Annotated in this window: 787 protein-coding genes, 8 tRNA genes, 4 rRNA genes, 2 other RNA genes, 11 pseudogenes and 1 riboswitch (2 of these 813 only partly in view); of the genes and pseudogenes, 284 read left to right on the forward strand and 528 right to left on the reverse strand. The window is 37.6% G+C overall.

Translation table 11 applies throughout. From position 1 onward, the window contains the following. The 3 genes from treB to RHO12_02425 form a co-directional block, all read right to left on the reverse strand. A protein-coding gene (treB, locus tag RHO12_02415) for a PTS trehalose transporter subunit IIBC (GenBank protein WVD66634.1) crosses the window boundary here: on the reverse strand, nt 1-520 show its beginning. 908 nt of this gene lie to the left of the window's left edge; the window shows 520 of its 1,428 coding nt (coding positions 1-520); the start codon lies at nt 518-520; its stop codon lies off the left edge, out of view. Nucleotides 521-658: 138 nt separating this feature from the next. Continuing rightward, nucleotides 659-1,639, reverse strand: coding sequence for a trehalose operon repressor TreR (gene treR / locus RHO12_02420; GenBank protein ID WVD66635.1), 981 nt, complete (start codon nt 1,637-1,639; stop codon nt 659-661). 148 nt (nt 1,640-1,787) lie between these two features. Beyond that, the gene (locus RHO12_02425; protein ID WVD66636.1) at nt 1,788-2,126 is read right to left on the reverse strand and encodes a helix-turn-helix domain-containing protein; all 339 of its coding nucleotides are present in this window, start codon (nt 2,124-2,126) and stop codon (nt 1,788-1,790) included. Nucleotides 2,127-2,241: 115 nt separating this feature from the next. Here RHO12_02425 and RHO12_02430 point away from each other — a divergent pair, with 115 nt between their 5' ends. The 3 genes from RHO12_02430 (at nt 2,242) to RHO12_02440 (ending at nt 6,255) form a co-directional block, all read left to right on the forward strand. Beyond that, nucleotides 2,242-2,874, forward strand: coding sequence for an NAD(P)-dependent oxidoreductase (locus tag RHO12_02430; protein ID WVD66637.1), 633 nt, complete (start codon nt 2,242-2,244; stop codon nt 2,872-2,874). A 260-nt stretch (nt 2,875-3,134) separates the two neighbouring features. Continuing rightward, the gene (locus tag RHO12_02435; protein WVD66638.1) at nt 3,135-5,414 is read left to right on the forward strand and encodes an FdhF/YdeP family oxidoreductase; all 2,280 of its coding nucleotides are present in this window, start codon (nt 3,135-3,137) and stop codon (nt 5,412-5,414) included. 154 nt (nt 5,415-5,568) lie between these two features. Continuing rightward, complete coding sequence (locus tag RHO12_02440; protein WVD66639.1) at nt 5,569-6,255, forward strand: GntR family transcriptional regulator; 687 nt, start codon at nt 5,569-5,571, stop codon at nt 6,253-6,255. Between the two features lie 8 nt (nt 6,256-6,263). Here RHO12_02440 and RHO12_02445 read toward each other — a convergent pair whose 3' ends face one another. Next, the gene (locus tag RHO12_02445) at nt 6,264-6,971 is read right to left on the reverse strand and encodes a GntR family transcriptional regulator (GenBank protein WVD66640.1); all 708 of its coding nucleotides are present in this window, start codon (nt 6,969-6,971) and stop codon (nt 6,264-6,266) included. Nucleotides 6,972-7,162: 191 nt separating this feature from the next. On the opposite strand from RHO12_02445, the gene RHO12_02450 reads away from it, so the two are divergent. Together RHO12_02450 and RHO12_02455 are read left to right on the forward strand one after the other, a co-directional pair. After that, nucleotides 7,163-8,488, forward strand: coding sequence for a 6-phospho-alpha-glucosidase (locus tag RHO12_02450; protein WVD66641.1), 1,326 nt, complete (start codon nt 7,163-7,165; stop codon nt 8,486-8,488). 51 nt (nt 8,489-8,539) lie between these two features. Continuing rightward, a complete protein-coding gene (locus RHO12_02455; GenBank protein ID WVD66642.1) occupies nt 8,540-10,075 on the forward strand; it encodes a PTS transporter subunit EIIC in 1,536 nt (511 codons plus the stop codon). 155 nt (nt 10,076-10,230) lie between these two features. Here RHO12_02455 and cdiI read toward each other — a convergent pair whose 3' ends face one another. The 10 genes from cdiI to RHO12_02505 form a co-directional block, all read right to left on the reverse strand. Beyond that, on the reverse strand, nt 10,231-10,602 hold the full coding sequence (gene cdiI / locus RHO12_02460; protein WVD66643.1) for a ribonuclease toxin immunity protein CdiI: 372 nt from the start codon (nt 10,600-10,602) through the stop codon (nt 10,231-10,233). Nucleotides 10,603-10,610: 8 nt separating this feature from the next. After that, a complete protein-coding gene (locus RHO12_02465) occupies nt 10,611-10,886 on the reverse strand; it encodes a hemagglutinin repeat-containing protein (protein WVD66644.1) in 276 nt (91 codons plus the stop codon). 261 nt (nt 10,887-11,147) lie between these two features. Continuing rightward, a complete protein-coding gene (locus RHO12_02470) occupies nt 11,148-11,447 on the reverse strand; it encodes a contact-dependent growth inhibition system immunity protein (protein WVD66645.1) in 300 nt (99 codons plus the stop codon). Nucleotides 11,448-11,644: 197 nt separating this feature from the next. After that, nucleotides 11,645-12,097, reverse strand: a complete 453-nt coding sequence (locus RHO12_02475) for a hypothetical protein (protein ID WVD66646.1) — start codon at nt 12,095-12,097, stop codon at nt 11,645-11,647. Further along, the gene (locus RHO12_02480) at nt 12,094-16,941 is read right to left on the reverse strand and encodes a hemagglutinin repeat-containing protein (GenBank protein ID WVD66647.1); all 4,848 of its coding nucleotides are present in this window, start codon (nt 16,939-16,941) and stop codon (nt 12,094-12,096) included. The genes RHO12_02475 and RHO12_02480 overlap by 4 nt, the downstream gene beginning before the upstream one ends. A 197-nt stretch (nt 16,942-17,138) precedes the next feature. Continuing rightward, a complete protein-coding gene (gene imm40, locus RHO12_02485; protein ID WVD66648.1) occupies nt 17,139-17,441 on the reverse strand; it encodes an Imm40 family immunity protein in 303 nt (100 codons plus the stop codon). Nucleotides 17,442-17,449: 8 nt separating this feature from the next. After that, on the reverse strand, nt 17,450-23,923 hold the full coding sequence (locus RHO12_02490; protein ID WVD66649.1) for a hemagglutinin repeat-containing protein: 6,474 nt from the start codon (nt 23,921-23,923) through the stop codon (nt 17,450-17,452). Then, a complete protein-coding gene (locus RHO12_02495) occupies nt 23,916-24,455 on the reverse strand; it encodes a toxin-activating lysine-acyltransferase (protein WVD66650.1) in 540 nt (179 codons plus the stop codon). Before RHO12_02495 ends, RHO12_02490 begins: the two co-directional genes overlap by 8 nt. A gap of 1 nt (nt 24,456) precedes the next feature. Then, the gene (locus tag RHO12_02500) at nt 24,457-25,284 is read right to left on the reverse strand and encodes a ShlB/FhaC/HecB family hemolysin secretion/activation protein (protein WVD66651.1); all 828 of its coding nucleotides are present in this window, start codon (nt 25,282-25,284) and stop codon (nt 24,457-24,459) included. A 47-nt stretch (nt 25,285-25,331) separates the two neighbouring features. Further along, nucleotides 25,332-26,156, reverse strand: coding sequence for a POTRA domain-containing protein (locus tag RHO12_02505; GenBank protein WVD66652.1), 825 nt, complete (start codon nt 26,154-26,156; stop codon nt 25,332-25,334). Nucleotides 26,157-26,499: 343 nt separating this feature from the next. Here RHO12_02505 and RHO12_02510 point away from each other — a divergent pair, with 343 nt between their 5' ends. Together RHO12_02510 and pepT are read left to right on the forward strand one after the other, a co-directional pair. Further along, a complete protein-coding gene (locus RHO12_02510; GenBank protein WVD66653.1) occupies nt 26,500-28,050 on the forward strand; it encodes an AbgT family transporter in 1,551 nt (516 codons plus the stop codon). A 10-nt stretch (nt 28,051-28,060) separates the two neighbouring features. Continuing rightward, a complete protein-coding gene (gene pepT / locus RHO12_02515; GenBank protein ID WVD66654.1) occupies nt 28,061-29,302 on the forward strand; it encodes a peptidase T in 1,242 nt (413 codons plus the stop codon). Between the two features lie 81 nt (nt 29,303-29,383). Here the strand turns inward: pepT and RHO12_02520 are convergent, their stop codons facing one another. Both RHO12_02520 and RHO12_02525 read right to left on the reverse strand, forming a co-directional pair. Beyond that, on the reverse strand, nt 29,384-30,442 hold the full coding sequence (locus tag RHO12_02520; GenBank protein ID WVD66655.1) for an NAD(P)-dependent alcohol dehydrogenase: 1,059 nt from the start codon (nt 30,440-30,442) through the stop codon (nt 29,384-29,386). A gap of 258 nt (nt 30,443-30,700) precedes the next feature. Next, a complete protein-coding gene (locus RHO12_02525) occupies nt 30,701-31,999 on the reverse strand; it encodes an NAD(P)/FAD-dependent oxidoreductase (GenBank protein WVD66656.1) in 1,299 nt (432 codons plus the stop codon). Nucleotides 32,000-32,187: 188 nt separating this feature from the next. Between RHO12_02525 and RHO12_02530 the strand changes: the two genes are divergently transcribed. The 6 genes from RHO12_02530 (at nt 32,188) to RHO12_02555 (ending at nt 40,576) form a co-directional block, all read left to right on the forward strand. Further along, nucleotides 32,188-33,090: a 1,4-dihydroxy-2-naphthoate polyprenyltransferase gene (locus tag RHO12_02530; protein ID WVD66657.1), complete on the forward strand. Its 903-nt coding sequence runs from the start codon at nt 32,188-32,190 to the stop codon at nt 33,088-33,090. 175 nt (nt 33,091-33,265) lie between these two features. After that, a complete protein-coding gene (locus RHO12_02535; protein ID WVD66658.1) occupies nt 33,266-35,725 on the forward strand; it encodes a DMSO/selenate family reductase complex A subunit in 2,460 nt (819 codons plus the stop codon). A gap of 19 nt (nt 35,726-35,744) precedes the next feature. Then, nucleotides 35,745-36,359: a DMSO/selenate family reductase complex B subunit gene (locus RHO12_02540; protein ID WVD66659.1), complete on the forward strand. Its 615-nt coding sequence runs from the start codon at nt 35,745-35,747 to the stop codon at nt 36,357-36,359. A 2-nt stretch (nt 36,360-36,361) separates the two neighbouring features. Next, nucleotides 36,362-37,198: a DmsC/YnfH family molybdoenzyme membrane anchor subunit gene (locus RHO12_02545; protein WVD66660.1), complete on the forward strand. Its 837-nt coding sequence runs from the start codon at nt 36,362-36,364 to the stop codon at nt 37,196-37,198. A gap of 116 nt (nt 37,199-37,314) precedes the next feature. After that, a complete protein-coding gene (locus RHO12_02550) occupies nt 37,315-37,929 on the forward strand; it encodes a molecular chaperone TorD family protein (protein ID WVD66661.1) in 615 nt (204 codons plus the stop codon). A gap of 196 nt (nt 37,930-38,125) precedes the next feature. Further along, entirely contained in the window at nt 38,126-40,576 is a 2,451-nt protein-coding gene (locus RHO12_02555; protein WVD66662.1) for a DMSO/selenate family reductase complex A subunit, read from the forward strand. Nucleotides 40,577-40,659: 83 nt separating this feature from the next. Here RHO12_02555 and RHO12_02560 read toward each other — a convergent pair whose 3' ends face one another. The 3 genes from RHO12_02560 to RHO12_02570 all read right to left on the reverse strand — a co-directional run bounded on the left by RHO12_02560 (nt 40,660) and on the right by RHO12_02570 (nt 44,244). Next, nucleotides 40,660-42,252, reverse strand: coding sequence for an ABC-F family ATPase (locus RHO12_02560; GenBank protein ID WVD66663.1), 1,593 nt, complete (start codon nt 42,250-42,252; stop codon nt 40,660-40,662). Nucleotides 42,253-42,392: 140 nt separating this feature from the next. Next, nucleotides 42,393-43,772, reverse strand: coding sequence for an ATP-dependent RNA helicase DbpA (gene dbpA, locus RHO12_02565; protein WVD66664.1), 1,380 nt, complete (start codon nt 43,770-43,772; stop codon nt 42,393-42,395). A 79-nt stretch (nt 43,773-43,851) separates the two neighbouring features. Continuing rightward, nucleotides 43,852-44,244 carry a nuclear transport factor 2 family protein gene (locus RHO12_02570; protein WVD66665.1) on the reverse strand — a complete coding sequence of 131 codons (393 nt, stop codon included), beginning with the start codon at nt 44,242-44,244 and terminating at the stop codon, nt 43,852-43,854. An 88-nt stretch (nt 44,245-44,332) separates the two neighbouring features. Between RHO12_02570 and RHO12_02575 the strand changes: the two genes are divergently transcribed. Together RHO12_02575 and RHO12_02580 are read left to right on the forward strand one after the other, a co-directional pair. Next, nucleotides 44,333-45,094 (forward strand): helix-turn-helix transcriptional regulator, encoded by a 762-nt coding sequence (locus tag RHO12_02575; protein ID WVD66666.1) that lies wholly within the window; start codon nt 44,333-44,335, stop codon nt 45,092-45,094. A gap of 60 nt (nt 45,095-45,154) precedes the next feature. Then, on the forward strand, nt 45,155-45,475 hold the full coding sequence (locus tag RHO12_02580; protein WVD66667.1) for a helix-turn-helix domain-containing protein: 321 nt from the start codon (nt 45,155-45,157) through the stop codon (nt 45,473-45,475). Between the two features lie 9 nt (nt 45,476-45,484). Here the strand turns inward: RHO12_02580 and RHO12_02585 are convergent, their stop codons facing one another. Both RHO12_02585 and RHO12_02590 read right to left on the reverse strand, forming a co-directional pair. Beyond that, a complete protein-coding gene (locus RHO12_02585; protein ID WVD66668.1) occupies nt 45,485-46,249 on the reverse strand; it encodes a nitronate monooxygenase in 765 nt (254 codons plus the stop codon). 30 nt (nt 46,250-46,279) lie between these two features. Continuing rightward, nucleotides 46,280-46,450 carry a nitronate monooxygenase gene (locus RHO12_02590; GenBank protein ID WVD66669.1) on the reverse strand — a complete coding sequence of 57 codons (171 nt, stop codon included), beginning with the start codon at nt 46,448-46,450 and terminating at the stop codon, nt 46,280-46,282. Between the two features lie 236 nt (nt 46,451-46,686). On the opposite strand from RHO12_02590, the gene yddG reads away from it, so the two are divergent. Together yddG and RHO12_02600 are read left to right on the forward strand one after the other, a co-directional pair. Beyond that, on the forward strand, nt 46,687-47,592 hold the full coding sequence (gene yddG / locus RHO12_02595; protein WVD66670.1) for an aromatic amino acid DMT transporter YddG: 906 nt from the start codon (nt 46,687-46,689) through the stop codon (nt 47,590-47,592). A 95-nt stretch (nt 47,593-47,687) separates the two neighbouring features. Then, nucleotides 47,688-48,290 carry a LysE/ArgO family amino acid transporter gene (locus RHO12_02600; protein ID WVD66671.1) on the forward strand — a complete coding sequence of 201 codons (603 nt, stop codon included), beginning with the start codon at nt 47,688-47,690 and terminating at the stop codon, nt 48,288-48,290. 79 nt (nt 48,291-48,369) lie between these two features. On the opposite strand, the gene RHO12_02605 is transcribed toward RHO12_02600, so the two are convergent. The 18 genes from RHO12_02605 to RHO12_02690 all read right to left on the reverse strand — a co-directional run bounded on the left by RHO12_02605 (nt 48,370) and on the right by RHO12_02690 (nt 72,617). Next, nucleotides 48,370-49,569 (reverse strand): trans-2-enoyl-CoA reductase family protein, encoded by a 1,200-nt coding sequence (locus RHO12_02605; GenBank protein ID WVD66672.1) that lies wholly within the window; start codon nt 49,567-49,569, stop codon nt 48,370-48,372. Nucleotides 49,570-49,747: 178 nt separating this feature from the next. Continuing rightward, a complete protein-coding gene (gene phrB, locus RHO12_02610; GenBank protein WVD66673.1) occupies nt 49,748-51,166 on the reverse strand; it encodes a deoxyribodipyrimidine photo-lyase in 1,419 nt (472 codons plus the stop codon). Between the two features lie 26 nt (nt 51,167-51,192). Beyond that, nucleotides 51,193-51,639 carry a peptide-methionine (R)-S-oxide reductase MsrB gene (msrB, locus tag RHO12_02615; GenBank protein ID WVD66674.1) on the reverse strand — a complete coding sequence of 149 codons (447 nt, stop codon included), beginning with the start codon at nt 51,637-51,639 and terminating at the stop codon, nt 51,193-51,195. Nucleotides 51,640-51,697: 58 nt separating this feature from the next. Beyond that, the gene (locus RHO12_02620) at nt 51,698-52,714 is read right to left on the reverse strand and encodes a lipoate--protein ligase (protein WVD66675.1); all 1,017 of its coding nucleotides are present in this window, start codon (nt 52,712-52,714) and stop codon (nt 51,698-51,700) included. A gap of 82 nt (nt 52,715-52,796) precedes the next feature. After that, entirely contained in the window at nt 52,797-53,345 is a 549-nt protein-coding gene (locus RHO12_02625) for a cytochrome b (protein ID WVD66676.1), read from the reverse strand. 15 nt (nt 53,346-53,360) lie between these two features. After that, nucleotides 53,361-53,897 carry a peptide-methionine (S)-S-oxide reductase MsrA gene (msrA, locus tag RHO12_02630; GenBank protein WVD66677.1) on the reverse strand — a complete coding sequence of 179 codons (537 nt, stop codon included), beginning with the start codon at nt 53,895-53,897 and terminating at the stop codon, nt 53,361-53,363. Nucleotides 53,898-54,005: 108 nt separating this feature from the next. Then, complete coding sequence (locus RHO12_02635) at nt 54,006-54,275, reverse strand: hypothetical protein (GenBank protein WVD66678.1); 270 nt, start codon at nt 54,273-54,275, stop codon at nt 54,006-54,008. Then, on the reverse strand, nt 54,275-55,126 hold the full coding sequence (locus RHO12_02640; GenBank protein ID WVD66679.1) for a putative type VI secretion system effector: 852 nt from the start codon (nt 55,124-55,126) through the stop codon (nt 54,275-54,277). Before RHO12_02640 ends, RHO12_02635 begins: the two co-directional genes overlap by 1 nt. Next, nucleotides 55,104-55,976 (reverse strand): putative type VI secretion system effector, encoded by an 873-nt coding sequence (locus tag RHO12_02645; protein ID WVD66680.1) that lies wholly within the window; start codon nt 55,974-55,976, stop codon nt 55,104-55,106. The genes RHO12_02640 and RHO12_02645 overlap by 23 nt, the downstream gene beginning before the upstream one ends. Further along, nucleotides 55,954-56,835 (reverse strand): putative type VI secretion system effector, encoded by an 882-nt coding sequence (locus RHO12_02650; protein WVD66681.1) that lies wholly within the window; start codon nt 56,833-56,835, stop codon nt 55,954-55,956. Before RHO12_02650 ends, RHO12_02645 begins: the two co-directional genes overlap by 23 nt. After that, a complete protein-coding gene (locus RHO12_02655; protein ID WVD66682.1) occupies nt 56,813-57,685 on the reverse strand; it encodes a putative type VI secretion system effector in 873 nt (290 codons plus the stop codon). The genes RHO12_02650 and RHO12_02655 overlap by 23 nt, the downstream gene beginning before the upstream one ends. Continuing rightward, entirely contained in the window at nt 57,663-58,544 is an 882-nt protein-coding gene (locus RHO12_02660) for a putative type VI secretion system effector (protein ID WVD66683.1), read from the reverse strand. Before RHO12_02660 ends, RHO12_02655 begins: the two co-directional genes overlap by 23 nt. Continuing rightward, the gene (locus RHO12_02665; GenBank protein ID WVD66684.1) at nt 58,522-59,370 is read right to left on the reverse strand and encodes a putative type VI secretion system effector; all 849 of its coding nucleotides are present in this window, start codon (nt 59,368-59,370) and stop codon (nt 58,522-58,524) included. The genes RHO12_02660 and RHO12_02665 overlap by 23 nt, the downstream gene beginning before the upstream one ends. A gap of 37 nt (nt 59,371-59,407) precedes the next feature. After that, complete coding sequence (locus RHO12_02670) at nt 59,408-63,082, reverse strand: T6SS effector BTH_I2691 family protein (protein ID WVD66685.1); 3,675 nt, start codon at nt 63,080-63,082, stop codon at nt 59,408-59,410. A 1-nt stretch (nt 63,083) separates the two neighbouring features. Next, nucleotides 63,084-64,049, reverse strand: a complete 966-nt coding sequence (locus RHO12_02675) for a DUF4123 domain-containing protein (GenBank protein WVD66686.1) — start codon at nt 64,047-64,049, stop codon at nt 63,084-63,086. A gap of 16 nt (nt 64,050-64,065) precedes the next feature. Further along, entirely contained in the window at nt 64,066-66,459 is a 2,394-nt protein-coding gene (gene vgrG, locus RHO12_02680) for a type VI secretion system tip protein VgrG (protein ID WVD66687.1), read from the reverse strand. Between the two features lie 412 nt (nt 66,460-66,871). Next, nucleotides 66,872-70,849, reverse strand: a complete 3,978-nt coding sequence (locus tag RHO12_02685; protein WVD66688.1) for a filamentous hemagglutinin N-terminal domain-containing protein — start codon at nt 70,847-70,849, stop codon at nt 66,872-66,874. A gap of 58 nt (nt 70,850-70,907) precedes the next feature. Continuing rightward, on the reverse strand, nt 70,908-72,617 hold the full coding sequence (locus RHO12_02690; GenBank protein ID WVD66689.1) for a ShlB/FhaC/HecB family hemolysin secretion/activation protein: 1,710 nt from the start codon (nt 72,615-72,617) through the stop codon (nt 70,908-70,910). 326 nt (nt 72,618-72,943) lie between these two features. On the opposite strand from RHO12_02690, the gene RHO12_02695 reads away from it, so the two are divergent. Then, the gene (locus RHO12_02695; protein WVD66690.1) at nt 72,944-74,905 is read left to right on the forward strand and encodes an FUSC family protein; all 1,962 of its coding nucleotides are present in this window, start codon (nt 72,944-72,946) and stop codon (nt 74,903-74,905) included. Nucleotides 74,906-74,979: 74 nt separating this feature from the next. Here RHO12_02695 and proP read toward each other — a convergent pair whose 3' ends face one another. Beyond that, complete coding sequence (proP, locus tag RHO12_02700; GenBank protein WVD66691.1) at nt 74,980-76,488, reverse strand: glycine betaine/L-proline transporter ProP; 1,509 nt, start codon at nt 76,486-76,488, stop codon at nt 74,980-74,982. Between the two features lie 476 nt (nt 76,489-76,964). Here proP and RHO12_02705 point away from each other — a divergent pair, with 476 nt between their 5' ends. Both RHO12_02705 and RHO12_02710 read left to right on the forward strand, forming a co-directional pair. Then, a complete protein-coding gene (locus tag RHO12_02705) occupies nt 76,965-77,498 on the forward strand; it encodes a hypothetical protein (GenBank protein WVD66692.1) in 534 nt (177 codons plus the stop codon). Between the two features lie 38 nt (nt 77,499-77,536). Continuing rightward, complete coding sequence (locus tag RHO12_02710; protein ID WVD66693.1) at nt 77,537-78,499, forward strand: zinc-binding dehydrogenase; 963 nt, start codon at nt 77,537-77,539, stop codon at nt 78,497-78,499. A gap of 7 nt (nt 78,500-78,506) precedes the next feature. On the opposite strand, the gene RHO12_02715 is transcribed toward RHO12_02710, so the two are convergent. Then, nucleotides 78,507-79,385, reverse strand: a complete 879-nt coding sequence (locus RHO12_02715; GenBank protein WVD66694.1) for a LysR family transcriptional regulator — start codon at nt 79,383-79,385, stop codon at nt 78,507-78,509. Between the two features lie 203 nt (nt 79,386-79,588). Between RHO12_02715 and RHO12_02720 the strand changes: the two genes are divergently transcribed. Beyond that, nucleotides 79,589-80,875 carry a serine hydrolase gene (locus RHO12_02720; protein WVD66695.1) on the forward strand — a complete coding sequence of 429 codons (1,287 nt, stop codon included), beginning with the start codon at nt 79,589-79,591 and terminating at the stop codon, nt 80,873-80,875. A gap of 45 nt (nt 80,876-80,920) precedes the next feature. On the opposite strand, the gene RHO12_02725 is transcribed toward RHO12_02720, so the two are convergent. The 8 genes from RHO12_02725 to RHO12_02760 all read right to left on the reverse strand — a co-directional run bounded on the left by RHO12_02725 (nt 80,921) and on the right by RHO12_02760 (nt 90,056). After that, complete coding sequence (locus RHO12_02725; protein ID WVD66696.1) at nt 80,921-81,448, reverse strand: hypothetical protein; 528 nt, start codon at nt 81,446-81,448, stop codon at nt 80,921-80,923. A gap of 17 nt (nt 81,449-81,465) precedes the next feature. Then, on the reverse strand, nt 81,466-82,530 hold the full coding sequence (locus tag RHO12_02730) for a fimbrial protein (protein ID WVD66697.1): 1,065 nt from the start codon (nt 82,528-82,530) through the stop codon (nt 81,466-81,468). A 14-nt stretch (nt 82,531-82,544) separates the two neighbouring features. Then, nucleotides 82,545-85,079: a fimbria/pilus outer membrane usher protein gene (locus RHO12_02735; GenBank protein WVD66698.1), complete on the reverse strand. Its 2,535-nt coding sequence runs from the start codon at nt 85,077-85,079 to the stop codon at nt 82,545-82,547. 114 nt (nt 85,080-85,193) lie between these two features. After that, nucleotides 85,194-85,877: a molecular chaperone gene (locus RHO12_02740; GenBank protein WVD66699.1), complete on the reverse strand. Its 684-nt coding sequence runs from the start codon at nt 85,875-85,877 to the stop codon at nt 85,194-85,196. Between the two features lie 568 nt (nt 85,878-86,445). Then, entirely contained in the window at nt 86,446-87,039 is a 594-nt protein-coding gene (locus RHO12_02745) for a hypothetical protein (protein WVD66700.1), read from the reverse strand. Between the two features lie 491 nt (nt 87,040-87,530). Next, nucleotides 87,531-88,175 (reverse strand): 3-oxoacid CoA-transferase subunit B, encoded by a 645-nt coding sequence (locus RHO12_02750; protein WVD66701.1) that lies wholly within the window; start codon nt 88,173-88,175, stop codon nt 87,531-87,533. Further along, nucleotides 88,172-88,843: a CoA transferase subunit A gene (locus RHO12_02755; protein ID WVD66702.1), complete on the reverse strand. Its 672-nt coding sequence runs from the start codon at nt 88,841-88,843 to the stop codon at nt 88,172-88,174. The genes RHO12_02750 and RHO12_02755 overlap by 4 nt, the downstream gene beginning before the upstream one ends. Further along, entirely contained in the window at nt 88,836-90,056 is a 1,221-nt protein-coding gene (locus RHO12_02760) for an acetyl-CoA C-acetyltransferase (GenBank protein WVD66703.1), read from the reverse strand. Before RHO12_02760 ends, RHO12_02755 begins: the two co-directional genes overlap by 8 nt. Nucleotides 90,057-90,266: 210 nt before the next feature. On the opposite strand from RHO12_02760, the gene RHO12_02765 reads away from it, so the two are divergent. Then, nucleotides 90,267-91,178, forward strand: coding sequence for a LysR family transcriptional regulator (locus RHO12_02765; protein ID WVD66704.1), 912 nt, complete (start codon nt 90,267-90,269; stop codon nt 91,176-91,178). Between the two features lie 77 nt (nt 91,179-91,255). On the opposite strand, the gene RHO12_02770 is transcribed toward RHO12_02765, so the two are convergent. After that, entirely contained in the window at nt 91,256-91,684 is a 429-nt protein-coding gene (locus RHO12_02770; GenBank protein ID WVD66705.1) for a copper resistance protein NlpE, read from the reverse strand. Nucleotides 91,685-91,966: 282 nt separating this feature from the next. On the opposite strand from RHO12_02770, the gene RHO12_02775 reads away from it, so the two are divergent. From RHO12_02775 to RHO12_02800, 6 genes and pseudogenes are all read left to right on the forward strand, one after another. Next, nucleotides 91,967-92,731: an ABC transporter ATP-binding protein gene (locus RHO12_02775; GenBank protein ID WVD66706.1), complete on the forward strand. Its 765-nt coding sequence runs from the start codon at nt 91,967-91,969 to the stop codon at nt 92,729-92,731. Further along, entirely contained in the window at nt 92,728-93,666 is a 939-nt protein-coding gene (locus RHO12_02780; protein ID WVD66707.1) for an ABC transporter substrate-binding protein, read from the forward strand. Before RHO12_02775 ends, RHO12_02780 begins: the two co-directional genes overlap by 4 nt. 9 nt (nt 93,667-93,675) lie before the next feature. Further along, nucleotides 93,676-95,631 (forward strand): Fe(3+)-hydroxamate ABC transporter permease FhuB, encoded by a 1,956-nt coding sequence (fhuB, locus tag RHO12_02785; GenBank protein ID WVD66708.1) that lies wholly within the window; start codon nt 93,676-93,678, stop codon nt 95,629-95,631. Between the two features lie 57 nt (nt 95,632-95,688). After that, a complete protein-coding gene (locus tag RHO12_02790; GenBank protein ID WVD66709.1) occupies nt 95,689-97,758 on the forward strand; it encodes a TonB-dependent siderophore receptor in 2,070 nt (689 codons plus the stop codon). Nucleotides 97,759-98,012: 254 nt separating this feature from the next. Beyond that, nucleotides 98,013-98,089, forward strand: a tRNA-Arg gene (locus RHO12_02795). A gap of 568 nt (nt 98,090-98,657) precedes the next feature. Further along, nucleotides 98,658-98,765, forward strand: a pseudogene (locus tag RHO12_02800) (IS481 family transposase). Nucleotides 98,766-99,250: 485 nt separating this feature from the next. Here RHO12_02800 and RHO12_02805 read toward each other — a convergent pair. Both RHO12_02805 and RHO12_02810 read right to left on the reverse strand, forming a co-directional pair. Continuing rightward, nucleotides 99,251-99,748 carry a hypothetical protein gene (locus RHO12_02805; protein WVD66710.1) on the reverse strand — a complete coding sequence of 166 codons (498 nt, stop codon included), beginning with the start codon at nt 99,746-99,748 and terminating at the stop codon, nt 99,251-99,253. Between the two features lie 189 nt (nt 99,749-99,937). After that, nucleotides 99,938-100,771 carry an alpha/beta hydrolase family protein gene (locus tag RHO12_02810; protein ID WVD66711.1) on the reverse strand — a complete coding sequence of 278 codons (834 nt, stop codon included), beginning with the start codon at nt 100,769-100,771 and terminating at the stop codon, nt 99,938-99,940. Between the two features lie 451 nt (nt 100,772-101,222). On the opposite strand from RHO12_02810, the gene RHO12_02815 reads away from it, so the two are divergent. The 7 genes from RHO12_02815 to RHO12_02845 all read left to right on the forward strand — a co-directional run bounded on the left by RHO12_02815 (nt 101,223) and on the right by RHO12_02845 (nt 108,054). After that, entirely contained in the window at nt 101,223-101,768 is a 546-nt protein-coding gene (locus RHO12_02815; protein ID WVD66712.1) for a fimbrial protein, read from the forward strand. 108 nt (nt 101,769-101,876) lie between these two features. Then, the gene (locus RHO12_02820) at nt 101,877-102,560 is read left to right on the forward strand and encodes a molecular chaperone (protein WVD66713.1); all 684 of its coding nucleotides are present in this window, start codon (nt 101,877-101,879) and stop codon (nt 102,558-102,560) included. A gap of 141 nt (nt 102,561-102,701) precedes the next feature. Then, nucleotides 102,702-105,200: a fimbria/pilus outer membrane usher protein gene (locus RHO12_02825; protein ID WVD66714.1), complete on the forward strand. Its 2,499-nt coding sequence runs from the start codon at nt 102,702-102,704 to the stop codon at nt 105,198-105,200. 14 nt (nt 105,201-105,214) lie between these two features. After that, complete coding sequence (locus RHO12_02830; GenBank protein ID WVD66715.1) at nt 105,215-105,748, forward strand: fimbrial protein; 534 nt, start codon at nt 105,215-105,217, stop codon at nt 105,746-105,748. After that, on the forward strand, nt 105,741-106,253 hold the full coding sequence (locus RHO12_02835; GenBank protein WVD66716.1) for a fimbrial protein: 513 nt from the start codon (nt 105,741-105,743) through the stop codon (nt 106,251-106,253). The genes RHO12_02830 and RHO12_02835 overlap by 8 nt, the downstream gene beginning before the upstream one ends. Then, nucleotides 106,246-106,902, forward strand: coding sequence for a fimbria/pilus periplasmic chaperone (locus RHO12_02840; GenBank protein WVD66717.1), 657 nt, complete (start codon nt 106,246-106,248; stop codon nt 106,900-106,902). The genes RHO12_02835 and RHO12_02840 overlap by 8 nt, the downstream gene beginning before the upstream one ends. 24 nt (nt 106,903-106,926) lie before the next feature. Beyond that, on the forward strand, nt 106,927-108,054 hold the full coding sequence (locus RHO12_02845) for a hypothetical protein (GenBank protein ID WVD66718.1): 1,128 nt from the start codon (nt 106,927-106,929) through the stop codon (nt 108,052-108,054). Between the two features lie 142 nt (nt 108,055-108,196). Here RHO12_02845 and RHO12_02850 read toward each other — a convergent pair whose 3' ends face one another. After that, nucleotides 108,197-108,406, reverse strand: coding sequence for a cold-shock protein (locus tag RHO12_02850; GenBank protein ID WVD66719.1), 210 nt, complete (start codon nt 108,404-108,406; stop codon nt 108,197-108,199). Between the two features lie 360 nt (nt 108,407-108,766). Between RHO12_02850 and RHO12_02855 the strand changes: the two genes are divergently transcribed. Beyond that, on the forward strand, nt 108,767-109,258 hold the full coding sequence (locus tag RHO12_02855) for a PACE efflux transporter (GenBank protein WVD66720.1): 492 nt from the start codon (nt 108,767-108,769) through the stop codon (nt 109,256-109,258). A gap of 67 nt (nt 109,259-109,325) precedes the next feature. Here RHO12_02855 and rluB read toward each other — a convergent pair whose 3' ends face one another. The 3 genes from rluB to RHO12_02870 all read right to left on the reverse strand — a co-directional run bounded on the left by rluB (nt 109,326) and on the right by RHO12_02870 (nt 111,759). Then, nucleotides 109,326-110,186 (reverse strand): 23S rRNA pseudouridine(2605) synthase RluB, encoded by an 861-nt coding sequence (gene rluB, locus RHO12_02860; GenBank protein ID WVD66721.1) that lies wholly within the window; start codon nt 110,184-110,186, stop codon nt 109,326-109,328. Between the two features lie 75 nt (nt 110,187-110,261). Further along, on the reverse strand, nt 110,262-110,882 hold the full coding sequence (locus RHO12_02865) for an L-threonylcarbamoyladenylate synthase (protein ID WVD66722.1): 621 nt from the start codon (nt 110,880-110,882) through the stop codon (nt 110,262-110,264). A gap of 28 nt (nt 110,883-110,910) precedes the next feature. Beyond that, complete coding sequence (locus RHO12_02870) at nt 110,911-111,759, reverse strand: PHP domain-containing protein (GenBank protein WVD66723.1); 849 nt, start codon at nt 111,757-111,759, stop codon at nt 110,911-110,913. Between the two features lie 176 nt (nt 111,760-111,935). Between RHO12_02870 and rraB the strand changes: the two genes are divergently transcribed. Beyond that, nucleotides 111,936-112,334, forward strand: coding sequence for a ribonuclease E inhibitor RraB (gene rraB, locus RHO12_02875; GenBank protein WVD66724.1), 399 nt, complete (start codon nt 111,936-111,938; stop codon nt 112,332-112,334). Nucleotides 112,335-112,398: 64 nt separating this feature from the next. On the opposite strand, the gene kdsA is transcribed toward rraB, so the two are convergent. From kdsA to hemA, 4 genes are all read right to left on the reverse strand, one after another. Further along, complete coding sequence (kdsA, locus tag RHO12_02880; protein ID WVD66725.1) at nt 112,399-113,253, reverse strand: 3-deoxy-8-phosphooctulonate synthase; 855 nt, start codon at nt 113,251-113,253, stop codon at nt 112,399-112,401. A gap of 28 nt (nt 113,254-113,281) precedes the next feature. Continuing rightward, nucleotides 113,282-114,118 (reverse strand): peptide chain release factor N(5)-glutamine methyltransferase, encoded by an 837-nt coding sequence (gene prmC, locus RHO12_02885; GenBank protein WVD66726.1) that lies wholly within the window; start codon nt 114,116-114,118, stop codon nt 113,282-113,284. Then, nucleotides 114,118-115,200 carry a peptide chain release factor 1 gene (gene prfA, locus RHO12_02890; protein WVD66727.1) on the reverse strand — a complete coding sequence of 361 codons (1,083 nt, stop codon included), beginning with the start codon at nt 115,198-115,200 and terminating at the stop codon, nt 114,118-114,120. The genes prmC and prfA overlap by 1 nt, the downstream gene beginning before the upstream one ends. 80 nt (nt 115,201-115,280) lie before the next feature. Further along, nucleotides 115,281-116,564 carry a glutamyl-tRNA reductase gene (gene hemA, locus RHO12_02895; protein ID WVD66728.1) on the reverse strand — a complete coding sequence of 428 codons (1,284 nt, stop codon included), beginning with the start codon at nt 116,562-116,564 and terminating at the stop codon, nt 115,281-115,283. Nucleotides 116,565-116,814: 250 nt separating this feature from the next. On the opposite strand from hemA, the gene lolB reads away from it, so the two are divergent. The 3 genes from lolB to RHO12_02910 all read left to right on the forward strand — a co-directional run bounded on the left by lolB (nt 116,815) and on the right by RHO12_02910 (nt 119,097). Continuing rightward, a complete protein-coding gene (gene lolB, locus RHO12_02900) occupies nt 116,815-117,375 on the forward strand; it encodes a lipoprotein insertase outer membrane protein LolB (protein WVD66729.1) in 561 nt (186 codons plus the stop codon). Nucleotide 117,376: 1 nt separating this feature from the next. Continuing rightward, nucleotides 117,377-118,255, forward strand: coding sequence for a 4-(cytidine 5'-diphospho)-2-C-methyl-D-erythritol kinase (ispE, locus tag RHO12_02905; GenBank protein ID WVD66730.1), 879 nt, complete (start codon nt 117,377-117,379; stop codon nt 118,253-118,255). A gap of 95 nt (nt 118,256-118,350) precedes the next feature. Next, nucleotides 118,351-119,097 carry a MipA/OmpV family protein gene (locus RHO12_02910; GenBank protein WVD66731.1) on the forward strand — a complete coding sequence of 249 codons (747 nt, stop codon included), beginning with the start codon at nt 118,351-118,353 and terminating at the stop codon, nt 119,095-119,097. A 117-nt stretch (nt 119,098-119,214) separates the two neighbouring features. Here RHO12_02910 and RHO12_02915 read toward each other — a convergent pair whose 3' ends face one another. Continuing rightward, the gene (locus RHO12_02915; protein WVD66732.1) at nt 119,215-120,531 is read right to left on the reverse strand and encodes a mechanosensitive ion channel; all 1,317 of its coding nucleotides are present in this window, start codon (nt 120,529-120,531) and stop codon (nt 119,215-119,217) included. Between the two features lie 239 nt (nt 120,532-120,770). Here RHO12_02915 and RHO12_02920 point away from each other — a divergent pair, with 239 nt between their 5' ends. The 5 genes from RHO12_02920 (at nt 120,771) to RHO12_02940 (ending at nt 127,293) form a co-directional block, all read left to right on the forward strand. After that, nucleotides 120,771-124,253: a hypothetical protein gene (locus tag RHO12_02920; GenBank protein WVD66733.1), complete on the forward strand. Its 3,483-nt coding sequence runs from the start codon at nt 120,771-120,773 to the stop codon at nt 124,251-124,253. Between the two features lie 4 nt (nt 124,254-124,257). After that, nucleotides 124,258-124,809 carry a hypothetical protein gene (locus tag RHO12_02925; protein WVD66734.1) on the forward strand — a complete coding sequence of 184 codons (552 nt, stop codon included), beginning with the start codon at nt 124,258-124,260 and terminating at the stop codon, nt 124,807-124,809. A 147-nt stretch (nt 124,810-124,956) separates the two neighbouring features. Continuing rightward, nucleotides 124,957-126,393, forward strand: a complete 1,437-nt coding sequence (locus RHO12_02930) for a hypothetical protein (GenBank protein ID WVD66735.1) — start codon at nt 124,957-124,959, stop codon at nt 126,391-126,393. Between the two features lie 4 nt (nt 126,394-126,397). Continuing rightward, nucleotides 126,398-126,928: a hypothetical protein gene (locus tag RHO12_02935; GenBank protein ID WVD66736.1), complete on the forward strand. Its 531-nt coding sequence runs from the start codon at nt 126,398-126,400 to the stop codon at nt 126,926-126,928. Between the two features lie 146 nt (nt 126,929-127,074). Then, nucleotides 127,075-127,293 carry a hypothetical protein gene (locus RHO12_02940; GenBank protein WVD66737.1) on the forward strand — a complete coding sequence of 73 codons (219 nt, stop codon included), beginning with the start codon at nt 127,075-127,077 and terminating at the stop codon, nt 127,291-127,293. Nucleotides 127,294-127,306: 13 nt separating this feature from the next. On the opposite strand, the gene RHO12_02945 is transcribed toward RHO12_02940, so the two are convergent. From RHO12_02945 to RHO12_02955, 3 genes are all read right to left on the reverse strand, one after another. Next, complete coding sequence (locus RHO12_02945; protein ID WVD66738.1) at nt 127,307-127,480, reverse strand: hypothetical protein; 174 nt, start codon at nt 127,478-127,480, stop codon at nt 127,307-127,309. A 159-nt stretch (nt 127,481-127,639) separates the two neighbouring features. Then, nucleotides 127,640-128,023: a hypothetical protein gene (locus RHO12_02950; protein WVD66739.1), complete on the reverse strand. Its 384-nt coding sequence runs from the start codon at nt 128,021-128,023 to the stop codon at nt 127,640-127,642. Nucleotides 128,024-128,046: 23 nt separating this feature from the next. Beyond that, complete coding sequence (locus RHO12_02955; GenBank protein ID WVD66740.1) at nt 128,047-128,265, reverse strand: hypothetical protein; 219 nt, start codon at nt 128,263-128,265, stop codon at nt 128,047-128,049. A 100-nt stretch (nt 128,266-128,365) separates the two neighbouring features. Here RHO12_02955 and RHO12_02960 point away from each other — a divergent pair. Then, nucleotides 128,366-129,519 (forward strand): IS3 family transposase gene (locus tag RHO12_02960; protein ID WVD66741.1). Its coding sequence is split into 2 segments (ribosomal slippage): nt 128,366-128,612 and nt 128,612-129,519, totalling 1,155 coding nucleotides; the frame shifts between segments, so codons are not numbered across the junction. A gap of 106 nt (nt 129,520-129,625) precedes the next feature. On the opposite strand, the gene RHO12_02965 is transcribed toward RHO12_02960, so the two are convergent. The 13 genes from RHO12_02965 to RHO12_03025 all read right to left on the reverse strand — a co-directional run bounded on the left by RHO12_02965 (nt 129,626) and on the right by RHO12_03025 (nt 145,746). Continuing rightward, nucleotides 129,626-130,102, reverse strand: coding sequence for a hypothetical protein (locus tag RHO12_02965; protein ID WVD66742.1), 477 nt, complete (start codon nt 130,100-130,102; stop codon nt 129,626-129,628). An 8-nt stretch (nt 130,103-130,110) separates the two neighbouring features. Continuing rightward, nucleotides 130,111-130,632 carry a hypothetical protein gene (locus RHO12_02970; protein ID WVD66743.1) on the reverse strand — a complete coding sequence of 174 codons (522 nt, stop codon included), beginning with the start codon at nt 130,630-130,632 and terminating at the stop codon, nt 130,111-130,113. 67 nt (nt 130,633-130,699) lie between these two features. Next, nucleotides 130,700-131,200, reverse strand: a complete 501-nt coding sequence (locus tag RHO12_02975; GenBank protein ID WVD66744.1) for a hypothetical protein — start codon at nt 131,198-131,200, stop codon at nt 130,700-130,702. Nucleotides 131,201-131,261: 61 nt separating this feature from the next. After that, entirely contained in the window at nt 131,262-131,480 is a 219-nt protein-coding gene (locus RHO12_02980; GenBank protein ID WVD66745.1) for a hypothetical protein, read from the reverse strand. Between the two features lie 23 nt (nt 131,481-131,503). Next, nucleotides 131,504-131,776 (reverse strand): hypothetical protein, encoded by a 273-nt coding sequence (locus tag RHO12_02985; GenBank protein WVD66746.1) that lies wholly within the window; start codon nt 131,774-131,776, stop codon nt 131,504-131,506. A 101-nt stretch (nt 131,777-131,877) separates the two neighbouring features. Continuing rightward, entirely contained in the window at nt 131,878-132,378 is a 501-nt protein-coding gene (locus RHO12_02990; protein WVD66747.1) for a hypothetical protein, read from the reverse strand. A 376-nt stretch (nt 132,379-132,754) separates the two neighbouring features. Continuing rightward, the gene (locus RHO12_02995; protein ID WVD66748.1) at nt 132,755-133,138 is read right to left on the reverse strand and encodes a hypothetical protein; all 384 of its coding nucleotides are present in this window, start codon (nt 133,136-133,138) and stop codon (nt 132,755-132,757) included. A 218-nt stretch (nt 133,139-133,356) separates the two neighbouring features. After that, nucleotides 133,357-133,761 carry a DUF4279 domain-containing protein gene (locus tag RHO12_03000; GenBank protein ID WVD66749.1) on the reverse strand — a complete coding sequence of 135 codons (405 nt, stop codon included), beginning with the start codon at nt 133,759-133,761 and terminating at the stop codon, nt 133,357-133,359. 9 nt (nt 133,762-133,770) lie between these two features. Further along, nucleotides 133,771-138,090 (reverse strand): RHS repeat-associated core domain-containing protein, encoded by a 4,320-nt coding sequence (locus RHO12_03005; protein WVD66750.1) that lies wholly within the window; start codon nt 138,088-138,090, stop codon nt 133,771-133,773. A gap of 47 nt (nt 138,091-138,137) precedes the next feature. Continuing rightward, nucleotides 138,138-141,914 (reverse strand): Ig-like domain-containing protein, encoded by a 3,777-nt coding sequence (locus tag RHO12_03010; protein WVD66751.1) that lies wholly within the window; start codon nt 141,912-141,914, stop codon nt 138,138-138,140. Nucleotides 141,915-141,946: 32 nt separating this feature from the next. Then, nucleotides 141,947-142,810 carry a rhodanese-like domain-containing protein gene (locus RHO12_03015; protein WVD66752.1) on the reverse strand — a complete coding sequence of 288 codons (864 nt, stop codon included), beginning with the start codon at nt 142,808-142,810 and terminating at the stop codon, nt 141,947-141,949. A 221-nt stretch (nt 142,811-143,031) separates the two neighbouring features. After that, nucleotides 143,032-145,035: a hypothetical protein gene (locus RHO12_03020; protein WVD66753.1), complete on the reverse strand. Its 2,004-nt coding sequence runs from the start codon at nt 145,033-145,035 to the stop codon at nt 143,032-143,034. Between the two features lie 387 nt (nt 145,036-145,422). Then, nucleotides 145,423-145,746: a phage holin, lambda family gene (locus RHO12_03025; protein WVD66754.1), complete on the reverse strand. Its 324-nt coding sequence runs from the start codon at nt 145,744-145,746 to the stop codon at nt 145,423-145,425. 1,033 nt (nt 145,747-146,779) lie between these two features. Between RHO12_03025 and RHO12_03030 the strand changes: the two genes are divergently transcribed. Continuing rightward, nucleotides 146,780-147,933 (forward strand): IS3 family transposase gene (locus RHO12_03030; GenBank protein WVD66755.1). Its coding sequence is split into 2 segments (ribosomal slippage): nt 146,780-147,026 and nt 147,026-147,933, totalling 1,155 coding nucleotides; the frame shifts between segments, so codons are not numbered across the junction. A 116-nt stretch (nt 147,934-148,049) separates the two neighbouring features. Then, entirely contained in the window at nt 148,050-148,370 is a 321-nt protein-coding gene (locus RHO12_03035; protein ID WVD66756.1) for a colicin E1 family microcin immunity protein, read from the forward strand. 67 nt (nt 148,371-148,437) lie between these two features. Here RHO12_03035 and RHO12_03040 read toward each other — a convergent pair whose 3' ends face one another. From RHO12_03040 to RHO12_03080, 9 genes are all read right to left on the reverse strand, one after another. Then, nucleotides 148,438-149,772, reverse strand: a complete 1,335-nt coding sequence (locus RHO12_03040) for a colicin-like pore-forming protein (protein WVD66757.1) — start codon at nt 149,770-149,772, stop codon at nt 148,438-148,440. 259 nt (nt 149,773-150,031) lie between these two features. Continuing rightward, nucleotides 150,032-150,289, reverse strand: a complete 258-nt coding sequence (locus tag RHO12_03045) for a hypothetical protein (GenBank protein WVD66758.1) — start codon at nt 150,287-150,289, stop codon at nt 150,032-150,034. A 12-nt stretch (nt 150,290-150,301) separates the two neighbouring features. Further along, nucleotides 150,302-150,712 carry a hypothetical protein gene (locus tag RHO12_03050; protein ID WVD66759.1) on the reverse strand — a complete coding sequence of 137 codons (411 nt, stop codon included), beginning with the start codon at nt 150,710-150,712 and terminating at the stop codon, nt 150,302-150,304. A gap of 17 nt (nt 150,713-150,729) precedes the next feature. Then, nucleotides 150,730-151,617, reverse strand: coding sequence for a collagen-like protein (locus RHO12_03055; protein WVD66760.1), 888 nt, complete (start codon nt 151,615-151,617; stop codon nt 150,730-150,732). Between the two features lie 29 nt (nt 151,618-151,646). Further along, complete coding sequence (locus RHO12_03060) at nt 151,647-154,187, reverse strand: host specificity factor TipJ family phage tail protein (protein WVD66761.1); 2,541 nt, start codon at nt 154,185-154,187, stop codon at nt 151,647-151,649. After that, a complete protein-coding gene (locus RHO12_03065; GenBank protein WVD66762.1) occupies nt 154,162-154,587 on the reverse strand; it encodes a hypothetical protein in 426 nt (141 codons plus the stop codon). Before RHO12_03065 ends, RHO12_03060 begins: the two co-directional genes overlap by 26 nt. Beyond that, the gene (locus RHO12_03070; GenBank protein WVD66763.1) at nt 154,569-155,057 is read right to left on the reverse strand and encodes a DUF1833 family protein; all 489 of its coding nucleotides are present in this window, start codon (nt 155,055-155,057) and stop codon (nt 154,569-154,571) included. Before RHO12_03070 ends, RHO12_03065 begins: the two co-directional genes overlap by 19 nt. Continuing rightward, nucleotides 155,054-155,533 (reverse strand): hypothetical protein, encoded by a 480-nt coding sequence (locus RHO12_03075; protein WVD66764.1) that lies wholly within the window; start codon nt 155,531-155,533, stop codon nt 155,054-155,056. Before RHO12_03075 ends, RHO12_03070 begins: the two co-directional genes overlap by 4 nt. 293 nt (nt 155,534-155,826) lie before the next feature. After that, nucleotides 155,827-156,405: a hypothetical protein gene (locus RHO12_03080; GenBank protein WVD66765.1), complete on the reverse strand. Its 579-nt coding sequence runs from the start codon at nt 156,403-156,405 to the stop codon at nt 155,827-155,829. Nucleotides 156,406-156,561: 156 nt separating this feature from the next. Between RHO12_03080 and RHO12_03085 the strand changes: the two genes are divergently transcribed. Continuing rightward, complete coding sequence (locus tag RHO12_03085) at nt 156,562-156,978, forward strand: hypothetical protein (GenBank protein WVD66766.1); 417 nt, start codon at nt 156,562-156,564, stop codon at nt 156,976-156,978. A gap of 31 nt (nt 156,979-157,009) precedes the next feature. On the opposite strand, the gene RHO12_03090 is transcribed toward RHO12_03085, so the two are convergent. The 3 genes from RHO12_03090 to RHO12_03100 form a co-directional block, all read right to left on the reverse strand. Further along, nucleotides 157,010-157,636, reverse strand: a complete 627-nt coding sequence (locus RHO12_03090; protein WVD66767.1) for a BRO family protein — start codon at nt 157,634-157,636, stop codon at nt 157,010-157,012. Between the two features lie 55 nt (nt 157,637-157,691). Then, entirely contained in the window at nt 157,692-158,483 is a 792-nt protein-coding gene (locus RHO12_03095) for a phage antirepressor N-terminal domain-containing protein (GenBank protein ID WVD66768.1), read from the reverse strand. Nucleotides 158,484-158,563: 80 nt separating this feature from the next. Next, nucleotides 158,564-158,740 (reverse strand): hypothetical protein, encoded by a 177-nt coding sequence (locus tag RHO12_03100; protein ID WVD66769.1) that lies wholly within the window; start codon nt 158,738-158,740, stop codon nt 158,564-158,566. Between the two features lie 123 nt (nt 158,741-158,863). Here RHO12_03100 and RHO12_03105 point away from each other — a divergent pair, with 123 nt between their 5' ends. The 3 genes from RHO12_03105 to RHO12_03115 are packed head-to-tail and all read left to right on the forward strand — an operon-like array spanning nt 158,864 to nt 160,449. After that, nucleotides 158,864-159,181 carry an Arc family DNA-binding protein gene (locus RHO12_03105; GenBank protein ID WVD66770.1) on the forward strand — a complete coding sequence of 106 codons (318 nt, stop codon included), beginning with the start codon at nt 158,864-158,866 and terminating at the stop codon, nt 159,179-159,181. Nucleotides 159,182-159,205: 24 nt separating this feature from the next. Then, nucleotides 159,206-159,904, forward strand: coding sequence for a hypothetical protein (locus RHO12_03110; GenBank protein ID WVD66771.1), 699 nt, complete (start codon nt 159,206-159,208; stop codon nt 159,902-159,904). A gap of 44 nt (nt 159,905-159,948) precedes the next feature. Next, nucleotides 159,949-160,449 (forward strand): hypothetical protein, encoded by a 501-nt coding sequence (locus RHO12_03115; GenBank protein WVD66772.1) that lies wholly within the window; start codon nt 159,949-159,951, stop codon nt 160,447-160,449. A gap of 224 nt (nt 160,450-160,673) precedes the next feature. On the opposite strand, the gene RHO12_03120 is transcribed toward RHO12_03115, so the two are convergent. The 27 genes from RHO12_03120 to RHO12_03250 all read right to left on the reverse strand — a co-directional run bounded on the left by RHO12_03120 (nt 160,674) and on the right by RHO12_03250 (nt 179,815). Next, a complete protein-coding gene (locus tag RHO12_03120) occupies nt 160,674-161,306 on the reverse strand; it encodes a type VI secretion system-associated protein TagO (GenBank protein WVD66773.1) in 633 nt (210 codons plus the stop codon). An 8-nt stretch (nt 161,307-161,314) separates the two neighbouring features. Then, nucleotides 161,315-161,797 (reverse strand): hypothetical protein, encoded by a 483-nt coding sequence (locus RHO12_03125; GenBank protein ID WVD66774.1) that lies wholly within the window; start codon nt 161,795-161,797, stop codon nt 161,315-161,317. 52 nt (nt 161,798-161,849) lie between these two features. Next, on the reverse strand, nt 161,850-164,876 hold the full coding sequence (locus RHO12_03130) for a tape measure protein (protein WVD66775.1): 3,027 nt from the start codon (nt 164,874-164,876) through the stop codon (nt 161,850-161,852). A gap of 24 nt (nt 164,877-164,900) precedes the next feature. Beyond that, the gene (locus RHO12_03135) at nt 164,901-165,638 is read right to left on the reverse strand and encodes a KilA-N domain-containing protein (GenBank protein WVD66776.1); all 738 of its coding nucleotides are present in this window, start codon (nt 165,636-165,638) and stop codon (nt 164,901-164,903) included. 154 nt (nt 165,639-165,792) lie between these two features. Next, complete coding sequence (locus tag RHO12_03140; GenBank protein WVD66777.1) at nt 165,793-166,416, reverse strand: DUF6246 family protein; 624 nt, start codon at nt 166,414-166,416, stop codon at nt 165,793-165,795. A 3-nt stretch (nt 166,417-166,419) separates the two neighbouring features. Continuing rightward, nucleotides 166,420-166,923, reverse strand: coding sequence for a hypothetical protein (locus RHO12_03145; GenBank protein WVD66778.1), 504 nt, complete (start codon nt 166,921-166,923; stop codon nt 166,420-166,422). Between the two features lie 45 nt (nt 166,924-166,968). Further along, nucleotides 166,969-167,340, reverse strand: coding sequence for a hypothetical protein (locus RHO12_03150; GenBank protein WVD66779.1), 372 nt, complete (start codon nt 167,338-167,340; stop codon nt 166,969-166,971). Beyond that, nucleotides 167,337-167,705, reverse strand: coding sequence for a hypothetical protein (locus RHO12_03155; GenBank protein ID WVD66780.1), 369 nt, complete (start codon nt 167,703-167,705; stop codon nt 167,337-167,339). The genes RHO12_03150 and RHO12_03155 overlap by 4 nt, the downstream gene beginning before the upstream one ends. 1 nt (nt 167,706) lies before the next feature. Continuing rightward, nucleotides 167,707-168,051 (reverse strand): hypothetical protein, encoded by a 345-nt coding sequence (locus tag RHO12_03160; protein WVD66781.1) that lies wholly within the window; start codon nt 168,049-168,051, stop codon nt 167,707-167,709. 3 nt (nt 168,052-168,054) lie between these two features. Further along, on the reverse strand, nt 168,055-168,432 hold the full coding sequence (locus RHO12_03165; protein WVD66782.1) for a hypothetical protein: 378 nt from the start codon (nt 168,430-168,432) through the stop codon (nt 168,055-168,057). Between the two features lie 32 nt (nt 168,433-168,464). Continuing rightward, nucleotides 168,465-169,436, reverse strand: a complete 972-nt coding sequence (locus tag RHO12_03170; GenBank protein WVD66783.1) for a major capsid protein — start codon at nt 169,434-169,436, stop codon at nt 168,465-168,467. Between the two features lie 2 nt (nt 169,437-169,438). Next, a complete protein-coding gene (locus RHO12_03175) occupies nt 169,439-170,119 on the reverse strand; it encodes a hypothetical protein (GenBank protein WVD66784.1) in 681 nt (226 codons plus the stop codon). A gap of 81 nt (nt 170,120-170,200) precedes the next feature. Beyond that, nucleotides 170,201-171,253: a hypothetical protein gene (locus RHO12_03180; protein ID WVD66785.1), complete on the reverse strand. Its 1,053-nt coding sequence runs from the start codon at nt 171,251-171,253 to the stop codon at nt 170,201-170,203. Nucleotides 171,254-171,262: 9 nt separating this feature from the next. Continuing rightward, entirely contained in the window at nt 171,263-172,672 is a 1,410-nt protein-coding gene (locus tag RHO12_03185) for a DUF4055 domain-containing protein (protein ID WVD66786.1), read from the reverse strand. 2 nt (nt 172,673-172,674) lie between these two features. Then, a complete protein-coding gene (locus RHO12_03190; protein ID WVD66787.1) occupies nt 172,675-174,159 on the reverse strand; it encodes a hypothetical protein in 1,485 nt (494 codons plus the stop codon). Next, nucleotides 174,159-174,761, reverse strand: a complete 603-nt coding sequence (locus RHO12_03195; GenBank protein ID WVD66788.1) for a hypothetical protein — start codon at nt 174,759-174,761, stop codon at nt 174,159-174,161. The genes RHO12_03190 and RHO12_03195 overlap by 1 nt, the downstream gene beginning before the upstream one ends. 33 nt (nt 174,762-174,794) lie before the next feature. Further along, nucleotides 174,795-175,163 carry a hypothetical protein gene (locus RHO12_03200; protein WVD66789.1) on the reverse strand — a complete coding sequence of 123 codons (369 nt, stop codon included), beginning with the start codon at nt 175,161-175,163 and terminating at the stop codon, nt 174,795-174,797. After that, on the reverse strand, nt 175,156-175,737 hold the full coding sequence (locus tag RHO12_03205) for a phage antirepressor N-terminal domain-containing protein (protein WVD66790.1): 582 nt from the start codon (nt 175,735-175,737) through the stop codon (nt 175,156-175,158). The genes RHO12_03200 and RHO12_03205 overlap by 8 nt, the downstream gene beginning before the upstream one ends. Nucleotides 175,738-175,985: 248 nt before the next feature. Further along, complete coding sequence (locus RHO12_03210; GenBank protein ID WVD66791.1) at nt 175,986-176,207, reverse strand: hypothetical protein; 222 nt, start codon at nt 176,205-176,207, stop codon at nt 175,986-175,988. Between the two features lie 82 nt (nt 176,208-176,289). Continuing rightward, on the reverse strand, nt 176,290-176,739 hold the full coding sequence (locus RHO12_03215; protein ID WVD66792.1) for a hypothetical protein: 450 nt from the start codon (nt 176,737-176,739) through the stop codon (nt 176,290-176,292). A gap of 146 nt (nt 176,740-176,885) precedes the next feature. After that, entirely contained in the window at nt 176,886-177,083 is a 198-nt protein-coding gene (locus RHO12_03220; protein ID WVD66793.1) for a hypothetical protein, read from the reverse strand. Next, the gene (locus RHO12_03225) at nt 177,070-177,381 is read right to left on the reverse strand and encodes a hypothetical protein (GenBank protein WVD66794.1); all 312 of its coding nucleotides are present in this window, start codon (nt 177,379-177,381) and stop codon (nt 177,070-177,072) included. The genes RHO12_03220 and RHO12_03225 overlap by 14 nt, the downstream gene beginning before the upstream one ends. Further along, a complete protein-coding gene (locus RHO12_03230) occupies nt 177,363-177,884 on the reverse strand; it encodes a lysozyme (protein WVD66795.1) in 522 nt (173 codons plus the stop codon). Before RHO12_03230 ends, RHO12_03225 begins: the two co-directional genes overlap by 19 nt. After that, nucleotides 177,844-178,083 carry a phage holin family protein gene (locus RHO12_03235; GenBank protein ID WVD66796.1) on the reverse strand — a complete coding sequence of 80 codons (240 nt, stop codon included), beginning with the start codon at nt 178,081-178,083 and terminating at the stop codon, nt 177,844-177,846. Before RHO12_03235 ends, RHO12_03230 begins: the two co-directional genes overlap by 41 nt. Nucleotides 178,084-178,216: 133 nt before the next feature. Continuing rightward, a complete protein-coding gene (locus RHO12_03240) occupies nt 178,217-178,600 on the reverse strand; it encodes a hypothetical protein (GenBank protein ID WVD66797.1) in 384 nt (127 codons plus the stop codon). 322 nt (nt 178,601-178,922) lie between these two features. Next, nucleotides 178,923-179,324, reverse strand: a complete 402-nt coding sequence (locus tag RHO12_03245) for a hypothetical protein (GenBank protein WVD66798.1) — start codon at nt 179,322-179,324, stop codon at nt 178,923-178,925. Between the two features lie 98 nt (nt 179,325-179,422). After that, a complete protein-coding gene (locus tag RHO12_03250) occupies nt 179,423-179,815 on the reverse strand; it encodes a hypothetical protein (protein WVD66799.1) in 393 nt (130 codons plus the stop codon). A 209-nt stretch (nt 179,816-180,024) separates the two neighbouring features. Between RHO12_03250 and RHO12_03255 the strand changes: the two genes are divergently transcribed. Further along, nucleotides 180,025-180,231 carry a LuxR C-terminal-related transcriptional regulator gene (locus RHO12_03255; protein ID WVD66800.1) on the forward strand — a complete coding sequence of 69 codons (207 nt, stop codon included), beginning with the start codon at nt 180,025-180,027 and terminating at the stop codon, nt 180,229-180,231. Between the two features lie 338 nt (nt 180,232-180,569). On the opposite strand, the gene RHO12_03260 is transcribed toward RHO12_03255, so the two are convergent. The 9 genes from RHO12_03260 to RHO12_03300 all read right to left on the reverse strand — a co-directional run bounded on the left by RHO12_03260 (nt 180,570) and on the right by RHO12_03300 (nt 186,147). Beyond that, nucleotides 180,570-181,055: a helix-turn-helix domain-containing protein gene (locus tag RHO12_03260; protein ID WVD66801.1), complete on the reverse strand. Its 486-nt coding sequence runs from the start codon at nt 181,053-181,055 to the stop codon at nt 180,570-180,572. After that, nucleotides 181,045-181,674, reverse strand: a complete 630-nt coding sequence (locus tag RHO12_03265; GenBank protein ID WVD66802.1) for a recombination protein NinG — start codon at nt 181,672-181,674, stop codon at nt 181,045-181,047. The genes RHO12_03260 and RHO12_03265 overlap by 11 nt, the downstream gene beginning before the upstream one ends. 217 nt (nt 181,675-181,891) lie before the next feature. Further along, nucleotides 181,892-182,335 (reverse strand): recombination protein NinB, encoded by a 444-nt coding sequence (locus RHO12_03270; protein WVD66803.1) that lies wholly within the window; start codon nt 182,333-182,335, stop codon nt 181,892-181,894. Continuing rightward, complete coding sequence (locus RHO12_03275; GenBank protein ID WVD66804.1) at nt 182,335-182,544, reverse strand: hypothetical protein; 210 nt, start codon at nt 182,542-182,544, stop codon at nt 182,335-182,337. The genes RHO12_03270 and RHO12_03275 overlap by 1 nt, the downstream gene beginning before the upstream one ends. After that, nucleotides 182,537-182,851 carry a hypothetical protein gene (locus RHO12_03280; GenBank protein WVD66805.1) on the reverse strand — a complete coding sequence of 105 codons (315 nt, stop codon included), beginning with the start codon at nt 182,849-182,851 and terminating at the stop codon, nt 182,537-182,539. The genes RHO12_03275 and RHO12_03280 overlap by 8 nt, the downstream gene beginning before the upstream one ends. A gap of 170 nt (nt 182,852-183,021) precedes the next feature. Next, nucleotides 183,022-184,434, reverse strand: a complete 1,413-nt coding sequence (locus RHO12_03285) for a DnaB-like helicase C-terminal domain-containing protein (protein ID WVD66806.1) — start codon at nt 184,432-184,434, stop codon at nt 183,022-183,024. Next, complete coding sequence (locus RHO12_03290; protein ID WVD66807.1) at nt 184,431-185,195, reverse strand: helix-turn-helix domain-containing protein; 765 nt, start codon at nt 185,193-185,195, stop codon at nt 184,431-184,433. The genes RHO12_03285 and RHO12_03290 overlap by 4 nt, the downstream gene beginning before the upstream one ends. Continuing rightward, nucleotides 185,196-185,873, reverse strand: a complete 678-nt coding sequence (locus RHO12_03295) for a phage antirepressor KilAC domain-containing protein (protein ID WVD66808.1) — start codon at nt 185,871-185,873, stop codon at nt 185,196-185,198. Between the two features lie 34 nt (nt 185,874-185,907). Beyond that, nucleotides 185,908-186,147, reverse strand: coding sequence for a YdaS family helix-turn-helix protein (locus RHO12_03300; protein WVD66809.1), 240 nt, complete (start codon nt 186,145-186,147; stop codon nt 185,908-185,910). A 137-nt stretch (nt 186,148-186,284) separates the two neighbouring features. Here RHO12_03300 and RHO12_03305 point away from each other — a divergent pair, with 137 nt between their 5' ends. Continuing rightward, nucleotides 186,285-186,974, forward strand: a complete 690-nt coding sequence (locus RHO12_03305) for a helix-turn-helix transcriptional regulator (protein WVD66810.1) — start codon at nt 186,285-186,287, stop codon at nt 186,972-186,974. A gap of 148 nt (nt 186,975-187,122) precedes the next feature. Further along, nucleotides 187,123-187,266 (forward strand): hypothetical protein, encoded by a 144-nt coding sequence (locus RHO12_03310; protein WVD66811.1) that lies wholly within the window; start codon nt 187,123-187,125, stop codon nt 187,264-187,266. An 81-nt stretch (nt 187,267-187,347) separates the two neighbouring features. Here the strand turns inward: RHO12_03310 and RHO12_03315 are convergent, their stop codons facing one another. Both RHO12_03315 and RHO12_03320 read right to left on the reverse strand, forming a co-directional pair. Continuing rightward, a complete protein-coding gene (locus RHO12_03315) occupies nt 187,348-187,923 on the reverse strand; it encodes a hypothetical protein (GenBank protein WVD66812.1) in 576 nt (191 codons plus the stop codon). 174 nt (nt 187,924-188,097) lie between these two features. Next, nucleotides 188,098-188,445, reverse strand: coding sequence for a hypothetical protein (locus RHO12_03320; GenBank protein WVD66813.1), 348 nt, complete (start codon nt 188,443-188,445; stop codon nt 188,098-188,100). A 148-nt stretch (nt 188,446-188,593) separates the two neighbouring features. Between RHO12_03320 and RHO12_03325 the strand changes: the two genes are divergently transcribed. The 19 genes from RHO12_03325 to yegQ all read left to right on the forward strand — a co-directional run bounded on the left by RHO12_03325 (nt 188,594) and on the right by yegQ (nt 199,325). Beyond that, nucleotides 188,594-188,719: a hypothetical protein gene (locus RHO12_03325; GenBank protein WVD66814.1), complete on the forward strand. Its 126-nt coding sequence runs from the start codon at nt 188,594-188,596 to the stop codon at nt 188,717-188,719. Between the two features lie 14 nt (nt 188,720-188,733). Next, nucleotides 188,734-188,973: a hypothetical protein gene (locus tag RHO12_03330; GenBank protein WVD66815.1), complete on the forward strand. Its 240-nt coding sequence runs from the start codon at nt 188,734-188,736 to the stop codon at nt 188,971-188,973. 7 nt (nt 188,974-188,980) lie between these two features. Beyond that, complete coding sequence (locus tag RHO12_03335) at nt 188,981-189,802, forward strand: PD-(D/E)XK nuclease-like domain-containing protein (GenBank protein WVD66816.1); 822 nt, start codon at nt 188,981-188,983, stop codon at nt 189,800-189,802. Further along, complete coding sequence (gene recT, locus RHO12_03340; GenBank protein WVD66817.1) at nt 189,795-190,595, forward strand: recombination protein RecT; 801 nt, start codon at nt 189,795-189,797, stop codon at nt 190,593-190,595. The genes RHO12_03335 and recT overlap by 8 nt, the downstream gene beginning before the upstream one ends. Nucleotides 190,596-190,602: 7 nt before the next feature. Next, complete coding sequence (locus RHO12_03345; protein ID WVD66818.1) at nt 190,603-191,124, forward strand: DNA N-6-adenine-methyltransferase; 522 nt, start codon at nt 190,603-190,605, stop codon at nt 191,122-191,124. Next, nucleotides 191,124-191,402 (forward strand): hypothetical protein, encoded by a 279-nt coding sequence (locus RHO12_03350; GenBank protein WVD66819.1) that lies wholly within the window; start codon nt 191,124-191,126, stop codon nt 191,400-191,402. Before RHO12_03345 ends, RHO12_03350 begins: the two co-directional genes overlap by 1 nt. Beyond that, nucleotides 191,371-191,601, forward strand: coding sequence for a hypothetical protein (locus RHO12_03355; protein WVD66820.1), 231 nt, complete (start codon nt 191,371-191,373; stop codon nt 191,599-191,601). The genes RHO12_03350 and RHO12_03355 overlap by 32 nt, the downstream gene beginning before the upstream one ends. 2 nt (nt 191,602-191,603) lie before the next feature. Continuing rightward, nucleotides 191,604-191,990 carry a hypothetical protein gene (locus tag RHO12_03360; protein ID WVD66821.1) on the forward strand — a complete coding sequence of 129 codons (387 nt, stop codon included), beginning with the start codon at nt 191,604-191,606 and terminating at the stop codon, nt 191,988-191,990. A 435-nt stretch (nt 191,991-192,425) separates the two neighbouring features. Then, the gene (locus tag RHO12_03365) at nt 192,426-192,980 is read left to right on the forward strand and encodes a hypothetical protein (GenBank protein ID WVD66822.1); all 555 of its coding nucleotides are present in this window, start codon (nt 192,426-192,428) and stop codon (nt 192,978-192,980) included. 192 nt (nt 192,981-193,172) lie between these two features. After that, the gene (locus RHO12_03370; protein WVD66823.1) at nt 193,173-194,027 is read left to right on the forward strand and encodes a DNA cytosine methyltransferase; all 855 of its coding nucleotides are present in this window, start codon (nt 193,173-193,175) and stop codon (nt 194,025-194,027) included. Nucleotides 194,028-194,029: 2 nt separating this feature from the next. Next, nucleotides 194,030-194,884, forward strand: coding sequence for a hypothetical protein (locus tag RHO12_03375; protein ID WVD66824.1), 855 nt, complete (start codon nt 194,030-194,032; stop codon nt 194,882-194,884). 24 nt (nt 194,885-194,908) lie between these two features. Further along, nucleotides 194,909-195,145, forward strand: a complete 237-nt coding sequence (locus RHO12_03380; GenBank protein ID WVD66825.1) for a DUF3850 domain-containing protein — start codon at nt 194,909-194,911, stop codon at nt 195,143-195,145. Beyond that, nucleotides 195,142-195,651, forward strand: a complete 510-nt coding sequence (locus RHO12_03385) for a hypothetical protein (GenBank protein ID WVD66826.1) — start codon at nt 195,142-195,144, stop codon at nt 195,649-195,651. Before RHO12_03380 ends, RHO12_03385 begins: the two co-directional genes overlap by 4 nt. Continuing rightward, nucleotides 195,644-195,886, forward strand: coding sequence for a hypothetical protein (locus RHO12_03390; protein ID WVD66827.1), 243 nt, complete (start codon nt 195,644-195,646; stop codon nt 195,884-195,886). The genes RHO12_03385 and RHO12_03390 overlap by 8 nt, the downstream gene beginning before the upstream one ends. Further along, a complete protein-coding gene (locus RHO12_03395; protein WVD66828.1) occupies nt 195,873-196,241 on the forward strand; it encodes a hypothetical protein in 369 nt (122 codons plus the stop codon). The genes RHO12_03390 and RHO12_03395 overlap by 14 nt, the downstream gene beginning before the upstream one ends. Then, nucleotides 196,231-196,443: a hypothetical protein gene (locus RHO12_03400; GenBank protein ID WVD66829.1), complete on the forward strand. Its 213-nt coding sequence runs from the start codon at nt 196,231-196,233 to the stop codon at nt 196,441-196,443. The genes RHO12_03395 and RHO12_03400 overlap by 11 nt, the downstream gene beginning before the upstream one ends. Further along, nucleotides 196,436-196,639 (forward strand): hypothetical protein, encoded by a 204-nt coding sequence (locus RHO12_03405; protein ID WVD66830.1) that lies wholly within the window; start codon nt 196,436-196,438, stop codon nt 196,637-196,639. The genes RHO12_03400 and RHO12_03405 overlap by 8 nt, the downstream gene beginning before the upstream one ends. 174 nt (nt 196,640-196,813) lie before the next feature. Continuing rightward, nucleotides 196,814-197,863 (forward strand): site-specific integrase, encoded by a 1,050-nt coding sequence (locus RHO12_03410; protein WVD66831.1) that lies wholly within the window; start codon nt 196,814-196,816, stop codon nt 197,861-197,863. 85 nt (nt 197,864-197,948) lie between these two features. Continuing rightward, nucleotides 197,949-199,325, forward strand: a complete 1,377-nt coding sequence (gene yegQ, locus RHO12_03415; GenBank protein ID WVD66832.1) for a tRNA 5-hydroxyuridine modification protein YegQ — start codon at nt 197,949-197,951, stop codon at nt 199,323-199,325. Between the two features lie 42 nt (nt 199,326-199,367). Here yegQ and proA read toward each other — a convergent pair whose 3' ends face one another. The 4 genes from proA to gpt all read right to left on the reverse strand — a co-directional run bounded on the left by proA (nt 199,368) and on the right by gpt (nt 203,544). Further along, complete coding sequence (proA, locus tag RHO12_03420) at nt 199,368-200,624, reverse strand: glutamate-5-semialdehyde dehydrogenase (GenBank protein ID WVD66833.1); 1,257 nt, start codon at nt 200,622-200,624, stop codon at nt 199,368-199,370. Between the two features lie 17 nt (nt 200,625-200,641). After that, entirely contained in the window at nt 200,642-201,742 is a 1,101-nt protein-coding gene (gene proB / locus RHO12_03425) for a glutamate 5-kinase (protein ID WVD66834.1), read from the reverse strand. Between the two features lie 26 nt (nt 201,743-201,768). After that, complete coding sequence (locus tag RHO12_03430; GenBank protein WVD66835.1) at nt 201,769-203,040, reverse strand: alpha/beta hydrolase; 1,272 nt, start codon at nt 203,038-203,040, stop codon at nt 201,769-201,771. Nucleotides 203,041-203,112: 72 nt separating this feature from the next. Continuing rightward, nucleotides 203,113-203,544, reverse strand: coding sequence for a xanthine phosphoribosyltransferase (gpt, locus tag RHO12_03435; protein ID WVD67376.1), 432 nt, complete (start codon nt 203,542-203,544; stop codon nt 203,113-203,115). 258 nt (nt 203,545-203,802) lie between these two features. On the opposite strand from gpt, the gene RHO12_03440 reads away from it, so the two are divergent. Further along, nucleotides 203,803-205,266 (forward strand): aminoacyl-histidine dipeptidase, encoded by a 1,464-nt coding sequence (locus RHO12_03440; protein ID WVD66836.1) that lies wholly within the window; start codon nt 203,803-203,805, stop codon nt 205,264-205,266. A gap of 173 nt (nt 205,267-205,439) precedes the next feature. Continuing rightward, nucleotides 205,440-206,189: a tetratricopeptide repeat protein gene (locus RHO12_03445; GenBank protein ID WVD66837.1), complete on the forward strand. Its 750-nt coding sequence runs from the start codon at nt 205,440-205,442 to the stop codon at nt 206,187-206,189. Nucleotides 206,190-206,210: 21 nt separating this feature from the next. Here the strand turns inward: RHO12_03445 and RHO12_03450 are convergent, their stop codons facing one another. Further along, nucleotides 206,211-207,407: an MFS transporter gene (locus RHO12_03450; protein ID WVD66838.1), complete on the reverse strand. Its 1,197-nt coding sequence runs from the start codon at nt 207,405-207,407 to the stop codon at nt 206,211-206,213. 102 nt (nt 207,408-207,509) lie between these two features. Between RHO12_03450 and RHO12_03455 the strand changes: the two genes are divergently transcribed. The 10 genes from RHO12_03455 (at nt 207,510) to RHO12_03500 (ending at nt 218,481) form a co-directional block, all read left to right on the forward strand. Continuing rightward, nucleotides 207,510-208,244, forward strand: coding sequence for a copper homeostasis protein CutC (locus tag RHO12_03455; GenBank protein WVD66839.1), 735 nt, complete (start codon nt 207,510-207,512; stop codon nt 208,242-208,244). A 155-nt stretch (nt 208,245-208,399) separates the two neighbouring features. After that, nucleotides 208,400-209,260, forward strand: a complete 861-nt coding sequence (locus RHO12_03460) for a PRD domain-containing protein (GenBank protein WVD66840.1) — start codon at nt 208,400-208,402, stop codon at nt 209,258-209,260. Between the two features lie 178 nt (nt 209,261-209,438). After that, nucleotides 209,439-211,316 (forward strand): beta-glucoside-specific PTS transporter subunit IIABC, encoded by a 1,878-nt coding sequence (locus tag RHO12_03465; GenBank protein ID WVD66841.1) that lies wholly within the window; start codon nt 209,439-209,441, stop codon nt 211,314-211,316. Between the two features lie 10 nt (nt 211,317-211,326). After that, entirely contained in the window at nt 211,327-212,718 is a 1,392-nt protein-coding gene (gene ascB, locus RHO12_03470; GenBank protein ID WVD66842.1) for a 6-phospho-beta-glucosidase, read from the forward strand. Nucleotides 212,719-212,742: 24 nt separating this feature from the next. Then, entirely contained in the window at nt 212,743-213,528 is a 786-nt protein-coding gene (locus RHO12_03475; protein WVD66843.1) for a histidine phosphatase family protein, read from the forward strand. Between the two features lie 121 nt (nt 213,529-213,649). After that, complete coding sequence (locus RHO12_03480) at nt 213,650-214,981, forward strand: hypothetical protein (GenBank protein WVD66844.1); 1,332 nt, start codon at nt 213,650-213,652, stop codon at nt 214,979-214,981. A gap of 46 nt (nt 214,982-215,027) precedes the next feature. Continuing rightward, the gene (locus RHO12_03485) at nt 215,028-215,780 is read left to right on the forward strand and encodes a histidine phosphatase family protein (GenBank protein ID WVD66845.1); all 753 of its coding nucleotides are present in this window, start codon (nt 215,028-215,030) and stop codon (nt 215,778-215,780) included. Between the two features lie 151 nt (nt 215,781-215,931). Next, entirely contained in the window at nt 215,932-216,624 is a 693-nt protein-coding gene (gene phoB, locus RHO12_03490) for a phosphate regulon transcriptional regulator PhoB (protein ID WVD66846.1), read from the forward strand. An 11-nt stretch (nt 216,625-216,635) separates the two neighbouring features. Then, nucleotides 216,636-217,931: a phosphate regulon sensor histidine kinase PhoR gene (phoR, locus tag RHO12_03495; GenBank protein WVD66847.1), complete on the forward strand. Its 1,296-nt coding sequence runs from the start codon at nt 216,636-216,638 to the stop codon at nt 217,929-217,931. 73 nt (nt 217,932-218,004) lie between these two features. Beyond that, nucleotides 218,005-218,481: a GNAT family N-acetyltransferase gene (locus RHO12_03500; protein ID WVD66848.1), complete on the forward strand. Its 477-nt coding sequence runs from the start codon at nt 218,005-218,007 to the stop codon at nt 218,479-218,481. Nucleotides 218,482-218,783: 302 nt separating this feature from the next. On the opposite strand, the gene RHO12_03505 is transcribed toward RHO12_03500, so the two are convergent. From RHO12_03505 to RHO12_03520, 4 genes are all read right to left on the reverse strand, one after another. Then, nucleotides 218,784-221,453 carry a filamentous hemagglutinin N-terminal domain-containing protein gene (locus RHO12_03505; GenBank protein WVD66849.1) on the reverse strand — a complete coding sequence of 890 codons (2,670 nt, stop codon included), beginning with the start codon at nt 221,451-221,453 and terminating at the stop codon, nt 218,784-218,786. 58 nt (nt 221,454-221,511) lie between these two features. After that, a complete protein-coding gene (locus RHO12_03510) occupies nt 221,512-223,221 on the reverse strand; it encodes a ShlB/FhaC/HecB family hemolysin secretion/activation protein (GenBank protein ID WVD66850.1) in 1,710 nt (569 codons plus the stop codon). 393 nt (nt 223,222-223,614) lie between these two features. Continuing rightward, on the reverse strand, nt 223,615-225,057 hold the full coding sequence (locus tag RHO12_03515; protein WVD66851.1) for a 6-phospho-beta-glucosidase: 1,443 nt from the start codon (nt 225,055-225,057) through the stop codon (nt 223,615-223,617). Between the two features lie 11 nt (nt 225,058-225,068). Beyond that, complete coding sequence (locus RHO12_03520; GenBank protein ID WVD66852.1) at nt 225,069-226,937, reverse strand: glucose PTS transporter subunit IIA; 1,869 nt, start codon at nt 226,935-226,937, stop codon at nt 225,069-225,071. Nucleotides 226,938-227,146: 209 nt separating this feature from the next. On the opposite strand from RHO12_03520, the gene RHO12_03525 reads away from it, so the two are divergent. Continuing rightward, complete coding sequence (locus RHO12_03525) at nt 227,147-227,851, forward strand: GntR family transcriptional regulator (protein WVD66853.1); 705 nt, start codon at nt 227,147-227,149, stop codon at nt 227,849-227,851. Nucleotides 227,852-227,958: 107 nt separating this feature from the next. On the opposite strand, the gene RHO12_03530 is transcribed toward RHO12_03525, so the two are convergent. The 5 genes from RHO12_03530 to yejK form a co-directional block, all read right to left on the reverse strand. Next, nucleotides 227,959-229,062 (reverse strand): amidohydrolase, encoded by a 1,104-nt coding sequence (locus RHO12_03530; protein WVD66854.1) that lies wholly within the window; start codon nt 229,060-229,062, stop codon nt 227,959-227,961. Nucleotides 229,063-229,077: 15 nt separating this feature from the next. After that, on the reverse strand, nt 229,078-229,554 hold the full coding sequence (locus tag RHO12_03535) for a YjiG family protein (protein WVD66855.1): 477 nt from the start codon (nt 229,552-229,554) through the stop codon (nt 229,078-229,080). Beyond that, nucleotides 229,547-230,215 (reverse strand): nucleoside recognition domain-containing protein, encoded by a 669-nt coding sequence (locus RHO12_03540; protein WVD66856.1) that lies wholly within the window; start codon nt 230,213-230,215, stop codon nt 229,547-229,549. The genes RHO12_03535 and RHO12_03540 overlap by 8 nt, the downstream gene beginning before the upstream one ends. Before the next feature lie 228 nt (nt 230,216-230,443). Continuing rightward, nucleotides 230,444-231,283: a deoxyribonuclease IV gene (nfo, locus tag RHO12_03545; protein ID WVD66857.1), complete on the reverse strand. Its 840-nt coding sequence runs from the start codon at nt 231,281-231,283 to the stop codon at nt 230,444-230,446. Between the two features lie 15 nt (nt 231,284-231,298). Beyond that, nucleotides 231,299-232,297, reverse strand: a complete 999-nt coding sequence (gene yejK / locus RHO12_03550) for a nucleoid-associated protein YejK (GenBank protein ID WVD66858.1) — start codon at nt 232,295-232,297, stop codon at nt 231,299-231,301. A 214-nt stretch (nt 232,298-232,511) separates the two neighbouring features. On the opposite strand from yejK, the gene RHO12_03555 reads away from it, so the two are divergent. Then, a complete protein-coding gene (locus RHO12_03555; GenBank protein ID WVD66859.1) occupies nt 232,512-233,912 on the forward strand; it encodes an MATE family efflux transporter in 1,401 nt (466 codons plus the stop codon). Here the strand turns inward: RHO12_03555 and RHO12_03560 are convergent. The 4 genes from RHO12_03560 to ligB all read right to left on the reverse strand — a co-directional run bounded on the left by RHO12_03560 (nt 233,902) and on the right by ligB (nt 239,145). Beyond that, nucleotides 233,902-235,779, reverse strand: coding sequence for a DNA topoisomerase III (locus tag RHO12_03560; protein WVD66860.1), 1,878 nt, complete (start codon nt 235,777-235,779; stop codon nt 233,902-233,904). The two genes, RHO12_03555 and RHO12_03560, sit on opposite strands and share 11 nt — an antisense overlap. 127 nt (nt 235,780-235,906) lie before the next feature. Further along, nucleotides 235,907-236,950 carry a zinc transporter ZntB gene (gene zntB / locus RHO12_03565; protein WVD66861.1) on the reverse strand — a complete coding sequence of 348 codons (1,044 nt, stop codon included), beginning with the start codon at nt 236,948-236,950 and terminating at the stop codon, nt 235,907-235,909. 22 nt (nt 236,951-236,972) lie between these two features. Beyond that, nucleotides 236,973-237,377 (reverse strand): hypothetical protein, encoded by a 405-nt coding sequence (locus tag RHO12_03570; protein WVD66862.1) that lies wholly within the window; start codon nt 237,375-237,377, stop codon nt 236,973-236,975. A gap of 94 nt (nt 237,378-237,471) precedes the next feature. After that, a complete protein-coding gene (ligB, locus tag RHO12_03575; protein WVD66863.1) occupies nt 237,472-239,145 on the reverse strand; it encodes an NAD-dependent DNA ligase LigB in 1,674 nt (557 codons plus the stop codon). A 128-nt stretch (nt 239,146-239,273) separates the two neighbouring features. Here ligB and RHO12_03580 point away from each other — a divergent pair. Then, nucleotides 239,274-240,685 (forward strand): IS1182 family transposase gene (locus RHO12_03580; GenBank protein ID WVD66864.1). Its coding sequence is split into 2 segments (ribosomal slippage): nt 239,274-239,847 and nt 239,847-240,685, totalling 1,413 coding nucleotides; the frame shifts between segments, so codons are not numbered across the junction. 146 nt (nt 240,686-240,831) lie between these two features. On the opposite strand, the gene RHO12_03585 is transcribed toward RHO12_03580, so the two are convergent. Both RHO12_03585 and RHO12_03590 read right to left on the reverse strand, forming a co-directional pair. Beyond that, on the reverse strand, nt 240,832-241,413 hold the full coding sequence (locus RHO12_03585) for an ACP phosphodiesterase (protein ID WVD66865.1): 582 nt from the start codon (nt 241,411-241,413) through the stop codon (nt 240,832-240,834). A gap of 21 nt (nt 241,414-241,434) precedes the next feature. Next, nucleotides 241,435-242,238 (reverse strand): siderophore-interacting protein, encoded by an 804-nt coding sequence (locus tag RHO12_03590; protein WVD66866.1) that lies wholly within the window; start codon nt 242,236-242,238, stop codon nt 241,435-241,437. Nucleotides 242,239-242,485: 247 nt separating this feature from the next. On the opposite strand from RHO12_03590, the gene ychF reads away from it, so the two are divergent. The 6 genes from ychF (at nt 242,486) to RHO12_03620 (ending at nt 250,303) form a co-directional block, all read left to right on the forward strand. Continuing rightward, on the forward strand, nt 242,486-243,577 hold the full coding sequence (gene ychF / locus RHO12_03595; GenBank protein WVD66867.1) for a redox-regulated ATPase YchF: 1,092 nt from the start codon (nt 242,486-242,488) through the stop codon (nt 243,575-243,577). A 349-nt stretch (nt 243,578-243,926) separates the two neighbouring features. Then, nucleotides 243,927-245,159 (forward strand): molybdopterin molybdotransferase MoeA, encoded by a 1,233-nt coding sequence (gene moeA, locus RHO12_03600; GenBank protein ID WVD66868.1) that lies wholly within the window; start codon nt 243,927-243,929, stop codon nt 245,157-245,159. A 209-nt stretch (nt 245,160-245,368) separates the two neighbouring features. Then, nucleotides 245,369-246,664, forward strand: coding sequence for a 2-hydroxycarboxylate transporter family protein (locus RHO12_03605; protein WVD66869.1), 1,296 nt, complete (start codon nt 245,369-245,371; stop codon nt 246,662-246,664). A 61-nt stretch (nt 246,665-246,725) separates the two neighbouring features. Beyond that, entirely contained in the window at nt 246,726-247,883 is a 1,158-nt protein-coding gene (locus tag RHO12_03610; protein ID WVD66870.1) for an NADP-dependent malic enzyme, read from the forward strand. Between the two features lie 121 nt (nt 247,884-248,004). Continuing rightward, entirely contained in the window at nt 248,005-249,621 is a 1,617-nt protein-coding gene (dcuS, locus tag RHO12_03615) for a DcuS/MalK family sensor histidine kinase (GenBank protein ID WVD66871.1), read from the forward strand. Nucleotide 249,622: 1 nt separating this feature from the next. Next, entirely contained in the window at nt 249,623-250,303 is a 681-nt protein-coding gene (locus RHO12_03620; GenBank protein WVD66872.1) for a response regulator, read from the forward strand. Between the two features lie 31 nt (nt 250,304-250,334). Here the strand turns inward: RHO12_03620 and RHO12_03625 are convergent, their stop codons facing one another. The 4 genes from RHO12_03625 to folB form a co-directional block, all read right to left on the reverse strand. After that, on the reverse strand, nt 250,335-250,763 hold the full coding sequence (locus RHO12_03625) for an EamA family transporter (protein ID WVD66873.1): 429 nt from the start codon (nt 250,761-250,763) through the stop codon (nt 250,335-250,337). Nucleotides 250,764-250,767: 4 nt separating this feature from the next. Then, on the reverse strand, nt 250,768-250,998 hold the full coding sequence (locus tag RHO12_03630; protein WVD66874.1) for a hypothetical protein: 231 nt from the start codon (nt 250,996-250,998) through the stop codon (nt 250,768-250,770). Nucleotides 250,999-251,062: 64 nt separating this feature from the next. Further along, a complete protein-coding gene (locus tag RHO12_03635) occupies nt 251,063-252,049 on the reverse strand; it encodes an MBL fold metallo-hydrolase (protein WVD66875.1) in 987 nt (328 codons plus the stop codon). 12 nt (nt 252,050-252,061) lie between these two features. Continuing rightward, entirely contained in the window at nt 252,062-252,418 is a 357-nt protein-coding gene (gene folB, locus RHO12_03640) for a dihydroneopterin aldolase (protein WVD66876.1), read from the reverse strand. Nucleotides 252,419-252,519: 101 nt separating this feature from the next. Between folB and rsmE the strand changes: the two genes are divergently transcribed. The 5 genes from rsmE (at nt 252,520) to ruvX (ending at nt 255,884) form a co-directional block, all read left to right on the forward strand. Next, complete coding sequence (gene rsmE, locus RHO12_03645) at nt 252,520-253,245, forward strand: 16S rRNA (uracil(1498)-N(3))-methyltransferase (GenBank protein WVD66877.1); 726 nt, start codon at nt 252,520-252,522, stop codon at nt 253,243-253,245. Nucleotides 253,246-253,454: 209 nt separating this feature from the next. Next, entirely contained in the window at nt 253,455-254,402 is a 948-nt protein-coding gene (gene gshB / locus RHO12_03650; GenBank protein WVD66878.1) for a glutathione synthase, read from the forward strand. Nucleotides 254,403-254,415: 13 nt separating this feature from the next. Then, nucleotides 254,416-254,868 (forward strand): GNAT family N-acetyltransferase, encoded by a 453-nt coding sequence (locus RHO12_03655; GenBank protein WVD66879.1) that lies wholly within the window; start codon nt 254,416-254,418, stop codon nt 254,866-254,868. Between the two features lie 37 nt (nt 254,869-254,905). Further along, nucleotides 254,906-255,463, forward strand: a complete 558-nt coding sequence (locus RHO12_03660) for a YqgE/AlgH family protein (protein WVD66880.1) — start codon at nt 254,906-254,908, stop codon at nt 255,461-255,463. A gap of 4 nt (nt 255,464-255,467) precedes the next feature. Further along, nucleotides 255,468-255,884, forward strand: coding sequence for a Holliday junction resolvase RuvX (gene ruvX / locus RHO12_03665; GenBank protein ID WVD66881.1), 417 nt, complete (start codon nt 255,468-255,470; stop codon nt 255,882-255,884). Between the two features lie 98 nt (nt 255,885-255,982). On the opposite strand, the gene ribB is transcribed toward ruvX, so the two are convergent. From ribB to aspS, 20 genes are all read right to left on the reverse strand, one after another. Continuing rightward, a complete protein-coding gene (gene ribB / locus RHO12_03670; protein ID WVD66882.1) occupies nt 255,983-256,660 on the reverse strand; it encodes a 3,4-dihydroxy-2-butanone-4-phosphate synthase in 678 nt (225 codons plus the stop codon). 103 nt (nt 256,661-256,763) lie between these two features. Beyond that, nucleotides 256,764-256,906, reverse strand: a riboswitch (FMN riboswitch). Nucleotides 256,907-257,020: 114 nt separating this feature from the next. Continuing rightward, nucleotides 257,021-257,785 (reverse strand): DUF484 family protein, encoded by a 765-nt coding sequence (locus tag RHO12_03675; protein ID WVD66883.1) that lies wholly within the window; start codon nt 257,783-257,785, stop codon nt 257,021-257,023. 31 nt (nt 257,786-257,816) lie between these two features. After that, nucleotides 257,817-258,641: a diaminopimelate epimerase gene (gene dapF / locus RHO12_03680; protein WVD66884.1), complete on the reverse strand. Its 825-nt coding sequence runs from the start codon at nt 258,639-258,641 to the stop codon at nt 257,817-257,819. A 155-nt stretch (nt 258,642-258,796) separates the two neighbouring features. Continuing rightward, nucleotides 258,797-260,044, reverse strand: coding sequence for a diaminopimelate decarboxylase (gene lysA / locus RHO12_03685; GenBank protein ID WVD66885.1), 1,248 nt, complete (start codon nt 260,042-260,044; stop codon nt 258,797-258,799). Further along, on the reverse strand, nt 260,044-260,181 hold the full coding sequence (locus RHO12_03690) for a lipoprotein (protein ID WVD66886.1): 138 nt from the start codon (nt 260,179-260,181) through the stop codon (nt 260,044-260,046). Before RHO12_03690 ends, lysA begins: the two co-directional genes overlap by 1 nt. A 285-nt stretch (nt 260,182-260,466) precedes the next feature. Further along, nucleotides 260,467-261,477: a Holliday junction branch migration DNA helicase RuvB gene (gene ruvB, locus RHO12_03695; GenBank protein WVD66887.1), complete on the reverse strand. Its 1,011-nt coding sequence runs from the start codon at nt 261,475-261,477 to the stop codon at nt 260,467-260,469. A 43-nt stretch (nt 261,478-261,520) separates the two neighbouring features. Next, the gene (gene ruvA, locus RHO12_03700) at nt 261,521-262,141 is read right to left on the reverse strand and encodes a Holliday junction branch migration protein RuvA (GenBank protein WVD66888.1); all 621 of its coding nucleotides are present in this window, start codon (nt 262,139-262,141) and stop codon (nt 261,521-261,523) included. A 162-nt stretch (nt 262,142-262,303) separates the two neighbouring features. Beyond that, nucleotides 262,304-262,759: a hypothetical protein gene (locus tag RHO12_03705; GenBank protein ID WVD66889.1), complete on the reverse strand. Its 456-nt coding sequence runs from the start codon at nt 262,757-262,759 to the stop codon at nt 262,304-262,306. Between the two features lie 351 nt (nt 262,760-263,110). Beyond that, on the reverse strand, nt 263,111-263,773 hold the full coding sequence (locus RHO12_03710) for a hypothetical protein (GenBank protein WVD66890.1): 663 nt from the start codon (nt 263,771-263,773) through the stop codon (nt 263,111-263,113). A gap of 200 nt (nt 263,774-263,973) precedes the next feature. Further along, entirely contained in the window at nt 263,974-264,462 is a 489-nt protein-coding gene (gene ruvC, locus RHO12_03715) for a crossover junction endodeoxyribonuclease RuvC (protein WVD66891.1), read from the reverse strand. After that, complete coding sequence (locus tag RHO12_03720) at nt 264,462-265,205, reverse strand: YebC/PmpR family DNA-binding transcriptional regulator (protein WVD66892.1); 744 nt, start codon at nt 265,203-265,205, stop codon at nt 264,462-264,464. The genes ruvC and RHO12_03720 overlap by 1 nt, the downstream gene beginning before the upstream one ends. Before the next feature lie 115 nt (nt 265,206-265,320). After that, complete coding sequence (locus RHO12_03725; protein WVD66893.1) at nt 265,321-266,307, reverse strand: fimbrial protein; 987 nt, start codon at nt 266,305-266,307, stop codon at nt 265,321-265,323. A 50-nt stretch (nt 266,308-266,357) separates the two neighbouring features. Beyond that, a complete protein-coding gene (locus RHO12_03730; protein WVD66894.1) occupies nt 266,358-266,837 on the reverse strand; it encodes a fimbrial protein in 480 nt (159 codons plus the stop codon). Between the two features lie 8 nt (nt 266,838-266,845). Continuing rightward, a complete protein-coding gene (locus RHO12_03735; protein WVD66895.1) occupies nt 266,846-267,340 on the reverse strand; it encodes a hypothetical protein in 495 nt (164 codons plus the stop codon). Nucleotides 267,341-267,390: 50 nt separating this feature from the next. Beyond that, a complete protein-coding gene (locus RHO12_03740; GenBank protein ID WVD66896.1) occupies nt 267,391-268,371 on the reverse strand; it encodes a fimbrial protein in 981 nt (326 codons plus the stop codon). Then, nucleotides 268,368-270,821, reverse strand: coding sequence for a fimbria/pilus outer membrane usher protein (locus tag RHO12_03745; GenBank protein WVD66897.1), 2,454 nt, complete (start codon nt 270,819-270,821; stop codon nt 268,368-268,370). Before RHO12_03745 ends, RHO12_03740 begins: the two co-directional genes overlap by 4 nt. A gap of 37 nt (nt 270,822-270,858) precedes the next feature. Further along, on the reverse strand, nt 270,859-271,557 hold the full coding sequence (locus RHO12_03750; protein WVD66898.1) for a molecular chaperone: 699 nt from the start codon (nt 271,555-271,557) through the stop codon (nt 270,859-270,861). 67 nt (nt 271,558-271,624) lie between these two features. Next, nucleotides 271,625-272,218, reverse strand: coding sequence for a fimbrial protein (locus tag RHO12_03755; GenBank protein WVD66899.1), 594 nt, complete (start codon nt 272,216-272,218; stop codon nt 271,625-271,627). 367 nt (nt 272,219-272,585) lie between these two features. After that, the gene (gene nudB / locus RHO12_03760; protein ID WVD66900.1) at nt 272,586-273,038 is read right to left on the reverse strand and encodes a dihydroneopterin triphosphate diphosphatase; all 453 of its coding nucleotides are present in this window, start codon (nt 273,036-273,038) and stop codon (nt 272,586-272,588) included. Between the two features lie 51 nt (nt 273,039-273,089). Continuing rightward, nucleotides 273,090-274,847, reverse strand: coding sequence for an aspartate--tRNA ligase (gene aspS / locus RHO12_03765; protein WVD66901.1), 1,758 nt, complete (start codon nt 274,845-274,847; stop codon nt 273,090-273,092). 536 nt (nt 274,848-275,383) lie between these two features. Between aspS and RHO12_03770 the strand changes: the two genes are divergently transcribed. The 5 genes from RHO12_03770 (at nt 275,384) to dusC (ending at nt 279,745) form a co-directional block, all read left to right on the forward strand. Further along, nucleotides 275,384-276,169 carry a DUF3100 domain-containing protein gene (locus RHO12_03770; GenBank protein ID WVD66902.1) on the forward strand — a complete coding sequence of 262 codons (786 nt, stop codon included), beginning with the start codon at nt 275,384-275,386 and terminating at the stop codon, nt 276,167-276,169. Next, nucleotides 276,169-276,618 carry a hypothetical protein gene (locus RHO12_03775; protein WVD66903.1) on the forward strand — a complete coding sequence of 150 codons (450 nt, stop codon included), beginning with the start codon at nt 276,169-276,171 and terminating at the stop codon, nt 276,616-276,618. The genes RHO12_03770 and RHO12_03775 overlap by 1 nt, the downstream gene beginning before the upstream one ends. Nucleotides 276,619-276,650: 32 nt before the next feature. Beyond that, nucleotides 276,651-277,970 carry an amidohydrolase gene (locus RHO12_03780; GenBank protein WVD66904.1) on the forward strand — a complete coding sequence of 440 codons (1,320 nt, stop codon included), beginning with the start codon at nt 276,651-276,653 and terminating at the stop codon, nt 277,968-277,970. 79 nt (nt 277,971-278,049) lie between these two features. Then, nucleotides 278,050-278,802 (forward strand): molybdopterin-synthase adenylyltransferase MoeB, encoded by a 753-nt coding sequence (locus tag RHO12_03785; GenBank protein WVD66905.1) that lies wholly within the window; start codon nt 278,050-278,052, stop codon nt 278,800-278,802. After that, complete coding sequence (dusC, locus tag RHO12_03790; GenBank protein WVD66906.1) at nt 278,792-279,745, forward strand: tRNA dihydrouridine(16) synthase DusC; 954 nt, start codon at nt 278,792-278,794, stop codon at nt 279,743-279,745. Before RHO12_03785 ends, dusC begins: the two co-directional genes overlap by 11 nt. Nucleotides 279,746-280,022: 277 nt before the next feature. Here the strand turns inward: dusC and cas3f are convergent, their stop codons facing one another. Both cas3f and cas1f read right to left on the reverse strand, forming a co-directional pair. Next, the gene (gene cas3f, locus RHO12_03795; GenBank protein WVD66907.1) at nt 280,023-283,394 is read right to left on the reverse strand and encodes a type I-F CRISPR-associated helicase Cas3f; all 3,372 of its coding nucleotides are present in this window, start codon (nt 283,392-283,394) and stop codon (nt 280,023-280,025) included. Beyond that, nucleotides 283,391-284,350: pseudogene (gene cas1f, locus RHO12_03800) on the reverse strand (type I-F CRISPR-associated endonuclease Cas1f). The gene cas3f and the pseudogene cas1f overlap by 4 nt, the downstream one beginning before the upstream one ends. A gap of 186 nt (nt 284,351-284,536) precedes the next feature. Between cas1f and RHO12_03805 the strand changes: the two are divergent. Then, a complete protein-coding gene (locus tag RHO12_03805; GenBank protein ID WVD66908.1) occupies nt 284,537-284,812 on the forward strand; it encodes a hypothetical protein in 276 nt (91 codons plus the stop codon). Nucleotides 284,813-284,902: 90 nt separating this feature from the next. On the opposite strand, the gene RHO12_03810 is transcribed toward RHO12_03805, so the two are convergent. From RHO12_03810 to matP, 6 genes are all read right to left on the reverse strand, one after another. After that, nucleotides 284,903-285,859: a glucokinase gene (locus tag RHO12_03810; GenBank protein WVD66909.1), complete on the reverse strand. Its 957-nt coding sequence runs from the start codon at nt 285,857-285,859 to the stop codon at nt 284,903-284,905. Nucleotides 285,860-285,978: 119 nt separating this feature from the next. After that, on the reverse strand, nt 285,979-287,265 hold the full coding sequence (locus tag RHO12_03815; GenBank protein ID WVD66910.1) for an MFS transporter: 1,287 nt from the start codon (nt 287,263-287,265) through the stop codon (nt 285,979-285,981). 185 nt (nt 287,266-287,450) lie between these two features. After that, nucleotides 287,451-288,395, reverse strand: a complete 945-nt coding sequence (gene corA / locus RHO12_03820; GenBank protein ID WVD66911.1) for a magnesium/cobalt transporter CorA — start codon at nt 288,393-288,395, stop codon at nt 287,451-287,453. A 46-nt stretch (nt 288,396-288,441) separates the two neighbouring features. Beyond that, the gene (locus RHO12_03825) at nt 288,442-289,413 is read right to left on the reverse strand and encodes a LysR substrate-binding domain-containing protein (protein WVD66912.1); all 972 of its coding nucleotides are present in this window, start codon (nt 289,411-289,413) and stop codon (nt 288,442-288,444) included. 28 nt (nt 289,414-289,441) lie between these two features. Next, entirely contained in the window at nt 289,442-292,054 is a 2,613-nt protein-coding gene (gene topA, locus RHO12_03830; GenBank protein WVD66913.1) for a type I DNA topoisomerase, read from the reverse strand. Between the two features lie 37 nt (nt 292,055-292,091). Continuing rightward, nucleotides 292,092-292,550: a macrodomain Ter protein MatP gene (matP, locus tag RHO12_03835; protein WVD66914.1), complete on the reverse strand. Its 459-nt coding sequence runs from the start codon at nt 292,548-292,550 to the stop codon at nt 292,092-292,094. Nucleotides 292,551-292,731: 181 nt separating this feature from the next. Here matP and RHO12_03840 point away from each other — a divergent pair, with 181 nt between their 5' ends. Then, nucleotides 292,732-294,462, forward strand: a complete 1,731-nt coding sequence (locus RHO12_03840) for an amidohydrolase (GenBank protein ID WVD66915.1) — start codon at nt 292,732-292,734, stop codon at nt 294,460-294,462. A gap of 156 nt (nt 294,463-294,618) precedes the next feature. Next, nucleotides 294,619-295,959 carry an APC family permease gene (locus tag RHO12_03845; GenBank protein ID WVD66916.1) on the forward strand — a complete coding sequence of 447 codons (1,341 nt, stop codon included), beginning with the start codon at nt 294,619-294,621 and terminating at the stop codon, nt 295,957-295,959. A 238-nt stretch (nt 295,960-296,197) separates the two neighbouring features. Here RHO12_03845 and RHO12_03850 read toward each other — a convergent pair whose 3' ends face one another. From RHO12_03850 to RHO12_03870, 5 genes are all read right to left on the reverse strand, one after another. Continuing rightward, nucleotides 296,198-297,199, reverse strand: coding sequence for an ABC transporter permease subunit (locus tag RHO12_03850; protein ID WVD66917.1), 1,002 nt, complete (start codon nt 297,197-297,199; stop codon nt 296,198-296,200). After that, complete coding sequence (locus RHO12_03855; protein ID WVD66918.1) at nt 297,199-298,197, reverse strand: ABC transporter permease subunit; 999 nt, start codon at nt 298,195-298,197, stop codon at nt 297,199-297,201. Before RHO12_03855 ends, RHO12_03850 begins: the two co-directional genes overlap by 1 nt. 16 nt (nt 298,198-298,213) lie before the next feature. After that, nucleotides 298,214-299,356, reverse strand: coding sequence for a putrescine ABC transporter ATP-binding subunit PotG (potG, locus tag RHO12_03860; GenBank protein WVD66919.1), 1,143 nt, complete (start codon nt 299,354-299,356; stop codon nt 298,214-298,216). Between the two features lie 81 nt (nt 299,357-299,437). Continuing rightward, nucleotides 299,438-300,559, reverse strand: a complete 1,122-nt coding sequence (locus RHO12_03865) for an extracellular solute-binding protein (GenBank protein ID WVD66920.1) — start codon at nt 300,557-300,559, stop codon at nt 299,438-299,440. A 311-nt stretch (nt 300,560-300,870) separates the two neighbouring features. Beyond that, nucleotides 300,871-301,344 (reverse strand): YbjN domain-containing protein, encoded by a 474-nt coding sequence (locus tag RHO12_03870; protein WVD66921.1) that lies wholly within the window; start codon nt 301,342-301,344, stop codon nt 300,871-300,873. Nucleotides 301,345-301,650: 306 nt separating this feature from the next. Between RHO12_03870 and RHO12_03875 the strand changes: the two genes are divergently transcribed. Then, a complete protein-coding gene (locus RHO12_03875) occupies nt 301,651-301,923 on the forward strand; it encodes a GrxA family glutaredoxin (GenBank protein ID WVD66922.1) in 273 nt (90 codons plus the stop codon). Between the two features lie 48 nt (nt 301,924-301,971). Here the strand turns inward: RHO12_03875 and tsaB are convergent, their stop codons facing one another. The 3 genes from tsaB to RHO12_03890 all read right to left on the reverse strand — a co-directional run bounded on the left by tsaB (nt 301,972) and on the right by RHO12_03890 (nt 306,067). Then, nucleotides 301,972-302,664, reverse strand: coding sequence for a tRNA (adenosine(37)-N6)-threonylcarbamoyltransferase complex dimerization subunit type 1 TsaB (tsaB, locus tag RHO12_03880; GenBank protein WVD66923.1), 693 nt, complete (start codon nt 302,662-302,664; stop codon nt 301,972-301,974). Nucleotides 302,665-302,690: 26 nt separating this feature from the next. Then, entirely contained in the window at nt 302,691-304,595 is a 1,905-nt protein-coding gene (locus RHO12_03885; GenBank protein WVD66924.1) for an ATP-dependent DNA helicase, read from the reverse strand. Nucleotides 304,596-304,952: 357 nt separating this feature from the next. Then, a protein-coding gene (locus tag RHO12_03890; protein ID WVD66925.1) for an IS3 family transposase occupies nt 304,953-306,067 on the reverse strand; the annotation gives its coding sequence in 2 pieces (ribosomal slippage) (nt 304,953-305,815 and nt 305,815-306,067; 1,116 coding nt in all). Between the two features lie 96 nt (nt 306,068-306,163). Between RHO12_03890 and RHO12_03895 the strand changes: the two are divergent. After that, nucleotides 306,164-306,523: pseudogene (locus RHO12_03895) on the forward strand (IS3 family transposase). 174 nt (nt 306,524-306,697) lie between these two features. Here the strand turns inward: RHO12_03895 and RHO12_03900 are convergent. The 7 genes from RHO12_03900 to RHO12_03930 all read right to left on the reverse strand — a co-directional run bounded on the left by RHO12_03900 (nt 306,698) and on the right by RHO12_03930 (nt 315,247). After that, on the reverse strand, nt 306,698-307,657 hold the full coding sequence (locus tag RHO12_03900; protein WVD66926.1) for a glycosyltransferase family 8 protein: 960 nt from the start codon (nt 307,655-307,657) through the stop codon (nt 306,698-306,700). A 147-nt stretch (nt 307,658-307,804) separates the two neighbouring features. After that, complete coding sequence (locus RHO12_03905) at nt 307,805-308,782, reverse strand: glycosyltransferase family 2 protein (protein ID WVD66927.1); 978 nt, start codon at nt 308,780-308,782, stop codon at nt 307,805-307,807. 124 nt (nt 308,783-308,906) lie between these two features. Then, the gene (locus RHO12_03910; GenBank protein WVD66928.1) at nt 308,907-310,808 is read right to left on the reverse strand and encodes a DUF4422 domain-containing protein; all 1,902 of its coding nucleotides are present in this window, start codon (nt 310,806-310,808) and stop codon (nt 308,907-308,909) included. A 36-nt stretch (nt 310,809-310,844) separates the two neighbouring features. Continuing rightward, nucleotides 310,845-311,963, reverse strand: a complete 1,119-nt coding sequence (glf, locus tag RHO12_03915) for a UDP-galactopyranose mutase (protein ID WVD66929.1) — start codon at nt 311,961-311,963, stop codon at nt 310,845-310,847. Between the two features lie 2 nt (nt 311,964-311,965). Then, on the reverse strand, nt 311,966-312,934 hold the full coding sequence (galE, locus tag RHO12_03920) for a UDP-glucose 4-epimerase GalE (GenBank protein ID WVD66930.1): 969 nt from the start codon (nt 312,932-312,934) through the stop codon (nt 311,966-311,968). Nucleotides 312,935-312,974: 40 nt separating this feature from the next. After that, the gene (locus RHO12_03925; protein WVD66931.1) at nt 312,975-314,285 is read right to left on the reverse strand and encodes a UDP-glucose/GDP-mannose dehydrogenase family protein; all 1,311 of its coding nucleotides are present in this window, start codon (nt 314,283-314,285) and stop codon (nt 312,975-312,977) included. 5 nt (nt 314,286-314,290) lie between these two features. Further along, the gene (locus RHO12_03930) at nt 314,291-315,247 is read right to left on the reverse strand and encodes an SDR family oxidoreductase (GenBank protein ID WVD66932.1); all 957 of its coding nucleotides are present in this window, start codon (nt 315,245-315,247) and stop codon (nt 314,291-314,293) included. Between the two features lie 1,114 nt (nt 315,248-316,361). Between RHO12_03930 and RHO12_03935 the strand changes: the two genes are divergently transcribed. Then, nucleotides 316,362-318,404, forward strand: coding sequence for a glycosyltransferase (locus tag RHO12_03935; GenBank protein WVD66933.1), 2,043 nt, complete (start codon nt 316,362-316,364; stop codon nt 318,402-318,404). A 68-nt stretch (nt 318,405-318,472) separates the two neighbouring features. Here RHO12_03935 and RHO12_03940 read toward each other — a convergent pair whose 3' ends face one another. The 8 genes from RHO12_03940 to RHO12_03975 all read right to left on the reverse strand — a co-directional run bounded on the left by RHO12_03940 (nt 318,473) and on the right by RHO12_03975 (nt 324,952). Beyond that, nucleotides 318,473-319,747, reverse strand: coding sequence for a sigma 54-interacting transcriptional regulator (locus RHO12_03940; protein WVD66934.1), 1,275 nt, complete (start codon nt 319,745-319,747; stop codon nt 318,473-318,475). 13 nt (nt 319,748-319,760) lie between these two features. After that, nucleotides 319,761-320,780 (reverse strand): beta-N-acetylhexosaminidase, encoded by a 1,020-nt coding sequence (gene nagZ / locus RHO12_03945; GenBank protein WVD66935.1) that lies wholly within the window; start codon nt 320,778-320,780, stop codon nt 319,761-319,763. Nucleotides 320,781-320,790: 10 nt separating this feature from the next. Next, a complete protein-coding gene (locus RHO12_03950; protein WVD66936.1) occupies nt 320,791-321,363 on the reverse strand; it encodes a hypothetical protein in 573 nt (190 codons plus the stop codon). Between the two features lie 28 nt (nt 321,364-321,391). Further along, a complete protein-coding gene (locus RHO12_03955; GenBank protein ID WVD66937.1) occupies nt 321,392-321,739 on the reverse strand; it encodes an HIT domain-containing protein in 348 nt (115 codons plus the stop codon). A 49-nt stretch (nt 321,740-321,788) separates the two neighbouring features. Then, entirely contained in the window at nt 321,789-322,562 is a 774-nt protein-coding gene (locus tag RHO12_03960) for a YchF/TatD family DNA exonuclease (GenBank protein ID WVD66938.1), read from the reverse strand. Nucleotides 322,563-322,647: 85 nt separating this feature from the next. Beyond that, nucleotides 322,648-323,823, reverse strand: a complete 1,176-nt coding sequence (lapB, locus tag RHO12_03965; protein ID WVD66939.1) for a lipopolysaccharide assembly protein LapB — start codon at nt 323,821-323,823, stop codon at nt 322,648-322,650. Between the two features lie 2 nt (nt 323,824-323,825). After that, complete coding sequence (locus RHO12_03970) at nt 323,826-324,143, reverse strand: lipopolysaccharide assembly protein LapA domain-containing protein (protein ID WVD66940.1); 318 nt, start codon at nt 324,141-324,143, stop codon at nt 323,826-323,828. A gap of 89 nt (nt 324,144-324,232) precedes the next feature. Then, nucleotides 324,233-324,952 (reverse strand): phosphatase PAP2 family protein, encoded by a 720-nt coding sequence (locus tag RHO12_03975; protein ID WVD66941.1) that lies wholly within the window; start codon nt 324,950-324,952, stop codon nt 324,233-324,235. Between the two features lie 215 nt (nt 324,953-325,167). Between RHO12_03975 and ribA the strand changes: the two genes are divergently transcribed. The 3 genes from ribA to citG all read left to right on the forward strand — a co-directional run bounded on the left by ribA (nt 325,168) and on the right by citG (nt 327,385). Continuing rightward, on the forward strand, nt 325,168-325,776 hold the full coding sequence (gene ribA, locus RHO12_03980) for a GTP cyclohydrolase II (GenBank protein WVD66942.1): 609 nt from the start codon (nt 325,168-325,170) through the stop codon (nt 325,774-325,776). 221 nt (nt 325,777-325,997) lie between these two features. Further along, nucleotides 325,998-326,213 carry a hypothetical protein gene (locus tag RHO12_03985; protein ID WVD66943.1) on the forward strand — a complete coding sequence of 72 codons (216 nt, stop codon included), beginning with the start codon at nt 325,998-326,000 and terminating at the stop codon, nt 326,211-326,213. 227 nt (nt 326,214-326,440) lie between these two features. Beyond that, on the forward strand, nt 326,441-327,385 hold the full coding sequence (citG, locus tag RHO12_03990; GenBank protein WVD66944.1) for a triphosphoribosyl-dephospho-CoA synthase CitG: 945 nt from the start codon (nt 326,441-326,443) through the stop codon (nt 327,383-327,385). 11 nt (nt 327,386-327,396) lie between these two features. Here citG and RHO12_03995 read toward each other — a convergent pair whose 3' ends face one another. Together RHO12_03995 and RHO12_04000 are read right to left on the reverse strand one after the other, a co-directional pair. Next, nucleotides 327,397-328,086 (reverse strand): response regulator, encoded by a 690-nt coding sequence (locus tag RHO12_03995; protein ID WVD66945.1) that lies wholly within the window; start codon nt 328,084-328,086, stop codon nt 327,397-327,399. A gap of 38 nt (nt 328,087-328,124) precedes the next feature. Beyond that, nucleotides 328,125-329,741 (reverse strand): sensor histidine kinase, encoded by a 1,617-nt coding sequence (locus RHO12_04000; protein WVD66946.1) that lies wholly within the window; start codon nt 329,739-329,741, stop codon nt 328,125-328,127. A gap of 172 nt (nt 329,742-329,913) precedes the next feature. Between RHO12_04000 and RHO12_04005 the strand changes: the two genes are divergently transcribed. The 9 genes from RHO12_04005 (at nt 329,914) to RHO12_04045 (ending at nt 338,036) form a co-directional block, all read left to right on the forward strand. Beyond that, on the forward strand, nt 329,914-331,275 hold the full coding sequence (locus RHO12_04005) for a 2-hydroxycarboxylate transporter family protein (protein WVD66947.1): 1,362 nt from the start codon (nt 329,914-329,916) through the stop codon (nt 331,273-331,275). A gap of 84 nt (nt 331,276-331,359) precedes the next feature. After that, entirely contained in the window at nt 331,360-332,199 is an 840-nt protein-coding gene (locus tag RHO12_04010; protein ID WVD66948.1) for a fumarylacetoacetate hydrolase family protein, read from the forward strand. 1 nt (nt 332,200) lies between these two features. Continuing rightward, nucleotides 332,201-333,229, forward strand: coding sequence for a [citrate (pro-3S)-lyase] ligase (gene citC / locus RHO12_04015; protein ID WVD66949.1), 1,029 nt, complete (start codon nt 332,201-332,203; stop codon nt 333,227-333,229). 8 nt (nt 333,230-333,237) lie between these two features. Continuing rightward, complete coding sequence (citD, locus tag RHO12_04020) at nt 333,238-333,525, forward strand: citrate lyase acyl carrier protein (GenBank protein ID WVD66950.1); 288 nt, start codon at nt 333,238-333,240, stop codon at nt 333,523-333,525. Further along, nucleotides 333,522-334,403, forward strand: a complete 882-nt coding sequence (citE, locus tag RHO12_04025) for a citrate (pro-3S)-lyase subunit beta (protein WVD66951.1) — start codon at nt 333,522-333,524, stop codon at nt 334,401-334,403. The genes citD and citE overlap by 4 nt, the downstream gene beginning before the upstream one ends. Before the next feature lie 18 nt (nt 334,404-334,421). After that, nucleotides 334,422-335,942 (forward strand): citrate lyase subunit alpha, encoded by a 1,521-nt coding sequence (gene citF, locus RHO12_04030; GenBank protein WVD66952.1) that lies wholly within the window; start codon nt 334,422-334,424, stop codon nt 335,940-335,942. A gap of 75 nt (nt 335,943-336,017) precedes the next feature. Then, entirely contained in the window at nt 336,018-336,569 is a 552-nt protein-coding gene (citX, locus tag RHO12_04035) for a citrate lyase holo-[acyl-carrier protein] synthase (protein WVD66953.1), read from the forward strand. Between the two features lie 118 nt (nt 336,570-336,687). After that, complete coding sequence (locus RHO12_04040) at nt 336,688-337,194, forward strand: helix-turn-helix domain-containing protein (GenBank protein ID WVD66954.1); 507 nt, start codon at nt 336,688-336,690, stop codon at nt 337,192-337,194. After that, the gene (locus RHO12_04045; GenBank protein ID WVD67377.1) at nt 337,092-338,036 is read left to right on the forward strand and encodes an IS3 family transposase; all 945 of its coding nucleotides are present in this window, start codon (nt 337,092-337,094) and stop codon (nt 338,034-338,036) included. The genes RHO12_04040 and RHO12_04045 overlap by 103 nt, the downstream gene beginning before the upstream one ends. A 73-nt stretch (nt 338,037-338,109) precedes the next feature. Here the strand turns inward: RHO12_04045 and cysZ are convergent, their stop codons facing one another. The 11 genes from cysZ to RHO12_04100 all read right to left on the reverse strand — a co-directional run bounded on the left by cysZ (nt 338,110) and on the right by RHO12_04100 (nt 348,791). After that, the gene (cysZ, locus tag RHO12_04050; GenBank protein WVD66955.1) at nt 338,110-338,874 is read right to left on the reverse strand and encodes a sulfate transporter CysZ; all 765 of its coding nucleotides are present in this window, start codon (nt 338,872-338,874) and stop codon (nt 338,110-338,112) included. Then, on the reverse strand, nt 338,867-340,888 hold the full coding sequence (locus tag RHO12_04055; GenBank protein WVD66956.1) for a GNAT family N-acetyltransferase: 2,022 nt from the start codon (nt 340,886-340,888) through the stop codon (nt 338,867-338,869). The genes cysZ and RHO12_04055 overlap by 8 nt, the downstream gene beginning before the upstream one ends. 11 nt (nt 340,889-340,899) lie before the next feature. Then, nucleotides 340,900-341,355 carry a DUF441 domain-containing protein gene (locus RHO12_04060; GenBank protein ID WVD66957.1) on the reverse strand — a complete coding sequence of 152 codons (456 nt, stop codon included), beginning with the start codon at nt 341,353-341,355 and terminating at the stop codon, nt 340,900-340,902. 106 nt (nt 341,356-341,461) lie between these two features. Next, nucleotides 341,462-342,172 carry a phosphoribosylaminoimidazolesuccinocarboxamide synthase gene (locus RHO12_04065; GenBank protein WVD66958.1) on the reverse strand — a complete coding sequence of 237 codons (711 nt, stop codon included), beginning with the start codon at nt 342,170-342,172 and terminating at the stop codon, nt 341,462-341,464. Between the two features lie 50 nt (nt 342,173-342,222). Continuing rightward, nucleotides 342,223-342,879: an outer membrane protein assembly factor BamC gene (gene bamC / locus RHO12_04070; GenBank protein WVD66959.1), complete on the reverse strand. Its 657-nt coding sequence runs from the start codon at nt 342,877-342,879 to the stop codon at nt 342,223-342,225. 32 nt (nt 342,880-342,911) lie between these two features. Next, nucleotides 342,912-343,790, reverse strand: a complete 879-nt coding sequence (dapA, locus tag RHO12_04075; GenBank protein WVD66960.1) for a 4-hydroxy-tetrahydrodipicolinate synthase — start codon at nt 343,788-343,790, stop codon at nt 342,912-342,914. A gap of 182 nt (nt 343,791-343,972) precedes the next feature. Beyond that, complete coding sequence (grxB, locus tag RHO12_04080) at nt 343,973-344,623, reverse strand: glutaredoxin 2 (GenBank protein ID WVD66961.1); 651 nt, start codon at nt 344,621-344,623, stop codon at nt 343,973-343,975. Between the two features lie 16 nt (nt 344,624-344,639). Further along, on the reverse strand, nt 344,640-345,278 hold the full coding sequence (locus RHO12_04085) for a Pr6Pr family membrane protein (GenBank protein ID WVD66962.1): 639 nt from the start codon (nt 345,276-345,278) through the stop codon (nt 344,640-344,642). A gap of 56 nt (nt 345,279-345,334) precedes the next feature. Next, the gene (locus RHO12_04090) at nt 345,335-346,345 is read right to left on the reverse strand and encodes an AbrB family transcriptional regulator (protein ID WVD66963.1); all 1,011 of its coding nucleotides are present in this window, start codon (nt 346,343-346,345) and stop codon (nt 345,335-345,337) included. A 320-nt stretch (nt 346,346-346,665) separates the two neighbouring features. Then, nucleotides 346,666-347,178 carry a thiol peroxidase gene (gene tpx / locus RHO12_04095; protein ID WVD66964.1) on the reverse strand — a complete coding sequence of 171 codons (513 nt, stop codon included), beginning with the start codon at nt 347,176-347,178 and terminating at the stop codon, nt 346,666-346,668. A gap of 260 nt (nt 347,179-347,438) precedes the next feature. Continuing rightward, nucleotides 347,439-348,791, reverse strand: a complete 1,353-nt coding sequence (locus tag RHO12_04100) for an MFS transporter (GenBank protein ID WVD66965.1) — start codon at nt 348,789-348,791, stop codon at nt 347,439-347,441. Between the two features lie 203 nt (nt 348,792-348,994). Here RHO12_04100 and pyk point away from each other — a divergent pair, with 203 nt between their 5' ends. Both pyk and RHO12_04110 read left to right on the forward strand, forming a co-directional pair. Beyond that, nucleotides 348,995-350,422, forward strand: coding sequence for a pyruvate kinase (pyk, locus tag RHO12_04105; protein WVD66966.1), 1,428 nt, complete (start codon nt 348,995-348,997; stop codon nt 350,420-350,422). A gap of 113 nt (nt 350,423-350,535) precedes the next feature. Beyond that, nucleotides 350,536-351,947, forward strand: a protein-coding gene (locus tag RHO12_04110; protein WVD66967.1) for an IS1182 family transposase whose coding sequence is annotated in 2 segments (ribosomal slippage) — nt 350,536-351,109 and nt 351,109-351,947 — 1,413 coding nt in all. Because the reading frame shifts where the segments join, the coding sequence is not laid out codon by codon here. Between the two features lie 70 nt (nt 351,948-352,017). Here the strand turns inward: RHO12_04110 and RHO12_04115 are convergent. Next, entirely contained in the window at nt 352,018-353,124 is a 1,107-nt protein-coding gene (locus RHO12_04115; protein WVD66968.1) for a cupin domain-containing protein, read from the reverse strand. A 205-nt stretch (nt 353,125-353,329) separates the two neighbouring features. Between RHO12_04115 and RHO12_04120 the strand changes: the two genes are divergently transcribed. From RHO12_04120 to fucO, 5 genes are all read left to right on the forward strand, one after another. Continuing rightward, the gene (locus RHO12_04120; GenBank protein ID WVD66969.1) at nt 353,330-354,082 is read left to right on the forward strand and encodes an IclR family transcriptional regulator; all 753 of its coding nucleotides are present in this window, start codon (nt 353,330-353,332) and stop codon (nt 354,080-354,082) included. Between the two features lie 264 nt (nt 354,083-354,346). Continuing rightward, the gene (locus RHO12_04125) at nt 354,347-355,630 is read left to right on the forward strand and encodes an MFS transporter (GenBank protein ID WVD66970.1); all 1,284 of its coding nucleotides are present in this window, start codon (nt 354,347-354,349) and stop codon (nt 355,628-355,630) included. Between the two features lie 68 nt (nt 355,631-355,698). After that, nucleotides 355,699-357,300: an altronate dehydratase family protein gene (locus RHO12_04130; GenBank protein WVD66971.1), complete on the forward strand. Its 1,602-nt coding sequence runs from the start codon at nt 355,699-355,701 to the stop codon at nt 357,298-357,300. Between the two features lie 59 nt (nt 357,301-357,359). Beyond that, on the forward strand, nt 357,360-358,262 hold the full coding sequence (locus RHO12_04135; GenBank protein ID WVD66972.1) for a dihydrodipicolinate synthase family protein: 903 nt from the start codon (nt 357,360-357,362) through the stop codon (nt 358,260-358,262). A 36-nt stretch (nt 358,263-358,298) separates the two neighbouring features. Further along, nucleotides 358,299-359,450 (forward strand): lactaldehyde reductase, encoded by a 1,152-nt coding sequence (gene fucO, locus RHO12_04140; GenBank protein WVD66973.1) that lies wholly within the window; start codon nt 358,299-358,301, stop codon nt 359,448-359,450. Nucleotides 359,451-359,596: 146 nt separating this feature from the next. Here fucO and clpA read toward each other — a convergent pair whose 3' ends face one another. Together clpA and clpS are read right to left on the reverse strand one after the other, a co-directional pair. Then, nucleotides 359,597-361,825, reverse strand: a complete 2,229-nt coding sequence (gene clpA, locus RHO12_04145; protein ID WVD66974.1) for an ATP-dependent Clp protease ATP-binding subunit ClpA — start codon at nt 361,823-361,825, stop codon at nt 359,597-359,599. Next, the gene (gene clpS, locus RHO12_04150) at nt 361,822-362,127 is read right to left on the reverse strand and encodes an ATP-dependent Clp protease adapter ClpS (GenBank protein WVD66975.1); all 306 of its coding nucleotides are present in this window, start codon (nt 362,125-362,127) and stop codon (nt 361,822-361,824) included. Before clpS ends, clpA begins: the two co-directional genes overlap by 4 nt. Nucleotides 362,128-362,221: 94 nt before the next feature. Here clpS and RHO12_04155 point away from each other — a divergent pair, with 94 nt between their 5' ends. Genes RHO12_04155 through RHO12_04165 form a run of 3 tightly spaced genes read left to right on the forward strand, consistent with a single transcriptional unit; the run spans nt 362,222 to nt 364,515 of the window. Beyond that, the gene (locus RHO12_04155; protein WVD66976.1) at nt 362,222-363,163 is read left to right on the forward strand and encodes a VirK/YbjX family protein; all 942 of its coding nucleotides are present in this window, start codon (nt 362,222-362,224) and stop codon (nt 363,161-363,163) included. A gap of 24 nt (nt 363,164-363,187) precedes the next feature. Further along, nucleotides 363,188-364,096 carry a lysine exporter LysO family protein gene (locus tag RHO12_04160; protein WVD66977.1) on the forward strand — a complete coding sequence of 303 codons (909 nt, stop codon included), beginning with the start codon at nt 363,188-363,190 and terminating at the stop codon, nt 364,094-364,096. A 23-nt stretch (nt 364,097-364,119) separates the two neighbouring features. Further along, complete coding sequence (locus tag RHO12_04165; protein WVD66978.1) at nt 364,120-364,515, forward strand: YchJ family protein; 396 nt, start codon at nt 364,120-364,122, stop codon at nt 364,513-364,515. Nucleotides 364,516-364,528: 13 nt separating this feature from the next. Here RHO12_04165 and RHO12_04170 read toward each other — a convergent pair whose 3' ends face one another. The 7 genes from RHO12_04170 to RHO12_04200 all read right to left on the reverse strand — a co-directional run bounded on the left by RHO12_04170 (nt 364,529) and on the right by RHO12_04200 (nt 371,746). After that, nucleotides 364,529-365,251 carry a UDP-2,3-diacylglucosamine diphosphatase gene (locus RHO12_04170; GenBank protein ID WVD66979.1) on the reverse strand — a complete coding sequence of 241 codons (723 nt, stop codon included), beginning with the start codon at nt 365,249-365,251 and terminating at the stop codon, nt 364,529-364,531. A 2-nt stretch (nt 365,252-365,253) separates the two neighbouring features. After that, on the reverse strand, nt 365,254-365,745 hold the full coding sequence (gene ppiB, locus RHO12_04175; protein WVD66980.1) for a peptidylprolyl isomerase B: 492 nt from the start codon (nt 365,743-365,745) through the stop codon (nt 365,254-365,256). Between the two features lie 67 nt (nt 365,746-365,812). After that, nucleotides 365,813-366,664 carry a bifunctional methylenetetrahydrofolate dehydrogenase/methenyltetrahydrofolate cyclohydrolase FolD gene (gene folD / locus RHO12_04180; GenBank protein ID WVD66981.1) on the reverse strand — a complete coding sequence of 284 codons (852 nt, stop codon included), beginning with the start codon at nt 366,662-366,664 and terminating at the stop codon, nt 365,813-365,815. A gap of 102 nt (nt 366,665-366,766) precedes the next feature. After that, a complete protein-coding gene (locus RHO12_04185; protein WVD66982.1) occupies nt 366,767-367,516 on the reverse strand; it encodes a hypothetical protein in 750 nt (249 codons plus the stop codon). A gap of 88 nt (nt 367,517-367,604) precedes the next feature. Continuing rightward, nucleotides 367,605-368,297 carry a hypothetical protein gene (locus RHO12_04190; GenBank protein ID WVD66983.1) on the reverse strand — a complete coding sequence of 231 codons (693 nt, stop codon included), beginning with the start codon at nt 368,295-368,297 and terminating at the stop codon, nt 367,605-367,607. 10 nt (nt 368,298-368,307) lie between these two features. After that, nucleotides 368,308-369,783 (reverse strand): two-component system sensor histidine kinase CreC, encoded by a 1,476-nt coding sequence (gene creC / locus RHO12_04195; protein WVD66984.1) that lies wholly within the window; start codon nt 369,781-369,783, stop codon nt 368,308-368,310. A gap of 595 nt (nt 369,784-370,378) precedes the next feature. Beyond that, entirely contained in the window at nt 370,379-371,746 is a 1,368-nt protein-coding gene (locus RHO12_04200; protein WVD66985.1) for a cation:dicarboxylase symporter family transporter, read from the reverse strand. A gap of 639 nt (nt 371,747-372,385) precedes the next feature. Between RHO12_04200 and pssA the strand changes: the two genes are divergently transcribed. From pssA to RHO12_04220, 4 genes are all read left to right on the forward strand, one after another. Beyond that, entirely contained in the window at nt 372,386-373,741 is a 1,356-nt protein-coding gene (gene pssA, locus RHO12_04205) for a CDP-diacylglycerol--serine O-phosphatidyltransferase (GenBank protein ID WVD66986.1), read from the forward strand. Between the two features lie 317 nt (nt 373,742-374,058). Beyond that, complete coding sequence (locus RHO12_04210) at nt 374,059-375,318, forward strand: Zn-dependent hydrolase (GenBank protein ID WVD66987.1); 1,260 nt, start codon at nt 374,059-374,061, stop codon at nt 375,316-375,318. Further along, the gene (locus RHO12_04215; protein ID WVD66988.1) at nt 375,319-376,119 is read left to right on the forward strand and encodes a dihydroorotate dehydrogenase electron transfer subunit; all 801 of its coding nucleotides are present in this window, start codon (nt 375,319-375,321) and stop codon (nt 376,117-376,119) included. It begins immediately after the preceding gene. Further along, nucleotides 376,116-377,054: a dihydroorotate dehydrogenase gene (locus RHO12_04220; GenBank protein WVD66989.1), complete on the forward strand. Its 939-nt coding sequence runs from the start codon at nt 376,116-376,118 to the stop codon at nt 377,052-377,054. The genes RHO12_04215 and RHO12_04220 overlap by 4 nt, the downstream gene beginning before the upstream one ends. Nucleotides 377,055-377,106: 52 nt before the next feature. On the opposite strand, the gene RHO12_04225 is transcribed toward RHO12_04220, so the two are convergent. Next, nucleotides 377,107-378,501 carry an NAD-dependent succinate-semialdehyde dehydrogenase gene (locus RHO12_04225; protein WVD66990.1) on the reverse strand — a complete coding sequence of 465 codons (1,395 nt, stop codon included), beginning with the start codon at nt 378,499-378,501 and terminating at the stop codon, nt 377,107-377,109. A gap of 272 nt (nt 378,502-378,773) precedes the next feature. Then, on the reverse strand, nt 378,774-380,705 hold the full coding sequence (locus RHO12_04230) for a U32 family peptidase (protein ID WVD66991.1): 1,932 nt from the start codon (nt 380,703-380,705) through the stop codon (nt 378,774-378,776). A 125-nt stretch (nt 380,706-380,830) separates the two neighbouring features. Between RHO12_04230 and arsC the strand changes: the two genes are divergently transcribed. Then, nucleotides 380,831-381,184: an arsenate reductase (glutaredoxin) gene (arsC, locus tag RHO12_04235; protein WVD66992.1), complete on the forward strand. Its 354-nt coding sequence runs from the start codon at nt 380,831-380,833 to the stop codon at nt 381,182-381,184. Between the two features lie 83 nt (nt 381,185-381,267). Here the strand turns inward: arsC and rlmKL are convergent, their stop codons facing one another. The 16 genes from rlmKL to RHO12_04315 all read right to left on the reverse strand — a co-directional run bounded on the left by rlmKL (nt 381,268) and on the right by RHO12_04315 (nt 407,283). After that, nucleotides 381,268-383,367 carry a bifunctional 23S rRNA (guanine(2069)-N(7))-methyltransferase RlmK/23S rRNA (guanine(2445)-N(2))-methyltransferase RlmL gene (gene rlmKL / locus RHO12_04240; GenBank protein WVD66993.1) on the reverse strand — a complete coding sequence of 700 codons (2,100 nt, stop codon included), beginning with the start codon at nt 383,365-383,367 and terminating at the stop codon, nt 381,268-381,270. 159 nt (nt 383,368-383,526) lie between these two features. Beyond that, the gene (locus RHO12_04245; protein ID WVD66994.1) at nt 383,527-384,633 is read right to left on the reverse strand and encodes a hypothetical protein; all 1,107 of its coding nucleotides are present in this window, start codon (nt 384,631-384,633) and stop codon (nt 383,527-383,529) included. Nucleotides 384,634-384,704: 71 nt separating this feature from the next. Continuing rightward, on the reverse strand, nt 384,705-385,802 hold the full coding sequence (locus RHO12_04250) for a hypothetical protein (protein ID WVD66995.1): 1,098 nt from the start codon (nt 385,800-385,802) through the stop codon (nt 384,705-384,707). 71 nt (nt 385,803-385,873) lie between these two features. Beyond that, complete coding sequence (locus RHO12_04255; protein ID WVD66996.1) at nt 385,874-386,962, reverse strand: hypothetical protein; 1,089 nt, start codon at nt 386,960-386,962, stop codon at nt 385,874-385,876. A gap of 71 nt (nt 386,963-387,033) precedes the next feature. Then, entirely contained in the window at nt 387,034-388,131 is a 1,098-nt protein-coding gene (locus RHO12_04260) for a hypothetical protein (protein ID WVD66997.1), read from the reverse strand. After that, nucleotides 388,131-390,788, reverse strand: a complete 2,658-nt coding sequence (locus tag RHO12_04265) for a T6SS effector BTH_I2691 family protein (protein WVD66998.1) — start codon at nt 390,786-390,788, stop codon at nt 388,131-388,133. Before RHO12_04265 ends, RHO12_04260 begins: the two co-directional genes overlap by 1 nt. Further along, a complete protein-coding gene (locus RHO12_04270) occupies nt 390,772-391,632 on the reverse strand; it encodes a DUF4123 domain-containing protein (protein ID WVD66999.1) in 861 nt (286 codons plus the stop codon). Before RHO12_04270 ends, RHO12_04265 begins: the two co-directional genes overlap by 17 nt. After that, nucleotides 391,629-394,016 (reverse strand): type VI secretion system tip protein VgrG, encoded by a 2,388-nt coding sequence (gene vgrG, locus RHO12_04275; protein WVD67000.1) that lies wholly within the window; start codon nt 394,014-394,016, stop codon nt 391,629-391,631. Before vgrG (RHO12_04275) ends, RHO12_04270 begins: the two co-directional genes overlap by 4 nt. Nucleotides 394,017-394,213: 197 nt before the next feature. Then, nucleotides 394,214-394,354, reverse strand: a complete 141-nt coding sequence (locus RHO12_04280) for a hypothetical protein (GenBank protein WVD67001.1) — start codon at nt 394,352-394,354, stop codon at nt 394,214-394,216. Nucleotides 394,355-394,428: 74 nt separating this feature from the next. Then, a complete protein-coding gene (locus tag RHO12_04285) occupies nt 394,429-396,681 on the reverse strand; it encodes a filamentous hemagglutinin N-terminal domain-containing protein (GenBank protein ID WVD67002.1) in 2,253 nt (750 codons plus the stop codon). A gap of 486 nt (nt 396,682-397,167) precedes the next feature. Beyond that, complete coding sequence (locus RHO12_04290) at nt 397,168-399,495, reverse strand: filamentous hemagglutinin N-terminal domain-containing protein (GenBank protein ID WVD67003.1); 2,328 nt, start codon at nt 399,493-399,495, stop codon at nt 397,168-397,170. A 562-nt stretch (nt 399,496-400,057) separates the two neighbouring features. Continuing rightward, nucleotides 400,058-402,709: a miniconductance mechanosensitive channel MscM gene (mscM, locus tag RHO12_04295; protein ID WVD67004.1), complete on the reverse strand. Its 2,652-nt coding sequence runs from the start codon at nt 402,707-402,709 to the stop codon at nt 400,058-400,060. 2 nt (nt 402,710-402,711) lie between these two features. Further along, nucleotides 402,712-403,560, reverse strand: a complete 849-nt coding sequence (gene asd, locus RHO12_04300; protein ID WVD67005.1) for an archaetidylserine decarboxylase — start codon at nt 403,558-403,560, stop codon at nt 402,712-402,714. A gap of 45 nt (nt 403,561-403,605) precedes the next feature. Beyond that, a complete protein-coding gene (gene dnaB, locus RHO12_04305) occupies nt 403,606-405,003 on the reverse strand; it encodes a replicative DNA helicase (protein ID WVD67006.1) in 1,398 nt (465 codons plus the stop codon). 119 nt (nt 405,004-405,122) lie between these two features. Further along, entirely contained in the window at nt 405,123-406,658 is a 1,536-nt protein-coding gene (murJ, locus tag RHO12_04310; protein WVD67007.1) for a murein biosynthesis integral membrane protein MurJ, read from the reverse strand. Between the two features lie 49 nt (nt 406,659-406,707). After that, nucleotides 406,708-407,283: a TIGR00730 family Rossman fold protein gene (locus tag RHO12_04315; GenBank protein ID WVD67008.1), complete on the reverse strand. Its 576-nt coding sequence runs from the start codon at nt 407,281-407,283 to the stop codon at nt 406,708-406,710. 155 nt (nt 407,284-407,438) lie between these two features. On the opposite strand from RHO12_04315, the gene RHO12_04320 reads away from it, so the two are divergent. After that, nucleotides 407,439-407,514, forward strand: a tRNA-Asn gene (locus RHO12_04320). A 298-nt stretch (nt 407,515-407,812) separates the two neighbouring features. Continuing rightward, the gene (locus tag RHO12_04325) at nt 407,813-408,511 is read left to right on the forward strand and encodes a 6-phosphogluconolactonase (protein ID WVD67009.1); all 699 of its coding nucleotides are present in this window, start codon (nt 407,813-407,815) and stop codon (nt 408,509-408,511) included. Nucleotides 408,512-408,623: 112 nt separating this feature from the next. On the opposite strand, the gene RHO12_04330 is transcribed toward RHO12_04325, so the two are convergent. The 6 genes from RHO12_04330 to agp all read right to left on the reverse strand — a co-directional run bounded on the left by RHO12_04330 (nt 408,624) and on the right by agp (nt 414,686). Continuing rightward, a complete protein-coding gene (locus RHO12_04330; protein WVD67010.1) occupies nt 408,624-409,256 on the reverse strand; it encodes a DJ-1/PfpI family protein in 633 nt (210 codons plus the stop codon). 63 nt (nt 409,257-409,319) lie between these two features. After that, nucleotides 409,320-409,544 carry a zinc ribbon domain-containing protein gene (locus tag RHO12_04335; GenBank protein WVD67011.1) on the reverse strand — a complete coding sequence of 75 codons (225 nt, stop codon included), beginning with the start codon at nt 409,542-409,544 and terminating at the stop codon, nt 409,320-409,322. A gap of 123 nt (nt 409,545-409,667) precedes the next feature. Next, nucleotides 409,668-410,582 (reverse strand): YafY family protein, encoded by a 915-nt coding sequence (locus RHO12_04340; protein ID WVD67012.1) that lies wholly within the window; start codon nt 410,580-410,582, stop codon nt 409,668-409,670. 210 nt (nt 410,583-410,792) lie between these two features. Beyond that, nucleotides 410,793-411,308, reverse strand: a complete 516-nt coding sequence (yidD, locus tag RHO12_04345) for a membrane protein insertion efficiency factor YidD (GenBank protein ID WVD67013.1) — start codon at nt 411,306-411,308, stop codon at nt 410,793-410,795. A 357-nt stretch (nt 411,309-411,665) separates the two neighbouring features. Then, a complete protein-coding gene (locus RHO12_04350; GenBank protein ID WVD67014.1) occupies nt 411,666-413,060 on the reverse strand; it encodes an alpha/beta fold hydrolase in 1,395 nt (464 codons plus the stop codon). A 354-nt stretch (nt 413,061-413,414) separates the two neighbouring features. Then, nucleotides 413,415-414,686 carry a bifunctional glucose-1-phosphatase/inositol phosphatase gene (gene agp / locus RHO12_04355; protein ID WVD67015.1) on the reverse strand — a complete coding sequence of 424 codons (1,272 nt, stop codon included), beginning with the start codon at nt 414,684-414,686 and terminating at the stop codon, nt 413,415-413,417. A 545-nt stretch (nt 414,687-415,231) separates the two neighbouring features. Here agp and dndB point away from each other — a divergent pair. Genes dndB through dndE form a run of 4 tightly spaced genes read left to right on the forward strand, consistent with a single transcriptional unit; the run spans nt 415,232 to nt 420,283 of the window. Continuing rightward, nucleotides 415,232-416,317 (forward strand): DNA sulfur modification protein DndB, encoded by a 1,086-nt coding sequence (gene dndB / locus RHO12_04360; GenBank protein ID WVD67016.1) that lies wholly within the window; start codon nt 415,232-415,234, stop codon nt 416,315-416,317. Next, nucleotides 416,317-417,939: a DNA phosphorothioation system sulfurtransferase DndC gene (gene dndC, locus RHO12_04365; protein WVD67017.1), complete on the forward strand. Its 1,623-nt coding sequence runs from the start codon at nt 416,317-416,319 to the stop codon at nt 417,937-417,939. The genes dndB and dndC overlap by 1 nt, the downstream gene beginning before the upstream one ends. 5 nt (nt 417,940-417,944) lie before the next feature. After that, nucleotides 417,945-419,936 carry a DNA sulfur modification protein DndD gene (gene dndD, locus RHO12_04370; protein WVD67018.1) on the forward strand — a complete coding sequence of 664 codons (1,992 nt, stop codon included), beginning with the start codon at nt 417,945-417,947 and terminating at the stop codon, nt 419,934-419,936. Further along, the gene (dndE, locus tag RHO12_04375; protein ID WVD67019.1) at nt 419,936-420,283 is read left to right on the forward strand and encodes a DNA sulfur modification protein DndE; all 348 of its coding nucleotides are present in this window, start codon (nt 419,936-419,938) and stop codon (nt 420,281-420,283) included. The genes dndD and dndE overlap by 1 nt, the downstream gene beginning before the upstream one ends. 98 nt (nt 420,284-420,381) lie before the next feature. Here the strand turns inward: dndE and RHO12_04380 are convergent, their stop codons facing one another. Both RHO12_04380 and RHO12_04385 read right to left on the reverse strand, forming a co-directional pair. Beyond that, nucleotides 420,382-421,341 (reverse strand): hypothetical protein, encoded by a 960-nt coding sequence (locus RHO12_04380; protein WVD67020.1) that lies wholly within the window; start codon nt 421,339-421,341, stop codon nt 420,382-420,384. Beyond that, nucleotides 421,334-422,437 carry a hypothetical protein gene (locus tag RHO12_04385; GenBank protein WVD67021.1) on the reverse strand — a complete coding sequence of 368 codons (1,104 nt, stop codon included), beginning with the start codon at nt 422,435-422,437 and terminating at the stop codon, nt 421,334-421,336. The genes RHO12_04380 and RHO12_04385 overlap by 8 nt, the downstream gene beginning before the upstream one ends. 631 nt (nt 422,438-423,068) lie before the next feature. Here RHO12_04385 and yidA point away from each other — a divergent pair. The 6 genes from yidA (at nt 423,069) to RHO12_04415 (ending at nt 430,741) form a co-directional block, all read left to right on the forward strand. Continuing rightward, entirely contained in the window at nt 423,069-423,878 is an 810-nt protein-coding gene (gene yidA / locus RHO12_04390; protein ID WVD67022.1) for a sugar-phosphatase, read from the forward strand. Between the two features lie 248 nt (nt 423,879-424,126). Then, nucleotides 424,127-425,287 (forward strand): sulfate adenylyltransferase, encoded by a 1,161-nt coding sequence (sat, locus tag RHO12_04395; GenBank protein ID WVD67023.1) that lies wholly within the window; start codon nt 424,127-424,129, stop codon nt 425,285-425,287. A gap of 50 nt (nt 425,288-425,337) precedes the next feature. Next, nucleotides 425,338-425,973, forward strand: coding sequence for a phosphoadenosine phosphosulfate reductase family protein (locus tag RHO12_04400; protein WVD67024.1), 636 nt, complete (start codon nt 425,338-425,340; stop codon nt 425,971-425,973). Nucleotides 425,974-426,033: 60 nt separating this feature from the next. Then, a complete protein-coding gene (locus RHO12_04405) occupies nt 426,034-427,833 on the forward strand; it encodes an assimilatory sulfite reductase (NADPH) flavoprotein subunit (protein WVD67025.1) in 1,800 nt (599 codons plus the stop codon). Between the two features lie 23 nt (nt 427,834-427,856). Next, complete coding sequence (cysI, locus tag RHO12_04410) at nt 427,857-429,602, forward strand: assimilatory sulfite reductase (NADPH) hemoprotein subunit (GenBank protein ID WVD67026.1); 1,746 nt, start codon at nt 427,857-427,859, stop codon at nt 429,600-429,602. Nucleotides 429,603-429,787: 185 nt separating this feature from the next. Continuing rightward, the gene (locus RHO12_04415; GenBank protein WVD67027.1) at nt 429,788-430,741 is read left to right on the forward strand and encodes a LysR substrate-binding domain-containing protein; all 954 of its coding nucleotides are present in this window, start codon (nt 429,788-429,790) and stop codon (nt 430,739-430,741) included. 32 nt (nt 430,742-430,773) lie between these two features. Here the strand turns inward: RHO12_04415 and RHO12_04420 are convergent, their stop codons facing one another. From RHO12_04420 to trxA, 18 genes are all read right to left on the reverse strand, one after another. Beyond that, nucleotides 430,774-431,853, reverse strand: a complete 1,080-nt coding sequence (locus RHO12_04420) for a sulfate ABC transporter ATP-binding protein (protein WVD67028.1) — start codon at nt 431,851-431,853, stop codon at nt 430,774-430,776. Nucleotides 431,854-431,873: 20 nt separating this feature from the next. Then, nucleotides 431,874-432,647 carry a sulfate ABC transporter permease subunit CysW gene (gene cysW, locus RHO12_04425; protein ID WVD67029.1) on the reverse strand — a complete coding sequence of 258 codons (774 nt, stop codon included), beginning with the start codon at nt 432,645-432,647 and terminating at the stop codon, nt 431,874-431,876. A gap of 96 nt (nt 432,648-432,743) precedes the next feature. Further along, nucleotides 432,744-433,580, reverse strand: a complete 837-nt coding sequence (gene cysT, locus RHO12_04430; GenBank protein WVD67030.1) for a sulfate ABC transporter permease subunit CysT — start codon at nt 433,578-433,580, stop codon at nt 432,744-432,746. Between the two features lie 16 nt (nt 433,581-433,596). Then, entirely contained in the window at nt 433,597-434,610 is a 1,014-nt protein-coding gene (locus tag RHO12_04435; protein ID WVD67031.1) for a sulfate ABC transporter substrate-binding protein, read from the reverse strand. A gap of 205 nt (nt 434,611-434,815) precedes the next feature. Then, nucleotides 434,816-436,501 carry a PTS fructose transporter subunit IIBC gene (fruA, locus tag RHO12_04440; GenBank protein WVD67032.1) on the reverse strand — a complete coding sequence of 562 codons (1,686 nt, stop codon included), beginning with the start codon at nt 436,499-436,501 and terminating at the stop codon, nt 434,816-434,818. Between the two features lie 8 nt (nt 436,502-436,509). Further along, on the reverse strand, nt 436,510-437,445 hold the full coding sequence (fruK, locus tag RHO12_04445) for a 1-phosphofructokinase (GenBank protein ID WVD67033.1): 936 nt from the start codon (nt 437,443-437,445) through the stop codon (nt 436,510-436,512). 3 nt (nt 437,446-437,448) lie between these two features. After that, a complete protein-coding gene (gene fruB, locus RHO12_04450; GenBank protein WVD67034.1) occupies nt 437,449-438,642 on the reverse strand; it encodes a fused PTS fructose transporter subunit IIA/HPr protein in 1,194 nt (397 codons plus the stop codon). Nucleotides 438,643-438,812: 170 nt separating this feature from the next. Beyond that, nucleotides 438,813-439,826: a catabolite repressor/activator gene (gene cra / locus RHO12_04455; GenBank protein WVD67035.1), complete on the reverse strand. Its 1,014-nt coding sequence runs from the start codon at nt 439,824-439,826 to the stop codon at nt 438,813-438,815. A 159-nt stretch (nt 439,827-439,985) separates the two neighbouring features. Next, a tRNA-Lys gene (locus RHO12_04460) sits at nt 439,986-440,061 on the reverse strand. Between the two features lie 91 nt (nt 440,062-440,152). Further along, nucleotides 440,153-440,833: a tol-pal system protein YbgF gene (gene ybgF / locus RHO12_04465; GenBank protein WVD67036.1), complete on the reverse strand. Its 681-nt coding sequence runs from the start codon at nt 440,831-440,833 to the stop codon at nt 440,153-440,155. Nucleotides 440,834-440,950: 117 nt separating this feature from the next. Beyond that, nucleotides 440,951-441,442 carry a peptidoglycan-associated lipoprotein Pal gene (gene pal / locus RHO12_04470; GenBank protein ID WVD67037.1) on the reverse strand — a complete coding sequence of 164 codons (492 nt, stop codon included), beginning with the start codon at nt 441,440-441,442 and terminating at the stop codon, nt 440,951-440,953. A gap of 196 nt (nt 441,443-441,638) precedes the next feature. After that, nucleotides 441,639-442,910 (reverse strand): Tol-Pal system beta propeller repeat protein TolB, encoded by a 1,272-nt coding sequence (gene tolB, locus RHO12_04475; protein WVD67378.1) that lies wholly within the window; start codon nt 442,908-442,910, stop codon nt 441,639-441,641. Nucleotides 442,911-443,084: 174 nt separating this feature from the next. After that, a complete protein-coding gene (gene tolA / locus RHO12_04480; protein ID WVD67038.1) occupies nt 443,085-443,933 on the reverse strand; it encodes a cell envelope integrity protein TolA in 849 nt (282 codons plus the stop codon). 158 nt (nt 443,934-444,091) lie between these two features. Continuing rightward, nucleotides 444,092-444,511, reverse strand: a complete 420-nt coding sequence (tolR, locus tag RHO12_04485) for a colicin uptake protein TolR (GenBank protein ID WVD67039.1) — start codon at nt 444,509-444,511, stop codon at nt 444,092-444,094. 5 nt (nt 444,512-444,516) lie between these two features. Further along, on the reverse strand, nt 444,517-445,188 hold the full coding sequence (tolQ, locus tag RHO12_04490) for a protein TolQ (GenBank protein ID WVD67040.1): 672 nt from the start codon (nt 445,186-445,188) through the stop codon (nt 444,517-444,519). Then, nucleotides 445,185-445,595, reverse strand: a complete 411-nt coding sequence (gene ybgC, locus RHO12_04495) for a tol-pal system-associated acyl-CoA thioesterase (GenBank protein ID WVD67041.1) — start codon at nt 445,593-445,595, stop codon at nt 445,185-445,187. The genes tolQ and ybgC overlap by 4 nt, the downstream gene beginning before the upstream one ends. 258 nt (nt 445,596-445,853) lie before the next feature. Beyond that, on the reverse strand, nt 445,854-446,282 hold the full coding sequence (locus tag RHO12_04500) for a universal stress protein (protein ID WVD67042.1): 429 nt from the start codon (nt 446,280-446,282) through the stop codon (nt 445,854-445,856). A 135-nt stretch (nt 446,283-446,417) separates the two neighbouring features. After that, on the reverse strand, nt 446,418-446,744 hold the full coding sequence (gene trxA / locus RHO12_04505; protein WVD67043.1) for a thioredoxin TrxA: 327 nt from the start codon (nt 446,742-446,744) through the stop codon (nt 446,418-446,420). Nucleotides 446,745-446,934: 190 nt separating this feature from the next. On the opposite strand from trxA, the gene rhlB reads away from it, so the two are divergent. Further along, nucleotides 446,935-448,179 (forward strand): ATP-dependent RNA helicase RhlB, encoded by a 1,245-nt coding sequence (rhlB, locus tag RHO12_04510; protein WVD67044.1) that lies wholly within the window; start codon nt 446,935-446,937, stop codon nt 448,177-448,179. A gap of 3 nt (nt 448,180-448,182) precedes the next feature. On the opposite strand, the gene RHO12_04515 is transcribed toward rhlB, so the two are convergent. From RHO12_04515 to RHO12_04530, 4 genes are read right to left on the reverse strand one after another with little or no spacing between them, the layout of a single operon-like run. Further along, entirely contained in the window at nt 448,183-448,521 is a 339-nt protein-coding gene (locus RHO12_04515; protein WVD67045.1) for a prepilin-type N-terminal cleavage/methylation domain-containing protein, read from the reverse strand. Next, entirely contained in the window at nt 448,514-448,966 is a 453-nt protein-coding gene (locus tag RHO12_04520) for a DUF2509 family protein (protein ID WVD67046.1), read from the reverse strand. The genes RHO12_04515 and RHO12_04520 overlap by 8 nt, the downstream gene beginning before the upstream one ends. Next, nucleotides 448,944-449,507 (reverse strand): prepilin peptidase-dependent protein, encoded by a 564-nt coding sequence (locus tag RHO12_04525; GenBank protein ID WVD67047.1) that lies wholly within the window; start codon nt 449,505-449,507, stop codon nt 448,944-448,946. Before RHO12_04525 ends, RHO12_04520 begins: the two co-directional genes overlap by 23 nt. Continuing rightward, nucleotides 449,501-449,983 carry a prepilin-type N-terminal cleavage/methylation domain-containing protein gene (locus tag RHO12_04530; GenBank protein WVD67048.1) on the reverse strand — a complete coding sequence of 161 codons (483 nt, stop codon included), beginning with the start codon at nt 449,981-449,983 and terminating at the stop codon, nt 449,501-449,503. The genes RHO12_04525 and RHO12_04530 overlap by 7 nt, the downstream gene beginning before the upstream one ends. A 263-nt stretch (nt 449,984-450,246) precedes the next feature. Here RHO12_04530 and epmA point away from each other — a divergent pair, with 263 nt between their 5' ends. Then, nucleotides 450,247-451,233 carry an elongation factor P--(R)-beta-lysine ligase gene (epmA, locus tag RHO12_04535; GenBank protein WVD67049.1) on the forward strand — a complete coding sequence of 329 codons (987 nt, stop codon included), beginning with the start codon at nt 450,247-450,249 and terminating at the stop codon, nt 451,231-451,233. A 2-nt stretch (nt 451,234-451,235) separates the two neighbouring features. Next, complete coding sequence (gene rmuC / locus RHO12_04540) at nt 451,236-452,576, forward strand: DNA recombination protein RmuC (protein ID WVD67050.1); 1,341 nt, start codon at nt 451,236-451,238, stop codon at nt 452,574-452,576. Between the two features lie 87 nt (nt 452,577-452,663). Here the strand turns inward: rmuC and era are convergent, their stop codons facing one another. The 8 genes from era to RHO12_04580 form a co-directional block, all read right to left on the reverse strand. Then, nucleotides 452,664-453,590 (reverse strand): GTPase Era, encoded by a 927-nt coding sequence (gene era, locus RHO12_04545; protein ID WVD67051.1) that lies wholly within the window; start codon nt 453,588-453,590, stop codon nt 452,664-452,666. Further along, nucleotides 453,587-454,273 carry a ribonuclease III gene (gene rnc / locus RHO12_04550; protein WVD67052.1) on the reverse strand — a complete coding sequence of 229 codons (687 nt, stop codon included), beginning with the start codon at nt 454,271-454,273 and terminating at the stop codon, nt 453,587-453,589. Before rnc ends, era begins: the two co-directional genes overlap by 4 nt. A gap of 132 nt (nt 454,274-454,405) precedes the next feature. Next, entirely contained in the window at nt 454,406-455,401 is a 996-nt protein-coding gene (gene lepB / locus RHO12_04555) for a signal peptidase I (protein WVD67053.1), read from the reverse strand. Between the two features lie 22 nt (nt 455,402-455,423). Next, entirely contained in the window at nt 455,424-457,220 is a 1,797-nt protein-coding gene (gene lepA, locus RHO12_04560; GenBank protein ID WVD67054.1) for a translation elongation factor 4, read from the reverse strand. A gap of 107 nt (nt 457,221-457,327) precedes the next feature. Next, complete coding sequence (locus tag RHO12_04565) at nt 457,328-458,374, reverse strand: MucB/RseB C-terminal domain-containing protein (GenBank protein ID WVD67055.1); 1,047 nt, start codon at nt 458,372-458,374, stop codon at nt 457,328-457,330. A gap of 11 nt (nt 458,375-458,385) precedes the next feature. Further along, nucleotides 458,386-458,946: an RseA family anti-sigma factor gene (locus RHO12_04570; protein ID WVD67056.1), complete on the reverse strand. Its 561-nt coding sequence runs from the start codon at nt 458,944-458,946 to the stop codon at nt 458,386-458,388. Nucleotides 458,947-458,985: 39 nt separating this feature from the next. Next, nucleotides 458,986-459,558, reverse strand: a complete 573-nt coding sequence (gene rpoE / locus RHO12_04575; GenBank protein WVD67057.1) for an RNA polymerase sigma factor RpoE — start codon at nt 459,556-459,558, stop codon at nt 458,986-458,988. A gap of 153 nt (nt 459,559-459,711) precedes the next feature. Then, entirely contained in the window at nt 459,712-462,207 is a 2,496-nt protein-coding gene (locus tag RHO12_04580) for a class I adenylate cyclase (GenBank protein ID WVD67058.1), read from the reverse strand. Nucleotides 462,208-462,355: 148 nt separating this feature from the next. Between RHO12_04580 and RHO12_04585 the strand changes: the two genes are divergently transcribed. From RHO12_04585 to RHO12_04595, 3 genes are all read left to right on the forward strand, one after another. After that, complete coding sequence (locus tag RHO12_04585) at nt 462,356-462,961, forward strand: CoA pyrophosphatase (GenBank protein WVD67059.1); 606 nt, start codon at nt 462,356-462,358, stop codon at nt 462,959-462,961. A gap of 31 nt (nt 462,962-462,992) precedes the next feature. Continuing rightward, on the forward strand, nt 462,993-463,694 hold the full coding sequence (gene ubiG, locus RHO12_04590) for a bifunctional 2-polyprenyl-6-hydroxyphenol methylase/3-demethylubiquinol 3-O-methyltransferase UbiG (protein ID WVD67060.1): 702 nt from the start codon (nt 462,993-462,995) through the stop codon (nt 463,692-463,694). Nucleotides 463,695-463,894: 200 nt separating this feature from the next. Then, nucleotides 463,895-464,389 carry a single-stranded DNA-binding protein gene (locus RHO12_04595; GenBank protein WVD67061.1) on the forward strand — a complete coding sequence of 165 codons (495 nt, stop codon included), beginning with the start codon at nt 463,895-463,897 and terminating at the stop codon, nt 464,387-464,389. Nucleotides 464,390-464,539: 150 nt separating this feature from the next. Here RHO12_04595 and RHO12_04600 read toward each other — a convergent pair whose 3' ends face one another. The 11 genes from RHO12_04600 to cmk all read right to left on the reverse strand — a co-directional run bounded on the left by RHO12_04600 (nt 464,540) and on the right by cmk (nt 476,558). Further along, nucleotides 464,540-465,232: a DUF2461 domain-containing protein gene (locus RHO12_04600; protein WVD67062.1), complete on the reverse strand. Its 693-nt coding sequence runs from the start codon at nt 465,230-465,232 to the stop codon at nt 464,540-464,542. Between the two features lie 34 nt (nt 465,233-465,266). Continuing rightward, nucleotides 465,267-466,019: a 3-deoxy-manno-octulosonate cytidylyltransferase gene (gene kdsB, locus RHO12_04605; protein WVD67063.1), complete on the reverse strand. Its 753-nt coding sequence runs from the start codon at nt 466,017-466,019 to the stop codon at nt 465,267-465,269. After that, entirely contained in the window at nt 466,016-466,195 is a 180-nt protein-coding gene (locus tag RHO12_04610) for a Trm112 family protein (protein WVD67064.1), read from the reverse strand. The genes kdsB and RHO12_04610 overlap by 4 nt, the downstream gene beginning before the upstream one ends. Nucleotides 466,196-466,223: 28 nt before the next feature. Further along, a complete protein-coding gene (gene lpxK / locus RHO12_04615; protein ID WVD67065.1) occupies nt 466,224-467,195 on the reverse strand; it encodes a tetraacyldisaccharide 4'-kinase in 972 nt (323 codons plus the stop codon). Nucleotides 467,196-467,352: 157 nt separating this feature from the next. Further along, the gene (locus tag RHO12_04620) at nt 467,353-469,659 is read right to left on the reverse strand and encodes a DNA internalization-related competence protein ComEC/Rec2 (GenBank protein ID WVD67066.1); all 2,307 of its coding nucleotides are present in this window, start codon (nt 469,657-469,659) and stop codon (nt 467,353-467,355) included. A gap of 380 nt (nt 469,660-470,039) precedes the next feature. Further along, nucleotides 470,040-470,798: a type I 3-dehydroquinate dehydratase gene (gene aroD, locus RHO12_04625; protein ID WVD67067.1), complete on the reverse strand. Its 759-nt coding sequence runs from the start codon at nt 470,796-470,798 to the stop codon at nt 470,040-470,042. 365 nt (nt 470,799-471,163) lie between these two features. After that, nucleotides 471,164-471,679 carry a shikimate kinase AroL gene (aroL, locus tag RHO12_04630; protein WVD67068.1) on the reverse strand — a complete coding sequence of 172 codons (516 nt, stop codon included), beginning with the start codon at nt 471,677-471,679 and terminating at the stop codon, nt 471,164-471,166. Between the two features lie 286 nt (nt 471,680-471,965). Next, nucleotides 471,966-472,796: a shikimate dehydrogenase gene (locus tag RHO12_04635; protein ID WVD67069.1), complete on the reverse strand. Its 831-nt coding sequence runs from the start codon at nt 472,794-472,796 to the stop codon at nt 471,966-471,968. Nucleotides 472,797-473,678: 882 nt separating this feature from the next. Then, entirely contained in the window at nt 473,679-473,963 is a 285-nt protein-coding gene (locus RHO12_04640) for an integration host factor subunit beta (GenBank protein ID WVD67070.1), read from the reverse strand. 138 nt (nt 473,964-474,101) lie between these two features. Then, the gene (rpsA, locus tag RHO12_04645) at nt 474,102-475,787 is read right to left on the reverse strand and encodes a 30S ribosomal protein S1 (GenBank protein ID WVD67071.1); all 1,686 of its coding nucleotides are present in this window, start codon (nt 475,785-475,787) and stop codon (nt 474,102-474,104) included. Between the two features lie 90 nt (nt 475,788-475,877). Further along, the gene (gene cmk, locus RHO12_04650) at nt 475,878-476,558 is read right to left on the reverse strand and encodes a (d)CMP kinase (protein ID WVD67072.1); all 681 of its coding nucleotides are present in this window, start codon (nt 476,556-476,558) and stop codon (nt 475,878-475,880) included. Between the two features lie 436 nt (nt 476,559-476,994). On the opposite strand from cmk, the gene dusB reads away from it, so the two are divergent. Next, a complete protein-coding gene (gene dusB, locus RHO12_04655; GenBank protein WVD67073.1) occupies nt 476,995-477,984 on the forward strand; it encodes a tRNA dihydrouridine synthase DusB in 990 nt (329 codons plus the stop codon). A gap of 7 nt (nt 477,985-477,991) precedes the next feature. After that, nucleotides 477,992-478,288: a DNA-binding transcriptional regulator Fis gene (gene fis, locus RHO12_04660; protein WVD67074.1), complete on the forward strand. Its 297-nt coding sequence runs from the start codon at nt 477,992-477,994 to the stop codon at nt 478,286-478,288. Nucleotides 478,289-478,342: 54 nt separating this feature from the next. Here fis and RHO12_04665 read toward each other — a convergent pair whose 3' ends face one another. The 9 genes from RHO12_04665 to RHO12_04705 form a co-directional block, all read right to left on the reverse strand. Continuing rightward, nucleotides 478,343-478,987 carry a 7-cyano-7-deazaguanine/7-aminomethyl-7-deazaguanine transporter gene (locus RHO12_04665; protein WVD67075.1) on the reverse strand — a complete coding sequence of 215 codons (645 nt, stop codon included), beginning with the start codon at nt 478,985-478,987 and terminating at the stop codon, nt 478,343-478,345. A gap of 279 nt (nt 478,988-479,266) precedes the next feature. Continuing rightward, on the reverse strand, nt 479,267-479,566 hold the full coding sequence (locus tag RHO12_04670) for an integration host factor subunit alpha (GenBank protein ID WVD67379.1): 300 nt from the start codon (nt 479,564-479,566) through the stop codon (nt 479,267-479,269). 2 nt (nt 479,567-479,568) lie between these two features. Continuing rightward, nucleotides 479,569-481,956 carry a phenylalanine--tRNA ligase subunit beta gene (pheT, locus tag RHO12_04675; protein WVD67076.1) on the reverse strand — a complete coding sequence of 796 codons (2,388 nt, stop codon included), beginning with the start codon at nt 481,954-481,956 and terminating at the stop codon, nt 479,569-479,571. Between the two features lie 16 nt (nt 481,957-481,972). Next, on the reverse strand, nt 481,973-482,956 hold the full coding sequence (gene pheS / locus RHO12_04680; protein ID WVD67077.1) for a phenylalanine--tRNA ligase subunit alpha: 984 nt from the start codon (nt 482,954-482,956) through the stop codon (nt 481,973-481,975). A gap of 247 nt (nt 482,957-483,203) precedes the next feature. Continuing rightward, on the reverse strand, nt 483,204-483,557 hold the full coding sequence (rplT, locus tag RHO12_04685) for a 50S ribosomal protein L20 (protein WVD67078.1): 354 nt from the start codon (nt 483,555-483,557) through the stop codon (nt 483,204-483,206). Nucleotides 483,558-483,579: 22 nt separating this feature from the next. Next, nucleotides 483,580-483,777, reverse strand: a complete 198-nt coding sequence (gene rpmI / locus RHO12_04690) for a 50S ribosomal protein L35 (GenBank protein WVD67079.1) — start codon at nt 483,775-483,777, stop codon at nt 483,580-483,582. Between the two features lie 89 nt (nt 483,778-483,866). After that, nucleotides 483,867-484,388, reverse strand: a complete 522-nt coding sequence (infC, locus tag RHO12_04695; protein WVD67380.1) for a translation initiation factor IF-3 — start codon at nt 484,386-484,388, stop codon at nt 483,867-483,869. 56 nt (nt 484,389-484,444) lie between these two features. Then, on the reverse strand, nt 484,445-486,373 hold the full coding sequence (gene thrS, locus RHO12_04700; GenBank protein WVD67080.1) for a threonine--tRNA ligase: 1,929 nt from the start codon (nt 486,371-486,373) through the stop codon (nt 484,445-484,447). Nucleotides 486,374-486,564: 191 nt separating this feature from the next. After that, nucleotides 486,565-488,727, reverse strand: coding sequence for an extracellular solute-binding protein (locus RHO12_04705; protein ID WVD67081.1), 2,163 nt, complete (start codon nt 488,725-488,727; stop codon nt 486,565-486,567). Nucleotides 488,728-488,876: 149 nt separating this feature from the next. On the opposite strand from RHO12_04705, the pseudogene cyaY reads away from it, so the two are divergent. Then, a pseudogene (gene cyaY / locus RHO12_04710) lies at nt 488,877-489,134 on the forward strand (iron donor protein CyaY). A 95-nt stretch (nt 489,135-489,229) separates the two neighbouring features. Here cyaY and ilvN (RHO12_04715) read toward each other — a convergent pair. Then, entirely contained in the window at nt 489,230-489,724 is a 495-nt protein-coding gene (ilvN, locus tag RHO12_04715) for an acetolactate synthase small subunit (GenBank protein ID WVD67082.1), read from the reverse strand. Beyond that, complete coding sequence (gene ilvI, locus RHO12_04720; GenBank protein WVD67083.1) at nt 489,724-491,442, reverse strand: acetolactate synthase 3 large subunit; 1,719 nt, start codon at nt 491,440-491,442, stop codon at nt 489,724-489,726. Before ilvI ends, ilvN (RHO12_04715) begins: the two co-directional genes overlap by 1 nt. A 278-nt stretch (nt 491,443-491,720) precedes the next feature. Between ilvI and RHO12_04725 the strand changes: the two genes are divergently transcribed. From RHO12_04725 to manA, 5 genes are all read left to right on the forward strand, one after another. Next, nucleotides 491,721-492,698: a PTS sugar transporter subunit IIB gene (locus RHO12_04725; GenBank protein WVD67084.1), complete on the forward strand. Its 978-nt coding sequence runs from the start codon at nt 491,721-491,723 to the stop codon at nt 492,696-492,698. 22 nt (nt 492,699-492,720) lie between these two features. After that, nucleotides 492,721-493,521, forward strand: coding sequence for a PTS mannose/fructose/sorbose transporter subunit IIC (locus tag RHO12_04730; protein WVD67085.1), 801 nt, complete (start codon nt 492,721-492,723; stop codon nt 493,519-493,521). 16 nt (nt 493,522-493,537) lie between these two features. After that, nucleotides 493,538-494,449 (forward strand): PTS system mannose/fructose/sorbose family transporter subunit IID, encoded by a 912-nt coding sequence (locus tag RHO12_04735; protein ID WVD67086.1) that lies wholly within the window; start codon nt 493,538-493,540, stop codon nt 494,447-494,449. A 108-nt stretch (nt 494,450-494,557) separates the two neighbouring features. Continuing rightward, nucleotides 494,558-494,926 (forward strand): DUF956 family protein, encoded by a 369-nt coding sequence (locus RHO12_04740; GenBank protein WVD67087.1) that lies wholly within the window; start codon nt 494,558-494,560, stop codon nt 494,924-494,926. A gap of 53 nt (nt 494,927-494,979) precedes the next feature. Next, the gene (manA, locus tag RHO12_04745; protein ID WVD67088.1) at nt 494,980-496,170 is read left to right on the forward strand and encodes a mannose-6-phosphate isomerase, class I; all 1,191 of its coding nucleotides are present in this window, start codon (nt 494,980-494,982) and stop codon (nt 496,168-496,170) included. Nucleotides 496,171-496,386: 216 nt separating this feature from the next. Here manA and frdD read toward each other — a convergent pair whose 3' ends face one another. Continuing rightward, nucleotides 496,387-496,737: a fumarate reductase subunit FrdD gene (frdD, locus tag RHO12_04750; protein WVD67089.1), complete on the reverse strand. Its 351-nt coding sequence runs from the start codon at nt 496,735-496,737 to the stop codon at nt 496,387-496,389. A gap of 9 nt (nt 496,738-496,746) precedes the next feature. Beyond that, nucleotides 496,747-497,175, reverse strand: coding sequence for a hypothetical protein (locus RHO12_04755; GenBank protein WVD67090.1), 429 nt, complete (start codon nt 497,173-497,175; stop codon nt 496,747-496,749). Between the two features lie 622 nt (nt 497,176-497,797). Here RHO12_04755 and dapD point away from each other — a divergent pair. Then, complete coding sequence (gene dapD, locus RHO12_04760) at nt 497,798-498,622, forward strand: 2,3,4,5-tetrahydropyridine-2,6-dicarboxylate N-succinyltransferase (GenBank protein ID WVD67091.1); 825 nt, start codon at nt 497,798-497,800, stop codon at nt 498,620-498,622. Nucleotides 498,623-498,675: 53 nt separating this feature from the next. Next, nucleotides 498,676-499,167 carry a YajQ family cyclic di-GMP-binding protein gene (locus RHO12_04765; GenBank protein ID WVD67092.1) on the forward strand — a complete coding sequence of 164 codons (492 nt, stop codon included), beginning with the start codon at nt 498,676-498,678 and terminating at the stop codon, nt 499,165-499,167. A gap of 131 nt (nt 499,168-499,298) precedes the next feature. Here the strand turns inward: RHO12_04765 and RHO12_04770 are convergent, their stop codons facing one another. Beyond that, nucleotides 499,299-499,760 carry an NfeD family protein gene (locus tag RHO12_04770; protein ID WVD67093.1) on the reverse strand — a complete coding sequence of 154 codons (462 nt, stop codon included), beginning with the start codon at nt 499,758-499,760 and terminating at the stop codon, nt 499,299-499,301. A gap of 22 nt (nt 499,761-499,782) precedes the next feature. Next, the gene (locus tag RHO12_04775) at nt 499,783-500,694 is read right to left on the reverse strand and encodes an SPFH domain-containing protein (GenBank protein WVD67094.1); all 912 of its coding nucleotides are present in this window, start codon (nt 500,692-500,694) and stop codon (nt 499,783-499,785) included. Between the two features lie 307 nt (nt 500,695-501,001). On the opposite strand from RHO12_04775, the gene trxB reads away from it, so the two are divergent. From trxB to recG, 7 genes are all read left to right on the forward strand, one after another. Then, complete coding sequence (trxB, locus tag RHO12_04780) at nt 501,002-501,952, forward strand: thioredoxin-disulfide reductase (protein ID WVD67095.1); 951 nt, start codon at nt 501,002-501,004, stop codon at nt 501,950-501,952. A gap of 29 nt (nt 501,953-501,981) precedes the next feature. Beyond that, a complete protein-coding gene (gene cydD / locus RHO12_04785; protein ID WVD67096.1) occupies nt 501,982-503,697 on the forward strand; it encodes a cysteine/glutathione ABC transporter permease/ATP-binding protein CydD in 1,716 nt (571 codons plus the stop codon). Between the two features lie 9 nt (nt 503,698-503,706). After that, nucleotides 503,707-505,386, forward strand: a complete 1,680-nt coding sequence (gene cydC / locus RHO12_04790) for a cysteine/glutathione ABC transporter ATP-binding protein/permease CydC (GenBank protein WVD67097.1) — start codon at nt 503,707-503,709, stop codon at nt 505,384-505,386. Nucleotides 505,387-505,566: 180 nt separating this feature from the next. Continuing rightward, on the forward strand, nt 505,567-506,187 hold the full coding sequence (gmk, locus tag RHO12_04795) for a guanylate kinase (GenBank protein ID WVD67098.1): 621 nt from the start codon (nt 505,567-505,569) through the stop codon (nt 506,185-506,187). A 191-nt stretch (nt 506,188-506,378) separates the two neighbouring features. Beyond that, nucleotides 506,379-506,666 carry a DNA-directed RNA polymerase subunit omega gene (gene rpoZ / locus RHO12_04800; GenBank protein WVD67099.1) on the forward strand — a complete coding sequence of 96 codons (288 nt, stop codon included), beginning with the start codon at nt 506,379-506,381 and terminating at the stop codon, nt 506,664-506,666. A 23-nt stretch (nt 506,667-506,689) separates the two neighbouring features. After that, nucleotides 506,690-508,816, forward strand: coding sequence for a bifunctional GTP diphosphokinase/guanosine-3',5'-bis pyrophosphate 3'-pyrophosphohydrolase (gene spoT, locus RHO12_04805; GenBank protein WVD67100.1), 2,127 nt, complete (start codon nt 506,690-506,692; stop codon nt 508,814-508,816). Between the two features lie 3 nt (nt 508,817-508,819). Continuing rightward, a complete protein-coding gene (recG, locus tag RHO12_04810; GenBank protein WVD67101.1) occupies nt 508,820-510,907 on the forward strand; it encodes an ATP-dependent DNA helicase RecG in 2,088 nt (695 codons plus the stop codon). A 49-nt stretch (nt 510,908-510,956) separates the two neighbouring features. On the opposite strand, the gene RHO12_04815 is transcribed toward recG, so the two are convergent. From RHO12_04815 to pmbA, 6 genes are all read right to left on the reverse strand, one after another. Beyond that, the gene (locus RHO12_04815) at nt 510,957-511,616 is read right to left on the reverse strand and encodes an OmpA family lipoprotein (GenBank protein WVD67102.1); all 660 of its coding nucleotides are present in this window, start codon (nt 511,614-511,616) and stop codon (nt 510,957-510,959) included. A 124-nt stretch (nt 511,617-511,740) separates the two neighbouring features. Next, entirely contained in the window at nt 511,741-512,532 is a 792-nt protein-coding gene (locus RHO12_04820) for a TIGR03915 family putative DNA repair protein (GenBank protein WVD67103.1), read from the reverse strand. A gap of 10 nt (nt 512,533-512,542) precedes the next feature. Next, the gene (locus tag RHO12_04825; protein ID WVD67104.1) at nt 512,543-513,811 is read right to left on the reverse strand and encodes a putative DNA modification/repair radical SAM protein; all 1,269 of its coding nucleotides are present in this window, start codon (nt 513,809-513,811) and stop codon (nt 512,543-512,545) included. Nucleotides 513,812-513,921: 110 nt separating this feature from the next. Further along, nucleotides 513,922-515,133: a CinA family nicotinamide mononucleotide deamidase-related protein gene (locus RHO12_04830; GenBank protein ID WVD67105.1), complete on the reverse strand. Its 1,212-nt coding sequence runs from the start codon at nt 515,131-515,133 to the stop codon at nt 513,922-513,924. Then, complete coding sequence (locus RHO12_04835) at nt 515,126-516,856, reverse strand: SulP family inorganic anion transporter (GenBank protein WVD67106.1); 1,731 nt, start codon at nt 516,854-516,856, stop codon at nt 515,126-515,128. The genes RHO12_04830 and RHO12_04835 overlap by 8 nt, the downstream gene beginning before the upstream one ends. Nucleotides 516,857-516,866: 10 nt before the next feature. Further along, nucleotides 516,867-518,234 (reverse strand): metalloprotease PmbA, encoded by a 1,368-nt coding sequence (pmbA, locus tag RHO12_04840; protein WVD67107.1) that lies wholly within the window; start codon nt 518,232-518,234, stop codon nt 516,867-516,869. 196 nt (nt 518,235-518,430) lie between these two features. Between pmbA and yjgA the strand changes: the two genes are divergently transcribed. Then, a complete protein-coding gene (gene yjgA / locus RHO12_04845) occupies nt 518,431-518,946 on the forward strand; it encodes a ribosome biogenesis factor YjgA (protein WVD67108.1) in 516 nt (171 codons plus the stop codon). 57 nt (nt 518,947-519,003) lie between these two features. Continuing rightward, nucleotides 519,004-519,531, forward strand: a complete 528-nt coding sequence (ppa, locus tag RHO12_04850) for an inorganic diphosphatase (GenBank protein ID WVD67109.1) — start codon at nt 519,004-519,006, stop codon at nt 519,529-519,531. A 91-nt stretch (nt 519,532-519,622) separates the two neighbouring features. Here the strand turns inward: ppa and fabR are convergent, their stop codons facing one another. The 11 genes and pseudogenes from fabR to aceE all read right to left on the reverse strand — a co-directional run bounded on the left by fabR (nt 519,623) and on the right by aceE (nt 534,115). After that, nucleotides 519,623-520,303 carry an HTH-type transcriptional repressor FabR gene (fabR, locus tag RHO12_04855; GenBank protein ID WVD67110.1) on the reverse strand — a complete coding sequence of 227 codons (681 nt, stop codon included), beginning with the start codon at nt 520,301-520,303 and terminating at the stop codon, nt 519,623-519,625. A gap of 12 nt (nt 520,304-520,315) precedes the next feature. Beyond that, complete coding sequence (oxyR, locus tag RHO12_04860) at nt 520,316-521,239, reverse strand: DNA-binding transcriptional regulator OxyR (protein ID WVD67111.1); 924 nt, start codon at nt 521,237-521,239, stop codon at nt 520,316-520,318. A gap of 181 nt (nt 521,240-521,420) precedes the next feature. After that, nucleotides 521,421-522,806 (reverse strand): argininosuccinate lyase, encoded by a 1,386-nt coding sequence (argH, locus tag RHO12_04865; GenBank protein ID WVD67112.1) that lies wholly within the window; start codon nt 522,804-522,806, stop codon nt 521,421-521,423. Nucleotides 522,807-523,016: 210 nt separating this feature from the next. Further along, complete coding sequence (locus RHO12_04870; GenBank protein ID WVD67113.1) at nt 523,017-524,342, reverse strand: argininosuccinate synthase; 1,326 nt, start codon at nt 524,340-524,342, stop codon at nt 523,017-523,019. Nucleotides 524,343-524,443: 101 nt separating this feature from the next. Next, nucleotides 524,444-525,217, reverse strand: coding sequence for an acetylglutamate kinase (gene argB / locus RHO12_04875; GenBank protein ID WVD67114.1), 774 nt, complete (start codon nt 525,215-525,217; stop codon nt 524,444-524,446). Between the two features lie 14 nt (nt 525,218-525,231). Then, the gene (gene argC, locus RHO12_04880; GenBank protein ID WVD67115.1) at nt 525,232-526,242 is read right to left on the reverse strand and encodes an N-acetyl-gamma-glutamyl-phosphate reductase; all 1,011 of its coding nucleotides are present in this window, start codon (nt 526,240-526,242) and stop codon (nt 525,232-525,234) included. Between the two features lie 289 nt (nt 526,243-526,531). Then, the gene (locus tag RHO12_04885) at nt 526,532-527,266 is read right to left on the reverse strand and encodes an epoxyqueuosine reductase QueH (GenBank protein ID WVD67116.1); all 735 of its coding nucleotides are present in this window, start codon (nt 527,264-527,266) and stop codon (nt 526,532-526,534) included. Between the two features lie 252 nt (nt 527,267-527,518). After that, nucleotides 527,519-527,926 carry a YgiW/YdeI family stress tolerance OB fold protein gene (locus tag RHO12_04890; protein WVD67117.1) on the reverse strand — a complete coding sequence of 136 codons (408 nt, stop codon included), beginning with the start codon at nt 527,924-527,926 and terminating at the stop codon, nt 527,519-527,521. A gap of 491 nt (nt 527,927-528,417) precedes the next feature. Further along, nucleotides 528,418-529,842, reverse strand: coding sequence for a dihydrolipoyl dehydrogenase (lpdA, locus tag RHO12_04895; GenBank protein ID WVD67118.1), 1,425 nt, complete (start codon nt 529,840-529,842; stop codon nt 528,418-528,420). Nucleotides 529,843-529,855: 13 nt separating this feature from the next. Further along, a pseudogene (gene aceF, locus RHO12_04900) lies at nt 529,856-531,427 on the reverse strand (pyruvate dehydrogenase complex dihydrolipoyllysine-residue acetyltransferase). A gap of 21 nt (nt 531,428-531,448) precedes the next feature. Then, nucleotides 531,449-534,115 (reverse strand): pyruvate dehydrogenase (acetyl-transferring), homodimeric type, encoded by a 2,667-nt coding sequence (aceE, locus tag RHO12_04905; GenBank protein ID WVD67119.1) that lies wholly within the window; start codon nt 534,113-534,115, stop codon nt 531,449-531,451. A 458-nt stretch (nt 534,116-534,573) separates the two neighbouring features. Here aceE and lipB point away from each other — a divergent pair, with 458 nt between their 5' ends. The 5 genes from lipB (at nt 534,574) to RHO12_04930 (ending at nt 538,750) form a co-directional block, all read left to right on the forward strand. Further along, a complete protein-coding gene (gene lipB, locus RHO12_04910) occupies nt 534,574-535,191 on the forward strand; it encodes a lipoyl(octanoyl) transferase LipB (GenBank protein WVD67120.1) in 618 nt (205 codons plus the stop codon). 18 nt (nt 535,192-535,209) lie between these two features. Beyond that, a complete protein-coding gene (gene lipA, locus RHO12_04915; protein WVD67121.1) occupies nt 535,210-536,178 on the forward strand; it encodes a lipoyl synthase in 969 nt (322 codons plus the stop codon). A gap of 227 nt (nt 536,179-536,405) precedes the next feature. Then, complete coding sequence (locus tag RHO12_04920) at nt 536,406-536,966, forward strand: DUF2975 domain-containing protein (GenBank protein WVD67122.1); 561 nt, start codon at nt 536,406-536,408, stop codon at nt 536,964-536,966. An 11-nt stretch (nt 536,967-536,977) separates the two neighbouring features. Further along, complete coding sequence (locus tag RHO12_04925; protein WVD67123.1) at nt 536,978-537,199, forward strand: helix-turn-helix transcriptional regulator; 222 nt, start codon at nt 536,978-536,980, stop codon at nt 537,197-537,199. An 87-nt stretch (nt 537,200-537,286) separates the two neighbouring features. Then, a complete protein-coding gene (locus RHO12_04930; protein ID WVD67124.1) occupies nt 537,287-538,750 on the forward strand; it encodes a M48 family metalloprotease in 1,464 nt (487 codons plus the stop codon). Nucleotides 538,751-538,935: 185 nt separating this feature from the next. Here the strand turns inward: RHO12_04930 and RHO12_04935 are convergent, their stop codons facing one another. Both RHO12_04935 and rluC read right to left on the reverse strand, forming a co-directional pair. Further along, nucleotides 538,936-539,583 carry a histidine phosphatase family protein gene (locus RHO12_04935; protein WVD67125.1) on the reverse strand — a complete coding sequence of 216 codons (648 nt, stop codon included), beginning with the start codon at nt 539,581-539,583 and terminating at the stop codon, nt 538,936-538,938. Nucleotides 539,584-539,610: 27 nt separating this feature from the next. Beyond that, entirely contained in the window at nt 539,611-540,573 is a 963-nt protein-coding gene (gene rluC / locus RHO12_04940) for a 23S rRNA pseudouridine(955/2504/2580) synthase RluC (protein ID WVD67126.1), read from the reverse strand. Nucleotides 540,574-540,698: 125 nt separating this feature from the next. On the opposite strand from rluC, the gene dsbB reads away from it, so the two are divergent. Genes dsbB through RHO12_04955 form a run of 3 tightly spaced genes read left to right on the forward strand, consistent with a single transcriptional unit; the run spans nt 540,699 to nt 542,597 of the window. Further along, nucleotides 540,699-541,250: a disulfide bond formation protein DsbB gene (gene dsbB, locus RHO12_04945; protein WVD67127.1), complete on the forward strand. Its 552-nt coding sequence runs from the start codon at nt 540,699-540,701 to the stop codon at nt 541,248-541,250. 49 nt (nt 541,251-541,299) lie between these two features. Beyond that, nucleotides 541,300-541,956: a bifunctional tRNA pseudouridine(32) synthase/23S rRNA pseudouridine(746) synthase RluA gene (gene rluA, locus RHO12_04950; GenBank protein WVD67128.1), complete on the forward strand. Its 657-nt coding sequence runs from the start codon at nt 541,300-541,302 to the stop codon at nt 541,954-541,956. Nucleotides 541,957-541,994: 38 nt separating this feature from the next. Next, a complete protein-coding gene (locus tag RHO12_04955; protein ID WVD67129.1) occupies nt 541,995-542,597 on the forward strand; it encodes an XTP/dITP diphosphatase in 603 nt (200 codons plus the stop codon). A gap of 90 nt (nt 542,598-542,687) precedes the next feature. On the opposite strand, the gene RHO12_04960 is transcribed toward RHO12_04955, so the two are convergent. Further along, nucleotides 542,688-543,128 carry a hypothetical protein gene (locus RHO12_04960; protein WVD67130.1) on the reverse strand — a complete coding sequence of 147 codons (441 nt, stop codon included), beginning with the start codon at nt 543,126-543,128 and terminating at the stop codon, nt 542,688-542,690. A 27-nt stretch (nt 543,129-543,155) separates the two neighbouring features. Continuing rightward, a complete protein-coding gene (gene mazG / locus RHO12_04965; protein ID WVD67131.1) occupies nt 543,156-543,941 on the reverse strand; it encodes a nucleoside triphosphate pyrophosphohydrolase in 786 nt (261 codons plus the stop codon). Nucleotides 543,942-544,075: 134 nt separating this feature from the next. Between mazG and RHO12_04970 the strand changes: the two genes are divergently transcribed. Together RHO12_04970 and RHO12_04975 are read left to right on the forward strand one after the other, a co-directional pair. Beyond that, nucleotides 544,076-546,109 carry an oligopeptide transporter, OPT family gene (locus RHO12_04970; GenBank protein ID WVD67132.1) on the forward strand — a complete coding sequence of 678 codons (2,034 nt, stop codon included), beginning with the start codon at nt 544,076-544,078 and terminating at the stop codon, nt 546,107-546,109. Nucleotides 546,110-546,181: 72 nt separating this feature from the next. After that, the gene (locus RHO12_04975) at nt 546,182-546,499 is read left to right on the forward strand and encodes a methylated-DNA--[protein]-cysteine S-methyltransferase (protein WVD67133.1); all 318 of its coding nucleotides are present in this window, start codon (nt 546,182-546,184) and stop codon (nt 546,497-546,499) included. Nucleotides 546,500-546,552: 53 nt separating this feature from the next. Here RHO12_04975 and RHO12_04980 read toward each other — a convergent pair whose 3' ends face one another. Further along, on the reverse strand, nt 546,553-547,296 hold the full coding sequence (locus tag RHO12_04980; GenBank protein WVD67134.1) for an alpha/beta fold hydrolase: 744 nt from the start codon (nt 547,294-547,296) through the stop codon (nt 546,553-546,555). 202 nt (nt 547,297-547,498) lie between these two features. Between RHO12_04980 and RHO12_04985 the strand changes: the two genes are divergently transcribed. Further along, a complete protein-coding gene (locus RHO12_04985; protein WVD67135.1) occupies nt 547,499-549,439 on the forward strand; it encodes an exoribonuclease II in 1,941 nt (646 codons plus the stop codon). Between the two features lie 109 nt (nt 549,440-549,548). Here the strand turns inward: RHO12_04985 and RHO12_04990 are convergent. The 5 genes and pseudogenes from RHO12_04990 to RHO12_05010 form a co-directional block, all read right to left on the reverse strand. Next, nucleotides 549,549-549,887 (reverse strand): annotated as a pseudogene (locus tag RHO12_04990) (ClpXP protease specificity-enhancing factor). Between the two features lie 7 nt (nt 549,888-549,894). Beyond that, on the reverse strand, nt 549,895-550,527 hold the full coding sequence (locus RHO12_04995) for a glutathione binding-like protein (GenBank protein ID WVD67136.1): 633 nt from the start codon (nt 550,525-550,527) through the stop codon (nt 549,895-549,897). A 250-nt stretch (nt 550,528-550,777) separates the two neighbouring features. Further along, on the reverse strand, nt 550,778-552,079 hold the full coding sequence (gene eno, locus RHO12_05000; GenBank protein WVD67137.1) for a phosphopyruvate hydratase: 1,302 nt from the start codon (nt 552,077-552,079) through the stop codon (nt 550,778-550,780). A gap of 51 nt (nt 552,080-552,130) precedes the next feature. Beyond that, entirely contained in the window at nt 552,131-553,759 is a 1,629-nt protein-coding gene (locus tag RHO12_05005) for a CTP synthase (GenBank protein ID WVD67138.1), read from the reverse strand. Between the two features lie 132 nt (nt 553,760-553,891). Then, entirely contained in the window at nt 553,892-555,535 is a 1,644-nt protein-coding gene (locus RHO12_05010) for a DUF2813 domain-containing protein (protein ID WVD67139.1), read from the reverse strand. 301 nt (nt 555,536-555,836) lie between these two features. Between RHO12_05010 and RHO12_05015 the strand changes: the two genes are divergently transcribed. The 7 genes from RHO12_05015 to RHO12_05045 all read left to right on the forward strand — a co-directional run bounded on the left by RHO12_05015 (nt 555,837) and on the right by RHO12_05045 (nt 562,712). Next, nucleotides 555,837-556,664: an MBL fold metallo-hydrolase gene (locus RHO12_05015; GenBank protein WVD67140.1), complete on the forward strand. Its 828-nt coding sequence runs from the start codon at nt 555,837-555,839 to the stop codon at nt 556,662-556,664. Nucleotides 556,665-556,680: 16 nt separating this feature from the next. Continuing rightward, nucleotides 556,681-557,910, forward strand: coding sequence for an MFS transporter (locus tag RHO12_05020; GenBank protein ID WVD67141.1), 1,230 nt, complete (start codon nt 556,681-556,683; stop codon nt 557,908-557,910). 154 nt (nt 557,911-558,064) lie between these two features. Continuing rightward, nucleotides 558,065-558,520, forward strand: coding sequence for a YaiI/YqxD family protein (locus RHO12_05025; GenBank protein WVD67142.1), 456 nt, complete (start codon nt 558,065-558,067; stop codon nt 558,518-558,520). 1 nt (nt 558,521) lies between these two features. Continuing rightward, on the forward strand, nt 558,522-558,872 hold the full coding sequence (locus RHO12_05030) for an ArsC family reductase (protein WVD67143.1): 351 nt from the start codon (nt 558,522-558,524) through the stop codon (nt 558,870-558,872). 2 nt (nt 558,873-558,874) lie between these two features. Then, on the forward strand, nt 558,875-560,005 hold the full coding sequence (gene dapE, locus RHO12_05035; GenBank protein WVD67144.1) for a succinyl-diaminopimelate desuccinylase: 1,131 nt from the start codon (nt 558,875-558,877) through the stop codon (nt 560,003-560,005). An 81-nt stretch (nt 560,006-560,086) separates the two neighbouring features. Next, nucleotides 560,087-560,281, forward strand: a complete 195-nt coding sequence (locus tag RHO12_05040) for a hypothetical protein (protein ID WVD67145.1) — start codon at nt 560,087-560,089, stop codon at nt 560,279-560,281. A gap of 187 nt (nt 560,282-560,468) precedes the next feature. Then, complete coding sequence (locus RHO12_05045; protein ID WVD67146.1) at nt 560,469-562,712, forward strand: TonB-dependent siderophore receptor; 2,244 nt, start codon at nt 560,469-560,471, stop codon at nt 562,710-562,712. 51 nt (nt 562,713-562,763) lie between these two features. Here the strand turns inward: RHO12_05045 and RHO12_05050 are convergent, their stop codons facing one another. Beyond that, nucleotides 562,764-563,708: an alpha/beta hydrolase-fold protein gene (locus RHO12_05050; GenBank protein WVD67147.1), complete on the reverse strand. Its 945-nt coding sequence runs from the start codon at nt 563,706-563,708 to the stop codon at nt 562,764-562,766. A gap of 89 nt (nt 563,709-563,797) precedes the next feature. Next, nucleotides 563,798-564,880, reverse strand: coding sequence for a 3-phosphoserine/phosphohydroxythreonine transaminase (gene serC, locus RHO12_05055; GenBank protein WVD67148.1), 1,083 nt, complete (start codon nt 564,878-564,880; stop codon nt 563,798-563,800). Nucleotides 564,881-565,126: 246 nt separating this feature from the next. On the opposite strand from serC, the gene pcnB reads away from it, so the two are divergent. From pcnB to sppA, 6 genes are all read left to right on the forward strand, one after another. Next, nucleotides 565,127-566,551 carry a polynucleotide adenylyltransferase PcnB gene (pcnB, locus tag RHO12_05060; protein ID WVD67149.1) on the forward strand — a complete coding sequence of 475 codons (1,425 nt, stop codon included), beginning with the start codon at nt 565,127-565,129 and terminating at the stop codon, nt 566,549-566,551. Nucleotides 566,552-566,649: 98 nt separating this feature from the next. After that, nucleotides 566,650-569,016, forward strand: a complete 2,367-nt coding sequence (gene lptD, locus RHO12_05065) for an LPS assembly protein LptD (protein ID WVD67150.1) — start codon at nt 566,650-566,652, stop codon at nt 569,014-569,016. A gap of 61 nt (nt 569,017-569,077) precedes the next feature. Further along, nucleotides 569,078-570,373, forward strand: coding sequence for a peptidylprolyl isomerase SurA (gene surA / locus RHO12_05070; protein WVD67151.1), 1,296 nt, complete (start codon nt 569,078-569,080; stop codon nt 570,371-570,373). Beyond that, on the forward strand, nt 570,373-571,182 hold the full coding sequence (rsmA, locus tag RHO12_05075) for a 16S rRNA (adenine(1518)-N(6)/adenine(1519)-N(6))-dimethyltransferase RsmA (protein WVD67152.1): 810 nt from the start codon (nt 570,373-570,375) through the stop codon (nt 571,180-571,182). Before surA ends, rsmA begins: the two co-directional genes overlap by 1 nt. Nucleotides 571,183-571,184: 2 nt before the next feature. Next, nucleotides 571,185-572,003 (forward strand): bis(5'-nucleosyl)-tetraphosphatase (symmetrical) ApaH, encoded by an 819-nt coding sequence (apaH, locus tag RHO12_05080; GenBank protein WVD67153.1) that lies wholly within the window; start codon nt 571,185-571,187, stop codon nt 572,001-572,003. A gap of 47 nt (nt 572,004-572,050) precedes the next feature. Then, the gene (gene sppA / locus RHO12_05085) at nt 572,051-573,904 is read left to right on the forward strand and encodes a signal peptide peptidase SppA (protein WVD67154.1); all 1,854 of its coding nucleotides are present in this window, start codon (nt 572,051-572,053) and stop codon (nt 573,902-573,904) included. A gap of 57 nt (nt 573,905-573,961) precedes the next feature. Here sppA and asnA read toward each other — a convergent pair whose 3' ends face one another. Together asnA and ffs are read right to left on the reverse strand one after the other, a co-directional pair. Next, nucleotides 573,962-574,954 (reverse strand): aspartate--ammonia ligase, encoded by a 993-nt coding sequence (asnA, locus tag RHO12_05090; protein WVD67155.1) that lies wholly within the window; start codon nt 574,952-574,954, stop codon nt 573,962-573,964. Nucleotides 574,955-575,268: 314 nt separating this feature from the next. Then, nucleotides 575,269-575,364: signal recognition particle sRNA small type (gene ffs / locus RHO12_05095), an RNA gene on the reverse strand. A gap of 195 nt (nt 575,365-575,559) precedes the next feature. Here ffs and galE (RHO12_05100) point away from each other — a divergent pair. The 3 genes from galE (RHO12_05100) to RHO12_05110 are packed head-to-tail and all read left to right on the forward strand — an operon-like array spanning nt 575,560 to nt 577,560. Further along, the gene (galE, locus tag RHO12_05100; GenBank protein WVD67156.1) at nt 575,560-576,576 is read left to right on the forward strand and encodes a UDP-glucose 4-epimerase GalE; all 1,017 of its coding nucleotides are present in this window, start codon (nt 575,560-575,562) and stop codon (nt 576,574-576,576) included. After that, complete coding sequence (locus tag RHO12_05105; protein ID WVD67157.1) at nt 576,557-576,976, forward strand: GNAT family N-acetyltransferase; 420 nt, start codon at nt 576,557-576,559, stop codon at nt 576,974-576,976. Before galE (RHO12_05100) ends, RHO12_05105 begins: the two co-directional genes overlap by 20 nt. Continuing rightward, nucleotides 576,973-577,560: a nucleoside triphosphate pyrophosphatase gene (locus RHO12_05110; protein ID WVD67158.1), complete on the forward strand. Its 588-nt coding sequence runs from the start codon at nt 576,973-576,975 to the stop codon at nt 577,558-577,560. The genes RHO12_05105 and RHO12_05110 overlap by 4 nt, the downstream gene beginning before the upstream one ends. Nucleotides 577,561-577,641: 81 nt before the next feature. On the opposite strand, the gene RHO12_05115 is transcribed toward RHO12_05110, so the two are convergent. Next, a complete protein-coding gene (locus RHO12_05115) occupies nt 577,642-578,646 on the reverse strand; it encodes a 2-hydroxyacid dehydrogenase (GenBank protein WVD67159.1) in 1,005 nt (334 codons plus the stop codon). Between the two features lie 295 nt (nt 578,647-578,941). Here RHO12_05115 and RHO12_05120 point away from each other — a divergent pair, with 295 nt between their 5' ends. Further along, entirely contained in the window at nt 578,942-580,213 is a 1,272-nt protein-coding gene (locus tag RHO12_05120) for an AmpG family muropeptide MFS transporter (GenBank protein WVD67160.1), read from the forward strand. A gap of 17 nt (nt 580,214-580,230) precedes the next feature. Then, a complete protein-coding gene (locus RHO12_05125; protein WVD67161.1) occupies nt 580,231-580,881 on the forward strand; it encodes an NAD(P)H-dependent oxidoreductase in 651 nt (216 codons plus the stop codon). A 53-nt stretch (nt 580,882-580,934) separates the two neighbouring features. Here RHO12_05125 and RHO12_05130 read toward each other — a convergent pair whose 3' ends face one another. Beyond that, nucleotides 580,935-581,126, reverse strand: a complete 192-nt coding sequence (locus tag RHO12_05130; protein WVD67162.1) for a hypothetical protein — start codon at nt 581,124-581,126, stop codon at nt 580,935-580,937. Between the two features lie 273 nt (nt 581,127-581,399). Here RHO12_05130 and tmk point away from each other — a divergent pair, with 273 nt between their 5' ends. The 4 genes from tmk (at nt 581,400) to yciH (ending at nt 584,170) form a co-directional block, all read left to right on the forward strand. After that, nucleotides 581,400-582,038, forward strand: coding sequence for a dTMP kinase (gene tmk / locus RHO12_05135; protein ID WVD67163.1), 639 nt, complete (start codon nt 581,400-581,402; stop codon nt 582,036-582,038). Continuing rightward, complete coding sequence (holB, locus tag RHO12_05140) at nt 582,025-583,044, forward strand: DNA polymerase III subunit delta' (protein WVD67164.1); 1,020 nt, start codon at nt 582,025-582,027, stop codon at nt 583,042-583,044. The genes tmk and holB overlap by 14 nt, the downstream gene beginning before the upstream one ends. A 96-nt stretch (nt 583,045-583,140) precedes the next feature. Next, nucleotides 583,141-583,839 carry an orotidine-5'-phosphate decarboxylase gene (gene pyrF, locus RHO12_05145; GenBank protein ID WVD67165.1) on the forward strand — a complete coding sequence of 233 codons (699 nt, stop codon included), beginning with the start codon at nt 583,141-583,143 and terminating at the stop codon, nt 583,837-583,839. 7 nt (nt 583,840-583,846) lie between these two features. Next, nucleotides 583,847-584,170: a stress response translation initiation inhibitor YciH gene (gene yciH, locus RHO12_05150; protein ID WVD67166.1), complete on the forward strand. Its 324-nt coding sequence runs from the start codon at nt 583,847-583,849 to the stop codon at nt 584,168-584,170. A 58-nt stretch (nt 584,171-584,228) separates the two neighbouring features. Here the strand turns inward: yciH and tmaR are convergent, their stop codons facing one another. From tmaR to leuA, 6 genes are all read right to left on the reverse strand, one after another. Next, nucleotides 584,229-584,549 carry a PTS system regulator TmaR gene (gene tmaR, locus RHO12_05155; GenBank protein WVD67167.1) on the reverse strand — a complete coding sequence of 107 codons (321 nt, stop codon included), beginning with the start codon at nt 584,547-584,549 and terminating at the stop codon, nt 584,229-584,231. Nucleotides 584,550-584,650: 101 nt separating this feature from the next. Then, a complete protein-coding gene (gene hxpB, locus RHO12_05160; protein WVD67168.1) occupies nt 584,651-585,322 on the reverse strand; it encodes a hexitol phosphatase HxpB in 672 nt (223 codons plus the stop codon). A 47-nt stretch (nt 585,323-585,369) separates the two neighbouring features. After that, entirely contained in the window at nt 585,370-585,972 is a 603-nt protein-coding gene (gene leuD / locus RHO12_05165; protein ID WVD67169.1) for a 3-isopropylmalate dehydratase small subunit, read from the reverse strand. An 11-nt stretch (nt 585,973-585,983) separates the two neighbouring features. Then, on the reverse strand, nt 585,984-587,396 hold the full coding sequence (leuC, locus tag RHO12_05170; protein ID WVD67170.1) for a 3-isopropylmalate dehydratase large subunit: 1,413 nt from the start codon (nt 587,394-587,396) through the stop codon (nt 585,984-585,986). Between the two features lie 69 nt (nt 587,397-587,465). After that, a complete protein-coding gene (gene leuB, locus RHO12_05175; protein ID WVD67171.1) occupies nt 587,466-588,545 on the reverse strand; it encodes a 3-isopropylmalate dehydrogenase in 1,080 nt (359 codons plus the stop codon). Between the two features lie 55 nt (nt 588,546-588,600). Further along, nucleotides 588,601-590,145: a 2-isopropylmalate synthase gene (leuA, locus tag RHO12_05180; GenBank protein WVD67172.1), complete on the reverse strand. Its 1,545-nt coding sequence runs from the start codon at nt 590,143-590,145 to the stop codon at nt 588,601-588,603. Nucleotides 590,146-590,623: 478 nt separating this feature from the next. On the opposite strand from leuA, the gene hslV reads away from it, so the two are divergent. Continuing rightward, on the forward strand, nt 590,624-591,151 hold the full coding sequence (hslV, locus tag RHO12_05185; protein WVD67173.1) for an ATP-dependent protease subunit HslV: 528 nt from the start codon (nt 590,624-590,626) through the stop codon (nt 591,149-591,151). 129 nt (nt 591,152-591,280) lie between these two features. Next, nucleotides 591,281-592,609: an HslU--HslV peptidase ATPase subunit gene (gene hslU / locus RHO12_05190; protein WVD67174.1), complete on the forward strand. Its 1,329-nt coding sequence runs from the start codon at nt 591,281-591,283 to the stop codon at nt 592,607-592,609. Between the two features lie 51 nt (nt 592,610-592,660). Here the strand turns inward: hslU and amtB are convergent, their stop codons facing one another. From amtB to RHO12_05230, 8 genes are all read right to left on the reverse strand, one after another. Continuing rightward, nucleotides 592,661-593,959, reverse strand: a complete 1,299-nt coding sequence (amtB, locus tag RHO12_05195) for an ammonium transporter AmtB (protein ID WVD67175.1) — start codon at nt 593,957-593,959, stop codon at nt 592,661-592,663. Between the two features lie 45 nt (nt 593,960-594,004). After that, nucleotides 594,005-594,343, reverse strand: a complete 339-nt coding sequence (glnK, locus tag RHO12_05200) for a P-II family nitrogen regulator (protein ID WVD67176.1) — start codon at nt 594,341-594,343, stop codon at nt 594,005-594,007. Between the two features lie 235 nt (nt 594,344-594,578). Next, nucleotides 594,579-596,066, reverse strand: coding sequence for a dGTPase (dgt, locus tag RHO12_05205; protein ID WVD67177.1), 1,488 nt, complete (start codon nt 596,064-596,066; stop codon nt 594,579-594,581). Between the two features lie 20 nt (nt 596,067-596,086). After that, nucleotides 596,087-597,154 carry a 5-(carboxyamino)imidazole ribonucleotide synthase gene (purK, locus tag RHO12_05210; protein WVD67178.1) on the reverse strand — a complete coding sequence of 356 codons (1,068 nt, stop codon included), beginning with the start codon at nt 597,152-597,154 and terminating at the stop codon, nt 596,087-596,089. A 10-nt stretch (nt 597,155-597,164) separates the two neighbouring features. Continuing rightward, nucleotides 597,165-597,704: a 5-(carboxyamino)imidazole ribonucleotide mutase gene (purE, locus tag RHO12_05215; protein WVD67179.1), complete on the reverse strand. Its 540-nt coding sequence runs from the start codon at nt 597,702-597,704 to the stop codon at nt 597,165-597,167. Nucleotides 597,705-597,961: 257 nt separating this feature from the next. Next, the gene (locus RHO12_05220) at nt 597,962-598,792 is read right to left on the reverse strand and encodes a MetQ/NlpA family ABC transporter substrate-binding protein (protein ID WVD67180.1); all 831 of its coding nucleotides are present in this window, start codon (nt 598,790-598,792) and stop codon (nt 597,962-597,964) included. 77 nt (nt 598,793-598,869) lie between these two features. Beyond that, nucleotides 598,870-599,547, reverse strand: a complete 678-nt coding sequence (locus RHO12_05225) for a methionine ABC transporter permease (GenBank protein WVD67181.1) — start codon at nt 599,545-599,547, stop codon at nt 598,870-598,872. Further along, nucleotides 599,534-600,580: an ATP-binding cassette domain-containing protein gene (locus RHO12_05230; GenBank protein ID WVD67182.1), complete on the reverse strand. Its 1,047-nt coding sequence runs from the start codon at nt 600,578-600,580 to the stop codon at nt 599,534-599,536. Before RHO12_05230 ends, RHO12_05225 begins: the two co-directional genes overlap by 14 nt. Before the next feature lie 262 nt (nt 600,581-600,842). Between RHO12_05230 and guaB the strand changes: the two genes are divergently transcribed. From guaB to modC, 4 genes are all read left to right on the forward strand, one after another. Continuing rightward, entirely contained in the window at nt 600,843-602,309 is a 1,467-nt protein-coding gene (guaB, locus tag RHO12_05235) for an IMP dehydrogenase (protein ID WVD67183.1), read from the forward strand. A gap of 213 nt (nt 602,310-602,522) precedes the next feature. Continuing rightward, the gene (gene modA / locus RHO12_05240; protein WVD67184.1) at nt 602,523-603,281 is read left to right on the forward strand and encodes a molybdate ABC transporter substrate-binding protein; all 759 of its coding nucleotides are present in this window, start codon (nt 602,523-602,525) and stop codon (nt 603,279-603,281) included. Next, nucleotides 603,278-603,967: a molybdate ABC transporter permease subunit gene (modB, locus tag RHO12_05245; protein ID WVD67185.1), complete on the forward strand. Its 690-nt coding sequence runs from the start codon at nt 603,278-603,280 to the stop codon at nt 603,965-603,967. Before modA ends, modB begins: the two co-directional genes overlap by 4 nt. Before the next feature lie 2 nt (nt 603,968-603,969). Beyond that, complete coding sequence (modC, locus tag RHO12_05250) at nt 603,970-604,650, forward strand: molybdenum ABC transporter ATP-binding protein (protein ID WVD67186.1); 681 nt, start codon at nt 603,970-603,972, stop codon at nt 604,648-604,650. Between the two features lie 262 nt (nt 604,651-604,912). On the opposite strand, the gene RHO12_05255 is transcribed toward modC, so the two are convergent. The 6 genes from RHO12_05255 to RHO12_05280 form a co-directional block, all read right to left on the reverse strand. After that, complete coding sequence (locus RHO12_05255; GenBank protein WVD67187.1) at nt 604,913-624,163, reverse strand: Ig-like domain-containing protein; 19,251 nt, start codon at nt 624,161-624,163, stop codon at nt 604,913-604,915. A 562-nt stretch (nt 624,164-624,725) separates the two neighbouring features. Further along, entirely contained in the window at nt 624,726-629,132 is a 4,407-nt protein-coding gene (gene mukB / locus RHO12_05260; protein ID WVD67188.1) for a chromosome partition protein MukB, read from the reverse strand. Nucleotides 629,133-629,134: 2 nt separating this feature from the next. Continuing rightward, entirely contained in the window at nt 629,135-629,929 is a 795-nt protein-coding gene (mukE, locus tag RHO12_05265; protein WVD67189.1) for a chromosome partition protein MukE, read from the reverse strand. After that, the gene (gene mukF, locus RHO12_05270; protein ID WVD67190.1) at nt 629,910-631,232 is read right to left on the reverse strand and encodes a chromosome partition protein MukF; all 1,323 of its coding nucleotides are present in this window, start codon (nt 631,230-631,232) and stop codon (nt 629,910-629,912) included. Before mukF ends, mukE begins: the two co-directional genes overlap by 20 nt. Before the next feature lie 306 nt (nt 631,233-631,538). After that, entirely contained in the window at nt 631,539-632,456 is a 918-nt protein-coding gene (gene rnz, locus RHO12_05275; GenBank protein WVD67191.1) for a ribonuclease Z, read from the reverse strand. Nucleotides 632,457-632,468: 12 nt separating this feature from the next. Continuing rightward, complete coding sequence (locus RHO12_05280; protein ID WVD67192.1) at nt 632,469-632,696, reverse strand: YccJ family protein; 228 nt, start codon at nt 632,694-632,696, stop codon at nt 632,469-632,471. Between the two features lie 130 nt (nt 632,697-632,826). Here RHO12_05280 and yaaA point away from each other — a divergent pair, with 130 nt between their 5' ends. Beyond that, nucleotides 632,827-633,630, forward strand: a complete 804-nt coding sequence (yaaA, locus tag RHO12_05285; GenBank protein ID WVD67193.1) for a peroxide stress protein YaaA — start codon at nt 632,827-632,829, stop codon at nt 633,628-633,630. 524 nt (nt 633,631-634,154) lie between these two features. On the opposite strand, the gene yjeH is transcribed toward yaaA, so the two are convergent. The 12 genes from yjeH to trmJ form a co-directional block, all read right to left on the reverse strand. Then, on the reverse strand, nt 634,155-635,396 hold the full coding sequence (gene yjeH / locus RHO12_05290) for an L-methionine/branched-chain amino acid transporter (GenBank protein ID WVD67194.1): 1,242 nt from the start codon (nt 635,394-635,396) through the stop codon (nt 634,155-634,157). 85 nt (nt 635,397-635,481) lie between these two features. Next, nucleotides 635,482-636,909 (reverse strand): bifunctional D-glycero-beta-D-manno-heptose-7-phosphate kinase/D-glycero-beta-D-manno-heptose 1-phosphate adenylyltransferase HldE, encoded by a 1,428-nt coding sequence (gene hldE / locus RHO12_05295; GenBank protein WVD67195.1) that lies wholly within the window; start codon nt 636,907-636,909, stop codon nt 635,482-635,484. 9 nt (nt 636,910-636,918) lie between these two features. Then, nucleotides 636,919-637,671 (reverse strand): twin-arginine translocase subunit TatC, encoded by a 753-nt coding sequence (tatC, locus tag RHO12_05300; protein ID WVD67196.1) that lies wholly within the window; start codon nt 637,669-637,671, stop codon nt 636,919-636,921. Beyond that, entirely contained in the window at nt 637,661-638,104 is a 444-nt protein-coding gene (gene tatB / locus RHO12_05305; GenBank protein ID WVD67197.1) for a Sec-independent protein translocase protein TatB, read from the reverse strand. The genes tatC and tatB overlap by 11 nt, the downstream gene beginning before the upstream one ends. 3 nt (nt 638,105-638,107) lie before the next feature. After that, nucleotides 638,108-638,356 (reverse strand): twin-arginine translocase TatA/TatE family subunit, encoded by a 249-nt coding sequence (gene tatA / locus RHO12_05310; GenBank protein ID WVD67381.1) that lies wholly within the window; start codon nt 638,354-638,356, stop codon nt 638,108-638,110. A 219-nt stretch (nt 638,357-638,575) separates the two neighbouring features. Next, nucleotides 638,576-640,123: a ubiquinone biosynthesis regulatory protein kinase UbiB gene (ubiB, locus tag RHO12_05315; protein WVD67198.1), complete on the reverse strand. Its 1,548-nt coding sequence runs from the start codon at nt 640,121-640,123 to the stop codon at nt 638,576-638,578. Nucleotides 640,124-640,128: 5 nt separating this feature from the next. Continuing rightward, nucleotides 640,129-640,908: a bifunctional demethylmenaquinone methyltransferase/2-methoxy-6-polyprenyl-1,4-benzoquinol methylase UbiE gene (gene ubiE / locus RHO12_05320; GenBank protein ID WVD67199.1), complete on the reverse strand. Its 780-nt coding sequence runs from the start codon at nt 640,906-640,908 to the stop codon at nt 640,129-640,131. Between the two features lie 75 nt (nt 640,909-640,983). Then, entirely contained in the window at nt 640,984-641,928 is a 945-nt protein-coding gene (gene nadR / locus RHO12_05325; protein WVD67200.1) for a multifunctional transcriptional regulator/nicotinamide-nucleotide adenylyltransferase/ribosylnicotinamide kinase NadR, read from the reverse strand. 144 nt (nt 641,929-642,072) lie between these two features. Next, nucleotides 642,073-643,467 carry a tRNA/rRNA methyltransferase gene (locus tag RHO12_05330; GenBank protein WVD67201.1) on the reverse strand — a complete coding sequence of 465 codons (1,395 nt, stop codon included), beginning with the start codon at nt 643,465-643,467 and terminating at the stop codon, nt 642,073-642,075. A 15-nt stretch (nt 643,468-643,482) separates the two neighbouring features. Further along, complete coding sequence (gene nusB / locus RHO12_05335) at nt 643,483-643,905, reverse strand: transcription antitermination factor NusB (GenBank protein WVD67202.1); 423 nt, start codon at nt 643,903-643,905, stop codon at nt 643,483-643,485. Nucleotides 643,906-643,908: 3 nt separating this feature from the next. Continuing rightward, nucleotides 643,909-644,379, reverse strand: a complete 471-nt coding sequence (gene ribE, locus RHO12_05340; protein ID WVD67203.1) for a 6,7-dimethyl-8-ribityllumazine synthase — start codon at nt 644,377-644,379, stop codon at nt 643,909-643,911. Between the two features lie 164 nt (nt 644,380-644,543). After that, nucleotides 644,544-645,275: a tRNA (cytosine(32)/uridine(32)-2'-O)-methyltransferase TrmJ gene (gene trmJ, locus RHO12_05345; protein WVD67204.1), complete on the reverse strand. Its 732-nt coding sequence runs from the start codon at nt 645,273-645,275 to the stop codon at nt 644,544-644,546. 142 nt (nt 645,276-645,417) lie between these two features. Between trmJ and suhB the strand changes: the two genes are divergently transcribed. After that, nucleotides 645,418-646,221: an inositol-1-monophosphatase gene (gene suhB, locus RHO12_05350; protein WVD67205.1), complete on the forward strand. Its 804-nt coding sequence runs from the start codon at nt 645,418-645,420 to the stop codon at nt 646,219-646,221. Nucleotides 646,222-646,274: 53 nt separating this feature from the next. Here suhB and miaE read toward each other — a convergent pair whose 3' ends face one another. The 5 genes from miaE to murQ form a co-directional block, all read right to left on the reverse strand. After that, nucleotides 646,275-647,048, reverse strand: coding sequence for a tRNA isopentenyl-2-thiomethyl-A-37 hydroxylase MiaE (miaE, locus tag RHO12_05355; protein ID WVD67206.1), 774 nt, complete (start codon nt 647,046-647,048; stop codon nt 646,275-646,277). 21 nt (nt 647,049-647,069) lie between these two features. Next, complete coding sequence (gene galU / locus RHO12_05360; GenBank protein WVD67207.1) at nt 647,070-647,990, reverse strand: UTP--glucose-1-phosphate uridylyltransferase GalU; 921 nt, start codon at nt 647,988-647,990, stop codon at nt 647,070-647,072. A 264-nt stretch (nt 647,991-648,254) separates the two neighbouring features. Further along, nucleotides 648,255-649,445, reverse strand: a complete 1,191-nt coding sequence (locus RHO12_05365) for an amino acid aminotransferase (GenBank protein WVD67208.1) — start codon at nt 649,443-649,445, stop codon at nt 648,255-648,257. Nucleotides 649,446-649,661: 216 nt separating this feature from the next. Next, nucleotides 649,662-651,110 carry a PTS N-acetylmuramic acid transporter subunit IIBC gene (murP, locus tag RHO12_05370; GenBank protein WVD67209.1) on the reverse strand — a complete coding sequence of 483 codons (1,449 nt, stop codon included), beginning with the start codon at nt 651,108-651,110 and terminating at the stop codon, nt 649,662-649,664. Between the two features lie 20 nt (nt 651,111-651,130). Then, nucleotides 651,131-652,036, reverse strand: a complete 906-nt coding sequence (murQ, locus tag RHO12_05375) for an N-acetylmuramic acid 6-phosphate etherase (protein ID WVD67210.1) — start codon at nt 652,034-652,036, stop codon at nt 651,131-651,133. Between the two features lie 254 nt (nt 652,037-652,290). On the opposite strand from murQ, the gene RHO12_05380 reads away from it, so the two are divergent. After that, nucleotides 652,291-653,151: an SIS domain-containing protein gene (locus RHO12_05380; GenBank protein WVD67211.1), complete on the forward strand. Its 861-nt coding sequence runs from the start codon at nt 652,291-652,293 to the stop codon at nt 653,149-653,151. 54 nt (nt 653,152-653,205) lie between these two features. Here RHO12_05380 and RHO12_05385 read toward each other — a convergent pair whose 3' ends face one another. The 9 genes from RHO12_05385 to RHO12_05425 all read right to left on the reverse strand — a co-directional run bounded on the left by RHO12_05385 (nt 653,206) and on the right by RHO12_05425 (nt 663,179). Then, complete coding sequence (locus tag RHO12_05385) at nt 653,206-654,528, reverse strand: DUF1343 domain-containing protein (protein ID WVD67212.1); 1,323 nt, start codon at nt 654,526-654,528, stop codon at nt 653,206-653,208. Nucleotides 654,529-654,542: 14 nt separating this feature from the next. Continuing rightward, the gene (locus RHO12_05390) at nt 654,543-655,598 is read right to left on the reverse strand and encodes a hypothetical protein (protein WVD67213.1); all 1,056 of its coding nucleotides are present in this window, start codon (nt 655,596-655,598) and stop codon (nt 654,543-654,545) included. Nucleotides 655,599-655,623: 25 nt separating this feature from the next. Next, nucleotides 655,624-657,483, reverse strand: a complete 1,860-nt coding sequence (locus RHO12_05395) for a glycoside hydrolase family 3 protein (GenBank protein ID WVD67214.1) — start codon at nt 657,481-657,483, stop codon at nt 655,624-655,626. A gap of 958 nt (nt 657,484-658,441) precedes the next feature. Next, the gene (locus RHO12_05400) at nt 658,442-659,017 is read right to left on the reverse strand and encodes an isochorismatase family cysteine hydrolase (protein WVD67215.1); all 576 of its coding nucleotides are present in this window, start codon (nt 659,015-659,017) and stop codon (nt 658,442-658,444) included. Nucleotide 659,018: 1 nt separating this feature from the next. Then, a complete protein-coding gene (locus tag RHO12_05405; protein WVD67216.1) occupies nt 659,019-659,654 on the reverse strand; it encodes a thiol:disulfide interchange protein DsbA/DsbL in 636 nt (211 codons plus the stop codon). A gap of 132 nt (nt 659,655-659,786) precedes the next feature. Then, a complete protein-coding gene (locus tag RHO12_05410; GenBank protein ID WVD67217.1) occupies nt 659,787-660,170 on the reverse strand; it encodes a RidA family protein in 384 nt (127 codons plus the stop codon). 123 nt (nt 660,171-660,293) lie between these two features. After that, nucleotides 660,294-661,640: an APC family permease gene (locus tag RHO12_05415; GenBank protein WVD67218.1), complete on the reverse strand. Its 1,347-nt coding sequence runs from the start codon at nt 661,638-661,640 to the stop codon at nt 660,294-660,296. Nucleotides 661,641-661,827: 187 nt separating this feature from the next. Continuing rightward, the gene (locus RHO12_05420) at nt 661,828-662,247 is read right to left on the reverse strand and encodes an OsmC family protein (GenBank protein WVD67219.1); all 420 of its coding nucleotides are present in this window, start codon (nt 662,245-662,247) and stop codon (nt 661,828-661,830) included. A gap of 116 nt (nt 662,248-662,363) precedes the next feature. Continuing rightward, a complete protein-coding gene (locus RHO12_05425; GenBank protein WVD67220.1) occupies nt 662,364-663,179 on the reverse strand; it encodes an MBL fold metallo-hydrolase in 816 nt (271 codons plus the stop codon). A 100-nt stretch (nt 663,180-663,279) separates the two neighbouring features. On the opposite strand from RHO12_05425, the gene RHO12_05430 reads away from it, so the two are divergent. The 3 genes from RHO12_05430 (at nt 663,280) to ilvN (RHO12_05440) (ending at nt 666,386) form a co-directional block, all read left to right on the forward strand. Beyond that, on the forward strand, nt 663,280-663,942 hold the full coding sequence (locus tag RHO12_05430; protein ID WVD67221.1) for an HD domain-containing protein: 663 nt from the start codon (nt 663,280-663,282) through the stop codon (nt 663,940-663,942). Between the two features lie 464 nt (nt 663,943-664,406). Further along, nucleotides 664,407-666,095: an acetolactate synthase large subunit gene (ilvB, locus tag RHO12_05435; GenBank protein WVD67222.1), complete on the forward strand. Its 1,689-nt coding sequence runs from the start codon at nt 664,407-664,409 to the stop codon at nt 666,093-666,095. Between the two features lie 3 nt (nt 666,096-666,098). Beyond that, a complete protein-coding gene (ilvN, locus tag RHO12_05440) occupies nt 666,099-666,386 on the forward strand; it encodes an acetolactate synthase small subunit (GenBank protein ID WVD67223.1) in 288 nt (95 codons plus the stop codon). Nucleotides 666,387-666,482: 96 nt separating this feature from the next. Here ilvN (RHO12_05440) and RHO12_05445 read toward each other — a convergent pair whose 3' ends face one another. The 4 genes from RHO12_05445 to lolA all read right to left on the reverse strand — a co-directional run bounded on the left by RHO12_05445 (nt 666,483) and on the right by lolA (nt 671,135). Beyond that, entirely contained in the window at nt 666,483-666,686 is a 204-nt protein-coding gene (locus RHO12_05445) for a heavy-metal-associated domain-containing protein (GenBank protein ID WVD67224.1), read from the reverse strand. Between the two features lie 76 nt (nt 666,687-666,762). After that, nucleotides 666,763-669,024: a heavy metal translocating P-type ATPase gene (locus tag RHO12_05450; GenBank protein WVD67225.1), complete on the reverse strand. Its 2,262-nt coding sequence runs from the start codon at nt 669,022-669,024 to the stop codon at nt 666,763-666,765. A gap of 167 nt (nt 669,025-669,191) precedes the next feature. Further along, entirely contained in the window at nt 669,192-670,529 is a 1,338-nt protein-coding gene (locus RHO12_05455) for a replication-associated recombination protein A (protein WVD67226.1), read from the reverse strand. 12 nt (nt 670,530-670,541) lie between these two features. After that, nucleotides 670,542-671,135, reverse strand: coding sequence for an outer membrane lipoprotein chaperone LolA (gene lolA, locus RHO12_05460; GenBank protein ID WVD67227.1), 594 nt, complete (start codon nt 671,133-671,135; stop codon nt 670,542-670,544). Nucleotides 671,136-671,510: 375 nt separating this feature from the next. Here lolA and RHO12_05465 point away from each other — a divergent pair, with 375 nt between their 5' ends. Next, on the forward strand, nt 671,511-672,041 hold the full coding sequence (locus tag RHO12_05465; GenBank protein ID WVD67228.1) for a DUF1440 domain-containing protein: 531 nt from the start codon (nt 671,511-671,513) through the stop codon (nt 672,039-672,041). Between the two features lie 96 nt (nt 672,042-672,137). Here RHO12_05465 and RHO12_05470 read toward each other — a convergent pair. The 5 genes and pseudogenes from RHO12_05470 to alr all read right to left on the reverse strand — a co-directional run bounded on the left by RHO12_05470 (nt 672,138) and on the right by alr (nt 677,866). Next, nucleotides 672,138-673,685, reverse strand: a pseudogene (locus RHO12_05470) (DNA translocase FtsK). Between the two features lie 732 nt (nt 673,686-674,417). Further along, nucleotides 674,418-674,960: pseudogene (locus RHO12_05475) on the reverse strand (DNA translocase FtsK 4TM domain-containing protein). A gap of 314 nt (nt 674,961-675,274) precedes the next feature. Further along, a complete protein-coding gene (locus tag RHO12_05480) occupies nt 675,275-675,721 on the reverse strand; it encodes a GNAT family N-acetyltransferase (protein ID WVD67229.1) in 447 nt (148 codons plus the stop codon). Then, nucleotides 675,708-676,748: an endolytic transglycosylase MltG gene (gene mltG, locus RHO12_05485; GenBank protein WVD67230.1), complete on the reverse strand. Its 1,041-nt coding sequence runs from the start codon at nt 676,746-676,748 to the stop codon at nt 675,708-675,710. The genes RHO12_05480 and mltG overlap by 14 nt, the downstream gene beginning before the upstream one ends. 5 nt (nt 676,749-676,753) lie before the next feature. Further along, entirely contained in the window at nt 676,754-677,866 is a 1,113-nt protein-coding gene (alr, locus tag RHO12_05490; protein ID WVD67231.1) for an alanine racemase, read from the reverse strand. Nucleotides 677,867-678,360: 494 nt separating this feature from the next. Here alr and RHO12_05495 point away from each other — a divergent pair, with 494 nt between their 5' ends. Continuing rightward, entirely contained in the window at nt 678,361-679,539 is a 1,179-nt protein-coding gene (locus RHO12_05495) for a PLP-dependent aminotransferase family protein (protein ID WVD67232.1), read from the forward strand. Between the two features lie 106 nt (nt 679,540-679,645). Here RHO12_05495 and RHO12_05500 read toward each other — a convergent pair whose 3' ends face one another. Beyond that, entirely contained in the window at nt 679,646-680,002 is a 357-nt protein-coding gene (locus RHO12_05500) for a DUF305 domain-containing protein (protein WVD67233.1), read from the reverse strand. A 182-nt stretch (nt 680,003-680,184) separates the two neighbouring features. Here RHO12_05500 and hcp point away from each other — a divergent pair, with 182 nt between their 5' ends. Together hcp and nsrR are read left to right on the forward strand one after the other, a co-directional pair. Continuing rightward, complete coding sequence (hcp, locus tag RHO12_05505; GenBank protein WVD67234.1) at nt 680,185-681,855, forward strand: hydroxylamine reductase; 1,671 nt, start codon at nt 680,185-680,187, stop codon at nt 681,853-681,855. Nucleotides 681,856-682,154: 299 nt separating this feature from the next. Continuing rightward, nucleotides 682,155-682,571: a nitric oxide-sensing transcriptional repressor NsrR gene (nsrR, locus tag RHO12_05510; protein WVD67235.1), complete on the forward strand. Its 417-nt coding sequence runs from the start codon at nt 682,155-682,157 to the stop codon at nt 682,569-682,571. 83 nt (nt 682,572-682,654) lie between these two features. Here nsrR and RHO12_05515 read toward each other — a convergent pair whose 3' ends face one another. From RHO12_05515 to RHO12_05525, 3 genes are all read right to left on the reverse strand, one after another. After that, nucleotides 682,655-683,479 carry a hypothetical protein gene (locus RHO12_05515; GenBank protein ID WVD67236.1) on the reverse strand — a complete coding sequence of 275 codons (825 nt, stop codon included), beginning with the start codon at nt 683,477-683,479 and terminating at the stop codon, nt 682,655-682,657. A gap of 263 nt (nt 683,480-683,742) precedes the next feature. Next, nucleotides 683,743-685,374: a phosphoglucomutase (alpha-D-glucose-1,6-bisphosphate-dependent) gene (pgm, locus tag RHO12_05520; protein ID WVD67237.1), complete on the reverse strand. Its 1,632-nt coding sequence runs from the start codon at nt 685,372-685,374 to the stop codon at nt 683,743-683,745. 28 nt (nt 685,375-685,402) lie between these two features. After that, entirely contained in the window at nt 685,403-685,903 is a 501-nt protein-coding gene (locus RHO12_05525; GenBank protein ID WVD67238.1) for a hypothetical protein, read from the reverse strand. Nucleotides 685,904-686,356: 453 nt separating this feature from the next. Between RHO12_05525 and RHO12_05530 the strand changes: the two genes are divergently transcribed. Both RHO12_05530 and gloA read left to right on the forward strand, forming a co-directional pair. Then, nucleotides 686,357-686,833, forward strand: a complete 477-nt coding sequence (locus RHO12_05530) for a glycine zipper 2TM domain-containing protein (protein WVD67239.1) — start codon at nt 686,357-686,359, stop codon at nt 686,831-686,833. 18 nt (nt 686,834-686,851) lie between these two features. After that, nucleotides 686,852-687,259, forward strand: coding sequence for a lactoylglutathione lyase (gene gloA / locus RHO12_05535; protein WVD67240.1), 408 nt, complete (start codon nt 686,852-686,854; stop codon nt 687,257-687,259). 66 nt (nt 687,260-687,325) lie between these two features. Here gloA and RHO12_05540 read toward each other — a convergent pair whose 3' ends face one another. The 4 genes from RHO12_05540 to moaC form a co-directional block, all read right to left on the reverse strand. After that, the gene (locus RHO12_05540; protein ID WVD67241.1) at nt 687,326-688,057 is read right to left on the reverse strand and encodes a Bax inhibitor-1/YccA family protein; all 732 of its coding nucleotides are present in this window, start codon (nt 688,055-688,057) and stop codon (nt 687,326-687,328) included. A gap of 74 nt (nt 688,058-688,131) precedes the next feature. After that, nucleotides 688,132-688,587, reverse strand: a complete 456-nt coding sequence (moaE, locus tag RHO12_05545; protein ID WVD67242.1) for a molybdopterin synthase catalytic subunit MoaE — start codon at nt 688,585-688,587, stop codon at nt 688,132-688,134. A 2-nt stretch (nt 688,588-688,589) separates the two neighbouring features. Continuing rightward, nucleotides 688,590-688,835 (reverse strand): MoaD/ThiS family protein, encoded by a 246-nt coding sequence (locus tag RHO12_05550; GenBank protein ID WVD67243.1) that lies wholly within the window; start codon nt 688,833-688,835, stop codon nt 688,590-688,592. Continuing rightward, complete coding sequence (gene moaC / locus RHO12_05555) at nt 688,828-689,337, reverse strand: cyclic pyranopterin monophosphate synthase MoaC (GenBank protein WVD67244.1); 510 nt, start codon at nt 689,335-689,337, stop codon at nt 688,828-688,830. Before moaC ends, RHO12_05550 begins: the two co-directional genes overlap by 8 nt. Before the next feature lie 158 nt (nt 689,338-689,495). Here moaC and RHO12_05560 point away from each other — a divergent pair, with 158 nt between their 5' ends. From RHO12_05560 to RHO12_05585, 6 genes are all read left to right on the forward strand, one after another. Further along, a complete protein-coding gene (locus RHO12_05560; protein ID WVD67245.1) occupies nt 689,496-690,122 on the forward strand; it encodes a TIGR04211 family SH3 domain-containing protein in 627 nt (208 codons plus the stop codon). 4 nt (nt 690,123-690,126) lie between these two features. Further along, nucleotides 690,127-691,353: a multifunctional CCA addition/repair protein gene (locus RHO12_05565; GenBank protein WVD67246.1), complete on the forward strand. Its 1,227-nt coding sequence runs from the start codon at nt 690,127-690,129 to the stop codon at nt 691,351-691,353. A 116-nt stretch (nt 691,354-691,469) separates the two neighbouring features. Beyond that, nucleotides 691,470-691,546, forward strand: a tRNA-Met gene (locus tag RHO12_05570). A gap of 22 nt (nt 691,547-691,568) precedes the next feature. Beyond that, nucleotides 691,569-691,653, forward strand: a tRNA-Leu gene (locus RHO12_05575). A 25-nt stretch (nt 691,654-691,678) separates the two neighbouring features. Further along, nucleotides 691,679-691,752, forward strand: a tRNA-Gln gene (locus RHO12_05580). Between the two features lie 111 nt (nt 691,753-691,863). After that, nucleotides 691,864-691,938 (forward strand) — tRNA-Gln (locus RHO12_05585). Nucleotides 691,939-692,047: 109 nt separating this feature from the next. Here the strand turns inward: RHO12_05585 and RHO12_05590 are convergent. The 12 genes from RHO12_05590 to RHO12_05645 form a co-directional block, all read right to left on the reverse strand. After that, entirely contained in the window at nt 692,048-693,283 is a 1,236-nt protein-coding gene (locus tag RHO12_05590; GenBank protein ID WVD67247.1) for a phosphopentomutase, read from the reverse strand. Between the two features lie 2 nt (nt 693,284-693,285). Next, nucleotides 693,286-694,437, reverse strand: coding sequence for an alanine racemase (locus RHO12_05595; GenBank protein ID WVD67248.1), 1,152 nt, complete (start codon nt 694,435-694,437; stop codon nt 693,286-693,288). A gap of 6 nt (nt 694,438-694,443) precedes the next feature. Then, the gene (locus tag RHO12_05600) at nt 694,444-694,797 is read right to left on the reverse strand and encodes a PRD domain-containing protein (protein WVD67249.1); all 354 of its coding nucleotides are present in this window, start codon (nt 694,795-694,797) and stop codon (nt 694,444-694,446) included. A 9-nt stretch (nt 694,798-694,806) separates the two neighbouring features. Next, nucleotides 694,807-695,730, reverse strand: a complete 924-nt coding sequence (yhfZ, locus tag RHO12_05605) for a GntR family transcriptional regulator YhfZ (GenBank protein ID WVD67250.1) — start codon at nt 695,728-695,730, stop codon at nt 694,807-694,809. Nucleotides 695,731-695,741: 11 nt separating this feature from the next. Beyond that, on the reverse strand, nt 695,742-696,842 hold the full coding sequence (locus RHO12_05610; protein WVD67251.1) for an aminotransferase class V-fold PLP-dependent enzyme: 1,101 nt from the start codon (nt 696,840-696,842) through the stop codon (nt 695,742-695,744). 3 nt (nt 696,843-696,845) lie between these two features. Further along, nucleotides 696,846-697,727: a hypothetical protein gene (locus RHO12_05615; protein ID WVD67252.1), complete on the reverse strand. Its 882-nt coding sequence runs from the start codon at nt 697,725-697,727 to the stop codon at nt 696,846-696,848. 14 nt (nt 697,728-697,741) lie between these two features. After that, the gene (locus tag RHO12_05620; protein WVD67253.1) at nt 697,742-699,040 is read right to left on the reverse strand and encodes a YhfT family protein; all 1,299 of its coding nucleotides are present in this window, start codon (nt 699,038-699,040) and stop codon (nt 697,742-697,744) included. A 7-nt stretch (nt 699,041-699,047) separates the two neighbouring features. Further along, entirely contained in the window at nt 699,048-699,410 is a 363-nt protein-coding gene (locus RHO12_05625) for a DUF2620 domain-containing protein (GenBank protein ID WVD67254.1), read from the reverse strand. A 431-nt stretch (nt 699,411-699,841) separates the two neighbouring features. Next, complete coding sequence (gene kdgR / locus RHO12_05630; protein ID WVD67255.1) at nt 699,842-700,618, reverse strand: DNA-binding transcriptional regulator KdgR; 777 nt, start codon at nt 700,616-700,618, stop codon at nt 699,842-699,844. 113 nt (nt 700,619-700,731) lie between these two features. After that, a complete protein-coding gene (locus tag RHO12_05635) occupies nt 700,732-701,061 on the reverse strand; it encodes a cupin domain-containing protein (protein ID WVD67256.1) in 330 nt (109 codons plus the stop codon). 91 nt (nt 701,062-701,152) lie between these two features. Beyond that, on the reverse strand, nt 701,153-701,953 hold the full coding sequence (locus tag RHO12_05640) for a gluconate 5-dehydrogenase (protein ID WVD67257.1): 801 nt from the start codon (nt 701,951-701,953) through the stop codon (nt 701,153-701,155). A 64-nt stretch (nt 701,954-702,017) separates the two neighbouring features. Next, nucleotides 702,018-703,190 carry an oligogalacturonate lyase family protein gene (locus RHO12_05645; GenBank protein WVD67258.1) on the reverse strand — a complete coding sequence of 391 codons (1,173 nt, stop codon included), beginning with the start codon at nt 703,188-703,190 and terminating at the stop codon, nt 702,018-702,020. A 251-nt stretch (nt 703,191-703,441) separates the two neighbouring features. On the opposite strand from RHO12_05645, the gene RHO12_05650 reads away from it, so the two are divergent. Beyond that, entirely contained in the window at nt 703,442-704,077 is a 636-nt protein-coding gene (locus RHO12_05650) for an RpiB/LacA/LacB family sugar-phosphate isomerase (protein WVD67259.1), read from the forward strand. A 380-nt stretch (nt 704,078-704,457) separates the two neighbouring features. Here the strand turns inward: RHO12_05650 and RHO12_05655 are convergent, their stop codons facing one another. The 6 genes from RHO12_05655 to RHO12_05680 are packed head-to-tail and all read right to left on the reverse strand — an operon-like array spanning nt 704,458 to nt 712,694. After that, entirely contained in the window at nt 704,458-706,695 is a 2,238-nt protein-coding gene (locus tag RHO12_05655; protein ID WVD67260.1) for a hypothetical protein, read from the reverse strand. Nucleotides 706,696-706,712: 17 nt separating this feature from the next. Then, nucleotides 706,713-707,204, reverse strand: a complete 492-nt coding sequence (locus RHO12_05660) for a discoidin domain-containing protein (GenBank protein WVD67261.1) — start codon at nt 707,202-707,204, stop codon at nt 706,713-706,715. A 44-nt stretch (nt 707,205-707,248) separates the two neighbouring features. Then, a complete protein-coding gene (locus RHO12_05665; protein WVD67262.1) occupies nt 707,249-708,409 on the reverse strand; it encodes a hypothetical protein in 1,161 nt (386 codons plus the stop codon). A gap of 8 nt (nt 708,410-708,417) precedes the next feature. Further along, on the reverse strand, nt 708,418-709,980 hold the full coding sequence (locus tag RHO12_05670) for a rhamnogalacturonan acetylesterase (protein WVD67263.1): 1,563 nt from the start codon (nt 709,978-709,980) through the stop codon (nt 708,418-708,420). Between the two features lie 11 nt (nt 709,981-709,991). Further along, on the reverse strand, nt 709,992-711,110 hold the full coding sequence (locus RHO12_05675) for a pectinesterase family protein (protein ID WVD67264.1): 1,119 nt from the start codon (nt 711,108-711,110) through the stop codon (nt 709,992-709,994). 18 nt (nt 711,111-711,128) lie between these two features. Then, nucleotides 711,129-712,694 carry an oligogalacturonate-specific porin KdgM family protein gene (locus RHO12_05680; protein ID WVD67265.1) on the reverse strand — a complete coding sequence of 522 codons (1,566 nt, stop codon included), beginning with the start codon at nt 712,692-712,694 and terminating at the stop codon, nt 711,129-711,131. A gap of 316 nt (nt 712,695-713,010) precedes the next feature. Between RHO12_05680 and RHO12_05685 the strand changes: the two genes are divergently transcribed. Continuing rightward, nucleotides 713,011-714,543 (forward strand): MFS transporter, encoded by a 1,533-nt coding sequence (locus tag RHO12_05685; GenBank protein WVD67266.1) that lies wholly within the window; start codon nt 713,011-713,013, stop codon nt 714,541-714,543. A 178-nt stretch (nt 714,544-714,721) separates the two neighbouring features. Here RHO12_05685 and RHO12_05690 read toward each other — a convergent pair whose 3' ends face one another. From RHO12_05690 to RHO12_05715, 6 genes are all read right to left on the reverse strand, one after another. Continuing rightward, nucleotides 714,722-715,600 (reverse strand): arginase family protein, encoded by an 879-nt coding sequence (locus RHO12_05690; protein ID WVD67267.1) that lies wholly within the window; start codon nt 715,598-715,600, stop codon nt 714,722-714,724. 75 nt (nt 715,601-715,675) lie between these two features. Then, complete coding sequence (gene rfaC / locus RHO12_05695; protein WVD67268.1) at nt 715,676-716,644, reverse strand: lipopolysaccharide heptosyltransferase RfaC; 969 nt, start codon at nt 716,642-716,644, stop codon at nt 715,676-715,678. A gap of 5 nt (nt 716,645-716,649) precedes the next feature. Continuing rightward, nucleotides 716,650-717,705 carry an ADP-heptose--LPS heptosyltransferase RfaF gene (gene rfaF, locus RHO12_05700; GenBank protein WVD67269.1) on the reverse strand — a complete coding sequence of 352 codons (1,056 nt, stop codon included), beginning with the start codon at nt 717,703-717,705 and terminating at the stop codon, nt 716,650-716,652. A 34-nt stretch (nt 717,706-717,739) separates the two neighbouring features. Then, complete coding sequence (gene rfaD, locus RHO12_05705) at nt 717,740-718,666, reverse strand: ADP-glyceromanno-heptose 6-epimerase (GenBank protein ID WVD67270.1); 927 nt, start codon at nt 718,664-718,666, stop codon at nt 717,740-717,742. Nucleotides 718,667-718,770: 104 nt separating this feature from the next. Continuing rightward, the gene (locus tag RHO12_05710; protein WVD67271.1) at nt 718,771-719,532 is read right to left on the reverse strand and encodes a methyltransferase domain-containing protein; all 762 of its coding nucleotides are present in this window, start codon (nt 719,530-719,532) and stop codon (nt 718,771-718,773) included. Further along, a complete protein-coding gene (locus RHO12_05715; protein WVD67272.1) occupies nt 719,529-720,263 on the reverse strand; it encodes a 1-acylglycerol-3-phosphate O-acyltransferase in 735 nt (244 codons plus the stop codon). The genes RHO12_05710 and RHO12_05715 overlap by 4 nt, the downstream gene beginning before the upstream one ends. Before the next feature lie 63 nt (nt 720,264-720,326). Between RHO12_05715 and mnmD the strand changes: the two genes are divergently transcribed. The 4 genes from mnmD (at nt 720,327) to RHO12_05735 (ending at nt 723,646) form a co-directional block, all read left to right on the forward strand. Then, nucleotides 720,327-721,034, forward strand: coding sequence for a tRNA (5-methylaminomethyl-2-thiouridine)(34)-methyltransferase MnmD (mnmD, locus tag RHO12_05720; protein ID WVD67273.1), 708 nt, complete (start codon nt 720,327-720,329; stop codon nt 721,032-721,034). Between the two features lie 173 nt (nt 721,035-721,207). Further along, nucleotides 721,208-722,155 (forward strand): ribose-phosphate pyrophosphokinase, encoded by a 948-nt coding sequence (locus RHO12_05725; GenBank protein WVD67274.1) that lies wholly within the window; start codon nt 721,208-721,210, stop codon nt 722,153-722,155. Between the two features lie 53 nt (nt 722,156-722,208). Then, nucleotides 722,209-722,793, forward strand: a complete 585-nt coding sequence (gene pth, locus RHO12_05730; GenBank protein ID WVD67275.1) for an aminoacyl-tRNA hydrolase — start codon at nt 722,209-722,211, stop codon at nt 722,791-722,793. Between the two features lie 283 nt (nt 722,794-723,076). After that, nucleotides 723,077-723,646 (forward strand): MarR family transcriptional regulator, encoded by a 570-nt coding sequence (locus tag RHO12_05735; GenBank protein ID WVD67276.1) that lies wholly within the window; start codon nt 723,077-723,079, stop codon nt 723,644-723,646. Between the two features lie 52 nt (nt 723,647-723,698). On the opposite strand, the gene uxuA is transcribed toward RHO12_05735, so the two are convergent. Both uxuA and RHO12_05745 read right to left on the reverse strand, forming a co-directional pair. Continuing rightward, nucleotides 723,699-724,880: a mannonate dehydratase gene (gene uxuA, locus RHO12_05740; GenBank protein ID WVD67277.1), complete on the reverse strand. Its 1,182-nt coding sequence runs from the start codon at nt 724,878-724,880 to the stop codon at nt 723,699-723,701. A gap of 82 nt (nt 724,881-724,962) precedes the next feature. Continuing rightward, nucleotides 724,963-725,727: a GntR family transcriptional regulator gene (locus RHO12_05745; protein WVD67278.1), complete on the reverse strand. Its 765-nt coding sequence runs from the start codon at nt 725,725-725,727 to the stop codon at nt 724,963-724,965. Between the two features lie 266 nt (nt 725,728-725,993). Between RHO12_05745 and RHO12_05750 the strand changes: the two genes are divergently transcribed. The 6 genes from RHO12_05750 to RHO12_05775 all read left to right on the forward strand — a co-directional run bounded on the left by RHO12_05750 (nt 725,994) and on the right by RHO12_05775 (nt 735,026). Then, nucleotides 725,994-727,463, forward strand: a complete 1,470-nt coding sequence (locus tag RHO12_05750; protein ID WVD67279.1) for a fructuronate reductase — start codon at nt 725,994-725,996, stop codon at nt 727,461-727,463. A gap of 15 nt (nt 727,464-727,478) precedes the next feature. Next, the gene (gene uxaC / locus RHO12_05755) at nt 727,479-728,885 is read left to right on the forward strand and encodes a glucuronate isomerase (protein WVD67280.1); all 1,407 of its coding nucleotides are present in this window, start codon (nt 727,479-727,481) and stop codon (nt 728,883-728,885) included. 26 nt (nt 728,886-728,911) lie between these two features. Then, the gene (locus RHO12_05760) at nt 728,912-730,219 is read left to right on the forward strand and encodes an MFS transporter (protein WVD67281.1); all 1,308 of its coding nucleotides are present in this window, start codon (nt 728,912-728,914) and stop codon (nt 730,217-730,219) included. A gap of 71 nt (nt 730,220-730,290) precedes the next feature. Then, nucleotides 730,291-732,666 carry a glycoside hydrolase family 31 protein gene (locus RHO12_05765; protein ID WVD67282.1) on the forward strand — a complete coding sequence of 792 codons (2,376 nt, stop codon included), beginning with the start codon at nt 730,291-730,293 and terminating at the stop codon, nt 732,664-732,666. A gap of 238 nt (nt 732,667-732,904) precedes the next feature. After that, the gene (locus RHO12_05770; protein WVD67283.1) at nt 732,905-734,182 is read left to right on the forward strand and encodes an MFS transporter; all 1,278 of its coding nucleotides are present in this window, start codon (nt 732,905-732,907) and stop codon (nt 734,180-734,182) included. A 205-nt stretch (nt 734,183-734,387) separates the two neighbouring features. Next, nucleotides 734,388-735,026 (forward strand): bifunctional 4-hydroxy-2-oxoglutarate aldolase/2-dehydro-3-deoxy-phosphogluconate aldolase, encoded by a 639-nt coding sequence (locus RHO12_05775; protein ID WVD67284.1) that lies wholly within the window; start codon nt 734,388-734,390, stop codon nt 735,024-735,026. 58 nt (nt 735,027-735,084) lie between these two features. Here RHO12_05775 and RHO12_05780 read toward each other — a convergent pair whose 3' ends face one another. Further along, entirely contained in the window at nt 735,085-735,855 is a 771-nt protein-coding gene (locus RHO12_05780; GenBank protein WVD67285.1) for an ABC transporter permease, read from the reverse strand. Beyond that, the gene (locus tag RHO12_05785) at nt 735,848-736,783 is read right to left on the reverse strand and encodes an ABC transporter ATP-binding protein (GenBank protein WVD67286.1); all 936 of its coding nucleotides are present in this window, start codon (nt 736,781-736,783) and stop codon (nt 735,848-735,850) included. The genes RHO12_05780 and RHO12_05785 overlap by 8 nt, the downstream gene beginning before the upstream one ends. A gap of 314 nt (nt 736,784-737,097) precedes the next feature. On the opposite strand from RHO12_05785, the gene RHO12_05790 reads away from it, so the two are divergent. Beyond that, the gene (locus tag RHO12_05790; protein WVD67287.1) at nt 737,098-737,511 is read left to right on the forward strand and encodes a MarR family transcriptional regulator; all 414 of its coding nucleotides are present in this window, start codon (nt 737,098-737,100) and stop codon (nt 737,509-737,511) included. A gap of 139 nt (nt 737,512-737,650) precedes the next feature. Here the strand turns inward: RHO12_05790 and mnmE are convergent, their stop codons facing one another. Next, nucleotides 737,651-739,012 carry a tRNA uridine-5-carboxymethylaminomethyl(34) synthesis GTPase MnmE gene (gene mnmE / locus RHO12_05795; protein WVD67288.1) on the reverse strand — a complete coding sequence of 454 codons (1,362 nt, stop codon included), beginning with the start codon at nt 739,010-739,012 and terminating at the stop codon, nt 737,651-737,653. A 256-nt stretch (nt 739,013-739,268) separates the two neighbouring features. Here mnmE and RHO12_05800 point away from each other — a divergent pair, with 256 nt between their 5' ends. Next, nucleotides 739,269-740,612 carry an MFS transporter gene (locus RHO12_05800; protein WVD67289.1) on the forward strand — a complete coding sequence of 448 codons (1,344 nt, stop codon included), beginning with the start codon at nt 739,269-739,271 and terminating at the stop codon, nt 740,610-740,612. A 130-nt stretch (nt 740,613-740,742) separates the two neighbouring features. Here the strand turns inward: RHO12_05800 and RHO12_05805 are convergent, their stop codons facing one another. Then, the gene (locus tag RHO12_05805; GenBank protein WVD67290.1) at nt 740,743-741,168 is read right to left on the reverse strand and encodes a Cd(II)/Pb(II)-responsive transcriptional regulator; all 426 of its coding nucleotides are present in this window, start codon (nt 741,166-741,168) and stop codon (nt 740,743-740,745) included. Further along, complete coding sequence (locus RHO12_05810) at nt 741,165-741,737, reverse strand: DNA-3-methyladenine glycosylase I (GenBank protein WVD67291.1); 573 nt, start codon at nt 741,735-741,737, stop codon at nt 741,165-741,167. Before RHO12_05810 ends, RHO12_05805 begins: the two co-directional genes overlap by 4 nt. Before the next feature lie 138 nt (nt 741,738-741,875). On the opposite strand from RHO12_05810, the gene glyQ reads away from it, so the two are divergent. From glyQ to mltF, 11 genes are all read left to right on the forward strand, one after another. Beyond that, nucleotides 741,876-742,796 carry a glycine--tRNA ligase subunit alpha gene (gene glyQ / locus RHO12_05815; protein ID WVD67292.1) on the forward strand — a complete coding sequence of 307 codons (921 nt, stop codon included), beginning with the start codon at nt 741,876-741,878 and terminating at the stop codon, nt 742,794-742,796. A 10-nt stretch (nt 742,797-742,806) separates the two neighbouring features. After that, nucleotides 742,807-744,873 carry a glycine--tRNA ligase subunit beta gene (gene glyS / locus RHO12_05820; protein WVD67293.1) on the forward strand — a complete coding sequence of 689 codons (2,067 nt, stop codon included), beginning with the start codon at nt 742,807-742,809 and terminating at the stop codon, nt 744,871-744,873. Between the two features lie 57 nt (nt 744,874-744,930). After that, nucleotides 744,931-745,758, forward strand: coding sequence for a YciC family protein (locus RHO12_05825; protein ID WVD67294.1), 828 nt, complete (start codon nt 744,931-744,933; stop codon nt 745,756-745,758). Continuing rightward, nucleotides 745,742-746,227: a Cys-tRNA(Pro) deacylase gene (ybaK, locus tag RHO12_05830; protein WVD67295.1), complete on the forward strand. Its 486-nt coding sequence runs from the start codon at nt 745,742-745,744 to the stop codon at nt 746,225-746,227. Before RHO12_05825 ends, ybaK begins: the two co-directional genes overlap by 17 nt. A gap of 127 nt (nt 746,228-746,354) precedes the next feature. Beyond that, complete coding sequence (locus RHO12_05835) at nt 746,355-747,338, forward strand: MDR family oxidoreductase (GenBank protein ID WVD67296.1); 984 nt, start codon at nt 746,355-746,357, stop codon at nt 747,336-747,338. 395 nt (nt 747,339-747,733) lie between these two features. Next, nucleotides 747,734-748,285 carry a spore coat U domain-containing protein gene (locus RHO12_05840; GenBank protein WVD67297.1) on the forward strand — a complete coding sequence of 184 codons (552 nt, stop codon included), beginning with the start codon at nt 747,734-747,736 and terminating at the stop codon, nt 748,283-748,285. 21 nt (nt 748,286-748,306) lie between these two features. Further along, a complete protein-coding gene (locus tag RHO12_05845; protein WVD67298.1) occupies nt 748,307-748,858 on the forward strand; it encodes a spore coat U domain-containing protein in 552 nt (183 codons plus the stop codon). 30 nt (nt 748,859-748,888) lie between these two features. Then, a complete protein-coding gene (locus RHO12_05850) occupies nt 748,889-749,641 on the forward strand; it encodes a molecular chaperone (protein WVD67299.1) in 753 nt (250 codons plus the stop codon). A 41-nt stretch (nt 749,642-749,682) separates the two neighbouring features. Continuing rightward, on the forward strand, nt 749,683-752,040 hold the full coding sequence (locus tag RHO12_05855) for a fimbria/pilus outer membrane usher protein (protein WVD67300.1): 2,358 nt from the start codon (nt 749,683-749,685) through the stop codon (nt 752,038-752,040). Then, nucleotides 752,037-753,077 (forward strand): spore coat protein U domain-containing protein, encoded by a 1,041-nt coding sequence (locus tag RHO12_05860; protein WVD67301.1) that lies wholly within the window; start codon nt 752,037-752,039, stop codon nt 753,075-753,077. Before RHO12_05855 ends, RHO12_05860 begins: the two co-directional genes overlap by 4 nt. Before the next feature lie 255 nt (nt 753,078-753,332). Continuing rightward, a complete protein-coding gene (gene mltF / locus RHO12_05865) occupies nt 753,333-754,793 on the forward strand; it encodes a membrane-bound lytic murein transglycosylase MltF (protein WVD67302.1) in 1,461 nt (486 codons plus the stop codon). Nucleotides 754,794-754,795: 2 nt separating this feature from the next. Here the strand turns inward: mltF and tadA are convergent, their stop codons facing one another. The 11 genes from tadA to RHO12_05920 all read right to left on the reverse strand — a co-directional run bounded on the left by tadA (nt 754,796) and on the right by RHO12_05920 (nt 763,435). Next, on the reverse strand, nt 754,796-755,293 hold the full coding sequence (tadA, locus tag RHO12_05870; GenBank protein ID WVD67303.1) for a tRNA adenosine(34) deaminase TadA: 498 nt from the start codon (nt 755,291-755,293) through the stop codon (nt 754,796-754,798). A gap of 9 nt (nt 755,294-755,302) precedes the next feature. After that, nucleotides 755,303-756,124, reverse strand: coding sequence for a 4-hydroxy-tetrahydrodipicolinate reductase (gene dapB / locus RHO12_05875; GenBank protein WVD67304.1), 822 nt, complete (start codon nt 756,122-756,124; stop codon nt 755,303-755,305). Nucleotides 756,125-756,343: 219 nt separating this feature from the next. Beyond that, nucleotides 756,344-757,792, reverse strand: coding sequence for a hypothetical protein (locus tag RHO12_05880; protein WVD67305.1), 1,449 nt, complete (start codon nt 757,790-757,792; stop codon nt 756,344-756,346). A 292-nt stretch (nt 757,793-758,084) separates the two neighbouring features. Beyond that, nucleotides 758,085-758,696 carry an FKBP-type peptidyl-prolyl cis-trans isomerase gene (locus RHO12_05885; GenBank protein ID WVD67306.1) on the reverse strand — a complete coding sequence of 204 codons (612 nt, stop codon included), beginning with the start codon at nt 758,694-758,696 and terminating at the stop codon, nt 758,085-758,087. Between the two features lie 221 nt (nt 758,697-758,917). Further along, nucleotides 758,918-759,370, reverse strand: a complete 453-nt coding sequence (rplI, locus tag RHO12_05890) for a 50S ribosomal protein L9 (GenBank protein WVD67307.1) — start codon at nt 759,368-759,370, stop codon at nt 758,918-758,920. Nucleotides 759,371-759,391: 21 nt separating this feature from the next. After that, nucleotides 759,392-759,619: a 30S ribosomal protein S18 gene (rpsR, locus tag RHO12_05895; GenBank protein ID WVD67308.1), complete on the reverse strand. Its 228-nt coding sequence runs from the start codon at nt 759,617-759,619 to the stop codon at nt 759,392-759,394. 16 nt (nt 759,620-759,635) lie between these two features. Then, nucleotides 759,636-759,935 (reverse strand): primosomal replication protein N, encoded by a 300-nt coding sequence (gene priB, locus RHO12_05900; GenBank protein WVD67309.1) that lies wholly within the window; start codon nt 759,933-759,935, stop codon nt 759,636-759,638. A gap of 3 nt (nt 759,936-759,938) precedes the next feature. After that, nucleotides 759,939-760,340: a 30S ribosomal protein S6 gene (gene rpsF / locus RHO12_05905; GenBank protein WVD67310.1), complete on the reverse strand. Its 402-nt coding sequence runs from the start codon at nt 760,338-760,340 to the stop codon at nt 759,939-759,941. A 191-nt stretch (nt 760,341-760,531) separates the two neighbouring features. Further along, nucleotides 760,532-761,155 (reverse strand): TfoX/Sxy family protein, encoded by a 624-nt coding sequence (locus RHO12_05910; GenBank protein WVD67311.1) that lies wholly within the window; start codon nt 761,153-761,155, stop codon nt 760,532-760,534. A gap of 307 nt (nt 761,156-761,462) precedes the next feature. Continuing rightward, nucleotides 761,463-761,801: a nitrogen regulatory protein P-II gene (gene glnB, locus RHO12_05915; protein ID WVD67312.1), complete on the reverse strand. Its 339-nt coding sequence runs from the start codon at nt 761,799-761,801 to the stop codon at nt 761,463-761,465. Between the two features lie 29 nt (nt 761,802-761,830). Further along, on the reverse strand, nt 761,831-763,435 hold the full coding sequence (locus RHO12_05920; protein ID WVD67313.1) for an NAD+ synthase: 1,605 nt from the start codon (nt 763,433-763,435) through the stop codon (nt 761,831-761,833). 131 nt (nt 763,436-763,566) lie between these two features. Between RHO12_05920 and aroB the strand changes: the two genes are divergently transcribed. Continuing rightward, the gene (aroB, locus tag RHO12_05925) at nt 763,567-764,646 is read left to right on the forward strand and encodes a 3-dehydroquinate synthase (protein WVD67314.1); all 1,080 of its coding nucleotides are present in this window, start codon (nt 763,567-763,569) and stop codon (nt 764,644-764,646) included. 140 nt (nt 764,647-764,786) lie between these two features. Here the strand turns inward: aroB and apbC are convergent, their stop codons facing one another. After that, complete coding sequence (gene apbC / locus RHO12_05930; protein ID WVD67315.1) at nt 764,787-765,872, reverse strand: iron-sulfur cluster carrier protein ApbC; 1,086 nt, start codon at nt 765,870-765,872, stop codon at nt 764,787-764,789. Nucleotides 765,873-766,053: 181 nt separating this feature from the next. On the opposite strand from apbC, the gene metG reads away from it, so the two are divergent. From metG to RHO12_05945, 3 genes are all read left to right on the forward strand, one after another. Further along, nucleotides 766,054-768,081: a methionine--tRNA ligase gene (metG, locus tag RHO12_05935; protein WVD67316.1), complete on the forward strand. Its 2,028-nt coding sequence runs from the start codon at nt 766,054-766,056 to the stop codon at nt 768,079-768,081. A gap of 182 nt (nt 768,082-768,263) precedes the next feature. Beyond that, entirely contained in the window at nt 768,264-771,017 is a 2,754-nt protein-coding gene (locus RHO12_05940; protein ID WVD67317.1) for a DUF2339 domain-containing protein, read from the forward strand. Between the two features lie 72 nt (nt 771,018-771,089). Continuing rightward, on the forward strand, nt 771,090-772,463 hold the full coding sequence (locus tag RHO12_05945) for a DUF3999 family protein (protein WVD67318.1): 1,374 nt from the start codon (nt 771,090-771,092) through the stop codon (nt 772,461-772,463). A gap of 77 nt (nt 772,464-772,540) precedes the next feature. Here RHO12_05945 and RHO12_05950 read toward each other — a convergent pair whose 3' ends face one another. Continuing rightward, nucleotides 772,541-774,265: a thiamine pyrophosphate-binding protein gene (locus tag RHO12_05950; GenBank protein WVD67319.1), complete on the reverse strand. Its 1,725-nt coding sequence runs from the start codon at nt 774,263-774,265 to the stop codon at nt 772,541-772,543. Nucleotides 774,266-774,391: 126 nt separating this feature from the next. After that, entirely contained in the window at nt 774,392-775,513 is a 1,122-nt protein-coding gene (gene mltA / locus RHO12_05955; protein ID WVD67320.1) for a murein transglycosylase A, read from the reverse strand. Between the two features lie 183 nt (nt 775,514-775,696). Between mltA and cycA the strand changes: the two genes are divergently transcribed. From cycA to pepP, 5 genes are all read left to right on the forward strand, one after another. Next, nucleotides 775,697-777,091 carry a D-serine/D-alanine/glycine transporter gene (gene cycA, locus RHO12_05960; protein WVD67321.1) on the forward strand — a complete coding sequence of 465 codons (1,395 nt, stop codon included), beginning with the start codon at nt 775,697-775,699 and terminating at the stop codon, nt 777,089-777,091. Nucleotides 777,092-777,212: 121 nt separating this feature from the next. Continuing rightward, nucleotides 777,213-778,190, forward strand: coding sequence for a phosphoserine phosphatase (gene serB / locus RHO12_05965; GenBank protein ID WVD67322.1), 978 nt, complete (start codon nt 777,213-777,215; stop codon nt 778,188-778,190). Nucleotides 778,191-778,222: 32 nt separating this feature from the next. Continuing rightward, nucleotides 778,223-779,605, forward strand: coding sequence for a DNA repair protein RadA (gene radA, locus RHO12_05970; protein ID WVD67323.1), 1,383 nt, complete (start codon nt 778,223-778,225; stop codon nt 779,603-779,605). A gap of 128 nt (nt 779,606-779,733) precedes the next feature. After that, entirely contained in the window at nt 779,734-780,267 is a 534-nt protein-coding gene (locus RHO12_05975; GenBank protein ID WVD67324.1) for a YecA family protein, read from the forward strand. A 23-nt stretch (nt 780,268-780,290) separates the two neighbouring features. Next, on the forward strand, nt 780,291-781,604 hold the full coding sequence (gene pepP, locus RHO12_05980) for a Xaa-Pro aminopeptidase (GenBank protein WVD67325.1): 1,314 nt from the start codon (nt 780,291-780,293) through the stop codon (nt 781,602-781,604). Here pepP and RHO12_05985 read toward each other — a convergent pair. Then, nucleotides 781,601-782,383 (reverse strand): TonB family protein, encoded by a 783-nt coding sequence (locus RHO12_05985; GenBank protein ID WVD67326.1) that lies wholly within the window; start codon nt 782,381-782,383, stop codon nt 781,601-781,603. The genes pepP and RHO12_05985 overlap by 4 nt on opposite strands. A gap of 195 nt (nt 782,384-782,578) precedes the next feature. Here RHO12_05985 and ispB point away from each other — a divergent pair, with 195 nt between their 5' ends. Further along, nucleotides 782,579-783,550: an octaprenyl diphosphate synthase gene (ispB, locus tag RHO12_05990; GenBank protein WVD67327.1), complete on the forward strand. Its 972-nt coding sequence runs from the start codon at nt 782,579-782,581 to the stop codon at nt 783,548-783,550. Between the two features lie 210 nt (nt 783,551-783,760). On the opposite strand, the gene rrf (RHO12_05995) is transcribed toward ispB, so the two are convergent. The 14 genes from rrf (RHO12_05995) to tsaE all read right to left on the reverse strand — a co-directional run bounded on the left by rrf (RHO12_05995) (nt 783,761) and on the right by tsaE (nt 799,191). After that, nucleotides 783,761-783,876 (reverse strand): 5S ribosomal RNA (gene rrf / locus RHO12_05995). A 167-nt stretch (nt 783,877-784,043) separates the two neighbouring features. Beyond that, a 5S ribosomal RNA gene (gene rrf / locus RHO12_06000) occupies nt 784,044-784,159 on the reverse strand. A 147-nt stretch (nt 784,160-784,306) separates the two neighbouring features. After that, nucleotides 784,307-787,211: ribosomal RNA gene (locus RHO12_06005) — 23S ribosomal RNA — on the reverse strand. Nucleotides 787,212-787,416: 205 nt separating this feature from the next. Further along, nucleotides 787,417-787,492: transfer RNA gene (locus RHO12_06010), tRNA-Glu, on the reverse strand. Nucleotides 787,493-787,549: 57 nt separating this feature from the next. Beyond that, nucleotides 787,550-789,088 (reverse strand): 16S ribosomal RNA (locus RHO12_06015). Together the 16S, 23S and 5S rRNA genes with 1 tRNA gene alongside form the textbook arrangement of a ribosomal RNA operon. Nucleotides 789,089-789,617: 529 nt before the next feature. Continuing rightward, entirely contained in the window at nt 789,618-790,916 is a 1,299-nt protein-coding gene (locus tag RHO12_06020) for an adenylosuccinate synthase (GenBank protein ID WVD67328.1), read from the reverse strand. 66 nt (nt 790,917-790,982) lie between these two features. Next, nucleotides 790,983-791,966: a protease modulator HflC gene (hflC, locus tag RHO12_06025; protein ID WVD67329.1), complete on the reverse strand. Its 984-nt coding sequence runs from the start codon at nt 791,964-791,966 to the stop codon at nt 790,983-790,985. A 12-nt stretch (nt 791,967-791,978) separates the two neighbouring features. Continuing rightward, nucleotides 791,979-793,178, reverse strand: coding sequence for an FtsH protease activity modulator HflK (gene hflK, locus RHO12_06030; protein ID WVD67330.1), 1,200 nt, complete (start codon nt 793,176-793,178; stop codon nt 791,979-791,981). 31 nt (nt 793,179-793,209) lie between these two features. After that, nucleotides 793,210-794,505: a ribosome rescue GTPase HflX gene (hflX, locus tag RHO12_06035; protein WVD67331.1), complete on the reverse strand. Its 1,296-nt coding sequence runs from the start codon at nt 794,503-794,505 to the stop codon at nt 793,210-793,212. 29 nt (nt 794,506-794,534) lie between these two features. Continuing rightward, nucleotides 794,535-794,786 (reverse strand): RNA chaperone Hfq, encoded by a 252-nt coding sequence (hfq, locus tag RHO12_06040; GenBank protein ID WVD67332.1) that lies wholly within the window; start codon nt 794,784-794,786, stop codon nt 794,535-794,537. A 256-nt stretch (nt 794,787-795,042) separates the two neighbouring features. Further along, the gene (gene miaA / locus RHO12_06045) at nt 795,043-795,966 is read right to left on the reverse strand and encodes a tRNA (adenosine(37)-N6)-dimethylallyltransferase MiaA (protein WVD67333.1); all 924 of its coding nucleotides are present in this window, start codon (nt 795,964-795,966) and stop codon (nt 795,043-795,045) included. Beyond that, complete coding sequence (gene mutL, locus RHO12_06050; protein WVD67334.1) at nt 795,963-797,903, reverse strand: DNA mismatch repair endonuclease MutL; 1,941 nt, start codon at nt 797,901-797,903, stop codon at nt 795,963-795,965. Before mutL ends, miaA begins: the two co-directional genes overlap by 4 nt. After that, nucleotides 797,903-798,679 (reverse strand): N-acetylmuramoyl-L-alanine amidase, encoded by a 777-nt coding sequence (locus tag RHO12_06055; protein WVD67335.1) that lies wholly within the window; start codon nt 798,677-798,679, stop codon nt 797,903-797,905. Before RHO12_06055 ends, mutL begins: the two co-directional genes overlap by 1 nt. 17 nt (nt 798,680-798,696) lie before the next feature. Then, nucleotides 798,697-799,191, reverse strand: a complete 495-nt coding sequence (gene tsaE, locus RHO12_06060; GenBank protein ID WVD67336.1) for a tRNA (adenosine(37)-N6)-threonylcarbamoyltransferase complex ATPase subunit type 1 TsaE — start codon at nt 799,189-799,191, stop codon at nt 798,697-798,699. Nucleotides 799,192-799,277: 86 nt separating this feature from the next. On the opposite strand from tsaE, the gene tusB reads away from it, so the two are divergent. Next, complete coding sequence (gene tusB, locus RHO12_06065; GenBank protein ID WVD67337.1) at nt 799,278-799,547, forward strand: sulfurtransferase complex subunit TusB; 270 nt, start codon at nt 799,278-799,280, stop codon at nt 799,545-799,547. 135 nt (nt 799,548-799,682) lie between these two features. Here the strand turns inward: tusB and RHO12_06070 are convergent, their stop codons facing one another. The 15 genes from RHO12_06070 to smpB form a co-directional block, all read right to left on the reverse strand. Continuing rightward, on the reverse strand, nt 799,683-800,051 hold the full coding sequence (locus tag RHO12_06070) for an ankyrin repeat domain-containing protein (GenBank protein ID WVD67338.1): 369 nt from the start codon (nt 800,049-800,051) through the stop codon (nt 799,683-799,685). Between the two features lie 64 nt (nt 800,052-800,115). Continuing rightward, complete coding sequence (locus tag RHO12_06075; GenBank protein ID WVD67339.1) at nt 800,116-800,415, reverse strand: hypothetical protein; 300 nt, start codon at nt 800,413-800,415, stop codon at nt 800,116-800,118. Nucleotides 800,416-800,870: 455 nt separating this feature from the next. Further along, entirely contained in the window at nt 800,871-801,431 is a 561-nt protein-coding gene (locus RHO12_06080) for a hypothetical protein (GenBank protein ID WVD67340.1), read from the reverse strand. Between the two features lie 183 nt (nt 801,432-801,614). Further along, nucleotides 801,615-801,962, reverse strand: coding sequence for a hypothetical protein (locus RHO12_06085; GenBank protein WVD67341.1), 348 nt, complete (start codon nt 801,960-801,962; stop codon nt 801,615-801,617). Between the two features lie 2 nt (nt 801,963-801,964). Continuing rightward, nucleotides 801,965-802,621, reverse strand: coding sequence for a DNA/RNA non-specific endonuclease (locus tag RHO12_06090; GenBank protein ID WVD67342.1), 657 nt, complete (start codon nt 802,619-802,621; stop codon nt 801,965-801,967). A 1-nt stretch (nt 802,622) separates the two neighbouring features. After that, nucleotides 802,623-803,006 carry a hypothetical protein gene (locus tag RHO12_06095; protein WVD67343.1) on the reverse strand — a complete coding sequence of 128 codons (384 nt, stop codon included), beginning with the start codon at nt 803,004-803,006 and terminating at the stop codon, nt 802,623-802,625. Between the two features lie 18 nt (nt 803,007-803,024). Continuing rightward, nucleotides 803,025-804,572 carry a hypothetical protein gene (locus RHO12_06100; GenBank protein ID WVD67344.1) on the reverse strand — a complete coding sequence of 516 codons (1,548 nt, stop codon included), beginning with the start codon at nt 804,570-804,572 and terminating at the stop codon, nt 803,025-803,027. Nucleotides 804,573-804,738: 166 nt separating this feature from the next. Beyond that, complete coding sequence (locus tag RHO12_06105; GenBank protein WVD67345.1) at nt 804,739-805,713, reverse strand: hypothetical protein; 975 nt, start codon at nt 805,711-805,713, stop codon at nt 804,739-804,741. A gap of 17 nt (nt 805,714-805,730) precedes the next feature. Continuing rightward, the gene (locus RHO12_06110; GenBank protein WVD67346.1) at nt 805,731-808,769 is read right to left on the reverse strand and encodes a type I restriction endonuclease subunit R; all 3,039 of its coding nucleotides are present in this window, start codon (nt 808,767-808,769) and stop codon (nt 805,731-805,733) included. A gap of 20 nt (nt 808,770-808,789) precedes the next feature. Continuing rightward, nucleotides 808,790-810,031, reverse strand: a complete 1,242-nt coding sequence (locus RHO12_06115; GenBank protein WVD67347.1) for a restriction endonuclease subunit S — start codon at nt 810,029-810,031, stop codon at nt 808,790-808,792. A gap of 5 nt (nt 810,032-810,036) precedes the next feature. Next, on the reverse strand, nt 810,037-812,418 hold the full coding sequence (locus tag RHO12_06120; GenBank protein WVD67348.1) for a class I SAM-dependent DNA methyltransferase: 2,382 nt from the start codon (nt 812,416-812,418) through the stop codon (nt 810,037-810,039). A 433-nt stretch (nt 812,419-812,851) separates the two neighbouring features. After that, nucleotides 812,852-813,215: a transfer-messenger RNA gene (gene ssrA, locus RHO12_06125) on the reverse strand. 36 nt (nt 813,216-813,251) lie between these two features. Further along, nucleotides 813,252-813,626 (reverse strand): DUF488 family protein, encoded by a 375-nt coding sequence (locus tag RHO12_06130; protein ID WVD67349.1) that lies wholly within the window; start codon nt 813,624-813,626, stop codon nt 813,252-813,254. Nucleotides 813,627-813,723: 97 nt separating this feature from the next. Next, a complete protein-coding gene (locus RHO12_06135) occupies nt 813,724-814,176 on the reverse strand; it encodes an META domain-containing protein (protein ID WVD67350.1) in 453 nt (150 codons plus the stop codon). Nucleotides 814,177-814,522: 346 nt separating this feature from the next. Then, nucleotides 814,523-815,005, reverse strand: a complete 483-nt coding sequence (gene smpB, locus RHO12_06140; protein ID WVD67351.1) for an SsrA-binding protein SmpB — start codon at nt 815,003-815,005, stop codon at nt 814,523-814,525. 73 nt (nt 815,006-815,078) lie between these two features. On the opposite strand from smpB, the gene RHO12_06145 reads away from it, so the two are divergent. Genes RHO12_06145 through RHO12_06165 form a run of 5 tightly spaced genes read left to right on the forward strand, consistent with a single transcriptional unit; the run spans nt 815,079 to nt 817,022 of the window. After that, nucleotides 815,079-815,510: a type II toxin-antitoxin system RatA family toxin gene (locus RHO12_06145; protein ID WVD67352.1), complete on the forward strand. Its 432-nt coding sequence runs from the start codon at nt 815,079-815,081 to the stop codon at nt 815,508-815,510. Nucleotides 815,511-815,533: 23 nt separating this feature from the next. After that, entirely contained in the window at nt 815,534-815,836 is a 303-nt protein-coding gene (locus tag RHO12_06150) for an RnfH family protein (protein WVD67353.1), read from the forward strand. Continuing rightward, complete coding sequence (gene zur, locus RHO12_06155; protein ID WVD67354.1) at nt 815,823-816,281, forward strand: zinc uptake transcriptional repressor Zur; 459 nt, start codon at nt 815,823-815,825, stop codon at nt 816,279-816,281. Before RHO12_06150 ends, zur begins: the two co-directional genes overlap by 14 nt. Next, entirely contained in the window at nt 816,241-816,639 is a 399-nt protein-coding gene (locus RHO12_06160) for an EamA family transporter (GenBank protein WVD67355.1), read from the forward strand. The genes zur and RHO12_06160 overlap by 41 nt, the downstream gene beginning before the upstream one ends. Then, nucleotides 816,639-817,022, forward strand: coding sequence for an EamA family transporter (locus RHO12_06165; GenBank protein WVD67356.1), 384 nt, complete (start codon nt 816,639-816,641; stop codon nt 817,020-817,022). Before RHO12_06160 ends, RHO12_06165 begins: the two co-directional genes overlap by 1 nt. A 53-nt stretch (nt 817,023-817,075) precedes the next feature. On the opposite strand, the gene RHO12_06170 is transcribed toward RHO12_06165, so the two are convergent. After that, complete coding sequence (locus RHO12_06170; protein ID WVD67357.1) at nt 817,076-817,702, reverse strand: YfdX family protein; 627 nt, start codon at nt 817,700-817,702, stop codon at nt 817,076-817,078. Between the two features lie 465 nt (nt 817,703-818,167). Between RHO12_06170 and RHO12_06175 the strand changes: the two genes are divergently transcribed. Then, nucleotides 818,168-818,422: a YfhL family 4Fe-4S dicluster ferredoxin gene (locus tag RHO12_06175; protein ID WVD67358.1), complete on the forward strand. Its 255-nt coding sequence runs from the start codon at nt 818,168-818,170 to the stop codon at nt 818,420-818,422. Here the strand turns inward: RHO12_06175 and ispH are convergent. From ispH to folE, 5 genes are all read right to left on the reverse strand, one after another. Further along, nucleotides 818,419-819,366, reverse strand: a complete 948-nt coding sequence (gene ispH, locus RHO12_06180) for a 4-hydroxy-3-methylbut-2-enyl diphosphate reductase (GenBank protein WVD67359.1) — start codon at nt 819,364-819,366, stop codon at nt 818,419-818,421. The two genes, RHO12_06175 and ispH, sit on opposite strands and share 4 nt — an antisense overlap. After that, on the reverse strand, nt 819,363-819,848 hold the full coding sequence (lspA, locus tag RHO12_06185) for a signal peptidase II (protein WVD67360.1): 486 nt from the start codon (nt 819,846-819,848) through the stop codon (nt 819,363-819,365). Before lspA ends, ispH begins: the two co-directional genes overlap by 4 nt. A 71-nt stretch (nt 819,849-819,919) precedes the next feature. Continuing rightward, nucleotides 819,920-822,727 (reverse strand): isoleucine--tRNA ligase, encoded by a 2,808-nt coding sequence (gene ileS / locus RHO12_06190; protein ID WVD67361.1) that lies wholly within the window; start codon nt 822,725-822,727, stop codon nt 819,920-819,922. A gap of 78 nt (nt 822,728-822,805) precedes the next feature. Further along, nucleotides 822,806-823,774 (reverse strand): bifunctional riboflavin kinase/FAD synthetase, encoded by a 969-nt coding sequence (ribF, locus tag RHO12_06195; GenBank protein WVD67362.1) that lies wholly within the window; start codon nt 823,772-823,774, stop codon nt 822,806-822,808. Between the two features lie 95 nt (nt 823,775-823,869). Then, the gene (folE, locus tag RHO12_06200) at nt 823,870-824,529 is read right to left on the reverse strand and encodes a GTP cyclohydrolase I FolE (protein ID WVD67363.1); all 660 of its coding nucleotides are present in this window, start codon (nt 824,527-824,529) and stop codon (nt 823,870-823,872) included. 160 nt (nt 824,530-824,689) lie between these two features. Between folE and mog the strand changes: the two genes are divergently transcribed. Both mog and argR read left to right on the forward strand, forming a co-directional pair. Next, on the forward strand, nt 824,690-825,262 hold the full coding sequence (gene mog / locus RHO12_06205; GenBank protein WVD67364.1) for a molybdopterin adenylyltransferase: 573 nt from the start codon (nt 824,690-824,692) through the stop codon (nt 825,260-825,262). A gap of 140 nt (nt 825,263-825,402) precedes the next feature. Beyond that, a complete protein-coding gene (gene argR, locus RHO12_06210; GenBank protein WVD67365.1) occupies nt 825,403-825,873 on the forward strand; it encodes a transcriptional regulator ArgR in 471 nt (156 codons plus the stop codon). Nucleotides 825,874-825,888: 15 nt separating this feature from the next. Here the strand turns inward: argR and nudC are convergent, their stop codons facing one another. The 8 genes from nudC to rpsO all read right to left on the reverse strand — a co-directional run bounded on the left by nudC (nt 825,889) and on the right by rpsO (nt 833,332). After that, entirely contained in the window at nt 825,889-826,683 is a 795-nt protein-coding gene (gene nudC, locus RHO12_06215) for an NAD(+) diphosphatase (GenBank protein WVD67366.1), read from the reverse strand. Nucleotides 826,684-826,737: 54 nt separating this feature from the next. After that, a complete protein-coding gene (yidC, locus tag RHO12_06220; GenBank protein ID WVD67367.1) occupies nt 826,738-828,360 on the reverse strand; it encodes a membrane protein insertase YidC in 1,623 nt (540 codons plus the stop codon). Nucleotides 828,361-828,371: 11 nt separating this feature from the next. Beyond that, entirely contained in the window at nt 828,372-828,620 is a 249-nt protein-coding gene (yidD, locus tag RHO12_06225) for a membrane protein insertion efficiency factor YidD (protein ID WVD67382.1), read from the reverse strand. 11 nt (nt 828,621-828,631) lie between these two features. Further along, entirely contained in the window at nt 828,632-828,961 is a 330-nt protein-coding gene (gene rnpA / locus RHO12_06230; protein ID WVD67368.1) for a ribonuclease P protein component, read from the reverse strand. Nucleotides 828,962-829,009: 48 nt separating this feature from the next. Then, the gene (gene rpmH / locus RHO12_06235; protein WVD67369.1) at nt 829,010-829,150 is read right to left on the reverse strand and encodes a 50S ribosomal protein L34; all 141 of its coding nucleotides are present in this window, start codon (nt 829,148-829,150) and stop codon (nt 829,010-829,012) included. Nucleotides 829,151-829,371: 221 nt separating this feature from the next. Next, entirely contained in the window at nt 829,372-830,565 is a 1,194-nt protein-coding gene (gene lplT / locus RHO12_06240; protein ID WVD67370.1) for a lysophospholipid transporter LplT, read from the reverse strand. Between the two features lie 58 nt (nt 830,566-830,623). Next, nucleotides 830,624-832,768: a bifunctional acyl-ACP--phospholipid O-acyltransferase/long-chain-fatty-acid--ACP ligase gene (gene aas / locus RHO12_06245; GenBank protein WVD67371.1), complete on the reverse strand. Its 2,145-nt coding sequence runs from the start codon at nt 832,766-832,768 to the stop codon at nt 830,624-830,626. A gap of 294 nt (nt 832,769-833,062) precedes the next feature. Continuing rightward, nucleotides 833,063-833,332 carry a 30S ribosomal protein S15 gene (gene rpsO, locus RHO12_06250; protein ID WVD67372.1) on the reverse strand — a complete coding sequence of 90 codons (270 nt, stop codon included), beginning with the start codon at nt 833,330-833,332 and terminating at the stop codon, nt 833,063-833,065. Nucleotides 833,333-833,549: 217 nt separating this feature from the next. Here rpsO and purM point away from each other — a divergent pair, with 217 nt between their 5' ends. The 3 genes and pseudogenes from purM (at nt 833,550) to RHO12_06265 (ending at nt 837,463) form a co-directional block, all read left to right on the forward strand. Continuing rightward, nucleotides 833,550-834,587, forward strand: coding sequence for a phosphoribosylformylglycinamidine cyclo-ligase (gene purM / locus RHO12_06255; protein ID WVD67373.1), 1,038 nt, complete (start codon nt 833,550-833,552; stop codon nt 834,585-834,587). 66 nt (nt 834,588-834,653) lie between these two features. After that, the gene (purN, locus tag RHO12_06260; GenBank protein WVD67374.1) at nt 834,654-835,295 is read left to right on the forward strand and encodes a phosphoribosylglycinamide formyltransferase; all 642 of its coding nucleotides are present in this window, start codon (nt 834,654-834,656) and stop codon (nt 835,293-835,295) included. Between the two features lie 1,032 nt (nt 835,296-836,327). Then, nucleotides 836,328-837,463 (forward strand): annotated as a pseudogene (locus RHO12_06265) (IS3 family transposase). A 121-nt stretch (nt 837,464-837,584) separates the two neighbouring features. On the opposite strand, the gene RHO12_06270 reads toward RHO12_06265, so the two are convergent. Beyond that, on the reverse strand, nt 837,585-849,566 hold the full coding sequence (locus tag RHO12_06270; protein WVD67375.1) for an Ig-like domain-containing protein: 11,982 nt from the start codon (nt 849,564-849,566) through the stop codon (nt 837,585-837,587). Between the two features lie 382 nt (nt 849,567-849,948). Further along, entirely contained in the window at nt 849,949-857,370 is a 7,422-nt protein-coding gene (locus RHO12_06275) for an Ig-like domain-containing protein (GenBank protein WVD65001.1), read from the reverse strand. A gap of 262 nt (nt 857,371-857,632) precedes the next feature. Between RHO12_06275 and RHO12_06280 the strand changes: the two are divergent. Further along, a pseudogene (locus tag RHO12_06280) lies at nt 857,633-858,571 on the forward strand (IS481 family transposase). A gap of 73 nt (nt 858,572-858,644) precedes the next feature. On the opposite strand, the gene RHO12_06285 reads toward RHO12_06280, so the two are convergent. The 24 genes and pseudogenes from RHO12_06285 to RHO12_06400 form a co-directional block, all read right to left on the reverse strand. Continuing rightward, a complete protein-coding gene (locus RHO12_06285) occupies nt 858,645-879,317 on the reverse strand; it encodes an Ig-like domain-containing protein (protein ID WVD65002.1) in 20,673 nt (6,890 codons plus the stop codon). Between the two features lie 404 nt (nt 879,318-879,721). After that, nucleotides 879,722-880,192: a transcription elongation factor GreB gene (greB, locus tag RHO12_06290; protein WVD65003.1), complete on the reverse strand. Its 471-nt coding sequence runs from the start codon at nt 880,190-880,192 to the stop codon at nt 879,722-879,724. A 112-nt stretch (nt 880,193-880,304) separates the two neighbouring features. Beyond that, nucleotides 880,305-880,898 (reverse strand): 5'-deoxynucleotidase, encoded by a 594-nt coding sequence (gene yfbR / locus RHO12_06295; protein ID WVD65004.1) that lies wholly within the window; start codon nt 880,896-880,898, stop codon nt 880,305-880,307. A 91-nt stretch (nt 880,899-880,989) separates the two neighbouring features. Further along, on the reverse strand, nt 880,990-881,904 hold the full coding sequence (gene lpxC, locus RHO12_06300; GenBank protein WVD65005.1) for a UDP-3-O-acyl-N-acetylglucosamine deacetylase: 915 nt from the start codon (nt 881,902-881,904) through the stop codon (nt 880,990-880,992). A gap of 77 nt (nt 881,905-881,981) precedes the next feature. After that, nucleotides 881,982-883,115, reverse strand: a complete 1,134-nt coding sequence (gene ftsZ, locus RHO12_06305) for a cell division protein FtsZ (protein WVD65006.1) — start codon at nt 883,113-883,115, stop codon at nt 881,982-881,984. Between the two features lie 116 nt (nt 883,116-883,231). Next, nucleotides 883,232-884,485 (reverse strand): cell division protein FtsA, encoded by a 1,254-nt coding sequence (gene ftsA / locus RHO12_06310; GenBank protein WVD65007.1) that lies wholly within the window; start codon nt 884,483-884,485, stop codon nt 883,232-883,234. Nucleotides 884,486-884,500: 15 nt separating this feature from the next. Next, nucleotides 884,501-885,331, reverse strand: coding sequence for an FtsQ-type POTRA domain-containing protein (locus RHO12_06315; protein ID WVD65008.1), 831 nt, complete (start codon nt 885,329-885,331; stop codon nt 884,501-884,503). Nucleotides 885,332-885,364: 33 nt separating this feature from the next. After that, the gene (locus RHO12_06320; GenBank protein ID WVD65009.1) at nt 885,365-886,273 is read right to left on the reverse strand and encodes a D-alanine--D-alanine ligase; all 909 of its coding nucleotides are present in this window, start codon (nt 886,271-886,273) and stop codon (nt 885,365-885,367) included. Continuing rightward, the gene (gene murC / locus RHO12_06325; protein WVD65010.1) at nt 886,273-887,736 is read right to left on the reverse strand and encodes a UDP-N-acetylmuramate--L-alanine ligase; all 1,464 of its coding nucleotides are present in this window, start codon (nt 887,734-887,736) and stop codon (nt 886,273-886,275) included. The genes RHO12_06320 and murC overlap by 1 nt, the downstream gene beginning before the upstream one ends. Before the next feature lie 20 nt (nt 887,737-887,756). Then, complete coding sequence (gene murG, locus RHO12_06330; protein WVD65011.1) at nt 887,757-888,818, reverse strand: undecaprenyldiphospho-muramoylpentapeptide beta-N-acetylglucosaminyltransferase; 1,062 nt, start codon at nt 888,816-888,818, stop codon at nt 887,757-887,759. Beyond that, nucleotides 888,815-889,930 (reverse strand): annotated as a pseudogene (gene ftsW / locus RHO12_06335) (cell division protein FtsW). The gene murG and the pseudogene ftsW overlap by 4 nt, the downstream one beginning before the upstream one ends. A gap of 38 nt (nt 889,931-889,968) precedes the next feature. Continuing rightward, on the reverse strand, nt 889,969-891,297 hold the full coding sequence (murD, locus tag RHO12_06340; protein WVD65012.1) for a UDP-N-acetylmuramoyl-L-alanine--D-glutamate ligase: 1,329 nt from the start codon (nt 891,295-891,297) through the stop codon (nt 889,969-889,971). Between the two features lie 15 nt (nt 891,298-891,312). Next, nucleotides 891,313-892,395, reverse strand: coding sequence for a phospho-N-acetylmuramoyl-pentapeptide-transferase (mraY, locus tag RHO12_06345; protein WVD65013.1), 1,083 nt, complete (start codon nt 892,393-892,395; stop codon nt 891,313-891,315). Between the two features lie 3 nt (nt 892,396-892,398). After that, complete coding sequence (gene murF, locus RHO12_06350) at nt 892,399-893,757, reverse strand: UDP-N-acetylmuramoyl-tripeptide--D-alanyl-D-alanine ligase (protein ID WVD65014.1); 1,359 nt, start codon at nt 893,755-893,757, stop codon at nt 892,399-892,401. Continuing rightward, nucleotides 893,754-895,316: a UDP-N-acetylmuramoyl-L-alanyl-D-glutamate--2,6-diaminopimelate ligase gene (gene murE / locus RHO12_06355; GenBank protein WVD65015.1), complete on the reverse strand. Its 1,563-nt coding sequence runs from the start codon at nt 895,314-895,316 to the stop codon at nt 893,754-893,756. The genes murF and murE overlap by 4 nt, the downstream gene beginning before the upstream one ends. Before the next feature lie 47 nt (nt 895,317-895,363). Next, the gene (ftsI, locus tag RHO12_06360) at nt 895,364-897,091 is read right to left on the reverse strand and encodes a peptidoglycan glycosyltransferase FtsI (protein WVD65016.1); all 1,728 of its coding nucleotides are present in this window, start codon (nt 897,089-897,091) and stop codon (nt 895,364-895,366) included. Further along, a complete protein-coding gene (gene ftsL, locus RHO12_06365; protein ID WVD65017.1) occupies nt 897,088-897,417 on the reverse strand; it encodes a cell division protein FtsL in 330 nt (109 codons plus the stop codon). The genes ftsI and ftsL overlap by 4 nt, the downstream gene beginning before the upstream one ends. Beyond that, nucleotides 897,410-898,348 carry a 16S rRNA (cytosine(1402)-N(4))-methyltransferase RsmH gene (gene rsmH, locus RHO12_06370; GenBank protein WVD65018.1) on the reverse strand — a complete coding sequence of 313 codons (939 nt, stop codon included), beginning with the start codon at nt 898,346-898,348 and terminating at the stop codon, nt 897,410-897,412. The genes ftsL and rsmH overlap by 8 nt, the downstream gene beginning before the upstream one ends. A gap of 8 nt (nt 898,349-898,356) precedes the next feature. Then, nucleotides 898,357-898,806, reverse strand: coding sequence for a division/cell wall cluster transcriptional repressor MraZ (gene mraZ / locus RHO12_06375; GenBank protein ID WVD65019.1), 450 nt, complete (start codon nt 898,804-898,806; stop codon nt 898,357-898,359). 282 nt (nt 898,807-899,088) lie between these two features. Then, nucleotides 899,089-899,622 carry a gamma carbonic anhydrase family protein gene (locus tag RHO12_06380; protein WVD65020.1) on the reverse strand — a complete coding sequence of 178 codons (534 nt, stop codon included), beginning with the start codon at nt 899,620-899,622 and terminating at the stop codon, nt 899,089-899,091. Between the two features lie 11 nt (nt 899,623-899,633). After that, entirely contained in the window at nt 899,634-900,323 is a 690-nt protein-coding gene (gene rsuA / locus RHO12_06385; GenBank protein WVD65021.1) for a 16S rRNA pseudouridine(516) synthase RsuA, read from the reverse strand. An 85-nt stretch (nt 900,324-900,408) separates the two neighbouring features. Next, nucleotides 900,409-901,329 carry a DMT family transporter gene (locus RHO12_06390; protein WVD65022.1) on the reverse strand — a complete coding sequence of 307 codons (921 nt, stop codon included), beginning with the start codon at nt 901,327-901,329 and terminating at the stop codon, nt 900,409-900,411. A 37-nt stretch (nt 901,330-901,366) separates the two neighbouring features. Then, nucleotides 901,367-902,632: a nucleoside permease gene (locus RHO12_06395; GenBank protein ID WVD65023.1), complete on the reverse strand. Its 1,266-nt coding sequence runs from the start codon at nt 902,630-902,632 to the stop codon at nt 901,367-901,369. Between the two features lie 62 nt (nt 902,633-902,694). Further along, the gene (locus RHO12_06400; GenBank protein WVD65024.1) at nt 902,695-903,513 is read right to left on the reverse strand and encodes a purine-nucleoside phosphorylase; all 819 of its coding nucleotides are present in this window, start codon (nt 903,511-903,513) and stop codon (nt 902,695-902,697) included. Between the two features lie 182 nt (nt 903,514-903,695). Between RHO12_06400 and RHO12_06405 the strand changes: the two genes are divergently transcribed. Next, nucleotides 903,696-904,895, forward strand: coding sequence for an ROK family protein (locus tag RHO12_06405; protein WVD65025.1), 1,200 nt, complete (start codon nt 903,696-903,698; stop codon nt 904,893-904,895). A gap of 3 nt (nt 904,896-904,898) precedes the next feature. On the opposite strand, the gene RHO12_06410 is transcribed toward RHO12_06405, so the two are convergent. Together RHO12_06410 and prlC are read right to left on the reverse strand one after the other, a co-directional pair. Then, nucleotides 904,899-905,612 carry a class I SAM-dependent methyltransferase gene (locus RHO12_06410; GenBank protein WVD65026.1) on the reverse strand — a complete coding sequence of 238 codons (714 nt, stop codon included), beginning with the start codon at nt 905,610-905,612 and terminating at the stop codon, nt 904,899-904,901. A gap of 133 nt (nt 905,613-905,745) precedes the next feature. Beyond that, nucleotides 905,746-907,782 (reverse strand): oligopeptidase A, encoded by a 2,037-nt coding sequence (gene prlC, locus RHO12_06415; protein WVD65027.1) that lies wholly within the window; start codon nt 907,780-907,782, stop codon nt 905,746-905,748. Between the two features lie 149 nt (nt 907,783-907,931). Here prlC and RHO12_06420 point away from each other — a divergent pair, with 149 nt between their 5' ends. Further along, on the forward strand, nt 907,932-908,987 hold the full coding sequence (locus tag RHO12_06420; protein WVD65028.1) for an FAD-binding protein: 1,056 nt from the start codon (nt 907,932-907,934) through the stop codon (nt 908,985-908,987). A 44-nt stretch (nt 908,988-909,031) separates the two neighbouring features. Here the strand turns inward: RHO12_06420 and deoB are convergent, their stop codons facing one another. The 3 genes from deoB to deoC all read right to left on the reverse strand — a co-directional run bounded on the left by deoB (nt 909,032) and on the right by deoC (nt 911,812). Further along, nucleotides 909,032-910,267, reverse strand: coding sequence for a phosphopentomutase (gene deoB / locus RHO12_06425; protein ID WVD65029.1), 1,236 nt, complete (start codon nt 910,265-910,267; stop codon nt 909,032-909,034). Nucleotides 910,268-910,337: 70 nt separating this feature from the next. Next, nucleotides 910,338-911,096, reverse strand: a complete 759-nt coding sequence (deoR, locus tag RHO12_06430; GenBank protein ID WVD65030.1) for a DNA-binding transcriptional repressor DeoR — start codon at nt 911,094-911,096, stop codon at nt 910,338-910,340. Between the two features lie 29 nt (nt 911,097-911,125). Next, entirely contained in the window at nt 911,126-911,812 is a 687-nt protein-coding gene (deoC, locus tag RHO12_06435) for a deoxyribose-phosphate aldolase (protein ID WVD65031.1), read from the reverse strand. 223 nt (nt 911,813-912,035) lie between these two features. Between deoC and RHO12_06440 the strand changes: the two genes are divergently transcribed. Beyond that, nucleotides 912,036-912,908, forward strand: coding sequence for a D-hexose-6-phosphate mutarotase (locus tag RHO12_06440; GenBank protein WVD65032.1), 873 nt, complete (start codon nt 912,036-912,038; stop codon nt 912,906-912,908). Between the two features lie 61 nt (nt 912,909-912,969). Here the strand turns inward: RHO12_06440 and RHO12_06445 are convergent, their stop codons facing one another. The 4 genes from RHO12_06445 to RHO12_06460 form a co-directional block, all read right to left on the reverse strand. After that, a complete protein-coding gene (locus RHO12_06445; GenBank protein WVD65033.1) occupies nt 912,970-913,530 on the reverse strand; it encodes an ABC-type transport auxiliary lipoprotein family protein in 561 nt (186 codons plus the stop codon). Between the two features lie 3 nt (nt 913,531-913,533). Further along, nucleotides 913,534-915,165, reverse strand: a complete 1,632-nt coding sequence (gene pqiB, locus RHO12_06450; protein ID WVD65034.1) for an intermembrane transport protein PqiB — start codon at nt 915,163-915,165, stop codon at nt 913,534-913,536. A gap of 23 nt (nt 915,166-915,188) precedes the next feature. Beyond that, on the reverse strand, nt 915,189-916,433 hold the full coding sequence (locus RHO12_06455; protein ID WVD65035.1) for a PqiA/YebS family transporter subunit: 1,245 nt from the start codon (nt 916,431-916,433) through the stop codon (nt 915,189-915,191). A 117-nt stretch (nt 916,434-916,550) separates the two neighbouring features. Then, nucleotides 916,551-918,479, reverse strand: coding sequence for an ABC transporter ATP-binding protein (locus tag RHO12_06460; GenBank protein WVD65036.1), 1,929 nt, complete (start codon nt 918,477-918,479; stop codon nt 916,551-916,553). A 253-nt stretch (nt 918,480-918,732) separates the two neighbouring features. On the opposite strand from RHO12_06460, the gene RHO12_06465 reads away from it, so the two are divergent. Beyond that, entirely contained in the window at nt 918,733-920,979 is a 2,247-nt protein-coding gene (locus RHO12_06465) for a hypothetical protein (protein WVD65037.1), read from the forward strand. An 82-nt stretch (nt 920,980-921,061) separates the two neighbouring features. Here RHO12_06465 and RHO12_06470 read toward each other — a convergent pair whose 3' ends face one another. Further along, nucleotides 921,062-922,746 carry the 3' portion of a glucose/quinate/shikimate family membrane-bound PQQ-dependent dehydrogenase gene (locus tag RHO12_06470; protein WVD65038.1) on the reverse strand. 709 nt of this gene lie beyond the right edge of the window, so only the last 1,685 of its 2,394 coding nucleotides appear in the window; the start codon falls outside the window, past its right edge; the stop codon is at nt 921,062-921,064.

Below are 922,746 nucleotides of genomic sequence, written 5' to 3' on the forward strand. Positions count from 1 at the left end.
GTAAAAAATGAAATATCGCCTCACACGGTAGCCACAACATATCATAGATTGGTTTTAACCAATGGAAGGAAGCAATCAGCGGTTGATTATTGATGGTTGGCATTTCACCAATAATATTACGTAAGCCTAATAATAGCCCCCCAGCAATTAAAGCGGGCAATAGTGGTACAAAAATTTCAGCTAGATTAGCAATTAGCCTTTCATACCAAACCATATTTTTTTTAGCGGCAACTTTGGTCTGCTCTTTGCTCTCTTCACTAATGCCTAGTTCTTGAATTAAAACTTTATAATAGTCACCAACATTGGTGCCAATAATGACTTGAAATTGCCCACTATTAGTGAAACAACCCTTAACAAAGGGTAATGTTTTGATTTTTTCAATATCGGCTTTATCTGGCTCATTTAAGGCAAAACGTAGGCGTGTTAAACAATGAGTCACGCTACCAACATTCTCCTTCCCACCAATAAAATTGATTAGTTGTACTATCATATCGTGATCGATTAATGATTTTTTGCTCATTTTAACGATCTCCTTTATTTATAATGATCGCTTGCTTGAATAAATCGAGTATAAAAGATTCTATTTAACCTTTAAATGGGAACGTTCCCATTTTGTGATAACAGTCACAAATCAATTAAAAACGGGTGATTTTTTTACTTAAATAGGCGCTATAGGTAGTGTTGATGGCACAATAGTGTATGTGGCGGGGGCAGGTTTTTTTAGTAAAGTAAGTAAGGTTTGTGCAGCTAAAATACCTGCCTCACTAAAACCTAAATGAACTGAAACCGTATTAGGAAATAAAAAATGCAACAATTTGCTTTGACCAATGCTTCCTACTGCTATGTGTGTAATGTTATTCACCTGCAAATACTTATTTACGCCTAAGGCAATAGTATCCGTCGCACAGACTATTGCTACTCGAGTTGATTGATATTGTTTGACTAGCTCGGCCGCAAATTGATAACCGCTATGATAATTCATCTCACCTAGCTTAGCTGAAGGTACTAATTGATGTTGATGACAGAAATCGAGATAAGCCAGATAGCGTAACTGCCCTGTTGTCACATCTTGCTCATTAATACCAATATAACCAATTTGAGTATATTGCTGCTGATGATGAAAATAGTTCATCAACTGCATGATTGCCCCACGGTCATCATAATAAATAGAGTGAAAATCTTTAAATGGACGAGCCATCACTACTGCTCTGTTTTGCCATTCAATCAATAAATCCGGCTCTAACCCGGTAAAAGCAAAAATAATTAAGCCATCTATTTGCCGCTGCGCAAACATTTTTAAATGCTCGATAACCTTTTTGCGATCAAACTGGCTTTCGACAATAATCGGATCAAAACCATGCTGGTAGAGTAAGGGTAATATTGCGCTAATTGCTTGGTTTTCTGAAGCGGAATCTAACCTTGAGACAATAATTCCAATAGCTTTATTACTATAACCACGCATTGCCCTCGCTGATTTCGACGGAACAAATTGGTGTTGTGAAATAATTTGCTCAACAAGCTCTCTCGTCTCTTGTTTTACGTTTGCATCGCCATTAATAACACGAGAAACCGTTGACTTACCTACGCCACTTAATTTTGCGATGTCTTTGATGGTTAAACGAGGCGAATTTTTATCCATAATTATTAACGTTTGCTTGAGCGATGGTTAAACATGTTTAAGTTAGTGATAATAGTAATATAGTTTCAGCTAATTGACGATATTTATATGAGGTGTCTAGTTTACTTTAGTTACAATGTAACGTTTAAGATTGCTATTTAACTCTTCTTTATTCGCTTTCCTGGATTTTTTTATATTCATCACCCCATTTATACATTGCATCATGGACAGATGACAAACTTCGCCCTATTTTAGTCAATGAATATTCAACTTTTGGGGGAACTTGTGCATATATTTTTCGATTAATTAAACCACTCTCTTCCATTAACCTTAAGTGTTGCGTTAATACTTTTTGAGATATGCTAGTAAGAGATTTTTTTAACTCACCAAAGCGTTTCGTTCCTTCAAGTAAGTCACGAATAATTAAGGTTTTCCATTTATCGCCCATCAGCATCAACGTTACTTCGACGGGGCAGCTCGGAAGTGTTTTTAGTAATTTTCGGTTCATATACATGGTTTCTTTTGGGTGACTATATTACTTTTCGGTGCTTACTTTACAATTAATACTGATGATTATACCATCTATTTTAAATCGTGACATTAACCATAAATGGGAGAAACACATGAAAATTGCAGTGATAGGTGCAAATGGTAAGTCAGGCCATTTAATTGCAGAAGAGGCGATCACGCGTGGACACGACGTTACCGCTATTGTACGAGATGCAAAAAAATTACGACCAAGCCTACCCGTTATTGAAAAAGACTTATTTACGTTAACTTATGATGACATCAAACAATTTGACGTGATTATCGATTGTTTTGCAGCGTGGAGTGAAGAAGATCTACCTAAACATGTTACCTCGTTACATCACCTTGTTTCGTTACTAAAAGACAAACCTAATCGCTTATTAATCGTTGGCGGAGCTGGAAGCTTATATACTGATAAAACGCACACCGTACGATTAATTGATACGCCAGATTTCCCTGATTCATATAAACCACTCGCATCAAATATGGCAAAAGGATTGGATTTTTTACGCACAATAACCAATGTTAATTGGACTTATTTTAGCCCTGCCGCTGAATTTATCGCCGATGGAAAACGCACGGGGAGCTATTGTCTTGGTAATGAAGAGTTTTTTACCAACAGTAAAGGTGAGAGCAAAATTAGTTATGCCGATTATGCGATTGCCATGATTGACGAAGCCGAGGATGCAAAACATATCAAAGCGCGATTTACTGCTATCGAGCAATAATAGCTTATTATCAAACCACACCGTAAAAATCGGTGTGGTCACTCTGGTTGGCAAACCAAACCATCTCAAATTCAATAATAGCAAACTAATTAGATAGTTAGCTATTAGTATCATCGAGCTTGCTTTATCATATTTTTTAACGTACTACGCGGTGTTTATATTTTTAATTTTTCTTTTATATAATGATTTGCAAGTTATTCTATATTATACTGGTAACTTAACTTGTGTATTGTGCAAATGTAGATAGACAGGAGTTGAAGATGAAATCGAAGATTGAAAAGTATGATGGTCCTGCTGGCGGATGGGGAGCACTAAAAGCGGTAGCTGAAGCATTTACAGGCCAAAAAAATATTCACCATGATGTCATTGCTATGTTCCGTATGAACAAAGGTGTTGGCTTTGACTGCCCGGGTTGTGCATGGCCTGACGAAAAGCATGCAACGATGGTCGAGATTTGTGAAAATGGCGCCAAAGCGCTTGCGTGGGAAACCACCGCTAAACGAACAACTCCTGAATTTTTTGCACGCCATACCGTATCGGAATTATTGACTTGGTCAGATTATGATTTAGAAAACGAAGGTCGCTTAACGCATCCAATGAAATATGATTCAGCAACGGATACTTATCAACCGGTTGAATGGCAAACCGCTTTTAACGAAATTGGTGCACGTTTACAAAGCTATAATAACCCTAATAGTGTTGAATTTTATACCTCAGGACGCACATCTAACGAAGCCGCGTTTTTATATCAGCTTTTTGCGCGGGAATACGGCACCAATAACTTCCCTGATTGTTCCAATATGTGTCATGAACCAACGAGTGTTGGGCTTGCCGCATCAATTGGGATTGGTAAAGGTACCGTTTTATTAGATGATTTTGAGCATGCTGATTTAGTGATTTGTATCGGCCATAATCCTGGGACAAACCATCCGAGGATGCTTGGCACGTTACGCAAAGTATCTAAACGTGGCGCAACAATTGTGGCTATCAACCCATTAAAAGAGAGGGGTTTAGAACGCTTTGCCTTCCCTCAGTCACCCGTTGAGATGTTAACGCTAAGCTCTACCCCGCTTGCTTCTCATTATTATAATGTGCGTGTTGGTGGTGATACCGCCCTGCTTAAAGGCGTAATGAAAATTGTGTTAGAAAAACACGATAAAGCAATTGCAGCGGGACAGGATGCCATATTAGATCTGGATTTTATTGCGGAGCATACCGCTAACTACGATGCACTACGTCAAGATATCTTAGCATCGAAGTGGGATGAAATATTAACTGTATCAGGCCTAAGCCGAGCCCAAATTGAAGAGCTTGCCGAGCTTTATATCAAAGCCGAACGAACAATTATTTGTTATGGTATGGGGATTACGCAGCATCAGCATGGTACGCAAAACATTCAGCAGCTGATCAATCTCCTATTATTAAAAGGCAATATGGGGAAACCCGGCGCGGGGATCTGCCCTTTACGTGGACACTCAAATGTACAAGGTGACCGTACGGTTGGGATCACCGAAAAACCAAGCCAGAGCATGTTAGACAATATTGAAAAACGCTTTGGTTTTACACCTCCTAAAGAGCATGGGCACGCGGCTGTTGCCTCGCTACAATCGATGTTTAATGGTGAATCTAAAGCCTTAATTGCCATGGGCGGCAATCTAGCCGTTGCCATGCCCGATCACGATAAAACGTTTGCCGCCATGCATAAGCTCGACTTAGCAGTGCATGCCGCAACCAAGTTAAACCGTTCACATCTGCTGTTAGCCAAAAATAATTATATTTTCCCTGTGCTAGGACGCTCGGAAATTGACAAGCAACAATCGGGCTTACAATGTATTACCGTTGAAGATTCGATGTCGATGGTTCATGCTTCTCAAGGAAGACTAAAACCGATTAGCCCGCATTTAAAATCAGAATGTGCTATTGTGGCCGGCTTAGCAAAAGCAACGCTACCAAATAGTAAGGTAGAGTGGGATGATTTTATTGCTGATTACGCCAAAATACGTGATGCAATTGAAGTGGTCTTCCCTGATTTTAAAAATTTCAATCAACAAATCAAAAATCCTGGCGGTTTCCATTTAGTTAATTCCGCCTCGGAACGCCGCTGGAACACTTCATCAGGTAAGGCAAATTTTATTGTCGTTGATACGGTATTTGAAGACGCTAATCAGATGTCAAGTCATGTATTAACATTGACAACGATTCGTAGCCATGACCAATATAACACCACTATTTATGGGATGAATGACCGTTATAGAGGGATCACCGGTCGACGAGACGTGGTATTTATTAGTGAAAATGAAGCAAAAAAACAGCATGTTCAAGCTGGTGATGTGGTGAACTTGATCGCCTTAGATAAAGGTGGCTTACCCTCTCAGCGCCGACTAGATGGATTAACAGTGGTTATTTATGAGATTGCCGATAGAAGCCTAGCAACTTACTTTCCGGAGTCAAATAATCTTGTGCCGTTAGAGCGTTTTGATAGTCAAGCCGGTATTCCTGCCTATAAAAGTATCCCAATTAAATTAGAGAAAGTCGCATAGCGATCAATCATAATCAAAAGCGCACCAATAATGGTGCGTTTTTATAGATTGCCATTAACTATTTTTATTATGCTGATATTATGAATATTCTATAAGATCTCACTATAATTAAGCGCAAAATAACAAAGCTGATTTATTGGACTAGCTATTAATAATGAAATTTGACTCGATCTATTTGGCAATAAAAAAACGTATCTATCAGTACGAAGTTGGCAGACGATTGCCTTCTGAGTTAAATTTAGCGTCTATATTTAATGTTTCTCGTACCACCATTCGCAAAGCTTTAACACGTTTAAAAAGTGATGGCGTGATTAAGTCAAAAAAAGGCCAAGGTTATTTTCTAATCAAGCCCCCATCACTAGCGATAGCAAGCAACCTTAATTTAATTGAAATATCCCCTAAAATTGACCAGTATAGCGTCCTCCACTTTGAGTTATTGACTGCAACACTTAATCTAAGCCAACTGGTGCACTGTAATAGCGGCGAAAAACTCTTCTTAGCTAGCAAAGCGCTAAAAGCGGATAGTCAAATAAAAGTGCTTGTCGAGCAATATGTTCCCTTTAATCAATACCCTTCACTCTCGGTTCAAGATATCAGTAACCCTGAGATTCTTATGGCAAAAATAGCTGGGCAACCAATAAATGAGCACACTATTTATCAGATCATATTTAAGCCAATCAAAGCTCGGCTGGCATTACATAACACATTAAACTGCTTGCCAGAACAAATCGTCCAACAAGCATTGATAACGGCTACAAAATTAGATGGGGAGTTGATCTACTTCACAACAATAAGTTACGACCCCAATCAAACCAATATCCGTTTTAATTACCAAGTATGATAGGAAAATTAGGTTGCTTTAAAGTAATGCTGACTATTATAACGCTCAGGCACAATTAACTGCTCTGATATTTCAATCGGCAAGCCTTCAAATGTAAAAATTGTGGTAGTCAGCTTTAATAATGGGTGATTAAGTGCAACGTGCAATAACTCCGCTTGATATTGATCCGCCAAGTGTGGTGTAAAAACCCGGTAACCATCATAAATTATAATATTGCACTCATTTTGAATAAATTTAAATTTAGACTGCTCCATATGCATTACCGTCAATGTCGGGAATAACTTAACGGGTAAATAACTGTATTCAAGTAAAATAGGTAACTGATTTAAGATCCTTAAACGTTCGATATCATAAACTAAATCCTCCGGTCCTATTTTTAATATTTTAGCCACATTCTTATCGGCAATTTTGGTTGAAAACTTGGTCACTTTATTGATCGTACCGTTTTGACCATATTGCTCCATTACCCGATAAAACCCGGTTAATGGCTGGTTTTTATAATTAGTCTTCTTGATTAACTGATAGCCTTTGCCCTGCACTGCAATAATAATGTTCTCTTTAATAAGACAATAAAGTGCTCGCCTAATGGTAGAAACAGCCACCTTAAATTCACTGGCCAGCTGTCGTTCACTCGGTAACCAACTTGATACCGTATAAAAATCGCTATTAATTCGACTTCTTAATTCCGCTTCAATTTTTTTGTATACAGGTTTCATACAACATTCATTTTTTTAATTAATTGAATTTAAGTAAATTTAATCTTCACATATCTCTATTTTTTTTACTATTTGATAGCAGTGAGTTTTTGGCGTTTTGTGACTAATATCACATTCAACAGAGAAACAAAAAATAATCCTCATGATTAATCTCTATAGTAAAACGGCTGATTAACTATAGGGAAAAAACTATGAAAAAATATAATATTGTTATCGTTGGTGGCGGAAGTACCTTTACACCGGGTTTTTTAAAGTCATTTTGCCGTATGAAGAATGAATTTCCATTAGCTAAGTTGGTACTGTTTGATATTGATGCCAAAAGACAGCAGCCTATTGGTGAATATGGCAAAATTCTATTCAAAGAGCTGTATCCTGAGGCTGAATTAATCTATACCACCGATATTGCTCAGGCTTATAGCGGAATGGATTTCATTTTTATGCAGATGCGTGTTGGTGGTTATGAAATGCGAGAGAAAGATGAAAAAATCCCACTCAAACACGGCATTATTGGGCAAGAAACCTGCGGACCGGGTGGTATTGCCTATGGTTTACGCTCAACCAAAGAGATGATCAAAGCCATTTATGATATCCGCCAATATGCCCCCAATGCTTGGGTACTAAATTATTCAAATCCAGCAGCGATCGTTGCAGAAGCACTAAGACGCGAATTTCCTAATGATAAAAAAATATTAAACATCTGTGACCAACCTGAAAATGTCATTCGTTCATGCAGTCGATTACTCGGTTGTAACTTTAAAGATTTGCAACCAGTCTACTTTGGACTTAACCACTACGGTTGGTTTACCCATATGTATGATAAAAATAGTGGCGAAGATCTCCTGCCGAAAATAAGAGAATTAGTCAAAGAACGAGGCTTTTTACCACAAGATGCCGAGCAACGTGATAAATCTTGGCTAGACACCTACGGTATGGTGCAACAGCTAATGGCTGACTTCCCTGACTACTTACCTAACACGTATAACCAATACTATCTCTACACTAATTATAAAGCAAAAAGCCTTAATCCAGAATTTACTAGGGCTAATGAAGTAATGGCGAGCCGAGAAAAACGCGTTTTTGCTGAATGCCGGCACGTTATTGATGCCGGAACAACCAAAGGCTTAGTCAATATCCATGAAGATGCACATGCTGAATTTATGATTGAGGTGGCGATGTCAATCGCCTATAACTTAAACAACCGCTTTATCGTTATTATCGAAAATTATGGTGCGATTAATAATCTACCTGATGATGGCATGGTTGAAGTCGTTGCTGAGTTAGGGGCTAATGGGCCGAGCCCAATGCGAGTCGGTAATATTGCCACTTTTTATAAAGGTTTACTTGAGAATCAACTTGCCTCAGAAAAACTCGCCATTGATGCTTATTTTGAGGGCTCGTATCAAAAAGCGCTACAGTCACTCACCTTAAACCGTACCGTTAATGATGCCAAAATTGCCAGAATCATTCTAGATGAACTTATTGAAGCAAATAAACGTTATTGGCCAGAACTTAAGTAATCAATCGGATGCAAAGCGTTATTAGCGCTTTGCATTGTTGGAGGCAATTTAATGAAAATGATAACAAAAACACAATTAATGGATTTTTTTTCTGATTTTGGTCGCAGCTTATTGCTACCTATTGCCATATTGGCTTTAACGGGCTTATTACTTGGACTATCGGCTGCATTATTACGAAGTGATATTCAAGATTTACTGCCATTTTTAAAAAACAATATAATCCTTTATCTACTAAATACCGTCCGTGCCATATCAGGAAAAGCGTTTGAACTTATCCCGATTTTATTTGCTATCTCCGTGGCTTTTGGACTTGCCAAAAAAGAGAAAGAGATTGCCGCATTAGCTGGTTTTATCGGCTACTACATGATGCTATTTAGCGCCTCATTAATGATAAAAACTGACCTTGCCGACACAAATGAAAGAATGCTAACGTCGGTTTTAGGGATAAACGACACTCTACAAATGGGCGCCGTGGCAGGAATGATAGCAGGAGTATTAACCGCCTTTTTACACAATAAGTATTACAAAATACAATTTCCGATTGCGATAGCCTTCTTTGGCGGCAAACGCTTTGTTGCGATTGTTGTTATCATTTGGGCATCGATACTCGGTCAAATACTGCCTTTTATCTGGGGACCGATTTCAATGGCGATTGAAGCCATTGGTACAACAATTAGTCATGCTGGTTATGTCGGCGTATTTCTATTCGGTTTTCTTGAGCGCATATTAATTCCTACTGGCTTGCATCATATTATTAATCAATTATTTAGAACGACCATCGTTGGCGGATCGTATGGTGGGATTGACGGCACATTAAATGTTTTTATGGCTTACTTTGGTAAGGTCGATATTAATCAGTTAAAATCCTTTACTCAGTTTTTAGGCCAAGGAAAGATGCCATTTATGATGTTTGGTTTGCCTGCGGCTGCTTACGCTATTTACCAAACGACACCTCAGAGTAAAAAAAACAAAGTCAAAGCACTTATGATTGCTGGCGCAGCGGCAGCGTTTGTTACAGGGATCACCGAGCCGATTGAATTTGCCTTCTTATTTATCGCCCCGATCTTATTTGTCTTCCATTCCATTATGGCGGGAATTTCATTTGTGCTAATGAGCTTATTAGGTGTTGGTATTGGCAATACTGGCGGTGGTTTGATTGACTTTATACTCTATGGGGTATTAGTAAAAGAATCAAAATGGTATATGGTGGTTATTGTTGGTTTAATTTATGCACCGACCTATTATTTTATTTTTAAATGGTATTTGACTAAAAAACAAATTTCTATTGATACCAGCGATGATGAACTTGACCATAAAAGCGCCAGCACAAGCAGCAACATTGATAATATTGAAGAATCAATTGAATCATTAATTATCAGTGGGTTAGGTGGAAGAGCAAATATTGATGTTGTAAATAACTGTTTAACACGCTTACGCGTTGATATTATTGATAAAACCAAAGTCGATAGAGCCTTACTTAAAGCCACCGGCGCGCTAGGCTTTGTTGATAGCAGCGATACCCATATTCAAGTCATTTATGGTCCAAAAGTAGAAAAATTAGCCAGCTTAGTTAGAGATATTTTATAAATATTAAACACCTTATCACAAGCAAAGAAGACCGGTTGATTGTCTAATTTGGGAGGTAGATCGCATAGTTGGAAGATCATTAAATTAGTTCTGCGATGGAGATCGCAGAACTGAGAATAACTATAATACCCCAAATGATTAGTTGGGGATTAAGTTTATACAGCTATTTTAGCTAATAGTTGATTAACCTTATCAGTATCTTCTGGATGTAAAGTGAGATATTTTTCACAGGCTAAGTAGACATACTGATAACAGGTCATTTCACTGACTATAACAGTATCTTCCTGTGCCGGAGGATAACCAATTGCAAAAAAAACACCTTCTTCAAAAACCATATCATCTAAAAAACCATCATATTCACAAGCGAAATGACAATATGCTCCATCAGTACTAAATCCTATACTTTGGACCATATAACCTACGACTTTTAAAAAATTATCATCTTCATATATTCGATCGAAATAGGATACAATAACTAAATTTAATCCTAAATCAACATCTGATTTGCTAAATAATTCTTTTATCATAACAGGCCTCATTCTGAGTGAAAGTTTCTTACAGTACCAGTTAATTTATCAACATATATTCTAAATTTAACACCGCCAACAATCACACTAGCCTTATAGGTAACTTTAGTACCATTCTCTTCAAGAGTGACGTTGTTACCCGTTAAGTTAATCTCTTTTTTGGCAATAATATCACTGCCTTTAACAGTCAGGTTTTGACCGGCTTTAATCGTCACATTACCTTCAGTACTGCCCACAGTACTACTTTGGTAGCCTCGCTGGGTGTCGGAGGTGGTAGAAGGCATTATAAACTAGGATTTATTTCGCCTGCTGAATTTGAGTATAATTTATTAAAAACTGCCTAAAAGTGTCTCCAATTTTAGTTGACCGTTACAATATTGTTATATTTATTAATTTATAATATTACATTGATAATAGAGTTTGTGATCATCTAATTCGTACTCTTTTCGATCAAAACTTGGATTATATAAATTAGCTAAATACAAAAATAATAAAATTTCCAAAATTTTTATTAAAAATTCTATTATTTATTAAATAAATGCACGTCAACTACGTAAAATCAACAGGATATGCAATAACCAATCTTTACTAGATGGCCACTCATTCAGGTAATAATAATTACAATCGATATCATCTAATATAATTTTTTGCAATTCTTTTTCATCAAATGAAGAATCAATTAATGACTGAATTTCTTTTATTATTTCTTGTTGTTCTTCATCTGTTTCTGTATTTTTATAAGCTAATAAAGCTTCTTTTTCTCCACCAAAGATTTCTTCAAAATATTGGTTCAAATAACATCTCAAATAGTAAGACAATGCAGGATATTTTTCTCTTGCAATCATGGTGTTGGGTACCCCGTAGTAATTCTATAACCAGTAGGCATTGAAGGATCTCTTGGGATACCCCCTGCATCTTGCATAGCTTTAAGATATTGTGCATCCGACCAATATGCATCACACTGTTATAAACAGTCTAGGGCTGGGAATAAATAGAAACAAGATCCCTATTCTTGGTTAGAGTAGGAATTTCAAGTAATACGTTAAATCAAGATTGTTTCAATATCATTATTAATAAAATTGATCAGAATACTATCATCGTTTAGCTCAATATGATCAATATATTCACTAAATGACAAACTTTTGTATTCTATTAATGTATTAATTTGCAATATAACAACATCCACCTCACATACGATAAAAATATATTTTTCTGAAAAATAAAAATCATAGAAAAAAGACGTTAATGATATTGTTTGTGATATTTCATTTTTAGATACATCCCAGAAGCCAACAGACTGATCTATTCCAATAGCAATTACGTTCCCTATTTCTTTGACTATTGGATCTATTTCACTTTGAGCAGAAAATCTTAGTACACTTAATTCGTTATAAACTAAAAAATAAAAATAACGAGCATATTCTGGTTTATGAAAAAGAATTGGTAGTTGACTATCATCAAATTCTTTATTATCTATTTTTATCAAATTAATCACTTAATACCCCCCGATAATTTTGGAATTAAGGTTGTAACTTTTGGTGTTGCATTTAAGTTACCATTAGGGTAGAAGAAACTCACTTGAATAGCTCCTTTATCTGAAACATTCATTGACTTAGTTATTGTTGTCCCAAAATTATTTGATTTCTGTGAAACAATAGTTCCTTCACCGGCTGCCTTATTAAATATAGAAACTAATTGTTGTTCTGTTTTTATCCCAAGTGTATTTAAATCTTTTAAGTTTTGCGCGGAACGCTGAACATTATGAGCGTTTCCAGTCGTTACCCTACCAAAGAAATAGTCAAATTTATTAGGATCAACATTATAGCCTTGTGGGGCTATTGTACCCTTTCCAACCTCGCCAGCAATTTCCCCGCCTATATTATTCGGCTTATTAGCCGTTGTCGAGGTTCCTTTTCCAATGCTATTAACTGGTGGTTTGGTTCCTGTTGCTTCTTCTACTACTTTAGGTCCTACAATGGCAGCGGCTGCGGCCATTGCCGTATTGCTCACTCTTTCCCAAAAAACTAAATTTCGAGATGTTTCTATGCTAAACCCATAATTTTCAGTCAATTGCTGAGCTTTCCATTCTCGATAAGCCTCTACATCTTTTAAAGCTAAATCAAACTCTAATGAATTTATCTCTTTATAACCATCATACTGATCTTTATACTGACTTTGCAAATAATGATAATAAGGGTCATTTTTATCTAACTTACCATCATAAGACTCACCTGCCAACTTGAGATCTTTTCTTAATGTCCCGCATTGTTCTGAACTTAGATTTTGGCAAGCATCCTTCAATGCAAGATTTAGTTCTTCGCTTTTTTTATTCAGTTCGTTAATAGCCGCCTGCGCTTTTTCCTTGTCTTCCGCTGACAAATAAGGAAGTTGTCGCTCAAGGTCAGTCTTAACTTTATCCTCTGATGCATTTAAATAGTTATTCTCAACTGCATTTTTACTGCCTGCAACTGCGGTACCCGCATCGGCAATGCTTCCACTTCCTGCTGCAACAGCTAGGCCGCTGGCTAATTGAGCTAAGGCGCTGATATTTTCTTTTTCAGCTTGGGTTAAGTCTCTAGGATCTCGATCATCATACAGTGTTTTACGAATATATTCAGCTGCAGCTTCGCCCGAAGCGGCACCAATCCCGCCGGCTAATGCTGAATTACCTTGTGCTGCGGCAACCGCGGCACCGAGTATTGCATGGGCGATTAGGTTAGCATTAGGGTCATCCATTTTCCATTTGTCTTCTTTTGAATCATAATGACCTGTTTGCTTTTTAATCTGCTCTGCTAAATAAGGCGCACTGGCTCCCGCAAGCCCACCAGTAATATCGCCTGTAACAAGGCCACTAATAATGGCGGTTGCCGCATCAATCCCTTTGCTAACGCTGCTACCCATTCCGCCATTAGTTTTGCCTTTTTCTTGGTTGTTTTTGAGTTGAGTATCAACCGCACTATAGTAAAAGCCGTCTTTATCACTTTTATAAAAATCATCTAACGAAATTTTTTCCTTATCTTCCTTAGATAATTTATCGTATACTTTTTTCGCTTCCGCTTTAGCTAGCTCATCTTTATTCTTATCAACCTCGTTTTGCGCCTGTATGCGGTCATATTTATTGACCACATCTTTCGCCTGGGCGGCAATATCTTTGACAAGGTCAAGGGTGTCCATACGGTCTTGCTCTTTTTGTTTATCAAAGATTTGCCCCAGTGGGTTGTTAGCATTGTCAGTGTTACGGCTTAATTCATCAACGTTTTGCTGCTGCTCATCTTGATTACGTACCACTAAGCTGCCTTCTTCCACCGCTGATTTGGTGGTACTAGAGGCTTTGCCGTCATTATGGTAAACCGATGGCATCCCTCCAGTTGCTTGATACTCATCACCCTTACTAACACCAACACTGATTGACACATGGTCAACATTAAAATCCGCTTTGTTTTCGATATTTTCAAAACTAATGGTGCCCGTATCGAGTTTGTTTTTCGATTTATCATCGGCGGTTGAGGCAATTACCGCCCCTTTAAGGTCAGTATTATTGCCAACTGTCACATCAAAGCCACCTTTACCGGCAAAAACACCGGACTGGTCAGTGACACTCGCCCAGTTACTTTCCATTTCTGTTTTGCTTATTGAGACATTAACATCAACATTATTACTGCCGTAAGTATAACTACCGCTTATTGAGGTTGATAATTTGTCATAATCGTAGTTGTCAGTGTCTTGCAGAGACTCAATATTTAGGTTATTGCCCACATCCAGTTTAACACTATCACCTTTTAGCTGCCCGCCGATTAAGTTGGTATCATTGCCGGTTTTAACCGTCAGGTTTTTACCAGCATCAACGACGCCTTCGCTCCAGGCGCTACCATCGGCATTTTCACGCTCACGGCTAAAGTTGGCATTACCACTAAATTTTAGCCCGGTTTCCTTTGAACCGAAGGTGAGCCCAAGACCGAAACTGCCGCCATAGCTTTTTTCATCTTTATCGCTATGCTGGGTATTGACTGCGCCAATAAGGTTAACGTCATGCCCTGCCTCAAGGCTGATATCTTGACCCGCTTTAACTTCACTGCCTTTAACGGTGATATCACCACCCTTGTTTTGCTCATTACCAGTCGCTGTGATAGTGATATTATCACCGGCTGATACGCCGCTGCCCATCACGCTATGCTCTTCTCGATTTTCAATGCGTTCGGTTTTTTGCGTGCCAACCGACACACTCACGCCAATTGAGGCTTGACTCTCTCCTTTGTCATTTTTAAGTTGTGAATCTTCTATTGCTTGAATAGCGGTTAAGCCGGCTTTAATCGATTGCAGTGCAAGTAATTTATCATTATCTTTCTTTTTCGCTTGTTCAACCGCTTTACCTGCTTCATACACATCCGCAGCCGTACCGGTCATGGCAAGCGTTAAGCCTGATTTTTCGTACTCATACTCTTCTTTATAGGTAATTTTAGCATCATTCTCTTCTAGCGTGACGTTGTTACCGGTTAAGTTAATCTCTTTTTTGGCAATAATATCGCTGCCTTTAACTGTCAGGTCTTGACCGGCTTTAATCGTCACATTACCTTCCGTACTGCCCACCGTGCTACTTTGGTAGCCTTGCTGGGTGTCGGTGGTGGTGGTCGACTCTTTTTCTTTACCATAGGTAAAGCCAATGCCGCCGCTACTCATTAACCCTGAGGTTTTAGTGGTGGTGTTCTCTTTTTGATAGTAAGACTCTTCACCACTATTAATCACCACATTGTTGCCAGCACTCAAATTAATATCATTGCTGCCAACCACTTGACTACCGGTCACAGTAATATCTTTTTTCGCATTTAAATCAATGGTTTTACCACTTAATGAGCTGCCTGTTTGCACAGTATTATCAACATTTAAATCATAGATATTTGTCGTTTTAGAGAAGGTACTTTTGCTAACCACCACTAAATGGGCATCCACTTTTCGATTGGATGACTGCGAATTAATATTAATATTATTTGCCGCTAAGCCTAGCGCATTATCGGCATTAACGGTTGAGGCGGTAACATTGATATCGCTGCCCGCTTTAAGGTTAATATTGCCTTGGCTATAAATTTCACTGCCCACCACATGGTCGACATCCGATTTGACGTAGTTGGTACGACTGGCAATATACTCCTGTTTATCACGTGTATTAACGCTGCCAAGGTTAATATTATTACCCGCATCAAGTGTGATACTGCCATCTTTATCTTGATTAATAAGTAACGCGCCGGCGGTATTAATATCATGACCGGCCTTAATCACCATATCACCGTTTTTAACGCTGACGCTTGAAGTGCGATCAATGACGGTTTTAATATCATGACCTTGCTTGGTTTCACGCTCAGCCGTGCGCGTTGTGGTAATCAAATTAACATCATTACCCGCTGTTAAGCTGAGTTTTGAGTCAGCTGAGATGCTGCCATTTGATAAAATAGAGTCGACAGCATTTAATGCAACGCTTGCACCTGATAGGCTGCCTTGGTTATGTATTGTATTCGCCGAGATAGCCAGTTGATCTTTCGCCGCAATCGCCCCTGATGAACGAATATCGGCATCACTGCTTATTACTACATTTTTAGCCGACACGAGTGCACCGGCACTGGTGACTTGAGGGCGATTAACAATGTAGACTTGCGGCACTAATACTTCGATATCTTGCCCATCGACGGTCACGGTTTTACTCACCATCCAGACCATGTCTGAGGTGAGCAGCTTCATCTGTTCATCCGTTAAGGCCACCCCAATTCGCACGCCATAAGTATTGGCAAATTCAGCCCCAGCATTCATGAGGTTTTTATACTGCTCCATGTCACTGCTGTAATCACCTAAATAGCGTTGCCCGGTTAAGGCAATAATCTGATCTTTGATTAATTGTTGTTCATAATAACCATCACCTAGGCGTTTTTGGGTGTTATTGGGATCGTTTTTAATCTGCTTAAGCATATAGTCCGAGCTAAGCCACTCTTGTTTATTGGTAAAACGTGAGTCAGTTTCAATTAAGTAATTGCTTTGCGGATCTTTGTTTATTTTGTATAAGCTACTGTTCGGTAACGCGGTATTGGGTTTTATGGTGCTGATACTTAAGTTAGGATCAACCTCAGTGCGTTCACTCGGATTAAGCGTAGTGCTCGACACTGATGTATTTTCTTTAATCGTTGATAGGCCTAAATCAATTGCAGATATTTCATCAAGTGGGTTATAAGCATAGGAATCACGGCGGTTATAATGCCGCCCTTTTTTAGCATAATAGTCATATTGATAATAACGCGTACCGGTAGTCACTATTTTGTGTATTGAATCAACAGTATTAGTTAGATGCTCAACCATAAGACAGGAAGAACCCTGCACATTCTCATTAAAATTGCCGACTCAATTGTAGTGTCATTCGAGCATCGCTTATCGAGTTTTTATCATACCGCTAAGTTTCTCTCCAATAAAAGCATACCGTTACATCACATAGTGGGTAAATAATTAGTTCAGTTCTGCGAGGCAGTTCGCAGAACTGACTATTTCATATTTTTATTTTAATTTTGAATAACGAATGAAACTAATAATTTATTATCGGTAAATTGATTCAAATAACTTCTTGATTCTTCTATACCACTCAACACACTAGTTCCATCATAAGACCAACTAGCATATGCATATACTATATTTCCTGAAGTATCTTTTTCATATATATCCCCTCCCAAAATAAGTAGATTTGTTTTCAAAAATAACTCTAAAGCATACTCTATTTCATTTATTGGTAAAACTGCCTCATTAATACCAATGCTCTTTAAACTATTACCGCATCTTGCATACAACTCAAAAATTTGATTAATCATTTTTTATCCTATTTATTAGGTACAAAGAGCCTATGATTAATTTTACCATCAGCTCCCTTAATATATTCAAACACACCTTCTTTTCCCTTATAATTTCCATTAATTTCTAGTTTCCAGTATGATTTACCATCACCACCTTTAAATTGTGTCACTTTACCCTTTTCCGCAAATCCATCAACAGACTCAGGAAAACCATGGTTATCATTTTGAGATGATTGTTTTCTTACTTTATCTGTATAAGAACTATTTTCAAAAAAATCTACAGCATCAATATCTGACGTCTCTTTTTTCTTGGAATCACTTTTACTTTTTTGATCTTTATCATCATCAGGTGGTAACCCGGAAGCGCCACCAACAGAACCCGTTTGAGCTCCTGCTGATGTTTGACTATCAGATTTATCATTTGATGAACTATCGGAAGATTGTGCCAAATTAGCATACTTGTCTCTTAACGTATCAATATACTCTTGAGTTGATCCGCCCCCATCACTTAACCTTGCCTGAAGAGATATTCGCTCCTCAGTGGTCATACTATTTAGAACAAAAGCAACTTCTGTTTGAGATAATGTTAATCCTAAATAATCCTGTAATGTTATTGCAACAGGTGCGGCTATGGTTTGTGATGGTTTCATTACTTGAATAACAATCACCGCCAAATTATTATTCTCAACCGCATTTTTACTACCCGCAACCGCGGTACCAGCATCACTGATATTACCGCCACTTCCTGCTGCAACAGCTAAACCACTGGCTAATTGAGCTAAGGCACTGATATTTTCTTTTTCTTGTTCGGTTAAATCTTTGACATTTTTACCGTAAAGTTTATCACGAATAAATTCTGCCGCAACTTCACCCGAAGCGGCACCAATCCCGCCGGCTAATGCTGAATTACCTTGTGCTGCGGCAACGGCAGCACCCAGTATAGCATGAGCGATTAAGTTTGCTTCAGTATTAACCTTTTCATTACCGTTTTCATCATAACGAATATTACCTTTTTCGTCACGCTCATACGTTTGTTCTTTAATAACACCCGCCAAATAAGGCGCACTGGCTCCCGCAAGCCCACCGGTAATATCGCCAGTAACCAGACCACTAATAATGGCGGTTGCGGCATCAATCCCTTTACTTACGGTGCTACCCATTCCGCCAAGGTTGTTCTTTTTATTATCGATAACTTTATCATTAACCGCAACATAATAGCTATTATTCGCATAATCATCGGCTGAGTTAATACCTTGTTCTGCTAGCGCTTTTTTATCGCTGTCCGATAATTTATCGTATGTATCCTTTGCATTGTTAATTATGCCATCTTTATCTTTTGCTAAGTCATTTTGCGCCTGTATGCGGTCATATTTATTGACCACATCTTTCGCTTGAGCAGCAATATCTTTGACAAGGTCAAGTGTGTCCATACGGTCTTGCTCTTTTTGTTTATCAAAGATTTGACCGAGTGGGTTGTTAGCATTGTCAGTATTACGACTTAATTCATCAACGTTTTGCGTCTGCTCATCTTGATTACGCACCACTAAGCTGCCTTCTTCCACCGCTGATTTGGTGGTACTTGAGGCGCTACCGCTATTGTTATAAATCGTCGGTATCCCTCCTGTTGGCGATGTCCCACTGGTGCCAACACTTACCGAGACATGACTAACATCAAAGTCCGCTTTATTTTCAATATTTTCAAAACTAATGGTGCCCGTATCGAGTTTGTTTTTCGATTTATCATCGGCGGTTGAGGCAATTACCGCCCCTTTAAGGTCAGTATTATTGCCAACTGTCACATCAAAGCCACCTTTACCGGCAAAAACACCGGACTGGTCAGTGACACTCGCCCAGTTACTTTCCATTTCTGTTTTGCTTATTGAGACATTAACATCAACATTATTACTGCCGTAAGTATAACTACCGCTTATTGAGGTTGATAATTTGTCATAATCGTAGTTGTCAGTGTCTTGCAGAGACTCAATATTTAGGTTATTGCCCACATCCAGTTTAACACTATCACCTTTTAGCTGCCCGCCGATTAAGTTGGTATCATTGCCGGTTTTAACCGTCAGGTTTTTACCAGCATCAACGACGCCTTCGCTCCAGGCGCTACCATCGGCATTTTCACGCTCACGGCTAAAGTTGGCATTACCACTAAATTTTAGCCCGGTTTCCTTTGAACCGAAGGTGAGCCCAAGACCGAAACTGCCGCCATAGCTTTTTTCATCTTTATCGCTATGCTGGGTATTGACTGCGCCAATAAGGTTAACGTCATGCCCTGCCTCAAGGCTGATATCTTGACCCGCTTTAACTTCACTGCCTTTAACGGTGATATCACCACCCTTGTTTTGCTCATTACCAGTCGCTGTGATAGTGATATTATCACCGGCTGATACGCCGCTGCCCATCACGCTATGCTCTTCTCGATTTTCAATGCGTTCGGTTTTTTGCGTGCCAACCGACACACTCACGCCAATTGAGGCTTGACTCTCTCCTTTGTCATTTTTAAGTTGTGAATCTTCTATTGCTTGAATAGCGGTTAAGCCGGCTTTAATCGATTGCAGTGCAAGTAATTTATCATTATCTTTCTTTTTCGCTTGTTCAACCGCTTTACCTGCTTCATACACATCCGCAGCCGTACCGGTCATGGCAAGCGTTAAGCCTGATTTTTCGTACTCATACTCTTCTTTATAGGTAATTTTAGCATCATTCTCTTCTAGCGTGACGTTGTTACCGGTTAAGTTAATCTCTTTTTTGGCAATAATATCGCTGCCTTTAACTGTCAGGTCTTGACCGGCTTTAATCGTCACATTACCTTCCGTACTGCCCACCGTGCTACTTTGGTAACCTTGCTGGGTGTCGGTGGTGGTGGTCGACTCTTTTTCTTTACCATAGGTAAAGCCGATGCCGCCACTACTCATAAATCCAGATTTTTCGGTCTTATTTATATCATGGTTATAATACGACTCTTGCCCCGCACTGATAGTAACCGATTCACCCGCCGTGAGCGTCACCTCGTCCTTACCGACCACTTGGCTACCCACGATATCCAGGTTTTTACCCACGCGAATATCAACATCACGTCCATCAAGGTGACTACCATTTGATAAGGTATTATTGATATCGGTTTGCCTCGTCACGGTTTGCTTGGTGCCCCCCCCACTATGACCTTTAATTTTACTGTGGCTCGTGTAATCAATCTGCTGCTTTGAATCGCTAATGGCGACGTTATTACCGGCTGAAATCGCCAGCTTATCACTTGCCGAGACGTCACTACCGTGGATGGCTACATTATTATTCGCCTTTAACTCGACCGTGCCATTACCGACTATGCTCGTCCCCACCTCTGTCTGCTCTTTATGGCTGAAGTAGTTATCGCTATCGAACTCAACGCGCTGGGCTGACTCAATATCTTGCGTTGACAGGTTAATAGAATTATCGGCACTTAGCACTAACGAACTATTTTTACCTGATGATACTAGTTTAGCCCCTGCCGTATTGATATCATTACCAGCCTGTAAAACCATCTTACCCTTATCATTCTGGGTGATGAGTGTGCTGGTACTGTCTATATTGGTATGCGAGAAATGGTTATTGTTAACCGTATTTTTACCCTGGGTGGTGGTTGAAATAAGGTTAATATTTTGACCAGCTGTCAGTTTTAAGAGGTCTTCGGCAATTATCGTCCCTCCCAGATTATTAATATCGGTTACGGCATTAAGCGTCAGATTATTGGCTGATAATAGCCCTGCATGTTGATTATTAATTGTGCCAGCCGTTACCTCTAACGTCTTTCCTGCCAGTACCTTACCGCTATTTGAAAAATCATGATTTACGTTAATATTGACATTATTGGCTGAGACTAGGCCACCACTGCCATCAACGCTGACTTTACTCGCAAAGTAGAGCTGGGGGACTAATACCTGTTGCGTGGTGCCATCATTTAATACCACGGTTTTACTCACAAGCCACACGATATCGGTCGTTAATGCCGACATCTGCTCAGCCGTTAGCGCAACGCCAATCGTCAATTGGTAGCGCGAGGCAAACTCAACCCCCGCATTCATCAGCGCTTGATATTGCGCTTCATCATTGCTATACCCATCAAGATAACGCATCCCCGTTTGATTAATAATTTGTTCTCGGATCAGCTTTTGCTCATAGTAACCATCCCCTAACCGCTTTTGGATATTATTAGGGTCGACTTTAAGCTGCTTAACCATATAATCGGAACTGAGCCAGTTTTTCTGGTTAGTAAATGCGGGATCGGTTTCAATCAGATAGTTGCTGTCTACTTCAGGAGTCAAGTTATAGAGCCCATTTAAAATAGGCAAGTTTATGGTGCTGTCATTACTATTCAAGGATGAATTTAAATCCCCTTCAATCTGACTACCGTCACTGGCGACCGGGGTATTTTCCTGCGCCTGCGCATCATTTAATAAAATCGTTTCAATCACTTCAGCGGGTTGATAAGTCGATTTGCGTTTACCCTGATCATCCGATCCTTTTTGACTGATCCGATAAAAATAGGTCACAATGCCATTATCAACAGTATAACGCTTGCCCTCTAACGAGCGAGTATCAAAACTATCGGCATTGACGGTTAAATCGCTGCCAGCAATCAGTTGGCTGTTATCATTTAACACATGGTTAGCATTGATGACTAAGCTATTGCCCGCTAAAATTTTTGCTGGTTCACTGTGCGTGATTTTTGATTCTCTTACCGCACGCTCGTATTGATATTCATAATAGTCATCGGTGTAATCTCCATTTGGCATTCGCATGTGCCAAACTTCACTGTTAAAAAAAGTCAGTTCATCTTTGCTATAACGTACGGGACTTTTCGATGCTTGGTACTCAAGGATGGTTTCTACTTCCAGATCGCGCACTTCAATTTCAATATGATCATTAATATTATTCAGTTCATCTACCGCTAACTGCACATTTTTCGCTGACTCAATGGTTGCGCTATGATTATTGATAACAGTTGCCGAACCCGACACCGTCAAGTCATCATTAAGGCTCCCGCCAATGACCATATCCCCTTCACTATAGATCAGCGAGTGCTCATAGTTATTAATCGTTTTACTGGCAATCGCTAATCGACCCGTTGACGCAATGGTTGCCGCACGATTGTCATCCGCTAGGTTATTGAGTTCATCACTGCTAATTACTAGATCCGAGGCGTAAATCCGTCCCGTACCAATATTATTGAGCTGCTTAGCATTGAGTAATAATGAATCCGCATTAACCAATCCCGTATTCGTCATTTCATCCGCATCGATAACTAAATCAGTGGCATAAATATTACCTTGTCCCGTATTAGTTAAGTGCGTTGTTTTAACCTTAAATGAGTTTGCACTCATTTCGCCACTATTGTCGATTTTATCCGCGTGTAATAGTTGATTGCTTGAGGCAATTTGGTTTTGATTATCAATTGACTGGGCGGTTAGCTGCGCGTCAGTTTTCGCAATTATCGTACCAGTATTGACAATTTTACCTTCGGTATTAATGGTGACACTGCCCGCACTGGCGCCTAAACTACCCGCATTATAGACGCCAACACCGCGCTCGGTACCAACAAGCTTGATATTACCCGCATACATACCGCCAAGACCCGCCACATCGATGGCCAGCTGCGGTTTGTCGTCATCGCTTTCAAGGGGTTCAATCGTCTGTAAATCATAGCTGACTTTATTTTTACCCACAATAACCTGCGCATCATTGGCCCATAGGCTGCTATTGATATTGACGCTGCGCGAGATGAGATGGGTATAATTTTGCCGGCTACTGTCCATCCCTTTGCCATTAATGGTGATATTACCCTGCTCAACTAAGTAACCGGTTAATTGACCGTTTTGCATAATCGGTTTACCGGTCGTTAAGGTGGCGCGGTCGGCATTAATAAAGCCGCAACCATTACAGGTAATACCGGCGGCATTAGCAATTACAACCTGCGCTTTTTGCCCAGCGACTTCAATATAACCATTAAGTTGGCTGGCATTTTTAGCATTAATTTCATTTAAAATGACTTTCGCACTGCCAGAACGCACTAAGTTGTCATTGCCTTTAATATAACCAGCAAGTTCGGTATTTGATAACTGAGCGCTATTATTTAAAACCACCCCTTTTTCGGACACATCGAATTGGCTAAATTTATTATGAGATACGCCTGCTTTACTGGCTTCTTGAATATTTATTTGTGTCACGCCGTTGGCGGTGTTATTTAAGGTTGGGCGCTGCGATTTATCAGCATTTTTATCAACGATAATGGTGTTAGCATAGCTTGAGGTGACAACACTGACTAAACCGAGTGCTACGTAAGTTAAAAAACAGAGTGGGGTTAAGGCTGCCGTGATGTTTTTATCATGACTTAGGCTCGCCTTGGCTTTTTGCGTAGTGCGGCCTTCACCTTGATGGCTTTTTACTATTTCGGCCACCACCATTAACATGCCACGGGCTTTATTGAAAATAATGCGATAAAAATGCTTATTCATTGTTGTAATTCTCTTGATTTAAATCTAATGCCAACGGATTGCTACGTTGCCAAGTTTTTGCGGTTTCAATGGCAACCTGTTTTCCCCGATAAAACTTAACCCTTATCCCACCTTTATTCCCTTTATGGTATAAACTTCTCATGCAGCTATTAGCAAACATATCGCTGAGTATCATGTCACTCACGTGTTTACTATCACCAAACGGCGCCACCCAATCAATAAACCATATTCGGCTGCCGCTATTCCAATCGGCATCGGTTAACGTTAGACTGTTTTTAGCCAACAAATATTTTTTTTCACTCGCTTCATTCATCCACGCCCAAGAGGTGAAAAAAATGGGTTTACCCGCTTTTGTGCCTAAGACAAATTGTTGCTTTTTTATTGCAGGTAATAGCAAGGTAGGTAACATATAAAGTGGAATTTCTTTATGAAATTCTGAGTGCATCCAAAGCCAAACAGCGCTACCAAACACATCACCTTCACTGTATTTATCACCTAAAAATAAAGGCGAGATTAATTGGATTTGCGACATATTAATAGTTCCAATTAATAGTGAAACCCAAGGTAACATCATCGGTTTTAAAGCCCTGTGGCTTATAAAGCGGCGTACCAAGAAACGTGTCATACGAAAAGCCATACACATTGCCGCGTACCCCAAGGGCGCCGCCAGCAAGCTTGTTACCAAGTAGGTAACCCGAGTTAGCCCCTGATACTTCACCATAATCGAGACCTAAATAGAGCTCTTGACGGGTCGGCGTAGCCCAAGACAGTTCATTACGCACATACCAGCCATTGTCAGCACTCAAACTTAGCTCACCATCAAAGCCCCTGACCGACCAACGGCCGCCTATCGAAAAGCGCTCGGGCGCGGTTAAGTCACCCCAGCGGGTAAATTGACCTTGATAATCGAGGTTATAACGCAAATTTTGTTCAGCAACCGTAAAGGGAACATTGAGTGATAAATTGAGATTAAAAATATCCGACAGCGCCGTGGCATAACCGGCTCCTTCCTCAGGTGCCGCTTGGGCGCCAAACCAACGTACACCTTTTTTATAGCTGGCCCCCACATCAAGGGTGAGCGAATCGAGGTAGTGACGGTGAGCAATACCCAGTGTCCAACTGGTGGTTTTGCGGTGTTGCACGTCCACTTCGGTATCATCAATAAAGTTATGTGATTCTTTTAGGTTGATACCATAACTTAAGGTGGTTTTTTGTGACGCATTACGATGAATAACGCGACTGAGTTGCACATTCACGTTGCGACTACGGCCACTATATTCATAATCAGGCACTCCGGCGACAATTTGGTGGTAGGTGTTACTGCTTAATGATGTACTTAGCGCCCAATAGCCCATCGGCACTGAATACGAAAATAGGTAATTTTTTGAGCCGTACTTGCTGTTGCCATCTAAGTCATGACACCTGAGACATAAAAGGCATCGCTCATGCCTAATGGGTTATCTAAATAGAATGTTAGTCCACCTTGGTAATGCCCGGTATCTTTAGCACCGGAATCATCAAATGAGGCGCCAAGACGCCAATATTTTGACTGCGTTCGGTTAATCACAATATCACTTTCACCAGGATGTTCACCTGGCACCAGTTGCATCTCCGCTTTAACCGTAGGGATGCGCTGCAGGTTTTCTAGCCCTTGTTCAATATCGCGTAAGTTAAGTAGCCGTCCTTTTTTAAGTGGCAATGCGCTCTGTAAGCTCGAGCGGTTGTCACTTTGGTCAGTATAATAGAGCCCACTCACGGTACCTTTAACCAATAATAGTACTAAACTACCACTGGTTAAATCTTGCTCGGGTGCCACCACGCGCGTAGTAATATAGCCATAACTAATAATGCGGTTTTGTAGCTCAGTCATTAACAAATTAATACCTTGCCCACCAAGGCATTGACCTTCGGCTTGATTTGATAAGGCATACAAAGGCAAAGTAAACGGCAGTGCATCACGCTCACGAAGCTCGACATGGTTAATCGCAAAACATGGCGTTTCAATTGGGAAATCAATCGTATGAGTTTTAACGATGGCGGGCAGCAATTTAACGTCTGGCACAGGCGCAGATAAGCTATCTTGCAGTGCCTTTTGCCGCTCTTGTTGATAAATAAGCTGTTGGTCACTAATGGCTCTTTCAGCCCCCGTCGGCAATGTAGCCGCTATCACGTCAAGTGATATGACATAGAGACAAAAGAGTTTCAAAAAAGATTTTAATACGATATTTTTCACAAAAGCTCATTAATTATACATAAAAGTGCGAAATAATAAATTAATAAGCACAAATTGTCTATAAAAAAGCGATATTTTAACTTCCATTACATTTTATTTACTTATTTTTAATGAAATTATGTCATTTAAATCAATCTTCTTGGGATATGATAAATTTTGCTTAAATATTGCGCTATTTTCCCTTGGTAACGGGATAAAAAGGTGATTATATTTAGATGAGACGAATCATAAATGGGAATAATTTTTGATTAAAGTATATCCAACTAATATGATTTAATTTGTGTGTTAGTATTTATTGTATAAAATACATCTTGCTTTTTGTTAATTATAATAGGAATAAACTATGGCTGGAAGTCTTCCCTCAAACAAGGGATTTTTAAATCGTATCGAACGCGTTGGCAATGCGATGCCAAGTATTACGATGCTATTTTTATATGCACTTATTATTTGTTGGGTTCTCTCATTTTTATTGTCTTTTATTGATTTTAGCTATGTAAATCCATCAACCCACAAGAAAATTGAAGTTATTAACCTATTTTCATACCATGAAATCGTCACGTTCTTAACCACGATTGTCAATAACTTTATTAACTTTCCGCCATTAAGTATTACTATTGTTGCCACATTAGCGATTGGTATTGCTGAGGGGAGTGGTTTTGTCAATACCGCTTTAAAAAAGATGCTTGGCATTATCTCACCTAAAATGCTAACGCCAACCGTTGCGTTCGTTGGTGTGGTTGCTCATATTGTATCCGATTCAGCTTATGTTATTTTAATGCCCGTTTCAGCGTTGATGTTTTACGCGAGTGGGCGTCATCCATTAGCAGGTATTGCCACTGCATTTGCTGGACTTGCCGGTGGATTTACCGCCAGTTATATGCCATCACAAATTGATCCTATTTTGCAAAAATTTACTGAACATGGCGCAAGGCTTATCGACCCAAGCTATAACGTCAATGTACTATGTAACTACTTTTTTAGTTTTGGTGCTACATTTGGCGTTATTTTAGTGTGTTGGTTTGTGGCCGCAAAAATTGTTGAGCCTTGGCTAAATAAAAACTGCCCGGTTGATACCGATAGAGAGATCGAACAAAATAGCGATGTCAGTTATATCGCACCGCATGAGAATAGAGGCTTTCGTTGGGCTGGATTATCGATTATTGCCTTAATTGTGTTACTGACGGTTTTATTATATCCCGATAGCTCGCCTTTTCGCGCCAGCAGTGGCAGTTTAACCAGTGCCGATGCGCCCGTTATGCAGGCCATTGTACCGCTATTATTTATCTTTTTTGCCGTCCCAGGCCTAATTTATGGTTTTGTTGCGGGTACCTTTAAATCGTCAAAAGATGTGACAAATTCAATGGAAAATATTCTTAAGTCACTGATTTCATTTATTGTATTTTGCTTTATTGCCGGTCAATTTTTATACTCATTTAATCACTCTAATGTCGGTGTGTTAATCTCAATGGCAGGGGCCGAATTTTTACGCTCACTAAGTATGCCAGCATGGTTAACGATTATTGGCATGATTCTATTATCATCATGTATTAACCTTGTTATCACCTCTGCAACCTCTAAATGGGCGATTATGGCGCCAGTTATGGTACCAATGCTAATGGCGGTAGGGATTTCGCCCGAGTTAACTCAGGCGTCATTTAGGATCAGTGCCGCGGTCAATGTTAGTACACCGATGTTTCCTTTTTACCCGCTTATTTTAATGTATTGTCATAAATATTGTAAAAACGCCGGTGTGGGCACATTATGTTCGATGATGATCCCTTTCTCGATTGCTATTTGGCTAGTTTTAATTGCCACATTGTTTATTTTCTGGGGATTTGAGATCCCAATCGGTTTTGATAGTGGCTATACTTATAACGCAGTACAAACACAGTAGTGAGGTTTTTATGCAATCTATAATGCAACAGTTACAACAACGTTTTTTTCGCTATGTCGCCATAACCTCGCAAAGTTGTGCGGCTAATTCAACCGTCCCAAGCACGGAAGGACAGCGTACATTGGCTAAATGCCTTGCTAGCGAACTAACTGATATGGGAATAGCCGATGTTCATCTTGATGAACACAGTGTATTAACCGCCCACTTTAAAGGTAACAACCCTAAGGCGGCAAAAATTGGTTTTGTCGCGCATTTAGATACGGTTGATGTTGGGTTATCACCTGATATTAAGCCGCAAGTTAAACACTTTAGTGGCGAAAATATTTGCCTTAATAGCGAACAAAATATTTGGTTTAATGTCGAAGAGCATCCAGAAATTAAGGCCTATGTAGGCGATGACATTATTTTTAGCGATGGTACTAGCGTACTTGGGGCAGATAATAAAGCCGCAATCACGGTATTAATGACTTTGATGCAACATGTTTCAACTAACCCGGATAACTACGGCGATATTTATGTCGCGTTTGTTCCTGATGAGGAAATTGGTTTACGCGGCGCTAAAGTGATGGATTTAACTCGCTTTCCTGTCGATTTTGCCTATACGATAGACTGCTGTCAATTAGGTGAAGTGGTTTATGAAACATTTAATGCCGCCTCAGTAAGCATTAATATCAAAGGCATAACCGCGCACCCAATGTCAGCTAAAAATGTGTTAGTTAACCCGATTCGGGTTGCTCATGATATTATTGGTTGCTTTGACCGACAAGATACGCCAGAACATACTGAAGGCCGTGAAGGTTATTTTTATGTAACCGATTTACATGCCAATCCTGATTCAGCTGAAATTAAGTTAGCAATTCGCGATTTTGATAAAAACAGCTACGAAGCAAGGAAGCGCTATATTGGGGAAGTTGTGCAGCTGATTGCGGCACGTCACCCTAAGGCTAAAATAGACTATCAAGTAACCGATGTTTACAGTAATATTCACGACTCTTTAGGTCAAGATAAAACGGCCATTAATCTGATTTTTACCGCCATGAAATCATTATCAATCGAGCCGAAAGTTATTGCTATGCGAGGTGGAACAGATGGTTCAGCCCTATCCGCTCGAGGAATTTTTACGCCTAATTATTTTACTGGCGCGCATAATTTTCACTCTTATTTTGAATTTTTGCCAATGCAGTCTTTTCTTAAAAGCTATCAGTTAACGGATCTTATCTGTCAACTGGTGGTAACAGACAGTCAAAATTAGGTTTTTATTGTCTTATTTTATATGCGAATAAAGCCACGTTATGTGGCTTTATATTTTTTGATGCGCATGTATCGCGGAAGGCTATTTATCTTTTTTTAAGGATGCCATATCAATAACAAAACGATATTTGACATCACTTTTGAGCATCCGTTCATACGCTTTATCGATATATTGAATGTCGATCATTTCCACATCTGAGGTAATATTATGCTTAGCACAGAAATCAAGCATTTGTTGCGTTTCGGCGATGCCACCAATGAGAGAGCCGGCTATCGATTTTCGTCCCATAACTAATGGCGCGGTATTTAAAAATGGGTCTAAATCACCTAAATAACCCACTAAAACTATGGTGCCATTAAGTGCTAGTGTTGGAATGTAAGGATTTAAGTCATGAATGCTCGGTACCGTATCAATGATTAAGTCGAACTGATTATGAACCGATGCCATTTGCTTGTCATCTGTTGATAGTACGATATGGTCAGCCCCTAAACGAATAGCATCTTGCTCTTTACCTTTAGAGCGTGTAAACAGCGTCACCTCGGCGCCAAGACCTTTAGCTAATTTAATCGCCATATGACCTAGTCCGCCTAAACCCACCACCGCAACACGACTATTTTTAGTCACATTCCAGTGCTTTAATGGCGACCACGTCGTTATCCCTGCACACAGTAGCGGTGCCGCGCTTTTTAGATCCATGTTGTGCGGTATTTTTAAGACAAACTTTTCCGCCGCAACGATACTGTCAGAATATCCGCCAAATGTTGGCATATGGTCATGGCGATCAAGACTATTGTAAGTTAAGGTACTGCCTTCCTCACAGTATTGCTCAAGTCCATGGTGACAAGGTTCACAGTGCTGGCAAGAGTCGACCATACAGCCGACGCCCACTAAGTCGCCCGGCTTAAACTTTGTGACTTTATTACCAACCTGAGTCACTCGACCTATAATTTCATGCCCTGGGACGACGGGATAGTGAGTTTTCCAATCGCCATACACATGGTGCAAATCAGAGTGGCAAACACCACAATAAAGTATTTCAATTACGACATCATCAACGCGAGGATCTCTACGATCAAAATGATAAGGCGCCAATTTTGCTTTTGCTTGCTGTGCGCTATAGCCAAGTACTTTTATTGTCATTTCTATTCTCCCATCTGGATTAGTGCTAATTTGATAGCCAATAGTTAATAAAATTTAGGGTTCAAAACTGAAACTATTTTTATGTACAATTGTGATACTAGCGGTTAACAGTCTATACCTAATAGTGAGGATAAAATAGCGATAATTATGGCTTTTACTTAATTTGCGCTATGGATAGTTGAGGAACAATCAAGAGAATAATATGTATTATTCTCTTGATTTAAGTGGTCGGTCAAAGTGTAGCTACTTAATTAGTCACTATTTATCACCACTGAGTGTTGATTTAGTTTTATTTACCACTCGAGCCGCTAAAGTAAAGCGTATTGTTCGGCAAATACCTAATAACGATGCTAAATGCATACGGTATAAAACTCGGTGAATTAATAGTGCAAAAGCACCTTTGGCATGAAAACCTTTAGAGCCAATCATGGATACCACACCTTGCGCCGTATCATGTAACGAGATGATAATGCCCTTATCGTTATACTTGAATTTTTTCATTGGTAAATCATTCATCGATTTTTCAATGTTATAAGCACAAACCGGAACCATTTGGTGAGCTGCTTGCGCCGTTGGTGAAACGAGCTTACCGTTATCCTGCATACATGACGAACAATCACCAATAACAAAAATAGCATCATCGCGTGAAGTTTGTAAGGTCGTTTTCACCACTAATTGATTATTACGGTTAGTTTCAAGCCCGGCAATATTATTAAGGAAATCAGGTGCCTTAACACCCGCTGCCCAAACAATAATATCCGCAGCAATCGTTTGCTCGTCTTTAGTGTAAAGCCCTTGGTTATCTGCTTTAACGATCATAGTTTTGGTTAAAACTTTTACACCCATATTTTGTAAGGTTTTTGTGATCCCTAATGAGACTTTTTCCGGTAGCGTAGGTAAAATACGGTCAGCCGCTTCAACTAAGCTAATGTCTAACATTTGCTCGCCTAAATTAGGGTAACCACTGGTTTTTAGTGTATTAACCATGTTAGGTAATTCAGATGCTAATTCAATCCCTGTTGCTCCGCCGCCCACAATCGCCACTTTAATTGGCTTTTGTGTTGTTGCATTATTGGCATCCATATCAAAGCGAATAAATGTCGATAAGAGTGTTTTACGTAATTCAATAGCACTTTTTTGATCGTCAAGGAAAATAGCATGCTCTTTAACACCTGGCGTACCAAAATCATTTGCCGTACAGCCAATGGCAACGACTAAAATATCATAATTAATTGTAACTTCGGTATCGCTATAACCAAGTGCCACACGATTTGCATCGGTTATCACAATATGTTTATTATCGCGGTCAATATTAATTAATTTACCTTGTTGGAACGAAAAATGGTGACGCTTGGATTGAGAAAGGTAACTAATGTGATCAGTTTGATCATTCAATGCACCGGTAGCAATTTCATGTAGCAACGGTTTCCAAAGATGTTCAGTATTTTGATCGATAAGTATGATTTCCGCCCTTTTCTTGCGACCGAGTTTATTTCCTAATTTAGTCACAAGCTCTAAACCGCCAGCACCTCCGCCGACAACAATAATTCTTTTCACTGCATATTACCTTTTGATAAGTTATTTTAAACAATTATAATGATGAACAAACGGCTATTATAATACAGCTATGATATTTTTAAAAAAACTATCGTACTAAATAGCATTTTTTCTTCCAAAAATCGTGAATAATATAAGGATTACTGATATTATTCGCCCATAGCTTGACGATATATCATATAAAACTAATGAAAATAAAACTAATTCCATGGATTGATAGCTTCCGTTTAAAAACCTTACCTCTCGCGTTATCAGCCATTTTAGTCGGTAATGCATTAGCTTACTGGCAACAGCAATTTAATATTTGGGTTTTGTCACTCACGCTTATTACCGCAGCACTATTGCAAGTGTTGTCCAATTTAGCCAATGATTATGGTGATGCGATTAAAGGTGCGGATAAAATCGATCGCATGGGCCCATTACGTGGCATTCAGCAAGGCTTAATAACCCTTAAACAGTTACGAATGGCGTTATTGATAAATGTTGCATTGTGCCTTGCGAGTGGATGCGCTTTACTGATTCTGGCCTGTGACACTTATGCTGAATTTGGCCAATTCATCTTGCTTGGGCTACTATCGATAGTTGCCGCCATGACTTACACCATAGGAAAAAAGCCCTATGGTTATATTGGCTTAGGTGATGTATCTGTGCTGGTTTTTTTTGGCTTAGTCAGCATTTTAGGTAGTTATTATCTGCAAACTAAACAATTACCGTTATTTTTAATGTATCCCGCCATCGGATGCGGGCTATTATCCGTTGCGGTACTTAATATTAATAATTTACGTGATATAAAAAGTGATAAGTTACATAATAAGCGTACTTTTATTGTGTTAATTGGTGAAAAAGCCGGTTGCTATTACCATGCCGCACTACTCATTTTAGCTTTTTTATTATTAGCACATTTTTCTTTCTATTATTTACACACAATCTGGAGCTATCTGTTTTTATTAGCAACCCCACTGGTGTATCAACAAATATATAGTGTATTTAAATTTCACTCGACAAAGGCAATGGCCCCTTTGTTATTTGCCATGGTCAAACTGGCGATGCTAACAAATATACTTTACTGCCTTGGCATCATCCTGAGCTAAATTAAACACCTCTATCATAAAATTAACTGCATACAAATAAGTGTTCAGACAAAATACAAATGATAATTGTTTTTATTAAATGAAATAATTTCAATTATTTAACTTTTTTATTTTATCTAATAAGATTTAGGTTTATCATAGGTGGATCTCCACAAAAATAACAGGGATATACTTTATGGATAATACAAATAAACCTAAAAATTTTAGTCGGCGCAACTTTTTGCAAAAATCACTTTTAGTCGGTGGCGCCGCCGCATTAATGAATAAATTTAGCCTGCCTCTGGCTTATGGCCAAACCGAATCAACATCAATAACCCCATTTGCGGGAGAAAACCAAGAGGCAATTAGTTATAGCGCCTGCCTAGTCAACTGCGGTAGTCGATGTCCGTTAAAAGTGCACGTCAAAAACGACATTATCACTAAAATTTCATCGGAAGATGGGATCAATGATCCGGTTTTTGGTCAGCACCAAATTCGCCCTTGTTTACGAGGACGCTCCGTTCGCTGGCGAACTTATAATCCTGAACGATTAAAATACCCAATGCTACGAATTGGTAAACGTGGCGAAGGTAAATTTAAACGAATTTCATGGGATGAAGCAACTGATATTTTAGCAGGAAAACTAAGACATACCATTGACACCTATGGCAATGAAGCAATCTTTTACCAATATGGCTCAGGAACCATTGGTTCTAACCTTAGCGGTCGTAATATGAGCAAACGACTGCTTAATACGTTAGGGGGATTTCTTGATTATCACGGTACGTATTCTGATGCTCAAATCATGACGATCCAACCTTATTTATTTGGACCAACCGATAATAACTATGGTACACAGTTACAAACACTTTTTGATCAAATTAAGCATTCTGATTTAGTGGTGATGTTCGGACAAAATATTGCTGAAACGCGGATGTCTGGCGGTGGGCAAGTCACTGAGCTCTATCATGCATTAGCTGAGAGTAACGCTAAAGTCATTATTATTGATCCTAGATGTAATGATAGTGTTGTTGCTTATAATGCTGACTGGATCCCAATTCGTCCGGGGACCGATGCAGCGCTTGTTGCGGCAATAGGTTATACATTAATAGAAGCCAATTTAATTAATGAAGAGATGTTGGCTAAATATTGTGTCGGTTGGGATGCGAAAAGCTTGCCCGACGATGCTCCAGACCATAGCGACTATAAATCGTATATTTTGGGTTTAGGTGAAGATAAGGTCGCTAAAACGCCTGAATGGGCTGAACAATTAACTGGTATTTCAGCACAAAAAATACGCGAACTAGCACTCGAAATTGTTAATGCCAAAGCGGCGTGGATTTCGCAAGGCTGGGGAGTGCAACGCACGCAAACTGGCGAACATGCCGCGCGAGCTATTATGGCTTTACCGATTATGACTGGGCATTTTGGCCGTCAGGGTACCAATATTGGTACATGGGGTGGCAGTGTCACTTATCCTGTTGCGGGTATGCCGATGTTACAAAATCCGGTAAAAGTAACTATTCCCGTTTTTATGTGGACCAAAGCGATTGAAGATGGTGAAAACCTAACCGCCAAAAATGCCTTTATTAAGGGCAAAGACAAGCTTGATGTCGGTATTAAATTTTTATGGAATTACGCCAGTAATGTCATCGGTAATCAGCATGCTGATCTTAATAAAACTCACCAAATTTTGGCTGATGAATCAAAATGTGAATTTATTCTCGTCTGGGATACTCATATGACCGCATCGGCTAAATATGCCGATTTATTGCTACCTGATGTTTCGGGAGTTGAAACGAGTGATTTAATTAATAACTCCTATCAATCAGGCGCTTATAACTATTTAATTCGTATGCAGCCAGCCATTAAACCACTATGGGAAAATCGCGTCACTTATGATGTGCTTTGTGATGTTGCCGAAAAATTAAAGGTAAAAGAGGTGTTTACTGAAGGCAGAAGCTACGCTGATTGGATTGAGCTATGCTATGAAAGAACGCGAGCGGCTAACCCTAATTTGCCGACCTTTGCGCAGACAGATGGTAAAGGTGTTATTGACCGTAATCTCGCCGATAGTGATAAGCATATTGCCTTAAAAGGTTTTCGTGATGACCCAATTGGTCAGCCACTTAATACCCCATCGGGTAAGATCGAACTCTATTCCCAAACACTAGCGAATATTGCTAACGAATGGCAACTTGATGAAAAAGATAAACTCTACCCTATTCCCGCTTATTTGCCGGCAATTGAAGGGGTTGAAGATCATGAAGGGCTCGAAAAATATCCATTACAACTTACCGGTTATCACACTAAAGGGCACTGCCATTCAAGTTATGCCAACTTACCGCAACTAAAAGAAGCATCAACTGATGCTGTTTGGATCAATCCAATCGACGCTGATAAACGCCAGATTAAGCATGGTCAATTAGTCGAAATCTATAACGACCGAGGAAGAATGTACCTTCCCGCTAAAGTCACGCCAAGGATAATACCGGGAGTGTTGGCGATTCCGCAAGGCGCTTGGGCAAAAACCAATAAAGATGGCGTAGATATAGGTGGATGTATAAACCGCTTAACATCGCAGCGGCCAACGGTTCTTGCTAAAGGAAATCCGCAACATACTAATTTAGTCGACGTAAAATTACTATCCCTATAAAAAAGAGGCGTAAAAGAATATGCAATACGGTTTTTATATTAATTCCGCTAAATGTACTGGCTGCAAAACCTGCCAAGTAAGCTGTAAAGATGAAAAAGATACCAATATCGGCACTAAATTTCGTCGAGTATACGAGTATGGCGGCGGCAACTGGCAACAAACGAGTGGCTTATGGCAGAATAACACTTTCGTCTACTATTTATCCATTGCCTGTAACCATTGTGAAGAACCGACCTGTGTGCACGGTTGCCCTACGGGAGCGATGCATAAAAGGAAAGAAGACGGTCTCGTGGTTGTTGACCAAGATACCTGCGTGGGGTGTCGATATTGTGAAATGCGCTGCCCGTATGGTGCCCCGCAATTTGATCAGCAAAAACGAGTCATGTCGAAATGTGATGGTTGTTATGAGCGGGTCAGTGAAGGGTTAAAGCCCGTTTGTGTCGGCTCTTGTCCACAGCATGCACTTGAGTTTGATGATATAACGATATTACGCGAAAAATACGGTAATGAACGTGATATTGCACCGTTGCCACAATCGTCATTAACCAAGCCAAACATTGTAATCAATACTCACGCACATGCGAAGCGATCGGGCGATACTATTGGCTGTATACTCAATCCTGAGGAAGTATAATTATGCATGAATTACCCTTAGTTTTTTTTACTGTGCTAGGCCAAATGGGCGCTGGTGCAGTATTTATTTCAGCGCTTTATTCTTTAACCAGTCGAGTGCAAAATACGGTTAAAATTGAGCGAATAAACATTGCCGCATTAGTGGTTATGGCTGTGGCAATGGGTATTGCCTCACTGCACTTAGGTCATCCGCTACGTGCTTTAAATGTCATTTTTGGGATTGGCCGATCGCCAATGAGTAATGAAATTTTTACTTTTGGCATACTCTTTGGCATTACTTTCGTCAGTGTTTTGCTCGCCTATTTTACTCAGCCGAATAAAGGCTCTAAACTGGCACTGGTAAAAACATTAGCCAATCGAATCAATACGATCCCGAGGATTAATACCATTATCGCGCTCCTGCTTATTATTGTTAGCCTATTTTTTGTCTGGACAATAGTGGCAACCTATATGATCCCAACGGTTCAAAATTGGGATACGGGTTATACAGCACTACAAATGTACACGGCAATGCTAATACTTGGTGGTATTTTAGCGGCCACGTTTGGTCTGCGCCGCGCTGGATTAGCACTATTTATTATTGGCGCGCTAATTGTGTTAGCAACAAAACTCCCTTACATTCGTTTTTTAAGTCAACATACCCTTGAGCTAGTTCAAGCACAGTATTATTGGTGGTTATTGCAGTGTGGACTCCTTATTTTATCGGTATTTATTGCGTTAAGAAATAGCCGTAAAAGTTGTCGTTCAACCCCGGTCTATGCTATTGCACTCTTACTCGCCTTAGTTGCTGAATTATGTGGCCGTATTGCATTTTATAATCTTTGGGCAATCCCAATGTAACCCTAACCGCGGGTAAGACAGCGATAATAAAAATCATAAGATAATAATATTACTTATGATTTTTATTTTTATCGTCTCAAATTTTACATAATAACATTAAAATAGAATTAAATAATATGAACCAACCGTTAGACATAAGTAGTATTAATCTCGTCGCTCGCCTATTAGGCGCCTTTTTTTATTATTCACCCGATTCAGAGACATTAATAGCGCTACGCTCGGCATTAAATGACATTGAGTCATTATTTTCGTGGCATGATCCACAGTTTATCGTTAATCAACGTAATATTATGTTAGATAGCCTGACGGATGGTGAATTACCCTATCAATACTCGGTATTATTTGAAGGACAAGGCACGATGCCCGCGCCACCATGGGGATCGGTTTATCTGGATAAAGAAAACTTATTAATGGGTGAATCAACCGAGCGCTACCGCGTGTTTCTTGCTGACCACAACATAGTGATACAGACCGGACTTAATGAACCCGAAGATCAGTTTGGTTTAATGTTAATGGCGTTAGCGCTATTGATTGAATCTGAACAATTTGATGCCGCTAAAATATTACTCAGTGAACATCTTCTGACTTGGGCACCACGTTATTTAGCCCTACTATCACAAAATGATATTAGCCCATTTTATCGAGCGCTAGCGGCTAGCGCGGAAAGCTACCTTAACCAATTAGTTGCACAGTTACAACTTCATATGCCTTTTTATTATTTATATAAATAATTTTCTATAAAATTAAATCCCATAAACGATATGGGATTTAATTAGTCCTTATTGGATGACCTTCTTTTATCACGTTTATTGCCATTAATAACTTATCTGAATTGAAATTAATTTGATTCGGCAATATTGCTATTTTATCCAATACCGTTTTAGTTTATGATAATTTAATTCCACAAAAATTATAGGGTCATAGCGCATGGATAAGATCAATAAACTTAACAAGTTAACTCGTCGTAATTTTTTGCAAAAATCACTTGTAGTAGGTGGCGCTGCCGTTTTGATGAATAAGTTCAATATGCCCATAGCGAGCACTCAAGCTAAATCATCGTCAAAAACACCATTTTCAGCTGAAGATCAGGACGTAATCAGTTATAGCGCTTGTTTAGTCAATTGTGGTAGTCGCTGCCCTCTAAAAGTACATGTCAAAAATGGGATTATTACTAAAATTTCCCCCGAAGATGGGATTGATAATACCATTTTTGGTCAGCATCAAATTCGTCCTTGCTTACGAGGACGCTCTGTAAGATGGCGAACCTATGATCCTGAACGGTTAAAATTTCCAATGCTACGTATAGGTAAACGCGGTGAAGGTAAATTTAAACGAATTTCATGGGATGAAGCAACCGATATTCTAGCCAGTAAATTAAGATATACCATTGACACTTACGGTAATGAAGCTATCTATAATCAATATGGAACAGGTAATACTGGCGCAAACCTGAGTGGTACACATATGTGTGCACGGTTACTTAATATTTTAGGTGGCTATGTTAACTACCATGGAACCTACTCTAGTGCTCAAATTAGAACAATCCAACCCTATTTATTTGGCAATGGCCAAGATAGTCAGTTGCAATCGTTACTCGATCAAATAAAACATGCCGACTTAGTTGTAATGTTTGGGCACAATATTGCAGAAACCCGCATGTCTGGAGGAGGACAAGTTAGTGAACTTTATCATGCGTTAAGCCAAAGTAACGCTAAAATCATTATGATAGACCCAAGGTGCAATGAAAGTGTTATCGCTTATAACGCGGATTGGATCCCCATAAAACCAGGGACTGATGCAGCTTTAGTCGCGGCAATTGGCTATGTATTAATTGAAAAAAATCTAATTGATGAAGCGATGTTAGCTAAATATTGCGTCGGTTGGAGCGCGGATAGCTTACCGGAAAACGCGCCTAAAAATAGTGATTACAAATCTTATCTGCTCGGTTTTGGGGATGATAAAATAGCCAAAACTCCTGAATGGGCAGAAAAATTAACCGGTATTTCGGCTACGCGGATCCGTGAATTAGCCCTTGAACTTAATCATGCTAAAGCCGCGTGGATCTCTCAAGGTTGGGGAGTACAGCGCAGCCAAGCAGGAGAACATGCCGCTCGGGCGATTATGGCTTTACCCATTATAACCGGCCATTTTGGCAGACCCGGTACCAATATAGGTAATTGGGGAGGCAGCCTAGCTTACCCTGTGGCATCAGTGCATAAAAATAGCAATCCTATTAAAACCTCTATTCCCGTCTTTTTATGGACAAGCGTTATTGAAGAAGGTGAAAATTTAACCGCTAAAAATGCCTTTATCAAAGGTAAAGATAAGCTTGATGTAAGTTTTAAATTTTTGTGGAACTATGCTAGTAATGTGCTGGCAAACCAGCATTCTGATTTAAATAAAACTCATGAAATTTTAGCCGATGAATCAAAATGTGAATTTATTTTAGTCTGGGATACCCATATGACCGCATCGGCTAAATATGCTGATCTACTACTTCCTGATGTATCAGGTGTTGAAACCAGCGACATAATAAACAACTCTTATTCAACAGGCGCTTATAACTACCTGGTTCGCTTACAACCTGCGATAAAACCGCTATGGGAAAATAGAATCACTTATGATGTTCTCGCCGACGTTGCCGAAAAATTAGGGGTAAAAAATGAGTTTACCCAAGGAAGAAGTTATGCCGATTGGGTCGAGCTCTGCTATGAAAAAACACGACAAAGCAATCCTCATTTACCCCTTTTTACTGCAACTGATGGCAAAGGCGTCCTTGATCGTAAATTGGCGGATAGTAATCAATATATTGCATTAAAAGCCTTTCGTGATGATCCAATGGGTCAGCCGTTAAATACGCCATCAGGCAAAATCGAGCTATACTCACAAGCCCTTGCAGATATTGCCAACGATTGGCAATTGGATGAAAAAGATAAACTCTACCCTATTCCAGCCTATTTGCCGGCGATTGAAGGTGTTGAAGATATTGAGGGCTTAAAACAATATCCATTACAACTTATTGGCTACCATACTAAAGGTCATTGCCATTCAAGTTATGCTAATTTGTCGCAACTGAAAGAAGCATCGGTTGATGCCGTTTGGATTAATCCCGTTGATGCCGATAAACGTCAAATTAAGCATGGCCAATTAGTCGAAGTCTATAATGATCGAGGTCGATTATATCTTCCCGCTAAAGTCACGCCAAGGATCATTCCTGGTGTAGTTGCAATCCCACAAGGTGCCTGGGCAAAAACCAATCAAGATGGGGTAGATATTGGTGGATGCATAAATCGCTTAACCTCACTAAGACCAACGGTGCTTGCGAAGGCAAATCCACAGCATACTAATTTAGTTGAAGTGAAATCATTACAATCATAGCAAGGCATATAAAAAAACCATACGTAGCCTAAGTTACATATGGTTTTTTTATTGATAAATAATATGGTGTTAAGACGTAATAATTAATCGATACCGCGGCTCAGTAAGTAATCTTCGTAGCTGCCAGTATAATCAATCACTTTGTCCGGCGTCATTTCAATAATGCGCGTGGCTAAAGAGCTGACAAATTCACGATCGTGAGAAACAAAAAATAGCGTCCCTTGATAGAGCTCTAATGCCATATTCAATGATTCAATCGACTCCATATCCAAATGGTTGGTCGGCTCATCCATCACGATAATATTCGGTCTTTGCATCATCAGTTTACCAAATAGCATGCGACCTTTTTCACCGCCCGATAACACTTTAACTTTCTTTTTAATGTCATCTTGGGAAAACAGTAAACGACCCAGTATGCCTCGTACCGCTTGCTCGTCATCACTAGGTTGCTTCCACTGACTCATCCAATCAAATACGTTCAGGTTTTCATCAAATTCAAATTCATGATCTTGAGCATAATAACCAATATTGGCATTTTCAGACCACTTAACCGTACCGGAGTCAGGTGTGTACTCGCCCATTAAGGTTTTAAGTAAGGTGGATTTACCAATACCATTGGTACCAAGTATCGCCACTTTTTCACCCACTTCAACCATTAGGTTCAGGCTTTTAAATAACGTTCTATCATCAAATCCTTTGCTTAATTTTTCAACCACCAATGCATTACGGTAGAGCTTTTTATCTTGCTCAAAGCGGATAAATGGATTTTGACGACTTGAGGCCTTAACTTCTTCAAGTTGGATTTTGTCGATCTGTTTTGCCCGAGAGGTAGCTTGCTTTGACTTTGATGCATTCGCACTAAAACGGCTGACAAAAGACTGTAATTCATTGATTTGCGCTTTTTTCTTAGCATTATCAGATAATAGACGTTCCCGAGCTTGTGTCGCGGCACTCATGTATTCATCATAATTACCTGGATAAATTCGCAGCTCACCATAATCCATATCGGCCATATGGGTACAGACCATGTTTAAAAAGTGGCGATCATGGGAGATAATAATCATGGTACTTTCACGCTCATTTAACACTTGCTCAAGCCAGCGGATGGTATCAATATCCAAGTTATTGGTCGGCTCATCAAGCAGTAAAATGTCAGGGTTCGAAAACAGTGCTTGCGCAAGGAGTACTCGAAGTTTCCAACCCGGTGCCACTTCGCTCATCAGGCCGTAGTGCTGCTCGACAGGAATTCCTACGCCAAGTAATAACTCGCCAGCTCTTGCCTCAGCACTATAACCATCCATCTCAGCATATTCGCCTTCAAGATCAGCAACTCTGTAGCCATCTTCTTCGCTCATTTCCGCTAATGAATAGATGCGATCGCGTTCTTGTTTTACTTGCCATAACTCATTGTGACCCATGATAACGGTATCTAGCACGCTGTATTGCTCAAAGGCAAATTGGTCTTGCTTTAATTTACCTAAACGCTCATGAGGATCTAAAGCGACATTGCCAGCGGTTGGCACTAAATCACCACCAAGGATTTTCATAAATGTGGTTTTACCACTGCCATTTGCGCCGATCAAACCATAGCGATTACCGCCACCAAATTTGACGGAAATGTTTTCAAACAACGGCTTACTGCCGAACTGCATCGTAATATTATTTGTACTTAACACTAAAATTTACTCTCAAAATAAAGAAATGACATCATTAAATGAATGGTCATAATGTGATCTGGCGCACATTATGCCACAATCTATACGCAGGTGCGAGCAAAGAGCGTAGATATTTTTGACCCACGATTGTAGCCTGCTATTTATAAAGCGCGAGCCCTAACTGATTTACCTTTGATCTTGCCTTGCTTAACGTATTCCAGCACTTTTTTAATCGCTTTATGATTAATTGCCACATAAGAATATAAGTCGGTAATGATGATTTTACCGATTAAACTGCCATCTAAACCGGCATCCTTAGTTAAAGCGCCGAGTATATCACCGGGTCTGACCTTGTTTTTTCGACCGATAGTGAGCGAGACCGTTTGCATTTCAGGTTTGACAATGCGCGCTTTATCAAGCGTCATATTATTCGCAGTTAGCCAATTTAGCGTTATCTTTTCTAGCTCTTCAAGTAAATTGGCTTTAGGCATTTCATGAGCAGCAACTAAGGTAATCGCCAACCCGCTTTCCCCTGCTCGGCCAGTACGACCGATGCGATGGGTATGAACCTGCGGATCATAAGAAATTTGGTAATTAATGACTAAGTCGAGCTCTTTAATATCCAGCCCTCTAGCCGCCACATCGGTGGCGACCAAAATCGCCTTACTTTTATTGGTAAACTGTAATAACACCTGCTCTCGGTCTCGTTGCTCTAAATCACCATGCAAGGCAATCACACTAAAGCCTAACTGGCTTAGATAATTGTCGACCTCTTGACAGGCTACTTTGGTATTACAAAAGATAATGGTCGATCCCACCGGATGCTCGGTTAATAATTTTGCCAATAACGGTTTACGGCTATTTTCATCGACTTCATAAAAGTATTGCTCAATTTGATTGTTCACCTCATCAACAGCTAAAAATTCAGCATTTTGCTGAATTTTGTTGCTAATGTTTTGAATACCATCAGGATAAGTGGCAGAAAACAGTAAGGTTTGCCGCTGCTTTGGCGCCTGCTTAATGATGCTAATAATATCATCCTCAAAGCCCATATCGAGCATGCGATCGGCTTCATCTAACACTAAAAGGCGTAATTCACTTAGATTCAGGGTATTTTTTTGTAAGTGATCGAGTAAGCGCCCTGGCGTACCGACAATAATATGCGGACTATGTTCGAGCGAGTTAATTTGCTGTGCAATCGGTGTTCCACCGCATAAGGTTAAGATTTTGACGTTATTCATTAACCTTGCCAAGCGACGTAACTCAATCGCAACTTGCTCAGCAAGTTCACGGGTTGGACAAATGACCAATGATTGAACCGCATAGCTCTCAACGGTTATTGCCGATAAAATACCTAAACCGAATGCCGCTGTTTTACCGCTACCTGTTTTTGCTTTAGCAATAATGTCTTTACCCGCTAATATCGCCGGCAATGTTAGGGCTTGAATTGGCGTCATCGTCAGGTATTGCAGTGATGCTAAATTATCCTGCAAGGATGAGTTAAGTGATAATTGTGTAAAAGTCATTGGCGCCGTTGACATATTAAAAGCCCTAATTATTAAAATGGTGCCTACTATACCTTAAATTAATACTATTTGTGCAGATAATTCAGCTCATTATTTACCTTCGATAGCCTAAATCATGATCCTGCTGATCGCCCACAATCAATCGCGTTAACTCATCACATTGGACAATTTTGCCATGTTTTAACGTAAATTGAGCAAAAACTTGCGTGTGGATTCTAGTGCCGTCGTGTTTGCTAGCAAACACGTGATGATGGGTAAATACAGTTTCTTGCTCTTCAACAATCGCAACGACAGTTATCGTGGCATATTGCAGAACTTGATGCAGCCGTTTTATATGTTTAACAAAATCGTCATAATTAAGCTCATTACCATCCGCCACTTGACGATAGTCTGGACTAAAATACTGCGCAATCGTTTGATCATGGCAATCATTCGGCTCGGTTATCACGGCGCGCAACGCCGTTTCAACAATTAATTTATTTTTCATAGGGTTCTCACTAAATTGTGATAAAAATAGCAGTTTACTAATTAATTGAATGGCTTAATATACGGATACAGACAACTTATATTGCTAAATGGCCAAAATAACAGTGAACGCTTTCAATTTTTCTATTCGCCCCCTCGTTCATACTAAAAATCAGCAGACAAAAATGCACAGCCATGCAACGGGTCAGCTCTATTTTTTGAATTCTGGCATGATAAGTGGCTATGCAAAAAATAAATATTGGTCAATCGTACCTAATTGTATCGGTTGGATCCCGATGACGATAGAACATAGCGCAACAATGTGGGGCAATATTGCAGGTTGGAGCTTATATTTACCCGCCTCATTGTGTGATGAGCTGCCACTTGAACCGTGCGTCTTAAAAACGAGTGACCTAGCGAGTGCCTTAATGACGCGCATTGTCACCTTTACTAATACGGCAACATTAACTGAGCAGCAAATTAAAATTATTGAAGTATTAATCGATGAAGTGAAATCAAGCCAGCCAATAGAAACGTTATTATTGCCTCAGCCAACCGATGCTCGCTTAATAAAAATAACCCAAGCCATTTGGCACGATCCCACAATTGAAAAGTCACAACAACAATGGGCTAAGTTGGCGGCGATTAGCGTACGCAGTTTAAGTCGGCACTTTAAAGCACAAACCGGCATAACATTTTCGCATTGGAAGCAATTAGCTAAGGTTATGCTATCTCTAGAACAACTCGCGCAAGGTATTGCAATAAAGGACATCGCTTATTCATGTGGTTTTAGTGATGCCAGTAGCTATATTGCCTCTTTTAAATCTATCTTTGGGGTTACACCTAGGCGTTATTTTAGTGGATATGGCTAATATTATAATATGGTTATTATACCCTTATCTTGAGCATTAAATTTCGCTATAATCGCAAGAATGAAAAAAGAAAACGGCAAATATTTGCTCTGCCCGATGGCGAAATTACAAAAAATCATCGCAGGCAAATGGAAAGTGTATATTTTATGGATATTAGCGCATCAAACGATACGTTATGGCGAGTTACATCGTGAGTTAGCGGGGATCACCCAATCGATGCTAACTAAGCAGCTACGCGAGCTCGAACAAGATGGTTTTATTGTGCGACATATCTATCCTGAAGTTCCGCCAAAAGTAGAATATGCCTTGAGTGATTTGGGTAAAACGTTTATCCCCATCTTAAAAGATCTTAACCAATGGGGACAAACACATTTAAAATGAAATATTAGCTTATCCTTCTGACATAACTTCCTTGATGAGTTCCTGGCAGCTAATGATATTATTAATGCTGGCAGCAGATGCTGAAACACAGATGTAACCGCTACTTTTTTTACCTAATAACATATGTTTAAAGCTACCAATATAATGTTCAGGTGATGTCAAAATTTGCCGTTCCAAATTATATTTACCAATCACCCGCAGTCGACCAAAAGGGGCATTGAGCACCACTAAATCTTCCTCTCGAGCACTAATAATGGCGTCTTTGCATTCGATTGAGGCGGGTGATTCAATGGTATTAATAAACCTTGTCCCCATATAAACGGCTTGAGCTCCGATGGCAAAAGCTGCATGAGCCGTTTTGCCATCATAAATTCCCCCCGCAGCAATAACCGGAATATTAACCACTTTAAGCACTTGGGATAATAAAGCTTGGGTACTAATTTGATGTTCACTTAAATGCCCACCCGCTTCATGGCCAGTTATAATTAATGCATCCACACCGAGTTTTTCAGCGGCTAAGGCTTTTTCAACCGTTGGCGAAATATCGCGAAATAAAATTTTAATCCCAGCCGCTTGCAAACGCTTAATGGATGATTGATCGCTATTATCGCCATAATTAATCAATACCACAATTTCAACGTTTTCCTCTAAAATTACCTCTAAAAGCGAATATGAGTAGTCGAAACTGCTCTCTTTATCAAACGTTGGTAAAATATAATTTACCGCAAATGGCTTATTGGTTATTTGTCTCACCTTTTGTATTTGCTGGCGCATTTTTTCGGCGGCATCTTTAGCGCCAGTCGCTTACTCGGTTTGCCCCGCATTGCTTGCTAATACACCAAGCCCCCCGGCCATCGACACCGCAGCGACAAACTCAGCGCTCGTCAGCCAAACCATTGCAGCTTGAATAACGGGATACTGAATATTAAGTAGTGCTGTTATTTTATTGTTAGTTTTAGTTGTCGTTGTTATCATTAGAATTCTCCCTTACATAGTGTCATTTTATGTTAGGGAGTAATCATTTATGGCACAAGTACGGTCAAAAAGCGTAGGTACGATTAAAAAAGGTAGAATTGAAATAAATCATAGCATTGAAAAATAAATTTATTTTCATGCTAATCATTAATAAATGTTTGCCACGCATATTATGCTTTATTTTTAGCACAAACAGCGCGATAATTCAGCCTCAATTCCGTTATTTAGCTAATATTGTGACAGATAAAAACAAAGCAACATTAATTGGCTTTATTGCCATTTTTTTATGGAGTTCAATCGTTGGCACCATTAAAATTGTGAGTGAAAATTTTGGTGCCATTGGCGGTTTAGCGCTTATTTATAGCGTCGCCACGGTATTATTATTTTTTATTGTGGGTGCCACCAAGCTTCGTCAGCTGCCGCGCAGCTACTTAATTTGGGGCAGTTTATTATTTGTACTATATGAGCTCTGTTTTTCATTATCAATTGGTTTATCCCATAGCGGTCGGCAAGCTATTGAAGTCAGCATGCTCAATTATTTATGGCCAACGTTAACCATCCTGGCGGCCGTTTTATTTAATAATCAAAAAGCGAATTTACTGATTATTCCCGGCGGAATTTTACCTCTAATTGGTATTGGCTGGGTGTTAGGTGGCGAACAAGGCTTAGATTTGTCAGTCATGTTGAATAATGTTAAAGATAACCCGTTAAGCTATGGACTGGCGTTGATCGGTTCATTTATCTGGGCGGCTTACTGCATGGTGACCATTAAATGTGCTAAGGGGAAAAATGGCGTGACATTATTTTTCTTTTTAACGGCCTTGGTGCTGTGGATTAAGTATTTTATCGCTGGTGAAAACACCCTAATATTTAACTTTACAGCCGTTATGTATCTTATCTTATCCGCGTTTGCCATCGGCTTAGGCTATGCGGCTTGGAATTATGGCGTTTTACATGGCAACATTACGATCCTTGCTGGCGCCTCTTATTTTATTCCTATTTTATCAGCGTCTATTTCGGCTCTATTACTCAATACCTCACTCTCTTTTTCATTTTGGCAAGGAACAGCACTGGTATGCCTCGGCGCAATTTTATGTTGGCTGGCTACTCGCAATAGCAAAGTACGCGTTAAAAAAATTTAACCACATTTATGATTAGGATAGAGCGTTTTGTCGTTGACGATTTGGGATTGTTATCAATTTTATAATATTACGTAACTTTTTAGGATCAATAGATTATGTCAGCTTTTTGGTATGGTATGGGAACGGGGTTTTCGCTTATTATGGCGATCGGGGCGCAAAATGCGTTTGTGCTTAAACAAGGTTTGAAAAAAAACTTTGTTTTTGCGGTTTGTCTCGTTTGTGCCTTGTCAGATTCAGTTTTAATTTATTTAAGTGTGATGGGCTTTTCGCATTTTATCACTCAGTATCCGCTTATTGTCACCATCGCCAAATATTTGGGGGCGGCGTTTCTGCTTTGCTACGGCTTGCGTAGTTTCTATTCGGCAATCAAAAAACAACAAGTATTAAATCCAAGCCAGCTGGAAAAAGGCACATTTTTTAAAGTCATTGCTATCTGCTTAGCTTTTACTTGGTTAAATCCACATGTCTATTTAGATACCGTGTTATTGATTGGTTCTGTCTCTTTGCAGTTTAGTGAGCAAACCTACTCATTTGCTTGCGGTGCGATACTGGCCTCTTGGATTTTCTTTTTTTCACTCGGTTATGGCGCGAGAATACTTTTGCCATTATTTAGCAATCCGCTATCATGGAAAATATTGGATATCATTATTGGCATCATTATGTGGACGATCGCACTAACGCTTTTATGCTCTTCTTAATATCGATTAGTTTTGCTGCAATAAAAAAAGGTGTTATATAAATTTATAACACCTTATATTGAGGGTAAATTACCTTACCTTAATTTAAGGTAACCACATCGAATTGAACATCAGGATCAACATCCGCTTCATAATCAACACCCGCCAGACCAAAGCCGAACAAACGTAAGAACTCATCTTTATAGCCTTGATAATCTGTCACTTGATAAATCGTATCATCCGTCACTTTCGCCCATATCGCTTGGCAAGCATTTTGCACTTCAGGACGCAGTTCCCAATCATCTAATCTTAAACGGTGGCTTTCATCGGTTTCAGGCTGACCATTGGCATAGAGTTTAGTGGCAAACATTCGCTCGATTTGTTCAATACAGCCTTCATGAATACCTTGCTCTTTCATCACTTTAAATGACATGGCGATGTATAACGGCATAACCGGAATAGCGGATGAAGCCTGCGTAACCACCGATTTAAGCACCGCAACATAAGCATGGCCATTTTTAGCTGATAATTTTTTATCAATCGCATGTGCAGCGCGATCTAAATCTTCTTTCGCTTTGCCTAATGTACCATGCCAGTAAATTGGCCAGGTCAATTCTGTACCAATATATGAATAGGCAACAGCTTGAGCATTATCGGCTAACACCCCTGCATCGGCTAAGGCATTCATCCAGATTTCCCAATCTTGTCCGCCCATAACTTTAACCGTGTCGGCAATTTCTTGCTCGTTAGCAGGCTCAACTGTAGCTTCAATTAATACATCTTTATTGGTATCCAAAGCTACAGATTTATAAGGCTGACCAATTGGCTTTAAAGTTGAACGCACCACTTCACCAGAATCAGGCATTTTACGGACCGGTGAGGCTAAAGAGTAAACCACTAAGTCAATTTGACCTAAATCTTTTTTGATCAAATCAATCACAACTTGACGGCATTGATCGGAAAACGCGTCGCCGTTGATACTTTTAGCATACAGTCCCGCTGCTTTTGCCGCTTTATCGAATGCCGCCGAGTTATACCAACCAGCACTACCCGTCTTATTTTCTGCACTTGGTTTTTCAAAAAAGACACCAATGGTTGCCGCATCAGAGCCAAACGCAGCGGTAATGCGGGATGCTAAACCATACCCCGTTGAAGCACCAATCACTAATACTTTTTTCGGGCCATTAGCTAACTTGCCTTTAGACTTAACGTAGGCAATTTGTTGATTAACATTTTCAGCGCAGCCAACTGGATGAGTTGTGGTACAAATAAAACCACGAATTTTGGGTTTAATGATCATAATTTTCTATCTCAATGGGTTTTTAAAAAGTGTCTTACTATATACAAAATTCATTTTAAAATAAACTGATGGGATCGTGTTCACTAAAATATCAAATTTTGTCAATTCTATCATTATTGAATATTAAGTTCCACTAAAGCCAACACGCACTATCGTGTTGGCGCTATTTCTTTCCTCATTATTTAGCTGCATTGTATGCCGCTAAAGTATATAGCCTTGCACTAGCGTGTTCGACTATCGGCTCGGGATAATTAAGGCTAATATTACTCTTTTTCGCCCATTTATGCGGCTCATGTATGGCATCATCAGGAACCTCGGCTAATTCGGGTAAATATTGACGAATAAATTTGCCGTCGATATCAAAACGCTTACTTTGGGTGGTTGGATTAAAAATTCGAAAATAAGGCGCGGCATCATTGCCCGTCGAAGCCGCCCATTGCCAACCGCCATTATTAAGCGCTAAATCACCATCAATAAGTTGTGACATAAAATAGTCTTCACCTTGACGCCAATTAATCAGTAAATCTTTGACTAAAAAACTGGCCGCAATCATGCGTAATCGATTATGCATCCAACCTGTTTGATTGAGCTGGCGCATAGCGGCGTCAACGATGGGGTAACCCGTTAACCCTTGCTGCCAAGCGCTAAAATCCGCGTCATTATGGCGCCATTGCACTCGCTTGGTCCAAGCAATAAACGGCTGGTTTTTCGAAAGCTTCGGATAAACATACAATAAATGCAGATAAAATTCGCGCCAAATTAGTTGATTAAACCAACCAAATGCGCCACCTGATTGGCGTTGCATAAAATCAGGATGCTCCAATTGTAGCCTTGCAAAACATTGCCGGACCGACAAGACACCAATGGCTAAATAAGCTGACAGCTGGCTTGTTGCCGTTAAGCTAGGCAAATCGCGTAAATTTAAATAACGATCGACGTGTTCACGGCAAAATAGCTGTAATCGTTTAATGGCCTGCTGTTCACCAATTGGCGCATATTCACTGGCCTTGGTTGGGTAGCTAAATGGCTGCAATTTACTCGGCTCAATTTCAGCAGGTTGCACCCTTTTTGCCGGCTTACGGTGCACGTTAATAACCGTACTTTGCAAGTGATCATAGAATTTATTACGAAATGGAGTATAAATTTGATACATTTGCCCTGAACCGGTGGTAATACATCCTGGCGCGAAAAACACCGAATCATCAAACGTATGGCAGTTAATGTTAGTCATCGCGGGCAGCCCAAGCACGGATTTATCTCGTTGTACTTCATTGCATTGATACTGCTTATTATAAAATAGATCGCTTACGCCATATTGCTGGCAAACCGATTCTATTACGGCGATAGAATCATTAAAGGTATTCACTTCATGGTAGAGTAAACCAATATTCAACTCTGCTAGATTGCGCTGCAATTGGTGTAAATGTTGCTTAATAAACCAAGCTTGGTAGGCTGACATATGATGTGCTTGCCACTGCTGAGGCGTCGCAATGTAAATAGCCATCACCTTAGCATCAGGATCGAGGCAAGCATGATAAAGTGCTGAATTATCGGTCACTCTTAAATCATTACGAAACCAAACTAAATGCGTTGCCATATATCCCTCTTTAGGTTTTTACTCTCTCAGTTATCATGATCAAATAAGGCTAAATATTCGCCATAGCCAGCCTGCTTAAGATCAGCTTTAGCAATAAAGCGTAACGCAGCAGAATTAATGCAATAGCGCAAACCGCCTAACGTTTTAGGACCATCATTAAAAACGTGGCCAAGATGAGAGTCAGCCTGCGATGAACGCACTTCTATGCGCTGCATACCATGACTATGATCTTGTTTTTGCTTAATGCTACTGGCATTAATTGGCTGACTAAAACTCGGCCAACCACAACCGGAGTCAAACTTATCTAATGAACTAAATAACGGTTCGCCTGATACAATATCAACATATAACCCCTCGTGCTCATTAGCATAATATTGATTATCAAACGGAGGCTCAGTGCCATTTTGCTGTGTTACAAAATATTGTAGCGGTGTTAATGTTGCTACATCTTTACTTTTATATTTATCACTCATTACACGCTCCTAAGCAAAAATAACGTAATTGACACTAACATACTGCAATGCAACACATCTAACGGATGGCGGTAATTAACCACTCGGCAATTTCATCTAACTCAGCGCTAAATTCTGGGTACTCATTAACAATTTGCGCCATAGCGTCGTCAATAGATGTTACGGCGTAACTTTTATGTTGCAATAAATCCGCGAGCTTTTGAATTGGTGTCGGGTTTAAACTATCGGTAAAAATCTGACAACGACTGATATGTCCCTGCTCAACATCAAAATGAAACTCAATATTGCCCCACGTAAAGCGCTCCTCTAGCGTATGGCTAAATTGTGGCGCCTGGCCAAAATTCCACTGCCAGCTAGACTGCTTGGCAAACACATGTTCAAATTCCGGTAAGTTGGGTAGCGCATCTGGAGAGATGATTTCAGCAATCGCGGTATCTCCATAATGTTTGAAAAAAAGCGCGCTAATAACCTGACAGACTTGCTCGTGATCGAGAGATGGCAAATAATCGGTTAAATTAGCGACGCGTGCCCGTACCGAAGTGATCCCTTTCGCCTGCAGTTTTTTAGGATCGGGATTTAAGTAATCATTCAGTCTGGCTAAATTGGCACTGAGTAAAATGGTGCCATGATGAAAGCCCCGATCGCTGGTTTCTCGATACGCGGAGCCTGATATTTTTTTCTCACCTTCTGGGGTAGCGAGCACCAAATCGTTGCGCCCAGAAGCAGTAACCGATAAACCAAATGAGTTTAGCGCATCGACAATAATTTGCGTCGAAATGGCTTTGTTATAATCAGGCTTACCGGCCATAAAGGTAAAACAGGTATTGCCTAAATCATGAAATACCGCCCCGCCGCCACTGCTACGACGGGCGAGTTTAACCCCATCCTCGCTCATTTTACGAGTATTACACTCTCGCCATGGGTTTTGCGCTCGACCAATCACCACCGTATTATCATTGCGCCATAAAAACAGCACTTTTTGGTCAGGCGGCATATATTTAAATAGCGTTTCTTCTACCGCTAAATTAAACCACGGGTCATGCGAGCTAGAAATTAATAATCGTAGTGAAGACATTGTTGTTCAATCTAAAGAGAATAATGGACCTGATCATAACGTAAATAATCGATTACGACAAATCAGGTTATTCACCATACAATTAACGATAAAACGAGTTAAACCATCGGCTTGGTAGCATTGATTTTAGCACATTGTCTTTAACCCAAAGATGGTGATAAAAAGCGGCCAAAACATGTAAACACAATAAAAAAATCAGAAGATAAGCGCCAATAATATGGACCGAATGAAACACCCCATACACGCCATTAGGCAGTGTTAGAGCGGGAAGCGTAATAAAGCCTAGAAAATGAATATCCCGGCTACTCATCAAATAGCCCGATAGCGGTAAAATTAACAATAGCAGATAGATAATGCCTTGCACTGACTTAGATAATATCCGTTGTAACTTTTCATGTTTGGGCTGGACTTCGGGAATGCCTTGCTTAATAATCACGATAATGCGCCATACCGTCAGGATAAAAACCATGATGCCTAGTGATTTATGTAACACAAACAAATTTGCCATACCACTTAAATACTGTGCTAATGACCCTCTGAGTAAAGGTAACAAAATAGCCAAAAACACCAAAATAGCGGTTAACCAGTGGATCCATTTTTGCTTAGTTGAGTATTGCGGGTAATTTTTCATGGTTTTTACCTTATGTTAGGATTTGTCGTGGTGCCAATTTTTTGCAATAAAAGCGGCCCGTCCCGATAATTGATGATAGCGCTGATAGTGGTCAGGTTGTTTTTGATAAAACTGCTGATGGTACTGTTCGGCAGGATAAAATGGCTTAGCGGCTTCGATTGCCACTGCAATCGGCTGAGTAAAGCGCCCGCTTTGCTGTAATCGTTGTTTAGATGCAATCGCTTGCTGCTCTTGTTGCAAGTTATGATAAAAAATAGCCGGGCGATAGCTATCGCCACGATCGGCGAACTGCCCTTTGCCATCGGTTGGATCAATTTGCTGCCAAAAGATATCTAATAGCTGATTATAGCTGATTTTATTAGGTTCAAAGGTAATTTGTACGGCTTCGGTGTGACCTGTCTTACCAGCACACACTTGCTCATAAGTAGGATTTTTAACATGACCACCGGTATAACCAGATATAACACTAATCACGCCGTCATAATGGTCAAACGGTTTGACCATACACCAAAAACAGCCGCCGGCAAATGTCGCTTGTTCAGTTTGCTTCATATTTCAATTCTTTATAAATATCAATTAACTATTATGCTAAGGTGCTTGATATAGTACCAGCTATTTTAATCGCCATAAAATGATTTTAATAAAATTGCATGATAATTATTAGTGTATTGATGAGGGAGATGGCGCTAGCACAATAGATGAGCAAATATTATTCAAATAGGCGGTGGCCTCTTCGTTGCTGTCGGCAAGGCTTAATTGACTGGCCGCCGCTGCGGCATCACCCAGTGCCAGTAGCCCGATTGGGGCCAGACCGGCTAATTTGCGGGATTTAAAAAACTGCGCCTGAGTATCAAACACTTCCAGATCAGATAGTGTACCGGTGATAACCTGGTAATAATCATAGCACTTAAGTGTCTGTTTTTGCTTCATTATTTTGGTAAGTCTGCATTAATTACTGTTATATAATCAGGAATAGGCGGCGCTTCACGATAAAAGGTAACCCATTTAGCCCCTTCAGGCGTTTGTTGTTGATATTGCTCGGTAGTGATATCCACATAAAAATTAGGATCGCTTTCTTCCAGATAGGAATAAAATTCATAAAATTCTTTTTCCATATCGACACGCTTGGGGTCAGGATAACCTAGAGTAGCAAAAATTTTATCCGCTTCTTTTGAGCCTTGACCAAATATACTTTTAGCTAAAAAATAACAAATAGCTCCAAATAAAAAATTAAATACAATAGCCGAAGCAAAAAAAATTAATAAATAAAGATATTCACTTGTTACGGCCACGGATATTGCCATTGATAAAATAAAACAGAGACTAATGAAAACTCCTGTAAATTTTAGTACTGTTTTATTAATGGACTTGGTACCCTTAGTTGCCCAAGGGTGCAACCATAAACGGTGGTCAATCGGACGACGCAGGGCATAGGCAAAATAACTGCCGTCATTCCTTGGTTCAGCTACAACTTCAACCTGATCGCCATCGGTAAAAAAGGCGCGACAAAATAGCCCTTCGACTACGATATTACCGACCTTACAGCGAAAATATTGCACGCTATTTAAATAGGCAGTGGCCTCTTCATTGCTGTCGGCAAAACTTAATTGGCCAGCAGCCGCTGCTGCATCACCCAGCGCAAGTAGCCCGACTGAGGGCAGACCCGCTAATTTGCGAGATTTAAAAAATTGCGCCTGAGTATCAAACACTTCTAGATCAGATAGCGTACCGGTGATAATTTGGTAATAATCAGTGTGCTTAAGCGTCTGTTTTTGCTTCATTATTTTGTGATTCTGCATTAATTACTGTTATATAATCAGGAATAGGCGGCGCTTCACGATAAAAGGTAACCCATTTAGCCCCTTCAGGCGTTTGTTGCTGATATTGCTCGGTAGAGATATCCACATAAAAGTTTGGGTCACTTTCTTCCATATAGGAATAAAATTCATAAAATTCTTGTTCCATATCCACTCGCTTGGGGTCAGGATAACCTAAAGTAGCAAAAATTTTATCTGCTTCTTTTGAGCCTTGACCAAATATACTTTTATATAAAAAATAAACAAAAACTCCAAATAAGGGATAAGCTATGGTTGCAATAAGAGACAAAAATAATAAAAAATGAACATCTCTTGTATTAAACAATACAATTACGGCTACTAAAATAAAACAAAAAGCAATAAAGGCGCCTGAAAACTTTAAGGCACTTTTATTACCAGCTTTGGTGCCCTTAGTTGCCCAAGGGTGTAACCATAAACGATGATCAATTGGGCGACGCAGCGCATAGGCAAAATAACTACCATCTTTTTTGGGTTCAACCACAACTTCGACCTTATCACCGTTAGTAAAAAACACTCGACAAAAAGTTCCTTCAATAATACAAGCGCCTATTTTACAACGAAAATACTGTACACTATTTAAGTAAGCCATGCCTTCTTCATTGTCATCGGCAGTACTAAGCTGGCTAGCAGCCGCTGCTACATCACCCAGTGCCAGTAGCCCGATTGGAGCCAGACCGGTTAATTTGCGGGATTTAAAAAATTGCGCCTGAGTATCAAACACTTCCAGATCAGATAGCGTACCCGTGATAATTTGGTAATAATCAGCGCACTTAAGCATCTGTTTTTGCTTCATTATTTTGTGATTCAGTATTAATTACTGTTATATAATCAGGAATAGGCGGCGCTTCACGATAAAAGGTAACCCATTTTACTCCATCAGCATCTTGTTTATACTGCTTGGTGGTGATATCGACATAAAAATCGGGATCCTTTTCCGATTTATTATTAAAATAAAATTCCATAAACTCCTGCTCCATATCCACCTCTTTTGGCTTTGGGTAACCTAAGGTGGCAAAAATTTTATCCGCTATTTTGGAGCCTTTGTTTAAACCTGATTTCATAAAAAAAAAGAAAATGGTAGATAAAGTAACTATTGTAAATATACTTGTGATAGCCCAAAAAAATAATGTCGATGTTTTATACCCTTTTACAACCGCAATAATTGTAGTGATAAGACCGCAGAAAGATAAAAATAGAAAAGAAAATAGAGCATACGTAAAAGCCTCTTTATTACCAACTTTTGAGCCTTTCATTGAGTTAGGATGTAACCATAAACGATGGTCTATCGGGCGACGCAGGGCATAGGCAAAATAACTACCGTCATTCCTTGGTTCAGCTACGACTTCAACCTGATCACCATCGGTAAAAAAGGCGCGGCAAAATAGCCCCTCGACTACGATATTACCGACCTTACCGCGAAAATATTGTACACTATTTAAATAGGCGGTGGCCTCTTCATTACTGTCGGCGAGGCTTAATTGACCTGCAGCCGCTGCAGCATCACCCAGCGCAAGTAGCCCGATTGGGGCCAGACCGGCTAATTTGCGGGATTTAAAAAATTGCGCCTGTGTATCAAACACTTCCAGCTCAGATAGTGTACCGGTGATAATTTGGTAATAATCAATGCGCTTAAGTATATGTTTTTGCTTCATTATTTTGTAACCCTGCATTAATTACTGTTATATAATCAGGAATAGGCGGCGCTTCACGGTAAAAGGTAACCCATTTAGCCCCTTCAGGCGTTTGTTGTTGATATTGCTCGGTAGTGATATCCACATAAAAATTGGGATCACTTTCGTCCAGATAGGAATAAAATTCATAAAATTCTTTTTCCATATCGACACTCTTTGGATCTGGATAACCTAAAGTAGCAAAAATTTTATCCGCTTCTTTTGAGCCTTGACCAAATATATTTTTAGCTAAAAAATAACAAATAGCTCCAAATAAAAAATGAAATACAATAGCCGAAACAAAAAAAATTAATAAATAAAGATATTCACTTGTTACGGCCACGGATATTGCCATTGATAAAATAAAACAGAGACTAATGAAAACTCCTGTAAATTTTAGTACTGTTTTATTAATGGACTTGGTACCCTTAGTTGCCCAAGGATGCAACCATAAACGGTGATCAATCGGGCGACGCAGCGCATAGGCAAAATAGCTACCATCTTTTTCGGGTTCAACCACAACTTCGACCTTATCACCGTTAGTAAAAAACACTCGACAAAAAGTTCCTTCAATAATACAAGCGCCTATTTTACAACGAAAATACTGCACACTATTTAAGTAAGCCATACCTTCTTCATTGTCATCGGCAGTACTAAGCTGGCTAGCAGCCGCTGCTACATCACCCAGTGCCAGTAGCCCTATTGGGGCCAGACCCGCTAATTTGCGGGATTTAAAAAATTGCGCCTGTGTATCAAACACTTCTAGCTCAGTTAGTATGCCAGTGATAATTTGGTAATAATCAGTACACTTAAGTATCTGTTTTTGCTTCATTATTTTTTGATTCAGTATTAATTACTGTTATATAATCAGGAATAGGCGGCGCTTCACGGTAAAAGGTAACCCATTTTACTCCATCAGCATCTTGCTTATACTGCTTGGTGGTGATATCGACATAGAAATCGGGGTCCTTTTCCGATTTATTATTAAAATAAAATTCCATAAACTCCTGCTCCATATCCACCTCTTTTGGCTTTGGGTAACCTAAGGTGGCAAAAATTTTATCCGCTATTTTGGAGCCTTTGTTTAAACCTGATTTCATAAAAAAATAAATAAAAGCACTGAAAATAAAACTACCAAATGTCAATGCAGGGATAGCAATAGACAAAAAGAAGAAATCATCCTCTTCCCAACAAATATATAAACTCATCGCATTCAAAATTATTGTTAAAAATAAAAAAAAATATTTAGCATAGCGAAATGCTTCTCTTTTCCCTATTGCAGTCCCTTTCATTGCAAAAGGGTGCAACCATAAACGATGGTCTATCGGGCGACGCAGGGCATAGGCAAAATAGCTACCATCATTCCTTGGTTCAGCTACGACTTCAACCTGATCGCCATCGGTAAAAAAGGCGCGGCAAAATAGCCCCTCGACTACGATATTACCGACCTTACAGCGAAAATACTGTACACTATTTAAATAAGCAGTGGCCTCTTCATTGTCATCGGCAGTACTAAGCTGGCTAGCCGCCGCTGCGGCATCACCCAGCGCAAGTAAGCCAGCTGCTGGCAAACCGGCTAATTTGCGGGATTTAAAAAATTGCGCCTGTGTATCAAACACTTCCAACTCAGATAGTGTACCGGTGATAATTTGGTAATAATCAGCGCGGTTATGCATCTGTTTTAGATTCATTATTCTGCAGCTCAGTACGAATTACCGTAATGTAATCCGGAATAGGCGGCGCTTCACGATAAAAGGTAACCCATTTTACCCCATCAGCATCTTGTTTATACTGCTTGGTGGTGATATCGACATAAAAATCAGGGTCCTTTTCCGATTTATTATTCAAATAGAATTCCATAATTTCCTGCTCCATATCCACCTCTTTCGGTTTTGGGTAGCCTAAGGTGGCAAAAATTTTATCCGCGATTTTAGCGTTTGCTGCCGTGCCTGATTTAGCAAAAAAATAAAGAAATAAACCAAATACAATTGAAAATAAAACAGAAATACTAAACATTTTAATAAAAATATCTTTACTATAATTTGTAAATGCCATAAATATTAGCATCATAATAAATGTCGGTAGTATTAACATGGCGGAAAACTTTAAAGCCTCTTTATTACCAACCTTTGAGCCTTTCATTGAGTTAGGGTGCAACCATAAACGGTGGTCAATCGGACGACGCAGGGCATAGGCAAAATAACTGCCGTCATTCCTTGGTTCAGCTACAACTTCAACCTGATCGCCATCGGTAAAAAAGGCGCGACAAAATAGCCCTTCGACTACGATATTACCGACCTTACAGCGAAAATATTGCACGCTATTTAAATAGGCGGTGGCCTCTTCGTTGCTGTCGGCAAGGCTTAATTGACCAGCAGCCGCTGCTGCATCGCCCAGCGCAAGTAACCCTATTGCAGGTAAACCGGCTAATTTGCGGGATTTAAAAAATTGCGCCTGAGTATCAAACACTTCCAGCTCAGATAGCGTACCGGTGATAATTTGGTAATAATCTGTCATAACGTATCCTTTTATATAATATTAATCAATGGCTAGCCTAGCTAAAAATATTCGGCACCGAGTAGCCCGTTACATTAATAGATTTAGCTTCAGCATTATGCTTATTACCAATTTGTTGCTTATTTTGCTCACTGGCCAATATGCTAGCTCTTGCCAATTTTTGCCGTTCAAAATCTTGGCTAATTAGTAAGAGCGCATCGTACTCATTGAATTCACTATCGCTACTATCATCACTATCCATAACGGCATCATTTTTAACGGCGATGTGGTTTTGTTCGTCGATATGTAACACTTGCTCATTAATGCCAAACATTGATTCAAGCACGGTTTTAAATGCCTCTTTTTGTTCATAAATTTTTTGATAGGCTGTTGCGGTGCTATTTTCAGTCCCTAATGCGCTTTTTTGTAACCACTTTTCAAACTCATCATCAGTGATATACCAAATCCAGGCATCAATACATAAGGCCAACACCCCAAGCCAAAAGCCAGCGCCTAATAATAGGGTTCGCTTTGCCATATATTTAGCAGTATTAATGGCCAATACGCGGCTTAATACCGCATGACTAATACCTTTCTCTAAAGCCTTGCGTCTTATTTTATGTTCTAACCATGGAATATGGTAGGTAAATGAAGCGAAACCAGTTGTTAAGCCACTTAAACCATATAATCCTATATTTATAGAATTTAATGTTCCTATCCAATTATTTCCTTGCGAGAACGCATCACCCGCGGCTAAAGATCTTTCCCATGCAGACCAAACGCTGACCGCACCGCCTAAAAGACCAGATAAAATTTTTGTACGTCCTGCCGCCAGACTCTCACTAGCTCGTGCCACTTTAGTATATTGAGCAACAACTTCAGCAGTAATTGCCGAAAGGGCTAAGGTTGACTTAGTCATCTCGAGATCCCAAAATTCATCACTGGCTAAATCTTGTCGTTTTTGTTTTAATTTCCACCAGTTATAGGCTTCAATAATGCCAATAATAAGCGCTAAGCGCGTATCTTTGATGCCATTACTTACTTTAGGCTCTGATGTAATGCCTTTAAAGATGCCTTTAGTATCTTCTTTCCACATACCAACTGTTGATAACTTTTTATTATCTGCATTGTATGATTTGATTAAAATTTCTTGAATATTGCTACGATAGGTGTTGTTTAAAATTTGTTTAGTATTACTGTAATAGACTTTTTGTATTCTAAGAAATTTAGCATTACGCGCTAGAATTTTTTGGCGCTCTGATCCCGTGACCTCTCCAATAACGCCACCGGGTAAATTAACCTGAATTTGTCGTGGTGATTTTAATACAAAATTATTCAGCGCGTCTTGTGATCGTAAAAATGCAATAGATCCTGCTTTAGGTACGCCACAAAGCGAAAAATGAAATAGATAAGATAATGCTGTATTTGGAATTTGAGCCGTCGCACTAACAGGAGAAAAGATAATATTTGATAAACGTAAAATTGCGTTATTTATCGATAACGCGGGCTTGCTGGTAAATAGCTTAAGTAAACGGCCTTCTTTGGGCGGTTGTATACCCAATTGTTTGGCGACAGATAAGATCCCCGGCATTGCAGTAGTCGCTTCTTTGGCATTGATAAGCGCTTTTTTATAATTTTCAACGGTATTTAAAAAACCTTGGGTCTTTTTATAATAACTGGCAAGTTTACCCACTTTGGTTGATGAATAGACTTCATCAATAGTGACGTTTTCATCAGTGGTTTTTGCGTTTGCCAATAGCTGTTGAATTTCAATCAGTATTTTATCACTGTTATTGGCAACCGCTCGCCACATTAAGCCATCACTATTATCTTGGTTGGCTTTGTCGTTCGAAAACCACTCATCCATTTGGGCTTTACCCGTTTCAGTCAGTTCAAGCCCTGCGGTACTTCGTTCAACGATTGATGAATAGATAATGCCGCAGAGATTGACCTTTTGGAGCTCTTGGGCGTCGGCTTCGCTAATTTCATTATCGGCTAACGCTAAATCTATCTCTAATTGATTATCAAGCTCTTCTTTAGCGTACTCATCTAATCCGTTAACCGCTAACCACTCATTACCATTTAAATCTTGCAGATGCTGATAAAAATCACTTTGCTTTAACCAACGAATAACGTGCTTTACTCTAACTTCGGCTATCTCGCTTATTTTGGTTAGTAACCGTTGATATTGCTTGTCAAATGGTTCGGTCTGTAAATGCTTGGCATATTTTTGTTGAATTTTCGCAATATCGCTTTCCCGCGCGCGCTGATAGGCAGTTTCATTATCTTTATACCTTGCTATCATATCGGCGGCGTATTTTTCTATATGTTCAGTCGTATGGGCGAACTGTATCGCTTTTTTTTCTCTGCTAAAATTACGATAACCTGGCACACGATAATCTGCCGCCCTCGCATCACGGCGCGAAGTGCTCATATCACTGCCATATAAGAACTGCTCTCGCTCAATAATGAAAAAGTCTTGCCCAGTAAATGCCGGAAGGCTTGCATTAAATTGATCGGTATTAACAGCGATATTGGCCACGTCAAAGTAAGATTTAGGCCGACCATATAACTGCTCATACACTAAGACGGATAACTGATTGTAACTAGAGAATACCGGTAATTCAGCCGAACGCGTTATTTTTTTATCTTTCATTACCCTTTTAAAATAAGGGTGCTCGGTAAAAGGCAGTTTAAAATCATCCATCCACTCTTTTTGAATTAAAATTTGCATCGCGTAGTCATACGACTCTTTGGCATTAAACTCAAACTCGCGCTCTTGGCGGTATTGTTCATTTTTGGCAAATATTTCGGTGTAATAGCCATTTAACTCTTGTGCTATGCCAAGTGAGTCATCGATTGCTAGCAATATGGGCGTGTAGCCTGGGCTGTAATCTTGCATTGTGCTGGCTAAACGTTGCGATTGGTTTTGCTGCTTAGTCCACGGATGGCAGGTGGTATTTTTATTGAGTACGCGGTCATTAAAACCATATGCTTTACTTGTATCGCCATCATCACCGTGTTTATCGTAGCTTAGCGCATCGATGTAATTAAATCTGGGGGCTTTTGCCGCTTCTTCATCATTTAATGTGGCATTAATTTTAACCAAATGCTGGTCATCATAAGGCAATAAGCGTGTATCAAGTTGAGGGTCAAAATCTAAAACCTGTTCAATATTGCTCTGTGTGGCAATGGTCGCACTTTGGCTACTGCTGCGCCCCGCTTGCCAACTTGCGGGGTCAACGGTTTGCATACGTTGTTCTGGCGCTTGCGCGTGCCGTTTAAGGGTCTCTTCGGTCCAAGGAAATTCACTATAAGCAATATAGATTTTTTGTTGGTACTGTGGATTTGCAATGGTGATAAATGAGTTATGGCTATTATTTCGGTTTAATTTGGGGCACAGATAATCGTTACTCTCTATTATTTCGCTCGCCGATTTAGTGGCGACAGTCGATAGCTGTTTAAATAGACGTCCTGTTTCATCAATGCTATAAACTTGCCATTTATTATTACCCATTTCAGCGGGTAAATAGACATAGAGATAACCTTCACGCAAGCTGCGCACATGATATTGATAACCTTGCTCGAGAGGGACTTTGGTGACGGAGGGTAAATTAGCCCATTGCGGTTTTTGCCGCTGAAGATAAGTCGGTACCACCGTGTATCTTACCGGTAAAATAGCCAGTCCATTGCTTTGACAACCACATGCTTTTTCTGTTTGAGCGTTGGTCATGTTATTCCTCTCTTCTATTCTTTATTTGACTAATATCTTGCCAGTTTTTTGTTGCTATTGATTCTAACCAGCGGTAATAGTCATAATGAACGGTAAAGCTTTTCGTCTGTTCAATAATGGCTGGCTGTAAATCAAAGTCTGCGCCATATGTTATGGCTAATTTTGCCCATTCAACTAATAGTGATTCATCATTGATATTTTTGCTTAGCATGCGCATAACGCAGGGCATGATTTGCCTCAATGAGCTAATCGCGTCAATATTTAATGTCGGCTCATTTAAGCGCTGCATTTGTATCAGTTGGTTATTGATCCCAATACAATATAGTTGGGTTAACTGCTCATCACTGAGCCCTAATTGACCCGATAATACTGGTTTTAGTGGCTGAGCGGTGGAATGCATTTCAAGCTCGCCAGTATAATTTAATCGCCCCCAATGGCTAATTTGCCCGGCTAATTTTGTCTGCTGATGAGGCTCCAACACATTCATTAATTGAGCAAAGATAGCGGGATCATAAAAGCGCAAAAAAAGGGTCTTTCGTTGCCGCTTTTGTATGCATAAATTAGCCAAATCACGTGCAACCTGAAGAGCCGGTGACAGGGTAAATAGCCAGGCGCAATATTGCTGGCCACAACCGGCCGATAAATATTCAGCAGATAACTGGCTCAGGGCTTTATCGACGGTGTAGCTTAATACCTGCTGCCCAAATAGATCGGTTAAATCAAGCTCAAGCAGTAAAGGCCTTTTATTTGCTTGAATAGACGGATGCATAATCGGCACAGGATGAAGTTGCCTTCGCCCTGCGCAATAATCGATGATGGGATCGTTAAGCGGTGCTAAAAAGGGATCAAGCAAGATTAAGCAGCGCTGCTGATAATGAGCCGCCTGACCTATCAGCTGCTGACTGATACGATTAGCCGCAGCCGAGCGTGTCGTTATATCAATTTTAGGTTGGTTTGCGCGCAACATGGTTGTCGTGTCCTTACTAATCTAATTCAAAAGTAGCATGCTGCTTTTGCACCTGATCATTGGCTGTTTGCTGGCAGTTAACGTTATCCGCTAAATTAATCGAGCGTTTTTGATTAGCTGGCCCCATTTTTTGCAGCGCCGCCGCTTTTATGGTGACGTTTGACGATGTGCCCAGCTCTATTCCAGAAGGATCCACTTTAATATAGGCGCCATCACTAATGAGTACTATCTCTTTACTCGCTGTAATGGTAATACTGCCGTCTACACTGTCAATCGTCACATCTTGCTTGGCGGCGATAGCCATGGCATCGTTTTGGGCTTGTAGCTCGACTTGACCTTGATTAGCCAGTAGCTTAATGCCCGCTTTATGAGCGAAGATACCGACCGCCTCAGATGAGGCTAAGGTGATGTTTTTTAGCGCGCTAATATCAGTTTGCTGCTCACTGGTTAGGCTGATGCTGTTACCGCTGGAGAGCTGGATATTTTCATCACTGGTTAAAGCCATGCCGGCTGGTGCATAGGCAATCATGCCCGCTTCGGTTAATTGGTTGAGTGCGCTTTGTAGCTGCTGTTGACTGTCGATATCAGCGGGGTGCGCCTGCGCGGTATTCGCGGCATTTTGTAGCGCTTTAGCAATCGATAAGGCGTTTTCCAGCTGAGCGATAGCACTTTGCATATCGAGCTGCTGACCTTGCGCTTGTGGTTCGCTTTGCGCGCTAAGGTATAAACCTTTGTTCGCGCTAATGGCGCCCCATTCGTCGGTGCGCAGCTCAAAGCCGGCGCCGCGTTGCTCTCTGTTTTGATTAACTAAGTGGCCGAGATTAAGCTGGCTTTTGCCGTATTCGGTCGCCAGTTTGATATGCTCTTGCCCGCGTTTATCATCCATGCGCAGTTTGTTGTTAGCCGGCGTTCGCAGCACATTGCGGTGTTTATTGATAGTCGTGACAGGGTCAGGGTGGTTACTATCATGTAAGCTATGGGCGATATACGGTCTATCTGGGTTACCACCGGTAAAGGCGATAGCCACCTCGGTACCATCGATTAAGGGGAAGTGAAAACCATAGCGGTCGCCGGCATACGGTTTTGCTAGCCTAACCCATAAGCTCTCTTCACCGCTGCGCCAGGTTTTTAAGTCAAAATCAAACTTAACCCGGTAGCGCCCCATGGTGTCAATATAGCCATAGGTGTCATTATCAGGACTGGTCACCCGCGCCGGCAGCGTGCCAGTCACTTGCGGCCACGGTAACGGTGCCGGGCGATACGGTTTTAGTACGTTATACGGCATAGCGGTAAACTTGACATGATAGGCCTCGCTGCGGTCACCATAGCACTCGGTCGCTAAAATCACTATCCCTTCACTGATGCCGTTGATCGGGCTGCCGCTAATCATCAGCCGTTGCCCTGGGGCTAAGTGGTAGTCATTGGCGTTACCGTGAATAATAATCTGTTCACTAATCTGCTGCTGATGGCGGATTTTGGCATACCAATTGCCACTCTCAATAATGTTGTCATCGCCTTTACGTTTAAAGTGCTCACCATAGCGGTAATCGGTGCCGGCGGTGGTGGTAAGTTTCGGTTGGCTGTTAACTAATGAGTATCTATCGGTTTGTGCCTCGCGGTAGTTGTCATCATGGACAATCACCTGACGCGCTACGCTTTTGCTGGCAAACTGTAAATCCCACACGCTATCACGCGCGCTATCCGCCATGCCACTCGGTAACGTGTAACCAAGACTGCCGACGTCCTCGAAACCTTGTTCGTAATCGCTTAATACTAATACATCACAGTTATGTTCGGCATGGCTTTCAAAGCGTAACCAGATCCCAACATCGGCCAGTAAGCGCTGAATAAACGCTAGGTCGCTCTCTTGCCATTGGGTGATAAACTCTCGGGCTGGGTAGCTGTCTTTTAACACTAATCGGTAATCGACGCCGGTAAAACCATGACGACGTAGCACCTCTTCCACCACGCTGACCACACTTTGGTTTTGGTAAATGGCGCTATAATGGTCATTAGCAAATAGCGCCAGTCGTGGCTGCAGTACCAGCCGATAATGCGCTTGGTCTTTATTGACCGATAGCTGAGCAAACTCGGTCACCAGCCCATATAAGGTGCGCGGCATTGCTGGTTTATCGAGTGAGCTAATGTGGGTGACCTGCGTTAGCAAGTTGGGGGCTAAGAAGCTAAACTGGGCTGGCTGGTTAAGCACGCTATCGATCGAGATATGCGGGTCAAGGCTCGTGACGATAATCTCGTAACGCCAAGGCTGATTGAGGGCTTCATTACCTTGTACCGATAGGACCGAGAGCGCGGATGATAAGCCGGAAAGTGTCAGTGCGTACTTATTATGTTGCTGGGTGCTAAGTGTACCAGTGAGTGAATCTAATGCAGTGTCAAGACCGCTGGCCATGGGGTAACTCCTTTTATCTTTATTCTGTTTTTATTATTGCTTTATTCCATTACGATTACTTTTTTAAAGCAAAAACGTAAAACAGTAAAATTACGATATTTTGCCCCAATTGGCAACTCTTTATTTTAGTTAGACAATGACTTAGTAACGCTACTGAGTAAGCGAACAGCGCAACACTATTTTGCGCATAGCGCCCATCAAGCCATGAGATGACCAATATATGAAAATAAATGCGAAGTTAGCGTTTGGTGATTAAATAAACACAATGCCGCTTTTAAACGACTGAAATTTGCACATAAAAAAGCCCAATACAAGGTACTGGGCTTTGGGTTAAGCATGAGCGTTACCTTTTGTCGTTTTGCTATTGATTTGACAGCTTATAACAAAACGGGTAATGCTCTCTTAGCTAGATTTAATCAGTGCTATACAGATAATATAAAGCATCAATCGTTATATCGTCTGCCGCTTCAATCGAGCCAAATAAGTTATTAACCATTGTTGCTCTGCCTGTGATTGTTCCGTCTTCATTAAGGTCTTTGCCTATATTAATGGCTCCACCACTATATATTGTACCGTCTGTGTTATTGAGCATATTTAGCGCAAGGTTCATCGTGTCAGCTGATTTGATTCTACCACTGTTAATCAACATGCCATTAGCGGCTATCGACATCGTACCATTGGTTTGTATCAGGCCACTATTAATTAATTTATCTTCAACACTAATCGTTAAATCGCCTTTGGCTTCAATCGTACCTGATAGGTTATTGACTGTTCCAGCTTTGCCTGCAGCAATTCCTAACATAAATATAGAATCAGGGTCTGGATTATCGTGAATTTCCAAATATTCGCCAATACTAAGCTCTCCGCCACTACTTATGTTACCCGAATTTTCTAGAGTATTTACGCCAATAGCTAAACGTTTACCTGCCTCTATTGTTCCGCTATTAGCCATTACCCCCTCGTTAGGACTAATATTATTTATATCATCATATTTTGGTTCAACAAATTTAGTTGTAGTTAAGTATATATTATATGACTTCATCTTACCGCTGTTATTTAAACTAATAGCTTCAACATCTAATACTTCACCTGCAGTGATAGTTCCTTTGTTATCAAAATCATGGGCGGTGATTGAGACATTGGAATCTACCCCAGAAGCATTAATATTTCCGGCATTAACGAAACGGCCATCTTTTCCAGTATGAGTCACATATTTTGCATCTATTTCACCTATGTTAGACATATCATGAGATTTTATGTCAACTAAATTTTCTGCCAAAAGAACGCTATCATTATTGATGGTTTGCTGACTGCGTAGGTAAAGATTCTTAGCATAAATTTCACCTTGGTTATCAATCCCTTTTTCTGCATTAATATAAACATTATCACTGAAAATAATTTTGTCATTTTCTTCATCATAATCGGAGCTATATATACCTCCAGAATTAGTAACTTTACCATTACTTTTAATCGTCACCCCTCTATTTGCACCCAATCCGATTGAATTATTTACATCACCGGCTTTTATATATATGCTATCTACATCAATGAAACCATCAGAAAGGTTAATCACCTTATCACTAGTTAAACTAACGTTCCTAGAAAAACCTAGCATAGAATTAAAATCAATACCTTGTTTGCCATTTAAATTCGTATTAGCTTTACCAGTCAACCATCTACCGGTAGTAATTTTTCCGCCTGCTGTAACATTTATATCATGTTCGGAATATGCATAATATCCAGTATTAACGTCTTTATCGGCTTGTATAGTAAGGTCATTTTTCGCTCTGAGCTTATTGGTGCTCAATACTGACTGCTTACTGGTTAAAGTAACGTTTTTACCATTAATTGTGTAATTGTTAATAATATCGTGCGAGCTACTAATATTAATGTCTTGGTTTGAGCCTTCACTAGTATCGCCGCGATCGTTACCAATAGCGGCCTTATTTATAATTTGCCCCTCTGAGGTTATGTTAATACTGCTCGTTGTTGACTCAATACCGATTTGTCCTGAACTATGATCTAAATCTGAATTACGGATACCAACGTCTACATCAGTACCGGTACTTGTCAGTGTGATATTCTTACCAGAGATACGACCACCATTATTATTAATAGTATGCTCGCTAACTAAGGTAGTATTTCCGCCTTTAAGTATTCCTGTATTTTCAATATCTTGTTTAGCGTTGATGTTAAGTTCCTGAGCTGCTTCAATAACAGCATCCCTATAATCAAAATAATCGTTATAATGATTATTTTGATTAGTAACTTTACCTTCTGCAATAATAGTGATATCAGTAGCGTTTATTAGCTTAGAGTTATTCACATCATGGGCTTGTAAAGTAAGATTTTTACCTGAGGAAATTTCACCGCCATTATTAATTTGCTCAGCACCTATCGTTAAATCGCTTTTTGCTTCAATGGTGCCTGATTGGTTGTTGACGCTTTGGGATTTGCCTGTGATTGTTCCATCATCATTAAAGTTTTTACCAATATTAAGCGCCTCACCACTAGATATTTTGCCATTACTATCGTTATTAAGTTCATTTACCGCGATGTTGAGCACTTTATTTGCTTCTATTGTGCCACGGTTAACCATTTTTCCTTCATTACTGTCACCGTTGAAAAAAGGCATCTCTGTTGATAATAACATCTCGTCATTTGATTTTAATCCGCCATTGTTATACAAATCTTGGGTTACAATAGCCAGCTCATTGTCCGTAGTGATGATATTACCATCATTATTAAATATACCATCAACTAAATATTGACCCTCTCCACTAGTAATATTACCTTGATTATCAAAATCATGACCATTAAAGTGTATGTAATGCCCTACTAATATCTCGCTGGTATTGACCATACGACCTTCTTGTGCGGTAAACACGATACTGTTTGCATTTATTTTAGATGAGTTATAGATATCATAATCTGAAGAAAATGAAAGCATATTATTCGATAAAATAGAACCGCTATTATAAATTGCTTGTTTACTATTTAAATTAAAATTGTAACCATCAATAGTTCCCTTATTATCAAATACTTTCCTTCCTTCAAGTATCACAGATAAGTTAGATTGATCTTTAATTTCACCTTCATTAACAAATTCATCAATCGTCTTAATGTGTATTTGAGCGTTATGAGCCCCCCAATCACTAGCTCGAATATAATAATCTTCTTCATCGCGATTATATTTGTTATTACTGGTTGACCGAGTATTACTGTCATGATTAACCGTTTGTTGGCTACTTAAACCAATTGAACTATTATCAATATTTATTTTGCTATCCAAACGTTGCCGTTCGTTTTCATCAGACAAATTTTCAGCGTATATTAGACCTGTATTGGTAATTTTGCCTGTAGCACCAATAAGTATAGCTCGATATTCACCATAAACACCTAAAGTGCCAGCATTTCTTACACCAACACCCGTCTCAGTACTTGACATTTTAATTTTATTGGCATACATTCCGCCTAAAGCAGCAACATCAATCGCTAACTGCGGTTTATCCTCATCGCTATAAATTTTATCGATATCTACATTGGCAGCAGAAGAACCATCATCATAAACCCATATATTGTGGTAGACATTATTTTTACCGGCAATAACCATCATTTGATTAGCATATATCTGACCATTAATATTTACTGTGCGAGCAATTAGATCGGTATAATCTTGTTCACGACTATCAAACTCACCATTAATGGTAATATTACCTTGCTCGACGTGGTAACCTTGTAGTTTGCCGTCTTCGCTGATAATCGCGCTACCGGTGGTAAGGGTTGCGCTACGAGCATTAATAAAGCCACAGCCATTACAGGTAATACCGGCTGCGTTGGCAATGACCACTTGGGCTGTTTGCCCCGCTACTTCAATTTTACCGTTCAGTTGGCTAGCATTAGCTGAGTTAATTTCATTTAAAATAACCTTAGCGCCGCCAGAGTGAGCTAAGTTGCTATTACCGGCAATATTGCCACCTAGCTGAGTGTTTGATGACTGCGCGCTGTTATTTAAAATTACGCCGTCTCGTGATACATCAAATTGGTTGTATTTATTGTGTGAAACGCCTGCTTTATTGGCTTCTTGAATATTGACTACCGTTGGGCCATTGGGACGCTCGATAATGGTCGGGCGCTGTGACTGTGCAGCGCTGTTATCACTGATGATGGTGCTCGCCTGACTGTGGGTTACGATACTCACCATACCGAGAGCCACAAAGGTTAAGAAGCTCAGTGGTTTTAATGCTGCAGTCACTTTACTATGGCTAGCGGTGCTGGTGGCTTTTTGGCTGCTGCGCCCTTCACCTTGGTGACGCTTAACGATTTCCGCTACCACCATCATGATGCCGCGCGCTTTGTTAAAAATAATACGATAAAAATGTTTATTCATAATTGATTCCGTTTGTATCTGTGTTTATTCGTGTAACTATTTACACTAAATTTGTCACCTAATAACTCCAACTTACATTAAACCCAAGGGTGACATCATTGGTTTTAAATCCTTTTGGTTTATAAATCGGCACGCCAGCAAAGCCATCATACGCAATGCCAAACACACTGCCCCGTAGCCCAATCGCACTACCGGCTAGCTTTTTACCTAATTGATATTGAGTGTTCTCGCCGGATATCTCACCGTAATCGAGACCTAAATAGAGTTCATTATTCAGTGGCGTACCCCAAGAGACTTCATTACGCACATACCAGCCATTATCGGCGGTTAAACTACGCTCACCATCAAAGCCCCTGACCGTCCATCGCCCACCGATTGAAAAACGCTCCGGCGGCGTTAACGCACCGCCTCTCGTAAATTGGCTTTGATAATCGAGGTTATAACGAAAGCGCTGTTGCCCAACAGTGAACGGCATATTGATAAACAGATTTAGATTGAAAATGTCAGATAACGCTGTGGCGTAACCGCTGCGCTCCTCTGGCGCTTGATGCGCCCCAAACCAGCGCACGCCTTTTTTATAACTGGCGCCCATATATAAAGTCAGGGCGTTAAAGTAATGACGGTGATTAATCCCCAGTAACCAACTGGTGGTTTTACGCTGTTGCACTTCGATTTCAGTATCTTCCACGTAGTTATGCGATTCCCTAAAGTTAAGCCCATAACTTAAGGTGGTTTTTTGAGTGGCATTACGGTGAATAACGCGGCTAAGTTGCACATTGGTATTGCGGCTACGACCACTGTATTGATAATCGGGTCGGCCGGCGATATTTTGATGATAGTTGTTATTGCTCAGTGAGGTGCTTAAGGTCCAATAGCCGATGGGCACCGAGTATGAAAACAGGTAGTTTTTTGAGCCGTATTTACTGTTGCCTTCTAAATCATGGCCACCCGAGACGTAAAACGAATCACTGATCCCCAGTGGATTGTCCAGATAAAGCGTTAATCCCCCTTGGTAACGTCCCGTCTCTTTAGAGCCAGAATCATCGAGTGACATGCCAATACGCCAGTATTTTGACTGAGTGCGGTTAATCACAATATCACTCTCACCGGCTTCTTTGCCGGGAACCAGCTGGATATTGGTATTCACCGTTGGAATACGCTCTAAGTTCTCCAGCCCTTGCTCAATATCACGTAAATTAAGCAGCTCGCCCTTGCTAATCGGTAACGCCGTGTATAAACGTGCACGCGTGTCGCTGCCTTCGGTGTAATAGATATCACTGACCGTGCCTTTGACCACTAATAAGGCTAAGGTGCCGCTGCTTAAGTCTTGCTCAGGAATCACGATTCGGGTGGTGATATAACCGTAACTAATAATGCGATTTTGTAATTCAGATAATAAACGATAAATACCTTTACCACCTAAACACTGGCCTTTGGCTTGGTTAGATAACACCGATAACGGCAAGGTAAACGGTAGCGCCTCTCGGCCACGCAGTTCAACGTCATTAATCACAAAACAGGGTGACTCAGTTGGAAAGGTGATTTTACGTGCACTGGTTAACCCTGACTGTAAGCGAATATCAGGACGAACGGGTGATAAACGATTTTGTAAGGCTTTTTGTTGCTCTTGCTGATAAATTAACTGTTGGTTACTTATCGCGTTTTCCGTTTCTGTCGGTAATGGTGCGGCTAGCGTATAAAACGGTAAGGCTATCAGGCTACATACTCCGCCAACATAACCTAACCAACTAAATGATGTTATTGACATATTTGCACTAAATTTAAGGTTAATTTACAAAGATGCAAATCTTATTACAATAGTGAATAAAAATAAAACAATTTTACAATTCAAATTACTATTAATTTGATTAATTGACGTGCATACATGACGATCAGGTTGCTGATGCCAGCATTTGATGGCTATCGTTTATTGGCTAGCGATAGGTTTGGATTAAGGCATTGACTATCGTTGCGATAAATCACTCATTAGCCAATAAACCACTTCATTGCCAGCTTAAAAAAGAGTATATTACGCAACCAATATTTTGATTTTACTTACTAATGGTATCGACTTAATAAACCATGCTCCTAACTATGTTCCCGCGTTATTTAACTGTTAAGCCTTTCCTGACTCGGCCGGTGCTTTATTACGGTTTATGTTTAGCATTTTCATCTTGGTTTGCCTTTTTTATTGCGGTAACGGTTGATTTGCCTAATCCATATTGGGCGGCAATGCCAGCTTGGGTTATTTTCCAACCTACGCGAGGATTGTTATTAGAGCGGGCGATTTACCGTTTTGTCGGTACGTTTATTGGTGCGGCGATTGGATTTGCGATTTTACTTATTCCCCTGCCACCGATTGGGCAGCTGATCATCTTTACCGTGATTATTGGTGCAACCACCACCTGTTCGCATATTTTTAGAGGAACGATTGCTTACGGTTTTTTTACCACTGGATTAACCCTAGCGATTGTAATTATTCCGTCGATAATATCGCCTAACGATGCGATTAATCTGGCTATTTCGCGCGTAGTATGTACTTTTATTGGTTGTATTGTTGTGACGATTATTTTAGCGTTATTTACGCCTAAATTCCCGATTCGGTCGTTCTATCAAAAAATTCACTTATTAACCAGTGATGTTATTTTTTATTCAAATCAAATCATTAGTGCAGAAAGTAAAGAAGAGTGCCAAGATATTGAACAGACAATTCTGGCGAGTATTAATGATATCAATGACAATGCGGCAATTGCCGCCGCCGGTTCGGTTAATAAAAACCGTAAGTTACGCTATATTGATGCGATTGTGGCAGCCTCTTTAGATGTTATGGCGGCGAGCCGAGCAATATTAACGCGTAATCAACGAGAAAACGTCTTACCCAGTGAATTTAGTGACGACTTATTACAGCTATCAAAACAGATCAGCCACAAACAACCGTTTAACATTGCAGATTGTGACTTCTTTCGCAAATGGCAATTAGATAATGCAGAGCTGAAGCCGGAAATCAAACGCTTGCTTTACACCATACAGCAGTTATTAGCCGCGGAAGATGCACTACTAAATAATGTTGAACAGCACCGAAGCTTTATTAGCCAGAACTACTCTTCGACGCTATTATTACCCCATCGCGATTGGTATATGGCACTCAATATTGCCCTTATCACCTGTTTTATCGTGTTTAGTGTTAGTTTATCTTGCTATCTTAGCGAGCTAAATCTGGCGGAACAAGTGGCATCAGGGATCAGTATTTTTGCAATTGTGTTTGGTTCATTCCCCTTACCACAAAATAATGCCCCTAAATTATTTGTGGGGGTATTTAGTGGTGTAATGGTGGCAATGGTTTACCGCTTTTGGGTACAACCTTATATTCCTGACACATTTTGGTTATTAACTACCCTTATTCCGTTTTTATTGTTAGCCGGGATTTGCCGCGCCCATCCCAAAACCGCGATCCCAGCGATTGATGCGAATATGGCATTTTTATTTGCGGGTCATATCGGCATGCCGGCCGCCGATGCCTTTACAATCTTGAGCACAGATATTATTTATGTACTCTGTGCCGGTATTATTTGTGGCATGTTTATTCTGCTACCGCGAAAACCGGATAGCCAAGCGCTTAATGCCATTTTATCCATCCAGCGCGATCTTGATCGCATGATTACCAGCCAGAGTTTGGTTAATAAACATTGGTATCAGCAATCGACCCGACAATTATTACGTCTAATGCTGCATTTAAGCCGCGCAGGTAAATTAGGTGATGGCGCACCCAATGGTTCATTATCAACGTTGAATGTGGGTTATGCGATTATTATGCTACATGCCAAGCTAGAACAAGCAAAACATGACCACACTCACTATATTCGCATTAAAACGATACTGTATATTTTATCGCTAAAGCCGAAGGGAAATTTAGCCATAATTAAAACGCTTAATGAACAAATTCAGCATATAGAAGATAGCGATATTCGGCGTATAACCGAGATGCTGATTGATTCATTAACAGAAAGCCAACCATTTTTTGCCTATATTAATGAACTTAAGAAGAAATCGACCTAATGGTTGCTGCGAGATGGTTAAAGTTGCACTAACCAACGCAGTAACAGCGGCATGATATGCCGCTGCATCACTATTTAGTCGAGTTTTGGATGCTGATCGATCAGATTTTGGCGTTGCTTTTGCAATTGATCAATTTGTGATTCAATATCTTCAACTTTCTGCTCGATATGATTAAAGTGCTCAGATAAGATCTCTTTCGCTTCAGAGCGGTCAGATGCGGCGGGAGTTGCGCCTCTAAGCGGTTTATTGGCGGTTTCTTTCATTTTAAAACCAGTAATAATACCAATAACGGCAACCACCATTAAGTAAAAGGCAGGCATATATAAATTCCCGCTCTCTTCGACTAACCAGGCGGCGGCGGTCGGTGTAAGACCAGCAATTAAGACCGAAATATTAAACGATATCGCCAAGGCACTATAACGCACGTTGGTTGGAAAGATAGCCGGTAATATCGAGGCCATTACGCCAATAAAGCAGTTCAATATCACGGCAATAATTAATAGGCCTAAAAAGATAAGCGCGATAATATCGCTGGTGATCATTAAAAATGCCGGATAAGCAAAAATAAACAGACAAGTACTGCCGCCAATAATAAATGGCTTACGACCGATCCGATCACTTAATAGCCCGATGAACGGTTGAACAAATAGCATCCCAACCATAATGGCAATGATAATCAGTACGCCATGATCGGTGCTGTAATGAAGATTATGTGATAGATAGCTTGGCATATAGGTCAGTAGCATATAGTAGGTCACATTAGTGACAATCACTAAGCCGACGCAAATCGACAAGCTCTGCCAGTATTTAGTGAAAATCTCTTTTAATGACAACGTTGCAGGCTGGTCAACACTATTTTCTGGTTGCGTTTTTTCCATATTATCGACGTGCTGTTGAAACGCGGGGGTTTCTTCTAACGCATGGCGTAAATATAAGCCGATAAAGCCGAGGGGTAATGCTAAGAAAAACGGAATACGCCATCCCCAATCATGAAACTGTTCATCACCAAATAAGCTAGACAGTAATACCACCAAACCAGCACCTAATAAAAATCCAGCAATCGAGCCAAAATCTAACCAACTGGCCATAAAACCACGCTTGCGATCGGGTGAATATTCCGCAACAAAAATTGCGGCACCTGAGTATTCACCACCGACCGAAAAACCTTGTGCCAGCTTTGCCAGTAATAATAAAATCGGCGCCCATATGCCGATTGTTGCGTAGGACGGGATAAGACCGATACAAAATGTACTTAACGCCATAATCACAATGGTAATTGATAGGATTTTTTGCCGACCAAAGCGGTCGCCTAACATACCAAACACGAGTCCACCGAGTGGCCGAATAAGGAAAGGCACTGAAAATGTCGCCAAGGCGGCAACCATTTGCACGCTTGGAGAGGCGCTGGGGAAAAATACCTGACCAAGGACATAAGCGAGAAAACCATATACCCCAAAATCAAACCACTCCATGGCATTACCTAATGCGGCGGCGGTAATGGCTTTTTTAAGCTTACTGTCATCAATGATCGTAATATCATTGATATTTAAGGGGCGATTGCGGGTCTTTTTACTTTTTTTCATGATAGATAACCTTTATGAATTTTGTCAAAAGCGCTATTTAATAACCAAGTGTACGGATAAACATTACAGCTAACGATTAAGCAAGAAAAATAACCTGTTACATTCCACCTAGTATAGGTAATACAAGCTGCATAAAATTTAATTATAATTATAGAAGAGAGTAAAAAAACTAACTGTGATAGTGTGTTATAAACAAAAATTACCGATCTGCTTAACACAAAATAATTTTATTCTGTTAAAGACAACCGAGCTAGTATAGCAAAAGCAGCGATTGCTGTAAAATTCAATCACAATGATTTAATTGAATATTTATGATCAACTCTGTTAGTTTAGGCGAGTGACGCCTACCGTTAACCATTGACAGCCAGATAATAATTAACTTAACGAGATGCACATCGTGACTTAATATGATAGCAAGGGCTAGTTAACTTGGTATATTTTTGTATAATAAAAAGCGTACTTAAATAAGGATTATTATGAAACTCATTATGTCTAATTTAAAAACCCACAAAGTGATGATACTGGCGGTGATATGCATTGTATTAATCAGCTTGTTACCCATATCAAGCCTCGCTTTAAAATTGAATATAACAAAATTAACCGCTAGCCAAACGCTGATTTACACGATTGAAGATTATATCAAAGCGACGCTCATTTTTATTATTGCGGTTTGGGCGCTATTTCATTTTTATAAAAATAATAAAAGCCATATTAATAACTTCCTCAAAAAACATTTTTTAATTATTAAGGGCTTTGGCATATTATATGTGGCTATTTTGGCGATTGTGCCAGTATTAAAAAGTTCACTGGCCGTTTATGGTCAATTAAGTCCTTATCACCATATTCTGATCTATTTAGTTGTGGTTATTGTCTTTTTTTGTGTTTTTATTTCAAGCTTTGATGAAAATATTATGCAGAAACAATTCCGTTTTGCGGAAATATCGGTCTGCTTTTTCCTATGTATTCTGGGGTTGGCGCTATTCTTCTTCCTCATGCAGAGTCCAACATAACCACCATATCAATATCACATTTACTGTAAGGGGTGATCATGCCACAAATGAATGCTTGGCTATATAGCAATAACACCATAAAACTGGCTAGAAAAGCGATCCCGACCGTTGGGGAGCACTCGGTATTAGTCAAAAATAGCGCAATCGGCCTTAATCCGGTTGATTGGAAGCTTATTGCCGGCAACCTAGGCCATTTTAATGAAAACCTGATCCCCGGCGTCGATGGTATGGGAACGATTATCGCGGTCGGTAAACACGTGCCACAGTTAAGAATCAATAGCCGAGTGGCCTATCATACCGATTTACGCCAAGACGGTAGCTACAGTGAATATACTTTAGTTGATGGCCGAGCATTAATTCCGGTACCTGACGGCATTAGTGATATTGCCGCGGCAGCCTTCCCCTGCCCCGGTTTAACCGCTTGGCAAGCGGTACAAAAGCTCCCACAATTGAGCGGTAAGCGCATTTTAGTTAATGGTGCGGGTGGCGCGGTGGGCAGAATCATCTGCCAATTATTAATCGCACTCGGCGCAAAAGTCTATGCGGTCGCGAGTGAAAAGCACCATGCCCTATTAAGCCAAATCGGTGCGGTGCAGTGTGTGGATTATCACCATCGCCATTGGCTAGATGCGCTATCTACAATACGGTTTTATGCCGCATTCGATATGGTCAATGGTGAGAGCGCTGCGCGTTTAGCGCCATTGCTGGAGTATTATGGCCATCTGGTAAGCATCCAAGATCGAGTCGATAAATCGCCCTTACCGCCCTTTACCGCAAGCATTTCACTACATGAAATTGCCTTAGCCGCCCAGCATGTGTATGGCTCAGATCAGCAGTGGCAACAGCTTATGCAAGCCGGTCACCATTTGCTGCAGCAAATTCAAGTCGGTGCCCTTAGTTTACCGACTATCGAATCGGTGTCATTTAAACAAATCGATAAGGCCCTAGACAACCTAAAAAACCGTAATGATGGCACCAAATATGTCGCGTTATTCGATTAAGATCACGCTACAACGCGTATTGATAAGCAATTTGTTCAATAAATTGTTGTAGCTGCTTATTGGCGGTTGGTTTACAAATCGAGACAATATTGAGCATCGCGCCTTTATCCCAGAGTTCGGTATCAAAATGGCTCACCTCTTTATAAGGCTGAGCAAATAGGTGGGTGGGCAAAATACTCCAGCCCCCCTTATTATTTAATAACTGTTTTAGTAACTCGATATTGGTTATTTTTTGCCGCTGGTCAGAAATAGTTATCATTTGGCTCAATTGCGGACATAACTCAGTAAATGGCAGCAGTTGATTGGTTGATGCCAGCTCAAGCATGGTGACTTTGCCCGACTGATGAGTGAAAAAGTGCCGATTGGCATAGATGCCTAACTCGATAGTGCCAATTGCATACCAGGTAAAATCAGTATTGATCATGCGATTAAGCGCGGGATAAATGCCAATATCGGCCTGATCGTCAAGCAGCATTGCTTCTGCCTGTGAGCGATCGATATTGAGTAGGTTTAACTCAATTTTTTGCTGGGCAAAATGGTCAAGAAGCCGTTCAATAAACGCTTGAGGAATAAAACAATCATAGCAAATCGTGACCGTTTGCTTTAATTGCTTAGGTAGCTGCATGGCAAATTGGTCAAAAATGCTGGCTTGCTGTAAAAATAGACAAGCCTGTATATAGAGCTGCTTGCCTTCTAAGGTGAGTTCTAATGGTTTTTTACAGCGAATAAACAGTTCATAACCAAGGTTGATTTCTAACAAACTGATTAATTCACTCACGGTGGTGCGATTTTTTTTTAATTTACTGGCTGCTTTAGCTAGGTTATTGGTTGCACAAACAGCCACAAAAGCCTCGATTTGCGCCAAGGTAAAATGAATAGTCGACATAGCTTATTTAACCTAATGATGGGTTTCCCTACCTTAACTGATTTGAGAAAAAATACAATCTCACTTAAGCTATTTTTACAAATAAATAGCGACGTTATTTGTAAAAATTGTTAGTTAAATAGTAACCTAATGTGTAATGCGACGGCTCGCTGAGTAAATACCCCAGCGCGTTATTATCGATAGACACAAATGTGGAGAATAAAATGAAATTAAAACCCTGTTTAGCACTGTTATGCTTAGCGATGACCTTACCTTCGCATGCACAAACCAGCAACTGTGGCATTGAAAACTTAACTTGCCCAGCGGTTATTGACCAAAATTTGCCGGCGGCAAAAGATATGTTAACCTGGAGCCAACAAGATCGGGTAGTTGGATTTAGAAATACCTATCGAACTTATGCCGGAGATGTATTTAAAGCCACCAATCCGCAACCGATCCCGCAAGATTTAAAAGATTTGACTAGCATCAGCTACCAGTTTGATGGTCATGCTTATAGCTTAAATGACTATATTCAACGTAATGATGTCACTGGCATGATGGTGATTAAAGACGGCAAAATCGTTTGGCAATATTATGGCAATGGCAATGATGACACCACGCTTTGGACTTCACGCTCAGTCGGTAAGTCGGTGGTGTCAACCTTGGTTGGGGTGGCGTTAAAAGAGGGTAAAATAGCCGATTTGGATGACTTAATCATCAAATATAACCCTGATGTTAAAGGCACCGTGTGGGAAAACGTCACCGTTAGGCAACTATTACAGCATACATCGGGCGTTGAATGGGGCGAAGATTATACTGATCCCCATTCTGATTTTGCTCAGTTAACGTTATGTGAAGCCGGTGATGACGTGTATAACTGCGTCAATAACTTAATTAAATCACCGAGCAGAAAGGCTTATGCCAAACCGGGCGAAGCGTGGTCTTATTCATCCGGCGGGGCTTGGTTATTAGGCGATACCTTGGAAAAAGCAACCGGAGTACCGATTGCCACTTACCTGCAAGAAAAGATCTGGCAACCTTATGGTATGGTTAAAGATGGAGTATGGCAGAGTTATCAGGTAGGCAAACACGATGTGGGGGCTCATGGCTTTAATGCCACGCTTGAAGATTGGAGTAAGTTCGGCTTATTTATTGCTAATAATGGCGTATTACCGGATGGGACCGCGGTACTGCCAGATAATTGGGTGAAAGAGGCAAGAACATGGAATCAAGCCAAAAACTCAATCACCGCCCGCCATCCTGATGGCGCTTATGGCTATGAGTGGTGGAACAATAGCCTGCCAGCCAATCTTAGCGATAGCGTGAGCAATAAACTAAAAAGTAGCGATACGCTATGGGCATTGGGTATTTTTGGTCAAATAATTATGGTCAACCCTGTGGAAAATTTGGTTATTGTGCAATGGTCAGCTTGGCCGAAAGCAGAGCCTTCGTTTGATGCCCAACCATTAGAAGCATCATTAATGTTTAATGCGATTGCCGATAAGCTATAATTTGAAGTATCCATTTGGATATTGCAGTTGATGCAATATCCAATTTTATTCATAAGAAAATGCTAATGTTACCGAGGTATCGGCTATTCCAGCAGTTGCTGCTGTCACGTCCTCAGCTTGTCGATAAAACACCTTAAAATTAGCGACCTTATCAATACCAGCATCAACATTTATCGCTACTGTTGAAGGTGCACCTAAATATGAAACTGATTGAACGGCTCCGCTTGTTACATAACGTATAGCCGCAACAATTCCTGTCGCTCGATTTTCTTTGCTAGAATTTATACCAATATGGTAATAATGGTCAGGTTTATATTGATTATCTTGTAATCGGACTTTAATATTTTTCTTTTCTAAACAAGAAAATGTAAGATTAAAATCCATAGCGTTGTTGTCAGCGCCTAGCATTTTTAGAGGTAAAGCTCCAAAATCAAATTCTGTTTGCGAAGACGTTACACTGCATGTTTGTTGGGTAACCTTTCCGGTGATATTAACTGTTATAGTATCGTCAGCATAGCTTACTGCACTAAGTAGCATCATGCTTAATAATGTGAAAATTAATTTTTTCATCATATCCTCTGCTAAAAAATTTATTGATAAATAAATACTAAATCAACAACTGCATTTGCCTCACCAGCAGTTAGTTTTTCATTCGTTCTAACATATTTGAAAGTAAACGTTGGCGAAAACGTTTTCTGCCCCTTTAATCTATTTTGACTTATGTTAATGACCGTGTTTAACGTTTGTAGGGTCTCACTACCGGTGTTGGTAAGATCTGCAAAAACCTGTACTCCAATCCCCTTTGCCGTTCCGCTTTTTTCATCCTTAGCGCCAGTCAAAAAAACTGTATTAGTGTTGTTAGCCGTATCACTTTGATCTCTAATCTTCACCGCTGGCCAACTATTTAGGGGACAATCCAGTGTTACCTTTCTGGTAAATGATTTACTATAGTTCTCTCCTGGTTTTAACAGTTGAAACTCAGCTATATCAATTTCGCCGAAGGGAAAGTTACTAGCCATTTTGTCGTCAATAGTGCAAGTAGGTGCAGTAATAGTAAGAGTGCTTGCAGGATAAGCAATACTATTGAGAGTATCATTATTGCTACTAGTGCATGTTACTTCTGTTGCCAGTTGTTCTTTATACTCTAGTAGATTATAAGAACCTGCTTTTATTCCCACTGCTTCAGGTAAATAAATGAATATCCATTTTTTATCTCCATAACTAATCCCAGTCTCAGATACAGTAAAATTTTGCGGTTGATCAGAAATAGGGCCTGGTGTAGCTATAACATTATTAAATATTTTTCTCACTAATTTAATATCTGTAATAACACCAATACCTGGAATTCCGCTATTTTGAATTGGATAGATAGAATTATCGTATGAATAAGTACCTATTAGATCGGGATTTTTAAGTTTAATTGATATATTGTTAATTATCTCATTTGTATCTGTTGTATAACATATGTCCCCTCCAGTGCCAGCTCTAATGCCCAGTTCCACCTGCGTTTTAGAATCAGAAACTTCCGCTGTTTTAATCGTTCCACCTGTTGACTGATGCTCTGCTTTATCCTGCACCAACTTTGAATAAACTGGCATGGAAAAAATAGTTAATAGGCTAAATAATAGGCTAATAATTGGCTTATTGTTGTTCATAAATATTCCTCTTTTTATTGCGCGCATTGAGCGGTAATAAACTTAATTGCATCTTCAGCTGAGTCAGTAGGCAGTTGATAGTTAATATGACACTGTTGCTCGTCATTAATCCCCCACTTAGCGGTAACATTACCACTTTCTGGCATACCGCTTAAGTAGACTTCGCCATTATCGGCCACAATACCACTATTGTTTGGCACCACATCATTGCCGTTATCATCGACTAAGCTAACAACGGTACCAAATGGCAACGCCTTACCGTCTAAGCTTAAGGTCATTAATACACGGTAACCAATACGGGTATTAATTTTTGCCAATACCACCGCGCCCTTAGTTGGTACCACGGTTACTTGACTATTAGTGACATCGACATTGCCCGCTAATTCACTTACATCAATACTAATGCGGTTTTCAGCATAAGGGGAAAGATAGGGCTTAATGGCATAGCCCCAAGCATTGGTTTTAATACCCTGCGAATTTTGTATGGCAATATTCTTTGCCCCTGAAGCGGTAACTAAGGCAATGGTATCGCCGACAGGTTGTGACAATGTCACACCATAAGGGTGAGCAATAACTGCCCCTTGTATGCCATAATTAAATCGCTCGCTATTTGGTGTATAACTATAGCCCATATTAATATTAGCATTACTACCTTGATAACCAAGATAGGCATTACCACCAACCGAGTGGTCTTGCTGATCATAACTTTGTTGTGCTGAGTAACTTAAATTGCCCTCTAAATTGCTACCGGAAATCCCTGTTTGAATCGTCGTATTGCCTTTACCAGTATAATTAACACTTGACGACATATAATTACGCGTCGATAACCACTGACCAAGTGGAATACTGACATTAAACGTAACTTGATGCGCATTAGTATGACTGCGCGTTGAATTGGTGTAACCATATGATAACCCATAAGATACCGAGTTATATGACACATTATAGCCGGCGCTAATATTGCGATCCTGACCGGCAGTGTTCCAGTAATCTTGTTGATAAGCGCTGATATAGACACTACCATAACTGGCTAAGGATTGATTTAAGTTGATTTGATAGCGTGAACGTCTATTATCATCCGTATTTAAATGGGTGTTTTCATTAGCTTGATAAAAATCATAAAAGCCATTCGCTGAGTAACGCGTGGTATTAAAACTAATCGTTGAGTTGGTTTCTTGTACGGTTTTGGTATATTGTAGGCGATAGGCTTGACCGGTTTGCTTTTTCTCTTCAAAGTCAAAGCGGGTTGAGGCATGTTGCGCATCGACAGACAGCGCACCAAAATTACCTAAATCAAAGCCAAGACCGAAAGCATACGATTGATAATCACTAGAGAATAACCCGCCACCGTAAGCCGTTATATTACCTGGTAAACCGTAACTGATAGTGCCTTCGACAAAATTAGGCTTTTTAGTATTATCCGAGTTCGAACGGTACTTACCGGCGGTAGCCGAGTACTTAAGGCTACCTTGGCGCTGCATAACCGCCAGCGAGGAAAAAGGCACCTCAAATAACTGTTTATTACCGTTCTCTTCCTCAACCGTAACCTCTAAGTTACCACTATATGAAGTTGGGTATAAATCATTAAACACAAAAGGGCCTGACGAGACGTAGGTTTGGTAAATGATCGAGCCATTTTGCCGTACGGTCACTTTGGCATTACCCTGGGCAAAGCCGCGCACCACTGGCGCAAAGCCGCGTAAGCTATACGGTAGCATACTTTCATCCGAGGTTAACTTAACGCCAGTAAATTGAAAACTATTAAAGATCTCGCCAGTAGTGCTTACTTCACCGAGCGCTAGCTGTGATTTAATTGGCTGAAGATCGCGCTCAACATAGGTATTAAGACTATTCCATTTACTTGAATCATCGCTATGCTGGTAAGTCGAATTATTACGTAAACGCCAGGCCCCTAAATTAGCGCCGCTGCGTAAAGTTACAAATTGGTTATCTTGATAACTTTTATTACCGTTATTTTTATACCATGACCGCGCCCCTGTCAGGCTATAGTTTAAAATAAGGGCTGGCATACCTTGATCATATAAGGTCGGGTCAATACTGCCGCGAATATTACTATTCATCGCGATTTGCGGAATGTTAATTTTAAGAACTTGCTGCGAAAAAACAAATTGAGTCGTGGCAAATTCAATATACTGGTTAAGATTATCAATTGTCGCGTTGTTGGCTAACTCTTTTAAAGTGGGAATAACGCTAGTTTTTACCCCCCACTCAGTCAGCATCTGCTTAGTTAATACAGGCTCTAATTTGTTGTCATTATCTGATTTAAAATCAATCGTTTTAGTACCGACCGTTTTATCATTAACGATAATATTAACTGTATACTCTCCGGGTAACTGACCGCCTGATACCGAAAATTGCTCTAAACTTTGTAAATCCGCAAGATTAAAGCCATCAATATTGCTAAGTGCACTGGGATTAAAGTAATCTTTAGCATAAACCCGGCTTGCGTTAAGCCCCATCACCGACATCGTCATCAGTAATGTTATATAAGATGCTAATTTATTAAGCCTATACTTATCCTGCAACACAGTTATCTCACTCTCAAAATTATGGGTAAACTAGGTCAATACCTATTTAAAATATAATATAATTAAATCTATCCAGTTAGTTTTTGCAATATGGTTCTACCACGCTTATCTATCTCAATTTAGCTTTTGCGATGCAACGGATGTGGTGCCGCCAAAATCATTAATCGCGCTCCACTCGACTCGGTTACTCGCCTTAGGTTTTACTGGCCAGGTTGCCTGACTAAATGGTGCGACAAAACCAGCATTATCGACTGCCTGACCGTTAAATTTCAGCTCAGATAAATTAATATAATAGGCAGTTGGATTGTCGGCAATTAATGCCTGTTTGGCGGTGTCTACTTTAAAGGTTAATTTTTCATAAGCGGCACTGGCGTCTTTTTCTTGCAAACCTTTTGGTCGATAAATCAGTTTAATTTGGGTATTAATCGAAATATTTAGTGTGTTTTGCGCCTCAGGGTTTGACGGCGCGATGCCTTTAACATTTAACCAAAATAACGACTCGTGATCTTGAGGTAAATTATTTTTTGTCAGCACCACTCTTAACGCGTTAGATGATTTGCCCTCTAAGCGAAAAAGCGGCGGAGTAACAATAAAATTAGGCGCTTTTTTATCGTTTAAACTGACCCATGATTGCACCAAATATGGATTAGTATCGGGATTACTCACGTTGATGGTAGACTCATTTTTATTACCATCAAAGATCAAGCGCGTACCACTGAGTACCAACCCCGCATAGGCGTTTAATGACTGGACTGAAAAAGCCAACATCACAAAGGCCATAATAACTTTACTCTTCATCTAAACACTCCTACTGTTTTAATCTATTTAATTTTAATAATCATTGCGATTGTGTTTTGCCATTTCACTCGCTTTTGTATCGATAATTAGCTTTTTTGACAATTAATAATCTTTTTTTATTTTTTAAAACTTAAAAAAATTATAAAAACAAATAAACACTTTTTAAAAAATAATGACGCAAATAATAAAGCATAACGGTATAATTACAACGTCAATTTTCTGAAATAAATTGTAAAAATATAGTAATACGTAAGTTTTTTAAGAGTAAAAAATGGTGAAAAGTAAAAAACTTACATATAACCAAATAAGTTATTAATAAAAGACGTTAAAAAACGTTAATTCAACCGTAAAAAATAACTATTAGTTATATATTAAAAATACGATAGCCTCATTTTAATATTACTAAAAATGAGGCTATAAAGTACAAATATCATATTGCATAAGGACTAATTAGAGCAATTAAAGACTAGTATCAAAAAAATTTTTATATTGATATAGCTTTCCTTTTACGTTAAATCTAGTTTACAAAATATGTATTTGCACAAATAAGAATTGACGAAGTAATAACTTAGCTATACGTGACATTCATTGTAACAGTACCTGCTACTTTACCACTTTCAATAGCTTTACCTTCTTCAGCATCTGCTATTCTAACTAAGCTAAATTTAAAAACTGGAGTATCAGTGACTTTAACAGGAGTATCCATACCATTAGTAAGAATGGTTTCTGAATCGCCTGTACTTTCTACCGCAATTCCTATCTGTTTTTTAACATTTTCGCCGCCTTCTGATAATGCAAAATACTGATTATCTTTACCGATAGGAGTGCCTACAAATTTAATAGATGCGTTAGTTAATGCATTACAATCGTTGAAAGAAACAGTAGCCTCTTTTCCATAAGACGGTTTATCCAACACAAGTTCAGATGGACTATGTGTACCGAAATCAATATTAAAAGGAGTGTCTTCATTAACGCTAAGCGAGCCATTAGCATATTCTTGACCACCAATAAGAATTTTACAGGTTGAATCTTGAAATGTTGCTGATAAATTAATCTTTACACCATTCTCTATACCAGCAGCATATGCTGTTGTTGTATTAACTGCAGCAAAACCCATTGCGGCTAAAATTGTAGATATTAATAACATTTTCTTACTGTTCATTATGTTTTCTCATTTAATTAGCATTTTTAAATGCAAAAGTTAATTTATTTATCGGCCATCGATAAATAACGGCATAATATTAAACCAAAATAGTATAAAAACAAAACATTTATAGATAAATAAATGTAAAATTAACGTAATAAAGTTTAAATATTATTTAAAAAGCGAATTTTGATGCTTTTGCCAACACTATAATACATTTTTTTTTATAAGCAACTCATTTTATTAAATATATCAATTTATCTCCTCTCGCAGCCTAGACTAAAATAGCGCAAATAATAGAATAATGGCCATTAATTAGCCCTGAGACCATATCGATTAAAGGTTATTTGGTTAGTTAAATGATGATAGTTAAATGGTAGTAGTTAAATAGCAGTAGTTAAATGGCAATAGCAAAGCTTGCTAAAGCGTGATTAGTGCGGGTAGCTTGAGTAGTTAATATAAATCAAACACCTATTGAGCAAGTGTTTGATTGTTGGCTAAGGCATAAATTAGCTTAGATCGATATATAAATCGGCAGCCGTGGCGGCGATCACCTCTTCAACACAGTATTGCGGGTTGACTTCAATTAAGCTCAATCCAAAATCGGTGACCTTTATCACGCCCATTTCAGTAATAATCAGATCAACGGCATTAACTGCGGTTAAGGGGAGTGAACACTGTTTAAGGATTTTAGCGTTGCCTTTTGAGGTGTGTTCCATCGCCACGATCACTTTTTTAGCGCCGGTCACTAAATCCATGGCGCCGCCCATGCCTGGCACCATTTTGCCGGGGATCATATAGTTGGCAATATTACCTTGTTGATCGACTTGTAGCGCCCCTAAGACCGATACATCGACGTGCCCGCCTCTGATAATACCAAATGAGGTGGCACTATCAAAAAAGCATCCGCCCGGTAAAATTGTGACTGGCTGACCGCCAGCATTAACAATTGTCTCATCAATCTGATCATCTGCTGGGGTCGGCCCTAGGCCAGTAAAGCCGTTTTCTGACTGCAAGGTGATGTAAATATCGGTTGATAAAAAATTCGCCACCCGAGTAGGTAAGCCAATGCCTAAATTGACAATATCACCGTCATGTAACTCTTTAGCGACCCGCTTAGCAATATAATTTTGCATCTGCTCTTTATCCATCATGAACATGCTCCTTCATTTATAATGTAATCAACAAATATTCCTGGCGTCATTACCTGATTGGGATCAAGTTCGCCGATTTCAACCACCTCATCGGCTTCGACCAACGTAATATCAGCCGCCGCGGCCATCATATTATTAAAATTATTCATTGAGCCTTTATAGATCAAGTTACCGGCTCGATCCGCTTTTGCGGCAAAAATTAAGGCGACATCAGCTTTTATCGGTTTCTCTAGCAAGTATTGCTTGCCCTCTAGCGTGATTTTTTGCTTGCCTTGTTCAACTAAAGTGCCAATTCCAGTCGGCGTTAAAAAACCACCTAACCCATAACCAGCGCAGCGAATCGATTCAATCAACGTTCCCTGCGGAACTAATATTACTTCGGTCTCCCCTGCGCTCATTTGTCTTGCCGTTTCTTTATTGAGTCCAACATGGGAAGCGATAATTTTGCTAAATTTTTTGAGCAACACCATCTTACCGACGCCTTTTTGCGGTAATCCAGTATCGTTACAAATTAAAGTAAGGTTTTTGATATCTGTCGCACATAGGTAATCAATTAATGTTTCCGGTGAGCCATTTGCCATAAATCCGCCCACCATGATCACCGAGCCATCTTTAATATGCGCGAGGGCTTTTTCAATATTGACCACTTTATTTATTGATTTATTCATTGTTGTCTCCATTACTTTGCTGATGCGACACAATCATCGCAATGCCTTGCCCGCCGCCAATACATAAGGTAACCAATCCTTTTTGTGCTTGCCCTGTTTGCGCTTGGCGCTTTTTCATCTGATAGATAAGTGAAATTAGCACCCGTGCGCCACTGGCGCCAATAGGGTGACCGAGCGCAATCGCGCCGCCATTGACGTTCATTTTTTCAGATGGAATGTTAAGCGTGTTTTTAACTGCGATGGCTTGAGCGGCAAACGCTTCATTGGCTTCAAAAAGATCAATGTCGTTAATCGTTAGGTTGGCTTTTGCTAATGCTTTATGACAGGCGGGGATCGGTCCGGTTCCCATCAGTTCAGGGGCGACACCGGCAGAGGCACACGCGGTAATGGTTGCTAGCGGTGTTAATCCCAGCTGTTTGGCTTTTTTACCACTCATCAGGATCAAAATTGCTGCACCATCATTGATACCTGACGAATTACCCGCGGTAACGCTGCCCTCTTTTTTAAAAGCTGGCTTTAAACTGGTTAACGCGTCGAGCGTTAGACCCAATTTAGGGTATTCATCCTGATCAATCACGACGCTATCGCCTTTGCGTTTAGGTAGCGTAATGGGTACGATTTCGGCCTTAAAACGGTCTGCTTTAATTGCTGCCTCGGCTTTTTGCTGACTTTGTAATGCCAGTTGATCTTGCTGCTGGCGAGTAATTGCGTATTGTTCGGCAATATTTTCGGCCGTAATGCCCATAGGGTAGTGATTAAATGCATCGGTTAAACCATCACGCAGCATGGTGTCAATTATTTGACTGTCGCCCATTCTTAAGCCAAACCGGGCGTTAGGCAGGACATAAGCTGATTGGCTCATGTTTTCGGTGCCGCCAGCCACAATAATGTCGGCATCACCGCACGCAATCGCTTGAGCGGCTAACTGCACAGTTTTTAATCCTGAGCCACAGACTTTATTAACAGTAAAGCTGGGGACGGTATTAGCAATACCGGCCAGGATCGCAACTTGCCGAGCGACATTTTGCCCTAGCCCGGCTTGTAATACATTACCGATAATCACTTCATCAATCTCTTGTGGATCTAATGAAATGCGTTGCATCGCTTCTTGGAGTGCAGCAACGCCCAAATCAACTGCGCTAATATCTTTAAACGCCCCCCCAAAACGACCAATGGGCGTTCTTACTGCTGAGACAATTACAACATCTTGCATAGCGTAATCCTTCTTTTTATAAGCCAATATTTGCAGATATGCTAAGTGATGTTTTTTTGCTTGTCTAAGTCTTGTTTTTTATAGTGGCTATAAGATAAGATTATAGAAAATAATCGATGATAAGCATACTTAGCCTTTAAAACCGGCATTTCATCTTATTGCCATCCGCACTTATTTATTAATCAGGTCGCTAACGTATAGGTATATATTATGGATCTACGGCATTTACATTATTTTGTTGAAGTGGTTAACGCTAATTTTAACCTCTCATTAGCCGCCAAAAAGCTGTATATTTCACAACCCGCATTAAGCCAACTGATTAAGTCCTTCGAAGATAGCGAGAATATTGAGCTATTTGAGCGCTCTAAAGGTCGATTACAAGGGCTAACCTCGGCGGGCGAAATTTTTTATGACAATGCCAAAAAAATATTATTGCAATACGATACGATGCTAACTGACATTCGCGAAGGCGCGACCAAGTTAAAAGGTAAAGTAAGGATCGGCATCCCGCCATTAATTTTAGGTATTGTGTTTGCTGATCTGGTCGCTCAGCTGATTATTCAACACCCGGATATTGAGTTTGAAATTGTTGAAAAAGGCGCTTATGAGTTAAGTAAAATGTTTATGGTTGATGAGTTAGATTTTGCTATTTTACTTGATCCTACTAATATTAATGGCGATATTATCGATGAGCATCTATTGCAGCAAGATGAGTTAAGTGCGTTTATGAATAATCAGCACCCTCTGGCCGCAAAACATCGACTCGATTGGCCTGACTTACACAATCAATTGATGGCAATTTTAGATCCGTCCTTTATTATTCAGCACAAACTACAAAAGCAGTTTAATGCTTACGATATTCGGCCCAAAATTGCGGCGATGTCATCATCGTGGGATTTTTTAATGTTAGTAGCTAAAAATTCAGACTTTATTACCGTGTTACCCTCACCGGTACGTCACTTTTATTTAGATAAAAATATGGTTGAAAAGCGATTTAATGATCCTATCTCATGGAAAGTGTTGTTATGTCGGCCGAAAAAAGCGCGTTATAATCATATCAATAGCTACGTCTTTACCTATATTTTGGACTATTTTAATCAGGGTAAAGGCAAAACAGCATAAGTTATATTATGCTGTTTTGTTAAGCGCTTAGTTAAGCAGCTTAGTTAAATTAACAAAATACACAAAATAGGAAAAGTCTATTTTGCTTGAGTATTTTCGTTATTTGCAGGGACTTTAGTTAACGTGAAATTTAAATTACTTTCAATGCGGTTGCCATCTATCGCATAAGCAGTTACATAGCCTTCACCAACAAAGAAGGTGAGCATGGTACCATCTTCAGGTAAATAAATTAACGGTTTGACTGTATTCCAGGTGAATTTACCGACTGTCGCTTGTGGTGTAGATAACCATTTGCCTTTTTTGTAGGTTCTTTCTAATTTAAATGTATCATTATCATTTAGCGTTAATGATACGCCGATTGCTTCACAATCTGCACACGGGAAAATGCCTTGATATAGCCCTGGCCAATCAAGCGAAACTTTAGCGATATTTTCCTGCGGGTAATTATTGGCTGTAGAACACCCCGTCACTACTATGACGGCTAAAATAATAGCTAATTTTTTCATATAAACTCCTGTTACCATTCATTAAAATTATCTATGTCTAATAATAAAATAGATTAAAGACACGTTATTCGATGCCAATTATTACCTTTCATAACAAGAAAAGCAAATAATAGTAATCAGTTAGCTGTAATTTTAAGGTTAAAAAGAGCACGATTTTATATAACGATGCGATAATACAATTGATCGCTCGATGCTAATTCGTATAAAAATATTATTGTTATGGACAATCATTCTCATTTTCATTATCATTTCTGTTGATCATTACTTACCTAAAAATATATTGTGTTAATTGCTGATAAAATCACCTATGCAGTCGGTGAAAAGCAGATCCTTTTCCCCACTTCTGCAACATTTGAACCAGGCCAGTTATATGGCATTATTGGTCATAATGGCTCAGGCAAATCGACGTTTGTAAAACTGCTCGCTAGGCAGCAACCCTGCTCGACAGGTAGTGTGTTTGTCGATAGTAAACTAATTAATCACTATAAAACCAAACAATTAGCAAGAAAAATCAGTTACTTGCCACAATATTTACCCGCTGACATCCATCTTACCGTCGCTGAGTTAGTTAAATTAGGTCGTTATCCTTGGAAAGGGTCCTTAAAGCGGTTTGATGAGGATGATGATAAGATTATTCAAAACGCATTAACACAAACCCACACTTTGAGCTATCAAAAACAGTTTTTGCAGTTTCTCTCTGGCGGCGAACGCCAACGCGTCTGGCTGGCAATGTGTTTAGCGCAACAATCTCACTATTTGATTTTAGATGAGCCCTTGTCTGCACTTGATATTCATCACCAAATTGAGGTGATGACGCTGCTACAAACCCTTGCCCATCAGCAAAATATTACCATTATTGTGGTTATGCATGATATCAATCTGGCGAGTGAATTTTGTGATGCTATTTTAGCGTTTAAACAAGGGCATTTAATTTATAACCAACCAGCACCTGCGTTTATCAAGCAATCAACGCTGCATGATATTTATGATGTTAATTTTACCATTATTGATCACCCTATTCGCCACCATCCAGTGGCGCTACCATGATGATTAGACTCCTAAGCAAAAAACTGACTCTCGCAGTCTCTTTAATGTTAATCAGTATGAGTGGTCTGGCATTGGCCGATACAGCCGCCCATCAACTCACTCAACCTCATCAAGCACAACAGATTATTACGACCGACTGGTCGATCGCGGAAACATTGTTAATGTTTGATGCCCCTCTTGTTGGGATCGGCGATGTGATGCAGTATAAAAATTGGGTGGTGACGCCTCGTATTAGCGATAAGGTGATTGATCTTGGCCTGCGTTCACAACCCAATATGGAGGCATTAATTGAGGCACAAGCCAATACTTTGATTAATTCAAGTTGGTTTCAGCATATTTTGCCACCCGAGTTAATTAATAACCGCTATACCCTGCACGCGGTTGATTTTTATACTGATGAAGGGCTTTCTTGGCACAATACAGTTACGCAAACATTACTATTAGGTAAAATTAGCCAACGTGAAGCGGAGGCTCAAGCATTAGTAGCAAAGGTTGCAACGGCTATAGCGACAGATCGGCGACACCTTGACAGGTTTGCCGATCGGCCGATTGCCATGGTGCAATTTATTGATGCCAGGCACCTGCGCATTTATGGTAATAATAGTTTATATGGCGTCGTGTTAAATAAACTAAGCTTGCACAACGCATGGCAGCAGGCAACTAATGGGTGGGGGTTTAAGCAAATTAACCTGCTTGATTTAGCCAATTTACCCCCCTCAACGTTACTCATTATTATTGCCCCCTATCCGGCTAATCTCGCTGAAAAGTTGCGCCATAACCCGCTCTGGTTGCAGTTACCATTTGCCAATAAGCAAAATTATCGAGTGCTCCCTGCAGTTTGGGCATTTGGTGCCCTGCCATCAATGCAACGATTCAGTCATTTATTAACCGATTCGTTATTAGATCCACCCCATTATGCTTGGCCTGATGAGTAGGTAGCAACCATGAAAAAATCAACACTCTGCTTAATCTGTTTGTTGCTACTATTTATTGTTACGCTGATTAGCTGCTATTTGGCTTTTATTAACCAATATAATGTATATCAAGCGCAAGTCTCGTCGACATTGTTGGCAAATATTGTCGTTGATGCGTTATTACCGCGCATTGCTATGGCTATTTTAGTCGGCGGTGCGTTAAGCGTTAGCTCACTATTATTACAGCAAATAACTCATAATCCATTAGCGTCGGATACCACATTGAGTATCAATAGTGGCGCTTACCTATTGCTATTAGTTGCCACGCTCTTTGTTCCATCTTTATTGCATTGGTTAGATCCGTCATTAATTGCGTTGATTGGTGCACTACTTGCGCTATGTGTGGTATTAGCGCTCTCGTATCGGCAGCAATTTTTATCGACCCGGATGCTTCTTGCTGGTTTAGTTTTAAATCTTTACCTCGGCGCAATAGCGGCAATTATTGTTATTTTTAACCCCGAATCATCACAAGCATTGTTTCAATGGGAAGCGGGATCACTTGTACAAGATAGCTGGCAAGATGTGATTAAGCTAGCAATCGTTAGTGTTGTGTGTCTCGCTTTATTCATGTTACTCAGTCGAGCACTCCAGATTATGCAGTTATCTGATGATCAAGCGAGTAGTTTGGGGGTAAATGTAAAGTGGATTAGAGCGTTGATCTTAGTCAGTTTATGCTATTTATGCGCGACAGCAATTAGTTTGGTAGGGATGATTGGCTTTATTGGCTTAGCTAGTGCAACCATTATTAATCAGTTTCAGCTGATATCAATCAAGCTGCGCTTATGCGCGACCTACCTGATGGGCGCCTTGTTACTTTTATTAACAGATAGTGTACTTATTTTACTGCAACACTATAGTAATTTTTACCTCCCTGTTGGCGCAACTAGTGCATTTATTGGAACGCCGCTCTTGCTTTATTTGATTTTTAAGGTTTTACCCAATCAGTTACAAGTCAATGAACCGAGTGCGGGATCGCCCCCCAATAACGCCGTAAACAAGATTATCGGGCTATGGATTATTGGCGGGCTATTTGTACTCTTGCTGGCGGTCAGTTTTTTTGTCAAAAATTCAGCACATGGTTTGCTGCTACTCGACTTCGATAGTGTGCGATTACAGCTTAAGTTGCCTCGAATTTTAACCGCTATCGTTAGTGGCGCGATGCTTAGTTTATGTGGGATGGTGCTGCAACGATTGACCCGCAATCCAATGGCCAGCCCTGAATTATTGGGCATTAGTTCTGGTGCAGCTATTTTTGTGATTACCGCTTTTTTATTTTTTAATATTGGTTATCAATATTTATGGCTTTTTGCCTTATCTGGGGCAATCGTTACATTTGTGTTTATTGCGTTAGTTAATTATCGTAATCAATTTCAACCCGACAAAGTGATCTTAACGGGCGTTGCGATCTCAGCATTATTGACCGCACTGTTACGGCTATTTCTAGCCAATGGTGATCCTCGAGCGCAGTATTTATTAATTTGGCTATCGGGTTCAACTTATGCCAGCCAATTATCAACAACGTTGATGTATGCTTTAATTGGCGCTGTTTGTTTGGTGATCCTCTGGTTTGCTCAACGAATTTTGACCTTATTTTTGTTACCCGCCCCGATCGCGCGCTCCTTAGGTTTGCCGGTCTCTTATGCCCGGATCGGTTTGATTATGGTTGTGACCCTATTAATTACCTTAGCGACCTTGCAAATTGGCCCACTTAGTTTTATTGGTTTATTAGCGCCACTCATCGCTCGGTTACTTGGGTTTAGTGAAACGCGCTGGCAAATGGCAATGTCACTGTTAATTGGCAGTGGTTTAATGATGGTTGCCGATTGGATTGGACGTAATATTGCCTATCCTTATGAAATTCCGGCGGGTTTAATTGCCAGCTTAATCGGTGGTACCTGTTTTTTAGCCTTGATGCGAAAGTTATAGCAAGATAGTAACTCGATTATTATGGCTGTTTATTTGTGTTATTTAGTTGGAGATTTTATGCGTCAAAACAGATCAATAATATTTACGCGCGTTCTTATCGCAAATAGTTTGCTGCTTACCTTAACTCTACCAGTTTATGCAACTGCCGAGCAAAATGATAAAAAAAATGATGATGTCGACGTTATCACGGTTATTGGTTCGGTTGCCAAAACCGGAGAGATGCGTTTTTATGATCCCCAGTCGGTTGCGAGTGTTTCGCAACAGACTATTGCACAACAAAATTTTGAAAAAGTCGATCAAGCGCTATCTTATACATCTGGGGCACTACAAGGCATGTATGGCAATGATAGTAAAACCAATTGGTTAAAAATGCGTGGATTAGATGTTTCTTATACCTTTAATGGTTCACCCGCAATAACGACTGGCTATTTTGGTGAGACGGCAGATATTTATGGCGTAGAGCAAGTCGAAGTAGTAAAAGGCGCCAACTCATTTTTATATGGCGCCAGTAAACCTGGCGGCACCGTTAATTTAATCTCTAAACGCCCAACTGATAGCCCACAAGGCCAAATTAAAACCTACTGGGGAAGTGATCATAATCAAGGCATTGCTGGCGATTATAGCGGAATATTGACCGATGATAATAGTGTGCGTTATCGATTAGTGGGGACCTATCGTGACCGCGATGGGCAGCAAGATTATACCAATTACAAAAGTTATTACCTTGCGCCATCTCTAATTTGGGATATTGATAACCAAACGGCTGTGACGTTTTTAGCCTCAATCCAGAAAACCCACGGCATTCCAGAGAATGGCTTTCTTCCCGCCTACGGAACGTTAATTAGCCCACCAATGGGTAAGATAGATAAAGATACCTTTTTTGGTGAACCTGGCTATAACTATTACAGCAAAGATAATCAATCTTTAAGCTATGAGTTTAAGCATATTTTTGATAATGAGTGGACGTTTAGCCAAAATTACCGTTACAGCCATGAGAAAGTCGATATTAAAGGTGTCTATGCCTCTTACGCAGATGAGTTAAATGGTAAAATGGTACGTAACTCTTTTGGGCAAAAAGGCTCGGTTGATAGCCATACGATCGATAATCGCTTAACCAAGACATTTAATTTTGCCGATTGGACTAATAGTTTATTGGTTGGCTTTGAATATCAACATACTAAAATGTCTGGACAAGACTACAATAATTATGGCGATTCGTTAACTGATCTTTACCATCCAAGTTATGGTTACAAGCCAAACGAACCCTACTCGCCTTTTTTACTTAAAGCACAAGAGTATGGCATTTATCTACAAAATCAGCTGGTTTATGATTACCGTTTAATTCTCAATCAAGGGATTCGTTACAATAAAATTAAGAATAACGGTTATTGGAGTGGCGCCGATTTTGATCGAGACTATAATCATACCACCTTTAACCTTGGTGCGATGTATGTGTTTGATAACGATGTATCACCGTATATGAGTTACTCAGAGTCATTTACGCCAGTTTATGGTTATAGCGATAGCCAACAAACCCTTTATAAGCCTTATTCCGCTAAGCAATGGGAAGTGGGTATTAAATATGCGCCCGATTGGTTACAGGGTGAAATGACATTCGATTATTTTCATATTAAAGCGCAAAATGCCTTTACTTCAAACGGTACGGGTCAAGCGGCACAAACCCTTGAAACGCTAAGCAAAGGGATTGAGTTCCAATTAAAAACCCAATTGACTGAGCAAATTAATTGGAATGCAGCTTATACTTATACTGACGCGACAACTGATTTGAGCCCAACCCGAACAGTGCAATCACCGATGATCCCCAAACATAGCATTGCCACATGGATTGATTATCAATTTACTCAAGGTGTATTTGATGGTTTAACCATTGGGAGTGGCATTCGCTATGTAGGCAAAACAAAAGATGAAGCAAATTTACCCGCTGGCACCGTTGTACCAAGCTACACCGTTTGGGATGCAATGATAAAATATGATATCAGCCGTGATTTAAATCTACAGCTTAACGCGGCTAATTTAACCAATAAAAGCTATATTGCAAGTTGTAACTATTGGTGTTATTACGGCGCTGAGCGTAATGTGACCGCAACATTAAGTTATCACTTTTAATTTTATGTAAGACCAATAAAGCAGTTAGACAAACACTGACCAAAGGGCTTTGAATAGATGAGTTAATAATTCACGCCCTTTTGGTTATCATGTTGCCGCCATGCTTTATTATGTGATAAAAAGAGCAATATGATTACGCAATTAGATAAAAATTGGTTATATTTTATTATAACAGTGAATAAATAGTTAAAATTCATTGACGGAATAAAATGGCTTTATATAATACATGGCGTCTAAATAGCATTTCTATTATTGTCTCCTTAGCTCAGCTGGATAGAGCAACGGCCTTCTAAGCCGTAGGTCACAGGTTCGAATCCTGTAGGGGACACCATTAATATCCTCTGATTAACCAAACTCACTGCTTGTTTTATATCGCACTGGATTCGAACCTTAGGTTCGATAAAATTTTTATGGAAAAAATTTAAACAACGCACTCGCGTTGACCCTACAGGGTGAGCGACAGGATGTCGCGAATAATCCTATAGGGGACACCATTAATATTTCCGATTAATCCAACATTGCATCCATGTTATATCGCACTGGATTCGAACCTTAGCTTCGATAAAATTTTTATGGAAAAAATTTAAACAACGCACTCGCGTTGACCCTATAGGAGGAGCGACAGGATGTCGCGAATAATCCTATAGGGGACACCAACAATACCAAGCATTTACAAAAATTAATAAGAAAAATAAAATTTAAATGGGTTAACTAACGGGTTAGCTTATTTTTTTAGTACTATTTTTACTGCCCACCTCGCACTTATTTATCTCACTAATTTAATCAAAATTAAACTCATGTATCATGAATAAAAACACATGAGCTTAACATGATCACAATCAACTACATCAAAACTATCTATATTAGATTTCAATACAATGAGAATGACGTTATAAACCGATCTGGACAATTGGTTAGATTATTACAATAATGAACGAGCCCATCAGGGTAAAATGTGCTGTGGTCGAACACCAATGGACACATTACTTGATGGAAAACGAATCTAGGAAGAGAAAAATTTGAACCAGATTTAACCTGACAGATACCTAATGAAAAACGGGTAACTGTCAGATTAAGTTTGAGCTAGTACAACTAATGGCTGTTTTGTTTTTAGATATTTTATATGAATAAACTAATAAAAATATTTTCTATAAAAGCTTAATGTGGAATTTATAGCAATGCGTAAATTAACAAAAATAGTGGTCATACTGTCAATTGTTATGTTTTTATTATCTCTAATTACTGGTATTTGTTTAATTGTTATAAATGAAACTAGAGAAAACTATGAGCATTTTTTTTATACTGAACTTTATGATTTAGTCAGCTACTCTGTGGTAGCAGAATTATTCTTTATTTTAATATTTCTTCTATCACTAATTTTATTGTTCATTCTTCTGACTGTTAAAGTTGTTATGAATTTTATAACAGAAAGCCGCAATTAAGCGGCTTATAAATAATAAAAAATATTCTACATGATACTCATACTATTATTTCAAACTTGGGGTATTTTTTTCTGTCTACTTTTTATGATAGAGACACCTAAAAAAAGGCCTGAAATATTAGATATAGATGCTATTGCTAAGACAATTAGATAATGATTTTTCAGTGAAGACTCTATATCCATGCTAAAAATTCCTCGCATAGCAAACAAAGTTATAATAACGGTCAACACACCGAAAATAATTGCAAAAATAGCACCGGTTAAAACTCGTTTTTTAGGTGCGACCGAGCCAATAGCATCGGTCATTGTCATATACACTAAACCGGATAAAATAGCGCTTATGTAAAGTGATAATAAATATGATAATTTTTCAATTATACTAATAATAGTATCTAAAAATAAAACCCTAACGGCAATATATGTAATTATCATGGCTGGTAAGAGACTAAGCCATCTCAATCTCGGTGACCAGTTTTTCATAAATAAAAGGCCTCCATCTTCATCATAAGAGATAATCTTTTTTCTATTTTTAGCTTCTTTGTTATTCATTTTAATTACCTATTAAACATGCGAATAAATATCATATATACCATTTAATTTTTTAGCAATAATCTTCATATTTAATATATTGTTTTGATAACAGCTAATACATCTAAGTTTAAGCAACTATTACTGAGCTAATTTTAAAATTTAAGCTCAGCAAGTCATGATGGAAAAGTTATAGCACCAATAAAGTGGCTACTTTAACGATAATACGGCTTGCTTGGTCTCTAGTGCATTTGATAAAAATTGGATTTGATATTTAATCGCATTATTCCAATAATTCCACGTATGCCCACCATCACGTTCGATATAATCATGTGGAATTTTTAACTCTAGCAGTTTTTTATGTAACTGCCGATTAGTATTGATAAAAAAATCATCTACCCCGCAATCAATAATGACCTTGATACCTGAAAAAATAAAATGATGAGCATTGTTGATTATCGCCTTATCATGCCAAAAATTAGCATTATCAATAGGATCTCCAAACACATTGATTAATCCCCAATTTTTAGCAAAGCTTCGAGGATCAACTCCGCCACTCATACTACCAACTGCACCAAATTGATTTTGATGGTTTAATGCAATATTAAGCGCGCCAAACCCACCCATACTTAATCCGGTGATCGCTCTGGCTTTTTTACTCGCAATGGTTCTAAACTCTTTATCGATAGCATTAACTACTTCTGAGCTAATATAAGTTTCAAATTGGCTATTTTTATCAATAGGACTATCAATATACCATTTGTCATAGTTGCCATCAGGCATAATTAGGATCAGCTGATATTGATCGGCTAGTGTTGCAATATTACTATTTTTGAGCCAATCTTGATAATTACCGCTCCAGCCGTGTAAAACATAAATGGTCGGGTAATTGTTGTCATTTATATCATAAGAATCGGGTACAACAACCGTTGCTTTATAGCCTTTACCCATTACAGTGCTGTTTATTAGCGGTTCTTTAATCGTATAGCTATAAGCACTAAATGAAAGCATCAATGTTAAACCTAAAGCGAATAATGTCCTCATTGCATTTACTCCTTTTTATTAAGTTAACGGTATTAAAATTAGTAACAACCAAGATTGAGATTGATTCAAACAATCACACAAATAATATCTTATCAACTTTCCCGCTGTAAACCTGCTATTTTAATCAAGCTTAAGTCTACATTATCGTTTGAAATAGGTTTATTTGATAAACGATAACTTATCACTCAAAAAACACTCATTTTTTTTCATAAAAATCAACCAAGCTCGTCCTAAAAAACAAAAATAAAACATTTTTACGACCAGTAAAATTATTAACATAATGATTTAAATTGAAATAATCATAAAAATACTTGAATTAATCAATTTCACGAGGAAAAACTTTGCGATTTTAAAAAAAAGAATATATACTCCGCCAAGTAATTTAATCTACATGGTTTAGTTTAGTTTAGATTACTCTATGATGAAAATTTTATAAAAATAAGGATACAATATGAACAAATTAGTTTTATCTGCACTTGTTGCGGGCGCATTTTTATCGTCTTCTGCTTTTGCTGCTGACCCGTTAAATGTTAACGGCGGTACTGTGACTTTTAATGGTAAAGTAATTGATGGTGCTTGTAGCATTAAAACTGGCGATGATAAAAAAATCGTTGAATTACCAGCAGTAAAAGCAACTATTTTTTCAACAAAAGATCAAGTTGCAAATGCTAAAACTGAGTTTACTATTACTTTAGAAGATTGTGCTATAGATACTTTTAGAAATGTTGCTGTTACATTTAGTGGTCAAAAAGATTCTACAAACGCTAAGTATTTAAGTAATAATAACTCTGGTACTGGTGCGGCAAAAAATGTAGCCTTACAACTTTATGGCCAAGATGGTGATGCAATCACTTTAGGTACTAAAGAAGCAGGTAAATTAGTTCTTAACACTGGTACTAACGTTCTTCGTTATAGTGTTGATTACGTTTCAACAACCCCAGACGTCACTGCGGGTACCGTTAACGCTACTGCTGATTTCCAATTAAATTATAACTAATAATTGAGTTATCTGTAATATACAAAACATTACCCGATTAAACTGGTAATGTTTTTTATTTTAACAAGCTCGTAATGGAGCTTGCTTTTCTTATTAATGGTACTTCCTATGTTAAAAAAATTAATCATTGTTTTTTTATCTATTTTTATATGCCAATTTGCGCATGCTGCAGGTGTTTCGTTAGGGGCAACAAGGGTTATTTATCCTATCAATGCAAATCAAGTCACACTTAAAGTCTATAATTCAGATAACGAAGGTAATTATCTTATCCAATCTTGGATCACAGATTCTGCAGATAAAAAGAATGGTGACTTTATTATTACTCCGCCATTATTTGTTATGAAGGCTGGCCTTAATAATATGCTTAGAGTGGTTTATACCGGAAATAGAGAGAATTTAGCAAAAGACAAAGAATCATTATTCTATTTCAATTCAAAAGTTATTCCATCAACTGCTGAACTCGCTAAAAATCAAAATGCGTTAATGATTTCAACAACAACAAAAATTAAGTTATTTATGCGCCCCAACGGTTTGACCATTGAAGATGCGCTTGAAGCACATAAAAAATTGAAATGTAGTTATCAAAATAATCAAATAAAAATTGAAAATCCGACACCTTTTTATCTGAATTTAGTCTCTTTAAGAGTTAATAATCATGATGTATCAAATGCAGCAATGATCCCGCCGATGGATTCGGTATTGCTTAAAACATCGATAAAAGGACCGTCATTACTATTTAATGTCATTAATGATTACGGCGCGCAAATAAAAGATAACATTTGTACGTTATAACCTTATAAACAATGGCATAGCAATCGCTTTGCCATTTAGACTGTTTAATTAGCAAATAAATAGAGTATTAAAGATCAGACAAAAATTACCAGAATAAAAAAAATAATAAAAATAATAATTAATTAAAGATGATGAAAAAGTATGTCAATAATAAAAAAATTTTTGCTTACCGCTGCGATTTTTCCAGCGGGAATATCTTCTGCGCAGGATTATTTTAATCCACTATTTTTAGGCTCAGATATTGCATCTATTGCTGATTTGACCTATTTAAATCAGGGGAATGAATTTACACCAGGTGAATATTATTTAGATTTATATGTTGGCGAGACTTATGTGCGAAATATATTTATCAAATTTTATCAAGATGCGAAAACTCAAAAGGTATTACCTTGCCTTGTAAAAGATATTCTAACAACGATACCTTTTAATCAAAGCGCTTTGAAAAAATTAGATTTAGCAAATGAATCGCCTGATGAATGTATTAAAATTTCAGCAAAATTACCAAATACTAGTTATAAGGTTGATTTGACAAACTCTTCATTAAGAATGTCAATCCCACAAATTTTTTTATCAGCTGTTTATTCTACTCTAGCACCTGAAAAAGAGTGGAATGATGGTATTACAACTTATTTAATGAATTATAGCTTTTCTGGCGCCTATTCCAAAAATAAGCATGACAGTGACTATCAGTCTTATTATTTGAGTATGAATAATAAGGTTAACTGGGGAGCATGGCGCCTTTATGGCAGTGGTTATTGGAATGCAAATAAGTCTGGCTCACACTCCCGACATGAATTTAATACCAATAGCATTTATTTAGCTCGACCAATAGCTCCCCTAAAAAGCAGTTTGACACTAGGTCAGAGTTCATTGGGTTCGAATCTATTTGACTCTATATCCTACATTGGTATGGGACTAACTCGTGCTGGTGATATGTTGGCAGATAGCGAAAAAGGCTACTCTCCTCCTATTCGAGGAATTGTTGATTCACGGTCGAAAATTACCATTAGACAAAATGGTTCCATTATCTATCAAACCTACGTTGATCCAGGACCTTATAATATTACTGATTTAAACCCTGTCGGTTCGAGTGGTGATTATCAAGTAGAAGTTACTGCGGCAAATGGCACGGTAGCAACCTATTCTGTTCCATATGCCACGGTAACTAATTTACTAACCGAGGGTAATTTTGACTACTCTTTTGCTATTGGTAAATTAGATGAGAATGACTCATCTAAAAAAAGCTTTGTGCAAAGCTCATTTTCATATGGCTTACCAAATAGAATTACCGCTTATATGGGCACCCAATTATCATCCAAATATAAAGCTTTTGGTTTTGGTTTAGCCCATGATTTCGGTTATTTTGGCGGCGTTTCTATTGATGCCATTTCATCGCAAGCTCATTTGGATGACGAGAGTTATGAATCAGGACAATCATATCGGTTACTGTATTCCAAGAATTTCTTAACATCTGGCACGAGTTTTCAATTAATGGGCTATCGTTACTCAACCGCTGGCTACTATTCATTTTCAGAGGCATCATCTAAAATATCGTCCTTTAATAATATAACGGGGCAATCTACCAACCGCTATCTGTACGGTAGACGAAAAAGTACCTTTCAAGCTAATTTTTCTCAAAACCTTGGCAACTATGGGCAAGTCTATATTTGGGGAGATAAAACCGATTATTGGGGAACGGCTAATAGTACCAACTTACAATTTGGCTGGAGTAAAACATTTGATGTATTAAATGGATTATCCGTCAATGCCACGTTTAATAACTACAAATATGAAAAACAAAAAAATAATTCTATCTATTTGTCATTAAATTTGCCTCTCTCTAGCCGCTCAAGTAATTATACTTTGTATGCATCAAATAGTTCTACTTACAACACGTCTAGCCATGATATGAGTAATAATACCAGCCTTTATGGTAATGGATTTGATAATAAATTAAGCTATGGCATTAACCAAAGTTTAAACAATCATGGTGGCTCAAGCACTACCGGCATTAATGCAACCTATTCTGCCGACATTGCCAAATTGAGCATGGGCGTAGTTCAAGCATCGAGCTCAAAGCAAGTAGATTATGGCATTGCTGGGAGCTTACTTGCTCATAGTGGTGGAATTGTATTCTCACGAGAAATTAGCGATACCGCGGTGTTAGTTGAAGCTAAAGGCGCCGCCGGAGCGAGAATAACGCGTCAAGGCGATAATATTGTTATTGGTAAAGATGGTTATGCACTGATCCCTTATGTGCAACCATATCATTATAATGATGTAGAGCTTGATCCTGGTACATTTTCAGACACTTTTGATATACAAGATAAAGTGCTCAAAACGGTACCTACTCAAGGCGCGATTACTAAAATTATCTTTGATGTCTTAACTGGATATAACTTCTTAATAACGCTTGAGTATCAAGGGCAGCCTGTGCCATTTGGTGCGTTAGTTTTAAATACCAGTAATAAATCAACCGCTATCACTAATGATGATAGTACCGTTTACCTTACTGGGGTTGAGAATAATTCATCATTTAGTATTCAATTAACCCCAAATACGTCTTGCACATTTAAAGTCAGTTATGGCGATAATTTTATTCCTAATATGATTAATAAGCGTAGTGTAACGTGCTTGTAACAAGGATTATATAAATGATAAAAAAATATCAGTTAAGTTTTATTGCTTTTTTGGCTTTAGTTAGCTTTACGTCATATGCAACTGACGTAGAAATTCAGATAACCGGTAAAGTTGTTACGCAAACTTGTAATGTTATCAATGACGATAAAGAAAAACATGTTGCCTTTGCTGACTTCAATCAAACAATGTTTAAAACCATTGGTGATGTTAGCGAATCGAAGCCAGTAAAAATTAAGTTAGAAAATTGCAATCCATCAATCGATAAAATTAGCTATCAGTTTTCAGGTGAGCCAGAGCCATCCGATACCAGTTTACTTAAGGTGCTTGGTAATAGCCAAGGCGCTATAGTGTCAAGTGGGCTGGCGATTCAAATACTTGATTCATCGCAATCACCTATTAAATTAAATCAATCTTATACACTGAATAATATTATCTTTAAAGATGTGGGGAAATATGATTTTGACTTTTTTTTAAGGTATAAATCAATCGGCGTAGTGACTATCGGTGATGCTTCATCGGTATTGTATTTGGATTTTAATTATGAATAAATATATTTTATACGCGAGCTCTTTTAGCATGCTTTTAGCATCTTATTATTTAGCGGCAGAGGTTCCAATATATATTACCGCTAAAGTCGTAGAAAAAGCCTGTACGATCACCAGCGATTCTATTGTCGTTGATATGGGGATAGCTAACAGTAAAGGGGCTAAAGTTGGCATACCTTTTTCACCATTAGTCCCCTTTAAGATTAGTCTTAGTGACTGCCCAACAGGAACAATGCAAGCCCATGTGACATTGTCTACCAGCAATAGCACATCGCATTTTATTGAAAATGACAGCATAGAAAGTAGCAAGGCAAAAGGGTATGCCATCGCTGTTTATAATTCAGCAAATGAAATCATAGATATGCAAGATAATATGACCGATTTTATGATTGATCATAATAGTCTATATACTGACTTAAATTTTAGCGCGGCATTTGTTAAAACTAATAATGATGCTTCGGCGGGCATTTTCCATGCCGTAGCATCATTTGAAATCGATTATGACTAAGTTATTTATGGCTAGATTTTTGATAATAGCGATATTTTTATCTTGTAATTGTACGGCAGGAGTCACCATTTTAGGCTCTCGTTTTATTATTGATGATCACACAAAACGCTTAAAAATAAGTATCAAAAATGATGATGAAGGCGATGCTTTGATTAAGACCAATGTTTATTGTAAAAATAAAAATGAAATTATTGCACTACCGCCACTTTTTGTTTTAGCCAAAAATACGGCAAATATTATTACACTCATCCCTAATTTAGTGGAAAAAAATAATCAAGATCAGCTTTGTAAATTATCTATTGCCGCAATCCCAAAATCGCCGATAGCAAAAAATAGTGCTGTTTTTTTAGCAGTAAGATCCAATTTGCATTTGATTTATCGGCATGACCAGTTAAAAAATGCTAACTTTGCACAATTAACGTTGATTAAAAAAGCAGATAATCAATTCTACTTATCAAACAATACTGACTTTGTCTTATCATTAATCATTAGTTTAGCTAAAGAGTCTGAATCTTATCTAAAAAAAACGCTACCACCAGGTGAATCAATGCCAGCGTCACTTTGCCAAACATCACCATGCAATTTGTCGATATCGGTTATTGGTGATGATGAGTCGATTATGAAAAAAATAAATCTTTCAGCCTTATAACCCTAATTTTCTATTGGTATTATTATGAAAAAAATTAACTATTATCTTACAACATTATTGCTACTCAGCCCGCTTGTCACCAATGCAAATAGCACTCAGGAGCTTTCTACAACAAACAATGAACTCAATTACACTGGGGGTGCCGATGCTCAGCAATACCGATCAATTGTTCTTAGCTCCTCTCAATTTTCACTTTACTTGTGTAATTCAGATAAAGTTGAATATAATTTGGCTAAGATTGATATGATTCCTCAAATACCGTATTCAAACATGACATTTCAATCTGGCCCCAGTTCTTATAACAATTATCTATTTGAATCAACAATTACATCTTATAAAATTGTTCCTTGGTATTCATCGACTAAATTTAATGGTGCTAATATGGGGCCAACGAATGATTTAGTACCACGTAGTATTTATAAGCAAGAAACAACTGCTTGGGATGGACGAGGTAGCCCAATAATGAATGATGACCGTAAAATGAGAAATAATATCGCGGCCACAGGCGGGGTGCGCGTTAATCACGGATTTTATATTTATAAAGGCACGGAGCGGGTTCCTGAGGGTAAATATACCTTAGCACCAATCAATGGCAATAAATTAATGGACTATAATTGCATTGATGATAAGGGCAACATACAAGAAACAATTTCGATAATAATGAAACCGATAACCTCTATTCAGACCGTAACAAGTTGTGTACCAGATAAAAAAATAGATAAAATTAATATGGATCCTGTAGCACTTGCGACGCTAGAAGCGGCAAATAGCTCTGGAGGTACTGTTGGAACAAAATCGTACTCATTTGGGTTAAAGTGCGATCCTAATGTTGCAGTTAATTTTTCATTAGTCGATTTACTTGATACATCAAATGTCTCTTATATTTCTAAACTAAGTAACGATTCAACCGCTAAAGGGGTGGGCTATACGGTATCTTATGGTTCGAGAGCACTTCGGTTTGGACCTGATATTTCGAGTGCTTTTCCTAGTGGTGATACGACGGTAGATCGCATACTGATAAAAAGGACTGAGGTATCTGGCGCCAATATTCCTGTTTCGTATTCGTTAAATTTTAGCTACGCACCAACGGGGGAAACCTTATCGCAAGGCACGGCAAACTCCACAATAGGAATAACATACTCTTATCAATAGTTAGCTTGCGCTGCTCAATAAAAAGCCTCACTATTTAGCGAGGCTTTTTATCTATACTCTAAATGGCTGTTGTTTATCAAGCTTGAGCATATCTAGATTTTTTTTATTCTTGCGTTTAACAAGAAAATAGTATTTTTTCAAATTATAAAACCGTTACATCGTTTGCTGCTGGTCCTTTAGGGCCATCACCAATAGTAAATTCAACTTTCTGACCTTCATATAAAGTTTTAAAGCCATCACCAACAAGTGATGAGAAGTGAACAAATAAATCTTTGCTACCATCATCTGGAGTGATAAAACCAAAACCTTTACTTTCGTTAAACCATTTAACTAAACCTGTTTTCTTTGTCATTTTAATATATCTCTTAATAAATTAATTGCAGCCTATATGGCTAATATGTGCTAGATTTTTACATTACAGTATTAAAAAATTAAGAAAATAGATTTAAAACAAGAAAAGAATTATTTTTGACTAAAAACTAGGTATTCTAAAATGTTGTATTAATGCAATTATCTGCGGGGTATATTAACGCATGAATACGCTAATAATACAAGTTTTATTTCAATAATAAATAGCCTTAATCTAAAATTTACTTATATTATTTTAATTTGATAACAAGTTCATTATGTAACTAGAATACGGTTTATTACAGAATTTTACCGATGATAATGGTATACTGAATTCAATTTTAGCCACAAATGCATACTCTATATGAAGCCAGCTGATTTACAAAAACAACCCAAAAAGAAAGTAGAATTAATCTTTAGTGCAATACTTTATGAAATTATTGGTTCAATTCTTGCCTCTATTTCACTAAAAATAATGAGTGATTATGATGCTGTAGATACGTTCTTTTTAAGTATTATGCTTTCATTTATTGCGCTATTTTGGAATATGATATTCAATCATCTATTTGATCGCTATCTAATTAAAAAACGAGGCAATATTATAAAGTCAACTAGGGATAGGATATTACATGGTATTGGTTTTGAGGCGATCTTTTCGATTATCGCTTTAGTATTTATCATGGTTTATAAACAGATAAGTATTGTTGACGCATTCTTTATGGAAGTGTTTTTTCTGATCTTTTTTTTGGTGTATACCATTGTTTACACTTATATTTATGACGTGGTAAGAGGCCTATTTTTGGCTCGCACACAGCGTAAACGAATTACTATTATTGATGTTAAAAAAATTGAGTGACGTTAATAGTAATATAAAAACAATGATTATTAACCAGCCAAGGCTGGCTAATAATAGCCAATAAACGTTAACGTTTAGCCGTTTTGAAACTAACGGTTGGACGCTTAGCTTGAATTCGTTTAGGTTTGCTTTTTTGTTGTTCCACACTTAAAAAGCTTTTTTCTTCGGTAGATAACTGTACTAACTCACGTAAATAGTTAACTGAATTAAGATCAAGCTCGGTCCACGTGCCTCTCGATAGCCATTTGGGGAGTGAAATATTGCCATAACGCACTCGCAATAATCGGCTTACTTGTACACCTACCGCTTCCCACATACGCCTAACTTCCCGATTGCGTCCTTCGGTGATAGTCACATTAAACCATTTATTGAGTCCCTGACCACCTTGCGATTTGATTGATTTAAAAGCAGCGGGTCCATCTTCTAGTTGCACACCTTTTCGCAGGCGAAAAATTTGTTCATCGGTGACTTCACCAAATACTCGAACAGCATACTCTCGTTCAACCTCATTACTTGGGTGCATCAAACGGTTAGCAAGTTCACCATCGGTGGTAAATAGTAATAATCCTGACGTGTTAATATCAAGCCGGCCAATATTAATCCAGCGAGAATTTTTTAATTTGGGTAAATGAGTAAATACCGTTGCTCGGCCATTTGGGTCGGTTTTAGAGCAGATTTCGCCTTCAGGCTTGTAGTAAGCGAGTACCCGGCAAACGTCTTTGTCTTTTGGCCTAACCGTTATTAGATTACCATTAATACGAATTTTAGGTTGATTACGAATATCAATTCGATCACCTAAAGTTGCAATCTTACCATCAACACTAATTTTTTTGGCGGCAATCATCGCTTCAATCTCACGACGCGAGCCGTGACCTAAATTAGCCAGTACTTTTTGTAGCTTTTCAGTATTATCGTTAGGTTTTTTCATTTTCCCTCGTTACCTTCCCAGGTATCATTAGTTAATAATCAATGTAAAGTCGTTTAATATCGCTTATAAAATTTGTTATTCAAAAGGTGTGGTATCACCACTGCCTTTACGAATAACATCAGGATAGTCATTGGTTAAATCCACTATTGTAGTGGGTTGTTCACCAATATAACCACCATGAATAATCGCATCAAGTAAATGACCAATTTTTTCCTCAATCTCTTCTGGATCAGATTGGGCAAAATCATCATTAGGCAAAATTAAAGTAGAGGTCATTAACGGTTCACCAAGCAGTGCCAATAAGCTCAAATCAATTTTATTATCAGGGATTCGAAGGCCAATAGTTTTACGCTTTTCATTCATTAAGCGCCGTGGCACCTCTTTACTCGCCTCGAGAATAAAGACATAACGCCCTGGAGTATTATTTTTTAATAACCTAAATGTGGTATTATCTACATATGCATAAGCAGATAACTCAGATAAATCACGGCACATTAAGGTAAAATTATGATTTTTATCCAGATCTCTAATTTTACAAATACGATCTAAACCATATTTATTATCCAATAGACAGCCAATCGAGTAGCCAGAATCGGTTGGAAAAGCAATAACGCCCTGATTCTTTAATATCTTAACGACTTGTTCCAATAATCGTGCTTGTGGATTATCAGGGTGCACATAAAACATTTCAGCCATAATTTAATTATTTCCTATTATTCTTCTACTATAAAGTCCAATTATGCCAAATCGGCGTCACACTTTGTGGTAACGGTTGGGTTTTACCGAGATCTAAATAGTTCATTGCATCATGAAAATCCGAACCTTGCGAAGCTAGCAAATCAAAATCGACTGCACATTTGGCTAATATATTAAGTTCATCAATGGTTTGTCGACTTTGTGAGACTTCAATGGCATCCCCTGCTTGCAGTTTAAAATAAGCGATTAATGTACGCATTTTACTTAGTGTAAAATCATAACGAGACGGATGCGCTAAAACAGCTTGCCCGTTAGCCTGATGAATCACTGCAATCGCCTCTTCTATTGTTGTCCATTTGGGTGCAACATAAGCATAACCTGATTTACCTAGGTATTTTTTAAATGCATGTTTCATGTCTTTTACGTAACCGTTAGCAATTAAAAAACGGGCAAAATGTGCACGAGAGACGATATCGCCTTGAGCATAAATTTGCGCTTGAGCATAAGCGTCGTCAATACTAACTTTTTTAAGTTTATAAGCAATCTCTTTCGCGCGTTCAATCCGTTGGTTTTCTTGGGCGATTAACAGTGCATTTAACGGCTGGCTTGCGGTATTAATATTGAGCCCTACGATATGAATTTCAGTGCTTTTCCAGTAGGTTGAGATTTCAACGCCATTAATTAAATGGAGAGGTAAATGATGTTGCTCAATATATTGATGCGCTGCCGCAAGCCCTTTAATGGTATCATGATCAGTTAGGGCTAAAACGTTTACTTGATTATCGACCGCCCTTTGCATCAATTGTGCTGGGGAGAATGTACCGTCAGAGGCGGTTGAATGGCAATGAAGATCATAACAGTACGATAGGTTAGTCATTAAATGATACACATCTCTTTTTATACTATAATTAGCTACTACAATAGAGTAATAACGAAAATATTATTTATCCACACACTAAACTTAATAAAAGATTATTCTTTATCAGAGAAACGTGTAATATACCACACAATATTCGTTATTTCCCATTATATATTTTGTCATATAGGTTTACTATGAAAACGCAAATTGAGCGAGCCCAACACGATACTTATTCCATTATTGAAGAACTATTAAACGATGGTAGCGATCCCGATGCACTCTATTTAATCGAACATCATATATCGTCAACTGACTTTGATGCACTTGAAAAGTTCGCCGTCGAGGCTTTTAAACTTGGTTACGAAGTGACTGACCCTGAAGATATGGATGATGAAGATGAGCAAGAAATTGTCTGTTGCGATGTTATTGCCGAAATTCCATTAGATGGAGAGCTGATTAATAAGCAAATTACCCAGTTAATTGAACTAGCTAATACGTTTGCCGTTAGTTATGATGGTTGGGGCACCTACTTTGAAGATGGTGAAGATCAAGATTATGAGGATGAAGAGGACGACAACGAAACACTTCATTAACTGATTAACTAAGTGCATCGTTCGATGCACTTAGTTATAATGATGCCGTTATCAATTTTCAGTATCAATGTTCGGTATCAATATCCTCAAAATTTTTCACTAACTCATCGATCGCTTTCATCTGCTGTAAGAATGGCTCAAGTTTAGCTAGCGGTAGTGCCGAAGGACCATCACATTTTGCATGAGCGGGATCGGGATGCGACTCAATAAATAAGCCTGCAATACCAATTGCCATACCTGAACGAGCAAGTTCAGTCACTTGTCCCCTTCTGCCACCTGATGCTGCCCCCATCGGATCACGGCATTGTAATGCATGTGTCACATCAAAAATAACAGGCGAACCGTTGCTAGCTTTTTTCATTATGTTAAAACCAAGCATATCAACAACTAAGTTATCATAACCAAAGCAGCTACCACGATCACAAAGAATAATCTGGTCGTTACCTGCTTCTGCAAATTTTTCAACAATATTACCCATTTGACCAGGGCTAGTAAATTGTGGTTTTTTTACATTAATTACCGCACCAGTTTGTGCCATTGCCACAACTAAATCTGTTTGTCTGGCTAAAAAGGCGGGTAACTGAATCACATCGACAACTTCTGCAACTGGCTTGCATTGTTCTTGAGTGTGAACATCAGTAATAATTTTTACCCCAAATGTATTTTTTAGCTCTTGAAATAGCTTCATCCCTTCTTCAAGTCCTGGTCCGCGATAAGAGTGTACCGATGAGCGATTAGCTTTATCAAATGAGGCTTTAAACACATAAGGGATATTTAATTTCTCTGTCACTGTGACATAATGTTCACAGATTTTCATTGCTAAATCTCTTGACTCTAGAACATTCATTCCACCAAACAGTACAAAAGGAAGATCATTTGACACCGAAATATTACCAATTTTAACAATTTTTTGTTTCATTTTCTTTTCCTACTCGTTGTATTCAAAATTATGGCTTAAACCACCGTCCAACCGTTACTCGTTCATTACCACTATAATCGGTATAGGTTTTAACTAACTGAAAACCACGTTGTTTAAAAATCGTCTGTACCGCTTGACCCTGTTTCCAACCATGTTCAATTAATAACCAACCATATTGATTAAGGTGCCTTGTTGCACCTTGTACAATCAGTTTAATATCGGCAAAACCATCATCTTCAGAAACTAATGCACTAAGGGGTTCGTAACGCACATCACCTTGCGATAAATGAACATCGGTGGATTCAATATAAGGGGGGTTGCTTGTTATCATCGAAAACTTACGCCCTTTGGTCGGTTTATACCAATTACCTTGCAAAAAATAAACATTGTTTACCCCAATTTGCTTTGCATTAGTTTGGGCAAGCACTAATGCCTCTTGGCTTTTATCTACAGCGGTAAAAAGGCAATCTGGTCTTTCTGTCGCCATCGCAATAGCAATAGCGCCGCTTCCGGTCCCTAAATCTAACACTTCACATGGCGTGGTTGGTAAACACTCTAACGCTAACTCAACCAGTTTTTCGGTATCTGGTCGAGGAATTAAGGTTGCCGAAGAGACATTAAAGTTAAGTGACCAGAACTCTTTAACACCCGTAATGTAGGCAATTGGCTCACCAGCATAGCGGCGCTTTAAAAAGGCCTCTAATTGTTCTAACTGTAATTCGGTTAACCTTGTTTCACAAAATGCCATTAAAAAGGTGCGAGTACGCCCCGTGACAAACCCTAATAAAATTTCTGCATCGCGCCGTGGGCTATCACCGCCGTTTAACCTTTGTGTCGCTTGTTTTAACCACTCTAAGTAGGTCATTACTCTTGATCCGATAATGCAGCCAACTGATCTGCTTGATATTCCTGTACAATCGGGTCAATTAGCATTTCTAGCTTACCTTCCATCGCTTCATCTAAACGATATATCGTTAAATTAATACGATGATCTGTCACGCGACCTTGCGGGTAGTTATAAGTTCTAATTCGATCTGAGCGATCTCCTGACCCTAATAAGTTACGTCTCGTTGATGCTTCTTCCTGCTGACGTTTTTGTCTTTCCGCATCTTGAATACGAGCCGCTAATACTGACATGGCTTTAGCTTTATTTTTATGCTGCGATCGTTCATCTTGACACTCAACAACAATCCCCGTTGGAATGTGGGTAATACGGATTGCCGAATCCGTGGTATTAACGTGCTGACCGCCGGCACCTGATGATCTAAAAGTATCTATCCGTAAATCAGCAGGGTTAATCTCTGGTAGATCGGCTTCGGGGACTTCGGGCAACACTGCCACAGTACAAGCTGAGGTATGTATACGTCCTTGCGATTCAGTTTCCGGTACACGTTGTACTCGGTGCCCGCCAGACTCAAATTTTAAATTGCCATACACATTATCACCGCTTACCAGCAATATTACCTCTTTATAGCCACCATGTTCGCCATCATTGCTACTTAAAATTTCGGTACGCCAATGTTTGGTTTCCGCGTATTTGGTATACATTCTAGCTAAGTTACCGGCAAATATTGCGGCTTCATCACCACCAGTACCGGCCCTGATCTCTAAGAAACAGTTATATTCGTCATTCGGATCTTTGGGTAATAGCAGCAGTTGAAGCTGATTTTCTTGCTGCTCAACCTTAGATTTAGCTTCATCCAATTCTTCTTGTGCCATTTCACCCATTTCAGGATCAGAGAGCATCATTTTAGCCGTTTCAATATCGTCTTGAGTTATCTTCCACTGCTCAAAACATTTAACTACATCCGTTAATTGGGCGTATTCTTTCGATAATGAACGAAAGCGATTTTGGTCGGCAATAACATTTGGATCAGATAATAATGCCTGAACTTCTTCAAATCGTTCGGTTAGTACTTCTAATTTAGCAATAATGGATGGTTTCATATAAAAGGGACGCCTTTTTATCTATTGATTTTTTCTTATTAAAAATAATTATATATGGATTGTTAAGAACATTAACTAAGCTAATGTTCTTTAAGACCAAGACAATCACTCAATACTTTTAGACAATCATCACAGTCTTTAGTTGCAGCGTGAAGTAACGTTTGGGTAGGAGCATGAATAAGTCGATTAGTAAGCTGATAAGATAATTTAGTTAACACATCATCAATGTTACTGCCTTGCTTAATCGCTGAGATAGCTTTATCAGTAAGTTCGAGTTTAATTGTTTCTGCTTGCTCACGATATTGTTTGATTAAATCAACGGCATTACGTGAACGTAGCCATGTCATAAACGATTCGGCTTCTTCTGCAATAATATATTCAGCTTCTTTAGCAGCAATGGCTCGTTGTTCTAAATTAGATTGTACGGTTCTTTGTAAGTCATCAATGGTAAACAGGTGTACATCAGTCAACCCTACAATCTCGCCTTCAATATCTCTTGGCACCGCTAAATCAATAAATAACATTTTACTATTGATGGATTTAGCTTTACGTAATGCTATCGACCGTTCAACCATTCCTTTACCTATAATAGGTAATGGGCTAGCCGTTGAGCTGATCACAATATCTACGTCGGATAAACGAACCGCTATATCAGGTAAAGCAATGATTTCAGCATCCATTAAATTAGCAAGCTTCAATGCCTTTTCACGTGTTCTATTCGCTACAATGATTTTATTAAAACCATGCGGTTTAAGGTAGCGAGCAATGAGTTCAATTGTTTCACCTGCCCCAACTAGCATAATATTTAACTCTTTGGTTGATTTGAATAATTGTCGAGCAACAAGGCAAGCGGAATAAGCAACCGATGCAGAATTAGAGCCGATATCCGTCTCAGTACGAACACGCTTGGCGACATGAAAAATGCGTTGAAATAACTTTGCCAACTCGCTACATAAACAGTTATTTTGCTGAGAATAACTATATGCATGTTTTACTTGCCCAAGTATTTGTGGCTCCCCAATAATCATTGAGTCGATGCCGCTGGCGACTTTCATTAAATGCTCTACCGCAACTTTGCCATCATACCAGTACAGGCAATGCTGATAATCATGTAAAGCAATATGATGGTACTTGCATAGCCACTGCTCAATCGACACTTTGATTCTTGCCAAATCAGACAAGTGTTCAAAACTGACATAGATCTCAGTGCGGTTGCATGTCGATAAAATGACACAACCGCTTAGTAGAGGGTGTTGATATAAACTATATAGCGCTTTATCGATAGTATCAGGAAAAAAGGCAATTTTTTCCCTTAGTGCGACAGGAGCTGTTTTATGGTTAATACCTAGAATTGCGATAGACATGCTCAATGATTTCTTTAATTTCACTAATAACATTAATGGTATTTTATTGCCGCTAATTATACACAATAAAGCAAAAAAAGTTAATAGCTTAAAACAATGAAATACAATCGATTCCATTAATCATCAGTATTCGTTATAATAGCAGCATTCTCCTGTCTTTTGCGGCGTTTCTAAAATGCATTTATTGGCTAAATTTTATAAAATTGTTGTTTTATTTCTTGTTGTTACTTTAATCGCTGCTTGTAGTAATATGCAACACAAATTTGATGAACAAAGCCAACAAACAGCAAGGCAGAATCATCAACACGCTTTGTCCACCTTAGTAGCTTATCAAGCAACGGGTAGCATGTCTTATATTACCAGTAGTTCAAAATATTATGGCCGATTTTTTATTAATCAATTTTCTGACAATCAATATCAATTAAAATTAACAACGCCTGTTGGATCGCCCATTTTTTCACTCACAGTGACCCCTTATTTAGCTGAATTAACCGATCGAGATGGTAAAAAGTACACCGATGAAAATGTTGAGCGTTTAATGGCTAAGCTGACTGGAATGGATATTCCGTTTAAATCACTGCATAATTGGTTTAAAGGGTTATCTAATAATTTAAATCAAGATAAATGGGATGCACAAGGTCGGCTAGCAACAACAACCTTATCGCAAGACAACCAAAATTGGTTATTAACCATCAGCAAGTATACGACTTACCGCTTAGCTAATAAAAATATTGATCTCCCCGCTAGGATCGAGATGGTTAATAAAAATAACAGACTAAAAATGACAATTAATAACTGGAAACTCAACTAACATGCTCGACTTTGCCTGCTGGCCCTCACCCGCTAAACTTAATTTATTTTTATATATTACGGGCCAAAGAGCAGACGGCTATCATAATTTACAAACGCTTTTTCAGTTTATTGATTATTGTGATTATCTTTATTTTAAACCACGCCTAGATAATAAAATTTGTTTACTAACTGAATTTACTGACGTTAAACATGATGATAATTTAATTGTTAAATCTGCTAATCTACTATTGGATTATGCAAAGCAACAACAGCTTGCATTGCCAAATATTTACGGTATGGATATTACGATTAACAAAAAACTCCCCATGGGAGGCGGACTTGGCGGTGGCTCATCTAATGCGGCAACGACCTTGGTTGCACTAAATCATTTATGGCAATTAGCGCTATCTACCGACCAGTTAATGGCAATTGGTAGCCGACTTGGCGCAGATGTAGCGGTATTTATTTTTGGTCATAGTGCTTTTGCCCAAGGTATTGGTGATCAGTTACAAGCCGTAAAACCTGCTGAAAATTGGTATTTAGTTATTAGGCCTGCGGTTGCCATCTCAACCAAATTTATATTCACCCACTCAGAATTAAAACGTGACACGGTAAAAAGAGAGCTTAAGCAACTACTTACGCTACCGTTTAGCAATGATTGTGAGCCTGTCGTGTGTAAGCTTTACCCACCAATAGAATCGTTAATTCAGCTATTATCAACCAAATGCCCAACCCGCTTAACCGGCACTGGATCATGTATTTTTTGTCAATGTGATAGCAAAGAGCAAGCTGAACACTTACAACATTGGTTAACACAAAATAACACTACGGTAAAGCTAGACACTTTTATCGCCAAAGGGACCAATCAATCACCGTTAACGCAAAAATTGATTTTTTAATTTATACTATTGAATTTTATAACTATTTTATTTACAACTTTGCCAAACTTGCTCCTAAGTTTAAACACTTAGAACAAGCAATAAAGAGATATGATATGAAAAAGGCACTACCACTAATTAGCTTACTACTATCTTCTAGCCTATTGGCTGCTGAGCCTGAACATAATATCGGCATTGGATTGAGTGGTTCATGGGAAAAGTCGCCTTATGTTGGTGAAAACAGGCCGTTTTCGATACTTCCGCTTATTGATTATGATTCTAACTCTCTATTTATATCGGGCACTTCTGGTGGTATTCATTTATGGCAAAATAATAACCAGCAAATCGACTTGGCTTTTGAATATCAATCATTTGAGCTAAAACCATCAAATAATGATGATCCACGCATGAAACAACTGGATCGCCGCAAAACAACGCTATTAGGCGGCCTTGCTTATTCGATCATTACGCCATATGGTCAGTTATCGGCTGAGGCGCTAATTGATACCTTACATAATAGCCAAAGTGTTTCTATTGATGTCGAATATGCAGGTTACTTACAGCTAACTCAACAGCTAGCGCTGATCCCACAAGTGGGCGCAACATGGTATAACCACAAACATAATAGCTATTATTATGGCGTGAGTAAAAAAGAGTCATTGCATAGTGGTTTTGCCAGCTATCAACCGGCGAGTAGCCTCACTCCCTATCTTACCTTAACCTCAATTTATAAATTTAATCCTACCTGGTCTGCCGTTTTTGAGTATGAATATAATTTGCTGAGCCATGAAGTAAAAAACAGCCCGATTGTTGATCGAAATAATACCAGTACCATAAGTGTAGGTTTGCTCTTTTATTTTTAAACAAAATTGTGTCGCATATTGCGTTATAGTAAATAGGAGTAGCGAATATTCGCATCGCCAAATACCATATGGTGTTTGCTTTTTAACTCAGCTATGTTGCTTTTACCCTGATACTGTTTACGCTTTATTGGCAATCGGTTTAACGACATCTTGTTGCATATTAAGATTGACATCTAAACTATCGCTAGCGGCCGTAGCAGCGTAAATTTGTAAATCAAAATAGCTAACAGAGGATAATAAATGCCCCATTACCTCTGCTAATATCGCCTCATATTCAGCCCAAATGCAGGTATTTGTAAATGCATAAATTTGCAGCTGTACACCTTCATCGGTAATACCGATTTGGCGAACTAATTGCGTTGCTGAACTATTAATTTTGGGATGATTATTCAAGTACCACCTAGCGTACTCCATAAAGAGATCACAATTGGTAAGTTGATGCAGGTTAATGGCAACGGTTTTATCAACATCTAATGCCGCATTGCGCTGTTGGTACTCATGATTGGTTTTCATAATATAGTCGCTAAGCCCACCAACCGTTTTAAAATGCTCAAGTTCCATATCAGTTAAAAAGCGAATATCCTTCGATATAATCGTGATATTACGAACAAACCGCCTATTACCGGATTCCTGCATCGCACGCCAATTTTGAAAAGATCCAGAAGCAAGTGAATAAGTCGGTACCGTTGTTAAGGTGTTATCATAATTTAAAATTTTAATCGTTGTTAATGAGATTTCTTTCACAATACCATCTGCACCATATTGCGACACAGTGATCCAATCCCCTTCATGTACCAGATTGTTCATGGTAATTTGCACACTACCAACAAATCCCATAACGGTATCTTTAAATAGCAAGATTAAAATTGCCGATGCGGCGCCAAGAGCGGTCATAACTGATACTAAAGAACGATGCGTTAATATTGAAAAAACGAGTAAACATGCGACACTGATCAGAATGATGCGAATAACTTGTAAATAACCATCGAAGGGAATGTTATTGTAATTACGCTTTTGGGCTAATAATTTAGCCATGACCTGTATAAAAGACATAATCACGTTCATAACAATAAAGACAATATAAATGCTCAAGATCGCCTGCATCAATAAAATAAAATTAGGGTAATCAAAAAATATTAATGGTACTAGCGATTCAACCAAGGCAATATTCACTAGCCAGATCACATGACGTAGAAAGTGATAATGTAGTAAATATTTAAAAAAAGCAGAGTGCAATTTGTCATTAGCTTTAACCAATAAATACCGACAGACATTATGCGTAATTTTTTGGAAAATATAGCTAAAAATGAATAACAAAACAATTGAGATTAGCATAAAGGCAAAGCCTTGCCATACATAAGGAATATTGAGCCATTTAATAAATCTGTGTATTACCGACGAAAATCCTAAAAAATCATGATCAATCACTGGCATAACAAACACCCTATTTAAATAGAATCAATATATAGTAGGGTATAACAGGCAGTAAAAGCAAATAGTTTCCTAGGTGTTAGGTAAAAGAGAAAACCTTGCTAGGCAAGGTCTCAGATTGTTGACAAATAAGGAACTTTTTATAGCCGCCGAGCCACTAACTGTTTTCGGTAATAGTCAAAAAAAATGGTTGTGTTAAAATTCTGTGCCTAAAATAAAATAGTGACCAAGGACGAGTTACCATGACAATAAAAAAAGTTACCCATTTTATCTTCCCCGTTGGCGATAAAATATTGAGCCAAGATGCCTACTATCGCGCCCTGTCCGAGGCGAAAAATGGTTTTTATCCGTTTAGCGAAAATGGCTTATGGCATGGTGGCATTCATATTGATGATGGCGTGTTTAAAAACGTCAGTCGTAATGACAATATGCTTCGCTGTATGGCGCAGGGTGAAGTAATTGCCTATCGGGTCAACTCGGTTTACCCAAAAGTAATCTATGAAGACACGCTGCCCCCTACGTCACCATTAGTGAATGGTCGAGAACGCGTGGCCTATTTTTCAACCGGTTTTACCTTAGTCCGTCACTATTTTGCTATGCCCAAGGTGGCAGGTGAAACAGATCCCCCGCCAAGCATAACGCTTTATAGTTTATATATGCATCAACTCGATTGGTATGGTTATCAGCAATTGGCCAAAGAAGCGTCCTTAGCGCAGCCGCAGTACTGGCACTTAATATCAGGGCGCGTGAGCAGTTACTGCAAAGACCCAATCAGAGGTACCATTGTCCGTCATAATGGCGCCAAAACCCCTGGCGTCGCCTTATTACTTAAAGGTAGCAAAATCAAGCTTGGCGACCAAATTAATAAGAGCGGATGGTATAAATTAGAATCGATTATTGAAGGTGGCTTAGTAAACAGCAATGGAACGTTTTACACAGACTTGGTGTCAATAACCGGATATGTGTTCGGTAAAGAGATTGGCTCCATTGAGTCCGATCCCACAGCCCATAAAAATACGGTTTATACGGTAAATAAAGACAATAACGATAAAATTGGTTCACCGGAGGTTAGCGTAGCGGGGATTACGGTATACGCCAATAAAGAGGGTAAGGATGTTTTAGCCTACTTGCCCAAAGAGACACGGTTTGAGTTTGATGGGCAAGAAGATGGCTATGCAAAAATTAAAAAAATTCAAACCAATTATATCCCTACAAGCTTAAAAGTTGAAGGTGGTGCAACGGCTGATTCGCCGCACCACGGTTGGGTAAAGGTCGCGAACTTAACTGAACTGGGCTATGAACCTAAAGCGCTTGATAAGGTGGTGGTACTCGATAGTCCGATGGCGATTAGTGCCGGTGACTTTATCGGCTATTTAGGACACAATGTGAGTAGTAATGGTCAGTTTTCACAAGCTAAAAGGCAAGTTTTAGCCACTGAAAAACGCCCTTCTAATCACAAACTCACCTTACAAGGGCACGTGGAATTATTTACCTGTGATGATTTACCGGCGTTTATCACTAAAACCCGTCTACTTGCCGATAAGTTACCAGAGAGCGAAAAAAACCTTATCTTAGTTGAAGAAGGGGCGCAGCTTATTAGTGAAAGCCCAAGTGATGGCGAAATATTAACCGGTCGGTACATTAGCCTGATTGGCTCACCGCGTGAGAGTTGCTATATACAGGCGCATGTTTATTATGTGCTTAATATCAATCGCCAGCACTGTCATGCTGAGCAAGTTATTGAAGCGCATACCTTACCTGATGGCGCATGGGATAGTCTTGCTGCCCCTCAGCCAACCACCTACCGCTTAACTGCGGCAGATAAAGCGCAACTGATTACTTACTATCAATTTCAATATCCAGAGTTAACGGTTGCTAATATTCCTGATACAGCGCTGCTTATTGGTTATGCGTCGTCATTTTCTGACTCCAGCCTGAGCACCTTATCAGACGGTAACACGCACCATGGCGCGCGTGATGAAGTACAGCTGCGCTTTAGTTTAGTGGGCGGTGACAGCGCTTATTGGGTTAACGCATGTGATGTTATGCACTTGCAAGGTGGCGAAGGTCAGTTAAATCAGCCTATCGCCTATTGGCAGACCTTCCCTTTAACCTTAACAAACTTGCCTGCGGCAGATAACTCTAATACCGTTTATTACCCACGCACGCTACCGCTTGCCTCACTTAAGAGTGATAACCATATCGCTATCGATAAGGAGGCTAATCACTGGGCCTATATTACCGCCGGTAATCAACTCGGCAGCCCGATTAGGGGATGGGTGAATATTAGCAAAGGCGCTACTGATTATCGCCAGCCGCATATTAAACGGGTCAGCCCATGGGCATGGACAGGTTATTCAACCATCAAAGAGACCGCCAATGTGGCTAACTTTGTTGAAAAGCAACAGACTAATCGTAAGATGACGTTAGATTTAAATGATTACACTGAATCAATGTCGGCAATGCACCATATTTTAACGAAAACGCCCCTTAGCAAGGCGCTGCCTTACGTTTTACCGCCCTTCACCCATAAACAGCTACAAATGGGATTACAAACACCGTGGACAGCGGAGCTTATCGGCCGCTTAGCGATAAACTATGAGAGTGAATGGTATGCAGACCAAAGCTTAAGCAAATGGAATGAGATTGATGAGCTTTATCAAAAACAGACCGAGCAAAAACGCCAAGCGATTATTGATGAGTTAACTAAAGCAGAGATAACTGCTCCAGTGTTACGTCAACATGCGTGTAGGATACTCGATAAAAACGCTGCCTACCGAATAAATGAATGGCAGTTAGAAAAACAACACCGCATTAAACCCTCGCTATGGTGGGATGAAGTGGCTAAGGCACAGGCAGCAAAAAGCACAACAGATACAACAGCAACACCTAACCAGCCAGTCTTATCCAACTTAGCAGCAGACGGTAAAGCGTGGTATTTGCATCCAGTGGGGATGACGGAGTTTGTTGTTGGCGACTTATTGATAACAATGGAAATGTTGTTAGCCGCTCATCCTAGGGGATCGAAAGACTATTATAATGAAATATTACCTTATCTTAATCAGTATGCTATTGCATATAAATTGACTCAACCTAAAGAAATAGCCCATTTTTTATCTCAAATTGGTCATGAAAGTGGATTTAGAATTATAAATGAAAACTTGGGTTATAGTGGTCAGAGAATGAAAATGAAGTTTGGTTGTAAGAAAGGGGAAGCGCATTATAATGCAACGACTGACAGTTGTGACTTGGGACAACTTAGACCTAAATTGTGGGCAAGTACCGCCCATTATGAAAAAAATCCAGAGCACTTAGGTAATTATGTTTATGCCAATAGGATGGGTAATGGAGATGAATCTTCTGGAGATGGCTATCGTTACAGAGGGCGCGGAGTTATTCAATTAACCGGAAAAGATGCCTATCGCAATTTTACTAGAGTTCATAATCGAAATAATCCAGATGACATTCAAGATTTCGTAGCTAGTCCAGATTTACTTATAAGTTCAGTACAATATGGTATTGAATCAGCGTTTGTATTTTGGTTTACTAAAACAGGAAAACCTAATCCAGCCGTAAATACTTTTGTGAACCTACGTGATCTAGCTAAATCAGGAACAGTTAAAGAAGTTACTCAACTAGTTAATGGTGGACAAAATGGTTATGCAGACAGAAAACAGAGATTTAATCGAATTGCAAGGCTGTTTGCCTTGAGAGAAGAGGAATAGGCATATGTTAAAAATACTTCATATTTTATGCGTTGTTTCGTGCTTATTATTTTCAACATTTATTTTTAGTCATCAAAACGAAACTATAGTACACGGACCATTTAATATATCTTGGTGTGGTAATGGGCAATTTTATTTTGAAGAAACCCATGATTTAGAATACCCCATACATTTTATTTTAGAATGTGGGGATGAAAAAAAAATAATAGATAGATACTATGTTGATGGTGCAAATTTTATTATTTTGTCAAATAGACAGAAACCAGACATGGGAATAGAATCAGTTTTCTTTCAAGAGATTGGTTCGAAAAAACATTTATTTGTCATAATCAAAAGAAATATAACACATCGAGCTTTAGGTATTAATGGTGATGATTATAGAGTTTATGCTTATGAGAATTCCCCAAAGAATATTATTCAATTGGATAAAAATATTATGAAAGATAATAATTTGTCGGGCTTTGAAGGCGAATCCGATGGAGAAGAGTCTCACTTTAAATATAAAACAGCTGCTGAAGTAAAAAAATACATTAAAGAGACATATAATAAAAAATAAATATATCGCTCAGGTAAAATTAAACCGATGCGTAGCCTACTGCTAGAATAAATTAAGGCTAAAAATCATATCGCAATTGGTGATAATGCGAATAACTGAGCCTATATTACCGCTGGTAGTCAACACGGCAGCTCGATTAGCGGGTGAGTGAATATTAGCAAAGGCGCCACTAATTACCGCCAGCCGCATATTAAACGGGTAAGCCCATTGGCATGGACAGGATATTCAACCATCAAAGAGACGGCTAATGTGGCTAACTTTGTTGAAAAGCTACAGACTAATCGTAAGATGACGCTAGACTTAGCCGATTACACCGATACCATGTCGGCAATGCACCATATTTTAACTAAGACGCCTTTTAGCAAGGCGCTGCCTTACACTTTACCTCCTTTCACCCATAAACAGCTGCAAGAGGGATTACGCACACCGTGGACGGCAGAGCTTATCGGCCGCTTAGCGATAAATTATGAGAGTGAATGGTACAGCGATGAAAACTTAAGCAAATGGAATGAGATTGATGAGCTTTATCAAAAGCAGACCGAGCAAAAACGCCAAGCGATTATTGACGAGTTAACTAAAGCCAATATAACTGCTCCAGCGTTACGTCAACATGCGTGTGGGATACTCGATAAAAACGCTGCATACCGAATAAATGAATGGCAGTTAGAAAAGCAACACCGCATTAAACCGTCGCTCTGGTGGGATGAAGTCGCTAAGGCGCAGGCAGCAAAAAGTACAACAGCAACACCTAACCAGCCAGTGTTATCCAATTTATCAGCAGATGGGAAAGCGTGGTATTTGCATCCGGTGGGGATGACGGAGTTTGTTGTTGGCGACTTATTGATAACAATGGAAATGTTATTAGCGGCTCACCCTTGGGGGGCAAAAGACTATTATAATATAATATTACCTTATCTAAATCAGTATGCTGCAGCATACAAATTGACTGAAGCTAAAGAAATAGCCCATTTTTTATCTCAAATTGGCCATGAAACTGGATTTAAAGCAGATAGTGAAGATCTTTATTACAAACAACAAATAATGAAAAAAACTTTTGGCTGTAAAGGAGGGAAGAAAAATTATAATAAAGAAACAGATAGTTGTGATTTAGGGAAACTAAGGTCAAAATTATGGACAAATACGTCATATTATGAAAAAAATCCAGAGCACTTAGGTAATTATGTTTATGCCAATAGAATGGGTAATGGGGATGAATCATCTGGAGATGGCTATCGTTACAGAGGACGAGGAGTTATTCAATTAACTGGAAAGGATGCCTATCGCAATTTTACTAGAGTTCATAATCGAAATAATCCAGATGACGTTCAAGATTTCGTAGCTAGTCCTGATTTACTTGCAAGTTCCAAACAATATTATATTGAATCAGCGTTTGCATTTTGGTTTACTAAAACAGGAAAACCCAATCCAACCGTAAATAGATTCGTGAACCTACGTGATTTAGCTAAATTAGGTACGGTTCAAGAAGTCACTCAGCTAGTTAATGGTGGACAAAATGGTTATGCAGATAGAAAACAGAGATTTAATCGAATTTCAAGGCTGCTTGGTTTAATAGAAGAGGAATAAGCGTATGTTAAAAACACTTCATATGTTATGCATTGTTTTGTGTTTAGTATTTTCATCCTTCGTTTTTAGTCAGCAAAACGATCCTATTATGCATGGGCCATTTAAAACTAATTTATATAATGATGGTGAGCTTTATTTTGAACAGACATCAAATTTTGAATACCCTATAAATTTTGTTTTAAAATATCAATGTGATAGAGAAATTAAAAAATATATTATTGATAGATATTCTCATAATGGTGGTGTACCAGAAATAGAATCTTTATTTTTTTATAAAATAAATGAAGTTCCTTATGTTTTCACTATAGTTTTATGGAATATAAACCATCGAGGTATTGGTACATATGGTCAATATTACCAAGTATATGGATATAAAAAAAATAATGGAAATATTTTAATTAAAGATGAAACTATTGAATATGATAATAATCTATCAGGTATAGAAGGAAGTGATAATGGAGAAGAGTCTCACTTTAAATATAAAACAGCTGCAGAAGTAAAAAAATATATTAAAGAGACATATAATAAAAAATAAATATATTGCTCAGGTAAAATTAAACTGGTGCGTAACCTACTGCTAGAATAAATTACTTTTCTGAAACAAGAGAACGAGGTTCCGTTTCTTATTTTAATAGATATGATCCAATTCTTGCAGACTCCGCGGTAAGAAAAAAAGTAGCTATGTTAAATGGTAACACTTTGCAGGGTGATGGTTATAAATATAGAGGCCGAGGATTAGTACAGCTAACATGGAAAAATAATTATCAAGCGGCAACAAATTATTTTAATATTGATTTTATTAATAATCCAGACAAAGCTAGCGAGTATGGTTATGCTGTACCTATAATGATCCTCGCCAAAATATTAGACAGTGCTTGCCTCTATAAATGTGTTATTTAGGTAGTACTGCTTTTCATATTGTTCTGGCGATATCCATCCTGTATTGATAGATGATCTCAGTTTCCCTTCTGGTATCAATCCTTTTATTTTTTCTAGTTGGTTTAATTCCTAATAAATTGGTAATACTATCAGAAGAAAAGTCATCACCATAAATCATAAATTCCACCATCACTTTTGTTTTAGACATTTCTAAAAAGCCTCCTTGTAAAAACAAAACTGTTGATAGGCTACTCCATCTGGTCATATTTATGCACTAAGGCCAGTTGAGATCTATAAAAAAACAATACCTACAAAAGCTTCTAAATATATTTCTGTAGGTATTTTGTTTTTCATAATTTGATTATTTTTACTCGTTACTCTCTAAAACTACTCCTAACAATAAGCACTGTAGCCAGCATAAATTATTAATAGACACTATATGGTAGGCTAATTTAAAGAACTCTTTAATTTGTGCTGGATTTTCCATAGCAATATATACTAATTCTAAAATGTCACCTATCATATACCCAACTATAGGATATAAAATTAATCTTATAACTTTAAATGAGACTAGACTATGAACTAATATAGCAGCTATTAAAGCAAAGAAAATCCCAATAAATACATATACATACATAATTCTATGGATCGTATAATCAAAGCCTTTCAACCATAAAAATGTAATAAAATAACTAAATACTATTGTAATTATTATAAAAAAATACTTACGTGATAATTTTGTTATTTCCATAATCCCCCCTAAACTAAATAATATTATTTTTTCTTTTTGGGAGGATTTATTATTTGTGTTTCAGGACCATTAATACTTGGAAACTTTAAATTTCCTGGAAAACTCGTTGAGTCAAAACCAGGAAACATTCCAGATTTTTCTAATACTTCACTGACCCTACTAGCACAAATCAATCCCCCTCCTCCACCTACATCCATTGCTATATTTTTTAAGTTTTCAGCCCCATCAGGAGTAACAACCACTCAACTTTTCTCTGTATAATATTTTGGCGTGTGATCCTCGCCAAAAAAGTGGACAAATGCCACCTCTATGATATAAATAAAAATCAGAGGAGAACATATCATGGTCAAAAAATTCAGTACCGAGTTCAAACAGCAATCGGTCGATTATGCGCTGTCTAACGCTCACCTTTCAATAACTGAGCTGGCCAACCATTTAGGTATAGGTAAATCGACCCTTGATAAGTGGATAAGGCTGCTAGCGCCAAATAAAACCAGTCGTCGAGAGCTCACCATTGAGCAGCAAAAAATTATCGCCCTAGAAAAAGAGGTAAAAGAGCTCAAAATGGCGAATGAAATCCTAAAAAAGGCGCATGTGTACTTCATCAACCATCCAAGTCGGTGAAGTACAAGTACATGAAGCAACACTTATCATCCTATTCAGTGCCGTTAATCTGTCGTCAGTTAAATATTAGCGTGTCAGGTTACTATGCTTGGCTCAGACGTGAGCCCAAATCAAACGGACTAATTGATAACATCAAGACACTTTATTGGTGGCATAAAGCCCGTTTGGGCGCACCAAGCTTAGTGCACGATATCAGGGATAAGGGCTATAATGTGTCAGAGAGAACGGTCAGTCGAGTATTACAAAAATTAGGCTTGCGGAGTAAGGCTACACGTAAATTTAACTATCGGGCTGCGCCAAAGCTATCTCATGATGTGGCGCCAAATACCTTAGACAGGCAGTTTAATCCGGATAAACCTAATAACGTTTGGGTGACCGATATCACGTATATCAAAACCGGTGAAGGCTGGCTATACCTCTGTGTGATTATTGATTTATTCGGGCGAAAAGTAATTGGTCGGCAAACGAGTCACCGTATTGATAGGCATTTAGTCTGTAATACACTCAAAAATGCCTTATTCCGTCGCCAGTTTCCAAAAGGTGTTTTGCTCCATAGTGACAGAGGAAGTCAATATTGCAGTGCGGATTTTAAACGATTAATATTACTAAACGGACTTAAACAAAGCATGAGCCGAACCGGTAATTGCTGGGATAATGCGGTTGCAGAAAGTTTCTTTCATACCTTAAAAGCACATATTATTCATGATTGTTATTACAAAACACGGGAGCAGGCAAATAAAGCACTATTTGAATATATTGAAATCTATTATAATCGGGTTCGTCGCCATTCAGCTAATGGTTGGATATCGCCAGAACAATATGAAAATCAGTACTACTTAAATAACACATTTATAGAGGCGAGCACTGTCTAATATTTTGGCGAGGATCAGAGGATTGCCTAACGCTTGAAGAGTTAAGTGGAATACTCGTATTTAAATTTAGGGAACATAAGCTATATAATTATATTTCCATCCCTTATCATTTTTTAAACATATTTAATCCTATTTTTTTTATCGATTTATTTATTTTTTGTTCATTCAATAATTTAGGTTTTAATACAAAAAATTCATGAGTTAAATCATAACCTGTTCGAGTGAAGCAACCTAACGTAGGATATAATAAAGTGCATAAAGGTGATTCTAACAGCGCATTATTTACATGGCGCTGATATTCATCAAATGATTTAATTAAAATAGGAATATTATCAAGCATAACGATAACATCACCTTTTGCTAACTTAAATAATAGCTTATAAAAAACAATAAACTTATTTTTTATCTGAACAAATTGTTTCATTTTATTTGGGTCTTTACCTACATCGGCATAACACACCAAATCTACATTAATATACTCATCTTCGCTCAAAAAGTGATCAAAGCATGAAATATAAAAAATAAAATACTCTTTTTCTAGTGCACTATAATTACTGAAATCAGAGTTTATAAACTTATCCATTAATGTATTCATTTTCTTAAAAATTGCCCTCCACTATCTAACGTTCCTATTCTACCACCTTTCTTATTCAATAATTTCCAAGCACTACCTCCATGTGATTTAGCTCCCGCTCTATCAGGTGAAACACTCCACCCAGTTTTTGGATCTCTATAATTTTCGTCTTTTCCTTTAGCACTAAAACGATTTAGATCAACCTTATCTCCTTTCTGCAAATCTCCTTTATAATTAGCGTATTTATCTTGATCATCATCATTAGGTGAACCAGTTCCCCCAACCAAACTTATGCTTATGCTTGTACTTGCTTCACATCCGTTATCCTGCTCTTGGCTATCATCACTAGAACACGAAAGCATTCCCCAAATGCCACCAATAACACCGCCAGCAGTACCACAAGGAACAGCCGCTAAACCACCCGTTATAGATCCACAAAGAGCGCCGCCGCCAACAGCCCCTGCACCAGTACCGAGTATAGAACCAATTGCATAACCTACCCTGAGCTCATTACTCTCCCCTTTCGGGCTAATGGTCACAATTTATAAACGGTTTTTTGGGGAAAAGGGAAAATAACTTGTTAGTGGAGGTTACTACGCAATAAAATCAAATCTTGCTTTTAAGTGCATTTAAAATAATATCTTTTCTTATATTAAAATCGCCAAAAATATCTTTAGATATATCTTTATACAAATCATGGTTATCTTGCTCATCAGAAATCTCATAGTTATTTTGCTCATTCGCAATAAATATCGCGGTAGGAATAACTACATCAGCTATTTGTAATAAAATTTTTTTATCTTCTAAAGCTTTCTCAGCAAGTAATGAAATCATTGCGCCAAACAATGAACCTAATTCGATAAATCTAAATTTTTTAAATTTTTTATCTAAGATAAACCGACAATACCCTCTCGTATAGTACCGAAAAGGTATGCCTGGCATGTACCTTAAGTAATCAATCGCATCAATAGTATGATTAATTAAAAATGGTTCCATCTCAAACGTCGTCTTGCCAAAATAAAATTCAACTGCTGCTTTAAAATCCAAATCTTTTGACGACATAACTCCCCAGTCTTTTTTACTTGGGAAAATAGATCCATTTTTCATAATAAGTTCCTTTAACAATAGGGATAGCGATAGATAGACTTTTATACATAACGCTTTTGACTTATAAATTAATAGTTTCTTGGCATCCGTCTTTGTCAACAATAAAAACCTCAACTTTGAAACCATCAGGATAGTCTTTAAAGCCAACAATGTTTAATCGCTTGTTTTTTTCATCGATTGCTCGTTCTAAAGAGGAAAAAGTACCTATTTTCAATTCCTGAACACCACCTAATTCAGTTTCATTAATATGATTTAGTATGTATACCTTATTTTCTTTCATATCGACCTACTCATTTTTATTTATTAACATTCGCCTAAAGTGATAAAACCCTCTTCCCATTCTGCTCTATCCAAAAGGACATCATAAATATTAAGCCTTTTTAGATTGTTTGTAGAATAATTCGTTGAAAAGAATTCTTTTTTCTGCAAGGCAAGCTCATAAGAACTATAAATGCCTAACACTTTCCCATCATCTAAGTCAAAATTTGCTGAATCAGGTGACTCTAGCTCCGCATCGGTACCGCCATGATAAGAATAAGTGTCATAGCTTAACTCATATAATTTAATTGTTATCATACTATTTTACCTATAGCCTCTAAATACTTTATATTTGGTTATATAATAATAAGAATGCAACTACCCTGTTTTTTTAATGATGAGTAGATTATGCAATAAAATCAAATCTTGCTTTTAAGTGCATTTAAAATAATATCTTTTTTTATATTAAAATCGCCATAAATACTTTCACGTATATCTTTATACGGATCATAGTTATCTTGCTCATCAGAAATCTCATAGTTATTTTGCTCATTCGCAATAAATATCGCGGTAGGAATAACTACATCAACTATTTGTAATAAAATTTTTTTATCTTCTAAAGCTTTCTCTTCAAGTAATGAAAGCATTCCAGAAAACAATGAACCTAAATCGATAAATCTAAATTTTTCAAATTTTTTATCTAAGATAAACCGGCAATATCCTCTCGTATAGTACCGAAAAGGCCTACCTGGCATGTACCTTAAGTAATCAATCGCATCAATAGTATGATTGATTAAAAATGGCTCCATCTCAAACGTCGTCTTGCCAAAATAAAATTCAACTGCTGCTTTAAAATCCAAATCTTGTGACGACATAACTCCCCAGTCTTTTTTACTTGGGAAAATAAAGGTATTTTTCATAATAAATCCCTTTAGCTATCGGTATACATTTAATATCTAATTTTAGCGCCTATGTCAGTAATAAATTTTAATGTTTGATCCTTGCAAAATTACACGTCATTAATCTATTTGCCATAACGCCAAATCAATTTTTATTTAGCTTGTCTTAAAAAAAATAAAAAGATATTACGACGTTATTATCATAATATCTTCAAAATAGAACGTTAGAATCAGTTAAAAATCAGAACATTCGGTATATTCAATGTGATCAGCTGTTAACTCATCTAAACCATCGTCTTTACATATATAATTAAATATTCTTTTTCTTATGTGCTATGACAAATAAAGCCAGGGTCTGTTAACTTATCAAGTAAAGTACTTCATCCGGTCGTGCATGTTATAACACGCATAGCATATGGTTAAATTCTGCTTTAATATTTACATTAATATCTAAACAAATAATATGACCATTAATCGTAAAGCCCTCTAGCTTCATTGAAGATCCTTTCACCTTGCCTAAATTTATTAGACCAGAATCTTCAAAAGGTTTTTCCTTTAAGATATCATCTAGATTATTTATCAAAATTAATGGAATATAAGCTCCTTCAAAACCTTCATCATCTTCAAATTCTACATTAGAAAGAGAAAAATACTTTACATTTTTGCATAGAATATTTCCAATAGTCTCACCGTCATACATGCTTAGTAACTCAAAAGACACATGATTACCATACTCCAGTATTTTGACCTCACCTAATCCCACATCTTCTATTTTTTTCATCAAAATTCCCTATTTTACAAAATGATTTGTTGAATGTGACTGATTTAGCAATCGATTTCCATAGATAATTTTATATTTTGGGATATTTCTTTAGTCCGCCAGCAATGCGCCACTTAGAGACGAGGCTAGCATTGTTTGTTTGAATAACTTAGCTTGTCTAAAAAAATAAAAAGATATTACGATGACTATTATTATAATATCTTTATTTTTCAAGAAAATTAACTATAAATATAATAATCAATATCAATTTCAGCACTTATTCCATTGATAAAATCTAAAGTTTTCGTCTCAAAATATATTGCTGGTTTATAGTTATTTTCTATCTTAATTAAAACCGTAAAAACAAATTTAACCTGAAAATCATCTCTAATTTTTAATAGAGCGTTTTTTTCAGGCTGCAATAGAGTAATTATAGAATCAAGCTGTTGATTAATATCAAATGAGAACTCTTCTTTTGTACTTATTGTCCAACATGTTTGAATACTTTCTCTTTGACGACCTTCTGGAACAATGCCTTTAACTCTAGTTTCAGTTGGCTTAATTTTCATTCGTTTTATTACGTTATTTAAATCAAAATCATCTCCGTAAATAGAAAATGATACAGACACGGTTGTTTTGTCCATTTTTATATCCTATTTAATAAATTGACCAGTTCTAATTCCGTCACCTAATCCTCCTTTTCTAAACAATATAAGTTCTCCATTATTTTTATCTATATAAATATCATATTTAGAGTTACTCCCTTTTCCAAAGAAATCTTTTTTTATTTCATGAGCATCAAATCCTTTCTTTTTAAGAAATCTATCATCAGCCATTTTAATATTTTGTTTTTTACTATCATTAGGGTCATCATCATTAGGGTCATTATCATTAGGTGAACCAGTTCCCCCAACCGAACTTGTGCTTGTACTTGCTTCACATGCGTTATTCTGATCCTGGTTATCATCATTAGAGCAAGAAAGCATTCCCCAAATACCACCCACAACGCCACCAGCACCACCTCCTATTGCTGCACCAGTGGAACCGCCAGCTGCATTACCAACAGCAGCACCAGCAGTACCACAAGGAACAGCCGCTAAACCACCCGTTACAGATCCACAAAGAGCGCCACCGCCAACAGCCCCTGCACCAGTACCGAGTACAGAACCAATTCCATAACCTATCCCAGCTCCACCAACGCCAACGATCGCAGCATGATCAATAACACAGTCCCAGTAAGATAACCCAGATGGATCTCGATATAAAAGAGGATTTCCACCTACATAGCTAAAGGTATTAATCCCACCATTTAATCCAATTGGATCACTTTGAATATAACGCCCTGTTTTTGGATTATAATCCCTAAAGTAGTTATAAGACAATCCTGTTTCTTGATCGTAATATTGGCCAGGGAAGCGTAAGTTTAAGCTAATTTGATTATTAAGATCTAATGCTGTATTGCCAAAAACATCACTGTATATTTTCCAAGTTTGCTGGCCTTGGTTGTTAATTGCCAATTGTGGCGTACCTAATTGATCGGCTATTAGAAAATTATAAGCCGCTGTTTGTAAGGTTTGGTTCGTCACTAAACTAGCCTGCCATAAAGGACTTGTCCCCCAATCAGAATCGGGTTGCCAACCATAGGCCACATTGATTTTACCATTACTATCTAATTCGGCAATTAATCCCTCATCAGTATAAATAAAGTAGGTGATTTCACCGTTAGTGGTTTTACTGATACGGCGGCCAAAAGGATCGTATTGATACCTAGCTAGCTCGGTGTTTTCATTTTTAACACTCACTAGGCGATTAGCTGCGTTGTAGTGATAACTTAAATGTTTACCGGCGCTAACTTCGGTTGCTAACTGACTATTTGCTGTGTAGGTCAAATTAGTCTGGTTTATGTTTTCACCCCATTTTGTCAATTGGTTAAAATGGTTGTATGTCCAATCGCCTGGTTGGTTGGCACTGCCAATACGATTACCAATAGCATCGTAGTGATACGATTCGACTACGATCCCAAGATGTTGCAGCTCAGCAGAAGGCTTAGCCAGAGTAAGACGATCTAATAAATCGTATTGGTAGCTATTTTCACCGTGTTCGGTTTGAGCACGGATAATATTACCGACTTTATCGTAGCTATATTGACGCTCAAATAGTGTTTTATCACCGCTAATTAGCCCTATTTGAGAAAATCGCATTAATGGGTCATATCGATTAGTTTGTATCGCATTAGGATACGTCACTTTAGCGGGCATATACCATTGGTAATCATCCCAACTAATTACTTCGCCGTTGGCTAAGGTTGTCTGTTTTAGCCGGTTTTTATCATACGTATAACTTATGGTGGTATTATCTGGATAGGTGATAGACGCTAAATTGGCCTCTTGATCATAAGCATATTTTAATGTTTTAGTAATGCTGCCAGTACCTGAACCATAGGTGATCGTCTCTTGTGTCACTTTGCCTAGTGCATCACGTTGATAAACAAAATGTGTATCAATATCGCCTATTTGTAACACGTCAACTAACTGATTAACTTCGTTATAACTATAGGTTACGACTTGCTCTGGCGTTAACTGCCCTCGCTCAAAGTAGCTTTGCTTTATATTATTGCCTGCCGCATCGTATTGATACAAAATACGGTTGCCATTGCCCTCTGTTTGCTCTATTAATTGATTCGCCTCGTTATAGCGATATTCAACGTCATTACCTAGTGCCTTGGTCTCTTTAATAAGATTACTATTTTTATCGTACTCAAAGCGATATTGATTACCGTTGGCATCGGTTACTTGGGTTATATTACCTAGTAAATCTCGGTTATAACGTGTTTTGCCACCTAAAGCATCAGTGGATTTTACCGCTTGACCTAAGCCATTATAATCAGTTTGTGTCACTCGATTAGCGGCATCAATCGTGCTAATCATTAGTCCTAATTGATCATAAACTATACGGTTAGTTAGTGTGGTATTGTTATCGACTAACTGATTAACCTCCGTCGTTTTACCTAACGCATTATAATTATAAGTTTCACTAAATGTCGGGTAGAGGGCTTTAGTTAATAAACCGGCTAAAGTAGACTCTTTTGCACCGTATTCATAAGTTAAAACATTACCTGCAATATCGACTTCCTGTATGAGTTTACCTTCGGTATTATAAACCTGCTTAGCCTCTAACCTTGTAGGACTAACTGTTTTCACTAGGCGATTTAGGGTGTCATATTGATAAGTCGTAACTTGATTTAGGGCATTGGTTGTTTTAACGTCTCGACCCTCTTTATTAAATGCGTAGCTGTACTGTGTTTGGTTACCCATAGCGTCGACTACATTAATCACTCTCCCCATTGCATCGTTCGTAAAATAGGTACGATGATTGAGCGGATCAATCGATTCAAGTAGATAGCCTGCTAAGTTATAATTAGACTGCCATATTTGTTGTAATGGATTTTTTACTGTGTTTAGTTGCCCTTGAATGTTATAGCTATATTGGTATTGATAGCCTTTACCATCAGTGTAAGTTGCTATATTGCCGTAGCGATCAAAGGTTCGTTGCAAATTAATTGCTTGATCACCCTCTCCAGTTACTGCCGCAATCTGCTGCCCATAATTATCATAGCTAAGGCTAACAATACGTTGCTCTGGTTTATCCGCCGCATAAATAACTTTGATGGGGTTATTAGATGCATCGTACTCAAAGGTTATAATATCGCCTTTAGCATTAGTCAGTTTTACTGGTTTATTCGCTTTATTATATTCATAAAGCTCTGTTGCGCCATTAGGGTAGGTAACCTTAATCGGGTAGTTGGCTTGATTATACTGTGTTGTCGTTGTTAATCCCCGCGGGTTAGTATAGTTAACTAAATGATTAGCTTCATCGCGTTGATAACGTTCAGTAAAACTATCATTGACCGTTTTACTCAATACTCGACCCTTAGCGTCAAATTGAGTAACGGTTTTTTTACCCAAGGGATCATTGATTGTAATGGTGTATTGCTTATTAACACGACCATACTGACTGTTATATATCGTCACAGCTCCCGTTTTATCAGTGATTTTACCTACTTGTGCCAGTTTAGTATCTCGATTAGCAGAACCCGTGGTCACTACGGCATTTTGTGATACAACCCCGCCGTCTTTACCACTCGTCATAGCGGTTTTTGGCGCTGGAGTTGAAAGAGTATAATCAATTTTTATTACGCCGCCATCGGGCTCCGTTTTTTGGTTCAATTGACCATTTTTATCATAGCCGTAAAGCCATGGGTTGCCCATTACATCGATCACTTTTATCAGTTTATCACCCGACCATTGATAACTAACCGTACGACCTTCTCGATCAGTAACTTTGGTAAGATGCTCTTGGTTATCATAGCTAAAGCGGTATACCTGTTCGTCAAAGTGATCGGTAATGGCAATACGGCGCCCTTCGTTATCGAGCAAAAAGCTCACCTTTACGTTATTCGCATTGCCGTATTCGAGCACACGCCCTTTGGCGTCAAAATCAATCCAATCACCTTGTTGATCAAACCAGTGCCAACCGGTATCTGTCTTTTTGATAAAAACCTGTTCGTAGGTATATAAGTTTTTATCACCCGTGCGTTGATACTGAGTACCCGCTCGATCAATTGCTTTAATGCTACTGTCTAGTGGATCGAGAACAAAGCGTAAGTTCTCCCAGGCTGGATTTATATACCACCGGCCATTGTTCCAAGTACGGTTGAGCTTCACCTCACCGCCTAGCACTTTAACCCTTAGGTCAATCGTGCTTTCAGTGTATTCGGTATTAGGTAGTTTGACGCTGGCACTACTGACACCTGATATTTGCTCATCACCATCATTGAATAGTTGAGCGTAAGCCATTTTAGGTAGTGAAACAATGACCATAATCAGCATAATAAAGATAGCGAGTAATTTGTTGGTCAAGTTCTGTTTGCTATGCAGTTTGACTTTATGTCGTTTTTTATTTTTAGTTATCATTTAGTGATCCCTTGTTTTATCTGACATGTTAGTTTTTAATTGTTATATTATTTAGCACCATTACTAGCGCCGCCACTTGCACAACTAGCTTGAGGGGAACAGCCGGGGGTTATTGGCATCGGCGATGGCGATCCCAACCCACTCCCTCCGCTGTAACCATCACCAAATGAACCTCCCCATTCCCAAGCCGGACCATTTAATGAGCATTTGCCGGTATATAGATAAAAATATCCATTAGTATTTCCTTTGGTGATATCGCCATTGGCACACTCTCCCTCATAAGAAATAGGATAGTTTGTAGAGTAAGAAATGCACTCTTCGTTTGCGCTTGTCATGCCAAACAAACTAACTTGAGCTGCTGTTTTTGGTTCAATACTTTCTATTTTATTGACGGCAAGTGCGGTGACACGATACGGTATAACTATTTTTTGTTTAGGCAGCAGTACGCTAGGTAATTCGCCAAAAAACTCATACTTAAACTTTGCATCTGTTTTAGGTAGCGTTAATACCACATTTTTCGCTTGTACAAGCCCGTAGTTTGTTACTGTTAGCTGGCCTATTTTCTCTTCCCCTGGTACCATTCCAGCTAAGTTAATCGACAACGGTTCCAATAAAACAACGGGCGCAGGGACTTGAGTATTAAAGGTTGCGTTTAAAGTAATATCGTAAATATCTTGAATTGTTGTTTCTGTTACTCCAAACTCAATATTGATGGTTTGATATTCCAAGAAAATATGCTCATTGGTTGTGGTATTAGGGCGAATAACAATACGACCTGACACATCCATATGATTAGCCGCACTAACACGGTAACGATAAATGCCTGTTGGGATGTTTTCTAATAAGGCGATTCCTTGTTCATTGGAGGTGATCGTATACTCTTGCGTCAACACAGCTTCATTTTGAAGCTTGATGGTTGCCCCTTTTACACCAGGAATAAGTTTACTTTGCTCATTTAGGGTTGCGGTATAAATATCAGCAACATCAAACTGGGCGATCCCCTGACCACTTTGTGTAACTGAAATACTGACAGGAATAGCGCCAGATATATTGTTATTAGCGGATAGCTTAATATTAAAATCATAGACTCCATCGGCTACGCGGTTATCAGGCTGAGCAATAATTTGTACGGGCACTTGTTCATCAACTGCAATAGAACCAATGGATGTATTGGCGGCAATAAACACCCAACTTGGTGCAGCGTGACCATTTTCATCCACCAGTTGTATTTGTACATTTTCTGCGTTAATTAATCCTTTATTGCCTATGTTGATATTAGCACTGGTCGTTGTTCCTTGTTGCAAGCCAGTTTGAATATAACTTGGTATAGCGTAAAGGGTTGGCATCGCCTGACCAAGCTGATAATTAACTTGCAACTTACCGCGAACCAAAGCGGCTGAATCATCAGACAGCGCTACCAAATAAATACTTCCTGTTTCTGCTGCCGTATTATCAGCAGTAAAATTAATCACGGTCTGTTTGGTATCACCAACGCCGATATTAACGACCTCCGAGTTTATCTGTATCCCTTTTGGTAAAATGCCATCGGGTTGATTCTCTGCTGCAAATACCCAACGTAAATTTTTGGCACCATTGCTGGCTGTCGCTTTCACGCTGATTGGTGTTGTTATGTTGCGCGGTGCTTTTAGGTTATAACCTTGTAAATTAAAGGCTATGCGATCAATTATAAAGCTTGCTTGTGCCGTAGTGGTTAATTCATCAGGATGTATTATCGCCACTTGGTAAATTCCCGAATCACTTTCTTGTGGAGTGAAAATATAATGAAACTTTCCTTTATCATCAGTTGCTGTAGTTATTTTTCGCTCAAAACCATTGACGGTCAAAACTAACTTAACTGGCGCATTAGCAACCACACTGCCATCACCACGATAAATTGCTTGGCCGATAATCGTGATGGGTTGCTCTCCATAACTAACACTAGGATTAACACTGCTCACTCTCCCTGTGTAAATAGTGGGTGGCGGTGCCGGTGGTTCTATTTTAACGGTTACAATGCGCTGAACTGTAGTCACTTTGCCACTGATATTGGTCGCTTTTACTGTCAACATATGATCACCATTATCATGTATGGTTAATGGCCAATGCATTTGGTAAGACAGTTCAGTTAAAGTCGCGAACGGCTGGTCATCAATATAAATGTCGACTTTTGCTATCCCTAGCTCGTCAGTCGCACTCACTTGAATATCCACAGGAGCCAGAACCGCTTGATGGCTTGCCGGTGTTGTAATCACTGCCGTAGGTATCGGCAAAGCGAAACTAAACAAAATAGGCTTACTCGGTTCACTCGCACCAAACTCATTACTAAGTGCTGCGGTGAGTTGATAATTCCCCTCCGTACCTAACTCAATATTCTGGAAAAAATAACCATCGGCATCGACTTTAACGGGAGCGCCTAGCGCTTTACTGTTTAAGTAAAGTTGCACTTTACCTGCTGTTTCTGCTCTGCCTTGAACATGTAATGTTGAGGTTTTAACGATCTGTTTGCTTACTGGATTAATTAGGACTGGCGGTAAGACGGTGATCGCTAATGGCCTTGTATAACCTGAGTCATTACCTGCTCTATCAGTTACAGCTAGTCGTGCATATAGTGCACCTTGCGCAGACACCCCTGAAATTTGATAACTATTTGAATTAATCGTAATATCTTGATCAATGATTGGGGTTTCAAAATTAGCATTATTGGCTATTTGCAAATGCCCGACTTCAACACCGCTTAAGTTATCATTTACATTGAAAGCAATTTTCACGGTATCGTCAGTTAGGCGAATAAATTGTTTGAGCTCAACCGTTGGTTTAATCGTATCAATAGTAACTAGGCTTGAGAGTTCTGACCACGCTTCCCATGTTCCTCCTTGATTGATGCTCCCCCTTATACGAGCTCGATACGATAAGCCATTTTGTAATCCATCAACATATGTGTATCGATTCACATCACCTAGCACTTCACTATATACCGAATTACCAGTAGGATCTTGAATATCGATTTCGTAAGTATTGAGAGTGCTAACTTTTTGCCACGACCAAATTGGTGCTTGGTTGCTATAACGAGCAGTAGGTAGTGGCGCATCGGGCGTTAATCCAGAAATATCAATAAAATGATAAGGTGCATCTCTATCTATACTATAATGGCTAAAATCACTATTGGGCGTAAATAAAATAGCTTGCTCTGGTTTAACCGTATTTGCGGTATTACAGCCGATTTGTGCGTAATTTGAAGTCGTGCCTTGAATACCGATGGTAGCGCTATTGCCCTTGCTACGATCATCGACTAAATAACGATATTGATACTTAATTTGATTACTTCCTTCATAAAGAATGGTTTGAAACGTTCCCATCGGAAGATTAGAGCCAAAAAAATATTGGTTAGTCCACTGCACAATTAGTTTTCTATTGGGCGCTTCACCTTGAGTTTCATACTGAATGGTCCCCGTTGGCTGACCATAAACATCAGTCCTTAAATCATCCCAAAACACATAAAGTGTGTTATTGAAAGATGCTGGAAGGCAATAATTGCGAAATGCGGTTGTTGGATTAGAAAACTGCACAAGCCCATTAGTTGTCACATAAAACTGACTAAAATTATTACCATAATAATTGAACGCAAATCCCACCGGGAATGGACCTGCATATTTATCATCGCCGTAAAGTCCCGTATTCGTTCCTGCATAACAAGAACTATAAACAAGCATAGATAAAGCGAAGAAAATAAAAGCATATTTATTTTTTTGTTTTATCGCTCGTTTTTTTTGTGGATTGCTATGTAATGTCAATAATAGATCTTGCCACCGTCTATAAATTTTCACTTTTTGCTCCTATTATTAAAATTTCCTATTAGTTATAGTGTTAGCCGGCAGGGCTTTGATAAACTCTGCTCCGCGTTATTAATTAAATTAGTCTGTTGTTGTATATAGTATTGATAATTACTTAAGCCTCCTTTCAACCAAACAAGGTTGTGCGATTCAGGAATACTAAGCTGGCGTTTGAGCAATAGAGTTATTTGCTCGTTAGGGGCGATTAATACATAACGGATGAAGGCATCATTTTTTATCGCCTCAATAGGTAGAAAGTGGTTTAACGCTAAGATAGATTGTTTTGATAAATCGAGTCTCTTTAGCGGTTTTTCTGGCAATGTATTAATTTCTGTTGTCGTTAAACCGACTGTAATAACGTGCCAAGTAATCGATTCTCCTCCTAATAAGAATTCCTCTGGCAATATTTCGTCTGATATTGTTATCTTTGGTTGTTGTAATTCATGCCATACTCTTATACCGCCAGATAAAGCGAAGAGGTGTTTAAAACCTTTCACTTTTAGTGTATTGATTGCGTTATTTATTAAAACTTGATCAAAGCCAGTCCCTATAAGCACAACAGTTTTATCAAAAAGAAAGTGCGTGTTTTCCAGTTGATTAAGCGGAATGATTAAAATATTTAATGAATTATTTATCTGGGTTAATTTAGATCTAACATCAACCCACACGACGTCATTTGGTAAACTTTTTGCTTGTTTAATCGTTAGCCAATACTCTTTATCAATTGGTTGTTTAAATTGGTTTTTAGGCCAATCAATTAAATGTTGTTTATGGTATTGTGCATTTTCTTGACAATCATGAGTAACATTTGCAAAAACATCACCACACAGCGATGAAATAAATAAACAAATTAATAATTCATATAAAAAATTAGAGTAGTGACAAGACATGATTTGAACTCTGTGTAAGTTATTTTATCAAATTGATTTTTATATATTTTTGAAGATTTTTTATGTATCTATATGGCGGTAAAATCGATACATATAATTACTGATTGATTGCTTGATGAAGTAGCTATCTGTACAGCAATACTTATTGAGAATCATGACAAACCTATTCAAGCACTTGTTTGCGTGAATAGGTAAGCATTGATAAATTTTAAAATGACATTTTATAAGGGGATGACGATAACTTTAATTATTCCATCGTAATAGGCAGACATATAAATATTACCTATAAATAGGCTACCATTATCAAGAATACCTGATGTAGATGGCACAAATATTTCAGAATCAAAAGAATAATTGCGAGTTAACCCGGTTTTACAGAGTTTTGTTTTTTGATCAAGGTTCGTTTCACCCGGACAATAATAACTTGCAACAGGGTCACCAGATAATTTAATTAAATAAGACTTACCTGCTTCAAAATTATATTTTTTAGGTAATAAATCATGTAGTGAATATTTAACCCCTTTTGTCACAGATACAGTATTGGTTAATGAGTTATCCATATCAACTGGCACAACCACCACTTTGATCACTTTGGTTTGATTAGCGGATACATAGATATTCCCTGTAAATGTATTATCATCATGCAAAACACCTGATCTTGACGGCATAAAAATATTACGATCAAAAGAGTAATCTTTACTCAAGCCTACTTTACAACTTTTTATTTGCTGATCGAAGTTCAGCACGCCTGAGCAAGAATAAGTCGCTACGGCATTACCTATAAAGTTAACAATATAAGACTTATTCGCCTCGAAATAATAATCTTCTGGTAATAACTCACTAAGCGAATAACGAGCGCCTTTTACGACTGAATACTCATTGATTACTGGTTTATCTTCCTTGACTTCACTCTCATAGAGCTTATAGCTTCCGGTGGTATCTGTATCAAATAGGTTGATGAAATAAGACCATGACAAATCATCATTACGGGTTTTTGATAACCAAATATTTTCTGTTGGCAATACTTTTCCATCGGAACGTTTTACATTATTTAACGCTTGCTTGCCTGCATTTGGATCAGGTATCTTTATATAAACTAAACCTTGCACAGTAGGAAAAGTAAGGTTTGTTTCTTTACCTACCTTGGTAAGCACAGCATTAGGTGATTGATCAGATACTTCGGTATTTTGCCCTTCGGATTCATAGACACGTATTACATCGCCATCTAGTGCTAAAAAATCAGTAATATGATCTCTATCTGGTAGATCTACTTTGACATCATGGATTAATGTATGACTATTTACGGCTTTTAGTAAAGATGTAACCGAACCACCAAGTGTATCAGCATGGGTAAACGTTGCCTTAAAATCGACAAACTTTCCAGATAGGCTCGTTACCATATTCCAACGACCTACTTTAGCAGTATTACCTTCGATGTCACCAAAATCCAATAACAAACTTTTCCCTACTGCTTGGTCATCGATATAACCATCAAGGATCGTAAAATCAACCAAGAGATTCTGTTTATTTTCCACTATTTTAGGTTGTGCGGAATCAATGGTCGTTTTATAAGAAGTACCTCGGCCGTCATTTTTAACTCGGACACCTAACGTAAATGGTATTGCTGGCTCGATTTCCGGTGTAAAAGGATCATCACCATAAACATCTTTTGGCATAAAGTAGTCTAATGTTAATAATGGCTGAGGTTTAACGACTACATAATCGGGAATTACCTCTACGGTTGTTTCTTGACCATTTAGATTATAAGTTACTTTTGCTCCGATATAATACAAGGTATTATCAAACTCTGCTGCGCCGAAAGAAGGAATGATTAACCAATGAATTTCCGCATTCGTTTTTGTATTAATTTGTCCACTGCCATTAATGTCATTGATTCCTGATAATGATTTAACATAGTAAAAAAACGTTGCACCATCGTTATTAGCATCTTGAGTCGCGATAACTGCCCGATTGTCTTTATCCGTAAAAAGTAGCTGAACTCGTATATCTTTTAGAACCGAACCAGCTAAGCCATTATTAATTACCATATGGGCATCAAACGCCTGTCGCTCAAATGATAATTTTTGCTCAATGACGATTTTTACTTCTGCACATTCCGCATCAAGTGCAAAGGCAAATTTAATCGGCATAATGCAACATAATAAAAGTACTATCCACATAAAACCTTGATAGTACTTTCGGTTATATTTTGAAAGTGTATTCATTTGTATTTAACCTTTTAGTATTTTAACCTGAATGAACCTGTTTAAGCATTGATTAAATAGGTTTCTTTTATCTCCATCCATTTGATTAATTAATAAAAATTGAAATTTGATTGACCGAAATAAAAATAGCTATTGTTTTGCTTAAAAAAGAGTCATAAATGGATAGAGTGATTTATTTTTAATTATGATAATTTAACAACAACTAAAGTAATTTTTTGTAGATAATTAGAGTGGAAAAAACCAATTAGCGACTATTTCAGTAAATTTGAATAAGAAGTTAACTTGGCATTAAATATTATGTAAGAACCTAGCCTTATCAGTTACGAGTCTCTTACCGCTATAAAAAATAATTTTGTTTTAAAGCGTTATTTATGATTTTTTATGTGATTAATCCTCTTTATCTATTTTTCGATTGAGTATTTTCAGTACCTTATCCCTTAATGTAGTAAATCCTATCAAACCAATAGCTCCAGCTATTGTAATAATTGCACTTTCTGGCAAATTATATCTTTCAACGAGGCCGCCCACACAAAGAGCAAGTGCACCACATAACAAGGCCTCAATCAAGACTCTAAACAGAGTTATATCATGATTATCATAAAGCACTCTGAGCCCCGCTATAATGGTTGCTAATATTGCGCCACACCAAATCGGGCTTCCAATTACTGTTATATAGATTATCTGTAAAAGATTAAAATTGTTATCTGCCATAATATTTTCCTTTTTTATTAATCATTGGTTCTGATATTTTATATATATTGATAATATTTAATTTGATAACCATTTATCATAAAAATTGAACCTATAAAGGTTATCTGTTTAAGTATAAAAAAACTAAAATGGTTAACAAAAAGGGACTAAATAATTGATGATATAAGCAATAATAGCGTTATATGAAATGAGGTTTATTGCTTTTTAGACAATAAAAAAACCATCTATTAGATGGTTATACACAATTTTTCACTGTGAGGTGATGGTATCATTTTTTGTCCCGAAAGTCAACTTTAATTTACTTAATTAATTTTAATATACCAAGGTGATAGAGATAAAGGAGCGCTAAAAATGGTAAAACAAATACGCTCTTTTAAATTCAGAACATATGCTAGAATACTCCAGCAACATCACATTTATACCATGGCCTTGCAAAGTGGTATAAGTATTTAAAGAAGTAATTAGTTATTAATCTTTATTAATTAATGCTTTGTAACAAACTAACACCTATTTTAAAAAGTTAGTTCACTGACCTGGAATCAGAGCGTTTAATAAATAACAATAATTAATTTAATTATTATTCATATAGTTATGAGGTTAGCCACTCGGATTGCTGTATATTTATTCACTATTTTTTACTTATTTTTATTATCTTTACGGCACAAATACGGCACAAAAGAATTTATCTCTATGACGGCATAGAAATAAGTTTTTACTACACACCTCGCACTTACTTAACTCACTAATTTAATCGCAATTAATTAGACAAATTCTTACGCTAAACTGATATATATTTTCCACTATATATAAATTACACTAATTAATTCTTCAAGGAAGAGTCACTCAGCAGAGGGAAATCATGGGCTTTAGAAGCTGGCTATATGCAAAAACTGGTGTCAAACTAAAAAGCTTTAAAATGACATCAAAAAAAATAGATAAATTTCATAAAGAAAGAAACACGGGTTGATCCTCGCCAAAAAAGTGGACAAATGCCACCTCTATGATATAAATAAAAATCAGAGGAGAACATATCATGGTCAAAAAATTCAGTACCGAGTTCAAACAGCAATCGGTCGATTATGCGCTGTCTAACGCTCACCTTTCAATAACTGAGCTGGCCAACCATTTAGGTATAGGTAAATCGACCCTTGATAAGTGGATAAGGCTGCTAGCGCCAAATAAAACCAGTCGTCGAGAGCTCACCATTGAGCAGCAAAAAATTATCGCCCTAGAAAAAGAGGTAAAAGAGCTCAAAATGGCGAATGAAATCCTAAAAAAGGCGCATGTGTACTTCATCAACCATCCAAGTCGGTGAAGTACAAGTACATGAAGCAACACTTATCATCCTATTCAGTGCCGTTAATCTGTCGTCAGTTAAATATTAGCGTGTCAGGTTACTATGCTTGGCTCAGACGTGAGCCCAAATCAAACGGACTAATTGATAACATCAAGACACTTTATTGGTGGCATAAAGCCCGTTTGGGCGCACCAAGCTTAGTGCACGATATCAGGGATAAGGGCTATAATGTGTCAGAGAGAACGGTCAGTCGAGTATTACAAAAATTAGGCTTGCGGAGTAAGGCTACACGTAAATTTAACTATCGGGCTGCGCCAAAGCTATCTCATGATGTGGCGCCAAATACCTTAGACAGGCAGTTTAATCCGGATAAACCTAATAACGTTTGGGTGACCGATATCACGTATATCAAAACCGGTGAAGGCTGGCTATACCTCTGTGTGATTATTGATTTATTCGGGCGAAAAGTAATTGGTCGGCAAACGAGTCACCGTATTGATAGGCATTTAGTCTGTAATACACTCAAAAATGCCTTATTCCGTCGCCAGTTTCCAAAAGGTGTTTTGCTCCATAGTGACAGAGGAAGTCAATATTGCAGTGCGGATTTTAAACGATTAATATTACTAAACGGACTTAAACAAAGCATGAGCCGAACCGGTAATTGCTGGGATAATGCGGTTGCAGAAAGTTTCTTTCATACCTTAAAAGCACATATTATTCATGATTGTTATTACAAAACACGGGAGCAGGCAAATAAAGCACTATTTGAATATATTGAAATCTATTATAATCGGGTTCGTCGCCATTCAGCTAATGGTTGGATATCGCCAGAACAATATGAAAATCAGTACTACTTAAATAACACATTTATAGAGGCGAGCACTGTCTAATATTTTGGCGAGGATCAGGTAACTGCCAGATTAGGTTTGAGCTAGTACAAATAAAAATTAGACTCCTATTTTTGATAGTAGTATATTGCTTCCAGAATTAACACATTAAAAATATCATGAATAAAAAATATTATTTTAAAAATATACACTGGGGAGTTCTTTTTCTTGCTATATTTATTTTCACTTACTGGGAAGATATGTGCAATATGTATCCTAAGCTAGTTTTAGTGATTCTGAGCGCAATACTATTTCCTTTCTCTAAGTGGCTTATTGAATCTTTAGCTTTAAGATTCACATCTAGAGAATTTTGGTATAAAGGAATATTTCGTGAAACAGCAGGAAAAAATGGTTTATATGCTTTGTACTATTTATTTTGTTTTGTCTTTTCTATTCCGTTAGGAATAGCATCTTTGACTTATTTGTTATTAAAAAAATGAGCCACTAAACTCTAGTAGCTCATTAAATTAAGGTTTTAATTTTAAAAATACGTTTTATATTAGTAAATTATAACCCAATAAGATTATTTGCATCCTCTACAAGTTCCTCATCAACTAACATTCCCATTATAGCAATGATGAATGCATAGCCTAAAATTCCAATAGGATTTCCTAATAAAATTGCAAAAGAAAATGCAGCTACAAATGTAGCGGCTCCACTAACAGCAAGAGTTTCAGCTTTAACAAAAAAAGGGCGCCATTCATTTGTTTCAGTTGATTTAATAAATTCATCAGTCAGTTCATAAATATCCATAGCTTTACCAAAATAACCAAAAGCCTTACCAAACATAGTAAAGTTTTTAGCTATTGCATCATATTTTAATGATTTTAACGAATTCGCAATTGCTTGACGATCTTTAACACTAAACTTTTTATTTAATACATCCTTATATTTTTCAAAGGATTTCATAGCCTCATCAATATTACGAATTTTTTTACCTTTTACATTTTCAGCTAATTCTTTTGCTAACAGATTTGCCTTTTCTCCATAAGATGTAAAAACTTGTTGATAAAAATCGCTTGTAAAATGCATTGCATCTTCTAAAGCTTGTTTTTCTGCTACTTTGTAATCATGTACGATTTTTGTATTTTTCTGAATATCATCAGTAATAATACTTACCCTATTTAGTAGCTCTAATTGTTTATTCTTAAGAAAAGCGATTTCATCATTTGGTTTTATAACTTCAACCTCCCATACTGAAGGTATGTGTCTCATTACTGACATTACAGATGATAATGCAGCATCAAATGCATTCGCTTTTCCTTCTGCAATAAAATGTTTAAACTTAGTAAGCTTAACGTCACCACGGGCAAGGAAAGCATCAAATCGTTGATCTGCTATTTTTTGCTTATTTACAATTTCAGTTTCTAGTTTATTGTTTTCACCAACAGCTAGCTCTAAAGCAGTAATAGCATCCTTGCCTTTTTTAACCTTATCTAGCATATCATCATCAATTTCTGGCTCAGATATATTATTTAATACATTCTTAGCATCATTAATTACCGTAGTTAAGTCTCCAACCATAATACTTTTTGATTTAATAATTTTATTATCTATTTCATTTTTAGATTGGTAAACACTTGCAAAAGGAACAACTACTGGCATTTTACTCTTGTCAAGAGCAACTTTCCCACCCACCCGAGGCTGATTGATATAACTCGGTGGTAATGTGAAAATAGGCATGTTTTGGTATTCTTTAGGGTTTACAATCACATCAGATAAAATTCCATTTGGATATGGTGATAGGTCTTGCGATACATCTGGGCGAAAATCAATAGTCATTACAAGAAAACCATCTTTTGACCGCGGTTGCCCATACTCATCATAATAAGCTATGCTCATATATTTTCCTTTTTATTATTATTATTATTATTATTGTATTTTATTAACCACAAAATACTGTTCGAATATACAGTATTTTGTGGTTTTTGTCAATTGGAAATATTTGACTTATTCTAAAAAACCATAAATAATTTATTTTTATTTAATTGATTAATATAAATAAAAATAAATTTAATCAAAATAAAACCGAAACGGATATCCAGAATAGCACGAGTAAAAAAATAACGTTTTGAAAAATGGCAACCTATGTCGCCTTTATTTAACTCGGCAAATGATTACGTTCTTGTTCCGATAAATATGCTTGATAGCAGTGCTGAGGCTGCCAGAAGAATATCGAATTTATTACTTTCTCCGCAATAACCCAACGCTTTTTTATGCAGTCTGTTAAGTGTGCACACCTATATGCACGGCTGGATAGTGTTTCATCTGGCCAACCTGCCATTAGTGTATTAAACAGCTGATCAACCGCAATAGCGACTTTATAACAATATTTAGAACTCCCGTAATTCTTAGACATTTATACCCCCGTTTATGCTGTTATTTTTGAACCTTGAATAAACATTTCATCAACTTGTTTGTTAGTTAAACTAAACAATTTTTCTGCTAATTGAATCAACGCTGAATCGCGTCTGAATTCCTGCGCAGTTTCCCACGCTGTTTTTGCAGTGATATTTTCGACAGAATCGTTATCAAGTGAATTAATGTAAGCGTCAGTTGCTTGAAAAAGAGTGTTGCCATTTTCTAACTTTGTAAGTTTTAGAACTGTCATAGCTTGAAAACGGCTTAACGATTGCGGAACTGCAATTTGTTCATCAGATACAGATAGCATTGTGTCTATTTCTTTTTCTGTCATTTCTATTAAATCCGGCCGCATAATAGCTACATCAACGTCATCATCAAAAGCCCATATACTGTTGTTTTGATCTTTATAATACTTCATATAAATACTCCAATAATTTATCGTAATTCAACCCAATTAGCACTCGCAGCCCTTCCTGATACCGCGGTCGCAGCCAAGTTTGCACTATACACAGTACCTGGGGGAATTATGAAATTAAGATAAGTGCTTGCAGGTATTTTGAATACTTCTACACCGTTTAACTTTATAACTGTAACATTCCCAGAGGGAGCCAATACGCTTGCTAAAATAGGCCTACTTGTTGTATTTGTATATGTAACATAATTAAGTCTCGAACTTGTAACGTTTTGGTAAGACTGCCCTACGCCAATAGATGGGACGATACCGTGCACAAGATAGCCATCAGGATTAAAACAATACAACCACTTTTTATTTACGTCATCCCACACTCCATTATGTCCATCTGCTTTAACTTGAAGTGAGTAACGATAACTCCCATCAGGAGCAAACAACAGTAACGTCCCCCCAACATTATTTGGGTCGACTGCTACACTACGGTATATAGGCTCTACAAGTGCATTTAGTGTTTGTACAGCGTTGGACGAAGCCGCTACCGTCGATGAGGCAAGCGTAAGGGAATCGCTTAAGGTCACGGTTTCCCCTTTTTCACCTTGAGGGCCAGCCTCACCTTGAGGGCCTTGTTCACCTTGAGGCCCAGCGTCCCCTTTTTCGCCTTTAGGCCCTTGAGTAATACTTAATATATGCTCAGCGGCTTTTTCAACTTCATTTTTTGCAACTATCGCTTCCGCGATAACTTGAGTTAGCTCACTTGTTAATTTAGAGCGAGTTGGAATTGGATTATTAAATCTATCCATAGTTTGTTCTGCATCGCTATTCGTCCACTCATCAACAATAATAGTATTATCGTTAAAATCTCTTACCGCGTTTGACGGTATTGCATTTCCTGTATTTTGTCTCTCAGCCATTTTCCCTCCTTTGGGACATAAAAAAACCGCTAATTAGCGGCGTCATATTCATATATTCGTTCATTATATTGCGATAGTGTTATTTTAAAGCTTTCATCGTTGTACTGCTTTTCAGTTAAGATAAAATCGTTTATCTCTCCTGTTTTCTGCTCAGTGATTAAAAACGTTGAACCACATTGAATGTTGATGCCATCAGCGACAAAAGCATCATTAAAATTAGCGGTGAATGATGAATCATCAAAACTTGTTATATCAAGCCAATCACTTGGATACCCTTGCTTGTTAGTGATTGTTACTCGGTAGGTTTTTGACTTATCAAGCTCTAACGTTTGATTAACTGTAAACTGGTGCTCGTTAATAGCGATAATCTCACCGCTTACAACTGCTTCATCATAAGTATCTGACCATCTAACACGGTCACCTTTATTAATCAAAGCTACATCACCATAAAGTGCTTCATCTTCAATAGTTAGTCGTTGATAGAGTATGCGCCGCGCTTCCATTTGTGCCCTATTCATTGCTTGAATTCTATTCCTGCAACCCGCTAATTGAATCTTATATGGATTTTTAGCATCTTCTTCGATCACCTCACTATTCGACACTCTAAGCCTGATGTAAGCTTTCTTATCCGTTCCATTTGCGCGGTCATCTTTACGAGCATGAATATACTCAACTTCAACGCCGTCATAGCTTTCTGACTGAGAAGGGTTATATTGAATAGTGCCGCCATCGCTGCTGCTAATCAGATTCGCACTTGAGAACATTGCAGACACAATCGACTTTTTCTCGTCACGCACAAAGCGCCATTTGATACCATCGTTATATGTTATAACTCTAGCCGCATTGCAAATAGTCTGTATTCGCTCACCAAGTGATATATCTGCATCATCAAAGCTAAAGTCAAAGTAACCTAAGGCAGGGTTCTCTGTCTGTAACTTAGCGTCGATTAGATATAAATCATCTAAATCAAGCTCGCTAGCATCACGATTAAATATTTCAACATACGAGTGCAAGACCGCATCAGCGAATGAACGCGTCGCTATTAAACTTTTATCAATCGAGTTATTTTTAGATGTCAGCGTTTTACGGGTTGCTTCGACATTAAACTTAAGCTCTTTGATTGATGTAGCTTGCGGTGTCGCTTTCGTTGTAATTACTATTGAAGTAACATTTGGCATTTGAAAGTTATAGTTATAACCAACAATGTAGATATTTTCGAGTTTGATTTGGTCAGTTAAATCACTTTTACCTTTATTTGTTCGCCCGCATTTAATCGCATAGTGGCCATAACCATACCTTGGTTTTATCTTAATCGTTCTAAATTGAGGTTCATAAGTATCTGCACGCAAATTCCAATCATAGGTTTCTCGCGTGTTTGCAATCTCGTTGCCCTGCTCGTCAACAGCCCAATAAATGAATCTCGTTTGTGCATAACCCTTTAATCCTCTTTGAAAAGTAACATCAACCCATATTTCACTTCCCTGCTCTGGTAAAATGAATGTTTCAGTATACACGTCACCTGTTTGCTCTAGCTTGAATGAATTAGTATTAAGCTTTGTTGTAATAACCGTGCCTTTAAACTCTGTAAAATACTTAACAATAAAGACATTCGCTATAGTTAAAATCGGCTGTTTATACTCGTTTTGAGTAACTGAAATTAAATTACCGCGGTACATCACATCAGTATTTGTGTTGATTGTAGTGGTGACATATTTATTCTTATTGTTCTTTATTGTATATTCGCTTGTGATATCAGCGTTAACATAATAATTAAGCTGAGTTGACGGCTCTAACTTAGTTAAATATGTAACATCAGTATTAGCCGCAAGCGTTATTGTTGTCACGTTTTGCTCTGTTTTGAAACTAACAACATTCGTGTAGTTCTCTGAAAATATAATACCGCCGGATAAGTTTGGTGGAACTAATTCTTGTCCGTCAACTTCATCACTTGCATAAGCATACCGTATTTTAGGAATAACGGCGTAAGGTTCATAAATTTGATACTGCGTACCGAAGATTTTATTCAATAGCGTTTCATCATATTTTAGCTTATCTAGTGAATAACTTCCGACACCAATACACATAAAGTGTTCAATATGCTTAACATTATCAATGTATTCAGAGTTAGCAGGTTTGAGCAAGTCGGGATAAACACGAACGCAGCCGTAAATATCAGGTATTGCTTGATATACTCGCGCTCTATTTGTCTGGCCCTGTAGCTGATTGTTCGAGCTATCTTTTTGTTCGTCAATACCGTTTGGAATTGTCGCTTTAGGGGCCAACGCAATTGCGACGATAGCAGCAACAACAGCTACAATCGCAGTAATAATCCCGACCGCTTGTTGATGATGTACGATTTTAATTAAATCGAACTCGCATAGTGCTATATTTAAATTGAACTCAAAAGGGTTAATCTCCTGGTTATTGAGGTAAATTTTATGATTATTTGCTGGTATACCGCTTGGGAAGATGTTTATTAGATTTTGCTGGATAGTTAATGATGTGTCTAAAATGTATTTTTTGTGGCCTAGTATGTTTTTTGGGTCATTGTAATAGATTAATGTACTCATAATACTCCATCTTTTGATATGTTCGTTCTAGTGCATCGAGCCGGTTATATTGAACTTGTCCACCTGTTTGTTCATTGCCTTTTGCGTGTAGTGCATAGTTGCCAATCACTACGCCAACATGACAAGGCACACTATGAGAATAAGCAATAAATACTGAGTTATTTTTTTTATTGCACTGTCGCCAATTACGCTTCGATTCAGGTATAGCTTCACATTCAATAGTGCATTGCTTATCTCTGTAACCGTGAATATCAGCAAGCTTAATGCCGAGTACATGCTCGTAATAAAGAATAACTAAGCCCCAACAATCGACTTCCTCAAATGAACAAGCGCGATTAACCCACGGCAGCCCTACTGTTTTATTAATAAACTCTTCAACGGTTATAGTCTTTGCAGCCATGGAAATACCTCTATGCGATAACATTCAACACCGCCCTTTGTCATGGGATTATCATAGCCACATGATATTGTGACGTTATTGCGATTCATTCGAATACCATTTTTAAGAATATTAAGCTTGTGATAGGCAACAGACGGCGTTGTCATATCTAACTCGCTGTATTGCTCAAATGACACATAAAAAGGCTCTTGCCAGTTATTTACCGCTTTGATGTATTCATTTAGCTTGTCACCAACATGTATGCGTGAAAATTGTAGCGTAATATTTGGGTTAGGTTCACTTCCTTGGTCGGGCTTAGTTACTTTGCCAGCGACTGGAATATATTCATTACCGCCGAACGTGTAAGGTACAAACTGATTAAACACCAGTCTCACTGGCTCTATAAAATCAACATGCTCAATGACAATCGTTTCAAACTCTCGTGCTGGATTCTTTGTTGCAAAAAACTCTCGCTGCTCTTTTGTAATCATAATGAAGACACCTTATTTAATTGAGTGTTAACAATGATATCGAGCCATTCCATATTTTTATCTTCAAGATATTCAGGGAACACATGAGCATCATCAGGATAATAATCAGGTGCGCAATAACTAGGTATAATAATTTGAGCGGTATATTGCCAATGTAGCGCATTAGGCCTGCTTGTATTTAATAATGAATCAGGTAAGAATCTACACCTAAGCGTTTGTATCCCCCACTCTGTCATTAAATCAATATCAAATAGCTCAAAGCCTTTTTTAATTTGATTATTAAACCAACTTAGAAATATTGGTGCTTTTTTTTGCTCAAATCTGAATGTGATACCTCTTATAGTTGGTTGATTAGTAGCAGTCTTTTTAAAATATACCGCACCACTTCTCACCTCTGTTGATGAAAAGCTCGCTTGCTGCTGTCTTGAGTAAGAACTCAATAAAATTGTGTTTGAATCTAACGGGTAATTGTTCATAAAACCTCTAATTTTAAGCAATAAAAAACCCCAGTTAAGGGGTTTGGTAGTTATTGAATTAAGTTTTTTCTAATATCAGGCAAAACATTTATCCAATTACTACTTAGATAGCCTTGTTAGTAAGGATTAATGTGTTGCGTTTCTCGATCAATCAATTTTCAAATTATTGACTAATTCTTTGTCACTCTCAGTTAACTCTTTTTTGCAGCCAAATAATAAGGAGTAATAAATATAATTACAATAAATTTAAAAAATAATTTGCTTTTCATTAGAGCCCTGCCTCAATTTTTTTGTCATTTATTTTTTACATTCTTGATGGACTGATCAAATAATTCCGATTCATAAGAGATTTGTAATTCACCCACTCCTCTTTCTGCACCTACTAATCGTAATACAACTTGTGTCTTTGGATTACCATATAATGAAATGTACAAACCACATCCATTATATTTTAGACATTGATAAAATTCATCCGAACCTTTATATAACCTATTCCCTATTTTTTCCATTGATTGAGTAGGCTCATTATACTTTTTAGTTAACACATTTTTATATTTAAAATACAACTCTTTCCCTTTAATTCCATAAGCATCATTTTTTATTTTCTGAGATAGAATTACTTTTACCAAACCTATGTCATTATCAACAATAGCTAAATATTCTGTAAAATCAGGTAACGTCAAGGGAGGGAGGTATAAGTTATAAAAAGTTAAATTATCTTTTTGACGCATTTTTTTTGAATCATAATTATTTTCTATCTGTTCCTTTTTCTCTCCCCACGTCAATCCTAGTGGAGCTTTTGGGTTTAAATTTGATTGAGCAAAAAAAGAAACTAATATAGCGGATAAAAATATAAATTTTAAATTTTTCACACGACTTCCTTTTATAATTATAAGGACAGCATGATATCATTTTCAGCTAACAATCAAAGCTTATATTAATAAAAAAAACAAATTAAAATGAGTTGTTTGAATACAATTGTATTGTGTGAGATACTTAATCATTAAAATGAAATAAAAATTAAAACAATGATAATTAAATCTCAACGACTTATGTCGCTAAGCGTACTGTTACCCGGCATACTGTATATTTTAGCACTATACTTATATCAAACTTTTTTAAATAAAAAGTTAGATGCTTCTTCTTTTTTTGCAATACCTTTTTTCGCAAGTGTAATAATAACTGGTATATTAGCTTTTTTTGTCTTCAAAAAAGATAATGATACATATTTTAAAATGATAGGTTATCTTTTACTTGCCAGCTTTTTGTGTTTTGCTTTTGTTTATGTTGATTTATGGAATCTTGAGCAAGTTGGGTCTTATACTTTATGGGATGTAATATCAGATGACCGCTTAATATCCCAGTACAGCAAGATTGCTTTCTTATCGGCTCTATTAATATTATCACCCTTTATCTTATCAATGATGGCACAAGCGCATTATTAATTGCATCATAAAAGCCCCGTAGGGCTTAGGCTTAAATTGATAATTTAGCTAATGGAACATCAAACATTGTAGGACTACATTCATTAGTAGTGATTCGTGTCCTTGTCGCATAATTATTAGTTAACTCTACAAAGAACTTTAATTTATCGCTTAAATCCTTTAACTGGTTACGATAAAAAGCAGAATCCCTTTGAAGCTGTAACATCAATGAGCTTGCCACAAAACCTTTACCATCCATATTTGTTACGTCTATTTCATTACCAGATCGGCGCACTAACCAACGTCCATCATAAGGAATATTTACAGGTTTAGGATTGTAAACTGGTTTATTCGCCTCGTTATCAAGAATATCAAGTACCCATTTTCTGAACTGTTTAGCTATTTTAGTTCGTGAAAGCATAGCGATTAGATGACAACCTCGAAGTGAAAAAACACGCGTTGAAGCCTTTAAATTCCCCGTGGTTCCCAATACGGGTACCTCGATAATAGTAGTCATATTTTCGGTGAACTCATCTTTATTTTGATTAAAAATTTTAGTTACAGCTCGACTACTTGCGTACTGCAAAGCCTTTGCTAGTTCTGCCGAAGTTAACCAGATTTGATTATTCATTTCAGTAACTGCCAAAGGTGTATTATTAAATACTAATTCGTTTTGCATATTTGTATCCTCAAAGTTGCCACTCTTAGCGGTGGCTTATTTTTAAATGGGTTGGTTAAGCTGTTGCTTTAATTGTTAAATGGCTTGCAATAACATCAATGGCTTTGTTGTTATATCTGAAAGATTCGACTTGCTTGTCAGATGAACGCGACTTATCTAATACAAATATTCCGTATTCTTCCGTTTTCAAATGAAGCTCTTTAGCTATTCGCCCAATTTTATTTGAGGATACGCCTAATTGGTTCCCTACTTCTGTTGCTGAAAAAGTTTTGCTTTCTAGTTTAGGTAAAGGAATCACATTTTTACCAGCAATAGGATTAATAGTGTCAGCGTAAATAACTTGTTTAGATTGCTCGCTTAAATGAGGTAAATTGCTAAACATCTTATCTAATGCTCTAACTGACAATTCCATAGCTTTAGCTTGGCGGTATTCTGGTAAATATGATTTAAACGACGATTTTACGCTTTCTTTTGTTGCTTGCCCTTTTGTCCAGTATTGCCATAATACCTCGTCGCATTCTTCTTGATATTTAATTACTGTATCTTTTAGCTCTAGCTTAACCTTATTAGGTTGAATTGAATATAGCCACGCAGGAAGTTTGCGAAGTGGTAAGCAAGACATTTGTCTATTTTTACCATCATTTGCAACTATTGTGATTTCCGCAATAGTTGAATTGAATTTGCTTTTGAGCTTTGTAAACTGCGCGCCCCAGTCTAGCCCCATCCCCTCAACAATAGGCTTCATAGGAACATAAGGCTCATTGTTATTATTAACTAGATATAAACTGTTACCATAAAACGGCACTGTTACTGGACAATTTGAAGTATTTGTGTTAATGTTGTTCATAAGTTTAATCCTTATTTAAGCGTATGTGGTTAACTTGGTTTAGGGCTTTAACTGTTAGCGCAGTTAGAGCCTTTAGTTTTTTATATACCTGCAATTTTTTTCTCCTCTTCTTTATGTTGTTTGAAGAACTCTAATGCTTCATTCAATACATAATTAACTGAACGATCATTTTCTTTTGCATACTCTTGAAACCATCGTTTTAGATACGGCTGCATTCTCACTGCACATGGTGCTATTTCTCGAATGTTAACTCTCATTGATTATTATCTCCTTTTCATTAAAACGCCTCACCGTGAGGAATTCACAACATTGTCACACGGTGCGTCATTGATGTCAAGCGCACAGTGAGGCATAATGTAAAAAAATTTTGAGGTTTTTGTATGAGCAGAGAAGATCCACAGCTAAGAATTAGATTACCGATTGAATTAAAAGAAAAAATTCAAAATTTGGCTGAAAAAAATAATCGTTCAATGAATGCTGAGATTGTTACGGCATTAGAAATGGCTTTATCTGTCTATGATAATAGTGATATTGAAGCGATTAATAATCCTCACAATAACCCTAAAGCAATTGCGAGTATGGCTGGCATGTTAAAAACATTACCAAGAAATGAATTAGCCACATTTATAGAAAATTTAGCGACGATATCAGCTACACAAGCAGCTAATAAAATTTTATCAGAATTAAACAAAAAATAAGCCCTGACACACATAGGTACCATTATGGCACGAAAAAAAAATGACTCCGCAGGAGGAGTGTTATTAATAATTTTAATATGTATTGCTGCAATTTTAATTTTAGCCCCTTTAGTGATTATAATTTATGGTATTTATGTATCATTTAAAATAAACCGATATCAACCAAAACCTACAAAAATATCTGATTTTTGGTTGGATCTTGTCGAAAAACAAAAATTCGAATTATTGATGGAAAATTTATACACAATTAATCATGCTATAGATAGAGCTCATTCGATGGCTGCGCAACATAATATATCAGTAAATAAAGATGGTTCTTACAATAAAAGAAGTAATAAAGGAAAAGAAATATGCTTAATACTAGATAAATACAATCCACTAAAAAACAAATGTATTGAAAATATTAATTATCTTCGTTTCTTACCTAGTAACTTATGGAACAACTATTCAACTTTATTGTCGCATCATAAAAGCTGTTATTTTTCAATTGCATCTTGGGTGTTAGGTTTTATTGGTGTATGTTATTACTATAAACTTGATGCAATATCAACGTTTACAAATTATATAACATTTAAATCATCCAACCACATGGTATTTATTATTTCCGGTGTAATATCAATGGTCATCTTCTTTCTTTGTGACTTTATAATAAAACAAGGCGTAGCAAATATTCTACCACCTAAACCACCAATAGTGAGTATGGAAAACTTAAATGAATATTAAATTAAAGACAAAAAATAAGCCCTAAACTTAATTAGGATCTTAATATGGATAAATTCCCTCGCGATAAACAAAATGAATTGCTAATAATGCTATATAACGTATTTCCTGATTATCTAACTGAGGAGCAATTTAATAAAGCGATTAATATGTTTGGCTCAGACATTAACTTTATGACTAATGTTTGGTATCTTTATAGCCATGGGTTAATTGAACAAGCGGTTACATTTTATTCTGATGATGGCTATTCTTTTAATAAGGCAAAATTAAAGATAACAAGAGATGGTATCGACTTTATTAGAAATGATGGTGGATTAAAAGCAATACTAAATATTACAACGATTAAAATCCATGACGATACAATCGAAAAACTCACAGAAATTATAAACAAATCTCAGCTATCGGAGGCAGAGAAGAAGACATTCGTTGGTAAACTGAAAGAGCTGCCTGCAGATGCCACAAAACATTTGGTATTTGAACTATTAAGCAAGGGTCTATCTCATGTTCCTGACGCATTTCAGATAATCTCATCATACATCCATTCTTGATAAACTCGTGGTCGTCTCTAATTTTAGTGAGGCGGCCATAGACATCACCAAATAATAATATCCAGCAGTCATCATGCCTATTTGTAGCAAAAATCATCCCATTTTTATGATGGAATACTATTGAGAATACTTTCATTATTTTTCCTTAGATAACAAAAAGCCCTCATGAGAGGGCTGTTTAGCTAGATTGCGTTTATTTTATCCTGGTGCAGATGGTTTCTATTTTACCAACCACATGCAGCCCTTAAGGGTTTTATTGCCTCATCAAGCCCAGTTAAAGTAAATGTAGTATTTACAGGGCTTTCACTGTATGGCGTTACTTGAATAAAATATTTATTTTTATCGCTTAGTTCTTTTATAAAGTCAGTTGTTTTTTTTACCCCTGGACCGCCCCATGCTCCGTCATAAAACATAGCTTCATGATCTGTTGATATACTCCATGTTATATTAGATACTGCCTTCTCTGTATCAACTCTTGTTATTGGTGTTATTCTGTCAGATCCTAAAAATGTACCAAAACCAACATAAAGAACTGTTTTATTTTCTTTGCAGCGTATAACTAGATAAGGGGTTGTATGATCATATCTAACTTGTATTGGAGCATCAGCATTAAGCATTAAAACTACTGTTTTGCTATCATCAATTGGCGATGCATCCTCCTGAATTTTCCATTTACCCGTATCATTAGAAGTAACTTTAACTTCAGCTTTCGTTTCAAAAAGAACGTCGTAACAAGTTAGCCTGCTTTCTTTTTCTTTAATGTTTTTGCAAAAGTTGATTTTAGTTGATAGTTCATTATTTGAGGAGAAAGCATACCCAGCTAAAAACAAGAGTGAAATTAGTATTTTTTTATTCATATTTATACCTATTTAATAGCTTCACAGTGACTTTTTAATTGTGAATAAGCTTTTTTAAATCCTAATAGAGAAAAGGTAAAATCTTTTGTCCCTTTAGGATATTCAGCTCTAATAATTAATTTATTGCCGTTTTCGACCAGCTTGTTGATTTCATCCAAATTTGAATAGCTATAATTAATCTCAGTTGTAACCCACTCCATTTCGAATGGTTTGTTTTTATCCACTCTAAGAATAAATTTAACTTTATTACCAACCTGATTTTTATTAGGAATATCAAGCAAAGACATTGATGTTAAGCTAGTTGAATTGCAATTAAATATCAATCCTGCACTATTATTTCGTTTTTTTGTGGTATCTACAGCCATAATCATCACGGTTTTTTTATCAGTAATTGGATCTACTTTTGAATCAACCGCCCAATCTCCAAATTTCACCATACTTGAAAAAGCCAAAAACGGAAAACATGCTAAAACAAAAATTAATTTCTTCACGCTGCTACCTCATAAATTAAAGTAGCAGCATTTTACCACTCTCTAATGAAAATTAAAGTTTAGCTTTGATATTTGTTGAGTTTTTCATCGCATTCCAAACCTCTCCGCTATGATTTTGAATACCATTAGCTACTTCACTAACGGCCCATTTAACAATTCGTTTATCGCGATCAATGTCTGGTTGCCCAATTTGTGCGTTACCAACATTATTTTCAACAATAAAAGTCCACTCAAGAGCCGTTGCACTATTAGATGCCGAGGCACTCCGAATATCCTTATTACTAAGAACTTTTCCATTTTCACCGGGTATCATATATTGACGCCCACCTGACATTAATATCTCTGGTTTGCCACCCTCTCCAGTTCTATACATTGAATTAGCATTAACCGATCCCCCATGCTCGCGACCTCCGCCATAGCTTAATGATGAAATACTTGAAGCTATTTGTGCTCCTTGTGCGGCTGCTTGAGCCATAAATGCAAAATTAGTAGGCCATGGTGCTGAGGATGCATTAGATATTGCTGTTTGTAAATTTAGCGCCGCATTGGCGATAGCGAAACCTTTACTTACTGCAAACATTGCCTTGTAAGCAGTACTTTGCTCATTTGAGAATGTTTTGGTTAAATCAGCTAAACCACCAAACAGATCGCTTGATGAACTCAATATTGCTTGCGTATTCGCAAGTCTTGCTGCGACTTCGTCATCTTCAATCTTCTTACGTGTTTTTGCTCCATCTTCAACAATTGCATTGTAGGCATCTTGATATAGCTGTTCGTCAGCAAGCCCTGTGTCTCGCCAAGCGTTTAACATATCAAGTTTTATAGACTCGTCATTATCTATCTTTTCAAGATCTGTCATGCCGTTATCAACTTGCTCTTTTGCGAAAGTTCGCCCTTCCTTGGCTGCTTGTAAATTTTCATACTCTTTAGTAAGAGCGACTATTTTGTTTATTTCCTCTTGAGTTCCATTGGTACTTTTAGCATCTTGTAATGCCTTTAATTCCTTAGCATCAGCAATGGCACCTTTTACCTCAAGCCTTGCTACGGCAATATTATTCTCAAGCTCTTTTATTTTGGAAGCTGCTGAGCTAGTTTTTCCTGCACCGTCATTATTAACTTCGTAAAGCTGGGATAGCGCAGCTATTAATGGGTAAACTTGCTCTGGTAGACCCTCAATATTTCCTTTTAATAAATCCCCAGATTGAACAGCTTTAAATAATGACGCTTGATATTTACCAGCATCATCACCAAGAGTAGATAATACACCTTGATAAATATATGCTTGTTTGGTTAAGCCTTTTTGTTTTAATTCAGCTATTTCAGTTTCTTGCGCTAACTTAGCAATATTTTTAGTTATACTATCAGTTGCGTCTTTACTGAATGCTTCGTTTAGAACATTTGTTGAACCTGCTAGATTATCTGTTGCATTAGCGGCTTCGTTAGATATTTTATTATAATTATCTAATGTGGTTTTTTGCTCAGTTAAAGCTTGCCCTATTTTATCTTGCGCAGCTAGCAATAACTTCAATTGGTTTTGGTATCGTTCACCATGCCCTTCAACGTTAAACTGCGCTGCAGCATCAGCTTCAGCTTGCTTAAATTCATTTACCTTATCTGTTGCTTTATCATATTGCTTTTGCTGCTCCGCAATATCCTCAGAAAGCCTAACCTTTGCGGCTTCTCTTTGAATATTATTCATTTTTTTATAAGCGGCAGTTAAGCTACCTATATCTATAGCTAAATTTATAGCTTTTTCTCTCGCTGCTTCAGCGCTAGCCGACCAACTCATGAAAGCCCCCGCAGCAATTAACAAAATTCCAGCAGGGCCACCTAACATTGACATAGCGCCTTTTAATCCATTTGCGGCGACTGTTGATACTTTGGTAGCTGTAGCGAGTCTTGCTTGAGCGGCTGTTTCTTTATCAATTAAAATAGTTCTTTGAGCTTCAATAGCATTTAGTTGCTGATTAATTCCTTTTAATTGAAATTTCGATGTTGTTATGGCTTTTGTCGCTAATAGATTTTGTTTTCTTACAGTTAACGCTCTACCTTCTGTTTCTAAAGCTATTAACTCATCAGCTACTAATTTTTTAGTCGCGGCTGACTCTTGTAATGTCGCAATAACTTTCTCTGCACTTTGCTTAGTTGCTGCTGCCATTGATGTAATATATTTGCCTGCATAAACCGCAGCTAGAATGCCCAAGCCATTAGCTAAAATATCGACATGCTGAGAAACTAGCACAAGAGAATCAACAAGTAACCCTGTCGCGCCAGTTGAGTTATTCAGCTCTCCTAGATATTTTTTTAGATTATTAGTTACGCGTGTTAAACCATCATTAACCGTATTTCGCATGTTATCAGCAAGCTTAGCTGTTTCATCTTGCGCCGAAATCATTGCTTGGGAAAATTGTTGCATAGATAATTTACCGCTATCAGCCATGCTTCTAACTTCTGATTCGGTTTTATTTAGCTGTGAGCCGAGTGTTTTTAATATGCTTGGCATGGCATTAAATACAGCCATAGCTTCAACACCAGACAATTTGCCTTTCATTTGTGCTTTAGTTAATGCATTAATAGCTGACTCAGCGCCCATCGAACTAGTTTTATTGATGGTCATTAAATTTGATAATGTATCAATATAATCCAATGTATCATTAGTGCTATAGCCTAACTCTTTCATCGAATTGGATAGCTTAATATATAACTCTGATGATTCCTCTATGCTGCGCCCATTACGGTTTGAAGTTTCAAGTAGCTTATCCATTATATCTTTGGTTTGTGAAACTGTAGCACCAGTATTACCGATTCTATCTTCCAGTTCATTCCAGCCTTGAGCATAAGCTAGTATTTGGCTTGATACTAGAGCAGCACTAACCGCCTTAGCAACAGTGGTGAGTTTACCTAGTGAATTGCCTGCGCTTGCTGCTGATGATTCTACCTTCTTAAGCCCTTTGGCTGCTATTTCGCCATTGTCATTTAACTTTAGTAACTGCTCTCTAACTTTACCTGAGTTTTCAAGTAAGTTTTTAGTATCAAGTGATACCTCGTAAACTATATTACCTTCTGTATAAGTCGCCATTTATTCACCCACTAAAAAACCGCACTAGGCGGCTAAGATAAATTTCATTTGTCCTTGAATGTTAAAGATGGTTGAGCATCTCGCTTCAAAGTCTTTATAGTCAATACAACCTTTTGCAATAGTCGTTATAGCGATTAACTGATCTTCTACTGACTTTAAAGCCTCAGGTTTTAAATACTGATGGATCTTGTCACCTTTATTTAATTTGTCTTTAATGCTTTTATAAACAAATTTAGGTAACACGATTCCATATACCCATTTTTGAGTAATTAGCCCGAATAATGCAGGACAGCCTCCAATATGATTATTGAATGGTAAACTGGTCATTTTAGATAATGCTTGATAGAACGGATCTTGAAATTTCTTATCCCATGATTGAGGCTTTCTATGTGTTAAAATTGCCATAACTTGTTCATCGGTGTAACTGACTTTCTGTGAGCGAATTAATTTATCTATTTGTAAATCGCACCAAACTCCAAAATCATCAGATAACCACCGAGCAAATGCTACCGCTAACTTTGGATGAAACCATGTTCCTGATTTTGCTCCACCTCTAGTTGTTTTAACTAACTCAAAGTCCGATTTTCGGACATCGAACCCTAGAGCCTTAGCTAGCGCATCAATATAACTACCCGTACTTGGAAGCTCTAACCATTTAGCTGGTTTTTTACCAAACTTTTTTGCTGCTTCAGTTGCATTTATCCACCCATCATTATTAAAGCCTACTTGATGTCCCTTAAAATCAAATTTAATAATATTCATTTGCTTTTTCCTTTTAGAAATGAACCCTAGTCGCAAAGAAAATAGCCCACAACAGGAAAGCAATAACCTAACTACTTTCATAGGGTTCATTTCTAATAGGGTTGTGATTGTTACTGCCTAGCGACAGGCATAAAAAAAGCGACCAAAGCCGCTGTCATTGATATGTTTTAAGTCGTTCCGCTCGTCGTTTTTCGTAAGCGTCCATCACGCTATCGTATTCTTTCGCGGTAAAGCCATCATTGTCTGGATATTTATTTGCCATCAGAATAATATACTCAGTCATTGTGAGCCTCATTGCGTCATTAAGCGATAAGCCTAAATGAACACGAGCATTACTGATGTATTGGTTTACATCAAATTTTGGTTGGTATTGCTTAACTTCGTTACGTTGAGATACTCTTATATTCGCATGGCCACTTATACCGTATTTCAAAAGCGATATGGCTATGTTTATTTTAGTATCCGAACTTAGCGCTAATTCGCTTGCATCTTCATCACAGCAGCAATCAATCACTAAACTAGCTAGCTTTTCTTGTCGCTTTATATGTGTTTTTATTTCTTTAGTTACTAATTTATTCATGCTCTTATTAAATGATTGTAATAATTGCATGTGCCGGTTATTGACGAGGGTTGAATAGATATCAATAATTTGCTCTGAATCTCCAATTTTTGAGATATTTTCAAATGATGGAGTTAGTTTAAACTCTATATTTTTATCGCTTAAAAATCCCTTTAACCTTTGTTTTATTAATATTTCGCCTATATCAACCCTTATCATTGATTAATCCCCTGTTACATTACTAGTGGTAACTGATGTGATTTTAACGGTTTGAGAAGCGGCTACTTTAAACTCTAACGATGCGCTAACGATATCATTCGATCCACCACTCCAGCTTAATGACGTGATTGCCATATACCCAACAAACGTATTATTGCCATACATTAAACGCACCCATATACTCGGTTGTCTCTTATTTGAAATTTCTGTTACAAAATATCGTTCCAACTTATAGAAACCGTACTCATCAAGCTTATCATTGATTCTAACTTCGCCTTCAAATGAGAGTGCAATATCGGCATTAGTCACGATAGCTTCAACAAAGCCACCTTGGTCATCTGCATCACTTGTAACAGTATTTGGACTGTAATCCAAGCCTTTCGACGTCCCCGCCATTAGTGCTTTCCAATCAGCTTCCTTTGGCGTTGAATCAGGGCAACCGTCACAAACTTCCAGCACCACGGCAGCCCCAAATAATTTATTATTCTGTAGTTCACATACAGCCATGTCATTCTCCTAAATAAAAAAACCGCCGAAGCGGTATGTAATTGTTTAATTCCCGTGTTTTATGGACACCTGTAATCGATAAACGATTCTACTATCCTCAGTTGTTATTGGCGTCGGTATTGCTCCTACTACCTGAATTGAGCCTAAACACTCATCAAATTGATTTTTCATGATGTAATCAACAATATTAGTAACTAAGTCATCAATGCTCTCAGGGTCGTTATCTGGCGCGATAAAATCGACTAATACATGATATTCATTACCTAACGTACTGCTTAATATAGAGCCGCCATTAGGTCTAAATACAATATAGGTTTTATCCTTTCCTTTATCTTTCCAAATTAGATACTGAATAACGGCATTACTAATAGAGCCAGATTTGGCAAGATACTCCCTAAGCTGCTTATACATCTTCATAATGCCATTTCCTTTCTTATTACTTCATCTCTAAGCCTTGCTGTATCTTCAAATCCTTTGTTCAAAAAGTCTTTCTTGGCTGTTGCTCGTTTAAATGCCATATGAATACTAGGATCAGCAACATAAGCCGCATAGTTAGCTGAATAGCCAACACGGCCTGTAATCAAACCCTTTTTAACCGATACTTCACGGAACTGGCTATTAATTAATGTTGATGTATCAATAGGAGTGTAAATAGCGGCTTGAGCAGCGCCAATCATTAATGTTGCTTGTATGGCTCTTACTGCTTTACGTCCTTGAACATCTTCAATAATTGCATTAAGCCTATCAATGCTTTGCTTAACGCCTTTCACATTAACACCCATATCACACCGCCGTTATTAGTGTAAAATCATCAGCTAAACGCCCGAAAGTATCAGCATATCGAATGATATGCCTAATCCTATCTGCCCCAGCTTTTATTGGGTCAACTTCAATGCTTTCGCCAAATAAAATATAATCATCTACCTTGGCTTTATCATACTCAGTCCAGAATGTGTTTTTAACCGCAAACCCTAAACCGATATTATTAAGCTTATTAGATGCCTCCATGCCATAATCACAAGTGATTATTTCCGGTCCGCTGAATGTTTTTTTACTATATTCATCTTCACCTATGCATCGCCAAATAGTAGCTTTTGCTGTGTATGACCAGTTAGCTAAATCAGACATGAATCACCCCCTGATTACATTAAACTGTAATAAACTATTACTTCTAACGATAGGAAGTGCCAAGGTGCATTCTTTCGTATCTAACTTACTTAACATTGACAGCAAAGATGATCTCCCATCATCAAAATATTGGTAAGAACGAGAAGCACCCGACGGGGCAGATTCTGATGATACTTTTCTTACATCTGACGATGAGAGCAAGAGCATAACGGAATACATTTTAATAAGCTTAATGACATAATCCGAATAACCTGTAGCATCAAGGCAACCATCAATAGTATTAACGAGCGATATCAGTGACTCCAAAATGAAATCAGTTGCTACAAATCCCATTGAAGATAGCTGTTGTTTTGCCTGCTCTAATGTAATTTCGATTGACATAATTCACCTAAAGAAAGGGGCGAACCCCTTTATTATTTCGCTGGAGCAGATTTTGTGATTGATTTACCAAACGTAACTAATACGCCTGCTGTATCTTTAATGCTTGTCGCAATCTTACCCCAATTAGCAGAATCACTGATTTGAGCATTTGTTGGCGATTTAATACTATCTTTAGCCCATTGATAACCGCGAACACCTAGGGTAAAGTCATACTCACCTTGCATTAAGGCCTTAACGTTCTCTTGGCCTAAAACATCTTGTGCTTTCATGATTAATGGTGAAGTTGCTACCGCAGCTGCGCCAACAGTTAATCCTAATACGTTTTGTTTATCACCATCAGATAACGCTGGAATATCAGAAACAACAAAGCGTCTCCCCATACCATCTTGCATTATAGAAATATTACCAATCTGGAATAGTCGATTTGCATTAGTCAGTGTCTCATCAATAAAATCATTATAAGTCGCACCATCCATTAGCCATGTAACTAAACGAGAGTGAGCATCACCAAATGGTCTAGCTCCTTTATTTAATCCTCTTAGAGAAGGTGATACACCTGCAGCGGTGGATAGGTCTGTTACAGCTTCGTTATTAGCTGAAATAGCAGCTTTTAATGCAGCCCCTGTAGTATTTAAATAATCTTGCATCATTGCTTCGGCTGATTGAGCGGCAACAACTGCTGCCGCTTCTGCTACATCTTTACCTAAGCGTTTCATCATAGTTGGAGTAACAGAGATAGGACCAATGCGTCCATCAACCTTAATCATGCGGTCTAATAGCTGTCCTAATTCTTGAGGTACTAATGTTCCGCCACCATAAGCATTACGACGCTGAGCAAGTCCACCGAGCAATTGCCATGATGTTTGCTCTACGTAATCACCAATATGATCACCTCCACCGAGCACTAAAGCACCACCAGATGCAGCATTGAATTCTTGTACTGATTGCGCGACTAACTCAGTAGCCGCAGTTGATACTTGTTGTTGAAAAATATGTAATGTCATAATTATTCCTGTGTTTTAGATAAAATTTCACGAGCACGCGCAACCATTGGGTTTTCGTGCTTATTTTGTTGTTGTCCATCGCCTCCAGCATTTGGATTTTTTTTGCTAGCATCACCACCAGTTCCACTAGCTCTTGAGCCAATAATTACTGGCGCAAATAACTTATTACTTTGAAACTCTTTACTTAAATCCTCTAACGTTGATGCGGACGGCTTACCATTAGAATCTAAGACGCGTGTTTTCCCGTCTTCAACAGCTAACCGCGCTTTAATATGAGGCAAGATTAAATCAGCAGAATCACCAGCAAGCGAAATAGCTAATCGTTGAGCTTCGTTATCAACAAGGAGGGTATGTAAACGGCTATCACGCTCTTTAATTTGTTCAGTTAGCTCTTTTTCTCTAGTTAGCAGCTTTTCTTGCCAGCTTTTTTCTAAAGTATCGATGTCGCCTTTTTTGCGCGCCTGCTCCTCCGCAAATTTCTTTGCTTCTTCCTCTGCCGCTCTACGTTTTTCTTGCTCTGTTTTCTTCTCACCCAACAACTCCTCAACCTTTTTAGTTAATCCAGTTACATCAGGTAATCCGTCAATAGCTAATTGATAACCGTTAGCTGTCTCGGTATACATTTCTTTTTGAGCATCTTCTATTGAATCAAACTCATCTTTTGTTAATTTAAATTTAAGCATTTAAAGCCTCTGGTTAAATGTTGGGATCTCAAATCCCTAGTTATAAAAAAGGCCCATAATAATGAGCCTGTTAGTGTGTTGTTAATTTAATCCCGCCCGCTCGAAAGCATCAGGTATAACCTTTTTCATCTCTTCGAGTGTCATAGGTTTAAAGTTTTTGTGTAATTGAAGTTTTGCAAATTGCTCAGGGGTTAAACCACCGTCGCGAAATAGCGTTCCTCTTGTTGGGCCTAGAATAATGTCTTGTCTTTTATGTGTTTGACGACTTAGCCATTGATAGTAAGTTTCTTCTCCATAGACTGAACTGCCTGGTTGCCCTTCATTTAATAATGTTATGAATTTTTTGTTAATAACTGGTAGCATTCTACTTCTACACCTAAAATGTAATGGCGGCCTAGGTCCTTCTCCAACTAAATATGTTAAGCCATCAAGCGATCTGCATACCACTGAGGTATGACTATCAAGAATCGCAGCAAATTCTTCTTTATCAACAAGCTCAGGATTAACTGAATAAAACTCAGTTGCAGCAACACTTTGCACATGCTGTAGAGCAGTACTCATAATCGAATCATAATCATTTGCAATTTTTGAAATGACGCTATAGCCAACTGCTTCATCGCTATAAAGCAACCCTTCTAGGCTTCTAATGCTTCCACCTTCTGCAAAAGTTTTAGTTACAGAGTTTGTTATTTGAATGAGAGCCAAAGCTCCCCATGCTGCAATAAACTGTGGCAGATATAATGGACCATTCCAATTTTTTAGAGAAAGCGGACGATTTTGCAGTGAACTATTTAAGCTATTTTTATCGACTTTATTTACTACATCGTCACCAAACATTTGAGTAAAACTCGCATACTCAATCATAGCTAACTGCAGTGAAACCTCTTTAAGGTGAGCGATTAAATCACTAACCTCATTATCGAAAATCGGCTTAAGTGAGTGTTTAAATTGTTTTATTATCTTTTCTGACTTTGTTTTTGATTTAATATCTCCACCAAAATCAGAAAGAACTAAGGAAACATATTTTTTAATTCGCCGCCATACTTTAACTCTTTCCTGCTTTTTCTCTGCTTTTAACCTTTCTAGCATGGATTGAGCCATAATAGCGTTATCGAGTATTAGGTTCGACATCATTAAGCCTTATTATTGAGTTGCTGAAAATAAAGCATTATTCAGTCCTAGTGGATCTTGTTCATTTAACTGATCAACAATATCATCTGGTTTTTCATCAGCAGGTATTAAACCAATGCGCTGTTGATAACGAATAAAATCAATAAGCCGTAAACTACCAGATTGCACAGCAGCCATTAATGCAGTTATAGCTTGAGAATCAAGATTTGCAATATCATACTTTTTAGTGAGTTCAACACTCCCTTCACCACTTCCAGCAAATTGGATTGCAAATTTTAAGGCCCTATTTACAGCTTGCTCAACATTCCCTGCGCATAATGATAAAATTGAATTATCTGTTTGCGCTTCGTCTCCTGCTTGAGTTGCTGTTCTTGCTGAGCTATTGCGCTCAACTAATTTTGCTCCTAACATTGCCATTTGCTTTTCACGTCTTTCCGCAACAGTTATAACAATATTCCTGTCTTCGGCTTGAGCGAATTTTAAATCACCACCGACTGGTAACATGACCCCTTTACGCGATCCGACAATAAAACCATTTGAAAGATACTTAGTTGCCCAATCATCAGTAAGACCAGTTAAAGCGACCATTGGCTGGCCAACTGTGTGCGCTGCTTCTGATATGTCTGCTTCTGCTTGATAATGTTTAATGTTAACGTAAGCAATATCTGCAAGCGGTGGAGAATCTGGCGTATGATCATTATTAGATGACCCAATCCATGACCATGGAAGCTCGTTTAATGTTTTTCCGTTTGCATCCTTTAACTCTATAAGCTCACCGCAGATTAAACCTTCATGAGACTTATCCCATCGGCGAGCGTAAGCAAAATTATTAATAAGACGTAATTCAATCCAATGCCCTTCCATCACAACATTGAATCCTTCATTATCTTCGACCGGCTCTTCATAATAAATAACTACAAGAGAAGTTTTACCTTTTGTAACGCGCCAATTAATGATCTGCTTAGCCGTAAATAATCTAAGAATAGGTTTTCCTTTGCTAGCCTCTGTTTGAATACCAGCACTTGTATAGTCAGTAAGAATGCCTGCTCGTCCACGCTTTAATGTTTGGCTCAACGCGTCTCTAATGAGTTGCGATAGTGGTTGTCCTTCTCCATCTGAATCACTCTCAATGCAATCAATTGCTCCGCTTAATTCTATTTTCGGTGCTTTATTAAACGCTATTCCTAGTAACCCTGATAACGTTCTACCAGTGGCGTTAATAAATGCAGCCCTATTTAAATATGCATTGTATCGCTCATCAACAGGATCATCATTTGCACTGTCACTGCTTGGATGCGGAAGATATTTTTTCCTTTTTTGTTTTACCTTTCTTTCACCATCTACACAATCACTAATCAATTCCCATTCGAGTAGGAACTCACTAAATGCAGGATGATGATAATTAATATTTGAATTTGGCATGTTTAGGTCCATTTGAAGTTAATTGGTTCTGCTGGTTTTATGCGTTTATTTGCAACGGCAAAATATCTAAAAGCATCAGCTCCATGTGATGTGCTATCATGTAATGGTTTGTCTTTCCAGCAGCCTCTTTTATCATCCCACTCTTTGCGGTAGCTTTCTAAGTGAGTTATACCTTCTTTGCATTTATAATCATCAAAAGCGCAAAACGGTAGTATCTCGCGTACTGACTCTATGCCCTCGTCAATACTTAACTTAGGCACAACATTAAATTTAATTCGGTAAATCTCACCATCAATTTCATAGCCTTCCCAAGCTAAAGCTTTCCTGCTTTTACCATCACCCGCAAACTCTCTGTTATCAATGTCATGTGGCGCCCAATGCTCGGCATATTCGTACCCTTTATCTTTAATTACTTTCATATAGTGACGCAAGCCCTCGCCACTATTTTCGTAATAGTCAATAACGTGGTATTCATTACCAACTTGACGAATAAACCAGATAGCCGTTGAATCTCCGACACCTAAATCCCAAAATGTAATAACTGGTTGATGAGAGTTATCAGGTAGCTTACCTATTCGGCCTTGTTCGTAGAGTTGTCTAAACTGTTTGACATAGTAAGCACCTTCAACCGATTGCTTAAATGCTTCACTTGGGATTGATGGGTATTCTCGCTTCATATCATCGCCAAGTGTTTTTTCTTTAGCGTGATACCATGCTTTTTGCTCATCAGTTAAGTTAATGCCGTATTTAGACTTTAACTCATCAAAATATTCAATTAGCCTAGTCGGCGGTTTCTCTAGAGGTTTGATTGCATACTGTGGATTTTTCCACCATGAAAAAAAGAAGAATTTCCAGTCTAAATTGGAAAGCGGCTTGCCTTGTATTTGCATTTTTTCTGATTCATCACAGTAATCAAAAAAATAACCTGCTCGCCCTTCAGCTGTACTTTCTATTGTAGTAAAACAATCAGTAGATACGGCCTCAAAAGCACCTGTTACAATTTCCCTTGCTTTGTCTGGATACTTAGCACATATTTTGCCGAACTCCGATACATGCAAGTACTTTAATGTGCCGCCGCGAAATGATGTTGATACATAAAGCGAACCGCCTTTATTAAATACTAACTCACAAGCCGCGTCGTTACTCGCTGGGTTAGCCTGTTTTATTTCATCAGGAAGCCTGTCATAAGCATATTTTACTTTTTCACGAAATAGTCTTTTAGCATCATTTAACGTGTGAGCAATTAATGCACATTTTGCAGACTCAAATAATGCTGCGTCCAATTGGATAATACAAACCTCTGTCGTGAAACCAAGCTGACGAGCTTTTAAAATAATATTCCTTGTATGCATACCTTCGAAGTATTCGAGTTGCTCAGGTGTCATTTTAAAGCGTATTTGCTTACCTTCTTTGTCCGTAATGTAGTAAAGGTTATTTAGCCGCCAAAGTTTATTGCTTAGCTTTTTGATTTGCTCAGGAGTTAACATTAAGCCTCCTGTGATAGCTTGTCCATTAAGTCTGATAGTTGATCTGTAGAATTACCTTTTGGCTGGTCATCAATGTTATAAGCTTGACGTTCTAAGGTAATTAAGTTTTTAAGTGTTTCACTTAGTGCCTTAATGGACTTAACTCTCTCTGGCATTGAAATAACGGCCATGTAGATATCATTTAGTTTATCTTTACCGTTTTGGTCTGGTGATAATAGTAGCTCACCAAGCTTCCTGAATGACTCAATATCGACACACTCGGAGCCAAGCTCATCAAACAAAGCATTAGCAATACCTTTTGCCTTTTTTATATCCCCTCTTTGCTCCATTTTTACATTGGCTATTACTTCAGCATTAGCTTCAATTAGTATGCGATCATTAAGTACGCTTTCAGCGCGTACCTTATTGCGTACTTCTATTTTGCGTACCAAATCATCTGATTTTGATTTTATTTTTTCAGACAAATCCCGAACCCAATAATCTCGCTTTGCTCTTTTTCTAATTGCTCCCTCAGAGATGTTATATTTATTCCCCATTTCTCTTAGAGACATAACCCCAGCCCTATAGGCTGATTCGATAGCCTCCCAGTCTGGCTTTGTCATTTGTTTATTCCTGTTCTGGTTTAAGTCGGTATGTTAGTGATAGTTGATAACTTGCTCTTCAATCCCTTGCTCTGCTAGCATGGTTATGTAATTAATCATTAATTCATTAAGTTTGCTTATACCTTGCTCGTTTAAGTAATGAGTTGTGCCAATTTTATATTTACAACCTATCTTTTTCTTATCCATATCTATCATCTCACCATAAAGGCAAATCCGTTCGAATTCGGTTAAACCTTCTTCTTGATAAAATCCTTCAAGAAAAGATGATAAACAATATGAATCAACTTCTAGGTTACCAAGCGTGTGTTTATAAATATTATCGCCATTTTTTCTTATTAAGTGTTCCACATATGAAGAGCTAACCATTTGAGCATAAAAATAAGGGTTCTTATTATTAAGCATAAGCTATCGCCTTAATTGAAGTATCAATAAGTTGGTAATTAAACTGTAGTTGGTATTTGTTTTGCCATGCTTCAATCCGTGACTTAATTAGCTTTTTAGCCATCTTTCTATTTGTCATAGCATTCGATCCTTTGCTCGCTGCTACAAACGTTACTGAATCTAATCTTGCTATTTCATGTGCTTCAATTTCAGCCGCAGATAATGGCATTACTTTTCTAGTGGCTTGTCCATGTGTCCAATAATCATGCAGTGCAGTAAAACACTCTTCTTGATATTTGATTAGCTTACTTCGAAGTGCTTCTTTTACTTTCTCCGAGTTAATGCTGAATAACCAGCCGTTTAGTTTTTTAATTGGCATACATAACATATTGTATTTTTTGCCATCATTTCCAGTCGTGGTCATATGACTACAGCTGAATTTATGCTTTTGGCTAATAAGTTTTCGGTATTGCGTTTTCCAATTTAAGCCAATGCCTTCGACTATAGAGCGCATTGCCACATACTCAATACCATCTTTTTTAACTGTGATTAATTTAGATTGTTCGAAATTTACTTCTGCCTTAATAATATTCATTTAGAGTCCTTATTAGAAATAAACCCTAGTCACACCAGAAACAACCCCAAGACAGCGCAAATGAATAAAACGCAAGTTGCTCTGCTAAGGCTTATTTCTAATTAGGGTCTTGTTGATGATTTGCCGTGTGATTGGCAGTATGATTTATTTTTGAAAATTGGAGCAGTTGACCGAGTTCAGTGGGTAAAAATCGGGCATAAAAAAACCGACTTTTGTCGGCTTGAAATATGTTGTCTTTTAATAGTTAATTACTCTTTCCAAGTAATAGACTTAACACCTAACATTTGACCGACAATTAAAGTATCTACTGCTAAGTTTTTGCTATGTTCCTTGTAACCCTCATTTGTTCCACCTTCTTGCAGAATATCAATTGCCGATGCAATAGCTTGTTTAAACCGAGTTACTTTATCATCGCCAGATGGATTAAATGCTAGTCCGACTAATTTTTGCCCTTGTGTTAAATTTGTCATATCTTCCCTTGTTTTAGATGTAAAAAAACCGCAATTAAGCGGTTTGTAATAGATACTAGAATAACTAAGAATTTAAATACAGCTAATTAGCTTCAAACAATGAGCTAAGAAGTTCATTTATTTTTTCATCAGTTCCTTTGCTTCTTTCTCCAGTAATAGTAAATCCGCTTACGCTATAAAAATATTTTGCATAGCCTATTTCTTCACTTCCCTTTGAAACAACAAAAAAGGCATTAGCTAAGTATGGGGGGATACCTGCTTTTTTTACAATATAAGATAAACTAAACTCGCATTTTTTTAATGAGTCAGCGGTTACAAGTTTATTTGTAATATTTAAACTATCTAGCTTATTTGAAATAACTTTACCTGCATCACCATAATCAAGAATACTTGTTTCAGGTTGATATATACATATTTCTTTAATTTCATTTTTATTTTTAATAGGTTTTATATCTTTCGTTGCATCTTTTGTTGAAAAAGAACATCCAGAAAGGAAAGCGATACAGACAAAAACCAATGTTAAAAATTTCATTATTTTATTCCTAATTTAAAAAACACAAACTTTGTAATACTATCTAATTACAATTCACGCTATTATTTACTATAACTAACATATAGCGTTAAGGATGCTAAACTAAAAAATATATTTTTCAATATGTTAATCGATTTTTTTACAATTTAGCTATTAGTTTTAGTATTATTATCTAACTCCCTTATCGCTTTCTTATCTGCATTACACTGTTTTAAGCTATTTTTTAAATCCACATACAAAAGTGGGCAGTCGCCCCATGTAATAACTTTTTCAATATGCGGCTCGTTGTTTTCTTGAGTGAGTGAAGATGGCGCATTAATATAAACGTACTTAATTCTTTCCACTGCGCATCCAGTTAATAACATCACTAGGTATAGGTTCAGAAGCACACTGATTATCTTTAAGCGCATTTTTTAAGCTTTCCTGTAGTTTTTTAACGTCATTAATGGCTTGTGATTTTTCTTTTTCACGCTCGGCAATAATTAACTCTTTTTTCTCGTTGTTTTTAGTTAACTCGGCTATATCGCTTTTAAGTGAATTAACTTCTTTCAAAGCATCCTTTTCATCTAGCCAACAGTTCCAAGCAAAATAACTAACGAATAATAAAGCAGCAGTTAATACAGTTATAATCCACTTAGACATAATGCACGCTCTTTTTCACGACGAGTAACGAGACCATTTAATACTTTACCATTTGCTTTATTCCAACGCGGTAACTCATCACAAGCTTTTTGGTAGTTGCCAGAGTTGAGATATTTGTACATCGTTGAGCTTTTCATCTTTGAGCAGCCAACATTGAACGTGATTGATACCGTAGCATCAAATACCGACTGCGGCAGATGAAAACCATTAGCGAACCGGTTAACACAATCCTCGGCACTTTTGATATCATCTACCCAGCGCTTTGCAATTTCATCATCAGAGTATTTACGCGATTCTATTTCGCCAGTCGTAGAACCGATGCCTACAGTCAGAATACCTGCTGGACAGTTATAAGGCTCATTTCTACAAGCCTCAGCATTGCCGATTATTTCAAGTCCTGCTTTGCTTGTTCTAATTTCATCTGAGTAATTACCGAGAACAATACCAATAATTACCGATACGCTACAAATCGTTGTTGTTGCTATCTTTTTTATATTTGGCATAATATTCTTCTCTTAGCTTCTCTTTGTGTATAGCGTCTCTTCGCTTATACCACCAGTTAATCGCGAAGGTAGCAATTGATAAAATAATACCAACAATTAGAGCGATATCATTAAGGCTTAAAGCCCCAAAAAGTGTACATATAGCTCCCCAAAAATAAGAGACAGGCGATGAATATCTATCCATAATGAAAATCTTCATGATTGCCTCCTATTTGGAAGCGGTGAATTGAAAAGTGGCGGCGTACTAGCTCTTAAGTCAAGTGTTTTAGATGTGTGTCTAGTGTTGCCGCCGTAATTGATAAAACTAAGTGAGGGTTTAAAAAGTTATAATGTTATAAAGTATCAAAAAATTCTATTTGAACGTTATAAGAAATACCAACTTTCGATTCGGAAAAAATTTCAGTTAAGTCATATGAGTTTACTAATGGGTATGCGTTATATGCAAAAAACTCACCTGCGTTGTAACCCTTTTTTGCTACAAAAACGAGTTCATCATTAACGTATAACTTGCAAAAATTAGGATACAATGACAAATCATTAAGACCAGATAATCTTAATACAAGAGTGCTCCCCCACAATCCTAATGCTTCTAAGTTGGAGGAAAAAGAGCTATCTCTACCATTGTTAGGGCTATCCCAATTCGAAATACTATAGCCATAACCATTATGTGCAATTTTACCTACTTTTAAAGTTCCCGAAGCTGAAGTTTGTTTCATATTTTGATTCCTTTTATTATATTTATTGGATTAGACTTGTGAATTAAGTGGCCACTTAATACTGTATAAATATACAGCTTAATCACTATTTTGTCAATCAAAATATACATGGTATAGATTATTAATAATTTTAATAATTTGTTATTAATCAAATAATTGAATTAAACATAAAGAAAACCGAAACTTAACTAAAGCGAAACATCTAGATTGAGTAAGCCGAAATGTATTATCTATATACAGTTCTGTTAGTGTGATCGACTTACTCAAATTTTGGATATAAAAAAGCCCTACGTAGGAAGGGCTTAATGGAAATATTGGATTATTATTTTTTTGGTTCACAAGGTATATTACCCATGAGTGTTTTAAAGGCTTCTAACCTCATAACCTTAGTTGGTGCCCACAAGTAGTGTTCGCTATCAACAGGATCTTTAATAAGTTTGATATCTTTGGGAATTTTGCTTTTAGATTCGATTGTACAAAAATTAGTACCCGATGGTTCTTTGCTAGTAGTCGAAATTCCCTCAACTAAATTTTGATTATGACCAACTGCTTTTTTGTAAGGATCTACATTTAAGTCCACATTCTCTCTTACATTAGTCATATCCCCCCCTAAACGATATAATTTTACAGGGGTATTTTTTTCAAAAATTATTGCTTTTTTATCTTTTGCAATAGCGCTAATACTAATAAAAGATAAAAGGATTATAAATAATATTTTAGTCATACTTTTGTCTCCGTATTTTATATTAATAAAATAACTTCTAGTTCTAAGTAGTAGAATCAACTACGATTAGATTTCGTAGTTGATTTTTTTATTTCAAATTAAAAACGAAATAATACTTTACGATCTAAATCTACAGATTTACCAAAAGGTAGATACAGGTGAAACTCAATAAAAATATCTCTAGTATTAGGATCAAAACCTAATCCTAAGTGCCCAGATACAATACCAAGATTAGGATCAATACTAATAAAAGGATGATCTTTACTTAACACTTGATTAATAACAGTTATCCCCAAAATAGATACTTGAGCTTTAAGCTCCAAATTTTTAAGCGAAGCTGAAAAGCTAGCTTTTACAATTCCAAGATTAAACTCCCAATTTTCAGCGGTAAGTAAATTATTTAATTCTTCGTTACCGATACTCAATAAATCATTATTGCTAACGAATAAAGAGCCTGATTTAGTATTTACATCTTTAACGATTATGGTCATAAGACTATCTCCTATAAAAATATTAATATTTACGTTTTTTACTCACAAATAGTTATATTTGCTAGAGTTAATGCTATGCCTTCCTAAACACTAAATAAATAATCTAAAGAGCGTAATTAAAATACGTTATTTAGATTATTTATTAATCTAATAATTATTGTAATCCTCTATAGCAAAATTGATGGTTCTTATTTTGAGAGAGTAAATGTATGTTAGAAAAATTAACCAAAAGAGAGAAAGATGTATATGAATTGATAAAAAAAGGACTGAATTGTAAAAAAATTTCCGAAAAGTTCGGTATTAGTATTTGCACCACTTTAAAACATAAGACTAATATTTTTCATAAATTAAATATTCATAATGAGCTACAATTAAAATGTTATTTATTACCTGAAAAAAATTTAAAAAAAAAATAAAAAGTTAACAAAAAAAGAATTAGTGATAGTAAAACAAATTATAATAGGATTAAGTTGTAAAGAAATTGCTCGAAATTTATGCCGCTCCCACTTAACTATCGCTAAACACAGAGAAAATATATACTCTAAGTTAGAGATACATTCTCGATTTGAGCTTTATAAAAAAATCGTAAGAGAATAATATTAATACCTTTATAATAATTATAGATTACACATTGCCGCATGTGTAATCTATTATATACCATAAACAAAAAAGCCTTAGATTTCTCTAGGGCTTGAATTTTTTACATACTATTAGATAATGCAATATTACCTAAATATTTTTCCCAAGTCAATTTTTATATGCTAATTTCGGTGAAATTTATTAACTTACTTACAATATAGCCATCAAATTCTCGTAATTTTCTATGAATAGTGCTTTTTGATGTATCTAGTAGCTTTGCTATATCACAAATATTTAACCGCTCACTCCAATCACAACCATTATCAACAATGTCATAACCCTTGTAATAAAGCTCTGCTATTTTTTGCTGTTCTTTTAAGCGGTCTTGATTTGATTTTTTAGCATCAAGCATACATGATTCAATAAAATCAATTTCGTTTTCTATAAAATCATAGCATTTTTGAGTGAACATCACTGCAAACATTGCGCTAACTGGTTTATGACCGCACTTGCTTGAGTAAGAATTATATATTCCCCACATTTCAAGCATTTCCACAGCTCTAGTTGTTAAGTCTCTATCTTGTGTAAATGTGATATTATTGCTTTTAGTTAGAGTGTAGTCAGATTCCGCTTGCACTTCAACATATTCATTAACTAGCATGCTCACCTCTTGCCTTTAAATTTTTAAGCTTAAATCTGTACTCAGCTTTAATCTGCTTTATTTCGTCTATTGTGTATTTTTTGGGTTCATGCTGACGCTCTAATAATTCAACATTTTCAAGCCCTATCTTGTTAATCAAGTTCTCTCTGTAAGCGTTCAAATTGCCAGATAGATAGTTATTACATCTAGAGCATTGTTTATGACAATTAAGCTCATTAAATCGTAATTCACGATGTGCACCGACTGATTTAAAATGCCCAACATGATATTGGATATCTTGCTTCATTGTTCCGCAGCTAATACATGGCTCATTTTTGTCTCTTTCACGTATAAAGCTGTTAAATATTGTTTGAGCTTGTTGTAAATGCTCTGCACGAGTTTTAACACTATCCTTTTGCTTATTACGTTCGGCCCTTGCTGCTTTGGCTAGCTCTCTACTAACTCGTTCTTTTATTTTGTTTTCGGGTGAGTTGATAGTTATTAGTGCACAAGACCAACAGCAAGCAACTTGTCCAATGCGAACTGGAGTAAATAATTTACCGCAAGCCTTGTTTTGGCATTTCTTCGGTTTTGGTGGTTTACTAGGTTTGAACTTCTCGCCTTTAGTTAACTTGCCCATTATTTCACCTATAATCTGCATTCATCTGGTAATTGTTCGAATATTTCTTTATCCGTGAATATCATCATTTCAAAATCATCTTCAACAGTTCTTATAATCATGTTGTGTAAATTAGCGCAATCACAGCATCTTAAATAAGTTGAATGGTACTCAGCCCGGTTATGTTTCATGAAATAATCCGATTCAACTCTGTATAGCTTTCCCTTTTCTAATTTCATCATTTCACCTTTGATAGTTGGTCTTTGTATTGGTTAGCAAGATTAATTGCTTCTTGTGCATCTATGCTAAATATAACGCGATTCTCTGCCCCAAACTGTTCAGCACATGTAACTACATCGGCAAACTCTCTCTTACTCATCTTGCGCGTTGATTGGCCCATAAAAACTAGGCCACCTTGAATACCTTGTACACATTTTTGACCGTGCAAATTAGCAGTGATTAAGTGCTTCCATTCTTCTGATGTTAATTTTTCGTTATTCCAAGTAACTTGCTTTGCTATGTCACCTAAAACAGCCCACATCATGCGATTTTGTGCATTGCTACGCTTATCTTCTTCAACAATTACGCGCAACGGATGATCACTATCAACTGGTAACTGGCTAATTAAATTAATAGCATTACTTCTTGCTATCTCATGAGTTAATCGGATTTCTTTGATCATCACTCCCCCTTTGCTAACTCTGCTCGTGCTAGCCAACCAGTCCAGTAGCTATCAATATTTAAATCATCATCTTTAAATTCTGAGTATTCTGAATAACAATTATTTATTTCTCGATAAAGGCCACTTACATCAATTTTAAAAGAATCAAGTATGAATAATTCAAACTCCTCACGCTCTTTCTCTATCTCTTGCTTTGTTAGTTTAGTCATTGCTTGTGTCCTTGTGTTTTCCGAAAAAGCCAGCTAATTCTTTCCTAAATTTACGCATAGTTTTTGTTGAGGGTCTTGCGTTTTGGTATCTATAACCCTCTATCTTTCCGTCGCTTAGCCACGCATACCATTTATTCTTGTCCCAATACACAAACTCTGATCCATTGCCAAAAGTAACCGTTGAAAAGTAGCGATCTATCGACTTGTGTTCGGTTATCCCCGTATCGCAACATCTTGATAAAATGACATCTAAATTTTTATCTTTTTTGTAATTCATTATTGAAAATAAATTTGGTTCTATTATCATTCTTTAACTCCTCCAAAATCTGCCTAATTTCTAACTGATCGCTACGTTTATTTAACTCTTGCTTAATATCGAACTGTGTAGCTAACCCTTTCTGTAATCTATATCTGATGCTATGTGCATATTTATACTTCTGCTCTAGCTCAGGATTCTGATGCGCTAGTGTGCAGTGGTTAAAATTCATCTTTTGCATACTTGCGCTTCTTCTTATCTGGTTCAATTCGTGATTTTTGATCGGCCTCATTCTGGTTTATGTCATAAATACGACCGTTTTTGATGCCTGCATAAACTTTGAAATTACCTGCGCCGTGACGGTTTAATGCAATGTTAATTTCCATGATGTTTTTGTCTGCATTTTCGTTATATACAGCGTCGCGGTATAAACCTATCCAGTAGTCACAATCTTGTTCTATCTGGCCAGTGTCACGGCTATCGCTTGGAATTGGGCGTTTATCTGTTCTACTTTCTAAGTTTCGGTTTAATTGAGTTAATAAAACGACTATGCAATTAAGCTCTTTTGCTAATGCTTTAAGCCCTTTAGTGATATACCCATAAGCTAAGTCATTGCGCTGATCATTAGTGTCTTTTTCTTTATCCATTAGCGTTAAATAATCGACCATTATCATGCCTATCTGGCCTTTTTCTCTTGCCATGCGACGTGATTCAGAACGAATATGCGATAGAGTGATCGCAGGTGTATCATCAATGAAAATATTGTTAGATTTGGTTAATTCAGCAAGATTGTGCATTACTCGATTAAATTCGTTACCTTGGCCTAATCCACCATCGTAAAAAATATCGCTATTGATCCCCGATTCTTGAGCTAAGATATTTTCAAGCATTTGTTCATCTTGCATTTCAAGCGAGAAAGCTAATACAGGTAATTTTTCAACCATTGCGCAATGCCTTGCCATGTGAATTTCTAGTGTTGTTTTACCCATTTTAGGACGTGCGCCCATAACGAATAACGAGCCTCTGACAACGTATTTAGGGAATAACTTAGCGTCTAATGCTTCAATGCCTGTTTTAAGTCCTCTCGCACTATCGTCATTGTTTAATCGTTTTTCTAACGTATCTGTCCATTTATTAGCAATTGTTTGCAGTGACTTAAGCCCTAGTGTCTTACCTGTTTTGTTATAATCATCAATGCTTGTAAATAACGATTGAATTGCCGATAGTTTGTTGCTTGTTGATAGCATTGATTTCTCTAAAATCATGGCCGCACAATCTTGTAGTTTTTGTAATGCGTAGCGCTCAATAGCTTTGTCGCGAACAATGGCAGCGTAAGCGGTTATATTAGCCATTGATGGAGTGTTTTTTGATGCTTCGGCAAGATAACCAAATCCGCCACAATCATCTAACAAGCCCTTACTTTCTAAGCTGTCGGATAAAGTAATTAAATCTATCGGGTAGTTTTTATTATTTAACTCTGCCATTTCAGTAAAAATAACTTGATGACGACGATTAAAAAATGATTCTGGTTTTAGTGACTTAATCGCTTTCTGACAGCGGTCAGAGGTAAAATCAATCATTAGTGAGCCAATCACTGCTTGCTCTGCTGCTAAATCTTGAGGAATAGTGTTCATAGTGCGTCTTCCTTAACTTTGGTTAGCGTTTCAATGCGTAACACGTAATCAAATGTTGCTTTCCATGCTCTCCTGTTCTCTCCGCCAAAATAAAATGGGTTGTTTTCGATTAAATCCATGAATCTGGCAAAGTAAGCTTTGAACGTGCTAGCTTCAGCGTTTTTTAACTTAGGTGCTAACTTGTTAATTAGAGTTTTACGTTTAGCGTTCAATTCATCAGGCACGGGCAATCCATCAAGAACTACATCACGATATGCTTCAATGATCCCTTGATAGTCATATTTGGCTTTTTTATTTTTAGGTTTAATTTCAGTTTGTATGTCATTGCTAGATGACAAATCTTTTTTATTTATTTTTTTAGATTCATTGACTGGTTCAATACTGACTGGTTCCTGCTCATCTGTCGGTATACCCCCTATGTTATCTGTCGGTATAGGTGTACCAGCTACCGGTATACCTGTGTTATCTTCTGGTATAACCCCTATACCATTTGCTGGTATAGTTAAAATATAAAGATTACTAGTATTTTCTTTCTCATTTTTCTTACGATTAATTTTCTTTACCACGCCCATTTTTATAAGCGCTTCAATGTGAGCCTGAACGCTACTTCTACTAATCTCACAAGCTTTAGCGATGGTGTTATGACTAGGAAAACACTCACCTTTATCATTAGCGTTGTCAGCTAACTTAATAAGTACCAATTTACGCAAAGGATTACCGACTTTGAATTCCATTGCTTTTACCATTAATAGCATACTCATTTAACCCACCATTAATTCAGATGCGTAACGTCTAGCAATGTAAGCCATGCCTTTTGTTGAAACGCGAGTTTGTGTGTATGCATGCCCGTTTCGCTCACCAGTTTTAACTTCAAAGTTGCCGTTATTGATATGGTTAGCGTAAGGAAGCAAATTACCTGATTGCCGAAATAGAATGCGATCATCTTCAAGACAATCAATCATTGCCCTTTCAGACATTTTTAATATTTTAGCCGTTTCACGTAATGACTTAGTGGTACCAACATCAACAAAGTTATCTACAAAGCTAACCTTTGGAGCATCTAACGCGATTTTTTCATTAAGCTGTATATTTTCTTCGATAGCTTGAGCAGCTAAACGTAGCGCTTCTGGTAGCGTTTTTGGCACTAGGTTGTTTTCCAACTCTTGCCATCGATCAACTAGTCGAGCAGTAAATTCTGGGCATAATTGAGCAACAACGATATAAGAATCACGCTTGATTAATCTGTATTCCAATACTGTTTGCCCTAGGTGATTTGTAACTTCCACCAATGGTGTAAGTTGAATAACACCTTTATCTATCAATCGTTCAATAGTTCTTTTAACGCTGTCATGACGAGATTCAACTAACTCCGCAATTTCACGGCTAGACATTGTTAATTCATCGTTGCTTAATTTATTCATATTTGTTAGATTACTCATGTGTTTAACTCTCCAATAGTTACTCACGATGCCACTAATTGGATTTAGTGGCTTTTTTTCTTACCGGAAACAAATCTGGCAAATCTGGTCTTATCTCGCTAGCATTAACCTGTCCCTTTGTCGCTTTAACAATTAATAAAACCTTTTGTGGAGAGGGCTTAGCTTTATTGTGTAACCATTTCCAGACACTTGACTGGGCAGTTTTAGTCGCTTTACCAAGCGCATATTGACTTCCCGTGATAGAAATACATTTTTCTATTGCTTTATTTATCATGTTAAATCTCTTCTAATCGCTTTGGCGGTATATTATTTCATTGTGACATAATTGTCAATCGCTTTGGCTATTTTACTTTTCAATAGCCTAGGCTATAATTTAAACAGATAATCGAATAACAAAAAAAGGAATATGAAATGACGTTTGCAGATAGGCTAAATAAAGCTATGTCCTTGAAGGGCTACACTCAAGGTAAACTTGCCCAAAAAGTCGGTATGGCTCAGTCGAGTGTTTGGAAATTAACATCAGGAGAGGCAAAATCCTCAAGAAGAATAATAGACATTGCAGCAGCATTAAATATTAATCCTACATGGCTATCAACAGGCGAAGGGGTAATGGATGCAGATGTAGTAAAGTTGTCTGAATTAAAGTATAACCAAGCATCCGAATGGGATAGTAATACACCACTTCATGATGATGAAGTCGAGGTGCCTTACTTTAAATCTATTGAGCTAGCAGCAGGACATGGTGCGGTAAGTGGTGAAGACTATAATGGACATAAATTAAGATTTGGAAAATCTTTTTTCAGGCGAAAAGGGGCGCAAAAAGAAAATGTTATCTGCTTTCCTGTTTATGGAGATAGTATGGAGCCCAAAATTCCGAACGGATCAACTGTTGCTGTTGATTCAGGAAAAAAAGACGTTATTGATGGTGATATATATGCAATATGCCAAGGTGATTTATGCAGATTAAAGAGGCTTTACCGAATGCCAAATAATAAGATAAGAATTAATTCATTTAATTCAATTGATCACCCTGATGAAATAGACGATATTTCTAATATCCAAATCATTGGCAGAGTTTTTCATTATGCCGTAGAACTTTAAAGCAATACAACTTAATCCGCCTAGTGCGGTTTTTTCATACCTAAAATTTATCTCACACCTCTTTATCGTTTAAAAAATAACCAATCAATCGCTTTTTGAAAAATATTAATCGCTTTGGCTATTGACTATAATAATCGCTTTGGCTATTATGTGCACATCAACACGAAACAACAAACAAGTTGATCGCTCTTTAAAAATTAGAAAAGTCGAAAGTAACGTAAAAGCCGCCAAGTCTGCGAAGAATAGTACCAGCAGTGCGAGTAAAGGTTATTACCCAGCAAATCGAACATAGCGCCGAATATGTAACCTCGTCGGATGACGTAAAAGTATTTAGGCAAAAGGGATAAAAGGTAACCTGCTTTATGATTAGACTTTATGACAAATTAATAAATAGCAGACTTAAAGCAATTCTGATTTTTTCTTGTTCTTTAATAGATGAATTACTATGCACTCTTTCAATATGAGCATCAATAATATTTTTGAATATAGATTGACCACAGAATAAACAATTTTTCTTAATTTCTTTAATTCTGTGAATTTTAGCGTTGATAGTTTTTTTAGTTTTATTTTGTTTGACTAAATTTTTTTTATCAAACAAACAAGGGATATGCTCGGTATTATCTTTTATTTCTTTACCACAAATATTACAAACTTGTTTTTTTAGAGTTGATTTTATATCCTTAGGAAATCTCTCTTCTAGCTTTGCAATTACTTTATTACTTTTTTGTTTTATGGTTTTTTTGTCACTAGCAAGAATTCTTTTAACAATTTCATCATCTGACAGGCTCTTCCGCTTTCGTGAGACTTTGTTAATTTTAACAAATGCTTCCCCCTGCCCTGTAGGGATTCTAGATTCACTTACTGAATCAATATAACCCCAACCACCACAGATATAGCAGTTTGGATTATTTCCACCACAAGAACACGGTTTTTTAAGTAATTCAGACATAAGTTAAACCACATAAAAATGAAAAGCTAATTATTAACTAGTGAGCGATAAAAATCAACGTATATCAAAACTCTGCTCTAGAGATAAATGAGCATTCAAATCCGATAGCTTTCAATGAGAGCTATCTAGTTTGATAATAAGTGAGGTGGCTTTGGTTATACCAACTATTATAATTTATAAAAAAATCAATGCTTTTAATATTGAAGGCACGAATTTTACAGCAAAAAGTAATGTAACTAAGACGGTTAAAATTTGCAAAACTAAGGCAACAACACTCCAAAATGTCTTACCTTTGTTTTTTATTATGGAGTAAATCCCCATACAAATTATTATCGATAAGAATACTTTTATAACAATAATAACTAGTAATATAGAAGCTGATAATTTAGTAGGCCCATAGACATTAAATAAGAAAAGTCTAAGTAAAGAAGTTAAAAGTACCCCATTAATTAACCACCCAAATCCCCAAAAAATAGCCGCTAAGCTAAACTCACCGTTAGCAAGTTTTTTTAATACACCCATATAAACCTCAATATAATTTTTGAGGCGAATTATATACTTAAAAACGTACCATTCACAAACCCATTTACGAGTGGTTTTCTGAATTATTACGTTAGTCCTCAACTCCGCCAGTGAATAAAGTAGCTGGCTTTTTTACAGGTGAAAGATTATGAGAAATAGAACTAAGTACAAGAAAGGCGTAAATAGCGCCTTTTTTAATGCCTGCGGAGTGATAGCGGTATTTGCATTATGCTGCTTCACTATTTATCAAATGATGGTTGTAGCAACTAATTGAGGTGATTTATGAGTATGTCATACGGTCAAATGATGGATAAAGAAGATAGAGCACAAGAAATTGATCTAGAAATAGAATCAATCCTTTTAGAGCTAGAGAAAACATTATCATCACGCGGATATGTTGTCGATGAAGATTCAAGATCTTTGCTTAATGATGCCGTAGACCTACTTGTAAATGACAAATATACGGTGCGAGGTTTTAGAAATATGACTCTAGCGCAATACGATCAAGCATATCAAGATGCAATTTAGGAGATAGATGATGAAGCAAGGCATCTATTATGACCTTAGTAATGAGGATTATCACTCTGGCGAGGGCGTTAGTAAGTCTCAGCTTGATTTTATAGCTGAATGCCCTGCCCTTTATCAATGGTCCAAATCTGCACCAGTAGATAAGAATAAAGTGCCATCGCTTGATATGGGTACCGCTTTCCACTGTCTACTACTTGAGCCTGACGAATTTAATAAACGATTCCTAATTCCTAAGCCTATAAATATGCGGACCAATGCAGGTAAAGAAGAATATGCAGAGTTGATAAAGAGAGCGGAAGAACTTAATCAAACACTTATCACAAGTGAGGACCACGCAAAATTAATGCTAATGCGTGACAGTGCCATGGCCCACCCATTAGCTAAGTGGATTATCGAAGCTAAAGGAAAAGCAGAGGCATCTATTTATTGGGCTGACAGCGACACGGATATTTTGTGTAGATGTCGTCCTGATAAATTTATAGAGCAATTTAATTGGGTTGGTGATGTGAAAACCTCAGCAGATATTAATAGATTTAACGCTCACTCCTATGATTTCCGATATCACGTTCAAGACGCTTTTTATAGTGATGGGGTTAAATCACTCACAGGAGAAAAGCCTAGATTTATTTTCTTAGTTGTGAGTACGACGATTAATTGTGGCAGATACCCTGTAAAAACATTCGAATTTGATGATATAGCAAAAGATATCGGTAGGATCTCATATAAATCGAACTTACAAACATTAAAGCAATGCTTAAATGATGGTGAATTTCCAGCATTGCAAACTTTATCACTGCCCTATTGGGCCAAGGAGTTAAAAAATGACTGAACAAAATCAACCACCTATTGCACAAGCTGATTTAAACAAAAACCAAGTTGCAACGCAGCAAAAAAAACCTGAAACATTAACTGACCTAATTAACTCACCAAAAATTAAAAACCAGTTCGCTATGGCCCTGCCTCGGCACATGAATTCCGATCGAATGGCAAGGATTCTTACAACCGAGTTACGAAAACTTCCTGCTCTTGGAAAGTGTAATTTACAGAGTTTTCTAGGCGCAGCGGTTCAATGTTCGCAATTAGGATTAGAACCAGGAGGCGCACTAGGCCATGCTTATCTATTACCATTTGGAAATGGCAAAGCTGATGATGGAAAGCCTAACGTTCAGTTAATTATTGGTTACCGAGGAATGATTGACTTAGCTAGACGGTCCGGCCAGATAATCAGTATATCAGCGAGGACGGTTCGAGAGGGTGACGATTTTAACTTTGAATACGGGCTTGAAGAATCATTAAAGCACACCCCTAAAGCTGACGATGACGCACCCATTACTCATATTTATGCTGTTGCTAAGTTAAAAGACGGCGGTGTTCAATTTGAAGTTATGACAAAAAGCCAAATCGATAAAGTAAAGGAAACCAGTAAAGCTGGTGATACTGGCCCATGGAAAACATATTACGAAGAAATGGCGAAGAAAACAGTTATTCGTCGATTATTTAAATACCTACCAGTATCCATTGAAATTCAAAAAGCTGTCGTATTAGATGAAAAAGCCGAAGCAGGAATTAGTCAAGACAATGACATGGTCCTAGATGGTGATTTTAACGTAATAAACCAATGAGGCAAATATGGCTATAACGAATAAATCCAACACATCAAAAGAAACTAAAGACTTTTGGCGTACTAGTCCTGAGTTAGTTAATGATGCATTAAAATTACTTAATATTTATATGTTTGATGTAGATATTTGTTGTACTTCTTACAATGAAAAGATAAGCAAAGCATTAAAATTTATCTCAGAAAAAGATGACGCGCTCGAATTAACCGATTGCTGGTTTGATAGAGGTAGTTACTCTTTTATTAACCCCCCTTTTTCCAAAAAATGGATTTTCTTTAATGCTGCGGTTGAAGTGGTCAATAAAACAAAAAAGAACATATTAATGGTTATGCCCTACACACCATGTACCAAAGAATGGCACGAAAATGTTCACAGTACAAATTGCATTATTTACGTTCCAGACGGCCGCTATCAATATCTGTTACCTGATGGAACTAAGCCGAAAAACTCATGCAACTTTGAAACATGCTTAGTGCTTATTGTTCCGTTTAAATGCGGCAATGTAATAGTTAATTATAAGAGAGGTTTGTAATGGGTGATACAGTAAAACTACAACTTGGTTATTCACCATTAACTAATAAAATTTATTTAGCAAAAATGAAAGACTTTGGCAATGGTACAAAAGTGCGTATTGGTAAAGAACGTCAAGACGTTACTAATGAAGCGGCTATGATGGTTTGGGAGCTTGTCCGTGATAATGGCGGATCTATTCATTGGGAATTAGATGATGGCACGGCAATGGTTTTAAAAGCTGAATTTTTAAATGAGGATGGAAAAAATGAAACAAGCTACAAAACTAAATTGGCGTGATGCTAGCAAAGAGTTGCCAGAATTAGAGTTTAATGACGATGAAGTTATCACCCTGCATAAAAGTGGTTGGGTATCTCTTTTGCATCATGATAAAAAGGGGTTTTACTTTATGTGCGGTGATGAATCTAGGGACTACTCAGATGATAAAGATATAACACATTTTTTGTATTTGTCTGACATCCCACTACCAGAGGAATGATTATGAAATATTTTAGTTATGATCCGCTAGATGGCGAATGGGGTTTTGAATTACATAGCACAGCAGAACAAGCAAAAAATAGAGCTGCGTTAGCCCTTCAATATGCATACGATGATAACTATTTTGTTGTGTTTTTTCTGACAATAGAAACTTCATTTTCAAGCTCTAAAATACGCCTTAGTACCTTTTCTTTATCTATATATTTTTTCAATTCATACCATACACAATACTTAGAATATAGGCATACCGAGGCAATACCCAAAAAGCAGCCTATAAGCAATGGCGGAAAGAAAGCTTTTATAGAATACGGCAATAAGTACTTTATTATTGAATCAAAAGAATGCCCTGTTTCTAAAAAATACATAATAGCTTCCTTATTAAATAAATAAAACCAACCTACTATTACGCAAGCTAATAGCGTAGCCACTATTAACGTTATCATAAAGGGTATGTAATTGATTTTTTTATCATTCGTGTAGTTAACTATTTTAATAATTGAAGTAAGCATTTTTTTTTCTTGTGTAACTCGCACAACCATCTCCTAAAGGAAAAATAACTTATGTCTTTAAATCTCGGCCCAAAGGGAAAGATATTAAATTTATTATATAAATCATCTTTTGTATATATTAAATGGATTTATAAAAATTACATTCTATTTAATAGCTAATTTAGTTCCAATAAAATCTACTGTTGTAGATTTCGATGATCATGTGCATTTTTGAGTTATACATAATTTAATTTTAAAGCCGCCTAGTGCGGTTTTATTTTACAAATTTCAATTTTAAGATAAAATTATCTGTTTGATTTTTTTGGATAATAACCTTATGAATAAAATAATAATATTACTGCTTTCTTGTTTTTTATTACAAGGATGCAACGCTATTGGTAATGCAATTCATGGTGCTTTAACTGGAACCGATTTATATAGATCTGACGTAAAAGCAAGTCATTGTGAATTAGAAAACGATCGATGCGTAAATGAAAAAATAATTAAAGACTCTTCACTGGTTCTTCAAATACCTCATTCCGGTGATTATTCTGTTTATTTAATTGATGCGGCCTATACATATGTACTTTCAACAATGTATATGCCATATGATAAATTTAATGATAGATTTAAAGATATACTCAAATTTGTCAGATGGGCCGACTCACCTGAATCAAATAGAGAAAATAAACCTAATATAGATTATGAGTATTTTCATCTTTATTTTGATAATCAAAATACTCCATACATAGCAACAAGAAACGAAATTACGTCTTTTTTTAGTACAAAATATGAATATGTTTTATTTGATAAAGAGCAAGCTAGTGAGTTATTGAAAGAGCTTTTATACATAAAAATAATGCTTGATAAAATAAAAAATAAATCTAAGTAAACTAACCGCTCATGTAGCGGTTTTTTAACCCCCAAAATCTGTTGATAACTCATGTATCAACATCCTAAAACTTATACTTAGCAAGCAACTAACAACCTGATTAATTATCATACGTAATTAGGTATAACCTATTATTTTAACTAAATAACCTTGTCACGCCAATCAATCGGTGTGCATTGCTATGGAGTAAATATGAATGTCTTATCACTATTCGACGGCATATCATGCGGTCGAGTTGCGCTTGAGAGAGCAAATATTAAAGTAAACAAGTATTACGCATCAGAGATAGATAAATACGCAATCCAAGTAAGTGATAATAATTACCCTAGTATTATTCGCCTTGGTGACATTAATAATTGGGAATCTTGGGATATTGATTGGGCTAGTATTGATTTAATTCTTGCCGGCTCTCCGTGCCAGGGTTTTAGTTTTGCTGGCAAACAATTAGCGTTTAATGATAAGCGTTCAGCTTTATTCTTCCGTTTTGCAGAGATATTAGAAAACATAAAATCATTAAATTCTAATGTTAAATTCTTACTCGAAAATGTTCGCATGAAAAAAGAGTTTGAACGCGTTATAACGTCAGTTGTTGGTGTTGAACCGATAATGATTAATAGTAATTTAGTGAGTTTTCAAAATAGAGAACGCCTGTATTGGACTAATATTCCAGACATATCAATTCCAGAAGATAAGAACATTTCATTTCAAGATTATAAAGATACTAATTTTGACTATTGCTCTCAATTTAAAGTTAACCAAACAGCATCACGATTAAAGATGTGGGGAGAGGGGGTGAGAGGCAATTGCCCGAATGTAACAAATAGAAATAAAGTTAATTGCATAACACTAAAGCAAGATAGGCACAAAAATAGTGGATTAATTGAATTTGATGGATTTTGCAGATATTTGACACGAAGAGAATTAGAGTTATCTCAAACACTAGACATAGGTTATACCGATGGCGTCTCATACGGACAAGCATGTAAAACGATTGGTAACGCCTGGACAGTAGATGTTATCGCTCACATATTATCAAGCATGGAGTAAATATGAAAAAATCAACGCGGAATTTTATTCCAATGCGGCAATTTAAGTATAACCCTGATCGGTTGAATGTTGACTCTTCAGGTGGAGGAACGCAGTCAAACGCTTTAATCTGTATGATGCATGCTGGAATAATCCCAAAGTCAGACATTATAGTGATGTCTGACACAGAACGCGAAGCTTCAAATGTTTTTGAGTATCAGAAAAAATATATTCAACCGCTTTGCGATGACATGGATGTTGAGTATGTAATTATTCCAAAATCAAAATATGCAACATTTGACCTGTATTCTAGTAATGGTGATGTATTGCCTGGTTATTATAGTGTTGCAAATGGTAGAAATAATAACGGTTATTGCACTGGTAAAAAGCCAGCTTTTTGTTCTGATAAGTGGAAACGAGAAGTCATTCAGCGATATCTAAACGAACGATTTGGCCAAAAATATCTTACCGAACGCGGAGTTGATATGTGGATGGGTATTAGCATTGAAGAAGCTAAAAGACGAGCAAAGGTCACAATAGGAAAGTGGCAGCGTCGATATCCACTTGTTGAAATGATGATAACCAAACAAATGTGCATTCAGTTTGTTGAAGATTATGGATTACCAACTCCCCCACCTTCATTGTGTTGGATGTGCCCGAACCGCGATGATAACCTCTGGCTTTATATGAAAGAAAATTGTCCTGATGACTTTTTGAAAGCCTGTGAGCATGAGAAGGAAATACAAAAAGAACAACCTCATCTTTATCTTACAAAATACGGAGTACCTCTCTCAGAAGCACCGCTGACTAAAATTGATGGCAAAAATTCTCAGATGGATTTAATTCAGTTCTGCGATACAGGAATGTGTTTTGTGTGAATAACTATTATCACGGAGTTAAATATGATTCACGAACTAAAAATATTACCCGAATGGTTTGGCCCTGTTAAATCAGGCGCTAAAAAATGCGAGGCTAGAGTAAACGACCGCGATTACAAAGTCGGCGATACATTGATTTTAAATGAGTGGGATTTGAACTTTACGGGCGAGAAAGTTAACGCTTTAGTTACTCACATTCTTGATGATGAGCAATACACACAACCAAACCACATAATTATGTCAATAGAGGTGATTAAGTGAAAGAGATTAAACGATATAGCCTTGAGTATGAAAATTTTCGACCAATGATTACAGGAGAAGAGCCTCAAAAACTATACGTTGGAATGATGCCTAATAACTATGGTGATTGGGTAACGTGGGGTGAACACAGAGGAAAAATAGAACAACTCCAAGCAAGAATAAAAGAGCTTGAAAGCGAGTTAAAAACAACAGCAGAATGCGTAAAAGAAATAGTAGAAAAAGACTTGCAATTACTGTGCAGTGAAATTTTATTTAGTGATGTAGTCGGTATGGGTGAGCAATATCAGCAACTATCTGACATAGTCTCTAACTATTTACGCAGACATACCAAGCATTACTCATCATCAAAAAATGTTATCAATGAGATTAAAGCTCAGGGTATTGAAGAGGCAATTAGTAAATCAATTGTAACGTATCAATTAGATTTCACACCAGACGATACTATTCGAGCGTATAAAAAATCACTTAAAGAGTACGTAAAAATATTAAGGGGCAATGATGACTAAAGTATCAAGCCAATTCTTACATGACACTATACCGCAGTCGAGAGATTGTGGTTGTGCTAGATGTCAAATGCTTGAAGTTAAAATTGAGCAGTTACAGAAACGTATGCAAGGTTGGGACAAAGCAATCAATGAAGTAAAAATTGAAGCGTTGGAAGAGTTAATAACTAAACAAACAATATCCGTTTTTGATATTGAGAAAAGAATTGAGGAGCTTAAAAGTAATGAACAAATATAGCGAAATGAGTGATTTTGAGGTTAATAAAAAAATAGCAAACCTCCTTGGGTTTAAAAATATCACAAAAAGCAGCAATCAAGAAATTTTGGTTGAATCTGTATCTTGTGGTTATGGTGGATTTAAAACCGTAATTATAGGAAAAAATTATTGCTCTTATTATCCTGATGCTTTTAATTTAATGATTGATAACAATATCAGCTTAACCGCTCTTGCATACTCAAATAAAACTGAATGGTCAGCTAGTGCATTTAACTCTACAGGAAATAAATTTATCGCTAATAGCATAAACCCCTGCCGAGCTATAGCAGAATGTTACTTACTTATGAAAGATGCGGAGAAAGATAATGGAGATTAAACTATTGCCATGCCCTTTTTGTAAAAGTACTGATTTAGCGGTTGATGATATTGACTATCGATTTAATGAGGATATTCCTGAAGAATTTGGAGATAGAATTTACTATGCCGTAGTTTGCTTTAACTGTAACGCTAGAGGTAGCGAAAAAGAAAGCGAAATACTATCAAAATTAACTTGGAATCGTGGAAGTGGCAATGGCTGATATAGCAGACGAAGCAAATGAATGTGTACAAAGAGCTATGGATAGCGCTCTAAATAATAAAATACCGGAAAATGCATCTTATTATCAATTGTGTAGATATTGCAAAGAGCCAACACCTGACGGCTATCCGTTTTGTAATGATAAGTGCTGTAATGATTTTGAAAGGTTAAATAAATATGGAGCTAATAACGCTTAAACAAGCAACTCGCATAACTTCCCTCTCTTATACATATCTATACGAAAACCGCAAAAAACTAGGATTTTTTCAACTGCTGGAAAAAGGAAAATGGTTAGCTGATAAAAAAACGCTTGAAGAAAAACTAAAAGGCGTTAATAATTCCGATCGGCTAACCTCTAAGGAGGTAATAAAATGTCAATTAAAAAACGCGGTGATACGTGGCACATTGACATCGTCGCGCCAGATGGCTCAAGAGTTAGGCGATCTACTGGTACGTCAGAAAAAAGAAAAGCACAAGAATATCACGACAAGCTGAAGCATGAACTGTGGGAAGTTTCTCGACTCAATAAAAAGCCGGAAAGGTTATTCCAAGAAGGTGTTATCTTATTTTTGAAAGATGGGCTGGGGCAAAGTAACTATAACTATAAACAACTAAAGGCAGAGTATTTTTTATCATACTTTAAAGATAGGGCATTATCTTCAATTTCTGGAGAGGAAATACTTTTAAGCCTGCCAAAAGTTAATATGTTAAATGGTAAATTAGTATCAAACGCAACAAGAAATCGTTACAGGTCCGACATTATAAGGATTTTTTCTCTCAGTCACAAGATGGGCTGGATTGATTCAGTTCCATTTGTTCCGACCGAAAAAGAACCTAAAGTTAGGGTTAGGTGGATAACGAAAGAAAAAGCAGCGTTATTACTAAAAAACATTAAAATTGATTGGCTATATAATGTATGTTTTTTTGCTTTATCTACTGGTGCTAGACAAAATGAGATATTGTCATTAACTTGGCATAATGTTGATTTTGTAAATAAACTAGCAACGGTTACAGCTGAAAATGCAAAATCAGGTCGAGCAAGATCACTACCATTAAATCAATCCGCAATAGACTTACTAAGAGGACTTAGGTTTAAAAGTAGTGATGGGTACGTCTTTACTAGAAAAAATGGAAAGAGGGTTAGCAAAATAGACCACAGGCTTTTTCAGTTAGCAGTGAAAGAATCAGAAATTAATGATTTTAGATTTCACGATCTGCGCCATACTTGGGCAAGTTGGCATGTTCAAGCTGGAACACCTCTTTATACATTAAAAACTATGGGCGGCTGGGAGAGCCTAGAAATGGTAAATAAATATGCTCATTTAAATGCTGAACATATGATAGAATATTCTAACAATGTCACATTTACGGCACAATCAGCTGGTGTGTCACAAATATTCAAAGAAGTAATTAGTTATTAATCTTTATTAATTAATGCTTTGTAACAAACTAACGCCTATTTTAAAAAGTTAGTTCACTGACCTGGAATCAGAGGCATTTTATTAAATGAAAACTCAATATTTAAAACCCGAGCTGCTATCCCCTGCTGGCTCGCTTAAAAACATGCGCTATGCATTTGCTTACGGCGCCGATGCAGTATATGCAGGGCAACCACGTTATAGCTTACGTGTGCGTAACAATGAATTTAATCATGAAAATTTAGCCATCGGTATTAATGAAGCGCATGCGCTTGGCAAAAAATTTTATGTTGTTGTCAATATTGCGCCCCATAATTCAAAGCTGAAAACATTTATTCGCGATTTAAAACCGGTTGTGGATATGCAACCTGATGCATTTATTATGTCTGATCCGGGCTTAATTATGTTAGTACGTGAACATTTCCCTGCAATGGAGATCCATCTTTCGGTTCAATCAAACGCGGTTAACTGGGCAACGGTAAAATTTTGGCATCAAATGGGGTTAACCCGTGTGGTGTTATCTCGAGAACTCTCATTAGATGAAATCAGTGAAATTAGACAGCAAGTACCTGAAATGGAACTGGAAGTATTTATCCATGGCGCATTATGTATGGCTTATTCTGGTCGCTGTTTGCTATCTGGTTATATCAATAAACGCGATCCTAACCAAGGTACCTGCACCAATGCTTGCCGTTGGAAATACAACATTACCGAAGGTAAGGAAGATGAGACAGGGCAAATTGTTCATAAACATGAACCGATTGCGATCACAAAAATCGAGCCTACACTTACAACCAGTAATACTACCGACCAAGTTTTTATGCTGGAAGAGTCTGGCCGCCCTGGCGAGTATATGCAAGCTTTTGAAGATGAACATGGTACTTATATCATGAATTCGAAAGATCTTAGAGCTATTGAACTAGTCGAAGATCTGACAAAAATCGGGGTGCATTCACTAAAAATTGAAGGTCGAACAAAATCATTCTACTACTGCGCTCGCACAGCACAAGTCTATCGCCGAGCTATCGATGCAGCTGCGGAAGGTAAACCTTTTGATCCTAGTTTACTTATTGAACTTGAGTCGCTAGCTAATCGCGGCTACACTGAAGGCTTTTTGCGTCGTCATAATCATGAAGATATGCAGAATTATATTCATAGCCATTCGGTATCAGAGCGTCAGCAGTTTGTCGGTGAATTTAGTGGCCAGCGACTAAATGGTCTTGCGGAAGTCATTGTAAAAAACCGATTTTCAGTTGGAGATAGTGTTGAAATGATGACACCTAATGGCAATATTCAGTTTATTATTGAAAGCATGCAAAATAAGAAAGGCCAAGATATCACTTCTGGACTTGGCGATGGGCATATAGTCTATTTACCAATAGCCGATGAGATTTCGCTCGAATTTGCGTTATTGATGCGTAATTTTCCTGATGGAGCAACAACCGATAATCCTCAAAGTAAATAGCAACAAGGCGACCTATGTCGCCTTGATTTTTTGCAGATAAAACTAATCTCGAATTAAATCATCACCATAGCCAACCCATTTATAGGTGGTTAAAGCCTCAAGCCCCATCGGTCCTCTGGCATGAAGTTTTTGGGTACTCACTGCGACCTCAGCACCGAGTCCAAATTGCGCACCATCAGTAAAACGAGTTGATGCATTGACATATACTGCTGCTGAATCAACTAAGTTAACAAATTTTTCTGCATTAGCTAAACTGCGGGTTAAAATTCCGTCTGAATGTGCACTGCCATATTCACGAATATGGCTGACTGCATGCTCTAATGAATCGACAATCACCACATTAAGATCTTTTGCTAGCCACTCTTGCCGCAGCTCCTCATCTGTAACGACGGAAACATTAGCCGGCAATCCTTTTAATATCGCAAACGACTCTGGATCAGCATGTAAAACCACCGCGTTATCAGCCATAGCTTGACTTAATTTTGGTAAAAATTGTTTGGCAATATTTGCATGAACAAGTAATGTTTCAAGCGTGTTGCACGTACTCGGCCGCTGAGTTTTAGCATTAATAATAATTGGTAGTGCCTTGGCAAAATCCATACTTTCGTCGACAAAAAGATGGCATACACCAATTCCCCCAGTAATGACGGGAATAGTTGATTGTTCACGGCATAACTTATGTAATGCGGCTCCGCCACGCGGAATAATCATATCAACATACTGATCGAGTTTAAGTAACTCATTAATATACTTACGATCAGGGTCATTTATTGATTGTATAGCTGTTGTCGGTAATTTAGATTGTGCAAGAGCATGTTGAATAATATCAATCATCGCTTTATTAGTGTGAACCGTCTCTTTGCCACCGCGCAAAATGGCTGCATTGCCAGTTTTTAGACATAATGACGCAATATCAATAGTAACATTTGGTCTTGCTTCATAAATAACGCCAATCACACCTAATGGTACTCTATGGCGCTGCAATTTTAAGCCACTGCCTAATATACTGCCATCAATAACTTCTCCAACGGGATCAGTTAACATTGCGACTTTCCTAACATCATTAGCGATACTAATTAATCGATCACCCGTTAGCAATAACCGATCTAATACTGCTGCACTAAGCGCATTGTCTTGTGCATTTTGTATATCGCGTTGATTGGCGGCTAAAATAGACTCACTTTTTTGCTCGAGTAAATCGGCAATACCGTTTAATGCGGCATTTTTTTGAGACGTAGTACATTGAGATAACTGAAATGCAGCTTGTTTCGCTGATTTACCTATTTCGACTAAGCCCATTTACTATTTCCTTAAGTTTATTTAACTATCATATCATCACGATGAACCGCAACAGGCCCATACTCGTAACCGATCAATTGAGCAATATCTTGTGAATGATGGCCTGCAATTTGTCTTAACGCATCACTATTATAACGAGAAACGCCTCGTGCAATACTCACCTTTTTTTGGTCGCAAATATCAACAACTTCGCCGCGTGAGAAATCACTGACAACGCCAACGATACCTTTAGGCAAGATAGAGCGGCCTTGATGTAAAATAGCATTAACGGCGCCATCATCAAGAATAATAGTCCCCGCTGGTGGTGCACCGAATAACCAGTGCTTACGATGTTCAAGAGGTGTTTTTTTCGCAATAAAACGGCTACCAACGGCAATATTATTAGCAATATCGACAATAACATTAGCCCGACTACCTGCTGCAATAACGACCTCAATACCCGCTTTACCGGCGATTTCTGCCGCTTGTAATTTTGTTCCCATCCCGCCTGTACCTAACCCTGAAACGCTGTCACCTGCCATCGATTTTAATGTAGTATCAATCGTTTCAATCTCAGTAATTAATTTGGCGCTAGGATCTTTTCGTGGATCAGCTGTAAACAGGCCTTCTTGATCCGTCAATAAAATTAGTTTATCGGCCTGAGCTAAGATCGCCGCGAGTGCTGATAAATTATCGTTATCACCCACTTTAATTTCAGCCGTTGCAACCGCATCATTTTCGTTAATAACCGGTATAATTTGGTTTTCAAGCATCGCTTTTAAAGCATCTTGTGCATTAAGAAAACGTTCACGATCTTCTAAATCAGCCCGAGTTAATAACATCTGGCCAATAAAAATATTATAAATAGAAAACAGCTGCTCCCATAATTGGATTAATTTACCTTGCCCTACTGATGCGAGTAGCTGTTTTGACGCAACCGTTTTAGGGAGATCGGGATAATTGAGCTCCTCACGGCCTGCCGCAATCGCCCCCGAGGTAACAACAATTATTTTATGTCCTTGCTGATGCAATAGGTGACACTGCCGAACTAACTCGACAATTTTAGAACGATCTAATTTTTTAGAACCGCCCGTTAATACACTGGTGCCAAGCTTTATTACAATAGTCTGTTGTTTCATTTTACAACCGTTTAATTGTTTATCTATTATTGAATTAACGCTTCAATCCATTTCGCTGACTGAGCAGATGATTGTTTTAAACTCTCTTTTAAAGAGAGTGCTTTTAGTTGAACTAATGAAACTTTTTTACTCGATGTTATGAGCTTGATCTCGTCGAGAGAACTCATAACATCTCCTTCGTAGTGAATATTTAATATGGGCACTGAACACGGTCTTGCTAATAAGCCCTGCTCTTTTAATGAAAAGAATTTTAGCTCCGCCATCAATTGTTGATCGGAAATATTGTTAAGGCCTAAACGACTGGCAATGATATCGCGATAGATTGGCGGTAATGTTATCTGCATTTGATAATCGGTAAATAGTTGATGCAAAATAGGCGCAACATTAATAACACCTCTAATTTTATTCGGCATTAAATAAGCCAACCTTGTTGCAATATTGCCACCAAATCGGTGACCAAACAAAATGATATTATCATAATCAATTAAGGGTACCGTTTTAATCTGCTCAAGTATTGACTGATGGATTATACTGGTATTTTGCGACAGGTTAAATTGACGACTAAAACCAATAGATGGAGTATCAACCGTTAATAGTCCCACGCCAAGAGGCGCTAAATATTGCGAAAAAAAAGAGTAGAAATCAATTTGCAAATTACTTAATCCTGCGCACAAAAATACTACAGGACAAGCTTTTGGGGTATCATTAATTTTTAATGGTGTATGCAAAATCGTTTTCACTGTTTTATTATCAACCATAAAATCAAATTCTTTAATTTGATATTCACAATGATTGATTGCTTCGCGGTAATAGCGGTTAGCAAACATTTGTGCTTGATTAGCCAACTCATCATTACGATAATAAGGATAGCTAGCCAAGCTAGCAAATAAGCTTGCCGTTAACCATGCTTTATGACAGTCAGTTTTCACGAGGGATTCATCATTAGATGGCTGACATTTTTCAGCTTTTTGCTGCCATATTACCGCTTGCGCTAAAAACTCATAAATCCAGTTACCCGCTTGATAGCCAATGACAGTATCTAACCATTGCTCATGGCTATGTTTACGCGTTGATGCCGCAATACGCGATAAAACGTCTTCAACGTCAAGCAAGGGGAGCCCCCGCCAATACCAAGCTAACCGATTTATGATACGGTACCAATTGTGACGATTTTCACCATCAAGAACAGAGCCCGCTTGGTAACCAAACGAACCGCTACGCTGAATTAAAGATGATGTTTCAGGATAATCAAACTTAGGTTTAAATAATTGTTCAGATAAATTCTTATTCGCAGCCATAATGGTTATACTCAAAATCAATACAGATAATGGTGGAACGCATCAAAATAGCACCGTAAAGTACTATCTATGTTATTTATTATCACTTAATGGTAAAACAAAACTGATCCCGGTATCCCAAGGTTGCTCAATCCAAGTATCTTGAGGAATATCGATAACATAATCATCAACAAGTGGTTTTCCTGCTGGCTTGGCAAAAATGGTAACAAAGCGTGCTTTAGGGTACATATCACGAATAGTATGAGCGGTTCCGCCAGTATCAACTAAATCGTCGATAACAATAAATCCTTCACCATCACCTTCAGCGTGTTTTAAAATTAATTTTTCTCGTTGATGGTTATGGTCATAACTTGAAATACAGATCGTATCGACATAGCGGATACTTAATTCTCGCGCTAAAATTGCAGCTGGAACGAGTCCGCCTCGACTAACCGCAATAATGCCTTTCCATTGACTGGCCGGTAATAAGCGAGCCGAAAGCTCCCGACCATGCATTTGTAACATATCCCATGTTACTGTGTATTTTTTCTTTTCAGCAATTTGCTCGGCTTTGATTTGCTTTTTTGCCTTAATTTCTTCTTGCAATGATTCTTCTTTTGTTAACATAATGACCTACAATTTTAGATAGTGGAGCAGATTGAATAATCGTAAATCAATAAATTACGATATCAATACGCCCAAAATGAATGTAAAATTGCACCTAATTATAGAGTGAGTAGTAAATAAAAACTACTAATTTATTGATAGAATATAGAGGTTCTTATGATTTCTTCTTTGCCACCAAAGTCACTTTGGACTATTTTTGACCATATTTGTCAAATTCCCCACCCTTCTCATCATGAACAGATGATCACTAAATATATCGTCGATTTTGCTGCAACTCATAAAATTGATTGCCAATTAGATAAAGTAGGCAATATTTTGTTAACCAAAGCGGCTAGCAAAGGAATGGAACATTATCCTTCTATCGCGCTCCAAGCTCATATGGATATGGTTCCGCAAAAAAATGAAAACACTATTCATGATTTTTTGATCGACCCAATTAAGCCCTACATCGATGGTGAATGGGTAAAAGCGCAAGGTACAACGCTTGGGGCGGATAATGGGATCGGGCTGGCCTCTGCGCTAGCCGCGTTAATCGATCCGACAATCGAACATGGTCCACTCGAAGTATTGGTAACCACCTCTGAAGAAACTGGCATGTTTGGTGCTTTTGGTTTACAACCTAATTGGTTAAAAAGTCGTTTTTTAATTAATACTGACTCAGAAAAAGAAGGCGAAATATTTACGGGTTGCGCTGGTGGAGTAGATTTTAAATCAAGTTTTCCAATTACCTATGCCGTTATTCCAGACAATCAGGACACATTTTTACGCCTATCACTAAAAGGATTGAAAGGCGGCCATTCAGGCTGTGACATCCATTTAGGTAGAGGCAATGCAATTAAATTGTTAATTCGCTTTTTAGCCGAATATGCACAAGATATCCCATTTAGGCTCTCTAACTTCTCTGGTGGAACCCTACGCAATGCAATTCCACGCGAAGCATTTGCTGAAATCACCCTCAATCGAAAAGACTTACCGACCTTCGATACGCTTATTAAGCAGTTTCAACAAATATTACAAAATGAATTTAACCATGTAGAACCGAATATTACGCTTATTTATAGTGAACTTGAAAAAGCTAACGTTAAGCGCATCATTACGGCGGAACAGCAGCAAAAAATACTGAATTGGCTAAATAGTGCGCCAAATGGCGTAGTTAGAATGAGTAATGATATCCAAGGCGTGGTTGAAACATCGTTAAATTTAGGAATTGTCGAGATCAAAGATAATCAAATCGCGGCTTATTTTTTAATTCGCTCGCAAGTTGATTCCGCCAAAGATGCGGTCGTGTCATCATTAATGTCTCATAGTCAATTAATCAGTGCTAATTATGAAATAAACGGCGGTTATTCCGGGTGGACGCCTAACCTAGAATCAAAGTTACTGAAACTGGCCGAAAATAGATATCGTAATATTTTTGACCAAAACGCTAAAATAATGGTGATCCATGCTGGGCTTGAATGTGGGTTATTCACCAAAAATTATCCCTATATGGATATGATTTCGATCGGACCAACCATTGTATCGCCCCACTCTCCTGATGAAAGAGTCAATATTCATTCCGTTGAAAAATATTGGCAGCTACTACTCTCAATTCTAAAATCAGCAGATCAATTAGTTTAGTCACAAACTGCTTATCGACAATGAAGGGGCTTAAATGCCCTTTTATTTTAGCAAATAATATTCGTTACAATATTACTGCAATGCTTCAATTTAATATAAATTTTCGTTATTAAAAAATCTATGTTAGATTTATGCTTATTCGCATTATACTTCTACTACTATAGGTTTACGTTATGCCATTTATTGGAATTGGACTGAGTACTATTATTGCCATCTGCTTTGCGATACATGCAATACGATCTGGGCAAGGTTATTATTGGCTGTTTATCCTGTTTTTCTTCCCTTTTCTTGGTAGCATTGTCTATTTTTTTGCTATATTTCTGCCTTCGCTACGTAATACGCGTTCAGCTTATCAAATTGAATCTAAAGTTCGTAACATCTTAAGTCCTGGTAAAGAGTTGAAAGCAGCACAAGATGCAATTGACATATCACCAACTGTAGACAATCAAGTTCGCTTAGCAAAAGCCCTGGTTGATAACAACCGTCCGCAAGAAGCCATTGGTTATTATCAACAAGCATTATCGGGGATTTATAAAACGGCCCCAGATATTTTATTAGCCTATGCTTATGCCTTATTCAAAACCAATAATTACCTTGAAGCTAAAAATACCTTAGAATATTTAAGCCAAACCAATCCTAATTACCGTTCCGACCAACGTAATTTACTCTATGCTAATACCTTGGCGAAGTTAGGCGAAAAAGAACAAGCAAGAGAACAATATAAAGCATTAATCGATTATTACCCAAGTTTAGATGCATTATCGCAATATTTGCAAACATTAGTTTACTGGCAAGAATTTACCGAAGCTAAAAAACTAATCGATGATTATGAACGAAGATTAAAGCTGATGCCAAAACACGTTAAAAGACTTAATTCACAGTGGATCAAAGAGATTGAAGAGTTAAAAACCAAATTGAAATAACGTTTGTCTAGCAGTTAAATTTTATTTAACTGCTTTGACCTGAGTGCATAATACTAACGAAACGATTAACATACCAAGCCCAATCCAATAAATGGCATGATGACCATAAAGATCTGAAATAATGCCCTGAATTAAGCCGCCAATGATAACACTACATGTTACGGCATTAGTAAATAGCGTCGATGCAATACCAACACTATGTGGTAATAAATCCTGAAAATAGATAATGCCAATATTTGCAACAACACCGATAAATAAGGCATTAAAAATTTGTAATCCAAGCAAGGCAAATTGATTATCAAAAATAATCAGCCCAATATAAAACAGCAATCCACATATCACAGCAAAAAAGATTAAATTACGCTTGCCAATAAAAGGAACTAAATAACCCGCTATCAACATAACTGGAATTTCAATTCCAGCTGCCAGCCCCATCATCTTACCTGGTAACGAGCTTGATAAATGTAATACTTTATCGACGTATAATGGCATATCAATCATATACATCATGTTAGCCGTCCACATACATACCGTTGCCAAAAAGAGGAACACCACACTGCTATTTTTGATTAGTGCTTCATTGGCATCGCCAAGTGCTGGTGTTGCAGCATATTGTGGAGCGGGATTACGTTCGACCGAGGGTAAGAACAGCATAATGACAATAATTGCCAATAGATACATTGCCGTAGCACTTAAGTACATGGTAGTAAACCCATAATTAATCGCTAAAGCGAATGACAGCGGAGGACCAATTACCCATGCCAATGATAGTTGTGCTCTAATTAAAGAATTAAATGCCACAACATTACGTCCTGTTTTTATCGCATACTCCCGAGCTAAGGCAAAAATTTGCGGCATAGCGGCTGAAGCGAGTGCCGCAAAGAAAACACCGACAGTAATTAAAATAAAATAGTAACGCGTGAAAGCGAACGTAATGCTATTGAAAATGCCCATACAGCAGCAAAATATAACAATATAACGCCGCTGGCCTTTTTGATCTGAATATTTAGCGAGTAAAAAACTACCGATAATACTCGCTATCGCATTTATAGAATAAAATGTCCCCACCAAGATAGGCGCAGCTTTAATTTCATCAGATAAAAAACGACTTAATGTCGGCGACTGTAATGCGCCGGCTATACCTGTAATAAAAGTGCTAATTAGAAATGCAGTGAAAATTATTATTTTTTTCTGTCGAAATGCTGAATCATAAAACATATTAGATCTACTCAAGTTAATCTCGCTCATGATAGCCGTGTATTGTGTAACGAGACGCGATATAATAAAATTCATACTATACTTTTTTATGATTTTATCAATATGAAGCTTGAAATCTGCTGTTATAGCATTGATGACGTGATGATTGCTCAGCAAAACGGTGCTGATCGTATTGAGTTTTGTGCGGGCCGCAGCGATGGCGGCTTGACGCCAAGTTACGGCGATTTATTACAATTATCTCAACTAAATTTAGCCATTCCGATCCATCCAATCATTAGACCTCGAGGTGGAGACTTTTATTATAGCCAAACAGAGATTAGCACCATGATTCATGATATTGAACTGGTACGCGAGCTTAATTTTGCGGGTGTCGTGTTTGGCGCCTTGACACTATCGGCAACACTAGACATTAAAAACTTAAGTCGTTTAATCAATGCAGCTAAAGGTTTATCGCTTACCTTTCATCGTGCTTTTGACGTCTGTAAACATCCATTAATGGCGTTACAGCAACTACAAACATTAGGTTTTCATCGTTTACTAACATCGGGACAAAAAGCGACTGCCACAGCAGGAATTAAATTAATTGAACAGCTTAATCATTATAGCGAACATTTAACTATCATGCCCGGATGTGGCGTTAAATCGAGTAACCTACAACGCTTTATTGATATAGGCCTAAGTGAATTTCACTCATCGGCAACTAAAGTGATGCCATCGCCTATGTTGTATCAAAATAGTGAGGTGAACATGAGTCATACAAAACAAAATGAGTCGCTTTGTTACACAATAGATAGTGATGAAGTAAAAAAAATGAAAAAATTAATGATTAAAGACTAAATATGTAATATAAATTAGCTAAATTGCTTATTTACATAATACGATTATTGGAAATAATAAGAGATAAGTCACACTATGAACTATTTTTTCTTTGCGTATTATAATGCATCACAATAATATAGCCCCCTAATTTGAGAAATTTTTTTTAAACAGTAATGAAAGTACATAAGATATTAAATAATAATGTAATTGTAACACTCGATAAATCAAATAATGAATTAATTATTATGGGTCGAGGCATTGCTTTTAAGAAAAAAGAAGGCGATATTATTGATGAGTCTTTAATTGAAAAGCAATTTTCACTTAATAATAAAGAGGCTCTACCTCGCTTTGCTGAACTGTTATCCGAAATCCCAGCCGAGATAATTACCGTCAGCGAAATAATTATCAACCATGCCAAATCGGTTCTTGGTGAAAAACTACAAGATAGTATTTACATCTCTCTCACCGACCATATCAATTTTTCAATTGAACGGCATAAACAAGGTTTTGATATTCCGAATGGATTTTTATGGGAAATTAAAAAGCTATACCCTAAAGAGTTCAACATTGGTGAATATGCTTTAAAAATCATTAAGAAGCGACTAGGTTATGATTTACCAGAGGATGAAGCTGGATTTATTACGTTTCATATTATTAATGCTCAACTAAATGATACCATGCCAAATATTGTCACGCTAACAAAAGTGATGCGTGAAATATTAAATATTGTTAAATATCATTTCAAATTGGAATATGATGAAGAAAGCTTAACCTATCAACGCTTTATTACTCATCTTAAATTTTTTGCCCAGCGAGTCATTAATGGTAATTTTGCCGCAAGCCAAGATATTTCTTTATATGAAATTGTGAAAGAGAAGTATCATCAATCTTACCTATGTACTAAACGCATTGATTTACATCTCATACAACAGTATGAGCACCCTTTAACTGATGATGAAAGCCTCTATTTAACAATACATATCGAACGTTTACGCAAAGAGCTACAGAATCAGACTAAATTAGATAAAATGTGACATAGATCAAAAAAAACACGTTAATAATGAAATTCTGCTTTTCAATAATATAAAAATAATGGTAGTCTACATTTAAATTTTGGATTGTTACTGTTATTTATTATAAATACAGGCAAAACCTAAATCCCTCTTAATCGGGGGATTTAGGTTTTTTTTTGCTTTCAATATAGGGGGGATTATGAAAAATAAAGAGCTGGCTGATGCAATCATTAAAAATGTCGGGGGCGATAGTAATATCATAAGCCTTGTTCATTGTGCAACTAGACTAAGATTTGTGCTTAAAGATAACGCTATCGCAAATGCTGAAACGCTAAAAAAACAAAAAGGCGTTATTATGGTGGTTGAAAGTGGCGGTCAGTTTCAGGTCGTCATTGGCAATAATGTAAGTGATGTTTATAACGATATCCTGGAAATCGCTAAAATTGATACTGACGCTAAACCAACCGCGGCAAAAAACAAACAGAATATTTTAGCTAAATTAATCGATATTATTTCAGGTATTTTTGCACCAACCTTAGCCGTTTTAGTTACGGCAGGTATTTTAAAAGGAATTGTTTCACTTCTCGTCATTAGTAATGTTATTACTGAACAATCACCAACCTATAATATTTTATATGCTATTTCTGATTCAGCATTTTATTACTTACCGATTATTTTAGGCTACTGTGCCGTTAAAAAATTTGGCGGTAACCCATTTATGGGTATGGCCTTAGGTGGAGCAATGCTTCATCCTGGAATTTCTGGCATGTTAGGCGGTGCACTACAAAATACTATTGATTTTTTTACAATTCCAGTCATGTTAGTTCCTTATCAATCATCAGTTATTCCAGTAATATTAGCTGCTTGGTTCTATTCATTGTTAGAAAAAAATTGTAATAAAATTTTTCATGATTCCTTTAAAAAATTTATCTCACCACTTTGTGGTTTGATCATTACCGTACCATTGACATTTATTGTTATAGGCCCGATTGCTACTTTTTTAAGTAATGCTGTTGCAAGCGGTATTATGATCGTTTATCAATCTAGCCCGGTTATTGCATCGATGATCCTTGCTTCGGTTTGGCAAATATTAGTCATCTTTGGCATTCATTGGGGAATGATCCCAGTATTTATGAATAATATTGCCGTGTCCGGATCTGATTTTATTATTCCAATCCTTATTCCTGCTGTATTTGCGCAAACCGGTGCGGCGTTTGGCGTAATGCTACGAACTAAAGATAAGGACTTAAAAGCATTAGCTAGCTCATCGGTGTTATCAGGATTGTTTGGTGTTACCGAGCCGGCAATTTATGGCGTTAATTTACCTAATAAAAAACCGTTTATTTTTGGCTGCGTAGGCGCTGCGATTGGAGGAGGCGTTGTTGGTTTATATAACACGCTGATTTTCTCTTTTGGTTTTCCAAGTGTATTTACTTTTATCCAGCTCATCCCGTCCAGCGGTATTGATGCGACGGTTTATGCGGCAATTATTGCAACGATTATTGCTTTTGTTGTTGCCACAGTGCTCAGTTATATTTGGGGCTTACCTAAAGCAGTCGATGCATCTATAGCGGCTAGCGATACTCAACACGTTACGGCTGAAAATGAACAGATACAAGCGATAAATATTAGTAGCCCAATCACGGGTAAATGTATCGCTTTATCGCAAGTCAATGATCCTACATTTGCGAGCGAATTAATGGGTAAAGGAGTTGCTATTATACCGAGTGTTGGGGAAGTGCTCGCGCCAGAAGATGGGGAAGTTGTATCACTGTTTAGAACCAAACATGCAATCGGCTTTATGACTGATTCTCAAGTTGAAATTTTAATTCATGTTGGAATCGATACGGTTAAGCTTGACGGAAAATATTTTGCAGCTCATGTTGAAATGGGCGATAAAGTAAAAAAAGGAACAAAACTGGTCAGCTTTGATATTGAGAAAATTAAACAGGCTGGCTTTGAAATATCGACACCAATTATTATTACCAATAGTGATGACTATGCCGATGTTAAGTCGATAAATAGCCACGAAGCAATTGAATCGGGTGAATCACTATTAGCATTACAACCAAAATAAGGAGCAATATATGACTATACAATTTCCACAAACATTTCTTTGGGGTGGTGCTATCGCGGCAAACCAAGTTGAAGGTGCATATTTAGAGGATGGCAAAGGGCTATCCACCTCAGACTGTACGCCTTATGGCATTTTCGGCGACATTATTGATCGTAACCAAACGAACATGACAAGCATTAAAGATACTGCGATTGATTTTTATCACCGTTATCCTGAAGATATTGCTCTATTTGCCGAAATGGGCTTTAGCTGTTTACGAATTTCAATTGCTTGGACGCGAATATTTCCTAATGGCGATGAAGATCAGCCTAATGAAAAAGGACTTGAGTTTTACGACAAACTTATCGCTGAAATGATAAAACACAATATTGAACCAGTGATTACCTTGTCGCATTATGAAATGCCATACCAATTAATCAAAAAATATGGTGGTTGGGGAGATCGTAAACTTATTGATTTTTTCACAAATTATGCGAAAACGGTCTTTAATCGTTATCAAGGTAAGGTTAAATATTGGCTAACGTTTAATGAAATCAATATGTCATTACATGAACCGTTTACCGGTGTTGGTTTAGATCGAACGAGTAGCAAAGAGCAGATATACCAAGCTATTCATCACCAGCTTGTTGCTAGTGCAAGAGCGGTTAAATTATGTCATCAAATCATGCCTGATGCAAAAATTGGTAACATGCTACTTGGCGGCCTTGCCTACCCTCTTACCCCTAAACCAGAAGATGTTTGGGCTACCCATTGTGAAAATCATGGTTGGTTGTACTTTGGCGATGTACAGGCCCGTGGCTATTACCCTAGTTATATGACTCGTTATTTTAAAGAAAATAACATTAACCTTGAAATAACTGACCAAGATCGACAAGACCTAACCGAAACTATCGATTTTATCTCCTTTAGCTATTATATGAGCTGTTGTGGCACCGCTGATGACTCGCTACGTCAGAAAGGCAATATTTTAGATATGGTCCCTAATCCACACTTACAAGCCTCCGAATGGGGATGGCAAATCGATCCAGTTGGGATTCGTTATTTACTTAATTTACTCTATGAACGTTATCAAAAGCCGTTATTCATCGTTGAAAATGGATTAGGTGCTAAAGATAACGTTGAGGCCGATGGCTCGATCAACGATGATTACCGCATCAATTACATTAATGATCATCTGGTACAAGTACATGAAGCGATTAAAGATGGTGTTGAACTACTTGGCTACACTAGCTGGGGACCAATAGATTTAATTAGCGCTTCAAAAGCTGAAACATCAAAACGTTATGGCTTCATTTATGTAGACCTTAACGAAGACGGTACCGGCACATTAAATCGTAGCCGTAAAAAAAGCTTTTATTGGTACCAATCTGTGATTAAGTCTAATGGCGGTACCTTAAAATAATCGCATAAGATATTAGGAGCTATAATGAAATTATCAAAATTGATTATCATTGTATTACTTAGCATTACAACCGCTTTAGTCGGTTGTTCAAATCAATCTAAAAATGATGATACTGTCACGATTTATTTTGCAAGACATGGTCAAACATTGTTTAACAGCTTTGATTTAGTGCAAGGTTGGGCTGATTCACCATTAACAGAACAAGGTATTGACGTTGCTCGTTACCTAGGTGAAGGCCTTAAAGATATCAAATTCGATACCTATTATACGAGCGATGCGGGGCGTCAGCGCCAAACGATGCAAGTTATCTTAAAACAGATGGGTGTTAAAAATTATACAATTAATGAGTTGCAAGGGCTAAGAGAAGTCTTTTACGGCGGTTATGAAGGCGGGGCTAACGCTAAAATTGTGGCTGACAGCATGCATTTGCTGGGGTACAAAACTAGTAATAGCTACTTCAATGACTACAAAGCTGGAAAGCTAGCAATAGCACCAATGGTTGATGCAATTGCAAAAATTGATCCAAAACACCTAGCTGAGACTTATTTGCAAGTAAAATCAAGAACACAAGATGCACTCAATACCATGGTTCAAAATGCATTAAACAATGGTGAAAAAAATGTACTCGCTATTTCATCCGGAATGTCGATGCAAGTTATGATCTCTGACTTAACAGATAGTATTGAACGCAATAAACCATTGAGCAATGCCACTGTAGTAAAGATAACCTACAAAAACGGTCAATATCATATTGATGAAATTGGCAGTTCAAATTATATAAACAAAGGTAAAAATTTATTAAATAAATAATTGTGCGATCGTATAAAAACAAAATATTTAATTAATAGGATTGTTACTGTAATGCAGGCAAAACCTAATAGTCTAGATAAAATAGCTTATTTGGATTGTTGGGTTTTTTTAAGGGAAAATTATGAAAAAACTAATACTATTAGGCTTAATTTCGGCATCATGTGTAGCACAAGCTGCCGAGAGTAGCCATTATCAATTCCTTGATAAGTTAGCTGAAAACTCATTTTTTAAAGATACGAAAGTTGATTTAACGCTAAGAAACTATTGGAAGTATTTGAAAGAAAACGAAGCTCAGCCTAAAGAGGTTCATAGTGCTTGGGGTCAAGCATTTGGTCTGGATTATAAATCGGGCTATTTTTTAGACTTTATCGGCTTTGATGCCACATATACTGGTGTTATCAAGTTAGGCGCGAGTGATTATTTCTCCACTCGTGGTTTACTGTATAATGATGGCACTGGCATGAATAAAGATAATGCTAAAGGCTTCAGCAAAATAGGTCAGCGTTATGTCAAAATAAAACTTGGCAACGATGAGGTGAAATTCAACGGTAAATATGGCTGGCAAATACTCAAAAATTATGGTGTATTAACTGCCTCCAATCGTCTATCACAAAATAGCTATTTAGGTTATAGCGGCATATTATCTTATGGTCACTTATCATTAGATACCGCTTACGTAACGTCCGCGATCAACCGTGACTCACCAAATAAAGTCCATTTTCAAACCAAAGATAAGAAAAATATTGATTATATTTTTACGAGTGGCTTAACCTATAAAGATCAAGATTTATTCTTGACCTACAATTATGGTGAAGCAGAAGATTATCAACGTCGCCATGTCATTGAAACCGCCTATAAACCGACAGAACAATTAACATTAGGTAGCCAAATTTATGGTAGCTATGCTTTGGATGAATACAAAAATATGGCAGCAAGCAAGAAAGAGTACGACAACCATGCTTGGCATTATGCGGCCGATGCCAAATGGCAAGAACAAGTGTGGAGTATGAAATTTGGTATCGCCTATACCCAAGCGAAAAAAGAGAATGCAGTCGGTAACTATGGTCGCCATATTGCAGGCAATTCACGCGGACGATTCAATGCGCTAACCTCTGCTGGTGTTGATTATATGCGGGATGGTGAATTAGCATTAACCGCAGTAGGAACATATAATTTTATTGATGAACTAACCACTGGATTGCAAATTAACTATGGTCAATTTGACTATAAAGATAATACCGTTAGAACGGGAGAGCTCAATATTTTTAATCGCTGGGCTCCAACTGATCCTAGATTAAAAAACTTATCGGTCTTCTCTATGTTTGGCTATGGTTGGTCATATAAACATGGTCGGGATGATAAAACCCCGACGTTAGACCACAATAATAAGTACCAACGTTCACCAAGTCTATCAGGTGAAGTGATTATTGAGTACCGATTTAATTTGCTTTAATCAAATAAAGTGATTATGTCTATTTAAGTAAACTAAGGAAAGAAGTATGAAAGCATTATTCAAATCAACCAGTATTATTTTACTATTAGCTATTTCGTGTTCGAGTGCATTTGCTGCTGATGTCTATTTGTATGTAACTCGCCATGGTAAAACCATGTTTAATACCACTCATCGAGCACAAGGATGGTCTGATACGCCACTGACTAAAGCAGGTATTGAGGTTGCTGAGCAGTTAGGTCGCGGTTTAAAAGGCACTGATTTTATTGAGGTTTATTCAAGTGATTTAGGCCGAGCAAGACAAACTGCAAGAGTTATTTTAGCCGCAAAAGGCGATAAAATTGCGATTAAGGAGCTTGAAGGACTGCGTGAAACCTGTTTTGGCGTTTTCGAGGGTGACTTAGATCCTAATATGTGGGGACCTGCAGCTAAACATTTAGGTTATAACTCAGATAAAGAGTTAATGCAGGATTTCTCTGCTGGCAAGATAACCATCAACACCATGATGGATGCGATCGCCGCCGTTGAGCAATCTGGGCAAGCTGAAAACTATCAAACAGTGAAAGAGCGTATGCAAAATGCACTAACCATGATCGCTAAATCAGCTCAAGAACAAGGTGGCGGAAATGTTCTTATCGTTTCTCATGGTATGGCTATTTCAGCAATGATTAATGAGATGACAGATAAACCGCTGACTAGCCAGCTAGGCAATGCCAGTGTGACAAAAATTCGTTACACCGATGAGGGCAAATTTATTATTGAGTCTATTGGCGATATGAGTTATATCGAAAAAGGCAAATAAATAAAAAATCAATAGCCCGACCTGATAGATCGGGCTATTGCTGTTAACTTATCAATACTATTCATAGTATTTTACTCATATCATAAAACTGTCATATAATTGTCTGATAATTGTTGTATTAATATAACGTTATTGAGTGATAATTACTGTTATGACTAAAACCATTCTTGTTGTTGAAGACGAACAAACTATTCGTGAACTGGTCAAACTGTTACTCGAACAACATGGCTATCATATCCTCGAGGCTAAAGACTATGCCAGTGCGGTTAAACAAAGCCAATTGGCACAGTTTCATTTAGTTTTATTAGATTGGATGTTGCCTGGCGGCAGCGGGATTGAGTTTATAAAGTATGTAAGAAAGCAACCGCTAATATCGCATATTCCCATCATAATGCTAACGGCAAGGCAGCATGAAGACGACCAAATATCCAGCCTTAATAGTGGCGCTGATGATTATATTACTAAGCCGTTCTCCAATAAAGAGTTGCTCGCTAGAATTAATGCAATATTGCGCCGAGCGTATCCTGAAAATGACACTATTATTAAATTTAACGACCTAAAAATTGACACACAATCCCACCGTGTAAGTGTAAATAATCAAGAGATTGAACTCTTCCCTGCCGAATATAAATTACTCTCATTTTTTATGAGCAAACCTGAGCGAGTATTTACTCGAGAGCAGTTAATTGATCATGTATGGGGACGAGATAGCTATATCGACGATCGGACCGTTGACGTTCATGTTGGCCGTTTACGTAAACAATTAGAAATATCTGGTTATCACAGCTATATTCAAACTATACGAGGCAGTGGCTATAGATTTTCAGTTAAAATAGAAAAATAGCAGGAGACATTTTGTTAAAGCAAAAATTTTGGCACCGAATGCTACTCGAGATCGCAATAGTATTATTAATCGCACTAATATTAGGCGCTATTTATCAAAAAATAGTGCTATTTTTATTATTAGCCTTTGTACTTTTAATGCTTTGGCATAGTTATAATCTTTATACATTATCCTCATGGGTTTGGCAGCAAAAGACACCATATCCACCTAATAGTATTGGTAGCTTTAATATTATTTTTTACGGATTGCATAAGCGCCAAAAACGGATACGGCAAAAACAACAGATGCTCGGCAAGTTTATTAAACAGCTGCATTATGGAGCTAAATCTATCCCTGATTCCGTTATACTGACAAATAAAAATGGCAAAATAGACTGGTGCAATAAAATTGCTCAATATCAACTTGATATCCGCTGGCCTGGCGATAAAGGACAAAATATTATCAATCTAATTCGCCATCCTGAATTTACTGATTATATTAAAAAAAAGGATTTTACAGCTCCCCTTACCTTACTGTTTAATAATAAAAACTATATTGAATTTCGTATTATTCCCTATAGTGCTGAGCATTGGATGATGATTATTCGTGATGTCGACCAACTCTATTTAGCCGAAAAACAGCGTCGTGATTTTTTCACGAATGCGAGTCATGAGTTACGAACACCGCTAACCGTAGTAAAAGGCTATTTAGCGATGTTTAGCGAAAATTTAGTACCCGTTAATAAACAACCAAACATCATTACCACAATGCAAGGACAGGTTGAACGAATGGAATCATTGATCGGACAGATTTTAACTTTGAGCCAAATTGAAAATAACCCGATAAAAAACCAGCTCCAATTAGTTGCCATGCCTGAAATATTACAGAATATAATACAAAATATTAGGCAAATTTACCCGCAATACCATTTGAAAACCAATATTGATGATAAATTATGCATAATGGGACATAAACAGCAACTTTATAGCGTTGTGAGTAACTTGATCTATAATGCAATTAAGCATAATCCAGCCGGGACCGATATTACCATTTGCTGGCGAAAAACAGCGTTAGGGGCTTATTTTAGCGTGACTGATAATGGCAATGGTATCGCTAAACACCATATTCATCGATTAACCGAACGATTTTATCAGGTTGAAGCAGCAAGAACGCAAGTAAAAGATAGTTCCGGATTAGGTCTGGCTATTGTAAAACACGCACTGCTTAATCATGCCAATGCCAAACTTGACATAAAAAGCGAATTAGGTGACGGAAGTTGTTTTGCATTTACGTTACCAACCCATTATATTTATAGCGATATAGATTAAAACGGTCACTTTAATTCTTTTTACTCAAATACCGCCTGGCAAAACAGGTAGATATTTATTTTAGGTCATATGTATGAAAATTATCTCAATCCGTCAGCAACCTGAGTTGTTAAGCCAAGCAATCAACTATTTTCAGCAAAAATGGGCGACTGAAGAATCGATGATGGTATATCAAGATGCAATCACGCGTTCGATTAATGCCCAAAATCCCTTACCGCAATGGTACTTATTGCTTGATAAAAAAGTAATTATAGGCTGTGCCGGACTTATCCCTAATGACTTTATTAGCCGGTGTGAGCTATATCCTTGGCTTTGTGCGTTATATATTGATCCAAATTATCGCAACCTTGGATTAAGTAGATATTTAGTCAATCATGTTATTAGTGAGGCAAAATCATTTGGTTTTAGTGATATTCATTTATGCACGGATTTAATCGGTTATTATGAAAAATTAGGTTTTACCTATAATGGTTTAGGCTATCATCCATGGGGCGAGTCATCGAGCGTTTATTCTAAAAATATCAGTGAGATTAGCACAAATCAAGTCTAGTTGTTACCGGTCTTGACGTTAGTCGAATAAGATTGAAATAGTTTTTGTTACATAATTTTATTAAGCTATTTTTGCTAACTGCCACGTTACAACAACCATTTAAAGCAAAAATCAACACTATTCAATGTTCAATTCTGATGTGAGGAACTTTAGCATCCTAAAATAGCTAAGATTAATATGAAAAAACGCTGTCTTATGGGAGCTAAATAGAAAAGCCCAATACGTTGTATTGGGCTTGGACTAAGGGTGCTATAAACACCCGTTAACTAGTTTTTTTATTACCTAGGATTATATACTTTAAATTAAGGGCAGCCAGTGGTTGTCTTAGTTTTATCACCAAAATTCCCCACAAATGTGAATGATTCACATTTGCTTGAGCGGAGCTTACTAGTAACATTATAAAGCTTCATACTATACCCCTTACCGCCATCAACAATGGTTGTTTTATTGTCTGCATTATAATCAAACATTTCATCTTTTAACGTGCCTGTTATATGCCTATTACCGCCAAGTATACTATTATAGTTTGTTACCTTATCTGCTGACAGGGTAAGATTTGTGCCACTACTAATTTTAGCTTGAATACCTTTATTTACCACCTGCGTTTCATAGGTTGTTTTATCATATTCAAAAGCATAATAGTCAAAATACGACCCCTCTCCTGCTACATTTAGCTTCTTTATCTTGCCGATTCCGGGCACTTCCGAGGCGGTTGCTGATGTATAGACTTTTGTACGCCCCTCATCCAAGGACCAATCTTTGACAGTTTGGGTTCCAAGGAACGTCTCTTCTGTTTTGAACGTATCATTAATGTTGTTAATTTCCTTCGCCGTAATCGTCACATTACCTTTTGCTTCTATCGTGGCTGAATGGTTATTGACTGCATTCGCTTTACCTGTCGCATTGCCTTGATTATTAAGGCTCTTACCTATATTTAAAGCTCCGCCACTATATATTAAACCGCCAACGTTATTATTAAGGGTTGTTAGCGCAAGATTCATCGTATCAGCTGATTTGATTCTACCACTGTTGTTAATGGCTTGCTGGCTAGCTATGTTAATATTTTTAGCACTAATCTCGCCTTTATTATTAATTGTTTGTGAGCTACTTAAATTAATATCTTTATCCTTGGCTTCAATGCGACCCGTATTATTAAATAGACCATCGACTGTAATGTTTAAATCACTATAACCAAAAGAATTATCAATCAATCCTGCATTATTTACGCTAGAGCCTTGCAAAGTTACATTATTATCAGCAGTGATAGAGCCTTGGTTATTAATCGCTTGTTGACTGACTAAATTAACATTTTTGCCATAAATTTTGCCAAAATTATCAATTGATTGCGAACTAATTAAATTGAATTCCCCGTATCCCCCCCAAATACTACCAGTATTGGTAAATTTGCCATCGATAATAATGTCATGAAAATCGTCTTCATTAACAATTCCTTTCGAACCAGTAAGATTAATTCCGGACGGGCTATAATTACTCAAAGAATCGAACCTCGCAATAGCAAAATTGCCCGCACTGAGCTTTCCACTGTTACTAATGGCTTGCTGACTGGCTAAATAGATATTTCCGCTATAAATTACCCCTTCATTTTCAATTCCTTTTTGGCCATTAAAGTTCACGTTGGCCTCAGGATCACCAGATATGCTAGATAAAAATCCTGTTTTAGTGTTAACAATTTTACCATCAGCAATAACATTTACATTATCTGCATAGATTGAACTGGTATTATATACATCCTTGGCTTGCAAGGTAAGGTTATTAAGACTAGAAATCAAATAGTTATTATTAATAGTTTGCTGGCTAACAAGGGTAACATTTCCACCATAAATACCGCCTTCATTATCAATACCTTGAGAGCCGTTAATATTAATATTAAGATTTAAACCTTCTCCTGAATCGTAGTTGTACTCATTACCGATAGAGCCGCTATTAATATTGGTGATTTTACCATCAGCTGTAATCGAGACAGTGTTAAAGGTATCATAGGTACTAGCACGAGCTATCTTGCCTGCATTATACACACCCACGCCTGTTTCAGTGCTCATCAGTATGATTTTATTAGCATACATCCCCCCTAAAGCGGCAACGTCAATGGCTAACTCGGGTTTAGCATCATTACTTTCCAGTTTTTCGATTTTTTGCAAATCCTGACTGACTTTGTTTTTACCGGCAATAACCGTTAAGTCATTCGCGTGCATTTTGCCATTAATGCTTACCGCCCGGGCAATTAAGTCCGTATAATCTTGTTCACGGCTATCGAACTCACCATTAATAGTAATATTACCTTGTTCAACCTGATACCCTACTAACTTGCCGTCTTCACCAATAATTGCGCTACCGGTAGTAAGCGTTGCTCTATCGGCATTAATAAAGCCACAGCCATTACAGGTAATACCCGCTGCGTTAGCGATGACCACTTGGGCTTTTTGCCCGGCGACTTCGATTTTACCGTTCAGTTGGCTAGCATTAGCTGAGTTAATTTCATTTAAAATAACCTTAGCGCCGCCAGAGTGAGCTAAGTTGCTATTACCGGCAATATTGCCACCTAGCTGAGTGTTTGATGACTGCGCGCTGTTATTTAAAATTACGCCGTCTCGTGATACATCAAATTGGTTGTATTTATTGTGTGAAACGCCTGCTTTATTGGCTTCTTGAATATTGACTACCGTTGGGCCATTGGGACGCTCGATAATGGTCGGGCGCTGTGACTGTGCAGCGCTGTTATCACTGATGATGGTGCTCGCCTGACTGTGGGTTACGATACTCACCATACCGAGAGCCACAAAGGTTAAGAAGCTCAGTGGTTTTAATGCTGCAGTCACTTTACTATGGCTAGCGGTGCTGGTGGCTTTTTGGCTGCTGCGCCCTTCACCTTGGTGACGCTTAACGATTTCCGCTACCACCATCATGATGCCGCGCGCTTTGTTAAAAATAATACGATAAAAATGTTTATTCATAATTGATTCCGTTTGTATCTGTGTTTATTCGTGTAACTATTTACACTAAATTTGTCACCTAATAACTCCAACTTACATTAAACCCAAGGGTGACATCATTGGTTTTAAATCCTTTTGGTTTATAAATCGGCACGCCAGCAAAGCCATCATACGCAATGCCAAACACACTGCCCCGTAGCCCAATCGCACTACCGGCTAGCTTTTTACCTAATTGATATTGAGTGTTCTCGCCGGATATCTCACCGTAATCGAGACCTAAATAGAGTTCATTATTCAGTGGCGTACCCCAAGAGACTTCATTACGCACATACCAGCCATTATCGGCGGTTAAACTACGCTCACCATCAAAGCCCCTGACCGTCCAGCGTCCACCGATTGAAAAACGCTCCGGCGGCGTTAACGCGCCCCCTCTCGTAAATTGGCTTTGATAATCGAGGTTATAACGAAAGCGCTGTTGCCCAACAGTGAACGGCATATTGATAAATAGATTTAGATTGAAAATATCAGATAACGCCGTGGCGTAACCGCTGTGCTCCTCTGGCGCTTGATGCGCACCAAACCAGCGCACGCCTTTTTTATAACTGGCGCCCATATATAAGGTCAGTGCATTAAAGTAATGACGGTGATTAATCCCCAGTAACCAACTGGTGGTTTTACGCTGTTGCACTTCGATTTCAGTATCTTCCACGTAGTTATGCGATTCCCTAAAGTTAAGCCCATAACTTAAGGTGGTTTTTTGAGTGGCATTACGGTGAATAACGCGGCTAAGTTGCACATTGGTATTGCGGCTACGACCACTGTATTGATAATCGGGTCGGCCGGCGATATTTTGATGATAGTTGTTATTGCTCAGTGAGGTGTTTAAGGTCCAATAGCCGATTGGCACCGAGTAGGAAAACAGGTAGTTTTTTGAGCCATACTTGCTGTCACCTTCTAAATCATGGCCACCCGAGACGTAAAACGAATCACTGATCCCCAGTGGATTATCAACATAAAGCGTCAATCCCCCTTGGTAACGCCCAGTCTCTTTAGAGCCAGAATCATCGAGTGACATGCCAATACGCCAGTATTTTGACTGAGTGCGGTTAATCACAATATCACTCTCACCGGCTTCTTTGCCGGGAACCAGTTGGATATTGGTATTGACGGTTGGAATACGCTCTAAGTTCTCCAGCCCTTGCTCAATATCACGTAAATTAAGTAGCTCGCCCTTGTTAATCGGTAACGCCGTGTATAAACGTGCACGCGTGTCGCTGCCTTCGGTGTAATAGATATCACTGACCGTGCCTTTGACCACTAATAACGCTAAGGTGCCGCTGCTTAAGTCTTGCTCAGGAATCACGATTCGAGTGGTGATATAACCGTAACTAATAATGCGATTTTGTAATTCAGATAATAAGCGGTAAATACCTTTACCGCCTAAACACTGCCCTTTGGCTTGGTTAGATAACACCGATAAGGGCAAGGTAAACGGTAGCGCCTCTCGGCCACGCAGTTCAACATCATTAATCACAAAGCACGGTGACTCAGTTGGAAAGGTGATTTTACGCGCACTGGTTAACCCTGACTGTAAGCGAATATCAGGACGAACCGGTGATAAACGATTTTGTAAGGCTTTTTGTTGCTCTTGCTGATAAATTAACTGTTGGTTACTTATCGCGTTTTCCGTTTCTGTCGGTAATGGTGCGGCTAGCGTGTAAAACGGTAAGGCAACTAGGCTACAGACTCCACCTACATAACCTAGCCAACTGAATGATGTTATTGACATATTTGCACTAAATTTAACGTTGATTTATAAAAGTGCGAATTCTATTACAAAAAAAATTAAAATAAAATTATTTTACAACTATATTACAATAATAAATTTATAAGTGAAAATTTCATCATTTAGTTAATAATTAAGTTCACTATTGATTTAATTAGTGAATGTATATACATGCTTATGATATCGAGCGCACGGTTAATTGCTAGTTATTGTTTATTAGCTTGTGGTAAGTTTGATAATAATGAGCATAATATCATGATGTTAGGCTATTATTTTGGCGAGTTAGTTGAGGATTGTTCAATAATATTTAGCGATATCTAGAGAGTTTATTAATAACACACCATACAATAATCAGATTGATTGTTAGCAATCAATCTGATTATCTGTTACAGATCTCTAGTCAGAACAAACTGAGCTACCATTTGTCGCTATAACTTTTTGATACCACATAAAAGAATCTTTTTTATAACGTTTCATCGAGCCGTTGCCTTCATTATCACGATCAACATAGATCACACCATAACGTTTTTTCATTTCACCTGTTGTAAATGAAACCACATCAATGATCCCCCATGGCGTATAACCCATCACATCAACGCCATCTTGTTCAACCGCCGTTAACATGGCTTTTATATGCTTAGCTAAGTAAGAAATACGCGCAGGATCATGAATATTGAATTGCTCATCAACTTCGTCGATCGCACCAAATCCATTTTCAACAATAAATAACGGCAGTTGATAGCGTTCATACAAACGATTAAGCGTATAGCGCAAACCTTCGGGATCAATTGGCCACCCCCAATCACTGCTTTTGATATAAGGGTTTGGTACCGAATTAGGTAACGCTCCATTAACAATGTTTTCTTTATTATCATTATTAACGTCCGCTTTAACCACTGTTGACATGTAGTAACTAAAGCCAATGTAATCTACGGTACCTTGCTTTAATATTATTAAATCATCTTGAGTAATGTCTAATTGATAACCCTTGCGTTCAAATTCTTTAATCGCATAAGCAGGATAATAGCCTCTAACATGGACATCAGGAAAGAAGAAACGTTGACGCATAGCAATTTCAGCCGCCATTATATCATCGGGGTTACATGAATATGGATAGATTGGGACATGAGAAATCATACATCCAATTTGAAAATCAGGATTAATTTTTCTGCCAGCTATAACCGCTTTAGCGCTCGCAAGTAACTCATAATGGGCAACTTGATATAGTACTTGCTGAGGATCCTCACCAGCTTCAACTTTTACACCTGAATTAGTCCAAAAGAAAATAGGATTGGCGGTATCCATTTGATTATTGATCTCGTTAAATGTCATCCAGTATTTAACTTTTGCCTTATAACGTTCAAAACACGTTGTGGCAAATCGTTCAAAAAATTCAACAACTTTACGATTTTTAAACCCACCATAATGACGCGCTAAATGCAGAGGCATTTCAAAATGAGATAACGTAATTACGGGCTCAATACCATAACGAATTAGTTCATCAAATAAATTATCATAAAATAGTAATCCTTCTTCGTTTGCTACCAACTCATCACCTTTAGGATAGATCCGGCTCCAAGCAATTGATGTTCTGAAGCATTTTAGTCCTAATTCAGCTAATAATTTAATATCACTTTTATAATGATGATAAAAATCAATCGCGGTATGATTTGGATAAAATTTGCTAGGATCAATTTCCTGAGTAATTTGCCGTGGCACGCCGTGAGCGCCCGCAGTCATCACATCAACGACGCTTGGACCTTTGCCGCCCTGATCCCATCCACCTTCAAATTGATGAGCGGCAAAGGCGCCCCCCCATAAAAATTCGCTCTTCTTCATACGCTATCCTTTTATTGTTTAATAATTAATATCGTGTCCGCCATCGTGACCGAGCCCTGATCAATCGGATCGATATATTGATAATCAGTCGAATTAGTAATAATAACTGGAGTAATTAATGGACAACCACTCGCTTTAATTTTTTCCATATCAAAGCTCATTAATAAATCCCCTTGTTTCACCTGTTGATTAAGTGAAACATGATAATTAAAATAAGATTCCGTCAATTTAACGGTATCAATACCAACATGAATTAACAATTCAACCCCTTGTGTTGAGCGTAAACCAACCGCGTGGCGTGATTTATCAAATAACACTTTAACTTCACCATCAAATGGTGCGTAAACATGATTATCAGTCGGTTCAATCGCCACGCCTTCGCCCATCATTTTTTCAGCAAATACCGGATCAGGTACCGCTGATAGTGGCAATACTTCTCCAATCATTGGACTGTTGACTTCTACGCTATCAAATATTATTTTTTGTACTTCATCGCGTGTCTCACTTGCCAGTGGTTTTTCTCCTGTGCCAAAAAATTGAGTTAACAATACAGGACCAAGTAAGGCAATTAGAGAACCAATTACAATACCAATGATTGAACTAGGATGCTGGGCACTAATTCCATTCACGATAGTTAACGGTCCAGGTAAACCAGCATAAGCAAAATAAAAAGGATCAAAAAATCCAGAGATGACGCCGCCAATCAAACCACAAATACAGCCATAAATAAATGGTTTTTTAAATCTTAAGTTAACACCATAAATTGCAGGCTCAGTAATACCAAAAATACCCGTAATAAAGGCCGACAAGGAGACACCTTTCATATCATGATTTTTTGACTTGAGATAAAAACCTAATGCTGCGCCGACTTGGCCAATGACAGAGATCGTTTGGAAAGCTTGGAAAGAATCTTGACCGTACATGGCAAAATTTGCCATCACTACTGGCGTTATCCCCCAATGAACGCCGAAGATCACAAACACTTCCCATATACCACCAATCACGCCTCCCGCTAATGGTGCTGAAAGCGAGACTAAACCATTATAGCTATTGGCGATAAGACTTGCTGCTGCTGAGCTAATTGGCCCAATGAACACAATCGTTAATGGGATCATGATTAGCATACAAATTAGTGGTAAAAATAACGGCTTAATAACGCTATTAATACGCGGTTCAAGCAAGCGTTCCAGATAAGAAAGTAGCCAAACTAAAAAAAGTGGCGGTAACACGCTTGAGGAATAAACCGTTTCAGACAATGGAATGCCTAGAAAATATAGACTTTCACCACTTTTAATTGAGGAAGCAATAGAAAACCAATCTGGTGAAACTAACGCGGCACAACAAACAAGCGCAATATATAAATTACATTTAAAGTGCTTTGATGCGGTGATCGCTATCAAGATTGGCAAAAAATGAAATGGCGTCCAAGACATAAAATTCAAGACACTATATGTGGTTGTAGTATTAAATGACGGATAAGCCAAGCAAATTAAAATTAAAAGGCCTTGTAAAATTCCAGCTGCTGCTAAGATATAGACAAACGGTGCAAAAACAGCAGACATCGTTGCGATAACACGATTTAACATCGAGCTTTTTTGCTCACTTGATGCGGTGTCGTCTAAATTAACCAGTTTTAAAAATGCATCATAAACTTTATCGACATGAGTACCAATTACAATTTGTAATTGTCCTCCTTTTTCAACTACCGTAATTACGCCTGCTAAGGCATTAATTTTTTCTTTGGCATCAATCGGTTGATTTTGAGTTACGAGTCTTAAACGAGTGGCGCAACGAGCGGCGCTAATAATATTTTTTTCACCACCGAGCTCGTGTAAAATCTGCGCCGCGAGTTTGTCATAATCTCTTATTTTTTTGGTCATAAGATAGCCTCATTATTAATGAAGCTCAATTATTACACGCAAACAATAAAATTAGTTACTAACAATTTTATTGTTTGAGATCTTAGTCACAAACTATTATTATCTTGAATTGTAAAAATAGACTAATTAAAGCTAAACTAAACGCGCCTTAATGATATTTATTTTTTAATAAATGATGCTTGGAAAAACACTTACAATTGAGATTTTATATGTTGAAATACGATGAAGTAGCACAAAAGATAGAACAACAGATTTATGCTACAAAACTAGCTGCCGGCACCCGATTAGAAAATATTGAAGAGCTAATTAAGCAATATCATGTTAGCCGAACAACCATCATTAAAGCACTCGACCAATTAGAGCGCCGCGGAATTATTTACCAACAGCAAGGTAGTGGTATCTTTGTTAGGCAAAGAAAAAAAGCCGGCTATATTAGTTTTATCGAAAGTCATGGTTTTACTAATGATCAAGAACGTATCCCTAGCGCAACTAAAGCGATTGAATTATCAATCATTAAACCAACTAAAAAAATTGCCCAAGAATTACAATGTGATTTAAATGAAGATATCTATTCAGTGAAACGCATTCGCTATGTTGAAAATACTATTCATTGCCTTGAGCAATCCTACTATCGTAAAGCGCTCATCCCTTATCTGAATTTAGAGATCATTTCAGGATCAATCTTCAACTATATAAAACATGTTTTTAATATTAATATTGGTTTTTCTGATAAGCATTTTGAGGTGACGACTCTTGATAAAGAGAGTGCAATCCTCCTCGAATTGCCACAAAACTCGCCTACACTTTATGTAGAAGAAATTTTTTATACATCGGCAGGCGAGCCATTTGATTATTCAATCAAACATTATCACTATAAGAATAGTAAATACTTCGTCCAGAGCCAGTTCACTTAATGGTTATCGAAATATTAAAAATATTAGCCATGCTAAGACATGACTAACCAAATTAAAAATAAGCTTGTAAAAATCTACAAACTTACCTAATGCTAATTGAAAAATAATTACCCTAAAATGCGGCGAACACATGCTATAGAAATACTAACGCCATCCTCCATTGCAGCAGTATCAAAATGCATATCGGGGTGGTGCAAACCAGGGCTTAAATCCACGCCTAGCCCCCAAAATCCAGCTTTGATGTTAGGTCTTTGTCGTGGATAATTAAAAAAATCTTCTCCGCCAGGGGTATAAATTGGTGGTTTTAAGCCCGTTTCACCTAACACCTCTTGAATACTTGTCGCAATAATAGCTGTAACATCATCGTTAATCACGGCCGCGGGGATCTCTTTTGAGACTATCGCCTTCGCGCTTGCGCCAATCGATTTCGCCGCAAATTCAATCGCACCGATTACTTTAGCTTTTAACTCATCCATCGCCTGATTGGTTGGCGCTCTGAGATCCCAACAGACATGAGCGTTAGCAGGGATTGCATTAGTCACTCCCGCATCACAAATACAACGTGTGGCTTTAGCACTGTAATTAAGCGCAGGGTTGAGATGAATACTATTGACCGCTTGTATCGCAAGCGATGCGGCATCAAGCGCATTAATACCCAAGTGTGGACGAGCCCCATGTGCGGGCATCCCCATGAAATCTACCTCAATGGTCGTCGAGGCTGAGTAATACATCGCTGGTGAAGCAAAGCCCTTTGGACATTCATCTTTAGGCCGTAAATGTAAACCAATAATGATATCGACATCATCAATCACGCCGCCTTCAATCATCGCTAAAGCGCCCGAACCAAGCTCTTCAGCTGGTTGAAAAATAAATTTAATTCGACCCTGCTGCACGATCTTGTTTTGCATAATTTGCTCAGCTGCCGCCAAAATAATCGAACTATGCGCATCGTGCCCACATGTATGCATTGCACAATGTTTACCATCAATAATATGACCTAGCGCATCCATATCGGCGCGTAATACTAAAGTTGGGCCTGGATTTCCACTATCATATACCGCTGTTATACCTGTTGTGTTATTAATATTTTCACAAACATGATATCCCGCGTCTTTGAGGCACTGGCTTATATAAGCAGAGGTTTTATGCTCGGCAAACCCCAACTCGGGAATAGTATGCAAATGTTTATAGTGCTCAAGTACTTTTGACATAGTAACTCCTTTAAATTAGAGAGCAATAATCACTCTCATAACTAGCATTGCAATAATGGCATTTAAAATGCTCGTCACCATAAGCAACGGCCAATAACGCTTTGGTACATCCGCCACGCCCAAAAGGCGACCCATATATTGTAATTGCGAACCCATTAAGAAAATAGCCGGAGCCAAAATCGTAATATCCGTTATGCCCAATTGCTGATGAGCAAATAGGCTTACGGCAACGCCAGTTCCCGCTGATGCTGACAACCACGCAGTTAATAATACCGTAATTGCGACGCCTGGTAGGCTAAAAATGGTCATTGCTGGTGAAAAAACAATACCTAAAAAATCCATTAAGCCAAGCAAATTAAGAATTTGTGCAATAACATAAGCCATTACCACATTTGGCATAAGGTTATTGATGGCAATATTAAAGCCTTTTCTAGCACCAATGATAAATATATCAAAGGGATTATTTGTCTCTCTCTTATGGGTATTACTCATTAGTGAAATCCCTTTTATAAAATGTAGTCAATGCGATACGAACAAAAATAGCGCCGACAAATTTCATGATAAACATTAAAATTAAAGGGATCACAACTGGCACCGTTAACCATGCAAAAAGAGCCGATCCTATTGCAAAATAGTTATTAATTAGTCCTGCACCTGAATATTGCCACGCTCCCATAATGATTAACTCTTTTTTAGCTATCACTTTCTCGTCATAGAGCTCTTTGGTTAATGCCGCCCCAGCATCCGTACTTTGCAAGTCAGTGATTAAAGCAAGACCAGTTAAGCCGGGTAAGCCTAAAATGGGCTTTAATAATGGCGTCAGTAATTTGTGTGCTGCTCTAATCGCACCATAATGGGTAAAGATCTCAAGCACCCCAAGAGCGAGCATCACTGTTGGCACCAATGATAACGCAAATAAAAAACCTGCCTTAGCACTAATACCGGCTTCACCAACAAAGGTATTTTTAGCTGGATTTTGCATTGTGCCAAATGAGCCGCCTAGTGTGGTAAAATCAAATGCCCCAAGCCATTTCATGCCATCTACATTCAGAAAAAGACCTGAGAAGAATAGAATTGCGATAATTAGCGAAAGGTAAGCTTTCATGCCAATCTTGATTGGTACTTTATTGGATTCATCACTATTACTCGGCATATAAATTATCTCCTAATATTATTTTATATTGTTGTCTATTATCGATAAGGAATCGCTTATTACAAAATAGTTGCAAGAGGATCCATAGACACTTTACCATATAATTTAATAAGGTTATTGGGCATTGTTATTTTTTATTTGGCGAGAATGTTGTAGCTGACTTGATCCCTGACGTTATCAAGGATCAAACCGTAATATAATAATTGAAAAATTAACCGCAGTGCGAGCTTAAGCTAGCGATTTTAACCAATTAATTTCATCTACCCAAATATCAGGATCGATAGTTTCTAAAATTAGCGGAATTTCATCAATACGAGGATCTTGCATAATATATTCAAATGCCGTTTTACCGATATTGCCTTTACCAAGGCTGTTATGCCGATCTACATGGCTAGCAAGTTCGCTTTTAGCATCATTTAAATGCATACCGCGTAAGTAGTTAAAGCCGACTATTTTATCAAATTCACGGAAGGTTTCATCGCACGCTTTGCGTGTGCGTAAATCATAACCGGCGGCAAAGGCATGGCAAGTATCAATACAAACCCCTACGCGTGATTTATCTTCAACTTGGTTAATAATTTGCGCTAGATGCTCAAATTTATAGCCAAGGTTTGACCCTTGCCCTGCGGTATTTTCAATTACGGCAACCACGTTTTGACTTTTATCGAGCGTGATATTAATCGACTCTGCAATGCGAGCAAGGCATTCATCGACAGATATTTGCCTTAAATCACTACCAGGGTGAAAATTTAATAGCGTTAAACCAAGCTGCTCACAGCGCAGCATTTCATCTAAAAATGCTGCGCGTGATTTTTCCAATTGTTCACGCTCTGGATGGCCTAAATTGATTAAATAACTATCATGCGGTAGGATTTGCTTACTACTATAACCGTATTTTTCACAGTTTAACTTAAACTTATCAATCGTCGCCGTTTCAAGTGGTTTAGCCTGCCATTGCCGTTGGTTTTTAGTGAATAAAGCAAACGCTGTCGCTCCGATTTGATGGGCATTAAGTGGGGCATTATCCACTCCGCCCGATGCGCTAACGTGAGCACCAATATATTTCATGCTTTATCTCTCCATTTATTGATTATTGCGCTGCAGCTGATCCCGTAAATTAGGCGGTAATCCTTTGATAACCAGCGTATCAGTTTGTGCATCCCATCTTATACGCTCGCCTAAGAGGTCAGAATCAAAATTAATTGTCAGCCCACCGCCACTTCCTGAGAATTTTTTTAATTGCCTTAATGTTGAACGATCAACCGGAAATTCCTCATCAAGATCGTAGTTTTGGCCAGCAACAAAAGAAGTAAAATCATTATCATCTGATGCTGGTAGCTCTTTCGCTAGGTTCGATAATTTTATCTCTTCACCTGCTTCTAGTTGCCCCTTGCAATAGCCATAAACTTGTTCGCGAACTGCTTTTTTCTCTTGCTTATCAAGTTGAATCTCTTGGCAATAATCATCAACCGCTTGCACTAAATTTTTATTTTGATTTTTTGCATTTAAGCCTTCACTCGCGCCTAAATAATCCATAAAGAAGTCTGACACTTTACGCCCAACACGTCCTTTTAAAAAGGTTAAATAACGCTTAGAATCAGGCTCAGTTTGCCACTCAGTAATATCAATTCGCGCAATAATGTCAGCATGGTCTATGTCAAGGTATTGTGTTTGATTGATTTCAAGTTTGTCATTAACTAACATGCTATGACAGCTGTTTAGTACTGCGATCAATAAATATTCGACGGCTAAATAACGGTAAAGACAAAATATTACCGCTCCACCTTCAGCAAAAGGATATTTAGCCAGTTCATTACGTAACTGTTTTACTGATTGCTGGCTAAAATTTAAAAAATCTTGATTGCCTAATTTGAGTTCTTTAACCGATGTTTCAAATAAGCTATTTTCATGAAATAGACCATAAGCTTTGGCTTTATTGCTGTAAACTCGATTAATATCGGCGACTAAATCAGTCACAACTTGATGGTTTTCAAGCACGGAATCGCGTAGTACAACTTCGATTTCGCTCTCACTCTTTCTAATTAGTTGGTGAAGTATAATTTGTTCGATTTGTAAACTCATTGGCTAACCTATCTTCTGTTTATCAAAATTAGTCGCTATTTTAACAGAAATTATCAAAAAAATGCGTATAAACAATTTATTTGTCTGTTAGAATAGCTCAATTCAAATCAGAGCTCGAATTGATTGAGATAATTAAATAAATTGATTCGGCTTAATTCATTACAACTGTATTTATTTTGCTCTATATTAAATATAAATAAAAAAAGATCAGCTAATGGCAACCAACTATAAAGATTTTACCGATAAAAAAATTAGTTCATTATTTTGGCAATATGCTTTACCTGCGATTATCGGCACGACCGTAAATACCCTTTACAATATTATTGATGGCATTTTCATTGGCCATTGGATTGGTCGTGAAGCGTTAAGTGCCGCAGGGTTAATCCTGCCGGTAATGATTATCGCGGCCGCAATTGGTTTATTAGTTGGCGTAGGCTCTGCAAGTCGAATTTCAATCTTTTTAGGTCAAAAAGCACAAGATAAAGCCGAACGAATTATCGGCTCATCATTTGTTTTAACCTTAGTATTAAGTGGGATCACACTTAGCATTTTGCTGATATTTATTGATCCACTACTTTATCTGGTTGGTGCAAGCGAAGTAACGCATAACTATGCTAAACAGTTTTTGCAGATATTTTTACCGGGTAGCCTATTTTTAACGCTATCGTTCAATTATGCCAATATGATGAGAGCGTGTGGTTATCCGCTTAAAGCAATGCTGATCATCTTATCGACGGTAATTGCCAACATTATTCTGGCGCCTATTTTTATTAAAGTATTTGATTGGGGTATGCGCGGGGCCGCGCTTGCGACAACGCTTGCCATGATGCTTAGTTTTATTTTGGTAATGATCCATTTTACTAGCAAGAAAAGTCAGGTTAGGCTGCGTTTAAAAAACCTGCGCCTTGATAAAGAATCAATTATCGGTATTTTATCGATCGGTATGTCCCCTTTTGCGATGCAAGTTGCTACGTCTGTTGTGGTGATATTTATTAACTGGCAACTTAATCATTACGCACCATTGAGCCATATTAGTGGCGATGATGCTATTGCTGCATTTTCTAATGCTAATCGATTAATTACATTTTTTGTTATGATTGTCATTGGTATTAATCAAGGAATGCAACCGATCATTGGTTATAACTATGGTGCGCAAAATTACGCGCGCGTTAAAGAGACATTTTTTTATGCAATTAAAGTTGCAACGATCGTAACCGGGGTTGGTTTCTTATTAGCAATGTTTATCCCTAATTTATTAGTGAGCGCGTTTACTGCAGAACAAGACATGATTAACTTATCATCAACCGCATTGCGTTATATCACGCTATTGTTTATTCTGATTGGCTTTCAAATGGTCGCAACAAGTTTCTTCCAGTGCATCGGTATGGCAAAAATATCAATTATCTTAAGTTTATCAAGACAAGTACTCATATTACTACCAACACTGTATATTTTGCCGCAATTTTTGGGTTTAGACGGAGTTTGGCTAGCGCCACCAGTATCTGATTTACTTGCCAGCGTGTTCGCTTATTTGATGCTTCACTGGTATTTCAACTCAATCAAAAATCGCCATGGACATGTTCTAACCGATCCCAAGCAGAAAATTAACGACTAAAGCGAACATTTGTCAGTTTTCCAATTAACTGATAAATAGACTCGGTAAGTTCGCCCATAAACTGATGATAGCTAAATGATTTTTGGCTTATCGCGTCAAGTTGGGACTCCCAATGAGCGGTCATATCAGGGACAGTCATCGCCGTTGGTAGCATATTAATCAATTGCCGACCGACATCGGTTGAACGAATGGTTTTACCTTGGCGAGTTAAGAACTCGCGTTTAAATAGTAGCTCAATAATTCCTGCACGTGTAGCCTCTGTCCCTAATCCATCGGTTTCCCTTAAGATTTTTTTGATTTCAGGATCATTAACAAAGCGAGCAATACCGGTCATTGCCGATAATAATGTTGCATCCGAAAATGGCTTAGGTGGCGAGGTTTCTTTACTGATAAGCTCAGCATCAATACACAATGCTTGCTCGCCTTTTTTAACTGGTTTGGTAAGTAGTGGCTCGGACTCTTCAGTATTTGCGCTTTGATTATTTTTAAAGAGCTGCTTCCAACCTTCAGCTAACATTTTGGTTGCTTTAGCGATAAATTTTCCGCCGGCAATATCCACATCAATTTGTAGTTCAGCATAACGATAATTAGGGTAAAACTGCGCTAAATATTGAGTTGCAACCATAGTATAAACGGCAAATTCATTACGACTTAAGCGTTGGGTATCGGCTTTTCTTAATGTAGGGATAATGGCATGATGCGCTTCGACTTTTTTATCATTCCATATCTTAGTCCTAATCTTTAAATCCGCATTGACAATCGCATCTTGTAAACTTGAGCAGTTATTGCTAATTGCGGCAATAACGCCGTCAATTTGCTGTAAATGTTCTTCTGGTAGAAAGCGGCAGTCTGAACGGGGATAGGTAATTAATTTATGCTTTTCATATAACGATTGGCATACATCTAATACGTCTTGGGCGCTTAATCCGTGCTTTTTTGCCATTTCAATTTGTAAGGAAGACAAATTAAAGGGCATTGGCGGCGCTAATTCTTTCTTTTTATTACTGACATTGTCAATCAATGCGGGTTGATTTTTGATTCTTTCACAGACATTTTCAGCCAGCGCTTTAACTAACAGCCGTCCTTCTTCATCTTGATAAGGCGTACACGCTTCACTTGGCTGCCATTTTGCTTTAAATACTTCTTGGTTTTTAGTCTGAATAATAGCAAAAACTTCATAGAAAGGTTTACTCACAAAGTTTTCGATCTCTAAATCGCGTCTAACAACAAGTCCAAGCACTGGAGTTTGTACACGACCAATAGATAAAACCCCCTTATAACCACGGTTTTGACCTTTAATGGTACATAATCGGCTCATATTAATACCATATAACCAATCAGCCCTAGCTCTAGCGAGTGCGGATGTTGATAATGGGATAAAATCGCGATTACTGCGTAAGTTATTTAATGACTTTTCCACTGCTGAAGCATTAAGATCACTAATTAGACAGCGCTGAACTAGATGCCGTTTTTCGGCGGGAATTTGACAATAATTGAGCACTTCATCAATTAATAACTGCCCTTCTCTATCAGGGTCACCAACGTGAACAATTTCTGTCGCCTGCTCAATCAAGCCAACTAAAATATTAAACTGCTTTTGAGTGCTACTCTTAGGTAATAAGATCCAATTTTCTGGAATAATCGGTAGATCATTGATTTGCCATTTTTTATAACGCTCATCATAACTATCGGGTGGCGCTTGCTCAAGCAGATGACCAATACACCAACTGACAATATCACCATTACCGGCGCGAATAAAACCATCGCCTTTTTGGTGTGGTTTAGGTAAAACATCAGCAACCGCTCTGGCTAAACTCGGCTTTTCTGCAATAAATAATTTATAACCGTTCGTAGAAAGCTGGCTCATAAATAACAATCACCAATCAAATGCCCACGATCGCTTTTACTGAAATGCAAAAGAGGTTTATGACACCAAGTGAACAACTCCCTATAATTAGTAAGACAAAGCGCTTCGCTAATCAGAAAATGCATTGCTACATCCATTTTTTCGACTTTAACCAAATAATTGACCCAATACAGATCGCAATGATGATGAGCGCAAAAGCGCCAAATGCCCATTTAGCGTCACTAAATGGAATACCCGCTAAATTTACGCCAAGCAAGCTCGTTAAAAACGTAATTGGCATAAAAATTAATGTAACAAGCGTCATTAAATAAATACGCTTATTAATTGATTCGGCCAAGAAGCCACTAATTTGCTCCATTAATGATCCGAGTCTTAACAAGCAGCTATCAATATCACCAATATAATGATTTTGCTGATTAGATATATCGTGTAGATGCTGCCGATCATTGTCATCGATCCACGATATTCGCTCGGTCGAAATGCGCACAAAGATATCCCGTTGTGGTGACAGCAATCGCCTTAATACAATGAGCTGTTTACGTACCCGTCCAATCTCTTTATAAGAAAACGCACGTTGATTTAAGGCGTTATCTTCCAGTCTGATAATATTATTATGAACGTTATCAAACGATGAGTTAACTTGGTCGCTAATTAATTGGGAAATTTGAATCAGCCAATCCGCAACATCAACAGGCCCGATGCCTTTATCTAAGTTTTCTTTTAAGAGCGCGATAGCATCAATTTGTTGATGCCTAGTTGAAATAATTAAATTGTCCGTTATATAAAAACGAAATGTGACTATTGGATCAGGGAAAGCATTGGATGTTATATTGACGCCTTTTAATACGACTAGAATACCGCTATCAAAGCGTATTTCTTTGGCAATTTGATTTGGTTTTAGTAGTTCTTCTTTTACTAATTCTGGTAATAACTCCGTCGAACGCATCCAATCAATAGTTTGCGAATTGGTAAAATCTAAATGTAGCCAGCAAGGTTGCTTAACCGTTGCTTGTCCGTCTGCCACAATTGCCATCGATTTTCCTTTGCCATCTAGCTGGCAACTATATATTGGTGCACAAGCTAAAAGTAAGCTATTTTTTATCGATAAAACCGGTGCTATTAACTCTGCATCATAGTTGGTATTGTTAGTTTGGCTTGATTCACTCATCATTATTACTCATAAGTTAATAAAATTACTCGCTATTTTCCCCAAAGGTATCTTGAGCCTGATTGCTAATAGTACTATTTTGACTTGTCGTTGGTGAAATTATTGTTGGCTGTGCTAATGAACTATTGCTTGAATCATCGGTATTGGTTGTATACTTTTGCGGAGCTGTTTGATTGATAAGATAGTTAATAACCATAACAAGAAAAAGTAAACCAATAATACAACTTATGATAACAACACTGGTCTTATTTTTACTAATATTTAAGGCTTCAAGCGCCTGCTGAGGTTGCTTGATTTTAGTATTCTTTGAATCATCTGCTAACAAGCAATTAGCGCTACAGCTTTTACAATAATATCGATTATTAGCTAATTTTATTTCAGCAATACTACCACAGTTGAAGCACTTAATCGATTTTATTGGTTTAGCCATAATTGATAACTTAACAGTTGCTATGATGTTTAATCGTTAGCAAATTATATACTTAAAAGATGAAATAGCATATTTATTATCATAATAAAATTAGCTAAAAAAAACCGTTAACCCTGTGGCTAACTAGCGTTTTTTGTAGCTCACTCATCTGTTCACTATTAATTAATAGCTGATACTGTTTTGCTTTGGGTAATGAGATCTTTGCTTTAGTTTGCCAATCGTCAACACGCCATACTATAAGATCTTGCCAATGGTATTGATTAATGTTGGAAGATAAGCCCGTTATACCTAAAGCGGATAACCATGTAGCAAATGATGACTGTTTTGCTAATTGGAACTGATTGACTATATTATGGGCTTTTTGCTCACTAATACCTGAAATATTCAGTAAGTCATGAAGTTCAAGATCTAACCAATTTATTAAGGTGGTTACTTTGCCCTCTTTAATGAGCTTTGACCACATGGATTGACCAATATGGTGGAAGTTTAAACCATTCTTACTACTTAGCCAAATTAGGCGAACTAAAAACTGCTGATGGCACGCTTTACTATAGGTAAAACATGTCATTGTTGAGAATTTTGTTTCATCAGGTATTGTTGGTATTCGGCGTTCAATCGTTCGCCAAACAACTGATTTTAAGAGCGGAATACTTTGCCCAGATAACATAATTAAAACATGGTCACCAATAGCGATATCGGTCTCCATTAACTGATTAATCGTTCCTAGGTAAATACGGCTTATTTTTCTACTATCAATTATAACCGGTTCAATATAAACAATAGTTGATACTTTGCCGGTTCGTCCTATCGTAAATTTAATATCGGTTATCACAGTCAACTGCTCTTGTATTGGGTATTTCCAAGCAATAACCCAATACGGCTCTTTGACTTGCCAATATTGCCCTGCGGGTCTAGTGCCTTGGCGAATAATAATACCATCAGTTGGATAATTGAGCGGGGCATTAAATAATTGCTCTCTCATCTGCTGCGCTTGATTAAAATCGCGAATAGCTTGTGTATCATCCACTCCATCAGTAAACCCCATACTTTTTAGTGCAGCTAATCGCTGTTCCATATTTAGTGGTCCGGCTGGCCATTCCCATAGCCAAAAACAAATTTGTTCTAGTTTATCTGGATTTATTGATTTTGCCATCAACGCTCCGGCCACTTTTGAACGATAATTGTTGCTACCATGCTGTTTTTGTATGTGATTTTTAACATGCCAAAAGAGTTCGCCTTGTACGACTATTTGCCGGCTCTCAGTCGCTATTTTTTGCGGAACCATTGGCATTAATTTAACTTTATCCGTCCAGTTTTCACCATACGAGCCATCGCCACGGCTAATCGCGGAAACTAATATGCCATTTTCATAAATCAATGTAACCGCCACGCCGTCTATTTTAGGCTGTAACCAAAGGTCAGCTTTATTAACCATCCAGCTTTTTACTGCCTCGGCTGACGCCAACTTTTTTACGCCAGTATGAGCAACCGGATGAATAATTTTATGCTTATCAGTAATTCGTAGCTGGGAGCGGCTTGGTTGATAACTTGGAAAACACAAAAGCCATTGCTGGTAACGATTGACCATTTGATCATAAACTTCATCCGGAATTAATGAATCGCCTTTAGTAAAATAGGCCTCATCCCAAACCGCGATTTGACTGGCTAATGAACCTAACTCTTTTTCGGCTTGATAACTTGAAAAATCAGGGCAATTGGCCGACACCATATTAATGAATAGTAACAATACCAGTGCAACTTTCTGCATAATTAACCACTGCATAAAATAGAATATAAGAGATAAGTAACTTATCACAGATTGTTGACAAAGAACTCGCTTTTTAGCGAGTTTTTTGATCTAATAGTGTGGTGTGTAACTATCAAAGGTATGTCCCGATGCTTAGAAAACCGACACCAGCAACCCCTGAAAAAATAGAACAAATATCGCTCGAAGCCCTTGTTCCTCAAAACCATCTTGTCCGTAAAATTGCTAAGATTATTGATTTCGAATTTATTCGCGATGCGGTGGCGTCCCTTTATTGTAAGGATAATGGACGCCCGGCAGAAGATCCCGTCAGATTATTCAAAATTATGTTATTAGGTTATCTTTTCGGCATTCCCAGTGAGCGGCGATTGGTGCAAGAAATACAGGTTAACTTAGCTTATCGTTGGTTTTTGGGGATGGGATTAACCGAAAAAGTGATTGACGCGTCAACCCTAAGCCAAAATCGTCGACGTCGATTTAATGATAGTGACATTTATCAACAGATTTTTGATAATATTGTCGAGCAAGCTATCGCGAAAGGCTTAATTAGCGGCCGTATCTTATATTCGGATAGCACGCATCTTAAAGCCAGTGCCAATAAGGGAAAAGCATGTAATGAAAAGCGTATTATAGAGCCGAGCCAATATATTAATGAGTTAAATAACGCGATTGAGGAAGAGCGGGCTACACATGGAAAAAAGCCTTAGCGCCAAGGACGGAAACACGGTATAAAGCCGTTAAAATCAGCACCACCGACCGAGAAAGCGGTTTTATGCATCGGGAAGGCAAACCTAAAGGGTTCTTTTATCTTGACCACCGAACGGTTGATGGTAAACATAATCTAATTACCGATACGCATGTTACGGCGGGAAATGTTCATGATTCTCAACCTTATCTTGCTCGGCTCAAACGGCAGGTCACTCGGTTTAACTTTGCGCCTGTTGGTGTGGGTCTTGATGCGGGGTATTTTACCGCCCCTATTTGCCATTTATTGTTAGCTGAGCAGATATATCCCGTAATCGGTTATCGCAGGCCGAATCATGGCGCGAATGCCATACGAAAACGGCAGTTTATTTATGATAGTCAACGCGATACCTATACCTGCCCCAATGGGCAATCACTGATTTATAAAACGACAAGTCGAGAAGGTTACCGTCATTATCACTCTAAAGCATGTGTTTGCAAGCAGTGTCCGTTATTATCACAGTGTACACAAAGTAAAAATAGTTTGAAAATAATCACTCGCCATATCTGGGAAGCCGATAAAGAAAAAGCGAATGATATTCGTCTAAGTAAATGGGGTAAAAAAGTTTATGCGAGACGAAAAGAGACCGTCGAGCGAAGTTTTGCTGACGCCAAACAACATCATGGACATCGTTATGCGAGATTTAGAGGGCTTGCTAAGGTTCAAATGCAGTGTTTGTTAGCCGCAACAGCACAAAATATAAAGAAAATAGCGTTAAAGCTATTTTTATTGCTCTATTTTAGGTCACTTTTGAATGGATTTAATAAAATTTCAATTAAAAATCGTATTTATGGCTAAAATAAAAAAATAAACCCCGAATAATATCGAGGTTTGTCAGCAATCTGAGATAAGTAACTTATCAGTATTTAATTATGAGTTAGAATGAATAACGAAAGCTGTATAGGCAGTCACAATATAAAGCAAGATTTTTCAATAAATGAAAACTATAATTGACGATTAGTCGCTAGAGTAATGAGTTGAGGATAAAAGTTGAAAAATATTTGTTCTAGTTGCTGATAATTATTGGTGAAGTCAAGAAAGCTTTCCCGCAATGTAACCAATTTGGGACGTTGATTAGCCATGCCATTTAATACTCCACCAATAAAATCAATATTAGCATAATTTACTAACCACTCTCCCTGCCATAAATGAGTCATAAAATGGCAAAATTGAGACGGAAAATTTGCGATATCTTGCTCAATAATTGACCTCATTTGCAAATTAAAATCGGCAAGACTACGACTTTTTACATAACGAGTCCAGTGCTTAGCTAAAAAATGATCCCAAACGATATCCAATGTAATCGGTGCTACGCGTTGAGTTTTGCTACAAAAAAGCGACTTAGCTTGTTTTACTGTCGGTAGTTGGTCAATCAATTTATCGAGCCGACGATGCATCATTATCCCATCAGCAATAAGCGTTGAATATTGCCGATAGGGATCGCCTTTAACAAAATCTGCCGCGGCATTGCCAATAATTGAACTACCCGCTAATGACGCTAAATGAAGATGGGCTAAGATGTTCATAGACCCAATAATTATACTTGATTAATCATGATGCTTAAATTGCCCTTCAGCAAATCCTTCTCGCCAATAACTGATTAAGTGTATTGAATCGCTCGGTAACGCAGTAAAATGTTCTTTTAAAAATCGACGTATTGATTGCGCGATTGATGACTCCATTCCGCCCCAAAAAAGTGCGTTTTCCTGATCCACTGTCGAGACTGATTGGGTCAATTGGCTAATTAATTTAGTGTCATGACCCTGTGGTGTTACAAGCCATATCAGCTCAGTTGGTTGAGTTAATGTTAAAGGTAACTTGTCTTTTTCATCTCGAACTTCGATGATTGCCAGTGCTTTTTGCCCTTGAGGTAAATGTTCTAATGTATAACAAATAGCTGGCATCGCGGCAATATCACCGATTAATATTAATTGCTTATTATTATCGAATCGATTTTTAGCGCCCATCGCAATTAAACCAATATTATCACCGACGTTAGCCTGTTGAGCCCACTGTGTTGCGATCCCTGACTCATGCACAACAAAATCAATGACAACCACATTGTTATCTTGATTATAGTTGCGAATACTATAGGTTCTTACCTGCTCGCGAGTTCCATTTGCCCAAATAATTTTATTATCTTCATTCGTCTGAGGGAAAATAATATCATCGTTACTTACTGAGGGAAAAAGTAATTTAGCATGAGGTCCTATCCAAAGAGGATCAAATTCAATTTTTTTATCACAATTAAAAATAACACGAATGAGGTTAATGGATAAGCGTTCACATTGTTTAACGGTTAATATGCCATTAATAACTGATCGCTTGTGAGCGGATGTTTTTTGCTTCATAGATGCGACTCCTTTATAACCAAGTGCCTATCATACACCTTGTTAATAAAGAATAAAAAAAGATATTTTATTTATATTAACTCAATCGCAGCGGTATTTTTATGATAACTCATTAAATCAATTAGCCATTATTAAATAATCCGATTAATGTTATCGAGAGGTAGAGGTAACTATTTTAGCTATATCGTTACCATTGAAATTAGTATATAATCGCAGCCATTTTTTGATGTTTAATTAGGGTATAATCATGGGATTTAAATGTGGGATTGTCGGTTTACCAAATGTAGGGAAATCAACACTTTTTAACGCACTGACTAAAGCGGGGATTGAAGCAGCAAACTTTCCTTTTTGTACAATTGAACCAAATACGGGCGTCGTACCAATGCCCGATTCCCGTTTAGATAAATTAGCCGAAATCGTTAAACCACAAAGAATATTACCAACAACGATGGAGTTTGTCGATATTGCAGGGTTAGTGAAAGGGGCGTCTAAAGGCGAAGGGCTCGGTAATCAATTTTTATCAAATATCCGTGAAACAGAAGCAATTGGTCACGTTGTTCGCTGCTTTGAAAATGACAATATTATCCATGTGGCTGGCAAAATAGATCCGGCTGAAGATATTGACATAATTAATACCGAGTTAGCCTTAGCTGATTTAGATACATGTGAGCGAGCTATTTTACGAGTACAAAAAAAAGCTAAAGGCGGCGATAAAGAGGCTAAATTTGAGCAAGAAGTGCTCGAAAAATGCTTACCTCATTTGGAACAAGGTAATAAACTCATTACATTAACCTTTTCTAAGGAAGAAGCTGAAGCGATTAAATACCTTAGTTTTTTAACTTTTAAGCCAACAATGTATATTGCCAATGTTAATGAAGATGGCTTTGACAATAACCCTTATCTTGCACGAGTCATTGAAATTGCGAATAAAGAAAATGCGGTTGTAGTACCGGTTTGCGCAGCAATTGAGGCAGAAATTGCCGAGCTAGACGATGCTGAGCGAGATGAGTTTATGCAAGATCTTGGCTTAGAAGAACCTGGTTTAAATAGAGTGATTCGTGCGGGCTACAAATTACTCAATTTACAAACCTATTTTACCGCTGGCGTAAAAGAAGTGAGAGCGTGGACGATTCCGATTGGAGCTACAGCACCACAAGCAGCAGGCAAAATTCATACTGATTTTGAAAAAGGCTTCATTCGAGCGCAAACGATTGCTTTTGATGATTTTATTAACTACAAAGGTGAGCAAGGTGCAAAAGAAGCAGGAAAAATGCGTTCAGAAGGAAAGGATTATATTGTTAAAGATGGCGATATTATGAACTTTCTCTTTAATGTTTAAAACTATCTCGATAAAAACGCCGACTATATGTCGGCATTTTTATTGGTATCACGCTGATACAACTGTTTGCATAAATTTTATATAAAAAAAAACTTAATCATCGAGCCTGACGATTAAGTTTTAATAAGAGACTTCGTGTTTCATGATTAAATATCACTTTAATATGAAACTTTATAGTTATATTTGATAAAAATCATTATAATCTATTTTTATGAATCTATAACCTCTTTTAATCAATTTTGTGATCTACTTCAACTTTTTGAGTATTATTTTATTGTTTACATCAAATTTATGCTCAATATTAGAAGTAACTTAATGGTTATATTGTAGATAAAATAAGGAAATCGTTATGTCTAGCACCCCTCTTCTCTCATTTTCTGAAGCCAAAAACCTCATTTTACAAACGGCACAATCAATAAATTACCAGCAAACGGAATCAATTAAACTATTTGACGCAGTAAATCGAATCGCTGCCAAACCAATTATTTCGCCCATGAATATTCCGTCTTTTGATAATTCAGCAATGGATGGTTACGCAATAAGAGAAGCGGATCTACAAAATAGTCATTTATTACCAATTGCAGATAGTGTTTTTGCTGGTCAAAAGCAGATTAATAATTGGCCTAAAAATAGCTGCTTACGCATAATGACCGGTGCAGTAGTTCCAAAGGATGCCTATGCGGTAATTATGCAAGAAAACGTGCAAAAAATAGATCAGGCAATTCGCTTTGATCCTGAAAAAATAAAAGCGGGACAAAATATTCGCTATATTGGCGAAAGTGTCTGTGCGGGTAGCGAAGTTTTCCCCGCTGGAGAAAAATTAACTATTGCCAAATTGACAACACTAGCAACGTTAGGCTTAAGCGAGATAACCGTTTATAAACCAATAAAAGTTGCAATATTTTCAACTGGCGATGAATTAACCCCTATCGGTGAAAAATTGCCATCAGTAAATAGTATTTATGACAGTAATCGTTTTACAGTTCAGCTAATGTTAAAAGCATTGGGCTGTGAAATCATTGATTTTGGTATTATCAAAGACGATTTAGATTTAATATCAAACACATTAAAACAAGCGTCAAAAGAAGCTGATATTGTGGTGACGAGTGGTGGTGTATCTGTCGGTGATGCGGATTATACTAAAATGGCATTAGCTCAAATTGGTGAAATTGATTTTTGGAAAATAGCCATGAAGCCAGGCAAGCCCTTCGCTTTTGGTAAAATTAATAATGCCCTTTTTTGTGGTTTACCCGGTAATCCTGTTTCAACGTTCGTAACGTGTTATCAATTAGTTAGACCGTTAATTTTAGCCTTATATAAACAAAATAGTCATACCAATACTTTTATACTAAAAACGGTATCAAATTTAAAAAAATCTGTTGGTCGTTTAGACTTTCAACGAGGGTATGTTCATGCCAATGAAAATGGCGAGCTAGTGGTTAGTTCAACAGGTGAGCAAGGCTCACATATTACCTCATCATTTAATCAGGCAAACTGCTTTATCGTGCTAGAAGCAGAGCGAGGTAATATCACTCAAGGTGAATTAGTCACGGTTGAAATGTTCGATAGTTTTCTTTTGTAGCTCATTCTAACAGTCAAAAAATAAAATATGCCATTTTTACTAAATAAAGTGAAAATGGTATGTTATATAAGTTAGCACATGAGACTTACATTAGTTACATAACTGATTCAATTAATTTCTAATTATATTCATTCCCTTACGACCAATTTAAACTAGCCGCCTCAGAATAATTATGTAAAACAACCACCATGAGGTTTCAAGGTTTCATTATGAGTATTATGCAAAAAATAAAAGAAAACAATTTTTATGTAGGGTCATTACCCCTACCGGTTTTTATCGGTTGTTCCATTGTGGTAATGATCTCAGCTTGGCTTAATATCTTACCAAAAAGCTTAATTGGTGGATTTGCGGTTATTTTACCGTTAGGTTGGTTACTTGGAACAATTGGTCAAAACTTACCATTTTTAAAAAAATTTGGTGCCCCTGCAATTTTAGCCTTAATCGTGCCGTCAATTTTAGTTTATAACGATGTGTTTGATAGCAACACATTAGCGGCAGCTAAAATGCTGATGAAAGAATCGAACTTCTTATTGTTTTATATTGCCAGTTTAGTATGCGGTAGTATATTGGGCATGCACCGCGTAATTTTAGTTAATGGCTTTATTCGAATGATGATCCCTATGTTACTCGGTATGTGCCTTGCTGCATTAGTTGGTGTCAGCGTTGCGGTTTTATTTGGCGATACATGGGAACACGCATTTTTTTATACCATCGCCCCTGTGATGGCTGGCGGAGTGGGTGAAGGCGTTTTGCAACTTGCAAATGCATATAGCAATATATTAAATATGGATTATGATTCATTTGTCAGCGCGCTTATCCCTGCGACTGTTGTAGGTAATTTCTTTGCGATTACTTATACCGCAATTATTAATCGCGTAGGTGAGCTAAAACCACACTTAAGTGGTAAAGGTCAATTAGTTAAAATTCAATTCGATGGCATGGAAGAAGCTCTAAAAGAAGATACCAGCCCATTAGATGCTAGAGCGATGAGCGGCGCAGTTATGATTCTGGTTGCTATGTTTATGATTGGCTTAATTCTTGAAAAGCTGACTCATTTCCCTGGCCCAGTATTAATGATTATTGCCACTGCACTTGTTAAATATTTACGTATTTTACCGGCTAGCGTCGAAAAAGGTAGTCAACAATGGTATAAGTTTATTTCAGGCCACTTTACCTATCCCTTAATGGCTGGACTTGGTTTGCTTTATATTGATTTAGGCAGCGTGGTTAATGTGTTAACAATTCCTTATTTCTTAACCATCGTATCGGTAGTATTGACTGTCTGCTTGACTGGATTTGTCTGTGCTTACTTTTTCAAGATGTACCCAATCGAAGCCTCGATCATTTCATCATGCCAAAGTGGTATGGGCGGTACCGGCGATGTTGCTATTTTATCGACAGCAAATCGTATGAATCTAATGCCATTTGCGCAAGTTGCAACTCGTTTAGGAGGGGCATTAATGGTTATTGGTGCAACAGCACTATTACGTTATCTTCATAGTTAATAATAGCTTATATATTGTATGCGATTTTATTAGTTAATTAAAAAATAAAAAGGTGAAAATTATGGCAACGGTTCAAGAAAAGGCTCTTGCAATTAGTAAAGAAAAACACGGAAAATTAGAAATCCGTTCGAAAGTAGAAATTAATTCTATGGACGACCTTAGCGTCGCTTATACTCCAGGCGTTGCTGCGGTTTGTAGTGCAATAGCGGCGAATAAAGAAGATGCTTATGAATATACGTCTAAACGCAATTTAGTTGCCGTTGTGACTGATGGCTCTGCAGTATTAGGATTAGGTAATATTGGTCCGGAAGCGGCGATCCCTGTTATGGAAGGTAAAGCGATACTATTTAAACGTTTTGCTGATGTCGATGCTATTCCTCTTTCGGTTAATACTCAAAATGTCGATGAAATTGTTAGTCATATTGCGGCTTTTGCACCTTCTTTTGGTGGTATTAATTTAGAAGATATCAGTGCACCAAGATGTTTTGAAGTAGAGAGACGTTTAAAAGAAATTCTTGATATTCCAGTATTTCACGATGATCAGCATGGTACCGCAATTGTTGTATTAGCCGCACTTTATAATGCAATTAAAGTAACTAAAAAGCAGCTCGAAACCGTAAAAATTGTTATTAATGGCGGAGGTGCAGCCGGTCTTTCTATTGCTGATATGCTGTTAGCGGCTGGCGCAAAAAACATTAAAGTTGTCGATAAAATCGGTATTTTGTGCGAAGACGATACATCCTTACCACCTCACCACTTAGCGATGGCGAAGAAAACCAATAGAGAAAAACAAACGGGAACTTTGCAAGATGCTGTTAAAGGCGCTGATGTATTTGTTGGCGTTTCAGCTCCAGGGGCTTTGAAGAAAGAGTGGGTTACCACTATGGCTGACAAAGCAATTATTTTCGCAATGGCAAATCCAACGCCTGAAATCTTCCCAGAAGAAGCGAAAGAAGCCGGTGCTTATGTCATTGGTACTGGTCGAAGTGATTACCCTAACCAAATTAATAATGTGCTTGCCTTTCCTGGTATTTTCCGTGGTGCACTTGATGCTAGGGCAAAAGATATTACGCTTGAAATGCAATTAGCTGCGGCAAAGGGGCTTGCAAGTATTGTTACTGACGATAAACTTAGCCCTGACTACATTTTACCTAATGCATTTGAACCAAATGTATCTAAAGTTGTAGCAGAAAGCGTTCGCGGTGCCGTAAAAAAATAATATCATTATTTAATTTATCGCGATAACATAGCTGCTGTTTAACATGTTTAAACAGCAGCTTTTTTATCTATAACGAAAAATTTTTCCTTGTAGTTATGGTAAATACAATACAGGAAATATAGTGCGAAAATTATTTAACAAATTAAAATTAAAAACGAAATTAATCATTCTTATTTGCTTCGTTTTTATCTTAGCGGTGATCGCTGAAAATACTTATATTATTCGAATCGTTAATAATCAATATTATGATGACGCAAGTCAACGTGTTGAAGAGATAGCCAATATTATTGCTACTTCGCCTGATATTATAAATGATATCACCAATTCAACTGACGAAAACTTAGTATCAATTCAAGAATATGCCGAAAATGCAAGGCTACTTTCACAAGTCGAATTTATTACCATTTTTGATATGCAAGGGATTCGCTTTTCTCATCCCGATAAAGAGCAGATAGGTAAAAAAATTGTCGGCGGTGATGGTGACGCGGCGTTGAGAGGCGAATCCTACTTATCAACAGCTGAAGGCACATTAGGGCTCTCAATTAGAGCATTTAAACCTATATACTCAAGTGATAAAACTCAAATTGGCGCCTTAATGGTTGGTCAGACAGTCAATAATATTGAGCATTTAGCTTCACGAACTAAACAACCTATTTTACTGACATTAATTGTGTCACTTATTATTGCCGTATCATTAGCATTATGGTTTTCTAAAAATATTAAAAATATTCTATTAGGCTTAGAGCCCTATGAAATGGTTAAACTTTTTGAGGAAAGAGATGCCATTATTAGAACAGTCAAGGAAGGTGTTTTAGTTATCAATCGAGATGGTATCATTACTCAAATTAATGATGAAGCAATACGCATCTTACGTATTACTGAAAACAAAAATAAAATCATTGGTGGCCATGTTAGGAAAATTATCCCAAACACGCGTTTATATGAAGTGATGCTAACAGGTGAGGCCGAATACGATTGCGAACAAAATATTAATGGTATTATTATTTTAACGAATCGAATACCACTTTTTGTTAATGGCAAGCTAACCGGCGCAATTGCTTCGTTTAGAGATATGACCGAAATTCGCCAGCTAGCCGAAAACCTAACCGGCGTTAACCGCTATACCGATGCGCTGCGTTCACAATCACACGAGTTTAATAATAAACTCCATGTCATTTATGGCTTAACATTTAATGAAAACAACCATGAACTCATTGAATATTTAGAAGAACTGATGGGCAGTCAAGAAAAGGAGTACGAACAAATATCACAATCAATACATGATCCAATTATCGCTGGTTTTTTGAATAGTAAATTTAGCCGAGCAAGAGAATTAGGGGTAACCTTACATTTTCATATTGCAGGACAATTAAATATCCTTACTAATAGCTCTATCGCGCATAAATTAGTAACAATTTTAGGTAATTTAATCGATAATGGCTTAGATGCTGTGCAATTTTTAGATGATAAACAAATTACGATTAACTTAAAAATTAATGATGATTGTTTTATTATTGAAGTTAAGGATAATGGTCAAGGTATTACCAAAGAACATTCTCAACAAATATTTAGCAAAGGTTATTCAACCAAAGGAGACAACCGTGGCTTTGGTTTGTATCTAGTTCTTGCGAGTGTTGATGAACTAAACGGTCATATTGAATTATGCGAATCAGATACGACAACAGGTGCATGCTTTAAAGTATTGTTGCCATTACATGAAATTTATCAGGAAAAATAAGATGATCAATGTGCTAATTGTTGAAGATGATCCGATGGTAGCAGAATTAAATAAAAAATATTTACAAATGGTACCTGGATTTAAATTAGTCGGTCAGGTAAAGGATGGTGAAACTGCCCTCCATTTTATTCACGATAATCCTATTTCACTGATTTTATTAGATATGTTTATGCCTAAACTAGATGGTTTACAATTGCTACAACATATACGCATTAGTTACCCAAATATTGATATTATAATGGTTACTGCGGCTTGTGATAGCGAAAATATTCAAGCGGCATTACGATTGGGGGTGATTGATTACATTGTTAAACCCTTTACGTTTAAACGCTTTAGAACCGCATTGATCACTTATCTAGAACGAGTAAGATTACTGAGTTCTAGCGAAATATTAGACCAAAAACAGCTCGATAATCGACTTTTTGCTAAAAGTGTTGAGAAATCGGATCAACTACCTAAGGGCATTGAAGCTGACACCTTAAAAGCTATACGCGACATGTTAGCTAACTATACCCATGATTTTGCTATGAGTGATCTTGTCTCTTCCAGTACACTATCTCGCATATCGTTAAAAAAATATATTGATTATTTAGAAGAGTTAGGCGAATTGGAGAGCTATTTAATCCATTTATCTATTGGCCGCCCAGTTCGGATGTACTCAATTAAAAATAGAGAAACATAACGCGCTATTTTGGTAACTATAATCATATGTTTTAGTTTAGTGCCACTAAAATTGCCCCAATGGCGATCATTCCGACACCAACCCCACCCCATAGCGAAACCTTTTCGCCAAATAGAACCATCGCAAAAACAACGGCGAAAACAACACTAAGCTTATCGATCGGGGCTACTTGTGAAACATTACCTACTTTAATTGCCATAAAATAAAACAGCCATGATAATGCCCCTGCGATCCCACTTAATATAATAACGACTAACGCTTTTTTGTCAGCCATAAAAGTCTGAACTAACTGTAGTTTTCCTTGAACGACCACCACACCGACTAAAAAAATGGCCATTACAACGGCTCGAATTGCCGTTGCGGTATTAGCATCTAAATGTTGTAAACCAATCTTACCTAAAATAGCCACGGCAGAAGCGGTTATCGCAGATAATAAAGCATAAATTAACCAAGCGCTCATAATATTATTTACTACCTATTAGATATGATTCATCACGCTTTAGCATTTTTATAGATTCTTGCATGCTAGGGTTTTCTTGGCATATTTTAGAATTGTGCATAACCCCAACACACTCTTCTTTTACTATATGAGGTTTTGACCATCGATTCTCTTTAGCTTGTCTGTTTTGACTACCGCAAGCAGTAAGTCCTAAAAATAAGAACGAAACGCTTAATATTATCATTACTTTTTTCATATTCTATTTTTCATCCTAGCTTTTGATTGTTAGCGTTATTATGTTTCTATTATTGCTTAATAAATTAATTATCGCTTAGTTGGATATGGTCACCTATTTTTAAAATTAAAAACTCGTTTTCTGATAGGTTATACTTTGGTAATAATTGTTTCAATAGCTTTGGTGGCTCATCCAACGAATCATCGGCAAGTTCAAATGTTCCCCAATGAATCGCTATTGCTCGCTTGCAACCAATATCGTGGAAAAGTTGTAATGCTTGTGCCGGATCAATATGTTGGTTGTGCATAAACCAACGTGGCGCATAACTACCAACAGGGATCAGTGCTATATCAATATTTGGGAAACTTTTTTTAACACAAGTAAATTCAACTGAATATCCGGTATCACCAACAAAATATACACAGCGCTGATTAGATTCAATCATCCAGCCACACCATAACGTTTTATTGATATCAAATAGCCCCCTTCGGCTCCAATGCTTAGCTGGAATAGCCGATAGTAAGACATCATCAACCCACACATCTTGCCACCAATCAAGTTCAATGACTCTGGTTGCCCCCCAGGCTTGTATTTTCTTTTTCAATCCTAATGGTACGACAATCGTTACTAAAGGAAAACGCTCAATTAGCTGTAAAACACTACGATAATCAAGATGGTCATAATGATTATGCGATATAACAATAATATCTATCTGCGGTAAATTATTAATTGAACTTGCACAAGGCGTATAGCGCTTAGGCCCGATAAAAGGGACAGGAGAAACACGATCAAAAAAGACAGGATCGGTTAATATTATTTTATTATTAATTTTTATTAGTGCCGTCGCATGGCCTAGCCACCAAATAGCATCGCGATTAGTAATAGAAAAATTAGCCTCCTGATACCAATCAGTGCAAAACCGCTGGTATCCGCCCTCTGGTGGAGCAATTTTCCGCTCTTTTTGCCATTTCCTTATCTCCTTATAATTAATCGAAAATGGTTCTGAATTACAAAATCCTTGCCGAGTGTGATGTTTTTTTGTTACATCGTAATAGCGGTTTTTGTAATTCACAATACACTCCTATCACCTGCAGCGTTGAATCATAACGGCAACATTCTGAGCGCTCGGTATTGCGCTCGGTTTACTCACTTTGACTCTAACGCAAGGCACCCCAAAATCATTGATAATCAACTGAGCAACTTCCTCTGCGACACGCTCGATTAAACCAAATTGACGACTTTTAACGTAATTTTCTACCACATTAGTTACTTTGGCATAATCCAGGCAAAATGCAACATCATCATGTAATCCAGCCTGGGTATTATCCCACTGCATTTCAAGATCAAGCACCAGTTTTTGCTTAATGTTTTTTTCCCAATCGTATACGCCAATAGTCGTAACGATAGTTAGCCCTTCGATTAAAACACAATCATTTTTCATATAAGTACCCTAATTATTTAGCCAATAAGAGATTACCCAATCTATTTAAATTACGCTATAATTTATTTAAATTATTTCTAATAAATTTGAAAATTATATTTATGGTCCGAATTTTTCAACCAACGCCTATTTTACCTAACAGTGCTATTGAGCTCGATGATAACGCATTTAATCATATTGTTAGAGTTCTTAGAATGAAACAAGGTGAATCAATTACGTTATTCGATGGTAGTAATACCGTCACACCCGCAACCATTAGCCAAATTAATAAAAAAAGCCTAATTGTTGAGACCGCAAATAGTGTGGTTGAAAATCGCGAGTCTTCATTAAATATTCATTTAGGGCAAGTGTTATCTCGTGGGGAAAAAATGGAGTTTACTATTCAAAAATCGGTCGAATTAGGTGTTAATTCTATTACCCCTTTACTATCGGAACGCTGTGGCGTAAAACTCGATACCGACAGACTCGATAAAAAAGTACAACAATGGCAAAAAATAGCGCAATCGGCTTGCGAACAATGTGGTCGTAATATCATTCCAACGATAAACCCTATTGAGAAACTTGATGATTGGTGCGCAAACCTAGATGATTATCTTAAATTAACGCTGCATCCTAGAGCGAAGCATGGCATAAATCAACTAAATTTAAGCAATTCAAATATTGCGCTACTTATCGGCCCTGAAGGCGGATTAACGGAGGCAGAAATAACTATGACAATTCAACATCAGTTTATTGAAATTTTATTAGGACCTAGAGTATTACGTACCGAAACGGTAGCCTTAAGTGCAATTACTGCCTTGCAAGTAAAATTTGGAGACCTTGGATAGCACTAATGATACGATCGACAACCGTATCGAGCCTAGCGAGAGATATAAAAACCATTAGATTAGACATTAAAACAGTTTGCTATTTTCAGTAAAACTATCGTTTATAACTAGCAAAATAGTCGGTTAGATAAAGTAGCAAAAACGCTTCTTTTCATTAAATTTCAGTATATACTAATTTAATTAGCATCAATTACAGTTAAGGAGTTGTCATGATAAAACTTGGCATCGTTATGGACCCCATCAATCAGATTAATATTAAAAAAGATACCAGTTTTGCCATGTTACATGAGGCACAAAAAAGAGGTTATCAGCTTTACTATATGGAGATGAATGATCTTTTTTTGAATGGCGGTGAAGCTTATGCCACAACTCGAAATTTAACGGTTTCTGATAATAAACAGCATTGGTTTGATTTTAGCAATGAACAAACAATTGCGTTAAGCGAACTTGATGCAATTTTAATGCGTAAAGATCCACCGTTTGATACCGAATTTATCTATGCTACCTATATTTTAGAACGAGCTGAGAATGCAGGTGTATTGGTGGTAAATAAACCGCAAAGCTTACGAGATTGTAATGAAAAATTATATACCGCTTGGTTTGCAGAATTTACTCCGCAAACGCTGGTTACAAGACAAGCAAAATTAATTAAAGATTTTTACCAAACTCACCATGATATTATTTTAAAGCCACTTGATGGAATGGGCGGTGCATCAATTTTTCGCATTAAACAAGATGATCCTAACCTGTCGGTTATCATTGAAACACTAACTCATAACAGTAGCCAATACTGCATGGCTCAGACTTATTTGCCAGCCATCAAGGACGGAGATAAGCGAGTGCTGGTGGTAGATGGCGTTCCTATGCCATATTGCCTTGCACGTATTCCACAAAAAGGGGAAACACGAGGCAATCTTGCCGCTGGTGGATATGGTGAAGTCAGAACATTATCTGAAAGCGACTGGAAAATTGCTAACGCAATTGGCCCTAAATTAAAAGAGAAGGGGCTGTTATTTGTTGGTCTAGATATTATCGGCGATAAATTAACCGAAATTAATGTAACAAGCCCAACTTGTGTGCGAGAGATAGAAAGCTATGCGAATGATTTATCAATCACAGGTATGTTAATGGATGCGATAGAAAAACGCGTAAAATAACTAAGGAAGCAAGATGATTAGGTCATATCAATCTGGTGATTTGGATAAAATTATGTCAATTTGGTTGACTGAAAATGAGCGCGCACATAATTTTATTGATGCTAATTTTTTTCGCAATAATTTTGAACTAGTCAAATCGTTAATACCTATGTCGACAATTTATGTTCAAGATTTAAATGGAGTTAAAGGATTTATCGGCCTGACTGACAACTATATAGCTGGCCTTTTTGTGGATTCAAATTTTCACCATCAAGGAATTGGCACGGCGCTAATTCAAAAAGTGAAACAGAAGTATAATGAACTATCCGTAAACGTCTATCAAAAAAATGATAAAGCTATCGCTTTCTATCTATCACAAGGATTTGAAATAATATCGCAATCAAGCAATGAAGAGACCAATGAAATCGAGTATTTGATGAACTGCCATGTACAACATCGTGTGAAAATTGGTAAATGTGCTTTGTAACTTTTACATGCTGATATTATGAACAATTAAATAAACTATGAATTTAAAAAACCGTTTTATTATTGCAATGCCAACCTTAAGCGATATCTTATTTAATCGCTCAGTTGTTTATATTTGTGAACATAATCGTGATGGAGCGATGGGTATTATTATTAATAAACCTATTCACGACCTATCTGTTCAGACCGTGCTATCAAGGTTAGATATTACGCCCTATAAATCCTGTGCTGAGTTAGAACAGCCTGTTTTTATTGGTGGCCCACTTGCGGAAGAACAAGGATTTATTTTACATACACCACAAACTGGATTTTCTTCTAGTATCGCTATATCTAATGACGTAATGATAACCACCTCTTTAGATGTATTAAAATCAATTGGCTCACCACAGCAACCCCATAATTTATTATTATCCCTTGGCTATGCTAGCTGGGGAAACATGCAACTAGAATACGAAATCGCTCAAAATGATTGGCTTGTTGCTGACGCAAAATCCGAGATAATCTTTGAAAGTCCAATCGACGATCGTTGGCATCTTGCGGCTGAATCGATAGGCATAAATATTGATCTGATTTCTATACAAATGGGCAAAGCGTAGAGATATGGCAACGATTATTGCATTTGATTTTGGCACGAGCAGTATAGGCTGTGCTATTGGTCAAGATATCACTAAAACAGCAAGGCCTTTGTGCGCTTTTAAGGCTCGTGATGGCAAGCCTAATTGGGTTGAAATTGAGAAAGTGTTAAAAGAGTGGCAACCTGATTATTTAGTGGTAGGTTTACCTCTAAATATGGATGGCAGTGAGCAAGAATTGACACTAAGAGCAAAAAAATTTGCTAATCGCCTACATGGACGATTTGGCTATCAGGTTAATTTACAAGATGAACGTTTATCTACGGTTGAGGCGAAATCATATCTTTTTGCTTCAGGCGGCTATCGAGCACTAAATAAAGGTAAAGTCGATGCGAGCTCTGCGGTAGTTATTTTGGAGAGTTGGTTTGAGAATCAAACCATATAATCATAAACTATTATTTTGCGTTGTAATATATAATTATTATATAACGTTTAGCACATAAAAAAGGACAGTTTAGCTGCCCTTTTTTATTATTCCAAGAGTCACTGATTAGCGCTACGGTATTCGACAATATCGGCGATTGTCACTACCGGTAAATCGAATTTTTTAGCAAAAGCCACGACTTGCGGCGCTCTTGACATTGACCCATCATCATTGGTTATTTCACATATCACTGCCGCAGGTTTAAAGCCGGCTAACTTAACCAAATCAACTGACGCTTCTGTATGCCCTCGACGCGTAAAAACGCCATCGTCTTGTGCGACTAAAGGGAAAATATGCCCAGGATGATGTAAATCAGTAGGTTTTGCATTATCGGCGATAGCCGCTCTTATTGTTGTAACTCGGTCGCTTGCAGATACCCCCGTCGATACACCACTCGCTGCTTCAATGCTAATTGTAAATGCCGTCTTATTTTTACTCGTGTTATGCGGCACCATCATCGGAAGTTCGAGTTTATCGCAGTATGATTTAGGCATGCATAAGCAAACAATACCACTGCCGTGACGAATGGTTAATGCCATCTGTTCTGCGGTAATATTTTCTGCTGCCCAAATAACGTCACCTTCATTTTCGCGATCCTCATCATCAAGGATCAGCACTCCTGTCCCTGCTTTTAAAGCTGTTAATGCATTATTAACACGCTCAATTGGGGAACCGAACTCGGCTAAACTAAAGGTGTTATGTACAATTTTAGTACTATTTTCGGATTTCTGATTCATGGTAAGCGATTCCTTCTTGATTAATTAAATACCAGAATCAGGGCAAGTGCTTGACCGTTAGGATACCACGCACACGCAGTGGTAATTATTTGCAAGGTTTATAAGCAACTCTCTTTTATCCAGACTATAACTGTCGGCCTTGGAATTTCACCAAATCTGCTAGACCTTAACTATTATAATACAATAGTCAAGCGCTCGTGGGCTATCACCACCGGTGGGGACTTTCACCCCGCCCTGAGAATTATCAGCGATGCTGACCGATACACTATAATACTTAATCACTAAAAATTCATCTTTTTCCAATAAAAAAAACAACTGATTATTGGTTTTTAGGGTATTAAATAGTAGCAATACGGTAGATTAATTTTTCCTAATAATCCAACGACTAATTAAGATAGGTAACATTTCACTCATTTTCTCTAATAGTAGAGTCCCTTGCCCTGCTTGATAATGGTGAGGATCTCGACTTGCAAAAACCAAAACCCCCAAGTCACCAAAACCACCAAGTAGCGATAAAGCCACGGAACCAACATAAGCTTTTTCAGGGATCAATAGATCAAGCTCAGTGGTATTTAATTGCCCTAAATATTGGTAATTATATTGCAAATGACGAACACGAATAAAATCGAATTTATCCATTGATAACGCAAAATGATGGTAGCTTGACGGAATATTAAGTTGCCATTTATTATCAAACAGATAAAGATAGGCTCCAATTAAACCTAATGATTTAGCCCATTGGTTTAGTCGAGTGAGTAGGTCATTTAAATCATTAGACAATAACAGTTTATTTTGCAGTGCCATCAATGAATCAAACAGTTGCTCATTACTACAAGCATGTTCCATTAACAACGTTATTTCCGATTCGAGCTGCCTGATTTTATTTCGTTGTCGAGCAAGTTGCCATTCTGACAATGACATAACACCCCGGATAGGATGCGGAATTTTCATCTCTTCAATCTGTTTAGCATGATGAATAAAAAAATCAGGATTGTGAATTAAATACTCACTGACCAATTCATCATTAAGCAAAACGTTATTAGTTTTATTGCGCGTAACCACCTTCTTACGTGATACATTAGTCTTTTTGTTTGTTGATGATGTTTTTTTAGGCGTTAACGTCATTATCTATTTACCCTAGGTATTTACCTTTTAATTATAAAGAAATAAAGCCATCATAAACGTGAGTTGCACTACCAATCATAAATAATGAAAAGCAATTACCTAGCCACTCAATAAGTAACTCACCTCCGGGTAAACTGACCTTAACTTTTTCTGCTAATAGCCCCTGACGAATACCCACAGCAACTGCAGCACATGCTCCTGTACCACATGCTTGAGTTTCCCCTACCCCTCGCTCAAAAACGCGTAAACGGATATTATTACGATCAACAATTTGCATAAAACCAATATTTGCCTTTTCAGGGAATCGCTCGTGGCTTTCTAGTAAAGGACCAAGTATTGCAACGTTAGCTGTCAATACATCGTCAACTTGTATTACACAATGTGGATTACCTATTGAGGCTACTCCGCATAAAATAGTTTGTTCTTGTGCTCGAATAATATAAGTTTTTTCTTCTTTAATCGCTTTAAAAGGAACTTTGCTCGGATCAAAACAGGGTTCCCCCATATCAACTTTGACAGTATCATTAGGATTAACCGTTAAGATAATAATGCCTTTTTGTGTACTTACTTTTAATACTCGCTTTTTGGTCAATCCTTTTAATATTACAAATCGTGCAAAACAACGTGCTCCATTACCACACTGTTCAACCTCACTCCCGTCAGCATTGAAGATGCGATAGTGAAAATCAGTATCGGGGGAATATGGGGGCTCGACTAGTAATAATTGGTCGAAACCAACGCCAGTGTTTCTATCGGCAAGTCGTCTGATGGTTTCTGGTGATAAATGAACATTTTGAGTAATGCTATCAACAACCATGAAATCATTACCTAAACCATGCATCTTGGAAAAATTCATTTTACTGTCACTCGTGTGTTTTATGCACTATTTCTTAGTTATGGCACTATTATAGCAGTGAGAAAGCTATGTGGCTATTGATGCATTTTATTAAAATTAGTTATATATAAAAAATAAGGCGCTTTAATGCGCCTGCCTTTATAAAACTAAATAAACTATATTATTTCACCTTGCCATAGCATATCAAATGTCTCGCGTTGGCGAATTAAGCGATGCTTATTATCGTCAACTAATACTTCAGCTGGCCTTGGGTGGCTATTATAATTTGATGCCATACTAAAACCGTAAGCGCCAGCACTACAAATCACTAATAGATCATCTTGTTGCGCCGCGAGCTCTCGCTCTTTACCTAAAAAATCACTCGATTCACAAATAGGACCAACCACATTATAACAATAAGTCTGCTGGTCAGGCTCAGCTTGCTCAGCAGGCAAAATACGCATCCAAGCTTCATATAAGGCGGGGCGGATTAAATCATTCATGCCTGCATCAACAATGGCAAAATGGTTATCATCTTGGTGCTTAATATATTCAACTTTAGTAATTAAGATACCGGAATTAGCTACAATAGAGCGCCCTGGCTCAAATAATATTTCAATATCAGGATAATGAGTGAGTTTTTTTAGCAGTTCATTCACAAGCTCTGACGATTTAGGTGGGACTTCATTATCATAACAAACGCCAAGTCCACCACCGAAATCGATATGCTTAATATTAATTCCAGCTAATTTTAAATCATCGACTAAAGATAAGATTCGATCGGCTGCATCTAAAAAAGGAGCGAGCTCAGTGAGTTGCGAACCAATATGGCAATCAATACCACTAATCTCAATATGAGATAATTTTGCTGCTTTTTTATAAATACCTAGAGCTAGTTGATGGCTGATACCAAATTTATTTTCACGTAATCCTGTAGAGATATAGGGATGTGTCTTGGCATCAACATCAGGGTTAATACGCAACGAAATAGGTGCAATTTTATTTAATTGCTTTGCGATATCTTGAATACGATCTAGTTCAGCCTCTGACTCAACATTAAAACATTTTATGCCAACAGCTAAAGCCCGCTTAATCTCAGTAATCGATTTAGCGACGCCTGAAAAAACGATTTTTTTAGGATCGGCGCCTGCTTTTAACGTTCGTTCTAATTCACCCTGAGAAACGATATCAAAGCCAGAACCTAATTTTACCAGTGCATTTAAAATAGCTAAATTACTGTTAGCCTTAATCGCATAACAAATTAGATGCTTACGCCCTTTTAAGGCATTATCAAATTCAATCCATTGTTTTTCTATATAGCTTTGGCTATAAACATAAAGAGGCGTACCGTACTGTTTTGCAAGCTCAGCTATCGCATGACCATGAGCAAATAATTTGCCATGTTGATAATTTAGAAAATTCATTAAGCTACTCGATAAAATAAAGGAGAACTAAACATTAATGTGATGGTCTGTTTGTCTGGTGCATAAAGCGGCCCTTTTAAACCACAGGCGCTTAATAAACAAATAAGTAATAAAATCGATAAAAATATTCTCATCATAATATATCTTATAGATCCCTATTAATAAAACAACGGTGATTCATAATATAAAAATAGCTACTTAAGGCGATGTGCATTCTTGCTAGCTATTTTACCCTATTTTGAAAACGATTAAATATCATATTGCCATTAGATCACAAAAATAACGATAAGTTCAAATAATAATTCACTTATCTATTAATTAAATAAACTTATTTAATATTTTATATCATAATAATGTACTAAAGTAATGTATTAACGAAAATAATTTAGTGAACGATATCTAACAAATACTCTAATAAAAAATTATGATTTATCGCTATGAATAATACCGAAGTGACGATAAGCATGAGGTGTGGCTATCCTACCTCTTGGTGTTCTCTGGATATAGCCTTGTTGAATAAGAAAAGGTTCTAGTACATCTTCGATTGTCTCTCGTTCCTCGCCAATGGCTGCAGCCAAATTATCTAAACCAACTGGCCCACCCATAAATTTTTCAATTATAGCGAGTAGTAATTTGCGATCCATAAAATCAAATCCCTCAATATCGACATCTAGCATATTTAGTGCCTGAGTTGCGATCTCCGCATCAACAATACCATTTGATTTGACATCGGCATAATCTCGCACCCGACGTAATAAACGATTCGCAATACGAGGGGTTCCACGCGAACGTTTTGCAATATGGTGGGCACCTTCTGCCGATAAGTCCATACCTAAAAATTTAGCACTGCGACTAACTATATACTCTAAATCAGCGACTTGATAAAATTCAAGGCGTTGTACTATACCAAAACGATCTCGAAGCGGCGATGTTAAGGAGCCGGCACGAGTTGTTGCGCCAATCAAGGTAAACGGTGGTAAATCAATTTTAATTGATCGGGCAGCGGGGCCTTCTCCAATCATAATATCGAGTTGATAGTCTTCCATCGCTGGATAAAGTATTTCTTCGACAACGGGTGACAAGCGATGGATTTCGTCAATAAATAGCACATCATGCGGTTCGAGATTGGTGAGCATGGCGGCTAAATCACCTGCTTTCTCGAGTACTGGGCCGGATGTGGTTCTCAAATTTACATTAAGTTCATTGGCAACAATATTAGCTAATGTGGTTTTACCTAGCCCTGGCGGTCCAAAAATAAGTAAATGATCGAGCGCGTCACCACGTTGTTTGGCTGCCTGAATAAAAATCTTCATCTGTTCGCGCACATGTGGCTGACCGATATATTCATCCAAATATTTAGGCCGAATTGCACGATCAATCGTCTCTTCTTCTTTTTGTACTGCTGGTGATATTAAACGATCTGCTTCAATCATAAGATGTAGATACTCTCTAATTTATTAGTATAAAATTCACTAGTTATAATGCTGACTTTAATGCTTCTTTAATTAATGTTTCACTATCCATATCTGGTTTAATCACTTTACTTATAATTCGGCTTGCTTCTGGTGGTTTATAGCCTAAAGCAACAAGAGCTGAAATCGCTTCACTTTCAACTTGGCTAGATGAGCGTAGTGCTTGTACGGATTTATCTTTGCTATCATGTGGAATGGTTTGATTGAGTAGCTCACCTCCAAAATTTTTAAAACGATCTTTCATTTCAACAACTAATCGCTCAGCGGTTTTCATTCCAACGCCAGGGAGTTTGACTAATGTTTTGATTTCACCCTGTTCAACCGCGCCGACAAACTGAGTCGCCGACATGCCGGATAATATGGCTAACGCTAATTTGGGGCCAACACCATTAACTTTAATTAATTCACGAAAAAGTAATCTCTCTTGCTTATTATTAAAACCATATAGTAATTGAGCATCTTCTCGAACAATAAAATGAGTTAAAATAATCGCTTCTTGTCCATTGTCAGGCAGCTCATAAAAACACGTCATCGGCATCATTACTTCATAACCAACCCCATTAACTTCAATAAGGACTTCTGGAGGTTGCTTTTCAACAATGATGCCACGTAAACGACCAATCATATTTTATACCTTTTATCACGATAAAATTGGATGTAGTTTACCTGAACAGAACTAAACAATAAAGAAAAACTGTATAAATAGACAGCTTTTCTTCAATCTGCATCAAAATTAATATATTGTCTCATAATTAATCAATGAAATTGCAATAATGTGTTGGTCTAGCTATTGTAATTGAAGACCAACGCTTTCATAGAAAGCAAAGATTTGGTCTTTAAACATAATCATAGCAGCCACAGTCAATAACATTTTAATTAACCAACTAACAAAACAGATTGCAAGACTTCGACCAAACGATATTTGTAAAAAATAGGCGATAATATAAATGTACATTAGTAAGCTAATAAATCCCAATATTATTGAGACTAACCCTGATGGCGGTGATTGAAAATATACAAGTACCCCCACCGCTAGTATAGATAGTAATAAAACAGCAACTGCTGTGCAAACTTCGGCAATAAAAGAGATTTTAAATGTTGCGTCCTTTACATTAAGTAAGTGAGCCGCAATTAATAAAAAAATAGCATTAATCACCCATCCCGTAAAAATTACTAATAGTCCAAATAATACGATAAGTACTGGAGATTGTGATTGTAGTAATTGAGGGATCTGTTCGTGCATTTAATTTTCCTTTTTAGCTATATTTATAGATATATTATATTGTATGCATAATAGCATAAAAATATCACATGTAAATATTACATGTTTGAATTACATGTGATATTTTATATTAAAATAGCTAAACAGAAGTTGTGGTATATTTAATTGGTAAATTTAAATAAGGCTCAAGCCGTTTGCATCGCCAATCTGAAAGTAAATCAGGCGCACCTCTGCTTATATCAGGATGAATAAATAAACATTAGTAGGTAAAAATAACTAAAGAGAAATGGTACGGTATGGATCTGCGCCATGTAATTAACCTAAGTATCTTACAATATGCGCAGTCTGCCGATTTTGATAAGATAAAGAATATTAGCCAACACTGAATGTTTTCTTAAATAGCTGCCAAACGCGTAATTGTGCAGCTAAAAGCGCTAAGTATATTGCAAGTTCCCCGAGCTCTTCGACTATTTGCATTTGTCCTGCCGTAAAATAATTTACTAATGGTAATGATAAATGCATATGTCCTTCAGCTGCAGTTGAAATAAATACCCCAAGAACAGCTAAGACAAATTCAATCAACGGGAATTGTTTTTCATGCCACAACACAGCGATAATTCGATATTGTTTTTTGATGACAAACACTAACGCAATACAGATCAGTATTAGCCATAATAATGGATGAACAATCGGTTTATACCAAAGCAATGCAGATGGATATGCCCCGCCAGTTTGTGGATCAATGCTTGTCGGCGGATAAAAACAGGCTCCCCAACTTAACTCTCGCCAAAATAGAATAAACCAGATGGCAATAATCATACTCCAAAACCAACGAAGATTTTTATCTTTTACCTTAAAAATAGCGTAAGCCGCAAAAATAAAACCAATAAAACAAATAGCTAATTGTGTATTTTCGATTAGCCCATTTTCCCACCCCCATTGAATAGGAAACAACCATGCCATCGGGTAAAGCAATAAATAAATTAAAACGACAATTACCCTTAGTAACATTATCTTATTTTTATTGATAGCCATTAATCGCCCCTTTGTTTATTTAATATTATAAACTATCGTTTTATTTAACTAACAGTTAAATAAAAAACACCTATTATCGAATAATCATTAGCTAATCACTATAAACGCAGCTCACTAAAATAATAGTATCAAGTAAATGACTGCTTTATATTAAATCTGACTACAATAAGCTTATGGTGTACTTAATAATACTATTTTTATTATTTATAATTTTTAACTAAATTTTGATAGCTATGAGAATGAGTAATGGCAATAGCTAACGCGTCTGCCGCATCAGCTTGCGGACTTGCGGGTAACTTAAGTAACATTTTGACCATATGTTGAACTTGTTTTTTATCGGCCGCGCCAGTACCGACTACCGATTGTTTTACTAGCCTTGCTGCATATTCAAACACAGGTAAATCACAATTTACTGCCGCAACAATAGCCACACCTCGTGCTTGGCCTAATTTAAGTGCAGAATCGGCATTTTTAGCCATAAAGACTTGCTCTATTGCAAACATGTTAGGCTGAAACTGTAAAATAATTTCGCTAACACCTGCATAAATGCGCTTTAAGCGAGTTGGCATATCGTCGGCAGACGTGCGAATACAGCCACTGCCGAGATAAGTTAATTGTCTACCCACTTGACGGATAACACCGTAGCCCGTCAAGCGCGAACCAGGATCAATGCCTAATATAATCGACATTATAGTGTCGCAGCAACCTCATCAGAAACTTCACCATTATGGTAAACTTCCTGCACATCATCACAATCTTCAAGCATATCAATAAGGCGTAATAATTTAGGTGCAGACTCAATATCAAGATCGATTTTTGTCGCAGGAATCATCGACACTTCAGCGGATTCAGAAATTAAACCCGAGGCATCCAATGCATCTTTGACGTCACCAAATGACTCTGGTGTAGTAAATACATCAATGGCACCATCATCATAGGTAACCACATCATCAGCACCAGCATCAAGTGCTGCGTCCATAACCTGATCTTCATTTACACCTGTTGGGTAGGAAATAACGCCTTTTTTAGTAAATAAATACGATACTGAGCCATCTGTTCCTAAATTGCCCCCAGTTTTAGTAAAGGCATGGCGAACCTCTGAAACGGTACGATTACGGTTATCACTTAAACACTCAACCATCACAGCAGTACCTGCTGGGCCATAACCTTCATAAATGATAGTTTCCATATTACTATCATCTTCACCACCAACACCGCGCGCAATAGCGCGATTCATGGTGTCGCGAGTCATGTTATTTGACAATGCTTTATCCATTGCAGCACGTAAACGAGGGTTCGACGCTGGATCGCCGCCACCAATTTTAGCGGCCGTAACTAGCTCACGAATAATTTTGGTAAAAATTTTACCGCGCTTGGCATCTTGCGCAGCTTTTCGATGTTTGGTATTAGCCCACTTACTGTGACCTGCCATAAAATTCTCCAGATATCATTGCTTTTATAAAATGCTGCATTCTAACAGAAATACTTTCAAAATTCATTACAAAGTCAAAATATCTAGCTAGTATGATTAATTTCATTATATCTAATTATTCATAAGTTATATTAAAAATCATCTTAGATTCAACTGCTCCTGGCATAATGTTATTACCATATCGATAATAGCGCGCAGTGTAATTAAAGGTATAAAAATAGTTACCCGTTAATGCTAATGATCCTGCATTATATTTTTTTTCAAAAACAAGCGCTTGTTTGTTGCTATCTAAAACTTGTATACCAATACCCGTTGCACCATTAGAACTAATATCATTAACTAGTACCCCATCTGAATTAGATAAATTAGATGGGATCGTGCCTGAAAACGTCATATAGACATGACTATAACCCGAAGAATCATTTACTCCCTCTCCGCCTCCGCTACATCGAGTCCGAATTGCAAAGTTAGTATCTCCAGTCGTTGCTCCTACAGTTTTAAGCTTTGTATAGCTTACTGGTTCTAAGTAGACATTTTGCTCAGCCCCACTCACGACCGAACAAGAAGGAGTAACAATTGACGTCCCACCTTCTGTCATATAACTTGATAATGCCGATGTAGAAAGGGTTGCGCCAGGAATACCATAAGAGGTGTAGTTACCACTGGAAAGGGGACCACTACCGACAAATTCAGCTGTTTTATATAATGTAACAATAATGTTGCCCGCTACTACGTTGATTTGCCGTTCTCTTTGAGCTACATAATTGTAGGGATAAATGTTACGATCCCTTGCTATTTTTATTCCCACACCAGAGACATTTGTTTGATATACCTTATTGTTATTACTAATAAATAAACTAGTATTTATAGCACCCTCAATCATATCGCCTCCATAGCAATAAAATGCGACCCCTACTTCACCAAATGGAAATGATTTCTCAGCGATCACATCACCAACATTTAAATTGGGATTAACAATTACCGTTCCCATATCTATATATACTATTCCTGCTGGAACATCATTATACCGAGTACAAGCCGCAAAACATTGAGCAACAAAAAATAAATTAAAAATTAAAAAAAATTTTACTCCTAATTTCATAGATATGCCTTTTCAATTTAGCTACAGAGAGTCCACAATATATTGTATAACTATTCATAGGTGATATTAAAAATCATCTTGGATTCGACTGCGCCAGGCATAATATCGCTACCATATCGATAATAGCGCGCAGTATAATTAAAAGTATAAAAATAGTTACCGGTTAATACTAATGATCCAGCATTGTATTTTTTTTCAAAAACAAGTGCTTTTTTGTTGCTATCTAAAACTTGAATTCCAATGCCTATTGCGCCATTAGAACTAACATCGTTAATTAACACCCCGTCTGAGTTAGATAAATTAGACGGGGTCGTACCTGAAAAAGCCATATAGACATGACGATAACCAGAATCTTTGACTGCGTCTCCGCCCCCACTACATCGAGTCCGAATTGAAAAATTAGTATCCCCAGTCGTCGCCCCTACCGTTTTTAGTTTTGTATAGCTTACTGGTTCTAAGTAGACATTTTGCTCTGCACCACTTACCACAGAGCAAGAAGGGGTGATAATTGTCGTCCCTCCTGCTGTCATATAAGTTGTTAACCCAGAAGTAGAGAGACCTCCACCTGGCGGACCATAAGTGGTGTAATTACCACTTGAAAGAGGCCTGTACCGACAAATTCAGCTGTTTTATATAATGTAACAATAAATTGACCTTCTGCTATATTGATATCATTTGTTCGTACAGCTTGGTAGTTGTAAGGATAAATGTCACGATCCCTTGCTATTTTTATTCCCACACCAGAGACATTTGTTTGATATACCTTATTGTTATTACTAATAAATAAACTAGTATTTATAGCACCCTCAATCATATCGCCTCCATAGCAATAAAATGCGACCCCTACTTCACCAAATGGAAATGATTTCTCGGCAATCACATCTCCAACATTTAAATTAGGATTAACAATTACTATTCCCATATCTAAATATACTATTCCTGCTGGAACATCATTATACCGAGTACAAGTAGCAAAACATTGACCTATAAAAAATAAATTAAAAATTAAAAAAAATTTTACTCCTAATTTCATAGATATGCCTTTTCAATTTAGCTACAAAGAGTCTACAATATATTGTATAACTATTCATAAGTTATATTAAAAATCATCTTAGATTCAACAGCTCCTGGCATTATATCACTACCGTATCGATAATAACGCGCAGTATAATTAAATGTGTAAAAATAGTTACCCGTTAGTGCTAATGAACCTGCATTATATTTTTTATCAAAAACAAGTGCTTGTTTGTCGCTATCTAAAACTTGAATGCCAATGCCTGTTGCGCCATTAGAACTAACATCGTTAATTAACACTCCGTCTGAGTTGGATAAATTAGATGGGATCGTACCTGAAAAAGCCATATAGACATGGGCATAATCCAAATCTTGGACAGCTTCTCCGCCTCCACTACATCGGGTCCGAATTGAAAAATTAGTATCCCCAGTCGTCGCCCCGACCGTTTTAAGTTTTGTATAACTTACAGGCTCTAAATAGACATTCTGCTCTGCACCGCTCACTACGGAGCAAGAAGGGGTAACAATTGTTGTCCCACCTGCCGTCATATAAGTGCTTAACCCAGAAGTAGATAGGCCTCCACCTTGTGGGCCATAATTGGTGTAATTACCACTTGAAAGAGGCCCTGCACCAACAAATTCAGCCGTTTTATATAAAGTTACAAAAAAATCATCTGCTTTTATACTCACATCATTGTTCCTTGAAGCTGTATAATTGTAAGGGTAGAAATTAGTCCCTCTAGCAATTTTTATTCCAACACCTGGGACATTGGTTTGATGTATCTTATTATTACTACTAGTAAATAGACTAGTATTTATAGCGGCTTCAAGTATATCTCCTCCATTACAATGAAATGCACGATTCACTTCTGAAAATGGAAATTTTTTCTCAGCAATAATATCGCCAACATTTAAATTAGGGCTGACAAGCACTGTCCCCATATCTAAATATACAATTTCCTCAGGGACATCTAATTTAATACATGCCCCATAGCTTTGACTGACGAAAAATAAATTTAAAACTAAAAATAACATCGTTCTTATTTTCATAAACAAACCTTCTCACTTTCGTTACTATCATTTAATAAAAACGAACATTTGCCTGTAAGCCCTTCAACAATGGCATCGGTTGCTTTATCATCATAAATAAACACTTGGCCACCTTGACCAACTACCCCAATCGATTCATTATTTTCATTTACTACATTTTGGCCAAATGTTAGTGGTTTACCTTCAATATTAACCACATTAAATACACGTGTTTTTTCAATTTTTGTGTCAAATTTGACTTTGGTAATGGTTCCCTCATAAGGCACTACTTGCAGAGAGGTATTATCAAAAACCACATCGTCACTACTGCCTTTTGGATCAATCGCAATAGTATTGAGTCGATAAGGTCTGACATATGAAGATATGGCATAGCCATTACTATCTATTCGCGTACCTAAGGAGCCTGGAATTGTCGCACCTTTAGCATTTTTTGCCTCAATCAATGTCATCGTATCTGACGTATTTGGTGTAAATGTTACACCTCCACTATGAATAATAAATGAACCATTTGCCCCCGCACCAAACTGCCTAAAATGATTACCTTGGCTAAAGTTAGCGCTGACATTCGAAAGAGAAGAACGATAGTTAGTATTTAATGCTATACTTTGATTACCGCCAGTGCCCACTGCACTAGTAATACCATAAGTAGCCAAACTATCTTTATCTAACGCACCACTTAACCCTACTTGAGCTGAGCCGAAATGGGAGTTATTGAATAAAGCATTCGACGTGATGGTAGTTCGACGCTGACTAGACCCCAGTGAGTAAGTAAAACCAATCGATAGCCGATTATCGGCATTATTGTTAGAATAAACTCGTGTAAAAGCTAATGAATAGGATAAATTACCTAATCGATTATTATATGTCTGTTGGATTTGTTTTCTGGTATTTGTATCACCCCAATAGTTATAAATTTGTCCTGTTAAATAAAAACTACCATAACCTGATGGCAAGTTTTGGTTAATGGTCAAATTAAGTACATTTTTACGCGGCAATGAATTATCAGTACCGCCTCGTTTGTAATCATCAATAAAATAAAGCGCTTCATTTGCATCAAAATAATCTTGTGAACTGGAATGTGATGCACTAACGACTAAATTTGTATTTGTTTCAGTAAATTGCTGGTTAAATGATAGCCGATAATTGTAACCACTTTTAGAAACATCATCAAAAGAGGTTTTTGCATAGGTGACATCAAAGCCCAAAGCACCTATACCGGTATTAATACCAGTACCGATTAAATAAGCTTGATAATCATCAAACAACGTTGTACCTGAATATAAAGTAAACGTATTGTTTAATCCATGCTGGATACTTGCTTGTAAAATATTTGGTTTATTTCTCAAATTATCCATATCAGCCTTACCAGCTGCGACTTGATAATGAGTAAAACCTGGTCTCGATAATTGAGAAATTGATGCATAAGGAACAACAAACGTATTTTCGCTACCATCTGCCTCTTGAACAGTTACGTCTAAATCGCCGCCAAACCCTATTGACGAAATATCTTTAATGCTAAAAGGTCCTGGTGAAACGGATGTTTGATAAATGATATTACCATTTTGGCGCACAGTAACCAAAGCGTTACTCATTGCAACACCATTGATATCAGGTGCGTAAGATGACATGCCATCAGGATACATATTATTATTGGTTGCTAATTTGGCGCCATTCAATTTTATACTATCAAATAACGAACTTTCAGTATAAAACTGACCTAAAACGAAATTTGATTTAATTGCAGCAATCGAGCGTTGTACATACGTCTGATTACTATCCCAGTTGAATTTACTCGTATTTTGCCAAGTAACATTACCCGCATGTTTTAGTAACCATCCATTAAAAGACAGACCACCGTCAAGATTTAGATAAAATGATTTTGTATCTTGCGCTGAGTTATCAGAATAATGACTATCATAATAGTTACTGATATAGCTAATATTGATTGCAGGAATACCCGCATCCCAAAACTCTGAAGGGACATAACCAGCAGACTGTGATAGAACATAAATTTGGGGCATTGAAATCAATAATTTTAATGAAGAGGTTTCTAAGATATCTTTAATATTATCGTTATCATTCCATTGGGAAAGTTCACCGCAAAACGAAGGGTCAGCGCTTAATTTATTGTTTAATTCATTAGCATTAATACCAAAATCGGTTAGCATCTTAGCCGTATAACATACCCCTAAGGTACCATTTTTTTGTCTTATAATATTTAAATCATAACGACCTCGCCATTCATCATTGGTATAAACATCTACCGAGTAAACGCCTTCATCAATAGGCGCTCGATTAAAGCGTGAAAGGTCAATATTGTCGCTAGAACCGACAAGAAAACCTCTATTGAACTCATAATTTTGCTCAGTCTCAGCATACACTGAACTAGTAAAATAAGCGCAGAGAGTATATAAAAAAATTTTAGCCTTCAATTTCCCAAGTTTTAACATGACCTATCAATTCCATAAGAAGTTATATAGATTATATTTATTTAACTTTAACGGTGTTTGCGACATCAGCACCATAGTCATTAAGGTAGTTAATCGTAACAACCTCACCCGATTTTAATGCTTTACTAAGGGTTAATGTCTCTACCGAATACGGCGCAATCATTAATGTTTTATCATTTAATGCACCTTTATTATCAGTTGAGATTTTAGTTACTGTAACATAAAAAGGCGATTTATTATCAATAGATAATTGATTTCCTTTAGGAATCAAGGATAATTTTTCAACTGCCGACTCCGGAGTACCTAATCCTGTAGGGCGATAGATAAATTTAAAACGCGAACGAATGGCTAATTGTAAAACATTTTCATCTTTACCCTCTTTTTTAGATAAAGCTGGAATATCAAGAATATTTAGCCACCACAAACTTTCTCTATCAGTTGGTATGGCTTGCTTATTCATCAATTTAATACGTAGTACTTGTCCACCTTTCGCTTCAATACGAGAAATAGGAGGCGTAATTTGGAATGGTGTTTTTATCGTATCAGGAGACTCATTTGGATCACCATTATCTAGCCAAGCCTGCGCAATTGCAGGACGATCAGCTGTATTAGTCATCTGCACAGTAATTTCTTTTTCATTGCCAGGATAAATAAATCGAGTTCCATTAACAATAATATTATTTGCAAATGAACAAAGGCTAAAAAATAAACTAAAAAAAAGTATTGTGATCTTCATGACATCTCCTATAAGAAAAACGATAATTCTAAGTATTATCGTTTTATTGGATTAATAAACCAAAAGATTACTCATATGTAATTTCATAAGTTGCATAACTAGTTACTTGGCCTGCCGTTACCTTAGCTGGTTCTGAAGAAACATACCCAACATAGTAAGTGAAACGAGAAATATCACCATTAGCACTCGAAATAATAGCTCCGTTTGCTTGTGGTTGACTATTATCGCCTGGAATGATTTTGTTTGTCAAAGCTGAACTTGAGTCAGTCGATAAAACAAATTGAACATTCTGTGCACCTAAAACACCGTGAGTATTAGCCAAATAGCCATTATTTACACCTGCCAATAAATTACCACCGGTCCAATTTACAGAAATAGTTTTGGTTTTTCCTTCCTCAGCAGCAGGCATACAATTACTAACATCAATTGTAAATGATTTTGGTCTGAATAGAGTATCGGCTTTAGTTATTTCATTAATTGATATTGGAGCAAGATACACACTTGCATCGCTTCCCTGACCATCAACAGAAATAGTACAAGATACATTTGTTACTAGACCAAAGAAATTAACTTGACCACCGGTAACATCAGGCGTAGCTCCATGAGCCATTGATGTTGCAAATAATGTTGCTAATGTAGTTGCTAATAATACTTTTTTCATAAAAACCTCTTTAATAAAATAAAACAGATAAAATTTCAAATTTAAATAAAAACTGTTTTTTAAACTTTAATAGACTTAAAAAAACTGATTTTGATAATAAATGATTTTAAATATTTGACAATTGACTTTAAAAATTCATTTAACAATTAATACAGTTTGATTAAAAAAGAAAAGCAAATGACAGCAAAATGTAAATATTGTGCAAATGCGAAATGATGTGATTTGTTACTAATAACAACGACTGACAACATACTTTTGTTAAGGTAGCTAATAGCGATTAATAACATTAAATATTACGATAATTAGCATTTATTTAAAAAGTCGTGATTGGTATGTGAGGATGAGCAGAAAAGCTCCGAGAAAAATATTAACTATTATTATCTTTAATATTATTTAAGCACTCAATTGCCTGCCGATTATTCCATGATAATGTGATCTCAGCGGCTTTATCATAAGATAACCACTGATAATTGAGATGTTCGGTTAAAATGGGAGCAATTTCATGTGGTAAAGACAAATAGAACCAGTGTTCTCTATTAGTTGTAACACCAGGTGCATAACGGTGTCTAAATTGTGGAAAGATTTCAAACTCAACCGTCTGTTTAGTATCAACTAATATATAATCAGCCAGTTCAATATCAATACTTGTTTCTTCTTTTACTTCACGTATAGCCGCTTGGTAAGGTGTCTCCCCGAGTTCAAGGCTGCCTGTTACCGATTGCCAAAAACTAGCATCATCTTGGCGCTGTAACATAAGGCAACACTGGGTATTAGGACAAAATATAACGACTAAAACTGATTCTGGATTTTTGTAGCACATCTATTTTTACCGAAGCGTTAAAGCAATACTTAACGCTTCAATTAATATAAATTACTTTTTACTGACTTCAATACCAAGATCTTGTAATGAAGCTGGATTTGCAGGGCTTGGTGCATCAGTTAATAAACATGCCGCTGCCGTCGTTTTCGGGAATGCAATAACATCACGAATATTATCCGTCCCATTGAGTAGCATAGATAAACGGTCTAAACCAAATGCGAGTCCAGCATGAGGTGGAGTGCCATATTTTAAGGCATCAAGCAAGAAACCAAATTTTTCACGTTGCTCTATTTCGTTAATACCTAAAATAGTAAATACGGCTTGTTGCATCTCATTACGATGAATTCGCACCGACCCCCCCCCAACTTCATAACCATTAATCACCATATCATAAGCGTTAGCGACAGCATTAAGAGGATCTGTTTGTAACTTTTCTGGTGAGTAATCCTTTGGCGCAGTAAAAGGATGATGCATCGCATTAAGCCCATCATCATTTTCTTCAAACATAGGAAAATCAATAACCCACAACGGTGCCCATGATTTTTCATCAGTTAATTGCAAATCTTTACCGACTTTAAGCCTTAATGCCCCTAACGCATCAGTAACCACTTTGCTACTGTCTGCGCCAAATAATAAAATATCACCATCTTTTGCCTGAGCCCTTACTAAAATAGCAGTCATCTGTTCGGCATTAAAGAATTTCGCAATTGGGCTCTGCACTCCGTCTAACCCTTTAGATACATCATTAACCTTGACCCAAGCCATTCCTTTTGCGCCATAAACGCCGATAAACTGAGTATATTCATCAAGTTGTTTACGCGTTAATGAAGCACCATTAGGGACACAAAGTAGCGCAACGCGTCCTTTTTCGTCATTTGCTGGCGCGGAAAATACTTTAAAATCGACATATTTAACTAAATCTGCAACGTCAATAATTTCAAGTGGATTACGCAAATCAGGCTTATCACTACCAAAGCGGCGCATTGCCTCTGCAAACGTCATAACCGGGAACTGACCTAAATCAACCTTAATAATTTTTTGCCATAAACCGCGGATCATTTTTTCCATAATGTCTCGTACTTGCTGCGCAGTCATAAATGAAGTTTCAACATCAATTTGCGTGAATTCCGGCTGACGGTCGGCACGTAAATCTTCATCACGGAAACATTTGACGATTTGGTAATAGCGGTCAAATCCTGACATCATTAATAACTGTTTAAAGATCTGCGGTGACTGCGGTAAGGCATAAAATTCACCTTTATGCACACGGCTAGGAACTAAATAATCACGCGCACCTTCAGGTGTTGCTTTAGTTAGCATAGGCGTCTCAATATCTAAAAAACCATGCTCATTCATAAAATGACGCACAAACGCAGTAATATTAGCGCGGGTTTTAAATATTTTAGCCATTTCTGGTCGACGTAAATCAATATAGCGATATTTTAGGCGTTGTTCTTCAGTATTATTTTGATTAAAATCTAATGGTAAAGCCTCTGAACGATTAAAAATCATTAGCTCTGTTGCCAATATTTCAACTTGACCCGTTGCCATATCTTTATTAATTTGACCTTCTGGGCGCGCGCTAACTTTACCTTTAATTTGGATACAAAATTCATTACGTAACTCAGAGGCTAGCTTAAAGGCTTGCTCAAACTGGGGATCAAAAAAGACTTGTACAATCCCTTCACGATCACGCATATCAATAAAAATCATACCGCCAAGATCACGCCGTTTATTAACCCAACCACATAATGTTACATCTTGATTGATATGAGAGGCATTTAATTGCCCGCAATAGATTGTTCGCATAAAAATATCCTATCAGCTGCCTTGCAAAATGGTAATCATTATAGAGCAAATTTAATTTGTATAAAGTATGTAAGCCAAAATATTCGTTATTTATTTCATAAATAGTATTTACCCCAAATTAATTTATCAAACTGGTCAAATTAATTAACTTAATTAAATTCAAAATGATGCTAAAAATATAGACTTATTGGGCTTTTTTCAGTGATAAAAATCATCATGATAGCACTTGTCATTGCCACCATTTATTAATAAGCTTTAGTAATGTTACCTTAATAACAGCGATAAGAATGCTTCTTTCAAGTGATATACTAATAATTTATCCATAATGAAGTTAACCTCTAAGCTCATTGGAGATTGCACTGAACCATATCTTATTAACTTGACCAAATTTATTAGCCAAAATTACATTATTATTTTTACAACCGATTCTTATCAGCCATCAGGTAGATTCTAGCAGAAATAAGCTATGCTATTTTGATATATACATTAAGCGCTAACGTCATATAAAATTAAAATAAAATACAGGAGGTTGTATAATGGAAATATTGAAGGACTATCGAGTGCATCTCCTTGCGCTGTTAGTCGTGATTATGTGTGAATTTATTGGGAAACAAGCCATCTGGGTTATTACTGTATACCCGATGTTATATGCAATGATTATTGGTGGCGCAATTAGTTTACCTAAGCTTAAAATTTTAACGAACAAAAATATGCATCATGCAAGCAGCGTTATGATTGTCACGCTAATGCTTTTGATCGCTAAACTTGGTGTTTCTGTTGGTCCAAAAATCAATGAAATTTTTAATGCTAAACTCGCACTTATCTTTCAAGAAGTTGGGCACTTTGCAGGCACCATCTTACTCGGCTTACCGCTAGCGATGATGTTTGGTATGGGGCGAGAAGCCGTCGGTGCGACTTACTCAGTTGCGCGTGAACCCAATATTGCGATTGTCGCTGATAAGTATGGTCTCGATTCACCAGAGGGACGTGGCGTGATGGCAATGTACGTATGCGGCACATTATATGGTGCAATTTGGATGAGTATTTTGGCAAGCATCATTGCTCGGCTTGATATTATTCATCCTTATGCTCTTGCAATGGGGGCAGGTATTGGTAGTGGTAGCATGATGGCGGCATCACTTGCCCCAATTAGTGATCTCTATCCAAATATAGCCGGAGAAATTAAAGCATATGCCACCGCAGCCAATTTGATGTCTAGCGTACTTGGGATCTACATTTATATCCTATTTTCATTACCCTTCGCTTCGTTCTTATATAATGTACTTAATCGTTTTCGTAATAAAAAATCGGGAGCTAAATAATGAAAATACTAGAAACCATTTTTTTACTTATTTTAGTCGCCATTATTATGGCTGCAGGTAACTCGATTGGTTATCAGATTAATTTTATCGATTCATTGCAAGCACTTGGTATGCTGGTTATTATTTCGATCATAGGTTTTCTTATTAGCAAGTTACCCTTATTCAAAAAATTGCCGGTAATTTTATGGGTATCAGTAGTGGCGGCAATCATGTCATCCCCCATCTTTCCGGGCCATAACATGGTTGTTGAAATAACTGATCAAGTATCGTTACTTGCTATTTGCACTCCGGTACTCGCTTATGCTGGCCTTGCTATTGGTAAAGATTTAGCATTATTTAAAAGTATTTCATGGCGTATTATCCCTGTTTCTTTGGCGGTGTTTTCTGGCACATTTATTTTTGCGGCACTCATTGCGCAATTGACCCTACACTGGGAAGGTATTATCTAACTTTAAAAATTTTTATTTCAATGAGGTGTCACATGAATAAAGAACAACTTAAAAAACAAGTCTGCCAAGCTATTGCTGAGCGAAAAGCAGATATTAAAGCAATCGCAGAGGCTATTTGGGCAGAACCAGAGCTTGGTTATAAAGAGACCAAAACCGCTGAAAAAGTTGAAGCAATATTTAAAAAACTGGGTGTTGAATATAAAAATAAATTGGCACTAACGGGTGTAAAAGGTCGCTTAAAAGGTGGGAAAGGAAGTAAACATAGTATAGCCGTCATTGGCGAACTGGACGCAATTATCTGTGCTGATCACCCTGCTGCTAGCGAATTATCTGGCGCGGCTCATTGCTGTGGGCACAATGCCCAAATAGCCAATATGATCGCAGTTACGATGGGACTTATTGATTCGGGTGCGATGAATTACTTAGCGGGAGATGTTGTACCATTTGCTGTGCCTGCTGAAGAGTATGTCGAAATTACTTATCGTAATCGTTTAATTGAACAAGGTAAAATTAAGTATATTGGCGGCAAACCTGAACTAATCTACCGCGGTGAATTTGACGATATCGATATGGCACTGCAAGTTCATTTAACTAGCGTAGCTAAAGAACGTGAACGAGGTTTTATCGAAATTTCAACAACGAGTAATGGTTTTATTGGTAAGCTAATTCAATATAAAGGTGAAGCTGCCCACGCTGCAGCTGCGCCGCATGTTGGCGTGAATGCGCTTAATGCTGCCATGATGGGGATGATGGGAGTACACGCTATTCGTGAAACGTTTCAAGAAAAAGACTATATTCGTTTTCACCCAATCATTACTCAAGGTGGTGATTTGGTCAATGTGGTACCTAGCGATGTGCGTATGGAAAGCTATGTTCGGGCGGGTAATGTTCCAGCTATGATTGATGCGAACAAGAGGATTAATCAAGCACTTAAAGCAGGTGCAATGGCTGTTGGAGCAAAATGTGAAATTAAAGATCTCCCTGGATATTTACCCTTGCAAAATAATCCAACTATTAACGATTTACTACAAAGCAATGCAGAGCAATTAATTGGTCAAGAAAACGTTTGGATTGCGCCGCATATGACCGGTAGCACCGATACTGGCGATCTCTCTCATATTATGCCCGTTAGCCATCCATGGATTGGTTCTGTTCGTGGCGTTTTACACGGTAAAGATTATAGTGTATTTGATGAAGATATGGCCTATATCCACCCCGCGCAGATGATGGCGTGTACCATTATTGATTTATTGTATGATGATGCGGCAAAAGCCGATCAATTGATGGCGGATTATCAACCACTGATGACGAAAGAACAGTACTTAGCATTCTTGGCTGATTTTGACAAATAATTCCCTCCATAAATTGGCACTCAATGTGCCAATTTTTATGCTAAAATGACCACTATTAACCAATAAAATATCAATTCTCATGCAACAACTTACCGATAAAGAGCTGCTTCGTTATGATCGTCAAATTACCCTCAAAGGATTTGATATTGATAAGCAAGAATTACTTAAAAATAAATCAGCCTTAATTATTGGCGTTGGAGGCCTTGGCTGTAGTGCATCCTTATATTTAGCCTGTGCCGGAATGGGTCGTTTAACACTTGTTGATTTCGACACGATCAGTGAATCGAATCTCAGTCGGCAAATCCTTTATACCGAACAAGCGCTCAATCATAAAAAAGTATTAGTTGCCAAACAACGAATAGCACAACATAACCCACAAATATTGATCGAAACAATTGATCAACAATTAGATGATAATCATCTGATTACTCAAATTAGACTACATGATATAGTGGTCGATTGTAGCGATAATATCCAAACACGTGAACAAATTAATCGCTGCTGTTATCAAGTTAAAAAGCCGCTTATTTCGGGTGCAGCAATTAGGATGGAAGGCATATTATCCGTATTTACTTATCAAGATAATACACCTTGTTATCACTGTTTAAGCATGCTATTTGGTCAAGAACAACTAACCTGTGTTGAAGCCGGTGTGATGGCTCCTTTAGTTGGTATGATGGGATCGCTTCAAGCAGTTGAAACAATCAAAGTATTAACCAATTATGGTAAACCATTAATAGGTCGCTTATTAATGATCGATATAATGACCATGCAATTTAACGAAATCAGCTTTGCCAAATTGGTCAATTGTCCGGTGTGCCATGAAAAATAGTATTAATCGAGTAATGTTAGCACCGATGGAAGGCGTGTTAGATGGTTTTGTTAGGGAATTATTGACAGAAATAAATGACTATGATCTGTGTGTGACTGAATTTGTTCGGGTGGTTAATACCCTTTTGCCAGCCAAAACCTTTTATCGACTCTGCCCTGAACTGCATAATAATGCTTATACCAAATCAGGCACGCCTGTTCGCGTACAATTATTAGGTAGCTCACCTGAGTGGATTGCTAAAAATGCAGTTAGAGCAATTGAACTTGGCTCACATGGCATCGATTTGAATTGTGGTTGTCCTGCCAAAAAAGTCGTGGGCAGCGAGGGAGGAGCAAGTCTACTAAAAAGTCCAGAACTTATCTACCAAATAACTACGGCGATTCGTCAGGCAATCCCTAAAGAACAAGTTCTTTCAGTTAAAGTTCGGTTAGGCTGGGAGTCAATTGAAGAGCGCTTTGAAATTGCGGATGCTGCCGAACAAGGTGGCGCTAATGAAATCGTCGTGCACGGACGAACTAAAGAAGATGGTTACAAAGCAGATAAAATCAACTGGCAGGCGATTGGTGATCTCCGTCAACGACTCTCTATTCCAGTCATTGCTAATGGTGAAATATGGAGTTATCAAGATGGGCAAAAATGTTTAAATGCTAGTGGCTGTGATGCACTTATGCTTGGCCGAGGCGCTTTAAATCTACCTAATTTAGGTGCTATAGTTAAACATGGACAAAAAAAATTAGCTTGGCAAGATGTATTAAATTTACTTAAACGTTACATCATAATTGACAATCCTTATGATAGCGGTTGCTACCACATAGCAAGGATCAAGCAATGGTTAAGTTATTTACGCAAAGAGTATGATGAAGCGTCTGAGTTATTTTTAAAAATAAGAGCAATCAGCGATAAAAAACAGCTAACAATGTTGATATTAGCGCAACAATATTAGACAAATTTTTAGCCAATACCTATTCACACTCACTTAACCTATTTTGTCTAAACTACCTACACGGTAATGAACAAAGGATAATTGTATGTTTGAAATTTCTATGTTTTCTAAGCTGCCTATACGGCGGTGAACTAGAGTTTTATATTATAAATGCCGTTGTTTACCAAAGGATAGTACTTAATTAATTATTTTAAACCCTTTTTTTTAATAAAAAATTAACTATTTGATTAAATTTGTTTTTTTCAGATTAAATAAAAAAGGGGATTTGATAAGGGTATTAACCCCCACGATAAAAACCAAACCACGGATGATAATACCAGTAAGGTTGGTCATTTAATGTAATAGTAGCAAATTGTAGCGCTAACCGAGGTAGAGGCATATCAGGAAAATGGTGCGATAACGCTATAAGCTCTTGATGAAAATCCGCCGTTAGCCAAGGTGTTATTTTATCTGAATCGAATAATTGTGCCCAAGATTGGTAGCTGATCTGTTCATTGATCTTACTTGAGCTAAAATCATTCGGAGTTTGCCATGCAATTTCAGCAGGACTAAAACGAAAACCATTTTGACCGTCTTCATTAAATTGACAAACATATTCAATTTGCTTACGTGCTCGGCGCCGGAAAGGCGTTAATAGTTGTAAATGAACGCAATAGCTATGCGCCAGCGTTTGGCACCAATAACTGGTTACTTCATTGCTCTCACGTTTTTTATGTTTAACATCTGTAGGAATGTTAAACAAATCAGCCATCACTCGATGTTCTAGTTCGGCTAATGTACTAATTTTATCATGCCAAACATCTGGCCTAGTAATACGTGAAATTGCATTAATATTAGAAAGCTGTGTTTCAGTTATCAGCTCACTGCTTTTGTGCGTCGTTAAACGAAATTTATCCGATTCAAAACCAGGGTGATAAAAACAAATTTTATTTAAACCTAACGAGTTCCCTTGTTTTATTGCCTTCAAATTACTGCTTAAAATTGCTACATTGGGGCTATTGGCTACTTTATCTGGACGATGGCGCCACACTCGTCCAACGAGTTGAATAATTGAGCGCATCGAAGATGGCTCAATTATTGCCCAATCATAATCATGATCTCTTCCTACCTCTGTAACTGGTGTGCCAATTACGATAAAAAGGTGATGGTTAACCTGACTTTGGTCTAATTCTTGGCGAATTTCAGGATGCATAAACAAAGCGTTTGGCTCATTACGGCTTAATAGCCGGTCAAGCTTTTCTTCCAACTTGCTACGCAGTAACAACAGTTGTTTTGCATGGTAAACGACAATGTGAAGCTGAGTATCTGTCGGCATGTCAGTTAATTGGTAAATTGCTCTTGCGAGCGCTATAACATTTTCAGTATGAGCCAAACGAATTAAGCCAAGACTAATTTTTTTGGTTGTCTTAGGATCGACGTTATGATGTTCAGTATGCAACTGATAAGCTTGCTTTATCAGTTGCTGCGCTAATAATGGAAAATCTAATGCGGTATTTTCAGGTTTATTTTTTTGATAATCCGCAAGAGGCATTACTACTCCCTGCCGCCGAATACTAGCTTGCTGTAATCTATTGATACGAGCAGTAACAAACTGCTGATGAGCTTGATTAAAATCATCATCACATTCGATATTTGTGGCTTGTTGCTCAAATTCGTCAAACCAACTACACACAATCGGTAAGGGTGGTTTATTTTGTTGCTTTTGCCAAATTTTACGCCCTGCTTGATATGCAGCAAATAATCCACTGACCAAATCTGGCGTTAATGTTGCCGATGATAACAGTACTTTGCTACCGAACAAACCAGACAAATAGACTAATCGCGCTAGTGCAGGTAAATCATTTTGGTCAAAATCATCAGGCTCATCTAAAATTAAATCTGCCGTTAATAACCGCAAAATAGGGACAATATGTTTCCCTCCTCGTTGATTTTCACTGGCTTGAATTAAATGGTCAATCGTACATGTTACTAGCGGTGTCAGTAACAATGAACGCGCTTTATGATCTTGAATAATAGTGCCAAATTCATCTGCATCTATTGCGCTGGAGTATACGTCGACAAAGCCATCGATTAAATTCTCAGTAGATTCACTGCCAGAGCAACTATCATTATCTTGTTGTGCTAGTTCAAATAATGCTTTATTAGCTTGACCACCCACTAAAATAGCTAGTTGTTCATCCGTTAGGTTAAGTTTTTGTCTTAAGACTTTACCTGTTTGTAGGGTTAATACCCGCAGACCAAGAGCTATTGTAAAACGTATACCGCGCTTGGCATCGGCAAGTGTATACATGATTTTACTATTGGCAAGCGTTTTACCACAACCCGTTGATGCCATATTTATACCAAAAAAACCGGCTTCATTCGCGTGTTCTGAAATACTTTTAGTTAAATCAACGGCGTAATTTTGCCACATAAATCGTTGTATTTTACTTCGCTCGGTAAAGGGTTTATGTTTGCTCAAGCTAGGTAAGTTACCGTCTAATACCGGTAATAAACGCGCAAACCTAGCGGTATATTTTGCTACGCCAAGTAAGTGCTCATCCAAATACTGTTTGGCTTGTTTGTCACTTGCCGTATTGGCGATTAGCTCACTATTATCTATGTGGCACTCTCTTGGCCGGCTAGAAAAATTATGATCGCCCGTCATTAAAGCAAGCCGTGATAAATGCAATAAGAATGGATCATTAATATAATCAGCTATTGCTAACTGCTTTAGATTGAAATCATTTAACGCTTTATTAGCCCAGCGTTTAAGCTGGTTTAGCCATAATTTACTTGTTGTCACACTTTTGGCTAGCTGCCAAAAGTGTTGTTGGTTTTGTTGATCGGCTTTAGGGTTCCATACCCAATTAGCAACAGCAGAGAGCTTTTTAAAAAAACGCTGTGGGGTAAAATCTTCAATATAATCAGGCGTATTTTGTTGCTTAATACTATTTATTTCTTTATATTTATTATCACGCCTATCCCACCGCTCATCTGCATCCGTCATCGGCATGCGATGATGTGAAACAATTAACCAACCAATCCATTGTGCTAGTGAGGGCGATTTTTCTAAATTGAGTTTATCTCTATTAACTGATATTAATTTATTATGCCAATCTGGATTGAGCTGCTGATAATGTTCAAACGTTGCCAACCGAGTCAATACACTTTCATTGCTATCACACCCTTCAATCATTAGCATAAATAACTGTAATGAGATCCACTCATGACGATAAGGATCGCCTAAAGTACCAAGCTTAAGTTTATTTTGAAAACCAATAGTGGCTTTACCTAAATCATGTAAAAGTGCTGATAGTGTGGCAATAATTTGTATTGATGAGCCGTATTGCCATTGATTTTCGTTATCGCTGCGTAAGATGTTGCGTTTTGTTCGATTAGTCGGTACTCGCCCTTCATCATTAAACTGGCTGCGATCGCCAACTAACCATAATAATTCCGTATTGTTTTTGCCTCGCGTCCAATAACAGGCTACGGCAGTATTTTTACGGGCTGTTCGCTTTAGCAAATTACGTAGTGTGATTAGTCCCTCTTCAGTGATAGCTGTTTGCCACGTCCGCCCGCCACTGCGCTCAGCAAACTGGTCAATAATACGGCGCGTCTCTTTTAAGGCATTTTTTTTGCATTGGCTGATAAGTAAAATATTCATGACAGCTCCGCAAGTTGTTTTAAGACATCAATCATAATATCTAGCACATTAAACTGAGCAAAATTATTGATACAAGACTGGCGAAACTCCTTTTCGCTATCACCTCGTTGTGCCGATAAAAATGCCTGAGGTAAAATAATGCTATCTTTGATAATATCTGCGGCATCAAATACTAAACCGCCACGACGAGTTTTACCATATAAGATAGCCATGCCATGCGGCAAGCCAAGAACCCAACATGCCGTCGCACCAAGCCCATAGGCTAAATAGTTACCATGGTCTAAAAACTGATTAGCAGGATCAAAATATTTACCTTTTAAGCCTTGTTTACGTTTAAATTTATCATCTTGCATGGTAAGTTCATTAGCTAAGCCATATAAGCGTTTACTAAAACGCCCTTCTGCCGCTAATAATGCTTGACTATTATCTACTTGATTAAATTGCAGTGCAAAATCATCGATTAACTGATTCAAACTAACTTGAACACTTTCAAACTGCCAATCATGTTTTTGCCAATATTGCGCAATTAGTTGTAAACGCCTTTGTTGTAAATGCTTTGCTGCCTTTAGCCGCCGTAGATCATCAAATCAAAACTGGCACCATTTTTGTAAATATTCGGTTGCTCGATATTCACTTTGTGGTGAAAAAAATTGGCAGGCAAATTCAGTTTCATTTGCCGCAAACAATGGCGTGCCGCCGCAGCCACAAAATCCCATCATAACACCCGCTTTTGATAATTCGCGAACAGCCGCTTGAGTAATAGATGTGCCTGTACCAAGCAGTATACAACTCGTATTAGCAATAGGAATATTCCAGTACAACGACTCATTACCGCGATCAGTAACATATTCAACTCGTCCGCCATTAACTAAGACCCGGCAATGCTCTAAATAATAGAGATTAGCTCGTTTAGAATGAAGAATAGTTTTTAACTCTGTAGCACGAATTTCATTCATATATGACTCAATATAATTAAAAGCAGGGGCAATAATCTAACATTATTTAACTAAACTTCACAATCTCAGCATCTTGTAATTGTTTTGTATTGATCTGTTTTATATAAAATGCTAAATTACTGTATATAAAAACAGTAATTATTTATTTGATAATTATCTCTCATACTACAATAAGGAGTAACGACCATGACATGTGGTGCGACGAATACTTCAGCACAAAACCTACTAACCGTGATCCCATTTACTTATCAGTCACGTTATCCAACCAAACGCTATTATATGCAGGAAAAGTTAGCTAGTTATCACGCTAACAGTTTAGAACCCTTGATCCCCGATGAAATTATTGAGCAGTGTTTAGCGTTAGTTTATGCAATGCTTGAAGTTCAACATCATGGGGTTCGAGAGTCATTAACACTCATTTTGCAAGAACGATTACAGCTCTTACAAGATAAACTATCGTAGTCGTTATAAACATTGGCAAGCTTGACTTGCTAATTGTAACTATTGCATGACAAATATTTTTTATTCTACTCTCTGTAGTGAGTATAAAAATTAGTTTGTCATTTTTTGCTCCAGGTACATACCAGCGCCAAGTAGCCCAGGATCCGAATGAACAATGACATAAACTGGAATAGTTTGTAACAAGCGCCCCATTCGGCCTTTAGTTTCAAAATGAAGCCTAAAATCTGATTGTTTAAAAAATTCCAGAAAACGAGGGACTATCCCCCCCGCAATATAAACCCCGCCACGAGTATTTAGCGTAAGCGCTAAATTACCGCCAAAACGTCCCATGAATGCACAAAATAAACTGAGTGTTTGTAAGCAGATTTGGCAACTTTGCTCAAGCGCCTGTGTAACAATTTCACTAGCGGTTATATCTTGTTTACTTTGATTAGTTAGTTCAACTAACGCTTGATAAATATTAACTAAACCACTGCCTGATAAGAATCGCTCTGCTGATACACGACCGAATTTCTGGCGCAATATCGATAAAATTTTATCTTCGGAATCATTAATCATTGGCAACTCAACATGACCGCCCTCACCAGGTAAACTTAGCCATTTTCCTGCGATACTGAGGAGATGAGCAACGCCTAAACCAGTTCCGGCACCATAAACTGCAATCGGATAGGTAATATCTGCAGCTTGACCACCGATTTGGCATATGTCCTCAGCTCCTAGGGCAGGCACAGACATTGCTACCGCGGTAAAATCATTAATCACTTCGAGTTGTTTTAATGCGAGTAATTCTTGTAGCTCGCTACGTGAAAATTCAATATGGTTATTGGTCATGACAATCTTATCGCCCTCAATTGGGCAAGCAAGCGCAAAACAAGCACGCTTAACCGTTACTGAGCACAGTTTAAGGTAGTCAGTAACTAATTGTGGTAAACATGTGTCGTCGGTAATGGTATATTTTTTTATATCTGATAATATTTTTGTTGCCCTATTGTATAAAGCAAAACGAGCGTTGGTACCACCGATGTCTGCAACTAGTAACTTTTCCATCTATTTACCTTTTTCAATCATAAAATTAAAATATTTATTTTATGGCTCAAATTTTTTACTAAAATATAGTATATTTACGCCACTACATTAGGTTGTATTCAACTCATTTATTATTCTAATTAATCAGCAAACTCACTATCTTTGGTCTCTTTAATGAGTGCTATTGCAACAAAACTAATTAAAGATGCAGCAGAAACATAATAGCCAACCCAAGCTAGACTACCTTGTATAACTAAGTAATTAGCAATGATTGGCGCAAGTGAAGCGCCTAGTATACCGCCAACACTGTAGGCAACAGATGAACCTGTATAACGCACATTAGTTGGGAATATTTCCGGTAATAAGGCCCCCATTGGAGCAAAGATTATCCCCATTAAAAATAACTCTAAACTTAAAAAACTTAAGACCATTAGGTTGGAGCCGCTAGCCATAAATGAAGTCATAAACATCCCAGAGATAACCGTACACAATAAGCCAATAATTAATATAGGTTTTCGTCCATATTTGTCACTTAAAAAAGCTGAAATCGGCGTGGCTATCGCCATAAAGACAATTGCAATACAAAGAAAACCTAAAAAGCTGTCTTTGGCAATCGATAAATATTTAGTGCCATATTGTAATAAAAAAGCGGTAGTAATATAAAATAATGTATAACAACCAACCATCGACAATGAACCTAATATTAAAGCTTGCCAATGATATTTTAGTACATTAATGACTGGCATTTTTGCCTGTTTTTTAGCCGATAATGTTTTGCTAAAAATGGGACTTTCAACTAGTTTTAGACGAATATATAAGCCAATAATGACCAATACTGCGCTCAAAATAAAGGGAATACGCCATCCCCATTGTAAAAATTGTTCATTTGATAACAATAGTGTCACAGTTAAAAAAACAGCGTTAGACATTAAAAAGCCAATTGATGGTCCTAACTGAGGAAACATACCAAATAGCGCTCGTTTACCCTGCGGTGCATTTTCAGTCGCTAATAATGCAGCGCCGCCCCATTCACCACCAAGTCCTAATCCTTGAGCTAAACGCAAAATACATAATAGTAATGGTGCCCAAAAACCAATAGTTGCATAACCAGGTAATAAACCAATTAATGTTGTTGCCAATCCCATAAGTATTAACGAAAAAACCAATGTAGATTTTCTACCTATTCGATCACCAAAGTGACCAAATAACATAGCACCTATTGGTCGAGCAATAAATGCGATCCCAAAAGTAGCAAAAGATTGTAGCGCTTGTGCTGACGGCGAACTATCAGGAAAAAATACTGGACCAATCACTAAAGCGGCTGCAGTTGCATAAATGTAAAAATCATAAAACTCAATAGCGGTGCCGATAAAGCTTGCCAATGCGATGCGAGAGGTTGAATTAACTGGTTGATGGTTTGCGCCCATGAAACACGACTCCAATATTTTTATTATTAAGCAGTAAGGAGGAAATTATAAAGCAGTACAAAAAATTTGTTATAAAAAAATAAAATATAATCGCATAAATAGTGATATAAGCGCTGACTTATATTACAGCGCTGGCAAATTAAACAGCGTTTGAGTCGATAAAACTAAATTTAAAAGTTTAATAGCTATAACCATTTTTTTAATTTGAAGTACACATAAGGAGCAAGTCCAGCGATTAGCATCAGCCCTAGAGCCATAGGATAGCCATAATCCCAATGTGTTTCAGGCATAAAATCGAAGTTCATACCATAGGCAGAAGCAACCACTGTCGGAGGTAAGAATACCACAGATACAACTGAGAAAATTTTAATGATCCGGCTTTGTTCAATATTAATAAAACCAGTGGCGGCTTGCATTAAAAAGTTAACCTTTTGAAACAGTGATTCATTATGTGGAATAAGTGATTCAATATCGCGAATAACTTCACGAGCTTGTTCTAATTGGTTATGGGGCATTTTTGCCCGTCTAATTAAATAGTTTAACGCTCGCTGGCTATCCATCAAACATAATCGCACTTTCCAAGCGGTATCTTCAAGCTCTGCCAGCGTTGTAATTGCTTCATCATAGTGCTCTTGTGCTTCACGATTCATAATAATTAAGCTGAGTTCTTCAAGTTCACTATAAATATTTTCAATTTCATCAGCTAACTGTTCGACTTTAACCTCAAACAAGTCAAGTAAGATCTCATAAGCATTACCATCGAGCATTTCTTGATAACGAGAACGCATACGATATAAGCGAAAAGCAGGTAAATCTCGCTCTCTTAATGTAAACAACCTACCATTATTAATGGTGAAAGCGACAGTTGAGTTGCCCGCTCGATCTTCCGCGTCAGCAAAAAAGAAAAAGGAGTGGACATGTAAACCTTCTTTATCTTCAAAAAAACGGGCTGAAGCCTCAATATCATCAAGTTCAAAGCTGGTAGCTAAATTTTGCCCAAGTTCAGCCAAAACAACTTGACGATCAATTTCTTCCGGTTCAATCAGATCAACCCACGCAGCACAATTAATATCGACATCACTATTAATTTTCGCTAAGTGCTTATTATTTAATTTAAACGCATTAAGCATGGGTGCCTCTTCTTTTCTCTATGATAACAAAACGGCACATTATAACCTACTTCACCATTAATTTCACACCATTAAACATGGTTAATATTTGATTGTTATTTGTACAAAGCATAGCTTGATTCACCATTTTTTTATCTAAGTGTGAAGAAAATTGGTGAATAAAATCATACATGTAATTGCGTAAATATAAAGAACGAAAAAAGACAATATAAGTCGTATGATAGGAAAATATATGACTGGCATTTAATATGACTAAATCTTGATCGTGTTCTTTATCTATTGCCATTTTAGCAATAATACCGACACCTGCGCCTAATTTTACATAGGTTTTGATTAAATCCGCATCAGCGGTATTAAAAACAATATTAGCTGATTTACCTGCTTTAATAAATATTTGGCTGATATCGGTACCATCTTTATTTGAATCGTAACTAATTAAGGGATACTGTATCAATTCATCTAACTGAATAATAGTCTTACTAACCAAAGGATGGGCCTTGGTAACCACAATAGCATGATTCCAGTGATAGCAGGGTAGTGCGATCATATCATCGCTTAAATCACTTAAATCGGTCAATATAGCAAAATCTGTTACTCTATTTTTAAGGTTATTAATGCATTGGTTTGAATCGCCTTGTTCTATTTTTAAAGCAATATCAGGATAAGCTTGCATAAACTGCTGAATTACCGGAGGGAGGGCATAACGAGCTTGAGTATAAGTTGTCGTAATAGACAGCGTACCGAGATTTGGTTTAGTAAACTCTTGAGCAATAACTTTGATATTATGCGTTTTATTAAGAATATCTTTTGCAACATCAATTACTTGAACCCCAATTGGGGTAATTCCAGATAAATGCTTACCAGAACGCTGGAAGATTTTCACTCCCAGCTCATCTTCTAATTGCTTAATCTGTTTACTAATACCTGGTTGAGATGTATAAAGCTTTTCAGCAGTCAATGAAACATTAAGATCATTATTGGCAACTTCAATAATATAACGAAGCTGTTGTAGTTTCATTGCCCCCCTCCTTCCATTTTGTTATTGTTTATTTCTTGCTATTGACCCATTTACTATCGATATAGTTCATTACCCAACCCGTAGACTTACCATTCACTTCTGATGTCACATACTGCTGTTTGTTTTTACGGCTAAAACGGATGATTGCATCATTACCATCAGGATCTTTATCTGGCGCTTGGGTCAAATAAATAAATTTTGTTGGCAAACGGTCTTTAAAGCGTTTTAATTCAGCGACGAGTGGCGCTCTTGTTTCCCTCGATTTAGGGAAATTATGTGCTGCTAAGAAAATCCCAGAAGCTCCATCGCGTAGCATAAAGTGAGCATCTGATTTGCTACATTTTAGTTCAGGCAAATCAACCGGCTCTTCTTTTGGAGGTGCGACATCGCCATTTTTTAGAATTTTGCGCGTATTTTTACATTCAGGATTAGTACATCCCATATATAGACCAAAACGTCCCGATTTTAGGTGCATCTCGCTACCACATTTATCACATTCAACAATCGGACCTTCATATGTTTTAATTTTGAAGCTACCTTCTTCGACAAGAAAACCATCACAAATAGGATTATTTCCACAGATCAATAATTTATGGCTATTATCTAGTAAGTAGCTATCCATTGCTGTATGACATTTTGGGCAACGTTTACGAGCGCGCAATGCTTCAGTTTCAGCCGTGCTATTTTCGCTATCATCTTCTAAAATATTAAGCGCTTCATGTTCAGGAATTAAATTAATGGTTTGTTTGCAACGCTCTTTAGGCGGCAAACTATATCCTGAACACGCTAAAAACACGCCAGTACTAGCCGTTTTAATACCCATTTCACGCTGACAATTCGGGCATTTTATTTCAGGCGTTAAAACTAATGGATTTAATTGCATACCGCCATTGTTTGGCTCTTTTTCGGCGATCTCAAGATGAGATGAAAAATCAGCAAAAAAGGTATTTAAGACCTGCTTCCAATCATTCTTTTTATTTGCTACATCATCAAGCGTATCTTCCATACGTGCAGTAAAATCATAACTCATTAAGTCATTAAAATTTTCTTTTAACCGGTCGGTAACAATTTCACCAATTTTTTCAGCATAAAAACGTCGGCTATCAAGCCTTACATAACCACGATCTTGTATTGTTGAAATAATTGTTGCGTAAGTCGACGGACGGCCTATTCCGCGTTTTTCAAGCTCACGGACTAAAGAGGCTTCGTTATAACGTGCAGGCGGTTTAGTGAAATGTTGTGTGGGAGTTAGCGTTAAAAGTTCGAGCATTTCATTTAGCGCAACTGACGGTAAAATTTTATCATCACTATTTTTAATTAACTGTGGTTGCACCTTTGTCCAGCCGTCAAAACGCAGTGTTCTTCCTTTCGCCTTTAAGGTGAAATTACCCGCTTGAGCACTAATAGTGGTAGAACTATACTCTGCTGAAGTCATTTGACACGCCACAAATTGACGCCAAATAAGTTGATATAATTTACGTGCATCTAATTCAAGATCAGTCAACTGCTCACCCAATAATGACACATCTGATGGACGAATTGCTTCATGTGCCTCTTGCGAGTTTTGCTTACTGGTATAAAAGTTAGGTTTTTCTGGTAAATACTTTTTGCCAAATTCTTTTTCAACATAGCCTCTAACCATACTTAGCGCATCTTGACTTAGATTCGTGGAGTCTGTACGCATATAAGTAATATAACCTGCCTCATACAAACGCTGAGCCAACGTCATGGTTTTTTTCACGCCAAAACCAAGCCGAGTACTTGCTGCTTGCTGCAGGGTAGAGGTGATGAATGGCGCTGTGGGATTACTTTTTGTTGGCTTTTCTTCAATATTTTTGATGTGGTATTGGCAGTTATTTAGCTCATCTAATGCCATATCGATTGCAATGCGATCCTTGGGCTCGAATGCTTTATCTTTGAAGTGAGTCACTTGCATGACAAGCTTATCTTTAGCATTAGTGTTTAAATCAGCATAAAGATCCCAATATTCTTGCGGAATAAACGCATGGATTTCACGTTCACGTTCAACAACTAACGCAACCGCAACCGATTGAACTCGCCCTGCCGATAAGCCTCTGGCCACTTTTTTCCACAACAGTGGCGATAACATAAAACCAACGACTCTATCCATAAAACGACGAGCTTGTTGTGCATTAACGCGATCAATATCAAGTAAGCTGGGTTTTTTAAACGCATTTTGGATTGCAGCTTTAGTAATTTCATTAAATACCACTCGACGATATTTGTCATCTTCGCCACCTATCACTTCTTTTAGATGCCAAGCAATGGCTTCCCCTTCTCTATCCAAGTCGGTTGCGAGATAAATTGTGTCAGCATCTTTGGCTAGTTTTTTTAGTTCGGCGACAACCTTGCTTTTGCCTGGCAAAATTTCATAATTAGCTTGCCAATCATGGTAAGGATCTACGCCCATACGATCAACAAGGACTTGTTCTGGTGAACGTTTTATCTTTTTACCCGTCGCTTTTTTAGTCTCTTCTGATGCGCTTGCCGACTTATTTCCGCTAACAGGCAGATCGCGGATATGACCAATACTCGATTTAACAATATACTCTTTTCCAAGATATTTATTAATTGTCTTTGCTTTTGCTGGTGATTCCACAATTACTAGGGATTTTCCCATAATTCTTACCTATATTTTCAATATAATATTAATCTTACTACTCTTTAGAATCAAAAAGTAAAGACATTAAGTCATCCTTAATTGTTGAAACTTTATCAGCATAGAGTTCTTTTTGTTCAGCATCATCAATTAATTGAATGATAATTTCTGATAAAGTCACATTACGTCGTTTAGCTAGATTAGCTAAACGTTGCCAAACTAAAAACTCAAGATCGATGGATTTCTTACGAGTATTTTGATGCTCTGCATTAAAATGGCGTTTTCGTCTTGCTCGAATGGTTTGCTTCATTCGGTTATTCAATTCAGGATTCAAGTGCTCTGTTATCCAATCAGCCACTTTAGTCGGATTATGTTCCAAAGACAATAATTGCTGTATAGCATTTTGTGCTTCACTTCTTTCAATGTATCGTGTGATATGTTCACCTTCTTGATATTTTTTAATTAAATATTTCCATTTCCAACCATATTCTAAATTTTCTAATTGTTGATATTTCATACTATTTTCTTCGTGACGCTGTAACTTAGCCGATATATTTAACACTGTTTTTTATTAAACTCAAGCTATTAATTGTTTAAGTTCAAAAAACAGCAAAATTTTACTTGTCACATACAATAAATCTGCTATCTTCTCTTGTCCATTTTTTTCTTCAATAAAATTGTTAAAAGGAATGTTATCAATGGTAACGGATCATTCTTATGCCGAGTCAGTTTATATCAATGGTTATATCTATACTGCGGACAGTGAAAATACTGTTTATGAGGCTATCGCAATTGCTAATGGCTATATTATAGCCACCGGATCCACAGCACAAATAAAATCATTGATTAATCAAGATACGAACATTATCGATCTACAACAAAAAACGATGCTTCCGGGAATTATTGATGCACATTTGCATCCATTTTGGGGGGGAATGCAACTATCAGGATGCCACCTTAACTATGCAAGTTTAACCGTTGAGCAAACATTAATTAAAATTCAACACTATTTAGATCGTGATCCTTGCAATAGTAAAGACGATTGGTTACAAGTACGTGGCTGGCTACGTCAAGAAGTACTACCTTTGGGTACCGATATTACCCGTGCCGATTTAGATCGTTTAGACACCATAAGACCCGTGATTTTATTTTCCAATGATTGCCATACATTAGTCGCTAATACTCGTGCACTAGAAAAATTTGCTTTAGATAGAAATGCACCTGAGCCTAAAGATGGAAAAATAGGCAGAACTGCCGATGGTGAGTTAAATGGCATTTTAGAAGATGCGCCGGCAATGCGCGCATTTGACAGCATCCCTGCTTTGAATGATAAACAAGCGATTGAGATTGCAAAATTAGTTCAGTATGAATTAAATAAACAAGGCGTTACCAGTGCAATGGATGCCAGAGCTGCGAATTTGCAATTTAATGCGTTTAAATCACTTGCTAATCAAGATAATTTGACTGTCCGCTTATTTGGCGCTGTTGAAATTACACCTGACGACGTAGCAACATCCACCGAAATCACCAAAGCAATTAGTAATGTTAAGCAATTTTCCGATAATTATAGTGAGGCAAATCTACAACCCAAACCGGGCTTAAAAATCTCATTAGTTAAATTTTTTATTGATGGCGTCTTACAAGCTCCATTAATGACCGCTTCACTATTGAAACCTTACTACATTAATTCTGGCTCATTTGCACACCCTAATTTTATCGAATCAGACCGGTTAGGCGATCTCTATTATGATAACGCTATTTTAGAAAAATTAATTATTGCAGTGAGCCAAGCCGGATTTCATCCACATATGCATACGGTCGCTGATGGCGCAATTGAAACGGTACTTAATCATATTCAAACTATGCGGCAACAATACCCATGTTTAAATCATATTCGCCCTAGCCTCGCTCATAATGAACTCGCCGCGCCTCACCATTATAAGCAATTTGCTGACCTAAATGTGATTGCAACGCTTTCATTCCAATGGGCCGGCCCAACGAATGAAATGATCGAACAATTTAAGCTCATGCTGGGTATTGAGCGCTTTAATGACTTAGAACCATGTGCAAAATTTATTGATGCTGGTGCTAAAGTTGCTTTTGGCAGCGATTGGCCAATTGATCCATTAAATGAGTGGTATAATTTTAAAGTAGCGATAACGCGTAAAGGCTATAGCACTGGCGATAAAAAGGCTAAACGGCTTGATACTGATCGCGACTTAACCATTACAGAAGTATTAAGAGCGGCAACCATTGATGCTGCATTTATGCTAAATCAGGAACAGTATATTGGCTCGATTGAAGTTGGTAAATTTGCTGATCTTATCATTGTTGATAAAAATCCATTTGAAATTTCAGCAGATGAAATTGAACATATTAAAATAATCAATACTATTGTTGGAGGAAAGTTAGTCTATAAAAATCAGTAATAGATAATAACCCAAGGAGATATTTTATATACCATCACGGGTTAGAAGAGTTAATGCATATTGATTAACTCAGAACTTGAAGGCATAAAACTATATTAGTAGTTTTTTATTGTTAATCTGGACACAGGAGTAAAAAAATTAATGTCCGCAATAAAAATGAAACGAGTTTTAACCACTCCAGCATTAATTGCGTTTGGTTTAGCTTATATGGTTCCATTAGGGATATTTACAACTTATGGACAAGTCACTGTCATCAGTAATGGGCATTTACCTATTGCTTATATCATTACATTAGTGATGATATTTTTTACCGCGTTAAGCTATTGCCGTATGGCGAACCGGCTACCACTGGCAGGCTCAGCTTATTCTTATGTTTTACATACTTTTGGTGGGAAAATAGGTTTTTTAATCGGCTGGGCACAAATTCTCGATTACCTATTTTTACCTATTTTAAACTATATTGTATTAGGACTTTATTTGCATGAAGCATTCCCCGCTATACCTGCGAGTGTATTTGTTTTAGCTTCACTAATTAGTGTTAGTACCCTTAATTATTTAGGTATCAGACTAATTAATTCCGTTAATTTTACCCTAATTTCTATTCAATTGATTTTCATTGTTCTTTTTGTTGGACTGGCATTCGCTGGCGGAACGCATAGCGCCGATACCTTATTAAGACCATTGCAATTTGGCTATAATGAGGTAAATGGTTTATTTTCAGGTGCAGCCGTACTATGCTTGGCTTTTTTAGGTTTTGATGCAATCGCAACACTTGCCGAAGAATCGACTAATGCTAAAAAAACGTTGCCTAAAGCGATATTATGGACCGTTGCGATTGCCGGCATTATTTTCCTGCTCGTGTCATATAGTGCTCATCTTGCTTATCCCCAATGGCAGGACTTTATTGGTAACGAGAATATTGCAAGCTTAGATGTTGTTTTTCGAGTCGGTGAAATTAGTCATTTTGGCGGACAATTTATGTATAATTTTTTCCTGGCAGCGTATTTGACTGGAGTATTTGCTTCGGCAATGACAGCTCAAACTAGCGTTTCTCGTATTTTTTACGCCATGGGCCGTGAGGGAGTCCTTCCTAGACGAATTTTCTATAAAATTCATCGACGCTTTCGTACCCCACACTTGTCAATTCTATTTGTTGCTATTTTTTCACTATTGTCTTTGATTTTACCTCTCGATTTAGTCGTCTCGATGATAAGCTTTGGCGCTTTAGTTGCATTCACTTTTGTCAATTTGTGTGTAATTAAACACTATTTGAGCTCTGAGAAATTGTCTATTAAGGTTTTAATAAAATATGGTTTATTACCGGGTATCGGTGTCTTGCTATCATTTTGGTTATGGACAAGTTTAGAAAAAATGGCTATGACAATTGGTATTATCTGGCTCGCGTTGGGTATTATTTACTTGTTAACGATTACACGTATGTTTACAAAAGCGATACCATCATTGAGTGATGATGAGGTAAAAGCGCTGATTACTTAGTAATCATTGTATTTCATTATTAGATAAACTGCATATAAGCTATCATTGAATCCAAGAACTAAGTAGCAGATGCTGATGATAGCGCAATTTTAAAAAGATACGCGTCGATAATTTGCTGTTATAAGCTTGAGCTAATATTTTAGCAAAATTTGAGTTTACTATATAAAAAATAGGGAGATAGCTTTTAAGCTTATCTCCCAAATTTATACCAAAGCAGGATCAATGTATGAGGTACCCACTAATGGTTAGCCATTCGCATCTCTCGTAATTTACGCTCTTCTGCTCGCCTCATTAATAACCAAGCAATAAATCCGATAATAGCAACGATGAGAATAATAATTGATGCTAGCGCGTTCATATCTGGATTAATATATTTAATATATCCCCATACCACTATTGGAAGGGTTTGGATGTCGCCCCTGACAAAGTTTGAAATAACATAATCATCCAGTGATAAAGTAAAGGCCAGTAGCCAACCCGATACCAATGAAGGCAGAATCATCGGTAAGGTTATGATAAAAAAGACCTTTAAGGGGGCTGCACCTAAATCTTGTGCGGCTTCTTCAATCGATTGATCCAACTCCCGTAATCGGCCGCTCACGACAACAATGACATAAGCAGTACAAAAAGTTATGTGCGCAATACAGATGGTTAAGATCCCAGTATTAGGCCAACCAAAGATACTACGAATGCTTGCAAATAAGAGCAGTAAGGCTAAACCCGTAATAACATCAGGCATGACCAAGGGAGCACTGGCTATAAATGAGAATACTTTAGAGCCTTTAAATCGTTTAAATCTAACCAATACGAACGAAGCTAAAGTACCGAGTATCACCGCCCCTGTTGCGGATACAACGCCAATTAACAGGCTATAGCTGACGGCAGTTAATAATTCTTTGTTATGAATCAAGCTACCATACCATTTTATAGAAAATCCACCCCATACTCCAACTGATGAAGACGCATTAAACGAATAAACAATTAAGACGACCATTGGTATATATAAAAATGAAAAAACAATTAATAAAATAATTTGTGTAGCAGTCTTTCTTAAAATCGCATCAATAATTAGCGTTATAAATAAACCAATCAAAATAGCCACTATATAATTACGTAAATCAAAAAAGCTAAAAGATTGCTGAATAAGAATATTCACTATTCCTTGTATGCAAACCAAACAAAAAAATAAGCCAACAAATAATAAGGCAAAGCGGGAAAGTGAGTTTAATCGCATTAACATTATTTATTATCTCCTGCTTTATTCTGTAACTTATTAAAATATAAAATAGGCATAATAAGAATAATTAACATTACCACTGCAAGTGCTGATGCCATCGGCCAATTAGCTCTTGAATTAAATACATCCATCAAGCGTTTACCAATCATTAGACTGTTAGAACCACCTAATAGCTCAGGAATAACATATTCCCCCAAGGATGGGATAAACACTAACATTCCTCCTGCAATAACGCCACTTTTTGTCAATGGTAATATCACTTTAAAAAAAGTCTTGAGCGGTTTGCAGCCCAAATCGAGTGAGGCTTCAACCAATGTATTATCGATTTTACTAATTGATGCATAAATAGGTAAAATAGCGAATGGTAAATAGCAATAAACAATACCAATATAGACTGCAATTTCCGTATTCAAAATCGTTAATGGCGAGTCAATCACACCTAACCAGATTAATGACTGATTGAGCAGGCCAGTATTATTATTAAGAATCGATTGCCATGCGTATATTCTAATAAGAAAAGCCGTCCATGAAGGCAACACAATAAGCAATAACAATAAATTACGGGTTGCATTTTGGCAGCGACTAACCGCCCAAGCAAAAGGATAGGCAACAAGCAAACAGATAATTGTTGCTATCATCGCTATTTTTAATGACTCAATGTACGATAGCCAGTACAAATTAGAATTAATGACATCCCATAGGCTGGTTACTGAATCACTAAATTCTGAAAAACTAATTAGCTTATTATAGTTGCCTAAATGAAAATTTAACGTGAAAATTAGTTTGTCGCTATCAAAATTAATAATATTAGTAAACTCACCTAAACGACGACCAAACCGTTCAACAAAGCTATATTTTAAGATGACTAAAAACGGCAATAGGAAAAATACCAGCATCCATGCATATGGAATACCAATGACATAATTTTTACCTGTTGAAAATGCCTGCTTGAGGGCTTTAATTCTCATTAAAAATGCTCTTTTTTTTACATTGATTGACACAAACGTACCCTCATTATCAAACGGCTAAAACGGAGCAACTATCAACATCCCACTCGAGAAATATTCTATCTCCATAGGTAGGCATATTTTTTCGATAACGATCTTCATTTTGTAGTTGTGCAGTTATAATCTGCCCTGTCTCTAATTGGACATAATAGATAGATAAGTCACCTAAATAAGCAATATCATCGACAACACCTTCGGCACAGTTCACTTTATCATCAGGTAATACTGTGACCACTCGTATTTTTTCTGGACGCAATGCAATTTTAACAGGCACGCCTTCTACAGCAGGAGAATCATAGTCAACCTTCATTGGATACTTTAATGATGGGCAGAGTAGAATTAAGCTATTTTCTAAAGTATCGTGCAACATTCCATCAATAATATTCACTGAGCCTATAAACTTAGCACTGTACTCTGAGTTAGGGTGCTCATATAACTCTTCTGGCTCACCTATCTGCACAAATTGTCCTTTGTTCATAATAGCAATTCGACCAGCCATAGTCATCGCTTCTTCTTGGTCATGAGTAACCATGACACAAGTTGCCCCAACTCGCTCTAAAATATCGACAACTTCCAATTGCATGCGTTCGCGAAGCTGTTTGTCTAATGCTCCCATAGGTTCGTCAAGTAATAATAGTTTAGGTCGCTTTGCCAAGCTCCGAGCTAAAGCTACACGCTGGCGTTGTCCGCCAGAAAGTTGGTGAGGCTTGCGCTTGGTAAACTGCTCCATGTGAACAAGTGATAACATCTCATCAACTCGATTTTTAATCTCATGACGACTTAATCTGTCTTGCTTTAAACCAAATGCAATATTCTCTTCAACCGTCATGTGAGGAAACAAAGCATAAGACTGGAACATCATATTAATAGGTCTTTGGTAAGGCGGTACTTTGGAAAGATCTTTACCTTCTAAAATGATATGACCTGATGTAGGAAGTTCAAATCCAGCAAGCATCCTAAGCAACGTCGATTTACCACTACCTGAAGCGCCAAGCAGCGCAAATATTTCACCGTCATAAATAGTTAAATTCAAATCATCAACAGCATAATAATCTTCATTAAAAATTTTAGTTAAATTTTTAATTTCCAGTAATGGTGTCTTTAATTTCTTTTTTGCAACATTAGGATTGCTTGTTTGCTTTGCAATATTCATTCTTGTATTTCCATTTAATCACAACTAAAAAAATAGACGAAAGATAACCATCCTCCGCCTCTATTTTTATCACTAAATATACTATTTTGCTGAAATAAATCTAGCCCAAGTGTCCGTTATTTTATCTTCAATTTCAAGAGGTTTTAACGATAGTGAAAATAATTTATCCATCATCTCTTTCTCTGGATAAATTGCTGGGTTATTTCTAATTTCAGGTTTAACAAATTGCGCTGTTGCGGCTTGATTTGCGCTAGCAAAGTTTACATCGTTAGTTACTTGAGCAGCAATATCAGGGCGCATAATAAAATTCAAAAATTCATGTGCTTCTGCAACATTTTTAGAATCTTTTGGAATCGCAAAAGTATCAAAAAAGACTAAACCGCCTTCTTTGGGAATTTTATAATCAATATTGATCTTATTATTTGCGGTTTGAGCTCGATCTTTAGCCTGTAAAACATCGCCTGACCAACCTAAGACAACACAAATATTACCATTTGCTAAGTCATCGATATAACGAAACGAATGAAAATAGCGAATATCAGGACGAATTTTCACAAGTAAATTGTAGGCTGCATCATAATCAGCTAGGTTTTCGCTATTTGGATCTTTACCTAAATAGCGAAGAGCACTGGCTAAGATTTCAGTTGGTGCATCTAAAAACGCCACACCACAGTCTTTAAGTTTATCGGCATATTTAGGGTTAAATACTAATTCCCAACTATCGACTGGCGCATCTTCGCCTAGCCGTTGCTTAACCATGTCAACATTATAGCCAATACCTGTTGTCATAAAAACATAAGGAATAGCATACGTGTTATCGGGGTCATGCATTTGCATGGCTTTCATTAAATTAGGATCAAGATTTTTTAAGTTAGGTAGTTTACTCTTATCTAATGGTAAATAAATATCCGATTCAATTTGTCTTGATAAAAAACTATCAGATGGGGATACCACATCAAAACCAGTATTACCAACAATAAGCTTTGTTTCCAAAGCTTCATTAGAGTCAAATACATCGTAATTAACTTTAATGTCTGTGGTTTTTTGAAAATCAGAGAGTGTATTTTTGCCAATTTGGCCTGCCCAATTATACACGCCAAGAGTTCGTTGCTCTGCGCTAGCAAACTGGACAAGAAATAGAGAAGCTAAAGTAGCTATTGCTAAAGATTTGATTATTGATTTTTTATTACGTTGAGCAAACATGCGCACCACTCCCTATCGGGTAATAACATGTTAAACACAATGTCTATTGCTATAAATAACTACCTAAATTAGGTGCAATAAACATCCAAATTTTACCTATACTAGGCGAAACCGAGGTAATGGGGTAGTGCTAAATTAGAACAGTTCTAAACACTACTTTTCTATTACGGTGGCATAACATACCTTATTTTGCGGATATGTCCAACCATAAATTTATGATAGTGATAATCATACTATCAAACGATTGTTTTTTAAACAAAAAAAATCAAACCAGAGAATAAAAATAAAACACTTTAAATAACAAATATTTATTAATGAAATATATTTGTGACTTGAAAGTGCGGTTTATCATCTAAATTATTTTTATTATTCAATAGCTCACAGTTATATAGTTCACTGATAACTTGTAGCGCTTCCTCTTCTAAGCTCGCAAGTGAAAGACTAAATTGATTAAATGTTAAGCCTTCAGCTACATGCATAGCGTAAGAAAAAACCATTTTAGGCTCAGCATTATCGTTAACCTCTAGATAAACTTTGGTCAAAAAAGTACTTTTATTAATCTGACTAAGCTCTCCCAATAAGGTTATTATTGCTGAAGCTTTAATCTCAGCGATAATCGATATGATTAGAATATCATCAATTAATTCAACTTTTGCATCATGCACACCTTCTATTTTCTGTAGATAAGAAAGGTGCAACGCAGAACAATTGTCACATTGATAAAATTCTACATTTAATTTTCTAAGCCATTCGGCAATAGTGGATAGTTCAGAGATTATGATCATAGTATGTAGAGAGAGCAAAATTTGTCGCTATACTAATAAAAGCGCTTTAATAAAGCAATAGCATTCACCTTTATCTATTTTATGATATATCGTGCTAATAATATTTATTAGAGTTTGTTTGATAGTCGTTGGTCGGTTATTTGTAATTGATAATTCACAATATTTTTATTCTGATTAATAACTTTGAAGCTGTTCACAATTGATAATTAATAGTCAGTATCTATTTAAACAACCACTATTAACTACTTCACTTTTTTTTTAAGTGAAGTATAGTAGTCAGCAGTTTTTAAAACAAAGAGGTGTTTAATGTACGCAGTCATTTTTGGGCGACCTGGTTGTCCATATTGTGTCAGAGCAAAAGAGTTAGCTGATAAGTTGTCACACGAAAGAGATGATTTTTCATATCGTTATGTTGATATTCATGCTGAAGGGATCACAAAAGAAGATTTATCTAAAAGTGTAGGCAAACCAGTTGAAACCGTCCCTCAAATTTTTATTGATGAAAAGCCAATCGGTGGGTGCACTGATTTCGAAGCCTATGCTAAAGAAAATTTAGGCTTATTTAAAGATCAAGAGTAATAGCTTTATCGCCGATAATAAAAAAGGGAGAATATTTTCCCTTTTTTATTACCTTCCTGGTAATTTTTTCCATGTAACGTCATTGCGTAAATATGTTGCCTCAACATTTTCTACAGCAATTAAATTACCATCCAAGTATTGCTGTTGCGCAATTATGAGCATATCCTCCGCTTTGGGTAATAAGCAATCACCATCTTTTAGACCTGTTAACATATTTGGATAGGTACTCCAACCTGTACCAGCATAGTAGGCAATATTTTCAGTAAAAGAAAAAGGCGCTAAGTAACTTGAAACGCGTTCAGGTTTAATAACGCATTCTTCAACGATTAGTTGAATATTGCCAGGCGCTGTAATTTGATAGGCACCTAAATATACCTCCCCCATACGAGCATCAATGGCTGCAATAACTTTAGTTGCACCTTTTATTCTATGCGCGCCTTGAGCAAGTACAGCCAAAGTTGACACTGCAATCAGTGGCTTGTCTAATCCCAAAGCAAGGCCCTGAGCAATCCCAATACCAATTCTAACACCGGTAAAACTACCTGGCCCCTTAGCAAAAGCGATTGCATCAATGTTTGATAAAGAACAATTAGCTTGTTTTAATAAACTATCAATCATCGGTAAGATTTGTTTAGTATGGTCTCTCTGAGAAATAACAAAGTCACTACTCACTTGATTATTAAATATCAATGCTACAGAACATGCTTCTGTTGATGTATCTATCGCTAATATATTGGTCATAATATTACTCTTAAAAAATGTTATCATTACTTCTTTGTTAAAAGAAAATCCGTGACTTTATCGACACTTCGAGTTCTTGGTGAAGGAGGCAAGCTATTCATAAAGACAGCACCATAAGGTCTCATGACTAACCGGTTGTCACAGATAATAATTGCTCCCCGATCCTGATGATGACGGATTAATCGCCCAACCCCTTGCTTTAGGGTTATCACCGCTTCAGGGATCTGTATATCATTAAATGGCTCACCACCTTGCAATAAACAATCTTCAATCCGCGCTTTCATTAAAGGTTCATCGGGCGAGGTAAAAGGCAGTTTGTCGATAATAACACATGATAAAACATCACCACGCATATCAATACCCTCCCAAAAACTACTGGTTGCGACTAATAATGCATTACCTTTGTCAACGAACTGTTCTAATAGTTCTGTTTTGCTCGTTTCACCTTGAACTAAAACTGGCAATAATGTTTTCTCTTTAAATAGTCTAGCAAGCTCATTCATAATCATATATGACGTGCATAAAAAGAAACATCTCCCCCGGTTGGCTTCTATCAATGGTAATAATATGTCAACCAGTTTACTGGCAATATTTTTATCGTTGGGCGATGGGATATATCTTGGCACACAAAATATAGTTTGATTTGCATAATCAAATGGGCTTTCTAAAATTAAGGATGCTGCTTGCGTTAATCCTAAACGTTTAGTGAAATAATCTAAATTATTATTCACTGATAGCGTTGCTGAAGTAAAAATCCACGCCCCTTTTCTTTCTGCCATTAGCTCAGTAAACTTATCGGTAATTGATAATGGGGTTATTGCAAGGCTAAAATGATTACCGATACATTCATACCAATAACTAAACCCTGTTACCGTTAAATTTAATAGCCGCGATAATAATGTTTGGTATTGATTTACTCGCTCAAAACAGTTGTCTAGAGTAGATGAGCGACCAATATTTAATTGCAATACCTCTTGGCTGAAAACCAGCGCACTTTTTAAATAGTCAATCTCTGCCCTAACTAATGAGTTATGCAATAAATCCCTCAAATTACCTTTAAGACTAATATTACCTATTGCAATACGTAAATCCTGAGTGCACTTGAGTAATTTATCTGCACATTTTTGTAACTGCGCAGTGTCGCGAAATTCCGTATGGTAGCAAAGTGATATCTCTTTAGCTAAGTCAAAGAGCTGACGACTATCTAATTGTTGACCAAAATATTGGCATGCTAAATCGGGAAACTGGTGTGCTTCATCAAAAATTAATACATCAGCCTGAGGAATTAACTCGCCAAACCCAGTATCTTTCACTACGATATCAGCAAGAAACAAATGGTGATTAACAACAACAATATCAGCATTAAGTGCCCGCCTTCTTGCTTTAACTACATAACAATCGTCGAATTGAGGGCACTCACTTCCAAGGCAACTATCATTGGTGCTTGTTAAAATAGGCCATATAGGACTGTTCTCTGTTACAACAGAACAACGACTGATATCCCCATCTTGGGTTTTAATCGACCATTGCTTCACACGAGTTAAATCGACTTGCATTGTTTTAGACAATTCGCCACCAGCACCATTATTATGAGCCAGCCTTTCCAAACAAAGATAATTAGAACGACCTTTTAATAACGCAATTTTACCGGAAAACTCTAAGGCCTTTTTGATAATAGGCAAATCTTTACTATAAAGTTGATCTTGAAGATTTTTTGAACCCGTTGAAATAATAACTTTTTTACCGCAACGTAAAGCAGGCACTAAATAAGCAAAAGTTTTACCTGTTCCCGTACCAGCCTCAACAACTAGTGGTAAGTTATGCTCAATGGCGCGCCTAACTTCTGCTGCCATTTTTTGTTGAGCATCTCTAGGCGTAAAATCTTTTATCACCTTAGCCAGCAAACCATTAGGAGCGAAGTCATCAACCACGAATATACCTACCTATCAAATTAATTGCATCATTATGCCTGATTATTGTTGAAATAGAAAATAGAGACTTATCAAACCAAACAATAGTAAAATATAGCTAATTTAATCTGGTTCAATTAAATTTTAATGACATACATCAAAATTTTATTTAAAAAGTATTTAAAACTTGCTTGCAATTAAACCTATCATATTCATATGTAAAAACGATTATCCTTAGTGGAATAATTAAATTATTCTCTTAATTGGAATACATTCTATTCCTTTTTTTTCATCATATTGCCCAATGTTTATATTGGGCCTTTTTTTGATATTAGATTAATTTATCTTAATTATAAACCAAGGGTAATCCTCCCATTTTTAATGGAAGCTAGGGGTAGAATTTTGCAATTGTATTAATTTAAGTTTTTGTATAGGTGTAATTCCACCAATTCCCATATTAGGTCTTTCATGATTATATGTCCACAACCAGCGGGTCGCTTTATCTTGTAATTCAGTAATATCACGGTAAATGTAATGACTTAGCCAATCATAGCGAACAGTCCGATTAAAACGTTCAATATAGGCATTTTGCTGTGGATTACCTGGCTGGATAAAGCATAATGTTATTTTGTTCTTTTTAGCCCAACTCGCTAATTGATAACTGATATATTCAGGCCCATTATCACAGCGAATCGATTTCGGCTTTCCTCTCCATTCGATAATTTGATTTAACGACCTAATGACACGCGCTGCTGGTAACGAAAAATCAACATCAATTGTTAAGCCTTCTCGGTTAAAATCATCAATGACATTAAACAGGCGACAACACCTGCCATCAGCTAACTGGTCATGCATAAAATCCATTGACCAACATTCGTTCATATTTTTAGGTGTCGATAAGGGCTCCGGCTTTTCTCTTTTTAAACGCTTACGAGGTTTGATGCGTAAGTTAAGCGATAATTCACAGTAAATGCGATAAACCCGTTTATGATTCCAAGTATGACCTTTCACATTGCGTAAATATAAAAAACACAAACCAAATCCCCAATTTCGTTGTCGCTCTGTTAATTCAATTAAATGCTCAGCAATGATTTGGTTTTCGGTTATTAATATAGGTTCATAACGATAACAGGTTTCACTAACACAAAATGTTCGACAGGCTTGTGAAACCGCCATTCTATTTTGTTTGACGACCTCTTTAGCTAACATTTTTCGCTCAGAAGCCTTTACCACTTTTTTGCCATTGCCTCCTGTATCACTTCTGCTTTAAGACGTTCTTCTGCATACATTTTTTTGAGCCGACGATTTTCATCTTCTAGCTCTTTCATTCTAGCCATTAACGATGCATCCATGCCACCGTATTTCGCTCGCCATTTATAGAATGTTGAAGTAGCCATTCCATGCTCTCGGCATAATTCGGGTACGGGAACACCATTTTCGGCTTGTTTTAATATATTGAGTATTTGATTGTCTGTGAAAGTCATTTTTTTCATATTTTTCTCCGAATATTATAGTAAGAGAAAATTCTACTTTTGAATCCTATTATTTTTAGGGGGGATTACCATTCAGTGTGTAACACACTCAAAAATGCCTTATTCCGTCGCCAGTTTCCAAAAGGCGTGTTACTCCATAGTGACCGAGGAAGCCAATATTGTAGTGGTGATTTTAAGCGATTAGTGTTGCGGCATGGACTTAGCCAAAGTATGAGTAGAGCAGGAAATTGTTGGGATAATGCGGTTGCTGAAAGCTTTTTTCATACGTTAAAAACGCACATTATTCATGATTGTGATTACAAAACACGGGAGGATGCAAATAAAGCACTATTTGAATACATTGAAATCTATTATAATCGAGTTCGTCGCCATTCAACTAATGGTTGGATATCGCCAGAACAATATGAAAAGCAGTACTACCTAAATAACACATTTATAGAGGCAAGCACTGTCTAATATTTTGGCGAGGATTATCTGCAAATTCTCGTTTAAATTCGCTATTTAATTGCCGTATCATTGGAATATATCCTTAGCGGAGATGTTATCATACCGCTAAGGATCTCTCCAATAACAGTATACTGTTACAACCATCGGTGACTTAATAGTTTAAATATAAAATTGAAACCATTCTTAAACCATAATCTTGCAAAGAAAATATAATAGCAATAATTTAATCGATTTAATTTTACTAAAATTTTTTATTCTTTTTGAATATACTCTGATTCGGCTTATATTCGGTACCAATTTTAATTTATCCTTGCACCAAGGGGTTTGCTCTAATTCTTTTTTATATCTTTCAGTCATAAATAACCGAAACCATGGCTTATCTACCCCAAGATAATGTATTATTAGCGACTCTGTATTTAAAACATCTCCATCTTTTTCATAATTACTCAGTTCAAATTGAACGTTATATTTACAACTAATATAATGGATATTATTATATAATAGGATATTTAAAACATCTTGATCAGGAATTAAAAAATTTTTATCAGATAAAAGTTCTAATGCTTTTTTAGTAATATTACTATCACACCACTTTTTTGTATTGATTACCATAACACCAGAATTAAAATATTTTCTTGTTGGGAAAACAAGTCTTTTGGCATGTTTTTCTGACTCTATATCAACAACAGCTGAAATGATAGTATTCTCAAAGCTATTTATGTGTAATAAGTCTATTAAGTTTTTTGTAATCAAAGTATCACTATCAATGTATATTATTGTTGCGCATTCTTCTTTTAAAATCTCTGGTGTAATTATTCGTAATGATGCAGATAAAGGTAGTTTTGTTTTATTATTTTTATTTATATTAATTTCATCATTTATATAATATATAGTTAAAGAGACATGATCGTTTGTACTAATAGCATCAAAAAATTTGGTTCTATTCACCTCAGATAAAGAGAGAACAAATAAGTGGATAGATATATTAATATCTTTATTATTTTTCATTAATGAATGGATAGAAACTCCAGCGGCGAGGCTATAATTATTATCAATGCAATAAACTACATCTATCTGCTCATTTAGTTTTTGGGATGATAATTTAAGTCTAAGTTTATTTTTTATTAGATAGTTGTATTTCATCGTCCAACCTTTGTAACTTAATTTATTGTTGATTTTATCATCGACGATAAAAAAATAAAAGGTAATCGGCAAGCCACAACAACATCCCACGTCGAACTTCCATTAAAAATGGGAGGATTACCAGAGTTCCATAAAAAGAAACTTAGGTTAAATTAAGTTAACTTTTTTTCGATAAATTAATTTTACCAATACCCAAAGGGGTTTACAGCCTGATTCTATAATTATCCTCCGCGTTCTAGCATACTTTCGAGGAATATGAGAGAGTGCATCAGGGGAATAAGTTAAAAATTTATCATTAATTAAACTCTGAATATCTTGATAACGCCCCGCTAATAATAAAATCCAAAGTAATCTCAGTTTATAATAGATAATTTTAGCTTCAATAAATATGATTACATCTTTTCTATCTTGGTTTTGATAAGTGGTTTTTATTATATGCTCTAGTGTTTGCCAAGCTAAAAGGTCATTTAGATAATCAAGCTTGGTCCAAGCGCCACGCATTATTGAACCATCTCGGTGGGTATAGCAGTATAGGTATTCAGGCACGCTAAAAGCATCAGTTAAACAAAATAGTGTACAGATAAATAAGATATCCTCACCAGTCCTAAGATTAATGTTGAATCTTAGTTGGTGTTCATTTAAAAACTTCCGTCTAATTAGCAGGCAACCAACGTGTAATAATGATTTATGCGTTAAATAACCGGCTAAATTAGCATGTTCACGAAAATCGTTAGTTTTTAATTGTATTCCTTTACTCGATAAATCCATATTACCGGTGTAGATAACATTACCTTGCGTTTCTTGCTGCCGTTTTATCATTTTTGTCAGAAAAGAGATATCCCAACTATCATCACTATCAATGAAAGCAATAAAATCACCCGTAGCATGATTAATTCCCGTATTACGAGCTGCCGAAATGCCTTGATTAAGTTGAGAAATGATGTGAAGTCGAGGTTCTTTTTTCTGCATATCAAATAATATTTTTTGAGTTTGATCAGTTGAACCATCATTAACAGCAATGATTTCCATGTTTGAATAAGTTTGATTGAATACTGATGTTAATGTTGCTGCTAAATATTTTTCGGCATTATATACGGGAATAATGATAGATATCAGATATTTCATAATTTGCTAAATATTAAAATAATTTCACCTTTCTAGTATAGCATGTATATGGTTAATAGGGTAATCTCTTACAACGCTATTTATAAAAGACTACCATTGCTACGGAAGATTATGATTTAAATATTTATATCATCTTACCAAAGGTTATTATTTTAATGAAATAATAATAAATATCTTTTTTAATCAAATTCAATTTTCTAAGTAGGGATTTAGAGTATTTTTCATCTTTTAGCGTCTCGAGTAAATCAAAGTCAGTATAAAAAAATGATTTGCATTGAGCTATTTTAGGTGAAATTTCTATAGAGTTAGAATTCAGAAATTGTTGAGCGTCTAGTAAAAATTTTTTTGTAAAAAATTTATCTTGTAAGAATAAATTTTTAGCACGATAGAGTATATGCCCAATTAATACATATTTAAATAATTCAAAATATTCCTGTACTACTATTGGTTGTTTCAGAACATGATCTTGTGCTAACTTGGCATTTTTTATTATATTTCCTATGCATTCAGATGAAATAGTACTAACCCGATAACTATACCTTATATTTCGGTCAAAACTTATGCGATTAGCAACCAATATAAGGTTCCACCAAAAATAAATTCCCTCATCATCATCTTTAATTAAAAAATTTGGTTGAATTAGATCTTTTTTGTAAATTTTTCCGCGAATATTGTTACAAACGAGTAAAATATCTGGGTTATCATTAATATTAATAACTCCATATAAAGTATGAGGCAAATTTAAGCTATACAAATGCTCTAATGTTGATTCATCAATACATTTATACTCAGAAATCACAATATCTGAATTAAATTTTTGAGAGCTTTTTAACATCATTTCCAGAAAATTCTTCTCCATCAAATCCCCAGAGTTCATAAAACATATATATTCTCCATTAGCTTTTTCTATTCCTTGCTTACAAGAATATCCAATATTTTGATTTTCATTTATGAGACAAATAAAACGTTTATCTTGTTTTGCATATTGGTCAATAATTTCTTGCGTTTTATCGGTTGAACCCTTATCAATAATGATAACTTCATAGTTAGAAAATGTCTGATTTTTGATTGATTGCAAACATAAATCAATAAATTTATCTACATTATAAGTGGGAAGAATTATTGAAATTTTAGGGAAAGTATTCTCGCTTTTAGGTTCATTATTATCTAATCTGTTTAGATTATTATATAGTGCGGAATCATAAGTACTACATTCATACCATTTTTTATTCGCTGGGGTTAAAATAACGGCAGGGACCTCCATTACTTTTTTATCTGACTCAATAGCTTTTTGAATATAAATAGCAGTTAATCTTTCTCCTAAAAAACCAGCCCATCTTGCTTTGCTTGTATTAGGAGCAAGGCTTTTATCGTATAAATTTATCTTATTTTCAACCTTATCTAATATATCAAATAACCAATTGCAATAATTATCATAAGTCTGACTATTCATAATAATCATATTTGTAAAATATGATTGACTACCTGAAACTAAATTAACTGCAGTTTGATAATATTCGGGATAGTCTCTATGAATAATACCAATAGTTATTTCAAGATGTTCCCCATGATGTTCTTCGATATAATGGGACTTTATAGTATGGTTTGACCAATCTTTTATATCTTCCTTTTTTCGTGTGATAATATCATATTGGCTCATTAACTCTTGTATACGATTAGTATCAATATGCAATTGGTCTAAAAATTTCTGGCTAGAAAAATCATTCTCTATGGTGTATTCATAAAAATTAGAATTTTTATATAGGCTGTTAGAATTAAGGTCTAAGAATCTTCGATAATGAAATAATCCTTTTATGTCAGCATTGGAGTTTTTCCATAACCAATAGATAGCGGTTAATTCTGCATAACCAAAATTCTTATGCGAGATATTATTAGCAGTATCATCACCGATCATCATTAGATCATATTCAGAGCATGCTTTCCCTACATGAATAGGTAAAAGACACTCATTTGCAATCAGATCTGAGTTTTTATGATAAGCCACAGCAATTTGAATTTTAGACATTATTTATACCTTTTATATCACTACAATATTTTTAAATTATTTTTTTAATTCTTCAAATAAAACTAAAGCTCTTGCAACTATTTGATCCATATTATAATATTTGTAATCACCTAGTCGTCCTAAAAAATACACATTCGATAATTTATTCGCTTCTTCATTATATTTCTTGTATATTTCATGATTAATATCTTTCGGGACTGGGTAATATCGTTCATTTTTTCCTCTTTCAAATTCTTGAGGATACTCATAAGATATAATTGTCTTAGACGATATTTCATCTAAATAATATTTATATTCAACAACTCTAGTGAAATCATAATTTTCTGAATAATTAATTTGAGGACCTAGTTGGTAATATTCGGTAGCATATTCAACAAATTCAAAGCGGAGGCTTCGGTAAGATAATTCACCAAATTTATAACCAAAATACTCATCAATTGGACCGGTATAAAACAGGCGCTCATATGTAATATCATTTTTGATTGAATCAAAGTCTGTATTGAGTTGTATAGTAATTAATGGATTATCTAATATTTTCCTCACCATCTCAGTATAGCCACAGAGAGGAATAGCTTGGTATTTATCTTGGAAGTAACGGTTATCTCGACTAATATAAATTGGTACTCTATTAGTTACTGATTCGTCTATATCTTCTGGACGCACTCCCCACTGTTTAGTGGTATAGCCTAGGAAAGTTTTATCGTATATATAATTAGCTAGGAATTCTAATTCTTTATCTTTAATTTTTCGTAATTCTAAAATTGGAACTTTCGTGTTGAAGTCAAATTGTTCTAATAACTTCTCCTCCAATCTATTGGCTAATGCTTTAGGAAAAACTTCTTGTATCGTATTTAAATTAAAAGGAATATTTACAATTTTTCCATCAATCATTGCTTTCACTTGGTACATGAAATAGTGCCATTTTGTAAATTGACTCAAATAATCCCAAACTTTAGAGTCACTAGTATGAAATACATGAGGTCCGTAGCGATGAACGGTAATACCATTCCGATCTTTATAATCATAAATATTACCACCAACATGATCTCGTTTATCTATAATAAACACTTCTTCTTTTAATTCACTTGCAATTCGTTCTGCTAAAACTGCTGCAGATAAACCACACCCTACAATTAAATTTTTCACATGTTTCATTATTAATATTTCCGATTATTTTCCCAATCCCATGCTGTTTGAATAATATCTCTAATTTCTATATATTCTGGCCTCCACTCTAAAATATCTTTAGCTTTAGAATTGTCAGCAAATAAGCGAGCTGGATCACCAGCTCTACGTGTAGTATATTCTACAGGACAAGTTTTACCTGAAACTATTTCGGCAGCACGAATAATCTCTTTCACGGAGTTACCAATACCAGTGCCTAAATTTATATATCCTGAGTAGCTATCAAGCTTCTCCATTGCTATCCTATGCGCTATAGCAAGATCATCAACATGAACATAATCTCTAATACAAGTACCATCGGGTGTTTCGTAGTCTGTCCCAAAAACTTTTATTATAGAAATATCTCCTTTTATCGCTTTTAGAACTAAAGGAATTAAATGGGTTTCTGGTGTATGACTTTCACCTATTAATCCATTTTTATTAGCTCCTGCCGCATTAAAATAACGCAACGCGATATATTGAAGACCATAAGCTTTGTTATAATCAGCAAAAATTTGCTCAATCATAAGTTTACTATGTCCATAAGGATTAATCGGATTTTGTATATGCTTTTCGTCAATTGGAGTGTATTGAGGCTCACCATATGTAGCGCATGTGCTCGAAAATACTATTTTTTTAACATTATTCTCTAACATTATGTCGAGTAAGTTTAATGTTCCACATACATTATTTTGGTAATATTTTTGTGGGTTAGTCACACTTTCACCTACATAGGCAAATGCGGCAAAATGAATAACAGCTTTAATACAGAATGACTCAAAAATTGAGCTAAGGCTTTCTTTATCCATTAAATCGGCTTGAATAAAAACGGCTCTATCATCTATAGCATCTTTGTGCCCATATACTAAATTATCGACGACAATACATTCATATCCTTGATCAAGTAAATGTTTTAGCGTATGAGAACCTATATAACCTGCACCACCAACAATAAGAATCATCTTTTTCTCCATTGATTCAATAACAATTAAGGTTAAAAATTTAGACTTGATAGCCAATACCTAAATATTGCAAATCCGCCTTAACAACATCTTCTGCAGAAAGAACATTTCGTAAATCAATAATAATATTATGTTTTAATAAAGACTTTACTTTATCTAAATCAAGCAACTTAAATTCATCCCATTCAGTTAATATAACTAAAATATCAGCACCACACATAGCATCATAAGCGGAATTAGCATATTCAATTTTATCACCAAGTAAGTCCTTCACATTGTTTAAGGCTTTTGGATCATATGCGATAACATCTGCATTTAAATTTAATAATTCTTCAATAATTTCAACTGCAGGACTTTCTCTACAATCATCTGTCCCACCTTTAAAAGCTAATCCTAATGCAGCTATGCGAGGTTTAGCTTTGTTTACTTTAATTGCGTTTATAATCTTGTGTGCCATCTCTTTTTTACGTTGATGGTTACCTTGAATTGCAGCTTCGACTAGACTTAAATTAATATCATTTTGACGCCCCATATAAGCCATAGCATTTGTATCTTTAGGAAAACAACTTCCGCCATAGCCGGGGCCAGCATTTAAAAATTTATTGCCTATTCTTGTATCTAGCCCCATTCCAGCCGCAACTTCACGAATATCTGCACCTGCTTTTTCACAAAAATTTGCCATCTCATTAATATAATGAATTTTAATTGCTAAAAATGAGTTCGATGCATATTTTATTGTTTCACTCGAGCGTCTTGAAACGAATAATATTTCAGTTTTATCGTCAAATGGTGCATATAACTCACTAATTATACTAATTGCTCGCTTACTATTTGCCCCGACAATAATTCGGTCAGGATTAAAAAAATCATAAACAGCAAATCCCTCACGTAAAAACTCAGGTAAAGAGATAACATCAAAGTTAGCATTAGGATTACGCTTAGAGATCAAGCATTCAATATCATCTCCCGTGCCTACTGGCACGGTCGATTTAGTTGCAATGACAGTGTAATCTTGCAAGTAGTCGGCTAGCTCAGTTGCTGCTGCATGTATATATTTCATATCAGCTTCTTTTGTTACTGGATGTGGTGGAGTACCGACAGCAATAATAACAATATCAGCTTTTTCTATACCTTCTTTCATTGAAGTTGTGAAAGTAATACGCCCTTCATGCAAATTTTTATTAAATAACTCTTCTAACCCTTCCTCAAATAAAGTAATATGGCCTGCTTTTAAACGTTCAATTTTACTTAGTTCTCGATCAATACAAACAACATCATTACCTAATTCAGCTAACCCTACTCCTGTCGGCAAACCGACATACCCAGTACCAATAATAGCAATTTTCATCATTTTACTCACTTAATGTTTTTTAATTCATTGGAAAAATAATTAATTGTTTTATCTAAGCCTTCATCTAATTGAATTTTAGGTTCCCAATTTAGTTTATTTTTAGCTAACGAAATGTTAGGACGTCTTTGTGTTGGATCATCGCCAGGCAGTGGTTTATAAACTAATTTCGATGTTCCGCCAACTTTTAATAAAATTTTTTGGGCTAATTCTAATATTGTAAACTCACCTGGATTGCCCGTATTAACAGGACCAGTAAAACCTGTAGGGCTATTCATCATTCGAATTATCACCTCGATTAAATCGTCGACATAACAAAATGAACGTGTTTGTAAACCATCACCATAAATAGTAATATCTTCATTACTTAAAGCTTGACAAATAAAGTTACTCACTACTCTACCATCTTTAGGATCCATTTTAGGCCCATATGTATTAAAAATACGAATAACTTTAATATCGACCCCTTCCTCTCGGTAATAATCAAAAAATAAACTTTCAGCGCAACGTTTACCTTCATCATAACAAGCGCGAATACCTATCGGATTAACGTTACCTCTATACTCTTCGTCTTGGGGATGAATCAGTGGTTCACCATAGACTTCAGATGTTGAGGCCTGTAAAATCGTAGCATTTTTTTCCTTCGCTAATTCCAACATATTGATGGCACCAAATACCGATGTTTTAGTTGTCATTATTGCAGCTTTTCCTTGATAAGCAGGGGGGGAAGCCGGACACGCTAAATTATAAATTTGATCTATATTATTATCAATTTTTAAATAATTAATAATGTCGTGTTCGATAAAACGAAAATTAGGATGATTTAATAAAGAATTAATATTTTCTAGTCTTCCGGTATAGTTGTTATCGACACAAATAACCGTATTTCCCTCGCTTATTAAACGCTCACAAAGGTTAGATCCAAGAAAACCTGTCCCACCAGTCACTACAATTGTTTTTGTCATAAAATATTCTCGCTTATAATACTGATTAATTAAATTAGATAAAATAATAGATTTACTCGTAAACTTAACTACACACCAATAGATTATATAAAGTCATATTAAATCTAATCAACATTAGTCAAATAGAAAACTTTGAATAGAACAACGCTATTCCCACTAAAATCAGCTAAATAGTATTTTAGTCCAGTTACATTTATTTTCTAGATCTTACCTAAAATATACTTAAATTCTTTAATAATTAGTGATTAAATGACTTTTAACTTTTCCACACTAAAATTACGATTATTTAATAGATAATAATCATATTACTAATTTTATTTTTTATATTTTATTAAAATAAATGCAGCATAATACACTAAATTATTTTTATTGTAATCTAAATCACAAATGCTAGTTGATAACATCAAAGCGTGAGCCAAACAGGCAACCTCTGGGATAATGCAGTTACAAAAAGTGTCTTTCATACCTTAAAAACAAATATTATTCATGATTGTTATTGCAAAACACGGGAGCGTTAAACAAAGTACTATTTGAATATTAAAATCTATTATCGTCGTGGTCGTCGTCATTCAGCTAATGGCTGGAAAAACAGTATAACCAAAATAACTCATTTATAGAGGAGGGACTGTCTAATATTTTGCTGAGGATAAAATTTTTATAAACTTAATATGATATGGATTAATATGTCATAAAAATGACTTGTTTATAGTTGATGAAAGGTTATTTTTTTTAAAACTTAGTTTTTTTAAACACATTGTACTAATTTAATGCAGTCCATCTTAAGAAGGATTGAAAAATAATATATCTTATGAGATCCTTACTTACAAAGCTAAGTTATCAGAATAATTATAAGCCTGCGTTTAGAGCCTCATATTAAAAACTATTACTAGTATTTTCTCTATTCACCAACTTATACTATATTTTATTTTAGATTCAGTAATCTTAATCCAAATAGAGTTTTGTTTAATGTTAGAATCTAGATAGATTGAAATTAGCTATATTTTCTAAACATGATGCGCACTTAAAATAATTAATTTATTGATATATTTGGATTTTTATTTATTAACTGTATTTTTAACGATTAGAGATTTTTTTAAAAATTAAGGAATTAAAGATGATAAAAGAGCGTGGTGGATTAATTAGTAATGAGACGAAACTATTAAACTCAGACGAAAATCCAACTATTAGTGTTGTAATGTCAACGTGTAATAAAAAAAAATTCCTTAAAAATTCAATAGAATCTATCCTTAAACAAACATTTATCAATTTTGAGTTTATCATTATTGATGATGAATCTACAGATGGTTCTATTGAACTAATCCAAGAATATACAGAAAAAGACGACAGAATTATTTTTATTAAAAATACAAGAAAAATGGGATATTACCATAACTTGCAACTAGGTTTTAAGATCGCAAAAGGGAAATATATTGCAAGGATGGATGATGATGATATTTCTGAATTAACTCGTCTTAGTAAGCAGGTTATATATCTTGAAAAAAATAAGCATATTACGGTATTAGGTTCTTTCGTCGATGTTATTGGTGATCCTGACATGGAAATCTGTGGCAAAAATATTGACGATCCAGAAATTTTGTCTGTTTTATTAAATATTGATAGTTTTATTTATAATTCATCAGTTATGATCCGTAAGTCTTTTTTAGATTTACATACTCTAACTTATAATACAAAATATAATCTTGCTGAAGATTATATTTTGTGGTCCACAATTTTACTTGTCGGTGGCAAAGTTCAAAACTATCCTGAAATTCTAATTCATTGTCGAATGCATAAAAAGAACATTATAACGAATAAAACGATGATGCTGGCTAGACAAAAAATGTTACGACGTTTTTTTGATACAGATAATGAATTGCAAGAATTTATCTCTATATATTACAATCAAGATAATATTTTACGATTACCTCTAATTAATATTATTAAAGATCTTTCAGAAAAAAATATAAAACAAAAAGTATTACCTCAATGTGCTTTTGATAAAACTATTGATAAACTAAATGGGTGTTTAGAACCAGCTTTTGATAAAAATAATATTCCCGTAGTCTTAGCAACAGATAATAATTACTTTCCTTATTTAGGCGTAGCAATCGCCTCCATCATTAAAACTTCAACAACAACTAATAACTACGATATTATTGTATTAGAGGAAGACATAGATAGTTATCGCAAAAAACAGCTATTATCTTTAATAGATAATTATTCTAATATTAAAATTAGATTTATTAATATGAAACCCTTAATTGAAGGACAAAATGATAGAGCTATTTTTTATTTATCAGGGCATTTTACAACAGCTACATATTATCGTTTTTTTATTGCTGACTTATTAAAAAAATATGAAAAAGTTATTTATATCGATTCAGATGTTATTGTTTTAGATGATTTAGCAAATCTTTATAAGGTCAATATCGGTGATAATTTAATTGCTGCAGTCCCTGACGTTGAAATGATAAAAACTGTTAGTGCAGAAAATGAAGGAATCTATAATACCAATTATAGTAGTTATATACCCAATATCTTAAAAGTTACAAATTATTTGAAATACTTTCAAGCTGGGGTAATTATTTTTAATATAAAAGAGCTGATTAAAGAAAATTTTAGTCAAAAATGTATTGATAAGCTAAAGCAAATAAAAACGCCAATTATTGTTGATCAAGATATCTTAAATGCAGTTTGTTATGAGCAGGTTTACCTTTTAGATATGAAATGGAATGCTGTCTGGAATCCATTTATTTGGAATAATCATCATATTAGATGCTTACCTATCGATTTTTATAATAATTTCCTAATCGCCTTCAATAAACCTTCAATAATTCATTATGCTTCAGTTACAAAACCTTGGTCAAGCCCTGAAAGAGCAGAATCTTCTTATTTTTGGAGTGTAGCAAGAGAAACGCCTTTTTATGAAGAAATTATTATGAAAAATACAAAAATTTTCAATAATACTCAATCTATTAATTGTGAACCTTGGGAAATCGTTAGATATATTACTCTTTATAAGAAACTTACGTTTAAATGTGTCAGAAATAAAATTAAATATAAAGTTAGTTTTGGTGATGCAAGAAGAAAACGTAAAATGAGATACAATGAAATTAAAAAGCAAAAAGATGAATTAAAAGCATTCTTAAGAATTTAAAAAAGTATATTCATACTAGACTTGTATAGATGATTCCGTCACAAAATTCTATAATAAAAGGTGGGGGATCATTTCCCAATTCCATACTCTCGAAGCTTATTTGCAACGGCTGTATGTGAAATACCTAATCTTTTTGATAACTTACGAGAACTTGGGTGACTTTTATACAACTGCATTAATACTGTTTTTTCAAACTGCTTTGTTATTTCATCCAATGTTTTACCTTCAAGATCATCATTAAGTGAGTATTTAATTGGGCTATTTGGCAACTCAATACCTTTGGCGGTTATTTCTATTCCATTTAATTGAGCCAACGCCGAATATAATACATTTTTAAGTTCCCTGACATTTCCGGGCCAGTGATAACTAAGTAATTTAGTCTTTGCATCCTCTGTCAACGTTGGCACTGGTACGCTTTGTTTATTGGCAAACTCATGAATAAAATAACCCGCTAAATCAATGATATCCTCTTTACGTTCATTGAGTAAAGGTAGATGCAATGGTAATACGTTTAATCGATAATAGAGGTCCTCTCTAAACTTTCCTTGTTTGACTAGAGAAAAGAGATCGGCTTTAGTAATACAAATTACCCTTACGTCAACATGAACTTCATTATCATCACCAACTCGCCTAAATGCACCGTCATTAATGAAACGAATAAGTTTGGTTTGCATTCTAAATGACATTTCATCAATGCCATCTAACAATACCGAGCCTCCATTTGCTTGCTCAAAAAAGCCTTTTTTACCCTCACTTACTCCCTGATAAGCACCAGCAGCGTAGCCATATAATTCGCTTTCAACAACTTCATCAGGCATAGCTGCACAATTTAGACTGAGAAGCACTTTATCCCCTCTTTGGCTATATTGGTGGCATGCTAATGCAAGTAAGTCTTTACCCGTTCCTGTGGCGCCTGAAATTAATAATGGCTCTTTTTGCTTTGCAAAGGCTTTAGCTTGTTTTAGCAGTTTCTGCATAGACTCACTTTGTGCACAAAAAACATTGAATGCTTGCTGATTAGCTACACCTACTTGGACTAATCGGCTTTTAAGATAACCAATTGGTTGAATAACCAATACAAAACGACTAATATCATCAAAAATCTGTAAAAAATAGTATTGCTGGTTAAGTATAATTATTGTGCTTTGCAAGGTTGAAATAGGTATATTCGGATCAAGATTTAATAATCGATAATAATCAAAGTAATAATTAGCAAGCTTAGCGTTATCTAATAACTCATCAGGTAACGAAAATAACGTTATACCAGCTTGGTTGATTGCTAGCAGCTTCCCCTTAAGGGTAACTTCAATGATTGCAACTGGAGAATAGTTACCTTTTGTCATAATATAACTCTAATTATTGGTTTAAAGAATTTTGCCACTCTTCGTTTAAGAGGCTTAATTTTTTATTACGTTGTTGCCATTCATCACTTTTAAGTAACGTTTGATAATCAATTTTAGTTTTACATAGCAAATGCTTAGGTTTATTACTGGCAATATGACCTAAGCTCTCTAAAATAGCAAACGTCCCTTGACGATTATTGCATGCGAGTAAAATATCACATCCAGCATGAAATGCCGCACTTGCTCTCTGGGCATAATTACCTAAAAAAGCAGCACCTTCCATAGATAAATCATCGGAGAAAATAATGCCATCAAAATTAAGTTGCTGCCTCAATACTGTTTTTAACCAAAATGGTGAGCCGCTTGCTGGATGGTCATCAAAGCATGGATAAATAACATGAGCAGGCATAATAGCATCAAGTTTACCCGCTTTAATTAATTCTGCAAAAATTTGCATATCATGCTTAATTTCTGTCTGGTTACGATTATCAATAGGCGTCTCTTTATGCGAATCAGCAAGTACCGCACCGTGACCAGGGAAATGTTTGCCGGTGGTTTTCATACCCGCACTATGCATACCATCAATCATCGCGCTAGCAACTTCTTGCGCGATTTTACTATCTTGATGAAATGCACGAGAACCAATTGCTAAACAATCATGACCTAAATCTAAAACAGGAGCAAAACTGAGATCTATATCAAAAGCGATAAGCTCCATAGCAAGTACCCAGCCAGCATCAAATGCAAGCTTTTTGGCGTGTTTTAAGTCATTTAATTTTGCATAAGCTTGGGCTGGCGGTATAGCGGTAAAGCCGTTTTTAAAACGTTGTACCCTTCCCCCTTCATGATCAACACTGATTAATAAGCGTTCTGATGACGCAGCCCTTATTTCTTTAATTAACGTTGTTAGTTGATTAGGATCTTGATAATTTCGGCTAAATAATATCACGCCTGCAACCGCATTATGCTGAAGTAACTTTTTATCTTCATTTGAAAGGCTTAAACCTTGCACATCAATTATTAATGGGCCCATAGCGATCTCATTAGTTTTGGTTTGAGGCAATTTGATCTGACGAGAACTGCCAAATAATTTCACCCGTTTTGGTTAGAATTAGTTCAAGCGATACTTCTGCCAGTGTGTCGGGTAATTTAGGTGCTTGATCAATAATTGTAAACAATACATAATCAGCATTGACTTTTCTTGCTAATGCAATCATTTTACCGCGAGAAACGAGCGAATCATCATTAGGAATGCCTACACTTTGTTTTGCAATATTAACACTGTTACTGTCTATAACTTGAAATATAGTTTGCTCATTAAGCGCCTTCACTAAAATATCATTAATTGCTGTCGATGAAATATATTGTTGACTATGATTATTAACATCACTAATTAACAAAGTATTATTGCCATTGACTGCCATCGTTTCGAGTAGTTCATCAATTAGTGGTGATAAAATTATAGACCAATCTGTAGTTAATAATTTAGGCGGTGATTCAACAATCAATACTTCTTGTTCTATTAATGCAGGTTGGTTATTTGAATTAAGTAGATGACAACCGGCCAAAATAGTTGTGGCTACAATCATAATTACTGTTTGCAAAAAGCATTTCATAAACTGTCCTTTATCACCTATTATTAAATTAATGAACCAATTTACCCAGATGTTTTCCACCTAGCAAATGCATATGAATATGAAAAACCTCTTGCCCTGCATCTTTGTTACAGTTCATAATCAAGCGATAGCCACTTTGATCTATACCTTGCAATTTAGCTATTTTAGCTGCAACAACAAACAAGTGGCCTAATGCTTGCTCATCCGAAGGCGTCACGTCATTAATCGTCGGGATCAGTTTATTTGGAATAATCAAAATATGAGTTGGTGCTTGTGGTGAGATATCACGAAAAGCCGTAACCAAATCATCTTGATAAACAATATCCGCTGGAATTTCACCACGAATAATTTTGCTAAAAATAGTTTCTTTAGGCATATTACGTCCCTTTCTATTATTTAATTTTTATGAAAAGATTAAAAGTATATTAGCATAATCTTACGCCAAATAAATTGCAAAAATTCTCAGTCGTTTTTTTAGTGAAAACCTCAAGTGGTAATTGTTTTAAGACCGCTAAATATTCGGCAACTTGTCTCACATTAGCAGGGTGATTTTCTTTGCCACGATAAGGAACTGGGGCTAAATATGGTGAATCAGTTTCAATCAGCAATCTATCTAGTGGTACAAAGCGCGCGACGTCACGTAATGCCTCAGCATTTTTAAACGTAATGATGCCTGAAAAAGAAATATAAAAACCGAGATCTAGCAATCGCCTTGCGGTATCAATATCCTCGGTAAAACAATGCAACACCCCTGAATAAGCATTTTCAGTTTTAATCATCGCTAATGTATCTTGTTTTGCCTGCCGAGTATGGACTATAATCGGTTTTTTGAGCTCTCGCCCTAGCTGAATATGCTCAGCAAACGCTTGTTGCTGTAAGTTTGCATTATCTTGCTGGTAATAATAGTCTAATCCTGTTTCGCCTAAAGCAACGACATGTTCATCTGCTGCTAATACTTTAAATAAAGTGACATCAAACTCTTCATCCGCTAAATTTAATGGATGTATTCCGCAAGACAAGGAGACTTGCGCTAGATAAGGTGATAACAATTGCCTCATCGCTTGGTAACCCGATAAAGTTGTCGCAACACTTAGGCAATGATTTACGCCTCTTTTTTTTGCTTCTGCCAAAACATCAGCAATTGATTTATTATCATAATTTAAGCTGTCTAAATGACAGTGAGAATCAACCAAAAACATACCTTTACTCTTAATAGTTAATTTAGTGTTATAGCTAGATAAGAAAAAAATAGCAAAATATTATCTAATAAAATGGAATAAACAGCTAATCAGAATGTTGAACAAAATCACGAATAGGTTTGATCGTTGCCCACGAACGACAAGCTGGGCACAACCAATAAATTGAATTTACCGTAAACCCGCATCTTTCACAGCGATAATTTGGGATAGCCTTAATTTGCTCACCAACCATATTTCGTAAAAGTAATAAGCTTTCTTTCGCTCGCCCCTCTTCCGCATCATTTAAATGGTAATCCATTAAACGATAGAAACCTTTTAGATTAGGGTGTTTAACTAATTCTCGATAGATACAATATTGAGCAGCCTCTCTACCGGTTTGTTGCTCAATAATATCAGCTAGCATTAATTCTGCTACACTACCAGAATCAAGCTCAACACATTTTTTCAAAAATTGCTTAAGTTCATCTGGTTGATTTAAAAATTGATAACATTCTTTGATAAATGGTAAAGCCTCGCCAATAAAAGCTTTATCTTGAATTAAAATTTGCGTGAGATACTGCACGGCTTTTTGGTAGTTCGCTTGAGCCATCAATACTCGACCAAACATTAACGATGTACGAGCACAGTCAGGATCTGCAGAGATTGATTTTTGCAAATAAAATAATGATTTATTTAAATCATCGATTGCAATAGCGAGTGCGGCTAGCTCACAAAAAAATTGCGCAATCTCTTTATTATATTTAGCATGCCCTAATTTAACGAGTTTTGTTGCTGTTGAGATAGCCTTATTCCATTCTCTAATTGATTGATAAATAATAATCAACTGTTGTAGGGCATATTGCTGAAAATCATCTTCATCGATCAGCTGTAAAAACATGTCTTCAGCCCGATCATAAAAACCCGCGGCCATATAATCACGCCCAAGTTGTTGAATAGCTAATAATCGTTGCTCAAATGTTAATGATGAACTCTCTAAAAGAGCTTGATGTATACGAATAGCCCGATCAACCTCACCTCGCGAGCGAAATAAATTACCCAGTGTCAAATGGGCTTCAAGCGTTCCTGAATCTTCTTTTAGCATCTCAAGAAACAAATCAACGGCTTTGTCTTTCTGATTTGAAAGTAAAAAGTTTAATCCATCGACATATTCGCGAGATAAACGATTAGACTCATGTTGGTATTTTTGTTTTGCATTACGCTGCCCCATGTACCAACCATAGCTAGCAGCAATAGGTAACAACAAAAACAGAAGCTCAAACATAATTATTTACTATTAGTTGGTGATACAGTTAATTCTGCTTTTTGTCGGTTTGCCACTTCATCATCATACATCTTTTGAACTTTTTTGAGTCTTCGTTGTGTTGATGTAAGTCTCAGCTTCACACGAATAAAAAAGATCCCAGTAACCAACCAACCTAAGATAAAGCCTGTACCAAATAAAATAGCAAATAATGTTGATAATTTGCATTCGATTTGAGCAAATAAGTAATTAAAAACAACTATCTGATTATTATTAGCACCTAGAGTGATCGAAATAGCAAAAATAGCAATTAATAGTAAAAATAATATAACAAATTTCATTGATGCTTCCTTCTGTCGGTCAATTTTTTATTCTCTACGCGATAATAAGACAATTATATACTAAAGCAAATTAAAGATGTATTGTTAGTTTATTGTTTAAGTAACTGCCATTTAATAGCAAAATAATAAGCAATTAACGCAATCAACCAAGCAAGAATAGAGCCAGATATAACATCAATAGGATGATGCATACCTAAGGCAAGGCGACTGATTTCAATTAAAACCGTCCATGTAATTACTAAACCAACTATTACAAAATGACGTTTAAAGCGCAAAAACAATAAAGCTAAAAATGCCCACGTTGCGGCAAAAATGGTGTGACCAGATGGAAAAGTATATCCGGTTTCAGCACGCCAATGCCGATAAAGCCAGTTAGGTATTTGGGGTGAATGATGGACATATTGTCTAATAATTTGTTTTCTTTCACTGCGAGGTAAAGAATAAAAATACTCATCATCGACTTGATAGCTCTTTTCTATCCATAACACAAATGGCCTTGATTCAGCAGTATAATCTTTAACAATTGATTTTATCGTCTGGCCAAGTAAGATTGAAATTGCCAAAATAATAACTAACGTAATAAATTTACTTATTGAACGCACTTTTAAACAAATAGCAAAAACAATTGGCAAGATAAGACAAATTAGCATAGCCCATGGCATACCTGCCATTTCTGTAAACCAAAAAAGATATTTAGAAGAAACATTTAATGAGCTCGGTTGCCATTGCCAATCAATAGAAATTAAAAAAGCGGGGACAATAAGAAATATTATAAGAGTAATACATGTTTTTTTGATAACTGATAGCATTATTTTAATAAACAACCATTAACCATAAATAAAATGAAATCGGGCTGCCATCATAGCATAGTTGCTTAACTATGCACCGATTTTTACACAATTCGCATAATAAAAATTCATTATAAAGTAACAAGATAGTTATGTTAAACTAACTATCCTAACAATATATATATTGTCGATATAACTAAAAATTTTTATAAAACATTTAATAAATCGGAGTTTTTATGCAGTTAAAAAATGTTGCGCAAGCAAAACTACCAACACCATGGGGCGTGTTTACCATTGTCGGTTTTGAAGAGCTCGCAACAGGAAAGGACCATGTCGCAATGGTGTTTGGTGATATCACCCAACAACAGCCTATTCTTACTCGTGTCCACTCTGAGTGCTTAACTGGCGATGCCCTATTTAGCCTACGTTGTGATTGTGGCTTTCAATTAGAAGCTGCGTTAAAACAGATAGCAGAAGCAGGTACTGGCGTACTTCTTTATCATCGTCAAGAAGGTCGTAACATAGGCTTATTAAATAAGATAAAAGCATATGCATTGCAAGATAAAGGGTTAGATACCGTACAAGCTAATAACGAGCTTGGGTTTGCCGCAGATGAACGTGATTTTACAATTTGTGCCGATATGCTGGCACTGCTCGGCATAAATGAAATTAGAATACTAACTAATAATCCAGAAAAAATTCGGGTACTAGAGCTGGCTGGTATTAAAATAACCGAGCGCGTTCCTTTGGAAGTCGGAGAAAACCCTAACAACGAAGATTACTTAAAAACTAAAGTCGAAAAAATGGGTCATATTTTGCATTTGCACTCACTTAACAATATATAAAAATTTTGTTTTTATTTGAGAAAAATAAAAGAGTTAGTATATAGCTTGGCGTGCTATTCGATTTTTTGATTGTATTGTATTTTTTGTGACTATCTTTAAAATCTAAAATCACTTATTTAACTCAAAACAGATAATCAAAACAAAGTAAATAATCATTTTTATTTTTTCACTAATAATGCTATATTGTTGGTCAATATTATAATAACTACTGGGGGTCTTTTATGTTTAAAAAATTACTTAAATTAACAATAAGCTCTATTATTTTTCTATCAATTGGGGGGGCTCAAGCAGCCGTTATAGTCGAAACGGGGCCGTGGTCTCTTATCGGACAATCAAGCTTTGCCTGTCATTATCAGAAGAAAATAACAGTTTTAAATTACAGCTGGTATAGCTACGCAGTATTGCCTGCAAAAGGGAACTGCCCAACCACGTTCTAATTTTTGCCTAAATGATAGCCTACGTTTAGTACGTGGGCTTTTTTATCGCCAAAATTTGAGCGGGCAAACTACGGTCAATCATACAATTGTTGTTATACAAAATTTAGCGATATGGCTAGCAACAACCTAAGAATACTCAATAGCTAATAATTAGAATAATCGTTTTTGCTATCGGTTTTAATTTTTAAGACTAATAATATATAAAATCATCGATTGACAAAAATAGCATGGTCATTTTTAATGAATTACTTATTTCCAAAGTTGCAGGCATTAAATTGAGTGTTCATTTAACTAAAATTCATCAATTGCGTTCAAATCTAGCTTTACAAAACCGCCAATTACGTTCAGATGCCGCAAAACTTGCCCAAACCGCCTTATTGAAGGAGGTTGACTTAACACCTAAACCAGGATTAGTCGATCAAATGAATAACGGTGCTCACAGGGATATGAATTTAATAACGTTCTTACAAAGCATTGCCGCGATAACCCCCTATCTTGATGAGTTTTATTACTATGGAACTCATAATAAACATACCGATAATAGAGTATTCTTAGCGGATCTAAGAGTAATAGGCCTTAAATGTGAAGCGGCTATGTTTTTAGCAACCAGTAATATTAATACCCATAAAGGTGCCATTTTTGCTTTAGGTTTAATTTTATCATCGCTTGGGCGACTTGAAGAACAAAATAAATCGCCTCACTATTCAATTATTTGCAACCAAGTTGCAACCTTATGCCAAGGGATGGTTGAACGAGAATTAATAAGCAGCCCAGGAAATACCGTAGGGGAAAAGCTATATCGGCAATATGGATTGACCGGTGCAAGAGGCGAGGCGCAAAATGGTTATACCTTAATTCAGGAATTATCCCTACCCGTTTACTTTGATTGCCTTAAAAAAGGTTATACCGAACAACAATCTTTATGGCAAAGCATGCTGCACCTGCTCGCTAACAATAACGATACTAATGTTGTTTCCCGTGGTGGAATGAGTGGGCTTAATTTTGTCAAAGACTACGCGACTAAATTATTAAATGACAATAGTGCATTAACTTTTCTAGCAGAAGAAAAATTACAGCAATTCGATAATTTGTTGATCGAAAAAAATCTTAGTCCTGGGGGAACAGCTGATCTTATCGCTGTAACGTGGTTCTTGTCGCACTACAACAAATAATTTTAGCTTAATTAAATGAAAGCCTGTTTATAATAGCGTTCAGGTCTACCTATTTTGCCATAACGAATTTCAACCTTAAGAAAGTTGGTCTGAATACAGTATTCCAGATAACGTCTCACAGTTGTTTTACTTATCTGTGCTTTGTATGTGATATCTTCAACGGTTAATTCATCAACCGTGTTTTTAAATAATGCTTGAATTCTTTGCAACGTTAGCACATCAATACCTTTAGTACTTTTTTGGCTATCGGCAAAATCTTTAGTTTGTAAGTTAAACAATTCATCAATTTGCCGTTGGCTAAGATTCTTAGGCGAAGATTGGCGTAATAAAAATAATCTAAATTTATTTAGCGAATAAGCAATTCTTTCATAAGAAACGGGTTTTACTAAATAATCAAAAGCGCCATAACGAATAGCGTGACTACAGGTATCCATATCACTGGCTGCGGTAACAAATATAATATACGTTGCCAGATGTTTATTTACAATATAATCAAATAGCTCAATACCTTGGCCGTCAGGCAGATAATTATCGAGTAAAACCAATTGTGGATTAAATTTTTCTAACATAACTTTGGCATCACTTAATGTTGAAGCAATACCTATCACTTTAATATTAGTATTACGCTGTACAAATGCCGCATTCACTTCAGCTAGCACAGGCTCATCTTCTACAATTAACGCTTTAATCTCAAGACTCATCTTTTACCTCTTAATTATTATTATCATAACCACTTATTTTATTTAGGAATAAAAATAGAAAAAATAGTCCCTTGAGGTAAATTATTATTAATTTCAATATACCCATTAGCTTTTTCTGTATAAGTTTTGACTAAATATAATCCAATACCATGGCCTTTGCTTTTGGTTGTAACGCCAAGTTTAAAAATCGACGACTTTATTGCCTCGTCAATTTGATGGCCTTCATCACTGACTTCAATCACATGTTCATCGGTCGCATCACTTAAATATAGGTGAATAATTTTCTTCTCTTTTATGGTTGATTCGTGAGATTGGATCAAACTTGCCGTAAAAGCATTATCGAGTAAGTTTGCAATAATAGACATAAATTCGGTTTCAATTAGCTTGTTTGGTATATTTTTAAGTTGACACATAGGATCAAACTCCAGCTCCAGCCCCATCTCATTGGCTTTAGTGAATTTACCGATTAACAGCCCTGCAATGGTTGGAACCTGAAACCTTTCAGTAATAAAATCGAGTTGTTGTTGGTTATGACTCGATTGACGAGTAATAAACTCTTTGGCATCCTCATATCGCTGCATATAAATTAATCCCAACAAAGTGGCTAACCAATTTTGATGTTCGTGACGCAATGCGCGTAAGTTGTCGGCATATTGCTGGACTTGTGATAAACGTTTACTCAGCAAATTAATTTCATTCATATTTCTAAATGTAACCACCCAGCCTTGTATTTTATCGTTAAAAATAAGCCGAATACGGCTTGCAATAACCGCTTCATGATTAAAATGACTAATACGGTCATACACATCTTCGAGCAAGCAATCATCATTACGCAATAAATCATTAGGGCTAAGGATATATAGAAATAGATTCGTTCCTTGTAAATTATCAGTGTGCTGTGGAATGTTAAGAAACTGTCGGGCAAATTGGTTTATATGGATAATATTATAATTAAGATCAACTGAAATTAGCCCTTCATTAATTGATTCCATAATCGCACTTTGCATTTTTACTAATAACGAAATCTCTTTAGGTTCTAAATTAAACATCTGTTTTTTAATTAAATATGAAAAAATATAAGAAAAAACAAATAAAAAGAAAAAAAGAATCAAACAAAAGATAATAAATGGATAAGATTGAATTTTATGTAGCTCGTTGAGCCTATCTAACATATATCCAACAGAAACAATACCAATAACGTCATCATTATCAATGATTGGTGATTTACCTCTTAAGGATTGACCTAGAGAGCCTTGGCTAATAATGATAATACTTTTACCTTTCAATACATCTTGATTATCATCACCGACCATTGGCACATTAATCGCTACATTTTCAGTATGAAAAAGGCGAGTTGCATTTTTATCGCCAATCACAATATAACTTGCATCACTTTGCTCGCTAATCAAGGTAATGAGATCCTTTATTGCATTTAGATCATGCTTTTTTACTGCAAGGGCTAATTCAGGAATTGCGGCTATCTCTTTTGCTTGAATTTGGGCTCTTTCGCCTAAATTAGTATATAAATTGGCTTCCGTAATACCATTAATGTATTGATGCATAATAAAAATAGCGAGTGCAAATAATACTGACAGTGCAATAAACAACTTTTGCGCAAAAAGAAGAGGAAACTTAGTAAGATATAACCTAATCATAGTATGTTTATGGCTAATTGTAATCGTTATGTAAGTTATTATAAATAGCATTAAAACCTATAGCGACATTAAAACCTTTAAAACCACTAATAAATGATGATACATATCACAAAACTGTAAGCATTAATTCCTTATCATGTGACCCAACTTACTATAGAAATAATCGGAGTACATGATGAACAAAACAGAAAGTATAAATAACCCCGTATTAGAGAAAGAAAAAAGTCGGTTCTGGCCCACTGGTTGGTGGTACTGGTTAGATAACTATAAAGTGGGGATTATTCCCTTACCCTTTTTTGTTATTGCTGGTCTACTTATTTTTGCAGAGGTACTTTATACAGGCAAGTTACCTCCCGACATCGTCGTTATGGTTGTGACCTGTGCATTTTTTGGTTTTTTATGTGGCGAATTTGGTAAACGGTTACCGATTGTCGGCAAAATGGGGGCTGCGGCAATTTGCGCCACGTTTATCCCTTCCGCTTTAGTCTATTATGGCTTATTGCCAACCCCCATCATTGAAGCTACTACCAAATTTTATAAAGATACCCATATTCTTTATCTCTACATCTGCTGCATTATTGTTGGCAGTATTATGAGTATGGATCGAAGAACGCTCATTCAAGGTTTTTTGCGTATTTTTGTACCGATGGCCTGTGGTGAAGTTGTCGGCATGCTTGTCGGTGTCGGAGTTGGGGCGCTGTTAGGATTATCGCCATTTGAAACATTTTTCTTCTTAGTCTTACCTATTATGGCTGGCGGTGTCGGTGAAGGGGCTATTCCGTTATCAATCGGTTACGCGGCTATTTTAGGTATGGAACAAGGCGAGGCATTAGGACGGGTATTGCCGATCGTAATGCTCGGTGGTTTAACGGGAATTATTTGCGCGGGCATATTAAACCGTTTAGGCAAAATGTACCCACACTTAACCGGTAACGGTAAATTAATGCCATCTGATGGCACTGAAGAAAAAATCTCATTAACCGCTAAAACTGAACTCCCTAATGATGTTACGGTTTTCGCATCTGGAGTACTACTCGCTGCGATGCTTTATATGGTGGGTATGATCGGCCACAAGTTAATTGGCTTACCTGCGCCAGTCGGCATGTTATTTGCTGCTGTATTCGTAAAATTAACTCACGGCGTATCACCAAAAATTCTTGGTGGTTCACAAGTTGTTTATAAATTTTTCCAAACCTCAGTAACCTACCCTATTCTCTTTGCCGTTGGTGTTGCTATTACGCCATGGGATAAAATTGTTGAAGCCTTTACAGTGGTTAATATTATTGTTATTGCCTGCACAGTTGTTTCATTAGTCGTTACCGGCTTTTTTGTTGCTAAAAAATTAGGTATGTACCCAATTGATGCCGCGGTTATTTCATGTTGCCAAAGTGGCCAAGGTGGCACGGGCGACGTTGCAATTCTAACTGCAGCAGAGCGTATGGAATTAATGCCGTTTGCTCAAATTGCAACTCGAATTGGTGGTGCGATTAATGTTTCGGTCTCACTACTCATACTCGGTAACTTCCTAGTATAACCAATAAAAATATCACGATAAAACTCATGCTAACAGCCAATTTGACACAACAAGGCTGTTAGTATAATAACCAAAGGCTCTAGAATGAAACTTATTAGCTATCTTTTATCAAACAGCGCAAGCTACGGCATCGCTACTGATAAAGGAATTATTGATCTAAAATCGCAATTAGGTGAACGATACCCAGATCTAAAATCACTGATTGGTTGTAGCGAAGGAATGGAAAAAGCAAAAATGCTTAGTCATTCCGCTGCTACAACCGATATGCGCTATATAACATGTTTACCCGTTATTCCTAACCCGAATAAAATTCTCTGTGCCGGTATGAACTATGCTGATAAAAGAAAAGAATTTGCTGCGCTAGATCAGGCTGTAACCCTATTTGTTCGTTTCCCTGACACACAAGTCGGCCATAATACGCCCATATTAAAACCGACTGAAACTCAAGAATTCGACTATGAGGGCGAGTTAGCCGTTATTATTGGTAAGCCTTGCTTCCGTATTTCACCACAAGATGCTTTACAATACATTGCTGGCTATAGCTGTTATATGGATGGTTCGGTTAGAGACTGGCAACACACATGGTTTACCGCAGGTAAAAACTGGCCAAGAACCGGGGCATTAGGTCCTTATTTAACCACAATTGACGAGATCGATGACTTTGACTCATTATCGATTAAAACCTATTTGAACCAGCAAATGGTTCAGTCAGATGTGCTTGGTAATATGGTGCACAAAGTACCTGAAATTATCGCCTACATCAGTACATTTACTCAATTATCACCAGGCGATGTTATTTTAACCGGCTCACCGGGCGGTGTAGGTAAAAAACGTAATCCGCCACTATTTATGCACGATGGAGATGTGATTGAAGTCGAAATAGAAAAAATTGGTCATTTAATCAATAGTGTTATAGCTGAATAATATGATACAACTAACATTTAAAACACTCTCAAGCATAAAAGATCAAGCCGTTTTAGATTCGATAAAAAATTTGCTACAGAGCGTTGATCTTAACCTCGATCCTCAAATCGATAATTTTATTATCGGTCTATTTGAGCAGCAAATCATTGCCTGCGCGGGACTTGATCACAACGTTATAAAATGTGTTGCAGTACACCCTAATTATCAGGGTAGTAGTGTTACGTTAAGCCTTATTCAGCAAGTGATTGAACTTGCTCATGATAAAGGACTTTATCATCTCTTCCTTTATACTAAACCCGAAAATATTGATTTATTTAAAGCCTGTGGATTTTATCCGATCGTTGAATTAAACAACACGATCACATTAATGGAAAACACGCCCGTTGGCATATCACATTATTGCCAGTCGCTAATTAAAGAAAGAAAACCAGACACATGTGGCGCAATTGTCATGAATGCCAACCCATTTACTAATGGGCATTTATATTTAACAGAGCAAGCAGCAAAACAAGTGGATTGGTTATATATTTTTGTTGTTAGTGAAGATGCATCACTATTTTCGGCTGATGTGCGTTATAGACTGGTAAAAGAAGGCGTGAGACACCTAAGCAATGTGACCGTTTTACCTGGCTCACCCTACATCATATCAAAAGCCACTTTTCCGAGTTATTTTTTAAAAGAACAAACATTGATAGAACAAAGTTATATGGCAATCGATTTGCTGATATTCAGGCAGTATATTGCACCAGCGCTATCAATCGCCAAAAGGTTTGTCGGCACGGAGCCACATAGCGAAGTCACTAATGCCTACAATCATGCAATGATGGATTGGTTGCAGAGTGAAAACAAATCAACCTCGCCAATAATTGAAGTGATTGAAATAGCAAGAGTCAGACATGCAGATGAGGTGATCTCAGCATCAAGAGTAAGATCATTATTGATGCAAAAAAAATATCAAGATGTTCATGCTTTAGTGCCCCCTTCAACATGGGCATATATTGAACAGCATTATGTTATTAAAAATCAATAGGTAAATCTATGAAAATAATCCAATCAGCCCTTGCGGGCACATTAGAATCGAGCGATTTACTCGTAAAAATAGAGCCAAATGAAAAACTAGAAATTGTTATAAACAGTGATGTAAACAAACAATTTGGTCAACAAATTCGTCAAGTCGTTGAAGAAACACTTGCTCAACTAAACGTAGATAACGGCCTTATCATCATCGATGATAAAGGCGCACTCGATTGTGTTATTACCGCTAGAGTGCAAAGCGCGGTGCTAAGAGCAACCAAAGAACAAGCACAATGGAGCCAATTAATATGAAAAAATTAAGACGTAGTATGTTATTTCTACCTGGTGCAAATGCTGCCATGTTATCAACCTCATTTGTCTACCAACCTGATTCAATCATGTTTGATCTGGAAGACGCCGTTTCAGTTAAAGAAAAAGATACTGCACGTTTATTAGTTGCTCAAACCTTAAAGCTTGGAATTTATCAAAAAATGGGCATTGAAACCGTCGTTAGGATTAACGCGCTTGATACCCCATTTGGTCTAGACGATCTTGAAGCCGTTGTTCGTGCTGGTGTTGATGTTGTGCGTTTACCTATGACACATAGCGCGGAACATATTCATCAGTTAGAAGCCCATATTGAACGTATTGAAAAAGAGATAAATCGTCCGAATGGCTCAACCAAAATTATTGCCGCTATTGAATCGGCAGAAGGCGTGGTTAATGCAGTATCAATAGCCAAATCAAGCTCGCGAATGATCGCCATTGCTTTGGCAGCTTTCGATTACTTAGTTGATATGCAAACGGAGCGCGGCGATGGACAAGAGCTATTTTATGCTCGCTGCGCCGTATTACATGCGGCACGCGTAGCTAAAATTGATGCTTTTGATGTGGTCTACTCAAATGTTAATGACGATGAAGGCTTTTTACGTGAAGTCAAACTCATTAAACAACTAGGATTTAATGGTAAATCACTGATTAATCCAAGACAAATTGAGCTATTACATAATGCCTATGCACCAAGTCAAAAAGATCTCGATAGTGCTAATGAGATCGTTGCGGCGGCACTAGAAGGTGAAAGGCAAGGACTCGGCGTTGTTTCACTAAATGGCAAAATGATTGACGCTCCCATTATTACACGAGCCAAAATGGTAATTGAACTCGCTAAAATGTCTGGTGTTCGTCAGTAATAACAAGGAATAAATCGTATGACTAAAAATATTGATCTATTGGCAGCGCAATATCCACAGCTTAAAAGCTTAGCCCCTTTTACTGGCGCCAATACTACCACCCCTTACTTAGCTAGTCTTCAGCAAAAACATGAGCGTAAATTATGCCAATCAATTGAAGATGCGATAACAAAATGTGGCTTAACTGATGGCATGACCATCTCTTTCCATCATGCGTTTCGTGAAGGCGATAAAATCATTAATTTAGTAATGGATATCATTGCTAAACAAGGCATAAAAGACCTGACCTTAGCATCAAGCTCATTACTTTCATGCAATACGCCATTAATTGACCATATTAAATCAGGTGTAATAACGCAAATTTATACTTCGGGAATGCGTGGTAAATTAGCCGAAGCGATTTCAAATGGCTTAATGGAAAAACCAGTACATATCCATTCTCATGGTGGACGGGTAAAATTAATCCAAAGCGGTGAAATTAGCATTGATATCGCTTTTTTAGCGGTTTCAACCAGTGATGAGTTTGGTAATGCTAATGGCGTATCAGGCACATCGCGCTGCGGATCGCTTGGCTATGCAATGGTCGATGCGCATTATGCTAAAAAAGTGATCCTCCTCACGCAAGAGATCGTGCCATTTCCAAATGCCCCAGCAAGCATTCGTCAAGACCAAGCCGATTATATCGTCAAAGTTGATGAAGTAGGTGATGCAACTAAAATTAGTGTCGGCGCGGCGCGTATTACCAGCAATCCGCGTGAATTAATGATTGCTAAATATGCAGCAAAAGTCATTGAGCATTCAGGCTATTTTAAAGATGGCTTTTCAATGCAAACCGGATCAGGCGCCTCATCAACCGCGGCAACGCGCTTTTTAGAAGATAAAATGCTAGCCAATAACATTACCGCAGAATTTGCCTTAGGCGGTATTACCCAAAGTATTGTTGAGCTGCATGAAAAAGGCTTAATTAAAACTTTGCTTGATACGCAAAGCTTTGACAATGCAGCGGGTGCATCTTTAGCTAAAAATCTAAATCACCTTGAAATTTCAACCAATGTCTATGCCAATCCGGCATCAAAAGCGGCATGTTGCGACCAGCTTGATATTGTCATTCTTAGCGCACTTGAAATTGACCTTGATTTTAACGTCAATGTGCTAACTGGCTCAGATGGTGTTATGCGCGGTGCGTCAGGTGGACACTGCGATACCGCGGCAGGAGCCAATTTAACCATCATTGTTGCGCCACTAATCCGTAGCCGCATTCCAACGGTGATTAAAAATGTAACAACCATTATCACGCCAGGAGAAAGTGTTGACGTGCTTGTTACCGATCATGGCATAGCAGTAAACCCAACCAGGCCTGAAATTGCTCAGCGATTAAAAACAGCGGGATTACCGGTGATGACGATTAATGAACTGTATAGTCGAGCAACCGAGTTAACTGGCGAACCAGCAGCCATTGAGTTTACCGATAAAATCGTTGGTGTCGTTCGTTATCGTGATGGTTCGGTGATTGACGTTGTTAGGCAAGTAAAAGCGTAATACGCATAACTTAATCATAAAATAAAATGATAGCCATAAACGTCTATCATTTTATTTAGATCAAGATAATTAAATATGAGCTATCAGCCTTTTACCATTAATCGCCCGATTACTTTAGCTCAGCTACTGGCAGCTAAAGAGCGGCGCGCTGCTTTACAACAACGCTTAATCAATAGGTATTCACTACCCTTAATCTCGCTCACCATTACCATTCCTGGTCCAATAAAATTAACCCCCTACTCACTATTTTTATTTGCACAAGCTTGCACACAAATTGAGGCTTATTATCAGCAAAATAAAATTGCCTGCCTTAACGTGATAAAAAATAGTGATGCTAGCGGCCCGGAAGGTTTTTTTGTACTAAGCCAAACAGAGCAGCAGCTAAAGCAGGCTTGCATGGATATTGAAGATTCACACCCTTTAGGCAGACTTTGGGATATTGATGTTATTTCAGCGCAAAACTCCATCAGCATATCGCGAAATATACTCGGTTATCCACCACGAAAATGCTTAATATGCGGTAATGAAGCGAAATTTTGTGCTCGAGCTAGAATTCATACGATAGATGAATTAACCTCAACAATAGAGACTATCGCAAGGCAAAACGGTTATAAGGATAAGCGTTAAGGAAATAAACAAAAAAAATAAGCTTAATTTTTATATTAAGCTTCAGATTGTTGACAAAGAACTCGCTTTTTTGAAGTGACCCCCAATAGTTGGACAACCAATTACTGGGGGTCTTTTTATGTCAAAATACAGTCGAAATTTAAAAATTAGCATTGCTAATGAATTCTTATCAGGAGTATCATCGGAAATACTTTCGAAAAAATATTCTATATGTTCTAGCCAAATAAGGTATTGGGGGCAAGTGGTCGCGATTCATAGTAATGACTCTTTTCAACCAACATCGCATTTACGTGATGCGCAAGCAAGATTACAAGCGCTGGAGTTAATGTGGGCAAATGACTGGTCTCTCGGGTACACGAGTGCCATGCTTAATTTAGTCTCGCCAGGGATTTTGTCAGCTTGGCTTAATAGATACCGTGAAAAAGGATTCGTCGGGCTTGCACATCAATCTAGAGGAAGACTATCCATGAAGCCATCACGTATTGCATCGACTCATTGTAATGATGAAAAAACAGTTGAAGAATTAAAAGAAGAGATAACTTATTTACAAGCGGAAAACGCTGTTCTAAAAAAGTTGGAGGAGCTAAGACAAACAAAACGTCAACAAACAAAGAAAAAACGTTAGTTGTTTTAGCACTTAAATCTCAACATCCTTTAAAGTATTTGCTGTCAGTAACACAGCTGGCAAAAAGTGTATTTTATTATCATGTTAACAGGTTGAAAGAGCCATCTCCTTATGAGAAGGAATTAAAGCGTATTGAAGCGATTTACCATGAACATAAAGGACGTTATGGTTATCGCCGTGTTCATTTAGCTTTAATGAATGAAGGGAGTCAGCTCAATCATAAAACAGTACAGCGATTAATGGGAGAGCTTAATCTTAAATCGACAGTAAGGGTCAAAAAGTATCGCTCTTATCGTGGTGAGATAGGTAAAGCAGCCCCCAATCATCTTAAAAGAAAATTTAACGTTTCAAAACCGAATAAAAAATGGGTAACCGATGTCACAGAATTTAAAGTAAGTGAACAGAAAATTTATCTATCGCCCATTATTGATTTATACAACCAAGAAGTGATTGCTTATAGTATAGCTAAAAATGCACGGTTGACTTTAGTCACCGATATGCTTAAAAAAGGACTGTCACGATTAAAAAACAAACAAAGGCTCTTACTACATAGTGACCAAGGCTGGCAATATAGAAATCCCATTTATCAGAAGCAACTCGCTGATAATGGTATAAAGCAAAGTATGTCGAGAAAAGGAAATTGCTTAGATAATGCTGTTGCTGAAAACTTTTTTGGACTATTAAAATCAGAAATGTATCATGGGCAACATTTTAAAGATGCCGATGAATTGATTGAAAAAATAGAAGAATATATAGAATACTACAACACGAAACGGATTAAAGTTAAATTAAATGGCCTGACTCCGGTAGAATACCGAAACCAGACCTTACGAGCTACTTAACCAAAGTGTCCAACTTTATGGGGTCACTTCAAACTGGCGAGTTTTTTATTATTAGCGCTAGCTTAGTAGAATATTATCGAAAGAAATCTACTTTGCCATTAGCGGGATAAATTTGGTTACGATAGCGGTCAACCCATATTGCGGTTGAACCACATACCGCCACGGGCATAATGATTAGATTTAGAATCGGGACCATGGTAAAAAAGCTTACCAGTATACCAAAGCACGTATTATCAATCTTATCTTGTTGTAGTAGCTGACGCATTTTATAAAAACTTACTTTATGGTTATCAAAAGCATAATCGGCGTATTGAATGTTAATCATCCAAGCTGTAAATATAAACCACAAAATAGGAGTTACAAGCTGGCCAAAAATGGGGATAAATGACATTAAAAGCAGTGGAATACACCAAACAATATAATACATAAGCTTTTTCAGCTCACGTAGCATAATACGAGGCATATCTTTAAGAAAGCTTATAATTGAATCATTTGTAGCTGGTAATCCAGTCAAATGAGCCTCAATTTGTTCAGCAAGTAAGCCATTAAATGGAGCGGCAATAATATTGGTGATCGTACTAAAAAAGTAACAAAACAAAATTCCAAATATTACCAATACAATGAATGTTGCAACATAGCTTAACCACTGCATCCAGCTAGGTACATAATCTAAACCAAAACCAATAAGGGACGAAATAACCGAAAAAAACCAATAAAATAATAACAACATAATAACAATATTAGCAAGTATTGGCATAATTACATAGCGTCTAATTCCGGGTAATTGTATTAGATGCCACCCTTGTATAAAATATTCTAAACTACTTTTTTTATTCATTAACACTCTCTTGCTTTGTCATAAAATCAAAAACTTCTTTGCGTAGTAATACTAGTAATTCACTTTTACCCGATAGCTGATAATCGCTAATAACTAATTTATCACAAAAATCTTGCTTAACTAAATCAAGTAATAAAGGAAGCTGCATCATTAGCCAAGGCTGCCTTACACTAACCCAATTAGCCAACCTATATAGTACTGAGAAACTTGCTGAATATGAATAGGAGGTAGATGCAAAAAGAAACAATTCGTCCTTATCTCTATCATTGAGCGATTGGTCATCATCAACAATAATAGGTAGATCAATATCGATAATATTTTTTAACCAATACCAATTCCGAGCTAATTTAGCTTGCATAATATAACATAGCTTGAGGCCATCTGAGCTAATAGGATAAATTGCCATCACCGCATAACTACCGCTACTTGCTTCTTTATGTGTCCCTACATGAACAATATTAAAACCCAAATTAGACCAAATTTTACACATCTCAGGGGAATAGGCAAAACTTACTGAAATAAAATCGCATTCGATAAGTTTTGCCTGACCAATTAAATGAGATAGTAATGCTTTAGCTACTCCTTGTTTACGTAATAATTGATTTACCGCAATTCGATTAATACGCATAGAGTGTAACTCGGCGGCTAATCGTTCACCCGCATGAGCAACCAATGATTGAGCGACTAAATTTCCTTTTGGACGACGGTAACCTTTTAAGATATTTTCAATTAAAGCCTTTTCTAATCCCCCTTCTTTAATCGCAACCAAAACGCCAACAATAGAAGAATTAAATGTTCGAGCACAATATAAGGTAATATTATTTGCGTCGAGTAAACGCCGCAAATCGACTAATGAGGTACGATAATGTGCGGTCTTTAATAAACCAAAAAACTCAGCTAATAATAGTTCATCTTCTACCAACTCTGATTGATTTATCTTTTGTACTGCTATCTTGTCTATTTGCTGCCCTACCCCTTTCATAATCGAAGAGTTAGCTAAAATTAAATTATCAGTAAAAAACTCTAACGGATCATTTTCTAACCAACGTATTGGAGTAACTAATGATAAAAGCTCCACTTGATGATGCTGTTGGTATTTAGTAAGTAGTTTTAGTAATAAACCTTGCCCTGTCCCTTCGTAACCATCAAGTGTACTTGTTAATAATATATGCTCGAAACCATCAATTAAAGTAGCAATAACGGGTAGTGGTATCATTGCCGCTTCATCAATAATCAACCAGTCTGGCTTATCGGGTAACGTGGGTAATTGTATGATTAACTCATCTGGGGAGAAATACGGCGTATCTTTAGGTGCAAAGCGCATTAATGCCATTACCGCATTTCTATTTGGCGCAGTAACCCAACAGTGATTATGCATGGCAAACATTCCTGCTAAAGACGACTTCCCTCGACCACGTTTAGCTGTAATAAATACAATTTTAGAACGCAATTGCGTAAGTTTAACGAGTAAAGATTGCTGTTCAATATGATTATCAAATTGTAAGTGATTATTGATATGCCAATGATCTTTTGCAATAATACGTGAAAGGTGATCGTCTAGTTGACTATCATTAATCGCCAGTTGATTAAACTGATCGGGATAATATTTTTTTTGTTGTAAAATAACAGTATTAAGATGAGTAATAAAATTAGGTACACTAAGAGGTACTGGCAATTCGCTCCAACGCAAACTATCCTGATCTTGCCAATGCGTAAAATCTTTAGGTAAGATTAAAATAAATAAACTTTCCGCAATTAGTGTTCCGCTTACAATAGCCAAAGCATCCAAATTAAAACCAAACCTGCCATCAAAAATTGCGTGTTTAAACTCTCGCCCTAGCAGGAGTTTAGCTTGGCTAGGTAAAAAGCAATTTTTATGTTTAGTGGTTAATAATGATTCATATGCGATCGTTAACCAGTCTCCGGGAAGATTGCAAATAGCATAATCGAGTTGCTTAGAGATAGCGGTATTTTCTCCTTGCAAAATAATAAGATGACGAAAAAGTTTATTCATTAATAATGCTATTAACCTTTACCAATAACTAAAGATAACATACCTGCAGCGATTAATGGGCCAACCGCTATTCCCCTGAAAAAGGCCACTCCGATTAATGTTCCAATAATCAGACTATTTATAATGGTAGGGTTCGCTCCCATCAAAGAAACGCCGCGCGTTCCTAACCACGACACAAAAATACCTATGACAATAGCCAGTACAGATTGCCAAGTAGCAAAAGAGCGTAAAATATCTTTATACCCCATCGCACCATTAACAAGTGGCACCATCATCGCCGCAGTAATAACAACAATACCAATTGTGAGTCCATAACGATTTAAAAAAGGGAAGTACGCTGCAAGAGGAGTGAGCTTAAATAGGAGTAATAATAGTATCGCAAAAGTTACAGTATTGTTATGTGTTAAATAACATAACGCGGCAATACCTAGTAAAATAAAAAAAGTAACATCGAACTGTGCCATCATCCTTCTTGATCCTATTACCACTAATTAGTCATAAATAATATACATTATAACAAGTCCAAGCTCGCTATAACATAAAAATAGCTTAACTAACCAACTGATAATTGAATTATAATGGCACTCCGATGCGGTGGGCGACGTCTTCGTAAGCTTCAATTACGCCACCTAACCCTTGGCGAAATCTATCTTTATCCATTTTCTTCAATGTTTGTTTTTCCCATAAACGACAACCATCTGGGGAAAACTCATCACCTAGCACGACTTCACCATTAAACAGACCAAACTCCAGCTTGTAATCAACCAGAATTAAGCCCGCATTACCAAACATCTTTGTTAAGATAGTATTGATACTAAAACTCAGCTCTTTCATACGATTAAGCTGCTTGTTCGTTGCCCAGCCAAATGATTCACAGTGATATTCGTTAACCATTGGATCATGTAATGAATCATTTTTTAAAAACAATTCAAATGTAGGAGGAATCAGAATTAATCCTTCTTCAACCCCCAATCGCCTAACCAATGACCCTGCTGCTCGATTGCGAACCACACATTCAACAGGAATCATATCAAGTTTCTTTACTAAAACCTCGTTATCAGATAGCAGCCGTTCAATTTGGGTGGGGATGCCTGCATCTTTCAATTTTGTCATAATAAAATAATTAAATTTATTATTTACGGCACCTTTACGCTCAAGCTGCTCAATACGTTGCCCGTCAAAGGCTGAGGTATCATTTCTAAATTCAAGGATTAAAAAATTAGAATCTTCAGTAGAATAAACCGTTTTTGCTTTTCCTCGATATAACTCAGCAATTTTTTTCATTTTAGGCCTATTAATTAAACTTTAATAAAGATCCAAATGATTAAGGAGCATTACTGCTCCTTATTATCATCACTTACTTGACTCTCCAACGCAGCCTCCGTTAGAGGCTGTGCAGAATTCATCAACAGATTAAAAAACTCAACGGTATAATATTGCCCATCAATTGGATCGGTAATATCTTGCCCCATACTTTTTAATGATATCAAGTTAACTGTAATGAATTCTCGATCACCAATAAGCTTACGCTGTAATAAATAACTCGCTTCTACGGGTTGTGATTCATTACCACGATAAACCGATCTCACCCCGGTTTTTATGCTATCTGCATTACTTGATTCAGTCATAATATTATTATGAGCTAAAAGTGATGGCAATTTAGACCAAAATCCAACATATTCAGGAGCATCAAATTTAACAACGCCTTTATCATAAGAAGCATAACTATCGACTGTGGTAGGTAAAGCTAGTTGAGGAGGACGAATATCCAAATTCCTTCCAACTGCACCTTCTTTAGCTGCTTTAAAAATATAGTACTCATTCGAAACAGCCGGTAATTTTATAGAATCAGGCACAATCAACGGTTTTAATGGTGGAGCCTGCAAATAGTTTTCATTTCCCTCAGCTTCACGTTTATAGCGCTGATCATTACTACAACCAGCAATAAATAGTGACAATAATGAGGCAATAATTAAAGTCTTTTTAAACATAATTCTCTTTCTATTTAAGTTAAACATTTATTTTACAGCAATTTAGCTAATTTTAGCGCTTTTTCTACTTCAGGGATAGCAGAATTACTTAATGGCGTCATCGGCAAGCGAATAGTTGCGTTTTGAATCAAGCCAATTTTCTCACACGCCCACTTAACGGGAATAGGGTTTGGCTCAAGAAATAACTTACTATGAAGCAAATCTAAAGTATCATTAATCTCTCGAGCTTCTTTGACTCGTTTGCTTATAATTAATTGACAAATACGGGCTACTTCCCGAGCGGCGATATTTGCCGTAACCGAAATCACGCCATCGCCACCCAGCAACATAAATTCAAAAAATGTCCCGTCATCACCACTTAATAATTTAAATTTATCGCCAACCAATTTGCGCGTTTTATAAACTCGAGTTAAATCACCAGTTGCGTCTTTTAAGGCTACAATATTGCTAAACTTAGCAAGTCGAGCAACGGTCTCTGGCCTCAAATCGCAACCAGTACGGCCTGGTACATTATATAAAATTTGAGGCAACTTGGTATTATCCGCAATGGCCTTAAAATGCTGATATAAGCCCTCTTGAGTCGGCTTATTATAATAAGGTGTCACGGTCAAGCAGCCCACCACCCCAATATTTTCAACTTGTTTGGTTAATGAAATTGCCTCAGTAGTTGCGTTAGCGCCTGTTCCGGCAATAACATTAATGCGCCCGCTAGCGTAATCAATCGTTTGTTTAATGACATCAACGTGTTCTTTATGATCGAGCGTCGCTGATTCGCCGGTTGTTCCAACTGAAACAATCGCTGATGTTCCGCTCGCTATGTGATACTCAACCAGTTTTTTTAGGCTTACTCGGTCTACATTCCCTTTAACGTCCATTGGAGTAATTAACGCAACAAGACTACCTGTAAACATAAAATAACCTCTGATTAAATAAAAAAATCACAATAAATTGAGCATAAGTATGCGGTATTTCTAGTTTAAATTCAACTTAAGGCGCAACCTTTATCTGGGATAATAATTAAATATAAAAATAAAAGTAATATTATTACTTTTATTTATTAATCGGATTCATTTAATCCATTTTAGGCTCATATTTAAATTGCGTTAGCAAAATAGAGGTTAATCTTACTCTTCTTAGCCATTGTTTCAATATAAAGCCTAACTTTGGCTGGAAATCGTAATCCTTTAACACAAGTCAAATTGCGTAAAATCGGAAATAAGCAAATATCATCAATCGATAGCTCATCATTACAAGCTTGTTCGGATTTTAATACTTTCTCGAGCTGAGTTAATAAAGCTTCAACTTGTTCACTAACCAACGCTGTTTTGTTCAGGCAGTCAGCAAATGAACCCGAACGTTGGCTTTTTTTATTTTCAAAATAATCCTTAGCTGGTTGGTTAGTAAACTCTGGCAATCCTAATTGAATAAATCGGGGATAAAGCAATATATAATCGAGTTGTTGTAAATCATTTAAAATAGCCGCAATGTGTTCTGATCTATTACTACTCAAAATTACGTTTTCACCATAATTCTGATCAACATAATGGACGATATCTAAGCTTTCTGGCATATAGCTACCATCATCTTTTTGTAAGATAGGCAACATTTTCTGTCCTACCATTTTAATTGGCGTCTCTTCATCATCATTCGCCAATGCAATTAACTCGAATGGAATATTTTTCAGTCCAAAAATCATTCTTGCTCGCACACAAAACGGACAGTGGTCATAAACAAATAACTTCATAGCAATCTCCTTAAGACTAAAACTTGTGAGCAATTTTAATACGAATTCGTTCAACTAATATCAATAATAGCACTACCAAAAAAAATAAAATAGCCACACCTTCCGTCGCATACAGCGCTTTTTCATAACCGACTCGATTAACATTAATAAAAGGATAAGGATATTGACCCGTGTAGTAACCTCTAGTAAAAATATAAATACCATAAGTTAATAACGATAAAAAAGCATAAAAAATAATACGCGGTTTAATGCGGCCAAAAGGACCATAGATAAACCATGTTATTAGCCCAAGTATCGGTAACACTAAATGTAAACTTTCATTGGCAAACGCTAATAATAAGGTTGGAGGACGATGGATCCCTCTTAACATCACATTATAGACAATCATCGTTATAATAATGCCAACTAATCCATTAAGTCTAATCACATTAAATACCGTATTTGAGCATGATGGTTTTAAGAATAACATTAGGCAACTGATCCCAAACATAATATTAGATAATACAGTAAAAAAACTATAATAAAAAATAAGACGACCGACTGCAGATATCGGCTGCCATGGTCTAAGCTGTTGAAACCAATAAGTATAAGTCTCTATACCAACCACAAAAATAACAAATATAAAAATAAATAAATTCAAACTACGATTTATCATATATCTTATCCTGATATAAAAAATTGTTTAAAATACCTTTTCATCTATGACTACTGTTATAGTTTTTTTGCAATATAGTTGGCGATTATGGGACCAAATATCAACACGCTAAATAAACGTAAAATCTGTAATGGCAAGATGATTGCTAAATCTGAATGGGTGTCTAAAGCAAGAATAACTGAAGTTTCTAGCCCTCCTGGGCTAGTAGCTAAAAAACAGGTCAAGTAGTCAATACCTAAATAAATATTTAATAAAATTGCCTGCATATAGCAAAAAATTAACATAAAAAAAATGGTTAATAAAATCATAGGTAGAGTGCGAATCGCAATTTTAATTAAAGCTAAGTTAAAGCGCAACCCAACCGATAAACCAATAGAACTAAAGCAAAGCATTAATAACCATGGCGGCGTTTCAATCTGTATAAATCCATTGATTTGCAAGCAAGCTCCAATTATCATTGGTAACAATACTCGCCCTGAAGGAAACTTTATTAAGCGTGTGAAGAAAACTCCAACCATAGCTATCGCTAATGTATAGAACAAATTGAAACTTGGTGCAGCTAACCACTGCGGTTGGCTTTCTACATTGGTATTAATTTCCAAAATAAAAAAATGTGAAAATATCGCTAGCATAGTAACGACAAATATCACTCTACAGTATTGGATTAAAGCAACTAGCCTTGGATCGGCACCATAATCGCCACAAATACCAACCATCACAGAGGCTCCGCCTGGCATAATACCCCAAATAGCCGTCGCCGCTGATAAAGTAGAAAAACGCACTAGGAAAGCACCTAGAATCATACTAATGAAAATAGTCGAAACGGTAATAATTAACGCTAATTGCCAATAAGAGATCAGATCATTTAAAACATTAGCGGTGATAGCTTCGGCAATAAGACACCCTAAAATACCTTGTGCTAGATTGAAAATAGGTTTTGGTACAAATACACTAGCATTTTTTAAAGCAAAAATAATTCCAGCCAAGATTGAGCCAAGCAAAAATGCCGCGGGCACATGATTAAGATATAACGGTACAGTGATAATACCATAGAGTATCAAAATCATACTCCATTGCTTGATTTTAGAGTAATTAACGTTCATTTATACCTGGTCAAATATGATTTTATCTAGAATTAATAGGCAATAACTATGTTACTGAGTAATAAATATGAGTTCAATAATAATTAATGATTAAATCCTAAGATAAGTGAACAGAGCAATGACTTATATAATAGTATAAATAACAAAATTACTCTTTTACATTCAGATCTAGCGGGAAATATAGTGAGCAGGAATATTGAACAGTCTCATAAAAAGCGACTAAATCTAATCCTTATAAGGGATATTTCATTATGATTAATAACAAAATATCCCCTATTTTACAATCAACTACATGCTTTTGCGGCAGCGAGTGCTTTATTATAATCGGGTTCAGTTGCAACTTCTTTTACATATTCAACATAAACGACTTTATTATGTTTATCTATGACGAAAACCGCGCGAGATAATAAGCGAAGCTCTTCTATAACCACACCATACTTTAAACCAAAATCGAGATCTTTATAATCTGATGTCACCTTAACTTTATCGATGCCCTCTGCTGCACAATAACGATTTAGCGCAAAAGGTAGATCGACACTAATAGAAAGGATTGCGATATCGTTAAGCTTAGCAGCTTCGACATTGAAGTGGTGAACTTGAGCATTACAAACCGAGGTATCTACTGATGGTACTGCATTAATGATTTTTACTTTACCATTAAAATCAGATAATTTTACTGGCTTTAACTCTTTATCAACGACACTAAAATCATGAGCACTGTCGCCGACATTAACTTTATGACCAAGTAAAGTGATAGGTTTCCCTTGCATAGTAACTTCATTTTCACGTTTTTGCATAATATTTCCTCGAATTAAAATACCGATTAAAATCTCTTTCTTTAAAGAACATCAATTACTAAAATTTATGACATTATCTACAAAATTTATTAAATATTATTGCTATTACTATGAATGTAATAATAAAAAAAGGCAACTACCAATAATCTATTCCATGAATTGTTATAATTAATAGATAAAGCTAAAAATAGAGTAATACAGCATAAAAAATCGCCCTCAATTACACGTAAATGGGGCGATATAATTGCGTAACGCTATTGTTATTCTAACGCTTTGCCTTTCGTTTCTGGAATTAGGAAGAAGAAAGCAAATGCAGAGAGTAAATAAGCTCCTGAGAGTAATGCTAAAGCATAGCTAATTGAATATTTAGTCGCCAAATAGCCAATTAAAACTTGCGCAATTCCCGCGATCCCGCGTCCGACATTAAAGATAATATTTTCAGCACTTGAGCGAGCATCGGTTGGATAATGTTCTGCAAGAAGCGCACCATATCCCCCCATCATTCCATTAACGAAAAAGCCAATAACAGAACCAAAAATAATCAGTACAACCATGTCTGTCTGCTGAAAGTAAAACCAAATAGAAACAGATGAAATTAATAAGAAAATAATATAAGAAGGACGGCGACCTAATTTATCACATAACCAACCAAAAATAATAATACCCGCTACCATGCCGATGGTGGTTGAAATAGTCCAAAATGTTGTGTTTTTAAATGGCAATTTTAATTCATTAGCTATCATAGTCGGCATCCAAACCATCAAACCATAGAAGCCAAAATTCTGTACAGTACAAGCGATGGTTAAACCAATTGTAGTAAAAATGGTCCGTGGATTTTTAAATAGCTTACCTATTGAAATCGTATTTTTATTACTATCTTTTAGCGTCTGCCAGATTTCGGGTTCTTTTAATCCCTTACGTGTCCAAGCGACAAATAATGCAGGAAGAACGCCTACGGCAAACGCCCATCTCCATCCCAAATAATCGCCAATAAATGTAACCGTAAGCGTCGCTAAAATAATACCTACTTGGAAACCTAGAGCAACAATAGACGTCGCTCTAGAACGCTTATGTTTCGGCCAGCTCTCTGAGACTAATGTCATTCCAATACCAAACTCACCACCTAAACCTAAACCGCTTAAGAACCTAAATAGTGCAAATGTCTCATAATTTGGCGCAATCGCACACAAACCGGTAAAAAATGAGAAAATCAAAATCGTCCATGAAAAGACTCGAACTCGGCCATATTTATCGGCCATGATACCAAAAATAATCCCGCCAAAAACCGCACCTAATAGTGTTATGGTATTTAATATGCCTGCTTCGGTTGGATTTAAACTAAAATAGACCATAATCATTGGCATACAAAAGCCCAGCAACATAATATCCATACCATCTAAAGCATAGCCGACTGTCGATGCAAATAACGTTTTCTTTTGATATGGTGTTGCTTTGGTCGTTTCGCTCTCCGTTTGCGTTGCTACCTCTAACTCACTTGTCATTGCTACCTCAAATATTATAATTAACGTGTTACTATTCATTTTCGATAAAAAATATGCTTGCCATTTTGCTTGATCTTCAATAAGAAAGCAAAAAATATGCCATTGAATCAATTAATACTCCCCCATACCACATAAAAAATAATAATATGCAATCAATATCAAAAAGGAAACTAACTATAATAAATGACTTAGGTCACATTTTTTCTACGATTATTGAATAATGATTATTTAATAACCTTTATTTTGGTATATTAATTTTACTTACTAACTCGTTTAGATAGATAAAATTATATTTATATCGCACTGGGGAAATCATGAAAAAGACTAAAATTGTTTGTACCATGGGACCGTCAACAATCGAAGCTCATGTAATTGAATCATTAATGTTAAACGGTATGGATGTCGCTCGGTTTAATTTTTCTCATGGTAATCAAGCAAGTCACCAAAAACACATGCGATTGGTAAAAAGTATTGCAGCAAAATTAGATATTAATATCGCAATTATGCTCGATACTAAAGGGCCTGAAATGCGGTTAGGCAAATTTATTGCCAATAAAGTAACGCTCTTGCAAGGCAATCGGTTCACCTTAACTGGGCGAGAGATTGAAGGCGACGAAACAGCTGTGTCAATTAATCACAAATATCTAGCGCAAGAAGTTAATATCGGCGATAAAATCTTACTTTCTGACGGGTTGGTGAGACTAACCGTCATAGACATTAAAGATCTTGATATTATTACTACTATCGAAAATACCGGGGAAATGAGTGATCACAAACGCGTCGCAGTTCCTGGTGCAAACCTTAGTTTACCATTTTTATCTAACAAAGATGTTGATGATATATTATTTGGCTTAAAAGAAGATATTGATTTTATTGCCGCCTCATTTGTGCAACGCGCCGAAGATCTAGAAGCAATCAAAGCACTATTACAGCAACATTCAACGACGGTCAAAATTATTGCTAAAATTGAAAATGCTGAAGGTGTCAAAAATATGCAACAAATTCTTGATGTCGCCGATGGATTTATGATTGCTAGGGGCGATTTAGGCGTAGAAATTCCTGCTGAAAGGGTTCCGTTACTACAAAAACAAATGATAAAACTTTGTAATCAAGCAGGTAAGCCCGTTATCACTGCTACGCAAATGTTAGAAAGTATGACTATCAACCCAAGACCTACCCGCGCAGAAGCTAGTGATGTTGCTAACGCAATCTTAGATGGCAGTGATGCCATAATGCTAAGTGGAGAAACGGCATCGGGGGCTTATCCTCTTGAAGCCGTGCAAACAATGACCGCGATTGCAAAGTGTATTGAACCCACTTTAGACAGTGAAGTCAGTCTCTCTCGTTATGGTTATCACAAAACCGTAACCACCAATGCGATTTGTCATGCTTCGGTGCAAGTAAGCCATGAACTCAATGCAAAAGGTATTATTACCGTAACGGAGAGTGGTACTACAGCACAAATCGTCTCAAAATATCGCCCTTCAACGCCAATATTTGCCGTGTCTCCATATGAAAAGACATTGCGTCAACTACAACTTGTTTGGGGCGTGATCCCAATTAAAGGCAACGAAAAAGCCAAAAATACTGAGTTAATGATCAGAGATGCTATTAAGCAATGCATGAAAAAAGGCTACCTTACAATAGGCGATGAGGTCATTATTACTGCTGGCGTACCGTTAGGCAAAGTAGGAACAACCAATATGATATTTGTTAATACAATAGGTCAAGATGATGAGTAGTTAAAGAAAATTAAATGGGGGATTCCCCCCATCAGATTGCTGACAAAGAACTCGCTTTTTAGCGAGTTTTTTGATCTAATAGTGTGGTGTGTAACTATCAAAGGTATGTCCCGATGCTTAGAAAACCGACACCAGCAACCCCTGAAAAAATAGAACAAATATCGCTCGAAGCCCTTGTTCCTCAAAACCACCTTGTCCGTAAAATTGCTAAGATTATTGATTTCGAATTTATTCGTGATGCAGTGGCGTCCCTTTATTGTAAGGATAATGGACGCCCGGCAGAAGATCCCGTCAGATTATTCAAAATTATGTTATTAGGTTATCTTTTCGGCATTCCCAGTGAGCGGCGATTGGTGCAAGAAATACAGGTTAACTTAGCTTATCGTTGGTTTTTGGGGATGGGATTAACCGAAAAAGTGATTGACGCGTCAACCCTAAGCCAAAATCGTCGACGTCGATTTAATGATAGTGACATTTATCAACAGATTTTTGATAATATTGTCGAGCAAGCTATCGCGAAAGGCTTAATTAGCGGCCGTATCTTATATTCGGATAGCACGCATCTTAAAGCCAGTGCCAATAAGGGAAAAGCATGTAATGAAAAGCGTATTATTGAGCCGAGCCAATATATTAATGAGTTAAATAAAGCAATTGAGGAAGAGCGGGCTACACATGGAAAAAAGCCTTAGCACCAAGGACGGAAACACGGTATAAAGCCGTTAAAATCAGCACCACCGACCGAGAAAGCGGTTTTATGCATCGGGAAGGCAAACCTAAAGGGTTCTTTTATCTTGACCACCGAACGGTTGATGGTAAACATAATCTAATTACCGATACGCATGTTACGGCGGGAAATGTTCATGATTCTCAACCTTATCTTGCTCGGCTCAAACGGCAGGTCACTCGGTTTAACTTTGCGCCTGTTGGTGTGGGTCTTGATGCGGGGTATTTTACCGCCCCTATTTGCCATTTATTGTTAGCTGAGCAGATATATCCCGTAATCGGTTATCGCAGGCCGAATCATGGCGCGAATGCCATACGAAAACGGCAGTTTATTTATGATAGTCAACGCGATACCTATACCTGCCCCAATGGGCAATCACTGATTTATAAAACAACAAGTCGTGAAGGTTACCGTCATTATCATTCTAAAGCATGTGTTTGCAAGCAGTGTCCGTTATTATCACAGTGTACACAAAGTAAAAATAGTCTGAAAATCATTACTCGCCATATCTGGGAAGCCGATAAAGAAAAAGCGAATAATATTCGTCTAAGTAAATGGGGTAAAAAAGTTTATGCGAGACGAAAAGAGACCGTCGAGCGAAGTTTTGCTGACGCCAAACAACATCATGGACATCGTTATGCGAGATTTAGAGGGCTTGCTAAGGTTCAAATGCAGTGTTTGTTAGCCGCAACAGCGCAAAATATAAAAAAAATAGCGCTAAAGCTATTTTTATTGCTCTATTTTAGGTCACTTTTGAATGGATTTAATAAAATTTCAATTAAAAATCGTATTTATGGCTAAAATAAAAAAATAAACCCCGAATAATATCGAGGTTTGTCAGCAATCTGATGGGGGATTCCCCCCATCTGTATTATTCAAAGTACCAAAAACCTTTATTAACAAATTCAAGTAAACCTGCCAATAATATTTTATCATGTAACTCTTCACTCGATAGTTCATCTTTTTGGCATAAGAGATCGATATAGTGTTCTGCTAACTCGATTCGCTCACCATTTACATAACCTTTATTACTCAATTTAAAAATACGAATACTGGCTACGCGGTATAAATGCGCACCACTCTCCACTTCCGCAATAAATTCATCTAATGAGTAAGGAGGATCTAAAGGAATAATATTAAGTTCATGCATCGGCTGCGTCGTTTGCTTACCAAACCAGTCAATAAATAGCGCATTATCATGAATTAATGTGCACATCTGTGATTTAAGTATTTCAATTTCGTAAGAGTTGATCTGATAAGGTTTGTCCGATAACTGTAAACTTGGGTCTTGGTAAAAAATTCCTTCGGACACATTATCTAAGACATAATCTGCAAAGCCAGTTAATAATTCTTGTGATGTTGGTGTTCTAAACCCTATCGAATAGCTTAAAGATTCGGTCAAGCTTACTCCGTCATGCGGATAGCCAATAGGAATATAAAGAATATCGCCGGGATTAAGCTCATCATCAATGATTGGTTCATACGCCTCTACATGTAATAGCGCTGCATGGGCGCTAAACTGGTGATAATTAGGATTACGATCACCCACTTTCCAACGACGCTTGCCCATACCTTGAGTGATAAAAACATCATAATTATCAATATGCGGTCCAACCCCTCCTTCAGGGGTAGCATAAGAGATCATCAAATCTTCAAATTGCCAATGTGGTAATACCTTAAAAGGCTCAACTAACGTCGCCGCATCTTGATGCCAATGATCCACCGCTTGGACAAGTAAGCTCCAATTGCTTTCGCCCAAATGACTATATTCCTCGAATGGACCATATTTTGCGTCCCACTTACCATTTTTATTGCTTACAATGCGGCTTTCAATTTCACTTTCGACAGCCAGCCCTGCAAGTTCGTCTGGCGTGATTGGGTCGACAAAGTTAGGAAATGCCTGCCGTAATATTACTGGTTTTTTTTGCCAATAATCTTTGAGAAACATTTCCCAATCTATATTTAAGCGATTATTCATAAATAAACCCTTTATTAAAAATAGTTTCATGCATTTTGACCAATAATAAGATTGTGTCAATATAATTGACTATATTAATTGAAGTCGCCTGTTATTAGACTAATATTAACGCCGTAAACTTAATATTTAGTCAGTATACCGAAATTTAGTAAAATCATTTATACTGATCAACAATTCTGATAATTTATTAAGCTGATCTAAAGCAATGACATCTATATCAACTCAAGCACCAGCAATTGATAAAGCCAATCGAATTTTTCATTTTATTGCACAACATGGCGGTGTTACCTATACACAAATATATCAAGGATTGTCTTTACCACAAAGCTCGACGTCGGCATTATTAGCTAGCTTAGTGGCGAATAACTTGCTAAGGCAGAATGGTAATAAATATTTTTTAGGCCTCGTTTTTTATGAATTTGGCAATAAATCAGTGGAACAATTTAATATTCGAGAACTCGCCATCGCCCCCCTTACACAGTTACGAGATAAAACTCACCTAGCTTGCCACCTAGGTGTTTTAGATGGAGATTCAGCAATATACCTTGCTAAAGTCGATAGCCCGAATGCTATTATGGTAAAAAGTTGGCTAGGTAAACGGTTATCGCTACATTGTTCGGGATTAGGTAAAGTATTATTAGCTTGGTTACCCGAAAAACAGATCGATTTTTTACTTCCTGATGAAAATTTACCCGCACACACTAAAACAACCATAACCACAAAGACTGAGTTCAAACAAGAACTGGAAAAGGTGCGTAAAAATGGCTGGGCATTTGATAATGGCGAAGATTTTGAGGGTGTCACTTGTATTGCGGTACCTGTATTTGACCATAAAGGTAATGTAGTTGCAGCAATTAGCACATCTGGTGTCGTATTCCAAATGCCCACAGATAAAATTGAAATTTTCGCCGAATATGCGATTGAATCAGCCACAACGCTAACACAAAAAATGAGTTAACTCTTAGCCACAATATAATAAAGCGATATTATCGACTATCCAATAGGATGATCATACTGATTATTGTCCTCAATACAAGCACATTGGTACTATCATTAGGATATAAATAATATAAAGCATGATCTAGTTCACATTCTTTACCTTCAAATTATGTTTGATATTGTTATATCAAACTAACCTCTCTAGAATAATTTCATTATACAGATATAAATCTCAATATACTGGCGTAATAATAAAAATTATAATTTAAAAAGAGGTAACGTAATGACTATTCATACTTTTGATAATCCAGTACTCAATTCTGCTATAAAAAAGACATGGCGAAGGTTAATACCTTTCATGTTCATAATGTATTTTGTTGCCTTCATTGATCGAGTAAATATTGGTTTTGCTAAAGATGCGTTTGCAGCTGATATCAATCTCAGCAACGAAGCTTATGCGCTAGGGGCAGGAATATTTTTTGCTGCTTATGCGTTATGTGGCGTGCCCGCTAATTTAATGATGAATAAACTAGGTGCAAAACACTGGTTAGGTGCCACGACTATGTTGTGGGGACTATTATCGGCGTTAACAGGTTTTGTCACCAATGAAGTCGAATTTATTATCCTCAGGTTCATATTAGGAATGGCTGAAGCGTGTTTTTATCCAGGTATTTTATTACTCGCTTCAATTTTTTTCCCTAATAAAATTAGAGGTGCGGCTATCGCTATTTTCGTCTTAGGTGTACCTTTAGCATTAACGCTTGGTTCACCAATATCAGGCGCATTGTTGGAACTTCATGGCTTATTAGGCAAGCCTGGCTGGTTTTGGATGTTTGTGCTTGAAGGACTTCCCGCTGCATTTTTAGGATTGGCCTGTTTTTTCTTTTTAGACAATAAACCTTCAGAAGCTCGTTATTTAACACAAGATGAAAAAGACGCCTTAACCACTCAATTAGCTTTAGAACAAAAATCGACTACCACCAGTAAAGTAACTGACGCACTTAGAAATATTAAAGTGTGGCACTTAGCATTAATTTATGGAACAATCCAAATTGGTGTATACGGTTTATTGTTTTTCCTTCCATCACAAGTTGCTAATTTAATGGGAACTAGCCTAGGTTTTAAGGCATCATTAGTTGCCGCAATTCCCTGGGCTATTTCAGCGCTAGGCGTATATTATATTCCACGTTATGCTGATAAATACTCAAATAAACGCGTTAGTATTTCTATTATTTGTATGCTGGCTGCTGCAATTGGACTTGCTGTATCGGCATTTGCAGGACCGGTAACTGCAATTATTGCACTATGTTTTTGCGCCACCGGTTTTCTTGCTGTACAACCGGTATTTTGGACTTTCCCACCGCAAATCCTAACTGGTTCGGCCTTAGCTGCCGGCATTGGATTTATTACCACGATAGGTGCTTTTTGTAGCTTTCTTGCCCCAATGATTCGAGTTTATTCAGAAAAAATAATGAACAGCGATGTAGCAGGCTCCATAACTTTATCTTTATTTACCATTCTCTGCGCAATACTGATTGGACTTTTAAGGAAAACCTATAATAAGTAAACAACGATTAATAATACTATCAATGAAGTTATTGAATAAAAACAGACAGCTAATAGTAGAGGCAATTTATGCAAAAAATATTACAAATTAACGACAATGATAATTTAATCGTTGCCTTAAAAGATCTGAAAAAAGGAGAATCAGTTATCTGGAACAACCATTCTTATGTTTTAGCCACTGATGTGCCTGCCAAACATAAATTTACCACTCAAGAGATAAATATTGGTGATATTTTATACTTATATGGTTTACCTGTCGCCAAAGCAACGGTCAAGATAGAAAAAGGTGCCATGATTACGACGCAAAATGTCAAACATTATGCAGCCGAAGTCAATTTAGATAATCGCTCTTATAATTGGACACCGCCAGATGTGAGTAAATGGCAAAATAGAACCTTTAATGGCATCATTCGAGAAGATGGGCGAGTCGGCACCGCTAATTATTGGTTAATTATCCCTCTCGTATTTTGCCAGAATAGAAATGTATTAAAACTACAAGAAGCCCTAGCGGCACCTCTAGGTTATAAGCAAACGAGCTATGACCAAGTTACTAAAAATTTATTAGGCTGCCATTCAAGCGATCCGCAAGAAAGTTTAACAAACCGAGCATTTGCTAATGTCGATGGTATAAGAGCATTAACTGTTAATAGCGGCTGCGGTGGAACAGCGACAGACGCAACCTCGTTATGTAAAATTTTAGCTGCTTACGCCGATCATCCAAACGTAGCTGGCATTACAGTTTTTGCTTTAGGATGTGAAAAATCACAAGTCAGCATCTTTGATGAACAGCTGAAATTACGTAATCCTAATTTTAATAAACCTTACCTTTTCTTCCGCCAGCAAGAATGGCAAAACGAAGAAGAGATGATGACCCTCGCCATTAAACAAACATTTGAAAAACTGACAGTGGCAAATCAAGTGACACGCCAGCCCGTTCCCCTATCTAAATTAAAGTTAGGTGTTAAATGTGGCGGCTCGGATGGTTTTTCGGGTATCTCAGCTAATCCTACCATGGGGATTGTGTCTGATATTGTGGTGAGCTTAGGTGGCGCATCGGGGCTGGCCGAGTTTCCTGAGTTATGTGGTGCCGAAGGTGATATGGTTGCACGCTGCATTAAAAAAGAAGACAAAATCCACTTCTTGGATCTAATGAATCGCTATGAAGAAGAAGCAAAATTATGTAATGCCTCAATTGCTGACAATCCGAGTCCAGGAAACATAAAAGATGGTTTAATTACTGATGCCATAAAATCAATTGGCGCCGCTAAAAAAGGAGGACATTCACCTATTTCGGCAGTATGCGATTATGGCGACCCAATGGCTGAAGAGGGGTTATCACTAGTTTGTACGCCAGGTAATGACGTTGAAGCAGTAACCGGGCAAGTTGCTGCAGGCGCTAATATTGTAATTTTTTCAACAGGCTTAGGAACGCCTACTGGTAACCCGATTGTTCCTGTTTTAAAAATTGCCACAAACTCGATAACTGCGAATAAGCTTAGCAGCATGATTGACTTCGACTGCGGGCCTGTTATTGAAGGAACATCTCTACAAAGCCTAGCTGATGACTTGCTAGAGTTAGTTATCAAAACAGCGAGTCATGACTATATTGTTAAATCCGATCGCCTTGAGCAGTATGATTTTATTTTTTGGAAAAGAGAAGTCTCTTTATAAACGATTTAATCGATAAATTTTAATTTCGAGTAGTCTCGAATAGTTATGAGGTAAGACAAATGATAAACCAACTTAACAGCAGCAATAAACTTGCAGGTGCTATCTGCCCTTCTGTTACGCCATTTACAACAGAGGGAAAGATTGATTTTAAAGCGCTAGAACAACACTACAAACGATTAACCGATGCAAAACTAAACGGTATTCTTGTAATGGGAACCATTGGCGAGTTTGCTAATATGAACATCGAAGAGAGAGGCTCATTAATTGAGCAGGCAAGAAAAATGACCTCATTACCTTTGATTGCGCACATTTCTAGTACAGTTATTAGTGATATGTTAATTCTGGCAGAAAAAGCTTATAGCAACGGTTATGATGCGGTTATGATCTTACCGCCCTATTATTATGGTCAAACTGCAAATCAATTAATTAGTTACTTTCAATACTTAGACAGTCAATTATCTGGCAATTGGTACATTTATAACTTCCCTGCAAGAACGGGGTGTGACGTTGATGCTACAATTGTTAAGCACTTAGCAACAAGCTGCCCTCGTTTTATGGGCATTAAAGACACGGTCGATTGTGCATCTCATACCCGACTCATTACCTTAGAATCACAAAAAATTCGTAATGATTTTAGTGTGTTCGCTGGCTTTGATGAATATTTTATACCTAACCTAATGAATGATGGTGCAGGCGTTTTATCTGGACTAACCAATATTGTCCCTGAATTATTTGTAGCAATACTTGATGCATACAAAGCTAATGACTTATCTACGGTTAAAAACTTGCATAAGAAAATAGCGAAACTTTCTGAAATTTATTTAATCGGTGAAGATTTTGTGACGACAATCAAAAGTGTAGTGGCAGAAAAATTTGGTTATATGCAACCCATCTCGCGTAATTTTAATGGCAAAATTGATAGCGCACAATTAAGAAGAATCGACGATATTTTAAATTCTTAATTAATAGATACTATAATAATTTATAAGGAGTCACAAATGACCTACCGCATGATATTAAATGAAACATCTTACTTTGGTGCAGGCTCTATTAGTCATATTGTTGATGAAGTAAAAAAACGTGGTTTTAAAAAAGCCTTAGTGGTAACAGATAAAGATTTAATTAAGTTTAATGTTTCGACCAAAGTCACTAACTTGCTCGACCAGACAAATTTAAGCTATCAAATATTTGATGACGTTATGCCCAATCCAACGATTGCCGTTGTACAAAAAGGGGTACAAACATTTAAAGATTCAGGTGCTGATTACTTAATCGCAATTGGTGGCGGATCGCCGCAAGATACCGCCAAAGCAATTGGTATTATTATCAATAATCCACAGTTTGCTGATGTTCGTAGCCTTGAAGGTGTTGCACCAACGACTAAAGCGGCAGTGCCGACAATTGCTATCCCAACCACAGCGGGAACAGCAGCAGAAGTTACTATTAACTATGTCATCACTGACGAAGAGAAAAAGCGTAAATTTGTTTGTGTTGACCCTCATGATATTCCTACTGTTGCCATCATTGATAGTGACATGATGGCAAGTATGCCCGCAAATTTGAAAGCAGCAACAGGTGTTGATGCATTAACTCATGCTATCGAAGGTTATATCACAAAAGGAGCATGGGAACTCTCCGATATGTTCCACCTTAAAGCGATTGAGGTCATTGCTCGTTCACTACGTGACTCGGTCAAAGGCATCAAAAAAGGTGGCGAAGACATGGCATTAGGACAATATATTGCAGGTATGGGCTTTTCTAATGTTGGGTTGGGATTAGTGCATGGAATGGCTCACCCACTTGGTGCGTTTTATGGCACTCCACATGGCGTCGCAAACGCGGTATTACTTCCGCATGTTATGGCTTACAACGCAGAGTTTACAGGAGATAAATATCGGGATATAGCGAAAGCAATGGGGATAAAAGATACCGAATCAATGCCGATAGATATTGCTCGTCAAGCTGCTATTAACGCAGTTAAACAACTAAACCAAGATGTTGGTATTCCTGCTACATTAAAAGAGATCGGCGTTAAACAACACGATATTATAGCGCTAGCACAAGCGGCATTTGATGACGTTTGTACTGGTGGTAATCCGCGCGACACTAGCATAAAAGAAATTGAAACACTCTATAACGCGGTTTATTAATCACTGCTGTTTTATAGGATTATAATAATAATTATGCATGGATGCTGATAATGTGTCATTAAATTACACAGAGATTATTAATAGAGGTAGGTTGCCTTCCTACCTCTTATTTTTATTAATGGTAAAGGTATCACGCTAACTAAAATTTATTTAGTACCGTAGATAAAGCTCAATTTCTCATTTTTTAAACTAATTTTAACTTTACCACCTTGTTGCAATTTGCCAAATAATAACTCATTAGCGATCGGCTTTTTAATTTGCTCTTGAATTACTCGAGACATTGGCCTTGCGCCCATTGATTTATCATAACCTTTTTGCGCCAGCCAAACTTTAGCCTCATTGCTTATCATGAGATCAACTTGTTTATGATTTAGCTGTTGTCGTAGTTGAGCTATAAATTTATCGACAATTAGCCTCATAATTGACTTGCTTAAATGTTCAAACCAAATGATATTATCTAATCGATTACGAAATTCTGGACTAAAGATACGATTAATTTCAAACATTGCATCATGGCTTTTATCTTGCAATGAGAATCCGATTGAAGACTTTACGGTTTCTTGCACGCCAGCATTAGTGGTCATCACTAAAATAATATTCCTAAAATCAACCTTACGACCGCTACTATCAGTTAACGTGCCATTGTCCATAATTTGCAATAATAGGTTATAAATATCTTGATGGGCTTTTTCTATTTCATCTAATAATAGAACTGCATGAGGGTGTTTAATCACCTGATCGGTTAATAGTCCACCGTTTTCATAGCCAACATAGCCAGGAGGAGAACCAATTAAACGACTGACCGTATGCGATTCTTTATATTCAGACATGTCAAAACGTAACAACTCCACGTTCAATATTTTAGCTAACTGCAAAGTCACCTCAGTTTTCCCTACTCCCGTTGGGCCAGCGAAGAGAAAAGCCCCAATCGGTTTATGGTCTAAACTAAGCCCAGCTCGATTAAGCGTTATGGCATCACAAAGTACATTAATCGCATTATCTTGCCCAAAAACAACCGACTTTAATTCTGCCGACAAATTTTGCAATTTTATTTTATCTGGAGTAGATACTGTGCTTTCAGGGATCCGCGCCAGCTTAGCAATAATTTTTTCAATATCGCTAACATTAATCGTTTTCTTGCGTTGGGCACTAGATAGCAACCTATTCTTGGCCCCTGCCTCATCAATAAGATCAATAGCTTTATCAGGTAAAAAACGCTCAGGTAAATACTTAACGGATAGCTCTACCGCGCTCTTTAACGCTTTTGCGGTATAGTGGACTTGATGAAACTGCTCATAGTAAGCTTTAAGCCCTTGTAAAATTTTGACCGAGTCTGCAACAGATGGCTCTTTTATATCTATTTTTTGAAAACGCCGCGCTAATGCATGATCTTTTTCAAAAATTCGACTATATTCTTGATAGGTTGTTGAGCCAAATACTCGCACTCTGCCTGATGATAATAACGGTTTAAGTAAATTAGCGGTATCAACCTTACTTTCTCCGGTCGCGCCAGCACCTATAATCATATGGATTTCGTCAATAAATAAAATACTATTTGGCTCAGCTTCTAGTGCTGCAACTAATTCATTAAAACGCTTCTCAAAGTCACCACGATAAGTTGTACCCGCAATTAAAATTGAAATATCGAATGAATAAATTGTGGCATTTGCTAACACGCTTGGAACACGATTGTGCTCAATTAACCACGCTAATCCTTCAGCTATTGCTGTTTTGCCGACTCCCGCCTCACCGACTAAAATAGGATTATTTTTACGACGGCGACATAAAACCTGCATCACTCGCTCAACATCATTTTCTCGTCCAATTAATGGATCTATTTTCCCTTGTCTAGCTGACAAATTGAGATTTGTTGTATAGCGCAATAACGGACTATTCTCTTCATTATTATCGTTACTATTTGTTAAATCGTCAGTGTTTTCAGGCTTAGCTAATTGGTGGGATAGATAGCGTGTTAGCGTGAGCAAATCGAGTCCACTGCTATTTAATAGGTAAGCCGCATAACACTCTTGTTCTTGAAGCATTGAAACCAGTACATCACTACTCATAACCTCTTGTTTCCCTGATGATTTAACTTGAATAAGTGCACGTTCAATGACTCGATGAAAAGCAACGGTGGGCTCAGTTATATACTCACCATCATGGCGAGAGGAGAAACTACCATTTTGCTCAATAAAAATAGTTAACGCGTTAATAAGATCATCTATGTCAACATTAAGTGCTGACAAAATATCAACAATTGAATTATCGCTTAGCAATGAAAGTAACAGCTGTTCCACCGTTAAATATTCATATCCCAAAGACTGAGCGTGATTAAAAGCATCATTAATTACGCGCTGTAGCTGCTTATTCATCATGATGAGACTTTCTCCATAGTACATAGTAAAGGGAATTGATGTTCTGTTGCATAATGAGTCACTTGAAATACTTTTGTTTCAGCAATTTCAGCCGAATAAATACCACAAATTCCTTTCCCCTGTTTATGGACCGCCAACATAATTTCAGTGGCACTATGTTCATCATGATTAAAAAAATGCATTAAGACCTCAATCACAAAATCCATCGTGGTATAGTCATCATTATGCAAAATGACTTTATATTTAGCGGGTGGGGCGATATTTTTTACATTTAATTTATCAACGACTTGTTGTTTACTCATATTTAATACTCTACTAAAAGCACTTTATCGGGTATGATACTCATTTTTATCAGTGATTTATACACAAATTAACATAATTGCTCGTACAATACATATGAACAACATTCGAAAAATAACAGCGCCGAAAAATAAAATGGAGCTATTTAAATGGCTTTGCTCGGGTAAACTAATTCTTAATCCTCTTTGGCAAGATTGGCGATATCGTTATAAATTTTTTTTACGAACTATTTTTCTTAGCCCGAAAACATTTACTTGGCTAGAACATTTAGCTAATTATCCTTTGCTTGGTTACTATTTATCAAGACAAACTAATTTACCTTGTAAGTTACAACGCCCCTATTTATCATCGAGTATGAATAATCAAGCGCGTCTACAAGCCTTAATCTATCATTATAATTTTCTTGCGACACACAACGATAAAATTACTCAAGCCTTTTATGATGATACCCCATATATGCTTGCCGAACTGACAGTCAAAAATGAAGAGCGAATTAATATTTTTATTCAAGCTGAAGATAAATACTCCCGTGAAGGGGAGCTGAGTATTTGTGTTTATGACCAAAATGGTGTTGACCTCGCAACACTGACATTTTCAATAATCAATTATCTGGGTAAATCAACATTATTTATCGCGGGTTTACAAGGATCGAATAGTAAAGATGCAAGAGCGACGATTCAGCAAGCAACCAAAGCATGCTATGGATTATTTCCTAAACGACTGGTCGTTGAGTGCGCTATTCTTTTGGCTAAATATTTTCAATTAGAACAAGTCCTCGCTGTGGGAAACAAAACTCACATTTACAATAATTGGCGCTATAAAAGCCGATTTAAGCAGCTTCATTCAGATTATAACGATTTTTGGCAGACACTTGACGGGCAAGCAGATCGCCAAGGGCTCTATATTCTGCCAAGCAATATTACGCGTAAACCTATTGAAGATATTGCAAGTAAAAAACGATCCGAATATCGTAACCGCTATCTACTATTAGATAACTTAATGCAGCATATTGAAGATCGTTTATCTCACTTGCAATAAAATATTATTTTAAAGGATAGTTTTATGTTATTCGGTGTTTTGATAGCATTAATTCCATTATTTATCGGTTATTTGATAAAATTATCGAATAAAGCATGGCTCAACAAAATTAATCAATCTTTAAGTCTGATTATTTACTTAATTTTATTTTTAATGGGTAGCGAACTCGCACAACTTGATGATTTACTTAGTCATTTAACAACAATTATTTCATCAACATTATTATTATTTATTTGTACATTTGGCTTGAATATGGTCTTTTTGTTAATATTTGATATTGCCTTACCATGGCGCAATACTAGCCCAAGTAATCAAGAATTGGCGTCACGTTTTAAAATGATTTTAGAGTCTTTACGAATCTGCTTAGCCTTAATTTTAGGATTTATCTGTGGTCTGATCCCCTCCTCTATTTGGCAATATAATGACCTTTCCTCTAAAGTTATCCTGGTTATTTTGTTAGTTTTGGTTGGTATTCAACTGCGCAGCAACAATATTACCCTAAAACAAATATTGATTAATAAAGTCGGCATGATCACAACGCTTACGGTTATCTTTAGTGCACTCTTAGGTGGTATTGCAGTCTCTTATTTATTATCCCTGCCTATGCATACGACAATGGCGATGTCTTCTGGATTTGGTTGGTACTCGTTATCTGGCATACTTATGACTGAAGCTCAGGGCCCTATCATTGGTAGCATTACTTTTTTAAATGACATTATGCGTGAACTATGCGCCATTATTTTAATTCCAAGCCTAATTAGGCGTTTTAAATTAACCTCATTAGGCATTTGTGGTGCCACCTCGATGGATTTTACCTTACCGATGTTACAAAAAGGGGGGGGAATTATGATAGTGCCACCGGCTATTGTACAAGGCTTCTTACTCACCCTAATAATGCCAATACTCATGTCATTCCTTAACTATTATTTTTAGTCTATTTTGAGCGACAATAAATCATGAATAAAAAAACCGTAAACTTATGCCCGTGCGGTACAGAAAAATCTTATAAAGATTGTTGTGAACAATATCATTTATGGCAGAAAAACCCGCCAACGGCCGAAATATTAATGCGCTCACGTTATAGTGCCTATGCACTACATAAAGCAGATTATTTAATCAAAACATGGCATCCTCAAACTCTGCCTAAAAAGCTAGATGAAGAGATAAGTGAAGCCAAATGGATTGAATTAGTTATTAATAAAAGTTGGAATAGTGATCTACCTAATGAAGCATTTGTTGATTTTACCGCACGTTATCGCAATGCTAAAGGTAAAGCAGACAAAATGCATGAAATTAGCCGCTTTATTAGACATGGTGAACATTGGTTTTATGTCGACGGGAAATTTATCTAAATAATCATTATCGTTAATTATCTATTTTAATTAGCTTGAGCTCACCATGTTGATCTTGATGAATATAATTTACCCCATCATGCCAAGCCCCTAATACCATCCGCATCAACGGTTTGCCATCAACATTAAACTGATGGATGGCGGGCTTATGGGTATGACCGTGAATCATTACATTGGCGTGATGGCTATTCATCATTGATTCAACCGCTTGTTGGTTGACATCCATAATATATTCATATTTTTGTTGGTTATGCAGATTGCTTTTATGACGGAGCTTAGTCGCAATTTTTAACCTAACATATCGAGGCAATAATAAAAATAGACATTGTAACCATTTACTATGCATTTTTCGTCGAAATTTTTGATAGGATAAGTCATCAATGCACAGCAAATCACCATGCAAAATAACGATATTCTCGTCACTATTTTTTAATACGCTAACCTCTGGCAAAATTGTCATCGAGCATAATTTAGCAAAAGTCTGCCCCAATAAAAAATCACGATTACCATGGATAAAATAAGTCGCAATATTTCGCGACTTAAGCTGATTTAATTGTTGGCTAATTTGTTGCGATAACTGATCAACAATATCGTCGCCGATCCAATAATCAAACAAATCGCCGAGAATATAAAGCTCGCTATTACTCGGTAACGACTGTAAAAAATGCAAAAAGCCTGTTGTTATTCCAGGCTCATCTTGGTTTAAGTGAATATCTGCGATAAAAAAACGTTGCATTACTACTCTACAGTAACACTTTTAATCACAACATCTTCAACAGGAACATCAGCATGCATACCGCTACGCCCTGTTTTTACTGATTTAATTTGATCGACAACGTCTAAACCGTCAACAACTTTGGCAAAAACACAGTAACCAAAACCATTAGCATCAGGCGAGCGAAAATCTAAATAATCATTATCGACCACATTAATAAAAAATTGCGCTGTCGCTGAATGAGGATCATTGGTTCGCGCCATAGCAAGGGTACCTACGGTATTTTTAAGTCCATTTGCCGCTTCATTTTTAATCGGTGCTTTAGTTTTCTTTTGTTTCATTCCAGGCTCAAAACCACCACCTTGAATCATAAAGTTATTAATCACGCGGTGAAAAATGGTATTATCATAAAACCCTTCTTTGCAATATTCGATAAAATTTTTAACCGTCTCTGGTGCTTTATCGGCAAAGGTTTCAATTTTAATATCGCCTTTATTAGTATGAAAAATAATCATAATCAATTCCTTCCAATTTTTTTATTGTGTTAAATGTTATAAATTAAATTATATCGCTACATAAATATTACAAACTAAATCTTTCGCAAGCAACCAATGTATTTTGCATCAACATCGCAACGGTCATTGGACCGACGCCACCAGGAACTGGCGTAATAAAACTCGCGCGTTTTGCGGCCTCATCAAATTCTACATCACCAACCAGTTTGCCATCGTCTAATCGGTTAATCCCCACATCAATTACGATCGCACCGTCTTTTATCCATTCACCTTTAACAAAATTAGGGATACCAATACCCGCAACAACAATATCAGCACGTTTAACATGCTCAGCAAGATCAATAGTTTGGCTGTGCGTAATTGTCGTCGTACAGCCTAGTAGTAATAGCTCTAATGCCATCGGGCGACCAACAATACTCGAAGCACCAACAACAGTTGCATTTAAGCCTGATAATTTCACTCCCGTCGATTGTAACATTTTAACAATCCCATAAGGTGTGCACGGCCTTAAAATTGGTTCACGCTGCAGCAAACGACCGATATTAAAAGGGTGAAAACCATCGACATCTTTTTTCGGGTCGATTCGCTCTAATACTTTTGTTTTATCAATATTATCGGGTAACGGTAGCTGTACTAAAATTCCATCTACCTCTACTTGTTTGTTCAATTTATCGATTAAATCGAGCAACTGCTCGGTAGTCGAGGCTGCAAAATCATAAGCAAATGAAACAAAACCAATATCATCACAGGCTTTTTGTTTATTCTTAACATAAATTTTTGAAGCAGGATCGCTGCCTACTTGAATAACCGCAAGCCCAGGTGCCCTTAATCCCTCTTTTTTTCGTAACCATACTTTATTTGCGATCTCATCTCGAACTGTTTTAGAAATGGATTTGCCATCAATAATAGTTGCCGTCATCTATTTTACCTCTTGCCCTGGCACAAAGCGGGTATTTTCTCAAATGTTATAAATGATGTCTATCTATCACTCTCATTAATATGCAATTAAGTGTTAAGCTTACTAGGTAACGACTCGATGTTTTTTATCATAGAAATAAGCAACACTAATTTCAACTAAAGGGATCATTAATAAAATAGCCCAAACAATAATTAGCGGTAATAATAAGCTATTTACTGCAAGCAAAACATAAAAATAGATAATTTCAATCACCATCTCACCCGTTAATAGTGTCGAGAGCTTAATTTCAAATACTTTATTAACGAGTTGCCGTTTTATACCTGTTGTTGTCGATAGTTGTTCTTTCAATTTCGATTTAATGAACTTAATCCCTACTGGTGACTCAACTGCTCTTAGCATTATCTGTTGTATTTTTTGTTGATTTTGATCTGCCAATTTAAATTTAGTCACCATTGACTGCTTAATATCAACTATCACGTCATCAATTACATCATCTAAATTTTTAGAAGCATAAACTATTGCTTTAACATTGATATTAATATCAATATTTTGGTCAATAAACGATTGCGCAGCTGTTTGATAAATAGGCAATTTACTGATAACTTGATCACGCGCAGTGATGATAAAACCATAGCCACTACCAAATACTAAGCAAATAACAGGAATAAAAAAGTAATAGCTGCGCGCAATATACTTCTGTACACAATAGCGTCGACTAACTAATACCACTTTACGAAATAAAATAAGTACAATTAATGCAAGGATAAAACTAAATAATCCAAATTTAATTCCACCCCAAATAACACTTAGCACATTGAAATATTGAGAAAAAAGAGCATAATATTCACTCATGAGCTGTCCTTTACTCGGTTTTTAAGTGAAAAATAGTTACCAATAATGAGTGAGATTCAATACTTAAAGCTAATTTTTGCATATTAGTTTACAACGTCACTGCGCTCATTAAATGATTATACTTATCATCGATATCAGTAATCAATGTGCACACATCATCATCAAATGATTTTAACAACGTTTTTTGTTGTTTCCATTCCTGCTTGGCAATTTTTTTGATTGCAGAGTAATTTTTAAAAACATTAAAACTAAAAATACTATCACTAATTATTTTATAAAATACCTTTTTACCGATTGCCTCACCCTCTTTTTTTAAATTATTAAACGGTTTGTAGTAGAAGTAAGTAACATCATTTTTTGTCGTAATAGCATGACTTAATAGCTCGGTAAGCTGTGCATATAAGCTATTTAGATTTTTTAGCAATCCACTATCGTTACCTAGCCTTTCGTTGATCGCCTTTTCAAAGACAGATCTAACACCGCCTAGCTCTCTATACGCTTGCTGTTCAAAATTAGGTAATTGCCATCGCAAGTAAGCCTGAAATTCCTTTGCTTCTATTTTCGTAGCCGCTTTAACATTAACGGTATGATTATTTAGCACCATCGAACCATCATTGTTAATAGCTAACCTTGTTGTTGGATTAGTAATCAAGACCGACTCATTATCAACAATGATATCGTATGAAGGTTTAACTAAGCATTCTTTCGTTTTTGCTGATATAGCTTGCACACAAAATAAATTTACGACAAAAATCGACAGTAATAAACTTTTTCTTATCATCACAATAATCCTACTGGTTAGGATGAATTTTAATCATAAAAATTGCCACAGCACCTTGACCATCAGTTCGATTTACAACACTAATTTCACCGTTATGCACAATAGCAACTTCTTTGACAAAAGATAATCCTAGCCCACTACTTTTACCTTTATTTGGTCTCGGTAATGAATAAAATCGTTCATAAATTCGATTAATCGCATACTCAGGAATACCTCTACCATTATCTTTTATTTCAACTGAGTAATAATTACCTTTAACCATTGCATTTAGTTCAATTTTACCGCCTACGGGAGTGAAATCCAACGCATTACTAAATAAATTAGTCAACGCTTGAATAAGTAAAAATTTATCTCCCGAAATAATAATTTCATCATTTTTATGAACGACAAGCTCGATACCTCGTGATTGAGCTTCAACAGTTTGACTTTCAATAACTTGGCTAATAATCTCACGCATATTTAACGACTGAAAATTAACACCCACTCGGCTTTCTAATCGAGCGAGTTGTAACATTCGTTCAATAAGGATACTCATACGTTCAGTTTGTTGATCGATATTTGACAAAAAGCGACTCTGCGTTTTTTGAGTTTTATCCAATTCATTGACACTTTGGGGTAACTTATCATTAGTGTTTTGTAATATTTCAGTTGCTGCTCGAATCGATGATAATGGGCTTTTTAATTCATGGGCAAGCGTGTGAACATATTTTTCAATATAATCTTTACCATCAAGTTTTAAACGCATGTCTTCTAGTGCATTCGCTAATGTTTTAAGCTCTGCTGATGCAAGCTTAGGTAAAGCGACATTTTGACGATTAGATACTTGACTAGCATAGTTTACTAATTTTTTAATTGAATAATTAACCCAAGAAATAATAAACACACCAATAGCAAGAGCGACAAAGATTAAAATCATACCACCTAATAAAATGTGCTGTTCGCCTCGGTCAATAATTGAGGACATCGATTGGTTTGGTTTAGAAACGGTAAGAACACCGATAAGATCGCCGTCAACTTTTATTGGTGCAGCAACATACATCACTGAACTTGTCGCATCATCGGGATCGGTGTTAGTAACACGTGCGCCATACTTACCTTGTAGCGTAAGGTAGACATCGTTCCAACGAGAATAATCTTTCCCTTCATCACGCTTATCTGAGTCAAAAACCACAATACCTTTTTTATCAGTAATATAAACGCGATAGGTCATTTTATTTTTAATCATGCCATTGATATTTGCTTCAATAAGCGATTTATGACTATTATCAGTCAATACTTGGACGACTGAACTACGTTGAACTTCATCGATACTCGCTAAATCCTGGGCGACAATGCTTGCTAAAAGAGAAGCGGTATCAATTAACATCTCTTCTGTTGCATGTCGAACCGTTGGTTTTACCTCTTTCAAAAAAACAGTAAAAACCAAATAGCATGCTAAAATAGCAACCAACACATAACCTAATAATAGTTGTAAACCAATACGCATATATAAAGCCTTATTAAATACTTAAAGAATATTCCACTCCCCGATATATAACTAATATCGGTTACTCGTAAGCCAGATTAATTGGTTCTAATTATTAATATAAGAATCAATTTTCCCGCTCTATTAAGTGTAAATTATCCAGCCATACTTGCTCCATCGTTTGAACTAATGAAAAATATGAATTTGGCAATAAATAGAAGTTTCCAATAAAAAATACTCATAACCAGTAATGATTTAATACGTTATTGCAATAAAATAAATGCATCATATTTATCAAATAAAATGACCCAAGGTTAAAATATTTTATATTATTGTTTATTTGGACAAGCGTATAAATAACATACCTATAGTGATTGCTTGATATGCAACGCTCCAAATACTTAGTATTATATATTCAAAACCTTACTGTCGTTATGTTGCCTATATTATATACTAAAGTTAATGGAACAGGTACTTTATTACATTGATAATTAATAATTATTAAAATAGCTAATTGATATTTAACCATATAAATAAATATACACTTAAATAATCACTATCGATAATTTATCTAAAACGAGCCAGTATGGTCAAAATACTGGCTCGTGATTTTGTTTTACTCTTCCTCTATTTGCGATTTATCGGTCTGTTGTAAAAGATGACTTGTCACAATCCCTGCTGTCATTGAACCGCTGACATTCAATGCTGTTCGTCCCATATCAATAATCGGCTCAATTGAAATCAATAACGCGACAATTTCAATAGGTAAACCAACCATAGGTAGAACGATCAACGCAGCGTAAGTTGCACCGCCACCGACACCTGCAACACCAATAGAGCTAATGGTGACAATAAAAACGAGCATAACCATAAAATGTAAACTTAATTCAACCCCAACTGTTGGGGCAACCATCATCGCTAACATCGCAGGATAAATCCCCGCACAGCCATTTTGCCCGATTGTTGCGCCAAAAGAGGCCGAAAAACTCGCTATACTATTTGCGACACCAAAACGCTTTTCTTGGGTTTGAATATTCATTGGAATCGATGCGGCGCTTGAGCGGCTGGTAAAAGCAAAAGCCATCATCGGCATAATCTTTTTAAAATAGCTAAAAAATGACTCACCGGACAAGGTAACCAACACACCATGAACCACAAACATAATCGCTAACGCCACATATGAAGCGATAATAAACAAACCGAGTGAAACAATACTCCGCGCATCGGATGTCGCTGACATTTTAATCATTAACGCAAAAACACCATAAGGCGTTAATTGAATAACCAGTCTAACTAATTTCATCACCCACAGTTGAATTATGTCGATACCCGCTAATAGCTTATTGCCCTGCTCTGGATTATCTTTAACTAATTTGAGCGCGGCAATCCCCAGAAAAACAGAAAAAATGACCACACCAATAATAGATGTCTGCCTTAAACCTGCGAGATCTTGAAACGGATTACTCGGTAAAAACGCTAAAATCATATCAGGTGCACTTAAGTTAGCTAAGGTACCATTTTGGATCTCTTGCAGCTTTACTGCCCTTGCTTGTTCTTGTACGCCAGAGGCGAGTCCTTCCGCTGAAAGACCAAATACTAATGAAATAACTATCGCCACAATCGCGGCAATCATAGTTGTCAGCAATAAAATCGAGATAACCGAGATGCTCGTTTTGCCTAAAGATGAAGCATTATGTAATTTTGCTACTGCACTTAAAATTGACATCAAAATTAATGGCATCACCACCATTTGCAATAATTTCACATAGCCATTACCCACAATATTAAACCAGGCAACTGATCTCGTGATAATCTCAGAATCGCTTCCGCCATAAATTAACTGCAAAGCGATGCCAAATAACACACCAATAATTAATGCAATAAAAACGTTACGCGATAAACTCCAATTTTTAAAGTGAACATGGCAATAAACTAGTCCCATTAAGCAGATTAAAAATACAATAAGATTTAAATAAATAAACATTAACATTCCTAAATAGTAAAACAGTTAATAAGGCTATTTTAACAAAAGCGCTCAAACTTAATTATAGTGAAAAAGCATATCGTTATAAGAAAATAGAATAACTAAATAAAACAGTCTCATTTTACCTCTGATTACGCTTAGTTTATTGATAAGCAAGTGATGCTAACTGGCGTAATCAGATGTATATAAATGTCAGCCAAACTAAAAAGCCATGCCGATGGCGAATATCTTAGATTTATAACATCTAACAGCAGATTACTAAATGATAAAAGACAAAATATAGTATAAATATCAAAAATAGCATCGTTAAAATATTGTTTTAAACCTAAATACACCATAAATAAATCAGTTTTGCGATCTAGATCTCAAAATAGCCTTGATTCCAATATCATTAAAAATTCGATGTGATTACCCTACAAACAGGCTGTTCAACAAGGATTTGGCATTTATACAAAACGCATAAATCCTTACTGTAAATAGTAATAATGATACTTATAACCCAGTCTTTATTATCTAAAAAGATAATTTATTTCATATAGTTAACCTTGTTTAATAGACAATTTATTAGCAATATACCCAAATGATAAAATATGCTATGATTCGCATATTTTATGAATGCGTAAAACCGTGAAGTCTATTATGCAAATCCCATTTATTAAATATAATCATCAAAAGTATCTTGATGAACTAGCGAAAATAGAGCAATCGGCTGATGATTATCAGGTGTTGTATACACCTAAAGAATACCGTTTAGCTCTATTACAATCGATTAAAAACGCAACTCAGCGTATTTATATTATTGCCCTTTATCTCGAGCGGGATGAAGCGGGTAAAGAGATCTTACAAGCGATTTATGATGCTAAAACTAGTAAGCCTAATCTTGATGTTAAAATTTTTGTCGATTGGCACCGTGCACAACGTGGCCGCATGGGCGAAGAAAAACAACAAACTAACGCTGACTTTTATCATCAAATGAAATTAACCCATCCAGAGGTTGATATTCAGATATATGGCGTGCCCGTTAATCGCCGTGAAGTACTCGGTGTCTTGCATCTTAAAGGCAGCATTATTGATGACACGCTACTTTATAGCGGTGCGAGTATTAATAACGTTTATTTGCATAAGTTGGATAAATACCGTTATGACCGATACCATCTTATTACCAATAAAACCTTAGCTGATAGCATGGTTAGTTATATTGATGACAATTTTTTACCTTTTGATGGTGTGCAACGACTCGATCAACCTGAACATAAAACACGTAAGCAACTTAAGCTTGAAATTAAAGCCTTACGTCAACACCTTACACAAGCTAATTACCAGTTTGACGGCAATATAGATAATAATACTCTAAGCGTCACGCCAATTGCAGGCTTAGGTAAGGGCAATCCGCTGAATCAAGTCATTCACCACCTTATTAGCCAAGCTAAAGAAAAAGTCATATTTTGTACCCCTTACTTCAATTTACCGCCAATTATTATTAAAGACATTATTAGACAACTTCGAAAAGGCAAAAAAATTGAGATTATTATTGGTGACAAAACCGCTAATGACTTCTATATTCCCGAAGATGAGCCATTCAATATCATCGGTGGTTTACCTTATCTATATGAAATTAATTTGCGTAAATTTGTTGAAAGACTACAAGAGTTTGTCGATAAAGAACAATTAATTATTCGTTTATGGAAAGATGAAGAGCACAGCTATCACCTGAAAGGTATTTGGGTTGATGATAACTGGGTATTAAACACCGGCAACAATATCAATCCAAGAGCTTGGCGACTCGACCTTGAAAATGGAATTTTAGTCCATGATCCTAATGGTATACTGCGCGAAAAATTTACTGAAGAGCTCAACACCATTAGGCAAAAAACCCAATTGATTAATCACTTTCAACTTATTCAGGCAAGCCAATTTTACCCTAAACAGGTACATAAATTAATTAATCGCCTGAGGCGTATTAAGATCGATAAAATTATTAAACGCTTGTTGTGATCGCACAAAAATAGCTAACCTAACAGTAAATATTTTGCCATTAGCTGTTAGGTTTTCAGCATTAAAACCCTTTGATAAACAGTGAAAATTGCTTTTCACTATCATGACCATATATTCCTTATCTCATTGTAAGGTAATAGGCAAAAATCCAAAAAATGAGATGATTATAACATTATCGCTAATATCATCATTTCTTATCTCCATTTAATACATTGATATAAAACAATTTTTCATTTAACCGAAAATTTGAAAATGCACATCATTTTGTTATAATCCTATTTTTGAGACACCTTATTGCTCGATGCTCAGATAATAATATGCATATAAAAAAACCATTATCCTTTGATAAGCTACTATCAACGATTGAAAAATTAGCCGCCTATAGTGAAACCAATATCGCTGATGGTGTGACGCGTCTTGCCTATAGCCAAAATGACGAGCTTGCTCATCAATATATTATTAAGCTCGCGCAGCAATATGGTCTCGATTGCCAACAAGATATCGTAGGTAACGTATTTATCACCTTACCGGGTCAAGACCCTAGCTTGCCGGCAATTGCGACCGGCTCACATCTTGATAGCGTGCCAAATGGTGGCAAATATGATGGTATTTTAGGTGTTATGGCTGGCTTATACTCATTAACGCAGTTTCAACCTAAACAATTAACGCGTTCATTAACATTAATTATCTTTCGCTGCGAAGAGTCGAGCCGCTTTGGGATTTCTTGTCTTGGCAGCAAAATATTAACCGGCAACATTGACCCGCAGAAATGGCACGAAACCAAGGATAACCACGGTAAAACACTCTACCAAGCGATTGATGAAGCCGGTTATCAAAGTGCCAAACTTGAGCAAGCAGAACTGGCCAATGATGCCTATGGTGCTTTTGTTGAATTACATATTGAGCAAGGAAAATGCCTTGAAGCGGCAAACAAAGCCATAGGGGTCGTAAATGGTATCGCGGCGCCAACACGTTTTCGGGTTGACGTCTATGGTCAAGCGGATCACTCTGGTGCAACGCCCATGTCACAACGGCAAGATGCGCTAGTGAGTGCGGCAACAATCATTACAACACTAAATAGCCTTGCTAACCACGAAGCGCAGTTAGGCACGGTTGCAACAGTCGGTAAACTCAATGTTTATCCTAATGCGATCAATGTGATCCCCGGTCACGTACGCTTTTATATCGATATTCGAGGAATTGAACTCGATAGCATTAACCGCGTCGTACAAGGTTTACAACAGCTAATTGCGCAAATAATGGCAAGCCAACCGATCACAATTACACTCGATAGCTTATCACAAGAACATCCCGTTAAATTGAATCCACGCCTTTGCCAAACTATCAGCCAACTATGTAGTGAACAGCATATTGAGTATTTAGATATGCTAAGTGGCGCGGGTCATGATGCGATGTATATGGCACAAAAGTACCCTACTGCTATGATTTTTATCCCATCTAAAGCCGGAATTAGCCATCATAAAGATGAATTTAGTTCGCCTGATGACATTATCTTAGGGGCAACGCTATTAACTAAGACGCTAGAAAAATTAGCCAATCAAAAAGAGAATAATTAAATGACTGCAATTGATAGCCGATCCACCATCATTAGTAACCAATGGGTTAACGATGAGTACAAGCATATGATAGTGCAAATTGATGAAAAAGCCGCCAATGTTCAACCTGGCCAATTTTTTAACTTACTTTGCCCACAGACCGAATCGGATAAACCATTTTTTCGCCGGCCGATGAGCACTTACTTGGCCAACAGCCAAACAGGCCAAGTTGAATTTTTGTATAAAGTCACCGGCAGCGGAACGCGCACGCTTGCTGAATTAAAAGCAAATGATAAGTTATCGGTGCTAGGGCCATTAGGCAAAGGATTTAATTTAAAGGCCCATTACCAGCATATCTTAGTTGTCGGCCGTGGCGTTGGTTTAGCCACACTGGCTCCACTTGCTGAAGCGGCAGCTGACAAAAACATTATGGTAACCGCGCTGCTCAGTGCCAGAAACCGTAACAGCTTAATGTCCCAAACGCGCTTTTTAAATGTGAATGCTAACGTCATTGAAGTTATTGATACTGACGATTCAAGTCGGATTGAAAATGTTGAAGCGATTATTCTAGCAGAGCATCAAAAGCGCCCTATTGATGCCGTATTTACCTGTGGCTCAACCCGATTGACCAAACTACTACAACAGCTAGCCATTAAGCATAATATTGACGGTGAAGTCGCGCTTGAACAACATATGGCTTGCGGTATTGGCATGTGCCACTGCTGCGTCAAAGCCTTTAATATTCAAGGTAAAAATGCACCTCGCAGTAAGCGAGTGTGCATTGATGGGCCGGTGTTTGATATAAAGGAGTTTATGCCATGAGTGATCTATCTGTCGATATTAACGGCGTAATCTTACATAACCCGATCATGCCAGCATCAGGAACGTTTGATAAAGAGTTAGCTGCTATCATCGATTTTAACCAACTCGGGGCGATCGTCACAAAAACCTTTACCGCCGATAAACGTAGTGGTAACCCTGTACCAAGGGCCTGTGAATTACCTAATGCGATGCTCAATGCCATCGGCATCCCCAGTAAAGGGGTTAACCACTATATAGAACACAGCGTTCCCTATTACCGGCAATATACCCCACCCTTAATTACCAGCATTTCAGCCAATACCGCCACTGACTTTGGCTTATTAGCAGCAAAGCTTGATAAGGTAGCAGGTATTACCGCAATTGAAGCCAATATTTCTTGTCCAAACATTGATGCTCACGGCAAAGCCTTTGCAATGGAAGCCGATTCAACCGCTCATGTGGTCAACGCATTACGTAAAGCAACCAAGTTACCCCTCTGGGTAAAATTGACGCCAAATACGGGGGATATTATTAGTGTCGCCAAAGCAGCGCAAGATCATGGCGCTGATGCAGTGATTGTCGGTAATACCGTACTTGGCATGGCAATCGATATTACCACTCGTCGGCCTAAACTTGGCAATATTATGGGTGGATTATCTGGACCAGCCATCAAACCGATAATGCTCCGCATGGTATACCAATGTTACAAACATATTACGATTCCAATCATTGGCTGTGGTGGCATAACAACGGTTGACGATGTAATCGAATACTTTTTAGCGGGGTCGTCTGCCGTGCAAATCGGCACCGCAAACTTTATTGAACCGTCAATAATGATAACACTTATTGATGACTTGCACGCCTATTGTCAGGCGAATAAGATAGCGTGCTTACGCGATCTAACGGGCGCGCTCATTGATGAAAAATTTACTACGCTAGATGCGCTACCCTATTAACCTAGTAGACTGACAAAAGTGATAGGGATTGGCTCCCTATCAACCTCAAACATTAATACGCCGCATCAGGTGTTGTTACCCGAATTAACTTAGGATTAACAAATTCATGAATACCCGCTTCGGCTTGTTCCCGTCCATAACCCGAAGCTTTGGTTCCCCCAAATGGCAGCTCAGGGGCAATGCCGGTGGTATGATTGATATAAACCATACCGGTAATAATTTGACGAGCGACACGAATGGCTTCTTTTTCATCTTTGCCAAATACCGATCCGCCTAAACCAAACTCAGTTGCATTGGCGATTTTAATTGCTTCATCAATGCTTTGTACCACATAAATACAAAGTACAGGGCCAAAAATCTCTTCGGAATAGGCTTTCATATTTGGCTTTATATCGGTTAATATCGTCGGTTGCATAAATGCGCCCTCTCGCGCTAGGCGTTTACCACCCAGTACCAGTTTAGCCCCTTCAGTTACCGCCAATTCGACTTGTTTAATCACTTTTTGCACCGCTTTTTCACTGTTAAGTGGCGCCAATTGCGTGTTAGGATCGAGCGGATCGCCAACCACAATATTTTGGTAAAGTGACTTCGCTTTCTCGATAAACTCGTCCGCCACTGATTGTAAAACGATAATACGTTTTGGCGACACACAGACTTGGCCGGCATTAAATAATCGCCCTAATGCCGCCGTTTGCACCGCTAAATCAAGATCGGCATCAGCAAGAACAATAAAGGGATCACTGCCGCCAAGCTCTAATGTTGATTTTTTTACACAACTTGCCGCTGCCGATGCAAAACTTGCACCTGCAGGTTTACTACCGGTTAATGAAGCGCCTTTTACTCGAGGATCGGTGACTAATTCAGATACTTTCGAGCCTGAGATAAACAAATTGGTATAAACACCTTCTGGTGCACCGGCTTCACGCAGGATCTTCTCCATTATGTCAGCACATTGTGGAACATTTGAAGCATGTTTTAAAACGACCGTATTACCGGCCATAATATTAGCGGCAGCGGTACGGGTAATTTGATAGAAAGGGAAATTCCAAGGTTGAACGGTAAGTAAAACGCCGATTGAATCATACGTTAAAAATGCTTTGCCATATTTAACGGGAATTGGTTTATCGGCCAATAAGTTGGCACCTTCATTGGCATAGTAATCAAAAATATCCGCGCAAAGTTCAACTTCCGCTATCCCTTCACGCAGCAGCTTACCCATCTCAATGGTACATAACTTGGCAAGCGACTGTTTTCGTTCGCGTAAAATAGTCGCTGCGTTATGCAGTACCTGTGCTCGCTCGGGGAATGATGTTTTATGCCAAGATTGGTAAGCATCATCGGCTTTTGCAAACAATGCATCAATTTGCGCCATGGTCATTTCAGCATAGATTTTTTCAACTTTATTGGTGGTAGGGTTAACAGTTTTGATCGGTGATTCATTACTCATTTTCATACTCCATTGTGACGTTGTATACGATGCCAGGTATCAGCAGCAATGCTTGCTGATAACACGACAAGACATTGCCAATAATTGTTTTAAAAAATGGTTTTAAAAAATAGTTTAGAAAAAATCATATCAAAAAATATTCAATATATATAACAGCATACATGAATTATGCCAAAATAAAAATCGGTTATCACTATCGTAGTAAGGTTATTAATAACCGAATTTATTAACGGGAATCGCGTATATTGCGAGCGGAAGTCAAAGCGATAAAATTAATTTTTCTCTAAAAAAATAATCTCACTGCCTGCTAATGGCATTTTTAATACATGGGACTTAATTTTACCCCATACCTGCATTTCACAGGCTTTACAGTTAAATTTTAAGATCAGCTCTTCATTGTTATGCACCAGCTTCATCGGGGTCACTTTGGTTTTGACCCCTTGCACACCTTTGGCTTGTTTAGGGCAAAGATTAAAGGCAAAGCGCAGGCAATGCTTAGTGATCATCAGTGGTGCATCATCTTTTACATCATGGCTTTCATAGGCATTATCAATCAGCTCAACACCATGCTGTAAATAAAACTGGCGCGCTTTATGATTATAGACATTGGCCAAAAAGCTCAACTGCGTTTCAGGGTAAATCGGCGCAGGGCTAACTTCTGGCTTACGTACTCGGCGTGAATAATCGGCAATGCGTTGCTCGGTCAGTAAATCGATGACCTCACGGCGCAGCTGATTAAGCTGACTACTTGGCACAAAATAGACGGGATTTAGCGCAATTTCAATCGATGTCGCGTAATAGATAGTTTGGCCTAATTTGGCCAAACTATCTTGAAGATTTTTAGCGGCTTTATCGGCTTGCTCTGCCAAATCAAAATCGGCGATTAACGTTTGACGTACTTCGCTCCCCTCTTCACTTTTGGCGATCAGTTCGATTCCACCGACACAATTACGCAACAAAAATGAGACGCCAATACGTCGTTGACTCGACTCTTTTAATAAACTTTGTTGCCAAACATGATCTAAATTACGGTTAATTAGACAAGGCAGCTTGACGGTTAACAGTGATTTAGGTAACTCATTAGGCAAAACCCGATACATATCTGCCGCTAACTTTTCGACTTTATCGGCTCTAAAGCCAACCACCTCACGTTTAACTAAAATATTAAGCCCATCACCATTTGCCAAAGCCAGTTTAGTTTTAATATCGACTGCTTTATCGGTCACTTTTACGATTTCGCCAATTTGTAACCCCACAAATTTTGGCGAATCAAACGCACCGATATCGGCCTTACGCCCATGCACAAAATAGTCGGTGCTCCCACGGTGAAACGTGCGATTTGCATCAGGGGTAAAAAAGTATTCAGTTTTGCCACTTGATGCGCGGCCTAAATCCGGTCGCTGTAGTAAAATTTTATCCAATTTTTGCCGATAAAAAGCAGTAATATTTTTAACATAGCTCAGATCTTTGTAACGCCCTTCTATTTTAAAAGAGCGAACGCCAGCCGCCACTAATTCAGCAAGATTATCTGACTGATTATTATCTTTCATCGACAACAGATGCTTTTCATAAGCAACCACCCGCCCTTGATCGTCTTTTAAGGTGAACGGTAAACGACAGGCTTGTGAACAATCACCGCGGTTGGCACTACGACCGGTTTGGGCATGTGAAATATAGCACTGGCCAGAGAACGCCACACAAAGTGCACCGTGAATAAAATACTCAATATTGGCATCGGTTTGCTGCTTAATTAACGAAATCTCATGCAAATCAAGTTCACGCGCCAACACGATTTGCGAAAAACCGACGTCGGCTAAAAATTTGGCCTTTTCAGGCGTGCGAATATCCATCTGAGTACTCGCGTGCAGATCAATCGGTGGAATATCTAAGGCTAAAATGCCCATATCTTGCACAATTAATGCATCAACACCGGCATCATAAAGCTGATAAATCAGCTGACGTGCGGGCGCCAGTTCATTGTCATGCAAAATGGTATTTAAAGTCACAAATATTTTAGCGCGATAAAGACGGGCAAACTGAACTAATTTGGCAATATCATGGAGCGAATTACCGGCATTATGACGAGCACCAAAACTAGGCCCACCAATATAAACCGCATCGGCACCATGCAAAATAGCCTGTTTAGCTATTGCAATATCTTTAGCGGGACTAAGTAATTCGAGCTGATTATGTAATAAAGTCATTAGTGATTCACTGATAAAAAAAACTCAGCGATTATACCCGTTTTTTAACTTAATTAGCATTATTTCTTGCGGTTTTTCGATTAAACGTTACAGTATTGATCTCATTTAAATCGGGCTAAACAACTATGAAAACTGTCACTATTTACCATAATCCTAAATGTTCTAAAAGTCGCGAAACCCTCGCATTACTAGAGCAAAAAGGCATTGAGCCGAATATTATTCTCTATCTTGAGCACGCGCCATCGGTTGAGACATTAAAAACATTACTTAACCAACTCGGCTTTACCTCCGCCCGGCAATTGATGCGCAGCAAAGAGGAACTCTATCAAGAACTTGATCTCGCGAATGAAGGACTCACCGAGCAGCAACTATTAGCCGCGATGCACGCACATCCCAAACTGATCGAAAGACCGATTGTCGTTGCCAATGGCCAAGCCCGCATTGGCCGACCGCCAGAAAACGTACTAGCCATTGTGTAATATTTGCAGCATAAAATCGGCAGATTATTTGAATTAGAGGGGCAATAGCACATGGTTAAAATCGATGTGCTATTGGTTAAAACCTAACGATGGGTAACTAAAAAGCAACAGTGAATCTGTTTGTTACGTTTAAAGTCTAATGAGATAGTTTGTGCGCTGATATCTTTAGCCTGCAAACCTAACTGACTTAAGCCATCATAGTCTAGCTTAAAGCCGCGCTTATTATTTGAAAACATAATGGTGCCGTTCGGCCGTAATAATCGTTTTAAATCCTGCATCAGATCAAGGTGATCGCGCTGCACATCAAAAGTATCACTCATCCGTTTTGAATTGGAAAATGTCGGTGGATCGATAAAAATCACATCAAACTGATCTTCACTTTCACGCAAATAAAATAGACAATCGGCTTGGATTAAACGGTGCTTGTTACTGACTAAGCCATTCTGTTTAAGGTTACGATCTGCCCACTCTAAATACGTGCGCGACATATCAACGGTGGTGGTTGATTTAGCGCCACCCAGCCCAGCATAAACGCTCGCGCTACCGGTATAAGCAAACAGATTTAAAAAGTCTTTACCTTGTACCATTTCACCAATCATTTTGCGGGCAATTCGGTGATCTAAAAATAGTCCTGTATCTAAATAGTCGGTCAAATTAACCCAAAACTGGGCGTTATATTCGCGCACTAAAAAGTAATCCTGCTTTTGCGCTAAGCTTTGATACTGCTTTTTACCCTTTTGCCGCTCACGCGTTTTTAAAATCAATTGATTAGCGGTTAAGCTCAGCACCGACATCGTCGCATTGATAATATCAAATAAACGCTGTTTGGCTTTTTGCGGATCAATCGTCTTGGGGGGCGCATATTCTTGTACCACGACTTTATCTTTATAACGGTCGATGGCAACATTATATTCAGGCAGATCCGCGTCATACAAACGGTAGCACTCAATACCTTCTTGCTTTGCCCATTTTGCTAGCTTCTGTTCATTTTTACGTAATCGATTGGCAAAATCTTCCGCTGGCAGCGTGGCATTGACGACTGCTGTTTGCTCACGCTGCGCTATCGAATAATTTTTTTGTACGCAATCGAGCGGGCCATTTTTAGCTTTAAATATCCGTTCTGCACGCATTTGTAGGCAATCAAGCAACTGAGGGGCACCACTAAATAGTGATAAATTCCAACCCGCAAAAAACTGCTTAATTCGCTGGCCTAACGTAGCATGTAACGCAATTAATGCTGGTTCACTTTCCAACCTTTCACCATAAGGCGGATTACTAATAATCGTTCCGACACGTTCAGGGCAAGGGTTAATGAGCTTAGTCACATCTTGCACCGCAAAATGAATCAACGCACCAACTCCCGCTTGCTCGGCATTTTGCTTCGCTTTGGCAATCACATTACTGTCGTTATCGTAACCAAAAAAAGAGGCACTAACTGTTTTGCTTTGCGCTTTTGCTTCAAGCAGTATGCTATTCCACAATGTCGGGTTAAATCCTTGCCATGATAAAAAACCCCAATTAGCACGCTTTAAGCCCGGCGCAATATTGGCGGCCATCATCGCTGCTTCAATCAATAATGTACCCGAACCACACATCGGATCAATTAAAGGCTGCTCAGCTTGCCAACCCGAACGCAGCACAATCGCCGCGGCCAGATTTTCTTTCAGCGGTGCTTCACCGGTTTTATCGCGATAACCTCGTTGATGTAGGCTTTCACCGCTCAAATCGAGTGATAAAATCACCCGGTTTTTATTTAAAAAAGCATGAATACGAATATCGGGGCGCTCTTTCGTCACATTTGGCCGCTGATCGACTTTACGCGTAAAGCAATCAACAATCGCATCTTTCACCTTTAATGCGCCATATTGGCTATTACGAATAAAATCATTGGTGCCGGAAAAATGGATCATAAACGTCGCATCAACAGCAAAAATCGCCGGCCAATTAATATTTAGCGCACAGCTATAGAGATCTAAATCGCTATAAATATCAAACTCACTGATTGGCAATAAAATGCGTGAGGCAAGCCGAGTCCATAACAGCGAACAGTACAGGGTCGCGTCATCGGCAGCAAAATAGACACCGCCTTGTGCAACTTGGCAGTCCGTGGCACCGATATCGGTTAACTCTTTTTTTAATAGTTCTTCTAACCCTCGAGGGCTGCTAGCAAATAGTTTATTCATGCTTATCTACAACTTGAAAAAATTGCTGTCAATTATATAGAGGATTAGCGATATTACCTAATAAGTTTTACCATTTAGCTGCCGCCAATCAGCGCCACCAGATGGCTTAATACAGCGCACGCTATAATAGTCCATGGCACTTATCTAATCCCAGCCATCTTATGAATTACCATAGTCAACTAGTTTTCCGGTTTGATCATCGCGTACGCCCCACTCCAAACGGCTATCTAATATCGCTTGTTGTACCGCCGGTGGGTAATCGGACAGTTGAGTCTCTTTTGGGGTTGGTTTGCCCGCTTTACCGGCTTGGCGGATCACTTTTGGCCAGCGCGGCTGCCAGCATAAACACTCTGATATAAAGTAACCCGCGGTATAAAGGGGTAATAAAATAACAAACACGGGCAACATCATCATCGTCACCAACACACTTTTGGCATTTTTAACCGTCTTAAGCATCGGCTTTATATGACCGCCCAAACCATGCAACGGTAGCGGTAAATGGGTGCTTAAGCGCGGCTTGGCTAAATTGTCCGGGCCATACTCCATATAGCGGCGAATAAACTCCCACTCATCTTTATAATCCTGCGCGCAGTAGGTGTTTTTACCAATGCCAACCGAATGGGCAACGGGAAAGCCAGTTTTATACGGGTGAAACGACAGTAAATTAACCATATTAGTACCGCCCATATCCGAACCCGTTTCACCAAAGTTTGCCGGCATAATATGCTGCCACTTAAATACCACGGTGCCACCACAATATTTAGGTCGCTGAATATAGACTTGCTGAGTAACACGATTAAACCGTACCCGAATATGGCGAATAGTAAATAGCTCTAGCCGATAGACATAGCGGAAGTAGCGAATTAACAAATAAATCATAACCGCAGATACAAAAAAGAAAAAAATCAATCCTAAATAAAAACTAAATCCAATACTAAAAGGATAGTATTGAGGATACAATAAATAGTAAAAAATCCTTAAAAAAGAAAAACTAAAATATCCTACTAGCAAAAAAATTGACAAACTAATCCAAGTAATAATGCCACGAAAGTTTTCAAACATACCACCGCGGATCTCTAAATAACGATCGTTATAGGCATAATAGGGGCCGATTGGTCGTGGATTATTACTGACCGACTGTTTGGTGTAGTCTTTTTCGACCTCGCTCAGCATCATATCGCCATTAAAATAGCCCATCTTCATTTTTTTACGGCTTGAGGCTTTGATTGAGTTACCAAACCATAGTAAAAATTCACCAATATACATTATAACGCGACCTTACCAATAGCATACAACGGGGTTAATAGTGTGCTTAGCATCATATTGCCCTAGCCCTCTTATGAATTACCATAGTCAACTAATTTACCAGTTTTATCATCGCGTACGCCCCACTCCAAACGGCTATCTAATATCGCTTGTTGTACTGCTGGTGGGTAATCCGACAGTTGGGTCTCTTTTGGGGTTGGTTTGCCCGCTTTACCGGCTTGGCGGATCACTTTTGGCCAGCGTGGCTGCCAGCATAAACACTCTGATATAAAGTAACCCGCGGTATAAAGGGGTAATAAAATAACAAACACGGGCAGCATCATCATTGTCACCAGCACACTTTTGCCATTTTTAACCATCTTAAGCATCGGCTTTATATGACCGCCCAAACCATGCAATGGCAGCGGTAAATGGGTGCTTAAGCGCGGTTTGGCTAAATTAGCGCGGCCATGCTCCATATAGCGGCGAATAAACTCCCACTCATCTTTATAATCCTGCGCGCAGTAGGTGTTTTTACCAATGCCAACCGAATGGGCAACGGGGAAGCCGGTTTTATACGGGTGAAACGACAGTAAATTAACCATATTGGTGCCCCCCATATCCGAACCCGTTTCACCAAAGTTTGCCGGCATAATATGCTGCCACTTAAATACCACCGTGCCACCACAATATTTAGGTCGTTGAATATAGACTTGCTGAGTAACGCGATTAAACCGTACTCGAATATGGCGAATAGTAAATAGCTCTAACCGAAAGATATAGCGGAAGTAACGGATAAATAAATAAAAAGTCACAGTGAAAATAATCAAATAAAATATTGCAGATATGATATATCCAGCTATTTGGGTTGTCTCCTTCTGGTATAAAGTGAAAATACTATCTAAAAACAAAAAGCAAGAACTAAAAGGAATAAAAAATAGAAGCAAACTAATCCAAGTAATAATGCCACGAAAGTTTTCAAACATACCACCGCGGATCTCTAAATAACGATCGTTATAGGCATAATAGGGGCCAATTGGCCGTGGATTATTGCTGGCCGATTCCTTAGTATAATCTTTGCTCACTTCACTTAGTTTCATATCGCCATTAAAATAGCCCATCTTCATTTTTTTACGGCTTGAGGATTTGATGGCGCTACTTAGCCAAAATAGATATTCACCAATATACATTATAACGCTACCTGACTAATGGCATACAACGGGGTTAATAGTGTGTTTAGCATCATATTGCCCTAGCCCTCTTATGAATTACCATAGTCAACTAATTTTCCGGTTTTATCATCGCGTACGCCCCACTCCAAACGGCTATCCAATATCGCTTGTTGTACCGCCGGTGGATAATCCGACAGTTGGGTCTCTTTTGGGGTTGGTTTACCGACTTTACCGGCTTGGCGAATCACTTTTGGCCAGCGCGGCTGCCAGCATAAACACTCTGATATAAAGTAACCCGCGGTATAAATTGGTAATAAAATAACAAAGACGGGCAGCATCATCATCGTCACCAGCACACTTTTAGAATTTTTAACCATCTTAAGCATCGGCTTTATATGGCCGCCCAAACCATGCAACGGCAGCGGCAAATGGGTACTTAAGCGCGGTTTGGCTAAATTGTCGCGGCCATACTCCATATAGCGGCGAATAAACTCCCACTCATCTTTATAATCCTGCGCACGGTAGGTGTTTTTACCAATACCAACCGAATGGGCAATGGGGAAGCCAGTTTTATACGGGTGAAACGACAGTAAATTAACCATATTGGTGCCGCCCATATCCGAGCCGCTTTCGCCAAAGTTTGCCGGCATAATATGCTGCCACTTAAATACCACCGTGCCGCCACTATATTTGGGGCGTTGAATATAGACTTGCTGAGTAACGCGATTAAACCGTACCCGAATATGGCGAATAGTAAATAGTTCCAGCCGATAGACATAGCGGAAGTAACGGATATATAGATAGATTAAAATTGAAGCTAGAACAACAGTGTAAATAAACGCAAAGACATCCAGACCATCATTAAAATAGTTCGGAGTTGAAAGCATATAAATAATTGGGTTAAAGAAAAAAAATAAAACACCAAATAACATCAAAGATATCATAGTAATAATGCCACGAAAGTTTTCAAACATACCGCCACGGATCTCTAAATAACGCTCGTTATAGGCATAATAGGGGCCGATTGGTCGTGGATTACTACTGACCGACTGCTTAGTGTAGTCTTTTTCAACCTCGCTCAACATCATATCGTCATTAAGATAACCCATTTTCAATTTTTTACGGGTTGAGGCTTTGATTGAGTTACCAAACCATAGTAAAAATTCACCAATATACATTATAACGCGACCTTACCAATGGCATACAACGGGGTTAATAGTGTGTTTAGCATCATATTGCCCTAGCCCTCTTATGAATTACCATAGTCAACTAATTTTCCAGTTTTATCATCGCGTACGCCCCACTCCAAGCGGCTATCTAATATCGCTTGTTGTACCGCCGGTGGGTAATCCGACAGTTGAGTCTCTTTTGGGGTTGGTTTGCCCGCTTTACCGGCTTGGCGGATCACTTTTGGCCAGCGCGGCTGCCAGCATAAACACTCTGATATAAAGTAACCCGCGGTATAAAGGGGTAATAAAATAACAAACACGGGCAACATCATCATTGTCACCAGCACACTTTTGCTATTTTTAACCATCTTAAGCATCGGCTTTATATGGCCGCCCAAACCATGCAATGGCAGCGGTAAATGGGTGCTTAAGCGCGGTTTGGCTAAATTGTCCGGGCTATGCTCCATATAGCGGCGAATAAACTCCCACTCATCTTTATAATCCTGCGCGCAGTAGGTGTTTTTACCAATACCAACCGAATGGGCAACGGGAAAGCCGGTTTTATACGGGTGAAACGACAGTAAATTAACCATATTGGTGCCCCCCATATCCGAGCCGCTTTCGCCAAAGTTTGCCGGCATAATATGCTGCCACTTAAATACCACCGTGCCACCACAATATTTGGGTCGTTGAATATAGACTTGCTGAGTAACGCGATTAAACCGTACTCGAATATGACGAATAGTAAATAGTTCCAGCCGGTAGACATAGCGGAAGTAGCGGATTAACAAATAAAGCGAGAATAAAAAAATAATTGAAAAAAATACAATTGCAAAAATAGTTGAAGATATTTGAATTGTTTTATGATTATAAATATCTAATGTAAAGGCTATAGCTGCATAACAAGCACTAAAAGAAAAAAAGAAAAAAAGCAGACAAAGCCAGGTCAAAATACCACGGAAGTTTTCAAACATACCACCACGAATCTCTAAATAACGGTCGTTATAGGCATAATAGGGGCCAATTGGTCGTGGGTTATTACTGACCGACTGCTTAGTGTAGTCTTTTTCGACCTCGCTCAGCGTCATATCACCATTAAAATAACCCATCTTCATTTTTTTACGGCTTGAGGCTTTGATGGCGCTACTTAACCAAAATAGATATTCACCAATATACATTAAAAGCTCTCCTTAATTGCTTGATGAAACTCGGTTAGCTCGTCAGTTAAATCGTCGTATGGTTCGTGCTCAGGATCATTACTAAAGCAGCAACGGTCAAACCATTTTTGTAAGGCATTATCATCAACAATAATAATCACTAGGCTAACCACCACAATAATTAGTGTGGCATAAAAATTAATCACACCTAATGCTACCGCAACCGGCTCTAGCAGCGCAAAACGGCCTAAAAATAGGCCAAATTCAGCAACTTTAACCCAAATAGTACGTTCAATACTACGATCAATAATCCCTTTTAGCCAAGGAGCTAAGGTGCCTAAAGTAATTAAAAATTGTGAGAAACTAAACGCTAATGTGGCTGCACCTCTTGCAAAATATGCTGTTGTCAGCACTGGTTCATGCTTTTTAATTTTTTTATACATATCCATAATATCAAATACCGCCGTCATTGAGCCGGCAATGGCGGATAGGCTGGCGCCCCATAAAAATATTCGACCAAAGCCATTATAGGTAACCATGGCGGTTCTTGAGCTAGGATTATTCCCGATACAGCTTTCAATCGCGCTAATACCAATCTGGAAGGTTGCGGCAACGCTGGTGATAATTGAGGCGGTTAACTCGGCTTTTTCGCGCGCGGTCTGGTATTTGCCTTGGCTTAATTTGCGTAGCAGATCATAAGCACTAAAGCCAACAACAATCATCGCAATACGGGTGTTAGTCAGATCGGCATTTTGGTAATTATTGCTCGCCACATGGTTAATTTGTGGCACCGCCCGTGATGGTAAGGCGGTAAAACTGCGGCCACCAATATTGTATTTTAGATGGTATAGCTCGCGCGCGCTCTGATTAATATGCGCTAAAATAGTATTACCTAAGCGGTTATGTATCAACTGCGCCGCGCCGGTGGATGTTATCGCTAAAAAGCGCCGCATTAAGTCGGCAAATGAGACCGATAATAACGCAATCGGTAACCCGCGCGCGGCTAAGTGGTCGATAATCGTCGAACTTTGCGTTAGATGCTCGGTCACTTTATCTAATAAATCGACCATTTTATCGGTTGTCGCTAAATCGAATTTAGCTGCAGGCTCATCGGTGATCGTGACCTGATCTTGCAAGGTAATATATTGGTTGATAGCGGCGATGAGCGTTTTATTACTGTATAGATAGGCGCGCCAGCATAAGTTATCGCGCGCAATGTGTGACGAGTCCCACCAACCGTTAAGTACATCCCTTAATAAGGGCGAACTGCTGGTGCCAAATAAGCAGGCGTTGACCTGCAAACTAAACATAATGCCATTAAGCTTATCATTGTCATCATAGGCATCTAATGCTAATAATAACGGCTCTGAAGTCAGCCATGTTTTAAAATCAATACTGCGCTGCTCGGCGAGTTGTTCGGCTAATTGGCTTTGTTGCTCAAACTGCTGCTTAAACTTATCTATTTTATCTTGCGATAAGCGGCGCCAGTATTTATCTTGAAACTCTTTTTCCGACATTTCGCGGGTTTGATTTTGGTAAACCTGCTGCGCGTAGGGTTCAACCGATGCCGTTAGCGCTGAATTTGACGCCGCTTTGTAGTTATCAGCCATATGGCTATTATAATTATTATAATTGACCATCGCTTGGACGTTTTGTGTATGACGGTTGACCAGCTGTTGTAAGCGCTTGTCATGAAATGACTGCTTAAGTCCATCTAGCTGGCCGAGTATCATTAAACGGTATTCGTTCGATATCCCGTCTTTATCCTTAGATTCCAGCCACGGTTTCATCTGTTGCTGTAGCGCTTGATGACGACGATTATTTAAGCTTTGTGTGATCCCGATCGCATCATTGACGATAATTGCCGCTCCCTGACGTTTGTGCATTTTTTTATATAACGACAGGTAACGAGCAAAATTTTGGTTGATCGATTTATCATAAAATAGCGTACGATTTTGATATACATAATCGATCTTGAGCTTCTCTTTTTCGGCCTGATCTCGTTCGCCTAAGCTGAATTCCCAACTAGGCTTGCTATTTAAAAATTGCGCTTGCTCGGCAAGCTGCACGGCTACCGAAAACTCTAAAATATTGGGGGAAAACTGATCGGCTAACAGTGATTTAGTGCCTTGGCGAATTTCGGTCGGCGTCATGCCTTCAAGCAGCGCTAATCCCTCAGCTTGATAAAACTCGAGCTTATTGGCTAATATTTTATCGGGCGAGAACAAAAAATAGAGTTTTTTTATCTTTTCACTTTCGGTAAAACTAATATATGACGCATCTGCGCCGTCAAGGGCGATATTACAGGTGTATGGCGGTGGCGTACTGTTGACGGTTTTAGGGTCACTATGCTCGGTCAAACAGCCTTCTGGGCTGGAGGTAAAAACCCGCCATACTTTTGCCGTATCACGCTCTTCAAGCACATAGAGGTAGCCCTGTCTAAGCATTTGCAAACAATACTGCGAATGAGTGAGTGGCAGATCATTAACCTGCGCGAGGGCAAAATTAGGCAAAGCGGGGATATCGTTGCGCGTCATATAGCCCGCAACGGATAATCGGGTCGGTAATACAAATAGATTGCCATCCTTTTGTTGGCAGCTAGGGCAACGCTTACCATTGTCTTGTTTATTATGGTTGGCTGCGGCTAGCAAACCAAGCAAACTAGCGGGTGATGCCATGTTCAATTCCTTTTTCTAACGGTGCAAAATAGTGCTCAATATCGTTGGTTTTGTCGTTAATACACTGGGCAAATAGGTCATAATTGATGACGACAAAAAAGTGTGCTGGCTGTGCCATTGCATAGTTGACCATGACCGCTAAATTACGCTGATCGGGCTGATTGTATGTCGCGCGATATGCCCAATCCAACAGTTGTTGCAAGGTCGTTTGTTGCTCGGCACTTAATACCGCCTTTTGCTGCCTTATAGTAAGATTTTCATAATAGTTGTACGACTGCGCGATAGTAAGCTGCTGCCACTGTTTAGCGGTTATTTGGTAGTTAATATCCGACAATACTCTTTCTGGCTTATGCGCGAGTTGAATATAGTGCTGATCCCAATAATACCAATATTCAATAATGCCAAATAGTTGACTTAGTTGTGCTGGCTTAAATATTGCCATTAGATGCTTTAAAACCTTGGGATCGTAAAAGCGTAAAAGATAGTCGGCGCCTTGGTAGCGCATATACATGGCGTTACTGATGTGCTTTTGCAGCGCATTATTTGACTGAGATGAAAATATAATTGCAATCGCCGCCGAATCACTATCTTTTAGCTCACCAATCAGTTGGTCAAGATCGCTAGTCGTTTTATTAATAGTGCAGAGCTGTAGGCATTGATGATCAGCCGATACGGTATCTTGCCGATCGCGAATAGCGATAACTGATTCGAACTGATACTGGTGAGTAAAAAAGAAGTCATCATTGATTTTCGGATCAATCAGTAAATGCATTTTGCCAAATTGCTTAAGTTGCGCGCTAATTATTGGGCCGCTTTGCGTATCAAGTAGAGGCATCAGATTCATTTGCGCTCCATAAAAATAGCATGTTCGTCAGCCGCTTTTTGCTGCGCGCCCGAACAGATAGGCGCTAATGTTGCGGTAAGATTTTTATTAGCTGGCCCCATTTTTTGCAGCGCTGCGGCTTTAACGGTGACATTAGCCGATGAGCCGAGTTCGATGCCCTTACCATTGATGGTAATGTACGATCCGCCAGCGAGGAAATTTAGCCCATCAAGCGCCGAGATAGTCACTTTGCCCTCGACGCTATCAATCTTAATATCCTGTTTAGCGGCGATAGCCATGGCGTCATTTTGGGCTTGTAGCTCGACTTTACCTTGGTTAGCCAGTAGCTTCAAGCCCGCTTTATGGGCGAAGATGCCGACTGCCTCAGATGAGGCTAAGGTGATATTGTTAAGCGCGCTAATGTCGGTTTGCTGTTCACTGGTTAAGCTGATGCTGTTACCGCTGGAGAGCTGGATATTTTGATCACTGGTTAAGCCAATACCGGCTGGTGCATAGGCAATAATGCCCGCTTCGGTTAGCTGGTTGAGTGCGGTTTGTAGCTGCTGTTGACTGTCGATATCAGCGGGATGCGCCTGCGCGCTGCTGGCGGCCTGTTGTAGCGCTTTAGCAATCGATAAGGCGTTTTCCAGCTGAGCGATAGCACTTTGCATATCGAGCTGCTGACCTTGCGCTTGTGGTTCGCTTTGCGCGCTAAGGTATAAACCTTTGTTCGCGCTAATGGCGCCCCATTCGTCGGTGCGTAGCTCAAAGCCGGCACCGCGTTGCTCTCTGTTTTGGTTAACTAAGTGGCCGAGATTAAGCTGGCTTTTGCCGTACTCAGTCGCCAGTTTAATATGCTCTTGCCCGCGTTTATCATCCATGCGCAGTTTGTTGTTGGCTGGCGTTCGCAGCACATTGCGGTGTTTATTGATAGTCGTGACAGGGTCAGGATGTGTGCTGTCATGCATGGCATGGGCGATATACGGTCTATCTGGGTTACTATCGGTAAAGGCGATAGCCACCTCGGTACCATCGATTAAGGGGAAGTGAAAACCATAAGTGTCACCAGCATACGGCTTTGCCAGCCTCACCCATAGGCTCTCTTCACCGCTGCGCCAGGTTTTTAAATCAAAATCAAATTTAACTCGGTAGCGCCCCATGGTGTCAATATAACCATAGGTGTCATTATCAGGACTGGTCACCCGCGCCGGTAGCGTGCCGGTCACTTGCGGCCATGGTAACGGTGCCGGGCGATACGGTTTTAGTACGTTATACGGCATAGCGGTAAACTTAACGTGATAGGCCTCGCTGCGGTCACCATAGCACTCGGTCGATAAAATCACTATCCCTTCACTGATGCCGTTGATCGGGCTGCCGCTAATAATCAGCCGTTGCCCTGGGGCTAAGTGGTAGTCATTGGCGTTACCGTGAATAATAATCTGTTCACTAATTTGCTGCTGATGGCGGATTTTGGCATACCAACTGCCGCTTTCAAGGGTGTTGTCATCGCCTTTACGTTTAAAGTGCTCGCCATAGCGGTAATCGGTGCCAGCGGTGGTAACCTCTTTAGGTTGTGAGTTTATTTGTGCGTGAAGGTCGGCTGGTGCTTCTCGATAATTATAATCATTTACCTTCACCTGACGCGCTACGCTTTTGCTGGCAAACTGTAACTCCCACACGCTATCACGGGCGTTATCCGCCATGCCACTTGGTTGCGTGTAAGTAAGACTGCCGACGTCCTCAAAACCCTGTTCGTAATCACTTAATACCAATACATCACAGTTGTGTTCGCTATGACTTTCAAAGCGTAACCAAATACCGACATCGGCCAGTAAGCGCTGAATAAACGCCAGGTCACTCTCTTGCCACTGCGTGATAAACTCCCGGGCGGGGTAGCTGTCTTTTAGCACTAAGCGGTAATCGACGCCGGTAAAACCATGGCGGCGCAGCACCTCTTCCACTACGCTGACCACACTTTGGTTTTGGTAAATGGCGCTATAGTGGTCATTCGCAAATAGCGCCAGTCGTGGCTGGAGTACCAGCCGATAATGGGCTTGGTCTTTATTGACCGATAGCTGACCAAACTCAGTCACCACACCATATAAGGTGCGCGGCGTTGCCGGTTTATCGAGTGAGCTAATGTGGGTGGCCTGCGTTAGCAAGTTGGGGGCTAAGAAGCTAAACTGGGCTGGCTGGTTAAGCACGCTATCGATCGAGATATGCGGGTCAAGGCTCGTGACGGTGATCTCGTAACGCCATGGCTGATTGAGGGCTTCATTACCGTGTACCGATAGGACCGAGAGCGCGGATGATAAGCCTGACAGCGTCACTGCGTACTTATTATGTTGCTGAGCGCTAAGTGCGTTGGTAAGTGGATCTAATGCAGTATCAAGACCGCTGGCCATGGGGTAACTCCTTTTATCTTTATTCTGTTTTTATTATTGCTTTATTCCATTACGATTACTTTTTTAAAGCAAAAACGTAAAACAGTAAAATTACGATATTTTGCCCCAATTGGCAACTCTTTATTTTAGTTAGACAATGACTTAGTAACGCTACCGAGTAAGCGAACAGCGCAACACTATTTTGCGCATAGCGCCCATTAAGCCATGCAATAACCAACAAATAAAAAGAAACGCGAAGTTAGCGTTTGGTGATTAAATAAACACAATGCCGCTTTTAAACGAGTAAAATTTGCACATAAAAAAGCCCAATACGTTGTATTGGGCTTTGGGTTAAGCATGAGCGTTACCTTTTGTCGTTTTGAGATTGATTTGACAGCTTATAGCAAAACGGGTAATGCTCTCTTAGCTAGATTTAATCAGTGCTGTACAGATAATATAAAGCATCAATCGTTATATCGTCTGCCGCTTCAATCGAGCCTGATAGGTTATTGACCATTGTGGCTCTGCCTGTGATTGTTCCGTCTTCATTAAGGTCTTTGCCTATATTAATGGCTCCACCACTATATATTTGACCGTCTGTGTTATTGAGCATATTTAGCGCAAGGTTCATATTGTTAGCTGACTTGATTTTTCCGCTATTATTAATTTGCTCTGCACCAATCGTTAAATCACCGTTAGCTTCAATGGTGCCTGATTGGTTGTTGACTGATTGGGCTTTGCCTGCAGGAATTGCTATCGAATATATAGAATCTGGATCCGGATTATCATGAATTTCCAAATATTGGCCGATACCAAGCTCTCCACCACTGCTTATTTTACCCGAGTTTTCCAGAGTATTTACGCCAATAGCTAAACGTTTACCGGCCTCTAATGTTCCGCTATTAGTAATTACCCCCTCGTTAGGACTAATATTATTCATATCATCATATTCTGGGTCGATTAATTCAGTTGTAGATAAATAAAGATAATCAGATGCTTTTATCTTGCCGCTATTATTTAAGTTAATCGCTTCAATGTCTGCTAAGCTGCCAGCTATGATAGTTCCTCTATTATCAAAATCATGGGCATAGATTCCTACATCCGAACCTAGTTTAGAATAACTGATATCTCCAGCATTAACGAAACGACCATCTTCACCATTATGTATCATAGAAAGCGCGTTTATTTTACCTGTGTTATACATATCGTGGGATCGTGTATTGACAGAGCCATCAGTAAAAATGGCACCGCTATTATAAATTGCTTGATCGCTATTTAACTCAATACTGTCACGATTACCACTCTTACTTCTGCTTTCAATATTTCCTTTATTATCAATACCTTTTTTCCCATCAAGACCAAGTAACCAACCATAACGGTCAGTATTTGAAATATCAATATCCCCTTCATTGACGATTCTATCATTTGTCCTAAGGGCTATTGAATACTGAGGGACTGCCTTATCATAAAAAGTAATATAGTCATCCTCTTCATCTCGTATCTCACTATCAGTGTACGATGTTGTTTTACTGTTAATACTGATTGCTTGTGAACTAGCTAAACTGGTGGCGAGACTATCAATATTTTTTTTATTACCTTCAGGTTGTGACTCGGTATCTTCATGATAGTCTTCCAAATATATTTTACCAGTATTAGTAATTTGTCCTGTGGCAGAAATAGCAATATGTTCACGATGACCATAAGCGCCTAAACGGCCAGCATTGCGTACACCAACCCCCGTCTCAGTACTTCTCAACGTAATTTTATTGGCATACATTCCACCTAAAGCGGCTACGTCAATTGCTAACACAGGTTTATCATCATTATTATAAATTTTTTCTACTTTTAAAGACTCGTCATTATAAAAATCTTTAGCATGGTAGACATTATTTTTACCCGCAACAACTGTTATTCGATTAGCTTGTATTTGACCATTAATATTTACTGTGCGAGCGATTAGGTTGGTATAATCTTGCTCACGGCTATCAAACTCACCATTAATGGTAATATTACCTTGTTCAACTTGATAACCTTGTAGTGTACCGTCATCGCCGATAATCGCGCTACCGGTAGTCAGGGTTGCTCTGTCAGCATTAATAAAGCCACAGCCATTACAGGTAATACCCGCTGCATTGGCGATGACCACTTGGGCTTTTTGCCCGGCGACTTCAATTTTACCGTTCAGTTGGCTGGCATTGGCTGAGTTAATTTCATTTAAAATAACTTTAGCGCCGCCAGAGTTAGCTAAATTGCTATTACCGGCAATATTGCCGCCTAACTGAGTGTTTGATGACTGCGCGCTGTTATTTAAAATTACGCCCTCTTTTGATACATCAAATTGGTTATATTTATTGTGTGAAACGCCTGCTTTATTGGCTTCTTGAATATTGACTACCGTTGGGCCATTTGGGCGCTCGATAATGGTCGGGCGCTGTGACTGCGCGGCGTTGTTATCGGTAATAATAGTGCTGGCCTGACTTTGCGTCACCACACTGACCATACCCAGTGCCACAAAGGTTAAGAAGCTGAGTGGTTTTAATGCGGCAGTTACTTTACCACGGCTGGTGGTGCTGGTGGCTTTTTGGCTACTGCGCCCTTCACCTTGATGACGCTTAACGATTTCCGCGACCACCATCATGATGCCGCGCGCTTTATTAAAAATAATGCGATAAAAATGTTTATTCATAATTGATTCCGTTTGTGTATGTATTGATTTATCCGTTTATGGATATCTTATTTGTGGGTAGTACTATTACCCTGATTTTGCCAGCGTAATAACGCTGGCTATAGTAAGCCTAAGGCCGATGTCTTAGACTTAAATCGTTGCCGTTTATAAATCGCCAAGGCAATCACAGTCCCTAGCTAACCTAATAGTTTTATCTAGATATTTTTATAAACTTACTCTTAACTTACCGTTTAATTACAAATGTGCGAATATTATTACAAAAATAACTTAAAGTGAAACAATTTTACACTTATTAATTTGATTGGTTTGCAGACGAAAATACGCTAAGGATTGAGCGGTTATTGCAGAAAAAGAAAGTACGAGTTGGAAAATAAAAAGCCCAATACGTTGCATTGGGCTTTGGGTTAAGCATGAGCGTTACCTTTTGTCGTTTTGCTATTGATTTGACAGCTTATAGCAAAACGGGTAATGCTCTCTTAGCTAGATTTAATCAGTGCTGTACAGATAATATAAAGCATCAATCGTTATATCGTCTGCCGCTTCAATCGAGCCTGATAGGTTATTGACCATTGTGGCTCTGCCTGTGATTGTTCCGTCTTCATTAAGGTCTTTGCCTATATTAATGGCTCCACCACTATATATTTGACCGTCTGTGTTATTGAGCATATTTAGCGCAAGGTTCATCGTGTCAGCCGATTTGATTCTACCACTGTTAATCAACATGCCATTAGCGGCTATTGCCATCGTACCATTGGTTTGTATCAGGCCACTATTAATTAATTTATCTTCAACACTAATCGTTAAATCGCCTTTTGCTTCAATGGTGCCTGATTGGTTATTGACTGATTGGGCTTTGCCTGTAGCAACTGTTATCATAAGTTCAGCATTAGGGTCTGGATTATCCTGATATTCATAAGAATCACCGATATTAAGTTCTCCGCCACTACTTATGTTACCCGAGTTTTCCAGCGTATTTACGGCAAGAACTAAACGTTTATCCGCCTCTATCTTACCCTTATTATTAAGTTTACCTTCGTTAATCATAATGTATTCGCCATTTTCGTAAATTTCGGTCTCTGTGCTTATAGTCAATTGATCGTTTGACTTTATCTTACCGGAATTATTAAAATTACCTGCATAGAGTTCTATCACATCATTAGCTATAATATTTCCTTCATTATAAAAATCGTCGACATAAATGCCCACCGCATGAGATGGATATAATAAATTTTGACCTAGAGCAATAATATCGCCAGTATTAACCATACGAGCTACACCATACTCACCACCGTAGAAATAGCCGTCTTGAAAGTTTATCACTCTATTTGAAGTCATGGTACCTGAGTTATAGATATCGTTATAAGCCACTTCTAATCGATTACCGGCAAAAATAGTCCCGCTATTATAAAATTTTTCTGCACCTTCTAAATAAACACGAACATAATCATTTTTACCTATAATAGTACCGCTATTATTAATGCCTTTCTTTGCGGCGAGTTCAATTGCTCTAAATTCAATCTTACTGATTGAAATAGTAATATCTCCTTCATTGACCACCTCATCATTGGTATAAACGCGTATACCATCATTATACCTACCCTGCATACCAAGATAATAACTCTCTTCGTCTCGAATATCACTGACTGGATAAAGTGGAGGGATGTCATTTTCAGTCGGTGAAGAAAGCAATAAATAAGTCGAACTCCCGTTAATGGTTATTTTATTGCCATTAGATTCCAGTGTATTGCCTTGCATAGGGTCAGCTAGATACATCTTGCCAGTATTAGTGATTTTCCCTGTTGTCGCAATAGAAATAGCTTGCTTGTCACCATACGCGCCCAGCGTTCCTGCATTACGTACCCCCACCCCTGACTCGGTGCTGGTCATTTTAATTTTATTGGCGTACATCCCGCCTAGCGCGGCAACGTCAATCGCTAACTGCGGTTTATCGTCATTGCTATAAATTTTTTCTACTTTGACGCTATCGTAGGCGTCTCCTATTTTATGTTCGACTTTATTTTTACCCGCCACAACCGCTAGATTATTGGCATATATCTGACCATTAACATTTACCGTTCGAGCAATTAGACCGGTATAATCTTGTTCACGGCTATCGAACTCACCATTAATAGTAATATTACCTTGCTCAACATGATAACCTTGTAAATCACCGTCCTCACCGATAATAGCGCTACCGGTAGTAAGGGTTGCTCTATCTGCATTAATAAAGCCACAACCATTACAGGTAATACCAGCTGCGTTGGCGATGACTACTTGGGCTTTCTGTCCGGCGACTTCAATTTTACCGTTAAGTTGGCTAGCATTGGCTGAGTTAATCTCATTTAAAATAACTTTAGCGCTGCCAGAGTTAGCTAAATTGCTATTACCGGCAATGTTGCCACCTAGCTGGGTGTTTGATGATTGCGCGCTGTTATTTAAAATTACGCCTTCTCGTGACACATCAAATTGGTTGTATTTATTGTGTGAAACGCCTGCTTTATTGGCTTCTTGAATATTAACTACCGTTGGACCATTTGGACGCTCGATAATGGTCGGGCGCTGTGACTGCGCAGCGCTGTTATCGGCAATAACGGTGCTGGCCTGACTTTGCGTCACCACACTCACCATACCGAGTGCCACAAAGGTTAAGAAGCTGAGTGGTTTTAATGCAGCGGTCACTTTACCGCTGCTAGCGGTGCTGGTAGCTTTTTGACTGCTACGTCCTTCACCTTGATGGCGCTTAACGATTTCCGCGACCACCATCATGATGCCGCGGGCTTTATTAAAAATAATGCGATAAAAATGTTTATTCATAATTGATTCCGTTTGTGTATTGTTTTGTCCGTTTATGGACGTCTTATTTGTGGGTCGCTCTATTTACCCTGATTTTGCCAGCGTAATAACGCTGGCTATAGTTAAGCCTAAGGCTGATGCCTTAGGCTTAAATCTTTGCCGTTTATAAATCGCCAAGGCAATCACAGTCCCTAGCTAACCTAATAGTTTTAGCTAGATATTTTTATAAACTTACCATTAACTTACCTTTTAATTACAAATGTGCGAATATTATTACAAAAATAACTTAAAGTGAAACAATTTTACACTTATTAATTTGATTGGTTTGCAGACGAAAATACGCTAAGGATTGAGCGGTTATTGCTGAAAAGCAAAATGAGTATCATCTTGCTAGTTGCAGCAAGTAAAACAATATAGTGAAAACAATTTGAGTAAATTTGCTACAAGGCTGAATCTTGCCGCCATACTATAGCCGCCATTACCTAAATAAGAGGTTATTATATTCGCGCTGTAGCGATAGGATTGGTACCATGACAAACTATGTGAATAAAAATAGTGCCCTAAATTACCGACTGACTAATCGTTACATCGTACCCACATTATAAGTTCGTCGCCCTGTTTTGCGCCCTAATGCTTCTAAATTAGTTTGTAACGGTGGGAAGGGTAATTTAAGGTCATGTTTACGGTACTCTTCGATAATCATTTGCTGAATTTCGCTACGCAGTGGCATGCGATAACTCATTTCCGCCGCGAATAAACGAATTTCATATAACTGAATCCCTTCTTGAATATCAACAAGGTAGACTTGTGGCTCAGGATCATCGAGTACATATTGACAATTTTTAGCCACTCGTTTAAGAATGTCTATCACTAAATCACTATCCGCATCAATGGTGGCTGGGATCGTTAATACAATGCGTGTTATCGCGTCAGATAATGACCAGTTGACTAACTGCTCGGTAACAAACGCCTTGTTAGGCATGACAATTTCTTTGCGATCCCAATCGACAATGGTTGTAGCGCGAGTGTTGATTTTAGTTATGTTGCCAGTTAAATCACGAATCGTAACCGTATCGCCTATGCGTACTGGTTTTTCAAATAACATAATGATACCTGAAATAAAGTTGGCGAAAATTTCTTGCAGACCAAACCCAAGCCCAACCCCTAATGCCGCAATTAACCACTGAATTTTTGACCAATCAATGCCGATTAGGGAAAAAGCAATCATACAGCCAATCATTAAAATAATATATTTACTGATCGTTGAGATGGCATAACCGGTACCCGGTTTTAAATCAAGGTGCTGCAAAATACCGAGCTCGAGTAATGCCGGTAAATTTTTAACCAGCTGAATGGTAATGGTCATGACTAAAATAGCAATAAATAGCGAGCTTAACGTGATGTATTGTTCGGTTTCAACGCCGCTAATTACTGATTTGCTGCTCCAGAGCCTAATATTGTCCATAAAGGCGAAGGCAGAATGAAGCTCAGACCAGAGTAAGATCATACTGATTAAGGCGACGAGTGCAATAATTGAACGAACCAAATGCAAGGATTGGGCACTGATTACGTCAAGGTCAATTACTGGCTCTTCAATGCTATCGGCGGCATTATTTGACGAGGAGTTTGGATTAGCCTCATCATCGCTCTTACTGCGCTGAGCTAATCGCTCCAATCGGCGCTGCTTCGCGCGTTCAAATTCAATGCGTCGTTTTTGGATCCACATCCAACGACGGATCATAAAGTAGATCACCAATAGCGCCAACCAAATAACCACGGATGCTTCTAATCGGCCGAGTAGTACTTGCGCGGTTGATAGATAGCCTAAGCATGCCGCAATAATCGCAACCCACGGCGCACTGAGCAAAATTATCCATAAAATACGGTTTAATAAATTATCACCCGATACTTTTCTATCAATGTACAGCGGTACGCCCGCGCGATGAATGGCATTGGTCATAAATACCAACGCAAAGCAGAGTAAAATAAAACAAAAACGACCAATTGTGGCGGCAAATTGGCGATTATTATACTGTTCAAAGCTCATCACCATCATCACTAGCGGTATAACCACCCATACCGATAACTGATAATATTTCATTGCGGAACGTACTCGGCTTTCTGGCCAACCAAAATGAGTAATAAATAGACCATTAGGTGAGGCAAACTGCGCGCTAATAATAAATACCCATAAAATGGGCGCAGCGGCATTAATACTATAACCTAATGCCACCGCAACCGGATAATCCCAATCACTTTGTAAAGCGTAACCAATCATGCCCCATAAAATCGGGATCGGCAATGCCATAATTAAGGAGTAAATAACAACACGCATCGTAATCGAAAAGTTATCTTGAGTCACTTTACCGATGCGTGACGAGGTTTTTTCTAAATAGTGATTATACCTTGCCTTACTTTTAAAGTGAGTAATAACAAGTACTAGAGACAAAATCAAGAGCAGTAAGGTTAATGGTGTATTGATAATCTCAATCGTGGCACTGTATAACTGAGACAAGCTATCGATAGAGAAAAAGACAAAAGCGACATCTTTGGCTAATTCAACAGGATAAGATAAATTGATCGGATTGACATCGGCGACCCAAAAGAAGTAACGGTGCGCCGCATCATCAACATCATCAATGGCATTGATTAACTGCCGATTAGCAATTTTTAGCTTAGTTAACTCTAAAATAATGGTATCACAGCCTGATATCAGTGTTTTAAGTAGCTCACTTTGCTCACGAATAAGCTGTTTATACTGCATTAATTGGCTGTGATCTAAAGTCAAATCAGTTAAATTAGGATAATCATCCAAATTATCGAGCTGATTACTATAGCTCAACTGTAATACTTTAGATTCAGCAATACTGGCATCTAGCGGCTGGAATTTAGGTTTTTCAGGCAAGCGCAGTAGCTGTTGACGTAAGGTTTCCCCCAAGGCAGTTGAAAAACTGAGCCATTCCCCCTGTTCATCAAGGGTAGCTAATGTATTTTGTACATGTGACACTTGCGATAAAATAGTGTTTTGCTGATCATTTATTAGCGAAACTTGCGCTTTTTGACTGGCAATACTGTCGCGTAACTCGCTATTTTGCGCTGATAATTGGCTAATGATTTGGCGGAGATCATCATTACTTTCAATCACGATTGATGATGGTTCGGCGTAGGCGGCACCAAATCCCCCGCAAATGAACAATAGGAAAATAGCACTAATAACGTTACGCAACTGTCTCAATTTTAAATCCTTCCGGCCATTTTTTGCCCCATACGAGCAACCATACCTTCTTTTAGCTCAGGGATAAATGCAATGCGATTTGAGGCAAATAAGGTGATAACCGTTGAACCCAGTTTGAAGCACCCCATATCCTCACCTTTATCTAATTTAACCTCATTTTGATAAGTCCAACGCTTCATGATGCCATCACGCGGCGGCGTTATCATACCGTGCCATTTGGTCTCAATGCTGCCAACAATGGTTGCGCCAACAAGAATTTGCGCAATTGGGCCAAACTCTGTTTCAAATAGACAAATTACCCGTTCATTACGGGCAAAAATATTGGGGATATTTTCGGTTGTGGCTTTATTGACTGAATACAGTGAGCCCGGTACATAAATCATCTCTTTTAAGGTCGCTTTGCATGGCATATGGAAACGGTGATAGTTACTCGGCGCGAGATAAGTTGTGATATATGATCCATTTTGAAAAAATTTAATCATCTCTGGCTGGCACGCAACTAATGATTCCAAAGTATAAATATGCCCTTTAGCCTGCAGCATAATGTTGTCTTGAATCGCACCAAACTGGCTGATCACGCCGTCAGCGGGCATCACAATACTATTATCAGACTCGTCAATTGGCCTTGCATTATCTTCAAGCTCTCTAGCAAAAAAATCATTAAACGTTTGATAATCTTCTGCTTTTTCATATTTCGCTTCATTCATATTGATACGGTATAATTTGATAAAACCTTTTATCATCCAAGTCGTCACAATCCCTAGTTTTTTGTTCGCCAGCCAACCAAACATCACGGTTAATAACTGCTTAGGAAGAAGATACTGAATCATCGCTTTAATATGGTTTAACATGAGGTTAAGCCTCTCTTACTTTAGTTAATTAATGTTATACAATCGTTATTCATCATCGAAATAATCGCCAGAATTAGCGTAGTTATCAAATCGCGACCATTGCCCTTGGAATTTTAATCGCACTTTACCTATTGGACCATTACGCTGTTTACCGAGAATAATTTCCGCAATGCCTTTTTGCTCAGACGCCTCATTATAAACTTCATCACGATAAATAAACATAATGACGTCAGCATCTTGCTCTATCGATCCTGACTCACGTAAATCGGAGTTAACTGGGCGCTTATCGGCTCGCTGTTCAAGGCTTCGATTTAACTGTGATAAGGCAACAACAGGGACTTGTAGCTCTTTTGCCAGTGCTTTTAATGAGCGTGAAATTTCTGCGATCTCAAGCGTTCGATTTTCGCTCATATTAGGGACGCGCATTAATTGTAGGTAGTCGACCATGATCATACTCAACCCACCATTTTCACGGTAAATCCGCCTCGCTCGCGAGCGTAACTCCATCGGCGTAAGGCCTGATGAGTCATCGATATACATATTTTTCTTTTCGAGCAAGATCCCCATTGTACTTGAGATCCTAGCCCAGTCATTATCATCTAGTTGGCCGGTTCTAATTTTAGTCTGATCGACTCGTGATAAAGATGCCAACATACGCATCATGATCTGTTCCGCGGGCATCTCTAAACTAAAAATAAGTACTGGCTTGTCTTGCATCATCGCCGCGTTTTCACACAAGTTCATCGCAAACGTGGTTTTACCCATTGAAGGCCTTGCGGCAACAATAATTAAATCGGAACGTTGCAAACCCGCGGTTTTTTTATCTAAATCAAGAAAACCGGTTGAAACACCGGTTACACCATCGTGCGGTTTTTGGAATAGCTCTTCTATTTTGGCCACCGTGTCTTCAAGCACTGATGTAACACTTTTTGGCCCTACACCTTGTTTTGCGCGCTGCTCAGCAATTTGGAATATTTTCGTTTCAGCAAGATCTAAAATATCCTCGCTGCTACGCCCTTCGGTTGCATAACAGTTGTCGGCAATCTCATTGGCTGAACTAATCAGCTCTCGTAGTATGGCTTGTTGGCGAATAATATCGGTATAAGCAACCACATTAATCGCACTAGGCGTATTTTTAGATAGCTCCGCTAGGTAAGCAAATCCACCCACATCGCTTAAAATATCACGACTATCAAGGCTTTCAGATAAGGTAATTAAATCAATTGGCACCCCTTTAATAACCAACTTTTGCATTTCAGCAAAAATCATCTGGTGATGCCTAGAGTAAAAGTCACGATCAGTAATCGTTTCAGACACGCGATCCCAGCGCTGGTTGTCGAGCATTAAGCTACCGAGTACCGCTTGCTCTGCCTCAATGGAATGGGGCGGCACTTTCAAGCTTTGTACCATCTTGTCTTGTTTGTTACTTGGTTTATTGGCCATTTTTTAAATCACATACATTTTTTTGATATTCTATCACTATTTAAGTAAAGTTTCATTACTCGCACATCCAAAGTAATGTCTGGTCACGACGCGCAACCTTAAGCATATCAAACATATGCTTACTCAATGCGTTTAATAAATTGTTTTAATTTAAATCGTAATGCCATTAATGCCCCAAAATAAGCGATAACGGCTACAATAATTAAGAGTAATAACCGCGCTATACGCGATAACATACTACCGGTTGACCAATCGGGTAATAACTCACTACCAATCACTAACACTGCCGACATCACCATAACAGCGATAATAATTTTAATAATAAAGCCAAGCCAACCGGGTTTAGGGGTAAATAGTTGTTGTTTACGCAGTTGCCAATATAGCAATCCAGCATTAAAGCAGGCCGCAATACTAATCGATAACGCTAGTCCTGCATGCTTTAGTGTACCAATAAAGGCTAGATTCATCGCTTGGGTTAAAATTAGGGTCATTATGGCTATTTTCACAGGAGTTTTAATATCTTGTCGAGAGTAAAAACCTGGCGCTAATACTTTGATCAAAATAATACCCAGTAAACCAATAGAGTAAGCCACTAACGCTTGGCGAGTCATTTCGCTATCATGGGCGGTAAATTTACCGTATTCAAATAGTGTGGCAATTAAGGGTTTGGCAATAACACCTAATGCCACCGCACTAGGTAGCGCTAATAAAACGCAGAGTCTTAGCCCCCAATCAAGTAAATCAGAATACTGCTTAATATCACCTTTCGAAAAACTTTTTGCCAATGAGGGTAATAAAATCGTACCAAGCGCAACGCCAAGTACGCCTGATGGGAACTCCATTAAGCGATCAGCATAATACATCCACGATACTGAACCCGATATCAAAAACGAGGCAAAAATAGTATTAATAATTAATGAAATTTGGCTAACAGATACCCCTAATACCGCTGGGCCCATTAATTTAAGGACTCGCCAAACGCCGCTATCACGCAAATTAATCCGTGGTAACACTAACATACCAATTTTTTTAAGATACGGTAACTGATAAAGCAGCTGTAACACCCCACCGACCACTACTGCAACGGCCAGTGCTAAAATCGGTGGATTAAAATAAGGCGTGGCAAATAGCGTAAAGCCAATCATGCTTAAATTTAAAAATGTTGGTACAAACGCTGGGACAGAAAATCGATTCCAGGTATTTAAAATAGCGCCCGCCAACGAGGCTAAAGAGATCAGTAAAATATAAGGGAAGGTTATTTTTAGCATCAATGACGCTAGTTCAAACTTTTCAACTGGCTCAGTAAATCCAGGTGCGGTAATTAAAATAATAATCGGAGAAGCCACAATTCCGATCAAGGTTACTACCGCCAGCACTAAGGTTAATAATCCTGCCACGTAGGCAACAAAAGTTCGTGCTGCTTCATCACCCTGTTGACTTTTATATTCAGCAAGAATCGGGACGAAAGCTTGAGAAAATGCCCCTTCAGCAAAAATTCGTCGTAATAAATTGGGTAGTTTAAAGGCGACAAAAAAGGCATCGGTCGCCATTCCTGCACCAAAATATCGTGCAACAATCGCATCACGGATAAACCCTAACACGCGTGAAATCATCGTCATTGAACTGACCGCAGCCAGCGACTTAAGCAAGTTCATTGTTGTATTTGCCTTTAACCTTTAATATATAAATAGATAATGAAACAGACTATTTTTTTATCCAACGATCAAGATCTTTGGCAATATAGTTGTCAATTTGTTGTAACATTAGCGTAGGATCATCTGAAACAATCAGTGTGTTATAAAAACTTTCACGAATAAACCCTTCGGTTACCGCATGCGTTAAAAAAGCCTGCATTGGTTGCCAAAAACCGATGGCATCATATAGTGCGACAGGTTTTTCATGGTAACCAATTTGCGCCCCGGTCCAAATTTCAAATATCTCTTCTAATGTCCCTGAACCACCTGGCATGGCAATAAAAGCATCTGCGAGTTCAGCCATTCTGGCTTTTCGTTGATGCATATCAGCAACGATTTCGAGCTGTGTAATACCATGATGCGCCGTTTCGGCTTTAACTAGCCGCTCAGGAATAACGCCGATAACCTCTCCGCCATTGTCGAGAACACTATTGGCGATCGTGCCCATTAAGCCTCTATTACCCCCACCATAAACCAGTGTACGGCCTTGTTTAGCGATCTGTTGACCTAATTGTTCGGCATAGAGTTGGTACTGTGGATTATTACCATGGCTTGCACCACAAAAGACACAAATATTTTTTTTCATAACTAATCTCGTAACCTCAAGGTGGCTAATTTTAGCATAAAACCATCGTCACGCGATGATTTATTAAAGTGATTATAAGCTAACCAATTAAACGCTTTTTTTATTTTTAGTGTTGACAGTTTTAATCGAGGGCGTTAATATCTTGCTCCATGTGTTCCTCCATAGTTCAGTCGGTAGAACGGCGGACTGTTAATCCGTATGTCACAGGTTCAAGTCCTGTTGGAGGAGCCAACTTAATTCAGAAAGTCTGCTATTTAGCAGGCTTTTTTCGTTTATACTGTCGCTAAAATAGCCGCAACACAAAACGCCTATCGCCTTGATTATTCGGTCGATTCTTTGCTGGAAAATGTAATTAATCAGCCGTTATTAACAATTATCACAAATTTGTGAGCGCTGCACTTTATTAATTATTTTTTTTCTGACACACTCACTAAACTCGTACCAATATGTCGGCTTATTACGATCAAGTGACATCGAAATAAACTCTATCGTACATCTATCATTTATTATATCTAATCAGGAGCAAGCTATGAAAATTATAACGGTTAAAAATATGGAAGAGTTAAGTAAAAGGTTAGCGGTTGAATTTTTGTCTAGTATTAGCCAGCCCAACGCGACCATCGGCTTACCCGGCGGTTCGACACCAATTGGTATGTATCAACTTGTCGCCCCATTAATTAAACATAATCCGGCCCTTAAAACAGCAGTTTATTGCAACCTAGATGAAGCGATTTCAGTTGATGGACGCATTAAAAGTGTTAATGCACTATTAAACCATCACTTTTATCATCGTAATGATATTGGTGATGAACAGCGTTTTGATTTGAACCTTGATAATGTCGCAGAGTTTGAACAATTTTTGGCGGCGCGCGGCGGCTTAGATGCCATTTATCTTGGTGTTGGCACTGATGGTCATATCGCAGGGATCACACCAGGTACCCCGTTTGCTAATCGCACCTTTATCGATAAAATGACGCCTATGTTTAAACAAATTGCACAACAAGAGTTTGGTGGTCTTAATAATACTCCTGATAAGTTGGTTACCGCGGGCCCTAAAACAGTGATGCAGGCTAAAAAAATCACCGTTATGTTATCTGGCGCAGGTAAAGCCGATATTGCCAAGCAAGCATTTTTGGGTCCTGTTACCGAAGCAATTCCAGCCTCTATTTTGCAACTACACCCAAATGTTACGGTATTAATTGATGAGGCTGCCGCGGCAAAGCTGTAATATCCTAGCGGCAGAAAACCCCGATCGAATGCCCGGGGTTTTTGCTATTAGTAGCTGTCTAGCTATTTATTAATAATTAATTTATTACTAAATAAATAGTTATCTCGGCTCGTTACTTTTCTGTAGTCCGACAATACAGACCATATTTAAAAAAATGGTAATATGCCTCAATTTTTTCCTTACTATCAATATGCAATGCTAATAGTAGTTGCTTCGTAAATTCTAGACTAGCAAAGCCATTAGCAGTAATAATATTGTGATCGTCAACTACAGGCTGTTGCATATAGTAAGAGTGCCCCACATATTGATTTTCAGTGTCATATTTAACAATCAAATCAAGTGCATTACTGGTATGTTTAACTTTATTTAGAAAACCATTTATTGCTAAAAAAACAGTCGCATTACAAATTGCAGCCACAATTTTGTTAGCTCTTAAACTAGCGCTTATTAATGGGAGTATTTTTTTTGTATCTGGGTTAAACCAATCATAGCCACCAATAAGAACTAAAGCGGCGTAGTTTTCTGGCAATGTAGCTAAACTATAGTCAGGCACAACTTTAATGCCACCAATTGATTGGACTATCCGTCCATCAATTGAGACAGTTTTAGCTATATAAGGTGTTTGTTGTCGTTCGATCTCAACCCCTATATTAATAGCCGATGTTAAATATGCCATTTCAAAATCAGCAAATTGATTTAATAGCAAAAAAATAACCTCTTTTTTACTACCTGACTGTATGTTCATTATTAATCTCCAATACGTTCTACTAATACGGCACCACACATACTTGTAGCGCCATAATAATATTTATTGCCAGCGTTTTAAGGTCGGCAGAAACTGCCCCATCATCTGCTCTGCTTGCGCTTCATTCATACCCGGATTATTCTCCAACATCGGTGGGATACAGATTTTAATCATCTCGCTCATAGTACAGTCATATTTGAACTGACCATTATCATAACAATAGGAACAATAATCGTGATTTTTGCTCCCATCCTTATTGGTGCCATACATTTGGTCGGTTGTGCCCATCGGCATCCCACAACTTTGGCAAAATTTTTGTTGCATAATTAACTCCTTATTTAATGTTTTTGTGGATTAACTAATAAGGATAATAACAGCGCTAAGGTGACAACAGTTTGTCACCTTATAAAATTAACGATATAAATTTATAATAGCGGTGGCTTTTTGTTTTAATGCATCGATTAATGATTGTGGCGAGTTGACTTTAGCATCATTACCATAAGAGAGTAAGTATTGTAGCAACCAATCTCCGGCGGTCATGCTTATCGTCACAGTGAGGCTTTTATCATCATTTTCGATGATAGTGTTGAAGGCAAATTCATCATAGACACGATAAGCAATCTTAGGCGAAAACGTAATAGTCATATCAATTAATGGTGGGCGGCTATCAATGGCCTCCTCTGATGAAAATTCAGGTAATAGGCTTGGATCGAATGTGTGATCCAATAAGGTTAGCTGGTTTATTCGATTGAGTTTAAAAAAACGGTGCGCTAATTTAGCTTGGCAATACCCCTGCAAATACCAATCTTGTGATTTAAACAGTAATTTTACTGGATAGACCTTACGCTTAGCTTGCTCTCCTTGGCTATTGGCATAGGTGAATTCAACGGCAAGATGATTAACTATGGCATTTTTTAATATCTCCACTTTGGCTTGCCGATGATCATAATCGGCCCAGTTAGCAAAATCGACTTCAATCCAGTTTGCCTGATTTTTACCAAATAGATGACTTAGTTTTGCTAATAAGTGATCAGGCTGATCTTGAGCTGAATTGGTTAATGAATTAAACCCTTGTAATGAGCTCAATATACTGCTCTGCTCCTTCGCCGAAATGGCCATTTTATTTAAGGTATAGCTATCTAAAATGGAGATACCACCGCCCTTGCCTTGGCTAGTATAAATCGGAATACCAGCTCCAGACAGTACATCAAGATCGCGCAAAATCGTTCTCTTGGAAACCTCAAAATGCTCGGCAAGTTGAATCGAGGTTAGCTGTTTGTTATTTAATAGCAGATGCACAATGCCAAAAAGCCGATTGATATACATAATGTTTAATTCATCATCTAAAGATAGCTAATTTTTAAGTATAACCTTATCTAAACCATATATTCAATTACCTTTGAAATACGATGTAACAAAGGTGATATTTATTCGTATTTCAATCAGTTTTATTATCTGAAAAAATTTGATTGAAAAGGCTAGTTGACAGTGTGAAAGTTGACGAAATCACCGCTACCTATTTTACTTTGAATAAATTTAGTGCCGCTTACCTCGTCTTTTAGCGCTGATTTTATGCATCCAAATTAATAAAAAAAATGGCGAAAAAGAAAATTGACGTCCAATAAGTTGCTTGCGAATACTAAAATCACAACCACACCCGTCGGTACATGGAAGACTATCTGGCATGTGGCAACCATTGCCACATGAAGAATTATCAAAAACCTTACAATCTTTAACACATGAGCAAACCTCTAGTGTTTCACAATATTCACAAGGGTGTGTTCTATCTTCTTTCTCCTCATTTTCATCTTTTGGCTTATTTAAATGAATAGCTGCCATTTTACAATTATCCAACCGTTTAGGAAATAAATGCCACAACGCTGATACACCATAACGTCGCACCGCCACCAACGCAAAACTAGAGCATGAACGACCGCCTGAATATTTGCGGTAAGCACAACAAAACCCTTTATGTGGTGAGATAAATTTTTGATAAAATCGAATTAAGGCTATCGATAAATACTTTGATAAAATTGATAAGAAATGTGGCATTTTGACCTATTGTTGTTAGCTATTATTTGTCAGTTTTATTCACAATCACTGTTTTTTGCTTAAGCAGAAAACCCTTACCATGATAGTCATGTCTAGCATAACAAATTAGTAATTTTTATCAAATCTTATTAACTCTGATAAAATTAGGGAGATTCAAAATAACAGATAACTGCCATTAAAGTCCAAAATCAGTAAATCGATATTTATAAAATACGGCGCCCTGATTCGCTAGCATAAAGGAGCTTTATTTGATGTTTTAGCTCAATATTACACAGCGGTTATTTAATTCTATTTTGCAGATACTTTAACTCATTATTTAATGAATTTAGCCCTATATTACTGCTGTTCGTTATTAAACTAGCGGGCGATCGTCTCATCAATCTGCTCTAGTAAAAATGGATAAAATGGATTATAAGACCCTCGCAATAAATTATCGAGGGAATTAATTAATGTTCGCCGCTCGCCATGGAGCGTAAGTGCTCCTAAACTAATACCAAATTCATTAAATTGTGCGGGTTGGCTACCGTAGAGCGAATCGTTTTCGGGATAGGTCAAACCGATATGTGATAACGAGTAAAGGTGACGAGGATATTCGCACGTTAATTCCGTCAGCTTTTTAGCTGTTTGGCCAAATGCGGTGGTGATTGCGACAGTTTTTAACGACTGGCTGTCTGAATTAGTGACTACGATCGTGTTGTAATCCCTTGGCTCAGGGGGTAATAAATCGGTGACGGCTTGATAAGCACGATCATTTAATAGCGGCTCGGTATAACGACTTCGATTAACATCAAATACCACCAGCGTATCGTTATGGTCAGCTAGATAGTGATAAAAATCAATCGTCGCTTGGTTATCAATGGTGTTATCCACTGCCGATATAAAGGTCAATATTGGCGGTAGATTGGCTAACATCGTTTTGTTGGTATGTAAGTATTTATTTTGTAACGCCGCGGTTAATTGGTAGGATTGCCGCGCACCATTGACCGGAAATGAGTTATATTTAAACGGATTGTATTCAGTAATAATATCGATCCATCGTGTGCGGACGAATGGTGGCAAAATAGCAGGCAGCTCAACTAACCCAGCAAGTTTTGCAAAACCCGTAACACCAATCATGGGGGCGATTAAAATGATTTGTTGTGCGGGTTTTAAATGCGGATCAGATAATGCATCCAGTGAATACATCAACGCAAGTGCACCACCATTGGAGTAGCCCACCAGATGTAAGGGCTTATCCGCTGTAATATAATTTTCTACTGTTCTTACGGCTAATCGCGTTGCGGCAAGCCAATCTTGCCATTCAACCGTCGTGAGCGCAACAGGTGCCGTGCCATGCGCCGGCATACGAATCACTATCGCGACAAAGCCTTTAGCTTGATAATGTAAGGCTATATTCCTTAATGAATAAGGTGAATCGGTCAATCCATGCAACAACACTACCGCACCTTGTGGTTCACCTTGGGGCTGCAATATAAAGGAACGGTTCCAATTTGTGGCAAACTCATTAGGGTTGACCGGATTGCCGGCTAGATAGCGGTTTAAAACTTTACGTTTGGGTTTAGTTAATTGATCGGTTATTTTTTGTTTGACTTCAACAAATAGTGCATCTTCAGCAAGTAGATAATCATGCCAAGTCGCATTATCGATCTGCTTTGCGGTTAATTCTTTAAGCTGCACCGTGTGCCATAGCGATAAGGGTTCGCCTTTTTGACTATCATAAATACGCACGAATAATAAGGTAAGTATAATCATTAAAACCATACTCAATAAGCGTATTAACCACTTTTTTAAACACACAACCACTCGCACCGACTCTTTCCCTTTTATACCGCAAACTTACACCAGCTCAATAATGCTATGTTTGATATTAGCATACCGCTGCATGATAATACGACTTAACTTACCTAACTAATATTTACCTTTTAACTTACTTATCATAGTGAATATAAGTAAGCGAATCAAGTCGCAAAAATTGATTTAAATGATTAGGTTACCGTGTGATGATTGCTACGTTCAAGACCAACACACCTTGTCATCAATGAAGCGTTAAAATACGCCTCATTGATGACGTCTGATTAGATAGCTTTGCTTGATAAAATTAAACAACTACTTAAGGCTATCGGCCATTGCCGTTTTAAAGGTCGCAAATGGGCAAAATCCGTGTTTATCGATTGGGCAATCGGCCATTTCTAGCACCACATTTTGCGGCGGATTAGTCTGGCTAAGTTGTTCAAGATTACGGATTTGATCGGTTGATTGATATTTATATTCGATTTTAACAAATTGCTGTCCTGTTGTGTTGTCTTTCCAGCGTTCAAAAAATACTTTACCGCCAATTGGCGTTGTTTCAAACTGATTAGGCAAAACATACGGTTTAATTTTTAATGCCGAAAACATAGACGCAACATTAGAATCGTGCCCGACTAAGAAGGTAAATTTGGCTTTATCGTGGTGATTAATTAAGGTGTTATCGATATAACCAATTAAGTTGGCCGCGACTTCTTTAGCCACCACAGGGGCGGCAAACACTACTGTATTATAGTTTTCTTTAATGGAGACTAAACGCTCAAATTGCGCATTATTTTTAATGCCGCCCCACGCGATCTCGTTAAGCGGTGAACCTTCATAATATTGCAAAATAAACGCATCAGCAATCGAGGTTCCGGTGCGTATTGCGCCGGTAATTCCCGGCTCTTGCCCTGCAACAATATTAAATTCAGTCGGTTGGCTAGCAAAGTCACATTGTTGATTCTGCTGACAATTAGCTGATTTAGCGTAATTAATTACTTTTTGCATATCGTCATAAGCGGGCTTTAATTTCGCATTTAAGCCGTCGATACCATTAACTTTATCAGCGGTTGCATTTATCGATGCGATGGCGCGCTGCTTAAATGCGTCACTACCATCACGAATAACCGGGAAAAATACCGCATCCATCGTGCCCATTTTTTCCTTATGTACAACGGGCACATTACAACCGGGGAAGGCACCGACAGAAAAATACTGCCCTGTCGCAATCGTGCGTTGTAAACTATTGGCATAAATATAAATATCGCCGGCTGCTGGGCAGTGTTCTGCCGTTAATAATTGATTAGCCACTAACCACTCATTAATATAGTGACCAAAATAGACTTCTAAAACGCCGCCCCGTGTAGTGAGATAGCTCGGCTGGGTATCCCATTGCGGCCACAAGTTTGGCGTCATTTTACCCAGTGAACTACTTGGCGTTGAAAGTGGCGCCCGTAAACCATGACGACTAAAAACGACAACTTGTTCTAACGTATAATTAGTTATATTATCAGCAGCCTCTGCTACCATCGACAATAACAAAGGCAAACATACGAGTAGACGATATTTACTAAATTTACTTTTTTTCATATGCACTCTCTTAATATTGCGTTTTTATCCGTAACAAAATAAAAATTAATTAGTTTTATCGGCTTTTGGCACCTAAGCCAGTACCTAAGCCACCCTATTCATTTCTTTTAATTCAATTAATATTCTAAGATCAAAACATTGATTAAACTATGATACGGATCTAATTATCAAAAAATAACTAGTCGCCGAAAGTATATCTAGGCGCCTCACGTTAGCTTAATTGGTATTTGTGCTGATTTGCTGTGTTACCTGCAATAGCCAATTTTTTAGTAGTCAAAAATAAACAAGCAGAGGATTAAATTCTCTGCTTGGTTTTATTGTGTTGCTGGATGTGTGGTACAAAATGGGAAGGTTGGTAGGAACAAGGGAAGATATGCTTTTCTAAAATAAAAGTTTCTTATTTAAGATATAAATGTGGTAAGACTATGTAGCATAATTATTTCATCCAGAAAATATTATGTCAAAAAATAACGTAAAAATTTACTTACGTTAAAAAATAACATAATATAATGAATTAAATTTTCTTGATATAAAACACAATAGCTATGAATAATAATCTTGACTCTAATTATTGCTATTCATTCCCTGCAGTACGAGGAATTCAAGCTGGTAGACCCTTTTATATTGCAACATGTCCATTGCGTATTATTCCTAAAATTTTTAATTTTGATGAAGATGAAGTTCCACCAGAACTTCGAGCACAAAGAACATTAAATAAATCACGTATTCCTGAGATGGTTAGATACCTATTAGATAATCCAAACGATTACGTATTTTCCGCTTTAACTGCATCAATAGCAGTGGATGTTGAGTTTACTGAATATTCAGGCTCTCAAAATCTAGGCGTTCTACGCGTGCCTATGGATGCCCAAATTTTAATTAATGATGGGCAACACCGACGCAAAGCAATCGAAGAAGCGATAAAAGAAAAACCTGAATTAGGCCAAGATAATATCCCTGTATTATTTTTTGTGGATGAAGGATTGGAAAAAAGCCAACAAATGTTTGCTGATTTGAATAAATATGCGGTAAAGCCAAGCCCATCTTTAGCTACGCTTTACGACCATAGAGATCAAGCTTCTGAACTAGCCAGAAAGTTAGCAAGTGAAACGAAACCTTTTATCGGTTTAACTGAAATGGAAAGATCGAGCATTTCAACACTATCAAATAAGCTATTCACACTGAGTAGTATAAAACAAGCTACACGAGCACTTTTATCAAAAGGTCCTAAAGATAGTTATTCTGAAGATGAAAAAAAACTGGCTACTGAATATTGGTATCATGTCTACCTAAATATGCCTGATTGGGAAATGGCTATAGAAAAAAAAGTATCAGCATCACACTTACGCCAAGAATTTATTCACTCTCATGGCGTTGGTTTGCATGCATTGGGAGCGCTAGGGCAATGTTTATTACAAAATAATGCCTTAGACTGGAAAAAAGAATTACTCAAATTAAAGAAAGTTGACTGGCGTAAAACAAATCCAGAATGGATTCAACGCACCATGTTACACGGAAAATTAAGTAAATCGTTATCCTCAATTCAACTCACAACAAATTTTTTAAAAATTGCTTTTGAATTACCTCTTACTAAAGAGGAAAAAGCCTTAGAACAACAAGTGAAAGCATAATGACAACGTTAAAACAAGTTTATGATTTAGTTGATTATGAAGATTTTATTAATAAGGAAATTTTCGCAGGTAGACCTTTAGCTGAATACATAGCCGAAGTTCAACGAATTTACTGCTTAGATAAACGCCCTTGGGTTATCGGTTATAGCGGAGGGAAAGACTCTTCAGCGGTCATTACGCTTGTCTATTTGGCGTTATTAGGCTTAGATCCTAAGTTCAGAACAAAATCTGTGTTTGTTGTTTCATCTGACACATTAGTTGAAACACCCGTTGTTGTTGATTTAATTAGCCGAACACTAGAAAAAATAGAGAAAGGGGCTAAACGAGATCATCTCCCATTAACTTCACACGCTGTTGTTCCTAAAACTCATGAGACATTTTGGGTTAATTTATTAGGAAAAGGCTACCCGGCACCAACAAGAAGCTTCCGTTGGTGCACCGAAAGAATGAAGATTAATCCGGTAAGTGATTTTATTAAAGAAAAAGTGAGTCAATTTGATGAAGTAATTGTTGTTCTCGGTTCTCGCAGTAGTGAAAGTTCTTCTAGAGCACAAGTTATAGCTAAACATAGGATAGATGGTTCTCGTTTAGCAAGACATACTACTTTAGCAAACGCTTTTATCTATACACCAATTGATACATGGGATGTTGAAGATGTTTGGAAGCTCTTAAGAGGAGCATATCAATACGCGCCTGATGATATTGAAGAGTGGGAATCTCCATGGGGGGGAAATAACCGTCCTCTTTGGACATTGTATATGGATTCATCCGATCAAGGGGAATGTCCATTAGTTATTGATGAAAGCACTCCATCTTGTGGTAATTCCCGTTTTGGTTGTTGGACATGTACAGTTGTTAAAAAAGATCGTGCTATGGAAAGCTTAATTAAAAATGGCGAAGAATGGATGTCTCCGCTATTAAAATTTCGTGATCTTTTATCTTTTACAACCGATCCAGAACAAAAAGACACTTATCGAAATTATAAAAGACGAACGGGAAAAGTGAGTTACCAATATGCTAAAGATGACGAAGATATTGCTACCGCCAGAAAAGTTGTTCCGGGCCCTTATTGGCTAGATTACCGCAAAAAATGGTTAAAAGAACTCTTAGAAATGGAAGCTAAATTTAACCAAGAAGGCCATAAAATTCAATTGATTACAGAACCTGAATTACATGCAATTCGTCAACAGTGGCTAATCGATCCTAACGAGCCCGATTGGAGTGATTCTTTACCTAAAATCTATAGAGAAGTTTATGGCCGTGATTTAAATTGGATTATTGACGATCAATCCCATTTTGATGAGTCTGATGCTCAACTTTTAAAGCAACTTGCTCCCGAATACAATGTTGAAGCTGAAATGATCATGAAATTAATAGAGCTTGAAGTAAACTTAGAAGGTATTAGCCGTCGACAAGGTATTTTTAATAAAATTGAGAATATTTTGAAACAGGACTGGGGGAAAAACTTAGAAGAAATTGAACAAAAACAAGCTGTATTGCAAAAGCGTCATGAAAAAGATATACATCAAGAAGAAATTACCAAAATTGAAAATGAGCTAAAGAATATACAAAGTGAATTTATAAAAATAGATAGCTCGCTCTCATTATTGAATAAAAGGTAATTAATATGATCATTAAAAAGTTAATTCTACAAAATTTTCGTGTTTTCGAAGGGAGACATGAAATTGAATTATCACCTAGCAAGAATAAACCTATTATTTTATTTGGTGGCTTAAATGGTTCAGGTAAAACATCAATTTTGACCGCAATACGTTTGGCTATTTATGGAAAGATGGCTTTTGATAATATGCTAACTAATCAAAATTATATAGAACAACTTTCAACTTTGATTTATAAAAACATAGAAACTAAGGAATGTGGAAAATTTGCTTCGATCGAGCTAACTTTTACTTATAATCAATCAGGTAAAACCTCTGATTTTACTATTGTGCGTAGCTGGCAATTAGGCCATAAAGATGAACTATTGTTACGACAAGATGGTGAAGAGTTAAAAGAGTTAAACTATGAACAATGTCAGGGATTTCTTAATGAATTAATTCCTAATGGTGTGGCAGATCTCTTCTTTTTTGATGGTGAAAAAATTGCAGCCTTAGCCGAAGATGAGTCTGGAAAAATTTTACAAGCAGCCGTTCGTCGTTTATTGGGTTTAGATTTAATTGAAAAATTGCGTAATGATTTAATTATTTACTTGAAGCGCAACAATGCTAATAAGCTAGGCTTAGAATATCAAGAAAAGTTAAATCAGTTAGAACAAGAAAAAAATAATTATATGAATAAGGCTGAAGCACGAAGAGATTCTGCCCACCATATTTATGTGCAGATATCGGGTATTTTAGGTGAAATCCAGCAAAAAGAACGGTTATTTTCTGCAGAAGGAGGGGCATTTGCCTTAACGAAATCGCAAGAGAAAGAAAAAGTCGAAACACTATTGAAGGAAAAAGAAAATCTAGAAAAAATTATTCGCCAAGAGCTTGATAATACTTTCCCCTTAGCATTAGCCCCAACAACCTTAGATAGTTTGCTCAAACGATTACAACAAGAAGCTGAATCAAAACAAACTCAAAGTTTTATTAAAGAACTTCATCAATTTTTAGATAAGTTAAAGGCAGATATGGCTTTTCGCTCAACAACTACAGCAAAAATTGCGAGTGAAGCTATTCAAGATCAATTAGCTGACTATTTAATAAATAAGCAATCACATGATGTTTTATTTGATATTTCTGAACGAGAATTAGGTCGGTATCAACAAATGATTTCACAAGATTCAGATAAATCAAAAATACGCTTTCATGAAGCAAAAAATAGGTTGTTTGAACTTGAAATAGCTTTAGAACAAGCAACACTCAACATTCTCAGAGCACCCGATGATGAACAACTTTTAGGATTGTTTTCGCAAATTAGGCAATTAGATGAGGAGAGAATAAATAAAATTAATGATCATACCGCACTATTAGAAGAAGCAAAAAGTATGTTATCTTTAGCCTTGGATAAGGCAAAGCAAATTCAAAAGTTTCATGACCAAGTAAGATCACAATATAATACAAATAGTGCCGTTTCTCATGCTCAAAGTAGTCTTGCGATTTTAGATGAATATTCTACTTCGCTAACTGAATCAAGAATTAAGGCTTTAGAATCTAATTTCTTAGCTGCTTATAAACGTTTAAACCGTAAAGAACATGAACATTTAGCCGCCAAAGTAAACCCAGATACCTTTGATGTTGAACTTATTGACAGTAAAGGCCAATTTATTAATCGCAAATCCTTATCTGCAGGTGAAAAACAAATTTATGCTATTGCAATTCTTGAAGCCTTAGGTAAAACATCAGGTCGCCAGCTACCAGTGATTATTGATACGCCGCTTGGCCGTCTAGACTCAAAACACCGTGATAAGTTAGTAAAACATTACTTTCCATTAGCAAGCGAGCAAGTCATTATTTTATCGACTGATACTGAAATTGATAAATATTATTTCAGAGATTACTTAAAGAATAATATTTCTCATAGCTATCAAATACAATATGATAATAATACCAACTCTTCTCAAATTAAAAATGGTTATTTTTGGCAAGAACCCAGCAGAAATAAAGAGACACACTAATGTTACCAAATAGAATGCAACTTAGCCGTCAAACCGAAGAACAATTAAAACGTTTAAAAACAATGACCGGAATAACGCCAAATATTTCAGCTCGTCTAGCATTTTATCGTTCTATTGAATCAGGGTTTCGTTATCAGATAGATGGACGAAAACTAGATGGTTTGCTAGTACTTGAAAAATCTATTTGGCTAGGTGAGCTAGAAGGAATAACCGAGCTATTGCTTAAATTCACCTATCCTCAGCTAGACAGCAAAGAAATAATGAAAGCTTGGGCTGCTCATGTTGAAGATGGGATTGCGGCTTTGAGAAATCATAAGAGCTTAATAGGAATAATATCAGGGTTGTAAGTCTTTATATATAAAGCTTCTAATTTTTTAGATTAGTCTTAATTGGGTATATTCACCTATAGTTATTGGGTAAATATACCAATAAGAGATCAAAATTATTAAATAATATCTTCTTTAAAATTTAGTGTCGCATGTATTATTTTCTCAAATTGTTCGCCCATAATTTCGTCGTCAGCAATGTAAGAATAGTTAACCAGTTTTATGATTCTATGTCTGTCAAAAATAATAGAAGCAGTAATTTCTCCATGTTGGCAAAAACATCTATTAGAATCTCTAAAGTCATAAGGTACAAACAAAATATTCTGAGCATTACTAGGTAAATCAATGAGATAATTTTTTATTCTATCAACGCTAGCTTGTTTATTATTCCAATTTTTACCGCATGCACTTTGTCCCATAAATATTTGTTTTTTATCTAAATTGGGATCATCTTTGAATGGTACCCAAGCAACGATATCAACACCACCATCACCATTATCCATATCTCTAAAAAGATTTGGTTTATCAGATAAAACTAACTTTAAATCTTGAGCCAATAATTTATATTTTTCTATTAATTTTCCCTTATAACGTTCATTTTTTTCTGTAGAAACTCCAAACTGATGGACTTCAGCAACGTCTGGAAGATATTTTTTCATAGCAAAATATGAGCATTTTTCAAAAATAGTTGTTAATGTATGATAGTTTGTAATGTAATTTAATGATGAACATAGCAATAAAAAAATATATAAATAATGTATATTATCTAATTGTTCCCTGAGCCTAATTCGATTATTTTCAGAAATAAAAGGATAATGTTCACCATAATGTATGGTCCTGCTATACAATTCATCGAACCAATGTTGGACTCTACTTATCCAGATTCCATTCTCTTCGCCTCCTGATTCTGAACCAATTCCTCTAATTCTTTCATCTTCAAGAAAACGGTCATAAACATCATCGATACGAATACCATCATCGATATTAACTAAGGCTAACAACTCTATATAATCACAATAATAATGTGAGTTAGTTAGTGTAGCATCAGGTGTTTTACTTAATGATTTAAACTCAATCATTCCATGTCTCTTCATTTTTAGATTCAATGATTATTTTCATATTTTTAGCTAGAGAAAAAATTTCTTTCAGCTTTGTTTTTACTGACTCATGGTGTTGGGTTACAGTATGGATAATACTATTGGCATTTTTTAATTTTGAAAGAGCAACTTCTATTTCTTGAATAAAGGAATCAGCTGTTACAGAGACTAAATGATATGCATCATTGATAGTACCTTCACCCATACTAAAATATTCTTTAGCAGCTTTATCTCCTAAAACTTTATCTAGCATTCCTAAATTGGTACTATCTCCTAATACACGACTACGTCCATTTTCATTTTTTTCAAAAAACCAACGAGTTAATGATTCTAAATTATTAATATTTACGTCTGCAGTTGGTGTATCCGACTTGATATCTACGTTGATATAATTTCTTATGTTTTCTCTGCTTAATGAATCAGAGAAATAATTAAAATGTAAACTTGTTTCATCCAAATTCGGAATTTTAAAGAAAGCTTGGTCTTCAATTTTAAGATAAAGTTGATAGGCAGTTAATAAATTCCTAACATAATCGCTACGGCTACCTATTGATTTAGCTAATGTCCTGCATTGAAGAGTAAAATTTTCACCATCTAAATCTTGAGCCAATTCATTTAAATATCGTGCTTTAGGTAAAATCCCCCAAGATTTTACACCGGTAATATGCCTATACCCCAAATATTTATTAATTTCATCACGTGTTTTAAAAATAATACACGGTAGTTCCTGTGGCCTTTCATTTGTCTCTTTCAGGACTTTTTCAATTTTAATTTTCTGAGAGTTAGCTATTCCGGGTTCATTCAGTAGTATCGTTGAGGTTAAACGCCGATTACCTTCCACAACAATATACTTATTTTTTTCTTCATCATCAGGAACAACTAATAACGCCTCACCAATAAAGAAACCTGCTTCACCTATTGCTAACATTAACTCAATAATAGATGCATCATTTAACATCCAATTAACAATTTCAATTTTATCTAATTTTTTTTTGCGCATAGAAGATGGAAGGCGTGGATTTTGTACATCTAGTTTTATATTATCTAGTTGAATAAATTTTATATTCTGCTTTGTCATCTATTTCTCCATACGATCTAACTTGAAACATTGATTTACTAAATCAAGTAAGTTATTTTAATTAATCATTCAAGTTAGTTAAATTTGCAAAAAATTATATCTGAATACGGTAAAAAGATAAAATTTATCTTATTAAAAATTGTAAATATTTTAACCTCATTATTTATTCAATAATAATTTATATAGTGGTATATAAATTTTACTACATGAACCACTACTAATTTTCCCTTCAAAAAATAGATAAATACTTCATCTATCTACAAACATAAATCATCAATAAAATCAATAAGAAAATGAGTGTTCGGAATAAATCCAATAAAGAGCAGATTTTTTTACTATTTAATACAAATATCATTAAAGATCCCCTATACAAAACAATTCAATTTCGCAATTATTGCAAGCGTCACTTAAGCAGTTTTTACTCTACCTATAAGGATTGATACCACGTACTCGATAAGATTCACTTATCGTAAAAATAAACAATTTAGCTAAATACGAGCAAAGATTAACCTATCTAATCAACGTTATTTTTATTACACTAATCGCCATTTATCTCATAATTTGAATTTGTCAGTTGTGCGCAGACATACCTCGCTGATCTTTTCGTATAATAAATAATAGGAATATAAATATGTCGGTTAAACTTATCGCTATTGATTTAGATGGCACGCTATTAAATAGTCACCACCAAGTGAGCGACAGAATAAAAACAACCATAGCGGAAGCTAAAAGTAGAGGGATCCAAGTGGTACTGGCATCTGGGCGTCCTTATGCGGGCATAAAACAATATCTAGCTGAGCTTGAACTCAATCGCCGTGAATATTTTTGTATTAGCAATAATGGTAGTGTTGTTCATCAAGCCGATACGGGCGAGCATTTAACGGAGTTTTTATTAGATTTTAAAAGCTATCAAGAGTTAGAACTGCTCTCACGCCAAATTGATATTTCCATGCATGCCCTTGCCAATAACGCTATTTTTACCGCTAATAAAAAGATTGGTCCTTATACGGTGCATGAGTCCTATCTCACACAAACACCTTTAATTTATTGTCCAGTGGATGAAATGAATCCTAATTTATCGTTTACTAAAATTATGCTATCAGGTCTGCCAGAACAGCTATCGCGCGCAGAAAGCAAAATCCCTGCTGACTTTTATCAAAAATATACACTGGTAAAAAGTACACCATTTTTCCTCGAGTGTTTAAATTTAGGCGCGAATAAAGGCATTGCAATGCAGGTAATTGCTGATAAGTTAAATATTAATTATGATGAAATGATGTGTATTGGCGATCAAAATAATGATTTACCGATGTTTGATTATGCTAAGCATAAAATTGCTATGGGCAATGCCGCTGATGCGATAAAAGATAAAGCAACGTTTGTAACTAAAAGCAATGATGAGGATGGCGTTGCTGTCGCGATTGAAAAATTTATTAGCTAACTTGCACGTGCTCGAGCTATGACTTGTTGGCCTGATTTAACAGCTCATAGTTCAAGCTAATATATAACCTAAAAATCAGTTCTGCATTGCTGGATCATGGCTAAAAATCCTACCATATATTGCTTGCTCACCGACCTGCCCAATATCCATAAAACGCATAACAGTATGCGAAATTGATATTTTGTTATTTATTGATAATCGTTTTTAATTATTACCATAACAACAATGATGATAAATAGAGATAGATTATGCCTTTAATTTCACCTCACGCCAGTAAAAATCTAAAACCACGGCATGTTCTGCCAGAAAATTTAGTGGCAACGCAGCAATACGCATCGACGCTACCAGATATCACCCTGTCAACGCGCGAAGTAGGTGATTTAATCATGCTTGGGATTGGCGGGTTTACGCCTTTATATGGTTTTATGCGCGAGCAAGATTGGCATAGCGTCTGCGATAATATGCACCTTGCTGATGGTGTATTTTGGCCTATTCCCATTACAGTATCGGTAAGTTATGAGCAAGCAAATAACATAAGTCTTGGTGATGAGCTGGCGTTAAAAACCCCTACCGGCAATGTAATTGGCTTATTAACCGTTGATAGTATTTATGAGCCAGATAAACAGTTCGAAGCTCAGCACGTATTTGGAACTACCGATAGCTCACATCCAGGCGTTGCGGTATTAATGGCGCAACCACCGATTAATTTGGGCGGTAAAGTAGACGTATTTAATGATGATAATTTTAAATTACGTTTTGCCCCTTATGCACTTACGCCACAAGAGACTCGCGATCGATTTAGTCAGTTAGGTTGGCAAAAAATTGCCGCTTTTCAAACACGTAACCCGATGCACCGTTCCCATGAATATCTTGTTAAAACCGTATTAGAACTGTTTGATGGTGTATTAATTCACTCGTTATTTGGCAATTTAAAAGCCGGTGATGTCCCTGCTGACATCCGCCTTAAGGCAATTAATGCCTTAATTGATCATTACTTTGTCAAAGATAGCGTTATTCACTCTGGTTACCCGTTAGATATGCGCTATGCGGGGCCTAAAGAAGCGCTATTGCATGCCTTATTTAGACAAAACTATGGCTGTAGCCATCTGATTGTTGGCCGAGATCATGCTGGGGTCGGCGATTTTTACTCGCCTTTTGCCGCACAAGAGATTTTTTCCACTTTAAGCGCTGATGACTTACAAATTAAGCCGATAAAAATTGATTGGACCTTTTATTGTCAAAAATGCGCAGGTATGGCATCGAATAAAACCTGCCCACATGGTAGTAACGACCGGGTATTAATTTCTGGTACGGAAGTGAGACGGCGACTGCAAGCCAACCAATCACTGCCCGCAACATTTAGTCGCCCTGAAGTGGTTGAACAGTTGTATCTATGGGCAAATCGCTAATTTAATACGATTTACACCACACATTAGAGAAAAATAAATAGGAATAAACGATGACCAACTTAACTGAAATAAATCAGCAACTAGCGAGTAAATCACCATTAGATATTATTGCTTGGGCAATCAATAAAACCGATGCCGAACATGGTAGAAGTATTATCAGCACTCACTTTGGCCCTTATGAAGCAGTACTATTAGACCTTGTTACACAAGTCAAAGCTGATATTGATGTCGTATGGATCGATAATGGCTATGCGACCAACGACACTTACCGTACTGCGAATAAAATTATTACGCAACTTAACCTGAATGTTCATATTTTTGTGCCCCAGCGCACACAAGCTTATTTGAATGTGCGTTATAGTGGCTTACCTGAGCTTGATACCCCAGAGCATGATGAGTTTACCCAGATCCTAAAATTAGAGCCCTTTAACCGCGCCTTGGCGACCTTAAAGCCAAACGTATGGTTTACTGCTTTACGTAGAGAACAATCAACATTGCGTCAAGGGTTAGATATTATTAGCTCCGCAGGGAATAATTTAATTAAAGTCGCCCCGATTTTAGATTGGACAAGTCAAGATATGGCAAACTATCTAAAACAGCATAATTTACCCAATACACTGGATTACTTTGATCCAACCAAAGGTCCACAAGGTAGAGAGTGCGGATTACATAAAGCAACGTTTTAGCATAACGTTAACGATAATTAATTATGGTTAAATTAAAGCTAGATAAAATAAGGCGATATGATGAATAAAAATAAGTCACCTTTTAATACTGACCAACTCAATAAAATAATTAATGAAGCATCGCCACAACAACTCGCTTGGTTATCAGGTTATTTATGGGCGAAAGCTGAACAAGGTTCAACGTCAGTAGCAGCGTCAGCATTAGTATCAAATGAAATAGAGAGCGACTCAACCATAGATACGCCACAAAATATTACTATCGTATCGGCCTCCCAAACCGGTAATGCAAGGCGAGTGGCAAAAGAGCTGAGCCATGATCTTGACCGTTTAGGCTGGCCTTTTAGCCATGTACATGCCGCCGACTTTAAGTTTAAGAAGATCGAGCAAGAACATATTTTAATTATTATCACGTCAACCCAAGGTGAAGGTGAGGTGCCGGAAGAAGCCTTAGCTTTTTATAACTATTTATCGTCTAAAAAAGCGCCGCCATTAGCGCATTTATATTATGCTGTTTTGAGCTTGGGCGATTCATCTTATGTTCATTTTTGTCAGGCAGGAAAAGCGTTTGACCAGCGTTTAGCCCAACTAGGAGCGAAACGCTTAGCCGACCGCGTTGATGCTGATACTGATTATCAAGCTGCCTGCGATAATTGGCGACAAATGATTGTCGATCAATTAACACAGATTAGTGCGCAAAATCTAGTTACCAATAAACCAAATAATAATCCGATTATCGTTGAAACAAGTCGATACAGCCGTGACAACCCATTTTTAGCGACAGTCAATATTAATCAAAAAATCACCGCCAGCCATTCTGATCGGGACATTCGCCATATAGAGCTTGATTTAACTGATTCTGGTATTCGCTACCAAGCTGGCGATACGCTTGGCGTATGGTATCAAAATAGTCTTACTTTAGTCGATGAGCTGCTTAGTACAACTCAGCTTGACGGGGAAACCAATATCGAGCTGCATGGTGAAAACTACTCACTACAGCAAGCATTAGTCGAAAAAGTGGAATTGACTCAAAATACACCCGTTATTATTACGAAATATGCCGAGTTAATAAAAAATAGTGAACTTTTGCAGCTTGCCGATGATAAATCGGCATTACGTGATTTTGCTCAAACGACCCCGATCATCGATATGCTTACACACTATCAAGGTCAATTTACTGCCCAAGAGCTGATTGACATATTACGCCCATTAACACCTCGTCTATACTCTATCGCTTCCGCACAAGATGAAGTCGGCGAAGAAGCCCATTTAACGGTTAATGTGGTGCAATATTTTATTGCTGATAAACAAAGGACGGGGGGCGCGTCTTATTTTTTAGCCGAGCAGATCCCTGAGCAGAGCCAAATCAAAATATTTATTGAGCAAAATGATAATTTTAGATTACCAAATGATCATAGCCTACCGATTATTATGATCGCAGCCGGCACTGGCATTGCACCATTTCGAGCCTTTATGCAGCAACGTGCCAATCAAGCCACAAAAGGGGAAAGTTGGTTGTTATTTGGTAACCCTCATTTTACGGCTGATTTTTTGTATCAGGTTGAATGGCAAACTTATATGAAAGACGGCATTTTAACGCGAATTGACTTAGCCTGGTCACGCGATCAGGCCAATAAAATCTATGTGCAAGATAAACTGCTCGCACAAGCCGTCGATATTTGGCAATGGCTGCAACGCGGTGCTTATATTTATGTGTGCGGTGATGCCAACAAGATGGCTAAGGCGGTAAATAACGCTTTACTAAACATTATTATGCAACAAGGGTTATTTAATGAAGAACAAGCCAATAACTATCTTGATGAACTTAGAAGCACTAAACGCTATCAACGAGATATCTATTAAAATATTAATAATGAGCGTGCCTTATGAGCAATGATAAACCCACTACTCACCCTTTTAACCTAACATCACCACAAAATGATGTATCACATTTAGCGCCGTCCGATGCCGAGCGATTTAAACGTGAAAGTAATTTTTTACGCGGCACCATTGCGCAGGATTTAGAAAACGGCATTACGGGAGGATTTAATAGCGATAATTCCCAGCTAATTCGCCTGCATGGGATGTATCAACAAGATGATCGCGATATTCGCGCCCAGCGCGCCCAACAAAAATTAGAACCCTTAATCAATATGATGTTACGCTGCCGTTTACCTGGCGGAATAATTACGCCAGAGCAGTGGCTTGCCATTGATAAATTTGCCCAAGAAGAGACTTGGTATGGCAGCATACGATTAACGACACGGCAGACGTTTCAGTTTCATGGAATCTTTAAACGTGACTTAAAATCGGCTCATCAACTCCTTAATAAAATTGGACTCGATTCGATTGCCACCGCAGGAGATGTCAATCGAAATGTGCTTTGCACCTCTAACCCTATTGAGTCAGAAGTGCACCAGCAAGCTTATCAGCTAGCCAGCCAAATATCAGAACACCTATTACCTAAAACCCGCGCCTATGTCGAAATTTGGCTAAATGGTGAAAAGCTTGCTACGCCAGATCAAGAACCTATTTTAGGCAGCAATTATTTACCACGAAAATTTAAAACCACGGTGGTCGTGCCGCCCCTAAATGATGTTGATGTCCACGCTAATGATCTCAACTTTGTTGCGATTGCCGAACAAGGGCAATTAGTCGGTTTTAATGTATTAGTCGGGGGCGGACTGGCGATGACCCATGGCGACAAAACGACTTATCCACGTAAAGCAGATGATTTTGGCTTTATCCCTGCATCAGAGGCGTTACGGTTTGCGGAAGCAATTGTTACCACCCAACGCGATTGGGGTAATCGTAGTAATCGCAAAAATGCTAAAACAAAATATACCTTAGAGCGGGTCGGCGTGGCAAACTTTAAAAAAGAGGTTGAGTTGCGCGCTGGTATGGAGTTTCTACCGAGTAAACCTTATCAATTTACTCAGCGCGGTGACCGAATTGGTTGGGTAAAAGGCATTGATAATCATTGGCACTTAACGCTGTTTATTGAAAATGGCCGACTACTAGATTATGCCGATAAACCGTTAAAATCAGGTGTTGCTGAGATTGCCAAAATCCATCGCGGCGATTTTCGTTTAACGGCTAATCAGAACTTAATTGTCGCAAGTGTTGCCGCTTCGCAAAAAGCCGATATTGAGCTGATTGCCCGCAAATATGGCTTAATTGATGATCGTTTTACATTGCAACGACAAAATTCGCTGGCCTGCGTCTCCTTGCCGACCTGTCCTCTGGCAATGGCCGAAGCTGAGCGTTTTTTGCCTAATTTTATCACCACCATTGATACGATTATGGCTAAATATAATCTAAGCCGTGACTATATTATTTTACGCGTTACCGGTTGCCCAAATGGCTGTGGCAGAGCGATGTTGGCCGAAATAGGTTTAGTCGGTAAAGCGCCGGGACGCTATAACTTATACTTAGGCGGTAACCGTGCTGGCACTCGGATCCCGAGGTTATACAAAGAAAATATTACCGTCGATGAGATTTTGGCGTGTATTGAGCCACTGATTGCCAGTTGGTCCGAAAACCGTCAAGCAGAGGAAGGATTTGGTGATTTTGTGATACGCAGCCACGTTGTTGAACCGGTGATTAATTCTGCTATTGATTTTTACCAATAAAGTTAATAGCACTTATCCTTAAGCCTTGGCAGATAATCGCCAAGGTAGTCAACGCCTTGTTTGCTGTTCACGCTGGTTTTACTTATGCCATTCCCTTATATCATTATTCTTTTATCGTATTTGCCTTTTTAATTGATGTTTTTATAATCACTCTATTAACCTTAATTTTAATAGGGATAAGTGTTATGAATTTACAGCAGTTAAGAATTATTCGCGAAGCTGCTCGTTGTAACTATAACCTAACTGAAGTCGCAAACACGTTGTATACCTCACAATCTGGCGTGAGCCGACATATCAAAGAGCTTGAAGATGAGCTAAATATTGAGCTTTTTATTCGACAAGGTAAGCGTTTGGTTAACATGACCGAACCAGGATTAGAGTTAGTCATAATCGCCGAGCGAATTTTAAATGAAATCAGTAATATTCGTCGGTTATCGACCTCATTTTCGACCAAAGATGAAGGTTCACTGGTTATCGCAACCACTCACTCGCAAGCGCGTTATATTCTGCCTAATGTAATCAAGTTATTTAGCGCTGAATTCCCTCAGGTTAATCTGATTATCAATCAAGCATCATCAGAGGATATCAGCCAGATGCTGCTTAACGGAGAAGCAGATATTGGTATTGATAAGCAAAAAATGGCCAGTAGTTCGATTGTGACCTATCCATTTTATCGTTGGCACTATGCGGTGATTGCGCCAAAGAGCCATCCATTAGCAGGCGAAAAGCAAATTACCTTAGCAATGCTTAACCGCTTACCGCTAATTACTTACCGTACTGGCGTATTTCCTCGCAATAGCATTGATGTGGCTTTTTCCTCGGCAGGCTTAGCTCCTAATATTATTTTAAGCGCCCAAGAGTCGGATGTGATTAAAGCTTATGTTGAAGCTGGACTTGGGATCGGTATTTTAGTTGATAAGATGTTTGATATTAAACACAATTCTCAACTTATTAAGATTGATAGCGAGCATCTGTTTTCATCACATATTGCCTGGATTGGTCTTAAACGTTATCAATTACAGCGTAACTATATTTGGCGCTTCATTCAATTGTGTAATCAAGAGCTGTCTATCAAACAGATCAAAGCGAGCGCACACGCTAGTGAGGATAAATGGCATACTATTGATTATCAAATTTAATGTTATTACCTAAGCCATTGCTGTTATTTGGCTTAAATCATAAATTCAAGCAATTGATCTTGCACAAATATATTAATTAAGCGCAATTGTAGATAGACGGTATCGCCTATTCGTAAATGATTTTGTTGATACTCTTGATAGCTAATTGAAACATCGATATTTTGTGACTGATTAGTTAAAGCAATTTCCATAAATACGGTTGGGCCCGCAGTATGTAAGCGCATAATTTTACCAATAAGATCATGCCCCGTCGCTAGCGCCGATACACTGATTTCATGAGGGCGAACATAGGCAACGACAGCTTGGTCATGCCAACTACCCTGATCACGCATGTCTTTGACAAAGTTACCTAGGTGCAAACGATTGTTATCAATATGGCCATGTAGTAAATTCACATCGCCTAGAAAATGTGCAACAAAAGCCGTTTTAGGTTGCTTGTAGACGTTTTGTGGAGTATCGATTTGTTCTATTTGACCATTGTTCATTAAAATAACTTTATCGGCGACTTCAAGTGCTTCTTCTTGATCATGGGTGACAAAAATAGTGGTGACATTAATCTCATGGTGAAAGTCTCGTAACCAGCGTCGTAACGCTTTACGAACTTTAGCATCTAATGCACTAAATGGCTCATCGAGCAGTAGTACTTTAGGTTTAGTGGCTAACGCACGGGCCAATGCGACGCGCTGGCGCTGACCACCAGATAGCTGATCTGGATAGCGAGCGGCTAATGTATCAAGTTTTACTAGCTCAAGCAGCTCATTAACCCGTTGTTTAATCGTTGATGCATCATGCCGCAACGCTTTGGGTTTCATTTTTAGGCCAAACGCAACATTATCGGCAACCGTCATGTGCCGAAAAAGAGCATAATTTTGAAACACAAAGCCAATATCCCGCTGTTTGGCATTTAAATGCGTGACATCTTGATGATCAAAATAGATTCGCCCGTTAGTGATAGATTCTAACCCAGCGATTAGCCGTAATAAGGTCGTTTTGCCACAGCCAGATGGGCCCAGCAATGCGGCTAGCTCTCCTTGCTTAATGGCAAAATTAATATTGTGCAAAGCCTTAAACTGACCAAATTGTTTGTTGATGTTTTGTGCGACGATACCCATATTAAACCTCTTATCGATTGTTATTGATGTGTTGAAATATCTTGAGATAAACGGTATTCAGTCCACTGCCTCAATAAAAGCAGCACAAAGGACATCATAAGCAATAAGATTGCGACACTAAAAGCAGCAACAATATTATATTCGTTATATAAAATTTCGATTTGCAATGGTAAGGTAGTGGTGTAGCCGCGAATATGCCCAGAGACAATAGATACCGCACCAAACTCGCCTAATGATCTTGCGGTACATAAAACAACGCCGTGCATTAATGCCCAGCGGATATTGGGTAACGTGACATAGAAAAAGATTTGCCAGCCATTCGCTCCAAGTATCGTCGCCGCCTCTTCATCTAACGTTCCTTGTTGCTGCATAATAGGGATCAACTCACGCGCGACAAAAGGCACCGAAACAAAAATCGTTGCTAATATAATGCCAGGGATAGCATAAATAATTTGAATATTAACGCTTTGTAAATAAGGATATAACCAACTTTGTGCACCAAAAAGTAGTACATAAATTAATCCAGCAACAATTGGTGAGATAGAAAAAGGCAGATCAATAATCGTTATTAATAGCTGTTTACCTGTAAACTGATATTTGGTAACAACCCAAGCTGCACTAATGCCAAAGACGATATTTAGTGGTACCGCAATGCTGGTTACCAGTAGCGTTAATTTAAAGGCTGATCGGGTATCTGATTCCATTATTACTTGCCAAAAAGCACTCCAGCCATTTGCTAACCCTTGTGCAACTACCATAAATAATGGTAAGGCAAGTAACAGTACAAATAGCATTATCGCCAATAAAATCAATATTATCGGCAAGCACTTTATTAATTGTCGTTGGCTGGGCAACAGATTCTTTTTTATATATATCATCATTTTCATTAATTAATTGACCTTAGTTAGCGCACGATTAAGCCGACGCTGAATTAGATTCATGATTAATAGCAAAATAAACGCCATAATAAGCATACAAATACCAATTGCAGATGCTGCTTCATAAGCATATTGGTCCAATTTGGTAACAATTAATAATGGTAGGATTTCGGTTTTATAAGGGATATTACCCGCAATAAAGACTACGGAGCCGTACTCGCCTATTCCTCTGGCAAACGCTAAGGTAAAACCAGTAAGCCAAGCAGGTAAGATGGCAGGTAAAATGACATAAATAAAAGTTTGCCTTGGTGTTGCGCCTAAAATGCTTGCAGCTTCTTCCTGCTCGCGGGGTAAATCGGCAATCACTGGCTGTAGTGTGCGCACGACAAAGGGTAATGTCACAAATAATAGTGCCAAGGTAATGCCAATTGGAGTATAGGCAATTTTAAAGGCAAAAAACTGCCCTATCGGTCCGTTTTTAGCATAAATAGCAGTAAGTGCAATACCGGCAACCGCTGTTGGTAAAGCAAAAGGCATATCAATGCAGTTATCGATCAGTTTGCGCCCGCAAAAACGGTAACGGACAAGTACCCACGCAAATAGTAAACCAATAAAACTATTTAGCAGTGCGCTAGCTAATGAGGTTGTTAACGATAACGACAGCGCAATTAAAAACTGTTTACTACTCATTAATTTTATCCACCCCGGTAAGGATAATTGTGTCGAGTAAAGAAATAGGCAAAATAGCGGGATTAACACAATGATGCTGATATATGTCAAGGTAAACCCTAGTGTTAGGTTGAAACCGGGTATGATTCGAACTGTTTTGTTTGATAATATTGCTGACATATTGCACCTTATTCATTCATTCATTTATTTGTTCAAATATGCTGTCAAATATTGCACCCTCATCAAAATAGATTTTTTGGACGTTTTGCCAGCCGCCAAAAAACTCATCGATAGTCACCAATTTTAGTGGCGGAAATTGTATTGAATATTGCGATAAAATCGTCGGATTAATCGGGCGATAATAGTTTTTAGCAATGATATGTTGTGCTTCATCACTATAAAGATAATCAAGGTAAGCTTGTGCCTGTTTGCGGGTTCCTTTGGCATCAACGACATGATCGACAACAGCAACTGGCGGCTGGGCTAAAATCGAGATTGACGGGGTGATGATCTCTAACTGCTCGCCACCTTGCTCTGCAAGCGCGAGATAAGCTTCGTTCTCCCACGCAATTAATACATCACCCAGCTCACGCTGCACAAAGCTAATCGTGGCACTTCGCGATCCGGTGTCTAAAATCGGTGCATGTTGATAAAGCCTGCTAACAAATTGTTGGGCTTGTTCGTCGCTACCATATTGCGTTTTAGCATAAGCCCAGGCGGCCAAAAAGTTCCAACGCGCTCCACCGGATGTTTTAGGATTGGGTGTGATAACTTCAACGCCCTCTTTGATTAAATCATCCCAATCGTTAATATGCTTAGGATTACCTTTGCGCACCAAAAAAACCACAGTTGAAGTATAAGGTGTACTGTCATTCGGTCGCTTAGTTTGCCACTGTTTATCAATAAGTGGCCGATAACGATTTAATGCATCAATATCACCCGCTAACGCTAATGTCACCACATCAGCTGGTAAGCCATCAATGACTGCTCGTGCTTGCTTACCTGACCCGCCATGCGCATTGTTGATACTTAGCTGTTCGCCCGTTTCATTTTGCCAGTGCTGAATAAAGGCTTGATTATAAGCTTTATAAAGCTCACGCGTCGGATCATAAGAGACATTAAGTAATTCAACTGACCATGCGTTATGGTTAGACACAGCGGTAAAGAGTATTACCAGTATTCGCGATAATATAATTAAGATGCGCGGCATATCACCCCTCAAGGTAGCGCTAACTACGCTAGTTTGTAGTGGAATGACCTAATTACAACAAATAATCGTTAGATACGGAAACAACTATTTCGCATTTAGATAGCACAAATATAGATAATCAAGAGCGCTAAATATAAGCAATAAAAAAGCAAAGTTATTCAACTTTGCTTTTTCGATAATTTGACGGTGTCGATAGTCGGTATGTTTAAGCCATCACTTCTTGCTCAACTTTAGCATCAGGTCGTTTAATCACCGCGTAAATAACCGCCGCCACAACAGAACCTACGACAATCGATAATAGATAACCGAAAACTGGCGTAATAGCACCTGGAATTGCCAGTACAAATAACCCACCATGTGGCGCCATTAATTGTGAACCAAATGCTAATGACATTCCGCCCGTAATGGCACCACCAATAACGCAACTAGGCAGTACCCGCAGTGGATCTCTGGCAGCAAATGGGATCGCCCCTTCAGAAATAAAGCATAAACCGAGCACGAATGCCGCTTTGCCACTTTCTTGTTCTGCTTTGCTAAATTTATTGCGTGCAATAAAAGTGGCTAAACTCATTGCTAATGGCGGTACCATTCCGCCCGCCATTACAGCGGCCATCGGTGCATATTGCTGAGCACTAAGTAAACCAACACCAAAGGCATAGGCGACTTTATTAATTGGCCCGCCCATATCAATGCACATCATCCCGCCTAAAATTGCACCAAGTATAACCGCATTAGCGGTTTGCATCCCGCTGAGCCAAGCTTCTAATGCTTTCATTATATAGGCAATTGGCTCGCCTAATATAAATATCATCGCTAAACCAACGATTAAGCTTGATAAAAGCGGTAGAATCAAAATTGGTTTTAATGCTTCAAGGCTTTGGGGCAGCTTAATTGTTTTAATTAGTAATAACGTTAAGTAGCCCGCTAAATAGCCCGCTACAATGCCACCTAAAAATCCTGCGCCAATTGATGTGGCAAGCATTCCACCGATTAAACCAGGAACTAAACCGGGACGATCCGCAATCGAAAATGAAATATAACCAGCCAGAACCGGAACCATTAAGGCAAGCGCAGTTCCACCACCAATTTTACCAAGAGCCTGGGCTAATGCACCTTCTTGCAAGATCCCGCCTACCGCGAATGATAATGCAACGATAAGCCCACCGGCAACCACCATCGGTAGCATATAAGAGACACCCGTTAACAAATGTTTATAGGCATTTTTCTTTTCTTGGGAGGTAACGGATGATGTTGTCGATGAAATGGGTTGATAAATAACGGCTTCGTTAAACGCTTTATCAAACTCTTGGGCGGTCTTTTTTAGTGCTGGCCCAGTTTTGGTGCGATACATCAGTTTGCCAGCAAACTTACTTAAATCAACATCAATATCACAGGCAACTATCACAATATCTGCAGAGGCCACATCTTCTGCCGTTAGCTCATTGCCCACCCCTACTGATCCACGGGTTTCTACTTTACACCACCAACCACGTTTTTTCGCTTCTGCTTCAATGGCCTCTGCCGCCATAAATGTATGTGCGACGCCCGTTGGGCAAGCGGTTATCGCAACAATACGTTTGGTTTCACTATTTGATCTAGTCGGCGTAACTTGCATTGAGCGTTCGTAAATGACCGCTTGAGTTGGCGCATCTAATAATACTTTTTTAGGATCAGCGTACACTTCATCTAAGTTAGCGACAGTGTAGACTTTTTTACCAATAATGCTGACATCGGCTGTATCTCCTTGCCCCATTAAAATCGTCACATCGGCTAAATCAATTTTATTAACAAGTGTAATATTCAACTCTTTTGCAGCTAAGGCTAACTCTGCGTTTGCCAAGCGTCCATTTACTGGGCCAAGTTGGCTTGCCTTAACAATATATATGTTCATATTTTCTCCTATCCTGCCATTACGTCTATTTTTTCAAGAATACGATTTAGTTTTGCTTGATCGGATACGCCGACACCCGGTTGACTAACCGATAACGCGGCAATCGCCGATGCAAAAACGAGCGTATCTTTAATTGAATAGTTTGATAGTAAACCATGAACCAGCCCTGCAACCATCGAGTCGCCGGCTCCAACTGTACTCACCACTTCGCACCTAGGCGGCTTTGCTAGCCATGATTCATGCTTAGTGACCCATAACGCACCTTTGCTCCCAAGTGATACGATTACGTTATCAATGCCTTGTTCTACAATGCTCATTGCGGCCCCCTTAATATCTGTCTGCGTTGGCAAAGGGTGGCCCACTAGCATTTCGAGTTCTTTGTCATTTGGTTTAATTAACCATGGCTTAGCTTTTAAACCCGCTATAAGCGCTGAGCGGCTACTATCAAAGATAATCTTTGGACAGATGCGTTTGACGTTTTCAATCCAGTGAGTAAAATCGTCTAAAGCGATCCCCTCAGGCAAGCTACCACTAATAATGACCATGTCAAAATCAGCCAACCATATCAGTGACTGCTCAACAAATTGCTGCCAATCGTTTTTACTAACGGTAAAACCGGAAAAATTAAGATCCGTAACATCGCTATTTTGTTCGGTTAACTTAACATTAATCCGTGTTCGACCTTCAACTAGCTGAAATTTATTATCTAGATTTAATGCAGAAAATAACGCGGTAAAACCATCATTGTTAGTTTTACCGAGAAAACCACTAGCAGTGACTTTATGATTTAAATCACAAAGTACTTTAGCAACATTAATACCTTTACCGGCGGGTAATAATCCTGTTGTTTTAACTAAGTTAACATCACCTAATTCAATTTTGGGACAAAATCCAAGCAAGTCGTAAGCCGGATTTAAGGTAAATGTAGCAATTTTGTTCGCCATTATTTACTCTCCTAATCCATCATTAATTGCTTTACCAATGGCTTCAATCGCTTGTTTTGCATCCTCGCCATTGGCAATAAATTGTAATCGGCTACCTTTTTTGGCACCAATTGCCACTATTTTCATCAGACTAGTTGCACTAACGGGATTAGCATTGCCATCTAGATTTGCAACGGTGATACTACTAGTAAACTGTTTAACGAGTTTAACCAATACAGAAGCGGGCCTGGTATGTAAGCCATGAGGATTGGTAACGGTGAATTCAGCCGTAATTGATACCTTATTAGCATCACTTGCTATATTAGTACGTTGTTCGTTATTGACTGCGTTGTCTTGATTTTCGGTGGTTAAGTCTTGTTTTACTAGTAGCTGATGGATTTGTGTTTTAGTGGCGCTATGTAGCTGAGCTAATTGTTGATGATAACTCATTTCAGCCAATCGGTTAATTATTGCATCAAGCGCATTGGTTTTAGCTGACACGGTAATAAGCAATTTAACGGGTTTATCTGCCTCATGAATAGTATTGCTCGTTCGACTAATTGCAATAGCATCTTTTTGGTTACCTTCATTACCGTCATTTAACCAAACACCCTGACCAAGATAACACGGTTTTTGCTCAAGTGACTGAGCAATAAAATCGGTATTGATGGCATTAAAACGTTTTAATCTTGACACATTGAGGGCTTGTAACATATCCAAACTATCAGCAGGAATATCTAATAAAATAAGTTCATCTGATAAGATATTTTCATTAACCACTTCTTTATGTTGACCGGTAAGTAAGGCGATAACATCATCGACCGTTTTAATGTGTTTTATGCGATCTTCTACATCATCATCGCCTAGAACATGGGTTAATTGACGTAAAATAGTTAAATGTTCATCTGAACTTGCCGCTATGCCAATTGCAATATAGGCTTTTTCGCCATCATCGCCCCAAACAACGCCAGCAGGAAAATAAAAAACCTGTACGCCAGTTTTTTTTACTAAATGGCGGGTGGTTGTTGTACCATGGGGAATAGCGATACCGCTACCAAGATAAGTGGCAGCCTGCGCTTCGCGCGCCAACATACCATCAACATACCCTTGCTCGACAAGTTGGTGTTGAGTCAATGCATTAGCTATTTTTTTGATAGCGTCTTGTTTATTATCAGCTTGTTGATCAAGATAGATATCATCTTTTGTGAGCTGGAGCATACATACCTCTTTTTTAACTTTAAACTTAATTCAATATATCGGTTACTAACTGATAACTTATTAAGTGTTGAATCGTTTCAGCTATATTGCAAATAATTTATTTAATTAGCAAATATTTTTTGCCGATTAATAATTAGAATGAGATAACCATCACAGTTTACGCGTCATCCCTAAGATAATAGTTTTTGATTAAAGCGGCCTCGATAGTGGAGATTCCGTTTAATTTTGGTATGCCCTGGTTGATAAGTATTTTGATTATTAAGATTAACCAGTAGTGTCTCCACCGTTATTTCGGCAATTCGTTTATGGTTTTGAGCTAAACTGATCACTTTGCAAGGTAAAAAATCAAGTAACTCACTATCACCAAATGTTGCAATGACCATATTTTTTGGTAATGCTCCGTGTAGGCTTAAGATGGCATCAATCACGCCCTGTAACAGTGAAAATGAAGTTAAAAACAGGGCTTGTGGTACTGAATGATTTTCTAAATATTGATAAAATAGTTCTGCCGCAGAGTTTCGTGTATAATCTTTTGCATATAGGTAACTTACTGTTTTATGTTTACCACCAATAGCATCGTTAAAACCTTCTTCCCTAGCATGGCTAATTGTCATATCAGGCAGTGCACCAATATAAACAATACTGTCGTCTATATATTTAATGAACTCTTTAGTTAATGCGTGAGCATCAATTTGGTCGGTACCTAAAATACTGCTAAATTTAGTCGCTGATAGCGGTCTATCTAGGGCTAATATCGGGATGAGATTATTGTCCCAGTTATCATAAAAAGCGTGATCAGCGATAAATGAAGACGACACAATAATCGCGTCAACATGTCGCTGCTTGAGATGTAATATACACTGTTTTTCAATTTCCATATCGTCTTCAGAACAGGAAATAAGTAATTGATAGCCAGCTTGACGCGCTCTGTGTTCTAAATGGTTGGCAATTTTAGTGTAGCTGATGTTTTCTAGATCGGGAATGATTAAGCCAATTGAATTGGTTTTACCAACTCTTAAACCTGCAGCAACCGCATTTGGTTGAAAGTTATATTTTTTTACAACTTCCATCACTTTTGCAATCGTTTTGTCGCTGACGCGGTATTGCTTTGCTTTACCATTTATAACATAACTAGCTGTGGTTCTTGAAACACCTGCTAACTGTGCTATTTGCTCTAATTTCATTATGTTGTGCCATCGAAGAACAAAGGAAATTGGAATTTATCATAAAACAAAGTTTAAAATAAAGCGATTAATCTAAAAATCAATTGATTCTGGTATTATCAGTTGGTGTTATAAACAATAGACATAAAAAAATCACCATTAGGTGACTGTACGAAATCTTGGTGGGTCGTGAAGGATTCGAACCTTCGACCAACGGATTAAAAGTCCGCTGCTCTACCGACTGAGCTAACGACCCAAGCGATTTCGGGTTGCATAATACTGTTGATTACTGTTGGATGCAACCCTTTTTTACCATAAACTTGCCCAATAGGTTGTTATTTAGCCACTCAACCTAGTGTTGCCAGCTTACTATTTGCTGACGCGATCGTCTTTTTATCATTAGGGTACTGATTGATAACTTGTTTAAATACCGCTTTAGCTTTAACTTTATCACCTTTTTCCAGCAAAATAAGTCCAACTTTATATAAGCTATCCGCCGCTTTAGGTGATTTAGGAAAATTTTTTACTACTGTTGCATAATAAAATGAAGCATCATCTTTTCTACCTTGGTTATAGCAAAGCTGACCTAACCAATAATTGACATTGGCAGAATATGTCGACTTAGGATAATCTTTTAAAAACTGCTGGAGCGCAGTTATTGAGTCTTTTGGCTCTTTACCACTCATCACAAACTTGATGATAAAATTATAATCATCTTTATCATTGCCAGATGCAGACCAACCAGATAATGTTGAACTGTTATTTGCGGTAACATTTTGCTGAACAGGAGCTTGATTATTGAGTTGTTGTAAAATTGTTTTTTGCCGCTCAATTGTTTGATTCAACTGGTAAGCAGTTTGTTCCAATTGCCCGCGTAACTGATCGACTTCATCTTGTAAGTTACTAATTTTTTGTTGAGAATCAGTTAACAATTGCCCTTGTGCTTCAACGATGCGCTCTAGTTCTGAGTCAGCATAACTATAAAATGGCAAAGATAGCACGAACAATAATATAATTTTTTTATACATAAATCTAAACCTTTCTAAAGTGTATCTGTTGATCAGTATATCATTTTTTTAGTTATTACAAACAATAACGGTCGCTTGCTGCGACCGTTATTATAGACAGACCAAACGATAATTTAATTAATAAACAATTACTGCTCGACGATTTTTTTCATACGCTTTGGCATCGTGACCTAATACAGCTGGTTTTTCCTTACCATAAGAGACGATTGACATTTGGCTTGCCGGAACCCCTCGACCTTGTAAATAAGCTTTAACTGCAGTTGCGCGACGTTCACCTAAAGCAATATTGTATTCTGGCGTGCCACGCTCATCAGCGTGCCCTTCAATAACAATCGTAAATGAAGGTCGCGAACGTAAAAATTCGGCATGAGAATCCAATACCTTAGAGTATTCCGAGTTAACATTATATTTATCAAAATCAAAATAAACCGTATTGGCTACTTGTAATTCTTGAAGCTGCTGTGCTTCTGTTAAACTACCCGAGTTAAATATGCTAGATGAATCCGATGATGTACGATCTTTGTTTGTTGGATTTGATGATGTACATGCTGTCACTGCAATTAATGGAAGAATAATCACAGCGCTTTTAAGTAATTTTGAAAAATGCATTTACTACTCCTTTTAATTTTATTAGTTATTAATGTTATATGAATTTATTTTGATAAAATTTTAATAAGCATTTAATTATTTTCGTTATATTAAGATATATGAGATGCAAAAATCCAAATCACACGCCCGAAGCAAATTAACTAACGATTGTCTATTTTTACCACTCGGGCTCATATTATATACCTACAAAAGCTCACTATAGATAAGGTGACCATGCTGGAAATTTTACTTGTCCATCGGTTCCCGGAAGTTTTGCTTTAAAGTTACCATCAGTTGAAACAAGATTTAAAGTCGTCCCAAGCCCTTGAGTCGAACTGTAGATGATCATCGTTCCGTTTGGTGAAATACTCGGTGTTTCATCTAAAAATGTGTCAGTTAAGGTCTGATAAGTATTTGATGATAATTCAAGCTTAGTGACTTGTTGATTGCCATTATTCGTTGAAATCATAGCGATAAAGCTACCATCTGATGCCACATTACCATTTTGATTTTGAGAGCCATCCCATGTTAACCGTTGCGCAATACCGCCGTCGATAGTAATAGAGTAAAGTTGCGGCCGCCCCGTCTGATCTGAGGTATACACTAATGTATTATTATCAGGCATCCATGTTGGTTCTGTATTATTACTACGCCCTGATGTAATTCGTTTAATTTCTTTGGTTGCTAAATCCATTACATAGAGATTTAAACTGCCCTCTTTTGATAAAGCAAACGCAAGTTTTGTTCCATCAGGTGAAAATGATGGTGCGCCATTATGTTGAGGAAATGATGCAATTGTTTCCAGCGTGCCAGTTTCAAGCGTTTTCATGACTAAAGCTGAGCGACCGCTTTCAAAGGTAACATAAGCCAGTTTTTTACCATCCGGCGACCAGGCCGGTGACATCAGTGGTTGATTAGAGCGATGAACCGTTATCTGATCAAACCCATCATAATCTGCTACTCTGAGTTCATGAGTATATGGACCACTATTCATTCTTACTATATATGCAATGCGAGTCCTAAAAGCACCTTTAATTCCTGTCAAGGTTTCAAATATTTCATCACTGGCGGTATGGGCAGCATAACGCAACCAGCGCTCAGCAATAGAATATTGATTTTGTGCCAAGATTGCACCAGGATTGTTTACGGTGTCGACTAATTGATAACTAACTAAATAATTGCCAGACGCATCGGGCTGTATCGAACCGACAACAACGGCATCAATCCCGAGATCACTCCATTCTTTGGCGATAACAGCCGAAGCAGTTGCTGGCAGTTGCGGCATTTTTCGCGTATCAATCGGGTTAAATTTACCACTATTACGCAAATCTGACGCAATAATTTCTTCAATTTTTTGTGGCGGTTCGCCATTACCATTCCATTTAAAGGGAACAACAGCAATCGGCTTGGCTGTATTAACTCCGTCCGTAATAATAATACGAACATCGGCAATACAAATTGCTGTATAAAAGAGAATGAAACAGCTCATCAAAAAGCGATATGAAAATCGTATCATTATAAAATCCTTTATTACAAATTTATGGTTATATCCAAGTTAAACACTAAAATTATAAGCTATATCAAGCATTGAAATATCTTTGTCTATAATATAAGCTTTTTTTGTTAAAAACTGTAAAAAAAATGATCAATTAATGTAAATTTATTAATTTGGCCTAAAATCAATCTCCAAGCTTTTTACTCGTTGGTACAATTGGCTATTTTTAGCTTTAGGCAGCGTTGCTAATTTAGTCGCTGAAATCGCTTCACGACAAAGTATTGGATCGCCCTCTTTTGCGGTGACACTCAATAAAAGTCCATCTGAAGCTATTTCGATTGCCAGCACACAATTTTTACCGCTATAAAGTTTAGGATTAATAAATTTATTACTAATAGCATTATTTATTTGCGATTTAAATTGTTCAAAATCAGCAGTTGATACCCCTTGTTGTGATTTAGGCACATTAGATGTTAATCCGCCTAAAATATCATCAAGAGCTTCCCGTTGTTGTTTCTCTTCTGCTGCTTTTCGTTTAGCTTCTTGGGCTGCTTTTTGCTTTTTTTGGTTCTCTTGCTCGACTTTTAAGCGTTGTTGTTCTAGCTGTTGTTTTTGTTTTTCAACCTCTTGTCTTGCTTGCTCCGCCTCTGCTAAAGCTTTCTGTGTCGCGAGCTCTGCTTGCTGTTTTGCAATTAAAGCTTGTTCTTGCTGCTCTTTAAGCTCCATTTTAGCTTTTTCTTCTTGTTGTCTCTGCTTATCAACTGCTAATAATCGTTCTTTTTCTAATGTTTTTAACCGTTGTTGCTCCGCAAGCTGCTGCTGCTGCAAATCTTGCGCTTGCTTTTCGATTTGCGCTTGTTGTTGCTGTTTAACTTGCTGGCTACTCACTCGATGCTGTAGCTGTCGCTGATACTGCTCTGACATAATATTACTATCAACCATTATTGCCTCAATTGATTGACTTTGAGCATTGCCACGATCGATAGAAGAGTAGTGCCATGCACTATAAGCAAGCATAATAATCACGCCTAGATGTAATAAGATAGACGTTGTAAGTGAAAGGCTAAACCTAGAGTTTATTTTCTTTGGCATAAAAGGTATTTCAACTAAGCTCCATTTTATTGCTCATAATATTCTACTATTAAAAAAGATCTATTTGCTCAAAACAAATAAATCTACATTGGTTGCGTCATTAATCCTACAGATTTAACACCCGCAGTTTGTAACAAATTAAGTGCATTAATGATTTCTTCATAAGGAACATTTTTTGATCCTCCCACTAGAAATACCGCTTTATCATTAGCCATTAATTGCTGTTTTACCTCAGCGATAATCTGCTCTTTAGGTAAATCAGACTGCCTGTCTTGGTCGATAATTAAGGTATACACACCAATCCCTGCAACTTCAATAATAATCGGTTTACTTTCTGATGATGCAACAGTTTGCGACTCTGATGCTTCAGGGAGATCAACCTCAACACTTTGGCTAATTATTGGCGCTGTTGCCATAAAAATGAGCACTAGCACCAAGAGAACATCCAGCAATGGTACAATATTTATTTCAGATTTAGTGGCATAACGTGATCTGCGACTCATATCAATTATTTCCTGACAGCAACGGCTTGACGTTGTAATATTGCTGAAAACTCATCAATAAAATTTAAAAAATTTTGCTCAAGACGGCTAACTTTTAATGTCAATCGATTAAATGCCATTACAGCAGGTATCGCAGCAAAAAGACCTATTGCGGTTGCAATCAAGGCTTCAGCAATACCTGGAGCGACCATTTGCAGCGTAGCTTGCTTTACTGCCCCTAAAGCGATAAAAGCGTGCATTATACCCCAAACTGTACCAAATAAGCCAATATATGGGCTAATTGATCCCACGGTACCTAACAATGGAATATTTTGTTCAAGCATATCAAGCTCACGATTCATCGATAAACGCATTGCTCTCGAGGCGCCATCAAGTGCGGCATTTGGCATATTAGGATTAATTTTATATAGGCGAGAAAACTCTTTAAAACCAGAATAAAAAATATGCTCGGTTCCCGTAATATTATCTTTATTTTTATCTGTTTCACTGTAAAGTGATTTGAGATCCTCTGTAGACCAAAATTGTTCATCAAAATCATCTATTTGTTTTTTTGCTTTCGTTAAAATACGACTACGCTGAAAGATCACCGCCCAAGATGCCACAGAAAAGCCTAGTAATATTAACATTATAAATTGAACTAAAAGACTTGCCCCTAAGAACAAATCAACAATATTCATATTTTCCACTTATTAAACTCCGAAATAAATAACTCAGGAAACATACATGGTTTCTTTTTATTAAGATCAACGCAAGCGATAACGACCTGTGCACTACTGTATAAAAGACCATTCTCATCAATAATTTTTTGTCTAAATACTAAGGAAGCGCGTTTAATACTTTCAATTTCACTGCGCACAATTAATAAATTATCTAAACGAGCAGGATAAACGTAGTCAATGCTCATTTTTTTTACCACAAAGGCAACAGCATGGTTTTCCAGTAAAAATTGCTGATTAATGTTAAATTGTCTCAGCATCTCAGTTCTTGCGTGCTCATAAAAAGCTAGGTAACGAGCATGGTAAACAACGCCACCTGCGTCTGTATCATCATAATAAACCCTTATAGGCCAATCAAACTCTTTCATAACAGCTGCTCTTATAATTTATTGATATTATATATTGATTAAAATATGATTGTTAACTTAAATTTGATAAAGCAATATAAATATCAGCTTATACACTGTAAATGTTGCATTATACAGAAATTTCGATATAAAAATAAGTTAATAATACTATTTTAATAGCAATAACAATCGTATATTAGCTCTATAATATATAACGATAGACAAATAAAAACAATTATCATTATCAATTACCCATCTATCGTTAAAGTTCTCATATTGTTAGCGAATAACTAATACTGGTGTTTTTGCATATCTTACGACCGCTGAAGCATTAGAGCCCAGCAAATGAGTTGATATATTTGGTCTTCTAGAGCCAAGCACAATCAAATCAGGTTGTAGCTCACTGGCAATAGATAAAATTTCATCACGAGGGTTACCAAAAGCAATAGCATAAGATAAATTGTCTTTTGGTAAATCAATATCATTAATTAACTCGACTAGCCACTTTTCAGCCTGAACTGTCGCCTTATCTTTAAATTCATCAAAACCAAATGAATATGCATTAACAATTGCTGAGGCCACAGGTAAAACATGAAAAAACTTGACTTTTGCATTGGACAACTTGGCTAAATAAGTAACATGAGGAAGCACTTTTTTAGTCAATTCTTTTTCTATAATATCAATAGGCACTAATATAGATTGATACATTTTCTCCTCCGAGTTTAATTTCAGCATAAACCGATAGCTAGTTTAACTCGCTCAAGCAGAAAAATTCAATAAGAGTAATGGGAATAAAATCAAACTGATATTCCCTTTGCCTGCAAGCAAAGGGAATAAATGATATTAAAGATGATTATCTAAAAAAGTTTTTAGCTGTAATTTAGAGAGTGCTCCAACTTGAGTTGCAACAACACTACCATTTTTGAATAGTAATAATGTTGGGATCCCTCTAATTCCAAATTTTGGCGAAATAGATGGATTTTGATCAACATTTAATTTAGCCACTACCAACTGTTCACCATACTCCTGAGCTATCTCTTCAAGAATAGGCGCAATCATTTTACATGGGCCACACCAATCAGCCCAAAAATCAACTAGAACTGGCTTATCATTATTTATAACTATTTTGTCAAAATCAGTTTCTGCTAATGAAACGGTAAAACTGCTCATTTTGTTCTCCACAAAGTCAATTATTATATTATTCACAAGTATACTTAAGTATTTTAGATAAATTTTATGCTAAATTTTTTTTTTTCACTACTAATTGAAATAATAGGAAAGAATAATTAGTACGGTATTTTTATTTAATGTGTTATAATTACAACAATTTTTGAAAAATTCATATTATGTAAAACAACTTATGGCACAATCCTATCTTACTCAAACTCTTTTTGAACAATTTGACTTACATCCGTTTGTGCTCAATGCATTGCAAAAAAATGGTTTTTCTTATTGTACCCCAATTCAAGAACAGTCTTTAGCTTTTACTCTAAAAGGACTTGATATAGCAGGACAAGGACAAACCGGCACAGGAAAAACAATTGCATTTTTAACAGCAACGTTCAACTATTTATTGAATAATGCGGCTCCTGAAGGTCGTAAAAAAAATCAACCAAGAGCAGTAATTATAGCTCCGACGAGAGAGCTTGCTGTGCAAATTCACAATGATGCTCAAATTTTTGCCGATATTGCAAACCTACGTTTAGGCTTAGCATTTGGTGGGGATGGCTATGATAAACAACTAAAAGTACTCGCTGATGGCGTCGATATCTTGATTGCAACGACCGGACGGTTAATTGATTATGCAAAGCAAGACTACATCAATTTAGAAGCTGTACAAGTTGTTGTATTAGATGAAGCAGATCGAATGTTTGATTTAGGATTTATTCGTGATATTCGTTGGCTATTTCGCCACATGACCCCACCGAAAAAACGACTTACCATGTTATTTTCGGCGACCTTATCTCATAATGTTAGAGAACTCGCATTTGAGCATATGAATGAACCTAAATATATCGAAGTTGAACCTGAGCAAAAAATTGGTCATCGAATTAAAGAAGAGTTATTTTTTCCATCTAATGAAGATAAGCTAGCATTATTACAAACCCTTATTGAAGAAGAATGGCCAGATCGCGCTATTATTTTTGCTAATACTAAAATCGCCTGTGAAAAAATCTGGCGTCACCTAGCCGCTGATGGTCTTCGTGTTGGTTTACTTAATGGTGATATAGCACAGAAAAAACGCCTCGCTGTACTTGAAAAATTTACGCAAGGCGATTTGGATATTTTAGTCGCGACAGATGTAGCAGCCAGGGGATTGCATATTCCGCATGTTACTCATGTCTTTAACTATGATCTCCCTGATGATAGTGATGATTACCGTCATCGCATCGGTAGGACGGGTCGAGCCGGCGATGATGGTCACTCGATTTCATTTGCCTGTGAGAAATATGCACATAATCTACCCGCCATTGAGATTGCAATTGAACATGCAATACCGGTTAGTCACTATGACCCTAGCGCTTTATTAACAGATCTACCTAAACCAAAAACTCCGCGCCAATTTAACCAACGTCGCACTAAGCGACCAGCCACCAAAGCATAAAATTTATTTATCTTGCTGACAAAATAACCTCTCTTGGCTAATGCTATTACCAAAGAGAGGTTGAATAATGACTTTTACAATATCGCAATGATAATTATATTTTGTTTTATTTACTTGATATTGCCAACCATTAGGTAACTTTACCGCTATCGAATCAGGATAGACATCTAATAGCTGAAAAGCCATTTGTTCTGCATGTGACTTTTTATTTGCCAGATCAATATTAGTCGATAAAGTCGACTGCAAATTAATTAGCCCCAACATAATGCTACAGATGATCAGAGTGGCTATCAATACCTCAAATAATGATGAGCCAGCCATTTTTTCGTATTGACTATTCATCGCAGTTAGATTCTCTATTATCTGGGCAATAATCTAGCCAATGCCCATTTTCAATTGATAATAAACCATTATGCTGATTGTATGTCGCTAAATGGTAACGCTTTATTTGCTCAAACGTACCACGAATAATGACATAAGGTCCCGTCGATAAACTAGATTTTTTAATGCATGCATTAAGTTCTAGAGAAGCTAAACGTTGACACTGCCAAAGCTGTGTTGGTTCTGACCATGCTAACGTAATGGCCCATTGTATCGAGGATAGTGCTCGATTTTCAGCAATATAGTATTGTTTTTTATAAATCATTTTTTTTTGTGCTAAAAAAGAGGTTCGACCAAACTCAGCAATAAGTATTCCTCCGAGCAATAGTAGAATCATCGCCATGCCAAGCGCGCTAAATCCTTGGCAATTCTGTAGTGAAGTTTTAGCTATTTTGGTTTTTAACATAATAAACGGCTTGGTAACGAGCTGTAGGATAGTGCTTTAACTGAACTGCAATATTTAGCTCGGTATAATGTAAATACTGCTTTGCTTGGAAATGGATAATATCTATTTCATTTGGATCAAATAATTTGTCCCAACGCGTCTGAGTGCTATGGCAATTATTTATGCCTGATTGGGCATCTAAGCTATTTTTATAATAGCGATATGCAAAAACATCTGAGCGTTGAGGATTAGATAAATCATAACGCCATTTGCCACTACTTGTCGCATCATAACGTAAAATTATACAGTCTCCTGTTGAATTAATTTCTATTGCAGGTTTGGTTATATTTGTTTTCGAATTAGCGATAAAACCAGCACGCCGAATATCTTTAATTAATCCATATAAGGCTTGATTAGTCGCTTCTTCTAAACGATTTTGCTGATAGATTTTTATTATTGCCAAATTGAATTTGGGATAAAAAGCGACAATACTTAACATAATCAAAGACGTGAGAGCTAAGCTGAGTAGCATTTCAAATAGGGAAAAGCCTCGATTTAGCATTGATGAAATCCAGCTAAATAAGTATCATAACTACAATAACGAATTCGCCCTGGTAACGAAATAATAATTCTACTCTCGCCAATCTTATTTTTTAAGCGAATCGTTGCCGCTTTAGCCGAATTTCGTCGTCCATAAAATACTAACGGAGCATCTGCTTTTAAACCTCCTAACTCAATAAATCCAGTTTTAGGAATAAAATTAAATTTAGTTTGGCAACTAGCTGGTTTATTTTTTTCACTTGCGACCAAGCACCAATCATATTCACTCTTTTTTAAAAGGTATATACTTTGGTTATAGTTATACAAATTTGCATCTATTTTAACGGCATTTAAAAATTGCATCACCCCACGGGTTACTGATGAAAGCTCACTTCTAGCTTGTAAATCACGCCAACTACCTACACCGACCACGGCCACTATTGACATGATAATTATTACAATAAGCAATTCTAAGAGCGAGAAACCAGATGAATTCATAATCTTGATACCTATAAATCATAATAACTATTCTAAGAGTAGAAAGAAATACAAGATCCTCCTTAAGTAGAGTTTATATTTGAGACTGTTTTCGCAGATATAATAATCATTTACCCGCGACATCAATAAAACTAAAATATAAGTTGTCGATTTGTTTAAAATCAGCAAATATTACCTTTTATTATTGAATTTATTTATTTAAACTAAGCACAATTTTGATGATAAATTCCATTTATATTTACTGCATAAGAGTTACTCAAATTATGATAATGACCGAAAATTGGCAACCAACCGCATCTATCGATCTTTTACTAAAACGCGCTAAGCTCCTAAAAAAAATCCGCGATTTTTTTGCTGATCGTTGTGTCCTAGAGGTCGAAACGCCTATCTTGAGCCATGCCGCAGTAACTGATCTACATTTGAGTTCTTTTGAAACTATATTTAATAAACCGGGAAAAAATGATCCGCAGGCAGGTCAAAAGCTAGCACTAATAACAAGTCCTGAATATCATATGAAGCGCCTTATTGCTGCAGGTAGTGGCCCTATTTATCAAATTTGTAAATGTTTCCGTAATCATGAAGAAATTGGTCGCTATCATAACCCTGAATTTACAATGTTAGAGTGGTACCGAATCCAATTTGATATGATGCAAATAATCAATGAAGTCGATGACCTTTTTCAACTTATTCTTGACAGTGAACCAGCTGAACATCTTAGTTATCAAAGTGCTTTTATTAAATATCTTAATATTGATCCACTGACCGCAAATAGAGATGAATTCGTTAATGCTATCAAAAAATTAGCGTTAAATTTTGATACTGATGGGGCTGATATTAATACATTACAGCAATTTTTATTTACATTCGGTATTGAACCTTATATTGGCAAAGATAAACCTACGGTTGTTTATCACTTCCCTGCTTCCCAAGCGGCCCTTGCCGAAATCTGCAGCGAAGATCAACGCACAGCAAAACGTTTTGAGTTCTATTATCAAGGTGTGGAATTGGCAAATGGTTTTAAAGAATTAGTAAATGCTAAAGAACAAAGAATTCGCTTCGAACAAGATAATCAAGAACGTGCCGCTAGAGGTTTTCCGCCACAAGTAATCGATGAATACCTGTTGTCAGCTATGAATGCGGGTTTACCTGAATGCTCTGGTGTTGCGGTAGGACTCGATAGGCTTATTATGCTGGCACTCAAACAGACCACTATTAGCCAAGTAATGAGTTTTAATTTGGAGAATGCTTAAATATGGCGGCTTTTACTATCTATATGTTACTCATTCCAATTAGTATTGCTGCTATTATTATTTTGATGCTGGCCATCTGGATTATCCGCCTACGCTTAAATCAAGATAATCAACAACAACTATTTATAATACAAATCGAGCAGAAAAAGCAAGATAATCAAACTTTGTTAGAACGACTAACGCTACTACAAAATGAACTTAATAGCAGCCAACAAAAAAATCTTGAACTGAGTGTCGATGCCCGTGAGCTAAAAACCCGCCTTGAAGAGACAAAAATACTCGCAGAGGAGAAACAAAAAATATTAATTCAAAGTGAACAGCGATTAACAGAGCAATTCGAAAATTTGGCTAATCGCATTTTTGATAATAGTGGTAAAAAAATTGAACAACAAAATCAACAAAGTTTAAACCATTTATTAACCCCACTAAAAGAACAGTTAGATGGCTTTAAAAAACAAGTCCAAGACAGTTTTGGCCAAGAAGCTAAAGAGCGCCATACCTTAACATTTGAGATCCGTAATTTACAAAAACTTAATGACCAAATGGCAAAGGAAGCGGTTAATCTAACTAATGCCCTCAAAGGTAATAATAAAACTCAAGGCAACTGGGGGGAGGTGATTCTTAATCGTATTTTAGAAAACTCAGGCTTACGTGAGGGCTATGAGTATGAATTACAAGTTAGCTTAACTAATGACAATAAACAGCGTATGCAACCTGATGTTATTGTGCATTTACCACAAGGTAATGATGTCATTATTGATTCAAAAATGACGTTGATTGCTTATGAGCGCTATTTCAATAGTGATGATGAGCATGAAAAGACAAAAGCAATGTCTGAACATCTTATTGCAGTGCGTAATCATATAAAGCAGCTTAGCCAAAAAGACTATCACAAACTTAATGGTGTGAAGTCACTTGATTATATTTTGATGTTTATTCCTGTTGAGCCCGCATTTTTGGCAGCAATAAATCAAGATCCTGCGTTGATTAACGATGCGCTTAAACAAAACATCATGATCGTAAGCCCTACCACCTTATTAGTTGCCCTTCGCACCATTAATAACTTATGGCGCTATGAGTATCAAAGTCGTAATGCTGAGCTCATTGCCGATCGTGCGAGTAAGCTGTATGACAAAGTTCGTGGCTTTGTCGAGGATATGGAAAGCCTAGGCGGCAGCTTAGATAAAGCTCAGCAAACTTACCAGAGTTCCATGAATAAGTTAGCTAAAGGTAAAGGTAACATTATTGGTCAAATTGAGCAATTTCGTAATATGGGGATTGACGTTAAAAAACCCATGAAAACAGAGATTAGTGAATCTGCGTTAGAAGAGCTAGAGGACTGAAAAAAATAGTGACAGTCCTCTATGCTAAATTCAGCTAGTGCTGCACGAGATTCATAAATTTATACTACGGCTATGTGCTACAAAAAATTAATTATCGTCACCGTAACCAAGACTTCGTAATGCTCGCTCATCATCAGCCCAGCCAGCTTTAACTTTAACCCAAAGCTCGAGATGCACTTTTGCTTGGAAAAACTCTTGCATATCCTTACGAGACTCTATACCAATTTTTTTAATTTTTTCACCTTGATTGCCTATGACCATTTTCTTTTGGCCATCTCGTTCAACAAGAATCAAACCATTAATACGGTGCATGCCTGTTTTTTCATCGACTTTAAATTGTTCAATTTCAACTGTAACCGAATAAGGTAATTCATCACCTAAAAAACGCATTAATTTTTCGCGAATAATTTCAGATGCCATAAAGCGCTGTGAACGGTCGGTAATATAATCTTCTGGAAAGTGGTGTTCGCCAACAGGTAAATGCTTTTTAACAATCGATTTTATAATATCAACTCCCTCGCCGTTTTCAGCGCTAATTGGGATGACATCCATAAAATTAAGCTTTTGGCTAATATCTTGTATGTGAGGTAATAATTTAGTTTTATCTTGCACATTATCAATTTTATTAATAATTAATAATATAGGGCATTTCACATCTTTAAGCTTATTGACTACCATATCATCATCATCAGTCCAACGTGTCCCTTCAACTACAAATAAAATTAGTTCAACATTACCAATTGAGCTACTGGCTGCTCGATTCATTAAACGGTTAATCGCCCGTTTTTCTTCAATATGCAAACCTGGGGTGTCAATATAAATAACTTGATCATTTTCCTCTGTATCAATTCCTAAAATACGATGACGGGTAGTTTGAGCCTTACGTGAAGTAATTGAAATTTTTTGTCCTAGTAACTGATTTAATAATGTTGATTTACCAACGTTTGGCCGTCCCACGATGGAAACAAAGCCACAATGTAATACATTACCATCTTTTATAGTTTGATCTGTCATTTGATACCTAAATTATCTATTGCCGCTTGGGCAGCGATTTGTTCAGCTTTACGTCGATTGACACCACGCCCCATGTATTGATTATTATCGTTTTCGAGTTTACATTGGATCACAAATTCTTGTTCATGATCGTTACCAATAACTTCTACAATCAAATAGATAGGTCTTGCTTGGTGAATACCTTGTAAATACTCTTGCAAGCGCGTCTTGGCGTCTTTTTGCTTAATACCTGGTTGAATATTTTCTAAACGACTTTGATACCACTCTAAAATTAAATTTTTAATAACGTCAATATTGCTATCTAAATAAATTGCGCCAATTATAGCCTCAACAGCATCAGATATAATTGACTCTCGGCGATGTCCGCCACTTTTTAATTCACCTTGGCCTAAAATTAGGCAATCACCAATATTAAAATCTTGACCAATTACAGCTAACATTTCGCCACAAACAAGAGTAGAACGCATTTGGCTTAAATCCCCTTCGTCAACTAATGGGAAACGTTTAAATAATGCTTCGGCAATTACAAAACTTAAAATAGAATCGCCAAGGTACTCTAAGCGTTCATTATGAGCTTTATCTGCGCTGCGATGGGTTAGCGCTCTCGCTAATAAAGTAATGTTATTAAACGAGTAACCAATTAGCTTTTGTAATCTAATTAGTGGTTGTTCATGTTGTTTCATCACTAGTTTACTCATGATATTAGAGGATAAATAATTCTTTAACCGAGCTCATTTTTGTTTTTTTAAATAAAATAGCGCCCATAAAAGGACGCCTTAAAGCTTAACATATTAGCTACTTTTATCACAATAGTATTAGTGAACCGTTCCAATACGATTAAATCGAATACCAGTAGGCCATTCATTTGGTTGTTTCTCAAAACTAATCCAAATTGCAGACACTTTACCTACAAAATTCTTCTCAGGCACAAATCCCCAAAAACGGCTGTCATCACTATTATCTCGATTATCACCCATCATAAAATAGCTACGTTCCGGTACGACCCATTCACCTGGCTTTTGGCCTGGTTGCTTATACATTTCATTAAGACCAAATGAAAGGATTGGCAACAATAAAATTTCATGCTTTTCCTCACCTAATGTTTCTTGTCTTTTGTTTAGTGAAAAAGAGACCACGGAGTTATTTGAGGGTAAATCCAACTCTGCATACTGTTTATCTGTATAAAAATTGGCACCTGAATTGCTAAAAACTTCGTTCCAACCACTCACTTCAATGTCAGTATAATCTAAGTTTAGGGGTATGCTTTGTTGTCCTTGGCAATTGTTGTCATCACTTAGACACGCGGGATAAATAGTCAGCTCTTTATTCTCTGGATTATAAATAATTTTATCTCCTGGAGTACCAACCACTCGCTTCACAAAATCAACCGATGGATTTCTAGGATCTTTAAATACCGCGATATCACCGCGTTTTGGCGTACCAGTTGGAATAATGGTAGTATTTGTGATTGGATCTTTTATTCCATACGAATATTTTTGTACTGCAATAAAATCACCAATTAAAAGCGTTTCCATCATCGAACCGGATGGGATCTGGAATGGTTCAAAAATAAAAGAGCGGATCACAAATACCACAAACAATACAGGAAAAAAAGATGCTAAAGAGTCTACCCAACTTTTAGGGCTGCCTACTTGAGCAAGAATTTTACCATCAATTTTACCATCAGTCTGTTTTCTGACCTCTTCAACTTTACGTTGTCTTGCCGGTCGCCATTTAAACTTTTCCAGAAACCATAAAATTCCTGTAAAAAAAGTTACTAATGTCAATATAATAGCAAACATTCCAGCCATTGAACTTCCTCACTTAAATTAATTATTCTTTACCTACATGTAAGATGGCCAAAAACGCTTCTTGAGGTAATTCGACATTACCAACTTGTTTCATCCGTTTTTTACCATCTTTTTGTTTTTGTAGCAGCTTTTTCTTGCGGCTAACATCACCACCGTAACATTTTGCTAATACGTTTTTCCTAAGCTGCTTGACTGTTGAACGTGCAATAACATGGTTACCAATTGCAGCTTGAATGGCAATGTCAAATTGCTGGCGAGGAATTAGCTCTTTCATCTTTTCAACAAGTTCTCGACCTCGATAAGGCGCATTGTCTTTATGCGTAATTAAGGCTAATGCGTCCACTCGCTCACTATTAATTAAGACGTCTAATCTTACCATATTCGCATTTTGAAAGCGTTTAAAACCATAATCTAAGGAAGCGTAACCCCGAGAAGTCGACTTTAACTTATCAAAAAAGTCTAGCACAACCTCTGCCATTGGGATTTCGTAAGTCAGCGCAACTTGGTTGCCATGGTACACCATATTCGTTTGTATACCTCGTTTTTCAACACAAAGGGTAATCACGTTACCTAGATAGGCTTGAGGAACCAGAATATTACATTCGGCAATCGGTTCTCGCAATTCAAGTATATTGTTAATAGCCGGTAATTTTGATGGACTATCAACATAAACGGTTTCATTTGATGTTGTTAATATTTCATAAACTACTGTCGGAGCTGTAGTTATCAGATCAAGATTGTATTCCCGTTCTAAGCGCTCTTGAATAATCTCCATGTGAAGCAATCCAAGAAAACCACAACGAAAACCAAAACCCAAAGCTGTTGATGTTTCTGGTTCATAAAACAAAGACGCATCATTTAAGCTTAACTTACCGAGCGCGTCTCTAAAGGCTTCATAATCATCAGAACTAGTTGGGAACAACCCTGCATAAACCTGAGGTTTGACTCTTTTAAAACCAGGTAAGGCATTATCGGCCGGGTTACGAGCAAGTGTTAGCGTATCACCCACTGGAGCGCCAAGTATATCTTTAATAGCACAAACAACCCAGCCTACTTCTCCGCAAGCTAGTATATTTTTATCAATCTGTTTAGGTGTAAAAATACCTAAGCGATCAACATTATATGTTATGCCAGTACTCATAACTTTAATTTTATCACCTTTACGTAATTCACCATTTTTTACGCGAATAAGTGAAACCACGCCAAGATAGTTATCAAACCATGAGTCGATAATCAAAGCCTGTAGCGGCGCATTATCATCGCCAGTTGGGGCGGGGATTTCTTTTACTAAGCGTTCAATCACATCGATAACACCTACGCCAGTCTTAGCTGAGCAGCGCACTGCGTCAGAAGCATCTATACCGACAATATCTTCAATCTCTTGTGCGACTCGTTCAGGCTCTGCAGCAGGGAGATCTATTTTATTCAAAACAGGAACAACTTCTAAATTCATGTCAATTGCCGTATAGCAATTTGCTAAAGTCTGCGCTTCAACACCTTGGCCTGCATCGACAACGAGTAAGGCGCCTTCACATGCAGCAAGCGAGCGCGATACTTCGTACGAAAAATCGACATGGCCTGGTGTATCAATAAAATTAAGCTGATAAATTTGCCCATCTTTTGCATGATAATCAAGGGTAACGCTTTGCGCCTTAATGGTTATACCACGCTCTCGCTCAAGATCCATAGAGTCAAGCACTTGTGCTTCCATTTCGCGATCAGATAGTCCCCCACAAATTTGGATAATACGATCGGATAAAGTTGATTTGCCATGATCAATATGGGCAATAATTGAGAAATTTCGGATATTTTTGTTCATATCAATTATTTTCAGTTAATTTTTCGCTAGTTAGATACTTTAAATTAAGCACAGCATTCTACACATTAATCTGCTTTAAGCAAAGCCCTACATGAGCCGATTTTTAATCATGGCAATTTAATATTTATGCTATTAGCGATATGTTCAATTGTTTCAGGAGGAAGATCACCGATAATAACAATATTCATATGATTAATATTTGCCGAATAAATAGTCCGTTCACCTTGCGCAATTACGTTTGCTAACTTGTTGGCTAAAGGGCTTTTTGAGACATTGACAGAGAAAGAGAAGACTCCATCAGAAAATATTCCCGTATCAATATTTGTTTTATCAAAATCAAAATTATAAGCAGATATTTCGCTAAATCCTTTAGGTAGAAAATCGATTTGCCACGAATTTACTTGCTGTTTTTCCTTATTAATTGGGATAATAATTGGATAATCTCTATCTTCAATATAATTTTTAAAAGCATGCTTATCAAAATCGAAATTAACATCTAACACTTTAATTTGTTTAATTATTTTTGAATTCAAATCAAGCAAATCGATACGTAAAGGCAAATTACTGTCATCATCAATCCATAATACATAGTTATAACGATCTTTATCTTTAGGAATAATTCTCACTAATTGGCTGTTACGATTAGCGGTTCTACTTTTACCTAATAGTACAAAATCATAATATTCGCTTAATTTATTAAAATCACTATAAATAATATCAGGAAACGCTTCGATTATATGCTTAATAGCAAGAGAAAATGATTCACTTTCAGGTTGGAAATAGCTTACGGTATCGTTATGTAAAATGATCTCTTTAGGAGCGCCTTCTAAATATAATAAATTAGCATAATTTTCATTATTTGCACCTAAATGGCGATATTGAAAAGTGTTCGAATAACCATTAGATTCTTGCTGTACAAAATGAATTTTATAATCAGTATTTAGTACCGTATTTTTCATATTATTTAAAAGAGTAATAACCGATTCATCGATGGCGCTTTGTCTAGGCATTGAATCTAAATCATCACCAACGCTGGTATTTAAAGGCTCAGAGAAGACGTAAAAGGAGAAACAACATAATGTTATAATTAAAACGGCTTTCATCCATTTTAGTGGTAAAACAATAAACTCGGCTTTAAATAAATTTGCTATCATTATAGAACAAACTATTGTTGCACATTTAAACGTTTTCGTAACTCATAATCCTGAATCAAAAAACGTATTTTGCTATACTCTTCAGACTCCGCCGTGTCTTGCTGTGTCTGATTTTGCCCTGTCGCTATGCCACCAACCGGGGACACATTGACACCAATCGGTACAGTATTTAAAACTGGTGATGCATCATTATTAACAGAGCTCTGTTGATGATATTGAACCCCAGCAATAATTCCGAGCGTAACACAGGCAGCAAGACCAACTTGACTCAATTTGCTCACGGCATCTTTTGTCTTCGGCCAAAAATTGCGTGCTAATCTTGAAGGTGAGACTTGGTTAGCCTTCTCTTGATTGAATAACTCCTCTAAATCAATAGCACTAGCAACTTTATTGCTAATATCCCATGTTAAAACACTGCTATATAATCTTCCTTGCATCACATCCCGAGCAACATGATAACGATACCAACTCTGTTTAAGTTCTTCATCACCTACCACAGAATCAATGACCTGAGCATCAATTTGATTACCATCCATTAACGATGAAAGTTGTTCTTTATGCCCTTTTAACATAGTTTGCCTTTTCTAATCTTATTGATTTAATCATATTTACTAACTTAATAATGGTTTTAGCTTTTCATCTATTGCTTCACGAGCCCTGAAAATACGAGAACGAACGGTCCCCACAGGGGTATTCATTATTTCAGCTATTTCCTCATAACTTAAACCGTCTATCTCTCTGAGTGTAATTGCTGTTTTTAAATCTTCTGTTAGCGATTCAATAGTTTGAAAAACTACTCTTTTTATTTCATCCGATAAGACTATGCTTTCCGGATTATTAATATCTCTTAATAAATCAGCACCTTCATATGTTTCCGCCTCAGCAGCATCAATATCCGAAGACGGTGGACGCCGACCTTGTGCTATCAAATAATTTTTAGCTGTATTAACAGCTATCCGGTATAACCATGTATAAAATACACTTTCACCTTTAAAAGAGCTTAAAGAACGGTATGCCCGAATAAACGTCTCTTGTACTACATCGGGAACTTCTGACGGTAATACATAACGAGATACTAAATGAGCTAATCGACTTTGATAACGCGTTACCAAAAGATTAAAGGCATTTTTATTGCCAGCAAGCACTCGGTCAACCAATACTTGATCGGTTACTTGTTCTCCCATTTAAGACCATTCCTCATTATTATTCCTTCATCCCCATATATAGTCAAAAATGCCGATACAATATATTAGAGTCTAATAAATTAAAAAAGTTCCCGTTATTTTAATCACATTATAATAAATAGGTCTATGAAAAAAAATAACTATCACAAAAACTTACTGTGCTTCATTAAACAGTAAAATTTCCCGATCACCATGGTGATTATAAACAATTTGATAAAATTGAGGCAGATTAAAGTTAACTGATAAACTCGTCGAAAACGTAAAACGATCATCCGATAAGGTATAAAAACTATTTACATCCCTAATCATACTATTGATATCACCATTACAATCATAATAAACTTCCGCTTGATTATTTTCATTCAAAATATAAAGATCAAACCCAGCTCCCCTCTTTTCAAAGAAAAATTGAATAATCCCTTCGCTCGCCATACTATCGATTTCTTTCGGTAACTCATTAGCAGTATTCCAAGTATTATTTAACGCGCTACCATGAATTTTATTATTTGAAATAGCACCATAAAAATCGATTGTATTATTGAATTGATGAGTAGACACACCGAATCGTTCAAAAAAGAGATACCAAGATGAACCATTTATACGCAATGGCATAAATTTTTTAAAGTTATTTTTAGTAGAACTTAAACGAAAATCAATACAGCGATCGATTATATCTTGCATCTGTTGCTTTATAACGCTATTAAGATGTTTGCTATAACAAAATATTTTAATTGGATTAGGCAAGTCTGCATCTTTATGCATACGATTAAGTAAGGTTTTTATTGCATCAAGAACACACAAAGGACCATCAAATTGCAATACCCTTATCTCATTCCAAGAGTTGCGATAGAGTAAATTAATTGATTTAACTAAGCTAACCTCTTGTTCACTATAATTTAGTACATTAATATTAAATATATTATGATCTAAATAAGTTACATTCTCTTGGCTCGTGAAACCATCTTTAAGATTGATAATTATTGCTAGATGCCTTATCTCACAAGGCCCGTATAATGCCTCTTCGGTTGCAGCGGGAATCGTGATAGGGAAATAAGATTGTAAATCGAAAACTAATTGCCTTAATGTACTTGGGTCATGATCGGTACCATTTCGATAAAATAGTTGGGTATCCTTTGCAATTAATCGGTTAAAGTAACACCAAGAGACTAATTTAACCAACGAGCTACTATATTCTAAATATTGATGCCCAATAATAGAATCCAGAGTCGGCTTTTGATTATAAACATACCAACCAATTCGATTAACTCTATCGTTTTTAACATAAATAAACGTTAAACTATTTTCGGATAAATTCTTTGAAATATTAGCGTTAATGACCGTGATTTTACCTGGTAAAACTTCATAAGCGGCATAAAGCTTGCGCGTTAATATCGCTAAATCCTTAGGGCTAATTAAAGAATCTAAATTATTACGACGACCAAATATTAATAAATTACGATAACCAGACATCATTGTTTGCAGCAATAATTCATGAACATCTCTTACCTTTTCGATTTTCCATGAATCACTACAATCTAATGTTTTGATATACTCCTGACTCCATCCCCAACTCTTAACTAATTCACTCAAGAGTGCTCGCCGCCAAGATATACGGTTAGCTATTTCTGATAATTTTTCATTAACTTTTAAATAAAAACATGCTCGAAGTAAATGTAGCCGAGTCGTATCGCCAATAGCTGTTAAATAATCAGTTACTTTTTCAAGCATCATATAATAAGAATCTAAATAATTGTATTGCATATCATTTTTTTGAATAAATGATTTTACATAATAAGCAATAACTTTATTAGCAGGATATTCCCATGCATAAACCTCGAGGAGTAATGTTTTTAGTACTGCTTTAAAGGGAGAGTCAACACTTTTATACAGTTGCCATAAACTTGCACCAAAATACTCTTCAGCGGATAAATTGAATAAAGAGCCAAAATCGAGCCATTCAGAACGATTAATCACACCCGCATCAACAAAAGCACTAATGCATTCATCATAAGAAGAATATTGCACATCATTAATTTTAAAATCATACGGCACTAAGTACCAAAGTAGAAGCTTACCCGCTAGATGGTTAGCACTACGATAAAACTCCTCAAGTAGTAGCATATGCTGCGCTGAACCGCAGCTTTCCCCCATCAAGCATTCATGATGCTGATCTTTAAAGCGATCCGCATCAACAATAAACAATGTTAACTGGATATTATAACTTTCAGCCCAGTTTTCAATTAAATGGCACTTTTGTTCCAAAAGTAATCGTTCATTTTGAGATAGATTATGCTCAACACATACCCAAATATCTAAATCGGACTCAATCGATTGTCCTAAAGTACAGGTACTCCCCATTGAATAAACTGCTGAAATTTTATTTTCAGATATAGAAATATCATTTGAAAACGCACCGAATTTTTGAGTGGCTTTTTGTCTAATTTCAGTTGAAGGAGTATAGCTCGAAATCCCATGTGGAACCTGATTGTTAAAATAGCCAGGTAAGCTAGGATGATTATAATGTAATAGCATAGGCAATAACAAAAACACATCCTGAAATGATTCAGGCATGGCATCAAGTGCTCGCTTTTGTTTTACTAAGGCAAGCTCATTCAGTGTAGTTTTTATTCTATTGAGATAATCTTGCATAACGTCTCGAAAATTAAAAACGTGGCTAGAAACACATTTTTATAATATTATCGCAATCTAACATGTTATTTTATTAACGTAAAGAACTTTGCAAAAGCACAACTAAAGCAACTATTATTCTTTTTTAATCCTATAAACCGAAGATAAGATGATTACGACTAGTGATATTTTTCGTAAAATAGAAAACAGAACCAAAGAATCTAATCTGAAAGATAAGGCTGCCGTTCTTATACCTATCATACAGGTAGATAATCAACTTCAGCTATTATTTGAGGTTCGCTCGTCAAAACTCAAATGGCAGCCAAGTGATATCTGCTTTCCAGGTGGACGGATGGAGCTAATTGATAATTCACCTACCGATACTGCAATTAGAGAAACCAGCGAAGAATTGGGGATAGCTCAAAATACGATTAAAATATATGGTTCATTATCTCCTTTTTTAGCCAATATTGGTTTAAAAATTTACCCCGTAGTTGGAGAGCTGACTTCGTTACAACTAAACATAAATCCCGATGAAGTTGCCAATACCTTCAGCGTACCAATTGAATGGTTTATTGAACATCCGCCAATTGAGACAACAATGGAAGTTGCTTATAAACCAGGAAATAACTTCCCTTTTCACTTGATACCAAATTACACTAAAACATGGCAAAAGCTGGCTCAACATAATATTTATGTCTATCATTATAAAAATTATGTTATTTGGGGTTTAACAGCACAAATAATAAGATTATTTTTACAAGAAATAAATTAACCTTGCATAGAAATGTATTAAAGGAAATAAAATGTCACACAATATTGATGCTAAAGAAATTGATAAATTTTCGCAATTAGCCAATGAATGGTGGGATCCAAATGGCAAATGTAAACCGTTACACATAATAAATCCACTACGTGTTGATTATATCAAACAACATTGTGGCGAAAATTTAATTGGTAGAAATGTGCTCGATGTCGGCTGTGGTGGTGGCATTCTATCAGAAAGTCTCGCTAAACTTGGAGCTGACGTTACAGGTCTTGATTTAGCAGAAGCATCACTTAATGTTGCTAATAATCATGCTAAAACAAATCAACTCACAATTAATTATATTAAATCGTCAATTGAAGAATATGCAGAGCACGCGGAAAAACAATACGATATTATTACGTGTATGGAATTGTTAGAGCATGTGCCTGATCCTAGCTCTATCATTAACGCCTGTGCAAAATTACTTAAACCGCAAGGAAAGCTCTTTTTATCGACGATAAATCGTAACTATAAAGCAAAATTATTATTAATCTATGGTGCGGAATATGTTGCTCGATTAGTTCCTAAAGGTACCCACGACTTCGAGCGTTTCATTCGCCCTTCTGAGCTAATGGAAATGGTTTCTATCGCCAAGTTGCATACTACCGATATCATAGGCATGGAATATCACCTTATCAAAAATCAGTTTTTGCTTGGAAAAAATATTGATGTTAACTACATTTTACTGGCTGAAAGATAATCGTAATTGAAAATTGACAATTTAGTAAAAAATATAAATTAATAACTGTTATAGTTAAAAATTAAATAAAATAATAGTAACTATGTCGTAAAAAAAGTAGCTAATAAAGAAAAACTATTATCTTAACTTCCGCTCATGCTACAATACGCGACTAATCTATAAAGTGAAAAATAGTTAAATAATGTTTAGGAGTCATATCAATGGCAAATCGGGGAATAAATAAGGTTATTTTAGTTGGTAATTTAGGACAAGATCCTGAAGTCCGTTATTTACCTAATGGTGGTGCTGTTGCAAATATAAGTGTTGCCACTTCTGAAACGTGGAAAGACAAACAAACAGGCGAACAAAAAGATCGAACAGAATGGCATCGAGTCGTTATTTTCGGTAAATTAGCTGAAATTGCAGGCGAATATCTAAAAAAAGGTTCACAAGTTTACATTGAAGGTCAGCTGCAAACGCGTAAATGGCAAGATCAATCAGGTCAAGATCGATATACAACAGAAATTGTGGTTAACATTGGTGGCACATTACAGATCCTTGGTGGTCGAGGAGCTGGCACTACAGATGAAGCTCCACAGCAAAATTGGGGACAGAGTTCAAACAATAACTCATCAGCCCCTTCACGCCAAGCGCCAGCAAAACAACCACCAGCCAATGAACCACCAATGGATTTTGATGACGATATCCCGTTCTAAAAAATACCATTGAATTTGTTGTAAAGTTTCGCTTCATAGCCCCTTCTATTTGGGGCTTTTATGTTTTTACAGATAGTAAATCTTACTTGAGATATTTTATATCATACATATGGAGCCTAAAAATAAAAAGAATCCGTTATCAATAGTAAATTACAATGTCGGAATGGTTTTAATTATTTCAATACGCATCAAATAATTGTACAGTGGCGTCAGTTGTTTAAAGCCTTTTAATAATTTTTTTGCTAAATCAGCCTTAAAGATATCTTCGATTTGAGTACTAGTAGCCATAATAGCGAAATTTTTACGGTTATACCAATTTGCAATTTGCTCAGGTTGATCTTTGATTAATGGTCGTTTATATTTTTCACCGACGAGCTCAAACGGCTTCTTTACGCAACGAATGACATCTAGGAATTTATTAGGATCTTGGTTTATCTCACTCCTAAAAATATCCATGGTTTGCTTTGGTGCGCAATAATAACCAAGCCCGTAACGATACATATCGGGGGCTATTTCGAAAAAATATACTGGAGACTCTTTCCAATCCTTGCTTGGTCTTTTAAAGGTTAGCCATAATCGGCTACGGTACAGCGATTTATCATGTGAAAAACGCGTGTCTCGATTAATTCTAGAAATTGTTTTACCTATAGCTGGCTTAGTTTCAAACCACTCATCGATTATTAACATTCCTGATGTTAGCTGTTCAACTAATGAACGAAAAGGTTTTATAAGCTCATCATCATAAACCTCACGATTTTCGGCAAACCACTCTCTACTATTTTGCTTTCTAACTTCTTGCAAAAAATTTAATCCGGCTTGGCTAAATCCAGTAAATTGAGTCATAGCAATCACCTTTTATTTATTGAATTAATAATTGTTAACGATTGGCATAAATTCGCCTAACGTTATCGAGATCTTCTTGGGTATCGACACCAATCGCAGGCACTTCTTGTGCAACGTCTACATGAATTTTTTCACCATACCAAAGGATCCTTAATTGCTCGAGCATTTCTATTTGTTCAAGCATACTTGGCTGCCAGTTAACGTATTTTCGAATAAAACCTGCCCGATAAGCATAGATACCAATATGACGTAAATAAAAATCACCGATTAAATCTTTCGTCACTGCGAAACGATCTCGATCCCAAGGAATAGTTGCACGAGAAAAATAGAGAGCATAACCGTCTTTATCTGTAACCACTTTAACTGCACCTGGATTAAAGGCCTCTTGAGCGTGAGTGATAGGAACGGCAAGTGTCGCCATCCCTGTTTTATATTCAATTAAATTATTGGCAACTTGATCAATAATTACGGGAGGGATAAGTGGCTCGTCACCTTGAACATTAACAATTATATCATCATCATTAAATTGGCATAAATTGATAACTTCAGCTAAACGCTCCGTTCCTGAATTATGTTTTTCACTAGTCAAAACAACTTCACCACCAAATGACGAAACAACATCAAATACCTGTTGGTTATCGGTTGCGACAATAACTCTGTCAGCAGAACTAAGTTTTGCTTGCTCCATGACACGGATAACCATCGGTTTACCAGCAATATCAGCAAGCGGCTTACCTGGCAAACGAGTTGATGCATAGCGAGCGGGAATGACAACGGTATAACTCATGCTTGCTCCTCAAGCTCTAATGGCTTAGCTTTATTTACCAACAAAGTAGGGATCCCATCATTAATGTCATAAATTAAGCCATCTTTACGGCAAGTAAGATTTTGTGCGTGTTCATTATAGTCAAGTTCCCCAAAACACTTAGGACATGCAATAGAGCTAAGTAATTTTTCTTTCATAACGTCTGTACCTTAATTAATAATATTATTAATTGATTTTATTTAATAAATTTTCAATAAATTGAGTTGGTAATACGGCATTAATGGGTAAATACCACCAATTACTTTGAGCGAATTTTACACATTTGACAGCATCTTTTTCAGTCATCAAAAGAGTTTGATTAGAATTAGTTAATTTTAATAATTGCTCTTTAGAGTAATTTTGATGATCAACAAAAGATATTGTCTTGGTTAAGTCAACATTTTGCTTTTCAAGCATGGTAAAAAATCGACTCGGATCGCCAATGCCTGCAATAGCACAAACATCAACTAACTGATTAATTGGTTTGTGTTCTTTAGTCAAAATATTAATCGCATCAATCGGTACTAGTTGCATCGAATATGCGTTAGCATACGCTTTATTGCTATCACCATTAATAATTAAATAGTCAATGTCGTTTAAACGTGATGTAGATTCGCGCATTGGTCCAGCAGGTAAATACCATCCATTACCAAAACCTCGTTTACCATCAACGACAACAATTTCTATATCACGTTTTAATGAATAATGCTGTAAGCCATCATCCGTAATAATAATATCGATGGGATAGTTTTCTAATAAAACTTTTACAGCATCAGCGCGTTTAGGCGCAACAGCAAATGGAACTTTTGTACGTTGGTACACTAAAACGGGCTCATCACCAACAATGCATGCTGGTGTTTTATCGGTTACAATAATGGGATAAGAAGCACTCTTACCTCCATATCCACGCGACACCACACCAATGCAATAACCTTTAGCAAGTAATTGTTCAACTAGATATACAACGACTGGCGTTTTACCATTGCCACCTACAGATAAGTTACCTACCACAATAACTGGAACAGGAGCCTGCCATGATTTAAATATCCCTAATCGATACAGCGTTTTTCGAATAAAGACAACTAAACCATATAGTATTGAAAAAGGAACCAATAGCCAATATAGCTTACTTTCTCCTGACCAGATTTTTTTAATCATGCAATAATGTTCTCATTTTAGCTCGTAACTAAATTAAATCAGATAAGCCCAACGTAAACACCATTAAGAACTTACCACAACAATAATGGTTTAGTTTGTGTTTAATGATGAGATTTTTGTGGGCTACAACTCTGTATAATTGCGGTCTATTTTACCCCTAATTAGGTAAAGCACCAAACCAATCATGATACCAACGAGGTTTTATTTCATTGCGCATCGTCTTCACAATCAATTCATCCGAATAAAATAATATTGAAATCTGCCCAAAGTAGCTAGTTAAATAGTACGTTAATTTAAGTTCATTATAACGATTTAATACTTTATTTGCTGGTAGTTTCCAAGGGTTATAGCGTGATGTAGAACCAAGAGAAATCTTAGGGCTTACATTAGACAAAAAAGCATAATGTGATGAAGAGTTACTAGCATGATGCGGAATTTGTAAAATGGTTGAAGAGAGTAGCTGTTTTTTGTGTAGGATTAATTGTTGTTCTTGCTGCTTTTCTAAATCACCAGTTAACAAAATCGTATATACTCCATCAGAGATCTGCACAACACAAGATTCAGCATTTAATGCGGTGCCACTCGCTTCGTTCGGCCATAATATTGATAATGTTAGGCCTTGCCAATCAAGCTTATTGCCACTCACACAAATATAGTTATTATTTAATTTGCTCGATGAGCTCATCAACCAAGCATCAGGATAATACTTTTTAATAGTATCTAAACCACCAATATGATCATTGTGCTCATGGCTAATGATAATCCCCTCAACAGAAAGATTATGCCATTTTAAAAATGGTACAATAATTCGCTCTGCTGCAGAGCTATTTTGCCATTTCGCGCCAGTATCATACAAAATCGCTGAATTACCACTGCGAATAACAATAGCTAAACCATGACCAACGTCCAACATATCCAATTGCCAACGTTCTTGTCTTTGCTTTATTGCCGGGGATAGCATAAGTAAAAATATCAATAATAGTGATATTTTATGCTGTTGCCACACATTGATCCTATGAACAATTAATACTAGCCATCCGATATAGCCAAACCAATAATACTGCGAAGGAAAATGCAACCAATAGCCAGACAATTGTTTTAATAGATAAAATAATCCACTTAAAGAAAGATCAGCCATCATCCCAAGCCAAATCGTTAGATAGGAAAAATTTAAAAAACTCATTACCATCATCATTACTATAGCAGGAAATGTAATCAAAGAAATAAGTGGGATTGCCATAAGATTAGCAATAATAGCAACACTGCTAATGCCATTAAAAATGAAGAATTGTATCGGTAATAATAAAAAAGTTAATAAAAATTGTAATTTTAATAACTGCCATAAATAACTGTTTTTAATGCTAGACTTCTTTAAAGTAGGAAACCATTGTGCAATAAAAATTAAACACATAACAGCATAGCAAGAGAGCCAAAAGCTTTCAGATAAGATCATTAGAGGATCAAAAAAAAGTAATATCGCGATAATACGATTAATTACCTGCCAAGAGTTCAATGACTTTTTGTAATAACGCAACACTAACCATATAAATAAGGCCAATATTGCCCGCATCACTGGGGGATTGAGACCGACAAGCCAAGCATAAAACGTCGCGACAGCTAATCCTCCTAGCAAAGGAAACCAATAAAATATTAATCTAATCGGTAATATAAATTGCACGCCTTTTATTAGTTGGTTTACCAAATAAACCACTAATATAATGTGCATACCAGAAATAGCCATTAAGTGAGCAATTCCCGTTTGGTACATGATAATTTTATGTTCAGAAGTTAACTTTGAGCGCTCACCAAATGCTAAAGCAAGTATGATATCGCCATAATTAAATAAATCAGCATAGAGTAAGGTTTTATCGACGAGCTGCTGCCGAAAGCTCTTAGTGTTTTCGATTTGAATTGCCTCATCAATAGCACCAACTAATAAGCGACGATTAGCCATAGCAAATCGCTGACGATCAAAACCACCTTGATTCAGGTTGCCGTGTACGACTTTCGTTTTTATTCTTAATTGCCATCTCTCACCCGCGGCGGGAATAATGTTGTTTTTCCATAACAATGAAATAGTCAATTGGTTATTTATTGGCCGTTGATCTATTTCTTTAATCTCAAAATCAATATAATGCTCATCTTGCTTATCAATAATGCTATCTTGGCTAATTTTAATACTTTTAACTACCGCTACTATGGTGATTTTTTTGTCAATATATCGCTCAACTAATATTAGATAATTTAATGCACTTTGAGTGGACCATAAAAAGCTAGCTAATAAAAACCCAATCACAAGCACCATTACGTTTTTTAAAAATAAATTTAAGAATGCGATAAAAATGAGTGCTGACAGTAGAAAATAGCAGGTTCCAATAGTTGGTAGTTTTGCTAAAAATAATATTGATAAGCAACCAATTGAAAAGCAAAGACAATATAGATCACATAATATTTTATGACTCAATAAGATACCCTTAATACTAATTATCAATTAATTTGAGCTAGAAATGAAAATTGATAACCTGTTATTTTTTCGAAGATAGGTAAAAATTAACAGATCAAAGAATCTAATGAGGAGGTTTAATTATAGCTGGAATTTTGCTCGCAAAATATAGTGCAAGCAACCTGTTGGTATTAAAATATTGGCGTCAAAAACAAGTAATTTAGGTTACCGAATGAAATGTCCTATAAAATAGTAAAATTTATTAAATTACTAATATTAACGATTCAGCACTTATGCGTATTTGTTCAGCCGGTTGATTAAGTGAGTGAAATAATATCGACAACATTTTTATTCTATTAATTAATTTTCTTTTTTTTTTAGCCAGGAGCAGAGTAAAACAATTAAGATATACTTCGATGTAGTATATTTAATATGTACCTTAACTCTTTAACATCTAACTGGCCTGGTGCTGACGCATGTTTTACCGTACCAAATGTCAAATCAGAACCAAATATTTCGCCCGATACTCGACTAACGGTCCCCATTCCTGCCATAGACATGGTAATGAGTGGCTTTTTCGTATATTTTTCTTTCATTTCAGTCGTCGCTGATAATAAGGTAAGTACATCATCCGCTGAACGCGGCATTACAGCTATCTTAATGATGTCAGCGCCTAAATTTTGCATTTTGCGTAAACGATAAATAATCTCGTTTTTATTTGGTGTCTTATCAAAATCATGATTTGAGGCGATGACGAGTACATTATTTTGATGTGCATGAGTAATAATGTCGCGTACATAGTCATCTCCAGTAAACACTTCTATATCAACAAAATCGATAAAGCCACTGGTGATCATTTGTTGATTAAGATTAAGATAAAACTCAATTGATGCAGGGTAAACCCCGCCTTCATTAGCGGTTCGAAAAGTAAATAATATAGGCTTATGCCCAATTATTTGACTAACTTTACTTGCTGCGAGTTTGACTTTATCAATATCGTTTACCTCTTGAAAATGATCGACTCGCCATTCTAATATATCAAAATCAATATTTTTTAATAAGCTAACTTCATCAATTAACTCTTGTTCTGTTTTACTTATTACAGGTACAATAATTTTAGGTGTACCAACGCCAATATCTAAACCTTTAACTGTAATCATCGCTATTTAATCACCAAATTTTTGATCCTATTATTATCTGCAATATCATTTTATCCAAATAAAATTAGTTATTTTTTCTATTAACAAATCAAACTTAATACAATTCTAAATAAAGTCATAATTTGAATTATACGGTTAGTATAAACTGAACTAGCAACAGTAAAATCGCTTCAACCATTGACCGACCGACACACACCATAATAAATTAAAGTTGAAAATTTACTGGGATAATTTTAACGTGGATACATTATTTTTCAATAATGAAGGAATTGTCAAAGTCACTTTGCTAAAAAATGGGATAGTTAACGTGATTCAATGGGAAGCCCAACTAATTTAATAAAAACTATTGAAGATTATGTTAGTAACTAATTAATATTCAATGCATCAAGCATCTGGCTTAAGATATTTATTTCTTCACAATCAACACTAATTATATGAGTTGCACAATCCATATACAAATGATGACGTTCAGATAAGATCCTCTCCATCTCATCAACAATTGATAAACCCGTCAATGATGGACGTTGCGCAACATTTGGATCTGCTATTAATCGAGAGGCCAATAGTTGAGCCGGAGCGGAAAGGAAAAATACAATTCCTCTTTGCTGCATAAATGCACGGTTATGATCTGATAATACCATTCCCCCTCCTGTTGCAACCACTCGACAAGGGGCTGTTACATCTTTAAGTGCTTGGCTTTCTCTTACCCTAAAGCCTTCCCAGCCTTCTTTTTCTACGATTTCAGCTATTGTACACTTAGTCGATTCTAGTAAATAAACATCAGTATCAATAAAAGAATAATTCAATTTTTCTGCAAGCAGCTTTCCTATTGTTGTTTTACCAGCAGCTCTTGCGCCAACTAAATAAATAGTTTTATTCATGATTGATGTCTCAGAAAGTTAACAAAATAGTGCTATCATATTATGTATAAAAAGTAGATTTGCAACTAATATTTACACATAATTCTAATTTAAAAAATAATATTATTTATCAATAAAAATCAATGTAAACATATTGTTACAAGCTAATAAATAACACATTATTAAATATCTTTTATAAAAATCCAAACTAAAGCAATTGATTGCATAATTGATAAAAGTCTATTTTTAAGATTAAGTGAGCTACCCTAATTAGCTAACTAATTTTATTCAACTTGTTACAAGCAAATCATTTACTGGCTAATGCGCTAATAACAGCTTGTTTAGCTTTATCTGATAAATTATTACCTGTCCAAATTTTATACTGCTCATTTGCCTGACCAATAAACATCTCTCGACCAGAAATAGAGGCCCATCCAGCTTTTTCAGCTTCTAAACGAAATTTAGTATAATAAGGTGTATATACAATATCATAGGCCACTCCTTTGCCTTTAAACCACTCTGCATTATATGGTGTTTCATTTTCAAATTTACCCAGCATACCCAATGGCGTCGAGTTAATAATTATTTGAGCACCAGTATGGCCTCGCTCATTCCAATTAACGGCTTTTAAATTGAATCTCTCTGCTAATATTTTGGATGAATTCCCAACTGCGTCGGTTATAGTGATATCGGTATAACCAAGAGATTGTAAACCAACAATAGCAGCCCTTGCCGATCCGCCAGCACCAAGTAATAATACTTTTTGGTACTCTTTAGGTAAAGGATCTTTCTCTAGCGGTGCAATAAAACCTTTTACATCAGTATTATCTCCACACAATTTTTCGCCATTCCAATAAATTAAGTTGACGGCTCCAATTTTTTTTACTCGTTCGGTTACTTCGTCAAGAAAAGGAATCACCGCTTGCTTGTGGGGAATTGTGACACAACAGCCTCTGATATTAAGTAGTCTTACTGATTTAATAAAATTTTCGACTTCTTCTACAGGTGTTGGCCACGCAACTAATATAGCAGGAATATTTTGTTCATTAAAAGAAGTAGTATGAATGAGTGGGCTAAGTGTTTGACCTAATGGATAACCAATAATCCCATAAATACTATACGGCTTGAATTGACTCATACAAAATATCCTTTTATTAAAACATAAAGTATAAAATAACAAATATCATCATTTTATATATTAAAAAAACTATCATTACAATACTGTATTATGGATCGATAAATTTTTGTGTACTAGGTAGTTTGGGGCGATTTTATTAATGTACATTAACGATTCATTAGCTTAGGTAGCCACACTACTCCGTCATTTTCTCAATCCATATAATTAATGGAAACGGTTGCTTTCATTGCATTTTCATAGTTACTCAATTAATAGCGCTAGTTAATATTACACTTGATTCGCCAAGCGAGTATAATTCAACATCTATTTAACCACTCAATTATTAATAAAGTGGGAAAAAGTATTTTGCTCCTGAAGCGCTGCCGCAAATAATTAGATGATATTTTGTACATGGATAACGCTTAGTGCATGAACAAAAGTAAGAGCATCACGACACATACCGTCTAGCGCTTTAACAAAGTGCTCGCCTTCCTTCGTTAATTCAAAACTTCACCCTTGTCTAAAATAGACTAATCTCAACTTTTTTCTAATCCACTAATTGCATAATAGCTTGAATCAGGCTGCTGAATAAGGAAGTATTTAGAGCTAGAGTTATGATTTTGCAAATATTAAAAATATTTTAGTTACTTTATGTCCATCAACCACATGATTCTAATGGTTAATATAATAAGCACAACCTTTTAGCATTAAAAGGCTAGTTTGGCAAAATCTAATCATAAAAATAAGTAATTAATTAGTATAATTTGATATAAGGAATGTATCTAGATTGAATAACCAAATTATAGAATTTTATAATTTAGTAAAAAAAGTGAACTTATCATTTGAAAAATAAGTACTTATTTAAAATAAGTACTTATTTTTAAATTATGAGCAAAACGTTACTTAATTATCGCTATTAACACGTTCTCTTAACTCTTTTCCTGGTTTAAAATGAGGAATATATTTTTGTTTGACCTCAACTTGCCCACCAGTCCGTGGATTTCTCGCTTTACGCGGCGCTCTATAGTTCAATGCAAAACTGCCAAAACCTCGAATCTCGACGCGATCATTTTTTTCCATGGAGAAAGTTATTTGTTCAATGATATCTCGTACTACTTCATCAACTAGTTGAACTGGTAGATGTGTTCTCCAATTCGCTATTTTTTCAGTTAGATCGGATCTATTCATGAGTGCTCCTTTTTTTCTTGTTATGTAATTTAGTAAAGCTAATCATTATGATAATAATATTCTATTTATTTTAAAAGTAAAAGAGGGCTAGCCCTCTTTATTTTTCAATGCAATAAGTAGTGTTATCTTACTAAAAGATTACTCCGACTTAGATGCAGCTTTAAATGCTTCAGCCATTGCATTAGAGAATGACGAATCATCTTGTGCTGGTGTGTTATTATTTACTGCAGCTAAAGCCTCTTTTTCATCAGCTTCATCTTTTGCTTTTACAGATAAAGAAATTGCACGAGTTTTACGATCAATATTAACAATTTTCGCTTCAACTTCGTCGCCAACACTTAATACTGTTGTTGCATCTTCAATACGTTCGCGAGCAATGTCTTGAGCTTTCAAATAACCGTCGACACCGTCAGCAATTTCAATAGTTGCACCTTTAGCATCTACTGAAGTTACTTTACCTTTAATAATCATACCTTTTTTATAGTTGCCGGCAAAACTATTAAATGGATCTTCTTCAAGTTGTTTAATACCTAAAGAAATACGTTCGCGCTCTGCATCAACTTGTAATACAACCGCTTCGATATCATCGCCTTTCTTGTATGCTTTTACCGCTTCTTCACCTGAAACATTCCAAGAGATATCAGAAAGATGAACTAAACCATCAATTCCACCATCTAAACCAATAAAGATACCGAAATCAGTGATAGATTTGATTTTACCACTAACTTTATCATTTTTATTGTATGATTCAGCAAATTGCAACCAAGGGTTTGCTTTGCATTGTTTAAGACCTAATGAAATACGACGACGTTCTTCATCAATTTCAAGTACAACAACTTCAACAACATCACCAAGGCTAACGACTTTAGAAGGATGAATATTCTTATTAGTCCAATCCATTTCAGAAACGTGCACTAAACCTTCGACACCCGTTTCAATTTCAACAAAGCAACCATAATCAGTAAGATTCGTTACTTTACCAGTAACTTTTGTACCTTCTGGGTAACGTTTAGCAATTGAGACCCAAGGATCTTCACCTAATTGTTTTAAGCCAAGAGACACACGTGAACGATCTCGATCAAATTTTAATACTTTAACTAAAATCTCTTGTCCAACATCGACCACTTCACTTGGATGTTTAACACGTTTCCAAGCCATATCAGTGATATGCAGTAAACCATCAACACCACCGAGATCAACAAAGGCACCATAATCAGTAAGGTTCTTAATAACACCTTTAACTTCAGAACCTTCTTGTAAATTTTCAAGAAGCTGTTCACGTTCAGCACTATTTTCTGATTCGATTACCGCACGGCGAGAAACAACAACGTTATTGCGTTTCTGATCTAGTTTAATAACTTTAAGTTCGATTTCTCTGTTTTCAATGTGAGATGTATCACGTAACGGACGGACATCAACAAGTGAACCTGGAAGGAAAGCGCGAACACCGTTAAGATCCACTGTAAAGCCGCCTTTTACTTTACCATTGATAATTCCTAGCACAGTTGCCGCATCTTCAACAGCTTTTTCTAATGTAAGCCATGCTTCATGACGTTTTGCTTTTTCACGAGATAGAATTGTTTCACCAAAGCCATCTTCGATAGAATCAAGGACAACATCAACTTCATCGCCAACTTTAACTTCTAACTCGCCTTGTGCATTTTTAAACTGCTCTACTGGGATTGCTGATTCAGATTTTAAACCAGCATCAACGAGTACAACGTCTTTATCGATAGAAACGACCACACCACGGATCATATTACCAGAACGAGTATCAAGTTGATTTAAAGACTCTTCAAAGAGTTGAGCAAAAGATTCAGTCATATTTATTTACTTTAATTAAGATTAACGTCCATCTAGCATCATGCCTAACGGGGGTTGTTTAAAATACTCCACTACATCCTATAGCAAAGCTTAAAAAATAATTTTACTTCTTGCGAAAGTTAATACCTGATCAAAGACTTCTTCTATTGTTAAAGAAGTAGAGTCAATAACTAGTGCATCCGAAGCAGCTCTAAGAGGCGCAACAGCCCGATTACGATCGCGATCGTCTCGATCAATAATTTCTTGCAAAATTTCGCCGAATTTAACATAAATTCCCTTTTCTTGCAACTGCTTCATCCTTCTTTCCGCTCTGGCCTGTGGGCTAGCATCAAGAAAGATCTTAACTGGTGCGTCGGTAAACACTACTGTTCCCATGTCTCGCCCATCGGCAACTAAACCTGGATTAGTTCTAAAATTATGTTGTCGCTGCAGTAATGCCTCTCTAACCTGAGGCAAAGCAGCAACTTTTGATGCAGCTTCGCCAATATCTTGAGTACGGATAATGTTAGAAACATCCGTACCACTTAACAAAACATCTGCATCCATGTTATCTGTTTTAAATTCAAGTGGTAAGCTTAGGGCATGTTCAACTAGTAATGGTTCATTATCTAATGGGATATGATTATTTAGTGCTGATAACGCCAATACACGATAAATAGCACCTGAGTCTAATAAGTGCCATTTTAAATATTTAGCGAGCGACACACATAATGTCCCTTTACCTACTCCACTTGGGCCGTCAACTGCAATAATTGGAATCGATTTAGACATTGTTGTGACTACCATTACATTTTTGCATCATGTTCTTAACATTCTCATTTAAGGACGGATTAATTTGTAATGATAATTATATGTCAAAAATAATAAATTTCATAATAATGGTAAAAAACAATTATTTTAGTTGCAAAAAAAGATAAATAAGTTGATTGGCTTTATCAAAAAATTATATATCAAAAATTGCTCTAAAACAGATTGGAAATAAATTCAATTCATAATGTTTTATGCCGATTTTGATAAAGTTAACTAGAATAAAGAGCTTACTTGGTACCGCTTAAATTGGAATTTTTAACATATATTTAGTTGATTATTAACAAAATTTTTATTCATCTAACTAATCCAAAGTGATATTACAATATTTTTTCCCTTTTCCTCTTTTCAGCTAGAGAAAAAATGCGTAATATACATGCCCTTGTAGAAGGATGTGTGTGTGTTATCTGAATCATTTAATATTGGTCATTTGAAGATTACAAATCGTTTAATTGCAGCACCGATGGCTGGGGTTTCTGATCTACCATTTCGCTCATTGTGCTATCAATTTGGTGCCAGTCTTGCATTTTCGGAAATGTTTTTAGCTAATGAACAGATATGGCATACAGAACAATCATTGCAAAAAATGGCTAGTAAAAATGAGCACGGCATTAGAGCTGTTCAAATTGTGGGGAGCGATCCTGATGAAATGGCTAAAACAGCAGAGTTCAATGCAATGCATGGTGCCGAGTTAATTGATATAAACATGGGATGCCCAGCAAAGAAAGTAAACAAGAAACTAGCGGGATCCGCATTATTGCAATCTCCCGAATTAGTTGAACAAATTTTACTTAATGTGGTACAAGCTGTTAGCATTCCTGTGACGTTAAAAATTCGTACTGGATGGGATAAAGCTCACAAAAATTGTATAGAAATCGCACAAATCGCGCAAAAATGTGGTATAAAAGCGATTACTATTCATGGCCGAACTCGAGAATGTTTATTTAGCGGTTTGGCTGAATATGATTCAATAAAAGAAGTTAAAAAAAATATTACTATACCTGTTATAGCTAATGGTGATGTAACAGGCCCTGAAAAGGCTAAAGAAGTTTTAAAATATACTAAAGCCGATGCAGTAATGATTGGTCGAGCCGCTCAAGGAAAACCATGGATTTTTGAGGATATCGGGTTTTATTTAGAGAATGAAAAATTGAAACCTGAAAAAAGTATTGATGAAGTAAAACAAATTGTTTTGCAACATATCAAATCCATTCATCAATTCTATGGAGAAAAAAAAGGATTGCTGATTGCTAGGAAGCATATATTTTGGTACATCCAAAATTATATTAATAGCGGTCATTTTAGGCGCTTATTTAGTGTGATTAATGATGCCGCTGAGCAGATTGAAGCACTAGAAGCATTTTTTGGTACAATTACAGTTAAGAGTTAAAAATACTATGTCAGACATTCGTGTTACAGCTGAAGCTTTAAAATTTACAACGGTAAATTCTCAAGAACAAATCACTCAAAAACCGTTGAGAGATTCAGTCAAGCAAGCATTAAGAAATTATTTATCACAGCTAAATGGCCAAGATCCTAGCGATCTTTATGAACTTGTTTTAGCTGAAGTTGAGCAACCATTTCTTGATATGGTAATGCAGTATACACGAGGTAACCAAACTAGAGCATCAAATATGCTTGGTATTAACCGTGGAACATTACGTAAAAAACTAAAACAGTATGGTATGAGTTAGTCTCTTTACGTTTCAATAACTAATAGAATTTGGCGTATTTAGCGCCATTTTTTATTAATTGCTGTTTTTTAATAAATTATTTAACAAAATATTCAGTAATACGCCATATAAAGGCAGAAAAAATAATCCACATATTAACAGTTTAAAACAATAATCGATTATTGCTATTTCAATCCAGTTTGTAGACATGAAAACATCCTCACTTCGATAAAAAGCGATACTAAAAAATATAAAAGTATCAATCATATTACCCACAATAGCTGCAACTGATGGAGCCACCCACCATTTACTGTTTTTTCTTAAATAATCAAAAACAGTAATATCGATTAGTTGTCCCACCAAGTAGGCTGAAAAACTAGCTAGAGCAATTCTAAAAATGAGTAAATTAAAATGATTAAGAGAATCTAACCCTGTCCAGGATCCATCAAAAAAGAGAACAGATATTATATAAGAAAGCAATAACGCAGGTATCATAACTACGAAAATAATTTTTCTTGCCAAATTGGCGCCAAAGATTTTGATTGTCAAATCTGTCGTTAAAAAAATAAATGGAAAAGTAAACGCTCCCCATGTTGAATGAAAACCAATAATTGAAAGTGGAATTTGCACTAAATAATTGCTTACAGCAATAATTAGTATATGAAAAAAAGCTAATTGATATAACGAATTTCGCTGTTGTTTTAGCGTAAATGAAAACATAACTATTCCTTTTTAATCTAAATGGGGTTAGGGAACCCATAAATAACAATACTATTTATTGTTTTTATACTACAAATATTTATGCAGCAATTATCTGGATATTATAGCTGGTATAACCATTTTTCTAATATAGCCAAATAATCATTATCTAATAAGGTTTAATTCACTTGATTATTGATTATTGATTATTTATTTTTTCTTAGTTTATATGGAAAATTTTAAATAACAGATAAAAAAGCACTAGTAAATACTAGTGCTTTGAACAATGAAATTAAAAATTTAATTAGATCTTAAATTTTTTTCGATACGTTCTCTAAACTTAATACCAGGTCTGAATGTTACTACTCTGCGAGCAGTAATATCAACATTCTCACCTGTTTTAGGATTTCTCCCAGGTCGAGAACTTTTATCTCGAATAGTAAAATTGCCAAAACCTGATAATTTTACTGTTTCACCTTTTTCTAGGGCGACTCGAATTTCTTCAAAAAAAAGTTCTACAAGAACTTTTGATTCTTGTCTATCTATATTAAGTTTGTCGGTTAGACGCTCTGCAATATCAGCTTTAGTTAATGTCATAATTATTATTCTCTTAATAATGCTTTAAAACGGTTTTGTAAAGCAGCAATACACTGGTTTACAATATGATTTATGTCTTCATCTGCTAGTGTACGTTTTTTATCTTGTAATATCAAACTGATAGCTAAACTCTTTTGTCCTTCTTTTATGTTATCACCTTGATATATGTCAAATAAATTTACATCTACTAACTGTTCACCACCTGTATTTCTACAGGTACTAAGAATATCTGCTGCACAAATATTACTATCAACAATAATCGCTATGTCGCGACGATTTGCTGGGTACTTTGAAATATCTTGAGCAACAGCAATTTTCTTAGTGTTAATTTTATCTAAAATTAGTTCAAAAACAAGCGCTTTGCTATTTAAACTTAATTTCTTTTCGATCTCTGGGTGTAAAACACCCAAATAACCAGCTAACTGATTTTTAATATAGATTGATGCACTTTGTCCTGGGTGCAACGCTGGATTATCTGACGCCTTAAATTCAGCATGCTCATTAATACCAGATATAGCTAAAATCGCTTCCACGTCACCTTTTAAATCAAAAAAGTCAACTGATTGCTTTTTAATTGCCCAGTGCTCATCATAAACACTACCAGTTATGACACCAGAAAGGACGAATTGCTGCTTAACGCCATATTCACTTTTAACATCTGGTATAAACCTCAATCCAGTTTCAAATAAACGAATACGTTGCTGTTGTCTATTTTGATTATAAATAACTGCGTCTAGTAGTCCTGACCATAATGATAAACGCATAGCTGACATTTCGCTTGAAATGGGATTAGGTAAAATAATTGCTTGTTGCTTTGGATGTAATAAAGCTTGAATTTTGGGATCCACAAAGCTATAGGTTACAGCTTCTTGATAGCCTCTATTAACTAATAGATCTTTAAAATTTTTGTCTAAAATATGTGTTTCAGAGTTAGGCTTCATAACTAATTCAACATTAATGTGTTGATTCGGGATATTGTTATAGCCGTAAATACGTGCAACTTCTTCAATAAGATCTTCTTCAATCTGAATATCGAACCGCCAGCTAGGCGCTTTAACTTGCCAAGTATTTTTTTCTTCAAACACTTCACAGCCTAGTCTAACCAAAATATCGGTAATACGCTGAGAATCAATATGATAACCAATTAAGCTATCAATTTTTTCCCGCCGTAATAAAATCATAGCCTGTTTAGGCATTTCACTTGGCTGAGTAACATCAATAATTGGTCCTGCAAACCCACCACAAATGCTTAACAATAACGCTGTCGCACGTTCCATCGCTTTATGCTGTAACGCTGGATCAACACCTCTTTCGTATCGGTGTGATGCTTCTGTATGTAAACCATATTCCCTTGCTTTGCCCGCAATCGCAAGCGGAGAGAAAAATGCGGCCTCTAACAAAATATCTTTCGTTTCAGTTGAGACGCCAGAATCTTTACCACCAAAAATACCCGCTAATGCTAATGCTTTTTTATCATCAGCAATCACTAAAGTATCTGCATTTATCTCAATTTCATTACCATCTAATAACACTAATTTTTCTTGTGGATGAGCATAGCGAATAGTAATTCCACCATCAATTTTTTGCAGATCAAAAGCATGCATCGGATGGCCAAGCTCGATTAAAACATAATTAGTTATATCAACAACAACATCGATTGAACGAATCCCACTACGGCGTAGCTTTTCTTTTATCCATAACGGTGTTGGTGCTAGAACATCTATACCTCGAATAACTCGGCCTAAATAACATGGTGCGGCTTTCGGTTCAATAACGTTAATATTAATTTTATCATCAATACTAATAGCTGGATTTGGAAATTCTGGTTCAATTAAAGCTAGATTATTAACCGCGGAAATATCACGGGCTATCCCAATAATACCAAAACAGTCCGCACGGTTTGGCGTAACGCTAACTTCGATAGTATGATCATCTAATTGCAAATATTGACGGATATCTTGCCCCAATGGCGCATCATTTGGCAGCTCAATAATACCATCATGGTCATCACTAATACCCAATTCTGTGTACGAACATAACATCCCTTCGGATGGCTCACCACGCAGTTTCGCTGCCTTAATATGAAAATCACCGGGTAATATTGCACCAATTTTTGCACATGCAACCACTAAGCCTTCTCGACAATTAGGCGCCCCGCAAACGATATTTAATAGATCTTCTTGCCCTATATCAACTTTAGCCACTCGTAATTTGTCAGCATTTGGATGCTGCACACATTCAACGACTTTACCCACAACAACGCCAGTAAAAGGACTTGCCACTTTCTCAACATCATCAACTTCAAGTCCAGCCATCGTAAGCTGATCTGATAATTGCTCACTACTTATATCTGGGTTTACCCATTCACGTAGCCAACTTTCACTAAATTTCATGTTTGGTTCCCTCAGATTAATTAAATTGTTTCAAAAAACGTAAATCATTTTCAAAGAATGAACGCAAGTCCGTTACACCATAACGTAGCATGGTTAAACGCTCCATCCCCATCCCAAAAGCAAAACCGCTATAGACTTCGGGATCAATACCTACATTACGTAGAACATTAGGATGAACCATTCCACAGCCTAGCACCTCTAACCATTTACCATTTTTAGCTTTTATATCAACTTCTGCTGATGGCTCTGTAAATGGAAAATAACCAGGTCTAAAACGGATTTCCATATCATCTTCAAAGAAGCAGTGAAGAAAATCGTGTAATAAGCCTTTTAGATGAGTAAAACTAATATTTTTATCAATCAATAGTCCTTCCATTTGATGGAACATTGGCGTATGAGTTTGATCGTAATCATTACGGTACGTTCTACCTGGCGCGATAATTCGAATCGGTGGTTTTTGAGTCTCCATAGTGCGAATTTGAACTGTAGATGTCTGCGTACGAAGTAAGCGATTAGCATCAAACCAAAATGTATCGTGATCTGCCCGCGCTGGATGATGAGCTGGAATATTTAACGCATCAAAATTGTGATAGTCATCTTCGATTTCAGGACCAGTTTCAACCACAAAACCTAACTTACCAAAAAAATCGACTAACCGATTAATCGTTAATGTTACAGGGTGTAACCCCCCCATTGGCATCGTTTTACCCGGTAACGTCACATCTATTGTTTCGTTAGCTAATTTAGCGTTAAGCGCTGACTGTTCAATTATCTCTTTTTTATTATTCAGTGCCACCACAACCGCTTGTTTAGCATCATTTATTTTTTGCCCAACCGCAGGCCTTTCTTCAGCAGTAACATCGCGTAACGAAGCCATTTGTAGAGTAAAATGCCCTTTCTTACCTAAATATTCAACGCGAATTTGCTCAATTGCGTTAATATCTTGCGCACTTTCAATTGCCAATTTGGCTTTGTCTACTAATTCAATTAACTGAGACATAGCATCCTCTTTATATTAGTTTGGTTACATTTTCATAGTAATAATTTTTTTTACAAACGTTTAATACAAAAAAAGCCTCTAAATGAGGCTCTTTCTACAATTCGTTTTCGTTTTCATTCTACCTCAAAATGAACTCATTTTATTAAGCTAAAAAAGAAACGAAAAAAAACGGCATACATAATATTTTCTCTTTATAATTTAATTTTAGTGATAAATTGAGGTCGAATCGCTTCGACCTCAACCAAAACTATAATGCTGCTTTTGCTTTTTCAACAAGAGCGGCAAAGGCATTCTTATCAAATACCGCAATATCAGCTAGAATTTTACGATCAATTTCAATTGAAGCCTTCTTTAAGCCATTAATAAAACGACTATAAGACAAACCACATTGACGCGCTGCCGCATTGATACGAACAATCCATAATTGGCGGAATTGACGTTTACGTTGTCGACGATCGCGGTATGCGTATTGACCAGCTTTAATTACCGCTTGGAATGCAACACGATATACACGAGAACGTGCACCATAATAACCTTTTGCTTGTTTTAGAATCTTCTTGTGACGAGCACGAGCAATAACACCACGTTTAACACGAGCCATAACTATCTCCTTAAAAAATTAATTAAGCGTATGGAACACACGCTTTGACTAAACCTAAATCACCTTTTGAAATCATGGTTAAACCACGAAGGTGACGTTTACGCTTAGTCGATTTCTTGGTTAAGATATGACTCTTGTTCGCTTGCTTGTGTTTAAATCCACCAGAAGCTGTCTTTTTGAAGCGTTTTGCTGCGCCTCGTACAGTTTTAATTTTTGGCATAATAATACTTCCACATCCGCATTGTTAATAACATAAAATAAAAGGTGTTATTCAATATATAAATACCGAATAAACTTGTTAAAACCTTGTTATTTCTTCTTCGGTGCAAGCACCATAATCATTTGGCGTCCTTCAATCTTAGTTGGATAAGATTCAACAACAGCCAAATCAGCTAAGTCATCTTTAATGCGTTCAAGCATCTCAGCACCTAACTGTTGGTGAGCCATTTCACGACCACGGAATCGTAGCGTAACTTTAGCTTTATCACCATCTTCAAGAAAGCGAATCAGGCTGCGGAGTTTTACCTGATAGTCACCTTCATCTGTACCAGGTCGAAATTTTATTTCTTTAACCTGAACAACCTTTTGTTTCTTCTTCTGTTCTTTTGTTGCCTTGCTCTTTTCATAGATAAATTTGCCGTAATCCATGATGCGACAAACTGGCGGCTCAGCATTTGGACTTATCTCTACCAAGTCTAGAGACATTTCATCTGCTTGCTTTATTGCTTCACTTAGGCTAACAACACCAAGTTGCTCACCTTCAATACCTGTTAATCGGACTTCTTGTGCTGTAATTTCATCATTAATTTTATGAGCACGAGTGGGTTGAATACGTTTTCCGGCTTTAATACTTAAATCCTCCAGTCAAATAACAATAACAAACCAGCTTATTCGCTGATTTGATTCAAAGAACGAGTACGAATTTCATTCTGCAACAATTCTACAACATGTTCGACTTCAAAGCTACCAAGATCTTTACCTTGACGAGTACGAACTGAAACTTTTCCAGCTTCGACTTCCTTATCACCACAAACTAACATGTAAGGAACGCGTTTTAAAGTGTGTTCACGGATTTTAAAACCAATTTTTTCATTTCGTAAATCAGCTTTAGCACGGATACCTGCATTTTGTAATTTTTCAGTCAACTGCCTAACATAATCAGCTTGATTATCCGTAATATTTATTACTTCAACTTGAGTAGGCGCTAACCATGTAGGGAAAAAACCAGCGCAGTTTTCTGTTAATATACCAATAAAACGTTCCATCGAACCTAAAATTGCTCGATGTATCATCACTGGAATATGACGATCATTATCCTCGCCAATATAAGTGGCATCAAGGCGGTCAGGCAACATAAAATCTAGCTGAACAGTTCCGCATTGCCATGCCCTGCCAAGACAATCATGTAATGTAAATTCAATTTTAGGCCCATAAAATGCACCTTCGCCAGGTAGGTATTCAAATTTGATACCATTTTCAGTTAAACATTCGGCTAAATCTTTTTCAGCAATATCCCACACTTCTTCTCGCCCTATACGCTTTTCTGGGCGAGTAGATAGTTTAACGGTGATATCTTTAAAGCCAAATGTACTGTACATGTCATAAACCATTTTAATACAGCTATTAACCTCTTGGCGAATCTGACGTTCAGTACAGAAAATATGAGCATCATCTTGAGTAAAACCACGTACACGCATTAACCCATGTAATGAACCAGACGGTTCATTACGATGACAACTACCAAATTCAGCCATTCTAAGTGGTAAATCGCGGTAAGATTTTAATCCTTGGTTGAAAATTTGCACATGACCAGGACAGTTCATTGGCTTAATACAATACTCACGGTTTTCAGACGATGTGGTAAACATCAAATCTTTATAATTATCCCAATGACCTGTTTTTTCCCACAACACGCGATCCATCATAAATGGACCTTTCACTTCTTGATATTGGTATTCTTTTAATTTTACACGCACAAAAACTTCAAGTTCTCTAAAGATAGTCCAACCATCATTATGCCAAAACACCATTCCTGGCGCTTCTTCTTGCATATGATATAAATCAAGCTGTTTACCAATACGTCGATGATCACGTTTCGCTGCTTCTTCTAAAAATTGCAAGTAAGCATCGAGTTGTTTTTTGTCCGCCCAAGCCGTGCCGTAAATGCGTTGTAACATTTTATTATTACTGTCACCTCGCCAATACGCACCAGCAATTTTTTGTAATTTCAAATGATGACAAAAACGCATATTGGGCACATGTGGCCCTCGGCACATATCAATATATTCTTCGTGGTGATATAGCGCAGGGGTTGCATCTTTAGCAATATTGTCATCAAGAATCGCAAGCTTATATGGTTCAGATCTTTCACTAAAAACATCGTAAGCTTTCTGCCAGCTCACGACTTCTTTAACTACATCATAATTCTTTTTAGCTAATTCTAACATGCGTTTTTCTAACGTATCTAAATCGTCTTGAGTTAGCGTATGATCTAAGTCGACATCATAATAAAAACCATTGTCGATGGTCGGGCCAATTGCCATTTTAGTATTAGGCCAAAGTTGTTTAATTGCATGACCAAGTAAATGGGCGCATGAATGGCGAATAATTTCAAGCCCATCATCATCTTTGGCTGTAATGATTGCAACATTAGCATTGTGTTCAATGAGATCACAAGCATCTTTTCTTTCGCCGTTAACTCGACCAGCAATGCAAGCTTTTGCAAGGCCGGAACCAATACTTTGTGCAATTTCAAGTATTGTTACAGGTTTATCAAATTGACGTTCGCTTCCATCAGGAAGAGTAATAATTGGCATGATAGTTCCTTAATTACAGTGGTGCGCCACACGACAGCGCACGTGCATTATTGAGTTTTAATTATTATATTACTAAATTTTATGATCGCGTATAGTATCACGAATTATTACTGCTTAAAACAACAGTTTCATGATAATAAACCAAACCTTAATATCATTTTTTACATATTCAAAAAATATAAACATTATTACTAAATTGTCTGTTTTAATATTTTATTAATTTTATTAACTACACTCTTCGTATTACCACCGAAATTTAACCATGATGCTATATGATCGCCAATAATGCTTTCAATTTTACGTAGATTGATTGGTTGACCGCTTGCTAACTGATTTTCTCGAATACCTTGTGAATAATTTTCTTGAATAAGTTTAATTTTTGGGTAATTAGTGATAATTTTTTGATTTTGCAAAATATCATCTCGAGAAATAGCCCCTCCTAATAACGCAATTTGTTCGCTAATCTCTTTACTAAAAATCCAATTAAAAAATAGCGACACTTCATCTTTTTTATCACTATAGCGAGACATCCCTAAGGATCCTCCACCAAATAATGGATGATTCCCTGGTACCGGTGCACAGTCAATAATTGGTAAAATATTTTTATTTGAGATATAAGAAAATAAATTCATATAGACAATTAGCATAGCTAAATCACCTTGCTCAAATTGCTCAACAGATGTTTTCCACCATCCAGCGTCAAGGTTATTGGCAAGCGAAAGAAAGGATTTAAATTCTCGTAATGTCTCTTGTGCAATAGTGTTATCTAAGACAATTGAGGTATTATCAATCACCCGTCCCCCATTTGCATAATACCGCAATAAAAATTCAGATGCGATAATTTCACTATTACCTAATGTGACAGAGCTACCAAATAGAACTGGAGAATCACGATTAAAACGTCGATTAAAAAACCTACTTATTTGGTTAAACTCTGCAAAATCGGTTGGTACAACAAGATTTTTTCGATATTTTTCAAAATACTGACGCTTAATCAGCGGATCATTAAACAGATCTTGTCGATAAAATAATATCTGAATACTTGGATCAAATGGCAGCGCATAAGTGGTGCCATTGATATTACTGAAACGGTCAATAATTTGCTTTGAATAATGACTTAATAGCTCATTTAAGTCGATATTCAGCTCACTTAATGGGGTTAATATCGGCTTTGCGAACCAAGGTAAACTAGCCATATCAATACGTACCACATCTATTTCTCGATGTTGCTCAAGCTTATTAAATTGATGGTAAATTTCATCAAATGGCTTAACGATCAGATTAACATTAATCCCCGTTATTTTTTTAAAGTGGGGTAATAGCTTTCTCACTGCTTCTGTCGTTGGGCTTGGCAGGATTAAAAAATTAATCACCCTATCGCTTAGCAGATGTGGTTTATTTAATTCATTCTTGAGAAATAAAAAGCCTTTATTTTCAATATCATTAACTTCTTTGCCTTCTATCATACCCGTAATTTTTTGGCTTAACATGCCATAATTCATATGATATTGATAAAAATTATCGTTATAAAAAAATACATCGTTGGTGAGTGTATAAATTATTGGACATTTGACATTGCTACCTAAATAGTTAGCATTTTTAATATAACGAGCTCTTTCTATATTACTCGTTATTACCGCGTCAAAGCGCATACTTGAATTATCAAAAAAAGAAAATGCTAAATTATAATTGCCCTCAGTGGGTATCGATTCAATATGATGAAGCATTACTTCATATTGCAACTGATTAAAAGCGGCAAGTAAACCTTTTTTTAAAGCATATGACGGCCTATTACGTGTTGAATTAGTAAATAATCCAATATTACGGTAATTTTTAGCCATAATTGCGATGGCAATATCTTTACCTGCTTGCTCAAAATCAAGTGAAATAAATTGCTCAGCTAATAAAGGCTGACGATAAACAAAAATAATATTGTTTATTGGTGTTTTAACTATTTCGTAATAGTGCTTCGCACTCTCTAAACAAGAGACAATAATGATTGCTTGATCACGCTTGACTGCTATTTTTTGTATTAATTGTAATTCGCGCTCTTTTGAATCATGGGTGATATATAACGACAATTCATAACCAAGTGAGCTTAAATCTTGAAATAAGCCATCATAAAGACAACTATATTGTTCTGCGGTAATATTGGGTAAGACCACTGAAATAGTTTTGGTATAACCTTCTTTTAATACTTTTGCTGACAAGTTAAATTGATAACCTAATTTCAAGGCAGCTTCTTCGACTAATTTTATTTTTTTAACACTAACATTTCCTCGCCCATTAAGTACATTAGAAACTGTACCATGTGAAACACCTGCTATTTTAGCAATATCTTTTATCGTCGCCATCTAATGCCAGTCCAATCAAGCCAATTAAATATTGAATAATTATTATAGTCACATTACGTGCACTTTAATTTGTATTTCTTACTTTAGCATATAAAGTATTATGTTATGATAAAATAATCGATATAACCGAATTAATAATGGGGAATCTAATGAATACCAATCAATTTTATGAGCTTGCTAATCAGCTCTTTATTAAAATTGAACAGCAATTAGATGATTATGCTGAACAACATAATACTGATATTGACTATGAAAGGCATGGTAATGTAATCACTATTACCTTTGAAAATCAAAGTAAAATTATCATTAATACTCAAGAACCTTTACTACAAATTTGGATGGCCACACGTAGACAAGGTTATCATTTTGATTATAAAGACGGTGAATGGATTTGTAGCCGGAGTGGCAATCAATTTAACCAACTATTCGATGACGCTACGCAGGATCAAATTAATCATTAAAAGGCGCCAATAAGCACCTTCTTAGAAGGCATTATAATTAATTACTTGCTAGTTTTATCGCTACGCGATAACCCAATAATGCCAGAACGAACCATTTCAACAATCTCACAGTTTTCACGAATAGCACATAAAAAAGATTCTAATTTTTCACTGTTACCAGTTAATTGAATAATGAACTGTGTTGCTTTTACATCTACAATCAAACCACGGAAAATGTCAACGCAGCGTTTAACCTCATCTCTAGCTTGAGAACCTTTAGCTACAATTTTTACTAACATGATTTCGCGCTCAACATGAGGGCCTTCAGTTAAATCATAAACTCGATAAACATCGACTAATTTATGTAGCTGCTTTTGTATTTGTTCAAGCACATGAACATCACCACTTGTTTGAATGGTCATTCGTGACATAGTCGGATCTTCCGTTGGCGCCACTGTTACACTTTCAATATTAAATCCACGTTGAGAAAATAATCCAATCACTCTAGACAATGCTCCTGGTTCATTTTCAATTAAAATCGATAATATATAACGCATTATGTTCTCTCCGTTTTACTTAGCCACATCTCATTCATTGCGCCTCCACGAACTTGCATCGGATAAACATGCTCTGTTGCATCAGTCATAACATCAATGAATACGAGTTTATTTTTAATTGCTAAGGCTTTTTTTAGTATTGGCTCTAAGTCACTGCGTTTCTTGATTGACATTCCTATGTGACCATAGGCCTCGGCAATTTTAGCAAAATCAGGTAATGATTCCATATACGAACTTGAATGGCGGCCAGCATAAATCATATCTTGCCACTGCTTTACCATCCCCAAAAAGCGATTATTAAGATTTAAAATAATAATGGGTAGATCGTACTGCAGTGCTGTTGATAGCTCTTGAATATTCATTTGGATACTACCATCGCCAGTAATACAAATAACACGCTGCTCAGGAAAAGCCAGCTTTACCCCCAAAGCAGCAGGAAAACCAAATCCCATGGTACCAAGGCCCCCAGAAGTAATGAAATGACGTGGTTTATCAAATGGATAATACAGCGCGGCAAACATTTGGTGTTGGCCTACATCGGTCGCCACGTAAGCGTCACCTTTTGTTAATTTATATAACATTTCAACCGCTTCTTGTGGCTTAATCAAATCGCCTTCATGACTATAGGCTAGACAATTCTTAGCTCTCCAGTGTTCAATCTGTTTCCACCAATCAACGATGGCATCTAAATCTTGTATAGTTTTTTCTTCAGTCAATTGTTCCAGCATATTTTCCAGTACGAGTTTTGCATCACCAACAATAGGAATAGCTGTCATTACAATTTTAGAGATAGAGGTTGGATCGATATCTACATGTAAAATCTGAGCATCAGGACAATATTTAGCTAAATTATTAGTCGTCCTGTCGTCAAAGCGTGCGCCTACTGCCAAAATAACATCAGCATTGTGCATTGCCATATTGGCTTCATAGACACCATGCATGCCTAACATACCTAAATTTTGTTTATGTGTACCAGGAAATGCACTAATCCCCATTAAAGTTGTCGTAACAGGCAAATTAAGTTTCTCAGCTAACGTTTTAACATAATCCGTTGCGTTAGCAGTAATAACCCCTCCACCGACATAAAATACTGGTTTTTTTGCACTAAGTAGTACTTTTAATGCTTTTCTAATTTGACCTTTATGGCCTTGGATAGTTGGATTATAAGAACGCATCGCTATTGATTTAGGATAACTATAATTATATTTTATTGCCGGATTCATCACATCTTTCGGCAAATCAATCACTACTGGACCCGGACGGCCTGTAGATGCAATATAAAATGCTTTTTTAATTGTTTCAGCAATATCTTCGGTTTTTTTAATCAGAAAACTATGTTTAACAACAGGCCGAGAAATCCCCACCATATCACATTCTTGAAATGCGTCATAGCCAATCAAATTACTAGCCACTTGCCCTGAAATAATAACCATCGGAATAGAATCCATGTAAGCAGTTGCAATGCCGGTTATCGTATTCGTTGCCCCGGGTCCTGACGTTACTAAAACAACACCGACATCCCCTGTAGCCCTTGCATAACCATCAGCCATATGAACCGCGGCTTGCTCATGCCTGACGAGCACATGCTCTATGCCGCCAAGAGTATGCAGCGCATCATAAATATCTAATACACTACCGCCTGGATAACCAAAAATCTGTTTGACACCTTGATCTATTAAAGATTGGATCACCATCTCTGCACCGGACAATTTTGCCATATTAGCCTCCATCATTAATCTTAAAAAAAGATTACATTTCTCTATTTATAATGAATAGAATTATAATGGTTTAATTAGAATTGTTAAGTAGCAAAGTCAATATTTGACTATTAGCAAAATGGAACAAATAAGTGTTATTAAATTTAAACAATTCAAATTTTATGATTTTTATCAAAAATATTTTATGTGACACAAATCAACAATAATTTAGTTTCCCTTTGATAATATTAAAAAAATTTTATACTATAATTATGAAAGTATAACAGAGGAGGCGCAAAATGGTTGGAATTATCCTAGCTAGTCATGGAGACTTTGCTGAAGGTATTCTACAATCAGGAGCAATGATATTTGGCGAACAAGAAAATGTGAAAGCAGTTACTTTGCACCCAAGTGATAGCCCTGAAAGTTTAAAAGATCGAATGAAAGAAGCAATTGCAACTTTCGATAGTAATGACGAAATTTTGTTTTTAGTCGATTTGTGGGGGGGAACACCGTTTAATCAAGCAAATGGCTTATGTGATGGCCACAATGATAAATGGGCGATAGCATCAGGGCTTAACTTACCCATGCTTATTGAAGCCTACACCGCTAGATTGTCAACCAACTCTGCTAAAGAAATTGCAATCACAATTATTGAGCCTGCTCAAGAGGGAATCAAAACTAACATATCAACAGTAACAACTAAAGCCAAAGCTGTCTCTACAGGGAAAAGCATTGCACCAGGCACTGTGCTAGGTAATGGTAAACTTAAAATCGTGCTCGCACGGGTTGATTCGCGTTTATTACACGGACAGGTCGCAACGGCTTGGACTCAAGCAACAAATCCCAATCGAATAATTGTGGTTTCAGACTCGGTTGCTAAAGATGAACTGCGTAAAAAGCTTATTGAACAAGCGGCTCCTCCAGGAGTGAAAGCGAATGTAGTCCCTATTAACAAAATTATTGAAATTTCCAAAGATCCTCGTTTTGGTAATACCAAAGCACTGCTATTATTTGAAAATCCGCAAGATGTATTACGGGTAATCGATGGCGGTGTTGAAATTAGCGATTTAAATGTTGGTTCTATGGCGCATTCTGTTGGTAAAGTCATGGTCAATAAAGTATTGTCAATGAACGCTAATGATGTCGCTACATTTGAAAAGCTAAAACAAAAAAATGTTCAATTTAATGTTCGCAAGGTGCCTAACGATTCAAGTAGTAATATGGATGAATTGTTAAAAAAAGCGAAAGAAGAACTAGCGGAACAGAAAAGTTAGTATTAAATTAAAGAGGTTTATTATGGATTTATCTATTTTATCAATTGTATTGGTCATATTTGTTGCTTTTCTTGCAGGTATGGAAGGTATTTTAGACCAATTTCAATTTCATCAACCTTTAGTTGCTTGTTCGCTAATCGGTCTAGTCACTGGCAATCTTGAAGCTGGCGTTGTGCTCGGTGGCACGCTGCAGATGATAGCACTTGGTTGGGCGAATATTGGCGCAGCGGTCGCGCCAGATGCAGCTCTTGCATCGGTCGCTTCAGCAATTATTCTTGTATTAGGTGGCCAAGGCGTTGCCGGCGTACCCACCGCTATTGCAGTTGCTATTCCGCTAGCTGTAGCAGGACTATTTTTAACTATGATTGTACGTACACTTGCTGTACCAATGGTTCATATGATGGATGCTGCCGCAGAAAAAGGAAATATTAAACAGATAGAAATATTACAAATTCTAGCAATTTGCATGCAAGGATTACGTATTGCAATTCCTGCTGGTGCGTTAATTTTTATTCCAGCCAATGTTGTACAAAGTGCCTTAAACTCGATGCCTGAATGGTTAACAACTGGTATGGCAATCGGCGGAGGGATGGTCGTTGCAGTAGGTTACGCGATGGTCATTAATATGATGGCCAACAGAGAGGTATGGCCATTTTTTATCATTGGATTTGTCGTAGCCGCAATTTCACAACTAACACTTATTGCACTGGGGGCCTTAGGTATTGCTTTAGCACTCATTTATTTAAATCTTTCTGAACGTGGTAATTCATCTAGTGGCGGTAATACTGGTGATCCACTTGATGATATCTTAAATGATTACTAAGGACGGGGAGAATAAAATGGAAAAGAAAATTCAATTAACTAAAAAAGATCGTTTATCTGTTGCTTGGCGTTCAACTTTCCTTCAAGGCTCTTGGAACTACGAGCGAATGCAAAATGGTGGTTGGGCATATTCAATGATCCCTGCGATCAAAAAATTATACAAAACCAAAGAAGATCAGTCCGCGGCATTAAAACGCCACTTAGAATTTTTTAATACCCATCCATACTTAGCCTCACCTGTTCTAGGGGTAACATTAGCTCTAGAAGAAGAAAGAGCAAATGGCGCGCCAGTTGACGATGTCGCTATCCAAGGGGTAAAAGTTGGGATGATGGGACCTCTTGCTGGTGTCGGCGATCCGGTATTCTGGTTTACCGTGAGACCGATGCTTGGTGCGCTTGGTGCATCACTAGCTATCAGTGGTAATATTATGGGTCCGATTTTATTCTTTGTTTTATGGAATATCATTCGTTGGGGCTTTATGTGGTATACCCAAGAATTTGGATACCGTACGGGTTCTAAAATTACGGATAACTTATCAGGTGGATTACTACAAAAAATTACGAAAGGGGCATCTATTCTAGGCATGTTTGTGCTTGCTGCTCTGGTGCAAAGGTGGGTATCAATCAACTTCAAGCCTATCGTATCAACAGTAACATTAGACAAAGGTGCGTTTATTAACTGGGATTCATTACCGCTAGGGAGTGAAGGAATAAAACAAGCTTTAATCCAGGCTCAAAGTGGCTTATCTTTAACGCACCACAAAGTTACCACTTTACAAAACAACTTAGATCAACTAATTCCTGGTCTAGTGCCATTATTATTAACCTTCTTGTGCATGTGGTTGCTACGTAAAAAAATATCACCAATTGCTATTATTATTGGATTATTTGTCGTCGGTATTGCAGGACACGTGATTGGTCTTTTATAATAATAAAAACCACTATATAAAGCCTAGTTTATCTAGGCTTTATTGTTTTTAATAAGAAAATATTAATCTTATAAAAAAAACTGTATACAAAAGAGAGAATGGTTATTTATGGCACAATCTTTAAATACAAAAATCGATTTAGTCATTAAAGGCACCGCCTTTATGGGACTGTCTGAATATGGTGAAATTATGATTGGTGATAAAGCATTTGAATTCTATCATACACAAGACAATCGCAAGTACATTCAAATACCGTGGGATGAGATTGATTATGTGATAGCCTCTGTGCTATTCAAAGGCAGATGGATCCCTCGCTATTCAATAAAAACCAAACGTAATGGTACATTTACTTTCGCATCAAAAGAGCCCAAAAAAGTATTACGCGCAATTAGAGTCTACCTTGATGGCAAGCAGATGGTAAAATCGCTCAGCTTTTTTGACGTAATAAAACGCGCTTTTAGGAGAAAAAAAGCCTAAAATATAACTCAAATCTATTGTAGCTTTTTAATACCAATTATTAAGGAAATAAAATGCATAACACAATGTGGAAATTAGCTAATGTTATAAAAGATTATGACTGGGGAACGAAAACAGCGCTATTTGAACTATTCAATATTACTAATACCAACAATAAACCTCAAGCTGAAATTTGGATGGGTGTCCACCCTTCAGGTGTATCCACAGCGGTTGATACTCAAGGAAAGCAAATAAAGTTGGATCAACTTATCGCACAAAATTCGATACAGATCCTTGGTGACAAGACCAAGAACCGATACCATACGCTGCCTTATTTATTTAAAGTCTTATCAGCGCAAGAACCACTCTCGATTCAAGTTCATCCTGAATTATCGAAAGCTAAAAAAGGCTACGAAAAAGAAAATGAACTCGGAATTCCACTTGATTCACCCAAAAGAAATTACAAAGACCCAAACCATAAACCGGAGCTAGTTTATGCTTTAACACCTTATTGGGCAATGAATGGTTTTAGACCTATTACTGAAATTATATTACTATTTAGCTCACTGAATATTCAAGCTATTAAAAATGAAGTTAACGAATTAACCAATAACCAAACTGATAGTGGATTAAAAGCATTTTTTACTAGCTTGCTAAAACTAGATGACACACACAAAAAACATGCTTTACTAGAATTCAAATCAAAAATTGAACTCCTCAATGACATACCATTTAATATTATCAAAGAGATAGCAAAGAAATTTCCTGATGATATTGGCTTATTTGCACCTTTAATTTTAAATATTATTCAATTACAGCCCGGCGAAGCCATGTTTTTAAAAGCACAAACACCTCATGCTTACTTAAAAGGTACTGGACTCGAAATTATGGCGAGCTCTGACAATGTATTGCGAGCAGGGTTAACATCAAAATACATTGATATAAATGAACTTATTGATAATACTACATTTCATAGTATTCCTGCCGATCAATTGCTGACTCAACCTGTTAAGCAAAATAATAAAATTAATTTTCCTGTTCCGATTGATGATTTTGCGTTTGAAATCATTTATAGCGACCAACACTTACAGACGGAAAAACTACAGAGTGCTGAAATTATTTTTTGTATAGAAGGTGAAATCACGTTATCAACAGCAACTGATAGCTTTACTATAAAAGCTGGTGAATCGGTATTTATCGCTTATTGCGCTGGTTTTTTTGACTATAAAGGAAACGGTGTGCTAGCGAGAGCCTCTAATAAATAAAAAACCAGCCGAAGCTGGGAAAGTAATAATGATGAAAAATAAAATCATGGTCATACTAGCATCATCTCGATGTATTAAAAATGACAAAAAAATGACAAACATGTCATTTTATAATTAATTATCTTGCTATCCACATCATTGCTTTATAATCTTTTATACCATTAAAGGTATAAAAGATTTAAATGAATAATACCGACCTAAATAACCAAACGTTACTTAATGTATAAATAAAATATACCCTGCATGCAAGGTCCATGCTAGTGCTAATCCGTACGTTAATACATTTCCTCGCTTAGGATGAATATTAATATCATGTAAAGTATGCAAAATACGGTGTAAACCACACCAAATAGGGAAACTAATCATAAAAAACAGGAATAATTTACCACCAAACGTTGTCATTAATTTTAAAATATAGCTTCGAGTGGCTACGTCACCAAAGGCAATGATAAAAAAAGTGATAATAATAACCGGTGCAAAAATTGCCGCCCATGTTGCTCCTGCACTAAATAGTCCCCCAAATAATGACTCATTTGACCGCTTTAGCTGTTTTTGTTTGCTTTCCATTTTTAACCTCTATTTAAAATAACCGAAAACAAGCAATAATAATGCTGTTGATACGGCGATGGTAACTAGCCAAAATCCTATAGTAACCAGTATTGGCGACAATTTTTTACGACTGAGCACGATATTAGTAGCTTTTGGGACAAGATTGAACCACGTTATCGAATGAAAGAGAGCCGCCACCAGTGAAAGTACATTCAATACAATAACAACTGGATGTTGTAAAAAGAAAATGAAACGATAAAATTCATCACGCCCCATCTCATTAGTATTGGTACAAATAACACCATACATAAGGACAATACTAACCCATAGCATAAAAAATGACGTTGATTCTCGAACGGTATAAAATAGATAATAACGTAACTTTAACCACCAATTATTGGGTATATTAGCTGAACATGGCTTACGGTATGATTCGTCTGTTTCATTTATCTTCATTTAATTACTCTTCCATTAAAACTTACTAATAGTTATATTTTAAGCTTAGCGATCAGATAATCTTTGGCACTATATCAATCTTACCGAGCTGTATCGCAAAAACGGGCTCAATATATTTAGGGCAAACTGTAGAACAAAAACCAATAAATGTACATAACCAAACGTCATGATCTTGGTTAAGTTCAGATATTCGCCGCGTTTCTTCCTTTACTTGGCTATCTAAATTATATTCGATAGTAAAATGGCCTAAAAGGCTAATCGTTATCTTATGATGTAACCAATGGCAATCCCGTCACACCTTAAAGCGCCACTAAATGAACCGCATTAATAAAAGCGCCCTACACCGCCAATAATTATGGTATCAGTTGCAATAATTTGCATTTATCGCGTTTTATTATACTGATTTTACATAAAGCTATAATTTTTACTTAGCATTGCCAATATGTACAATAAATATACTTTTTCGTTTGAAATAAAATATGTGTGATTATTTTATATTATGATTTGAACCCAATTATAATATAAAATCTTGAGCATTAAAAAGTGACTAGTTTTATATTATACTGTCCAACGACCCTCATTTAATTACTTAAAGCTTTTTGCACAAAAAAGGATATATATTATGCAACAATTACAAACTATCATCGAGGCTGCATTTGAGCGTCGAGCTGAAATCACGCCCGCTAATGTTGATACAATAACTCGTAATGCAATCAATCAAGTAGTTAACTTGTTAGATGCTGGAAAAATGCGTGTTGCAGAAAAAATTAATGGCGATTGGGTAACACATCAATGGTTAAAAAAAGCGGTATTATTATCATTTAGAATTAATGAAAACCAATTAATTGATGGCGGTGAAACTAACTATTATGACAAAGTACCCTTAAAATTTGCTGATTACGATGAGGAACGTTTCAAACAAGAAGGATTTCGTGTTGTCCCATCCGCTATCGCTCGCAAAGGTGCCTATGTAGCGCGCAATACAGTACTGATGCCATCGTATGTTAATATTGGGGCTTATGTAGATGAAGGAACAATGGTAGACACTTGGGTAACTGTTGGTTCATGTGCACAAATCGGTAAAAATGTCCATTTATCTGGCGGTGTTGGAATTGGCGGCGTGCTTGAGCCATTACAAGCAAATCCAACGATTATCGAAGACAATTGCTTTATTGGTGCTCGTAGCGAAATCGTTGAAGGCGTTATTGTTGAAGAAGGTTCGGTTATTTCCATGGGCGTTTTTATCGGCCAAAGTACTAAAATTTATGATCGTGCTACAGGTGAAGTGTTTTATGGCCGTGTACCTGCGGGCTCTGTTGTCGTGTCAGGTAATTTGCCATCTAAAGATGGTTCATACAGCTTATATTGTGCCATCATTGTGAAAAAGGTGGATGCTAAAACGCGAGGTAAAGTGGGTATTAACGAATTACTTCGTACTATTGATTAATCTTGAGGTTATCGCCATACTATGGCGGTAATTTATTTAACCGGAGCAAATACATGCCTTCTTTTGATATTGTATCAGAAATTGATATGCCTGAAGTTCGTAATGGGGTCGAGAATGCAACAAGAGAGTTAGCTACACGATGGGATTTTCGCAATATACCTGCTTCATTTGAACTAAACGAAAAAAATGAAACCATTAAGGTATCAAGCGAATCAGACTTTCAAGTCCAACAATTACTCGATATTTTACGCGATAAATTAGCTAAGCGAGGTATTGATGGCGGCGCACTTGAGATCCCAGAAGAGCTAGAGCACAGCGGCAAAACTTATTCTACAACAGTAAAACTTAAACAAGGTATTGATAAAGAGATAGCTAAAAAACTCGTTAAGTTAATCAAAGATAGTAAATTAAAAGTGCAAGCACAAGTGCAAGGCGAACAAGTCAGAGTTACGGCTAAAGCGCGTGATGACTTGCAAGCGACGATTGCATTAGTAAAAAGCGCTGATTTACAGCAACCTTTTCAATTCAATAACTTTCGTGACTAGCGCTTATATTTATTAACTATAAAATAGCAAAAGTTATAGCATGCTTTAATTGTTACTATGACCTTTTTTATTATTAATCAGTTGTAATTATCTAAGGAAGAAGGGTAACTAATTTGTTACCCTTTGAATTATTAAGCTATTTTTATTACTTTAAGTATTAGTCCATCGACCGCGATGACTTCGACACGTTGGCCAATATGAAGATCTTCATTACAAGTTGCTGACCAAGTACCATCTTTAATTTTGACTCGCCCATAGCCGTTTTTAATCGGCTCTACAACAACAGTCCTGATACCAATCAACTCTCTTTGTGGTTGATTTAAGGTCCCTTTTTCAGCTTTATCTCCATCATGTTTTTTTAACCATAGCCACCAAATATAAGCAGTTGCTAACGTGAATATCGCGAATAAAACCCATAAAACTGGCCATGAAAGTGGAATTATCCACGCAATCAGACCAACAATAAAAGCTGAAATTCCACTCCATAGAGAATAACCTGCAGTACCAAGTAATTCAATAATAAGCAAAATCCCCCCTAGCGCAATAAAAATCCAGTGGGGGTTAGAATGTATTACTGATAAAAATTCAGTCATTATGATCCTCTAATTGGCTAAATTATTTTTTAGTATTATTAATTAATTCCGTAATACCACCAATGCTTCCCATTAAGCTACTTGCATCAAGAGGCATCATAATTACTTTACTATTTTCAGCTGAACCAATTTGTTTCAGCGCATCAGTATATTTCTGTGCAACAAAATAATTAATTGCATTGATGTTACCAGCTGCAATCGCATCAGATACCATTTGAGTGGCTTTAGCTTCAGCTTCAGCTGCACGTTCACGCGCTTCTGCTTGTAAAAATGCGGCTTGCCTTTCACCTTCTGCTTTTAAGATTTCTGATTGTTTTTCGCCTTCAGAGCGGAGTATTGCAGCTTGTCGAACACCTTCGGCCTCCAAAACTTCTGCACGTTTGTTTCGCTCAGCCTTCATTTGTGCATTCATCGCAGCAATAAGTTCTGTCGGCGGACGAACATCGCGAATTTCAATACGTGTAATCTTAACTCCCCATGGGTTTGTCGCTTCATCAACAATACCGAGTAAACGCGTATTAATATGATCCCGCTGTGATAACATTTCGTCGAGTTCCATCGCCCCTAAAACCGTACGGATATTTGTCATCATCAAATTTAACACCGCGCGCTCAAGTTGATTAACTTGGTATGCTGCCCTTGCCGCATCTTGCACTTGAATAAAGCAAACTGCGTCGATTTGTACATTAGCGTTATCTTTAGAAATAACCTCTTGCGATGGAATGTCTAACACTTGTTCCATCATATTAATTTTACGCCCAATGCTATCCATATAAGGGATAATAATATTTAAACCAGGCTCTAATGTGTGAGTATATTTGCCAAAACGTTCGATAGTATATTGATATCCTTGAGGAACAACAGTGATCGCTTTTAATACAGTAATTAATGCTAGTAAAACCAAAACGCCAATAACAATATAAAATATAGACATAGAAATTCTCTCAATTATTTAGTCATTAAAATGGCTCTCATTTTATGTGTTATTAAGTTAATTTCCTAGTATTTATATTACTTAAAATAAAATTTTATTAATTTGTTCTAATTTTGATATTCATATTTAAATAATCCAATAAAAAAAGTTAAATAGTTTATATTGCGATAAATAACCTATTAATATAATCAATAAACTTAATAGAAAAAATTGACTAATGTAATACAATAGCTAGCAATATCTAATCGTGTTAGACTGACCAGCAAATAGTGTCTACCAAGCTATAGGCTAAATAGTAGGAGTTTTAATGAATAGTAAACATTCGCGTTTAATGATTTTAGGATCTGGTCCAGCAGGTTATACCGCGGCAATTTATGCCGCGAGAGCCAATTTAAAACCAGTTTTAATTACGGGTATGCAAGAAGGTGGACAATTAACAACCACGACGGAAATTGAAAACTGGCCGTCAGCAGAGATCGAACTTACTGGCCCAGAATTAATGGTCAAAATGCGTGAACATGCAGAGCGCTTTGAAACAGAGATTATTTTAGATCAAATCGAACGTGTCGATTTTAGCCAAAAACCATTTAAGCTTTATGGGGGCGAAACCCTTTACACTTGTGATGCGCTAATTATCGCAACGGGGGCTAGCGCGCAATATTTAGGTTTACCATCGGAAGATGCGTTTAAAGGTAAAGGTGTATCAGCTTGTGCAACATGTGATGGTTTCTTTTATCGCAACCAAAAAGTTGCTGTAGTCGGTGGCGGTAATACGGCTGTTGAAGAAGCGCTGTATTTAGCTAATATCGCCAGCGAAGTACATTTAATTCATCGTCGTGATGAGTTTAGAGCAGAAAAAATTCTTATAAATCGTTTAATGACAAAGGTAGCCGAAGGTAAAATTATTTTACACACCCATCAGACACTTGATGAAATATTAGGTGATCAAATGGGGGTAACCAGTGTCCGAGTGCGTAGCACACAAGACAAGCAAACAACAAAACAAATTGATGTTATGGGAGTCTTTATCGCTATTGGTCATAAACCTAATACAGCTATTTTTGGCGAGCAACTAGAACTCGACAATGGTTATATCAAAGTGAAATCAGGACTAAAAGGTAATGCCACACAGACCAGCGTTGAAGGGGTTTTTGCGGCGGGAGATGTAATGGATCATATTTATCGCCAAGCTATTACATCAGCTGGTACTGGTTGTATGGCCGCACTTGATGCCGAACATTATCTTGATAACCTATAGTCTTGTTAATTTAAAACAATGTAGAAATTATGTCATCTCCGTTAGATAAACAGCGCCAAAAACAATTACTAAATTGGCTAAAGGCACAACCTAAGCAGCATAAAAAAATATTACGTGGCTCAATATTAACTGGTTTTATGTCTGCTTTATGTATCGTTGCTCAAGCCATATTACTCGCCTTGATACTGCAAAATTTAATTATCGTTCAGAGCGATTTTTTTACTATTTTACCCTATTTTATCGCGCTTGCGATAGTCTTTATCGTCCGTGCATTATTAACCTATATACGTGAAAAAATTAATTTTTTATTAGGACTCTCTTTACGTAAAACAATCCGTCAAAAGCTAATAGATAAGATTGAACAAACTGGACCTCCAGCAATTAGCCAACATACAAGTGGCGGGCTAAGTACTTTATTAATTGAACAAATAGAAGATTTACAAGATTTTTATGCTCGCTACTTACCACAAATTAGCCTAGCAACAATGATCCCTTTGCTTATCTTAATTGTCATATTGCCATTTAACTGGGCTGCTGCCCTAATTTTATTTTGTACCGCTCCGCTGATCCCAATATTTATGATTTTAGTCGGCATGGGAGCTGCTGATGTTAACCGTAAAAATTTTAAAGCACTAGCGTATTTAAGCGGTCATTTTTTAGATAGATTAAAAGGACTACAAACAATAAAATTATTTAATCAAGGTGCAAGACAAACTAAAGCGATCAATCATTCAGCCGAAGACTTTCGTATCAAAACAATGAATGTGTTAAAAATGGCATTTCTCTCATCGGCGGTATTAGAATTTTTTGCTTCTATTTCTATCGCCATCGTTGCTGTATATTTTGGTTTTTCTTATTTGGGCGAAATCCATTTTGGATCTTATAGCGGAACAGTCACCTTATTTGCTGGTTTTTTTGCCCTCATCCTCGCGCCCGAATTTTTTCAACCATTAAGGGATTTAGGTACCTATTATCATGCCAAAGCGCAAGCCATTGCAGCAGCAGATAATATTGAAACATTTTTGGCGACATCAGCCAGCGATATGGTTAAGCAAACGCAAATAGAAACAATAAAAATTGATAGGATTGATACGATAACTGCGCAAGATTTAATTATTTTATCGCCAGATAATCAACCTATTGTTGGCCCGCTAAGCTTTAGCCTTAAAGCGCCGTTTAATCTGGCGCTTATGGGGGCAAGTGGCGGAGGAAAAAGCTCACTATTAAACCTATTACTCGGCTTTTTACCTTATAAAGGTTCGCTAAAAATTAATCAGATAGAATTTAATTTACTTGATCTTGCTAAATGGCGAACGCAAGTCAGTTGGCTAGGCCAAAACCCTTATTTGCTCAATAATTCTATTCGTAATAATATCTTGCTCGCAAATCCAAATGCCAGTGAAAAAATGTTAAATGATGCAATTAACCATGCACAATTATCTGATTTTATTCAACAACTACCAAATGGACTTGATACCCAGATTGGTGAAGATTCAGTTAGATTATCCGTTGGCCAAGCTCAGCGCATTGCAATCGCTAGAGCACTTTTAAAACCATGTAATTTATTATTACTTGATGAGCCAACAGCTAGCTTGGACAAACAAACCGCACACGAAATTGAAGCAATTTTAATCAGTAATTATCAAACATGTAATATCATCACCGTAACTCATCATAATAGTGAAATCATGGCATTTGATCAGATTTGGCAATTGCGTGAGCAGCAAATCTATATTGATAAATAGGGAAATATCATGCTGACAAAACTATTACCTTACATTAAGCTTTATCGACATTATTTTTTTATGGTTTTACTCGGTACTATTTTAGTGCTACTTACTCTTGGTGCCAGTATTTTTCTACTTTCCCTTTCAGGCTGGTTTTTATCGGCGACCGCATTTGTTGGAGTGGCTGGCTTATATACCTTTAATTATATGCTGCCCGCCGCTGGCGTCAGAGGGGCAGCAATAATAAGAACTGCCGCTCGTTATGCAGAAAGATTAGTTAACCATGATACCACCTTTAAAATACTATCGTATTTAAGAACTCATGCATTTAAACGCATATTGCCATTGTGTGCCATGCAAATGCAGCGCTATCAAAAAGCAGATTTACTTAATCGTTTTATTGCGGATATCGATAATTTAGATCACCTTTATTTAAGGCTGTTTATGCCAATTGTGAGTGGTGTATTAATGACAATACTCATTTATTTCGCTGTTGGTTACTTTGACCAAACCATCGCGGGCACTATCTCGATAATATTGTTAATGACGATCCTAGTCATACCAATAATATTTTATCAAGCGGGTAAATTAATTGGTGCAAAAATTGCTGAACAAAAAAGTGAATATCGTCAAAAATTAATTAGTTATCTGCAAGGGCAAGCCGAGTTGATATTATTCAATGCAACTAAACAGTACCGTTTACAGTTAGATGAAATAGAACAACAATGGCTAGCCAATCAACAAAAACAAGCAACTTTGTTAAGCCTTTCAAGTGCATTAATTTTACTCATTATTGGAATAATGACGCTATTAATTATATTTTTAGCGGCCGATGGCGTCGCAAATTATCAGCAACCCATTATTGCTTTATTTATTTTTGTTGGCTTATCTTGTGCTGAGATACTGACACCTATCCCTGGAGCATTTCTCTTTTTAGGTCAAGTGCTAACTTCTGCAGAGCGAATGAATGAATTAAGGCAACTACAACCCAAAATAACCTTTCCTGATACGGGTGAAAAAGCTGATTTGAATCACTGTGAAATTGTCTTTACTGATGTGACATTTTCTTATCCAAATCAGCCATTTAACGTTTTCGAGCAGATTAATTTTACTATCAAAAATGGCGAGCATGTTGCATTAATCGGCAAAACAGGCTGTGGGAAATCCACATTATTAAGTCTCATTAGCCGTACGTTGTCGACTAAAAATGGGCAAATTTTTTTAAACCAGCAAGATATTACACGATTTGATGAAGCGACATTACGTAGTTTTATGGCAGTTATTCCACAAACTATTGATATTTTTAGCGATACGCTACGTAGCAATTTATTAATTGCCAATCCTGATGCGTCAGATAACGAACTAAGAGCAGTATTAGCCAGCGTTGAACTTGAAAAACTCACTAATAGCCAAGAAGGTCTTAATCTTTGGCTAGGTGAAGGAGGTAGGGCATTATCTGGAGGAGAAAAGCGCCGTATTGGAATTGCTAGGGCACTACTACATAAGGCGCCATTAATATTAATGGATGAACCTACAGAAAGCTTAGATAACCAAATTGAACAACAAATTTTAACAATTATTAAAAAATGTTACGCTGACAAAACACTGGTTATGGTTACTCATCGATTAACTGAAAATGACTGGTTTGATAGAGTTTATATGCTAAAAAACGCTCAATTGTCAATCGTGAATACAAAGTCACTTTGATTGGGCTATTTTTTATTATTAAATATTATTACAGTATAAAATTTGACTATTGATTAAAGAATAATAGTAATAGCATGATTGCTTGTATTACTATTTTAATGAAATTGATAAACGCTAATGCTTTTATTTTTGTTTAATATCATCAATAATAGCGCTAATTAACCTAAATAAAAAAAGCTTATGTATACAGGAACACTTTTTATCATCTCAGCGCCAAGTGGTGCGGGGAAATCAAGTCTTATAAAAGCTTACCTTAACCAAGGTAGCCAGCAAATCGCAAGTGTATCAATCTCTCATACTACCCGCCAGCCAAGACCGGGGGAAAACAACGGTGAACATTACTATTTTGTCGATCATCGAGAATTTGAAAGCTTAATTGAGCAAGATGCTTTTGTCGAGTATGCCAAAGTGTTCGATCATTATTATGGCACATCAAAAGCAGCTATCGATAGCAGTTTAAAACAAGGCATTAATATATTTTTAGACATTGACTGGCAAGGTGCAAGACAAGTCAGAGAAAAAATGCCGAATGCAAAAAGTATTTTTATTTTGCCGCCCTCATTAACTGAATTAGAAAAAAGACTGATCAAGCGCCAGCAAGATTCTCTTGAGGTCATTGCTAAACGCATGCACAAAGCTAAATCAGAGATGTCTCATTATGCTGAATATGACTATTTAATCATTAATGATGATTTTCCTAGCGCCTTAAACGCATTAACAGCGATTATTAAAGCGGATAGTTTACGTACAAATAAACAGTTATTATTAAATAAGTATACCATCGATAACCTTATCGATTAGATTTATAAAACTTTGCGCTAACAACCAGTTAGCGTTATATTTTATTAAAAAACACCATTAACCCTAATGATATTTATCAAATTATAGTAAACATTTCGCATTAAAACTTAAATAAGCATAGCAATCTACGCTAAATTTAAGTAAAATTGATGATTATTCTAGAGAAATCCACTATTGATTATGAGGTAAGTATGGCTCGTGTAACCGTTCAAGACGCAGTTGATAAAATTGGTAACCGATTTGATTTAGTATTAGTTGCGGCAAGGCGCGCGCATCAAATTCAATCTGAAGGTAAAACGCCACTAGTCGCAGAAGAAAATGATAAGGAAACTGTTATTGCGCTGCGTGAAATAGAACAAGGTTTGGTCAATAAAAAAATTCTCGATACTGCTGATTATCAAGCGCGTCAAGAAGAAACGGAAACGCGTTCTATACTCCATGAAACAATTCTTTTCGAAAACACACCATCATACGAATAAAACTATAAGCAAAGCATCATAAAATGACAGCTGATATGCAATATTTTGCTTCATTAGAGAAAAGAATCAAAAGCTATCTTCCAGGTAAGCAAGTCAAGCAAATCCGAGAAGCTTATATGTTTGCTTATGGTGCTCATGATGGTCAATTTCGCTCAAGTGGTGAACCTTACATCACCCACCCAGTTGCCGTTGCTTGTATTCTTGCCGATATGCAACTGGACTTTGAAACAATTATTGCTGCATTATTGCATGATACGATTGAAGATACGCCCATTACTTATGAAAAGGTTGTCGAGCGATTTGGTGAGGATGTTGCTCAACTAGTCGAAGGGGTTTCTAAGCTCGACAAGCTTAAATTTCGTAATCGTCAAGAAGCTCAAGCTGAGAATTTTCGCAAAATGGTGCTTGCGATGGTTAAGGATGTGCGAGTCATTTTAATCAAACTTGCTGATCGTACCCATAATATGCGCACGTTAGAATCATTAAGACCTGATAAACGCCGCCGAATAGCGAAAGAAACCCTTGAAATATATGCTCCCCTAGCTTATCGCTTAGGGATTAATCATATTAAAACTGAGCTTGAAGTACTTGGTTTTACCGCTATGCACCCGAATAGAGCTAAAGTTATTGAAAAGGTGATTTCATCTGCAAGAAAAACGCGTAAAGAGTTAATCAAGCAAATTTTAGTTGAAATTGAAGAGCGATTAAATCACGCAAAAATTAAAGCTAAGGTAGAAGGTCTCGAAAAAAATATCTATGCTATTTACCAAAAAATGCTACTTCGTGAGCAAAACTTTCGCTCAATTATGGATATCTATATTTTCCGTATTATTGTCAAAGACGTTGATAGCTGTTATCGAGTATTAGGTTTAGTTCATAATTTATATAAACCCCGCCTGAATCGTTTTAAAGATTATATCGCGATCCCAAAAGTCAATGGTTACCAATCACTTCACTCCTCTTTAATTGGTCCACATGGTACGCCTGTCGAAATCCAAATTCGCACGGCAGATATGAATCAAATGGCTGAAATGGGCGTTGCGGCTCATTGGACCTATGATAAAAACGATGAGATGAATAATACAACTGCACAAATTAAAGCGCATCGTTGGATGCAAAATTTACTAGAATTACAACAAAATGTCGTTAGCTCATTTGAATTTATTGAAAATGTTAAATCAGATTTATTTCCTAAAGAAATTTATGTATTTACACCTAAAGGGCGTATTGTAGAATTACCAGAAGGTGCGACACCTGTTGATTTAGCTTATGCGGTTCATACTGATATTGGGCATCAATGCATTGGCGCAGTAGTCGATCGCAAGCCGTCCCCACTTTCACAGCCTTTGAAAAATGGACAAACAGTGGAGATTTTAACCTCTCCAAATAGTAGACCTAATGCGGGCTGGCTAAATTTTGTCGTTAGCTCGAAAGCGCGTGCACGTATTCGTCAAGCATTAAAAAGCTTAAAACGAGAAGATGCTATTGCGTTAGGTAAGCGATTATTAAATTACTCTTTAATGGGACAAGGCGGCATTAACTCAATCCCTAAAAGAAAAATTGATAAATTGATGAGTATTACTAAATTAAACTCTTTTGATGATCTACTCGCGGAAATTGGCCTAGGTAATATCATGAGCCAATTTGTCATAAAAAGCCTTGAGTACAGCGATGACGTTGACATTAACCAATATGGTTTAAATAAAAAGTTAGCAATCACTGGAACAGAAGGATTATTAGTCTCTCTTGCTAAATGTTGTCACCCTATTCCTGATGATCCTATTATTGGTAGAATAAGCCCAGAAAAAGGCTTGACTATTCATCATGAATCATGCCGTAATATTATTGGTTACCAAAGCCATCCGGATAAATATGTACCGCTAGAATGGTCTCCCGCTCCAGATCAATTGTTTATTGCTGAAATTTGGATTGACATCATAAATAATGCCGCTACAGCATTAGCAAACATTATTTCAGCCATTAATGCTGAATCAGCTAATGTACAATGGCTAAATACCGAAAAGAAAGATGCCAAAATTTATACTATTATTTTGCATATAGAAGTTAAAAACTCAATCCAACTAAATGAAATCATTCGTAAAATAAATTATCAGCAAGAAGTGGTCAATATTAATCGTAATATCAATTAAATTATGGCTGATAAACGATTACTCAACCACTTAACCATTAGCCATTTACCTGGACTTGGTGATGCATTAGCAAAAAAATTCAACTCATTAGGAATCTATACCATTGGCGACCTACTATTGCATTTACCCATGCGTTATGAAGATCGTTCTAGTTCAAGCACCATCGCAACGTTATCCATTGCGGAGCATACGACCATTCAAGGTCAAATTATAAAAAGTGAAGTCATCATCGCTAAAAAGCGTATGCTAATTTGTACCGTTCAAGATGAAACCGGTATTATCAACCTCCGTTTTATGAATTTTTATCCTGGCCAAAAACAAAATATGGCAGTAGGTAAATGGCTAAAAGCCTACGGTGAAGTAAAAAAAGGCAAAATATACCTTGAAATGATCCACCCTCAAGTACAAATCCGCGATAACGAGCAAGCACTTGACGACATCGAAACTGAAAGATATACCCCAATTTACCCTGCCACTTATGGTTTAACTCAAACCATGCTGCGTAAATTTATTAATTTAGCTTTAATACTATTAATACGTAATCCTTCACCAGAACTCATTCCTGATAAGTTTTTAATTGGCTTTCCAAGTATAGAACAAGCTTTAAAAATTATTCATGAACCACCATTAGATACCGATATTAACGCTTTAGAGAACGGTGATCATCCAGCTAAAAAACGGTTAATATTTGAAGAATTACTTGCTTACCATTTAAGCATGCAAATAACTAAATCATATAACCAAACACAACAAGCAGTAGCGCTGAAAGTAACCAATAAATATATTGCACCTTTTCTGCGTGGATTACCCTTCACACCAACTAATGCCCAAAATCGTGTTGTGAATGAAATTTGGCATGATATGGCAAAGAATATCCCGATGATGCGCCTTGTTCAAGGTGATGTAGGTTCAGGGAAAACATTGGTCGCGGGGCTAGCGGCACTTAATGCACTCGAAAATAACCAACAAGTTGTATTAATGGCACCAACTGAAATTTTAGCCGAGCAACACTATCTCAATTTTTGTCAATGGTTTGAGCCACTAGGCCTCACTGTCAGCTTATTGTCAGGAAAATTAACCGCTAAAAATAAACGTGAGTGTTATACCAGTTTACAATCAGGGCAGACTGATATGCTAATTGGAACGCACGCAGTGTTTGTTGAGCAAGTTAAATTTGCTAATTTAGGTCTGGTTATTATTGATGAGCAACATCGCTTTGGTGTTGCTCAGCGGTTGTCATTATGGCAAAAAGGTGTGAAAGATAATATTTATCCTCATCAACTGATTATGACTGCGACACCAATTCCTCGAACACTAGCCATGACGGTTTATGCTGATCTTGATGTTTCAACTATTGATGAACTACCTCCTGGCCGAACCCCAATTACCACAGTTGTGCTACCAAATACTCGCCGTAACGACGTTGTAGCAAGAATCCAACAAGCCTGCCTTGAAGGAAAACAAGCTTACTGGGTATGCACTTTAGTTGAAGAATCTGAGATTCTTGAGGCCCAAGCTGCTGAAGTTGTTTTTGCCGAGTTACAAGAATTATTACCTGATATTAAAGTTGGTCTGATCCACGGTAAAATGAAACCCGTACAAAAGCAGGAAGTAATGCAGGCTTTTAAGCAAGGTAATATTCAATTATTAATTGCGACAACAGTTATTGAAGTTGGTGTTGATGTGCCAAATGCTAGCTTAATGGTTATTGAAAATGCAGAGCGATTAGGCTTATCACAACTTCACCAGCTACGTGGTCGAGTCGGACGAGGTAGTGAAGCGTCACACTGTGTACTGATGTATCAAATGCCACTTAGCCGAGTAACCAAAGAAAGACTGAATATTATGCGTGATAGCAATGATGGTTTTGTTATCGCACAAAAAGATTTAGAGATCCGTGGTGGTGGTGAAATATTAGGTACAAGACAAGTTGGCATTGCAGGTTTTAAAGTCGTTGATCTGATCCGCGATCAACATATGATAAGCACAGTACAAAATGTATCAGCTTATTTACTCATACACCATCCAAGCGCAGCGATTGCTATTGTTGATAGTTGGTTACCCGATAGAACCAAATACATTAACGCATAAAAATCGCAAGGCACTGGATTAAACAGTGCCTATTATATTACGAATCTGATTATTGCAACGGTGATAAGGTGATCTCGACACGGCGATTTTGTGCCCGCCCAGCGTCGGTATTATTTGCAGCAATAGGCTGTGAAGCTCCTGCACCATAAACAGACATTCTTGCCGCTGAAGTTCCTTGTTGAATTAATAGATTAGCCACACTATTAGCTCGCTCTAATGATAATTTTTGATTAGTTGCATTGCTGCCCGTTGAATCAGTATGACCGACGATATTGATCGCTGTTTTTGGGTATTCCTTTAGCACCAAAGCAACACTTGTCAATGTCTCAGTACCCAACGGTTTAAGTGTCGAACTGCTGGTATCGAAAGTCACGTTATTTGGCATATTAAGGATAATATTGTCACCCGATCGCGTTATGCTGACACCCGTATTACGTAATTTATTACGTAATTTAGTTTCTTGAACATCCATATATGCACCGACGCCACCACCCACTACCGCACCAGAAGCCGCACCAATTAATGCTCCTTTCCCTCGATCACTTTTAGAGGAGGATAAAACACCAATTCCGGCTCCGACAGCACTCCCCAGAATCGCGCCTTTCGTGGTATTGGCAACTTTTTGTTCGCCAGTATAAGGATCGGTCGAGCAAGCCGATAATACTAATGTAGAACTTAATGCTAATATTGCGATTGAATAGATTTTCATTTTATTCCTCATTCCAATTATTACTGACAAGTATTCATTATCATTATTGCAGCATAACAAATACAGCGATTACCATATAAAAATTACCACACAGAAATACGGTTTAGTTTAAGCTTATTTTACACTAAGTATTACTCAAATCGTGCCACGTTTCAGGTAAATATTGCCAAAATCGTGTCGGCATAAACTGCCGTTGCAATTTAGGGTTAATACGCTCTTTAATTGTAGTTGCTTGGCAATAACGATACCACATGCTTTGAAATTTTTTTTCATTTGCTGAAAGGTAACGTTCATTAATAATGCCATCGGTAAGCAAACCATCTTGCTCATTTAACGTTATAATTTCTGTTTGAGTTAAGTCATATAAATAACCATATTGCCTTTTTGTATCAAAAATTGCCCATTTTTGATCAGCAAAACGGTCCTGAAAAAAATCAATGGCAAACGGTAACGTGTTGTATCGAGGCGATACAGTTGCAAAATAAACTTTATCATTTTGATTATTAATAATATTAAAACGAACAAACATCATTAAATAGTGTCGTTCATGTGATACTTTTTGCGCCAATTTCTTTATTGCGAGTACGTCTGGATCAGCAAAATCATGACTAATATCACGCTTATTTTTAAACACTTTAACAAGATAATTAAAAAGAAGCATTGCCCTTTCGGGGCACTCTGAATACCACACATAAGTTAGTTGAGTCAGTGCGATAGGTGGCAAACGCTTTTTCATCGCTTGACTAACGCGGTTATATTTTTCCTCTGTCGTTTGTACTAGATGCTCTTCTGATGCTAATAATGGCAAAACATCCTCATGTGTAAGAATTGACTGTGGCCATTTTTTTAATAAAAATGCGTCGAAAATAGCAGAAAGTAATCCTTCAAAACTCTGGTCATAGCGAAAAATAATCATACTTACTTCCCTACAACGCCATGGTTAGTTGCTGTGGTAGCGGTCTCGTTTTGGCTTGTTCGATCAGAGGAGCTTCTTGCAATGATAAGCGAATATACTGTGCTGAAGACTCTTGCAACTTAAAAGTACGCATCTCATGACAAACAATAAAAAACTGAGCGCGTTTGAGTACGACACCTATGCGCTTTAAAGCATCAAGGTTAAGGCGGCTATGTTGGCGTGCCGATACAATCAAGCGAGCCGATTTAATGCCAATCCCTGGCACTCTTAATATTTGCTCATAGCTTGCCCTGTTAATATCAATAGGAAAATAACTTGGATTACGAATTGCCCAACTGAGTTTAGGATCCATATCTAAATCTAGTGATTGATGATCATCATTTACAATTTCATCAACATTAAAGTGATAAAACCTTAATAACCAATCAGCTTGATATAATCTATTTTCACGAATTCTCGGCACATCTTTTACCATTGGTAACCTTGTATCGTAGCTATTTACCGGAATAAAACCTGAGTAATAAACGCGTTTCATGCTTGGCCGTTTATAAAGCTTTGAGGTCAATTGCAAAATTTGTTGATCCGTTTCATCGCTGGCTCCGACAATAATTTGGGTGCTTTGCCCTGCTGCAGCAAATTTAGGTGCATGATGAAATTTTTGCCGTTCTTCTTTATTTTCAATGAGGTGCTGTTGAATGTGGCGCATCGGTAAATAGATACTTTGGTGATCTTTATCTGGTGCTAAGCGTTTTAGATTTTGCTCTGTGGCTATTTCTAAATTAACACTTAATCTATCAGCATATAGCCCTGCTTGATAGACAAGTTCGCTGCTCGCTCCTGGAATTGCCTTCATATGGATATAGCCATTAAAACCATGGATAATACGTAAATCTTTAATGACTCGGATCATTCTTTCCATCGTATGATCAGCATTTTTAATAATGCCTGAGCTTAAAAATAGCCCTTCAATATAATTTCGGCGATAAAATTCAATCGTTAGCTCTGCTAACTCCTTAGGAGAAAAGGCAGCGCGTTCAATATCATTGCTGCTTCGATTGATACAATATGCACAATCATACAAGCAAAAATTAGTCAGCATAATCTTTAACAATGCAATGCAGCGACCATCTGCAGTAAAACTATGGCAAATGCCCCATCCTTGCGTACTACCAATTCCACCATTTTGGTTTTTACGGGTTGTTCCACTTGAAGCGCAAGAAACATCGTATTTAGCCGATTCCGCCAAAATTTCTAGTTTTTTAATCGTACTATCTTGCATAACTCACCCTTTGTAACTGTATAAAAATACAGTATAATTAATATAAAAGAGAAAGTCATCTATTGGACAAATAAATTTTATAAATAAAAGGAGTACAGTTATTCGTACAATTATCTTAAATTATAACTACAATGCTGAGCAGAATCGATTACATCTAGCCAAACATTAGGACCAACTAATGGTTGATTTGTTAGATAACGTCTTAAAGCATCAAGTGCAATTGCTGAAAATACCTGTTGCTCAGTTTGTCTATCATAGCGTCTACTTTTATAATTAAGCTGATAACAATATGTTTGCTTAGGCGTAACAAGTTTAAGGGTGAATTGGCTATTATCTTGGTTGAATTGACCTAAAAACAAAATTAATGCTTGAGGAAATTGTGTCATCAAGTCATTTAGACGGTGGGCAATATTATATGACACTTCAGATTTAACTAATGGTGCACCTTGATCATAAAGCTGATATGCAATTAGTCCAGCCGTTTGCTCCTCAAGCACAATCAATTTTTGCGACTTATCTTGCAGTAGCTGGCTGACGACAGTAGCAAGCCCTTGCGTACCTTCATATAATAAATTGTCACTAACTAATTGCTTTAACTGTTGCCATAGTTTATCCATTAATGGTTGCTCAGATATTTTGCCTGTCAATTTTAGTTCGATAATAGGCACTGCAGAACGATAACCGACATCAATACTGGCAGGGACCAATAGTTTTGCTTCAATTTCACTCGCTAAATCGCTCTCTGTTCGACCCATTGTAGTGAGCCGATAACATAGTGGCTTTATAATATTAGGCTGCATTTTTTTGATATCAGGTAGAATTTGATTTTCAATCATTACTTTAAATTCAGAAGGTACACCTGGCGTAAAAAATAGCACGCAGTTATTTATTAGCATTTTAAAACCACATGCAGTTCCGACTGGATTATCAATTATTGATGCGCTCTTCGGCAACATAGCTTGTTTTACATTAGCAGGCGGCATCTCTCTGCCTTTGTTAGCAAAAAATTGCGCTAAAATAATGAGCCATTCCTGACGTAAGATTAACTCTTCATTATTAGCTTTAGCCGCTGCTAGAGCACTTAAATCATCACTAGTTGGTCCCAATCCCCCGTTGATAATTAGAATATCATTCTCTTTACTACGCTTAATTAACGTATCAATTAACTGATTAAGGTTATCGCCAACAGTAAAGCGAGAGGTAATAGTAAAACCATGTTGAAATAAAAAATCAGATAACCATGAAGCATTGGTATCGGTAATTTGTCCGTATAATACTTCGTCGCCCGTGCTTACCATCTCAATTTTTAATATATTAGTCATCTTGCTCCTCAACATCGGCCATACTTTCTTTACTCAACACCATTTTCATTGAAAAATAGAGATCATAAGCGAACTCAATATAGTCTTTATCCATATTGATATTCATATCTTTAAACCAACGTTTCAACGTTTTTCGTCTTCCCGCTAAAATAAATACAACGTTACGTATTTTTAATGCTCGAACAAGCTCTTCAATACCGAGTAACACACTTACATCTTGATAAGTAAAGCAAGGGATCGTATCTACAATCACATATCCAACTTTTTCTGGTGATTCATCAACTAAGTTAATTATACGTTTTTTAAAATAAGCGATATTAAAATACGTTAATGGTGAGTTAAAACGATACATAATCGCGTTATCAATTGGCTTCACATTATTGCTTAAAGAATGAATTCTTCCATCAGTATCAACGCCTAAAAGCTGATCAGTCGGTCTAAAAATTTGCTTTAAAAATAAGAATAAACCAAGCAGAACAGCTAATGCCATGCCAGGAATAATGCCAATTAATAACACAGCAATAAGCGTTGCTAAACTTAAATAAAACGCATCTCGACTAAGTTTAAAAAAGCGAAGGATTGTTTTTATATCAATGAGTGACCACGAAGAATAAATAAGAATAATCGCTAATACCGCGGTTGGAATATACTCTAATGGCGATAATAAAAAGAAGACAATTAATGCAATCACAAGCGCTGCAACAATCGATACTAACTGAGTTTTACCGCCATTTACGTCATTTATTGCAGTTCTTGATGAAGTACCACTTACCACAAAACCATTTGATAATCCCGCTACAATATTAGCAATACCAAGTGCCCTAAACTCAGCATCAGCATCAGTATCATAATTATTTTTAGCCGCAAAACTGCGTACCGTTATCATCATACTAATAAAACAGATAACAGCAATATTTACTGAAGGGACAACCAGCTCGCGCATTAAACCAACATCAAAATTACCCCATGATACAAAGGAGAGCATTTCATTACTAAATTGACCAATAATGTTAACACCATGTTGGTCAAAACCAATCAACCAAGAGGCAAATGTCATGATAATAACAACGATTAATGGCCCTGGCCAACGTGGCCGTAGTTTTTTTATTCCGATCAATAACATCAGCGTTATTAATGAAATTAGTACCGTGATAAAGTGCATCTCTGGTACTTTTAGCGGGATATAAAATACTCTGGCGAACAAATTACCGAAGTCATAGCTAAAACCACAAACTTTAGCAAATTGATCCACAATAATAGTAATGGAGATCCCATTAAGCAAACCAATTAAAATGGGGCGACTTAAAAGGTCTGCTAAAGCGCCAAGACGCAATCTTCCAGCAATTAAGCACCAAATACCAATCATGATGGTCATAACAATAACTAACTGCCATCTCAAAATTGGATCATTTGCAGCTAAGGGAATAACAACAGCGGCAACAACCGCGCAAGTTGCTGTATCTGGTCCAATAATAAGCTGCCTTGAAGAGCCAAACAGCGCATAAGCAACTAAGGGTAAAATCGTTGAATAAAGTCCCGCTATTGCACCAACTCCAGTTAAATCAGCATAGGCAATTGAAACGGGTAATGATACAGCGGCAACGGATAGACCGGCTCGAAGATCGTAACTTAAGTACTCTCTACGATAATTGACTAAACTTGCAAGACCAGGGATCCATTGCAATAATTTTTGAAAAAATAGCTGATTGTCGAATTTTCCCATATCAAATCACTTATTTCCCTGCAATACTCATTTTTTCAATCAGTATTGAACCGCATTGAATATTGGTTCTTCTTTCTATGTCGCTACCAATTGCAATAATATTGCTATACATATTAGATAAATTATCCGCAATAGTGAACTCGTTAATTGGGTATTGAATTTGCCCGTTTTCAACCCAAAAACCACTAGCGCCACGCGAATAATCACCAGTCACCAAATTGACACCTTGTCCCATTAAAGATGTAACCACAATACCGCGATCCATTATTTTTAATAGCTGGGCAAAAGTGGGCATTAAGTGAGTGCTTTTTAAACGCCAATTATGAATGCCCCCCGCATTACCGGTGCTTGTAAATGTTTTTTCTTGAGTTGATAACTTTCTAGCAGAGTAACTACTAAGTAAATAAGTTTGTAAGATACCATTGTTAATAATATCTTTATCAAAGGTACGAATCCCATCACTATCAAAAGGTGCTGAACCAACCTCTTTTAATAAATGAGGTAACTCTTTTATGGTTAACCAGTTAGGTAAAATTTTTTGACCGATTTTATCGAGTAAAAAAGATGATTTTTTATAGATTGCACTACCGCTAATTGCCGAAGCAAGATGACCGATTAATCCTGTTGCGACTTCAGCACTAAATAGCACAGGTACCTGCATAGTCGCTATTTGCTGAGCACCTAAATTGGCAATAGTTTTATCAGCCGCTTGTACACCGACTGATTCAGCCGATTTTAATAAGTTAATATCGCGCGATGACGTATATGCATAATCGCGCTCCATCTGCCCATCGCGCTCAGCAATCACCGAACATGACAAAGCATGTGAACTCGCGCGATAGCCTTGTAACATCCCTTCGCTATTACCATAGACATGAATACCATAGCTACTATTAAAATGACCGCCATCACTATTGATAATTTCTGTATAATTTAATGCGGTCATTTCCGCTTTTGCCGCTTGCTTTATTGCTTCATCAACATTGAGAGCGCTTGGATAAAATAGATCTAAATCGGGACAATCAAATGCCATTTGTGATTTATCACCTAAACCAGAATAAGGATCGGCAGACGTATACTTCATGATCTCAATGGCCATATTTATGGTTTGTTCTATTGCTTGCGGCGAGAGATCATTCGTTGAAGCATTACCTTTTCTCTGATCTTGATATACCGTAATTGCTAATACACCATCACTATTAAACTCAATATTTTCTGTTTCACCTAAACGGGTACTAACATTAATGCCTGTTGATTTATTTATTGCAATTTCAACTGAATCGACTTTCTTTTTAGCAATGTCGATCGCATTAGCGACTACGGATTCCAACTGCTGCTGTTCTTTATAAGACTGATTTTTTATGTGTAAAGTATTCATTAATAGCATCCGGATATTGTGCGTCAACACTTTTGTATGATAAAAATATTATTGTTTAACATGATTTTAAATAAAAATAAATTATATAGTAGCAATTTTTATTTAATTTCTGTCTTTGTTTTAATGATACGTTATAATAATACAATTAGCATTTATCATTTACATCAATTTAATAATATTTATTTAAAGATAACCTATGACACCATTTGAAAATGAAAATAGCAACGACGATGAAGAGATCATCTATGTCAGTAAAAGTGAAATAAAACGTGATGCAGAAGTCTTAAAAAAGCTTGGAGTAGAACTTGTCCAACTAAGCAAACTTGAGCGAGAAAAAATCCCGTTAGACGATAGTTTAGTATATGCAATTGAACTGGCTCAAAAAATCAAAAAAGAGGGTTATCGCCGCCAAATTCAATATATTGGCAAGCTTTTGCGTAGTCGTGATATTGATCCGATCAAACAAGCACTAGATAAATTAAAAAATCGCCATAATCAACAAGTCGTGCAATTTCATAAAATAGAAAAACTTCGTGATCAATTAATTGAGACAGGTAATGCTGAAGCTATCTTAGCTATTTATCCAACTGCCGATCGTCAACAATTACGAAACTTAGCTAGACTTGCTAAAAAAGAACTTGATGAAAATAAACCGACCAAATCAGCAAAACAAATTTTTCAATATTTAAAACAATTGAGTGAAACAGAATAATCTTTATAATAGACGTGCTTTTTTAATAAAATTAGAACTAAATCCGAGGACGAATAAATGGGACTATTAAATGTACCAGCAGGTAAATCATTACCTGATGATATTTATGTTGTAATTGAAATTCCAGCTAATGCTGACCCGATTAAATATGAAGTAGATAAAGAGTCTGGCGCAGTTTTTGTCGATCGATTCATGTCAACAGCAATGTTTTATCCCTGTAATTATGGTTATATTAACCACACTCTTTCACTTGATGGCGATCCGGTTGACGTGCTAGTACCAACACCTTACCCTTTACATCCAGGTGCAGTGATTCGTTGTCGCCCTGTTGGCGTATTGAAAATGACTGATGAGTCAGGTGAAGATGCCAAGCTAATTGCCGTACCCCATACTAAATTATCTAAAGAATATGATCATATTAAAGACATAGATGATTTACCTGAGCTGTTAAAAGCACAAATCAAACACTTCTTTGAACACTATAAAGATCTTGAAGCAGGAAAATGGGTTAAAGTTGATGGCTGGGAAAATGCTGAAGCGGCTCGCAAAGAGATTGTTGAGTCATTTGAGCGAGCGAAAAAATAACCTGTTCATTTATTAAAACGCCTGCTTTAATCCTAAATAGTATTGCCTAGGCAAGATTAAAGCGGGCTGTTTAACTTTATACCACAATTAATTATCGTAATTTTATTGCATCGATTTCATCAATATTCTGCTTTTTCAATAATTCACGATGATATAAATAATAAGCACCACGCGATAGCATCCGTAACTGGAAAATAAGATTATCAATTAATTTCTGTTTTTGTTCTGGCTCAAAATCAATCGCATCAGCACCGGAGTTAAACACAATTGTAACCATTGCCTCAGCTTGGGCTTCATTATAGCGACGAGGCATGCTATTAGCATTGTCTAAATAATCAGCAAGTTCAACAATAAAATGCTGGATCTCTCTTGCTATCGCTGAACGAAATGCTGCAGATGTCCCAGCCCTCTCGCGTAACAATAATAAAAATACTTTGGAATTGTTATCTATAAACTCAATAAATGTCGTTACTGATGTTTGAATAACACTTCCTCCTTTTTCAATTCGTTTACGCGCTTGGCGCATTAACTGACGCAGTGTTAAACCACTTTCATCAACCATTGCAAGACCAAGCTCATCCATATCACGAAAATGGCGATAAAATGAAGTTGGAGCAATACCAGCCTCACGCGCAACTTCTCGTAAGCTTAAACTGGCAAATCCTTGTTCTGCATTTAACTGATTAAATGCAGCATCAATTAAAGAGCGCCGCGTTCTCTCTTTTTGTATTGCTCTAATACCTGATGACTGAGGACATTTAGTACTTTTCATAACCTACAAATGTTAACCTTTTTTTAAAAGCAGCGCTTTCTCAGCAAAAACTTCGGGCATACGAGCTCGAATTTTCTTAGCAACTTGCTCGTAGCGAGAACGTAGCGGTGAACCAGGACGATAAATTAATGCAATTGAGCGTGATGGAATAGGATCAACACAAGGAATATAACAAATATTATCGCGAATTTTTTCATTTGGGGCGGCAAGTTCAGGGAAGAGAGTAATACCTCGTCCAGCTGAAATCATACTACGCAATGTTTCAAGACTTGTTGCCCTAAAACGTTTATCTTCTTCAATACCTGCTTGAAAGCAGTAACCCAAAGCGTGATCACGAAGACAGTGCCCATCTTCAAGCATCAAGAATTTTTCGCCACGCAGCTCTGATAAATTAATACATTTCTTTTTTGCTAATGGATTACTTGCAGGCACAGCTAAAAACATAGGCTCATCGAATAGATGTAACTCAATAAATGGATTGGTTTCCTTGACTTGCGCTAAAATCACGCAATCTAGCTTGCCTTGCTCTAGCTGTGAAACTAACACGTGCGTTTGTGCTTCATGTAAATAGAGTTCCAAAGATGGATAAGCATCATGCAATAAGCTAATAATGTGAGGTAATAAATACGGCGCAAGTGTTGGAATGAGGCCTATATGCATAGGGCCAGACATGTCTTCCCCTTGTTTACTAGCCATCTCTCGAAAAACCTGCACATTTCGTAAAACTTCTCGCGCTTGATCAACAAGCATTAACCCTGTTTGAGTAAATAATACTTTTCGGCTTGTCCTCTCGAGTAGCATAACACCGAGTTCATCTTCTAATTTCCTAATCTGTCCACTTAATGTTGGTTGACTCACATTACACGAATCTGCTGCTTTACGAAAATGGCGATATTCAGCTAATGCAACAAAATATTCTAAATCACGAATATTCATGACGGCCCCCGACGGCGTTGTTTTTTATAGAGTGAAAACACAAACATAGTAATAAAGCATAACTAATCATTATTACGCTATTACTATAATTACGCTCATTCTATACGATTACGCCCTGCAAATTAAGAGTTAATTATTAATATCTTAAATAAAAATTTAATAATAATTTTACATTTTTTCATTAACTTACTGAATCATTTAAGCTATTCTTTGCTTTTTTGATTGCAGTCGAAATTTGCATTGGAGCCACGCCGCCTTTAGCGCTACGCTTATTTAAACATGAATCGATTGATAAAATAGCATAAACATCTTTTTCAACCACCGGACTAAATCGTTTAAACTCATCAATTGTTAACTCTTCAAGGGCTTTTTCCTTAGCAATTGCATAGACAACTGCTTCACCAACGATATGATGAGCTTCACGAAATGGGATCCCGTTCGCAACTAAATAATCGGCAAGTTCAGTCGCATTTGAATAGCCTTGTTTTGCTGCATCAAGGCACTGTTGATAATTTATTTTAATATCATTTAGCACTAATGTAGCCATCGTTAAGCATTCATGCCAAGTATCTAACGCATCAAATAATCCCTCTTTATCTTCCTGCATATCTTTATTATACGCTAAAGGTAAGCCTTTAAATGTCATCATAGCTCCAGTCAAGGCCCCAATAACCCGTCCAGATTTACCGCGAATGAGTTCTAACGCATCGGGGTTTTTCTTTTGTGGCATTAACGATGAACCTGACGTAACACGATCAGATAATTCAATAAAATTTGCTTCACCGCTATTAAAAATAATGAGATCTTCAGCAAAACGCGATAAATGATTCATACCAATTGTAGCATTTGATAATAGCTCCATTACATGGTCACGGTCAGAAACAGCATCCAAACTATTGTTGGTTGCACCGGCAAAACCAAGATTTTTTGCTAGTAATTCACGATCTATTGGATAAGCGGTACCCGCTAAAGCGCCAGAGCCTAACGGGCTAATATCTAAGCGCACTAAGGTATCTTGCATACGACCTTTATCCCTCGCTAACATTTCAAAATATGCTAAACACCAATGAGAAAATGTAATTGGCTGCGCGCGCTGTAAATGAGTGTAGCCTGGCATTACAGCATCTTGGTATTGCTCAGCAGTATTAACTAGTTGCTGCTGTAAATGCTTAATTGCCTGAATTAGGTAATTAACTTCAACCTTACACCATAGCTTAAGATCAGTTGCAACTTGATCATTACGGCTACGACCAGTATGCAATTTCTTACCTAAATCTCCGACTTTTTCGATAAGTTTTTGTTCAACCCAACTATGAATGTCTTCAGCGTCGCTTTGCAAAATTTGTGTCTGATCTTGTTGTACCGAGGCAAGGAGTTGATTAAGAGCGTGCTCCAAACGCTGTTGTTCATCAGCAGATAGGATATTGACTGTCACTAATGATTTTGACCACGCAATAGAGCCGAGAATATCTTGCTCAACTAAACGATAATCAAAACGTAATGAATCATTAAAATGTTTAAAGCGCAGATCTACTGCTTGGCTAAAACGCCCACCCCATAATGCCATAATCACCTCATAATATTTATTCAATTTTTATTTTTTGAGTCGAATTTATTCGACTACATTTATCATTACTAACATCATTATTTTGAATCAACTGGCAAGCAGAGCCATTTTATGGCGTACTTCTGACCAATTTATGCCGCATAGCAAAAAGCTAAAGGCGATTATGACATCGCCTTATTATTTATACATATTAAAAGCAATTAATTAATGCTACTTTTTCTTTGCTATTTTTGTTGATATTTTAGCCTTTGTTTTTGGTGTAGAGATAACTTTAGAGCTGGCTTGTTTCGCTGGTAACTTTTTAGCGTTAACTGTTTTGTTGTTCGCATCACTATTTAACGCTCGGATACGTGATGACAATGAAAACAAGCGAATAAATCCGCCAGCGTGGCTATGATCATATACCTCATCTTCACCGAAAGTCGCAAACTCTTCATTGTATAAACTATTTGGCGATTTTTTCTGGACGGCTGTCACATTACCTTTATAAAGTTTCACGACAACTTCACCATTCATCTCTTCGGCTAAAACATCTGCTGATGCTTGTAGTGAACGACGATAAGGTGCAAACCAACGACCATCATAAACCACATAAGCCATTTCTAAGCCTAATTGTTCACGCCATTTAAAACTATCACGATCAAGTACCAATTGCTCAAGCCCGCGTAAGGCAGTCATCATAATCGTACCACCTGGCGTTTCATAACATCCACGTGATTTTATACCGACTAGACGGTTTTCAATAATATCAACGCGACCAATCCCATGCTTAGCGCCAATTTTATTTAGCGTTGCAACACAGTTATAAGGAGATAATTTTTTACCATTAACTGCAACAACCTCACCTTTTTCGATACCAATTGTAACTATTTCTGCTTTGTTTGGCGCATCTTCAGGTGAAACAGTCCAAGCCCAGCAATCAGCATTGGATTGATTCCAAGTACTCTCGAGTACTCCACCTTCGGTTGAAATATGCCATGCATTTTCATCACGGCTATAAATTTTTTCAATAGTTGCCGTAGTAGGAATTTTACGCTTTTTAAGGTAATCGATTAATGCTTCACGTGAACGCAGTTCCCATTCACGCCAAGGCGCAACAACTTTCAGTTGTGGTGCGAGTGCGGTATAGGTTGTTTCAAAACGAACCTGATCATTTCCTTTACCTGTCGCGCCATGACAAAGAGAGTCGGCACCAACTTCTAACGCATATTCCACTTGAGCTTTGGCGATAATTGGACGAGCCATTGATGTGCCTAAATAGTAGGTTCCTTCATAGAGAGCACCTGTCTTAAGCACAGGATAAACATAATCCTTAATGAATTCTTCTCGTAAATCAACAACACGACAAGCCACCGCACCAGAAGCTTTTGCTTTCTTCTCTACATCAACAAGCTCTTGTGGATCTTGACCTACATTAGCAACAAAAGCATAGACCTCACAGCCTGCATAATTTTCTTTAAGCCAAGGAATGATTGCTGATGTATCTAAACCGCCCGAGTAAGCTAAAACGACCTTTTTAATTCCACTTTTTTTCATGTTATACCCTTTATGAATTTATACACTCTAAATAAAAGTACTCACCGAATTAACACTAGCTAATCAATAGACTATTGACATAGCTATATTTACTATACGAGTTAGGTAATGATACGGGTGCCAATTGGCGTACCATTAAACAGCTCAATTAGCTGCTCACTATCTTTCCAGCTAGCAATATCAATTGAACGCCCTAATATTCTTGCCGCTTCAAATGCTGATTTTACTTTAACAATCATGCCATCAGTAATAATACCTTGTTCAATTAATTTATCCGCTTGTAGTTGAGTTAGTGATGCTATGCGCTGTTTATTTTGGTCTAAGACACCGACAACATCGGATAGTAATACTAAATCGGCATTGATTGTTTTGGCAATTGCCACCGCAGCATGATCGGCATTAACATTCATTAAATGCCCTTCCTCGGTAATACCAATTGAGCTAATAATGGGTAAATAATGGTGAGCCAATAACATATTAAGTAATTTATTATCCCCAGGAAACACGTCCCCCACACAGCCCAAATCAGTAGAAATTTGTTTAACTACCGAACTATTACCATCACCTAATGATAAGCCAATAGCTAATAATTGGTGCTTTTTTGCTTCGGCAAGCAACGTCTTATTAGCACTACCTGAAAGCGCACCAACAATAATGTCGATTTGATCGCTCGGTGTTACACGCAAACCATTTCGTCGAACTACAGGCAGAGCAAGCTTAGCCATTAGCTCATCAACCACACAACCGCCACCATGCACAATGACTAAAGCGCGCGAGTACTCTTTTTGGTAATGTTTAATAATAGTAAATAATTTATCAAGTGCGTCTTTCGTATCGAGCAGCACACCGCCTAACTTAATGACTAATGGACTCATATTATCCCCTAACCTTAAAGTAACGACATGGTTTCATCAAAACCAAAGCGAATATTCAAACATTGCACGGCTTGCGCAGCGGCGCCTTTTAATAAATTATCTTCAACTGAGATTAAAATTAGCTGGTTACCCTTTAGCACAAAACCAATATCACAATAGGGCAAACCAACTACCGATTTTAATGCTGGCCAATCTTTCTGATAAACTCTAATTAACGGTTTGTGTGCATAATATTTATTTAATGCAGCTAGAATATCATCAGATGTCACACCATCATTAACCCGACAAGTGATCGTTGCATGAATTCCTCGTTTAAAGCTGCCCAAATGTGGGGTAAAAATCACCTCTTGACCTAAATGACTTGCAATTTCAGGTTGATGCCGGTGAGTAAATAAACTGTAAGCATGTAGACTAACTTCACAAAAATGGTTTTTCAATGAGGCTTTACGCCCTGCACCACTTACTCCACTTACCGCATTAATTACAGGCCATTGAGAAGTATCGAGTAAGCCTTCGGCTAAAAGTGGCTTTAACGGTAATTGTGATGCGGTTGGATAACAACCAGGAACGGCAATTAATCGCGCCTGTTTGATGTTTTGTTCATTCCATTCAGCAAGCCCGTAAACAGCTTGATCAAGCCATGTTTGATGTTGATGGGTAAAACCATAAAACTCAGTATAAAAATCGGCAGAGTTAACGCGAAATGCACCCGACAAATCAAACACCGTACAACCACACTCTAAAAAATAAGGCGCTATATCATGGCTAACTGCATGTTCGGTCGCTAAAAAAACGATATCAATATTATTGATAATTGCAGAATAATCGCTAGTTGCAAGCAGAGGTAAATCAACCAAGCCTTTTAGTTGTGGGTGTAAATCAAAATCCGAAATCAATTTACCCGCATCAGTACTTTTTTCTGATACTGTTAGAGCCGCTATTTCAATATGTGGATGTCGATTTAGGTAATAAGCAAGTTGCGCACCTGCATAACCACTTGCTCCAACAATTAGCGCCTTTAACATAACGATTCCTATCATTTATTAATATAAATTGAATGATAGAATAATAGATTTGCAAGCATAACTCAATATAAAAATGAATTTTTATTCATTTTTATTGAATTTTTATTTAACAATTGACGCTAAAAATAGACTTTGTTGTGCATAAAAGAAAATAAAGCATAGTTCAGCTAACTTTTGCACGATAAACTAGCTATTTCAAGCAGAAATGGTGGTAAATGTAGCGTGAGCTCAGAACCAACAAGAGCGCTGAGCATAGATAATGAGTCACACAGACATAATGCAAATTAGATTATGAAGACTCTAGCGACTTTTTAGCGTTTTCTATAACAATTTTAAAATCAATACCCTGATCTTTAGCTGCAAAAATGCAACCACAATAACACTGCCGATAGACATCATATTCCTTGCAAATTTCTACCGACCTTTTATAGCCATTATTTTTTTTAAAATCTGATGGTAAATAGTTTACGGCAAAAATTTCTTGAATTTCAAAACCAAGCTCATTAATTTTTTGACTATTTTTTTTCGGACTTAATGTTAAAGCGCTAGCAAAATAATCAAAGCCCGACTTTTGCGCTTCAATCGCAGCAAGATCAAGACGCATCTTATAACAGAGGTGACAACGAGCACCACCTTCTGGCTCATCTCGTAAATGTCCTACTTGTTTAAGAAACTCGGCGGGTTGATAAGCGGCCTCTAAAAATTGTACCTGATGACCTGTCTTTTGATTAAAATCGGCAATAAATTTTTGTTGAACTTGGCTGCGGCGCTCATACTCAATTCTTGGATGAATATTTGAATTAGCGAAGTAAATCGTAATTTCAGCATATTGAGCTAAATATTCAAGTACATAAGTACTACACGGGGCACAGCAACTATGAATCAGTAATCGAGGCTTTTTAGCCTGTAATTGCCATGATTCAATCATTTTTTGTAAAATAGCATCATAATTAATTTTATTATGGGGATTTAAAGTATTAAGAACATTATTTGCATTAATAAACATATTTTCAATTTCTAGCATAAAAGTGAATAACCTTATTAATTTTAAGGCTTTGATTTAGATTTAAAATTTCACTTATAATACACTATTTTTAGTATCCATGTCTTTTTACTTTCATTAAGCATAACCGTTTCATATACTCAGTGACAGAAAAATTGCAGTTTATGATAACTACATTTAAACGTTAAAAGTTAAATTAATACTCATTCTTTTATTGGTAAAAACTTAAATAAAAACCGCAATTAAGCGGTTTAAATTATTACTTATATGAGATTACTTTACTGGATTAATTATTTTGATACTTTTGACATCAATTTCAAATGAATTCCAGTCTTTATCGACCTCTCCGGCTATTTCAACTAAATCGTCTGGAGAGATTGTTTGCCCCATCCAACGTCTATGATCTATTTCAATATTTACTTCACCAGTATCATCTTTAAACAAGTACTCTTTTTTGCCGATTTGCTTAGTAATGTGACCTTTTAATATAACCCATGAATCATTAGGTAATTGCTTGGCTTGTGCAACTGTTGTTGCAGAAACTAAGCCACCATTAAATCCGCCTTGATGCTGTTGAGCCATATTTTGAGGGTGAAAACCACCTTGTTGAGCATGTTTGGCTAGCGCTACGCCAGAAATACCTAATGTCGCAATTAGCACTAACGGAATTAACTTTTTCATATACATCTCCTTTTTTGATTGAATATAAATCGCTTTGTTTACAATTGTTATTTAATCAAATAAATATTAAGAAAATATTAAGAATCTATCCTAGGTAATAAAAATTCAATATTTTTTTTGGATTCTCTAACATTCTTTATTTTAGGCTCTTTTAATATACATAAATTTCCTTATTATCGGCTTTAATGCCTGCGTTATGATAGTGATTAAGCTAATCTGGGCAGGTTTAACTTGGGCATAAAGATAATTAGATATAAGGAGAAATATCATTACCATAAATAACAACAAGTTAATAAGACGATTAAAGTCATTATAATCAATTGAATATTTAGCGAATAATTGAGGATAGTTTGATCGATTAAGTATTTATTAGTGCTAATTTTTAATTCGTAATCATATTTATGATATAAAATACCCCACTTCGCGGTTAATCAACTCGGTGGGGTCGCTTGATATAAAATTAGTTTCCTATCATAAATAAAACTAATTAATTACTTCTTTTTGGCTTTAGCATTAGGCAAGTCAGTAATAGAACCTTCAAATACTTCAGCCGCTAAACCAATGGATTCATAAAGTGTTGGATGCGCATGAATAGTTAATGCTATATCTTCAGCATCACAGCCCATCTCAACGGCTAAGCCGATTTCACCTAATAGCTCACCGCCGTTAACACCAACAACAGCACCACCAAGTAAACGGTTCGTTACTTTATCAAAAATTAATTTAGTCATACCTTCAGAGCAATCTGAAGCAATTGCACGCCCAGATGCAGCCCATGGGAACATCGCTACTTCGTAATTAATGCCTTTAGCTTTAGCTTCTTTCTCAGTTAACCCCACCCACGCAACTTCTGGCTCAGTATAAGCAATCGACGGGATAGTTTTTGGATCAAAGTAATGGTTTTTACCTGCAATCACCTCTGCGGCAACATGACCTTCATGCACACCTTTATGGGCAAGCATAGGCTGACCGACAATATCACCAATAGCATAAATATGAGGCACATTAGTATGCATCTGTTTATCAACTTCGATAAATCCACGCTCAGTAACGGCAACACCGGCTTTTTCTGCATCGAGAAGTTTACCGTTTGGTGTACGACCAATCGCAACTAATACGGCATCATAAGCATGAGTTTCAATACTACCGTCTTTTTTCTCCATTGAGACATAAATAGCATCTTTTTTCGCCTCAACTTTAGTGACTTTAGTCTCTAACATTAAAGTGAATTTTTTCTCAATTTGCTTAGTAAAGACTTTTACGATGTCTTTGTCAGCAGCAGGGATAACCTGATCTAACATTTCAACAACATGTACTTCTGAGCCTAACGTATGGTACACCGTCCCCATTTCCAAACCAATAATACCACCGCCCATTAATAATAAGCGCTTAGGTATGGTGGTTAATGCTAACGCATCTGTTGAATCCCAAATGCGTGGATCTTCATGTGGAATAAAAGGTAATTGAATTGGTCTTGAACCCGCTGCAATAATCGCATTATCAAAATTCACGGTGCTAATACCTTCAGCGGTTTTTACCTCAAGGCTATGACTACCCGTAAATTTCGCTTCACCTTGAACAACATTCACTTTGCGCATTTTCGCCATACCGGCAAGCCCGCCAGTTAATTGGGTAATGACTTTTTCTTTCCAACCACGCACTTTATCTAAATCAAGTTTAGGGGTGCCAAACTCAATACCATGTGCTGTTAATGATTTAGCTTCATCAATTACTTTTGCAACGTGTAGTAAAGCTTTAGATGGAATACATCCGACATTTAAGCATACGCCACCAAGTGTGGCATAACGCTCAACGAGGGTAACATCAAGACCTAAATCAGCGGCTCTAAAGGCTGCCGAATAACCAGCAGGCCCTGCACCTAATACTAAAACTTGTGTTTTTACTTGTTTAGTCATCACTATCCCCTTATTACATCACTAAACGACGTAAGTCGGATAATACGTTAACAATGTGGCTTAAGAATCTTGCACCATCAGCACCGTCAATCACCCGGTGATCAAATGATAATGATAAAGGTAACATTAAGCGCGGTGTAAACTCTTTACCATTCCAAACTGGCTTCATACTTGAGCGTGAAACACCTAGAATACCAACCTCTGGCGCATTAACAATCGGTGTAAATGCTGTTGTTCCAATACCACCAAGGCTTGATATAGTAAAGCAACCGCCTTGCATATCGCTACCGGTTAATTTACCATCACGGGCTTTTTTCGAGATTGCCGCCAGTTCATTAGATAATTCAACAATACCTTTCTTGTTAACATCTTTAAATACTGGAACGACTAAACCATTTGGGGTATCAACAGCTACACCAATGTTAATGTATTTTTTAACAATTAAGGTTTGAGCATCTTCCGATAATGAACTATTAAAACGTGGGTAGGCTTCTAATGCATTAGCTACCGCTTTCATAATGAAGACTAATGGGGTTATTTTTAGATCTTTTTTACGTTTCTCCGCTTCAACATTTTGTTGTTTACGGAACGCTTCAAGATCTGAAATATCTGCATCATCAAACTCAGTAACATGAGGAATCATTACCCAGTTACGATGTAAGTTAGCGCCTGATACTTTTTGAATTTTTGTTAATGGTAGCTCTTCTATTTCACCAAATTTACTAAAGTCAACTTTTGGCCAAGGTAACAAGCCTGGTAATGAGCCGCCAGCATTGCCGCTTTCAACCTGTTTAATTGCATTTTTAACATAAGATTGAATATCTTCACGCAAAATACGTTTTTTAGGGCCGGTTGCAGAAACTTTAGCAAGATTAACACCAAACTCGCGCGCTAAGCGGCGGATAGCTGGTGTGGCATGCGCATAAGCTTCGTTATCAACAAAATCGCCGCTTGCAGCTGGCGTTGCAGGTTTGCTAACCTGAGCTGCTGCCACAGGTGCAGTAGCCTTTTCAGGCGCAGGAGCAGGAACAACACTCGCGACTGCCGCCGTTGCTGCAGTTTCAAATTGCATAATGTTGGAACCAGTTTTTACTTTATCGCCAACCTTAATTAATATCGCCTTTACGGTTCCTGCAATTGAAGCAGGCACTTCCATTGAAGCTTTATCGCCTTCAACCGTAATGAGTGAGTCATCAATCGCAACTTTATCACCCACTTTAACTAAGATTTCAGTGACTTCAACTTCATCACCCCCAATATCAGGCACATTAACATCAGCCACTTGGCCTGCGCCAACATTCGCAACAGGTGCCGCAGCCGCGGCATCTGCTTTAGTTGGAGCTGGATTATTAGCGCTCGCATCAGCACCATCAAAAACCATAATATCAATGCCCGTAGTAACTTTATCGCCCACTTTAACGCTAATTGATTTAACAATCCCAGCTTGTGGAGCAGGAATTTCCATCGAGGCTTTATCGCCTTCAACAGTCATAATTGACTGGTCTGCATCGACTTTGTCACCAACATTAACCAGAATCTCGGTTACTTCAACTTCATCACCACCGATATCAGGTAATTTAATTTCAATACTCATTATTATCACCTCTTATGCAATACGTGGATTAGCTTTTTCTGCATCAATACCGAACTTTTTAATTGCTTTTTCAACAACTGATTTATCGATATCACCTCGTTTTGCAAGTTCACCCAATGCAGCAATCACGACGTAGTGCGCATTCACTTCAAAGTGATCACGCAAATTCGCTCGGCTATCACTACGGCCAAAACCATCAGTACCGAGTACTTTATAAGACTCAGCTGGCACATAAGCACGCACTTGCTCTGCAAATAGTTTCATATAATCAGTTGATACTATTGCCGGCGCACTATTCATTACCTGTGCGATGTAAGGCACGCGTGGTTTTTTAGTTGGATGTAGCATGTTCCAACGATCGCAATCTTGACCTTCACGAGCAACTTCTGTAAATGAAGTAACACTATATACATCACTGCCAATACCAAAATCTTTAGCAAGAATACCAGCAGCTTCACGCACATGGCGTAAAATTGAACCAGATCCTAGTAACTGAACGGTTGATTGGCCTTTTTTTGCTTTAATAGAATCAAGTTTATAAATACCACGACGAATACCGTCTTCTGCACCTTTAGGCATAGCAGGTTGTTCGTAGTTCTCATTTAGCGTTGTAATGTAATAGTAAACATTTTCTTGTTCGCCATACATACGACGTAAACCATCTTGCATAATGACAGCCACTTCATAAGCATAAGATGGATCATAAGAGATACAGTTAGGAATCGTTAGCGATTGAATATGGCTATGACCATCTTCATGCTGTAAACCCTCACCATTTAGCGTTGTACGGCCTGATGTTCCACCAATTAAGAATCCACGTGCTTGTTGATCACCCGCAGCCCATAGTAAATCACCAATACGTTGGAAACCAAACATTGAGTAATAAATGTAAAAAGGGATCATTGGGCAATCATTGGTACTATAAGATGTAGCAGCTGCAAGCCATGAAGCTCCTGCGCCCATTTCGTTAATCCCTTCTTGAAGAATCTGACCTTTTTCGTCTTCACGATAATAAGCCACTTGTTCTTTATCTTGTGGAGTATATTTTTGACCGTTTGGACTATAAATACCAATTTGTCTAAATAGCCCTTCCATACCAAAAGTACGCGCTTCATCAGCAAGAATTGGCACTAAGCGAGGAGCTAGCTCTTTATCTTTGAGCATGATATTAAGCACGCGAACAAAAGCAATCGTCGTTGAGATCTCTTTATTTTGTGCTTCAAGTAGTGAACTAAATTCGCTCAACGCAGGAATAGATACTTTATCAGTGAAATTAGGTAAGCGTGAAGGCAAGTATCCTTTTAGCGCTTTGCGACGTTCATGAATATATTTGTATTCTGGCGTGTGTTCTTCAAATTTAATATACGGTAATTTTTCAATTGCATCATCGGTAACTGGGATGTTAAAGAAATCGCGAACATGACGAACACCATCCATATTCATTTTTTTAACCTGATGGGCAATGTTTTTACCTTCTGCCGCATCACCCATACCATAACCTTTAATAGTATGCGCTAAAATAACAGTTGGACGACCTTTTGTTTCTTTCGCTTTTTGGAAAGCTGCAAACATTTTCGCTGCATCTTGACCGCCACGATTTAAACGGAAAATCTCATCGTCAGACATATCTTTAACAAGCGCTGCAGTTTCAGGATATTTACCAAAGAAATGCTCACGAACATAAGCGCCATCGCGTGATTTAAATGTTTGATAATCACCATCAAGTGTTTCGTTCATTAAACGAATAAGCTTGCCTGATTTATCTTTTTGTAGCAATTTATCCCAGCGATCGCCCCAAATAACTTTGATAACACTCCATCCCGCTCCGCCGAAAATTCCTTCAAGTTCATTGATAATTTTACCATTACCAGTAACTGGACCATCAAGGCGTTGTAAATTACAGTTAATTACAAAAGTTAAATTATCGAGCTTTTCACGCGTTGCAACAGTAATTGCACCTTTAGATTCTGGCTCATCCATCTCACCATCACCTAAGAATGCGTAAACGCGCTGCTCAGTAGTATCTTTAAGTCCACGATGGTTTAAATATTTTAAGAAACGTGCTTGGTAAATTGCACTAATTGGACCCAGCCCCATAGATACTGTCGGGAATTGCCAAAATTCAGGCATTAATTTAGGATGAGGGTAAGACGGTAAGCCCTTACCATGCACTTCTTGACGGAAATTATCAAGTTGCTCTTCAGTCAAACGGCCTTCAAGAAATGCACGAGAGTAAATTCCTGGCGCAATATGACCTTGGAAATAGACTAAATCGCCACCATCTTTATCATTACGAGCGCGAAAGAAATGGTTAAAGCAGACTTCATAAAATGTAGCTGCTGATTGGAATGATGCCATATGGCCGCCTAAATCAAGATCTTTTTTAGATGCACGTAAAACCATCATCATGGCATTCCAACGAACGATAGAACGAATGCGCCTTTCTAGTTCCCAATCACCTGGATAAGCAGGCTCTTCTTCCACAGGAATGGTATTAACATAATTACTGGTTGAAGAACCAAATAATAACGGGACACCTCCTTGACGAGCTTGTTTAACAATTTGTTCAATAATGTATTGAGCTCTTTCAGTGCCTTCCTCTCGAATTACTGACTCAATACTCTTAAGCCAATCTTGTGTTTCGACAGGATCGATATCATTCATTTGCATGTCCGACATATTTAAACCTCTTTTTTGTTATAAAAAATGCAGCGCATTTCTGCGCATTTTGCATTACGTGTGCTTATAAACATAAATTATTATTACAAGTCTGCCACTTACCTTAGTAAAGGTAAAGATCAGCACCCCAATGAAAAGAATGTTAATTCCTATCAAATTAATCAACTATTCCAATATATGTGAATTAGGTATTTTTATCATCATGATATATTTGAATTTTTAAAATTTCAAATATAAATTTAAATTCAATCAGTAAATGCTTCTCTTGACAACATATTGTCAATATATATTTATATTTGTTATATTCGGCTAAATCAGCATCAAAATAAATAAAATAATTTTATTACTTTTATGCCGCAAATATCGCCTGCCAGTAAATAACACTTTCTATACTTAATGACATAGGTGGTTATTATGGATGATATAGCTCAATTATATAGGATGAATAGGCTTATAATATGGACCACCCTATTGTCAGAAATTTAGGTGTGCAACCTTACTTGCACACTTATGAATTAATGCATCAATTTAGCCAAACTCGCGATCACCAAACACCTGATGAAATATGGTTAGTCGAGCATTATTCGGTCTTTACTCAAGGGAAAGTAAGTAAAACGCAGCATTTATTGCATGCCACTGACATCCCAATTATTCAAACGGACCGTGGAGGGCAAATTACCTATCATGCACCTGGTCAGCAAATTATGTATATTTTATTAGATTTAAAACGCCTAAATATTGGCATTAGAAATGTCGTTCGTTATTTAGAAAAAAGCGTTATTGTAACATTAGCTAATTACAATATTATAGCCACAACAAAAGACAATGCACCGGGTGTATATATCGATGGTAAAAAAATCTGTTCATTAGGTTTACACATTAGTCGTGGTTGTACCTTGCACGGTTTAGCACTCAATGTCGATATGGATTTGACGCCATTTAATATGATTAATCCTTGCGGTTATCCAGGATTAAAAATGACTCAGGTAATTGATTATATCGCTGATATTAATCAAGTTGAAATTGCCACGGCCATGGCACAATCATTTATCTCACAACTTACATTAGGGTCCTAATAAGAGAATATACTGAATATGACCAATATTAATACCGAGCCTCATAATATTAGAAGCTCAAAATATCGTGATGCGCATAAAACCAAGCTAATTCCTTCGGTTACGGTTGATGAAAATCAAATATTAAAAAAACCTGATTGGATGAGAATAAAACTATCTACACAAACTGAAAATATTGCTCATATTAAAAATACGATGCGCAAACATGGTTTACACTCAGTGTGTGAAGAAGCCTCTTGCCCTAATCTAGCCGAATGTTTTAATCATGGCACCGCCACCTTTATGGTTTTAGGCGATATTTGTACCCGTCGCTGCCCATTTTGTGACGTTGCCCATGGTCGTCCGTTACCCCCCGATCAACAAGAGCCGATAAAACTAGCTAAAACAATTCAAGAGATGCGATTACGTTATGTGGTTATCACATCAGTTGATCGTGATGATTTAAAAGAGGGTGGTGCAACTCATTTTGCCAATTGCACTCGTGAAATTAGAGCATTAAATCCGAATATAAAAATAGAGATATTAACACCCGATTTTAGAGGCTGTATTGATGATGCTGTCGAAGTTCTTAAAGATAACCCACCAGATGTTTTTAACCATAATTTAGAAAATATTCCTCGCTTATATAAAAAAATTCGTCCTGGGGCAAACTACGAAGGATCACTTGAACTATTAGCGAAATTTAAATCGATACATCCGACTATTCCCACTAAATCAGGCTTAATGGTTGGCCTTGGTGAAACGAACAAAGAGCTAATTGCAGTATTAAACGATCTAAGGAGTAGTGGCGTCACCATGTTAACATTAGGGCAATATTTGCAGCCGAGTAAATTCCACTTACCCGTTGAACGCTATGTATCCCCCGATGAGTTTAATGAGCTAAAACAGATCGCCTTAGATATGGGCTTTACCCATGCTGCTTGTGGCCCATTTGTTCGTTCGTCGTATCATGCTGATTTGCAGGCACAAGGGAAAGAAGTGAAATAGAATTTTCGTTATTTTTTTGTTGTAAAGTGTCAATTTGTTATAAATTCGTTCAAATTTAGTTCTTGTATTAAACCTGATCCAAGCTATTTATTTAAAATAGCTTGTTTTTTATTATTAAAATTTAATTTATTATCGTTTTATTTTAATTTTTTATTGACTGAAGTTAAAATAAGTATAATCTATCGTCACTGCTTATTTTCCATTTTATCAACAATAAGGGAATTAATATGAACACCCGTACACGTCTTAATCGCTATAGTTACTTTATGGCGTCATTAACCTTAATACCACTAATTTGCGTTATAGTCGCTTGCCTTTCGCCACTATTATTCTATTTTTTTAATACAACAAATATTGGCCTTGAGTCAGATGGTTATTCGCTCTTTATCGAAACAGTTGTAAATGTTGCCCCAACGACACTAAAGATATGGCAAGCAACTTTAGCAACGATCCTTGATACACTACCTATTATAGGTTTAGCATATGCATTTTATCAGCTGCGACAACTTTTTATCTGTTATAGCAACGCTGATTATTTTTCGTTACAAGCTGCTAAACATTGTTATTATTTTGGATTATCACTGACATTGTGGGTCGTTTTAGGTATGTTATTTGAGCCATTACAATCAATAATTTTAAGCTATAACCTAACTGAGGGACGTTATATTTCTGTTTCGTTAACCAGTGAAGATATTCTTACCTTGTTCCCAGCAATTAGTATTATGCTCATTGGTCAAATTCTTAAAAAAGCAACCGAACTGGCAGAAGAAAATAAACAGTTTGTATAAGGAAGACAAATATGCCGATTATTATTAATTTAGATGTCATGCTTGCTAAAAGGAAAGTAAAATCAAAAGATTTGGCGGCAAGCATTGGCATTACAGCGCAAAATCTATCATTACTAAAACAGGGGAAAGTAAAAGGATTTAGGCTTGCAACGCTTGAAGCTATTTGCCAATACCTTAATTGCCAACCAGGTGATATTTTGGAATATCAAGCATTGGATCAGCCAATGGAATAATAACACGGCCAGCAACATAGATCGCTTCGCTATTTAGGCAATTTTAGTATAAAATCAGTTACAATTTGTTTCTGGAATATTGCAACTATGAAAAAATTTACCGTTGTTTTTTTATCTGCGCTAATGCTGATCCCGCAGATATTTGTACCAGTAATAGCCAATAATAATACAACTCTACCCGATATAGGTACAGCGGCGGTAACGACATTGAGTATTGGTCAAGAGGTTGAAATGGGGGACTATTATACCCGCATGCTGCGCGCCAGTGCGCCTATTATTAACGATCCGATGTTAAATGAATATATCAATTCGTTGGGTAGCAAGCTAGTTGCTAATGCCGATTCAGTACAAACTCCTTTTAACTTCTATGTTTTACAAAGTGACGTGCTTAATGCGTTTGCCTATTTCGGTGGTAATATTGTCGTTCATTCACGTTTAATTATCGACACCGATACCGAAAGCCAACTCGCTTCAGTTATCGCACATGAAATTGGTCATGTGACCCAAAGACATCTGGCAAGAGCGATGGAATCTCGTAGTAAAAATAGCCCTTACATTTGGGGAGCCACATTAGGCTCATTATTACTAGCTCTTGCAAGTCCAGAAGCTGGAATGGCAGCTATTTCAGGCACGCTAGCTGGCTCTGCACAAAGCCAAATTAGTTTTACTCAAAGCAATGAACAAGAGGCTGATAGGGTTGGGCTTAGAACCTTAGCTAAAGCAGGATTTGATCCTTATGCATCAGCAGATTTTTTACAAAAACTTGCTGATGAAACACGATTTATGTCTAAACCACCTGAAATGCTCTTAACTCACCCATTACCTAATAGCCGCTTATCCGATGTCCGTAATCGAAGTAATCAATACTCGAAAAAAACTGTGCCATCATCATTAGATTATTATTTGGCTAAAGCTAGGCTGGTTATTTTGATTGGCAGTAATAAAAATATTGCCCAGAATTTATTACAAGATTACCAAAAAATAGATGACGCTAACGCTAAAATTGCACTTGCCTATGCGAGTGCATTAGTTGATTATCGAGGACAAAATTATGTTGACGCCAAAACCAAACTACAACCATTGTTAGATAAAGATCCAAATAATATTTGGTTTATTGATTTAATGACTGATATTGATCTGGAGCTTAATCAAAAAAAAGAGGCTATCAATCGCCTTTTGTCCGCAATAAAAGCTAATCCCAATAGCAGTGCATTACAAATAAACCTAGCAAGTGCTTATATTGAAAATAAGGATTATCAAAAAGCGGTCAGCTTATTGCATCGCTATACTTATCAATATAACAATGATATGAATGGTTGGGATCTATTAATGTCTGCTTATCAACAACAAAAACAGCGAGCTCAAGAAATGACAGCGAGAGCGGAAATATTAGCACTACAAGGACAATTCCCTCAGGCTATAACACTATTAATAAGTGCGAAAAAGCAAGCACAAAATAATCCGTTTATGCTATCTAGAATTGATGCCCGTATTAATCAGCTAGAGCAATTACAAGCTCGCTATGCCACTTATAAACGCCAAACAGGTTAATCGATATCGATGCTATAATTGTTATGCCAATTACTGCTGTTAGGCTAATTTTATTTGAATAGAATCGATATAAAATTAACTTACCAAATCATTTATTGTTAGGCAATGTCAATGTTTGCTAGTGATTTCGTTATCTTTCTATTGTAATAGCTAATTATGGAACGCAGACTAAAATGGCTTCGCCCTTACTTTTTGATATGGTCAACATTATTAAAATAGTTAACGTAATAATGACCTTCACTGCCATTCCCTTGATAGTTAACAACGCTAATGCTCGTATTTAATATTCTAGGGAAGTAGTTTTCATCACGATGTTTACGCCAATCACCATTATTTAGTACACAAATTAAAAGACGTAACGCTGTACCGTGAGAAACCACTAAAATATTACCTTTATCTGGTGCATTTTTAACAATGTTATCTAAGCTATTTTGCATGCGTAGCAGTACATCGTAATACTTTTCACCTTGATTAGTGATTGCATGAAATTTTTCAGGTTCATGCATATATAAATTGAACTCAGGTAATTTTAATAGTTCTGGCACTGGCTGTCCTTCCCATAAACCGAAATCCATTTCACATAGCCCATCGAGTGTATGAACTGGAACACTATCATTACGCTGGGATAAAATATAATCCCTGGTTTCAACAGCTCTTTGCTGCGGACTCGAATAAGCTGAAACAAAAGGGATATCCTTTAGATACTGCCCTGTAATTTTTGCACCCAATACGCCATCAGTAGTTAATGGCGAGTTTTGTGAGCCTTGCATTCGATCTTTGATATTCCACTCTGTTTGACCATGCCTAATTAAATATAAATTAAGATCTTTCATTCGTTGTCCTTCTATATAGTACTTAAATTAGTTTTTTCGCAAAATAGCTAAGCAGCTTTGTAATGCAGCATCTAATGGTGCTTGTAACTGCATTATTTGTTCTGTTTTGGGGTGAATAAATTGTATGTGCGCGGCATGTAAAAATAATCGATTAAGCTTGGTGTTTAAAAGAGCTTCATCAAAGCTTTTATCACCATAGCGATCATCAAATGCAATCGGATGACCTGCATGTTGAGTATGCACTCGGATTTGGTGCGTTCTCCCGGTAACAGGACTAGCCTTAATCAGGGTTGCAAAACCAAAACGAGCTTCAACTTTGAACTTGGTTTCTGAAGGTTTACCATCTTGATCAACCCGCACTATTCGCTCACCACTCTTTAAGACATTTTTTAGTAATGGCGCTTGTATTACTTTACAAGCCGATGACCAATCACCTTTTACTAATGCTAAATAATCTTTAGAAACCTGTTTTAATCGTAGCTGCTCGTGCAATGATTTGAGTGTAGAACGTTTTTTCGCAATTAATAAAATCCCTGAGGTTTCTCTATCGATACGATGAACAAGTTCTAAAAACTTGGCCTCAGGTCTTAATACTCGCAAGCCTTCAATAACACCAAAACTTAAGCCACTACCGCCATGAACTGCAATACCTGATGGTTTATTAATAGCGATAATACAGTCATCTTCATAAATAATTGTTTGCTCTAACATTGCTATTTTATCAAGCTTTGGAGATAAATGGTGCTCGATTTTTTCCGCTACTCTAACTGGAGGGATCCTAACCTCATCGCCAAGATTTACTTTATATTCTGGTTTCACTCTTTTTTTATTGACTCGTACTTCACCTTTACGCAAAATGCGATAAATCATACTTTTAGGGACACCTTTTAATTGAGTAATTAAAAAGTTATCAATACGTTGTCCTTCATTATTACTAGATATGGTAACTAATTGAACTTGTAGCTGTTTTTGGGGTGTTTGAGATGTCATATATTTTGTTAACCCACTATAAAAAAAATTTACTTTGCGATAGAATCAACTACACTAGCGTGATGCAATTTATTTTGTTTTTAATTAACTTAAGATTATATAGGAAAATAAAGGAATAAAACAGTATGCTAAAATTACTTAGCCAGTATTCAAAAAACCGTACTGCATGGTTTTTACTGTTCTTATCAACAATTTTATTTGAATTAACTGCCTTATTTTTTCAACATGTTTTAGACTTGCCGCCTTGCACATTATGCATCTATCAACGAGTCGCAATACTTGGTATTGCAGCGGCAAGCTTAGTAGCGTTCTTTTCGCCACAAAATATTATTACTCGAGTACTCGGTATATCTATTTGGTTATACAGCGCCTATATCGGCTTTAGCTTAGCTTATCAACAAGCGAGATTACAATTTGCGCCTTTACTTACCGATACTTGCTCAATTAACGTTCAATTTCCTGAATGGTTACCACTTAATTACTGGTTTCCTAGCATATTTAATGCTTACGGTTATTGTGCTGATAAGATTTGGTCATTTTTGACTATTGAAATGTCACAGTGGATGATTATCATTTTTAGTTGTTATTTTATTGTAGGGTCATTGGTGCTATTTGCGAATCTATTCTATCCAAATAAAAAGTTCATTGTTATTGAGGCAAATCGACGCGATTTTTAATTATTTTTTTGCTAGAATGGTAACAATTTTAATAAAAAGTTAATGACTAATGTTGTTGGAATATCATCCCCCAGTTGATCCATGGTTAACCGTCTTATATCAAGATGGCCATATCGTGGTCGTGAATAAGCAATCGGGTTTGCTGTCAGTATCAGGAAACAAACCTGAGTTTCAAGATAGTATTATTCATCGTTTACAGCAAAAATACAGCTATGTGGAATCTGTTCATCGCCTTGATATGGCTACAAGCGGTATAATGGTTGTTGCATTATCCAAATTAGCTGATCGTGAGATAAAAAAGCAGTTTCGTGAACGAATCCCAAAAAAACGCTATATTGCCCGAGTTTTTGGGCACCTTGAACAGGATCATGGTGAGGTTGATATTCCACTGATCTGTGATTGGCCAAATAGGCCAAAGCAGATGGTTGATTATCAAAATGGAAAGCAGGCGTTAACGCATTATAATGTCATATCCCGTAATAACGATAATACCACTGAGGTGGAACTTTTGCCTTATACGGGTCGTTCTCATCAACTTCGAGTTCATATGCAAGCAATTGGTCATCCCATTTTAGGGGATAAATTTTATGCGGGACCAGAAGCTTTTGCGATGGCAAACCGATTACTGCTGCATGCGCAAATGTTAACAATTAACCACCCCAAATCAGGTGAAAGTATAGTCTTCACTTGTGAGCCTGATTTTTGATCAGGCTATTTATTACTACTAGCTTATAGGAACATCGAATGAAAGAAATTGTATTAGCCACCAATAATCAAGGTAAAGTAAAAGAGTTGCAAAACTTACTTGCTGATGCTGGCTTTAATGTTGTACCTCAAAGTGAATACAACGTTCCTGATGCTGATGAAACTGGTTTAACATTTATTGAAAATGCGATAATTAAAGCGCGACACTGTGCGCAATTAACTGGGTTACCCTCTATTGCTGACGATTCAGGTTTAGTTGTTGATGCTTTAGGTGGCGAACCTGGGATCTATTCTGCTCGTTATTTTGGCGAACACGCGAATGATTTTAGAAACAATCAAAAATTACTTAGTGCATTACAAGATATACCTCAAGAAAAACGTACCGCTTATTTCTATTGTGCCTTAGTTTTTATGCGTAATGCTAGCGACCCTACGCCGATTGTTTGCTTCGGTAAATGGCATGGATTGATTTTACGACAGGGCTATGGTGAAGGAGGTTTTGGCTATGACCCGTTATTTTATATCCCTGAATTAAAGGCAACCGCTGCAGAGCTAACGAAGGAGCAAAAAAGCCAAATTTCGCACCGTGGTCAAGCATTAAAGCAGTTAATGCAAACACTAAAAATAGAGTTTAATCATTAATCGTACGATATTATTTTACCTTGAGGAAAATTGGCCATAATATCAAGGTATGACCAATTTTATTCATATAATCTCTAAAGTATTTATCGCTTAGTTATAAATTACATTTTTCCCTGGCTCTGGGTTAAGAGCATCTTTAGCAAATTGTTCAATAAAATAAGCAATATTATCCGCTTTATCGCCGATTAAACGCCCTTTAACTTTATGCCATGTTACCAGTACAATGCATGCTTGTGGCTCGCCAATAATTAACATGGGTTGTTCGTATTCACTGTTCCAAAAAAACTCACCACCATATAGTTTGTAAGCAGTCAATAATAAGTAACAACCATATTCTTGTGTTGCCATGATAATTTGTTCTTCAGATAGCATTAAGCTTTGTTCAGCCATTTCACTTAATATCATCTCAACGACACTAATGCTTTTTTCACTATAATCGAGTTGGTTAATACTCCACGTTGGGCTATTAAAAATAGCATTCTGTGCCCAAGCTTGAATTTCTTGATAAAGCTCATTTTTATATGTTGCCATAGTAATTATATCCTTATACCAACCGCTTTACGGTTCATTGTGTTTTACTTGCTGCCAAGCCTGCTCCATCTCATCAAGCGTAACGTCGTTAAGTTTACGTCCTTGTTTACTGATAATGTTTTCTACTTGGCGAAACCGTTGCTCAAACTTCTGGCTAGCCTTATTTAAGGTTAACTCGGCTTTAAAACCTAGATGACGAGTTAAATTGACAACTGAAAAGAGGAGATCACCCAGCTCTTCTTCTACCCTTTCAGCTATCGGGTTTTTACGATTAATTTCAGCTAATACTTCATCAAGTTCTTCTGTAACTTTATCAATAACGGGAGGTAAGGTTTGCCAATCAAAACCGACTGAAGCGCAGCGTTTTTGGATTTTATCCGCACGCATCAACGCGGGTAATGCTTGAGGAATATCATCTAAAATAGAAAATTGCTGTTTTTGATCGCGCTCTTTTTGTTTCAAAACTTCCCAATTAACCTTAACAGGTTGATGCTCACTAAAAATATGTGGATGACGAGTAATTAATTTTTGCCTAAGTGCATTACAAATGTCATCAAAATTAAAGTAGTTTTGCTCTTCTGCCATTTCAGCGTATAAAAGGATTTGGAATAGTAGATCCCCTAACTCCATTTTTAATTCAAGGAAATTCTTTTGCTCAATAGCATGCAATACTTCATAACTTTCTTCAAGCGTGTGGCCTTTAATTGAATCGAAAGTTTGTACTCGATCCCATTCACAGCCAGTAAGAGGATCTCGTAGTCGTTTTATTACAGCAAGTAATTGTTCGATTGATTGCAAAACATTCTCTCTCATGATTTTTAGCCAATGTCGTTATTATACGCATAATTTTATCCTTCAGCACATTTAGCCAAGATTAATTCAATTATTTTTCTGTCAGTCAGTTTTATAGTATACTAAATTAATCGATCATTGATATTGAACATACTATGGATAATATGCGCGAATTAACCCTTAGAGGAATGATTTTAGGGGCATTTATAACTGTTATTTTTACGGCATCTAATGTCTATTTAGGTTTAAAAGTCGGTTTAACTTTTTCATCGGCAATCCCTGCCGCTGTTATTTCTATGGCCATTTTACGTTTTTTTTCCGGCTCCACTATTCTTGAAAATAATATGGTACAAACCCAAGCTTCTGCAGCCGGAACCTTGTCATCAATTATATTTGTGCTACCCGGTTTATTAATGATTGGTTATTGGCAGAGTTTTCCATTTTGGCTAACATTAGCGGTTTGTGCGTCGGGCGGTATGCTGGGTGTATTATTCTCTATCCCGCTTCGCCAAGTTATGGTGGTAAAAAGTTCATTGCCTTACCCAGAAGGAGTTGCCGCCGCAGAAATATTGAAAGCGGGCTGTGAATCAAGTGATGAACACGAATCCAAAAATAACCATGATGGTTTAAAAGATATTATCTTTGGCGGCGTTATTGCCTCATGTGTCAGTATATTAACCAATGGCTTTCGCGTCATAAGCGATGGTACTGCATATTGGTTCACGCAAGGTAAATCTATTTTCCAAATTCCGCTTGGATTTTCATTAGCACTGCTTAGTGCGGGATATTTAGTCGGGATTATTTCAGGTATTTCTATTTTAATTGGTAATATTATTGCTTGGGGATTTGCAATTCCTATTTTGAGTTCCACTATGGATTATGATCCTAGTGCCTCTTTAGCACAAACAGCCATGGGAATTTGGGCAAAAGATGTTCGCTTTATTGGCGCAGGAACATTAGCGATTGCCGCAATATGGACTTTATTAACGTTAATTAAACCAGTCATTGAAGGCTTAAAAATTTCGTTTACGTCATTAAAATCGGAAAGTAACAATGCTAACATTCCCCGCACTGAACAAGATTTATCACCTAAAACAATCGCAATCATTATGGTTGCAATGTTAGCCATTTTATTAGGAACTTTTTACTCTTTTGTTGCTGATAGCGGCGTTTCGACAGGTGTCGCTTGGTCATTAGTTTTATGCGCTGTATTATTTGCCTTTATTATCGGCTTTTTAGTTGCAGCCGCTTGTGGTTATATGGCCGGTTTAGTCGGCTCTTCTGCCAGCCCTATATCAGGGATTGGTATTGTCGCTGTAACGATAATTTCCTTACTCTTATTAGCTTTAGGCGAAGCAAATGGCTTGCTAAATAGTGTTGAGGGAACTAACTTTGCTACTGCTTTGGCATTATTTACAACGAGTGCGGTGCTCGCTATTGCAACTATTTCAAATGATAATCTACAAGATCTAAAAACAGGATATCTCGTCAAAGCGACACCATGGCGTCAGCAAGTCGCATTATTAGTCGGCTGCGTAGTCGGTGCAATTATTATCGCGCCAGTGTTAGATATTTTATATAATGCATATGGTTTTACTGGCGCAATGCCAAGAGCGGATATGGATCTATCGCAAGTATTAGCTGCACCTCAAGCGACGTTGATGACAACGATTGCTAGTGGTATCTTTGCTGACAAAATGGAATGGACAATGATAATTATTGGTCTTGCACTAGGTGCAATTATTATTATCATCGATTTAGTACTCGGTAAAAATGGCTGTAAATTCCGCTTACCCGCTTTAGCAGTTGGTATGGGAATTTATTTACCGCCAATTATCACCACACCTATTTTTATTGGATCACTGATTTCATGGTTTATTCGTCGGCGCGTTAATAAGTCAAAGGCGCACTCACAAGATAAAGAAAATTACCGTAGAGTAGATCGAAAAGCCGCATTAATTGCATCAGGTCTAATTGTCGGTGAAAGTTTAGTAGGCGTAATTATGGCAGTTATTATTGTCATTAGTGTGTCAAATGGTGGTAACGATGCACCACTATCGTTAGCGCCGTTGCTTGGCAATCTATTTGATAATAATTTAGACATCGCTCAGCAATTATTTGGCTTACTAGTATTTGTTGCTATTTGTGTTGCGTTTGTACGCCGTGCTTTATCTGCACTGAAAAAATAATATACTCCCATCGATTCTCCTTAATTGATGAGAATCGATGTAAAAAATAATATCATCAATAATCTTAAAATTATGAGCCAAGAAGATAATCAAACGTTTGCCCATCAAGTCTATGCAATTATTGCCGCCATACCTTCTGGTAATGTTATTACTTATGGACAAATAGCTAAAATGGCCGGAATGCCAACTTATGTTCGTCAAGTTTGTCTCGTTCTTCGCCGTCTGCCTAAAGAGAGTAAATTACCTTGTCATCGTATTATAAATAGCCAAGGTTATTTATCAGTAAAAGGCGATACCTATCAAAAATATAAACTCAAACTCATTGAAGAAGGTATTAAATTTAATCATAAGGATAAAATTGACCTAAAAATATATGGCTGGAATAATTAATCCTTTTCAACATTTTTATTAAAGCTATTTCTTCTAGCTAATTCAATAGTATTTTATGTAAGCCAGTTCTTGATCAAAGTAATCACTTGCTTTGGTTTATCAAAATGAACATTGTGGCCAGCCCCTTCAATTCCCTCAATTTTCGCATAAGGAAATTGCATTAAAATATCACTATAATATCCCTCAATAATATAATCTGATTGTGCTCCTTTAATAAATAATACGGGTTGGCGGTAAGGCGTAATTTCCTTCCAACTGCGGATATCGGTATAATGCTGCTCAATTGCCTTAAAATTAAATAACCACTTATTCGATTTATATGATTTTAGTAAAAATTGAACCGTCGCCTCATTTAAGTATTGGCTCATAATACTATTAAGCGCTGCTTTATCATGAGCTTGAACGGCAAGGCCTGCATTAATGGCTTTAAATACTTTAGAATGAGAATCATCATAATAAGTGACCGGGGCTATATCTAAAATAATTACCTGAGCAATCAAATTTTCTGCCTCTTTAGCCAGCTGCATAGCGACTTTCCCACCCATGGAGTGACCGACTAAAATAATATCCTTTAACCCTAGTTGGTTAATCAGCGCTAAAACATCATGTGCCATCAATTGATAGTCCATGTCATCTGCCCATGGGGAGAGACCATGATTGCGTAAATCAATTTGTATAGTTTGGTAATAAGGGGCAAATTCCCTAGCTAAAATAGCTAAATTATCCAGGTTACCAAATAAGCCATGCAAGAAAATAATAGGTTGGCCATTGCTACTGATTTTATAATTAAGTTTCATTTCACTAATCAACTCTAACTTTTTTTAAATATTTAGTATATTTAATTTTAATACTTATTGATATGATCTCAATACTTAACACGCGTATTTACTCTAAAATAAGGTAAATTGATTATTGTTATCACGCAATTAATAAAAATTAGCAGATAGCTGGTTTAAATTCTGCTACAATTACGCCAATTTTTCCTATCCTAATAATATTATGCTACAAGATAACCCATTACTTGCCCAACTTAAGCAACAATTTCATGCTCAAATACCCCGTGCTGAAGGGATCGTAAAATCGCATGAAAAAGGCTATGGTTTTTTAGAGACAGATAATAAAAAAAGCTATTTTATTTCTGCCACTAAAATGAAAAAAGTCATTGATGGTGATAAAGTCTCCGGTATTTTAGTACAAAATGGTGATAAAACTGCTTTTGAACCAGAAACATTACTTGAACCAGCACTAAATGTTTTTTTGGGGCAGGTGCATTTTAATAATGGAGTAATAGGTGTTATTCCTGAACATGTAACCAAATTATTAATCAAGTGCAAAGTCGGCAATGATATTCAACAATCCCTTCAAGAGGGTGATTGGGTAAAAGTACAATTAATTTCTCATCCGCTTAAGGATAACGACGATTTTTTTGCTGAGATTATACAATTTATTACTAAAGATGAGTCTGTAGATCTTATGTGGCTTTTAGCGCTTGCCCGATATAATCTAGATTTCTGTGCACCTGTCGGTATCAACCCTCCCCAATTACAAGAAGATAAAAATTTAACGAGACTCGATTTAACAAATCGCTATTTTTTTACCGTCGATAATAAAGATACACGCGATATGGATGATGCCTTGTCAATAATAAAAAATGAACAAGGTAATTACAAAGTAACTATTGCTATTGCTGATCCAAGTAGCTATATCAATGAAAATAGTGAATTAGATAATATCGCTTATCAGCGTAGTTTTTCAACTTATTTATCAGGTTTCACCGTACCAATGTTGCCTACATCATTAGCCAATGAGCTCTGTTCACTCGAGGAAAACCAGCAGCGTTCTGCATTAGTTTGTGAGGTTGTTGTAACATCAGATGGTGACATTATTTATGATTCCGTGCAATTTCACTTAGCATGGGTAGTATCGAAAGCGAAGCTAACTTATGACGATGTATCTAATTTTATCGACAACAACATACCTTTAGCCACTGATAATGATAGACTGTTAGAGCAGCTAACATGGCTCGCTGAACTTGCAACTATCCGAACTAATTGGCGTAATAAAAATGCCTTATTATTTAAGAATAATCATGAATATCGTTTTGTTTTTGATTGCGACAAACAATTAATCGCAATTAATAAAGAGGTCAAACAGACCGCACATAAGATGATTGAGGAGGCCATGATTATTGCTAATCAAGTTTTTACACATCAAGTAAAGACACAGTTAGGATTCGGAATATTTAATATTCATTTGGGTTTTGATAGTAAGTATATTGATTCAGCACTTAAGTTATTGAGAGAAAACCAAATTGATGGATTCGATAAAGAGAAATTGTCTTCTTTTGATGGCTATAGGGATCTACGCCATATTGTTGAAAATAATGAGTTTCTTGAGTACCGATTAAGACGTTTTCAAGCTTCGACTGATTTTTCAATTGAGCCAGATGCTCATTTTGCTTTAGGATTTGATGCTTATGCAACTTGGACATCCCCTATTCGAAAATATGGAGATTTATTTAACCATCGCTTAATTAAAGCAATATTGGCAAAAACCACTCATAGTCGACCTGATAAAGCGCTTTTATCAATAATGAATGAACGGCGTAAAGCAGTTCGACTAGCTGAACGAGAGGTTAATAGTAAACTATATTGTCAATTTTTAGCTGAAAAAATTGGTCAGCAGTTCGAAGCTCAAATTATTAACCTTAACCGTGGTGGAATAAAAGCTCGTTTAATTGATAATGGTGCGATCGTATTTGTCCCAGCATCATTGGTTCATTCAGTTCGCAATGAATTAGAGCTCTTACCTGAAGATGGGAAGATAAAAATTAAAGGTGAGCTAAAATATCAGTTACTTGACACCATATCGGTAACAATTAATGAAATAAAGCCAGAATCATTGACTGTTATAGCCAAATTGACAGGACAATCAAAATAACTTTGGGATTAAGCAATGGCACAATTTGTGCCAACTGGTTTCAAGCGGTTAATGATAGTTATTTTATCACTTTAAATGGGCTGGTGTTTTTCTTAGTTTCTTGTGGACGATTTTCTTGATATGCGGGTTCATCTTCAAACCCTAATCCGGCACCATTTTCACGTGCATAAATAGCCTCTATGGCCGCCATTGGCACAACAATATGATGTGGATTACCACCGAATCTTGCATTAAATTCAAGCTGCTCGTTATTGATAGAATATTGTCCTATTGACTGAGGAGCAATGTTTAATACAATTTGATTATTTTGAACATACTCAGCCGGAACTAAAACACCATATATCGTCGTGTTAACGACGATATATGGTGTAAGTTCATTATCTAAAATCCAATCATACATAGCCCTAAATAAATAAGGCCTACGAGCAGTCATTGTAGAAATGTCCATAATAAAGCTATACTCTCATTTTTTTTTCGTCATCGGTTAATAATTCTAAAAAACCAGGCCGTTCAAAAATACGACTCATATAACCCAAGTAATGCTTTTCTGCACTCTTTGGTAACGTAATATCAAGAAGCGGTAAGCGCCATAATAACGGAGCAAAATAGCAATCACATAATGTAAAATCATCGCTCATAAAAAATGGCTTTTCCTTAAACATAATTGAGATAGCGGTTAAATCATCTTGTAGAGTTTTTCTTGCTTCTTTAGCCTCTTCAGACTTAGGGGCATCCATGATAATGTGATATGCGCTATACCACTCCTTACGCATACGATACATTGCTAAACGCGAATTAGCTCTAGCTATCGGATAGACTGGCATCAGAGGAGGATGAGGAAAACGCTCATCAAGATACTCTAAAGCAATATGCGGTTCATATAAGGTTAGATCACGATCAATAAGCGTCGGAATTGAACCATAAGGATTAAGATCTAATAGCTCTTGTGGTAAATTATTTGCCTGAACAAATTCGATCTCGGCGGTCACACCTTTTTCAGCTAAAACAAAACGAATCTGATGACCATAGATATCTGTTGTGTCACAAAATAAAGTCATTACAGAACGTTTATTAACGGCAACTGCCATGATTACTCCAAATTTATAGATATTAGTACTAAGTTGGTCTATTTTAGCAAATTGAGGATAGCATTTGCAAAAAAAATTCATTTTCTTTGAGTTTATTTATAAAAATAACAAATAATCGTCATAATAAGTTAAATTAGTTATTTAAAATCATAAAAATACTAATAAATAAGAAATTTTTAATGCTTTTGATAAATAAAAAAAACCTCATTGAGACTCAATGAGGTTTTCTATCATTAATAATCAAAAATAATTATTGACCTTTAACTTCTTTTAATCCATGGAATGGTGCTTTGTTCCCTAATGCTTCTTCAATACGAATTAATTGATTATATTTTGCAATACGATCTGAACGGCTCATTGAACCTGTTTTGATTTGCCCAGCAGCTAAACCAACAGCTAAATCAGCAATAGTTGAATCTTCAGACTCACCACTACGATGTGAAATTACGGCTGTATAACCCGCATCTTTCGCCATTTTTACTGCAGCAATAGATTCAGTTAATGTACCGATTTGGTTTACTTTAACTAAAATTGAATTAGCAATACCTTTCTCAATACCTTCTTTGAAGATTTTAGTATTAGTTACAAATAGATCATCACCGACTAATTGGATCTTATGACCTAATGCTTTAGTTTGATACGCCCAGCCATCCCAATCACTTTCATCTAAGCCATCTTCAATAGATACAATTGGGTAATTGGCTGTTAAGCTTTCTAAGTAATGAGTAAATTCTTCTGAAGTAAACTCTTTATCGCCTTCGCCTTTTAATACATATTTACCCGTTTCTTTGTTATAAAACTCAGATGCAGCACAGTCCATCGCTAAAGTAATATCTTGACCTAATACATAACCTGCTTTTTCTACCGCTTCTTTAATACAGGCTAATGCATCAGCATTTGACGCTAAGTTAGGCGCGAAACCACCTTCATCACCGACTGCCGTATTCATTCCTTTCTCATGCAATACTTTTGCTAGGTTATGAAATACTTCAGAACCGATACGGATTGCTTCACGTACACTTTTTGCACCAACAGGCTGAATCATAAACTCTTGTAAATCGATATTATTATCCGCATGTTCACCACCGTTGATGATGTTCATCATTGGTAGCGGCATTGAATATTTACCAGGAGTACCATTTAAATCAGCAATATGCGCAAATAAAGGAACACCTTTTGCTGCTGCTGCGGCTTTAGCATTCGCTAGCGATACGGCAAGAATTGAGTTAGCACCAAGATTTGATTTAAAATCAGTACCATCTAAATCCAGCATAATTTGGTCAATAGCGGCTTGATCTAACGCATCTTTACCAATTAATGACTCAGCGATTGGACCATTAACATTCGCGACAGCTTTTAAGACACCTTTACCTAAGAAACGAGATTTATCGCCATCGCGAAGCTCTAATGCTTCACGAGACCCTGTTGATGCACCAGATGGAACGATTGCAAGACCAACAAAACCACCTTCCAAATGAACTTCTGCTTCAACTGTCGGGTTACCACGTGAATCGATAACTTCACGACCATGAACTTTAACGATCTTTGCCATTTTCTTTTTCCTCTATATGACATATTAAAAACAATATTAAAATGAAAAAATTTAGCGCTGTTGATATTCACCTGCTGCGCAAATAAAACTGCTAAACAGGGGATGCCCATCTCGCGGTGTTGATGTAAATTCTGGATGGAACTGACAAGCAACAAACCATGGATGATCGGGGTTTTCAATAATCTCAACGAGCTTTCTATCTGTTGATAATCCAGTCACTTTAAGCCCAGCTTCAACAATAGCCGGTAATAAATTATTATTAACTTCATAACGGTGACGATGACGTTCAACAATCGAATCTTTATTATACATGTTATGTACTAACGAATTTGGCTCTAAATGGCATACTTGCGACCCTAATCGCATCGTTCCGCCTAAATCGCTATTTTCATTACGCTGAACAACCTCGCCAGATTCATCACTCCATTCGGTGATTAACGCAACAACGGGGCTAGCGGTATCTTTAACAAACTCAGTTGAATTAGCATCTTTAATACCAGCAACATTACGTGCAAATTCAATTAATGCAACTTGTAAACCAAGACAGATGCCTAAATAAGGAATTTTATGCTCCCTTGCGTAGCGAGCAGCAACGATTTTACCCTCTACACCACGGTAGCCAAAGCCACCTGGAATTAAAATACCATCTAAACCTTTTAACATATCCGTACCTTTTGATTCAAGATCTTCTGAATCAATATAACGAATATGTACGGTAAGACGATTTTTTAAGCCGCCATGCTTTAATGCTTCATTAACTGATTTATAAGCATCAGGTAATTCAGTATATTTGCCCACCATTCCAATAGTGACTTCTCCTATTGGGTTTGCTTCTTCATAGATAACCTGCTCCCATTCCGCTAAATTAGCTTCTGGGCATTCTAAATGAAAACGGTTACAAACATAACTATCTAAGCCTTGTGATTTCAATAATGAAGGGATTTTATAAATAGAATCAACATCTTTTAAGGAAATCACTGCTTTATCAGGTACATTACAAAATAGTGCTATTTTTGCCCGTTCATTTGCAGGAACAGTTCTATCTGAACGGCAAATTAAAATATCGGGTTGAATACCAATTGATAAAAGTTCTTTAACTGAATGCTGTGTCGGTTTAGTTTTTACTTCGCCTGATGAAGGCAAATAAGGCACTAAAGTTAAGTGCATAAATAAAGTACGTTCTCGCCCAACATCAACAGCAAGTTGTCTAATTGCTTCTAAAAACGGCAATGACTCTATATCACCAACCGTACCCCCGACTTCAACAATAGCAATATCAAAGCCTTTTGCACCTTCAACAACTCGCTCTTTAATTGCATTAGTAATATGCGGAATAACTTGAACTGTTGCACCTAAATAATCGCCACGCCGTTCTTTACGTAAGACGTCAGAATAGATTCGGCCCGTGGTAAAATTATTTTTTCTCGTCATTTTAGTACGTATAAATCGTTCATAATGACCTAAATCTAGATCTGTTTCTGCCCCATCTTCAGTGACAAAAACTTCTCCATGTTGGATAGGACTCATCGTGCCTGGATCGACATTGATATAAGGATCAAGCTTGAGCATGGTCACTTTTAGACCTCGAGCTTCAAGGATTGCAGCCAATGATGCAGCAGCGATCCCCTTACCTAAAGAAGAAACAACGCCGCCTGTAACAAAAATATAATTCGTGACCATTAAATTAAGACCATTTTATTTGATGAATATTATCTCTAAAGCCAAACAATTTTGACTATAATAAAAACAATATTACTGTTAAGCAGACGGGATAGTAGTCTAGCAGAATCCCGCCTATGTCACAATAATAATTTACTTTGAACAAATGTTTTGATTTGACGTTTTTGCTAACTTTACAACATTAAAAAATGTCTGCTTTAATAAACTAGGAATCGCTTGATTACCTCTTTTTTTCGCATCATCACATATCGCAATAGCTAAGTCAGGTTTTGAATTTTTTTGAATAGCTTTGTGAATAATTCGATTAACGGGTAGATCAATATGAGCAGTCGAACCGTAACCTGCTAGTTTATAAACATGACTAAAACCATGTTTAAATAGGAAATTCTCAATATCACGTGCTGGTAAAACTGTTAAATAGTCATTGACTTCACATCCTTTTGGAATTAGTGATTGCGCGGTACTACTATATTTTTTACCTGCAACATCGCCATCAGTCAAAACATACCATTGAATGCCCATTTTGTTGGCATAGCTAATCAACGGTTTTAAACCACACTGAGCGAACTCAATCAATTGGACTCCCTCTGAACTTAAATGAAAACCGCTTTGCTCAGCAAGTTCACGAAGCAACCAAATTTCAGTTTCACCTTCAACGAGTAACCAGCATCTGGCAAAAATGGCGGATGCTCTTCTGTACAAAATATGAAATAAAATTTTTCGTCTATCTGCCGTGCTAATGCTATCTTCCTCTACATGCATTGCGATAATTCCTGATGGCCCCCGGATTAAATGATAAATATGCTCTAACGAAAATAATGAAACTAAATCACTCGAATTCGTTGTAATAAACTTTTGCGTTGGAAAATTTTTTAATAATCGAAAACCGACTGATAAAATAATAGGGTGTAACTGACTTTCAGGCTCTTCCAGAATTAAAATAGGCACGGCATGAGGTAATAGTTGATTATTACCTTTCGCAATAATTATTGCACTAAACACCCCCATTAAAATCACGCGGATATAATCATTATTTATTTCATCTAGCAGATCGTTTATCCGTTCTAAAGAGCTCCATTCTTCATTGGTTGGTGTCGTTTTTTTCGCTATATTTTTGTAGTGATAACGTTCATTTTTACCTACCAAGTAATATTCAATCAATGCTCTAACTGCAACTAAGCCTTTTTCTAAATCATGTGGGGAAAATTGCTGAGAATGGCTGGCTAGTTGTGTCGATAGTTGTTCGACATAATAATTAGATAACGGTTGATTATTTATGGGTAGATCATCTTTATTAATCGGGTTTTTTAAGCTCATCACCGGGTTAAGCATGATAAGTAATTCAATTAGCTGTTTGGTATTGTTAATCTCAATTTTATTATCGTTAATATCAGTAAAATAGTGCTCAGTGATTATTTTATTAGTCTTTCTTGAGGCATGAATTTTATAGCAAATAACCGGCTTTGTTGGATTTGATTCTTGATAAGAGACGGCGTTTAAGGGGAGATAGTGTTCAAGCTGGAGCTCATTTTCACTATTTTCACTGAAAATAAATCTAATGTTAGCCATGTCAGCACGTTGCTTTTCATCGTAAAAGAAATCACTTTCACTAAATTGATAAAATAGATTATCTAATGACAATAACATGAAAGCGCTTATTAAGCTTGAACGCCCCCAACGGTTTTCACCAATTAATATGCTACTATCTTTGTTCAAATTCAGTACTAAATGTTTAATTCCTTTAAAGCCTTGGATATCAATTTTAGCTAAGTACATGTCAACGCCATTAGTAATCATATTGTATGATTAATATACTCAATTGACTTGATTTGTACAAATAAAGTTATATTGCCGCAAATAAAAATTTCAGTCGGTATTCTTTTGTGAACAATGAGGCTAAATCGACTTATAATTCTGTTTTTTTTAATCTAGTCACGAAATATAAAAATTTATTTTTAATTTTGGCCAATTTATACTATTCTTGCCATCAAATTGAAACGTTCCAATTTAAAATTAACTAATTAGATAACTCGTTTCAATTTATGTATGATAAATATGAATAATTTAGGAGAATAATGTGAAACTCCAATTTCTTGGAACTGCAGCATCAGAAGGAATTCCTAATCCCTTTTGTAAATGTGAGATTTGTGCAAAGACTCGAGTAGCAAAAGGAAAAAATATCAGAACACGTAGTGCATTATTAATTGATGATGTTTTACAAATTGATTTTGCGCCTGAATTTAGCTACCAAGTTATGCGGGAAAATATTGATGTTACTAAGATCAAAGATCTCTTATTTACCCATACTCATCCCGACCATTTTAACGTTGGTGATCTATTTAGCCGTATGGTCGACTACGGGTTTAATATTACCCACCCTCTTTATATCTATGGTAATGATATTGCAATTAATGGCTGTTTAACTGTTTTACCTGGCTATAGCAAAGAGCGTTTCATGTTTAATCTAGTTGTGCCATATCAAACAGTCACATCCTCAAGTGGTTATTTGGTGACGCCGCTACTATCTAATCATGCTAAATGGGAATTTTGTTATATTTATTTAATCGAAAAAGATGGCAAAACTATGCTATATGGCCATGATTCTGGGTATTTTCCTGAATTAACATGGCAATGGTTAAAGAATAGTGGCAAACAAATTGATCTTGCTATTTTCGAATGTACCTATGGTTATAAGCAAAATGATCGAACTGATAATCATATGAGCATTGAAACGGTATTGTCATGCCAACAGCGTATGATTGATGATGGAATATTTCATAGTAAAACTCAACTGCTAACCTCGCATCATTCACATAGCAGTGGTTTTATGCATGATGAATTAGTCGATATATTTAAATCTCATAATATTGAAGTAGCCTATGACGGCTTAATAAAAACAATCTAATCGTTAAGGACTATCTATGTTTAAGCTCCCCCGTTTACTAGTAATGATGTTTTTGCAATATTTCGTGCAAGGGGCATGGAATATGGTAATTGGTGCAGTACTTGCCGCTTACGGTTTAAAAGAAATTGTTGGATCGACCTATTCAGTTTTAGGCATTGCCACAATCATCTCTCCACTTTTTATTGGTATGGTTGCCGATCGATTTATCGCATCCCAAAAAGTGATGGGGGTATTACATATTTTAAATGCCGCTGTTTTATTCTCGCTTCCTAGTTTTATACAAAGTGGTAATGAGTCTGGTTTTTTAGTGATGATATTTATTGTCGGCCTACTATTTTATCCAACCACTGCTTTAGCTAATAGCGTTAGCTTTAGGCATATTGATGGTGTAAGATGGTTTCCAATTGTTCGTGTTTTTGGCACAATTGGTTTTATGGTGGTTGGTTTCACCTTGGGTAAGACATTTCTTGATATTGCTAAATCAACAAACTCTTTTCTTTTAGCCTCTGGTGCATCTGTTCTTTACGGTCTATATTGCTTTACCCTTCCTAATACACCACCGGTTGCTAAAAATAAGAAAATATCTATACGTGAAATATTATGCTTAGACGCGTTATCTTTATTCAAAGATAAATATTTTTCGATTTTTATGTTTGCAACATTTATCCTAATGATTGCCAAAACAGCCTATAGCGCTTACTTACCGGTTTACTTACCTGTTTTAGATTTAGATCCTGCCTCAATGATGCAAATTGCCACTGCAACTGAAGTCATATTTATGATCTTTTTATCTTTTTTATTAGGCCGTTTTGGTTTCAAAAAAGTGATCTTATTCGGCTCAATCAGTTGGATTATTCGTAGCTTAATGCTATCGCAAGCAGCGGTATCTGATGATTATTTATTATATATTATTGGCGCTTTGTTACTGCAAGGTTTATGTTGGGATTTCTTCTTTACCGCCGGTGATATTTATGTCGATAAAAAAGCCAAACCGGAAATCAAAGCACAAGCTCAAGGGTTACGTTTTATCGTGTCTAACGGTTTTGGTGTCTTTATGGCTGCATCAGTATGCGGTATTATCAACAACCGAGTGGTTACCGAAAAGACCATGCCAGCAGCCGCAACACAATGGCAAGAATTTTGGATCTATCCGGCTGTAGTTGCCGCTGTTGTAACTATTGGTTTTTGGATTTTCTTCAATGATAAAAGCGTCATCATGAAACCGAAAATAAAGCATACGTTGTAATTAAGCTATATTCAATTTTCATAATTCATAGTAATACTTGATTAAAAATCAGCCTATGAGGGGTATTATAAAATGCCCCTATTTTTATATATAAAAGAATGCACAATATATATCAGCTACTATAATTAATTATACTTAAAATATAAGGATTACTATGCAAATTTGGATCGATGCTGATGCATGCCCTAATCCAATTAAAGAAATTATCTATCGTGCTGCTAATCGTAAGCAGATCTATGTAACTTTAGTGGCTAATCAATGGTTAAAAATTCCGAGTTCGCCTTATATTAAGATGCAGCAAGTAGAAAAAGGCTTTGATATCGCTGATAACGCAATTGTTCAACAAGTTAACGCCAATGATCTGGTTATCACTTCTGATATTCCTTTAGCCGCAGATGCGTTGCAGAAACATGCTAATGTTTTGACCCCAAGAGGTGAGCGTTATACTAAAGATACAATTAAAGAACGTTTAGTAATGCGTGATTTTATGGAAACAATGCGATCAAGCGGTATTCAATCTGGCGGACCACCACCATTTTCAGCTAGAGACAAAGAACAATTTGCCAATCAATTGGATAAATTAATTACACAATTAAACAAAGGGCTATAACATGGTTAAAATTTATGGTATAAAAAATTGTGATACGATGAAAAAAGCCTTGAAATGGCTTGATGAAAGACATATTAGTTACCAATTTCATAACTATAAAACGGATGGACTATCGTCGCAATTGTTACAATCACTATTTAATTTAATTGAATGGCAATTATTACTTAACACCAAAGGAACAACCTGGCGTAAGCTTGATGAAGCGACTCGTAATACAATTAATAACCAAGCTAGTGCTAAGCAGCTTATGTTACAAAATCCATCGATTATTAAACGCCCTATTTTAGTTGCTGGCGATAAAGCACTTGTGGGCTTTAGTGAGCAACTTTATCAACAATTTTTTGCGAGCTAACTATGCTAGAAAATGTCATTGAACTAACAACGCAGCTTATTGAACAACAGTCGGTAAGCCCGAACGATCAACAATGCCAACAGATTATTATTGCTCGATTAAAAGCATTAGATTTTACTATTGAAGAGTTAAACTATAATCAAACTAAAAATCTATGGGCATATCATGGCGAAGGTGAAACAATTATGTTTGCGGGCCATACAGATGTTGTTCCTGCTGGTGATGAAAGTAAGTGGCTTTATCCACCCTACCAAGCAACGATTGATAATGCAGGAAATTTATATGGTCGTGGGGCTGCTGATATGAAAAGTGGCGTCGCAGCTATGATTTGTGCCGCTGAAGACTTTATTAAACAAAATCCAGCTCATAAAGGCCGTATTGCTTTTTTATTAACCTCTGATGAAGAAGCTGATGCAACTGATGGTACGATCAAAGTCGTTAACGAACTAATCCAACGACAAGAAAGAGTTGATTACTGCATTGTTGGAGAGCCATCAAGTGATAAGATTATTGGCGATCAAATTAAAAATGGCCGCCGCGGATCAATTACTGCTAATCTGGTAGTGCATGGCATACAAGGGCATGTTGCTTACCCTTATCTAGCTGATAATCCCGTACATCGCTTCGCTCCTGCTCTAAGTGAATTAGTTAATACTGTGTGGGATAACGGCAATCAATACTTTCCCCCTACATCAATGCAGGTTGCCAATATTAATGGCGGAACAGGCGCGGAAAATGTTATCCCTGGTGATTTAACGGTTCAATTTAATTTTCGTTTTAGTAGTGAATTAACCGATCAAATGATTAAACGACAGGTTGAAACAATTTTAAACAAATATAATCTAGACTATACATTGAATTGGCGTTTATCTGGTCAACCATTTTTAACCAAGCAAGGAAAGCTAACAGACGTAGCACAACACGCTATTAAAAGTTTACTTGGTATTAATAGCCAATTATCAACCAGTGGCGGCACTTCTGATGGCCGATTTATTGCTAAAATGGGCTGTCAGGTCATTGAGCTCGGTGTTATCAATGCAACCATTCATAAAGTAAATGAGCATGTACAGTGTGAACAAATAATTAAACTAAAACACGTTTACCAACAAATAATAAGTGACTTATTAACGTAACCTGATTAAAAACCGTATCAACCTAAAGACTCGTTCTCGTGGTTTCAATAATAATTTAGTTAGTAACTGTAAGGAATGAATATGGAGTGGTTAAAAGATTATTGGTGGCTAATTTTAATTTTACTATTAGGCATTTTTATTAATACCATTAAAGATCTTAATAAAACCAGTTTCAAAAGTTATTTAAACAAAAAAAACGGTATAAAACCAATTCCTTATGATGATGACGATGATGATTGGCCGAAGGATAAAAATAATGACCATAATAAGAAATAATAACTCATGACAAAATCACATCTCAATTAATAATATAAGCTCGATTGACGCTAATATTATCACGTTTTTTAGTTAGTACTTTTAGTTTTCTCATCACGTAAACATCTCTTGTATAAATTGTTATTTACATTTTTCTTTTTTTAATGATAATGAGAACGATTATTATTTATAGAAGAATATTATATTTATGCTAAAATTCAAATTCTCTCATTTTCTACCTTTATTTATTAGTATTAACTGCAGCTTTGTATCTGCGCAAGAAAGATCAATATCAGAACCTGAAGATATTATTGTAATAACCGCAGCTGAACAAACACGCCAAGCATTAGGCGCATCGACAATCACCGCTAAAGATATCGAAAAATCCCCCATCAAAAATGATTTATCCGATCTTATTCGCACAATGCCAGGCGTTAACTTAACGGGAAACTCAACCAGTGGACAACGTGGCAATAATCGTCAAATCGATATTCGTGGTATGGGTCCTGAAAATACCTTAATTTTAATTGATGGCAAACCAGTAAAAAGTCGAATGTCCATTCGCTATGGCTGGCGTGGCGAACGGGATACACGCGGCGATACTAATTGGGTACCCGCCGACTTGGTTGAACGCATTGATGTAATTAGAGGGCCTGCAGCAGCCAGATATGGGGATGGCGCGGCAGGTGGCGTGATTAATATTGTGACTAAATCACCAACTGGCGAGCTCCATGGCTCACTCAAAAGCTACATCAACGCGCCAATCCACAGTAAGGAAGGTGCCACTAAACGGACTAATTTTACGCTTACTGGAGGATTAACTGATGCACTTAATTTCAGATTGTATGGTAATTTAAATAAAACTGGCGCTGATGAGTGGGATATAAACCAAGGGCATGAGTCTTATCGAACTGGCGCTAATGCAGGTACTTTCCCTGCTGGTCGTGAAGGCGTTAGGAATAAAGATATTAATGGCTTATTGCGCTGGGATATTAACTCACAACAATCATTAGATTTTGAAGCAGGATTTAGCCGCCAAGGCAATATTTACGCTGGCGATACCCAAAATACCAATACTAATGTGATTGTTAAAGATCTATATGGTCAAGAAACCAATACAATGTATCGAGAAAATTATGCCATAACCCACCATGGCTATTGGAATAATGGTATTAGCGCATTATCTTATCTCCAATATGAAAACACGCGTAATAGCCGAATCAATGAAGGACTTGCTGGTGGCACTGAGGGCATATTTGCTAATGATGGTTCTAATACTATTAAATTTAATAATTTAACAATTCATAATGAAACCAATATACCGCTAGAGATACTTGTATCACAAATGTTAACTATTGGTGCTGAATATAATTATCAAAAACTTAATGACCCAAGTTCAAATACACAATCAACCGATGAAGGCGGAACGGTTAGCTGGATTGGCAAGAATAATCGTTCAACCACCTCATCATCAAATGCATATGCGTTTTTTATTGAAAATAATATAGAGTTAACATCAAACACCACATTAACTCCCGCGTTACGGTTTGATCATCATAGCCAGTCTGGTAGTAATTGGAGCCCCGCATTAAATTTATCACAGGAATTAGGGGATTACTTTACTTTAAAACTAGGCATCGCACGAGCCTATAAATCACCAAATCTATATCAATCAAATCCAAATTACTTGCTTTACAGTCGCGGACAAGGTTGTTATGGCGGCAGCAGTCAAAGCTGTTATTTAATCGGTAATAGTAATTTAAGACCTGAAACAAGCGTTAATAAAGAAGTCGGTTTAGAGTTTCATGATAATAACGGTTTAGTAGCGGGTATTACTTATTTCCGTAATGACTATCATAATAAAATTGAGTCTGAGCCAACCCCAATTGGCCAAGCAGTTGGCGGAAAAGGTCAATATGCTAATGCTAATATTTTCCGTTGGGGCAATATACCTAAAGCACTGGTTGAAGGCTTAGAGGGAAGTTTTGCAATGCCCATTACAACTAAAATTAATTGGCGAAATAATATCACTTGGATGCTCGCCTCAGAAAATAAACAAACCGGCGATTACCTGTCTGTTATTCCTAAATATACCCTGAACTCGTCAATAGATTGGCAAGCAACTAATAAATTATCGCTATTAACATCAATCACTTGGTATGGTAGACAAAAACCCAAAAAATATGATTTTAATGGTGATAATGTTACAGGCAGTTCATCTAACCAACTAAAACCGTATTCAATTATCAATTTCAGTGGCCAATATCAATTTAATAAACATTTCACACTAACCGCTGGTATAGATAACTTGCTCGATAAGCAACTATTTAGATCGGGTAATGCCGCAGCAGTAAAAAATAGCGCGGGATTAACTACCATTGATGGTGCTGGTGCGGCAACTTACAATGAACCTGGTCGAACATTTTATATTAGTACCAATATTTCATTTTAAGCTAATATAAAACATTACTAATGAAATGAAGGAGGTTACGTCTCCTTTTTATTATTGATATTCCTCACTAAAAGAGTGTAATAAATAGGCAATACGATCATTTAATACTTCAACAGCAACGGTTTGATGAGTTTGATTTAAATAAATTTGATAATACAAGCTAAGCTTAGCAACGTTAGCTTTGGTTAATAGCCCTTCAAGCTCTTGAATATTGTCTACCATTCGTCTATTTTGTAAATGCTGTAAACGTAGCTGTCTTTGATTATCTGATGAAAATAACTCTCTACCGCTTAACGATTGCTCGAACTCCCCTACCGAAATAGACAAGTCAATTGGTTTGGTTAATTCCGTTTTTTGGTACTGTTTGATAAATTGCACTGCTTCTTGCAAAATGTAGCGGTCACTAAACCAAATTGATGGGCTTGATGCAATATAATAATTAAACGTAATTGGCTGAGTAAAAAGCGTATGTAATACCCACAAACCACCGATGGAGTGACCAAATACTATTTGTTTGCTTGGGTCAATCTCAAAGCGCTGAGCAAGCGCTGGTTTTAGTTCATTTTGCATAAATGCTAAAAAATTGTCAGCGCCACCATAAGCATCAGGAATATTGATTTTACCATTAGATAAAATTTCTAACGTTAATTCTGGCGGATGAGGGAGATAGTCAAGCTCACGTCGAGTCTTATCGGGATAATCAATTGCCACAATAATAGCTTGATGATTTTGACGTTTAACAGTTGCAACCGCCTGAGCAAAAACGCTATCACCATCAAGTAGATAGAGGATTGGCCAGCCATTTGCTGGTCGCAGCGTATTTGGATAATAAATAGTGATTTTATAGTTACCAATCTTTTTCGAGTGAACAATGTCAGTTGTTGTATCATTCGACATATGTAGAAAACTCGCTTGAAAAAATACATTTTTGGTACAACCAGTAGCAATAAACATTCCCAAAATAATCAAAAAGCTGCCAATTAGTAGACGTTTCATATAAATACAACTTAAATTACCGATTTCAAAATAAAAACGACGCATACTCGAGTAGTTTTTTTAATTCAAAATTAACCAATAAAAAGCAATCAACCTTTCATTTTTTCAAATTGCCGCATAAAATCAATTAAATAATCGACCCCTTCAATATCCATTGCATTATAGATAGAGGCTCGCATGCCACCAACAATACGATGACCTTTAATACCGATAATCCCTGCTTTAGTCGCCTCACTAACAAATAATTTATCAATATCTTCACTCGGTGAAACAAATGGCACATTCATTATCGAACGGTTAGCTTGAGCAATATTATTGTGGTAAAAATCAGAACTATCAATATATTGATAGAGTGTTTCAGCCTTTAATACATTACGTTTTTCCATTATTGATAAACCACCAAGCTGTTTAATCCATTTAAATACCAACCCTGACATATACCATGCAAAGGTCGGTGGAGTATTAAACATTGAGTCATGTTTGCTTTCAATCGTGTAATCAAGGACTGACGGTAACGTTTTTTGCGCTCGACCTAATAAGTCTTCACGTATTATGACTATCGTAATCCCCGCCGGACCAATATTTTTTTGTGCACCAGCATAAATAATACCATAACGAGAAACATCGATCGGTTTAGACAAAATACAAGAGGAATAATCCGCAACCACTATTTTATCGCCAAAGTTAGGATCTTCTGCAATAGCCAATCCATCAATAGTTTCATTAGGGCAATAGTGAACATAGGCAGAATCCGCTCTCAATTGCCAGCTATCTATAGCTTTTAATGCTATTTTACCTGCAAGCACTGTTTTAATATCAATACGGTTCGTGTAACAATATTTATCTGCTTCATCGGCAGCGCACTTGCTCCAATACCCGCTATCAATATAATCGGCCGTTTTCTTGTCACCTAAAATATTTAAAGGTACTGCGGCAAACTGAGCTCTTGCGCCTCCTTGTAAAAATAAAACTTTATAATTTTCAGGAATAGCTAAAATATCTTTTAAATCTTTGGTGGTTTCTAAGGCGTAGGAATCGAAGTCTTTCCCTCGATGACTAAGTTCCATCACCGATGCCCCAGTATTGTTCCAATTCAAAAGTTCAGCTTGTGCTTGTTTTAATACTTCATGAGGTAAAGTCGCTGGCCCTGCACTAAAATTATATATTTTCATACTGTATGACCTGTTATCAATATTATCATTATAAGTAAGGTAGTTAGTATTCTAGTACAGAATTTCACAAAGGCAATCCGACTTATGCACAATTATCGATTTGGAAAGATATTTTGCTAATTAATTATGATGAGCTATAATTAGCCACACTATATTATCGACTAATAAATTGTTTTGGAGTTCACCATTTTTAAACGAGTATCCCAAGTTTATCGCAAGCTTTTCCGCTCCCACGCCACCGAGCCAATGCCCAGTAAAGTCGGACTGACCACCAACCGAAATAAATCGGCGGGGATGGAATCTGTGGTTAAAATTATTCCTCGTTCGGAGCATAATATCTCCCGACAATTTATTAGTGAAAACGCATTAAAAGTATTGCATCGCCTTAATAAGCAAGGTTATGAAGCCTATTTAGTCGGCGGCTGTGTACGTGACTTGTTACTCGGCAAAGTACCAAAAGATTTCGATATAACCACTAATGCAACACCTGAACAAGTACAAAAGTCATTTCGTAACTGCCGTTTAATCGGTCGTCGTTTTCGTTTAGCACATATTATATTTGGTAAAGAGATTATTGAAGTTGCGACATTTCGAGGTGAACACGAAGAATATAAGTTAAAATCGCCATCACAAACCTCATTAGATAATAATGCATCTAAACGCTCACAAGATGGTATGTTATTACGAGATAATGTCTACGGTACCATTGAACAAGATGCAATTCGTCGTGATTTCACCATTAATAGCCTTTATTATAATGTTAGGGATTTCTCTATCCGTGATTACTGTAATGGCGTTGAAGATTTAAAAAAAGGAATTATCCGTCTAATTGGCGATCCAACAACACGCTATCAGGAAGATCCAGTTAGAATGTTGCGAGCTATCCGTTTTGCAGCAAAGCTTGATATGACAATTGAAAGCGAAACAGCCGAGCCAATAAAACGCTTAGCACCATTACTTAGCAATATCCCTTCTCCTCGGTTATTTGACGAATCACTTAAACTGCTACAAACAGGGCATGGCTATCAAACTTATTTGTTATTAAGAAAATATAACTTATTCACTTATCTCTTTCCTACTATAACGCGCTTTATGCCAAAAAATAGAAGTGTAGAAAACGAAGCATTAAGCCAAGTTGAGCGAATGATTGAGCAGACACTTAAAAATACTGATTATCGTATTGTTAACAATCAACGAATTAACCCTGCGTTTCTTTTTGCTGCCATGTTGTGGTATCCACTTGCGGAGCATACCCAATCGTTAATTTTTGAAAGTGGATTGACTTACCATGATGCCTTTGATCTAGCTATGCATGATATTATTGGCGAACAATGCGCAACCATCTCGATACCTAAACGTTTAACGTCTATTATGTGTGATATTTGGCGCTTACAGCTACGGCTAAGTAAACGCAGCATCAAGCGTGTTTATGCCGTTTTTGAGCACCCTAAGTTTCGTGCAGCTTATGATCTGCTCGAAATGCGATCATCAATAGAAAAGGGGCCGTTGCTTGAATTAGCCGCATGGTGGGATGAATATCAATATAGTGACACAAATAAACGCGAGCAAATGGTCGTACAAGTGGTTAAAGCTGAAAAAAAGGATAATAATAAATACCGCAAATCTAAAAGTACATATTCAAGATCGACAACGAAAAAGATAGCTGAGTAATAAAATAGCCATATGCTCAAGTTATTAGTTAGCACTTTTATAATTTGACGCTATAATGTTGCGATTGAATTTTACTATGTGGTAATCGTTAATTACTGATGAAAAAATTAACTCCATCTTTTATTGCTGCAACTCTTTGTTTGTCTATTTATAGTCAAAGTGTACTTGCTACTACACTACTTGACCCAGCCTCTAATAAGCAATGCCTTGTTAATGCCCCTGTTTTTAACCGACCATTCGTTAGTGGCAATCCGAATAACTTACCTATTGAAGTTTCAGCTGATTATTTTGAAGTATTTTTGCCAAATACCGCAGTCTATCAAGGCCATGTTTCTGCGGTGCAGGGCAATAGAATCATCCAATCACAAAAAATGACAGTTAATCAGTCAGCGAATAAAAGTAGAGAGCTAATTCTTAATGGTAATGTCGTATATCAAGATAATTTAATCGAGATGAAAGGTGATGATGCTGAAATGAATTTAAATACTAACGATATTCAAATTCAAAATAGCCGTTATCATTTAGTTGGACGCCTTGGTCGCGGTGATGCCGAGACCATGAAATTCAATAATAATCGTTATATTATTTTAAATAATGGTAGCTTTACCTCCTGTCCTGTAAATAATAGTAGCTGGAATATAGCAGGCTCTAAAATTATTTATGATGACCAAGAACAACTACTCGAAGTATGGAATGCCGTATTTAAAATAGGTAAAGTGCCTGTTTTATACTCTCCCTATTTGCAACTACCAACTGGCGATAAACGTCGTTCAGGACTACTAATGCCTGATTTTTCATACGACAGTATTGATGGGATCGATTTTTCCTTACCTATTTACTGGAATATTGCGCCTAATTATGACGCAACATTTACGCCAAGAGTAATGCAGCGTCGGGGGGTACAATTACAAACAGAAGCACGTTACTTAAATGAAATAGGACTAGGTACTGTAGCATTTGACTGGCTACAACACGATGCACTTTATAATAAAAATGAGAGTAATTCGAATACTAGCGGTTACAGTGACAGCAATCATCGCTGGCTCTTTCACTGGGAAAATGCCCAACTAATCAATTATAACTGGCGATTTTTTGCTAATACCACTAGAGTGAGCGATAATCAGTACATTAGTGACATAGGTTCGAAATTTGCATCAGAAACTGATGGCTATCTTACTCAATTATATCAAGCAGGTTATACCGATAAATATTGGGACATTGGTTTAAATTATAAATATTTTCAAGCATTAAGAGACGATATAAAAGACAATCTGTACCACACCGAACCACAGTTAAATATTAATTACTATAATAATGATTATGATGATTTTGAGTTTCATAACTTCAGCCAGGTATCACATTTTGTCAGTAGTGGTTATAAAAACCCAAAAACTTGGCGTTTTCACATTGCCCCAACATTAAAGTATACAATTAGCTCGCCATGGGCAATGGTCTCTACCGAAGCAGGATTTATGGCAACCCACTATGACCAAGATCTTCCTGATTATACACAAAATGATCATCTAGAAAAAAATATTAATCGTTTTTTACCTAAATTTGCTATCGATGGTAAAGTTATATTTGAACGAGATACTAGTTGGTTTGACGGCTACAGTCAGACAGTAGAGCCTAGAATCAAATATCTCTATATTCCGTACCGCAATCAATCACAAATAGGCAATTATGATTCAACACTATTGCAATCTGACTATATTGGATTATTTCGCGATCAGTCATACAGTGGCTTAGATAGAATAGCCTCAGCTAATAAAATAGCAACGGGTATTACGACACGATTTTATGATCCTAATGAAGTAGAAATTTTCAATCTATCATTAGGTCAAATTTATTATTTTAATAAGTCAAGAACGGGAGATAATAATTCTTCTCTCGAACAAAATGATAATACAGGTAGCATAACATGGGCAGCTGATACATATTGGAAAATAAATAATGATATGATACTTCGTGCTGGCGCACAATATGATACTCGTATTAATGAAATTTCGCTCGCTAATGCTATTTTTGAATACCGCAGATCTGAAAATAAAATGATTCAACTCTCGTACCGTTATGCCAACCAAAACTATATTGACAGTATTGGTCTCTCTAATACAAAAACACCTTATAGGGAAGATATCTCTCAGCTTGGCATTATGTCATCTTGGCCGTTGACTGAAAATGTTAGCGCGGTTGGAGCTGTATTTTATGATACTAATAATAAGCAAACCTCAAATAGTTTTATTGGGTTAAATTATACTGATTGTTGTTGGGGAGTAAGTGTGCAATATGGTCGTAAAATAACTGACTGGGATAATGTGACCAGGGAAAGTAAATATGAAAATAAATTCTCGATAAACTTTGAACTACGAGGACTAACTAAAAATACTAATGTTGTTGCTAAAATGTTAAACTTTGGTTTACTACCATATAAAACTGCTTTTGCTGAAAACTATGGGAACTAATTAGCTAATTAATTGTCTAATGTTTAATGTTATTAATATGATTATGGTAAAGTTACTGAAAATGATTAAAAAGCTCGTTTCTATCCTCTTGATTAGTTTATTTTTCTCCTCAACTACCTATGCAGCGCCGCGTCAAGTTGAGAGTGTTGTTGCAGTGGTAAATAATAATGTCATTTTGACAAGTGATGTTAATGAAATGCTCCAAAGCATCAAATCAACGACTGATCCTAAAAATTTACCTGATGATGCAACATTGCGCCATCAAATTATTGAACAACTTATTAACGACAGTCTTATCTTGCAGCAATCAAATAAAGCCCAAATTGCAGTTAGTGATGACGAAATCACCGAGACGATTAACAATATTGCTAAACAAAATGGAATGACGCTCGATGAGCTGCGCGGATATTTGACTAAAATGGGTGTCAGTTACTCAAGCTATCGTGATAAAATGCGTAAAGATATGGTTATTGACCGTATTCGTATGAGTCAAGTGAGTCAACGTATTAATATCAGCGATAGAGAAGTTGAAGCCCTTGCTAATACTATTGCCAAACAACCGATGAATAATCGTGAAATTAATGTTAGTCATATTCTTATTTCTATTCCTGAAAACCCAACTAAGCAACAACTTGAAAATACGACAGCAAAAGCTAAAGAAGTTATAAATCGTCTACAAAATGGCGAGAGTTTTGCTAAACTTGCCGCCACCTATTCCAATGATGATAAAGCGCTAAAAGGTGGTAGCATGGGTTGGCAAAAATTAAATGAGTTACCAACTATTTTTGAAGAAAGGCTGATACGGGCACAAAAAGGTGAAATAATTGGCCCATTACGCTCAGGGGTCGGCTACCATATAATAAGAGTAGATGGAACTCGCGCTGAAGCGGCTAAACCTATTACAGCCAAAGAAGTTAATGCTAAACATATCCTTGTAAAAACGAATTTATTAGTCACTGATGATATGGCAAAGCAAAAATTGCTTAATATTCGTCAAGCGATTAAAGATGGTAGTACTACCTTTGCTGCATCGGCCAAAAGTTATTCGGAGGATCTTGGCTCAGCAGAGAAAGGGGGAGAATTAGGCTGGAGCGATCCTGACAGATATGATAGCCAATTCAGAAATGCCTTATTAAAACTAAAAAAAGGCGAGATCAGCGAGCCTATCAAATCAGCTTTTGGTTGGCATTTAATTGAACTCACCGATACTCGAAATATAGATAAAACTGGCGCGGCACAAAAAGAACAAGCCTATCGTTTAATATTCAATCGTAAATTTGGTGAAGAATTACAAGTTTGGATTCAGGAACTAAAAGGTGATGCGTATATTAAAATTATTGGTGAAGAGAAGCCATAATGAATAGTCGCGTACACCAAGGTCATTTTGCTCGTAAACGTTTTGGTCAAAATTTTTTACAAGATGATTCTGTCATTCAAAATATTGTTGCCGCCATTCAACCGAAAAAAAATCAGGCATTAGTTGAGATTGGACCTGGACTGGCGGCTCTAACATTACCTATTTGTGATCATTTGGATCATTTAACCGTGATAGAAATTGATAGAGATCTCGCGGCACGGCTTATTGCTAATCCATTCTTAAAAAATAAACTAACCGTTATCGAACAGGATGCGATGACGGTTAATTTTACAGAATTATCTGAAAAAATGAATCAACCGTTGAGAGTCTTTGGTAATTTACCTTATAATATTTCAACACCTTTAATGTTCCATCTTTTTAAATATGCCCATGCAATTAGTGATATGTACTTTATGCTACAAAAAGAAGTTGTTAATCGCTTAGTTGCAGCACCAAATTCAAAAGCGTATGGACGACTTAGTGTAATGGCACAGTATTACTGCCAAATTATTCCGGTACTTGAAGTTCCTCCATCCGCATTTAAACCGGCACCAAAAGTCGACTCTGCTGTTGTTAAATTGATTCCATACCAAGCGGTTCCTTATCCAGTTGAAAATATAGACTCGTTATCTCGGATTACGACTGCGGCATTCAATCAAAGAAGAAAAACTATTCGTAATAGCCTAGGGCAACTATTTACGGTAGAACAATTAACAGATCTCAATATTAATTTAGATTTACGAGCAGAAAATTTAACACTAAAACAATATTGTGAATTGGCCAATGCTTATAGCAAAATGAGTATCTGATCATGTCAAATTTACTCATTGGTGATATTCATGGTTGTTATAATGAGTTTATGCGAGTGCTTGAAAAAGCAGATTTTAATAGCAACGACACAATTTGGTTAACCGGCGATCTTGTTGCTAGAGGGCCTAACTCACTTGGAGTTCTTCGTTTTGTTCAAAAAAATAGCCAACAAATAAGATTAACTCTTGGTAATCACGACCTGCACCTACTGGCTGTCTATGCTGGAATTGCTAAAAGTCATAAAAAAGATCGTATTAATGAAATTTTTGCTGCACCAGATTGCGATGAATTAATTGATTGGCTCAGAAAACAACCACTCGTTCAAATAGATGATTCATTGAATCTTATTATGGCTCACGCTGGTATTTCGCCACAATGGGACTTAGAGACATTATTAAAATGTGCCAAAGATCTTAAGACCGTATTATCTAGTGATACTTATCCTCTATTTCTTGATGCGATGTATGGTGATTACCCTGATTTTTGGCATGAAGATTTGCAAGGATTTGATCGATTACGTTATATTGCTAATGCTTTAACTCGTATGCGTTATTGCTATGAAAATGGTCGCCTTGACCTATATTGCAAGGATGCCATTAATGAAGCTCCAAGCAAACTTAAACCTTGGTTTTTACTACCGCGGAAAATTCCGCAAAGATATAGTATCGCATTTGGCCACTGGGCTTCATTAAAGGGCAAAGGTACGCCTGAAAACATCTATGCACTTGATACTGGCTGCTGCTGGGGTGGAAAACTAACCTGCTTAAGATGGGAAGACAAGCAGTATTTTAAAAAACGCAATAAAGATAATCTGTCTTAAAAAGAGCTTTATATACACATAAAACACTATTTGATAAAGGGTTTACTATGCATTTTTGGCGCTCAATTCGTACTGGCATTAAATATATCTGGAAAATAATTAACGTAATAAGAGAGATCACGTTAAACCTTATATTCTTTTTTACTATTTTATTTATTATCGGGATGATCGGATTAATACGTAATCCCAATGGGTTAAATAATATATCACAATCGGGAGTACTAGTACTTGACCTTGAAGGAGTTATTGTTGACTCGCCATCATATGATCAAAGCCTTTATGCGCTGAGTAAAAAACTCAACAATAATAATCCTGATCCGACACGCCAAAATAGTCTATTTGAATTAACACAGAAAATTGCTCAAGCGACTAATGACCCAGCAATTGAAGGTATCATCTTAAAATTAGATAATTTTTCTGATGCAAATCTACCAAACTTGCAATATTTAGCTAAATATCTAACCGAGTTTAAAACAAAAGGAAAACCTATATATGCTGTTGGGGGTTACTTTGATCAAAAACAATATTATCTAGCCAGCCTTGCTGATAAAATTTATTTAGTCAACCAAGGCAGTGTATCTCTTTATGGTTTTTCAACTAATAATTTCTATTTCAAATCACTACTTGATAATTTAAAAGTTAATACTCATGTTTTCAGAGTTGGCACTTATAAATCAGCCGTTGAACCTTTTTTAAGAAATGATATGTCTGATGCTGCAAAAGAAAATACAACTAGATGGCTAAGCACTATGTGGAATAATTATCTTAATAATATTGCCAATAATAGAAAATCAGAGCCAACTAATTTAGTGCCACCAGCGGATATAATGCTATCAAGGCTAAAAGCGGTATCGGGTAGCATGAGTGAATACGCCTTAGAAAACGGTATTGTCGATGAGGTATTATCATCATATAACGCAGAGCAAGCGCTAAATAATCGTTTTCATTTTGCACCACAATTAAGCATTTATGACTACCAGCTTAAGTCAAACAAAATGCGATCATTTGATAACCAAACGCAGCCATCGGAGAAACCACTGATTGCCGTTATCTTCGTTGATGGAACCATTACGGCAGGTAAAGCTGCAAATAATGTTGCTGGAAGTGAAACTATTACTAAACAACTTAGGAAAATTGGAGAAAACAGCAATGTTCGAGCCGTCGTGCTGCGTATTAATAGCCCTGGCGGTGGCGTGTACGCTTCTGAGGTAATAAGAAGTGAAATTGAAGCATTAAAAGCAAAAGATATTCCCGTTGTTGCCTCTATGGGCGGAATGGCGGCCTCAGGCGGTTATTGGATAGCAACACAATCTGATTATATCATTGCCAACCCAAATACCATTACCGGCTCAATTGGTATTTTTGGTATTATCCCTACTTTCGAAAACTCTTTAGCTCACATAGGTGTTCACACTGATGGGATATCAACATCGCCTCTTGCAGGCATGACTTTGTCTAAAGATTTATCTACTGATACAAGCCAGCTTATTCAAATGAATATTGAAAATGGCTATCATAACTTTGTGTCATTAGTTGCAGAGTCTCGTAATATGAGTAATGAAGAAGTTGATAGCATTGCACAAGGCCAAGTTTGGTTAGGTGAAGAGGCGAAGAAAATTGGCTTAGTTGATAAACTAGGTGATTTTGATGATGCAGTTAAAGAAGCAGCGTCATTAGCTGGAATATCCGATTATCTTATCGATTGGCAAAAAGCTGAAACGAGCTTCTTTGCTTCATTATTTGCTGATTATTCAGCGATTTTACCTAAATCAGTAATAGGCATAATTTACAATCAGCTCTCTTTATCAAATCAGCTACAACAGCATCTGGCATTTTGGGATAATCTTAATGACCCACAAAATCGATATATTTACTGTTTAAACTGTTCTGATATTAAATAGCATAATAAAAATGGGCGCTATATAACGCCCATTTTTTATATACTCTGTAACAACAATCTATAGCAAATCTGTATATTGCTGTTTAGTATTATCGTCCCAAACACTCGATTGCACTTGGCCAATATGCTTTAATTGTAATAGTAACATTGCAAGCCTTGATTGACCAATTCCGCCCCCTATTGTTTGCAACAGTTCACCATTCATCAGTAATTTATGCCAGTCAAATTTCAATCGACCTTCATCATTAGTTAATTCAAGTTGCTTTTTGAGGGCGATTGGATCGACGCGAATACCCATTGAAGAAATCTCAAATGCACTCTTTAACACTGGATTCCACACAATAATATCACCATTTAAACCTAAATGTCCCTCTTCATTTTGTGTACTCCAATCATCATAATCTGGCGCTCTAATATCATGCTTCTCATTATTTGACAGTACACTACCAATACCGATGATAAATACCGCACCAAACTCTTCTGCTATTTTATTCTCACGCTCTTTTGCCGAAAGATTTGGATAACGTTGCAATAAATTTTCACTATCAATAAATGTTATTGTTTGTGGTAGAAAGGGTTTTATTGCATACTTTTTAGCAACTTCTGCTTCTGTCGATTTTAAGGCTTGATAAATTTGTTCTACCGTTAATTTTAGAAATGCTAGTGTACGCTGTTGTGGTGAAATCACCTTCTCCCAATCCCATTGATCAACATACACAGAATGAATCGGAGATAGCATATCTTCATCAGGTCTTAGTGCTTTCATATTAGTATAAAGGCCTTCACCAAGTGCAAATTGATTCAGACTTAATATTTTACGTTTCCATTTTGCAAGTGAATGGACAACTTCAAACGTTGCATCAGCAATACACTTAACTTTAACCTGTACCGCTTTTTCACTACCCGACAAGTTATCTTGTATGCCATCACCAATTTGGCTCAAAATCGGTGCTTGCACTTCGATTAATGACAATTTTTCGGCTAGTTGTTCAGTAAAATAAGATTTAACAAAAGATATTTGTTGTTGCCTTTGCTTAAATGAGGGCTGCATATTGTTCCTTAGAATATCGTTCTATATCAATAAATTTCATACAATAAAATAAACTAGAATATCAAATTATTCAAATTAATCTCACTTATATTTATACGGGCTACATAGAGACCCTAAGTAATAAGCTTAAATTGTTATAATGAGCAGATAAGTATAAGCTAAGTAAAGAGGAAAAAGTGACTAAATTAACTATATGATAGTTTAAAATATTAAATTTGAATTGAAGTAAAAAGAGTTAAACATATTGACGTTAAAATTGATTTATAAACATCAGTCTAGGTTAAGCATAGCGATTTAAATCTATTTGGAGGAGACCCTATCAGCCACATCCCACACACGTATAACTTACTTTGGCTGCTTCCTTCCGGACCTGACCTAGTGAGCAAGCAAACGTTGCAAGAGGACCCATAGAGCCTCCATTGAAGAGCAAGTATTATCCTTTAAAGTAAAGTAAAAAACAACTAATTAGTCTAAATAAAGTAAAATTCGATTAGCTCTCGCTCTTTAAGCGAGTTAGCATAGAGAATTTGACTATTTTCAATCTATATTTTCGGTATTAATCAAGCTATACTAGCTATAGTTTTAATGTATCAGCTAGGTTAAAAATGAATATTCTTGTTACGGGTGGACTTGGCTATATTGGTAGCCATACTTGTGTAAAATTAATAGAAGCAGGTTATACGCCAATCATAATTGACAATTTATATAATAGTAAGAAAAGCGTATTAAATCGCATTGAAAAAATTACTGGTCAATTACCGCTGTTCTACTATGGTGATATTCAAGATAAGCCTTTTTTAGATACTATTTTTAAAAAGCATAAAATTTCTGCAGTTATTCATTTTGCAGGTTTAAAAGCTGTTGGCGAATCAGTGACTAAACCTCTTGAATATTACCAAAATAATGTCTATGGCTCTATTTGTCTTGCGCAAGTCATGTCTGATAATCAAGTAAATAATATTATTTTTAGCTCATCGGCTACCGTGTATGGTGAAAAAAATCCAGCACCGTATATTGAAACGATGCCGACAGGAAATGTTACAAATCCGTATGGTTGGAGTAAATATATGGTAGAACAAATCTACACTGATCTGCATACATCGCAGAAAAAATGGAGTATCAGTTTACTACGCTATTTTAACCCTGTCGGTGCTCATCCTTCAGGGTTGATAGGGGAAGATCCTCAAGGTATTCCGAATAACTTAATGCCTTATATAGCCCAAGTAGCGATAGGAAAACGGGAGAAACTATCTGTGTATGGTAATGATTATCACACTAAAGATGGTACTGGTGTTAGAGATTATATTCACGTTGAAGACCTTGCCAAGGGACATGTTGCTGCACTAAAAAACATCACCTGCTCAGGTTTACATATTTATAACCTAGGTGCTGGAATCGGTAGCAGTGTACTCGAAGTATTAGCGGCATATGAGAAAGCTTGTCAACATAAATTACCTTATCAAATCGTTGAACGTCGTGCTGGTGATATTGCTGCTTTTTGGGCTGATGCATCAAAGGCACAAAGGGAATTAAATTGGCAAACTGAAAATTCACTCGATGATATGGCAAAAGATAGTTGGAATTGGCAGGTAAAAAATCCGAATGGTTACCCAGATAAATAACATAACTTATCGTTCAGATGTAAAACCAAATTTAGATGAAGCGATTAATTTATATTCTCATTGTTCACTAGGGGAAAGAAGACCGCTTAGCGATCGCGCCCGTTTTCAAGCAATGCTAGATAATGCAAATATTATTAGCGCTTGGGATCGAGATAAACTAGTGGGAATTGCTCGCTATTTGACTGATTTTGTTTATACAACGTATTTAGCAGATTTAGCTGTTGATGATACTTACCAAAATCAAGGGATCGGTAAACAACTAATAAAAGAGCTACAAAAAGCCACTACGGTGGGATGCCGTATTGTTTTATTAGCCGCACCAAAAGCGGTTGGTTACTATCCCCATATTGGTTTTGAAGCACATTCTTCGGCTTGGACAATATTAGAGCCATTAAAATGAAAATTATTCTTGCTTCAACCTCCGAGTCACGTAAAAAAATCCTTAAAAAGTTTGCCATTCCATTTGATTGCATTGCTCCAGTTTGTGACGAGAAACCGCTACCTAATGAAAATGCGACAGATTTAGTACTACGCTTATCACAAATTAAAGCGCAATCCATCGCCAAAAACTATATGGGCTCTGATACGATTATCATTGGTTCGGATCAAGTTGGTGTATTAGACGGTAAAATAGTCGGAAAACCGCATACGACTGCCAACGCCAAGCAACAATTGCTTAAAAGCCGCGGTAAAACCTTTTACTTCTATACTGGTCTTTGTGTTATTGATGCAAAAACACAAAACATATCAATAAGCTATGAACCATTCAAAGTGACTTTTCGTCACCTTAATGAAGCAGAAATAGATGCCTATATTGCTAAAGAGATGCCATTGCAGTGTGCAGGAAGTTTTAAATGTGATGAACTTGGTATCACCTTATTTGATAAATTAGAAGGCAATGACATTAACTCACTAATCGGTCTACCATTGATTAAATTAAACAAAGTCATGCTTGATATGGGATACAATCCCCTATTCTTATAACAAAATTTGCATCAAACTGTTGCTATCGATAATAACAACCCAACTAAATAAATTAGCAAATAGTTGGGTAAGTAAAAATAGCTATAGTTTAACTACATTAAGGCAATCCTTTCCTCTATAGACTGCTTCAATATTAGCCAAAGTAGTATCAGATATATTTAACAGTGCTTCCTGAGTCAAAAATGCTTGATGACCGGTAAAAATCACATTATGGCATGCAGATAAACGTCGAAAAACGTCATCTTGAATCACATCATTTGATTTATCTTCGAAAAAGAGATCCCGTTCATTCTCATAAACATCCATGCCAAGCGCGCCAATCTTAGATTGTTTTAAAGCATCAATTGCAGCGGCGGAATCGAGTAATGCCCCTCGGCTGGTATTAATGATCATTACGCCATCTTTCATCTTTTGAAACGACTGCGCATTTAATAAATGATAATTTTCAGGTGTCATTGGACAATGTAAAGTGATCACATCCGAATTAGCATATAACTCATCTAAGGTCACATAGCTTGCGCCGAGTTCAATTACAGTATCTGATGGATAAGGGTCATGAGCTAAAATTTTCATACCAAACCCTTTAAGAATACGGATCACTGCTTGACCAATTTTCCCTGTACCAATAACCCCTGCTATACGGTTATGCATGTTAAATCCAGTGAGCCCATCGAGGGAGAAATTAGCATCGCGGGTCCGTTGATAAGCTTTATGGGTACGCCGATTAAGTGTCATCATTAGCGCAACGGTATGCTCTGCAACCGCTTCAGGCGAATAGGCTGGAACCCTTACGATGGTCATTCCTAATTTTTGGGCTTCTTTCAAATCAACATTATCAAAACCGGCACAACGTAAGGCTAGAATATTAACACCTAGAGACGATAACTCTTTTAAGGCCTTTTTGTCTGCTTCATCATTCACAAAAATACAAACCGCATCAAAGTTTTTAGCCGTAATTGCGGTTTTACAACTTAGTTTATGTTCATAGTATTCAATCTGAAAACCAAAATTTTTGTTAGCTATTTCTAAGTGTTCACGATCATAATGTTTGCTACTAAAAACAGCGACTTTTATCTCATGTTTCATATTTCCACTCCTGATAAGCATTGCTAATTAACCATTATTAATTAATAACATAATCTAAATTAAAGGTAAATCAATAATAGTAATTGTTAAAAAGCATTATCGAATATTTTATAAGTAGATAAGTTGTGTCATCATGGTTTTTCAGCCAAAACTATACCACCAAATCGGTTTATAATTAACGCCATATATCTAGATGTTGCCGTCTATATTTCTATGATTAATAGTATCGCAAAAATTAACCTGTGATATACTGAAGCAAGATTTTTAATCACTATCAACGATATATCGCAATTACATGAACAACATATCTAAAAATCATAACTCTATTTTAAGTGTTATCTTTAATACCAAAATGTTGATTTGTGTATTCACTGGCTTCGCCTCTGGACTACCATTATATATTCTTATCCAATTAATGCCCGCATGGCTTCAAAGTGAAGGGGTAAATATAAAAACGATTGGTGCGTTTACCCTTACCCAAATCCCTTATATATGGAAATTCTTATGGGCACCGTTTATGGATAATATTTCTCTTTTTCGCCTCGGTAGAAGGCGAGGATGGATGTTACTATCACAAATAGTGTTATTTATTCTTATTGCCAGTATGGGATTTTTTTCACCAACATTAAATATTATGCTTATTGCGTTACTTTCTTTTGCTATTGCGCTTTTTTCTGCTACACAAGACGTCGCTTTAGATGCCTTTAGACGCGAGCTACTTTCAGACAAAGAGCTAGGATTAGGGAATAGCATTCATATTAATGCTTACCGTATTGCTGGACTTGTGCCAGGTTCACTATCGTTAATACTATCAAATTACTTTGCTTGGGATATCGTTTTTATTGTGACTGCATGTTTTATGTTTCCAGCTATTTTAATGACCATATTAGTTAAAGAACCAAATAAGCAAGTAGTAACAACACATAAGCTCGAAAATATTATCACCAAACCATTTTTAGAATTTATACAACGTAATGGTATAAAGTCTGCATTGTTAATTCTTGCCTTTATCTTTTTCTATAAATTAGGCGATAGTATGGCAACATCACTTGCCACGCCATTTTATTTGCAAATGGGATATAGTCGAGTTGATATAGGCTTAATTGCCAAAAACGCCTCCCTCTGGCCTAGTGTTATTGGTGCTTTATTCGGTGGAATACTCATGATAAAAATCGGCATCAATCGCGCCTTATGGCTATTTGGTATGGTGCAAGTATTATCTATTTTAGGGTTTGTTTGGTTATCAATTAAAGGACCATTTGATGTAATAGCATCAGAACAACTTATTCTGTTAGCTGCTGTCATTAGCTTTGAAGCCTTAGGTGTAGGTTTAGGTTCGGCAGCATTTGTTTCTTATATTGCTAAAACCACAAATCCGCTCTATACCGCGACACAATTTGCTTTATTTACCAGTTTCGCCTCAATCCCTCGCACATTAATGAATGCATCTACAGGTTTTATTGTTGCTAGCTTAGGCTGGACTAATTTTTTTTGGTTATGTACGATGCTTGCCATTCCAGGAATGCTTCTGCTATTTAAAGTTGCGCCTTGGCAAGCAAAAGAATAAATTACATTGGAGAACATATGGACAAGCTCACACAAGCCTTTAATTTTCGTCATGCTTGCAAAATTTTTGATGACACAAAACAGATACCACAAGAAGAGATTGATTATATCTTAGAAGCTGGCAGACAATCTCCTTCCTCTTTCGGAATGGAGCCTTGGCACTTTGTTGTTATTAATGATGTAACAATCAAACAACAATTAAAACCGCTCTGTTATGAGCAACCACAAATCACTAGCTGCTCTGATTTAATCATCGTACTTTATCGTAAAGAGTCTCACTTTACGATGCAAAGTGAATACTTAAGACAAGCAGTACAAAGAACACTACCCGCTCAAGGTGCATCTTTTGATCTCGATGCCGCATGTCAGTATTTTATTAACTATTGTAAGCAAGGTTTACCTAAAGGCGTCAGCATTGATAATTGGTCGGAAATGCAGTGTTACATTCCCAGCACTAATATGATGACAGCTGCGGCTTATCACGGAATTGACTCATGCGCTATAGGCGGCTTTCAAGGCGATAAGATAATAGCGGAATTAGAAAAACGATTACCACAACTGAGTGTAAATAATTTTGGCGTAGCACTATGCTTAGCATTTGGTTACCGTAAGAACCCTCAAACAGAACAATTAAGATGGGAAAAAGCCAGCTTAACTACTTTTTTATAAAAAAAACCCGCTCAAAAAAGCGGGTGAAAGGGACTCAACGTAATCAAATTTGGTTATATATTCAATACTTTATACAACATCTCTGCATCATGTGATGCAGAATTAATAATAAATTGAACGCCCGATAAAATATCTGCTGTTCCTCTATCGTCTGTGCTATTTTGAGCTGAAGTTAAAATTTCATGCGCCCAATTAAGTTTCCGTAAAACTAATTCAATTTGTTCTATTTTAATGTCATCGACCATTTTGTTTAACTCTCCGCCTATTTAATTACTTTATCAATACCGATTAATGGTTTGGTGGTATTATGGTGATAAAAAATATTTTATCAACACAAAAAACAATATTAATATCTTTTTTACGATGTAATTACAATTAATAATTTATTTTTTATTTTTAAAAACAAAAAAATTACTTGATTCTATTAATTGTTATCAATCGTATTGTTGTAACTAAATCGATGGGCAATTGATTAGATCGATAGTATAATTCTATGCAAGATAATTAAGGATCAAATTATGCGCGGTAAGTTCATCGTTATTGAAGGCCTCGAAGGCGCTGGAAAAACAACAGCAATTCAAACTATCACACATATTTTAAAGCAAAATAAAATTGACCAATTAGTGTATACAAGAGAACCAGGTGGAACCCCTATTGCCGAAATATTACGCAATATTATAAAAAATGGCGTAGCTGGAGAACCTTTAACGCATAGAGCTGAATTACTTATGTTTTATGCTGCTCGGATCCAATTAATTGATAATGTTATAAAGCCGGCACTATCAAATAATAAATGGGTAATTGGTGATAGGCACGACCTTTCCACCCAAGCTTATCAAGGTGCTGGTAGACAAATTGATCCTAGCTTTATGTCTATGTTAAGACAAGGTGTCCTATCAGGCTTTAAACCCGATTTAACCATCTACATGGATATCCCCCCTGAATTAGGTTTAAAACGTGCAAGCGCTCGGGGAGAACTCGACCGAATAGAACAAGAATCATTAGATTTTTTCATACGTATTCGTGACCGTTATTTAGCACTAGCAGACGCAGATCGCTCAATAATTACGATTGATGCTAGCCAGACATTGGAACAAGTAACGAAAGCAATTGAAGACGCTCTTAATCGATGGTTGAGTGACAATGGAATTAATTAATGAACCGTTAATCAACTACCCTTGGTTAATGAAAGCTTATCAGAACCTAACATTACCGTTAATTAATGGGCACGCGCATCATGCACTATTAATAAAATATATTGCCGGTTGTGGCGAAGAAAAAGTTGTGACTAAATTAGCTATGCGTTTGTTATGTTCTACGCCGCAAAAAAATGAGCCTTGCGGCCAATGCCATCACTGCCAATTATTTTTAGCCAATAATAATCCTGACTATTATATTATTAAGCCTGAAAAAAATAAGTTATCGATAGGAATAGACCAAATAAGAGGGATCGCAACGAAAATATATGAACGCTCACAACAAGGAGGCAATAAAGTTGTCTGGTTACAAACCGCATCACTAATGACTGAGGCCGCTGCTAATGCACTTTTAAAAACATTAGAAGAGCCGCCTGAAAATACCTATTTTCTACTTTCAGATATCGATAATGGCAAACTATTACCAACGATTCGTAGTCGCTGTCAGTTTTATTTTTTGCCTGTTCCCGAATTAGATGCATCCATTTCATGGCTAAAATCACAAAGCTTGACTAATCAATATAATGAAAATCAATTAGCAACGGCATTATTACTAAACAATAACGCGCCGCTTGCCGCTTTAAAGCTACTCGAAACTGAACAATGGCAACAGAGAGAACAATTTACCAGTAAATTACAAATTGCCTTAACTGAATATGATTTCTGGAGCTTACGCGATAGCTTCCTTAATCAGGAAAATAGCTTAATACGTTTAAATTGGTTTTGTATATTACTAAATGATAGTTTGAAAGCGAGACAAAAATCGGGACGATTTATTGCTAATCGAGACCAAGTTGCTTTAGTTAGAGTTATTGCCCATTTTGGCACAGAAAAAATTATAAAACTCTATACCCTTTGGCGAGACGTTCAAGAGCAACTCGCTACTGTTACAGCATTAAATCAAGATCTCATTATCAGTAATTTATTAGCACAATCAGAAATAATCATTAATTCTTCGACTAATTAGCTTCAAAATTGCGAGATAGTTTTGCTATAATGTCGCCCTATCTCTCTCAATTAATTATTATGACATTATACTAATTTATACAAAGGAATTATTAACATGCCATCCCCGATTATTGTTGCTGTAGACTTTGCCGATATAAAATCAGCTTGGAATTTTATCGATCGCGTTGAACCAAAAGACTGTCGTTTAAAAATAGGTAAAGAGTTATTCACAATAGCTGGGCCAGATTTTATTAGAAAAATTCAAAATAAAGGCTTTGATGTATTTTTAGATTTAAAGTTTCATGATATTCCAAATACAGTAGCAAGTGCAGTTGCTGCCGCAGCAGATCTAGGTGTATGGATGACAAACGTACATGCGAGTGGCGGTTCACGTATGATGCAGGCAGCGAAAGACTCACTCTATTCTTATGGAAAAGAGGCACCAATATTAATCGCTGTAACCGTATTAACAAGCATGGAATCTGCAGATTTAAAAGAGATTGGTATTAACATTTCACCGCTCGAACACGCAACTAAACTGGCGGTGCTTGCTAAAAATTGTGGTTTAGATGGGGTTGTCTGCTCAGCGAAAGAAGTTCAGAGTTTTAGAACTCGTTTAGGCAGTGATTTTAACTTGGTTACACCTGGTATCAGACCGATTGGTAGCGATCCAGATGACCAGCGGCGAATTATGACACCACAACGAGCGCAAGCCGCAGGGGCAGACTATTTAGTGATTGGCCGCCCAATAACACAATCGGAAAAACCAGAGCTAACGTTGAAAAATATTTTATCAACATTAGATCTTAATTAAGGTGGTTATGATGTCAGGTGATCGCCTCGTCTATTCAACAGAAACGGGTAGAATTAAGACCGAGCAGGAAAAAATTTTGCGCCCAAAAGGAGATGGCATTCTTCGCATTCAAAAGCAAACAGCCGGTCGTAAAGGGAAAGGGGTATGCGTTATTACTGGATTTGAGTTAGATGATAGTGAACTGATGAAACTTGCCGCTGAACTAAAAAAACGCTGTGGTTGTGGTGGTAGCGTTAAAGAGGGTTCGATTGAAATTCAAGGCGATAAGCGAGACTTGCTTAAACAATTATTAGAGCAAAAAAACTTTAAAGTAAAACTATCTGGTGGCTAGTTATCGCCTTATAAAAAAGCAAAACAGACGTTTTGCTTTTTTATTTGAGCCAATTAAACTAGTTACCGCTCATTGTTCGCATTTTAGCTGAAATTTCACGGCGCTCTTTTGATATCTCCGCATTTTTAATAATGAAATCATCTACGCGATCTTCATAATCAATTTTCATATTAGCTATAATTGCTTGAATCTCGTCATAAGTCATATTTGGCTTAATGTAATCACTTAAGTTTTCAAGCAATAATACTCTTTTTTGATTATCACGAATTTTCTTTTCGTTATCGGTGATTTCACGTTTGAGTTTATTTAAGCGGCGAGATAGGCGAACATACTCTAATACATTTTGGAATGAAGACTTTATAACTTTATCCTTTTCCATTTATAACTCCTTATATCAAATTGTTAATATATAAATTGTCATTCTTGCTGTAAGTATATACTAGTTATATCGTAAAGTAGACTAAATTAAAAGCTTAATCATTATTTTAAATGAGACTTGTTAAGCTCAAGCAGCGATGATAAATGATAATCAGCTAAACACCATTGAGGAAAATGTCTATCGCTAATCGCGGGCACCACAATAGATATCATTCTTGCCGCTTTAGTCGCAATCATCCCAGCTAAAGAGTCTTCAATCGTTAAACAATTTAGTGGATCAACCGCTAGCTTTTCAGCGGCACACAAATAAACAGCGGGATGGGGTTTACCATAATTTAGTTTTTCAGCAGAAACACGAACAGCAAACTGCGATGTGATCCCGAGACAATCGGTTACAACCTCAATGACTCTCATTGGTGATGATGACGCTAGTCCAACTTTTAAACCAAGCTCATGACAGAGTGCTAACGACTCATGTACACCAGGCAGAATCGGCTTAGTAGCTAAAATTTTATCAATCACTAAATCAATAATTTTATCAACCAGTTGCGTTGGTGGAATTTTTTGCTCTGGCACTATTTTACAATACAAATCAACGACCTGATCAATGCGAATGCCGGTCGTTAATAACGTATACTTTCTATGCAACTCATCATAATCTACCCCATAAAGCGCTAGCGACTCTTTTACTGCTTCTTCCCACAATGGCTCAGAGTCAAGCAATATGCCATCCATATCAAAAAGAACAGCTTGAGTATTAAATAGTTTAGTCATAACGAGTTGCCTCAATTAATAAATAGTTGATTTATAAAAATAGAAAATTAAGCAAGGAAAGTCGGTATTTTATGCTCAAAAGAGCTAATCGCCTCTTCGTGTTGTAACGTTAATCCTATGTTATCTAAGCCATTTAGTAAACAGTGACGTTTAAATGGATCGATTTTAAATGAGTAAGACTTATCACCCACAATCACAACCTCATTTTCAAGATCAACAGTAAACTCCATACCTTCATTAGCTTCAACAATTTTAAACAACTCATCAATATCTTCTTCGGAAAGATTGACTAACAACAATTGATTGTTAAATGAGTTATTATAAAAAATATCCGCAAAGCTTGAACCGATAATAGTTTTAAAACCATAATCAGCTAACGCCCATGGCGCATGTTCACGTGATGAACCACAGCCAAAGTTTTCTCGGGTTAACAAGATGCTTGCACCTTGATAGCGAGGTTTATTTAATACAAACTCGGGATTAGTTTTTTGACCTATATCATCGAGAAAGCGCCATTCATGAAACGCATGTTGACCAAAACCAGTACGCGTCACTTTTTGTAAAAATTGCTTTGGAATAATCGCATCAGTATCAACATTAGCCGCATCTAAAGGAGCAACCAAGCCAGTATGTTTTGTAAATTTAGCCATGATTGGTCTCCTTAAAATGGTTTACGAATATCAGTAAAATGCCCAGTAATTGCAGCAGCAGCTGCCATCGCAGGACTCACTAAGTGCGTTCGGGCATCACGGCCTTGACGCCCTTCAAAATTACGGTTACTAGTTGATGCACAGCGATCGCCGGGGGCTAATTTATCATCATTCATGGCTAGGCACATGGAGCAACCAGGTAGTCGCCATTCAAATCCAGCAGCAATAAAAATTTTATCTAGCCCTTCAGCCTCAGCTTGAACCTTAACCGGTCCTGAACCAGGCACAACTAATGCTTGAACACCAGAAGCAACTTTGCGCCCTTTTATAACGTCTGCCGCTGCGCGTAAATCTTCAATCCGAGAATTAGTACATGAACCAATAAAAACTTTATTGATTTTAATTTCCGACATTTTCGTTCCTGCTGTTAGTCCCATATAAGTTAAAGCACGCTCAGCTGAATTTTTCTCGACTGGGTCATTAAAGTTATCTGGATTAGGAACCGCTGCGTCAATTGATGTAACTTGACCAGGATTTGTACCCCATGTCACTTGAGGCGCAATCTCTTTACCGTCTAAAATGACCACTTTATCAAACTCGGCGCCATCATCAGTTTTTAGGGTTTGCCAGTAACTAACTGCCTTATCAAAATCATCACCTTTAGGTGAATATTGACGATCTTTTAAGTACTCAAATGTGACATCATCGGGCGCCACAATTCCAGCTTTAGCACCCATTTCAATTGCCATATTACATAATGTCATACGGCCTTCCATCGAAAGTGCCTTAATGGCATCACCACAAAATTCAACCACATAACCTGTACCGCCGGCACTGGTTGTTTTACCAATAATAGCTAAAATAATATCTTTGGCTGTGATGCCGGCTGCAACTTGCCCTATTACTTCAATTTTCATGGTTTTCGCACGCCCTTGCTTTAAGGTTTGGGTTGCAAGCACATGCTCAACTTCAGAGGTACCGATGCCGAATGCTAATGCACCAAAGGCACCATGGGTAGCCGTATGTGAATCACCGCATACAATGGTCATACCCGGTAATGTCATGCCTTGCTCTGGACCAACAACATGCACAATACCACGTAGTGGACTTGCAAGATCATAAAGTGATATACCAAATTCTTTGGCATTTTTAGCAAGCTCCGTTAGCTGAATTCTTGCCATCTCTGTACAGGCACTTAATTCATTACTTTTAGTCGAGGTATTATGATCCATTGTCGCGAATGTTTTATGCGGCTGACGCACTTTGCGATTCATCGCACGTAATCCGTCAAATGCTTGTGGAGAGGTTACCTCGTGCACTAAATGACGATCAATATATAAAATGGGTGTTTCATTCTCAGCTTCATAAACAACATGTGCATCATATAATTTTTGATACAACGTTTTAGGTTTTACTTCTGACATTGCTATGTTCCTTTATCGTTTTATTAAGATTACCGATTTAATCCATAATCCTATAGAAAATATAAACTACTAAATCAATTGGCAAATGGTATTACCCATTTCATCAGTTGAAACGTGCTTATCACCGCGTGCTAAATCAATTGTTCTGACGCCTTGCTCTAATGCTTTATTAACCGCATTTTCAATTGCTTTAGCAATGTCGTCACGTTTTAAACTGTAGCGGACCAGTAAGGCTAATGATAGAATTTGCGCTGCAGGATTTGCGATATTTTTGCCAGCAATGTCTGGTGCACTGCCACCCGCGGGTTCATACAAACCAAACCCTTGTTCATTTAGGCTAGCAGAGGGCAACATTCCCATTGAACCAGTTATCATGGCACATTCGTCAGATAAAATATCACCAAATAAATTTGAGCATAACAACACATCGAATTGTGCAGGATCTTTAATTAATTGCATCGTCGCATTATCAATATACATATGCTCAAGCGCCACATCTGGATAATCTTTAGCGACTTCGCTTACAACCTCACGCCATAAAATAGACGTTTGTAAAACATTTGCTTTGTCAATGGATGTCACTTTTTTGCGACGAAGACGTGCTGATTCGAATCCCATTTTAGCGATTCGTTCAATTTCAAAGCGATGATATACCTCAGTGTCAAATGCTCGCTCTTGTGGTCCGCTTCCTTCACGACCTTTTGGTAAACCAAAGTAGATCCCACCTGTCAGCTCGCGCATACATAAAATATCAAAACCACGTTTGGCAATATCGTCGCGTAATGGACAAAGTTCTTCTAATCCTTGATAAAGGCTTGCCGGGCGCATATTAGCGAATAATTTAAAATGCTTACGCAGTGGCAATAAAGCGCCTCGTTCAGGCTGCTGATCGGGAGGCAAATTAGTCCACTTTGGGCCACCTACGGAGCCAAATAATATCGCATCTGCTTTTTCGCAGCCGATTAATGTATCTTTCGGCAATGGGCAACCGTGAATATCAATCGCTGCGCCACCAACATCATATTCGCTAGTGGTAATAGATAATTGATATTTTTGCCCGATAACGTCAAGTACTTTATAAGCTTGTTTCATCACTTCTGGGCCGATCCCGTCCCCTGGCAATACTGCAATATGGTATGACTGTGACATAATTATCCTCAACTATTTTAACGTTATATTTAATTTATTATTTGATCTTGGCTGATTAACCATGTAAACGCTGCTTCTCTTGAGCAACAATCGTGGCACGATAAATATTATTTAAGGCATTAATCAACGCTTTTGCTGATGATTCAACAATATCAGTTGCTAGGCCAAAACCATGAAAACGCCGGCCATTATGCTCAACAACAATATCTACTTGGCCTAATGCGTTTTCACCCTGCCCTTTACCGGCTAATTGATATTTTACAATTGAAACAGGCATATTTGTAATACGATTAATGGCTTGATAAACCGCATCTACGGGGCCGTTACCGGTTGCTGCGTCTGATTTTTTATCTTGACCAACCGTTAAGCTAACCGAAGCCGTTGAAACCACTGTTGTGCCTGATTGAACATTAAAATAGTCTAAAGAGTAATGTTCTTCGTCATCTTTTAATTTATTCATAAAAATTAAGGCTTCCAAATCATAATCAAAAACTTGCCCTTTTTTATCGGCTAAGGCTAAAAACGCAGCATAAATTTGGTCTAAATCATAATCACCATCACGATAGCCTAATTCGTCTAAACGATGTTTCACCGCTGCACGTCCAGAACGAGACGTTAAATTTAACTGAACTTGATTTAAACCAATCGATTCAGGCGTCATTATTTCATAGGTTTCACGGTTTTTTAATACACCATCTTGGTGAATTCCTGATGAATGCGCAAACGCATTACTACCAATAATAGCTTTATTAGCTGGGATCGGGGTGCTTGCTAACTGACTAACAATTTGGCTGGTACGATAAATTTCTTGATGGTTAATATTAGTATGAACATTTAAGATATTTTGACGGACTTTAATCGCCATAATAACTTCTTCTAAAGCCGTGTTACCGGCTCTTTCACCTAAACCATTCATCGCTCCTTCAACTTGCCTTGCCCCTTCTTGAATGGCACTAATGGAATTGGCAACTGACATCCCTAAGTCATCATGACAATGAACCGAAATAACCGCTTTATTAATATTAGGCACGCGTTCAAATAAGTTACGAATAATGCCACCAAATTGATAAGGCACGGTATAACCAACCGTATCAGGAATATTAATCGTTGTTGCACCTGCTTTAATCGTTGCTTCAACAATTCGGCATAAATCATCAATTGGCGTTCTACCAGCATCTTCGCAAGAAAACTCAACATCATCAGTATAATTTCGCGCACGCTTAACACTATGTACGGCCCTTTCAATGACATCATCAAACGTCATTCTTAATTTATCTTTGACATGCAACGTTGAGGTTGCCATAAAGGTATGAATACGAAACTGATTCGCGATCTTTAATGCTTCAGCTGCAACATCAATGTCTTTATCAACGCAGCGCGCTAATGCGCAAATACGGCTATGTTTAATTGTTTTAGCAATAGTTTGTACTGATTCAAAATCACCGGGCGATGAAACTGGAAAGCCAACTTCCATAATATCAACACGCATTCTCTCTAGGGCTAAGGCTATTTGCAGTTTCTCTTTCACACTTAAACTGGCTTGTAATGCTTGCTCACCGTCACGTAATGTTGTATCAAAAATAATTACTTGATCGCTCATTTGCTTTTCCTTTTTATTAAGCACTAAATCACTGGTTAATATTGCGAGCTTGCTATGTACTAAAAAACAAAAAACCCGCAACTTAGCGCGGGTTTCTGTTATTTATGAAAGTAGATGGTTAGATCAATTTCACTTCACACACAGACGATCCGCGCAATATGATGCGAGGAGGAGGCTGAGTAGGAGGTTAATTGAACTAAACATTAAATTCTCTTAATTACGATAAAATTATTAGTGCTATTTCTACCAAATATTGTTTTGTGTGTCAAGCAAAAATTTTATAGTGATATTTAATCCGTTAAGTTAAAAAAATAAATAAAACACTTAGATTAATATGCAGGTAAAGATAAAAAGCATGTAATGACATTTACTTATTAACCTTAGTAGTTGAAAACAGTTTTATCATCCCAATATACGCTTTATAAACACTAAATTTGACAATTTAATACGCCAACTGATTAAATTTAAGGAGCAGAATGTGACTACAATTGTTAGCGTCCGTCGTAATGGACAAGTCGTTATTGGTGGCGATGGCCAAGTTACACTAGGTGAACGAATCATCATGAAAGGTAACGCTAAAAAAGTGCGTAGACTCTATAACAATAAAGTAATTGCAGGTTTTGCTGGAGGCACAGCCGATGCATTTACTTTATTTGAGTTATTTGAACGTAAGTTAGAAATGCATCAAGGACATTTAACTAAAGCGGCAGTCGAATTAGCAAAAGACTGGCGAACAGATAGAATGCTACGCAAACTAGAAGCTTTACTTGCGGTAGCCGATGAAACTGCGTCACTCATCATCACCGGCACTGGCGATGTAATACAACCAGAGGACGATCTGATCGCCATTGGCTCTGGCGGACCTTATGCGCAAGCTGCTGCAAGAGCATTACTAGAGAGTACGGAACTATCCGCCAAAGATATTGTACAAAAATCACTGACGATTGCCGGCGATATCTGTGTATATACCAATGGCTTCCAAACTATTGAAGAGTTAAATTATTAATTATTCTATTTGTACTGTTGGTGTTGTGGTAATAAACGTGAAAGCTGAACTTACTCGCGTTCATTTTTTTTCGACCCAACAATAACATTACAAGTAATCCTTTATAACTCAATTTAAAGAGAAAGAATTATGTCCGAAATGACACCAAGAGAAATCGTTAGTGAACTTAATCAACATATCATTGGCCAAGATAAAGCAAAACGTGCCGTCGCAATTGCGCTGCGCAATCGCTGGCGCCGTATGCAACTTGATGAAGGATTGCGTCATGAAGTCACGCCTAAAAATATTTTGATGATTGGCCCAACTGGGGTGGGTAAAACAGAGATCGCTCGCCGCCTAGCTAAATTAGCTAATGCGCCTTTTATTAAAGTTGAGGCAACTAAATTTACAGAAGTCGGTTATGTGGGTAAAGAAGTCGATTCTATCATCCGTGATTTAACGGATTCAGCCGTAAAAATGATCCGCAGTCAAGCGATAGAAAAAAACCGTAATCGTGCTGAAGAGCTTGCCGAAGAGCGTATTTTGGATGTACTCGTCCCTCCGGCTAAAGATGGTTGGGGCCAAAGCGAAAATAGTACCGAATCGACTGCAAGACAGGCATTTCGTAAAAAATTACGTGAAGGGTCGCTTGATGATAAAGAGATCGAAATTGAAGTATCAGGGGTCAATATTGGCGTTGAAATCATGGCTCCTCCAGGTATGGAAGAGATGACCAACCAGCTTCAATCGATGTTTCAAAATTTAGGCGGGCAAAAAACTAAACCCCGTAAAATGAAAATTAAAGAAGCATTCAAACAACTGATTGAAGAAGAAGCCGCTAAATTAGTCAACATTGATGATTTGAAACATGAAGCGATAGAAGCCGTTGAACAAAATGGTATAGTCTTTATCGATGAGATAGACAAAGTCTGCAAACGAGGTAATTCATCAGGCCCTGATGTATCACGGGAAGGCGTACAGCGTGACTTATTACCTTTAGTGGAAGGTTGTACTGTTTCAACTAAACATGGCTCAGTAAAAACTGATCATATTTTATTTATCGCATCGGGCGCTTTCCAAACGGCGAGCCCATCAGACTTAATCCCTGAATTGCAGGGCCGCTTACCTATTCGGGTTGAGCTACAAGCCTTAACAACTGAGGATTTTGAACGTATTTTAACTGAACCTAATGCTTCTTTAACCGTTCAGTATAAAGCACTAATGGCCACAGAAGGCGTCAATATTGAATTCACTCGCGATGGGATCCGCAAAATCGCCGAATCAGCATGGCAAGTAAATGAACAAAATGAAAACATTGGTGCCCGTAGGTTACATACGGTACTTGAAAGACTTATGGAAGAAGTCTCATTTGCCGCCAGTGACTTAAACGGTAAAACGATTACCATTGATGCCGACTATGTCAGTAGCCACCTAGATAAGCTGGTTGCTGATGAAGATCTCAGTAAATTTATTCTTTAGTAAGAAAAGGGTTAGTTAATCTAGCCCTTTTATATTTATATCGTAAATTGATTAAAGATTAAATGCGCTTTCGCCATGGCTATTAATATCAAGTCCTTCTCTTTCTTGTTCCTCAGATACACGTAGACCAACAATTTTATCTGCGATTTTAAAAGCAATAAATGCCACAACAGTAGTCCAAATTACGCAAGTTATAATGCTCATAGCTTGAATACCAATTTGTAATAGCATTGTAACGCCTTCATTATAACCAACGCCACCTAGTGTTTCGGCAGTAAATATGCCAGTTAATAAACAGCCGACAATACCGCATACACCGTGTACACCAAATACATCACAGGTATCATCAACACGTAATAACCGTTTGAGTGCAGATACGCCCCAAACTCCAGCGCCACCACAAATTAGTCCAATGGTTAGCGCGCCACCAACACCAACAAATCCAGCAGCAGGCGTTATACCAACTAATCCGGCAATCACACCAGAGCAACCGCCTAGACAAGACGGTTTACCTCGATATAGCCACTCAATTGCCGACCACGAAAGAACTGCCGCCGCGCTTGCTGCAACAGTGTTAATAAAAGCAAGTCCTGCGACTTCATCCGCGTGCGTTGAGGAACCAGCATTAAAACCAAACCAGCCGATATAAAGAATGGCAGCACCAAGATAAACATAAGGTAAATTAAACGGTTTTAGTGCTTCTTTATTAAAGCCCAATCTTTTTTTTAGTAAATAGGCGCCGACTAAACCAGCAACCGCGGCATTAATATGTACGACCGTACCGCCAGCAAAATCAAGCGCGCCTTCTTCGCCGAGTATTCCCCCGCCCCAAACCATATGAGCCATCGGTATATAAGAAAACGTGAACCAAATAAGCATAAAAATAATAACAGCAGAAAACTTAATACGCTCAGCAAATGCACCAAGGATTAAACAACACGTAATACAGGCAAAGGAGCCTTGAAAAGCAACCCAAACTAACTGATAGATTGAGTCTTGCAAATCGGTAATTTTAATCCCAGCTAATAAAATATCGTCAAAATTACCAAAAAACCAGTTACCCTCACCAAAGGCTAATGAGTAACCATATAAGATCCAAAGCACACTAATAAGTGAAAAAGTAAATAATACTTGTGACAGCATCGACAGAATATTTTTTACGCGTAGTAAACCACCGTAAAATAGCGCAATACCCGGTACTGACATAAATAACACTAACGCAGTACAAATCATCATAAATCCATTATCCGCTTTATCAGCAACACTCACCACTTGCTCAATAATAACATCATCAGCAAATGTACAGCTTGAGCTAAAAATCGTTAAGAATACTATTATTTTTTTTAACATAATTAACGTCCTATCTAGATTATTTGTGCCTAATTAGCCATGTAATTAAAGTGCAGCTTCGTCTGTTTCACCCGTGCGAATACGGATTACATTTTCAAGCGAAGTAATGAAAATTTTGCCGTCACCTATTTTCCCGGTATAGGCAGCTTGGGTAATGGTTACAACAACGTCATCAAGCAACTCATCAAGAATTGCTACATCTATTTTCACTTTCGGTAAAAAATTAACGGTGTATTCTGCACCACGATAAAGCTCAGCATGCCCTTTCTGACGGCCAAAACCTTTCACTTCGCTCACAGTTAAACCATCGACACCAATATTAGATAGTGCATCACGAACATCTTCTAGCTTGAAAGGTTTAATAATGGCGGTAACTAATTTCATTGCATAATCCTCCTAATTGAAAGTATCAATTAAGATAATTGCAAATACTATGCCAAAGTATAAAGTTGCTTTTTAAACTAAGATTTAAGGGGCGGGATTATATGTAGTTAAGATAAATACTTGCTCCACTTAATGGTCATTAACTACGGGCATAAAGCTAACAAATTAATAACGTTCAATACGATAATAAAATTAATAAAAGAGTATCAACGTAATAATTTGCACCAATACCGTGCTAATCACTCACCATCAGCTTGCGATACTCATCGTAAGCAAAATGGTCGGTCATGCCACTGATATAATCTTGAATCAATCGTGCACGATAGTAAAACTCCCAAATCAGGAAATCAGGACCATTTTTATCAAGTAATTTAACCGCTTGTTTATAAGCAAGGCAATGTTTAGCCGATAATTTATGATAAAGGCGAGTTTCAATCATATAACCTTTGTGCTTATTTTCTTCGACCAATATGCAAAAATCCGCTGCAGGCATTTCGAGCAATGAACCATAAATATCGAGTAATCCAGTAATAATACGATAGCCCTGTAATTCGATATTTTCCACCGACTCATGATTAAACACATGCTTAAAACCGACATTTTTAAAAATGTCCAACAATTTAAACTGCGCATCGCGATCTTCCAGCAAAGCATGATTAAACGAACCAGCATAAATTTCATCAATATTCTCAATAAATCGTTCAGCGGCATGGGGCACCAGCTCGCCAATGGTATTCACACGTAAATACATAAAAAACTGATCAATGCTAATCGGATCATAGCCATTTTTAGTCAAATTGTCATAAGGTCGCTTTACCACTGAATCAAACAGATCGCCTTTTTTAGACGGACCCCACTCATCTTTTAAATATTGATAAAGCTGATCAACGGTAAAAATATTTTTTTCAACCGCATCTTCTAAATCAGCAATACAGTAAGAAATATCATCGGCGGCCTCCATAATATAAGTGAGTGGATAGCGGTGATACGCTTGCTGATCAATGCTGGCCATTAACTGCTTTACAAATACTTCTTCGGCTAAATAAAAACCGGGTTTCTTCATTAGATAACTGAATTGTTCTGGAACAGACTCCGTCCAATAAGCTGGCTTAGTATATTTTAAAATACTGGCAATTTGCGAATAGGTCAAATTGAGCTTTAAAATGGTATGAACGAGCCTAATAGCTTGGGCATTACCCTCAAAATTGCATAAATCTTGACGCACTTTTTCACGCAAATTATTGAGCACAGTTGCACCTGTTTGCTTATCTAAAAACGAATACGTTGTTTTCGCTTTATCAATACAGATACGGCTCGCAAACCAGTGGTTAATTGCCGCCTCACCAAAATGACCAAATGGAGGGTTGCCAATATCATGCATTAAACATGCCATTTCGACCAAACTTTCAATCACCACGCTGAGTTTATCCAGCCCATATTGTTCGAGCTGATTATTGCGCGCTAGTCGCTGATAAATATCTTTTACGATATAACGTCCCACTTGTTGCACTTCAAGTGAATGCGTTAAACGAGTGCGCACCACCGCATTACGCTCTAACGGGAAAACCTGCGTTTTTTGTTGCAATCGGCGAATGGCCGCAGAGTTAATAATCCGGCCGCGATCGCTTTCAAAACAGCGAATCAGCGAGTATTCATCGTCTGAACGCTCCTTTTGCGCACTAAAACTACGCTGATAACTAATTTTATTATGGAAATTGATCATTATTTACTCTTATGTAGTTTTTAAACTAATTTAGCTTTTGCCCAATTTATCGCTGCTAAGTAATTAGACGGCAACATAACTATTAGCTGTTCTAATGCATTATATAGCATATGATGATTTTGGTGCGTAAGATTTAAATGCCCGACTTTTCGCCCTGCTCTTACTTCTTTATCATACCAATGTAGATGAACAAGTACGATTGATAACCAATTTTTATCATATTCAGTGCCGATTAAATTGACCATCACCGAGGGAGCAAAGATATCTGGTGTGGGTAACGGCAAATCTAAAATTGCGCGTAAGTGTAACTCAAATTGGCTAATGGATGCGCCATTTTGGCTCCAATGCCCGCTATTATGAACCCTTGGTGCTAATTCGTTAATCAACAATCTATCACCAAGTACAAAACATTCCATTGCCATTACACCGATATAATTAAGTTTATTCATGATGGTGCTAAGCATAGTTTCTGCTTGCTGTTGTAATTTATGATCAACATGAGGGTAAACTATGCTTATATTTAACATACCATCTTGGTGAAAGTTATGGGTTAGCGGATAAAATACCGTTTTACCATCAAGGCCGCGCGCACCGATTAACGACATTTCTCCATCAAACGCTATAGCCTGCTCAACAATTGATGATTGGTAGGCATCCACCGGTATATCTAAAAGAGAATTAGCATTAACTCGCCACTGACCTCGACCATCGTAGCCACCCACTCGCCGTTTCACTATCAACACGTCGCCTAAGGCGTCAAATAGCACCGGCCAATCACTTTTATCATTGAGTGTTTGCCATTGAGCTGTAGGTAAGTGCAAACTATCAAAAAGCTGCTTTTGCGTCAGCCTATCGGCAATAATAGGAAAGATATCACGATTAATAAACGCATTATGGTTAGCTAAGGTTTGACTAAAAGGCGTATCTGGCCAGCGCTCTATCTCGGCAGTGATCACTGAATCTTGATAAGGAATTGAAGTAGGTTCAACATCTAGTCCTACTGGATAAACATTAATGCCTAATGGTTCGCCTGCTTGTTTAAGCATTCGGCCTAATTGACCATTACCTAATACACATACCGATTTCATAGGTTATTTCCTATTTATTATTAATTCTTGGATCTGAATGAGCGAGTACATCATCTGTTTGTGTTTGTCTAAATTTAACTAAGCGATTAAACAGCGCTTTATCCTGGATGGCGACTATTTGTGCGGCTAATAATGCCGCATTAGCAGCCCCTGCATTACCGATAGCAAGCGTACCAACAGGGATCCCTTTTGGCATTTGTACAATAGAGTATAGACTATCAATCCCACTAAGGGCGGCACTTTGAACTGGCACGCCTAAAACCGGTACTAAGGTTTTAGACGCTAGCATGCCGGGTAAATGAGCTGCCCCCCCCGCGCCGGCGATGATCACCTCAACGCCATTTGCCTTGGCTTGCTCGGCAAACGCAAATAACTTATCTGGCGTGCGATGAGCCGATACGATTTCAACCGAAAAAGGCACTAATAGGTTAGTTAAAATATCGGCAGCATGTTGCATTGTATGCCAATCACTTTTTGAGCCCATTACAATGGCAATTTTACGATTCTCAGTAGTTTTGACTGACGAGCTGGCTAGTGCTTTTTTAGACATAATAGGTACTCAGCAAAATCAAAAGAGTTCCATTATAGAGAATTTACTCGGTGAGTTATAGATTATTTTTTGTTAATTACTATCGGTATTGCATCTTAAAAGATTAAATAAGACTCAACGCTAAAAAAAGGCTAGTTACAGTAAACCAGCCTTTTCAATCAATTTTAACGTAGTATTTAAAATAAAATATAACCGCGTTTTGCAACTAAACAATAAGGTATAAAACAGTATGATAAGTTTTATACCTTAGTAAAGGTCTAGCCTTGCGGCCAAATAAAACGACCTTTTGCATCCGAATCTTCAGTAATAAACTGTTTCATTTCATCCGATTGATAAAGTTTTTTTACAACTTGCGCCCATTGAGTATCTAAATTCTGTTTTTTGACCGCAACTAAGATCTCTAAATTAGGTGAGAGTTGTTCATAATAGATAGCGTATTTAGCATCGACTTTGCTCATCCAAGCAATCCCACCAGGCATAATAGCAAAATCAACTTCATCTAACATTCTTGGAATTAACTCCGATAGCACGACTCTAAACTGTAAATCATATACATTATCTGCGATATCAAGAATACTTGCCGCGCCTAGGTTAATCCCCTCTTTAAAGGTGATCCAATTTAGTTTTTCTAGCATAACCAATGCTCTTGCTGCATTTGATGGATCGTTTGGAATGGCAACAATTTGTCCTTTTTTAACCTCATCAACCGAACGGTGTTTTTCGGAAAAAATCGCTGCCGATATTGACGGTATATGCACCAGTGAAACTAAATCATCATTGTGGGTCTCTCTTTTATAAGTATCAAGATAAGCTTGATGCTGCGCTGCATTGAGATCAATACTGCCTTCTGCCAATGCAGTATCAGAGTCGCGTAATGAGCTAAAATTGACTAACGTAACACGATAACCAAGCTCTTCTAATCTTGGTTTTACGATGTTTTCCATTAAAATATTATGCATACTTGGCGTCATACCTATTCTAATTTCTTGCTTGGCACCTTGCACCGTATTGCTATCTGATTTTTGATCACATGCGATCAAAAATAGGCTGAATAGAAATAATAATGGCAGATAAATATATTTGTTCATGTTATTTTCCTCTACTTTCACTTAATAGATTAATTTTAATAAAAATTAATTTTTGAGACATTAAATCCGATTTTAGATTAATTGCGTCGATAACGATGACGCATTGATTTAGATATTTGGTTACCCGCACTTTGTATTACCTGTACAATAATAATTAAGGTTACTACTGTTGATATCATTGCCACATTATCAAATCGTTGATAACCATAATTTAAGGCTAAATCACCAATTCCGCCAGCTCCAATTGCCCCTGCGATAGTGGTAGCGCCGATTAAGCCAATCGTTGCGGTTGTATAGCTAAGCACTAACGAAGACTTTGCTTCCGGTAATAAAAAGTGCCAAATAACTTGCCATGTCGTTGCCCCCATCGCATCGGCGGCTTCGATAATGCCATCACTCACTTCTAATAGCGAGTTTTCAACTAACCTTGCAATATACGGGCAGACAAAAAATATTAGCGGCACAATCGCGGCGGTCGTCCCAAATGAAGTGCCAACAATAAATTTTGACAAGGGTAATACCGTAACGAGTAAAATTAATGATGGTATTGAACGCAAAATATTAATCAGCGTATTTAATATATTATAGATAATTGCATTAGGTTTGATGCCGCTAGGGCGATAAACAACCAGTGAAATAGCAATCACCGTACCGATAATCATGCCAAAAAATAACGATACCACAACCATATAAAACGTTTGGTATAACGAAACTAAAAATAGATCTAATGTAATTGTCGTACTAAATCCAAACATAATTACCATCCTCATTCAATTTAGCGATACGTACATCTTGTTGTTTTAAATAGCTGATCGTATCAGTAATGTACGTTTGTTCACCTTCTATACTCGCGAACATATAACCGATTACTTCTTCTTTAATATTAATCATATTGGAAAATAAAATATTAATTTGCATTTTACCATTAGCCTTTAAAATCGCCTGACTAATGACCGAACCTTGCGCCGAAGCACCTAAAAACTCAAACCGATAGACATTTGAGACATGTTTAGCAAGCAGATGGTTACGAACTGGAGTGGGTAACTTATCAGGAATAACAGAACCAATAAACTTTTGTGTTACCGGTGATTTTGGTTGCTTAAAGAGATCAATGACCGCACCGTGTTCGACAATTTTACCGTGCTCCATAACGATCATATTATTGCAGATATGTTTAACGACACTCATCTCATGGGTAACAATCACAATTGTAACATTTTGTTCTCGGTTAATTCGTTGCAATAAATCTAATATTGAACGTGTCGTTTGAGGATCTAGCGCTGATGTTGCTTCATCGCATAACAAAATCGTCGGCTTATTAGCTAAAGCCCTTGCAATGCTTACCCTCTGCTTTTGCCCGCCAGATAGTTCATTTGGGTAAAAGAATTTTTTATCACTTAACTCAACAAATTCTAATAACTCATCGACGACTTTATTACGTTCCTGTTTACTGACACCATTAAGCAATAAAGGCAAGGCAATATTTTCAGCAACGGTTTTGGTTTCTAACAGATTAAAACCTTGAAAAATCATGCCGATTTTTTTCTTAACTTGCCTAATTTGTTTATCATCATAATGAGCCAAGTTATTACCATCAATAAGCACTTCACCCGTGGTTGGTTTTTCTAACATATTAATTAATCGGACTAAGGTACTTTTACCTGCCCCACTGTAACCAATGATGCCAAAAATATCGCCATTGGCAACCGTCAAATTAATATCAGTTAGGACTTTATTGATTTGATTATCTTTACCAAAAACTTTATTTACATTAATAAATTCAATCATATAGCCTCACAAGGTTCTAATGTGATAACGTTAAATAGTTTAAAATAAACTAATTCAACAGCTTACATTTTCACCCGTTACAAATTTTACTAAACAATAATGTTGTCGATTATAACACATAGCACAATTAGCCAACATAAAATTAGAGTTATTCAAAATAATAAACCCGTATTAAATAAAAACTAGCTTTATAAAACAAGACGATGTAGAATGCTTCGGCAATATTTTATCAACATTTATTTCAGCCACGGTGAATATTGCTATGTCTCGTATAATTAAAGAAGCACTTACTTTCGACGATGTTTTATTAGTTCCAGCTCATTCAACTGTCTTACCAAACACGGCAGATATCAGCACTCAGTTAACCGCAACAATTAAACTCAATTTACCGATGCTTTCAGCGGCAATGGATACCGTTACCGAAGCTAATTTAGCCATCGCTTTAGCGCAAGAAGGTGGCATTGGCTTTATTCATAAAAATATGCCAATTGAACTACAAGCTGAACATGTTAGGCGCGTTAAAAAATATGAAAGCGGTATTGTACAAGATCCAATTAGCGTGTTACCCACTGCGACCATTCAAGATGTGGTTAAGCTGACCAAAGATTATGGTTTTGCTGGCTTTCCAGTTGTAAATGAAGACAATAATCTTATTGGCATCATCACGGCACGCGATGTTCGTTTTGCCACAGATTTAAGCCAGCCAGTTACCACTGTGATGACGCCAAAAGCGCGTTTAGTCACGGTACTTGAGAGTGAACCTCGTGAACTCGCGTTACAAAAAATGCATGAAAGTCGGGTTGAAAAGGTGCTAGTCGTTGATAATAGCTTTCATTTAAAAGGTATGATAACGGTTCGAGATTTCCAAAAAGCGGAAGAGAAGCCCAATGCCTGTAAAGACGAAAAAGGCCGTCTGCGCGTTGGAGCAGCAGTTGGTGCCGCACCGGGTAATGAACAACGTATTGCGGCATTAGTTGAAGCAGGCGTCGACGTGTTACTTATCGATTCATCGCATGGCCATTCAGAAGGCGTTCTACAACGCATTAAAGCAGCCAGACAAGCCTACCCTGATTTGCCAATTATTGGTGGTAACATTGCCACCGCAGCAGGGGCATTAGCCTTAATTAAAGCAGGAGTCAGTGCCGTTAAAGTAGGTATTGGTCCAGGTTCAATTTGTACTACGCGTATTGTCACTGGTGTTGGGGTACCACAAATCACTGCGATTATGGACGCGGTAGAGGCGGCTAAAGCGTATAATATTCCTGTCATTGCCGATGGTGGCATTCGTTACTCTGGTGATATTGCTAAAGCGCTAGCGGCAGGCGCAAGTTGTGTAATGGTGGGGTCAATGTTTGCGGGTACGGAAGAGGCGCCTGGCGAAATTGAACTTTATCAAGGCCGAGCCTATAAATCTTACCGCGGTATGGGATCGCTTGGTGCGATGTCAAAAGGCTCATCAGATCGCTATTTCCAGTCTGATAATGCAGCAGATAAGCTGGTACCTGAAGGCATTGAGGGGCGCATCGCCTATAAAGGCGCCATAAAAGAGATCATCCATCAGCAAATGGGCGGGCTACGTTCATGTATGGGATTAACAGGCTGCGCGACCATTGATGAACTAAACACCAAAGCGCAATTTACGCGCATTACGGGTGCTGGAATTAAAGAGAGCCATGTGCATGATGTTTCGATCACAAAAGAGCCACCTAATTATCGCTTAGGTCAATAAGCTTAACTTCATAACGGTGGCATTAAACCGTCACCGCGACTGTATATTTATGCTGCTAACATTACGTATCTAAAACAGTGTATCTAAAACAATGTTTCTAAAACAATGGCAAAGCATTTAGAGCGACATTTAATTGCTATTTAAGCAAATTTGTTACATCATTTTATGATTAGCATGATAAATAATGAACCGTAAGCAACAGAGGACAATAACATGAAAAAACTTACTGGAATTATTTTTGCCATTAGCACCCTATTGATGAGTCTTAGTGCCACCGCTAGTGAAAAAGTACTGGTATTTGCTGCCGCATCGTTAACCAATGCCATGCAAGATATTAGCGCACTTTATAAAACTGCTCACCAAGACAGCGAGATCATCTTTTCATTTGCTTCTTCATCGGTACTGGCGCGTCAAATAGAACAAGGTGCACCTGCCGATATTTTTATGTCAGCCGATCAAAAATGGATGAATTACCTAATTGACGCTGGTTTAGCCAAGAACAAACAGACCTTACTTAAAAACTCACTGGTGCTTATCGCCCCGCTCACCTCAACATTAGATCAGGTAACCATTGATAGGCAAACCGATTGGCACACGATCTTACCACATGGTGAGAGGATGGCGGTTGGCGATCCCGACCACGTACCCGCGGGACTTTATGCTAAAGAGTCGCTGACTAATCTTGGCGTATTTAAGCAAATTGAGCCGCAACTTGCCTCAGCAAGTAATGTACGAGATGCCTTAATGCTTGTTGAACGAGGAGAGGCCGCTCTCGGCATTGTATATAGTACCGATGCAAAAATTAGCGACCAGGTAAAAATCATCGGTGAGTTTCCTGCTGATAGCTTTCAAGCGATTGAGTACCCGATGACGCTCTTAACCAATAACGTTGCCGCTAACGATTTTTATCAATTTTTAACTACCGCAGCAGCATTGGCAATATTTGAAAAATATGGTTTTGTTGCTCAATGATACTCACCGAGTATGAATGGCAAGTACTGCTACTCAGTTTGAAAATAGCGAGCGTGGCGATTATTTTTAGCCTACCCGTCGCTATTTTAGTGGCATGGTTACTGGCGCGTTGCCAATTTTGGGGTAAGTCACTGTTTGATAGTATCATCCATCTACCTTTAGTGCTTCCACCTGTCGCACTGGGCTACTTATTACTTATCACCATGGGGCGACGTGGCATTATTGGCAAGTGGCTCTATGATACAATCGGTCTTAATTTTAGCTTCAATTGGCAAGGTGCCGCATTGGCATCGGCCATTGTGGCATTTCCGTTAGTGGTTCGATCTATTCGCTTAGCTATTGAATCGATTGATAGCCGACTCGAAAATGTGGCCCGTACACTGGGCGCTAATCGACTGCGGGTTTTTATCAACATTACCTTGCCACTTGCTTTTCCGGGTATTTTGATGGGGATCGTGCTTGGCTTTGCTAGGTGCCTTGGTGAATTTGGTGCTACCATCACGTTTGTATCAAATATTCAAGGTGAAACCCGAACCATTCCATTAGCGATGTATACACTATTACAAGTCCCGAATGGTGAAAACGCCGCCATGCGCCTGTGCATCATCTCGATTGTCATCTCATTAATTGCACTTATTGCCTCAGAATGGTTGAACCGCTGGCATAAAAAGAAACTGGCAGGATAACTATGCTTGAAATCAATGTTGAAAAAAAACTTGCCAACTTTACCTTTACCTTTAATCAATCGATCGAGTGCCAAGGTATTACCGCTATTTTAGGCGTATCTGGCTCAGGCAAATCAACACTGATTAATTTAATTAATGGCTTACTAAAGCCAGATAATGGCTCGATAAAACTCAATAACACCGTGCTGGTTGATACCAGTAAAAATCAATTTATTACTGCACAAAAGCGACATATCGGTACGGTGTTTCAAGATCCTTTATTATTCCCACATTATAACGTTAGCAAAAATCTAACCTACGGTATGCATCACTCAATGCAGCACCGCTTCGATGAAATTATCAAAGTGCTTAATATCCGTCATTTACTGCATCGCTACCCTGCTATGCTGTCTGGCGGCGAAAAACAGCGGGTTGCCATTGGCCGCGCGCTATTAACTAATCCGCAATTGCTGTTGATGGATGAACCATTATCGGCACTGGATATGCCAAGGAAAAAAGAGCTGATTAGCTATATTCAGCATTTAGTTGATGATATTAATATTCCGATTATTTACGTTACTCATAATATCAATGAAGTCAAAAAGCTGGCTAACCGAGTAGCTATTATTGAGCAAGGCAAGCTATATGCTTTTAACAATACCGCATCAATTTTACAATGCGAATACTTAAAAGATTGGTTATAACGTTAAGATTAAACCAGTAAGAAACACACCAGCGAAATATTATTTACGCTAGTCACTAATCCTCACTATACGTGCCAGAAGCAATATCAGCTAATTGATCCCATAACTAATCAGCAGTAATACCATCATGCTATACCCGAGTTAATAACTATAGGCGAAAACACTAAACCATAACCTTATTTTTATAAGCAAAAATAAACCCCGGATGATTCCGGGGTTTGTGAGTAAGCAAGAGGATATTCATCCTAAATAATGACAGTACTTATTGATCAGCGGTTATAAACTGAACTCCCGCGATAAAATTACCTCTAGCTGTTTCCCAAGCAGCAAATCCAACCAGTTGCTCTCCACTAGGTACTACAAAGTCTTCTAACGGTTTCGTGTCAGTACAACGACCTGAGACACCTACTATTTCAGGGGCTGTACCATCTGAGTAATAAAAAGTTAACTCACTAATAACCCAAACCTTTCCAGCCGTAACAGCATATCTACAAGTTTTACCTGTGATTTTTGTAACTTTATTAGTATGCGCTATTGGGTGGGCTTTACCATGCACTTGACTGCCAACTTTGCCTATCGAATCAACTATTTGATCTCCCCTTGTATTTAATACATAGTCTGGAGGATCTATTAAAAAGAGTTCAGATTTATTCCCCTGCTGATCACCCCTGATAGCTTCCTCTCTCTCATACAGCGCTGTAACATTTAACTTTGTGGTTGTACTACCAGTAATTGCTACATTATTGTACGTATAAGAGCTGTTCAACTTTGCCGTAATTGTGATATTACTTGCAATACTGACTCCAGTCACAATCCCGGTAGAAGCAAATTTAGCGGCACTACTACTTGAGGACCATGTAAATAAACTGTTCTTTGTGCTCTCATACCCGACTACCTCAGTACCTGTGTCCGACTCAACAAGCGAAAGATAATATTCATATCTCATACCTTTACCAAGTTTTTTATTTTCAGGACTAAGCTGTAATTTATAAGTATATACATCTAAATCTTTTAATTTTACCAACTTAGTACCATTAAATAAAACACTAATTTCGTATTTATTAACCTTGGCGCTGGAAACTGTCGCGGTATACTCTCCTGGTTTATTAGCTGTTTCTTTCAACTCAGATATATTTAGATCTGCTTTATTATCTAAATCTAGTGTAATACTCTTACTGATCCCCGTAATAGGATTGTTTTTTGAATCCTTAAGTAACATGGTGAGTACAGTTTTACCATCTGAACTTTTGCCTGAGTTATTCACAATCCTAGGTAAGCTAAAATCAAACTTTGACAAACCTACATCAAGATCGAGAAGAAATTTAACCTGAACCATTTTAGAGTATTCGCCTACCGTCGCAGTAATATTGTATTGAGTTGTTTCGGTACTCGTTATTGTAATGACAGCAATACCTTCGTCATTGGTTGTCGCTTCCAGCGTATTGACTTTAACATTATTTTTACCGGAAATAATAGCATATCCACCAGTGCTAAATAATACATTTTGACCTGCCAGAAGTATACCATTTCCATCAGTTACCTTAGCCTGGATCGTAATCTTATCTGCCCCATTTGCCTTAGCAGGTTCATCTGTCCCGTTATTATTGACACTATTAATGGCACTAATACTGTTTATTTCTGCGGCAGCAACAAACGTTGCTGAAAATGTTTTACTTGAGGCGCCAACCGTTGCGGTAATATTGTAACTCTTTACTACTTTACTGGTTAGCTTAATGATAGCAATACCCTCAGCATTGGTTGAAACCTCGAGAGTTTTAACCTTAGTATTATCTTCTGCTGGAAGAATCGCATTCTCACCCGCGTCAAATAGTACCTTTTGGTTTGGTATAACATCACGATTTCCATCTTTTACATTAATGCTAATCGTGATGGTATCCTTACCGTTAGCTAACGCAGGTAGTTCAGGACTGACCTTCACCTCATTAATTTCTGCTCCAGCAATAAAGCTGATGTTAGCATCAACGCTGCTAAGTTGGCCGTTAACATTCATCGAAGCGGTTACGGTACTCTCACCAATGGTCGTGCTGGTTAAATTGACCTTAGCAATACCGTTTTCATCGGTTTGTACCTCGGCGGTCTTATTGCCCGAAATAAGCGCAATCTTGCCAGCATCAAATAGAACTGTTTGCCCTTTAATCGGATTGCCATTCGCATCCACCACCATCGCTTGAACGATATGGCTCTTCTCGCCATCGGCCCATTGCGCTTTTGCCGTTAATACATCAAGATTGGCATCCTTGAATTTTGCACTACTCTTATCGGCAATAAAGGTGATCTCAACTTTATCAGTAGTGTACTGTTCAAGTGCATTCATAATTGAAGTCATAACTTTATAAGTCTGCGCCTTGGTGCTCGTATAGAGCGCACTGGCGATACCGTCTTTATTCGTTTTAATCACTTCTTCTTTGGCTTCACCGTCATCTTTGGTGAAGAAGACGCCATAATCTGCTAATAGATTGTCATACTGATCTTTAACCGTGACCGTAACAACATTCGCATCTTTGCCATTCGCCAGTTGATTATTAGGTTCCACTTTTATTGAGCCTGAGACAATTTTCGCTGAATTCTTATCGGCAATAAAGGTTACCGATGCGGTGGTCGAATGTGACTCTCGCACAGTTGCGGTAATCGTGTAACTCTTCGCTACCGTGGTCGCGGTGGTAATGGTGGCAATACCGTTTTCATCAGTGATAACCGTTAAGCTTTTAACCTTAGCGTTATTTTCAGCTAAAATAATCGCATCATCACCGGTGTCAACTTGAACCGTTTGCTCCGCTACAGGGTTGTTGTTCTCATCAACGACAGTCACTTTAACGATATGGCTATCTTCACCATTGGCTAGCATAGCCGTATCTTTGGTTAGCACATTAAGGCTAGCTTCGGCCGTCTCTTTATCGGCAATAAACGTTACGGTATCTTTTTTGACTGATTCACCAAATGTTGCGGTCACACCGTAGCGCTTCGCCACTTTACTCGTTACCTTAGCGATGGCGATACCCTCCGCATTAGTGGTCACTTCAGTTTCAATTGTGGCACCATTTTCTACGCTAAAGGTGATCTTTTGATCTGGCACGCCGTTACCTAGTTTATCTGTCACTTTAAGTTGGACCAGATTAGCCGCCTCGCCATTGGCTGGCTGATTATTAGTTAATACCAGCAGTGCATCTTCTGTTAATTCCGCGGTTTTTTCATCGGCAATAAAGCTGATTTGCTGACGTTGTCGGCTTACCGCGCCAGAGGCATCAATTACCGTGGCAATAATCCCGTAAGTACCGGCTTGCTTACTGGTTAACGCAATATGCACTTCGCCTTTATTATCGGTTTTATCTATTTTGCCAATGGTAACGTATTGCTTATCATCCTCAAACTCGAGTGCTAATACTACATCAGCATCGGGAACAGGGTTAAGATTAGTATCGACAATCGTCACTTTAACTAGGTTGCTTGCCATATCATTAGCCACCGCGCCATTGCGCTCTACTGAGAAGTCCTCTACTCGAATATGAGCGGTCTCAACGTCACCAATAAATGTTACCGTCGCGGTTTTAGTCGATGTCGCAACCGTTGCTTTAATATCGTAGCTCTTCGCGACAGTGGTGGTTGTTACCATAATGGTCGCAATCCCTTCGGCGTTGGTTATTATCTCGGCAGTTTTAGCGCCAGCGCTATTACCATTTGCCACAATAACACGATCATCAGCGCTAAATAGTACTTTTTGCTCTGGTACGCGCTTACCGTTTCCATCGGTTACCTTAACGGTTACCGTGGCCTGATCTTTGCCATTGGCGACCGGCTCTTTAGGCTCTACGGTAATATCTTGATCCTTGATTTCTGCTAGAACCACAAATTTTACGTCATTACTAACGCTAATTGGTCTATCTGCAACCGTCATTGAGGCTGTTACGGTGCTATCACCAACCGTCGTACTGGTTAACGTTACTGTCGCAATGCCGTTTTCATCGGTCATAACCTCTGCCGTTTTGCGGCCTGCAATCAGTGCAATACGACCCGCGTCAAATACTACCTTTTGACCGATGACACGGTTGTTATTCTCATCAACTACTGTTACTTCAACGATATGGCTATCTTGACCATTCGCTAACTGATTAGTCGTGAGCACTGTCAGGCTATTATCCAAGAATTTTGCGGTATGCTTATCAGCCACAAACACCACTGACTCGGTTTGATGTGATTCACCAACCGCTGCCGTAACGTTGTAACTACCCGCTACATTCGTCGTTACGTTCAGCGTGGCAACCCCATCAGCATTGGTCGTTACTACTTTATCAAATTTAATCGCTTCATTAGCCGAACTAAATACAACCTCATAATTTGGCACTGCATTACCTTGTTCATCGATAACCGTGACGGCAATAACATCAGCATCTTGACCATTTGCTGGTTGATTATTGGTCGTTACGGTTATTGAACCTTCGGCAAGCTTCGCCGTCTTACTGTCAGCAATAAACGTCACTGGAACCGTTTGAGATAATTGTTCAACCGTCGCAGTAATATCGTAGCTACCGGCAACTAAGCTAGTTAACATCAGGGTTGCAATCCCTTGTTCATTGGTAGTTGCTATCTGGTCAAATTTAACCGCATCATTGCTAGCTGTAAATGAAACCGCGTAATTTGGCACGATATTATTATTGGCATCGACAACTTGCACCGTTACCCTATTAGCGTCTTGACCATTTGCCGGTTGATTATTGCGTTCAACCTTCATCGAACCGTCGACTGGCTTCGCCGTGCTCTTATCGGCAATAAAGGTCATCGTTTCTTTGTAGCTGCTTAGCCCGCGTAAAGAGTTAGTTACCGAGGCAATAACCACATAACTCTTCGCCTCGGTGCTGGTGTAAGGCAATTTAGCAATACCGTTTTCGTCAGTTTTAATGCTAGCTTGTTCGCTGGCATTATCTTCACGCATAAATAAAACGGCAGAATCGACCATTGGGTTATTATTGGCATCGACCACTTTAACCATAACCACATTGGCATCTTTACCATTGGCTGGTTGATTATTCGGATTGACTTCCATTGAACCCTTGACAATAACCGCTGTCGTTGCATCAGCAACAAACACGGCTTTAACCGTTTGCTTTAAATCTCTTACGGCTACGTCAATATCGTAACTCTTGGCCTCGGTGCTCGCGATCGTGATGGTGGCAATACCATTTACATCAGTATTAATCTCTGCCACTTTAACATTAGACAGATTTTTACTTGAAATAATCGCGCTCTCGCCGGCATTGAATGATACTTTTTGCTCTGGTACACGCTTACCATTTCCGTCTTGTACCATAACCGTAATCGTAACCTTATCCTTGCCATTAGCTGCTACAGCGCCTTCTGGGGCAACGTCGATACTACCTTCAGCGACGACGACAAACTTGACGCTATCTTTGACCTCAATAAGATCACCTTTATCATTTACTAACGATGCTGTCACGATGCTATCACCGACCACTTCGCTCGTTAGCTTCACTGTCGCAATACCGTTTTTATCTGTCGTCACTTCAGCAGTTTTCTTACCTGAAATAAGCGCAATATCGCCTGCATCAAATAACACCGTTTGACCCATGGCAAGGTTTTTGTTCTCATCAAGTACCGTTACTTGAACGGTATGGCTATCCTCACCATTTGCTAACTGATTGGTCGTTAATACGTTAAGTTTATCATCTTTGAATTGTAGCGTTCCTTTATCCGCAACAAACGTTACAGTTGCTGTTTTAGATGATTCACCAAAGGTTGCGGTAACTTTATAGCTTTTCGCTACTTTACTTGTGATATGCGCAGTCACAATACCATCAGCATTGGTTGTTCCTTCAGGTTCAATCGTCGCGCCATTCGTCACTGTAAGGGTAATCTTTTTATCTGGCACACCATTACCATTTTTATCGCTCACCTTAACCTGAACAATATTGGCCGCATCACCATTGGCCGGCTGATTATTAGTTATTACGCTCAGCGCATCTTCTGCCAGATCAGCGGTATCTTCATCAGCTGTAAAGGTGAGTTGTTGATATTGCTTGCTGACCGTGCCAGCAGCATCGATTACCGTGGCAACGATCTTATAAGTACCCGCTTGCTTACTGGTTAAGGCAATGCGTACTTCGCCCTTATCATCGGTTTTTTCTATTTTGCCAATGGTAACATGTTGCTTATCACTGTCAGACTCAAGTGCCAATACTACATCCGCATTCGGTACAACATTTTGATTATTATCAACAATCCTAACTTTAACCAGATTACTTGCCGTATCATCAGCCACCGCGCCATTACGCTCTACCGAGAAATCCTCTACGCGGATATGTGCCGTCTCAATGTCACCAATGAACGTTACCGTCGCTTTTTTAGTTGATGTAGCAACCGTTGCTTTAATATCATAACTCTTCGCTATGGTGCTAGTTGTTACCATGATGGTCGCAATACCTTTAGCGTTAGTCACTACCTCAGCAGTTTTAGCACCTGACGTGTTGCCATTGGCCACAATGACATTATCATTGGCAGTAAATAACACTTTTTGCGCTGGTAAAAGTTTACCATTGCCGTCCGTTACCGTAACGTCAACCGTAGCCCGATCTTTACCATTAGCTACCGGTTCTTTAGGTGTGACGGTCATATTGCCATCTTTGATTTCCGCTGCAACAACAAACTTCGCTATAGCCGTGCGCTGTGATTCGCCCACCGTTGCGATAACCTGGTAACTGTTAGCCACTTCGCTCGTTGCTATTATGGTAGCAACACCGTCAGCATTGGTCGTTGCTGTCTGGTCAAATTCAATTGCATCATCGATCGAACTAAATGAAACGTTATAATTTGGTACAACATCATTATTTCCGTCGGTTACCGTAACCTTAATTGTCACCTGTTCCTTGCCATTTGCTAGCGCAAAGTCAGCACTATTAGGACTTACAGTCATATTGCCGTCTTTAATTTCAGCAGGGACAACAAACTTAATCGTCTTAGTTTGATGTAACTGACCTAGTGTTGCCGTAATATCGTAACTACCGACTACTTCGCTGGTTACCTTGACAGTCGCAAGACCTTGTTCATTAGTTTTCACTGTGCGGTCAAATTTAAGCGCCTCATCAGTCGCACTAAAGACAACCTCATAGTTCGGTACTAAATTACCATATTGATCCTTAACTGTAACCGTAACAATATGGGCATCTTGACCATTTGCCGGTTGATTATTGGTTGTCACCGTCATTGAACCGTCGACCAGCTTCGCTGAACTATTGTCGGCAATAAAGGTCACGTCATCTCGTTGAATTTTACTTGGTATACCCGAAGAGTTGGTTAGCGTTGCGGTAACCTTATAACTTTTTGCCACCGTACTTGTATATGATACTCTGGCAATACCCTTATCATCAGTAGTGAATATTTCAGAATCGATTGCATCATTATTGATATTAAATAGAACACCATAATTTGGCACGACATTGTTTTGATCATCGACCACTTTAACACTGACAATATTGGCATCTCGGCCATTTGCCAGTTGATTGTTTGGTTCGACATTCATTGAACCAACCACAATTTCCGCTGTTTTCTTATCGGCAATAAATGTTACCGATTTTGTCGGATGTGATTCCCTTACGGTGGCAGTAATGTCATAACGACTTGCAACAACGCTGGTTACCGTTACTGTAGCAATGCCTTGTGCATCTGTGGTAACTGACGTTTTATCAAATTTAAGATCATCGTTTGAACCACTAAATAACACTAGCTGATCTGGCACACGCTTACCGTTACCGTCAGTCACAATCACTTTAACCGTGACTTTTTCATCACCCGTCGCTACCGCAAAGTTAGGCTCTTTAGGATCTATGGTCATATTGCTATCAGTGATTTCTGCCACGACAACAAATTTAACCTCTTCCTTGACTTCGATAGGCTCTTCTTTCGCATTGACTATCGAGGCGGTCACCGTGCTATTACCTACGGCGGTGCTCGTTAGGTTAACCGCTGCTATACCATTTTCACCAGTGATCACCTCAGCGGTTCTGCTACCCGAAATAAGGGCAATATCACCCGCGTCAAATACCACTTTCTGAGCTATGATAGGATTGTTATTTTCATCGATAACCGTCACTTGAACGATATGGCTGTCCACACCATTTGCCAACTGAGCTTGTGTGGTTAAAACATTAAGCTTACCATCTTTGAACTGTGCCGTATGCTTATCAGCACTGAATGTTACAGTTGCTGTTTTAGCTGACTCACCAAACGTTGCCGTAATGTCGTAGCTCTGTGCTACTTTACTGGTTACCTTGGCGGTAATAATACCTTCAGCATTGGTCGTTTTGGCTTCAGCTTTAATGGTTGCGCCATTTGTTACCGTAAATGTGATCTTTTGATCCGCGACACCGTTACCATTTTTGTCAGTGACCTTGACTTGCACTTCATGGAAGTCTGTTCCATTTGCCGACTTGCTTTCATCTTTGGTTAGTACTGTCAGCGCGTCTTTTGCTAGCTCAGCAGTCTGTTGATCGGCAATAAAGGTGATATCTTTACCTTGCCTACTTGGCTGACCTAAGGCATCGATTACCGTAGCAATAACCATGTAAGTAGCAGCTTTATTACTGGTTAACGTCACCAGCACTTCACCTTTATCATTGGTTTTATCTATTTTGCCAATGGTAACGTATCGCTTATCATCATTAGATTCAAGTTCTAATGTGACGTCTGCGTTAGGTACAGCATTAAGATTACTATCAACAATTTTAACTTTCACCAAATTGGTTGCAATATCGTTAGCGACTGCGTTATTACGCTCTACCGAGAAATCCTCTACACGGATCCGTGCCGTCTCAATATCACCAATAAAGGTTACCGTCGCCTTTCTAACTGAGGTACCAACAGCGGCTTTAATATCGTAACTCCTCGCTACGGTACTCGTTGTTACCGTGATGGTAGCAATACCTTTAGCGTTGGTCATAACTTCGGCGGATTTAACCCCTGAATTATGACCATTTACCACAATCACATCTTCATCGGTGGTAAATAATACTTTTTGTTCAGGAACTAGATTGCCGTTGCCATCCGTTACCGTAACATCAATTGTAGCCCGATCTTTGCCATTAGCGACAACAGGTTCTTTAGGGCTTACGGTCATATTGCCATCTTTGATTTCCGCTACCACAACAAATCTGACGTCTTTCTCCGCTTTGCTAAACTCCCCTTTCGCATTCACTATCGTGGCTGTCACAGTGCTGTCACCAACGGTAAGGCTGGTTAACTTCGCGGTGGCAATACCTTTTTCATTAGTGGTCGCTTTTGGTTCAATCGTCGCGCCATTATTCGCTGCAAATAAAATCTGTTGCTCTGGCACGCCGTTACCATTTTTATCGGTCACCATTACTTGAACTTCATGGAAGTCAGTACCGTTTGCTAACTGATTATTGGTAAGTACAGTCAGGGCATTGGTTGTCAACTCGGCTGTTTGCTCGTCAGCAATAAAGATGACGTCTTTCTCTTGTTCACTATTATTGACCGAAGCAAGTACTTTGTAAGCACCTGATTTTTTACTTGTTAAAGTAATAAATACTTCACCCTTATCATTGGTTTTTTCGATTGTACCAATGGTGACATATTCTTTATCACTCTCATTTTTAAGCGCCAATTTGACTTCTGCATTAGGTACTGCATTTTGATTACTATCAACAATCGTCACTTTAACAAGATTGGTTGCTATGTCATTAGCGACTGCGTTATTACGTTCTATCGATAAATCGTCTACACGGATCTGCGCCGTCTCGATATCACCGATAAACTTAACCGTCGCTATTTGATATGATTCTTTTACGGTCGCCTTAACATCGTAAGTATTCGCCACCGCGCTCGAGACCTTGATAGTCGCAACGCCTTTTTCATCAGTTATCACCTCTTGGGTTTTAGTTTTAGCTCTGTTTTCGCCTACAATAATGGCATGGTTACCCGCGTCAAATAATACCTTTTCTTTGCCAACGAGTTTGCCATTACCATCGGTAACAATGACTTTAACCACAGCCTTTTCATCATCATTAGCCGCAGCAAAATCAGGACCGTTAGGACTTACACTAACATTATCTTTTTTGATTTCCGCAACGACAACAAAAGTGATGTTTTGTTCGGCTTTGCTTGCGCCCTCTTTGGCATTTAGCATTGACGCAGTGACGGTACTCTCACCGACCATCGTACTGGTTAATTTGACTGTAGCAATACCGTTTTCATCAGTCGTTACCTCAGCCGTTTTATTACCTGAAATAAGCGCAATATCACCCGCGTCAAATATAACTTTTTGACCCATGACTACGTTTTTATTTTCATCAACCACCGTCACTTGAACGATATGGCTATCTTGACCATTCGCCAACTGATTACCTGTGAGTACTTTCAGGCTATTCTCAGCAAATTTTGCGGTATGTTCATCTGCCACAAAGATAGCTGAAACCGTTTGACGTGATTCACCAATGATAGCGCTAATATCGAAACTACCCGCTGTGTTACTTGTTACATTGACAGTTGCAATGCCTTTGTCATTGGTAATGGCGGTCTTGTCAAATTTAATCTTACTATCAGTCGCACTAAATGAGACGCTATAATTAGGTATGGTATTACCTTTTGCATCGATAACGGTAACCGTAACAATATCTGCATCTTGGCCATTTGCTGGTTGATTATTTTGTGCCACAGCCATGGAACCTTCGACAAGCTTGGCCGTGCTATTGTCGGCAACAAAGGTAACAAGAACGGTTTCACTCGATCCACCAACCATAGCAGTGATGTCATAAAAACCGGCAATTGTACTCGTTACCTTAATAGTCGCAATACCTTTATCACTGGTGATTGCAGTATACTCAAGTTCTAGATCATCGCTTGAGCTACTAAATGAGATATTATGATTTGGTACGACATTGCCGTTTTCGTCCACAACCTTGACGGTAACAACAATGGTGTTTTGCCCATTGGCTAGCTGGCTAGTTGGTTCCGCCTTCATTGAACCTTCGACAACCTTCGCCGTATTATCGTCCGCAACAAAAGTAACCTGACCTTTATCGCTGCTCAGCCCACCTAACACGCTGGTAGCGGTTGCCGTAACTTTGAAACTCTTGACCACCGTGCTGGTATATGGTGCTCTGACAATCCCTTTTTTATCACTGGTAAAGCTTGCAGGATCGGTATCATCATCATCGGTGGTAAATAAAACTGAATAATCAGCTACCGGGTTATCTTTCGCATCAACCACATTAACCATCACAACATTGGTGTCTTGGCCATTCGATGGTTGATTATTTGGACTTACCACCATTGAACCTTTGACAATCTTCGCCGTATTGCGGTCAGCAGTGAATGAAACAGCTACTGTTTGCTCTGATTCCCTTACGGTTGCTTTGATATTATAACTGCCTGCTAGGCTGCTCTTAACCGCGATGGTTGCAATACCTTCATCACTGGTGGTCGCGGTCTGATTAAATTCCAGCGCATCATTTGACCCAGTAAAGGAGACATCATAATCTGGCATGACATTACCGTTTTCATCTATAACCGCAACGGTGACAGTAATCGCATCTTGACCATTAGCGACTTGACTCGTCGGCTCGGCCTTAATTGAAGCATTAACAAGCTTCGCGGTACTGCTGTCGGCAATAAATGTAACAGGGACGGTTTGCTCTGAGTCTTTAACTGTTGCCTTCATATTATAGCTACCCGCAACGATACTCGTTACGGCGATAGTAGCTATCCCTTTGGCATCAGTGTTAGCCGTTTGATCAAATTTAAGCGCATTATTTGAGCCGCTAAATGACACAGCATAATTTGGTACAACATTGCCTTTTCCGTCTACCACTTCGACCGTAACAATAATGGTATCTTGACCATTGGCAACTTGACTCGTTGGCTCGGTTTTAATTGAAGCGTTAACAAGCTTCGCCGTACTGCTATCGGCAATAAACGTAACAGGAACCGATTGTACGGATTCTTTCACCGTTGCCTTAATATTATAATTATCTGCAACACTGCTCGTTACGGCAATGCTTGCGATACCTTTTTCATTGGTAGTCGCAATTTTATTAAATTTAAGTGCATCACTTGAGCCACTAAATGAGACGTCATAATTTGGCACAACATTGCCTTTTTCATCGGCAACTTCAACCGTAACAATAATCTCATCTTGACCATTAGCCAGTTGATTAGTTGGCTCAGCCTTAACAGAACCGCTTACCAGATTAGCTGTGGTGCGATCCGCAATAAATGCAAGCGAAACCGTTTGATGTGCTTCACCAAATGTAGCGGTCACATCGTAACTGCTTGCTACCTCACTCGTTACTTTGACTTTAGCGATACCGTTTTCATTAGTTTCCGCTTCTGGTTCAATAACCGCTCCGTTAGTTACGCTAAATAAAATCTGCTGCTGTGGTACTCCGTTACCATTCTTATCGGTTACCGTCACTTGGACTTCGTGGAATTCAGTTCCGTTTGCAACCTTATTTTCACCTTTTGTTACTACAATCAGCGCATTTTTTGCTAGCTCAGCGGTCTCTTGATCGGCAATAAAGGTTATATTCTCTTCTTGTTTACTTGCCGTGCCAGCACCATCAAATACGGTAGCAATGATTTTATAAATACCGGCTTTGGTACTTTTTAGTGTAATTTGCACTTCACCAACATCATTCGTTTTGTCTATTGTACCGATGGTGACATAATCTTCATCTTCATCATATTCCAATGCTAATTTGACTTCTGCATCAGGAATTGGATTATTATGAGCATCGACAATTTTAACTTTAACCATGTTGGTCGCAATGTCATTAGCCACGGCATTATCACGCTCTATCGATAAGTCATCAACCCGGATATGTGCCGTCTCAATATCGCCAATAAATTTAACCGTAGCGGTTTGATGTGACTCTAGCACCGTTGCCTTAATATCGTAACTATTTGCAACCGTGGTTGTTAACGCGATATTTGCAACACCCTTTTCATTGGTTAGAATCTCGGTTGTTTTGACTTTAGACGCATTTTCGCCTGCAATAATTGCATAATTACCGGCGTCAAATAACACCTTGTGTTTCGGGACCAGCTTACCGTTTCCATCGGTTACCGTAACTTCAACCGCAATCATCTCATTGCCACTCGCGGCAGCAACATTAGGTTTTACTTTAATATTACTATCTTTGATTTCCGCCACAACCACAAACGTGATGTTAGCTTTATCACTATTTGATTTGCCTGATTTATTAACCATCGACGCTATCACCGTACTACTACCTACGGTGTCGCTGATTAGCTTCACCGTCGCAATACCGTTTTCGCCCGTGACCACCTCTAAGGTTTTAACCTTAGATTTATTGTCATCTAAAATGAAGGCAATCTCGCCGGCATCAAATCGAACTGTTTGACCTATAACTAAGTTTTCATTCTCATCAATTACCGTTACTTGAACGTTATGGCTATCTTTATCATTTGCCAGCTGGTTAGTGGTAAGTACTTTGAGACTACCTTGTTCAAATTTTGCTGTTCGTTCATCAGCAACAAAATTCACACCCGCTGTTTGATGTGACTCACCCACGGTTGCGGTGATATCATAACTACCCGCTTTTTTGCTTGTTACAGTCAGCGTCGCTATACCATCAAGATTGGTAGTCGCTACGTTATTAAATTTAATCGCATCATCGGTTGCATTAAACAAGACGTCGTAATCTGGCACAACATTGCCATGTTTGTCTTTAACCATGACAGTAACAATATCGTGATCTTGACCATTGGCTGCTTGATTATTTGGATTGACTGCCATTGAACCGTCAACAAGTTTTGCCGTAGTCTTATCGGCAATAAACGTCACAGGGACAGTTTCATCTGGTCCGCCAATCGTCGCCTTAATATTATAGCTAGCAGCAACAATAGCTGTTACCGTGATAGTTGCTATACCTTCAGCATTGGTGGTAGCTGTCTTATCAAATTCAAGTGCATCGTTTGAGCCACTAAATGAGACGTCGTAACTTGGTACCGCATTGCCTTTTTCATCCACGACTTTAACCGTGACAGTAATCGCATCTTCACCATTGGCAATTTGATTACTCGGCTGCGCTGTCAATGAACCAATAACAAGCTTCGCGGTACTACGGTCAGCAATAAATGTAACCGGAACCGTCTCATCGGATCCATCAATCGTTGCATTAATATCATAATTGCCAGCAACACTGCTTGTTAGCGTAATGGTCGCTATCCCTTCTGCATTGGTGGCTGCTGTCTTATCAAATTTAAGCGCATCACTTGACCCATTAAACGAGACGTCATAACTAGGTATAGCATTACCTTGTTCATCAATGACCTTGATCGTAACGCTAATAGCACTTTGACCATTGGCGGTCTGATTAGTTGGCTCCGCTTTCATTGAACCATTGAGCAGCTTCGCCGTGCTACGGTCGGCAATAAAAATAACGGGAACGGTTTGCTGTGAATCTCTCACCGTCGCCTTTATGTTAAAGCTACCTGCAACCGTACTACTTACCGTGATAGTCGCAATACCGCTTTCATCGGTAATAACTTCTTTGGTTTTAACCCTATTGCTATTTTCACTTACAATAATGTTAGCCGCACCCGCACTAAATAATACTTTTTCTTTTGGTACTAGCTTGCCGTTGCCATCGGTTACTGTGACGTCAATGGTGACCAGATCATTGCCATTGGCGGCACTCGGCTCTTTAGGGCTGGCGGTCATATTGCCATCTTTGATTTCTGCAACAACCACAAATTTAATGTCTGTTTCAGCTTTGCTAGACTCACCATTTGCATTCATCATCAAGGCAGTCACCGTGCTATCACCAACCGTTGTACTGGTTAACATTACGGTAGCAATACCGTTTTCGTCGGTGGTAACTTCGGTAGTCTTTTGCCCCGAGATAAGTGCAATATCACCTGCGTTAAATTGAACCGTTTGGCCAATTACTAGGTTTTTATTGCCATCCACTACCGTGACTTGAACAATATGGTTATCTTGACCATTTGCCAGCTGATTGGTTGTCAGTACTTTAAGGCTATTTTCAGCCAATTTTGCGGTCTGTTTATCAGCAATAAAACTCACAACTGCTGTTTGCTGCGATTCACCCACTGTTGCGATTAAATCGTAATTACCAGCTTTTTTACTGGTGACAGAAAGAGTTGCGATACCATCGGTATTAGTCGCAACTATTCTGTTTACTTTAGGTCCATCAAAGGTGACATCATAATTTGGGACAGGATTACCATATTTATCCTTCACCATAACCGTAATGATATTAACATCTTGACCATTGGCAACTCGATTATTAGGCGCGACAATCATTGATCCCTCGACCAGCGTCGCAGTATCAGGATCGGCAATAAACGTCACTGAGACCGTTTCATGCGCTCCTCCCGTTGTGGCTTTGATATCATAATTACCCGCAATCGTACTCGTTACAGTGATAAACGCGATACCCTTATCATTGGTGGTAGCGGTCTTATCAAATTCAAGCACATCACTTGACCCACTAAATGAGACATCATAATTCGGTACAGCGTTACCTTGCTCATCAACGACGTTGACTTTGACCATAATGGCGCTTTGACCATTGGCCAGCTGATTAGTTGGCTCTGCTATCATTGAACCACTAACTAGCTTAGCAGTACTACTATCAGCAATAAAGGTTACTGGGACGGTTTGTTGTGAATCTCTCACCGTCGCCTTTATGTTATAGCTACCGGCAACGGTACTACCTACCGTAATGGTTGCAATCCCTCTTTCATCGGTGATAACTTCTTTACTTTTAATCTTAGTGGTGCTGTCAGCTGAAATAATGGCATTTTCGCCAGCGCTAAATAATACTTTTTGTTTTGGTGCCAGATTACCATTGCCATCAGTTACTGTAACATCAATGGTGACCAGTTCATTACCCGTAGCAACTACGGGCTCTTTAGGGCTTGCTACTATATTGCCATCTTTGATTTCCGCAACAACTACAAATTTAATCTCTTTTTCTACTTTGCTAGACTCACCTTTGGTATCTACTATTGAGGCCGTAACTTTGCTCTCACCAACCGTTGTACTGGTTAATGCTACGCTAGCAATACCTTTATCATCGGTGAGTACTTCTGTGGTCTTTTTACCTGAAATCAGCGCAATATCGCCAGCATCAAATAGAACTTTGTGACTCCTAACAATATTTTCATTCTCATCAATCACCGCAACTTGAACGATATGACTATCCTCGCCATTGGCTAGCTGATTGGTGGTGAGTACTTTAAAGCTACCCTCGGCAAATTTTGCAGTTTGTCTATCGGCAATAAAATTGAGGTCAAACTCTTGAGCTAGTGAATCAACCGATGCTGTAGCATCGAAATGACCCGCTTTCTTGCTCGTTAATGTTACCGTAGCAATACCTGCACTATTGGTGATGGCAGATTTTTTATTAAACTTAATAGTACTGTCTTTAGCGGCAAAAAATACTTCCTGATTGGGTACCAGCTTACCATTGCCATCCGTCACGGTGACGTCGATCGTAAACTTATCCTCACCATTGGCTATTGCCATATCTGGTGTTACAACAATATGTTTGTCTTTAATTTCTGCTGCGACGACAAAAACAACTTCTTTTTCTTGACTAACCATCAGATCTGAGTCAGTTTTTATTGAGGATGTGATCGTGTAAAGCCCCTTGACTTTGCTGGTAAACTTAGCTACCGCCACACCAAACTCATCTGTTGTAGCATTTACATCATTAGGCTCATCATCGTCCATACGGAATAAAACATTATAATTTGGTATGGCATTACCAAATCGGTCCCCAACAATAACCGAAAGGATGTTAGGATCTTGACCATTAGCGGGTTGATTATTGATTATTACCGTCAGTGCATTATCGAAAAGTTCAGCAGTCTTAGGATCAGCAATAAAATTAATAACCGCTATTTGCTTTGATTCACCAACCGTGATATCAATCGGGTAACTACTCGCGACCGTACTTGTTATTGTAACCGTAGCAATGCCGTCGATATTGGTGGTCGCTTTTTTATCAAATTTAAGCGCAGCAATATCATTTGCGCCAAAGAATACGTCTTGATTTGGGGCTGGATTATTATTGCCATCTTTTACCGTGACAATTAACGTGACCTTATCAAAATCATTAGCAAAAGTGCCATTATTCTCAATGCGCACACTTCCTTCTTCGATTTGCCCTGGTATAACGAAGTTGACATCCGTTTTATCGGTACTTTTTTCGCCTAACTCATTGGTCAGCGAGGCTTCAACGCTAATCTTACCTACTGTTTTACTTTTTACCTCTACGAGCACAATACCATCGGTATTGGTGATCGCGGTCTTGGTAATATCGGCATTATTTGCTGTAAATGATACCGTTTGACCTGCTACTGCATTACCTTTTGGGTCGGTTACCATCACTTGGACAGTATTGGCTGCATCGCCATTGGCTGGCTGGTTATCCGTAACTACTTTAAGCGAGCCTTCAGCCAGTTTGGCCGCTCGACTATCCGCGATAAAATTGACCGTAACGTTATAGTTTGAATTACCAATAATGACATTAACTACGCTGTTACCGGCAGTGTTATTGGTTAATGTGGCAAGGGCGATACCATTTTCATCGGTCATAACAGTGTCGATAATTGTTGCACCATTATCTGCCGTAAATGATACCGGTTGATTTATCACTACGTTACCATTCGCGTCAGTTATTCTTACTTGAACACTGTTGGTGCTTACGCCATTAGCGATCGCGCCATTATCGATGACGATAATATCACCGTCTGTAATTTGTGAAGTACTGTTGTCCGCGACCAATGAAAAGCTGGTACTGCTTGGTTCACGGCCTTCAATTGAAACATTTAACGTATATTCACCCGATTTTATACCTGTAATTGGGAAAGAAACAACACCTTTGCTATCTGATACTCGTGTTAAGGTAGTCTCTTCATTACCATCAAGCTTTAAACCACTGATGGCTTCGCCGTTATTGCTAACGACAGTAAAATCAACGGCAACATCGACTAATTCCTGCCCGGTATAAGTATCTTTTACAAGTGCGGTTACAATTCCTGCGGTTTCACCATTGGCAATAATTGGGTTAGGTGAAACATATACATTTGAAATGATCTCAATGATCGGCATCCGCGATACAATAATATTGGTTGTTGCGGCATTTGAGCGGTTACCTTTTACATCAACAGCAACTGCGCTAATATTATGACTATTACCTTTTAAAGGCGAGATGTAATCATAAAAAGGCATTGTAATCGTTACTGCATAGGGTTCTGATGGGCTCGGGATTAACGTTCCGCCTTTAGCGGTTATCGACGGCGCCGACCACTCAACGTGGTCTATTTCATATTCATTTTGTGTAATTGTGGGTGTTAATGCTGCGGGCTGGGTGGCGGTGATTGCTAATGTTTTAGGTAATGAAATTCTCAATGTAGCTTGCTTTTGGTACTGCATGACAATTGCATTATTTCTATTAACAAAATCATAACGCGCACCTTTAAGCGTTCTTATTTCTGGTACAAAATTACTATCTAATTGCTGGCTTATCGGGACACCTAAACGATAATTTAATTCAAATGCCCCTATAGTCTCATTTGAATCGCCCATTATTTTGTTTAATTTGAACGTAAATAATGATACTGGAGTATATGATAAGCCTAGACTGTAGGCTTCAGGATTATCTTTTAAATCACTTAGCGAGTCGGTGCCCCTAAGATTAACATCCTCACCAAAATATTTTTCATAGACAAAATTGGCACCGATGTTTGGATAATTAGGTAGGAAGCCTTCCGCCCTGATATCAAAACCATTAGCGGGTCTCTCATAATAATCAGAAAACTCCGCTAATTTTGATTGACGCCAGTTGGTTAAACGCCAATAACCATTGGTTGAAAGCTTGATATAGTCAGCACCGAGCTCAAACCCAGCGCCCCATCTTGCGTTATTATTTTTTAGATCATGATCGAAAAAGCTATTAATCCCCCACATCCAATCGTCAGAGAAATGACGATAACCTACACCTAGGTTTATTATTTTTTTATCATCACTTTCTCGATTGATTCTTGATTGGGAAAAAACTAAGTGATTACTATTTTCAAATAAAGGGAGTAACAGCTCAGCATTAAATCCTTGACTGCCAACTTGAATACTGCTGTTTCCATACTGGTTTAACCAGCTTTGCATTTGGCTGTTTAAATAACCGTAAGCCGAATTTTCTAGCCAACTTTTAGCTGCGTTACGACTATCATCGTCCGATATAATTTGAGCGGTTTGCGATAATCCTGATGCTAGTTTTTCTTCGCCAGAAGAATTTTCACTATCATCAGACTCTAACTGACTAGTTAGTTCTGGTAAGCTACTTTTCACATTTGAAAGCGCTTCTCGATTTTTGATAGCCTCAACGTCAAATTTAACGGCAGAAGCGATGGAATTAATACTAGTAAGGAGAGGAAGTAAAATTTGTATTGTTAACAAAAAATTACTTATTATACGCATTTTTATACACCCTGATATTACAAATATATTATTATTGCACGACATAATATATATTTTTTTACTTATATCAAGAAAAAAACGCGTTTTATTTTAAAAAAAAGGATAAATATATATTATTAAATAAATAATTTTATTTTTGTATATTTTTTCACGATCTTTATACTTTAAGTGCGGATATTTAACACATAAAAAAATACTATTAAAAACTAGATAAGCTAATCTTAACCGTAATTTGTGTTAGAAAATATCAGTTATAGCGTTGAATAATGATAGGCAGGTGTTAACATAACGTAAAGATAACGATATAATCGAAAAGCTATATTATTGTGTGATGAAAGGTTTTTGTTACTACCTGGAGAAATATGCTAAATTTCGCCAATTAATTACATTACTATTGTAATGAAAAAGCTTATCTGCAAAAAATGTATCGAGTTAAAGCTGATAGCTATAGATAAAATCAAGGACTCACTAACTAGAAAGAATATAAATAACATTAAACCTGATAGATAGCTTATAAACATAGATAACTATCAGGTTAGCTGTACGCAATTATAAATTACAACTAGGCAAAGCCTTTTAAACCAACAACATGTACAAATTCATTGTTGTCGACAACCTTTCGAACAAGCTTGTAGGTTGTCCCTTTTTCAGGGCTAATGTTTTCTGGTGCGGCAATAATCAGCTGCATTTCTAGCTTTTCACAAAGCTCAAATAGCGTAGCAATTGATTTAGCATCGAGGCGGGCCGCTTCATCCAAGAATAGTAAACGACACGGTACGATATCTTTACTGCGTAATCGCTTAGATTCCTCTTCCCAACTTTGAATAACCATTAATAAGATTGACATCCCTGTACCAATTGCTTCACCGGTTGATAGTGCACCACTTTCGGCACGCAACCAACCATCTGCACCACGGTGAACTTCAACGTCAAGCTCTAAATAATTGCGGTAATCAAGTAGCTCTTCACCAATAGTTTGAGCGGTGCGCTGCCCCATATCAATTTGCGGGTTTAAACGCTGATATAGTTTAGCCAAAGCTTCAGAAAAAGTGATTCTATTATTACTAAACAGATCTTGATGTTCATTGTGCTCATCGGCTAAAGCGCTAAGTAATGTAACATGCGCTTCACGAATATTAACATTTAAGCGCACGCCATGAACCTGCCCAAATGCAACCGCTTGTAAACCTTGATTAAGCATTCGAATACGGTTTTGTTCACGTTGAATCGTTTTACGGATAATATTAGCGACGCTTATTGAGCTAATCGCTAATTGTTGCTCACGCGACGTTAACTCTTCGGTTAATCGAGACAGCTCTATTTCCATCTGTTCAATGGCTTCAATCGGATCGTTGGTCTTAACAATGTCTTGTCTAATACGCTCACGTAAATGCCCATACACTGCAATGTAAAACTGAATTTTGCGCTCTGGTCTTTTTGGATCTTCAGATAACCGTAATACATCACGTAAGTGTTCGTTATCTGCAACGGCAAGTCTTAATGATCCTAATGCTTTATCCGACATCGAACGTAATTCATCAGCACTTAAATAGGCTAACTCACGGCGATGTAAACGACGCTCGACGCTGTTATCTTTAACTAAACGCAACACCAAACACCAGCCGGCTTTGGCTTCAACAACTTGTTCACGTAATACTTGGTAGTCTTTCTCAACTTGACGCAATTTTTTATTTAATTGCGTCATTTCATTTTCACACATAACCAATTGTTTTTCTAATGATGAACATAATTGGCGATTTTGGTTCACTTTTTGGTGAATTTCATCACGGCGTAAACGTGCCCGCTCTTCCGTGATTGCATCGGTTTTTACACCGATTTGTTCGATCTCTTTTTTCAGGTCATTAAGCATGTCACGCTTAGTATCAAAGGCACTTTTAAGCGAGGCTAATGTCTGGTTGTATTGGTTATATTGTTCTTGGTATTGACGCATATTGTTACGCGCGCTAATACGATTTTTCTCAACGGTTTCAAGTCGTTTGCGTAACGTATCATTAAGATCAGAATTTTCACCAAGTATACTTACTGAATCAGTATAGCTAAAATGAGCGCGACGCTGTACCACTTCGGTTAATGCAAATACTTGTTGCTTAACTTCACGCTGTTTAAGTTTAATCTCGCTGTAGTTTTGCTGTAGGCTTTCATTTTGCTCAGGGTCGCTTTGCAGTATTGCAACCAATGGTTCAAGTTCAGTAATAATTTTTTGATTTTTATTAACGTAATTTACCGCATCTTGCGCCTCAGCTAGCTGCTCGCGCAATTCATCAACCCTATCAGCTAAGTCGTCATCCGCTAAGAGATGCAAATGAGCCGTCAACTTGTTTAATAGTGTTAACTGCTCTTTTAAATCGTTAACTTGTTGTTGATTTTGCTTATCTACAGTTTGTTGATTATTCGATTCACGCTCGATTTCATTACGCCTAGCTGACAATTTTTGACTTTCAGCTTCAGGATCAGCCTCAAAAGCGATGGCCAAATGTTGACCAATAAACTGACTAAAATTGTGTTCAATACGCTGTATTTTTTGTAAATCAAATGATAGGTTAGCATAACGTTCATGCAATTGATCACGTTCATCGATTAATTTGTCTAAGTGCTTTTCACGCGCAGCTCTACCAAATAGTGGCACTTGCGGAAAGCGCGAATAACGCCATTGCCTGTCACCTGATTTAACTAATACCGCATTGGTTAACTCTTCACTTTCAAACACGTTATCATCAAATGATGCCGGATCCCCTTCAATAAAGTAGAGATCATCAGGGCAGTCATCTAAATTATCTAATTGGCTTTTCACTAATGCGAGATCAGGGACAACAATTGCTTGTCGTGATGGTCCATAAAGCGCAGAGAAGAACGGCGCATCATCAATCGTTACATCTTCATAAATTTCAGATAGCAGTACACCATTAAATCGTTCTGCAAGATGACTTAAACGACTATCATCGGCACCATTTGGTTGGTTAAGTTGGCTGATAAGTTCATCAAGCTGGTCACGACGAAAGATGACCCGATCTCGCTCAACAATTAGGCTACGTTCTTGCTCTAACAATTTTTGCATATGTTCAGTCACTTGCCCGCTTGAACTGAGTGACGTGTCGGCTTGTTCAGCGAGTGCGATTAATGCATCTTGCGCTTTGAGCCAGCTTGGTGCTTTTTGGCGATAATCGGCAATTTTAACTTGAATTTGTTCTAATTCTTGACGAATGGCAATACGTTTTTCACTCGACTCATTAGCGGTTAATATGTTTTCGTCCAGTGTCGCTTCTAATGTTTGTTTGAGTTCATCAAGATCGTCATAATTAACTTTATGACCGATACGTTTACAAAACTGACTTAATAACTCTTCCGCGGCTTTTTGCTCAAAAAATCGCTGTTCAAGCTCATTGAGCTGCAATTGTAAACTATCTGCTTTCTGTGCTTGATAGCTTTGCGAAGGCCAAGCTTTTAATTCATCACGAGCCGCTTGCCATGCCTCACTTCGTGTTACTTCGCCAACTAATTTGACCACCAGTTGGTAAGCTCGGTCAAATTGATTAACCGCAGCATCGGCAACACTGAGTTTTTGTTCTAACTGTAAAACTATCTCGGTAATTTCCGCTTCTTTTTCAGCAAAAATAGCCAATTGTTGATCTGCATCATCTGCAACTAATTTTGGTAACTGACATAGCTTTTTAGCATTGTCTAATGCTTGCAGCGCTTGTTGATATTGGATCGCTCGTGTTTGTTGAACGTCAAGCGCTTGCTGATAATCCGCTAATTGGGTTTTAATTTCATCAACTTCTTGTTCCGTCGCTTCAGCTTGCTCTTGATAAGTTAAATACTGCTCATTAGCTTGCTCAACGATTTCGGTCTGTTCGATTAATTTTTCATTAAGTTCATCGATATCGATTTGGTAATGATCAATTTTTTCTTGCTGACGAAATGCGGTTTGCACCAAGTTTAGGTGATCATTTGCCGCTTGATAATCGACTTCAAGACCAGCTTGAGCTTCGTTATTCTCTTGTAACTCTTTCGCCATCTCAACATGGCGATATTGATTATCGGTTAATTGTTGCTTGGTACTAAATAAGTCCTTACGCAGCCCTAATACTGACTCAATATGTACGCGCCTTTCGTTAGAGTGACGCATATAATCAGCCGCAACATAGTTGGTTGATTCTGTGATCAAGTGTTTAAATAGATCACGATCAGACTGAGTTACTCTAATCGCTTCAAGCGTCATGCGGTTTTCGCGAAGTGCAGCTTCCATATCTTGGAAAGCCTTACGCACACCGCTATTTTCTGGCAATAAATAATCACGCAGAGAGCGGGTAATCGCGCTTGATATGCCACCATATAATGACGCTTCAATTAAACGATAATATTTACTCCGATCAGATGAAGAACGCAGACGCTTAGGTAAGACACCAAAATCAAACATTAATGAGTGGTAATCACTAATTGAATTAAACTGTTTAAAAACAATGCCTTCAATATTTTCTAATTTATCTTTTAACTCAGCTAATGACAAAATTCGAGCTTGGCGATCATTAACGCGTTCAGTGACTAAATCAGTTGGCGCAATACTATTTTCGATGCCCTGAATAATAAATGGCTTAATGTCAACTTTTTTATCTCGTCCTGCAATTTGCTGCAATCTTACACCGCAAATAATTCGCTGGTTGCGCGAATTAATTACGTCAAGTAATGAATAACAAACACCTGGACGAAGTTTACCATGCAGTCCTTTATCACGAGAGCCGCCTGTTGCCCCAGCTTCGGTTGTATTTCTAAAATGTAATAATGTTAAATCAGGAATTAATGCCGTAACAAAAGCGGCCATCGTGGTTGATTTACCCGCGCCGTTACCGCCTGATAAGGTAGTAACAAGCTCGTTAAGTTCAAAAGTGCGGGCAAAAAAGCCATTCCAGTTTACCAGTGTTAATGAGTGAAATTTACCGTGACCTATCATAACTATTCCTCTATTTCCTCATTAGCATCATTACTCTCACCATCATCACTATCCAATAATGATAACGATGATTCAATGGTCATTGCCTCACCATCACGAATTAGGCGTAATTGAGCTTCTTGCATATCATCATTACTACGCACATCAGCACCAAAGCGGAAGATTGCTTCATTGATCCGAAATTTACTACTATCATTGCCAATAATAAAAAATACCATTCCTAAACGACGTAGGCGATTTAATGATGTTTTTACTTTGTCGTATAATTTTTGTTTATCTAAATCTGATCCTGTCGAGCGTTGATTGACCAGTTTTAATAGTTTACTTTCATCGGCTAAAGACATCAGTTCTTCATATAGATCTTGTAAGGTAAAAATACCTTCATGTGCCAGCCTTTCAGGGCTAAGATAAAGATAGCAAAGCACCTTGCCAACTAACATATCAAGTTCAGATAACACTGAACGCGGAATAAATGTTGTTGAACGCGGTCTTAAATAAAAAAAACCTTCTGGGGCCCGAACCAATTCAACATTATATCGCCCATAAAACTGCTCAAGTTCAGGCTGATAATCCATTAAAAATACATGGTTATCGAGCTCATCCATGCCAATATGGCGACCACTACGTAACAAACTATCAAGTTCAGGAAATAGTGGGTTGGCTATCGCTTGAGCGAGTTTAACTGGCATATATTTATCCAGCTTGGCTTGAGAAGACCCCGCAATGTGGTCAACCACATCACTAAGCGATGAATTTGTCTCAAGAATAGAATCTTCTTCAGTATGAATTGATGACATGCGCTTGTACCTTAGCTCCATAATCGTTAATCGGCTTCCATTGCGTAGGAATACCAGCTAAATCAGCATTTGCGACCCCTAAACGAATCGCCTGATCAATAAATAAACGTGCCACATCAAAATGCTGCTCACGAGGGAATTGCGCTAAATAACTGTGAATTGAACTAGCTATATCGAGCGGGCGCTGTTGCTCTTTAAATACCTGTAGATTTTGTTCAATATGAGCAATGATATGTTCTTGAATATGCTCAATATCCTCGAACTCGAGTTCCGTCGGTAACTCACCCATTACGTCAGTATCTTGTATGCTTAGCTCCTCATCACGCATATCAAGTAGACGCTCAGCGTTGGCAAAGGTTAATGCCCATGGCATATCAAAATAACTTTGAATTGAGCGTCTTAGCCGCTGCGAAAAAACCCGATTTTTATCTAAATCAATCGCTGTACGAATAAATTTATGCACATGACGATCATAACCAATCCATAAATCAATCGTTTGTTGCCCCCACCCCATGATGCGATCAAGCTTAGTCTGTAAGTCAATAACAACTTGGTTGACTTTGTCTAATGAAGTGTCATTGAGGGTAGCGTCTTGAATTAAAAATAGACTTGCTTGCAACTTATCTCCAGCAGCTTCGAGGGTATCTTGTAGCTCTCTTAATGCTGTAGACGTTTCAGATAATAGTCCTTCACAGCTGGTAATTGCCGATTGCCAATCTTGACTGAGTAAATCAGCAATACTTTGTTTAACCTCTGTTTGCTGCTCATCCATGATCCGTTGCGTCATATCAATACTATCAAAAATTTCAGCAACAGAATATTTTAGCGGCGCAAAAACATTACGGTGCCAGTGCAGTTCATCACCACCTTCTAGCGCAGCATCAGCAGCACGCTTTAGCTCTTGTGCGACAATTGATAATTGAATTGATAGCCGCAAGGAAGAAAATTCCCTCTGGCGAATATAATAATCAGTAATACCAATACCGAGCGGCGTTATTCGATAAATGGCCAGTCCATCAGTCATATCGCTAGTAAAACGATTAATCAAACGTTGGCGAACTAAATCATTAATCGCATTGTTCGCCCTTAGTGTAATCGTATCTTGGCTTTGAGCAAAAACCTTACTTACATGGCGAAAGGCATCGATGAGTTCGGCCTCACTCATTTCACCATCAAACCGTTCACCATTTAGTGCGGCAATAGCCAACAAAAACGCAAGACGTTCTGCTGGCAAAGTGATAGAGAAATCGTTCTTTTTTGCCCAAGCGACCAGTTCTGGCACTGATTGGGAAAAATCAGTCATAGTTATCCTTTCCAATACAAATCAATATGCTTTGATAGACTTATCGTTTTTTATTAGATAATAAAAATAAGCACAATCTAGATAGCCTTTAACGAATAAATTTAGTCGTCAAAGAGCAAAATTTTGCCAATTATATAACAAATTGTAGCAAAATTGTAATGTTATTATTTCGACGAGGAAATAGAGTCAATATTTTGATTTCGTTTAATTTAAATAAAAATTAACAGTAACTAGTTATTATTTTGTTGTAATGCCTTATTTTAGTATAAAAGTAGGTACCTAGTTAATTTTGATATGATAGTTTAATCAAATTTCAACTTGATAAAAATCACTGGCAATTTCTGTATTAGCAAATATCTGCCGACACTCATTAACTATTGCAAGATTATTCGCCAGACTATAACGAGGGCTGATATGAGTAATAATGAGCTTTTTTGCCCCACTTTTTAGCGCTATTTCTGCCGCTTGATGAGTGGTTGAATGGCCGCGATTATTTGCTTTCTCTTGAAGATCGCTTTTTTGTGTTGCCTCATGAACTAATACATTAACATCATGAGCAAGCTTTACCGCGGCATCACAAGGCATTGTATCGCCTAAAATAGCTAATTTCCTACCCCGCTTAATTTCTCCCCAATATTCCGAGCCATTAATCATTCTACCATCAGTTAGTTGTACCAATTGACCAAGTTTTAGTGCGGCTAAGTGAGAGCCATTAGGGATCCCATCTGCGTTCAATTTTTCTATATTAAGTTTAGGTGAACGTTCTTTTTCAACAATGCGATAACCAAAACAAGCAACTCGGTGATTAAGCGCATCGCAATTAACAACAAACTGTTCATCATTAATAAGTTCTGTAGGCTGATCTATTTCGACAATATCCAATGGATAAGTTAGCCATGAATGGCTTATATTAACTACCGTTTCAACAAATTGCTTAATACCTTTTGGCCCGTACAATGTCAAGGGTGACATGTTTTGCATTAATGAACGAGTAGTGAGCACACCAGGCAAACCAAATAAATGATCACCGTGTAAATGGGTAATGAAGATTTTTTCGAGCCTTGCAATACTAAGTTTAGCTTTTAACATTTGATGTTGAGTTGCTTCACCGCAATCAAAAAGCCATAAAGAATTGCGTTCTTTAATTAAATCGAGTACCAACGCCGAAACATTACGCTCAGCGGTTATTGTGCCGGCACTAGTACCTAAAAAAAATAATTTCACAATAGTGACTTATTACACATTTTTGCGCTCAATGGTTTGCTCGCCCCAAAATAACTTATCAGCATCTGTTTTAGCAAAAGCAAGTGGTAAAACTTCATCACGACCTTCTTCCCAGATTTTTTCAGCCACTGCATCATCATAATTAGCTAATTCAAAAATCGCCTCGGCAATTTCAAGCGAGGTCTGACGTAGATTGGCCCATGCTTTAATCTCATGTAACGCTTTTTTGGTCGAATTCATCTTGTGTCTCCTTATTGAATAACTTTATTTAATAAATAGTTAGTTAAATAATACTCTGAAAATAAAAATTTACGAGGTAAAATAAACGCAATTTTTATCTTATTTATATTTGATCTCATAGGAATGAGTAATGATTACAGTTATTTCACCGGCTAAAACATTGGATTATGATACCCCTGTCAGCCTAGCTGAACATACGACTCCAGCGCTTATAGACTGCACGCAAAAATTGATTAAATCCTGTAAAAGACTAACTACAAAAGAGATTGCCGACTTAATGAATATTAGCCCCAAGTTGGCAGAATTAAATTATCAACGTTTTCAAAACTGGCACCCTAATTTTAGCCTCAAAAATGCTCGCCAAGCAATTTTTGCTTTTAAGGGAGATGTATATGAAGGGCTAAATATGGAAGATTTTAACCAGCATGAAATCAACTTTGCACAACAGCATTTGCGTATTTTATCGGGTTTATATGGTTTACTAAAACCACTGGATCTTATGCTCCCTTATCGATTGGAAATGGGCACTAAACTGAAAAACGGTAATCACACTAATCTTTACCAGTTTTGGACAGATATTATTACTGATCAGCTTAATCAGCAGTTAGCTGAGCAAAATAGCCACTTATTAATTAACCTTGCATCTAATGAGTATTTTAAAGCGGTTAATCAGAAGAAACTTAACGCTAATATCATTAATCCTATGTTTTTAGATGAAAGCAAAGGGCAGTATAAAATTATTAGTTTTTATGCCAAAAAAGCACGAGGACTAATGAGTCGCTATATTATAAAAAATGAACTTAATCAGCAGAATGATATTCAATCATTTGACCTAGCTGGCTATAAATTTGATAAGCACCAATCTATTAACAATAAGTGGATATTTGTGCGTAGTGAAAAGCAGGCGGAATTATATAAACAAAGCCAAAACTAATTAATTGTATACCACATAAATAAATTTGCTAAAAAAGAACTCAAAATTGAATGTATAGTGGCATATTTGTGCAATAAATAAAAATAACACCTTAATATTATTATACTTATACTATTTCGCCCTGACATATTTTTATGTTTCTAGATGTTAACTAACAAAATCAACATCTAAATATATAAAATATGCAATTTTAAATGATAAAAATCAAATTCATCATAAAAATGCATTAATAAAACGTTTTAATTTTGCCCTATTATATCTATACCTAAAACCGATTACACATAAAATAATAATTATATTAATATGTTAACTGAAAAGATAATTTCTTCCTTTTTTTTCATCATATTGCCCAGCCATTTTGGTGGGCTTTTTTTTATTCAAAATATTTTTTTTTCTTCTATTATTTATTATTTAAAATATTTTATTATTAATGATGCTATTTAATTATTACCATTAAGCTTTCTTTGCATAAAACCAATGTGTGATGGCTACCTTCTCTTAATATCCAATATATTTCAGCGCTTCTAGTTAATATTTTTATTAACTTTTTTAGCAAGAAACCAAAATAGAATAAAAATACCTATCGCATACAAACTTTTGTAACCGATTACTAAAAGCAGCCCCATACAAACCAACGCGCAAACAATAGCAAGTATTCGCAATTTGCCTGTGAGCAATTTGATTGCCGATATCATTGCTAAAAGATAAATCAACACAAATACTCCGTTGGCATATTCCAACAAACTATTAAGTGGGATAGTGAAAAAATGAATTAATAGTAGAAAAAATAGACTTAATAAAAGCACTAAACTTAAGGCATTAGTGGGTGACTGCCTACTTGATAACTTAGCAAAAGGGCTATGAGGATAATCAATTTCCGCTTGGGTCCAAACGAGCCTTGCAAAACTTTGGCAGTAAATGTTAATCGATGCAAAACAGGCCAGATAACCAATAATACAAAATAGCCATAATGCCTGTGTGCCAAATAATGTTGCAATAATCTGCGGTAATGCTGTCGTAGCAACAATCGCATTAGGTGCAAAAAAAATCACTGCGGCTGTACATGCCCAGTAAATAAAACCAGCTAGAATAAGCCCTAAAATTAATGCCTTAGGGAAATCTTTTTCTGGTCGTTTAAATTCAGTTGATAAATGTACAAATGCCTCAAGACCAACAAAACACCAAAACATAACAGCTAATGCGCTTATAATAGGTGCCATTTTAATATCAGTGATGTTCGGCCATTCAACAGTCAATACTGATGGTGATGATGCAAAGCAAATTGCCATTACCAACCCAATGATTAAAAGTGCTATGACTGATTGTATCCAACCACTCGCGGCAGCGCCAAATGAACCAATTACCCAAATCAAAACTAACGTAATAATTTGCGCGAATAGTTCACCTTCTGTCGATAAATTAAAAAGTGAACGCCAAAATCCTGTAGCAATATAAAGCCCAGCAGGTAGGCCAAATGGGATGACGGATAAAAATGACCAACTGGTAACTCGACCTAAGTGTATATTAAATGCTTTAGCAATAAAATAAGCAACACCGCCAGCATGAGGATAGTGTTTACCGAGTTCAGCAAAAATAATCGCTATCGGAAAAACTAAAATTAACAGTACAGGCCATGCCCATAAACCATCTTGACCGGCCATTTGCGCTACAATAGCGGGAATAGCAAATACCCCGGTGCCAAGTAAAGAGGTAGATAATAAACCAACCCCTTGTAGTAATCCCAATTCTTTTTTTAATTCGCTCATATTTTCTTATTTTATCATTATCAAATAAACGAAATCGCCCTTTCGTATTAATCAAAAGGACGATCATATTCATAAATAATCAGAATTAATGCCGATTTTTTATTGCATTAATAATATTTGAGGTTGAGCAACCATCTTCAAAATTAAGCACCTCGACTTTACCACCGGCCGCGATAACTTCTTTACCGCCCGCTATTTGTTCTGGCATATAGTCACCGCCCTTTACTAAAATATCAGGTAGAATATTTGCGATCAAACGCTGCGGAGTCTCTTCTTCAAACGGAACAACCCAGTCCACTGAATCAAGTGCGCCAAGAACAATCATGCGCTGCATTAGTGGGTTAATAGGTCTAGATTCACCTTTTAGCTTCTTAACTGAACTATCGCTGTTGACTGCGACAATTAGTCTATCGCCCAGCTTACGTGCATTAGCTAAATAAGAAACATGCCCTGCATGTAGAATATCAAAACAACCATTTGTCATTACAATTTTTTCGCCGCGTTTACGTGCTTTAGCAACCATCACTTGAAGTTCATTTTCATTCATCACACCGAACCCATTATCGGAACGAGCTCTAATTGCATCCTCAAGCTCTACTTGCGATACGGTTGATGTACCTAGCTTACCAACCACAACGCCCGCTGCGGCATTGGCCAAAAAGCAACTTTCCTCAAGTGAACAACCAGTAGATAATGCTGCAGCAAGAGACGCAATAACAGTATCACCCGCACCAGTAACATCATAGACTTCTTTAGCCTGAGTAGGTAGATGATAAATAGGCTTTCCTATCTGCAATAACGTCATTCCCTTTTCACTACGGGTAATAAGTAATGCTTTTAGTTGATAGTCTTCAATTAGCTGATAACCTTTTTCCACAATATCGTCATCGGTTTCACAAAAACCAACAACGGCTTCAAATTCAGACATATTTGGCGTTAATAACGTTGCACCGCGATAGCGTTCAAAATCAGTTCCTTTAGGATCAACCAAAACAGGGACATCTGCTTGATTAGCCAGCTTAATCATTTCTTGGACTGAGCTAAGTACACCTTTGGCATAATCAGACAGAACCATCACCTTCGATTTTGGTAATGCTTTACTTATCCGTTCTAGTAGCGTGGTTGGTTCAACTTTGCCAAACCCTTCTTCAAAATCGAGGCGAATTAATTGCTGGTTACGTGATAATACTCGCAGTTTTGTGATAGTTGGATGGGATGATAACGCGACGAAATCACATTTAACCTTTTGCTTTGTAAGCTGCTCATCGAGAATTCTCGCAGCTTCATCAATGCCAGTTAAGCCAATTAGTTGAACCTCGCCACCAAGCGATGTAATATTCATCGCCACATTAGCTGCGCCACCAGGGCGCTCTTCTAATGAATCTATTTTTACCACCGGTACAGGTGCTTCTGGTGAAATACGATTCGTTGCACCATACCAATAACGATCAAGCATAATATCACCAACAACTAACACATTTGCAAAACTAAAATCAGGCAAGCTGCTTTTCATTATTACATCCTACTCATCAAATTCTTGTTCATCTTCAGCCTCTTGTCGAGGTTTATAAAATTTAGCAAAAAACAATCCAATTTCAAACAGTAAACACATCGGGATCGCCAATAATGTTTGCGAAAAAACATCCGGCGGAGTTAAAAACATCGCGACGATAAATACGCCGACAATAATATAAGGGCGCTTCTTTTTCAAACTTTGCGGAGAGGTTACGCCTGACCAACATAATAAAATAATTGCCACTGGTACTTCAAAAGCAAAACCAAATACCACAAATAAAGTCATTACGAAATCGAGGTATTTAGTGATATCGGTATTAATTGCAATATCCATTGGTGCGGTATTAATGAAAAAGTAAAATGCCAGCGGAAAGACTACAAAGTAGGCAAAAGCAAGCCCAACATAAAATAGTGTTGTACTAGAAACGACTAACGGTAATATTAAACGTCGCTCTTTTTGGTAGAGCGCTGGTGCCACAAATCCCCAAACTTGAAATAGCAAATAGGGAATAGAGACGAATAAGGCAACGATTGCTGTTAACTTAATTGGTGTAAAAAAAGGCGCAGCGATATCTGTTGCGATCATAACACTCCCTTCTGGCAACTGCCTTACAAGTGGATTAGCTACAATTGAATAGATATCATTAGCAAAATATAGTAAGGCTAAAAATATAAGCATAATACAGATCAAACAACGCAATAGACGAGTGCGAAGTTCAATAAGATGAGCAATTAACGGCTGAGCATGATCATCTGACATTATGATCGTTTCCTATACTGGCAGAGGATTGAGCAATACGATTAGGTTCATCATGATTAGGCTGATTGCCACTAGACGGATCTAATTGTTGAACATCATGATTAATTTGATTAACACTAGATTTAACTTGCTCAGCGGTATCATAAAAATCTTTTTGAATAGATTCTGCAACACGTTTTAGATCATCGATTGATGCTTTTATTTCAGGAGTAATATTATCTAAGCCACTTTTTTCAGCCTTTTTAAGGCTATCTTGTAACTCTTGCAGCCTCAGTTCTTTATTGAGCTCCAATTGCACCGTCGCTGAAAGCCGCCTAAGTGCTTTAATCCAATTTGCAACCGTTTTAATTGCTTTAGGTAAGCGTGCTGGCCCCAAAACAACCAAAGCAATAACCAGAACAAGAATTAATTTACCGAAACTAAGATCAAACACAACTTACTCTTTTTTGTCGTTATTTTGATTATTTTCTAATTCTTCAGATTGTTTTTCAGATGGGAAATCAGCATCGTTGCTGCTGCCTTTTTTCTCGTCATCATCACTCATCTCTTTTTTTAATCCTTTTATTGCCGCCCCTAAATCAGAACCGATAGTACGTAACTTTTTCGTTCCGAAAATTAATACAACAACAGCAAGTACGATAAGTAACTTTGTCCAACTTATCATCATAATTGACACTCCATTAATTGATAAAATACACAACACATCATACACCTAATTTAAGATAAAGTGTACGATGCTTAATGGTGTGATTATATACTGCTAATGAATCGATATGCAAAATAAGAACGACAATTTACTATCCTTTTTAGCTCTTTTTTACATTATTTTTTATTTTTGACGACTTATTAAACAAATCGGGCAGTAGAACAAGCACACTAGCTGACTAAAAAATTTAAAGCCACACTAATGTGATAAAAGATCAAATATAGCAACGATAATAATGAGCCCTATCGCTACACGCCATAATAGTATCTGCTTTCTTGTTGTCTTGTCTAATTGCTTATTAAGTTTATTTATTTGTAGAATTAATTGCTGATTATCTTTTTGATATTGCTTAATTTTAGTTGGCAAATCAGGAAAAATCTCTTGCCATTGCGGCAGTGTATCAATAAATTGTTTTGTTATGCGTTTAACACTAATTTGCTCTTGATACCATGACTCTAAAAATGGTTTAGCTGTAGACCACAAATCTAACTGAGGATAGAGTTGACGACCTAAGCCTTCAATATAAAATAATGTTTTCTCAAGCAATACTAATTGCGGCTGAATGACCATTTCAAATTGCCGTGCCACTTTAAAAAGATGAAATAGAACTTGAGCGAATGAAATCTCGCCAAGCGGTTTAGCAAAAATAGGATCGCAAACATCGCGCATAGCTGATTCTAATGCGAATACATCCGTGCTTTCAGGCACCCACCCAGATGAAATGTAAAGCTGAGCTATTGTTTGATAATCGCGGTTAAAAAAAGCAATAAAATTTTGCGCTAAAAAACGCTGATCGTCTTGGCTCAATTCGCCAACGATCGCACAATCAATACCGATGTAGCGTGGATTTACAGGCTCTTTAGCATCGATAAAAATATTACCAGGATGCATATCAGCATGAAAAAAATTATCTCGAAATACTTGCGTGAAAAAGACGTTAACACCACGTTCGGCCAGCAATTTAAGATTAACATTATTGGCTTTAAGCTGCTCAATATCTGCAATTGGAATACCGATAACACGCTCTTCTACCATCACATTTTTACGGCACAGCTCAGGGTAAACATAAGGAATATAAAGCATGTCGCTATTAATGAAATTATTACGTAAACGGCGCGTATTTTCGGCTTCTTGTAGTAAATTTAACTCTTTTAGGATCGTGACTTCATAATCGCTGACAACTTCTGCAGCACGTAGACGTTTACCATCAGGTAAATATCTTTCGCTTTGCTCCGCTAACCAATACATCACGGCAATATCAGCTTTAATGCTAGGCATAAGATTTGGTCGCAAAACTTTTATCACGACTTGTGCACCACTTTGTTTTAACGTTGCAGTGTGCACTTGAGCTATCGAGGCCGATGCCAGCGCCGTTGGATTAAAATCGGAAAAATGTTGTTCAATATGGCATCCTAAAGCTTGCTCTATAATCTGCTTTGCCATTTGCCCATCAAAAGCAGGGACTTGGTCTTGCAGCATCGCTAGTTGTAGCGCCACATCATCAGACAATAAATCACGACGGGTAGATAACATTTGCCCAAACTTGATCCAAATCGGTCCAAGTTGTTGTAAGGCTAGCTTTAAACGCTCACCACTCGCTTTATTTTTTGCTCGTTTTCTAACCCAAAATAGTAAAGCTAAAAGCCCTTTAAATTTTGCAGAATATACCGATTTAGGTAGCAATTCAGCTAGTTGATAAGCTTTAAACGTCGTAAGAATTTTATATAGTCTTAAGTATTTCATCATACAACTTAAAATTTAAAACCAATATGTAAAGCCACAATCCCGCCGGTCATATTATGATATTGCACGTCTCTAAAGCCAGCATCGTTCATCATTTGCTTGAGCTTTACTTGATCGGGATGCATACGAATTGATTCCGCAAGGTAACGGTAACTATCTGAATCATTAGCGACTAATTTGCCAATTAAAGGTAACATGGTAAAAGAATAAAGATCGTAGGCCTTACTTAGTAGTTTATATTCTGGTTTAGAAAATTCTAAAATAAGTAAACGCCCACCTGGTTTTAATACCCGCCACATAGAACTTAATGCTTTATCTTTGTTGGTAACATTACGTAAACCAAATGAAATCGTGATACAGTCAAAGGTGTTATCCGCAAACGGAAGCTCTTCAGCATTGGCCTGCACATATTCAATATTTTTGAATAGACCTTTGTCACGTAATTTATCCCGCCCTACTTTTAACATCGATTGATTAATATCAGCGAGTATGACTAAACCATTATCACCAACAAGTTTAGAAAATTTAGCTGTTAGATCGCCTGTTCCGCCTGCTAAATCTAATACAGTCTGTCCTTGCCGAACCCCACTATACTCAATAGTTATTTTTTTCCAAATACGATGAATGCCAAAAGACATTAAATCATTCATTACATCATATTTATCGGCAACGGAATTGAACACATCGGCAACACGTTTCTCTTTATCTTGTGTTGGGACCTGCTGGTAACCAAAATCAATGGTTTCTTGATTGTTATTCGTATTTTTTCCATCTGGTTTTATTGACATAATCATCTACACCATAACAAAATTTTGCCCATTTTATCACAGAGTCTAGCCCTGTACTATTTTTAGTATAGATTATTAACTTAGCTGTTTATTAATCATATCAATAGCAGCCTCGAAAATAGTTAGCGATGAGTCACTTTTATTAAAGCTATTTGCATCAATAATTTGGTCAAAATGATAGTTATCTTCTAATTTTTTTAAAATTTTACTGCTTCTTTTAAAAGCTTGCTGATAAAAGTGATGTAATGTCTGGAAATCTAATGAGGTGAATATAACTTGATTTGCTAGCGGGGTCGCTTCGTCAAGCCGCTTTGCATGTAGCAATGCAATACGAATATAATCTGATTCATTTAAAACTAATTTATTATTATGCAAATGTTGATGCTGAATGTAATTAATATAACCATTAGACACATATTGGGTATTATAAATATTGGCTAACTGTCTAGGTAATGTATCAAATTGCCGCTCACCAATAATAGCAATACGTTTAGTAAAAAATGGTTTCGCTGCTTTGGCAATAAATTGCCAATTTTGATAAGGATTATCGCGTATCTTAGTTGCGCTAATATTAATAAATTGCCTATTAACGTCAATTAACTTAACGTCACAGTTATAGTAGAGCTGATGATTTTTTGCATCCTGAAGTTCACTCGTAAAAATGATAGTTGGTGTGATTTGATTCTTTTGCAAAATAGATTTAACACGATCACTCCAATCTTTCCAACCATCAGGATAGTACGCAATACCGGCTTCATCTAAAATATGGATATGGATATTCGGACGGTTTTTGAACGTTTCTTGTAACCAATAAAGACGATCTTTAACCTGTGGTTGCTTTGGCATATGACTTTTTTGAAATAAAATTAAGTCTCTATTTTGTTCACAACCTAAGATGATATGTAACTCATCAACTTGACTAATTGCTTTCTCAATGAGATAGACATGCCCGCAATGAAGTGGATAAAACTTACCAAAAATCAGACCAATTTGACGTTTATTCGTTGAGTGAATATTCATTTTATATCGAAATTATTGAGGTTAGTTGTCGTATACTGTAACCAATATTCAATTTCTTTCTATTCAAAAGATGCTATTTGATTAATTGTCATTTAAACCCTTCGCCCATTTTGGTTTATCTACTTTAATGAGCGAAAAGTAAGGTTACATTTTACTGGTTTTCTCTTGCCACTTAGCCAGTACAATACCAGTTAATACTGATATATTAAGTGCTGACATAGACTCACTACCAGATACATAAATAACCTTATCGGCAAGACTCGCGAGCGGAATATTGATTTGTTGAAAAATAATGAAGACAACTTTTGAACTCATTTTCGCTGTAGCCAAAGTTTCAGCGTTAATTGAGTTCACTTTACATGGCAATAAAGCAATAATTTGGTAACCTTGCTGTTTAAAATGATCTATTGAGGCCAGCAAATCATCTGATTTAATTGGTGTTATTGTTTCAGCCCCACCTTCAGAAACCCGAAGCGCTGCGCCATTTTCTAATAAATCAGGTTGACGTAAGAGCAAACCATTTACATTAAAAAATGCGGCTGTTCTAACTATTCCGCCCAAATTATGCGGATTATTAATATCGTCAATAGCCAGCACACAATCTTGTTCTAATGCGGTTGATTTTGATAAGTAATCGCTAACAAGCTGCGCTTGACGCTTTTTCACAATTAAGCAAATACCACCATGATGTGGGGTTTGAGCTATTTTAGTCATTTCTTCATCAGTAATAACATTATAGCCTAATCGGTGTTTTACTAAATATGCCACTAGCGCTTTGAATTCATAGGTTTTATCTTGCAATAAAAAGGCTTTAATAATTGAATCCGGACGATGATTAAATACTGCTTTACAGCTATTTTCACTATAAATTAATATTTCCTCTTTACGCTGCCGCTTTATTCGCTCACGATCAACTGGTGATTTGCTTTCAGTGTCAAAAGTGGGTAATTGCTCAGTATTTTGAAATCGATTTTTCCAAGGTGAATCACTCCCGTCTGCCGCACTTTTATCTCGAGGTTTAAATTTTTCAGTGTGGCGTTCGTTTGCGCGATTATTCTCGGAATGAGATTTTTCTGAACGCGGTCTATCAGATGAGGGCTTGCCATAACTGCTGCTGCCAAATGTCTCAACTCTGCTATCATTTGAGCGGCGACTCTCTGAATGAGGCTTTTCTGAGCGCGGTCTATCAGATGAGGGCTTGCCATAACTGCTGCTGCCAAATGTCTCAACTCTGCTATCATTTGAGCGGCGACTCTCTGAGCGAGGCTTTTCTGAGCGCGGTCTATCAGATGAGGGCTTGCCATAACTGCTGCTGCCAAATGTCTCAACTCTGCTATCATTTGAGCGGCGACTCTCTGAGCGAGGCTTTTCTGAGCGCGGTCTATCAGATGAGGGCTTGCCATAACTGCTGCGTCCATTTGATTTAAACTTATCCGCTTCCCGTTTTCCTCGCTCGCGTGTTGATGCATCTTCTTGCGATTTTTGAGTATAAAAAACCGTTGGTTTTACTTTATTATCGGGTTGCTCATTGTCACTCATAAGTGTCTCGCTATTTTACCTAGTTCTAATTGTTGGTGCGACTTTATCAAGTACGCCATTAATGAATTTATGGCTATCTTCTGCTCCAAATGTTTTTGTTAAATCAATAGCCTCATTAATAACAACTTTATAAGGAACATCTTCACGTTTTAATAACTCATAAACAGCGATACGTAAAATGGCTCTCTCAATTTGACCTAGCTCATCTAATGAGCGTTCATTTAGGTATGAGACCATTTTATTATCAAGATCTGCAGTATTAAGCGCGACACCGTTTAATAGTTCTCGAAAATATTTTTTATCCACACCTTTCATGTCTTGCTCTGCCATAAAGCTGACTTCAACATCGGAAAGATCATTTTTAGAAACCTGCCAAGAGTAAATGGCTTGTACCGCGCACTCTCGAGCTCTACGTCTTGGATTTGTTGTTGAGCTCACGAATTACCCCTTAATGGCTTTTAAGGTATTTAACATTTCTAGCACCGTTAGCGCGGCTTCTGCACCCTTGTTACCCGCTTTAGTTCCTGCTCGTTCAATCGCTTGCTCAATATTTTCGGTAGTTAAAATGCCAAAGCCAATAGGAATTGAATGCTCTAAAGAGACCGATAATAATCCAGAGCTTGATTCCCCAGCCACATAGTCAAAATGAGCAGTACTGCCTCGAATAACCGTACCTAACGCAACAATAGCATCATATTTTTTACTTTGTGCTGCTGCTTTAGCTGCCAAAGGAATTTCATACGCACCAGGAACCTTGATAACAGTAATATTTTTATCATCAACTTGCCCAACACGTTTTAAGGCATCAACTGCACCTTCAACTAAGCTGTCATTAATGAAATGGTTAAAACGCGCCATAATAATAGCAATTTTGGCTTTAGGTGCGGCGACTTGACCTTCGATAGTTTGCATAATAGTTCCTTTAAATCTAGCTAAATTTTGCTTAGCCCTTTAAGAATGCGATAATTTTAGCACAGATTCTAATTTTAGCTATGTTGATTTTAGTTAACCCACAAGAATATAAAATATATTTATTTCAAAAAGTTATGTTAAAACCAGCGATAAATTGAACAAAATTATCTCATCGTTTTATCAATCGATGTCAAAATACCACGCAAAATATTTAATTCTTGTTGCTCAATGCGCGCTCGAGTGAACAATCGCCTTAATCTACCCATTATTTGTCCTGGATGACTAGGGTGAATAAAACCTGTTTGCAATAAAGTTTGCTCTAAATGATGGTAAAAGCGCTCAATATCGCCATCTTTTGGATAGTCGATTGATTCGTTTACTATAGACGGATTATTCTCTAGTCTTAACATAGCCATACGGATTTCGTAGCATAATACTTGAACTGACATCGCTAAGTTTAGTGAGCTGTATTGAGAATTAGCGGGGATAGAGACATGATAATGACATTTTTGTAGTTCTTCATTGGTAAGTCCTACTCGCTCTCGTCCAAATATTAAAGCAATTTGATGACCTAAAACCGCCTCTTCAATAATTTTATCCCCACTTTGAAAAGATTCTAGGTGAGGCCATTGTAAGTGACGCGAGCGCGCGCTGGTACCAATGACGAGCTGACAATCCGCAATCGCATCATTTAGAGAGTCAACGATTTGAGCTTGTTTGACAATATCACTTGCCCCAGCGGCAAGTGATATTGATTGTGAATCAGGCTTTACAATCGGGTTGACTAAGCATAGCTTGGTTAATCCCATCGTTTTCATAGCTCTTGCAGCCGATCCCATATTACCAGTGTGAGATGTTTCAATTAATACAATTTTAATATTATCGAGTAATGACATTTATGATATCCAGTAAAAATTTTACCGTCATTTTAACATAAACTAGAAAAAGCCTAAAATGCTGTTATACTATGCCGCAAAATATTACCCGATTTAATCGGGCACTCATTTTCTGTTCTTTAAAATCAATTGGAAAAACATTATGCATCCGATGCTAAATATCACTATTCGTGCTGCCCGTAAGGCAGGTAACGTCATTATTAAATCTTATGAAAATCCAGCTTCTGTCAAAGTTGATAACAAAGGTGAGAATGACTTTGTAACGAATGTAGACAAAGCCGCTGAATCACTAATTATCGAAACAATAAAAAAAGCCTATCCAGATCATACTATTATAGCTAAAGAAAGTGGTATAACCAAAGGTAGTGATGACGATGTACAATGGATTATTGACCCAATTGATGGTGCAACCAACTTAATTAAAGGTATTCCTCACTGCTGTATTTCAATCGCGGTCCGTCTCAAAGGCAAAACCGAAGTCGCTGTCGTTTATAACCCAATGGCAAATGAGTTATTTACGGCAACAAGAGGACAAGGTGCGCAACTTAATGGTTACCGTATTCGAGTAAATAACGTCAAAGATCTAGAAAATACAGTTTTAGCTATTGGTTTTCCTTATAAACAAAAGCAGTATAGCGATAGCTATTTCAATGTATTACAAAAACTATTTACTAAGTGTGCTGATTTTCGTCGTACGGGATCTGCTGCATTGGATTTGTCTTACATTGCAGCAGGGCGAATTGATGGATTGTTTGAAATTGGTTTGAAGCCTTGGAACATCGCTGCGGGTGAACTAATACTACGCGAAGCTGGCGGAATTTTGACTGATTTTGCTGGCGGTAACAACTACATGGCTTCTGGCAATGTAGTTGCTGGCTCGCCGAAAGTCGTTAAGGATTTTATTACCTTAACACTAAATGATTGGCCTGATCGTTTAAAATGCTAGTTATTTAGCCAAAAATAATCAATTTCATAAAAACCCGTTACGCGGGTTTTTTGTTATCTCGATGGCACACCACTATGGAAACGAAACTCACAATCTTCACGGCTAATTAGCTCTGCTTCTACTTGACCAATTAATTTAACCCTATCATCAATTCCAGTATGACTAATTTTTTGTGCCAATTTAAGGTAATCTTGATAATGCCTTGCCTCTGAACGCAATAATGAAATATAAAAATTGGCAAGTTTCTCATCAACATAAGGCACTAATTTAGCAAATCGTTCACATGACCTTGCTTCAATATAAGCGCCACAAATTAATTTATCGACTAATGTTGCTGGCTCATATGTTCTAACTTGCTGCATCAATCCCTTAGCGTAACGGCTTGCCGTGATACTTTGGTATTTAATATTACGCTGACTCATAATATCGAATACCTGATAAAAATGATGTAACTCTTCTTTAATTAGCGTGACCATTTTATCGACTAACTCCTCGGCATAAGGACAATCTGGGCGAAGGACGAGTTGCTTGGAGATATCGTGATGGCGACTAAGTAATTGATGAAAATCCCCACCTTTATAGTAGATTAAATTCTCATACGGTTGTAACCAATTTAGCAAAATCTCGCTACTTTTTTTATCAATCGCGTATTTACGAACTAGCCAAGCCGCGGTTTGTGCGGCTTTTAGCTCGCAAATCATATGATCAATTAATAAAATTGATAAATTTTCAGCTTTTTTAGCTTCGTCTATCCATAACGAGGGAGTTGGGCAATGCAAAAAAGCATCAATCGGTTCAAGCAATGACTGATATGCAGATAAATTCATGATATTAATCAAGCCAATAGATTACAATTTTAAGCCTTTTAGCCATTTTGTCACATCTTTACCTAATGATTGATGCCTCATCGCATATTGGACAAACGTTTGAACATAACCAAGTTTATTACCGCAATCATGACTCTGTCCTTTAATGCAATAGGCATCAATCGCTTCGTAATTAAGTAACATACCAATGGCATCGGTTAGTTGAATTTCATCGCCTGCTCCCGTAGGCGTTTTAGCAAGTAGTGGCCAAATTTTTTCTGACAATACATAACGCCCAACAATCGATTGATTTGATGGTGCGTCTTGCTGTGAAGGTTTTTCAACTACCCCATACATTTGAGCAGTATTGCCAGCTAATAATTCTTCGCCATGGCAATCAACAATACCATACGATGAAACAAGTGCTTGCTCAACTGGCTCAACCATAATTTGGCTACGCTTTGTTTCATGATAGTTATCTATCATCGCTTTAAGGTTATCTCGGTCTAAATTACTTTCATACTCATCAATAATCACATCTGGTAACACAACCGCAAAAGGCTCGTTACCAACTAAAGGATAAGCACATAAAACCGCATGCCCGAGCCCTTTGGCTAGTCCTTGTCTCACACTACTAATCGTGACATGTTTAGGTAAGATAGATTGCACTTCTTGCAGAAGTTGCCGCTTTACACGAGCCTCTAACATCGCTTCTAATTCAAAGCTAGTATCAAAATGGTTTTCAATCGAATTTTTTGATGAATGGGTAACAAAAATGATTTCAGTTATCCCAGCAGCAATACACTCTTTCACCACATATTGAATCAGCGGCTTATCCACTACTGGCAGCATCTCTTTAGGGATTACTTTAGTTGCAGGTAGCATTCGAGTTCCAAGCCCTGCAACAGGAATAACCGCTTTGGTAACTTTACCTTTTACTGAAAGTTCAAAATTTGAAAACATTGACTATCCTTTTTAACAAAAAATAATTATTTTATTATGTTTAATTCTACTGGAATTAGAACATATTTGTATTTAGCGCTCATAACCGTATTATTAATTACTAATGTAGCAATTAATATCAGTAAATAGAGAAGCAGTAACAAATACTTTACTATAATGGAAAAAAAGTATTTCCTAAGCAAAACTATATAACAATAAGACGTTTTTTTGCTAATGAAAACGTTATTATCAGCTTAAACCATTTCTCCATTTATTGGCATAAAGTTATAAAGAGGCAAATGCCTTGGCAACTTGATAAACATTATTATTGCTCAACCCAGCCACACACATTCGACCACTGCCAATCAGATAAACACCAAACTCTGTTTTTAATCTTTCTACTTGTTGTTTAGTAAAACCGGTATAACTAAACATTCCTTGTTGCTGTAGTAAAAAACTCAAATCACGATCTGGCTCTAACTGTTTTAATGTGTCCACTAAGGTTAATCGCATGTGTGCAATACGCTCGCGCATAGTATTAACTTCGTTTACCCAAATAGCATTTAATTCTGGTTGATTAAGCACGTAAGAAACAATTTGAGCACCCGTATTAGCAGGGCTTGAGTAGTTACGTCTGACGGTAAATTGTAATTGCCCTAACACTCGCGAAGCGGCCTGCTTGTCTTCACAAAGTACCGATAATCCACCTACACGTTCGCCATAAAGTGAAAATGTTTTAGAGAAAGAATTGCCCACTAGACCACATAGCCCTGACGCAGCTAAAGCGCGAATAGCATAAGCATCATCATCAATACCTTTACCAAAACCTTGATAGGCAATATCCATAAATGGAATCAGATCTTTTTCTTTTAGTACTGAAATCACTTTATCCCATTGCTCATTAGTCAAATCTGCGCCTGTCGGGTTGTGGCAGCAAGGGTGTAAAAGCACAATACTTTTTACCGGTAACTGGCTTATCGTTTGTAACATACCGTCAAAGTTAACCCCTCCCGTTTTCTGATCAAAATAGGGGTAATAATTGACCGTAAAACCGGCGCCATTAAATATGGCGACATGATTATCCCAAGTTGGATCACTTACCCAAACTTGTGAAGAAGGGAAATAGCGAAATAAAAAATCTGCGCCAACTTTTAAAGCTCCTGAACCACCTAAAGTTTGAATTGTTGCAATACGCCGAGCTTTAACCGATGAACTTTCAGCGCCAAAAAGTAGTGTTTGAATCGCCGAGCAATAAGAAGGTAATCCACTCATTGGCAAATAAAGTGATGCGCCATGATTAGTTTGGTAAAGATAGTCGGTCGCTTTTTTTACACAGTTTAATCTTGGTACAACACCCTGCTCATCATAATAATAACCAATACTCAAATTAACTTTATTTTCTCGATTATCATTATTAAAATCAGCAACTAAAGAGAGGATTGGATCACCTGCATAGGATTCGACTTTTTCAAACATAATGGTGCCTTTTTATAATTACAAAGATAGTGAAAAATCATTAGCTGATTATTACACCAACTTTTTCACCAATCAATATTTATAACAGATATTTTATTAATATAGTAAGACTCGTTACTTGTATAGCAATCAAACCTAAATTTTAGATGATGAGTTGGCGAGATAGAAACTGCACCATATTTAATTTTATATGGTGCAAATAGCGGTGAGGTTGAGCTAACTCAAGTCAACGTTTTTACAACCACAACAATAAGTAATAATAAAACCAGCGACATAAGTGATCATTAAGCCAACAAAATAGACCAACATAGCTGGAAGAGCACCCTCATATGATGTCATAAAAGGAATCGCGATAATACCAGAAGGTCCAAAAACTGAATTCAATCCCATCGGCAAACCTAGCATGGCGACTAGGCCAATAAAAAATCCCCCTGCTGCACCACCAATACAAGCGGTAATAAAGGGCTTAATACGCGGCAGTGTCACACCATAAATTAACGGTTCACCGATACCTAAAAAGCCAGGGATAATAGCGCCACTGATCTGTTTACGTAATAAGCTACCCTTCGGCGAGCGAACAAATAATGCCAGCGCAGCACCAACTTGACCACCTCCTGCCATTGCAAGTATCGGGAACAAGGAGTTAAATCCTTGATCGGCAACTAATGCAATATATACGGGTACAAAGCCTTGATGAATACCAAACATAACCGCAATTAAAAATAAGCCAGCCAATATTGCCGCACCAATAGGATTGCTATTTAGATGTTTAAATAAAAATGACATTCCATCAAATAAATAAGCGCCCATTGGCATAATCGCTAAGTATGTTACTGCCCCCATAATCAATAGAGTGATTGTTGAAGTAAGTAGCATGTCAAAATTATCCGGTACAAAGCGACGAACCAATCGCTCAACTTTAGCGCCTAAAATCGTCGCAATCAAAATGCCAATAATATTACCACGCGCATCAATAGCAAAACCAAAAAAGTCCTGCATGCCGGAGTAATAACCAACAGTACCCGTGCTATTATACGTTAAGATAAAAAGTGAAGCTAAAATAGCACCATTGACCCCTGAGCCACCAAAAGCTTGTTGAGCATTATAACCAACTAAAATACCTAGAAAAGTAAATAACCCCTTACTAAAAACCTTGGTATAGTTAATAATATCAACCAAAATCAGGCTATGCCCCTCAACACCTAAGACAAATTGCTGCTCAAGTACGGTCGCAATGCCAAGTAATAAGCCGGCGGCAATAAAACCGGGGATTAAGGGCGTGAAAATCGTCGCAAACTTAGCAAAAAAACCTTGGATCATGCTATTTTGTTTCGATTTTAGTTGGCTTTTTTGCGTTTTGGCTATCTCATCTAAAGTTTGCTGGGACTGCTCATCGGGCACAATATCATTGTTTTGTAGTGCGATATCCATTAGCTCTTTCGCTTTTTGCGCTTTGCCCGGACCTAAAATTATTTGCAGTTGATCATCACCATCAATAACACCCATCACACCATCAATTTGTTTGATTTTACTGTGATCTGCAAGGTTGCGATCGTGCAACCCTAAGCGTAAACGTGTCATACAATTGCCATTGCGGGCAATATTGTTACTGCCGCCGACAGCAGCAATAATCTTATTAATCATTTCTTGGTTGATTTTTGACATATTTGCTCCGAATAAAAGCGTTACGAATTGATCGCAGCGCGAATAAAGCCATTATTTTTAGCTAATAACAATTTAGCATCATTAGCACTAAGATTCGTCAGGATCATAACAATCGCGGTTTTACAGTGCCGATCGCATTGAGACAAGGTCTGCTCAGCTTGCTCACGTGAACATTTGGTTGCTTGCATCACGATATTGACTTGTCGTTCAATGAGTTTCTTGTTGGTTGCTTCAACATCAACCATTAAGTTGCCATACACTTTTCCTATTTTTATCATCGCACCCGTGGTAAGCATATTTAAAACTAGTTTTTGCGCTGTACCCGCTTTCATGCGAGATGAACCAGTCACTACTTCTGGTCCTACAACCGGCGTAATTGCAATTGTTGCTAATTTAGCGATCGGGCTATCTGGATTGCAACTCACTGACACCGTAACCGCGCCAAGTTGATTCGCATATTCTAGTCCACCAATAACATACGGCGTTCGGCCACTAGCCGCAATGCCAACTAAGATATCACGTTGATTAAAATCAATCGCTTTTAAATCGTCGATACCCAGTTGAATATTATCTTCAGCATTCTCAACAGCTTTAAAAATAGCCGTATGACCACCCGCAATAAGACCAAGAACCATTTCAGCTTTAGTGCCATAAGTTGGCGGACATTCACTTGCATCTAAAATACCTAAACGGCCCGAAGTCCCCGCTCCACTATAAATCAATCGACCGCCCTGCATAAATGCCTGGCTTATAGCATCAACCGCAAGTGCTATATGTTCCAATTCCTTTTCTACTGCAACAGCAACTTTTTTATCTTCGTCATTAATTACTTTCAACATATCCATTGTCGACAAATTATCAATTTGTTCACTGTAAGGATTACGACTCTCGGTTACCATTGTGGTTAAATCAATATGATTTTTCATGCTATAATTACCCTTTATTCAACGCAAAGGAATATATTATTCCTTTTATTTATTCAAAAGAAAATAATTTATCCTTTAATATGTGAAGTAGATCAAATTATTACTTTAACTATAACAATAGTGATCGCTGATGTAATCATAAGTTGTCAGTGATTTTAATGTCGGGTATGATTTTAGTGCTTTGCTGTACAGATGCGGGGTGTATCTTACCGTAGAGTAAATGTCCTGTTAGATATGCTAATACGGAGTAAATTGTGAATATTGTTGAAAACTTAAAAATAAATCTTGAGAATTTTTCAAGTGGGCAAAAAAAAATAGCGCAGTATATTTTACAACATAAAGATGGGATTGCTGAATTACCTTCGCAAATTTTGGCACAAAAAATTGGCGTTAGCCAATCAAGTATTATTAAGTTTATTCAATCTTTAGGCTTCGACGGCTTCACGCAATTTAAGCTGCAACTAGCCTCTGATATTATTCGCAATAATATCAATGATAAACAATTATTCCCCTTACATAATCAAATAGAACGGACTGACTCATTTGAAATCGTCGCCGAAAAACTTCTGCAGGAAAAGCAACAAGCCCTCGCACACACAACCGCCAATGTTAATTTTCAGGTACTGAAAAATCTTACTAAGCAGATTATTAAAGCGCAGCGCATACAAATTATCGGTATCGGCAACTCGGCCCTTACCGCAAAAGATTTAGCCTATAAATTACAAAAACTTGGTCTCGCAGTTAGCGCTGAAGCGGATACGCATATTCAGCTGGCTATTGTTCAATCCTTGAAAAAGACAGATTTACTAATTGCAATATCTTATACTGGTAAGCATAAAGAAATTTGTTTGTCAGCGCAAACAGCGAAAAAAAATGGCGTACCCGTCTATGCCATAACCTCATTACAACAAAGCCCATTACGTAAAATAGCCGACTATATTCTTGACACCGTTGCCGATGAAGTTCATAGCCGCAGCTCATCGATCTCATCTCGAACAGCACAAAACACCATTAGTGATTTAATTTTTATGGGGGTGATCAAATTAATAGGTGAAGACGCAGAGAAGAGTATCAAAAATAGTTCGAATATAATTAAACAGTTACAAAATATATAACATAAGTATGCCTTATTAAAGGTGATTTTAATAAGGCAAATATCGGCGGCAATGTTATGGGTATAAACGATACTGCTCGCGTAGCTTATTATAATCATTAAGCTCCGGTTGCCAGCTTTGTTCTATCATTTCAATCGTCTGCTCTTTAGTTAAACCTTGCGCCGTTGCTGACAGTAATTGCTGTAATAATTGATTATCACCCGCCACTTTAGCCAACCAAAGTGGTCTACTTACAAAATAAGTTTGTTGGTTTTTCAAATAGTCTTTTTCTTCATTTTCATTAGCCGAAAGCTTATAACCATTTTCTTGAAATTTAAACCACCAATCGACTAAATAGCCAATGGTTGGTTGTACGCTTTGTGACAGCTTCTCACCATATACTTTTTTCCCTGCCTGTGGCCAGCCCCCTTTAGCAATTGCATCACTAACTGTATAACTGGTATTAACATAAAAACGTTCATCGCTAAAGCCAATCTGCTCAAAAGGATGTTCACTACCACGCCCAGTATTTACGCTGGTTGCTTCAAAAAAACCTAACGATGGATAGAGCGCAATCGATAAGTCGGTTGTTAAACTTGGTGATGGCGGTACAGGTAACGAATACGGCATATCATGTTGATAATTTTCCATCGCAATAACGTATAAATCTTCGGCAGGAAATTGATGTTCAGCTTGCTGATGTGCTTGCCAGCTTCGGTGGTCAAAATTGGTTAACCACCCTTCATTGACCATCATTTTTGCAAATTCGCCCGAGGTTAACCCATGCACCATCGGAACCGGATCGATGCCAATACCTGACATGTAGGGTTCTTTTAATATCGGGCCATAAACGTATTGCCCTACTGGATTTGGCCTATCAAAAACCATCAGTGATTTTTGGTATTTTTGCAGACTTTCTAGTAAATAGTGCATTGATACGGTATAGGTAAAATAACGTACGCCGACATCTTGTAAGTCGTAAATAACGACATCAACATCATCTAATTGTTGCTGGGTAGGATTGGCACGTTCACGACCATCACTATCTCGTCCATACAGCGAAATAATCGGTAATCCTGTTTTGGCATCGACACTATTACTGTCACCAAATCCCGCTTCCTCTTTGCCTCTCAATCCGTGTTCAACCGAAAAGAGCTTAACAACCTTGAAACCGTATTTTTCTTGCTCGGCAAGCAATTTATCAATGGTATGAACGCCCTTTGAATCAAGGGAACTTTGGTTAACCATCAAGGCAACATTTTTACCTTTTAACAAAGGACCATAGACCGCATCACGATCAGCACCTAGCTTAAAGCCAGGTGTTGTTGCCATAATATTAAATGAGTAGGTTAAAAAAAAAGCGATGACCGCAATCCATTTCATTAGTGAAAATCTCATTATTATTCTCCCTACTAAAAATTATGCCGAAGTTCTAGTGCCATAAAGATAAATTGGTTTCTTTTTCTTACACCCTTTTCCCACATTTTTTCCGGTCGATAATAAAAATCGGTAAATAGTGAGGTTTGTCTGGTAAATGGATAGATGGATTGGAATCCATAACGGCTACGATTTTTCTCTCTAAATACTGTTTGGATATTATCAGAATTTCGGAAACTCTGCTTAGCATGCTTTAATGAAAAACGAGTATAGGGTATCACCCTAAAACCATTATCAAATTTATAATTGTACATTGCCCATAAAAAATGCTCTTTGTTATATAGCGTATTGACAAATTTTTCATTAATATTTAAATAATAAAGCGTTAGCGCATTCTTGGCATTAAATCGATAAGTGCCACCAGCAAAGTGCTCATTAATATGTCCCCAATCACTTTTTGATACATTAGGTTTATTTTGTTGAGCATAATCAAGTCTGCGATCAAGAAAACGAAATGAAAAACTGGCTAGAAAACTGAGATTATCAGAATATTTATACGAAAATGACGGTTTTACCCAATATTCATGACGCTCTTCAGCCGTACGAGTAAGCGCTGTAGCTGAAACTTTTGGACCATAATGCCAATTATCATTACGGTAACCTAAACGCAGTTTAAACCCAGCGTCTTTATCGGCTAGCTTAAATGGAAATGAGCGGGTAACACCAAACTGAAATCGAGTTCGATTGTAGGCATGATTGCGGTCGACATAAGTTTTTAAAAACTGAAGATCATATAACCACGCTGAATTATCTTGATAAATAAAGGCACCAATATAAGGGGACGTGGCGATACTCCCAACAGCTAAGTGCCAGTCTTTATCGTGATCACGCTCTTGCTCCGAACCGATATAGCTGTCCACATGCCATTTATCGCCGGTATTTTTCTTTAACTCGCTAAGTTTTTGATTCAATTTTGCAATTTCAGCTTCATAAGAGGCAGAAACACTTTCATCACTACTTTCATCGGCATAAGCGGTCGATAACCCCAAGGACATTAATGTTGCAAGCAACAAAGGAACATATTTTTTCATCTTATTTTATCCTTATTAGTGTTAATTAATAGCTTAAACCATGTCCGTATGGATAAATTACTTGCTCTAAATCGGCAGATTTAATATCAACAGGTAACTTACCATGCGGATAATTAAGGATTTTACCCGATGACTCAAATAGGGTTCGAATACCGCTACGAATATTGGTTTCTAAGCTATTTCTAACATTATTGGTTACATCAAAACCAGTGATACCATAAATCGCAATATTGGCATCAACATTATCTAAATAGGCAATATCATATGGATTACGGCTAGAAATCACCACAACTGGAACATTTTGCGCTTTCGCAACATCGATAATCGCTTGTGCATTATAAGGATTATTAGTCAAATTATACGTCGTTAACAGCACCAGATCTTGGCCCGCAATTTGTTTAGTTAATGTATCTTTATCGCTATCATTAGCCATCATTTTAACGACGTAGTCCGTGATATCGATATTTACCGCAAACGTATCACTTAACGCTTTTAAATGTTTAGCAATCAGCTCATTACGTGGCAATTCATCAGAAAAAATAACGATTTTATTCTCTGGCTGTAATTTATATGGTAATAGCGCGTTATTTTTGATCAAAGTAATTGAGGCTTCAGCCACTTTATTTTCAATATCTTTGTTTAAAGGGGACGCAACAACATCATTAGCCAATGGAATATTAATTTCGTTCACGGCTAATTTTTTTGCTAATTTGGTTTTAACAATACGCGTCGCTGACTCATCAATTTGCTGCATTAATAGTGGATCTTTGATTGCCTCTTGCTTCAGATACTGGTACAAACTCTCAATTTTTTGTACGTCATCTTGATTCTCAACCGCGAGCGGCATTAAAACGATATCGTTACCGGCCATAATCGCTTGTTTGATAGACCAGTTTTTATCAAAGTTACTGGCGATCGCCCCCATGTCCATCGCATCGGTAATGATTAATCCTGAGTAGCTTAATTCTTTACGCAAAATATCCGTTAAAATTTTACGGGATAATGTAGCGGGAGTCCCCATTTGCGTATTATCTTTAGTGGTTAACATATTGCTGTCTAAAGCGGGAACCACAACATGAGCCGTCATAATGGCATCGCTATCATCCATCAGCGCAACGAAAGGGGATAATTCAAAATTACGCCAAGTTTGTTCATCAATATTTATGGTTGGCAAGGCAAAATGGGTATCGGTTGCAACATTACCATGACCAGGAAAATGCTTTAGCGACGTCATAATACCGTATTGATGGATACCATCAATATAGCTTCTAGCAAGATCGGTTACTAATAGTGGGTTATCGGAATAAGAACGCACGCCGATAACGGGGTTATTTTGATTATTATTAATATCAACGACAGGGCCAAAATTAAAATTGAAACCTAAGTTAGACAGCTCATAACCATGAACCATACCTGAAATACTGGCTAAAGTAGGTGAACGCGTTGCACCAAGCGCCATATTGCCGGGCATTTCGGTTCCTTGCTGTAAACGTGTAACATACCCCCCTTCTTGGTCGGTACTGATGAAAAGCGGTAAATTGCTACGAGCTTGCTGTAGGCTATCAATCAACTTAGCCATCTGCTCAATATTAATTAAATTTTCTCTAAATAAAATTACCGAGCCAAGATGATATTGCTTAACAATATTACTGATGTCAGAAGTTGGTTCAGTAACAGCTTTTTTATTTTGCTGCTCATCAAGCCCCCATTTACGAAAATCAAACATCAGCATTTGACCAATTTTTTCTTCAAAACTCATCTCATTTACGATCTGTTTTGCTGATGTTTCTGGTGATTGCCAATATTGCTTTAATGCATCATTGCTGACAACCGCGCCGAGGGAAGTACCTGATAATGCAATTAAGAGTAGTAATAATTTTTTCATCGCAAATCCTTATATTCAATTAACTAACTTATTTCGGCTGACATAATAAGTGTTTTTAGGTTATTGTGCTGTGATGAAAGTCTCATTTTCATATAAATAGGAATAATTAATTCTAAATTTTAATGAAAACAATAATAAAAGCTTCCTTCTATTTTTTCAGTAATGAGGGGGTAAATTATCAAAAGATTAGTGACAGGTTGAATTTACGAAGGATGAAATACCATAGTAAACCTTGGATAAATTAAACCGTTTATAGACGTGCTAATTGTCTATTTTTTGGGAGGTTTAGCGTTACAAGGATAAGTTAATTGGTAAAGAATTAAATCAGTTCTATAAAGAAAATTACAGAACTGAGTAAAATAAATTAGAATTATTAACTAAGAGTAAACGAGATAAAGCTAACTTGCTGTATTATCTTTAAGATCATATTCACGTCTGGCGTAAATAAAACCATCTAAACAATCTAATTTACCGATAGGAGCTGTAGAATAAACACATTCTAGATCGCAATTATTATAATATTGACCACCAACACTAGAACCAAATGTTGCTTCAACAACGCTAATATGTCTGATCTATAGAGATCGCCAAATTGAAACGATCTCTATAGATCAGACAGCTAATACTTTCGTAATCAAACTCGATCGGCTTTCTATCAAGATAATAACGAATCAATAAATATCTACTACTAGGTGAATATTGTAATGCTACAGCCCTTAATTGTGAATAAACTTCACCTAATAATACTCGGTTAAAATACAAAATAAGCCAGTCAGGAAGATTATATTTCATCACTTATTCATCTCTTTTAGTATGACAGTAGTTTGATCTGCCGGCACAATATGAGCACCTTTTGCTAGTTTCAACTAAAGGATATTTACCGACCTATATTCCATCGAGTAACAATTGGTTATCAGTTCCCTGATTCACATAACGCCTTATTTCCTACAGTGCTATCTTAAAAATCACTTTTTAATTGAGCGGTACTCATAACGGTAGCAATATTATTTAAAAACTTGATCGAACTATCATGCTCATCTTGAGTCGGCGCAGCACAAGCATCTTCGATAATAACAACGGCATAGTCTCGATCATGGGCTTCTCTTGCGGTGCTTTGTACTGTCATTGCGGTGCTGACGCCCGCAATAATTAATTGCTCAATTTTATTGGCTCTTAATACAGCCTCAAGTTCCGTACAGTAGAAGGCACTGACTCGGGGTTTAACAATAATCATATCAACTTTATCGGTATGTAAATCAGGATGAAAGTCGGTGCCTATTTCACCGAGTGTCAGCGCACCGATTTGATTAGCTTTCGAAAAAACCGGCGAGTGCTTGGGCTGCTCGATATAGTTCGCGTTAAAACCAACTTTTACTAGCAGCTTTAGCCACCCTTTGCTATCTGCAATGGTTAATATTTGATTGGCGTTAGCGATAATATTTCGCTCTGCTGCTTGGCTAGCACTTCGTGCTATTTTGCCTTCTGGATGCATGATATCAATAATGTAGTCAATGCCAATAAATGCCGTTTTCATGCTAGTTACCTAATATTTCAATAAACTCGTTTAATTTATCTTTAACGTCTTGGTATTGATTAGCGCTATTAATGAGTATTTGATATTTTCCATCAATATAAATAGAGGGAACATATTGTAGATTATAAGCTTGCGCCAATGTAACCGCTTGGCTTAGTTTTTCGGTCACGTCTTGTGAATTGTAAAATTTTTCGAGTAAAGCACGGTCAACATTCTCACTTTCGGCCCAATCAAAAATTTCATTTATATTACCGAAGTTTAAGCCTTGATCATGAATAGCGGCATAAATAAGTGGCGTCATACGCTCCTGCTCTTGATGAGAAATCATCTCTAAAGCATAAAATAAGCGCGCATATTCAACCCATTTGCCCTTACGAGGAATTGCAACACGTGTAAAATTAACATTATCAGGCTTTTGCGATAACCATGCATTAATTTGAGGCTCTAGGGTATAGCAGTATGGACAACCATAGGAAAAAAACTCAATCACTTCTACCTGCGTGCTACTGCTGGGAGAGGTACTGACTGGTTTTTCAAGAATGACATAATCTTTATTTTCTAGCAATACAGCAAAAGTGCTATTCACCAATGTTAAAGACAAAATTATGACAACTATTTTAGATATAAATTTACTCATTATAATTACCCTTAGTCAACGCTGACTTAATAGCTATTGATAACACTACAATAAAACACCATCGCTCGACAAAAAAACTCAATAACATTAGCTTTATCCTCGATAATTATTTACCGAGGTGGGAATGCTTGGTTATTTAGCAACAATCACTTCAATTTCAACTTTAGCATCTTTAGGAATTCTAGCAACTTGTACGCAAGATCGCGCAGGAAATGCCGCATTATTTTGTGTAAAGAATTGCTCATAAGCGCTATTAACCGCAGCAAAATCATTCATATCTGCTAAAAAAATAGTAGTTTTTACAATGTTAGCTGGCGTGCAATTCGCCGCAGTTAAAATCGCTTTGACATTAGCTAAACTTTGTCGAGTCTGTGCACTAATATCTTCAGCCATCAATCCCGTTGCTGGATCAATTGGGATCTGACCTGATACAAACATTAAATTACCCAAATCAACTGCTTGAACATATGGACCTATCGCAGCTGGTGCTTTATCTGAATTGATAATTTTAACCATTTTTATTCTCCTAATTTATGCCATTTTATCAATATTATTATTAAAATGACTAACAATCATAATAGCCAATCTTATACTAAATAAGCTAGATCTGCTCGGTATATACAACGCCGACGCCAGTGATCATTGGACACGGTTTAACCAGCTTAAATTTACTTTCCCTTTATTAAAAAGCAGTATCATTATGCCAATAATTAGCCAAATGGCACCAACAATTTTAGCATCATTATCAATATTAATCAGCACAGGCAATAACATCAATATACCAAGAATGGGCATTATAATATCAAAAATGAATGATACGATACCACTACGTTTTTGCTGCAATTTAAAGTAGCCAATAACAGCAACATGCAGCATAATAAATGCCGTTAACGCCCCTACGTCAACAAATGAAACTAGTGTAGGTAATCCTTTAGCATAACTTGCCGCAATTGCTGCTAAGCATAAATTAAAGATCGCAGCAAACCATATCGCCACTATCGGCACCCCGGTTTTTTCGCCAACCTTTGATAATATTACGGGTAGACGTTTATCTCGTCCCATGCTAAATAATAAACGACTTGCAGCAGCTTGTCCGACCATTGCCGCAAATGCGGCTCCGACAGCTTTCATCAATCCTAAAGACCAGCCAAGCCATAGTGATAATTCTTGGTTGACAATTTGGTAATACGCTTTACCTTGTAGACTAGGGTTAGCCCGTAAATATTCTGCCGAGTAAGGACTTAATAGCGCACCGATATAAGTTTGTATAATAAATAGAGCGCCAGCTAAAATTAAGCAACCAATAATCGCTTTGCTGACTAAACTACACGCCCCACCATTTTCTTCGGCAAAGGTGGCAATTGCATCAAAACCTAAGTAAGATAATACGGCGATTGAAACTGCGGCAAATAAGCTATTCCAACTGAATAATTCACCACCAATAAAAGGCTCTAACCAATCACGCTTTACGCCATCTTGGAGCAAAACCCAGATCCCAACTAGTAGAACAACTGCCAGAACCATGATCTCTAAAATTAAAATGATTAAGGTTATTTTAGCCGACTTTTTAATACCGATAAGGTTAAGTGTGGTTGTGATAGCAACGGCAATACATACCCAAATCCAGATCGGCACATCAGGAATTAACGCATTTAATGAGATACCACTAAACAAATAAGCAACCGCAGGAATAAACAGATAATCAAGTAGTAATAACCAACCGACTAAAAAACCAGCATGAGGATGAATACCTGCAGAGCAGTAGGCATATACAGATCCGGCACTAGGTAACTCGGCAGACATTCTGGCATACGAAAATGCAGTAAATGCCATAATAATCGTCGCAACAACATAGACCAGCGCTACAGCGCCATCGCTGATTGCATCTAGAACACCAAACAAGCCAACCGGAGCCGCGGGACCAATAAAGAGTAACCCAAGGATCACCAACTCTTTAAAATGCATACTTTTCTTTAATTGTGGCATAAATGATCTCGATAAATTAACATTTAAAGCCTATATCTTAGTTATATTGTGTTAATATGCTAAGAATAAAAGGCTATTATGTTATTCCGAACAGCTATATGCTTGGAACTCGCTACAAACAATTTTTTATTTATTACCTATGAAAATAATCCCGCAAAAGCGGGAATATTTTAACAGGAAAACTCACTTATTTTTGTGATCTAATTTCATAGGTATAGCTCATTTTTGCTGTTTTTGCTAGCATAATCGATGCGCTACAATATTTTTCGGATGCCAGCTTAATTGCTCGCTCAACGGCTTCATTTGAGATTGAATTACTGATTAAAACAATATGGAAATTAATTGATGTATAAACTTTAGGTGAAGAATCTGCTTGTGTTTTTTCGATATCAATCCACATATCGAGAATCTCTTCTTTCGCGGTTTTTAATATCGCGGTAATATCATATGCCATGCAACCTGCTGCACCATGAAGAAGTAACTCCATCGGCCTTGCTCCTCGGTTACGTCCGCCATGTTCAATACCGCCATCCATAACGAGCGTATGACCACTGGCTGTTTCACCAATAAAACCAAATTCATCAATCCATTTTAAACGATCTTTCATGTCAAACTCCCTCACTGATAATTGAATTAAGTTATATTTATTCTATTATGTTTAGTTAATAAAATCACGGTCGAATCAGCTAATTTAGTAAATAACCGAAACGATGAATATAAAAATCAATCTATTTCGATAGTTAAGCTAACGCCAACTTCTTCAATCGGAATTGCGCTATTTAACTCAGCTTTTGCACTAAATGATACACAATGACATGGGTAAAGTAACTTAATATTATTTTCAACAAAATACTCAATTGTGCGGTGCAGTTGCTCGGACACCTCTAACAGATGAAATCCGCCAATAATGCCGGCTACCTTCTGTTCGTTACACACTTGCTTTGCATATTCAACAATATTACAAATGCCACTATGAGAGCACCCAGTAATAATAAATAAGCCCTCTTTACCGCGATAAACTAATGCGGAATCATCCATCACATAATCAGGTTTAGTAAGGCTTTGTTGTTCATCTACTATTGTGCCCAATTGTTGTCGTTGTTCAAACTCATTTAATGATGGGATTTCACCTAAAAAAGTAATATTAGACGTAATGTTAATTGGTGTTTTAGAGAGTTGTAATGAACACATTTTAGTTAATTGTTGCGCATTAAATGGCGCACCAACTGGTTGTTGGGCAAATATTTTCGGCTTAAACGCATCTGGATGGGCAACGACTTTGATCTGTTTAAGATCAATTTTATTAACTAAATATTTTAAGCCTCGTGTATGGTCATTGTGCCCATGAGAAAGTACAATGGTATCTACCTGAGTTAAATCAATACTAAGCAGCTCAGCATTTTTAATAAAAATATCAGAATAACCAACATCTAATAATAGTCTGTTATTACCATCCTCAATGTAATAACAGACTGCCGGTTCACCATAATAATAACGATCAATTAATGTATTATTATCAACCAAAACTACCAGTTTCATTTATTTGCCTCTTTTACTCATCATTCGATTTTCACTCACAGAATACAGGATTATTATGTATAATTGCGATATTGTTTAATTTTGCCGGATATAAACTCAAATGTTAACTAAACATCAACAGCAAATCATTGCCAATACTTATGAATATGCTAAACAAAAACTTTCTCACGATTATTCAGGGCATGATATTGCACATATTACCCGAGTTGTTAAGCTGGCTCAACATATCCAAAAAACAGAGCCTGAGTCAAATCTATTTATTGTCACAATAGCGGCTTATTTACATGATGTGATCGATGATAAAGTGATTGAAAATGTTGAAAAAGGTAGACAAGAGCTGATTGAGTTTATGCTACAGCAACAAGTTGAATCCTCTGCTCAGCAAGCCATTTTAGATATCATTGATAATATGTCTTTTCGTAAAAATTTATCGACCAAGCAACCGTTAAGCAAAGAGGGTGAGATAGTACAAGATGCGGATCGCTTAGATGCTATTGGCGCTATCGGCATTGGTAGAACATTTTATTATGGTGCCAATAAAAAAAATGTTATGTATGACCCAGCTATTGCACCACGGGTCAATATGAGTCTAGAAGATTATAAAACACCAACCACAGTGATCAATCACTTCTATGAAAAGTTATTATTACTTAAAGACCAAATGAATACTGCCGAAGGTAAAAAGCTAGCCCTGCAGCGACATCAGTTTTTACTTAATTTTTTACAGCAGTTTGAAGATGAGTGGAATGGAAGTCTTGCATAATATAGCGCATATTTCCGTGTAAACCTTATCGTACAATATGTTTTGGTGTAATTTTAGATTAGGGTAATAGACTGCTTTTTGACGCTAGCGTTATGCGAATACAGAAAAATAGGCGCTACCAAACCAAACTAATTAATGTTTATTACGTGATCATTTTCACATTTTCTAAATAACTCAAAAAAATTAGAATAAAATAATTGCGCCTATAAAAAATTTATGTTCTTATAGACAAAGTTTCTTAACAATAAAATGAGTTTAATCCTATGACTACACGTATGAAGGCACAGCTTATTGCTACACTGATTAATTCAGTGGTCCTCGTCGTGCGTGTGGTGGTCGGCAATGCGCCGCGACGGGATTAAATCAACTAGTTGACCAAAACCCCGCCGGTGCAAACCGAGCGGGGTTTCTTTTTTCTAACTTCCCGCTCTAATTTTCCCGGCTAACAATAAGGATAAAGAGCAATGCAATCGTCAAATACCATCACAAGTATGCGGCTAACGGGCGCACAATTAATTGTGAAGATGTTAGAAAATTATGGCATAACACAAGTAGCTGGCCTACCTGGGGGCGCAATATTGCCATTGTATGACGCCTTAAGCCAAAGTAAAAAGATTGAGCACATTCTAACGCGTCATGAGCAAGCTGCTGGCTTTATTGCGCAAGGTATGACCCGAGTAAGTGGTAAACCAGCAGTCTGCCTTGCTTCAAGTGGACCTGGTGCAACTAATTTACTCACCGCAATTGCCGATGCTAAACTTGATTCAATCCCGATCATCTGTATTACCGGTCAAGTCTCCTTATCAACAATTGGCACTGACGCATTCCAAGAGGTCGATACTTATGGCATATCAATACCGATTACTAAGCACAACTATTTAGTACGAACAATTGAAGAATTGCCCCATATTATTCAAAGCGCATTTAAAATCGCACAATCAGGCAGACCCGGGCCCGTGTGGATTGATGTGCCGAAAGATATTCAGACTGCAACCATTGACATCGATAGATTACTCGAATTACCCGCACTGAACCGCTCACCCAAAGCAGCTATTGCGCAAATTGAGCAAGCTGCAAATTTGATTAATCAGGCTAAAAAGCCAATTCTTTACCTTGGCGGCGGGATTATTTTTGCTGATGCACATAAACCAGCCCAGACGCTTGCCGAAAAATCGAATTTACCGACCACGACGACGCTAATGGCGCTGGGTTGTATACCTAGTGATAATCCATTATCACTAGGCATGCTAGGTATGCATGCCAAACGTAGCACTAACTTTATTTTGCAGGAAGCCGATTTACTCGTTGTGCTTGGTGCAAGATTTGATGATCGCGCAATCGGTAAAACCGAGCAATTTTGCCCACATGCTAAAATTATCCACGTTGATATTGATCGTTCTGAATTAGGTAAAATTAAGCAACCTGATATCGCTATTCATGCCGATGTGGCGGATGTTATTGAGCAGTTATTAACTAACGTTATTTCACAACCTAGATCTGATTGGCTCGCCCGGGTAGCACAACTACAACAGCAGTATCCATGTTATCACCAAAGTGATGACCCATTGAGCCATTATGGGCTAATTAGGAATGTTGCCCAAATCGTAGGTCCAGATGCGATTATCACTACTGATGTCGGCCAGCATCAAATGTGGGTTGCACAGGCCTACCCATTTAGTAAACCAAGACAATTATTAACATCAGGAGGATTAGGCACAATGGGCTTTGGCTTACCCGCTGCAATTGGTGCGGCACTTGCTGCACCAGCACGTAAAGTGATCTGCTTTACAGGCGATGGAAGTATTATGATGAATATTCAAGAGCTGGCGACAATCGCTGAACACGATTTAGACATTAAGATTATTTTACTCAATAACCAAGCGTTAGGGCTGGTTTATCAACAGCAAACACTATTTTATGGCGAGCGAATTTTTTCATCTACATCACCCTATCAAGCTGATTTTATAAAAATAGCGCAAGGTTTTGGCTTAAAAACGTGTGATTTAAATCAAGTAGAAAACCCACAGCAAGCCTTGGCTGATGCACTAAATAGCCATGGTCCTTGTTTGATTCATGCCTGCATTGATACTAATGAAAAAGTCTATCCGATGGTACCACCCGGTGCTGCAAATATTGAAATGGTAGGAGAATAATAGATGTCATCAATAACTAAACAAATCGTTTTAACATTAACCGTTGCGAATCACCCTGGCGTAATGACCCATATTTGTGGCTTATTTGCTCGCCGCGCCTTCAATGTCGAAGGGATCTTATGTTTACCATTAAATGATTCAAGCTTTAGCCGGATCTGGTTGCTGGTTAAAGATGACGAACGACTACCACAAATGTTAAGCCAAATAGAAAAACTAGAAGATGTTCAAGCAGTGGTAAAAACTGATGATTGTAAGATTTTTATGCAGCTGGCGGAATTACAAAAAATTTAATCACTCGATAATGGCGTGACACATATTAATTAGATAGTTCGTTATAAGCTATATCGTAATATTTTTTACGATATAGCTTTGACTGCCTACAGTTATTCAATAGCTAATACCCACAAATTGATAACCAGCATCATCTACGGCTTTAATCGCCGCTTCTTGCGAAATCGAACCACCTTCAATAGCTACTTCTTTTTTAGTGAGATCAACGGTCACCACCGCTTTGGGATCAATGTCATTAATCGCTTTAGTGACGGCTTTTACACAGTGATTACAACTCATATTATCAACAATTAATTTCATTTTATTCTCCTCAATTAATATTACGATGTATACAGTATCATACTAGTAGAATTTATTAGTGCCATCTTAATTTATGCTACTTTCTTAGCAGTCGAAGTCCATTAGCAACCACTAATAAGCTGGTGCCAATATCGGCAAACACCGCCATCCACATATTTGCCTCCCCCATAAATGTAAGTGCAAAAAATAGCGCTTTAACCAATAGCGCAAACGTAATATTTTGCACCAAAATCGTAAATGTTACTTTTGATAAGCGAATAAACTGTGGAATTTTCCGTAAATCATCATCCATCAAGGCAACATCTGCAGTTTCAATTGCGGTATCAGTACCGACCGCTCCCATCGCAAACCCAATATCGGCTTTAGCTAGCGCTGGCGCGTCATTGATACCATCCCCGACCATGCCAACAATACCTGATTGCGATAATTCACTCACTACGGCTAATTTATCTGCTGGTAATAAATTACCTTTTACCTGATCAATGCCAGCTTGCTCTGCTATCACGTTAGCCGTATAAATATTATCTCCCGTTAACATAACGGTTTTAATGCCTAATTTTTTGAGCTCGGCAATCGCTGCAACACTCGTCTCTTTTATGGTATCAGCTACCGCAAATAGACCTTGCACACCTTGTGGTCCTATTAGCATAACAACTGTTTTACCTTGTTGCTCTAAGCTTTGTATTTGCTGCTCTAACTCATGGCTACAAACACCGAGTTCTTCGACCATTCGGTGGTTACCCATAAACCATAATATACCCTCTATTTCGCCACGAGTTCCCTGCCCTAATATTGCGGTAAAATTAGTTACATTTAAGTGCGTAGTATTGTCTTCTTCAGCGGCTAAAGTGATGGCTTTAGAAACTGGATGATCGGAGCGAGACGCAAGGCTTGCGGCAATTTGCCTTATATCTTGTTCACTCGATGAACCCAGTTTAATAAAATCAGTCTGTTTTGGTTTACCATAGGTAATGGTACCAGTTTTATCTAAAGCGAGAGTGGATAGTTTACGGCCTTGCTCTAAATACATGCCGCCTTTAATTAAAATACCATAACGAGTTGCAGCCGCTAAGCCACTTACAATGGTTACTGGGGTTGAAATCACCAACGCACACGGACAAGCAATAACTAATAACACCAAGGCTTTATAAATCCAATCAAACCATATTCCGTGCATAAATAACGGTGGAATTAAGCCGATACACAAGGCAATAATAAACACGATTGGGGTATATATTTTAGCAAAACGATCAACAAATCGCTGTGTTTGTGCCTTGCTACCTTGAGCTGATTCAACCGCTTTGATTATTCTTGCTAATGTCGATTGTGTAGCTAGCGCAGTGACTTTATATTCAAACGAACCAGACTCATTAATTGTACCAGCAAAGACCTGATCGCCCATACCTTTTTCAGTAGGTAAGCTCTCGCCAGTAATCGGGGCTTGGTTAATCGTTGATTGCCCTGATGTAATTTTGCCATCTAAAGCAATACGTTCGCCTGGTTTTACGCGCACCACACTATCAATTAATACCGCTTTAACATCGACATCTTGCCATGTACCATCGGTTTGTAATACAGTCGCTCGCTCTGGTGTTAAGCTTAATAGATTTTTAATCGCATCACGAGCTCTATCCATTGATTTAGCTTCAATTGCTTCTGCTAAAGTAAATAGCACCATCACCATTGCGGCTTCAGGCCATTGCCCTATTATTAATGCGCCGGTTACGGCAAATGACATCAATGCATTCATGTTTAGGTTAAGATTTTTAAGCGCTATCCAGCCTTTTTTATAAGTGCCAATCCCGCCGATTGCTATTGCCACCAGCGCTAACGTTAAAACTAACCAATTAGGACCTGATATAAAATGGGTAATTTCAGCTGCTAGCGCTAAGATCCCTGCTAACGCGAGTTGTTTCCATTTTATTATCGGAGTGAAATCAGCGGTAGTATCAAAATTAAGGATCGGCTCTGGATCCATATCAATAGCAGTTAATGCCGCTTCAATACTTGGCAAAGATGCATTTCGATGATGAACCGTTAAAATACGCTGTATTAAGTTAAATTCAAGCGCAATAATTCCGGCCATATTAGCTAATTTTTTGCGTATCAATGCCTCTTCGGTTGGGCAATCCATATTACGAATACGATAAACCGCTTGTCTATCATTGCTTATGGGAATTGGCTTATCATTTGCCAATAAGATCGCATGTTCATCATTACAACCACAGTGGTGAGATTTTTTTTGATGCTGATGCTCGCCATGAGAAGCTGTCTTATGATGATGGACTGTCGATTGTTGCTCGTTACAGCAAGATGAATTATGTTTACGCTGACTCATAAGTAACCTCGTTGGTATTAATGCGCTTAGTTCCGCTTTAGGTAGCAGATATTTTTTATTGATGCTAAGCACTTTAAACCCTAAAGTGACTATAAGGTCAATAGATGATTTTATTTAATATTGATTTTCGTTAAAATTTCGCTATAAGCGTAAGTTACGGTATAAAATTAACGCTTTTTATACCGCTTTAGTGGACTATTGGAATCTAAATCAGCTAGCCATGCCAGTTTTTCTCTGTATTGCCTTTCAGCACCACGATCAGTTGGTTGGTAATACTGACTATCCGCCATCTCTGGAGGAAAGTAATTTTCACCCGCCGCATACGCATTAGCTTCATTATGCGCATAACGGTATTCATCACCATAACCCAAATTTTGCATAAGCTTTGTTGGTGCATTACGTAAATGATTAGGAACATCATAATCAGGTAAGCTTTGTGCATCTTTCATCGCTTGATTAAACGCCAAATAGACCGCATTACTTTTCGGAGCACAAGCTAAATAAACAATCGCTTGCGCGATGGCTCGTTCACCCTCAGCAGGGCCAACGCGAGTAAAACAGTCCCATGCCGATAACGCCACTTGCATTGCCCTAGGATCGGCATTACCGACATCCTCAGACGCTATCGCTAATAAGCGACGAGCAACATAGAGTGGATCGCCTCCGGCACTAATAATTCGAGCATACCAGTAAAGTGCCGCATCAGGCGCGGAGCCGCGAACTGATTTATGTACCGCGGAAATCAAATCATAATAACGATCGCCTTGATTATCAAAACGCGCACTGCGCTCACCTACCACCTCTTTTAATAATTCAGGCGTTAATGTTGGGCTATCACCAGCCATATCAACCAATAATTCAAGGGTATTTAGCGCGCGCCTTGCATCACCACCAGAAAATTGGGCTATTTGAGTTTTAGTTTCATCAAGCAATGTAATGCCGTTAGCGGCATAACCGCGTTCTTTGTCTGTCATCGCCTGCTGTAAAATTTGCTCAATATCTTGCTCGGTTAAAGACTTAAGTAAATAGACTCTCGCTCGAGATAATAAAGCCGAGTTCAGTTCAAAAGAGGGATTTTCGGTCGTTGCGCCAATAAAAGTAACCGTGCCATCTTCGACAAAAGGTAAAAAGGCATCTTGTTGACTTTTATTGAAACGATGAACCTCATCAACAAACAAAATCGTTCTAAATCCCATTTGTTGATTATTTTTAGCTCGTTCAACAGCCTCACGAATATCTTTAATACCTGAAGTGACCGCAGAAAGGCGTTCAACTTTGGCATTACCATGATGGGCTATTATTTCAGCTAACGTGGTTTTACCCGTACCTGGCGGCCCCCATAAAATCATCGAATGTAAGTGCCCTTCTTCAATCGCTTTTGGCAACGGTTTACCTACGCCAAGTAGGTGCGATTGACCAATATACTCAGCTAAAGTACGAGGGCGCATTCTAGCTGCTAATGGTTTAAACTGTTGATTAGAAAAATCAAATGAGAATGTTGACATATTCGCTTCCAACTAACGTTGATCATCCACCGTAACATGTTCTGGAATGGTAAATTTAAAATGGCCCATATCTACTTTCCCTAAAGTTTGATGAGAAAGTACATAAAAATTACGCTGACCATCACTCTCAATAATGGTAAAATCCGCAATCATACCTGATGGCAACACGCTAATGGTAAAATGCTGCGTTGAATTATCTGTTGGCGTCAGCGTAAACGTATTTTGTTTTCTTGACACTTGGTAATCATTCCAAATCGCATTATCACTACTTGTGATTAACAATAATAATCGATTATCTTCTGCTTGATCTAGCGCCATAACCGTTACTTGTTCAACCATTGGAGTATAAATCCATAATGCCGTACCATCTGACAATATCAGCGTTTCATCTGGCTCTGTCATTGTCCAATTAAAATAGTTAGGTCGATTAACCCACAGCTCGCCGCTTCCTTCTTGAATTAATTGGTCATCGGCAGTTTTAACCTCTTGAGAAAATTGAGCATAAAAACCTTGTACTTTACCCAAACGCTCCTTAAGTACATCTTTAGCATCTGCCCAAACAGAACAAGAAGCCAATAAACAGAGTATTAAAAGAATTTTTTTCACTCGTTACCTACCAAAATTAACTATTTATGTTAGCTATAATAAATCAAAACAGATAAATTATCAGCTTATTATATAATTAATTACTGTTTAAAAAAACAGTAATTAATTATGGTTGTCATAAATATTTTATTTACTAAAATAAACTACCATTAAAACGGCCCATTTTAGCTAAATCCCAATCTAAACAATTTATTCGTTACTTTAATTTATTATTTCATTTCAAATGGTTACATTAAATTGCCATCTTGAATAGCATTATTACTTGTGAGATACTTAAACGTTACTTTTAAAACAAAAAGTATCGAGAATACAATTAAGTCTAACTTTCGCGACTATCATATTCAATTATGAATTAAAGTCAGGAGAATATTTAAAATGAGTACAGGTTTATTTCAAAAAACAAAACCAGCAGCTAGATGCTATTCATTAGCGGTTTGGCTTGGCATTATTTCAGGGTTCATTTCAGCATTAGTTAAAAGCGGTACCGAGGGAATTTTACCTCCTCGCTTACTAACCGAAGGCGCTCCTCCTGTCACTTTATTAAAAAATTTGGGAGTCGATGTTACTCATTGGGCATACACCTATTCAGAGCAAGTGGTTTATTATGGTGGTAATTTAGTTCATATCCTGTTTTCAATTGTATCTGCACTTGTTTACTGCGTCGGTGCCGAGATTTTTCCTAAAATTAAGCTATGGCAAGGTATGGTATTTGGTTTAATCGTCGCGATCGCTTTCCATGGTATTTTAATGCCAATAATAGGTATTTCTACACCAGTTTGGGATCTACGCTTAGAAGAAATTATTTCTGAAATATTTGGTACAGCTTTGTGGGTTTGGGTGATCGAAATTGTTCGCCGTGATTTAAGAAATCGCATAACGAAAAAACCTGATCCAGAGTTTCAATAACAATCATTATTAGTCCAATGGTCATTTATTATTGGTCTATAAGTATTAAAGGGTTAACCACTTAATTGAAGTTAACCCTATTTTTTTAACATAAAATCAAGCATAATCGTTACTTGATGGTGGAGCTAAAACCTCACGATTACCATTATGACTTGGCGCACTTACAATCCCTTGTGATTCCATCTGCTCAACAATTCTAGCTGCGCGGTTATAACCGATACGAAATTGACGTTGCACACCTGATATTGATGCGCGACGTTTATCAACCACGAATGCGACAACTTGATCAAATAATGGGTCTAGTTCTTCATCTGTATTATCAAAACCATCGCTATCACCATCATCGGAACTAGTGGTAATATTTTCGATATACTGGACAGGAATACCACGCGCTTTCCAATCTTGCACTACACTATGAACTTCTTCATCACGAACAAAGGCTCCGTGCACACGAATAGGAATCGAGCTATTTGGTGCTAAATATAGCATATCGCCCATCCCAAGTAGTGATTCTGCGCCCATTTGGTCTAATATAGTTCGCGAATCAATTTTACTTGAAACAGTAAATGCAATACGTGTTGGAATATTCGCTTTGATTAAACCCGTAATAACATCAACAGATGGTCTTTGAGTTGCTAGCACTAAATGGATCCCTGCGGCCCGGGCTTTTTGCGCTAAACGAGCAATCAGTTCTTCAACTTTTTTACCCACCGCCATAATTAAGTCAGCAAACTCATCAACCATCACCACAATATAAGGCAATTTTTCGAGCATTGGCATATCAATGTCCATACTATCGCCCGGCCGCCATAACGGATCAGGGATTGGTCGCCCCATATCTTCAGCCATTTTTATTTTCTCGTTATAGCCAGCAATGTTTCGAACCCCTAAACTCGACATTAAACGATAGCGTTTTTCCATCTCGTTAACACACCAGTTAAGCGCATTCGCCGCATCTTTCATATCCGTTACTACATCAGTAAGTAAGTGCGGGATCCCTTCGTATACCGATAACTCGAGCATTTTAGGGTCAATCATAATAAAGCGAACATCTTCAGGTTGTGATTTATATAAAATGCTAAGAATCATCGCATTGACGCCCACAGATTTACCAGAACCCGTCGTACCAGCAACGAGTAAATGAGGCATTTTAGCCAAATCGGCAACCACTGATTGCCCCGCTATATCTTTGCCTAAAACAATGGTTAAAGGTGACTGAGCATTTTTAAACTGAGGGCTATCCAGTACTTCTCTAAAATAAACAGTTTGTCGATTTTGATTAGGTAATTCGAGTCCAACGTAAGGTTTACCAGGAATGACTTCCACAACCCGTACCGATGAGATGGATAATGAGCGCGCTAAATCACGATCGAGCGTAGAAATACGGGAAGCTTTAACTCCAGGAGCAAGCTCAATTTCAAAGCGAGTGATCACCGGTCCCGGTAAATAGCCGACGACTCGAGCATTTACTCTAAAATCAGACAAACTCTTTTCAATTAATTCAGCCGTTGCTTTTAATGCTTGGTGATCAATTTCAATTTGTTTTATAGGTGGAGCAGTTAATAAATCAAGCGCAGGCAATGGTGTTGTTGGCTTTTTAAGCGGTTTATTATCTTTTTGCAATAAAGGATGAATCAAACTATCGTGGATATTTTGCTTAGTGATAGTTGATGCAACAATTGGCTCATCATTTTCATCACTCATGATAGGCTCAGAAGTATCAACTAATGGCGTATAACTACCAACCGGTGCGATGCCATCTTGCTCATTAATATCAACCAATTTAATTAGATCATCTTCATCTTCATGTTCACTTTTTCCTTCTCCCTGCTGATTTTTATTATTTTTCAATAAAATCGGCGAGTAATAATCAGGATTAATAATAAATTGATGCGCGAGTTCGTCATCGATATCATGAGTTAATTTAGGTGGCGGGTTATTTTCATCAATCGTAATAATATGTGACTCGTCATATTTTACTGCCATTAACTCATGATCAAAGTCTGAAACCGCATTTACTTGGTTATTAATAACACTTGGAAAAGAGTCTAATTGGCGATTATCCTCAATATCGATAAGTTTTATGTCTTCAGTAGCAATGTGAATATCATTATTACCTTGCTCTACATCGATAGTTATCGGGGTGATTTGTTCATCGCCGCTTTCATTATCCAATGAGCTAACTAGTGCGGGTTCTGGTTCTAGATCCGTATCTAATTCTGATTGTTCTTGTTCTGACTTTTTAGTCAATAATGTCGCTATTTTTCGAAATAAGCTAATAATTAAGCCAACAATGAAAACCACTAACTTACCTGTGATTTCTGCAATAAAAAACCATGACAAACCAGTTAATAAAGTAATACAAGCAATACAAAATGCAAACAGAATAATTGTAGCGCCAATATGATTAAAAAATGGTACAACCTCATCTGCAACTATATTTCCTAAGATCCCTCCAGCTTGAAACTGTTCAACATCTTGAATATTGAGTGCAAAAAAACCAGTCGCACTAAAAATAAAAGCTAAAAATCCAATAACGCGCAGTGATAAACTGAAATAATTTATCAATTTATCGGCATGGTAATAAAAATAAAGCATACCTTGCACACAAAAGATGATAATAAAGATAGGAATGCTATAAGCCACAAAACCTAAAAACTGCAAAAAAACATCTGATAAGAACGCTCCAACGATCCCGCCCCAATTACGAATAGGTTCGTGCCAAGCGGTTTGTGACCAACCTGGATCAGCAGGATCAAATGAGATAAGCGAAAACAAAAAATAAATTGCGCCAGCCAATACTAAAAATAAAAATACTTCACATAAAATTTGCGTATTATTAAATTTTAGTTTTTGCTGCTTAGTTACCGCGTTGTCTGGCTTTTTCAAAGTACACCTAAATAATGTTGTTATGATCAATGTCTGCTTGTAGGCAAAATTGTATTGATTTTATCATATTTAAAACCAAGTTAAAAATGGGCATCGATGTTGAGATGTCCATTAACAGCAACTAAACGATCTAAAGATGTTAAGTCCTCACCAAAAGTGCCAATAAGCAACTATAAAAAGAGTAAAAATTTAAAGCTGCCATTGCAATGAAGCAATTGACTGTGGGGAAAATGTTGGCAAGCAATGTTAATTGCCGTTATTTTTTTAGTGTAAATAACCTAGTTATAGACAAAAGCACACCATAGTTCTAAAAATATCATAATAAAATACTGCGTTGAATACAGTTAAGTGGCTTGATAAGCTAAGTGTAATAATGGAAAGGGATTGCCTTGTCCATCTAACTCACTACGTCCAACAATTTCAAATCCTTGCTTTTGATAAAAGCGCAGCGCATGCGGGTTTTGCTCATTAACATCAAGGTATATTTGCAGATATCGCTGCTTAACAAAATTGAGTAATTGCTTACCATAGCCATTGCCTTGATGTTTGTCATCAATAAATAACATCTCTACATTATTATCATTAAGTCCAATAAACCCAACAATTTCGTCTTGGGCAAGCAAAACCCAAAGCTCAACCTGAGCAAGCCACTCATTTTTTAAACCTTGATATAACTTTTCGATATCTTGCTCGGTTAAAAAAGAGTGGGTTGCTTTAACGCTATGTTGCCATAAAGCCAGTAATATGGGGTGATCGCCTTGAACCGCTTGCCGAATTTTATTTTGCAACATTGTTAGTACCTCTTTTACGTATAAACTGCCTATATTTATCTACTGCTTGTTTATGATTATCATAATTAGTGGTAAACGTATGCCCACCATCACCATTAGCCACAAAATAAAGATAATTAGTCTGCTCCGGATGAGCTGCCGCTTCGAGTGAAGCAAGACTTGGCATCGCTATTGGTGTGGGCGGTAAACCTGAAATAACGTAGGTGTTAAAGGGGTTATTTTTATCTCTTAAATTTTTAGTAAATAAACGACCATTATAGTTATCTCCCATACCATAAATTACGGTTGGATCGGTTTGTAGTAACATATTATATTTTAAACGATTAATAAAAACTGAAGCCACTTTAGCTCTTTCATTATCAAGGCCCGTCTCTTTTTCAATAATAGAAGCCATAATAAGCAGCTCATATGGCGTTTTATAAGGCAACCCTTCGTCTCTGTTATCCCAAACGCTTTGCAAGGCAGTTTGCATTTTTTGATAAGCACGTTTCAAGATGGCGAGATCTGAATCATTTTTAATATAAGAATAGGTATCTGGGTAGAGCCACCCTTCAAGAGAACCATCAATACCGAGCATTTGAGCTATTTGCGTTAAAGGTAATCCAGTGAGCTTATATTCAAGATCGGCAGTGGACGCGAGGGTTACGAGCCAATCTTTAGCGGGCTTCCCTTCGACAAATTTAATTTGAAATTGAACTTCTTTGCCACTCACTAATAATTGTAAGAATGTCTCAACCGTCATTGCTGATGATAGCTGATAAGTGCCTGATTTGATGCCATGTAATGACGGCTTTATTTTCATTAAATAAGGAATCAAGTAAGCATCATCAACTAATGATGCTTGCTCTATTTGCTTAACAAATCCAGTAATTGAAGTGCCTCGCTTCAGCTCAAATAATTGATTAGATTCATTAACACGGATTTGGGTGTGTGAAAATTTTTCTAAAAAATAGAAACCAAAAACGGCAGTAATACTCAAAAGCACAACACTGACAATAATAAAATAGACAATAAGCTTTTTTTTCATAGTAATTAGTCTACATAGCGCAATTTTGCACGTTTCGTTAAACGCGTCAAAAGTTCATAAGGGCTCATACCTGAATGCGCAGCGATTTTCTCAACAGGCAACTCATCATTACCCCAAAATATGACTTCAGTTCCAGCTTGCTCTTTACTATCAGGACCAAGATCAATAAGTATCATATCCATTGCCACCCGACCAACTATTGGCACTAAGCGACCATTTAGCCAAACTTGAGTCCCAGGTGAAATATCTCTTGGGTAGCCATCACCATAGCCCATGGCAACGACGCCAAGCTTAGTATTGCGACTGCTTTGCCAAATAAGTCCATACCCAACCGATTCACCTTTTTTATGCTCTCTAACTGTAATTATTTCAGATTTTAGTTTCATCACGGGTTTTAAACCTAATTGGCAACCAGTTGCTTTATTAAGCTCGTTATAATCAAATGGCGACACCCCATAAAGGGCAATGCCGGGTCTGATCACATCCCTATGCGAGGCGTGCCATGCTAAAATGCCACCTGATGCAGCTAGAGATTGCTTGCCAAGTAATGACGGGTCGGTAATCGAATCGATGAATTGATCAAATACCGTAATCTGTTTTAGCGTTTCATGCGATGTCAAAATATCGGCACAACTAAAATGACTAAGTATATTTATTGGTTTTTTTACTGAATCACAATTTACTAGCTTGGCAAAAAACTGTGTCGCACTATCAGCCCTAAAACCAAGTCTATGCATACCTGAGTCTAATTTGAACCAAACTTTTAAAGCCGCTGGCGTCGATAATTGAGCTAACTTCTCAATTTGTTCAGAGCAATGCACAACTGTTTGTAAATCGTAATCAATTAATAATTGCATATCATCATGTTGAAATAAACCTTCCAAAACCACTATCGGCGATTTGATCCCTATTTCTCGAAGTTCAATTGCCTCTTCTAATCGCGCAACACCAAAATAGTCGATATGGTTATCGAGCAAAGTCGCAATTTTTTCTTTACCATGGGAATATGCATTGGCTTTTACTATCGCCATGATTTTACTATTTGGACTCAAGTTTCTAAAAAACGCGACATTATGTAATAATCCACTAATACTGATTTCAATTGTTGCAATTGACATTACGTTCCCTACTTATATTTATAACAATTTTATACGTATACGATTAATTAAGTTTTTGCAGCGCCATTAACTCTTTTGGCTGGTTAGTTCCGAGCAACTTTTCGAATCATGTATATAATAACAGCTAATATAATAACTAAGCTTATCACTCCCTAATATATTATCAAGATAACGGATACTGTAGAATGAAAAAGCGTAAAGGTTTAGTAAAACCAATACAGTATATTATAAAACTTACAATAGTTCTCATCATGCTAGGCATAATAAATCAACAATAATTGGTATTCCTACTGAATTTTAATACTATTGCAATAAACATAACATAATGAAATAATTGGAATAATATTAAAATTCGTTATGAATAATAATTTGCAATAAACCAGTATTTTGAGCTTATCTATTTTAATTTTTGTTTTTAATAATGACAAATAAATTTGCAAGTATTATATTTATCGTCTTAATAAAGATTATAAGGTATTTATAAGGTATTTACGATGTCTTCATCTATATGGCAATTTTCCAAACGCGCGGCTGCATTACAAAGTTCAGCAATTAGAGAAATTCTTAAAATAACAGAACTTCCTCATGTCATTTCATTTGCGGGTGGGCTACCATCGCCAAATACGTTCCCTGTTGAAAAAATCAAACAAGCAGTAGACAGAATCATGGAAAGTGATGAAGCATTTAGTGCATTACAATATGGGCCAACTGAAGGTTATAAACCGCTAAGAGAATGGATTGTTACTTTAATTAATCAGCGTGAAAAAACACAATTAAACGTTGATAATATTCTTATTGTAACCGGCTCACAACAAGCCCTTGATCTAATTGGTAAGGCGCTAATAGATAAGCAAACCAAAGTACTCGTTGAAACACCTACTTATTTAGGCGGTTTGCAAACCTTCACTCAATACGAACCGGAATATGTATCAATTGCTAGCGATGATCACGGTCTTAATCCCGATCTATTAAGTGATGAAGAGGCAAAATCAGCTAGTTTCTTATATACAATCCCTAACTTTCAAAATCCAACAGGAAGGCGTTTACCTGCCGAGCGGCGTAAAAAGCTAGCTGACAAAGCCGTCGCTAATAACTTATTGATGATTGAAGATGATCCTTATGGGGAACTCGATTATCAAGGGCATCGTTTACCTAGCTTAATCAGTTATGCACCAAATAATACCGTTTATTTAGGTTCCTTTTCCAAGATTTTAGCACCAGGAATGCGCCTAGGTTATGTTGTCGGACCCGCTGATTTTATTAGTAAGCTAGTGCAGCTAAAACAAGCTGCCGATCTGCATACACCTAGTTATACGCAGCATATTGCATATAACGTGATTAAAGATGGCTATTTAGGCGAGCATATACCGAAAATTCGAGAGCTGTACAAAAGACGTTGCCAATTTATGCTTGAGCAATTAGCGAAATATATGCCAAATACGGTGCGTTGGACTAAGCCTGAAGGTGGTATGTTTATTTGGGTGGAACTGCCTGAGCATATTAATAGCACAGAATTACTTACCATAGCAGTTAATAATAATGTTGCTTTTGTGCCTGGGGAAACGTTCTTTGCTACGGATCCCAAAACAAACTGTTTACGTTTAGCATTTGTTACGGTACCAGAAGAACGAATTGAACAAGGTATTAAAATCCTTGCTGGTCTAATTAAATAATCGAATATAGCAAGAGCGAGCCTCACGCTCGCTATTTTGCTATATTAACTGAATAAATTGTATTAGAAATAAATACCTATTATTTACTCACTCTATTTTGTAAAAACTATCGATTCTGATGCTTTTCAAGCCATTTTTTCATAAATTCAATCTCTTTTTCTTGCGCTTTAATCACTTGCACTGCGAGTGCTCTGATGTCAGGATCTTTACCATATTTTAGTTCGATTTTAGCCATATCGATAGCCCCCTGATGATGGGGGATCATTCCCGCAACAAATGCCACATCAGGATCTGATGACATCACACCTTCCATCATTGGTTGGTGCATTTCATTCATGGCATGTAAATATTCTTCTGTCATTGGGTTCATATTTTTATCCACTACTTGGTGATCAGTATGAGCTAAAGCACTTGTTGTAGATAGTAATATGATTGAGCAAATAATTAATATTATTTTTTTCATTGGGAATGCCTCTATGGTTAACGTTGGAAATAATAATTAAGTGTAAGTATTTTTGATTATAAAGTCTGCAAGTAATCAAAATATTTTCTTTTCAAAATTCATTTTGCCTTTTAAACTTTAAACATGTATTTTTAATACATGTTTTATCGAAAATAAAAATAACCATAAATAAAGGAGCAATTATGTTTTGTATTCAATGCGAGCAAACAATAATAACATCAACAACTAAAGGCTGTAGCTATACCAAAGGTATGTGTGGCAAAACAGCCGAAGTATCGGACTTACAAGATATCTTAGTTGCAGCGCTACAGCGTGTCTCATTTTGGGCATCAATTTGCCACCAATACCAAATTAGTGATAGAGCGGTTGATCGATGGTCATTCCAAACATTTTTTGCCACGCTAACAAATGTTAATTTTGATCCAGAAAGAATACTGAATTATATACAGCAAGCGGATATACACAGTCTAAAGTTAGAACAATTAGCTAAAGCAGCTGCAATACAAGCTAACCATTCCTTACCACCGCTATCTTACGCCGCTCAAATGCAATATCCAAAAAATAAAGAAGAGCTACTAAAACTGGCTCCTAACGTCTTTTTGAATAGAGGTAAAGGCGATATCGAAGATGATGTAATTGGTCTGCGTTTACTCGCTATTTATGGTTTAAAAGGTTTAGCTGCATATATGGAACACGCGGCAGTTTTAGAACAATTCAGTGATGAAATCTGTATTGAATATCATCAAATAATGAACGTATTAGGCAATAACCCAACCGATATAAGCGAGTTGCTTGATTTATCAATCGCCATTGGTGCATTAAATTATAAAGTAATGGAAATGCTTGACGCAGGAGAAACAACGATATTTGGCCACCCAGTACCAACTCAAGTAAATACCAAACCCATCTCAGGTAAATGTATTTTAGTTTCAGGGCATGATTTTAAGGATTTAAGATTAATTTTAGAGCAAACACAAGGAAAAGGAATTAATGTCTATACCCACGGTGAAATGTTACCTGCTCATGCCTATCCTGAGCTAAAAAAGTACCCTCATTTAGTCGGTAACTTTGGCAGTGCTTGGCAAAATCAACAAAATGAATTTGCGCAATTCCCAGGTGCAATTGTGATGACATCAAATTGTCTTATTAACCCTTTCGCTGGGCGATATGCTGACCGTATTTTTACTCGTAGCATCGTTGGCTGGCCTGGGGTCGTTCACCTAGAAAACGATGACTTTAGTGCTGTAATTGAGTGTGCATTAAATCAATCTGGCTTCAAACATACCGAATTAGAACATTACATTACTATCGGTTTTGCACGTAATGCCTTAATGAACGTTGCGCCAACAGTCATAGAACAAATTAAAGCAGGTAATATAAAACACGTCTTCTTAATCGGAGGATGTGATGGGATTAGCGATGAGCGCCATTATTATACGGATATGGCCAGTCAGGTTCCACAAGATAGCATTATTTTAACATTAGGCTGCGGAAAGTATCGTTTTAATAAACAAAACTTTGGTGATATAAACGGTATTCCTCGCTTAATTGATATAGGACAATGCAACGATGCATATTCAGCAATTCAATTAGCTCTAGCGCTTGCAGAGACATTTGAATGCGGAGTGAACGAATTACCATTAACGCTTGTACTATCTTGGTTTGAACAAAAAGCGATTGTTATTTTATTAACGTTATTATCTTTAGGGGCAAAAGGTATCTATACCGGTCCATCTATGCCTGCTTTTTTGACCAGTAACCTCATTAGTATTTTACAAAAAGAGTTTGACCTAAAAGCAACAACAGATGCCAAAGAAGACTTAGCGAGAATTTTAACGGTAAACGCAGCTTAATCAGACTTAGTTTTATTTAGCCCTTATATTTAATAAGGGCTAATATTGAATAATTATTAAGGTCAGCTATGATCTTTGTCACGTATAAAAAAAGACTTATAACACCAGATGTTCTATTTTCAAACCATGATAAAAGGCTATTTTTAGCTTTCAAAAAATAAAAGAACACAAGCGTTAATATTACACGAGTTAAAAATTGAATTTTCACTCAATTAGGCTCAAGTTGGCCTATACATAACATTTGGTTAGGATAATAATATATAAGTTATTGAATATAAAAAATAAACTAAGGAGAAAAATTGCAACTATCAAGTTTTACGGATTACAGTATTCGAGTGCTAATTTATTTAGCTATGCTAGATAAGGACGAATTAAGTAATATAGCAACGGTAAGTGAGCATTATCATATATCTAAAAACCATTTAGTCAAAGTGGTCCATAAACTCGGTCAACTTGGTTATATTGACACAATACAAGGCAAAAACGGAGGTATCAAGCTGAAAAAATCGCCGAAACAGCTAAATGTTGGGCAAATAATTCGCCAACTCGAACCATTAGAATTACTTAATTGCGGCGCATCATTTTGTCATATTAGCCCAGCTTGTCGCTTAAAAAAATATCTCATCGATGCTAAAAATGCATTTTTAAACGAGTTAGAAAAATACACGATCTATGATTTAATTAATAATAACCAAAAACTTCTTAATTTGTTATGAAAATTATTATGTAAAAAACAAGGGCAAATAGCCAATAACCTTAATAAACCTTGAAAGTTAAATTAAAAAATAGAGGCTATTTATTACCAATACTCAATAGTTCGTTTATAAATAACCTGCTCTTCATCAAATAGTTCTATTTTTGTTTGCCAATTTCCATACCGATCAAAATCGCTATACATAATTTTAGCAATTGTTTCCTCGGCCGCTTGATTAGTCAGTTGATAATATGAACGTTCATTGCTACGAATTAATCGTTGCTGATCGTCGTATTCAAAGTTAGTGTTAACAATTGATGTATAGCCTTTTTTATTGCCATCAATATTTAAAAAATTAAATGAATTTAATAACCCATCTTGGTTAAATTGATATTCAATATTGAATTTTTCTTTTTTTAGGGTCTTATCATACTTAAAAATTACTGCAAATTCTTTGCCACTGTCTATCGTTTGATTTTTTTGTAGCATAAGACGTTTTTTATCAAAGTTATATGATGGCAGTAAAGTGACTTGCATATAGTCACCTTTTAAAGAATAAAGACTATTATCAATTTCATAATCACCCATAGTCTGTTTGCGCTGCCATTTATCGTTTTCTGTACGCATCAAAGTAACTATCATTGTCACTTTATCTTCAGGTGTTTTCCCTGTAGCGGAGGCCGAATAATAATTAATTAGCAACCCCTTTTTATCATATTCGACAATTGTCTTACCTTGGCTACTATCAGTACTTTTTTCAATAGTTAGGCTGGATTTTTTTACGACCATTGAAGATGGTGTAATAATTTGAATATCATCATTTTCGAGCAATAAATTTATCTGTTGATTCGTTAATTTTGCGGAAGTGACATCACCAAAATAGAGTACGCTAACCATTACCAAAACATAAACAGCAATTCTTTTTTTCATTTTAGCTGATAACCATTTTATGTTTAACATCACAAAATTACTTATTTTATGAGATGCTATTATTTAATTATTTTTTATTATTTTCTTTAAAAAGAGCACGACCAAAAATATCGGTACCGTTATATCATTAAGAGGTGAAATTGTCGAGTTAAAGAATAAAAATGAGGTAGGTAAATAGTTAGTACTATTGGGTTATACGATTTTGCAATAATTTAATAACAATGAGAGCTAGTAAAATAAACTAGCTCAATTTACGACATGAATTAATTGATTGCCTTAGTAACTAATTGCTGTGCTTCTTGTTGAATCTGTAGCAAGTGCTCTTCACTAATAAAGCTCTCTGCATAGATTTTATAAGCGTCTTCTGTTCCCGACGGGCGAGCAGCAAACCAACCATTTTTAGTAACGACTTTTAAGCCGCCAATTGGAGCATCATTAGCTGGTGCTTTAGTCAAGCATTGTTCAATAATTTCACCTGCTAGAGAGTCTGTAGTCAATTGACTCGCATCAAGTTTAGCTAATTTTTGCCGTTCCAAAAAACTGGCCGAAGCTTGAATTCGTCCATAATAAGATTGCCCAAATTGTCGCTCGAGCTCTTCATACTGTTGTTGTGGATTTTTACCCATCCTGGCGGTCATTTCAGCAGCAAGTAAGCATAGAATGATCCCATCTTTATCGGTGGACCAAACTTGACTATTTTTTCTTAAAAAAGAGGCTCCTGCGCTTTCCTCACAAGCAAAACCAATTGTGCCATTAAATAGACCTTCACCATACCATTTAAATCCCACGGGAAACTCTAATAATGTTCGCTGTAAATTAGTCGCAATTCTATCAACTATAGAACTAGTAACTAATGTTTTACCAATTAAGCAGTGATTATTCCAATTAGGCCGATGCTTAAATAAGTAGTTAACACAAGTCGCTAAATAAGCATTAGGTTTCATTAGCCCTGCCGGAGTTACAATGCCGTGTCGATCAAAATCAGTATCATTACCAAAAGCTAAATCAAACTTATCTTTTAATTGCAATAAACCAGTCATTGCATCAGCGCTTGAACAATCCATTCTAATGACACTATCATGATCTAAATACATAAAGCTAAACGTCGGATCTATTTTATCATTAACAATATTAAGATTTAATTTATATCGCTCTGCTATTCTCGACCAATAAGAGATACCAGCACCACCGAGTGGATCAACACCAATGTTCAGGTTTTCACCGGTAATAACATCAAAATCGATGATATTAGTTAAGTCATCAATATAATCAGCCTCATATTCTTTAGTATGGATAAACCCTGAACTCATTGCCTTGGATAGTGTAAGCCGTTTAACCCCAGCTAAATTATTTTTTAATAACTCATTTGCTCTAGCCTCAATGGCAGATGTCACAGCAGTATCCGCCGGCCCACCATTTATGGCATTATACTTTATCCCGCCATCTTCTGGGGGATTATGCGAAGGAGTAATGACAATACCATCAGCCAAATTACTATTTTTTTGATTATAACGAATAATCGCGTGAGAAATAGTTGGTGTGGGAGTATACCCCCAATCAACGGCAATAATACTATTGATTTGGTTAGCGGCAAAAACTTCAAGCACCGTTTTTAAGGCAGGATCTGACAATGCATGGCTATCTTTACCTATAAAGCAAGGACCAGTAATGCTTTGTGATTTTCGATAATCTGCTACAGCTTGTGCAATAGCAAGGATATGCCATTGATTAAATGTTCCCTTGTTAGCACTCCCCCGATGTCCGGAGGTACCAAAAATAACTAACTGGCTAGGATCACCATTATCCGGCTCAATTGTATAGTAGTTATTTAATAAAGCATCAATATCAATTAGATCTTTTGGCTCAGCTAATTGCCCTGCTCTTGAATTTATCATCTGCTCAATTTCCTTTGCCTCAATAAAGTTATTTAGCAATAAATTGCGTTGTTACTTGCGCAATTATCTGCTTTGGTATTGTCATATTTAACATCAATGTTTCAATAATATAAATTTTTCGCGCAGTATTACTATTGGTGATAACCATATAAGGTGTATGGGGGATTAGCTTCGGTTTAGTATTATTACCCGAACGTAGTAATGTCTCTTCATCGTTAGCTAAATAACGTCTTTTGCTACCATGCAAAGATGCCGCAGCAATAGAAAACAAGCTTTTATTGCATAAGTATAACGTCGATAAAATTGATAGAAAGCGATTAACCAGTTTTTTTTCAGCGAGAAAACTATCACTATTAACTAAGTTGACTAACGTTGAAATATCTGCTGATTTATTCGACGGCTCAATAACCGATGCTTTAGGTTCAATAACAAGCAAGCGGCGCAATATACTCGATGCACTTTCACCAATATGCTGAGTTCTACCCGCTATATACTGATATAATTCGTCATCAATTTCGATTGTTTTCATGCAATATCCCTGTCATAACTATAATAAATAAAACTGATTATATAATTTAATTTACTGAGTATCCTCATATCGTCTATCAATTAAAATAGGAATTAGTCAGAAATTAATTACATATAACTAAAATAAACACGTTGAAAAATATTGACTCCCAAAATCAGGACGTCATAAACATTACTACTATCTGATACGCTTTCATCGTGATGCGAGGATTGTACCACTAATAATTGAAATAATAAAAATCTGACAAAACTTAGCATCAACGTTAATATATTTATATTCTTGATATAACTTATTAATAATTAATTATTTTTATCTATAAATGCCTAATAACAAATTTTTATCATAAAAAAAACAATATTATTAGCTAAGATTTGCTAAAATGCACAACAATACGCTTAATTAATATGTTATTTAATTAAATAACAGTATTGGCCATAATGGGAGATAAAATTTATGAAAAAGATGACGGTATTAGCATGTTTAACAATATTACTTGTTGGTTGCCAAAATAGTGATATTTATTCTGGTAACGTGTATACCGCAAATCAAGCTAAACAAGTTCAAAATGTTAGCTATGGCACGGTGCTATCTGTCCGCCCAGTAAAAATTCAAACTAATGCATCAAATGACTCATCAAATAGCGTGATTGGTACCATCGGCGGTGCAGTCCTAGGTGGCTTTTTGGGCAACACAATTGGCGGGGGTGCTGGTAACAAACTAGCGATAGCCGGTGGCGCAATTGGTGGGGCAATAGTGGGAAGTGAAGTTGAAAACGCGGTCAGTCAAACTAACGCAGTAGAGCTTGAAATCCGTCAACAAAATGGTTCGTCAATTGTTATAGTACAAAAAGCAGAGCCAGGCCAATTTCAAGTAGGACAAGAAGTCCGCCTAGTCACTAATGGCAAACAAGTTAACGCATCACCACGTTAAACACGATAAGGATTAGAAATGCGAATATTACACACCATGATTCGTGTCGGAAATTTACAACAATCTATCGATTTTTATACTAAAACGATGGGAATGAAGTTGCTCCGAACAAGCGAAAACTCAGAATACAAATATTCATTAGCGTTTGTTGGTTATGACGATGAAAGTACTGCCTCGGTTATTGAACTAACTTATAACTGGGGAACCGACAGCTATGATCACGGCAATGCGTTTGGACATATTGCAATTGGCGTTAATAATGTAGCAAATACGTGCCAAATCATAAAACAAGCTGGTGGGAAAATCACTCGAGAAGCAGGCCCTGTAAAAGGGGGCTCAACAATTATTGCTTTTGTTGAAGATCCTGATGGCTATAAAATAGAGCTAATTGAAAATAGCCAAGCGGATAAAGCATTAGGTAATTAAATTTAACCATTACTTAAAAAACTAAAAAAGGCCTTTGGGGCCCTTTTTAGTTGTCATCTAACATAATTATCGGCGATCACCTAAAATTCTTAATAACATTAAGAATAAGTTAATAAAATCAAGATAAAGAGTTAAGGCACCAAAAATAGCATAACGTCTAAATGCATTTGGATCATCTTTTGGTAGTTGTTCACCAAAAGCTTTTAATTTTTGCGTGTCATAAGCAGTTAAACCAGCAAAAACAAATACACCAATATAAGTAATAGCCCACATTAATGGCGCGCTTTTCATGAAGATGTTAACCAGTGAAGCAATAACAATCCCGATTAATCCCATAAATAAAAATCTACCAAGCCCTGATAAATCTCGTTTTGTGGTATAACCATAAAATGCTAAAGCAGCAAACATTCCTGCTGTAATAAAAAATACGCTGACAATCGATGATGCAGTATAGGCAAGAAAGATTGAACTCAGTGTTAAACCACTCAGTGCAGAATAGAGCATAAATATAGTTGTAGCTGCACTTCCTGATAAACGATTAATCATACCTGACAACACAAAAACCAACCCGAGTTGTGCAGCAATTAAAATCCATGAAAAAACACTTAAAGACCAATAACCACTAGCATCTTGGCTAAATAGCAATCTAAAAACAGACTCATTATTTGATGCAAACCAAGCAACTAAACCCGTCAAAGCAAGCCCAACAGTCATCCAGCCATAAACATGACTCATATAAGTTTGAACTCGGCTTCCAGCTTGCTCAACAATAGAACCATTAGGGGAATAATTATTCATTCATAACCTCTTTTTTATAAAATGATGTGTAGAAATTTGTATTCATCTTCACGATATTATATATAAATTGTATCTCAATACCATTTTTTCAAGGCACTTTTATCAGATTTTTTTGCTTCAACCCAATTGTCCCCACTTAATGTCTGTTCTTTTTTCCAAAATGGTGCTTCATTTTTTAAAACATCCATAATAAATTCAGCTGCCGCGAATGAATCCTTGCGATGTGCGCTACTAACACCAACATAGACAATATTTTCATTAGCAACTATTTTGCCAATTCTGTGAATAACAACAATACGATTAAGCTGCCAGCGAGCTCTCGCTTTGTCAATAATTTTATATAAGACATTTTCAGTCATGCCTTGGTAATGTTCTAAATATAGCGAAGATACCTCATTTGACAATGATCTGACTTTCCCCGTAAAAGTTACAATAGCGCCATCTTCAGGAGATTGAGATAGCCACTGATAATGCCGCTCAAACTTAATTTCTGCGTCACTAACAATAACAATGCTTTTATTTATATCCATTTCTAGCCACCTGTAACGGGAGGAAAAAAAGCAACTTCATCCTGATTCTCAACAATATAATACTTATCAACCAATTGTTTATTAACAGCACAAAGCGGTGTTTTCTCTTTTAAAGCATAATGCCAATTTTCACCGTTTAAACTCAAGTGATTAATTAAGTCAGCAATAGACATCTTGTCTATATCTAATTCCAAAGATGAAACGCCTACTAGTTCCCTTGTCTGTGCAAAAAATAATATTCTAGTCATGGCAAACTTTAAAATCTCCTGACTTACCGCCTCTTTTAGCTAATAATCGAACTTGTGAAATAACCATATCTTTTTGCACAGCTTTACACATATCATAAATAGTCAAAGCAGCTGTTGATGCGGCAAATAATGCTTCCATTTCGACACCTGTCTGCCCTTTTAGTTTACAAAGTGACTGAATCCTCACCTGAGAATGTTCTATATCTGGTTCGATCATGACCTCTACTTTTGTCAACAGTAATGGATGGCAAAGAGGAATAAGTTCCCATGTTCGCTTGGCTGCTTGGATACCGGCAATCCTCGCCGTTGCAAACACGTCACCTTTGTGGTGTTTACCCGCAATAATCATTGCTAACGTTTCGGCGTTCATTTGCACAAATGCTTCCGCTATAGCCTCTCGAGGTGTTTCAGCTTTTTCAGTTACGTCTACCATATGGGCTTGACCTTGCTCATTAACATGGCTAAAACTAAGGTCGTTTTTCTGTTGTTCTGACTGTGACATAGATAAAAATCTTTAATAAAAAATTTAACTTAAGATAACAAATTTATTAGATATTGAGAATAGATTCTTATTCCATTTTACAACAAACTGCATCATCAAAAAATTTTTTATGTTATAATCAAAACGATGTTAAACACTAAACTGAAAGAAATAACCTTATGAATAAAAAGAATTTATTAATAGCAGTCATGTTTTCATGTGCTTTACAAAGCTTAATGACATTTACTGTTTTGGCCGCTGATAAATATATTGCAGAAGATCTTTCTGTCTATTTAAAACGCGGCCCAGGCCCCCAATATGGAATAATTGGCTCGCTAAAATCAGGAGAGCAAGTTTCAGTATTAGAAACAAGCAGTGATGGTAAATATACTCGAATTAGAGATAGCAAAAATCGAGCATCGTGGATTGAATCAGAATTTTTATCCGATGTGCCTAATTTAAAAGAAAGATTACCTGCGCTTGAACAAGAATTAGCGATTTTAAAAGATAAAGCAAACAGTGCAACGCAAGATAGGCAAGCATTGATTGATAATTATACCAATCAGCTAACTGTTGCTAATCAAAAAATTACTGAGTTAGAAAAAAGAAATAGTGAACTACAAGCGCAAGCTGATGAACAATTATCAAATGTCGAATCGCTTAATAATCAGCTAGATGAAAAAAGACAAAATTTAATACTTAGTTGGTTTTTACGTGGCGGGCTGGTCGCTGGTATTGGCTTAGTTGCAGGTTTGGTACTACCATTTATTATCCCTCGCCGTAAAAAAAATAACTGGATGAACTAAATTAATGAAAAAATATCTTGTTGGGGGCGCGGTTAGAGATAGCTTACTTAATAATCCAATCGCCGATTCAGATTGGGTTATTGTTGGCGCCAAACCACAAGAATTATTAGATCTGGGCTATGAACAGGTAGGAAAGGATTTCCCCGTATTCTTGCATCCCGAAACAAAAGAAGAGTATGCCTTAGCTCGAACTGAGCGCAAATCAGGTAAAGGATATACTGGGTTTATTTGTGATTTTAGCCAAGAGATCACACTGGAGCAGGATTTACTCCGTAGAGACTTAACGATTAATGCTATCGCGATGGATGAAGATAAAAACTTAATTGATCCATACGGTGGCATTAATGATCTAAACAATCGAATATTAAGGCACGTTTCGTTAGCTTTCAAAGAAGATCCTCTTAGAGTATTACGCGTTGCTCGCTTTGCCGCTCGTTACCACCACCAAGGTTTCACTATTGCACCAGAAACTCTTACGCTTATGAGGGAGATAGTTAAGGCTGGTGAAATGGCTCATTTAACTGCCGAAAGAGTCTGGAAAGAGACCGAAAAAGCACTAGCAACGCAAAACCCACAAGTATTTTTTGAAGTTTTAAAAGCTTGTGATGCTTTAGTTATACTGTTTCCGGAATTAAATAACTTATTTGGCGTACCACAGCCAGAAAAATGGCATCCAGAAATTGATACAGGCATTCATACTCTGCTCGCCTTACAACAGTCAGCCTTGCTCACTGATGATTTATTGGTACGCTTCTCGGTATTATGCCACGATTTTGGTAAAGGATTAACACCAAAAGAACAATGGCCGCATCATAAAAACCATGGTGAAAAAGGCATTGCTTTAGTACAGCAATTATGCACAAGATTAAAAATACCTAACCAGTATCAAAAAATTGCCAGCTTAATGTGTCGTTATCACGATGAAGTTCATTGTGTTACGAAATTACCAACCGAGGCATTAGTTTTGTTACTTAACGGTATTGATGTGTGGCGCAATCCCGATAACCTTGAAAAATTGATATTAACGAGTTTGGCTGATTTGAGAGGCCGAAAAGGTTTCGAAAATGAGCCTTATCCGCAAGCACAATACTTAAAAAAAATTTATTCAATTGCTAAATCGGTGGCGATAAAAGATATCATTCAAGCTGGCTTTCAAGGCAAAGAAATTCATGATGAATTGCTCCGTAGACGGATTAATTCCATCGACGAATGGAAAATGACTAATATTTGATTACATCTCAAACAATCGATAAAAAAATTTAAAATATCATAAAAAAGTAGTTGACGATTTGGCTTAAGACAAGCATAATGCGCCTCGCAGTGTTAGTTACGACGTTGCGAATGAATGGCTACGTAGCTCAGTTGGTTAGAGCACATCACTCATAATGATGGGGTCACAGGTTCGAATCCCGTCGTAGCCACCATTAAGATTAAAGAAGTATTAGTGCGGGTGTGGCGAAATTGGTAGACGCACCAGATTTAGGTTCTGGCGCCGCGAGGCGTGTGAGTTCAAGTCTCTCCACCCGCACCATTTAATCTAAGCAATCTTATACCATTGGGGTATAGCCAAGCGGTAAGGCAGCGGGTTTTGATCCCGCCATCCTAGGTTCGAATCCTGGTACCCCAGCCATCTTACTAATCACTATTTAGTCAGAGCGCCAATGAAAATTACAATCATTGTATCAACAAGTCTGATTAAAAAATTATGACCCAGCTCGAGCAAAATCACTTACCTTTATTTTGGGGTATAGCCAAGCGGTAAGGCAGCGGATTCTGATTCCGCCATTCCAAGGTTCGAATCCTTGTACCCCAGCCATTAAAAATTTTAATAATCAATAGATTAATAGAAGACGATTCTGTCAATTTAATCAACATTGACTAACGGCAGGTAAGGTTTAGTTGCTAAATTTCAGTACAGAGTATTGCTAAAATAACTGAGATAAAAAGGAAACACCATTTTGAGGTGGCTCGACATTAAAGTACTCAGCAACCGTTGCTCCCACATCAGACAGTGTCGCCCTCGTTCCCAAATGTTTACCCTCCACTCCTTTTTTGTATGCTAATAATGGTACTTTTTCACGAGTATGGTTACTGTGACCAATTGTTGGGTCATTGCCATGGTCTGCCATAATGATTAAAATGTCATCTGACCTTAATTGGGCGATCAACGTACCAATGCGTTTATCGGCTAATTGCAGTAGTTCACTATACCACTGCACATCTTGTGAATGTCCTGCGAGATCGGTTTCTTGTATGTTTAAAATGATAAGCCCGGTATCCATTTTAGTTGACTCAAGATTTAATTGGTCAAATAAATAATCACTATCGACACCGTATATTATTTTTTTGCTGTCAGTTTGAATAATATCTGCCGCTTTACCGATTAAACAAACATCGATACTACTTTTATCTAAAATAGTGGGAATTTGTACGTTTTTATCAATACCATATCCCAAATGAATGACTTTATAGCCTTTCTTATAAACACCCGATAGTGGCGCATCGATACCTGCAATTGCGTTATTTTTTACTTTTCTCGCATTAAGCAAATCTTGCAATGTAATATTTTCACCACCAAAAGTAATAACGCGAGAAACTTGAACTGAGCCACGAACAATGCTAGCTAATTTTTTTAAATCCTCAAATGAAATAAGATCTAAACAAGCGGTCACATTATACACTTGACCATAGTCTGTTTCTAAATTATCACCAACTGTCACGCACTCATTAATCACTAATATTTTAGGGTCTAATTGTTTCCCAACTCTTCTAACGCCGTACCCTGCATTTTTTAGATTTTTTTCAATAATGTCGATCTTATTTCGAAATGGCTCAATCAACGGAGGCTTAGGCAATGTACCAATAATTTCTTGGTGACCTAAAAATGAATCTGCACCTACATGCGCAAGATTAGCGGTACCCCAATTTGCTGTCAGCGAAAATTTATGGTGCTTATACTCACAACCGATAGCATTCATTAATCCTAAATTTTCTAAATTGGGGAGCTCTATTGAGGGATTTCGTTTAATGATATTTAAGGCGGTATTTGAATGAATATCACGAGGTCTTACTTCTGATACATCATCCATGCACCCAATACCGAAACCATCTAATATTATAACAATGCATTTGCCTTTTTTTTCTGGAGTCATCTGAATCATATTTACCCCTTTTGCTGACCTAAGCTATCAAAAATACCCTCTAATTTAACTTCGCCATTTTGTATTCCTGAAACCACCGCAACATCGCTGCGCGTGACAAATATTTGAGTTCTAAAACTCGCTACAACGCTGTTACCGATCGGGTGAGATTTAGATAGCGCCAAGTAATAATCAATATTCTCATTATCAAATGGCTCAATTTGATCGTCATCTATCCATCTATCGCCTTGATAAATTGATACATTTTTAAAATGACCTCTTGAATAATAACCACCACCAAAAATAAAACTCTTATGGTCAAAGTTATGAGAGATCTCAGTTAAGTAAACTAAAGCGGGTTTTTCGACTAAACTCTTTTTCGCATGTAGCGGTGTTGTGCCAGTGAGAGCATGGCCTGGTTCGCCTTGAGTGCCGCCAAGGAACTTAATCATTGGAATGGTATTACAACTGGTAGCAGAAGGCATATTGACCTCTAGGTTATAAAATCCAATATCATTAAGAATTAATTTTGCTAATGATAAGGTATTTATATTTTCAGTAGGCTCTAGTTTGCTCTCGCCATTATATAAAAAACATGGGAATGCCGTTATACCCGCAATAATAACGTGCAGTGATTGATGATAAGCTTTTAGCTTAGCCAGCTCATCTAAGGTAAATCCCCCTTTTTGACCAACATAAATGATATCTTTGTACTCAATCACTTTTATTAATACTTTTTGTTGCTTATTATATTTCTGGCAAACTGCATCAATTTTTTGTAATTGTTCAATTGAATAAACAGTAATAAATTTCACGCCATACACAATAAACTCTTCCAATAATGAAAGTGGTACTTGAACTAAATGGCCAATATTGCCGATCGATAAGTTATGTGATTTCAATAACAGCGCTTCTTTGTAATCAACCGCTACCGCATCAGCAATACCTGATTGTGATATTTTCTTAGCGATTAAGGGGTTTCGACCAAATTGCTTGGTCATATAAAACAGTTCTATTCGATTATTTTGCGCCTCTTGCACCAAATTTTGGGTGTTTTCAATAATGGTATCTAAATCCAATAAATAAGTATCGGGCAGAATTAAATTCTTTTTCCTTAAATAAAGTGATGCGTCAATTAATGCGGGGTTTCTACTCTTCACTGTCTCAAGAAACATAAATAATCACCTTGCATTTAAAAAATTAACGAGATGAAGATAAATATAATCAGTCTCTGCTTCATATAATTTGAACGATAAAAGTTTTTTTAATTTTCGCCACAGCATTTGTGAAGCGAGGAAATGTTCACTAGCAATGATTTCCTCCCTCATATCGTCCTCTAAAAAATTTATATATTCTTTTTTATTATTACGCATGCAAGCCATTGCTAAATGGGTTATAAAAAAGTCAGCTTTATCTTCGCTATCAATGATATTTTTTGTGATCAAATAATCTAAAATAGCTAAAAGCGAATCGACTGTTGACTGCTCTAACATATTACTTTGCTTTAGTATGACTAATTTTTCTCTAATCATCATTACCCCCAATTAATACCTTGGTATCATGTCACCATTAACTACTGAGTTTTGTATTTTTAAAATAGTTTCTTGTTCTAAAATATTACTGATAATAGTTTTTACCACCTGATCATCTCGGTGACAAACGATAACTGAAGCAGTCATATCTAAAATATCTTCAAAAAAATCAACGGGTAAATAATTTAAATTCTTGAAATCTTTATTGCTAATCTCATCATAATTCCACACCCCAGCATCTATCAAACCACTATTAAGCGCATGAATAATTTGGTGTCCAGAGGTTTCAATTAAGGTAATGTCTTTGCTTTTAACAAGCTTTTTTGTAAGAAGCTCCTGATCTAACGAACTATAGTCAATCCCTATCTTCATGCCATCTTCTATTGACGATTTATTTTTATCAGAAAATAAAATAACATGACGACTTAAATAACTCTGATCCCCAAAATCAGCAATAATTTCTATCGGTTCACCCACGCTTAGGGCATGATTTGCTGAATAACGAGAAATAACAGCAAATCGATATGTTTTTTTAACAATGGAATTAACCCTTTCTTTAGCGCCTCTCAAATAGGCTAAATTTAGCTTAATATTATGTTGTTCAAAAGCGAGGTAAAGACCTGTTGCAAAGCCCTCATACAGTTTGGAATACGGCAATGTCATGGTGCCTAAAATAACATCGATAAGTGCATATTTTTGTAAAATAGAATAATCAATAAATTTAATAAATGTGCCTAAATGACCGCGATTAGAGCAAATGATGGCCTTTTGCTCTTTTAGGTAATTTAATGCATTTTGAACGGTTCCCCTAGCAGCATTATATTTATCCTGGCAGGCACTAATACTCAACATTTTGTCATCGGTTTTTAATTGCAATAGATCTAAAGCGAGATAATGAACCATTATTGCTTTCTTTTTATAAAAATGATTATCCATATATCACTACTCTATTCTCTCTTAGCTTCAACTATTGCCTGTTTCAATATTCGAATAATCGTATCAGCGCCTGCTCGATTGGGATTTATTCTTATCATATAATTTTCTGCATTAGGATCGGATTCTCTAAATGTTCCAGAGACACGATAAAATAAAGGACAGAATTCATATTTTGACTCTGCTCCAACTGGGTTAGTAATTGCCCCATGAATTTCTGCGACAGCGATAACTGATTTTGCAATTTTTTCAGCTAACCTTACGATAATTACTTTAGATTGAGCATTCACAACCATGGCATCAAGAATATCGGGACACTCATGTGAGTTTAACCGTGAACAGACTTCATCACTGACTTGGGATGAAATCGCTAGCGATACTGGTGCATAAATCATCCCTTTAATAACATCTATCGCCTCGTGCCCCTGAACTTGGCCACCGCCAGAATAATTGTCATGCTTCAATTTTGTAATCTCTTTTTTACGCCCTACAATGCATCCAATTCCTTCTGGCCCTAGTAGCTTGAAAGATGAAAAACAAGATAGTGTAGCCCCGGCTTGTACCCCTATTTTTTTTGTTTTAAGCGCTGAATAATTATCATCAGTAATGATAAAAATATTTTTATCTATTTCCCGAATAGCCGAGATAAGCTCCTCTAAATCATAAGCATCATTAATTTTTTGCCGGGTGACTTGAATCAAAATCCCGTCAAATTTGTTTTGCTTAACTTTCATCGCCACAGCATTTAAATCATTAAAATCGACTTTTTCGGTACGGATACCGAGCATATTAATTGAGACTTGAGTTGTTGGATAAATAGGTGCATCATGTACCAACATCGTTCCACCGTGCCCTACTGTTGCATATAGTGCTAACCTTATAGCATTTGTTCCAGAGCCTCTAATTAATAACGCATCTTCACTAGCAAAAAACTTAGCTAACACTTTTTCTACTTTCATTGTTGTTTTTGGCTGATTCAAGCCAGGGACTAGCCCTAAATCTCCTCGCGTTAAAATTTCATGCCCATGAAACGCCTGAGTTATCGCATCAACTAAATCGAACTGTAAGGCAATTGCTTCATCAATCGTCAAACTCTTTAACGGATAAACATTCATTATTTAATTCCTATTCATGAACTTTTGGGGATTTATTGCTAACATTTTATTAATAAAGGAGTCAGAAATACCATGTTCTAACATCATCGGTACAAATACATCGAGTAAATAAGCGTAACCGATTCCACCAAAATGAGTTAAACTTGACCGTCTCGTGACATCCATTGATAAAAACACCTGATCAACATAACCTCTTTTTTCAATCTCTTTTAGCATATTAATTCTTGTTAAATCAGGTAGATAGTTTTGTTTGCCAACAGTATCAAACTCAATGTAGACGCCTTGCTCTAGTACATTTAATATCTGATCTATGTCAGGGTTTAAGTCGAGATGGCCAATAACGACTTTCGATAAATCGACACTATTCTTTTTAAAAAAATGAACTTGTTCGATAGCAAACGTACCTAATGTAGTGTGGGTCGTAATAGGTTTATTGGTCGCTTTATGAGCTAATACTGCCGCAGCAAAAATTTTCTTTTCATTTAATGTCCAACCATTTTTACTTGATCCTATCTCGCCAATTATGTGTGCCTTAATATCTGTGCTCTCAATGCCGACTTCAATTTCATTGATCATAAAATTAGCGATTTGTTTTATAGATTGGTTAGCAATAAACCCAGAAATAAATTTTTCAGTATAAAATCCAGTAGACTGAATAATGTTAATATTCGTTAAATCGGCTATTTGCTTCACATAAATTGGATTTCGACGCATGCCAGCATTCGTTACATCAACGATATTTCTCACGCCTTTTTCGTACAAAATTTTATATTCATTTACCGTCTGCCAAAAACAGTTCAGGTTTGTATCCTCACTATTTTTTACTGAAGATAAATCTATCGTAGTATGTTCATGCATGTAGGTAATGCCATCGTTCAGTATCATAATATATCCTTGGCCTATACTGACATTAGATTTAACATCACGAGTATGTTTGCAATTACCCCAACAAGTAATGCACCAACTGGACCAATGGCTAAATCGACTAATTTTTTCTTAAATTTTCCATTCAGTACATACAAGCCAATTACGACTAATCCTCCCCACGCTGGCGCTATTGCGGTTGCAGCGATTACGCCACCAACGAGTAAGGCGATCTCTAATACTTTAGTGATTGCCGTTCTTATGTTATCACCGGCATCTCTCATACCTGGGAATTTATCAATGAATAGCGCAAATTTAGTTAAAAGCAATACTTCAACTGCCATCCAAATACCACCAGCAAAAAATGCTAGCAGTGGATTATTAATTGCACCGCCAATAGAGCCAATAACAAAAACCATTTTAATTCCCGCTGGCGAGTAAGTGCCTGTTGCTATACCCGTTGTAACAACTAAAGGGATAAAACCAAGCACACGCGCTAACTCGGTTATCGCTGCGGAATCAAAATGGCCTTCTTGATATAAGGGAGCGGAAAGCGCTGACTCGGTCACCAAACACATTGATGCCGCTAGTGCTAAAAAAGCCCCAGAGAGCACAAACAGATACCAATACTTTTTGATCTGCGCCACTCTATCAGCAAAAATATTGGCTAGCTGCTGTTGGGAGTTAGACTTTTCTCGCTTATCTGAAAACGCATAAAATAGCATAAAAAACATACCAACCAAGAGAGCCATAGCGTTTGCATTAATCGTAATAGAATTACCGCCTTCAAATTGAAAATGACCAAATCGCACCGTAATCACTTGCGCTAAAACAGTAAAAATAAAAACGACTAAGCCTTTTTGCCAACCATATTGAAGCGTGACCACAAAAGAAGGGAAAACTGCAAACGCGACTAGCACAACAGAAGAAACCTGGCCTAGGCTTTGCAAAAAATTATAAGGTAGAAGCTGAAATATCTCTTGGATAAAACCGAGTCCACCACCGATAAGCAGACCATATAAAGCGCCAACAAATCCTGCTAGGATAATAGTTTGCTTGCCTTTATCTGACAAATAACAACCGATAATATCCGTACCAAGTAAAACGACATGTATGATAATAACGCTTGATGCGATAGATTGAGGAATAAAGCCAATGATATAACCGATACCAAAGGCAAAGGCGGTGGTTCCGAGCACGGATTTACTAATTTTTTTTTCTTTGTACTCTAGAACCATTGGTCGTAAGGCATCATTAAATACCGCAATACCTCGATTTGACATAATCGTTGCGATAGAACAAACACATGCCATGATAATCATATTTAAAATCATGTTTACCTCATTTTTTATTTAATTCATTCATGACTGTTGAAATGATGAAATCCATATCTTGTGAAGTAAACCCAAAAGCAATTTTTCCTGAATTGATGTGATCTATAATTTGAGATTCGCTAAGCGTAGTCCCAGGCATACCTAAAGCAATTGCTTTTTCGGAACCAACCAGAGCAATAACCATGGCTAAGGCACCGCCTCCACCCGTATTACATGCACCAAAATAGTAATCGACCTGCCCTGATTTTAAATCTAAAGCGGCATCAAGATCGGTTTTGATGGTAATTTGATTCTCTTGTGTTTGGTATTTTTTAATTAATCTTTCAATTTCTTGTTTTTCAATTTGACCGCCGATAACGATTTTTTTCATATTTATTTTCCCTTATCTTCAAAGTACAATAATTTGTATATTGAAGTTATCATATAAGAGATAAAATGATGATAAATTATCTCTGGTTTTGCCAAGTAGATCTCAATTTATTTTATATAACCCTGTTGTGGTGCTTGAAGCGTTGCTTAATCTACAATACCAAGCCTAATTTTGCGTATGATAAAGATAATAAGAAGTTAGAGAACAATCGCATAAACTACCTTTAAAAAGGAAAAAAATGGTCTGAGTTTTGGTTAAGGACATGATTAAAATCATGGTCGTTTATTCGTGCATACTTTAACGCTTTGCACTATTTTTATATTTTTCTGTATATTTAGTTAGGTCATATAGTTAAGCCACCTAAAGTGGCTTCGAGCAGAATGCAGAAATTGTAAAAAAGAGGGCGATACTTATTTAGATTTTTAATAAAATTACTTATTAAAACCAATTAACTCAGAAATTTTAGCCGCGGTTTTATTAAGCTCATCTATTAGTTTTTGTTCATCTTCAGCGGTATTACATCTAAAAATCGAAGTAGATAAGCTAAGTGCAGCGATGATATTACCTAAACGATTATAAATAGGCACAGAAAAGCATCTTAAACCAAGTTCTGATTCTTCATCATCTTTACCATAACCACATTGTTTAACCTTATCAAGCTCGGCTAAAAAAGCCTCTTTGCTCATAATAGTTTTGGGTGTAAATTGAATAAAATTCAGATGATCAATGATTTCATTTTTACTCTCATCATCTAACCAAGCTAATAGTATTTTGCCAAGACCACTCGCGTAAACATTTGCTTGGTTGCCAATTTTTGATGTTAAACAAAGGCTATATTGCTCTGACGCAACTTTGTTTATATAAATGATCTGCTCACCTTCACGAACTGCTAAATGGATTGTTTCTTTGGTTTTGTCTCTTAATTTTCTCATTTCACTATCAGCGATAGCTAAAAAATTTTGATGATCAAGTACTCGATTACCTAAATCAAGCAATTTCAAGTTGAGTGAATATTTATCAGAATCATTTTCTTGATTAACATAACCTAGAGATTTCATGGTTTGTAGAAAACGGTAAGCGGTGCTTTTCGGCATCATTACTTTGTTTGATAATTCCGATATAGCAATCTCTTTTGATTCTGCTAATACTTCTAAAATTCCAAAAACTTTTAAAACTGAAGCAACGGATTCCGGTGAACTATCATTCATGACAAAGACTTTCCTCTCACTAAAATAAAAGCTAGTAACGTTCTAAATATTAATTAACCAAGCTTATATCTGAACGGCATAAAATGTGCAAATTATACCATAAGTAATAATTACTAGCTATTTTTTAAGAAATCGAGTCGCTGTGGCGTAAATGTATCCAATAAGATCCCCGCCTCTTTACAAACGCAACCATGCATAATATTCGGCTGTTTATACAACGTATCTCCCGCACTCACGAGATGAGTTTCTCCTCCGATGGTAAACTCAAATATCCCCGATAAAACATAAGTTAATTGTTCATGAGGATGACTATGCATTGCACCGATTGCATCTTTAGCAAAATGGACTTCTACCGCCATCATCTGACCATTATGGGCAAGAATTTTGCGTTTAACGCCATTACCTAAATCGTCTAATTTCACATCTGAATTAAAAATGAACATAATGAAATTTCCTATATGTAAAAAAAGATAAGAAAAAATAAAGCACTTAATCTCTTATCTATTAAATAAACGATACGTTTAATATGACAAATTAAGGTTGTTTACCTATATAAGCAAGAATACCTCCGTCAACATAAAGTATATGCCCGTTAACAAAATTAGAGGCTTCTGATGCTAGAAAGACTGCCGCACCGGCTAAATCATCAGTAGTGCCCCAACGACCAGCAGGTGTTTTTGCGATAATAAACTGGTCGAATGGATGGCGAGAACCATCTGCTTGCTTTTCACGTAATGGGGCTGTTTGTGGCGTTGCAATATAACCCGGACCAATTCCATTACATTGGATATTAGCATGGCCAAATTCAGAGCAGATATTTTTAGTTAACATTTTTAATCCCCCTTTTGCCGAAGCATAACCTACAACAGTTTCACGACCAAGTTCGCTCATCATTGAGCAGATATTAATAATTTTTCCGCTCCCTTTTTTGATCATTGAAGGTAATACGGCTTTTGCCATAATAAATTGACCTGTTAAATCGATATCAATGATTTTTCTATAATCTTCGGCTGTCGTTTCTAACATGGGTTTACGTTGAATAATTCCAGCATTATTGACAAGAATATCAATAACACCATGTTCTTTTTCTATCTGTTTAATTGTTTTTTCTACTGCTACATCATCGGTGATATCAAATAAGTAACCATGGGCATTAATTCCAGCCGCTTTATAAGCATCCAAACCTTTTTGTAAATTTTCAGCTACGACATCATTAAAAACTATTTTTGCCCCAGCAGAATGAAGTGATTTTGCGATTTCGAACCCAATTCCATAAGATGCGCCTGTTACTAGTGCAATTTTGTTATTAAGTGAAAATTTATTTAAAATTGACATATTAGTATTCTCCGTTAAATTTTTAATAGATAAAATCTATCTATTATTTATAGAAATAATTTTCTTACATTTCATTTAAAATAGCTGTAGGTACTTTTGTTAAGTAGAGAGCAGGCACATCCTTTGCATCACAAGAATATAGTACATATTCATTATTAGGCGAAAATGAAGGATGAGGATGAGTTACTTGACGATCGCCATCTAATACTCGCCAAGAGCTATTATGTTTAACCAGTTTATGTACTCTTTTATTTTTTGGCGTCAAAATATATAACCAAGGATCATTTTCAATTTTATACCCCCCCGTATCCTTTACATCAACAGGGCTACCAGAACCATCACCAATATAAAGAGAACCATCAAAATTACTCATTAAATGAGAACAAGCAGGCATTTCCATAATAAGAGAATCTTGTTTAGTATCTGGATTATAAATTCGAATATACCTTTCTTGTTGTCCTTTCATATAAGAAACATAAGCAAGCCCAGAACCGTTTGGTAACCAAAATTCATGGGTACAACTTTCACCTGGCTGATGTTCATGCGCTTTTCTTTCATTTGTTCCATCGCTATTAACTAGCCACATTCGCGCATCGACTAAATCGTGGGGACCTTCATGACAAAAAGCAATTGTCTCGTCATGAAATGGTCTAAAAATTGGATGACCTAGCCACACATTTTGGTCAATAACTGTTTTCGCTTTTCCGCTATGAATATTTATATTAATCAATCTGCAACGCGGATTTTTATCATAAAATGATTTAAACAATTCCCAATCAGTTAAAGGCGTCCAATCTTTTTTGGCAATCTCGATTCCCACAATTTGTGTACAATCAGAGTTCGCAACCCATGTGCCATAACCAACCCAATCATCAGGAACCGAATAGATGTTTTTCTCTTCTAACGTTTCAAGTTCGACTCGCTGTAAATTTCGTTCATTTTTTACATAGTATAAAAATTTATCATCTGGCGAGAGAAAGCCACCAAAGGTATTATCTCCAGTCCCTTCAGTAAGTTGCGTCGCTGTTTGATCTTTTAGATCGAGTAAATAATAGTTACGTTTTTTATCGAACTCGCCAGCAAAAAGGATTTTCTGCCCGTCATTAGTAAAACACTTTTGGTAAAAATAGTTACGGTGGCAAAGTACTCCTTCAGGAGTTAATCGAATAATTTCATTTTTAGAATCTTCATCAATAAACGATGAAAATGTTAATCTTACGATATTTCCCTTAGCCATAAAGACTCCTAACAGTAAATAATAAATGAAATAAGTTACTTATATTTGATTAGTAGCATAATAATATAAAACCGATTATTGTTTTGTGATTAATATCACATATCAATTAATTTATCGAAACGTCGTTTTATTTTATTCAAATCAATTGAAATAATTTTTATCAAGTTTATAATAAATATATTGAATTTATTTATAGTACTTATTATTAGCGTAGATTATTACTTATTTATAATAAATTTAGAGGATAAATTATGAAAATTGCTTTAATGAACGAATTTAGCCAAGCAGCTAAAAATCCTATTATTTTGAATGAATTAAAAAATGCTACTGAAAAACATGGTCATACCGTTTTTAATGTGGGCATGAATAGTGACAACGATAACAAATTAACTTATGTTCATTTAGGGATTATTGGCGCGATTCTTTTAAATAGTAAAGCTGTTGATTTTGTTATCGCTGGCTGCGGAACGGGACAAGGTGCACTAATGGCATTAAATGCGTTTCCTGGCGTTAACTGTGGTTACTGTTTAGATCCAACTGACGCATACCTTTTCGCTCAAGTGAATAATGGTAATGCTTTATCATTAGCATTTGCTAAAGGTTTTGGTTGGGGTGCAGAACTTAATGCGCGCTATATGTTTGAAAAAGCATTTGAAGGAGAAAAAGGCTTGGGGTACCCACCTGAGCGCCGCGAATCACAAAATGCCAATGGCATTATTTTAAATAACATGAAAAATGCAGCGGCAAAACCACTGATTGAATCATTAAAATCCATTGATCAAACATTACTTAAAGATGCAATTAAAGGCGAACGTTTTCAAGCCTGTTTCCTTAAAAACAGTAAAGATGCTGAACTAACTAATTATATAAAAAGCTTATTGAATTAAGTTATTCTTATAATCTCTTTTGAAGATCGCTTGTTTTAAGTGATCTTTAAATTTTTAACATGTTTACTAAAATCGAGTTTACATTGCTATTTTTATACATAAGTAAACCTATTTGTTAACTTTCACGCTGTTAACTAGCCTTTTCAATCAAAATACCAATCTACATATATTCAACTAACTAAACTCATCCGCCACTCAATTTAGATCTAGCAATTTAGTTCTAACAATTTAGATCTAAAAATTTAAAGTTAGCTATTTATAATTTGCATATAAATAGCTTGAAATTAATGATGCTAAAAATTATTAAATATCACTAAAATAACCTAGTCATTGGTAAGTTTTTCATTACCAAAACCTAGGTTTTACGTGCTAAATATGCTTCAATTAATGGCTATGTCGCCAATTAATGTTTTTAATTCGCTTGGTATGATTATATTGCCATCATCATCACGAGTAAAAATAAATTTAACATCATGTTTCCATAACTCTTTAGTGGTAAAAACTTCATATTTATTGATATTTACTTGCGGACCAAATGAATCTTTAGGTGTGTTTTGCCAACTATTTTTAATTGAATAGTTATGGTTAAATGATACGACTGGCTGTAAAAATAGATAAGGGTTTGCCCTTAAAATATAATTATATCGAGCACTATTGATCGCAATATTATTATCAATTGTATAAGAGCCAGTATTAAAATTATCGCTAAAACCATCCATATTGTTATTTAATGCAATGGAGTTGATAATTTTATGATCAACGGGTTGACCTTCTGCCCCTAACTTAAATCCATTTCCAATGCTACCTTTGGCGATATTGGGTTTAGAAAAAGGCAAACCATTAGAGTATGCTACGCAGCCATCAATTAACACCGGCTCATTAGCACCATCTTCAATTTTATTATATAAATCAAAACCATCATCAGTATTGTTATAGGATATGCACCCTTTAAAAGCATTCCCCTTTCCAACACCTAATTTAGCGGCAAAACCGTCAGCATTTTTACCCGATTTGTCCATGTTATTATAGGAATCAGTATTAATCACTTGATTGTATGAAGGCCAGAATAAGCGATTTTTATTTTTTGCTGAAATAGCAAGCCCAGTATCACTATTGTTTCTGGTTATCACTTGGTTGATTAAATTATAACTACCAGCGATCCTTAAATAGGCAGGTTTATTATCTTTACCATCAATATTGCCATCAAATATTACGTTGCTTATTGACCAGTAATTGCTATCCAAATTAAAAGTGGTATTAATAAAAATAGCGTGGTGTGGATTTATAGCTTCAATTTTTTTCAATTGATTTGGCAAGCCACTCAGTGAAGTTGGAATAGTTACACCATCGTAGTGTCCATCCATTAAACGGATGATGCCATTTGGCTGAATTGTCTTTATTGCCGTAATCAAATCAACCGGAGAACTAATCGTTCCTTTGTTTGTTTTGTTACCTATCGGTGATGCAGTAATATCAAGTAAATTATCAACAGTTGGTTTTAATAAGGTGATCGTAAATACTTGCTGATTCGTTTTTACGCTGTCGGTAAAGTTTATCGTAAACTTATTTTCACCTTGATTTAATTGGATCGGTATTTGGATCAGATCCCCTGCTGAAACCGCAAGGTTTTGATCTACCTCTTTAATAGAAACACGCCCCGACACATTAGGAAAAAGCTGTAATATATACTCTTTTTTATAAGCTTCTACAGGTGAAGATAATGTTAACGTAGGTTTAATATCGACCATAACTTTAGGTTTTATCGGTAACTTTTTATAATCGACTAATGCGTTGTTTACGGTTAGGTTTGAATTTTTAAACCGCGCTTTAGCGTTGCGCGAAGCAAAGAAACCAACATAAATATATTCACCATCTTGCTTATCCATAAAACCAGAATAATCATTTGTAGACCATTGTTTAACTTCGCCAGATGCATTGTCTTTCATGGTTAAAATAAATTGTTGAGGCGTTCTTGTTATGGTCAAATGTATATCTTTTATTTTCTGATAATTAATATTCTCAGCATAATGGGTCTTATTTATTGAAATTCCCTCATTGCCCCAGGCTTTTTCAACCCCTTCACGAATCAAAGCCGTCATTTTAACTAAATTATCATTTTTTTGATTTTGAGTGATGAAGGCATTCATAATCACATTTGAAGCATTAGGAAATTCTTCATATCCTTGAGGCTGGGGATCACGTCTTGCAACGCCAATAACATCTCGAACAAACAAACCTGTCGCTTCTTGCGCAGCAGGCGTTTTACCATCAACTTCGGGACCAATTTGCTCTAAAGTTACATCACTTTCTAATACAAAAGTTTGGTTAATGGGTAATTGGGTATAAAAAACAGTCATGCCATCGTGTGAATTTGCAATTTTACCGCCGCGACTCTCGATGATAAAATCGGCAGGTAATGAATAAGACTTATCTGGTGATAAATGACCATTATCGCCGGTGACCCATACATTATTTAAACCGACTTTTTCTGGTTTAATTAAAGAGGCAAAATTTAAATCTGTTGATTGACCAAAAGCAATGGCTTTCCATTCTTGAGCAAAGCCTGTACTTATATTAAAAATAGCTAAGCATATAAAGGATATTAATAATTTTTTCATTTCTGTTCCTAATATATTTATAATATAACTTTTTGAGTTGGTAATAGACTTGTGCTATTAAAATCGACGTCATTAATAGCGCTCCAATTATTATAGTTAGTGCCAAAGGTATTTAATCTTATATATTTCGCTGTAATAGGATGAGAAAAGACAAATTTTTCTGCTAATTTATTCTCAATTGCCGTTGTTTGGTATTTACCGGGTATATCTACCCATTGATTACCATCAAGTGAATAAGAGATAGAAAAGGATAGTAATCGTTCTTTTGATTTAAAGGAATTAATAGCAATATTATCAATTTTTTCCTCTTGCTTAAATTCAAACAAAACCCAGTTATTTTTACCTGATGCCGCCCATCTTGTTGATGTGTTGCCATCGATCAAATTAGCCGGGGTATGATTACTTTTTTGGTCATAGCTAGACGCGCTAACGGTTTTAACATCCACAGCGTAAGCACTAACTGATAATCCTAAAACACTAACAATAAAAATAGCACGATATAATTTCATACATAATCCTTAAATTCTAAAATTCATTAATAAATCTTATAGAGTTAAAACTTGCCATTGCCGGCTAGTTTTTCATAATTAAGACGCGTGTTATTGACAGGATCTAACTCATATTTATAAGGGATAGACCAATTAGTTTTATTATCAAAATGACATTTGCTCCAATCCAACGATGCGTGATTAAAAACTGAATTAGTATCTCGAATGTTATTGCTGTTAAACGCTTTGACTATTTTGCAGCTATCCTTCAAGCCATCGATTAAAAAGAGGTTATTTTCAGAAATGACACTACTTTTAACGCCTAAACCAATCGAGTAAAAGTAAGGGTAAACTATTTTTGATTTGTCGGTTGAACCTTCAAAAAAATTATTGTACATATGTATTTTGCCAAAACGGACTCTTGGCGTGCGCTGGCGAACATTAGCAAAAACATTATGATGAAATGTGATATGCAATTTATTTTCATCTTGATTATCATTTTTATCATTATGACCAATAAGGATCGTTTTATCATGATTTTCAAAAAAACAATAAGATACAGTAATAAAATCGCTACCCCGTTTTATATCTAATAAGCCGTCATGCTGAACATATTTCCAACCATCTTTTTTTGTATATTGATCATCGGTAAATGGTCCATCAGTAAATGTTACATGGTCAATCCAAATATAAGTGGAGGCAATAACATTTATCCCATCCCATTCAGCGTTCCAACCATCGCCCTCTTCAAATTTTGGTGCAATATCGACTGGAGACTCTATATGTAAGTTACGAATAATAACGTTGCTAACGTTTGATAAAACCAATGAACCATGAATAAACCCTGCATTCTCATCAACGCCAATTAATGTTGTATTACTGGGAATTCTAATTAAAGAACGTGCTCTTTGGTCATCAAAATCTTGATACGGCTGGTTTTCACTCATGTCAATAATGCCTGAAATTTGAATAATCCGAGGTTGCCCTTTATTAATATTAATAGCAGTTAACAACGCTTGCTTATTTTTGACTAAAAAAACCATACTGCTATCAGCTTTTGATCCACCTATGGTACCGGTATTAGTCACTTTATCAAAACCACCAAAACCATTAGCTGGTGCAACATCCTTAGCTTGTTCAATCATAATAGGAAATGAAGGCAAAGCACTGACCGATAAAGAATATACAGCTAAAAGTATTATTGATGCATTTATTAGTTTCTTCATTTTAAGCCCTATTCATTAATATAATCAGACTCTATTTTTAGTGGGAAATTTTGCAAAGAGGACATATTTTTAATTGCCTTAGCTATAATTTTAGCCATTGCCAATGCGCCTTTTTCTTGAAAATGCGTGGTATCAGGATTGTTAGTCGTGCCTAAAGATTGGGTTTTGTAATATGGATATCGAGCATCATTAGGATCAATCACTAACCAATAAGATTGCCAATCATCTTGGTGTCGATTAGCAAAATCAATACTCAGCTCCTCAAGATCAATTAATGGGATATTATTTTTTTCAGCTACAAACTTTATGGTATTAGAATAATTTCCCCAATACAAAAAGCCATTCTTATTTTTTGTGTAATGATTGCTAACGACAGGACTAACATCATTATTTTGATATGCGACTTGATTATTAGTATTACGAAAACGAGTAACAGGCGTCATTAAAATGGGTACCATACCTTTTGCTTTTGCAAAATTGATATAACGCTCTAAAGACGTTGAAAAAGACATATATTCTTGCCCGACCGGATATTGTTTATTATTATCAAGATCGTTAGGATAAGTGCATAAATGAGCAATATCCGCCTCACCGCGCTTTGCATTACTCACGTCACACTTTTCATCATTATGACCAAATGCGATAATGATATAATCACCCTCTTGCATAAATGGTACCATCAAATCTAACCATCCCTCATTATAAAAACTTCGGCTAGAACGCCCTGACTGAGCACCGTTGATTACAATAGTATTTGCATCTTTGATTATGAATTTATCAAATACTTGTCCCCACCCCATTCTTGGATAGACTTTTTTATCATAGTTTGATGCGGTTGAATCACTAATAATAAAAATACGTTTTTCAGCGTTTAGTATGTGTTCTTTTTCATTTAAAGACTGGGTATAATCAAAAGGTGTTTGTTCACTGATGGGATTAAATCGCATGTCTAATAATATAGTGTTACTTGTTTCTCCACTATTAGAGTTATACCCTCGATTATGCATAATAAGCTCAAGTAGCTTATTTATTTTAGGTTCGTTAGAACTGATTGGATTAAATAATTGCGGCGCAATACCAACTTGCTGCAATGCTGTTGCAAATATGTTATAAAAACGATTATTGGCTTGAGCTATAATATTACTTTCTATCGATTGCGCTCTTCCATCAATGATGAATTGCGCAGGACCGATATAACCTAACCTTTCTGCGATATCGCTGACAATCAAATCAGTTAAAGGATTAACGTTAGCGATATTAACTTGATCTTTTTGTAATGTATTAATCAATGACGATATACAATTGCTAGCATTGCCAGTATTACATGGTGACAACAAATTGTTATTTGAAGAAATCGTAATAGGTGCAATCAAATTAGAGACATCGATTCGATAAAACCCGTTTTCATCGGTCGCGGTCGTTAAATTAATATTTTGTGCATCTTTGATGATAATCAGGGAATTTTCTACGGGTTTATTAATATAAACGTGCCCCTGTAATATTGTCGAAGCTGAGACCTTGCTTATCATAAATAAAGCGATAAAAAAACTAACGACTAACCTCTTTTTCATACGACCACCATTTAACGCTTATCGCTAACATATTGTATATTAACTTGTTTTTGAAAGTATTGGCTTGGCCAATCATTAAAAATATTTTCAATGCGATAAATATCTGCTTGTTTTTGAGTTATTAAAAATTTATTTTCGATTTCATCTCCCCTTAATCCTTTATTATTAAATTCATAAAAACGACTGGCTTCTGGGTAAAACCACTGTGTGTTACCATTGATATCTTTGCCTGACATTTTGTCCCAGCCATAAATATGATCACCAATATCATTATTAATAAACAAGGCAAAGCCTATTGCATTTGGATCGGCATATCGACCGTCAGAAAATGTTGTTGTAGGATGCCATGGTCGCCCTAACGCGAAAGTATTGGCTGGAACGTCTTTTTCTTTAGTTAAGCGACTGTTCATAATCACTAAGCCAAAGGGTTGCTTTATATTAGTGCTTGGCGCGGTAATATAACCATATATATCATCAACATCATAACGGGCTCTAGCGATTAACTCGCAATCATCAATGACAGCAACTCCGCCACCAAAAATAAAATCGACATGACCAGATATAATAGAGCGCGTGAAATAGCTACGGCTATTATCTTTTACATAGAGCGTATCTTGAAATCCTTCTAGCTTAACGTTATCAAAACGAATATGGTCACTATTATTATTAATTAAAACTGTAACGGCTTGAGTATCGACAAGGCGCTTAGGATCATCTTTTGATAAAGATTGATTAGCGCGATAGTCAAAGCTATTTCGAATAGTTAGGTGAGTGATAATAATATTTGACGCACTAACAATAAATATTGCAGATCCTGTAGTACCAACTTTAGCCCCCAGTTCATCAAGCATGCCAGCGGCGAGAGCATATTCAATAATTGTGCTATCTTGACTTTCACCTATTAATGCGACATTGGCATTTGTAATATTAATTTTCTCGTTATAGACACCATTTTTAATAAAAATAGTAAATATTTTATTTTCATTGATCTGTTTATTTGCTGAAAAAATAGCGTCATTAATAGATTTAAACTCCCCCTTTGAAGGAGATAAACTCACCACTGCATCATAACTTTTAGCAAAAATAGGTGAGCTCATTAAAATCATAATAAAAGCTAAAACTATTTTCATTGTTGGCATGCCCCGCTATTAAAATGCATAAGTTAGTCCAAGTTTTAATTTAGCTTCCCTCGCATTAGAATGGATATTTTTCGCAACATCTTGTGCAGCAAAATTAATTTGCCAATCATTGACGACTTGCCAATTAGCGGTAATCTCTTGTTGATAATCATGTCGTTTATTATTTTGTAAAATATAATTACCTTTTAAATATGAGACGCGATAGCCAACGTTCCAATCCGAAATTGGCGCAAAATCAACACCAATGTCAAAGCGGTTTCTTATTCTGTTACCCACGTAACCTTGAACACTATCTTGCCGTTTATTACGAGATACTTTGCGGTATTCAAAACGGTATTGACCATAGAATGCTAAACTATTGCTATTTTGCCACGTCAATTTTAAACCAGGAGTGTAACGAGCGCCCGGCCTTTGAGAATCACTAACATCACCGACTTGATAAGTTGGTAAGTTATTTTTACTTTTAGCTTTGTATCCACCACCGGAATAGAATCTAGCTTGCAGGCTTGGTGTTAAAACTAATTGATCCATTAGATAAAAGTTATAACCGCCATACATTTGATAATAGTTGGAAACGATATCATCAATAAAGACTTTGTTTTTTTGTTGATTATAGGTATCGACACTGATACCAATAAAAGCATTTTTATTAAAATCAACATATAAACCAAAATTGTCACCATGATAATGCGAGCTTGTGCCATAACTATGTGCATAGTTAAAATAAGTTTGATATGCCATCTGTGAGTCAGGGTTGTTTGATGCGCCAAATAGATAATTAAACCCAACTTTAAACTTGGCTTGCCTAGAATCAGTTAGCTTATTTTTTGAAACATCGGACAGCGAAAAATAAGGCCTTAATAACTTAGAATAATTCCACGTCATTTTGAATTCTTGCTCATAATCGACTTTCTTACCGTTATAAGTCAAGTATTTATTTTTTATTAATTTTCCATTAGAGACGCTATAAGGCGTATTAGTATAATCGCCGATATAATAATTAAAGATATATGATAAACCCAGTGCTTTGAGCCCTGAATAATTTATTCCCCAATCGATACGGTGACGACCGATGTTACCATTTGCAAGATAGCTAACATCCTTACCAGCAATTTTGCTCGTTTTATAACGTTCTGATTGTGATATTTTCTTCCATTCATAGCGATAGCGTAAATTTGTTGACCAATTACTATTAATTCTATGAGCATATTTAATTCCTGGCTCAAATAACGTGAAATCTCTACCAAAATCCACTTCAAAAGAAGGAATTAATGAACCTAAATTGTTAGGTATTGTGTAAACTCGCTGAATAACTACGGCACCAGAGCCACCTTGCATATCATCATAAGCGACATCATAGCGACTGCCACCGCCTGCTGAAGTACTAAATTTAAATTCATACTGCCAATTGTCGCTCGTTTTATGAATTAATTTTAATGTATCAGCATGCCGTCTATCCATCGATTTCCAATTATGTTCATACTGAAAAGTTGTTTGTCCTGAATCTGCATTGATATAGAAAGAAAGTGAATAAACGACAAAATACAATGATATTTTTCTCAACTTGCAATACATTATCACTATCCTTTTTATTTATTTTTTATGAATTGCTGTTTCATATTTTTAATTTAATTTTATAAATTTTCTGTTAACAGGATCACAATTTAATAAAAAAACAAATATTATAATTATAACAATATGAAATTAATTAATTTTTAATAAAAATTATTATTCTATTCATCTAATCATTCCCCCCCTAAACTCGTTAACAGATAAATAAAAAGAGATCTATGTCTCATTTCCGTAAAAAAACTAATAACAAAAAATAATAAATTTAGTATCTTTTAATAATTATTTTAAAACGGCATTTTAATTTAAAAGGTGAGACTGTATGATTAATAATCAAAGAAAAATAACAGTACTAACTAGATTTTCATATGGTAGCGGTAATTTGATAGGAAGTGGTGCCTTGGCAATCAGCGCAGCTTGGCTTCTTTACTTTTATACTACTTTTTGCGGATTGTCTGTTTTTGAAGCAACGTTGATTTTTTCTATTGCAACTTATTTAGACGTGATTCTAAATCCCTTAATGGGTTTTATTACTGATAATTTTTACCAAAATAAACTTGGTCGTCGATTTGGTCGTAGGCGTTTTTTCATTTTACTCGCAATCCCTTGTATGGTTATCTATCCTATGTTATGGATTAATGGTATGAATTTTTTGTATTACCTTACAACGTATATTTTATTCGAAATAATCTATACCATGATTATGATCCCTTATAATACTTTACCTGTAGAAATGACAAAGAATTTTGACCAAAGAACTTATCTCGCGGGGTCAAAAGCGATGTTTGGTAAAGTTGCTAACTTTTTAGCGGCAGCCATTCCGGGGATCTTCTTTTATATCTTTCATGGTAACAATTCTCCAACACCATTTCTATTTACAGGTATTACCTATGCAACGATTATGGCAATTGCATTAATTTTACTTTATTGCAATAGCTGGGAAAAAGCGATAGAAGAAGTAGAAGATGAATCAACAGAGGGATTGATTGAAGGGGTCAAAAAATTATTTTTAGATGTTTATTCAACATTTAGACTCAAAACATTTAGAAATCACTTAGGAATGTACCTTTTTGGCTTTGGCGCCGAATGGCTTTTTGCTGCAACTTTTACCTATTTTATTGTATTTAATTTGGCTCAACCAAGGGCGTTTGTCTCTGAAATGAACTCTTTGAGTAGCATTTGCCAATTAATTTCAACGGCATTTTTTATGGTATGGTGCGCAAAACATGGATTCAAGCGCCCCTTTATCATTGCAATTTTAATCGTTATTTCATCTGTTATTGGTTATGTCGGTGTATTTCATTTCAACTTACCACATATTACTTGGCTTGTCGTTGCAATCACCATTTGGTTCGGTTTAGGGACAGGCGGTGTTTATTATATCCCATGGAGTGTATATACATTCTTGGCAGATATTGATGAAATACTCACAGGCCGACGCCGTGAAGGAATATATGCGGGGGCAATGACTATGTCAGGGAAATTGATGAGAGCAACCGTGGTATTTTTCCTTGGCTTAATATTGAGTCACTTTGGCTTTAAATCTGGCATACTCGAAGCTCAACCTGATAGTGCGATTAGCGCAATAAATGGTGTAATGCTTTTCGGTGTATGTGGAATGGCAATACTAGGTATTATCTTTACTTACAGAATGAAGCTCAGTAAATCAACACACTCACTGATAATTAAAGAACTGGAAAGGGTAAAAAATGGTGGTAGCAGAAAAGACGCGACACCTGAAATTAGAAAACTCGTTAAAGAGCTGACTGGATTCGATTACGACTGTTGTTTTGGTAATAACAATGTTGGTTTTAAATCCCATAAAGAAGCTTACAATAAAGCTATTCAATTATGAAGGAATAATAGCGTATCGGTGTAGATAATATACCATGTTACAATTAATTATTGCTTAATATATGAATATTTTAAGATGTAGATAAAATTAATAAAATGATGAAAAGTGCATCGTCAATTTTCATCATTTAGTTTTATATAAATAAACTGTTTTATTTAGTGGTATAAACTTTAAAAGACTAATTAAAGATATCCAATCTTTGGAAAACATTTTTAAGATAATAAGCATCCCATGGAAGGTACTCTGCGATACTAAAACCAACCACATCGGTCGCTTTAAAAATAGTCACTAAATAATTCATCAGTTCTTCTAGCCCCATTTTACCCACTGCTGCGTTATCTGGAATCGATTTTAAATTAGGATCATTAAAATAGAGTGAATAGAATACCTTAGGATCTAACACATCTAAATCTAAGTGAATCGCAATTTTTTTAAAGTTATTAACGGCTATCCAATCAGTAATTTGAGTAAGTGTTATTTTTTCTTTTCTGCTATCTTGATAATTAATTTTTAATTTTGCTAAGATTTGTTTTTCTTGCTGCGTTGGTTCTTGCAGCCCTAAGTACAAAATCTGGCTTGCTTTAAATGGATGACTAACGAGGCTTGATAACTCTCTATCGCCATCATGTAATAAATTAGCCAGCACCATTGCGTGCGAATTATAAAATATATCAGGATTAGAAATATCGGGGTGAGAATCAATCCAAATGATGCCTAATTGCTCTTTATATTTGCCGTGTAAATAGTCAAAGGGAACCTGTGATACTAAGCAGTCACCACCTATCGTTATAATTTTATCTGGGCTTTCTCTTTCAATTTCACATTTTGCTAGTTCAATATTACTCTTCACCGCTTGACGGCCGGTTATACCGCCTTCAACCGCTAACGCTAAATTATCTGGCTTTTTGACATTAATGGTTATTTCTTTCTGATTGGTATTTTTTGGTAAAAGTAATGAAAGAAACTCAGCACCAAAATAATAGACAGGATTATTGCCACCTTGCCAGTCAGGGTATTTAACCCTTAATGTTTTGAGCCCTCTTTTGTCTGAATTCATCTATCCCCCTATAAAACAATAAAAATAGCCAATAAAATCGAATAATTAACCAAGAAATTGCTTTTAAATAAATGATTAAATGATCTCAGTCAATTTGTCATAGACGTCTGTTGCTAAAATGGTTTGCATACTTTTTTGCGCTGAAATAAAACTATTTTGATTTTGACCATAACCACCAATCAATTGGGGATCGGTTGGACCATAAAGTGTAATATTAGGTCTATCTAACGCAGCAGCTAAATGACTCAAACCAGTATCTACTGATACAATCGCCTTAGCGCCAGCCAAAATAGTGGCAATCTCAGCTAAAGATGATTTGGGCAATACTTCCACATGAGAAAACTCCTTCGCTAATCGAACTGAACGTTCATATTCATGATTAGATCCCCATGGTAGCTTAATTTTATAGCCTGTCGGTGCAATAAGTTTTATTAATGTTCGCCATTCGCTCTCCGTCCAATGTTTATCATCTCGGGTAGTTGAATGAAGAAAAACTAAATAGCACTGATTATCTTCGGGTAAAACAGATAAAAAGTGTTTAGCTATCGCATAATCTCCTACCTTTTTGGGCAAAGGATAATTCAAACTTTGCGCAAATAGCTGCCGCACACGCTCAACGGCATGGACATCTTTCGCAACAAAATGTTTTACATCATAAAACCAACTTGCTAATGGTTCTCTCGCACTTTTTTTGTCTAAGCCGTGTTTAATGCCATTAGCCTTACGTGTAATAAGAAAAGCACTTTTGATCAGCCCTTGAGCATCAATCACGCAGTCATAATGTTGTAACTGTAGTTGTTCAATAAATTGCTTTCGTTCTGCTCGTGTATCGCTTGCAAACCAACTTTTACGCCAACGCCGAATCGCAACAGGAATGACACGATCAACCGCAAAATGCCAACTAGGGATCTGGGCAAAATTTTCTTCAACTACCCAATCAAAACGAATATCTTTAACGGCATTGCTTGCATCAGTTAATGCTGGTAATGAGTGTAAGACATCGCCCATCGATGAGGTTTTTACTACTAAAACTCGCTTAGTCATAATGGTTATTCCGCTACCAGATGAGATGCGTCATTATCAAGTAGCTTCATTAATCGTTCAAACACAAGTTCAGGCTTTATATCAATTAGGCTTTGATGGTAGCCCGCTTGGTCATCCCCTCTACGTACTTTATGATAACCACTAATTAATCGAATAATTTCAGCTTTATCTGATAATGGTGGTGTAAAATCTGGGCTACTTGGGCCATAGAGCGCAACTAATGGCCGACCTAAAGCAGCAGCAATATGCATTAGGCCCGAATCATTAGAGACAATAGCTTTGCAGCAAGCAATCAAATTAACCGCTTGTTCTAACGAGGTTGAACCGGCTAAATTGATACATCTTTCAGGAAATGCCATTTGGCTAATTATGGCATCACCAACTTGCTTATCTTTATCTGAGCCAAAAATAACAATTTTTGCTTCTTGTTCAACTAACATATCAGCAAGCTTGGCATAGTGATAATCAGGCCAACGCTTAGCGGGGCCAAACTCAGCACCAGGGCAAAAACCAATTAACGGCATCTGCTCAGGTAAGTTGAACTCAATTTTAGCCTTAATGGCATCTTGAGCTTCAACAACAAGCTTTGGATAAAGTAACGGTTTAGGCAAATCGTTGGCTGAAAGCACTTTATCCTTTGGATAAGCTAAAGCAATATAGCGCTCAACCATTAATGGAAAAGCTTGTTTATCAAGCGTGCGAATATCATTTAATAAACCATAACGCTGTTCACCTTTCCAACCCGTTCGTTTAGGAATACTAGCAAAAAATGGAATCAACGCCGATTTAAATGAGTTCGGTAATACTATCGCCTGCTCATAATTATCATTACGTAATGATTTACCAAGCTGATACCGCTGCTTTAAGGCAAATTGTCCATGACCGAGTGGCATTGGAATAGCTTTACTCACTTCTGGCATTTTATTAAGCAGTGCACGGCACCATGCCGGTGCCATTACCTCAATTTCAGCTTCAGGGTTGATTGTTTTCATTACCCGATAAAGGCTTTGTGACATCATCATATCACCTACCCAAGACGGTCCGATAATTAACGTTTTCATACGGGCTCTCAAAAAGACAAATTATACTGTAAACTTATTTAGCATTTAACCACTGCATATATTCTGCGGTGCCTTGCGCAACGGTTTTAAACTCAATTGGGCAACCTGTTTGTCTAAATTTAGTTAAATCTGCTTGGGTAAATGTTTGATAACGGCCCTTTAGGTGGTCAGGAAATGGCGTGTACTCTATTTCACCAGTCTGTTTATAAGCTAGAACGGCATCAGCAACAGCTTGGAATGATTCTGCTCGCCCCGTGCCACAGTTATAAATGCCGGATTTTTGATTTTGCCAAAACCACAAGTTAACAGCCACAACATCGTCTACATGAATGAAATCACGTTTAAAAGTATCACTTCCTGCAAATAATTTAGGTTTTTCACCTTGATTAATTTGTGTATTAAGATGAAATGCTACGCTTGCCATACTGCCTTTATGCTGCTCTCTTGGCCCATAAACATTAAAATAACGAAACCCACACACTTGTGATTTGGCGCTTGGTAAAATTTCACGAACATATTGATCAAATAAGAACTTGGAATAACCATAAACGTTTAACGGCTTCTCAAATTGTCTATCTTCAATAAAATTATCCGTTCTGCCACCATAAGTTGCCGCTGATGAGGCGTAAATAAAGGGAATAGTGTAATCAAGGCAATAATGTAGTAAGTCTTTAGAATAACTGTAGTTATTTTCCATCATAAACTTGCCATCCCACTCAGTCGTTGACGAGCAAGCACCTTCATGAAAAATAACGTCAATACCTAAATCTTCACCTGAAACGATTGCGGCAATAAATTCGTCTTTATCCATATAATCAGCAATATCAAGATCGACAAGATTGCTAAATTGCGTCCCGTTCGTCAAATCATCAACCACCAAAATATCATTTCGACCTTGGGCATTTAATCCCTTAACGATGTTACTACCAATAAAACCCGCGCCGCCTGTTACTACTATCATAATATTTACCTTTCATACTAAAATAATTTATTAATATAATATCGAGTTGTTGGTTATTTTCATAGTCTTTAACAAAATATCAACTATTGTATGCCAACATAAAACTAATCCTTTTTCGCTACTACATGAATATATCGAGCTAAACCAATGTAAGGCTCTTGCTTGCAAAACTGCTTTTCTAATTCTAACAATTGCTCAAAACGAGTTTGTTGCTTTTGTTTATCAGCTAAATAATCGTGAAAAATACGAATTCCCGTTCTATTAATTATATTAAAACTCAGCTGTTCAAGCCAATAATAGACATCATCTGGCTTTCTAGGATGATCTGGTGATAGTGTTTTCTTTTTGCGTTTATTTAAATCAGTTTGTGCATAACCAAAATTACCAAGTGTTACAGTTCTAAATAATAAGCCATGATAGTTATAAAACATCAGTGATAAAATACCATCAGGCTTAAGTAACTTTTTTAGTGATGATAACAGCCCAGGCCCATCAACAACCCACTCTAATACTGCATGACAAATAACAATATCAAAGGAACCAGATAATTCTTGAATAGCGCAATGTTGATAGTTTAAAGAAACATCATCGGCCTTGGCTTGTGTTTTAGCAACATCAAGCATTTGTTGTGAAATATCACATAGTGTAACATCGTGTCCAAGTTTAGCCAGCTTACAGGCCATTTGACCTTGCCCACCTCCAGCATCGAGGATAGAGAGTTTTTGACTTTGCGGAAATTGCGCTAATATTGACACCATATCCTGCCAAACAATAACTTCGCGAATTTTACCCTTCGTTGTGCCATAAATATTCTTAGCAAATTTGCTGGTAATGTCATCAAAGTTACGATCGATATTTATACTCATGATTTTTGACTATGTAATGCAGCAACTTCTTGATCTAGCTGTTTAATTTTATCTGACATCATTTGATAACAATGATTCATCAATGCCTTCGCCTCTTCTTTTTTCATGTTAGATGTATCAATAGGAGCGAGCATTTCGGTGATAACATAACCGTTATTCCAGCGATTTAATTTAATTTGATTAGTATTAGAAATGCAAATTGCTACAATCGGAACACCTGCAGCAATTGCAGTACGAAAGGCACCGGTTTTAAATGGCAATAACCCTCGTCCATTACTACGTGTTCCTTCTGGAAACATCCAAATAGAAAGGCTTTTCTTTTTAATTTCATTAACCACTAACGTTAATGTATCACGCGCTTTCGATTTATTATCGCGATCAAGTAAAATATTGCCAGTTAGCCAATAAAGCGGTCCAAAAAAAGGCACCCATACTAGGCTTTTTTTACCGACAGTAACGGTTCCAGATTGTACAATTTGGCCGGCAACTAAAATATCATAATTATTTTGATGGTTAGCAATAAATACGCTGCTACCAATATTTTCAATATTTTGGTATTTACGGGTAATCACTTTTACACCGAATAAAACCCTAAAAGTCACACTGAAAATATGCGCAAATACTGCTACGTTCTTAGGATTACGAGGATTAAATAAGCAAAAAACAACACCGCCAACGCAAATCAAAACACCTAAAATAATACCCACCATCAATCTAAAAATAAAAATCATAATTTACCTCTCAAATTATTGTAAGCTATTATATGCAACTATCTTAATTAGAGAAACAGATAAATGACGACAACTAATATTGTTTGGTACGATAGTGTAACGCCATTATCAACTCATTTTAATGATGTCTACTTTAATAGTGATGGTGCAATTGCTGAAACACGCTACGTTTTTATTGAAGGCAATAAGTTAAATGAACGCTTTTTAGCTCACACTCAATCAACATTTACTATCGGCGAAACTGGATTTGGCTCAGGGCTTAATTTTCTTATTGTTTGGCAGCAATTTTGCCATTTTAGACAAAAAAATCCCAATCACCCATTAAAACGACTGCAATTTATTAGTATTGAAAAATATCCGTTATCAGCAGATGAATTACAGGCAATTTATAGCGCAGTGATTAATGAGCCTGATTTACTTAACCTTGCTAGACAACTTGAAAAACAGTGGCCTTGCCAATATTGCCAATTTCCTGATGTAGATTTAAACGTGTTTTTTGCCGACATTAACCAATTTTCATCACAATTAATATCATCAAATTTGCTTATTGATGCTTGGTTTTTTGATGGTTTTTCGCCAGCCAAAAATCCTAGCATGTGGTCAGCTGAGTTATTTTCAGCACTATATGAACGGACGGCACATAACGGAACATTTGCTACTTTTACGGCGGCTAGCGAAGTTCGACGCAATTTAATCAAGGCAGGCTTTAATGTACGCAAACATCAAGGCTATGGAAAAAAACGCGAAATGTTAATTGGCTGTAAAGGTTAATAATTAAAGCATACCGATCTATTTACTATCGATAAAATATCGCGATAAAAGTAAAAATTTAAAACAAATTTCCACATTCTAGTTGAGGATTATCCATAATTGATTATATAATTACAAGCCTGATTTAACAGATTACTGATAAGTAGTCAATTATATACGCTTGAGGTCTATTCGTGCCTGACATGAAGCTTTTTACTGGCAATGCAACACCAGAGCTGGCAAAACATATAGCAAATCGTCTTTATACATCACTCGGTGATATCGTCGTTAGCCGTTTTAGCGATGGTGAAGTGAATGTCCAAATTAATGAAAATGTTCGCGGTGAAGATGTTTTCATCATCCAATCGACTTGTGCTCCAACTAATGATAATTTAATGGAATTGCTTGTTATGATTGATGCCATGCGCCGTGCATCTGCAGGTCGAATTACAGCTGTTATTCCTTATTTTGGTTATGCAAGACAAGACCGCCGAGTGCGTTCTGCTCGCGTACCAATTACGGCAAAGGTTGTTGCCGACTTTTTATCAACGGTTGGTGTGGATCGAGTTTTAACTGTTGACCTTCATGCTGAACAGATTCAGGGATTCTTTGATGTGCCGGTTGATAATGTTTTCGGTAGTCCAATTATTTTAGAAGACATGCTACAACAAAATTTTGAGCACCCTATCGTGGTATCGCCAGATATTGGTGGTGTAGTGCGCGCTAGAGCGATTGCTAAACTACTTAATGATACCGATATGGCAATTATCGATAAACGTCGCCAACGCGCAAATGAAGCTGAAGTGATGAATATAATTGGTGATGTAGCGGGTCGAGATTGTATCTTGGTTGATGATATGATTGATACGGCAGGCACACTTTGTAAAGCAGCCGATGCTTTAAAAGCACGCGGTGCAAAACGTGTATTTGCTTATGCAACGCACCCTATTTTTTCGGGTAAAGCGGTAGAAAATATCAAAAATTCAAAAATTGATGAAGTTATCGTTTGTGATACGATCCCTTTAACGCCGGCAGTTAAGGCGCTAAAAAATGTTCGTCAATTAACTTTATCAGGAATGTTGGCTGAAGCAATACGACGAATAAGTAATGAAGAGTCTATTTCAGCAATGTTTCACTACTAAATATTATGCATCTTAAGACCAATAAATAATTATTGGCTTAAGATAATATCAATATGACAACCATTAAACTTATCGTTGGACTTGCTAATCCTGGCAGCGAATATGCGCAAACACGGCATAACGCTGGAGCATGGTATGTCGAACAACTTGCCCAGCGTTTTAATCAATCATTAAAAAATGAAGCAAAATTTTTTGGTTATACCGCACGCATCAATATCGACGGTCAAGATATCCGCTTGTTAGTGCCGACAACCTTTATGAATCTAAGTGGTAAAGCGGTTCAAGCCGTTGCCTCATTTTATCAAATCAAAGCCGAAGAAATACTTGTCGCCCATGATGAATTAGACCTTAATCCCGGAATTGCTAAACTAAAATTGGGTGGCGGTCATGGCGGACATAACGGTTTAAAAGATATCATTAGTAAGCTAGGCAATAACCCTAATTTTTATCGTTTACGCATTGGCATTGGCCACCCAGGCGATAAAAATAAAGTGGTCGGATTTGTCTTAAATAAGCCATCACAACCAGAGCAAAATCTTATCGATCAAGCTATTGATGAATCGGTACGTTGTACAGAGGTATTGGTTAAGCAAGGCATAGAAGCCGCAATGAATAGGCTGCATAGCTTTAAAACTTAAAATCGTTACACACCATATTCTTTCCTTGCTAAGTACAGATCCATGATAATGGCAAATCGTTTGTTATTGTTGGATAAACTTATTTATATCCCATAAAATAAAATATCATTATTTACGCAACGACATAATCCCCTTTCACTCCAATTTCTTTTCGAGATATTTTATTTAGATAACATATTAACCATTAAATATATTTAGGTACCTAAATATATTGCAATAAAAAAAATAACCATTATAATAAATTTTAGTTCGGCACCTAACTAAATTTAAAATAAGGAATCTTATGCAAAATAAAATAAAAATTATGGAAAACTTACATTATAGTTTCAACCTCCTTCGCCGTAATAAACACCAAAATAAAGATTTTATACGAGGAAAAGGACGATTATTCTCGCTGCTGAAAGAGAATGAAACAAATGGTATCACACAAGGTGAATTAGCTGAAAAATTAAGAGTTCAGCCCTCATCAATGAGTGAATTAATACAAAAATTAGAGCATCATGGTTTTATAACCAAAAAACAAGATGAAAATGATAGGCGTTCATTTAAGGTTTTTCTCACCGCAGAAGGTCACGATAAAATTACCGAGATTAAAGCAGAAAAAGCACGTTTTATCGATGCACTTTTTAAGGATTTTTCATCACAAGATACTGAATCTCTATCGGCGCTACTCGAAAAATTAACCTTATCACTTAAGGAATTTTCTGAACAGCAGGTAGATGAACGTCATCATCAACATGACCATAAAGAACATCACGGTCATCGACATGGTCGGCATCACCATGGCGATTCGCACCGACATCACCATGCTCATGATAACCGTATTGACAAAAACAGTCTTGAACATCAGTGAGCCAATATTGCCAGCCATCAGGCTAGCAATATTTTATAACAATATCGTACTTTCACTCAAAAAAGGCTTTACGAATCGCGTATTCAACTCCGCGGATCTCAGCAAGTCCACGCAAGCGACCAATCGCTGAATAGCCCGGATTTGTCTTTTTCTTTAAATCGTCTAACATTTGATGCCCATGATCTGGACGTACCGGAATAAGGCGCTTATGACCTAATTTTTTACGGCGCTCTTCTTCGGTCACTAAAGCTTTAATCACCGCATACATGTCTACATCACCCGCTAAGTGATCCCCCTCATGAAAAGATAACGGATTATCTTCGCGCACTGTCGCACGTAAATGAATAAAGTGCACACGATCAGCAAATTTCTCTGCCATCTTGGCTAAATCATTGTCATCTCTAACACCATAAGATCCTGTGCAGAAACAAAAACCATTATGGACCGTATCTACGGTATCTTTGATCCATTGCATATCCTCAATGGTTGACACGATTCGTGGTAAACCTAAAATGGGCCGTGGAGGATCATCTGGGTGAACCGTTAATACAACATCGACTTCTTCAGCAACAGGGACTATTGCTTTAAGAAAATAGGCATAATTTTCACGTAATTTAGCTTTGTCGATACCATCATAAGCAGCAAGCTGAGCCCTGAATTTTTCAAGAGAGTACCCTTCTTCAGCGCCAGGTAAACCCGCGATAATATTCTTTACTAGTTTGTTTTTTTGCTCTGTACTTGCCGTTTCATAATATACCTTAGCGGCCAAAACATCGGATGCTAGGTAATCTTTTTCAGCATTTTTACGCGCTAAAATAAAAATATCAAATGCGGCAAATTCAATTTGATCAAAACGTAATGCCTTTGAACCATCTGGTAGTTCATAAGATAAGTCGGTACGGGTCCAGTCTAATACCGGCATAAAGTTATAACATATAGTATCAATCCCACAAACAGCTAAATTACGAATAGATTGCTGATAATTAGCAATATATTTATCATAATCACCCGTATGGGTTTTGATTTCTTCATGAACGGGAATGCTCTCAACAACAGACCATGTTAATCCTTTGTCTTCAATCATTTTTTTACGTTCTTGAATCTCTTCAACTGACCAAACTTGGCCATTAGGTATATGATGTAAAGCGGTGACAATTCCAGTTGCCCCTGATTGTCTAATGTCATCCAATGATACCGGATCTGTTGGCCCGAACCATCGCATTGTTTGCTCCATTTAGATCTCCTCAATATTACAGTCCAAAAATTAATTTTAATAAAATGAAGAAATAAACAATGCTGGCTAGTTACCAATCTAGTTACTCGTTAACAATAATTGCTACCGGTATAGACTCAAATAGATAACCATCAAAATTTGGATCTTCACTGTCAGAAACAGCCATTAAAGTCTGCTTCACATTTTCTAAATGCTGCCACATCGCCTGTCTAGCAGCTTTTGCATCTTTCATTTGTAAGGCTTGCAAAATTTTCTCATGATCATATAACCATTTTTTACGATAACTATGATCTTGAATACGGCTATGTAACTTATGCCACATTTTACTCGCATGGCGTTTTCGCCATAAATCATCAAGTAAGCTTTCTAGCACTGAATTTTTCGTCGCTTTAGCAATCGTAATATGAAACATTTCATCAGCACTATAATCATCTAAAAGTCCATTCTCAAGGATCTGCCTTTCTTGCTCTAAAATAGTACGCAGCGCCAATATTTCTGACTTTACAATCTGGGTTGCGGCAAATGCAGCAATATTGCTTTCAATCAATTGCCTTGCTTGCAAAAGCTCAAAAGGACCAAAATCGGTTTCTTCAGGTAATGTATCAAATTCAGATAATGTTTCATTTGGTAAACCAATTACATAAACGCCCGAGCCTTTTTTTACGGTAATTAAGTTTTCTAACTCCAACATAATTAAGGCTTCACGAACCACGGTACGGCTAACACCAAAAGTATCAGCGATATCCCTTTCTGGTGGGAACTTATCACCTATTTTATAAGCTCCCCCTTTTAGCAATGACTTTAACTCGTTGCCTATTTCTTGATAGAGCCTATTTACAACTGACATACCACTATTAACCTCGTGAATTTCAAATTTAGGTGAATTATACGCTAATTATCCTAACTATCAGAAGCTTACATTAAATAAATTATAACAAAAAATTGGTTTACCAATATTAAATGACAGATCAATATATTGTCAAAAAACATTAGCAAATAAACCAAAAAACGAGATTTTAGTCACAAAAACAGAAAAATAAAGATGAAATATTTAACTACTAATGAAAATATGTCTAACCAAAATACTAATAAATATTAATCATGGTGAATGAAATGTTAAGCTTAGCAAATCTTCCTCAATCAATAACAAACCGTCCAAACTATAACCGCAATAAGATGGTAGCTAAAATTGTTCATATTGGTTTTGGTGCTTTCCATCGCGCCCATCAAGCGCTATTTACCGACCGACTGCTGAATACAAATCTGAGTAATTGGTCGATTTGCGAAGTAAATATTATTGGTGGTGAACAGCTTATTAGCGATATTCGCAAGCAAGATCATCTATATACCGTTTTAGAAAAAGGAGCGCATAGCGAGCAAGCATTTATTATTGGCAGCATAAAAGAGTCGCTACATGCATCAATCGATGGTATCGAGGCAATTATTGAAAAAATGGCAGATCCCGCTATTGAAATCGTATCATTAACAATAACCGAAAAAGGTTACTGCATTTTGCCTGGAGGATCTGGGCTGGATCTTAACAATCCGTTAATTAAAGCCGACCTTGCCAATCCAAATAACCCGCAATCAGCCCCAGGGTTGGTTGTCGAAGCTTTAGCTAGAAGAATGAGAAAAGGTGTTGCTTCGTTCACGGCATTATCTTGCGATAATATTCCTGAAAATGGTCTCGCCCTTAAAATGGCGGTCATTGATTTAGCCAAGGCACGAGATCCAAAACTTGCCGAATGGATAAATGCCAATACCACTTTCCCATGCACCATGGTTGATCGAATTGTTCCAGCTGCAACGCCTGAAACCTTAACCGAAATAACCGCGATACTTGGCGGCGTACAAGACCCATGTGGTATTGCTTGCGAACCTTTTATTCAATGGGTTATCGAGGATAACTTTGTCACTAGCCGGCCTAACTGGGATCAAGTAGGAGCCGAGTTTGTACAAGATGTACGGCCTTATGAAGAGATGAAACTACGCATGCTTAATGGTAGTCACTCATTTTTAGCTTACTTAGGTTATTTAGCTGGTTATAAGCATATCAACGATTGTATGCGTGATGAACATTATAAAAAAATCGTTTTAAAATTAATGCTGGACCAACAAGCACCGACATTAAATGTTCCTCCGCACGTCAATTTGCAACACTATGCAGACAAATTAATTGAGCGTTTTAGTAATCCTGCGTTAAAACATCAAACCGGCCAAATTGCAATGGACGGTACACAAAAACTCCCTCAACGCATTTTGGACTCAATCCGCTGGCACATTGAACATCATTCTGATTTTTCCTTACTTGCACTTGCTGTTGCCGCTTGGATGCGTTATATCGGAGGGAGCGATGATAATCACCAACCAATAGTCATTCAAGACCCGATGAAAGAGCAACTAATCACATTAGTAAGTAACAGCAACGATGGCACCGAGCGCGTTAATAAGCTATTAAGTTTACATGCTATTTTTGGTTCAGATCTACCGAATAATGAACAATTTAAACAGCATGTCACCGCACATTATCTGTCCTTAATGACTAAGGGCGCGAAACAAACGATAAAAAATTTAAATCACTAATATAGGTGCAATATAATGAAAAACTTCCTTGATGATAATTTTTTACTAGAAACTAATGCTGCCGAAAAACTATATTTCGAGTATGCGCAACAACAACCCATCTACGATTACCATTGTCATTTATCGCCAAAAGATATTGCTGAAAATAGAAACTTTACTAATCTGACCGAAATATGGCTTGCTGGTGATCACTATAAATGGCGTGCAATGCGAACCGCAGGCATTGATGAAAAATTTATTACTGGTGATGCTTCAGATTATGAAAAATACCAGGTTTGGGCTAAAACCGTTCCTTTAACGTTGGGTAATCCAATTTATCATTGGACTCATTTAGAACTGCGCCGCCCTTTCGGTATAAAAAATATACTTTTCAATGAAAAAAGTGCAGAGAAAATTTGGCATCAAACTAATGAAATGCTTGCCATGCCTGAATTTTCGACTGGTGGGATTTTAAAACAGATGAACGTAAAATCGATTGGGACGACAGACGATCCGATTGACTCATTGCAATACCATAAACAGATAGCTGCCGATAATGACCGACCAACAAAAGTGAAACCAAGCTGGCGGCCCGATAAAGTATTCAAAATTGAGTTACCTGGTTTCGTCGAGTATCTTAAACAGCTAGGAATGGTTACCGATATAGAGATTAGCTCATTTGATCAACTACTTTCTGCCTTATCTAAACGCTTAGATCATTTTGAAAAAAATGGTTGTGAAGCCTCTGATCATGCTATCGATATCGCACGTTATGCTGAGATCCCTACCGAAAAAAAACTGAATGAAATCTTATCTAAACGGATTAATAACCAATCGTTAACCGAATTAGAAATTGCCGAGTTTTCAACCGCGGTGCTCGTTTGGTTAGGCAAACAGTATCATAAGCGTAATTGGGTAATGCAACTCCATTTAAGTGCTTTACGCAACACTAACCAAAGAATGCTTAAAATACTAGGTCCTGATACCGGCTTTGATTCTATTGGTGATCACCCTATAGCGACGCCTCTATCTTGCTTACTGAATCAATTAGATTTGACCAACCAACTGCCTAAAACCATTTTATACTGCTTAAACCCTAGAGATAATGAAGTAATTGCCTCGATGATTGGTAATTTTCAAGGCCCCGAAATAGCCGGTAAAATTCAATTTGGTTCCGGATGGTGGTTTAACGATCAAAAAGACGGCATGGAACGCCAGATCACTCAATTATCACAAATCGGCATATTAAGCTTATTTGTCGGAATGTTGACCGATTCACGTAGTTTTTTATCATTTACTAGGCATGAGTACTTCCGTCGTATTCTTTGCAATCTGGTTGGTAACTGGATGGAAAAAGGGGAAATACCTAATGACTTTAATCTAGTTGGCAACATGATCAGCAATATTTGTTATAACAATGCAGCTCGTTACTTTTCTAAATAAATAATAAAATAAATGAAGAGGTAAGTATGAAAGCCTTGGCAACAACAAAAACATTATCCGCAAAAACAACATTTAAAAATTTAAGATGGTTGATTTTAATTTTGTTTCTATCTGGTGTTACCGTTAACTATATCACCAGAAACTCCTTGGGAATTTTAGCATCAGAGCTCATTTCAGATCTGAGCATGACAACACAAGAGTATTCCTATATTGTTGCGGCCTTTCAATTTGCCTATACGATTTTCCAACCGTTATGTGGTTGGTTTATTGATTTTATTGGTTTAAAGTTAGGTTTTTTTATTTTTGCAGTAATATGGAGTGTTGCCTGTATCTTCCATGCGGGAGCGGCTAATTGGATAGAGCTCGCCATCCTGCGTTTTTTTATGGGAGGCGCAGAGGCCGCCGCAACGCCTGCTAATGCAAAAATTTTATCTGAATGGTTTCCCAAAAAAGAGCGCCCTGTCGCCGCTGGTTGGGCGGGGGTTGGTTTCTCTATCGGCGCAATGCTCGCCCCACCGATTATCGTTGTGTTTCACATTGCGCTAGGTTGGCAAGGTGCTTTTATTATATCAGGAATTCTTGCCCTCATCTGGAGCTTTATTTGGATAAAATTTTATACATCACCCGAAAAAAACAGACACCTCAGCCAAGAAGAACTTAAATATATTAAACAAGATAATGAGTCCGAACAAGCCAAATTACCTTTCTTAAAATCATTAAGCTCATTAGTTAAAATGAAAAAATTTTACGGAATTTGCATTCCTGCCTTTTTAGCTGAGCCGGCTTGGGCAACCTTTAGTTTTTGGGTGCCATTATATTTAGCACAAGAAAAAGGGATGGATATCAAACAAATTGCTATGTTTGCTTGGTTACCTTTTCTTGCTGCTGATATCGGTAGTATTGCTAGCGGGTATTTAACTAAACTATACATTCGTCTATTTGGTTACACACGTATTAATTCAATTATTGCTAGCTCTATTACAGGCGCTTTTTTAATGGTCTCTTTAGCATTTGTTGCCATTACCCAAAGCCCTTATATCGCAATTTTACTCATCTCTATTGGTGGATTTGGACACCAAGTCATCTCTTGTATGTTAAGTGCACTTGTCGTCGATAGTTTCGATAAAAATCAAGTTGCCACCATGAATGGTATGCGAGGATCCTCTGCTTGGATAGCAAGCTTTATTTTCTCATTAATTATTGGCGCATTTTCGCAAACAATTGGTTTTGGCCCGCTATTTATTGTAATGGGCTTTTTAGACTTAATTGGCGCAATTTTCCTCGTGTCATTAATTTGGGAAAAAAAGCAAAAAATAACTGGGATAGTTCAATAATAAGCTGCCAAATTTAAGGCTATTGAAGCACTATTTTAAAAAATAAAAAGATAGATAAAAGAGGTTGTTTGATGAAAACGTTAAAAAATTGGCACTTCCAAAGTGAAAAAGATAACTGCATAACATTATCTGTTGATAATAAATATACGTTAAGTCTATATATTCTTGAAGAAAAAGTATTTCGGATTTTAATAAATCGCACTAATCAACTAGCGCTTGATAGAACATGGAGTATTGCACCAAATGGAGATACGCCATTAGAAGGTCGCGATAGGCTAAGTACTGAAGGCTTTTCATTACCTAATTATCAACTAACTAAAGATGAGAATAGTTTAACCGTCAGTACTGGACAATTAAAAGTAGTAATAACCCAACCATTAGCCTTAGCTTGGTACTATAAAAATCCGCAAGGTGAATGGGAATTATTAATTGAAGATCGTAAAACTAGCGCTTATCTCATTAATGCTCATGGCGATGGTATTGAACACTATCAAAGGCGTTATAAAGATGAAAAATATTATGGCTTAGGCGATAAAGGCGGTGACCTTAATTTAGACGGAAGGCGATTTGAACTGCGCAACTTAGATGCAATGGGCTTTAGCGCAAAAAATACCGACCCATTATATAAATTAATCCCATTTACGATAACCAAACGCAACGATGTCAGCTTTGGGCTTTTTTATGATAACTTAAATAGTGGTTGGGTTGATTTAGGCACTGAGCATGATAACTACCATCTCTCTTATCGCAGCTATAAGGGGCAAGCCGGTGATATTGATTATTACTTCTTCCTGGGCCCAAAAGTGCTAGATGTGACTAAATCGTTGATAAAATTAACGGGTAAAACTTTTTTTGGGCCTAAGTGGAGCCTTGGTTATAGTGGCTCAACCATGTATTACACTGATGCACCTAATGCACAAGAACAGATGCAGCATTTTATCGATTTATGCCAAGAACATGACATTGCATGTGATTCATTTCAACTCTCATCAGGTTATACGTCAATCAATGGTAAGCGTTATGTGTTTAACTGGAATTACGATAAATTCCCAGATCCTAAAGCATTTACCAAATCTTACCATGATGCAGGCCTACGTATTGCGGCTAATATTAAACCGTGCCTACTGCAAGACCATCCCAAATATAAAGAGATAGAGCAAAAAGGGTTATTTATTAAAGATTCTGAAAGTAATTCTCCTGAACGTTCAGCATTTTGGGACGATGAGGGGTCAAACTTAGACTTAACTAATCGAGAAACATTCAACTGGTGGAAAGAGAACGTAACCAAACAATTACTTGATATGGGAATTAACGCAACTTGGAACGACAATAATGAATTCCAAGTCTGGGATGGCGAAGCAAGATGTAACGGTTTTGGCCGTGAGATAGCCATTAAACATATTCGCCCCGTAATGCCATTACTCATGTGTAGAGCCTCGATGGAAGCACAACAAGCCCATAATCCAAACATCCGTCCTTATTTAATTTCACGTTCAGGTTGCGCAGGTATTCAACGCTACGTTCAAACTTGGTCAGGAGATAACTATACCAGCTGGGAAACGTTACGTTACAATATTAGGCAAGGTCTAAATATGAGCTTATCTGGGCTATATAACACGGGCCATGATGTGGGTGGATTTTCCGGCCCTAAACCCGATGCCGAACTTTTTGTCCGGTGGGTGCAAAATGGTATTATGCATCCTAGATTTACCATCCATTCGTGGAATGATGATCATACCGTCAATGAACCTTGGATGTACCCTGAAGTAACGCCAATCATTCGCGACATGATCTATTTGCGTTATCGGTTACTCCCCTACTTTTATAATTTACTTTGGCTTGCTCACCATAACGATGAGCCAATGTTAAGACCCACATTTTTGGATCATGAACATGACCCAAAAACGTTTACAGAAACTGATGACTTTATGATTGGTAAAGATCTCTTAATTGCCAATATTGTTGAGCAAGGTCAAAAAGAACGTACCGTTTATTTACCTGACAATCAAACGGGCTGGTACTGTTTTCACACTCACCAATGGTTTAGCGGCAAACAAGCGATTACGCTACCGGTGCAACTTGAAAACTTTCCGATTATGGTTAGAGCTGGGGCAATAATCCCTATCTCAAATCGCCTAGCCTATGTAAATCACAAGCAAGATGATTATCGAGAATTTAAAGTTTTCCCAATTAAAGGTAAGGCAGCCTCATCGGGTGAATTTTTTGAAGATGATGGCGAAAGCTATAGTTATCAAAACAATAACGCGTTATGGATCAGCTGGAAAATCGAATCGGCAAACAACCGTATTGATTTAACGTTAACAGCCAAAGGTGACTATATTCCGGCTTGGAAAGAGCTGATTATCACGTTGCCAATAGGCGAAACAAGGACGCTTTATATTAACAATAAAGTAGCAGATAGAATTTTACTGACCGAAATAAAATAGTGTAGCGCACTTTTTTAGCACGCTTTAAATATAATTCACCACCATGCAAATCAGGTGGTGAATTATAAATAATTACGCTAGCGCTTATAAGCTTAGTATTATTTTACTGAATTCATTTCAAAATAAAATTAATAATCTTTATTTATCAAACCATTAGGCTCTTGCTAATAACGCAAAAGGAATAGCGAAAGCTTAGTTATGTCCACATTTAATCACACTGTATTAAAAAGGAATAATTATGAAAAAAATAAAGCACCTGCGTTGGTACATGATTTTACTTGTTTGCTCGATCACTATTATTAATTATCTCGATAGAACCGCTTTAGGTATTGCTGCACCAACGATTATGAATTCTATCGATATAGATAAAGAGCAATACTCATGGATTGTATGCGCCTTTCAACTTGCTTATACCATTGGTCAACCGATTATGGGATTTTTTATTGACACAATAGGGCTAAGATTAGGCTTTGCTATTTGCGCGATAATTTGGGGGCTGGCAACGATGGGACACGCCTTAACAGGTTCATGGCAAGGGTTGGCGTTTATGCGCGCAATTATGGGTTTTAGTGAGGCATCAGTGATTCCTGCGGGTATAAAAACAGCTTCGGCCTGGTTTCCCGCTAAAGAACGAGGCATTGCAGCAGGTGTATTTAATATGGGTACATCGTTTGGCGCTATGCTTGCTCCCCCTTTAATCGCTTGGTGTATCTTGTTTCATAGTTGGCAATTCGCCTTTATAGTATCAGGAAGTTTGGCTCTTATCGCGTCGATTGTGTGGTTTATTTTTTATCGAGATCCTAAAGATGCCAGACATTTATCACCTGAGGAACGTCATTATATTGAATCAGGACAAGAAAAATACTTAGCAGCAACTAAAAAAGACAAAGTATCGTTTACCGTAATTCTTAAACAGCGTAATTTCTGGGCAATCGGTCTTACACGCTTTCTTGCTGAACCTGCGTGGGGAACAATCAATTTTTGGGTACCCATTTTCTTTGTTGAAACCTTACATTTTAGCTTAAAAGAGATTGCCATGTTTATCTGGCTACCTTTTTTAATGGCAGACTTAGGATGTTTAGCCAGTGGATTTGTCGCAAAATTCTTTAATGATCGCGGTTTTTCATTAGTGAATTCGCGGCTTCTTACCTTTACGATTGGGGCAATAATTATGATGACAATCGGTTTGGTCAGCATGGTCGAGAACCCTTATCTTGCTGTATTTTTAATTAGCTTAGGTGGATTTTCTCACCAATTATTATCAACGGTAGCTTCAACATTAGGGTCAGATTTATTTAAAAAAAATGAAGTCGCAACCGCAGTTGGGATGACGGGAGCATGCGCTTGGAGTGGACAGCTTATTTTTAACCTATTTATCGGTGCGTTTGTCCATCTTATTGGTTTTGGGCCTTTTTTTATTGCACTCGCTTTCTTGGATGTTATTGGTGCCATTATTCTATGGATTTTTATTAAAGAGCAAAAAATAGTTGATGAGCAACCCATTATCATTCATTAAATATGATTCAAATATGGCGCGGTGAGATATTTACACCTCGTCGCCGTTTAGCGTAAAAATTTATTTAACAGAAACAGATTAAATTCACTTAACCATGATATAGGTCTCATTGACTAGCTATTTATAAATAAAAGCTTATCTGAGGTCTTATATTTATATATAATATTAATGCTAATTTTATTCACATTTATGACACGAGTTAATTATGAAAAACTGGAAAAGAAGTGCTGAAGAAATTTTAACTATGGGTCCTGTTGTCCCTGTTATCGTTATTGAACGAATTGAAGATGCCGTGCCGTTAGCCAAAGCTCTGATCGCCGGTGGTGTTAAAGTGTTAGAAGTAACATTAAGAACGGCCTGTGCCCTTGATGCCATTAAAAAAATTATTAAAGAAGTTCCTGAAGCGGTTGTTGGTGCGGGAACCGTTACCTCAGTTGAGCAACTCAAACAAGTGACCGAGGCTGGAGTCGAATTTATCATTACCCCTGGCATTACTGATTCAATATTAAAAGCAGCTGTTCAGGGTAGCGTTCCCGTTATTCCTGGTATCGCAACAATATCTGAACTATTAACCGCACAGGAATATGGCCTAACGGCATTAAAATTTTTCCCTGCCGAAATTAACGGCGGTGTTGCTGCGCTAAAAGCGTTTGCCGGTCCATGTGGTTATATGAAATTTTGTCCAACAGGCGGAGTGAGTCCTAAAAATTACCGTGACTATCTTGCGCTAAGCAATGTTTTATGTGTTGGTGGTACGTGGTTTATTCCAACTGATGCCATAGCTCAAGGTGATTTTGCTAAAATTACTGAACTGACAAAAGAAGCGGTCACTGGCGCCAAGTAAACTCAAAAAATCCTACCGCATAGCAAATATAACGGTAGGATTAATAGCATCCTATAACTTAGCTACGTAAGCCTTTACCACTTTCAATAATTTTCCAAGCGATACCGTACATAATAATAACAAATAGAATTAACATGGTAAAAGTCATCGTTAACGACACGTCGGAAACACCTAAAAAGCCATAACGAAAGCCGTTAATCATATAAACGATAGGGTTAAGCTTAGAGACCCATTGCCAAAATACCGGTAACAGTGTTAGTGAGTAAAATACCCCACCTAAATAAGTTAATGGCGTTAATACAAAAGTAGGGATAATGCTGATATCATCGAACGATTTCGCATAAACTGCATTTAGTAGCCCAGCTAAAGAGAATAAGATCACCGTCAACAATAAAGTAACAATAATAATTAGCCATGAATGTACATCATAACTAACAAATAGCATTGAGATAATTGTGACTAAAACACCTGTAAAAATCCCCCTAGCAACGCCACCACCCACATACCCCCAAATAATAATATGAGTGGGTACTGGAGCAACCAATAGCTCTTCAATGTTATGCTGGAATTTAGCACTAAAAAAAGAGGAACATACATTGGTATATGAGTTAGTTATCACTGACATCATAATTAATCCCGGTACGATAAATTGCATATAACTAAAACCGCCCATATCGCCCACTCTTGAGCCAATTAAATTACCAAAAATAATAAAATAGAGCGACATGGTAACCACAGGTGGAATTAAAGTCTGTACCCAAATACGTAAAAAGCGTGTGACCTCTTTACGCCAAATACTTTTTAATGCAATCCAGTATAAACTATTCATGTTTATCTCCTTGCGATTGGCTAACGAGATCAATAAAAAGCTCTTCTAAGCGATTGGTTTTATTATGCATGCTAATAATACTAATTCCTTGCTGCTCAAATAAATTAAATAATGGATTTAACCCCTGCCCTTTGGTTATTTCAACTTCAAAAGAGCCCTTGTCGCACATTTTAAATTGGTAACCGTCTAAATGCGGCTGTTTGTCTATTGGTAAGTAATCAAATACCATCGTTTCTGAGGATGAATTAGCAAGTAACGCTTTCATTGAGGTATTAGCAATTAATTCACCATGTTGAATAATACCAATATTGCGACAGAGCATTTCGGCTTCTTCTAAGTAGTGAGTAGTTAAAATAATGGTGATCCCTTGCTGGTTAATTTTACGTAAAAAATCCCACATTGATCGACGCAATTCAATATCAACTCCAGCCGTTGGCTCATCTAAAATAAGTAATCGAGGCTCATGTACCAATGCTCTGGCAATCATTAATCGACGCTTCATCCCACCAGATAACATCCGAGCACGGCTATCGCGTTTTTCCCATAAGTCTAAAATCCGCAGATATTTTTCAGCTCTCTCCATAGCGAGCTTACGCGGTAAACCATAATACCCGCCTTGATTGGCGACAATTTGGAAAACGGTTTCAAAGGGATTGAAATTAAACTCTTGCGGAACGAGCCCTAATTGGCGCTTAGCATTAACGATATCAGTATCTAAATCATAACCAAAAATTTTAACTTGCCCTGATGTTTTGGTCACAAGTGAACTAATTATACCAATCGTCGTTGATTTACCCGCACCATTAGGTCCTAACAAAGCATAAAAATCCCCCGCTTGCACGGATAAATTAATACCTTTTAGTGCCTTAACACCATTTTTATAGGTTTTTTGGAGATCGACTAACTCCAGTGCTGGAACTGATGACATAGAAAAATCCTAAATGTAAATAAAACATATTAAATCAATATAAGCTTATATTTTGTAATTTCAACCAATTCCACTGATTTAAATTAATCAAGTTTCGAACTTTGTTGTTAAAATCATACAAAATATTAGCTATAGCATAGTTCTTTTTAATACAGTCAGTTAAATGAGCGCTATCTAATATTTTATTGAGTTCCAAACCCAGCTAGAAAACTAAAATAAATCCAAGCATAAATTAATCTCCATTAAAAAAAAACTTGCATATTACTCGAATAATCAAGTATCATGCAAGCTAATTAATTTACATAAGGATGACTATGAATAAGGTAGAATTGTTTTTGAATCAGCATATTGTTAATTCATTATTGAGTAAAAAAATAGACTTAGCTTTGAGTGTACATGGTATAAGTTTTACAGAGTTTGTTTTACTATATCAATTAAGCTTAAATCAAAACATGGGATTAAACAGAATTTCGCTAGCAAATAAAGTGGGATTGACCGCTTCGGGCATTACGAGAGTTTTATCTCCTTTAGAAAAAAATGGCATAGTAGTTAAAAAAAATAATACTCGTGATGCTCGAGAAAGCATTGTATTGCTTAGTGATACAGGCCAAGAACTATTAAAAAATGCCATGACTACAACCGATCTGACGGTAGAAAATATTTTTTCGCTATTAAGTACTAAAGAGTTATTAGCGTTACAATCACTATTGAATAAATTAAAAATATAGTACTTTTATATAAACAGTACTTTTATATAATAATAGAGGTGTCAAACGCACCTCTATTATAATTTATTAGCTCCCAACTCTTCGGCTAACAATGATTTTTTATCACTTCATGTTATTTGTAATAATAATTAATATTCACTTATTTCCCAATACAAAACGAACCAAAAATTTTGCCTAGCAAATCATCTGAGGTGAATGCGCCGGTAATTTCACTTAATGATTCTTGCGCTAATCGTAGCTCTTCCGCCAGCAGCTCGCCAGCATGAAAAACCATTAATTGCGTGAGGCCACTATTTAAGTGTTGCGCTGCATTTTCTAGTGCATTTAAATGACGGCGGCGCGCTAAAAATCCTCCTTCAGCTGTCGCGGCAAATCCCATACTATCTTTTAAATGTTGGCGCAATACATCAACACCATCGCTAGTTCTTGCTGATAAGCGAATAAGTGAGTAACCATTCACTTCACTATAGCCCAGCTGTTCGCTCGTCAAATCAGCTTTATTACGGATAACGGTAATAGGAAGGTTGTGAGGCAGATGCTGCATAAATTCAGGCCAGAGCTTATCAGGGTCGGTTTCACTTGTGGTGGTACCGTCAACCATGAATAGCACCCGATCAGCTTGAGCAATTTCAAGCCAAGCTCTTTCAATACCAATGCGTTCAACCTCATCACTTGCTTCGCGCAGTCCTGCTGTATCAATAATATGCAGTGGCATACCATCGATGTGAATATGCTCTCGCAATACATCACGAGTCGTACCAGCAATATCGGTAACAATCGCCGCATCCCGGCCAGCTAAGGCATTAAGTAAACTTGATTTACCTGCATTTGGGCGCCCCGCAATCACCACCTTCATGCCTTCGCGTAATAATGATCCTTGCTTAGCTTCTTTACGAACATCATCGAGTTGTGCAATAACAGCAACTAGCTGATTTTCAATTTTACCATCTGATAAAAAATCGATTTCCTCTTCTGGAAAATCAATCGCCGCTTCGACAAAAATTCGTAAATTAATCAGTAATTCGACTAAGCTATTTACTTTATTGGAAAACACGCCCTGTAACGATGATATGGCTGATTTAGCGGCTTGCTCTGAGCTTGCATCAATCAGATCGGCTATCGCTTCAGCTTGTGCTAAATCCAATTTATCATTTAAAAAAGCACGCTCTGAAAATTCACCCGGACGAGCTATACGCACGTGAGGGATCATTAAAATACGCTTTAATAGTAAATCTAAAATAACTGGACCACCATGACCTTGCAGTTCTAAAACATCCTCACCAGTAAACGAATGTGGATTAGGGAAATATAATGCAATTCCCTGATCAATAACTTGGTTGCTCTCATCCATAAAAGGTAAATATTGCGCATAGCGAGCCTGCGGAACTTGTCCTAATACTGCATACGCAACAGTTTTGGCTTGCTCGCCTGATATACGTAAAATTCCAACCCCGCCTCTGCCTGGAGGGGTAGCCACTGCCACTATTGTATCTAAACTCATATTATCTATTCATATCGTTATGGTATTAATCGCTAATAATATCATGGCTATAAAAATCAGTTATACTAAATTTTATAATATTAAAATTATGTTTTATCTATGTGGAAACGAGCAATTTTATGCCATAATCAGTCGCTACCATATTTTGCAGCATAATTTGCAAAGGTTTTAGTAAAAAATATTCATTAGTTGGTTTCCCCCTTTTAATTGAATAACTAGTTAGACAATAAAAAGATAAGTTAAATAAGGTATTTTGATGAGTAAATCTGAAATAGCAGCTGAATATCAGCTAAATGCTCGTCGATTAAATAAGAAAGATTTTAAGACATTAGCTCTTTCTTCGTTAGGCGGCACTCTTGAGTTTTATGATTTTGTTATTTACGCGCTATACGTCGACTTGATTGTCGCACCCCTTTTTTTCCCTGATTCGTTAAGCGAATTTACTAAAGAGCTATTTGCTTGGGGAATATTTGCAGCAGGATATTTAATTCGCCCTGTCGGCGGTATTATCATGGCGCACTTTGGTGACAAAGTTGGCCGTAAGCAAATGTTTACCTTAAGCGTCGCGTTAATGGCGCTACCCACCTTTATTATTGGCCTTTTACCCACTTACCAATCAATTGGCATGCTAGCACCAATTTTATTATTATTAATGAGAATGCTGCAAGGCGCTGCAATTGGTGGTGAAATGCCTGGCGCTTGGGTATTTATTGCTGAGCACACGCCGAAACAACGTTATGGCTTTGGTGTCGGTACGCTAACCTCTGGTATTACTGGTGGTATTTTACTTGGTTTTTTAATAACGATTGTCATTGATATGTTTTTTAGCAAAACAGAAGTGCTTGATTATGCTTGGCGTATTCCATTTATTATTGGTGGAGTATTTGGTTTAATCTCAGTCTATTTACGTAAATTTTTATCTGAGACGCCTATATTTAAAGAGCTATCCGCACGTAAAGCGCTCGAAAAAAGTATTCCTGTCATATCGGTTATCAAACGCCACAAAATGTCATGTTTATTAGTTGCCTTGGTGACTTGGTCATTATCAACTACAATTATGGTTGGAGTCTTAATTACGCCAGGTAAAATTCTTGGTGGAATGTATCATATCGCGCCTATTGATTGCCGTATTGCTGGTTGCATCGTCGCGTTAATGTTAACAGTTGGCTGTATTTTATTTGGCTGGCTAGAAGATAAAATTGGTACCCGATTAAATATGCTTATTGCGTGGGGTGGCCTTGCTATTACTAGTTTGTATTTTTATGCCTCTTTACATGTAAATATTGATCTTTCTACACTTTATTTCAACTATGGTTTATTTGGCTTATTCACTGGTGCGATAGCCACTACGCCGATTGTGGGAACAAGAGCCTTTCCTCCCGCTATCCGTTACTCTGGCCTCTCGTTTTCGTATAACTTAGCTTATGCACTATTTAGTGCGATTACACCAACCTTAACCTTATATTTGCTAAATTCTGATCATATTTTAGGTCAATATTTTTATATGGGAGCCGGTATTTATATTGCGTTTGTAGCAATTTTAGCCGCCTTAGTCGGTTTTTGGCCGCTGGCTAGGTTAGGTTGGCAATCGCCCAAATAACGCAATTTTAGACAATACTCGCGTGCATTAATTTCGCTCTAGCATTAATGCACGATTTTTATCGTAATCCAATTTTGTCTTAACTTGGCTTTGCGCTAACGTTTGGTTGTAAGATCGTGTTATGGCAAATCTAAATATGGCTTTTTGCCGATTTAGCCTTAACGTCCATTGCGGATAATTCTTGCAATATTCCACATGATTCGTCGGAAGGATGGCAGTGCTGTTGCAAACTAACTAATTGTTTGCGTAATGATGTTAATTCCTCAATGCGTTGATCAATATGCTGTAAATGGCTTGCTAACAGAGAATGGGCACTTTGATGCTCTAGTTGATTTGGTGCGCCGTCCATGATGGTAATTAACGTTCTGATTTCATCATGGCTCATTTCAAGCGCACGGCAATTACGAATAAAAACTAATCGTTCGAGATGTTTTTTAGCATACACTCGGTAGTTACTTTGTGTCCTATCCGCTTCAGGCAAAAGTCCTATTTTTTCATAGAAGCGGATAGTTTCCGTTGTACATCCCGCCGCATTAGCGAGTTCGCCTATTTTCATTTAACCTTCTCACGGCAAAAACAGTCAATAAAATGGTCATCAACAAGCCCCATTGATTGCATAAACGCATAACAAATCGTCGAACCAACAAATGTGAAGCCTTTTTTCTTTAAAGCCTTTGACATTTTTTCTGAAATATCAGTGCTTGCAGGTACTTCACCTAGATTGGTAAAGTGATTAACAATCGTTTTGCCATCAACAAATGACCAGATAAATTCAGCAAAATCTTCACCATTTTGCTGCATAGCTAAATAAGCATGCGCATTTTTAATAATTGCATTAAGTTTTAAACGATTACGGATTAAGCCGCTATTTTGCATTAATCGTTCAACGTCACTATCGGTCATATTAATAATTTTTTGGGGATTAAAATTGTAAAAACAACGGCGATACTCGTCACGTTTTTTAAGTACCGTTATCCAAGACAATCCTGCCTGTTGACCTTCGAGGCAAATTTTTTCAAATAGCTTAAGGCTATCATACTGCACTTTGCCCCACTCTTTATCATGATAATCAATATAGAGCGGATCATTAGACACCCAAGCACAGCGGATAAGTTTTTTGGCCATTACGTGATCACCTTTTAATTGTTTTTTTAATTTTAATTAGATTTTGCTAAGATTAACACTTCCACTATGATTAATAAACAGTATAGAATACGAGATTATTTAAATAATCTTATATTACTTAATAAGAAAGATAACATCATGCAAAAGTTTAATGTAAAAACCTTTCAGGGCCTAATTCTTACACTACAAGATTACTGGGCAAATCAAGGATGCACTATTATCCAACCTCTTGATATGGAAGTCGGTGCGGGGACCTCTCATCCAATGACGTGCTTAAGGGCTCTTGGGCCGGAGCCAATTAATGCCGCATACGTCCAACCGTCACGTAGACCAACTGATGGCCGATATGGTGAAAACCCTAACCGTTTACAACATTATTATCAATTTCAAGTTATCTTAAAACCCTCGCCTGACAATATTCAGGAACTCTATTTAGGTTCACTAAAAGAGCTTGGGCTTGATCCAACCATCAATGATATTCGTTTTGTGGAAGACAACTGGGAAAATCCAACACTTGGGGCGTGGGGACTGGGATGGGAAGTCTGGCTAAATGGTATGGAAGTAACACAGTTTACCTATTTCCAGCAAGTAGGTGGACTTGAGTGTAAACCCGTTACAGGTGAAATAACCTACGGCCTTGAGCGCTTAGCGATGTACATTCAAGGAGTGGATAGTGTTTATGATCTTATTTGGAGTGATGGAATATTTGGCAAAACCACTTATGGTGATGTGTTCCATCAAAATGAGGTGGAGCAATCTACCTATAACTTCGAATATGCCAATACCGATTTCTTATTTTACTGTTTTGATCAGCATGAACAAGAAGCGCGTTACCTACTTGAGCTTGAAAAACCACTGCCTTTGCCGGCTTATGAGCGAATTTTAAAAGCCGCTCACTGCTTTAACTTACTAGATGCACGAAAAGCTATTTCAGTTACCGAGCGCCAACGTTATATTTTAAGAATTAGGGCGCTGACAAAAATGGTAGCAGAAGCATATTACGCATCGCGGGAAGCCTTAGGGTTTCCTATGTGCAAAAACTCAACGGCATCGAAGTAAGGAGACCAAAATGCAAAAAACATTTCTCGTTGAAATTGGAACAGAAGAATTACCGCCCAAGTCGCTACGCATGTTTGCTGAAACTTTTTCAGCTAATTTTATTGAGCAGCTTGATAATGCGAATATAGAGCATGGTGAAGTACTCTGGTATGCATCACCACGCCGCCTAGCGCTAAAAGTATTAAATTTAAGTGATACACAACCCGATGTACAAATCGTAAAACGTGGTCCAGCAGTTAGTGCGGCATTTGATGCTGACGGCAAACCGACAAAAGCAGCCGAAGGCTGGGCTCGAGGTTGTGGAATCACGGTTGAACAAGCTGAGCGAGTAGAAACAGATAAAGGTGAATGGCTCTCTTATACACTAAATCAAAAAGGGCAACAAGTCGTTAATCTACTATGTGATATGGTCAAAGCGGCATTAATTAAATTGCCGATCCCAAAACCAATGCGTTGGGCTGCTAAACGCGTTGAGTTTATTCGCCCAAGTCATACAATTACCATGCTATATGGCGCTGATATTGTACCAGGAACAATTTTAGACATTGAATCGAACCGTATTATTCGTGGTCATCGTTTTATGGGTGAGCAAGAGTTTACCATTGATAATGCGGATCAATATCCAGAAATTTTGGAACAGCGCGGTAAAGTGATTGCGGATCATAATAAGCGTAAGGCAATAATTAAACAACACGCTGAGCTAGCGGCGCAAAAACTTAATGGTACCGCTGATTTAACTGATAACCTGCTTGAAGAAGTCACTTCATTAGTTGAATGGCCAGTTGTATTAACAGCCAAATTTGAAGAAAAATTTCTCAATGTTCCTGCTGAAGCCTTAGTTTATACCATGAAAGGTGACCAAAAGTACTTCCCTGTTTATGATAAGCAAGCTAAGTTACTACCAAATTTTATTTTCGTTGCTAATATTGAATCAAAAGATCCCAACGTGGTAATTTCGGGTAATGAAAAAGTAGTTCGACCGCGCCTTGCTGATGCAGAGTTTTTCTATAAAACCGATTTAAAACAAAGCCTAGAAGACCGCTTATCAAGGCTTGAAACAGTGTTATTCCAGCAGCAGCTTGGTACGGTTAAAGATAAAGCGTTACGGCTTGAAGCGCTTTCAGGCTTTATTGCTCAGCAAATTGATGCTAATGCTAAATTAGCAGAGCGCGCAGGTAAGCTTGCTAAATGCGATTTGGTAACAAATACTGTTTTTGAATTCCCTGAAACACAAGGAATTATAGGCCGTTATCTAGCGATTAAAGATGGCGAAAATAGTGAAGTTGCAACGGCAATAGAAGAGCAATATAAACCACGTTTTGCTGGTGATGAGCTGCCAAGCACTCTTGTTGCAAGTAGTGTTTCGATTGCGGAAAAAATGGATACTCTCGCGGGTATTTTTGGCATTGGTCAACATCCAAAAGGCGATAAAGATCCCTTTGCGCTCCGCCGTGCAGCGATCGGTATATTACGAATCATTGTTGAAAAAGCACTGCCACTTGATTTGGTTGAGCTAGCAACTTATGCCACAACGCTTTATGGTGACAAACTCAGCAATAAAAATGTAGTTGACGATATTACTAGCTTTATGCAAGGTCGGTTTCGTGCTTGGTATCAAGAACAAGGGTTTGCTGTTGATACTATTCAATCTGTCCTCGCCCGTACACCAACTAAACCTGCTGATTTTGATGCAAGAGTAAAAGCAGTCACCCACTTCAAAACATTACCGGCTGCAACCTCACTCGCAGAAGCAAATAAACGTGTATCTAATATTTTATCTAAGGCTAATGTTGCTATTGCTGATAAAATAAATACTTCAATTTTAGAAGAAGGGGCAGAAGGTGAGCTGGTTAAAAGTATTGTTATCTTATCTGATAAGCTTGAACCTTATTTTGCGCAAGGTCGTTACCAAGAAGCCTTAGTGGAGCTTGCCACCTTAAAAGAACCAATTGATGCATTCTTCGAAGATGTCATGGTGATGGCTAATGATGAACAGATAAAACTAAATCGCTTAGCTATATTAAATAAGTTACAAAATTTATTTTTAAAAGTTGCTGATATTTCACTATTACAATAATTAAAATAGATTTGGTGCCATTTGGTGCCAAATCACCTTAATCAAAGGAGCTGAATTTTGTTATCATTTTCTTCATTACTCTCTGATACCAAAAATTTTATTAGTAACAACTTAGTGTCTGTTACGCTTACGGTATTAAGCCTTGCAATAATTACACAGTTAGTTGATTTTTTTTTCTATCCTAGTATCGACGATTTTTTACCGATTAAACAGTTAATCGAGCTTACAATACAAAAGTATGGTAACCAATCACCCGAAGCACTCTCTCAAACAATTTTAGCATTACCGCAGCAAGAACAACAATCTATTATTCCAGCGGCAATGAGTTATTTAGCCAGAGTCGGAATCATTTTTTTAGCTATTAATTTACTGTCAATGAGTATGATTCTGGCGTTAATTTATACGATATCGTCTCAACAATTATCTTTAGCGAATATGTTAAAAAACATAAGTAGAATGGCGTCTAACATTATTCTTTTTATGCTGATCACTATTCCTGGATTTATTGGTTTATCATTAATCGTTTCAATCATTCCACCTCTTGCCATACCATTAATCATCATTGCTATATCGTTTTATATCATGATCTACTTTGCCTTTTTAACCGTGATTATTGACCCAGTACCACAATATGGCTTTAGCAAAAAGTTAAAAATTGCATTAGCCTTTTTAAGACGAAAAGTTAAATTAATCGTACCTATCGTCGCTATTTGGTTTTTCACCACCTTTCTATTAGATAGCTTTGCGAGTATGTTAATTTCCAATCTGATCGCGCTAATTGTTTTTTATGCACTGAAACTATTGTTAAGTATTATGGCGCTTTGCTACCTTTATCGACTTTATTCGCTTTCTAATAAAGAGTTAGCCTATGACACCAGCAATTAATTTATTAAAGAAATTAAAGATAAGTTTTCAAATCCATCAATACCAGCATGATCCAAATGAAACACAGTTTGGCAAAGAAGCGGTCGAAAAGCTCGATCCAAGTTTAAATGTTGTTGCAGAGCAAGTTTTTAAAACATTAATCATTAGTCTAAATGGCAATCCTAAAGATCTAGCAGTATGTGTCCTACCAGTAGATCGCCATTTAGATCTAAAAAAAGCGGCTAAAGCACTTAATTGTAAAAAAGTTGATTTAGCCGATCCAAATCTAGCACAAAAAAGTACAGGATATTTAGTCGGGGGAATAAGCCCCCTTGCACAGAAAAAACAGCTGCCAACGCTTATTGATCACAGCGCTCAGCAATTTAATACCATGTTTATATCGGGCGGACGACGTGGACTGGAAATTGAAATTGTACCGCAATCGCTAGCAGCGCTCTTAAAAGCGCAATTAATTGAGATCGTAGTTTAGTCAACTAGCGCTTAATGTTAAGGTCATAATTGGCTATTACAGCAAAAATTAATAACATGATTTCGTTTTATTATAACAAAGCAATAAACAATAAATTTTGGGTATTACTGATACAAGAGGTGATTAGATGTTTAACGCGATATTAATTGAAAAAGATGAGACACGTTACCGCGCTCATCTAACTCAACTCAACGAATCACTGTTACCAGAAGGTGATGTTACTGTTAAAATTAGCTACTCTTCATTAAACTATAAAGATGGGCTTGCAATTCGTGGTAAAGGACCTGTTGTTAGGCAATTCCCGATGATTCCAGGTATTGACCTTGCTGGTACAGTGATAGAAAGCCAATCAGAACAATATCAGCTTGGTCAGCAAGTATTACTCAATGGTTGGGGAGTTGGGGAAAAGCACTGGGGTGGTCTTGCACAAATCGCAAGACTTAATAGCCAATGGTTAATCCCTCTGCCGTCAAAATTTACAGCTAAAGATACCATGGCGATAGGCACCGCAGGTTATACCGCCATGCTTGCTGTTACTGCTCTTGAAAAAAACGGTGTAACACCTGCTAAAGGTAAAGTTTTAGTTACAGGAGCGAACGGTGGCGTAGGTAGCTTTGCTATCGCAATTTTAAGTAAACTCGGTTATGAAGTGGTTGCATCTACGGGTAGAATTGAAGAAAGCCAGTACTTGAAAACACTTGGCGCTAGCGAAATAATTGATCGTACTGAGCTCTCTCAAGCAGGAAAACCGCTACAAAAGGAACGCTGGGCAGCTGCGATTGATAGTGTTGGTAGCCAAACATTAGCCAATGTGTGTGCTAGCACAATATATGGCGGCACCGTTGCCGCGTGTGGGCTTGCTCAAGGGATGGATTTCCCAAGTAGTGTTGCACCTTTTATTTTACGGGGTGTAACGTTAGCTGGCATCGATAGTGTCATGTGCCCATACTCTGATAGAGTGGCTGCGTGGGACCGCTTAGCTAATATCATTGCTCAACCCTTACTAGAAAAAATTAGCCATGAAATTACGCTTGAGCAAGTGATACCAACGGCTGAAAAATTAATGACAGGCAAAATTCGTGGACGAATTATCGTTGATGTTAATCGATAATCATACTGAGCATCTTATCAAAAAATCAAATATAATTATTTAATAATAACATGATGAAGTAATGAGAAAATACGATTGCCACTAACCTCATTACTTTACTTCATTTTTATACTTTACAAGTAAATACAATTAATGGCTTATTTTTCACTCAAATAGGCTTAGCCTATAAATAGATTGAATTATTCTTTTTATTCCATTAATGGAATAAAAAAAGCAAATAAAATCATATTTTTAATAAAATAATATGATTATTCACCTTATTTTTCAATATAATCATAATGTTGAAATAAATTCCTACCTAGTATAGTGTATGGTGAATTAGTGTATCAGCAATAGCATTAATTAATCACCCACGGTATTCATAAAGCGATATTTATTTTTTGATGGAGTATATTATGAAATTGTCTAAAAAATTGTTGTTCCCTTTGTCCGTACTTAGTTTATTTATAATTAACTCTCATCAGTCATTTGCAGCAACTAGCATAACAGGGACTGTTGGCGTATCAATGACATTAATTGGTTCATGTTTAATTAACGGATCGCAAGTTACCAACAACAGTTCATTTGGTAATTTAGATTTTGGTACGCAAAATAGCTTATTTAGCCAAGCGACGTCGACAGTACAAGGCAGCGGTGGTACCCAGATGACGATCACGTGTAACGCAGGTGCTGGGTCAACACCGACTATAACACTAGTTAGTGGCGCTAACGACACAAATGCATCAGATTCTTATAACCATGCAATGAAAAATGGCAGTAGCTATATCAATTATTCACTTTATAGTGATCCAGGACATAATACCGTTATTCAGCCTAATACCGCATTTTTTCAAAGCCAGAATACCGGTTCAGCGGAAACCGTTGCCATTTATGGCAAAGCGGTTGGAAAAAGCGGTTTAGCGCTTGGTTCATATACCGATACCATTACATTAAAAATTGATTTTTGATTGTAAATTATTGCATTAGTAATGACGCAAAACAGTATCATATTTTGTGCAAAAAATTACCTTCCATTACTGGCATTGCTTATTCTTGCAATGCCAGTACTTGGTGCTAATAATTGCCAATTAAGTAGTTCAGCAAGTGGTTGCCCAATATTAGTTCAAGCTACGATTTTAAAAGGTTGTCAAATTTCTGGCTCCACGCCATCACATTTAGGCTATCTGGATTTTGGTACCTGGCCCACTTTATCAGATAAAACAGTCACAACCTCATTAACGTTTAATTCATCGATTAAATTAGACTGCACCCCAAATACCACACTGACCATTAGCGTTGACCAAGGGAAAAATAATAATAGTGGCTATAATATGGTAAACTCACAAGGTAATCTGCTTTCTTATCAGCTATATTCAGACAATGGTTTAACTAAACCCTTTAACGCTGGACAACCAATCTCATTATTACTTTCTAATACCAGCAATAATGTTGCCTTGCCAATCTATGGTCTAGTCAAATTGACCAAGAATCTTCCCCCTGGTAATTACAATGACACATTAACAATTAATATTTCTTGGTGATTTGGCAATAAAATAATGGAGTTAATGCTTATGTCGAGTAATGTTTCACTTACCATATATAACCTAAAATTATGGACTACCCCACTTAATTTACTGTTTGTTTTCTTCACTGTTTTTTTTTCCTTACTTGCAAATGCTTCAATCGTGATCTGGCCAACTAATTTGGTTATCGAAAATAGTGCTAAAACAACTATTTTGCATCTAGAAAATAGAGATCACCAACCGATCGTTCTGCAGGCACGGGTTTATCAATGGAAACAAGTCAATGGTGAAGAACAGCTAGTACAGCAACAAAATATAGTTGCAAGCCCGCCAATAATGACCATTGAAGCCAATAGCCAACAAATTGTAAGAATAATTAATAAACAAAAGCCATTAGTCAATGAGGAATTAACTTATCGTCTGATAGTAGATGAAATTCCAACCAAGGATAAAAACCAACAAGGCGTTAGCTTTCAAATGCGTTACTCTTTACCGATATTTGTGTATGGAGAAAATTTACAACACGATTCGGTTATAGATAACATGCAAAAATTTTTAAGTTGGCGTTGGATTGAAAATGGTAATAAAAAGTGGTTAGAACTCAATAATCAAGGCATCACTCACGTTCATTTATCAAGTATTGACCTGCAACAAAAAATGAGTAATCAGCTATCTAGCTATGTATTACCTCACTCCGTCATACGTATTGCTATTAATAATAAACAGATTAAAAAACCACAAAAAATTACAGCCGTAATCAATGGTACAAAAAGTACGACCATAATTAATAATGAATTTTAATAGATAATATTCTAATTAAAATCACTAAAAGCGGTGAGCCAATGAAATATAAACTAAAACGTGTTTCTTTATGCTCGGTGATTATTACTCTTTTGTGGTACACATTGATATCATCCACTTTTGCTAGTTCTATTGATACTTTACCGAATAGCAAACTAGAATTATATTTGGAATTAGTCATCAATGGTTTTTCAACTAACCATATTGCGGCTATAGACTATGAACAGCCTAATTTTTTTATTTCCCCCCAAGACCTGACTATCACTGGAATTGCCCCTTCACATTGGCAGCAACTAATATCTAAAAAAGACGGTAAAATTAACCTAAATCAGATCAAAAACCTTACCGCCACCTATCAACAAGAAAAACAACAGCTCTTAATCACTGTTCCACCTGCTTGGTTACCAAACCAAACCGTCTCATTAAACTCGCAGCAAACTTATTACCCTGCCGAAAATAGTAATGGATTACTATTTAATTATGACGCTTATGTTAGTAACCCTCAAAATGGGGATAGTTATGCCGCCATCTGGACTGATGTGCGTTTTTTTAGCCAAGATGGTGCATTACAGTCCACGGGGTCATACCAGCAGCCATTTAGTAAAAGGGCAAAACGCTATATTCGTTATGATACGAGTTGGCAAAGCTCTAACCAACAATCAATGAGTACGATAGATGTCGGTGACTTTATAACAAAAACATTGTCTTGGAGCGATCCTGTTCGTTTAGGTGGATTACAAATCGCGAAAAACTTTTCTATTCGCCCAGATATTATCACTTATCCGTTACCGCAATTATCAGGAGAAAATAATCTCCCTTCAACGGTTGATTTATTGGTTAATGGTTACAAGGTTGAAAGCTCATCACTCAATTCAGGACCGTTTACTTTAACCAATGTTCCTTTTATTAATGGCGCGGGAGAGGCAACAATTATCACAACTGACGCACTTGGTCGACAAGTATCAACGACAATACCACTTTATGTAACCAGTCGCTTATTGAAACAAGGATTAGCTGATTATAGTTTTAGTTCGGGGTTTATTCGGCAAAAGTATGCAATCGATAGCTTTCGCTATAATCAGTTGGCAATCAATGGTAATTATCGGTATGGATTAACCGATTACTTAACTGCAGAATCGCATATTGAAGCAGCAAAATACTTACAACAATTTGGCGTTGGAAGCACACTGCGGTTAGGTGTTTATGGTGTAATAAATGGCTCTTACGGACAAAGTTATTATGGTAGCAAAGCAGGGAAAAAAATCACATTAGGCTATCAATATAATCACCGTGCATTTAATGTCGCCTTGCAATATAGTACGACCGATAATCAGTTTTTGGGTCTACCTAACCTTGAATATGGTTATCAGATCGAAAATACAAACCGACAAATAACCTTTGGCTTACCATTAGGTCAAGCTGGTAACTTGGTTGCGGGTTATTTTAAAATCAAATCACAAAATCAATCAGCGAATGAATTAGTTAATCTAAGCTGGAACCGTTCGTTTAATCAGTTTGGTAATTTGTTTTTTTCTATCAGCAAGTCAAATCAAAATCATAATTGGACCAGTTTTTTACAATTAATGATCCCGCTTAATCAAGGTAGAGATACCTTATCTATCACCGCAAATAAAGATAGCCAAAATCAATATTCACAGCGTGTTAATTATAACCATAACCAACCTTATAATGGTGGTTTTGGTGGCAATTTAAGTTATCAAAATAATTCACATCAAGATAACTACTACCAAGGTGACATTTCATGGCGAAATCAAAACGTCGAGCTATATAGCGGAGCTTATGGTACCGATGATGATAAGACTTTGTGGGCGAATGCGGTTGGCGCTATTATTTTTATGGATAATCAACTTTATGCTGCTAATTCAGTGCAAGACGCATTTGTCGCAGTATCAACCAACCATATTGCCAATGTAGATATTTACTATGAAAATATATTTGCTGGTAAAACCGATGATGATGGTCACTTATTACTCACTAAAATTCCGGCTTACTATGCCGCTACATACTCAATTGATCCTTTGTCTCTTAATGAAAACTTACAAGTTGATCAATTTGCACAACATGTAGCAGTGAAATCTCAAAATGGCTATGTGCTAAAATTTGCAGTAAACCCTATTACCCCTATTTACTTAACGTTAGTTGATGAACAAAACAAAACACTCCCATTAGGATCAAGGGTCGTCCTTAATGGAAAAAAAACAACTTATATTGGTTGGGATGGTTTTGTCTATTTTGATAATATTGAAGCAGATAATCAGCTACTTATTTATACGCCAGAACAAAACGTATACCAATGTATGTTCTCATCAGATTTAGAATTAAATCATAAAAATGACGCTCTCCACACATTAATATGTCATCAGGAGAAAAACGAATGAAAAATGCTTATTCACCAAAATGGCCTAGTAAACGATGCCAGTTAAAACGCAATATACTGATTTTGCTAATATTATTTACCTCATTACTATGCTATTCACGATATAGCGCTGCAGCTCCAGGCTGCCAGGTGACCCAATCCGTCGGGCAAATTTCCTTTGGTAATATACCATCATTAAATATGGTAAATAAAAGACAAACTGCATCAGCAACTGATATCGGACTCACTTGCGGTGGAGGTCTGCTTAGTATACTGGCTAACACAGATAAGATTAATGCCGTAATATCAACAACAAATAATGCCACGTTAAAAAACAGCAATGGAAGTTCGATTCCTTATGCAATGTATCGCACATCTAATTATGAAAATAAAATTGCTCCTAACTCTGTCTTTAATTACAACAACCCCGTCATATTAGGTCTGCTTGGCTTAGGTAATAGTAATTCAATCAATATCCCGATCTATTTAAAGATAGACCCAGCAACTTATAACCTAGCCGCTGGCACATACACCGATTCGATCACGGTTAATTGGGACTGGGATGTGTGTGCAGGAATTAATGCTTTGGGTATTTGTCTTGGCCGCAGTAGAGGAAAATCAACATGGCTTGGTAATGTTTCATTGGTAGTTCAAAACGACTGCATGGTTAATGCCCCAGATATTAATTTTGGCTCTGCACCGTTAAGCTCATCATTTAACCCTGTCACCCAAACAATTACGATCTATTGTACCAAAGGCGCGAATTATTCGGTGGGTTTAAGTAATGGCGCAAATAATAGCAACACTCAGCGGCGATTAATGTTCAACAGCAACTACCTTAATTATGAAATTTATCAGGGCAGTACCAATAAATTACGTTGGGGAAAAAGTAGTGGGGAACGCCGATTGTCAACAGGTGCTGATATTAATCCCGGTCAAGGAAGTGGAGTAAGCACCTCTATGCAAGGATTTATTTATCAAGCGGCAATATTACAAGGACAAGCAACACCGCCAGCTGGCGTTTATACTGATACCGTGATTTTAGATATTACCTTTTAAGGTTTAGCCAATCAAATTTGATATACTAATATGGAATAAATTTTCAGTATGTTATGTTAGCGAACATATCCAGTTATTATTTTGTTTATATCTGGCAAAAAATATGTTAGATATTGAGCTATAGCCTTGCTAAGTAAAGCAAATGTTAATGGTACGTAATTTATTTATTTAATTGATTATTAATAAATTAATTTTTTTGACGATATAATTGAATATGATATAATCCCGTACTTTTCATTCTCAGGTAACATCGATTTGCTAAAAAAAATCGCTTTAAAGCGGGGTAGCTTAGCTATCATAATCTTTATCATTCTAGCTATTACGAGTGCGCTTTGCTATAAAGAAAGTATCGGTGCAAGCTTCAATAAAGACTATAACACAACATTAAATCAAATTATTGAACGTAAGGAATTACGTGTTGGTATGCTACGCTCGCTCACCACTCTTTATATCGATTATCGCAATCCAAATCAAGCGGGCGGGTTTGAGTATGAATTATTAAAAAGATTTGCCGATTCACTTGAGCTAAAGTTAAAAATAACCTTCGCGAGTAATTTGACCGAGTTAATTGAAAAAAGTAAGCAAGGTAAAATTGATTTAATCGCTGCTGAATTAAAAGGTTATGCCCTTGATGTTGATAACTTTAATACAAGCGCTCCTTTCCATCAAACGACATTACAGCTAGTTTATCGAAAAGGCTCGATAAAACCTTACTCATTTGATGATATTAAAGGTAATTTGACTATCGCGAAAAACTCACTACAAAGTTATGTTTTAGCAAATATTCAACCTGATTTTCCACAATTGAGTTGGAATGAATCTGAAGTGCTTAATCAAGAAGAGTTATTAAAATTAGTCGAAGATCAAGATATTGATTATACGATTGCTAGCAACCGAACTACCGCGATTATGCAAAGAATTTATCCGGCACTAACTGTCGCTTTTGATGTTGTGAATAACCAGCCCAAGACATGGTATCTGCCAAAGTCGCAAGATAATTCATTGTTAAATCAAGTTAATCAGTTTATCAATAAATCACTCAGTGATGGTACGATTAAAAAATTGGAATACCATTATTTTAACTACATGAATAAGTTCGATTTTGTTGATACAAGAGCTTTTCTTCGTGCAATTGAGAAGTCACTGCCTAAGTACCAAGCGTTTTTTGAACAATATGCTCAAGTTAATGATCTTGATTGGAAATTACTGGCATCAATGGCTTACCAAGAGTCACATTGGAATCCAAAAGCAATCTCGTCAACGGGCGTACGAGGTATTATGATGCTAACTAAATCAACGGCTGAATCACTTGGTGTGACTAACCGTTTAGATGCTCAACAAAGTATTAATGGTGGTAGCACTTATTTAAAAAGTATAATCAATCGAATGCCTAAAAGTATTCCTAAGGAAGAACGTGTATGGTTTGCCTTAGCGGCTTATAATATGGGGATGGGTCATTTATGGGATGCAAGAACACTTGCAAGCCAGTTAAATAAAAACCCAGAGAGTTGGCAAGATGTACGGCAAATATTACCGCTTTTAAGCGAAGAGGAATACTATTCAGATCTTAGATACGGCTTTGCTAGAGGTTATCAAGCAGTGCACTTTGTCGATAGTATCCAGAAATATTATATGAGCTTAGTCGGTTATCTGATTGAAAAAGAGTACCGACAAAAGTATATCAATGAAAAAGCCAATCAAGTTACGTCACAATAACGCTATTTAATAGTGTTCAATTTTTTATTTAACTTTATTTCAGCCCTTCGGTGTTTAAAAAACTCACTTAATAACTGCGCGGCATCATCCGCGCAAATTCCAGACTCAACGACTGATAAGTGATTGATACCAGGACAAGACAATACGTTAATAAAAGAGCCTGCCGCCCCTGTTTTCCGATCAAAAGCACCAAAAACAACACGCTTAATACGGCTATGGATAATGGCTCCAGCGCACATAATACAGGGTTCTAAAGTGACATAAAGCGTCGTATCGACTAATCGATAATTATTCAATTTTTTAGCGGCTTGCCGAATTGCCACAATTTCAGCGTGGGCAGTAGGATCTTGACTATGAATAGATTGATTCCAACCTTCACCAATAACCTTGTTATTCTCGACGATCACAGCGCCAACTGGTATTTCACCCTGTTGCTGTGCAGTGTGTGCTAGATTTAATGCATGCCGCATCCAATATTCATCAGAAAAAGGGGTGATCATAATAAATTATTATAAAGAGTTTAGTCCTAGCACATCGCGCATATCGTATAAACCAGTCGGCTGGTTAGCAAGCCATATGGCGGCACGAACCGCACCATTGGCAAATGTCATACGGCTTGATGCTTTGTGGGTAATTTCGATTCGTTCACCAATGTCAGCAAAAATAGCGGTGTGTTCGCCAATAATATCGCCAGCGCGAATAGTTGCAAAACCGATTGATCCTTTGGGCCTTTCACCAGTATGGCCTTCCCGGCAATATATAGCATGCTTAGCTAAATCAATATCAAGCGCCTCAGCAATCGCCTCTCCCATTGCTAAAGCAGTTCCCGATGGAGCATCAATTTTATGACGATGGTGAGCTTCAACAATTTCGATATCGGTATAATCACCCATGACTTTAGCTGCTTTTTCAAGTAATTTAAGTAGAAGATTAACACCAACACTAAAATTAGCGGCAAAGACAATACCAATCTGTTGCGCGGCATCATAAATAGCTTGCTTACCTTGTTCATTAAAACCTGTGGTGCCAATAATCATCATTTTTTTATTGGCAGTACAAAATGCTAAATGGTTTAATGTTCCTTCTGGACGAGTAAAATCAATCAAAACATCAAATTGATCTTTTGCAGGTAAGAGATTATCTGAAGTATAAATGCCTAGTTTACCAATACCCGCTAGCTCACCTACATCAACACCTAATAATGAAGAGCCTTCATGTTCAAAAGCGGCGGTTAATGTAGCATACGGAGATTTAGTTATCGCTTCAATTAACTGGCGGCCCATTCTTCCGCCTGAACCAGCTATCGCGATGCGAATTTGTTTCTTTTGCATATGATGTTCTCTATTTAGTTAATTATTTGCAACATATTGCACCTATTATAGCGGAAATTAGCTAAAAGAAGAAAAACTGATTTTAATTGATTCATTGTTAATAATTATGAATAAAATAGCATCATAACAAAAAAACAGACAAGCCCAATTTAATATTAATGCTTGTCTGTTTTTTGATTATTATTTTCAGCACCTAAACAGTACTGTTGATATCATTTCTTATTCGACACAAAGAATACGTCCATCGCCATTTGAGGTAGCGTAATTAACAACATTACCTTCAACATCGCCGACTAAAAAGTTTTGTGTCGCGGAATAAGCATCTTTAGTCCAATAGTACCAATAAGAAAAATGTTGTTTCAAATTTTCATTAACAGTCTTCATCATATCGCGTTTATCATTAAAGGTTTTCGGCGCATAATAATAAATAGCACCCCATTCACTCGTTAATGGCCCAATACCTCGTATAAAACCATTATTTTTAGCGTATGCACCTGTAGGAGCCAATGTGCCGGTTGAATAGATGGAGTCAGTCAATTCAGCTCGAGTGGGAAGATTATTCACGCCGCATTTTTCAACTGCTTGTATATAGCTTTTACGTGCTGTTGCTGTTGCACTCGTTCCATTGCCTGTAACTTGACCAACAGTAAACCAGCTCCTAGATGGTTTTAAAGCAAAACTATAATAATATGAAATATTCGATATGTTGTTTTTTACTTCAATCGTATATAGCTCACCTTGAGCCGGTTTAATATTACCAAATTTAAACTGACCTTTTGCATAAGTTTGCTGATCAATTAAAGCATTATTAGGGTTGTCTTTCACACTAATTGTATAATTATTAATATTTTGGTGAGGAACAATTTTAAATCTAGCTTCAGGGAAGGCTGTCGTCGGGAATTTTTGTTCCACCCAAGCTTTAAATCCTTTTCTCAATACAAACACATCAGGATCATATGATGGCTGTCGAGCTACTGATTCTCTTCCTGCTGGCCAAGCATTGTCACCATCAGGCCAACCATTTCGAGTATTAACAACTAAAGTGCCTGGTTGCATATAGCAGATACCATCATCGGCATTAATTATAAAATCTTTTTGAACGGTCATCGTTGATGCATTCGGTACACCATACTCAGTATTTACGGCAACATCAAATAGAAGTGAAAATGTATATGGCCCTTGGTAGCTCGTACTACTAACGCAAATATCACTGCCTAAATTTTTAGTTGAATTATTGCTAATGACATTGTCGTTTTTATCTTTCCAAGTATAGCTTAAAGAAGATATGGTATAAGGAATGGAAGTTGAAATTTTATCGCCATTGATATCCGATATATCGCTATCAGTTAGAATAACATCTTTGATAACAGGGCTAATATCAATAAATCGTTCATCTAAAGAGAGATAAACTTGACCTTCGCTGTTAGGTTGATAATCATGAGTAAAACCTAATGAGTTAGTCACTCTAAAATTGATACTATTTTCAAATTTCATTACGGCAGTATTACCTATTTCTGGAGGATGTCCTAAGATATAGTTAATTGTTGTCGCCGATAAAGCACAGAATACATTAGTCGTAAAAACGAGATAAGCTATAAAAAAATAGCGTAATTTTTTTATGAATTTGAATTCATTTATTATGTATAACGTTATTATATTTTTCATCATTAATATGTTCTTCTTTATTATGTTATGGTATTAATCTACGCTTAGAGTATTACATTAAGAATCAGCGAATAAAGTCTATATCAATTTAAAAATAGTCTCAACGAATTTATGCTATACCGATAACTTAATTCAGTAATTTAATAATGTGGTTTGCTTAATTTTATAGCTAAACTATAGCTTTTTAGAGCTGTTCATATCGGTTGCTACTTCATTTTATTGTTATTGTTGCTTGGTATCAGTATCATGAAAAATCGAGGTGGTATTAAAAGGGCACATTATGGCCCTTTGCTTATTATACTATTGCTAATAACTCAACATCGAAAATAAGGGTGCTATACGGTGCAATTGCTGCGCCTGCCCCCTGAGAACCATAAGCAAGCTCCTGCGGGATATAAAGTTGCCATTTTGAACCAACTGGCATTAGCTGTAACGCCTCAACCCAACCTTTAATTACACCATTCACAGGAAACTCTGCTGGCTGGCCTCTCTCTTCTGAGCTATCAAAAACAGTACCGTCAATTAAGCGTCCGGTATAGTGAACTCTAACGCGGTCGGTTTCAGTTGGAATAGCACCTTCGCCTTGCTTTAATACTGAATATTGCAAACCTGACTCAGTCGATTTTATGCCATCTTTATGCAAGTTTTGTTTTAAAAAATCAATGCCAACCTGTGCGACTTTAAGTGCTTCTTGCTCTTTTTCTTGCTGCGCTCTTTCATGAATCTGCCGCAGCGAATCATGTAATACATCTAAAGAAATAGCGGGAGCCTTGTCAGAAATAACATCTTCTAATCCTTGCTTAAGCGCATTAAGATCTAAGTCTTTTAGACCTGATTCTCTTAATTGTTGGCCAATTTGTAACCCTATACCATAACTGGCTTTTTTTTCAACTGTATCAAATATCATGATTTTTCCTTATGTAATTAGATCTCTCACGCTTTCGTTATGTAATGTAATGTAACGTAACTTGTCTTGCAATATTGGTAGCCCTTACATTAACTCTTTTTTTTCAATAAAAATATAGCACAACAAATTTTAAAAAGCGGTCAATAATAGACAACAAAATTAAGGCCACCTAAAAAAAAACCCACTACAACAGAGTGGGTTTTATACAGAACAATTATCAATTATGCTTCTGGCACAATATCAAGAATAATTCTGGCAAAAACTTCACCGTGCACTTGGAATGAAACTTCATGCTCACCAGTGGTGCGAAGAACACCATTAGGTAAACGAACTTCACTCTTAGACACATTAACGCCACGTGCTTTAACCGCATCCGCGATATCGCGGGTACCAATTGAACCAAATAAACGACCTTCCTCGCCCGCTTTTGATGCAATAGTTACTTTTACTAACGCATTAATGTCAGCAGCTCTTTGTTCTGCGGCTTTTAATACATCAGCAAGTTTCGCTTCAAACTCAGCACGTTGAGCTTCAAAAAACTCAATATTTTTCTTGGTAGCTGGAACTGCTTTACCCTGTGGAACCAAGAAGTTACGAGCATATCCTGCTTTAACATTAACTTGATCACCTAAGCTGCCTAAATTAGCAACTTTGTCGAGTAGAATAATTTGCATTATGTTTTCCTCTATTGCTAATTACTGATGATTATCAGTGTAAGGTAATAAAGCCAAATAACGAGCACGTTTAATTGCACGAGCTAATTGACGTTGATATTTTGCACATGTACCTGTAATACGACTTGGTACAATCTTACCACTTTCAGTGATATAACTTTTCAGTAAAGAGACATCTTTATAATCAATCTCTTTAACGCCTTCTGCAGTAAAACGGCAGAATTTGCGACGACGGAAATAACGAGCCATTTGGCAGTTCTCCTATTTAATCTATTAATTTAATTTCGCTAGCATGTAAAACTATTTGCTGGATCTTATTAACCTTTGTGTGTGTACTAATAAAACCAGCGACTAAAATTTTACTGCCCTTTTTAATACTGTGAATCAAGTCGTTTGTCCCACTCATAATAACAGGAATCACACACCACGATTGCCTTTTTAACCCTGCTTCAATTTGTTCTGAAGCATGTTGCAAAAAAAACTGGCAATGCGCTATCCCATTGGGACTTACTTTTCGTATGGGCGCCTTTAAAACGCAACCAGACAGCTCCAAACGATTTTGCATTGATTAATCTTCTGATTCCTCAGAATCTGAATCAGCATCTTCAATATCAACATCGCTAAAGTCATCTCTTTGACTTTTACGATCATCTTTTGCTTTAAGCATTGGAGATACTTCTGTCACAGCGTGTTTAGTACGCATAATTAAACTACGAATTACTGCATCGTTGAAACGGAAGTTATCTTCTAGCTCATCTACAGCTTCTTGATTAGCTTCTACGTTCATAAGTACATAGTGTGCTTTATGCAGTTTTTCAATAGGATAAGCCAATTGACGGCGGCCCCAATCTTCTAAACGATGGATAGTTCCACCAGAGGTAGTTAAAGTACCAGTATAACGTTCAATCATACCAGGAACTTGTTCGCTTTGGTCTGGATGAACCATAAAAACAATTTCGTAATGACGCATTATCGCTCCCTACGGATTAATCAGCTTTCTGTCTGGGTCAACCGTAACCCTATGAAAGCAAGGAACATGAATATGAAGCGGTTGAAATCGACGCGCCATTGTATAGCACTCTATATCAAATATCTAGTGAAATGTATAAAAAGGCTCATTTATTGGTTAAATACAGCCAAAAATATTGCCAATCTATAGCGTTATTTCTGTGAAAGAGTAAACTCATGGTACTCTTTCCTAAGTGTTCTTCTCTGCTCGGGAGTTAACGTCGCAACATGCGAACCGATTAAAGCTGAATGAAGCGTATACAGTACATTTTTTGATAAAAGCTTATTATGCTGCGCAAGCTTAAAGTAGCTTTTGAACGATCCCTGTTTACGAAATGAATCTAAATTAACAATTCCAACTCGAAATAAGGATCGCTCTAATGATAAAGTCATATTAGGTAAATCTTTAATTCTTGACTCTCTCATTTGACGTAAAGAAGCTTTATCTAAAGATGCAGACTTAACAACCATTTGGATAATTTGCTTAAATTGATCTTCGTCTGCCCATAAACTATTGTCTACTTTATAATATTGCAATAATCTTGGAATGGCACCAGTATTAAAAACTAAAGGTTTCATTTTTAACTTAATAAATATAGCTAAATAATCTATATGCCCGCGCAAATACAAATTGTTATCATATATCCATGCAAACATGGCATCATTAATGCAAATTCCTGAGCCCCCAAATAATGACTTAATTGTTATTTGCTTCATTTCGTTATCAGCAAAACATAATGATAACTTGTCGAGAATACTCTTCTTATACTCTTCCATTATGCTTATTTTATCCCCAAATTAGTGAATTAAGTTAGTTAGATAGATAAGGTCACCAATTTAGCCTATTTTTTTTATAAGAAAAACTTTTTATTAGAAATGAAATAGCCTTTTGCGATCTATATTCCAATATTAAACAATGAATTAAATATTTTTTATCCTATTCAATAATGATAAAAAATAAATGTTGGCATACTACAAATTATTATATTAAATAGGGTAATAAAGGAGGGAATAACGCACTATTGGCAAAAAGCCTTGAAGAATCAAGGCTTAGAACGAGGATTAACTAAGTAAATTGAGAAGACTATATTGCCATTTCATCGGTTTCACCGGTACGAATACGAATAACTTGCTCAACATCATAAACAAAAATTTTCCCATCGCCAATTTTGCCGGTTTGAGCCGTTTTTATAATAGTATCGAGGCACATTTCAACAATATCATCTGCAACAATGATTTCAATTTTCACTTTAGGTAAAAAATCGACCATATACTCGGCACCGCGATAGAGTTCGGTATGGCCCTTTTGCCGACCAAATCCTTTTACTTCCGTTACGGTCATACCGCTAATACCCTGTTCGGCTAATGCTTCACGGATATCATCCAATTTGAATGGTTTTACAATTGCTTCAATTTTTTTCATAATTTATTCCTTTTACTTCAGACTTTTCATTACCAGTTTTTATAACCAAATGATGAGGTGATCGGATAACGACGTCCTTTACCAAAATTACGCGACGTTATTTTTGGACCAACTGCTGATTGGCGGCGTTTATATTCATTAGTATCAACCAATTTTATGACTCGACGAATTGTCGCTTCGTCATAACCTAATTTAATTAAGTCATTTACCGATAAATCTTGTTCAATATAGCCTTTTAAAATTTCATCCAAAATATTATAAGGAGGCAGGCTATCCTCATCTTTTTGGTCTGGTGCAAGCTCCGCTGATGGTGGCCTAGTTATTACTCTTTCTGGAATAACATAAGAGAGTGTGTTGCGATACTTTGCTAGTTCAAATACTAATGTTTTAGGCACATCTTTTAATACATCAAACCCACCCGCCATATCACCATATAATGTTGCATAGCCAACCGACATTTCGCTTTTATTGCCAGTGGTTAATACTAACTGCCGGCGTTTATTTGATAACGCCATTAACATAACGCCTCGGCAACGAGCTTGTAAATTTTCTTCTGTGGTATCACGACGAGTATGACTAAACATTGGCGTCAATTGAGCCATAAAAGCATCAAACATCGGTTCGATTGACGTAATATTAAATTCAACCCCTAAAATCTCAGCCTCTTCCTTCGCATCGGCAATACTAATATCAGCCGTATAGCGAAACGGCATCATCACCGCCTGCACTTTATCTTTACCTAATGCATCAACCGCAATAGCAAGAGTCAAAGCGGAATCAATACCGCCAGATAAACCTAAAATAACGCCATTGAAACCATTTTTAGTAACATAATCGTGAGTCGCTAATACTAATGCTTGGTAGATACTTGCTAAATGGCTCTCTTGTGCTTTATTCGAATACTCCGCACCATGGCGATAATCCTTGACGACTAACGTTTGCGCGATAAAAGCACCTAATTGGCATGTAAGCTGACCGTGTTCATTAAAGATAAATGAGCTTCCATCAAACACTAACTCGTCTTGCCCCCCTACTTGATTAACATAGACAATCGGTAATTGATGACGTTTAGCCTGGCTTTGTACTAATTCCTGTCTACGCTGCTGCTTTGCATAATCATATGGAGAAGCATTGAGGGTAATAACTAAATCTGCTTGCTGCTTTTTCAAGCTATCTATCGGCTGGTTTTGCCATAAATCCTCACAAATTAATAACCCCAATTTTTTCCCTTTAAAGTCAACAATACAATCTTGTGTACCGGCAGTAAAATAACGTTGTTCATCGAATACATCATGATTTGGTAAAGATTGTTTATGATAAAGTGCCAACTGTTTACCTTGGTAAAACAGCGAGGCTGAATTATAAATTTTATCGGCAAGCCATGTGGGATGCCCCACAATTACACCACAATTTTGGCTAGCTTGCTTTATTTGCATTAATGCCTGCTCAATACGAATTTTAAAATCTTGCCGATAAATAAGATCTTCAGGAGGATAGCCACATACCGCTAACTCAGAAAAAATAATTAAATCTTCGCTCAAATGTTGATTGATTAATTCAATAATACGAATCGTATTTCCTTCAATATCACCGACTCGAAAATTTTGCTGGGCCAAAACAAGAGACAAACACATATAAAACTCATTATGCTGATAAAAAATAAGCCTTAAGTTTAAATGATTCTAAGTTGCGCTGCTAGTTTTTTATGTTTAACATATCATCAGGCACAATAGTCAGATATATTAAAAATAACGGCGGAAAAATCATGTTAAAAACACTAACCGTTTCACTTAATGAACGTAGTTATCCCATCACTATTGGTGAACGCACACTAACCAATTTTAATCTATTTAACTTACAATCAGAGCAACGTGTATTAATTGCCACAAATGAAACCGTTGCACCGCTTTACTTGTCGTCTCTTATCGGCATGTTAGAAAAAAACGGAGTAAAAACAGATCGCGTTATCGTGCCTGATGGTGAGCAATATAAAACGATGGAAACATGGAATACTCTTTTATCGGCTTTGTTACAAAATAATCATACTCGTAATTCAATCTTAATTGCTTTAGGTGGTGGTGTTATTGGTGACGTTGCTGGATTTGCTGCCGCCTGTTATCAACGCGGAATTAAATTTATTCAAGTTCCAACAACGTTACTTTCCCAAGTAGACTCTTCGGTGGGAGGTAAAACCGCAATTAATCATCCTCTCGGCAAAAATATGATTGGCGCGTTTTATCAACCTCAAGCCGTTGTGATTGATCTTAACTGCCTAAAAACACTCCCTCAGCGCGAGTTATCAGCTGGCCTTGCCGAGGTAATTAAGTATGGGATTATTCTTGATTGTGAGTTTTTTGACTGGCTAGAAAATAATATAGAAGCACTATTAGCACTTGAGCCTAATGCAATGAGTTATTGTATTTATCGCTGCTGTGAGCTTAAAGCTCAAGTTGTCGCTGCAGATGAGACAGAGCAAGATATGCGAGCGATTCTAAATTTAGGTCACACTTACGGTCATGCCATTGAAGCTGAACTCGGCTATGGTAATTGGCTACATGGTGAAGCGGTTAGCGTGGGGATGTTAATGGCGGCGCAGGCGGCTAAATTATTAGGTCATTTTACCGATAGCGATATCGAACGTATCAAAAGGCTATTAATAAAAGCTAAGCTACCCGTTAGTAAGCCACCACAAATGACAGCTGAATCCTATATTCCGCACATGTTACGCGATAAAAAGGTCTTATCCGGCAAATTACGTTTGGTATTGCCCACCAAAATAGGCCATGTAGAAGTCGTCGACGATGTGAGCCAAGATATTGTCTTAAAATCAATTGAGTTGTGCTGAAAAATTTAATGCAGCAATTCAAATTGAATTGGTCGTCGTGCTATAGATTTTAGTGATGGCGACCAATAATTCATACACAAATTAAGTCCAATCCTCGACCTCACAGGTAAATTTTGTTACACAATATAAGCATAACAAAACTATAATGCCTTAAATGAAATATCGGGTAAGATAACTTGCCCTTGGAAGTATAACTCAGCAGCAACGCGATCGGCTAATTTACAATACATCGCGCTAAATTGACTAGCTACTTGGCTAACCACCGTTGGCTTACCGCTATCAAGATCCTGCCTTAGTGATTTATGTAGAGGGATTTGACCTAATAATTTTGTCTGATATTGGTCTGCTAATTGCTGCGCCCCACCTTCACCAAATATTGCCTCATGATGGCCACAGTTTTCACAAATGTGATAACTCATATTTTCAACAATCCCTATCGTTGGAATATTGACTTTGTTAAACATGACTATCCCTTTTTTGGCATCAATTAGGGCAATATCTTGAGGCGTGGTAACAATAATACTAGCCGTAACTGGAATACTTTGCGCCAGAGTTAATTGGATATCCCCCGTTCCTGGCGGCATATCGATCACCAAGTAGTCTAATGCTGGCCAAAGTGTATCTTGTAAAATCTGCAAGAGCGCTTTGCTTGCCATCGGCCCACGCCATACCATTGCATTATCTTGCTCGACTAAGTAACCGATTGAATTAGTTGCCAGGCCATAAGCCATGATCGGTGCCATATGCTGGTTATCTGGAGACATTGGGTGCTGGTTTTCAGTGCCGAGCATCGTTGGAATTGAAGGACCGTAAATATCCGCATCAAGCAAGCCTACTTTTGCGCCTTCTTGCTGTAGAGCAAGTGCCAGATTAACCGCGGTCGATGATTTGCCAACTCCGCCTTTTCCTGAACTTACTACAATAATATTTTTAATATTATTAACCGCGTGCTGTTCATTGGCCCGTTTTAACGTTGCAATATCATATTCGATTGACCAATCGATACTTTTTGCCTTCGTTAAGATAAGTAATTGATCACTTACGGCTTGTTTTAATTCTTCATAAGCCGTTCGCCAAACAAAAGGCATGACCAATTTAATCGATAAAATATCCCCAATGACTTCACACTGTTTAACGGCATTGAGCTCAACTAAATTTTTATGCAACGTGACGTGAGTAAACCCAGCTAAAATGGTTTTAACCTGAGATAAATCGTTTACTGACATTATTTAACCTTTGTAACGAAATTATTTAGCATAAATTATGGCACAAATCTGGCGATAATCCTATGTTTGATGTAGTATTTACGGATCATTAAATAATAATGCCCTTGCATGAATATCTTGCAAGCAATAATCTCGACAGCTTTAATTAAGATCGACATCAAATATAATAAAAGGTAATAAAATGACTGACAAACGTAGAATTCTAGTAACGTGTGCCCTTCCTTACGCTAATGGTTCAATTCATTTAGGCCATATGCTTGAACATATTCAAGCTGACGTTTGGGTACGTTATCAGCGAATGCGTGGTCAAGAAATTTACTTTATTTGCGCGGATGATGCGCATGGTACACCAATCATGCTAAAAGCTCAGCAGCTTGGAATAACACCAGAGGAGTTAATTGCAGGTGTAAAAAAAGAGCATCAACAAGATTTTGCTGGCTTTAATATTAGCTTTGATAATTATCATTCGACTCATAGCAAAGAAAACCGCGAGTTGTCGGAACTTATCTATACGAGATTAAAAACAAATGGCTATATTAAGACGAAAGTAATTTCACAACTTTTTGATCCTGAAAAACAGATGTTTTTACCTGATCGCTTTGTAAAAGGTACCTGCCCTGTTTGTAAGGCATCCGATCAATATGGTGATAACTGTGAAGTGTGTAGTGCGACCTATAATCCAATTGATTTGATCAATCCTAAATCAGTTGTGTCAGGTGCAACACCCATTGTTAAAGAATCTGAGCATTATTTCTTTGACCTACCCGAGTTTAAAGCGATGCTACAAACATGGATTCGTTCGGGGACACTTCAAGAACAAGTCGCTAACAAAATGCAAGAATGGTTTGAGGCAGGTCTGCAACCGTGGGATATTAGCCGTGATGCGCCTTATTTTGGCTTTGAAATTCCCAATGCACCAGGTAAATATTTTTATGTTTGGCTTGATGCCCCAATTGGCTATATGGGCTCATTTAAAAATTACTGCGACAGAGTCGGAAACTTAAATTTTGATGATTTTTGGCATAAAGATTCAAAAACCGAACTCTATCACTTTATTGGTAAAGATATCGTCTACTTCCATAGCCTATTTTGGCCAGCAATGCTTGATGGTAGTGAGTATCGTAAACCAACAAATATTTTTGTTCATGGCTATGTTACTGTCGATGGTGCGAAAATGTCGAAATCTCGAGGGACATTTATTCAAGCGAGTACCTATTTAAAGCATGTTGAGCCAGATTGTTTACGTTACTATTATGCGGCAAAATCATCATCAACAATCGATGATATTGATTTAAATCTTGAAGATTTTGTGCAGCGTGTCAATAGTGATATTGTCAATAAAGTCGTCAATTTAGCATCGCGTTGTGCAGGTTTTATTACTAAACGCTTTGATGGCAAATTATCATGCCATGTCGCTAATCAGCCACTCTATGACCGGTTTATTCAAAAAGCAGATATTATTGGCAACTACTTTGAATCACGTGAGTTCAGCAAAGCCATTCGCGAAATTATGGCGCTAGCAGATGAGGCTAATCGTTATATCGATGAAACTGCACCTTGGGTCGTCGCTAAACAAGAAGGCCAAGATCAACATCTGCAGGATATCTGTTCTATGGGGATCAACTTATTTAGAGTGCTAATGACCTATTTAAAACCCGTTGTTCCAAACCTTGCTCAGCGTTGTGAAGCGTTCCTCGCCACTCAATTAGATTGGCAGAGCATGGCTACCCCTTTAACTAACCATACAGTGAATAAATTTAAAGCACTATTTACGCGGATTGAAATGACAAATATTGAAAAAGTAATTGAAGAGACTAAAACACTTTTAGCTCCGTCAAGTGAGGCGGCAAATCGAACAACTGAAGCTATTGGTGATACTATTAATTTTGATGATTTTGCTAAAGTAGATTTACGGGTGGCCCTGATTAAAGAAGCCAAACTGGTGGATGGATCAGATAAACTATTACAACTAACATTAGATTTAGGCAGTGAGATCCGTAATGTATTTTCGGGGATCCGTAGCGCTTACTCAGATCCAAGTATATTAGTTGGTAGGCTGACGGTGATGGTTGCCAACTTAGCACCTCGAAAAATGCGTTTTGGGATATCAGAAGGAATGGTGCTTTGCGCAAGTAGTCAAGAAGATAAAGAGGGATTGTACCTGCTTTCGCCTGATAGTGGGGCAAAACCTGGTATGAAAATTAGTTAATGATTATGATAGGGGAATCTCCTCTTCCCCTAGTTTTAACATAGCATTAATAGCCTGACTGTGCATAATAAAGAACAAGCCCTGCTCAAAACATGCTCTCGTACTTAGGCTATCCATCTATTCCAAAATGATTAATTTGCTGTCATACTGTCCAATTAAAAACCGATAACAAGAGTAAAGATATGGAATTAGTACTTATACTTATTATCGCTGTTATTTTTTTCGTCGTCATATTCGTCTTGTTGTCTAATTTACAAAATCGCATTACTATTCTGCAACTTCAAATTCAAGCATTAAAAAAGCGCCTTGATCAGCAGGAGCAATCACCATTAGTTGGTAGCACAAAGGCATTACCAAATAGAATGATGGAATACACCTCACCAATAATACAACAGCAACCAAATTCGCAAGGTTTAATTAACCAAAACGTAGCTCACATGAAGTCCGTTGTAAAAGTCGACGAGAATCACAATAAAACTAATTCAACTGTTCAGCCGCAATCAATAACAACTGAACAAACAGCGCAAAATCAACTTAAAAAAACGGTAACAGCCACGGATAAAGATAGCATTGGTTATCGTTTCATGAAGTGGCTAATAAAAGGCAACCCTGTTGCTAAAGTCGCGATGATTATTCTCTTCTTTGGTTTGTCTTATCTACTAAAATATAGTATTGACCATAGCCTATTATCGCCAGAGATCCGAATTCTTGGTTCATTAATCTTAGGTTTAGCATTATTGACTGTCGGTTGGAAGCTAAGGCTCAAAAAAGCGCTTTATGCCTTAATACTACAAGGCGGTGCAATTGGCGTCTTATATTTTACCTTATTTGCAGGGTTTAAACTCTATACGCTGGTGCCATTACCATTAACATTTGCCTTGTTAATAGTGGTGTGTGCGACGAGCATTATGTTCGCAATCCTTCAACGCGCAATTAGTTTAGCAATAATTGCCTGCATTGGTGGTTATTTAGCTCCGATTTTATTATCAACAGGTAGTGGTAATCATGTTGCATTATTTAGTTACTATTTACTGATCTCTATTGCTATATTGATTATCAGTTTTTGGCAATCATGGCGGATCCTTAATCTAGTCGGTTTTTTATTTACATTTGTCGTCGCTATACTCTGGGGGTATGGCAATTTTAAGCCAGAATTCTATATAGAATGTCAGCTTTTTATTTTAGCTAATTTATTAATTTATGGCATATTAACTGTATTACTCTCAGTGCGTAATGATAAAAAAGAACCTTATCAGAATCTATTTGATTTAATATTGCTGTTTTCTGTACCGCTTATTGCATTTAGTATGCAATATTTAATTGTAAAAAATTGGCAATATGCTCCCGGATTCTCGGCCTTAGCGTTTGGATTATTCTACTTAACAGGTTCATTTATTGCCTTGCGTATTTGGCACGTAAAAGCAAAACAATTAATATGGTATGGACTTGCTATTGGCCTTGCCTTTAGCACTTTAGCCGTGCCGCTTGCTTTGACCGCTAACTGGACAACCGTGGTTTGGTTGTTTGAGGGAACCGCAATAACTTGTGCTGCACTCAGTCAAAAACAATATCGCTTTAGCTGGGCAGGTGTCATTATCATTCTACTCAGTCTATTTAGCATTATGGTAGCGACAATTTGCAATCATATGGAAGATGCTGGATTTATTACCCTATATGCTACATTGAGCATAGTTATCTTATTTAATGCATGCTTGTGGCACCATTATCGAGTGGCATACTCATATGCTGAGCCCTTAAAGCGACTGTTTATTGGTATTGCGATAATTGCATGGTCAGTGTGGATTATAGGTAGCATTAATCGCCTATTCGAATCATCAGATGTTATTACGCCATCTATTATGCTTTGTTATGTTGTGGCAGTTTGGCTATGGTTTGTTATTGGTCGAAAAATTATTTGGCCGCGCCTTTGTTATGCCGTGATTGCTTTATGGCCAATATTACTCATTATATTGATTAATGATATCGTATTTGATAGCCATATTTACACTATTGGTTTATGGCAAATAAGCTGGCTTATCGCCTTCGCTAGTAGTTATACTTATCTTTATTTAGATAGAAAGAATCTAAGCGATAACAGTAATAAACAGTTGTCATTAATGTTACATATTAGCTTGTTATGGATAATTTTAACATGGTTATACTACCAGCTTAACTGGATACTCTCCTTTTTACCATGGGGCTTTGAGGTTATAAAATGGTCCGTACTCACCCTTATTGCTGGTTTTATTATTTTAGTATTCTTCCTGTTAGATAAATACAACCACTTCCCGATTCAACACTATCGAACGCAATATTGGAAAATTGGACTACTGCCACTCGGAGTATACTTATTCGTTCAACTCATAACGGGATTAGGTAGTAGTGGACAAATTATTTATTGGCCATACGTTCCATTGATCAATCCATTAGAAGAAGCGGCCGTATTTGCATTAATGATGCTATCACTTTGGTTCAACCTGTTCATTCAATCATTACAGGTATCAAAACAACACAATATAAGACAAATACAACCCTCGCTGCTAAGATTGTTATTAATAAGTGCATTGGTATTTTTATGGAGTAATAGTGTTATTTTACGATCACTAAGCGAGTGGCTAGATATTCCATGGTCATGGTATACATTATGGCATAATAATATTGTACAAGTCGTATTATCATTGATATGGACACTAATAGCCGTTATTTTAATCGCCATTGCGCATCGTTATTTACTGCGTAATGTTTGGTTGATCGGGGCAATATTACAAGCTATCGTTGTATTTAAGCTAGTATTGGTTGATAGCGTTGAACTCGCCGGTTTATTACGCGCATTTGTTTTTATCGGCGTAGCACTATTGATGTTAGTAATCGGTTATTTAGCTCCTCTCCCGCCTAAAATAATTTTAGCTGATCAAAAGGAGCTGAAAGATAAATGATAATAGTTAAATATAATAATATTAGCAGCATCATACAAGCATATAAGGCATAAAAATTATGGGGAGGATAATATGAAAATGATTCGTTGTGCAGTAGCATGTGTATCGCTAGTGTTAAGTTTAAACACATGGGCAAACCAAGAATCTACTGACAATTATGCTTTTGGTGCAGAATTAAGATTGAGTAATTTAGAAAGTATGTTCAGTCGTGTAGAACTCGATAAACAAGTTTATACCCAGACTACATCACCAATGTTGGACGATATTAGGGTCTTTAATCGTAATGGTCAAACGGTACCTTTTACCTTAATTAATGTTTATGATAAAGCAGAAAATAAACAGCAGTTTGATATGACCATTTACCCGATAAATAAGGATAATCTTATTGCGGAAACGAATGATAGTCATCATAACTATGCAATTTCGATTCATGGACAAGACATAAATGTTAATATTGATCAATTGCATAATTCAACGGATAAATATACGGCGACTTATCTACTGCAAGTTCCTACTAACAGTAAAATAAACCAATCCATTAGTAATTTTAATTTATCTTTTGTGCCACAAGCTGAAAATTGGCAAGCAACTGCCGACGTATTTTATAGTTCAGATTTTCGCAACTGGAATAACGTCGCGAGTAATGTACCAATAATGACACTAACAAATAATGAAAATCAAGTTTTGTCCTTAATCGATATTAGTTTTCGACCATACTCATCTTATAAAAATTGGCTAATCACATTATCTTCACAAAACCCGATACCAGCATTAGCCCACGTGACAGCATCATCAAATAGTGCGATAACCAATAATGCGCTTTATCCGATCGATGTTCCATTAGCGCAATTCGATAACCAAACTGCGATCTATACCTTACCTAACATTATGCCAATTAAAGAGTTCAGTATTGAATTATACCATGCAGGTAGCGTATTACCGGTCAGCATTTACTACAAAGCAAATCTAAATGATCAAGACTGGACTAAGTTAGAAGATCGTATTATTCGCAAAACGGACAACTACGAAGAGCCGGCACGAATTAAATTAAACGGTCGTTTAATCGCTGCGCTAAAATTTGTCGCGATCAATAGTGTCTTTGATGAGGCTCCCAAACTAATTGCTTATCGAAACAAAGTCGATTTAATATTTAATAGTGCCAATAATGCCCCTTTTATTCTAGCATGGGGAGCGGCACAGCCTAAAACTGCAGCATTACCAAGTTCAGCGCTATTATCAGCACGTGATTCCGAACAATCATTACCACTCGCATTTATTGGCAATCCTGTTAAGTTAGCAGGTAAAGATGTGCTAATAGTCGACAAGGAGACTAAATCATCAATTTTCGCCGATTGGATAATTTGGGTAGGCTTGATTGCTGGAGCGGGTATCTTGGTACTATTAGCTTTCAAACTATTTATTGAAGTTAAAAAACAAGATGAGTAAGTGGCAATAAGTTGAGTAAAATAAAATGGTAACAAATAACCACTACGGTCTATCAGTAGTGGTTATCTTTATATCAATTATTTTTTAATAAAATTATCTTTTATTAAATTAATAAAATCATTCCCTTTGCCCTCTAATGTTGCTTTGGCACTGTATAGCGCCATTCCTTTAACTTCGCTCATGGTCGTCACTGGTGGCATAATAAGTTCATTGGCGCTGGTGTGTACATCCAAAAGCGCAGGACCATCATGAGCCAATAATTGCTTAACAGCGTGTTCTAGCTCTTGAGCATTAGTCACTTGCTGCCCATAAAATCCTATACTTTCAGCTAATTTAGCTAAATTTGGGTTGTTAAGATCAGTATAGCGCTCAACTAAACCTTCTCCTTTTTGCTCTAATTCAACAAAATTAAGAGAGTGATTATTTAACACAACAACTTTAATTGGCAGCTTTTCCTGAATTGCCGTCAATAAATCGCCAAGTAACATTGCTAGTCCACCATCACCCGATATCGAAATAACTTGTTTTTGTGGATATGCCTTTTGTAATCCCAAGGCTTGAGGCATTGCATTTGCCATCGTACCGTGTTTTAAGCTAGTCATGGTTCTACGCTTGCCATTAACATGAATGTGTCTTGATAACCACACCATTGAAGAGCCCACATCAGCGGTAAAAATAGCATCATCACTCGCATAACGATCTAATAAATCGACTAAATATTGAGGATGAATCAGTCCCTCATTTGAGGCGACAATTTTTTTATCTAGCTTAGCAACCGCTTTTTGATACAGCGCTACATATTTATCTAAAAAAGTATGATCATGCCTTGACGTTAATAATGGCATTAATGCTTGCAATGTTGCTTTGACATCGGCAACCACGCCACAATCAACAGGATGGCGTAAACCAATACGGGTTGCATCATGATCAACTTGAATAATGGTTGCATTATCCGGATAAAATTGCGACCAAGCGAAGCCACATCCTAAAATGAGTAATGTATCGCATGACTTGATCATTTCAAAACCGCCTTTGGTACCAAACATGCCTGTCATGCCAACATTATACGGATTATCATGCTCAATAAAATCTTTCGCCCTCGAAGTGTGGGCAATCGGTGCATTGAGTAGTTCTGCAAGTTTAACGACTTCATCATGAGCGTATCGGCAGCCGATCCCTGCATAAATGCCGATATTTTTCCCCTTTTCTAGCAATTCCACCGCTTTTTTTAGTTCAGTAATATCAGGCGACAAATGTGGTCGCGATTGCTGAGGTAAATAACCAACAACATCCTCAACCTCGGTTTTACTGATATCAACAGGTAAAATAATTACCGCGACACCCCGCTGATTAATAGCAGCTTGTACTGCTGCGGTAAATATCCGCCGAGCGCTATGAGCGTTGACAACTTGCTGACAAAATACTGAACAGTTTTTATAGATATTTGTAAAATCAACTTCTTGAGGAAAATCAGAACCTAAAGTATCTGTAGGTAGCTGACTGGCGATGAGAATAACTGGAGCACCATTGCGCTGTGCTTCATAAATACCATTGATAAAATGTAGACTTCCCGGCCCGCAAGATCCCGCGCAAGCCGTTAATCGATCAGTGACAAACGCTTCAGCACCAGCAGCAAATGCGCCAACTTCTTCATGCCTTACGTGTACCCACTCAATGTTGCTATGATAAATCGCTTCTGTCACATGATTTAATGTGTCACCAACCACTCCATAACAGTGCTTAACTCCCGCTTCAGATAAGACGTCAATTAATATCTGAGCTACCTTTTTCTTTGTAGCCATATCTCTAACTCCTCATACCTTGTTTAGCATATCGATAACAATATTTAAACTCATTATATAAACTTAAGCAACTATAAATACTTAGTCAAATTTATTATTTTATACAAAAAGATTGATATTATTTAATTAGTTATATGGACTCGTTAAGTGGCTATTGGCAGGCGGTTTGACTAACCAAACTCGACCATAATGATTATAATAACCTGCTTGATGACCCGCTTGCTCGCCTATTCCTTGATAAATATCCAAATGTTGTCCTTTTATCGCTCCGCCAACATCTAATGCAACCATTAAGCGTAATTCTCGTTGCCCATTATATATTCCTTTATGGTTAAGTAATGGGACGTCGACCAACATCACCGAACCGGCTGGAATAATCGATTGGTCAGATGCGACAGAGGCTTTAGCAATTAGCGGGATTCCAGTTGAGCCAACAACAGAACCACGATCTTGAGGCTGAAAAAAAACAACCGATGCATTTTGTTTTAATAAATTAGCTACGGTTTGTTCATTTTGCTTATCAGCCCAAGCTTTAATCGCTTGTATAGACATTTTATCGCGCCCAATTTCGCCCTGCTCAACAAGCAACCTACCAATACTTTTATAAGGATGACCATTTTTGCCGCTATAACCAAAAAAAACGAGTGATTGGTTATTTTCAAAATCGATGTAACCGCTACCTTGAACTTCCATAATAAAGTTATCTATTAATGATTGTGTATAAGCAAGTTCTAGATTTCTCCCATCAAATACGCCACTATAAATTTCTTCTCTAGTCGGTAACGTTCCTTGCCAATTAAGGGGACTCGCATAGAGAGGGTAACGAAATCGTGCATCGGGTTTACGTCTCGCTTTAATCACTGGAGTATAATAACCAGTCAGATGAACATTGCCCATATCATCCTTACCTAAAAGTTGATAGCTGCTTAAACCAACTTGATTCAACTCATTAGTCGTAAAACCAGATTTTATCCACTGTTCGATCGCTTGATAAATCGCCTTATTTTTTTTATACAATGATGGCGAAGTTTGTTTAATAATACTAACTTGCTCCAAATAATCATCGACATTAACCGGTATACCAAGATGAGGCTGAGATAAATTAAAATTAGCAGGTAGCGGTCCATCTAAATATTGTTGTCCTTGCTCTATTGGATAATGGCTGCAACCACTCACCATTGTTACTATAGTTAAGATTAAAAAGCTAAAATAAGTTGAGGTGAATTTGGTAAGATATTTATTTGTCATTTTTCGATACTCATAAAATTGGTACAAAAAGTAGAAGAGCACTGATTATAAGGTCATTACTATAATGATTTTTACATCATAAAAAAATCTAATCATTATTCTACATAAAAATATTGATATCACTATATAGAGCAATTAATATCATTGAGCTATTAATAAAATTACTCAAGGAACAAAGATACCATGAATTCAGTTAATCATACTGGGTCTTCACAAGAAAATAAACTTAAACGTAATTTATCTAATCGACATATTCAACTCATTGCGATTAGTGGCGCGATTGGTACTGGATTATTCATGGGCTCGGGTAAAACAATTAGCCTAGCGGGCCCTTCAATTATTTTCGTTTATATGATTATTGGTTTTATTCTTTTCTTTGTGATGCGCGCGATGGGCGAAATTTTATTATCTAATCTTAGTTATAAATCATTCAGCGACTTTGCTGCCGATTTACTTGGTCCTTGGGCTGGTTTTTTTACGGGCTGGACGTATTGGTTTTGTTGGGTCATTACCGGTATTGCTGATGTGGTTGCCATTGCTGGCTATACTCAACATTGGTTCCCAACATTACAAGCGTGGATCCCGATGATTATTTGTATTTTAGCGTTATTATCGTTAAATTTATTAACAGTAAAGATGTTTGGTGAAACCGAATTTTGGTTTTCTATGATTAAAATTATTGCAATTTTGGCATTGATTATTATTGGTATTATTCTTATTGTGACTGCCTACCACTCCCAGCAGACCGACACCTCTTCGTCAATTAGTAATCTGTGGCAATATGGAGGAATGTTTCCTAAAGGCGTTATGGGTTTTTTTGCCGGCTTTCAAATTGCCATTTTTGCTTTTGTTGGTATCGAGCTCGTTGGGACTACCGCTGCAGAGACAAAAGATCCAACCAAGAATCTGCCAAGAGCCATTAACTCGGTTCCGCTGCGTATTATCTTTTTTTATGTATTTGCATTAATTATCATTATGAGCGTTACACCATGGATTTTCATCTCGCCAAATAAAAGTCCATTTGTGGAGCTATTTACCTTAATTGGTTTACCCGCTGCCGCCAGCTTGATTAATTTTGTCGTGTTAACATCCGCAGCATCTTCTGCTAATAGTGGAATTTACTCAACGAGTAGGATGTTATTTGGACTTGCCAAAAAACATGATGCACCACTGATGTTCGGTAGACTTTCCAGTAGATCGGTGCCAGCAAATGGTCTGATGTTCTCCTGCATCTGCTTGCTTGGTGGAGTTGTGCTAATTTATCTGGTTCCTGATGTTATAAAAGCATTTACTATTGTAACAACCATTTCAGCAATTTTATTTATGTTTATTTGGTCAATGATTTTACTTTCGTATATTGCCTATCGCAAAAAACGTCACCATTTACATCAGTATTCACTGTTTAAAATGCCTGGTGGTATTGCGATGAGTCTTGTCTGCCTAGCCTTTTTTATTTTTGTTATTGTATTGCTCACGCTAGAAACAGATACTCGGCAAGCACTAATCGCGACGCCTCTTTGGTTTATTATTCTGGCTGTTGGATATGCTGCACGCAAATGGCTAAGTAATTCCAATTAACACTTATAAAATTGAAATAGTTGAATTAAGCTATTTCAATTTTTTTCATGACGTCTATTTATTGCTTATGTTATGATAATTTCATCTCTATTAATAACCTAATCAATAACGAAAGCTAACTATGGGCAACACACTAATATTTAACGACCTCTCTGAAAATATCGACAGTTGGCAAGGACTCCCCCTTTCATTGAATGGCTGCGAAGTTGTGCCATTAGATTACAACGCAGGTAAAACTGGTTGGATTATTTATGGTAAAAAACTGAATAAAACATTACTGTCCAAGTTCCAAAATCGATTAGCAATTCCCATTGTTATTGTTTCCTCATGGAAAATAAAAACCTATCAAGTGATCCGAATTGCTGGCGTGATGCCCAAAAAAGTACAGCAAATAGCGGATGATTTAGGCATCGATGTTTCTATTATCGATAACCTTGCAACGCTAAAATCTGAAGGATTATTAGTGATGGATATGGACTCAACTGCCATTTCCATTGAATGTATTGATGAGATTGCTAAACTCCATGGTTCAGGAAAATTAGTCTCAAAAATTACAGAACAAGCTATGAAAGGTGAGATCGATTTTACAACTAGCCTTCGTAAACGCGTTGCTACACTGAAAAATGCTGATGTTTCAATACTTGAAACTATCAAAAACCAATTACCCCTTATGCCTGGTTTATCTTTCTTAATTAAAGAATTGCGCAAAAAAAATTGGAAAATAGCTATCGTTTCGGGCGGATTCACCTATTTTGCTAACCACATTAAGGATAAGTTTAAGCTAGATGCGGTTTATGCCAACGAGTTAGATATCAATCGCACAGGTAAGTTATCTGGCAGAATAAAAGGACAAATTGTCGACGCTAAATTTAAAGCTCGTACCCTACAAAATTTAGCGAATCAATTTAATATTCCCATAGAACAAACTGTTGCAATTGGCGATGGTGCGAATGATTTAATGATGATCCGTATTGCTGGACTAGGCGTTGCCTACCATGGTAAGCCGAAAGTGATACAAAAGGCAAAAATTAATATTAATCATGCTGATTTGACAGGACTTATCTGTATATTATCAGCAAGTTTAGATAGCGAAGGCTAGAGTCATAATTAAAAGTAACGGGAGATTATTCGTTGGCAAAAACACCTAAACGCGCTTATGTTTGTAATGAATGTGGTGCAGACTATCCTCGCTGGCAAGGTCAATGTAGTGAATGCCATGCTTGGAATACGATTACTGAAGTCAGACTAGCCTCAACGAACAATCGCAGTGACCGTTTTACGGGTTATGCTGGTGATGTAGGGTTATCAAAAATACAGAAATTAGCTGAGATTAGCCTTGAAGAGCTGCCGCGATTTTCTACCAGTTTTTCAGAATTCGATCGCGTCCTTGGTGGCGGAGTGGTTCCAGGTAGCGCGATTTTAATCGGCGGAAGTCCTGGTGCAGGTAAAAGTACTTTATTGCTACAGACGATGTGTCGCTTATCTACACAAATGAAAACACTTTATGTTACCGGCGAAGAATCTTTACAGCAAGTCGCAATGCGCGCACATAGGTTAGGATTACCAACAGATCAAATAAACATGCTGTCTGAAACCAGTATTGAGCAAATCTGCTTATTAGCAGATAAAGAACAACCAAAGTTAATGGTCATAGACTCAATTCAAGTTATGCATATGGCTGATATTAGTTCTTCTCCAGGCAGTGTTGCTCAAGTTAGAGAAACAGCCGCGTATTTAACCCGATTTGCAAAAACAAAAGGCATTGCAATTATCATGGTAGGACATGTGACAAAAGATGGCTCACTTGCAGGACCAAAAGTACTTGAGCACTGTATTGATTGCTCTATCTTACTCGATGGCGACTCGGATTCAAGATTTAGAACGCTTCGTAGTCATAAAAACAGGTTTGGCGCGGTTAATGAACTAGGCGTATTTGCTATGACCGAGCAAGGGCTTAAAGAGGTCAGTAATCCTTCGGCAATTTTTTTAAGTCGAGGGGAGGAAATGCTACCGGGTAGTTCTGTTGTAGTACTTTGGGAAGGAACAAGACCATTACTCGTCGAAATCCAAGCTTTAGTCGATCATTCAATGTATGGCAATCCAAGACGAGTAACCGTTGGACTTGAGCAAAATAGGTTGGCACTCTTATTAGCCGTACTTCATCGCCACGGTGGATTGCAAATGGCGGATCAAGATGTATTTGTTAATGTCGTTGGTGGCGTAAAAGTGACAGAAACAAGTGTAGATTTGGCACTTATCTCTGCACTAGTTTCAAGCTTTCGTAATAGACCTATACCTCAAGACTTGGTTATTTTTGGCGAAATTGGCTTAGGTGGGGAAATACGCCCAGTTCCAAGTGGCCAAGAAAGAATATCCGAAGCCGCCAAGCATGGGTTCAAACGTGCTATTGTTCCCGCGGCCAATGTCCCTAAAAAGAAACCGACTAATATGCAAATCTATGCAGTAAAAAAACTCTCAGAGGCATTAGACATATTAAATGATCTGAGTACATAGGTTATTTTTTAACATGCATTTAGTCCTTTATTGTTAATCGGTAAATATTGTTAGTTACTAAAAGGCTGCAACTGCGCACTGTTTAAGTATATAATATGGCGCAAATATCAATTTATAGAGCAACAATTATGTCGTTATACACTTCATTAAATTCAGAACTAAAATCCCAATCCATCGGTATTACTGCAGCCGAACTCCATGGTTTTCTTTCTGGTATTTTAGCTGGCGGTAACCAAGATGATAGCTGGCGAACTTTACTTGAGGATATGATGAATGATGGTAAACCCGTTGCAAGGTCTTTATATCAGCTTATTATTCAACTTTATGAGCAAACAAAACAACAACTTGATGATGACAATTTTGAATTCCAACTGTTCATTAGCGATCAAACTCTCTTTGAACAAATCGATGATATGGTTGGATGGATTAACCATTTTCTACTTGGTTTGGGATTAGCCCAACCCCAGCTGGCGAAAGTTAAGGGCAATGTTGGCGAGGCTATTTATGATCTAAGACAAATTACCCAACTTGGTTACGATGAAGATGATGATCAAGAAGAGCTCGCGTTTGCATTTGAAGAAATTTTAGAATATGTTCGAATGACTGTTATTTTGTGCCATGACGAGTTTATCGAACCTGTTCAGTCGACAACAATACATTAAGAACAATACTAATGGGTATACAAATGACTCGAGATATCATTACGCGCCGTAAAAAAATGTTTAATAATATGGTTGATAATAGTGTGGCAGTCTTTTTTGCTGCACCTGAAGTGATTAGAAGCAATGACACCCATTATCCGTATCGACAAAATAGTGATTTTTGGTATCTTACCGCTTTCAATGAACCTGAAGCAGCGCTATTGCTGGTAAAAGAATCGGCAGAGCAGTATCAAACTATTTTATTTAATAGAACAAAAGATCCCCTTATCGAAACCTGGACCGGTTATCGCTTAGGCCAAGAGGCGGCACTAAAAACAGTCAGCGTAGATCAAGCCTATCCTTTTGATAAAATCATGGATCTTCTGCCTGAAATTATTAACGGTAAATGTGCACTATATCACGCCAGTCAATTATACCAATATGCAGATAATATTATCGACAATCTAATGACTACACTAAGGCAGGGAATAAGAAAAAACTTGCATGCGCCAGAATCTATTATAGATTGGCGGTCAATGTTGCATAATATGCGCTTATTTAAGTCGTCTAATGAAATAGCAATAATGCGTCAGGCGGGGAGAATTACAGCCCTTGCCCATATCAGAGCAATGCAACAATGTAAACCTGACATGTATGAGTATCAACTTGAAGCTGAAATCTTGCATGAATTCATTAAACACGGCGCAAGAAGCCCTTCTTACAATACAATTGTTGGTAGCGGTAATAATGGCTGTATTCTTCATTATGAGAATAATAGTGAACGTTTAAAAAATGGCGACTTAGTGTTAATTGATGCTGGCTGTGAATTTCAATCTTATGCGGGAGATATTACTCGTACATTTCCTATTAATGGTAAATTTAACAAACAACAAAAAGAAATTTACGATATCGTTCTTCGTGCACAGTTAAAAGCAATTGAACTTTTTAGGCCGGGAGTATCAATCAAAGAGATTAATGACAAAGTCATTCGAATTATGGTTGAAGGCTTAATTGCACTCAATATTATGCGAGGTAATATTGATGAGTTAATTGAACAAAAAGCTTATACTCAGTTTTATATGCATGGGCTTGGTCATTGGTTAGGTATCGATGTCCACGATGTGGGTGATTATAAAACGGTAGGTCGAGAGCGTAAGTTAGAAGCTGGAATGGTTATTACTGTTGAACCCGGTTTATACATTAACAAAGATGCTGATGTAGCAAAACAATACCGCGGTATAGGTATTCGTATTGAAGATAATATTCTTATTACTCAAAATGGCAACGAAGTATTAACTAGTGATGTACCGAAGCTCACACACGAAATAGAAACGTTAATGGCAAAGTCATCGTATTAAACATTATCAAAATCAACTGATTTATTACGATTAAAAACAATCTTAATGGTTAAATCTTTAGCCTGAATTGGTTGATATTTCCATTGTTTCATAGCTTGAATCACGGCTTTATTAAAAATATTATTAGGTTTAGCCTCTGCAATACGAATATTTTCTACCCGTCCATTAGCATCAATATCATAAATAGCTACAACATAGCCTTCTATTCGTAAATCTAATGCTCGGCGAGGGTATTCTGGATGATTACGATTAATCGCTGCTGGCGTTGCTGAGTATTGTGTATTATTTGATATTGTGGGAGCAACAGCATTATCTGCAAGCTTATCAGCTATAACTTCTTGTCTTATTTTTTGTTTCGATGTTTTTCGTTGCTGTGGCTGATTATGATCTTCATTTTTAGTCGACTTATCCTTAATAATTAACTTGGGATCAGCTGATTTTGGCAGTTTATCAAGTTTAGCCTTTTCTATAATAAGATCGGGCTCGATATCAGCTTGTTTATTAGCTTTAGGATTAATCTTAACCAATTCATCTTTAGTATTATCATCAGCATTTTCAGATTTAGGCGTGTTTTCAACTAAAGACGGCTCCGGTGCTGCTGTTACCGATAAATCAATCATAATAGCTTTTATAGAATCATTGCCGGCCATTGACACGGTACGAGCTGAAAAGAAAGCCCCCCATAACAAGACACCAACAATAGCTAAATGTATCAAAATAGAAACGGAGATGTAAGAGTTAAGATTATTTTTTTTGCTATTATTACGTTTTGCTATCATACAGTGACATTATCAGGTACGGAAAAGTTATCTATTATATTTTAAATGAAAATAATTATCATTTAAAATATTTTTTTAATTTTTATCACGAAATAACGCGACTTGTCTTGTTGTAATAGAACTTTTATCAGATAATAAACATAATTATTTGATCTTAAATCAACGCAGTAAGTCGATCTGATGGGTAACACATCAATGCAACAAATTATTAATTTAGTTCAAGATGAACTAGTCAAAGTTAACGAAGTAATACAAAATCAACTCTCTTCCGATGTTATGCTAATAAATCAATTAGGCAGCTATATTATTAGCGGAGGAGGTAAACGTATTCGACCAATCATCATGCTGTTAAGTGCAAAAGCCTTAAATTACCAAGGTGATAAACATATTATGGCCGCAGCATTTATCGAATTCATTCATACCGCAACATTACTGCATGATGATGTTGTTGATGAATCAGACTTAAGAAGAGGTCGTTCGACAGCAAATGTGCTATTTGGCAATGCTGCAAGCGTTTTGGTTGGTGACTATATCTATACTCGCTCATTTCAAATGATGGTTAGTATTGGTTCATTACCTGTATTAAAAGTAATGTCCGAAGCAACCAATGTTATTGCAGAAGGTGAAGTGCAGCAGCTGATGAACTGTAATAATCCTGACACAACCAAAGAGCAGTATCTACAAGTGATTTATCGTAAGACCGCAAGGTTATTTGAAGCCGCCTCACATACAGCCGCATTGATCAGTGAAGCACCAAAAGAGTATGAAGATGCGTTGCAAAACTATGGCCGTTATTTAGGAACGGCTTTCCAATTGATTGACGACTTGCTAGATTATAGTTCTCAAGATACAGTAGCATTAGGTAAAAATTTAGGTGATGACTTAAACGAAGGCAAACCAACTTTACCACTTTTGCATGCAATGCACCATACTCAGGATCAAGATGAAGTACAGATTATCCGCAATATTATCGAAAAAGGTAATGGCAGAGATTCACTGGAAAAAATATTGAATATTATGCATAAGTGCGGTTCTCTTGAATTTACTTATAATATTGCTAAGCAGGAAGCAGAAAAAGCACTTGTTGCAATTAATATTCTACCTGACTCACCGTATAAAGAAGCGTTACGTACATTAGCAATAGATTCAGTTAAGAGACAATCTTAACAGATTATGAAATAGACGTTTTTTAAGTTATAACAACATCATAACAATGGAAAGCTTAAGCTCGTCACGCTAGGGCTTAATCATCGCTAAAGTCCGAATAAATATTTTGTCACAACAAAAATAGATAGTTAATATTTAGCAGATCAGCACTTCAAAATAAGTGAAAAAAAAGCCCCTAACCAATAGATAAGGGGCTTTTTTATATTAAAAGTCTGGCGGTGACCTACTCTCACATGGGGTAACCCCCACACTACCATCGGCTTCACGGCGTTTCACTTCTGAGTTCGGCATGGGTCAGGTGGGACCACCGCAACATTGCCGCCAGACATAACTCTTTTATATCGAAAATATTATAAGCTTACTGATATGAATCAATATGATCTAACATTCTTAATTAGCAAACTTAACAACTAAGCAGATATGTATAACAACATATTCAATAATCAAAATAAAAGCCCCATACCAGTAGGTAAGGGGCTTCTTAACATTAAAAGTCTGGCGGTGACCTACTCTCACATGGGGTAACCCCCACACTACCATCGGCTTCACGGCGTTTCACTTCTGAGTTCGGCATGGATCAGGTGGGACCACCGCAACATTGCCGCCAGACATAACTCATTTTCTCTTAGACCATATATCCATCCACCTCTCACCAGTAAACTCACTCGCTACCAGCTACCCGTAAATAAACATATCATCCATCAATATAGACTCAAGCCAAAATTTTCATTGAGATTCAAAACAACTCTAAGTTGTAAGGTTAAGACTCTCGGTTCATTAGTATCAGTTAGCTCAATGTATCACTACACTTACACACCTGACCTATCTACGTCTTAGTCTCAAACGGACCTTACAGAGTAAACTCTGGGAGGACTCATCTCGAGGCTAGTTTCGTGCTTAGATGCTTTCAGCACTTATCTATTCCGCACGTAGCTACCGGGCAATGCAATTGGCATCACAACCCGAACACCAGCGGTGCGTTCACTTCGGTCCTCTCGTACTAGAAGCAAACCCCCTCAATCCTCCTACGCCCATGGCAGATAGGGACCGAACTGTCTCACGACGTTCTAAACCCAGCTCGCGTACCACTTTAAACGGCGAACAGCCGTACCCTTGGGACCTACTTCAGCCCCAGGATGTGATGAGCCGACATCGAGGTGCCAAACACCGCCGTCGATATGAACTCTTGGGCGGTATCAGCCTGTTATCCCCGGAGTACCTTTTATCCGTTGAGCGATGGCCCTTCCATTCAGAACCACCGGATCACTATGACCTACTTTCGTACCTGCTCGAGCCGTCACTCTCGCAGTCAAGCTAGCTTATGCCATTGCACTAACCTCCTGATGTCCGACCAGGATTAGCTAACCTTCGTGCTCCTCCGTTACTCTTTGGGAGGAGACCGCCCCAGTCAAACTACCCACCAGACAGTGTCCGTAGACCCGATTCAGGGCCCTACGTTAGAACATCAAACATTAAAGGGTGGTATTTCAAGGTCGACTCCATGCAAACTAGCGTCCACACTTCTTCGTCTCCCACCTATCCTACACATTAAGGCTCAATGTTCACTGTCAAGCTATAGTAAAGGTTCACGGGGTCTTTCCGTCTTGCCACGGGTACACCGCATCTTCACGGCAAATTCAATTTCACTGAGTCTCGGGTGGAGACAGCCTGGCCATCATTACGCCATTCGTGCAGGTCGGAACTTACCCGACAAGGAATTTCGCTACCTTAGGACCGTTATAGTTACGGCCGCCGTTTACTGGGGCTTCGATCAAGAGCTTCTCCTTACGGATAACCCCATCAATTAACCTTCCAGCACCGGGCAGGCGTCACACCGTATACGTCCACTTTCGTGTTTGCACAGTGCTGTGTTTTTATTAAACAGTTGCAGCCAGCTGGTATCTTCGACTGACTTCACCTCCATCCGCTACGGACTTCAATTACCATCAGCGTGCCTTCTCCCGAAGTTACGGCACCATTTTGCCTAGTTCCTTCACCCGAGTTCTCTCAAGCGCCTGAGTATTCTCTACCTGACCACCTGTGTCGGTTTCGGGTACGATTAAATATGACCTGAAGCTTAGAGGCTTTTCCTGGAAGCAGGGCATCAATTACTTCAGCACCTTAGTGCCTCGTCATCACATCTCAGAGTTACAGTGACCGGATTTGCCTAATCACACCCCTACATGCTTAACCCGGGCTCCTTGCGGACCTATCCCGGTAAACCTAGCCTTCTCCGTCACCCCATCGCAGTCACATTCAGTACGGGAATATTAACCCGTTTCCCATTAGCTACGCATCTCTGCCTCGCCTTAGGGGTCGACTCACCCTGCCCCGATTAACGTTGGACAGGAACCCTTGGTCTTCCGGCGTGCGGGCTTTTCACCCGCATTATCGTTACTTATGTCAGCATTCGCACTTCTGATACCTCCAGCAAACCTCACAGTTCACCTTCTACGGCTTACAGAACGCTCCCCTACCCAATATGTTATTCACACACTGCCGCAGCTTCGGTGCATAGTTTTAGCCCCGTTACATCTTCCGCGCAGGCCGACTCGACTAGTGAGCTATTACGCTTTCTTTAAATGATGGCTGCTTCTAAGCCAACATCCTAGCTGTCTAAGCCTTCCCACTTCGTTTCCCACTTAACTATGACTTTGGGACCTTAGCTGGCGGTCTGGGTTGTTTCCCTCTTCACGACGAACGTTAGCACCCGCCGTGTGTCTCCCATGCTCAACTTGTCGGTATTCGGAGTTTGCATCGGGTTGGTAAGCCGGGATGGCCCCCTAGCCGAAACAGTGCTCTACCCCCAACAGTTATACATGAGGCGCTACCTAAATAGCTTTCGGGGAGAACCAGCTATCTCCCGGTTTGATTGGCCTTTCACCCCCAGCCACAGGTCATCCGCTAATTTTTCAACATTAGTCGGTTCGGTCCTCCAGTTAGTGTTACCCAACCTTCAACCTGCCCATGGCTAGATCACCGGGTTTCGGGTCTATACCCTGCAACTCATTCGCCCAGTTAAGACTCGGTTTCCCTACGGCTCCCCTATTCGGTTAACCTCGCTACAGAATATAAGTCGCTGACCCATTATACAAAAGGTACGCAGTCACACCATTAATGATGCTCCCACTGATTGTACGTACACGGTTTCAGGTTCTATTTCACTCCCCTCGCCGGGGTTCTTTTCGCCTTTCCCTCACGGTACTAGTTCACTATCGGTCAATCAGGAGTATTTAGCCTTGGAGGATGGTCCCCCCATATTCAGACAGGATAACACGTGTCCCGCCCTACTCGTCAAGCTTCCACATAATGCGTATTCGTGTACGGGACTATCACCCTCTATCGTGTACCTTTCCAGATACTTCCACTTACACACTATGCTACCCGCTTTGGGCTCCTCCCATTTCGCTCGCCGCTACTTTGGGAATCTCGGTTGATTTCTTTTCCTCGAGGTACTGAGATGTTTCAGTTCCCTCGGTTTGCCTCCCTAACCTATTTTATTCAGTTAAGGATAGTATAGTTACCTATACTGGGTTTCCCCATTCGGACATCGACGGTTATAACGCTTATTACCAGCTTACCGTCGCTTTTCGCAGATTAACACGTCCTTCTTCGCCTCTGATTGCCTAGGCATCCACCGTGTACGCTTAATTTCTTAACCTTACAACCTACAGTTGTCTTGGTTTTCTCAATTTCGCTTTTTCTCTATCTTATCGTCATTCCATCTGGACTTTCACCCAAACTTCATCACCATAAAACGAGAACTCGTTTCTTTCAGCTTGTTCCATATTGTTAAAGAGCATTATTCTTCTATTCACATTATCATGAATACAAAAATAAAAGGATATAAACCGCCCGTCTTAAAATGGCGTCCCCTAGGGGATTCGAACCCCTGTTACCGCCGTGAAAGGGCGATGTCCTAGGCCTCTAGACGAAGGGGACGTAAGCGATTTACTTCTTTCAAACAAACAATCTATGTGAACACTGTTAGGCACTTCGTAAGGAGGTGATCCAACCGCAGGTTCCCCTACGGTTACCTTGTTACGACTTCACCCCAGTCATGAACCACACCGTGGTAAACGCCCTCCCGAAGGTTAAGCTATCTACTTCTGGTGCAACCCACTCCCATGGTGTGACGGGCGGTGTGTACAAGGCCCGGGAACGTATTCACCGTGACATTCTGATTCACGATTACTAGCGATTCCGACTTCATGGAGTCGAGTTGCAGACTCCAATCCGGACTTAGACGTACTTTGTGAGGTCCGCTCCAGTTCGCACCTTCGCATCCCTTTGTATACGCCATTGTAGCACGTGTGTAGCCCTGGTCGTAAGGGCCATGATGACTTGACGTCGTCCCCACCTTCCTCCGCTTTATCAACGGCAGTCTCCTTTGAGTTCCCACCTCTACGTGCTGGCAACAAAGGATAAGGGTTGCGCTCGTTGCGGGACTTAACCCAACATTTCACAACACGAGCTGACGACAGCCATGCAGCACCTGTCTCATAGCTCCCGAAGGCACTCTCGTATCTCTACAAAATTCTATGGATGTCAAGACCAGGTAAGGTTCTTCGCGTTGCATCGAATTAAACCACATGCTCCACCGCTTGTGCGGGCCCCCGTCAATTCATTTGAGTTTTAACCTTGCGGCCGTACTCCCCAGGCGGTCGATTTAACGCGTTAGCTCCGGAGCCCAAGGGTCATGCCCCCAAACTCCAAATCGACATCGTTTACAGCGTGGACTACCAGGGTATCTAATCCTGTTTGCTCCCCACGCTTTCGCATCTCAGCGTCAGTATCTGTCCAGAAGGCCGCCTTCGCCACCGGTATTCCTCCACATCTCTACGCATTTCACCGCTACACGTGGAATTCTACCTTCCTCTACAATACTCTAGACAACCAGTTTTAAGTGCAATTCCCAGGTTGAGCCCGGGGCTTTCACACCTAACTTAATTATCCGCCTACATGCCCTTTACGCCCAGTCATTCCGATTAACGCTCGCACCCTCCGTATTACCGCGGCTGCTGGCACGGAGTTAGCCGGTGCTTCTTCTGTAATTAACGTCAATTCAGTATCCTGTTAGAATACTGACCTTCCTCATTACCGAAAGTACTTTACAACCCTAAGGCCTTCTTCATACACGCGGCATGGCTGCATCAGGGTTTCCCCCATTGTGCAATATTCCCCACTGCTGCCTCCCGTAGGAGTCTGGACCGTGTCTCAGTTCCAGTGTGGCTGGTCATCCTCTCAGACCAGCTAGAGATCGTCGCCTAGGTAGGCCTTTACCCTACCTACTAGCTAATCCCATATGGGTTCATCAAATGGCATGTGGCCCGAAAGTCCCACACTTTGGTCTCGCGACATTATACGGTATTAGCAGTCGTTTCCAACTGTTGTCCCCTTCCATTTGGCAGATCCCCATACTTTACTCACCCGTCCGCCACTCGTCAGCAAGAGCAAGCTCTTCTGTTACCGTTCGACTTGCATGTGTTAAGCCTGCCGCCAGCGTTCAATCTGAGCCATGATCAAACTCTTCAATTTAAAGTTTGATGCTCAATAGTTACTGACTATAATTTCATTTCAAATGAATCTTTTAGTGTCACTATCAAGACTTAATTTTTGAGTCCGGAGACTTTTATATTTTGTCCTAACAGTGCCCACACAGATTGTCTGTTTTTAATTTTTAAAGAGCTGACAGCTTACTTCTTTTCGCTGTCTCAAGGGTTGCGTATACTACGCTAACCTTTCTTATTCGTCAAGACTATTTTTTGTTTTTTATTTGTCTTAACTATATTTGGTTTTTCTCATCATATTGCCCGACCCGTTTTGTTTTTGCTTCAACGAATCAGTGGTGCGCATTATAGACATCTTTTAGCTTTGAGCAAGAGAAAAAACGCTTTTCTTTGACCGACCGCACAATACTTAGACATATCAAATTTTAATTAATTGATAATTAATAAGATTAAATTCTTGGAGCGTTCCAATTAATTTTCTAATTTATATTTGATATAAAAGAAAAGGCGCGATTACCATCGCGCCTTTAAATTAGTTCATAAAATAACTAAACAGATTAAACTTCAAAAGGGTCTCGTAAAATCATTGTTTCTAAACGTTCTGGCCCTGTTGAAATAATATCAATTGATGTTTCAGTTAGTATCTCTATTCGTTTAATATAATCTTTAGCGGCTTGAGGGAGAGCATCAAATGATTTAATTCCAAATGTTGTTTCACTCCAACCAGGCATTGTTTCATAAACGGGTTTAACCATGCTCCATTCTTCAGCTGAAGAAGGTGCTATATCCGTTATATCGCCATTAGGTAATTGATAGCCAGTACACACTTTAACTTCTTCCAGACCATCAAGTACATCTAGTTTAGTTAGGCAAAATCCAGAAATAGAGTTCAGCTGAACTGCTTTACGGATTGCGACAATATCGAGCCAGCCAGTTCGTCGTCGACGGCCAGTGGTCGCGCCAAATTCATTACCTTGTTTGCATAAGAATTCGCCAACATCATCGAATAATTCCGTAGGAAAAGGACCAGCGCCTACACGAGTTGAGTATGCTTTTACGATCCCCAGAACATAGCCCACATACCTTGGGCCGAAACCTGTTCCCGTCGCAACACCACCTGCAGTAGTATTTGATGAAGTAACATAAGGATACGTACCATGATCAATATCAAGCAGTGTTCCTTGTGCACCTTCAAACATAATTTTTTCGCCTTTTTTACGAGCAGATTCAAGTAATGTAGGAATATCTGCAATCATCGCAATTAGAATATCTGCAATAGCGAAAATTTCATCTAATACTGTTTGATAATCAATAGCGTCAGTTTTATAGTAGTTTACTAACTGGAAATTATGGTATTCCATTACGCTTTTTAGCTTTTCAGCAAATGCTTCTCGATCTCTTAAATCTCCAACACGTAATCCTCGGCGAGCAACTTTATCTTCGTACGCGGGTCCAATACCTCGCCCTGTAGTTCCAATTGCTTTATGTCCTCTTGCTTTTTCCCGCGCTTGGTCTAAGGCAACATGATACGGTAAAATTAATGGGCACGCTTCTGAAATAAGTAATCGTTCTCTTACAGGAACGCCTTTGCCTTCTAGCTCGTGCATCTCTTTCATTAAAGCTGATGGACTAAGTACGACCCCATTAGCAATAATACTAATGACATTATTTCTTAGAATTCCTGAAGGTATTAGATGTAAAACTGTTTTTTCACCGTTGATCACCAATGTATGCCCAGCATTATGCCCACCTTGGTAGCGAACAGCATATTTTGCTTTTTCCGTTAGTAGGTCAACTATTTTACCTTTACCTTCATCACCCCATTGGGCTCCGAGTACAACAACATTATTGCTCATTTTTACATACTCATTTAATTTAAATTAATATATTCCAACTACTCGTTAGCTATAAACTCGCGGCAGTTACTTTTTATTAGATTTTATCTTAGTATCTAGTTTCATATAACGGAAAAACTCGCTATCTGGACTAATCACCATAACATCACTTCCATTAAAGCTATGATCATACGCTTTTAAGCTACGAACAAAGCTAAAAAATTCTAAGTTTTTACTAAATGCATCAGCATACAACTTAGCAACGTACGCATCACCTTCACCACGGATTGTTCTCGCCTGTTTTTCCGCTTCAGATAAAATTTTTGTCGCTGTTAACGTTGCATCTGCGCGAGTTTCTTCCGCTTCTCTTATACCTTGGAAACGCTGATCACGAGCAACCACCTCACGCTCTGCACTCATTCGATCGTAAATTGATTCCGAAACTTCAGGTGGAAAATTTATTTGTTTAATACGTACATCAATAACTTCAACACCAAATGCAAGCATGCTGGTAATATTTTCAGGATCGACTTCAGCAACTGCAACAAGTTCTTCCACTGGCACTTCTTTAACTTTTGCAGCACCTTGTTTTGTTCCATTTAGCGCATCTTTTACTTTTAGCATCAATGAGTTTCTTGATTTGGTCTCTGCACTCGTATCATTAATAATATCTTTGATATCTAATTTACCAATTTCGGCTCGCAAACGTCCATTTAGTCTAGCTAACAATAAATTCTCTACACTGTTACCGCCAGCAACTGTTTCATAGTAACGATCAAAGTTAATGATTTTCCATTGTACATAATAGTCAACGATTAAATCTTTCTTCTCTCTCGTGATAAATTTCTGTTCCCTTCCACTGTTATTAGAGCTGTCAGTTGTCTGAATTTTGGCATCAATGACGCGAATATTATCCACGCCAGGAATTTTAAAATGAAGCCCTGGTTCTGATAAGCCAATAATTTTATTAAACCGCAAAACAATACCACGGTTTCCTTCCTCAATAATATAAATAGATGAGAAAAATATACCAATTAATATAATAACGATAGGAATTAATAATTTACGCATATTGATTTCTCCTTATCGTCCACTGCGTGTAGTATTTGAGTTATTATTACTACGCCCTGATGAGTTATCTATTGATATAGGCGAGCCATTATTCAACGGTGATGTTGCCGAAGAACTAGAAAAATTCATTTGATAACCATTTGAACTATTTAATTTAAACTGCTCAGTAAGTGTACTATTATTAATGTCTTTATTTTTTAATAGCTGCTCTAGTGGAAGGACTAATAAATTACCACCTTGCTCGTTAACCATCACTTTATTGGTTTTTGCTAACACTCGCTCCATCGTATCAATATATAAGCGCTCTTTGGTTATCTCGGGCGCAGCGTTATACAGTGGTAGCAATTTTTCAAAGCGAGAGATATCGCCCTCTGCCTCAAATTCAACGCGGACACGATAAGCATTTGCATCCGCAAGGATTCGTGCTGAACGACCTTCTGCCTGTTGAACTAACTGAACTTTATCCGCTTCAGCTTTATTAATTTCTCGTTCACGATCTTCTCGTGCTTTAATTGCATCATTAAAGGCATCTTGTACTTGCTCTGGTGGTCTAACGGATTGGAAGTTTAAATCCACAATACTAATCCCCATATCATAATTAGATATGATATTAACTAATTCATCTTTAGTACGAGATTCAAGCAAAGAGCGACCATCCGTTAAAATTGCATCCATATTAGAACTCCCAATTTCAGTCCTTAATGCACTGTCTGCTGCCTGACGTAGGCTATCTTCAACATTAGTGACATTAAAAAGGTATTTAATTGGATTACTAATTCGATATTGAACATTCATTTCAACAAAAACAAGATTTTCACCTGCTGTTATCATGGAGCCTTTAACATTAAAATTTTTGGTGCCTTGCGTATCAACAGTATAAACCGTATCAATTAAAGGAGGATTCCAATTTAAACCTGGCTGAACAATCTCTGGTTGGACTTGCCCAAAACGAGTAATAACACCTCTTTGGCTCTGGTTAATGGTGTAAAACCCGCTTATTGCCCAAATAATGATGATAATCAATATAATACCACCAATAATAATAGGAAGATTCATGGGTAATTTAGCTTTTCCCATTCCATTACCTCCAGGTGAATTATTTTTCTTTAAAAAATCATTAACTTTACCAAAAAAATCGTTGGGCTTTTTGTTCTTATCATTTCCCCATGGATCATTATCTTGACCGTTATTTCCGGGCTGATTCCACGCCATATTTAATACGCTCCACTTTAGGTTTGCTATTTTAACTAGTTGAATAACTATTGATTAAATATAATAAATCAGGTTCTTGTTTACATAACCGATTCCATTCGACTAATGGTAGTCTAATGTGTAGAGTAAAACTACCATCTTCATTAATTATTTCTTGCTCAACCGCCCTTAAATCATAAAAGCGACTACGTAAACGACTCAAATAAGCCGGTATAGTCAGTTCACAAGCTTGGATCTGTCGACCTAATCGCTCTTTGAGTGCGGTGAATAAAAGATCTAATCCTACCTTATTTTCAGCTGAAAGCCAAACTCGAAATGGGACGCCATCTTCATCATAATCAATTGTGGGGGCTTTATCATCTAATAAATCGATTTTATTCATGACTAACAAAATTGGAGTGTCATTCGCTTCTATTTCAAACAACACTTCATTTACCGCATCAATATTGTCGAGTAAATTAGGATCGGCAGCGTCTATAACATGTAACAATAATGTCGCTTCTTTTGTTTCAAGCAACGTTGCTTTGAAAGCAGCAATTAAATCATGCGGTAAATGGCGGATAAAACCAACCGTATCGGCGAGCACAACTTCGCCAACATCCTTAACTAAAATTCGCCTTAAGGTTGGGTCAAGCGTCGCAAAGAGTTGATCAGCGGCATACACATTGGCATCAGTAATAGCATTAAATAGTGTCGACTTCCCTGCATTGGTATAACCGACTAGAGAAACAGATGATAAATCAGCTTTCAGCCTAGAACGTCGATTTTGCTCTCGTTGCTTTTCGACTTTACTGAGCCGAGACAAAATCAACTGAATTCGATGGCGAATTAAACGACGATCGGTTTCTAGCTGAGTTTCACCCGGGCCTCTTAAGCCTATTCCTCCCTTTTGCCGCTCTAAATGAGTCCAACCTCTCACTAATCGGGTAGAAATATATTGTAATTGTGCAAGCTCTACTTGTAACTTACCTTCATGGGTGCGAGCCCGCTGAGCAAATATATCGAGAATAACACCAGTCCTGTCGACGACGCGACATTCGCATAATTTTTCAAGATTACGTTCTTGCGTTGGGGTGAGTGAATGGTTGACGAGGATAACCGAGGCATCGAGTTCTTTTACTAATGCGGCAAGCTCTAATGCCTTTCCTTCTCCGATAAAGTATTTTACGCTTACCGCTTTTCTTGAAGTAGTAACAATATCGAGAATTTTAATCTGAGCAGAAGAGACTAATACTTCAAACTCGTTTAAATCCTCGACATCGCTTTCCTGCGGGAAAAAAACATGAACTAATAAAGCTTTTTCTCCACCCTTATATCGGTCAAACAATCATTACCCTCCATAGAAAAGAAGATAAATTAGTCTGAATCTTCACTTTCATCATCTGTTTGTGAAAACGAACCAGAAATAGTTCTGGATGGAACAACCGTTGAAATTGCATGTTTATATACCATCTGACTAACAGTATTTTTTAGCAAAATAACAAATTGATCGAATGACTCTATTTGCCCTTGTAACTTAATTCCATTAACTAAATAAATTGAAACCGGGATATGCTCACGGCGCAATATATTTAAATAAGGATCTTGTAGTGATTGCCCTTTTGACATGTAATTATCCTTTTTATAACGAGAAAAACCAAAATAAATGAAATAAAGCTTCTTATTATCACAATAATAAGCTAAACCAACTCCAAATTATCACAAAAATGAATGATCTTAAACAGGTTATAAGCAATTATGACAAAAATAATTTAAATTTAGTCGATTTAAAGTAGTAAAAAAACTTTATTAAGTATATTTTTTACGCATATTGATCAATATCAATACAATCAAAATAAGGAAAATCGTTATTTAAGTATCATCATTACCTAAATTGTTTAGAAAATAATTCAAAAAAATTTTTAGGAGCATTGCTATTAACCCACTCAATCGAGTTTTGCCAGCCTCGTAGCCAAGTTATTTGTCTTTTTGCTAATTGCCTCGTCGCACAAATACCTTTAAATACCATCTCATCATAGTTTATATCACCCGACAAATACTCCCACATTTGCCGATAGCCTACACATCGCATCGATGGTAAATTAAGGTGAAGATCACCTCTTTGCATCAAAACGTTTACCTCATTTTCAAAACCTTGCTCTAACATCTTAATGAAACGTTGCTCAATACGGCGATGCAGTAATGCGCGATCGTCACATTCAACCGCAAACTGCACAACATTATAATTTAAAGCACTCCCTTTATCTTGAGTTAAATCAGTCAATGATTTACCCGAAATTAAATAGACTTCTAAAGCGCGATTTAAGCGCTGAGGGTCATTAGGGTGAATTCTTGCTGCCGATATAGGATCAACTTTAGCGAGCTCCGCATGAATAGCCTGCCAACCGTCTCGTAAAGCTTTTTCTTCAATAGTCTTACGAACATTTTCATTCGCCGGCGGCAAAGGCGATAAGCCATCAAGTAATGCTTTAAAATAAAGCATTGTACCGCCAACCAATAACGGTATACGATCCTTGCTTAATGATGACTCAATTTCTATAATCGCATCTCGGCGAAAGTCGGCAGCAGAATAACTCTCAAAAGGATCTTTAATATTAATTAACTTATGCGGATAGTTAACGAGTTCTTGCACTGATGGCTTGGCAGTACCGATATCCATCCCTTTATAAATCAGAGCGGAATCAACACTAATAATATCAATCGGGTAGTGGTCACTCAATGCCATAGCCAGCGCTGTTTTACCTGAAGCTGTCGGTCCCATTAGCGTAAAAACGGATGGTTTATTCATAATATATCAGACTTAAATGATGATGTAATAAACGATAGATCAACTGGTTTAATAATATCAGACAAAACACTCTCTTGTTCATGGAGTTGTTCGAGTTCAGTTAATACCGCAATCGCTTTAGGTATATTCCAAATGATTTCTTGTTCATCAATAAGTAAAGCATATTGCTCAACTAACCATTGATGAATCAATAAGTCCAAGTCAGGGCTTGTTGCATGTAATAACAATAAAGAGATTAACCTTGGCAATAGAAACTGCCAATTAGCTTTCCTCATCAACTTAGGGACAGCATTTAATTGTAATTTGGACTTATCAATATTAAATTCAAAATTAAGCTTTTCCAACATTAGCTTGGTCTGACTAAGCACTTGTTGTTCTTGCTTGCTTAACAAAATAGACAAGGGAATTAATAAACGTTCAATATCAAGCGCAGTGCTAAGCAACATTTTGCTTTTAAATAGCGCTAATTGAGCATTTTTTAGTGATAATAAACTGATTTGCTGCTGTTGGTAATCATGTTTTTCTAACAAAACATAATTGTTATCAATAATGGTTAACACTCGCCCTAATTTAACCGCCGAAGATAATTCAAGCTCATTTTCCCTTACGACCAAGGGCTCGTTACGTTTAGGAAATAGCGATGAAATTACGGCCTGTTGTGGGGGAGAAATCGGCGCTTCTTGGCACTGCCTTTCATTCGTAATAGGCTGAACTAATTGGCTATATATTTTATTCTCTAAATTATGCGTGTTTTTTTTGTCGCCACTACCTTGATAATGATAACTACTTTGGGTTAAGTTCGAGGACGATAATTGAACTGCAGCTGGACGGTTAAAAATATTTTCCCCAGCAGCAGCTCGATTAGGTTTGACATGAAATTCATTATTATTTTGAGCTTGTTGGCCTGCCGGCGAAAGGTTTGCAGCACTTTCATTTGCCGAGCCTAATGCCATAATCATCGCTTGGTAGACAAAATCGTGCACCAGCCTCGCTTCATGAAAACGAACTTCATGCTTTGCAGGATGCACGTTAACATCAACTTGCCTAGGATCGAGTTCAAGATAAATCACATAACTGATGGCCTCATCAGTTGAATAAACAGACGATTTGCGCGCTTCTAAAAAAGCTTGTTTTAAAGCATGGTTAAGTAGACGATCTTTTACCACTCGGCCGTTAACATAAAAATATTGTAATGCCTCTTGACCTGAATGTTGTGATATCCAACCTTTAATTAATAAATCATCATGTTGCCACGATAATTTAATGCTTTTTTGCATAAAAGTTGTACCGCAAATAGCTGCAACTCGCTTTTCAATTTGCTGTTCAGACTCTGCCGCACGATATTGCTTAATGAGTTTACCATTATGTTGAAGATTAAATGTTATATCTAAACGCGCTAATGCAATACGCCGAATAATCTCATCAATATGGGCAAATTCTGTTTTTTCTGTTTTTAAAAACCTTCGCCTAGCGGGTGTATTATAAAAAATGTCCAATACTTCGACGGTTGTTCCTGTTGGATGAGACGCAGGCTTTATTATTGGTTGCATATCCCGCCCTTCGGCATAAACTTGCCAAGCTTCTGCTTGGTTTTTTGGCTTAGAGGTTAATGTTAGCCTAGATACAGAGCTAATACTTGCTAAAGCTTCACCTCTAAAACCTAAACTGACAATTGCTTCCAAATCGTCTAGAGTACTAATTTTACTTGTTGCATGTCTCGCTAACGCAAGGCCAAGCTCATCTTTTGCTATACCGCAGCCATTATCTCGAATACGAATTAGCTTGCAGCCACCTTGTTCGACCTCAATATCAATCCGATTCGCTCCCGCATCAATACTATTTTCAACGAGCTCTTTAATTATTGATGAAGGTCTTTCTACTACTTCTCCAGCGGCAATTTGATTAGCTAACTGAGGAGGAAGAATTAAGATCGCCATTAATGGTTTTCCTTGTTAATTGGATTAGTTTTTATATAACTTTTCAAACCTTTATAAATCGCCTGAGCAATTTTATTTTGATGAGCCTCACTACGAAGTAGTTTTTCCTCACTCAAATTAGATATAAAACCGACTTCAATCAAAATTGATGGAATATCTGGAGAACGAAGCACCCCAAGGCTTGCATGTTCGGGGATCCGTTTATGTAATGAAACAACCTTTGCCATTTCATTTAACACTTCCGTGGCAAGCCCATAACCTACGCGTTGAGAATTAGAAAACTGCAAATCTAATATCGCTTGACTTAAAAATGGATTATCACCGTCAGATAAAACATCACCCGCACCACCTAACAACTCAGATTGTTTTTCATGCTTCTCAATCCAGCTACCAAGTTCGGTATTGGCCCTTTTTGTTGACAAAACCCATACTGAAGCACCTTGAGCATTACGATTAGGTGCTGCATCTGCGTGAATTGAAATTAATAAATCGGCCTTGTGTTTACGTGCAATTTCAGAACGCTGCGAAACAAAAATATAGCTATCGTTTGAACGCGTTAATATCGCTTTTAAATCGCGATCTTTATTAATCAACGCTGTCAGTTTTTTAGCAATCGATAACGTTACTGTTTTTTCATATAACTTTTGCTGACCAACGGCTCCTGAGTCCTTTCCTCCATGCCCAGCATCGATTGCAATAACCACTTTACCATATGCTGGACTAAACATAATCAATGCCAATAGTAGCAGTAAAACCATTCTAACCATTTTTTTCATATACTTTAATATCACTCTTATCGATTATTGGGTAATGGGTGATTATCCAATATTATCTTGTTACCTTTGGCTGATAGGAGATGAATAATCGCCTCTCTCTCTAGCTGATTGTAAAGTAACTCAATTTTAATATCAGCTGGAGGTAAAACCCCTTCAGCCTGTTGCGGCCATTCAACCAAACAGATACATCTTTTAGATAAATAATCTCGTATTCCCATAAACTCCAGCTCTTCTGGGTCCGCTAATCGGTATAGATCAAAATGATAAACCGAAAAACGATTAAAATCATACGGTTCGACCAAGGTATAAGTTGGACTTTTCACATTACCTTTATGCCCTAGGGCGTGTAAAAACCCTCTACTAAATGTGGTCTTGCCTGCCCCTAATTCCCCCTCAAGATAGATAATGATGGTCTCATCATGACTATTTAAGTAATTCAGGCATTGCAAAGCCAACTGTTGGCCTAGCTCAATCGTTGCCTGTTCGGATTTTAGTTGCCGCTTCTCTAACATTCTAAAAAATTCTTTTCTGGACTCAATGTGATTATTATAGAAGAATAACGGATATTAAGGAAATATTTAACAAATTAGATAAAATTATGCTACATACTGTCTCAAGTTCCAATCTTGATGTTGACTTAATTAATGCTAATGATGCGATTTTATTTTGGCAAGATGGGGTCATTCTCGCGCTCGAAAATAATCAAAAGCTAATAACAATTTTAACCAAAACATCAAAATGTTATGCATTAGACAATGATATTTTAGCCAGAGGACTAACGCCAATGATTGATAAACGTATCGCTATCATTAATATGGAGCAAGTGATCGCATTAACTCAGCACTATTATCCGCAAATGAAATGGTAGAACCGTTACTGCTGATTGTCCTATCTGGTTATCAATAAAATGAAATATTGTAAAACGAATCAAAAGCTAACTATTTTATAACAAGGCTCATAGGAGCCTTTATAAGAATAGCTAACCTCTATTTTTACTCACTAGTTACGCTGCTTTATTTATAATCACAATATGATTTACCACACCATTTTGCTGTAAAACTTTTATTACATCTGCACTACCATTACGACAGGCAAACGAAAAAGCATCTTGATCATAAGCGGGATGATTTTTATCTGTTTCGGTCGTAACTAAGCTGGTATCAGCACCTTTTTCTAATAGATATTCAACTATATCGACTCGATTATTACTCGCTGCCACAATTAATATTGTTTCACCTTGTGTATCATTTGTTTGATTATTTAAATCTACTTTATCTTTTAATTTATTATAAATCTTATCAAAAACAACAACATTTTTACCGAGCCATGCTGATTTTAAAACATTCGTCACATCAGCTCTGTCAATCGGCATTGTTAGAAATTAAAAAATCAACAATATCTTCATAACCAATAAAAGCAGCCAGCCCTAGCGCGGTTTACCCTAATTCGTCATTATCTTTTACTTCGATATTTTGCCCATTAGAGACCATTTCTTTTACTTTTGCTATATTACCTTGCTTAATGGCATCAAACCATTGTGCATTAGGTCCGGTCGATGGCTTTTTATAAAATATTCTATGACTTAGTTTTGTTGGATTGGTAATCTCAACCATCTCATGATAGTCCATTCTGAAATTTTTATATCCATCAGGATTATTTTCATTTAATACCGCGGAGTAGCTTGCAAAACTAACAAAAAATAAAAAACCAGATAAAATTCTAATGATCACCTTCATTGAAAACCCCTTTTTAATAAAAACATCGAATTATAAAATTTATTAAAAACAAAAGCGTATTTTGCTCGCTTTTTTTAGAATTATTAGAAATTTTTCAGAGAGATAAGATATAAATTGACGAATTTACACCCTATTTAGATTTGATATTAAAGTCAAGAACGAGACTTCAATCGTATTGGTCACTACTACTAGTGTTTATGTGCATATTAAATAATCGATAAAACTAAAACGAATCATCAATATTAATGGCACTTGGTAGAAAATAGACCAAAATAGTTTACTCGTTGGAATAGATTATCGTAATAGTATTCATAAGCTAAACGACCTCCAGTCTGTTCAATTTTTTGTGCAAATTTACATAATTTAATGTTGATATAATCTTGTATCTTTTCTGATTCATTAATTATTCTTAGATAAGTCGATTTATCCTTAATTTTATACATCAATACTAATGTCTACTGATTATCACCACTAAAACGAATTCCTATCCCCTTAAAGTATTGATCTTGACTATGTTGTATTTTCTCATCAAGCTCATACATTTCTTCTTCGGTTATATAGTTAGGTAATGAATGAACTGTTCGCTTCTCTGAGTAGCTTATATCTATTTTAATGGGATCAAGATCAACTGTTATATAATTATTACTATTAATATCATAAGGGCGATAAGGACTAATCTGCAAAAAATTGTCACCATTAAACGCTTTTACTAAACCAAATAATTTTTTTATCTGAGATTGAGTGATATCTAATTCTTTTATTTCGCCATTTTTAAATTGCGATTCAATATAGTAAGCTTGTGAATTATCTCTGGAGTTAACCTCTAGATAAGCAGTTAGCTTTTTTGTTCCTTTAGGTACAAGTGTCACAATATAATTGGCTATATTTTTTTTTGACTCATCGTAATAGCTATATGTAACATATTTCTGTGTTTGATTTTGGTAGATATTATAAAGTATAACTACCATAATTAATGACGCTATAGTGAATATAATAAGATAAAGCATCTTTTTCATTATATTATTTTCTCTAGTTACACTTGTTTTAGTGTTGATAAAATATTACTAAATACCTATCTAAATTATCACAGCCATAAAATTAATAATCTTACTGCCTGATTGGTCATATAATTGCTTAAGGTAGGTTTAAGATAAAGTAATACAGTATGAAGTATGCTTATATCAATTTAGTAAATACGATTACTCTTCAATAAATGGCTCATATTTAAAGTCGATATTAATTTTTGATTTTTCGATATCTAATGTAATAACACAACCTATCCAAGCTGGTAATCCATTAGTCAAATTATTATTAATACAATACTGCCTAAGTTCTTTTACAGTATCGCTTAAAGGGCTTGTTATATCACTATCAGGTAAATACCAATTTAGCTCATCATTTTGATTATAGAAATCGAATAAAAATGTGCAAACATCCATCTCAGATGTAAATTCCAATTGAGCAATTACTTTTTTCGCTCCATCAGGAGAAGATTTAAAAATTAATTGCCCAATCTGATTATTTAATTCATCATATGTTTTAGTCATTATTATCCACCCAGTGTATTTAAAAATTCTCTCTTCATCATTCGCCCATTATCAATAGAATATATCACATCAAACTTATAAGGCCTCAAATTAGTTCCTTCGTATAACGGCTCAATCTTAACGTTAACCGTTTTCCCATCTTGTAATGCTTTAACCCATGTGTTTTCCATCTGCTTCCATGCGCCACGGTTAAGATTAGCGTTCATCGGTAGCATATTAATTTTTTCACCTGAGCCATTTAGTATTGATGCAATTAAATGACCACCTTCGTCGCCATCAATACCTTGCTTACCTGCCTTTAATTGCTGGTAAGTGTTTCTATCTAGTGTATCGAGTTTAAGTTCGGCTTCAACCTGTTTTAATCGCCCGATATCGTCAGTGTGATATATTTTGTTGCCATCAACCAGATAAATTTTATTTGGCTCAGGATTGTTTAGCGCTTTATTCCAATTTCCTTTACTACCGGATTCGGTCTCAATAGTGACAACTTCAAGCTTATAATGAACTTGGCTTTTAACGTCTGTAACCATTCGCTTGATTCTGGCATATTTTAACGCACGTAATGAATGGGCAAAAGGTTCAGCTAATGCGCCGAGCAGCAATCCTTTTAATGCGTTTTTTAATCGTCCTTCTGCTGCGCTATCATCAGTATGAAACACTTTATTCCCAAAAAAGCGTTGTATCTTTCAATTCCACTTCTTCTACTAGAATATTTTTACAGGTAATTTTTACAGTCATAATCGATAAATCAAGTGAGGTTTCTATAAAATTGGTGTCCGTTTCATATTTTTTTACAGTAATATCTTGCCCATAATAACCCGATTTAGGTCCAGTATCCTTTACTCTAAAGTTTCCTCGCCAATTCGCATCAGTTTGATAATTCACTTTATAGCATGAAAGAAAGCTAATTTTCCAACAGACATTATCGTTCTTTTCAATAAATAGATATATTTCATCACCGAAATATTTGACTTGTAAGTCTAAAATTAATAAGTCCCAATATTTTGTCTCATCAATCTTATTTTGAAGTTCATCAATAATCATTATATTATTCACCTTAATTTACTCATTTTTCCAAGGAATATGACCAGCTTGATCATTCCTTTCTACAATATTCCCTAGATTATTCAGCGGATTCCCTTTTTCATCATAAATATGCATATGTTGATAATTTGTTATCTTGTCTGCGGGATCTATACGAATCCTCATTTGACCGATTGTATCTTTTATATGAACTCTACCGTTGTTTTCAAAAAAATGCCAACCTTCAGGTAAATTATTTTTTAGTTCGATCAAGGAAAGATTTGTAATCTCTTTAGGGGACAATTTATCTAATTTACTTTGTATAAATATGCGCTCATTTAAATTCTTTTTACTACCTGATTCAGTTTCAATAGTTACAGCCTCAAGCTTATAATGAACTTGGCTTTTAACATCTGTAACCATCCGCTTAATTCTGGCATATTTTAACGCACGTAATGAATGGGCGAAAGGCTCAGTTAATGCGCCAAGCAGCAATCCTTCTAATGCGTTTTTTAATCGTCCTTCTGCTGCACTGTCATCAGGGCTAGCTTGCAAATAATCGGTGATATCATTTTTCAAGTAAGAAAACTCTTGAATTAAATTCGATAACCTTTCCTCATGGGGTGCAAAGACCGCGAAATCAGCGACACCGCCAGCAATCATACCTTTGACGAGTGTACCCATTTTTTTTAGCGGCGTGATGAATTTTAGTGCTTTAGAGGTAGGAAGAAAACCAACTAAAAACTGACTAACACCATGAGCAAGCGCGCCCGGTATCGTTTCCGATTCAGGCACTTTTGCCAATTGAAGGGGATTTGCTATTTCAACGTCAGACACGCGTTCCATCGACGCCTTAACGAGTGAAGCGTCCCAAAGTAAATCCGATACCGATTGTGCCGCATCACGCACACCACCAAGCATTTGCAATGGTACATCATAATACCACGCCCGATACTCTTGCTTTTTATCAAAGACAATATCGACATATTTAGCGTTAACAGGTAAATCAACATAAGCATAACCATTACTATCTAGATTACCTTGCTTAACGATTGCTCGACTGCCATTATTAAATAGTGTAAAGGGCTGATTGGGTAACTCTTTTACTGTTATTTCAATCCAGTTCGTTTCATTACCATACCTTGCAAGTTCACATGCTTTCACTTCTTCAGTGGTTAAGCGACGGGATATTTTATTACTAGGGAGTTTAAAAAAATTCGTTTGTGGCGCCAGCATACCTGAACAAGGTTCAACGGGCATTTCAATTAACAGAGCACGCTCAGAAGTTAACGCCTCTTTTAACGCCGCACTAAATTTGATATCGTCTTTATTATAGGTGTTACGGCCGTAATATAAGCCTAGCGTTTCAAGGGTTGGGGAAAGATTCTTGCATTGGTCTTGATTATTAACACAGTATTTAACTATTTCGTCCATCTGGCTGCTATAGCGATAACGGACGGGCTTAAATTTCGTATAATCAATAATAGTTTTTGGAGGCAATAAGCTACGACGGGAAAACGGATTATCATCAATTGGTTGTTGTAATTCTTGCCACTCTCGTCTGGTAATTAGCAGGTAATAGTTCATCGTGTTTTATTATTGTTATTATTATTTAGGCGAATAACAATAATCGATTTGATGGATCATGACAAGTTTATATTATCGTTGACGCAGTCAAGTATGATTTTTTCAGCAAGCTCATAAACTATTTATTTAAATACAGCTTAATGATTGTTACTAATTTAGTTAAAAGTTAATTAAAAATCTGTTTGATTTTTTGCCAAAAGCTCATAGAGTTTATTTCTTCCATTTTATTTTTTAAGCTATTTTCATTCTGTTGGCTTTTAGATAGAGCCTGTTCTAACTGCTGATTGATTAATTTTATATTATTTAAGCTATTCTTAACATTTTTATATTGGTTAATTGCTTCTATTAATTTAAGTTTACTTAATTCTTTAAGCTCATCAAATCCCTGTTGATTTTCATCAATTATTTTATTTTTTTTGACTAATTGCTTTTCATAATAGCTAGAGGAGGTAGGATTTGAACGTATACTTCCGTAAACTTGATTACTAAGCATTTTTTTAAAAAAATTATAATATTTTTCAACATCATTAGCATCATAAACATGTCTATTAAATTCTTTAGAAAAGCACATTTTATCTGAAATATTGATTTCAATTATTGGTATACCATATTCTAAGAAATCACGTATTTTTTGTGGCGTACATTTATGTTTTACGGCAATTTCTATAGCAACTTTACCATTCCATTTTTCAGCCAAATCACACTCAGAAGAAAAATAACCAATGAGGTCAGGAAAATATACATTACTATTTTCAAACTGTAAGCGGGGTTCAATAATAAACTTTGAAAAATTAAACACATAAGTTTTATCATTGATAATAAATTTAATATTTTTTAATTCAGATAGCACAAGTATAGCCATCGAATGGGAAATAGTTTCATTATCACCCTCGCTATTACTACCACCTGTTATATTTTCTATATATTTAAAAAAACCATTCTTAACCGGCGTCATTCTTGATCTATTTGACGGGTTCGCTTGTGTGCTATAGAAGTTAAGTTTTTTATAATCTTCCGGTAAACTATTTTTTAATTTTAGCACTTCCCAAACATAAAAGGTTCTGAGTCTGGATGAATCATATTGGTCTAATATGAACTCGTCCCGCTCATTTTTTGCATATGCCCATGTTTTTTTAGCCATATACCTATAACTCCCTGTCAATAATTATTGCCAACCTGTCGCTTAATACTCTCTAAAAACGCGGCTCTGAACGCTGGATCGTGAGCATAGAGTTGATATAACTCCATATCTTTTTGGCGATTTTCTAGCATAATATCACGCATGATTTTTTCAAATGCCAACTCTCGATTATAGGGATCATGATTATTTTTGTATTTCATAGCAAAATCTTTATGGGTAGTGACATCTTGCACAATGGAAATAAATTTTACCCGTTGATCTTCTGGGGTCATACTCCAGCCTTGGAACCAGCGTTCATTAAACATATTTACAATGTCATCTAAGGTACTTTCTTCATTGTCGCTAGTATGCGCACCTCGAGGGTTAGCATTTTGTGGATCGAGTTCAGCTTCTTCAGCATCTAATTGGATTTTATGATTTAATTTTACTCGCTGTAAACCATAAGAGTTAAGATCAACCGATTCAAGTAATTCATCTAATTTATCACTATCGGGATCGTTTACTTTGAGTTTAGGAATTAAAAACTTTAAGAACCAAAATAGTTTTTCCCATATTAACATTTCAAAAGGCATAATAGCGGCCATCTGGCTATAGATTTTGACAAACTGTTTTGCTTTAATTTTAAAGTCCACTTTATCGTCATTATCTAATTCCAATTGGACATTAAATCGATCTGCCGCAAGGTCAATAATTGGACTGAGTAACTCAGCGGCGCTACCTTTAAAGTAGAGCTGATTAAATGCTTCTACTTCAGCCCATTCATAAATACCGGGTTCATCAAGTGTATCTTTTAGTTCATGTAATACATTGATATCGGTCGCACGGGATAATGAGGTCGCTGTATAGAAGGGATCAAACGCCTTTTTAATATCATCAATACTATTAAAGAAATCAAGCACAAATAGATCTTCGGTTTTCTTACCCCATTTAGGTGCGGCTCTATTCAGACGAGAAAGAGCCTGTACAGCTAACACATGCTGTAATTTTTTATCCACATACATGGTACAAAGCTTAGGTTGATCAAAACCGGTTAAATACTTATTGGCAACAACCAATAATCGATACTCATCAGAGTCAAAATGTTCGCTGGTATCATTATCAGAAAAACCGTTGATACTGGCTTCGCTATATTCAATCCCATCAATCACTTTCTCGCCTGAAAAGGCAATCAGTATTTTAAACGGATAATTGAGCTGTTTAAGCTGTTTATTGAGAGCAAAGTAATAGTGGATGGCACTTTCAATATTTTGTGTGACCACCATGCCTTTGGCTTTCCCCTTTAACTTTTTACTATTCACCACCTGAGTAAGGAAGTGATCTAGCATGATTTCAGCTTTAACGGCAATGGTTTGCTTACTTCGTTCAACAAAAGCGCGTAATTTTTTTTGTGCTTTTTGAGTATCAAACAGTGGATTATCCGCAATCGACTTTTCAATTTCGTAATAGGACTTATAGGTAGTGTAATTAGTCAGTACATCTAAGATAAAGCCTTCTTCAATAGCTTGTTTCATTGAATACAAGTGAAATGGTTTAAAGATACCATCAGCTTGCTGTTCGCCAAATTTTTCTAAGGTAATGTTTTTAGGCGTAGCCGTGAACGCAAAGTAAGACGCATTACCGCGCAGTTTTCGTGCCTGCATGGTTTTGATAATGATATCTTGAATATCTTCACCTTCATCGTTATCAACATCGCTCGTTTTGCCCATGGTTTTATTCATATTATCGTGAGCTGAACCACTCTGTGAACTGTGCGCTTCATCAATAATGACGGCAAAGTGTTTATCACTCAGATCGTTAATACTATCAACAATCACCTGAAATTTTTGGATCGTGGTGATAATAATTTTTTTACCACTTTCAAGTGCGGCTTTTAAATCAGATGATTTTTGCGCATGAGCAATAATATTTTTTACTTCAGAAAACCCACTAATATTATCGCGCAACTGTTTATCTAAAAGGCGGCGATCCGTCACCACAATCACCGAATCAAAGAGCGGCAAATCAATGCCTTTTGCACCAGCCACTGAACAATTATGAGGGCATACTTCGATCAATTGGTAAGCTGCCCATGTAATGGAATTGGACTTACCAGAACCGGCTGAGTGTTGAATAAGATAGGTATGTCCAGTACCACGACTGGCAACATCATCAATAAGTTTACGCACTACATCTAATTGATGATAACGAGGGAAAAACAGCGTTCGTTTGACTAATAAATCTTTACTGCAACCATCCAAACGTACAAAATGCTGAATAATATTGGCAATGCTTGTTTTCTTAAAAAGGCTTTCCCATAAATACGCGGTTTTATGACCGTCAGGATTAACTGGATTACCTTTACCTTCATTATTCCCTTTATTGAAAGGTAAAAAGAAGGTGTCTTTACCAGCTAATTTAGTGGTCATATACACTTCATCAGTATCAGCCGTCATATGGACTAAACAGCGAGCAAAAGTTAATAGAGGCTGATTAATATCACGATCTTCGCGGTACTGTTTTTGTCCATGGTATTGGGCCGTTTGCCCTGTCCATGGGTTTTTTAGCTCAAGGGTGATAATGGCAATACCGTTAATAAATAACACCATATCAATTTCTTGTAGAGGATTGAGCTGAGAATAACGTACCTGACGTGTACAGCTAAAAATATTTTGTGCAAAATTATACTGCACCTGCTCGCCACTGCTGGCAAGCGGAGCCGGATACATGAGTGTTAAATGAATATCATCTATGGCTAAGCCTTTTTTTAGTAAATGAATAATGCCATATTTTTTAATTAACTTATCAAAGCGATCCAAGACTTTGCGTTGCCAATCGTGAGGATGATTTTTCTGTAATTTATCCAACTCATTGGTTTGGGTATTATGTAAAAAAGACCAAAAGAAGTGGTTATCAATGGCATATTGTGCATTGAAATCCCTTGCCAGACCTAATTGGTAATAGTTTGAATGGTCATTCACATTAGGTTCTTTGACACCCTTGAGCTCCTCCAGACAAGTACCGGTTAACTGCTTTTCAATTGTTGCTTCAAGGGCTTGCTCATTGGTTTGACTGACCATATCCACTTCTCCATTTACATTTATTCTTCTGCTGCAATTTTGATTTTTCCTGTTACTGCACTGTCAATTAGGGTGGTTTTATATTCTTTTAGTTTTTCAATTTGTTTTTGGTAACATTGAATACCATCATTAATAATAGCTATTTGTTGATCAACAAAATTAATGATTTTTCTTTGTTCACTTAATAACGGTAAAACTATCTTATGATTTAATAAATCTTTCTGCGTCATACTAGGGAGTGCTGTCGCAGTGGAATAATATAAAAATGGAATAGTTTTAGCACAATAGTATAAGTATTTTGTAAGTATTGTTTTTTTGCAAATAGCAAAAAACATTGTATCAACAGTCCAAAATTTACCATTAATATATAACGGTTTATCAATCGTTCCTTTTCTTCCCAATAGAACCGCCTCCCCATCATATAAATAGCTATTAGCAAACGCAAATTGTCCTCCAGAGCCAATAACAGGAAACCCATTATCGCTTTCAACTTGTTTATAATCTTGTCCATTATTTATTGTTGAGACAAATTTTAATTTTGTTATGTCCCAATGCTCAGGAATCATGCCAATCCATTCAATACCCGAATCTTTCATTGGCACATTAGGATCTAACCCTTTTGTTACGGCTTGTTGAATAATAATTTGCTGACGTTCTTTAAGTCGTTCAATCTGTTTTTGTTTTATGGCAATAACCTGATTAATTTGAGCTGTTTTTTGATCTAAAAAATGAGCAATATTAATTTGTTCATTTTTGGGTGGAATTAAAAAGGGAATAGACTTCATTCTAGTTTTAGACAAATCCCATTGTCCAATTCTTACACCATCAGAAGCACTTCCAAAATATGATACATATAAAGAACTGCGAATTGCCCAATTGAAAAATTCAGTCTCAATATTTTTTGTTAAATCAAAAACAAAATAAGCAGGGCTAACAATTCCTGTATAATTAGAAATACCATAGGAACCCTGCCAAGCTTTCATTTTATTCATACCAAATTGACCTTTTTTTAATAACTTATAATTAGTCAAATCATCAGGAATAAAATTATGGTTCGTATCTTGGTCTGCTATATCCCGCTCTATCACACCTAATTCTCTAGTAATTGACAATAACGGTAAATTTGGTTTGTTTTTTTCGGAAACAGGAAATAAACACGAACCTAATTTTTGAACATTCCACTTTTCAGGTAAGTTCCCAATCCACTGATATTCGGAATCTTTATAAGCCGAATAACGAGACATATTAGTTATATTTTTCATCGCCATTATTCCGTTTTACCTGATAAACCCAAAATATCAGCAATTAAGCCATCCGCTTGTTGCTCTAAAGCTAAAATATCCTGAGTAACCTCTTCTAATGAACGTAATGGCTTGTGACGATAAAAATATTTATTAAAGCTAATTTCGTAACCGATTTGAGTACTATCTAGGTTAATCCAAGCCTCTGCGACGTATGGTCGCACTTCTGCTAAAAAGTAGCCGTGAATATTTTCTTTCAGCGGGATAGACTCCGCATCGCGTAAATCAGCGCAAGGTTCATAAGTAATATATTCGTTAGTATTACTCGTTGCAAAATAACCAAAATCAGCTAATTGCTGCACTTCACAGTCTAGATGGGTTAATAGCTTTTTCAGTTTATTTTTATTGAAGCTATGTACTTTTTGAATCACTTTTTCGGCACTTTCGTCATACCAACTCACCGCATTTAAAATGGTATTTTTCTCGCTAGATGATAGTTTTAGATTCAATCCCTTAATTGCTATATCAACATCCTGTTTAAATAGATTAAAATCACGGTATTCTTGCTCACCAACTTGCTGCATGATAGCTAATGCAGATTGATAAAGGGTTTGTAGTTTTAACCAATATTTTGTATCAAAAATTTTATCTTTAGCTTTGTTATTTAAGCTAATACCATTATCGTCACACCAATCCAGAATCGATTTTTGTTGTGGCTTTAAAAAACCAGTCTGATAAACATGCTCACCATAAACACTATATAAATGGCTCATCACGTCACGTAGTGATTTATCAAAACGTAGTTCAGCAAGAAATTCAGTATTAAATTGGGCTTTACGACGATCGGGGCGTTCAATATTTACTTTGTAATAACCAAAATCACTGTTATCAAAACACTGACTGGCAATACCAATCGGGTCGTTATTATTATCAAGTTGCCGTTCAATAGTCTCCATCTTCAAATAGGTTTGTGTGATTTCTTGAATATGTTCAGGTGAAAACTCACAATTTTTATCACCTAAATTTTTACGTAATTTTTTAGATAACAAACTAGCATCGATTAATTGTACTTTACCTTTACGATGCGGAGCTTTATTACTACTTAGTAACCAAATATAAGTGGTTATACCAGTATTATAAAATAGGTTATTAGGCAGTTGGACAATAGCCTCAAGGCGGTCATTCTCAATGATATAACGACGAATATTACTTTCGCCGCCACCCGCATCGCCAGTAAACAAGCTAGAACCGTTATGAACGGATGCGATACGAGATCCTTGTACACCAGCCTGTGGCAATTTCATTTTACTGACCATTTCCATTAAAAACAGCAGTTGCCCATCACTGGATCGTGGAACGGCATCAACCTCTTGTTCGTTACCCCAATAATCGTTTAACTTCACCTTAAAGCGATGATCAATCACATCTTTGCCGTCTTTGATATATTTTTGTTCCGATGCCCAACTTTTACCATAAGGTGGATTTGACAGCATAAAATCAAACGGACGGCCAGCAAACTCGTCGGTAGAAAGCGTCGAGCCCACTTTGATATTTTGCGGATCATTACCTTTGATCATCATATCGGACTTACAGATAGCATAGGTTTCATCATTGATCTCTTTACCATAGAGTTCAATCATGCGCTCAGATCCTTCAAGCGGGTATTTTTCTTCGATGAAATTCTGTGATTCGGTAAGCATGCCACCACTACCACAAGCCGGATCGTAAATAGTTAAAACTGGTGGTAGCTGATCTTTGATTGGGTCAAAAACCAGATGAGTCATCAATTCAATCACTTCACGTGGCGTAAAATGTTCGCCCGCTTCTTCATTATTTTCTTCATTAAACTTACGAATCAGCTCTTCAAATACATAGCCCATTCCTAAATTGCTCAGGGCTGGCAGACGGTTACCATCTGGATCCTCAACCTCTTTTGGTGTCAAATTAATATTAGGCGATACAAATTTTTCAATAACATCTAATAGCACATCTTTATTCGCCATATGGCGAATCTGTGCTTTTAAATTAAAGCAATGAATAATTTCTTTAACATTTTGGCTAAAGCCATTGAGGTATTCTTCAAAATTAGTTAATAAAATTTGATTATTATTATTTGCTGAAAGGTGAAGCTGTTTTAATGTCCATTTGCTGGTGTTATAAAACACATAACCGGATGCTTTTTCCAATGGATCGTCAATTAACTCAGTATTTCCATATACAGATTTTTGTTCATTATATTCGGTTAACACTGCTTGTTTCGTTGGTTCAAGTAATGTGTCAATGCGGCGTAAAACCACCATAGGCAAAATCACATCACGATATTTCCCTCGTACATAGACATCGCGCAAGCAGTCATCGGCTATCGACCAAATAAAAGAAATGAGTTTATTGTGTACACTGTGATTCATTTTTTACCTTAGTTATGAGTAACTTTTTTACTTAAGTTTATGCAACAAATAATAGCATAATCCGCCTATTACCCATAGAAGGTAAAAACATGAGAAACATTAGGTGAATAAAAAATACACAGAAAAAAACCGAATGCTTTCTTTGGGTGTGACGCTATTTTTACTGGTTTTTCCAGCTAACCAACGTAGCTGACCATAAGATTTTTATAGTGCCAATGATAAACTTTTGTTCTCACCTATCATTGAGTTTAATAAACAAGCCCCTCAATTTAGTTGTATACAAATGTGTTGCCATTACATCATGTAACTAAAAATGTACCAATTTGGACTGGAATCTCTCGAATTAAGTTGGATATCACTGAAAACAAAAAGCCCGTAATTCTTTATTTTTCAATGAATTACGGGCTTTAATAAACTGCTATGGAACAATAGGTGGTGGAGCTGGGGGGAGTTGAACCCCCGTCCGAAATTTCTACATCCTCGGCACTACATGCGTAGTTTGTCTTTAAATTTCATCTACCCGCTGCGAACAAACACGCCACTGATAGACTAGCTTGATTAGTTTTAATGCTTCCGCCCCAAGCAAGGCTTCCACACGATCTCGTTTGGGTTTGACTCCCCTTGATCCCCGTCCTACGAGCGAAGGCTAGAGAGGGAAGGCTCTGAGCAGGTTATTAAGCTGCTAGTGCGTAGTTTTCGTCGTTTGCGACTATATTTTGCGGTTTGTTTACGAGGCCTACCGCACCTCGGCATGCACCTTGGGTTTCGCAAATCCCGTCGAATCCAGAATCAGCCCCAAAAATGAGATATCATTATATCCAAAATTCCGACGTTTAACTAGCGCTATTATTTTGCTTAAGCATCTTAAGTAAAAAGTCGCGTAATACAATGGCGTGATTGTGTTCAAGATCTTTACTGCCATATAATAATGTTACTGGCTTGTTATCTTTAAGCTTTTGATATAAACAAGCCACCACAGGATTATTTTTAAGTTCTTGTTGGTATTGTTGATAAAAAATATCCCATTGATCTAAATGAGCATGATACCACTGACGTAGTTCATTCGACGGTGCAACCTCTTTTAACCATGCAACACCCGTAAGCTTAGCTTTACTGATCCCTCTTGGCCATAGACGATCAATTAGATAACTATCTTGATTAAGGCATAACGCCTTTTCATATACGCGCTTAAGAGTGATTAATGACATATTATGATATTTTATTGGGATTTATTGACTATTTAAAACAGATAAACCGCATCGTAAGTATAATCACGATGCGGCTTGCTTGAATAACTCAAATAGACTATTTAGTATTATCTTTTTGAGTCATAGGTAGATTTTGTTGTTGATACACTAACGTATTATTACCGGATTTCAACACTAATTTACCATCTACTTTTTCAACATTCGCGCCTTTGCTTAGCATGTCGCCAATCACTGTATCAAGTTGGTTTAGCGTTGGTTCATTACAAAACACACGAGTCATTGCTACGCCATCAGCGGCTTGCAATACGCCATTTTGATAGATGGCTTGGCCATTAAATAGATTACACATTTTGCCATTAAGCTGGATTGTCGTCGTACTACTATCTTGAGTAATATTAAGTACTGGAGGGATCGAGTTTGGTAGCGGTTGATCATTTAATGAAACAAGTACATAGCTACCAACGATGTTATTATCAGTTTGGTGGCTAGAACAAGCAGCTAACAATGCAGAAGCACCCACAACGGCACATAATGTCACGATTTTTTTCATTTCCGTTTTCTCCTAAACTTATTAAAAAAATAATACAATTAAATGGTTCCGTTCAACTAACAATAGCATAATTTGCCGACAATGCAATCCAGTAAGCGTAATTATTAACGATTCTTGGGATCAGTAAAAAACTAAATATTATTTAATATCAGTTACTAACTCGCTTGGCAATACATGGCTTATCAGTCTCGACAATCGCGCCAAAATCTTATTCAATGTTAATAATGATAAACGGTTAAAAGGTAATAATTGGGCTCGACATTAAATTATCTGCTCAAATAAGCACCTTGTGTATAGCCATTTTTTAGCATTGAGGTATTTTCGCTATATTCTGATATATTGAAAATTATCGATTGGCGTGTTTCATAATTCTCGCTTTATTTACTTGCCATTCACGATCTTTTTCATCTGCGCGCTTATCAAATTGCTTTTTACCTTTAGCAACCCCGATTTTGATTTTGGCCCACGCATTCTTCCAATACATCGACAGCGCTACAACGGTATAGCCTTCTCGATTAATTCTACCAAATAGTGAACTTAACTCTTTTTCAGTTAACAATAATTTACGTGTTCGAGTTGGATCGCAAACCACATGGCTTGACGCTACACTTAATGGTGTGATAGTTGAACCAAATAACCAAGCTTCGCCATTTTTAAGTAATACATAGCTATCGCTGATGTTGACCTTGCCGGCACGTAAGGATTTAACTTCCCAACCTTGTAGGGATAAGCCAGCCTCGATCTCTTCTTCAATAAAGTATTCGTGACGCGCGCGCTTATTAAGTGCAATTGTTGCCGAACCCGGCTTGTATGATTTTTTATTTGTCATAATATGCGATATTATAGATTTACATGATACTATAATGCCACAACTTTTTATGTGTAATGAATAATTTAAATTTATGACTCGTGTTTTTTATGAAATAACAGAACCTTATTCAACAGAGCAAATGTTTGATTTAGTTAATGATATTAACGCTTACCCACAATTTGTTCCTGATTGTGCGAGTGCTGGCGTAATCCGTCAACAAGACAATATTGTTCAAGCTTATATTGAAGTTGAAAAATTAGGCTTTAAGAAAAAATTTATTACACTCAATAAACTCAACACGCCCCACTCGATGGAAATGACGCTTATTGATGGACCATTTAGTCAGTTAAGTGGAACTTGGCGCTTTACCCCTCTATCGGAAAATAGATGTAAAATTAGTTTTGATCTCACATTTGAATTTAAAAATAAATTGCTTGATATTGCTTTTACACCACTCTTTAAAGAATTGATGGAAAATATGGTTAAAGCGTTTAGTGATCGAGCAAGGCACGTTTACTCTTAATCTAGTTAATTGAGGTTTAGTGTATGATTAACATACAAATCGTATATGCCTTACCTGAAAATCCCATGATAATTGATTGCTCGGTCGATAATAATTGCACAGTGGAACAGGCGATAGCACAATCAAATATCTTACAACAGCATAACCTCACTCTTGAGAATCATCAAATAGGCATTTATGGTAAACCGATTGCTTTAAATGATAGATTAAATGATGGCGATCGTATCGAAATTTACCGACCATTAATTAATGATCCCAAAGAAATTCGCCGCAAACGCTCTATTGGGCAGCAAAAAAAGAGAAGGCAAGCCAATGAGTCAAGATAACGCTTTATCAATATTAAACGATATTGAAATTGTCTGTAAAAAACGCAATGTCAAATTAACCAACCAGCGTAAAATTGTGCTCAGTATCATGCTGCAGGCCCAAAAGGCCATGAGTGCTTATGATTTACTCGATTTATTAAAGCAAGAAGAGCCTCAAGCAAAGCCTCCTACTATCTATAGAGCGTTAGATTTTTTATTAGAGCAAGGATTTATTCATAAAGTCGAATCCTCTAATAGCTATATTATCTGTCCCCATTTTAGTCATCCAAATCATCTTTCGATCCTATTTATTTGTGATAACTGCAAACAAATTCTAGAAAAGAATAGCCATGAAATAGAGAATAATCTGCTACAGCTAGCAACACAAAATCGGTTTGCGGTAAAGCACAGCATTATTGAAATACATGGCCTTTGTCCTTCATGTCATAAAATACTCACCGATTAAAATGACGCTAAGTATTTTTGCTTTATGGCTTTGCAGTGTTTGCTGTGATACGGTGGGGCAAATAGCGTTTAAATATGCCGCTGTAGCGCCTAAAAACCAAAAAAACTGGCACTATTGGCTAGCGTTATTAAGTAGTTATTGGTTATGGATTGGTATATCCGCTTATGCTATTGGCTTTTTATTTTGGATTGCTTTTTTAACCTTATTACCATTATCTCAAGCCATTTTACTCGGCTCGGCCAATATTATATCGGTCATGATTGTTGGCAGTTTAGTATTTAAAGAACAACTTACCCCTTACCGCGTTATAGGTGTGAGTTTAATTACGATCGGTGTAATTTTAGTAGGAATAGGCTAATGAAACGGTTTTATATTATTGGCTTTGCATGCTTGTTATTATTCGATACTCTTGGCCAAACAGGCTTTAAGTTTTCGGCGCTAAATGCCAAGCCGCTTGACTACTCACTAGAATGGGTTGTACGGATCTTATCAAATAAGTGGATCTATCTCACGACATTAAGCTATATTGGTGCGTTTTTTACGTGGATGGTTTTATTGAAAAAAGCCCCTGTCGGTCCCGCTTTTGCTGCATCACGCTTGCAAATTGTCAGCGTAATGTTGGTATCAATATTTATCTTTAATGAACCTCTAACATTAACGCGTGCGTTAGGTGCTGTAGTTATTATTTCAGGAATTATCTTTCTGGCAATCGCTGAAAAAAAACTCTCAATGAAGCAATAAAAAAATACGCAATTTTTAATGATTGCGTATTTTAAATGGTAGACAATTAGCGCTTAATTAACATCAATCAATGTTTCACTGTCAACAACAATTGCTAATTCGGCATCACGTAAGACGATATTTGCTTCGTAATACTTACCCGCTTTGAGTAGTTCTTGAGCTTTACTAACCGCCTGACGAGTTTGATTTAGTGGCATTAAATATTGCGTTTCATTGACGCCAACACCTGCTAGATGTAACGCCTCTAATGCCCCTTTTTGATCGCCATTTTTCATTTTTTCATTTGCTTTTTCAATCGCGGTCTCTTTCTCAGCAGTTGCGACATAATTTTCAGCAATAGCAATAGAAGAATCAATTAATATATAATCGTCATTTTTAGTTAATGCTGGATCTTTAGCGTGTTTAACAAAATTTTTCCAATCTGAGGCATCGGCAGCAAGTAATTTTGCAGCTTGCTCAGTTAATTTTGTTGCTAATTCTGGATTAGCATTAAAAACAGCCAGTCTTGCATATTGCATAGTACGCATCGCATCAAATCCTTGCGTAGCAATTTTTGAGAGCTCTTGAATTTGTTGAGCAGAAATAGCAGCCTGAGATGCACTTGTTGCTGGAGTGTTAGCTGAAACAAAACCGGATAACATAGCGAGTGAAAGAGCAGTGACAGTTAAAATACGTTTCATAATATGATTCCCCTAAAATATTCCCATTCAGAATTTTTCTGAGTTTAACAAATAATAAACCGATTCTGACAACTAAGTAACTTATTCATTATCAGTAATATATAGTATCGCCTTCTCATATACAGTGTCAAATTATCCACCAATTGCTGTTGTGCCGCTAAATAGCGGCCTAATCGGTAAGGCAAACGCAATAATCAAGCTTACTCATTGGCTTAATGATAAGTTGTGCAGGCATGCGAAACCACTACTTTGCATACAAATGGCACTCAGTATATTCATTTAGCTATAATTAAATTTTATTGCACTAATTGGCAAACTCAATTAAGAGAGAAGAATAATCTAGACCGCTCAAAAGGCAACTCATTCGCCTTAAGTTGGCAATTCAATGGCCCTGCATCGGGCATCAAATTCGTTGAACTTAAATAAGAACAACGTATAATGCTGAAGAATTTTTGAGGAATCGTCATGGCGTTAAAAATAACATCTAAATGTATTAATTGTGATATGTGTGAACCTGAATGCCCTAATGATGCAATATCAATGGGGTTTGATACCTATCAGATAGATCCTGCTAAGTGTACAGAGTGTGTAGGATACTATGACCATTCAACTTGCCAGCGTGTTTGCCCTATTCAAAATGCAATTATTGCCGATCCTGACTATGATGAAACACCCGAACAGCTAATGGCCAAATTTAATAGCATAAAGTTGCAGCGTTAGTCCTGCTTAATATCTATCCTCAGCGCTTTAGGAATTTCAAAAATGATATCCTCTAAAATTCCCTCCATTTCAATAAGTGAATGGTAGCCAAGGTTTGTAAGGTAATTAACAACTTCATTGACTAAGACTTCTGGCGCCGATGCACCGGCTGTTACACCAATCGTTTTAGCATTTTCAAGCCAACTAAATTGAATATCTGAGCTAAAATCGATCAAATAAGCAGGCTTCCCTTCTCGGTGGACAAGCTCGGCTAAACGATTAGAATTAGACGAATTTTTCGAACCGACAACCAGAATAACATCCGATTGATTTGCTAGGCTACGAACGGCTTGTTGCCGATTGGTGGTCGCATAACAGATATCATTTTTACGTGGTCCGCGAATATGAGGGAAACGTTGATATAACGCCTCAATCACTTCAGCAGTATCATCAACAGAAAGTGTTGTTTGTGTGGTAAAACAGAGAAAATTTTCATTTTTCACCTGCAAATTAGCAACATCATTCGTTGATTCAATAAGATAGATCCCACCTAAAGGATTACTATATTGCCCCATCGTCCCTTCTACTTCTATATGCCCAGCATGACCAATTAAGATAACTTCCTCGCTACGGTTACTCGCTCTAGCAACTTCCATGTGTACTTTGGTCACTAATGGACATGTTGCATCAAACACCTTTAAACCACGCTCTTTCGCTTGGTTTCTGATCGCTTTAGAAACGCCATGAGCTGAAAAAATCAATGTTGCACCATCTGGAACATCATTAAGATCTTCAATGAAAATAGCACCCATCTCCTTTAAACGATTAACCACATAACGGTTATGTACGACTTCGTGACGAACATAAATTGGTCCATCGAATAATTCAATGGCACGTTCAACAATACTAATAGCTCTATCAACACCTGCACAAAAACCGCGAGGATTAGCTAAAATAATTTTCATTTTTGGGGCTCTTTTTTAGCTTTATAGCTAGCAAAAATAAAAAATGCAACACCGACGCAAATTGCACAATCAGCAAGATTAAACGTTGGATAATGCCATGAACCAAAATTAACATCTAAAAAATCGATCACAAAACCATGGTAAATACGATCAAACAAATTGCCTAATGCACCACCAAGAACAAGCGCTAGTGAAAAGCTTTCTAATTTCTTACTGTGGCCATTTTTATATAGCATATAAATAATGAGTAAACTAATAACTATCGCGATCAATACCAATAACAGCCGTTGCCCTTCAAGAATACTAAATGCAGCGCCGATATTACGATAATAGCTGATGGAAAAAAAGCTTGACCATCGAATGGATTCGCCATAATAAAAAGTATGGTGAATAAAAAATTTACTGCCTAAATCAGCAGTGAGCACTAGCGCAGTTAAAATTAACCAGATTAGTCCCTTAGTATTTGCAAAACATAGCTTCATATTCGTTCACTCTTTTAAATAGCAAAGGCAAGATATTAACCTTGCCCTTACGTTTATACGCTAAAATATTTTTAGGCAAACCGACGCACTTCACCATTACCATGAATATTACTATCGCAGCGTTTACATAAATGTGTTGTTGGTTGATTATCAACCGTATAGTGCCAGCAGCGAGGACATTTATCACCTTGAGCTTTATTTAACTCAATTTTTAGTCCTGCAAGTTCGGTTGTAACAGCATGATTGGTCGCGTCAGCTAATGGTTTGACGATGGCTTGCGAAGTCAATAATACAAACCGCAGCTCGTTTTCCAATGATGAGAGCGCATTCAAGACTGTTTGGTCTGCATATAGGGTTACTGATGCTTCTAAGGCACCACCAATCACTTTATCATTACGACCTTGCTCTAAGACTTTATTGACCTCATCGCGAATTTGTAAAATATGTTGCCAATATTGGCTATTCATTTTTTCACTATCTGCTAATGCAAATAACGCTTGATACCACTGATCGGCAAACACAAATTCAGGCTTATTCTCTATTGGCAGATACTGCCAAATTTCATCTGCGGTAAATGATAGTACTGGGGCAATCCAGCGTACCATTGCTTGCACGATATGATATAGCGCTGTTTGGCAGCTGTGACGAGCAACACTATCACTTTTGGCGGTATATTGACGATCTTTGATAATATCTAAATAAAATGATCCCATCTCGATTGAGCAGAACTGCATAATGCGCTGCACAACTTTATGAAAATCATAATTATTATAAGCCTCAATAATCTCCGCTTGTGCTTCTTGCGCCATACTGACCGCCCAGCGATCTAAAATCACCATATTCTCAGGCTTAACCAAATCTGTTTTAGGGTTAAAACCGGTTAAGTTGGCTAATAGGAATCTTGCTGTATTACGAATACGGCGGTAACTATCGGCTGAACGTTTAAGAATCTCATCAGAGTAAGCTATTTCGCCAGAGTAATCCGTCGATGCGATCCATAGCCTTAAAATATCTGCACCTAATTTATCCATCACTTCTTGCGGCGTGACAATATTACCCAGTGATTTAGACATTTTTCGTCCTTGCCCATCAACGGTAAAGCCGTGAGTTAAGACTTGATTATAAGGCGCTTTATTATCGATCGCCGTCGATAGCATTAATGAAGACATAAACCAACCACGATGCTGATCTGAGCCTTCTAAATACAAATCAGGTGCATTACCGTTAAATTCTGGCCGCACGCTAACGACTGAATAAAAAGTCGATCCTGAGTCAAACCAAACATCTAATGTATCGGGAATTTTACGATAATCATCAGCATCGGGACCTAATAAATCGTTAATATCCGCATCCCACCACGCTTGAATACCGCCTTTTTCAACTAATTTTGCAACTTTTTCAATAAGATCCAATGTGTCAGGATGAAGCTCATCTGTCACTTTGTTAACAAACAGTGTCATCGGCACACCCCAAGTACGCTGACGGGAGATACACCAATCAGGGCGGTTAGCGACCATTGACTCGATACGTGCTTGACCCCAATCGGGGATCCAGCGAACTTGTTTAATTTCGCCCAGCGACTGTTGACGTAAACCTTGCTTATCCATACTAATAAACCACTGCGGTGTCGCGCGGTAAATCACTGGTGTTTTGTGCCGCCAGCAACAAGGATAACTATGTTGGATAGTTTCAAAATGCAGTAATGCACCTTTTTCAGCTAGCATTTCAACTATGATTTTATTGGCTTTAAAAACAAACAGACCATCAAGCCCAGCCCCAGTATCGGGTAAATAACACCCATTACCACCCACTGGATTTGCAACTTCAAGCCCATACTTTTGCCCAGTAACAAAGTCTTCCACGCCGTGACCAGGAGCTGTATGCACCGCACCAGTACCCGCATCAACCGTAACATGCTCACCAAGTACTATCGGCTCATCAAAATCTAAAAATGGGTGTTTAAAACGTAGTAACTCAAGAGCATCGCCTTTACAACTCGCTAAAACGGTCCAATCGGTAATGGCAGCTCGAGCCATCACTGATTCGACCAATTCTGTGGCTAAAATTAAACACTCTTGACCATTAATCTGCACTAATTGATACTCAACGTCGGCATTTAATGCAATCCCTCGGCTAGCGGGTAAGGTCCAAGGTGTGGTCGTCCAAATAACAGCATAAATAGGTAAGTCAGTTTTAACAGCAAATTTAGCCGCAACTGCTGCGTTGTCGATAGCTTTAAATTTGACATCAACAGCAGGGGAAGATTTGTCATAATATTCAACTTCAGCTTCAGCAAGCGATGACATACAATCAGTACACCAGTAAACAGGCTTCGCTCCTTTCACTACATGACCATTTTTAATCACTTTACCTAAAGCTCGAATAATATTCGCTTCCGTATCATAGTTCATTGTCAGGTAAGGATTATCCCAGTCACCAATCACTCCCATTCGGATAAACTCAGCTTTTTGAATCGCCACTTGCGATGCTGCATAATCACGGCAAATTTGGCGAAATTCAGCTGGCGAAATTTTTTCACCGGGTTTGCCAACTTGCTCTTCAACTTTTTGTTCAATAGGTAAACCATGGCAATCCCAACCAGGAATATAAGGTGAATCATAATCCATCAATGTTTTTGATTTAATAATAATATCTTTAATAATTTTATTAACGGCATGACCGATATGAAGTTTACCATTTGCATATGGAGGACCATCGTGCAAAATAAAACTTTTTTTGCCTTTTTTAGCTTCACGAATATGGTGATAAAGACCTTTATCATACCAATTTTGCAACATTGCAGGTTCGCGTTTAGCTAAATCACCACGCATAGGAAAACCCGTTTCAGGGAGATTTAATGTGTCTTTATAATCTGTCATGCTATTTATTCCGCTTTTATATGACCTAGTTAATAAATTAATATAATTTGTTTTCAACTAAACTGGAGCTAACCGAATTTAACCAATCCCGCTACCATGAGTTTTTTTAATATTGGCAGATTTTGCCCTAATCTTCTGTGCGATGCAAATATCTTGCTTGATTTGAGTCTGTAATGCAGACAAAGAAGCAAATTTAACTTCATCACGAATCTTTTCAATAAATTCAACGTCTAAATATTGACCATAAATATTTTGATTAAAATCGAAAATATTTACCTCTAAACTGGCGGTTTTACCGTTTACTGTTGGCCGAATACCAATATTAGCAATCCCGTAGTATTCTTGATTTAAGTCGATATGTTTCACTTTAACAAAATAAACGCCGTGCAATGCTGGTTTTTTACGTTGCAAATGAATGTTTGCGGTAGGAAAACCTAATTGCCTCGCTAATTGATTACCATGGACAACACGCCCTTGGATAGTATAAGCTCGCCCCAATAACATTTTTGCTTGCTCAAAATCATCATTTAATAATGCACACCGAATTGCCGTACTACTCACCCGCTGTTCTTTGACTACATAACTCGATAAATGCTCTAGTGCAAAGTAACCCTTGTCGGCATATTGTTGAAGTAGTGCAGTATCGCCTTGCCTTTTCGCGCCAAATTTAAAGTCATCCCCAACAATAATGTATTGAGCCATCAGTTGTGCAATTAGACCTGTTTCAATAAATGTCTCTGCGCTCATATTTGCAAAGGTTTGATTGAACGTTACCGCTAAAACATAGTCAACGCCCAATGACCGAATAAAGAGACATTTTTCTTTAAAAGACATTAATCGAGATGGCGCACTGTCAGGATTAAAAAACTCTAATGGTTGCGGTTCAAATAACATTACAACAGTCGGCAATTGCTTAGCCTCACCAGCTTGTTTTAAACGTGTGATTAACGCTTGGTGACCTAAATGAATGCCATCAAAATTACCCATCGTTATGACGCAGCGATTTAAACGTTGATATAGATTATTGAATCCGAGAATGATTTCCATTAATTCACGCTTTTAAAAATAGATTATTAAAATAATTGCATAGCATTAAGAATGACCGACTATTATATCAAAAGCCATGACTAAACGATAGTTAATCAATCGTGTTTTGACGCCCTTAAAAATTCTTCTCTCGTACTTGGTTTTGTTTTGAATCCGCCACCTAAAGCGGTGGTGGTTGTAACACTATTTGCATCTTTTACGCCGCGCGCTTTAACACAGTAATGAACGGCATCAATCGATACCGCAACATTCACCGTGCCTAATAAGGTTTGCAATGCGACTAAAATTTGCTGAGTCAATCTTTCTTGTACTTGAGGGCGCTGTGAAAAAAACTCGACAATACGGTTAATTTTTGACAAGCCAATAACCGATGCTTTAGGAATATAAGAGACAGTTGCTTTACCGTCGATAGTCACAAAATGGTGCTCACAAACACTCGTCAATGTGATGTCGCGAACCGTTATCATCTCATCAACCTGCATTTTATTTTCTATCATCGTAATTTTAGGAAAATTATGATAATCAAGCCCAGAAAAAATTTCATTAACATACATTTTCGCAACACGGTGAGGCGTTTCAGCTAAGCTATCATCAGATAAATCAAGCTCCATCAGCTGCATGATTTCACGAAAGTGCAATTCAATTTTTGCTTTGCGCTCAGCATTGTCCATTGTTATGCGACAAAGTGGAGTTTCAAGATTTTTTGCTGCTAATGCAGCTTTGACCTTTTGCGCTTCAATGCTTAATTCATTCATGATAAGACCCTGTATCTAATGTTATTTTGCTATTATATACTAATAATTATGAAATAAATAAATAGTACTTTTTATCATATAACTTAATTACCAATAATAGCGTCATTATTATTGTTACTGCTATAATGCGAGCAACAATATTATGAGCAAGGATTATAACGTGTTAAAAATAGGTTTGGTTTCAGTGTCTGATAGGGCATCATCGGGAATTTATCAAGATCAAGGTATTCCTGAACTTACTCGCTGGCTGCAACAAGCCATTAACGGTGATTTTATCATCGAAACCAGACTCATTCCCGATGAACAAACAATCGTAGAAAAAGCACTGATAGCGCTAGTTGATGAACATGCTTGCCATTTAATTTTGACAACTGGCGGTACCGGCCCGGCTAAACGCGATATCACACCAGATGCAACAATCGCTATTGCTGATAGAATCATGCCGGGATTTGGTGAACAAATGCGTCAAATAAGCCTTCATTTTGTGCCTACCGCAATTTTGTCGCGGCAAATTGGTGCCATCCGTAAACAAAGTTTAATCCTCAATTTACCTGGTCAACCAAAAGCCATTAAAGAGACATTAGAAGGCGTAAAAAGTAGTGACGGTAAGGTATTAGTTACCGGTATTTTTGCCAGTGTTCCTTATTGTATCCAGCTACTTGAAGGGCCTTATATTGAAACTAATGAGGCTATCATTAAGGCATTTCGACCGAAAAGTGCCATAAAAGAATAGCTCAACTTGCAATGAAAACAAGCATGCCTAAAAATATTATTTTAAATAAAATCACATACATTGCTATTTATTGATTTGATTTTATGCAAAGTTATTGCATAATTATCTAGCTGTTATGTAAATAAAGATAGGATAGACGGATGACAACACGCAACACACCTGCTGATTTGGTTAAAGTTTTTAAAGATATGCTCAGACAGGAAAAATTTAGTTCGCAACTCGAAATAGTACAAGCGCTACAAGAACATGGCTTTGAAAACGTAAATCAATCTAAAGTATCGCGTATGTTAACTAAGTTTGGCGCAGTCAGAACGCGTAATGTTAAAATGGAAATGGTTTACTGTTTGCCAGCTGAAATGAGTGTACCAACAACCTCAAGCCCACTAAAAAACCTCGTACTTGATATCGATTATAATCAATCAATGGTCGTTATTCGCACCAGTCCAGGTGCGGCACAACTTATTGCGAGGCTACTCGATTCAATAGGTAAAGCTGAGGGGATCTTAGGCTCAATTGCAGGAGACGATACTATTTTTAGTACACCGTCCAATGGCTTTACGGTTAAAAAACTCTACCACACTATTTTAGCCCTATTTGAGCAAGAACTGTGATCTTGCTCAGTACGGTCACTCCCCGTATTCATCGTATTCGCGACATAAAATAATGGTATCTTCAATCAAGCGCCTAGCAACGGTGCCATATTCAGGAATTTTCGGCAATTGGTTATAATGATACCAATGTGCTTCAACGAGCTCACTAGGATCGATATTAATATCTCCTTCATGATAATCCGCTAAATAAGCCATCATCATTGAGTTAGGAAATGGCCACGGTTGTGAAGTCACATAGCGAATATTTTTTATTTTTATTTTCGACTCCTCATAAACTTCGCGACTAACCGCTTGCTCCATGGTTTCACCAACCTCAACAAAGCCAGCTAAAACAGTATAAAGATTATCGCTGCGATGCCGAGTATGCTTGGCGAGTAAAATCTGATTTTTATTGCGAATAGCAACAATAATAGAGGGTGATATTTGTGGGTAATAGCGTTGATGACAGCTGGCGCATAAGTAGCACCATTCAGTCGTGCTGTGATGCATTGTATGGCCACAATAACCGCAATATTTATGTGAGCGATAAAATTCAGCTAATTGTACTGCTCGCCCAGCCATTAAAAATAGTGATTGATCCGTACTGCCCAGTAAAGGACGAATAGATCCCATACTGTATTTCATTTCTTTGCACACCAACCATGCCGTTTGCCCTTGCCACTGACCGATAACTTGTGCCGCGCTACCGGTAAAATTAAAATCTTGTGCTAAACCGCAAGGTATTTCTCCCTTCGGTAACCATAAGCGACCATTTTGGCTAACAAACCAGTAACCTTGTTCATTTCCCGTCAAAATAATTTGTTGCTGCATATTATTTTACCTATAAATAATTAAGGCAGAGTATTATCTGCCTTAAATCGTAAATTATTTTTTCTTCTTCTCATGAAGCCCTTTCTTTTCAAGCTCCCAGTAGATAATACGTTGTTGTACAATCGTAAATAAGTTACTGACGATATAGTATAATACAAGACCAGAAGGGAACCAGAGGAAGAATACTGTAAAAATTAATGGCATAAAGGTCATTAATTTTTGCTGCATTGGATCGCTCACTGGCGTTGGCGACATTTTTTGAATTAAGAACATTGTCCCACCCATAAGTAATGGGAAAATATAATATGGATCTGGCGCAGAAAGATCTTGGATCCACAGCATAAATGGAGCCTGGCGAAGTTCAACCGAGCTACCTAGCATATAAAACAATGCCAGGAAGATTGGCATCTGAATCACTAACGGTAAGCAACCACCTAATGGATTGACTTTCTCTTGTTTATACAGAGCCATTGTCTCCTGACTCATTTTTTTACGGTCATCACCATAACGTTCTTTTAACCCTTGCAACCTAGGTTGCAATAGTTTCATTTTTGCCATTGAACGGTACTGTGCACGTGTTAATGGGAATAAAATACCACGCACAATAAACGTAATGATGATAATGGCAACGCCCCAGTTACCAACAAAACTTTGGATAAAGGTTAACAGGTGAAATAGAGGCTGAGATAAGAACCATAACCAACCGTAATCAACAATCAAGTCTAAATGTGCCGCAGTTGCTTGTAATTCACTCTGAATTTCAGGACCTAACCATAACTTAGCGGTAATCGTTTGATTTTTGCCACTATCAATAACGGATTCTTGGCCTTTAAAACCAATCGTTGCTTGAGTATTTTTCGACGTTGAGCGAGTATATAACAAATTATCTTCATCTTGCGTCGGAACCCATGCCGAGGCAAAATAATGTTGTAACATCGCTACCCAACCAGTTTGGGAATTAACCGATAAGTTTTTATCCTCAATATCGCCGAAACTATATTTACTATAATTAGTTTTGGAACTTGAATATGCCGCACCACGAAACGAGCTTAAACCGACTCCACCGCCACCTTCTTGAGGCATATCGCTAGGTAATTCAACCGTTTGTTTCAATTGACCATACATGGCGACTTCAATAGGTTGGCTACTTTGGTTATTGATCTCGTAGCTAACATCCATTGCATACTTGCCGCGTTTGAGCAGATAAACTTTAGTATAAGTAACGCCATCTTTTTGATAAGTAAGCGGTACACGCAACTCATCTTGTCCATCAGCTAAAACGAATTCATTTTGTGCTACCTGATAAATCGGTCTGCCACCTTGCTTAGCATTATCAGGGCCGTTTCTACCAGTAAGTCCACTTTCAGCAACATAGATGAAATCTGGTCGTGCCATTAATAACTGAAATGGAGAATTAGATCCGAGAGTTTGATCATACTTTAGTAACTGTGCAGCTAATACATCACCGCCGTAAGTATTGATCGTTAAGGATAATACATCCGTCTTCACAGTAATAGATTGCCCAGTTGCACTCACTGCGGAATCGTCCGTGATCATTTGTTCTGTCAATTGATTTGCTTTTACTGGTTTTGGCGCATGATCTTTTTGCCATGCCTGCCAAATTAAAAAAGAGACAAAAAGTAAAGCAATAATTAAAATATTACGTTGAGATGCCATTCGTGTTTTCTCTATTGTTTTTTATCTTTCTGAGGCGGGACCGGATCGTCACCCCCTTCATGTAAAGGATGACATTTTAATACACGTTTGAGTGTTAGCCAACTACCTTTTATCAATCCGAAGCGGTTTAATGCAATAATTGCGTATTGAGAGCAGGTTGGTGAAAAACGGCAATTAGGTCCAAGTAGAGGACTAATAAAGCGCTGGTAGCCCCTAATTAACAAAATAAAACTGTTTGCACCTAACGATTTAAATGCGATTAAATATAGTTTTAGCTTTTGTTTTGTTGTATTAAAAGGAGGCGTTGCCATACCTTGTCAAATACCTGCCTTAACGCTACGTTATCAAGTTCAATAACGGCAGCTTTTGCCATAACAATCACATCTATTGCAGGTAATTCATGTTGCGCTAAACGAAAATATTCCCGCATCAACCGTTTTATACGATTACGTTCATGTGCCCGTTTGACTTGTTTTTTAGCAATGGCAAATCCAAGACGAGGATGATCTAATGAATTATTTCTGGCAACGAGAGTAATGTAAGGTGAACCTACCCTAATAGACTGGTTAAAAACGTGGTTAAAGTCGTTGGGAGTTAACAAACGTAACTCCCGAATAAAGCTGAGCCGATTAATCACTCAACTTAAATATTAGCTAGATACAGTTAAACGAGCGCGGCCTTTAGCACGACGACGAGCTAATACTTGACGACCATTTTTTGTAGCCATACGAGCACGAAATCCGTGAGTACGATTACGCTTTAAAACTGATGGTTGAAATGTACGTTTCATGACGATTTATACCTAAATCAAATAATTAACAATTAGCAGAGTAAAACTCTACTTTGACGATAAAGAGGTCGAGATTATAGAGGCAATTAGCGCGATAGTCAACGAACTTTCTTGTCTTTTTAATCTCAACTAAAGATTAACTTAATAATTTAACAACATAGCAATGTTATATCGTTAAACCATTACGGTACCAACCTAAAATACCTCTGATTCGCCTCGTTTTATGACGGCATAGTCTTATTTTTATTTGCACATAGCCATAGCGCAGTAATCGCTAGCGAAAATACTATACCAAAGCTCACCCCAATCCAAATTGTCGGTATGGCTAATGCAACGACTACAGAATACAAACCAAGCATGATCATCATCCCGCTATACTCTCCACAGTTTTGTACCGCAATCGCGCTGCCAGCACCGATAGTTTGTTTGCCTATAGTTTGTAATAAAGCATTAAGAGGAACTAAAAAGTAGCCACCAAGCATACCAATAACGACCAGTAATAAGTATGAAATAGCCATATTATTTTGCACCGAAAAGCAAATTACGGTAATTCCCATCAATATGCCTGCGGGAATACAGCGCATACTGCGCTTCATGCTAACAAATTTTGCTGCCAAGCCCGCACCAATAACAATACCGACCGCGACAACCGCATTTAAAATAGTCGGTGTTTTATTATCACTAATGCCGAGTGCGATGGGGACCCAATCAATTAGCAAAAAGCGCAACGTAATACCTGCCCCCCAAAAAAGGCTCGTGCCAATCAATGTGATCCTAGCTTGCTTATGGCTTAATAAAATATTAGCTGACTGAATAAAGCTTTTAATCATCAAGAGAATATTCCAACTCACACTCATTTTAGCCGGTGCTAGCTTGGGGATAAATAAGTTTGCACCCATTGCAATAGCAAACACCATCACACACGCAATAATGGATATTGACACATCGAAATCGGCAATATATCCGCCTGCAACGCTACCAAGTAAAATAGCGGCGATAGTCGAGCCTTCGATTAAGCCATTGGCTTTGACCAAATTATCGCCGCTGGTTAATTCACCTAAAATGCCATATTTAGCAGGTGAATAACACGCCGCACCAATCCCTACTAGCACATAACCCAAAAACGGATTAATACCGATACAAATTATTAATGCGCCAAATAATTTGATTGCATTAGCGCACAACATTACCCGCCCTTTAGAAAACCGATCGGCGATTTGCCCCACAAAAGGCGCCGAAACGATAAAAGCAACAACAAAGACTATCTGTAAAACAGGTTTACTCCACTGGGGATAATCCAAGGTTTTAATTAGTGCAAGTATTGCAAAAAGTAATGCATTATCGGCAAAAGCAGAAAAAAACTGGGCAAACATTGTTGCCAGCATTCCTTTGCTTAATAACGTTTGATTATTCATAACCGCTCCCATTTAATCAGCACACTAATCTAGTGCGATAATTAAAATTACAATATGTTTAGCTTTGTTCTGCCATTTTACGCAGCGTGATAAAATCAACTTTACCGGTACCGAGCAAAGGGAGCTGTTTAACGACGCGAATATCACGAGGAACCGCGAGTGCGGGAATACCCTGTAACTGCGCTGCTTGGCTTAGTTTTTCCCGATTAAGATGCGCTGAAGTACTAAATAAAACTATCGCCTCGCCTTTTGCGCTATCGGTTTTAATTGATGCACCGTGCATTGCCTCGCTATCAACCATTTTAGCTAATGCTTCAACGCTTTCTAATGACACCATTTCACCTGCAATTTTAGCAAATCGTTTTAATCGTCCTTTGATAGTAATAAAGCCATCACTATCGATATCAACAATATCGCCGGTATCATACCAACCTTTTTCAAGATGACCGTTACTATCTGTAGCACTTGGCGTCACTAATTGTCCGGGTTTATCGGCCAATAAATATCCTTTCATCACATTGGGGCCTTGCAGTTGTAATCTACCGCCCTGCTCAATTCCTGACACGGGAATTAATCTCGTTACCATGCCTGGGAGGGCTCGGCCAACCGTGCCAGCTTTATAGGCCATCGGCACATTTAAAGAAACCACTGGCGCGCATTCTGTAACGCCATAGCCTTCAAGAAGGCGAATACCAAATTTGGTTTTCCACACTTCACGGATACTTTCTGCCAGTTTTTCTGCACCAGCAACAACATAACGCAAACGCATAAAATCATACGGATGAGCATAACGGGCATAATTAGCTAAGAACGTAGGTGTACCAAATAATACGGTACAGTTTTGGTCATAGATAATTTCTGGCACCATTTTATAGTGCAATGGATTAGGGTATAAAAATACTTTACTGCCAGAAAAAAGCGGTAATAACAGTCCAGCAGTTAATCCAAAAGCGTGGAATAGTGGTAATGCCGACATGAAGCGATCACTCGGCATCGGATCAATGATGCTACGTATCTGTTCAACATTGGCTAACAAACTCGCATGCGAATGAACTACCCCCTTTGGCGCGCCCTCGGATCCTGATGTGAAAAGCACAAGCGCTTCATCATTATAATGGTGACTATGCTTAAGTAAGCGAGGCATAAATTGATGGATGAGTACCCAAATTTTATTACCCAGCGTTAAAGACGCTTTTTGATCTTCCAAAAAACACCATTTAACGCCATTAATTTCATCAAGCAAGTGGTCTAACTTACCTTTGGTTAGGAATTTTTTTGAAGTAATAATTGTTTTTATTTCCGCCGCTTTTACTGCGCAATTTAGGCCATGTTCACCCGCTGTATAATTAAGCATTGCCGGTATTCGATGTTTTAACGATAACGCAAAAATGGTAGCAACACTGATGACGGCATTTGGCAGCAGAACCCCTACCCGCTCTTGGCGACTGGTTAGCTTTTCAATAATACAACTAACAGCTAAAATCTGTTTTAATAGTTGCCGATAAGATAAATGCTTACTGGTCGGATCTTGTGCAATAGAGGATTTGGCGCCATACCTAACTTGCGATTCGAGTAAGGCATCAAACAGCGTTTGCTTCGGGCGGCTTTCCATTCTCGCTTCCATCATTATTTGATGGAGTTTTTCACCTGCAATATAGCGGCGCTCGCTTGCTTTTGCGGCTATTGGCATAGCAATATGTTTAGGTTCGAGAACATGGATCGTAATGCTGGGGAATAAGCGCCGTCTAAATACTCCCTTCAATCGGCTAGTCATGGTAAACTCTGCGCCTTCAATCCAAACAGGTACAATTGTGGCATTTGATTTTGCTGCAACAAATGCCGCGCCATCATAAATTTTCATTAAAGAACCTGTGATAGTAATACGGCCTTCAGGGAAAATAACAACTGGGCGCCCTTTTTCAATTTGCCTAACAAGGCGCTTAATCGCCATAGGATTAGTTGGATCCATTGGTACAAAATCGGCATAGCGCTTAGCTAACTTAACTAACCAATGGTCAATATAGCCAGAATAGATAGCAAATACTGGCCGAATGGGTAAAAACACCCCTAATAAAACGCCATCAAGGAAAGAAACATGATTTGAGGTAATAATTAATCTATCATGATTAAAATTGTTGATATTACCGGTGATACGAACATGGAATAAAACTTTTAGAATAATTTTTATAATCTTAAAGACCATGATAATTTCTCTGCAACGTGCAACATTACACATCGCAAATAATAAAGATAAATAATCAGCAAGCAAGAGGTTATGCTTATTATTTATAAGTAAAATAACGTTAATAGGATAAAAACATAAACAATAAAAAAATAATTTATTGATTTATTATCATATTTTTATTTTTTAAGAGTTTACTACGCTTTGCCCATTAATGGCCAAAATAAATACAATTTTAGCTGCCAGGCAAAATCGCCACAAAAAAAGGGACGATAATTAGATTATCATCCCTCTTGTTTATAAAGTTTATTAAGATTAGCGACGTAAGCCTAATTTTTGAATTAATTGACTATAACGCTCAACATCAGTACGTTTTAGATAATCAAGTAATTTACGACGGCTAGAAACCATACGTAATAAACCACGACGGCTATGGTGATCTTTTTTATGTTCAGCAAAATGGCTTTGTAGTTCATTAATGTTAGCCGTTAAAAGTGCAACTTGAACTTCTGTCGAACCAGTATCATTCGTGCCACGTCCAAATTCTGCGACTAATTTTGCCTTAGCTTCTGTACTTAGAGACATAATAACTCCTAAAATATTTTAGTTTAAAAAAGAAACGCCGATCTCTAACTCAGCAGTCTCTGTGATGGAGGCAAATTATATATTAATTACCTGGAATTGCAATTACGTATCATAAAAATATCTTGCCTGAATTAAAAACACTTATCGCCATGGTCACTTAAGACTGCTAAAATAACGACACATTTCACCTACATAATGAACCATAAGGGGTTTTATTATGTCAGACAAAACGTCTTTAAGCTATAAAGATGCTGGGGTTGATATTGATGCCGGCAATGAATTAGTCAACCGAATTAAACATGTCGTAAAAGAGACTCGTCGTAAAGAGGTAATGGGTGGATTAGGTGGCTTTGGCGCCTTATGTGCTATCCCGCAAAAATATAAAGAGCCGATCTTAGTTTCAGGTACTGATGGTGTTGGAACAAAGCTTCGCTTAGCTATCGATTTAAACTGCCATGATTCAATTGGTATCGATTTAGTCGCTATGTGTGTTAACGATTTAATTGTTCAAGGTGCTGAACCGCTATTTTTTCTTGACTACTATGCGACAGGTAAACTTGATGTAGATATCGCGGCAACCGTTGTTACAGGTATTGCCGAAGGGTGTAAACAAGCTGGCTGTGCACTCGTCGGTGGTGAAACCGCTGAAATGCCAGGTATGTATCACGCCAATGACTACGATATCGCTGGATTTTGTGTTGGTGTGGTCGAAAGAGCCAAAATTATTGATGGTAGTAAAGTGCAAGATGGGGATGCGATTATTGCGTTAGCATCCAGTGGTCCACACTCAAATGGTTATTCCTTAATACGCAAAATTATTCAAGTAAGCGGTAAACAGCCAGCTGATGAACAGCTAGAGGGTAAACCACTTGCCAACCACTTACTTGCACCAACCAAAATTTATGTTAAATCTATCCTTAATTTAATTGAACAGGTAAATATCCATGCTATTGCCCATATTACGGGCGGCGGCTTTTGGGAAAATATTCCACGCATCTTACCTAACAATATGCAAGCGATTATTAATGAAAATAGTTGGCAATGGCCAGCCGTATTCCACTGGCTAAAGCAAGCTGGTAATGTCGACAAGCATGAAATGTACCGTACATTTAACTGCGGCGTTGGTTTAATTGTTGTAGTGCCGAAAAATCAAGTTCACCGTGCCATTGAATTATTACACGAACAAGGCGAAACAGCGTGGCTAATTGGTGAGATTAAATCCTCTCATTTGGCGGATCACGTTATCATAAAATAGCTTATTTATAAGGCGGCACAGGTTGATCATTTTAATTAAAGTGTAATTAAGGTACCGTGAAATATTATGAAAAAAATAGTTATACTTGTTTCAGGTAGCGGTTCAAACTTACAGGCAATTATCGATGCTTGCGAGCGGCAACAAATTGCCGGACACATTGTTGCAGTAATAAGTAATAAAGCTGATGCCTTTGCCCTTGAACGGGCAAAATTAGCCCATATCCCCAGCCATGTCATTAGCCATTTGGATTATCCATCTCGAGAACAATTTGATGAAGCGGTTGCGAAAAAAATTGCTTATTATCAGCCAGACTTAATTGTTCTGGCTGGTTATATGCGCATTTTAACGGCTGATTTTATTAATCGCTATGCCGGGAAAATATTAAATATTCACCCCTCTTTATTGCCGAAATATCCAGGACTTAATACCCACCACAGAGCGATAGTGTCTGGAGATAAAGAACATGGTACAACCGTCCATTTTGTAACCAAAGAGCTTGATGGCGGCCCTATTATTTTGCAAGCTAAAGTCCCCATTTTTAGTGATGATAAGGAGCAAGATGTCATTGATCGCGTGTTAACACAAGAGCATCAAATTTATCCTTTGGTGATTAAATGGTTCTGTAGCGATCGCTTAATAATGCTAAATGATAAAGCTTACTTAGATAAACAAGAAATTGCAGCTGGTGGTTATGGGAGTGATGATTAATTTATGCTGATTTTGCTGCTATAAAATCGATACCATTAGTTTGGTTATGTTTTTCATAAATTTTTAATACTCTAATTCTTGTCGTATCCTCAATTGCAGTATATTGATAATGTTTAATTTTTTTCCTTTATTATCGATAAAGGATAATAACTTTACATCAACTTGAACATGATGGCTTCATGCTTATTTTCATAGCTTCTTACCTCAGGAATAGCGCGTCAACGTTGATTTTGAGGAAGCCAATTGATGTAACTACGGTTTAATACTTGATAAACGCCAACTACTGATATTTTAATTGCATAATAACGCATTAAATATCAACTAATACGTAGTTGTCAAAAATAATATTTTTGACGTAAATATAAAATATTTCCTTCAATTAGTTTTGCTATACGTAATTTGAGCTTTTCAGGACAAGGTTTACTATTAATTATTCCTTGTTCATCCTGGTTTTCATAATTATTTTTTCAACATATTCAAAAACTCGCAATTTATGAGTGATTTCTCTTTGGGATTTTATACTTATTAAAGATTACACCTGACCCTCGCCAAAAAAATGGACAAATGCCACCTCTATGATATTTTAAATTAACAAAAATAAATCGTCAGTAGCAGTCTTAATTTTCATAGGTAATAGATGCCTAAAATAATTATTATCATTGCGCGTTGTTATAAATTTCCCATCTTTTAAAACTCTATCTAATACTTTTAAATACTTATCAAAACCTTGACAATTAAATTTTTTATTTAAAAAATAAAAAATGACGATAACCGATGACTGGGTATGCCTGTTCAGCTAGCAATAAAGAGCCTCTACTGCATCCCGAATAAATTCGAAATCAATAATCTTAGCAATTTTACGAATAAGATGGTGTTGAGGAACAAGTTCATCAAGAGAGATCTACTCTATTTTTTCGGGTGTGGCTGGTGTCGGTTTTCTAAGCATCGAATCATACCTTTGGATAGGCTACACTAATTCATACAACTTTTTTAGGGGGGTAAGGTAAACTTGCCACCAAAAAGGAAATAAATATGAATAAAGTTAAGCGAGAAAGACGAACATTTAATGCTGATTTTAAACAGCAGATGGTTAATTTATATCAGCATGGTAAGTCTCGTAGTGAATTAGTTGCGGCATATGATTTGACGCCATCAGCATTAGATCGCTGGATCACCCAAGCCACTCAAAGTGGTTCATTCAAAACAAAAGATAACCGTAGCCAAGAAGAAAAAGAATTAATCGCTTTACGTAAAGAGCTTAAGCAGCTTCGAATGGAAAACGATATCCTAAAGCAAGCCGCACTGATAATGGGACGAAAATCGATATTCTAAAAGCCAATCGGCATCGTTATCGTGTTGTTACATTATGTCAACAATTAGGAATATCAAGGCATTATGCTTATTATCAGTGCAAAGCCAATAAACAGAAATCGGTGGTCTATTATGCCGATAAAATTTTAACTATTTTTAAACGTAGTTACCGCGCCTATGGGACTCGGCGAATTCGCCTTGCCTTGCAGGAAGACGGTATTCATGTTTCTCGTCGTTACATTGCTAGAGTAATGAAATGGTTATTACTGACATCAAAGTATACCGTTAAACGGTATAAAACTCACCATGAAGAGGTGAATGAGGACACGACAGCCAATCATTTACAACGTGAATTTGATGCGGGAGATAAAAGACAGGTGATTGTTGCTGACTTGACCTATATTCGGGTTAATCAACGCTGGAATTATTTATGTGTTTTATTGAATTTATCTAATAGACAAATTAGTGGCTACAGCGTTGGTAAGCATAAAACAGCAGACTTAGTGATGTCAGCATTAAGTCAAATTAAACAGCCATTATCAAGCCTAAATTTATTCCATTCAGACCGAGGGAAAGAATTTGACAATTAGCTACTCGATGATTGTTTTAAGACGTTTAATATTCAACGTTCATTAAGTAAAAAAGGCTGTCCTTACGATAATGCTGTTGCGGAAGCCACATTTAAGACGATTAAAACGGAGTTTGTAAAAGATGAAGAATTTATGACAACAACTATGCTACGACAAGCATTTGCTGCATATGCTTATTGGTATAACAATAAGCGGTTACATTCTTCGTTAGGCTATTTGCCTCCCGTTAAATTTAGCAAACAAGTACCCCTTAATTTTTTTGTATGAAAAGGTGTGGACATTCCACTTTGATAATAAAACACCGCGCTATTAGATCAAAGAACTCGCTAAAAAGCGAGTTCTTTGTCAACAATCTGCAGGGCACATATGGCCCTTTTAATACTCAACCTTATTTTTTAGCATAATAAAATTTAACTGCCGAAACATAATCACCTGAAGTTGTTTTAGTCTTTTTAGTTTTCCAACCACTAATCCCTACAAGTTGGCTGCCATTTGGTATATCAAATGTTTGTACTGGTTTCTTAGAACCAGCATCACACTCCCCTTTACCTACTTTAACATCTTCCCTATTATCATTATATACGAACACTATCTGGCCAATAACTTTAAATGTTTCTTTAGTCGTCATCTTACCTACCGTAAAAGAACATTGCAAAACAGAAATCGATTTTACTAAATGAGTGTCTTCAATAGTTACGGGATCGCCTTTTGTACCACCAACATCCCCTATCGCATCGACGATACTACCGGTTCTAGTTGGTAATGTATATTTTGGAGGCTGAATATAATAGGTCGTTTCATCAAAATAAACATCGCCAACAATAGGAGTAGAATCCAATTTACTAACACTCAATTTTGTTGTGCCACTCACAGGCGTTATCCCATTAATTTTACCAGAATTTGACGCTACCGTGATCGTAACAGATCCTAAAGCTACCGCTGTAGCATATCCATCCTGAGCAACAGTTGCAACAGCCGTGTTACTTGATGACCACTTATATTTTATTGAATCAAACAATGAACCTGTCAATACTGCTCCTGTATCTGATGCAGTAACATTAGCGGAATAAGCGTACTTCATCGTTACACCCATTTCTTTATTAGCAATGTCCGTTGCCAATTGATAAGTATACACCGTCAATGTTAACTGCTTGGTATAAGTTATACCATTATTAAATGAAAGCGTAAGCTTATGAGCACCAAGCGCCGATTTATTATCAACTGCAGCAGTCTTAATAGCAGCAGTATAAATACCCGTATTAGTGCCCGTTTCCTTAAACACTAATCGATTAGCAGTATCATTTTTATCTATTGGCATATTCAAACCAGCTTTATTTGACGTTAGCATAATGCTGTTAGCTATGCCGCCAATTGCTTTACCACTTGCATCCTTAAGTGTAACAGTGACAGTAGAGCCGCCTCCTGTAGTACCAGATGCAGCGCCGTTATTCACTATCCGATCTGCACTTAATGTTACACTAGAATTATCTGTGTCAACTGCTGGAACATTACTTATAAAGGTCACACTTACTTTTGCACTACTTACAACATTTTTTGCATTAGTCACCGAGGCAACAATTTCACTATCGCCTCCCGTTTTGCTGGTCACCTCTACAATCGCAATACCATTTTCATCCGTGGTTGCTTCTTTAGTAATAACCGCATCATTACTTGCTGTAAAGGTCACTTTTTGCCCTTTGACACTATTACCAAGTCCGTCTTTAACGGTCACTTGAACTTTATGGATATCACTACCATCGGCAATCTTTTCCTCATCTGCAGTTAATACAGTAATCGCGCCTTTGGTCAGTGTTGCGGTATTGTTGTCCGCAATAAAGATAACATCCTTACTTGCCGACGTTCCGCCGTTTTTACCACTCTTAATCGCCGCCGTAACTGTATACGTACCCGCTACTTTGCTGGTTAAATCGACCGTCGCAACACCATTGGCATCCGTTTTAACTGTACCCGGAATAGTTAAGCCATCGGTTGCGGTAAATAACACGTCTTGACCTGCTACACCATTACCATTTTTATCGGTAACGGTAACTTTAACAGTTAGCTTGGTCTTACCATCGGCTGGTGCGCTATTATTAGTGATTTCAATGTTCTTTGCAGTCACTTCCGCTGTTTCACTATCACCAACAAAGCTCACCTTACCTTTAGTGCTGCTTACGCCGCCTTTGCTATTGGTTACCTTAGCAATGATAGTGCTGTCACCCGCTGTTGTGCTCTTCACATCCACAACTGCAAGGCCTTCTTCATCGGTGGTCGCGTCTTGGGCGATAGTCGCACCATTGTCTGCGCTAAAGGTCACTTTTTGACCCGCGACCACATTTCCATGGCCATCTTTCACTAACACTTGGACTTTATGAACGTCGCTGCCATTAGCACGTTTAGTTTCACCTTGCGTTAACACCGTAAGCGCATCGCTACCAACTGCCGCTGTCTCAGTATCGGCTTTGAAATTAACATCTACGTTAACTGTTGAGTCGCCCACTTCAACGGTGATAGTGCTGTTACCTGGTTTATCACCGGTTACAACTAAGGTTGCATTACCGTCTTTATCGGTGGTAACTGTGGTCACTTTACCGTTTTCATCGGTAAATGACACATCTTCACCCGCCACAACGTTACCGTTTTTATCAACCACTTTAACAATGACTTTGACTTCTTCATCACTGTTAGCAATCGCTGAATCTGGCACCACCGTTATGCTGCCTTCATCAATATGCGCGGTGCTATTGTCTGCAATAAAGATAACATCCTTACTTGCCGACGTTCCGCCGTCTTTACCGCTATTAATCGCTGCAGTAACCGTATATGTACCCGCTACTTTGCTGGTTAAATCGACCGTCGCAACACCATTACCATCAGTTTTAACTGTACCTGGAATAGTTAAGCCATCGGTTGCCGTAAATAACACGTCTTGACCTGCTACACCATTACCATTTTTATCGGTAACGGTAACTTTAACAGTTAGCTTGGTCTTACCATCGGCTGGTGCGCTATTATTAGTGATTTCAATGTTCTTTGCAGTCACTTCCGCTGTTTCACTATCACCAACAAAGCTCACCTTACCTTCTGTGCTGCTTACGCCGCCTTTGCTATTGGTTACCTTAGCAATGATAGTGCTGTCACCCGCTGTCGTGCTCTTCACATCCACAACTGCAAGGCCTTCTTCATCGGTCGTCGCGTCTTGGGCGATAGTCGCACCATTGTCTGCGCTAAAGGTCACTTTTTGACCCGCTACCACATTTCCATGACCATCTTTCACTAACACTTGGACTTTATGAACGTCGCTACCATTAGCACGTTTAGTTTCACCTTGCGTTAACACCGTAAGCGCATCGCTACCAACTGCCGCTGTCTCAGTATCGGCTTTGAAATTAACATCTACGTTAACTTTTGAGTCACCCACTTCAACGGTGACGGTGCTGTTACCTGGTTTATCACCGGTTACAACTAAGGTTGCATTACCGTCTTTATCGGTGGTAACTGTGGTCACTTTACCGTTTTCATCGGTAAATGACACATCTTCACCCGCCACAACGTTACCGTTTTTATCAACCACTTTAACAATGACTTTGACTTCTTCATCACTGTTAGCAATCGCTGAATCTGGCACCACCGTTATGCTACCTTCATCAATATGCGCGGTGCTATTGTCTGCGGCAAACGTTACCTTACCTTCAGTGCTGCTTACGCCGCCTTTGCTATTGGTGACCTTAGCAATGATAGTGCTGTCACCCGCTGTTGTGCTCTTCACATCCACAACTGCAAGGCCTTCTTCATCGGTGGTCGCGTCTTGGGCGATAGTCGCACCATTGTCTGCGCTAAAGGTCACTTTTTGACCCGCTACCACATTTCCATGACCATCTTTCACTAACACTTGGACTTTATGAACGTCGCTACCATTAGCACGTTTAGTTTCACCTTGCGTTAACACCGTAAGCGCATCGCTACCAACTGCCGCTGTCTCAGTATCGGCTTTGAAATTAACATCTACGTTAACTTTTGAGTCACCCACTTCAACGGTGACGGTGCTGTTACCTGGTTTATCACCGGTTACAACTAAGGTTGCATTACCGTCTTTATCGGTGGTAACTGTGGTCACTTTACCGTTTTCATCGGTAAATGACACATCTTCACCCGCCACAACGTTACCGTTTTTATCAACCACTTTAACAATGACTTTGACTTCTTCATCACTGTTAGCAATCGCTGAATCTGGCACCACTGTTATGCTACCTTCATCAATATGCGCGGTGCTATTGTCTGCGGCAAACGTTACCTTACCTTCAGTGCTGCTTACGCCGCCTTTGCTATTAGTTACCTTAGCAATGATAGTGCTGTCACCCGCTGTCGTGCTCTTCACATCCACAACTGCAAGGCCTTCTTCATCGGTCGTCGCGTCTTGGGCGATAGTCGCACCATTGTCTGCGCTAAAGGTCACTTTTTGACCCGCTACCACATTTCCATGGCCATCTTTCACTAACACTTGGACTTTATGAACGTCACTACCATTCGCACGTTTAGTTTCACCTTGCGTTAACACCGTAAGCGCATCGCTACCAACTGCCGCTGTCTCAGTATCGGCTTTGAAATTAACATCTACGTTAACTTTTGAGTCACCCACTTCAACGGTGACGGTGCTGTTACCTGGTTTATCACCGGTTACAACTAAGGTTGCATTACCGTCTTTATCGGTGGTAACTGTGGTCACTTTACCGTTTTCATCGGTAAATGACACATCTTCACCCGCCACAACGTTACCGTTTTTATCAACCACTTTAACAATGACTTTGACTTCTTCATCACTGTTAGCAATCGCTGAATCTGGCACCACTGTTATGCTACCTTCATCAATATGCGCGGTGCTATTGTCTGCGGCAAACGTTACCTTACCTTCAGTGCTGCTTACGCCGCCTTTGCTATTAGTTACCTTAGCAATGATAGTGCTGTCACCCGCTGTCGTGCTCTTCACATCCACAACTGCAAGGCCTTCTTCATCGGTGGTCGCGTCTTGGGCGATAGTCGCACCATTGTCTGCGCTAAAGGTCACTTTTTGACCCGCTACCACATTTCCATGACCATCTTTCACTAACACTTGGACTTTATGAACGTCACTACCATTCGCACGTTTAGTTTCACCTTGCGTTAACACCGTAAGCGCATCGCTACCAACTGCCGCTGTCTCAGTATCGGCTTTGAAATTAACATCTACGTTAACTTTTGAGTCACCCACTTCAACGGTGACGGTGCTGTTACCTGGTTTATCACCGGTTACAACTAAGGTTGCATTACCGTCTTTATCGGTGGTAACTGTGGTCACTTTACCGTTTTCATCGGTAAATGACACATCTTCACCCGCCACAACGTTACCGTTTTTATCAACCACTTTAACAATGACTTTGACTTCTTCATCACTGTTAGCAATCGCTGAATCTGGCACCACCGTTATGCTACCTTCATCAATATGCGCGGTGCTATTGTCTGCGGCAAACGTTACCTTACCTTCAGTGCTGCTTACGCCGCCTTTGCTATTGGTGACCTTAGCAATGATAGTGCTGTCACCCGCTGTTGTGCTCTTCACATCCACAACTGCAAGGCCTTCTTCATCGGTGGTCGCGTCTTGGGCGATAGTCGCACCATTGTCTGCGCTAAAGGTCACTTTTTGACCCGCTACCACATTTCCATGACCATCTTTCACTAACACTTGGACTTTATGAACGTCGCTACCATTAGCACGTTTAGTTTCACCTTGCGTTAACACCGTAAGCGCATCGCTACCAACTGCCGCTGTCTCAGTATCGGCTTTGAAATTAACATCTACGTTAACTTTTGAGTCACCCACTTCAACGGTGACGGTGCTGTTACCTGGTTTATCACCGGTTACAACTAAGGTTGCATTACCGTCTTTATCGGTGGTAACTGTGGTCACTTTACCGTTTTCATCGGTAAATGACACATCTTCACCCGCCACAACGTTACCGTTTTTATCAACCACTTTAACAATGACTTTGACTTCTTCATCACTGTTAGCAATCGCTGAATCTGGCACCACTGTTATGCTACCTTCATCAATATGCGCGGTGCTATTGTCTGCGGCAAACGTTACCTTACCTTCAGTGCTGCTTACGCCGCCTTTGCTATTAGTTACCTTAGCAATGATAGTGCTGTCACCCGCTGTCGTGCTCTTCACATCCACAACTGCAAGGCCTTCTTCATCGGTCGTCGCGTCTTGGGCGATAGTCGCACCATTGTCTGCGCTAAAGGTCACTTTTTGACCCGCTACCACATTTCCATGGCCATCTTTCACTAACACTTGGACTTTATGAACGTCACTACCATTCGCACGTTTAGTTTCACCTTGCGTTAACACCGTAAGCGCATCGCTACCAACTGCCGCTGTCTCAGTATCGGCTTTGAAATTAACATCTACGTTAACTTTTGAGTCACCCACTTCAACGGTGACGGTGCTGTTACCTGGTTTATCACCGGTTACAACTAAGGTTGCATTACCGTCTTTATCGGTGGTAACTGTGGTCACTTTACCGTTTTCATCGGTAAATGACACATCTTCACCCGCCACAACGTTACCGTTTTTATCAACCACTTTAACAATGACTTTGACTTCTTCATCACTGTTAGCAATCGCTGAATCTGGCACCACCGTTATGCTGCCTTCATCAATATGCGCGGTGCTATTGTCTGCAATAAAGATAACATCCTTACTTGCCGACGTTCCGCCGTCTTTACCGCTATTAATCGCTGCAGTAACCGTATATGTACCCGCTACTTTGCTGGTTAAATCGACCGTCGCAACACCATTACCATCAGTTTTAACTGTACCTGGAATAGTTAAGCCATCGGTTGCCGTAAATAACACGTCTTGACCTGCTACACCATTACCATTTTTATCGGTAACGGTAACTTTAACAGTTAGCTTGGTCTTACCATCGGCTGGTGCGCTATTATTAGTGATTTCAATGTTCTTTGCAGTCACTTCCGCTGTTTCACTATCACCAACAAAGCTCACCTTACCTTCTGTGCTGCTTACGCCGCCTTTGCTATTGGTTACCTTAGCAATGATAGTGCTGTCACCCGCTGTCGTGCTCTTCACATCCACAACTGCAAGGCCTTCTTCATCGGTCGTCGCGTCTTGGGCGATAGTCGCACCATTGTCTGCGCTAAAGGTCACTTTTTGACCCGCTACCACATTTCCATGACCATCTTTCACTAACACTTGGACTTTATGAACGTCGCTACCATTAGCACGTTTAGTTTCACCTTGCGTTAACACCGTAAGCGCATCGCTACCAACTGCCGCTGTCTCAGTATCGGCTTTGAAATTAACATCTACGTTAACTTTTGAGTCACCCACTTCAACGGTGACGGTGCTGTTACCTGGTTTATCACCGGTTACAACTAAGGTTGCATTACCGTCTTTATCGGTGGTAACTGTGGTCACTTTACCGTTTTCATCGGTAAATGACACATCTTCACCCGCCACAACGTTACCGTTTTTATCAACCACTTTAACAATGACTTTGACTTCTTCATCACTGTTAGCAATCGCTGAATCTGGCACCACCGTTATGCTACCTTCATCAATATGCGCGGTGCTATTGTCTGCGGCAAACGTTACCTTACCTTCAGTGCTGCTTACGCCGCCTTTGCTATTGGTGACCTTAGCAATGATAGTGCTGTCACCCGCTGTTGTGCTCTTCACATCCACAACTGCAAGGCCTTCTTCATCGGTGGTCGCGTCTTGGGCGATAGTCGCACCATTGTCTGCGCTAAAGGTCACTTTTTGACCCGCTACCACATTTCCATGACCATCTTTCACTAACACTTGGACTTTATGAACGTCGCTACCATTAGCACGTTTAGTTTCACCTTGCGTTAACACCGTAAGCGCATCGCTACCAACTGCCGCTGTCTCAGTATCGGCTTTGAAATTAACATCTACGTTAACTTTTGAGTCACCCACTTCAACGGTGACGGTGCTGTTACCTGGTTTATCACCGGTTACAACTAAGGTTGCATTACCGTCTTTATCGGTGGTAACTGTGGTCACTTTACCGTTTTCATCGGTAAATGACACATCTTCACCCGCCACAACGTTACCGTTTTTATCAACCACTTTAACAATGACTTTGACTTCTTCATCACTGTTAGCAATCGCTGAATCTGGCACCACTGTTATGCTACCTTCATCAATATGCGCGGTGCTATTGTCTGCGGCAAACGTTACCTTACCTTCAGTGCTGCTTACGCCGCCTTTGCTATTGGTGACCTTAGCAATGATAGTGCTGTCACCCGCTGTTGTGCTCTTCACATCCACAACTGCAAGGCCTTCTTCATCGGTGGTCGCGTCTTGGGCGATAGTCGCACCATTGTCTGCGCTAAAGGTCACTTTTTGACCCGCTACCACATTTCCATGACCATCTTTCACTAACACTTGGACTTTATGAACGTCGCTACCATTAGCACGTTTAGTTTCACCTTGCGTTAACACCGTAAGCGCATCGCTACCAACTGCCGCTGTCTCAGTATCGGCTTTGAAATTAACATCTACGTTAACTTTTGAGTCACCCACTTCAACGGTGACGGTGCTGTTACCTGGTTTATCACCGGTTACAACTAAGGTTGCATTACCGTCTTTATCGGTGGTAACTGTGGTCACTTTACCGTTTTCATCGGTAAATGACACATCTTCACCCGCCACAACGTTACCGTTTTTATCAACCACTTTAACAATGACTTTGACTTCTTCATCACTGTTAGCAATCGCTGAATCTGGCACCACCGTTATGCTACCTTCATCAATATGCGCGGTGCTATTGTCTGCGGCAAACGTTACCTTACCTTCAGTGCTGCTTACGCCGCCTTTGCTATTGGTGACCTTAGCAATGATAGTGCTGTCACCCGCTGTTGTGCTCTTCACATCCACAACTGCAAGGCCTTCTTCATCGGTGGTCGCGTCTTGGGCGATAGTCGCACCATTGTCTGCGCTAAAGGTCACTTTTTGACCCGCTACCACATTTCCATGACCATCTTTCACTAACACTTGGACTTTATGAACGTCGCTACCATTAGCACGTTTAGTTTCACCTTGCGTTAACACCGTAAGCGCATCGCTACCAACTGCCGCTGTCTCAGTATCGGCTTTGAAATTAACATCTACGTTAACTTTTGAGTCACCCACTTCAACGGTGACGGTGCTGTTACCTGGTTTATCACCGGTTACAACTAAGGTTGCATTACCGTCTTTATCGGTGGTAACTGTGGTCACTTTACCGTTTTCATCGGTAAATGACACATCTTCACCCGCCACAACGTTACCGTTTTTATCAACCACTTTAACAATGACTTTGACTTCTTCATCACTGTTAGCAATCGCTGAATCTGGCACCACTGTTATGCTACCTTCATCAATATGCGCGGTGCTATTGTCTGCGGCAAACGTTACCTTACCTTCAGTGCTGCTTACGCCGCCTTTGCTATTAGTTACCTTAGCAATGATAGTGCTGTCACCCGCTGTCGTGCTCTTCACATCCACAACTGCAAGGCCTTCTTCATCGGTCGTCGCGTCTTGGGCGATAGTCGCACCATTGTCTGCGCTAAAGGTCACTTTTTGACCCGCTACCACATTTCCATGACCATCTTTCACTAACACTTGGACTTTATGAACGTCGCTACCATTAGCACGTTTAGTTTCACCTTGCGTTAACACCGTAAGCGCATCGCTACCAACTGCCGCTGTCTCAGTATCGGCTTTGAAATTAACATCTACGTTAACTTTTGAGTCACCCACTTCAACTGTGACGGTGCTGTTACCTGGTTTATCACCGGTTACAACTAAGGTTGCATTACCGTCTTTATCGGTGGTAACTGTGGTCACTTTACCGTTTTCATCGGTAAATGACACATCTTCACCCGCCACAACGTTACCGTTTTTATCAACCACTTTAACAATGACTTTGACTTCTTCATCACTGTTAGCAATCGCTGAATCTGGCACCACCGTTATGCTACCTTCATCAATATGCGCGGTGCTATTGTCACTTACAAAAGAGATCTGTCCATTTGCATCATATGTGTCATTTAACGCATTGGTTACCTTGGCATTTACCGTATAAACACCTGCCGTTTTAGCTGTTAAGGTTACTTTTGCAATACCTTCTTCATCAGTTTCAACCGCATCAGGGATCGTTAAACCATCCGCGCTAAAAGTAACAGCATAATTAGGCACTGGATTTTCATAGCGATCGATCACCATTACTTGGAGTTCATGAGTGTCGAGACCATTGGCAAGCTTGTTTTTACCTTCTGTCAAAATCGTCAATACCTGACTATTAAATTGTGCAGAATTCCTATCGACACTAAAATGGATAGGTACCTTTTTCTCTGAATTACCCACTCTTACCAGCAAATCGTTATTTCCTGGTCTTGGACTGAGAATGATAATATGCGCGAAGCCTTCAAAATCAGTCTCTGCAACGCTCACTGTACCATCTGCTTCGGTAAAGGTAACTTTCTCACCGACGACTGGCTGGCCATCTTCATCAACAATCTTAACCTTAACGGTCACGCCTTCGTCACTATTAACGATTGGCTCACCAATTATTTCTATTTCTTCATCACTAATTTTCGCAGTTGTCATAAATGAAATGTTAGAGCGGCCTAGTTCACGCCCATCAACCGAGACACTTAGCTCATAATCACCAGGAGTCGTACTGGTAATTGGGAAGGTAATATGCCCTTCACTATCAGTCATCCGCGTTAAAGTTGTCCCTTCATTACCATCCAATTTAAAACCGTCAAGATATGCACGATTATCATTCACGATCGCAAAATCAACCGCCATATTTGCCAATGGTTTATCAGTGATCTCATCTTTTAATACTACACTAACAACACCTTCCGTTTCACCATTAGCGAGAATCTCGGATTCAGGTAAGATCGTTAGCTTGGTAATTGTTTCATTTATTGGCGCAGGCGAGACAATAACATTCGTTGTGGCCATATTAGAACGGTTACCGTTGATATCAACGGCAACCGCTGTAACATCATAATTATTACCATCTAATGTTGAAAGGCTGTCATAAAATGGCATTGTAATGGTTGCAATATACGGATACAAAGGACTCGCTGTTAGCGTGCCTCCCTTGGCAATTAATGATGGTGCTGACCATTCAATGTGATCGATTTTATATTTATTTTGTGTGATCGTCGGCATTAAGGTTGCAGACTGGGTTGCCAGTATCGCTAACGTTTTAGGTAAGGCAATTCTTAAAAGCGTCTGCTTTTGGTACTGCATGACAATTGAATTATTTCTATCAACGAAGTTATAGCGAGAGCCTTTAAGGGTTCTCATTTCCGAAACAAAATCACTATCTAATTGCTGATCTAATGGTACGCCAAAACGGTAATTTAACTCAAATGAACCTGTCGTTTCACTGACGTCGCCCATAGCATGGTTTACTTTAAATGAAAATAACGGAACGGGCGTGTATGATAAGCCAATGCGGTAGGCTTCGGGGTCATCTTTTAAGTTACTGAGCGAGCTAGATCCCTTCAGGTTAACATTGTCACCAAAGTATTTTTCGTATTGTAAATTGGCACCAATATTTGGATAGCTTGGCAAAAATCCTTCTGCGCGGATATCAAAACCATTAGCAGGTCTTTCATCATAGCCGGCAAAACCATTTAATTTTGACTCACGCCAATCCGTTAAACGGAAATAACCATTGGTTGAAAAGCGAAGATAATCGGCACCGAGCTCTAATCCAGCTCCGAGTCTGGCATTATCATTTTTTAAATCACGATCGTAAAAGCTGTTAACGCCCCACATCCAATCGTCAGAAAAGTGGCGATAACCGAGTCCTAGGTTTGCCATTTTTCGATGTTCATCTGCTTGATTAAATCTCGATTGCGAGAAAATAAGGTGATTACTATTTTCAAACAATGGAATTAATAGCTCAGCACTAAAGGTATTTTTGCCAATTTGGATACGGCTATTACCATACTGATTGAGCCAGCTTTGCATTTGACCGCTTAAATAACCATAAGCTGAACTCTCTAACCAGCCTCTGGCAGCATCATTGCTATTATCACTTGATACAATTTGTGCCGTCCGCGATAGCCCAGAGGCGAGCAGCTCCTCACCTGACACATTTTTGTTGCCATCAGACGCTAACTTGCTCGTTAGTTCTGGTAAGCTACTTTTTACTTTCGATAGTGCTTCGCGATTTTTCAGCGCCTCTGCATCCAAATTAATGGCAGACGCAACCGACTGAGCACTGGTAAATAAAGGCAGTACGATTTGTACCGTCAATAAAATTCTACTTATCACACGCATTTTTACACACCTATTAGATGAAATAACATTTATTCACACGGTATAATATAGAATCCTATTTTTATATCTATTAAGATAACCTAAATTCACTTTAAAGAAGATGTAAATGTCAATCGTTAAATAAATTATTTTTATTTACCTAAAATGGTGTGAGCTAGTACAAAATAGGCATAGTAAGCACTACTTAGACGGGGTTTTGAGGAACAAGCTCATCAAGAGAGATGTGCTCTATTTTTTCGGGTGTTGCGGGGGCCGGTATTCTAAGCATCAGGACATACCTTTGATAGTTAAACACCACACTATTAGATCAAAGAACTCGCTAAAAAGCGAGTTCTTTGTCAACAATCTGAAGGGCCGCATGCGGCCTTTTTTATATTACACCTTATTTTTTAGCGCTATAAAGTTGAACTCCAGCAATATAACGTGTTTCCACACCACCATATACTTTCATTAATTCGGTCGTCCAAGCCCGATATCCAACAAACTGTTGGTTTTCAGGTATTGTAAAAGTTTGGACTGCCTTCTTGTCTTTACAATCCCCTTTACCTATTTCTATCTTTCCTATAGGACTAGAAGAATTATAATGAAATATTAATTGGCCAACAGCAGGTACATCTTCGTATTTTCTTAAACCCGTTCTTACTGTATACGTGCAGATTAAAACTTCAATCTTCGTTACTTTATCCGTCTGTGTAATATATTTTTTATCGCCTAATGTTCCTCCTGTTTCGCCAATCGCATCAACAATAGAACCTGTTCTAGCCAACAATTGATAATCAGGTGGTGCAATCAGATAGTCAGGAGACGGATCCGATTTTGAAGTGACACCATAAATAGGGCTCGAATCCAGAGCTGTAACACTTACCAATCCAGTTGCAACTCCTAAGCTGATTCCATTGAATTTAGCATTACTTGGTGTTGCTTTCACTGTGATTTGATTATCTGATTGTTTTTCCCCTTTAACCCATCCCACAGAGTTAACGCTAACTACCGATGCATTACTTGATGACCACGTATATGTCCCTGGCACTATGGACGTATTCACTGTTCCTGTATCAGAATCAATAGCATAAACTTTATATTCGTAAATCATCCCTGGACCAATTTCTCTGCTAGGGTAATTCATTACTAACTGATAAGTATACACCGTAAATGTTAACTGCTTGGTATAAGTGATACCATTATTAAATGAAAGCGTAATCTGATAATCACCAACCGCCGATTTATTATCAACTGCAGCAGTCTTAATCGCAGCAGTATAAATACCCGTATTGGTGCCCGTTTCCTTAAACACTAATCGATTCGCTGTATCGTTTTTATTTGTCGGCATATTTAAACCCGCTTTATCTGACGTTAGCATAATGCTATCCGCTATGCCGCTAATCGCGTTACCACTAGTATCCTGAAGTGTAACGGTGACTGTAGAGCTCCCTCCTGTGGTACTAGAAGTAGCGCCGTTATTCACTATTCTAGTAGTGCTTAACGCCACACTTGACTTAGTTGTATTAACTTCAGGAATATTGCTAATAAAGGTCACACTTACGTTTGCACTGCTTACAATATTTTTCGTATTGGTCACCGAGGCAGTTATTTCGCTGTCTCCTCCAGTTTTGTTTGTAACCTCTGCAATAGCAATACCATTTTCATTGGTGATCACTTCTTGGGTAACCGTTGCACCATTGTCCGCACTAAAGGTTACTTTTTGCTCGGCTACTGCATTACCCAGTCTATCTTTCACTGTCACTTGGACTCGGTGAATATCGGTACCGTTAGCAAGTTTCTCTTCATTTTCGGTAAGAACAATCAGATCACCTTTAGTAAGTGTTGCAGTATCTTTATCTGCCACAAAGTTAATATCAATCTCTTGCGTTGAATCACCGACATTTACCGTGACTTTGCTTTCACCCGCCTTCGGATTAGATACGGTTAGCTCGGCATTACCGTCTTTATCAGTTTTAACCGTTTTGACGACGCCATCGGCATCGGTAAAGGTGACGTCTTGGTTAGCGACCACGTTACCGTTTTTATCAACCACTTTAACCTTGACGGTCGCGCCCTTACCACCGGCTACGCCATCAGTAACGGTAATGCTACCTTCATCAACGTGCGCGGTGCTGCTGTCGGCCACATAGTTAATGTCAATCTCTTGCGTTGAATCACCGACATTTACCGTGACTTTGCTTCCGCCAGCCTTCGGATTAGATACGGTTAGCTCGGCATTACCGTCTTTATCGGTTTTAACTGTCTTGACGACGCCATCGGCATCGGTAAAGGTCACATCTTGGTTAGCAACCACGTTACCGTTTTTGTCGACTACCTTAACCTTAACGGTCGCACCCTTACCACCGGCTACGCCATCAGTGACGGTAATACTGCCTTCATCAACGTGCGCGGTGCTGCTGTCGGCCACATAGTTAATGTCAATCTCTTGCGTTGAATCACCGACATTTACCGTGACTTTGCTTCCGCCAGCCTTTGGATTAGATACGGTTAGCTCGGCATTACCGTCTTTATCGGTTTTAACTGTCTTGACGACGCCATCGGCATCGGTAAAGGTCACATCTTGGTTAGCCACCACGTTACCGTTTTTGTCAACCACTTTTACCTTAACGGTCGCACCCTTACCACCGGCGACGCCATCAGTAACGGTAATACTGCCTTCATCAACGTGCGCGGTGCTGCTGTCGGCCACATAGTTAATGTCAATCTCTTGCGTTGAATCACCTACGTTTACCGTGACTTTGCTTCCGCCTGCCTTCGGATTAGAAACTGTCAACTCGGCATTACCGTCTTTATCGGTTTTAACTGTCTTGACGACGCCATCGGCATCGGTAAAGGTCACGTCTTGGTTAGCCACAACGTTACCGTTTTTGTCAACCACTTTAACCTTAACAGTCGCACCCTTACCACCAGCTACGCCATCAGTGACCGTAATACTGCCTTCATCAACGTGCGCGGTGCTGCTGTCGGCCACATAGTTAATGTCAATCTCTTGCGTTGAATCACCGACATTTACCGTGACTTTGCTTTCACCCGCCTTTGGATTAGATACGGTTAGCTCGGCGTTACCGTCTTTATCAGTTTTAACGGTCTTGACGACGCCATCGGCATCGGTAAAGGTCACGTCTTGGTTAGCGACCACGTTACCGTTTTTATCGACCACCTTAACCTTAACGGTCGCGCCCTTACCACCGGCTACGCCATCAGTGACGGTAATACTGCCTTCGTCAACGTGCGCAGTGCTGCTGTCGGCCACAAAGTTAATATCAATCTCTTGCGTTGAATCACCGACATTTACTGTAACTTTACTTGCCCCAGACTTGGAACTAGAAACAACAAGCTCGGCATTACCGTCTTTATCGGTGGTAACCGTGGTCACTTTACCATTTTCATCCGTAAATGAAACATCTTCACCCGCGATAATATTACCGTTTTTGTCGACTACCTTAACCTTGACGGTCGCCCCCTTACCACCGGCTACGCCATCAGTGACCGTAATACTGCCTTCATCGACATGGGCGCTATCATCTTCAACAAAGTTAATGTCAATCTCTTGCGTTGAATCACCGACTTTAACGGTCACGGCGTTACTACCAGGTTTGTTACCTGTTACAACCAGTGTGGCATTACCGTCTTTATCGGTTTTAACTGTCTTGACGACGCCATCGGCATCGGTAAAGGTCACATCTTGGTTAGCCACCACGTTACCGTTTTTGTCGACTACCTTAACCTTAACGGTCGCACCCTTACCACCGGCTACGCCATCAGTGACGGTAATACTGCCTTCATCAACGTGCGCGGTGCTGCTGTCGGCCACATAGTTAATGTCAATCTCTTGCGTTGCATCACCCACATTTACCGTGACTTTGCTTCCGCCTGCCTTCGGATTAGAAACTGTCAACTCGGCATTACCGTCTTTATCGGTTTTAACTGTCTTGACGACGCCATCGGCATCGGTAAAGGTCACATCTTGGTTAGCGACCACGTTACCGTTTTTATCAACCACTTTAACCTTGACGGTCGCGCCCTTACCACCGGCTACGCCATCAGTAACGGTAATGCTACCTTCATCAACGTGCGCGGTGCTGCTGTCGGCCACATAGTTAATGTCAATCTCTTGCGTTGAATCACCGACATTTACCGTGACTTTGCTTCCGCCAGCCTTCGGATTAGATACGATTAGCTCGGCATTACCGTCTTTATCAGTTTTAACCGTTTTGACAACGCCATCGGCATCGGTAAAGGTCACATCTTGGTTAGCAACCACGTTACCGTTTTTATCAACCACTTTAACCTTAACAGTCGCGCCCTCACCACCGGCTACGCCATCAGTGACGGTAATACTTCCTTCATCAACGTGCGCGGTGCTGCTGTCGGCCACATAGTTAATGTCAATCTCTTGCGTTGAATCACCGACATTTACCGTGACTTTGCTTTCACCAGCCTTCGGATTAGAGACGGTTAGCTCGGCATTACCGTCTTTATCGGTTTTAACTGTCTTGATGACGCCATCGGCATCGGTAAAGGTCACATCTTGGTTAGCCACCACGTTACCGTTTTTGTCAACCACTTTAACCTTAACAGTCGCGCCCTCACCGCCAGCTACGCCATCAGTGACGGTAATGCTACCTTCATCAACGTGCGCGGTGCTGCTGTCGGCCACATAGTTAATGTCAATCTCTTGCGTTGAATCACCGACATTTACTGTGACTTTGCTTCCGCCAGCCTTCGGATTAGATACGGTTAGCTCGGCATTACCGTCTTTATCAGTTTTAACCGTTTTGACGACGCCATCGGCATCGGTAAAGGTCACATCTTGGTTAGCAACCACGTTACCGTTTTTATCAACCACTTTAACCTTAACAGTCGCGCCCTCACCACCGGCTACGCCATCAGTGACCGTAATACTGCCTTCATCAACGTGCGCGGTGCTGCTGTCGGCCACATAGTTAATATCAATCTCTTGCGTTGAATCACCTACGTTTACCGTGACTTTGCTTCCGCCAGCCTTTGGATTAGAAACTGTCAGCTCGGCATTACCGTCTTTATCGGTTTTAACGGTCTTGACGACGCCATCGGCATCGGTAAAGGTCACATCTTGGTTAGCCACAACGTTACCGTTTTTGTCGACTACCTTAACCTTAACGGTCGCACCCTTACCACCGGCTACGCCATCAGTAACGGTAATACTGCCTTCATCAACGTGCGCAGTGCTGCTGTCGGCCACATAGTTAATGTCAATCTCTTGTGTTGAATCGCCGACATTTACCGTGACTTTGCTTGCCCCAGACTTAGAACTAGAAATAACAAGCTCGGCATTACCGTCTTTATCGGTGGTAACCGTGGTCACTTTACCGTTTTCATCGGTAAAGCTCACATCTTCACCCACGATAATATCACCATTTTTGTCGACCACCTTAACCTTGACGGTCGCGCCCTCACCACCAGCCACACCGTCAGTGACCGTAATACTGCCCTCATCAACGTGTGCCGTACTGTTATCTTGAACGAAGGACACCTTCGCCTCTGCACGACTAGAGTTATTTTTGGTGTTGGTCATCGTTGCAACAATAGTGCTCTCTCCAACAGTATCACTCTTAACGTCAGCAACGGCTAGACCGTTTTCATCTGTCGTTACTTCTTGAGTGATCGTTGCACCATTATCTGCGCTAAAGGTCACTTTTTGACCCGCCACAACATTTTTACGACCATCTTTAACTAACACTTGCACTTTATGTGTATCAGTGCCATTAGCGCGCTTTTTGTCATCTTTAGTTAATACTGTCAGCGCGTCACTGTCGATTTTTGCGGTACCGAGATCGGCGCTAAAATCAATAGGCACTTTTTTCTCTGAATTACCCACTCTTACCAGTAAATCGTTATTACCCGGTCTTGGGCTGAGAATAATAATATGCGCAAAGCCTTCAAAATCCGTTTCTGCGATAGTTACGGTGCCATCTGCTTCGGTAAAGGTAACTTTCTCACCAATGACTGGCTGACCATCTTCATCAACAATTTTAACCTTAACGGTCACACCTTCGTCACTATTTGCAATAGGCTCACCAATTATTTCTATTTCTTCATCACTAATTTTCGCAGTTGTCATAAATGAAATACTAGCGCGGCCTAATTCACGCCCATCAACTGAGACACTTAGCGCATAATCACCCGGTGTGGTGCTGGTAATTGGGAAGGTAATATGCCCTTCACTATCGGTCATCTGTGTTAAGGTTGTCCCTTCATTACCATCAAGTTTAAAACCGTCAAGGTATGCACGCTTATCATTCATGATCGCAAAATCAACCGCCATATTTGCCAATGGTTTAGCGGCAATATCATCGATTAACTGCACGCTAACAATAGCAGTTGCTTTACCATCGGCAAGAATATCGGTATCCGGTGAAATCGTAAATGCTGAAATCTTTTCATCTATTGGCGCAGGCGAGACAATCACTCTCGTTGTGGCCATATTTGAACGGTTGCCGTCGATATCAACAGCGACCGCTGTAACATCATAATTATTACCATCTAATGTTGAAAGGCTGTCATAAAATGGCATTGTAATGGTTGCAATATACGGATAGAAAGGACTCGCTGTTAACGTGCCCCCTTTCGCAATTAACGATGGCGCTGACCACTCAACATAATCGATCTTACCTTTATTTTGTGTGATTGTTGGTGTTAAGGTTGCTGACTCGGTTGCTCGTATCGCTAACGTTTTAGGTAAGGCAATTCTTAAAAGCGCCTGCTTTTGGTACTGCATGACAATTGAGTTATTTCTATCAACGAAGTTATAGCGAGAGCCTTTAAGGGTTCTCATTTCTGAGACAAAGTTACTATCTAACTGCTGATCTAATGGCACACCTAAGCGGTAATTTAACTCAAATAAACCCGTCGTTTCATTGACGTCACCCATCGCGTGATCGACTTTAAATGAAAACAACGGAACGGGCGTGTATGATAAGCCAATGCGGTAAGCTTCTGGGTCATCTTTTAAGTTACTGAGCGAGCTAGATCCCTTCAGGTTAACATTCTCACCAAAGTATTTTTCATATTGTAAATTGGCGCCAATGTTTGGATAGCTTGGCAAATACCCTTCCGCACGAACATCAAACCCATTGGCGGGTCTTTCATCATAATCAGCGAAATCACTTAATTTTGACTCACGCCAATCGGTTAGACGGAAATAACCATTGGTTGAAAAGCGAAGATAATCGGCGCCAAGCTCTAATCCAGCTCCGAGTCTGGCATTATCATTTTTTAAATCGCGATCGTAAAAGCTGTTAACGCCCCACATCCAATCGTCAGAAAAGTGGCGATAACCGAGTCCCAAATTTGCCATTTTTCTATTTTGATCTTCTCGGTTGATCCTTGATTGCGAAAAAATAAGATGATTACTATTTTCAAACAATGGAATTAATAGCTCGGCACTAAATGTCCTTTTACCAATTTGGATACGGCCATTACCATACTGGTTAAGCCAGCTCTGCATTTGACCGCTTAAATAACCATAAGCTGAACTCTCTAACCAGCCTTTGGCTGCGTCATTGCTATTATCACTTAATACAATTTGCGCTGTTCGTGATAACCCAGAGGCGAGCAGCTCCTCACCTGACACATTTTTATTGCCATCAGACGCTAACTTGCTCGTTAGTTCCGGTAAGCTACTTTTTACTTTTGATAGTACTTCGTGATTTTTCAACGCCTCTGCATCCAAATTAATGGCAGACGCAATCGACTGAGCACTGGTAAAGATAGGCAGTACAATTTGTACCGTTAACAAAATTCTACTTATTACACGCATTTTTATAAACCAAAACATACAATTAGATTAATTTAACGAACTATAATACATAAATATATTTTTATATCTACTTAAATGATACAAATTTACGTTAAAATAGTGTAAATATTAACAAAAAAACAAATTATTTTTATTTGTATGAAATAGCATAAGATTTTTTATTCTGTAGATAAGCCTATAAATATTGATTGTCAAATAAACTATAAAAGTCTAGACCTAGGAAGACAATTAGTGTTTTATAACTATAGTCGGAGGTCTAAATATGATCAGTATAAAAGCTAAGAAAGAGATAGCCCATAAACTAAAAATATTAAATTATGGGCTAGAGCATAAGAATATTGCAAAAACATGTCGTCATTTTTCTATTTCGAGACAAACTTATTATGTGTGGCGAGCGGCATATGAAAAGCATGGTGAAAAAGGGTTAATTAATAATAAACCTTGTCCAGAAAATCCGTCTTTACGTATTGCTAAAGAGATTGAAGAGCAAATTATTTATTTAAGAACAACTTACCATTTTGGACCACAAAAAATATCGTGGTATTTGATGCGATTTCACAATATTAAAATATCACGTTCCGGTTGTTATTATGTCCTTTTACGTAACAAGCTCAATCGACTCCCTAATAACCAACGCCAACGCTCTAAACCGTCATTTAAACGGTACCAAAAGCAAGTTCCTGGTCATCATGTTCAAGTCGATATAAAGTTCCTATTTTTTAAAAATTCACAAGGTGAACGAGTTAAACGTTTCCAATATACCGCCATAGATGATGCAACACGAATAAGAGCGTTAAAAATTTATGAGCGACACAATCAACTTAATGCCATTGATTTTATTAACTATGTGGTTGAGAAGTTTCCTTTTAGAATTAAAACGATTCGAACCGATAATGGGCATGAATTTCAATCAAAATTTAATTGACATATTCATGATTTAGGTATGGAACATGTTTATATAAAACCAGGAACACCTCGATTAAATGGTAAGGTAGAGCGCTCTCATCTAACTGATAAACAAGAATTCTATCAATTAATTGAATACACTGATGATGTCGATTTGCATCAAAAATTAGCTGAATGGGAAGCTTTTTATAATTTTCACCGACCCCATTCAGCTCATTCTGGACAAACACCTTATGAAATGTTAAAACAGAAGTTAAATTTTCAAACTAACAATGTCAGCCTAGGTTCTGAGTGACACACCTGACAGATACCTAATGAAAAACGGGTAACTGTCAGATTAGGTTTGAGCTAGTACATTATATTACACCTTATTTTTTAGCTCTATAAAGTTGAACTCCAGCAATATAACGTGTTTCCACACTATTATATACTTTCATTAATCCGGTCGTCCAAGCCCGATATCCAACAAACTGTTGTTTTTCAGGTATTGTAAAAGTTTCGACTACCTTCTTGTCTTTACAATCCCCTCTACCTATTTCTATCTTTCCTATAGGACTAGAAGAATTATAATGAAATATTAATTGGCCAACAGCAGGTACATCTTCGTATTTTCTTAAACCCGTTCTTACTGTATACGTGCAGATTAAAACTTCAATCTTCGTTACTTTATCCGTCTGTGTAATATATTTTTTATCGCCTAATGTTCCTCCTGTTTCGCCAATCGCATCAACAATAGCACCTGTTCTAGCCAGCAATTGATAATCAGGTGGTGCAATCAGATAGTCAGGAGACGGATCCGATTTTGAAGTAACACCATAAATAGGGCTCGAATCCAGAGCTGTAACACTTACCAATCCAGTTGCAACTCCTAAGCTAATTCCATTGAATTTAGCATTACTTGGTGTTGCTTTCACTGTGATTTGATTATCTGATTGTTTTTCCCCTTTAACCCATCCCATAGAGTTAACGCTAACTACCGATGCATTACTTGATGACCACGTATATGTCCCTGGCACTATGGACGTATTCACTGTTCCTGTATCAGAATCAATAGCATCAACTTTATATTCGTAAATCATCCCCGGACCAATTTCTCTGCTAGGGTAATTCATTACTAACTGATAAGTATACACCGTAAATGTTAACTGCTTGGTATAAGTGATACCATTATTAAATGAAAGCGTAAGCTTATGAGCACCAAGCGCCGATTTATTATCAACTGCAGCAGTCTTAATCGCAGCAGTATAAATACCCGTATTGGTGCCCGTTTCCTTAAACACTAATCGATTCGCTGTATCGTTTTTATTTGTCGGCATATTTAAACCCGCTTTATCTGACGTTAGCATAATGCTATCCGCTATGCCGCTAATCGCGTTACCACTAGTATCCTGAAGTGTAACGGTGACTGTAGAGCTCCCTCCTGTGGTACTAGAAGTAGCGCCGTTATTCACTATTCTAGCAGTGCTTAACGCCACACTTGACTTAGTTGTATTAACTTCAGGAGTATCGGTGATAAATTTAACGGTCACTTTTTTAGCGGTTAAGCTTCCAACCGTTACCGCTACTTCACTGTTACCTGCCGTGGTACTAGTTAACCCAATCGTCACTTTGCCATCTGTGCCTGTCTGATAAGACGTCTTATCAAGTTTCGCGCCATTAGTCGCCGTCACACTAACCGCTTGACCGGCAAACACGTTACTATTGGCATCGGTGACCGTAACAACCACACTATGCTTAGCTTTACCATCGGCAATAATATCACCTTCTTGCTTGACTGCCTCAACCGTGAACGCCATCGTTGCGTTATCGGCAATAAACTTGACCGTTTTGGTTTGCGCGGCTAATTCAGCAACCGTTACCTTAACAACGCTATTAGCCGCCTTGGTATTGGTTAACGTGACGGTCACTTGACCATTTGCAGCTGTTGCATAAGAAGCCTTATCAAGCTTAGCACTATTAGTCGCCGTCACGCCAACCGCTTGACCGGCAATCGCATTACCATTCTTATCGGTGACCGTGACAACCACACTATGCTTAGCTTTACCATCGGCAATCACACCATTTTGCTCATCGGCTTTAACCGTGAATACCATCGTTGCGTTATCGGCAATAAACTTGACCGTTTTGGTTTGCGCAGCTAATTCAGCAACCGTTACCTTAACGTCACTATTACCCGCCTTGGTATTGGTTAACGTGACGGTCACTTGACCATTTTCAGCTGTTGCATAAGAAGCCTTATCAAGCTTAGCACTATTAGTCGCCGTCACACCAACCGCTTGACCGGCAATCGCATTACCATTCTTATCGGTGACCGTGACAACCACACTATGCTTAGCTTTACCATCGGCAATCACACCATTTTGTTCATCGGCTTTAACCGTGAACACCATCGTTGCGTTATCGGCAATAAACTTGACCGTTTTGGTTTGCGCAGCTAATTCAGCAACGGTTACTTTAACGTCACTATTACCCGCCTTGGTATTGGTTAACGTTACGGTCACTTGGCCATTTGCAGCTGTTGCATAAGAAGCCTTATCAAGCTTAGCACTATTAGTCGCCGTCACACCAACCGCTTGACCGGCAATCGCATTACCATTCTTATCGGTGACCGTGACAACCACACTATGCTTAGCTTTACCATCGGCAATCACACCATTTTGTTCATCGGCTTTAACCGTGAACACCATCGTTGCGTTATCGGCAATAAACTTGACCGTTTTGGTTTGCGCAGCTAATTCAGCAACGGTTACTTTAACGTCACTATTACCCGCCTTGGTATTGGTTAACGTTACGGTCACTTGGCCATTTGCAGCTGTTGCATAAGAAGCCTTATCAAGCTTAGCACTATTGCTGGCCGTCACGCCAACCGTTTGGCCTGCAATCGCATTACCATTCTTATCGGTGACCGTGACAACCACACTATGCTTAGCATTACCATCGGCAATCACACCATTTTGCTCATCGGCTTTAACCGTGAATACCATCGTTGCGTTATCGGCAATAAACTTGACCGTTTTGGTTTGCGCAGCTAATTCAGCAACCGTTACCTTAACGTCACTATTACCCGCCTTGGTATTGGTTAACGTGACGGTCACTTGACCATTTTCAGCTGTTGCATAAGAAGCCTTATCAAGCTTAGCACTATTAGTCGCCGTCACACCAACCGCTTGACCGGCAATCGCATTACCATTCTTATCGGTGACCGTGACAACCACACTATGCTTAGCTTTACCATCGGCAATCACACCATTTTGTTCATCGGCTTTAACCGTGAACACCATCGTCTCTTTATCCGCAATAAAGGTTGCCGTCGCGTCCGCTTTACTGGTCACGCCGTTATCATTCGTTATCGACGCCGTGATTTTACTTACACCCGCCGTCACACTGCTCAGGGTAACAATCGCAATACCATTTTCAATGGTGGTCGCCTCTGGTTCAATGCTGGCCCCATTGTCGGCAGTAAAGAGTACTTTTTGACCAATAACGCCATTGCCATTGGCATCTTTGACCGTCACTTGCACTTGATGTTTTTCCACACCATTGGCAAGCTTGGTGTCACCCTTGGTTAGGACAACTAATGCACTGTCACCGTTCAAGGTTCCTGTGCCCTTATCTGCAATAAAGGTAATGTTCGTCTCGCCAGATACGCTATTCGAGGTCGCCTTAACCGTACTTTCTCCAGCTTTGATGTTCGTTACCGTAAACGTTACTTGTCCATTAAGGTCAGTGTCGCCTACTTTACTCACGCTCGCACCATTACTTGCCGTCACGCTAACCGCTTGATTCCTAATCGCGTTACCATTTTTATCTGTCACCGTCGCCGTTAGACTGTGCGTCGCTTTACCATCGGCAATAACGTCGTTGCTATTATTTGCCACAACCTTAACGATGATATTTTTATTATCTGCTGTAAACGTCACATCCTTATTCGCCGATACGGTGCCGCTATTATTCACCACTGACGCCGTAATTTGGAAAACGCCAGCTTTAGTACTTGTTAGTTCCAAGGTCGCAATACCGTTTTCACCCGTTGTAGCTGTTGCAGGAATAGTTAATCCATCTTTTGAACTAAATGACACTGTCTGACCAACCAAAGGATTACCGTTAGCATCTGTCACCGATACCTCGACCGTTATTTTCGAGATACCATCTGCTGGCGCGCTATCGTTATCTATCTTAATCTTGCTCTCATCAACCGTTGCCGTCCCACTATCAGCAACAAAGGTCACTGTTTTACTTTTTGAGCTGATCTGATTTGACTTATTGGTTATCGATGCCGTCACACTATAGCTACCTGCCTTCATGCTCGTTATCGTCATCGTCGCAATACCATCGCTACCTGTGGTAGCCGTACTGCTTGCAACCGTTGCACCTTCTCCCGCACTAAATGAGACCACATAGTTTGGTACTGGGTTACCCTGTTCATCTTTCACTAGTACCGTTACGCTATTGGTCGCTTTACCATTAGCTAAGGCTTTATCCACCGTTACCGTGAAGTCGCTATCAGTAAACTTCGCCGTACCTTCATCGGCAATAAAGGTCACTGTTTTGCTCTTTGAGCTGGTCTGATTTGACTTATTGGTTATCGATGCCGTCACACTATAGCTACCTGCCTTCGTGCTCGTTATCGTCATCGTCGCAATACCATCACTACCGGTGGTAGCCATACTGCCTGCAACCGTTGCACCTTCTCCCGCACTAAATGAGACCACATGGTTTGGTACTGGGTTGCCCTGCTCATCTTTCACCAGTACCGTTACGCTATTGGTCGCTTTACCATTAGCTAAGGCTTTATCCACCGTTACCGTGAAGTCGCTATCAGTAAACTTCGCCGTACCTTCATCGGCAATAAAGGTAATTTTCGCCTCGCCTGATACGCTATTTGAGGTCGCCTTAACCGTACTTTCTCCAGCTTTGATGTTCGTTACCGTAAACGTTACTTGTCCATTAAGGTCAGTGTCGCCTACTTTACTCACGCTCGCACCATTACTTGCCGTCACGCTAACCGCTTGATTCCTAATCGCGTTACCATTTTTATCTGTCACCGTCGCCGTTAGACTGTGCGTCGCTTTACCATCGGCAATAACGTCGTTGCTATTATTTGCCACAACCTTAACGATGATATTTTTATTATCTGCTGTAAACGTCACATCCTTATTCGCCGATACGGTGCCGCTATTATTCACCACTGACGCCGTAATTTGGAAAACGCCAGCTTTAGTACTTGTTAGTTCCAAGGTCGCAATACCATTTTCACCCGTTGTAGCTGTTGCAGGAATAGTTAATCCATCTTTTGAACTAAATGACACTGTTTGACCAGCCAACGGATTACCGTTAGCATCCGTCACCGATACCTCGACCGTTATTTTCGAGATACCATCTGCTGGCGCGCTATCGTTATCTATCTTAATCTTGCTCTCATCAACTGTTGCAGTCCCACTATCAGCAACAAAGGTCACTATTTTACTTTTTGAGCTGATCTGATTTGACTTATTGGTTATCGATGCCGTCACACTATAGCTACCTGCCTTCATGCTCGTTATCGTCATCGTCGCAATACCATCGCTACCTGTGGTAGCCGTACTGCTTGCAACCGTTGCACCTTCTCCCGCACTAAAAGAGACAACATGGTTTGGTACTGGGTTACCCTGTTCATCTTTCACTAGTACCGTTACGCTATTGGTCGCTTTACCATTAGCTAAGGCATTATCAACAACCACCGTGAAGTCGCTATCAGTAAACTTCGCCGTACCTTCATCGGCAATAAAGGTCACTGTTTTGCTTTTTGAGCTGGTCTGATTTGACTTATTGGTTATCGATGCCGTCACACTATAGCTACCTGCCTTCATGCTCGTTATCGTCATCGTCGCAATACCATCGCTACCGGTGGTAGCCGTACTGCTTGCAACCGTTGCACCTTCTCCCGCACTAAAAGAGACCACATGGTTTGGTACTGGGTTGCCCTGCTCATCTTTCACTAGTACCGTTACGCTATTGGTCGCTTTACCATTAGCTAAGGCATTATCAACAACCACCGTGAAGTCGCTATCAGTAAACTTCGCCGTACCTTCATCGGCAATAAAGGTCACTGTTTTGCTTTTTGAGCTGGTCTGATTTGACTTATTGGTTATCGATGCCATCACACTATAGCTTTTGGCTGTAGTACTCGTTATCGTCATCGTCGCAATACCATCACTACCGGTGGTAGCCGTATTGTTTGCAACCGTTGCACCTTCTTCCCCACTAAATGAGACCACATGGTTTGGTACTGGGTTGCCCTGCTCATCTTTCACCAGTACCGTTACGCTATTGGTCGCTTTACCATTAGCTAAGGCATTATCAACAACCACCGTGAAGTCGCTATCAGTAAACTTCGCCGTACCTTCATCGGCAATAAAGGTCACTGTTTTGCTTTTTGAGCTGGTCTGATTTGACTTATTGGTTATCGATGCCATCACACTATAGCTTTTGGCTGTAGTACTCGTTATCGTCATCGTCGCAATACCATCACTACCGGTGGTAGCCGTATTGTTTGCAACCGTTGCACCTTCTTCCCCACTAAATGAGACCACATGGTTTGGTACTGGGTTGCCCTGCTCATCTTTCACCAGTACCGTTACGCTATTGGTCGCTTTACCATTAGCTAAGGCATTATCAACAACCACCGTGAAGTCGCTATCAGTAAACTTCGCCGTACCTTCATCGGCAATAAAGGTAATGTTCGTCTCGCCTGATACGCTATTTGAGGTCGCCTTAACCGTGCTCTTACCCGCTTTGGTGTTAGTGACCGTAAACGTTACTTGCCCCTTAAGGTCAGTGTCGCCAACTTTACTCACGCTCGCACCATTACTTGCCGTCACGCTAACCGCTTGATTCCTAATCGCGTTACCATTTTTATCTGTCACGGTTGCCGTTAGACTGTGCGTCGCTTTACCATCGGCAATAACGTCGCTGCTATTATTTGCCACAACCTTAACGATGATATTTTTATTATCTGCTATAAACGTCACATCCTTATTCGCCGATACGGTGCCGCTATTATTCACTACTGACGCCGTAATTTGGAAAATGCCCGCCTTGGTACTTGTTAGTTCCAAAGTCGCAATACCATTTTCACCCGTTGTAGCTGTTGCAGGAGCAGGAATAGTTAATCCATCTTTTGAACTAAATGACACGGTCTGACCAACCAACGGATTACCGTTAGCATCCGTCACCGATACCTCGACCGTTATCTTGGAGATACCATCTGCAGGGGCGCTATCGTTATCTATCTTAATCTTGCTCTCATCAACCGTTGCCGTCCCACTATCCGCCGTAAAGGTCGCCGTCGCGTCTGCTTTGCTGGTCACGCCGTTATCATTCGTTATCGACGCCGTGATTTTACTTACACCCGCCGTCACACTGCTCATGCTAACAATCGCAATACCATTTTCATTTGTGGTCGCCTCTGGTTCAATGCTGGCCCCATTGTCTGCCGTAAAGGTCACTTTTTGACCAACGACACCATTGCCTTTCGCATCTTTGACTGTCACTTGCACTTGATGTTTATCATCGCCATTGGCAAGCTTCTTACTCTCCTTCGTTAGGACAACTAATGCACTGTCACCGTTCAAGGTTCCTGTGCCCTTATCCGCCGTAAAGGTTGCCGTCGCGTCTGCTTTGCTGGTCACGCCGTTATCGTTAGTTATCGACGCCGTGATTTTACTTACACCCGCCGTCACACTGCTCAGGGTAACAACCGCAATACCATTTTCAATGGTGGTCGCCTCTGGCTCAATGGTCGCGCCATTGTCGGCAGTAAATAACACTTTTTGACCAATAACGCCATTGCCATTGGCATCTTTGACCGTCACTTGCACTTGATGTTTATCTGAACCATTGGCACGCTTGGTCTCATCCTTCGTGAGGACAACTAATGCGCCGTCACCGTTCAAGGTTCCTGTGTCCTTATCTGCGGTAAAGGTCGCCGTCGCGTCCGCTTTACTGGTCACGCCTTTATCATTAGTTATCGACGCCGTGATTTTACTTACACCCGCCGTCACACTGCTCAGGGTAACAACCGCAATACCATTTTCAATGGTGGTCGCCTCTGGCTCAATGGTCGCGCCATTGTCTGCCGTAAAGGTCACTTTTTGACCAATAACGCCATTGCCATTGGCATCTTTGACCGTCACTTGCACTTGATGTTTATCTGCACCATTGGCACGCTTGGTCTCATCCTTCGTGAGGACAACTAATGCGCCGTCACCGTTCAAGGTTCCTGTGTCCTTATCTGCGGTAAAGGTCGCCGTCGCGTCCGCTTTACTGGTCACGCCTTTATCATTAGTTATCGACGCCGTGATTTTACTTACACCCGCCGTCACACTGCTCAGGGTAACAACCGCAATACCATTTTCAATGGTGGTCGCCTCTGGCTCAATGGTCGCGCCATTGTCTGCCGTAAAGGTCACTTTTTGACCAATAACGCCATTGCCATTGGCATCTTTGACCGTCACTTGCACTTGATGTTTATCTGCACCATTGGCACGCTTGGTCTCATCCTTCGTGAGGACAACTAATGCGCCGTCACCGTTCAAGGTTCCTGTGTCCTTATCTGCGGTAAAGGTCGCCGTCGCGTCCGCTTTACTGGTCACGCCTTTATCATTAGTTATCGACGCCGTGATTTTACTTACACCCGCCGTCACACTGCTCAGGGTAACAACTGCAATACCATTTTCAATGGTGGTCGCCTCTGGCTCAATGGTCGCGCCATTGTCCGCAGTAAATAACACTTTTTGACCAATAACGCCATTGCCTTTCGCATCTTTGACCGTCACTTGTACTTGATGTTTATCCACACCATTGGCACGCTTGGTCACATCCTTCGTGAGGACAACTAATGCGCCGTCACCGTTCAATGTTCCTGTGCTCTTATCTGCGGTAAAGGTCGCCGTCGCGTCCGCTTTACTGGTCACGCCTTTATCATTAGTTATCGACGCCGTGATTTTACTTACACCCGCCGTCACACTGCTCAGGGTAACAACCGCAATACCATTTTCAATGGTGGTCGCCTCTGGCTCAATGGTCGCGCCATTGTCCGCAGTAAATAACACTTTTTGACCAATAACGCCATTGCCATTGGCATCTTTGACTGTCACTTGCACTTGATGTTTATCTGCACCATTGGCAAGCTTGGTCACATCCTTCGTGAGGACAACTAATGCGCCGTCACCGTTCAATGTTCCTGTGCTCTTATCTGCGGTAAAGGTCGCCGTCGCCTCTGCTTTACTGGTCACGCCGTTATCGTTAGTTATCGATGCCGTGATTTTACTTACACCTGCCGTTTTACTGGTCATGTTAACAACTGCTTGACCATCTTTATCCGTGGTAGCATCTAAATCAATGCTAGCTCCATTATCTGCTGTAAAGAGTACTTTTTGATTAACGACTCCATTGCCATTGGCATCTTTGACCGTCACTTGTACTTGATGTTTATCTTCACCATTGGCAAGCTTGGTATCACCCTTAGTGAGGACAACTAATGCGCCATCACCGTTCAAGGTTCCTGTGCTCTTATCTGCAATAAAGGTGACATTTTTATCAGCAAATACCGCACCATTATTATTCACCACAGTTGCAGTAATTTTGAAAACGTCTGCTTTCTTGCTGGTTAATACCACGGTCGCAATGCCGTTTTCATCAGTTTTCTCTGCTGCCGGAATCATTAGCCCGCCATTTGCACCAAATAACACTGTCTGGCCAACCAAAGGATTACCCTTAGCATCCTTGACCGATACCTTAACGGTCAACTCATCTTTACCATTTGCCAGCGCCTTATCATTTTCTACCGTAATACTACTCTCATCAATCGTTGCTGTACCGCTATTGGCAATAAACTCCGCTGTTGCCTTCGCATCACTGGTCTGGTTTTTCGCATTGGTTATCGTGGCAACAATATTAGTCACGCCCGCCGTTTCACTAGTCATGGTCACAGTCGCGCTCCCGTTTTCATCGGTCGTCGCGTCTGCCTCAATTTTGGCGCCATTATCCGCAGTAAAGGTCACTTTTTGACCCGTTATCGCATTACCATAGGCATCTTTAACTGTTACTTGTACTTGATGTTTATCACTACCATTAGCAAGCTTAGTCTCCTTCGCGGTTAGCACTGTCAGTGCACCCTCAGTGAGTATTCCAGTGCTTTTATCGGCAATAAAGGTAATGGTATCCGTTCCCGATGCGCCATCCGCGGTTGCCTTAACCGTACTTTCACCCGCTTTGGTATTCGTTACCGTAACCGTCACTTGCCCCTTAACATTTGTTTTACCAACTTCGCCCACCTGCGCACTATTACTCGCTGTCACGCTAACAACTTGCCCTGCAATCGCATTCTTATTGGTATCCGTAACGGTCACTATTAGACTGTGCGTCGCTTTACCATCGGCAATAACACTTTCGCTACTGTTTGCTACGACTGTAACCACCATGTTTTTATTATCTGGTATAAAGGTGACAACCTTGTCAGCAGACACTTTGCCGTTGTTGTTTTCAACGGTTGCGGTAATAGTGAACTCACCCGCTTTCGTGCTGGTTAATACCACGGTCGCGATGCCTTTTTCATCAGTTTTTTCTGATAGTGGGATCCTTAGATCGCCCGTTGCACCAAATAACACTGTCTGGCCAACCAAAGGATTACCCTTAGCATCCTTGACCGCTACCTTAACGGTCAACTCATCTTTATCATCTGCCAGCGCATTATCATTTTCTACCGTAATACTGCTCTTATCAATCGTTGCTGTACCTTTATTGGCAATAAACTCCGCTGTTGCCTTCGCATCACTGGTCTGGTTTTTCGCATTAGTTATCGTGGCAACAATATTACTCACGCCCGCCGTTTCACTGGTCATGGTCACAACTACCAGACCATTTTTATCGGTCGTCGCGTCTGCCTCAATTTTGGCACCATTGTCCGCTTCAAAGGTTACTTTTTGATCCGCTATCACATTACCGTATGCATCTTCCACTAACACTTGAACTCGGTGACTATCCTCACCATTAGCAAGTTTGGTATCCTTCGCTGTTAGCACTGTCAGTGCACTGTTTGTAATTTTTCCTGTGCTGCTATCAGCAATAAAGTCCACCGTTACGCTTTGCGCAGCCAGTTCATTCACCGTTACCGTGACAACACTATCACCCGCCTTAATGTTGGTTACCGTTACCGTTAGCTTTCCGGCCGCATCGGTTTTGTCTACCTTAACCAGTGTCGCACCATTATCCGCTTTCACCCCAACCACTTGGTCCGCAATCGGGTTATTATTGGCATCGGTAACTGTCACTAATACACTATGTGACGCTTTACCATCGGCTACTACGCCCGCTTTATCATCAGCCGTTACCGTAAACTTCATCGTCGAGTTATCGGCAATAAAGGTGACCGGTTTTTTCCCGGAGCTGGTTTGTCCTGACTTATTGGTTATCGACGCGCTAATATCATAGCTACCTGCTATGGTACTTGTTATCGTCATCGTTGCGATACCATCACTATTGGTGCTCGCCACTTTATTGGCGACCTTCGCGCCTTCTGCGGCACTAAATGCCACCTCATAATTCGGTACTGGGTTGCCATGCTCGTCTTTTACCAGCACCGTGACACTATTGGTGGCCTCACCAGTGGCTAAGGCATTATCCGCTGTCACGTTCATGTCGCTATCAACAAATTGGACTGTGCTGCTATCAGCAATAAAGGCCACCGTTACGCTTTGCGCAGCCAGTTCATTCACTGTTACCGTGACAACGCTGTCACCTGCCTTAGTGTTGGTTACCGTTACCGTTAACTGACCGGCCGCATCGGTTTTGTCTACCTTAACCAGTGTCGCACCATTATCCGCTTTCACCCCAACCACTTGGTCCGCAATCGGGTTATTATTGGCATCGGTAACTGTCACTAATACACTATGTGACGCTTTACCATCGGCTACTACGTCCGCTTTATCATCAGCCGTTACCGTAAACTTCATCGTCGAGCTATCGGAAACAAAGGTGACCGGTTTTTTCCCGGAGCTGGTTTGTCCTGACTTATTGGTTATCGACGCGCTAATATCATAGCTACCTGCTATGGTACTTGTTATCGTCATCGTTGCGATACCATCACTATTGGTGCTCGCCACTTTATTGGCGACCTTCGCGCCTTCTGCGGCACTAAATGCCACCTCATAATTCGGTACTGGGTTGCCATGCTCGTCTTTTACCAGCACCGTGACGCTATTGGTTGCTTCGCCATTGGCTAAGGCATTATCCATTGTTACGTTCATGTCGCTATCAACAAATTGGACGGTGCTGCTATCAGCAATAAAGGCCACCGTTACGCTTTGCTCAGCCAGTTCATTCACTGTTACCGTGACAACGCTGTCACCTGCCTTAGTGTTGGTTACCGTTACCGTTAACTGACCGGCCGCATCGGTTTTGTCTACCTTAACCAGTGTCGCACCATTATCCGCTTTCACCCCAACCACTTGGTCCGCAATCGGGTTATTATTGGCATCGGTAACTGTCACTAATACACTATGTGACGCTTTACCATCGGCTACTACGCCCGCTTTATCATCAGCCGTTACCGTAAACTTCATCGTCGAGCTATCGGAAACAAAGGTGACCGGTTTTTTCCCGGAGCTGGTTTGTCCTGACTTATTGGTTATCGACGCGCTAATATCATAGCTACCTGCTATGGTACTTGTTATCGTCATCGTTGCGATACCATCACTATTGGTGCTCGCCACTTTATTGGCGACCTTCGCGCCTTCTGCGGCACTAAATGCCACCTCATAATTCGGTACTGGGTTGCCATGCTCGTCTTTTACCAGCACCGTGACACTATTGGTTGCTTCGCCATTGGCTAAGGCATTATCCATTGTTACGTTTATGTCGCTATCAACAAATTGGACGGTGCTGCTATCAGCAATAAAGGCTACCGTTACGCTTTGCGCAGCCAGTTCATTCACCGTTACCGTGACAACGCTGTCACCCGCCTTAGTATTGGTTACCGTTACCGCTAACTTTCCGGCCGCATCGGTTTTGTCTACCTTAACCAATGTCGCGCCGTTATCCGCTTTCACCCCAACTACTTGGTCTGCAATCGGGTTATTATTGGCATCAGTAACCGTCACTAATACACTATGTGACGCTTTACCATCGGCTACCACGTCCGCTTTATCATCCGCTGTTACCGTAAACTTCATCGTCGAGCTATCGGCAATAAAAGTCGCACTCGTATTGGCTTTGCTTGTCACATTTTTGGCATTTACCACAGACGCGATAATTTGACTATCACCTGCTGTTTTGCTTGTCATATCAACAATGACTCGACCATTTTCTCCCGTGGTTGCATTTTGAATAATGGAAGCGCCATTATCCGCGGTAAAGGAGACTTTTTGCCCCTTAACAACATTACCGTATTTATCTTTTACTTCAACTTGGACTTTATGAATATCTTCGCCATTAGCACGCTTCGTCTCACCCGACGTGAGAACAATAAGTGCATCTTTTGCGATTGTTGCACTATCCATATCGGCTTTGAAATTAACATCGGCGTCAACTTTTGAATCACCCACTTCAACAGTAACTTTTCCTTTACCTGGTTCATCACCCGATATCACCAGCTCGGCATTACCATCTTCATCGGTCTTAACTGTTGTCTTTTTGCCATTTTGATCAGTAAATGTAACGTCTTCACCCGCCACAACGTTACCGTTTTTATCAACAACTTTAACCTTGACTTTTACCTCTTCATCACTATTAGCAATAGCAGAATCGGGTTCGACTTTAACACTGCCTTCATCTATGTGGGCGGTGCTATTATCGGCAACAAAGGAAACTTTTCCATTTGTGCTACTAACTACATTATTTTTCACATTTGTCATTGAGGCAACAATATTGCTTTCACCAGCAGTCAAGCTGGTTACGTCAACAATAATACGACCATTTTTATCGGTAATTCCGCTTTGAACCATAGTGGCGCCATTACTCGCTGTAAAGAACACCTCTTGTTCTGGCACGCCATTACCATTTACATCTTTCACTTCCACCTGGATTTGATGGCTATCCTCGCCATTAGCGAGTTTTTTATTGTCCTTGGTAAGTACCGTTAACGCATTTTTGGTAATTGCCGCTGTATCCTGATCTGCAATAAAGACCACCATCACAGTTTTTGGCGCTAAACCGCCAACAGTTACCGTGATAATACTATCACCTGATTTAGTGTTGGTTACCGTTACCGCTAACTTTCCGGCCGCATCGGTTTTGTCTACCTTAACTAGCGTCGCACCATTATCCGCTTTCACCCCAACCACTTGGTCCGCAATCGGGTTATTATTGGCATCGGTAACTGTCACTAATACACTATGTGACGCTTTACCATCGGCTACTACGCCCGCTTTATCATCAGCCGTTACCGTAAACTTCATCGTCGAGCTATCGGAAACAAAGGTGACCGGTTTTTTCCCGGAGCTGGTTTGTCCTGACTTATTGGTTATCGACGCGCTAATATCATAGCTACCTGCTATGGTACTTGTTATCGTCATCGTTGCGATACCATCACTATTGGTGCTCGCCACTTTATTGGCGACCTTCGCGCCTTCTGCGGCACTAAATGCCACCTCATAATTCGGTACTGGGTTGCCATGCTCGTCTTTTACCAGCACCGTGACACTATTGGTTGCTTCGCCATTGGCTAAGGCATTATCCATTGTTACGTTTATGTCGCTATCAACAAATTGGACGGTGCTGCTATCAGCAATAAAGGCCACCGTTACGCTTTGCTCAGCCAGTTCATTCACTGTTACCGTGACAACGCTGTCACCCGCCTTAGTGTTGGTTACCGTTACCGTTAACTTTCCGGCCGCATCGGTTTTGTCTAGCTTAACTAGTGTCGCGCCATTATCCGCTTTCACCCCAACCACTTGGTCCGCAATCGGGTTATTATTGGCATCGGTAACTGTCACTAATACACTATGTGACGCTTTACCATCGGCTACCACGTCCGCTTTATCATCAGCCGTTACCGTAAACTTCATCGTCGAGCTATCGGAAACAAAGGTGACCGGTTTTTTCCCGGAGCTGGTTTGTCCTGACTTATTGGTTATCGACGCGCTAATATCATAGCTACCTGCTATGGTACTTGTTATCGTCATCGTTGCGATACCATCACTATTGGTGCTCGCCACTTTATTGGCGACCTTCGCGCCTTCTGCGGCACTAAATGCCACCTCATAATTCGGTACTGGGTTGCCATGCTCGTCTTTTACCAGCACCGTGACGCTATTGGTTGCTTCGCCATTGGCTAAGGCATTATCCATTGTCACGTTCATGTCGCTATCAACAAATTGGACGGTGCTGCTATCAGCAATAAAGGCCACCGTTACGCTTTGCGCAGCCAGTTCATTCACCGTTACCGTGACAACGCTGTCACCCGCCTTAGTGTTGGTTACCGTTACCGTTAACTTTCCGGCCGCATCGGTTTTGTCTACCTTAACCAGTGTCGCGCCATTATCCGCTTTCACCCCAACCACTTGGTCCGCAATCGGGTTATTATTGGCATCGGTAACTGTCACTAATACACTATGTGACGCTTTACCATCGGCTACCACGTCCGCTTTATCATCAGCCGTTACCGTAAACTTCATCGTCGAGCTATCGGAAACAAAGGTGACCGGTTTTTTCCCGGAGCTGGTTTGTCCTGACTTATTGGTTATCGACGCGCTAATATCATAGCTACCTGCTATGGTACTTGTTATCGTCATCGTTGCGATACCATCACTATTGGTGCTCGCCACTTTATTGGCGACCTTCGCGCCTTCTGCGGCACTAAATGCCACCTCATAATTCGGTACTGGGTTGCCATGCTCGTCTTTTACCAGCACCGTGACGCTATTGGTTGCTTCGCCATTGGCTAAGGCATTATCCATTGTTACGTTCATGTCGCTATCAACAAATTGGACGGTGCTGCTATCAGCAATAAAGGCCACCGTTACGCTTTGCTCAGCCAGTTCATTCACTGTTACCGTGACAACGCTGTCACCTGCCTTAGTGTTGGTTACCGTTACCGTTAACTGACCGGCCGCATCGGTTTTGTCTACCTTAACCAGTGTCGCACCATTATCCGCTTTCACCCCAACCACTTGGTCCGCAATCGGGTTATTATTGGCATCGGTAACTGTCACTAATACACTATGTGACGCTTTACCATCGGCTACTACGCCCGCTTTATCATCAGCCGTTACCGTAAACTTCATCGTCGAGCTATCGGAAACAAAGGTGACCGGTTTTTTCCCGGAGCTGGTTTGTCCTGACTTATTGGTTATCGACGCGCTAATATCATAGCTACCTGCTATGGTACTTGTTATCGTCATCGTTGCGATACCATCACTATTGGTGCTCGCCACTTTATTGGCGACCTTCGCGCCTTCTGCGGCACTAAATGCCACCTCATAATTCGGTACTGGGTTGCCATGCTCGTCTTTTACCAGCACCGTGACACTATTGGTTGCTTCGCCATTGGCTAAGGCATTATCCATTGTTACGTTTATGTCGCTATCAACAAATTGGACGGTGCTGCTATCAGCAATAAAGGCTACCGTTACGCTTTGCGCAGCCAGTTCATTCACCGTTACCGTGACAACGCTGTCACCCGCCTTAGTATTGGTTACCGTTACCGCTAACTTTCCGGCCGCATCGGTTTTGTCTACCTTAACCAATGTCGCGCCGTTATCCGCTTTCACCCCAACCACTTGGTCCGCAATCGGGTTATTATTGGCATCGGTAACCGTCACCATGACACTATGTGACGCTTTACCATCGGCTACCACGTCCGTTTTATCATCAGCCGTTACCGTAAACTTCATCGTCGAGCTATCGGCAATAAAGGTGACCGGTTTTTTCCCGGAGCTGGTTTGTCCTGACTTATTGGTTATCGACGCGCTAATATCATAGCTACCTGCTATGGTACTTGTTATCGTCATCGTTGCGATACCATCACTATTGGTGCTCGCCACTTTATTGGCGACCTTCGCGCCTTCTGCGGCACTAAATGCCACCTCATAATTCGGTACTGGGTTGCCATGCTCGTCTTTTACCAGCACCGTGACGCTATTGGTTGCTTCGCCATTGGCTAAGGCATTATCCATTGTCACGTTCATGTCGCTATCAACAAATTGGACGGTGCTGCTATCAGCAATAAAGGCCACCGTTACGCTTTGCGCAGCCAGTTCATTCACCGTTACCGTGACAACACTATCACCCGCCTTAGTATTGGTTACCGTTACCGCTAACTTTCCGGCCGCATCGGTTTTGTCTACCTTAACCAGTGTCGCACCATTATCCGCTTTCACCCCAACCACTTGGTCCGCAATCGGGTTATTATTGGCATCAGTAACCGTCACCATGACACTATGTGACGCTTTACCATCGGCTACCACGCCCGCTTTATCATCAGCCGTTACCGTAAACTTCATCGTCGAGTTATCGGCAACAAAGGTAACACTTGCGTTGGTACTACTAACCACATTTTTTGCATTTACAATCGAGGCAACGATATTACTTTCACCCGCAGTGAGGCTCGTTACATCAACAATAACACGGCCATTTTCATCTGTGATCGCATCTTGGACAATGCTGGCACCATTACTGGCCGTAAAGGACACTTTTTGACCGACAATTGCATTACCATAAACATCTTTGACATCTACTTGGATTTTATGACTATCTGCACCATTGGCAAGTTTTTCTTCTCCCTTTGTGAGTACAGTTATTGAGTCTTTTGTGATTGCTGTAGTGTCGTTATCGGCAATAAAAGTAACCTTCGCCTCAGCGCTACTTGTACTGCCTTTGGCATTATTCATTGTAGCAACGATGTTGCTCTTACCTGCTGTTAGGCTAGTTATATTAACAACCGCCAGACCTTTTTCATCGGTGATCGCATATTGAACCATATTGGCCCCATTATCCGCACTAAACATCACTTTTTGGTCTGCTATCGCATTGCCATAGTTGTCTTTCACTTCCACTTGGACTTTGTGAATATCAACACCGTTAGCCCGCTTGGTCTCATCTTTTGTCAGTACCGTCAGCGCATCTTTGGCGATTGTTGCAGTGTTTTTATCCGCTACAAAGGTAATATCCCCATTGCCGCCGGTTGTTTGATCCAACTTATTAGTTATTGATGCTTTAACATTGTAAGTGCCCATCTTGGTGCTGGTTAAATCTAATGTGACCACCCCATCTTTATCAGTTTGAACCGTTCTTGGGATAGCTAAATCATTAGTCGCGGTAAATGACACTTCATAATCTGGCACCAAATTGCCATATCGATCAGTCACAATCACTTGCACTTTATGTGCATCGACACCATTTGCAGCCTTATCAATACCGTTAGTCAGTATCGTGAATGCACCATCAGCAATTCTTGCCGAATTACGATCGATACCAAAATCGATCTCAACTTTTTTCTCTGAAACACCGACTCTGACCAGCACATCGTTATGACCTGGCCTTGGGCTTACGATAACAATATGAGCAAAACCTTCGCTATCCGTCGTAGATATGGTTTCGTTGCCATCTTCATCGATAAAGGTGACTTTTTCGCCAATCACCGCTTTGCCATTTTCATCGACAATTTTGACCTTAACGGTTACGCCTTCACCATTAACGATTGGTTCACCGATTACCTCAATATCTTCTGTATTACTAATTGTTGCTGTGGTGGTAAAGAAAGCACGTGTTTCGGCACTGCTATAACCGGCTTTGGCACTAGTCACCGAAGCAACTATCTTGGTGTCTCCCAATGTTTCATTTGTCACATCAGCAAAAGCAATACCCTCTGCATTGGTGATCACATTTTGGGTAACGGTTGCCTTATTATCGACGGTAAATAATACTTTTTGGTTCGCGACAACGTTACCATATCCATCTTTCACGGCCACTTTGACTTTATGAATATCTTTGCCATTTGCGAATTTAATCTGATCCTCAGTTAATAGCGTAATGGTATCGGTTACGATTGCGGCAGTGTCCATATCGGCTTTAAAGTTGAGATCAACATTGACGCCTTCTGAGTCACCGACTTTCACATTTACGCTACTTTTACCTGGCTTATAGCCTGCAACAGGAAGCTGCGCGTTACCATCTTGATCGGTGGTAACCGTCGTGACCGTGCCATTTTCTTCGGTAAATGTAACATCTTTACTCGCAACAATATTGCCGTTTTTATCAATCACCTTGACTTTTACGGTCAGTTTTTCACCGCTATTTGCTATAGCGGAATCAGGCTCAACGGTGATACTTGCTTCATCAATTTGTGCATTACTACTATCACCAATAAATGAAATACTACCACTACGGAGTTCACGCCCGTTAATTGCAGCATTTAATGTATAATAGCCTGCTTTAATGCTGGTAATTGGGAAAGATATATTGCCTTTAATGTCAGTTTTACGCGTTAAAGTTGCACCTTGAATATTATCGAGCTTTATACCGCTAATTTCTTGGCCGTTATCATTAACGATAGCAAAATCCACTGCGACATCGGCTAACTCTTCTTCGTTATTATCATTTATTACACGTAGAGTAACCACCCCTGCTGCTTCGCCATCGGCAACAATATTTGCGTTCGGTGAAATAGCAAAGTTTGGAATAACTTCATTTATAGGTGCTGGCAAGACAATAACATTGGTTGTTGCCGTGTTTGAACGATTGCCATTAACATCAACGGCAACAGCGGTAACATCATAGCGGTTACCATCTACCGTTGAGATTTTGTCGTAGAAAGGCATCCTGATGGTTGCGACATACGGATAAACTGGGCTCGATATTAATGTTCCGCCCTTAGCGATTAATAGCGGTGCAGACCACTCAATACGATCAATTTTATATTTATTTTGCGTGATCACCGCCATCAATGTTGCAGGCTGCGTTGCAAGTATTTCCAATGTCTTAGGCAATGCTATTCTGAGTAAAGCCTGCCTTTGATATTGCATGACTATGGCATTATTTCTATCAACGAAATTATAGCGAGAACCTTTAAGCGTTCTCATTTGTGAGACAAAGTCTGTATCTAGCTGCTGTTCTAATGGCACACCGAAACGATAATTGACTTCAAATGAGCCTATCGTTTCGTTTACGTCGCCCATTATTTTGCTTAACTTAAACGTAAATAGCGATACTGGGGTATATGATAAACCAACACGATAGGATTCAGGGTTATCTTTTAAATCACTCAGCGAGGTGGTACCTTTCAGGTTAATATTCTCACCAAAGTATTTTTCATATTCAAAACTTGCACCAAGATTTGGATAATTAGGCAAAAACCCTTCCAATCGGACATCAAAACCATTGGCAGGTCTTTCATCATAGTCAGTGAAGTCAGTTAGTTTTGACTGGCGCCAGTCAGTTAAACGCCAATAGCCATTAGTTGAAAGTTTGACATAGTCGCCACTAAGCTCTAAACCGGCCCCCCATCTTGCATTATTATTAGTTAAATCGCGATCATAAAAACTGTTAACACCCCACATCCAATCGTCTGTGAAGTGGCGATAACCTAACCCGAGGTTCATTACTTTTTTATCGTCGCTTGCTTTGTTGAATCTAGTTTGAGAGAAAATAAGGTGATTACTATTTTCAAATAAAGGAATTAATAGCTCGGCACTCAGTGTGTTTTTACTAATTTGAACACGGCTATTACCATACTGATTTAGCCAGGTTTGCATTTGACCACTTAAATGCCCGTAAGCTGAACTCTCTAGCCAACCCTTAGCCGCATCACGGCTATTATCACTCGATATGATTTGACCCGTCCGTGATAATGCTGATGCGAGTATCTCTTCACCAGAAGAATTTTTACCGCTATCAAATTCCAATTTGCTCGTTAATTCAGGTAAGCCTTTTTTTACTTTTGATAATGCATCGCGGTTACTTATCGCTTCCGCATCCATATTAATGGCAGATGCAACCGATTGAGCACTTGTAAATAAAGGAATAATTATTTGTAATATTAATAAAATTTTGCTTATTATACGCATTTTTGCATACCTGAAATATACATTAAAACCAATTAAACAGACTATAATATACAAAAATATACTTATATCAACAAAAAATATCACAAATTACGTTAAACCCTCCTTAAAAATAAAGCAATTCGTTACAATTAACGATAATTATTTTAATTAATCGGTTTTAAGTACGTTTTTTTTTAAATCATACTTCTGAATAAATAAAATTGAAAAACAAGCATACTTATTTGAAATAGTTTAATTTGAGAAAAATATGATTTTTTTTGAACTTAGCATTGAGAAGTAGCCTAAAATGGATAAAGATCTATTTTGATCATGATAAGGAGTGAGGTTATTTTCAGTGTTGTGATTTATAATGATTAATCTTTGGTTATTAATGCTTACTTTGCGATAAACATAAATATTACTGATTATAGATAATTTATATTATTGATATACCATATTTTTTTTCCATTAGGTGTGTTGACTTCAATGCTATCATCTACCGATTTGCCTAGGCAGGCTTTAGCTACAGGGGATTGCAGTGAAATGTACTGTTTATTATGATAGATTTCTTCATCACCCACAATTTTTACTTTTAACGTTTCATCATGGTCATTCTTTAATTCTATCCAAGCACCAAAAAAAACTTTGCCTTCTTGTTTGGGGCTGTATTCGACTTTATAGGCAACGTCGAAAAGCTTAGTGAGAAATCTAATTCGGCGGTCAATTTCACGCAGTTTTTTTTTATTATAATGGTAATCTGCATTTTCCGATCTATCACCAAGACTCGCTGCCCACGAAACAATTTCGGTAATTTTTGGCCGTTCAATCTTTAAAAGATACCTTAGCTCATCTTGTAGTCGCTGATATCCTTCTGCGGTTAAAAGCTTACGATTCACAACTTATACTCCTGAGCTTAACGCCAAGTATTACCTGTTGATTCGGTAAAAATTGAACTATTTTTTTCATTTGAATTTCATATTTATTTTATTAGCTTAATCTATGCGAGATTTATTCGTCTAAAGTGATTTCGTCAAGCGATAGATTAAAGCTTGGCACAAATACATCGATAAAATAATCCATTTCAGGACTGTCTCGTTCTGACAACGTTTTGTTTAACCGCTGCTCTGCAAGCTTAAACTCATTATTACCTGCGCTAAGTTCTTCTATCGTTTTAAGGTAAGCACACAAAACATCGGCTTGCTTTACAATAGATTTTTCTTGCTCACTATAAAAATCATCATCGATTAATGGTCTAAAATCCTCTCTAAGATCGACAGGCAACATATCAATCAACTTATTTTGAGCAATTTTCTCAATTTTCTTATATTCGATAGCAATCTGTGGATTATAATATTTGGTCGGTGTTGGCATATCGCCAGTTAACACTTCAGATGCGTCATGGTACATTGCCATTAAAGCAATACGCTCTGGATTAACTTGGCCATTAAATTTACGGTTTTTGATAATAGCAAGGGCATGAGCCACAAAAGCGACCTGTAAGCTATGCTCTGATACATTTTCAGTTCTAACGTTGCGCATTAGAGGCCAACGATTAATCAATTTTAATCGAGAGAGATGTGCAAAAAAATGGCTTGGTTTCATAATAAATATAATGTTCAGTAATTATGTTTTAAGAAAAATAAAAAACGCCTTCATTGTCCAATGAAAGCGTTTCTTGATAGATTAACTCAATTTAAGCGAGAACGAATGATTGTTCAGTCAGTTCAAATGGAACGGCTTCGGATTCATCAAATGTCACAAATTCCCATGCTTCTTCTTTAGCCAATAAAGCTTGTAGCAGTTGATTATTTAATGCATGACCAGACTTGTAGCAAACAACTTCTGCTAACATGTTATAGCCACACATATAAAGATCACCAACAGTATCAAGCATTTTATGCCTTACAAATTCATCCTCAAAACGTAAACCATCTTCATTTAATACACGATAATCATCAACAACGATTGCACAATCAAGGCTCCCACCTAAGCAAAGTCCTTTTGATTGTAACATCTCAATATCACGCATAAAACCAAATGTTCTTGCACGGCTAATTTGCCGTATAAACGATTCCGATGAAAAATCCATTTGATAACGCTGCGATCCCGCATTAATTGCTGGATGATTAAAATCAATAGTAAAGTCTAATTTAAAACCATTATAAGGTCTAATTTCAGCCCACTTATCACCATTTTCAACTCGTACGATTTCTTTTACACGTAAGAATTTTTTAGCAGCGGACTGTTCTGCAATTCCAGCATCTAGTAATAAATAAATAAACGGACTTGCGCTGCCGTCCATAATTGGGATCTCTGGCGCATCAACTTCAATAATAAGATTATCAATACCTAGAGCAGCAAGTGCTGCGTTAATATGCTCAACAGTTGAAATTCTAACGTTATTTTCATTAACCAAGCAGGTACATAACATCGTATCGCGTACGGATTTAGCATCTACTGGAAAATCAACAGCTGGTTCTAAATCTGTTCTTCGATAAATAATTCCCGTATTATCAGCTGCAGGGCGCAATGTTAGCGTAACCTTCTTACCTGTATGTAAGCCGACGCCTGTTGCCTGAATCTGATTTTTTAATGTTCGTTGTTTCACTTTTACACCTATCATTATTTAATATAACGACTTTACCACATACTCATTTCGACACGAATAGAGTCAATAAGTTCAAATTAATCTGCCTGCTTACGTAAAAAAGCAGGGATATCTAAATAATCTTCTTTGCTCACTGTAGGAACCGACTGGTCATTTACAACTTGAGCTGGTTTAATTTCTTGCTGCACTGGCGCGCTTGGTTGTTGATAAGTTTGACGATGAGCAACAGGTTGAGCTATTTTGATCTCAGGTCGTTTATCCATGCCAATACCTGTTGCAACAACCGTTACTCTAATCTCATCACTCATTTCTGGATCAATAGTCGAACCAACCACTACCGTAGCATTATCTGACGCAAATGCCTGAACCGTTCGACCTACTGTATCAAACTCTTCTAAGCTTAAATCAAAACCAGCCGTTACATTGACTAACACACCTCGTGCACCTGACAAATCAATATCTTCTAACAACGGGCTTGAAATTGCCATTTCCGCCGCTTCTTCTGCTCTATTATCACCTGACGCTTTGCCTGACCCCATCATGGCATAGCCCATTTCTGACATTACTGTACGCACGTCGGCAAAGTCGACATTAATAATTCCTGGTTTTGTAATCAGTTCGGCAATACCTTGTACCGCACCCATGAGCACGCCATTAGCAGCAGAAAATGCATTAAGCAATGTCACACCACGGCCTAATACCTTAAGTAATTTATCATTTGGAATCGTAATTAGTGAGTCGACATGTTTTGCTAACTCTGAAATTCCTTGTTCAGCAAACGCCATTCGTTTTTTACCTTCAAACCCAAACGGTTTAGTTACAACAGCCACCGTCAAAATTCCAAGTTCTTTCGCAATTTCAGCGACAACAGGAGCTGCACCAGTACCGGTACCACCACCCATTCCAGCAGCAATAAAAACCATATCAGCGCCTTCAAGCGCTGTTCGAATGGTATCGCGATCCTCTTGAGCAGAGGTCTTACCGACTTCAGGATTAGCACCTGCGCCTAATCCTTTCGTAATATTTCCGCCAATTTGAATCGTTTGACCTACTTTGATCCGTCTCAAAGCCTGCGCATCTGTATTTGCGGCAAAAAATTCTACGCCTTCAATGTGTTCAGCAACCATGTGCTCAACAGCATTTCCGCCGCCACCGCCGACACCGATAACTTTAATAACTGGTTCATTTGATGCAACCATAGGTTCAAACATAATTACTCTCCAAATTTACATTCTTTGCGCCTACTTACACAACGCCTTGCGAATATTGTACAGATAAGCGTTAATAAAGTCACGCAGTTAATGCATTATTATTATATAAATAATAGCTAAAACTCTTTTCTAAACCAACCAGTTACGCGTTTAGCTAATCCCTTGATTGATGATTTATTTTTTATATTGCCATCATCGTTTAATATACTTTGTTTTCCATAATGCAAAAGTCCAACAGCAGTTGAGCAATAAGGCTTTTGCACATAATCCGTTAATCCAGAAATATTAAGTGGGTATCCAATCCTCACCTGATTTTGAAACACTTTTTCAGCACACTCTACTAGCCCTTTAATTTGAGCTGCACCACCAGTTAACACAATCCCAGCAGCAAGCTGGTGTTTAACGTTTTGTTGTTTTAAATTATCTTGCAGTAAAACGAGTTCTTTTTGTACTAATGATAATAATTCGGTATAACGTGGTTCTATCACATCAGCAAGAGTCTGGCGTTGTAAAGTCCTCGATGGTCTCCCTCCAACACTGGGCACATCAATCACTTCATCTTTGCGAACCATTGCACCTGCTGCACAGCCATATTTGATTTTTATACTTTCAGCATCCGTTGGAGGCGTACCAAAAGCGTAGGCAATATCACTAGTAACAACATTGCCCGCGTAAGGAATAACGACTGAATGGCGTAAGGCTCCCCCAGTATAAACAGAAATATCCATTGTTCCTCCGCCCATGTCAATCACGCAGGCACCTAGCTCCTTTTCGTCATCAGTAAGGACCGCATAGCTTGAAGCAAGGCCAGAAAAAATAAGTTGATCAACTTTTAACCCACACCGCTCAACCGCTTTCACAATATTCTTAGCCATATCATTATGGCAAGTAATTAGGTGGACTTTCGATTTCATCCTTACACCAGACAAACCTATCGGATTTTTAATCCCCTCTTGTAAATCAATAGAGTATTCTTGAGCAATAACGTGCAAAATTCGATGCTCATCTAAAATTCGTACTGATTTAGCCGTATGAACCACGTTTTCAACATCATCCACGGTCACTTCTTCTTCTGCTATCGGCACCATACCAATCTCATTTTGGCAACGGATATGTTTTCCTGATAATGCTAAATAAACTGAGGATATCTGACAATCTGCCATTAGTTCCGCTTGATCGACCGCTCGTTGCAATGACTTTACCACCGACTCGAGATCATTAACACCGCCTTTATCCACACCTTTCGATGGACAATGACCTACTCCGATAATATTAATAATACCGTCGGGAAGTATTTCACCAACAAGTGCAAGTACCTTGGATGTACCAACTTCAAGTCCAACGACTAACTTTTTCTCTGTTGCTTTCATACTTCGATATCCTAATTATTCCTCAATTTCTTGCTTTTTAACTGAAATCCCATTTTCATAGCGTAGATCAATTTCAGCCAATCTTTCATTTGTAAGCAAATCAGCCTGAATATCCCCAAAAAGACGAATAAAGCGTATATACCGCTCAATTATCTTTTCTCGCCCTAGTTTTAATAGGATAGTTTGATTTTCAATACAAAAGCCTTTTATACACTGCTTAACAACCAATTGCCATGCATTTTTTTCATCAGCAATCGCGTCACTGATTGACAACGCTAGGTGTTGGTCGTTTGATTTTTTAGAAATATCCTCTAATTGACGATATACTTCCAAAATTAACTTTTCTTTCCCTATTGGCCCAAATAATTTAGGCAATAAATCACTATTAACTCGATCTTTTGGCACACTAAAAATGATCGCATTTTCATCTAATAAAAAAATATCATTCCAAACATAACTTGGTTGATACTCTACAATGTTGACAATTAGGCGATCTGGCCATTTTTTGCGAACACTTACTTGTTTAACCCACGGTAACCGCATAATTTCTTGTTGAATATCATCAACATCTTGAGCTACATAAGTATTGGGCAGTCCCAATCCTAGTATTGCTTTACGTATATCATCTTCATTCGTAAAGCGGCTATCTCCCGTTAACACTAATTGAGATAACACCACCCGCTCTGGATTATCTACCCAATTTTTAACGGTAAGCACCACCCAAATACTTAATGAAAGAACAGAAATAAAAAACACAAAACCAACAAACTGCTCAATATTTTTAGGTAAGAAAAAAAACTTTTTTTTGGTCTCTTTTCTTTGGGCAGCTTGCCGTACATTTTTCATATTCAACAATCTTTTCGGCTATTATTTGTTTATCTATACTTTTGCTAAATTTAAAATTTTATAAACTAAATCTGCAAAAGACCATCCTCTCTGCTTTGCTGCCATTGGCACCAAACTATGATCTGTCATCCCTGGAGCAGTATTAACTTCTAGCAGGTAAGGGTTACCATCACTACCAAACATTATATCAACACGCCCCCAGCCCCTACAGCCAACAGCCTGATATGCTTTAAATGCGAGTTCTCGTAATGCCATTTCTTGTTTATCATCTAATCCGCTCGGGCAAAAATATTGAGTTTTATCCGATAAATACTTGGCATCATAATCATAAAAGGTTGTTGCTGGTTGAATTTTTATTGTCGGTAAAACCTCTTCCCCAACAATGGCAACGGTATATTCTGCACCAGATAGAAATGCTTCAACCATAATGGTATCGTCAAACTTAAATGCATGCTCAAGCGCGGCTTGTAACTCGCTTTGTTCATTAACTCGGCTCATGCCAACACTAGATCCTTCATGGCTTGGTTTTACAAATAGTGGTAAACCTAATTTTTCAATAATACTTTCAACAGAAATAGATTGCCCTTTTTCGAGGGTAACATGGTCAGCAACAGGCAAATTAGACGACTTCCAGATAAGCTTGGTTTTCAATTTATCCATCGTCAAAGCAGAAGATAAAACATCGCTACCCGTATAAGGAATATTTTGATAGTTTAAAATAGCTTGAGCAATACCATCTTCACCACCTCGTCCATGTAGAGCGATAAATGCCTTAGTAAATTGATCATTTTTTAACTGTGTTATCGAATATGTTTTTGTGTCAATAGCGTAAGCATCGACACCTTTTTCAAGTAATGCTTTTAATACCGCATTACCTGATTTTAACGAGACGTCACGTTCAGCTGATGTTCCACCAAATAAAACTGCAACTTTATCTGCCATTATTTATTACCTTCTAAAAACGATTCTTTTATAAATAACCCACTATCTGATAGCTGACGAGCAATCTTACCAACACTACCGGCACCTTGTGTTAATAGGAGATCCCCCCCTTTTAACACTTCCGTTAAAATCTGGGGTAATGATTCTGACTCAGCAACATAAATAGGATCGACTTTACCTCGATTACGGATCGTTCGACACAGGGCTCGGCTATCCGCCCCTGTAATAGGTTGCTCACCAGCAGAGTATACGTCTAGCATAATTAACTCATCCACTTGGGATAAAACATTAGCAAAGTCATCAAAGAGATCGCGTGTGCGCGTATAACGATGAGGTTGAAAAATCATAACTAAGCGTTTATCTGACCAACCATTCTTTACCGCTTTAATTGTCGCATTAACTTCACTTGGATGGTGACCATAATCATCAACCATCATAATTTCCCCGCCATTAGGATGAGGATAATTACCTAAAAAGTCGAAACGCCGGCCTGTTCCAGCAAATTTAGCTAATGCAGTCAAAATAGCGTCATCATCAATTCCATCTTCAGTAGCAGAAATCAGGGCTGCAGTTGCATTTAGCGCATTATGTTGACCAGGTGCATTGAGCTCAATATCTAATGCTGGTAGCCCTGGGCGGTTAACAGTAAAATAACTGCGATTTAATACCTGCTTATAATTTTTTATAACAACATCGGCATCACTATTAAAGCCATAAGTAATAATTTTACGACCCACAATCGGTAAAAGTTCACGATTAATCGGATCGTCATAACACATAATAGCTAATCCATAAAATGGTAGATTGCGTAAAAAAGTAATAAATGTCTGTTTTAAATTTTCAACATTACCCTGATAAGTATCCATATGATCAGGTTCAATATTGGTCACAATTGAAACCATCGGCTGTAAGTGTAAAAATGAAGCGTCACTTTCATCTGCTTCTGCAATAAAATAACGGCTAGTGCCCAGTCTCGCATGTGTTCCTGCTGCTTTAACTAATCCGCCATTAACAAAAGTAGGATCAAGTTTTGCTTCAGCATAAATCGCAGTGACCATTGCTGTAGTGGTAGTTTTTCCGTGAGTTCCTGCAATAGCAATCCCATAACGAAACCGCATTAACTCTGCCAGCATTTGAGCTCGCTGAATAACAGGAATTCGCGCTTCAATAGAAGCAATCACTTCAATATTATCATCGTCAATAGCCGATGAGATTACTACCACACTAGCTCCCATTATATTTTCTGCTCTATGGCCAATCGTAATCGTTGCCCCTAAAGCCGACAAGTGCTGAGTAACACTATTTTCAGCAATATCTGAGCCGCTGATTTGATAACCTTCATTCGCTAGAACTTCAGCAATTCCACCCATTCCAGCACCGCCAATACCAACAAAATGAATATGTTTTACACGCTTCATTTCAGGGATCATCGTTCTTAATGCTGTTAATTTCTTTGTATTCATATTCTATCTTATTAATATTCTTAATTTTGAGTGCTACATTGATTAATAACATCAGCAACTTCCAAAGCTGAATCTCTCACTGCAAGGCTATTTGCTTTTTTAGCCATATCAAGCAATGTACTACGATCTAGAGGCTGCAATATTTTCACCAGTTTAGCTACGGTGAAATCATCTTGCTCAATAATTTTTGCCGCGCCAATATCTTGTAAAGACTTAGCATTCCAGTATTGTTGACGGTCTTTATGCCTAAAGGGAATAAAAATCGCACCCAGTCCAACAACCTGTATTTCACTCACCGTTAATGCCCCGCTACGGCAAATCACTAAATCAGCCCAACTATAAGCAGCAGCGACATCATCGATAAACTCAGTAACACGATTATCGCTCATATCAATGCCATCATAAGCTGCGAATACCGAGTCTCTAGCACCTTTACCCGTTTGGTGCCAAATACAACATTGCGTTGAAACTTGTTTAAATGCTATCGGGACTATGTCATTTAGTACCTTAGCACCTTGGCTGCCACCCATAACCAATATACGCATCTTGCCATCTCGAACGCTAAATCGTTCTGTTGGTGATGGTAGAGATAAAATATCTTCTCGCACTGGATTTCCCACTACTTTGGCATTTTTAAATGCTGAAGGAAAAGCTTGTAATACTACAGTCGCTATCTTTGATAACCATTGGTTGGTAAGTCCTGCTATTCCATTTTGTTCATGCAATACGACAGGGACACCGCATAGCTTAGCGGCAATTCCGCCAGGACCGGAAACGTACCCGCCCATTCCAAGCACGACATCAGGCTGATACCCTTTTATTATTTTCCGTGCTTGTATAACAGCCTTAAAAATTCGTAATGGTGACAATAGCTTAGCTAATATACCTTTACCGCGAATTCCCGATATATTAATGAAATCGATTTCGATACCTTGCTGGGGGACTAACTGAGCTTCCATCCGATCTGCGGTGCCAAGCCAGCGAACCTGCCAGCCTTGTTTTATTAATTCATGAGCTACCGCTAATCCTGGAAATACATGACCACCTGTGCCACCTGCCATTACGAGTAATTTTTTGGTCATTTTTTAATCCTCACTCTTGCTTGAATTTGTTCCTGACGAAATTCAAAATCAATTCTGAGTAATAATGCAACAGCAGTACTCATAATAATAAGGCTCGACCCCCCGTAACTAACAAACGGTAATGTTAACCCTTTAGTCGGTAACATCCCTGACGTAACGCCAATATTTACAAATGTTTGAAAACCAAACCAAATACCGATTTGACAAGCCAAATACCCCGAAAAAAGTGAACCAATACTCAGCGAACGATAACCAATTGATAATGCTTTGAAAGTTAAGAAGAATAATAATGCTAAAATTGCGACCACACCGACATAACCAAGTTCTTCAGCAATAATAGAAAAGATAAAATCAGTATGGGCTTCGGGTAAATAACCTAATTTTCTAACAGAATTACCCAAACCCTGCCCCCAAAAGCCGCCATTGCCAATCGCCATCAAAGAGCTCGTTAATTGATAGCCTGAACCAGTTGGATCTTTCCAAGGGTCAAGAAAAGTCGTAAAGCGGACTAATCGATAAGGTTCGAACAAAATTAATAGTATTACTGAAAAAACACCTGTCCCTAATATCGCAAGAAATTGCCATAATCTCGCTCCGGCAATAAATAAAATACCTAAAGTAACCGAAAATAAAACAATTACCGTACCTAGATCGGGCTGTTTTAAAAGTAGTAATGATAATACTAGCATTACGGTCATCGGTTTAAAAAATCCCCAAAATTTATTTTGTACTTCATCCGATTTGCGAGTTAAGTAGCTTGCTAAATAACAAAATAGCGCCAACTTGGCTAATTCTGCGGGCTGAAAATTAAATATACCTAGCGGGATCCAGCGCGATGCACCTTTAATCGACGACCCCACAAATAAAACCACAATTAACATTGTAATGGTAAGCAACAATAAAACAGTACTCGCCTGTTTCCAGCGAATGATTGGAATATATAAAACAGCAAGCATAATACACAAAGCAAGCCCTAATTGTGCAAGCTCACGTTGTGTATAGAAAAAAGGACTGCTTTCACTTATTGTCATCGATGCTGAGGTAACCATCAATACACCGAAGACCATAAGCCCAATGACCGTCCATAATAATGAACGATCGTATAGCATACTTTGAGCATCGACATGATGATTGATATAAAACCAGCGCATTATCCAAGCTCCTTAGCTAAAGCTGTAAATACATTGCCGCGCTCAGCATAATTTTTAAACTGATCTAAACTTGCGCAAGCTGGTGATAACAACACTATATCATTACGTTTTACTCTCTGTGCAATAGCCAACATTGCCTGTTTCATTGTTACAAGTGTAGTTGTGACTTCTGGTTTTAATTGTGCAAGCTGCTCTCTATCACGACCAAAGCAATAAATTTGAATATCTTTCTGTTTTGACAAATAAGGAACTAAAGACGAAAAATCTGCTGACTTACCATCTCCACCTAACAAAAGATAAAGAGAGCCTTGACAAATAACACTTTTTAACGCTGCTACGGTGCTACCGATATTGGTAGCCTTAGAATCATTAATCCATTTGACGCCATTATGTTCAAAAACAAGTTCAAAGCGATGTGGTAATCCCTTAAAATTTTTAATAGTCTGTAGGCTTATTTTATTATCAATACCTAATGCATCGCTGATCGCTAAAGCCGCTAAAACATTTAGATAGTTATGAACACCAAATAGCTGCATTTTTGCACTATCTAAAACAATATTATCATTTACAACTAAGTGTTGGTAATCCTGATCTAAATGGTACATCCCATTTTGTAAACCAAATTCAATGCACCGAGTATTATGGCTCGTGAATTGAGGATAAGTTAATTTGTCATCATGGTTGATGATACAGTTTTGAGCATTGGTATAAATTCGTTGTTTAGCTGCGGTATATTGCCTAATACCATCCGGATAACGATCCATATGATCTTCTGAAATATTTAAGATCGTTGCTGCTGTCGCTTGTAAGCTATAGGTTGTTTCTAGTTGAAAACTAGACAACTCTAAAACAAAAATATCATAATCATCATCTAAAAGCGCTAATGCAGGCTTGCCAATATTGCCACCAACACCGACTCTTAGGCCTGAAGACTTCGCTATATCACCAACCAAAGTCGTCACCGTTGTTTTGCCATTTGCACCAGTTATGGCGGCTATTTTTTTATTATCAAGCAGATTAACCTCGCGGCAAAATAATTCTATATCCCCAACGATTTGGATACCGCGTTGCTGTGCTTTTACCAGTTCAGGAGTAGATAAAGCAATACCGGGACTAACCACAATGAGATCGGCCGCTAAAATCCATTCTACATTTACACTGCCGACATGGTATAAAACTCGCGCGTCGAGTCGTTCAAGTCCGCTTGGCTCAGTGCGAGTATCAATAACTTTGGGGATCACATTTTTAGCAAGGAAATAATCGACACATGACAAGCCTGTGATGCCAAGTCCCATGATAACGATATTTTTTCCTTGATAATTAAACATAGCTAATCCCTTTATTTATCTAAGCTTCAATGTTAATAGTCCAATTAAGACTAACATTAAAGAGATAATCCAAAATCTCACTATCACCCTTGGCTCGGGCCATCCTTTTAGCTCATAGTGATGATGAATAGGCGCCATGCGGAATATGCGTTTTCCGCGTAATTTAAATGATCCGACTTGCAAAATTACCGATATGGTTTCAATAACAAAAATACCGCCCATAATAAGCAGTAAAAACTCTTGTCTCAGTAAAATGGAAATAACACCAAGTACACCACCTAGCGCGAGCGAACCAACGTCGCCCATGAAAACCATTGCGGGATAAGTATTAAACCATAAGAAGCCGAGTCCAGCGCCAACAATTGTCATGCACACAATCATTAGTTCACCACTATATTGAATATAAGGAATATCTAATTCCTTCGCAAAAGCGACATTACCCGTCGCCCAAGCAACTAAGGCAAAACCTCCAGCAACAAATACCGTTGGCATGATAGCGAGTCCATCTAAACCATCCGTTAAATTAACAGCATTACCAGCACCGACAACCACAAAGTAAGTTAATAAAATAAAAAATAATCCCAACTGTGGAACAACATCTTTAAAAAAAGGAACAACTAAAGCCGTCACCGCGGTATCTTTACCATAAATATAAAGGGCAAAAGCAACAATTAATGCGATAACAGACTGCCAAAAATATTTCCATCTTGCGATCAAACCAGCTGTGTTTTTACGCACAACTTTTAAATAATCATCGATAAAGCCAATCACACCGTAGCCAATTAATACAAATAGTGCGCCCCATACATAAGGATTAGTTAAGTTTGCCCATAGTAATATTGAAATGGTAATAGATGACAAGATTAGTACACCTCCCATCGTAGGGGTGCCTTTCTTACTTAGGTGACTTTCTGGTCCATCATTACGAATGACTTGTCCTATTTGCAATTTTTGCAACCAATCAATGACTTTTTGTCCCATCGCTAATGAAATAATTAATGCCGTAAATAAAGCCAAAATCGCCCTTACGGTAAGCGACGTAAATACACTAAAAAATGTTTCATACTTAACTAATAAACTAAACGCCCAAAATAGCATAATTTAATCCTGATGATTACTAAGATTACTAACGATTTCTTCCATTTTTGCACTGCGTGAACCTTTAACTAATATCGTTACTTGGTTCTTTTCTTTTAATATTTGTTTTAAAAAAACGACTATTGCGTTTTTATCACTAAAATGATGCCCAACACCACTAAGATGACTGATAAAAGCACTGTTCTTACCAATACTGATAACGCAATCCAAGTCGGCTATTTTAGCGGCTTCACCAATTTTTTGATGAAGTTTTTCAGAATCTTTACCTAATTCAGCCATATCACCTACGACAAAAACTCGGTAGCCTCGTTGCTGAGCTAAAACATTGATTGCAGCAGTCATTGAGCCTACATTTGCATTATAAGAGTCGTCTAAAATTAGCTGATGATCATTGAGTGGAATGGGATAAAGCCGCCCTTTAACAGGTAAAATAGATTCAAGACCACTTTTAACTTGATTCAAATTTGCACCCACCGATATTGCTAATATCGAAGCGGCAATAGCATTTGATATATTATGCAATCCTAATAGAGGCAAATGAATAGCTATCTCGCCGATTGGAGTATGTAGTGTGAACGCAGTTATAAAACTTTGAGTTATCGCGCTGGCGTAAAAATCAGCGGTTGTTTGCTGCAACGAAAAAGTATATATTTTTTGCTCAGCTAAATTCTCTAGCCAATCTTGGCTGTAGCTATCTAAATTAATAATGGCGGTACCGCCTTTTGGTAAGCCTAAAAATATTTCACTTTTGGCCTTAGCCACGCCCGCCAAAGAACCAAATCCTTCCAGATGAGCCTCTGATATATTATTAATCAACGCACTTTGTGGTTTAACAAGTTGCGTAGTATAGGCGATTTCACCAATATGGTTAGCACCAAGCTCTATTACAGCAAACTCATCTTGAGTTGTCAGCCTTAATAAAGTAAGGGGAACACCAATATCATTGTTAAAGTTTCCTTTTGTGAAAAGCGTTTTACCACACTTAGATAAAATGGCTGCGGTCATTTCTTTGACTGATGTTTTACCGGAAGATCCCGTTAACGCGACTACTTTTGCTGTTGATTGTGCTCTCACCCAAGCAGCGATTTGTCCCAATGCTTGATGAGTATCTTTAACAATAATTTGCGGGATCTCATCGTCAATTTTATGATTAACGAGCACCGCCATAGCACCCAATGATACGGCCTTTTTAGCAAAGCTATGACCATCAAATATACTGCCGATTAGTGCAATGAATAATGAATTTATAATAATATTTCTTGAGTCGGTACTAATCTCATCAATTAATGCATTTTCATCTTTAATCGCGATCAGTTGGCCATCAACAATTTGTTGTAACTGTTTAATTGAAAGTACGATCATATGCTTGTCCCTAAAAAGTGACTGACAGTTTTTCGATCCGAATAATCATGCTTAATATTACCTATAATTTGGTAGTCTTCATGTCCTTTGCCTGCAACCAAAATCACATCTTTTTCACTACTAGCATGATTGATTGCCCAGAGTATCGCACTCGCTCGGTCTTTAATGACCTTGACGTCATCGATTTGAGCAAACCCAACAAGAATATCGTTAATAATTGCATCTTCATTTTCAGTTCTAGGGTTATCATTAGTCACGATAATATGCCGAGCATGCAATTGGGCAACTTTCGCCATTAAAGGACGCTTACCTTTGTCTCGATCCCCCCCACAACCAAAAATAACCCATAGCGCTCCATTGCAATGGGATTTCGCTGCACATAATGCTTTATCGAGTGCATCTGGCGTATGGGCATAATCGATAATAACCGTTGGTTTTTCTGGTGCTGAAAAAATCTCCATTCGGCCATCAACAGGAAGTAGTAATGCCGCAGTATCAACTAAAGCTGCCAAGGGATAATTTAGCGACAATAGTGCCGCAAACGCTAATAGTAAATTGGAGACATTGAAGTCACCAAATAATCGACTATGCAACACGCCATTACCAAAGCTACTTTCAAAAATAATAGTGGCACCTTGGTCATGATAGTTTACCGAGGATACAGCTAGATATGATTTACCTAAACCCATTACGTTACTTAAATTCTTAGGCGAAGACGATACAACCATTACTTCATCCAATTGTTTGATCCACGAGCAACCAACTTCATCATCAAAATTGATAATTCGCTTACCTGAACTTTTCACCGCGCGTTCATCATCGGATGGCGAAAATAATGACCATTTCGCCTTATTATAATCATCCATGGTATTATGGAAATCTAAGTGATCACGGCTCAAATTAGTGAATAAACTTGCCGAGAATGTAACATCACTGACTCGACCTAAAGCAAGTCCATGAGATGAAACTTCCATCGCTACGATTGTTACGTCTTTTGCCAGAAAATCAGCCAGATAAGATTGGATATCAACAGATGACGGCGTTGTATTTGTTGAAGGTACAAGGTGACCACATAGCCCATTACCAAGGGTACCGAGTACGGCACTTTTTTTACCGATTAGCATTGCCCATTGAGCAATGAGCTGCGTTACAGTGGTTTTACCATTGGTGCCAGTTACACCAATAACATCCATTTTTTCGGAAGGATTATCATAAAATAGATTAGCAAATGCCGATATTTTGTTAGCGAGCTGATAAATATTGATTTGCAATATTTTATTGCCATCAACCATATGGCAAGTTAATGTCTTATCATTTGAAAACTCGGTGTCAGCTACAATTGCGATCGCACCCGCTTTGATTGCTGCTTCAATAAAATCTCGTCCGTCTAAATCTCGCCCTTTTAAGGCAATAAACAGATCATTTTGAGCAACCTGTCGACTGTCTAATTGAAGTTTTTGAATCTTTTCCTCAAGAAAAGAACAGGAGGCTAACATTTCGGTGTATTGTGGTAATACCCCGAAATAATTAACTAGCTTTGTTACATTATAATTAGCCATCGCATCCTATCCTCAATAATTTGAGCGTCAGTTTCTATCAATTTTATCTAATAGATAATCATTTGATTATCTAGTTCTTTATCTGGTTCAACATTCATAATTCTTAATACTCCCCCCATAATACGACTAAAAATAGGGGCAGAGACGGTGCCACCATAATATTGCCCAGATTTAGGGTTATCGACAATAACCACCAATGAGTACCTTGGTTTAGTTGCTGGCGCAATACCTGCGGTATAGGCAATATACTGGTTAATATATTTACCGTTAGACCCTAATTTTTTAGCGGTTCCTGTCTTTACCGCGACACTATAGCCTGGAACAGAAGCTTTTGTGCCTCCGCCACTAACAGCAACAGCCTCCATTAATTTTACGACTGTTTTCGCTGTTTTTTCATCAACAACACGTAAACCTTTGACTGGTTCATTGATTTTTAATATTGAAACCGGCTTATAAACGCCATAACTACCAATTGTTGCATAGGCTCTTGCTAACTGTAACGGCGTTACCATTAAACCGTAACCAAATGAATATGTTGCCCTTTCTATATCCGACCAGCGTGTTCGATTCGCGCCTATTTTGCCGCTTGATTCACCACCAATCCCTAATTCTGTTGATTGCCCTAGCCCAAAACGTGAATAAAATTCAACTAATTCAGATGGTTTCATTTGTAGAGCTAATTTACTCACACCAACATTACTCGATTTTTCTAAAATTCCAGCTAAATTAAGTGATTTTTGGTATGAAACATCTTTTACTTCATACCGATTAACATAAAATGGTCTAGTATCAATAACCGTATTTAAATCTGCAACTTTCTTTTCCAGTGCCGCCATTACAACTAAAGGCTTAACTGTTGAGCCGGGCTCAAATGCATCAGTAACCGCTCGGTTTCTTAATAGACTACTATCAATTTGTGCTCGATTATTTGGGTTATAAGATGGATTCGTTGCCATCGCCAAAATTTCCCCTGTTCGAACATCAACTAAAACAGCGGTACCGCTATCGGCTTTATTAAAATAAACCGCTTGAGCCAGCTCTTTATAGACCAACGATTGTAATCGCTCATCAATACTTAATATTAAATCAGCAGCAATTTCGCTATCAACCCGCTCTAATTCTTCAATCACACGACCAAATCGATCACGTCTAACAACTCGCTGCCCTGATTCACCGATTAACCAAGTGTTATAACTTTTTTCAATGCCTTCTGCACCACTTTCTACGCTTTTATCAATATTGGTTAACCCAATTAACTGCGCGGTACTTTCACCTACCGGATAATATCTTTTTGACGTTCTTTCAAAATAGACACCTGGTAGCTTTAATTTTTTCAAATAATCGGCATTAGTTGGTGTAATTTGCTTCGCTAAATAAACGAAGCGTAATGATTTTAGCGTTAATTTCTGTTCCAATGTCGCTATTGGAATAGATAGGCTCTTTGCTAATTCTTGCCATTTTAAATCATTAACATCAATCCCATCTGATTCAAGAATCACTTTAGGATCAGCCCAAACATCATACATCGGGACGCTTACCGCTAATGCTCGTCCATTACGATCAACAATCATTGCTCTTGGTACGCCAACATTTTGATAGCGAATTGAACGTTTATCACCTTCGGTGATTAATCGTTCAGAATCAACTAACTGCAATAATGCTAACTTTAATACCAGCCCTAAAACGGCAGAAAAAATGAATCCATAAACCACATAGAATCGCCACTTAGCAAAAAATCTATTTTCTATGATTTTTTTCTTCGCTACTTTCATCATCGATTCTTTATAACAATAACTGTCTCATTTTTAGGTAAGACATGTTCCATACCTAATTTATTTGCACTTTTTTCTATTCGCTTAGGATCGGCTAATACATTTTCTTCAATGATTAAATTTCGCCATTCACTTTCAAAAACGTCACGCTCTAACATAAGCTGTTCCTGAATAAAAAGCTGTTTTCTTGTTTGCTGCGTTGTCCAAAGTATCGCTACAGCGGAAGCAATAATTAAACAGACTAACAGCAACGACAATTTTTGATTCTTAAATAAATCGCCAACGATTAGTTCAACCAAACTAAAACGATTTTTAACACTGCTACTCATTTTTTATACGCTCAGCGATACGTAATATGGCACTTCGGGATCTTGGATTCACCTCAATTTCTTCCCTAGAAGGTTTCATTTTACCAAGTAGCCTTACCGAGCAAACGCCATATTGCTTTATTTGTTCTTGTGTTAAAGGTAAGCCTTTAGGAATATCTGGCCCTTTACTTTGTTTAGCCATAAATTGTTTAACAATTCGATCTTCTAAAGAATGAAAACTAATAATTGCTAACCGGCCACTATCAGCTAATATATCTAAGCTGTTTTTGAGCGCTTGTTCTACCTCTTCAAGCTCGCTATTGATATATATACGAATTGCTTGAAAACTGCGAGTTGCAGGGTGTTTATGCCGTTCTTTTATTGGACTTGCATTGCTAATTAATGTCGCAAGTTCTAGTGTTCGAGTCAAAGGCGACTGCTGATTCTGAGCAATAATTGCACGAGCAATACGTTTAGCAAATCGCTCCTCGCCAAACGTTTTTAGTACCCAGGCGATATCGTCTTCATTGCTTTGCATCAACCACTCACTTGCAGAGATCCCTTTCGTTAAATCCATTCTCATATCTAACGGGCCATCGCGCATAAATGAAAAGCCGCGCTCTGGATCATCTAATTGCGGCGAGGACACGCCTAAATCTAATAAAAAACCATCAATTTTGCCAATTAATCCTAGCTTTTCAATATATGATTTTATATTGGAAAATTCACCATGGATAAAAGTAAAACGAGGATCATTAATAGTACTAGCTTCTTGCCTTGCTTTAGTATCGCGATCAATCGCAATTAACCGACCATTCGGGCCAAGCTTTTCTAAAATTAATCGAGAGTGACCGCCACGACCAAAAGTACCATCAACATAAATCCCATCACTCTTTATAGCGAGCGCATTTACTGCTTCATGTAATAATACGGTTTTATGTTGATAACTCATTTTTACCACTAAATTGTTAAATTTTTCAGATTATCAGATAGTTCGCTAATATCCTGAGGAATTGCAGCAATATCTTCCGCAATCTGTTCATGCCATATTGTTTCATCCCAAACTTCAAATTTATTTGACTGACCAATAAACATAATGCTTTTATCCAATTTAGCATATTGCCTAAGTGTCATCGGTAGCAAAATTCGACCAGAATTATCCATTGGGCATTCCGTCGCATGACCTAGTAGTAATCTAGCAATACGCCTTTCAACCTCGATCATTGAAGATAATTTAGCCAATTTTTCTTCAATAAGATGCCACTGAGCAATAGGGTAAAGCATTAAGCAAGCGTGATGTAAACCGATAGTACAAACTAATCCTTCAGACAATAGTTCACGGTAGCGAGTTGGGATCGCTAAACGCCCTTTATTATCTAGATTGATCGAAATTGCACCACTAAACATCATTAAACCTTATTCGCTATAAATTTAAAATTGTTCAAAATCAATAACTTATTATATATTTTATTTTTATGCCACTTTCCCCCACTTTTTACCACAAAAATAGAAATAATGATAGTTATTTCACCATTTATTTACACTAGCTATTGATCTACAGAATTTGATAAGGTAAAGGGCAAAGTAGGATTTTGTAAAATTAGAGAGTTATTTTATAGTAACGCAAATAATAGAGATGATATTACAATGTTATGATGTGAGATGAAGGAATATTATTTTAACTAGATATGGTCAGTGATCCTTAGCATCGATACTCTGCAAGGTTTTTTTATACCTTAATCCATTTTCACAGTAATGTTTTGCGTTAACTTGAATGTGATTTATTTCATCGGCCGTTAATTTACGTACAACTTTGGCTGGTGAGCCCATTATCAGCGAACCTTCTTCACACAATAATTTTTGTGTCACTAAAGACCCCGCTCCAACAATGCAGTTTTTAGCAATTCGACTATTATTTAGAATAATGCTCCCCATTCCAACGATAACACTATCATCAATCAAACAGCTATGTAGAACGGCATTATGCCCAATTGAAACATTACGACCTATTTTGCATGGCAACTCAAAATCCGTATGAATTGTGACATTATCTTGTACATTGCTATCTTCCCCTATAGTAATTGCGCAAATATCCCCCCGTAACACAGCAGAAGGCCAAATCGTTACATTTTTTGCTAATATAACATCGCCAATGATGGTCGCAGATGGTGCAATGTAAATTGCCGCTTGAATATCAGGAACGTTATCCCCTAAACGATAAATCATTATTACTACCTCTAATTAATTGAGTTAATCTCTGCTTCAGTCAATGGTCTATATTCCCCTTCAGCAATATCTAAAGTAATTAAACCTATTTGTTGCCGGTGCAAACTAACAACGTGATTGCCAACAGCGGCAAACATCCTTTTTACTTGATGATAACGCCCTTCGCTAATCGTCAAGCTAGCATGCGTTGGAGCAATGATATTAAGTTTAGCGGGTTTAGTAAGATTTTTTTCACCTTTAAGCAAAATACCTTTTGCAAAAATATCAATTAAATCACAAGATAATGGTTCTGCTAAGGTGACTAAATATGTCTTTTCACAATGATGCTTTGGTGAAGTGATCCGATGCGACCACTGACCATCATCAGTTAGCAAAACCAAGCCTGTTGTATCGAGATCTAAGCGCCCTGCTGCATGCAACTTTTCAGCCATCGGCTCATCAATAAAGTAAGCAATAGTTGGGTAATCAGGATCGTCGGTTGAACAAACATAACCTTTTGGCTTATGTAACATAAAATAACGCTTATAATCAATATGCTCTATAATATTATCTTGATATTTAATAACCTGACCACTATTAATTTGGTAAGCGCCCGACTTAATCACGTGATCGTCAATTGTCACATAAGAGGCTTTTAACTCTCTAGCAACAAGCGTGCGGCTAATACCTAGATGGTGAGAAAGAAATTTGTCTAATCGCATAAAAGCTAACTTCAAAAGTAATTAATGCTATTTATTCTAAAGGAAAAATCACTTAATCAATACTTTTTTCAAACATAAAAATTATCTATTTATTCCTTAGTTCTCGCCTAAGATGCTGAAGATTAGGCGCAATCATTGCCAGTAAAATTAAAAAAACTCCAATCCATTGATTATAATAAATGAGTTCTTTTAAATAAAAATAGGAAGCAATAACTGCGACGGGCAATTCTGCCGCCGATAAAATTGCACTAAATGAAATACCAACTTTTGGCATACCAATTGAAAAGAGTAATGGCGGTAATACCGTACCTAATACAGCCAAAATTAATCCCCATTGATAGAGTTTATCGCTGATACTAAGCTCAAATAAAAATGTCGGCGGAAAGATCACAAATGTGATAAAGCATGCGCCAGTTATCATCAAGGCACTCTTTTTCAATTTAGGTAAATCATTGCCAACTTTACTACTCGTTGTTATAAATAAAGAGTAGGTTATCGCAGCTAAAATACCAAAAAAGCATCCTTTTAAATTTAAGGAAATATTTTGATTAAAAATACCAGCAGCAAGGCTGCTACCGATAAGAATCACAACAACCACTAATACCTGAAAAAATGTGGGTTTGTTTCTAAAAATAACGTAATCGATAATGACACTAATCCAAAGATATTGCATCAACAAAATAATAGCAATTGAGGCGGGGATAAGCTGAACACATTGATAATAAAAAATACCGACTAAACCAGGGCAAAATCCAGCTAAGTAAACTCGCCATTTTTGATTATTACTGCTAGATTTGTATTTGCTTGTTGTCGTTTTTTTCTTGCTAAAAAATATATAGATTAAATAAAGTCCCCAAAGGATCAGCATACCAAAGAAACTTTGAACTCCTGTAATCTCTCCGAGTGAATAGCCTTCTTTGTAAGCTGTTTTAACGATAGATGACAAAACACCAAAACTACATGCGCCTAATAAAACCAAAAGGCCACCAATAAACCGCTCTTTCATATAATATCTCTATGCTCATTGAGTATGTTAAAACTACCTAATTGCTTATATTTGATGAGATCATGCTCTTTTTATGACATGTTTCTGTGCTGTTATAATTAAATGTAAAATAGAAAATAATCGCTAATAATAATGAATATGCAGCAAAAATTAACCATATTGCGTTCCAATTCCGCATACCGTCATAAGTAAAGATATCGATGATTTTACCACTCGTTAGTGCACCAATATATGCACCAAGTCCATTAACTGCAGTCATAAATAGCCCTTGAGCACTTGCTCGAATACTTGGACTCACTTCTTTCTCAATAAAAATAGAGCCAGAAATATTGAAGAAATCAAATGCACAACCATAAACTATCATTGATAATAATAATAATGTAAAGCCAATTGGGGATGGATCACCAAAAGCAAATAGGCCGAAGCGTAAAGTCCAGGCTACCATGCTCATGATCATTACTGTTTTTATACCAAACTTTCTTAAAAAAAACGGAATAGCTAAAATAAAGCCAATTTCAGCTAACTGAGATACTGAAAGTAAAATAGAAGGGTATTGCACAACCAGACTATTTTTGAATTCAGGAATCTTAGCAAAATCATGCAAAAATGGACTACCAAATGTATTGGTAATTTGCAGCACCGCCCCAAGTAACATCGCAAATAAGAAAAAGACTAACATAGTCGGCTTTTTAAATAGGACAAAAGCATCTAAACCTAATCGAGCACCCCACGTCTGAGCTGTCTTCTTTACAACGGGTATATATGGTAATGTTGATGAATACACAACTAACAATAAAGAGACGGTCGAAGCAATATAAAGTTGCATATTGCTTAACTCGTACTTTAACAGACTAATCGCCCACATTGCTGCAACAAAACCAACGGTACCAAAAACCCGAATCTTGGGAAAGTTCGCAACTGAGTCTAAGTTATTTTTTTCTAAACAATAATAGCTAATCGAGTTAGATAAAGATAATGTCGGCATAAATGCAAACATATTAACCAACATCACCCAAAACATTACCGTAGGGTCACTAACCGAAGCAGCATAAAAAAACGAAATACAGCCAACGGCATGACATAACATGTAAAGGTATTTTGCTGGAACAAACTTATCGGCAATAATACCAATAATGCTTGGCATTAAAAGCGCGGCAAGCCCTTTAGAGCTATATACGAAACCGACATCCATACCGGTAAACTTTAATGTTCCCATCATATAAGCACCGAATGTAATCAGCCAGCTGCCCCAAATAAAATATTGCAAAAATAGCATTGTTTTCAAACGAAGTTTTATATTCATTATTTTCCCTTCTTGAAAAGATATTTCCTCATAGAGGAAATATCAAAGTACGAAAATTTTAATTAGAATTTGGTAATTATTTCGGTAATCAATTTCAAGAACGTCGATTTTACTCTAGCAGCAGTTTCGATCACCTCATCATGGCTTAACGGCTGATCTAAAATACCACAAGCCATATTAGTTAAACATGAAATACCCACGGTCTCGATGCCTGAGTGGCGAGCGATCAACGCTTCTGGCACTGTTGACATTCCGACTGCATCCGCCCCTAATGTACGAATCATTCTAATTTCAGCAGGTGTCTCATAAGTAGGACCCGTCCACCAAGCATAAACCCCTTGTTGTAGAGTAATGTCTAATTTCTCTGCCGCATCCAACACAATGCGTCTTAATTTTTTACTATATACTTCACTCACATCAAGGAATCTAACGCCTAACTCGGAATTATTTGGCCCCATAAGTGGATTATTAGCGGTCAAATTAATATGGTCAGTGATTAACATCAAATCACCTGGTTTAAAATTAGTATTTACCGCACCACAGGCATTAGTAATAATAAGTTTTTCAATACCTAACATTTTCATTACGCGCACAGGAAATGTCACTTGATCCAGTGAAAATCCTTCATAATAATGAAAACGCCCTTTCATTGCGACAACCGTTTTTCCAGCAATATCGCCAATAACTAACTCGTTTGCATGACCAACTGCGGCTGACTTAGCAAAATATGGAATATCATCATAATCAATATGTACAGCATTTTGTAAGGTGTCAGCAAATGCGCCTAAACCTGAACCTAAGATAATACCTACCGTCGGTTTTTTATTGGTGAGCTTTTGGATGTAATTAACGGCAGATTGAATATCAATTGTTTTATGCATAATGAATGTTCCTATTTGAAAAAATATTAATTTGCGTTCGTGAGTATGACAAAAGTGGCGTGATAAAAACGTGATCTTTTTCTCATTTTGAGAAAAAGATTTTGAAAATGACTTTATTGTCGTAACTAGATGATAAAATGGTAATGAATACCGTCATTTGTCTTCATAATCTGGAGGTTAAATTGCATAATCGGATCGTAAAAGAATTTTTCTTAGCAAATAATTTTAAAGCTAAAAACCTCAAGCAGATCTATAAAGAAATTTTGCGCGAAAGCTCAATATCTGTAGATAAAATTATTGACAAAACACACATTAAGCCTGCTACGTGTGCCAGATTATTGGATGAATTAGTACAAAGCAATTTAATACTTGCAAATCAGCTTGGTAAATCGACGGGAGGAAGACGCCCTATTTTATATAGTGTTAATCCGACTATAGGTTATTTAATTGGCATCGAAATTACTGGAATATTTTCAACAATCCTTTTAATGAATATTGAACTCTCTATTATTGATAAGATTAAATTGAAAACAAATGACAGCAAAATTAATCCTCATCTTTTAGATCTTATCATTGATAATATTCATAAAATTTTAGCTAACAATAAAATAATACTGGATGATATTTTAGGTATCGGAATATCAAGTGACGACCTACTCAACCAATACGATTTAGATAAAAAAAATGAGACCAATGAGGTTATAGACATAAAAAGCTATCTCAATCGTCGCCTGCCAATTTACCTCACCTTAGGAAGTGGCACAAACTTTGCGGCGATTGCCGAACACAAACTACACTATGTTCATTGCAGCAAACGTTTTGTCTTTACTAGCTGCGACATAGAAATTCGTAGTAGTACAATTATTAATCACACTATCCCACTAACTCAAGCTAGTATGACAGATAGTTTTGGTCATATGACAATAGATAAAAATGGTAGTATTTGTGCATGTGGTTCGAAAGGCTGCTTACAACAATACAGTGCATTACCGGCAATAAAAGAAAAAATTATTAAAAAAATTAGCAATGGAGATAGTTCAATAATAAATAAATGGGCTAGTTTACCAACCGATATTGATTACCATACAATATTTAAAGCATTCGAGCACAATGACTCGCTCGCCCTCTCTGTGCTCGAAGAAGCCGCTTATGACTATAGCATAGGGCTATTTAATTTAATTTTAAGCTTTCAACCTGATACCGTGATTTGTGGCGGAACCTTAGTGCCTAAAGGATCATTTTTTAAAATAATAAAAAAACATATCGAAGACAAACTAAAACATTATCCACAACTTTGTACTAAAATTTACCCAGCATCCGCATCTTATGATATTGTGTCACAAGGCGCAGGAGCAATGGTTTTAGAACAATTTTTAAAATAAATCCTATTTAGCCATTGCCCCGTAAATATCAAAGCGGTGATTCTTCGTTTTAATCGATGATATAGGCGGTTGTTCTGCCATAAACGGAGCGTAATCTGGGCGTTTTACTACTACTCGCTTTTTTGCCACACCTCTTGCCAGATCTAATAAGCGATCTGCATCACTATCACTGCCAACAAGCTGTTGAAACACACGCATCTCTTTCTTAACTAATGCACTTTTTTGTCTGTGAGGGAACATAGGGTCCAGATAGACAACATCTGGCTTATCGATAACACAATGCAATTGGTCTAAACTATTATGATGCATTAATGATAAGTGCTGAGGAAGCCAACCTGCCATTTCTGCGTCTTGATAAGCGCGATTTAACCCATCATAAAGTAAAGCTGCAACCACTGGATGGCGTTCAAACATCTTTACGCGACAACCAATTGCTGCTAATACAAAGGCGTCTCGTCCAAGCCCTGCAGTAGCATCGATTACATAAGGTAAATAATCACCTTTCACACCTACCGCTTTTGCAACAGCTTCTCCTCGCCCACCACCAAACTGACGTCGATGAGCCATTGCTCCACTAACAAAGTCTACATAAATGCCGCCCAGCTTAGGTTCATCTAGCTTAACTAACTGTAAATACCCATTAATGGTTGATAAACGAAATACGGTATCTAAACCGTGCTCATTGAGCCAATAATGTGCCTGTTCGATTAAATCCATTTTGTTTCCATAGCGATAAACGACAATAACAAGGTGATTCTTCAATTCTGTTATCGATAATATTTGTTGGTAATTCAAACCAAAAAGTGCACCAATAACACTGATGCACCTATGATTTTAATAATAAATATAATTAGTTAATGCCGTAATGACGTAACATTGCATCGAGCTGAGGCTCGCGTCCTCGAAAGTTTTTAAATAATGTCATGGGTTCATCACTACCGCCTTGCGATAAAATATGGTCTAAAAAGTCACTGCCCGTTTTAATGTTAAAAATACCTTCTTCTTCAAAACGAGAGAATGCATCTGCAGATAAAACTTCCGCCCATAAATAGCTATAGTAACCCGCCGCGTAGCCTCCCGCAAAAATATGGCTAAATGCGTGAGGGAATCGCCCCCATTGAGCAGTTGGTGTAACGGCTACTTTATCTCTTACTTGCTGCAAGGTTTCAAGAATTTTCGCACCTTCAGCCGGCGAGTACTCATAATGAAGGCGAAAATCAAATAGACCGAACTCAAGCTGGCGTAAAATAAAGAGTGCCGCTTGATAATTTTTGGCATCAAGCATCTTATCGAGCATATCTTTAGGCAACGGTTCGCCTGTTTGATAATGACCGGAAATAAAGGCCAACGCTTCGGGCTCCCAACACCAGTTTTCTAAAAACTGGCTCGGTAGTTCAACTGCATCCCATGCCACACCGTTAATACCCGCAACAGAAGCAATATCAATTTGAGTGAGCATATGATGTAATCCGTGACCAAACTCATGAAATAGTGTTGTAACTTCATCATGAGTAAATAAAGCAGGTTTATCGCCTATTGGACGATTAAAATTACACGTTAAATAGGCAACTGGCTGTTGCAAATGACCATCAGCAAATCGCATCTGGCCAATACAATCATCCATCCAAGCCCCACCACGCTTATGCTCTCTTGCATACAAGTCAAGATAAAAACTCGCTTTATAATCGCCTTTTTGGTCATAAAGATCAAAGAAACGCACTTCTGGAGACCAAACTTCAACACCTTCACGCTCTTTAACTGTAATGCCAAATACTCTATTCACCACTTCAAATAACCCGCTTATAACGCGATTTTCGGGAAAATAGGGGCGGAGTTCTTCATCATTAATGGTATATAAAAATTGTTTTTGTTTTTCACTATAGTAGCTAACATCCCATGGTTGGATATCACTGGCGCCAAAATGTTCATACGCAAAACGCTTTAATTGCGCCAGCTCTTCTTCACCTTGAGGTTTGGCTTTATCGGCTAAATCAGTTAAAAAGTGAATAACTTGCTCTGGTTGTTTAGCCATTTTGGTTGCTAAAGAACGATGCGCGTAAGAGTCAAAACCAAGAATATGCGCAAGTTCGTGGCGTAACATTAATATTTGTTTAATATTATCAGTATTATCCCATTTACCAGCGTTTGGTCCTTGATCTGATGCTCGAGTTGAATAGGCATAATACATTTCATAACGCAATTCACGATTATCACTGTACATCATAACAGGAATATAACTTGGCATATCTAGCGTTAATAACCAACCATCTTGGCTTTTAGCTTCAGCCTGAGCTTTTGCAGCAGCCAGCGCACTTTCTGGTAAACCAGATAAAATGCCAACATCACTAACAAGCTTACTCCAACCCATTGTGGCATCTAAAACATTGTTACTATAATTAGACGATAATTCAGATAGCTTCGCCACGATTTCACCGTAGCGTTTTTGCTTATCCTCATCAAGCCCAATACCTGATAATTCAAAATCACGTAATGCATTAGTTATCGATTTTTGCTTTGCTTTAGTCAAATTTAGAAACTCGCTGCTTTCTTTTAGAGACTTATAAGCTAAATAAAGCCCTTTATGTTGCCCAACCCAAGTACTGTATTCGGATAATAAAGGCAAACAGGCTTCATAAGCCTCCCTAAGCTCATTGCTATTTTTAACAGAATTTAAATGGCTTACCGGTGACCAAACACGACTGAATCGTTCATCAGCCTCATCGATTGGCTGAATTAAATTCTCCCACGTATAGTTATCTTGTTTTACCACGTTTTCAATAACATTACGGCAATCAGCGATCGTTTGTTTAACTGCTGGTAACACATGCTCGGGCTTAATTTTTGCAAATAGAGGAAGCTCTGATTTAACTAATAGTGGGTTTGTCATTATAATACCTTTATTAAATGCTTATTTATCGAGTCGCGACATTTGTATTATATTGGCGTAAATTTTCTAAATTCAAGAGAAGATTCACTATAATTTATGTAATGCATAAGCTACAATAGTGGTCAAAACAGCCGGAGTAAATAGTTAAAATGGATTATGATATTGCGATTATCGGCCTTGGTCCTGCTGGTGCAACATTAGCACGTCTGCTGAAGCCTGAACTTAACGTAATCGCTCTAGATAAAAAACACGCTTGTGGAACTGATGGATTTAATAAGCCGTGTGGTGGTTTACTCGCTACCGATTCACAGCGTGCTTTTATTCGGTTTAATCTTAATCTTCCTACGGAAATCTTAGCTAATCCGCAAATATTTAGTGTCAAAACGCTAGACTTACAAACCAATCTTATTCGTAATTATCAACGAACTTATATTAATTTTGATCGGCATAAGTTTGACTTGTGGCAAAAATCACTTATTGCAAAGCATGTTGATATTAGGCACAACACGCTTTGTAAAAAAATTGAACGGATCATTGATGGTTATCAAGTTACCTTTGTCGAAAATAATCAAGAGAAAGTCATCACCGCCAAGTATGTGGTCGGCGCTGACGGTGCTGATTCAATGGTTAGAAGAATGCGTTACCCAAATCATAACATCAGGCAATATATAGCTATTCAACAATGGTTTGCGGAAGCACACTCTGTCCCCTTTTATTCTTGTATTTTTGATAACACCCTTACCAATTGCTATGCTTGGAGCATCTCTAAAGATGACTATTTTATTTTTGGTGGCGCCTTTCCTAAAAAAGAGGCTAATCAAAAATTCGAACAACTAAAACAGAAGCTAGCACAAAATGGCTTTACTTTTGGTGCGCCCATAAAAACCGAAAAGTGTCATGTTATTTATCCTCAACGCTGGCGAGATTTTCATGTTGGTAACGAACGTATTTTTTTAATTGGTGAGGCAGCTGGCTTTATTAGTGCCAGCTCATTAGAGGGGATTAGCTATGCTTTTGACAGCGCCGAGATCCTAAGCCGAATTTTGAATGACAACACCAAAAATCCTAATAAAGCCTACTACCAAAAGACAATTAAATTACGCATCAAGTTATTAAGCAAAATAATTAAAGCTAAAATACTCACAACCCCCCTGTTACGCAGAATAATCATGAAAAGTAATATTGCTCATATTAAGAACATCTAATAACAATGCCCATAATAATACGGGCATTGTTTTATCACTACACTCTATTTGAATGTAAATAAAGGCTTGCCATAGTCCATTGGTGAAGTTGCAAAATAATGAGCTATCGTTTGGCCAATATCGGCAAATGTTGGGCAAAGTCCTAAATTTTTAACAGCTAAATTGGGGCTATAAATCAATACCGGAATATGCTCACGTGTATGATCACTGCCACTCCATGAAGGATCACAACCATGGTCGGCAGTAATAATGAGCATATCATCTTCTTTTACTAATGCTAGCATCTCAGGTAAACGGCGATCGAATAGTTCAAGAGCCTGCGCGTAGCCTTCAATATTTCGACGATGCCCAAAATCTGAATCAAAATTGACAAAATTAGTAAATACAATCGTATTATCTTTAGACTGCGCTATTTCAATTAAGCTTGCATTGAATAATTCATCAATTCCTGTCGCTTTGATCTTTTTAGTAATGCCAATGTGAGCGTAAATATCAGCAATTTTACCAATTGAAACAACCTCTCCTTGCTTCTCTTCAACTAATTTTTGCAGCACAGTTGCTGATGGCGGCTCAACCGCATAATCGTGCCGATTCCCTGTACGTTCAAACTCGCCTGCTTTATTACCGATGAACGGACGAGCAATGACTCTGCCGATATTATAACCACCATCAGTTAGCTCTTGGCGAGCAAGCTCACATAATTTATATAGTCTTTCTAAACCAAAAGTGTCCTCATGACATGCAATTTGGAAAACCGAATCGGCTGAAGTATAAAAAATAGGCTTGCCTGTTTTCATATGCTCTTCACCTAGTTCATCTAAAACAACGGTACCAGATGAATGGCAATTACCTAAATAACCCGGTAAATCAGCTTTTTTGACTAAAATATCTAATAGCTCCTGCGGAAAGCTGTTTTCTTTATCGGCAAAATAGCCCCAATCAAATAAAACCGGCACACCTGCTATTTCCCAATGCCCAGAAGGGGTATCTTTACCTGATGATAACTCGGCGGCATAACCATAAGAAGCAATAATGTCAGCATTTTCATCTAAGCCAATAGGAAAAACGCCACTCGATTCTTTTGCGGCTTTGCCTAAACCTAATTTATTTAGATTAGGTAAATTCAATGTTTTTGGGCTACCATCGGTATTTTTACGATGTTTTTCGCACCACTGTGCAATATGCCCTAAAGTGTTAGCTCCAACATCTCCAAACTTGTTAGCATCTTGTGTTGCTCCGATCCCAAAGGAATCGAGTACCATAATAAAAACACGTTTCATTTTTGTCTCTCTCTATTGTTCTTTTATCAAAGTTGACTCTTGACCATATCAATATAACTCACTTCAAAATTTATTGATAAATTGTAATATTACTTTTTTTACAATAGGCTAAATACTTATCACTAATATGGTCACTAATGATGATATCAAAATCAGACAACTGAGCAAAGCAGGCTGATTTTAGTCCATCAAACTTGCTACTATCGGCAACTAAGACATTAGTATTTGCTCGACCTATTGCCTTTGTCTTCCAAATAACCTCAGGTAAATTAAAACATGTTACACCTTTAAGTGAAATACCCGCCGCCGAAATAAATGATTTTGAGGGACAAATAATATCTAAAGGAGATAGCTCATTAATTGACGTAAATATAGCATTGTCACTTTCAAAAATGCCACCACATAAAATTATTTTACAATTACCTCGTTTTTGTAATGCAAGAAACACATTAAGTGAATAACACAAGCCGGTAAAATAGATATGCTCAGGAATATACTCGATAATATAAGGGATGGTCGTTCCGCAATCAAAAAAAATCATCTCATTATTTTGTACTAAACTCGCCGCTAAATGAGCAATATATTTTTTTTCACTCACATTGCGCTGCTGCTGCTCTGACATAAAATACTGAGAAATACTATGGTATTCTTTATTGTATACAATATATCCACCAAGTAAATAAAGAGGATAGGAAGCAACATTACTAAGATCGCGTCGAATTGTCATTTCAGACACGTTAAGTGATTTTGCCGCGTCCTTAATATGTAAATTATCATATTTATTCGATAATTCAATTAGTTGCTTTACCCGTTCTTGCCGTTTACTCATTTTGAGGCATCTCAGTATTAAGCTGTATTCTAGTAGCCATTGTGGTTATCTTTTTCACCAGACACAATAGCGACGCCCGAGCTACTGCCTAAACGCGTCGCACCAGCTTTAATCATTGCCAAAGCAGTTGCTGTATCTCGCACGCCACCCGATGCTTTAACACCTAATTTATTGCCTACTGTTTCACGCATTAAAGCAACATCTTCAACGGTTGCACCACCAGAGCTAAAACCTGTTGATGTTTTAACAAATTCAACGTCTAAATCGCGGCAGATTTCGCTGGCTTTTTTAATCTCATCTTTACTCAATAAGCATGTTTCAAGAATCACTTTTAATAACACTCCCGCACCAGCAGTGACGACTTTGACCTGGCGGATATCATCAATAAACTTATCCATATTCTTGCTTTTTAAAAAACCAACATTAATGACCATATCAATTTCATCTGCGCCAGCTTCAATCGCGGCTTTAGTTTCAAAAGCTTTAACACTCGTTAAACAAGCTCCTAAAGGAAAGCCTATCACCGAACACGTTTTAACATTAGAGCTAGCTAACTCTTTTGATACCAGCGGAACATAACAAGAATTAACACATACCGAGAAAAAATTATACTCAATAGCTTGCTTACATATCGCTTTAATGTCTGCTTCTGTCGCATCCATTTTTAATAAAGTGTGATCGATATATTTTGCATAATTAATGGATTCATAATTCATGTTGCAATATCTCCTAATGTCGAGTTGTTTTACTAATATTGTTATAATAATAACAATTAAATGTTTATCTAATAACATTTTAATTATAAAACGTGATAAAAGTCTCAAAATAACTGTAATTAACTAAATTTAGCATCATAAATCATTTATCTATTCACACTTTACGGACATGCTCAAAAGCGTACAATAACATCAATGTAAACATTATTATGGAGAAAATGAGATGTCGATTATTCAAATAATAAAAAATACCCATGATCATCAAGAAACAATAACTAAAAGCGTTTATCAGACTAATTACGGTGAGCATACACTACTGGTTATTAGCCATCCCGAGTGCTGCGCCGCTATTTCGCTACAAGGTGCACATTTGCTTTATTGGCATCCCAAACAATCATCACGACCAATAATTTGGCTAAGTGAAAAAACTATATTTAAAAAAGGCACCGCTATTCGTGGTGGAATACCCGTTTGTTGGCCATGGTTTGGAAAGGTAGCCGAGCCAGCACATGGATTTGCACGTATTGTTGATTGGCAATTAACATCATGCACAGAAAACGAACATGGCGTCGATATTCTTTTATCCTTAAAAGACAATGAAAGAACAAGACGGTATTGGCCTCATAGTTTTGAACTCGAACTAAAACTACATTTGGGTAAAACCTGCCAACTAGAACTCGCATACCAAGGCGATTTTAATGCAACTGGGGCTTTACATAGCTACTTTGGTATCAGTGATATCTCGGCGATCACCGTTAGCGGATTAGGTGATACCTATGAAGAACGTTTAACTACACGCAATGAGCCGAAAATTGTGGGCCAAATGACCTTTGATCAGGCTGTCGATCGCATTTATACTCATCCCGCCTCTATCTCATTAATTAAAGATAAAGATCATACTATTAAAATCACTCATCATAACCACAGCGACGTTGTTACATGGACGCCTTGGGATGGCGCTAAGAACGTTATCGATCTGGATGATGAAAGCTATCATCATTTTGTCTGCGTCGAAACGAGTAGAATAAATAAACCAATAGCGTCAAACAGCAAGCAGAAAACACGCTATGGCGTAACAATCGAAGTCGTAAAATAGTCATAATGGCAACTTAATCATCGCGATCAAATTAGGTTGCCAATATAAACGTGAAACAAAGTTAAAGTTTGGTGCTTCTTATTAAATCAATTTCTTCATTTTGCCAACCAGTAGATAAAGCTTTAACTAAAGTCGGGTAACCATCCTCAGCTAAGCGGATTTTGAAATCAAAATGTTTTAACGTCACTTTATTATCAAGATCCGTTATCATCCAATACCCTTTAATAATCGCGTCACCGGTGTAGCAGCCATGAAAACCGTCAATAAATAATTTAATTTTAACTGCTGGGTCACTTGATGGGGTCGTTGTAACTAAGTATCCTGGCAGTAATGCTGATAAATCCTGCACCACTCGTTGCTCAATTTGGTTGGATAATGGTGTTAACCATAGATTATTATTAGCCGTACTAAATTCAATCGGATTCGATTGATATAAAATACCGGTCGTATCAAGATAACTTGCCACACTAACGGGTTCAATTACAATGGTTTTACTCACCACCTGTTGTGTATCAGTGCTAGAATTAAAATCACTAATTAATTGATAATAGACTTTATTTGGGCTATTTGATGAACAGCCTATAAGCAGTAATAATAACGAACCAATAATCAGTTTTTTCATGGTTTAATTTCCTTTTGCTTTGGGCTGCGGATCGGGTTTTATTGGCGCAGCAAAAATTAATGCATTACTCTTATCATTTAAGGTATTTAGTAATGGCGTAAGTTGATCCATCAATGACTCAAACTTCTTCAAATCAGTATTCAGCTGATTATTAAATTTTGAGCCAGGTTGTAATCCTTCTAATGTTGCGTTAATTGAAGCGAGTGTTTTCTTTATATCTTGTGGTAAATTCTGCATCTCTTTACTACTTGTCATTTTATTTAATGAATTAACTAATTGCTTAATCTGAGTTAATGATTGATTAAATTCACTCACCGTCTTATTAAGCGGTAACTGATTAAAATTGTCTAATGTTTGAATTAATTTTAATTGAATTTGCGATAATCCAGTCGAAATTGTGGCGATAGTATCATAGCCAAATTCCTTTTTTGCTGAGTCTATTTTATCGTCTTTAACTTCTGAATAAAAATCAAGATCAATATACAATGAACCGGTTAAAAAATTAATCGATTTTAACGAGGCTCTTAAACCAACTTGCTGCTCTTTAATCAGTAACGATGTCAAATCAATTGGCTCTTTGCTCACCTGAGTTAAGCGTCCAGGTTCTATGCGGATTAATACTGGAATATTATAACTTAACACCGACAATGATTTAAGCATATCTGGTGTGTAAAATGGTACTTCACTAACGGTACCTAAACGAATACCTCGATACTCGACAGGCGCACCAGCCTCTAGTCCAGATATTGAATCGGTAAAAAATAGTAGAAACTCGTGATAATTAGTATATTGCGAATCTTGTATTGCATTTTTATCTTCATATAATTGATAAGTTGACAGCGGTTGCGCTGGCGGACCAAATTTACTCCCCGTAGGCACATCAAAGCTAATACCTCCTGACAATAAAACTTCAAGTGAAGGGATTTCTAAATTTGCACCGCGAGGAGATAAAGAGAAATTAATTCCGCCTTCTTTCCAAAAACGAACATTGTCAGTGACCAGAACGTCGTAAGGTTTAGGAATGAATAATTGGTATTTCATCTGCCGATCCTTAATATCAAAATCAGAAGTTTCAACATTACCGACCGTAAAACCGCGAAACATAACAGGGGCGCCACGCGGAATAACATCACTTTGGCGGCTATTCAAATTAATACGGATACCTTGCGCATTGGGCCCTGCTAATGGAGGATTATCAGACAGAGCAAATGGCTTATCATCAAAATGATTATCTTCATTGCCTGGAATGAGTTCAATATACACTCCTGAAAGTAGAGTCCCTAGCCCCGAAACGCCTTCTCGTCCGATTTGTGGTTTAACCACCCAAAATATAGAGTCATTCTTCAATAAAGGCGCCATATTTTGGTAAATTTGACCTTTCAATATGACTTGTTGATAATCTTTACTTAACGTTACACTTTCGATGATTCCGACATCAACATTGCGACTCTTAATCACTGTTTTGCCTGCGGTAATACCATTGGCATCATTAGCCAGTAAAGTAATACCAATACCTTGGTCAGCAAAATGGGTATACACCATCCAAATGCCAATTATTAACGTGATAATCGGGATTATCCACACTGCAGAAATACGGTTAATCTTCAATTTCTTTGCCAGTTTATTTGACGCCATACCACACCTTTTATTAAATAAAATCAGTTTTTATCCCAAATGAGCCTAGGGTCATATTTTTGGGATGCAATCATTGTAATCACCACGACCGATGCAAAGAAAATTGCACCAATATCGGGATATACCGACATCATTTCTTTATTACGAATTAACGCTGAAATTACTGATACAACAAAAATATCAATCATCGACCATCGACCAATAAATTCAACAATATTATATAATCGATTCATTTGCAGGCAGTCATCTTTATTTTTCTTTCTTGTGACTAACACAAAATAGCAAAGCCAGCTTAGAGCAAGAATTTTTAAGATTGGGATAGTCACACTTGCCGAAAAAATGACTAAAGCCACAGGGTAGTCACCTTCCTGCCACATATAAATAACGCCATCAAGAATCGTCGAGCTCGATTCTGCGCTCAAAAATACAGTATTCATAATGCCATAAATATTAGCTGGGAGATAAAACATTAAAGATGTCATTAGTAGAGCAATCGTCCATTGAATACTATTTTTTTGCCTTAATGTCCCCTTACATTTACAACGCGGACAATGTGTCAATTCTGCAGGTAACATGGCATGACAATGTAAACATAACCGAATATTTTGACTCATCCCTGTCTTGCCTGATAACAAATTTGTCTTAATAAAATTATTACTCGCAATTTCATTCCAGAACTTACGAGGCGAAAAATCAATTGACGATTTTAAATAGAAAAAGATAAATAATGCGAATGACCAAAAGGCTTTATCCACACCTATTTCGCCATAGCTAGTTAACTTAACAAAACTCACCAACACACCTGCCATAAAAATTTCAGGCATACACCAATGTTCTAATTTTCCGTAGGCGATAAGCAAATTACGTTTATGGTATTTTGATAACCGTATAGGACTGCAAAGAATCAGCTGAATGATTAATACACAAATGGGCAAAATAAGGGTAAATAGTAAAAAAAGTACCATCAACGAGGGATATTGATATTCATATAAAATAGTCGGGATAGACAGCAACCGCAGATTATCAATAATGCCAATAACTTTTATGTGAATGAAAACAAAACTAGCAGAAAGCAATAACATAATCAAAGCACAACTAGAATAAATAACCGTATCGCGTCTCATATTAGTCAATTCACGAGCCAACTTTGTATGGCATCTTGGACAGACGGCTTGATGTGCTTGCTCAATAGGCGGCAATTCACACATTATGTCACACTGGTGACATAATGCATAATGTTGATGGCTAGCATGATCACTTTGCTGCATATAAAGCTATTACCTTATTAGGCTATAAAAAAATATTCAGCTTACTATTTTGATGAATTTTAATAATGACGCAAGTCAATTCAGCCGATTAAGCACCATTCATCAAAATAAAGCACCCTAACTATTACGGGTATTTTCTAGTTGCTCCCATAATTCAAATGACTGTTCAAACTCTTTTTCCTTAACCGCAAGATCCTGTAATACTTGATTAGAAGCTGCATGAGGCTGATTAAAGAAGTCATTATTGCTAATTTTTTCCTGCAATAAAGCAATCTCCTGCTCAAGCAGCTCTAATTTAGCTGGCAATGATTCAAGCATTTTTGTTTGCTGATAAGTTAATTTTTTTGACTTATTTTGTGTCGCGGCAGCGGGGTTGCTTACTGTTAATGCCTCTTTTTTTACCTGCGTAGATGGTTGCTCTCGTGGCTGGCGATTATTAAGTAAATTTGCATTTTGTTGCTGCTGATAAGCATCAAAATAACCCCCTGCATAAGCATTAATTTGCCCATTACCTTCGAAGAACCAACAACTATCGACCACATTATCAACAAATTGGCGATCATGGCTAACGAGTAAAACTGTACCGGTATATTCACTTACCAGCTCTTCTAGCAATTCCAATGTTTCAATATCCAGATCATTGGTTGGTTCATCGAGAATTAATAAATTACTCGGTTTTAAAAATAATTTCGCCAGTAATAAACGATTCCGTTCCCCTCCCGATAATGCACTAACTGGCGTGCGTGCTCTTTTCGGATGGAATAAGAAATCTTGCAAATAACCGAGCACATGGCGATTTCGTCCATTAACCGTAACCTCCTGCTTGCCGTAAGCTAAATTATCCATGACCGTTCTATCGGGATCCAAATCAGCGCGATATTGGTCAAAATAGGCAATTTCAAGCTTAGTTCCACAATGAATGCTACCGGATGTTGGTTGTATTTGCTCTAGCATCAACTTGATCAATGTTGTTTTACCTACACCATTTGGTCCGATTAAGGCAACTTTATCGCCTCTTAGTACTTGAGTTGTAAAATTATTAATCAACGTTTTATTGGCTATTTGATAGCTTAAATTTTCAATATCAAAAATAATTTTACCAGAACGAAGCGCCTCTTCAATTTGGATTTTTGCCGTGCCCATTACTTGTCTACGATTAGAGTGTTCCTGCCGTAGGCTTTTCAATGCACGAACCCGACCTTCATTACGTGTACGACGGGCTTTAATCCCTTGTCTTATCCAAACCTCTTCTTGTGCTAATTTTTTATCAAATAGCGCGTTTTGTAACTCTTCGACCCGAAGCGCTTCCTCTTTGCCTAATAAGTATTGATCATAGTCACCTGGCCAAACCGTCACATTGCCTCGATCTAAATCTAAAATTCGAGTTGCCATCTGACGAATAAATGAACGGTCATGTGAAATAAAGACAATGCTGCCTGAAAAATTTTTCAAAAAACCTTCTAACCACTTAATGGTATCAATATCTAAATGGTTAGTTGGCTCATCTAATAATAATACATCCGGCCCGCACACTAAGGCTTTAGCAAAAGCAGCTTTACGTAGCCACCCGCCAGAGAGCGATGATAGTTCTGTATCAGCGTTTAGTCCTAATTCAGATAAGACATTATTAATACGGTTAGTGATCAACCAACCATTTCGAGCATCAAGTTGTTCTTGCAACTTACCTAATTTAGTTAAATTCTCTTCACTAGGATCATGTTCAATCGTTCGCAGTAGTCCATGATAGCCTTTAAGTAGTTCCGCCTCTTCTTGTAAGCCTTCTGCAACAAACTCAAATATTGTGCCTTGAACATTACGAGGAGGATCTTGTTGTAGGCGCGAAACAACAATATCATTTTCAAAAATAATTTGCCCATCATCTAATGGAATTTCGCGATTTAGAATTTTTAGTAGTGTTGATTTTCCTGCACCATTTCGCCCGACTAAACAGACTCGCTCGCCTTGCTCGATCGACAAACTCGCATGGTCAAGTAGCGGAGCATCACTAAAAGAGAGATAAGCATCGTGTAATGTAATTAGAGCCATATAATATTAATCATTTTGTCTAAATAATTTATTGAGAGTCAAATTATGCCATGTTATTGACAACAATACATAATAAATCAATAAAAATTGTTTAGAATAATATAATTATAATAAGCTAATACTAATACTATTTCGATTATTTTTTTATTGTAATCCACTATTATAGAGTAAAACGTATCTCAATATGGTATAAAAAAAACAGATATAGCATAATAATGAAGGTAAAATTTGGCGGGCTAAAGGTAAAAAAGAGATGATGAATAAAACGCTAGGCTATGTTTGGAAATTTCAACGAATTGGCGGGCTAGATCAAGTTGTCTTAGCAAATGCACAAGATATTGCTAATTTAGAACAGCTCGACCCAAAACTTTGGGTGGCATTAAGCTGCCCTGCTTCAGGGCTAGAGTTTAACGATAAAACATTATCACTATTAGATAGCGACAAAGATGGACGAATTCGCATTCCAGAAGTGATTAGTGCTGTAAAATGGCTAAAATCGCGCTTGAGCAAACTCGATAGTATAATAGAGGGAAGCGACCATATACCGCTAAGTATAATCAAAAGCAACACCGATGAAGGTCTGCGTCTACAGGTCACTGCCAAAGCGATTCTTGCCAATATTGAACAACAAGACAAAGATACAATCGGCATCGATGATTTAAATCAATCAGCGATTATTAATGGTAAAAATTTATTTAATGGTGATGGAATTATTCCGCCAACGGATAAAATTGATAGTGATTTGCAGGCATTTATTAAAGATGCCCTGGATGTGATGGGGGGCGTTAAAGATGCCAGTGGGTTGGATGGAATTAATAATAAAATTGCCGAAGCATTTAAACAGTCACTGCAAGATTGGCTAAACTGGAATGATAACGTTAGTGGAACCACAACGCCATTAGGCGATGATACCGCGGAAGCTTGGCAACTAGTGCAAGAACTAAAAAATAAAATTAATGACTATTTTTTACGTACTGAACTGGCAAGCTATGCTCCCCAAGCTCAAAGTGCTTTAAATGTCGATGAAAAATATATTGTCCCCACTGATAATGGATTATTAGAGGATCACGCGTTAGCAGAATTACCTTTATCTAAAGTGTCGACCAAGCAAAATTTGTTCCTGACATCCGGTTTAAATCCGATTTGGCGAGAAAAAGTTTTGCGTTTAGTTGACCTAGTGAAACCCTTTATGACTAGCCCAGAGCAATTATCCCAAACTGATTGGCAAAATATTCAAGCTATGCTGTCACCTTATGCCACCACAATCGCATCAAAACCGTCACTAATTAAAGTCGATATAACTATTCCACCTAAAGTCACCATCGACAAATTAGGTGAACAGAGAGTACATGCCATACTCAATAGCGATATTTTCGATAAATTTTCCGCTTTAGCGCAAAAAGATAGCACAACACCCGCTGCCTCAGCTGATATTGCCGATGTTGAAAAATTAGTCCTTTACCATAAATATCTTTATCGACTATTAATGAATTTTGTCTCATTTCACGACTTTTTTGATTTAGACAATCGCACCGCTGCGTTCCAAGCCGGCCGACTATTTATTGATGGCCGTTGCTGCACCTTATGTATCTCAGTAACTGATATTGCAAAACATACAACGCTTGCTAACTATTCGGAGCTATTTTTAATCTATTGTGAGTGTACACGAAAAAATCCACCCGAAAATGGCGAACCAGAAAAAAGAACAATTGTTGCCGCGATGACTGCTGGTGATGCTGATTTCTTGCTTGAAGGTCGTAATGGCGTATTTATTGATAATAGCGGACATGACTGGGATGCAAAAGTCGTTAAAATTATTACTAAGCCAATTAGTCTTAGCCAAGCAATTTGGGATCCTTATAAACGTATTGGCCGTTTTATTACCGAACAGATCAATAAATGGGCTACGTCCAAAGAATCGGCCATGGTAGACTCAGCCAATAAAGCGGCTCAATCAACCGAACCACCTAAATTTGATCTAGCCAAAAGTATGGGGATTTTCGCCGCGATCGGCCTGGCGCTTGGTGCGCTCGGAACAGCGATAGCAACGATTGCCAGTTCCTTGTTTCAATTGCATTGGTGGCAGCTACCTTTCGTCTTTTTAGGTTTATTTATTATTATTTCTGGACCTTCGGTTATTTTAGCGTGGCTCAAACTACGTCAACGCACCATTGGCCCCTTACTTGAAGCGTCTGGTTGGGCAATTAATGGTAAGCTAAAAATTAACTACTTCTTAGGTAGCCAATTAACATCTAAAGCGAAATTGCCGAAAAATGCTTCACGTAACTTAATTGACCCAATGCGTAAAAAACGACATAACTATTGGGTTCTATTTTTATTCGCGTTAATTATTGGTATTGGTGCTACGGCGGGCTGGCTTTGGTATAGCGGTTATTTTAATAAGGTAGACGACGTGGCAGAAAAAGCTGAGTTATCGACAACAACAGAAGTGGCACAGCCAAACCAACCAACAGAAAATACACCCGCAGTAACACCTTAAAAGTTTTGGTGCTGATATTTAAAAGGAGGTTAAGAACAAACTTAACATCCTTTTAGATAAATAAAATCGTCTAATTTTATGATTATTTATTATGATCAACTAAAGCATAGGCAATAATATAATCACCCATCTTAGAGCCAAATGAACCATGTCCACCGACCACTAAAACAACATATTGACGACCATCTTTACCCATAAATGTCATTGGCGTTGCTTGCCCACCAGCAGGCAGCCTTGCCGACCAAATCTCTTTGCCATTAGTCGCGTCATAGCCACGAAGATATTGATCAAGCGTACCACTTAAAAAAGCGATACCACTTGCCGTAGTCATTGGTCCACCCATCGCAGGTACACCAACGGGGAATGGTAAAGGAATAATCGGTGTACTATCACGCGACGTGCCATTAGGATGTTTCCACGTCACCTTGTCATCACTCAAATTAATACCGGCAACATCGCCCCAAGAAGGTGCTTGACATGGAAATCCAACCAAAGATAAAAATGGTTTTAAAATAACGGCATAAGGTGCGCCTTTATTTGGCTGTAACCCTGCCCCTTCGGATGCTTTTTGAGCATTCGATACGACTTCATTTTGTGGAATTAGCTTTGATACAAATGCCATATAATTTGGACTTGCAAATATTAGTTGCCTTGCAGGATCAATAGCAACGCCGCCCCAATTCATCACCCCAACATTACCTGGATAAATTAAACTACCTTGCAAAGAAGGTGGCGTATATTGTCCATCATAACGTAATGATTTAAATTGTATTCGGCAACTAAGCTGATCAAATAGCGTTGCCCCCCACATATCTTTTTCTTGTAAAGGAGGCGGTAATAAATTTAACTGAGAACGAGCCTGCGTTTTAGCCGTCCAATCGCCAGCAATAGCACCTTGAGGAGCAGGGATCTCATCGATAGGAACAATTGGCTCACCTGTTTTACGATTTAAAACATATAAACTACCCTGCTTAGTTGGCTGAATAACCGCAGGTAAAATTCCCTTATCTGTTTTTAGATCAACTAGTATCGGCTGCGCAGGTACATCCATATCCCATAAATCATGATGAATAAATTGATAATTCCAAGCAACTTTGCCCGTTGCGATGTCTAATGCCACTAAGCCGGCAGAATACTTTTCAGCTGCAACAGTACGATCTGCACCATATTGATCAGGGGTTTGATTACCTAGCGGTAAATAGGCTAAACCTAATTGCTCATCGGCGCTAGTAATTGACCATACATTAGGCGAATTACGCGTATACACTTTCCCTGCTGGAAGAGGATCTGTCGCATCAGGATCGCCACTATCCCAGTTCCATACTAAATGGCCATCATAAATATCAAATGCACGCACAACACCGGACGGTTCATTCGTTGACTCATCATCCGTCACATGTCCACCCACAATAATAAGATTTTCTGTTACTAGCCCCGGTGAGGTTGAATAATAGCCACCAGGAGTAAATGGACCAATACCTTGCCTTAGGTCAACTTGACCATGCTCACCAAAACTATCGCAAAGCTCACCATTATCAGCATTTAATGCAATAAGCCTAGCATCGGCAGTCGGTAAATAGATACGACGTGGGCACTCACTTGTGCTGACTTTTTTTGCAATAGCTGAATAAGTTGATTGCTGAAGATAATGCTGTGCATCATAATAAGATAACCCTCTACAGGTCATATGCGCCCAGCCCTTAAAGGTTCCCGCGCCCTCATTACTAATAGCGGGGTTATATTTCCATAGCGTTTTACCGGTTTCTG

The organism is Orbaceae bacterium lpD02, assembly GCA_036251875.1.
In the GTDB taxonomy this organism is placed as follows: Bacteria; Pseudomonadota; Gammaproteobacteria; order Enterobacterales; family Orbaceae; genus Orbus; species Orbus sturtevantii.

What these genes read in the sequence shown, in the direction of transcription:
- RHO12_06170 (WVD67357.1), bottom strand. Translation starts at nt 817,702, where the DNA reads ATGAAACGTATTTTAACTGTCACTGCTCTTTCACTCGCTATGTTATCC.
- RHO12_06115 (WVD67347.1), bottom strand. Translation starts at nt 810,031, where the DNA reads ATGAAAAATATAACTAATATGTCTCGTTATTCGGCTTATAAAGATTCC.
- RHO12_02620 (WVD66675.1), bottom strand. Translation starts at nt 52,714, where the DNA reads ATGTCTTCACTACGATTATTAATTTCTAGCTCGCATGACCCGTGGTTT.
- RHO12_02555 (WVD66662.1), top strand. Translation starts at nt 38,126, where the DNA reads ATGGATAAGATCAATAAACTTAACAAGTTAACTCGTCGTAATTTTTTG.
- trxA (WVD67043.1), bottom strand. Translation starts at nt 446,744, where the DNA reads ATGAGCAGTTTTACCGTTTCATTAGCAGAAACTGATTTTGACAAAATA.
- RHO12_03185 (WVD66786.1), bottom strand. Translation starts at nt 172,672, where the DNA reads ATGCCAAATTCAAATATTAATTATCATCATCCTGCATTTAGTGAGTTC.
- RHO12_02980 (WVD66745.1), bottom strand. Translation starts at nt 131,480, where the DNA reads ATGAAAGAAAATAAGGTATACATACTAAATCATATTAATGAAACTGAA.
- RHO12_03810 (WVD66909.1), bottom strand. Translation starts at nt 285,859, where the DNA reads ATGGAAAAGTTACTAGTTGCAGACATCGGTGGTACCAACGCTCGTTTT.
- RHO12_02465 (WVD66644.1), bottom strand. Translation starts at nt 10,886, where the DNA reads ATGCCTTCTACCACCTCCGACACCCAGCGAGGCTACCAAAGTAGTACT.
- RHO12_02950 (WVD66739.1), bottom strand. Translation starts at nt 128,023, where the DNA reads ATGGAAATAACAAAATTATCACGTAAGTATTTTTTTATAATAATTACA.
- RHO12_03625 (WVD66873.1), bottom strand. Translation starts at nt 250,763, where the DNA reads ATGAGCGCTTGGTTAATTTATGCTTTATTATCTGCGATAACCGCTTCT.
- rpmI (WVD67079.1), bottom strand. Translation starts at nt 483,777, where the DNA reads ATGCCAAAAATTAAAACTGTACGAGGCGCAGCAAAACGCTTCAAAAAG.
- RHO12_04955 (WVD67129.1), top strand. Translation starts at nt 541,995, where the DNA reads ATGAAAGAAATTGTATTAGCCACCAATAATCAAGGTAAAGTAAAAGAG.
- RHO12_04935 (WVD67125.1), bottom strand. Translation starts at nt 539,583, where the DNA reads ATGAAAGATCTTAATTTATATTTAATTAGGCATGGTCAAACAGAGTGG.
- RHO12_03170 (WVD66783.1), bottom strand. Translation starts at nt 169,436, where the DNA reads ATGACATTACATATTTTTCAACAACAAGTATCAACTGCGGCTACTGAG.
- RHO12_05665 (WVD67262.1), bottom strand. Translation starts at nt 708,409, where the DNA reads ATGAAGAAACTAATAAATGCATCAATAATACTTTTAGCTGTATATTCT.
- murD (WVD65012.1), bottom strand. Translation starts at nt 891,297, where the DNA reads ATGTTTAATTATCAAGGAAAAAATATCGTTATCATGGGACTTGGCATC.
- tadA (WVD67303.1), bottom strand. Translation starts at nt 755,293, where the DNA reads ATGATCACCCCTTTTTCTGATGAATATTGGATGCGGCATGCATTAAAT.
- RHO12_04520 (WVD67046.1), bottom strand. Translation starts at nt 448,966, where the DNA reads ATGTTAAAAACCAAAATAGCTAAAACTTCACTACAGAATTGCCAAGGA.
- aroB (WVD67314.1), top strand. Translation starts at nt 763,567, where the DNA reads ATGTTAAAAACACTAACCGTTTCACTTAATGAACGTAGTTATCCCATC.
- RHO12_03405 (WVD66830.1), top strand. Translation starts at nt 196,436, where the DNA reads ATGGCTGATATAGCAGACGAAGCAAATGAATGTGTACAAAGAGCTATG.
- RHO12_03950 (WVD66936.1), bottom strand. Translation starts at nt 321,363, where the DNA reads ATGAAATGCTTTTTGCAAACAGTAATTATGATTGTAGCCACAACTATT.
- RHO12_05400 (WVD67215.1), bottom strand. Translation starts at nt 659,017, where the DNA reads ATGAAAACGGCATTTATTGGCATTGACTACATTATTGATATCATGCAT.
- ruvX (WVD66881.1), top strand. Translation starts at nt 255,468, where the DNA reads ATGGCAACGATTATTGCATTTGATTTTGGCACGAGCAGTATAGGCTGT.
- RHO12_04340 (WVD67012.1), bottom strand. Translation starts at nt 410,582, where the DNA reads ATGTATATCAATCGGCTTTTTGGCATTGTGCATCTGCTATTAAATAAC.
- mraZ (WVD65019.1), bottom strand. Translation starts at nt 898,806, where the DNA reads ATGATGTTTAGTGGTGCAATTTCGATCAATCTAGATAATAAAGGGCGT.
- ruvB (WVD66887.1), bottom strand. Translation starts at nt 261,477, where the DNA reads ATGATTGAAGCAGATCGTTTAATATCACCAGCAGTACAAAAAGAAGAA.
- RHO12_05550 (WVD67243.1), bottom strand. Translation starts at nt 688,835, where the DNA reads ATGACTAGAATATTATTTTTTGCACAGACAAGGGAACTAGTAGGCGTT.
- RHO12_04190 (WVD66983.1), bottom strand. Translation starts at nt 368,297, where the DNA reads ATGATAAGAAAAAGTTTATTACTGTCGATTTTTGTCGTAAATTTATTT.
- RHO12_02480 (WVD66647.1), bottom strand. Translation starts at nt 16,941, where the DNA reads ATGGTTGAGCATCTAACTAATACTGTTGATTCAATACACAAAATAGTG.
- asnA (WVD67155.1), bottom strand. Translation starts at nt 574,954, where the DNA reads ATGCAGCCCTCATTTAAGCAAAGGCAACAACAAATATCTTTTGTTAAA.
- rfaF (WVD67269.1), bottom strand. Translation starts at nt 717,705, where the DNA reads ATGAAAACGTTAATTATCGGACCGTCTTGGGTAGGTGATATGATGATG.
- mukE (WVD67189.1), bottom strand. Translation starts at nt 629,929, where the DNA reads ATGTCATCAATTCATACTGAAGAAGATTCTATTCTTGAGACAAATTCA.
- RHO12_05445 (WVD67224.1), bottom strand. Translation starts at nt 666,686, where the DNA reads ATGAAATTAATTGTTGATAATATGAGTTGTAATCACTGTGTAAAAGCC.
- fhuB (WVD66708.1), top strand. Translation starts at nt 93,676, where the DNA reads ATGAAAAAATCAACACTCTGCTTAATCTGTTTGTTGCTACTATTTATT.
- hfq (WVD67332.1), bottom strand. Translation starts at nt 794,786, where the DNA reads ATGTCAAAAGGGCAATCACTACAAGATCCTTATTTAAATATATTGCGC.
- RHO12_05860 (WVD67301.1), top strand. Translation starts at nt 752,037, where the DNA reads ATGAAAAATGCTTATTCACCAAAATGGCCTAGTAAACGATGCCAGTTA.
- RHO12_03270 (WVD66803.1), bottom strand. Translation starts at nt 182,335, where the DNA reads ATGATCAAAGAAATCCGATTAACTCATGAGATAGCAAGAAGTAATGCT.
- RHO12_02545 (WVD66660.1), top strand. Translation starts at nt 36,362, where the DNA reads ATGCATGAATTACCCTTAGTTTTTTTTACTGTGCTAGGCCAAATGGGC.
- RHO12_03875 (WVD66922.1), top strand. Translation starts at nt 301,651, where the DNA reads ATGTACGCAGTCATTTTTGGGCGACCTGGTTGTCCATATTGTGTCAGA.
- ubiE (WVD67199.1), bottom strand. Translation starts at nt 640,908, where the DNA reads ATGTCAATAAAACCAGATGGAAAAAATACGAATAACAATCAAGAAACC.
- RHO12_03955 (WVD66937.1), bottom strand. Translation starts at nt 321,739, where the DNA reads ATGCCTAAAGAAACTATTTTTAGCAAAATTATTCGTGGTGAAATTCCA.
- rpsR (WVD67308.1), bottom strand. Translation starts at nt 759,619, where the DNA reads ATGGCTCGTTATTTCCGTCGTCGCAAATTCTGCCGTTTTACTGCAGAA.
- RHO12_02840 (WVD66717.1), top strand. Translation starts at nt 106,246, where the DNA reads ATGACTAAGTTATTTATGGCTAGATTTTTGATAATAGCGATATTTTTA.
- RHO12_02520 (WVD66655.1), bottom strand. Translation starts at nt 30,442, where the DNA reads ATGACAATAAAAGTACTTGGCTATAGCGCACAGCAAGCAAAAGCAAAA.
- RHO12_04210 (WVD66987.1), top strand. Translation starts at nt 374,059, where the DNA reads ATGCATATAAAAAAACCATTATCCTTTGATAAGCTACTATCAACGATT.
- RHO12_03210 (WVD66791.1), bottom strand. Translation starts at nt 176,207, where the DNA reads ATGACAAATTTAACACAAGGGCAAAAATTAGTCGGACTAGCATTTAAT.
- RHO12_03410 (WVD66831.1), top strand. Translation starts at nt 196,814, where the DNA reads ATGTCAATTAAAAAACGCGGTGATACGTGGCACATTGACATCGTCGCG.
- RHO12_02810 (WVD66711.1), bottom strand. Translation starts at nt 100,771, where the DNA reads ATGAGGACATTATTCGCTTTAGGTTTAACATTGATGCTTTCATTTAGT.
- RHO12_05025 (WVD67142.1), top strand. Translation starts at nt 558,065, where the DNA reads ATGCAAATTTGGATCGATGCTGATGCATGCCCTAATCCAATTAAAGAA.
- RHO12_05405 (WVD67216.1), bottom strand. Translation starts at nt 659,654, where the DNA reads ATGAGTAAATTTATATCTAAAATAGTTGTCATAATTTTGTCTTTAACA.
- RHO12_06400 (WVD65024.1), bottom strand. Translation starts at nt 903,513, where the DNA reads ATGCATAAAACAATTGATATTCAATCTGCCGTTAATTACATCCAAAAG.
- yejK (WVD66858.1), bottom strand. Translation starts at nt 232,297, where the DNA reads ATGAGTTTACAAATCGAACAAATTATACTTCACCAACTAATTAGAAAG.
- RHO12_03520 (WVD66852.1), bottom strand. Translation starts at nt 226,937, where the DNA reads ATGACCAAAAAAATAAGAGATTATGACAAACTCGCGGCGCAGATTTTA.
- mazG (WVD67131.1), bottom strand. Translation starts at nt 543,941, where the DNA reads ATGAGAGAGAATGTTTTGCAATCAATCGAACAATTACTTGCTGTAATA.
- RHO12_03525 (WVD66853.1), top strand. Translation starts at nt 227,147, where the DNA reads ATGTTGAAATACGATGAAGTAGCACAAAAGATAGAACAACAGATTTAT.
- RHO12_03745 (WVD66897.1), bottom strand. Translation starts at nt 270,821, where the DNA reads ATGTTAAAACTTGGGAAATTGAAGGCTAAAATTTTTTTATATACTCTC.
- RHO12_04640 (WVD67070.1), bottom strand. Translation starts at nt 473,963, where the DNA reads ATGAATAGATCCGATCTAACTGAAAAAATAGCGAATTGGAGAACACAT.
- rluB (WVD66721.1), bottom strand. Translation starts at nt 110,186, where the DNA reads ATGAAAAAACCTAACGATAATACTGAAAAGCTACAAAAAGTACTGGCT.
- RHO12_05410 (WVD67217.1), bottom strand. Translation starts at nt 660,170, where the DNA reads ATGGTTAAAATTATCAATTCAGATAAAGCACCAGCTGCGATAGGTCCA.
- galE (WVD66930.1), bottom strand. Translation starts at nt 312,934, where the DNA reads ATGATTCTTATTGTTGGTGGTGCAGGTTATATAGGTTCTCATACGCTA.
- RHO12_05465 (WVD67228.1), top strand. Translation starts at nt 671,511, where the DNA reads ATGAGTACAGGTTTATTTCAAAAAACAAAACCAGCAGCTAGATGCTAT.
- RHO12_05565 (WVD67246.1), top strand. Translation starts at nt 690,127, where the DNA reads ATGAAAAAATATCTTGTTGGGGGCGCGGTTAGAGATAGCTTACTTAAT.
- aceE (WVD67119.1), bottom strand. Translation starts at nt 534,115, where the DNA reads ATGTCGGACATGCAAATGAATGATATCGATCCTGTCGAAACACAAGAT.
- guaB (WVD67183.1), top strand. Translation starts at nt 600,843, where the DNA reads ATGTCTCGTATAATTAAAGAAGCACTTACTTTCGACGATGTTTTATTA.
- RHO12_03465 (WVD66841.1), top strand. Translation starts at nt 209,439, where the DNA reads ATGAAAAATAAAGAGCTGGCTGATGCAATCATTAAAAATGTCGGGGGC.
- RHO12_02825 (WVD66714.1), top strand. Translation starts at nt 102,702, where the DNA reads ATGTCAATAATAAAAAAATTTTTGCTTACCGCTGCGATTTTTCCAGCG.
- leuB (WVD67171.1), bottom strand. Translation starts at nt 588,545, where the DNA reads ATGTCACAGTCATACCATATTGCAGTATTGCCAGGGGACGGGATCGGC.
- aspS (WVD66901.1), bottom strand. Translation starts at nt 274,847, where the DNA reads ATGCGAACAATCTATTGCGGGCAATTAAATGCCTCTCATATCAATCAA.
- tmk (WVD67163.1), top strand. Translation starts at nt 581,400, where the DNA reads ATGCGCGGTAAGTTCATCGTTATTGAAGGCCTCGAAGGCGCTGGAAAA.
- nudC (WVD67366.1), bottom strand. Translation starts at nt 826,683, where the DNA reads ATGCAGCAACAAATTATTTTGACGGGAAATGAACAAGGTTACTGGTTT.
- trmJ (WVD67204.1), bottom strand. Translation starts at nt 645,275, where the DNA reads ATGTCATTACTCGATAATATTAAAATTGTATTAATTGAAACATCTCAC.
- RHO12_03630 (WVD66874.1), bottom strand. Translation starts at nt 250,998, where the DNA reads ATGAAAAAAGTAATGATAATATTAAGCGTTTCGTTCTTATTTTTAGGA.
- RHO12_03960 (WVD66938.1), bottom strand. Translation starts at nt 322,562, where the DNA reads ATGTTTTTGGTTGATTCTCACTGTCATTTAGACAGCTTAAATTATGAT.
- RHO12_02695 (WVD66690.1), top strand. Translation starts at nt 72,944, where the DNA reads ATGTTCCCGCGTTATTTAACTGTTAAGCCTTTCCTGACTCGGCCGGTG.
- RHO12_03000 (WVD66749.1), bottom strand. Translation starts at nt 133,761, where the DNA reads ATGGACAAAACAACCGTGTCTGTATCATTTTCTATTTACGGAGATGAT.
- mnmD (WVD67273.1), top strand. Translation starts at nt 720,327, where the DNA reads ATGACGACAACTAATATTGTTTGGTACGATAGTGTAACGCCATTATCA.
- RHO12_04155 (WVD66976.1), top strand. Translation starts at nt 362,222, where the DNA reads ATGAACAACATTCGAAAAATAACAGCGCCGAAAAATAAAATGGAGCTA.
- RHO12_06175 (WVD67358.1), top strand. Translation starts at nt 818,168, where the DNA reads ATGGCGTTAAAAATAACATCTAAATGTATTAATTGTGATATGTGTGAA.
- RHO12_03570 (WVD66862.1), bottom strand. Translation starts at nt 237,377, where the DNA reads ATGGCTAAACCAATAAAATCGATTAAGTGCTTCAACTGTGGTAGTATT.
- RHO12_03540 (WVD66856.1), bottom strand. Translation starts at nt 230,215, where the DNA reads ATGCCGAGTAATAGTGATGAATCCAATAAAGTACCAATCAAGATTGGC.
- RHO12_05030 (WVD67143.1), top strand. Translation starts at nt 558,522, where the DNA reads ATGGTTAAAATTTATGGTATAAAAAATTGTGATACGATGAAAAAAGCC.
- RHO12_02815 (WVD66712.1), top strand. Translation starts at nt 101,223, where the DNA reads ATGAACAAATTAGTTTTATCTGCACTTGTTGCGGGCGCATTTTTATCG.
- RHO12_06395 (WVD65023.1), bottom strand. Translation starts at nt 902,632, where the DNA reads ATGAATATAAAACTTCGTTTGAAAACAATGCTATTTTTGCAATATTTT.
- rlmKL (WVD66993.1), bottom strand. Translation starts at nt 383,367, where the DNA reads ATGAATAAACTATTTGCTAGCAGCCCTCGAGGGTTAGAAGAACTATTA.
- RHO12_03910 (WVD66928.1), bottom strand. Translation starts at nt 310,808, where the DNA reads ATGTCTAAAATTCAAATTGCTGTGGCTTATCATAAAAACTCAGATCTG.
- RHO12_04120 (WVD66969.1), top strand. Translation starts at nt 353,330, where the DNA reads ATGACATCTATATCAACTCAAGCACCAGCAATTGATAAAGCCAATCGA.
- pgm (WVD67237.1), bottom strand. Translation starts at nt 685,374, where the DNA reads ATGATAAATTCAAGAGCAGGGCAATTAGCTGAGCCAAAAGATCTAATT.
- msrB (WVD66674.1), bottom strand. Translation starts at nt 51,639, where the DNA reads ATGAGTGATAAATATAAAAGTAAAGATGTAGCAACATTAACACCGCTA.
- RHO12_03390 (WVD66827.1), top strand. Translation starts at nt 195,644, where the DNA reads ATGACTAAAGTATCAAGCCAATTCTTACATGACACTATACCGCAGTCG.
- RHO12_04060 (WVD66957.1), bottom strand. Translation starts at nt 341,355, where the DNA reads ATGATGGCACAGTTCGATGTTACTTTTTTTATTTTACTAGGTATTGCC.
- RHO12_03290 (WVD66807.1), bottom strand. Translation starts at nt 185,195, where the DNA reads ATGAGTATGCTATTAATGGTAAAAGCAATGGAATTCAAAGTCGGTAAT.
- aas (WVD67371.1), bottom strand. Translation starts at nt 832,768, where the DNA reads ATGGTCTTTAAGATTATAAAAATTATTCTAAAAGTTTTATTCCATGTT.
- RHO12_02575 (WVD66666.1), top strand. Translation starts at nt 44,333, where the DNA reads ATGGCCAAAATAACAGTGAACGCTTTCAATTTTTCTATTCGCCCCCTC.
- RHO12_05255 (WVD67187.1), bottom strand. Translation starts at nt 624,163, where the DNA reads ATGCGTATAATAAGTAATTTTTTGTTAACAATACAAATTTTACTTCCT.
- RHO12_02910 (WVD66731.1), top strand. Translation starts at nt 118,351, where the DNA reads ATGAAAAAGGCACTACCACTAATTAGCTTACTACTATCTTCTAGCCTA.
- RHO12_05920 (WVD67313.1), bottom strand. Translation starts at nt 763,435, where the DNA reads ATGTGTTTGTCTCTTGTTTTGGCCCAGCAAAATTTTCGAGTCGGTGAT.
- glf (WVD66929.1), bottom strand. Translation starts at nt 311,963, where the DNA reads ATGAAACATGTGAAAAATTTAATTGTAGGGTGTGGTTTATCTGCAGCA.
- lipA (WVD67121.1), top strand. Translation starts at nt 535,210, where the DNA reads ATGACCAATATTAATACCGAGCCTCATAATATTAGAAGCTCAAAATAT.
- RHO12_05500 (WVD67233.1), bottom strand. Translation starts at nt 680,002, where the DNA reads ATGAAAAAAATAATATTAATTATTTGCTCAATCATATTACTATCTACA.
- RHO12_03430 (WVD66835.1), bottom strand. Translation starts at nt 203,040, where the DNA reads ATGGCTGCGAATAAGAATTTATCTGAACAATTATTTAAACCTAAGTTT.
- RHO12_04260 (WVD66997.1), bottom strand. Translation starts at nt 388,131, where the DNA reads ATGTATATTGGTGAATATCTATTTTGGTTAAGTAGCGCCATCAAAGCC.
- RHO12_02995 (WVD66748.1), bottom strand. Translation starts at nt 133,138, where the DNA reads ATGAAAAAAATAGAAGATGTGGGATTAGGTGAGGTCAAAATACTGGAG.
- oxyR (WVD67111.1), bottom strand. Translation starts at nt 521,239, where the DNA reads ATGAATATTCGTGATTTAGAATATTTTGTTGCATTAGCTGAATATCGC.
- proB (WVD66834.1), bottom strand. Translation starts at nt 201,742, where the DNA reads ATGAAACAACAGACTATTGTAATAAAGCTTGGCACCAGTGTATTAACG.
- RHO12_04090 (WVD66963.1), bottom strand. Translation starts at nt 346,345, where the DNA reads ATGATTTTGATACTCTATGGTATTATCACTGTACCGTTATATCTTAAT.
- RHO12_03380 (WVD66825.1), top strand. Translation starts at nt 194,909, where the DNA reads ATGATTCACGAACTAAAAATATTACCCGAATGGTTTGGCCCTGTTAAA.
- RHO12_05850 (WVD67299.1), top strand. Translation starts at nt 748,889, where the DNA reads ATGTCGAGTAATGTTTCACTTACCATATATAACCTAAAATTATGGACT.
- RHO12_04610 (WVD67064.1), bottom strand. Translation starts at nt 466,195, where the DNA reads ATGAAAGAAAAATTACTTAGCTCTATTGCATGTCCTAAGTGTTTTGGG.
- RHO12_02670 (WVD66685.1), bottom strand. Translation starts at nt 63,082, where the DNA reads ATGACCAACGCTCAAACAGAAAAAGCATGTGGTTGTCAAAGCAATGGA.
- RHO12_02450 (WVD66641.1), top strand. Translation starts at nt 7,163, where the DNA reads ATGAAAAAATATAATATTGTTATCGTTGGTGGCGGAAGTACCTTTACA.
- rnc (WVD67052.1), bottom strand. Translation starts at nt 454,273, where the DNA reads ATGAAACAACATGAACAACCACTAATTAGATTACAAAAGCTAATTGGT.
- RHO12_03305 (WVD66810.1), top strand. Translation starts at nt 186,285, where the DNA reads ATGACGTTTGCAGATAGGCTAAATAAAGCTATGTCCTTGAAGGGCTAC.
- RHO12_02440 (WVD66639.1), top strand. Translation starts at nt 5,569, where the DNA reads ATGAAATTTGACTCGATCTATTTGGCAATAAAAAAACGTATCTATCAG.
- cas3f (WVD66907.1), bottom strand. Translation starts at nt 283,394, where the DNA reads ATGAATATTTTACTTATCAGCCAATGCAAAAAAAATGCCTTAAAAGAG.
- mukB (WVD67188.1), bottom strand. Translation starts at nt 629,132, where the DNA reads ATGATAGGTCACGGTAAATTTCACTCATTAACACTGGTAAACTGGAAT.
- clpA (WVD66974.1), bottom strand. Translation starts at nt 361,825, where the DNA reads ATGATGAATAAGCAGCTACAGCGCGTAATTAATGATGCTTTTAATCAC.
- apaH (WVD67153.1), top strand. Translation starts at nt 571,185, where the DNA reads ATGTCAAATTTACTCATTGGTGATATTCATGGTTGTTATAATGAGTTT.
- RHO12_03230 (WVD66795.1), bottom strand. Translation starts at nt 177,884, where the DNA reads ATGCCAAATATAAAAAAGATAGCAACAACAACGATTTGTAGCGTATCG.
- rfaD (WVD67270.1), bottom strand. Translation starts at nt 718,666, where the DNA reads ATGATAGTAGTAACAGGCGGCGCGGGTTTTATTGGTAGTAACATCGTT.
- RHO12_02660 (WVD66683.1), bottom strand. Translation starts at nt 58,544, where the DNA reads ATGAATCTAAAACAGATGCATAACCGCGCTGATTATTACCAAATTATC.
- rpsO (WVD67372.1), bottom strand. Translation starts at nt 833,332, where the DNA reads ATGTCTCTAAGTACAGAAGCTAAGGCAAAATTAGTCGCAGAATTTGGA.
- hflK (WVD67330.1), bottom strand. Translation starts at nt 793,178, where the DNA reads ATGGCGTGGAATCAGCCCGGAAATAACGGTCAAGATAATGATCCATGG.
- RHO12_03825 (WVD66912.1), bottom strand. Translation starts at nt 289,413, where the DNA reads ATGAAACTACAACAGCTTCGTTATATTATTGAAGTTGCCAATAATGAT.
- RHO12_02625 (WVD66676.1), bottom strand. Translation starts at nt 53,345, where the DNA reads ATGAAAAATTACCCGCAATACTCAACTAAGCAAAAATGGATCCACTGG.
- RHO12_03285 (WVD66806.1), bottom strand. Translation starts at nt 184,434, where the DNA reads ATGAACACTATTCCTCAAGATTTAGCAGCAGAGCAAGCAGTGATTGGC.
- RHO12_04315 (WVD67008.1), bottom strand. Translation starts at nt 407,283, where the DNA reads ATGAAAAAAAATATTTGTGTCTTTTGTGGTGCAAGCCATGGTAATAAT.
- RHO12_05495 (WVD67232.1), top strand. Translation starts at nt 678,361, where the DNA reads ATGTCTTCATCTATATGGCAATTTTCCAAACGCGCGGCTGCATTACAA.
- RHO12_03165 (WVD66782.1), bottom strand. Translation starts at nt 168,432, where the DNA reads ATGTCAATCGAAATTACATTAGAGCAGGCAAAACAACAGCTATCTTCA.
- RHO12_02605 (WVD66672.1), bottom strand. Translation starts at nt 49,569, where the DNA reads ATGATCATTAAACCCAAAATTCGTGGTTTTATTTGTACCACAACTCAT.
- RHO12_02730 (WVD66697.1), bottom strand. Translation starts at nt 82,530, where the DNA reads ATGAACAACAATAAGCCAATTATTAGCCTATTATTTAGCCTATTAACT.
- dapE (WVD67144.1), top strand. Translation starts at nt 558,875, where the DNA reads ATGCTAGAAAATGTCATTGAACTAACAACGCAGCTTATTGAACAACAG.
- ybgC (WVD67041.1), bottom strand. Translation starts at nt 445,595, where the DNA reads ATGAAAGAGTTTGATTGGCCTATAAGGGTTTATTATGATGATACAGAC.
- RHO12_02715 (WVD66694.1), bottom strand. Translation starts at nt 79,385, where the DNA reads ATGTCGACTATTCATTTTACCTTGGCGCAAATCGAGGCTTTTGTGGCT.
- RHO12_05415 (WVD67218.1), bottom strand. Translation starts at nt 661,640, where the DNA reads ATGCCACAATTAAAGAAAAGTATGCATTTTAAAGAGTTGGTGATCCTT.
- RHO12_04130 (WVD66971.1), top strand. Translation starts at nt 355,699, where the DNA reads ATGCAAAAAATATTACAAATTAACGACAATGATAATTTAATCGTTGCC.
- RHO12_02435 (WVD66638.1), top strand. Translation starts at nt 3,135, where the DNA reads ATGAAATCGAAGATTGAAAAGTATGATGGTCCTGCTGGCGGATGGGGA.
- citG (WVD66944.1), top strand. Translation starts at nt 326,441, where the DNA reads ATGGTCATTTTTAATGAATTACTTATTTCCAAAGTTGCAGGCATTAAA.
- cycA (WVD67321.1), top strand. Translation starts at nt 775,697, where the DNA reads ATGAATTCAGTTAATCATACTGGGTCTTCACAAGAAAATAAACTTAAA.
- RHO12_03590 (WVD66866.1), bottom strand. Translation starts at nt 242,238, where the DNA reads ATGAAGCAAAAAACATCCGCTCACAAGCGATCAGTTATTAATGGCATA.
- uxuA (WVD67277.1), bottom strand. Translation starts at nt 724,880, where the DNA reads ATGGAGCAAACAATGCGATGGTTCGGGCCAACAGATCCGGTATCATTG.
- imm40 (WVD66648.1), bottom strand. Translation starts at nt 17,441, where the DNA reads ATGATTAATCAAATTTTTGAGTTGTATGCAAGATGCGGTAATAGTTTA.
- rplT (WVD67078.1), bottom strand. Translation starts at nt 483,557, where the DNA reads ATGGCTCGTGTTAAACGTGGTGTTATTGCTCGTGCTCGTCACAAGAAG.
- RHO12_05800 (WVD67289.1), top strand. Translation starts at nt 739,269, where the DNA reads ATGAGTAAATCTGAAATAGCAGCTGAATATCAGCTAAATGCTCGTCGA.
- modB (WVD67185.1), top strand. Translation starts at nt 603,278, where the DNA reads ATGATACTCACCGAGTATGAATGGCAAGTACTGCTACTCAGTTTGAAA.
- rluC (WVD67126.1), bottom strand. Translation starts at nt 540,573, where the DNA reads ATGACATCTCAAACACCCCAAAAACAGCTACAAGTTCAATTAGTTACC.
- RHO12_05690 (WVD67267.1), bottom strand. Translation starts at nt 715,600, where the DNA reads ATGAATTCAGACAAAAGAGGGCTCAAAACATTAAGGGTTAAATACCCT.
- RHO12_03500 (WVD66848.1), top strand. Translation starts at nt 218,005, where the DNA reads ATGAAAATTATCTCAATCCGTCAGCAACCTGAGTTGTTAAGCCAAGCA.
- RHO12_03805 (WVD66908.1), top strand. Translation starts at nt 284,537, where the DNA reads ATGACATGTGGTGCGACGAATACTTCAGCACAAAACCTACTAACCGTG.
- pheS (WVD67077.1), bottom strand. Translation starts at nt 482,956, where the DNA reads ATGTCTCAGTTAATTGAATTAGTAGACAAAGCCAAATTGGCAATTGAA.
- gshB (WVD66878.1), top strand. Translation starts at nt 253,455, where the DNA reads ATGATAAAACTTGGCATCGTTATGGACCCCATCAATCAGATTAATATT.
- ribB (WVD66882.1), bottom strand. Translation starts at nt 256,660, where the DNA reads ATGAATCAGAAATCCGAAAATAGTACTAAAATTGTACATAACACCTTT.
- RHO12_02915 (WVD66732.1), bottom strand. Translation starts at nt 120,531, where the DNA reads ATGCCAGTGATTGATCATGATTTTTTAGGATTTTCGTCGGTAATACAC.
- RHO12_06075 (WVD67339.1), bottom strand. Translation starts at nt 800,415, where the DNA reads ATGAAGGTGATCATTAGAATTTTATCTGGTTTTTTATTTTTTGTTAGT.
- RHO12_02755 (WVD66702.1), bottom strand. Translation starts at nt 88,843, where the DNA reads ATGAATAAATCAATAAATAAAGTGGTCAATATTGAAAAAGCCCTCGCG.
- kdsB (WVD67063.1), bottom strand. Translation starts at nt 466,019, where the DNA reads ATGAGTTATACCGTTGTCATTCCCGCTCGCTATGCATCAACTCGTTTG.
- RHO12_03365 (WVD66822.1), top strand. Translation starts at nt 192,426, where the DNA reads ATGAATAAAATAATAATATTACTGCTTTCTTGTTTTTTATTACAAGGA.
- RHO12_02765 (WVD66704.1), top strand. Translation starts at nt 90,267, where the DNA reads ATGGATCTACGGCATTTACATTATTTTGTTGAAGTGGTTAACGCTAAT.
- mltG (WVD67230.1), bottom strand. Translation starts at nt 676,748, where the DNA reads ATGAAAAAAAAGCTTATTGTCTATTTTATTATTGTCAGTGTTGTGCTT.
- RHO12_02550 (WVD66661.1), top strand. Translation starts at nt 37,315, where the DNA reads ATGAACCAACCGTTAGACATAAGTAGTATTAATCTCGTCGCTCGCCTA.
- RHO12_04420 (WVD67028.1), bottom strand. Translation starts at nt 431,853, where the DNA reads ATGGGTATCGTCGCACAAAACATCAACAAACAATTTGGTCAGTTTAAG.
- RHO12_03985 (WVD66943.1), top strand. Translation starts at nt 325,998, where the DNA reads ATGTTTAAAAAATTACTTAAATTAACAATAAGCTCTATTATTTTTCTA.
- RHO12_03345 (WVD66818.1), top strand. Translation starts at nt 190,603, where the DNA reads ATGGCTATAACGAATAAATCCAACACATCAAAAGAAACTAAAGACTTT.
- RHO12_03755 (WVD66899.1), bottom strand. Translation starts at nt 272,218, where the DNA reads ATGAAAAAAGTATTATTAGCAACTACATTAGCAACATTATTTGCAACA.
- RHO12_02540 (WVD66659.1), top strand. Translation starts at nt 35,745, where the DNA reads ATGCAATACGGTTTTTATATTAATTCCGCTAAATGTACTGGCTGCAAA.
- RHO12_04580 (WVD67058.1), bottom strand. Translation starts at nt 462,207, where the DNA reads ATGCAAGATTATCTCAATAGAATAAAAACTACACTGAATGAGCTTGCC.
- purE (WVD67179.1), bottom strand. Translation starts at nt 597,704, where the DNA reads ATGTCTAAAAAAGCACTAGCCAGCTCGTCAGTCAAAACTACTGAGAAT.
- dndE (WVD67019.1), top strand. Translation starts at nt 419,936, where the DNA reads ATGTTACCAAATAGAATGCAACTTAGCCGTCAAACCGAAGAACAATTA.
- yciH (WVD67166.1), top strand. Translation starts at nt 583,847, where the DNA reads ATGATGTCAGGTGATCGCCTCGTCTATTCAACAGAAACGGGTAGAATT.
- RHO12_03205 (WVD66790.1), bottom strand. Translation starts at nt 175,737, where the DNA reads ATGAATATTATTAAGGCAGAAGTAAATTTCGAACAATCTAAATTAATC.
- murC (WVD65010.1), bottom strand. Translation starts at nt 887,736, where the DNA reads ATGAATACAAAGAAATTAACAGCATTAAGAACGATGATCCCTGAAATG.
- RHO12_06460 (WVD65036.1), bottom strand. Translation starts at nt 918,479, where the DNA reads ATGGCTCTAATTACATTACACGATGCTTATCTCTCTTTTAGTGATGCT.
- RHO12_05845 (WVD67298.1), top strand. Translation starts at nt 748,307, where the DNA reads ATGACGCAAAACAGTATCATATTTTGTGCAAAAAATTACCTTCCATTA.
- RHO12_04830 (WVD67105.1), bottom strand. Translation starts at nt 515,133, where the DNA reads ATGACTAATATATTAAAAATTGAGATGGTAAGCACGGGCGACGAAGTA.
- RHO12_03300 (WVD66809.1), bottom strand. Translation starts at nt 186,147, where the DNA reads ATGATAAATAAAGCAATAGAAAAATGTATTTCTATCACGGGAAGTCAA.
- RHO12_06150 (WVD67353.1), top strand. Translation starts at nt 815,534, where the DNA reads ATGATTAACATACAAATCGTATATGCCTTACCTGAAAATCCCATGATA.
- argB (WVD67114.1), bottom strand. Translation starts at nt 525,217, where the DNA reads ATGAGTCCATTAGTCATTAAGTTAGGCGGTGTGCTGCTCGATACGAAA.
- RHO12_05385 (WVD67212.1), bottom strand. Translation starts at nt 654,528, where the DNA reads ATGAGATTTTCACTAATGAAATGGATTGCGGTCATCGCTTTTTTTTTA.
- RHO12_03120 (WVD66773.1), bottom strand. Translation starts at nt 161,306, where the DNA reads ATGAATAAAAAAATACTAATTTCACTCTTGTTTTTAGCTGGGTATGCT.
- RHO12_03505 (WVD66849.1), bottom strand. Translation starts at nt 221,453, where the DNA reads ATGAATAAACATTTTTATCGTATTATTTTTAACAAAGCGCGCGGCATC.
- potG (WVD66919.1), bottom strand. Translation starts at nt 299,356, where the DNA reads ATGAATATTGCAAAGCAAACAAGCAATCCTAATGTTGCAAAAAAGAAA.
- mltA (WVD67320.1), bottom strand. Translation starts at nt 775,513, where the DNA reads ATGACAAATAAATATCTTACCAAATTCACCTCAACTTATTTTAGCTTT.
- RHO12_02985 (WVD66746.1), bottom strand. Translation starts at nt 131,776, where the DNA reads ATGATAACAATTAAATTATATGAGTTAAGCTATGACACTTATTCTTAT.
- RHO12_02490 (WVD66649.1), bottom strand. Translation starts at nt 23,923, where the DNA reads ATGAATAAGCATTTTTATCGCATTATTTTCAATAAAGCCCGTGGCATG.
- pepT (WVD66654.1), top strand. Translation starts at nt 28,061, where the DNA reads ATGCAATCTATAATGCAACAGTTACAACAACGTTTTTTTCGCTATGTC.
- RHO12_04730 (WVD67085.1), top strand. Translation starts at nt 492,721, where the DNA reads ATGGATTTATCTATTTTATCAATTGTATTGGTCATATTTGTTGCTTTT.
- RHO12_03115 (WVD66772.1), top strand. Translation starts at nt 159,949, where the DNA reads ATGGATAAATTCCCTCGCGATAAACAAAATGAATTGCTAATAATGCTA.
- RHO12_02805 (WVD66710.1), bottom strand. Translation starts at nt 99,748, where the DNA reads ATGAATAACAAAGAAGCTAAAAATAGAAAAAAGATTATCTCTTATGAT.
- RHO12_04930 (WVD67124.1), top strand. Translation starts at nt 537,287, where the DNA reads ATGAAAAAATTTACCGTTGTTTTTTTATCTGCGCTAATGCTGATCCCG.
- cysW (WVD67029.1), bottom strand. Translation starts at nt 432,647, where the DNA reads ATGCTATTTGTACTGTTACTTGCCTTACCATTATTTATGGTAGTTGCA.
- RHO12_05365 (WVD67208.1), bottom strand. Translation starts at nt 649,445, where the DNA reads ATGTTTGAAAAAGTCGAATCCTATGCAGGTGATCCAATCCTCTCTTTA.
- RHO12_04270 (WVD66999.1), bottom strand. Translation starts at nt 391,632, where the DNA reads ATGAATCTGATGCCTCTACTTGATACGCAAAGCGGCCCAATAATTAGC.
- RHO12_04165 (WVD66978.1), top strand. Translation starts at nt 364,120, where the DNA reads ATGAATAAAAAAACCGTAAACTTATGCCCGTGCGGTACAGAAAAATCT.
- RHO12_04385 (WVD67021.1), bottom strand. Translation starts at nt 422,437, where the DNA reads ATGACAAAGCAGAATATAAAATTTATTCAACTAGATAATATAAAACTA.
- RHO12_05765 (WVD67282.1), top strand. Translation starts at nt 730,291, where the DNA reads ATGAAAACGTTAAAAAATTGGCACTTCCAAAGTGAAAAAGATAACTGC.
- lplT (WVD67370.1), bottom strand. Translation starts at nt 830,565, where the DNA reads ATGAATAATCAAACGTTATTAAGCAAAGGAATGCTGGCAACAATGTTT.
- RHO12_02470 (WVD66645.1), bottom strand. Translation starts at nt 11,447, where the DNA reads ATGATTGCAAGAGAAAAATATCCTGCATTGTCTTACTATTTGAGATGT.
- RHO12_04335 (WVD67011.1), bottom strand. Translation starts at nt 409,544, where the DNA reads ATGGGCACAACCGACCAAATGTATGGCACCAATAAGGATGGGAGCAAA.
- RHO12_02635 (WVD66678.1), bottom strand. Translation starts at nt 54,275, where the DNA reads ATGAAGCAAAAACAGACACTTAAGTGCTATGATTATTACCAGGTTATC.
- RHO12_03325 (WVD66814.1), top strand. Translation starts at nt 188,594, where the DNA reads ATGAGAAATAGAACTAAGTACAAGAAAGGCGTAAATAGCGCCTTTTTT.
- RHO12_02740 (WVD66699.1), bottom strand. Translation starts at nt 85,877, where the DNA reads ATGAAGAGTAAAGTTATTATGGCCTTTGTGATGTTGGCTTTTTCAGTC.
- RHO12_02850 (WVD66719.1), bottom strand. Translation starts at nt 108,406, where the DNA reads ATGACAAAGAAAACAGGTTTAGTTAAATGGTTTAACGAAAGTAAAGGT.
- ribA (WVD66942.1), top strand. Translation starts at nt 325,168, where the DNA reads ATGCAGTTAAAAAATGTTGCGCAAGCAAAACTACCAACACCATGGGGC.
- RHO12_03535 (WVD66855.1), bottom strand. Translation starts at nt 229,554, where the DNA reads ATGAGTAATACCCATAAGAGAGAGACAAATAATCCCTTTGATATATTT.
- RHO12_03605 (WVD66869.1), top strand. Translation starts at nt 245,369, where the DNA reads ATGAGTATTATGCAAAAAATAAAAGAAAACAATTTTTATGTAGGGTCA.
- thrS (WVD67080.1), bottom strand. Translation starts at nt 486,373, where the DNA reads ATGCCAATTATTACTCTTCCTGATGGAAGCGAACGTCAATTTGATAAA.
- RHO12_02455 (WVD66642.1), top strand. Translation starts at nt 8,540, where the DNA reads ATGAAAATGATAACAAAAACACAATTAATGGATTTTTTTTCTGATTTT.
- RHO12_04740 (WVD67087.1), top strand. Translation starts at nt 494,558, where the DNA reads ATGGCACAATCTTTAAATACAAAAATCGATTTAGTCATTAAAGGCACC.
- dsbB (WVD67127.1), top strand. Translation starts at nt 540,699, where the DNA reads ATGCTAAAATTACTTAGCCAGTATTCAAAAAACCGTACTGCATGGTTT.
- RHO12_06070 (WVD67338.1), bottom strand. Translation starts at nt 800,051, where the DNA reads ATGCCGATTGACAGAGCTGATGTGACGAATGTTTTAAAATCAGCATGG.
- hflC (WVD67329.1), bottom strand. Translation starts at nt 791,966, where the DNA reads ATGCGTAAATTATTAATTCCTATCGTTATTATATTAATTGGTATATTT.
- RHO12_03135 (WVD66776.1), bottom strand. Translation starts at nt 165,638, where the DNA reads ATGAATATTATTAAATTTGATTTTAAGGGACATCAAGTAGGCTTTAAT.
- RHO12_03065 (WVD66762.1), bottom strand. Translation starts at nt 154,587, where the DNA reads ATGGCTGCAAAGACTATAACCGTTGAAGAGTTTATTAATAAAACAGTA.
- RHO12_06455 (WVD65035.1), bottom strand. Translation starts at nt 916,433, where the DNA reads ATGCAGCAAAGTGATCATGCTAGCCATCAACATTATGCATTATGTCAC.
- aroL (WVD67068.1), bottom strand. Translation starts at nt 471,679, where the DNA reads ATGAATAAAACTATTTATTTAGTTGGCGCAAGAGCTGCTGGTAAAACA.
- RHO12_03460 (WVD66840.1), top strand. Translation starts at nt 208,400, where the DNA reads ATGAAAGTACATAAGATATTAAATAATAATGTAATTGTAACACTCGAT.
- moeA (WVD66868.1), top strand. Translation starts at nt 243,927, where the DNA reads ATGTCTAGCACCCCTCTTCTCTCATTTTCTGAAGCCAAAAACCTCATT.
- RHO12_04970 (WVD67132.1), top strand. Translation starts at nt 544,076, where the DNA reads ATGGATAATATGCGCGAATTAACCCTTAGAGGAATGATTTTAGGGGCA.
- RHO12_05710 (WVD67271.1), bottom strand. Translation starts at nt 719,532, where the DNA reads ATGAGTATAAATATCGATCGTAACTTTGATGACATTACCAGCAAATTT.
- asd (WVD67005.1), bottom strand. Translation starts at nt 403,560, where the DNA reads ATGTTAAACCATATTAAAGCGATGATTCAGTATCTTCTTCCTAAGCAG.
- RHO12_04215 (WVD66988.1), top strand. Translation starts at nt 375,319, where the DNA reads ATGACTGCAATTGATAGCCGATCCACCATCATTAGTAACCAATGGGTT.
- nadR (WVD67200.1), bottom strand. Translation starts at nt 641,928, where the DNA reads ATGAATATTCACTCAACGAATAAACGTCAAATTGGTCTGATTTTTGGT.
- argH (WVD67112.1), bottom strand. Translation starts at nt 522,806, where the DNA reads ATGGCATTATGGGGTGGGCGTTTTAGCCAAGCAGTAGATCTGCGCTTT.
- RHO12_03240 (WVD66797.1), bottom strand. Translation starts at nt 178,600, where the DNA reads ATGAAACAAACTTCAGCTTCGGGAACTTTAAAAGTAGGTAAAATTGCA.
- RHO12_06105 (WVD67345.1), bottom strand. Translation starts at nt 805,713, where the DNA reads ATGGCTAAAAAAACATGGGCATATGCAAAAAATGAGCGGGACGAGTTC.
- tolQ (WVD67040.1), bottom strand. Translation starts at nt 445,188, where the DNA reads ATGAATATTGTTGATTTGTTCTTAGGGGCAAGTCTTTTAGTTCAATTT.
- lpdA (WVD67118.1), bottom strand. Translation starts at nt 529,842, where the DNA reads ATGACTAAACAAGTAAAAACACAAGTTTTAGTATTAGGTGCAGGGCCT.
- RHO12_06110 (WVD67346.1), bottom strand. Translation starts at nt 808,769, where the DNA reads ATGGTCAGTCAAACCAATGAGCAAGCCCTTGAAGCAACAATTGAAAAG.
- lspA (WVD67360.1), bottom strand. Translation starts at nt 819,848, where the DNA reads ATGAAGCTATGTTTTGCAAATACTAAGGGACTAATCTGGTTAATTTTA.
- eno (WVD67137.1), bottom strand. Translation starts at nt 552,079, where the DNA reads ATGGCAAAGATCGTTAAAGTTCATGGTCGTGAAGTTATCGATTCACGT.
- suhB (WVD67205.1), top strand. Translation starts at nt 645,418, where the DNA reads ATGCATCCGATGCTAAATATCACTATTCGTGCTGCCCGTAAGGCAGGT.
- RHO12_03450 (WVD66838.1), bottom strand. Translation starts at nt 207,407, where the DNA reads ATGTTTTATGATTCAGCATTTCGACAGAAAAAAATAATAATTTTCACT.
- ppa (WVD67109.1), top strand. Translation starts at nt 519,004, where the DNA reads ATGGGACTATTAAATGTACCAGCAGGTAAATCATTACCTGATGATATT.
- RHO12_03150 (WVD66779.1), bottom strand. Translation starts at nt 167,340, where the DNA reads ATGAAGATGTATAAGCAGCTTAGGGAGTATCTTGCCAAATCTGGCTCT.
- zntB (WVD66861.1), bottom strand. Translation starts at nt 236,950, where the DNA reads ATGATGAGTGAATCAAGCCAAACTAACAATACCAACTATGATGCAGAG.
- RHO12_03355 (WVD66820.1), top strand. Translation starts at nt 191,371, where the DNA reads ATGAAACAAGCTACAAAACTAAATTGGCGTGATGCTAGCAAAGAGTTG.
- RHO12_04230 (WVD66991.1), bottom strand. Translation starts at nt 380,705, where the DNA reads ATGACTTTATTACATAATCAGCTCGAATTACTTAGTCCCGCTAAAGAT.
- RHO12_05655 (WVD67260.1), bottom strand. Translation starts at nt 706,695, where the DNA reads ATGAAAAAATTATTAATATCCTTTATATGCTTAGCTATTTTTAATATA.
- RHO12_02690 (WVD66689.1), bottom strand. Translation starts at nt 72,617, where the DNA reads ATGTCAATAACATCATTTAGTTGGTTAGGTTATGTTGGCGGAGTATGT.
- RHO12_05770 (WVD67283.1), top strand. Translation starts at nt 732,905, where the DNA reads ATGAAAAAAATAAAGCACCTGCGTTGGTACATGATTTTACTTGTTTGC.
- sat (WVD67023.1), top strand. Translation starts at nt 424,127, where the DNA reads ATGCCTTTAATTTCACCTCACGCCAGTAAAAATCTAAAACCACGGCAT.
- RHO12_04885 (WVD67116.1), bottom strand. Translation starts at nt 527,266, where the DNA reads ATGCTAGAAATTGAAAATATGTTTATTAATGCAAATAATGTTCTTAAT.
- RHO12_05395 (WVD67214.1), bottom strand. Translation starts at nt 657,483, where the DNA reads ATGAAAAAATTATTACTACTCTTAATTGCATTATCAGGTACTTCCCTC.
- RHO12_05610 (WVD67251.1), bottom strand. Translation starts at nt 696,842, where the DNA reads ATGAATGTTTATCCGTTAAAGAGTTTGACGATTGATGAAGCAATTGCC.
- dnaB (WVD67006.1), bottom strand. Translation starts at nt 405,003, where the DNA reads ATGGCCAATAAACCAAGTAACAAACAAGACAAGATGGTACAAAGCTTG.
- RHO12_04280 (WVD67001.1), bottom strand. Translation starts at nt 394,354, where the DNA reads ATGCTTAACCCAAAGCCCAATACAACGTATTGGGCTTTTTTATGTGCA.
- tsaE (WVD67336.1), bottom strand. Translation starts at nt 799,191, where the DNA reads ATGTTAGAGAAGCGGCAACTAAAATCCGAACAGGCAACGATTGAGCTA.
- dusC (WVD66906.1), top strand. Translation starts at nt 278,792, where the DNA reads ATGAAAAATAGTATTAATCGAGTAATGTTAGCACCGATGGAAGGCGTG.
- RHO12_03555 (WVD66859.1), top strand. Translation starts at nt 232,512, where the DNA reads ATGGCAACCAACTATAAAGATTTTACCGATAAAAAAATTAGTTCATTA.
- RHO12_04225 (WVD66990.1), bottom strand. Translation starts at nt 378,501, where the DNA reads ATGAGTAATGAATCACCGATCAAAACTGTTAACCCTACCACCAATAAA.
- RHO12_05455 (WVD67226.1), bottom strand. Translation starts at nt 670,529, where the DNA reads ATGTCAACATTCTCATTTGATTTTTCTAATCAACAGTTTAAACCATTA.
- fucO (WVD66973.1), top strand. Translation starts at nt 358,299, where the DNA reads ATGACCTACCGCATGATATTAAATGAAACATCTTACTTTGGTGCAGGC.
- RHO12_03725 (WVD66893.1), bottom strand. Translation starts at nt 266,307, where the DNA reads ATGAAATTAGGAGTAAAATTTTTTTTAATTTTTAATTTATTTTTTGTT.
- RHO12_02870 (WVD66723.1), bottom strand. Translation starts at nt 111,759, where the DNA reads ATGACTAACCTATCGTACTGTTATGATCTTCATTGCCATTCAACCGCC.
- RHO12_02920 (WVD66733.1), top strand. Translation starts at nt 120,771, where the DNA reads ATGACAATAAAAAAAGTTACCCATTTTATCTTCCCCGTTGGCGATAAA.
- dndB (WVD67016.1), top strand. Translation starts at nt 415,232, where the DNA reads ATGAATAATAATCTTGACTCTAATTATTGCTATTCATTCCCTGCAGTA.
- RHO12_06270 (WVD67375.1), bottom strand. Translation starts at nt 849,566, where the DNA reads ATGCGTGTGATAAGTAGAATTTTATTGACGGTACAAATCGTACTGCCT.
- RHO12_03160 (WVD66781.1), bottom strand. Translation starts at nt 168,051, where the DNA reads ATGTCTGATTTAGCTAACTGGTCATACACAGCAAAAGCTACTATTTGG.
- RHO12_03260 (WVD66801.1), bottom strand. Translation starts at nt 181,055, where the DNA reads ATGCTAGTTAATGAATATGTTGAAGTGCAAGCGGAATCTGACTACACT.
- RHO12_03140 (WVD66777.1), bottom strand. Translation starts at nt 166,416, where the DNA reads ATGATAAGGGTTGATATAGGCGAAATATTAATAAAACAAAGGTTAAAG.
- RHO12_03040 (WVD66757.1), bottom strand. Translation starts at nt 149,772, where the DNA reads ATGAGCATAGCTTATTATGATGAGTATGGGCAACCGCGGTCAAAAGAT.
- RHO12_02940 (WVD66737.1), top strand. Translation starts at nt 127,075, where the DNA reads ATGTTAAATGGTAACACTTTGCAGGGTGATGGTTATAAATATAGAGGC.
- RHO12_02770 (WVD66705.1), bottom strand. Translation starts at nt 91,684, where the DNA reads ATGAAAAAATTAGCTATTATTTTAGCCGTCATAGTAGTGACGGGGTGT.
- rpsF (WVD67310.1), bottom strand. Translation starts at nt 760,340, where the DNA reads ATGCGTCATTACGAAATTGTTTTTATGGTTCATCCAGACCAAAGCGAA.
- RHO12_05105 (WVD67157.1), top strand. Translation starts at nt 576,557, where the DNA reads ATGGTTACCCAGATAAATAACATAACTTATCGTTCAGATGTAAAACCA.
- RHO12_03315 (WVD66812.1), bottom strand. Translation starts at nt 187,923, where the DNA reads ATGTCTGAATTACTTAAAAAACCGTGTTCTTGTGGTGGAAATAATCCA.
- RHO12_04415 (WVD67027.1), top strand. Translation starts at nt 429,788, where the DNA reads ATGAATTTACAGCAGTTAAGAATTATTCGCGAAGCTGCTCGTTGTAAC.
- RHO12_05715 (WVD67272.1), bottom strand. Translation starts at nt 720,263, where the DNA reads ATGATTTTTATTTTTAGATTGATGGTGGGTATTATTTTAGGTGTTTTG.
- RHO12_04330 (WVD67010.1), bottom strand. Translation starts at nt 409,256, where the DNA reads ATGAACATACAGTCAGGTAGTAAAAAAGAGGTTATTTTTTTGCTATTA.
- RHO12_04010 (WVD66948.1), top strand. Translation starts at nt 331,360, where the DNA reads ATGAAACTTATTAGCTATCTTTTATCAAACAGCGCAAGCTACGGCATC.
- citC (WVD66949.1), top strand. Translation starts at nt 332,201, where the DNA reads ATGATACAACTAACATTTAAAACACTCTCAAGCATAAAAGATCAAGCC.
- RHO12_06410 (WVD65026.1), bottom strand. Translation starts at nt 905,612, where the DNA reads ATGGATTTAATCGAACAGGCACATTATTGGCTCAATGAGCACGGTTTA.
- RHO12_03845 (WVD66916.1), top strand. Translation starts at nt 294,619, where the DNA reads ATGAAACGAGTTTTAACCACTCCAGCATTAATTGCGTTTGGTTTAGCT.
- RHO12_03175 (WVD66784.1), bottom strand. Translation starts at nt 170,119, where the DNA reads ATGCTTAAATTTAAATTAACAAAAGATGAGTTTGATTCAATAGAAGAT.
- RHO12_03035 (WVD66756.1), top strand. Translation starts at nt 148,050, where the DNA reads ATGAATAAAAAATATTATTTTAAAAATATACACTGGGGAGTTCTTTTT.
- RHO12_03180 (WVD66785.1), bottom strand. Translation starts at nt 171,253, where the DNA reads ATGATGTCGAACCTAATACTCGATAACGCTATTATGGCTCAATCCATG.
- rsmH (WVD65018.1), bottom strand. Translation starts at nt 898,348, where the DNA reads ATGAGTTATCAACATAAAACCGTATTATTACATGAAGCAGTAAATGCG.
- RHO12_05760 (WVD67281.1), top strand. Translation starts at nt 728,912, where the DNA reads ATGAAAGCCTTGGCAACAACAAAAACATTATCCGCAAAAACAACATTT.
- ascB (WVD66842.1), top strand. Translation starts at nt 211,327, where the DNA reads ATGACTATACAATTTCCACAAACATTTCTTTGGGGTGGTGCTATCGCG.
- RHO12_06445 (WVD65033.1), bottom strand. Translation starts at nt 913,530, where the DNA reads ATGAAAAAACTGATTATTGGTTCGTTATTATTACTGCTTATAGGCTGT.
- RHO12_04975 (WVD67133.1), top strand. Translation starts at nt 546,182, where the DNA reads ATGAGCCAAGAAGATAATCAAACGTTTGCCCATCAAGTCTATGCAATT.
- murJ (WVD67007.1), bottom strand. Translation starts at nt 406,658, where the DNA reads ATGAACTTGCTTAAGTCGCTGGCTGCGGTCAGTTCAATGACGATGATT.
- ubiB (WVD67198.1), bottom strand. Translation starts at nt 640,123, where the DNA reads ATGATGAAATACTTAAGACTATATAAAATTCTTACGACGTTTAAAGCT.
- smpB (WVD67351.1), bottom strand. Translation starts at nt 815,005, where the DNA reads ATGACAAATAAAAAATCATACAAGCCGGGTTCGGCAACAATTGCACTT.
- RHO12_04595 (WVD67061.1), top strand. Translation starts at nt 463,895, where the DNA reads ATGGCAAATCGGGGAATAAATAAGGTTATTTTAGTTGGTAATTTAGGA.
- RHO12_05540 (WVD67241.1), bottom strand. Translation starts at nt 688,057, where the DNA reads ATGAATAATTATTCCCCTAATGGTTCTATTGTTGAGCAAGCTGGAAGC.
- RHO12_03015 (WVD66752.1), bottom strand. Translation starts at nt 142,810, where the DNA reads ATGTCTTGTCACTACTCTAATTTTTTATATGAATTATTAATTTGTTTA.
- kdsA (WVD66725.1), bottom strand. Translation starts at nt 113,253, where the DNA reads ATGAAACAAAAAATTGTTAAAATTGGTAATATTTCGGTGTCAAATGAT.
- manA (WVD67088.1), top strand. Translation starts at nt 494,980, where the DNA reads ATGCATAACACAATGTGGAAATTAGCTAATGTTATAAAAGATTATGAC.
- RHO12_03970 (WVD66940.1), bottom strand. Translation starts at nt 324,143, where the DNA reads ATGAAATTTGTTATATTATTTTTACTATTAATTGCTATTTTTGCTATT.
- RHO12_03400 (WVD66829.1), top strand. Translation starts at nt 196,231, where the DNA reads ATGGAGATTAAACTATTGCCATGCCCTTTTTGTAAAAGTACTGATTTA.
- cdiI (WVD66643.1), bottom strand. Translation starts at nt 10,602, where the DNA reads ATGATAAAAGAATTATTTAGCAAATCAGATGTTGATTTAGGATTAAAT.
- RHO12_05020 (WVD67141.1), top strand. Translation starts at nt 556,681, where the DNA reads ATGTTTAAGCTCCCCCGTTTACTAGTAATGATGTTTTTGCAATATTTC.
- ispE (WVD66730.1), top strand. Translation starts at nt 117,377, where the DNA reads ATGCTCGACTTTGCCTGCTGGCCCTCACCCGCTAAACTTAATTTATTT.
- RHO12_05005 (WVD67138.1), bottom strand. Translation starts at nt 553,759, where the DNA reads ATGGTCACGAATTATATTTTTGTTACAGGCGGCGTTGTTTCTTCTTTA.
- RHO12_03195 (WVD66788.1), bottom strand. Translation starts at nt 174,761, where the DNA reads ATGACAAAGCCAGACTGGGAGGCTATCGAATCAGCCTATAGGGCTGGG.
- RHO12_03070 (WVD66763.1), bottom strand. Translation starts at nt 155,057, where the DNA reads ATGATTACAAAAGAGCAGCGAGAGTTTTTTGCAACAAAGAATCCAGCA.
- ruvC (WVD66891.1), bottom strand. Translation starts at nt 264,462, where the DNA reads ATGTCGATTATATTAGGCATTGATCCTGGTTCGCGCTTGACGGGCTAC.
- ybaK (WVD67295.1), top strand. Translation starts at nt 745,742, where the DNA reads ATGACACCAGCAATTAATTTATTAAAGAAATTAAAGATAAGTTTTCAA.
- RHO12_04920 (WVD67122.1), top strand. Translation starts at nt 536,406, where the DNA reads ATGAACACCCGTACACGTCTTAATCGCTATAGTTACTTTATGGCGTCA.
- citX (WVD66953.1), top strand. Translation starts at nt 336,018, where the DNA reads ATGAGCTATCAGCCTTTTACCATTAATCGCCCGATTACTTTAGCTCAG.
- dndD (WVD67018.1), top strand. Translation starts at nt 417,945, where the DNA reads ATGATCATTAAAAAGTTAATTCTACAAAATTTTCGTGTTTTCGAAGGG.
- RHO12_04170 (WVD66979.1), bottom strand. Translation starts at nt 365,251, where the DNA reads ATGCAACGTTTTTTTATCGCAGATATTCACTTAAACCAAGATGAGCCT.
- rluA (WVD67128.1), top strand. Translation starts at nt 541,300, where the DNA reads ATGTTGTTGGAATATCATCCCCCAGTTGATCCATGGTTAACCGTCTTA.
- RHO12_03370 (WVD66823.1), top strand. Translation starts at nt 193,173, where the DNA reads ATGAATGTCTTATCACTATTCGACGGCATATCATGCGGTCGAGTTGCG.
- pyrF (WVD67165.1), top strand. Translation starts at nt 583,141, where the DNA reads ATGCCATCCCCGATTATTGTTGCTGTAGACTTTGCCGATATAAAATCA.
- tmaR (WVD67167.1), bottom strand. Translation starts at nt 584,549, where the DNA reads ATGGAAAAGGATAAAGTTATAAAGTCTTCATTCCAAAATGTATTAGAG.
- rpoE (WVD67057.1), bottom strand. Translation starts at nt 459,558, where the DNA reads ATGGGAGAACAAGTAACCGATCAAGTATTGGTTGACCGAGTGCTTGCT.
- pcnB (WVD67149.1), top strand. Translation starts at nt 565,127, where the DNA reads ATGCCCAGTAAAGTCGGACTGACCACCAACCGAAATAAATCGGCGGGG.
- purN (WVD67374.1), top strand. Translation starts at nt 834,654, where the DNA reads ATGAAAAAAATAGTTATACTTGTTTCAGGTAGCGGTTCAAACTTACAG.
- RHO12_04400 (WVD67024.1), top strand. Translation starts at nt 425,338, where the DNA reads ATGACCAACTTAACTGAAATAAATCAGCAACTAGCGAGTAAATCACCA.
- hslU (WVD67174.1), top strand. Translation starts at nt 591,281, where the DNA reads ATGTCCGAAATGACACCAAGAGAAATCGTTAGTGAACTTAATCAACAT.
- RHO12_03475 (WVD66843.1), top strand. Translation starts at nt 212,743, where the DNA reads ATGAAATTATCAAAATTGATTATCATTGTATTACTTAGCATTACAACC.
- RHO12_06020 (WVD67328.1), bottom strand. Translation starts at nt 790,916, where the DNA reads ATGAGCAATAATGTTGTTGTACTCGGAGCCCAATGGGGTGATGAAGGT.
- RHO12_02685 (WVD66688.1), bottom strand. Translation starts at nt 70,849, where the DNA reads ATGAATAAACATTTTTATCGTATTATTTTTAACAAAGCGCGCGGCATC.
- RHO12_03095 (WVD66768.1), bottom strand. Translation starts at nt 158,483, where the DNA reads ATGAACAACATTAACACAAATACTTCAAATTGTCCAGTAACAGTGCCG.
- RHO12_04815 (WVD67102.1), bottom strand. Translation starts at nt 511,616, where the DNA reads ATGAAAATCTATTCAATCGCAATATTAGCATTAAGTTCTACATTAGTA.
- msrA (WVD66677.1), bottom strand. Translation starts at nt 53,897, where the DNA reads ATGAAGCAAACTGAACAAGCGACATTTGCCGGCGGCTGTTTTTGGTGT.
- RHO12_03865 (WVD66920.1), bottom strand. Translation starts at nt 300,559, where the DNA reads ATGTTTGCTCAACGTAATAAAAAATCAATAATCAAATCTTTAGCAATA.
- tolB (WVD67378.1), bottom strand. Translation starts at nt 442,910, where the DNA reads ATGAGCTGTTTCATTCTCTTTTATACAGCAATTTGTATTGCCGATGTT.
- RHO12_03360 (WVD66821.1), top strand. Translation starts at nt 191,604, where the DNA reads ATGAAATATTTTAGTTATGATCCGCTAGATGGCGAATGGGGTTTTGAA.
- RHO12_04925 (WVD67123.1), top strand. Translation starts at nt 536,978, where the DNA reads ATGCCGATTATTATTAATTTAGATGTCATGCTTGCTAAAAGGAAAGTA.
- RHO12_05420 (WVD67219.1), bottom strand. Translation starts at nt 662,247, where the DNA reads ATGAAAGATCGTTTAAAATGGATTGATGAATTTGGTTTTATTGGTGAA.
- RHO12_04350 (WVD67014.1), bottom strand. Translation starts at nt 413,060, where the DNA reads ATGATTATACTTACCTTATTATTCGTGCGTATTTATGATAGTCAAAAA.
- RHO12_06320 (WVD65009.1), bottom strand. Translation starts at nt 886,273, where the DNA reads ATGGCAGATAAAGTTGCAGTTTTATTTGGTGGAACATCAGCTGAACGT.
- RHO12_03925 (WVD66931.1), bottom strand. Translation starts at nt 314,285, where the DNA reads ATGATGAAAATTGCTATTATTGGTACTGGGTATGTCGGTTTGCCGACA.
- RHO12_04125 (WVD66970.1), top strand. Translation starts at nt 354,347, where the DNA reads ATGACTATTCATACTTTTGATAATCCAGTACTCAATTCTGCTATAAAA.
- ubiG (WVD67060.1), top strand. Translation starts at nt 462,993, where the DNA reads ATGTCACACAATATTGATGCTAAAGAAATTGATAAATTTTCGCAATTA.
- RHO12_02780 (WVD66707.1), top strand. Translation starts at nt 92,728, where the DNA reads ATGATGATTAGACTCCTAAGCAAAAAACTGACTCTCGCAGTCTCTTTA.
- RHO12_02990 (WVD66747.1), bottom strand. Translation starts at nt 132,378, where the DNA reads ATGAAAAATACCTTTATTTTCCCAAGTAAAAAAGACTGGGGAGTTATG.
- ispH (WVD67359.1), bottom strand. Translation starts at nt 819,366, where the DNA reads ATGAAAATTATTTTAGCTAATCCTCGCGGTTTTTGTGCAGGTGTTGAT.
- alr (WVD67231.1), bottom strand. Translation starts at nt 677,866, where the DNA reads ATGTCAATTGCAACAATTGAAATCAGTATTAGTGGATTATTACATAAT.
- murQ (WVD67210.1), bottom strand. Translation starts at nt 652,036, where the DNA reads ATGAAAAATCATATTGATTTAACCACAATGGTAACCGAGAGTCGTAAT.
- RHO12_05530 (WVD67239.1), top strand. Translation starts at nt 686,357, where the DNA reads ATGAAAAAGATGACGGTATTAGCATGTTTAACAATATTACTTGTTGGT.
- phrB (WVD66673.1), bottom strand. Translation starts at nt 51,166, where the DNA reads ATGGCAACGCATTTAGTTTGGTTTCGTAATGATTTAAGAGTGACCGAT.
- RHO12_04065 (WVD66958.1), bottom strand. Translation starts at nt 342,172, where the DNA reads ATGAAAAAAATTGCTGAGTTATATCGAGGAAAAGCAAAAACGGTTTAT.
- RHO12_03090 (WVD66767.1), bottom strand. Translation starts at nt 157,636, where the DNA reads ATGCAAAACGAATTAGTATTTAATAATACACCTTTGGCAGTTACTGAA.
- RHO12_05110 (WVD67158.1), top strand. Translation starts at nt 576,973, where the DNA reads ATGAAAATTATTCTTGCTTCAACCTCCGAGTCACGTAAAAAAATCCTT.
- uxaC (WVD67280.1), top strand. Translation starts at nt 727,479, where the DNA reads ATGAAAAACTTCCTTGATGATAATTTTTTACTAGAAACTAATGCTGCC.
- RHO12_02845 (WVD66718.1), top strand. Translation starts at nt 106,927, where the DNA reads ATGAAAAAAATTAACTATTATCTTACAACATTATTGCTACTCAGCCCG.
- RHO12_04995 (WVD67136.1), bottom strand. Translation starts at nt 550,527, where the DNA reads ATGGCAGTTGCCGTTAATAAACGTTCTGTAATGACTTTATTTTGTGAC.
- RHO12_04200 (WVD66985.1), bottom strand. Translation starts at nt 371,746, where the DNA reads ATGTTTATTTATTTAAATCTTATTGTATTTTTAATCTGCTTAATGGGA.
- yidA (WVD67022.1), top strand. Translation starts at nt 423,069, where the DNA reads ATGTCGGTTAAACTTATCGCTATTGATTTAGATGGCACGCTATTAAAT.
- RHO12_03515 (WVD66851.1), bottom strand. Translation starts at nt 225,057, where the DNA reads ATGAAGAAGAGCGAATTTTTATGGGGGGGCGCCTTTGCCGCTCATCAA.
- RHO12_05615 (WVD67252.1), bottom strand. Translation starts at nt 697,727, where the DNA reads ATGATACTGAACGATGGCATTACCTACATGCATGAACATACTACGATA.
- lepB (WVD67053.1), bottom strand. Translation starts at nt 455,401, where the DNA reads ATGGCTGGAATGTTTGCTATTATATTGACATTAGTAACTTTTTTTACA.
- RHO12_03215 (WVD66792.1), bottom strand. Translation starts at nt 176,739, where the DNA reads ATGAAATTTTTAACATTGGTTTTTGTCTGTATCGCTTTCCTTTCTGGA.
- lolB (WVD66729.1), top strand. Translation starts at nt 116,815, where the DNA reads ATGCAACACAAATTTGATGAACAAAGCCAACAAACAGCAAGGCAGAAT.
- RHO12_03330 (WVD66815.1), top strand. Translation starts at nt 188,734, where the DNA reads ATGTCATACGGTCAAATGATGGATAAAGAAGATAGAGCACAAGAAATT.
- RHO12_03935 (WVD66933.1), top strand. Translation starts at nt 316,362, where the DNA reads ATGATAAAAGAGCGTGGTGGATTAATTAGTAATGAGACGAAACTATTA.
- ftsI (WVD65016.1), bottom strand. Translation starts at nt 897,091, where the DNA reads ATGATGAAAGTAGCGAAGAAAAAAATCATAGAAAATAGATTTTTTGCT.
- RHO12_03610 (WVD66870.1), top strand. Translation starts at nt 246,726, where the DNA reads ATGGCAACGGTTCAAGAAAAGGCTCTTGCAATTAGTAAAGAAAAACAC.
- RHO12_03815 (WVD66910.1), bottom strand. Translation starts at nt 287,265, where the DNA reads ATGGGCGCAAACCATCAACCAGTTAATTCAACCTCTCGCATCGCATTG.
- dgt (WVD67177.1), bottom strand. Translation starts at nt 596,066, where the DNA reads ATGATCAATTTCCATAATAAAATTAGTTATCAGCGTAGTTTTAGTGCG.
- RHO12_05045 (WVD67146.1), top strand. Translation starts at nt 560,469, where the DNA reads ATGCTAAAATTCAAATTCTCTCATTTTCTACCTTTATTTATTAGTATT.
- rpmH (WVD67369.1), bottom strand. Translation starts at nt 829,150, where the DNA reads ATGAAACGTACATTTCAACCATCAGTTTTAAAGCGTAATCGTACTCAC.
- proP (WVD66691.1), bottom strand. Translation starts at nt 76,488, where the DNA reads ATGAAAAAAAGTAAAAAGACCCGCAATCGCCCCTTAAATATCAATGAT.
- pssA (WVD66986.1), top strand. Translation starts at nt 372,386, where the DNA reads ATGCAAATCCCATTTATTAAATATAATCATCAAAAGTATCTTGATGAA.
- RHO12_05640 (WVD67257.1), bottom strand. Translation starts at nt 701,953, where the DNA reads ATGTCAATTTTAAATAAATTTTCACTTAATAACAAAATTGCACTAGTA.
- RHO12_02570 (WVD66665.1), bottom strand. Translation starts at nt 44,244, where the DNA reads ATGAAAAATAAATTAATTGTTGAAACGGCGTTGCGCGCCGTGATAACC.
- RHO12_04775 (WVD67094.1), bottom strand. Translation starts at nt 500,694, where the DNA reads ATGTCTATATTTTATATTGTTATTGGCGTTTTGGTTTTACTAGCATTA.
- RHO12_06165 (WVD67356.1), top strand. Translation starts at nt 816,639, where the DNA reads ATGAAACGGTTTTATATTATTGGCTTTGCATGCTTGTTATTATTCGAT.
- RHO12_04870 (WVD67113.1), bottom strand. Translation starts at nt 524,342, where the DNA reads ATGAAAAAAAGTGGAATTAAAAAGGTCGTTTTAGCTTACTCGGGCGGT.
- RHO12_06285 (WVD65002.1), bottom strand. Translation starts at nt 879,317, where the DNA reads ATGCGTATAATAAGCAAAATTTTATTAATATTACAAATAATTATTCCT.
- RHO12_03940 (WVD66934.1), bottom strand. Translation starts at nt 319,747, where the DNA reads ATGACAAAAGGTAACTATTCTCCAGTTGCAATCATTGAAGTTACCCTT.
- metG (WVD67316.1), top strand. Translation starts at nt 766,054, where the DNA reads ATGACTGACAAACGTAGAATTCTAGTAACGTGTGCCCTTCCTTACGCT.
- sppA (WVD67154.1), top strand. Translation starts at nt 572,051, where the DNA reads ATGCATTTTTGGCGCTCAATTCGTACTGGCATTAAATATATCTGGAAA.
- RHO12_06085 (WVD67341.1), bottom strand. Translation starts at nt 801,962, where the DNA reads ATGACTAAAACATATGATGAATTAAATAATCAGATTGGGCAATTAATT.
- RHO12_03930 (WVD66932.1), bottom strand. Translation starts at nt 315,247, where the DNA reads ATGACAAAAACAATTGTAGTGACTGGTGGGACAGGTTTTCTTGGATCT.
- RHO12_03275 (WVD66804.1), bottom strand. Translation starts at nt 182,544, where the DNA reads ATGACTAAACTAACAAAGCAAGAGATAGAGAAAGAGCGTGAGGAGTTT.
- RHO12_04725 (WVD67084.1), top strand. Translation starts at nt 491,721, where the DNA reads ATGGTTGGAATTATCCTAGCTAGTCATGGAGACTTTGCTGAAGGTATT.
- ribF (WVD67362.1), bottom strand. Translation starts at nt 823,774, where the DNA reads ATGGAAATCATTCTCGGATTCAATAATCTATATCAACGTTTAAATCGC.
- RHO12_04285 (WVD67002.1), bottom strand. Translation starts at nt 396,681, where the DNA reads ATGAATAAACATTTTTATCGCATTATTTTTAATAAAGCGCGCGGCATC.
- vgrG (WVD67000.1), bottom strand. Translation starts at nt 394,016, where the DNA reads ATGGCCAGCGGTCTTGATACTGCATTAGATCCACTTACCAACGCACTT.
- RHO12_06095 (WVD67343.1), bottom strand. Translation starts at nt 803,006, where the DNA reads ATGATTATTGATGAACTTCAAAATAAGATTGATGAGACAAAATATTGG.
- glnB (WVD67312.1), bottom strand. Translation starts at nt 761,801, where the DNA reads ATGAAAAAAATTGAAGCAATTGTAAAACCATTCAAATTGGATGATATC.
- RHO12_03265 (WVD66802.1), bottom strand. Translation starts at nt 181,674, where the DNA reads ATGGGCAAGTTAACTAAAGGCGAGAAGTTCAAACCTAGTAAACCACCA.
- pal (WVD67037.1), bottom strand. Translation starts at nt 441,442, where the DNA reads ATGCATTTTTCAAAATTACTTAAAAGCGCTGTGATTATTCTTCCATTA.
- RHO12_02855 (WVD66720.1), top strand. Translation starts at nt 108,767, where the DNA reads ATGAAGCCAGCTGATTTACAAAAACAACCCAAAAAGAAAGTAGAATTA.
- topA (WVD66913.1), bottom strand. Translation starts at nt 292,054, where the DNA reads ATGGGAAAATCCCTAGTAATTGTGGAATCACCAGCAAAAGCAAAGACA.
- RHO12_05515 (WVD67236.1), bottom strand. Translation starts at nt 683,479, where the DNA reads ATGAAAAAAAGAATTGCTGTTTATGTTTTGGTAATGGTTAGCGTACTC.
- hxpB (WVD67168.1), bottom strand. Translation starts at nt 585,322, where the DNA reads ATGACTAAACTATTTAATACTCAAGCTGTTCTTTTTGATATGGATGGC.
- rpsA (WVD67071.1), bottom strand. Translation starts at nt 475,787, where the DNA reads ATGACTGAATCTTTTGCTCAACTCTTTGAAGAGTCTTTAAATCAACTT.
- modA (WVD67184.1), top strand. Translation starts at nt 602,523, where the DNA reads ATGAAAAAACTTACTGGAATTATTTTTGCCATTAGCACCCTATTGATG.
- cysT (WVD67030.1), bottom strand. Translation starts at nt 433,580, where the DNA reads ATGTCAGCAATATTATCAAACAAAACAGTTCGAATCATACCCGGTTTC.
- murF (WVD65014.1), bottom strand. Translation starts at nt 893,757, where the DNA reads ATGATCGTACTTTCAATTAAACAGTTACAACAAATTGTTGATGGCCAA.
- RHO12_05660 (WVD67261.1), bottom strand. Translation starts at nt 707,204, where the DNA reads ATGAAATTATATCGTGCTATTTTTATTGTTAGTGTTTTAGGATTATCA.
- RHO12_05735 (WVD67276.1), top strand. Translation starts at nt 723,077, where the DNA reads ATGCAAAATAAAATAAAAATTATGGAAAACTTACATTATAGTTTCAAC.
- RHO12_04890 (WVD67117.1), bottom strand. Translation starts at nt 527,926, where the DNA reads ATGAAAAAGTTAATTCCGTTAGTGCTAATTGCGACATTAGGTATTTCT.
- proA (WVD66833.1), bottom strand. Translation starts at nt 200,624, where the DNA reads ATGGGCTTAGTCGAAATAGGTAAATCAGCGAAACAAGCTGCATTTCAG.
- RHO12_04530 (WVD67048.1), bottom strand. Translation starts at nt 449,983, where the DNA reads ATGAATTCATCTGGTTTCTCGCTCTTAGAATTGCTTATTGTAATAATT.
- RHO12_02710 (WVD66693.1), top strand. Translation starts at nt 77,537, where the DNA reads ATGCCACAAATGAATGCTTGGCTATATAGCAATAACACCATAAAACTG.
- mraY (WVD65013.1), bottom strand. Translation starts at nt 892,395, where the DNA reads ATGCTATTTTGGGCGTTTAGTTTATTAGTTAAGTATGAAACATTTTTT.
- RHO12_03480 (WVD66844.1), top strand. Translation starts at nt 213,650, where the DNA reads ATGAAAAAACTAATACTATTAGGCTTAATTTCGGCATCATGTGTAGCA.
- prlC (WVD65027.1), bottom strand. Translation starts at nt 907,782, where the DNA reads ATGACAAACCCACTATTAGTTAAATCAGAGCTTCCTCTATTTGCAAAA.
- galU (WVD67207.1), bottom strand. Translation starts at nt 647,990, where the DNA reads ATGTTTTCAAATTTTGAACTTTCAGTAAAAGGTAAAGTTACCAAAGCG.
- RHO12_04665 (WVD67075.1), bottom strand. Translation starts at nt 478,987, where the DNA reads ATGTTTTCATTTACGCTAAAACAACAGCGAAATTCGTTATATCAATTA.
- RHO12_05810 (WVD67291.1), bottom strand. Translation starts at nt 741,737, where the DNA reads ATGGCCAAAAAACTTATCCGCTGTGCTTGGGTGTCTAATGATCCGCTC.
- RHO12_04515 (WVD67045.1), bottom strand. Translation starts at nt 448,521, where the DNA reads ATGAATAGTCAATACGAAAAAATGGCTGGCTCATCATTATTTGAGGTA.
- yfbR (WVD65004.1), bottom strand. Translation starts at nt 880,898, where the DNA reads ATGAAACCAAGCCATTTTTTTGCACATCTCTCTCGATTAAAATTGATT.
- RHO12_03295 (WVD66808.1), bottom strand. Translation starts at nt 185,873, where the DNA reads ATGAGTAATCTAACAAATATGAATAAATTAAGCAACGATGAATTAACA.
- argC (WVD67115.1), bottom strand. Translation starts at nt 526,242, where the DNA reads ATGTTAAAGGCGCTAATTGTTGGAGCAAGTGGTTATGCAGGTGCGCAA.
- RHO12_03105 (WVD66770.1), top strand. Translation starts at nt 158,864, where the DNA reads ATGAGCAGAGAAGATCCACAGCTAAGAATTAGATTACCGATTGAATTA.
- dapA (WVD66960.1), bottom strand. Translation starts at nt 343,790, where the DNA reads ATGTTTACAGGTAGTCTTGTTGCGTTAATTACTCCAATGGACGTTAAA.
- RHO12_03775 (WVD66903.1), top strand. Translation starts at nt 276,169, where the DNA reads ATGAAAATACTAGAAACCATTTTTTTACTTATTTTAGTCGCCATTATT.
- RHO12_05220 (WVD67180.1), bottom strand. Translation starts at nt 598,792, where the DNA reads ATGAACAAATATATTTATCTGCCATTATTATTTCTATTCAGCCTATTT.
- RHO12_03620 (WVD66872.1), top strand. Translation starts at nt 249,623, where the DNA reads ATGATCAATGTGCTAATTGTTGAAGATGATCCGATGGTAGCAGAATTA.
- ligB (WVD66863.1), bottom strand. Translation starts at nt 239,145, where the DNA reads ATGCAGAAAGTTGCACTGGTATTGTTACTATTCATTAATATGGTGTCG.
- gpt (WVD67376.1), bottom strand. Translation starts at nt 203,544, where the DNA reads ATGTTACAAATGCATGGTCGGGAGCTTTCGGCTCGCTTATTACCGGCC.
- ribE (WVD67203.1), bottom strand. Translation starts at nt 644,379, where the DNA reads ATGCAAACTATCGAAGGTCAAGTCGCCGCACCTAAAGCCAAAATTGCT.
- RHO12_05525 (WVD67238.1), bottom strand. Translation starts at nt 685,903, where the DNA reads ATGAAAACAATCGAAATTGATGACGAATTATATCAGTATATAGCGGGT.
- tpx (WVD66964.1), bottom strand. Translation starts at nt 347,178, where the DNA reads ATGCAAAAACGTGAAAATGAAGTTACTATGCAAGGGAAACCTATCACT.
- matP (WVD66914.1), bottom strand. Translation starts at nt 292,550, where the DNA reads ATGAAATATCAACAATTAGAAAATTTAGAATATGGTTGGAAATGGAAA.
- lapB (WVD66939.1), bottom strand. Translation starts at nt 323,823, where the DNA reads ATGTTTGAGCTTCTGTTTTTGTTGTTACCTATTGCTGCTAGCTATGGT.
- citF (WVD66952.1), top strand. Translation starts at nt 334,422, where the DNA reads ATGACTAAAAATATTGATCTATTGGCAGCGCAATATCCACAGCTTAAA.
- RHO12_04265 (WVD66998.1), bottom strand. Translation starts at nt 390,788, where the DNA reads ATGGCATCACCCGCTAGTTTGCTTGGTTTGCTAGCCGCAGCCAACCAT.
- RHO12_04160 (WVD66977.1), top strand. Translation starts at nt 363,188, where the DNA reads ATGTTATTCGGTGTTTTGATAGCATTAATTCCATTATTTATCGGTTAT.
- RHO12_04220 (WVD66989.1), top strand. Translation starts at nt 376,116, where the DNA reads ATGAGTGATCTATCTGTCGATATTAACGGCGTAATCTTACATAACCCG.
- grxB (WVD66961.1), bottom strand. Translation starts at nt 344,623, where the DNA reads ATGAAGTTATTTGTTTATGACCACTGTCCGTTTTGTGTGCGAGCAAGA.
- kdgR (WVD67255.1), bottom strand. Translation starts at nt 700,618, where the DNA reads ATGAATGATAGTTCACCGGAATCCGTTGCTTCAGTTTTAAAAGTTTTT.
- rpoZ (WVD67099.1), top strand. Translation starts at nt 506,379, where the DNA reads ATGGCTCGTGTAACCGTTCAAGACGCAGTTGATAAAATTGGTAACCGA.
- RHO12_03840 (WVD66915.1), top strand. Translation starts at nt 292,732, where the DNA reads ATGGTAACGGATCATTCTTATGCCGAGTCAGTTTATATCAATGGTTAT.
- RHO12_03455 (WVD66839.1), top strand. Translation starts at nt 207,510, where the DNA reads ATGAAGCTTGAAATCTGCTGTTATAGCATTGATGACGTGATGATTGCT.
- RHO12_02790 (WVD66709.1), top strand. Translation starts at nt 95,689, where the DNA reads ATGCGTCAAAACAGATCAATAATATTTACGCGCGTTCTTATCGCAAAT.
- RHO12_03025 (WVD66754.1), bottom strand. Translation starts at nt 145,746, where the DNA reads ATGGCAGATAACAATTTTAATCTTTTACAGATAATCTATATAACAGTA.
- RHO12_02530 (WVD66657.1), top strand. Translation starts at nt 32,188, where the DNA reads ATGAAAATAAAACTAATTCCATGGATTGATAGCTTCCGTTTAAAAACC.
- RHO12_02725 (WVD66696.1), bottom strand. Translation starts at nt 81,448, where the DNA reads ATGATGAAAAAATTAATTTTCACATTATTAAGCATGATGCTACTTAGT.
- RHO12_03870 (WVD66921.1), bottom strand. Translation starts at nt 301,344, where the DNA reads ATGATCATAATCTCTGAACTATCCACTATTGCCGAATGGCTTAGAAAA.
- ychF (WVD66867.1), top strand. Translation starts at nt 242,486, where the DNA reads ATGGGATTTAAATGTGGGATTGTCGGTTTACCAAATGTAGGGAAATCA.
- yidC (WVD67367.1), bottom strand. Translation starts at nt 828,360, where the DNA reads ATGGCATCTCAACGTAATATTTTAATTATTGCTTTACTTTTTGTCTCT.
- RHO12_05590 (WVD67247.1), bottom strand. Translation starts at nt 693,283, where the DNA reads ATGATTCAGATGACTCCAGAAAAAAAAGGCAAATGCATTGTTATAATA.
- RHO12_05790 (WVD67287.1), top strand. Translation starts at nt 737,098, where the DNA reads ATGAATAAGGTAGAATTGTTTTTGAATCAGCATATTGTTAATTCATTA.
- modC (WVD67186.1), top strand. Translation starts at nt 603,970, where the DNA reads ATGCTTGAAATCAATGTTGAAAAAAAACTTGCCAACTTTACCTTTACC.
- RHO12_02650 (WVD66681.1), bottom strand. Translation starts at nt 56,835, where the DNA reads ATGAAGCAAAAACATATACTTAAGCGCATTGATTATTACCAAATTATC.
- argR (WVD67365.1), top strand. Translation starts at nt 825,403, where the DNA reads ATGACAACACGCAACACACCTGCTGATTTGGTTAAAGTTTTTAAAGAT.
- RHO12_04735 (WVD67086.1), top strand. Translation starts at nt 493,538, where the DNA reads ATGGAAAAGAAAATTCAATTAACTAAAAAAGATCGTTTATCTGTTGCT.
- RHO12_04055 (WVD66956.1), bottom strand. Translation starts at nt 340,888, where the DNA reads ATGAATAAACTTTTTCGTCATCTTATTATTTTGCAAGGAGAAAATACC.
- glnK (WVD67176.1), bottom strand. Translation starts at nt 594,343, where the DNA reads ATGAAATTAGTTACCGCCATTATTAAACCTTTCAAGCTAGAAGATGTT.
- RHO12_05620 (WVD67253.1), bottom strand. Translation starts at nt 699,040, where the DNA reads ATGATTTTAAATATGATTATCATGGCATGTGTTTGTTCTATCGCAACG.
- RHO12_05840 (WVD67297.1), top strand. Translation starts at nt 747,734, where the DNA reads ATGAAATTGTCTAAAAAATTGTTGTTCCCTTTGTCCGTACTTAGTTTA.
- RHO12_05835 (WVD67296.1), top strand. Translation starts at nt 746,355, where the DNA reads ATGTTTAACGCGATATTAATTGAAAAAGATGAGACACGTTACCGCGCT.
- spoT (WVD67100.1), top strand. Translation starts at nt 506,690, where the DNA reads ATGACAGCTGATATGCAATATTTTGCTTCATTAGAGAAAAGAATCAAA.
- miaE (WVD67206.1), bottom strand. Translation starts at nt 647,048, where the DNA reads ATGAATTTATCTGCATATCAGTCATTGCTTGAACCGATTGATGCTTTT.
- RHO12_03440 (WVD66836.1), top strand. Translation starts at nt 203,803, where the DNA reads ATGATTTCTTCTTTGCCACCAAAGTCACTTTGGACTATTTTTGACCAT.
- RHO12_06315 (WVD65008.1), bottom strand. Translation starts at nt 885,331, where the DNA reads ATGAAAAATGTACGGCAAGCTGCCCAAAGAAAAGAGACCAAAAAAAAG.
- glyQ (WVD67292.1), top strand. Translation starts at nt 741,876, where the DNA reads ATGCAAAAGTTTAATGTAAAAACCTTTCAGGGCCTAATTCTTACACTA.
- nudB (WVD66900.1), bottom strand. Translation starts at nt 273,038, where the DNA reads ATGTGCTACAAAAATCCAGAATCAGTTTTAGTCGTTATATTTTGTCCT.
- RHO12_03155 (WVD66780.1), bottom strand. Translation starts at nt 167,705, where the DNA reads ATGGGTGTTAATGTGAAAGGCGTTAAGCAAAGCATTGATAGGCTTAAT.
- RHO12_05120 (WVD67160.1), top strand. Translation starts at nt 578,942, where the DNA reads ATGAACAACATATCTAAAAATCATAACTCTATTTTAAGTGTTATCTTT.
- agp (WVD67015.1), bottom strand. Translation starts at nt 414,686, where the DNA reads ATGAAAAAAAGTAAATTTAGTAAATATCGTCTACTCGTATGTTTGCCT.
- RHO12_04570 (WVD67056.1), bottom strand. Translation starts at nt 458,946, where the DNA reads ATGTTAAAAGGGCATAAAGAACAACTTTCATCGTTAATGGATGGTAAT.
- mutL (WVD67334.1), bottom strand. Translation starts at nt 797,903, where the DNA reads ATGGCGATCTTAATTCTTCCTCCTCAGTTAGCTAATCAAATTGCCGCT.
- recT (WVD66817.1), top strand. Translation starts at nt 189,795, where the DNA reads ATGACTGAACAAAATCAACCACCTATTGCACAAGCTGATTTAAACAAA.
- nagZ (WVD66935.1), bottom strand. Translation starts at nt 320,780, where the DNA reads ATGGGCCCATTAATAATTGATGTGCAAGGTTTAAGCCTTTCAAATGAA.
- citD (WVD66950.1), top strand. Translation starts at nt 333,238, where the DNA reads ATGAAAATAATCCAATCAGCCCTTGCGGGCACATTAGAATCGAGCGAT.
- RHO12_02425 (WVD66636.1), bottom strand. Translation starts at nt 2,126, where the DNA reads ATGAACCGAAAATTACTAAAAACACTTCCGAGCTGCCCCGTCGAAGTA.
- RHO12_03085 (WVD66766.1), top strand. Translation starts at nt 156,562, where the DNA reads ATGATAATTAAATCTCAACGACTTATGTCGCTAAGCGTACTGTTACCC.
- era (WVD67051.1), bottom strand. Translation starts at nt 453,590, where the DNA reads ATGACAGATCAAACTATAAAAGATGGTAATGTATTACATTGTGGCTTT.
- clpS (WVD66975.1), bottom strand. Translation starts at nt 362,127, where the DNA reads ATGAGTAAACAACAAGTCGTTGATAAATTAAATGTAAAAAATATCGCC.
- RHO12_04405 (WVD67025.1), top strand. Translation starts at nt 426,034, where the DNA reads ATGAATAAAAATAAGTCACCTTTTAATACTGACCAACTCAATAAAATA.
- dapB (WVD67304.1), bottom strand. Translation starts at nt 756,124, where the DNA reads ATGCAAAAGAAACAAATTCGCATCGCGATAGCTGGTTCAGGCGGAAGA.
- RHO12_05910 (WVD67311.1), bottom strand. Translation starts at nt 761,155, where the DNA reads ATGGAAGAGTATAAGAAGAGTATTCTCGACAAGTTATCATTATGTTTT.
- RHO12_02975 (WVD66744.1), bottom strand. Translation starts at nt 131,200, where the DNA reads ATGAAAAATGGATCTATTTTCCCAAGTAAAAAAGACTGGGGAGTTATG.
- ftsA (WVD65007.1), bottom strand. Translation starts at nt 884,485, where the DNA reads ATGAAAGCAACAGAGAAAAAGTTAGTCGTTGGACTTGAAGTTGGTACA.
- dapF (WVD66884.1), bottom strand. Translation starts at nt 258,641, where the DNA reads ATGAATTTTTCCAAGATGCATGGTTTAGGTAATGATTTCATGGTTGTT.
- moaE (WVD67242.1), bottom strand. Translation starts at nt 688,587, where the DNA reads ATGGATATAAATAAAAGCATTGTTATTGTTAGTGACGCAGAAATTAAG.
- arsC (WVD66992.1), top strand. Translation starts at nt 380,831, where the DNA reads ATGAAAACTGTCACTATTTACCATAATCCTAAATGTTCTAAAAGTCGC.
- nfo (WVD66857.1), bottom strand. Translation starts at nt 231,283, where the DNA reads ATGAAATATATTGGTGCTCACGTTAGCGCATCGGGCGGAGTGGATAAT.
- RHO12_03445 (WVD66837.1), top strand. Translation starts at nt 205,440, where the DNA reads ATGCCATTTATTGGAATTGGACTGAGTACTATTATTGCCATCTGCTTT.
- yegQ (WVD66832.1), top strand. Translation starts at nt 197,949, where the DNA reads ATGAAAACTCAATATTTAAAACCCGAGCTGCTATCCCCTGCTGGCTCG.
- RHO12_02655 (WVD66682.1), bottom strand. Translation starts at nt 57,685, where the DNA reads ATGAAGCAAAAACAGATACTTAAGTGTACTGATTATTACCAAATTATC.
- RHO12_02705 (WVD66692.1), top strand. Translation starts at nt 76,965, where the DNA reads ATGAAACTCATTATGTCTAATTTAAAAACCCACAAAGTGATGATACTG.
- RHO12_02835 (WVD66716.1), top strand. Translation starts at nt 105,741, where the DNA reads ATGAATAAATATATTTTATACGCGAGCTCTTTTAGCATGCTTTTAGCA.
- RHO12_03780 (WVD66904.1), top strand. Translation starts at nt 276,651, where the DNA reads ATGAATAAAGAACAACTTAAAAAACAAGTCTGCCAAGCTATTGCTGAG.
- RHO12_03130 (WVD66775.1), bottom strand. Translation starts at nt 164,876, where the DNA reads ATGGCGACTTATACAGAAGGTAATATAGTTTACGAGGTATCACTTGAT.
- RHO12_03995 (WVD66945.1), bottom strand. Translation starts at nt 328,086, where the DNA reads ATGAGTCTTGAGATTAAAGCGTTAATTGTAGAAGATGAGCCTGTGCTA.
- RHO12_04250 (WVD66995.1), bottom strand. Translation starts at nt 385,802, where the DNA reads ATGTATATTGGTGAATATCTATTTTGGCTAAGTAGCGCCATCAAATCC.
- ruvA (WVD66888.1), bottom strand. Translation starts at nt 262,141, where the DNA reads ATGATTGGTCGTTTACGTGGCATCATTGTTGAAAAGCAACCTCCAGAA.
- RHO12_04000 (WVD66946.1), bottom strand. Translation starts at nt 329,741, where the DNA reads ATGATTAGGTTATATCTTACTAAGTTTCCTCTTCTTTTTGCGCAAAAG.
- RHO12_05945 (WVD67318.1), top strand. Translation starts at nt 771,090, where the DNA reads ATGAAAATGATTCGTTGTGCAGTAGCATGTGTATCGCTAGTGTTAAGT.
- RHO12_04565 (WVD67055.1), bottom strand. Translation starts at nt 458,374, where the DNA reads ATGATAGCAAATTTATTTAAAGCCGAGTTTATTGTTTTACCACTAAAA.
- RHO12_04525 (WVD67047.1), bottom strand. Translation starts at nt 449,507, where the DNA reads ATGCTAAATCGAGGCTTTTCCCTATTTGAAATGCTACTCAGCTTAGCT.
- RHO12_03055 (WVD66760.1), bottom strand. Translation starts at nt 151,617, where the DNA reads ATGGCTGAGAGACAAAATACAGGAAATGCAATACCGTCAAACGCGGTA.
- RHO12_02495 (WVD66650.1), bottom strand. Translation starts at nt 24,455, where the DNA reads ATGTCGCAAATCCAATTAATCTCGCCTTTATTTTTAGGTGATAAATAC.
- RHO12_03100 (WVD66769.1), bottom strand. Translation starts at nt 158,740, where the DNA reads ATGAGAGTTAACATTCGAGAAATAGCACCATGTGCAGTGAGAATGCAG.
- RHO12_05050 (WVD67147.1), bottom strand. Translation starts at nt 563,708, where the DNA reads ATGAAACGTCTACTAATTGGCAGCTTTTTGATTATTTTGGGAATGTTT.
- RHO12_06380 (WVD65020.1), bottom strand. Translation starts at nt 899,622, where the DNA reads ATGATTTATCGTTTAGGGGATAACGTTCCTGATATTCAAGCGGCAATT.
- priB (WVD67309.1), bottom strand. Translation starts at nt 759,935, where the DNA reads ATGCAAAATCGTTTGGAGCTGTCTGGTTGCGTTTTAAAGGCGCCCATA.
- RHO12_02535 (WVD66658.1), top strand. Translation starts at nt 33,266, where the DNA reads ATGGATAATACAAATAAACCTAAAAATTTTAGTCGGCGCAACTTTTTG.
- recG (WVD67101.1), top strand. Translation starts at nt 508,820, where the DNA reads ATGGCTGATAAACGATTACTCAACCACTTAACCATTAGCCATTTACCT.
- RHO12_03350 (WVD66819.1), top strand. Translation starts at nt 191,124, where the DNA reads ATGGGTGATACAGTAAAACTACAACTTGGTTATTCACCATTAACTAAT.
- RHO12_06100 (WVD67344.1), bottom strand. Translation starts at nt 804,572, where the DNA reads ATGAACTATTACCTGCTAATTACCAGACGAGAGTGGCAAGAATTACAA.
- RHO12_05125 (WVD67161.1), top strand. Translation starts at nt 580,231, where the DNA reads ATGGACAAGCTCACACAAGCCTTTAATTTTCGTCATGCTTGCAAAATT.
- RHO12_05885 (WVD67306.1), bottom strand. Translation starts at nt 758,696, where the DNA reads ATGATATTTGATACAGTTGAAAAAAAAGCCAGTTATGGTATAGGGTTA.
- deoC (WVD65031.1), bottom strand. Translation starts at nt 911,812, where the DNA reads ATGAATTATGAATCCATTAATTATGCAAAATATATCGATCACACTTTA.
- RHO12_05650 (WVD67259.1), top strand. Translation starts at nt 703,442, where the DNA reads ATGAAAATTGCTTTAATGAACGAATTTAGCCAAGCAGCTAAAAATCCT.
- purM (WVD67373.1), top strand. Translation starts at nt 833,550, where the DNA reads ATGTCAGACAAAACGTCTTTAAGCTATAAAGATGCTGGGGTTGATATT.
- miaA (WVD67333.1), bottom strand. Translation starts at nt 795,966, where the DNA reads ATGAATAAACCATCCGTTTTTACGCTAATGGGACCGACAGCTTCAGGT.
- RHO12_06420 (WVD65028.1), top strand. Translation starts at nt 907,932, where the DNA reads ATGGATTATGATATTGCGATTATCGGCCTTGGTCCTGCTGGTGCAACA.
- RHO12_05675 (WVD67264.1), bottom strand. Translation starts at nt 711,110, where the DNA reads ATGAAAATAGTTTTAGCTTTTATTATGATTTTAATGAGCTCACCTATT.
- pqiB (WVD65034.1), bottom strand. Translation starts at nt 915,165, where the DNA reads ATGGCGTCAAATAAACTGGCAAAGAAATTGAAGATTAACCGTATTTCT.
- lepA (WVD67054.1), bottom strand. Translation starts at nt 457,220, where the DNA reads ATGAACAAAAATATCCGAAATTTCTCAATTATTGCCCATATTGATCAT.
- RHO12_06120 (WVD67348.1), bottom strand. Translation starts at nt 812,418, where the DNA reads ATGAATCACAGTGTACACAATAAACTCATTTCTTTTATTTGGTCGATA.
- RHO12_03785 (WVD66905.1), top strand. Translation starts at nt 278,050, where the DNA reads ATGCAACAACTTACCGATAAAGAGCTGCTTCGTTATGATCGTCAAATT.
- RHO12_02750 (WVD66701.1), bottom strand. Translation starts at nt 88,175, where the DNA reads ATGATGGATAAAGAGCAGATGCAAAATTATATTGCTAAGCGGGTCGCT.
- ftsZ (WVD65006.1), bottom strand. Translation starts at nt 883,115, where the DNA reads ATGTTTGAACCTATGGTTGCATCAAATGAACCAGTTATTAAAGTTATC.
- RHO12_06055 (WVD67335.1), bottom strand. Translation starts at nt 798,679, where the DNA reads ATGAAAAAAATGGTTAGAATGGTTTTACTGCTACTATTGGCATTGATT.
- RHO12_05775 (WVD67284.1), top strand. Translation starts at nt 734,388, where the DNA reads ATGAAAAACTGGAAAAGAAGTGCTGAAGAAATTTTAACTATGGGTCCT.
- RHO12_03245 (WVD66798.1), bottom strand. Translation starts at nt 179,324, where the DNA reads ATGACTAAAATATTATTTATAATCCTTTTATCTTTTATTAGTATTAGC.
- RHO12_05330 (WVD67201.1), bottom strand. Translation starts at nt 643,467, where the DNA reads ATGAGTGACAATGAGCAACCCGATAATAAAGTAAAACCAACGGTTTTT.
- RHO12_02580 (WVD66667.1), top strand. Translation starts at nt 45,155, where the DNA reads ATGAAAAAAGAAAACGGCAAATATTTGCTCTGCCCGATGGCGAAATTA.
- galE (WVD67156.1), top strand. Translation starts at nt 575,560, where the DNA reads ATGAATATTCTTGTTACGGGTGGACTTGGCTATATTGGTAGCCATACT.
- fruK (WVD67033.1), bottom strand. Translation starts at nt 437,445, where the DNA reads ATGGCGAACAAAATTGCTACATTTACCTTAAATCCGGCTTACGACTTG.
- RHO12_03225 (WVD66794.1), bottom strand. Translation starts at nt 177,381, where the DNA reads ATGTCTAAGTGGATTATAACTGTATTAACTGCTGCTTTATTATTCGTT.
- RHO12_04135 (WVD66972.1), top strand. Translation starts at nt 357,360, where the DNA reads ATGATAAACCAACTTAACAGCAGCAATAAACTTGCAGGTGCTATCTGC.
- RHO12_05975 (WVD67324.1), top strand. Translation starts at nt 779,734, where the DNA reads ATGTCGTTATACACTTCATTAAATTCAGAACTAAAATCCCAATCCATC.
- RHO12_04435 (WVD67031.1), bottom strand. Translation starts at nt 434,610, where the DNA reads ATGCCGCGCATCTTAATTATATTATCGCGAATACTGGTAATACTCTTT.
- RHO12_04040 (WVD66954.1), top strand. Translation starts at nt 336,688, where the DNA reads ATGTCAAAATACAGTCGAAATTTAAAAATTAGCATTGCTAATGAATTC.
- RHO12_05600 (WVD67249.1), bottom strand. Translation starts at nt 694,797, where the DNA reads ATGATGATTAGAGAAAAATTAGTCATACTAAAGCAAAGTAATATGTTA.
- fis (WVD67074.1), top strand. Translation starts at nt 477,992, where the DNA reads ATGTCAGACATTCGTGTTACAGCTGAAGCTTTAAAATTTACAACGGTA.
- RHO12_03060 (WVD66761.1), bottom strand. Translation starts at nt 154,187, where the DNA reads ATGAGTACATTAATCTATTACAATGACCCAAAAAACATACTAGGCCAC.
- RHO12_05880 (WVD67305.1), bottom strand. Translation starts at nt 757,792, where the DNA reads ATGATGAAAAATATAATAACGTTATACATAATAAATGAATTCAAATTC.
- RHO12_03740 (WVD66896.1), bottom strand. Translation starts at nt 268,371, where the DNA reads ATGAAAATAAGAACGATGTTATTTTTAGTTTTAAATTTATTTTTCGTC.
- RHO12_05595 (WVD67248.1), bottom strand. Translation starts at nt 694,437, where the DNA reads ATGTTTCTTGAGACAGTGAAGAGTAGAAACCCCGCATTAATTGACGCA.
- RHO12_06145 (WVD67352.1), top strand. Translation starts at nt 815,079, where the DNA reads ATGACTCGTGTTTTTTATGAAATAACAGAACCTTATTCAACAGAGCAA.
- trxB (WVD67095.1), top strand. Translation starts at nt 501,002, where the DNA reads ATGAATAGTAAACATTCGCGTTTAATGATTTTAGGATCTGGTCCAGCA.
- surA (WVD67151.1), top strand. Translation starts at nt 569,078, where the DNA reads ATGATTAAAAAGCTCGTTTCTATCCTCTTGATTAGTTTATTTTTCTCC.
- tsaB (WVD66923.1), bottom strand. Translation starts at nt 302,664, where the DNA reads ATGACCAATATATTAGCGATAGATACATCAACAGAAGCATGTTCTGTA.
- folE (WVD67363.1), bottom strand. Translation starts at nt 824,529, where the DNA reads ATGAATGAATTAAGCATTGAAGCGCAAAAGGTCAAAGCTGCATTAGCA.
- RHO12_04765 (WVD67092.1), top strand. Translation starts at nt 498,676, where the DNA reads ATGCCTTCTTTTGATATTGTATCAGAAATTGATATGCCTGAAGTTCGT.
- serB (WVD67322.1), top strand. Translation starts at nt 777,213, where the DNA reads ATGGGCAACACACTAATATTTAACGACCTCTCTGAAAATATCGACAGT.
- RHO12_05635 (WVD67256.1), bottom strand. Translation starts at nt 701,061, where the DNA reads ATGTTCATTTTTAATTCAGATGTGAAATTAGACGATTTAGGTAATGGC.
- serC (WVD67148.1), bottom strand. Translation starts at nt 564,880, where the DNA reads ATGAAAATATATAATTTTAGTGCAGGGCCAGCGACTTTACCTCATGAA.
- tusB (WVD67337.1), top strand. Translation starts at nt 799,278, where the DNA reads ATGCTACATACTGTCTCAAGTTCCAATCTTGATGTTGACTTAATTAAT.
- RHO12_03730 (WVD66894.1), bottom strand. Translation starts at nt 266,837, where the DNA reads ATGACAGCAGGAGGGACGACAATTATCACCCCTTCTTGCTCTGTGGTA.
- citE (WVD66951.1), top strand. Translation starts at nt 333,522, where the DNA reads ATGAAAAAATTAAGACGTAGTATGTTATTTCTACCTGGTGCAAATGCT.
- RHO12_04755 (WVD67090.1), bottom strand. Translation starts at nt 497,175, where the DNA reads ATGAAGATAAATGAAACAGACGAATCATACCGTAAGCCATGTTCAGCT.
- RHO12_03280 (WVD66805.1), bottom strand. Translation starts at nt 182,851, where the DNA reads ATGATAATAGAACCAAATTTATTTTCAATAATGAATTACAAAAAAGAT.
- pheT (WVD67076.1), bottom strand. Translation starts at nt 481,956, where the DNA reads ATGAAATTTAGTGAAAGTTGGCTACGTGAATGGGTAAACCCAGATATA.
- RHO12_02645 (WVD66680.1), bottom strand. Translation starts at nt 55,976, where the DNA reads ATGAAGCAAAAACAGATGCTTAAGTGCGCTGATTATTACCAAATTATC.
- epmA (WVD67049.1), top strand. Translation starts at nt 450,247, where the DNA reads ATGATAATGACCGAAAATTGGCAACCAACCGCATCTATCGATCTTTTA.
- RHO12_03045 (WVD66758.1), bottom strand. Translation starts at nt 150,289, where the DNA reads ATGTCTAAGAATTACGGGAGTTCTAAATATTGTTATAAAGTCGCTATT.
- RHO12_03335 (WVD66816.1), top strand. Translation starts at nt 188,981, where the DNA reads ATGATGAAGCAAGGCATCTATTATGACCTTAGTAATGAGGATTATCAC.
- phoB (WVD66846.1), top strand. Translation starts at nt 215,932, where the DNA reads ATGACTAAAACCATTCTTGTTGTTGAAGACGAACAAACTATTCGTGAA.
- RHO12_03850 (WVD66917.1), bottom strand. Translation starts at nt 297,199, where the DNA reads ATGTTAATGCGATTAAACTCACTTTCCCGCTTTGCCTTATTATTTGTT.
- RHO12_05685 (WVD67266.1), top strand. Translation starts at nt 713,011, where the DNA reads ATGATTAATAATCAAAGAAAAATAACAGTACTAACTAGATTTTCATAT.
- RHO12_03655 (WVD66879.1), top strand. Translation starts at nt 254,416, where the DNA reads ATGATTAGGTCATATCAATCTGGTGATTTGGATAAAATTATGTCAATT.
- bamC (WVD66959.1), bottom strand. Translation starts at nt 342,879, where the DNA reads ATGTTTAAAAAGACTTTAATTATTGCCTCATTATTGTCACTATTTATT.
- RHO12_02600 (WVD66671.1), top strand. Translation starts at nt 47,688, where the DNA reads ATGTCAGCTTTTTGGTATGGTATGGGAACGGGGTTTTCGCTTATTATG.
- hcp (WVD67234.1), top strand. Translation starts at nt 680,185, where the DNA reads ATGTTTTGTATTCAATGCGAGCAAACAATAATAACATCAACAACTAAA.
- RHO12_05010 (WVD67139.1), bottom strand. Translation starts at nt 555,535, where the DNA reads ATGTACTTAGCTAAAATTGATATCCAAGGCTTTAAAGGAATTAAACAT.
- RHO12_03005 (WVD66750.1), bottom strand. Translation starts at nt 138,090, where the DNA reads ATGATAACTAAAAATAAAAAACGACATAAAGTCAAACTGCATAGCAAA.
- amtB (WVD67175.1), bottom strand. Translation starts at nt 593,959, where the DNA reads ATGTTAAAAAAAATAATAGTATTCTTAACGATTTTTAGCTCAAGCTGT.
- rsmA (WVD67152.1), top strand. Translation starts at nt 570,373, where the DNA reads ATGAATAGTCGCGTACACCAAGGTCATTTTGCTCGTAAACGTTTTGGT.
- RHO12_05670 (WVD67263.1), bottom strand. Translation starts at nt 709,980, where the DNA reads ATGAAAAAGAGGTTAGTCGTTAGTTTTTTTATCGCTTTATTTATGATA.
- RHO12_04600 (WVD67062.1), bottom strand. Translation starts at nt 465,232, where the DNA reads ATGACTCAATTTACTGGATTTAGCCAAGCCGGATTAAATTTTTTGCAA.
- RHO12_03705 (WVD66889.1), bottom strand. Translation starts at nt 262,759, where the DNA reads ATGCACGAACAGATCCCTCAATTACTACAATCACAATCTCCAGTACTT.
- RHO12_02640 (WVD66679.1), bottom strand. Translation starts at nt 55,126, where the DNA reads ATGAAGCAAAAACAGACGCTTAAGCACACTGATTATTACCAAATTATC.
- yidD (WVD67013.1), bottom strand. Translation starts at nt 411,308, where the DNA reads ATGCCACATTTCTTATCAATTTTATCAAAGTATTTATCGATAGCCTTA.
- RHO12_04980 (WVD67134.1), bottom strand. Translation starts at nt 547,296, where the DNA reads ATGAAACTTAATTATAAAATCAGTAGCAATGGCCAACCTATTATTTTC.
- ilvB (WVD67222.1), top strand. Translation starts at nt 664,407, where the DNA reads ATGCAATCGTCAAATACCATCACAAGTATGCGGCTAACGGGCGCACAA.
- ppiB (WVD66980.1), bottom strand. Translation starts at nt 365,745, where the DNA reads ATGATTATTTTTCATACTAATAAAGGCGATATTAAAATTGAAACCTTT.
- RHO12_02760 (WVD66703.1), bottom strand. Translation starts at nt 90,056, where the DNA reads ATGCAAGATGTTGTAATTGTCTCAGCAGTAAGAACGCCCATTGGTCGT.
- RHO12_05430 (WVD67221.1), top strand. Translation starts at nt 663,280, where the DNA reads ATGTTAACTAAACATCAACAGCAAATCATTGCCAATACTTATGAATAT.
- RHO12_03905 (WVD66927.1), bottom strand. Translation starts at nt 308,782, where the DNA reads ATGAAATATCTGATATCTATCATTATTCCCGTATATAATGCCGAAAAA.
- RHO12_03235 (WVD66796.1), bottom strand. Translation starts at nt 178,083, where the DNA reads ATGAAGATTTTCATTATGGATAGATATTCATCGCCTGTCTCTTATTTT.
- prfA (WVD66727.1), bottom strand. Translation starts at nt 115,200, where the DNA reads ATGAAACCATCCATTATTGCTAAATTAGAAGTACTAACCGAACGATTT.
- pth (WVD67275.1), top strand. Translation starts at nt 722,209, where the DNA reads ATGACAACCATTAAACTTATCGTTGGACTTGCTAATCCTGGCAGCGAA.
- RHO12_06080 (WVD67340.1), bottom strand. Translation starts at nt 801,431, where the DNA reads ATGAAAAAGATGCTTTATCTTATTATATTCACTATAGCGTCATTAATT.
- zur (WVD67354.1), top strand. Translation starts at nt 815,823, where the DNA reads ATGAGTCAAGATAACGCTTTATCAATATTAAACGATATTGAAATTGTC.
- RHO12_05560 (WVD67245.1), top strand. Translation starts at nt 689,496, where the DNA reads ATGAATAAAAAGAATTTATTAATAGCAGTCATGTTTTCATGTGCTTTA.
- hemA (WVD66728.1), bottom strand. Translation starts at nt 116,564, where the DNA reads ATGTCTATCGCAATTCTAGGTATTAACCATAAAACAGCTCCTGTCGCA.
- RHO12_03750 (WVD66898.1), bottom strand. Translation starts at nt 271,557, where the DNA reads ATGAAGATCACAATACTTTTTTTTAGTTTATTTTTTAGCCTTTGTTCA.
- RHO12_04325 (WVD67009.1), top strand. Translation starts at nt 407,813, where the DNA reads ATGAAAATTATAACGGTTAAAAATATGGAAGAGTTAAGTAAAAGGTTA.
- RHO12_03485 (WVD66845.1), top strand. Translation starts at nt 215,028, where the DNA reads ATGAAAGCATTATTCAAATCAACCAGTATTATTTTACTATTAGCTATT.
- RHO12_02675 (WVD66686.1), bottom strand. Translation starts at nt 64,049, where the DNA reads ATGTTGCGCGCAAACCAACCTAAAATTGATATAACGACACGCTCGGCT.
- RHO12_04820 (WVD67103.1), bottom strand. Translation starts at nt 512,532, where the DNA reads ATGATTATTTTTCGCTATGACCAGAGTTTTGAAGGATTACTTTCTGCT.
- rplI (WVD67307.1), bottom strand. Translation starts at nt 759,370, where the DNA reads ATGCAAATTATTCTACTCGACAAAGTTGCTAATTTAGGCAGCTTAGGT.
- cra (WVD67035.1), bottom strand. Translation starts at nt 439,826, where the DNA reads ATGAAATTAGAGCAAATAGCACAGTTAGCAGGTGTTTCAAGAACCACA.
- dndC (WVD67017.1), top strand. Translation starts at nt 416,317, where the DNA reads ATGACAACGTTAAAACAAGTTTATGATTTAGTTGATTATGAAGATTTT.
- RHO12_03075 (WVD66764.1), bottom strand. Translation starts at nt 155,533, where the DNA reads ATGAACAATTACCCGTTAGATTCAAACACAATTTTATTGAGTTCTTAC.
- RHO12_03310 (WVD66811.1), top strand. Translation starts at nt 187,123, where the DNA reads ATGTGCACATCAACACGAAACAACAAACAAGTTGATCGCTCTTTAAAA.
- RHO12_06390 (WVD65022.1), bottom strand. Translation starts at nt 901,329, where the DNA reads ATGAAAGAGCGGTTTATTGGTGGCCTTTTGGTTTTATTAGGCGCATGT.
- RHO12_04290 (WVD67003.1), bottom strand. Translation starts at nt 399,495, where the DNA reads ATGAATAAACATTTTTATCGCATTATTTTTAATAAAGCCCGCGGCATC.
- lptD (WVD67150.1), top strand. Translation starts at nt 566,650, where the DNA reads ATGAAAAAATTAACTCCATCTTTTATTGCTGCAACTCTTTGTTTGTCT.
- RHO12_02590 (WVD66669.1), bottom strand. Translation starts at nt 46,450, where the DNA reads ATGATAACAACGACAACTAAAACTAACAATAAAATAACAGCACTACTT.
- murP (WVD67209.1), bottom strand. Translation starts at nt 651,110, where the DNA reads ATGTCAAAAATCAACCAAGAAATGATTAATAAGATTATTGCTGCTGTC.
- RHO12_05855 (WVD67300.1), top strand. Translation starts at nt 749,683, where the DNA reads ATGAAATATAAACTAAAACGTGTTTCTTTATGCTCGGTGATTATTACT.
- RHO12_03585 (WVD66865.1), bottom strand. Translation starts at nt 241,413, where the DNA reads ATGAACATCTTAGCCCATCTTCATTTAGCGTCATTAGCGGGTAGTTCA.
- RHO12_05480 (WVD67229.1), bottom strand. Translation starts at nt 675,721, where the DNA reads ATGTTGCAAAATAAAATTCGGCAAGCGGTTCAAGGCGATCACCCCATA.
- leuD (WVD67169.1), bottom strand. Translation starts at nt 585,972, where the DNA reads ATGGCTAAATTTACAAAACATACTGGCTTGGTTGCTCCTTTAGATGCG.
- RHO12_03975 (WVD66941.1), bottom strand. Translation starts at nt 324,952, where the DNA reads ATGCTATCAGTTATCAAAAAAACATGTATTACTCTTATAATATTTCTT.
- cydC (WVD67097.1), top strand. Translation starts at nt 503,707, where the DNA reads ATGCTGACAAAACTATTACCTTACATTAAGCTTTATCGACATTATTTT.
- RHO12_05280 (WVD67192.1), bottom strand. Translation starts at nt 632,696, where the DNA reads ATGAATTCGACCAAAAAAGCGTTACATGAGATTAAAGCATGGGCCAAT.
- vgrG (WVD66687.1), bottom strand. Translation starts at nt 66,459, where the DNA reads ATGGCCAGCGGTCTTGACACTGCATTAGATTCACTCACTGGTACACTT.
- RHO12_02865 (WVD66722.1), bottom strand. Translation starts at nt 110,882, where the DNA reads ATGGCTGAAATGTTTTATGTGCACCCTGATAATCCACAAGCACGATTA.
- RHO12_03375 (WVD66824.1), top strand. Translation starts at nt 194,030, where the DNA reads ATGAAAAAATCAACGCGGAATTTTATTCCAATGCGGCAATTTAAGTAT.
- cysZ (WVD66955.1), bottom strand. Translation starts at nt 338,874, where the DNA reads ATGAATAAAAAAAGTAGTTTAGAATATTTTATACAAGGGTGGCATCTA.
- rraB (WVD66724.1), top strand. Translation starts at nt 111,936, where the DNA reads ATGAAAACGCAAATTGAGCGAGCCCAACACGATACTTATTCCATTATT.
- RHO12_04960 (WVD67130.1), bottom strand. Translation starts at nt 543,128, where the DNA reads ATGGCAACATATAAAAATGAGCTTTATCAAGAAATTCAAGCTTGGGCA.
- RHO12_02945 (WVD66738.1), bottom strand. Translation starts at nt 127,480, where the DNA reads ATGTCTAAAACAAAAGTGATGGTGGAATTTATGATTTATGGTGATGAC.
- RHO12_04835 (WVD67106.1), bottom strand. Translation starts at nt 516,856, where the DNA reads ATGGGAAAATTCGACAATCAGCTATTTTTTCAAAAATTATTGCAATGG.
- RHO12_05130 (WVD67162.1), bottom strand. Translation starts at nt 581,126, where the DNA reads ATGGTCGATGACATTAAAATAGAACAAATTGAATTAGTTTTACGGAAA.
- RHO12_02830 (WVD66715.1), top strand. Translation starts at nt 105,215, where the DNA reads ATGATAAAAAAATATCAGTTAAGTTTTATTGCTTTTTTGGCTTTAGTT.
- RHO12_05805 (WVD67290.1), bottom strand. Translation starts at nt 741,168, where the DNA reads ATGAAAATAGGCGAACTCGCTAATGCGGCGGGATGTACAACGGAAACT.
- RHO12_04185 (WVD66982.1), bottom strand. Translation starts at nt 367,516, where the DNA reads ATGAGTGAATATTATGCTCTTTTTTCTCAATATTTCAATGTGCTAAGT.
- RHO12_05225 (WVD67181.1), bottom strand. Translation starts at nt 599,547, where the DNA reads ATGTTTGGATTTAGTACGACAATTACATTAGATCTATTTTTAGTTTCG.
- rfaC (WVD67268.1), bottom strand. Translation starts at nt 716,644, where the DNA reads ATGACTAAGCGAGTTTTAGTAGTAAAAACCTCATCGATGGGCGATGTC.
- RHO12_02820 (WVD66713.1), top strand. Translation starts at nt 101,877, where the DNA reads ATGTTAAAAAAATTAATCATTGTTTTTTTATCTATTTTTATATGCCAA.
- RHO12_03720 (WVD66892.1), bottom strand. Translation starts at nt 265,205, where the DNA reads ATGGCAGGTCACAGTAAGTGGGCTAATACCAAACATCGAAAAGCTGCG.
- RHO12_03200 (WVD66789.1), bottom strand. Translation starts at nt 175,163, where the DNA reads ATGCTTAATAATAAGAACCCTTATTTTTATGCTCAAATGGTTAGCTCT.
- RHO12_03255 (WVD66800.1), top strand. Translation starts at nt 180,025, where the DNA reads ATGTTAGAAAAATTAACCAAAAGAGAGAAAGATGTATATGAATTGATA.
- ileS (WVD67361.1), bottom strand. Translation starts at nt 822,727, where the DNA reads ATGACAGATTATAAAGACACATTAAATCTCCCTGAAACGGGTTTTCCT.
- RHO12_02585 (WVD66668.1), bottom strand. Translation starts at nt 46,249, where the DNA reads ATGCGCCAGCAAATACAAAAGGTGAGACAAATAACCAATAAGCCATTT.
- rmuC (WVD67050.1), top strand. Translation starts at nt 451,236, where the DNA reads ATGGCGGCTTTTACTATCTATATGTTACTCATTCCAATTAGTATTGCT.
- tolA (WVD67038.1), bottom strand. Translation starts at nt 443,933, where the DNA reads ATGCTTGCTTATAGTGCATGGCACTACTCTTCTATCGATCGTGGCAAT.
- cysI (WVD67026.1), top strand. Translation starts at nt 427,857, where the DNA reads ATGAGCAATGATAAACCCACTACTCACCCTTTTAACCTAACATCACCA.
- cydD (WVD67096.1), top strand. Translation starts at nt 501,982, where the DNA reads ATGTCATCTCCGTTAGATAAACAGCGCCAAAAACAATTACTAAATTGG.
- moaC (WVD67244.1), bottom strand. Translation starts at nt 689,337, where the DNA reads ATGTCACAGTCAGAACAACAGAAAAACGACCTTAGTTTTAGCCATGTT.
- RHO12_03110 (WVD66771.1), top strand. Translation starts at nt 159,206, where the DNA reads ATGGCACGAAAAAAAAATGACTCCGCAGGAGGAGTGTTATTAATAATT.
- folD (WVD66981.1), bottom strand. Translation starts at nt 366,664, where the DNA reads ATGACGGCAACTATTATTGATGGCAAATCCATTTCTAAAACAGTTCGA.
- ilvI (WVD67083.1), bottom strand. Translation starts at nt 491,442, where the DNA reads ATGGCAAAATTGTCCGGTGCAGAGATGGTGATCCAATCTTTAATAGAT.
- leuC (WVD67170.1), bottom strand. Translation starts at nt 587,396, where the DNA reads ATGTCAGAAGTAAAACCTAAAACGTTGTATCAAAAATTATATGATGCA.
- lipB (WVD67120.1), top strand. Translation starts at nt 534,574, where the DNA reads ATGGACCACCCTATTGTCAGAAATTTAGGTGTGCAACCTTACTTGCAC.
- ilvN (WVD67082.1), bottom strand. Translation starts at nt 489,724, where the DNA reads ATGCGTTATATATTATCGATTTTAATTGAAAATGAACCAGGAGCATTG.
- purK (WVD67178.1), bottom strand. Translation starts at nt 597,154, where the DNA reads ATGAAATCGGTATGTGTATTAGGTAATGGTCAATTAGGCCGAATGCTT.
- RHO12_05230 (WVD67182.1), bottom strand. Translation starts at nt 600,580, where the DNA reads ATGATTGAATTTATTAATGTAAATAAAGTTTTTGGTAAAGATAATCAA.
- RHO12_04380 (WVD67020.1), bottom strand. Translation starts at nt 421,341, where the DNA reads ATGATTGAGTTTAAATCATTAAGTAAAACACCTGATGCTACACTAACT.
- RHO12_03190 (WVD66787.1), bottom strand. Translation starts at nt 174,159, where the DNA reads ATGTTAACTCCTGAGCAAATCAAAAAGCTAAGCAATAAACTTTGGCGG.
- RHO12_02665 (WVD66684.1), bottom strand. Translation starts at nt 59,370, where the DNA reads ATGACAGATTATTACCAAATTATCACCGGTACGCTATCTGAGCTGGAA.
- RHO12_06135 (WVD67350.1), bottom strand. Translation starts at nt 814,176, where the DNA reads ATGAAAAAAATCGTGACATTATGTGCCGTTGTGGGTGCTTCTGCATTG.
- apbC (WVD67315.1), bottom strand. Translation starts at nt 765,872, where the DNA reads ATGTCAGTAAACGATTTATCTCAGGTTAAAACCATTTTAGCTGGGTTT.
- dapD (WVD67091.1), top strand. Translation starts at nt 497,798, where the DNA reads ATGCAACAATTACAAACTATCATCGAGGCTGCATTTGAGCGTCGAGCT.
- RHO12_05680 (WVD67265.1), bottom strand. Translation starts at nt 712,694, where the DNA reads ATGTATTGCAAGTTGAGAAAAATATCATTGTATTTTGTCGTTTATTCA.
- RHO12_02935 (WVD66736.1), top strand. Translation starts at nt 126,398, where the DNA reads ATGTTAAAAACACTTCATATGTTATGCATTGTTTTGTGTTTAGTATTT.
- tolR (WVD67039.1), bottom strand. Translation starts at nt 444,511, where the DNA reads ATGAGTCGCAGATCACGTTATGCCACTAAATCTGAAATAAATATTGTA.
- pmbA (WVD67107.1), bottom strand. Translation starts at nt 518,234, where the DNA reads ATGAATACTTTACACATAAAAAATCAGTCTTATAAAGAACAGCAGCAG.
- yjgA (WVD67108.1), top strand. Translation starts at nt 518,431, where the DNA reads ATGACACCATTTGAAAATGAAAATAGCAACGACGATGAAGAGATCATC.
- RHO12_04770 (WVD67093.1), bottom strand. Translation starts at nt 499,760, where the DNA reads ATGACTGAATTTTTATCAGTAATACATTCTAACCCCCACTGGATTTTT.
- RHO12_03050 (WVD66759.1), bottom strand. Translation starts at nt 150,712, where the DNA reads ATGAAGTATTATAAAGATCAAAACAACAGTATATGGGCTTTTGATGAT.
- RHO12_03735 (WVD66895.1), bottom strand. Translation starts at nt 267,340, where the DNA reads ATGAAATTAGGAGTAAAATTTTTTTTAATTTTTAATTTATTTTTTATA.
- RHO12_06275 (WVD65001.1), bottom strand. Translation starts at nt 857,370, where the DNA reads ATGCGTGTAATAAGTAGAATTTTGTTAACGGTACAAATTGTACTGCCT.
- RHO12_05625 (WVD67254.1), bottom strand. Translation starts at nt 699,410, where the DNA reads ATGAAAAAAATCGTTATCGGCGGTCAAATTGAAAAACAAGAAATTGAA.
- pepP (WVD67325.1), top strand. Translation starts at nt 780,291, where the DNA reads ATGACTCGAGATATCATTACGCGCCGTAAAAAAATGTTTAATAATATG.
- RHO12_03250 (WVD66799.1), bottom strand. Translation starts at nt 179,815, where the DNA reads ATGACCATAATCGTTAAAGATGTAAATACTAAATCAGGCTCTTTATTC.
- RHO12_02925 (WVD66734.1), top strand. Translation starts at nt 124,258, where the DNA reads ATGTTAAAAATACTTCATATTTTATGCGTTGTTTCGTGCTTATTATTT.
- RHO12_05425 (WVD67220.1), bottom strand. Translation starts at nt 663,179, where the DNA reads ATGAAACTGGTAGTTTTGGTTGATAATAATACATTAATTGATCGTTAT.
- RHO12_02445 (WVD66640.1), bottom strand. Translation starts at nt 6,971, where the DNA reads ATGAAACCTGTATACAAAAAAATTGAAGCGGAATTAAGAAGTCGAATT.
- glyS (WVD67293.1), top strand. Translation starts at nt 742,807, where the DNA reads ATGCAAAAAACATTTCTCGTTGAAATTGGAACAGAAGAATTACCGCCC.
- RHO12_04635 (WVD67069.1), bottom strand. Translation starts at nt 472,796, where the DNA reads ATGAGTCAATTCAAGCCGTATAGTATTTATGGGATTATTGGTTATCCA.
- leuA (WVD67172.1), bottom strand. Translation starts at nt 590,145, where the DNA reads ATGAGCGATCAAGTAATTATTTTTGATACAACATTACGTGACGGTGAG.
- creC (WVD66984.1), bottom strand. Translation starts at nt 369,783, where the DNA reads ATGCGTATTGGTTTACAACTATTATTAGGTTATGTGTTGGTTGCTATT.
- RHO12_03900 (WVD66926.1), bottom strand. Translation starts at nt 307,657, where the DNA reads ATGAAATACAACTATCTAATAAAAAATAAACTTAGACTTAAATTATCA.
- yaaA (WVD67193.1), top strand. Translation starts at nt 632,827, where the DNA reads ATGATTACAGTTATTTCACCGGCTAAAACATTGGATTATGATACCCCT.
- corA (WVD66911.1), bottom strand. Translation starts at nt 288,395, where the DNA reads ATGCTTAATGCGTTTAAATTAAATAATAAGCACTTAGCGAAAATTAAT.
- RHO12_03675 (WVD66883.1), bottom strand. Translation starts at nt 257,785, where the DNA reads ATGACGTTAACGCCTAAAAAAACATCATCAACAAACAAAAAGACTAAT.
- rsmE (WVD66877.1), top strand. Translation starts at nt 252,520, where the DNA reads ATGGTCCGAATTTTTCAACCAACGCCTATTTTACCTAACAGTGCTATT.
- gloA (WVD67240.1), top strand. Translation starts at nt 686,852, where the DNA reads ATGCGAATATTACACACCATGATTCGTGTCGGAAATTTACAACAATCT.
- fruB (WVD67034.1), bottom strand. Translation starts at nt 438,642, where the DNA reads ATGCTCCAGCTCACAAAAGATGATATCTATCTTGATCAACAAGCTGAT.
- aroD (WVD67067.1), bottom strand. Translation starts at nt 470,798, where the DNA reads ATGATTACAGTTAAAGGTTTAGATATTGGCGTTGGTACACCTAAAATT.
- ybgF (WVD67036.1), bottom strand. Translation starts at nt 440,833, where the DNA reads ATGTATAAAAAAATTATATTATTGTTCGTGCTATCTTTGCCATTTTAT.
- RHO12_04005 (WVD66947.1), top strand. Translation starts at nt 329,914, where the DNA reads ATGATGAACAAAACAGAAAGTATAAATAACCCCGTATTAGAGAAAGAA.
- fabR (WVD67110.1), bottom strand. Translation starts at nt 520,303, where the DNA reads ATGAAAAGTACTAAATGTCCTCAGTCATCAGGTATTAGAGCAATACAA.
- treR (WVD66635.1), bottom strand. Translation starts at nt 1,639, where the DNA reads ATGGATAAAAATTCGCCTCGTTTAACCATCAAAGACATCGCAAAATTA.
- rsuA (WVD65021.1), bottom strand. Translation starts at nt 900,323, where the DNA reads ATGCGATTAGACAAATTTCTTTCTCACCATCTAGGTATTAGCCGCACG.
- RHO12_02720 (WVD66695.1), top strand. Translation starts at nt 79,589, where the DNA reads ATGAAATTAAAACCCTGTTTAGCACTGTTATGCTTAGCGATGACCTTA.
- RHO12_05115 (WVD67159.1), bottom strand. Translation starts at nt 578,646, where the DNA reads ATGAAACATGAGATAAAAGTCGCTGTTTTTAGTAGCAAACATTATGAT.
- hldE (WVD67195.1), bottom strand. Translation starts at nt 636,909, where the DNA reads ATGAAAAGCAGCTTGCCTGATTTTAGTTTTGCAAATGTGTTAGTTGTT.
- RHO12_04245 (WVD66994.1), bottom strand. Translation starts at nt 384,633, where the DNA reads ATGTATATTGGTGAATTTTTACTATGGTTTGGTAACTCAATCAAAGCC.
- ilvN (WVD67223.1), top strand. Translation starts at nt 666,099, where the DNA reads ATGTCATCAATAACTAAACAAATCGTTTTAACATTAACCGTTGCGAAT.
- murG (WVD65011.1), bottom strand. Translation starts at nt 888,818, where the DNA reads ATGACCAAAAAATTACTCGTAATGGCAGGTGGCACAGGTGGTCATGTA.
- RHO12_02745 (WVD66700.1), bottom strand. Translation starts at nt 87,039, where the DNA reads ATGAACAGTAAGAAAATGTTATTAATATCTACAATTTTAGCCGCAATG.
- lysA (WVD66885.1), bottom strand. Translation starts at nt 260,044, where the DNA reads ATGAATTTTCTAAATTATCAACATGGCAAATTATTTGCTCATGGTCAT.
- RHO12_03770 (WVD66902.1), top strand. Translation starts at nt 275,384, where the DNA reads ATGGAAATATTGAAGGACTATCGAGTGCATCTCCTTGCGCTGTTAGTC.
- RHO12_03560 (WVD66860.1), bottom strand. Translation starts at nt 235,779, where the DNA reads ATGAGCCAGCTTTCTACGAACGGTTATAAATTATTTATTGCAGAAAAG.
- RHO12_04985 (WVD67135.1), top strand. Translation starts at nt 547,499, where the DNA reads ATGCTACAAGATAACCCATTACTTGCCCAACTTAAGCAACAATTTCAT.
- RHO12_02965 (WVD66742.1), bottom strand. Translation starts at nt 130,102, where the DNA reads ATGGATAAGTTTATAAACTCTGATTTCAGTAATTATAGTGCACTAGAA.
- RHO12_03660 (WVD66880.1), top strand. Translation starts at nt 254,906, where the DNA reads ATGAATTTAAAAAACCGTTTTATTATTGCAATGCCAACCTTAAGCGAT.
- RHO12_05785 (WVD67286.1), bottom strand. Translation starts at nt 736,783, where the DNA reads ATGTCATCAGTTCCAGCACTGGAGTTAGTCGATCTCCAAAAAACCTAT.
- lpxK (WVD67065.1), bottom strand. Translation starts at nt 467,195, where the DNA reads ATGATTAAAAAAATCTGGTCAGGAGAAAGTAAGCTATATTGGCTATTG.
- deoR (WVD65030.1), bottom strand. Translation starts at nt 911,096, where the DNA reads ATGAGTAAACGGCAAGAACGGGTAAAGCAACTAATTGAATTATCGAAT.
- RHO12_05040 (WVD67145.1), top strand. Translation starts at nt 560,087, where the DNA reads ATGGAGTGGTTAAAAGATTATTGGTGGCTAATTTTAATTTTACTATTA.
- RHO12_06465 (WVD65037.1), top strand. Translation starts at nt 918,733, where the DNA reads ATGATGAATAAAACGCTAGGCTATGTTTGGAAATTTCAACGAATTGGC.
- RHO12_06130 (WVD67349.1), bottom strand. Translation starts at nt 813,626, where the DNA reads ATGTCATTAATCACTCTTAAGCGCGTATATGAAAAGGCGTTATGCCTT.
- RHO12_06160 (WVD67355.1), top strand. Translation starts at nt 816,241, where the DNA reads ATGGCCTTTGTCCTTCATGTCATAAAATACTCACCGATTAAAATGACG.
- RHO12_02510 (WVD66653.1), top strand. Translation starts at nt 26,500, where the DNA reads ATGGCTGGAAGTCTTCCCTCAAACAAGGGATTTTTAAATCGTATCGAA.
- frdD (WVD67089.1), bottom strand. Translation starts at nt 496,737, where the DNA reads ATGGAAAGCAAACAAAAACAGCTAAAGCGGTCAAATGAGTCATTATTT.
- dbpA (WVD66664.1), bottom strand. Translation starts at nt 43,772, where the DNA reads ATGTCAACGGCGCCAATGACTTTTACACAATTATCACTTAACTCATCC.
- RHO12_04255 (WVD66996.1), bottom strand. Translation starts at nt 386,962, where the DNA reads ATGTATATTGGTGAATTTTTACTATGGTTTGGTAACTCAATCAAAGCC.
- gmk (WVD67098.1), top strand. Translation starts at nt 505,567, where the DNA reads ATGTATACAGGAACACTTTTTATCATCTCAGCGCCAAGTGGTGCGGGG.
- RHO12_05645 (WVD67258.1), bottom strand. Translation starts at nt 703,190, where the DNA reads ATGGCTAAGGGAAATATCGTAAGATTAACATTTTCATCGTTTATTGAT.
- RHO12_03710 (WVD66890.1), bottom strand. Translation starts at nt 263,773, where the DNA reads ATGGCTATCAATAAAAATAAGATAATGTTACTAAGGGTAATTGTCGTT.
- yjeH (WVD67194.1), bottom strand. Translation starts at nt 635,396, where the DNA reads ATGAGCGAATTAAAAAAAGAATTGGGATTACTACAAGGGGTTGGTTTA.
- holB (WVD67164.1), top strand. Translation starts at nt 582,025, where the DNA reads ATGGAATTAATTAATGAACCGTTAATCAACTACCCTTGGTTAATGAAA.
- RHO12_03020 (WVD66753.1), bottom strand. Translation starts at nt 145,035, where the DNA reads ATGAATACACTTTCAAAATATAACCGAAAGTACTATCAAGGTTTTATG.
- RHO12_05450 (WVD67225.1), bottom strand. Translation starts at nt 669,024, where the DNA reads ATGAGTCAGCGTAAACATAATTCATCTTGCTGTAACGAGCAACAATCG.
- ftsL (WVD65017.1), bottom strand. Translation starts at nt 897,417, where the DNA reads ATGAGTAGCAGTGTTAAAAATCGTTTTAGTTTGGTTGAACTAATCGTT.
- tatC (WVD67196.1), bottom strand. Translation starts at nt 637,671, where the DNA reads ATGTCAGATGATCATGCTCAGCCGTTAATTGCTCATCTTATTGAACTT.
- murE (WVD65015.1), bottom strand. Translation starts at nt 895,316, where the DNA reads ATGGCTAATTATAATGTAACAAAGCTAGTTAATTATTTCGGGGTATTA.
- RHO12_04705 (WVD67081.1), bottom strand. Translation starts at nt 488,727, where the DNA reads ATGGCGACGATAAAAGATATTGCTAAAATAGCAGGTGTTTCACATGGT.
- RHO12_05390 (WVD67213.1), bottom strand. Translation starts at nt 655,598, where the DNA reads ATGAAAAAATATGTTCCTTTGTTGCTTGCAACATTAATGTCCTTGGGG.
- yhfZ (WVD67250.1), bottom strand. Translation starts at nt 695,730, where the DNA reads ATGGATAATCATTTTTATAAAAAGAAAGCAATAATGGTTCATTATCTC.
- RHO12_03395 (WVD66828.1), top strand. Translation starts at nt 195,873, where the DNA reads ATGAACAAATATAGCGAAATGAGTGATTTTGAGGTTAATAAAAAAATA.
- rhlB (WVD67044.1), top strand. Translation starts at nt 446,935, where the DNA reads ATGGCACAATCCTATCTTACTCAAACTCTTTTTGAACAATTTGACTTA.
- deoB (WVD65029.1), bottom strand. Translation starts at nt 910,267, where the DNA reads ATGAAACGTGTTTTTATTATGGTACTCGATTCCTTTGGGATCGGAGCA.
- RHO12_04500 (WVD67042.1), bottom strand. Translation starts at nt 446,282, where the DNA reads ATGTATCAATCTATATTAGTGCCTATTGATATTATAGAAAAAGAATTG.
- RHO12_04085 (WVD66962.1), bottom strand. Translation starts at nt 345,278, where the DNA reads ATGATAAATCGTAGTTTGAATTTATTTATTTTTATATTTGTTATTTTT.
- RHO12_05985 (WVD67326.1), bottom strand. Translation starts at nt 782,383, where the DNA reads ATGATAGCAAAACGTAATAATAGCAAAAAAAATAATCTTAACTCTTAC.
- RHO12_04115 (WVD66968.1), bottom strand. Translation starts at nt 353,124, where the DNA reads ATGAATAATCGCTTAAATATAGATTGGGAAATGTTTCTCAAAGATTAT.
- folB (WVD66876.1), bottom strand. Translation starts at nt 252,418, where the DNA reads ATGAAAAATGATTGTGTTTTAATCGAAGGGCTAACTATCGTTACGACT.
- RHO12_03145 (WVD66778.1), bottom strand. Translation starts at nt 166,923, where the DNA reads ATGGCTGTATGTGAACTACAGAATAATAAATTATTTGGGGCTGCCGTG.
- RHO12_05950 (WVD67319.1), bottom strand. Translation starts at nt 774,265, where the DNA reads ATGGCTACAAAGAAAAAGGTAGCTCAGATATTAATTGACGTCTTATCT.
- RHO12_02430 (WVD66637.1), top strand. Translation starts at nt 2,242, where the DNA reads ATGAAAATTGCAGTGATAGGTGCAAATGGTAAGTCAGGCCATTTAATT.
- cmk (WVD67072.1), bottom strand. Translation starts at nt 476,558, where the DNA reads ATGTCTAAATCGATTCCAATTATTGCAGTTGACGGCCCAAGTGGAGTA.
- RHO12_05750 (WVD67279.1), top strand. Translation starts at nt 725,994, where the DNA reads ATGTTAAGCTTAGCAAATCTTCCTCAATCAATAACAAACCGTCCAAAC.
- RHO12_05940 (WVD67317.1), top strand. Translation starts at nt 768,264, where the DNA reads ATGGAATTAGTACTTATACTTATTATCGCTGTTATTTTTTTCGTCGTC.
- fruA (WVD67032.1), bottom strand. Translation starts at nt 436,501, where the DNA reads ATGAACATATATATTGTTAAGGCAAGCCAACTTGGCCCAGTAAATGGA.
- prmC (WVD66726.1), bottom strand. Translation starts at nt 114,118, where the DNA reads ATGACCTACTTAGAGTGGTTAAAACAAGCGACACAAAGGTTAAACGGC.
- pyk (WVD66966.1), top strand. Translation starts at nt 348,995, where the DNA reads ATGAAAAAGACTAAAATTGTTTGTACCATGGGACCGTCAACAATCGAA.
- RHO12_05745 (WVD67278.1), bottom strand. Translation starts at nt 725,727, where the DNA reads ATGTCAGTTGTAAATAGGCTCTATCAAGAAATAGGCAACGAGTTAAAG.
- mnmE (WVD67288.1), bottom strand. Translation starts at nt 739,012, where the DNA reads ATGAGTTTAGATACAATAGTGGCAGTGGCTACCCCTCCAGGCAGAGGC.
- mukF (WVD67190.1), bottom strand. Translation starts at nt 631,232, where the DNA reads ATGACTGATTTTTCCCAATCAGTGCCAGAACTGGTCGCTTGGGCAAAA.
- RHO12_04585 (WVD67059.1), top strand. Translation starts at nt 462,356, where the DNA reads ATGATTACGACTAGTGATATTTTTCGTAAAATAGAAAACAGAACCAAA.
- RHO12_03510 (WVD66850.1), bottom strand. Translation starts at nt 223,221, where the DNA reads ATGTCAATAACATCATTCAGTTGGCTAGGTTATGTAGGTGGAGTCTGT.
- RHO12_03530 (WVD66854.1), bottom strand. Translation starts at nt 229,062, where the DNA reads ATGTCAAAAGTACTTGAGCACTATAAACATTTGCATACTATTCCCGAG.
- RHO12_06440 (WVD65032.1), top strand. Translation starts at nt 912,036, where the DNA reads ATGTCGATTATTCAAATAATAAAAAATACCCATGATCATCAAGAAACA.
- ispB (WVD67327.1), top strand. Translation starts at nt 782,579, where the DNA reads ATGCAACAAATTATTAATTTAGTTCAAGATGAACTAGTCAAAGTTAAC.
- RHO12_03690 (WVD66886.1), bottom strand. Translation starts at nt 260,181, where the DNA reads ATGATGAGAATATTTTTATCGATTTTATTACTTATTTGTTTATTAAGC.
- RHO12_03320 (WVD66813.1), bottom strand. Translation starts at nt 188,445, where the DNA reads ATGGGTGTATTAAAAAAACTTGCTAACGGTGAGTTTAGCTTAGCGGCT.
- RHO12_05780 (WVD67285.1), bottom strand. Translation starts at nt 735,855, where the DNA reads ATGAATAGTTTATACTGGATTGCATTAAAAAGTATTTGGCGTAAAGAG.
- RHO12_04825 (WVD67104.1), bottom strand. Translation starts at nt 513,811, where the DNA reads ATGCAAGATAGTACGATTAAAAAACTAGAAATTTTGGCGGAATCGGCT.